Raw genomic sequence first — 922,746 nt, forward strand, 5'->3', positions numbered from 1 at the left:
CCCCGACCGCGGGCACCGGCCCCGCGGGCCGCCCGCCACGCGAATTCCATACCTCGAAAGCCCTCTCGGACAACCACCCCTATCGAACCCCTATCACCCCCTGCTTTCCGTCGGAAAATCGCCCGATAATCCATTGTGGCGAATTACCGCCCGGCGCCTGTATGTTCAACGGTGCGACCTTCATGCCAATGAAATTCTGCGGTGCAGAAAGGGATCACCACATGATGCCGGTAGTTTCGCCGCTTCCACGAATACTCGGTGTCGGGACGGCGACTCCGCCGCACAGCTACTCGCAGCAGGAAGTTCTGGACGCCTTCGGCATCGAGAACGAGAAAATAGTCTCGGTCTTTCAGAACAGCGCGATCGAGCGCCGCTATCTGAACCTTCCCCCGGTGGGGGAGGACGGCCGGCGCCGCATGGAGAGCCAGGGCGAACTGCTCGCCAAGCACGCCAGGTGGGGCGTCGACATGGGCGCCCGGGCGCTGCGGTCCTGCCTCAAGGACATCGGCGCCGAGCCGGACGACATCGGCTACCTCGCCTGCGTCACCACCACGGGTTTCCTCACCCCCGGCCTCAGCGCGAAACTGATCAAGGAGCTGCCGCTGTCCCCGCACACCCGTCGGCTCGACGTGGTCGGCATGGGCTGCAACGCGGGTCTCAACGGGCTGACCGCCACGACCGCCTGGGCCTCGGCCAACCCCGGCCGACTCGCCCTGATGGTGTGCTCCGAGTCCTGCTCGGCCGCGTACGTCTTCGACGGCACCATGCGGACCGCCGTCGTCAACAGCCTGTTCGGGGACGGCGCCGCGGCCGTCGCCGTCATGGCCGACGGCGAGGGAGGCGGCACCCGTCCCGGGGCCACGGTGCTCAAGTTCGCGAGCTACATGATCACCGAGGCGATCGACGCGATGCGCTACGACTGGGACGACGAGGCCGGGAAGTTCAGCTTCTTCCTCGACCGCGAGGTTCCCTACGCGGTCGGCGCCCACGCCGAGATCGTCATCGGTGAGCTGCTCGACGGCACCGGGCTGCGGCGCAGCGACATCGCCCACTGGATCGTGCATTCCGGTGGAAAGAAGGTCATCGACTCGGTGGACGTCAATCTCGGACTCACCCGGCACGACCTTCGCCACACGACGAGTGTGCTGCGCGACTACGGAAATCTCTCCAGCGGTTCCTTCCTCTTCTCCTATCAACGGCTGCTGGAGGAAGGCGTCGTCCAAAAGGGCGAGCACGGAATCTTCATGACCATGGGTCCCGGATCGCAGATCGAGACGGCGCTCGTCCAGTACTGAACTCCACTCACAGGAAAGCGGGATTCGGAGTGACCACCGACCTCATCGGGCTCGGAGACCGGGCCGACATCATCCTCGACATCGACGCCTCCACGCCGCTCACGGATTCCCTGATCCGGTCGGTCGCCGAGGTGTGCGACGGGGCGGAGGACAGCGCCGAAGCCGTCGTGATCCTCCGGCTCGCCGACCGCTCGCTGCCCGGCACGCCCGAGACGGCCTGGCCCGGTGACACGGGCGTGCACGCCGTGAACAAGTGGGAGCGGGTGCTGCGCAGGCTGGAGCGGCTGCCCGCCGCCACCATCGCCGTCGTCCAGGGCGCCGTCGGCGGCCCCGCCCTGGAACTGCTGCTGGCCATGGACTACCGGATCGGCACCCCGGACGTCGTCGTCCGCCCGCCCTTCCTGGGCCGTGACCCGTGGCCGGGCATGCTGCTGCACCGGCTGTCCCAGCAGACCGGGGTGGCCGCGGCCCGCCGTATCACGCTGTTCGGCAGCGAGATATCCGCCGAACGCGCCCTGCACACCGGGATCCTGGACGAACTCGCGCCCGCCGACGACCTGGCGGCCCCGGTCGCGGCCGCCGCCAAGCTGGCCACCGGCCTGGCCGGCAGCGAGCTGGCCATCCGCCGCCGGCTCGTGCTGGACGCGTCGACCACCGCCTTCGAGGAGTCGCTGGGCGCCCATCTGTCCGCGTGCGACCGCGCCCTGCGCCGCGCCCGCACCCGTACCTCGGCAGCCGAAGGGAGCGCCGCGTGACCTTCCCCCTGACCGGAGACCTCAACCAGGACAGCGCCGTCCTGACCGAGGTCACGTCCGCCGGCGAGGCCGTCCTCGCGGCCCTGCCGCCCAAACCGGCCCGCGACGCCGAGCAGCAGGGGCGGGCCGACCAGGTGCACACGAGCGGCCGGGCGCTGCGCGCCGCGTTCCTGCGTCACCACACCGAGGCCGTCTACGACGAGCTGACCGGCGGCGGTCCGCGCCCGCGCATCGACGAACTCGTCGAGTCCGCCGCCGAGGCCTTCCCCGGCCTGGTCCCCACCCGCGGGCAGCTCGCCGCGGAACAGGAGCTGCCGCAGGCCGAGAAGGAAGGGCGGGAGATCGACCAGGGCATCTTCTTCCATGAGGTGCTGCGCTCGCCGCAGGCCGGCCGCCACCTCCTGGACAGCATGCGCAAGCCCACCCGGCGCGCGCTGGACCTGCTGCCGGAGTTCCGCCGCACCGGCCGTCTGCGGCTGGGCGCGGTCGACATCGAGCGGGGCGGGGACGGCGGCGCCCGGCTCACCGTCGTCAACAACCACTGCCTCAACGCCGAGGACAACCGGCATGTCGAGGACATGGAGACCGCCGTCGACCTCACCCTGCTCGACCCCGGGGTGAAGGTCGGCGTGCTGCGCGGCGGGGTGATGGACCACCCCCGCTACCAGGGCCGCCGTGTCTTCAGCGCCGGCATCAACCTGGCCCATCTGCACGAGGGGCGGATCAGTTACGTCGACTTCCTGCTGCGCCGCGAGCTCGGCTACATCGCCAAGCTGCTGCGCGGCCACTGTCCCGACCAGAGCTCGGCCTGGCCGGCGCCGCTGCCGGACAAGCCGTGGGTGGCCGCGGTGGACACCTTCGCCATCGGCGGGGGCGCCCAGCTGCTGCTGGCCTTCGACCACGTCATCGGTGCCGCGGACAGCTACTTCAGCCTGCCCGCCGCCCAGGAGGGCATCGTGCCCGGCGCCGGCAATCTGCGGCTCGGGCGCATCACGAACGGGCGGGTGTCGCGCCAGGTGATCCTGTGGGGCCGCAAGATCTGGGCCCACGAGCCGGACGGGCGGCTGCTGTTCGACGAGGTCGTCGACCCCAAGGAGGTCGGCGACGCGGCCGAGCGTGCGGTGGCCCGGCTGGCGAGTCCGGCGGTGCTCGCCAACAAGCGGATGCTGAACCTGGCGGAGGAGCCGCCCGAGCAGTTCCGGCTGTACATGGCGGAGTTCGCCCTCCAGCAGGCCGTACGGCTGTACGCGGACGACGTGCTCGGCAAGGTGCACCGGTTCGCCGGGAAGTCCCGGTCCGTACGCGGGACGGTGGCCGCGTGAAGCCCGTGGACGCGATGCTCGAGATCCTGCGGGACGAGGGCGTCGACCGGGTCTTCGGCAATCCCGGCACCAGCGAACTGCCCTTCACCGACGCGCTCGCCGACGCGCCGGACATCGAGTACGTCCTCGGGGTGCACGAGGGCTCGGTGGTGGCCATGGCCGACGGGTACGCCCGGGCCACGGGCCGGCCCGCGTTCGTCAGCCTGCACATCGCCGCCGGGCTCGCCAACGGCCTCGTCGGCCTGCTGAACGCGTCCCGTTCGCGTACGCCGCTGGTGGTGACGGCGGGTCAGCAGGACCGCCGCCATCTGGCCACCGACCCGATGCTCTCCGGAGACCTGGTGGGCCTGGCGAAGGCCGCGGTCAAGCACACCTTCGACGTCCAGCACGCCCACGACCTGCCGTTCATGCTGCGGCGCGCCTTCGCGCTGGCCCAGCAGCCGCCCGCCGGACCGGTGTTCCTGTCGCTGCCGATGGATCTGTTGCAGGAGACCGGCCCGGTCGAGGTACCCGGCCGGTCGGTGCGGGCCCCGCTGGGCGCCGCCACCCGGCTCCAGCGGGCGGCCGACCTCCTGGCGGCCGCCGACAACCCCGCGATCGTGGCGGGCGACGGTATTGGCCGCGAGGGCGCCGTACCCCAACTGGTGGCGGTGGCCGAGGCGTTGGGTGCACTCGTGCACCACCAGCCGATGCACGACGGCGTCGACTTCCCCGGCTCGCACCCGTTGCACGCCGGGATGCTGCCGGCCACCCACGCCGGTATCCGGGAGCAGCTCACCGGCCACGACGTGGTGTTCGTCATCGGCACGCACGCCTTCATGGCCCACCACTACACGCCCGGCTCCCCCGTCCCGGACAACACCCGCGTCGTCCAGCTGGACTCCGACCCGGCCGAGCTGGGCCGCAACTTCCCGGTGGCGCTGGGACTGCACGGCGGTATCGGAGCGACGCTGGCCGCGCTGGCGCCGCTGCTGCGAGGCCGGGTGCCGCGGGCGGCGGAACGCATCGAACGCGCGGGCCGTGCGCACGCGGCACGCCGCTCGCGTACCGAGGCGCAGGCGCGGGCGGGCTACGGCGAGGCCCCGCTGGACCCGCTGACGGCCGCGCACGCGGTCGCGGCCGGGCTGCCGGAGGACGCCGTGGTCGTCGAGGAGGCGATCACCACCGGGATCCGGCTGCGCCAGGTGCTGTCCCTGGACCGCCCGGGTTCGTACGTCCACACGGTGGGCGGCGGCCTCGGGTGGGGCATCGGGGCGGCTGTCGGCAGAAGGCTCGGCGGCCCGGACCGGCCCGTGGTGGCCGTGCTCGGCGACGGCTGCACGATGTTCGGGCTGCAGGGCCTGTGGTCGGCAGCCCGGTACGAGGTGCCGGTCACCTTCGTGGTGATGAACAACGGCGAGTACCGCACGCTCAAGGAGACCCTCGACTCCTGGGACAGCCGCTCCACCCGCCGCGGCCGCTACGTCGGCCTCGACCTGTCCCCGGACCGCCTCGACTTCACCAGGGCGGCGGAGTTCTTCGGCATCGAGGCGGTACGCGCGACCGGCGCCGACCACCTCGCGGAGACCGTGGCCAAGTCCGCCTGCTCCGATGCCCCGTTGCTCATCGACGTACCGGTCAACGGCCACGGCTGATCACCCGCCACGACTGAGGGAGAGCTGGAAGATGCCCCGATTGGTGGACCCCACCGCACTGCACGGGAAGGTGTTCAGCCAGGGCTGGCGGGCCCCCGCGGGCGGCGCCGCCGCCACGACGGAGCCCGCGACAGGCCGCGCCCTCGCCACGGTGGGTACGGCCGACGCCTCGGACATCCGCGCGGCGGCCCGCGGCGCCGCCCTCGCCCAGCCCGCGTGGGCCGCGACGCCTGCGGCCGAGCGGGCCGCGGTGCTGCGCCGGGCCGCGCAACTGCTGGAGGCGCACGCCCCCGAGGTCGTGTCGTGGCTCATCCGCGAGGGCGGCGGCGTACGCGGCAAGGCGGAGTACGAAGTCGGTGCCGTGGCCGACGAGCTGTGGGCCGCCGCCGCACTGCCCGGCCGCCCGCACGGCCATCTGCTGCCCTCGCAGCCCGGCCGGCACAGCGTGGGCCGGCGCATCCCGCTGGGCGTGGTCGGGGTGATCAGCCCGTGGAACGTGCCCCTGCTCCTCGGCATGCGCGCGGTCGCCCCCGCCCTGGCCCTGGGCAACGCCGTCGTCCTCAAACCGGACGAGCAGACCCCGGTCTCCGGCGGCTGGGTGACAGCCCGGCTGTTCGAGGAGGCCGGACTGCCCGAGGGTGTCCTCCACGTGCTGCCCGGCGACGCCGGGCCAGGTGCGGCGCTGACCTCCGACCCGGACGTGGCGATGATCGCGTTCACCGGTTCCACCGCGGTCGGCCGTGAGGTCGGCCGCACCACGGGCCGCCTGCTGAAGCGGGCTTCGCTGGAACTGGGCGGCAACAACGCGCTGATCGTGCTGGACGACGCGGACCTCGACGTCGCCGCCTCGGCCGGCGCCTGGGCCTCCTTCTTCCACTCCGGGCAGGTGTGCATGGCCGCCGGCCGGCACATCGTGCTGGAGTCGGTCGCCGAGGCGTATACGGAGCGGCTGGCCAAGCGGGCCGAGCAGCTGACCGTGGGCGACCCGTGGACGGCGGACGTCGACCTCGGACCGCTGATCAGCGACGGCCAACTGGCCCGGGTGAAACGGCTCGTGGCCGAGACCGTGGCCGCCGGAGCCCGCGTGCTGACCGGCGGCACCCACACCGGTCCGTTCTACCGGCCCACGGTGCTGGCCGGCGTGACGGCGGCGATGCCGGCGTTCCGCGAGGAGATCTTCGGCCCGGTGGCCCCGGTGATCGTGGTGGCCGACGACGACGAGGCCGTCGCGGTGGCCAACGACACGGAGTACGGGCTGTCCGCGGCCGTCCAGAGCGGATCCGCCGAACGCGGTCTGGCGCTCGCGGAACGCTTGAGGACGGGGCTGGTCCACGTCAACGACCAGACGGTCAACGACGAGGCGCATATACCGTTCGGCGGGCGCGGCGCCTCCGGCAACGGCAGCCGCCACGGCTCGGAGAACAGCTGGGACGAGTACACCCAGTGGCAGTGGCTGACCGTACGCGGCACGGCACTGCCGTATCCCTTCTGACGCCTCGACGAGAGGAGCCGCAGCGTGTCCGACGAGCCGCGCCGCGTGCGCTACGACAAACGCGGCCACGTCGCCCGTATCACCCTGGACCGGCCGCACGTGCTGAACGCGATGGACCTCGCCACGCACGCCGAACTCGCCAGGATCTGGGACGACTTCGAGGCCGACGACGACATCTGGGTGGGTGTCCTCACCGGAGCCGGTGAGCGCGCCTTCTCCGTCGGCCAGGATCTCAAGGAACTGGTCCGCCGGTTCGACGAGGACACCGCGGGCGCCGCGGTCTCCACCTTCGGCAGCCGCGGCAAGCCCGGCTGGCCCCGGCTGTCCGAGCGCTTCTCCCTGTCCAAACCGCTGATCGCCCGCGTCAACGGCTACGCGCTCGGCGGCGGCTTCGAACTCGCCCTCGCCTGCGACATCGTCGTCGCCGCCGAACACGCCGAGTTCGCCCTGACCGAGGCCCGGCTCGGCCTGATGGCCGGCGCCGGCGGTGTGTTCCGGCTGACCCGGCAGGCGCCGTACCGGGCGGCGATGGGCCACCTGCTGACCGGCCGCCGCATGTCGGCGGCCCGCGCGTACGAACTGGGGCTGGTCAACGAGGCCGTGCCGTACGACGAGTTGGACGACTGCGTCGACGGCTGGCTGGAGGACATGCTGCGCTGCGCGCCCCTGTCCTTGCGTGCCATCAAGGAAGCCGCGGCCACGTCGGCCACGATGCCCCTGGAACAGGCCTTCGCCACGCGGTACGTCTGGGAGGAGCGCCGGATGCACAGCCGGGACGCGGAGGAAGGCCCGCGGGCCTTCGTGGAGAAGCGCCCCCCGAAGTGGACGGGGACCTGATCCGTCTTTGCGACGCGCCTCGACGCGATCGCCCCCGGCCTCGACCGGCCGGGGGCGATGCTCTGCGCGTCAGGCCGCGCCCTGCCAGCTGTGCGGGGCGCCGAAGTACGTACGGCGTTCCAGGCGTCGCCAGGGGGCCGCCGAGGGCCGGTCCTCGTCCGGGTCCGCTTCCATCCCGCCGGCCGCCGCTGCCCGGGCCAGCAGGACCGCGGTCAGGGCGGCCAGCTCCTCGGGTCCGGCATGGCCTTTCTCGACACGCAGGATTCGGTCGTCGTCGCTCACGATGAGTCTCCGTTCATTGCGGGGGGTTGCCGTGTTTGCGGGAGGGCAGGTCCGCGTGCTTGGTGTGCAGCATCGCGAGTGACTTGATGAGGATCTCGCGGGTCTCGGCGGGGTCGATGACGTCGTCGACCAGGCCGCGTTCGGCCGCGTAGTAGGGGTGCATCAGCTCGGCCTTGTACTCCTTGACCATGCGCGCGCGCATGGCCTCGGGATCGGCGGCGTCGGCGATCTGGCGGCGGAAGATGACGTTGGCGGCGCCCTCGGCGCCCATCACGGCGATCTCGTTCGTCGGCCAGGCGTAGGTGAGGTCCGCGCCGATGGACTGGCTGTCCATGACGATGTAGGCGCCGCCGTACGCCTTGCGCAGGATGAGGGAGATCCGCGGCACCGTCGCGTTGCAGTACGCGTAGAGCAGCTTCGCGCCGTGCCGGATGATCCCGCCGTGCTCCTGGTCGACACCCGGCAGGAACCCGGGCACGTCCAGCAGGGTCACCAGAGGAATGCTGAAGGCGTCACACAACTGCACGAAACGGGCCGCTTTTTCGGAGGCCTCGATGTCGAGGACACCGGCCAGGCTCTGCGGCTGGTTGGCGACGATGCCGACGACCATGCCGTCGAGGCGGGCCAGCGCGCAGATGATGTTGCGGGCCCAGCGCTCGTGGATCTCCAGGTAGTCGCCGTCGTCGACGAGTTCCTCGATGACCTTGGTCATGTCGTACGGGCGGTTGCCGTCGGCCGGGACCAGGTCCAGCAGCACCTCGCTGCGGCGGTCGGCCGGGTCGGAGGACTGCGCCCGCGGCGGGTTCTCGCGGTTGTTCTGCGGCAGCATCGACAGGAGGTAGCGCACCTCGGCGATGCAGGTCTCCTCGTCGTCGTAGGCGAAGTGGCAGACGCCGGAGGTCTCCGCGTGGACGTCGGCGCCGCCCAGGCCGTTCTGGGTGATCTCCTCGCCCGTCACCGCCTTGACCACGTCCGGGCCGGTGATGAACATCTGCGAGGTCTCGCGGACCATGAACACGAAGTCCGTCAGCGCCGGCGAGTAGGCCGCGCCGCCGGCGCACGGGCCGAGCATCACAGAGATCTGCGGGATGACCCCGGAGGCCTTCGTGTTGCGCTGGAAGATGCCGCCGTAGCCGGCGAGCGCCGAGACGCCCTCCTGGATACGGGCGCCGGCACCGTCGTTCAAAGACACCAGCGGCGCACCCGCCGCGATGGCCATGTCCATGATCTTGTGGATCTTCGTGGCGTGGGCCTCGCCCAGCGCCCCGCCGAAGATCCGGAAGTCGTGGGCGTACACGAAGACCGTACGGCCCTCGACCGTGCCCCAGCCGGTGATGACACCGTCGGTGTACGGCCTCTTGGCCTCCAGGCCGAAACCGGTCGCCCGGTGCCGGCGCAGCTGCTCGACCTCCCGGAACGAACCCGCGTCCAGCAGCAGCCCGATGCGCTCCCGGGCGGTCAGCTTGCCCTTGGCGTGCTGCGCCGCCGTCGCCTTCTCGCTCGGGCCACGCAACGCCTCCGCACGGATCTCCCGCAGCTCAAGAATCGACATTCCATAGACTCCGAATACGAGACGGTTTCTGTGAAACGTACCGCCGGAAAGGCCATTTCAATGATCTTTTTCCGGTAAATAGGGGCCCCCGAACTCAAGAGAATTCGGAAATAGGGGTTCGCGGGGCGACGGATACGGGCCGGCAGGGGGACTTCAGGTGACGCCCTTCGGCAGCAGCCGACGGGCGAGTTCGCCGATCAGGTCGTCGCCGGCGTACGGGGCGAGCACCTCGGGGACGGTGAGGTCGTCGAGGCGCAGCTCCAGCATGGCGAGGCAGCCGGCGCGGTCGGCCTCCATGCGCTCGTGGACCTGGCGCAGCAGGAGCGCCACGAGGCCGGTCGAGGGCTCGGCGCGCATGACGTCGGCGACCTGCTCCGGGTCGGGCGCGATGCGTTCGTCGGTACGCCGCATGAGCTGCAGCAGCAGCTCGTCCCGGTTGCGGAAGTAGTTGGAGGACGTGCCGACCGGCACGCCCGCCCGGGCGTCGACCGCGCGCAGGGTGAGGCCGCGCGAGCCTTCGCGGGCGAGAACGTCGATGGCCGCGTCGAGGAGGGCGGTGCGGTTTCGGTGTCCGCCGGCCCAAGCCGCGCTCCGTGCCCCGCCCCCGTCCGCTTCCCAAGCCCGGCGCGCGGCGGTGAACCGCGGCCCACTCCACTCGGTGAAGGAGAATCGCCGGTCCCGGAAAGTCCTCGGGGCCGGCGATTCTCTTGTGCTGTCGATGTGGATCCGCTGCTCAGCCGGCCTTGCGCCGGAATTGGCGCTTCTGCCCGGCCGGACCGCTCATGCCCTTCACCTTCAGCCGGCCGTCCTCGTGCGCCTGGCGGTCCCTGTTCGTGTTCCGCTTGCGCGCGAGGACCTCACGGAATTTGCGCCGGTTCTCGTCCTCCGTGGAATTGTTCTCCGGGGTTTCTGCCATACGAGCCTCCTGTGGGAGATGTGTGAGGGAAGGGAATTCGGCCTGGGCCGGGTCGGGGACGGGACCGCCGGCGGCGGAGTCGTCCTTGGCGTTCGCCGCGGCGCCGGCGTTCGTCGGCTCGCTGCGCGGGAGCAGCGGGGTGAGGGCGGCGGTCAGCAGGAAGGCGGCGACGTTGCACCACGGGGTGAGGCAGACCGCAGAGGTGAAGTCGGCCGCGGCGGCCGCGCTCTCGCCCCGGCGCCGACGAGTCCGAGGAGGACCGCTCCGACGGCCGCGGTACCGGTCGCCGAGCCGAACTGCGTCGCGGTGTTGACGACGCCGGACCCCGCGCCCGCGTCCTCGGGGGGCAGGTCGATCTCCGGCTCGCCCGTCAGGGCGGCTGCGCGGGGCAGCAGCGCTTCGTCGGCGATGCCGTCGCCCAGGTCGACCAGGCGGATCACACGTTCGGCGTACTCGCCGCGCGCCGCGCGGACCAAGCCCCGCAGCGGTGCCCGCAGCGGGTCGCGGACGTCGTTGTCCGCGCCCGCCGCCGAACGTGTGATCCACACCAACTCGGCACCGTTCAGCCGGGGTTCGCCCGGCAGACGTTGCAGAGTACGCAGCGCGGAAGCGGTCAGCTCCTGCGCAGCGTCGGCGATGTCGCCACGACCGGCTGTCGGCGCCACCGGCGTGGTCGCGTCGACGGCCAGTCGAGCGGGCGCCTGCCACCCGTTGTCCAGGCGGGCAGGCAGTACATCCACATCAGCCACATGGTCGGCCTCCAGGCTCTCGGACACCCCGGCGCTGTCACCGAGGACCCACGTTCCGTCCGCCGGTGTCTCCTGCTCGGGCAGGGCACGCGGCGTCCGGAAGCCGACGCGGTAGTGGTCACGCCGGCCGCGTCACTGCCGGCTCCGAGACGGCCGGCGCCGCGATGCGCTCACCGCGGGCCGGCCGGGGCAGCCAGGCCTGCTTCAGCTCCCGGCTGCAGCCACCGCCGCCGTACTCGCGGCACGTACAGCCCGAGCAGGCCTTCGTCCGCGAGCAGCCGGATGATCTCGGGCGGGGTGCGCCGGGCGCGGTGCCAGGTGCCGGCGCAGGGGGCCATGTGGCGGTCGCGGAAGGCCCTGAACTCCTTGCGGGCCTGCTCCTGCTGCGCGGTGAGCGCTCCGGTCATCGTCTCGGTCCGCTCTCGCCTACAGCGCTGCCGGGGCGGAGAGCTTGCGTGTGACGAAGGCGTCGAGCGCGCTGATGGACCGGAAGTACTCCAGCTCCAGGTCCTCGTTCTCGACCGTGATGCCGAATTCGTGCTCGACGAAGGACACCAGCTGCATCGCGAACATCGAGCTGACGAAGCCGAGTTCGAAGATGTCGTCGTCGTCCTTGAGGTCCTGCACCGGGAAGAAGCGGGAGAGGTACTCCGCGGCCCTGGCCCTGTTGTCCGTGCTCATCTCGTCATCCGTCCTGTTGTCATGGTGTCGTGGCGGTCGCGGAGAGGAAGGGGGCGGGCGTCAGCGGTACTTGTGGAAGCCCTCGCAGCTCTTTCGCCCGAGCAGGCGGCCATCTTCTTCAGCAGCGCATCAGCACGCGGTGGGAGACGAAGCCCGGGCCGTCGGGCAGCTGGAAGCGGGCCGGCGAGGTGCCGGTGTGCGAGGAGCCCTCCGCGGCGGTGTCCGGCTCCCGGCCGGCGCGCAGTGTCTCCACGGCGGCGGCCATCCGGGAGACGGTCGACCACTCGTAGATCTGGCGCAGCGACACCTCGACGCCGAAGACGCGCTTGATGCGCAGGGCGAGCCGGGTGGCGAGCAGGGAGTTGCCGCCGACCTCGAAGAAGCTGACGTCGTGGGGCAGCTGCTCGTTCCTGAGCACCTTGGCCCAGACGCCCGCGACCTCCCGCTCCACGCTGCTCGGCGCGTTGCCGGACGCGGTGTCGCCCGAGACGGTGGTGACGGCGTCGGCCACGAGGTCCAGCTCGTCGGCCGGGAAGCCGGCCCGGTCGATGCCGGCGCCGGCCAGCCACAGCCGCCCGAGCGCCTTGAGGGCGACGGCGGAGTCGGACCGGCGCTCCAGTGGATGACGCATGGAGGCGACGACGGTGCCGGCCTCGGGGCCGCGGATCACGGTGGCCATGCTGCTGAGGGTCTGGCCGGGGCCGGTCTCCAGCAGCAGCGGAACGGCCGCGAGGTGGCGCAGGCCCTCGGCGAAGCGCACGGGGCTGACCAGGTGGAGGGCCCAGTAGGCGGGGTCGGTGGCCTGTGCGTCGGTGATGGGCTCGCCGGTGACGTTGGAGATGTAGGGGATGCTCGGCGGGTTGAGGGTGAGGGTCCGCGCGAGGTCGGTCACCTGGCCGGCGATGGGCTCCATCATCGAGGAGTGGAAGGCGTGGGTGGACTGCACCCGGCGGCAGACGGTGCCGCGTTCGCGCAGGGTGCGCTCCAGCTCCTCGATCGCGGCGACGGGGCCGGCCGCGACGCAGAACTCCGGTCCGTTGACGGCGGACAGCGACACGTCGTCCCCGAGCAGGGCGCCGGCCTCCTGTTCGGGAAGCATGACGGCGAGCAGGGCGCCCTCGGGCAGGCTGTCGATGAGTGCGGCCCGGCGGGCGACGAGGGTCAGGGCGTCCGGGAGGGCGAGCACACCGGCGAGGGTGGCGGCGACGTACTCGCCGAGGCTGTAGCCGATCATGACGGAGGGGCGGGCGCCCCAGGACTCCCAGAGCCGGGCCAGCGCGTACTCGATGACGAACAGTGCGGGCTGGGCGAGCCGGGTGGCGTTCAGCCGGCGCTCGTTCTCGCTGCGCGGGCCGTCCCCGCGGCCGAGCATGCGGCGCAGGTCGACGGCCGGGGCGGCCGTGACGGTGGCGCCCGGTTCCGGGTCGGGGAAGACGATCTCGCGGATGTCCAGGCCGAGTTCGGGCGTGAGCGTCTTGGCGCACTCGTCGACGGCGGCGCGGAAGACGGGGAAGTCGCGGTACAGGTCGCGGCCCATGTCCCCGTAGTGGTCACCGAGTCCGGGGAACATGAAGGCGACGGGAGCGGCGTGCCCGGCCTCCCGGACGCCGAGGTCCGTGGCGACGCCCTCGCCGGTGAGCACGGCGCCGCGGTGACCGCCCTCGCTGCCGACGGTACGGATGCGCACCGGGACGTCCTCCAGGACCGGGAACTGGGCGAAACGGGCCTTGAGTCCGGCGAGTCCGGTATGGAGAGTCGTGCCGTCGGCCCCGCTGAGCAGGGCCAGATGCCACAGGACCGGCTCGGACGGCGCAAGTGCCGCCTCGTCGTTCGTCTCAGCGGTGGTCTTGGGGCTCATGCCTCTCCTTGAGGTGTCGGCCGTCCGGAAAGGGTCGAGCGCTCACTGCTGCCCCGTGCCCCTTCGAGGTGTCCGTCGTCAGCCAACTGTCGAGGCGCTGCCTCGAGCGGGGCCGGAGCTGCGGTCGACACACGCCGCCGCGGATCACGCCGGACCCGCGACGAAACGGCGCCGGTCCCGGACCGTGAGGGTCCGGGACCGGCGCCGTTCGGTGCGGGTTGTCAGGCGGACTCGCGCATCGCGCTGTGCAGCCCGTACGGCAGTTCCTTGCGGTGCTTCACATTGAGCTTGCGGTACACCTGCGTGAGGTGCTGTTCCACCGTGCTGACGGTGATGAAGAGCCGTCCGGCGATCTTCCGGTTGGTCATGCCCTGGGCCGCGAGTGCCGCCACGCGCAGTTCCGCGTCGCTCAGTTGGGCGAGATCGCTCGCCGCGGCAGCGGAGTCGGCGGAGCACAGGCCGTCCTTGCCGGCCTGGAGTTCCTCGGTCAGTGATCCGGCCTTGCACTCCATGGCCGACCGGTACGCCCGGCGCGCGATCATCCGGGCGCGGCTGCGGTGGCCGTCGTGGTGGAGCGCGTGGCCGAGGTCGGCGAGCGCGCGGGCGAGTTCCAGATGGTCGCCGCAGGCCTCGAGCATGTCCACGGCCTCGGTGAGCAGGGCGGCGCGCCGGTGCGGTTCGCCGGTCGCGGCGAGGACCCGCAGCGTCGTGGCACGGGTGCGGGAGGGGCCGGGGCTCAGCCGCTGCAGCTGTTCGTCGATGAGGCGGCGGGCCTGGTCGCGGTCGTCGAGGTGCAGCCATGCCTGGGCCGCGGCCGTGCGCCAGGGCACCAGGCCGGGCAGGTCCATCTCCCAGGCGCGCATGAGCTCGCCGCAGGAGGCGAAGTCGGCGAGTGCGGCGTAGTGGCCGCCGGTCGCCAGGTGGTGGCAGCCCCGGGCGTGGAGGTACTGCAGGCCGTAGCGGGTCTGGAACATCGCCTCCGGCACCGGCTGGGCAAGCAGGGCGGCGGCCTTGTCGTAGCGGCCCATGCCGGTGGCCGCGAGCACGGCCGTACCGAGGGGAAGGCCGAGTCCGACGCCCCAGGCCGCCGGCGGCAGCTGTGCCAGCGCCGTCTCGGCGGCCCCCAGGGCCGCGGGCAGGGCGCCCCGGCGCAGCGCGGCCTCCGCCTGTACGGCGTGGATGCGGGCCTGCCACGACGGGCTGCCCCGCAGGGCGTCCTCGCCGAGCAGCCGGGCGAACCAGGGTTCCGCGACGTCCAGCCGGTCGGCGTAGACGAGGGCGAGCAGGGCCGAGGTGACGGGCTCGGCCGTCTCCGGACCCTTGTCGCCGAGCTGGATGCGGCGCAGGGCCTGTTCGGCGTGGACCACGGTGGAGGGGTCGGCTCCGCGCCGCAGGACGGTGTCGAGGACGGCCACGCCCTGGAGCCGCGGTTCCACCACGACATGGGCGGAGGCGGGGTCCTGGCCGGCCGGGGGCGGGGCGGTGCGGCTGCCGTGGGTGAGCAGCTCCGGGCTGCTCGCGGAGATCGCCCGCCGCAGGACACCGAGTTCGCCGGCGGTGCGCCGGTCCGGGCCGCCCGGGATGTCGCCCAGCCGTTCCAGAGCGTCGACGGCTTCGTCGAACCTGCCGTACCAGAGCAGGTGCCAGACCAGGGCGATGGTGTCTGCGCCGCAGAGGTGGCCGGCGCGGGCGGCGTCGATGAGGCGGGGCAGATGGCGCACCACGCCGGCCGGACGCACATGCCAGGCGAGCCCGGCGATCCTGGTCCTGATCCCGGCGCGCCGGGCGGTGTCCCGGCACAGTTCGTGGGCGAACTCCAGGTATCTGAGCGCCAGGTCGAAGCGCTGCCCGGCACGTGCCTCGTCGGCGGCCTCCTCCAGGACGCCCACCGCCCACCGGGCGTCGCCTCCGCCGCCGGCGAGCAGATGGCGGGCGACCGTCGAGGCCGGGGCTCCTTCCTCGTACAGCAGGTGGGCGAGGGAGCGGTTGAGGGCGGTGGCCTCGTCCGGGGACAGGTCCTCGCGGACCGCCCGGCGGACGGCGGGGTTGCGGAAGCGGCCCTCGTGCATGAGTCCGGCGCCCTGCAGTGCCTGGATCACGCGCGGCACCATGTCGCCGGCCAGGCCGACCGCCCCGCTCAGCACCGTGACCGGGGCGTCCTCGCCGGCGACGGCGAAAGCCTGCGCCATCTGCAGCACCGCGAGTTCGCCGCGGCGCAGCAGGCCCGAGACGGCCTGGCGGAACCTGTCGCCGGGGCAGACCTGGAGCGGTGTGTCCTTCGCCGCGGCCCGCGCCTCCGCGTAGTCCTGGACCAGCGCGCGCACCAGCAGGGGGTTGCCGCCGGACGCCTCGTGGACCTCCGCCGCCAAGGCGTCCGCCTCCTGCCGTCCGACGAGTCCCACGAGGGACGCGGCGACCGCGTCCGGGGGCAGGGGGGCCAGGCGCAGTTGCCGGCAGTGCGGGAGCCGCAGCAGTTCGGCGTGGAACTCGGCGGCCGCGGACGCGGCGGGGGTCGCGCGGGCGGACTCGCCGACCACGACGACCACGCGGGACTCCCGGATCCTGCGGGCGAGGAAGAGCAGGAAGCGCAGGGAGGTGTCGTCGGCGTACCGTGCCTCGTCGACGAAGACCATCACCGCAGCGCGCTCGCCCAGGGCCAGGACCGCCTCGTGCAGGCGGTGCAGGACCTCGAACTCCACGTCGGCCGCGCCGGTGGCGCCGGCCAGCCGGGCGCCTTCCTCGCGGATCAGGGTCTGCGGATCGTCCACGGCGCCGGCGAGTTCGGCGCTCTGGAAGAGCTGGCCGGCCACACCCAGCGGGATGCCCGTCTCCGCCGGGGAGGCGATGGCGTCGAGCAGGACGGCGCCGGCCTCGTCGGCGCCGTGCACACATGCCTTCATCAGTGAGGGGTCCCCGCAGCCCGGGGGTCCGCCCACGACCACGACGGAGCCTTGTCCTTCCTTGGCGCGCTCAAGGGCCTGCCTGAGCGTGTTCGTCTCCACAGCGTTTTCCGAATAGCCGAGCAAGATCGCCCCCGTAAGAAAAAGCCGACCCCGGGAACCGGTGCCACAGCGCACCGGTGATGATGTGTGAGAAGGGCGCGGATGCGTTGGCACCGTAGTCGGGGGGGCGCAAGGGCGGCGCAAGGGAGCAAGGGCGCTTCGGTGGGGGCGCAGCTTTGGGCCGGTCAGGTGGCGACGAGTTCCGGGCGGAGCCGCTCGCACAGGGGAACCGCGCCGCAGTCCGCCGCGAGGTGCCAGGCGCGGCGCAGGAACACCCCGGCCGCGGAGTCGTCGCCCAGGTCGCTCAAGGCGTCCGAGAGGTCGGCCAGGACTTGGGCCTGCGCCGGACGGTCACCGGCGGTGCGCAGTTCGGCGGCGGCCAGGCAGAGCGTGGCGGGCCGCAGGGCGGGTTCCTGGGTGGCGGCGCGCAGCCGCAGCGCGAGGCCGCGGTGCCGTGGTCCCGGCTCTGCGGCCGCGGTGAGCTGTGCGTCGATCAGCTTCGTGGCCCGGTCGTACCGGCCGAGGTGCACCAGCGCCTCCGCCGCGTCGGTGCGCCAGGGCAACTGCGCGAAGAGGCCGCTGTCCTGACGCTCCGCCAGCTCTCCGACGCGCAGGAAGTCGGCGAGGGCTTCTTCCGGGCACCGTACGGCCAGAAGACGGCGGCCCCGGGCTCTGAGGTACGGCAGGACGTCCTCGGTGAGCGGGAGCGGTCCGGGCGCGGCACGGCGCAACTGCTCGTCCGCCTCGTCGGTCCGGCCCAGTTCCGTCAGCGCCTGGGCCAGCACCGCCACGGGCCACAGTCTCAGGGGGGTGTCGGAGCCGGCGGCCCGTACGGCGGTCGCGGCCTCCCGTTCGGCCGCGGCGAGTCCGCCCAGGCACAGCAGGGCCTCGGCGCGCAGCGCACCGAACGCGGTCTGCCAGCGGCGTGCCCCGGAACGGGCGGCCCGGTCCCGCAGGGCCGCACAGCGGTCGGCCGCCCGGTCCGGGTGCCCGGCGTGCAGGAGCCCGCGCACGGCTCGTATCCGGAGTTCCAACGGATCCGGGCGCGGTGGACGGGGCGCGTGGCTGGCCATGCCCGTCAGTGAACCGGACCGCGTCCGCACCGGCCAGGGCCCTCCAGCTCGCCTCCGGCCGTTCTGTAGCGGCTGTGGACGGCGACGGGCGTCTTCGAGTGAGGCCGAACCGGTTCTGCGGCGGTCCTCGGGAGACGTGTGCGGCGATCGTCGTCCGCCCGTCCCGATGATCCGGCTCGGCGACCCGATCGTGAACATCGCGCCGCCCGGTCTGCGCGAGGGACTGGGGCTGTCCGCCGTGGGCGCGTCATGGATGATCAACGCCTGTCCGCTCGTGTTCGGCGGGCTGCTGCCGCTCGGCGGCCGGGCCGGGGACGGGGACGCCCTGGGCCGCCGCAGGGTGTTCACGGCGGGCGTCGCGCTGTTCACGGCGGACCGGAACGAACGGATCCGGACATCGGCGGCTCACGCGGGCCCATATTCCCGTCCGTTTCTCCAGACGGCCTCCAGGCGCCGTCTTCCCTTTTTCCAGACCGGCACGGCGTGCACGACACGGTCACGACGTGGCCTAATTACCAAGTCTTTAAATATCAATCGAGGTTGGACGGCAAGTCGGAAGGCACGGTTCCGTCAATTATCACGGGTATGCGCACGACGGCGGTTGAATGCGAACACCGGCCACCGGTACGGTCATTTTCACTGGAATGAGGAGACGGACAACGGGAGACAGCCTTGCTGATCAGACTCGTTGGCCTCGTCACGATCGAGCACGACGGCGCGCCGCCGCTGCACGTGTCGAGCACGCAGGCCCAGATCGCCTTTTCCCGGCTGATCCTGGAGCGCGCCTCGGGCACCAGCCGCGACCAGCTCGCGGCCACCATCTGGCCGGACGGGCTGCCCGACACCTGGGCATCGGCCCTGCGCAGCGTCGTCAGCAAGGTGCGGGGCTATCTCACCGGACCGGTCGCGCGGCCCGGCGAGACCCCGCTGATCGCGCAGAGCGGCCGGTACGCGCTGCGGCTGCCCGAGGACGTCGCCGTGGATCTGGAGGCGTCCGAGATGGCGGTCACCGAGGCGAGGTCCGCGTTCGCCGAGGGCGCGCACGCCGTGGCGCACGGACTCGCCGCCGCCGCCGTGTCCAATCTGCGGGGCTCGTTCCTGCCCGGGCACGACAGCGCGTGGGCCGTCGGAGTGGGCGAGTGGGTGGACGAACTGCGCCTGAGCGCACTGGAGCTGGCGAGCCTGTCGGCCTCGGTGCTGGGCGACGGCCACCAGGCGGCGCGATACGCCGACGAGGCGGTACGGCAGGCGCCGCTGCGCGAGAGCGCGCACCGCTGCCGGATGACGGCGTACGTCGGCGCGGGCAACCGGGCGGAGGCGCTGCGCGCCTATCACCGGCTGCGCGAGGTGCTCGCCGACGAGCTCGGCGTCGACCCGGCGGCCGAGTCCCAGGCGGCGTACCTGGAGCTGCTGCGCACCCCTGAGCCGCCTCGGCCGCGGCGCGGCTCCGGCTCCATCCGGCAGGCACCCGCGAACGCCCTCGACCCCCTGCTGATGGGAGCCTTCGAGCCCCTCAGCCCGCCGGCTCAGTGACGCCCGCTCTCCGACCCGCCCGCGCCGCCACGCCCCGCTCCCCGAATTCCGCCCCACGGCCCCCGAATTCCGCCCCACGGCCCCTGGAGCGGAATTCGAGTCGTTCTCCAGCCCCTCAAGCGAATCTCCAATGAATTGCTGCCGTTTCTGAGGAGATTCGCGCGGAAGGCGGCGAGGACCCACTCTGCGCGGCGCCGGCAAGCACGCCCTTCACCCACCACTTCTTGAAATCCTCGCCGCATTCCGGGAATCACTCGCCGGACGGGACCGTCGTCCCGCCCTGTTCCTCGACGTTCTCCGGGCCCTCAGTAGCGGTAGTGGTCCGGCTTGTACGGGCCGTCGACCTCGACACCGATGTACGAGGCCTGCTCGGGGCGGAGCGTCGTGAGCTTCACGCCGAGCGCGTCGAGGTGGAGACGGGCGACCTTCTCGTCCAGGTGCTTGGGCAGCACGTAGACGTCGGTCGGGTACTCCTCGGGCTTGGTGAACAGCTCGATCTGGGCCAGGGTCTGGTCCGCGAACGAGTTGGACATCACGAACGACGGGTGGCCGGTCGCGTTGCCCAGGTTCAGCAGGCGGCCCTCGGACAGCACGATGATGACCTTGCCGTCGGGGAACTTCCAGGTGTGGACCTGCGGCTTGACCTCGTCCTTGACGATGCCGGGGATCTTCGCGAGGCCGGCCATGTCGATCTCGTTGTCGAAGTGACCGATGTTCCCGACGATCGCCTGGTGCTTCATCCTGGCCATGTCCGCGGCCATGATGATGTCCTTGTTGCCCGTCGTGGTGACGAAGATGTCGGCCTTGTCGACGACCTCGTCGAGCGTCGTGACCTGGTAGCCGTCCATCGCCGCCTGCAGCGCGCAGATCGGGTCGATCTCGGTGATGATCACGCGGGCACCCTGGCCGCGCAGGGACTCCGCGCAGCCCTTGCCCACGTCGCCGTAGCCGCAGACGACGACGGTCTTGCCGCCGATCAGCGTGTCGGTGGCGCGGTTGATGCCGTCGATCAGCGAGTGGCGGCAGCCGTACTTGTTGTCGAACTTCGACTTGGTGACGGCGTCGTTCACGTTGATCGCCGGGAACAGCAGGGTGCCGTCGCGGTACATCTCGTACAGGCGGTGGACGCCGGTCGTGGTCTCCTCGGTCACGCCGCGGATCCCCGAGGCGATGGCGGTCCAGTCGAGGGTGCTGCGCTCCAGCAGGGCGCGGACGACCGCCAGTTCCTCGTTGTCGGCGGCGGGGAGGCTGCGGGTCTTGTGGTATTCGACGCCGTTGTGGACGAGGAGGGTGGCGTCACCGCCGTCGTCCAGGATCATGTTCGGGCCCGTGTGCCCGGGCCATGTCAGGGCCTGCTCGGTGCACCACCAGTACTCCTGCAGGGTCTCGCCCTTCCAGGCGAACACCGGGATGCCGGCTGCGGCGATCGCGGCGGCGGCGTGGTCCTGGGTGGAGAAGATGTTGCAGGACACCCAGCGGACCTCGGCGCCCAGGGCGACCAGGGTCTCGATGAGGACGGCCGTCTGCACGGTCATGTGCAGGGAGCCGGTGATCCGGGCGCCCGCCAGCGGCTGCGCCTCGGCGTACTCCGCGCGGATCGACATCAGGCCGGGCATCTCGTGCTCGGCGAGGGTGATCTCCTTGCGGCCGAAGGCGGCCAGGGACAGGTCGGCGACCTTGAAGTCCGTGAAATCAGCGGACACTGAAGCTCCTCGCGATCTGGAGGTTGCGGTGGATGTCGAGCGCGGCCGTGGACCGGTTGAGCGTGATGTAGTGCAGACCGGGCGCCCCTTCGGCAAGCAGCCGGTCGGCCATGGCGGTGGCGTGGTCGACACCGATCCGATGCCCGGCGGCGGCATTGCCGCGGGCCCGCTCCAGCTGGTGGGCGAGCTCTTCGGGGAAGGCCGCGCCGGACAGTTCGGCGAAGCGGCGGATCTGGCGTACGTCGGTGGCGGGCATGATCTCCGGGATGATCGGGATGTCGCAGCCCGCTGCGGCCACCCGGTCACGCAGCCGCAGATAGTCCTCCACGTGGAAGAACATCTGGGTGATGGCGTAGTCGGCGCCCGTCCGGCACTTGGCGACGAAGTGCCGGATGTCGCTCTCCCAGTCCGGTGAGCGCGGGTGCCGCTCGGGGAAGGCCGCCACTGCGATGGTGAAGTCGCCCAGGGACCGCAGGAGTTCGACGAGCTCCCGGGCGTAGGTGAATCCCTGCGGATGAGGTGTCCAGGGGCCGTTGGGGTCGCCGGGCGGGTCGCCTCGCAGGGCCAGGACGTCCCGGATGCCGGCGTCGGCGTACTGGCCGATGATGTGGCGCAGTTCGGCCGCCGAGTGGCCGACGGCGGTGAGGTGGGCGACGGGGCGCAGCGTGGTCTCGGCGGCGATGCGACGGGTGACGGCTATGGTCCGGTCGCGGGAGGATCCGCCCGCGCCGTAGGTGACGGACACGAAGTCCGGACGCAGCGACTCCACCCGGCGGATCGCGTCCCAGAGGGCGCGCTCGCCCTTCTCGGTCTTCGGGGGGAAGAACTCGAAGGAGAAGGTCGTCATGCTCGTCCTCCCGCGTTGAAGTAGCCGGCCGCCGGGTGGTGCACGACGATCGCGTCGGTGGACTGCTCGGGGTGCAGCTGGAACTCCTCGGACAGGTGCACCCCGATACGCTCAGGCCGGAGCAGGTCGGCGATCTTGGCGCGGTCCGCCAGGTCGGGGCAGGCCGGGTAGCCCAGCGAGTAGCGGCAGCCCTGGTACTCGGTGCGGAACATGCCGTCCATGGACTGCGGGTCGGCGGCGCAGATGCCGAGTTGGTCACGGACCCGCGCGTGCCAGTACTCGGCGAGGGCTTCGGCGAGCTGCACGGACAGCCCGTGCAGCTCGAGGTAGTCGCGGTAGGCGTTGGCCTCGAAGAGCTTGGCGGTCTCCTCACCGATCCGCGAGCCCACGGTGACGACCTGGAGGCCGACCACGTCGGTCTCGCCGGACCCCTCGGGGCGGAAGAAGTCCGCCAGGCACAGGTGCCGGCCGCGCTGCTGGCGCGGGAAGGTGAACCGGGTCCGCTCCGAGCCGCTGTCGTCCAGGATGATCAGGTCGTCGCCCTTGGAGACGCAGGGGAAGTAGCCGTGGACGACGGCCGCTTCGAGCAGGTTCTCGGTGCGCAGCCGATCCAGCCACATCCGCAGCCGCGGCCGGCCCTCGCTCTCGACGAGTTCCTCGTAGGTCGGCCCGTCGCCGGCGCGGGCCTGCTTGAGGCCCCACTGGCCCTTGAAGAGGGCGCTCTCGTCCAGCCAGGAGGCGTACTCCTTGAGCTGGATGCCCTTGATCACGCGGGTGCCCCAGAACGGCGGCTCCGGCAGCGGGGTGTCGGTGGCCACGTCGGAAGAACCGGGCTGCGACAGCTCGTCGGGCTTCGACTCCCTCTTCGGGACGCGGCGCTGCTTGAGTTCGGGCAGGACCGCGCCGGGCACTCCGCGTTTGACGCCGATCAGGGCGTCCATCAGGCGCAGGCCCTCGAAGGCGTCGCGGGCGTAGCGGACCTCGCCCTGGTAGATCTCGTGGAGGTCCTGTTCGACGTAGGCGCGGGTCAGGGCGGCGCCGCCGAGGATGACGGGGTAGTCGGCGGACATGCCCCGCTGGTTGAGCTCCTCCAGGTTCTCCTTCATGATCACCGTGGACTTGACCAGGAGCCCGGACATGCCGATGACGTCGGCCCTGTGCTCCCGGGCGGCGTCCAGGATCGCGGAGACGGGCTGCTTGATGCCGAGGTTGACGACGTTGTAGCCGTTGTTGGACAGGATGATGTCGACGAGGTTCTTGCCGATGTCGTGGACGTCGCCGCGCACGGTGGCCAGCACGATGGTGCCCTTGCCTTCGGAGTCCGACTTCTCCATGTGGGGCTCGAGGTAGGCGACGGCCGTCTTCATCACCTCGGCGGACTGCAGCACGAACGGCAGCTGCATCTGGCCGGAGCCGAACAGTTCACCGACCACCTTCATGCCGTCCAGCAGCGTCTCGTTGACGATGTCGAGGGCGGGACGGTCCTGCAGCGCCTCGGCCAGGTCGGCCTCCAGGCCGTTCTTCTCCCCGTCGATGATCCGCCGCTTGAGGCGTTCGTCCAGCGGCAGCGCGGCCAGCTCCTCGGCCTTGCCCGCCTTCAGCGACTTGGTGGTGGCGCCCTCGAACAGCGCCATCAGCTTCTGCAGCGGGTCATATCCCTCGGCCCTGCGGTCATGAATGAGGTCGAGGGCGGTGGTGACCTCCTCCTCGGTGAACCGGGCGATCGGCAGGATCTTGGAGGCGTGCACGATCGCCGAGTCCAGGCCCGCCCTGACACACTCGTCGAGGAAGACGGAGTTGAGCAGGATGCGGGCGGCCGGGTTCAGACCGAAGGAGATGTTGGACAGGCCGAGCGTGGTCTGCACGTCGGGGCGGCGGCGCTTGAGCTCGCGGATCGCCTCGATCGTCGCGATGCCGTCCTTGCGGGACTCCTCCTGACCGGTACAGATCGTGAAGGTCAGGGTGTCGATGAGGATGTCGGACTCGTGGATGCCCCAGTTCGTGGTGAGGTCCTCGATGAGCCGTTCGGCGATGGCGACCTTGGTCTCGACGGTACGGGCCTGGCCCTGTTCGTCGATGGTCAGCGCGATCAGCGCGGCGCCGTGTTCCCGCGCGAGCTGGGTGACCTTCGCGAACCGGGACTCGGGTCCGTCGCCGTCCTCGTAGTTGACGGAGTTGAGGACCGCACGTCCGCCCAGGCGCTCCAGGCCCGCACGCAGCACCGGAACCTCGGTGGAGTCGAGCACGATCGGCAGCGTGGAGGCGGTGGCGAACCGGCCGGCCAGCTCGTCCATGTCCGCGACCCCGTCCCGGCCGACGTAGTCGACGCACAGGTCGAGCATGTGCGCGCCCTCGCGGATCTGGTCGCGGGCCATCTCCACACAGTCGTCCCAGCGGGCCTCCAGCATCGCCTCGCGGAACTTCTTCGAGCCGTTGGCGTTGGTGCGCTCACCGATCGCCATGTACGCGGTGTCCTGACGGAACGAGACCGTCTGGTAGAGCGAGGCCGCACCGGGCTCGGGCCGCGGATCACGCCCGGGGGGCGTCAGACCGCTCACCCGCTCCACCACCTGGCGCAGATGCTCCGGGGTCGTGCCGCAGCAGCCGCCGATCAGGGACAGGCCGTAGTCCCGTACGAAGTTCTCCTGGGCGTCGGCCAGTTCCGCCGGCGTCAGGGGGTAGTGGGCGCCGTTCTTCGTCAGGACCGGCAGACCCGCGTTCGGCATGCAGGACAGCGGTACCCGCGAGTGCCGGGCCAGGTAGCGCAGGTGCTCGCTCATCTCGGCGGGGCCGGTGGCGCAGTTCAGGCCGATCATGTCGATGCCGAGCGGCTCCAGCGCGGTCAGCGCTGCACCGATCTCGGAGCCGAGCAGCATGGTGCCGGTCGCCTCCACCGTCACCGAGCAGATGAGCGGCAGGTTCACGCCGAGGGAGTCCAGGGCCCGGCGGGCGCCCAAAAGTGCCGCCTTGGTCTGGAGGAGGTCCTGGGTCGTCTCCACCAGGAGCGCGTCCGCGCCACCGGTGATCATGCCTTCCGCGTTCTGCCGGTAGGCGTCGCGCAGCACGGTGTACGGGGCGTGGCCCAGGGTGGGCAGCTTGGTGCCGGGGCCCATCGAGCCGAGCACCCAGCGCTGCCGACCGGTGGACGCCGTGAACTCGTCGGCCACCTCTCGGGCGATCCGGGCCCCTTCCCGGGACAGTTCGTGGATCCGGTCGGCGATCTCGTACTCGGCCAGCGCCGCGAAGTTCGCACCGAAGGTGTTCGTCTCGACGCAGTCGACGCCGACCTCGAAGTACGCCTCGTGCACCGACCGCACGATGTCCGGGCGGGTGACGTTCAGGATCTCGTTGCAGCCTTCCAGCTGCTGGAAGTCCTCCAGGGTGGGGTCCTGCTCCTGGAGCATCGTGCCCATCGCGCCGTCGGCCACCACCACACGGGTGGCGAGCGCCTCGCGCAGGGCGTCTGCCCTTGTCCGCCCGGTCACAACAACTCCTCCAGAGCCGGCGCGAGTTGCTCAGCAGCCTCGATGCCGTACGCGTGCTCCGCCGTGCGCAGCAGGTGCGAGGGGTCGATGCGGTAGGTCTGGGAGCCGACCGCCGCGAGGGCCTGGGCGGCCACCACGCAGCCGAGGCGGGCTGCGGCGTCGAGGGGCAGGTCTCGCCCGAGACCGGCCAGGAAGCCGGCCCGGAAGGCGTCGCCGACGCCGGTCGGGTCGGCCACGGGGGCGTCGGGGACGGCCGGTACGGTCAGCGTCGGTTCGCCCCGGCGGTCGATGCGTACGCCGGCGCCACCGAGCGTGGTGACCCAGATGCCGACGCGGGCGAGGATCTCGGTGTGCTCCCAGCCGGTGCGTTCGCGCAGCAGCGCGGCCTCGTACTCGTTGGTGAACAGCCAGCGCGCGCCGTCGACCAGGTCCCGGGTCTCCTCCGGCTCCAGCCGGGCGAGTTGCTGGGAGGGGTCGGCGGCGAAGGGGAGGCCGAGTTCACGGCAGCCGGCGGTGTGCCGCAGCATCGCGGCCGGGTCGTCGGGGCAGACGAGGACCAGATCGGTGCGCGGGTTCAGCAGGGTGTCCAGCCGCCGCAGGTCGATGTCCCGCGCCTGCTGCATCGCGCCCGCGTAGAACGCCGCGATCTGGTTGGCGTCCTGGTCGGTGATGCACAGGAAGCGGGCGGTCTGCCGGTCGCCGGAGACAAGGACCGCGCCGGTGTCGACCCCGTGCTCCTTGAGCCAGGTCTCGTACTCGGCGAAGTCGCTGCCCACGGCGCCGACGAGCAGCGGTGCGAGGCCCATGCTGCCGAGGCCGAAGGCGATGTTGGCCGCGACTCCGCCACGGCGCACCTCGAGGGCGTCGACGAGGAAGGAGAGCGAGACATGGGCGAGCTGGTCGGGGATCAGCTGATCCGCGAACCGGCCGGGGAAGACCATCAGGTGGTCGGTGGCGATGGAACCGGTGACAGCGATGCGCACGTCGATCTCCTCGTGAGGCGCGGACCGTTCAGAGGCCGGCGGCGTCCTTGAGCCGTTGGGCGCGGTCGGTCCGCTCCCAGGTGAAGTCGGGCAGTTCGCGGCCGAAGTGGCCGTAGGCGGCGGTCTGGGCGTAGATCGGGCGGAGCAGGTCGAGGTCGCGGACGATGGCGGCCGGGCGCAGGTCGAAGACCTGGGCGATGGCGTCCTCGATGCGGTGCTGCGGGACCCGGCCGGTGCCGAAGGTCTCCACGAACACGCTGACCGGCTCGGCCTTGCCGATCGCGTAGGCGACCTGGACCTCGCAGCGCTCGGCGAGGCCCGCGGCGACGACGTTCTTGGCGACCCAGCGCATCGCGTACGCGGCGCTGCGGTCCACCTTCGAGGGGTCCTTGCCGGAGAAGGCGCCGCCGCCGTGGCGGGCCATGCCGCCGTACGTGTCGATGATGATCTTGCGGCCGGTGAGGCCGGCGTCGCCCATCGGGCCGCCGATCTCGAAGCGGCCGGTCGGATTGACCAGCAGGCGGAACTTCTCGGTGTCCAGCTTGATGCCGTCGTCGGCCAGCTGGGCCAGCACGTGTTCGACGACGTGGCGGCGGATGTCGGGGGCCAGGAGGGTGTCCAGGTCGATGTCGGAGGCGTGCTGCGAGGAGACGACGACGGTGTCGAGGCGGACCGGACGGTTGCCCTGGTACTCGATGGTGACCTGGGTCTTTCCGTCGGGCCGCAGGTAGGGGACGGTGCCGTTCTTGCGGACCTCGGTCAGGCGGGCGGACAGCCGGTGGGCGAGGTCGATGGGCAGGGGCATCAGGGCCGGGGTCTCGTTGCTGGCGTAGCCGAACATCAGGCCCTGGTCGCCGGCGCCCTGCCGGTCCAGTTCGTCGTCGGCGCCGTCGACCCGGGACTCGTAGGCGGTGTCGACGCCCTGCGCGATGTCGGGCGACTGGGCGCCCAGGGAGATGGAGACGCCGCAGGAGGCGCCGTCGAAGCCCTTGGCGGAGGAGTCGTATCCGATGGACAGGACCGTGTCGCGGACGATCTGGGCGATCGGCGCGTATGCCGTGGTGGTGACCTCGCCGGCTATGTGCACCTGGCCGGTGGTGATCAGCGTCTCGACGGCGACGCGTGAGGCCGGGTCCTCGCGCAGCAGCGCGTCGAGGACGGCGTCGCTGATCTGGTCGGCGATCTTGTCGGGGTGTCCCTCGGTCACGGATTCCGAGGTGAACAGGCGACGGGACATGACTCTCCAGTGGTGTCCGGTGATGTGACGTCTGTGACGAGCGCCGCCGGGCGGGCCGGTCATCCGGGGTGTCCGGGGTGTCCGGCCCGTTCGGCGGCGGTTTCGAGCATCCGGGCGTGGCCGTCGGCGTCGGCCGCGGCACCGGTGAGCACCACGAGCGGAGGCCGTCCGCCGTGGGCCGCGATGCGCCGGGCGATCTCGTAGGCGGCGCTTCCGCCGCCGCAGAACCCGCCCAGGACGAGGAGTTCCTCCGCGTCGGCAAGGGAGCGCAGCGCGGTGTACCGGGCGTCTGTCCCGCCGGGCAGGGAGCGCAGCAGGACGATCGACTCGGGGCCCCGGTAGGCGCGGGCGAGCCGGTCGTAGCGGGAGCGGGGGGTGCCGTGGGTCTGCAGGAGGCAGACGGTGCCCGCGCCGGCGGTGTCGGCGGCACGCAGCGGGACGAGCGGGGGTTCCGCTTCGGCGGCGGGCAGGGGCTCTGCCGGGTCGCGGGCCGGCGTGGTGTCCTCGTGGCCGGACGGCGGGACGGTGCAGGCGCTGTCCATGAGGACGGACAGCAGGTCCAGGATGTCGGCCACGGTCGTGGAGTCACCCGCCACGTAGGGCAGTTCGCCCAGCAGCAGGGCACTGTGGGTGAGGACGCCGGCACCGGCGGCGTCGTCGAGCCGGGCCCGGTCGTAGGACGCGGTCAGGACGAGTCTGCCGTCGCCGTCGTGGTGGGCGACGATCGTGAGCGGGAAGGCCGTGCGGGCGCCCTGGGTCTCGGGCTGCTCGACGCGGACGCCCTGGGCGGCCAGGACGTCGGCCAGGTCGTCGGTGTCGCGGGGCCTGCTCTCGAAGACGATCAGGGTGCCGTCCTCTTCGGTGGCCTCCTCGGCCCCCGAGGCGGCCCAGGAGCGGATCTGGCCCGGGGAGATCCATTCGTAGGCCGACATGTCCAGGGCCCGGTCGCGGAGTTCGGCGAGCAGCGTTGTCATGGTGGAACGGGGGTCGACCTCGACGGACAGCGGCAGCACGGTGCGCAGGGCGGCGGGCATGCGTTCGGCGCCCTCGAAGAGGATGCCGCGCCCGGAGGCGGTGACGCCGAAGCGGACCCGTGCCGCTCCCCCGGCTCCGCAGGCCCGGTACAGCAGCAGGGCCCAGACGGCCTGCAGGACGCCGCTCTCGGTGCTGCCGCAGCGCGCGGCCCAGGCGCCGAGGCGCTCGGTCTGGGCGGCGGTGAGGCGCAGCCGGGTGCGGCTGACGGCGTCGGGCGGCTGGGTGGCCGCGGGGCGGGCCGCGTCGGTGGTTTCGGCGGGCGGGAGGGGCCAGGCGGTGTCGGTGGGCGAGGGCAGGGCCCGCGACCAGAAGTCGCGGGCGGGGCCGGTGTCCTGACGGCCGAGCCAGCGGGCGTAGTCGCGCAGGTCGGGCCGGCGTTCGCCGCCCGGCAGCTGGCCGCCCGCCAGGTAGGCCCGGTAGAACTCGCGCAGAAGCAGGCGTGCGCTCCAGTCGTCGAGCAGGGCGTGATGGTAGGTGAGCAGCATCCGGGCGGGCACGGGCTGGTCGTCCGCCGAGGGGGCGGAGCCGAGGACGGTGACGCGCAGCGGACCGGGCAGGCGCGGGTCGATGCCGCGCCTGCGGTCGTGTTCGACGAGGTCGGTCCAGCGGGCGCCGCCGTGCGGCACCCACAGCACGGCGGCGTCGACGTGCTCGTGCAGGACGATCAGCGGTTCGGGCCCGTCGTCGAACGCGGCGCGCAGCACGCTCTCGTGGTCGGTGACGGACTGCCAGGCGGCGCGCAGGCGTTCGATGTCGAGGGGGCCGTGCCAGAGGGCGGTGAGCTGCTCGATGTGGCGGCCGGGGTGGGTCTCGGAGTCGGCGAGGAGTTCGCGCTGGAGCGGGGTCGCGGTGAGGCTGCGGGTGGGGCGGGCGCCGGGCAGCGGGTGGGTGAGCAGGTCGGCGAGCCGTCCGTAGGGGAAGGCGTCGTGCGGTGTGCCGGTGTCGTCGACGGCGAGCCGGAGCGCGTGGTGGCCGGGGCCGAGTCCCTCGACGCGGTGCCGCCAGGCCGGGGCGCCGGGGTGGTGGACGGCGAGGTGGTCGAGGGCGGCCCTGAGCCGGTCCGGGTCCAGTGGGCCGCGCAGCTCCAGGACGGGCGTGTCGTAGGGGGGCCGGCCCAGGTCGACGAAGACGGTCGTCGCTTCCTCGGGCGGTGGGGGCGCGGTGTGGTCGGTGGTCATCGGCTGTCCGGGGCGTGCACGTCCGGGTGGCCGCGCGTACGGCGTGCTGTCCACGCGTACGACTGTGTGCACGGCCTCCGCGTACGGCTGTGGAGAACCCCCTCCCTCCCTTCTCTCGAGCGCGGAACGAGTATGTGCAGGCCCGCCCATACGGTCCTGATACGGCGCTGACACCGTGCTGGTCCGGGCGGCCCGCGGTGGGCGGTGCCCGGCTCGGCCGGGCGCGCAGGAATCGTTTCGAAGGGATGGGCCGCGACAGTCGCCCGGCACCCTATTGCCGGTCGGGGCCCGTGCCCCGGATCCTCGACCGCTCCTGGATCCGGCCTCGAGAACACCGTGCGGGCCCGCGCGTCACCCGCGTGGAGTGCCGTCGTCCGCCGGGACGGCCAGGAGGCCGGTGACGGCGCCCACGAAGCCCTCGTCGAGCATGGTGCGCGGTGCCGTGTCGCGGGAGGTGTCCAGGCCGGCGTCGTGGCAGGCCACGCTGAGGAGGTAGCGGCCGAGCACCTGATGGGTGGTGAAGGCCCAGTCGCCGCGGGCGGCGGGCGTGCCGTCGGGCCCCAGCAGTCCCGGGCTTTCGACACCGAGGCCGAACTCGGAGAAACCGAGCCGCAGTCCCTGCCCCAGGGCCTTGGTGTACGCCTCTTTGAACGTCCACAGCCGCAGCAGTCCGGCCGAGCGGTCGGCGTCCGGGAGCCGCTGAAGCTCCGCCCGTTCGGCGGGCGTGCACACATGTTCCTGCATCAGGTCGAACGACATGGTCCGTGTGGCGGGTTCGGCGTCGACGCCGATCCGTCCGTTGCGGCTGACGCCGACGGCGATCAGGTCGTCGGTGTGGGTGAGGCTGACGTCGATCTGGTCGAGCCCGCGCAGATAGGGCCGGCCCCCGATCTTGTAGGCCAGATCGAGTGCGGCGGCCTCGGTGTCCAGCGCGGCCGCGGCGGTGAACTTGGTGGCCATCCGCGACGCCGCGAACCGGAAGCGCACGACCGGGTCGGCGGTGCGCCGGTAGCGCGTCCAGTCGCGGCCGAGCAGCGGCCGCAGCAAGGGGTCAGTGACGGCGGTGGCGAGCCATTCGCCCCAGGTGGTGTACACCACGGCGTTGCCGCGCAGCCGCATGCCCTCACGCACCTTGTGCCAGGGCCCGTCGGGGCCGCTGACGTGGATCGGCTCGCTGATGCGGTCGGTGTCGTGCGGTACGGACGTCATGGCCGGTTTGGCCGGTGTCGACGGGTTCACCGTGTGCCCTCCCTGTCTGGTGCCTGTCCGTGCTCTCACTGCGCGAGCGGTGTGGCGTCCAGGTCGCAGCTGAGGCCGGCCCGGTATCGGCGGATCAGTTCGTCCAGCAGGTGTGCCGTGCAGCCGTCGGGCAGGTCGGGCACCGGGATGCCGAGCCGCTCGCCGATCCGGGACAGGGCGAGCACCGCCCACGCCGCGTCGGCGAGGAAGGGATCCGTGCCGTCCTGGCCCTCCCAGATGCCCAGGACCGCCGCGGCGGCGGTGATCAGGCTGTAGCGGTCGCTGAGCACGCACATCGCGGGATCGCCGAACGCCGAGGCCCCGGACGGCGGGAGCAGCCGGCAGGTCGCGCGCAGTGCTCGCAGTTCGGCGACGAACGCCTCGGCGAGTTCCGCGAGCGCGGTGATCTGGCCGCCGACGCCGCGGGAGGGGGCGAGCCGGCCGGCCGACCCGATGAGGGAGGCGGCCATGAAGTCGCCGCCGCCCGCGATGCCCAGCAGCCGGTAGTCGAGCGGGGGCAGTTCGGCGCCCTTGCGGAACAGCTCCGGCGGCGGCTCGTCCTCGGCGAACCAGGCGCTCTCGGCGAGGTGGCGCAGCTGCGGCACGATCACCGCCTGGCAGGCGGCGGTGCCCGCGTGGCCGAGCCCGGCGACCGGCAGGTCCCGTACGAGCTTGTCGAGGGCGCCGTACTGCGGGCTGCCGTGTTCGTAGCCGCGGGCACCCAGCACGGTGGCGAGTTCCTCCAGGTTCTCCCGGAGCAGGCCGGGCACCACGTATTTGACGGCGGCGGCCGTCACATGGGCCCGGTCGGGCAGCAGGCCCAGCGCGCGCAGGGCGACGGTGGCCATGCTGTCGCAGGCCAGCAGATCGGCGAAGACCCCGGTGAGCGGCTTGTGCCAGCGGCGGGCGACGGGGCCGGTGCGCCCGGTGGTCGCGGCCCGGACCGCGGAGTGCAGGACGGTGTCGGCGGCCGCGGTGACGACCCCGCAGATCACGCTGCGGTTGACCTGGAAGGTGCGCAGGGCGAGCGCGACGCCTTCGCCCACGCGGCCGACGAGCGCGTCCTCGGGCAGTGAGCGGCCGTCGAACTCCAGCCCGGAGAAGAGCGCTCCGCGCATGCCCGGGGTCTCGATCCGCGGCAGGTGCCGCATCGTTCCGGTCTGTGCCCGCGCCGGGTCGAGGAGGAAGACGGAGTGGCTGTTGGGTCCGCGCGCGGCGTCGGTGCGGGCGTAGACGACCTGGGCGTCGGCGCGCGCCGCGTTGATGATCAGATCCTTGCGGCCGTACAGCCGGCGTCCGCCCTCCGGCGTCGGCCGGGCGGTGAACTCGTCCCTCAGGATGGCGTTCGCGTGGGCGAGTTCATGATGGAGGATCGTGCCACGGCCGCCGTCGAGCAGCAGGTCCGCGAGGTCACGGCGCTGGCGTGTGCTGCCGGCGGCCCAGACCGCGCCGGTCGCGAACAGCGAGGTGATGCCGTACCCGAAGCCGAGTGCGACATCGCGCCGGAAGACGGGGCGCAGGGTGCGGGCGAGCAGATCGGCCCGGGTGAGCCGCCCGCCGTACTCGGCGGGTACGAACTCCGCGCCCAGGCCGGACTCGGCGAGCAGGGCCTCGGTCGCGGCGGGCGGGGTGCGCCGGTCGTCGGCGGCGAACAGGGCGCGCAGACCGTGCGGGTTGGCGGGGTCGTGCGGATCGCCGAGCAGGGCCTCGAGCCGCGCGGCGCGCGCGAGCGCGTCCGTCTCCCAGCGGCCGGGTCCGGCGCCGGCTGCGTATACGGTCTCGGCGGTGGTGGTCATGGCGGCGGTGGTCAGCTCCTTCGTCGCGGTACCTGTCTGTCGCGTACCTACGCTCGACGCTGACGGCGGCTGCTCGCGGCGCACTGGAGCAGCGCTCGAGATGCGGTCCAGGAATCCGGGGCGGCGGTGCGGGGTGTTCACGAAAACCCGCCGAACAGACCGCGCAGTCGGTTTTTTCTTGACGGTTTCCCGAGCGTGGCTCATGCGGGACACCGCGGTTCCGCGACCGTTTCCCGACTCCGGCTCCACCCGTGAAAAAAGGCTGCCGCGTCCCTTCGGGGAGTCACGGCAGCCTCGGCTCAGGCCCGGCCGGCGGCGCGGGCGGGAGCCCTCACCGCGCCCGGGTGACGCACTCCGCGTACCGGCGGACCGTGTGCAGCGTCGCGGTGGAGTTGCGTCCGAGGGCCTCCCTCACATGGCGGCGGGCCCGGGCGAGGTCCGCACCGGCCCCCAGCACCTGCTCCACGGCGTCCTCGCGCAGCACCACGCTGTGCTGCGCGACCACGGCCAGGCCGTTCTCGTCGGACACGACGTTCCACTCCCCGGTGTGCGCCTCCATCAGCGCGGGAGTGGTGGTCTGCTTGTAGACGATCCGCCCCGCGTGCGGGAAACAGATCCGCACGGACTCGGTCGTATGCCCCGCCCCGTCCGCCGTGAGCGTGTCCATCGCGATGACCTGCACCCCGGGGGTGTCCTCCGTCAGCTCCAGCCGCGCCACATGCGGAATCAGCTCGGGCCAGTCGCCGGCCCGGTACAGGAAGTCGTACACGCGCTCGGCAGGCGCGTTGATGCGGACCGTGTCCTCGAAGGACAGCACGAGGTCGTCGAAACGCGTCCACCGCTCCGCGAGGGACCGCAGACTCGCCAGTTCGGCCCGGGAGTTGAGGTCGAGGACCTGCTCCACCCACGCCACGTCACCCGCGGCGTCGCCGTGCACCGCGAAGTCGTGCAGCAGCGTCAGCAGGCTCGTCCCGTCCGCCCGCTCCTCGGTGATCCACGTCCCGCGCATCATCGTCACGGGCAGCTGGGTGTGGGTCTGGCGGAACTCGACGCAGCGGGTCCCGGGATCGTGGACCCGCTGCGAGATCCACGACCTGAGCCGGCCGCCGGCCGTCGCCCACATCCGCAGGCGCTCGTTCGTGCCGTCGAACTCCAGCCGTTCCACGTGCACGTTCTCCGGGAAGAACAGCGGCCACCGCGTCGCGTCCGAGATCAGCCCGAACACGGCGCCGGCGGGGGCGTCCACCTCGACCGAGTGCGACGTACGGTGCACGCGCTCACCCGTCATCACAAGCACCTCTTCGCGGAGGGCCGGTTGTCGGTCACGGTCAGTGCTCCTTCGGGCGGTGGACGGGAGTGGGCAGGCCGGGACCCGGTTCGCGCAGGGCCTCCCCGGCGAGCGGGCCGGCCAGGCGCAGCGGGGCGAGGGCCCGGTCCAGCGCGGTGCGGGTCAGCTGGGCACCGCGCGCGGCGACATAGCCGTCCGGGCGCACCAGAACCCAGCAGCCGGGGGCCAGGCCGAGCGCGATGCGCAGCCGGGCGTCGGGGTCGGCGAGCGGGGCGGGACCGTCGGCGCACCGGCCGCCCACCGTGCGCACGGACAGCCACTCGCCGTACTGGACGGCGGCCGTCACGGCGACGCCGACGGGTGTGTCACCGGGCCCGGTGCCGCCCTCGGAGAGCAGCAACGTCCAGCGGGGGTCGCGCAGTTCGTCGTGCAGGGAGCGGCAGCCGGGTGAGGAGGGGTGGTGGACCTGCGCCTCCGTGATGCGCCGGCCGGGGCCCGGTTCGGGGGTCGGCACGGACACGGACATCACCACGGGTCCGGCGCCGACGACGTACTCGTAGGCCTCGACGGTGGTCAGGGAGGACGCGCCGTACCCGATGCGCAGGCCGGACATGCCGCCGAGAACCTTGCGCTGGATGGCCCGCCGCAGCGGCGGCACGGCGCGTACGACGGCGAAGACGGCCGGCAGCGCCGCCGCGGCCAGCAGGCTCTTGAGCTGGACGAGGAAGGTGGCGGTGCGGGTGGAGCCGAGCAGGGCCTCGCCGATCGGCACCCGCTCCTCGCTGTAGGTGTCGAGCAGGGCCGGTCCCGCGTCGCCCCGGTCGACCTGGGCGATTTTCCAGGCGAGGTTGTACGCCTCCTGGACGCCGGTGTTCATGCCCTGTCCGGAGGCGGGGCTGTGCACATGGGCGGCGTCTCCCGCCACGAAGACGCGGCCCTGCTGCATCCGTTCGACCATGCGCTGCTGGAAGGTGAACACGGACGTCCACTCGGCCTCGCCGACCTTGACGTCACGGCCGAGCCCGGCCGACAGCCTGGCCCCGAGCCGTTCCGTGCCGCCGTCCGCGGCGGGCGCGGTGTCCAGGAGCCGCCACTGCCCGTCGCGGGCGTAGGGCACCATCATCAGGGCGTGCCCGCCGGTGTGGGTCCAGTAGATGGTGTCGGGCGGCAGGTCGGTGTCGACGGGCGCGTCGGCGAGCATCCACGTCTCGCTGGACTCGCCGATCAGTTCCAGGCCGAGCAGCTTGCGCACGGTGCTGTGCCCGCCGTCGCAGCCGACCAGCCACGAGGTCTCGACGCTCTCCTCGACGCCGTCGACGCCGCGCAGGCGGACGCACACGCCGTCCGCGGCCTGCTCGAACCCGGTCAGCTTCACGCCCCACTCGATGTCGACGCCGAGCCGGGCCACGGCCTCGCGCAGCACGGCCTCGGTCTCGGTCTGCGGGACGATCAGCGTGTACGGGTAGGAGGTCGGCATCGTCGTGTAGTCGGCCTCCAGCCGCACCAGCCGGTGCCCGCCGGAGTACATGGTGAAGGCCCGGTTCCGCCGTCCCCGTGCGAGCAGGTCGTCGACGACGCCCATCTGCGCGAACGTCTCCAGGCTGCGCGGGTGCACGGCCACGGCGCGGCTGGTGCGCGCGGGCCCGGGCGCGGCGTCGACCAGCCGCACCCACATTCCCCTGCGGGCGAGTTCGTGGGCGGCGGTCAGGCCCACGGGGCCCGCGCCGACGACGATCGCCCGTGGCCGGTCGAGGTCGTGCATCACGCGCTCCCCTCGATGGTCTCGTACAGCCCCGGGCCGGGCGTGGCCGGCGGGCCCAGGCCCTGGGCCAGGGACGGGAACTCCTCGCTGCGCACAGCCTTGCGGTGGGCGGCGGCGTCCTGGCACACGGCGAGCTCGGGGAAGACGTCGGGCGCGCCCGCGTGGCGGAGGGTCTGGTGACGCACGTATCCGGGCTGAGCGGCCGTGGAGGCGGTGAGCCTGCCCTTGACGGCGAGGAAGGCGTCGGTGCCGCCGTGCACGGTCGGCTTGTCGACGAAGGTCACCATGTTCTGCTCCTGAGGATCTGAGGGGTCGGGTGTCCGGGTGCGGGCGGTGGGGGCGGGGTCAGCAAGCGGCCCGCTCCTTGAGCTGCTGCCGGACCAGGCGCCGCGCCGGCTTCCCGGTGGGGGTACGCGGCACAGCGTCCAGGGCTTCGGCCAGGCGGATCCGTTCGAAGTGCGCGAGGTGTTCGTTGGCCCGGGCCGTGACCGAGTCGAGGACGTCGAGGACCTGGTGGGCGCCGGCGGTGTCGTGGTCGTCGTGCAGGACGACGCCCGCCCAGACGAGGCCGCCGTGCTCCTGGTCGGGCCAGTCGGCGACCAGGCAGTCGGCGACGCGCGGGTCGGTGGCGAGGATCCGTTCGACGCGGCTGGGCGAGACGATCTCGTTGTCGTACTTGAAGATGTCGTCGATCCGGTCCACCAGCCACAGGGCTTCCTCGTTGTCGACGTATCCGACGTCCCCGGTGGAGAACCAGCCGTCCGCGTCGATGCGCGCGCAGCTGTCCTCGCCGAGGTAACCGGCCATCAGCTGGGGGCCCTTGACCTGCACCTCGCCGGTGGACCAGACGTCCACCGGGCGGCCGGTGGTGAGGTCGACAAGCCGGCACTCGGTACCGGGCACCGGGGTGCCGACCGCGCCGGGCCGGTAGCGGCCGGGCTGCTGGCAGTGGGTGAGCGGGGACAGCTCGGCCATGCCGTAGCCCTGGACGACGGGGACGCCGAGCAGATCGCGCAGGGTGCGGGCGGCCTCGCGGCGCAGTCCCGAGCCGCCGGACAGCACGGCCGTGAGCCGGGGCCCGCCCCGTGCCCCGCGCGCGGTCCTGGGCAGGCGCTCGTCGGCGGCGAGGCGGTGCAGCCGGGCGGGCAGCCCGTAGTAGTGGGTGGCGCCGGTGCCGGCGGCCACGGCCAGCGAGACAAGCGGGTCGGGGTCCTGGCACAGCACCTGGCAGGCACCGGCGTACAGCGCCGAGTTGAGGTGCATGACGTGGTACAGCGGCAGGTGGTTGACGGTGACCGCGTCACGGTCCAGGCGGTGGGCGAGTGCGACCTGCCGGGCGTTGGCGACCACGTTGCGGTGGGTGAGCAGCACGCCCTTGGGGCGGCCGGTGGTGCCGGTGGTGAACTGCACGCAGGCCACGGCGTCCGGGTCCGCGCGCCGCTCGCCGGGGGTGTCCGGCGCCGTGTCCAGGACGGTGTGCAGCGGTATGCAGCCGGGGGGCACCACCGCGTCGGGCGCGTCCGTCACCACGACGGTGCGCAGCGCGGGCAGCGCGCCGCGCATCTTGGCCAGCAGCGCGGCCGTCGCCGAGGGCACCAGCGCGATCTCGGCCCCGGACGCGGCGAAGACATGCCGCAGCCCGTCCTCGCCGATCAGCGGATTGACCAGGACGACCGTGCCGCCACTGCCCATGACGCCGTAGTAGGCGGCGGCGAAGGCCGGGTCGAGGACGCTTGCGACACCGACCCGCACGCCCGGTCGGCCGGCGGTCTCCTGCTGCAGATACGCGGCGATGCGGTCGGCCCGGGCGGCCAGTGCGCCGAAGGACACGGCCGCGTGCGCGGTGCGCACGGCGATGCCGTGCGGGTCGCGCCCGGCTGCGGTGCGCAGCAGTCCGTCCACCGGGAGATCGGGGTAGGTGAAGTCCGGCACGGCTCGTTCTCCTCCGGGTCTCGGTGGGGCGGCGCGTGCGCCGCCCGGCGGATCTCACCTTCCGCCGGACCGCTCGAGGAATGTTCGAAGAGCGCTCGATCTGTGCTGCGAGAGCGGGGCGCACACGCTGCACGGCCGGGAGCGCTGCTCCCGGCCGTGCAGCCTGGGCCAGGACTCCCCTCCCTTTCGGGGAGGGGAGGATTCCGTCATGGCCGTCCTCCTGTGCAGGCCGGTCCGAGGGACGGGCCTCAGCCGCGCGCACCGGCCGTCGCCCGGGGAGCCCGGGTCAGACGCCGTACGACACGGCAGGCCCGTCCGAGCAGGCGGGGCAGTTCGGGTCCGCGGACGAAGAAGTGGTCGCCGGGCAGCGTGCGGGCCACCAGCGGTCCCGAGGTCCAGCGCCGCCAGTCCGCCAGCTCGGCGGGCCGCACCAGCGGATCGTCCGCGCCGGCGACGGCCAGGACCGGCACGGTCAGCGGGCCGCCCCGCACCGGGGTGCGGGCGGCGCGGCGCAGGCTGTCGGCGAGGGCCAGGTCGTCGCGCAGTACCGGCATCACGGACCGGTACCAGAAGCCGCCGGGGTCGGCGCCCTCGGGCACGGCGCCCATCGTGTCGAGCAGCCGCAGCAGCCGTTCGTCGGACTCCCGGCAGGCGTCCGCGAGTTCGGACGGGGTGTCGGGCGGCGGGCAGGCCCCCACGGCGAGCAGGGCCGGGCCGGGGAGCCCGGCCTCGTGCAGTGCCCGGGTGAGCGTGTAGGCGACCAGCGCGCCGAGGCTGTGCCCGTACAGCACGTACGGCGTGTGCGGCGCGGTCCGCAAGCCGTCCATCAGGTCGGCCAGCAGTGCCCCGCGTCCCGTCACACGGGCTTCGCGGCGCCGGCTGTCGCGGCCCGGAAGCAGGTGCGGCACGGGCGAGACGCCGGGGCCGAGGCCGGCGCGCCAGCCGTGGAACGAGGAGATGCCGGCTCCGGCGTGCGCGAAACAGTGCAGCCCCACCGGCTGTTCGTCGGGCATCGGCTGTCCCTCTTCTCGTCGCGCCCAATCGGCTCTCCCGCGCCTCACGGAGGTCACGCCGGGTCCTCGCCGCATTCGGGCTCAGGCCGCGTACAGATTGAAGGTGGAGGTGCGGCGCGGCCCGCACGCCACGTCCAGCGCCGGGTCGACGGTGAGCATCGCCTGGTGCAGCCGCTGCAGCTGCGGCGAGGGCTCCACGCCCAGATCTTCGATCAGCCGCTTGCGCAGCCGGCGGTAGACGTCCAGCGCGGTGGCCTGCCGGCCGGAGCGGTAGAGCGCCACCATGGCCTGCGAGTGCAGGCCCTCGTGCTGCGGATGACGGGCGACCAGGTCGGTGAGCTCGGCGATGAGCTCGGTGTGCCGGCCGAGCCTGAGATCGGAGTCGATGCGGCGCTCGACGATGACCAGACGGCTCTCCTCCAGCCGCATGACCTCGATCTCCAGGATCGGGCCGACCCGTACGTCGACGAGTGCGGGCCCCTGCCACATGGCCAGCGCGTCCCGGAACAGACCGGCCGCCTGCGCGTCCTCGCCCTCGTCGAACGCGGACTGACCGGCCGTCACCAGCTGCTCGTAGCGGTGCACGTCCACGCTCTGGGGCGGGACCTGCAGCAGATAGCCGCCGTGCCGGGTGGCCAGCACCTCCTTGGCGGTGCCGGGGGCGTCGGGCCCCATGGCGGTGCCGAGGCGGCGACGCAGCTGCAGGATGTAGGTCTGCATGGTGGTCATGGCGCTCTGGGGCATGTTGGTGCCCCAGATCTCTTCCATGAGGGTGGGCACAGGCATGACCCTGCCCGGGTAGAAGGCGAGCAGAGCGAGGATCTGCCTCGGCTTGCCCGCTGTCGGAACGATTGAGACCCCGTTGACGTCGGCGCTCAACGGACCCAGAACCTGTATCTCCACAGTTTCCTCCCCGTACCGGTTGAGTGGTTGGTTCCACTCGATGGCTCAAAGCCGTCGGCCGTGCAGCACGCTAGCCCGGTTCGCGTGACACCCCTCGCAATCTCCAGCCGCGTTCAAGCGACCTTCCACATGCGGGCTTTCCACCTGGGACCAGCCCGCTCAAGAACGCTTGTACGAATGCTGGAACCGGGCTCGCACGGGCGGCCGCCCCCCTGCCCTGGATGGCTATCGTCCGAAGGACCGGCCGCCTCACCCCGCGGCCGCAATTGGCCGACCCGGAACGGACCACACCACGACACCCGCGGCCGCCGCACACCCGACCAGCGACGGAGGCACCATGGAAGAGCGTCAGCCCGTGCCGGACCGAGCAGTGCCGCGATGAGCATGACGCGCGGGGGCGTCAGGGCGGCCGCCCGGCCCGGGACGGTGCCCTCGTCCGCCGGTGAGGAGACGGAGTTCCGGCTGCTGGGGCCGGTGGAGATACGGCACGGCGGGGCGGGCACCGACATCGTGCCGCCGGGGCCCAAGCAGCGGGTGCTGCTGTCGGCGCTCGTGCTGCATGCGGGCCGGCTGCTGTCCGTGGACCAGCTCACCGAGGAGCTGTGGGGCGACAGTCCCCCCTCGAACGCGGCGAACGCGCTGCAGGCACACGTGGCCCGGCTGCGCCGCCTGCTGCCGGAGGAGCCCGCGCCGGCCCCCGGCCACGAGTGGATCACCACCCTGCCGACCGGCTATCTGCTGAGCCTGGGCCAGGCCGGCACCGACGTCGAGCGCTTCCACCGGCTGTCCGCCAGGGGCCGGGCGGCGATCGCCACCGACCCCGGCTACGCTGCCCAGCTGCTGCGCCGTTCCCTTTCGCTGTGGCGCGGTCCGGCACTTCAGGACAGCCGCTACGGCCCGATCTGCACGAGCGAGGCGGACCGGCTGGAGGAGAACCGGCTGACGGTGCTGGAGACCCTGTACGACGCCAGCCTGCGCTGCGCCCAGCACGGCGAGATCACCGGCGAGCTGGAGAAACTGACGTCCGACCATCCGCTGCGCGAGCGGTTCTACGACCTGCTGATGATCGCCCTGTACCGCGGCGGCCGCCAGGCCGAGGCCCTGGGCGTCTACGAGCGTGCCCGCCGCCGTCTGGTGGAGTCCCTCGGCATCGAACCGGGTCCCGTCCTGCGCGGCCGTCTGGAGGCGATCCTCAACCACTCCCCCGACCTGTCCGCCCCCACGGGCCCGGGCTTTCCGGCCGGGCCGACGACGCCGGCCGACACGCTGGAACTCGGCAGTGAGATCGTCCGCCTGCAGCAGCACATCGACGAACTGTGCCGCCGGCAGGAGGCGTTGGTACGCCGTTTCGACGCGTTGACGGCCCGCCTCCCGGAGACGGGGTGAGCGCTCTCGGCCCGCGTCGTGTTCGAGCCGTCCTCCAGGTACGTCGGCGACGCTCGGACGGTCGACGGGGGGCTCGTACTGTCGCCGGGCGACGATCCGCGCCGCCGTCGTGACACCTGGAGGACAACTGTGAGGGACAGCCGATGAGACGGGTTGTGATCACCGGAATCGGAGTGGTCGCCCCGGGTGGAGTGGGCACCAAGGAGTTCTGGTCGGTGCTCACCGCGGGCCGCACCGCCACCCGTGGCATCACCCTGTTCGACCCTGCCCAGTTCCGTTCGCGCATCGCCGCGGAGGTGGACTTCGACGCCGACGCGCACGGGTTCACCGCGGCCGAGGCCCAACGGCTCGACCGTGCGGCGCAGTTCGCGCTGGTCAGTGCCCGCGAGGCGGTGGCCGACAGCGGACTGGACGGGCAGCTCGACCCGCTGCGCACCGGGGTCACGCTCGGCAGCGCCGTCGGCTGCACCACCGGCCTCGACGTCGAGTACGCGAAGGTCAGCGAGGGCGGCGCCCACTGGCTGGTCGACCACACACGCGCCGTTCCGCATCTGTTCGACTACTTCGTGCCCAGCTCGCTGGCCGCCGAGGTCGCCCGCAGCGTCGGCGCCCAGGGCCCGGTGTCGCTGGTGTCCACGGGCTGCACCTCGGGCCTGGACTCCGTCGGGCACGCGGTCGAGCTGATCCGCGAGGGCAGCACCGACGTCATGGTCACGGGCGCGACCGAGGCGCCGATCTCCCCGATCACCCTGGCCTGCTTCGACGCGATCAAGGCCACCACGTCCCGCAACGACGAGCCGCAGACCGCCTCGCGGCCCTTCGACCGCACCCGCAACGGGTTCGTGCTCGGCGAGGGTTCGGCCGTCCTGGTCGTCGAGGAGCTTCAGCACGCCCGCCGCCGCGGCGCGCATGTGTACGCCGAGATCGCGGGCTTCGCCAGCCGCAGCAACGCCTACCACATGACCGGCCTGCGCTCGGACGGCAGGGAGATGGCGGAGGCCATCACCGCCGCCCTGGACGAGGCCCGGCTCGCCCCCGGCGACGTCGACTACATCAACGCCCACGGCTCGGGCACCAAGCAGAACGACCGGCACGAGACGACCGCGTTCAAGCGCGGTCTCGGCTCCCGGGCGTACGAGGTGCCCATCAGCTCCATCAAGTCGATGATCGGCCACTCGCTCGGCGCGATCGGCGCCCTCGAGGTGGCCGCCAGCGCCCTGGCCATCGAGCACGGCACCGTGCCGCCCACGGCCAATCTGCACGAACCCGACCCCGCCTGCGACCTGGACTACACCCCGCTCGTGGCCCGCGAGCAGGTGACCGACACGGTACTGACCGTGGGCAGCGGCTTCGGCGGCTTCCAGAGCGCCATGATCCTGACCCGCCCGCACCTGGGAGTGAGCGTATGACCGGCACGTCCCTCCTCGAACGCCCCGGCGTCACCGGTCGCGGCGCCCAAGCCCGCACCACCCCCGCCGTGGTCACCGGCATCGGTGTCGTCGCCCCCAACGGGCTGGGAGCCGCGGCCTGGTGGGCGGCGGTCCTGCGCGGCGAGAGCGGCATCCGTCCGCTGACCCGCTTCGACGCCTCCGGGTATCCGGCCCGGCTCGCGGGCGAGGTGCCCGGCTTCGTCGCCGAGGACCATGTGCCCAGCCGGCTGATGTCGCAGACCGACCAGGTGACCCGGCTGTCGCTGGTGACCGCCGAGGAGGCGCTCAAGGACGCCGGTGTCGAGGCGGCCGAGCTGCCCGAGTACGCGGCGGGCGCGGTCACCGCGTCGTCCGCGGGCGGCTTCGAGTTCGGCCAGCGCGAGCTTCAGGCCCTGTGGAGCAAGGGCAGCCAGCACGTCAGCGCGTACCAGTCGTTCGCCTGGTTCTACGCGGTGAACACCGGTCAGATATCCATCCGCCACGGGCTGCGCGGTGCCAGCGGAGTGCTGGTGTCCGAGCAGGCCGGCGGTCTGGACGCGGTGGGGCAGGCCCGCCGCCAGCTGCGCAGGGGATCCTCGCTCGTCGTCACGGGCGCGGTCGACTCCGCGCTGTGCCCGTGGGGGTGGGCCGCGCACCTGGCCGAGGGACGCATCAGCGTCAGCGACGACCCCGGCCGCGCCTTCCTGCCGTTCTCGGCGGACGCCTGCGGCTATGTCCCCGGCGAGGGCGGCGCGCTGCTGGTCCTGGAGTCCGCGACCGCGGCCCGCGACCGGGGCGCCCGGGTGTACGGGACGGTCGCCGGATACGCGGCCACCTTCGACCCGGCCCCCGGGGCGGGCGGGGGCTCGCGGCTGGGCGCGGCGGCCGAACTCGCCCTGGACGACGCCGGGGTACGGCCCGACCAGGTCGACGTGGTCTTCGCCGACGGCGCCGGGGAACGGGTGGCCGACCGCGCCGAGGCGCGGGCGATCTCCGATGTGTTCGGGGAGTACGGCGTCCCGGTGACCGCGCCGAAGAGCATGACCGGCCGGCTCGCCGCCGGCGGTGGCGCGCTGGACCTGGCGGCCGCCCTGTTCTCGCTGCGGGACCAGGTGATCCCGCCCACCACCGGCACCCGGCGCCCGGCCGAGGACTGCCCCCTGGATCTCGTGACCGGTGCCCCGCGCCGGGGTGCGCAGCTGCGGACGGCGCTCGTGCTGGCGCGCGGGCGCGGCGGTTTCAACGCCGCCGCCGTGGTCCGCGCCTGACCCCGCCGGCACCCGCAGCACCTGTACCGAAGAACACCCGGGAACACCGAGGAATGAGGTATGCCGTGAAACGGCTCGAACTCACTGACCTGATCACCCTGCTGCGTGAGTGCGCCGGCGAGGAGGAGGGCGTGGACCTGGACGGCGACATCCTGGACGTGCCGTTCGCCGAACTGGGCTACGACTCGCTGGCCGTGCTGCAGACGACCGGGCGCATCGAGCGGGACTTCGAAGTGCTCCTGGACGAGGAGGCCGTGGACGAGGCCGAGACCCCGCGCGTGTACCTGGAACTGATCAACCGGGCGCTGTCCGAGCGCGCCGGCGTGTGAGCGGGGACACGATGACTGCTCCGAACCGCAGACGCTTCGTCACGGGCACGATCGCCGCGGCGGCGGCCGCGGGTTCCGGCCTCGCCACCGCAACCGCCGCCGCGAGCCCCTCCTCCCATCCGCTGGTGGTGGAACCGGCGGACCCGCGCTACGCGGACCTCGCCGTGCGCGGCAGCAACAAGAGGTTCACCGCCCGGCCCGAGGCCTTCGTGCTGGCCACCACCACCGAGCAGGTGGTGGTGGCGGTGCGTGAGGCCGTACGCGACGGCAAGCGCATCGCGGTGCGCAGCGGCGGCCACTGCTACGAGAACTTCGTGGGTGACACCTCGGTCCGCCGGGTCGTCGATCTCGCCGGGATGGACACCGTCCGCTGGGACGCGGCGCGCGGCGCCTTCGAGATCGGCGCGGGTGCCCGGCTCGTGGACGTCTACCGGGCGCTCTACTACGGCTGGGGCGTGACCGTCCCGGGCGGCGCCAGCGCGACCGTCGCCTTCGGCGGCCATGTGCAGGGCGGTGGCTACGGGGCTCTGTCCCGCCGCCACGGGATCTCCAGCGACCATCTGCTGGCCGTCGAAGTGGTCGTCGTCGACGCCCGCGGGCGGGCCCGCGCGGTGGTCGCCACGCGGGACGCGAACGATCCGAACCGTGAACTGTGGTGGGCCCACACCGGTGCGGGCGGCGGCAACTTCGGCGTCGTCACCCGCTACTGGTTCCGCTCGCCCGCGGCCCGGGGCAGCGACCCCGCCACCGCTTTGCCGCGGCCGCACGGCAGCGTGCTGACCTCCGCCGTGATGTTCCCGCGCGAGGGCATGACCAGGAACGCGTTCCGCACGCTGGTGGGCAACCACGGGCGCTGGCACGAGCGCAACAGCGGCCCCCGGTCGCCGTACACCGGCCTGTTCAGCGGTCTGGTGCTGCTGGGCCACCAGGGGGAGAGTGACCAGGGGCTGAGCGCCGTGGCCTTCACCCACCTGGACGCGACCCTGCCCGACGCCGGCAGGCTGCTGCAGGACCACATCGACGCGGTCTCGGCCGGGGTGGGCGTCCAGGCGTACGCCGCGCCGCCCGAGACGCTGCCGTGGCTGGCGTCGGTCGAGTCGCTGGCCGCCTCCCAGGACGCGGAGAGCGGCCGGCAGAAGATCAAGTCGTCCTATCTGCGGCGGGCGTTCACCGACGAGCAGATCGACGTGCTGTACGGCTTCCTGGGCAGCACGGAGCACACCAACGACTCCAGTTCGGTGTCCATCCAGTCGTACGGCGGCCTCGTCAACACGGTCGGCCCGCGGTCGACGGCGTCCTGGCAGCGCGGCTCGGTGATGAAGGCGCTGTTCATGAACACCTGGCAGAGCCCGGAGCGGGACGCGGCGAACGTGGACTGGCTGCGCCGGCTGTACGCGGGTGTCTACCAGGACACGGGCGGGGTTCCGGCGCCGAACGACCGCAACGAGGGCTGCTTCATCAACTTCCCCGACATCGACATGGCCGATCCGAAGTGGAACACCTCCGGTGTGCCCTGGCACCGGCTGTACTTCGGGGACAACTACCACCGCCTGCAGGCGGTCAAGGCGAAGTGGGACCCGCGCGAGGTGTTCCACCACCCGCTGTCCGTGCGAGCGGCCCGGTAGGGCCCTTCTCCCGTACGCCGAGAGCGGGCGGCCCCGGTGTCCCGGGGCCGCCCGCTCTCGGCTTGCGTGGAGCCGCTCAGCCTCCGGTGGCCGCCTCGCGTTCCAGCACAGCCGTGTACAGGTTCGGTTCGCTGGTGCTCACCGTGCGCAGCGCGGCGGCGTGCGGGGCGAAACCGGGGTGGGTGACGGCCGCGCGGAAGGACTCGTCGTCCGTCCACTCGGCGATGTTGACGTAGGAGCCGGGCCGCTCGGTGTGGCGCAGCAGCCGGTGGCGCAGGAATCCGGGGCGGTCGCGGAAGAAGGCCGAGGTGTCGTCGAAGAGCCGCTCGAACTCCTCGGCCGGGCCGGTGACCGTGAACCGGTTGATGAAGGTGACCACGTGCTCCTCCGGGCCGGTGGGCGTTGACGCACCGAACGCTTGCCTGCCCGGCTCGAGCCGGGCTCGAAGGCGGACCGAGCGGCCGGCCGAAGACTGCTCGGACCTGTCGCACACCGGGGAAAGGGACATCCATGACGAGGCCATCCGTGGGATCCGGGTACGCGATCCTCGCCGAGAACCTGTGCAAACGGTACGGCGACGCCCCGGCCCTGAGGGGGTTCGGTCTGCGGGTGCCCGAGGGCACGGTGCACGGTCTGCTCGGGCCCAACGGCGCCGGCAAGACGACCGCGGTACGCATCCTGTCCACGCTGGCCAGGCTGGATGAGGGCCGGGCGGAGGTGGCCGGCTTCGACGTGGTCCGCGACAGCGCGAAGGTGCGGGCGCGGATCGGGCTGCTCGGCCAGTACGCCGCGGTCGACGAGGTCCTCAGCGGCCGCCAGAACCTGGTGATGTTCGGGCGGCTGTACCACCTGGGAAAGCGCGCGGCCGGTGCGCGCGCGGACACGCTGCTGGAGCAGTTCGGGCTCGCCGGCACGGGTGCCAAGCAGGTCAAGGACTACTCGGGCGGTATGCGCCGGCGCCTCGACCTGGCGGCCAGTCTCATTCTCGCGCCGCGGGTGCTCTTCCTCGACGAGCCGACGACGGGCCTGGACCCGCGCAGCCGCAACGAGGTGTGGGCGGCGGTGCGTTCCCTGGTCCAGGACGGCACGACGGTCCTGCTGACCACGCAGTACCTGGACGAGGCGGACCAGCTCGCGGACAGGATCTCGGTGATCGCCTCGCCGGGCGGTGCGGGCGGGCGGGTGATCGCCGAGGGCACGCCCGACGAGCTGAAGTCGGCGATCGGCGGCGACCGGATCGACGTCACGGTCCGCGGCGCCGGTGAGATCGCCGCCGCGGCCGGGGTGCTGGCCCGCATCACGGGCCGGGACCCCGACACCGACGTGGAGAACCGGCGGGTGGGTGCCCCGGTCTCGGACCGGGTCGCCGCCCTGTCCGAGATCGTGCGGGCACTGGGCGAGGCGGGTGTCGTGGCCGAGGACATCGCGCTGCGCCGCCCCACGCTGGACGAGGTCTTCCTGCACCTGACCGGCACGGACAGGAACCAGAGCCCGAGCGGGACCGAGAACGAAGAGGTGACGGTGTGAGCACCGCAGTCCCGCAGTCCGAAACCGGCACGGGCGGTGCCCGCTGGGCCCTGTCCGACTCCTGGGTGCTGACCGGGCGTTCGCTGGCCCACTGGGCCCGCAATCCCGCCCCCGTCGTCATCGGCCTGCTCTTCCCGATCATGATGGTGCTGATGTTCGGATATCTGTTCGGCGGGGCGATGCAGGTTCCCGGCGGGGGCAGCTATCGCGAGTTCCTGGTACCGGGCATGTTCGCCATGACGATGGTCTTCGGCATCGAGGTGACGATGCTGGCCGTGATCAGCGACGCCGCCAAGGGGGTCACCGACCGGTTCCGGGCGATGCCCACGTCCGCGGCGGCGGTGGTGAGCGGACGCAGCATCGCCGACATGCTCAACTCGGTCCTCGGGCTTGCCGTGATGATCCTGTGCGGCCTGGCCGTCGGCTGGCGCGCGAACGAGGGGTTCGGCCGGGCGCTGGCAGCCGTCGGCCTGCTCCTGCTGCTGCGCTTCGCCCTGCTGTGGGTGGGCATCTACCTGGGGCTGGTCTTCACGGACCCGGCCGCCGTCACCGCCGTGCAGACCCTGGTGTGGCCGCTGGGGTTCCTGTCGAACGCCTTCGTGTCGCCGGACACGATGCCGGGCTGGCTCGCCGCGGTCTCCGAGTGGAATCCGCTGTCGGCGACGGTGACGGCCGCGCGGCGGCTGTTCGGCAACCCGGGCTGGGACACCGGGACATGGGCGACGGATCAGGCCATTGTCATGGGTGTGGTGTGGCCGGTGATCATTTTTGCCGTTTTCTTCCCTCTGTCCGTGCGACGCTACCAGCGGCTCGGCAGCTGAGAGCGACCACATCGGACGGGACCGGATGTACGAAGGGGAATCCAGAGGGACATGGCAGTGACGACGGGCGTTCGGGCCGACGACCTCACGCGGTGTGCGGTGCTCTTCGAGGCGGCCGACCCGCCCCGCTCCGGCACGGTGGTGTTCTGGGACCCGCCGGGCGGTCCGCCCGATCCGGTGGCCGGGGCGGGGGACGCCGTGGACGTGGTCACCGTCGAGGGCGGTGCCCCGGTCCTGCGCACCGTCGCGGCCGTGCGGCTGTCGGTCGGCGACGCGCTGCCGGTGCTGGCCCGCGCGGCCCGGCCGGGGGCGGGGGTCCATCGGGCCGCCGCGTTCTGGGCAGGCGCGGCCGCGATCGCCCTGCACCTGGCGGCCCGGGAGCGGCTGCTGCCGGGTGTCACGCCGGGCGGCTACGACGCCTGGCGGATCGGCCCACTGGACCTGGACGACGTGCAACGGGTGCGCGCGCTCGCCGCTGCCGCGCCGCCCGAGGCGTACGCCGGCGTCCTGCCGGGCACGGCTGACACGGCGGTGCGGATGGCCGAACCGGAGGGCCTGGTACGGGCGTTCCTGGACGCCGTCGCCGACACCCTGCCGCGCACCCCGGCGGCCCCGGCGGCCACCGGCCGGGCGGCGTTCGCGGCGGCGGAGCCCCAGCTCGTGCCCCAGCTGCGGGCCTGGGCCGAGGAGATCTCGGCGGGCCTGGACTCGGGAGTCCGCGTCAGCCTGCGGGTGGAGCTCACCGGCGGGAGCGAGGACGGCGGCATCGCCCCCTGCCTGCGCCTGGTCCCCCGCGCCCACAGCCTGGCCGACCCCACCCTCGCGCTCGACGCGGACGAGCTGTTCGCGAGCGCCGATCACGCGCTGGGTCCGCGGGCCCAGGCCGACACCGTGCTGGCCGTGCGCCGGGCCGCGGACGTGTGGAAGCCGCTTCAGCGGCTGTTGCCCGTGCCGCACGCCATGGAGTTGTCCGACCAGGACGTGACCGATCTGCTGGGCGGCGCGGCCGGCCGGCTGCGCGCTCACGGCATCGACGTGCTGTGGCCCGGGGACGCCGGCCGCTCGCTGACCGCCCGGGCCGTCGTCGGCGCCGGCCTCGCGCCGCCGGCCGACCTGCGTTCGTTCTTCGGCGGCGACGGCACCGTGGACCTGCGCTGGCAGCTCTGCCTGGACGGCGACCCGTTGACGGACCAGGAGAGGGCCGAGGCCGCCGCGGGCCGTCCCGCCGTACGGCTGCGGGGCGGCTGGATCCTGGCCGGTGCCGACCTGGCCCGCAAGGCCCGCGAGCCGGAGGTGGGCACGCTCACCGCGATCGAGGCGCTCGCCGTCGCCCTGACCGGATACGCGCGGGCCGGCAAGGAACAGGTGCCGGTGGAGCCCACCCCCTGGCTGCTGGCGCTGCGTGCCCACCTCGCCGATCCGGACGGCGGCGCCGAACCCCTGCGCCGGCCCGCCGCGCTCGCCGCCACCCTGCGCGACTACCAGCTGCGCGGCCTGCGCTGGCTGGACCGGATGACCTCGCTGGGGCTGGGCGGCTGCCTCGCCGACGACATGGGCCTGGGCAAGACCGTCCAGCTGATCGCGCTGCATCTGCTGCGCCAGGAACACGAGGACAGCAGCGGGCCGACCCTGGTCGTCTGCCCGGCCTCCCTGCTGGGCAACTGGCAGCGCGAGGTGGGCCGGTTCGCGCCCGGCACGGCCGTACGCCGCTACCACGGCACGGGCCGCACCCTGGACGGCGCCGGGGAGGGATTCGTCCTGACGACGTACGGCACGATGCGCCTCGACGCCGACCGGCTCGCCGGGCACCGCTGGGGCATGGTCGTCGCCGACGAGGCCCAGCACGTCAAGAACCCGCACTCCAGCACCGCCAGGGCGCTGCGGCTGATCCCCGCCGACGCGAAGATCGCGCTCACCGGCACGCCCGTCGAGAACAGCCTCTCCGAGCTGTGGGCGGTCCTGGACTGGACGACGCCCGGACTGCTCGGCGGATACGGCGAGTTCCGCCGGCGCTGGATGGCGCCGATCGAGGCGGAGCGCACCGAGGGCGCTGGGGAACGGCCCACGGCACAGCGCCTGGCCACTCTCGTGCGCCCGTTCCTGCTGCGCCGCCGCAAGTCCGACCCGGGCATCGCGCCGGAACTGCCGCCCAAGACCGAGACGGACCGGCCGGTCGCGCTGACCGCCGAGCAGTCGGCGCTGTACCACGGGCAGGTGCGGCAGGTGATGGCGCAGATCCGCGGCAGCGAGGGCATCGCCCGCAGCGGCCTGGTCCTGAAACTGCTCACCGGCCTGAAGCAGATCTGCAACCACCCCGCCCAGTTCCTCAAGGAGGAGGGCACGGTGCTCACGGGGCGCTCCGGGAAGCTGGAGCTGCTCGACGAACTCCTCGGCACGATCATCGCCGAGGACGGCGCCGTGCTCGTGTTCACGCAGTACGTCGTCATGGCCCGGCTGCTGGAGCGGCACCTGCGCGAACGCGGGGTGCCCGCCCAGCTGCTGCACGGCGGCACGCCCGTGCCCAAGCGCGAGGAGCTCGTCCAGCGCTTCCAGGACGGGGAGGTGCCGGTCTTCCTGTTGTCGCTGAAGGCGGCCGGTACAGGCCTGAACCTGACCCGGGCCGAACACGTCGTGCACTACGACCGCTGGTGGAACCCGGCGGTGGAGGCGCAGGCCACGGACCGCGCGTACCGGATCGGCCAGACCAGGCCCGTCCAGGTGCACCGGCTGATCGCCGAAGGCACCGTCGAGGACCGCATCGCCGCCCTGCTGGAGTCGAAGAAGGAGCTCGCGGACTCGGTGCTCGGGGCGGGCGAGCAGGCACTGACGGAACTGACCAACGACGAACTGGCCGGCCTGGTCGAGCTGAGGAGCGAGTGATGGCCGCGAGCAAGGACAGCGGCGCCCGGGGCTTTCCCGCCTTCCCCGCCCGCAAGGGCGGCCGTGCCCGCGGCCAGTCGTTCTGGGCCGGATCCTTCACGCAGGCCGTCGAGGACACCTGGCCGGAGGAGGAGCCGCTGAAGCAGGGCCGGGCCTTCTCCCGCACCGGACGGATCGGGCCGATCGCGGTCGGCCCGGGACGGATCACGGCGCAGGTCTACGGCGGCGACGAGGCGTACACGACCGTGATCACCCTGCGGGAGCTGGACGACCAGGAGTGGGAACTGCTGTGGGACAAGACCGCGGACCGGCCCGCCGTGACGGAGTCGCTGCTGGCCGGTGAGCTGCCCGAGGACCTCCTGGAGGCGGTGGAGGACGCCCGGCTGCGGCTGCTGCCCGGGTACGGGGACCTGGACGCCGACTGCGACTGCGACGCCCTGGACCATCCGTGCCCGCATGCCACGGCCCTGTGCTACCAGCTGTCGTGGCACCTGGACACGGACCCGTGGCTGCTGCTGCTGGTGCGGGGCAGGGGCGCCGGAGAGGCCGTGGAGGAGCTGAAGTCGGAGCTGCTGCTGCGGGCCATGACGGGCGGGGACGAAGAGGACGAAGAGGATGGCGAGGACGGCGAGGACGCGGACGGGACGGACGCGGAAGTCACCCTGCAGAAGGGCCCGTTGCCCGGCGTGGACCCGCTGTCCGCCTGGTCGCGGGAGGCGTCGCCGCTGCCCGGACTGCCGTCGCTGCCTCCCGCCCCGGCCGGTGCCGGTGAGCCGGTCACCGGCATCGAGGCCGACCCGCTGGAGCAGCTGGTCGCCGACGCGGCCGTACGCGCCAGGTCGCTGCTCGCGTACGCCCGGGGCCTGACCGACGCGCCCGCGCCCGAGCTCGGCCTGTGGCAGGACACCGTACGCATCGCGGCCACCCATCCGGATCCAAGGGTTGCGGCGCGGCTGCGGCAGGCCTGCGGCAGACCGTCCGAGGAGCTGGACCGCGCGGCCGAGGCCTGGCGCACCGGCGGGGCGGCGGGGCTGGAGGTGCTGGAGCGCGCCTGGTCGCCGTCCGCCCAGGAGACCGCCCGGGCACGCGCGGCGCTCTCGGCGGGCTGGGAGGCGGACGAACTGCCGGAGCTTCAGGTCCAGGGCAACCACTGGACACCGGCCGGCCAGGACATCCAGCTGCGCCTGGGCCGCGACGGCCGCTGGTACCCCTATCGCCGCCGGGCGGACGCGTGGTGGCCGGCCGGAGCGCCGCACGGCGACCCCTCGGACGCCCTCGTGGACCTCACCGACGACTGAACGGCACAGGGACCAGGGCCCCGTCACCGCCACCGGTGACGGGGCCCTGGTGCTGCAGGTGCACCGTGACTCGATCAATCCTCCAGACCACCCCCGCACGATCGGGACCGAAGACCACCGCACGGTGCGAAACGGGATCAGGGGGAGGGAACTTGAACGGCAGCGCAGGCAGGACGCAGGTCGCGCCCGGACACGTCGCGGCACACCGTCGCACCCTCCTCGGCGGTGTCCTGGAACAGGCGCGGCGAACCCCGCACGCGACCGCACTGGTGTGGCGGGACGAGGAGATCGGCTACGGAGCGCTGCTGCGCAGCGCGGAGCACGAGCGGGCCCGCCTGGCGCACCTGCCGGGCGACGCACCCATCGCCGTGCCCGCCGTGAAGTCGCCCGCCACCATCGCCCTGGTCCTGGCCTGTCTGCTGGAGCGCCGGCCGGTGCTGCTGGCGGCCGCCACGCTCGGCCGGGACGCCGTCGGCCTGCTGCACGAGCAGGCCGGCGTACAAAAGGCGCTGCGGCCCGACGACGGTCCCCCTGCGCGCGGGGCGAGCACCCCGCGGCCTCCCGCGCCGCCCACCGGCCGGCCCGCCCTGCTGCTCACCACCTCCGGCTCCACCGGAACCCCGAAGATCGTCCCGCTGGACGTGGCGGCACTGGACGCCTTCACCGGCTGGGCCGCCGACGCCTTCGGCATCGGCCCGGGCACCACGGTCCTCAACTACGCGCCGCTCAACTTCGACCTGTGTCTGCTCGACGTGTGGGCCACCCTCGCGCACGGCGGCCGGGCCGTCCTCGTCGAGGCCGACCACGCCCTGGACGGTCCCCGCCTGCTGAATCTGCTGACCCGGCATCAGGTCCGGGTCGTCCAGGCCGTACCCATGTTCTTCCGGCTGCTCGCCGACGCAGCGGACACCGCCGGGGTGGTCCTGCCCGCCGTACGGCACGCCATGTTCACCGGTGACGCCATGCCCGGGCCGCTGCTCGCCCGGCTGCCGGGCCTGCTGCCCGGCGCCCGGCTGCACAGCATCTACGGGTGCACCGAGACCAATGACAGCTTCGTGTACGAGGTGAGCGCGAAAGACGCGGCGGGCGGCGGCCCGCTGCCGCTGGGCCGGCCGCTGCCCGGCGCCGGTGCGCTCGTCGTCACGGACGAGGGCACGGTACTGGCCGGGCCCGGCGCCGGCGAACTGCTCGTCTCCACCGCCTTCCAGACCCGCGGCTACCTGGGCCCGGCGGCCGCCGCGCAGGCGTTCGTACCGCATCCGGCACGCGACGACGGCCGGCGCTACTTCCGCAGCGGCGACCTGGTGCGCCGGCACACGGACGGCTCCCTCACCCTCGAGGGCCGCACCGACGCGCAGGTCAAGGTGCGCGGGGTGCGGGTCAACGCCCAGGAGGTGGAGCACGTCCTGCTCGGCCACCACGAGGTCACCGAGGCGGCCGTCCTGGCCCTGCCCGACCCGGTCGCCGGACGGCTGCTGCACGCGCTGGTACGGCGTGCACCGGGCTCCGGCCTCACCAGCCTGACGCTGCGCGGGCATCTGGCCCGCCGGCTCCCCCGGGCGGCGGTTCCGTCGGGCCTGCGGATCGTCGACGACCCGCTGCCCAGGACTTCCACCGGCAAGGTCGACCGCGACCTGGTCGCTTCGGCCCACTTCACCAAGGAGAACTGACATGGACTACGCCCAGGCCGTCAAGGAGTTCGTCCTCAGGGAGTTCCTGCCGGACGTGCCCGCGGACGACCTCGCCGACGACCTCGACCTGATGGCGAACGGCGTCATCGACAGCCTCGGGCTGCTCAAGGTGATCGCCTGGCTGGAGGACCGCTACGGCGTCGACACCGATGCCGTGGACCTCGACCCCGAGTCCTTCACCTCCGTCGCGGCGATCGCCGCGTTCCTCACCGACGCGCCGCGCGAGCACGTGGGGGCCGAGTAGTCATGCACGAGGCCGTCGTCGCGCTCATCGGCCGGGACCGTCCCGTTCAGCTGCCGGTGTGGCGGTCGTTCTGGGACCAGCTGCACGCCGGTGACCTGCGCCGGGGTGAGGCCACGGCCCTGCTCGCCTCGCTGTCGACCCGGATGCCGGACCCGGTCACGCTGTGCGCGTTGCTGGACTCGCTGGCCGAGCGCAGGCCCCTGCGCCCGGCGGACGCGTTCGCGGATGCCGTGAACATCGTCGGCACCGGGGGCGGGCCGCGTACCTTCAACATCTCCACGGCGGCCGCCTTCGTGGCGGCGGCGATGGGCGTCCGGGTCGTCAAGACCGGCTCTCGCGCCTACACCGGCAGCTGCGGCTCCCTGGACCTGCTCGAGCGGCTCGGCATCGCGGCGACGACGTCGTACGAGCAGACCCAGGACACCCTGGAGCGCTGCGGCGTCGCCTTCGCCGGGTACTTCGTGTACCCCGCGGAGATCGCGTTGCTCGCCCGGGCCGTCGTGCCGCTGGACATGCGGCGGCTGGGGTCGATCGTCAACACGCTCGGCCCCCTGCTCGCCGACGTGGCGGTGCGCGCCCAGGTGAGCGGGGTGTCCCGCCCGGAGGCGCTCGAGGGGCTGCGGCAGGCGGCCGCGCACGTCTCGCGTGCCACGGGCCGGACGGTGTGGCTGGCCGACAACGACGCCGGCGCCGACGAGCTGCTGGCGTTCACCGCCAACCGGGTGCGGTGCTACGAGGACGGCGCCGAGGACGAGTTCACCCTGCGGCCCGCCGCGCTGGGCCTGGGGCCGGGCCGGCTGGCGGATCTGAGCCGTCCCGGGGGAGGCGGTGTGCAGGACGCCGTGGATCTCTTCCTGGAGGTCCTCGCCGGACGCGGCACCCCCGCCGCCACCGAAACCGTCTGCCTCAACGCGGCCGCCCTGGCGGTGGCGGGCCGGCTCACCGGCGACTGGCACGAGGCACTGCGCGCCGCCCGCTCCACGCTGCACGACGGCGCGGCGCTGTCGTTGGTCGACCGGCTGCGCACGCGGGAGGCGGCTCATGCCTGAGCGACTCCTGCCCACGGTCCCGGTGTCGGGCCTGGCTCCGGACGCTGTGCCCGGAGTGGCGTCCTTGTCCCTGGCGTCCTGCCGGAGCGCCGGGTCCGCCGCGCCGGTGGGGCCTTCGCCCGAAAGGCCTGGGGAGCGTCGCCCGGCTTGCGGGCCGGACGGAGACGGCCGGCCGGCGGGTGAGGGCCGGGGAGCCCGGGGCAGAGTTCCCGGGGACGCACACCCCCACGCACCGGCCGACACGGGCGAGTTCTTCGCGCGCCGCCGTCCGGGCCGCCCGGGACTCGCCGTGTTCGTCAACGCGGGCGACCCGCCGCTCGACATCCTGGCGGACCTCGCCGCGATGCTCGACGACAGTGACGTCGACTGCCTCGAACTGGCCGTCCCCTTCCCCGGCTCCGTCACCGACGGCCCGGTCGTCCGCCGCAGCGCGGACCGCGCACTGGCGAGCGGTGTCACCCTCGACGCCGTGCTCGACGCGGTGACAGCCATACGTCCCACCCTGCGCCGTCTGCGCATCGCCCTGCTCGCCGACTGGAGTCACACCGTCAGGGGCCGCGACCCGGGCGGCTTCGCCCGCGCCCTGGCCGACGCGGGCTGCGACGGGCTGCTGCTGCACGGCCTGCCGCCCCGGCTGCGGGCCGCCCACTACGAGGCCGCACAGCTGGCCGGCCTGCCGCTGGTCACCACCTGTTACGCCGTCTCCGGCCGGGCAACGGTGGCCGAGGCCGCACAGCACGCCTCCGCCTACCTCTACCTGGTCGCCCACTACGGCCGCAGCGGCACCACCGCCGCCCCGGACCACGACCGGCTCGCCGCGGCACTCGCCGAGGTGCGCGCCGCCACCCGCGTGCCGGTCGCCGTCGGTTTCGGTGTCCGCACCCGGGCCGACATCGCCGCTCTGGAGAAGCTGGGCGCGGACGCCGCCGTCGTGGGCAGCGCCGGTGTCGCCCGTATCGAACAGGCCCTGGCCGAACGGCGCGACCCCGTGCGGGAGTTCGCCTCCTTCGTGGCCGGGCTGCGCGGCCCGGCCGCCCACCACCGTCATCACCGTACGACTGGAGGAAGCCACACATGATCGTGCGAAACATCGACAGTGTCCGCTGCGTCGACTGGGGCAACGGCCTCAGCCGCCGCTTCCTCACCGAGTCCGACGGCCTCGGCTACACCGTCACCGACACGATCGTACGGGCCGGGACCAAGTCACGGCTGGAGTACCGCCGTCACCTGGAGGCCTGCTACTGCATCGCGGGCAACGGCGAGATCATCGACATGAACGGCGACTCCCACCCCATCACGCCGGGCACCCTGTACGCCCTGGACCAGCACGACGCGCACTGGCTGATCGCCTCTCCGCAGGAGGACCTGCGCCTGGTGTGCATGTTCACCCCGGCGCTGCGCGGCGACGAGCGCCACGATCTCGACTCGTCCGGGTTCTCCCAGTACTGATGATCACCTGGACCGAGGACCAGCAGCGGCTGCGCGAGGGGCTGGCGCCCCTGCTGGAGAAGCTCAGCTGCGGACATCTCGAGCGTGACGCCCAGGCCGCCTTCCCCCGCGCGCAGTGGGACCTGCTGCGCGCGACGGGGATCCTGGGCCTGCCCTTCGACGAGCGGTGGGGCGGGCTCGGCCAGGACCTGCTGACCACGATGTACGTCCTGGAGGGGCTGGGCCTGGGCTGCCGCGACGCGGGGCTGAACTTCTCCGTGTGCAGCCATCTGGTCAGCACCGGCGTCCCCCTGCACCGGTTCGGCTCACAGCTGCTCAAGGACCGTTATCTGCCCGGGCTGTGCTCCGGCGACCTGATCGGCGCCCATGCGATCAGCGAGCCCGACAGCGGTTCGGACGCGCTGGCGATGCGCACCCGGGCCCAGCGGGACGGCGACGGCTTCGTCCTGACCGGCAGCAAGGCGTTCGTCAGCAACGGCCCGGTCGCCGATGTCATCACCGTGTACGCCCGCACCAGCGACCGCCCCGGCCCGCTGAGCGTGACCGCGTTCCTCGTCGACCGTGACACGCCCGGCCTGAGCGTCGGGCCGCCGGTGGCGAAGATGGGCCTGCGCACCTCCCCGCTGTGCGAGCTGTTCTTCGACGGGTGCCGCATCCCGGCCACGCAGGTCGTGGGCCGCACCGGCGGCGGCTTCCTCGTCCTGGACCACGTGATGCGCTGGGAGATCCTGTGCTCCTTCGTCGTCAACGCCGGGGAGATGCGCGACCGGGTCGAGCGCTGCGCGCAATACGCCCGCACCCGTACCCAGTTCGGGCAGCCGATCGGCTCCTACCAGGCCGTCTCCCACCGGATCGTGGACATGGAGATCGGGGTGGAGACAGCCCGGCACTGGCTGTACTCGGCCGCCCGCAAGCTGGCCGCGGGCGAGAACGTCACCCGTGACATCGCGATCGCCAAACTCCTCACCAGCGAGGCCAACGTGGCCTCGGCGCTCGCCGCCGTGCAGATCTTCGGAGGCAACGGCTACATGGCCGAGTACGGCATCGAGAAGGAGCTGCGCAACTCGGTCGCCGGGACCATCTACTCCGGTACGTCCGAGATCCAGCGCAACCGCATCGCCTCGATGCTCGGCCTGTGAGACACCCTCGACACCCGACGGAAGCGGAACCCGCCATCATGACGCCCCTGCAGCCCAGCCCCGGATCCGGTGCCCGAGCCGCCCTGGCGGCAACCGAGTTCATCGACCACGACAGCCCCGAGGTGCACGCGTTCGTCCGCCAGGCGCTGCCGGCGGGCGCCCGCACGCCCACCGAGCGGGCGGTGGCCCTGTACTACGCCGTGCGGGACGGCATCCGCTACGAGGTGTACGGCGCGGATCTCTCCCGTGCGGGGCTGCGCGCGAGCCGGGTCGTGCGCACCGGCTCGGGCATGTGCCTGCACAAGTCGGTGCTCTACGCGGCCGCTCTGCGCTCGCTCGGCATCCCGGCCCGCCTGGTCCTGACCGACGTCCGCAATCATCTGGCGTCCGAGCGGCTCAAGCAGCTGCTGGGCGGGGACGTGTTCCACCACCACGGGCTGACCGCGCTGCGTCTGAACGGACGCTGGACGAAGGCGACCCCGGTGTTCAATAAAACCCTGTGCCGCCTGTACCGGATGGCACCGCTGGACTTCGACGGCATGGCCGACAGCCTCCATCACCCCTTCGACCTGCAGGGCCGGCGTCAGATGGAGTTCCTGCGCGAGCACGGCGAGTTCGACGACCTTCCCTACGAGCGGGTGATCGGCGAGCTGCGGGCCGCCCACCCGCGGCTGTTCGACGCCGGCGGGGAGCGGTTGGCGAAAGGGTCTTTGGTACGGGAGGCGGCCGCATAGTGCTGGTCAAGTTCTGCGGTGCCACGACCGCCGCCGAGGTGCGGGGTGTCGCCGACGCGGGGGCGGATCTGGTCGGGCTGTGGCACGGCGTTGCGGGAGGGGCCGCCGACCTGTCCGTGCCCCGGCTGGCCGAGCTGGCGGCCCAGGCACGGGCGACGGGCCGGCTGGAGGCGGTGCTGGTCACCTTCGGCTCCGACGCCAAGGCGCTGGCCCGGCTGACCGCCGACGGCGGACCGTCGTGGGTGCAGCTGCACGGCTACCAGCCGCCCGCGACGGTGCGCGCCCTGCGCGCACTGGTCCCCGAGGGGGTACGCATCGTCAAGGTCCTGCACGTGCGGGGCGAGTCCTGTGTGGAGGCGACGCTGATCGGCGCGTACGAACGCGCCGGCACGGACTGCTTCCTGCTGGACGCGGTCACCGCGGACGGGCGGACCGGCAGTACGGCGGTGAGTCTGGACGACGCCGCGGTGACGCGCCTGGCCGGCCGGATGACACGCCCTTTCCTGCTGGCGGGCGGGCTGCGGGCGGACAACCGCGACCGGTTCGCCGGCTCCGTCGCCCACCCCCGGTTCCTGGGCATCGACGTGGACTCCGCCGCGCGCGGCCCCGACGGGCTGCTGTCGGCGGGCAACGCGGCGGCGGTGGCCGAGGGCTGGAGGACGCCGTGACGTTCACCCGGGCGCTGACGGCGGCCGCCCGCCCCGTGATCATGGAGGTCAAGCGGCGGGACGCGAGCGGCACCGACCTCATGGGGGCGCGAACGGTCGCCGAGGTCGTCGCCGCGTACGAGGAGGCCGGGGCGCCGTGCATCTCGGTGGTCACCGGCCGCTGGTTCGGCGGCAGCGAGGATCTGCTGCGCCAGGTCGCCGCGCGCACCGGCCTGCCGCTGCTGCGCAAGGACTTCGTCACCTCGCGGCGCCAGCTGGCGCGCACCCGCGAACTCGGCGCCTCGGCGGTGCTGTTGACGGTCAAGGTGCTGCCCGCCGACGTCCTGGCGAGGCTGGTGGACCATGCGCTCGAGCTGGGGCTGACCCCGTTCGTGGAGGTCGCCGACGCGGCCGAGGCGGCTGCGGTGCCCCGGGCGGACGCGTGCGTGGTCGCCGTCAACAACAAGGACATCGCCACCCGTGAGCGGCTGCCCGGCGACCTCGAGCGCAGCGCCGCCCTGCTGCCCGTCGTACGGGGCACCGGCGCCCGCTGCGCGGTCAGCGCGAGCGGCATCACCGACCCCCTCGACGCGGCACGCCTGCTCGACACGGGCTTCGAGGGCCTGCTCGTCGGTACGGGGCTGCTGCGCGTGTCGCACCCGAAGCGGTGGTGCGCGGCCGTGGACAGGGCACGGGCCGGCCGGCGACAGGCCGGACGGCCCTGAAGGGGTCAGGCGCGACGGGCCCGGCCGGTGGCACGGATGCCGCGTGCCGTGCGGCCCCACGGCTTGTACACGGAGATCACCGCCGCGGCGGTGAGCAGGGCGAACAGCAGCGGCACACTCCACACCAGGAAGTCGGCGGGCCGGCCGGGGCGCGGCGCGGCGCCGCCCGCCTCGGCGGTGTTCTCGGTGGCCTTGACGACGACCGGGTGGATGACGAACCAGGCGAAGACCGTCATGAACAGGGTGATGGCCCACTTGGCGATGATCCACCAGTGCAGCAGCAGGCCCCAGGCCGTGCCGCAGGACAGCAGGATGCCGGAGACGGCCGCGGTGACGCTGAACACCGTGACGCTGGTGTCGTCGAACACGTACATCGCGTAATAGACGCCCTTGGCGACGGCCGCGTCCTTGGTGGTCAGCCCCATGACGGCAAGGACGGCCATGGACAGCGACAGCCCGACCCAGCCGACGGACGTGACGACGTGGATCGCCAGCGTCAGCTTGCGTCCCCTGCGGCCGAGTTCGAATTTCCTCTTCTTCTTCCCGGTGCCGTTCCTGGCGGTGTTCTTGTTCCTGACAGCGCTGGAGGGAGCGGACAAAACGCGGCCTCTCTTTCGTCCTGGGGGGGGTGTCGGCAGCGGATCCGATCGTTCCGTCCGCTGCTCGAGGCCCGCTGGAGACCGGTCGACCGGCTCTCCGGGCATCCTCCAGCGGTGCGTCCGAGGCTGGGCACGACTCACTGGCCAACGAACTCGTGGAGCAGGCGTGACAGTTCTGGTGACAGGTGCAACAGGATCGGTCGGCCGTCATGTGGTCGAGCGGCTCGTGGCCGCGGGCGTCCCGGTGCGAGCGCTGACGAGGAACCCGGCCACCGCGGGCCTGCCGGCGGGAGTCGACGTCTTCGAGGGCGACCTCACCCGTCCCGACACGGTGCGCGCGGCCCTGCGCGGGGTGGAGCGCCTCTATCTCTTCCCGGTCCCCGAGACGGCCCGCGAGGTCGTCGCCGCCGCCAAGGACGCCGGGGTGGGCCGGATCGTCGTGCTGTCGTCCTCCTCCGTCCTGGACGAGTCGGGCGACAACCACAGCGGTGAGTACCACCGTGTCGTGGAGCGTGCGGTCGAGGAGTCCGGCATCGACTGGACCTTCGTACGCCCCGACGAGTTCGCCGCCAACGTCCTGTGGAAGTGGGGTCCTTCGATCCGCGCCGAGGGCGTGGTGCGCGCCCCGTACGGCGATGCCCCGCGCGTCCTGGTCCACGAGGCGGACGTCGCCGCCGTCGCGGTGACCGCGCTCCTTCAGGACGGGCACACGGGCCGGGCGTATGTGCTCACGGGGCCCGAGGCGATCACCCAGGCCGACCAGGTGCGGGCGATCGCCGGGGCGCTGAGGCGGGAGATCCGCTTCGTGGAGATCACGCCCGACCAGGCACGCGAGCTGATGGGACAGGCCATGCCCGCGCCGGTGGTGGAGATGGTCCTCGGTTATCTGGCCGACGCCGCGGTCAACCCGCCCGTGGCCGTGGACACCGTCGAGCGTGTCACCGGTGTGCCCGCCCGGACCTTCGCCCGGTGGGCGGCCGACCACGCCGGCGATTTCGCCCCCGTGTCCGAGGAAGTGGCCGCGTGAGCATCGACGCCACGACCGCGCTCAGGGGCGCGAGGGTGACCATGACGGGCAGCGGCGAGCCCGAGAAGCAGCTCGTCACCGGGCACGAGCCGGTTCCCGCCGCGGGGCGCGGCAAGGTCGTGGTCCGTGTCGAGGCGGCGGGCGTGTCGTTCGCCGAGGTGCAGATGCTCCGGCACCTGCACCCCTTCCCGCCGCGCTTTCCCTTCGTTCCCGGCTACGACCTGGTCGGGCGGATCACCCAGGTCGGCGAGGACGTCACCGGGTGGCGGGTGGGCGACCGCGTCGCCGCCATGCCCCGGTACGGCGCCTGGCAGGAGTACGTGGAGACGCCCGCCAAGCACCTCGCCCCGGTGCCCGGGGGCCTGGACGCCGCCGAGGCCGTCGCGCTGGTCACCAACGGCGTGACCGCCTACCAGATGCTGGACCGGCTGGCCGCACTGGCTCCCGGCGACACCGTCCTGGTGCACGGAGCCAGTGGCGGGGTGGGCACGGTGCTCGCCCGGCTCGCCGTCCACCGCGGACTGCGCGTCATCGGCACCGCGTCCCCGGCCAAGCACGAGGCCGTACGGGCGCTGGGCGCCGAGCCCCTCGACTACCGCACCCCCGACCTGGCGTCGGCGGTGCGCGACCTGGCGCCCGGGGGCGTCGAGGCGGTCTTCGACCACATCGGCGGCCGGGGACTGGACGACAGCTGGGCGATGCTCGCCAAGGGCGGCACGCTGGTGTCCTTCGACTCCTCCGTCGCCGGGTACCGGCCGGGGCAGTGGTTCCGCCCGCACGTCCCGGCACTGCTGCGCACCGGCCGGCGCTTTTTCGCCCGGCTGCTGGGGCTGACCGGCGGCCGCCGGATGACGATGTACTACGTCAAGCCGGGCGCCGACTTCAACGCCGCCCTGCAGGCTCTGTACGAGCTGCTCGCCGAGGGCGTGCTGAAGCCCCCGATCGCGGGCCGCCACCCGCTGGACGGGGCGGGCGGCGCACTGCGGCAGCTGCTGGAGGGGCGCTCCGTCGGCAAGCACGTCCTGACCCCCTGACCACCCTCAGCCTCCGCCTCAGCCTCAGCCTCAGTTTCCTTACCATGCAAAGGAATTCAGCATGTCCACGACGCTGACCGAGAAGTCCGTCCAGCAGCGCAACAAGCAGATCGCGCTGGACTGTGCCGCCGCCTGGAACCGCTGGGAGCTGGACGGCATCATCAAGCACTGGTCCCCCGACATCCGGCACTTCTCCGAGGACCGCCTCGTCGACACCCGGCAGATGACCGGTGCGATGCAGGGCGGCCTCGCCGCCTTCCCCGACCTCCACCTGGACGTCAAGAGCGCCGTCGCCGAGGGCGACCGGGTCATCCTGCGGATCACCGTGACGGCAACCCACCTGGGCGAGTTCATGGGCAGGGCCGCGACCGGCAGGAAGGTCACCTGGTTCATGCTCGAGGAGCTGCGCTTCGACGACGAGGGCCTGATCATCGAGCACTACGACGTCTTCAACTACCTGCCGATGCTCAAGGAACTGGGCTTGGTCCCCGCGGACATGATGTGAGCGCCGGCGTTCTCCAGGCCGCGCTGAGCGAGGTCGCCGACGGTGTGTACGCCTTCGTGCAGCCCGACGGCGGCTGGTGCCTGAACAACGCGGGCCTCGTCGTCGGCGACGGGGGCAGGCATGTGCTCGTCGACACCGCGGCGACCGAGGCCCGGGCGCGGCGGCTGCGCGAGCAGGTGCTGCACCGTACGGGCACACCGCCGCGCACCCTGGTCAACACGCACTTCCACGGCGACCACACCTTCGGCAACCATCTGTTCCCGGAGGCCGTGGTCGTCGCGCACGAGCAGACGCGCTGCGACATGGCTGCCGCGGGAGTGCATCTGACGTCCCTGTGGCCGGACGTGTGCTGGGGCGACATCGACATCGCGCTGCCCGAGATCACCTACCGCGACGCGCTCACCGTGCACGCCGGCGGGGTGCGGGTGGAGCTGCTGCATCTGGGCCCGGCCGCGCACACCACCAACGACACCGCGGTGTGGCTGCCCGAGCAGCGTGTGCTGTTCGCCGGTGACCTGGTGATGTCCGGCGTCACGCCGTTTTGCGTGATGGGATCGGTCAGCGGTTCCCTGGCCGCCCTGGACCGTCTGCGCCGCCTGGACCCGCTGGTGGTGGTGCCCGGCCACGGGCCGGTCGGCGGCGCGGAGGTGTTCGACGCCGACGAGGCGTACTTGCGATGGCTGCGGGACCTCGCGCGCAGGGGCGTCGCGGACGGATCGAGCCCGCTGGAGCTGGCCCGTGCCACCGGCCCCGGCCCCTTCGCCGGGCTGTTGGACGCGGAACGGCTGGTGCCGAACCTGCACCGGGCCTACGCGGAGGAACGCGGGGCGGCTCCCGGGGAGCGGCTGGACATCCCGGCCCTGTTCGCGGAGATGGCGCAGTATCACGGCAGGCTGCCGACCTGCCGGGCATGACCCGCGCAGGGGTGAGGGGCGCAACCGCCGGGTGCGGTTGCGCCCCTCACCCCTGCGCGGTCACACGTCGATGCTCTTCAGATACGCCGCGAAGCTCTGCAGTCCCGGGTGCTCCGCGCGCAGCGCGGCGATGTCCGCACGGTACCCGTGCTCCTGGAACCACTCGAACATGAGGGCGATCTCGGGGCCGTTGGGGATGTACGGGCTGGCCGCCACCGCGTCGAGCGGCACTTCCTCGAAGCGGGCCGGCAGCCCGCTGCGGGCGGCGAACGCCTCGGCGACCTCGGTGGCCGTCAGCTCGTCGCCGGCCAGCTCGACGGCCCGGCCCAGGTACTCCCGCGGGTGGTCGAACGCCTGTGCGGCGAAGTGTCCGATGTCGTCCACGGCGATGAACTGCACCCGCGTGTCCGGCTTCAGCGCCAGTTGCACCACCAGGGTCCCGTCGACGTTCTGCGGGCCGTGCGCGGCGAAGTTGTCCATGAAGAACGACGGACGCAGCACCGTCGTCGGCACGCCCAGCTCCTCCAGGTACCGCTCGATGTGCCGCTTGGAGTCGAAGTGCGGGACACCGCTGTGCCGTTCGGCCCCTCCCACCGAGCTGTACACCACGTGCGCGACCCCGGCGGCCTTCGCCGCCCGGGCCACCGCCCGGCCCTGGCGGACCTCGCCGCCCAGGCCCCCGGGCGTCATGAAGGTCTGCACGGAGAAGACTCCGTGCACGCCCTCCATGGCCGCGCGCAGCGACGCCCCGTCGTCCAGGTCGCCGGTGACCAGCCGCACTCCGAGCCCGGCGAGCGCGCGGGCCGCGTCGGACTTCGGGTTGCGCACCAGCGCGGCCGTGTCCCAGCCGCGTCGCACCAGTTCACGTGCGGTGGCGCCGCCCTGCAGGCCGGTCGCGCCGGTCACCAGGACCGTGCCGTTCGCCTCGCTCGTCGTCATGTCGCAGCCTCTCTCAGCGAAACAGCGCGGCGTTGGCGGCCGCCCAGTCACGGTAGGGACGGGGGTCACGGCCGGTCAGGTCCCGCACGGCCGTCGTGGGCGTGGCCCACGGCACCTCGGGGCTGTGCAGCGCGGCCACGTTGGTCACTGCGGCCGCCCGGTCGCCGGTGATGCCCGCGAAGACCTCGACGACCTCCTCCTGGGGGGCGACGGAAAAGCTCAGCCTGCGGCCCAGGGTCTGGCCCAGGATGCGGGCCTGCTCCTCGGAGGTGAGGATCTCGTCGCCGGTCAGGACGTACGCCTTGCCGCGGTGGCCGTCCTGGGTGAGCGCGGCGACGGCGGCCGAGGCGAGGTCGTACTCGTCGATGGGCGCACCGGGGTTGTTGCCGATCCAGCAGCGCACCGAACCGCTGTCGCGGACGCTCTTGACCCACCACGAGGTGTTGGCGTGGAAGGGGCCGGGGCGCAAAAACGTGGTGGCGGCGCCGGACGCGGTGATCTCCCGCTCCGCGGCGCGGTGTTCGTCCGCGATGCCGTGCGCCAGCGGGTGCAGCACGCTCGCCGACGACAGGAACACGATGTGCTCGACCTGCGCGGCCGTCGCGGCCACGGCGATGTTGCGGGCCTGGCCCGCGACGTCGCCGGAGAGCACGATCAGCGCCGTGGTGACGCCGGTGAAGGCGGCGGCCAGCGAGTCGGGGTCGGCGGGGCTGCCGGCGACGACGTCCACGCCCTCGGGCAGGCCGGCCTCCTCGGGCGTGCGGCTCAGGGCCCGTACCTTGCGGCCCGTCTCGGTGAGCCGGCCAACGGCCTCGCGGCCGACCTTGCCGGTCGCTCCGGTGACCAGGATCATGGTCAGGCCCTCCAGCCCTGCGGCTCGGGCCACGGCGAGCCGAGCTGACGGTAGGTGCCCTGGTAGTCCGGCCAGTCACGGTGGTCACGGATCTTGCCGTCGACGAAGCGGATGAGGTGGATCTGCTCACCGGAGAACCTGCGGCCGGTCGGCGCCATGCCCACCAGCTCGCCGACGTGGCGGCCGTACAGAACGAGGCTGGCGCGCACCCAGTCGCCGCGCTCCTCGATCAGCACCTCCTCCAGGTGCGCTTCCTCGGAGAACGTCATGCGCAGCCACTTGACGGCCATCGCGAAGGAGTCGGGACCGCGCAGGTCCATGTGTTCCATCGTCGCGGGGTTGAGGTATTCCGGGTGTATGTATTCCGCGACGTCCTCGGTCTCACCGGTGTTGTAGGCATCGATCATGCGGCGTACAGCGGCTGTCTGACTGCTCATCGAATTCCCTCCGCGGGCATTTTCCGTATTGTCTGTGCGATCTCCCGGTGGGGGCAAGGGAAGATTTCCGGGCTCCTCTCGCTTTCGAGGCGTCCTCCAGCTGCGCACGGGGTGGCGACCCCAGCATGGGGACATGGTCACGGACACGGACACGGCAACGTACAAAACAAAAGTCACCGCCGCCTTCAACGGGGCCGCGGCGACCTATGACCGGCTGGGCGTGGAATTCTTCACGCCCATGGGCGCGCGGCTGGTGGAGATCGCCGGGCCGCGGCCGGGCCAGCGGCTCCTCGACGTCGGCTGCGGCCTGGGCGCCACGCTGCTGCCCGCCGCGCGGCTGGCCGGTCCGCAGGGCGGTGCGCTCGGCATCGACATCGCCGAGGCGATGATCGAGGAGGCCGGCCGTGAGGCGGCACGGCAGGGCATCGGCAACGTCGAGCTGCGGGTGATGGACGGGGAGCACCCCGATCTGCCCGCCCGCTCGTTCGACCTGGTGCTCGGCAGCTACAGCGTGATCTTCCTGCCGGACGCGCGGGCCGCACTGGCCCGCTATGCCGGCCTGCTGCGCGAGGGGGGCCGGATCGCCTTCACCAGCCCGGTGTTCACCCGGGACACCTTCCCCTTCCTCCCGCCGCTGTTCACCGACCTGATCCCGATGTCCCTGCTGCGCCACCTGCCGCCCGCCTGGCACCCGGAGCAGCTGCACGAGCAGCTGCACTCCTGGCTGGAGGACCCCGCGGACCTGAGGGCCGCGCTGCACAGGGCCGGCTTCGGCGCGGTGGAGATCACCGACGAGACGGTGGACATGACGGCCCGCTCCGGCGAGGCCTGGGCCGACTGGTCCCACACACAGGGCATGCGGCTGCTGTGGCAGCATCTCCCGGCCGACGAGGCCGCCGTCCTGCGTGCCCGGCTCGTCACGGCGCTCGACGCGCTGCGCGGCGCGGACGGCCTGGTCCACATCGACGTCCCGGTCCGCTACGTCACGGCCACCGTGGCCATCTGAGCGCGCACACGGATGAGGCCCCCGGCGACGGGGGCCTCATCCGTGTGCGGCTCACGTCACGGACAGCGCGCCGTCCACCGCGAGGACCGTGCCGTTGGCGTAGGCGGCCTGCGGCCGGGTCAGCTGCACGATCCACCAGGCGATGTCCTCGGGCCGGCCCACCCGGCCCGCCGGAATCCGCTGCGCCATCTCGCCCAGGAACGCCTCGTAGGCCTCGGCGGGCATGCCGGCCCGCACCCCGACGCCGGTGTCGACGACTCCCGGGGCGATGCCGACCGACCGTATGCCGCGCGGGGCGAGCTCCACCGCCCAGGTGCGGGTGAGGAAGTCGAGGGCGACCTTGGCCATGCCGTACACGGAGTTCTCCGGCCACGCCCGCCGGCCCAGCGAGCCCGCGGAGCTGACGTTCACGACGACGCCCCTGGTCGCCTCGAGCGCGTCCAGCGCCCGCTGGGTCAAGAACACCGGGGCGAGGAGGTTCGTGCCCAGCTGGGCGCGCACCGATTCGCGGTCCAGGCCGTCCAGGGCCGCGAATCCGGTGACGGCGGCATTGTTCACCAGGACGTCGATGCGGCCGAATTTCTCGACAGCCGTTTCGACGATGATTTCCGGGGCGTCCGCGTCGTGAATGTCCTTGGAAAGGATGTGAATTCTGTCCTCGTACCCCGCCGCCGATTCTTTCAGTGTCGATTCGCTGCGGCCGACGACGAGTACGTTCGCCCCGTCCTCGGCGAATGCGTGCGCCGTCGCCGCGCCTATTCCCGTGCCGCCGCCCGTGACGACGACGGCTTTCCGCGTGCCTGTGCTCATGAGCACAGCGCGATGTTGACACCGCGGATGACGGCCTGCTCCGCCTCCGGGCCGAAGTCCTTGTCGCCGATCGTGAACGACAGCTGCACCCGGGCGTCCAGGTCTCGGGTGGTGGCCGCGAAGGTGGCGTAGCCGGGGATGCCGGCACCGTGGCCCCACAGGTCGAGGTCGTCGTCGTTCTCGAGCTTCATGATGCCAAGGCCGTAGCCGATGCCCATCGGCAGGTTCTCGATCATCTCGGGAGGCAGCGGGGTGGTCATCTCGGTGAACTCCGGCTCGTTCAGCAGCTTTCCGCTGAACAGTGCGGTGAAGAACCGGTCCAGGTCGGCGGTGGTGGAGATGATCTCGCCCGCGCAGCCGGCCTCGGAGGGGTTCATGAGCGTCACGTCGACGGGCTCGCCGCCGATCTGCATGTAGCCACGGGCGTGCGGCTCGGGGATGTTCGGGTCGTCGCCCGGCAGCACGGTCTGCGTCAGCTGCAGCGGCTGAAGGACGCGCTCGGTGATCTCCTGACGGTACGAGCGGCCGGTGACCTGGTCGATGAGCAGGCCGATGACGAAGTAGTTCGTGTTGCAGTACGCGAACCTGGTGCCGGGCTCGAACTCCAGCGGCTTGGCGGCCGCGACGGCGATCAGGTCCTGGGGCTCGTAGTGCTTGTAGCGGTCGCGCAGGAAGCGGTCGCCCGGTTTCTGGAACGAGTCCATGTAGTTGTACAGGCCGCTGGTGTGCTGCATCAGATGGCGGATGGTGATCTTCTCACCGTAGGGCAGCAGACCCGGCAGATAGCTCTCGACACTGCGGTCGAGGTCGATCCTGCCCTCGGCGACCAGCTGCAGCACCACGACAGCCACGAACGGCTTGGTGATGCAGGAGATGCGAAAGCGGCCGTCCGCGGGGACGGGGCGGCTGGTGCCCAGCTCCGCGATCCCGGAGGTCACCACGAAGGACTCCTCCCCCCGGGCGACCCGGAACTGCACGCTCGCGGCTCCTGCTTCGACGAGCCGGTCGGCGGCGCCCTGGACGGCCCGTTCCAGGGCCGAGGCCTGCGGCCGGGCGATCGTCGTCTGCGTCATGTCGGCAAACCCCCATCGGGTGGCAGTCGGTTCTTACGGCGGTGCGCGGCTCTTGCGGCGGTCTCGCACCGGTCTTGGGCTGTGCCCGGGTCGTACGGCTGTGCCGAGGCTGGCCCGCCGGGGTGGAGAGGCGGCGGGGTGCGGCTGGAGCCTCGCTCAGGCCAGGTCGTCGCGGGTCACCGTGCGGGCGGACACCCGCAGTTCGCCGTCCTGGCGCACCAGCACGTCCTCGCAGACGCACACGCGGTGCACCTGGGACTCGCCGCCGATCTGCGAGGCGTAGACGATCGCGTAGGAGCGGACGTCCACGGCGCCGTCGGGCCGCGGGCGGACGTCGAGCATGCCGATGAAGTGACGGTGGCGCTGTCCGGCGGCGGCGAGCCCGGCCGCGGTCCGCCGGGTCGCCGCGACGAGGCCGGCGCGGCCGCGTACCGGCTCGGGCAGTGTGGGCACGGCGAACGTCGCGTCCTCGGTGAAGGTCCCCGCCCACCGCTCGGCCTCGCCGAGGTCGAGCAGCTGCATCTGGTGCGCGTAGAACTGCTGTGCCTGTGCGTGCAGTTCGGCGGACCATGCGGGGGCCTGCGCGCGTTCGGGTGCAGTCGTCATGGGTGTCTCCGTTCGGTCGGTTCGGCCGCGCCAGCCTGCCCGGGCCCGGTCGCACCCGGTTGGAACATCCCTCAAGCCCGCCCGGGGACGGCTGGTCGAGGGATGTTCCGCCCTACCTCGAGGAGCACGGGACACGGTCGGGGTCACTACGGCGTTTGTGGAAGGACACCGATGACGACAACGACGAAGCCCTCCGCGCTGATCACGGGTGGTACGAGTGGTATCGGGCTGGCAGTGGCACGGGAGCTGGGCGGCAGTGGCCACCCCGTCTTTTTGTGCGCCCGGGACGAGCAGAAGGTCAAGCAGACGGTCGAGGACCTGCGCGGTGAGGGCCTGACCGCCGACGGCGTCGCCGCCGACGTCCGCGACCGGGAATCGGTGGCCCGCCTGGTCGCCGCCGCCGTCGAGGCCCACGGGCCGGTCGGCATCCTGGTCAACAATGCCGGGCGCAGCGGCGGCGGCGTCACCGCCGACCTCGCCGACGACCTCTGGTACGACGTCATCGACACCAACCTCAACAGCGTCTTCCTGGTCACCCGCGAGGTGCTCAAGAACGGCGGCCTGTCCGGCGCGGCCCACGGCCGGATCATCAACATCGCTTCCACGGCAGGCAAGCAGGGTGTCCTGCTCGGCGCCCCCTACAGCGCCTCCAAGCACGGCGTCGTCGGCTTCACCAAGGCGCTGGGCCGGGAGCTCGCCCCGGCCCGGATCACCGTCAACGCGGTGTGCCCCGGCTATGTGGAGACCCCCATGGCCCAGCGGGTGCGGCAGGGGTACGCGGCCGCCTGGGACACCACGGAGGACTACGTGCAGGAGCAGTTCGAGGCGAAGATCCCGCTCGGCCGCTACTCGACGCCCGAGGAGGTCGCCGGGCTCGTGGGCTACCTGGCCTCCGAGACCGCCGCCTCCGTCACCGCCCAGGCACTCAACGTCTGCGGCGGACTGGGCAACTTCTGATCCCGTTGCCGGCATCCGCGGCAGTCCATGGCAATCCGCAGCAATTCTCAGCAATCCGCATGAAGGATGGGTGTTCGTGATGGCAACCGAGCGTGTGCACCGCACGTCGCACGACGTGGAGATCGCCGCGCCCGCGGCGGTCGTGTACGGGCTGGTCTCGGACGCGGTGCAGTGGCCGCTGTTCTTCCCCCCGAACGTGCACGTGCAGCGGCTGGAGTCCGACGGCACGGACGAGCGGCTGCGGATGTGGGCGACCGCCAACGACACGGTCAAGTCGTGGACGTCGCGCCGGCGGCTGGACCCGGCCGGGCGGCGTATCGACTTTCGCCAGGAGGTGCCGGCCTCCCCGCTCACCGCGATGGGCGGCAGCTGGATCGTCGAGGAGCGGGGCGGCTCGTCCCGGCTGGTCCTGCTGCACGACTTCACGGTGGACCAGGACCGTCCCGAGGACGTCGAGTGGGTCGAGCGGGCCACGGACACCAACAGCCGTGCGGAGCTGGGCCGGGTCAGGGACCTCGCCGAGCGCTGGACCCGGCTCGACGCGCTGGTGCTCTCCTTCGAGGACAGTGTGCGGGTCAAGGGCCCGGGCCGGCCGGTCTACGACTTCCTCCACCGGGTCGCGGACTGGCCCCGGCTCGTCCCGCACGTCGACCGTCTGGACCTGGCCGAGGACATTCCCGGGGTGCAGGTCATGGCGATGGACACGCGCACCGCCGACGGTTCGGTGCACACCACGAAGTCCGTCCGCGTCTGCTTTCCCGACACGTTGCGCATCGTCTACAAGCAGACGGCGACCCCGGCCCTGATGGACGCCCACACCGGTGCGTGGTCCGTCGTGCCCGACGAGAGCGGTGTGATTGTCACCTCCCGGCACAGCGTGGTGCTGCGCGAGGAGGCGATCAGGCCGGTCCTGGGCGAGGACGCCTCCGTCGAACAGGCCCGCCGCTACGTCCGTGAGGCTCTGGGCCGCAACTCCACCGCCACCCTCAACCTCGCCAAGCAGTACGCGGAATCGGCACTCGCACCCCGCTGACGGGTCAGGCCGCCCGGTGCGGGGCGGTGACCTCGGCCAGGCGGTCCTCGATCCTGGCCAGCACCTCGGCGGCCCGGTCGACGAGGAAGAAGTGGCCGCCCGGCAGCACGTTCAGCTCGAACGCGGAGCGGGTGTGCTGGTGCCAGGCCCGCACCTCGGCGACCTCGGCCTTCGGGTCGCGGTCGCCGGTGAAGGCGGTGATGGGGCACTCCAGCGCGGGACCGTGGTGGTAGCGGTAGTTGCGCACCGCCGCGTAATCGGCGCGCAGTGCGGGCAGGATCATGCGCAGCGTCTCCTCGTCGTCGAGGAGCCCGGCACCGGTGCCGTTCAACGACCGTATCTCCGCGAGGACTTCGCTGTCGGTGCGCGGCTGCCGGTCCCCGTCGCGGTCCAGCGCTGGGGCGCGGCGCCCGGAGACGAAGAGCTCGACGGGACCGCGGCCCGCGTCCTGCAGACGGCGCGCGGCCTCGAAGGCGACGATCGAGCCCATGCTGTGCCCGAACAGGGCGTAGGGCCGGTCGGTCCACGGCCCGAGTTCCTCGACGATCCGCTCGGCGAGCACCTCGATGCCGGGCAGGGCCGGTTCCCTGAGACGGTCCTGGCGGCCCGGGTACTGCACGGCCAGCACCTCCAGCCGCGGGGACAGCGCCTGGGCCACGGGGAAGAAGAAGCTGGCCGATCCGCCGGCGTGCGGCAGGCAGACCAGGCGTGCGGGCGCGTCGGGGGCGGGGCGAAAGTTCCTGAACCAGGGGCTGTCGCCGGGGGTTCCCGTCATGAGGAGTTCTCCTGGAGGCTGTCGGCCGGGGTGGCCTGGGCGGGTGTGCGCCCGGCCCCGGATCCGTTCGGGCGTGTGTCCCAGGATGAGCGCCCGCGCGAGCCCCTGGCTTCCCCTGCCCTGCCCCTGGGTTCGGGCCGCCTTGACTCAGGGGGTGAGCAGGGGAGAGCAGGGGTACTGCCCGCGGACCGCCCTGATACACGCTGAACCGGACGTACTTGCGCTCCTCGCCGTGCTCGCGTGCCAAGGGAATCAGGGAACTCACATGCATGAGATCGTCAGCGCTGTTCTCTCCGAGGACGCCTCGCCGCAGGACTTCGCGGGGCTGCGGCTTCCGGAGTCCTACCTCGGTGCGGTGCTGCGCGAGGAAGACGTCTCGATGTTCGAGGGCATGGCCTCGGCGGACAAGGACCCGCGCAAGTCGCTGCAGGTGCGGGACGTGCCGGTGCCGCAGCCCGCGGCGGGTGAGGCGCTGGTGGCGGTGATGGCCTCGTCGGTGAACTACAACACCGTCTGGTCGGCCATCTTCGAACCGCTGCCCACGTTCTCGTTCCTGAAGCGGTACGGCCGCCTGTCACCGGCATCGGCCCGCCACGACCTGCCGTACCACGTGATCGGTTCGGACCTGGCCGGGGTGGTGCTGCGCACCGGACCCGGCGTGAGCCGGTGGCAGCCCGGCGACCGGGTGGTGGCCCACTGTCTGTCGGTGGAGCTGGAGTCGGCCGACGGGCACGGGGACACGATGCTCGACCCCGAGCAGCGCATCTGGGGCTTCGAGACCAACTTCGGCGGCCTGGCCCAGGTCGCGCTCGTCAAGTCCAACCAGCTGATGCCCAAGGCGGAGCACCTGAGCTGGGAGGAGGCAGCGGCGCCGGGGCTGGTGAACTCCACCGCCTACCGGCAGCTGGTCTCGCGCAACGGCGCCGGGATGAAGCAGGGCGACAACGTCCTGATCTGGGGCGCCAGCGGCGGACTGGGCAGTTACGCCACCCAGCTGGCCCTGGCCGGCGGCGCCAACCCCGTCTGCGTGGTCTCCAGTGACCGCAAGGCGGAGATCTGCCGGACGATGGGCGCCGAGGCGATCATCGACCGCAGCGCCGAGGACTACAGGTTCTGGAAGGACGGGCACACCCAGGACCCCAAGGAGTGGAAGCGCTTCGGCAAGCGCATCCGCGAGCTCACCGGCGGCGAGGACGTGGACATCGTCTTCGAGCACCCGGGCCGTGAGACCTTCGGCGCCTCGGTGTACGTCACCCGCAAGGGCGGCACCATCGTCACCTGCGCCTCCACCTCCGGCCACCACCACGAGTACGACAACCGCTACCTGTGGATGTCGCTGAAGCGGATCGTCGGCTCGCACTTCGCGAACTACCGCGAGGCCTGGGAGGCCAACCGGCTCGTCGCCAAGGGCAGGATCCACCCCACCCTGTCGAAGGTCTACTCCCTGCAGGACACCGGGCAGGCCGCCTACGACGTGCACCGCAACCTCCACCAGGGCAAGGTCGGCGTCCTGTGCCTGGCCCCCGAGGAAGGCCTCGGCGTGCGCGACCAGGAGCTGCGCGCCCGGCACGCCGACGCCATCAACCGCTTCCGTGAAGGGCAGGCGCACTGATGACCGAGCAGACCCCGCACTCCCCCACGCCCGCGCCCGTGACCGCGCCCGTGACCGGCATCGTGGGTCTGGGCCCGGTGGGCGAGGCGCTCCTGCACCTGCTGCTCGGCGCCGGCCATCACGTCGTCGCCGTCGACACGGACTTCGACGTCCTGGCGCGGGTGGCCCGGCGGGTCAAGGCCGTCCACGGTGACGGCCCCGAGCAGCAGGCCGTGACCTTCACCTGCGACCACGCGCTGCTGCGCGGGTCGTCCGTGGTCGTCGAAGCCGTAGCGGACACCGCGGCCGCCAAGGCCCTGGCCCTGAGCCGGATCACCGCCGCCTGCCCGCCCGGCACCACCCTGGTGACCACCACGGCGACGCTGTCCGTGGTCCGCCTGGCCATCGGCGCGGGGCGCCCCGCCGACCTCGTCGGGCTGCGGTTGTTCACCCCGCCCGCCCCCGGCGGCCCGGCCGAGCCGGTCCTGACGCCTCTCGCCGCGAAGGAGACCGCGGCCGCGCTGAACGCCCTGGTCGCCGCAGCCGGGCTCACCCCCGTCGAGGTCGGCTCGGGTCCTGCCGCCGACGCCACCGCCCTGGTCCTGGGGCTGCTGAACCGCTCGGTCGTCCTGCTCGACGAGGGCTACGCCACGCACCACGACATCGACACCGCGATGCGTCTGGGCTGCGGTCTGCCGGCCGGACCGCTGGAGACCCTGGACCGCATCGGCCTCGACACGGCCCACGCCGCCCTGATGGACCTGTGGCGGCGCACCGGCGACAGCGCCTTCGAGCCCGCGCCGCTGCTGAGCCGGATGGTCGCGGCCGGGCTCCTGGGCCGCAAGAGCGGCGGCGGCTTCTACGCGTACGGCGAGACGGGCGCCCAGCTCCCGGCCCAGGCCGGCCCGGGCCCTGAAGCGGACGCCGCGGGCGTGCACCGCGTCGGTGTGCTCGGCTCCGGTGCCATGGCCCGGGGCATCGCCGAGGTGGCGGCCGCGGCGGGGCACCCGACGGTGCTGGTGGCGCGGAGCGCCGAGAAGGCCGACGCGGCCCTGGCAGCCGTGGCGAACTCGCTGGCCCGCGCGGTGCGCCGGGGAAAGACCACCGCCAGGGCCAGGTCGCAGGCCCTGGCCCGTCTGCACGCCACCGACGACCTCGCGGCCCTGGCCGAGTGCGACCTGGTCATGGAGGCCGTGGCCGAGGAACCCGAGGTGAAGCGCACGCTGTTTCGGACGCTGGGCCGGGTGTGCGCGCCGGGCGCGGTACTGGCCACCACCACCTCGAGCCTGTCCGTCACCGCCTGCGCCGAGGCTTCCGGCCGCCCCCTGGACGTCGTCGGCATCCACTTCTTCAACCCGGCTCCGGTGATGCGCCTGGTGGAACTGGTCCGCACGGACACGGCCGCGCCACGCACCCTGGCCCTGGCCCGCGCCTTCTGCCTGGGCCTGGGCAAGACGGCGGTGGAGTGCACCGACCGCACCGGCTTCATCGTCAACAGCCTGCTGTTCCCCTACCTGGGCGCGGCCCTGGCCCTGCTGGACCGCCCGGGCGCGGACGACACCCTCATCGAACGCACCGACGCGGCGGTCCAGCACGGCTTCAACTACCCCATGGGTCCCTTCGCCCTCCTTGACACCATCGGCCTGGACGTCTCCCTGGCCATCCAGCGGCGCCTGTACGACCGTTTCAAGACCCCGGAGCACAAGCCGTCGAACGCCCTCGCCGAACTCCTGGCCGCGGGCTTTTTGGGCCGCAAGAACGGCAGGGGGCTGCGCACCGCGGCAACGTCCCGCTGAGCATGCCCTCACCGGGCTCGGACGAGCCGCTGGGCACCGTCCCCGACCAGCTTCGCCAGATCCTCCCTGGAGCGCACCCGCAGCTTGCGGTACACGCTGGTGAGATGCTGCTCGACCGTGCTCGGCGTGACATACAGCCGCGCGGCGATGGCCCGGTTGGTGCAGCCGTCCGCCGCGAGCACCGCGACCCTGCGCTCGGCCCGCGTCAGCACGGCGGCCGGATCGCTGTCCGGCCCGCCCGCGCTCAAGCACCGCGCGGCCTGCGCGGCAGGCCCCCGCCAGTCGACCGCCTCCCCCGCCTCGGTGCCCCACTCCGCCAGCAGATCCCGGCACAGGTGAAAGTCCCCGAGCGCGGCCCGAGCCCGTCCGCAGGCCAGCAAGAACCCGCCCCGGGCCAGCAGGTAGTGCAGCCCGGCCCGCGACCGGAACATCCCCTCCGGCACCGGAATACGCACCAGCCGCCCCGCCTCCTGGTAGGCCTCCCGCTCGGTGGCCGCCCGCACGGCCGCCGCGAGCGGCATCCCGACCGCCACGCCCCACGCTCCTGGCGACAACAGCCCCAGCGCCCGCTCGGCGTGCCCGGCCCCGACGTCGTAGGCCCCCGCCCGGACATGCACCACCGCGGCCACCGCGGCAGCCACCGCCCGCCGGGCCGGCGGGCTCTGCGCGAGGTCGGCGCCGGCCGACAGCGCGCACCACTGCCCGAGCCGCCCGGTCTGCCCCGCGTGCAGCAGCACGCTCAGCACCGCGGCGACGGAAGGGGCCGGGGCGTGCCCGTGCACGATCGACTCCAGCACCTGCTCCGCGGCCATGTCCGCCTGCGCCCCGCCGCCCTGGCTCACCGCACCGGGGCAGAGGTGTCCCAGCGCGGTCCTCAGCTCCCGTTCGGCCGCGCCGCTCTTGCCGCCGGCGAGTGAACCGCAGGCCCGCGTCACCGGCTCCACCCGCCCGTGCCACAGCAGCAGGCCCGCTGCCCCCACCGTCTGCGCGGTATCGAGCCGCCGGGCCGCGAGGTCGCGCTCCAGCGCGGGCAGGTGGCGCAGGACGGCGGCCGGGTCGTTCTCCCACTCGGCCCGGGCGAGGGTTTCGAGCAGGCCGCCCTGGCTCTGCTCGTCCCCTCCCGCGCGGTACGCGGTGCGCAGGAACTGGGCGGCCCGGTGCATCCCGCCGGAGCGCATCGCGTGCTGTGCCGCCTCGGCGAGCAGCGGCGCCGCCCACGCCGGTGAGGTGCCCGCGGCCCCGTCGGCCTCGGCGGCGACGAGGTGCACGGCCACGGCCGGAGGTTCGGCTCCGTCGTCGTAGAGCACCTTGGCCGCTCGCGCGTGCAGCAGGCCGCTCTCCTTGGCGGACAGGTCCTCGAGCACCGCGGCCCGCACCCCTTCGTGGCGCAGCCGCCCCCCGGCGAGCAGCCCGGTCGCATCGAGCCCCTCCAGCGCGGCGGCGGCGGCCCGTTCGGGAACCCGCAGGAACCGGGCGAGCAGGGTGAGGGTCGCCTGGTCGGCGAGTACGGCCAGGGCTCGTGCCGTGTGCAGCGCGGAGGTTCCCGCGCCGCGCAGGCAGTCCGCGACGGCCCGGCGAAAGGCAATGCCGGCGACGGGCCGGGAGGGACGCAGGGGTTCGCAGGCCCGGTGGTCGGCGAGGAGGCCGCACAGCAGCCGTGGGTTGCCCCCGCTGAACCGGTGCCAGTCGGGAGCCAGCCGCCGGGCCGTCGCGCAGTCCATCTCCCCCCTTCCGGGGGCCTGCAGGAAGTCGGCGACCCCCGCCGGGGAGAGCGTCGTCAAAGGCAGGGGCACACAGCGGGCGTGGCGGAACAACTCGGCCAGTGGCAGCGGCAGTTGCGGGTGCGGGCGTCCGCTCATCACCAGCAGGACACCGGTGGCCGCCAGCCGGCCGCACAGATACAGCAGGCACCGTGCCGACGGCTCGTCCGTGTGCTGGACGTCGTCCACCACGACGACCACGGGGCCGCTCCCCTCCAGCGCGCGCAGCGCGTCGTGCAGTGCGCCGGGCCCGCCGCCGGGCTCGTAGGGGTCCCCTCGGGCGGCCCGGCCGGTGCCGCTGAGCAACTGGCCCACCACGCCGAACGGCAGAAACGCCTCGGCCGGGGACGCGCAGGCGCTCAGCACCCGCGCTCCCTGCTGTGCGGCGCGTCGTGCGAAGGCACGCAGCAGGGCGCTCTTGCCGGTCCCCGAACTGCCCGTGACGAGCACGGCGGCGCCCTGCGTCCGCCCGGCGGACGCGAACAGCTCGTCCAGCAGATCCAGTTCAGCGCCTCGCCGCACCAGCTCCATCAACAACCCCCCAGAGCGTCGGGCCGCGCGCTTGGCCGGCTCCTTCTTCTGGAGAGTCTGCACAGGCGCACGGCAGGTTCGCTGGTACCGGACCTGAGCGCCGCTCGAAGCGCCGGTCGGCGCCTTGCCCGGGGGCGTTCGCCGAGGGGGATGTCCCTACACCGGCACGCGCGCAGGCCCGGGCAGGGTCAGCAGCCGCGGTACGGCCCGCCCCCAGGGGAAGCCGTGATGCAGCTGCAGGACGGGCGGCGCCTCGGGACCGGCCAGCACGGCCACGGCGGCCACCACATCGGGCACCGGCTCCAGTTCCACGAAGCGCCACCACCGTTCGCGGTCGTTGTCGGGCGGGTGAAAGGCGAGCACTCCGCGGTCCTCGGCCAGGGTGAAGGAGAAGGCGTCGAAGGGCAGTCCAAGGCCCAGTCCCCGCGCCTTGGAATAGGCCTCCTTCAGCGTCCACAGCCGCAGCACCCGCCGGTCGCGGGGCCGGCCCGGCGCCGCCTGCGCCACCCAGTCGCGTTCCTGTTCGGCGAAGGTCTCCACGATGGTGTCGAAACCCTGCTCACCGCGGTCCAGCCGCTCCACGTCCACCCCGATCCGGTGCCGGCGCACCACGCCGAGCAGGTTGTGACCGTGGGCGTGGGAGAGGTTGAAGTCCAGTTCGCGCCCGCCGCGCGGCAGTCCCTGCGGCGGCTTGTGCAGGAAGGGCCGCCCGCGGGAGGAACGCCAGATCACCGCCTCGGCCTCCGGTATCCCGCTCTCCAGGGCCAGCACGCGCCGTACCAGGGCGTGGGCGACGAGGTACTGGCGCCGGTCACGTTCGAAGAGGAATCTTCCCGCGATCTCCTGCTCGTGCTCGTCCAGCCAGTGCGCGGCCAGGGTGGCGGCGAGGCCCGGGGCGAGCTCGTCGTTGGGGCAGAACCACAGCTTCACCGCCTCGTCTCGTCCCTGGGAGGTCATGGGCCGCGGTGCCGGGGCCGTCCCGTTCATCCGGTCCGCTCCCTGGGCGGTTCCAGCCACAGCGTGCGCCGCAAGAACGCGGACGGCGGCGGTGATGCTCCCGCCGCCCGGGGCAGGTCCTGCACGGCGGCCCGGCCGACATCGATCCCGGACAGCCACAGCCCCATGAGCTGTTCGAGGCGTCCGCTGCGCCACAGCGCGGCCAGGTAGTCACGCGTCTCCGGAGCCTGGCCCAGCCTGAGCGGATCGGCCCCGCCGTCCCGCAGATCGGCATGGCTCAGCTCTCCGCCGCCGTCCCGCAGACCGGCATCGCTCAGCTCTCCGCCGCCGTCCCGCAGACCGGCATCGCTCAGCTCTCCGTCGCCGGTCCGTGTCCGGGCGAACCGCCGCAGCCCGGCGACCAGGTGAGGCACGTCCTTGGCCAGGAGCGCGATCCGGCACGGCATGGCGGCTCTCCCGGCCCGCAAAGACCGCGCCACATCGGCGAGTTCCGCCCCGTTCTCCCCCTGCTCGGACTTCGCCAGCCAGTCGGCCAGCCGGGCGGCGGTGGCGGCGAGATGGGCGGGTGTCGGTGCGGAAAGCAGGACGAGCTCGGGGCCGCCTGCACCGTCCGCCCCCGGTACGCCGCGCACGGGCAGGAACTCCTCGACGACCGCGCGGGCGACGAGCCCTCCCCCGCCGTCCACCTCGACCGTGGCGCTGCGGGGCAGCTCCCGCCCCCGCTCGTCGCGCTCCCGCTTCCACGGCACGGCCTGCTGCCCGTCCCGCACCGGCGCGAGCACCCCCTGCCCCACCTGCAGCACGGCAGCGGTGATCCCGGCAATCCCCAGAGCCGCCCCGGCCTGCCCGACCCGCCGTGCGATCGTGTCCCGCGTCTGTCTCGCCACGGCGTCGCCGGCCACCGGGGTGTCGTCGTCGCGGCGCCGGTTCTTTGCCGCGTCGAGTGCGGCCGGCGCCGGGCTCCCGGGCCGAAATCCGCTCGATGTGGCCCGTATCACCGCATACACCCGGTTCCCGTCGGCGAGCGCCCGGTCGAGCCGTTTGAGCACCACCGCGCCCACTCCCTCCCCCGCCCCGTCACCGGCCCGCGAGGCGTGCAGCAGCAGTTCGACACCGCCGGCGACAGCCGCGGCGCATTCGCCGCGCTCAAGCGACCCGACGGCCAGATGGACGGCGGTCAGGGCCGAGCAGGCGCCGGTGTCGAGCACCTGTCCGGGCCCGCTCAGCCCGAGCAGCGCGGCCAGCCTGCCGGGCAGGCCCCCATGGCCGCCGGCGGGCATCTCGCGCTGTCCGCGGGCCCATGACTCGGCGGCCAGCAGCGCATAGTCCGCGGAGCCCACGCCGGCGAAGACCCCGACCGCGCGCGGCGCGCCGCCGGGGCCGGTGAGAGCGTCCAGCCCGGCCCCGGTGCAGCCCGCGTCCTCCAGCGCCTCCCAGGCGCTCTCCAGGAAGAGGCGCTCCTGAGGGTCCATCAGGGCACCTTCACGGGGCGTGAGTCCGAAGAATTCGGGGTCGAACTCCGCGACCTTGTCCAGGAGGTGCCCGCGCTGTCCCGGTCCAAGGACGGATCCGCCGGGACGCCCGGGGGGCGTGCCGCAGGACGTGTCACGGCCCTCGCGCAGGTTCTCCCAGAAGGCGTGCAGGTCGGGCGCCTTGGGATAGCGCCCGGCAAGACCGACGACGGCGTACCCGCCGTCAGCAGCGGGGTGGCCCTCGGCCTGCGGCGGCACGGTGTGCGAGGCCGCCTGCGGCGGGGGCACCGGCCCGTTCGGCGCCTGCCCGGTCGGTGCCTGCCCGTTCGGTGTCTGCCCGGTCGGTGTCTGCCCGGTCAGCAGCCGCCCGGCCTCCTCGCGGCCCAGCGTCCCCGCCTTGAACCGTGTGAGTATCTCGCGTTCGTCCATGGTTTCCGCCCGTTCAGGAGCGCCGGGGCAGCAGGCCGAGGGCCTGGTCGACGGAGATCCTCTCCTCGCGCACCGCGTCGAGGAGAGCGTCGAGGCTCATCACCCCCAGGGCCGGAACCGCATCGGTGAGCGCCGCGGACTCGCCGGCCGCAGCACCGGCCGGTGCCAGGGAGGTGACGTGGGCGGCCAGGGCCGCCAGGTTCGGATGGTCGTAGAGCGTGACGGCGCGCTCCCGCAATCGGTAGATGTGGTTGACCGTCGCCACGAACTCCGCCCCCAGGATGGAATCCACGCCCAGCACGTTGAAGGCGGCCGTGGTGTCGATGTCCCAGGGATCGCAGCACAGGATGCGGGCGAGTTCCTCGCGCAGCACGTCAAGGACCGCACCCCCGAAGGACGGGGAGGACGGGGAGGACAGGGAGGGCTGGGGGGCCGGCGCGGGGGCAGGACCCGGATCGCGCTCCGGCGCACGGGAGCCGGGCCGGCCGGCGGGGGCCGCACCCGGCATCCCCCGCTCGCGCGCCACGTGCCGGGCCAGTTCGAGAAGCGTGGGGTGGTCGAACAACGCGTCGGGCTTGACCGCCGTGCCGTAACGGGCGTTGACGGTGGCGACCAGCTCGACGCTCAGCAGCGAGTCGAGCCCGAGCGACTGGAACGTCTGCTCCGCGTCGATCTTCTCGGCCTTGAGGCGCAGCACGGCGGCGAGCATGTCCACGAGTTCGCCCATGAGGCCGGCAAACGCCGCGCTCGGGGATGTCTGGCTGTCTTGGGGCATGGCGTGACTCCAAAGATCCGTCCCGGCCGACCGACGACGGAAGTACCGAAGATGTGTGTGGGGCCCGGTCATCGCCGGGCGGAGGGAAACTGCACGGCCGCGGCCGGTCCGCGGGAAAAGCCGGGCGCGCCGCTCTCCCGCGCCGGCCGGCGTGGGGCCTCGCCCGCCTCTCAGCCCGCCTCGAGGAGATTGGCCGTGAGTGCCGAGGCGTGCACGTCGTAACGCCCCGCATGCTCGGCCGGCACCAGGCACGCCAGCAGCGAGTCCCACAACGCCCCTGCTCTGCGCCGGAGTTCGGGATAGGGCATCCCGGTGCCGGAGAGCACTCCGATCCCGCACACCGCCGCGGACAGCAGCGTCTCCGGCCCGTCCGCGAAGGTGTGGCCCCGCAGCTGGCCGGCCTCGCGGGCACGGCCGATCAGCCGCAGCACCTCGGTGATCCAGGCCTGGTGGAAGTCGGTGACCGGCGGCTGCCGTCCCGCGCATTCGCCGGTGATCCGGAAGCTGGCCCGGATCACCGCGTCCTCGTGGAGCATCCAGGCCAGCCAGTGCGTCATGTCGATCAGCGCCTGCACCGGCGCCACGCCCGCCTCCCGCTGGGAGTGCACGAAGTCGGCCAGCACGGCGTGCCCCTGTTCCTGCACGGCGTCGGCGAGCCCGTCCTTGGAGGCGAAATGGAAGTACAGCGCCCCCTTCGTCAGACCCGCCGCCTGCGCGATCTGTCCCAGTGTCGCGCTGGCGTAGCCGTTGCGGTTGAACATCTGCGCGCCTGCCCTGACCAGCCTGCGCCGCGTCCTTTCCGACCTGGCCTGCATTGCGGCCCCTCCTCCTTGCGTACGGAGCGTTCTTGTGGCGAACCGGCGGGTGCTCAACCGACGGGGCTGAAGCGTTCGTTGCCTGCGGCCGCGGCCCCCGACGCCTGCTCGGGCCCCGCCATCAGGATCGACCGCTGCATCCGGCGCAGCCCGGCGGAGGGCTCCAGGCCCAGTTCGCGCACGAGGGCGTTGCGCAGCCGCTGGTAGACGTCCAGGGCCTCGCTGCGCCGGCCGGAGCGGTGCAGCGCCAGCATGAACTGACCGTGCAGGTTCTCGTGGGTGCGGTAGCGGCTGACCAGGACGGTGAGCTCGCCCAGCAGTTCGCGGTGGCGCCCCAGCCGCAGATCGGCCTCGATGCGCTGGTCGAGCGCGCACAGCCGGGTCTCCTCCAGCCGCCTGGTCTCCATCTCCAGCTGCACGCCGCTCTGTACGTCGGCCAGGGCGGAGCCGGTCCACAGCGCGAGGGCGTCCCGCAGCTGGCGGGCCGCGCCCGCGAAGTCGCCGGCGTCCACGGCCCGGTAGCCGGTACCGGCCAGCCGTTCGAACTCGCGGACGTCGCTGGCGCCGCCCGAGGTGTTGAGCAGGTAGCCGCCCGGTAACGTGACGAGCACGTCCTTGGCGGTGCGCGCCGGGGCGGCCTGCGGGTCGCGCCCGACGGCCGCCGAGATGAGTTCCCGCAGCTGCAGTACGTACGTCTGGAGCGTGGTACGCGCGCTGCGCGGCGGCCGCTCGCCCCAGAGTTCCTCGATCAGCGCGGCGACCGGCACCACCTGATCGGCGTGCAGGGCGAGCAGCGCCAGGACCTGGCGCGGTTTCGGTGCCGTCGGGGTCACCGAGATCCCGTTCTCCCTGACGTCCAGTGCGCCCAGTACTGCGATATCCATGCCGTCTCCCCTGATCCCCGTGCATGAGTTGAGTGCGTGAGTCGCCCGACGTCCGGCCTTGACGAAGCCGCTTCCGGCACACCCCAAGTTAAAAACAGGACGGACGGTTTGTCAATATCAAACCGTCCGTGCTGTTTTTTTATTCTATCCGGACCGCTCCAGCGACACTCAACACGCGCTCGCACCCGGCCCCGGTCCTCCCGGAAGGCCGGTTCAGGGCAATCCGGCCCGGCGGCGATGGTTGACGATCCAACAAAAAAGACCGTGCAGTCTGTTCAGGGTCCCGCCGGATCCGCCCCGCTCCCCGCGACACTCGCGCACACCAGGGCGTGGCGCTCGGTCAGCCGGGGCAGCAGCAGATCCCAGAACCCCGTGACCTTCTCCTCCGACAGCCACGCCTTGTCCTCGCCGCCGAGCACCTCGAACCCGACCGTCGCGGCCACCACGGCGGCCGCGGCGCCGTCCGCCGACACCCCCTCGACGAGCCAGCCGTCCTCATCGGCCCGCAGCAGCACCTCCTCGACCCAGCGCTGCCATTCCTGCCGCGCCGTCGGCCCCTCACCACGGCCGGGATCGTCGGACAGCTCGAACCCCGCCCGGACGACGACATCGCCGGCGATCGCGCTCATCAGCCGGTACGTGGCGTCCACCAGCGCCTGAAGAGGGCCCTCGCTGCGCGCCAGGGTGTCGTGCGCGATCCGCCGCACGCTCTCCAGCGCCTGTGACTCGATGGCCCGCAGCAGCGCCTTCTTGCTCTCGAAGTGGAAATGCAGCGCACCGTTGCTGACCCCGGCCCGTCGGCTGATGGTCGAGAGCGAAGTGTGAGCCAGGCCCTCCTCCGTGAACACTTCGGCACCGGAACGGATCAGAGCCTGGCGGGTACGGGCCGCACGCTCCTGCTTGACCATCAGTCGTCTCCTGGCTCGGACCGCGGTCTCGGCGCTCCCGGGCGGGGGTGCCTGCCGTGTCCCGTCGTTCGTCGGTTCACTGCGGGGGGTTGCCGTGTTCGCGGGAGGGCAGGTCCGCGTGCCTGGTGTGCAGCATCGCCAGTGAGCGGATGAGGATCTCGCGGGTCTCGGCGGGGTCGATGACGTCGTCGACCAGGCCGCGCTCGGCCGCGCAGCAGGGGTGCATCAGCTCGGCCTGGTACTCCTTGACCATGCGCGCGCGCATGGCCTCGGGATCGGCGGCGTCGGCGATCCGGCGGCGGAAGATGACGTCGGCGGCGCCCTCGGCGCCCATCACCGCGATCTCGTTCGCCGGCCAGGCATAGGTGAGGTCCGCGCCGATGGACTGGCTGTCCATGACGATGCAGGCACCGCCGTCGCCTTCCCGCTCGGACCACGCAGCGCCTCCGCACGGACGGCGTGCAGTTCCGCCACACCCCCCCCCGGACCCCTGTGAGCCCTGGATCGGTTGGCGCGGATGCGATCACGGCCGTCATGCCGGGTCCCTTCTGAGGCCACCCGAGGGTCCGACCTCGGAACACGAGATTAACAAACCGCTTACGCGGTTTTCAACTGTTGCGGAGATCGCGCACCTCCTCCCGTCACCGCCGGCGCGAAGGGGCCCCGCACCCTTCACGCCGCGCCCACCGGCCGAAACCGCCGTCCACCCGCTCCCCGCGCGGACGCGGGGAGCGGCACGGCGCGGGGCGGCACCCGGGCGGGAACGGCGCGTTCCCCTTGGGCCGCCCGGCCGCGCCCCTCCCGCGCCGTGCGGCTTCCGCACCTCCGGGTCCCCGGCGCCTCCACCTCCGCCTCCCGACACGGTGGGGCCTGCGCCTCGAAAAGATCTCCGGTTCCGCTTGAGGCCGCCGGAAAGGTCCCGCAGCCCTCCCGCCGCCCCGACCTGCGGGGAAGGAGGAGGGCATGTGACAGAGACATGGCGCCCCCGCGCGCGCCGGTTCCGGATTACCGGAGTACCCCGTACCGCTAGAAATAAAACCGGGTGGTATGTATCTTCGTTCGCCCTGGGGCCTTTCCGGTCCACCTTCGACAAACGCCGTCCAGGGGGATCAATGTCTGTGAGCATGTTCCAACTTGAACGTACAACGATCAACGGAGCACCGGCCGAAGGCGCCCACGAGGCGCCCACCGGGCCAGGCACATCACGCTTCCCGTCCTTCACCACGACGGTTCCCAAGGAGTTCGTCCACCGGGCCGCGGTCGCCGAGGTGCTGCTCACCGACTGGCGCCGCGAGAACGACACCCGCTTCGTCATGGCCGGGCAGTGGCCCCGGGGGCACAGCTTCTTCACTCCGGTCGGCGAGGGTTATCACGACCCGCTCATCGCGGCTGAAACAATCCGCCAGGCCGGTATCCTTCTGGCCCATGCCGAGTTCGGGATTCCCCTGGGCCACCACTTCCTCGTCTCCGACCTCGACGTCGCGGTACGGCTCCCGCACTTCAGGGTCGGTGACGCCCCGGCGTCCCTGGACATCACCGTCACGTGCCCGGACATCAAGCTCCGCGGCAACAGCCTCGCGGGAATGCGCGTGGCGGTGGAGATACGCCGTGACGGACACGTCGCCGCGACGGGCGGCGGATCCCTGACCTGCATCACGCCGTCGGTCTACCGGCGGCTGCGGTCCCGGCCTGCGGGCCGTGCCGGACACCGGCTCGCGCTCATGGCGCCCGTGGCACCGCAGCTCGTCGGCCGCATGTCGCCCACCGACGTCGTCCTGGCGCCCCTGGGAGCGGCGGACCGCTGGCAGCTGCGGGTGGACACCCGCCACCCCGTGCTCTTCGACCACCCGGTCGACCATGTGCCGGGCATGCTCCTGATGGAGGCCGCCCGCCAGGCCACCGCCGCGACGCTGGAATGCTCCCGCTTCGTCCCCCTCGCCATGGCCAGCGAATTCAAGCGCTACGTCGAACTGGACGAGCCCTGTCTGATCGAGGCCCGCCGCCTGCCAAGGACCGAATCGGGTGACGACCGCGTCCTGGTGACCGGGCACCAGGACGAAAACGTCGTGTTCCGGTCCACCGTGACCGCCTCCCCCCGGCACGACGGCTAGGAACCTGTCCGGCCGGTCACGGCGCGGACGCGGGGTGCGGCACGCGCTCCCCCGGGCTCTGCGTGCAGGGGACCCCCGGCGGCGTCGCCCTCGCTCCACGACGTCCCCCGGCCTTCGGCCGGGAGGTGCCCCACCGCCTCGCCCGCCTCCTGCGCCGTGCAGCCGCACACACCGCACCCCGCTCGCCGCACGCCGCTCGCCGGCATCCGCCGGGCGCCCCCGCTCCGCCCGGCCGTGACCGGGCGGACAGGTCCCGGCAGCGCTTCGCCGCGGTGGATGATCCCGCCCGGTGGCGGGCGTCTTGGAGGGGGAAGTCCGGGAGAAGCGGCTTCGGGGCGAGCCGGCGAAGTCCGCCGCCGGCGCGTCCGGTCCGCCGCCGCGGCGGCGAGGACGCGCCGGCCCATCGATCACGGCCACCGCGGACGCGGGCACGGCGCCGGGCGCGGACCTCTTCGAAGGCCGCGCCCGGCCCGGCCGGCACCACCACGTCACCCTTGTCGCCCTTGTCGCCCTTGTCACCGCCGCCCGGGCCTGCCCCGCTCTCATGCAGCCCGGCCCGATCCCTCTCATGCCGCCCGGCTCCAAAGCCCCCACGCCGGCCTGGGCCCTCCCCGGGCCCTCGGCACCCTCCCGGGTCCTCGGCACCCTCCAGGACCCTCGGGGTGGCGGACCGGCAGCGGACCGGCACCTGTACCGCCTGCGGCCGCCCGCCCGTCACCGGGTTTCCTCGCGGATGCCCCGGCTCTTCGGGCAGGAAAAGGGGCAGGGGCCGGACCCCCTGCAAAGCGGGGCCGAACACCGGATCGGCCACCGGGGACGATCCGGCGTCCTCCGGCCGACCGGCGGGCGGCCTCCAGGAGATGCGCGATCTCGCCGCCGGCCGGCCTGCGGTCCGGCTTCGCCGGTCGCGCCGGGGCGCCGTCACGGAAGGACGTCAAGGCCCGGCTGCCGCACAGGCACCGGGCCGCGACGACCGGGTGGAACAAGGAGCACGCCGCCGGCCCCGACCCTGAACCGCACGCGGCGCGGGCTCCGCCAAAAGGGCGGGCGGCTGCGCCGCGCGGGCCGCACCGCCGTGCGGCCGCGGGACCGGGCCGGCGTCACACCCCCGGCCGGGCCGGCGTCACACCCCCGGCCGGGCCGCGGCAGCCGCCGGACCGAATGCCGCGAGATGGTCCGCAGCCCAGTCGCGGAAGGAACGGGCCTCACGGCCCGTCACCTCGCGGACCGTGCTCCCGACATCGGCCTTGGCCCCGTCCCGCCGCCGCTGCGCACCGGCCAGCAACGCCTCGGCGACCGCCGGCGGATGACGCCGGCGCAACAGGGCACGCACCGACTCCAAAGGCAGCTCCTCAAAACGCAGCGGACGCCCGAGCAGAGCGCCGAGCTCGGCCGTCTGCTCGACCGCGCTGATCGCCTCGGGCCCGGTCAGGGTGTGGACCCGCCCCGCATGCCCGTCCCCGGTCAGGGCACGCACGGCCACCTCGGCGATGTCACGCGGATCCACGCACGCACAGGCCGACGTCCCGTACAGGGACCGTACGACCTGCTCCGAGCGGATCGACGCCGCCCAGGACAGACAGTTGGACATGAACGCACGCGGCCGCAGCAGGGTCCACTCCATCCCCGAGTCCCGCAGCAGGCCCTCGTTCACGCGCTGCCACCGCGTGATCAGGTCATCCGCCTTCGCGTCCGCGACGGCGGCAGCCGAAAGCTTCACCACATGCCGTACACCCGCCGAACGCGCAGCCCGCACAAAACGGGCGTCATCGTCACCCGGGACCCGGTTGGTGACCAAAAACGCCCTGCGAACACCTCTCAGCGCGCGCTCCAGCGACAGCGGGTCGCCATAGTCCCCCCCGACCACCTCGGCCCGGCCGGCCACATCGCCGACCCGTGCGGGATCCCTGGCCATGACGCGTACCGCCTGGCCCGCGGGAAGCAGGCGCAGCACTTCCCGTCCGACGGTTCCGGTGGCGCCCGTCACGAGCATCATCGGCGTTTTTCCCCCCTGCGCCCGCCGGCTCTCCCGCCGGCCCGGGCATGTCCTCGAATCGGTGGAGACCGACGTCCTCGCCCCTGCCTCACGGCGCACACCAGGCGGCGGCCCGTGCCGGCAGCCCGTCCAGGCCCCCCTGCCCACCGCGCCTCCCCGAGCCGGGGCCGGGCGCTTTGCAGGAAACGGCAGGCCTGCCGCGCAGGCAGCAGGGCCTGCCGCCGTCAGCCGAGCGCCTGCACGCCCGGCATGACCGGCTCCCGCCGGGCCGCCGGGATGCCGCGCAGATACAGCGCCAGCGCGGCATCCAGACTGCCACCCCCAGGCGCCCAGGCGACGTAGCCGTCAGGCCGCACCAGCAGGGCATCGAACGGCACCGCCGGAGTCGGCTCCGCCCACACCGGGCACAGCCCGTCCGCCCAGGCCTGCGCCTCGCGCAGATACCGGCTCCCGCACTCCCCGAAGAGCAGCAGCAAAAAACGCCCCTCCCCGGCACGCAACAGCTCGATCACATCGGTCGGGCCCTCCCGCGAGGCAAGGCCCACATTCTGCAGGAACCTTCCCTCCCACGCGGACGGACACCGGGTGTGCCGCGGCAGAACCGTGTCCTGGGCACTGATCATGTCGCCCAGGCGCCCGCCCTCCTGGCCCGGTCCCAGAAGGGTGTTGAACAGCGAGCGCAGCGCGTCCAGTCCGGGATCCGGCCGCATCAGGGACAGCTGGGCCCGCGTGTTGTCGATGACCCGCCGGGCGGCCGGCCGCCGCTCCTGGTCGTAGGTGTCCAACAGCCCCTCCCCCGCAAGACCGCGCACGGTGAACGCCAGTTTCCAGCCCAGGTCGAGAGCATCCTGCACCCCGGTGCTCAGCCCCTGCCCCCCGATGGGGAAGTGCACATGAGCAGCATCCCCGGCCAGCAGGATCCGGCCCGAGCGGTAGGTACGGGCCAGCCGCGAGAAGTCACTGAACCGGCTGAGCCAGCGCGGGTCCTCCATCGCAATGCCGCGTCCCGCGATCCGCGAGACCTCCTGCCGCAACTCCTCCAAGGTGAGCGGGAGATGACGCCGGGGATCCTCTCCCGCACAGTTCAGGGTACGGATATGGGTGCCCTGCCCCGGATCGTTCCTGGCAACGATCCAGCCCCGCGGGGTCTGGTGCCACCCCGGCGGCAGCGCATCGGGATCGGACAGCCGCACCAGCCCCGCCAGCGCGGACACCGTCGCCGGATACACCGCACAGGCAACACCCCCCTGTTCACGCACCGTGCTCCTGGCCCCGTCCGCACCCACCAGATACTCGGCCGTGCACAACACCACCCCCGACGGCCCCTCGGCGACCACCTGCACACCGCCTTGGTCCTGGGCCACCCCGGCCACCCGGTACCCCCGCAGCACCCGGGCCCCCACAGACCGCGCCCGCTGCTCGAAAACACGCTCGAGCTCGGCCTGCGGCCGCTTCAGGATCGGCCCCGGCTCGGCCGCCGGAGCGGTGATCGCCAGCCCCGACAGCCCCGCGAAGTGGAACGGCGCCGTGGCCTCGACCCCCACACCACCCGCACCACCCGCACCCGGCACCAGCTCGGGCAGATAACCCCGCCTGACCAGACACTGCAACGCCCGCGCGTGCAACGTACTCGCCCGCGGCCTCCCGGAAATCCCCGCCCGCTCCTCCAGCACGAGAGTACGCACCCCGTACGCGCCCAGCTCGGCAGCGACAAGCATGCCGACCGGCCCTCCCCCGACGATCACGACCTGCGCATGCATACGACTCGCCACCCCAGGACCTCCCCTTTAGTCCCCAGACAGTCGGCCACCCCTACCCCAAGAAAAATATACCGGCTGGGCGGTTCTTTTCAAGGGGTGTGCCGGCCCCGAGTACGACTCCTGCCTCTCCTCCTGCCTCACCGCGACCGGCGCGGCGGGCATCGGCTCCAAGGGCCGCAGCACCCCGCGCGACGACATGTCCGCGGCCGGCGCCCACTGCCCGATCACCGACCCCGGCAACGCCACCTCCACACCCCGGAACCCCGGCACCATCCCGAAGAACCCGGCACCGCCCCGGAGAACCCGGCACCGCCCCGGAGAACCCCGGCACCATCCCGGAGAACCCCGGCGCCATCCCGGAGAACCCCGGCACCATCCCGGAGAACCCCGGCGCCGCCCCGGAGAACAGGCGGACACATCCCGCTTCGGCCAAAACCCCCCGCCCGTGAAGACCGCTTCCCACGTGCTTCCGGTTGCCTTAAGGACCGCCCGTAATCCCCGGCGGACCCACGACGACAACCACGGCACCCCCGAGCCCTCCGAACACGGGGGGACCCCACGCCGCGCTGCCGGACCACCCGAATACACCCGAATACACCCGGATAGGCCCGGATACGCCCGGCACGAGGACGGCCCTCCGCCTTGCGATGCCCCCCAGCCCGAAAAGCATCGGAGGGACGCGCGGGAGAGGCCCCAGCATCCGACGCCGCCCGCCGATCCACCCGAAACCACAGAACAGCCCCTGCAGCCACAGCCCGATCCCGGCTCACACATCACCCACGAGAGCGGCCCGCCCAGCGACCGCCCGGCCCACGACCTCCCCCACGACCCGCCCAGCAACCGCCCGCCGAGAACCTTCCTCACGGCCAGATGAAACGCCGGCTCCAAAATGCCCGCGACCAAAGCACCGTCCTCCCGCGAGAGGGCAGGCACACAGGGACCGTCACAGAGCACCGGGCCAGGAGCCCGCCACGACCGCACCCGCCCACCACGCCCGCACCCGCACGGCGGACGGCGGACGGCGGACGGCGGACGGCGGACGGCGGACGGCGGACGGCGTGGAACGACGACTGGCGCGCGCCCGCACCCGGGACCCTCCCCGGCCCCTTCGAGCGGGACGCCGAACGCCTCGCGGCCGGCATCGCGGTCACGGCCCGGGAGAACGGACACAAGGAGGAACAGGAGGAGCACGTCTTCGGCGCGGCACGAGCCGCCACCGGGCAGTACCGCAAGGCCGCACGACGGCCGGCCCCGCAGGACGAACCGACCGTCCGGCACCAGCACATCGACGCCGACCGCCGCTGCCCCCGGCCCGCCCGGGACACCGGCGCCCGGGACGCCGGCGCCCGCACGCGGAGGCCACCCTCACCCGGACCCGCCACCACACCAGCCCCCAGACCCTCGGCAAACCCACCGAGACCGCCGACGGACACCCCGGCCACACCCCGGACCGGCGCACCCCAAACGAACAGGACCGCCACCCGCTCGAAAAGCAGGCCGATACCGGCCCCGACCCGGTTCGAAAAGCAGGCCGATACCGGCCCCGACCCGGCTCGGGAAGCGGGCCGGTGCCGGCCCCGGAAAGGCCCGTCGACCGACCGGCCTGGACACCCTGCTCCCCGCGGCCAGCCGGTACATCAGCAGCAGTAACAGCAGCAGCGCGGCGGGCGCGTCGACCGCCACCGGGGCGAAGACCCCATCCAGCGAGATCCCGGCGGCCAGGACACGCAGGCCACCGACCGGGCCGACCGCCACACCGGCCCTGCCGGCCACGCCGGCCGTGCCGGCCGTGCCGCCTTCACCGTGCGCGAACGGGGCACCCCGGCCCCACCCCGTCCCGGCGGACAGGCCCAAAACGACCGACAGGCCCGCCGCACCGCTCACGGTCAACCGCCCGCAGCGGGCACCGCACCCGACGGCCGCACCCTCAACCCGCACACTGCCGCACCCTCCGCGAACGACCCGCACACCAGCGGACACACCCCACACAAAGGAACAGCACCCGCCACCCCCGACCACCCAGCCCGACCCCACCCCCCCAGGACACCCCAGACCCCACACCAACCCGACCGGCGGCCCGGGACCCCCGGGCCGCACACCGGCCCGGCGGACGGTCCGGACCCGCCCGTCCCGGTGCAACCCGCCGCCCTGTCACCCTCCCCGAAACACCCGAGTACCCCCGCCGCACCCGCCGGCACGGACAGCGGCCCGCCGGCACGGCGCACGCCTCCTCCAAGGCCCCCGAAGCGCGGCAGGATGCCGGGCCGCCGGCCGGGCCGTTCCGTCCGCGCGACCGCGCTGACGGCACTGACGGTGCTGACGGCTCCGGGCCCGTCCGGCAGGCGGGCACGTCCGCCGCTCCCGCCCCCGGGCTGCGATGATTTTCTCGATTCATTGAATGTCGTACAGCCGGACGGCGTGCACACGAAGCCAACCGCCTGTAATATACAAACTGGGCGGTTTTTTATTGGGTCTCCGGTCTCCGGGCTCAACGACAAAAGGGGAAAGGCCGACATGGTCAAGCAGGAACGGGCGGTCCGGACCCGGCAGGTGATCCTCGCAGCAGCAGCCAGCGTCTTCGAGGAACGCGGCTACCAGGCCGCAACCATCAGCGAGATCCTCACCAGCGCCGGCGTGACCAAGGGAGCCCTCTACTTCCACTTCCCCTCCAAGGAAAGCCTCGCCGAAGGCGTCCTGCACGAACAAGACCTCAAACTCCCCATCCCCGACCGCGCCTGCAAAATCCAGGAACTCATCGACATCGTCGTCACCCACGCCCACCGCCTCCAGACCGACCCCATGGTCCGCGCAGGCGTCCGCCTCTCCCTCGACCAGCAAGCACAAGGCCTCGACCGCAGCGGACCCTTCCTGCGCTGGAGCCAGGTCGGAACCGAACTCCTGGAAAAAGCCAAAGCCCAGGGCGAACTCCTCCCCCACGTCATCCCCCACCAGACCGCCGACGTCCTCGTCGGATCCTTCGCCGGCATCCAGGCCATGTCCCAAGCCCAATGCAACTACCAGGACCTGCCCACCAGAGTCAGCGCCCTGCTACGCCACATCCTCCCCAGCCTCGTCATCCCCTCCGTCCTCGCCTCCGTCGACCTCACCGAAACCAGAGGCGCCACCGTCCACACCGAACTCCAAACCCTCCACCCCGAACTCCAAACCCTCCACCCCACCCCCTAACCACCAACCAACCCCCACCACAACCACACCCCCCACACCCCCCACACCCCGGCCCCGGCCCCGGCCCCGGCAAGGCACCAGAACGCCGGGAGGACACCAGCCACCCGACATCGGGCCGCGCGGCGCCGAAGCCGCGACACGATGATCGCGCGAGAGCGGCAACACCGAGCCATCGATGCCCCACACCCCCTGAACCGTGCTCACACATCGAGCCGTTGCCGCCCGAACCGGCACCGAAGCAGATCGAGGACAGACCGCGGTCCCGGACCCGCAGCCCTTCTGCAGGATCCTGTCCGCACCGCATACCGGCATCCAACGGGAATACCCGCCCCAGGACCTGGACTTCGGCTCGGACATGACCTGCCAGCCGCGCCCGGCCGCACGGAACGAAGCCGACGTATGGGATCAACTGCACCCGGTACTGCTCAGGAAGTCGCAGGCCACGAAACAGCCGGACCGGCCACAGGCAGTGACCGACCCCTCCCACATGCGAGCCGCCCGACAGCGCCCAAAAACAGCCCCAACCCGGCCGACCACACGCGGCCGGACAGCAAACACCACACCGACACCGACACCCAGGTCTGCCGCACGATCGGGTGACATCTTGACCCGCCCATCAGCGGATTCGCCGGCTTCCTCCGTGGCGACCTCGACGCCGTCACTGCCGGACCAACCCTGCACTGGAGCTCAGGCGTCGTCGAAGGTCACGTCAGCCGCGTGAAAACACTCAAGAGAGCAATGTACGGCCGAGCTTCCTTCACGCTGCTTCGGACTTGAATCCTCACGCAGGGTGAGTCAGGTCATCGCAGCGGTCCGAGAATCCTGCGCGCTTCCCCGCTCACGGCGTCGTCCTCATCCGATGTCAACGCTGAGCACAGTGCCGTGAGCCGTTCCCCGTCCTCCTCGGACTGACCGCAGACATTGAGGATCGCAGCATCAAGGTGATCGCCAGTGTCGTCATCCGCGCTGGCGAGCGCGGCCAGGACCATGCGCAGTCCAAGCACGTCCCAGCGTCCGAGCAGAGCCTCCGCCGTCTCTTGAGTGACGAAAGTGTCGCGACCATCCAGCAACAGCCGGTGCAGGACCTCGGACACTTCGGGAACCTCTGCGGCGGCTGCCAGACGCCGGCCCGATGCTGCTCTAACAGACCATGACGCCGAAGCAGACCCCTGAAGGAATGGGGTCAACTCGTCATCAAACTCGGAACGGGGCATGATTCCCACTCTGGCATATCCACTTTCGCCCACGCTTCCGACCATCACGCAATCGCGGTCAAAGCCCTGAAATCGGCCAGGGACGCTCTTCCCTCCACTTCGTTGCGTCTTGAAGCGTGTGGGGAATATGGGGAGTGAAGAGCGCGTGTGAGGGCCCAGCGACCGAAGCCGACGCCGGCCTGGCGGCCGTCCAGACCGGCGGACGGGGCGACGTCACGCAGGGACGCCGAGCGGCGGGTGCTCGAGCACGCGGGGCTTGTACTCGACCAGTTGGATGCGGCCGTCGAAGGTACGGTGCTCGATCATCTCGAGGGCAACGTCCGGATAGCCGTCGTAGATACGTTCTTCGCCCGTGGCCCCGGTGATCACCGGGAACATCACGACCCGGAAGCGGTCGACGAGTCCGGCTCGTAGCAGGGACCGGCACAGACTGAGGCTGCCGATCGTGCTGAGGAGCCCTGAGCCACTCGACTTCATGGAGCGGACCGCCTCGACGGCGTCGTCGCGGACAAGCGTGGAGTTGGCCCACGTCAGTGGCTCCTCGAGTGAGGAGGAGAACACCACCTTGGACGCTTGCGTGAGCTCGTCGACGGACGCCTCTTCTTCGGGCCTGAACTCGTCTTGGCCATTCGGGACCTCGCCTGCGGCGAAGCCCGACATCAGGCGGTAGGTGTTCGCTCCCATCAGGTAGGTGGCCTTGGGCTGCTCGCCGAGCCATGCGAGGTACTCCGGGCCCTCGAGGCCCCAGAACCCGGGCCATCCCTCTCCCGATGCGTGGCCGTCGAGGGAGGTGATGAAGTCGACGAGAAGCTCCGACATGGCGGTGCCCTTTCCTGGGGGTGTCACGAGCTTGGACCGGCCGGGAGCCACAAACTCATCGGCCACGCTGTGGAGTAACGAGAAAACCCATGACGCTGCAGCCGAACAGATCGGCGGAGCGGCACTGCTTCATAGAGCCCGAGACCTATATGATTGCACTATGCATACAGTTTGGTAATGATCTCCACGCGACTGGGAACGGCGGTTTGAGTTCTGCCAAAGCCCCAGCTCAGCCCCACCCGTGAACGGCCCACCCCGCTCTACTGGGTGATCGGTGAGACCTCGCTGCCCGACGTCGACAGCGGGTGCTTCATCCACTCACCTGCGACGGCGGCGGAGCACTTCCGTGAGTACGGCCCCGCTCCGAGTGCCTGGCTTGGCCGGGGGCCGCCTTTCGAGGCACTGTGCATTGCGGAAATCTGCAGCCCAGGCCTCAATTGGGGCGTGAGCTGCCCGAGCCGAACCGGCTCGGCCCCACCCCCAGGCCGTGCAGCGCCGCTCGGGCCAGGATGAGGAACTCGGCTGGCCCCGCACTTTCCTGACGGTCGACAGGGGGCCGCGTCAGGCGCTCCGGCGGTTGCCTTGGTCGTCGCACGGCAGGTCGGCGGCTGTGTGGTGGGTGAGGAAGTCGCGGGTGGCCTGGCGTTCGGCTTCGGCGATGGCGGTGGCCTGGGTGAGGCGCTCCTCGCGCTCCTCGGAGCGCTTGTTGTCTGCGGCCACCAGCATGCCGAAGACCGGCCTACCCTCCACCTCGCGAAAGACGCGGCGGAAGTCGGTGGACCAGACGCTGGGGGCAGGCGAACCGTGGCCGTCGGCCATGGCGGGCCACTCCTGGTCGCGCACGGCACGGGCGTAGCAGACCGCGTCCGCCTGGATTTCGGCCCACTGCGCCTCGGGCGCGTATTCGGCGGCCTCGACGAGCTGGTCGACGGCCCGGGCCTCGCCGCGAGAGGCGACCTCGGCCTTGCCGTAGGAACCGTTGGCGGTGACAAGGACGAAGGCCAGCAGCACAGTCAGCGTGAGCAGGGGGCCGACCAGGTCCTTCACCGCCATACCTGTGTCGTCGTCCTCGCCGAGGAGCCGGGGACGCAGGAAGCGGTTCGCGGCGAGGCCGGCGAGCAGGACCACTACGGCGACCGCGATGACAAGGACCACGGACGGACACCTCCGGGTGGGATGAGCAGAGACCCCGTCTGCGGGGCACCGGGATCATGTCCCGCGTCATGCACCGCCCGGACCAGCGGAAACGTCTCCTCGCGCTCGAACGAGCGACTCACGTTGGGCCGGAGAGCCCCGTGCCCGAAACCGTCGCCGGCAACCAGCCCCGGCCCGGTGCCCGTCGCGACCGCTTCCTGCAGGATGCCTGCCAGCTGTACCCGGCGGGTTCTGCTGTGCTGTGTCGGTTCGTGGCCGGACGGGGCCTCAGCTGTAGAGGAGGGAGGCGGACGAGGTGGTCGCGCCTTGGCGGCCGGGCGTGGTGTACGCGAAGTTGAGCACGGTCCGCCGCGGTCCCAGGCGCCTGAGCGGGGTCACGCGGTGGGCGGTGAGGTCGCTGCGCAGGAGGTAGCCGTCGCCGGGCAGGTGGTGCGCGCGCCGGGCGCCGGGTGCGTCGAGGGCGTGAAGGTCCCGGCGGCCGGGGTGGAATTCCAGCAGTCCGCCGTCGGCGGGGTGCGAGGGGGCTTCCAGGAAGAGGACCAGGGCGAGCGGGTAGTCGTCAGTGTGTGCGCCGTGGGTGTCGCCGGGGCGGTGCATGACGTTCAGGACGTGCCGTTCGACGGGGTCGTGGACGGCGACGACCTTCTCACCCAGGAACAGGGAGAGCAGCCGCACCAGGTCCCGGTCCTCGTACAGGGCCGTGATGAGCGGTGAGGCGTGGGCGATCTTGTGTCCGCCGAGCGTGGTCATGTGCCGGGGGCTGTCCGCCATGCACGGCATGCGGAAGTCCCGCCTCACCGCGTCGGCCTCCAGCCTGTATGCCTCCCCTTTGAGCGTCACGAGTCCTGCGGGACTGATAAGCCCGGGCAGGGCGACATAGCTGTCGGCAGAGAACTGCCGGCGCAGGGACTCCGAGCGCGAGGGCGCAGGCAACGAGAACACGGCCGATGCATCCCTCGTGCCCGCACAGGCCAAACCCGCCGCCTGCGTCTGCCCGCAGCGGAAGACAGGATCAGGCTGAAGGCTGGCGGCCGGAGCATGCGACATCGGACGCCGAGTCGTACCGGCTGGCCGCCAGGCTCCCGGTCGGCGCCCGCAACCAGATGGAAGTCTGCCCGCACTCGTCGCCGGTCTGCCCGAGGAGCGCCTGCGGGACATCCTCCTGGTGTCGCTGAACGCGTTCTTCGAGGCCGAGTCGACCGGGGAGACCCTCAACGGGAAGACCGACATCCTCCTGCGTATCGACGACCGCACCCTCACTACACGTGATAGATCCGGCACGTTACGTGTCCGCCGTGGGACCGGCCGATGGCATGGTCGACCGGTTCGCCGGCCGGGGCCCCGTTACGGTTTTCGTGGTCCCGCAATGGGGCTCCCGGCCTCCGGGTCCGGCATGACTGTTGCCCCTTGTCGATCATGGTCGAAAAAGTGGTGTCACCGGGCCGGAGGCATTGGCAGACCGCTGATCAGGGGCATGACCGCTCTATCCACACTCTCTGGATGGGCAGGCCTTCGTAACGTGGATGCAGGCACGCTGATGCCGCAGGCAAGGCCGGGAAGAGGCTGCTTGGGAGGGGCCTGTGAGCGACGAGAGCGAGATCGATGTCTACCTCGGTCTGGACGTCGGCAAGGAGGAGCATCACGGCACCGCACTGACTCCGGTGGGCAAGAAGGTGTTCGACAAGCCGCTGCCCAACAGCGAACCGCGACTGCGTGAGCTGTTCGTGAAACTGCAGGCCAGGCATGGAACGGTGCTGGTTGTGGTGGACCAGCCGGCTTCGATCGGAGCACTGCCGCTGGCCGTCGCACGAGATGTTGGCTGTCGTGTCGCCTACCTTCCGGGGCTGACGATGCGGCGGATCGCCGACCTCTACCCCGGTGAGTCGAAGACCGACGCCCGGGACGCCGCGATCATCGCGGACGCCGCCAGGACCATCCGCACACACTGCGGGATCTGGCACCGGACGACGAGACCGTTGCCGAGCTGAACATGCTGGTGGGCTTCGACGACGATCTGGCCGGCGAGGTCACCAGAACCAAGAACCGTCTGCGAGGGCTGCTGACCCAGATCCACCCGTCACTCGAGCGGGTCCTGGGTGCTCGGCTGGATCATTCGGCTGTCCTGTTCCTTCTTGAACGCTACGGCTCCCCAGCCCAGTTGAAGAAGGCCGGCAGGCAACGACTGATATCCATGCTGCGGCCCAAAGCGCCGCGCATGGCCGAACGACTCGTCGCAGACATCTTCGACGCACTCGACGAACAGAGCGTCGTCGTCCCGGGCACCGATACTGCGGCGCTGATCGTCCCCAGCCTCGCTGCTTCGCTCACGGCCGTGCTCCACCAACGTCAACGTCTCGCCGCAAAGATCGAGGAACCGCTGGAGGCACACCCTCTTTTCCAGGTCCTGATCTCGATGCCCGGCATCGGAGTCAGGACCGCAGCCCGGATCCTCATCGATGTCGGCGACGGCAGCAACTTCAAGACCGCCGGACACTTGGCCGCCTACGCAGGTCTGGCTCCCGCCACCCGCCGCTCCGACTCTTCGATCCGCAGCGAGCATCCGGCCCGGCGAGGCAACAAACAGCTCAAGCGAGCCTTCTACCTCGCCGCGTTCGCTTCACTGTCCCAGCCCGATTCACGCGCCTACTACGACAAGAAACGACGCGAGGGCAAGCACCACGTCGCCGCGATCGTCTGCCTCGCCCGACGCCGCATTGACGTGCTCTTCGCGATGCTCCGCGACGGCACGTTCTACGAGGCTGCACCCACTACCGCGGCTTGACGAAAGCCATAGGGGCACTTTTTCGCCCGCACATGAGCTGAGTCGAGGACCGCTCGGGAAAGGTCGAGCAGGCCGGCGTCGTCCAGGCGGTGCAGGATCTCCTCGTGCAGCCGACCCCACACTCCCGCCCGGGACCAGATCAGGAACCGGCGATGCGCGGTCGACTTCGATATCCCGAAGCACGGCGGCAAAGCCCGCCAGGCACACCCGCTGACCAGCACGTAGATGATCGCCGCGAACAGCGTCTCATCAGGCGTGTCTTGCGTCCCGCCACCCTGCGGCCGCACCTTCGACGACGGGATCAGCGGCTCCGCGATCTCCCACAGCCCGTCCGGAACAATCCAACTCCACGCACCCCGCCCCATAACCAACATGCTCGACGGGCCGAGGACCCGAGCGGGTGGTGCTCGACTCGCAGTCGGTGCGGGCGGCGGCTGGCGTGCCCAAGACGACGACGGGCCTGGATGCCGGCAAGAAGACCCCTGGACGCAAACGCGGGCTCGCCGTGGACGTGATAGGGCTGGTCATCTCGGTCGTGGTCATAGCTGCCAACGCCCACGACAACCAGATCGGCACCGCCCTGCTGTCGAAAGTCTCGGCCGAAAACGCGAGCGTGTCCAAGGCGTTCGTCGATGCCGGGTTCAAAGACCAGGTCGCCATCCACGGCGCCACCGTCGGAATCGACGTGGAGGTTGTCTCCCGCCTGAACGGCGAGACCGAGTTTCGCCCGCTACCGAAGAGATGGGTGGTCGAGCAGACGCAGGGCACGCTGATACTGCACCGCCGACTGGTACGCGACTACGAACACGACCCGGACTCGACCGCCTCCCGGGTGTACTGGGCCGCGAGTGCGAACATGGCCCGGCGGCTGACACACGAGCGCACCCTGCCCTGGCGGTGGGCGTGACCAGCCCGCTCACGATCCCGTTGCTGCTCGACAGGCTCGCCGCCCGCCAGGCCGCTGCCGAGGCGGAGATCGCCGACCTGCGCGAGCAGATCGACAAGCTCTCCGTCGCCCTCACGACGGCTGAGCGCGAACACGATCGCTGGGCATGCACGCGCGAGACCGTCTTGGCCCTGGCCGGGGAAGACGACCCGAAGCCGGCTCTCTCGCCCGCACCCCAGTCACGCCTGCCTACCCGCAGATCATCGCCGTGTTCACCAGTGGCGCCGGTCGGTTGCGAGCGAGGGAGGTCTGCCAGGCTCTGGGCAGCGGCATCGATCCCCGACACACAGAGGGGATGCGTTCGAAGCTCGTCGCCCGCGGCATCCTCACCGAGCCCGAGGCGGGCTTGTTCGCCCTCACCACGAAGCCCGGCGTGCAACGCGAAGGTCCGTAGACGGCAGCCGGCATGAGGTATCGACGGTTACATCGATGCATCGCTGTCGCCGCGCCTCCGAGCGGTCCCGTGTGGTGCTGGCGGGGCCGTTCCAGGCCACCGTACTGCGTCGGGCTATCCGTGACCGAAGAAGCCTTCGTCCGCGATCGCGGAGATGGCGGATTCGATGTTCTCGCGCGTGACACTCGGGACCACCAGCAGGCGCCTAGCCTTGAAGTGCCCGAACCGGGCAGTCTCGCTGGTTACTGACTGTGCAAGTCGAACCGGGTCGTACACCTCGACGACCTGCCTGTCACCGTCCCACGCGACGGTGACATCCAGCCAGCCCTTGGCCTCCTGTATTGCCCAGTCGTACTCGTCCATGGGTGCAGGCCACTCGATCTGAAAATCCATGACCGAATCCTGCCTCACACACGACTGCCGCGACTCGCGCTGCACGAGACCTCACATAACGCCCTCTCAGGCTCACGCGGGTCAGCGGTCAGGGCAGTCGGCTTCTGTCTGGCGGCGTTCACGCCGAGGCGGTTCCCAGTTTGGGAACGCGGGACCTGGCGGTGGAACTCCGGTCGCCCCTGGCGAGTGAATTTCGTGTTCCAGGGACCTTCTTCTTGCGGTAAGCGTCGAAGGCCGCGTTGCGTCGGGGCTGCCGGAAGTGCAGGGCGACGACCTCGGGCGGGCTGAGCGGTGCGCGACTGCTGGGACCGTCTGTCTCCAGGGCTTTAGCCCAACTCAGCGTCCGATGCGCCAGCCGCCCGAGTTCTGCGGCCCGAGCCATCATGCTGATCACCAGCGTCAGGACGTCGAGTCCTGAGGTTCCCCCGGGATGGGGGAACCTCCGTTGCCGATCAGGCGGACTTGTGGCGGGCGCCGCCCTCGATGTGGATCGTCTCGCCGGAGACGAAACCCGCACGCAGGAGCCACATCACCGTGTCGACGACGTCGTCGGTCTCGCCGTGGCGTCCGACGAAGGTTCCGGCCGCGCTCCTGCTCAACAAGCCGGTCTTGTTGTCACCAAGGCGGTCCCATGCGCCCGAGTCCACGACACCGGGCGAGACGGCATTGACCCGTACCGGCGCCAGATCCGCCGCCAGGTGGCGGGCGGCGTACTCGACCGCACCGTTCGTGACGCCCTTGACGAGTGATCCCGGCCCCGGGCGCCAGCCGACCACACCGGAGAACAGCACCATCGACCCGGTCGGCCGCAGGACCGGCGCGAAGTTCTTGGCCACCAGCATCGGGCCGACCACCTTCGCCGTGAACGCGGCCAGCAGCTTGTCGCGATCCAGCTCGGTCGCGCGAACGTCGTGCGGCGCCGAACCGGTCGTCACGATGTGGTCGATTCCGTCCTTCAGCCGTTCCGCCGCGGCCGCGAGCGTCGACTCGTCCTGCAGATCGACCCGCACCGCTGTGGCGCCGATCTCGCGCGCCAGCACGTCGGCCGCAGCCAGGTCGCGGGCACCGACAACCACCTCGTACCCGTCCTTCGCCGCACGCCTCGCGACGGCCGCACCGAGCGCCCGTGCGCCACCGATGACCAGGATCCGTTCCATGTGTCTCGACTCCCTCTCGTAGGATCGAGCACCACGGTATGGATTTGATACCGGTATCTTCAACGAAACTGGGAGCAGCGATGGGCAAGGCGTACAACGTGATGGCGGCGACCTGCCCGAGCCGCACGGTGCTGCACCGTATCGGCGCCCGCTGGACGGTGTTCGTCGTCAACGCCCTCGACGACGGACCTCGCCGCTTCACCGAACTGAAGGGGCACATCCAGGGCATCACCCCGAAGGTCCTGACCGAGACCCTGCGCTCCCTGGAAGCCGACGGTCTGATCAGCCGCCACGCGTACGACGAGAACCCGCCCCGCGTCGAGTACGCCCTGACACCCCTGGGCCGCTCTCTGCTCATCCCGCTCCGCGCCGTACGACTCTGGGCCGAAGAGCATGTCCCGGACATCGAGGCGGCCCGAGCACGCCGGCCGATTCTCTGACCCATGAGCCGACTGCCGGCATGCACCCTGGTCGCGGCCGACGGCCAGGGTCCCACGAGCCGTACCATCCCGGCCCCGGGCCAGGAGATCAACACCTTGGTGGCTACCTCGCCGGGTCTACGTGTCCGCCCGGGTCCAGAACTGACGCGGCGCGAACCCCTCGCGCCGCAGCCAGTGCTCGGTATAGACGATCCGCTCGGCCTCGATCACGACGAGCGGACCAGACGGCGGTTCGTCGAGAGAGCGCGACCGCTCGACATGGTCGGACTGCCAGCGGAAAGCCTGCCAGTAGTGCTCGAAGTCCGCGTCGGCCTCGGACAGTACGCGAGCCTGACCGAAGAGCTGGGCACCTCGGCTGCTGGCCTGCCCGACCAGCGGAGCGAATACCCCTACCGACACCCGGGGATCCGCGGCAAGGTTCCTCATCTTCGGCGAACCAGCGGCCGTGGAGAACATCACCGCGAAGTCGAGGTGAAAGTACCGCACCGGCGTCGCGAGCGGCCCTTCAGATCCCGCCGTCGCAATCACGCACATGTTCTGCGACGACAGCAGGTTGAGTATGCGCTCTTCCAGACGCTTGCGATCGAGCCGCTTCTTCGGTGACGGGCCGGCCAGCCACGGATTAGTCACAGGCATGATCAAGCATCCCATGCTCCCGTCCCCAGGCTCCCAGGGGTCGGACAGCCACGACCGTTGGCAGACCCTCATGGGGAAGTCGATCATCGCAATGCGGATCATGGCTTCGGAGCGGGGGTGAGTTTCGTAGTCGCGGGCAAGACGATCGTCTATCCGTCCGCGAAGACCCGGAGTCCCGGGACGAGGTCGTTGAATCGGCGTCACCGCGACGACGGGCCGGGGGTCCGGGACCGCTCTCACGGTTCCGGACCCCCGGCCTGTGTGCCGCCCGTAGCAGCCAGTGCTTCACCACTCGTGACGATCACGTCGTGATCGTCAACGGCCTACCACCAGGCTGTGCAGCGCGCGGTGTTGTCGCCGTTCGCCTGCACGCAGACCCGTGCCAGTGCGGGGGCGTTGTCCGGGATATAGGTGGACTCCAGGCTGTTCCACGAATCGACCCAGATCCGGTTCTGCAGACCGTAGTAGTGGTTGGTGTTGCCCTCCGGCGCCCAGTCGATCCAGCCTGAACAAGTGGTGCTGCCACTGCTGTTGTTCACGTAGTTCCGGACCTGCCAGCCCCCGCCGCCCGAAACATACTCCGTCATCAAGGTCCCCGAACAGTTCTTGCTCCAGACCGTGGACCGCGCGGTCTCGGCGGAGGCGACCCCGCTGCTGCCCAGCACCAGGGTGGCGACTCCGGCCAGAGTGCCGGCTCCGACAACGGCCCGGCGCGCGATGGTGCGTGCGTTCATGTTCTGTTCCCTCCCTCGTGTGCAGCGTTCGCGGCACACGAGAGATCGTCCGGGACAGCGGCAACAGGCGACCAACGGAGCGCCAACCACCGCTCTTCCATCAGATCCTGAGCGCTAACTTCCCCTTTCGCACAGGTATTGATCAGCCCCCCAACGTCCGCTGCAGTCATGATCTACAGGCTGAAAGGGGAGAGAAACGAAGCCAAGTTCCTGGGCAGGTGACCGCCGACGGCGTAGTCAGCCGGGCACAGCGCGAGGCTCAGCGAAGGCGCGTGCATGGTGGCGCAGTTGGACCGCCTGACAGTCGAGACGGCTGGAAATAGCGGACGGGGGACGCGGGCCGGGCCTGAGCGGCCTGCTCGCTCACGTCGATGCCCCAGTCTGGCGGGACGCCCACGAGCGGTCAGCGCATGAACAGACGGCTTTGAGCGCCTGTGTGGAGCCCCCGGACTGCTCTGAGCTTGGCGTTTAACCTCGCCGGGTCACCTGACCTGCTGATCTTGGCCTTTTCGTGAGACAGCAGGACGGCCGTTCTTCACGCTTCGAGGTGTCGAGCAACGTCGCGTGAAGGAACGGCCGCTGTGAAGAGTCTGGCTTGTGCAGGTCCCGCTGACGCCGCGCTGAGCGTGCTGTCCCACTTTCGTGTCGAGTTCTACGACTGCCTTTACCGCCGTGCGGATGCGCTCTTCGAGTTGACCGACGCGGTGCTATGTGCGGATGGTCCGGTGACGTCGCTGGTCGAGCTGACGCTGACGGCCGAGCATCGGCGCGGGCACGGAGCGATGTACGACGCGGTCAACCACGGCTGGCTGGAACCGCGCCGCCTGCGGCGGCTGCTGGCCTCCACCCCGCTGCCGAGGGCGGCCGACGGGCGGATCGTCCTCGCGGTCGATGTGAGCAACTGGCTGCGGTCCGACGCACCGACCAGTCCGGACCGGCTCTTCTGCCACGTCTACGGGCGGGGCCGCAGCGCGGATCAGTTCGTCCCAGGCTGGCCCTACTCCTTCGTCGCCGCCCTGGAAACGGGACGCACCTCGTGGACCGCCGTGCTGGACGCTGTCCGTCTGGGCCCGGCCGACGACGCCACCGCGGTGACCGCCGCCCAGCTCCGCGCCGTCGTCGTCCGGCTCGTGCGGGCCGGGCAGTGGAGGCCCGGCGACGCGGACATCCTCGTCGTGATGGACTCCGGCTACGACGTCACCCGCCTCGCCTACGTCCTGGCGGACCTGCCCGTCGAGCTGGTCGGCCGCCTGCGCTCGGACCGGGTCATGCTCCGTGACGCAGGCCCCCGGCGTTCCACCCCGCGCGGCGGGCAGCCCCGCAAGCACGGCGGTGTCCTCACTTTCTCCAAACCGGACTCCTGGCACACTCCCGACCAGGCCACGACCTGCGACACCACCCGCTACGGCAAGACCGAAGTCCTCGCCTGGGACCGAATGCACCCGCGTCTGACAGCACGCGGGCCCTGGCTGGACCACTGTGGTGAACTTCCTTTGATCCACGGCACGTTGATTCGGCTGAAGGTCGATCACCTGCCCGGAGACCGCAACCCGAAACCGGTCTGGCTATGGTCCTCCAGGACCTCGATGACCGGTGCGAACGTCGACCTGCGCTGGCAGGCGTTCCTGCGCAGATTCGACCTGGAACACACCTTCCGGCTGTTCAAGCAGACCCTGGGCTGGACTGTCCCCAAGGTCCGCGACCCGCACACCGCCGACCTGTGGACCTGGCTGATCATCGCCGCCCACACCCAGCTCCGCCTCGCCCGGCCCCTCGCCGAGGACCTCCGCCGCCCCTGGGAACGGCCCGCCGAGCCCCGACGGCTCACCCCAGCCCGCGTCCGCCGCGGGTTCCGCCACCTCCGCGCGAAGACCGCCATTCCCGCAGGTGTGCCCAAACCCTCCAAGCCCGGCCCCGGCCGCCCACCCGGCTCGAAAAACCGCAGGCCAGCCCCACGACACGAACCCGGGAAGACCGTGAAACGAGCCGACACCCTCACCGAACACATCCGCTTGAAACAGCAGCGAGGATAAAGATCAAGCTGAGGGAGCGTGCCGCTCGGCAGTTGACGCGGAAGGTTCGGACAAGCGTTCCATAAAATGGGCGTGGCCTCTTCGTCCGAACTGCCCTGCATGACGTACCACTTATGTGATCGGCCATCGATCGAAGTTCGCGCGATCCGTGATCCACTCGAGTGCGGGGGTTACACACACATGCGATTTGGCCTGCTCGGCCCTCTCATGGCACATGACACCGCCGACTCTCCCTTTACCGGCAGTACCAATGTCAGGACCCTGCTCGCCGTCCTTCTCCTGCGGCGCGGCCAGGTGGTGACGCTGAACGAACTCAAGGCAGTCCTGTGGGGGAACGCCCAGCCCGCGACGGCCGCGAGCTCCCTGCACAATCACATCACGCGTCTGCGCAGAGCGCTCGGGCCGGAAGGCGGTGGGCGGCTCCGCTCGGTGCCGACCGGGTACGTCCTTGAAGTCCATCAGGGCGAGCTCGACAGCGATCAGCATGAGGAACTGCTGAGTACGGCCCGTGCCGCCCGTATCAGCGAGGACTGGGAGACGATACGCCAGGCGTGTGCGACGGCGCTGGAGCTCTGGCGAGGGAGTCCTGTGGCGGACCTTCCAGGACTCGCGGACAGTCTGTGCTACGGCCCCCGCCTGAAAGTGTTCGACGAGGCCAGGCTCATAGCGCTGGAATGGCGTTGCGAGGCAGAACTGCACCTGGGGAGGCACCACGGCCTGGCGGCCGAGCTGTACGCGCTCACCGAGCAGCATCCCCTGCGCGAGGGTTTCCATCGTCACTTGATGGTGGCCTTGCACCGCGCGGATCGCCAGGCGGAAGCCCTGGCAGTCTTTCACCGACTCCGAAGCACCCTAGCTGACGAACTCGGCGTCGAGCCGGGCCGCGCCGTCCAGGAGGCGCTGGCAGAGATCCTGCAGAGCCCGGGCGAGCCGCCGAAGACAACAGCGGCGCTCTCCCGACCGGAGCCCGCGCCAGAACCCCGGTCCGCCATCACGGTCGGAGGGACACCTGCAGCAGGCGTCCCGGCCCAGCTTCCTCCCGCCCCCCGGTACTTCTCGGGCAGGCGAGCGGAGCTGGCTCGGCTGGACGCCCTGTTGGACGATGCTCGTCGGCACGCTGGCACAGGACCGATCGTTCTTTCCGGCCCGGGAGGCGTGGGAAAGACTGCACTCGCCGTGCACTGGGCGCACCGCGTTCGCGCGGACTTCCCGGACGGCCAGCTCCATCTGGACCTACGCGGTTTCGCGCCTGACGGATCCGCGGTGACGCCGCACGAGTCACTGCGCGGTCTCCTAGAAGGGCTCGGCGTGCAGCGCGCTCGCGTTCCCGCGTCGCAGGATGCCCGAACCGCCCTGTTCCGCACGCTGACAGACGGACGCCGCCTGCTGGTCCTCCTCGACAACGCCCGGGACGCCGAGCACGTGAGGCCGCTGATTGCCGGGTCGGCGACCAGCCTGACCGTCGTGACCAGCAGAGACCAGCTCCTTGGTCTCGTCGCCGTGGAAGGCGCTCAACCGGTACCGCTCGACGTGCTGCCGCCCGACGAGGCGCGAGAACTTCTCATAGCCCGCATCGGTCACGCCCGCGCTGTGACCGACCCCCGGGCGGTGGACGAAGCCGTCGAACTGGCGGCCCGACTTCCACTCGCCCTGGCCGTCATCGGCGCCCAGGCGGCGGTCACACCCGCCTCGCCCCTGGATCAACTCGTCGCGCGCCTGCGCCGTGCCCACGGTCTGGACGCCTTCACCGGCAGCGACGCCCGCAGCGACGTACGCGCGGTGCTCTCGTGGTCGTACGAGACGCTGGACATGGACGTGGCCCGCCTCTTCCGGCTGCTCGCAGTCCACCCCGGGCCCGGTATCACCACTCCCGCGGCCAGCAGCCTCTGCGGCGTCACCCTTTCCCGGGCTGAAGCGATGCTGGCCGAGCTCGCCCGAGCCAACCTGGTCACGGAGAGCGCTGACGGCCGCTACGCCTTCCACGACCTCCTGCGCGTCTACGCTGAGGAACTGGGCAGACAGGTCGACTCCACCACGACCAGACGATTCGCTCTCAGACGGGTCACGGAGCACTACCTGCACACCGCACAGCGGGCCGCGCTCCTGATGGATCCCCAGCTCCGGCCCCTCGATCTACCTCTGCCCGGAAGGGGCGTGCGCCCCGAGCACCTCTCGGACATCAAAGAAGCTCGGGCTTGGTTCACCAGTGAACACACGGCCCTCCTGGCGACCGTCCGCCGAGCCCGTGCGGCTGGTCTCGACAAGACGTGCTGGCAGCTGGCCTACGCGCTGAAGACGTTCCTCTGCTGGGGCGGGCACTGGGAGGACTGGGTGGCGGCGCAGACCGTCGCGCTGGAGGCGGCGGAGCGAACGGGCGATACGACCGCCCAGGCCCAGGCCCACCGCAGTCTGGCGGCCGCTCTGGACTGGAGCGTCCCGGGCGCCGACGCGCAGACTCATCTTCGGCAGGCACTCCACCTGTTCACCGCCGAGAAGGACGTGCTGGGCCAGGCCGACGTCCACCTCGACCTTGCCGGACGCTACGAACGCCAGGAGCGCCCTCAGGACGCGCTGCACCACAATGAGCAAGCTCTTGCTCTCTACCGATGCGTGGGCGACCGGGGCGGCGAAGCCAAGGCCCTCAACAATGTGGGCTACTTCAAGGCCCTGTTCGGCGAGTACGAGGAGGCGCTTGCCCTGTGCAATGCCGCACGCCAGGTCTTCGAGGAACTGGGCGACCGACGCAGTCTCGCCCTCACCTGGGACAGCCTGGGCGTGGTGCACCAGCAGACGGGTGACCTCACGCGCGCGGCTCAATGTTTCCGCCGAGCGGCGGAGGGCTGCCGAGAGGTCGGTTCCCGGTACCACGAGGCTGACTCGCTCGACCACCTCGGCGACGTCGAGCTGGCAGCCGGGCACATGCGAACCGCCCGGGACGCGTGGCAGCGCGCCTGGGATCTGCTGACCGAGCTCCAGCACGATGAAGCGGCGGCGGTCCGTCTCAAGCTGGAACGGTCAGCCAGACCGTCGTTCGACCCAGCTTTCGATGCTTGGCCGGCCTTCGGGGAGCCGTCGGCCCGTGTTGAAGCGCTTACGCCGATGGACGGGTCTGTCCAGTAAACGGCTCTGGCCCGTAGTCGGGATGCTGTTGGTGATCTTCATTCGCTTCGGTGAAGTCATGTCGTGATCGGCCTGTGGATCGGTGCGGTGTGCTGCGCTGGTTTGGGCGGGGTGGTTCGAGCGGTCGGAGGGGTGGCCGCGATGTCGATGGGTTCAGGTTCGGGGCGGATGATTCCGCCGTTGACGATGCGGATGGCGCGGGCGAGCAATCCGCGGGGCACGGCGGCCATGTGGGTGCGTGACCGGTTGGACGAGTTGTTCACCGATTAGCATTTCGCCGACTGGTATCCGGCTGATGGGCGGCGGGGGTTGTCGCCGGCTCGGCTGGCGATGGTGTCGGTGCTGCAGTACGCGGAGAACCTCACTGACCGACAGGCCGCCGAGGCGGTCCGCTGCCGGTTGGACTGGAAGTACTGTCTGGGCCTCGAGTTGGATGATTCGGGCTTTGACCATTCGGTGCTCAGCGAGTTCCGGGACCGTATGGCCCAAGAGGATCGGGCGGATCGGCTGCTGGCGGTGATGGTCGACCAACTGGTGGCCGCGGGCCTGGTCAAGCGGCGTGGTGCGGTGCGCACGGACTCCACGCATGTGCTCGCGGCCGTTCGGAAGCTGAACCGGGCGGAGTTGGTCACCGAGACACTGCGGGCCGCTCTGGAGCAGGTGGCTCTGGCGGATGAGCAGTGGCTGGCGCCGTTGATCACGGCTGATTGGGCGGACCGGTATGGGCGTCCGGCCATCTACCATCGACTTCCCAAGGGCAAGGCAGCGCTGGAGGAGTACGCGCTGCAGGTCGGTGCAGACGGAATGAGGCTGCTGAGGGCCGTTTTCAGCGATCAGGCCCCGCCGCGGCTGCGGGGTTTGCCGCAGGTGGAAATTCTGCGGCGAGTGTGGGTGCAGCAGTACTAGAGGGCGTCTGAAAAGCCTGTCAGCGGGCTGGTCTTGCAAGGCGGCGCACGAGGAGCATGGCCATGGTGAGGTAGATGGCGTTCTCCGAGCAGACACGCAGGTATTCGTAGTCCTTCGACAGGCGGCGGCACCGTCCCAGCCAGGCGAATGTCCGCTCTACTACCCAACGCCGCGGCACCACCGCGAAGGTCGGCACTGCCGGAGGCGGCTCTCCCACCCGAGCCCAGGTTGAGCGGAACCCACCATCGCGGCGCTGCACCACCTCCACGGTGATGCCGGTGGCTTCCCGGGCCCAGGTGTGGAACTCGGCGCCGCGGTAGCCCTGGTCCGCCCATACGTGCCGCAGCCGCGGAAAGGCATCGGCAGCCCGGGAGAACAGGACCGCGGCGCCATCGCGGTCGCCGACGCTGGCCGGGCTCACGCAGGTGACCAGGACAGTGCCTCGAGTGTCGACGAGCAGGTGGCGCTTGACGCCGCTGACCTTCTTGCCGCCGTCGTAGCCGTGCAGGCCACCGCGTTCACTGGCCCGCACGCTCTGGCTGTCCACGATGGCCGCGCTGGGAGTGGGATCACGGCCGAGCTGTGCCCGCTCGCGTTCGCGCAGCGCCGTCAACATCCGCTCCCACACGCCTTCTTGCTGCCATCGCCGCCAGTAGTGGTAGACGGTCTGCCACGCTGGCAGGTCATGCGGCAGCAGTCTCCAGGCGCAGCCGGCCCGCAGCCAGTACGCCAGCGCGTTGAGGATCTCCCGCCGGGCGTGTTTCGCCGGCCGCCCACCGGGCCTGACCGCCGGAACCAGCGGACGCAGGATCCCCCACTCCAGATCAGAAAGATCCGTCGAGTAACGGGTACGCAGCCCGCACACCCCAGCCCCCGAAAGTGCGACGCCACCCCGCTACCAGGCAACTTGCCCCGCTGACAGGCTTTTCAGACGCCCTCTAGTCACCGGGCCTGGAGCCCAAATGGTGGGGCAGGTCAAGCTGGAACCCAAACCGTGGGGCAGGTCAACCTCACCCGAACCTGCATCAGACCCCCTCACCAAGGACAGCCTGCTCGCTCTCGGAATCCCGGCGGACGCGACCGCCTACGTCTGCGGGCCGGCCTCGTTCATGACCGACATCAAAGACGCACTCACCACGGCCGGGGTCGAGCCTGATGCCGTCCATTCCGAGCTGCTCGGCGCGCTGTCCTCCATCACGCCCGGTCTGACCGGGCAGAGCGGTCCGCAGCCGCATCGACCGCCCGGCCCGCGCGGGACCGGCCCGGTGGTGGCCTTCGCCCGCAGGGGCATCTCCACACCGTTCCCCGACGGGCCGAGCAGCCTGCTCGAACTCGCCGAGGCATGCGACGTGCCCGTCCGTTGGAGCTGCCGCGCCGGGGTGTGCCACACCTGTGTCACACCGCTCCTCTCCGGCGAGATCGCTTACATCACTCCCCCGCTCGAGAATCCCGCCGCAGGGGAGGCCTTGATCTGCTGAGCCCGTCCCGGCACCGATCTCGTCCTCGACATGTGAGAGCGGCGCCGGTCACGAGCACACCCGTCCCGTCGCAGCAGGGCATCGGCACTGGCGACAATGGCCTTCTGAGCCAACGGGGCTGACGTCTCATCAGCGCTTCCAGCTGCGCCTGGTCCCAGTGGAGCGGCGAATCGCGGGTGCCCCCGGTGGGCGAAATGCCGGGTTCTCCGCATCAACAATCCTCGGGAAGCACCGACCGCCTGGACGTAAGCTTCGCTCAGCACGGACACGGCGGGGGACGGAGCATATGGCGGCTGAGACAGCACACAGGTGGGGTTCGGCCCTCGATTCGGTCGTGGTGTACGCGCAGGGCGCGATCTGCCGCCGCCTGGCGCGGGGCAGCGTGCCGCCGGGCGGGCGCGTGCGGGTGACGGGACTGCCGCGCTCGCTGGACCAGGGGTCCTTGCGGGCTCGCATCACGGGTGCCCCCGGGGTACGCGTCGTCGAGGCACGGGTGGAGATCGAGGCCGAGCCGCTCGGCGCCGCCGTGCCCGACGCGTTGCAACGCGAGGTCGAGCGGCTGCGGGAGGAGTACGCGGCGGCGCAGGAGCGACACGACCGGCAGCTGACGCTGATCGGGGAGGTCAGGTCGCTGCACCCGGTCCCGCCGGTCCGCAGGCGCGACGACCCGCACCGCCGCACCCCGGTCGACGCGTGGCTCGAGCTCGCCGCGTTCGTCGACGAGCGGCTGACCAGGCTGCACACCCGTCTCGCCGACCTGGAGAAGGAGCGGGCCGACGTCGAGCACGCGCTCCATGCCGCCGTCGACCGTCTCGCCCGCGCCTCCACCAGCGCTGCGCCCGCGCACGTGGAGACCACGGTCTCGGCGGTGGTGACCTTCGACGGCACCGGTGACGCGGAAGTGGAGCTGGAGTACGCGGTGCCGGGCGCGGTCTGGGTACCGGCCTACCGTCTCACCCACCGTCAGGGTGACAGCAGCGGCCGTCTGGTGCTCCGCGCTTCCATCGCCCAGCGCACCGGCGAGGACTGGACCGGCGTACGTATCGCCCTGGCCACCGCCGACCTGCGGCGCCGTACCGACCTGCCCAGGCTGCGCTCCCTGCGGATCGGGCGCCGTCAGCCCTTCCCGACGCCCTCCGGCTGGCGCGAGCCGCCGACGGGCCTGGCCGACCTCTTCGCCGGGTACGACGGAGCGAGCCCCCGGCCCGCCACAACCAGCGCTTCCTTCACTGTCGAGGGCGGCACCATAGCCGCGGCGGGCGGCTTCGCGTCCGCTCCCGTTCCGCCGTCACCGCCATCGCTGCAGGGCTACGGCCAGCCGCTGACCGCGTCGTTGCCGACACCCCAGGGTTACGGAGCACCACCGCCCGCGCCCGCGCCCGGCAGCGCATACCCAGAGGTGTTCGACACCGGCCTGGGTGACTTCGCGCAGGCGGTCCCGTCCCGACCGGGCGGCAGGCCGCGTGCCGGCGGCCGCTCCCTCCCGCCCCCCGCGGCCATGCCACCCGCGGCCTCTGGCCGCCAGGCCGCGCCGCCGGCACCCGCTGCCCCTGCCTGGCCCACACCACCACCGGAAGCCGCCGCGCCGGCGTCCGGTCCGCCGCAGCCGAGCGGCGCCGAACTCGACTACACCGCCCTCGTCCTGAGCGGCCCAGAGGAGCAGGACGAGCGCCGGGGCCGGCTGTTTGCCGACTCCGCCTTCGACCCGGTGGCAGCCGAGTACCGCCGCCGCGCCGAAGCGGTGGCGTCGCTGCCGCTGCCCGGGCACGCCGTGCGGCCCCGCGAGTCGGCCGGTTCCTTCGACCACCGCTTCGACGCCCTCGCCCGCGCGGACGTACCCTCGGACGGCACCTGGCACACCGTCAGCATCGGAGAGATCCCGGTCGGACTGCGCACCGAGTACCGCTGCGTGCCGTCCGTGGAGCAGACCGTGTATGCGACGCTGGCGCTCGACAACTCCACCGACCAGGCCCTGCTGGCCGGACCGGTGGAGGTCACCGCCGGAGACGACTTCTTGCTGACCGCCGCACTGCCCACGCTCGCCCCTGGCGGTGTCTGCCGGGTGGGGCTCGGCCCTGCGGAGGGCATCCGGGTCACCCGTCGTACGAACCTGCACGAGTCGACCTCGGGGCTGCGCGGCACGACCACGGTGCTCGATCACCGTGTCCACGTGGAGCTGGCCAGCCGACTCGCCGGACCCGTCACCGTCGAGGTCCTCGAGCGGGTCCCGGTCGCCTCCGACACGGACGTCCGGATCGAGGAACGGGCCGACTGGACCACGCCCCCGGACGACGCGGAGGGGGAACAGCACGTCCCTGGGACACGCGTCTGGCGCGTGGACCTGCCCGCCGGCGCCACCACCGCCCTCGACGGCGGCTACGAGATCCGTATCCCGTCCGCCAAGGCCCTGGCCGGCGGCAACCGCAGGAGCTGACGCACCCCATGTCCACGGCACCGGAGCCGATCCCTCTCCCCGTCACCGCCGTCACCTGCCTGGAGGACCGCGCCCACGTCGAGCGCACCGCCGTGCTCGACCTCGAGGCCGGAGTCCAGCGGCTGCGTCTGGGGCCCGTCAGCGCGCTGGCCGTCGACCGTACGCTGCACGCCGAGCTGACAGCCGAACACCCGGCCGACGTCCTCGACGTGCGGATCGTCCGTGGCTGGACGCCGCGCGGGCCCCGGCCCCGCGACGACGACTCCGCCCTGCGGCACCGGGTGCACGCTCTCGAGGAGGACCTGGTCGCCCTGAGGCGGCAGCACGACCGTCTCCAGGCCCGCCTCGACACACTCGGCCGTCTCGCCGCCGATCTGCTCCGGGAGGTCGGCGAAGGCGCCGGCTATGGAGAGGCCGACGCGCGACGCTGGACCCGCGAACTGGACCGTGTGGACGATGAGCGCGGCTCCTACGGCGAGCAACTACGGGCCGTGGAAGCCCGCCTGGAATCCCTCGGCACCGAACTCGCCACAGCCCAGCGAGCCTTGACCCAGGCCGAGGAGGAGCCCGCAGAACTGACCGGCCACATCGAGCTGACCGTGGAAGCCACGGCCGCCGGGCCTGCCGAGCTGTGCCTGAGCCACCTCATCGCGTGTGCGTTGTGGCGGCCCGCCTACCGCGCCGTACTCGACGGGGAACGCCTCACGCTGGAGACCGAGGCGACCGTCTGGCAGCGCACCGGCGAAGACTGGTCGGACGTACGGTTGACGCTGTCGACAGCCCGCTCGGCGCTGGCCACCGATCCGCCCCGGCTGAGCGAGGACCGGCTCACGCTCCAGGACCGCACCTCGCTGGAGCGCAAGACCGTCGACGTCGAGCTGCGCGAGGAGGACATCGCAGACCTCGGCCCGGCCCCCGTGCTCGGCCTGCCAGGAGTGGACGACGGCGGCGAGGTACGGGTGCTGCACTCCCCCGCACCGGTCACGGTGCCCTCGGACGGCCGCGCCCACCGCGTGCCGCTGTCCGCCTTCACCACGACCGCGAGCAGCGAGTACGCCTGCGCACCCGAACTGTCCCCGCTGGTGACCCAAGTGGTGCGGTTCGACAACCTGTCCGGCCACGCCCTGCTCGCCGGCCCCGTCGAGCTCGTCCTCGGCAACCAGTTCAGCGGCCGCGGCACCCTGGACTTCACCGCTCCCGGCGCCCCCGTCGAGCTCGCTTACGGCAGCCGCGACGACCACCGGGTCACCCGGCACACCGAAGAGACCCGTGACACCTCCGCGATCACTCAACGCACCGTGCTCACCCGTACCGTCCGCCTTCACCTGTCCCGCTTCTCCACTCCCGCCGAACACGGCGAACGCGTGATCGTCCTCCGCGAACGGATCCCGGTCTCCGAGATCTCGGCGGTGCAGACACGCCTGCGCGAAGAGGACTGCTCCCCCGCCCCGGACACGCTCGACTCCGACGGCATCGCCCGCTGGAACCTCTCGGTCCCACCCGGCGGCCGGCGCACAGTCACCCTGGTCTACGAGCTGGCAGCCAACGCCAAGGTGACCGGGCTCTGAACCCTGACGGTGATTCCTCGTAGTTGAGCAATTTCACGGTGCTGTAACACCACCAACTCGCGTGATGATGCGCTGGTACTTGGGCGTCGAGCCTGCTCACTGGACCAGCTCGATGTGCGGATGGTCCGGAGACACCGGGCAGACGTGAAGTTGCAGGCTGTAGGCGCCGGCGATGTCGAGGAGAGTGAAGTTCGAGGGCGGGGTGCCGATGAGGAGCGGAGTCGGGTTCGTCCGTTCCTCCTCGGGCATCCAGCTCTTGCTGCCGGAGTTCCATTCCGAGGACGCGATGGTGAGGAGCGGGGTCGTCTCGGTGCCGCATTCGGGGCAGGGGCGCGGCATGGGGTCGGTGAGGCCCCAGGGGGTCCAGCCGCCGGTCTTCCACCCGGGGGTGTGGCACAGGTTGCGGAAGTAGAACTCCTGCGGGTCCAACGCGCCGGTGCTGTCCCACGCGAATCCGGCTGTCTCCCACAGGTTCACGTCGCCCAGCTGCTGCTGCAGTTCCTTGCTCAGCTCCAGGGGGCTGGGGTATTCGGTGATCTGTTCCGGTGCGAGCAGGCACGGTTCCGGCAGGTACCAGTCGAACTGGACCACGGGCGGCTCGGGCGGGGCCTCGAGGACGTCGGTGACGGAGGCGGAGGAACGCCGGAAGAGGGCGGTTCGGGGGTGTGCAAACTCCTCGTGGTCGCAGGGGCACCACAGGACCTGGAGAAGGTCGGCTCCGGGAGGGCTGACCGGGAGAGGGACGTCGCGGGCGTAGAGCTGGGCCACGGGGATCATGGGAATCGGGCCGTCGAACCACGGGTGGCCCTCGCGGAGCCGCTGCTCGATCTCCCGTTCCTCGGGCGTGATCGCGGCTGCCTGGGGGTCGCGGAGCCGACGCCCGGCCGCTGCTGCACGGATGCGACGCAGGAGCCGGATCTCGTCCGCAGAGTGCATCTCGTCTGCCGCTTCACTGTCGTGCGGCTCTACGCAGTGGGGCCACGGCTCGTCGGCGGGCCACAGGAGTGGCCCGCCGACGGAGCTGTCGTGCACGGTCGGCGACCCCGGCCGCGGGTGCAGCCGGGTCGCCGTGCGCGCCAGCGGGGCCAGTTGAGGGAAGAGCGCGGTGATGTCGAACGGCCGCGGTGGGGTGGTGAAGATGGCGTTCACAGCGGTGATGCTGCCAGCAGCGTCTGACAACGGGGGCCCGGCGTTCTTCACCAAAGTGCTCTACTTCGCCGGGCACGAGAGCACTGCGGCGCACCAGCGTCCGGTCATCCTGGACAGCGTCGTGGCACGGGTCCTCAGGGCTACGGGCACGGTGGAGGCCAGCTGGCCAGACAACGGATGGACCATGGCCCAGTACGGCCGTTATGTGACCATGGTGCACGACTGCGCGCGGGCCCGAGGCGTCCTGCCTGACTAACGACGTGGTGCACGGTAGTCCGTGCCAGGCACGAGCGGTTGGCTCGGGAGTCGCTGCGTTCGAGCTGGTGGTCGGTCGACAATGACCTCATGTTGAAATCGTTGATAGTGCGGGCGGGACTGCCGGAGAACCCTTCTGTGGAAGAGGTTGTGGAGGCGGTGCACTTGATGCCGTATGGACGTCCAGCGGAGCGGAGCGCGCATGGGGCGCTCACCGAATGGCAGGGGACGTGCTCGACCAAGCATGCGTTGCTGGCAGCGGTCCTGGCTGAGCAGTGGCCGCGTCTGAAGCCGCAGTTGGTCCATCGTGTTTACCGGTGCACGCCCGAGGACGCTGCCCGCAGTTTCGGCCCGGCCGTGGCTGCCACGGTTCCTGGAAAGGGCCTGTGGGACGTGCACCGGTACCTGACGGTCGAGCTGGACGGGGGCCGGGTCGTCATTGACGTCACTTTCCCGTCGGGCCCGAGCTGGGATGGAAGCGGCTCGATGCCGATCGCGTGCGGGCGGGGATCTGACCATTTGGCCGGCTCCGACCCGGACGCGGACAAGCGTGCTTTGGAGGAGGCCCATTGCGATCCCGGCACTCGCGAGCCCTTCATTGCAGCCCTTGCGTCCCGGAAGTGACGGCTTGCAGTGTGGTGGGTGGCAATGCTCGTGCCTCCGCCGTGACGTGAAGACGACCGTGCGGGTTGGGTGGTTGTGACGCAACACCTCGATCCAGCACGAGCGCGCCGCCTCCACCCACGCAAACGTTTCGGGCGTGAAGTTCGTGCTGGGGAGGTGGTCGACTACCTCGTCAAGGCCGAGCCGTTCGATGCCGCGTACGCCATCGGCACCCTGGGGTTCATCGATCCGCACCGTGCCCCGCCCGCGCTGCGTGACGGTCTGCGCCCCGGGGCGCCACTGATCATCTCGCTCCTGCACACCGACCTGCACGACCGCGGCGGTCGCACCGCGAGAGCAGACGAACCTGTTGCGGGACGACCCGCCGTTGGCCACCCAGATGTGGGTCTTGGCACCGCAGCTGTGGAAGTGCCTGCTCACCGAGTACGGCTCGCGTCGAGGCCATCGACCTGTTACGCCATCGCGATGAGAGCGCGCCGGTCGTGCAGCAGTTCATCCGAGCCCGCCGCCTTGCCGACGGGCCGGCACGGGGCTCAGGCCGTCCTCGCCGTACCCAGCCTCCTGCGCCGCACGCGGCCTTCGGTGTCGGTGTAACCAAAATCGCTAGTTGGCACCAAGCAGCGATCCCGACCTGTGGTGATGCCAACTGGCCCACGGCATCTAAGACCTGCAATCAGAGATCTTGTTGGCACTTCGGTACACCGGGGAATGACCTTGCGAGCAGAGCGGTGCGCCCTCGGGCCGTGTCACCGGCCGCAGGCCGGTCCACTGGACGCGGTCGTGGACTCACGTTCTCAGCACGCGGTCACGAAGCCTCTTGGGTGCGGCTCTGTCTGAGTGAGCTCCCGCGTCAGGCTGAAGCGCGTAGATGTGCTGGTCGGGTAGGGGACGGAGTCGCTCGTGCTCTTGCCGCGCGTGGAAGATCCAGTAGTCGGGGAAGTCGCCGTTGCTGATGACAGTGCGGAGGGTGAGGACGGCTTCGGCGCCGGGGACGGTCCACCTGCTGCCGGTGATGTCGAGTCTGTCGGCGATCAAGTGGCGTGCTGCTCCTTCGACGGCGCCGCTGGCGATCGGCCAGCCCGCTGCCAGGGCCTGGTCGTAGTGGACGAAGTCGGCGTTGTTCTCGAGGTAACGGCACGCTTTGTCGGCGGCGGTGCGCTGGTCGTCGGTGAGGTGACAGCGGTCGGCTTCGGCACGGATGTTGTGGGCGGCGCCGGGGGCGGCGCCGGCCAGGATCCGGGCGGCTTTCGCGCCGACCCAGTCCTCGGTGGCGGGATCGGTGGCGGTGTGGAAACAGCGGGCGGCTGCCCACAACTTCTCGATCACGTGAACGATGTCGAGGACGACGTGGACCGTGGCATTACGGCGGGCGGCCTTGGCCTGGATCAACTCCCGCTGGTGGGTGGCGCCGTCAATCAGTACTACCCAGTTCCGGTGGTGTTCGGGGTCGCGCGCCTCGGCCTGGTCGAACGCGGCGGCGATGACGGTTTCGGCGTCCTCGCGGACGGAGGCGGTGAGCCATTTCGCCCGCGCGCCCGGTCCTTTGCGGACCGTGCGGTGTCCGGTGCGGCCGCCGGGCGGGGCGATGATGTCGTGCGGGCGGCGGATTGCGGGCTCGGCGTCGTGGACGACGGCGAGGGTGGCCATCCGTTTCCGGCAGGATTTCTCCCCGGTCGACAGCCGGGTGCGGAAGGTGTGCCGGGCCTTGGCGGCGGCCTTCGCGGTGGCCTCGCGCAGGTGGCCCGGGCGCATCACGATTCCCTTCCCGCCGACACTGATCACCAACAGCGTCCCGGCCGGGGCCGGGTGGGGAGTGCGGGCTGTATAGAACGCGGCGACGTCCACGGCCGCGGCCCGCACCAGATCCTCCACCTGGCGTTTGCCCACCACCCGGCCCCCGCAGCTGCGGTCGATCGCTTCCAGCGCGGTGTCGTAGGAACCGCGGGCCGCTTCGAGGACCGCGAGCCGGCGCAGTCCCAGACTGTGCCGCCCGTGAGGCAGGCCCAGCATGGCGTCGGCGGGGTAGAGGTTGGTCATGCCCGCGCCGCGCAGGGCGCATCGGGTCACGGTCACCAGCCCCAGCACGGTGGCCAGCTGCCGATGATGGCCTTTCCCCAGCCGGCTCCGGCCGCCGGCGAGCGCAGCCCACTCATGCGGATCAAGGGCGGACAGGTGGTCCTCCTCGTGGCGGGCCCGCCACTCGAGATGGGCCTGCAGGAGCAGTCGCCCCAGCTCCCGGGAGCCCGCTTCGACGTCGGCCTCAGCCTGTTCATGCGTCGCGGTGAGTGCTTCGGGGCCGGAGAGGTGGGCGGCCAGGGAAGTGAGGGAAGAAAACACGCGGGCAAAGGGGTCAGCCGCCGCGGCCGTTTCGTACGCTGCGTTCATCGGGCTCTCGTCTTTGGACAGTGGCGATTTGGTTGGCACCATCGACGCTAGAGACGAGAGCCCGGCTCCACACCGGCGCGACGTCGCCCGTCGGCCGCGGCTTCCTGCTCCGGCGCACCCGCGCACCGCCCCGCGCGAACAGGCCCGGCTCGTCCTCGGCCAGCCAGCCCCGCTCCACCAGCCGTTTCAGCTTCGAACGGAACCCCTCCACCTTGTTCTTGTCCGTCGACAGCCCCAGCGCGGCGCACAGATGATGCGCCCGCATCGGATGCACCGCGTCCTGCAACACCTCGACGACGTCCCGGTACGAGCGCGGCAGCACATCCGCCTCAAGCCCTGGCTCCCGCTGCGGCACCAGCCGCACCCCGACCAGCGATCCCGCCCGGCTCCGGTCCACCGACACCGGGACTTCCCCCGCGGCCTCGCCCACGGACACCGTCACCGCCCCGTCACCGGACAGGATCTCGGTCATCGTCTCCCAGGTGATCTCCAGCCGGGACAGCACAGCCTCCCGCTCGGCAAGACGACCAGCCAACTCCTCCATCCGCGAGCGAAGTTCACTGATCTCGGCCCGAGCAGCCGCCTCCCGCCGCTCGATCTCCTCACGCCACGACACCATCGGCGCCACCCCCGGAATTCGCTCCCCCGACACCATGACGATCGAGCAACCAGAACCCAGTCAGCAACCATGCAGGTCAAAGCTCCCTACGAGGGAGCCACACCCTCTACAGTTGGAGTACCAGGGGCACCTGCGTGATGACCTCTGGCGAGGCATAACCTTCCATCGCTAAGGTGACGACCCACCAGTGGGACCGATGCTCCGGGCGGCGGTGGACAGTTGAGTTCAGACCCCGACGACGGCGTGCCGACGCGACACCAGCCCAGATGGGCCTGGTGGGTCGTCGGCATCGCAGTACCGCTCCTCGGCATTGTTGTCACGCTGCTCGCCACTGCAATTTCACGGTCTTCAACAGATGCCGGTGCCCTGGCAAACCCCTCGGCCTCGTCCATGTCCGGCACACGGGGTTCTGATGGCGCCGCCTCCGCGGCGGCGACCGTCACCGAGAGCAGCAGTGCAAGCTCGTCCGAGCCCGCTCGGGTCGAATACGGCCCCGCCGTATTCAGCATGGAGGCGAGCTATGACCCGAGGGACGCGGACCTGGACTCCGGCCCGCCGTTGCTCGTGACGAGAGGATCCAAGGGAGCTGACCTCTATCTCGACTCGACGCTCGCTCAACCCGTCGCCGTATTCGACGGCTGGGGTGAGGTATCGCTCGGTCAGCTGCCAGCGGGCGACGCCGCGCCAACCGAGGCCGAGTGCACGGACCGCATTGAGAACAACACGACGTCAGAGATCGATCTGGCCAGAGGCGTCCGGTTCTGCCTGCGGACGGATCAGGGCCGCACGGCCTACCTCCGCGTCATCAGCGCCCCGCTCGAAGAAGAAGGAAAGGTTCGCTTCGAGGTAACAGTCTGGGATCTGCCCGAGGAATGATTCCGGCCGCACTCTCCCCTTCGAGTCCTCCTCCCGCAGCGCATCGGTGAGCCTTCCGAGCGGTTTCTGCGGCCTTGGACTGTCACCATGTGGGTGCCGGAAACGCTTGCCGACCGCGCTCCCGCCACGTCCGCTGCGGAGGCAGCCGACACCTTGGCCGTGTTTCTGACCGGTCTTCACCGACCTGTGCCCAATGGGGCGCCGACCGACCGCCTGGATCGGCCAGACGCAATCCCGGATGCGACGGTAGATCGGACTCAGGCACACTTGTCGGCGTACACGTGAACGTGGCTCTGGCAAGATTTTCGTAGGCGGAGATCATCTCGGCGGCACGGTCGGCCGGTCCACGTAGCGTCGGCGGAGATGGGCGATCAGGACGACGCGGTGGCGGAGAAGGGAGACGCCGGCGCGTCCGCCCATGAGACGTTTCTGCAGCTTGATGTCGGTGATACGGCCCTCGTTGACCCCGGAGTTGTAAGGGGTGGTGATCCCCTGGGCGACGGCATGTCGGTCTTCGCGCAGGGCTCCGGCAAGAGTAATTGTCAATTCCTGTGGATCGGTGGTGCTCTTCAGCCTTCCTCGGGCTTCTGGTCCTGGGCTTCGAGGAGGCGGCGGAGACGTCGGATCTCGGTGATCAGGCGGGGAATGTCCTGGCGGGCGTTGGCGATGAAGTTGGCGTTCTCGTCCCAGCGTTCGTCCGCAACGTCGACATATCGTGGCTGCTGGACCAGGGTGGCGGCCACGATCTGGTGGTGGTCGAAGTCTGGCCAGCGTTCGCCGGCTCCGGTGTCGGGGACAGTGCTGATGGCGACGAGGCTCATGGCGAAGCCGTCGTCCAGCTGGCGCACGTGCCAGGGGCCGGGAGTCGCAGCACCGGCAAGCTCCTCGATCTCGGCGAGTTCCTCGTCGGTCAGCGGATTGGGGGTGTCCATCAGGCTGCCCGCTCCTCGCGCTCAACCAGCTGACCACGTTGGAAACGGGCTCCGGCGCGGACAAGGGCAACGAGGTGAGGCGCGTTCACTGCTCGCCAGCGGGCCTGAGCGGACTCGATCAGCTTGAAGACCATGGCCAGTCCGGCCGCGCGGGAGCCAGCGCCCCTGGTGACCTTGGTCCGCAGCCGCACGGTGGCGAAGGTCGACTCGATCGGGTTGGTGGTCCGCAGATGGATCCAGTGCTCGGCGGGAAAGTCGAAGAACGCCAGGAGTTCGCCCTCGTCGTCCGTGATCCGCTTGACGACCTTGGGGTACTTGGCTCCGTAGGCCCGTTCGAAGTCGCGGACGGCCCGGGCCGCGTGCTCCTTGTCCTCGGCGTTGCAGATCTCCTGGATCGCACGCTTGGCCGCAGGCTGGGCCGACTTCGGCAGCGCGTCCAAAACGTTGGCGGTTTTGTGAACCCAGCACCTTTGATGGCGGGTGTCGGGAAAGACCTCGCTCAGCGCGTTCCAGAAGCCGAGAGCGCCGTCGCCGACAGCCAGGACCGGGGCCCGCATGCCCCGACGGGCGCAGTCCCGCAGCAGGCCCGCCCACGCCTCGGACGACTCGCGGTAACCGTCGATCATCGCGATCAGCTCCTTCGTGCCGTCCGCCCGTACCCCCATCAGCACCAGGACCGCGGCCTTCGCCTCCTCCAGGCGGATGCGCAGGTGGACGCCGTCCGCCCAGACGTACACGTAGTCCGTAGCGGACAGCTCCCGGTCCATGAACGCCGTGTGGTCGGCCTGCCATTGGGCGGTCAGCCGCGTCACGGTGGCGGGCGAGAGACCGGCCGAGGAGCCGAGGAACTGCTCCAGCGCGGGCACGAAGTCGCCGGAGGACAGGCCGTGCAGGTAGAGCAGCGGCAACACCTCACTGATCTTCGGGGACTTGCGGCACCAGGGCGGCAGGATCGCCGAGGAGAACCGCTTGCGCTCACCCGTCGTGTCATCGACGCGCTTGTCATTCACGCGCGGGGCCCGGACCTCGACCGTCCCGGCGGCCGTGGTGACCTTCCTCGGCCGGTGGTAGCTGTTGCGCACGACCAGGCAGCGACCGTCGCCGTCTCGTTCACCGGCCAACTCGGCTATGTAGCTGTTGACTTCGGCTTCCAGCGCGGCGGCCAGCATCCGTCGGGCGCCCTCGCGGACGATCTCGTCGATCAGGGAGCCGTTTGGCGTGGAACCGTCAGCATTGACTACCGTGAGCACGGGCGTGCCTTCCCGACCGACGCGCCAACGTCGGCCTACTCGATGACCATCACAGGATCATTCGGGAAGGTACGCCCTTCGCGTTGCCTCCCCGACACCGATCCACAGACACCTCACGTTGCTATGCCGTCAAGCCGACCGCTCTGGATGCGGTCAGCCGGCAGCAAAGGCAGACAACAAAGTGTCGGCCCGCAGCCTGAGTTCAGGGGCCTCCGCACCCGCGACGCGGATGGACATCTCTTCGCCGCCGACGGCTCGGGCAAGACTCACCTCCAGCGTGGCGTTGACGCCGACCAGGGGATACGCGTACCAGAGGTCGGGGTTTTCGTCGTCGGTGTCCTGGACTGCGGCTTCGATGGTGCGCCAGTCGGTGTCATCGAACTCGTATCCGGCGAAGCGCGACAACACCTCCAAGAAAGCGCGCAGGTTGCGGCCCCAGATCCACCCGTTGATCGACTCGGTCATGTCTCCCCCATCCGTGACGTAGCCAGGATGGCAGGCCGTGATCGAGTCAGGCGGCGGTCGCGAACACTCCGGCCGGGAAGGCGGCTTGCCCGTCGAAGAGTTCGCGCTTCTGGAGGCAGTGGTAGAGCTGGCCGATCATGCGGTTGAAGAGGTTGCGCTGGGCAGCTGCATGCCAGTCGCCTTGTTCGCGTCGGCGCCGGTAGTGGGCGTTGGCCCCGGCGGATGCCCGTAGCGACGCGAAGGCCCAGAGGTAGCCGGCGTGGTTGAGCCGGTCGTTCTTCACCCAGCGTCTGGTGATGGCGGACTTCTTGCCCGAGGCACGGGTGATCGGTGAGAAGCCGGCGTAGGCCTTGAGGCCGCGGGCATCGGCGAAGCGGGTGCGGTCGTCGCCGATTTCGGCCAGGACCCGCGCGGCGAGCTGGATGCCGAGGCCGGGGAAGCTCAGCAGGATGTCGGCGTCCGGGTGCTGGGGGAAAGCCTCTTCCACCGCTTCGGCGAGCTGGTCGGCGGCGGTGCAGGCGGCGTCCAGCTGAACGAGAAGGGCGAGCATCTGCTTGCCGAGCGCGTCCTCGACCAGCGGCGGCTGGTGGGCCCACTCGGCGCGGAAGGCCTCGCGGAGACGCTCGGCCTCGGCTTCGATACCGCGCTGGCGGCCGGCGCGCTTGAGGGCGGCCTGGATCCGGGTGCGGGACAGACGCGCGGCCCGGACCGGGGTCAGGGCGGTCCTGAGGAGCTCACGGGCCTCGGGACGACACAGGCCGTTGGTCCAGGCGGCGAAGGCGGCCAGGGCTGCGGGGTAGTACTCGCGCAGCAGAGAGCGAAGCTGGTTGGCGAGCTGCTGCCGGTTCCACAGAGAGTCTTGTTGGGCACGTGCCAGGACGGTGATCACGCGGCCGAGGTCGGAGTCGTCGGGCAGGGGCCGGTGGGCGTGCATGTCGGTGCGGAGGATGTTCGCCAGAACCAGGGCGTCGCCTGGGTCCGACTTCTTGCGCGAGACGGAGTGCCGGTCGCGGTAGCGGGCGGCGGCCATCGGGTTGATGGCGAACACCTTTCGCGTGCCGGTCCGCAGCACCGCGACGAGCAGGCCGCGGGAGGTCTCGATCGCGACCGGGATCGGATTTTCCTCGGTGTCGCCGTACTCGGCGAGCAGTTCCAGCAGGATCTTGTAGCCGACCGCGTCGTCGGTGATGTGGCGTTTGGCCAGCAGCTGGCCGGTGTCGTCGACCAAGGCGACGTCGTGGGTTCGTTCAGCCCAGTCGATTCCGCAGTAGATCAAGGTTCCCCTCCCCGAAATTCGTTATTTGCGCTGGTCACGAGCGCATGCGGGCCACGCAGCGACCTAATCCCAGGCCTCGACCGCATCGCGGTCGGGCCGCCACCTCACTAGCCGTTCGTGGCACCAGCGCACCTCACGGGCCTCGGTCTGCGCGGGAGCTCGTACGGCTCGGGCATCTCAAGAGGTCACCGCACGGCGGGCTCGTACCACCAACACCAACGAGTGATCAAGGCGATGGGATTGACAGCGCCGGACGGCACCAGGTCTCAGCCGAGGCCTCAGGGACCAGGCTGGCTTCACGTATCCGTCCGGCGCCGCCAAGTGGTGGCGGCCACGGAGACGCCGAGCGTCGCCGCTCTGCATCGAGGCTTCATGGCCCAGTCTGGCGAAGGCATCCGCCTGGCGCCCACGTGACCGCCACCACCATGAGCACCACGACCACGCACCCGGTCTACGTTGAGACCTCGACGGCCCGGCTACACTTGGATGTCACGGTCTGGTACTCGAACGCTCCGAGAAGCACCCGCTCCTGCGGATCGCTCATAACTACGGATTAGGTCTTGAGCATTGCTCACCGAACCCGGAACGGTTCAGTGACCGTGCTTGAGCCAGTCGTCGGCGCCGCTCTCGCCGCAGCAACACTCGTGAGTACGTGGTTCGTCATCTGGTTGCCCCGGCGTCACCAGTGGGCCGATGCCGCCGTCGCGGAACGGGGATGGTTTATCGTGGTTGCGTAGTGGGGAACGCGACTTGTGCAGCGATCATCAGCAACCGGGCGCCGAGCCGGGACAGTTGCAGAGTCCGGGGCTGCGGAGAGTGGTTGAGGATCGCCGAGACGGCGACGGTGGGGGTGGTCGCGGCCGGTACCGCGCCCACCCCCACCGTCATGGTTGTGTCCGCCTGGCCCGTTCCAGCCGCGCCTGCCGCCTGCCTTCCATAAAGCAGGTGCCTCCGATCAAGAGGCCCATGGCAACGCCTCCCCCGAGGGCCAGCAAGATCTGTCCCGGAGCGGGGTGGTCCAGGGCGGCCAGCAAGCAGAGCAGCGCTGTCGCTCCTCCCACGCCGAGTCCCAGGCCGAGCGGATGCCTTGCGGCGAACCGCTGGGACCGGGTGGGCGGCAGACTGCCGCCCAGGGCCCGGTCCAGCGACTGGTAGGCCCGCACCAGGCCATGGTCGTGCCGTTCCCGGTCAGGTCCGGCGGGATGCGGACCTCCACCTGCTGTCCGGTTCGCACTCATTGCGTACTCCCTGTCCGATGAACCTGGGGGATAAGGCGCGTCCGTCACACGTGACGCACTATGGCATCACGTTGAGCAACTCCCGGTTGACGGCGATCTCCTTGCTCAGAGGGCCAATCCTCGCCGCGCCGAGATTAGCGAGCCCGAACAGTATGGGGGACCCGACGGCATCCACGTAGCCTCCCGTCGTGTGCTTGTCCTCCGTGAACTGGTAGGTGAGGTATCCCGCCAGACCGGCTGCCCCGATCGTGCATGCCACGGCCAGGGTGCCCAGGCTGATGAAACCGCATCCGATTCCTGCGGCGAAGCCGATGAGATCCGACGAGTGCTTCTTCACCCACCCCATGAAGCCGCCCGACTCCTCCTTCTTCTTCTTCTCGGCGATCTCCAGCTTCTTGACCTCACCCATGCATTCGGCAGCTGCTCCCCCCAGCCTCAGGCATTCGTGGAAAGCGGCAATCTTCGCCTTGGCCACTCCCGTGGACGCGCTCTTGTACCAGGCTTGGGCCTCCGCGTCCGACATGTACTGGGTTCCGAGGTACCCGAGGTCCTTCTTGAGCCAGTTGTAGACCGACTTGTCCTTGATCTTCTTCGTGTGGGCCGAGCCCGTCTTGATGGAGCAGTCTCCGACCGCGCAGCCCCTCGTGTAATCGGACGTGCCGGTCTTGGCGTCGTAGCCGACCGCGTCCTGCTGCTTCTTGGAGCAGTATTTGACGTCGTACTGGCAGGAGTTGGGCCTGGAGCCGATCTCCAGTCCGCTGGGGTCGCTGTAGGCGACTGGGTTGTTCGCCGCGTAGCTGTAGGCGTTCATCTCCTGCGGCAGGTACGGCTTGTTCAGTTCGTCCGTGCTCAGGAAACGGGCGAGACCTGGGTCGTAGAGCCGCGCGCCGAGTACAGACAGGCCGGTGGAGTCGTCCTCCGGTTGGCCGACGTACCCGCGATCCACGGCGGTCGGCAGGTTCGCCGTGGTACCGCGCTGCTTACCGAACGGTGTGTAGCGACGCCGTGTGACCACACCGCCCACAGCCGTCACCATGAGCTGGGTGGATGCCTGACCGTCGCCGAGCAGCCAGGTCAGTTTTCCGTTCGCGGTGTTGTCAGCCGTCCGCACGGCAAGGCTGGTGCCGCCGGCGCTGTAATAGCGGCTCGCCACGGCCGCCGTGCTGCCGGCCTTGTGGATTTCGTGACCGTCCAGATACAGCACCTTTTCGGTGGACGCGTTGCGCAGCAGCACATTGCCTGCGGCGTCGTAGACGTATGACGTGGTCTTACCGCTCGTCTTCACGGAGGTCACGCGGTGCAGTGAGGACCAGGTGACCGAGGAGGCCGTGCCGGCCACGGTTCGGGAGGTCATCTGCCCAGCATCGTCGTAGCCGTAGTTGTCGGTGCTCGATCCGGTGACCACGCTGGTGACCGCGTGCGGGCGGGGGGTGTCCGCGGTGTAAGCAGACTCGTCCGCGCTGTAACCGGGGTAGTGGTAGTCGTGAGTGAGCGCGCTCACCGTGGACGAGACCTTATCCGTGATGGCCTGGATGTTGCCCATCTTGTCGTAGCTGTACTGCTGCTGGTAGGGATCCGGGCCGCTGAAGTCCGAAGCGGGCGTGCTACCGCAACCGGTGGCCGACTGAGTCCAAGCGCCAGTGAGCCTCCTGAGGTCGTCGTAGGTGAAGCACTGTTGCTGCGTGGAGGAGTTTTCGCGAAGGGCCGTGATGTCGCCGTTGTTGTTGCGGGTGTAGGTGTCGTCCTGAATCTTTGTCGTGGTACCGCCGGTCAGTGTGCTGGTCGTGATGTTCTTCAGCCAGCCCGTGCCGTTGCTGTCGTCGTAGGTGAGAGTTCGGGTCATGCTGGTGTCGGTGCTGGAGATGCCGAGCGAGCGGGAGGTGACACGACCGTAGTCGTCGTAGCCGACGTTGTTCGCATAGGTGGCCAGTCCGCTGGACACCTTGGTCAGACGTCCCTGTCCCGAGTAGGCAGTGGTGACGGTCTCGGCAGGCAGCCCGCCGATGGCCGGGTAGTCCACCGAGGTGACGTGATCGGCCAGGTCGTAGTGGTAGGTGAAGGTGTATGTGCCGTTCAGGCCCGCGCCGTCACCGGCGTTGGGGACGGTGACGTTTCTGGCCGTGGCCCTTCCACGCATGTCGTATCCGGTGGTCTTCGCGGTGTAGGCGTTGCCTGCCGTGTCGTACGACGTGGTGGACGTGACCAGGCCCTTGGCGCCGGTGACCGCAGTACCGCCGTCGTTGTCGTACGCCGTCTTGGTGAACACGACGCTTCCCTGGGAAACTGTGGTGGATCGCTGGAGGGCGTCGTAGGTGTACGTCAGTGTCACCTTGTTGCCGTCCGTGGTGGTCGCCACGTTCCCGTTCTCGTCGTATGTGGAGCTCGCGGCACCGGCGTCGGGATCCTGAGAGGTCAGCCGGTCCCCTGCGAAGTTGTACGTGTAGTGAGAGGTGTTGTTGTTGGCATCATGGATGTACTTCAGCTTGCCGCTGCGGGTGTATTCGTAGGTCGTGGCGTTCGACTGCGCGCCCACGTGCTCGACCACTTTGGCCGTCTGCCCATAGACGTCGGTGTAGGTCTCGCTGGACTGTCCGACTGCGGGCGTGACGGTGGTCAGGTCTGCGCCGCCGTACGTGGTCGTGACTTTGTTCGCCGCCTGCGGGGTGCCACTGACTAGGAGCCGGGTGAGTGTGGTGCGACCGGCCCAGTCCACCTCGAGGTCGGTGTAAGACGGGATGACGGAGGGCGCCGGATTGACGGGCTTCGATCCCGCGGTGGCCGAGTTGTAGAACGGCTGCGACGTGCCTGCCACGTTCCCCGAGGAGTCGTATCGCGTGACGCTCACGGTCATTCCGGTCCCGGACGGGGCCGGGAGCTGCGCTTCCAGGGTACGTCCCAGACCGTCGGCGTAGTCGTGACGGACGGCGTAGGTGGTACCGCTCTGCAACTCCTTCGTCGTGGCCTGCAGGGGAGCACCCGTAGCCTGGTAGGGAATGTCCGCCGTCTTGCTCTGCATCGGCAGCACGTAGGAGAAGGTCATGGACGGCGTTCCGTCCGGGTAGTTGGCGGACTCCGTCGGCTTGAAGACCTTCGAGAGCCTTCCCACACCGTCGAAGACGGCCTCAGTGGTGTTGCCGTTGGCGTCGACGGACTTCCAGATCTCGCCCCAGAAGCGTGAGACGTAGTCCCTGGAGGCCAGGGCCGTACCCGGGCCGCTGCTTCCGTCAGGGTCCGGTGTCGTGGTCACTACCCCATCGACCGGCCATGACGTGGCCGGATTGTACGAGGTGATGGTCGCGCTGCCCTTGCCGTCGTACGTCTTCACGGGGCGCCCGGCGTCGTCGAACTCCTCTTTGGTCACTCGCGCGTTCGCCGCATTCGTGTCCGTGTAGACCCGGACCTCCGTCGCGTTGCCGTCCGCGAGTTTGGTGTTGTTGTCGTCGAACGTGGCCGAGCCGTCGTAGAAGGTGGCGGTCCGTCGGTCCAGGTGGGCGTCGGGTGTCGATCCTGCCTGGTCGGTGGCCACTGTCGAGCAGCCGGCGTTGTAGTGCCGCTCGTCGTCCTGATACACCATCCAGCGGATGGTGCCGGTGTCGTCGTTGGGCAGGTCCGAGGTGTTGTAGGCGCGGCCGTACTCGGTGCACTGGTTGTCCGAGACGTCGCTCTCGCCCCAGTCGTCGACCCGCATGGGCAGACCGAAGGTGGTCGAGGCCGCCTCGTTGTCGTCGTACTCGGTCTCGATGATGTGCTCGCGCCACGTGGTCAGGTCCGAGTCGCTGGAGTCGTATGCCTTCTCCAGCGTGCGGGTCCTGGTCTCACGGACGAAGCGGGCGTCGGACAGGCCGGTGTACTGGGCGGTGTTGTGGGTCCAGTACGAGTGCCACTGACGTTTCTGGGACTTGCCGTCGCTGTCGCGTGTGGACGTCTCCAGGGTCTGGCCGGCAAGCCATGCGGAGTCGGTGTACTCCGCGTCCTCGGAGTCCTTCACCTTCACGCTGCGTGTGGCGCTGGGGTCAGTCTTCGAGGTGCGGTCGCCGTCCAGGCCTCGATAGAGCCAGTGATAGGTGGAGTGCAGGTTGGCTCCCGCGCCGGTGGTGACCAGCACCTTGGCGTAGCCGCGCCAGTCGGACCAGGTCTCGTCCTCGTCCTTGACCAGCGGACTGTCGGTGAACGCCCAGGCCGGAGCCCCGTCGTACTGGTACGTCGTGGTCATCACGGGGTCGCCGTCGTCGTAGGTGCCGGGGTCGACGGCCACCTTCGTGACGACGAACTTCTTGAACCAGCCGGTGCGTTCGCTCTCGCCCTCGGGCGTCCACTTCTGCCAGAAGCACTCGAAGTCGTTGTTGGCCTGGGCCGGTGGGCTGTCCTCGTCGCACTGGCGTGAGACCGTGCCGTCCGCGTCGGTGGCGTGTCCGTAGGTCACGTCGATCGTCGAGCCCGTGTCGGTGACGACCTGCTCGACTCGCTTGAAGTTGAGTGTGCCGGTGCCGACCAGGTTGTCCTGCCAGGCGCCGTCGAAGTTGATGGCGGGCAGGGTGATGTCGTCACCCGAGTAGCCGCGACGCTGGATGTAGTCCAGCCAGAGCTGGCCGCCGACTTCACCGTCGGGGTTCACCATCGCGTACCGCATCTGGTACTGCATCACGGTGTCCCAGTCGGACGCGTTGTTGTCCCGCACCTGAGTCGTGATGTCCCAGAGCAGGTCGCGCTGGAAGAACGTCGGGTAGTACGTCTTGCCCGCGCACGCCGAGTCGTCCGTGGACCCGTCGCAGATCAGGTCGGTCGGGACGTCCGGATACGAGGACGGGGAGGAGTCGATGGTGGGGCAGTCGGCTGCGGTGTTGTCCAGCGGGTTCGGTTCCTGCGTCCGCTCCTTGCAGCGGTTGAGGTGCTGGAAGACGACCCGGGCCGGCAGCTGGGCGCCGGCGATCTGCGAGGACCAGCCGTACTCGATGCGCGTCAGATAGGAGGACGCGTCGTACCTGCGGGCCTTGTCGGCGGCGGCGACAGAGCGGTAGTAGTTGGTCTCTTTGTCATAGAAGTACGAAGTTTCCACCTCATTGGGGTCCACGACGCGGTCGAGGTTCCACTTCCATGCCTGGTTGCAGAACGTTGGCTGCCCGCCGTCGTAGCACGGCTCGCCCTCGTCGTCCCCGATCACCGGAACGCTCAGTACCGAGTGTGTGGCCAGGCTGGTGTCGCGCTCGGAGCGGCCCCAGCCGAAGTAGTAGCGGGTGCCGTCCTGCTTGGTGATCACCCAGAACTCATCGGTGTTGTCCGGGTTGTTGGGGCTGCCCTTGAGGTGCTGGACCTTCCAGCCCTTGTCATCCTTCAGATGGAAGGAGCCCGTACCCGAGTTGTCCTGGATCAGCTCGGAGCTCTCGCCTCCGAGGTTGATCTGGTAGACGGCGCCGTTGGGGTCGTCGGTGGAGTTGGGCGAGTCCCAGCACAGGTCGCCCCACTGCTGGTTCTGGGCCGGCCCGTGACCGTCGTTGATGCAGTTGTTGTATTTGCGCTCGATGTAGCCGACATTGAGGTCCCAGCCCATACCGGCCCAGGAGGCTTGATTGTTCGATGCCGATGTCCGGCCGTCGATGGACTGGGAGTTGTAGGACAGGGCCAGTTCCGGCGGAGAGCCGACCGGCGGCTTCGGCACGTCGATCGGCACGTTGTAGGTGAAGGCGCCGGATCCCAGCGACACGTCCCATTTGCCCGACTGATTGGCCGGGGTGGCCCGGTAGTCGCCCTTGTCCGAGGAGGAGCCACTGGTCAGCGCATAGGTGGCTGCTGCCGCGGAGAGGAGTGAGTTCGAGTTGTCCGGGGCCGCCTCGACGGTCGCGGTGAGGATCTGCTTCTCGATGTCGTTGTCCGCGGCCACCACGGTGCCCTGGCGACAGGCCGGCTCGTCCGGGGCGGTGACGGCACAGGCGGGCAGCCGAGTCAGCTGCAGCCGGTCTGCGAAGTCACCGCCATAAGCGCCCGCGAAGCCCGAGTAGTCAATGCTGACGTCGACCGGCCCGGTGGTGGCGCTGCCGTCGGCACGACGGACCCGCAGCCCGAGACCGACACCCCCGAACCGCTCCACCTTGTCGCGGTCCAACACCTCGACCGCGACCCGGTTCGGCCCGGCAGTGACTGTAAAGGAACGGCTCGACCCCTTTGCGGCCCGTACGGCGACGGCCGCCGATCCGGCACCCGAGACTTGTGCGTCCCGGGGAGCAGAACCAACGGCCGGTACGTCGACGGTGGCTTTTCCGGACTGCGGCCAGACCACCTTCGGTGTCTTGGTGATTCCGTCCTCGACCTGCTGCGGAATGGCCGCGCCGAGCGATCTGGCGGGTACGTCCGGTTTCTTGCCCGAAGGTAACGCGAGCGCCGTGGGTGCGAACGACACCACGGCCAGCAGCGCGGCCATCAGAGCCTTGACGAGCACCAGAGACAGTTTTCGCCTGCCCGGTTTCACAGCCCACCCCCATAGATAGCCATGCGCATGCCAAAAATGCCCCTAACTGAGGCCTACGGCACGGACAACGGGAGTGTAATCAGGGGTGAAGCGCGCCCACTAGATCAACAAAACGGGACTTAATGGAACGTACACCAATCGCTCGCGGTCACACGCCCGCCTTTTGGTAGTCACGCCGCCTTCACCTCTGGCAACATCCGCTCGACACAACTCAGTTCGGTCTCATGCCAGGGGGGCAAATGCGTCTCGCATCACACCGCACATTAGGTCGTCTCGCCGCGACCCTCGTCTCGCTCTCGCTCGCCACAGGACTTCAACTCGGCCTCGCGGACACCGCGTCCGCCGCCGTCACCGCCGGTCCTCTCTTCAACAACCCGACCGGAACCGCGGCCGAGCAGCAGGCGATACGGACCCGACTGCTCGACTACATAGGCCAGTCACCATCCGGATCGTCCATCAAGGCGTCGGTCTACCACTTCTGGGACGAGGAAGTGGCGGTGGCCCTCGCCGATGCGCGCGCCCGGGGCGTCGACGTCCAGGTGATGTTGGACGAGAGCGACGTGAGCGACAACCCGGACGACTCCACCTACGGAATCCTCAAGACGGCCCTCGGCACCGATCTCGGCAACAGCTCGTTCGTCGGGCTGTGCCCCGTCAAAAAGTCCTGTCTGGGCCAGCCCTCCCAGGGCGCCTCCATCAACCACAACAAGTTCTGGCTGTTCTCGCAGCTCGACGGGGCGTACGACGTCGTGGTGCAGACCTCGGCGAACCTCACGCCGTCCAGTTACAGCCGGTTCTGGAACGACGCGTACGTCGTGCCCAACAACGTGGCCCTCTACACGGCCTACGGCACCTACTTCGCCGCACTCGTGGGCCAGGACTGGGCCAACTGGCAGTACAGCTACACCACCAGCAGCCCCTACAAGGTCTACTTCTTCCCTCGCCCGGCGGACGACCCGTCACCGGGCGACACCGTCACCGGCGTCCTCGACAACATCACCTGCACCTACACGGAAGGCGCCACCGCCAAACACACCAAGGTGCGGGTCGGGATGTTCAAGCTGACCCGACTCGCCGTGGCCCAGAAACTGGTCGCGCTGCAGAAGGCCGGCTGCACCGTCGACATCGTGTACTCCCAGACCGACAGCGGATCCTCAAGCGGCACCTGGGAGACACTTCACGCAACGGGCGGCCCCGCCCTACGCTGCTACAACTGGGACGACGACAACGACCCGGACACCGCCGCGCGCATCATCCACTCCAAGTACCTGCTGATCGAAGGCAAGTACGACGGCGCGACGGGCCAGAAGGTCCTGTGGACCGGCAGCCACAACTACACGGGGCCGGCTCTCACCAAGAACGACGAGACACTGTTGAAGGTCGACGGTGACGCCGACCACGACGCGTACGTCACCGACTTCAACGCGGTGAAGGCAGCAGCGGTGCCAGGGACCGCGGACAACACCAACGCCTGCAAGGGTGTCACGAGCACGCCCGAGACCTGAGCCCCGGACCAGACCGCCCAGCACCCGGCCCGGCATCACGCAAGGCCAGCATCCCTTGCGCCCTGCGCATCGCAGGCAGGATCAGCAATGATGCGTCGGCAGACACGGTCTTCCACTCGGATCACGGAGCGTAGAGAACTCTCCATGATCTTGGAAGCCGTGCCTGTCACGTTCAGGGAGCCCCCAAACTGACAGAACATCACGAAGCGGGCGTCACGTAACTACGCCGAAGCCCTGGAGCCCGCCGAAAAACAACATGCGGGTGGGCAGGGCGCTGACCTGCGACGTCAAGACCAGAAACCCACAAGTTAATGATCTGCAGGCCCCTGGCTTACGGTGATGGCCGGGCTGGTGCAGGTGGCGTTGGGGATTGAGGTTCCCCCGTGCGCGGGAGGTGCTGGTCAGGGCGGGTTGACGGGGTTTCAGGTTCGTTCGGCCGTTGCCTGGTCGGCGTAGTGCGGGACTGTAAAACGTCTGGCTCTTCCAAGATTTTCGTAGGCGTTGATCGTCGTCAGTTGAGGAGGACGAGTTGGCGTAGGAGGCTGTGTCCGGCTCGGCCGTACGTCAGCCGCTTGAGTAATTTGATCTTTGTGTTGACGCCTTCAGTGCGCCCGTTGTGGTGGGGCAGGGTAAGTGCGGCGTCGACGGCAGGACGGTCACGCTCCAGGCCGTTCGCGAAGGAGTGGAGAAAGGGCGAGCACCGAGCGCGCCGACGAATGCCACCGCCGTCCCGGTGGCGGCCAGCCGCGACCGCCGGGAACCGGCGAGTTCACCCAGGAACAGCACCGCCGGGACAAGCGCCAGGATCAGCAGGTCGAACCAGAGCCCTAGCTGCATCCGGACGTCCTGCCCAGCAGCGGCCGACACCTGACTGACCGCGCTGCCATTGGAGATGTGCGCCGGCGCCACGGCGTACTGCGCCAGTTGGCCGAGCCCGCTCGCAGTCAACGCCACGGCCCCACCGGCCGCGCGCACCTTCGAAGAAATCACCGGGTCCTCCTCGAGAACGAACACCGTTCAACAGCTGCGTCCACCGTCGGGCCCGGTCGTGTCCCGGAACCAGGGGCACCGGTCCCCCACCGTCGGGCAGGGCTGCGGGCCCCACGGCCGTCCCAGGGATGCCGGTACGGGCGCCACGTACCCTGCGGTACCCGCAGAGGCGGCTTCAGCGACGCTCTCGGAGATAGGCCAGTACCGCCAGCACACGGCGATGGGCATCGCCGTTCTCCGAGATGCCGAGTTTCTGGAAGGTGCTGCGCATGTGGGACTCGACCGTGCGCTCGGACAGATGGAGGCGTTGCGCGACGGCGGCGTTGGACAGTCCCTCCGCGGCCAGCGCCAGCACCTCGTGCTCCCGGACGGTCAGGGCCGAGAGCGGGTCGTCACGGCCGGTCGTACGCAGCAGCGCGGCGACGATCTCGGGATCCAGGGCCGAGCCTCCCGCGGCGACCCGGCGCACGGTGTCGAGGAAGTCGGCGACGCTCAGCACCCGGTCCTTGAGCAGGTAGCCGAAGCCGCCTGAAGCCAGCAGCGGCAGGCACTGCCGGGTCTCGATGTGCTGGGACAGCAGCAGCATCGGGAAGCCCGGATGGGCTTGTCGGATATCGCGGGCGGCCCGGGCCCCGTCGGCCGTCATGGTGGGTGGCATGCGGACGTCGATGACCGCCAGGTCGGGCCGCTCACGGGAAACCGCGGCCACGAGCGAGTCGGCGTCGGCGACCGCCGCGACGACCTCGTGGCCGGCCTCGGTGAGCAGGCGGGTCAGCCCTTCGCGGAAGAGCGCGGAGTCCTCGGCCAGCAAGATGCGCATGTCAGATCGTCACCCGGATCGTCGTTCCCGCGCCTTCCGGACTGTGCAGACTCAGATTTCCGCCGACCGCGGTCACCCGGTCGCGGGCGGACGTCAGCCCGTATCCGGGGCGGGCGCCGCCGATGCCGTCGTCGGACACCTCGATGTGAAGTGCTGACCGTTCCTGTTTGACGACCACGCTGATGACGCTGGCGCGGGCGTGCTTGAGCGTGTTGGTCAGGGCCTCGGCGACCACGAAGTACGCCGCGGTGGCGACGGCCTCGGGAACGTCCGTATCGCACACGGTCGCCTCGACCGGTACCGGGAAGTCGCCCACGAGGGCGCGGAGGGCGACGGCGAGCCCGTCGTCCAAGAGACTCGGACGTACGCCGTGGGCGAGGCGCCGCAGTTCGGTCACGGTGCCCGCGAGCGTGCTGACGGCGGCTTCCAGGTCACGGTGGGTGGGATCCTTCGGGCCGAACCGGCTCTGGGCCGAACGCAGCCGCATCCCGACCGCGATGATCTGCTGCTGGGCACCGTCGTGCAGGTCGCGGGCGAGCCGTTGTCGCTCGGCCGCGGTCACCAGCGCCAGCCTCGACCGACTCGCCCGGGCTTCGTCCAGCGCGATGCGCAGCTCAAGGCGCAGTCGACTGACCTCGATCGGCAACCGGGCCTGGAGAACAGCGTCGCGGGCGCGGCGCATCCGCCTGGCGGTCGGCGCGCCGAGCAGGACGACCCCCACGTCGCTGCCGCCGGTCGCCAGGGGCAGACACGTCGCGTCGTCGGGCACCGGCACAGACTCCCCGTCGAGGCCGAGGTAGGTGCCGGGCGAACCGGTGGGCGGCTTGAGGAGCAGACGGAGCTCGGGATCACCGACGACCGACCGAAGGAGGTCGGCGACCGCTTCCGGCTCCGCCGCACCGTCCCTGACCCGGCGTACGAACTCCTCCATCCGCGCGGTGATGACCATCCGGTCCCGGTCCACGAGCCGTCCCACCAGGTTGTTGACACCACGGTGCAGCGGCAGCAGGCAGAGTGCAGTGACGAAGGCCGCGCCGGTCAAGCCGAGTTCGGTGTCGGCTCCGAGCAGATCGGCTCCGAACAAGACCAGGGCGGCGAAGACCGATGCCGACACCAGGGTGGTCAGCAGCCAGCTCAGCGAAGCCCCAAGGAGCCGGTCCACGTCGAACAGGTCGTACCTCAGCACGGCCACCGCGATCGTGGCGGGCACAGCCCACAGCATCGCCACCATGAATCCGGTGTAGGCCGCATTGATCGAGGCTCCCAGTATTTCGGCGGCCCAGCCCGCGGCCAGCAGCACCGGTACGGCCCCGGCACCGAGCATCAGCCAGCGCAGCTGCTGTCGGACCACTTCGTCGCCCCGCCGATACCGCAGGGCCAGACAACAGACCGCGGCCACCAGCACCGCCAGCACACCGCCGAAGGCCAGAACCGCCACAACAACCACAACGGGTAACGGGATTCGCCATACGATCTGGCCGGGAAGCAACGCAGGACCACCGCGGTCGGGCGCGACGAACGACACGGAAAGATTGAGCCAGAGGCCGGCCGCGACACCCGACCACACGACCGGCCGCCATCTGGGTCCCGGCAACAGCCCGTCGGGGAACACCAGGCACAGGGCGACGAACCCGGCCAGGTTCCACACCCACGCACCGAGCTTGAGCGCGTAGACCAAGCGGGCCGCCGGCGCCTGATGTGCCAGCGTGACCGTCTCCCCCCACGTCTCCACGGCGAACACGACGGCGGGCGCCGCGCCCACCCAGCTCAGTACGGCACCTACCTGGCTGCTCGGCACCCGCCGGGACAGCAGGGATCCGGTGATGACCGGCCCGGCCAGAAAGCAGCTGTCGAAGGCCCATCGACCGGGCGGCAGCGCGTGCGTGGGCCCGAAAGCCAGCCAGGCCCTGACAAGACAGGCAGCGGTAAACACCGCCCCGGGAAGAACCGTACGGACCGTCTTCGCCATCGCGCCATCATCGCCGGGTCTGCGGCCTTCGTCATCAGTGCCAGCACGCAGTGCGGACCACGCGAACCGGTGCGGCGTCAGCCCGGATGCGGGGCGGGCGGTCCCGGGCAGACGCTGGCGGCCGTGCCTTCCCCAACGAAAGGAGTGGTCGTGGAACTTCTCCTCATGGTTCTCGTCGCCTTCCCGCTCGGATACTTCGTCCGCAGTCGTCCGGCCGCGCTCGTCGTCTACATCGCCGTCCATTCATTCGTGTTCAGTTTCCAGAACACGACCCTGCTGATGGGGTGGCTGGGCGGCGATCACTCGGCCTTTCCCAAGGGCGCCACCGCGCCGCCGTTGTCCTATCTGCTGTTCAACGTCGCCTTTTACGCGGGCGGCCTCGGTCTTGTCGCTCTCGGCGGCAAGGTGCGCGCCAGGGCTGCGGCGAAGCGTGCCCGGAAGGCCCTGGACATCGCCGGATGACCCTGAGGTTCAGTACCGAGCCGAGCCGGGTCCGGCGTCGGGAGGGAACGGGTGGCAGGCCCGGACACGGGGCGGCCGTCGACTCGTCCTCGATCCGGTGGCGAGCCGCTGTCCTCACCGCTGCGGCTGCCTCGGAGTCGTCCGCGGATCCCCGCAGCCACCACCCGGGTTCGAGGGGCCGGCGCCCCTGGTTCCGGGACATGCCCGGAGCGGATGGTGGGCGCTGACCGCGATCGTCCTCGCGTCGCCGCCTGGCCGGTAGCCACGGTTCCGGCCCGGGACGTGGCCACGGTCACGGCCCGCGTGGCCGTCACTGCCCTCGTCCTTCCCGTCCGGCACCCGGGTCCGCGCGTTCCTGACTCTTCGTCATCACCGATCACGGAAGAATCGGAGTACGACATGAGCGGGGGAACCCCCTACGTCACCCAGCACCGCCGCGCCCGAGGTCCAGGCACCGGCATCAGGTTCCTGGCGGAGCTGGGCCACGCCGTCCGTGCGATATTCCGTCCCGACGGCACGACGGGACGGAACACCGCCACGGCGCGACCCGCGGCGGTCGCCCGTACGAGGCGTTTCGCATCGATCTGTCTCGTCCTTGTCCTCGGTCTGGGGCTGACGACGGCCTGCGCGGTGCCCGCGCTCACCCGAGGCGCCAAAGGGGCCACCTTGGTCGGGGAGTCTGTGGGATATGCGTCGCGGACGAGCTTCTTCAGGAACGCGCTCGCCCGTGGTGAGCGTGCCCTGACCCGCGACACGCTCGCCAAAGGCGGCGAGTACAGCGGCGGCAAGAGCGGTCTGTACGGCGGAAGCCTGAATACGTCGAGCTGCGACGTCGGCCGGCTCCTCACCTTTCTGAAGAACCCCGTCAACCGCGCCAAGGTCGCGGCCTGGTCCCAGGTCCTCGGCCTGGCCCCGGACGGGATCGAGCAGTTCCTGCGGCACGAGGTGACGCCCGTACTGCTCGGCAACGACACGCTCGTCCGCAACCACGGCTACGAGAAGGGCAAGGCCACGGCGTACGACTCCGTCCTCGAGGCAGGCATGGCTGTGCTCGTCGACCTTCATGGCGTCCCTGCGGTGAAGTGCAACTGCGGCAATCCGCTGACCTCGTCGAAGGCCAGCCTCGACATGAAGATCAAGATCCACTTCAAGGGCAAGAGGTGGAACTTCAAGAAGAAGCGGATGGTGAAGGTCAAGGCGAGCAAGACACCCCGCAAGGCCATCGTCCTCGCGACGGACAACCCGGCTGAGAACATCGTGCGCTCCGTGGGCGCGAACGGGGCGCAAGAGGACGAGCCCGTCCAAGCCACAGATGCGGTCACCATGCCGGACCTCGTGGGACAGCCTGAGGACGCCGCGCGTGCGCAGTTGGAGAACCTCGGCCTGGAGGCCGTCAGCGAGCGCGACCTCGACTCGGACCAGGAGCAGGAGCAGGGCACGGTCACCTCGACCGAACCGAGCGCGAACAGCACCGTCGGTCCCGGCACGACAGTCGTACTGACGGTCGCCGGCCCGGCCACCCCCTCGACGTCCGTCAGCGAAGGGTCTGGCGGCATCACGGAGACCACGACTCCGGTCGCCTCCCCTCCGACGACCGGGGAAGGAGACGGGGATGACCTGACGACGGCTCCCCCATCCGGTGACACAGGCGGCGCCGACCTCATCGGCGGTGCGGACGGTACGGGTTGAGTTCCGGGTCTGGCCCGGGGCGCACCCACCGTAGGTGAGGGGCTGACGAACGACGGGCTGAGCCGCTCATGCGCATGCCAGGTACGGCTATTGGTGACCGGCTGCACCACTCGAGACCCGGGTGGAGACGATCCGGATCCTCACCACCCGGGACACACCGACCTGCAGCCGTCGAGCTCGTCCGGCCCGATGCCATCGCAGGACCGTCCTGGCCCGCCCGAGCCCTCATCACCACAAGCACTTGGTCCGGGACGGTCCGATCGGATCGGGGCTTGGTCCGGCGGGATGTATCTCTCGCCTGAAGTACCGGGCTTCGCCGGCGGCGGACTTGACCGTCGCTCCCGGCCGCGACCGGTCGACACGACCGCATCCGCCTTGAACTCGGCGGTGGTAGTGCTTCATCCCCACAGGAACTCCGTTCACCTGGACCATCAAGATCCAAATCTCTTCGTGTCCAAAATCCGGGGCCAGGGCTCGCCATCAGGGCTCCCCGAGGCCCGCGCGGCGAGCGCGGAGCATGGCGGCGGCACGGTCCGGTGTCTGCAGCTTGGTGAGGATGTTCGAGGCGTGGTTGGCTACGGTCTTCGGCGTGAGGGACACTTGGCGGGCGATCCGCCCGTTGAACCAACCGTTGGCCAGCAGGGCGAGGACCTCCCGTTCTCGCTCGGTGAGTTCGGGAAACGGAACTGCGACCGGGTACGGGACGCTGAAGGTGCTCAGCACACGGCGGGCGACGTCCGCGCCGAAGACCGCGTCGCCGCGTGCGACGGCACCGATGGTGCGCACCACGTCCTCCTGCTGAGCGCCCTTGAGGAGGTAGCCGTGGGCGCCCGCCCTCAAGGCGGAGAAGCAGCCGGCCCGCAGCCAGTACACCAGCGCGTTGAGGATCTCCCGCCGGGCGTGTTTCGCCGGCCGCCCACCGGGCCTGACCGCCGGAACCAGCGGACAGAGGATCTCCCACTCCGGATCAGAAAGATCCGTCGAGTAACGAGTACGCAGCCCGCACACTCCAGCCCCCGAAAGTGCGACACCACCCCGCTACCAGGCAACTTGCCCCGCTGACAGGCTTTTCAGACGCTCTCTACATCGAGATGTTCTACAATCGAAAACGCCTCCACTCCGGACTTGGCTACAAGACTCCCGCAGAAGTCCACGCCGAGTACGAGGAGTTGCAGGCAGCGGCATAGACAGAACCCTCAACACCACTGTCTGAGAAGCGCGGGGCCCCTCAGACAGAGGCGAAGCATCGTGACTGACACGATCAGCCTCCTGCTCACGGTGCTGGTCACCGCAGCCGGCGTGCAGGACTCCGTCGCGGCACCCGGATCCTCGACCAGGTCGCCGCCGAACACCCCGGCATCGGGAAGGTACGGGTCGACGGCGGCCGCTCCAGCACCTCGTCGAGTGTGCCGCGGTCCTATCCTTCAAACCGTCGGCGAACGCGCCGTCACCGCCTGGATGGCCGTCGGGGCCCACCAGCGCGCCACCGGCTGCAAAGAAATCAACGAGGCCAAAGGCGCCAGCCACCTTTGTACATCGACAAACTCATCGACTTTTACACCACCCACCTCATCAACAAGCAGTTGCTCGCGGAGACAAATACCGGTAGGCCTCTGCGGAGCAGCCAGTTGCGCAGGGCGGCGCCAGCCATCGCTGATCTCGTGCGGACCGAGGGCCTCGCAGGAGTCAGGTCCATATGGAGTATCTCTGCGCCGCGGCGGCCCGCTTCCGTCTGCTGCTCCTACGGTTGCGTCACCGTGGTCTCGCCGCCGAGCGTCGCAGGCCGTACCGGGTACAGCTTGTCCAGCCAGGAGGTCTGTTCGGCTGTGCTCTTCGCGATGGCTGCTGCCAGTTCCTTCGCCTTGTCGGCCCAGCCCTGGGTTCGCTCGCTGGCACAGAGCATCCGAGACTGCGTGAAGTGGGCGCGCAGCGCGCTGGTGAGAATCTGGTCGAACGCCTGACCGTTCGTGGCGGCCGCCTTCTTGAGGGTGCCGAGGCTGACCATGCCCGGCATGTTGTGCCCCTCGTGGGGGCGGGTATCGGGGACGCCTGAGAGCTGCAGCACAGCGCGCAGGCGGCGCAGGTCGTCGCGCAGTGTCGATCTGGTCTTCGCCGCCAGTACCGTCAGGGCCGGGTCTGACGTGCGGGAAGGAACCAGATCGGTCAGGAGCTGCGCACGCTCGGTCATGGGGATCATCAACAGGATCCAAGCGGTGTCGGTTGCGTTGAAGGCCGATACCTGCGCCGTGTCGGCTGTCGGCGACGTGCCGGCTGTCGACTGCGCGGTGCAGCCGACAGCCGGCATCGCCATGGCCACGGCGCATGCCGACCACAGACTCAGAACGTGCCTGCGGAGTTGCATTTGGCCTTCTGGGTGATGCAGTCCTTCACGCGGTGCCCGAGAGCGTCATTGTCCCAGGCGTTGAAGAAATCACCGTGGATGGACGATGCCATGCCCGAGGCCAGCCGGAAGCCTGCGGCACTGCCGCTGGTCGGGTAGCTGAAGACGAAGGAGATGTTGGGGATGGCGACCGGGTAGGCGCCACTGCACTTGCCGTCGTACGTGAACGCAACGTGTGACTTGTGGTCGGGACTGTCCAGGTTCTTGCCGTCCCAGCAGTCGGGGAAGACGAGTTGGTGGGTGAGGTGGGCCTTTGGAGCACAGAGCGGCCAGTTGCCGTCGGCGCTGCGGCCGATCTCGCCGCCCTCGCCGGAGCACCAGAACTGGCCGGTTGATCCTGCCGGGGTAGGCGTCTGTGCCTTGGCGTTGCCTGCGATCATGCGGAATCCCTGCGGGAAGGGAACGGTTGCCGCAGGCTGGTCGATCCGGGAGCCGTAGTAGACGATCATGCCCTCGGGTTCGACGGCCTTGTCGCCCTCGTAGAGGGTGGGGATCCAGTACGCCGAAAGGTCGTTGGCAGGGGTGCAGCTGGTCGGCGTGTTGGCCAGCAGCGACTGGGTCGTGGAGAACGCGTCGGTGCTCTTGTTGCCGAAGAAGCTGTGCATGTGGGACGCACCGGGAAGGCCCGGTAGGACGATGGGGTCGTCCGGCTTGGAGTGACTGTAGGCGCAGGTGGCGTTGAACTCCGGAACCCGGACCACACCGGCGGGCACTGCGGCCGGCGTCATCGCGCGGAACTGAGTCAGCTGAGCGTTCCACTTGGCCTGGTCGACGGGGACCCATCCGGCTTCCGCGCCACCCCCCTCGCCGACGAAGGAGAACCAGTTGATGTTGACGAAGTCACCGGGTGTCGTGCCGCGCAGCACGGCGAACACCGTCTGCGAACCGGCGGGATGGGTGGTGACTTCGGTGGTCTGGGTCACCCAGCTCTGCCAGCCGCCGGTCGGGGAGGTGGGTACGACGGCGAGCAGCGGGCCGGTCAGGCCGGCGGTACGCAGCTCCACTGTGCCCGAGCCGACGGCGGAAGCGATCCGGGCCGACACCGTCAGCCGGCCGGCCACGCCGAGGTCGACGTTGTCGAAGCGCATCCAGTCACCGTCGGCGAGGAACGCGGCGTTCTGCCCGCCTCCGGTGTCCGCGGTCGCCTCCAACGCGACGCCCGACTGGGCTGCGTAGGACTCGGCCTGGATGGTGACCGTCGCGGCCTGCGCCTGCGGGGCCGACACGGTCAAGCTCAGGGCAGCGGCCAGCACGACCGCCAGAGCATTCACTAACAGCGTGTACAGATGGACGGGATATCTGCGCATCTCACTTCCTCACGTCACGAGCATGGGGGATGAAGGGCCGGCTCCTTGCCGGAGCACGGCGATGGGGAGAGCACGAGCCGGGCAGCGGCGTGCGCCCGCGGGGCGATCCGGATGTCCTGGGCTGCCCCGACCGGGCGGGCGGAGCGGCCCGGGAACCTCGCGAACACCGGGGGCCGGGAATTACCGATAGACCCGCACGTAGTCGACGAGCATCTTGGAGGGGAAGGGGGTGCTGGCGTCTGTCGGGCCCGGCCAGTCACCTCCGACCGCCAGGTTGAGGATCATGTAGTGGGGATGGTCGAAGATCCACGGTCCGCGTGTCTGCTCCACCTGATCCTTGTCGAGGGAGAAGACGGTCCGGCCGTCCAGGCTGTAGGTGATGCCTCTGCTGTTCCAGTCGGCAGCCCAGGTGTGGAAGTCGTCGGAGAAGTCGGCGTTCCCAGGCAGTGTGTACGGCGCGCCGATCCCGCCTCCGCCGTTGTAGGCGGGCGCGTGGACGGTCGAGTACGCGGTCTTCACGTCCTTGCCGAGGACTTCCATGATGTCGACCTCGCCGTTGTACGGCCACGGCCGGCCCGTCAGGAAATCGGCTCCCATCATCCAGAACGCGGGCCACAGGCCGTTGCCCTTGGGCACCTTGATGCGTGCTTCGACGCGCCCGTAGGTGAACTGGAACGTCGCGCCGGAGTTCATCCTCGCCGAGGTGTACTGACAAGTGGTGCTGCCGCTCAGCGGGTCAGGCGGGCACGACGATCCGGCGGTGACCTCCTTGCGCGCTTCCATCACCAGGTGCCCCGCCCCGTCCAGCGCGGCGTTGCGGTGGTCGGTGTAGTACTCCAGCTCGCCGTTCGGCCCGGTGCCCGGATCGGCCCTCCACTTCGAGGAGTCAGGCCTGCCGCCGGCGGCACCATCGAAATCGTCGCTCCACACCAGCCGCGGCGGATTCGCGGGGTCACTCGGCAGGGGCGGAGCCGGTATCGGATCGCCGCCGGTGCCGTACACCTGGAACTCCCACAGCGAGTAGCCGTAGGGGGTGGCACGCTGCGTGCCGTACATGCGCACGTAGCGGCCGGCGCCGGAGACAGCCAGCGTCTGCTTGAAACCCGTGCCGGACGTCGTCGAATAGATCGGCGTCCAGTCGGCTCCGTTCGACGAGACCTGGATCTGGAAGGACTTGGCATAAGCGGGATCCCACTGCAGCACGACCTTGTCGATCTGCGCCGTCGCGCCGAGATCAACGGAGATCCAGCCCGGATCTGTCCATCCCGTGGTGGAGCTTGTGGCCCAGCGGGAGGCCGGATCCCGGTCGAAAGCCCTGGCCGGCGTGCACTCCCAGCAGTTCTGGTCACTCTGGGAGGAAGAAGCCACGCCCGGCCTGCCGTAGGAGAGCAGTCTGCCCGCGTCACCGCCAGGACCATCGGCGCCGACAGTGCCGTACACCTGGAACTCCCACAGCGAGTAGCCGTAAGGGGTGGCACGCTGCGTGCCGTACATCCGTATGTAGCGGCCTGTGCCGGCAACGGCCAGACTCTGGGTGCCGCCTGTGCCTGTGGCCGTTTGGTGGACGACGGTCCAGCTCTCCGCGTTGCTCGATACCTCGATCCTGAACGCCGTGCCGTACGCAGCTTCCCAGTTGAGGACGACCCGGCTGATCTCGGCACTTGCCCCGAGGTCGATCTGAATCCACTGCGGATCGGCGAAGGCGCTGGACCACCGTGTACCGGGGTCACCGTCGACGGCGCTCCGAGCGCTGAAGACTCCCTCGGTACTTGAGGCTGTGGCGGGCTTTCCCTGAGAGAGCAGAACCTCCGCTGCCTGAGCGACGGGAGCGGGGAGAGCGATGAAGGCGAGCAGGGAGGCCCCGAGGGCCAAAACTAAGCCGAAGCGACGCAACAGCGTTTTCACGGGCGACTCCTCAAGTGGGGGGAGGTGAGGGAGCGCTCCCTGAAGGGGAGGATGAGGGTGCCGGTAAAGACTGTCAAGAACCTTGTTCACCTTGAAAAAACAGCGACGTAACGTCTACGACGCGCGGAGGGAGCGTTTTCTCGCGGCTCCGCGACAGGCCGACAGCCGCAGAGGTGACGCAAAGGGAGACGCGGTCCCGAGCACGTTCATGCCACCCCGGCCTGCGGATACGCTGTCGGCATCGCCATGACGCAGAGCCGGAGGCCGCCCCGATGAGAAAACGCTCCCCGCGCACGAATCCAGGCGGCGGCACGGGGGACGGACAGGCATGAAACGCCCCACTCTCGAAGTGGTCGCAGCCCGGGCGGGCGTGTCCAAATCGAGCGTCTCCCGCGTCATCAACGGCGAGACCACGGTCGCCCCGCAGATCCGAGACGTCGTCATGCGCGCCGTAGACGAATTGGGCTATGTGCCCAACGGGGCGGCACGCAACCTCGTCACCCGCCGCACGGACACCCTCGCCGTGGTGGTCTCCGACCCACCTCAAGGAGTCGTCTCCGACGACCCCCTCTTCTCCTCCGTGGTCCGCGCCGTCAGCAGAGAACTCGAGACGGCGGGCAAACGGCTCGTACTCATGCTCGCGGAATCGGACCAGAGCCGCACCAGAGTGGTGCAGTACATCGCCGGCGGACATGTCGACGGCGTGCTCCTGGTCGCCCTGCACGGTACGGATCCGCTGCCGGCCGCACTGGCCCGACAGGGACTGCCTGTCGTGTCCTTCAACCGCACCTCCGCACAAAACGTCCCGTACGTGGCTCTGGACAACGCCGGCGGAGCAGCACTGGCCGTGCGTCACCTTCTGGAGCGCGGCCGGCGTCGGATCGCCACCATCACCGGGCCGCTCGAACTCTACGAAGCGCGTGAGCGTCTCGACGGCTACCGCCAGACGCTGCGTGACACCGGCCGTCGCTCCATCGCGGCGCTGGGCGACTTCACCAGAGTCTCCGGCGACGAAGCCATGCGCCAGCTCCTGGAGGACGATCCGGACCTCGATGCGGTGTTCGCGGCCAACGACCTGATGGCAATCGGAGCCCTGCGCGCCCTCCATAAAGCGGGCCGACGTGTCCCCGAAGACGTGGCAGTCATCGGCTTCGACGACATAGAAGCCGCGTCCTACTCCATCCCCGCGCTCACCTCGGTGCGCAGCCCGATGGCCGACCAGGCAACCGCCGCCGTCCACTTGCTCCTCAGCCTGATCGACGGCGGTCCCACAAGCCCGGTGATCATGCCGAACGAACTCGTGGTGCGCGAATCGACCTGACGTCCCGGCAGCCCGGCTCCCCCGAGGCTGCTACCGGCCCTACCGGTAGTTCGTTAAATCCGGCGGTGGCGTGGGTTGACGGCGAGGCGGGTTGGTCGTAGGCCGGTGGTAGGAGTCAACTGCCTTGCTGGGGGGGTGAAGATGACTGCTCGCCGTCCGTGTCCGCCCGCGCCGGAGCCGTTGGAGGGGTACGCGGCCCGGTTCGATGACCTCTTCTTCAGCCTGGCCCAGCGGCGGGGTTTTCGTGAGTACCTGACCGGGCTGCTGGCGCCGCGGGAGCGGAACAAGACGATCACCTGCCTGGCAGGGGCGGAGCACCGCGAGTTGCCGTCGGCCAGCCGCCACCGCCTCGGACACCCGGTCTCCAGCGAACAAGCGCTCGTAGAACGCCGCCATGAACTCCGCGGCGGCCACCGTGTACACGCTGTACGCCATGGCGAGCACCGCTCTGGCACCCTCCTGCAGCAGCCGGGTCGCCACCGCAGCCTCCACTTGCGCCGCTATAGTGGCCGACTGGTAAGCGTTCAGAACCACCAGCGGCACCTCGGCGGCGGCCAGCACCCTGGCGACCCGCTCGGCCGACACCAGCTCCGCGCCACCGCCCGGTTGCTCGAAGGTCAGCAAGCCGCGCGGCCCCGGGCCCTCGAACGTCAGCGGGCTCCGACCGCTGCCCCGCCGACCTCCGACCGTAGTCCCCGCACCACCCGCGTCCGCTTCTCCGAGGGAGCCGTGGCCGTCGAAGTGCACGATCGGGAAGGGGCGGCCCTCGTCACGCGCCTGGCGCAGGACCTCCCCGAGCCGGTCCAGCGTCGGCGGGCGCAAGACTACTAGGCGCGTATTGAGTCGCGATCAATCAGCCCTGATCCGTCCTCCTGGATAGGGTGACCAGATGACGCGAACGCTCCCGTCCCTGACCACCGAGGCGGCGGCACTGTCCGTCGCCGGAGCCGGGCTCCGCCGTTACGAGATGGGCCCGGCCCTGATCGGGGCGGGGGCGGACGCGACCGTCGTCATCGTCGAGCCCGGGGACAACCCGGGGGTCAGTGGTGTCCAGGACTCCACCAAGGTGCTTCTGCGCGGGGACGCCGTTCCGGCGCTCCATCCACGGTTTGAATTCCGGGCTGCCCTGCCCATTCACCTCTTCGCCCGCCTGGACCGGGGCTGCCTTCCCCTGGGCACCGCGCTCTGTCGGGGAGGGTCGTCGGCACCTGCCCATTTCAACCACGCCGAATTGAGGCTCGACCAGCCCCTGACCCGCGAAATGCTGGACGCGGTCCGGCCCGTCCCGGCACCCGGGTCGGTGCCAACGGCGGACTGGGTCGACCACGTGGAAACGGATCCGATCCGGGCCCTGGAGTCGTTCGTCCTCGGCTGGTTTCCCGCCGAGGAGGCGGAGCCGGCCGGGGAAGAGAGCACGGAGGGCGAACCCGACGACCTGCCGGAGGCGTTGGCTGGCTTCTACCGCCTGGCCCGCCTCCGCCCCGCTATCCACAGATTCCGCAACCCGGTACTGAAACAGCCCCAGCGAACTTCCGGACCGCTCGGCGGCCGACTGGTCTTTGCCGCGGATGGCGAGGGCACCCGGGACTGGTCCATCCCGTGGCCACCGCAAGAACTGGGCGAAGCCGATCCCCGTGTATGGCTCACCGAAGACCCCTTCTCTGCGGGCCCGGAGACCATACTCGAAGAAGAACCGCTCAGCCGCTTCCTCCTGCAGTACACCCTCTACGAAGCCATGAACGCCGCCCTCTACCAGGCATGGACCTACTGCATACCGGCTGTGCGCCTCGCCCCGTTGTGGAGCATGCTGCGCCCCGTACCCCTGAGCCCGTTCCTGCCGGCCTACACCGCCGAGAAGTTCTTCGTCGCCCCGGGACTGCTCACGACGATCAGCAGCGACGAGAACGAGGCCGTCGTGGCCTTCGCCACGCTCCATCGCGCCACCTTGACGCCCCTGCTCGAGCACGGGTTCCGCTGGTCTCGCTTCGACGGCTGAAACATGAGGCCCGTGACTGGGGCGCATACCTGGCCGTGGTCAGGGGCCGCTCCGGGTGAGGTCTTTGATCCAGATCATCGAAGCGCGTAGGTGGAGGCCGGCGAGGAAGCTGTCCGGGGTCTTGCCGTATCTGGTGGCGATGCCCCGCCACGCCTTGAGCTTGTTGATCAGGCGCTCGACGGTGTTCCTCTCCTTGTAGAGGTCGGCGTCATGGCGGACGGGCCGACCGCCCCTGCTGCCTTTGTTCTTCCGGTTGGCGGCCTGGTCCCTCTTCTCCGGGATCACAGCCTTGATGCCGCGTCTGCGCAGGTAGGAGCGGTTGCCGCGGGACGAGTAGGCTTTGTCCCCGGCGACCGCGACCGGCCGGGTGCGAGGTCGGCCAACGGGACCACGGACCGTATCTTCTCCAGCACGGGGACGAATTGCGGGCTGTCTGCGGCCTGGCCCGCGGTCAGGACGAGCGCCAGCGGGCGGCACCTGCGGTCGGCGGCGAGGTGGACCTTGCTGGTCTGCCCACCCCTGGAGCGTCCGAGGAGACCAGCCTTCAGCCGGAGTTTTCGTCGGCGCCGGATGCGTCGTCGCTCCTCCCGCTCGGGATCGCTCTCGGTGTCCGGCCCGTTTTGTTCTTCGATGCTGCCCCTTTTGGCCTGGCTTTCTCTTCCTCAGTGGCGGCCTTCTCCAGGGCGGTGAGGACGTCCTCGCCCAGGTGTATTCCCGCGGCGTCGTGGTGAGCGCGCGTCGTGGTGGAATCGACGCTGACCAGGGACAGGTCCACTCCGCCCCGCCTCACGGCTTCCGCGATCAGGCCCTCCAGCAGGGCCTCAAAGACGCCCGCGTCCCGCCACTGCCGGAAGCGGTTGTGGACGGTAGACCGGGCGCCGAACTCCTGCGGCATCTCCCGCCACTGTCCACCTGTCCTGAATCGCCAGATCACACCCTCGAACTGCTGCCGCAGCCGCTCGGGGTAGGGCCGTACTCGCCAATCGGCAGGTACGGCCCGATGGACTCCCACTCCACGTCCGTTAGTTGCGCTCGCGTCACGCAAGACGATCTACTGGGTCAGACCTCGGAGCGAGGGTAAATCCTGCAGATTGATCACGACTCGATACGCGCCCTAGATGGGAGCAACCCCGTCTTCGGTCGCATCGAGTGGGACAACTTCAACGAGGTCACCAACCTAGATGCCGTGTTGCGCCGTAGGAAGCGGACGTCGCTACGCGAAGGCCGGCAGTTGCTGCGCGACTACGCCTGGGTGACGGTCTGTCCGGCGGAACTTGCGGCGCAGCTTGGCGGCGTCGCAGCGCTGGAGGACTCGCGCGCGTTCCACCGAGTAGTCCCGTCGCGGGCGGGCGGTGTGCTGCTCCAGGTGTCGGCCACTATGGCTGGGTTCACGGACCAGGTGATGGAGCGGGTGTTCGAGGCGTTGGCTCCCGTGCTGCCGCAGGGTGAGCCAAGCCCCTATCCCGCGTACCCTGGCATTCGATTCGTACCACGAGACGCCGCCACAGTGCGCTAAACCGCCCGGGCGCGGGGAGCACCCTGCGGGGGCCGCGGTGCTGCTGCGGCGGCACTGCCGATTCTCCGTCTCGGTCTGCTCGGGGCGTGCACTAGGATTGATTGAGCTGGTCGGCGGAAGTCGTACCGGTAGGTGATGCGTTGGTGGTCCAAGGAAAGACGTCCCGCTTCCTGCGGGGAAATGCAGGTGCAAGGCCTGCCCAGCGCTCTGTGAAGCCCCTGTCCCGTTCCGCGGGACAGGGGCTCTTTTTTTGCCGTCCAGGGCCACTGGCCGAGGCGAAGCGGCTGTTACTCACTTTTGGGTGACGACTGACTGCCTGGTGGGGTGGCCGGTGCCTGGCGGGTGGTGCTTGATGGCCAACTGCTGCAGAGCTGCCGAGGTCGGGCCCTCGGCAACTTCGCGCACCGGTGAATGGATGGCTGCTGCAGCCAAGTGTCACCGCGGTGCGGTTGATCGGTAACGCACCCCGGATCGCGTTCACATTCAAGTGATCTGGAGGGCAAGGTGCGGGTGGCGGCCGGCCGGCACCCGCACCCCGCACAACCCGCAGAAACACAGCTCCATGAACCGATGCACGGCTGTGACCTGCACAGATGGTCTCACCCGGCTCCGTCTCGGCAATCGCGGCAGCAATCGCCGCTCCAGGGAGGGGAACGGCGCTCCCGGCCGGCCGACTCGCGGGAGCGGCACCGTCTTCCCGACGAAACCCCAGCGACAGGAGTGACACGTACGACGTGCGTGGTTCCGGCGGACTCCACCGCGTGCTAGACACAGCTGGGTCACAGTCCTGTCCGCCAGCAGGAAGGTTGTCCCATGCCCGAAAACAGCCGGTCCACGACGAGGCGTCAGATGATCGCCCGGACCGCGGCGTTAGGCGGCTCCCTCGCGTTCGCGGGAAATCTCTCCGAACTGTTCGCGGGCACCGCCGCCGCGCAGAGCCTCGGCCACCGTGGCTACGGCCCCCTGGTCCCCGACCCGAACGGACTGCTCGACCTTCCGAAGGGCTTCCGCTACCGCGTCCTCTCGCGCGAGGGCGACCGGCTCCGCTCCGGCGAGGGCCTGGTGCCCAGCAACCACGACGGCATGGCCGCCTTCGCGGGGCATTCCCGGGACGGCCGCGGACGCGTCCACCTGGTCCGCAATCACGAGAACCGGGTCACCGCGACGATCGCGGTCCCGACCGTCGAGGGCCTCACGTACGACCCGATGGGCAAGGGCGGCTGTACGTCCCTGTCACTCGACCGGCAGGCGAACGTCCTCTCGGAACGCGTGGCCATCGCCGGCACGGCCGTCAACTGCGCCGGTGGGCCCACGCCTTGGGGTACCTGGCTCACCTGCGAGGAGACCGAGGACAAGGCCGGGACCAACGGCTACACCAAGGACCACGGCTTCATCTTCGAGGTCGACCCGGTGGACCCGCACCGCACCGGAGCCGTTCCGCTCACCGCCATGGGGCGCTTCCAACACGAGGCGATCGCCGTCGACCCGGGGCGGGGAGTGGTGTACGAGACCGAGGACGCGTTCCTCTCGCCCTTCGGCCTCTTCTACCGCTTCCTGCCCAACCGACCGCGAGGCGGGACGGGTTCACTGCGCGCCGGCGGCCGGCTCCAGGCGATGCGCGTCCCCGGCGTGGGGGACCTCTCCTCCGTCCAGGAGACCGGCACGGCCTTCCAAGGCATCGAGTGGGTGGACGTCCCGGATCCCCTGGCGGCCCAGACCCCCGTCCGCCTCCAGGACTTCGGCCCGAAGGGCATCACGCACGGGCAGAAGCTGGAGGGCTGCTACTGGGGCGGCGGCTGCGTGTATTTCGTCTCCTCCTTCGCCCGCAGTGCCGACGGGTCCTCAGCCGACCACTACGGCCAGGTCTGGCGGTACGACCCGTCGGCTCGCCGCCTCACGCTGGTTATCGTCTTCGGCCCCGGCACCGACATCCAACTTCCCGGCGAGTCCCCCGACAACATCTGCCTCGCCCCCGGTGGCGGCCTGATGGTCTGCGAGGACGGCAACGGCGCGCAGCACGTCTTCGGGGTGACACGACGCGGAGAGGTGTACGCCCTGGCGCGCGGCGCCCAGAACATCGGCACGCCACAGGCCCCGGAGTGGGGCGAGTTCGCGGGCGTCACCTTCTCCCCGGACGGCGGCACGATGTACGTGAACTGCTACACGCCCGGGACGACGTTCGCGGTGACGGGCCCCTGGCACGGCTAGGACCTGTGCGGCCGATCATGGTCTTGTCAGGGTTCTGGCGTGTCGAAGACCAGCGTGAGCAACGAGACCGAGAGCATGCTCTGCCTGTGGGTGGAGCCTTGGGAACTGACCATTGGATGCGCCCCGGCGAGGAGTTCACCGTGGTGACGGACCTGGAGCCTGAGGATTCACCGTTCAACGTAGTTGTTCATGCTCAGGGCATCACGGTGTGGGTGAACTCGGCCAACGACGCCACGGTCGTCGACAAGAACGGCAGCCTCGTGCCATGCGGGCATCAGCGCCCCGCCGATCTGGGATGGTGACCGGTCTCAGCGCTCGTCAGGACCGCAGCCAGATGACGAGCGCGGCAGCAGTGACGGTGCCGAGGAAGACGTAGCCACGCTTGTCATATCGGGTCGCGACGGCGCGGGGGTTCTTCAGCTTGTTGATGGCCCGCTCGACGGTGTTGCGCTTCTTGTACTGGTCCTCGTCGAACCTCGGTGGCCGTCCGCCTCGTGATCCCTTCCGCAGGCGGGCGGCCCGGCTGTCGGCCTTCTCCGGGATCGTGTGCCGGATGCCGCGCCACCGCAGGTACTGACGGCAGGGGCCGTTGCTGTAGGCCTTGTCGGCCGCGACGCTGTCGGGCTTCTTGCGGGGCCTGCCCAACGCGAGCCGGGGGACCCGGATCTTCTCCAGCACGCGCACGAACTGGGTGCAGTCTGCCCGCTGCCCCGGGGTGACGATCAGAGAGAGTGGGCGGCAGAAGCCGTCCGCGCTCAGATAGATCTTGCTGGTGAAGCCGCCGCGCGAGCGGCCCAGGCCCTCGCCTCCCGCACCACCTCCACCAGTCGGCCGACGAGGCTCTGCCACGGAGTTTCGTCCTGGTGTTCCAGCGTCCCGTCCCCCTTTGAGCCAGTGAGGGCCGGCGGGTCGGTGCGGGCGCTGGCTGCGTGCTGGTGGGCGCGCACGATGGTGGAGTCCACCGAGATGTCCCAGTCGATCTCGCCTGCCGCGTCGGCCGCGGCCTGGACCCGTTGCAACAGCCGTTCCCAGGTGCCGTCGGCGGACCAGAGCCGATGGCGCTCGTAGACCGTCTTCCACGGCCCGGACCGCTCCGGCAGATCTCGCCAGTGCACCCCGGTCCTCACCCGGTGCAGAATCCCGTCGATCACCTGTCGGTGATCACGCCACCGCCCGCACCGACCGTTGCCCACCGGCAGGAACTGCCGCAGCCGTTCCCACTCCTCATCCGACAGATCGCCCCGCCCCATACACGGGACAACGATCCGACCAGGCGACAGTCACATGATCGGCCGGACAGCTCCTAGCCGTGCTGGTCACCGCAGCCAGCGTCTCCGACAACGCCGGCGGCATCCATGTGCTCTCGCACATCGCCGCCGCCCACCCCCGCATCACCAAAGCATGGGCCGACAGCGGGTACCGCACCAAGGCCATCGACCACGGTGCCACCCTTGGCATCGACGTCGAAGTTGCCCGCCGCGACCCTGCCCAGAAGGGCTTCAAGGTGATTCCGCGGCGCTGGGTCGTCGAGCGGACATTCGGCTGGCTCATGCACCACCGTCGCCTCGCCCGCGACTACGAGACCCACCGCTCCGAAGCCATGATCAAGGTCGCGATGGTCGACCTCATAAGCCGCCGACTCACCCGCGAATCGACCCCGAACCGGCGCGACGCCTGACCACCGCTCACGGCGTCATCACGAGTTCGTCGGCCCCTGCCGCAGTACCTTGAAGCGCTGATCCACCAGATCAACACACTCATGCAGACCCGGCGTCGGCAGACCGGCACGCTCACGCATCACAGCAATGGCCTGCACGTTCCGTCCGGCCGAGACGAGGCTGTCCACCTCCGCCTGCACCCCGACCGAGAGCCGGTCCCACAGGGCATTCCCCATACCCGCATTGAACCCGACGGGCCGCACTCGAGAGCGACCGCGTCCCCTCGAATCACCGCCTTACCAAACAGCCCTACCGAGACAAAACGGGCTCATCGCAGTAGAGGGTGCAGTCGGGGTCTGTCGGTTTTCGAGGTCGCCGACACGGATTTCAGGCTCGGCTGCATTCCTGTCCGAGCGCGACGAGACGTGCGCCGCGGAACGAGCTATGCACCCTCGTTGTCACCGCGCAGGGAATGGATCATGCTCTGCAGGATCCGGAACGCGTCTGACTGCTCGGTCTCGGTCAGGCCGGCCAGCATTCTGGCCTCGACGGACCGGACGGCTGCGCTCGCCTTCTCGAGGCTTCGTCGGCCGCGAGGCGTGAGCCGCGTGGGAAGCACCTTCCCGACGGGTGCCTCCGCAGGCCTGGTCACGTAGCCGTCTCGTTCCAGGGTCTGGAGCAGCACGTTCATCGTCTGCCGTGTCACGAACGCGCCCCGCGCGAGCTCGGAGTTCGACAAGCCCGGTCGTTGCGCCAGCAGCTCGATGCAGGAGTAGTGCGTCACGCTCATCCCGAGCGGCCGCAGCACTTCCTCCATGGCCGCGCGGAGGGCGCTCGACGCTTCTTTGAGCAGGTAGCCCAGTGACGTCTCCAGGTTGACGCCGACACCTTCTTGACTCATGTCAGTATTCTGACATAGGTTGACGCATGTCAGAAAACTGACACGAAAAGAAGGAGCGTCATCATGCCCGTCACCGGCCCCGACTTCATCTCGCTCCAAGTGCGCGGCCTCGACGCTTCGCAGGCGTTCTACGAGCAGTACCTGGGCCTCGTCCGCTCGTCGGCCGGACCTCCGCACGCCGTCGTCTTCGAGACGAAGCCGATCGCGTTCGCACTCCGCGACGTCATTCCCGGCACCGACCTCGCATCCGTCGCTCAGCCCGGCATCGGTGCCGCGATCTGGCTCCACGCCACCGACGTCCAGGCCATCCACGACGCGCTCGTCGCCGACGGTCACACCATCGTCTCCGCACCGATCGACGGTCCCTTCGGTCGGACCTTCACCTTCGCCGACCCCGACGGCTACCAGGTCACGCTCCACGACCGCGCTTGATCGACCAAACGCCACCGGCCGATCATCAGCGGTTGCGCCCTGGGCTCGTGCGTGACGCCACCTTCCGCCCTGATGACCGGTGCCATGCCTGCGGCTGTCTGGGGGTGCCGCGCGACAGCGTGCTGCGCCGACCGGCGCACGTCCCGCTCGGCTGGCGGGCAACGATCCTGCACGTCCGCATCCGCCGCTACCGCTGTTCGGGCTGCGGGCAGGTCTGGCGCCAAGACACGACCGCGGCCGCCGCGCCGAGGGCGAAACTCTCGACGCAGGCGGTGACGTGGGTATTGAAGAGTGTCGTCATCGCCCGGATCGCCGCCGGGCTCGGGGTGTCCTGGCACACCGTCAATGACGCCGTCCTGGCGACCGGCCACCAGTTGCTGATCGCCGACCCGACCCGCTTCGACGGTGTCCAAGCCCTGGGCGTGGATGAGCATGCATGGCGCCACACCCGCCGCGGGGACAAGTTCGTCACCGTCATCATCGATCTCACCCCGGTCCGCGACGGCACCGGACCGTCGAGACTGCTGGACATGGTCGAAGGCCGATCCAAGCAGGTGTTCAAGACCTGGCTCGAGGCCCAGACACCAGCGTTCCGCGACGGGATCGAGATCGTGGCCATGGACGGCATCACCGGCTTCAAGACCGCCGCAGCCGAAGAAGTCCCCCACACAGTCGCGGTGATGGACCCGTTTCATGTTGTCGCCCTGGCCGGCGACGCGCTGGACCGATGCCGCCAACGCGTCCGGCAAGACACCTGCGGGCACCGCGGCCGGGTCGGTGATCCGCTCTACGGCATCCGCAGAGTGCCGCGCACCGGTGTCAGCCTGCTCACCGACCGCCAACACGCCCGACTCACCAACGTATTCACTGCCGATGAACACGCCGCGGTCGAGGCGACCTGGGGTGCCTACCAGCGCATCGTGTCCGCCTACCGGCAACCCGACCGCCGCGCCGGCAAGACCGAACTCGCCGCCGTCATCAAGACGATCAGCCACGGCGTCCCGGCCGGACTGCCCGAACTGAGTCGACTCGGCAGAACACTGAAACAGCGCGCCGCTGACGTGCTGGCCTACTTCGACCGGCCCGGCACGTTCAACGGCCCGACCGAGGCCATCAACGGCCGACTCGAACACCTGTGCGTCACCGCCCTCGGCTTCCGCAACCTGACCAACTACATCACGCGCAGCCTGCTTGACACCGGCGGCTTCAGACCCCGACTACACCCTCTACTGCGATGAGCCACAAAACGCTCTTTAAGGCCGTTCCACTGGGGATGCAGACTTTTCTCATTCTCTGAAACTTCGCAGGACACAGCGTTGATCCGTCGATCAAACCCCACATAATCCTCTTCTCGCTTTTTGAAGCGCTGCAGGCCAGAGAGCCATAAAGGGCCTTCAGCCTGCGATCTAGTTGCGGCGGCATACCCGATGCGCCGGCCGAACACCACGAAAATGTTTCCGCAGCAACCGGCCCCACCCACCGCGTCGGGCCCACAGATCCGGCGCCCGCTCCCCCAACACTTCCCTCAGCTGCGGTGCAGCCCCTCCCGCCGCTCGTTCCGACGCGAACGAGGTTCGCAAGGTAGCTGGACAGCGCACGACGCATCTGAGACCACCTCGTCACCAACTCAGGCCCGCTGCCGAGCACCTATTCGGCCAACATGTCACTTTGTCGTGCGCCCGATCCGGGCTCCATCACCCGCCGGTCTTGGCATGGTGCCAGCGTGCGACGGCCGAATGGCTCCCCGACTGATTGACGCGACCACAACGGCATTGTGCAGGTCGAAGCGTCAGTCCAGTCGCCTCGGTCGTCGTCCACCACAGGCATCCGGGCTCGGTTCTGGAACTCAACGACACGGACGTCCAGCGGCGAAAGGCCGAAGGTGCGGAAGCTGTTGGCTTTCTCAGCCTTTGCGCAGGCTCGTCCCGTTCGAATCGAATCCCAGAGTGGCCCAAGATTTCGCCATGAAAATGGACCATACCCCTGGGCTGCTCCACTCCTAAGGTCGAAGACATGACGACGAGTGAATAGCAGTCCGGCCGGCGCTGTCCAGATCGGCCGGCCGTCTCCTATCAGCCCACCGAGGGGATACCGAACGGGCCTTCCATCCCCGCAACGTTTCCACCAAAGAGACAAACGACCAAGGAGGCAATTCCCATGAAAGCGATCGTGGTGACGGACCAGACCGCGGGAACAGCCGGGATGAAGCTTGTGGAGCGGCCCGAGCCGTCTGCAGCGATCAACGACGTCATCGTTCGGATTCACGCATCGGGCTTCGTGCCGACCGAGCTGGAGTGGCCATCGACCTGGACCGATCGCGCCGGCCGTGACAAGACGCCGTCGATCCCCGGCCACGAGCTGGCTGGAGTGGTCACCGCCCTCGGTTACGGCACGACGGGGCTGTCGGTCGGGCAGCGGGTGTTCGGCCTCGCCGACTGGCACCGTGACGGCACCCTGGCGGAGTACGTGGCAATCGAAGCACGCAACCTCGCGCCCCTGCCCGGCGACGTCGACTACACGGTAGGCGCCTCCCTGCCCATCTCAGGTCTGACCGCATGGCAGGGACTGTTCCAGCACGGCCGCCTTCAGCCCGGCCAGACCGTCCTCGCCCACGGCGCGGCCGGGGCAGTCGGGACGATGGTGACCCAGCTCGCACGTGAGGCCGGCGCATACGTCATCGGCACCGGACGTGCCGCCGACCGTGAGAAGGCACTCGATTTCGGCGCGCATGAGTTCGTCGACCTTGAGAATGACGCGCTGGAGGACGTCGGCGACGTCGATCTGGTCTTCGATGTCCTCGGGGGCGACGTTCAAAAGCGGTCCTTTGCCCTGATCAAGGCTGGAGGAACGCTGGTATCCATCGTCGGCCCGGTCGAGGCGCGGCCCGCTGAGGGCCTGGCGGTGGATTTCGTTGTCGAGGCCGATCGTGCCGAACTGGGTGAGGTCGTGCAGCGGGTGCGGGACGGACGGCTGCGGACGAACATCGGTGACGTCTCGTCCCTCGACGATGCCGTCGCCGCCCTCAACCCGACCGAGCGACGCAAGGGAAAGACGATCATCCGCGTTTGTCCCTGAGGACTTGGGACAATGACCCGCCCTCCCCCTTCCAGAGGGCGGGGCGTGCAGGGCGGGGGGCCTTGACCCGGAATCTTGGACACGGGTTATGCGGCTGGGGCCAGGTTAGTTGATGTTGTGGCGAGTGCTGTTTCGTAGGTGATCGGGCTGCGTTGTCCGAGGCTGGAATGGCGGCGTCGGATGTTGTACCGGTGGAGCCAGCGGAAGAGATCGAGGCGGGCTTCGCGCTCGTCGGCCCAGTCCCTGCGGCCCTGGAGCGTCTCTCGCTTGCAGGTCGCGTTGAAGGACTCGGCGAGCGCGTTGTCCGCTGAGCTGCCGACGGCGCTCATCCTCTGGATCACGCCCGCCCGGCGGCAGGCGTCGGCGAACACCCGGCTCGTGTATTGGGCGCCGTGGTCGGTGTGCATGTGATTCGCGATCGCCCAGCCGGCCAGGCGCCGGGAAGCGAGGTCGATGACCGTGGCCAGATACAGGAACTTCCCGCCAGTCAGCGGGAGATAGGTGATGTCGCCGACGTACTTCGTGTTCACGGCCTCGGCGGTGAAGTCGCGGCCGATGAAGAGCGAGGACTCGCCCTTCGTCTGCGCTGTCATCGGTCAAACCGAGCAGACAGCCAGGCGCGATGCCGTCCCAGACGCCCGGTGCACAAAGCCTCAAACCACGCATGTGGTGGTTACTGACCCGGTGTCCTTGCGCCGGTCGGGCAGTACCTCGACCCGCTCGCCGGTCTCCGCATTCGTGATGATCGCGGCGTACCGGTGGCCCTTGAGCAGAGCGAATTCGTCGATACCTGCTACTCGGGGCGTCGGTCTGTCCGGCAGCGCGATGCGCATCAGCCGGTTCAGCACCGACGCCGACGACAGCGCCTGATTCAACACCGTCAGCACCCGCACCCCCGCAGAGCCAGCCAGTGCAACCGCGACAGCCTCCACGATCCGCCGTAGCGCCGGGGTCCTGCGTTGATAGCGCTCCGTCAGTCGAGATCGCCCAGGAGTTCGGGGTGCGAATGCCCCGAGAAGACCGCCAGACACTGCGTCACGCGACGAAGCCGCTGCATCCGCTCAGTGTTCCCGTCGGGAAGAGAAGGCAGGTAGGCCCCCACACTCCTGAAGTCAGCCGCTGCGGTCTCCGTGAAAGGGACGTTCCATGGTCGAAGTCGAACGCACGCTCACCCTGCACCACCCTCTGCCGGACGTGGTGGCTTACCTGGCCGACTTCTCGCACGCGCAGGAATGGGACCCGGGCACGGTGAGCTGCCGTCCGGCCAGAGCCGGCGCTCCCGTCACCAAGGGTGCCGAATGGCTCAACGTCTCGATGTTCCGCGGACGACGCACCGAACTCCGCTACCGGCTGGTCCGGCTCGAGGACCTGCGTCTGACCTTCGTCGGACGCAACCGCACCGCCACCTCCACGGACGACCTGACCTTCCGCGAGGAGAACGGCGCCACCCTTCTCACCTACCGGGCCCGTATCGACTTCCACGGCCTGGCACGGCTGGCCTCTCCGTTCCTGCGCGGAGAATTCGAACACCTGGGGGACGAGGTGGTCCAAAGGATGCCCCAAGCGGTGTACAGCTACTTCGGCGCCGGCAGGGGCTCGACGGGCTGATCCCGCCATCCCAGGACGCGATGCAACCACTCGGCAACTTTCGACTGAATAAAGGCGCGAAACGCAAGAAAAGGCGCCGCTTTCGCGGGCCTGACTCCCGGCAAGAGAAGGACCGAGCGATGAAGCTTCAGGATGAACTGCCCGTCGACCACCACCTGGCCGCCGTGTACCGCTGGGGGGCCGCCTTCTGCGGGGTGATCCTGCTCGTTTTCGGCATCCTCGGCTTCGCCGACGAGCTCAGTCCGTTCAACACCGAAGGGCAGAGCATCGCGGGCATGTCGACCAACGGCGCCCTCAGCCTGATCTCCGTGCTGGTCGGCTTGACCCTGATCATCGGCGGCAGCATCGGCGGCAACGTCGCCTCCACGCTCAACATGGCGGTGGGAACCCTGTTCCTGCTCAGCGGATTCGTCCACATTTTCATCCTCGACCGGCCCGCCAACATCCTCGACTTCGGCATGACCAACGTCATCTTCAGCTTCGTCATGGGGCTGGTGATCTTGACATTCGGCATGTACGGCCGCGTGTCGAGCAAGCTTCCGCACGACAACCCGTACTGGCGGCGTCGTCACCCCCGGAAGGCCGCCGAGGAATCCCTCGCCCGGCGCAGGCAGCCGGTTCCCGCAGGGGCGCTGCCGACCGGCACGGGCCGGACCGCCCTGCGTGGAGCGGCCGGGTCTCCCGGCTCGCGACACGGCCACTGAGGGATCCGGCTTGGCCACGACACGTTCGCGCCGAAGTACCCCGCCTATCCGTCCAGGCAGGCGACGCAGCGGGCCGGGCCAACAGGCGCAGTGGCGGTTGTTCAGGTCCGGTCAGTGGTGGGACTTTGACGTGCTCCCTGGCCTGAAGTCCAGGGATTCCGGCCTGGGTCGTCTGACCCATCCGGTGGCTCCCTGCTTCAACGCGCTGTGCGGGCACGTGTGCCCGTCTTACCGGCACTCCACAAGGTGAGGCTGGTTTCGGCGAGGCATCCGTCGATGAGGTTGCTGCGGTACTGGATCTGGCGGAGACCGTGCCGGAGCGTGCGCATGAGGTGGTCTGGGTCGGTGAAGGCGGTGTTTGCCTGGCTGCTGCGTCGCAGTAGTGACCAGATGCCCTCGACGGGGTTGAGGTCGGGTGGGTAGGCCGGCAGGAAGTAGCAGCTGATCCAGTCGTGGGTGTCGATGAACTGCCGCATTCGGCGGTCCTTGTGGACATTGAGGTTGTCCCGGACGAGCACGATGGGTGCGCCGAGTTGCTGGTGGGCGTCGATGAGGAGATCGCGGTAGTCGGTCCAGGTGAAGCTGCGTCTGCCGCCTCGTTTGTGATCGACGTGCCGTTTGGGCCGGTAGGTCAGGCGTATGCGTTCGCCGTGCTTGTAGCAGGCGAGCGCGGCGATGGAGATGCGGCGCTGGGAGCGTCCGCGCACCCGGATGACGGGTGTGTGTCCGCGCCTGGCCCAGGTGCGGGTGGTGGGCGGCGTCATCGGGAGGCTCAGTCAAGATTTTCGTGACGTGGTGACGGAGTGTGGCTTGGGTCAGGCCAGGAGGACTCGTTTGCGGAGTAGTGCGAAGCCGGCTCTCCCATACATCTGTCGTTTCAGCATCTTGATCCGGTTGACGTGGCCTTCGACAGGGCCGGAACTCCAGGGCAGGGTAAGGCCTGCAGTGACAGCCTGGTGATCACGCCGAAGACCGTCGGCAAAGGCGTGCAGGGCGGGTAGGTCATCGGCGTGGACAGCGTCTGTCCACGCCGGCAGGTTGTTTCCGCCGAGGTTGCAGACCATGCGGGCGAAGGCGGCCACGTGACTGCGGGCGGCAATCAACTCCGGGCACCGGGTGAGCACTTCACCCAGTTGGCGTTCTTCGTCGTCACGCAGGTGCTGGGGGTTCCACATGATCCAGTTGGTGACCTGCTGCGGTTTGAGTACCGGGGCCGGCGACCGGATGGAGCCGAGGTCGGTACGAAGCGGGCGGAGATAGCGTCGGACCGCTTGTGGGGTTCGTCCCGGGTAGCCCTGGGTCTGGATCTCCCGGAAGAGACGGGCAGCATCGGTGCATCCTTCGTTCCAGCGCCGGATCAGGTAAGGCTTGTAGTCGTCCAGGCGTGTGGTGCGAAGGGCGCCTTCGATGAGACCGTCGAGGTTCTTGCAGTGGGCATAGCGTTCCGCCGTGTGCCGGGCAAGGCCCAACTCCCGCGCGATGGCGCTGATCGTCCATCCGCGGGCCAGCAGTCGGTGAACTGCCTTGTGCCGCTCCCGTGTCCGAGTGACCAGCCACTTCTCCGCACCGGTGTCCGGATTGAGGATCGAGGGCGGAGCCGCGGCCATGCGCCGGGCCGAAGGGGTGCTCACCTCAGGTCCTTGCAGACAAGGACGGTGAGCGATCACAGTGCGCTCGACAGCGGTGGCCAGGTTGTCCCATAAATGCCACCGGTCGGCGACCTGCAGCGCGCCCGGAGCGCCTGCGCGGGCCGCCTCTGCATAGGCGCCGGCCCGGTCCCGGCAGATCACCTCGATCCCCGGGTGTCCGGCCAGCCAGACAGCCACAGGTTCCTTCTCCCTGCCAGGCAGCAGGTCAAGGACGGCATGGGACTCGACGTCGACCAGCACCGTCCCATATCTGCGCCCACGTCGAGTGGCGAAGTCATCCACCCCGAGCACCCGCGGTGAGGGAGGGCAGAGGTCGGGCAGCGCCATCAGCACATTCAGCAGCGTCGTCCGGCTGACGACGATATGCAGCACGGCGGCGAGCCGCGCACCGGCCCGGCCGGCAAGCGCCAGTGCAATGGCCTGTACCAGGGCCGCCAGCAAGACAGTGCGGCGTCCGTACCGGATGGTCAGTCCTTCGACCTGCTCGACAAAGGTACGACGCGCACAACTGACGACATCGCAGAACAATCGCCGCACCGACAGGTCGATGACCACTGCACGCCCGCCCACGGCGGCATCCGCCAGACACCGTCGATACCAACTGTGGACCCGGCCCGAGGAAACGCCGCAGTCGGGACACTCAAGTGCACCATGGCGGGTGCGGGCTTGGACCCGCACCACGCCGTCCTCCACCCCCACACGTTCCACCAGCACCTTCTCCAGGTGCGGAAATACCATGTCCAGCAAGTCATCACACACTGCAGACCATGCCACCGAAGTGACGCTCGGTCACCCCGTCACGAAAATCTTGACTGAGCCGAACGAGTTCTGGCTCGGGTTCTGTGGAGGGGTCACGGTGAGTGGGCGAGCCGCTGCCGCATCGGATGCGCTCGGAGCCGAGGTGAGGTGAGCTCCAGGGCCCGGTTGTCCTGTCCGGCAGCCATGCGGTCGAGCCATCGTTCCCACCAGGCCAGAAAGTCCGGGCGGAGGAGACGTACGGGCCCCAGAAGCCGTCTGCGTTGCCTGGAGCCGCTGTTCATGGCCGGCAGCGGTCACGGATACGTCAGGAACCCGCGCGGGTGCCGTCATTGAGGGCCGTATGGCGTGGCGGGACCGCTCCTGCCCCAGGAGCCGAACTTGACGCAGCGGCATCGCCCACCCCGCCGAGGTCGCTCAGACGTACTCCGTCGCCGCGTCCAGCAACCAGTCCGCCAGATAGCCGGCGAAGGACGAACGGACCAGTACCCAGAACCCGGCCCTGGGTTCCTCCCTGGCGACCAGGACGACCTGCGTGCGGCCCAGGGTCGTCTGGGCGCAACGGCCGGAGCCGAAGGCCCTCGGATGCAGATCCAGCGCGCAGCCGTGCGCCAGCAGATCGCGGGCGCGGGGACCTGTCACGAGGATCGTGGTGCGCTGGGCGGAGACGTCGGTGACGGAGACGGGCTCGTCTCCCGCTGCCTCCCGGATCCGGCGCTCCAGGTCCCGTTCACTGCCGGTCGGGCCGGCCACCAGCCATTCGTCCGGACCGAGCCACAGCACGGTCAGTTCCCCGGCGCGTACGACGGTGTCGGGTTCGAGGGGCAGTTGCAGGCCCAGTGCGAGCCCGACGGCGTCCGCCGCCGCTCCCTTGGCGTCGAGGCGCATGTTGATCTGGGCCAGGAACGGCAGTTCGGCCAGCCGGATCGCGCCCCCCGACGTGCGGGTCACGGTGGCCAGGCGGTCCGCGGCCTGCGACAAGGGGCTGCGGAGCGGGGCGGTCAGGGCGGTGTCAGCCATCGCGGCGGGCTCCCTCGGGGTCGTAGAGGACGGGGCTTGCGACGGTCACCGGGACCAGCCGGTCACCGACGGGGGCGTACAGCCGCTCGCCGATGCGGTCACGGCCGCCCTTGATCAGGGCGAGCGCGAAGGTCCGGCCGAGGGCGGCACTGCGGTAGCTGGAGGTGACGTGGCCGAGCATCGGGACGGGCGGTGCGGGCAGCTCGCTGTCGGCGACCAGGTGAGTGCCCTCGGGGAGGAAGACGGCCGGGTCCACAGGGAGCAGGCCGACGAGGTGCTTCCGGTCGGGGCGGACGGTGTCGGCGCGGGCGTGGGAGCGCTTGCCGATGAAGTCGGGCTTCTTCTTCGACACCGCCCAGCTCATGCCCAGGTCCTGCGGGGTGACCGTGCCGTCGGTGTCCTGACCGATGATCGGGTAGCCCTTCTCGGCACGCAGGACGTGCATGGTCTCGGTGCCGTACGGGGTGATGCCGTACGGGGAACCGGCCTCATGCAGTGCCTGCCACAGGGTGAGTGCTTCCCAGGGTGACACGTTGATCTCGTAGGCGAGTTCGCCGGAGAAACTGATCCGGCACACCCTGGCCCCGATGCCCGCGACGGTGGTCTCCCGCCATGCCATGAACGGGAAGTCGTCGTTGGCCACGGCCAGTTGGGGTGCCAGCGTGCCGAGGACGTCACGGGAGCGGGGGCCGACGAGGGCGACAGTGGCCCACTGTTCGGTCACGGATGTGCAGTTGACCTTCAGTTCGGGCCACTCGGTCTGCAGCCACTCCTCCATCCAGTCCAGTACGACGGCCGCGTTTCCGGTCGTGGTGGTGACCAGGAAGCGGTCCTGGGTGAGGCGGATGACGGTGCCGTCGTCGAAGACCATGCCGTCCGGGCGGCACATCACGCCGTAGCGGATCATGCCGGCCTTCAGGGTGCTCATCATGTTGGTGTAGAGCCGGTCGAGGAAGACGCCCGCGTCCGGGCCCTGTATGTCGATCTTACCGAGGGTGGAGGCGTCCATGAAGGCCACGCCGTCGCGGGCGGCGGCGCACTCGCGCAGGACCGCGGCTTCCATGTCCTCGCCGTCCTGCGGGTAGTACCAGGGGCGCTTCCACTGGCCGACGTTCTCGAAGAGGGCGCCGTGCGCGACATGCCACTCGTGGATGGCGGTCGTGCGGACCGGGTCGCTCAGAACGCCGCGGTCACGGCCGGCGAGCGCCGCGAAGGAGACCGGCGTGTACGGCGGCCGGAACGTGGTCGTGCCGAGCGCGGAGATGTCCACGCCGAGCAGTTCGGCGACGACGCCGCCGGCCAGGAACCCGGAGGTCTTGCCCTGGTCGTTGGCGGTGCCCGCCGTCGTGTAGCGCTTGGTGTGCTCGACCGAGCGCAGACCGGCGCCGGCCGCCCGGGCCAGGTCGTCGACGGCGACGTCGCGTTGGAGGTCGACGAAGCGGGGCGAGTCCGGAGCACCGGGGACGACGTACACGTGCATCGCCGGCGTCTGGCGCGGCCGTGCGGCCACCGCCGGCAGGCTGGGCGCCTGCGGGGTGTAGCCCTCGGCCTCGATCGCGCGGGCACCGGCGGCGGCGCCCTGGGCCAGGACCTCGGCCGGATCCAGGGCACCGCTCGCGCTGCCCGCGACCTCGACCGCCTGCCGGCAGGTGTCCGGCACGAAGAAGCCCAGTGCCTCGTCGTACCGCAGCTTGCCGCCCGACTGGCTGAACAGGTGGGCCACCGGGTTCCAGCCGCCGGAGACCAGCAGCAGGTCGGCAGTGAACTCCCGCTGTCCTTCGGACTCTCCGTACGGGGCGACGGTCACCGCGGTGAGCCGCGTGTCGCCCTTCGTGCCGGTGACGGCGTGTCCGGCCATCACCTCGATACCCGCCTGCCGAGCGCGCTCCGCCCACTCTCCTGGTGCGGGGCGGGTGTCGACGATCGCCGCGATGTCCACGCCCGCGGCGGTGAGGTCCAGCGCTGCATCGTAGGCACTGTCGTTGGTGGTGAGGACGACTGCATGGCGGCCGGGCAGCGCACCGTGACGGTTGACGTAGGTGCGGGCCGAGGCGGCGAGCATCACACCGGGGCGGTCGTTGTCCGCGAACGCCAGCGAGCGCTCGTGGGCGCCGGTGGCCAGGACCACGCGACGCGCCCGGATGCGCCAGACGCGCTCGCGGGAGACGTGCTCGGGGGCGTCGGCCCCGAGGTGGTTGGTACGGCGTTCGACGGCGAGGAGATGGTTGTCGTCGTAGTAGCCGAAGACGGTGGTACGGCGCAGGATTCGCACCTCGGGGGCGTTGTCGAGCTGCCCGGTGACATCCGCCACCCAGTCGAGGTGTTCGGCCGTGCCCAGAAGGCTGCCGCCCGGCTCCGGTTGGTCGTCGGCGAGGATGACACGGGCTCCGCTGCGGACGGCGGCCGCCGCCGCGGCAAGGCCGGCCGGTCCCGCGCCGACGATCAGCAGGTCGCAGTGGGCGTGTACGGCGTCGTAGCGGGCGGGGTCCGGTTCGCCGGCGAGGCGGCCCCGGCCGGGGAGGCTGCTCGCGACCAGGCCGTCGTAGAGCTCGACGGTGGTCGCGGGGAGCATCGGCTCGGGGAAGGGCGCCTCGATCTGGACGACCGCGTTGGGCTCCTCCACACCGGCCGAGAAGATGCCTCGGGGGCGGCCGAGTCTGATGCTGGTGCCGGCCTCGATGACGCCGTTGGCGAGGAGGGCGGAGGCGAGGGTGTCGCCTCGGACGCCCTGGTACTCGGTGCCGTCGAAGGTGAAGGTGAGGGGGGTGTCTCGGTGGATGCGGCCGCGGGTGGGGTGACGGAACGGCTGGCCCGCGGCGGAGCCACTGATGGAGGCAGCACCGCCACCGCTCCCACCCGTCCCGTCGTGAAGGGGCTCCGTCCCCTTCACCGCCGTCGGCGGTGAAGGGGTCTTGTCCTCGGACTCCACCAGAGGGGGTATCCCCGGACAGGCTGAGCGCGCCGGGCGGGGCCCGGGCGTCGCCGGGCGTTCCTCACCCGCCGGGTACACCGCCAGGATCTCGTTCGTGGCCGTGTCCCGTACCGCGTTGAACCACTTGCGGCAGCCCGCCGCGTGACTCCAGCGCTCGGCGAACGGGCCCTTCGGGTTGTCGCGGAAGAACAGATAGCGGGCCCACTCCTCGTCGGTGAGGGCCGAGGGGTCCTCGGGGTAGGGCACGTGGGCCTGGCCGCCGTAGTGGAACTCGGCCTCGTCGCGGGGCCCGCACCACGGGCAGGGGATGAGCAGCATGGTCGGGCTCCCTAGTGGGCCACCGCGGCAGCGCCGTGCTCGTCGACGAGCGCGCCGGTGGTGAAACGGTCGAGCGAGAAGGGGGCGTTGAGGGTGTGCGGGGCGTCGTGGGCGATGGTGTGGGCGTAGACCCAGCCCACGCCCGGCGTGGCTTTGAAGCCACCCGTGCCCCAGCCGCAGTTGAGGTAGAGATTGCCGACGGGGCTGAGCCCGACGATCGGTGAGGCGTCGGGGCTGACGTCGACGATGCCGCCCCAGGTGCGCAGCACGTGGGCGCGGGCGAAGACCGGGAAGAGCTCGAGGGCCGCGGACATCTGCTCTTCGATGATGCGGAAGGCGCCGCGCTGGGTGTAGGAGTTGTACGCGTCGATGCCCGCGCCCATCACCAGCTCGCCCTTGTGGGCCTGGCTGACGTACACGTGGACCGCGTTGGACATGACGACCGTCGGGTGCACCGGCTCCAGCAGCTCCGACACGAGCGCCTGCAACGGATGGCTCTGGACGGGGAGTTCGATTCCGGCCATGGCGGCGAGAACCGAGGTGTGGCCCGCCGAGCAGAGCGCGACCTTGCCCGCCGCGATGGGGCCGAGGTTCGTCCGGACACCGACCACGCGGTTGCCGACCAGCTCCAGGCCGGTGACCTCGCAGTTCTGGATGATGTCGATGCCGGCGGCGTCCGCCGAGCGGGCCAGGCCCCAGGCCACGTAGTCGTGTTTGGCGATCCCGGCGCGCGGCTGGTAGGTGGCGCCCAGGACCGGATAGCGCACGTCCGGTGAGATGTTGACGATCGGGCAGATTTCCTTGACGCCGTCCGCGTCGAGCCACTCCGCGTCCACGCCGTTGAGGCGGTTCGCCTCGACGCGGCGCACGCTGTCGCGGACGTCCTGGAGGCTGTGGGCGAGGTTCAGTACACCACGCTGGGAGAAGAGGATCGGGTAGTCGAGCTCCTCCGCGAGTCCCTCCCACAGCTTGAGCGCGTGCTCGTAGATGCCGGCGCTCTCGTCCCACAGGTAGTTGGAGCGGATGATGGTGGTGTTGCGGGCCATGTTGCCGCCGGCCAGCCAGCCCTTCTCCAGCACGGCGACGTTGGTGATGCCGTGGTTCTTCGCAAGGTAGTGGGCGGTGGCGAGGCCGTGGCCGCCGCCGCCCACGATCACCACGTCGTACGAACGCTTCGGCTCGGGTGTGCGCCAGAGGAAATCCGGGTGGTCCGGGAGGTCGGTGCCTGGGGTGAGGGGGCTCATCGGACGTCTCCGTCTTCTGAAAGGAACGGATACAGCGGGTGCTCGGGGGCCGTCACGTTCATACGGCGTTCGCGTTCCTCTCGGCGGCTTCGACGACATTGGCGAGCAGTACGGTCCGCGTCATGGGTCCTACGCCCCCGGGCATCGGCGCGAGCCACCCGGCGACCGAGGCCGCGTCCGGGTGTACGTCGCCGACCAGCCCGAGGTCGGTGCGGGTGATGCCGACGTCCTGGACGATGTGGCCGGTGCAGGTCAGGTCGGCGTCGGGTTCGTCGATGACGGCCTCGGCCTGCGTGGCGTCGGCGGGCAGTTCACGGCGGATGGAGGCGACGCCGGTCTGCGCGCAGTTCCGGTGCTTGCCTCCGACGTGGGCGCGGCTGCCGGGGTCGTCGTCGGCCAGGACCGTGCCGAGCCCCGGCGGACGACCGCCCGCGGCGGTCGACTTGGCCACACGCTCGGCGAGTTCGCGGCGGATCGCGGCGGTGGTCGCCTTGCCGTCCAGCAACTGAGCGGTCACCGACAGTGCTCCTTGTCTCGAAGTCGACACTCAGCCACGGAGGCGGGTCATGGCCGGGTCGAACAGGGGCTCCTCGGCGACGACCGCCTCGACGCGCCGGTCGAAGTAGCCGATGTGCACGGTGGTGCCGGGGGTGGCGAGTTCCGCCGGGAGCCAGGCGTACGCGATGCCCTTGCCGATCGTGTAGCCGTAGGCGGCGCTGGTGACGTAGCCGACGGCGCGGTCACCGTCGTACACCGGTTCCTTGCCCATGACGACGGACTGCGGGTCGTCGATGGTGAGGCAGGTCAGCTTGCGGCGGACTTCGGTCTTACGGCGCTCAAGGGCGGCCTTGCCGATGAAGTCGCCCTTGTCGAGTCTGACGGCGAAGCCCAGGCCGGCTTCGTAGGGGTCGTGCTCGTAGGTCATGTCGGCGCCGAAGGACCGGTAGCCCTTCTCCAGCCGGAGGCTGTTGAAGGCGCCGCGCCCGGCGATGATGCCGCCCAGCGGCTTGGCCGCCTGCCACAGGGTGTCCCACAGCTTCTGGCCCAGGTCGGCGGTGGTGTACAGCTCCCAGCCCAGCTCGCCGACGTAGGAGAGGCGCATCGCGGTGACGGGGACGGAGCCGATGTGGGCGCGCTTGGCGCGGAAATACTTCAGGCCGTCGTTCGAGAAGTCCGTGTCGGTGAGGGGCTGCAGGACCTTGCGGGCGAGCGGGCCCCACAGGCCGATGCAGCAGGTGCCCGGGGTGATGTCACGGACCTGGACCGTGCCTCCCCCAGCTACCGCTGGGAGGTGCCCCCAGGGGAGGTGACGGGTGAACCAGTCGAGGTCCAGGTTGCCGTTGGCGCCGACCTGGAAGAGGTCGCGGGCCAGCCGGGCGACGGTGACATCGCTGCGGATGCCGCCGTCCTCGTCCAGCAGGAGGGTGTACGTGACGGAGCCGACGGACTTGTCGATCTTACTGGTGGACAGCCTCTCCAGGAAGGCGGCGGCACCGGGACCGGTGACCTCAAGGCGCTTGAGGGCCGTCATGTCGTACATCGCGACGCTCTCGCGGGTGACCTGCGCCTCGGCGCCGACGATCGGGGACCAGTAGCGCGCGGCCCAGTCGTTCGGGGTCGGAATGGAACGGCCCTCCAGCAGGGTCGCGTTGGCCTCGTACCACTGGGGGCGCTCCCAGCCGTTCGCCTCCAGGAAGAAAGCGCCCAGCTCCTGCTGGCGGGCGTGGAAGGGGCTCGTGCGGATCGGGCGCGGGTCCCCGGACGGTTGGAGCGGGTGGAGTATGTCGTAGACCTCGACGAAGTTCCGGCAGTCGCGGGCCAGGACGTACTCGGGGGCGAGCTGGTGCGGTTCGAAGCGGTTGACGTCGCACTCGTGCAGGTCGAAGGACGAGCAGTAGCCGTCGACCAGCCATTCGGCCATGGCCCGGCCGACACCGGCGGAGTGGGTGACCCAGACTGCCTCGGCGACCCAGAAGCCCTTGACGTCCGGGGACTCGCCGAGGAGCGGCTGGCCGTCGGTGGTGAAGGAGAACAGGCCGTTGATGCCCTCCTCGACCTTGGCCTCGCGCGTCGCGGGGAGCAGAGACCGGGTCTCGGTCCAGGCGTCCTCGAAGTCGTCCTCGGTGAACTTCAGGACCGACGGCATCTCGTCGGCCTCGCCCACGGACAGGATGTCGTCGGCGGAGACGGGCATCGGGCGGTGACCGTAGTAGCCGATGCCGATGCCGTCGAAGTGGTCGCGGTAGTAGAGGTCGGCGTCCTGGTGGCGCAGGATCGGGCGCACCGCCTCCTCGGTCTGGCCCGCGAGCGCCGGTACCGGGCCGGTCCAGGCGAGTTGGTGGCCGAGCGGGGTGAGCGGGAGGTTCATGCCGACCATGCGGGCGATCTTCGGGCCCCAGATACCGGCGCAGCACACGACGAAGTCGGCGGGGATCTCCCCCTGGTCGGTGAGGACGCCGGTGACGCGGCCCTCGCTCTGCTGGACGTCGAGGACCTCGTGGCGGGCGAGGAAGCGTACGCCGCGCTCGGTGGCCCGGCGGATCTGTGCCTCTACCGCGAGGACGGCCTTGGCGAGGCCGTCGGTCGGGACGAGCAGGCCGCCGAGGACCTTGTCCGGGTTGACGAGCGGGTGCTGCTCGACGCACTCCTCGGGGCTCAGCAGCCGGGCCTCGATGCCCCAGGCGGTGATCCAGCCGTGGCGGCGGTGCAGCTCGGCGACGCGCTCGGGGGTGGTCGCCACTTCGAGGCCGCCGACCTGCAGGAAGCAGGGCTTGCCGTCGACGTCGAGGGAACAGAACTTCTCGACCGTGTAGCGGGCCAACTCGGTCATGGTCTTGGAAGAGTTCGTCTGGAAGACCAGGCCCGGGGCGTGCGACGACGATCCCCCGGTGGCCGGCAGGGGGCCCTGGTCGACCACGGTCACTTCGGTCCAGCCGCGCGCGGAGATCTCGTCGGCGAGGGCCGCTCCCACGACGCCTGCTCCGATGATCACCACTCGGGGTCCCGCCATCGCCGCACCTCCGAAATCAAAACCATCGAGTTGCTGTCTGCGCAACACAGTTCAGGTTGCGCAACTCAATGTGCCCGCCGCGGGGATGGGGTGTCAAGGGGGCCGTGACGTCGGAAAACAGGCCGAAACACCGCCCGGAACACGGCAATGCCCGGCGGGCGGCGCGCACCTGCGCGCACCGCCCGCCGGGCATGTCCGACCGGCTTGTGACCTCGGCCTACTTGATCCAGGCGTCCACCTTGTCCTTGTTGGCGTCCACCCACTTCTTCGCCGCCGCCTCGTCGGACAGCTTGTCCTGGGCAATGTATTTGGCGACCGTGTTCTGGTCCTCGTTCGTCCAGTTGAAGTTCTTCACCAGGTTGTGGGCGGGGCTGCCCGACTTGGCGAACTTCGAGCTGACGATCTTGTCCAGGTTGTAGACGGGATAGTCGCAGGCGACCTTCTCCGCAACGGCGTCACAGCCGGTCGTGTACTTCGGCAGGGAGACCTTCTTCAGCGGCACCTCGGACAGGAACCACTGCGGCTCGTAGAAGTAGCCGATCACCCACTTCTTGTTCTTCTCGGCGTCCCGGAAGGACTGGATGAGCGCGGTCTCGCTGCCCGCGTACACCACCTTGAAGTCCAGCTTCAGGTTCTTCACCAGGGCCGCGTCGTTCGTGACGTACGACGGGTCGCCGTCGAGGAGCTGTCCCTTGCCGCCCGACTCGGACGTCTTGAACTCGGACGCGTACTTGTTCAGGTTCTTGTAGTCGAGGATGTCGGGGTGCGCCTTGGCCAGCCACGGCGGCACGTACCAGCCGATGACGCCCTTGTTGCCGGTCTCGCCGGCCTCGACCGCGGTCTTCTGCTGGGTGATGTACTTCTTCTTCAGGTCGTCGTGGCCCCAGTTCTCCAGGACGGCGTCGACCTCGCCGGTGCCGAAGCCCTGCCAGGCGATCTCTTCCTTCAGGTTCTTCTTGTCGACCTTGCAGCCGAGGTTGTGCTCGGCGACGTACGCGACGACCGCCGCGTCGGCCTCGTAGCCCACCCAGGGATTGACCGCGAGGTTGAACGTGCCGCACTTGCCCGAGCTGCCCGCGCTGTTCGAACCCGGGGAGGAGTCGCCGACCTTCGCCCCGCCGCACGCGGTGAGGGTGAGGCCGAGGACGGCCAGGCCGGCCGTGCCGGCTCGCCAGTATCTTGCCATGGTGTCGTGCTCCTTAAGCGCCCGCGCGACGCGCCGCTGCCTGAGTGATCCGGTCGAACATGACTCCGAGCAGTACGATGGCGGATCCCGCCGCCAGCCCCTTGCCGTACAGCTCTCCCTGCGAGAATCCGGCCACGACGTCGTAGCCGAGGGCCCCTGCTCCTACCAGGCCGCCCACAACAACCATCGACAGCACGTAGATCAGGCCCTGGTTGGTCGCGAGCGTCAGGGCGCTGCGTGCCATCGGCAGTTGAACCTTGGTGATGATCTGCCAGGTGTTGCACCCGGCGGAGGCGGCCGCCTCCACGGTGGTCTCGGGCACGGCCCGGATCCCGTCGGCGATGATCTTCATGGCGACCGGCGCACCGTAGACGATCGCGGCGACGATGGCCGTGAAACGGGTGGCACCGAACAGCGCGAGGAACGGCACGAGATAGACGAACGGCGGCATGACCTGGGCCGCGTCCAGGGTGGGCCGGATCAGCCGGTCCACGAGCGTGCTGCGCCCCATCCACACGCCGAAGACGATGCCGAGCACCATCACCAGCACCGTGGCGACGAGCGTCGAGGCCAGCGTCGTCATGCCGTCCGACCACACACCCGTACCGACCAGCAGGCCCACGCACACGGCCGTGGTGACCCCGGCCTTCCAGCTGCCGAACACCACGCCCAGTGCGACCAGCACCGTGCCGACGAGCCACCACGGGGAGTCGGTGAGCAGCGTCTGGAACGGGTTGAGCAGGCCGTTGGTGATGGCGTCGCGGAAGGCGTTGGTCAGACCCGACAGGTTGTCCTGCGCCCAGTTGGTCGCGGTGTCCGCCGCACTCGCGATGTGGTGGCCGATCGTGCCGTCGCCGGGGAAGTCCGCCGCCCACAGATAGGTGTGCGACAGGTGGATCAGGACCGCCGTGACCACAGCGCCCGCGCCCAGCAGTGGCCGCCGCCACTTCACGAAGCGGTTCTCGGAACGCCGCGCGCTCTCCTCGCGGGCGCTGGCCGCGGTCGTGACCCGGTCCAGGACGATCGCCATGACCACGATGGCGAGACCCGCGTTGAAGGCCGTGCCGACGTCGAGCGACTGCAGTGCCTGGAGGACGTTCACACCGAGACCCGGCGCGTTGATCAGGGCCGCGATGGTCACCATGGCCAAGGCGGCCATGATGGTCTGGTTGACACCCATCACCACCGTCCGCTTGGACATCGGCAGCAGGACTTTGAGCAGGGACTGACGGCGGGTGGCGCCCAGGGACTCGGCCGCCTCGACGGTCGTCTTCGACACGTTGCGGATGGCGTGCGCGGTGATGCGGATCGTCGGCGGGGCCGCGTAGATCACGGTGGCGATGGTGGCGGACGCTCCGCCGATGAGGAAGAACAGGGTCAGCGGTGCCAGGTAGACGAAGGTCGGCATCGTCTGCATGAAGTCCAGGAAGGGCGCCATGATCCGGTTGAACCGGTCCGACAGCCCGGCCCACACCCCGAGCGGGATCGCGAACAGCAGGGCCACGAACACCGCGGAGAGGGTCAGGGCGAGGGTGTCCATGCTCTCCTGCCACAACCCCTGCAGCCCGAAGAAGGTGAAGCCCGCCACGGCCAGCAGCGCGACCCGCCAGTTCCCCACGGCCCAGGAGACGTACCCGGCGATGCCGACGACGCCGAGCCAGCCGACCTGCGGGACCGGGCGGGCCCCCGACGGCTGGGAGATCAGGTGCTGGATGAAGGTCACCAGGTTGTCGATGACCAGCCGGATCTCGTTGAAGAAGTACAGGAAGAGCGGGTTGGAATTGCGATCGGCGCCGATGGAGTCGTTGACGTCGTTGATCCACCGGTGCAGATCGGTCAGATCCGCCGCCGCCAGCGGCAGGGTCTGCTTTCCGCGCAGGACGGCGAACAGCACCAGCCAGACGACGAGGATCGCGCCGATCACCATGGGCCGGCTGACCTTGCGCGCGCCCTCGGCGTGCGCGGCCGACTTCACGGCCTCCGTTTTTTCGGGTTTCCGGGATTTCTCGATGGCGACGGTCATCACGCGCCGCCTTCCTGCCCGGCGACCACCGCGAGGATCTCCTCGTCGCCGACGATGCCGAGCAGCTTGCCGTTCTCGACGACCTTGACGGGCTTGTCGGCCGTGAGCACCGCCCGGGTGGCCTCCTTCACCACGACGTCCGGGCCCAGCTCGGGGCCGTCCAGTTCGTCGCCGTCCTCCCGCGCGCGCATGATCCAGCGCAGGGTGAGTACGTCGCCGCGCGGCACGTCCTTGACGAACTCGCGTACGTAGTCGTCGGCGGGGGCGCCGACCAGCTCGTCACCGGTGCCGCACTGGACCGTCCTGCCGTCGCGCATGATGAGGATGCGGTCACCCAGCTTGAGCGCCTCGGAGAGGTCGTGGGTGATGAACACCATCGTCTTGCCGACCTCGTGGTGCAGCCGGATGACCTCGTTCTGCATGTCCCGGCGGATCAGCGGGTCGAGCGCCGAGAACGGTTCGTCGAAGAGGAGTACGTCCGGGTCGCCGGCCAGCGCCCGGGCAAGGCCGACGCGCTGCTGCATACCGCCGGAGAGCTGGTCGGGGTAGGAGTTCTCGTAGCCGGAGAGGCCGACCAGTTCGACGACCTCGAGCGCCCGCCTGGTGCGCTCGGTCTTGCTCATGCCGCGGATCTCCAGGCCGAACGACACGTTGTCGACGACCCTTCGGTGCGGCAGCAGCCCGAAGTGCTGGAAGACCATGGAGAACTTGCGGCGGCGCAGTTCGCGCAGGCGCTTGTCGTCCGCGTCGCGGATGTCCTCGCCCTCGAAGACGATCTCCCCTGCGGTGGGTTCGATCAGCCGGGTCAGACATCGCACCAAGGTGGACTTCCCGGAGCCGGACAGGCCCATGACGACGAAGACCTCGCCGGGCGAGACCTCGAAGTTCACATCGCGTACGGCAGCGGTGCATCCGGTGCGGTCCATCAGCTCGCGACGGGTGAGCCCGCACAGCTCCTCGGAGTTCGGTACCTGGTCCGCCTTCGGCCCGAACACCTTCCACAGCTTGCGCACGGATATGACCGGAGTGGGAGCCGAGTCCTGGGACGTGGCGCACCGCTGCGGCACCTCAGCCTGTGCTGGGGTCACGATCGACCTCTCTTCAGCCGCGGAACCAGTGCTGCGGCCGGGGTTGGATGTTCTGCCAGATGTGCTTGGGCTCTCGGTACTCGTCAAGGCCGGTCGGTCCCAGCTCCCTGCCCACGCCCGAGCGCCCGAAGCCACCCCATTCCGCTTGCGGCACGTAGGGGTGGTAGTCGTTGATCCACACCGTGCCGTGGCGCAGTCGCCGGGCGACCCGCTGGGCCTTCCCGGCATCCTGGGTCCAGACGGCTCCGGCGAGTCCGTACTCGGTGTCGTTGGCGATGCGTACGGCGTCGTCCTCGTCGGTGAAGCGCTCGACGGTCAGCACGGGTCCGAAGGACTCCTCGTGCACCACCCTCATGTCCTGGGTGCACGCGTCGAGCACGGTCGGCGGGTAGTAGTAACCGTCCGCGAGGGCGGGATCGCCCGGCCGTTCGCCGCCACAGCGCAGTACGGCACCCTCCGCGAGGCCGGCCGCGACATACGCCTCGACCTTCTCCCGGTGCTGCGCGGAGATCAGCGCGCCGGTCTCGGCCTCGGGGTCGAAGGGTCCGCCCAGTCGGATCTGCCGGGCGCGACGGACGACCTCGTCGACCAGGGCGTCATGGACCGAGTCCTCGACGATCAGCCGGGCGCCGGCCGAGCAGACCTGGCCCGAGTGCAGGAAGACGGCCGTGAGGGCGAAGTCGACGGCCGTCTCGAAGTCGGCGTCGGCGAAGATCACGTTGGGGTTCTTGCCGCCGAGCTCCAGCGCGACCTTTTTCACGGTCGCGGCGGCGGTGGCCATGATGCGCTTGCCGGTCTCCAGGCCTCCGGTGAAGGAGACCATGTCGACGGCCGGGTCCTCGCAGAGCGGTGCGCCCACCTCGGGGCCCGTGCCCAGGACGAGATTGGCGGCGCCGGCCGGGAGCCCGGCCTCCTCCAGTGCCCGCATCAGCAGGATCGAGGTGGAGGGGGTGAGCTCACTGGGCTTGAGGACGATCGTGTTGCCCGCGAGAAGCGCCGGGGCGACCTTCCAACTGGCCTGCAGCAGAGGGTAGTTCCAAGGGGTGATGAGCCCGCACACGCCGATCGGTTCATAGACGACACGGCTGACGGCGTCATCACGACCGGTGTCGATCACCCGGCCGGCGTCCGTGCCCCCGATCCCGCCGTAGTAGCGAAAACAGGAGACGACGTCGGCGATGTCGTACTCGCTCTCCACCAGCCGCTTGCCGGTGTCCAGCGACTCGGCACGGGCGAACTCCTTGGCGTCGCGCCCGATGAGGTCGGCGGTGCGCAGCAGCAGCGCACCGCGCTCCCGCTCGGGGGTGTGCGGCCAGGGACCTTCGTCGAAGGCCCGGCGGGCCGCAGCGATCGCCGCCTCGGTATCCGGACGCGTCGCCTCGGACACGGTCGCGGCAAGCGCACCATCAGCGGGACAGCGGATCTCCCGACGCCCACCGGCCGCCGCGTCGCGCCATTCCCCAGCCACGTACAGGTCTGCCACTCGCCAAGCCCTTCAGCCGTTACGCGTTGCGCATCGTGCATTCAATTGCTTGTGGTGGAACACCATGGCGAACGCCACAGACCTACGTCAAGGGGTTGGCGGATGACGATTTCGCAAGGGGCCCATCGACCCTTCTCTCTTGACCGATGACCCCCTCCACCCCAACCATGTTGCGTATCGCTCACCGAGTTGCGCAATACGCACCGACGGAGGCCGCGCGTGTCCCCTCGACCGCAACCTGGCCGTGAGTACGTCCTCACCCTCTCGTGTCCTGACAGCGCCGGCCTGGTCCACGCCGTGAGCGGCTTCCTCGTCAGGAACTCGGGAAACATCCTGGAGAGCCAGCAGTTCGACGATCGACTCCAGGGCCGTTTCTTCATGAGGGTTCACTTCGACGTCTCCGACCCTGACGCGAATGCGAAAACTCTGCGTTACCGATTCGGTCCCGTCGCCGAGGCCTACCGCATCGCCTGGACCCTGAGCGAAGCGTCGACCCCGACCCGGACGCTGATCATGGTGTCCAAGTTCGGCCACTGCCTGAACGATCTGCTCTTCCGCCGGCGCACCGGTGCCCTCAACATCGACATCCCCGCGATCGTCTCCAACCACCGGGACTTCGAGAGCCTGGCAGAGACGTACGGCGTCCCGTTCCACCACATCCCGGTCACCAAGGACACCAAGGCCGAGGCCGAGGCGCGCCTGCTGGAGCTGGTCCACGACCTGGAGATCGACCTCGTTGTGCTGGCCCGCTACATGCAGGTCCTCTCCGACGACCTGTGCAAGCGGTTCGAGGGCCGCGCCATCAACATCCACCACTCATTCCTGCCCAGCTTCAAGGGCGCGCGCCCGTACGAGCAGGCCTACGCCCGCGGCGTGAAGCTCGTGGGGGCGACGGCGCACTACGTGACATCGGACCTGGACGAAGGGCAGATCATCGAGCAGGACGTGGTCCGGGTGGACCACTCGCTCGACCCCGGGGACCTGGTCACGGTCGGGCGGGACGTGGAGGCACAGGTACTCGCGCACGCGGTGAAGTGGCACAGCGAGAGCCGCGTCATGGTGGACGGCAACCGCACGGTGGTCTTCCGCTGAGCGGTACGGCACGAGGGGCGGGGCCGGATTCCGGCCCCGCCCCCGTCGTATACGAACCCGGGCGTCCTCCTGGACGAGGTGACCCGCTCCGGCGGCCGGTTCAGTCGCTCAACCGGTCCAGCAGCGCGCGGCGCCACCGTTCGGTCCCGGCGATCTGGTTGAACGTGAACACGTGCAGGCCCGCCACCCCGGCCGAGGGCGCGGTCAGCGCCTTCCCACTGCGGGCGAGCAGCCGGTCGGGCGAGTAACCGCCCGGGGTCGCGAACCGCAGGAACCACGAGGCGTGCTTGGTGAGGAAGCGCGTCGACTCCCCCACCCCGATCTTCGTCGCCATGGCCAGCAACTTCGCCCGCTGCACGGGCCCCGCCACGCCCACGTGGACGGGCAGGACGACGTCGCGGCGCCGTATGCGGCCGACCCAGTCACCCAGCACGCGCGGATCGAAGCAGAGGTTGCTCACTATGTACGTGGCGTGCGCACGCTTGTCCCACATGGCCTGGATGGTGAGGTCGTCGTGGATGAGCGGATGGCTCTCCGGATAGCCGGTGATGCCGACGCGCGCGAACGGGCTGCCCAGCTCGCTCAGCCTGCGCAGCACCGGTAGCGCCCCGTCGTAGGGGCCGGCCGGCGGATCGGCGTCGCCGGCCGGGACGAAGACGTCGTCGACACCCGCCTCCCGGAGCCGGTCGACGACTTCCTTCAGATGCGCGTCGTCCCGCAGCAGCCGCGCGGGCACGTGCGGGACGGCGCGGTATCCGTGCGCCGCCAGCCGGCCGACGAGGTCGAGCGTCGGCTCCAGGCCCTTGACCGGCGACGCCGTCACGGTGACGACGACGTCGCGCGGTACATGGGCGAGGACCTTGTCCTCGGTCGTCCTCGCGGGCAGCACCTCGTAGCGGACACTCGACAGCAGTGCCCGGAACCCTGTGGCGTCCAACGTCCGCGGCCCTACTTCCGGGCATCCCGGTATCGGTAGTACGCGGCCTTGGAGGCGGGCAGCGGCTCCTTGCCGAGGATGAGGTCGGCCGCCTTCTCCGCGATCATCATCACCGGCGCGTAGATGTTGCCGTTGGTGACGTAGGGCATCACCGACGCGTCGACGACGCGCAGTCCCTCCACGCCGTGCACACGCATGCTGGTGGGGTCGACGACGGACATCTCGTCAGTGCCCATCTTGCAGGTGCAGGAAGGATGCAGGGCGGTCTCGCCCTCCTCGGCGACCCAGGCGAGGATCTCCTCATCGCTCGCCACGGCCGGGCCGGGTGAGATCTCGCCGTCGTTGTAGGGGGCCAGGGCCGGCCGGTTGAGGAGCTCGCGGGCGACCCGGATCGATTCGACCCACTCGCGGCGGTCCTGCTCGGTGGAGAGGTAGTTGAAGCGCAGCGCCGGGTGCTCCTGCGGGTCCTTGCTCTTGATCTTCACCGAGCCGATGGCGTCGGAGTACATGGGCCCGACGTGCACCTGGTAGCCATGGCCGCCGGCCGGCGAGGAGCCGTCGTAGCGGACCGCGATCGGCAGGAAGTGGAACATCAGGTTGGGGTAGTCCACGTCCTCGTTGCTGCGGGCAAAGCCGCCGGCCTCGAAGTGGTTGGTCGCGGCGGGGCCCTTGCGGAAGAGCCATTGCAGGCCGATGAAGGGCGCTCGCCACTTCGCCATGTACGGCTGCATGGAGACGGGCTGCTTGCAGGCGTACTGGATGTACACCTCCAGGTGGTCCTGCATGTTCTCGCCGACGCCCGGCAGGTCGTGGACGACGTCGATGCCCAGGGCGGACAGTTCGGCGGCGTTGCCGACTCCGGAGAGCTGGAGCAGCTGCGGGGAGTTGATCGCGCCGCCGCAGAGGATGACCTCGCGGGCACGCACCTGCTGGACCTTGCCGCGGCGCCGGTACTCGACACCGACGGCCTTCTTGCCCTCGAAGAGGACGCGGGTGACCAGTGCCCGGGTGGTGACGGTGAGGTTGGGCCGCTTCTTCACGGGCTTGAGGTACGCCTTCGAGGCCGACAGCCGGCGGCCGCGGCTGACGTTGCGGTCGAACTGCGCGAAACCTTCCTGCCGGTAGCCGTTGACGTCGTCGGTGGGGGCGTGACCCGCCTCCTGCGTGGCCTTGAGAAAGGCGCCGAACAGCGGGTTCGTGGCGGGGCCGCGCTCAAGGACGAGGGGACCGTCGTGGCCGCGGAACTCGTCGTCGGGTTCGGCCGCGAGACAGTTCTCCATCCGCTTGAAGTACGGCAGACAGTGCGCGTAGTCCCAGGACTCCATGCCGGCCTCGGCCGCCCAGCGCTCGTAGTCCATGGGGTTGCCGCGCTGGAAGATCATGCCGTTGATACTGCTGGAACCGCCCAGCACCTTGCCGCGCGCGTGATAAATGCGTCGGCCGCCCATGTGCGGCTCGGGTTCCGACTCGTACTTCCAGTCGTAGAACCGGCTGCCGATCGGATACGTCAGCGCCGCGGGCATGTGGATGAAGACGTCCCACGGGTAGTCGGGCCGGCCCGCCTCCAGGACCAGCACCTGGTTGCCCGGGTCGGCGGAGAGCCGGTTCGCCAGTGCGCTGCCGGCGGATCCACCGCCGACGATGACGAAGTCGTATTGCAAGGGAGCCATGGTGCCTCGTCTCGCTCGCGCCGTAGATACGCGAGGCATGCTAGTACGAGTGCCGCTATACGCACCAGGTTGCGAGCAACGCAACTTACAAGGTCCACGTTTCCATGCCGTTACTCGGCCGCTGTTGTTTATTACGCGTATAGTTTCGCTGTGAGCAACTACAGTCCAGACATTGAAACGACAGGTTCGCAGCCCGGCGGCGTGCAGTCCGTCGACCGCGCCATCAGCGTGCTGGAGATCCTGGCCCGGCGCGGCGAGGCCGGCGTCAGCGAGGTGGCCGCCGAGATCGATGTCCACAAGTCGACCGCGTTCCGGCTGCTCGGCGCCCTGGAGGCGCGCGGCCTGGTGGAACAGGCGGGCGAGCGCGGCAAGTACCGCCTCGGCTTCGGCATCGTACGCCTGGCAGGCGCGGTCACGGGGCGCATCGACATCACCCAGCAGAGCCGCCAGGTCTGCGAGCGGCTCGCCGAGGAGATCGGCGAGACCGTCAACATCGCCGTGATGCAGGAGCACTACGCGATCAACCTCTACCAGGTACGCGGCCCGGGGGCCGTCACCGCGCACAACTGGGTCGGCCAGCTGACCCCGCTGCACGCCACCTCCAGCGGCAAGGCCCTGCTGGCGCATCTGCCCGCCAAGGAGCGCACCGCGCTGCTGGCCGAGGCCGGCCTGAAGAAGGTGACCCCGCACACCCTGACCTCGAAGACGAAGCTGGAGAAGAACCTCGCCGAGGCCCGGGAGCGCGGCTACGCCTGGACCCTGGAGGAGCTGGAGGTCGGGCTCCATGCCATGGCCGCGCCGGTGCGCGACCGCAACGGCGAGGTCATCGCGGCACTCAGCGCCTCCGGGCCCGCGTACCGGTTCACCGAGGAGCGCCTGCACGAACTCGCCCCGGTGCTGGTCAAGGGCGCGGAGGAGATCAGCCACCGGATGGGCTACCTGGGCTGACCCGCCCCACTACGGCCGGGCAGTACCGAGGCGCCCGTTCACCCAGTCGTGGAAGGCACCGATGTGGTGTTCGCTGGGCACCAGCACCCCGCCCTTGGCGTACATCCGGGAGCTCATCCCGGGCTGCGTGCGCTCGCACGCGTCGAAGTCCTGGCGGTTGACCCGGTCGAAGAGCTCCACGGACCGGCTGACGTCCTTGCCGCTCTCGACGACGTGCGGAAGATAGAGCCAGTCGCACTCGACGATCGTGCGGTCGACGGCCACCGGGTACATCCGGTGGAAGATCACGTGATCGGGGACGAGGTTGATGAAGACCTGCGGCTTGACGGTGATCGCGTAGTAGCGGCGGTCCTGGTCGTCGGACACGCCGGGTATGCGGTCCAGGCCCTCGGAGCCGTCGACGGTGAAACCCTGGACCTCCTCACCGAACTCGGCGCCGTGGCCGACGTAGTACTGAGCGGCGTAGCCGTCGGCGAACTCGGGGAGCACCTCGGTGAGTTCGGGGTGGATCGTGGCACAGTGGTAGCACTCCATGAAGTTCTCGACGATGAGCTTCCAGTTCGCCTTGACGTCGTAGACGATCCGCTTGCCGACCGCGAGGTTGTCGATGTCGTAGTGCTCGATCGACTCCACGTCGCCAAGCCTGCCGACGACCTCGCCGATGACATCGTCCTCGAAGGAGGGCGGGTTCTCCGCCAGGCAGACCCAGACGTAGCCGAGCCATTCGCGGGTGGTCACGCTGACCAGGCCGAACTCCGTGCGGCCGACGTCAGGCATCTTCATGAGGTTGGGCGCCGCGACGAGCTTGCCGTTCAAGTCGTAGGTCCAGGCGTGGTACGGGCACTGGAAAGCCCGCTTGACCTCGCCGGACTCCTCCATGCAGAGCTTGGCACCGCGATGCCGGCAGACATTGAAGAAGGCGCGTACGGAGTTGTCCCGCGCTCGCGTCATCAGGATGCTCTCGCGGCCCACCTCCACGGTCCGGAAGGCACCGGGCTTTGCCAGCTCCGAGGAACGCACGACGCAGAACCACATCGTTTCGAAGATGCGCTCCTGCTCCTGGGCGAAGATCCCCGGATCCGTGTAGGAGGAGCCGGGGAGGGTGGCGATCAGGCTGGCCGGCAGGCTGGTCAAGGTCACGGTGCACTCCTCGGGAAACGTCGTGGAGGGGCCATTCACGCGCCAGGAGGAAAGACTCCGGGCGGTGTTGCACGTGGGGCAATGCTGCGCGCCATGCGCAACTGCAGCAGGAAAGGACTCGAGGGCAGCGTCAAGAGCTCGCGGCGGCGAGCTGCTTGCGCCAGCGGGTGAACAACCGAGGCTGGTTCATACCGAGCACGGCGACCGGAACTCCGGCACGCCGGTAGACGGCCAGGACGTCACGGTCGTCCGCGGCGCCCGCCTCGATGGTCACGCTGTCGGCGGCTGCCGCGTGACCGGCGAACTGGATCTTCACGCCGTACTGGTCGGACCAGAAGTACGGCGGCCTGGGCACGCCCGGTTCCACCGCACCGCCCGCCAGCAGTGTGGCGATGGCGGCATCGGGACGCTCGCGCGCACCGGTCCAGTGCTCGACGCGACGGTGGGCGCCCGCGCGCGGGTCGTACCAGTTGGCGCAGTCGCCGACCGCGACCACGCCGGCCAGGCTGGTGCGGCCGTCGGGACCGCACTTGACGCCGTTGTCGAGGTCGACGCCGGATCCGTCCAGCCACTCGACGCACGGACGCGCGCCGACGCCGACGACGACGATGTCGGCGGGGATGCTGCGGCCGTCCTCCAGCAGGACGGCGTCCACCCTCCCCCGGACTCCGTCCGGGGGGACCCCCATCTCGCTTCGCTCGTCCCCGCTCAGCCTCTTGACCTCCACGCCGCACAACAGTCTTACGCCGTGGTCCACATGGAGGGCGGAGACGATGCCGCCCATTCGCGCGCCGAGGGGTCCGGCCAGCGGCGTCGGGGCCGCCTCGACGACCGTCGCGTCCAGCCCGAGGGTGTATGCCGTGGAGGCGACCTCCGCACCGATGAAGCCGCCGCCGATCACCACCAGCCGTCCGCCCCGGGCCAGTTCGTCCCGCAGGGCGCGGGCGTCGTCCAGGGTACGCAGGGTGTGTACTCCCGCCAGACCTTCGGACCCCGGCAGAGTGCGCGCCGCGGCGCCGGTCGCGATGACGATGCCGTCGGCGCGGACCTCCCGCCCGTCGGCGAGCCGGACGGCGCGCTCGGTGCGGTCGAGTCCGGTGGCACGAGTGCCGAGCAGCCACTCCGCCCGCAGGTCCTCGTCGTCCGTCTCCAGCGAGAGATCCGCCTCACCCAGGGTGCCGGCCAGGAACTCCTTGGACAGCGGAGGCCTGTCGTACGGGCGGTGGAGTTCGTCACCGATGACGACCAGCCGCCCGTCATAGCCCTGTTTCCGCAGCGAGCGCGCCGCCGACAGACCGGCCAGCGAGGCGCCGACCACGGCGACGGTTCTCACGCGGAACCCCCGGCGAGCCGGGCTGCGACGCAGGGCGGCAGGTTGGGGGCAGCTGCGGACAACCGGACGTGGATCACGCCGTCCTCGACGACGACCTCGTGCGTCCGGACCGGGAGCTTGGCCGGCGGAGAGTCGACCGCGCCGGTCCTCAGGTCGAACTTCGAAGCGTGCAGCGGGCATTCCACCTCGCAGCCCTCCAGCCAGCCGTCGGCGAGCGAGGCGTCCTGGTGGGTGCAGGTGTCGTCGATGGCGAAGAGCTCGCCGTCCTCGGTGTGGAAGACCGAGACCGGCGGATCGATGTCGAGCCGGTGAGCCTCACCTCGCGGGAGATCCACGAGACGGCACGCGGGAATCATCATGACACCTCGGTGCGTATAGCGAAACGGATTGCGGTGAGCGCAACAATAGTTTGGGGTCGACCAGAACCCTTGTCAAGGCATCCACAGGGCACTCCGAGGCGTCCCTCATAGCGCGCAACACGGAACTCGATCCATACGGAACAACCGACAACAGCCCGCCCTATCGGCTCGCGACGGACGCGAGCCGGGAGCGGGCGGTCGAGGGGTGCGAGTGGGCGTCAGAAACCGCGCCCGATCCACTCCTGGAGGTACGGGGCCCCGGCGGCGACGGTGGTCTCTCCTCCGTTTCCGGAGCGCACGACGGTGTCGCCCGGCAGTGTCAGCAGCCGGTCCCGGATCGACTCGATGATGGTCGGGAAGTGGCTGTACGACCGCCCCGTCGCCCCCGGCCCACCGGCGAACAGGGTGTCGCCGCCGAAGAGGGCGGTCAGGGCCGGTGCGTACAGGCAGACCGCGCCGGACGCATGGCCCGGCGTATGCAGCACGCTCAGCTCGATGCCAGCCACCGTAAGGCCCTGGCCGTCGGTCAGTTCGGCGTCCGGCGCCTTGTCGGGGTGGGTCTGCTTCCACAGCGGCAGGTCGTCCGGGTGGAGCGCGTCGCCCAGGTGAACCCTGATCGCCTTCTGACCGCTTGAGGTCCGCTCCCGTAATACCGCCAGCATCACTGCTCGCTCGTGCTCGCCCACCCGCGCGTAGAGCTCCAGGAACTGGGCGGGGCTGCGCTGCAGGGCTTGCTCCCGTATCTGTTCGGCGTCCCGCTGTGGATTCTTCACCGCCCGGATGAGGGCTGGATTGCGGTCCGGCAGGGAGCGGGTGGGGGCCGTGGCAGGGGCGGTCTGCGGGTTCTGTTGCGGCCCGTTGTCAAAGACAGGTCGAGACGAGGGCGGCCCCTCGTACCGCGCGCGCTCCGGATCCTGCACGGCTTCGGTGAGGACCGGGTGACGGTCGTCAGGCTCTGCGCTGATCTGTTGTGCACCGCTCTGCCGTGAATCGCTGGTGCCGACTGCAACCGGGCGCGGTGCCGCCTCGATCTGTTCCTCGGTGACGACGACTTGGGAGAGTTCGGTGACGAGGACCTGGAGGCTGTTGGCCTTGTCGACCGCCTGACGTGCTTCGACGCTCTCACGGGACGTGCCGTACGGTGCGCGCCTGGAACCGACTGGCTGCTGCAGGGCGTCGAGGTACGAGCGCGGGCGGAGTGCCGGGGCGCGTGAGATCGATCAGGGTCGCGTGGTCCGGCGACAGTGAACAGGCCGGGTCGGTACGGGACGCGTCTCCGGTGAGGGCGAATGCCTGGCAGCGGCACCCCCCGAAGTCCTCGGTCCGCCGTTCGCAGCTGCGGCAGGGGTCCGGCATCCAGTCGGTGCCTCGGTAGGCGTTGAAGGCGGGTGACTCCTCCCAGATCCAGCGCAGGGGCCGCTCGGTGGCGTTGGGCGCATCGAGCCCTGGCAGTGTTGCCGCTGCCGGGCAGGGAAGAGTCGTCCCGTCCGGAGTGACAGTCAGCGAGACGGCGCCCCAGCCTCCCATGCAGGGCTTGGGTGCGCCGGAGAAGTAGTCGGGCACCACCCAGGTGATCTCGAGAGTGCCGTCGAGTCGTTCTTTCCAGGCCTCCACCTGCGCTCCGGCGGCGGCCAACTGCTCGCGGCTCGGCATGAGCGCGGCTCGGTTGAGCAGGCCCCAGCCGTAGAACTGTGCGTTGGCCAGCTCGATCCGGTCTGCGTCCCAGGCCACGGCAAGTTCCATCAGTGCGTCCAGGGCGTCGAGATTGTGCCGGTGCAGGACGACGTTGATGCCCAGGGGCAGGTTGCGCTCCCTGACAAGCGCGGCAGCCTGCCGTTTGGCGGTGAAGGCAGGGTGGCCGGCGAGGTCGTCGGACCGGCGCGAGTCGGCGTGCTGGACGGACAGTTGGACACTGTGCAGCCCGGCATCCACCAGGGCATCGAGTCGTTCGGCCGTCAGTCCGACACCGCTGGTGACCAGCTGGGTGTACAGGCCTGCGTCCGCTGCGGAGCGGGTGATCTGCTCGAGGTCCTTGCGCAGCAGGGGCTCGCCGCCGGAGAGGTGTGTGTGCAGGACGCCGAGTTCTGCTGCCTGGCGGAAGATGTCGGCCCACTGGCCGGCGGTGAGTTCCTGCGAACGGCGGGTCAGTTCCAGGGGGTTGGAGCAGTAGGCACAGTGCAGGGGGCAGGCGTGGGTGAGTTCGGAGAGCAGTGCCCAGGGCGGGGTGGGAGCCGTCATCGCAGGCTGCCTTCTGTACGGAGCTTGTGCAGGAATGAGATGACGTCGTCGCGGATCGTGTCCGGGACGGGATCCGGGACGAGGGCGGCGATGATCTCGTCGACGGTGCGGGTGCCGTCCACGAGATCGAGGACGGCCCGGCCGGAGCCGTGCAGGACGATGACCCGTTCGGGCAGGAGCAGGACGTCGGTGTTGCGCACCTGGTCGTGACGCAGGCGGGCGGCGGGTGGCAGGCGGGGATGCCAGGCGGATGCGTCAGGCATGGCGGTGGTCCTGATCAGCGACTCCTTGAACGCTGTCGAGCAGGCTCCACAGGACGTCGCACTTGAAGGACAGGGCGGCCAGGGCCTGGTGCTGCTGCTCGCACGTAGTGGCCCACGTGCGTACCCAGCCCAGGGCTTCGCTTCCGTCGCGCCTGCCCTGGGGAACACGGCCGCGGAAGTAGGACAGGCCGGCGGACTTGATCCAGAGGTAGTGCAGGGGGAAGGTTTCCAGGCGCGTCAGCATGATCGACGGAGCGCAGAGTTCCGTCAGGGACGAGGCCACGGCTTCCAGCACATTGGCGTTGCGGCAGAAGTTGACGTAGCCGTCCACGGCCAGGCGGACGCCGGGCAGGAGGTGTTGATGGTCGAGCAGCTCATCGCGCCGGAGGCCGACGGCTTCGCCGAGCTGGAGCCATCTCTCGATGCCGCCGTCCTGATCGGTGTGCCCGTCGTGGTCCTGGATGCGTCGCAGCCAGGACCGGCGTTGCGCGGGAAGGTGGAGCTTGCTCAGGATGAGAGCGTCTTTGATGGGAATGTTGCACTGGTAGTAGAAGCGGTTGGCGACCCAGGTGCGTAGCTCGGCCGGTGTCAGTTGGCCTTCATGCATGCGCTGGTTGAAGGTGTGGCGGTCGTGGTAGCGGCTGACCGCCAGTTCTCGCAGTCGGCGTTCCAGCTCGTCCGCGGTCCAGGGTGCCGGGCCGTCCTCGGTGGCGCGGTGGCGGGCGACGAGCGTGGTGTCGGGTGCGGTCGTGGTCATAGAGACACCACCATCCTGTCTGCGGCGACGCCCAGGCCCAGGCCGGCGAGCCGTTCGTGTGCGGGGTCGTCCGGGTCCACCAGGGGATTGCTGTTGTTGAGGTGGGTGTAGAGGATCTGTCTGCCGCTTCCTTGGAGGCGGAGGGCGGTGCCGTGCGGGCCTTCGATGGGCAGGTGTCCCATGGCGGAGGCGGTGCGCCGCGAGAAGCCTGTGCGGCGGGGCTCGTCGTCCCTGAGGAAGGTTCCGTCGATCAGGACGCAGTCCGCGTCGGCGATTTCGTCGTCGAGGCGGTCGTTCCAGGTCGCGAGGGCCGGCGCGTACAGTGCGGTCTTCCCGGTGGCTCGGTCGCGGACTTTGAGAGCGATGCTCCAGGCCGGGTGTGCGGGTTCGTCGGCGGCGTAGCGGGGGCGCTTGGCGGACAGCGGGATGGCGCTGACGTGGAGTCCGCCTATGTCTGTGGGGCGTTCGGCTCCGGCAAGGGGAAGGTCGTACCAGTTCAGCGTGGTGTAGGGGGCAAGGACCTCGTTGAGGGACAGACGTGTGGTCAGGGCTTTGCGCACGGGTTCGGTGCACCAGATGTCGATGCGGGAGGCTTCCCTGAGCCGCAGGAGGCCGAGGGTGTGGTCGAGTTCGGCATCGGTGAGAACGATGCTTACGACGGGTGTGCGTTCCTGTCCGGCGTCGGGCCTGAGGCTGGGGTGACTTTCGAGCTGCTCGGCGATGTCCGGTGTGGCATTGGCGAGGAACCAGGCCCCTGAGTCCGCCGGTTGAAAGGCCAGTCCGTCGTGGAGGCGTCGGCGTGAGGGGTGTCGGCGGGCCCCGGTGCAGCCGGGGCACGCGCAGTTCCACTGGGGTATGCCACCACCGGCTGCTGTGCCGAGGATGCGCAGCAGCACGGCGGCGTCTCCCTACTTCGTGCGCAGCGAGTAGGCGGTGACTTCCAGGGCGGTGTCGACCACTGTGAAGTCGGGGCTCTGCCAGCCCGCGGGGGTCTGGGCTGTCGGCTCGGCCTGGTGCTGGGTGTGGGTCTCGTCGTACATGATGATCTTGCCTTCCTGTCGGGAGGGGTGATGGCGCCGTGGTGGGCGCCGGGAGCCGGCCGGCCGGTTGCGGCCGGACGTCACTTGCAGAACGGCGTCTTGCCCATGGCGGATTCGATGCCGCCGAGGAGGAGCTTTTGGAACTCGGCGGCACCCGCGAAGGAGCCGTCGGTGGAGAAGTCCTTGGCGTCGTGGCCGAGTGTGGTCAGCCAGGCGCGGCCGCCGTCGTAGTACTGGCACCAGGCGACGGGGTGGTTCTCGCCGTGCCCGGGATGGTTGTAGTTGCCGGTCACGCCCTTGGCGAGGGTGCTCTCGTCGACGTTGGCCAGGACACGCACCCGTGTCGGCGCGGGAACGAGGTTGTACCACTCGTCGGAGAAGTTCCACTTGGAGGGCAGCGACTTCGTGGAGACGTCCCTGCGGTCGACGGTTTCGACCGTGCCGGGCTGCGCGGGGCCGTGGTCGTAGAAGTTGGCGTTGCCGAGCAGGCCCTCGTACCAGGGCCAGTTGTACTCGGTGCCGAACGCGTTGTGGACGCCGACGAATCCGCCGCCGCCGCGGACGTACTGCCGCAGGGAGGTCTGAGCCGCGTCGTCGAGGGCGTCTCGGCTGGTGGAGTAGAAGATGACGGCGTTGTACTTGAACAGGGTTGCGGGCGAGGCGAGTTGGGAGACGTCCTCGGTGTAGTCGACCTGGAAGCCGTTGTCCGCGCCCAGCTTGAGCACGGCCTTCTGGACGACGTTCGCATCGGTGAGGGGCGGATTCATGCCTGCGGCGAGCACCGGGCCGAGGTTGGCGTGGCGGGGGCCTGCGGTGCGGGTGTAGAGCAGGACCTTGAAGCCCTTGGTGGTGTCGAAGTTGCCCCAGTCGTGATAGCAGTGGGCGTCGACGCCGCGGCATACGCCGTAGTCGGGGTCGCCGAGTTCCTGGGCGCCCTGACCGATGCGGCCCTGCGCCATGCTGAGGGTGCCTGTGGCCACCAGGGCGACGGTGATGCCGACCGTCGTGGCGGCGCTGGTGAGCGCTGCATGCAGCGGACGCATGCGGAGTCTGGTTCTCATGGGCGTCCTTACGTCGTTCGAAAGAGCGTGGTGGGGCGGCCTCGCGGAAGGGGTCAGGGCCAGGAGCCGGCACTGGCGTGCAGGGCTGCCGCGAAGCGGCTACGAGAGCGCGGTGCAGCGGGCGGGCGGCTTACTGGACGACGATCTTGCCGGTGTTCTGCGGGGCGACCGGGTCGTTGTAGAAGTACTCGCCGGGGGTGTCGAAGGTGTACGAGTAGGACTGGCCCGGCATGAGGAGCCCGGTGTCGAACTCGGCCTCGAAGAAGGAGACCGCGCCGTGCGCGGACTTGTTGTCCGCGGGGTTGACGAAGGTGACCGTGGTGCCCTTGGCGATGCTCAGGTGCTGCGGTGCCATGGCGTTCTGGGCCACAAGGTTCTCGGTGGCGCCGGGGGCGTTCTTCGCGTTGTCCCAGGTCCGGCCGAGCGTGATGGTGTTCTTGGCGGTGTCGCCTGTCACGGCGGCGGTCCGGATCTGGTTGCGCTTGGACGGCGGGGTGGGGGCTGCGGCCGGCTTCACGGTGCCGCCGAGTTTGAACGCCCACAGGTGGTCGCCCCTGGGGATGTCCGGGTAGGGCAGTCCGTTTCCGCCGGCGAGCACGGCGATGTACTGCTCGCCGTCGATCTCGTAGGTCAGCGGGTTGGCGTTGACGCCGGCGCCGCACTGCCAGGTCCACAGTTCGCTGCCGTCACGGTCGTCGAGGGCGGTGAGCACGCCGTCGGGACGGCCCTGGAAGAGCACGCCGCCGGCGGTGCTGAGGACGCCGTTGCCGTGGGCGAGGGACCACTCGCCCTCCTGGCGCCAGGCCACGGTGTTGGTGCGCGGGTCGACGGCGGCGAGGCCGCCGGCGAAGTACTCGCCGAGGGGCCGTGCGGTGTTGACGCGGCCGCCATGGGTGTTGGAGTAGGCGGAGTTGATGAGGCCGTAGCCGACGTAGACCAGGCCGGTGCGGTGGCTGAAGGACGGGGAGGACCAGTCGGCGCCGCCGCCCGCGCCGGGGAAGATGATCGTCGCGCGGTCCCAGTGGGCCTCGAAGAGGCCGCCGGTCGGGTAGAAGGGCACCGGCCGGGTGGCCTTGTCGATACGCGGCTCGGTCTCGACGAAGGGCTCGCCCCCGGGGAACGGCTGGGTGGGGGCGGTCTTCTGGGCCGCGTGCTGCGGCACCGGACGCTCTTCCATGCCGTGGATCGGCTTGCCGGTGGCGCGGTCGAGCATGTAGTACATGCCCGTCTTGCTGCCGTAGACGACGATCTTGCGCTTCTTGCCCTTGACCAGGATGTCGGCGAGCACGGGGGACATGACGCCGTCGTAGTCCCAGATGTCGTGGTGCACGGACTGGAAGTGCCAGCGCCGCTGTCCGGTCTTGGCGTCCATGGCGACCAGGCAGTTGGCGAAGAGGTTGTCGCCGCCGCGGGTGGAGCCGTCCGTGCGGGGATAGGGGTTGCCGAACGTCCAGTAGACGATGCCCAGTTCGGGGTCGACGGCGGGGTGGATCCAGCAGACGGCGCCGCCGGTCTTCCAGGTGTCGCCCTCCCAGGTGTCGTTGCCGTACTCCCCAGGGCCTGGGGTGCCCCAGAAGACCCAGGCGACCTCACCGGTGCGGGCATCGAGGGCGTAGGCGCGGCCGCGGGCGCCGGCGGTGCTGCCCTGGGTGCCGATGTAGACGAGCCCGTCCCAGTACACGGCGGCTCCGGCGAGGCCGCCCTTGCTGCCGCCGCACTGGCCGGAAGCCGGGTCGCAGTCCGGGTTGCCCTGGTCCTCGACCATCAGCTCGCGGCTCCACACGACGGCGCCGGTCTTCTGGTCGAGGGCGTAGACCTTGTTGTCGCCGGAGATGGTGAACGCGAGGCCTTCGCCTAGGGCGAGGCCGCGCATGTTGGTGGTGTCGGTGCCGACGTTCGTCTTCCACTTCACCTGTCCGGTGCGGCCGTCGACGGCGAAGACGTTCTGCTGGGTGGTGGCCAGGTAGAGCACACCGTCCTGGGCGATGACGGCGCACTGCTGGGCGGAGGAGGTGGAGCCGTTCTCCAGGTTGATGTGCCAGGCGCCGCCGAGCTCGCGGACGTTGCCGGCGGTGATCTTCCTGAGCGAGGAGTAGCTGTGGTTGCCGAGGTTGCCGCCGACCTTGGGGTAGTTCGCGGCGGTGGCGGCGTGGGCCTGGTCGGGTACCGGCCGCGCCAGGTTGTCGGCTGTGTCGGCCTGGGCGGGTGTGCCGTTGAGCAGGGCGACGGTGGTGGCTGTTCCGGCTGCGGTCGAGGTGAGAAAGCTGCGTCTGTCCATGGTCCCTCTTTCATGACGAGTCCCGAAATACCCGTCAGTGGCGGGGCTGCGGAGTCTCAAGTGGGGGGAGGAGAGCTGCGGGGCGGATCATGGTCCGCTGTACGGTTCGGATGGTCCGTACTGTGGTTGCCGATTGGCGGAAAGCTACGTTAGGGATGCGCCGGGGGTGTGGCAAGAGATGTGACGCGGATTGTTCACGCGTCTTTCGGCTGGGGCAGACGGGCCGGGAGGACGTTGCGCGGGATCGGGCCCTTGTTGCGGCGGCCCTGCCCGGTCTCCTCCCACGCGTGCGCCAGGATGCCCACCGAGCGGCTGAGGACGAACAGGCCGCGGGCGAGCGGGGCGGAGAAGCCCAGTTCGGCGTAGATGACGGCGGTGGCTCCGTCGATGTTCATCGGAACGGGCCGTGCGCCGGCCCGGCGTCTTTTGAGGATGTCCTCGACCGCGAGGGCCGCGTTGAGGAAGTCGCCGCTGACGACGTTGTCGGAGACCGCCTGCTGGACGAGCTGGATCAGCGGGTCGCGCCGCGGGTCTATGGGGTGGAAGCGGTGGCCGAAGCCCGGAAGGTAGCGCGAGCGGCTCTGCCAGTCGGCCATGACCTCCTGGGCCGCCTCCTGCCAGCTGCCGCCCAGGGCGTGGAGGTCGCGGATGTCGGTGAGCATCTCCACGCACTGCTGGCCTGCCCCTCCGTGGGCGTCACCCAGCATGTTCACACCGGTGGCGACGGCGTTGTTGAGGCCGACTCCGCAGGTGGCCGCCATTCGGGCGGCGGCGATGGAAGGGGCCTGGGGCCCGTGATCGACACCTGCGACCAATGCGGCCTCGAGCAGGGACGATTCGCGTGGCGCGGGTGTGGTCGCGCGCAGCATCAGCCAGATGATGTCGACCAGGCTTGCCGTGCCGATGAGGTCCTGCACCGGGTGGTCGCGCAGTTCGATGCTGCCGGGTTCGATGTGGCTGACCGCGGTGGCCCACCACTGTGCGGCCTCACTGGCGTCGCTGTGAGCACTGGTCATGACGCGGCGGCCTCTCCGGCTGTCCGGGCGGCCGCGTTGAGCCAGCGGCTCGCGATCTCCTCACGGCGGGCGTTGTGTTCGCCCAGCAGCGGCGGCGGAGAGGGCGGGCTGAAGGCTTCCCCGTCGACGAGAACGCCGTTGCCCACGACATTCAGTGGCGGTCCGGGACGTCCTGGATGACTGAGGCTGGTGATGAAGTTCCGATGCGCCAGTTGTGGCTGTTCCAGGGCCTGGGGCACCGTGAGCACCCGGGCGGCGGGCACACCGGCGGCGTTCAGCTCGCGCTCCCAGTCGGCGGCCGGACGGCTCGACAGTGCCTCGTTCAGGGCGGTGTTGAGCTCGTCGCGATGGATCTTGCGCTGTTCCCGTTCGCCGAAACGGTCATCGGTGATCAGTTCCGGCGCTCCGGCCAGCCGGCACAGCGCCTCGAACTGGCGCTGCTGGTTCGCCGCGATGTTGAGCGGCCCGTCCAGGGCGTGGAAGGTGCCGGAGGGGGCCGCGGTGGGGTTCTGGTCGCTGAGCGGTTCGGGTGGGATCCCGCTGACCAGGTAGTTGGAGACGGCCCAGCCCATGGCGGACAGCGACGCCTCCAGCATGGAGACGTCGAGACGGCTGCCGTGCCCGGTGCGTTCGCGGTGGAGCAGGGCGGCGCTGATGGCGAACGCGGCCATCAGTCCACCGGTGGTGTCGCAGACGGGGAAGCCCACGCGCTGGGGCGCGGTCTCGGGGGTGCCGGTGATACTCATCATGCCGGTGAGGCCCTGGACGATCTGGTCGTAGGCCGGCGCGTCGCTCATCGGGCCGTCCTGTCCGAAGCCGGAGATGGAGCAGTAGACGAGACGTCCGTTGAGCTGGGCGAGGCGTTCGGCACCGTAGCCCATCCTGTCCAGGACACCGGCCCGGAAGTTCTCCAGCAGAACGTCCGCCCCGGACAGGAGCCGTTCGAAAAGGGCCCGGTCGGCGGTGTCCTTGAGATCGAGCTCCAGCGAGGTCTTGCCCGCGTTCTGGGCGAGGAAGGACGCGCCGACACCGTCCCGGTTGAGAGACGGATCGGGGCCCAGGTTCCGGGCCAGATCACCCTGGCCCGGACGCTCGATCTTGACCACCTCGGCACCCATGAGCATGAGCTGGTAGCTGCAGTAGGGGCCTGCCAGCACGTTCGTGAGATCGAGAACGCGTATTCCATCGAGTGGGCGAACGTGCATATGACGTCTCCTTCCAGCGGCGCCTGCTGCGGCGCCGCTGCCGGCGTGGTTAGGTGCGCGGCCCCAGGGGGTGGTGGAAGCCCTGCGAGGCGATGCGTGCGGCTGTTTCGCGCAGGTCGTCCGCGAACACCTCGATGTCCTGCTCCGTGATGCGCGCGCTGGGGCCGCTCAGCGAAAGGGAGGCGACCGTGACACCCGACTGGGTGCGGATGGGCACGGCAACGGCCGTGAGGCCGATGTCGCGTTCGCCGTGACTGGTGGCGTACCCGCGGCTTGCGGCCTCGTCGGCCCACAGCCGCAGTTGCTGCACATGGGGCACGCCGTGCGGGGAGGCGGCGGCGACCCGTTGCAGCAGCCCGTCGGTGGCCCCGATGAGCAACACCTTCGACGAAGCGCCGGCCCACAGCGGCAGTTCGTCGCCCACGCGCACCACATGCCGCAGAGGCTGAGGGCTTTCCTGCTGGGCGACGCAGACACGGTGGATGTCGCGGCGGATCATCAGATTCGCCGTCTCGCCGCGCCGGTCGACCAGTTCACGCAACAGCTTCTGCGTGTCCGGCGGCAACTCCCAGCTGGTGTGGGCCAGATGGGCCCAGCGCCACAGGCCGGGCCCGGCTGTGTAGCCGCCGGGCGTCGCCCACAACAGTCCGTACTGCTCCAGCGTCTGGACGAGGCGCACCACGGTTGTCTTGGGCAGGCCGGTCGCGTCGACCATGTCCTTGAGAGGAACGGTGGGCTGATCTTCGGTCAGCAGCGACAGGATGTCCAGAGCCCGGCGCACGCTGCGTACGCCGCCTTGTCCTTGCTCCGTGTCCATGCGCTCTCCTTCGTCAGTGGTCGGCCGCGCGGCCCGTTGCCGGGCGTGGCGCTCGAAAGGACAGCTTCCACCAGCCAAGGTCCATTCGAAAACCGCTGGTTTCAACTTCCTCATGCCGACCTATTGCCACGGCCTCTCGGCGCCCGTACGTTACACGCCAGTCCACAGAGCAGTCCACGGAAACCATCAGATGGTTTTTTCTGGAGACGTGATGCTGCAAGATCTCCTCAAGGCCGCCGACCAGAACGACGTGGTCGAGGCCCTCCTCTACAGCGCCGGATCCTGGGGCGGCGAAGGCCCTCCCACGGATCGCACCGGCCCCTACCTGAGGCGCACCGTCAGCCGCGCCCCTGCCGCGACCGAGCGTGAGATCGGCACAGCGGTCGCGCAGGCCGGCGGTTACGCGCGGCAGATGGCCGACCTCGCGCCCGCCGCCCGGGCCGACATCCTGGAGGCCGCCTCACGCAACGCGCTCGTCCACCGCGACCGGCTCGCCCGCCTGCTCGCCCTTGAACTGGGCAAACCCGTCAAGGACAGCCGCACCGAGATCGAACGGGTGGCTTCCACGTTCGCGGTCTGCGCGGCCGAAGCCCGCCGCATCGACGGCGAGACCCTGCCCGTGGCCGGTTGGAACACCGGCATCGGCAACACCGCCTTCACCTACCGGGCGCCCGCCGGAGTGGCACTGGCCATCACGCCGTTCAACGCGCCGGCCAACCTCCTCGCCCACAAGCTCGGTGCCTCCTTCGCGGCGGGCAACACCACCTTGGTCAAGGCCCCGCCGCAAGCACCGGCCGTCTCGGCCGCCGTCGTCGCCCTGCTCCTGGACAGCGGCATGCCCCACCAGGCGGTCCAGCTGCTGCACGGCGGCGGTGATGTCGGTGCCGCCCTGTGCGCCGCCGATCCGGTCAGCGTCATCAGCTTCACCGGCAGCGCCGACACGGGTGCCGCCGTGGCCCGCGCCGCGGGCCGAAAGCGGCTCGCCCTGGAACTGGGCGGAAACGCCGCCACGATCGTGTGCGAGGATGCCGACGCCGCGGCGGCCGCCAAGATCAGTGCCCGCACCGGATACAGCAACTCCGGCCAGAGCTGTATCTCCGTGCAGCGTGTCTACGTCCACCGGTCCCGCTACGCCGAATTCCTCGACGCCTTCACCGCCGCGGTCGATGCGCTGGTCGTCGGTGATCCACTCGACGACCGCACCGATGTCGGTTCCATGGTCGACGAGAACGCGGCCGAACGCGTGGTGGCCTGGTCGAGCGAGGCACGTCGGTTGGGCGCGAGTGTGATCCGCGGCGGCACCCGTGACGGCGCCACCGCCGCACCGACCATCATCGCCGACCCGCCCGTCCATGCCTCCGTGGTCGTGCACGAGGTGTTCGGCGCGCTGGTCGCCGTCCTGCCCTTCGACGACTTCGACACCGTTCTCGATCAGTGCAACGCCAGCCGTTACGGACTGCAGGCCGGCCTGTTCACCCACGACATCACCCGCATCCTCACCGCCTGGCGACGCCTGGAGGTCGGTGGACTGATCGTGAACGGGACCTCCAATTTCCGTCTCGACCATGTTCCGTTCGGCGGCGTGAAGGACTCCGGCTTCGGCCGCGAGGCCCCTCGGTGGCTCATCGAGGACTACACCGTCGTCAAGACCCTCGTGCTGCGCGGACTGTCCATCTGGGGCGACAGCCGTGAGCTGCCCAAGGAGAACTCGTGACCACTGTGACCGCCGCCGAAGCCCTCGTCGCCCAGCTCGAGTCCTACGGCGTGGAGTACGTCTTCGGCACCTGCGGGCACACCAACATCGCCCTGCTCGACGCACTCGGCCCGAGCTCGATCGAGTTCGTGATCGCCCGGCACGAACAGGCCGCGGCCCACGCGGCCGACGGCTACGCCCGGGCCACCGGCCGCCCCGGAGTACTGCTCACCCATGTGGGGCCGGGCATGATGAACGCCGTCACCGGCGTCGCCACGGCCGCCCTGGACTCCGTGCCGCTGGTCGTCATCACCGGCGACATCCCCTCCTACTACTACGGCCGGCACCCGCATCAGGAGGTCAACCTCCATGCCGACGCCGACCAGACCGCGATCTACCGGCCCTTCTGCAAGCGCACCTGGGAGGTCCAGCGGGTCCAGGACATCCCGCGTGTCACCGAGCGGGCCTTCTTCACCGCCGCCGGCGGCCGACCCGGGGCTGTTCTGATCAATGTTCCGATGGACCTGTTCAACCGGCCGGTCGCGCCCTACGACAGCGGCCACCCGCTGCCCGGGCACATCGGCCGGCCCGGCCTGGACGAGGCGACCGCCGACCGGATCGCCCAGGAACTGCTGCAGGCGCAGCGGCCTCTGATCTACTTCGGCGGCGGCCTGCGCGGCCCCCGTGCCCGCGCCGAACTGCTGGCCCTCGCCGAGCACCTCGACATCCCGCTCGCCCACTCCCTGATGGGCAAGGGTGTCGTCTCCGACCGTCATCCCCTGCTGCTCGGTATGCCGGGCTTCTGGGGACTGGAGAGCACCCACGAACGCACCAAGGGCGCCGATGTCGTCCTGGCGCTGGCCACCCGCTTCGCCGAGACCGACTCCAGTTCCTGGGACGCGACGTACACCTGGAACTTCCCGCCGAGCCGGCTGCTGCAGATCGACATCGACCCCGCCGAGATCGGCCGCAACTACCCTGTGCACATCGGTGCCGTGGCGGATGTGGAACTCGCCCTGGAGAAGATCGGTGCGGCGGTCCGGGCCCGCCGGAGCACGCCCGTCTCCCGTCCGGGCCTGCGCGGGAGCATCGCCGCCGCGCGGACCGGTGTGTTCGACGCGGCACGCGAGGCCGGACGCAGCGACAACTTCCCGTTGCGGCCCCAGCGCATCCTGACCGACCTTCGCGAGGCCCTGCCGAACGACGCGATCCTGGTCACCGATGTCGGCTGGAACAAGAACGGCGTCGCGCAGTGTTACGAACTGCCCGAGGAAGGCCGCTTCATCACTCCGGGAGGCGCATCCACCATGGGCTTCGGCCCGGCCGCGGCCGTCGGCGTGCAGATCGCCCAGCCCGAGCGCGTCGTGGTCGCCCTCATCGGTGACGGCGGCATGAGCGCCCAGCTGCCCGCGGTGCCCATGGCGGTCGAGCAGGGCGCGCCCGTCATCTTCGTGGTCATGAACAACCGCGCCCACGGAACCATCGCCGACCTGCAGTCCTCGTCGTTCGGACGTTCCTACGGCTGCGAGTTCACCGACGCCGAGGGCCGGCCCTACAGCCCGGACTTCGCGCAGTACGGCGAGTCCTGCGGCGCCGCCGGCTACACCGTCACCGCACCCGGCGATCTGCGCAAGGCGCTCGACGACGCCATCGCCCGCCGCCGCCCGGCTGTCCTCGATGTCCCCATGGTCAACGAGCCGGTGCCCACCCCGGGTCACTGGAACATCAAGGACATCTACGCCGGCCGCTTCCCTGCCGACACCCTCTGACCCCCATCTGTGCAACGCCCGCCGGCCCCGGCATCACGGGTCGGCGGGGTTCGCGTCGCCTCCCCCACCCCTGCCTTCCGACCCACCGACACCGACGAGGTGACCATCATGTCCCGCATCTCTCAGCCTCCGGCCCCACGCACCCTGCTCGCCGCCGCCATCGCCGTGGCCGCGACCCTCACCGCCTGCAGCGCACCCGGCGACTCCGACAAGGGCGGCAGCTCCGACTCGGGCCCCATCAAGATCGCCGTCGTCGACGCCCGCAGCGGCCAGCTCTCCTCTCTGGGCGACTGGGAGTACAAGGGCGCCAAGCTCGCCGTCGACGAGTGGAACAAGAAGGGCGGCATCAACGGCCGCAAGATCGAGCTGAAGTCGTTCGACGACCAGGGAGACCCGACCACGGGCACCAACCTGGCCCGCAAGATCTCCAGCGAGCACTACATCGCGATGATCGGCACCGCCGAGAGCGCCGTCACCATCGCGATGGCGCCCGTCCTGAAGCAGGCGGGGATACCCAACATCACCTCCGGCCAGTCCGACGGACTCGTGGCCCTGAAGAGCGAGTTCCTGTTCCTCAACGGTCCGACCAGCACCACCTACGACAGCACGCTCGCGAAGCACCTGATCCAGGACAAGGGCTACAAGAAGATCGCGATGATCACGAACAACGGCTCCTACGGCACCGGTGAGCACGACGCCTTCACCAAGGCAGCCAAGGACCTCGGCGTCACCCCGGTCACCGATCAGGTCGTCACCACCGACCAGAAGGAATTCAGCGCCGCCCTCACCAAGATCCGCGCGAAGAAGCCGCAGGTGGTGTTCATCGGCTCGGAAGAGGTCGAGGCCGGCCTCATCGTCAAGCAGGCCCGCGACCTGGGCATCACCGTGCCGTTCGCGGGCGCCGCCCCGCAGGGCACCCCGGTCTTCACCCAGACCGCCGGCAAGGAGGCGGCGGAGGGCACCATCGTCAGCTCTCCCTACCTCGGCAACGACGTCAGCCCGGCGGCACAGAAGTTCGCCGCCGCCTACAAGGCCGCCTACGGCGAGGACGCCGAACTGCACGGAGCCAAGGCCTACGACGGCACCAGCATCCTGCTCACCGCGTTGAAGAACAGCAAGGTGGCGACCGGCAAGAAGCTCGCCGACGCGATCCGCGCGACCCGGTACGACGGCCTGCTCGGACAGTTCCAGTACGGCGCCGACGGCGTCGGCATCACCAAGACCAGCATCGGAGTCATCAAGTCCGGCGCGCTCGTCGCGCAGAACTGAGGACGACGTGCAAGACACCCTCCAAACACTCGTCAGCGGTCTGAGTCTCGGGGCCGTGTACGCCCTGGTCGCGATGGGCTTCTCCCTCGTCTACCGCACGATGGGGCTGGTCAACTTCGCGCACGCGGACATCGCCATGATCGGCGCGTACGCCGCGTCCACGTTCTACCTGACGTCGAAGCTGCCCTTCGCCGTGGCCATGGTGACCGCCATCGTGGTCACCGGGGCCATCGGCCTGGTCATCGAGCGGGTACTGCGCCCGCTGGAGAACAAGGACTTCGACCTGATGCTGATCGGCACGATCGGCTTCGGCATCGTGCTCCAGGCGGTCGCCGTCCTCATCTGGGGCACCACCGGCCGCGCCGTCCCCTCGCCCCTCCACTCCGCGCCCCTGGACATCTCCGGCATCCGGGTACGCACCTACGACCTGCTGGTCATGGCGGTCGCCGCGATTGCCGTCGTCGCCCTGGCCCTCTTCCTGTCACGCACCAAGCGCGGCGCGGCCATGCAGGCGGTCGCGATGGACCACGAGGCGGCCACCGCCGTAGGAATCAACGTGGGCCGCAGCAACGCCCTGGCCTTCGCCATCGGAGCCGGACTGGCCGCCCTCGCGGGCGGCCTGGTCGGCCCCATGCTCTACGTCGACGCATCCCTCGGCGGGGCGCTGGGCATCAAGGGCTTCGCCGCGGCGATGCTCGGCGGTTTCGGCTCGGTCCAAGGGGCAGTGGTGGGCGGCATCGCGATCGGCGTCCTCGACTCCTACGCGGCCGGCCACTTCCAGGGCTACTCGGTCCTGGTCACTTTCCTGGTCTTCACCGTGGCGATCATGATCCGGCCCACGGGGATCTTCGGCGAGAGGACGGTCAGCCGCGCATGAAGAGCCGCATTGCCACGACAGTCGCGATCGTCGTCGCCGCCTGGGTACTCCCCTACGGTCTGGGGAGCTACACCATCCACGTCGTGAACATCGCCCTCATCTATGCCCTGCTGGCGATCGGGATGGGCCTGGCGATGGGCATCTCCGGCCAGATCAACCTCGCCCAGGTCGCGTTCTTCGGCGTCGGCGCCTACACGGTGGCCATCCTCACCACCCACTACGGGTACGGCTTCTGGGCCGCGGCCCTGCTCGCCGTCCTGGCCACCGTCATCACCGGCCTGTTCGTCGGCATCCCAGCCCTGCGAATGCAGTCTCACTATCTGGGGATCGTGACCCTCGGTCTCGCCCTGGGATTCATCAACTGGATCACCAACGCCCACATCTCCGGCGGCGCCGACGGCATCTCCGGTGTCCCCGGCCCCACACTGCCCGGTATCGATCTCTCCAGCGAGTACCTCTACTACTACCTGGAAGCCGTGGTCTTCGGCCTCGCGCTCGTCTTCGGCCTCTTCGTCGTCCGCACCTCGCTCGGCCGTCGTCTGCGCGCCATGCGCGACGACTCCCTGGCGGCCGGGGCAATGGGTGCGGAGATCCCGCTGCTGCGGATGACAGCCTTCCTCCTGGCCAGTTTCTACGGCGGCCTCGCCGGAGTCCTCTATTCGGGTCTCATCCGGTACGTCGCACCGGAGACGTTCTCCATCGGGAACATGTTCATCCTGCTGGCGATGGTCATCATCGGCGGCCGCCGATCCCTGGTGGGCTGTGTGGTCGGAGCCATCGGACTGACTCTGGTCCGGGAATGGCTGTCGGACTTCTCCACCTACGCCCAACTCGGCTACGGCATCGTCGTCGTCCTCATGGTCGTGTTCGCGCCGACCGGTCTCGCCGGCATCCCGGCGCGGCTGCGCGGCGTGTACGAGCGTCGGCGCGGCCGGGAGTCCGTCCGCGCCGAACTGCGGCCCTTCACGCCCTACTCCCCCATCGAGCGTTCCGACACCGCGGACGTGCTGCTGGCGGTGGAAGGCGTCACCAAGCAGTTCCGGGGACTGCGAGCGCTCGATGAGGTGTCCTTTGCCGTGAACGACGGCGAGATCCGAGGGATCGTCGGTCCCAACGGCTCCGGAAAGACGACCCTGTTCAACGTGATCAGCGGCTTCTACCGGGCGACCGCGGGCACGGTCCGCTTTGCCGGCAGCGACACCACCGCTGCGCGGCCCTACGCCCTGTCGCTGGCCGGCCTGTCCCGCACCTTCCAGAACCTGCGCCTGTTCGGGCAGCTGACCGTCCGCGAGAACATCCTCGTCGCGCTCGACCGCAGCCGCACCCGGTCGATCTGGCAGTACGCCGTGTGGCAGCCGGGAGTGTGGGCGCACGAGCGTCGGCTGCGGGCACAGGCGGCCGAGGTCCTCGAGCGCTTCGGTCTCGCGGACTTCGCGGACGCCGGCCCCACGGCACTGCCGTACGGCATCCAGCGCCGTATCGAGATCGCCCGCGCCATGGCGGGCCGGCCCCGGCTGCTGCTGCTCGACGAACCGGCCGCCGGTCTCAACGGCGAGGAGGTACAGCAGCTCATCCGCATCGTCCGCTCGATCAGGGACAGCGGCACCACCGTGATCCTCATCGAGCACAACATGGGACTGGTGATGTCGCTGTGCGAGAAGGTCACCGTCCTGTCCAGCGGGAACGTCATCGCGGAGGGCACTCCTCAGCAGGTCGTGACCGCACCGGAGGTCATCGAGGCCTATCTCGGCGAGTCCGACCTGGCCGAGCTCGGCATGGACACTCCCGAGGCCGACCAGTCCGACCGTGCGAAGGAGGCGACCTCGTGAAGGTCATCGCAGGCACCACCGCAGAGTGCCTGAGTGTGCGGGAACTGAGCGTGCACTACGGCGGGGTCCAAGCCGTCAGCTCCATCGACTTCACCGTGGAGCCCGGCCAGTCCGTCGGCATCATCGGCGCCAACGGCGCCGGCAAGACCTCCACCCTCAAGGCGCTCATGGGCCTGGTCCCGCGCAGCAGCGGCATCATCCACCTCGGCAACAAGGACCTCACCCGGGTCAAGGCCCGCGACATGGTCCGCCACGGCATCGGCTACGTCCCCGAGGGCCGGCACGTCTTCCCCGGACTGCCCGTCGAGAAGAATCTCCTCCTGGGCGCCTACTCCCGCGCCTGGGACAAGGACACCCACCAGCAACTCGACGAGATCTACGCTCTCTTCCCCGTATTGAAGGAGATGCGCGAGCGTCTGGCAGGGGCGCTGTCCGGCGGGCAGCAGCAGATGCTCGCCATCGGCCGTGCCCTGATGGCCCGGCCGCGTCTGCTGGTGCTGGACGAACCGTCCATGGGCCTGTCGCCGAAGCTCGTCGGCAGCATTCTCGACGTGCTGTTGCGGCTGCGCGAGGAAGGACTGAGCCTGCTCCTGGTGGAGCAGAACGCCAAGCTCACCTTCGGGGTGACCAGTCACTGCATCGTGATGGAGAACGGTCAGGTCGCCATGCGAGGCACCTCCGCACAGCTCAGCCACAACCCGCGGGTGCGGGAGGTGTACCTGGGACTTTGAATCCTCCCCTCCCTGAAAGGGAGGGGATTCCTGGCTCAGGCTCCCTCCGAGAGCGGCGCTCCCGGAGGTCTTACGCCCTCGCCACCAGCCGGGTTGAGACCAGCCCGGACCAGCATCACGCGGGCGGAGTTCTTGTCCCTGGGAGACACGGCCCCGCACGCGTTGCAGGTGTAGGTGCGTTCCGAAAGAGGAAGTGCGTGCTTGGTTCTCGCTCCGCACTGTGCGCAGTCCATGGTGGTGTGCGCGGGGTGCACGAGACGGACGGGAAGAGGTGGCGAACACCCCACACCGTGCGGCGCGGGCCCGAATCCTGGTCGCCGGCGGCGGCCCCGCCGGCATGGAGACGGCCAGTCTGATGGCCGAGGACGGGCACACCGTCCGGCTACTGGAGGCGGGATCGCGGCTGGGCGGGGCGTTCCGTCCGGCTGCGGGTCTGCGGCAGCACCCGGACCACCGGCTCCTCCTCGACCGGCTGGAGGGCGAACTCGACCGGCTGGGTGTCGTCGTACACACCGAACGGCCCGTCGACGAGGAAGTGTTGGCGAGCAGAGACGACGCGATCGTCGTGACCACCGGCGCTGTCGGCCGGGACGCAGCAGGTCTGCTGCGTGCGGGAGCCGGCCTGCGTGACACGTTCGACGTGCGGACATGGCCGGCGGCGGGAGGCGGGCGGACCACTGCCTGATCTGGGGCGCCGACCGTGATGGGGTGGCCGTGGCGGATCACCTGGCGACGACCGGTACCACCGTGGTTCTCGTCGGCTCGCAGACCACCCTCGCGCCGGAGGTCGGACGTCGGGCCAAGATCCTCACCGTTCCCCGGCTGGAGCACCATCCGAGCGTCCGGATCGTACTCGACGCCGACGTGACGGAGCTGGAGGAACGGCCGGTGAGAATCCGCACGGCCGGTACCGAGGAGTGGATCGACGCGCCCGGTCCGCTGCTCGTGTCGCAGGGCACAGTGCCCGACACCCGGCTTCTCGACGCGTGCCTGCGCCGCAGGCCCCGGCTGGGGGTATATCCGGTGGGGGCGGCGGACGAAGCGGGCACCTCCCTGAACCAGTGCTTCGCCTCCGCCGAGCAGACGGCCAGGACGCTTCGCTCACGCCTGTGAGACCACCGGCTGTACCCGCTGCGCGGCAGTGCCCGTCAGATAGTTGACGACCATGTCTCCGAGCATGGTGCGAAACCGGTCACGGTGCACCGGCGCCAGCAGGTCGCAGTCGAACAGCGCTGCGAAGGTGTGCCGGTTGGCCACCGGGAAGACACAGAACGAGCTGATGAAGGCGTGCATGCCGATCGCATCGACGTCAGCGGTGATCTGCCCGTTCTCCCGTCCCCGGCGCAGGATCCGTTCGATGACCGCGAGCGCCGGGGTCCGCAGGTCCGTCAGGTGCCGCGACCGGGCCAGGTGACGACCCCGGTGGACGTTCTCGATGCTCACCAGGCGGACGAAGTCGGGGTGGGCCTCGTGATGGTCGAAGGTCAGCTCCGCCAGCCGTCGCATCGCCTCCACCGGGTCCTGCTCATCGGCGTCCAACAGCAGCTCCTGCTGGCGGATTTCGCGGTACGCCCCCTCCAGGATGGCTGTGAACAGGCCTTCCTTGCTGCCGAAGTAGTAGTAGATCATCCTCTTGCTGGTACGGGTCCGAGCGGCGATCTCGTCCATGCGTGCGCCGGCGTACCCGGCTTCAGCGAACTCCGCTCTGGCTGCCGCGAGTATCTCGCGCCGTGTGCGGTCGGCGTCGTGCGAACGGTGCTCGTCCGAAGGGGCAGCCGTGCCCATGTGAACCCCCATCGCCCGCCCCCGGCCGGAGGCGCGACGTGCCCTGGGCGCGGTCGGGGCATCCGTGCCACTTCCCGTAGCGCGCCGATCCTGATATGGATAACGAACTAGTTCGTACATTACTCTTATGGAGTCGGAATGAACCAGCACTCGTACCTGGTCGGGTTGATTGCGCCGGGCGCCGAGTTCTCGGTCAGCTCCGAACTCCACCGCCGCGAAGCGGCGCGCCACGAACTGCGCTACCTGTGCCGGCACCTGGGCGGCCAACGCGATTTCGGCACCCTGCTGAACGATTGCAGAGCCTTCGGGTTCTCGGGGCTCAGCGTGGCCACATCCACCGATCACCCGGTGTCTGCGGCCATGGACGGACTGTCCTGGTCCGCCGCCAGAACAGGCACGGTCACCACCGTCATCTACGAGACGGACGGACGGGCCACCGGCCACGACACCGGCATGGAAGCCTTCACCACCGCCTTCGAACAGAACATGCCGGACGCCGGCCTTTCCCGGGTCGTACAGGTCGGCGCAACGGGTGCTGGTGTGTCCGCCGCCCACGCGCTCGCCGAACACGGCGTGGAACACCTGATCCTGGTCGACACCGACCCGGCTCGAGCCTCAGCCCTGGCCGAAGCCGTGAACCGGCACGCAGAGAACCGACCCGCCAAGGCCCGTCCGGTCGAGACCCTCGACCATCACCTGAAGCAGGCTGACGGACTCGTCAACGCCCTCCCCCGCACGGACAGCTCCGACCAGCTGACCCAGGCGCTCACCGAGTCGCTGCGCAGCGACCTGTGGATCTGCGACCTCGACTACCGCCCTGCCGCAGCATCGCTCGCGCAGGCGGCACGAACTCTGGGGTGCCCGGTACTGCAGGGCGGGAGCCTGCTCGTCCACGCGGCAGCGCGAAACTTCCGACTCGTCACGGGTCGACACGCGCACACCTCACACATGCTCGGGGACTTCGCCGACCTGACGGCCGAACCGGCCGCTCACAGCTGAAGCCGGACCTGCGATGCGTACAAGCAGCACGTCGGTCACGCAGACGCGCGCTCGACCCGCGCACGGACCCGGCAAGGCCGCCCGCCAGTCTCGGAGAGTCACACGGCACGCCGCCGGTCTTCGCGAGGACCTGGGGGCAGTGCACTGCAAGAGGGGTCGCCCCGTCCCTGGTGTGAGGCCGGCTGCCGCCTCACCCGGACGACCCCCTCACCTCGCTACCCGCCCAGGCCGGAGACACCATGAAGGCGAATACGGCCCGACCCTCACCTGCGGGCCGCTCCCCTTTTCTCGTTCAGCGTGCTTCTACCGGCGTCCGCCCTCAACCTGATCGTCAGGCGCCCGATGTTGAGATGCGGTGGCGTGGTTTCAGGGAGCGCCGCAGCTCGTGGCTCCGCCGGGGCAGGTGACGTTGTCGTTGGACACCGCGCCCGCGAGCATCAGCACCAGGACGATGAGAGCCAGGATGATCACAGGTACGTTGTCCGCAGCCCAACTGCCGTGCTCGCGCGGAGGTTTCGGAGCGCTGGGCTGTGGGCTCGCAGTGTCGCGTGCGGGCTCGACACCAGGCCCTTCGTGTCCCTCTGTCACCATCACGCCACCCGCCGTCGTTGTCCCTTTCACGATGACACGGCATCGGACCTCACCCGTCAAGCCCCTCGCCGTGCCGGCTTTCCGGGGAAGTGCGCCTCGTTGAGGCCCTGTCGGTGAATGGGCAGGTACCCACTGTCTGCGCTTCCGCCCGCCCCTCACCACTCATCCCCCAGCGTGCAGCTGCACCGCACGGGATCTGCCTCGATGTCGCCCGCTCCTACGTCGCTGTCCACGGCCACTTCCTCCCGCCAGCCACAGCGGTGTGGGAGGGCGCAGCGGTGGGGGTGTTCGCTAACCTGTTTCTGAACCTCAGCCGACGTGGTCCGCGTCCATGTAGCGTCGGCGCCAGGGGGTGCGATGAGCTTCGACGAGAACGAACCGCAATCTGTTCGCGAACAGCGCTTCGCGGCAGAACGGGCCGACCGCAGAGTGGCTCGCAAGGCCGTGCCGCTCGACTCGTGGGGAGCCCACGTCGGCGCGGTCATCGTGATCGTCGCCCTGGTCCTCCTCAGCTGGTTCGGCAGGCTGGTCGCTCTGGGCATCGTCAGCGGAATCTTTCTGCTCTGGTTCGCCTCAGCCCTGGCGTGGGCCTACGCCGACGGGGACCACGGTCGACACGCCCTCCAGCGGGCGTACAACGTCACCTTCGGATGGGGCGACGGGTTCTGAGCACCAAGGCCAAAGCAGAGGGGGAGGTTTGACGAGCGATGTCGACCCGGTGGGGAGCAGTACGCCGATGAGCTGACGACCGACGTTGTGCGCCCACGGCGCCGTCAGCCGGGGGCGTGAAGACGGACTCCAGTGCATGCCTGCGACGTCGATAGGGCCACCCTGTCATGTCGGTGCCGGACAGACGCAGGAGGTCGAATGCGCCGAAGCGTGCCGACCATTCGTCCGCGGCCCGGGCCGCCCCGGCACCACGCTGCAGCCTCTCGAAGGCGAGCCGTCCCGCCTCCCATACGATCAGTTCGCCGTCGAGCAAGGTCGCATCGGGCAGCTGCGCGGTACCGTCCACGATTTCCAGGAAACGCCGGCGCTAGCTGGGTGCCGCGGCGCAAGCGCAGCTCTACCCGGCCTGCGTCGACGGAGAGCAGAGCCCGGTACCCGTCCCATTTCGTTTCCGCGGCCCACCGCGGTCGCAGGTCCGGCCCGGGTGGGGGTGTCAGTATGGGCTGGGGCAGCGTCCAGGTCACGCGGCATGTCTTCCACGTCCGCCGGCCGACGGGCCCGACAGCACCCGTACGCGCGGTGTCCGCCTTGGCCAGAGGCGGGCGGACCGTGTCGCGTCAGGCGCCTATTGGGCGGATGCCGGTGAAGCAGGAGCACCTGTCGGCTTCCGTGTCCGGCCCAACTGGGGGCTGGAGGGCGCGAGCGGTTCAGGAGAGCCGGTACCTCTGCATCGGCAGCAACCACCCCTGCGAGAAAGCCCTCATCCGGATTTGCGCGACCGGGCTGTTCCCTGAGCGCGTGACCTCTTCTCCGTACGACTTCGACCCGGAAGATGAGGGGGCAGGATTTCTGCGGCCTGCGGACGATGCCTTCTGGGACGGTCTGGGCGTGGCGGTTGCCTCAGGCCGCGCCGGGGTCCTGGAAGAGATGTTCGTCGAGGGTGCGACGCGCTGGCACTCCCTCACCCTCGACATCCTCGGTTCGGTTCGCGCCGGCCTTGCTCCGCGTGCCCGTCCGGCTGCTCGGCGAGATGCCGACCCACCGCGCCGGCACCGTGCGGTCGAGGTCGTGGCGCTGCCGTCGCTCTGAGCGGCGGATCGCGCTCCACAGAACCATCGCCAGGTCCTGGCGTGAAGGGGACCATGTGAGCCGGTCGTTCGAGGTGGCTCTTCGGACACCGGTCGGCTCCGGGCGCCCGGTTCGTCCGGGCGGGTGGGGCGTCCAGAGCAGTCCAACGTCCTCCAGCCCCGAGGGCATTACGGCACAACTCGCGATCCCGTTACGGACAGCTCCCTATCCCCAACACCCCCTTTGTCGGCCGGTGTTCGGCCCAACATCCGAGGAGAGCTGTGACGGAAGCAGGATCCGCCCCGTTACTACGGGAGACCACGACGAAAGGTATAGCGGGCCGTGTCGCCGCGATGTCCCGCACCCTGTTCGGCACCGACCTGCCGGTGGGTCTGCGCGTATGGGACGGCAGCAGCGCGGGCCCGCAGGACGGTCCCGCGCTACTGCTGCGCAGTCCCAGGGCCGTCCGGCATCTGCTGCGCAGCCCCGGTGAGATGGGGCTGTCCCGCGCGTATGTCACCGGTGGGATCGATGTCGAGGGCGACTTCCGACAGGCCCTGCACACGTGCCTCGACTACGTCCGGACGGTCCGGCGGAATGGGGTCCGCACGCTCGGCGCGCTGCCGTCGCTGCTGCCGCTCGGCGTGCAGCTGGGCGCCCTCGGCCTCCCCCCGAAGCCACCGGCCGAGGAGGCCGGACTCACCGGACGCACCCACACCCCTGGACGCGACCGGGCTGCGATCGCCCACCACTACGACCTGGGCAACGAGTTCTACCGAACCGTCCTCGACGAGACCATGGCCTATTCCTGTGGCCTGTGGACCTCCGAGGCCCCCGAGTACCGTCCCGCCGACGCCCAGCGCGACAAGCTCGACCTCATCTGCCGCAAGCTCGGCCTGCATCCGGGCTCCAGTCTGCTGGACGTCGGCTGCGGCTGGGGTTCGCTGGTCATCCACGCCGCCGAACGAGGGGACTTCGGACCAGGTCGCCACCCATCCGCGCGCCTTCGCCATCTGTGGGGTGGTTGCGGACGGGGCCGAAGCCTGGGGCGGTGAGACGCGGACGTGGTCGCGGAAGCGCGTTCGGTGAAGACCGGCGTGCCTGGCGACTTCCCGGCGGAGGTGGATCGAGAAGCGGCGCCGGAGGGCCCTTGCGTGTGCATTCCAGAGGGCGGCGGCTTCGTAGTGGTACGAGTCGGGAGTGAGTGGTGTTCCCAAGGCCGGGCTTTGGTCGTGGCGGTGGGTGCCGCAGTGGCAGGCCCGGCCATCGCCACGCATGCCGGACGCAGGCCACCGTTGAACGGGGCGTGCGGCGGCGCGGCAAGCGGGCGTACCCCGGGCTGAGCTCCGGCACGAGGCGCCCCCAGTTCGATCCCGCCCGGCATCCGAGTGCCGACGACCCGCGCGGCGCGAGCCGGGCGGAACAGGGAGACCGGCTGCCTGATCCCCTGGCGCGCCGCCGGTCCCGCCCGTCCAGTGGCACAGCTGGTGCCGGGAAGGAACCGCGGCCCCGGGCAAGCTCGTGTACGGGTGCGAGGCAGACCGGCCGAGGTTCGCGGGGGAATCATGCAGATCATCGAAGTGACCGGCTATGCCGTCCGATCTGCCGTGATCACCATGAGGCGGACAGGCACGCCACTCGAGTTCGTGATCTTCCCGATGCTGCATGTGGCTTCGTCGACGTTCTACTCCCAGGTCCGCATCAGGCTCCGGGAATGCGACCTCATCGTCATGGAGGGAGTCAGAGGGAGATCGGCCGCAGTGAGTGCCCTCACGCTCGCGTACCGGTTCACCCCGATGCGGCGGCGCAACGGCTTGCAGTTGCAGCGCGACGAACTGCTGATTCCCGGGGACGTACCCGTCATCAACCCGGATGTGACCGCCGCTGAGGCGATCGCGGACCTGAAGGAGATGTCGCGGTGGACATACCTGCTCCTCCTGGTCGCGGCTCCCGTGATGGGCCTGGTGTTCGCGCTGCGCGGACCGCGCGCCTTCCTCGATGAGGACCTTGTTGTCGAGGACCTGCCGTCGACGCTGCGGGCGGAGATGCTGGCCGACGACCCTCTGGTCCACGCGTTGACCGATCGGCGAGACCAGCGGTTGCTCGACGCGCTCGGCGAGATCCACGCGGAGCGCGGCGGCGAACCGATCCGCGTGGCAGTCGTCTATGGCGCCGGCCACGTCCCGGCGACGGTTTCGGGGCTGATGGATCGTTACGGGTACCGGCCACGTGAAGCGGAATGGCTTACCGTGCTGATACCGGCGTAGAGAGCCTGGCGGCCGGCCGAAGTCTGGCGGCCGGCGACTGCGCGAGGTCCTGCGCACCTCGAATGCACTGGCCCCGAACGAGGCAGCCCCGGATCCCCTTCCCCCGGGTCGGACCGGAGAAGGGGCCGGCTTTCACACGGCAGTTGGCGTCAGTCGGTGACCCGTACGACGCCCGAGGCCGTGGCTTCCGCGCCTGCCCCGTCCGCCGGGGTCGAGGTCAGCCGCCAGGTGTACGCGCCGGTCGGCACCGGGGTTCCCGAGTCGGACGTGCCGTCCCAGGAGATCCGGAGCGCGCTGAGCGTCTTGCCTCCCGTCCAGGTGCGTACCACCTCGCCGGTCGCCCGGTGGATGAGTGTGACCCGCCAGGATGCCGCGGGCTAGCAAGCGACAGCCATCGCCATCCCCGTGGGCAGCCGCACGCGGCCGTGGTCGGCTGACCACGGCAAGGTGAGGCTGCGACGCGGCTCGCCTCGGTACGCGTGCCTCGTGGGTCCGTTCCCGATCACGTACACGGCTGAGTCGATTCCCTCGGAAGACCGTAGGAAAGGGCCGGGCCTGGCAGACTGTGCGCCACCTGGGGGGAGAGATTGTCGTGCCGGATGAGCTGACCGTCCGCCGGATACTCGGGGACCAGCCGTTCGCCGAGATCGGCCGGCCCGTGTGGGCGGTGACCGACGCGCGTCACGGCTGCGTCATCGCGGCCGGTGACCTCGGGCACGTCATGTGGCGCGGTACGGGCCACTGGCTCGGCCACCGGATCGGCGTGTACGAGGCCGGCACCCTCCGTCCGCGCCACGTCGTCGCCTCCCGCTACTCGGTATGTGCCATCGAGCCTCACCCCGAGCTGCCGCTCGTCGCCGTCGGCACCGGCCGCTACGACGGCTCGTGGGATTTTCAGGGACAGCTGCTCCTGCTGCACCTGGAGACCGGGCGCGTGACGGACCTGCTGAGCAAGAGCCGCCAAGTACGCCACCTGCGCTGGCTGGAGGACGGCAGGCTCGCGATGCTGCTCTCCCCCGAGGACAAGGACGGCGGCTTCGGCGAGGGATTCGAGCTGGCCGTCGCGGTGGACGACTGGCTGTCTGCTCCGGCCGGTCTGGTCGACCCCGACGACACACGCCATCCGATGGTCGAGAGCGGGCTCCTCTACGACCCGCGTGTGGAGGACACCCTCGCGCGGCTGACGGAGGGCCGGTGGCGGCGGCGGGCGGAGGTGCGGGACCTGGCGGTGCTGGCCGACGGCCGGGTGCTCGCCACCGGCCGGCACACGGACCTCGAATGCTGGGATCCGTCGGGCGCGCTGAGGTGGGCTCTTCCCGCGGACGGGGAGGGGAGCGTCCGGGTCGAGGCGGCCCCTGACGGCGAGTCGGCGTGGGTGACGTACCGGGGCTACCGCCGCGACGAGGTGACGGGCCGCCCGGTCGACCGCGCGACCGCTGTTCGGCGGATATCGACGGCGGACGGCGGTGCGTTGGACTGCGTGGACGTGCCGTCGGTCCCCGCACTGTGCGCCGCGGACGACGGTTGGCTCGCCCTGCGCCCGCAAGGGCGCGAGGCACACCCCACGCTGCTGCTCGCCCCCACGCATCAGGAGGCGGCACGCCTCGGCCTCGCCCCCAACCGCTCCAACTCCCCGGCGCTGCGCGTCAGACACAGCGCCCGTCTGCTGTACGTGGACGGCCCCGGACCGGACGACGACGCGCCATGGATCCACGCGATCGATCCTCCAGGTACCCATGGCCCCGCCACTCTGCGCGCCCTCTTCCCCCTGCGCTGGGACCCGGCGTCCGCACTCCAGCCCTGGTACGGCCCCGCCGTCGAGCTGACACACACCCTCGTCCACGCGGGCCGGTCGTACGAACAGGGCGCCACCTACGCGGAAGCCCGCGAGGGCACATGCGTCGCGAGTCGCCGGATGCCGGACGGAAAGGTGCGCTGGGTGTACGGCACCGACAAGCCGCTCGCCGATCTCGACGGCGACGAGCGGAGGGTGTACGTCGTGTATCTCACTGGTGAGGTGGAGACCCTGGACACGGCGACGGGCGAGGTGCGAGCCCGGCACACCCTGCACGCGCACGGCCACCCGGTCACGCCCGTGTCCGCCGCGTACCGGGCGGAGCAACAGCGGCTGGTCGTAGGGACGGTGGACGGGCGGATCCTGGACTGCTCGGTCTCGGGTTGACCGGGTCGGTCGAGCCACCGGCCAGTGCCCCTCCTCGTGGATACGAACGGCAATTCTCACGGTCAGCGAGGTCTTGCCTGCTCCCCCGCCCACCGCTCGTGTGGCCACGCGACTTGCGGCCTTCACGCCTTCACGCCTTCACGGTGGGGGTGTGGTCACGCCTCGGATCCTTGTTCGAGTCGCCGGCATCTTCGGCAGGGGGCAGCGTGCGGAATGGCTGCTTCGTGTGACTGAAGGACGGAGTCACCCCGCAAGCAAGACAAGGAGCGCGCTACTTGGCCAGGCCGGCCAAGTAGCGCGCTCAGGGTTCTGCACGGCGTACATCGCAATGACGCTTCTGTGAGGGGAAGCGGTCCGTGCGCGTCGCCTACCGCACGGCGACGTAATCGCCGGTCGACGACTTCGCGCCGGAGGTGGAGTTTCCGTAGTACGTCCATCGCCACGTGCCCGGCTTGGTGGCCCTCACCGTGGTCTTGAGCGCGCCCGTGCTGCTCGACATCGCCTTCTTGACCGTGGTGTACGAGGAGGCGCCCGCCGCCTTGAACTGCAGGCTCACCGTGCGGCCCGCGTACCCCTGGTACGTGTGGGTGTCCCAGTTCGCCCGGGTGACCTTCCCGGTCACGGTGATCGTCTTCCCTGCCGCGACCGGCTCCGGCGAGGCGTTGACAGTGACGCGTGTAGCCCGCTTGACCTGCAACGCGAGGTCCTTGTCGTCGGTGTCGTGGGCGTCACCGGCGAGAAAGACCCGAGCGGCAGTTTTCCAGGTACCGGCGTCCTCGTTTCCGAAGTCAAGGTTCCGCGGGTCGATGTACAGCCACTCCTTGAAGTCGCAGACTCCGTTCGCCTTGTCCACGACCTTGCAGTCGCTGGTGATGACGGAGCTGTGCAGCGTGTCCCCCGTGTCGGGCTTTCCCCGGTAGGGGAACACCGTCGGCCCGTAGTCGTATCTGAGCCTGGTCGTCATCCGGAAGGACGCCGGCACTTCGACCTCCTCCGTGACCCCGATGACGATCGGCTTCCCGCCGTTCACCGTGACCTGGGTGAAGGAGACCCCGCCCTCCGCCGCCCCGGCCGGCACCGCCGCCACCCCTGTGAACACGACCGCCGCTCCACCGGCCACCACCGCGCTCCACATCGTCCTGCCCATCTTCGTCTTCCCCATCTTCGAGCCCGTCCTTTCCCCTGCAGCCTGGACCGGGCGTGTGGGCGCACCGGCCAGAGGGTCATCCTCAGCGGCCAACTGTGGGACAGGGGAGGGCTGTACGCGGTTGTATGCGGAGCGGCAACGATTCGATCACCACGGCATCGCCCTGGCCTGGGTTCCTGGGCGGACCCGGTGGCTTCACGGAGGATCCGGTTCCCGAGCGCTCACATCCGCGCGGCGACCAGAAGAATGCGACCGTTCACGATAGAGGGTGAGCGAGGAGGTGCGTCCTGGCCGGCCACGACGGCTCTGTTCATCGCACTCGACGAGGTGTGTTCGCGATAGATGGCGAATCCGTGGGCGCCACGCCCAGTTCGGTGGGTAAAACCGCAGGCGTGGTCGGAGCGTTTCAGTTGGCGGGATGCGCAACCTGTGGCGCGTCCGCCGGTGGCGCGCGGGTCATAGGCGGATGACGATCAAGGCGACATCGTCGCGGGCGCCGCTGCTGACGCCGAGGTCCGCGAGCAGGGCGTCGGCAAGGCCTTCGGGCTCCTGGCCTGCATGGCGGGCGAGCGCGTCGGTGAGGCGTTGCAGGCTGGCGTCGATGTCCTCGCCGCGGCGTTCGATGAGGCCGTCGGTGTAGAGCACGAAGGTGTCGCCGTGGGTGTAGCGCAGGTCGGCATGGGGGTGGGGAACGTGTTCGGGGCGGGCTCCCAGCGGAGGGTCGGTGGCCCGGTCGAGAAGGTCGAAGGTGCCGTCCGGGTGGAGCAGGACGGGGGGCGGGTGGCCGGCGCTGCTGTACATGATGCGGCGAGCGCGGGTGTCGACGACGGCTTGGACGACAGTGGCGGCCAGCGCACCCTCCACGTCGCGTGCGTACAGGCCCAGGACGTCCAGGGCCCGCGCGGGCCGTTCGACGGCCCGGACGACGGCGGACAACGCACTGCGGAGCATCCCCATGACGGCGGCGGCCTCCAGGCCGTGGCCGACGACGTCGCCGACCGCGACGGCGAATCTGTCCTTGGGCAGGTCGACCACGTCGTACCAGTCGCCGCACACGTTCAGTGACCCGGCGGCGGGCCGGTAGCGCACCGCGGTGTCTCGGTGCCGGGCCAGATGTGGCGAGTGGAGCATGGCCTCCTGCAGGGTGACGGCGACTTGGCGTTCCCGGGCGTGGGCTTGGCGCAGTTCCTCGTTCAGTCGCTTGAGCTCAAGCGCCCGTGCGTACAGTTCGACCTCCCTGGCCTCCACGTCGCTGAGCGCCTCGCCTTCTCGCAGGCGGGGGTGGGAGCGGATGAACGAGGTCACGTCCTCTCCCCGGTGGAGGATCCACTGCACCTGCCCGTCCGGCCCGAGCACCGGGGTGTTGATCGCGGACCACCACCGCTCCTCGAACACGCCGGGCCGGTCGGCCACGGGGATGTCGTACTTCATCGGCGCCATCGTGTCCGGCTCTTTCGAGCGCAGGACCTGGTGCAGGGAGGCCTGCAGATTCCGTACGCCGTCGGCATCCGGGTCCGCCGGATTGTCAGGGAAGGCATCGAAGAGATACCTCCCGAGCAGATCCTCCCGAGTACGGCCGGTCACCCGGCAGGCCGCCTCGTTGATGTCCGCGAGCACCAGATCCGGGCCCAGCACCATGCAGGGGCTGGGAGTGACGGAGAACAGCGCCTGGTAGTCAATCGCCGGCCTTGCCACATGGTGCAGCCGTGCATCCTCACCAGGGCTGCTCTCGTGCCTCACCCTTACGTTCTACCGTTCGTCCGCGTCCTCGGCACCTGGGCCCATCGCCTGCCCTCGGCCCGTAAGAGCGTATGTGGGCCCGGCTCCACCGGGCCGTCCTGGACGAGCTCGGCTCACGTGGGCAACCGACTGGTCCAGGTGCGCGATCGACTCGGTGAGCATTCGCGCCCTCAAAGGGGGCATCTGGCGGGATCGAATCCGACCGACCGCGGTAAAAAAAGGGATCTAAAATCCATCTGATCTGCGACCGCACCGGCCTGCCCGATCTCACGCGCGATCTCGGGCGCCAACCTGCACGACAGCCAGGCTTTGGAACCCTTGATTCGAGGTATCCCACCGATCCGCTCGCGTCGTGGGCCGCGTCGGCGTCGTCCGGCCAAACTGCACGGCGACAAGGGCTACGACTACGCCCATCTACACCGCTGGCTGCGCGAGCGCGGCATCGTGCCGCGGATTACCCGGCGTGTCATCGAGCCCTCCCAACGCCTCGGTAGAGGGCGCATGCAGGCATCTCATCGGCGACCGCCTGGAGATCACCGGAGCAAGGTGGGGACTCGACGGCGCCGAAGCCGTCCTCGAACTCCGCGCGGTGAAGGACAACCAAGACCTCGACGCCTACTTCGCCTACCACCTCGCCCGCGAACACCAACGGCTCTACCCCCACCCCTGACCAGCACGACTACGACCTCACGAACTACTCTTCGAACAAGACACCGCCCCAACCCCGGGCCGCCAGGCTGACGGCGGCGAGGCGCAACGGGCTCAGCCGCCGCGCAACCGGCTGAGCGCGCCCTTTTCCCCGGCCGCAGCCGTATCGCCCATCCCGCCTGTCTCTTACTCCTTCACTCCAGGCAGGGCAATCATCTGATATCGGCGCTGGGACTGCTCACGCAAACCAACTGGCCGTTATCAAAACTCCACGTGCTGACACATCCACGTCGAAAAATCAATACCGACAAACCGATACAGTTCAACAGGTCTACGCAGGCGGGTGTCCTGAACGGAGGGGCGGGTCGGGAAGCCCACGGTGTCCGGACGCGATGCTGTCACCTTCGCCTTTCCCCATGAAGATTTGCCGCCTGGGTCCCGTGTCTGGGATCTTGTCCGGGGCGGCGATCTCAAGCAACGCGCTCAGCCATCGGAACCACTCGCCTCGGTCCCAACCCAGGCCTACCGGTGGAACCGTGGTCAAGCTGCGAGCAGCGGATCTTCGGACTGTCCATGGCCATGCGAAGAAGGAGAAATAGCGTGAACACCGAAAAGGTTACGGCTCGACGTCTTACAGTCGAGGAAGTTTCAGAATTGGGCCTCCAGGAGGAGATCTTCGTCTCGGCAGAGCTGGACGATCTTTCTCTCGACTGCTACGCTCCGGCCTTCCTCACGAAGCCGGGGAAGTATTTCGATGGAGGATCCTTCATCGCAAGGACAATTTTCGGTAAGGAAATTCACGTTCTTCCGAACAATGTTGAAGAGCGTGGGATCTGGGTTGCCGACGAGGCTGGGGAAGAAATCGAGGTTCTCCAGAGTGCCGGCGTCCTCCTGAACCTCGCTCTCTTCGTGCCCAACGGGAACAAGGAATCTCTGGAGTCGCTCTACACCGCAGCAAGAGAAGCGTTCGGCGCGGGAATCGTTCAGCGCTGGAACGAGGAAGTCGTGGCGGTGCCGGACGTCAAGGTCGACCTGTTCGAAGAGCCGGCCCGCGGGCGAAAGAACACGGGCGGCCAGAACCGCGACCGCCGCGCCTTGGACATCTACCCCACCCGAGTGCGGTTCATGGAGCCCAGCGTCGGCTGGAAGTTCATCGTCGAACCGCACCAGGAGGCCATCGACGACACGCCGACGATCTGAGCTGACAGCAGCCCGGAGAAGGTACACCGGCGGCTGTGATCTCTCACAGTCCGATTTCTGCACGCAGCATGAGCCAACCGGCTCGGGGTGGGACGGGGCGTTGGTGTCGGCGCCCCGCCCCGCGTCACCCGCATAGGTTGCGGAGCGTTCGGCAACCCGCCACGCGGGAACCTGCGGCTGAAACCGAGCCGGTGCATCAGCCTCGTCGCCCCCGAGACGCTGTAAAATTTGTCAAACACCCACCCCTTGTCCACGACCTGGCGGCGGCCGGTAGCGAAGGCGGTCAAGGAGAAACACCCGCCTCTGGCGGGCCGCGCCAAACAGCACGCATCGGCGGGTCTCGGCACTCCGGGGCCCGCCGACCTGTCATCCGGTCATCCGCGGATCAGAGACAAGCCCCCCAGCGGTGGGAACAGATCCTGACGTTGACGCTCGACCAGGAACCACCACCCCGCGGGATGCAGCAGCCGGTACCGGCATAGTTGGCGCCAATACAGAGGACGACCCAGTCGTACGCGGACGACACGCTGCGGGTGTAGGCCGACCCGACGTTCCGGGTGTCGGACCGCGACTGCGAAGCCGGGGCCAGCCGGACGGCCTCGAGCAGATCCGCGTGCGGGTGCCGGCCCTTTCTCCCCGAACAGGTTCCGCAGCTGCCCCTCGGTGATGACGTCCCCGGCGGCCAGGCCAAGGACGGCGAGTCCGCGGCCTCCCCATCGACCGGCCGGGACACCAGCCTCCTCCTGAGCCTTGGCCAACGGTATGCGGGCCGGGGACCTGGAGGGTGCCGAAACCCTGCCGCGCACGGCTGGGTGGAGGACCAGGTATGGACCGCAGCGCGGGTGGCCACGCTGATCGGCAGGAAGTTCCACGTCTCCTACAGCGCCTCCGGGCCACCAGGTTGATGCACCGGCTCGGCTTCAGCCCGCAGGTGCCCGCACGGCGGGTGGCCGAACGCGATGAGCAGGCCGTGAAGGTGTGGAAGGAGGCGACCTGGGCCGAGGTAAAAGAGCCAGGGCGGCCTGCGGAGGCTGCATTTGCTTCGAGGACGAGGCAGGCTTCACCCGGCGGCCGCCCAAAGGACGCACGTGGGGCCGACGCGGCCGCACGCCGGTCGTGACGGTCAGCGGGCGGCGCTCGGGACGCCTGTCAGTCGCCGGACTGATCGCCATGCGGCCCGGTTCCCGCACCCGACTCTGCCATCGTCTGCGCACCCACCCCGTCGGCAAGGGCAAGCGACGCAGCCTGGGCGAACGCGACTTCATCGCCCTGATCGACGGTGCCCACCAGCTGGTCAAGGCCCCGATCGTGCTGGGGTGGGACCGGCTGAACACCCACGTCTCCCGCAGGATGCGGCAGTTGATCACCGAGCGCGAGTGGCTGACGGTGTTCCTGCTGCCTGCCCACTCGCCGGAACCGGTCTTTCGATAGCCCCAACACCAACCACGACAACCCAACGGAAAGGTCAGTAGCTCCGGACGAGCACGCGTCCGACCGGTGGGATCACTCCTCAACTCCCCGTCCCGACAAGGGCGTCGACGATAAGATGATCTCGCTCGCACCTGCGGCGCACGCACCGATCCGACCTCGCTAGGAGACCAAGACATGAGCGTGGCCGGCAGCGCGTCCGACGCGAGCGCGACCGATGAACGTGAGGTCTTCGTCGGGCGGCGGTCCGAGTCCGAGCGGCTCGCGGCGTGTGTGGACAAGGTGCGCGGCGGTGAGGCGTGGCTGGCGGTCGTCGAGGGTGAGGCGGGGATCGGCAAGAGCGCTCTGATACGCCGGGTGGTCTCCTCGCTGGAGGACTTCACGGTGCTGTGGGCGGTGGGCGATCCCTCGGAGACCGATCTGCCCGGTGGTGTGCTGAGCCAGTTGGTGAGGCGGGTGGACAGGGATCTGGCGGCCCGGTTCCCGCTGCTGGCGCGGCCGGACGCGGCGGGGGTGTCGCCGCACGCCCTGGGCGGGCAGTTGTTGCTGCTGCTGGGCGCGCTGCAGGAGTCCGGGGGCGGGGTCGCGGTCGTCGTCGACGACGCGCACTGGGCGGATCCGCTGTCCTCGCAGGTGCTGGGATTCGTGGTGCGCCGGCTCTGGGCCGACCGGGTGCTGGTACTGATGGCGACCCGTACAAACAGCGAGCAGAGCGGGCAGGCGCTGGAACGGCTGGTGCGGTCCGTCGACCGGGCGGCGCGGGTCGAGGTCGGCGGACTCGGACAGGACGAGGTCGACCAGTTGGCCCGGCGGCTGTTGGCGGTGCGTGTGACACCGGAGCTGGTGACACGGCTGCACGGCTACACGAAGGGCCATCCCCTCTACGTGCGCACGGTCCTGGCGGAGGTACCGCTTCAGGTTCTGGGCGACGAGTCGGCACGGCGGTGGCCGGTCCACCAGTCGCTGCGGGCGGGGATCGGGGCCGCACTGGGGCGCCTTCCCGCCGATTCGGTGGCCCTGGTGGAGGCGCTGGCGGTGCTGGACGGCCGGTTCCCCCTGGTGGGTGTGGCGCGGGTGGCCGGGGTGGACGACGCCGTGCGGGCGCTCGAACCGGCGCTGGCGGCGGGTCTGGTGCGGTGGTGGCCGACGGATTCCGTGGGGCCGGTGGCCTTGGTGCACGGGTTGCAGCGGGACGCGGTCTACGCGGGGATCGGTCCCGAGCGACGGCGCGCGCTGCACACCGCCGCGGCCGAGGTGGTGGGTTCGGGGGCGGCCTGGGCTCATCGTGTGGCCGCGGCCACGTCCGATGACCCTGTTCTGGCGGCCGACCTGGAGCGTTCGGCGAACGCCGAGGCCCTCGCCGGCCGCAACGCCCTGGCCGCCACCCGGTTGCTGTGGGCATCGTCGTTGTCCGAGGACCGCCTGGAACGGGAGCGGCGCCTGCTCACGGCCTGTGCGCAGTGGCTGCTGACCTTGCAGCCGTGGGCCGCCGTGCGGTTGAGGGCGCAGGTGGAGGAGTGCGCGGAGGGAACGCTGCGCAGTTGTGTGCTGGGGGTCATGGACCTCCTGGAGGGCCGGCTGGCCGTGGCCGAGGCTCGGTTGACCGAGGCCTGGCAGGAGGCGCTCGCCGATCCGGACGCGAGCTGGGTGGCGCTCCTGGCCGGTACGTTTCTGACCGTCATCACGATCCGGCAGTGCCGGGGCGCGCGGACGGCCGACATCGCGGGCAAGACGCTGGCGATCGGTGACCTCGACGCGGGCACGTCCGATTTCATCCGCGCGGTGCTGGCCACGGGCCGGATGTGGGACCAGGGGCCCGGTGCGGCGCTGCTGGACGTGGCGCACCTTCCCGTCGAGGCCGCCGAGGCGTCGAACGACCAGCTCGCGACGCTGGCCACCCGTGGTGTCATGCACCTGTTCCTGGGCCGGCTGGCCGCGGCGCGGGCCGATCTGGTCACCGTGGCGCACCGCGACCGGCTGGGCGCGGGGTCCAAGCTCAGCCATCTGTCGTCGTCGCTGCTGGCGGTGGTGGAGTACCTCGCGGGTGACTGGAATGCCAGTGAGAGCGCGGCGGACCGGGCGCTCGCGATCGCCGCGGCCCACGACCACGTCCTCGGCGACGCGGCCACGTGGTTCGCGGCCGTGTGCGTACAGGCGGGGCGGGGGCACTGGGAGGCGGCCCAGGAGTCCGTCGAGGCCCTGGAGCGGATCAACCGGATGCTGGGAGATCCACCGGCGGAGCGTGTGTACGCCGGACTGGCGGGGGCGGTGCTGGCGCAGGCCCGGGGTGACCACGCCGCCATGGTGAGGTCGTTGGCTCCGCTGGTCGAGCCGGTGACCGGAGCCGAGGACAGGGACGGGGACGAGGGCGATCGGGTACGCCTGCGGTTCAAGCCCCTGTGGTTGTGGCAGCAGTCCCTGCTGGTCGAAGCGCTCACCGGGACGGGACGGCTGGCGGCCGCCGCCTGGGCCCTCGACGACTTCTGGCGCGGTTACGACGGCGGTGGATATCTGCGGGTCGTGGGAGCCCGGCTCGGCGGCCAACTAGCCGAAGCCCAGGGGCGGCCGCGTGAGGCGCTGGCGATCTACGCCCAAGCTCTGGGCGAAAAAGAGGACGGCACCGATGGACCCGACGCCGCCGGAAGCCCCGTCGAGACCGACGGGGTCGGTGACGCCGGCGAGGACGCCCCGCTGTTCCGCGCGATGCTGGAACACGGTTACGGCAGGCTCCTGGTGGCGACCAGGACCGGCTCCCGGCGGGAGGCCGCACGGTGGTTCAAGTCGGCCCACGACCGATTCGACGCCCTGCGGGCAGAACCGTTCCTGCAGCGCTGCGAGACGGACCTCGCCGCCATGGGACTCACCGCTCCCGCCCACGCCCGGCAGCACGTACTCGCGCTGACCGAGCGGGAGTTGTCGGTCGCCCACCTCATCGCCGGCGGAAAGACGAACCAGGAGGCCGCGACGGAGCTCTACGTCACCCAGAAGACCGTCGAGTACCACTTGTCGAACATCTACGCCAAGCTCGGCATCACCTCACGCCGCCACCTCGCACAGGCGCTCCGGACCCCGCAGCCCTGACGGCATCGCAGCGGCGGAGGCAGCGGCACGTCGGCGGCCACACTAGGGTCGACCCCCAGGGTCCCGGGGCCCCCGGGGTGGTCTCCTGAGGGAATGACTGGACGCTCCCGGGCCGGAGCCCGCACCCGCCGGGTTCCGCTCACCGGTCGACACGAGGAACTGCGTGCCCTGTCCGACCTGGTCGCGGGTGTGCGTGACGGTATGAGCGCGGCGCTCGTCGTCATCGGCGAGGCCGGTATCGGCAAGACCACGCTGCTGGACCACCTCGCTGAGACCTCGAACGACCTGCGGGTCGTACGCACCGCCGGGACGGAGTCCGAGGCGCGGCTCGGATTCGCTGGCCTGCACCGTCTGCTGCGGCCCTTCCTGGACGGTCTGGAGTCGCTGCCGGCCCCCCAGCACGAGGCACTGGCCTCCGCGTTCGGGATGCTGGCCGCGCCCCGGGCCGATCGCTACCTGGTGGGTATGGCGGCCCTGACGCTGCTGGCCGACGCCGCCTCGGCACGGCCGCTGCTGTGCCTGGTCGACGACGTGCAGTGGCTGGACCGCGAGTCCCGAGACGCGCTGGCATTCGTGGCCCGGCGGCTGGGCGCGGAGGCTCTGGGCCTGGTGGTCGCGGGCCGCGAGGAACCGGGCGGACCAGGCGCGTTCGAGGGGCTGGAGACTCTGACGGTCGGCGGACTGGCCGGCGCCCAGGCGCACGAGCTGCTCGGACACAGCGTGGAGGGGCGGGTGGACGCGGCGGTGGCCGCGCGCATCGTGGCCGACGCCGGCGGCAACCCCCTGGCACTGATGGAGAGCGCCCAGGCGCTGAGCCCCGCGCACCTGGCCGGGACGGCCCCGCTGCTCGAACCGCTGCCGGTGGGAGCCCGGCTGGAGAACCACTTCGGACGTCTGGTGCGGGGCCTGCCTCCGGATACCCGGACCTTCCTGGTACTGCTGTCGGCCGCGCCGCCCGAGGACGCGCTGCTGCTGTGGCGGGCGGCGGCGGAACTGGGCGTCTTCGCGCAGGCCGCGGACGCGGCGGTATCCGCGGGCGTGCTCACCGGCGGGCGGCTGCTGGAGTTCCGGCACCCGTTGATCCGCTCAGCCGTCTACCGCAGCGCCCCGGCCGGTGAGCGCAGGCGCGTCCACGCCGCGCTCGCCGCTGTCAGCGATGCGCTGCGCAACCCCGAGCGGCGGGCCTGGCACCGCGCCGAGGCGACCGTCGGGCTCGACGACGAGGTGGCCGACGAACTGGTCGCGGCGGCGGAACTGGCCCGCGGGCGCGGCGGCTATGCCGAACGGGCCGCCCTCCTGGCCCGAGCGGCACAGCTCTCCCAGGCCAACCGGGCGGTGCGGCTCGTCGAGGCCGCTCGAGCCCATCTCGTGCTGGGCGATCCCGCTACCGCCCAGTCCCTCCTCGCGCAGGCCCAGCCGCTCCTGGCCGGCGGCGACACCGTCCTGCGGGCCCGTGCCCTGCTCACCCAGGCCACCACCGACATCTACTTCGGGCGGCTCGCGGGCCTGGGCTCGCCGCTGCTGGCCGCGGCCGGCGTGGTCGCGGACACGGACCGCGCTCTGGCCCGGTCCATCCTGCTGGAAGGACTCCTGGCCGTGCTGTGCGGTGAACACGACGCGACGACCCGCCAGGAACTCGGCGTGACGATCCTGACCTCACCCGCCCTCAGCCCGCTGGCCCCGGGCCCGCCGGCGCTGCCGGCGCCGGTCGTGGTCCCGACCCCACCGGCCGTGGCCACGAACCTGCCGGCCGCGACCCCGCCGACTCTGGCACCGCCCGCCCTGTTCGCGCCTACCGTGACCCTGCGTGCCCTGGTACCGGCGGCTCCAGCGCCGGAGACCCTGGCGCCAGCGGTCTTCGCCCCGTCGGCCGAGTCCTCGGCCCTGACCACGCTGACCGTGGCCTCACCGTTCGCCACCCCGCGAGCCGCCGCCCCGCCAGTTGCCGCCCCGCCGGCCGTCACCACGGCGGTCGTGCCCCCGACACCTGAGCCGTCCGCCCTCCCCAGCAGCGCCGACCTCCTCCTCGAAGGCTTCGCCCTGCGGATGCGGGGCGGCTACCAGGCCGCCCTGCCTCTCCTCCAGGCCGCACTCGCCGCCCTGGAACGGGACACCGACGTGGTCGGGCACGGCCTACGCGCGGCGACCCTGGCCCTCTACGCCGCCGAGGAGGTCTGGGACGAGACCGGCGGCGCGGAGGCCGCCCTGCTCGTGGAGGCACACGAGCGCGCCATCGGCGCGCTGGGAGCACTGCGCTCCACCCTGCTGGTCCGGTCCACCTGGGAGCTCCGGGCCGGCCGGTTCGCCACCGCCACCGCGTGCCTGGACGAGGCACAGGACCTCGCCGCCGTCATCGGCCAGCCCTCCCCCGGCCTGGCCTACCGTGTGGAGCTCCTGGCCTGGAGCGGCCAGGAATCGGCGGCCCGCACGGCCGCGGACCTCCTCGTACGCAACTTCGCCAGTCGGCACGCGCACGGCGGTCTGGCCGACTGGGCCCGGAACAGCCTGACCGTCCTCGAACTCAGCCTGGGGCACTACGTCCAGGCCGCCGCCCACGCGCGCGTCACCTTCGACGCCGACAACGCCGGAGGCGCCCCCCGCGCCCTGCCCGATCTCATCGAGGCCTCCACCCGCTGCGGCGACCGGCCCACGGCCCGACAGGCCCTCACCCGCCTCGAAGAACGTGCCCTGCCGGCCGGCACGCCCTGGGCCCTGGGACTCCTGGAACGCTGCCGGGCCCTGGTCTCGGCCGACCACGACCGGGCCGAACCCCACTTCACCCAGTCCCTGACCCTCTTCGACCGCACCCAGGTACGCACCGAACTGGCCCGCACCCACCTCCTCTACGGTGAATGGCTCCGCAGGCGCAAACGCCGCACCGACGCCCGGACCCAACTGGGCCATGCGTACCGGATGTTCACCGACATGGGGGCGGCCGCCTTCGCCGAGCGGGCCCGGACCGAGCTGCTCGCCACCGGCGCGCACCCCCGCAAGCGCGCCGGCCGCTCCCCGCACGACCTCACCGAGCACGACCTCACTCCGCAGGAACGGCGCATCGCCACCCTCGCCGCGCACGGAACCACCAACACCGAGATCGCGACCCGGCTCTTCATCACGCGGTCGACCGTCGAGTACCACCTCAACAAGATCTTCCGGAAACTCGACATCACCTCCCGGCGACAGCTCAACTCCTTGCTGACCAGCGAGAACTGAGCCTGTCGCCTGCCACTGGCGGATGGCACCCCAGTCCGGTCGGGGGCCGGGCGCGCGCCGGGACTGGGGGTTCTCCCCGATACGAACCAGGAAACGCGGGTGATGTCCTGCGGTCGCCGCACCCGCCGCCGACGACCCCGCCGGCCCCCTGGAAGGCCTCGAACCCATGACACCGGAATCCCGCCCCACCACGACCGCGAACCGCCGCGCGTTCCTCAGGACCGCGACGGCCGCGCTGGCGGTCCCCACCGCGGCCGTCCTCGTAGGCGAGGCACTGCCGGGCACGGCACACGCCGCCACCGCCACCGCCACCGCTTCGACGGATCTCCCCGACTTCGCCCCGGTCCCCACCGCCGCGACCGGTCCCTCGCTCAACGAGCAGGGCTACTTCGTCGGCCGTATCAAGGGCAACCTGTACTGGGTGACCGACGCCTACTACCAGGCGATGTTCCTGAGCACCCGCGAAGGGGTGGTGCTCGTCGACGCGCCGCCGACCATCGGGAACAACCTGCTGCGCGCCATCGCCGAGGTCACCCGGGCCAACGGCCGACCGCCGAAGGTCACCCACCTGGTCTACACCCACACCCACGCCGACCACATCGGCTCCGCCCACCTCTTCGGCAAGCACGTCGTGCGCATCGCGCACAGCGAGACCCGCCGGCTGCTCCGGCTGGAGGCCGACCCCAACCGGCCGCTCCCGACCGTGACCTTCGACGACCACTTCGACCTGCGCGTCGGCGGGGAACGCCTGGAGCTCGCCTACCACGGCCCCAACCACTCCCCGGACAACATCTTCGTCTACGCGCCCGACCACGCGACGCTGATGGTGGTGGACGTCCTCTATCCCGGCTGGGTGCCGTTCAAGAACCTGGCCGTCTCGCAGGACATCCCCGCCTGGGTGAAGGCGCAGGACACGGCGATGAGCTACCCCTGGACGACCCTGGTCGGCGGACACCTCGGCCGGCTCGGGGTGCGCGCCGACGGCGACGTGCAGAAGCGGTACATCGCCGACCTCACCGACAGCGTGAAGGCCGCGATGTCCCTGGACCCGACGCCGTTCTTCCAGAAGTACGGCCCGTCCGGGAACTCCTGGGCGATCTTCAAGACCTACCTGGACGCCATCGCTCAGCAGGCGGCCGGTCCGGTGATCGCCAAGTACACCGGCGTCCTCGCCGCGGCCGACGTCTTCACCCTCGACAACGCGGCCACCATGCTCGAATCGCTGCGGATCGACGCCGGGCTCCTGGGCCCCTTCGGCACCCGTCCGTAACCGGAGCTCCCGGGGGACGGGGGTGGGGTGGGGGTGGGAACGGACGCGCGAGCCGACGCGTCACCCCGGCCCCGCTCCGGAGTCCACCCACGATTCCGGCACGGACGCACTGGGGTCTTTCCCCGGTACGAACGCCTTCGCCCCCGTGGTGTGCTGGCCCGGCGCCGGACACCTGGCCGTACCGGCCGCACCGCCGTATCGATCACATCCCTGTACCCACCGCACCGACCGAACCGAGAGGTCGTCATGACGCCACCGACCCCCGTCCCCGTCATCTTCATCCACGGCCTGTGGCTGCACGCCACCTCGTGGGCCCCCTGGCTCGACCTGTTCCAGCGAGAGGGTTACGCCCCGGTCGCACCGGGCTGGCCCGGCGACCCCGGCACCGTCGAGGAGGCCCGCGCCAACCCCGAGAGCATCGCCGACCACGGAATCGACGAGGTGGTGAACCACTACGCGGCGATCATCCGGGAGCTGCCGGCCCCGCCCATCGTGATCGGGCACTCGTTCGGCGGCATGATCGCGCAGAAGCTCCTCGGGCAGAACCTGGCGGCCGCCGCCGTCGCGATCGACGCCGCCCAGATCAAGGGAGTGCTCCCGCTGCCGCTGTCCGCGCTGCGCGCGACGCTGCCGGTGTTCAAGAACCCTGGCAACAAGCACCGCGCGGTCTCCCTCACGGCCGACCAGTTCCGCTTCGCGTTCGGCAACGCCGTGTCCGAGGAGGAGTCGGCGGAGCTGTTCGAGCGATGGGCGATCCCCGCCCCGGGCAAGCCCCTGTTCGAGGCAGCCGCCGCCAACTTCAACCCGCACTCGCCGGCCAAGGTCGACACCGCCAACGGCTCGCGCGGACCGCTGCTGCTGATGACCGGCGGCAAGGACCACACGGTGCCGGAGGCCGTCGTCCGGGCCACCCTCAAGCAGTACCGGCACTCCGACGCCGTCACCGACATCACCGACTTCCCCGACCGCGGACACTCGCTGACGATCGACGGCGGCTGGCGCGAGGTCGCCGACACCGCACTGGACTGGCTGCGGCGGCACTCCCTCTGAACGGCGCTTCCGTTGAACGGCAACTCCGTTGAACAAAGCCTCCGTTGAACGGCGCTTTCTCCGAACCGCACTCCACCGACAGCACCGGCATCGTCGAAGGGCCCTGGCATGGATCTGCACCTGACCGGCAGGACCGCGGTCGTCACCGGCGCGAGCCGCGGCATCGGACTCGCCGTGGCCGGGGCACTCGTACGTGAGGGTGCCCGGGTCGTGACCGGTTCGCGGGAGATCACCCCCGAGCTGCGGGCGCTGGCCGCCGAAGGCGACGTCCTCACGGTCGCGGTGGACCTGACCGCGCCCGAAGGACCGGCCGAGCTGGTCGCCGCCGCGACATTCGCCTACGGCGGCCTGGACATTCTGGTGAACAACGTGGGTGCCGTCCGGCCCCGCACCGACGGCTTCCTCGCGGTGACCGACGACGACTGGGCCGCGACGCTGTCCGTCAACCTCCTGGCCTCCGTACGCACCACCCGGGCCGCGCTCCCCCACCTGCTGGAGCGCGGAGCGGGGAGCATCGTGACGGTCAGTTCCGTCAACGCGTTCCTGCCCGACCCGCTCGTGATCGACTACAGCGCGTCGAAAGCCGCACTGTCGAACTTCTGCAAGTCCCTGTCCAAGCAGGTGGGCCCGCGGGGCGTCCGCGTCAACACCGTGAGCCCCGGCCCCGTCACCACCGGTCTGTGGCTGGCGCGCGACGGGGTCGCCGCGACCGTCGCCGCCGCCACGGGCGGCTCCGCCGACGCCGTGGCCGAGCGGGCCGCCGCCGACGCCGCCACCGGCCGGTTCACCCACCCCGACGAGGTCGCCGACCTCGTCGTGTTCCTGGCCGGCGACCGGGCCGCGAACATCACCGGGTCCGACTTCGTCATCGACGGCGGTCTCGTCAGCACCCTGTAACCCCAGGCCCAGCCACAGCCGCAAGCACTCTCATCGCCACAGCCACGCCTTCCCCTTGACTGGAGCACCTGTGAAGCACCGTCATGCCTTCTTCCGGCCACGCGTCCTGGCACCGCTCGCGATCGCCGCGGCGTTCGGCCTCAGCGCCGCCACCCTCTCCGCCGCCACCGTCTCCGCCGCGACCCCGCACACCAAGACCGCGACGACCGCGACCCCGTCCGCCGCCCCCCTGGTACCGCCCGGGTTCACCGAGCACAAGGCCGCCGGCCTCGACTACGTGATCGGCGGCCACGGTCCGACCCTCGTCCTGCTCCACGGCTACCCGGAGACCTGGTACGAGTGGCGCGCCCTCCTGCCGGAGCTCTCCGAGCACTACACCGTCATCGCGCCCAGCCTGCCCGGCGCCGGCAAGAGCGACGCCCCGGCCGACGGCTACGACAAGAAGTCGATGGCCGCAGCCGTCCACACACTGCTCCACAGGATCGGGCACGCCGACGACATCCGGCTGGTCGGCCACGACATCGGCTCGATGGTCGCCTACGCCTACGCCGCCGCGCACCCCCGCGACGTGAAGAAGCTCGTCCTCAGCGAGGCCCCGATCCCGGACGCGAGCCTCTACGAGTTCCCGTCCCTGACCGCGGCCGGCCCGGCCGCCTGGAACTTCGGCTTCTTCTCCCTCGCCAACGGCCTTCCCGAAAAGGTCGTGGCCGGCCGCGAAGAGCAGTGGGTGGGCGGATTCGTCGACAGCCTGGAAGTCCGCAAGGGCTCCGTCACCGACGACGACACAGCCGTGTTCGCCGAGGCCCTGAAGGACCCGGCCCACCTGTCGGCGAGCTTCAAGTGGTTCCGGACCTTCCCCCAGGACGTCGAGGACAACGCCGTCAACCGGCGGACGAAGCTGACCATGCCGGTCCTGGCGATCGGCGCCTCGGGCAGCCTCGGCGAGGCCGTACCCAACCAGGTCCGCCGGTACGCGAAGAAGGTCACCGGTGTCGTCGTCCCCGACTCCGGCCACTGGATCTACGAGGAGCGCCCCGTGAAGATGACCGCACTCCTGCTCTCCTTCCTCGGGCGCACGTCGTGATCGCGCCCTTTCCCGACAACACCTTCGCCGGAGCCGACAGCGAACCCTTCTGGTTCCTCGGCGGCCGGGCCCGGATCCTGGTCCCCGGCAGCAGGACCGGCGGAGCCCTCAGCGTCATGGAGTTCTTCGACACCGCCGGCCACGCGCCCCCGCGCCACATCCACGCGGACGAGGACGAGGTCTGGATCGTCCTCGACGGAGAGGTCTCGTTCTTCGTCGGCGACCAGCGGCACGAACTCGAACCCGGCCAGATCGCGTTCGGCCCGCGCGGGGTGCCCCACAGCTACCTCGTCCGCTCGGAGACCGCACGTCTCGCCGTGGCCTTCACACCGTCGCGGGTCGAGGAGTGGTTCAGCGCGAACGGCACTCCCGCCACCCGCCTCGACGACGTGGCCCCCGCCTTCGACATCGGGAACATCCTCGCCTCCGCGGAGTCCTTCCGCGTGAGCGTCGCAGGCCCGCCGCCGACCGCCTGACCGCCGTCCCCCTGCGACGTGCGACGTGCGATCCCGTACGCCGCGCACTGCCGCAGCCCTACCAAGAGAAGGACTCCGCCATGCCCGGAACCCCGTCAGTCCCGCCGCACGGAAACCGCTGGTTCCACCGGCACGTGGCCATCCCGGCCGCCCTGGCCGTCGCCGTCCTGACCGTGCCGGCCGTCTCCCCGGCATCGTCGGCCTCCTCGGCACCGGCTCCATCGGCGGTGGCCGCACAGCCCCGGCACACCCCCAAGCCCACCGTCGTCCTGGTCCACGGCGCCTTCGCCGACTCCTCCGGCTGGAGCGGGGTCGTCGCCCGGCTCCGGCACGACGGCTATCCGGTCATCGCCGCGGCCAACCCGCTGCGTGGCCTGGACTCCGACGCGGCCTACGTCAGCAGCCTCCTCGACTCCATCCCCGGGCCGGTGGTCCTGGTCGGCCACTCGTACGGCGGTGAGGTGATCACCAACGCCGCGGTGGGGCACGCCAACGTCAAGGCCCTGGTGTACATCGCGGCCTTCGCTCCCGATCAGGGCGAGAGCGGCCTGGCGCTGGCCGGTCTCAACCCCGGAAGCCAACTCGGCGAGGCGCTCGTCGTCCGGCCCTACGCGGTCGCCGGCGGCGGCGGAGCGGACGGATACGTCGACCCGGCGAAGTTCCGCACCGTCATGGCGGCCGACCTGCGAGGATCCGACGCCGAGCTGCTGGCCGCCCAGCAGCGCCCAGTGGACCTGGCTGCCCTCCAGGCACCGAGCGGCGTGCCGGCCTGGAAGACGATCCCGTCCTGGTACCTGGTCGCCGGGGCCGACCGGGCGATCCCGGCCGCGACCGAGAAGTTCATGGCCCGGCGGGCCGGCGCTCACACCGTCGTGGTCGACGACGCGTCCCACCTGGTCATGCTCTCCCACCCCGGCCGGGTCGAGAACCTGATAGTCCAGGCCGCCAAGGCGACCGACTGACCGTCGAGTTCGGATGAGGCTGACCTCAGGGGAGTTCGACGGTCTCGATCCCGGGGTGGACCTTGTGCGGTTCGGCCGGGTGGGCGGTGAGCATCGGCCGGCCGGGGCTGCGGAGGGCGAGGTGGGCGGCGTGGGCGGTGGCGAGGTCGACGCCGGCCATGGTCGCCAGTTCCGAGACCGCCTGCGCGGTGGGGCGGTCCAGGTCGTGGAACTCGAAGACGGGTGCGGCGAGGGCGTCGTCGGCCTGCCGGCGCCGGCGGGGCGAGATGTCACCGCCGACCAGGCCGGCGGCCGGCGCTGCGGTCGGGACCAGGAGGATCTGGATCCGCTCGACCGAGACGACCACGCGGGCGACCATGGCCGACCGACCCGGACCTGAATTTGGCTCTTGCCCGACGGCGGCCAAGAGCCCCTGCCAGCTGAAACCGGCCGGCCGATCCGCTCCCTGTCTTGTCATGCATCCCAAGCGCGAGGGCTGCTGCGTCGAGGTCATCGCTCTCCACAAGTGGGTACGCGGTGCGTATCAGGGTCATGTTCTTCTCGGTGGTCGTGCTCATCTCGGTGGTCGTGCTCATCTCGGTGTCCCCTCGGGGAGATCGTCCCGCGAACTCGGTGAGTGCTTCGGGCCGGATGCCTCTCGGTAGGAACCCTGACGTCGCGGCAAGGTCAAGGAGGCCGCCGGACTCCCCCTGCCGCCCTCCACCACGGTCGCGCCGGGCATGCCACCCGTCGCTGAGGCAGCCCTTGACCTTGCCGCGACGTCATGGTTTCTACTGGGCTCATGCGAATCGGCCAGATCGCCGCCATCGTCGGGGTCACCCCGCGGGCCGTGCGGCATTACCACCATCTCGGGCTGTTGCCCGAGCCCGTACGGCGCAGTAACGGCTACCGCGAGTACGGCATGCGGGAGGCTGTCCTGCTCGCCCGGATCCGGCGGTTGACCGAGCTCGGGCTCGGGCTTGACGAGGTGCGGGACGTCCTCGCGGATGACGAGGGCCGGGAGTTGGCGGAGGTGCTGGACGAATTGGACCAGGACCTCGGGCGGCAGGAGGGGGTTCTCCGGGAGCGGCGGGCACGGCTCGCCGTGCTGCTGGCCGAGGCGCGGGCCGGGCGGCTCGCCGCCGAGGGTCCGGTGTCGCCGGAGCTCACCAGGCTGCTGGCAGGTCTCGGTGAGGTTCCGGACTCCCTGATGGCGGTGCGGGACCGAGAGCATCTGGCCTTCCTCGACGCCGTGGTTCCTGAGGAGAAGCGGGGCTCGCTGATGTCCGCGCTGCACGGGATGAGAGAGCACGCGGCAGAGGTGTACGGCCTGCTGGACTCGCTCGCCGACGAGGAGCCGGACGACCCGCGGGTGGCCCGTGCCGCAGCAGCGCTGGCGGCCCTTCTGCCCGACCACCTGGCGGTGCATTTCCCGGACAAGGGCACCGGCGGTCCGGCGGACGCCATCTTCGCGGACCTGGCCCCCGCCCAGTCGGCGGCTGTCCGCCGTGCGCTGGAACTCGTGACGCAACGACAGGAAGGACCATCATGACGGCTCCGGAGATCCGGGCGGCCCTGCCCCAGCCCGCCGCCTCCGTCCGGGGGCCGGTCCTGCGGAAGCTGCGCAGCATCGCGTTCCCCGCGCAGCTCGTGCTGGCCGTCTGCCTGATCGGCGGAGTGCCGATACCCGACGCCGTCCTGCTCGGCGGCAAGCTGCTCCTGCTGGTGCTGCTCGGCACCGAGGCGCACGTCTGGCTGCGGCTGCGACGGCACGGGCTGTCCCGGCGGGAGGCGCTCGCGCAGCTCGTGCCCGAGCTCGTGCTGCGGTTCGTCGCACACGAGCTGCGGATCATGGCGAGCCTCGTCCGGTGGGCCACCCGCCGCCGGCACGGCGTCAACGGCGCCGACGCGGTCTTCTCACACGGCCGTGACCAGGCCATCACGATGTACGGCCTCGTGTTCGCGTGCGTCGTCGAGACCGTCGCCCTGTCGTACCTGCTGACGGACTGGCCCGTCGTCCACGCCTTCTTCTTGTTCGTGGACGTCTACACCGTCCTGTTCGTCCTCGGTGTACATGCGGCCTCCGTCACCCGGCCACACGTCCTGGCCGACGGTGCCCTGCGCGTCCGGCAGGCAGCCCACGTCGACATCCACGTGCCACTCGACCAGATCGCCTCCATCCGGCGCGAGACACGGTTCACCCACGAGAAGAAGGACGACGAGCTGAACCTGCCCATCGGCTCACAGACCTCCATCACCCTCTCACTGACCGAACCGGTCAACGCGCCGAAGTTCCTCGGCGCGCCCCGCCTCGTCAACGTGATCCGGCTGCACGCGGACGCCCCGAAGGCCCTCCACGACGCCGTCACACGGGCACGAACCGCCCCCACACCCGTCCCGGGTACGCCGGCGTCGGTCTGACACGGAGCGGCAGCCCGACGCCGGCGTGCCCGGGACGTCCCGATCAGGGCCGGGCCTCCAGACACCCCCGGCCCTGACGACGAGGCGGCCGCGGCAGCACGGCAGGTGCCCGCCGCAGCCACCCACGCCGATGTGTAGCCGTGCTTCAACAGCGGCTGGCCGCGTGCTGGGGCCGGCTGGTGCGGAGTTGTTCGCCGATGCCTTCCAGGTACCCCGATCGACGAATACACGGCCGGTGAGACGTGAGCGTGTGCGGCCAACGGTCGGTGCGGGTTCACCAGAGCATGACGGCAGGTCATAGACCCCTTGTCGGGGCTGCGTTGTCAGTAGTGCGCGATACGTTCGGCGTCTTGGAAACGCTGTTGCACGACAGGAGTGGACGATGACCGAGAGCAGTGTGCTGCCCGCGCTCAGGGTGGTGCTGACGGACGTCAACGAGCGTGTGGTGGAGGCGTGGCGCGCCGCGTTCGCCGACACCCCTGGCATCGAGATCCGCAAGGGCTCGATCCTCGACGAGGACGTCGACGCCTGGGTCACTCCCACCAACTCCCGGGGCCGAATGGACGGCGGGGTCGACGCCGTCATCAAGCGGTACTTGGGGTCCGGCATCCAGGTGCGCGTCCAGCGGGCGATCCGTGACCGGTTCGCCGGAGCCATGCCGGTGGGCAGCGCGGTCTGCGTCCCGTCAGGCGCGGCCGTTCCCCGGTACCTGATATCGACGCCGACGATGGTGCGGTCCTCGCAGAATGTGAGTGCCACGCTGAACGTGGCGCTGGCGTGTGCGGCTGCTTTCCAGGCCGTTCACCGGCAGAACCGGAAGAAGCCGGGCAGCATCCGGTCCGTGGCGCTGGTCGGGTTGGGGGCGCAGACCGGACAGGTGCCGGCGCGGGTGTGCGCCAATCTGATGTGGACCGGCTACACGCTCTTCCACGACCACTGGTTCGAGGACGACGACGAGCTGCGCTCCACGGTCATCTCCCAGCTGCACGGAATCGAGAACGCGCCCGTCGACCAGCGGGTGCGCATCGTGCCACCGGCAGCCGCCATGCCGACGCCCGAAACTCCCGTTCCCTCCTCTCCTTCTGCCACGACGAGTGAAAGCGCCTCCGCCATGACCGGATCGACGACCGGCGTCCCGGCTCCGGGCGAACCGCCGCAGCCCCAGCCCGGTGCGAACGACCCCCTCGCCCTGACCGAGCTCTTCGACGGCGGCGGGGAGTCCTGGCTCCCGCTGCTGAAGCCGGTCATCGAGGCGCAGCCGGACGCCGCGCGGTTCATCGGGAAGGGCCGCAGCCATGAGGTGGTCCCGGTCCGGGAGCTGACGTTCCAGGCACTCAAGCCGAACCCGCCGCACAAGTGGAAGGTCGTGGTCTTCGGTCAGAACCCGTATCCACGGCCGGAGAGCGCCACCGGCATAGCCATGTTCGACAACACCTTCAGCGACTGGAAGGACAGCCAGTTCGGCCGGGTCGTCAGCATCCGGTGCCTCATCAAGGCGGCGGCGATGTGGAAGTACGGCATCGCCAAGAAAACCCCGATCGCCGACGTGCGGGCGCTGCTGAAGGAGCGGGACACAGTCCAGCCGCCGGAGTGGTTCCAGGCGATGCTGACACAGGGCGTGCTCCTGCTGAACGCGTCGCTGACCGCGAGCGGGGACGGAGCGATGGGGGCCGACCAGCACACGGCGTTCTGGCGGCCGGTCGCCGAGCGGATCGTCGAAGAGATCCTCAAGGCCAAGCAAGACGCGACCGAGGAGGACCGCGGAGTCGTGTTCGCGTGGTGGGGAGCGCACGCCCGCAGCCTGAAGCGGGTTGTCCTGCGGCTCCAGCAGAAATACCCGGACGTCGAGGTCCGACACCTCGACCACGCCAACCCGGCGGCACAGGGCGACATCTTCTGCGAGGGCGACCATTTCGCCCAGGTCAACGACGCTCTGACCTCGTTGGGCGCCGACGGCATCGACTGGCTGCCGAGCAAGGGATGGAACGAGACGACAGTCGGCGCGGGCGGTGCGGACGGCGGGGTCGCGGCGCGCATGGGCGCTTTCATCGAGTCGACCATGAACCTGCACCAGCTGTACCTGGAACGCCTCACCGGCGTCAAGGACGAGGGCTTGGTCCTGCCCGCGATCACCGGTGTCTTCGACACCCCACTGATGGACTTCCAGGACGCCGTCGCTCCGGTCTCCGCGGCGATGTCCGGGCTCGCCGGACACATCCAGCGCTCCCGCGACTTCGGCAAGCAGCGTGCAGACCAGGTGGCCGACTGCGGCCCGTCTGCCGACGCGATCGCCGCGCTCCACCTCTACACCTGTGAGTCAGCCTTCTACCGCGAGATCAACAGCGTTCTGCGCTCCCCCGACCGCACCAGGGTCATGCCCTACCTGCCGTACCTGCGGCTGCTGTTCTCGGCGGTCTCAAAGCTGCCGGCCTACACGCAACCGCTGTGGCGCGGGGTGTCGCTGGACCTTCGGGCGCAGTACCCGGTGGGCCGGACAGTGACCTGGTGGGGTGTCTCCTCCTGTACCTCCGAGCTGAAGGTGGCCAGAGCGTTCTTGGGCAGTCGCGGCAAGCGGACCCTCTTCGAGGTGACGCCGGCCCGGGCCGTCGGGATCAAGCGCTTCTCCGCCTTCACCGGCGAGGAGGAATACATCCTTACGCCAGGTACCCAGCTCAAGGTGACGGAGGTAAAGAGCGAATCCCGCGGGCTGTGCACGGTCCGGCTGAGCGAGGTCACGGACGCCGCTCCCGTGGTGTCCTGACCACCCCCCGTTCCCGAAAGCCACGGTCGTGGTTGCCGGACGCTCGCGCCCGGCAACCACGTGGCCTGGTCTTGGCCGGGCTCGCGGGCCGGGCGCCTCCGTAGGAACTCGCCCAGCTCGGCGGCATGCTCAAGGCGTCGGCTCCGGTGTGCACAAGCTGGTCTCGGCGGAAACGGGTGGGCTGTGGCTCATGAGGTGTGTGAGGCTGTCGAGACGATCACCAGCGTGATCGTGAGCACAGCAGGGGGAATTGAGAATGACTGACGGGACGACGGGGACGACGGCGCGAATACTGGCGATGGCCACGTTGTGGGAACCGGAACACGGCGGGATCACCGCGTTCAATCGGCAACTGTGCCGAGCACTCGCCGAGACCGGGGCGCAGGTGTTCTGTGCGGTGCGTCGGATGACGGAGGAATCATGGGACGACGCGCAGGCGCTGGGGGTGACCCTGCTGGCACTGCCTCGGGTTTCAGGTGCCGGCGACGACCCCGCGCTGGGCTACGTTCCCGTACTGCCGGGCGGCGTCGTGCCGGACATCGTCGTGGGGCACGGCCGGGGCACCGGGCCCCTGGCACTGGCCCTGAAGCGGAGCGCCTATCGGGCGGCTCGGCTGGTCCAGGTGGTGCACATGGCACCGTCCGATCAGGAATCCCTGCCGAGCGGGACCGATGAGTCGGCACAGGCGGAGGAGCTCGCCCGGTTCGAGGTGGAGCTGGCCTCGCAGGCGGACCAGGTGCTCGCGGTCGGGCCGCACCTGACCGGATGGCTCCGCAAGGAACTGCCCCCGGAGGCGGCGAGCCGGCTGGTGCGGCTCGATCCCGGTTTCGACGACACCGATGCACCGGACATCCCGGCTGCGCTGCCCAGTTGGAGACGGCCGGGCTCGCACAAGGTGCTGCTCCTGGGCCGTCTGAAGGACTGGCAGGTCAAGGGCGTGGACATCGCCGCGAGGGCACTGACCCACGCGCTGGACCACCTGCCGCACCAGACGGAAGTCGATCTGACTCTGCACGACGCGCAGGGCGACGGCCAGAGCCTGCGCGTGAAGGTCATGGAGTGGGCGGCTCGGTCCGAGCGTTTGTCGGTGACGGTGGAGCACGGTCCTGTAGAAGGGGCGTGGCTGCGCCGGGAACGGAAAAACGCCGACCTGGTGCTGATGCCGTCGCGGGCCGAAGAATTCGGCCTGGCCGGACTGGAGGCCGCCACGGCCGGGGTCCCCCTGCTCGTCTCCGACCGGAGTGGAGTGGGCATGCTGCTGCGCGAAGTGCTGCCGGTGCGGGACGCGGACCAGGTTGTCATCCCGGTCACCGATCGCCAGGAGGAGGACGCAGCGACGTGGGGGCGCCGGATCGCCGCGGTGCTGGCCGACCGCGAGGCCGCGTTCGACCATGCCGCCCTGATGCGCAGGGTCTGCGCCGCCGAGCGGACCTGGGCCACCGCCGCCCAAGCGGTCCTCACCGCAATACCCGCCGCGGCCCCGGCCGATGCCCCTTCAGAGGGCGACGCAGCGCCCGGCGGCCGCGATCCGGTGGCGGCTGTCACCGGGGCTCCGGCGGGCGAGGGGTGTCTGGCGGAGGCCGTCGGCCGGTACGCGGAACAGGTGCGTCGGACCTGGGGACATCTTGACCTGGAGGATCTCGTCCACCCGTCGGAGCGGGACGATCGCTCTCCGGTCTGGTTGCGTGAGGTGTTCGTGGCACCGGCGGTCCGCGCGGAACCCGCACCGGCGGACCTGCCCGAGGAGCTGGCCCGGCGCCTGGAGGAAACGGGCGATCTGCCTCCCGCGCCGGCGGACTCCTCGAGAGAGGCGTGGGCACGGAGGAGGCAGTACTTCGCCCACCGCGATGCGCCCGCCCTGGACGCGTTGCGGGTACTTGCCCACCCCAAGGCGCGTCGGGCGGTGCTGCTGGGAGATCCGGGAACGGGGAAGTCGACGCTGGCCAGGTATCTGACGCTGACACTGCTCGAGGACGACGCGGCGGACGGGCCGCTGGCGGCACTGGCGGGGCAGGTGCCCGTGGTGGTGGACCTGCACGCCTACGCCCGGGTGCGCGCAGACCGGGCGTGCGAGGAGTTCGAGGAGTTCCTGGGACGGCTGCACGAGGACCGGTCGATGGCGCCGCCGTGGGCGGTGATGCGGGACCTGCTGGAATCCGGGCGGGCGACGGTGGTGTTCGACGGCCTCGACGCGCTGTCCGACCCGCGGGCGCGTGAGGACGCCGCGCACCGGATCGCCGGGTTCGCCGACCGGTGGCCGCGCGCACACCTCGTCGTGACCTCCCGGCCTGTCGGCCACCGGCCCGACGCTCTGCGCGACGCGGGGTTCGCCCACCACCAGCTTCAGCACTTCGACGAGCTGCGGGTCGAAACGTTCGCCCGACGTTGGTACGCATCCTCCTGCCCGACCGACCCCGCCGAAGGCGAACGCCTCGCGGAACAACTGATCGCAGCGGTGCGCACCCTGTCGCCGGTGCGGGAACTGACGGGCATCCCGCTCCTGCTGACCCATCTGGCCGCCACCGGCCGTCACCAGGCCCTGCCGCACGACCGGCGAGCGGTGCACGAGCGGGCGGTCACCGTGATGGTCGCCCAGTGGGAGCGGGCCACCCGAAGCCTTCAGGCCTCGCTGCCCGGCAGTGTTCGGGAGGTCCTGGCGGCCCTCGGGGCACGCGAACACACCGAGATCCTGCAACAGCTCGCCCGCGCCATGCAGGAAGGCGGCGCCGGGATCTCCGGCAACCACATCCACGTCCGTGAACTCGAGGACGTCGTCCGCGGCCACCTCCAAGGGCGCCACGGCGTGGACCGCCAGGTCGCCCGTCTCGCCGCCCAGGCTCTGATCGGTCGGCTGCGCACCGGTACCTTCCTCCTGGCCCACCAGGGCGGCGGGGTGTTCGGGTTCGTCTGCCGTGGGTTCCTGGACCACCTGGCCGCCACCGCTCTCGTCGGCGCGTACACGGACCGGCAGGAATGGACGCCCGAGCAGTTCATGGACGAGGTCGTCGTGCGCCGCGCGGTGGACCCGGACTGGCACGAGGTCCTGCCGCAGGTGATCGGCCGTCTCCAGGACACAGAGGTCGCCACCGCCGTGGACCGCGTCCTCGCCCTGGCCGCCACCGGTCCCCTGCCCCGCAGGCAGGCCGCGACCCTGGCACTGCGGGCGCTGGCAGAGGCCGGAGCCACCGACACCCTCACCCCCCAGGGCATCGCCGCCGTCGACGCCGCCACCGGCGACCTGTTCCCCTCCACCTCCGACGACGGCGTCAGGAAGTTGTGGGCCATGGTGCGGCCGGCGCTGGCGTCCTTCGGGCCCTCGTGGCCCGGGCGCAGCCGCTACCTGCGCTGGTATCACCTGATCGGCCAGTTCACCGACGCCTTCTCCGAGCCCGCCCGCGTCGCCTGTGCTCTGCTCGGAGACGACCCTGACCAGGTCCGCAGGCTCGCCGTGGCCGCGCATCACCCGGACGACCGCGTCGTCTTCCTGGACCACCTCGCACAGACGTGGCCCGACCGCCCCGAAGTCCTGGCCACCGTCCAAGCCGCCACCACCGACCCCGAACCGGGCATTCGCCGCAGCGCCATGGCGGCGCTGAAGGCGTACTGGCCCGACCACCCCGAAGCCCTGGCCACTGTCTGGGCCGTCCTCCAGGCCACCGTCACCGACCCCGACATGGACGAAGCTTTCCGGCCCTTGCTGGAAAAGCACTGGCCCGACCCCGACGAGGTTTTGGCCACCATCCAGGCCGACGTCGAGGTCCTCGGCCCCTCCGCCGACATCGAAGATTCGTTCCTGGGGCTGCTGGCAGCCTACTGGCCGGACCGCCCCGAAACCCTGACTGTCGTCCAGGCCGCCACCGCCCATCCCGATCTGTACATACGGTGCATTGCCCTGGAGGAGCTGGCGAGGCACTGGCCCGACCGAGCAGAAACCCTCGCCAGCATCCAGACCGCCGCCACCCACACCGACCAGCACGTCCGCGGCACCGCCCTGCGGCTGCTGGTACAACGCTGGCGCGACCGGCCCGAAACCCTGGCCGTCATCCAGGCCACCACCACTCACCCCAGCGAGGAGGCCCGCAGCACCGCCCTGCACCTGCTGGGCTCGGGCTGGCCCGACCGACCCGACACCCTGGCTGCCGCGGTCCGGGCCACCATCGATCCCGAGGTCTCCATCTGCCTCGCCGGCCTGTCGGCGCTGAGGGCGTGCTGGCCCGAAGGGCCCGAAGTCCTCGCCGCCGTCCAGGCCGTCGCCACCACCCTCCCCACCCCGGACCTCAACCGCTTCGACGTATGGCTGTGGGGCTCCGCCCGCCGTGAAGCCCTGGGACTGCTGGGGCGGCACTGGCCCGACCACCCTCAAACTTTCGCCACCGTCCGGACCGCCACCACCACGGCCGACCCCGACGTCCGCTGCACCGCCCTGTCGCTACTGGCAGAACACTGGTCCGACCGACCCGAAGCCCTCGCCGCCGTCCAGACCGCCGCCACCGACTCCGAGGACCCCGTCCGCCGCACCGCCCTGTCACTACTGGCAGAACACTGGCCCGACCGACCCGAAGCCCTCGCCGCCGTCCAGGCCGTCCCTACCGACCCCGGCCCCGACCTCCGCCACACCGCTCTGCAGTCAGGGGAGAGACATCTGCCTCGTGACCCGCAGGTATACGGCCCGACAGCAGAGTCTGCCGTTCACGACCCCAGCCCCGACGTCCGAACCCTGGGTCTCGGGCTCGGCACCCTTCACCTCGCCGACTGGCACGACGGATCCCGCCTCCACACCCACGCCCGCACAGAGACGGACCCGGACGCACAACGCCGGATCCTACGGATGATCGCGCTGGAATGGCCTGCTGACCCTCGCACCGCCAACCTGCTGTGGGACCTGATCACAACACCGGATGTCGACGACGATGTCAGGGACTGTGCTCAGGACCTGACAGCGGTACTGGACGACCGCCTCTGAGGCTGCACCGCCGCCACGGCTACGCCACCGCCACCCCGGAGCCGCTCGAACGGATGAACGCTGCGTCACCCCGGCGTGGATCCGATGCCGGGGTGCCTCTCCTTGACGGCGTCCCTGCAGATCCGGGCCTCGCGAACCCCCAGCCGGCTGAGGAAACCGGCGCCCGGAGACGACTGGGCCCCCGGCATCGCCGAAGGTTCAGCCAGCGGGACGCGCCGGCCCGCATTGCCGAGGCCTGCCCGACCGCCGTCGTCACCTATGAACAGATCCTGTAGCCGGTCCGGTGCCGGTTCGGCGGATGCCGCCCGGCCGGGTCGTGAGGCCCTGGCTGTCCGTATCCGTGTGGCAGCCCCGTCCCGGATCCGTCCGGACGGGGCTGTTTCGCGTGCCGCTCACTATTTTTCGGAGTTCGGCGGTCTGAGGATGTCGAGAACGTGTCACCCGAACCGTCCCAGGGACATCAGCGGCCACCGTCGGCCGCACGAAGACGAAGGAGAAGCAGGCATGGCGATTCAGCGGATGGACAATGTCGGCATCGTCGTCGAGGACATGGATGCCGCCGTCGCGTTCTTCGTGGAGCTCGGTATGGAATTGGAGGGCAGGGGGGAGGTCGAGGGCCTCTTCGCCGACCAGTGCACGGGACTCGACGGCGTCCGCTGTGACATCGCGATGGTCCGAACCCCGGACGGTCACAGTCGGCTCGAGCTGGCGAAGTACCGCAGCCCCGCAGTGATCAGCGCCGGACCGCGCAACCGGCCGCACAACATTCTGGGCACGCACCGCGTCATGTTCGCCGTCGACGACATCGAGGACACCGTTGCCCGCCTGCGCCCTCACGGCGCCGAACTCGTCGGCGAGATCGCCCGGTTCGAGGACAGCTATCTGCTCTGCTACCTCCGCGGCCCGGAGGGCATCATCATCGGACTGGCCGAACAACTGCGCTGAGACGGAGGCGGCGGCACCCGTATGCGAGGCGCCCGCCACCACCGGCTGCCGAACCGCGCCGTCCGGCAAGTCCCACCTGCTGATCGCGCTGGGCATCGCAACCGCCATGGCCGGCTACCGCGCCCGCTGCACCACCGCCGCGGCCTTGGTGAACGAGCTGGTCGAAGCTGCCCACGACAAACAGCTGGGCAAGGCCTCCGGGCGACACAGGATCTTCGTCAACTGGGTCCAGCGGAAGCCGATATGCCGGACACTGAGCGACGTCAGAGCCAGGCTGAATGGCGCCAGCGACTCAGGAAAGCCAGTCGGCGTAGCGGGTGGAGGCGAGGTGGGCGTCCTTGTCGGTGAGGACGTCACCCTTGACGACGGCAAACATGCCGGCGGTGGGGTCGGTGACAACGGTGCGGCCGTCGCCCTTATGAGTGAGGGTGATCCGGCCCAACTCGTCCAGGGAGAAGACCTCGGGCCCGGCGATGTTGCGAATGCCCCCCAGCGGGGCGCCCGCGGCGACTTCCGCCACCGCGTCGGCCACGTCCTTGGAGGCGATCGGCTGGATCGGCGTGGCGGGCAGCCGGACGGTATCGCCGTCGGCGGTCCAGGACAGGACAGCGTCCATGAACTCCATGAACTGCGTCGCGCGGACGATCGAGTAGGGGACCGGCCCGGCCGCGAGGACATCCTCCTGGAGCACCTTGGCCCGGTAGTAGTCCAACTCCGGCACCTGGTCCGCGCCGACGATCGAGAGAATGACGAAGTGGCCGACGCCGCCCTTCCGGGCCGCGGCCAGAAGGTTGTCCATCGAGGTCTGGAAGAAGGCCGGGGAGGCTTCGTCGAAGGTCGGGGAGTTCGTCAGGTTGACGATGACGTCGGCCCCAGCCACCGCCTCGCCCAGTCCCTGGCCGCTGATGACATCGATTCCGGTGGACTGCGAGTGCGGCACCGCCTCGTGCCCGGCGGCGTTCAGGTTCTTGACGACCTGCGACCCGATCAGCCCCGTACCGCCGATGACCGCGAACTTCATGACATGCCTTTCGCCGGGAGATGTGTCCAAAATATCGCACAAAATCCTCTATGCAGATGTTTGATATCAGGTCAGGGTTCGTGCATCCAGCCACATGTTGCTCAACTGGCGAACTCCGCGGGACCTCCCGTCGGCCTGCCCGCGGGCTCGCAGGACGTCGAACCGACGGACCAGCCGGTCGTAGTAGGCGAAGGAACTGAAGACGCTGCCGACATTCCGCCGCAAGGCCGAGAAAGTGAAGGTCACCCGGATCGGTCAGATGGGTGAAGCAGCGAACCAGAAGGAAGCGGGTGGACATAACACGCGGCGCACGGTCCGGCCGTGCTCCTCGAGGAAGTCCACCGAGCGGTACACGGGGCCGGCCCCCGCGGTCGTACCGGAACCACCGCCCGCGGGGATCTGGGCCGCCAGGCGGCGGGCCGGACGGTGCCGCGCACAACGCCTGCGCGCGACGAACATAACCAGGCAGCAGCTTCCTGGCGCGCACACCATCCGCGCCCAATGCCGGCTGGACGCCTGCAGGATGGACTTCCGGATCATGCGGGTCCCACTCGGTCAGCGGCTGTCCCGGCCACAGGCATCCTCTGCTGCCGTGTCTGCACGCCGGCTGGACTGACGCTGAAGATCCAGCAGTTCCGGGACGGGCAGTGTCAGGGCTGCACCCAGCCCGGCCACCGTCCGGCCGACGGAACAGGAGCACCGTCCTTCAACGCCGCGAACACCGTGGTACGGGCGATGTCGACCCGCGCAACCAACTGCGCCTTTCCAGACGCGCTTCGGCCAGACCATCCTGCAAGCGGCGCCTCAACTCCGCCAACGCCTCATCCGGGCCCATGTGTCCGTGCATCCCGCAGTCCCCCAACACCTCAGTGTCCACGATCGTTCATCATCGTCCGATCCGAACCCGGACGTACTCCAAAACCGGGCCGTCTTCATGCGGGGCGCTGCAGTATTCGCCACCGTCCTCACGCGGGCCGGCGCCGTCACCGCAGCGATGGCCGCGGCAACCCGCTGAGCCGGCTCTGGCGACGGCCGAGCAATCGAGCGACCACCAACTCAGGCATCTGGTCCGCATGAAAGCCCCCCGGTACGGGGAACAGCCGGACGGCTGGAAGCTCTACACGCTCAACCGGGGACCATCCCCGCGCGTGCGGGGATCAGACCCCGTCATCCCCGACCTGCTCGCACGCCTTGAACGAAGCCTTCAACGGGGGTGTGAAGCTGTATCTGACCAAGGGTCGCCCGTCACCACTCCGACGCCCGGAACGCCGTGCAACGCCGTTTCCGTTCGGCGCTCCGGCCCTTGAAAACCCGCACTTACGATGCGAACCCGCGGGCCGCCCGGAGGATGTCACCAGGGGCCGTCCCGCACTGGGCCCATGCGATACCGACACCTGCGTGCATGCGCACGGCCTGGTCGCCCAGGCGCCGTCGGCAGGTCATGCCCGAGCCGAAGCCCGGCTCCTGGGGCAGGTACTCCCACTGGGCCGCCCGATAGCGAGCCGGCAACAGGGCCGCGGTGGCCGGTCCAGGGTGCGCGCAGCGCATCGCGTGGGCGACGCCGAACGCGTCCTTGACGGGCCGGCGCGGCCCGGACACTGGACGAGCGGGTGGCCCCACCTCACCCCGGGCCCGGCGCTCAACCGTGGGTGGTCACCGTCGTACCCGCGTAGGAGCCGATCAGGGTGACCTCCTCGCGAGTGAGGTCGTCGGCGAGTCTGATGCCGAGTTCGCGTTGGAACTCCTGGAAGGCGGCCAGCTTGGGCAGGCCCTCGCCGTCCACGACATGGACGAAGGTGACTCCGTCGGCCAGCCGGAAGCTGCTGTACCGCAGCCCGGCCGGGGTCTCCGTCGCCAGATCGGCGAAGACGTTCTCGATCAGTCGCTGGTTCTCATCGGCCGATTCCGGCTTGGTCCGGTAGCGGATCACTGTGCTCATGAGGCTCTCCTCTGCGCGATCGGTTCGCTGTCACTGGTTCTGACAACGCGAACGCCTCTGACTCATCGCGGCGATGAGTCGGAGCCCTCTGGGTTGTCAGTACCAGTGACAGCGACTTTCTGGAGGATCTCTCGTGGGCAGCAAGGACCGGACAACCGTCAGCCAGCGCTGGGTGCTGGGCCTGGCCTCGCTCGGCGCCGTGATGGTGGCGCTCGACGTGCTGGTGGTAGCGGCGGCGCTCAGCAGCATCAAGCAGGATCTCGGTGCCTCGATCGAGCATCTGGAGTGGACGGTCAACGCGTACACCCTCACTTTCGCGATGTTGTTGATGATCGCGGCGGGGCTGGGCGACCGCTGGGGCAGACGGCGGATGTTCGCGGCCGGCCTGGGCTTGTTCTCGGTCGCCTCGGCCGCCTGCGCGCTGGCTCCGTCCGTCCAGTGGCTGATCACCGCTCGGGCCGTGCAGGGGGTCGGGGCGGCCGTCGTGATGCCCCTGGCGATGGGCCTGATCGGCACGGCTTTCCCGCCCGGACGCCGAGGCTGGGCAACTGGTGTCTTCAGCGGCCTGACGGGCCTCGGTGTGCTGGCCGGCCCGGTCGTCGGCGGCGCCGTGACCGAGGGTCTCGCCTGGCAGTGGATCTTCTGGATCAACGTGCCCGTCGGCGCGGTGGCGGTCCCGCTCGTCCTGCTGCGGATCGGCGAGAGCAGGGGCGCGGCTCGCCGCCCGGACCTGCCCGGCCTCGCTCTGATCACCCTGGCCGTCCTCGGCATCGTCTGGGGTGTGGTCCGTGGTGCGCCGGCCGGCTGGGCCAGTGCCGAGGTGATCGGCTTGTTGTCGGTCGGGGGCCTGCTGCTCCTGGCCTTCCTCGTCTGGGAGAGCCGTGCGCCGCAGCCGCTGGTGCCACTGGCCTGTTTCCGGTCGAGAGCGTTCTCGGCCGGTAACGCGGCGGGCTTCTTCCTCACCGCGGCGCTGTTCGGCGCGGTGTTCTTCATGGCCCAGTACATGCAGGCGGCTTTCGCCGCCGGCCCGCTGGAGGCCGGGCTGCGGTTGCTGCCGTGGACCGGCACGCTCTTCCTCGTGTCACCGCTCGCCGGCCGCCTCGTGGACAGGGTCGGTGAACGCCCACTGGTCGCGGCGGGTCTGGGGCTGCAGGCTGTCGGTATGTTCTGGATCAGCCTGCTGAGCAGTGGCGCGGCGCGGTACGAGGACCTGGTGGCGCCGCTGATCGTGGCCGGGTGCGGCGTCTCCATGGCACTGCCGGCGGCCCAGAGCGCGACTGTCGGAGCACTGCCCCGCGAGGCGGTCGGGCTCGCCTCCGGTGTCTACAGCATGATGAGGCAGCTCGGTGGGGCTGTCGGAGTGGCCGTCCTGGCCGCGGTCTTCACCGCCGCCGGGGGCTACGCGTCCTTCTCCACCGGATTCACCCGGGCCTTCGCCGCGAGCGGCGTACTGTCGCTGCTCGGCGCGGCGGCGGGACTCTGCATCGGCGTACGGCGCAGCGTGGAGCCCCGCGCCCTGATCGCCGGCCCGGAACCGGTCGAGGAACTTCGATGAACCTGGAGGACGAATTCGCGCAGGTCCGCGGTGAGTTGATCGCGCACTGCTACCGGATGCTCGGCTCGCTGCACGACGCGGAGGACGTGGTACAGGACGCGTATGTGCGCGCCTGGAAGGGCTTCGCGGAGTTCGAGCGGCGCTCCTCGGTCAGAACGTGGCTGTACCGGATCGCCACGCGGCTCTGCCTGAACGCCCTGAAACACAGCAGTCGCCGTCTGGTGCCCTCGGCGCTGGGTGCGCCCGGAACCGATCCGGACGACCTGGACGCGCCGATGCTGGAGGCGAGCTGGCTCGAGCCGCTCCCCGATCACCTGATGAGCGCCGACCCGGCAGTCGTCGTAGGGACTCGGCAGAGCCTGAGGCTGGCGATGGTCGCGGCGCTGCAGCATCTGCCGCCGCGGCAACGCGCGGTTCTGATTCTCCGGGACGTCCTGGTCTGGCCGGCATCCGAGGTCGCCGCCGTGCTCGGCACCACGACCGCGGCCGTCAACAGCTCGCTGCAGCGCGCACGGGCCGAACTCGCCAGGGTCGCCCCGGCCGAGGACCAGTTCAGCGAACCGGACGAGCCCTGGCGCCGGACCCTGCTCGATCAGTACGCCAGAGCCTTCGAGCGGGCGGACCTGGTCGCTCTCGAAGGGCTCCTGACGCAGGACGTCCGATGGGAAATGCCCCCGATCCCGACCTGGTTCAGCGGCCGAGAGAATGTACTGCGTCTGCTCGCGGCCAAACTGGTGCCCGGCGACGGACGGCGCGTCATGGTGGAGACGTCAGCCAACGGCCAGCCCGCGTTCGCCCTGTACAGCCGCGGTCGTGACGGCCTCTTCCACGCGCGCTACCTGCAGGTGCTGACGCCGTCCGAAGAGGGAGTGTCGGCGGTGCTCGCATTCCACCGGGCTGACCTGTTCCCCTCCTTCGGCCTGCCGCTCGAACGTCTTGCCTGACTGCCCGGGCGGGTGCGGCGGCGTGGGCGGTGGTGGGGGCGAGCGATACGGCGAGCGCGGACAGCGCGGCAGCAGCCGTACGGGCGGCGGGGATGAAACCCACGAGGACTCCTCTCGACGATCACGGACGGTTTGTGATCTTCGTAGCGGATCCGCATCTCGCCGGCGCTTGAGCCGGTGGATCAACTCGCCGCGCCGGGGCGGCATCCAGTGCGGTCTCCCCACCACACGACCACGGATGTAAGTTGCTCTAAGCAGTTCCAGTCCTTACTTCCCGCCGAGGCTACGGAGCACATTCATGCCCCACCTGCTGCCGGACACGAGACCGCAGCGCATCCTCGCCGCTTCCAACTTCGTCTACACCGTCGGCAGCGGCCTCTATCTGACCGCGGGAGTGCTGTACTTCACTCAAGCGGTTCGCCTGCCCGCAAGCCAAGTGGGCCTCGGACTTGGCATCGCCGGCTTCCTCGCTTTGGCCGCCGGTATCGCCGCCGGCCACCTCGCGGATCGACGCGGCGCACGCGGCGTCTACGTCGCCACCCTCACCATCCAGGCCGTGGCCACGGCCGCCTTTGTACTGGCCGACAGCTTCTGGCCGTTCGTGATCGCAGTATGCGCGGCGACCGGAGCCAAGGGAGCGGGGCTGGCCGCCCGTAGTCCGCTCATCCGGCACCACGGAGGCGAGCGCCCGCAAGAGTTCCGTGCCTACCTGCGCGCCGTGAGCAACATCGGCATTTCTCTCGGTGCCGTCCTGGCGGGCTGGGCCGTCCAAGTCGGCACCCACACGTCCTATCAGCTACTCGTCGTCGGCAACGCCATCGCCTTCGCCGCATCCGCGATGGTCATGTTCCTCTTGCCGAAGGTCACCCCGGTGCCCGTGGCAAAGGGGCCACGCTGGACAGCCCTGCAAGACCGCCCCTATCTCGCCCTCACCGTCCTGGACGGTGTCATGGCCATCCAGTTCAAAGTGCTGACCGTAGCCATACCCCTGTGGCTGATCACCCGCACCGAAGCCCCACACTGGCTCATCTCGGGCACCATGCTCCTCAACACTCTCCTCGTCATCGGCTTCCAGATACGCGCCAGCCGCAACATCGACAACCCCGCCGCCGGGGCATGGGCCTACCGTCGCTCCGGTGTCGCCTTCCTCATGGCCTGCACGCTGATCTCGCTGTCCGCCGGCGTACCGGCCTGGGCCGCGGCAACACTCCTGCTGACCGCGGTGACCGTCCACACCATCGGTGAACTGTGGCATTCCGCAGCCGGCTTCGAGGTCTCCTTCGCCCTCGCTCCCCAGCACGCCACCGGCCAATACCTAGGAGTGTTCGGCCTCGGCGCCGGCCTGGCCGAGGCCGTCGGACCGGCCCTGCTCATCTCGCTCTGCATCACCTGGGGACGTCCAGGCTGGTACGTCGTAGGTTCGATGTTCCTCCTGGCAGGCCTGGCCGCACCCGTCACCGTCAGCTGGGCACAACGCCATCAGCCGGAAGAGTCCGTCCGCAAGGATGTAGAGCATCAAGCAGTCACAGCCTGACCACAGCAATCCACGTGCCAGAGAGCTCCCCGCCGGAGGCGAAGGGCTTCGCGGTCCTGCCGCGCAGCCGGGCTGTGGAACGGTCTTGGCCGTGGATCATGCGGGTCCGTCGGTACTGCCGTGACCACGAACCCCTCACCGAGATGAGCAAATTCGCTGATCACATGGGCCGCGATCACTCTCAGGGGCGTGGGCGTGAGTGGGTTGTGCGCGTTACGCGGAGCCGTTCGAGATCAGGAGTCGGGTGAGCCAGTCGGTGCGGGTTCGGCGGGCTGTGGCCGAGATGTCTGCCTGCGGGTACAGGGCGTCGAAACCGTGGAAGCCGCCTGCCCAGACGTGGAGTTCGGCCTGGCCGCCGGCCGCCCAGATGCGGGTGGCGTAGTCGGTGTCCTCGTCGCGGAAGACTTCGGCGGAGCCGACGTCGATGTAGGTGGTCGGCAGGCCCGAGAGGTCCTTGGCCCGGGCGGGCGAGACGTACGGGGACACCTCGTCGACGGTGAGGTCGCCGAGAACGGCTCGCCATCCGAACTCGTTCATCTCGCCGGTCCAGACACCGGGCACGCCGGAGTACTGGCGGCTGGAGGTGGTGGTGTTGCGGTGGTCGAGCATGGGGCAGATCAGCACCTGCGCGGCGATCGCCGGGGCGCCGAGGTCGCGTGCCAGCAGGGTGAGGCCGGCAGCGAGGCCGCCGCCGGCGCTGGCGCCGGCGACGATGATACGGGTGGGGTCGATGCCCAGTTCTTCGGAGTGTTCGGCGGTCCAGAGCAGACCTTGGTAGCAGTCGTCGACGAGGGTGGTGCCGGTGGCTTCCGGTGCGAGCCGGTAGTCCACGGACACCACGACCGCGCCGAACTCGTCGAGCCATTCCAGCGGGATGTCGATCTGCGAGAAGCGGTCGCCCATGACCATCCCGCCACCGTGCATCCAGTAGATGCAGGGGGCGGCCGTGGTGCGATCGGCGTTCGCGGGGCTGAAGACTGACAGGCGGATCCGGGCGCCGTCCTTGGCCGGCACGCTGACCTCGCGCCTGTCGACCTGCCGGTGTACCAGGAGCGAGTCGACGGGCGCCGAGGGGAGCCGTCGCAGTTGCGCGAGAACGTCCGGGGTGAGCTGGGACATGAGGGTCATGCCGGTCAGCAGCTCGCGCAGTTCGGGGTCCAGAGCGGGACGTGCCGGGGTCATGGCGTGGGCCTTTCGTGGTGTGGTGCCGGGCAAACGAAGACGGAGGCGTCTGGGCAGGTGGCCAGGTGGCGTCGGCAGATCGGTCCAGGGGCTCAGAAGGCGGCTTTGCCGAGGACCGGGACGTAGTCGGTGTACTCGGGCTCGTTGACCAGCAGCCCGGCGATCTGCGCCACGATGGCCTGGGCGGCCTCGCCGGCGAAGATCCGGTGGTGGTCCTCCTCGCTGGTCCAGCCCTCGGTGACATGGATGACGTCGGTGTCGGACGCGGAACGGGAGACGAGGTAGACGACGCAGTGTTCGCTCGCGCCGGGGCTGCCCTCGTTCAGGCCGGTCAGCAGCAGATCGACCAGCCGGCCGCCCAACCCGGGCTTGGCGGTCAGGGTGGCGTTGAATCCGTAGTTGGCAAGCACGATGTTCTCCTTCGCATTGATGGAGTGAGCTGATTCCATTAAATGCCCCTGACCTGCTGAAACGTTAGAACGATGGTCGCGAGTACTTGCACGATCCTCGTGATTTCGGGAGCAGGATGGTGGAGGGGTGCTGCAATGGACGCATGTCCCTAGAAGAGTTCCGAACCCTGCTGGACCGGCATGCCAGGCCCGACTGGACCACCGCCATCGACGGCGTCCTGATCTCGAAGGTCGACCGGCCGGATCCACCGGCGCCCTCCATGTCCGGCACGGTGCTCGCCGTCATCGCCCAGGGCGCGAAACGACTCGCGCTGGGCGAGAGGGTCTACGAGTACGGCCCCGGGCAGTACCTGGTCGCATCCGTCGACCTGCCCGTCACCGGGCAGTTCACCCAGGCCGACCCCAAGCAGCCCGCCCTCGGCTTCGGCCTCACCCTGGAACCGTCCGCGGTCGCGGAAGTGCTGCTGCAGGCCGGTCCGGGCGACCTCCCCCGCACCGGCGCAGGCACACCGTCGGGGATCGCCGTCAGCGACGCTTCGGCCTCGCTGCTCGATGCGGTGGTCCGGCTGCTGCGACTGCTCGACGAACCCCGCGACCGGGCCGTACTCGCGCCGCTGGTCAAACGCGAGATCCTGTGGCGCCTGATCACTGGCGAGCAGGGTGCGACGGTACGCGAACTCGGCCTGGCCGACAGCGGTCTCAGCCACGTCTCCCGGGCCGTGCGCTGGATCCGCGAGCACTACGCGCAGTCCTTCCGCGTCGAGGACGTGGCACGCATGTCCGGCATGAGCGTCTCCGCCTTCTATCGCAACTTCCAGGCGGTGACCGCGATGAGCCCCATCCAGTTCCAGAAGCAGATCAGGCTGCAGGAGGCCCGGTTGCTGCTCGCCACCCACCCGGGCGACGTCACCGGCATCGGCCGGCGCGTGGGCTATGACAACCCCTCGCAGTTCAGCCGGGAGTACCGCCGCCAGTTCGGTGCGCCCCCGAGCCGGGACGCCGCCCGTCTGCGCAGCACCGCGCACTCCCCCGTGGCCGTCCTGCCCTGAACCATCTGAAGCACGGTAGAGGATCGTGCAGGAAGAGGCGAGGATAGTTCTACTGTTTCAGCAGGTCAGAGCGATTCAATGGAATCACCGATTCCCCAGCCGTGCAGGAAAATGCCTGTCCGGCCGGGGATCCCATCCCATCGCAAGGATCGCCATGAAGACCGTTCTGATCACTGGTACCTCGTCCGGATACGGACGGGAGACAGCCCTCCACTTCCATGCGCAGGGGTGGAACGTCATCGCCACGATGCGCACCCCGCGTCGGGACGCTCTGCCCTCCTCGGACCGGCTGCGCGTCGTCGGGCTCGACGTGACCGAGCCCGAGAGCATCACCGCCGCACTTGAGGCAGCCGGCCCCGTCGACGTCCTGGTCAACAACGCGGGCGTCCCCTCGATCGGTGTGTTCGAGGGCACCCCCATGGCCCGCGTTCGGGAAGTGTTCGAGACCAACACCTTCGGCGTGATGGCGACCACCCAGGCGGTGCTGCCCCAGTTCCGCGAACGCGGCTCCGGCGTGGTGGTCAACGTGACCTCCAGCGTGGTGCTGGGCCACATGCCACTCTCGGCCGTCTACAAGGCGAGCAAGATGGCCATCGAGGGGTTCACCTCCTCTCTCGCGCTCGAACTCGCGCCGTTCGGCGTGCGCGCCAAGACGGTCGAGCCGGGCGCCTGCCTGACGACGAACTTCGCCGCCACGGCGACACAGGGCGCCCTGCTGGACGAACTGGTCCCGGCGCCCTACGCAGCGTGGGCGGAGAAGGCCATGGGCGACTTCACGGGCCAGGACCTGTTCACCGAGGAAAGCGACGTCGCCGAAGCGGTGTGGCGCGCCGTGCACGACACGACCGGGCAGCTGCGCTTCCCGGCCGGTCCCGACGCAGTCTGGCTCGCCCAGGCAAAGTGACGTGGGCAGTGGGCAGAGTCCTTGCCACCGGCGAGGCGTTCGGCTCCCGCGCGTACGACGGGCCGAGGGCTTCCGGCCGGCGGGGCGTTCGCGCGGCGGGCTGAGCCGGCAGCATGTCCATGGAGTGCCTGACAGCACTCCCGGTCCTCGGCCCCTCCGGGGATGACGAGGTAGTGGACGATGTTGATGGCGATCGTGGTGTCACCCGTCCCGAGGCGGGGGGAGGCCTCTGCCGCGGACCCACTGGTCCCCCATCGCGTCGGCCGTCGGCGTCCGAAGGATCTCGGGCTCGTTCGGCGCCCGCTGCATGGGCCGCCCGCCATGAGGGAGGCCGGACGACTGGGCGAACCGGTCGATGCCGTCGAGGGCAGCGGCGCGGATCTGCTCGATCATCTCGGCGTTGGCCTCCGCCATGTCGCCTGGCACGTTCGCGGAGGTCTTGACGCTCTGGGCATCGAGCCACGCAGGCGCTCGGCTCGGCGTTCCGGCCTTCGGCCTGGCGCAGCAACTGGCGCAGGAAGCCGTTGCGTTGGTGAAAGACACCAACTCCCAGCGGGCATCGGAGAGATCACTGGGATACGGGCGCTGTCGCGTCATATTTCGGTCTGATCCTTTCTCAGAGCAGTGCGAAAAAACTCGCTGGACATCGCATGGGCCAAGCGGCGAGCGTTGACGGAATGCAGCAGGAGAAGATCTGGGACGCCGATGTCGCCCAACGCTATGACACGCCCGGCTCCGGCATGTTCGCGCCTGAGGTCTTGGGGCCGACCGTGGACCGACTCGCCCAACTCGCCGGGGGCGGAGCAGCGCTTGAGTTCGCCGTCGGGACCGGCCGGGTAGCCGTCCCGCTCGCCGGGCGAGGAGTCTCTGTCACCGGCATCGAGCTGTCGCTCCCGATGGTGGAGCAACTGCGAACCAAGGCAGATGAAGCAACGATCCCCGTGATCATCGGTGACATGGCGACCACCGTCGCCCCCGGGAAGTACACCCTCGTCTACCTCGTGTACAACACGATCTCCAACCTGCTCACCCAGGATGAGCAGGTCCAGTGCTTCCGTAACGCTGCCCGCCACCTTGCGCCTGGTGGTCGGTTCGTGATCGAGCTCTGGGTTCCCGAGTTGCGCAAGCTACCACCGGGCCAAACGGCCACCGTCTGGCAGTCCGAACCCGGCTACATCGGGTTGGACACCTACGACGTCCTGTGCCAGCACGTGGTGTCGCACCACTTCCGTTTCGATGAGTCTGAGCAGGCGCGGTTGTTCCGGAGCCCTCATCGCTATATCTGGCCGGCCGAACTCGACCTGATGGCTCAGCTGGCCGGATTCGAACTGGAGACCAGGCATGCGGACTGGGCCGGCGCCCCATTCACCGCCGAGTCGCGTTCTCACGTCTCCGTCTACCGAATCCCGCCAGCACAGTAGCTCCGCATGGCCGGGACGGATGCCCCGTCTCCGGCCTTGCCTCATGTGGGCGTCGCGGTGAGGGAGTGCCTGTCTCTACATGGTCCTCCTCTGGCGCCCTCGTACTTTGGTAGGCCGAAGGGTTCGCTGAGAGGCCGCCGGGGTTCCCGACGGTCTCCGCGTTTTCGTACGGTGGGCACATGGGCAAGGACAGGGTGCCCCGGCTGAGGCTGCTCGTGATCACGGACGACGACACGGGGCCGAGGCTGTGCCGGGGGTGTGGTGGTCCGCTGACGCCTTCGGTGAAGGCGTCGGCGGTGTTCTGTTCGTCGGTGTGCCGGTCACGGCATTGGCGGCGGATGCGGCGGGCGCGGGCGCGGACCGAGGCAGTCCAGGCCGGTGTGACGTCCAGCTGCCCGGAATGCGGCGCGTCGTGGACGGTTGAGGGTCGAACATCCTGCCTCGGCGACGTACTGCTCTCCTGCCTGCCGCAAACGGGCCCGGCGCAGACGGCGCGCGGCGGACAACGGGTCGTTGATGACGGGCTGGGCCTCGTCCTTGCGGGTGGTGGCTGTCGCGCACTGCCCGCCCGAGATGAACTCCCAGCGCCGACGACGGTACGGACATGGCCGCGTTCCCACGCGAGCGTCGCTACAGGCCGTACGGGCTACTGCACGTCGACGTAGTCACCTGCGGCCTTGACGGCCTGAGTGGTCGAGGTTCCCGCGAAGCTGTAGCGGAAGTAGCCGTCGACGGTGGCCGTCGCGGTCGTCTTCAGGTTGCCCCTCGAGTCCGACTTGACCGTCTTGAGGGTGGTGTAGGTGTCGCTGGTCTTCTTGCGGAACTGAAACTGCACCGGCTGGGCGGCGTAGCCCGTGTACGTGCCGGTGTCCCAGTTGGCGCGGGACAGCAGGCCGGTGGCCGTGACGGTCTTGCCCTTCTTGACGGGCTACGGGGATGCGTTGACCGTCAGCTTGGAGTAGCGCTGGAGCTTGGCGGTGCCCAGCCCGTCCCGGTAGACGGAGCCGACCTTGCTCCAGTCAGCGTCCAGGTCCTCGGGATTCACACCGTTCCAGGCGATGGCGACGCCGATGGCCGTCCAGGTGCCCGCGTCCTCGTTGCGCAGTTCGTCCTGCGGGTAGACGTCGATGGTGCCCTTGCAGGTGGCGGCGGTCGACGAGCTCGCGGTGCAGGAGGGGGCATCATCGCTGAACAGGACGTTCCCCGACTCGTCGTAGGGACCGCGGTAGATCTCGACCTCCAGTGGAAGTCGTCGGCGGTGATGTCCACGGACACGTCGTGCCTGACGCTGCAGGTGACCGGGACGGAGACCCGGTTGGTGGTGCCCACGACGATCGGCTTGCCGCTGTCGACCTTCACGTTCGAGAAGGACAGGTCGAGGTCGTAGGGCTGGTCGTCGGATCCTGGGGAGCCGGTGAACAGAGTCTTGCCCGAAGCGGCGTGGACGGCTTCGCGCACCTTGGCGATCTCCGCGCGGCGGTCGGCAAAACCGGCGGCGTGAGCGCCCGGAATGGTGCGGACGGAGAAGGCCGGGGCTCCGGAGACGGCGGCCACGGTGACGCGGATGCGCATGCGATTTCCCCAGTGGAGAAAGAGGGTCTGGCAGGTTGGTCGTTCCTCACGGTTCGCTGACACCAGAGGCCCAGGTGATCGTGGAATCTGCCGACTCGGATGATCCGATCAACGACGCAGGCAGGTCGTTGCACGGGAAATGGAGATTCCGTGTGCATATGACCAAGATCATGCTCCGCACACGGCCAGTGCCGTTCGCGCCAGCCCGCGCAGCCAGACGTGGGCGTGGTCGGTGTCGTAGCGCTGATGCCACGACAGGTACACCGGTGCCGACGGCAGTTCGAGTGGCAGGGGGAGGACGACCAGGCCGAGGTCGCCGACCGCTGACCGCGTGGTGGCTTCGGGGACGCTGATCAGGAGATCGGAGCCGCGCGCGAACTCCAGCGCGGCCGCTTCCGTGGGCGCGGTCGCCACTACGCGGCGGGTGAGGTTGAGCCGCGTGAGCGCGTCGTCGAGGGCGTTGCTGAGGTTTCCACGTCGCGAGACGGTGACGTGTTCAGCGGCGGCGTACTGCTTTGCCGTGAGGGTCCTGACGCGGGTGAGGGGGTGTCCCTGCCTCACGACGATGACGAGGTGGGTCTCGCCCACGTTCTCGGCGCGGATGTCCGGTGCGCTCGGGCGGTTGGCGTTCGCCTCCAGGTCGACCTCGCCGCGCCGCAACTCGGGGGTGTCGATGCTCGATTCCGCGACGAAGCGCAAGCGCACGCCTGGCGCCTGTCCGCGAACGGCCGCGAGGAGTGAGGGGCCGCTCAAGGCGACCAGGGAATCGTGCCAACGGAGGGTGAAAGTGCGCTCCAGCGTTGCCAGATCGAGTTCACGGCTCGGTGCCAGCACCCCCTGGACCTGGTGCAGCAGCTCGTGGACCTGTTCCCGGACGGCGATCGCATACGGCGTCGGGGTCATCGTGCGGCCGGTGCGCACCAGGATCTGATCCCCGGTCGCATGCCGGATTCGGCCCAGACTCCGGCTCATCGCGGGGGCGGTGACGTGCAGGCGTGCGGCCGCCCCGGTCACACTCCCCTCCTCCAGCAGCGCGTCGAGGGCGGTGAGCAGGTTCAAATCCAATTGCATGTGAGTAATCCTAGCCGTACTTGACATGCATTTGAAGTTAATGAAGGGGCTCTATACCTTCGAGGTGAGAGCGCAAGACGGAACGCACCGCCTGGCCCGACCAGCCTCAACACCCCTCCTCACACGGGAGTACCGCCATGTCCGAAACGCTTCAGACCACCGACGTCGCCGCCTCCGACGCCGACCTCCTCAGCCAGACCGCCATGATGGTGCGAGCGGCCGGATCGGCGCTGCGCGAGCGCTTCGGCGAGGTGGTCCCCTACCAGACCCGCGAAGAGCTGATGCACGCCCTCGCCGCCAACGACGACACGGCGCTCGACATCCTGCGCCCCGGCCTCACGCGCCTGCGCCCGGACGCCGGCTGGGTGGAGGACGAGCTGGACGGCGGGGCGCTGCCGCCCGGTGAATGGTGGGTCGTGGATCCGGCCGAAGGAAACGTCAACCACCTGCACGCCCTGCCGGAGTGGGCGGTGACCGCCACGCTTGTGCGCGAGAACCAGCCGGTGCTCACCGCGGTCCACCTGCCGTTGACCGGCGAGACCTACACCGCGCTCACCGGCGCGGGCGCCCACCTCGACGGCCGGCCGCTGCAGGTCTCCCGGACCGCGGACCTCGGCCTGGGCATCGTGGCCACCAGCCAGGCCCGGCCGGACGAGGACGAGCAGGTCGTGCGGCGCGTCGGCTCCTCGATCACCGCGATGCTCTTCGACGCGCTCGTCGTCCGCACCGCCGTACCCGCGACCCTGCACCTGATGAACGTGGCCGCCGGCCGGATCGACGCCTTCTGGCAGTACTCCGGTGCCCGCGCGGACCTGCTGCCCGGGGCGCTGCTCGTCACCGAGGCCGGCGGGCGGATCTCCGACGCCGAGGGCCGCCCCTGGACCCCGCAGAGCGAGAGCTTCCTGGCCGCCGCGCCCGGCGTCCACGCCGAGGCCGTCGCCACGCTCTCACGCTGACCACGCACCACAACCTGCACGCACGAAAGGACCAGATCACCATGACCACGATCGCAGTTCTCGGAAACGGCCGCGTCGGCGGCAACCTGACCGCAGCGCTCACCCGGGCAGGGCATGAGGTGACCGTGGCGAACCGCGCTCCGGGGGCCGCCGCCGACGCTGCCCGGACAGCCCGGATCGTCATCAACGCCACCCCGGGCGCCGGCTCGCTGGACCGGCTCGCCGCCCTGCGCGAGGAACTGCGCGGCAAGATCCTCGTCGACGTCTCCAACGCCACCGTCGACGGCCCCGACGGACTGCCCGCCGACCTGCTCTACCCCGGCTCAAGCCTCGCCGAGCAACTCCAGGAAGCGCTCCCCGAAACGCACGTCGTCAAGACACTCAACACCATGCTCTTCCCCGTGATGACCGCGCCGGCCACCCTCACCCAGGCCCCCGAGGCCTTCCTCTCCGGCGAGGACCCGCAGGCCAAGCAGACCGTCCGCGAACTGCTCATCAGCCTCGGCTGGCGCAAGGAGTGGATCACCGACCTCGGCGGGATCCAGACCGCCCGCGCCACGGAGGCCGCGATACTTTTCGTACCGCACGTGATTCGGTCCAGCGGATTCACGCCCTTCGCGATCTCGATCGCCCGCTGATCCGCACACAGCGCGCCGCCCCTCGCGATCCGCGGACACCGGAACTCTGAACGCCGAGGCCAGTTCACAGACTTGACGAGAACCACCTGCTCCGGGTTTCCGTACCAGGCAGGGCCGAGCCGAAAAGCCCTCTCACCGCTCGCCCCGCAGTTCAAGCTGCTCTGAGCAAGGGCCTCTCATATGTCCTCGAAGTCCTCCTCACGTTCCAGCTCTCGCTGTGCCTCACCCCGGCTCCTACAGTTCGTCGTCGCGGCCGAGCCGTCAAGCGTGCCTGATGCTGTTCGTGCCACAACGGCCCTACCTCGGCCACGAGTTCAGCGATCACCATCGGCGACAACCCGGTGATCCGGCACTCCTCCACAATCAACTCACCTGCCTCAGCCGCCATCATGCTCAGTTCAACGAGCTACCTGGGCGTCGAGCCACGGCAACCGTGCGCGAGGTCGTAAGGGTCACTGGCCCGAACAGTCCGCGGGGATCGTGTGCTGAGCGCTTCGATCGGCGAGTGAACGGGTGAGTTGGCGACCCAGAGGGTGCGCGCTCTGCGCGCCGCTGACGACGACGTCGGCGCCTGTCACCCGCCGTCAGTGAGGTCCGGCGGGTGACAGGGGAAAGCTTGGTGCCCGCCATGATCACCGTGCTGGCCGGCCACGACAGCCGGCGCAGAAGCGGGCGCCGCCGACGCGGTACCCGCCATACCCAGTGCCGCACCGCCTGCCAGCAGACCGGTTGCCGCGGTACCGGCCATCAGGCGCTGAACGTGAGTGAGTGCTCTCATCGAGAGTCCTCCTCCGGGGGAAAGGCGATGTTCCATCGCCTCGTGTGTCACAGGGCATTCGAAGCAGCATCGCCGCCAGATGACCCGAATCAGGAAGAAGAATAATTTAGTAGAGAATATTCATTTTTCATGCGTTCTTCTCGCCATCCAGGGTGACTACGGCTCCGGATCACTGACAGAGCCACAACACGCCCCTCCAGAGAGGAGGCGCCGGCCATGACCGTCACCACACCCACTCCGGCACCCCCAACTGATCTGAACCATAGCCCCGTTACTCACCATCAGCTAGCCGTCGCCCTGCCCTACGGACTGCACACCCCGCAGGTGGCGCGGCAGATCACCGCCCGATGGCTGGCCGCGCGCGGGGCTCCGGCTTCGCGCATGTGCAATGTGGTGCTCGTCGTGTCCGAACTGGTCACCAACGCCATCCGGCACACGCACGAACCCTGCACCCTCCAGCTCACGTGGCACGGAAACCGTCTGGACGTCGCCGTCGCCGACCACGGCAAGACGCTGCCGGAGAGGTCCGGCACACCGGGCGAGAACGGCGGCTTCGGGCTCCTCCTCATCGAGGGCCTCGGAGGAAGGATCAAGACAGTTCCCGCACTCGGCGGCAAGACCGTGCATGCGACCCTGACCCTCACCCCGTCCAGCCGCCCACATCGTGCACCGCCGACGACCGCCTCGGTTCGGTAGCCCGGAGATGTCCCGCCACTAGAGGGCATCTGATCTGACGAGTCCCCGCCTGGACGCCTTCGAACGGCGGACCGTCGTTGCCTCGGTCGTTTGTCTGCACCTGCTCCGCCGGCCTCCGGGTGGCAGCGCCGCACCGGTGTGAGCGGGGCCTGGTGCTGGCGCCCGGGACGATTCACCGGGTCGTGTTTGGGTGTCGGCGCCATCGCGGATGAAGGCAACTTGAGTACAGCCCTTACGAGTTGGTCAATCGACAGGTCCTGACGCATCGGCTGTCCACCGGGGTCTCTCGGCGCCATCTGGCTTGTCTGGTAGAGGAGTTGGCCGGGCTCTGGCAGGCCTGGATCGAGGGCTGCCGTCATGCTGCGCGAGGTGGGAGCAGGAAGCGGGCTGCTGGAGCCGGTGCTCGCTACCGCCTGGTGTTCGTCGACCGGTTGACGGCCGCACTCATTCATCTGCGGCACGATCTGCCGCACTCGGTGCTGGGACTGCTGTTCGGCGTTGACCGCTCCACCATCACTCGCGCGACCGGAGAGATACGCACGCTCCTGGCTGAGCGCGGATGCGCGGTTCCCGATCGCCCTGGCCTGCGCCTTCGCACGCTGACTGACGTTTTCGCCCATGCCCAGGCCAAGGTCATTAGCTGCGGCTGGATGCCGCCGAGATCCAGGTCCGCCGGCCGCCGGCCGGCCGTGGTGGGCGGCGAGCGTTCGTCTCCGGCAAGAAGAAGCGGAACACGATGAAGGCCACCGTCATCGCCGACCACCAGGGTCGTACCTTACGGGTCGATGCCCCGTGGCCTGGACGGAGGCACGACGCGACCGCCACACGCAACGAAGGCATCGGGATCCGCTTCCAGCACTATCCCGATGTCGAGGTCCTTCTCGACGACGGCTACCTCGGTCTTCGCCGTAATCACCCCGGGCAGGCGGCGACCCCGCCGCGGAAGGGAAACTGGATCAGCCCGCCCTAGGTCCATGAAGCCCGCCGCCGAGCCCGCCACCGGCACTCCTCGAAACGCATCACCGTCGAACACGCCCTCGCCGACCACAAACGCTGGAAACAACTGGCGCGCTGGACCCACCGACGCGAGACCCTGCCTGCCGCCTACCGGGCCATCGCCAACCTCGCCTCCTTCGAAGTCGATGCAAGCCAGGCCGATGCCCCGTCCCTCCCGGCCCAGCAGGCGCAGCGGTTCGGTGAGGTTCGCCCAGTGCGCGACGGAAAAGCCGCGCTTGCGCACGGCTCGCCCATGGTCATAGCAGCACATGAGGTGGGTAAAGGCATCGCAAAAAGCGCCTGCCATCAGGCCGGACAGACCGGACAAGATCCAACACATCACCACGATCCAGCCAATTGGCCGATGTTAGTTTTCATACCGCTCTGACTGACCATCAGAGTCGTACAACAGAAAACAAACGGGAGAAAAAATGCGCAAGTTGGCAGTAGGCGCCCTCGCGGCCGGCCTCTTCGCCATGGGGGCAGGCACAGCGTTCGCCGCCTCGTGGCACGACATTCCGACACTGTCGACCGGCGGTGCGAAGTTCCACCACGGCGAGTACGCGTGGCACCCCGCAGGCGAGGACCACGGCGCCTTCGAGTGGAAGGGCCAGCTCCAGGACGCCGACCACGGTGACGATCACAACGTGTACGTGCAGGTGAAGGTCGAGGGCTACGACTGGAGCCGCTACAACGGCAAGCAGGGGCAGACCGTTCCGCTGAACTACTCCAACTGGGCGCCCTCGCAGCGCTACACCGACGACGCGTACATACGCGTCTGCCGTGACAAGGGTTCGTTCAACCCGGACAACTGCTCGCCTACCAAGCACTACCAGCGGTAAGCAAAACCACACCGCCAAGTACCGGGCCCAGGCTGACCTCCTGGGCCCGGTCGCTTCTTTGGGGGAAGCCATCAGTACGTCAGAAGTCCTTTCCGCCAAGGGTGTCGACCTTTCCTACGGCAAGCACCTGGCTGTCAGCGACGCCCACATCTCGATCTCCCGGGGGGAGGTCACCGCCATCACCGGACAGAGCGGTTCGGGGAAGTCATCGCTGCTGTACTGCCTCGCGGGAGTGCTGCCTCCCGCGCGCGGGCAGGTCCGGTTCGAAGGGGAGTCGCTCGGCGATCTCACCGACGACGAGATCAGTACGCTGCGCCGTGAACGCTTCGGTTTCGTCTTCCAGTACGGCGAACTGCTCCCCGAGCTGACCATCGAGGAGAACACCGCCCTGCCACTACGCCTGGCCGGGCAGCGCAAGCGTCCCGCGCTCGCGGCCGCCGGTGAAGTCCTCGCCCGGCTCGGACTCGGCGAGCTGCGCGAGCGCCGCCCGTCGCAGGTGTCGGGTGGTCAGTGCCAACGCGTCGCCGTCGCACGGGCCCTGGTCCACCGCCCGGCCGTCGTGTTCGCCGACGAGCCGACCGGGTCCCTGGACAGCGCCAACGCATCCGCCGTACTGAAGGAGTTCCTCGGCCTGGCGCGCTCACAGGGCACGGCCGTCATCCTGGTCACCCACGACCCCGCCGTCGCCGCGCAGGCCGACACCCACTACACGATGTCCGACGGAATCCTCACCCATCGGGGGGCGGCGTGAGGGAGTTCCAGCTCGGTCTGCGCCTGCTGTTCGGCTCCGGTCGCGGCAACCGCATACGTTTCTTCCTCATGGCGGCCGGCGGCTCCCTCGGGGTCTGCTGCCTCGCTCTCGTCCTCACCGTCCCGCAGATCCTCGACGCACACGACGGCCGGGCCGCCGCACGACAACCGCAGACCACGTCCGCGCGGCCCGCGGGTTCCACCCTGCTGCTCCAGCGCACCGACCCCTACGGTTCGAAGGCCTTCACCCGGGTGTTCGTCGCCAAGGGGATCAAGAACGCCGACAACGCCCCGCCCGGGCTGAAGGAACTCCCGGCCCCGGGCGAGGTGTTCGTCTCTCCTCGCGTACACGACCTGCTGCGTGACCGACCCGCCGTCAGGGGACTCCTGCCAGGTCACGAGAAGGGTCTGATCGGCGCGACCGGACTCGCCCACCCCGACGAGCTGTTCGCCTACATCGGCACGACACGCGGCAAGATCGCCGGCGAGGGCCGCGCCTTGAAGGGATGGGGATACAGCTACACGCCCTTCCCTGCCGTCGAACCCTCGACCCTGACGTACATCCGTTTCGCCCTGGGCTCACTGGTCCTGCTCCCCCTCGGCATCTTCCTCTCCGTCTGTGCCCGGCTCTCCGCCGCCAGCCGGAACCGCCGCCTCGCCTCCTTGCGTCTGTTGGGCCTGAGCACCAAGGGAACCCAGCGGGTCAACGCCGCCGAAACCGTGATGGCGGCCTTGCTCGGCGCGGTTCTCGGCCTCAGCGAGTACTGGGTCCTCAACCAGGTGATGACCCGGACCGGACTTCCCAGTCTGAGGTGGTACCCGGCCGATGGCGAGCTGTCCGCGACGACCGTCGCCGTCTGCCTGATCGGCTCCCCGCTCCTCGCCTGGTTCGTCGGCCGGGCCAGCGCACGCGATGCCGCCGCCAATCCACTGGCGGTACGCCGCACCGCCGCCCCCAAGCGCCCCGCCAAGTGGGGCGCCCTGCTCCTGGTGACCGGCCTCGGCATCGTCGTCGGCTACTGCGCCACCGGCTTCACCGACCACCCCGCCAACAGCCTCGGACCGAACGCGCTCCTGATGCCGGCGGGCATTCTGCTGACAGGCCTGGGGCTGGTACTGACGCTGCCCCTGATCTCCTACTCCCTTGCCCTCCGACTGGCGCGGACCACCCAGTCCCTCACCCTGAACCTGGCGATGCGCCGCAACGAGGTCGAGCCGGGCAGCACCATGCGAGTCGTCACCGGCCTCGTGCTCCTCGTCTTCTCCGCCTCCCTGGCCCAGGGCGTCCTGATCCAGCTGGAGCAGGTCACCCGGCCGTCCTCTCCCGTGCAGGACTACTCCATCCCTCTGTCATCGCTCACGGCTCGGCAACAGCACGATCTCGCCGCCCTGCCGGGGGTACGCGCGCACGCTGTGACGATGGAGTCCTGGACCGACCCCAACGGTTCCGCCGACCAGCCCTGGGCCAGCGCCGTCGTCGCCACCTGCGGCCAACTGTCCAAGCTGGTAAGGCACTCCGACGGATGCGTCGACGGCAAGGTGATGCGGCTCAGTGACCCGAACGCGGGCACCGGCCAGGGGGCGCGCCCTGGTGACACTCTCCCCTTCCGCAATCCGAAGGGCGGTCCCGGCAAGACCCTGAACATCGAACTTCCGCACGACACCATCGCCTACAGCGCCTACGACCCGTCGGCGGTACACGGAGCGGACGTACTCGTCCCGCCGTCGGCGCTGTCCGCCACGGCCCGCCCGGAGGGAGCGCGGTACGTCCTCACCAGCAGCTCCGACCACGACGAGGTCCGCAGGGTCCTCGACGGTATCGCCGCTGTCGCCCCGACCATCGAAGTCGAACCCATAGGCGTGAACATCGAGGGCCTCCAGCAGATCGCCGTCCTCGAGACCCTGCTCGCCGTCGGCATGATCATGGGTCTGGTCATCGGGACTGCGGCCTTCGTCGTCTCGGCGACCGACCGGGCGGTGGAGCGACGCGCACAGGTCACCGCCATCACACTGATCGGAGCACGGGCCCGGACGATGCGAGCCGTGCAGTGCGTACAGGTCGTGCTCCCCCTGAGCATCGGGCTCGCACTGGCGCTCGTGACGGGCAAGTTCGCCGAGTCCTGCTACCTCGTCACCGGGGGAAGCGAGATCTACTGGGACTTCGCCGGCGTCCCGATGCTCGCGCTCGCGGCAGCGGGTGTTGCGGCCGTTTCCGCCGTCGGCACACTCCCGCTCGTGGGACGGCGCATCGACCCGGAACTGATCCGGCGCGACTGACCACAGCGCTTGACCGCTCATGGTCCGTCGGCTCGGCCCGCTCCGCATCGAGCGGGCCGAGCCGAGTCATCCCGGACCGTCAACGCCGCTCGCGAGGACGTCAGGCCCCCAACCCGAAGGCCGGACAGCAGACCGGACCAGCCCAACCCCCGAACATCACCGCTCCGTCACAGCACGGCGTGCCGCCGGGGAAACGGGCGTGCCGTACAGCGGGCATGGACACCGTGACGGCCGTCATCGCCCGAAGGAGGAGGACGGCGGCGGCGTAGAGCGGGGCGGATGTCGTACGTGGTGGCCGGCCAGCCGCCGAGGAAGGCTCCGATGGCTGTACGAGGCCTCATCGGCTCGCCTCACGCCGCATCCGCTCCCCCGGAGAAGCCGCTGCGTCAATGGAGCCTGGCTCCAGCCCAGGACAACTGGGGCCCAGCGTCCACTTCAACTGCGCCCGCCCTGGACGCCTGACGCTGCCCGGTCCCGGTATCCGGGCTTACGCAGGTGAACCGCTGCTCCGGAGCGGGCGAACGACGGTTCCGCAGTACGCGACGAGGCCGCCTGCCCATCTCCGTCTCGGTCCCGGACTGCCCTGCTCGGCACAGGAGGAGAGTCTGCCCGGGTCGGAGTGACAGGGGGTTTCCGGCCTGTGCATGAGTGCGGAGGCCGGGGACCGCTAGGGTCTGCCGTTTGGATCAGGTGGCGTCGAGGCGCGGTGCGTTGTCGGCTGCCCCGCGTCCCGCCGCATGATCCAAACGACAGGCCCTAGTTCCCGGACGGGGTGCCGGAGGTGCGGGAGCCGGAGTGGCCCGGCTTCGATGGGGCCCATGTGGGTTTGGCCCTTGCCTCGGCCGGGTCGGGTTCGGCCAGGGTGAGTCCCCAGGTGTCGTCGTCTCCTATGCGGGCCTCGATCTCCTTGACCTGGCCGCTCTTGGCGAAGTAAAGGACCACGACCTGCCGTACGGAGCCCTCGTCGTAGAAGTCCGCTGTCACGTCTGCCTTGGCGGCGGCGCCGAAGGCCTTGACCCAGTTGCGGGCCGTCGCGTCGGCGTGCGTGTCGTCGACGGCGAGCGCGGCCAGTGCGTCGGCGTCACCGTCGGCGAGCCGCCACACGGCCTTCTGCACCGTCTCGAGACTTCCCGTGGAGGGGTAGCCGACGACCCGCAGTGGCCGGTGATTGCTGTAGTCCGTCTGGTACGTCAGGGACTCGCCGTGCGACGTGCAGCCCGTCAGAAGTCCGCCCGTGACGGCGGCGGCCAGTGCGAAGCGGGCGAGTCTTGTCTTGCGTGTCATGGTCAGAACCTCGTGTTCGGGCGGAAGATGATGACCCGCTCGATGTAGTCGGGCTTGCCGCGGTACCGCAGGATGGCAGCCGCGAGGCTGGTCCTGTCCGTACCGCCGTGCTGGATCAGCTGGTGCCTGTGCCGCTTGCGCTCGAACCACCATGCGCGGTCGCCCTTGCGCCCGCCGTAGCGGGTCTTTGTGGCGAGGGCGATCGCACATGGAGGCCCGCCGGCGCCGAGCACGGAGGTCTCCTTCCCGACCGATTCTGCATGATCAGCCCAGATTGATCGCCTGGGCGGCCGAGTCCCGGCCATCAGGCCTGGGCCGGGGCGCTCCCGCTGGGTGAGTCCTCGACGTGTGTGGCCCGGGCTCGCCGGAGCGCTCGCCTCAGCCCCGCCAGCGCGGTGGCGGTTCCGGCTCCGACGGGAGCAAGCGGCCAGTACGCGATGGTGTTCCCGAAAGCCGCGCACCCCATGAGCACGAAGCTCGCCGCCATCCCTACGAGGAACCCGAACAACCAGGATGGGGCCCGCTCCCGCCGCTCCAGCCGTACCCCGCCGTCGCGGCCGGCCAAGTATGCGGCGGCGGCCAGGGCGAGGGCGATCAGATAACCCAAGACCAGCGGGTAGAGCATGAACAGTGCCATGTCCCACCCCCCGGGGTGCCAGCCGAGCCACACGTCACGCCCGTCGATCTCCACGACCCGCCCGTGCCACAGGCCCGCCTGGACCCGCTGCCCCTCCAGGAGGCCGTTCGCGGAATCGTCCGGGACGCCGTTCACCGTCTTCGCCTCGTCGCCGATGCGCAGTTCGATCGTGTGCTTGGTGGTGACGTTCCAGTCGCCGCTGCCGCCGTCCTGGCCTCCGCCGTCTCTCCCACTCGTCGTGTGGGACGTCAGCTTCGTAATGGTGGCCCCGGCCGTGTGCAGCGTTCCGTTCGACTGTGCGTGCGCGACGCCCGTCTCCTCGTAGGTGCGCATGGCGAGCAGCAGGATCAGGGCAGCCATGAGCAGGCGGAACACCCAGCGCAGTACATGGCCTCGCGCTGTCCTGGGCCGCCTCGTGCCCGGTCTCGTCCGCGACGTCGTGTCCCCGGTCTGCTCCTGCGTCATCGGGCCCCCTCGCCTTCCGGTCGGGAACAGACGAAAGCCGTCCCACCGGATCACACGCCGCACAGCTGACCATGGTTGCGGTCGACCACCCGGCCGTGACCGTGTCACCGGATGGCAGAGGTCCCAGGCCGTCGACCCGGTGGGTGAGGGGTTCGGGGCCGACCGGTCCCCGTCGCACTGTGCGGGATCCTGCGACGGGAGCAGCCGGTACGCGCCGATCGGCTCCGTCCCGAACCGCACATCCGTCTCCCGGCAGTTGCCAAATCCCGTGTCATCCAAGGCAGTTCCCCGCCGAACTGTCCCGCGAGGCGCGGGCTGCCGACAGCGTCCTGGAGTGGGCCACCGGACGAGCCGTCGTGTTGCCTGCACCGCCACCGCACCACGATCACCCACCACCACGCCGTGAGCCGCGAACACCACCTCGCCTGCGACCTCCAGCGCCTCGAACCCTTTCGCGCCGACGATGCAGGCCGCCAAGGACAGCCGCGACCCGCACCGCAGCCTCCGGGAGGGAGCCCCAACCTCGACCTTGGGCGGCCGCCGTGCGGGCCCGACACCGCGAGCCCGACACCAATGAGCAACCTTCGGTTGCGATAGGCGCCGACGCCGCCTATCGTGATGTGCAACCAAAGGTTGCGAAAGGTGGCTGCGGACATGGAGTACGGGAGCATCGAGCGCGAGTTGTACGTCGACGCCCCGCCCCAAGTGGTGTTCGACGTACTCACCGACCCCGAGCACATCAGGGACTGGTGGAGCGCGGAGGCCGCCGTGCTTGAGGCGCACTACAACGACCACCGGCAGGGCTGGGACTTCTGTCTGCCCCGCCTGGCTGCAACCGCCAAGCAGGCGGCGGGCGCGCGATGAACACCGGCGTGGACGACGGTCTGTGGTCGGCGATCGGCGACCCGACCCGGCGCCGCATGATCGACCTGCTGGCCGAGGGGCAGGGCACCGCGACAACCTTCAGCGCCCGTCTGCCCGTCACCAGGCAGGCCGTGACCAAGCACCTGACCGTGCTCGACCGGGCCGGACTCGTCAGGTCCACGGCGGCCGGCCGGGAGCGGCGCTACCACGTCGACGAGGCACAACTGGGCCGCGCCGTGGCCCAGTTGCAGTCGGTGGGCGCACTGTGGGACGCCCGGCTGCAGCGCGTCAAGGACATCGCCGAGGCGATCCAACGAGCCAAGAACGCGAAGAAGTAACGAGCCGAGAACGCGAAGAAGCGAGGAGATCAAGATGGCGGACATCCTGCACCGGGTCGGCACCACGGCGGCCCGCGACACGGTCTATCAGGCACTCACCACGGTCGACGGTCTGGCCGCATGGTGGACGACCGACACCGAGGGCAGCGGCGACGACGTACTGCAGTTCCGCTTCGGCGACGTCGGCGGCTTCGACATGAAGGTCCTCGAACTCCAGCCGGACACCCGAGTGCGGTGGGAGGTCGTCAGCGGTCCCGAGGAATGGGTCGGCACCACGGTGACCTTCGACCTCAAGCAGGAAGGCGAGTGGACGATCATCCTGTTCGCGCACGAAGGATGGCGCGAGCAGGTGGAGTTCATGAACCACTGCACCACCAAGTGGGCACTGTTCCTGATGAGCCTGAAATCCCTGATGGAGACGGGCACTGGTGCACCGCACCCGCACGACGTGCGGATCAGTAACTGGCACTGACCCCGTCCGCGGGCGACTGCCGCCCCGATACGCTCGCGCGATCATCGCGGATCTTCGGTCCGAATGCACGGCGGCCGTACCGCGGTCCTGAGGCCCGGATCCTGACGGGGCCGACGACCTCGCGGTCTCCGTTACCCCGCCCGTCTGGCGCCGCTCCCTCGGTCGATGCAACCGTGCCGGCCGGACCTGCCGCTCCCGGTACGACCGCTTGGCCGTCCAGGCGTCGGCGTTTCGCCAGCCGTGAGATTCCGATACGGAGTTCGGCCATGGCGATCACGGCGGGCGCCGCTGTCACGACCGTCCTGATCGGGATCGGCCTGCCGGCCCCAGCCGCCACAGGCTTCCCCGGTCGCCGGCCCGGCACCGTCCTGCCCGCCCCCACCCGGCAGTCGCTGAACCGCGGCGTGCGATCCGGCGACCGGGTGCCGGAGGGTTCAGGCGAGGGCGGCGGCCATCAGGGTGAAGGCGGCGATGATGACGGCGACGCGGACGTAGTGGAAGCGGTCCCAGCGGTTCATCTGCTGCTTCCAGTCGGCGGGGAGGCCGTCGGCGGTCCACGCCTTGACCCGGTTGTTGATCGGGACGAGCAACAGGATCGACATGACCACGCTGAGGATCAGCAGCGCGGCGGCTGTGACGACGAGGCCGGCGCCGTGGTGGTCCCATCCGGCGATGGCCCAGACCACGCTGAGGGCGAGTGAGCCGATGTACCAGAACGGCATCACGGCGCCGAGCAGCCGGGCCCCGTGGATGCGGCCGCGCAGGCCGTTGTCGCCGGGGAGGCCGTTGAGGATCGGGTTGACGAAGAAGGCGACGGAGAACTCCACCCCCACCATCACGCCGACGGCCACGGTGGTGAAGACCTCGAGTGCGTTGAGCATGATGACCTCTCCTGCAATCTAGCGGTGCTAGGTGATGAGGCAACGCTAGTACTGCTGCCGCTCGATTGTCTAGCAGTGCTAGGATCGAATCATGTCGGTACAAGAACGCAAGGAGCGCGAACGGGCCGGCCGCGAGCGCCTCATCGTGGCGACGGCCCGCGAACTCGCCGAGCAGCAGGGCTGGGACGCGGTCACCACCCGCCGGCTCGCCGAGCGCATCGAGTACAGCCAGCCCGTCCTCTACAGCCATTTCCGCGGCAAGCGCGAGATCATCGGCGCCGTCGCCCTCGAGGGCGCGGCCGAGATGGCCGCGGCGCTGCGGGCCGCGGCCTCCGCCGCGGACGGCCCGCGCGCCCGGGTCACCGCCCTCGCCCGCGCCTACCTCGGCTTCGCCGAACGCAATCCGGCGGTCTACGACGCCATGTTCCAGCTCGACGGTGGTCTGGCGTTCGCGCACGAGGACACCCCGGAGCCTCTGAAGGACGCCTTCGCCGCTCTGCTGGAGAGCCTCGGCGAGGTCGCCGGGGACGGCGTCCACCCGGCACTGTTCACCGAGGTGTTCTGGGCGGCCCTGCACGGGCTGGCGACCCTGACCCGGGCGGGACGCCTGCCGCCGGGGGACGCCGAGCGGAGGGTGGAACTGCTGGTGGACCGGCTCGCCATGACCTGACGCACCGTCCGGGCGGGCGAGGTCTTCCCGGCCCGGCTGCCTGCCCATGACATCTCTCCGCGGGAGGTCGGAGCGGCCGCGTGTCGCGGGATGACGCGCCAAGGCCGGTTGCCTCGCTCATGGCGACGGGCCTGGCGACGCCCGTCACCGTCGTGGCCGCCACCGTGGCGGTCATGGAGGCGGGTCCGGCGGACAAGGCCGGTGTGGCGTCGGCGGTGTTCAACGTGTCCCGTCAGGTGGGCAGCGCCATGGGTGTGGCCCTCTTCGGCACTCTCCTCGACACGGCGGGCGGCACGATCGGCGGGCTGCACGCGGCGGCGGTCGTCGCCTCGGCGGCGTTCCTGCTGGCGTCGGTACCGGCCGCGGCCACCGGGCGCCGGGCCGATGCCACCCGGGCCCGCTGAGGCCGCCGTATCCTCCCGGGCACCGGGCCCGACAGTCTGCCTTCGGCAGGACGGCCGGCATGGAGATCGTCGGGGCCCGGCGCCGGCTTCGTCAGGATCGGTGACCGGCGTGTGCTCAAGGGTGTCCGGCGTGAACGGGAGACGAGGCGGACGGGGATGCGGAACTTGCGCCAGGTGATCTTCGGCGTTGGTCGTCGGCACCGTGTCACCGGCCGAGGTCACGGCCGGAGGTGACGCCAAGCGCCGGCCCGCGCCCCTGTGCCGGTGGGGCCGTCAGCTGTTCTGCAGGGTGCTCCGGCGGTCCTGGTCGGGGAGGCGCAGGAGTGCCGCGCCGACCGGGGTCAGGGTGTGCAGGACGGTGTTCGCGTGCCGGTGGCTGGCGATGAGTCCCGAGTCGCGCAGGACCGTGGTGTGGTGGCTGGCGTTGGCCGTGGACACCGAAACGGCGCGGGCTATCTCGGAGTTGGTCGCGCCGTGCGTCACCGTCAGCAGTATCGCGGCGCGGGTACGTCCGAGCAGTGCCGACAACGACGCCTCGGCCGGGCGGGGCTGGGGCGCGGGAGCGGACGGCGCCGGCGGATAGAGCAGGACGGGCGGCAGGTCCGGGTCGGCGAAGGAGACCGGCTTCTGCCAGCAGAAGTAGGAGGGGATCAGGAGCAGGCCGCGGCCGCCCAGGTGCAGGTCCCGGTCCAGGCCTCCCCCGTACTCCACCTCCAGGACGGGGGCCTTCCACCGCATGGCGGGCTTCAGTGCGCCGAGCAGCGCCTCGGCTCCGCCGTGGAGCAGATCGCGCCCCCGGCGGGCGCACTCGGCGTCGACACGGGCCTGCATGCGGTCGGCGTAGGGGGCGATGACGGCGTTGTGGTACTTGCGCAGCACCGCGACCAGGTCCGCGCGGACATCGTTGTCGGCCAGGCGGTACATGTCCGCGGGTACGTTCCTGACCTGGGCGAGCAGACCGATCTCGTGGCGGACCCTGGACGGCGGGGTGTCGAGGATCGCGTCGAGTCCGCTGTCCAGCCCCTGACTCGCCTCGGCCGGGGTGAGGAAGTCGGGGAAGTAGGTCGCGCGGGGGAACAGGGGGAAGAGCAGTCGGCGTACCTCGGCGCCCAGTTGCCGGGTGGCGATGGCTTCGCGGGCGTCGCGGTACCAGGCGGCGTGGGCGCAGCGCCCGAGCTGCGACTGCAATCGGTGCAGGCTGGCGGCGATCTCCCATAAGGGGTCGGGTCTGGCGGCAAGGCGGGTTCGCGCGAGATCCTCCGTGGTGAAGTGGATACGCAGCACGGTCCCCCCACGCATGTTCTTTTCCCCGATGCGGCTGACAATGCCGCGCCGCCCCCGTGAAAGCAAGATCGAAACGGGTCAACTCGAGGCGCGTGGAGACCGGTTGGCGCCGTGTGGGCCGGGCCGGTCATCCCGTGACGATTGCGGCGACCTCCCGGCGTAGGGCGGGCAGGTCGGTGAAGACCGTACCGGGGCAGTCGGTGTCCGCCCAGTTGCGGTGGCCGCCGATGACCGGCGCGGCGCGGCTGACCCCGCTGACCGGATTGAGGTAGAGCACCTTGCCCGTGGGGGCGAGCGCGTGCCGTGCGGCCAGGTCGGCCAGGAGCTGCACGAGCGCGGTGCGTGCGGCGGTCGACGGGGGTGTGGTCGTCAGCGTTCCCAGCAGGGCGATTCCGATGTTGCCCGTGTTGTAGCCCTGGACGTGCGCGCCGGTCACGAGCCGGCCCGCCGAGTCGTGTGCGGCCGTACCGTCGGTACCGGACCAACGCCCCTCGTACACCAGGCCGTTCCGGTCGATCAGGAAGTGGTAGCCGATGTCGCCGTAGCCCTTGCCGACCGTGTCGTTGCGGTAGATCGCCCGTACCACCGCGGCCGGGTCGGGATCGCTGCTCCCGTCGTCGGTGTGGTGCACGGTGAGGGTCTGGACCGGGTAGTACTCGGGCGGCCAGAGCTCCGTACCGTCTGTGTACCGGAGTGTCTCGTCCGCGCCCCACGCGGCTCGGGACAGCAGCGTGTACGCGGCCGAGGCCGAGGCCGCCGCCGAGGGCGGGCGGGGCACCACGCTCAACGCGGCGGCTCCGAGCACGCCGAGGATCACGCGTCGGGGTATTGGGGACGCCATGGGGTTTGACCTCTGGGGGCCTGCGGCCTGCGGGTCCGGGTTCGGGTTCGGGTCCGTCATCGTGTGATCCTCCTGTGGGGGTGTTCGCGGGCCGGCCCGCCCGCTCCCCGGAATGCGGAGGCGGGCGGCCGGTGGAACGGGAGGTCGCTGTTACAGGGCGCAGGCGGGCTTGGGGGTGTAGAGGCGGGACCACGTGCTGGAGCCCACGATGCCGTCGGCGCCGCCGGTGGTGCCGTTGCACGTCTGCACGTAGTACACGCCGTCCGCGGTTGCCGGGCCGTAGTCCCCGTCTTCGTCGATGTAGGCCGGGTAGCTGCTGTAGAAGTTGATGAGGCACTGCACCTGCTTGACCGCACTGCTGTTGTCGCCGGGGTGGACCGTGGGCCGCGCGGAGTCGGCGATGTAGTTGCAGTTGCTCTCGGCGGCCGAAGCGCTTGCGGAGGGGGCGCCGACGAGCATGCCTGCGACGGCGAGCACGGCGGTGCTGCACAGAACAGCGAGGCGATGGGTGCGCATGAAGTGTCTCCCGAGGTGTGCGGTGGTCGTGATGAAAGTAAGCGTGCGCGTGAACACGATCACCGTCCACGAGATTCGACTGTGCCGAAAACAGGCAGCTCAGGTGCCGTGGGGCAGCGTGAGACATCCGTCGCCGGGCCGAGCGGCGCGTTCGGCAGGCGACTGGGGAGCGGGGACGGTAAGAACGGTCCCAGAGCCGGTGGTTCGGTCGAAGGGACGGGGAACTCCGTTCGGCGGACGGGGAGTTTGCGGCCGATGCACAACCGTTCCGGCGTCCCGCGAGTCACCTAGGGCAGGAGCAAACATCTCCAAAGATCACAAGGGGGAAATATGCGATTCAACCGTTCTGTTCTGACGGGGGCCGCTTTCGCCGCCCTGGCGGTGGGGGCCGCCACCGCTCTGGCGGCGCCCGCCTCGGCCGCACCGAACACCACGCCGCAGAAGGTCTGCGGAAGCGCCTACAAGACCGTGAACTCCGCGCCCGTCGGCTCCCTGGGCACCGTCTACCTGACGTACAACGCGTCGAACGGAAAGAACTGCGTCGCGACCATCCGCCAGAACCCGGGCACCGCCGTGGACATGTCCACATGGATCTACGTCCCCGACACCGACGAGGGCGCCCAGGACTACGGGCGGTACACCTCGTACGCGGGGCCGGCCTATGTGTACGGCAAGGGCCACTGCGTCGACTGGGGCGGCCAGATCAACAACGTGTACATCCAGGTGACCGGCTCCAACTGCGCCTCCTTCAAGGAGCACCGGGTCACCTTCACCCGCTGACCGCCACTCCTCCCGGCCACCACGCTCCAGCGCCGCCCTCTCCCCTGACCCGGGTACGGAGGGCCGACGGTGACCGGGCCGGCGCCCCACAGCCCGATCACCGCGCGGGAACGCACTTGGCCCAACTCGCTCCGGCAGGCGCACCAAGTTCTGCCGGAGCGAGCACGTGTCGGCAGACTCACCGAGTTCTGCCGGGGCGAGCACATGTCCCAGCCCGTGCCACAGGCCCCAGGCCCCAGGCCCTGTCTGCCGACCGGGACTGTCCGTTTCAACGGAGGCCTCATCTGCCTGGGCACCACCGCAACCGCAACCAGCAGTCGAGGCGCACAACCAGGCGGAAAGCGAGCGCTCCGACGCCTGGTCAGGCGGAGGCGAAAACCTCCTCGGGGACGTCGTCGAGGACGAATCCGTTGTCGAGCCGGACGCGGACCGTGACGCGGAGCATCCGTCGCTGGTAGGCGACCCACTGCTCTTCCAAGGCCCCCACCTGCTCCTCCAGCTGCTTTCTGCTCACCGGCGGCATCTGGTGGCCGAAGTCGTCGAGGAGCGACTTGAGACGCAGGTACTCACGGACCTCGTGACTCTGCTGCCGGTGGTGCTCGTCCACACGCTCGACAGTGCCCTCGATGCCTGCCGCCAGGGCCAGCGAGGCGGCGAAAGCACCCGTCTCCTGTGGGGACTCCCCGGCCGGGGTCACCGACCCGGCCAACCGGAGATCCGCAGCCAGCCGCACCCGTTGGCCCACGTTCAGCGTCATCGATCCTTCGTCTTCCTCGTCGGTCACCGGTGATCCGGCGGACGTGGCGTCGCCAGGCGTACCGGAGAGGACAGGATCATCCCACCCTCACCTCCGGTCCCGGCGCGATCGAGGGTGAAGTGGAGCGGGTGTCGGATCTCGACCTGCTCTCCGTCGAAGTCGAACAGGACCGGGCAGTCACAGAACCACTCGTCACCCTGAAGGTCCCAGACCATCCAGACCCTCGTCAGAGTCCGGCCGGCAAGACCACGCAGACGATGCGCGTGCTCCCGCACAACGTCACTGCGGTGGTTCAGCCACACCGGCTGGTAGCCCACGATGCCGAAATCGAACATTGCGTCATCCTGTCAGAGCTGCCACACACCGGCTCGACGCAGGTCCGAACTGCAGCTGCCTACCACGTCCTACTCGTCCGGATGCGAACCCCCGGCAGAAGTAGGGCCGACAGTGCTTCTGCCGGGAGAACCGCCTGGGCATGGCGCCCCTCAAATGATCGACTGAAGACAGACGCGGGACGTCCTCCACGTATACGCACTCCGGTGGACACCCCCTCGGCGGACGGCCGCCGGGGACGGAGCCGGTGCGGGAGTGGCGACGACCACCCGCCGCTCGACAGACCGTCGCACGCATGCGGCAGACCGAACGGGGACCTCTCACATGAACAGCAGCAATGAGCGCAGCGCAGGGTTGTCCAGGCGGAGTGTCCTGGCCGCCGGTGCGCTGACCGCGGCCGCTGTGGCGTACCAGGCGGGCCGTGCCCCCACGGCGTCGGCCGCCGCCAAGCCCGCCATCTTCTACGCCCCGCACCAGGACGACGACGCGATCGGCCTGGCCGGGTCGATCCTGGAGCACAAGGCGGCGGGTCGGCCCGTCTACCTCGTCCTGGTGAGCAACGGCCGCAATCCGGACCTGGCCGTGCGCATGAACAGCGACCCGTGCCCCTTGACCCAGTGGTCCAGCCCGCATCCGTGCGCCGCGGGCGGCCGGCACAACCTGTCCTGGCAGACCGACGGAACCACCAAGGTCGTCGCCGCCCGGACCGCCGAGTTCATGGCCTCCGCGAAGGCGCTGGGCGTGGACAAGGTCATCAACTTCAAGGTGGTGGACGACGGGTTCTCCAGCACCGCCGCCTACGACCGGCTTGTCGACCGGATCGAAGCAAAGGTCAGGGCGCTCGCCGCTCAGTATCCCGGAGCCTCGCACAAGTTCACCGCCGGCTGGCTCGAGCACACCGAGACGCACAAAGCATGCAGCGACGTGGCCTACCGCCTGATGAACGACGGCACGATCTCCGACGTGCGCTTCAACCACGTCTACGCCTACGAACGTCCCCAGCAGGACCGTGCGAACGGCGCCGCCTACGTGCTGACCATCCCCGGCTCCCACATGACGATCAAGCGGAACGCGATGTACGCCTACAACACCTGGGACCCGAGCCGGAACCTGTACGCGCTGGGCTATCACAGCGTCCCGGAACTGCTGGAGGCCGCGCACGCCGATCCGCGCGAGTTCGTCCACACCCTGCCCTCCGACTACCGGCCGGGCAAGGGCAACTGACCATCGAAAAGAACAGGCAGACCGACCGACACCGGCCGACGGCACCAAGCCGCGGCCCCGCACCACTCACGGGGGAACCCTTCATGAACGCCTCACGTCACCGCTCCATGCTGCTCGCCGTCACGGGCACGGCTCTGGCCCTGTCCCTCACCGCCTGCCAGGATGGGTCGGGCACCAAGTCGTCATCCGCGGCGGCCCCTTCGGCCCCGGCGGCGTCGTCCCCGGCGGCCACCGGCACGTCCGACGCGACGGACGCGACCGGCTCGGCGGAATCGACGGAATCGAAGGCATCGACGGGCTCCACCGACACCTCCGCGGGTTCTGCCGGCGCGACCGGCAAGCAGGCTGCCGCCTCCACACCGGTGTGCACGGCAGCAGATGTACGCGTCACCGCCGCCAGGCAGGACGGTCCGCCCTACACCCACATCGTCCTGACCGCGAAGAACACCACCCGGCACTCCTGCCGGCTGACAGGCTTCCCGCACATCCAGTTCGTGGAGAGCCACAAGCAGGACGTTGAGGCCGTCGCCAAGAGCAAGCCGGCCACACCGGTCGTGCTGACGGCCGGCGCCCCGGCCTACGCCCTGGTGAAGCTGTCGAACGGCGGGGTCGACGAGAACAACGAACCCGTGTCGGCGTTCTCCGTCATGCTGGAGGGCGACTCCACAGTCATCACCGTCGCCGCGCCCGGCAGCGAGGGCATCGCCGTCGACCCCGCGAAGGCGCTCACCGGCTACTGGACTCCCGAACTTCGCAACGGCGCGGACGACTTCTGAGTCTGAGCGGGTGTCACTGATCTCGGCTCTTCAGGGTGATCTTTGCTGAGCATCCTGATGTGGGTGTGGTGTTGTCGGTGTCGGTGTCGGTAGTTCGCGGTGCGTGAGATCTGTGGATAGGGGGGCCGACGCCTGCAGCGCGGCGGCGCCGGGAATCGACGTCGCCGCGCTGCAGGACACGGTTTGAATGGTGCCTGATCCTCGTTCTCGTGAGCGAAGCCAGGCGAATCCGCGCGAGCATGCCCGGCAAACCGGCCGACAGCCTGCTCGCCTCGCGGCCCCGGCAAGCAGGGGGCGAACTCGGGTGGGCCGGAAGGTCCCCCAGTTCGCCCCCTGCTGCTCAGCTGTCGGTCCGCGCGGCCTTCTCGCCGTGCCGGTCGACGACGGCGCGCTGCAGCACGGCCGTGCTGCCCATCAGCGTGTCGGACGTGATGCCCTTCTGCTTGTCGTGGGTGATGAAGCCGCGCGCGCCGAGGAACGCGAGACTGCGCTTGTCGAAGATCCATTCGTCACGCGTGGCGGAGGAGGCGTCCTCGCGTGTGATGGCGATCCCGTGCCGGCCGGCCACGTCGACGGCGTCCGGGATCTCCTTGACGCCCGGTATCCTCGCGGCCGCCTTGTACAGCGCGGCGGTGTTCCGCGGCGGCATGAGCGTCTGGCTCAGCAGGTCGCCGATCAGGGAGAAGACGGCCTGCTCCCTGGACTCTTTGTCGGACACGCGGACCTCGCGGCGCAGCAGGGCGAGCAGGGCGTCGGGGTCGGTCGGCAGCGAGGACAGCCACGTGTACGTGGGATGGTCGATCCCCGCCGGGACCGCGTCGGTGGACTCGATGGGGATCGTCTCCCCGGGCATCACGGCGTCCTTGCCGGACTCCCGGATCCAGCCGAGGGTCTTGAGGGGCCTGGGATCCTGCGAGGTCCATGTCTCCACCGTGTGCGGGGCGCCGAGTTTCACGGGCCCTTCGAACGTTCCCTTGTTCGACACGGTCAGGTTCCTGACGTACACGAACTGGTCGTCCCCGACCGGCGTGACGTCACTGGCCATGGCGGCGACGGCGATCCGGTGCAGGGTGAGCGAGGCGCTCTGGGCGTGTGCGCTGCCGGTGGCGGTCCGGTCCGCCGGCGCGGATCCGGGGCCGCCCGTGCCGGTGCCGGTGACGGTGACGGTGACGGCCAGCGCTGCGGCCAGCAGCGTCGAGGCGAGGGGCACCAGGATGACCGGACGCGTCAGCCGGCGGCGCGGGGGCGAGGCCGGGGCCGCGGCGGGAGCGTGGCCGAGGTCTTGGTCGATCTGCTGCATCAGGACGTCCTTGTAGTGGAGGTGTCGTCCCGGCGGGAGGTCCCATTCGGCCGGTGCGGACAGCAACTCCAGTGCGTCCTCGGTCCGTCGACCGTCGGCGTTCATCGGGTCTCCTCCTTCAGGAACAGGGCCGCGAACGCGGCCTCACTCTCCATCTCTCCACGGGGGACGGTGGGTTCCGTCCTTGCGCTGCCCTGCCCGGAGCTGAGCCGGGCGAGCCGCGCCCTGGCGCGAGAGAGCCGCGACCGTACGGTGCCGACGGGGACCCCGAGCATCTGCGCGGCCTGCCGGTAGTCGAGCCCGGCCGACACACACAGCGCGAACACCTCACGCTCCTGGCGGCGCAACCGGCCCAGCGCCTGGTGGACCAGCGCGAGCCGGCGGGCGTCGTCGATCCGCCCGGCCGCCTCCTCCGCGAAGTCCTCCACGGGACGCGGCTGCGGGCTGCGCGCGAGGAAGGCGAGCCGCCGACGCAGACTCCGGTTGGCGTTGCGCGCCTTGTGCGTGGCGATACCGAGCAGCCAGGGCCCCAGTGATCCGCCCTCCGGCTCGACCCGCTCCCGGCCGCGCCAGGCGGCGAGGAACGTCTCGGACATGACCTCCTCGGCCTGGGACCAGTTGCCGGTCAGCCGCAGGGCATGGTTGTAGACCGCCCGCGCATACTGGTCGTAGAGCTCGGCGAACGCCGCCCGGTCCCCCGCCCGTATGCGCGCGCGCATGGATTCCGCTGGTTCTTTATGACTCACACTCAGTACTCTCCGCGCCCCGCCCGAAGTTCCTGTGGCGCGCGTCACGCCCCCGATGCGATGGACCCCCGCAACGAACAGGGCCGCTTGCCCCTCGGCCGTCCTTGCTTGCGACCCACCCTGCCGTAGATGCGGATGAGCACAGATCTTCGTGCTCAGGTGGCCATGCCTGCCAGACTCCCGGAGTACTGCCGTTCCAGAGACGGAAGGAAACCATCGGGTCCTGCGGGTTCCCAGTCAGGTAGCCGAGGGTCTTGCCGTAGTAGGGGTTGTTACTGCCGAACAGCATGGACGGGGTACCGAACTCGGCGACGACGTCCGACCACACGCGGTCTTCGCCCGCCCACTGGCGGACCGTACCCCGCAGGACTGCGTATGCGTCACGGTCCAGTACGCGGTCGGGCTTGAGCCAGCCGCGCTGGTGCGCGAACTCGGCATACACCGAGGCGACGCCGTATTCGTCATAGCGCTCCGGGATCGGATCGCTGGGCCCGGAGGCAGCGCCCTGCAATGCGTCAGTTCGCCCGAGCGGTGGCGCCGAGGGCGGTCACTTGGGATGGCGCACGAGCAGCACGGCCTCGACGTCTCCGGCGGGCGCCCGATACAGGTGCGGGGTGTCGGCGGCCCAAGTGCCGTGCATGCCGGGGCCGATCAGGACGGGGTTGGCGGCTTCACCGACGAGGGCAGTGCCGGTGAGGACGATGATGTGCTCTGTCGTGTCCGGGGAGTGGGCTGCGGATTCCTGCGTCGCTCCGGAGCGGATGCGGATCCGGTAGGTCTCCGTGACGGAGGTGCCGGCCTCAAGCTCCGGCGTGCCACACCGGAGCAGGTACGTCAGGCCACCGGACAGGCCATCGGCGGAGTGGCTCCGGTCGGCCACCCTCAGACGCTCCCTGCCGTGGTCGACGCGGCCCTGGCCGACTACCCGCAGCTCTGGGCCGCGGCCGGAACTCCTCGCACGGTGTGTTCCCCACGACCGTCAGTGAACTCCTCCGGCTCACCGGCGGGCTCCTGCTCCCCGTCGGCCCGTGACCGGTACTTCCCGCGCGGGCTACGCGGCCGGCAAGGCGCAGGCAGGCGATGGCCCGGAAACCTGCGACAGAGTGCCGTCGGGCCGGCCGGTGCGGTAGCGCGGGCCTCGGTCGCAATCGTGGTCAGGTGCGCGGGGCGGGTGGGGTCGCGTCGTGGTTGGCGGCGACCTTCGCGGTGGTCTTGATGTGCGGGTCGCGGGCGGACCGGGTCTTGCCGCCGAATGCCATCCGGTCCGCGGGCGGCAGTGTGCCAACGGGCGCGCTCAGCGCTGTACCGCGAGTCCGGGCCGGTGACGCCGCATCGCGTCCAAGACCGCCTCAGGCGCCACCGGCAAGGTGTTGGTGGCCATGTTGGCGGGGCCGAAGCCGAGTCGTGCGTTCATGGACGCGGTGCTGCGGACGAGCTTGGGTGCTCGAGCCAGATAGGCGTCCGGATCGTGCAGCACCAACTCGATGAACCGCTGCGAGGTGTTACGTACCCGCTGCTCGCGTATCCGCACGGCGGATATCTCGTCCCAGCCGAACCGGCCCAGCCTCACGTGGTCCACTCCCGCGTCGTCCAGCACCAACTCCGGTCGGCCGCGGAGCAGGCGCTGGATGATGACCACCGAGCAGAACCCGAAGAAGGGCACGGCCAGCGCCCCCGCCACAGTCATCTTCATGGTGCTGTGGGCGACCAGGAAACCAATGCCCAGAGCGACGAAGACCAGAGAGCCGGCCAGCATGGCCCACACACGTCTCTTGGCGAGCGGGTAGACCGTCGGGGGCAGCGGAACGCCGTTTCTGATCACAGGCTCAGACGATAGGACCAGAGCCCTCGTCAGCGGAAGTCTTCTCGCGGGCCGTTCGGCGACGTCGGTGTCGGGGCTGGGACGGTGGACCTGGTAGAGATCGAGGTGGTCGGTGCCGAGGCGCCGCAGGGAGTTCTCGACCTCGCGGATGGTCCAGCGCCGCGAGCCGCCGCGCCGGTTGGGGTCGTTCTGGTCCATGGGCATGAAGAACTTGGTCGCCAGGAACACGTCCTCGCGGCGGCCCTTGAGGGCCTTGCCAACGATCTCCTCCGAGACGCTGGCGGAGTACGCGTCGGCGGTGTCGACGAAGTTGAGGCGCAGGCCGGGATCGGCCGGCAGTTCCATCGCCTCGCAGGGCAGCGCGAGATCGCCGACCAGGGGGTGGCGCAGGTTCTTCACGCCGGAGCGGTGGAACTTGACGTCGTGGCGGGCCCACCGGCGGGCGAAGTCCTCGCTCTTCGTCGTCAGCTCTCCGATCAGGTCGGTGAGCGCTTTGTCGTGGGGTGCCCGGCCCGTCTCGGTGCGCAGGAAGGCGACCGCGTCGTCGGCCCCCTTGTCCCAGTCGGACCAGAACTCCTGGCTCGCCGGGTCCAGGAACATGAAGCGGGCGCTGTTCACCGGACCGCGCCGGGCGAACAGCGGGGAGTCGACGGGCAGCCCCGCCTGTTGCGGGGTGATCCGTGCGCGGCGGGTGCTCAGGAACTCGCGGACCTCGGCGGCAGGGGTCTTCCTGTTGCTGTCGGCCATGCTCAGGGTCCGACGGCTTCTCGGGCGGCGGCGCGGGCGGACATGCGGCGGCTCCTCTTGATCGACGTGAATCCTGTGCTGGTCTTTTCACCGTAGATCCGTCGGCGCGCGCCTGCGAGGTACTGCCGTTACCTGGAAGAGCGGTGCCCCCCGTCTGCGCGCCGAGGCGCGGTTTCCTGAAGAAGGATTCCTGGGCAGGGCCAAGGGACCCGGCGCACCGGGACCGGGCCGGGAAAGGGACCGGCCTGAAGGGAGCAGCGCGCGCAGTGCCCCCTGGGCCTGGCCGGCCGCTCAGACCGCGTCGAGGCCGGCTGTGTCCCGGACGGTTCCCTTGCTCTGGGGCAGAGCGGACAGGGACAGGGCGCCGGGTCCGAAGAAGACCAGGAGCAGGAACGCCCAGCAGAACAACGCGGGCGACAGTCCGCCGTTCTGCAGGAGGAAGAGGCCGTCCTTCTGGTGCTCGGTGAAGTAGGCGAAGGCCATGGCCCCCGAGCTGAGGAACGCGGCACTGCGCGTCGCCGCTCCCACGAGTACGAGAACACCGCAGAGCAGTTCGATGACCCCGGCGTACCAGAACGGCCAGTCGCCACGGGGCTTGCTTTCTCTACGTGTTCTCCTCTACGTGCTTTCCTCTACGTGCGCGCGGGATCGTCGGTTCAGTGCGACGTCCTGCCGTTTTACGCCCCGTATCACTTCGAGCGGATCAGCTGTGCCTGCACGCCGTAGTGGTCGGACAGGTAGGCCTGGCGGCCGTCGGCCAGTGTCACCTTGTCCTGGAACACGAGGTCGGCGCCGCCGGTCAGTGTCTCCCCGGCTGCGGCCCGGACCAGTACGTGGTCCAGGGCCGGCGGCGACGGCCATCGGGGTGTGGGCCGGTAGGTCGGACGCTGGTCGCCGGCGAGGATGTCGCGCAGTCCCGCTGTGGCGATGAAATCGGCGAGTAGCGCCGAGTCGCGCGGGATGTTCAGGTCACCGACCACGGCGACGGGCAGGGACGGGCCGACGGCCGCGATCAGCTCGGTGAGCCGGGCCAGTTCGGCAGCTGCGATCCGCGTGTAGCGGTTCGTGGGGGACCAGTCGTCGTCGCGGTTGGCCGACAAGTGGGTGTTCACGACCACCAGTTCACCGTCCGGGGTGGTGACGGACGCCAGCAGGGCGCCCTTGCGCATGAAGAATTCGCCGCGCACCGGGCCCGTCATCGGATACGGCACGAACCGCCATCGGCTGATCGGCCACCGGGACAGCAGCACCAGGCCGCCCTTGAGCAGGACCGTGCCCGAACAGACGACGTGCCGGTATGCGGGAGCGGCACGGCGGATCAGCCGGGCGTTGCGGCGGAACATGACCTCCTGCAGGCAGACGATGTCGTACTCGGAACGGTCGAGTGCCGCGCCGAGGGCACGCAGCCGGGCCGGGACATCGCCGGTGAAGAGGGTGTTCATGGTCAGCAGTCGCAGGGCCTTCACGAACTTGTCACCTTCCGTCCGGTGGCCTGTCGGGCCGTGCGGGGAGCCGCGGCGTTGATCGTACTGTCACCCGTGCCCGCCGAAGCCCGGGGTCGTGGCTGGGCGCTGTCGCGAGAGCCGGCAGAGCGCGGGCGGGGGCCGTCGGCCCCTGCCCGCGCTCGTGGAACAACGCTCGTGGAACAACGCTCGTGGAACAACGTGCGGGGGCCGACAGCCCGCCGCACGGATGACCTGAGGACGGATGACCCGAGGTCAGGTGACCTGAGGACGGGTGACCTGAGGTCGGAGCAGGTCTAGGCCGACAGTCCCCACACCGCGTACGCGAGCGCGTCCGCGTGCCGGTTCAGCGCCGTGTCGTTGATGTTCGACGACGTGTCGCACGAGGAGTGGTAGCAGGCGTCGAAGGCCTTGCCCGCGGTGCCGCCCCACTTGGCGGCCTGGGCGGACGTCTTGATGTAGTCGGCGCCGCTGAACAGGCCGCCGACGGGGATTCCCGCGTTCTTGAAGGGCGCGTGGTCCGAGCGTCCGTCGCCCTCGGTCTCGATCTCCGTGGAGACGCCGATCCCGGTGAAGTACGTCTTGAAGGTCTTCTCGATGGTCGCGTCGTCGTCGTAGACGAAGTACCCCGGGTTCGGCGAACCGATCATGTCGAAGTTCAGGTAGCCGCTGATCTTCGAACGGTTCGCGGTGGTAAGGCTGTTGACGTAGTAGCGCGAGCCCACCATGCCCAGCTCCTCCGCGCCCCACCAGGCGAACCGGAGGTGCTTGGTGGGCTGGTAGCCGGCCCGGGCCACGGCGAGTGCCGTCTCCAGCACGGCCGCCGAACCGGAGCCGTTGTCGTTGATGCCGGGGCCCGCGGTCACGCTGTCCAGGTGGGAGCCGGCCATGACGACCTTGCCGGTGTCACCGCCCGGCCAGTCGGCGATCAGGTTGTAGCCGGTGCTGCCGCTGGAGGTGAACTGCTGGACGGTCGTGGTGAACCCGGCCGCGTCCAGCTTGGCCTTGACGTAGTCGAGGGAGGCCTTGTAGCCGGCGCGGCCGTGCGCGCGGTTGCCGCCGTTGGCGGTGGCGATGGACTGGAGCTGGGTGAGGTGGGCCTTGACGTTGGCCACGGGGATGTCGGGCGCGGCGGCCGCTGCCACGGGGGCGGGGGCCGCCCCGGCTATGGAACCGCCGGTGAGCAGCACGGCGGCCGAGGCGACAGCGGTCGCCGAGGCGCGCCCAGGAATGGAGAGCTTCATGTGGGGGGCTCCGAATTCCAGGAAATCCCGGCGGAGTTCTCACGAGGGGTGCGTGAGGTGTCCGGGGATTCCACGGTGAGTGGGGTGCCTGGATGGTGAAGGTGGGACTGACTCAGCGTCAAGAGTGGTATTCGGTCACGCGCGTTCGCATACCGGATACTCCCCCGGGTGCCGGTTCCGTCCGCAGCGAGTACGGGGGCCACCGCCCGGCGCCGACAGCCGGCGGACCGGCCCTGAATCCTTTGCCCGGACCCGCCGTGCTTCTCGTGTCCGCGCGGCAATGGCATCCGGCCACGGGGCCTCGGCAAAATCCCGTTGGCGAACCACGGCGAGCGTTGCTACTCTCCGGGAGGCCGTGCGAGAGAACGAGGAGGTGGTACCCGTGAACGCAGTATCGACATGGGTGCTCCCCTCCGGGGCCACGGTCGGGCGATAGGTCGTCCGGGAGCGCCACTCTGAGCCCTCCCGAAAGGCACGACCGTGCACTTCATTTCCGAACAGCGCCTCGACGACGGCGTCCTCGAGCGCGAATTCACCCTCGGCGACATCCCCGGCACCCTGTGGACGCCCGAGTCCGCCGCACCGGCCCCGCTGGTCCTGATGGCCCACAACAACGGCCTGCCCAAGGCGGAACCCCGGCTGGTGGCCCGGGCCCGGTACACCGCGGCGCGCGGCTACGCGGTGGCCACCATCGACGCCGCCGGGTGCGGTGACCGTCCCCGTTCCGCCGCCGACGAGCAGGCCCGTGCCGACCTCCGGCGGGCGATGCAGGCCGGAGAGCAGGTCGACGAGATCTTCGAGTCCTTCATCGGCCCGCTGGTCGAAAACGCGGTCCCGGAATGGCGGACCACTCTGGACGCCCTTCTTGAGCTGCCCGAGATCGGCGGCCCGGTCGGCTACTCCGGGGGGTGGACCGCCCTCGGCATCCGCCTCGCCGTGGCCGAGCCGCGCATCGCGGCCGCGGGCTTCTTCGCCGGGGGGTACGTGCCCCGTGCCCAGCGCGAGGAGGCCCGGCAGGTCACCATTCCGCTGCTGTTCCTGCTGCAGTGGGACGACCAGGGCAATCCCCGGCAGCGGGCCCTGGACCTGTTCGACGCCTTCGGCAGCAAGGAGAAGACGCTGCACGCCAATCCGGGCGGGCACACCGGCACCCCGTGGTTCGAGCTGGAGGACGGGTGCCGGTTCTTGGACCGACACCTGAAGTAAGGCCGGGCCGCCCGGCGGGCAGCAGACGTTAGGCGGTGTCGGCCAGGCCACCGTCATAGAGGAGGACAGGTCCCGGCCCTCCTCTATGACGGTGGCCGACAGATGCACACCCGCCCCGATCGCGGCGGTACCGGGCATCGGCGGTACCGGCCGGTCGGGGCGGCGCTCGGCCACCAGCGCCGGCCATCAGCCGGGCCGGGGGCGGCCGACAGCGCACGACCCTCTTGTCCGACCGCTGCTCGGTTGCCGATGCCTGTGCTTTGGTGCTCTTGAGCGGCAAGGGTCTGATCGGCCCGATCGATCACCCACTGACGACTGACCGAGGGCAGCCAGCGGTCCGTCAGCGAGGCTGCCGCCCAACTCGGACAGTTCATCGGGCGTCCTCACTCAGTGGCCGGCCGGCCCGAGCTGGATGGATGCCGCGTCGACCGTCTGAGCCAGCAGGACTGCAATGGTCATGGGCCCGACCCCACCGGGGACCGGTGCGATCAGGCGGGCGCGAGTGCGGGCGGTGTCGAAGTCGACGTCGCCGACGTTGCCAGGGTTGTACCCGGCGTCGATCAGGCAGTCCGAAACTCATCGCCCCGAAGGAGCTCATCGTGACCCCGTCGACGTCCTTCTCCGGCGCGATGGACTCGAATGCCGCCCGCTCATCGATGTGAGGGCCTACGGGGTGCTGAAGCAAGATGCCGTGCACTCCGGCGTCCCGCGAGAGGGACTGGAGGGTCTCCACCAGCTCAGCCGCTGTAGTGGCGGCAGGCAGGCTGACAAGCCGGGACTCGATGCCCGCCTTCGCGCAACGGGCCCGCTTCATCCGAACATAGGTCACCGATGCCGGATCTTCACCCACCAGCACCGTTGCGAGGCAAGGCGTCACGCCGACACGCCGCGCAAGCTCTGCCGCCTTGTCCGACGTCTCCTCGACGATGCGTCGGGCAAGGCCAACACCGTCCATAAGTCGGGCTGTCTGTGCCTAGGACATGATCCCCTTACTTCGCTTGCGCCCCGGGAGGGCCGTCTGCTCGACGGCCGCCACCCACCCCCGCGCGACCGAGGCGTGGGCCGACACCGACCACCGCATCAAAGCCATCGACCACGACGCACGGCTGGGCGTCGACGCCGAAGTCGTCCAACGCGACCGCGGAATCAAAGGATTCAAACTCATCCCCCGACGCCGGGTCGTCGAGCGGACCCTCGGCCGGCTGATGCACCACCGCCACCTCGCCCGGGACCATCAGACCCACCCCACCGCTCCGAAGCCATGATCCACATCGCCATGACCGACCTCATGGCCCGCCGCCTCACCAGCGAGAACACCATCTCCTGGCGCGACCCGACACCGCAGGACAAACAGCATATTCCGGGATGAAACAACGGGAGAAAACGACCTCTCAGGACGGACGCGGTCGGATCTCCCGGCCGCAAGAGGCTCGGCCGGGAGATCCGACCGAGCCTCTTGCCTGAACCGCCGGCCACGCCACGAACGGGTCACGTGGTGCGGCCCCGGGAATCCGCCTCGTCAGAACAGCTTCCGTCGTCCGGCTCCGGCGGCTGTGGCCGCGGCGCCGGCGGCATGGCCTACGGAACGAGCTTCAGCAGTTTGTTCGGTGAACCCGACCCGATTCCGCTGAGGACTCCGCTGGTCGCGCCGTTGACCAGCGCGCTGCCCACGCTTGCCGGGGAGGCGCCCGGGTGTGCCGTCAGGTAGAGGGCGGCGGCCCCGGAGACGTGCGGGGCGGCGAACGATGTGCCGTTGCCCGTGTACGTGGCCGAGTCGGAGGTGTTCCAGGCCGCAGTGATGCCGGAGCCCGGGGCGAAGAGGTCCACCCGGGAGCCGTAGTTGGAGTAGCTCGCCCGTGCGTCGCTGCTCGTCGTCGCGCCGACCGTCAGCGCCTCTGTGACCCGGGCCGGGGAGTAGTTCGACGCCAGGGCGCCGGAGTTGCCCGCCGCGACGGAGTACGTCACCCCGGAGGCGATCGAGTTCTTCACCGCGGTGTCCAGCGAGGTGCTGGCCCCGCCGCCGAGGGAGACATTGGCGACGGAGTCGGCCACGTGATGGGCGGTGATCCAGTCCACGCCCGCGATGACCCCGGCGGTCGTGCCGGAGCCGTCGTTGCCGAGAACCCGGACGGCGACGATCTTCGCCTTCTTGGCCACGCCGTAGGTGGTGCCTGCGGCGACGGTCGCGACGAAGGTCCCGTGGCCGTAGCCGTCCTGCGCGGTGGCGTCGTTGTCGACGAAGTCCCACCCGTAGGAGGCGCGGCCCGCGATGTCCTGGTGGGTGATGCGCACACCGGTGTCCAGGACGTACACGGTCGACCCGCTGCCCCCGGCGTCGGGGTAGGTGTAGGTGCCGTTCAGCGGAAGGTTCGTCTGGTCGGTCCGGTCCAGGCCCCAGGGAGCGCTGGTCTGCGTACCGAGCGTGCGGACGACCTGGTCCTGCTCGACCGATGCGACCTCGGGGTCGGCCGCCAGCCTTCTGGCCTGGGCGCCGGTGAGTTGGACGGCGTAGCCGTTGAGCGCGGAGGTGAACGTCCGCCTGACGGTGCCTCCGTACTGGGACACCAGGCCCTTGCCGCGTGCGGCGGTGGCCTTGAAGCCGGCGTTCTTCTTGAGCGTGACGATGTAGCTGCCGGGAACGGCATGGGAGGAATTCGCCCCCAGGACGGTTCCCTCGGCCGGTGCGGCCTGGGCGGGGAGGGCGGAAAGGGTGCCGACTGCTGTCGCTGCGGCGGCTGTTGTGGCGATCGCCGCGGCGATGCGCCGCTTCATGGTGCGTACTGCTGCCATGTGGAGAGGTCCTTTGCGATCGGGCACGGGAGTCCTGGTGCGGATCCCGGCCGAACCATGCGAGGCACTCGGATCGGTGCCACAGAGCGACCATGGGTTCCGCACCCGACGGTCGAAAAGGGATTACATGCACACGTCATGAACCCGTCATGTGTGGCCATCGTGCGCAGTACTGCGGCCACAAGGGGCCACGTCCGCTTACGAGTTGGTGCGCGACAGAGGTGGCACATCCCGCGATCGTCAGCCGCGGTGGTGCGGGTCAGCAGGTTGTCGAGGGTTGACCTTCGCATCGGTGTGATGGTTGTGCAATCGAGTCATGGACAGGGACTTGGACAGGGACTCGATGGACCCCGGATCGTTTCGGCTCGGTCTGGCGCTGGAGGGCACGGGCTGGCACCCCGCCTCGTGGCTGCTCTCGTCGGTGACGGATGCCGAAGAAGTCTTCAGCGGCGGCTACTGGACGAACTGGGGGCGCGCGGCCGCGTCGGGCGGCATCGACTTCGTCACGCTCGAGGACGGCCTGAGCCTGCAGACCGACCGGTTCGGTACCGCCGACCAGGCCCGTGACCGGGTGCGCGGCAGACTCGATCCCGTCGTCACCGCGGCACTCCTGCTGGCGACGACGGACATCGGCGAGGTGGTGGTCTCGCGCAATGTGACGCACACCAACCCGTTCCACGTCGCCGCCCAGATGGCGTCCTTGGCGGCCATCGGGCCGGGCCGGGTGACGTGGCGGCCGCAGGTCTCCGCCGACGCGCGCGATGCCACGGCGGTCGGTGGCCCTGCGACGCCCCAGCTGCGGCCCGAGGACATATACGTCCCGACCCGCATCGCGCGCCGGCTGCGGGATCTGTTTCGTGACGCCGAGGACTACGTGCGAACGGTGCGCGAGCTGTGGCGGACGTTTCCCGCCGGGAGCCTGGGCTCCGGGGACACGTTCCTGCACCGGGACAAGGTCGCCCCGCTGCGGCTCACCGGGACGGAAAGGTACCCGGCGGCCGGCCCGCTGACCGTCCCGGCACTGAGCACCCCGAAGGTCGCGGTGCTCGCGCACCATGCCCTGGAGCCGTACCGGCTCGCCGCCGCCGTCGCGGACCGGGTCTTCGTGACTCCCTCTCAGGAACACCCGGTCTCCTCACTCCTGCCGGCGTTCCGGGAAATCGAGAGGCTGACGCCGGACGCCACCGAAACCGAGGTGTACGCGGACGTGGCGGTGGTCCTGGGCGACACCGGCGAGCACGCGAAGGCCAGGCTGGCCCGGCTGGACGAAGCCGCCGGTTTCGCCTGGGCACCGGACACGCACGTGTTCGTCGGAACCGCGGACCACCTCGCCCGGGAACTCGCCCGCTGGCGCGAACAGTTCGGCCTGCGCGGGGTCCGGCTGCGCCCTGCGGTGCTCTCGGACGACGGCGACAGGATCGTCCGGGAGCTTGTCCGGTGAGGAACCCGCCTCAGGCGCAGCGCAGTTGATCAGGCATTGCCCATCTGACCGGGTGCGGCCGGGGCGCGGTGGCGCTCCACCTCGGACAGGTACTCGGTCATCGCGTTCCGGTTGCGGGTGAGCACCTCGATCCGGTCGGTGAGCTTGTCCCGCTCCGAGGTCAGCAGCGCCAGCATCTCCGGGGTCGCGTCCGGGAAGTGAATGGATCTGGGCTTGTCCAGGCACGGCAGGATCTGCTTGATGAGTCGGGTGGGCAGCCCCGCTGCCAGCAGGCCACGTATCTGCTTCACGCGGTCCGCGTTCCGCTCGTCGTAGTCGCGGTATCCGTTCGCCGACCGATCCGGCACGATCAGGCCCTGCTCCTCGTAATAGCGCAGCAGGCGCCGGGACACGCCCGCCACGCGGGACAGTTCACCGATTCGCACACGCTTGAGGTTAGCCGCCGGGCCTGGGCTTGACCATCACATGTATGTGATGGTTTCACGATCGGTGCATGACGACGACAACAGCCTCTCCGACAAGACGTGATGTCCTGCCCTGGTCCGCGCTGCTGGCACTGGGCACCGCGGTGTTCATCACCAGCCTGACCGAGACCCTCCCGGCGGGCGTCCTCCCGCAGATGTCATCCGCTCTCGGCGTCAGCTCCGGTGCGGCGGGCCAGACCGTCACCGTGTATGCCATCGGTACCGCCCTCACAGCCATACCGCTGACCGCCGCCACGGCGGGAGTCCGGCGCAAGCCGTTGCTGCTGGGCGCCATGGCCGTCTTCCTGGTCGCGAACACACTCACCGCTGCCGCGCCCGGCTACGCGGTACTGCTCCTCTCACGGTTCCTCGCCGGCGTCGCCGCCGGACTCGCGTGGGCACTCCTCGCCGGATACGCGCGGCGTATCGCGCCTCCCGGCCAGGAGGGACGCGCCATCGCGGTCGCGATGACCGGGATCCCCCTGGCGCTGTCGCTGGGTGTTCCCGCCGGGACGCTGATCGGGCAGCAGATCGGGTGGCGCATGTCCTTCGCCGCTGTCTCGGTGCTCACTCTCGCCGTCCTCGGGTGGATCACGTTCAGCGTCCCCGCCGTCAGCCGGCCGACGGCCACAGCCGACAGGCCGAAGCCGACCACCCGGCAGACGCTCCGGGTCCCCGGGGTCCCCGCCGTCATGGTCGTCGTCGTGACCTTCGTCCTCGGCCACACCGTCATCTACGCGTACATCGCGCCGTACCTGTGGCATGCCGGCCTCGGCACCGCGGCGGACGCGATCCTGCTGGCCTTCGGTATCGCATGCCTGATCAGCATCTGGTACACCGGCCGCCACATCGACGGTCGTCTGCGCGGGCTCGCGCTGACCGCCGCGACGCTGTTCACCCTCGCCACGGCCGCCTTCGCCGCCACCACGGCACAGGCCGTCGTCTGGGTGGCGGCCGTCGTGTGGGGTCTGGGATGGGGTGCCGCGCCCACACTGCTTCAGACCGCAGCCGGTCATGCCGGAACACGTCAGAGTCCAGCCATCGCCGACACCGCGCAAGCCATCCTTGTGACCTTGTGGAACGCGGCCATGGCACTCGGCGGCATCATCGGCGGCCTCCTCCTGCAGCGTGTCGACGTCACCGCCGACGCCACCGCCGCGGCAGTGCTCGGAGTCCTCAGCCTGGCCGTGATCGCACTCGCGCGACACCATGCCTTCGCGCCGACCGACCAGGACACACCGTGACATGCGCGAAGGCGTCACCGTCCGTGGCTCCGGACGGCACCCCTACCTCGGCCGGGCGGGAGTGCTCACGGCACCGGCGTGTGCGTCGATGTGCGCGTCCAGCGCGGCGAACGTCGCTTCGGGGCGCTCGATGTGCGGCAGATGGCCGGCTTCGGCGATCGGCTCGTAGCGCCCTCGGGCGAACGCCTGCGCGTAGGCCCGCCCGTACGCGGGCGTGACGATGCGGTCGCTCTCACCCCACACCACGAGGGCCGGGATCCGCACCCGTGCGAGCCGGTTCAGGAGCTTCGGGTCGTGCATGTACGGGTCGCCGGCCAGGAGGCGGAGAGTGGCCATGTTGGCCTGCTGGAGCGCGATCCGCTCCTCGGTGAGGGTGGTCGGGTCCACCGCGAAACGGGCCGGATCGTGGAACGAGTACGCGGCGATCTCGTCCGGCCGGAGTCCGAAGATCTCGCGGACCGGCTCTCCCGGGACGGCCACGCCCGCGGCGTTGACCAGGACCAGGGAGCTGATCACAGCGCCGTCGTCGCGGAAGGCCATCTCGGCCGCGGTCCAGCCGCCGAGCGACGAGCCGACGACGAGGACGTCGCGGTGGCCCTCGTCCCTGAGCCAGTGCAGATAGGCGATCGCCAGGTCGTCGACGCCGGTGAACCAGCCGGGGCGCTCGGTCCCGTTCCAGCCCGGGTGGGTGGGAACGACGCATCGCATGCCGTGCCGGCCGGCCAGATGCGCGGCGACGCCCTGGACGGTGGCGGGCCCGCCACCGCCGTGCAGGACGAGTGCGAGGCGGCCGTCGGCGGGTCCGGCCTCGGTGAGGGTGAGGGGAAGGTCGGGGCGTGGGTGGACGGTACGGGTTCGCGTCTCGGTGTCGGTCATGCACCTCACGGTATCTACGCATACGTATATACGCAACCTTAGATTCTGGATTAGGGTGCGACCATGACCGCGAACCATGAGGAACCCAGAGTCCGAGGCACGGGCGACAGGGCCGGGAGCAGGACGTCTGCCGACACCGGCACCGACACCGCGTCCGGCCTCGCCGCTCCGCCCGCCGTGGAACCGGGCTCGTCCGCCGTTCCCGTCGATCTCGAAGAGCTGGGGCGCGCCGTGAAGGAAGCGCAGTACCGGCACCACCGCGCGCTCGACACCCGCCTCTCGGCGGTCGGCACGACGCTGGCGCAGTGGGACGCACTGCGGGCCATCGCCCGTACGCCCGGAGCATCCGCACACGAGCTGGCGGTCGCCACTTTCCAGGGCGACCAGTCCTTCGGCACACTGGCCTCCCGGCTCGCGGCCCAGCACCTCATCGAGCGCCGTCCGGGTCGCGGCCGGCGTATCGAGCACCATCTGACGGAGACCGGCGAGCACGTCTTGAGGGCGGGGCGCACCGTCACACGCGATGTCCTCGCCGCATCCTTCGACCCGCTGGACGAAAGCGAACGGGCCACGCTGCTCGGGCTGTTGCGCCGTATCGGCGTTCCGAGTGAGGGTCTCTAGGATCAGCGATGTGATCCGCCGGCCGCTCTCGACGGACCGGGAGACGCAGTGAGGAGGGCTGACGCTTGTGCTTCCGGGCGACCTGTCAGACGCGGAAGTACAGGGCGCGTTTCAGGAGGCCGAGCGACGCCTGAGCCCAGGCGAGGATGTTCAAGGTGGAATCCAGGTTGGCGGGAGGCTGGTTGACCAGGGTGTCGCGGCGGATGAGCCGATCGAAGTCGACCGTGACCGGGGCTGTCCGTACGCTGCCGTCGGAGTGGCGGAACTGCACACCGGCCGTGAGCATGACGTTGATCAGTTCCTGGGCGACGATCCCGTAGGCGATGGTGGTGGGGTGAACGCCGTCGAGGGAGAACAGGCCGCCGTCGGTACGTCCTGCGCCGTCGCTGGTGATGAAGTGGGAGTTCGGCTCCGGAGCAAGGGCCTTCAGTTGCGGCGGCAGTCGGTAGGGCCGCCACCATGGCGGTCGGGCCGTCATGTCCTTCATGTAGCGGCGTGACGCGAGTCGGTCGAGCAGGCCGGCTGTGTCCATGAGGAACCAGTCCGCCCCCGTCGTCCGCGCTGTTCTCACTTGGTCGGTGATGGCCTCGTTGTAGAGGTCGATGGCCCGGTCGATGTCTTCCGCCTGCTGCCCCGTCAGGTGAGGGTGAAGGAAGGGGTTGAAGGTGTCGTCGTCGATCCAGGGCCGGGTGTAGTACGGGAAGTACCTGGACCCCGGAGCGCTCTTGGCCCCGATTCCACGGGCGAGCGGGGGGATGGTGACGTGCGGGACGGTGCACCAGATGACATGGCGAGCCGCGATCTGCCGTACTTGGGCGGCGATGTGCCTCAGCTCTTCCTTGAAGTGGCTGGGATCCCAGACCGTGTAGGCCTTCTTGCGCTCCAGGTCGTCGTATCCCTCACCACTCCACTCCACTTTGAGCTGGGTCACTGTCTGCAGGGCGTTGTTGGCGCCGAGGAAGACGATCAGGGTCTCGATTCCGTGGCCCCCTCCGTCGGGCCGGTCCTCACCGAGGCGGCGGGCCGCCGACAGCAGCGTCATGGTTCCGCCTCGGTCCACGCCGGCGGAGGGCAGGACCCGCAGTGCCGCGCGGTCACCGTTGTTCTCCACGGTCTGCCGCAGCAGGTTGTCGGTGGGCGTCGCGATGGCGTCCTGGCAGATCTTGGCGCTCTTTTCGAGGACGTCGCGCAGGTCCCAGCCGTACACGGCGAGATTGTGGTTGATGGCGTTGATCTGCGGGACGACGCTTCCCGGCCCGCGCTCCCAGTAGTCCTCGACCTCGTCCAGGAACCTGCGGGCGTGGAACAGGGCCAGCGGGACCTCCCACCAGTCCAGGTCCTTGCCGAAGCGCTCCTGAAGCTCCCTCAGCAGCAGTTCGATGTTGACGGGCAGCCCTCCGTACCCCGGGTACACGGGGAATCGGAAGTCGGTGCCGGATCCCAGTTCGTGAGCGATGATCGCCGGGTAGGACAGGTCGGTGTTGAAGACCGCTCCGCTCTGGAACCCGTGCGTGAGTGAGTCGCCGATCGTCACGAGCCGGTGGCGTGGCTCCTGTCCCTGATCCGGGTGACTGAACGGAATGCCCAGCGTGGGGTCCGTGACCGGTTCGCGCGGTGGTTGTCCCCTGCCCGCCAGGACCTCGGCCGGGATGTGAGCGTGCATCTGGTCGGCCATGGTGTTCTCCTCGGCCTGATGGTGGCGTTCCTGCGTGTGTCACTGCTCCGCGATGTGTTGTTCGAGCCAGCCGAGCAGGGCCGCGAATGCCGGGGACATGGCGGCTTCGGACTGGGTCAGGGCGGTCGAGCGCCCGCCGTCCTCCACCGTGACCGTGTAGCTCATCGCGTCCCTGGCCCGGCTCGGCCGGTCCTGCCCGGCCTCGGGGGCGGCCGCCGCCACCAGCCGGTCCAGCTCTCCCTCCGCGCTTTCGGGCAGGGCGTCGGTGTCCAGCACCTTGGGCGGAAGGCCCAGGCGGATCGCGGCCGCCTGGCCTCCCTGCGCTTCCCAGGTCACCCTCATCGGGCACACCCTTCAGGCCGACCGACCGGCACTCCTCGCCGTCGGGGGTCGGCCGCGTCAACAGCCGTCGGTCACTTGCTCTTCAGCGCGGTGACGTCCCTGGCCAGTCCCGTCACCTGGGCGGCCAGTGCGCCGATCTGGCGGCTCACGGTCGCCATTCCCTTGTCCCCGCCCGCGCCACCGTTCCGGTTGGCGGCGAGGCTTCGCGCCCGGGCGACGCCTGCCAGGATCCCGCTGATCTGGATGCCGACATCCTGCCAGGCGGCCAGTACGGACAATTGTTCGGTGCTGTCGTCGCCGAACAGTTCCGCGGCCTTCCGGTACGTGGTGTTCGCGAATTCCTGGAACTGAGTCTCGGTGTTGGAAGCCTTGAGCGATTCGAACCAGATGAGGCCGGGAGCCTCCCAGGCGAATCCTCCGATGCGCGACGCCGTCAGGAAGAACGCCTTGTTCGGGATGCCGGAGTTGACGTGCACCCCGCCGAGGTCGCCCTTCTCGGTGTCCGGCAGTCTGACGAAGTCTTCCATGTGGTCGGGTTGGGGGTCCCTGCCGAACAGGGCGTTGTCGTACGCGTGCCCCGGGGCCTTCATCGATCGCAGGGCGTCGGCGTCGATTCCCGGGGTGAAGATGTCGGGCCCGATCAGCCAGTCCGCCTCATCGGCCGACTGCTTCAGCGACCATTGTTTGACCAGCGACCCGAAGACGTCCGACATGGATTCGTTCAGGGCCCCGGACTGGTTGTGATACTTGAGTCCCGCGGTGAACTCGGTGACTCCGTGTGTCAGCTCATGGCCGATCACGTCGACGGATCCGGTGAAGTCGGAGAACATCCTTCCGTCCCCGTCACCGAAGACCATCTGCTGCCCGTCCCAGAAAGCGTTGTTGAACCTTTCACCGAAGTGGGCGAACGCGTCCAGGCGCATCCCCTGGCCGTCGATCGAATTGCGGTTGAACACCGCCTTGTAGAAATCGCGTGTCGTTCCGAGTCCGCCGAATGCACGGTTGACGGAATCGTCCGGGGACTCCGGGCCGTCCTCCGACCGGGCGAGAACAGCAGAAGGGAGGAAGGTGCCGTTCTGGCAGTCGAAGACGGTCCGCCGGCCGTTGCCGGGGGCGGCAGCGGCACCGGCGAAGGACGCCCGGATCCCTCGCTCACCGCGCAACCGAGCGGTGGTCAGCATGGTGTTCAGCGCCATCTGGCGCACTTCGCTGTCATCGCTGCTCAGGAGCTTTTCGAGCAGGTGCGGGGGGATGATGCAATGGAGGTGGGAGGTCCTGATCATGGGACACCTCGCGTACATGAGGAGAGGCGGGGAAACCTCGCTCATCGGATGTTGTTGGGTGGTTGTTCTCCGCGTTCGGAACAATCACGCCGATCCCGACTGGAGCTCGCCCTCGTCGATCGTCTGCGCCGGAGGCGGCGCATCGACGGTGTCGATCGCCAGGCGGACGGTTTACTGTGACCGGGCAATCGCGTCTGACGCGCCGGGCCCCACCTGCTCCGCACCTCTGTACGGCGAGGTGAATTCCGGGATGCCGGCTCAGCCGTGTAGCGAGCGGTCTCACTGTCTCTGCTTCGTGCGCATGACCGAAGAGGTGAGAACCGTGTCTACTTCGAGTATCCGCTCGGTGCCATCGACGCGCACCCCGGGCGAGGCTCTCTTTCCGAGGATGACGCGGACCCGGCCGAAAGCTTCCTCAGGCAACAACTTCCGTGCACGCTCGGTCACTTCGGACACGAGGTCGATGGTCGCGGCCATGCCGTCGTTCTCCACGACCTCATGTAATTGCCGAGGAAACAATTCTGGTGACGAACCGTTGACGTTTCCGTCACCGGCTCTCGGCGCTTACCGATCCCGCTCCGGCAGGCCTTGCTCCTCCGTCCCTCGCCCCACCGGCCCCTCGGCGAATCCCCGAGCTGGAGCGAGGGGACGATCGTCGCGGACCAGCAGAGTTGCTGTATCTTCCACCGGTCCCCGCAAGTCCACTGTGAAACCGGCCTGTTCGAGTGCGATGGCTCCGTGCATGCTCGCCATGGCCGGGACGAGCCGGGCGGAGGCGATATCCACGGGCACGACCTCGGTTCGGTTGGTGACGGCCTCCAGATCGCTCAGCCCTTGCCCCTCGGACAGCTTGATCCGCGCCCAGAAGACGGGGCGGTTCTCCGCTGCGGCGCGGGTGAACACGGGGTGAGCCGCGGTACGCAACCCGGCTTCCCTCGCGAACCCACGCTCCTGAGGATTTTCGCCCACGAAGACGCACTCGTCGGCCGCCGAGGGAGGCGCGCCTTCGCCCGCCGTGCCGGCGACCGCCTCGTCGAAGATCTCCCGGCTGTCTTTGGAACCCCAGTGCACGAGCGCGTCGTCCGTGAAACGGCCGGGGAATGCCTCCCGCAGAGCGGAGAAGGCGCGCTCCGCGGCACCCTGATCGGGGCCGGGGTTGGAAATGACACCCTTGCGTACGTCGCGGAAGTCATCGAGCACGGCGAGGACACGCGGTCGGGGCAGTAGCCTCAGCGAACCGTCTGCCTCCATGCGGGCGTCCGCCAGGGTCGCTCCTATGTCGAAGAAGAGCACGGGCATCTCGATGCCTCCGCGATCTGAATCCGTATCCGGAATCGGCACGCGCCCAAGTCGAACGGTCGTGGCGGTAAGGCCCGTTCGGGAAGGAACGGGGCCGGAGAAGCGGGTGTCTCGCCACTCCGGGAATTCCGAGGGCCCGTGCCGTCGGCCTGCAGCGACACCGACGCTCCGAGAACGGACTCCCGCCAGTCCATCGTCCCCCCTAGGTTGCGCTTTCGCATCCTGGGATGTACACGGATTCCGTTCGCCTTCAGACAGTTGAAGTAGGTACGGAGTACGGGTGGCGCTGCGTGGATGCGAACGGGGGACGGCCGGCCGCCCGAAGGGAGGCCGGCCGTCGAGGCCGGTGGCGGCAGAGGTCAGTACCGGTTCCCGATCTCCGGTGGCCGGGTGAGAGAGTGCAGCCCGTGATGTTCGCGCGTTTCGGCCGGCGTTTAATCACTTGACCCGGTCCGTACGGTGTTCGGGTGATGGACATGCTGATCGACGAACTCCGCACCGCGTACGACGCCCAACTCCGTGGTGTCACCCCGCCCGGCGGCAGCGCCCGAATCGAGAAGGACGGCCCGTTGACCCGTGTCGTCGGCTGGCACCGTGGCTTCGTCACGGGCCCGCGCGACCTCGGTGTGTGCGGGGCGGAACTCGACGCGCTCATAGCGCGGCAGCGTGACTTCTACGCTGCCCGTGGCGAGGCGGTCGAATGGAAGACTCGCGCCCATGATCTCCCCGCCGACCTCACTGACCGGCTCACGGCGGCCGGCTTCGTCGCCGAGGACAGCGAGACCGTGCTCATCGGGCAGTCCGCAGATCTTGCCGCCGATCCCGTCCTGCCCGACGGCGTGACCCTCCGCCGTGTCACCGCCCGATCCGACCTCCAGCGCATTGCCGCCATGGAGAGCATCGTCTGGGGCGAGGACTGGAGTTGGCTCGCCGACGACCTGGCCGCCCGGATCGAGGACACCCCCGAAAACATCGTCGTCCTCGTCGCCGAGGCACGTACCGAAGTCGTCTGCGCCGCCTGGTTGGTGTTCAAGGACGGCGTCGACTTCGGCGGCCTCTGGGGCGGCTCGACGCTCAAGGAATGGCGCGGACAGGGCATCTACCGGGCCATGGTCGCCCACCGAGCCCAACTCGCCGCTGCCCGCGATGTCCCCTACGTCTACGTCGACGCCTCGGCCGACAGCGCCCCGATTCTCACCCGTCTTGGCCTGCACGCGGTCACCACGACGACACCGTATGTCTGGTCGCCCTGAGCTCAGTCGGCCTTCGCCGGCTCCTCAGCCCGTGCCCGAGTGCCGGCGAGGCGCTAGGAGTCGTCACCGCGACCTGGGCCCGAAACACCGCGCGGGTTGCCGAACTTGCCGCCGCTCCAACCGTTCCGGGCGTGGGCGAGCCGCGCATGCTCGGATACGTCGACGGTCACCGTCAGGGCCCGTTGCCGAGTTCCTCCTCCCCATCGCCCGAGACCGCGCCTGGTTCCGCTGGGACGGGCAACCTGCAGCGAGTTGAGAGTCAAGCTCAGGAGCTGCGGCAAAGAAGCGGCGCTCGGACCTCCGTGCGAACGATAGATTAGGCAAGCCTAAGAAGCATGGCGCACCAGGCGCGGTTGCCGGAGAGCGGGAGAAACATGTCGGGCAATGGTCGGGACGCTAGACGTCCGCACGGTGAGCTCGTCGCGGATGTGCTCGCGGTGCTGTGGGAGGCCGGCAAGCCGCTCACCGCGCAGCAGGTCAACACGGTCCTCGACAAGGGGCTGGCCAGGACGACCATGGCCACCATACTGAGCCGCCTCTACGAGAAGGGCACGCTGCGCCGGACCCTGTCAGGCCGTAGCTTCGCGTATGAGCCGGTGGAGGACGCGGCCGGGCTTGTCGCCGGGCGCATGCGTCGTGAGCTGGAGAGCGAGCCTCGTCGGGACTTGGTGCTGAAGCGGTTCGTGTCCTCCTTGTCCGAGAACGACGAGGAGACTCTGCGGCACCTGCTTCTCGCGGCCGAGGATGACGCCGAGTGACGCTCGTGCTGGTCCTGGTCGTGCCGGCACTCGCGTTTCCGTGGGGCGCGGCGGCCGTGACCCGCCGTCTGGCCCGTGTCCTCCCGCCTCGCGAGGCCTGTTGGGCATTGACAGCCGCGGCACTCCTCATGGCCGGCGGCACGATCGCGGCGCTGGTCGGTCTGTTCCACGTGCCGTTCCTGGCGTCGCTCGAGCACGTGCCCCTCCCCCGGGTGCTGGAGGTCTGGCCGGCGGCGGTTCCGGCCGCCGTCGCGGCGGGCCTGGTCATGCTCGTTCAGGCAGGTCTGCTGCTCCGACGCTGGTTCCGGCACCGGGCGGTACTCGAGCACGCCTGGCAACTGGCAGCCCAGGGAACGTGCGACGGGGATGTCGTGGTGGTGCCGGGGAACGACGTGGACGCCTTCGCGCTTCCCGGCTACCGCGGCCGCGGCGGCCGGGTCGTGGTGTCCTCCGGGATGCTGCGGGCCCTGAAGCCGGGCGAGCGCGAGGTGTTGCTGGCCCACGAGCGCGCCCATCTGTCCGGCCGCCACCATCTGCTTTCCGTCGTGGTCGACCTGTCCACGGCTGTGCATCCCGCGCTGCGGAGCCTGAGGGAGTCGTTGGGGTTCCATCTTGAGCGCTGGGCGGACGAAGCGGCGGCGGCGGCCGTCGGCAACCGGAAGCTCGCGGCGGCTGCCATTGCCCGGGCGGCCCTGGCCGGTTCCCGGGAGCGCAACACGAGCCGAGGGTATCCGCTCCTGTCGGTGACGACCGGGCCCGTGCCGCAGCGGGTCGAAGCACTGCTCCTGCCGGAGCCTGCCGGACTGCGGGCCGGCACCCACCGGGCCCGTGTCCTGGGCCTGGCGGCGACTGTGGCCGGTTCGGCGCTGGCCGCGCTCGCGCTGGCCTATGGGCTGCACGAGTACGTGGAGTACGCGGCCATCGGCGTACGAGGAGACTGACCCTCGGCCGAGCGGCGAGTGGCGGCACCCGGAGGCGAATCCACGGAGTGCCGCCACTGCCCGTATCAGCGGTGTGTGTGCCAGATGTCCGGCGCTCCCTGACAGCGACAGGACCGGACCGACCCGACCCGGTTCGGCCTGCAACCGGCAGGAGGCCGGGGGTCATCCGGGAATCAGCCCCGCCTAGCGAGCTTGGAGAGCGGTTCAGCCAGCGTGTTGACGCGGTCCGACAGCTCCTTGCGCTGTTCCTTGCCGACCTTCTCGTACGAGGTGAAGACGTAACTCGTGTTGTCGGTGCGGTACTTGTCGAGCACCGTGTTCGTGGCGGCGAACTGCTTGTCGCGGTCGCCGATCCTGTTGTCCTGCCACAGCGCCTTCTCCAGGCGGTGCCAGCCGGTCCAGTCCTTCGCCGGCTCGGTGCGCTCCCAGCCGATGCGGGAACCGGCGTACGCCTTCTTGGCGGCCGCGACGCCACCGGCCCGGACAGCGTCGGTGAACACCTTTTGTCTGCAGCCCGCCGGCGACGCGGCGACGGCCAGGACAGTGCCGGCGCCGACGAACAGGTGGCGGGGACTGGCGGACATGGGTGCCTCGATTCACGTGCTGGTCCGGAACAGCTCGGACCAGCACGTCGCGAGCCGACGCGGAGCCTACATAAATGTAGTCACTTAGGTAAGGCTGCCCTAAGTGTGCATGGAATGGGGTTACCGTCCATCGGAAGGGTGCTCGCGCCGACCAATCGCCACGCCGCTCCGCACCCAGGCCGCACCGGCGATTGAGGACGCACCAGCGGCAGTTGAGGCAAGGGCCACGGCCATCAGGACTGGGGTCTGTCGAACGAACGGCCCGCTTGGGCTGCTTCGGCCGGCTGAGCCCGAACTCCGCTGCCAGGTAACGGTGTTCACGCCCCGGCGCTCCCACCGCCCCGCTCGACCGGGATCCACAGCTGCGAGCCGGTCTCCGCGCCGATCTCCACCGGCCGCGTCAGCAGAAGCTCCGGGCCTGGCCGGGCCGTGTACAGGTTCGAAGGGAACCACTGCGTGAACACGTCTCGCCACAGCTCCTGGAGGGCGCTCGGATAGGGCCCGTGGTTGTCGAAGACCGCCCAGGTGCCGGCCGGCACGTCGAGGGCGTCGAGCTCCTCGGCTACCGTCTCGGGACCGGTCACCACGCCGACCCAGTAGTCCGCCTCGGCGCCCTCCTCCCGGCTGTCGGTCAGGTACACCACCGCCGACAGGACCCCCTCCGGCTCCCCGCCTGCCAGCTCCTTCATCCGGACGATCGCCTGCTTGTCCAGGCTCTCCACGTGCGCCGCGGCCGCCTCGTTGACCCCCTCGTGCACGAGGGGGATCCGGGCCTTCCTGCCGACGACCCGAAACGGCTCCTTCTCCACGATCCGGTACCGCATGGTCGTACTCCCCTCGACGACGACTCGGAAGGACATGCGCGGTTGTGCCGTGAGCACCGCACCCGTGCGCCGGGCCTCGCCCGGCCCGATGCCGTGCACCGACCGGAATGCCCGGGCGAACGCCTCGCCCGAGCCGTACCCGTACCGCACCGCGACATCGAGCAGCGTCAGCTCCCCGGCCAGCACCTCGGCCCCGGCGAGTGTCATCCGCCGGCGCCGTACGTAGACCGCGAGCGGCATCCCTGCGAGAGCGGAGAACAGCCGCCGGAAGTGGTACTCCGACACCGCGGCGATCCGGGCGACCTCGGCCATGTCGACCTCTTGGTCGAGGCAGCCCTCCAGGTGGTCCAGCGCCTGATTCAGCCGCTCCAGCACACGTATCCGCCCTTACCTTGTGGGACAGCCACCGACACGGCCGGGCTCGGGGACGACCGGGATCGAGGACGACCGGCCGGGCCGCCAGCAGACCGCAGGGCGGAGGCGGTAGCGGTCGGCCGACGGGCCGACCGCGCGACCCATCAGGCCGCCTCACCGCAGGAGCAGAAGATCTGATCGCGCCCCGCCCGACGAAACCGGTGCGGGAATTGTCGGGCGGGAAGCCCTGGGACTACTTGAGGCTTACGCCCATGAACGATGTTAGGGGATTTTGCGATCCGGGGTTTGCCGCAGTCCGTGAGGCACTTGCGGCTTTGCTCGGCAAGGACGACGTGGGCGCCTCGGCAGCCGTCTACATCGACGGCGAGCCGGTGGTCGACCTCTGGGGCGGGTACGCCGACGCACACCGCTCCGTCGGCTGGGAACGCGACACCCTCACCGGCGTGAACTCGACGACCAAGAACATGATCGGCCTGTGCGCGCTGGTTCTCGCCGACCGGGGCGAGCTCGATCTGTCCGCGCCGGTCGCCGCCTACTGGCCCGAGTTCGCCGCGGCCGGCAAGGAGAACGTGCTGGTACGACACGTGCTGTCGCACACAGCGGGGCTACCGGACCTGTCCGGGCTGACGGCGGTCGAGGAGCTCTACGACTGGGAGAGCGTGACGGCGGGGCTGGCCGCGCAGGCACCCGAATGGGAGCCGGGAACGGCCGCCGGCTATCACGCGCTCACCTTCGGCTTCCTTGTGGGTGAGATCGTCCGCCGCATCACCGGCCGCGGTCCCGGCGAGTTCTTCGCCGAAGAGGTGGCCGAACCGCTGGGCGCGGATTTCCACATCGGGCTCTCCTCCGATCATGACCACCGCGTCGCACCGCTCATCCCGCCACCGTCACTGACCGACGCGTACGCTGCCAGTGCACCGCCGGGCCCGGACGGCACCCGCCGGGAGAACACCGGAGCCGTTGTCCGGGTCAAGGACGCCAACTCCGTGCCCTGGCGCCGTGCGCAGATCCCCGCGGTGAACGGTTTCGGCAACGCCCGCTCCGTCGCCCTGGTCCAGTCGGTGTTGGCGAACCAGGGGTCGGCGGGCGGCGTACGACTGCTGTCCCCCCAGGGGTGCGAGCCGGCGTGGCAGGAGGTGTTCCGCGGCCACGACCGCGTGCTGGGGACGCCGATGTCCTGGACGGCCGGATTCGGCAAGTTCGGCGACACCTTCGGCTGGGGCGGCTGGGGCGGCTCGCTGGTCGTGAGCGATCCCGGTGCGCACATGACCGTGGCCTATGTCATGAACCAGATGATCGACCGGGACCGGCAGGAGGACGACCGGGGCATGGAGATCGTGATGGCCGCCTACAGCGGCCTGCGCTGACAGTGCGACAGGGAGCAGTCCGGACCCGCACGGCCTGCTCTCTCCCCCGCTCTCAGCCCCGCACTCAGGTGGAACAGCCGTCAGTCACGCTGCGGGGCGGACCCGTCGGGGCTTCCCCTCCTCGGGTTCGAGGGCACGAGCGCTGCGGTTCTCATGCACGGCCAAGATACTCACGCACGGACACCGCGCCGGGACGGGACCGACGCACACCGACTCGGCCGTCCCATTCATGTAACCGCCCGCCCACTCCTCGTATCCGCCGGTACGATCACGGCACGCGAGCGGGGGCTCGTGAGCGAGGGGGCGGGGATGAGCAACGGCAACACCGTTGTGCGCAGGAGCACTTGGCGTTGGCGGTTAGCCGCTTCGGTCGCCACGGCGGCTGTGGTGCTCAGCGGCTGCGGTTCCGGGGACGACGGCAAGGCGGCCGGGCCGAGCTCTTCGGCACCTTCGAGATCCGGCGCCACAGACACGTCCGGCTCTCCATCGGCCGTCACGTCCGGCTCGCCCTCAGCGGCCGCGTCCGCGTCCTCCTCGGTTGACGCGTCGTCGCTGACGCCGTTCCAGGCGGACCCCGCCAAGGTGCCCAGGACAAAGAGCCGGGCCGAGGCGCTGGCAGCGGCTGTCGCGCTGAAACCACAGGCGTGGGGCGCCGATTTCCGGGAGCAGCGGCCGGCCGTGAGCACTCCGGGCACCGCCGCCGTGCTGGACGAGCAGTGCCGGTGGGAACGGCGGGCGCTGCCTCAGAGCGTCCTGGCTTCCCTGTCCCGCTACAGCGAGATTCCCGCCGCCGGCGGCAAGGGCGAGCTCAAGGTGAGCGCGGTGGTCACCGTGCACACCACCGTGCGCGAGGCCGACGAGCACCTGGCCACCACGCTGGAGGAGCCGTTGCGCTGCCGGCAGCAGCAGGTCCGTACCGACGAGCGGATCGCCGAACTCATCTCGACCGCCACTCCTTACGGTCAGGGCAGCAACACCTACTCCGACGACCAGGTCGTGGAAATGGGCAAATATCTCACCGGAAGCGGCGTGCAGACCTACTACTGGTACGTCACCCGGCTCGGCACAGTGACTCTCGCGGTGTCGGTGAAGGGCGCCAAGGGCTATTCGGACAACGAGTTGGGGACGTACGCGTCGCGCGCCAACGTCGCGATGCTCACCCGCGTGGAGTCCGAGCTCGGAGGAGACAGCTGATGGAGCCGCTGCGTTCGTCGGATCCCGCGCGCATCGCGGACCATCGCCTGCTCGGGCGGCTCGGCGCCGGAGGCATGGGCGTGGTGTACCTGGCTCGCACCCCTGGGGGCGCGCTGGTGGCGCTGAAGGTGCTGCTCGCCGAGTACGCCGAGGAGCCGGGCTTCAAAGAGCGGTTCCGCCGCGAGGTCGAGGTCGCCCGGCGGGTCGACAGCCCCTGGGTGGTGCCGCTGGTGGACGCCGACCCGGACGCCGAGGCGCCGTGGCTGGCGACGGCGTTCGTGCCCGGACCGTCACTGGGCGAGGCCGTGGCCGCGTACGGGCCGCTGCCCGAGCGCGGTCTGCGGCTGCTGGGCGCCCGGCTGGCCGAGGCGCTGGGCGAGGTGCACCGGGCCGGGCTGGTCCACCGGGATCTGAAGCCGGGCAATGTGCTGACCGCCCACGACGGGCCGCGGCTCATCGACTTCGGCATCGCCCGCGCGCCGGAGGACCGGACGCTCACGGCGACCGGGATGGTGGTCGGCACACCCGGTTATCTGTCTCCCGAGCAGGCCGAGGGGCGGGGCGGGGACGGCATCGGCCCGGCGAGCGACGTGTTCTCCCTCGGCTGTGTCCTGGCGTTCGCGGCGACCGGGCGGGCGCCGTTCGGCAGCGGAGCGGTCGACGCCCTGCTGTACCGGGCCGTCCACGACCCGGCGGACCTCGAGGGGGTGCCGGCGTGGCTGCTCGAGGTGCTGGCCCGCTGCCTGGAGAAGGATCCTGCCCGGCGGCCGGATGCCGGTGAGCTGGTGCGGGAGCTGGCGGCCGACGGCGCCGCCCAGGGCGAAGCGACCTCCGAGGCCGCACCGCGGGACGAGGGGACATCCGAGGCCGCACCGCGGGACGAGGGGACGTCCGAAGCCGCACCGCGGGACCAAGGCGCGTCCGGGTGGCTGCCCGAGCCGGTCGCCCGGCTGATCGCCGAGCGCTCGGCCGCCGCGCTCGCGCTGCCGGACATCGAGCACACGCTGGCGCCGTCCGACACACCGGCCGCTGCCGACCCGGCGGAGCCCGACACGCATGAGATGGCCGGGCCGGCGGAGCCGCGGGACTCCCTCCCGGCCGGCCGGCGTCGTTTCCTGCTGCTCGCCGGCGGGGCCGTGGCGCTGGCGGCGGGCGGGGGCGGGGCCTGGTGGGCGGTGGCCCGCGACGGCGGCCCGGGAGGCGAGAGCCCTGCCGACGCCGCGTCCTCGCGCCGGCCGGTGCACACCATCGCCCTGCACGGCGACCTCAGCGGCCCGCAGCGGGAGACGGGCCGGGCCCAGGAACGCGGACTGCGGCTCGCGGTCGCGGAGTTCAACGCGCGCGGCGACGCGCCGTTCGCCGTGAAGGTCAAAGCCGTCGACGACGGGGGCGATCCGGCGGCCTCTGCCCGGCTCGCCGCGCAGCTCACCGACGATCCGGCGGTCCTCGCCGTCGTCGGCCCGACCACCGACGAGACCGGGCAGACGGCGCTCGCGACGTACGACGCCGGACTGCTGCCGGTCGTCGGCGTGTCCCCCGGCACGACCGCCCTGTCCATCCAGGGGTTCCGCTCGTTCCTGAACGCACGGCTGCCCGACGCCGTTCTGCCCATCTACGTGAGCGCCTACCTGCGTGGCACCGCGCGATCGCGCAAGGTCGGCATCGTCGTCGACCGGCCGGCCGGCACTTACGGGACGAATCTCGGCAGTTCCCTCGCCAACGCGCTCGGCAGCATCCCGTACCCGTCCGTGCCGGAAGTGGTCAGCGCGATGCGCCGCGACTTCGGCGGCGCGGTGGACGCGGTGCTGTCCGCGGGCGCCGACTCCGTGTTCTTCGCCGGTCTGCCCGACCGGGCGGCGCTGATATCCGCGACGCTGCGGGAACGCTCCTTCACGGGTGCGCGGGTCTCCGGCCCGGCGCTGCTGGACGAGAGATTCCTGACGCAGGCTCAGGAAGGTGCCGAGGGCTGGGTGATGGTGGCCCCGGTCATCGACGCGACCCGCAAACCCGAGGCGCGGAAGTTCGCCGCCGCCTACCGCGAGCGCTTCAAGGAGGCACCGCCCCGGTACGCGGCGGAGGCCTACGACGTGACCGGGATGCTGCTCAAGGCCCTGGCCGGGCTGCCGTCGAAGGGCCGCACCCGGCAGAACCTGCTCACGGCCGTGCGGGCCGGAAAGTACAAGGGCATCACCAAGACGTTCGCCTTCGACAAGATCGGCATGATGGTCATGGACGGCACCGGCGGCTTCCTCTGGCGGGTGGACCGGGGTGCGTTCGTGTACGACGGCCCCGCGCCGCTCACCGCCTGATGGAGCCGCTGCGGGCCGGCGACCCGTCCCGGATCGGCCGCTATCGTCTGCTGCGGCGGCTGGGTGCCGGCGGCATGGGCGTGGTCTTCCTGGCCCGTGCGCCGGGCGGGGCGATCGCCGCGGTGAAGACGGTCCGGTCCTCCTACGCCGACGAGAGCGGATTCCGGACCCGTTTCCGCCGTGAGGTCGAGGCCGCCCGGCAGGTCAGCAGCCGCTGGGTGGTCCCGCTGCTGGACGCGGACGCCGACGCGGAGGCACCGTGGCTGGCGACCTCGTACGTGCCGGGGCCCTCGCTCGCCGAGGCGGTGGATGCCTTCGGGCCGCTCTCGCTCGCTTCCGTTCGGGTGCTGGGCGTACGGCTCGCCGAGGCGCTCGATGCGGTGCACGGGACCGGTCTCGTACACCGTGACGTGAAGCCGGGGAACATCCTGCTGGCTCCGGACGGGCCACGGCTCATCGACTTCGGCATCGCCCGCGCGCCGGACGCCACCGCCCTCACCTCCAGCGGCGTGATCGTCGGCTCGCCGGGCTTCCTGGCGCCCGAGCAGGCGCGGGCGCGGGGCGGCGAGATCGGCCCGCCGACCGACGTGTTCTCACTCGGGTGCGTGCTGGCGTTCGCCGCGACCGGGATACGGCCGTTCGGCGGCGGCGCGGCGGCCGGGGTGCTGTTGCGCACGATCTACGAAGAGCCCGATCCGGCGGCGCTCCCGGACGGTCCGGCACCCCTGCTGAGAGCCTGCCTGCACAAGGATCCGGCCGCCCGCCCGAGCCTCGCGCGACTCCGGGCGACGCTCGAGGAGGAGATGGCCGGCGACTCCGCCGAACCGTCCGACTGGCTGCCCGCGTCGGTCACCCGGCTGATCAACGACAGGTCCGCCGCCGTGCTCACCATCGGCGCGATCGAGCCGACCCAGGTGTCCGCGCCCACACCGTCGAGCACGGCCGGCACGGCGAGTGCGGCGTCGCCGGAGGCCGCGACGCTGACGGCCGTCACCGCCACCCGCCCCACCCTGCGCGCGGTCGGCCGCCGCGGCTTCCTGCGCCTCGGCTCGACAGCGGGACTCCTCGCGGCGGGCGGTGGCGGGGCCTGGTGGTGGAGCACCCGGGCGAAGCCAGGAACGTCCACGTCGTCCGGGACCGGCCCTCGGCGCCCCGAACTGGTCGTGGCGTTCCACGGCGATCTGACCGGCGCCCACAAGGAGACCGGGAAGGCCCAGCTCAACGGCGTCCGGCTGGCCGTCGAACAGCTCAACGCCCAGAAGAACCGTACTTTCCGGCTGAAGCTGCGGTCGTACGACGACGGTGGCGACACCAGGCGGGCCGACGAGCTGGCCGCCCGGCTGGCGAAGGATGCGGAGGTGCTCGGGGTACTGGGCCCGACCACGGACGCCTGCTTCCGCGCCACCGAGAAGACGTACACCCAAGCGGTGATGCCCGTCGTGTCCGTGTCGGTGGGCACCGACACACTGAGTTCGGCATTCGGCACGAACATCTTCCACTGCCATGCTGCACTGCACGTCACGTACGAGCTTCTCGCCGCCCCCTGCGTTCGCTATCTCAGCAACCACCTCGACGCCCGTCATGTGTTCCTCGTGGACGACCGGGCTCAGGGCGACTTCGCCTGGACCGTGTGCGACCAGGCCGAGAAGGCGCTGCGGCACAACGGCCGCGACACCACGGTGACCCATGTGGGCGCCGGGAGGATCGACTACGCGTCGCTCGCCGCCATGGTGAAGTCCGCCCACGCGGACGCGGTCGTCTTCACCGGCGACGCGGCCCGGGCCGCCGGATTCGCGTCCGCGCTCACGGCCGCCCGGTTCACCGGCGCCCGGTTGGCGACGGAACGCGCGCTCGACCCACGGTTCCTCGCCTCGGCCGGCGCCGCCGCGAAGGGCTGGGTCTTCGCCACCTCCTTCACCGACCCGACGGCCCGCGCCTCCGCCCGCGCGTTCACGGCGGCCTACCGCGCCCGCTTCGGCGCCGACCCCGGCTGGTACGCGGCGGAGGCACACGACGCCGTGATGTTCCTGGCCCAAGCCTGCGACAAGGACGGCACCACGCTGACGGAACGGGGCGCGATCGCCCGCCGGATGCCCGAGATCACGTATGCCGGCATCACCCGCACGGTCAAGTACGAGTCGGGGTACGGCTACAACCACGACGGGATGTTCGAGTTCCAGGTCGTCGACGGCGCGTTCCGGTACCTGGGGCACTACCGGGACGCCGCGGTGTCGTGATGGCCCTGGACATACGTCTTGCGGAGGACCAAGATCCATCGCGGATCGGCGCCCATTAGGGTCGGGGGCATGACGTCACCCCTTGCCGGCAGTGCCTTCGACTCGCTCCTTCTCGACGCCGTGCCCGACCAGGAGGCACTGCGCCGGGCTTACGAACTCCCCAGCGACGCCGCCGTGCGCAAGCAGATGACCGAACTCACCGAACAGACCAAGCGGTTGATCGGATGCTCATCGCTGGTCCTGGTCGCCAGCACGGACGCCGAGGGCAACTGTGACGTTTCCCCGCGCGGCGGCCCTGCCGGGTTCGTCGCCGTCCTGGACACACGGACGGTGGCGATACCGGACGCGACCGGCAACAAGCGTCTGGACACCCTGCAGAATGTCGTCACCACGGGACGGGCCGGCCTGCTGTTCATCATCCCGGGGCGCACCACGACGCTCAGAGTGAACGGCCGGGCCTGCGTCTCCACCCGCCCGGAGCTGCTGTCTCAGCTGACCGCCGTGGGCAAACCGCCGGCCAGTGCGCTGGTGCTGGGGATCGAGGAGGTCTACCCGCACTGCCCCAAGGCACTCCTGCGCAGCGGGGCCTGGAAGCCGGACCAGTGGCTGTCGGCGGACGCCCAGCCGACCTCGGCCGAGGTGACGCTGGCCCAGCTGCGGATGCCGGAGCTGACGATCGCCGACATCGAGCAGACGGAGGCGGATTCACTGAAGTACCGCTACGAGTAGCGGGCCGCCGGCCAGCGATTACCGAACCGCCGGCCCGCCGAATCCCGGGACCGGCATGCCCCGAACTCCATGGCGGGGCCTCCCGTGAGGTCACCCGCGGCGTCGGCACTCCGGCCGACGCCTTGGCGACGGGGTTCGCCCTGCCCGATGCCGTCCGAACCAGCGGACAGGTGAGTGATCACCCTTCTACGCTGGCGGCATGACGGGATATCCGGGCTTCGGTGTGCTTCTGGCAAGGCTGCTGGATCACAGGAAGCTGGACATCGGCACTCTGGCACGGCAATCCGGAGTCCCCGAACCCGAGCTCCAAAGGGTCTTCGCCGGCGTCGCGCCGAGCCCGTCCCTGCTCCGACGGCTCGGACCCGCACTCGGCCTCCATGCCGCAGACGTATTCGTGATCGCGGGGGCGACGGTTCCGGACGACCTTTCGCCTCTGGACGCAGAGGCAGGGAGGTGGGTTCCGCAGGTCGTGAGACGTGCCGTAGAGCTCCCGTCCGAGAAGAAGAGCGAGTTGCTCCACCTAGTCCGGTCGTTGCCACAGCGGAAGGTCGTGCAGTCACCGGCGTTCCCGCGGGTCGATGTCCCGCCCCCGGGGCCGCCCGGGGCCCTGCTCGTCCGGATGCTCAGATACAGGAACCTGCATTGGATGGGCATCGCCAGGGTCTTCCACTCCCTGACCGGCCGGTACTGGTCCCCGTCCACGTACGGAATGGTGGGCGCCGGCCGCAAGGAGGTGACCCCCGACCTCGTGGCCGATTTCGGGACCGTGCTGGGCATTCCCGCCGAGGACCTGGGCGCCCTGATGGGCATCCCGCCTTCCGAGGAGCCCCACACTCGGGAGCCGGCGGCGGCCGGCGTGGCCGAGCTGATCTGGGACCTGCGGCGCCTGACCGCCGACCAGGTGCGACACACAGGCAAAGCGGCCGCATCCCTGTGGTCACCTCGACCGAATCCCCGACGCTGATGACGTGTTGAGGGCCAGTCAGCGCCCGCCAGGCAGCCGTCGACCAGATATCCAGATGCCCTCCCGCGTGCTTCGTCCATACGTATCCAGGCGAACTCGCTCGGCCTCGGCACCGCCGAACGGTGCAGGGGCCCGGCGACCCTCGTCCGGCTGCGGGGGCCGACCTTGACATGCAGCTTATTGGCTGCCTAAATTAAAGGCAGCCGGAAGGCTGCATATTGACAGGCGGAGGCCTGGGTACGGGGACGGGCATGGACGAGGTGTTCAAGGCGCTGGCCGATCCGACGCGGCGCGCACTGCTCGACTCGCTCAACGCGCACAACGGGCAGACCCTGCGCGAGCTGTGTACAGGACTCGACATGGCCCGGCAGTCCGTCAGCAAGCACCTCGCGGTGCTGGAGGAGGCCGGGCTCGTCACCACCGTGCGGCGGGGCCGGGAGAAGCTGCACTACCTCAACGCAGCGCCCGTGCACGAGATCGCTCACCGGTGGATCAGCCGCTACGACCGGACCAGGGTCCAAGCCCTGGCGGACCTGAAACTCGCCCTGGAGGAGACCGCGATGGACGCTGCGCCGACCTTCGTCTACACCACCTACATCCGCACCACCCCGCAAAAGCTCTGGCAGGCGCTGACCGAGCCCGCCTTCACCCGCCGCTACTGGTCCACGGAGTTCGCCACGGACTGGTCCGTGGGCTCACCGATGACCTGGGACAACCATGGCGTACAGATCAGCGACCCGAAGCAGGTCGTGCTGGAGGCCGAGCCCTGCAGCCGGCTCTCCTACACCTGGCACGCCATCACCCCGGAGCTCGCCAAACGCTTCGACTGGGACGAGGAGTTGCTCGCCAAGCTGTCCGGCGAGGCCCGCTCGAAGGTCACCTTCACCATCGAGGAGGCCGCCGCGCAGGTCGTGAAGCTCACCGTCGTACACGACGGATTCGAGCCCGGGTCGAGCCTGGCCGGGATGGTCAGCCACGGCTGGCCGAACGTGGTGGCAAGCATGAAGTCGCTCCTGGAGACCGGCGAACCACTCCCGGACGATGCGTGACCGGATGCGTGACCCGACTCGTGGCCCGACTCGTGGCCCGATGCGTGACTTCCCGATCAGGGATCGACGACATCACGAGCTGTCACATCCTGGCGCATCGCCGCAACGATTCGGATCGTCATCAGTTCACCGACCCGCGCCATGACACTGCCGCCCCAGCATTCATGGCGGACCAGAGAAAGAGTGTCCACCAGGCCGGCTTTCGCGCTCATCGCGCCCTCCGGGGCGGAGTGAAGACGTAGAGGTCGAGGATGTCGGGGCAAGGGGCGACGCCGGGGCCACCGGCTTTGACCCAGGCGGCGATGTCGTCCGTGGCATCGGGGTCGTTGACGAGGCCGAGCCAGACCGGGCGGGCGCCCGCGGCACGTGCGGCGGCGGAGGGCTGGACGACGATCACGTTGGCGTGTTCGCACACGTCGAGGCAGGCCGCGATGCGCACCGGTGCGCTCTCGGCCAGGCGTGCTGTCTGCCGGGCGTGATCCACTCCGGTGACTTTCGGGCTTCCGCAGCAGCAGTCCCGGCAGACGACGACGCGGCACGGCGCCGGTTCGACGAGGGTTCGCTCCGTAGGGGCTTCGTCAGGTCGCTCGCGAGATGTCATGCGTCACCCTTCAAACTGCTCGCACCTCGCGACGTCGCCCTTACCGAGGATCGAGAGGCGCGATGCGGCAACAAGGTCGGGTGTCGATCCGGGTAGCCCGCGGCGGCGGACCTCGTCGTGTCCTCGGTGTCGTTCTTCGGGCCGCCGCAGACGGTGGCCGGCACGGCGGTGACCGGCAGGGCGGGTTTGACGTGACGGGCGGGAGTGGGGAGCAAGGGCAGACCTCGGGGTCGGGGCTCGTACGCGGAGCCTGGACTGTGGATGTCCTCCACGCCGGGGCGCGGAGGTGCCAGCAGGTCTTCGGACTCGGGTTCGTCCGGACGAGGCGCCTTCCCGGTCTCCCAGTGGCTCGCGTGCCCCGCCCGTTCCCCTCACCGCTGCGCGTCAGTTCCGGATTCGCACCGGATTCCCTGGCCTCGGATGAGGCTCAACTGGCCTGATGAGGCTATCAAGCTCGTCGTACCGTCAGTTCGTGCGATCGATCACGGGGCACGAGGTACGGGACGAACGTGCTGGTGTTCTGGTCGATCCGCAGAGGACCGGCCGAGGGGCGGTACGGCCTTCCCCGACAGTCCGCCGCTGCCTGCTGTCCACCCTGCCGGTCGTGGCACTGGTCGCATTCGGCTACTGCGCTCTGCCAGCCTGTCCGAGAAGCTTGTGCGCTCAACTCCGGCCCCTATGGCTCCATCTTCAGCCCAAATCCTGTTGGCCGCCCTCGCGGTCGTCATGGTGCGGCGGTCTCCGCGGGAAGGGCAGTGTTCGCGTCATCCGATGAACTCGGATGAGGCAGCACGGGGTCACCCCCGGGGCCGGAGTCTCTGGCAGCGCTCGTATTCTTCGTTCCCTCACATCAATCGGACACAGCGAAGAGACGACGGAATCGATGATCGGCAGCTTTGTGGCCCTCGTGGTGGTCCCCTTGGCCATGGCCGGGCTGGCTCGATGGGCGGCGGCAAGGCGGCGGCATGGCCTGGCAGCGGGCCGGGCCGTTCACTTCCGCTGCCGACTCGACGGCCGCAAGGGCCGACTGCTGGCCGACCCGCGCCTCGACGGACCCGTCTTCCTCGACCGCTCCGGCGGTGCCACTGCCCTGCCGCGCGGCGGCGAGGCCCTGGACGCGACGGTCACCACCACGGGCCAGGCCGCCTTCGAGAAGGTCGGCCTGCGCTACCGGACACCCGACGGCCAGGTGTTGCGGCTGGGCCTGGGCACACACGACGCGCGGACGATCGGTGCCTGGCTGAGCGAACAGGCCCACCCGACCCTCGCACCCGCCCGCCGGCCGCTGTTGCCGACCGCGCCGCTATGGGCAGTGCTGGCGCTCGTGGCGTCGCTGTTCGTGGGCTTGGCCGCAGCGGACTTCGCCCTGCTCGGAAAACACACCTCCGCCGAGGTCGTCCGTCCGAACCGGGCCGAGGACGGCTGCATCGTCAGCTGGGACGGCGGTTCGCAGCATACGACTGTGGACTGCGACACGGCAGACGTCCGTCCGGGCGATCACGTCCCGATCATCGCGCTGCCCTGGCCCTTCCTGGGTGAGGCCATAGATACGCGGACCTCCTTGATCGTGGTCGCCGTCCTCGGGGGCGGCCCCGGTCTGCTCGGCCTTGGCGGCGCACTGGTCATCAGCCCGTTGGCCTGCACCCGACGCGTCCGGAGGGCGCGCCAAGCCGGCCCCGCGATCACCTCACAGGCGGCCGCGAGCGACAAGGAGGACGAGGAGAGCGAGGACAGGTGGCCCACTCTCGAGGACGACCTGAACTACGCGAGCCTCGCCGCCGCGGCCCGTCACGGTGATCGCCACGCTCCGGGGCCCCGGGTGACCTCGCCGCGCCGCGGCTTCGGCCGTACGTCCGTCTCGCCGCGCGTCTGGGTGCTGACCACCGTCCTCGGCACCGGCGCCTGGTACTTCCTGCTGCTCTCCTGCGCCGCCGTCCTCGACGACCCCTTCCACCTGGGGCACCGACGCTTCCTCGTGTTCGGTACGGTCGCCATCGTCTCCCTCGCCCGGCTCGGCTGGTTCATCGTCGACCGGTCCGCCCTCTGCGGCCCGGTACTGCGTGCGGCCCGTTCCGCGGCCGGGGACGACGCATGGCAGCCCATGCGCTGCATCCGGCTGCGCCCGAACCCCGGAGAGCTGGTGCTGGTCCTGTTCCGCCCGGACGGCGGAGACGTGGCGGCACCGGTGCTCCTCCAGCGGATCTCACGATCCCGCGGAAGCGAGCGCCGTACCGTCGGGGGCCCTGCTCCGGTCGGCGACGCCCTGGTGCACGACACCGGCGTGGGCCCGCGGATCTGCGAGATCGACGGCGTCCGCTACCTCCCGAGAGGCCGTGCCGTCGAGACCGCTGCCGACCCCGCACTCACGCGCGCCGAACTGCGCAACCTCGCCGAGAGCCACATCCGACCGGTCGGGCGACGCTAGTGCCGCGTCAGCCAAGGCACTGGATCAGGCGATTTTGACGATGGTGCCCGCGCCTTCGAGCGCCGTCACCTCGTCGGGGGGTGCCGTGGTGTCCGTGACGAGGGTCTGCAGGAGTGTGGAGGGACCCACGTGGGCGAAGGCGGTACGGCCGAGCTTGCCGCCGTCCGTGGCGACGATGGTGCGGCGGGCGGAGGCGATGCCGGCCTTTTTCACCGCGGCGTCGTCGAGATCGTAGGCGGTCAGGCCGTCTGCCGCGCTCAGTCCGCAGCAGCCGATGACGGCGGTGTCGAAGCGCAGGGCCGCGAGTGAGGCGAGGGTGAGGGGGCCGGTGAGGGCTCCCTCGGCGGCGCGCGGCTGTCCGCCGGGCACCACCAGTGTGGCCGGGCCGGGTGTCTCGCCGAGCAGGTGGATGGCCTGCAGGGACAGGGGCATCACAGTGACGGGCCGTTCGCGCAGGAGGCGGGCGACCTCCAGACAGGTGGTGCCGCTGTCCAGTAGGACGCTCTCACCGTCGGCGACGAGGGCGGAGACTTCAGCGGCGATCCGGCGCTTGACGTCGATCGCCTCGTGCGCGCGCAACGCGAACGGGGGCTCCTCACCCCTGAGCAGCAGGCTGCGCGCCCCGCCTCGGACGCGTTCGAGAACGCCCTGCGCGGCCAGGGTGTCGAGGTCACGCCGGATGGTCATCTCGGAGGCGTTGGTCAGCTCCGCGAGTTCCTGGACCGTGGCACCGCCGGAGTCCCTCACAGCCTTCGCGATCAGCCCGTGCCGGTCTGCGTTGCTCATGACGGGATTGAACACCATCAGAAAACAAACATGCAAGATGTTCATTACTGCACTTTTCAAACACGTCGCATGTTCGTTACGGTACGCGGCATGGAACGTTCGCTTCGAGCCGCTCGTGCGGCGACCTATGTCTACTTCGTCCTGTGCGGCACCCTGATGGGCGCCTGGGTGGTGCAGATTCCCGCCGTCGAGGAGCGCGTGGGCATCAGCCACGCGACGCTGGGCGGACTGCTGGTGCTGCTCGGGCTCGGGGCCTTCACGGGGATGCAGGTGGCTGGGCCGCTGACCGATCGCTTCGGCGCGCGCATCGTGGGACCCACCGGCGGCGTGCTGTGCGGCGCGGCCCTGGTGCTCCCCGGTCTTGCCCACGATCCGTGGACGCTGGCCGGAGCCCTGCTCGTCTTCGGGTTCTGCAACGGCTGCCTGGACGTGAGCATGAACGCGCACGCCGTGCACGTGGAGAAGGCGTACGGCCGGCCCGTCATGTCGGGTTTCCACGCCACCTTCTCTGTCGGCGGCGTCATCGCCTCGCTCGTCGGCGCGGGTGCCGCTACCGCCGGCCTAGAACCGGTCGCGAGCATGGCCGTCATGGGAGCCGTGGGCGTCGTGATCGCTCTGGCGTCGGCGCGCGCCCTGCTGCCGCACTCTCCCGCCGTTACCGGCACCGGCTTCGTGGAAGACCCCGAGGTGGCACCGACCGCCACGCGGCGCGCAGCCGGGGGGCGCGTCTGGCTCCTCGCAGTCCTGGCACTGATGGTCATGCTGTGCGAAGGCGCCGCCAACGACTGGAGCGCGCTGCACCTGAAGGACGTCCTCGGTGCGTCCGCCGGCACGGCCGCCTTCGCGTACGGCACCTTCGCGGCGGCCATGACCGTCGGCCGGCTCGTCGCCGACCGCCTCGTCGCCCGGTTCGGTTCCGTGGCGATCCTGCGCCACGGCGCGGCCATGGCCGCCGTCGGCATCACGCTCGTGGCTCTCGGCCCGTGGATGTGGGCCGCTTTCACCGGCTGGGCGCTGTTCGGCCTGGGCCTGTCCGGCACCGTCCCGCAACTGTTCAGCGCGGCCGGGCACACCGATCCCGCGGCCGCCGGTGCCAACGTCTCCCGCGTCGCCGGGCTCGGCTACGTCGGCATGCTCGCGGGTCCCGCCGTCATCGGCTGGCTGACCCACCTCGTCGCCCTGAACCACGCATTCGTCCTGCTGACCCTGCTGTGTGTGACGACCGCTGTGGCCGCCGGGATCCTGCGCACCGGGTCCGACCGCACGCGCCGGTACGAGATGGCACCGAGCGGCCACTGACCGCCGGCGCGGCACGCTCCCGGAGCTCGTGCCGCACAAGGCCCTCTCATCGGTCGGGCTCGCTGCTTCGGGCGAGGTGCTGGAGTTGCCGTTCGTGCACGCCGGGCAGCCAGTCCCTGCCGTACGTGGCCGACGGGCCGACCCGCGGGTCGCCGGGGGCATGGGCGTCACGCAAGGCGTGCACGTACGCGCGGTCCCGGTCGATCCGTACGCGTACCTCGTCACCGCGGCCGACGGACCCGTGCCCGGGGATGACGACATCGACGTCGTCCGCCACGTCCTCGAGCAGCCTCAGTGCGGCGAGGTGGTTCTCGATCGGGTCAGCGGTGTCGTTCAGGTCGAGCATCGGAATCAGTACGTCGGAGAGCATGTCGCCTGCGACGAGAACACCGTGTTCCTCGATCAACAGCGCCGCATGGCCTGGGGCATGCGCGTCATGTTCGATGATCCGGACCAGTGGGCCGTCCCAAGGAATCCGCGCCGTCCCGGCGGGCAGACCGGTAATGAGGCCGAGCAGGTCCAGCGGTACCTGCTCGACAATGTCCGGCGGCATCAACGCGGTCACGCGGGCCTTGGCACCTTCGTCCGGCAGGCGCTCCCGGACAGTGGCCGCGCAGCGTGCCGTGCCGTAACGAGGCGCCGAGCCCAGCATGGCGTGCCAGAGCAGGTGATCCCAATGAGGATGCGTGGAAAACCCCGCCACAACACTCTGCCCAGAATGGGACAAGTCGTTGGCCAGGCAGACCATTTCGTGTCCCAGCACGCCGGCGTCGATGAGCAGCACGCCGTCGTGGCCTTGCACGACGACGGCGTTGCTCTGCACGAACTCGCTCTCGTGGATCAGCACACCCTCCGACACCTGCCTCAGCACGGGGGCTCCTTCCGCTCGCGGTCCGCATCCGCTCGTCGAAACGGTAGTACGTGTCGCGCACCTTTTTCATGTCCGCAGGACGCGAGGTGGACAGTGGCGGTCTCCACTTCGCCGCGATCTTCAGGTCAGGAGGGCGGTATGGGCTGCTCCGTCCAGACTGTCTTGCCGTCGTGGGTGTAGCGGGTGCCCCACCGTTCCGTGAGCTGCGCGACCAGGAAGAGCCCGCGTCCGCCCTCGTCCGTGCTGAGGGCCCTTCGAAGGTGAGGGGACGTGTGGCTGGCGTCGGACACCTCACAGGTCAGACAGTGTGTACGGATGAGGCGCAGAGTGACGGGGCTGTCCGCGTACCGGTAGGCGTTGGTGACGAGCTCACTGGCGACCAGCTCGGTGGTGAAGGCCATGTCCGACAGCCCCCATTCGGCCAGTTTCGCCGTGGTCAGCTCCCTGGCGCGGGCAGCAGCGGTCGCTTCCAGAGGCAGGTGCCAGGTGGCGAAGTTCTCCGGCGGCAGTACCCGGGTACGGGCCATGAGCAGCGCGATGTCGTCGGTGGGGCGGCGGTCCGCGGGCAGCAGCGCTTCGACCACCCCGTCGCACGTGCGCTCCAGAACATCGGCACTGTGGGCCAGACATTCCTCCAGGTTCTCCAGCGCGACATCGATGTCGCCGCCGCGCGCCTCCAGGAGGCCGTCGGTGTAGAGCGCGAGCAGGCTGCCCTCAGGGAGGTCGAGGTCGTACATCTCGAACGGCAGTCCACCCAGGCCGAGCGGTGGACCCGCGGGCAGGTCGAGCATGGTCACCTGGCCGTCCGGCGTGGACAGCAAGGGTGCCGGATGGCCGGCGCGTGCCAGGGAGCAGTGCCGGGAGACGGGATCGTAGACCGCGTAGACGCACGTCGCCCCGACCACCTGCTCGATCGCAGACTGGTTGCCCTCGGCGTTCGTCTCCAGCTCGGCGGCCAGCAGACTGACCAGATCGTCCAGCCGGGCCACCACCTCGTCCGGTTCCAGGTCGAGGCTGGCCAGGGTGCGCACGGCGGCGCGCAGGCGCCCCATCGAGGCCGCGGCGTGGATTCCGTGGCCGACCACGTCTCCCACGACGAGGGCGACTCGGGCCCCTGACAAAGGGATCACGTCGAACCAGTCACCACCGATGCCCGGTTCACCGCTCGCCGGCAGGTACCGGCAGGCCACCTCGACGGCCGGGAGGTCGGACACCGTGCCCGGCAGCAGACTGCGCTGCAGAGTCAGAGCGGCGCTCTGCTGCTGGGTGAAGCGGCGCGCGTTGTCGATACAGACCGCCGCACGCGAGGAAAACTCATGGGCCACTGCGGCATCGTCGTCCTCGAAAGGCTCCGCATCGCGCACTCGCCACAGGCTGACTACGCCCAGTATCTGGCCGCGTGCCATCAGGGGCACCGCGATCAGCGAATGAACGCCGAGACCCAGGGCGACCTCGATCCGCCGCCGGTCCATGGCGTACCACTCGGGGCGGAGGGACAGCAGCCGTTCGAGAATCGGGCGGCGCTCGGCCAGGCACCGCGCCTGCGGAGACTCCGGAAGGAGCGGGACCACGTCGCCCTCCTGGAACGGGACCCGTGGTTCTGGGGGCGAAAGGGCCACTCGCAGGAGCGCACCTGCCGTGTCCAAGGGCAGTTCGTCACCAAGTGCCACCGGCTTCAGGAGGTCCACCGAGCAGTAGTCGGCCAAGCCGGAGACGGCCACCTCGGCCAGTTCCCGGGCCGTCTGCGTCACGTCCAGCGAGGTGCCGATCCGGGCGCTCGCCTCGTTCAGCAGAGTGAGCCTGCGGCGGGCTCGGTAGCGCTGGGTCACGTCCTCGATCGTCTCCGCCACGCCGAGAACCCGGCCCGAGGAGTCTTCCATCCGGAACGCGGAGACGGACACCATCCGCTCCCGCCCGGGAGCATGGCGTGTGCGCGCCGACTGCTCTGTGAAGATCAACGGCTCGCCGGTCTCCAGGACGTGGCGTACCCGTTCCTCGGCCGGACCCGCGTCCTCGTCGACCAGGAACTCACCGGACCGACGGCCCACCGGCGCCTCGGCTGTGATGCCGCTTGCCTTCTCGATCGCACGGTTGACCCGAATCACCTTCCTGTCCGGGCCGTGGATGGCCAGACCGATCGGGGACCGGTTGTACAGGCCGTCCAGCAGCGCGCGGTCCCGCTGCCAGGCAACGACTTCCGCGGCAGGCGCACCGACCAGGAACCACTCCTGACGATCTCCGTCGCGGGTGATCGCACGGGCCCGGAAACCCATCTCCAGGCGCCGTCCGTCGTGGTGCCGGACGGGCAGGACTCCGAACCAGCCCCCTGCCCTCATGGCGTCCACGACGACGGACCGCGCGACCGGCAGGTCACGGGTGTCGACCAGGAGGTCCCGCCACGCCCGTCCGATCACTTCCTTGGCGCGGTAACCCAGCAGCTCCTGCGCACGTGCGCTCCAGCCGACCACTGTTCCGTGATCGTCGAACACGGCCGAAGCGGCATGCCCCAGGGCGAACGGATCCTCCGGACTCTCACTGAAATGCATCGAAGGCGTCCCCATAACCACCATTCTGTCTCCGTGACTCCGATGTTCCTCCTCCCGGTCGCCGTCCGCGACTCTCCCGTTCCTCTCGGCTCGGCGGTTCGACAGGGGTGACATGGCGGCGCTCAGCGCATGCAGGCAAACGCCTGCGGGGAAGGGGTGGCCACGGCTCGGGACCACTCCAAGCCCGGCCATCGTTCGATCCTGCCGGGCCCGACCCCGTGGTGCGACGGTTTCCCAGTCGGCACAGAGGCAGGCGGTGTCCGGCCCGCTTTCGCGTTACCGTCGCGCCATGTCCAAGACCGATATAGACGCAGTGACCGCAGAGTTCTTCGGTGCCTTCGACAACCGGGACGGCAAGGCTGCCGACGTGGACCGGATCAGCCGACTGGTTCTCCCGGACGGTGTGATCGTCAAGACCGGCCCGGAGTTCACCGTCTACACCGTGGACGAGTTCATCGAGCCCCGCCGGCAGCTGCTGACCGACGGCCGCCTGGTCGAGTTCTCCGAGTGGGAGACCTCCGAACGGACAGAGATCGCGGGCGATATCGCTTCGCGGTTCAGCGAGTACAGCAAGTCCGGGATCTTGGACGGCCGGCGGTACGAGGGAGTGGGTGCGAAGACCCTCCAGTTCGTCCGCACGTCACAGGGCTGGCGGATCACGGCGATCGCCTGGTACGACGAGCCCTGACCCCGACACGGATCTCTCAACTGGGCCTAGAAATACTTACCTTGACAGCAGGCGGCAGGTCTCGCGCGAGCCTCGGCCCGGCTGAGGCGGCAGGCACTGACTATGCTCTCGGCGCATGGACCCGATCTTCCGGCTTCCGCCTCAATCCCCTCTGGCCACGGCTGTTTCCGACGACTGGGGTCTGCTCCCGCTGCGCGTGCCCATGGGCTGGAACGTCATCTACAACACCCTGTTGGCCCGGCGTCTGCCGGATGGAAGGGTCGAGGTCAGCGACTCCGAGGACCTGTATTGGGCACGTACCGCCCGACCGCCGTGGCTGACGGCGCAAAAGGCGGCGTCGAGGGGTGGCCTGCAGGCCAGGGAGATCAACATCGACGCCGGGTGGTACCCGGGCTGCGGCTTCCGCATCGTCGTCCTCGATCCTGACTGGGATCATGAGCACGCCTCCCACACCACATCCGACCTCGGTGAGTTCGTGACCACCCTTGAGGGGTGGATGCGGCTGATCACCGAGCGCGGGGAACTCCCCAAGGCGTGAGACAGCCCGGGAAAGCGGCTGTACGTGCGTGCTCGCCGCCTTCCGGCATGACCGTCGAGTGATCCGGCCCGGCACCGCTGCCGCTGCCACCGCGACCGGGCAGCCCGGTCGACCGCTGCCCGACCTCCGGCAACCGCACCACCTGCCGTACGAGGTCGTGCTGACGGGCGAGAAGGGGCGGCCCGTGGAGCAGGTGCGAGGCGGCCGGCGGCGGGAGCCGAGCCCCCGCCGTCCGAGCCCCGGGTGTCCGGCCCGGGGCTTCGGCCGGTTCGGCCGGGGCGGGTCAGGCGGTCGCCTCCGCGGGGGCCAGGTCCTGGGTCTCCTGCCGTACGACTCGTCGGCGCCGGGACGGCATGCCCACCGTCGGGTTGGCGACGCCCCAGGCCGCGCCCTTGCAGATCAGCTCCTTGTAGAGGGCGGCCACGCGGCCCGTCAGGGCGCGGTCGACCGCTCGGTCGTCGGCGGTGACGAACTGGATCAGGCCCTCCCTGCGGCCGAGGGAGACGCACTGCTGGAAGTAGCGGATGGAGACCTGGGGGACCTTGGTGCCGGTGAGGCGGGCCGCGATGGCGTCGGCGGCCTGCCAGGCCATGGGGACGCCCGAGGCGCAGGACATGCGGAGCGGCTTGTCGTGGGGGCCGACGGCCAGCGCGGCGTCACCGACGGCGTACACATCGGGGTGGGAGACCGAGCGCATCGTGCTGTCGACCACGATCTGGCCGCGGTCGGTGACCTCCAGGGTGGTGGCCCGGGCGATCGGGTGGACGGCGAAGCCGGTGGTCCAGACGGTGACCGCGGCGGGAACGGTCCGTCCGTCGGCGGTCGTCACCCCGTCCGCCGTCACCGCGGTGACCGCGGCGTGTTCGTGAACCTCGATGCCGAGCCGGTCGGTCACCTTCCGCAGGTGAGTGCGGCCCTTCTCCGAGAGCCAGTCGCCGAGGGCGCCGTGCGCGGCCAGGGAGACGTTGAGGTCAGGGCGGGCCTCGGCGATCTCGGTCGCGGCCTCCAGGCCCGTCAGGCCGCCGCCCACGACGGCCACGGGCATACCGGCGTCCAGCGCGGCGAGGCGGTCGCGGAGGCGGCGGGCGCCCGGGCGGCTGGCCAGCTCGTCGGCGTGTACCGCGGTGCCGGGGACGTCTCCGTCGTTCCAGCCGCTGCCGAGGGCGTAGACCAGGGTGTCGTAGGCGAGCTCGGCCGGGCCGTCGGCACCGGTGACGGAGACCGTCCTGCGGTCGGCGTCCACAGCGGTGACCTTCGCCAGCTTCAGCTCCACACCCGTGCCGGCGAACATCTCGCCGAACAGCCGCGGCTTGAGGTCCTGGCCCGTGGCGACCTGGTGCATCCGGACACGCTCGACGAAGTCGGGCTCCGGGTTGACGAGGGTGATGGTGACGTCCTCGCGGTGCAGCCTCTTGGCGAGGCGGCCGGCGGCGGTGGCTCCGGTGTAGCCGGCTCCGAGGACGACGATGCGGTGCTGCATGTCCGTGCTCCTGTCTGGGCGGGTCCGCCGTTGTCCGGCGTGGTGTCGCCCCTTGAACCGGGCAGCCCGGCGTTTCCTGACAGGATCGGAATGTGACCTGCGCCACACCATGTCAGAGCGTGTAGAGCGGTCCCTCCCCGTGCTCCGTGGCGGCCCACCGCCGGGTCGCGCGAACGAGTTTGTCGGGGTTGACCTGGCTCCGGACGGCCGCGATGCCGTCCGCGGTGACCTCCAGGCAGGTGATCCCGACGACCCTGCCGTCCACGACGGCGACGATCGCGGGTCCGCCGTTGGCGGTCGTGGCGTACATGTCGGGCGCGCCGCCGATGTACTTCCGCTTGGCGTCGCTGGGCTTGAAGAGACCGCGCAGGAACGTGGCGACCGCTTTCGCGCCCTCGAACGCCTTCGCGCGGGCCGGGATCTTGCCGCCGCCGTCGCCGACCGAGACGGCGTCCTGGGTGAGCAGGCGGATGAGGGGGTCCGTGCGGCCGCTGGTCGCCGCCACCATGAACTCCTCGACGATCCGCCGTGCGGCGTCCTCGTCGACCTCGGTGCGCGCCTTGCCCTCGGCGACGTGCTTCTTGGCCCGGTGGTAGATCTGCTGGCCTGCCGCCTCGGTGATGTCCAGGATCTCGGCGATCTCCCGGTGCGGGTAGTCGAAGGCCTCCCGCAGGACGTACACCGCGCGTTCCTTGGGCGACAGGCGCTCCAGCAGGACGAGGACGGCGTACGACACGGACTCGCGCTGCTCGGCGGTGTCTGCGGGGCCGAGCATCGTGTCCCCGGCGAGCAGCGGCTCGGGGAGCCACCGTCCCACGTACGTCTCGCGCCGCGCGCGGGCCGAAGTCAGCTGGTTGAGGCAGAGGTTGGTGAGGACCTTGGTCAGCCAGGCCTCGGGAACCTCGATCCGGCCGATGTCGGTGGCCTGCCAGCGCAGGAACGTCTCCTGTACGGCGTCCTCCGCCTCGCCCGACGAGCCGAGCAGCCGGTAGGCGATGGCCTCCAGCCGGGGCCTGGCGGCCTCGAATCGGTCCACGTCACTCATACTCAGGGCCATGCCTGCGATCTTAGGCGCCTCGGCGCCGGATCGGCAGGGCGGTCCTCCGCCTGACAACGACGGAGGTCTACGGGCTCGTTGGCAGACCGAACCGCCGCCGAGCGACCGGGGCCGGGCCCGCACCGCACCGCACCCGCGGCTTCAAGTGCGGTCCCGAGGTACCCGCCGATGTCACCACGCACGCGGACTTCGCGGCCGCCAACGTCAACTACTGGGTCACTCCGGACGACGCGAACGCCGACGAGCGCTCAGGCGGCCTGGTGGTGCACGACATCGACGCACCCTTGTCCTGGGGCTTCGACACGTACAACGGCCGCCAGGACCTGATCCGGCCGTTCCTGCAACGCCGACGGGCCCCTGCTCCACGGCGACCGCGAGGCGGAGGTCCACCGTCCCCGGCTGCCAGGACCCGGAACGACCGGCGTCAGACCGGCGTGGCGGTCGGCGACGTTCACCCGTGCGGGTCGGAAAGGTGCCCCTGCACAGGTGTCACGCGGTGGCAGGCAGCACGGGCCCGGTCAGTTCGTGACGTGGAACTCGTTGCCGCCGGCGTCGAGGAACTCGCCCGGTTCCCCGTCGCGTTGGGTGACCTCCAGCCGCAGCCTGTTCCGCCCCGCCTTCGGCGCCGCGGGCGGTCCCATCACCAGCGAGACCGTGCTGGAGGGCCACCGGCGCAGCCGGACGCCCCAGTCGTGGTGCTCGACCGCGTGCCAGTCGGCCCGGGACTGCCAGAAGGCCGACTGCGCGAAGCGGTCTTCCTCGGCGACGTCGAGGCAGATCGCGACGAGGCCGGAGTCGGCGAGCACGCCGGGGTGGCCAGGACGCAGCACGCAGAACTCGTTGCCCTCCGGATCGGCCAGCACGTCCCACGGCACGTCCCCCTGGCCGATGTCGACCCGCGTCGCACCGATTGCGACCAGGCGTTCAACCTCGGCTTCCCAGTCGGGTCCCCCGGCCAGGTCGAGGTGGAGTCGGTTCTTGGGCGACGCCTTCGGGTTCGCGGTCGGTTCGAAGCGCAGCCGCAGGCCGCCCGTCCGGCCCTTCGTAGCGTCCAGCCAGAAGCGGTCCATTCGCGCGGCATCCAGCGCGTCGATCACGATCCCCGTCAGCAACCCGTTCCCCCAAGCCGTCGAACCCCTCAGCTCCCCATTGTCTCCGCCGCTGTCGGCCGCTACGAGCTGGAGCGCGGCGAGGTGTCCCCCGCTCCCTCGAGCCGGTGAGGTGGGAGGTCCGACGCGAAGGCGAGGATGTCACCGACCGCATCGCGCAGGCTGTCGAAGTGACGGTGCACGCCGTTCTCCGCGTCGGCGGCGTTGACACCCCACACCGTCATCCCGGCACGCAGACCGGACTGCACCCCGGAGGGGGCGTCCTCGATGACCAGGCATTCCTCCGGTCTGGCGCCAAGTCGCGCGGCGGCCTGCAGATACGGCACCGGCGACGGCTTCCCTTCCGCCACGGCGGCCGCGTCCACCAAGACCTCAGGCACCGGCAGACCCGTCCGCGCGAAGCGTCCCCGTACCCGGTGCTCGTAGTTCGAGGTCACCAACGCCCAGGCCCCGGGCCTCAAAGCACTCAGCAGTTCCAAAGCGCCGTCGAAGGCCGTGTAGGTGCCGGAGCGAACGTCTTCGTCCTCCAGCTCGTGGAGTACGGCCAGGCACTCTCGGGGGTCCTTGTCCGACGCGACCTGCGCGAAGGTCTCCATGGGCCTCGTCCGCAGCGCCACTCGGTGAACCTCGTCCGGGTCCAGCCCGTAACGCTCTGCCCATGTTCGCCAGACCAGGCGCTGGTTCTCCACGGCATCGATCAACGTGCCGTCGACATCGAACAGGACATACCTCGCCGCTCCGGGACGACCGGGTTCACTGATCACGCGTCGATCATGCCATCAGGCGCCCGGCCAGATCACAGCGTGCTCTGGCCGGCCGGCAAGGCCGTTTGCAACACGGTCACGGACGAAAGCGCCAGCAAATAGGTGATATGGGGTTGATCTGCTGGGTACGCCTTCGCCAGGCGTACCGGGGCATAGATGCCGCCCAGGCGAACGTCGCAGGTCGGGCTGCCCAAGTGGTCCATGGCCTTGGGTTCACGGCATCAGTTCGATGTGCGGATGGTCCGGGGACACCGGGCAGACGTGGAGTTGGAGGTCGTAGCCGCCGATGATGTCGATCAAGGTGAAGTTGCCGTCCTGGGCGCCCAGGGGAGGCGGGGCCGGGTTCGTCCGTTCCTCCTCGGCGATCCAGGTCCCGCTGCCGCCGTCCCATTCCCAGGACGCGATGGTGAGGAGCGGGACCTGCTCGGTGCCGCACTCGGGGCAGGGGCGGGGCTTGGGGTCGGTGCGGGGCCAGCTGCTCCAGCCGCCGGTCTTCCAGCCGGGGGCGGTGGACAGGTTGTTCTGGTAGAGCTCGCCCGGGTCGTCCGCGTAACTGCTGTACAGCGCAGGGTCGATCGTCTCCCAGCGGCTCATGTCGTCCAGCTGGTCCCGGAGCTCCTTGGCCAGCTCCCCGGGGTAGGGGAACTCGGTGACCTGCTCCGGTGAGAACAGGCACGGCTCCGGGAGGTAGCAGTCCTGCTGGACGATGGGCGGCTCGGGCGGTGTGTCGAGGACGTCGGTGACGGTGGCGGAGGAGCGCCAGAAGAGTGCGGTCTTCGGGTGGGCGTGTTCCGCGTGGTCGAAGGGGCACCACAGGACCTGGAGGAGGTCCGCGTCGGGCGGGCGCGGGAAGGGGACGTCACGGGCATAGAGCTGGGCGACGGGGAGGAGGGGGATCGGGCCGTCGAACCACGGGCGGCCCACGTTGATCCGCTCCCAGGCCGCCAGTTCCTCGGGAGTCCACTGGGGTGCCTCGGGGTCGAGGCACAGCCGCTCGGCCGCTGCGGCGCGGTCGTGGCGGAGGAGCCGGATGTCGTCCGGTGAGTGGACCACCGGCGCCGCGCGACTGTCGTGCGGCTCGTCGCAGTACGGCCACGGCTCGTCGGCGGGCCACAGGAGCGGGCCGCCGACGGAGCTGTCGCGCATGGTCGGGGACCCGGGGCGCGGGTGCAGCCGGGTCGCCGTGCGCGCCAGCGGGGCCAGTTGAGGAAAGAGCGCGGTGACGTCGAACGGCCGCGGTGGGGTGGTGAAGATGGCGTTCACAGCGGTGATGCTGCCAGCAGCCTCTGACAATGGGTGTACCGATCCACGTCAGGTGACACCACACAGCTTCCCTGAGTCAGCAGGCGGACCGGAGGAAGAGGAGCGCGCACGATGGTCACGACTGTGGACTCCGCCGAGCCGACCGACCACGGTCCCCGGCGCGGTGGAGACCACCGACAGCTGCGACCTGGCCCCGAGGTCTCCCTCCCGTCTCCCTCCCCTTGACCTGGGATCGACCGGTCAGCGGCCGCGGCCGGTCAGGGCGTGCACCGGGCTCGCGGGGTCAGGTGGGAATCCGTACCGTCTCCACCCAACTCGGGGGCTGCGGTGCCGTGGAGCCGATCAGGGCCGCTATGACCCGGCAGGACGGATTCCCGTCGGGCCAGGGGGTGAAGCCGTCGGTGAGGACCACGACGATGTTCGGGCGGTCCGGTGTCGCGAGCGCCGCCTCGATGCCGACGCGCATGTCCGTGCCGCCACCGCCGCCCAGGGTGATCTGCTCGGTGGCCGCCACCCGGGACACGGCGTGCACATCGGCGTCGCAGGCCAGGACGGTCACGCGGTTGCCCCGTACACCCACCTCACGCAGGACACCCGTCACCTCCGAGAGGGCGGCGGCCAGTTCGGCGTCGCCCATCGAACCGGAGGTGTCGATGACCACGGCCACCCTCGGCAGCGGGCGGCGCAGACTCGGGAGGACGACGCCGCGCAGTGCCGGGGTGCGGCGCGAAGGGCGGCGATAGGTGTAGTCGACGGCTCCGCCCGCCCAGGCCGCGGCTTCCCGGACCGCGCCGGACAGCGCCTGCCGCCAGTCCACCGTGGGTTCCAGGATCTGCTCGGCCCAGCGTTGCCAGCCCCCGGGCAGGGTGCCGCGAGTGCGCTGATGGGCACGCATCGCGTCGGCGGTCTGGCGCCGCAGTGCCTGCGCCTCGATCTCCCCGATCCGTGCCGACCCGGCATCCCCCCGCAGCTCCCAGGGCCCGGGCCGGCCGTGGGCGCCCGATCCGCAGTCCGGCGTCCGCACCTGCGGTGGCAGCCGGTCGACGTACACCTCGAACAGCCGGCCCTCGGGAAGGCCGAACAGGCGGGGTTCCATGCGCCCCTCGGGCAGCCGGAGACCGTCGGCGAGCAGATCGTCGTTGATCTCGCAGTCCTGGGCGACGTTGACGCGGTGCCAGTCGCGCTGGGCGGCGGCGGGGAGCCGCTCCGCACGGCCGTGGTGGTCGCGCAGCAGGTGCGCCACCTCGTGCACCCACACGCCGGCGAGCTCGGGCACCGCTGTCGCCTCGACGAAGGCAGGGGACACATAGCAGCGCCAGTGCCGGTCCACCCCCATCGTGGGCACCTGCGTGCTCGGCACCACGGTCAGGGAGTACAACGCGGCCGCCAGATACGGCCGGTCGCTCGCCGCCCGGTAGCGGGCCGCGAGCAGTTTGGTCATGTCCAGGGCCCCGCGGGAGTCCTCCGTGGTGCCCTCGCCCCTCACCGGCTGCCGCCGGGCAGCGCCCCCGACATCTGCAGCAGGTCCAGGAACCCGTCGATGCCGGGCGGTACGGGCCAGTCGAGCTGCCGCATCATCGCGAGGTCGGTGGCGGCCCGGGCGGCCACGTCCGGTACACCCGCGTCCACGGCCTTCGCCAGCACGGTCCAGCCGGCCTCCCACCGGGGCCGGGTGAGGTCGCTCTGGATGGCGGCGACCACCGCGATGAGGAACGCCAGTTGACGGTCACCGCGTTCGGGCAGGGCGAAGGCGTCCGGGTCGGCGAGGACGCGGTCGGGGTCGGGCAGGTCGAGGTGTTCGAGGTAGGACAGCAGCTCGAGGCCCGCGCCGTCCCCGACGGCACCGGTCAGCGCGGCGGCCAGCGCCTCTCGGCCGGCGCCGGCCGCGTACGCGGTGGCGAGCAGCTTGAGCGCCATCTCCCAGGTCCGAGGGGACGGCCAGGACCGGCCGCGGCTCTCGGCGTCGCCGGGGATGTGGTGGACCAGGCCGGGCCGGGCCGTCAGAAAGCCGGAGATCGCGCCGCGGGCCCGGGCGACCGCGCCGGGCACCTTGGCGGCGCCGACGACGGGCACGGTCACCTCCGGCCAGGTGCCGGCCATGCCGCGGGCGACGGTCCGGGGGTCGTGAGTCCATTCGAGGTGGACGAACCGGTTGGCGAGGGGTGGGCTGAGATGCCAGCCGTCGGCCGCGCTGGAGGGCGGGTTGGCGGCGGCGACGATGCGTACCGCCTCCGGCAGGACCAGGCTGCCCACCCGTCGTTCGAGCACCACGCGCAGCAGGGCCGCCTGCACGGCGGGCGGCGCGGAGGAGAGTTCGTCGAAGAAGAGCAGGCCCTGTCCGGCTCGCGCGAGGCGGACCGCCCAGTCCGGCGGGGCCATCGGGACGCCGGTCGTGGCCGGGTCGTCACCGACGATGGGCAGTCCGGCGAAGTCGGAGGGTTCGTGCACGCTGGCGATGACCGTCTCCAGCGGCAGGCCGAGCCCGGCGGCGAGCTGTTCCAGCGCCGCCGACTTGCCGATTCCGGGTTCTCCCCACAGCAGCACGGGCTGATTGGCCGTCACGGCGAGCGCGAGCGCCTCGAGTTGAGGGTTGGCGGCGGCTTCGGTGCGGTGCGTACGCAGTCTGCGGTTGAGGTCGTCCGCGGCCGCCAGCGGGCCGGACGGCGCGGTGGGGGCGGTCACGTCGGTGCTCAAAGGGGCAGCCTCTCCTCGTCACCGGGCTCGTCGACGGACTCGTCCGCGGGCTCCTCGCCGGGCTCGTCATAAGGCTCGAAATCGTGGTCGGGCTCGTCGGGCTCGTCGTCGTAGTGCTCCGCCTGCTCCTCCATCCATTCGTCCCACCACTCGGCGCCTATGCCGGGGTGCTCCGCCTGGACGCGCTTCCGGAGGAAGGCCAGGTCGTGCCGCTTGTAGCGGCGGACGATCTGGGCCAGCGACAGATCGGACTCGTCGACCGCGTCGAGCCGTGCCCCGGCGGCGACGAGCGCCTCCACCAGCGCCTTCGAACCGAGGTCGTTGACCGCCACGTACAGCGGTGTGCGTTCCCGCTGGTCGCGGGCCTCAAGGTCGAGTCCCTCCGCCAGCAGGCGCGGCAGGAGCGGCTCGTGGTCGAGGAGGTTCAGCAGGTGCAGCAGGGTGCGGCCTTTGGGGTCCCGTACGCGCGGGTCGACACCGGAGTCGAGAAGTTCCAGCACGCCGGGGGTGTCGCCGTGCTGGACGCGCAGGAACAGTTCGTTGCGCTGAGCCCGCAGCGCCTTCGGCAGGCGGCCCTCGCCGGAGGTCCACGTCTGCTCCATCGCGAAGCATCCGGCGACGGCACCGCCGAAGGCGCGCAGGGCGCGCTCGCGCTGTTGTTCCTCGTCGCTGTGCGGCATGGTCAGCAGGCCGCCGGGGCTGAAGGCCACCTCGTGCCATTCCCCGCGGCACCTGATCCGCACCGGTTCGGGGAGCGTCGGGCCCGGCGGGCCGACCGGGGATGCCGGGACGGGGAGGGCGGGGAACAGTGCCTCGCGGACGAGCGGATGAAGGTGCTCCGCCGCGATGCCACGGGCGCGCATGAGGTCGAGGTCGGGGAGCCTGCGCCACAGGGCCTCGGCAAGCAGGGGATGGCCCTTGACCTCGTCCCGGTCGACGGTTCGCATCAGCAGTCCGCCGGACTCCGCGGGCTCCAGCAGGATGTGGGTCCGCCAGTGCGCGGCGATGACGAAGCGGTCGCCGACCCCCTCGGCGATCTGCCGGCGGATCTCCGACTCCAGACGGGTGTGCTCGAGCGCGATCCCGCCCAGGAGCTCCTCGAGGGCCACCAGCCGGCGCGAGTTCTGCGGCCGGGTCAGGTCCGCCTCGATGCCGGCGGCGGCGAGGGCGGCCTGTGTCTCGCCTTTCTGGTGCAGCAGTGTGGCCCACTCGGCCAGCGCCGCCGGGTCCCCCGCGCCGGGATCGGCCGTGGGCAGTTCGTCCGTGCCGCGCGGGGTGGCGTCGGCGCGGAAGAACGGCGGCCGGTCCGTGCCGCCGCCGCAGCGTTCGAGCAGTTCGCCGGTGTGCCGTGTGTCCCACAGATGCCGCGCCGACCGCCAGTCCTCGGTGTCCGGCTCGAAGACTCCCGCGGCCCGCTCGTTCTCGACCGTGCCGAACCGCAGGGCGATCCGCTGCGGACCCTCGACCATCGCGGGCGTGGTGATGTGCAGGTACGGCGTGGTCAGGCGGTTCTCGTCGGCCGCTTTCGGGCGGTAGCGCGCCAGGACGACCGTCCGGTCCGTGGCGAGCGTGGTCCGCCCGCCGAGCAGGCGCGGCAGATGCCAGCGCAGCAGGTCGGGGGCGAAGTGACGGAGGTCGTCCTCCAGGGCCGTGGCGACGTCGTCGCCGCAGTGGTCGGCCACCTCGGACAGCTCGAAGGTGATGTCGACGTTGGCCGCCGCGCAGGCTCCGCGCCAGTCACCTGCCAGCCGGGACGCGGTCGCGCGTTCGATCATCCAGCGGGGCACGGCGTACCGGCGGATCCGGCGTCGGCTCGACGCCTCGTCCGCGGGGAAGCAGCGGAGTTCGCCACGAGAGCTCAACGGTAGACGCTCCCTATCGCGCGCAGGTCGGGGTGCGCCCTGCCGACGGGGCGCAGGCGCCGGGTGAAGGACCGCTTCACCTTGCGGGGCAGGCCGGGTCCCAGGCCGACGTACTCCAGGGGCGTGTCGTCGGGGACGGCCGCCAGCAGGGTCTTCGCGCCCCGTCCGGTCAGACCGGTGTGGCACAACTCGAGCCGGCGCAGCGGGCTGCCGGGCAGGGCGGTGGCCAGCGCGTGGGCGCCTTCGTCGCCGGTGGTGTTGGCCGGGGCGCCGAGGCTGCGTTCCGACAGCGGCCGGCCCAGGTCGAGCGCCTCGATGCCGCCGAGGGAGTCGGCGAGGGCCCGGGCACCGGTGGGGCCGATGCCGTTGCCGCCCAGACCGAGGCGTACGGGCCGCGCGGGATCGGCGGCCGCGGCGAGGATCGCGGCGCCCTCGTCCCCGAGGTGGTTCGCGGGGAGGTACAGCTCGCGCACGCCAGCTTCACGGATCAGCGCCGCCAGGAGCGGGGCGGCGTCGGCGGTCAGCCCGTTGCCGCCGAGGAAGAGTCGTTCCACCGGGCTGGGCCGGTTGGTGAGGGTCTCGCACAGGGCTCGCAGACCGTCGGTGGTCAGACCGGTGTTGACCAGGTCGAGGGTGCGCAGCGTGGTGTTGCTGCGGAGCATCGCGGCGAGGGCACGGGCGCCGTGGTCGCCCACCGGGTTGCGCTTGAGCCACAGGGCGTGGACGGTGGCGTCCGTGGTCAGCGCGTCGGTGAGCGCGGTGACGCCGTCGGGGCCGATGCGGTTGCAGCCGAGGTAGAGCGTGTGCAGGCCATGGCCGTCGGCGAGTGCGTCGGCGACCGTGCGGGCTCCCTCGTCGCCGATGGCGTTGGTGCCGAGCAGGATGTGCGCGGCGTGCGGGGAGGCCGCGGCCACGGGCATCAGCCGGGCGGCGCCGCCCGCTCCGAGTCCCTGCTTGCACAGGTCGACACGTCCGTCCGCGCGCACGGTGCCGAGCGGGAACGCCTCGTCGGCCTCGACCGGCAGGGCGGACCGCAGTCGGGTCAGCAAGGGCTCCAGCGCGGCGGGTTCGCTGATCGGGATGTCGGGGTGCTCGATCGCGGGGCAGCGTACGGGTGTCGGCTGCGTCATCACCACTCCACCGGTCCATTGCCGGTGCCCGGCGCGCCGAGGGCGGCATCCATCGCCCTCCGCCCGCCAGGGTGAACCGACGCCAATCGACTTACTCCACGACAAGGGTGGCAAGGCCGGCCGGATTCGAACCGACGTCCTCCAGCTCGATGCTTGGGCGCGACGACCTCTGCGCTACAGCCTTGCCGCGGTGATCATAACCACAATCACGTCCGCGTTCGAACCCAGTTGGGCGCATCGGGGACCGGACGATCCGGTCGGGGAGGTTTGTCGGGCACTCCGGACGGCCCCACGGATTTTCGCTGGGTCCTTCTCCGCCCCGCGTGCTTCTCCGCTCGGCGTGCTTCTCCGCTCTGCGTCTGTCTCCGCTCTGCGTGCGAAGCCGGTCCCGGCCGTTCCGATGGCCGGGCTACGATCCGGACGCGATCTCCGGACTGGATACTGTCGGAACTGCCGTCGAGCCGGGGGAACATGACATGACCGTCGCAAGGATTCTGAGACCCACTCTCGCCGCCGCTCTCCTGGCATCGGCCACCGCCTGCGGAGCGTCCTCCGGGCCGGACACGTCGTCGGGCGCGACGGCCGGCCCGACGGCCGTCAAGACGCATGGAACGGCAAACCCCCAGCCCGTCAGCGCCGCCATGCCCGATGTCATCGGCGGCAATGCAGGGCGCGCGTTCGAGCAGATGGGCTCCGAACTCGACATGACGTTCAAGGACGCGAGCGGACGGGGCCGTTCCGTGGACGATCCGGCCGAGTGGAAGATCTGCGGCTCCCAGCCGGGCCCGAACCAGCAGATCACCGATTTCCCGGTGGTCTTCGAGGTGATGGAGGTTTCGGAGAGCTGTCAGGACGCGACGCCGAACTGACGGGTGCCCGAGGCCTGCCGTGGTCCACGGTCCGAGGGGCTGGATGACTCGGTCGTCGCCCGGCATGCCGGCCGACTCGATGGCACGGCCGTCCTGGCGGACTCAGCGGTGGGCGAGGCGGGTACCTTCGTCCGCACGCCGTCTTGGCGGGACTCCGCGGTGGGCAAGGCGGGCACTTGCATCCGCACGCCGTCTTGGCGGACTCCGCATCTGGCGGACGGGTACCTTCGTCGATGTGTCCGAGAAGACTACGCACGCCTTCCGCGCCCCGTACCCGGCCCGGACGCACACCCGGTTGACGCCCATGACCGGATCGCGGTGATCACGCCCGCGGATCCGTCCACGGCCCCGGCCTCGTCGACCGGCCGTTCCGGGGCGCCGGCTGCCGGGCGGAGGCGGGCAGCGGTGGCCGGTATCCTGACCGCCGCGTTCGGCGGCTTCGCCAGCTTCAACGTGACGCTCTCCGCGATGCCCGCGTACGCCGTCCGGTCCGGCGCCGGACCGTCGGGGGCCGGAGTACTCACCGCCACCCTGATGGCGGCCACCCTGGTCGTCCAGCCGTTCACGCCGCGGCTCTTCGCCCGGCTCGGACGCCGGTACTCCCTCGCCCTCAGCGGTGTACTGCTCGCCCTGCCCTGCCTGTTGCTGCCCGCCGCCACGACGATGTCCACGCTGGCCGGCCTCGTGGCGGTACGCGGGCTGGGTTTCGGCGTCTTCGTCGTCGCCGGCGTCACCTTCACCGCCGAACTGTTCCCGCCCGGCAGACGTGGGCGAGCCATCGGCTGGTACGGCGCGGTGGTCGGAGTCGCCGGAGTCCTGGGGGCTCCCCTGGGCATCGCCCTGGCCCGGCAGGAGGCGTACAGGCTCGCCTTCGCCCTGGCGGCGGGCACGGCCGCCCTGGTCGTGGCCGGCTCGTTCGGCCTTCGCCGTGGAACGGAGGCGGCTCACCGGGCAGGACCGAGGTCCGGCCGCTCGTGGACCCTGCGCGGGACTTGGCGATCGCTGCGGCCCATGACCGGCCCCTTGTTCGTGGAGGTCGCCTCCACCACCGCCTACGGCGTCGTCTTCACGTTTCTGCCGCTCACCGCCTCGGCCGCGCCCGAGGCGCTCCTTGCCGCGCAGGCCTCCACCGTGCTCGCACGGCTCGGCGCCGGGTGGCTCATCGACCGCCACGGTGGCCGCCGGGTGCTCGTACCCGCCGTCGTGGTCACCACTCTCGGCACTGCCGCGGGTACGGCCTCTCACGAGACGGCACTGCTGCTGATCGGTACCGCCCTGTTCGGAGCGGGCTTCGGAGCCGTCCAGAGCGCCACCCTGGTGCTCGTCATGGAGGCGGCCGACGACAGCCCCGCCGGTCTCGGCGTCGCCGGGGTCGCCTGGAACGTCGCCTTCGACGGCGGTACGGGAGTCGGCTCGCTCGCGGGCGGCCCTCTGCTCTCCGTGGGCGGCCCGTCCCTCCTCTTTCCGGCGACGGCGGCCGTCCTGGCCGTATTTCTTCTCGTGGACTTCCTCACGGCACGCCCGCCGCATTCGAAGAATGGCGACCCGGCGCGCGAAGCCTGACACCCCGCCGCTCGCCGTACATTCGGATCCTCGAAGGGCTTGGTGTCAACCACCCGACCACGGCGCACAGTTGCTAGTGTTGGGGGCATGCGGATAGGCGTGAATGTTCCCAACTTCGGGCCCGGCACGAACCCGGATGTCCTGGCCCGCTGGGCCAAAACCGTGGAAGGTCTCGGGTTCGACCTGTTGATGCTCTCCGACCATGTGGCGATCACCTCGGACGTCGCCAAACAATATCCCGCCCCATTTTATGAACCTGTCACAACTCTCGCCTGGCTGGCTGGAATTACTACCAGGGTCAAACTGGGTACGACCGTGCTCATCGCCCCCTACCGACACCCCTTGCTGGTCGCCCGCATGGCGGCCAACCTGCACCAACTCAGCGGCGGCCGGCTGATCCTCGGCGTCGGGGTCGGGTGGGCCCGGGAGGAGTTCGAGGCACTGGGCGTCCCCTTCGAGCGACGCGGCGCTCTCACCGACGAACTCTTGCGGACCATACGGACGGCATGGGAGAACGAAGCCGATTATGGCTGCGGACAGGTTCCGATCTGGGTCGGCGGAAACAGCGACGCCGCAATGCGCCGGGCCGTGCGTTTCGCGTCTCCGTGGCATCCGCTGCGGTTCACGATGCCCTGGTTCAGGGAGGCCCTGAACCGACTCAACAGTATTTCATCCGATCTCGGCAAGCCGGTCCCCGAGTTGGTTCCACGCACATTCCTCCGGATCACGGAGAAACCGATCGACCACCCGGATCGCCGGGCGGGCGAAGGCACCATCGAGCAGATTCTCGAGGACCTCGAGGAATTGCGTCGCGCCGGTGCCGAGACCGTACTGCTCGATCCCTACCACGGCGATCCGAACGAGACCTTGCGGCCCGAGGTGGCATGGCAGGCACTGGCCACCGTGGCCGCCCACCGGCCATAGCCGACACCTTCCAGAAACGGAGCAACAGTGGCCCCCAACGACCACGACCTTCCCGAGAGCGGTACCCCCCGCGCCGGCACCGTCGGCGAAGCCGAACTGCCCTACCTGCGCCGCTGCGTCGAGCTGGCGGCCGAGGCGGTGGAGGCCGGTGACTGGCCGTTCGGATCCGTGCTCGTCGACGCGGACGGCAAGATCCTGGCCGAGGAACGCAACCGTGAGTCCACCACCGGCGACCCGACCGCGCACCCGGAGTTCGAACTCGCCCGCTGGGCCGCGGCCCACCTGAGCCCCGAGGCACGAGCCACGGCGACCGTGTACACCTCGGGTGAGCACTGCCCGATGTGCGCGGCCGCGCACGGATGGGTCGGGCTGGGACGGATCGTGTACGCGAGCTCGTCCCAGCAGGCTCGGGACTGGAAGGCGGAGTGGGGCGTGCCCATCACCTCGCCCTTGAGTCCACTGTCCATCCAGGACGTCGTCCCCGGTCTGGACGTGGCGGGCCCGGTTCCGGAACTCGCCGAGCAGGTACGAGACTTGCAGTGGCGCTTCCGTACCGGGAACAGCACGACCGGCTGACCGCCGCACGAACGCCGGGGCCTGGCAGCGGAATCCGCTGCCAGGCCCCGGTCGTTCCCACGTGTCCGCGGATCAGACCATGAACTGGTCGTACTTCGCCATGTGCTCCTGCAGTTCCTCCAGGCTGGGGTTGCGCCCGTTGGCCGTGAGGCGCCCCAGGCCGCGGAAGTAGTCCTCACGGTTGTAGATCGGGTAGAACATGATGAGCAGCGTGGCGTCCTCGTTGCCCCTGTTCGTGAACCCGTGCGGCTCGCCCTTGGGTATGTAGGCGAACGCCCCGGGCTCACCCACCACCTTGCGGTCGCCGATGGTGAACTCGATCTCGCCCTTCACCACGTAGAACATCTCGGTGGACTGCTTGTGGATGTGCGGGCTGGCACCGCTCGCCTCCGGAGCCATGTGGTGCTCGAAGAAGCCGAACTCCCCGTCGGAGTCGGCCGTGGTGAGCTTGAGGTAGGTCCTCTTCGTGTCCCGGATGTTGACGAACTCGCCTTCGCCCGAGGGAACATACAGCGGAACGGACATTTCTCTCCTTGGATGCTGATCAACTGTGCTGAATCGACTACGGGTTCGGCGTGCGGGGGTGGTTACGTGGCCTCGGCCAGACTCGGGTCCGCCGGCGTCCTGCTGTCCGCCTGTGCCTGCGCCCACCGGCCGATGAGCGGCGCCGCCAGGCCGCAGACGGCGAACAGCGCGGCCAGGACTGCCCAGCCCGTGGCACCGCTCGTCACGACCACACTGACCAGGACCGGGGCCGCGATCTGCTGGACCGCCACGCCCAGCCAGAAGACCGAGAGGTAGACGCCTTCCTCCCCGGGCACCGCGAGCAGATAGGACCCGCCCCAGCCACCGGCGGACTGGAACAACTCGCCGCCGGTCAGCGCGACCATGGCCAGCAGCAGCACCCCGACGGCCAGGACGACCGGCAGCTTCGGCGCCGCGACGAGCAGCAGGCAGCAGACCGCGAGGCAGATCCCGGCCCGCACCAGCGCCCGCGCCGCTCCGGCGATGGTGTCGGTGTCCCGGCTGGCTCGGACCTGCAGAGCGACCGCGAGCACGGTGTTGACCGCGACCAGGGGCGAGATCAGCGCGGAGGAGACAGCGGTGTGCCCGACGATCCACAGCGGGATCCCGATGCTGAGCAAGGTCATGTGCATGGTGAGCACCGCGTTGATCCCGGTGAACGACAGGAACGATCCGTCGCGCAGCACGCTGACCGAGAAGCGACGGCGCAGACTCTTCGCCGGGGCGCTGAGCACCGGCAGCCGAGCGGCCAGTGTCGCGAGTACGGCGAAGGAGGCGGCGTTCACCAGCAGGATCGCGGAGTACCCCGCCCGGCTGTCGATCAGGAGCCCGATACCGCCCAGCAGGGCGCCGACCGTGAAGCCGACGTTGCGCAGCGACCGCAGGATGGCGACCACCCTGACCCGGTCGTCGGTCGCCGTCGCCTGCCCGACCAAAGCCTGTTCCATCGGTGCCGCCGCCTTGTCGACCAGGCCGAGCAGACACACCACGGTCAGGAACTGCCACAGGTTCTGGACGAACGGGTAGACCACGAAGCAGGCGCAGCGCCACAGGCTCACCCCGACCAGTACCTTCTTCGGGCCGATCCGGTCGGCCAGGATGCCGATCGGTATCGCCGTGCCCAGGGCGATGGCGGCGGACAGCGTCAGGCCGAGACCGAGGCTGCCCTCCGACAGCCCGACCGACCTGGTGATGAACGGCACGGACACGGCCAGGAAGGCCCCGGTACCCACCGCGTCGATCATCGCCATCACGGCCAGCCGGATGCCGACCGAGCCTCCGGGCATGGATCCGCGCCATGCGCGGACGCGCTGCCACAGAACAGACATGTGTTTCCTCAATCGGTTGCGATACGGATGGCGGTCTCCGCGTCCAGGACGCGATGCCGCGTGGTGTTCGCGTCCGGCCCGGTCGCGATGACGTGCCCGGCTCGGTCCCAGGAGGACGCCCACGGCCGGACTTCCTGGCCGGGTTCGACGTCCACCTCCACGACCTGGACGCCGGGCAGCGCCCGGGCCGTGTCCACGCCCACGACCTCGGTCACGGTGCCGGGACCGGCGGCCAGGAACCGGATCGCCGAGGTCCGCTGCGACGATCGGGGCAGCGTGACCGGACGGCCTGCCAGCAGGTCGATGAGGGTCAGCCTGATCCGTGTGTCGTAGGCCAGGTCGATCAGGTCGATGAGGTAGTCACCCGGGCACCTGCCGGCACATTCGACCAGCGTCGGTCCCGAGTCGGTCAGGATCCACTCGGCGTGCAGGATGCCGGTCCCGAACCCGATCGCTGTGACCAGCGCCCGCATGGCCGTGTCGAACGCGGTCTCCGTGTCCTGGTCGAGCGGCGCGGGCAGCAGATGGCCGAGTTCGACCGGGTACGGACCCGGAATCACGGTCTTGGCCGTGATGTTCTGGAAGACGATCTCGCCTCGCTGGACCAGCGCCTCGACGCTGTACTCGGGACCCTGCAGTCGTTCCTCGGCGAGGAAGCGCCACGCCAGTTGCCGGTCGGGCACCTGCTCGTACTCGGCGGCGGACGAGGTCCGTTCCCAGGCCTGTGCCGCGGTGGTGGCGTCGACCGCGTCCAGGAGCTGTACGCCGACACTCGCCTGCCGGTTCGCCGGCTTGACCACCACCGGGCCGTCGCCCGCGAACTCGAGGATGTCCGCGGGCCCGTGCACCTCGCGCCAGCGCGGATTGCGGACTCCCCCGGCGCCGGAGACCTCGCGCAGCCGAACCTTGTCCCGCAACGCCTGCGCGGCGGCCTCGGTCGCGCCCGGCAGCCCGAGCTTCTCGGCCAGCGCGGCCGCCGCCGGCACCGCGTACTCGAGCCCCGGGACGACCGCCGCCACCGTTCGCCGGGCCGTCAGCTCGGCGGCCAGGTCCAGGGCTTCGGTCGACTGCTGATAGCTCGCCGGCACGATCCGGTCCAGGCAGTCGAAACCGGCCGCGGCGTCACCCAGTTCCCGCTTGCGGATGATGTCGGGTTCCTCGATCACCACGACCGACCTGCTGGGAACCTTCCCGTCGATCGCGCGCAGGTAGGCCGCGTTGTAGCCGACGAACACCACCTGCGCGTCGGTGGGGACGGCGGTCATGGCGACCTCCTGGTTGTCGTGGGGGACCACTGCATGGCCACTGCCTTTCTGCGGGGTGGGGGGACTTGTGACCGACGGTGGCCGTACGGGCGTACCGGCCCGGCCGTCCGCCCGTACGGGCGTTTCGTCGATGACGACTTCGATCGCGGAGAGCACCTGCGCGCAGCGGGCCCTGGCCTCCTCGGGAGTGGGACCGGAGACGATGACGTGCCCGTGCCTGCTCTTCGAGTCGCGGACCGCCGCCACGGTGTCGCCGGGGCGCAGCCGGACGGTCAGCTCGTCGACGTGACCGAGCTCCGCGGCTGCCTCCAGGCCGCGGATCTCACCGACGCGGCCGGGCGGGAAGGTGAAGAACCGTACGATCGCCGTCGCCTGCGACGCGACCGGCTCGGCCGCCGTGCCCGCGAGGCCGGTGAAGATCGCCTGTTCGATGTCCAGTCCGGTGGCCAGCTCGACGAGCCGCGGTATCCGGTCACCGCCGAGCCGGGCCTGTGACTCGACGATGCGCGGGCCGTGCGGGGTCCAGATCACCTCGGTGTGCGCGGGGCCGAACCGGTACCCGCACGCCGTGAGGAACTCTGTGGTGAGATCCTCGATGGTCCGCCGACGGTCCTCGGGCAGGGGCGCCGGATGGACGTGTCCCACCTCCACGAACAGCGGCGGCGGACCCAGTACCTTCTCGGTGACGCCGACGACCAGGTGCCGGCCGTCCTTGCTCAGCGTCTCGACGCTGTATTCGGGACCCCGCAGGTATTCCTCGACCAGGAAGGGGCCGTCGTAGCCGTACTGGTCGACGAGCGCGGTCCATGCCGACCGGTCCTCGGCGTCCTGCCAGAGGAACACGCCCCGGCTGCCGGCGAGCGCTGTCGGTTTGACGACCGCCGGGTAGCCGATCCGCTCGACCGCCTCCGGTACTTCGTGCCGGGTCGGTGCCGCCTCGAAGGACACCGGGGACAGGCCGCGCCGGGCCAGCAGGTCCCGCATCGCGTGCTTGTCGACGAGGTGGCGGATCGCCGCGGCCGGGTTGACCTCGGCGTGCAGGTCCTCGGCCACCTCGTAGGCGGTGACCATCGTTTCCTCTCTGCCGATGTGGTAGATCACCGTGGCGTGGTGCTCCCGGGCCACCTCGCGAAGGGTGCGGCGCAGCAGCTCCGTGTCCTGGAAGTCGACCGTCACGAACAGGTCCGCCAGCTCGCGCACGTCGTCGAGGTACTCGGGTGACTCGAGCCGTGGGTCCCAGATCGCGCCGACCCAGAAGCCCGCGGCCTGTGCCTTCCGCACGAACTGGCGGTACGGCATCACCATCAGCAGGCGTGGCCGGTCGTCGGCGTGCGCGGGTGCTGTCACCGGGCACCTCCGCCGGCGGCGGCACCGGCGGGTACCGGCTCGGTCTCGCGGCCGAGCAGGCTCAGGTACCGCTCTCCGGTGTCGGGCAACAGCGTCACGATGCGCTTGCCCCGGTACTCCGGACGGCCGGCCACCACACCGGACGCGTGGACGACGGCACCGGCCGAGACACCGACCATGAGGCCCGCGTCGAGCGCGAGCCGCCTGGTGGTGTCCAGCGCGTCCTGGTCGGAGACCGCGATCACCTCGTCGATCAGGCGTCGGTCCGTGGTCGGCGCGATGAAGCCGCCGTTGAACCCCGGAATGGAGTGGGTGCCGGGTTCGCCGCCGGACAGCAGGGGCGACCCGGCCGGTTCCACCGCCACGATCCGGACGGCGGGGTGCCGCTCGCGCAGGTAGCGCCCCACCCCGCTGATCGTGCCGCCGGTGCCGACTCCGCAGACGAACACGTCGACCCGTCCGTCGGCGTCGGACCAGATCTCCGGACCGGTCGACTCGTAGTGCGCGCGGATGTTGTCCGGATTGTCGTGCTGGCAGCAGAACCACGACCCGGGTGTCTGCCGGTGGAGTTCCGCGGCCTTGTCCACCGCGGCCTGGTAACCACCGGTGTGTGGTGTCCGCACCACCTCGGCGCCCAGCGTCCGCAGCATGGCCACGCGCTCCGGTGTGGCGTTGTCCGGCAGCACGATGACACAGCGGTAGCCGCGGGCCGCCGCCAGCGCGGCCAGCGAGATCCCGGTGTTGCCCGAGGTCGCCTCGATCACGGTGCCGTTGCCCGGGGTGAGCAGCCCCTGTTCCTCGGCGCCGCGCAGCATCCACAGTGCGGCCCGGTCCTTGCTGCTGGACCAGGGGTTGAACAGCTCCAGTTTCGCCAGCACCTCGGCATCGCCGGGGACGCCGTCCGTGATGCGGTCCACCGGCAGCCGGAGCAGCGGTGTACGGCCGATCAGGTCGACCAGGGAGTGTGCGACGGGCCGCCGGGTGACCGGCTCCGTGCGGATGTCGATCTCCTGCACGGCGGCCTCGGCGGTCCGCGCCGCGAGCTGGGCGGTTTCGGCCACCACGAGGACATGACCGGCGCGGTCGCCGTTGCGGCGCAACTCCCGCAGCACGGCGCCCGGTTCCGGCTTGACGACGACCTCCTCGACTCCGGGCAGCGCGGCGGCCCGTTCCTGCCCGCTGACCGACACCACGCGGCCGGGCGCCGCCGTGAGGTAGCGGATGGCGGCACCGGCGACCGGCCGCTCGGGCAGCACCCGGGCCGGGAGCGGCTGTCCGAGGTACTGCCGGGCCACGAGTTCCAGTGAGCGGATGCCGAGGGCACGGTCGACGAGATAGGTGATCTTGCCGCCGGCGGGCCTGGGGTTGATCTCGATGAGCTTGGGCCCGGACTCGGTCACTTTGATCTCGACATGGGCCATGCCCAGGTCGAACCCGACCGCTCGGAGCGCCTCCACGGCCAGGTCGCCGCAGGCACGGACCAACGGCTCGGGCAGGCTCGAGGGGAAGCTGTGGGCGAGCTCGACGAAGTAGCCCTGGCCGATCACCGACTTGTCGGTCACCCCGAACACCTCGTACCGGTCGCCGTCGGCCAGGACCTCCACACTGACCTCGGGGCCGCTGAGGTACTCCTCGACCATCAGCTCGTGGTGGCGGGCCTGGCCGCGCGTGTTCTCCCGCCGTGACCGGATCAGCGCGACGTGCTCGGCTGCCTGGGACGCGGTCTCGACGAGCCGGACGTCGGCGCTGCTGGTCTCGTCGGCGGGCTTGACCACACAGGGCAGGCCGATCTCCGTCGCTGCCGCCTCCGCCTCGGCCGGGGTCTGCACGGTGCGGAACGCCGGTATCGCGACGCCGAGTTCGGCGCAGCGCCGGCGCATCGACGCCTTGTTGCGCGCTGTCGCCACCCCGTCGACGCTCACCGTCGGGAGTCCGAGGTGGACCGCCACCTGGGCGGCCACGACCACGTCGTACTCGGCCAGGGTCAAGAACGCGTCGAAGGGGTGCTCGGCCCCGGCCGCGTGCACATGCGGCAGGAGTTCCTCGAAGATGTTCGTCTCACAGTGGACGATCTCGTCGACGTAGTTGTCGAAGTAGGCCGGGCCGCCCGGTACTTCCAGGTACCGGTCCAGGTCGCGGGTGAAGAAGGTGACGCGGCAGTCGAGTTCCTTGATGATCTGCAGGCCCTCGAAGCCGGAACCGGAGAGGTTGCTCTCCACGACACCGACGTGAATCATCTATGCCTCCGATGGCATCCCGACGCGTGGTCGGGTTTGAGCGGGACGACGGGCGGCGGGTGAGAAGCGGCGCACCGGAACTGCGCACGACGAGCGGCGGACAGCGACGGTGAACCGGTCCGGGCGGACCGTCACCAGCACCCGGACGTGGCCAGCGAGCGCAGCAACTGGTCCGACTCCTCCCGGTCGGCGGCCGAGAGGCGTGGCACGATCTCTGCCGCGGGGGCCATCACCCGGGCACCTGAAGGCACATCGCGCAGTACGAGTGAACCCGCGCCGATCAGCGCGTCGTCGCCGATGGTGACCGGGCCGAGCACGATCGCGTTGGTGCCGAGCACCACGCGGTCGCCGACGACCGGATGCCGGCGGGCGCCGGGCTCGCGTCGCCCGTCCCGCCACCAGCCGACCGCGCCCAGCGTGACCTGATGGAAGATCGTGACGTCGTCGCCGACCTCGGCCGTCTCCCCGATGACCACCGCGGCTCCGTGATCGATGAACACGCGCCGGCCGAGCCTCGCGCCCGGATGGATCTCGATTCCGCCGGTGACCGCGCGCGCCAGGTAGGCCAGGAGCCGGGCGAGCTGACGGTGCCCGCGGGCGTACAGGACGGAGGCCAGCCGGTGGGTCCACAGCGCCGGCAGCGCGGGATGCAGCAGCGCCTCCGCCCGCGTGCGGATCGACGGGTCCCGCGCGACGATCACGGAGAGGTCCTCTCTCGCTCTCATGATCACCCTGCGCATGCGGTCCTCCGTGAATTCATGTCCTGGTTCTCCGTCGGCACAGTCGAATTCGGTGGCAGGCTTCAGTAGTTCGGGGCCTTGACCAGATTTCCGGTGCCTTCGACGATCTCCGGTATGTACACCCGCTCGGTCCAGGCGTCCTGAGTCACCGGTTCGAGGGCGATCGAAACCGCTCCCTCGTCGACCGAGAACGCGGTTCGGACCGCACTGGTGATCGCGTCGACGAGGGCCGATATCTGGTCGGCTCCGAGGTTGTTCGGGAAATGCTTGATGCTGACGTGGGGCACTCCGATGACCTTTCCGGGGAGTTGCGCGGCCTTGATGGCGGTGACGAGTTCGTCTATTCCGCTCGCGCGCAGCAATTCGTAGTGATCAGCCTTGAGTCGGCTGATCCTGGGGGGCGTGCTCGACAGTGTGTGGCCGGTGTCGATGAAGGAATCCTGGTCGCCGTCGGCGCGGAACACCGTGATCGGCGCGGTGATGTGGCGCCGGGCCAGTTCGTGCGGGGCGTACTCGAACAGAAAGGTCTGCCGCACCACGCCGACTATCCTGCGCACGAGCGCACGCTCCAGATGGGCGAACCGGCCGCAGACGAAGGCGATGAACGAGTCCTCGTCGTGGGTCGCGGCCAGACACGCATCGACGGCCGACTGTTCGAGGTTCCCGGAGAAAACCGAGTAGAGAATCGCGACAAAGGTGGTGTCTGTGAAGCCGACCGCCGCCTCGGCGGACGGGCGGGTCCCGGCGCGTTTCCCGACCGGCGGCTTGCCCGGCGCGATCAGGATCACCTCGTCGACCTGCTCGCCGGCGCACTCCAGTTGGCGGGCTGCCTCGAACGCGGCTCGGGCCCCGAAGGAGTAACCCCACAGCGTGTACGGGCCGACCGGTTGGGCCTGCCGGACGAGTTCGACGTCCTTGGCGACCATCTCGTCGAACGACGGGTAGGCGATCTCGCCCGCGTTGATGCCGTGGGCCTGGACACCGAGAAACGGCCTGTCCTGTTCCAGCCGGCCGACCAGCAGCCGCAGGCTCATCGGGTATCCGCCCAGACCGGGCCAGCAGAACACCGGCCGGCCTCCCTCCGCGGTGTGCAGTCGCACGAGCCTCGACAGCGCGCTCGTGGGCTCACGGTCGACGCGCCGGGCCAGGTCCGCGATGGTCGGAGCGTCGAACAGCACCTGGAGCGGCAGGGCGCTGCCGAGTTCCCGGTTGATGCGGCCGACCAGGTTGACCGCGGTCAGCGAGTGGCCCCCGGCGGCGAAGAAGTTGTCCCGGATCGAGACCCGTTCCTCTCGCAGCACCTTCCGCCACAGCCCGGCGATGGCTTCCTCGGTGGGCGTGCGCGGGGGGACGACCGGCGCTTCGCTGTCTTCCACGGCGGCCTTGTCCAGGTCGCGCAGCGCCTGGTGGTCGATCTTGCCGTTCGGGGTGAGAGGGAAGGCGTCCAGGACGGTGACCCGGTTGGGCAGCATGTACGGGGGCAGGGATTCGGCGAGGTTGTCCTTCACGATCTCGGCGGGCCCCCGCATGTGGACCGAGTCCTCCTTCATGCCTTCGCTCAGCCGCTGCTCGGCACTGATGCGGCCGCCGACGGCGAAGTAGGAGGCCGTGTCCGGGCCGAGGCCGACGATGTCCGCTATGCGCCGGGCCGACGGCAGGGGGTTGCCGGTCTCCGAGCTGTAGCCGGAGGACATCAGCCCCAGATCGAGGCCGTTCGTCTGGAGGCGCTGCAGTTCCCGGCCGAGGTCGACGTAGCGCCGCCAGGGTTCGGACGCGTGGCCGATCAGGCTGACGCCGAAGCCCGCGCGCTCGTAGACCTCCTGGTTGATGGCGATGACGTCCTGCTTGCGGATCAGCTCGTCGGACACACGCACCAGCTCGCCGCCGGTATAGCGGTACTGACCGCCGTCGAGATCCACGATCCGGCCGGGATGGGCCTGCACATACAGGTCGACCGGACTGTCCGCGGCCGGGGTGTCCGCCGTCTCCACCTCGTACGTCGCCAGGTGGTAGTCCTCTTCCGGGCAGCGCAGGACGTCCTTGACCTCCGGCGCCTCCGGGCGGGCACTGATCCGCAGCCCGTACGCGGGCAGCACATGGTCGAACAGGCCGGCCATGTGACCGGCTTCGAACCTGAGGACTTCCTGGATGTTGTTCCGGTAGACGGGTTCGATCGCCGACCGGCGCCCGATGACGTGGACGCGCAGCCTCGAAGCACCGGCTGGAGCACGGCTGATCAGCAACAGCTGATGACTGACCGGGTGGTAGTAGTAATGGCCCGGTTCGAGGCCCGCGACGCCGGACAGCTCCAGGTACAACTGTGTGGCGTAGAGCGAGCCCGGCGAGGCGTACCCGTATTTGGGCAGCAGCCGTTCGCCGCTGGGGAACTGCCCGAAATAGCGCAGCAGGGAGCCGAGTTCGGGAAGCGTCAGGGTGTCCGGCGTCCGGGGCGCGTCCGGTCGGCCGGCCGGTCGGGCGAGCAGGCCCAGGATGTCGGACCGGGTTGTCGCGCCGCCTTCGAAGAACCGGTACGTCTTGCGGGCGAACACCGTGCGCCGCTGGCGGACCGTGGCCGTCCGTCCGGGCAGGTCGACGTACTGCGCTCCGCCCTCTTCACGGACTCCCGGATTCGAGAGCTGCGCCTTGAGTTGAAGCCTGCTGCCCTTGGACTGGTGGTGAGCGCCGTGGTTGCCCTGATCCATCAGCGCGGCCCGCTGGGGATCGAGCTCGATGAAGGCGATGAGGTTGGTGCCGATTCTCGCGTCGTCCCGGACCAGGACGGCGGCGCGCTTGACCCAGTCGTGTCTCTCGATGGAGACCTTGACCTCGTCGAGCTCGACCCGAAAACCGCGCAACTTGACCTGGGTGTCGGTACGGCCGAGGAACTGCGCGGTGCCGTCGTCGTTCCACCGGGCCAGATCACCGGTGCGGTAGAGACGGGCGGATTCGGGACCTGTGGCGAACGGGTTGGTGACGAACCGGGCGGCGGTCAGCTCGGGGTTGTTCAGATACCCGCGGGCGAGTTGGGGTCCCGCGATGTGGAGTTCACCCGATTCCCCCCGCGCGACCGGCCGGCGGGCGGTGTCGAGGATGTGGAAACTCATGCCGCGCACCGGCAGGCCGATGGGGACGTGGTCCGGACCGTTCTGGACGGAACCGCGGTCCACCACGTGGGCCGAAGCGTTGATGGTGCACTCGCTCGGGCCGTACAGGTTGACCAGTTCGCAGCCGGGTAAGGCGTCGAGCAGCTCGATCGCCAGGCTCTTGGTGAGCGCTTCGCCGCCGCTGAAGACATGGGTGAGCGAGGTGCAGTCGGACAGCCGTCCGGTGTCGACAAGCGCCTGCAGCAGGGTCGGCACCCCCTGCAGAGTGGTCACCCCGTTCGCCACGATCAGGTCGATGAGCCCGCCGGGGTCGGCGTAGACGCCCGGCTCGCTCATCACCACGCTGCTGCCGCAGGCCGGCGCGAGGATCTCCCACTGTGCGGCGTCGAAACTCAGCGGTGTCTTCTGCAGCACCGTTCTGCTTGCGTCCAGGCCCCGTTCGTCGGCGAGCCAGCGCATCTGATCGACGATGCTGTGGTGTTCGATGCCGATGCCCTTCGGCTTGCCCGTGCTTCCCGAGGTGTAGATGACATAGGCGAGGCCGGCACCCTCCACAGCTCGAGGAGCCGTTGGCGGGACGGCCCGGGGCTCCGGCTCGGTCGCCCGGTGGGCTCGTGTCCCGTCGAGGATGACGATCTTCGTCCCTGGCGGCGTCATCGCGGACAGGCGGGGCGCCAAGGACTCGTCCGTCAGGATGACCCTGGTCCGGGAGTCGGCCACCATGTAACGCACGCGCTCGTCCGGGTACTCGGGCGACAGCGGGAGGTATGCGGCGCCCGCGTGCAGGACACCCCAGACGCTTGCCATGAGGTCGACGGACGGCCCCATGAAGATGCCGACGGGATCGTCCGCCGCGGCTCCGAGCCGTCGCAGACGGTCCGCCACGTCCTCGCTGCGCTCATGGAGTTGCCGAAACGTCAGCCGCTCCGTGCCGCAGGAGACGGCAGTCCGGTCGGGTTGGGCGTGCGTGGCCGCACGCAGCATGTCTGACAGGGAAATCTTCTCGGACCCCGTTGGTTTCGCCATCGTCCTTCGAACCTAGAATTCGACGTTTCCGGGCAGGTCGACGCGCGTAACACGCCCTGGGAAATCAGGCATGGGAAAAGCGCGATCGGTGATGGATCTGGTTTCGAACACAAGCAGCCGGAATGACTGGACATCCCACGGGATCGCTTGCTGGATCAGCGTCGCAACCACATGGTGTGAGGCCGGCGCTCAGACCGTCTCAGTACATCGCCCAGCGGGGCGCTGCGCCCGTTCAAGAAGTCGTGCGGACATGCCTTTTACGCCTCCCCAACCAGGTCTCCGCGGCCGCATTTCAAGAGTCCGGGGCCGGAACAGCACCGCCGCGGAACATGACGGTCTTCCACGGCACCCCGAGGGCGCTCGCAGGAAAAGCCAGAGCATTTCCTGCGGGCAATCGGAAGGTACACGATCGAGATGGGCGACGTGAGATCCGGAAATGGAACATCTTGCCCCCTTTGAACAGGTCCTCGCCGTCGAGTTCCCGGTCGGCCACGCAGGCCGAAGTGTTACGTGGCGCAAACAGGGTGACGCTGTTCCGGTTTTCGCCATCGGTATCGATGGGGACGGGGGCCGATGGCTTCCGAATCGACAACCAGGCGCCCGCCTTGCCGTCGACCGACGGCAAGGCGGTCCACCGTTCTTCGACGACGCGAACGTTCACAGTCATACGCGGCAGCGAATGCCCTGTGCGGCCAGTTGGGCGGTGCGGTCGTCCGCCGGCGGTCCGGGCCGCCGGGAACAGTTCACGGAGCCGCAATGGAGGGCGCCACCGGAACAGCCCATACCGCCCCACCGCCGTTACCTGCGTCCCCGCCGAACGCGCCCTGCGACCCCCCGCACGACACAGCAGGGCGGGGCAGCCGCCAGGGAACCGCCCTCCCCTATTTCCTATTGTTTTACTAGGAAAACATTGCAGCCCGCCCGACGAGTGCGCAGGATGGTGCGCATGCCCGCTGCGCAGCAACGACTCGCCGGCCGTCGGCATGTCGACTTCGGTCACATCGTCAGCGCCGCCTGCTGACGCCCGTAGAGTGCGCAGCGGTCTGCTGTCACGCGCAGGGCAGGCAGCTCACACGTCGCACGTGCCGCTCCACTCTCTCTTCCGCCACCAGGCGATCAGCTGAACCCACGTCACTGCGCCCGGACGCCCGACACACTTCTGAAGGACGACCGTCATGACCACGGCACCTCCGGCCCAGGCCACCCCACAGGCTTCACCACTCTCCGACGCACGCCGCCTCCGCCTTGTGGGCGACACCGTTCAGGGCCGCCCCGAGGCGCACGGTTCCGCAGCCCTCGTGGGTTACCTCATCCTCGTCCCCGAGGGCACCGACCCCGCTCAGCTCTTCGCCGAGGGCGTGACACGACCGGAGATCCGGCGGGTCTCCTACACGGACCCACCTCCCGCGCAGGAGACGGGAGTCAGCGTCGTCCACATCGATCCGACACGGCACGCCGCGGAACTCGACGGGCGCGAACTCGATCTCACCCAAATGGAGTTCGGGCTGCTGGCCCATCTCGTCCGGCACCCTCACCGAGTGCATTCGCGAGAGCGGTTGATAGCCGGCATCTGGGGCTACGACCACATCGGCGACGGCCGCACCGTGGACGTCCACATCGCCCGGCTGCGCCGCAAGCTGGGCAGGGCCCACCGGCACCGGATCGTCACCGTACGAGGCGTGGGCTACAAGTACGTGCCCGACCCGCAGTAACCCTGCGCGGTGCGGCACGAGGGACATCGGCCGGGGCAGAGGGGAACGGACCGGAACAGTGCGGGATACTACGCACATGCGGATCTCAGCCAGGGCGGACTATGCGGTACGTGCCGCACTGCAGCTCGCCGCGTCACGGGATGACGCGCCTCTGAAAGCCGAGGCCATCGCCGACGCACAGGACATCCCGCACAAGTTTCTCGAAAGCATCTTGAACGACATGCGCCGGGGCGGTCTCGTCCTCAGCCGGCGCGGCGGCAACGGCGGTTACCGACTGGCCAGGCCCGCCGAGGCCATCAGCATCGCCGACGTGATACGCGCGGTGGACGGACCACTGGTCTCGGTACGGGGGGTGCGTCCCCCGGAGCTCTCGTACACCGGCCCCGCAGAATCGCTGCTCCCCTTGTGGATCGCGCTGCGCTCCAACGTACGCGAGATCCTTGAGGGTGTGTCACTCGCCGACGTCGCATCCGCCCGACTCCCCGCCGACGTATCCGCGTTGACCGACGCTCCGGGAGCCTGGACGAACCCTTGAGGCGCCGGGTCGTCCCACATCGCGTCCCATAAAGCGAGACGGCAGCGTCCATCATCCGAACACCCCCTTGGGATGGGGGCCGCCTTCTGCCACGATCCCTACCAGCCAGGTAGGAATACCGGGGATCGTGGGGGGTGGCCATGGGAATGCTCGACTGCACAGGGCGGACACTGCCGCTTCTGACCTCGCGTCGCCACATCGACCTCGGCCGTACGTCCAGTGCCATCTGTCGGCCTGTCTGACGCCGCGGAACCTGCACCTTTCCGAGCCGCGACCGCTTCCCCGCCCGCCACGTCCTTGTCCGGCGGATCGGACGCCCGTCCCCCGGCCGCGACCTCAGCGTTCCCTTTCCCTGCCTTCGACGGCACGCGTGTCGCCGAAGGCACGGAAATGGCGTGCCGGTGCGCGCCGACGCGTTGTCGCCGCGCGGTTTCACATCTTCCTCGACCCATCTTCCGAGAGGACACCTCAGTGTCTGCCGCAAGACCGCTCTCCGCCCTGCGCACCATCGCCGTCATAACCGCGGTCCCCCTCCTGCTCACCGCCTGCGGTTACGGTTCCGACTCCACCGACGACGACAAGCGGCCCGCGGTCGCGGCGGGCGCCAAGAAGCTCTCCGCCGACGAGGTGAAGATCGGCTACTTCCCCAACCTCACGCACGCCACGGCTCTGGTGGGCGTCCAGGAAGGCCTGTTCCAGAAGGAACTCGGCGGCACCACGATCAAGGCCTCGACCTTCAACGCCGGCCCCTCCGAGATCGAGGCGCTGAACGCCGGCTCCATCGACATCGGCTGGATCGGCCCCTCCCCGTCCATCAACGGCTACACCAAGTCCAAGGGCAAGAGCCTGCGGATCATCAGCGGTTCGGCCTCCGGCGGCGTGAAGCTCGTCGTCAACCCGAAGAAGATCAAGTCCCTGAAGGACGTCAAGGGCAAGAAGATCGCGACGCCGCAGTTCGGCAACACGCAGGACGTCGCGTTCCTCAACTGGGCGGCTGAGCAGGGCTGGAAGGTCGACGCCCAGAGCGGCAAGGGTGATGTGTCGGTCGTCCGCACCGACAACAAGATCACCCCGGACGCCTACAAGTCCGGCTCCATCGACGGCGCCTGGGTGCCGGAGCCGACGGCCTCCAAGCTGGTCGCCGAGGGCGGCAAGGTACTGCTCGACGAGTCGGACCTGTGGCCCGACAAGAAATTCGTGATCACGAACATCATCGTGTCGCAGAAGTTCCTCAAGGAGCACCCCGACGTCGTCGAGGCCGTGCTGCGCGGCTCCGTGAAGACCAACGCGTGGATCAACACCAACCCGGACAAGGCCAAGGCGGCCGCCAACGCGGCGCTGGAGAAGCTGTCGGGCAAGGCGCTGCCCGCCGAAGTCATCGACCCCGCGTGGAAGTCCATCGCCTTCCTCGACGACCCGCTGGCCTCCACTCTCAGCACCGAGGCGGAGCACGCGGTCAAGGCCGGCCTGCTGGACAAGCCCGATCTGAAGGGCATCTACGACCTCGCACCGCTCGACAAGGTCCTCGAGGCCGAGGGCAAGGGCAAGGTCGACGACGCCGGTCTCGGCGCCGAGTAACGACAACGGACCCGATGACCTCCCAGGAGGTGACGACCATGGCCACCACGACGGCCACGGCTGCCGAGGACGCGACGACGGTGACCCATGCCGCCCGTATCGAGCACGTCTCCACGTCCTTCTCCGCACCGGGCACACCCGGCGGACAGCAGCTCGTGCCGGACGACATCACGTCCGATGTCGCACGGGGCGAGTTCGTCACCTCCTGGGGACCTCGGGCCGACAGCAAGTCCAACCCGTACACATGACTGACAAGAAGCTGTCACACATGAACCGGAATGCGGGATCGGACGCGGGCGGTTCTGACTGGCATGACCGTAGGAGTAGCACTCAACGCATCCGACGTGGAGAACCAGGTCGACGCCTCCGTGAGTCTGGCTCACGAAGCCGCGGCGGCCGGCCTGCGCTCGGCCTGGTTCGGACAGACCTTCGGCGCGGACTCACCGCAGCTCGCGGCGATCGTCGGGCGGGAAGAGCCCCGACTCCACGTGGGCACCTCCGCCATCCCCGTCTTCGGCCGGCATCCCCTGCTCGTCTCCAGCCAGGCCCAGACCGCCCAGGCGGCCACGCACGGCCGCTACCACCTCGGGCTCGCCCTGGGCACCAAGCTCCTGACCGAGAGCGGCTTCGGCCTTCCCTTCGAGCGGCCCATCGCCCGCCTGCGTGAATTCCTCACCGCCCTGGGGCAGTTGACCCGGACGGGCACGGCCGACTTCCACGGTGAGCTGCTGACCGCCGCCCCGCCGATCTCCGCGCGCGTACCCGGCGCCGAGAGCGGAGTGCCCCTGCTCGTCGCCGCGATGGGCCCGCAGGCCCTGCGGGCCAGCGGTGAACTGGCGGACGGGATCCTGCCCTATCTGGCGGGCCCGCGCGCTCTGGAAGAGCACATCGTGCCCGCTCTCACCGCCGCGGCAGCCGCCGCCGGCCGTCCCTCGCCCCGGATCGTCGCCCTGGTGCCCGGCGTGGTCACGGACGACGTCGAGGCCGTGCGCGCGAAGGCCACCGAGCAACTGGCCTTCTACGAGCAGATCCCGTCCTACGCGCGGGTCGTCGAGCTCTCCGGCGGTCGGCGGGCGTCCGACGTGGCCGTGATCGGCGACGAGAGGACGGTCGCGGCCGAGGTACGACGCTACCGGGACGCCGGAGCCACGGAGGTGGTCTTCACCTCCACGGACATCGCCGGGGAAGCGGACCGGCGGCGCACCTGGGCGCTGCTCGGCGAACTGGCCGGATGAGCGACCACCGGACACATGGACACACACCCCAGAAGATCCACACACCGCCGCGAGGCCGGACCTCGCGGGACGAACCTCGCGGAACGAAGGAGCACTCATGACCACTGAGCTCACGACGACGGACCTCCAGGCCTTCACCGAGGACTGGCTGGGCTGGTACCGCGCCCAGGAGGAACGGCTCGCCGATCCGCACGGATTCCTCGCGATCACCGGCCTGCACTGGCTCGACGACCGCCCGCAGCGCTTCCCGGACGCCCCCGGCTCGTGGTGGACCGACGCCGACGGGGTCACCGTGGCCCTCGACGACGGCGAGGAACTGGTCGTGGAGGGAACGCCGGTGCACGGCGAGCACCGCTTCGGAGTACTGCCCGAACGCGGCGGCGTCAACGCGGTCTGGGGAGACGCCGTGATCGAGGTGGCCAGGCGCGGCGGGAACGACATCGTGCGTCCCCGGCACCCTGACGCGCCGCTGCGCACCGCCTTCACCGGAACGCCCGCCTACGCACCGGACCCGCGCTGGGCCGTGACCGGCCGCTACGTCGCCTTCGACGAGCCCCGGCCCACCACCGTGGGCGCCGCGGTCGAGGGCCTGGAGCACGTGTACGTCGCTCCGGGCCGCGTCGAGTTCGAGCTGGACGGCCGGTCCCTGTCCCTGACCGCGTTCCCCGGACACACCCCGGACGGGCTGACGGTGCTCTTCACCGACGCGACCTCAGGAGTCACGACCTACGCCGCGAACCGCTCCCTCAGCGTGAACGCGCCGGCCGCCGACGGAACCGTCGTCCTGGACTTCAACCGCGCGGCGAACCTGCCGTGCGCGTACACGGACCTGGCGACCTGCCCCCTGCCGCCGGCGGAGAACCGGCTGCCCGTGGCCGTCGAGGCCGGCCAGAAGATCCCCCGCGAGCGCGGAGGGTCCTGAGCACGCCGGGCCGGGAAATCGGCCCCCAGGACGGGAAGGACGTCAAGGCCGTTCGGTCACGAACCGGTCGAGCACGGCGGTGAGTTCCGCCGGCTTCTCCACGGGCAGTTCGTGGCCGGCGTCCACGATCCGCACCACGGCGTCCGGGTAGGCCTTCGCCATCCGGAGCATCTGCGAGACGGGCAGTTGGATGTCGTGGTAGCCGTGGACCAGGAGGGTGGGGGTGTGGATCTCACCGATCCGGTCGAGGACGTCGAAGGACCGCATGGCGCCGTAACACGTCATGACCACCTCCTGAGGCGTGCCCGCCGAGGCCCGGACGTACTCGCGGATCTTCTCGCGCGGGTAGCCGGGGGCGAAGGCCCGTTGGATGTTGGCGGCCACGAACAGCTTGAACGGCACCAGGGTCGAGACCGCCATCAGCAGGCCCCTCCCCCGGCTGTACGTCATCCTGCTGATCGAGTTCACCAGCACCAGCCGCTCGACCCGCTCGGGATGGTCCAGCGTCAGGGTCTGCGCGATCATCCCGCCCATCGAGTGGCCAACGAGTACGAACCGGTCGAGTTCCAGGTGGTCGAGTACGGCGAGTACGTCACCGGCCAGTTCCGCCACGGTCCGGCGCCCCGACCCCCCGCTCTCCCCGTGTCCGCGCAGGTCCAGTCGTACGACCCGGCGCTTCTGGGAGAAGTGGTCCAGCTGGTGGTCCCAACGGTGCCGGTCGGCCGTCCAGCCGTGGATGAACACCAGCGGCACGCCGTCGCCGTCGCGGGGGCCCTCGTCGTCGTACGTCAGCGCGGCGCCGTCGACTTCGAGCTGCGGCATGGGGCCTCCTGGAGTGCGGTCCGGTGGTTACTGGTCGGTACGGTATCCGGCGGAGGGGGCGCCGTCACCGGCGTTCGCCGAGGAATTCGAGGATGTGTCCGAAGACATCGAGTGCGGCGCCCCGGCCCAGGAACGTGTCGAGGTGTCCGTAGCCGGGGATCTCGGTGTACGACACGTCCAGCTCGGGCCGACGGTGGGCCAGCACCTCATGACAAAGCTTCTGCGAGTCCAGCCACAGTCCGTTCTCGCTTCCCGCGAGCAGCAACACCGGGGTGTCGATGCGGGCGGCCGCGTCGAGCGCGTTGGGCGGCAGGGCCCGGTAGCGGTGGTCGGTGTCGTGCCAGCGGACGACGCTGCGGGCCAGTTCGATCCGGCGCAGGTGCGGCAGGATCCACAGGGGCGCCGGCCCGAGGAGTTCGGCGAGCCGGTCGTGGGTGGTGTCGGACAGGTTCTCGTGCACGAACAGCGAAGCTCCCGAACCCCAGGCCGAGTTGTGGAGGATCTGGCAGGTCGGGTCCGGGCACACCGCCCCACGGGAGGCCAGCGCGAACAGCGGTGTGTACCTCGACCGGAGACCGACCTTGCGGAAGTCGACCGGGATGTGGTCGATCCGGTTCTTCAGCAGTTCACCCGCCACCGTCATCCGCAGCGAGGTGCGTCCCGCGAGCTTCGGCGTCAGGAACACGCCCTGCGAGACGACGCCCGCGAGCCCGGGCACCAGCCCCGCCGTCATGCTCAGGGACAGGGCGAGGGAGCCGATGCAGTGCGCGACCACGAACAGCGGCCGGTCGCCGATGCGTTCGCGGATGCGTGCGACGGCGTCGGGGATGTCGTGGAGAGCGACATCGTCGTAGGTGTACCTCTGACCGGTCTCGTTGTAGGGAAGCCGGCGACTGCCCCGCCAGTCGAGCAGCCAGGGCTCGTAGCCGTCGTCGAGCAGGACGTCGACCAGGTTGCGGGTCTCGGGGAGCAGGAACATGTCCGCGGATGCGGTGTGGCCGTGCAGGAGCAGCACGGCGGGCCGGTCCCGCTCTCCGCCGTCGATGCGGGTCAGGCCCAGGCGTACGCCGTCCCCGGCGTGGAACGGGATCTCCTCGACGCGCGCCGGGTCGAGGCGGTGGCGCAGCGGCCGCAGGACCGTGCCCGTTCTGACCTTGCGGATCGTGGGCCTGGTACGGAAGTTGGTGGATCTCAGGATCATCGGTGGTGCTCCGAGGGGGTCGGGGTGCGGCGCAGGTCGAGGAGGTCCGCGGCGGCGCGGGTGAAGGGGCCGAGCAGGCCGCGGCCCATCTCCGCGCCGAACCAGGCGAGCCAGGTCAGCTTGGCGGCGCGCTTCTCCCGGCCGGTCAGACGGGGGTCGACCTTGATGCCGTCGATCTGGTCGCGTACATAGCTGTCGGCGGGCACGACGAGTTCGCCGGTGAGGCTCGCCGGTTCGCCCTCGCGGCCGATCTCGACGCTCAGCGCGCGGGTCTGCCGCCATACGTCTCGGCGGGCTCGGGCGTACTTGTGGCCCTCCAGCCACCAACGGCCCCCGTCGGCGTCGCACAACGTCAGCCGGTAGCGCAGGAGTTGGTGGCGCATCCCGTGGCGCTGCGGGATGCCCTCCTCGGGGCGGATCCAGACGTCGCCGTGTTCCACGAGGAGCGGCGCGGGATGGGCGGCCGCGCACACCAACTCACCGCCGACGTCCACCCGGCGCTCCTGCACCAGTTGGTGCATGCTCGCGATGGAGAGGGTGAGCGCCATCGAGCAGGGGGTGTCGGCGCCGGCCTTGGCGCTGGCACTGGCACTGGCACTGGCGCCCACCGGGCCCACCGCGCCCTCGGTCGTCTCGGAGAACCACAGGTACGGCTGGTCGTCCTTGTCCGGCAGCCGGGCCAGTCCGTCCTGGGCGAGCCGCTCGAACGTCCTCAGCTGGGCCCGGGCGTCGTAGCGCGTCGCGGGGCGCAGTCCCAGCGCCTCGACGAGCGCGGCAGTGCGTTCACCGCCGGCCGCCGGACCCTTCAGGGTCGCCTCGCACAGTTTGAGCGCGGTGGGACTTCGCAACACCCTCGTGAGGAAGCCGAGTTCGGGAACGGGTTCGGCCTCCAGGCGGGCCAGGACGTCGGTGCGCCACTCGTCCCAGTCCTGTACGCGCACATGCATCCCGCCGAACGCCATGTCCCGTACGACGTCGTCGAGGGTGTTGGGTACGCCGGTGAGGTTGTAGTCGAATCCCCAGGCATCGGGTTCGCAGATGACGGCGGCCGCGACCCGGCTCACCCAATCGACCGGGGCCGCGTTCAGGCAGTGGAAGGCGGGAACGGTGCGGAAGCGTCCGAAGGCCGCGATGAGGCCGCTGCTGAGGTCCTGCGGGTTGTGGGCGCCCGTCCGGGTGTGGCCGCCGATGCCTCCCGGACGCATCGCGGTGACGATCAGGCCGTGGTCGCGGGCCCGCCGCAGGGCGACCTCCGCCGCCCATTTCGTCTGGTCGTAGCCGGCGACGAGACGGTCGGCGTGGGCGAGCGGGTCGTCCTCGCCCATGGAGGCGATGCCGACCTCGTTGAAGACCGCGATCGAGGAGATGTGGTGCAGCGGCTTGGGCGGGCCGGTCGCCGCCAGTTCGGCCAGGGTCAGCGCGCCGATGACATTGCTCTGCCGCAGCGACTGGTAGCCGCGCAGGAAGTCCACGGCCGCCGCCACGCCCACGATGCTGTCCAGCTCGTGGGCGAGTTCGTTCCAGCCGCTGTCGGGCAGGCCGAGGCGAGGACGCCTGATGTCGCCGGGGAGCACCGTCACCCGACGGCGGATCTCCGAGGACCAGGGCAGCCGGTGGCTCTTCAGCGCCTCGCCGAGACGAGCGGTGGCCTCTTCCTCGTCGGCCGCGCGAACGAGGCAGTGGACGTGCGCGTCACTGTGCCTGAGCAGATCGAGGAGCAGATGGCTGCCGAGGAAGCCGGTGGCGCCGGTGAGCAGGATCCGGCGGGGAGGCAGGGGCTCGGGCGAGCCGGTCCAGGGCAGGCGGTCGGCCAGGGAGAGGTCGGCCAGGATCTGGTCGAGGTCCTCGGGACGGGCGGTGGCGCACGGGGTGCCGGCGCCGCTCGTCCGTGCCGTGGCCGTCGCCCCGGACGGAACGCGGGGAGACGGGATGGCCGGGGTGTCCGTAGAGGGAGCCGGCCTGGATCCCGGGGCGGAAGCGGGGCTGATTCCCGGGACAGGGACAAGACGCGAGGGCGGTGCCGGGACCGGGAGGGGAAGGGTGTCCGGGGCCCCTGTGGCGCGAGTCGTATCGGTCGCCGGGGCCGGGGTCCGTGCGGCCGGCGGGGCTGCCGGCACACCCGGGGCCGAGAGGGCGGCCGTGGTCCCCGCGGTCGCCAGCCAGCGCACGGCGAGGCTGCGCGGCCGGGCGTCGGCGAACACCTCGTCGAGGTCGATCTCCATGCCCAGCTCGTCCTCCAGCGCCGCGACGAGTTCCACGGCGCCGACCGAGGTACCCCCGGCGTCGAAGAAGTCCGTGTCGGGCGACAGATGCCCTCCGGGTACGAAGCGCCCGGCCGCCGCGGCGACGACGGCGGCCAGGCCGTGCGCGTCGGGGGCGGCAGGGGCTGGCTGGGCGTCGACAACAGGATCCGTCCCGGCACCGGTGTCGTCACCGGCCCCCGCACCGAACGGCGCGGTGGGCGCTTTCGCGTACGGATCCACGGCGGCCCCGGACCGCCCGGCAACCCCACCGGCGTCCGCGTCCTCGTCCCCTGGGGCACCGGACGCGGAGGTGTCCGCCCCGGTGCGCGCGCCCGGCTCCGTGCGGGTTCCTGTCGCCGTGGGTGCGGCGGCCTGTCCGATCCTGGCCAGCAGGGCCTCCACGCTCGGCCCGCCGTCACCCCGCTCGATCGCCTCACCGGTCGCCCGCTGTCCGGCGTATGCCGACGCGTTCTCGTTCATGTCACTCATGAGAGCCCTTCGCCCTGTGCACTGTTCATTTCCGCACCGCTCCCGCGGGCCAGGCCGCCGGCCCGCTCACCGGCGTCGCCAGGAGCGGAAGGTCCGCAGTTGTTCCGGAGTGACCACGGTCTCCAGACGTTCGTCGTCCTGGTCGCCGCCACCGAGCGCCGACAGCAGGCGCCGGGCCGGTACGTTGCGGTCGGTGCGCTCCGCCGTCAGCCGGACCTTCACGCAGCCCAGTCGGTCGGCTCGGTCCGCCAGCCACCGCAACAGCCGTTCCTCGACGCCCCGGCCGAGCGCGCGGCAGCTCAGCTGCCATGCGAGGACGTCGAGTTGATCGCCGTCCACGCGCAGTGCGAGCAGACCGATCTGGCCGTAGTCGCCGAAGCGGTCCCGCGCCGCGGCCGTCCAGACCTCGCCCTGTTCGCGCCACCGCGCCAGATCGCCACCGTCGGCGGACCGGGGGCGCAGGGTGAACTGATTCGTGCGGCGGACGAGTTGTTCGGCCCGCTCGACGTCGGCTCCGGACAGGGCCCGGATGTCGACCTCCAGCTCCAACCGGGCGAGGAACTCCTCGAATCCGGCCTGCTCGCGCACCGCGTCCCGCTCCCGCTCCTGCGCGTAGAACCCCGCCCGCATTCCGTCCTCGGCCGTCGCCGCCGCCGGGACGAGCGGCCACAAGCGGCCCAGGAAATCGTCCAGTTCGGCCGTCGGAGGGCAGGTCACCGACAGCACCTCCGGCAGCGCCGACCGCATCTTCTCGATCTCGACGGGGTTGTCGTCGAGGAAGAGGAAGCTGTCCAGACCCAGGTTGAGGGTGCGCGCCGCCTCCGTGAGCCGGCCCGGCTTCGGACCCCAGCCGGCGGACAGCACGCTGAAGTGCTCCGCCTTGAGCCTGCTGTCCGGACGGTCCAGGACGGCCCGTACGGTGTCCTCGTCGTTGTTGCTGACCAGCGCGAGCAGCGCGCCTGCGGCACGCCATCGCAGCAGTGTCCCCGCCAGCCGGGCGCGCGGTCCGCTCACGTCCACCGCCTCGGGGCCGAGCTCCCCGGCGACCCCGCCCCACAGGGTCTCGTCGCCGTCCACCGCGATCACCTTCGGCGCGGGGCGCAGGACCGCTCGTACCACCTGGGCCAGCCGCAGGGCCACCGCCGCCTGGAACCGCGGGGTGAAGGGGAGATGGGCCAGCCGCTCCGTCCGCTCGTCGAAGCGCTCCGTGGCGGCGTGGTGGCGGGTCCACTCGTCCGGGCCCAGCACCGCGATGCCCGGCTCATCGGTCAGCTCGGCGACGAGGTCGCTCTCCCATCGCTCGAAGCGTTCGTCCTGCCGCGCCGAGGGAAGGACGCCCACGATCAGAGGTCTGCGGGTCCGCTCGGACAGGGCCCGCAGCGCGGCCGGGTACGCGGCGCGCAGTTCGGTCAGCGCCTCGTCGGTGACCGGGCCGAAACGTTCCAGGTCCGCCGCCCGTAGCAGCACCACGCCCACCGCTGTCGTGGGATCGGTGAAGACGCCCGAGGGATCGCGCAATGCGGCGAGCACCTGGTGGTACGGGGCTTCCGCCACCGTCGGCCCCGCGTCCCCCGTTCGCTCCCCCTCCTGTGTCCCTTCACGTGTTCCATCCCGGGTGCCCTCCTCGATCGCCGCCTCGCACAGCAGCGGCAGATTGCCGAGCGCGAAGGTGGCGGCGAGCGCGAGCGAGCGGCGAGGGTGGGCAACAACACTCCGAGTGACCGGAGTTGACGTCACGACCGTGGCTGCCGTCGCACCCGTCGCACGGACCGCCGCTGTCGGGTCGTCGGCCGTCGCCGCGAGCAGCCGCAGAAACGTCTCCGCCAAGTCGGTGGAGGTCGCCGCGTCCAGGATGTCGAGATTGTGATCCAGTCGCACGCGGCCGGCGTCCGGGGTCATGGTGACCATCAGATCGAGGTCCGAGTATCCCGTTCCGGCCGGGAGCACCTCCAGCCGGCCGAAGCGGGCCGCCGAGGAGCGTACGAAGTTGAAGTACACCTCCACCAGCGGGGCGTTCGCCCGGTGCAGTCCCTGCCCTGCCAGTGTGGACAGCACGTCCGAGAACATGGCGCCCTTGGCGAGGACCCGGTTCAGGCGCGTGTCCGTCCGGCGCAGTACGTCCTCGATCCGCTCCCCCGCCGCCGCTTGTGCCGGGAACGGCACCGGTACGCCGAAGAACCCCACCGCGTCGTACGCGTCGGCGTGGATGCGGGTGTCGACGGGCACGGCGAGCACGAAGCGCTCCCGCTCACGCATCCTGGCCAGCAGGACGGTCAGGGTGCCGAGGCAGAAGGCCGCCGGTGTGACGGCCAGCCTGCTCGCGGTCGCCGACACCCGCTCCATCAGCCCGTCGGGTATCGCCACGGTCACGCTCCCGGCCCGGTACGAACGCGTCGCCGGGCGCGGCCGGGCAAGCGTCAGGTCGAGACGCTCACTGCCGTGGAAGGCCTCGCGCCATTCGGTACCGGTGCCGGTACCGGTACCGCCGGAGGCATCGCCGGTCCGCTGTGCCTCGATGAGCAGGTCGATGTCACGGTTGGTAATGGCGTCGCCGAGCGAGGTACCGGACAGTTCGGCGTCGATCTCCCCCGCGACGAGCAGCAGCGACTGGAGATCGCTCACCGCGTGGTGCGCTCCGAACACCAGCACCTGGCCACGAGCACCGGCGTCGAGCAGCTCGAACCGCCACAGGGGCGCCCTCGCCAGGTCGAACGGCGGCTCCAGCAGCCGGGACAACCGGTCGTCGGCGTCCGGTTCGGCATCGGCGGGCAGCTCCGTCCAGCGCAGGAGCGGCTCGGTCGACTCCCGCACCACACACAGCTGTCGGCCCCGTCCGCCGCTTCCGGCGATCGCCGTGCGCAGGGCAGCGTGCCGTCCGGCGAGCCGGGTGACGATGTCGGTGAGTGCCTCGCGGGTGGTCGGCGTCGTGAGCCGGACGGCCAGGCCGACGGAGTGCGCCGCGTCCGGCATGCCCGGCTGGGCGCTGCGCAGCAGCCGTACGACGTCGCGGGTCGCGGGCCGCAGCTCGCTCTCGGGCACCTCGGAGGTGACGTCGGGCTGTGGCTCCTCGCTCCGTGGCCCGGTGGCGCGTTCGGGCAGCACCTCGCCCAGGGCCCGTGCGAGGCTGCGGATGTCGGACGCCGAGAAGACGGCGGCGGCCGGGAGTTCGGCGCCGAGCTCGCGGGTGAAGGCGTTGCGCAGCCGGACCAGCATGAGCGAGTCCAGGCCCAGTTCCTTGAGGGCCGTCGTCGCGGACAACTCCACGGCACCACCGGAGACCTGGCTCACCTTGGCCCGTACATACGCTTCGAGCCGTGCGGCCCGGTCCTGGTCCGTCGTCGCCGCGAACACCCGGGCGACGAGGTCGTCCGTGCCCGCGGGGTCAGCTGCGACGGTGATCAGGTCGGCGAGGATCGGGCGGGTGCGCGCCGCTTCCTGGTCGAGCTCCAGTGCCTCCGGGTCCAGGGCGAGGGGGGCGAGCTGGCGGCGGGAGGTGGCGAGCACCCGCTCGAACAGGTCGCCGCCCTCCCCCGGGGTGAAGGCGACGAGACCCGAACGGCTGGTCTCGGCCGCCCGGGTGCCGGAACCGGCGACCATGCCGACCTCCGCCCAGGCGCCCCAGTCCAGGCTCAGCGCCCGGCGGTCGGTGCGGGAGAGGTGGTGTGCCCAGGCGTCGAGGAACGCGTTCGCCGCCGCGTACGGGCTCTGACCGGGCGAGCCGAGGACACCTGCCGCGGAGGCGAAGAGGACGAACCTCGCGGCCTCCGGGGCCAGTTCGGTGAGCAGGGCCGTGCCCAGGACCTTGGGAGCGAGCACGCGCAGGACCCGTTCCTCGGTCAGGTTCGCCAGCGTGGCGTCGTCGAGGACACCTGCCGCGTGGACGACCGTGGCGATCGGTCCGGCCTCACGTCGTACGGCGTCCAGGGCTGCCTTGAGCGCGGCACGGTCGGCGACGTCCGCGCGGGCGAGGTGGACGGTGACACCGCGTGCTTCGATCCCCTTGATCCAGCTCTCGGCCACCGTGCCGGGTCCGCCCCGGCTCAGCAGGGCCAGTCGGCGGGCACCCCGGCGGACCAGCCGCTCGGCGGCCACCCGGCCGAGGCCGCCCAGACCGCCCGTGATCAGGTGCACGCCGTCCGCGGTGATCCCGTCGTGTCCTCCGTCGTCCGGGCGGGTGCGGGCGAGGCGTGGCACGAATCGGCCCGATTCCCGTAGCGCGACGAGCCGTTCGTCGTCCGCGTGCCGGAGCTGCGTCCACAGGCCGTCGTCGTCGTGCGTGGCCGGCAGGTCGATCAGCGTGGTGAGCAGTTCCGGGTATTCCTGGGCCACGGAGAGTCCGAAGCCCCAGGCGAGAGCCTGCTGAGGGTGCGTCACCTGCGTGCTGTCTCCGGCCGCCTGGCTCCCCCGTACGACGACGAACAGGCGCGGCGAGCGGCCCCGGGGCCGGTCGGCGAGCGCGCGCACCAGGTGCAGGGTGCTCAAGCAGCAGCAGCGCGCGGCCTCTTCGGCGGTGGCGGTGTCCTCGACGGCCGGAGCGTCGAGGGCGAACAGCTGCACCACCCGCTCCGGCGGCCCGTCGGGGAAGGCCTCGTCGAGCAGGCGGGTCAACTGCCCTGGATCGGACGGATCGAGGACGTAGCGCCCGGGGCCCTGGGCGCCGAACGCCGCTCCCCTGCGCACGATCACATGGGGCACGGCGGCCGAGGCCAACCGTTCCGCGAGTGCGCCGGCCACCCCGGTCTCGTCGGCCAGGACGAGCCAGCCGCCGTCGACGGGCCGCTCCTGCGCGGGCGGGCGCGACTGCCAGCGGGTCTCGAACAGCGCGCCGTCCAGCGGCGAGAGCGCGGCGAGCTGGAACTCCGTCGCTTCCAGGACCAGTTGGCCCTGCTCGTCCCAGAGCCGCAGATCCAGGAGTGCGGTGTCGCCGTCCACGGTGCGCAGTCGGCAGGTCGCCCACGCGGGAGCGGAGCGCAGGCCGGTGAAGCGCAGCCGTCCGACACCGGCGGGCACGAAGGCCCGGCCCTCGGGCGCGCCGGCGGGCAGGGCCGCCGTGTGGAAGGCGGCGTCGAGGACCGCGGGGTGCAGCAGGTGACCGGCGGCGGGCCGCCGGGTGAGTCGGCCGACCGCGGTGGTCGTCGTGCGGTGGCCCTGTTCCAGGAGCCGGAAGGAGGGACCGTAGTCGATGCCCAGGGCCGTGAGCCCCGCGTAGACGGCGGGCAGGTCGGCCTCTTCCCCACACCGTTCGCGCAGCACGGCGAGCTCCTCGCCCGCGTCGGGCGCGGTGGGCGCGGGTTCGGCGGCGCCGTCGACGACCCGTCCGGTGACGTGCCGCTCCCAGGGCGCGTGCCGTTCCCCGGTGGCCGCCGAGGCGATGGTGAAGTCCCTCGAACCGTCCTCCCCGACGGGATGCAGGACCAGTTGCAGCCGTACGGCCTTGTGCGCGTCGAGGGCCAGCGGCCGTACGAATCTCACGTCGGCCAGTCGTACCTCGCCGCCGTCCCGGAGCACGGACGCGGCCTCCAGCGCCATGTCGAGGAAGGCGGCGCCGGGCATCCAGACCTCGCCGGTGACCCGGTGGTCGGTGAGGTAGGCGAAGCGGCTGTCGCGCGGGTCGATGTCGCTCTGGAAGATGTGCCGTCCGGGTGTGTCGCTGGCCTCGACATGGGTGCCGAGGAGCGGTGAACCTCCGGCCGTTCCGGTGGCCGGGGCAGGTGCGCGCCAGTGGCGTTCGCGGACGAAGGCGTACGTGGGCAGGTCGATCCGGCGGCCCTCCGGCAGCAGCACGGGCCAGTCGGGCGTGTGCCCGGCCTCGTACAACTCCCCGACCCGGCCCAGCAGAACGCCCCGTCCGTCACTCCCGCGGCTCAGCGAGCCGACCGCGACCGCGTCGATCCCCGCCTCGACCGCCACCGCCTCGACGGACGCGGTGAGCGAGGGGTGCGGGCTCAGCTCGACGAAGTAGCGGTAGCCGTCGTCCAGCATCCGCCGGATCGTGTCCGCGAACCGGACGGGGCGCCCGAGGTTCGCGTACCAGTGGTCGGCGTCCAGCCGGTCGCCGGGCACCGGTTCGGCGAGCACCGTCGAGTACAGCGGGGTCGCCGTGCGCGTGCTCCTGATGCCGGAGAGCCGGTCCAGCAGATCCGCGCGGACCGGTTCCATCAGGGGGGTGTGGGAGGCGAACGGCGTCGACAGCCGCCGTACCGGGACGCCCCGCGCTTCGAGATGCGCGCGCAGTTCGGCCAGCGCTTCGGTGTCGCCGGAGACGGCCGTGGAGTGCGGGCTGTTGACCGCCGCGACGAACAGCCGGCCGGGGTGGAGCGCGAGCAGCTTCTCGGTCTCCGTACGCGGCAGTTCCAGGGCCAGCATGCCGCCCCGTCCGACCAGCGGGGCGACCGCCCGGGCGCGCCCGGTGACTACCGACACGGCATCGTCCAGGGTGAGGGCGCCCGCGCTGTACGCGGCGGCGATCTCGCCCAGGCTGTGTCCGATCACGGCGTCCGGGCGGACCCCGAGCGCGCGCCAGGCGGCGGCCAGGGACGCGTTGACCGCGAACAGCACCGGTTGCAGGAACTCGGTGCGGTCGAACGGAGCGAACTCCTCCGGTGCCCGCAGCACGTCGAGCACCGACCAGCCGACCTGTCCGCGCACCGCCTCGTCGATACGGGCCAGCTCCTCGCGGAAGGCCTCCGACTCGGCCGCCAGCTCCACACCCATGCCGGACCACTGGCCGCCGTGCCCGGCGAAGACGAAGGCCACCTTGCCCGTCTCCTCCGCGCGAATCGGCGCCAGGGGCAGGTGTCCGGTCGCCAACGCGTCGAGCCGTGAGCGCAGTTCGTCCCGGTCGCCGGCCACGATCGCCGCCCGCTGTTCGAAGTGGCTGCGGTGTCGCGCCAGGGTGTGGGCGACGTCGGGCAGGGCGACGTCCTCGTCCAGGTGGCGGGCCAGGCGTGCGGCCTGCCCCCGCACGGCGGCCTCACCGCGCCCCGACAGCGCGAACAGCCGTGCACCCGGGGCGATTTCGTTCCGCGTCGGCACCTCGGCCCGCTCGGCCTCCTCCAGGATCAGGTGCGCGTTGGTTCCGCTGATCCCGAAGGCGCTCACACCGGCCCGCCGTACGCGTTCACCCGACGACGGCCAGGCGACCGTCTCCCGCAGCAGGTGCAACCCGCTGTCGTCCCAGTCGACATGGCGACTGGGCGTGCTCGCGTGCAGGGTGCGCGGCAGAGACCGGTGCCGCAGGGACTGCACGACCTTGATCAGACCGAGCACGCCCGAAGCCGCCTGCGCGTGACCGATGTTGGACTTGAGCGAGCCGAGATGCAGGGGCCTGCCCTGGGGGCGCGAGGTGCCGAAGACCTCCGCGAGGGCGTTCGCCTCGATCGGGTCGCCGAGGGTGGTGCCGGTCCCGTGCGCCTCGACGTAGTCGATGTCGGCGGGTTCCAGGCCGGACAGCTCCAGGGCCCGCCGGATCACCTGTTCCTGGGCCGGACCGTTGGGCGCGGACAGGCCCTGGCTGCGGCCGTCCTGGTTGACGGCCGTACCGCGCAGCACGGCGAGCACCTCGTCGCCGTCGCGCCGCGCGTCGCCGAGCCGCTTCAGTACGACCATGCCCGCGCCCTCGGCCCAGACGGCACCGTCGGCGTCGTCGGAGAAGGAGCGGCAGCGGCCGGTCGGGGACAGTCCCCGCAGCCGGCTGAACTCGACGAAGGTTCCCGGTGTCACCATCAGCGTCACCCCGCCGGCGAGCGCCAGATCGCACTCGCCCGACCGCAGTGCCTGTGCCGCCAGGTGCAGCGCCACCAGGGACGACGAGCAGGCGGTGTCCACCGTCAGCGCCGGTCCGTTCAGCCCCAGCGTGTACGCGAGCCGACCCGAGGCCACACTCGGCGCGGACCCCGTGCCGACGTAGCCGTCCAGCTCGTCGAGCCGGGAACCCGCCAGGTAGTCGCTGCCGAACATGCCCACGTACACACCGGTGTTGCTGCCGGCCAGCTCGGCCGGCACGATCCCGGCGCGCTCCAGTGCCTCCCAGGCCGTCTCCAGCAGCACCCGCTGCTGCGGGTCCATGCTCTCGGCCTCCTTCGGAGTGATCCCGAAGAAGCCGGCGTCGAAGGACTCCAGGTCGTCGAGGAAGCCGCCTTCCTTGGCGTACGACGTGCCCAGGGCCTCCGGGTCGGGGTCGTGCAGCGACTCCACGTCCCAGCGGTCCGCCGGGAACGGGCCCACCGCGTCGCGTCCCTCGGCGACGAGGCGCCAGAGTCCCTCGGGGTCGCTCACGCCGCCGGGCAGACGGCAGGCCATGGCCACCAGGGCCAGCGGCTCGTCCGCCGTCGCCGCCGGGGCGACGGGAGACCGGGGATCGAGCGTGCCGCGCCGGGTGGTCCGGTCCGTGGCGAGCGCGGTGGTCAGCAGGTGGGCGGAGAGCCGGGCCGCGGTGGGGTGGTCGAACAGCAGGGTGGCGGGGAGCCGGGCGCCGATCCGGGTGCCGATGCGGTTGCGGAGCTCCACCGCCGTCACCGAGTCCATGCCGAGCTCGCGCAGCGGCTGATCGGGACGCACGGACTCCGCCGAGGGCAGGCCGAGCGCCCGGGACGCCTCCTCACGGACGAGGGCCAGGACCCGTGCGGCGCGGTCGGCCTCGGGGAGCCGGGCCAGCCGGTCGGCCAGACCGACACGGCCGTCCTGACCGGTGCGGGGTGCGGGCAGCAGCGAGCGCCACAGGGCCGCCGTACCGTCGTCCGCGGCAGCGGTGGCCGCGCGCAGGCGGGGCAGGTCCAAGGACGCGGCGATCAGGTGCGGTGCGCCCCGGCGCAGGGCGAGTTCGACGAGTTCGCGGCCCTGGTCGGGGGGCAGGGCACGGTGGCCGAGCCGGGCCATCCGGTCCAGGTCGGCGTGTTCGGCGGCGAGACCCTCACCCGCCCAGGCGCCGAAGGAGACGGAGACCGCGGGCAGGCCCAGAGCCCGCCGGTGGTGGGCCAGTTGGTCGAGGAAGACGTTGGCCGCGGCATAGTTGCCCTGGCCCGGGCTGCCGAGCACGCCGGCCGCGGAGGAGATCAGCAGGAACAGGTCGAGCGGTGTGTCGGCGGTGAGCCGGTGCAGATGGGCGGCACCGTCCACCTTGGGGCGCAGCACCCGCGCGAGGCGTTCGGGCGTCAGCTCGGCGACCACCCCGTCGTCCAGGATTCCGGCGCAGTGCACGACTCCGCGCAGCGGCGACGCGTCGCCGGTCCGGGCGAGTACGCCGGCCAGGGCCGCCGCGTCCGCGACGTCGCACTCCGCGATCTCGACCTCGGTTCCGAGCGCGGTCAGTTCGGCGATGACCTCGGCGGCACGTGGATCCGAGGAGCCTTGACGTGAGGTCAGGAGCAGTCGGGGGACACCGCGTTCGGCCAGGAGCCGGGCGATGTGCCGGCCGACGGCACCGAGCCCCCCGGTGATCAGCACCGTGCCGTCGGTGGGCACGAGGGTTGTGCGGCCGACGAGGTCGAGGGCGACTGGGGTGTTCGACGCTTCGCCCCGCCGGAGCGCCTCGCGGGCGGCGGTGACGGGCGGGATCCGCAGGGGGGTGGCCGCGCGGGCACGGACCAGCCGCGGAACGAGCAAGGAACCTTCACGGAAGGCGAGTTCGGGCTCACCGGTATGCGCGAGGGCCGTCGGAAGGACGTCGGCGGGGTCGGCGCCGCCGAGGTCGAGCAGGGTCAGCCCGAGGTGCGGGTGTTCGGCCCGGGCGCTGCGGGCGAGTCCCCACAGTACCGACTGGGCCAGGCCGGGCACGGTGTCCTGGGCACCGGTCGCGACCGCGCCGCGGGTCACCCAGACGGTCCGGGCGGGCGGCGGGTCGTCCGTGAGCGCGATCAGGGCGTGCAGTTCAGCGAGCGCCGTCGCGGCCAACTCCTGTGCGGCAGCGGCCGGTTCGGCATCGAGAGCCGGACGCGACCAGAACCGTACGACGACGTCGGCGCCCGTGTCACGCACCTGGACGCCTGCCGCCGCCAGGCCCCGCAGGGCGGCCGCGACCTCCGGGTCGGAGCGGTCGCCGCGCAGGGCGCACACAGCCTGCGACGCTGCCACGGCCTGTTCGGTCACGGGCTGTTCGGGCACGGCCGTCCACGCCACTTCGTACAGGTGCCGGTCGTTCTCCGAAGCGCCGTTCAGGTCCGCCGGGTCGGCGGCCCGCAGCCGTACGTCCTCCAGCCGGCCCGCCGGGAGGCCGTCGGCGTCCCACAGGGTCACGTCGAGGGCGAGGTCCGTCGCCGAGCCGCCCGTACGCCGTACCAGCGCCGTGAGGTCGCTCGCGCCGCCGGGCGGCAGGACGCAGCGGCCCACCGCGACCGGCAGCAGCACCCGGCCGTCGGACGCGTCCAGTGCTGCGGCCGCCTGCAGTGCGGCGTCCAGCAGTGCCGGGTGGACGGGGTAGGGATCGGCCGAGCCACGGGCCACGGCCGGCAGCGACAGCCGGGCCAGCACTTCGCCGCCGGCGGCGGTCGTGACCGCCGACCGGACGCCTTGGAAGGAGGGGCCGTAGCCGAGACCCAACGCGGCCAGCCGTTCGTACGTCTGCGCGCCCCAGGCGGACTCGGCGGCCTCCGGCCACACCAGCGGCAGCGCCGCCGTCGCCGGGGCGGGGGCGGGGGCGGACGCCGACGCGGTGGCGTGCAGGGTCCAGCCCGGGGCCTCCGGGCCGCGCGGGCGGCTGTGCACGGTGACCTCGGGCGCGGATCCTGTGGTGACCACTTCGACCGACACCTCGACCGTGCCGGTCCCGGGCAGCACGAGGGGCGCGAGCAGGAGCAGATCGGTCACGTCGCCCGGGAGGTCCGGGCGGGCCACGGCGAGCGCGGCACGGCACAGTTCCATCATGGTCGTGCCCGACACCACGGTCCGCCCGAACACGGCGTGGTCGGCCAGCCAGTCGGCGGTGGCCGGGGACCATTCGTTGCGGAAGGTCCAGCGGGTCTCGTCCGCCGAGCGCAGCTGAACGCCCAGCAGAGGGTGAGCGGCGCGGTCGAAGAGGCCGGAGGCCACCGGCCCGGACTCGGCTTCGGGGTCGGTCCAGTACGACTGTGGATCCCAGGCGTATGTGGGCAGTTCGGCCGTCTCCCCGTCGGGAACGACGCGGCGCCAGTCGATCCGCCGTCCGTGGACGTGGAGTTCGGCGGCGGCCCGGTCCAGGCAGGCGGGTCCGTCCTCGTCGCGGCGCAGCGATCCGACGGCGACCAGGTCGTCGTGGCCTTGGTCCTCGGCGACCGTGCGCACGGCGGTGACGAGGGAGGGGTGGGGGCTGAGTTCGACGAAGTGGCGGTATCCGTCGGCCACCATGCGCTCCACGGCGGACGCAAAGCGCACGGGCTCACGCAGGTTCGTGTACCAGTAGTCGGCCTCCAGCTCCTGGGTGACCGGCTCGCCGGTGACCGTGGAGTACCAGGCGACGGTGGTCGGGGAAGCGGTGACGCCGTCGAGTTCGTCGAGGATCGTCGCGCGCAATGGCTCGACCCGGGCGCTGTGGGAGGCGTAGTCGACGTCGAGGCGGCGGACGAACACCTGCTCCCGGTCGAGGTCGGCGAGCAGGGCGTCGAGGGGCTCCACGTCACCGGCGATCACCGTCGAGCGGCCGCTGTTCACGGCGGCGACGGACACCCGGCCACCGAGGCCGTCGAGGCGCGCCTCGACCTCGCTGTGCGGCAGGGCGACGACGGCCATGGTCCCGGTGCCGGACAGCTCGGTCAGGGCCTGGCTGCGCAGGGCGACCACCGCCGCGGCGTCGTTGAGGCTCAGCGCCCCGGCGACGCAGGCCGCGGCGACCTCGCCCTGACTGTGTCCGACCACCGCGTCCGGCCGGACGCCACGGGCCCGCCACACCGCGGCCAGGGAGACCATCACCGCGAAGAGGACCGGCTGGACGACGTCGACCCGTTCCAGGGAAGGGCTGCCCTCGTCGCCACGCAGGACGGCGGCCACCGACCAGACGGTGAACGGGCGCAGCGCGGCGTCGCAGCGGTCGAGTTCGTCGGCGAACACCGGTGAACGGTCCAGGAGTTCGCGGGCCATGCCGGACCACTGGGCGCCCTGTCCGGGGAAGACGAATGCCAACTTGCCCGATGGGAGGGTCTGTTGCGGGCCCACGACCAGATCGGGGTCAGGCTCACCCTCAGCGAGGCCACGCAGGGCGGTGAACAGTTCGTCGTGGTCGCCCGCCCTGAGGACGGCGCGGTGCTCGAAGTGTGTGCGGTGGTGAGTCAGTGTTCCGGCCACGTCGGGCAGTTCCGGCCGCGGTTGCGCGGCGAGCACGTCGAGCAGGCGGGCCGCCTGACCACGGAGGGCCGAGGGGGTGCGGGCGGACAGCGGGAAGAGCGTCGGTTGCCCGGTACGGGGGTGCCGGGCGGGCGTCGGAGGGGCGGTCGGCCTTGGCGTCGCGGCCTGTGTCGGAGTGGCGGCCGAAGTCGGTATCGCATCCTGCGTCGGTGTCGCGGCCGACATCGGTACCGCATCCTGCCTCGGTGCCTCGGCCGACATCCGTGCCGCATCCTGCGTCGGTGCCGCCGTCGGTCGTGTCAGGTCCTGCGGTGACTCCTCCAGCACCACATGCGCGTTGGTGCCGCTGATCCCGAACGCGCTCACCCCGGCCCGCCGCACCCGGTCGGCCCGGCGCGGCCACGGCTCGGCGCCGCTCTGCACGCGCAGGCCGCCGTCCGCCCAGGCGACGTACTCGGTAGGAGTCTCGGCGTACAGGGACGCGGGGAGGTGTTCATGGCCGAGGGACAGAACCGTCTTGATGACGCCGCCGATGCCCGCCGCGGCCTGTGTGTGACCGATGTTGGACTTCAGGGAGCCGACGCCCAGCGGCCGGTCCGCCGGGCGGCCAGGTCCGAAGACCGACGCGAGTGCGCGACCCTCGATGGGGTCACCGAGCGGCGTACCCGTGCCGTGGGCCTCGACGTAGTCGAGGTCGTCGGGCAGCAGCCCGGCGTCGTCCAGGGCGGCACGCAGCACCCGTTCCTGCGCCGGACCGTTCGGCGCGCTCAGGCCCTGGCTGCGGCCGTCCTGGTTGATCGCCGACCCCTTGACGACAGCGAGGACCCGGTCGCCGTCCCGGCGCGCGTCCGCGAGCCGCTTGAGAAGCACCAGACCACAGCCCTCGGCCCACACCACCCCGTCCGCGTCAGTGGAGAACGGGCTGCACCGACCGGACGGCGACAGCCCGCGCAGCCTGCTGAACTCGACATGCCCGCGCGGTGTCACGAGGAGCGTCGCGCCACCGGCCAGCGCGAGGTCGCACTCTCCGCCGGCCAGTGCCCGCGCCGCCAGGTGCAGGGACACGAGCGAGGAGGAACAGGCGGTGTCGACCGTGACGGCAGGCCCCTGGAGTCCCAGGGTGTAGGCGATGCGCCCCGACGCCACGCTCGACGCCGAGCCCGTGCCGACGTGCCCGTCGAGCCGGTCCAGCGGGGCCGAGGCGAGGTATCCGCTGTCGTACAGGCCGACATAGACACCCGTCCGAGTGCCGTTCAGCGTCTCCGGGACGATCCCGGCGCGCTCGATCGCCTCCCAGCCGGTCTGGAGCAGCAGCCGTTGCTGCGGGTCCATGGCCGCGGCCTCGCGCGGCGAGATCCCGAAGAAGGCCGCGTCGAAACGGTCGATGCCGGTCAGGAAGCCGCCGTGCAGGGAGTACGCCTTGCCTGCGGCGTCCGGGTCGGGGTCGTAGAGCCCGTGGGTCTCCCAGCGGCCCGCGGGCACCTCGCCGACGGCATCCTCGCCCGCGGCCAGCAGCCGCCAGAGCGATTCCGGATCGTCTGCGCCACCGGGGAACCGGCAGGCCATGGAGATGATCGCGATGTCGTCGCCCCTGTGCACGAACGGGTCGGCAGGCGTCGAGGCGGGGGCCAGGGCCAGATCGGGCGTACCCAGGGGCTGTTCGTCGAAGACGGCCGCGGCGATCCCCGCGATGGTGGGGTGGTCGAAGACCACGGACGGTTCGAGGGGCCGCCCGGTCCACTCGGACAGGCCCGCGACGAGTGTCACCAACTGCACTGATCCCAGTCCGAATTCGGCGATCGGGCGCTCCGGCGCGACGGCCGACGGGGCAAGCCCGGCAACTTCCGCGACGGCGGACGTCAACCAGGCCCGCACCCCCTCGGAGGTCGTCGGGGACATCTCGGTGTACAGCTTCGGGGACTCGTTCGCAGGCATCTGGGCTGGTGTCCTCGTGAACTTGGGCGCAGGTGGATTCCGTACGGCCGACGCGAGGGTGCGCACGGCGGCGTACGACTGCTGCCGCCGTGCGCACAGTGCATGGCAGACGGCAGACGGCAGACGGCAGACGGCAGACGATGGAGGGTGAAGGGTGGAGGGTGGAGGGTGGATTCGGGTGAGGAGCAGCGGATACCGGCGGTTGTACGAGTGCTGCATGACTGCCATGGCGCTGGCGCTGACACTGACGCTGACGCACGACCGTCACAGCACCATGCGCGACCGCCGAACAGACCTGTCCGAAGCGGCCGTTGAGCCGTCGGCAGCGCGTGGGCGCACCGCCGACGGGCTCCGTCAACTCGCCTCGGGCCCGCCGACCAGGGAGAGCGTGCCGTCGAGATACGCCGCCCGGGACGCACGGCGCTGAATCTTCCCGCTGGACGTCTTGGGGATGGTGCCGGGGTGGACGAGCACGACCTCGCGCACCGGCAGGCCGTGTGCCTCGCTGATCGCGCCGCGGATCAGATCGATGATCTTCTCGGACTCGCCCACCGCCTCCGGTGCCGTCTCGGCCACGACGACGGGTTGCTCGCCCTCTCCCTCGATGTCCACCGAGAAGGCGGCGGTGCAGCCGGGCCGCAGCGCCCAGTGGGACATCTCGGCGGACAGCTCCAGGTCCTGCGGGTAGTGGTTGCGCCCTTCGATGACCATCAGGTCCTTGAGACGACCGGTGACGAAAAGTTCGCCGTCCCGCAGGAATCCGAGGTCTCCGGTGCGCAGGAAGCGGCCCTCGCGCCCCACGAGGCCGGCCCGGAAGGTCTGCCGGGTGGCGAGCGCGTTGCGCCAGTAGCCCTTGGCGACACTCGCGCCGGACACCCAGATCTCGCCGACCTCGCCCTCGGGGAGTTCTTCCTGCCGTTCGGGGTCGGCGATCACCACGGTGATGCCGGGGCCGGGCCGGCCGGAACCCACCGCCGCCGCGTCCACCGACCTGGCCCCCGGCGCGATGGCACGCGCCCCGGTCCCGTCAGCGGAAGTGGCGGTGGTGGTGGCCGCGGCTGTGGCGGTGGTGGTGGTGGCCAGTGTGGGCGGGGCGTGCACCGAACTGCCCGTGACGATCAGCGTGGCCTCGGCCAGGCCGTAGCACGGGTACAGGGCCTCGCGGCGGAAGCCGGCCGAGCCGAAGGTCTCGGTGAACCGGCGCAGGGTCGCGGCCCGCACGGGTTCGGCGCCGTTGAAGGCGACCTTCCACCGGCTCAGGTCGAGGGTGTCGAGAAGCTCCGGTGTGGTGTGCTTCAGGCACAGCTCGTAGGCGAAGTTGGGGCCGCCACTGGTGTGCGGGCGATACCGACTGATGGCCGTCAGCCAGCGTTCGGGCCGTTGCAGGAAGTGCAGCGGGGAGAAGAGGGTGGCGGTCACGCCGAGGTAGGCCGCGTTCAGGACGGGACCGATGAGGCCCATGTCGTGATAGACGGGCAGCCAGCTGACGAAGAGTTCATGGTCGTACTCCTCGATCACGTCGGGAGTGTGGCCCATCCGCTCGGTGATGACCCGCTCGTTGTCCAGCAGATTGCCGTGGGTCACCATCACCCCGCGCGGGGCGGAGGTGGATCCGGAGGTGTACTGGAGGAAGGCGACGGAGTCGGCGGTGAGGTCGGGTTCACGCCAGGAACCGGCCGCCTCGTCGGGGATGTCCTCAGTGGCGACGCAGGTGATCCCGGCCAGTTCGGGCAGGTGTTCCGTCATCGTGGCGAGGGCCGCGATCACCTCGCGGCCGCCCAGGATCACCTGGGCGTCCGCGTCGGCGATCAGGCGCTTCATCCGGAGCAGGGCACGGTGGTTCTGTGACCGGCCGTGCGGCGGCAGGCCCGGCACGGCGACGACCCCGGCCGAAAGACAGCCGAGATAACCGCAGATGAACTCGATGCCGGGCGGATACAGCAGCATGACGCGGGAACCGGCAAGGCCGCGCTCCTGGAGCCAGGCGGCGATGGCCCGGGACCGCTCGGCGAGCCGCGCGTAGGAGATGTCCTGGATCTCTCCGTCGCAGTCACCCGTGACGAGGTACCGGTAGGCAGTCCGGTCGGGTTGCCGGGAAGCGTGCAGAGTTAATAGATCGACCAGGGAACGAGCCATAAGACGAGTCTCACCTGTTCGGATGAGTGAGCGGGAAGACTGGAGTTCGAAGGCCGCGTCATGGGTACGCGCAGATACCGCGTCCGCCTGGCCCCCTTGCCAGAACGTCCGTCTCGGCCAATCCGCCCAGGCAGCGCCGACGACTTACGCGCCGGCCTCCCGGGGCCCCCTACGGATTGCTACCAACGAGTAACACGATAGCAAGCTCGATCGACAAGACAGATGTAACCCCGGGTACTAAATGCCGAATTGGCCGTCCTGACGGTCGGTCACCACACATGAACCGAGCGAAGTGGCTGGTAAGCGGGGTGCACTGGGAAAACATGTGTGCCGCATCACGTGCTCCGAACAAGGTTCGAGCCATCCGGCCACCTCGTGACCCCGCCGCGACCGTCGCCATGGCAGCGGCAGCGGCAGCGGCAGCGGCAGCGGCAGCGGCAGCGGCAGCGGCAGCGGCAGCGGCAGCGGCAGCGGCAGCGGCAGCGGCACAACGCAACACAGGTGCTTCGCCCCGGCTCCCCACTCCCGGCCCCCGACCAGACAGCTCCGCCCGCAGGTCGACGCGAGTGGGCGTCGATGTCCTGCGGGCGGAGCCTGCGAACTACCTAGCGTTCGGGAGTGATCCCGGGTGCCTGCGTCAGGAGCGACGCGCGCGGCGGGACATGACGACCGCACCGGCTCCGGCGACGATCACCACGGCCGCACCCCCCGCGATGGGGCCGAGCGGGCCGCTCGCACCGGTCTCGGCCAGCGGCGGCGTGCTGTCGCTGGGCGACGGCGACGGGGTGGCGGGCGGCGTCGACGTCAGCGGGGGCACGTCAGGCGTCGTCGAGGGGGTGCTGGACGGCTTGGGGCTGGCGGGCTCCGTCGTCTTGTCGGCCGGCGGCTCGCTCGCCGCGGGGGTCGTGGGCGTGGCGGGGGCGGACTGCGACGGGGAGGGCGAGTCCGGCGTCGCGGGGGTGCACGGCTTCTCGCCGCCGTTCCACGCGGCTATCAGGTGGTACGGCGTGGCGATGTTGTCGGGCTGGTAGGGCAGGGGGCCGTGACCCTCCCCGGTCTTTCCGTCGTACGAGACGTCGTCACCGTACAGGTCGATCTGGCCGTAGCAGTCGGGCGCCCGCACCTCGAGCTTCTGCCAGGTCTGCTTCGCGTCGCCCGAGTCCGCGACGTCCGCGGCGGTGAGGTAGACGGTGGCCTTGTCGACCAGGGCCTGGTGACCGGAGACGAACCAGTTCGGCCCCTCGGTGGTGTATTCGGCGAGGGAGACGGGGTACTTGCAGCCGTCACCGACGCTCTGGCCGGGAGCCAGCCGGACCTCCACCGTTCCCGGGACGGCGTCCCACTGGTGGAACCCGCCCTGGGAGGACCAGTCCGCGCCCACGGGCTTTCCGTCGGCGTCGACGATGCGGTACTGAACCGTGGCGGACTGGCAGTCGCCGGACGTCGTGGCGCTTGCGGCCCCTGCCCCGACGAGGGGAACCACGGCACCGGCGAAAGCCGTTGCCGCGAGGGCGGTGAGGAATCGTGTTTGTTGCGAACGCGACAAGATGAGCCTCTGTGAAGGTCAAGGGTGTGGGAGGTGGCAGAGTGCGAGCGGGCGGTACGGACGGGTGCCATGAAGACATGACCGACGAAGACGTGGACGCCTGTGTCACTCACGTCGCTCGCGTCACTTCGCTCTCTTCAGACACAGCGAAGCGAGCCACATTCTTGTCGCGTTTCACAACTCCCGTCAATTCTGCACGGGTTGAGCACAGCCACCCTCTCGACGGGCGGCATCCCTGTCGGCGACCGACAGTGCGAAGCCGACTCGGTTGGCGGCCAGGCCGCCATCTGCCGCACGATGGGAAGCCGGCTGCCAGGACGTGGGCAGAGGACGGTCGGCTGCCCGCCCATGACGAACCGGCCGCACACACGCCTCGGAGCCAAGTGGCGCAGGCAGCCACGGGCGCGGCAGCAGTGCGGATCCCGGCCCATAGGCTGCCCGGCAGGAAGACCACAGGGGTCAAGGAAGCTGTCCGCCCGTATGAACGGGAGGGAGATCGGGCTCCAGGTGCCGGGCCAGGGCCACCCGGGAGCGCACTCCGAGTTGGGTGAAAATGTTGCGCAGGTGGTACTCGACGGTACGGGTGCTGATCGACAACTGGCGTGCCACTTCGCGGTTGGTGGCGCCCTGGGCCACCGAGTGGGCGATGCGCAGTTGCTGCGGGGTGAGCGGCGTCAGCGGTCCCGTCCCGGATCGGGGGGTGGGCACGACGGTGGGCGTCTCGCCGGCCGCTCTGAGCTCGGCGTCCGCCTGTTCGGTCCAGACGTCGGCACCGCACTGGTCGAAACCCATGACGGCACGGCGCAGCTGGGTACGGGCCTCCACGGGACGGCGTCGGCGTCGCAGCCACATCCCGTACGCAAGGTGGGTCCGGGCGTGCTCGTAGGGGCTGTCGACCTTCTCGTGTCGGGCCAGGGCCGCGGTGAAGAGGCCTTCGCTGTGCTCGTTGCCAGCCACCATGGCCCGGCAGCGCAGGACGACCGCCGGGGCCTGTGGGTCCGCGCCCAGCGAAGCCCACCGGGCATACTGGCCGATCAGGTGTTCCACGTCCGCGTCCACGTCGTGGCCTGCGAGGACCGCGGCTTCGACGTAGCAGGGGACCGCCATCATCCACAGTCCGAAATGGCCCTGCCTCGGTCCCGCCCGGACGAGCGGGGCCAGTCGCGCGGCGGCGTGTTCGGGGTTGCCGTGGCCCAGGTCCGCGCGGGCCCGGGCCCATTCGGCGAGTGTTCTCGCCTGACTGAGTCCGTGGGCGTGGGCGATGTGCAGAGCCGACTGCGCGTGCGTGGCGACCACGGCGGGGTCGCCCGCGATGGATGCGGCCAGGGCGAGGACCGCGGACAGTCCGGCCGTCACATTGCTCTGCGGGTGTTCGGCGGCGGCTTCCAGACCGGCCTCCGCGTGGACGCGGGCCTGGTGGTATCTGCCCTCCCGCAGTTCGGCGTAGGAGAGGTGTTCAAGGATGCGGGGAAGGAACGTGGGCGCCGGATCGGAGCGGGCGGTGGCCAGCGCGAGGCCGAGGACCTGTCGTGCCGCCGCGAGGTCGCCCAGCATGAGCGCGATCGTGCCCGCGGACAGGAGCCGCGAGGCCTCCTGCTGTGTCTTCAGTACGTTCAGTATGGGGCCGAGCAGCACGTTGGCGCGGTCGAAGTCGCCGTGCAGGGTGCTGCGCATGCCGTCGCGGTAGGCACGCCAGAAGGACTCGACCGGACCGTGGCCGTCTTCCTCGTCCCGCCCCCCGTCGGGGGCAACGGCAGGAGGGCACAGCGCGTCGAGCGCTGAGAGGTAGCCCTCGCGGTCACCTCCCGACCAGGCCGCCAGGGAGGCCTGGACGCCCGCCTCGCGCGAGCGGGCCACGTCGGTCGTCCGCAGAGTCCTGGAGGCGAGAAGCAGAAGGTTGTGGGCGTCGGAGACGGGACCGTCACGCAACAGGCGGAGGCCGAGCGTCATCTCCTCGTGCGCGGGCGGTAGTTGCTCGGCTCGCGCGGGGGGAGCGTCCCGTTGGCCGGGATCCGTGCCGGTTGCCTCATGCCCCACGCGCACCACCGTTCTCTGTGGTCTTGCTGTGCCGATGGTAGCGAGCGGCCGACAGGTGCGGGCCCGGATCCGCGGCATTGCCGACTGTCCCTCCACCAGGGGCACCGGTGGCCGACTGGTGATTTCACCGATCCGTGCGGGGCGCGGCGCTTCCTACGGTGCTGTTGCGCTCGGCGAACGGACCCCGTCACCAGCGCTCGTACCACCGCTCGAGAAAGAGGAACCCCATGTCCCGTCACGCGTCACGGCGTCGTCTCACTCTCGTGTCCCTCGCAGCCGTCGGTGCCCTCAGCGCGGCCGGCCTCTCCCTGCTGCCCTCCATGGCGTCCGCGGCCCCGTGCTCCGACGTCGAGGTCGTCTTCGCCCGCGGTACCGGGGAAGCCCCGGGTCTCGGCATCACGGGAACCCCGCTCGTGAGGAACATCAAGAGCGCCCTGCCGGGCAAGACCGTGTCGTCGTACGCCGTCGACTACGCGGCGAACTTCTCCCAGACGAGTGCCGGGCCCGGCGCCACCGACATGACGGACCGCGTCAAGTCCACGGCGGCCAACTGTCCCGGCACGTCCTTCGTGCTGGGCGGATACTCCCAGGGCGGCAGCGTCACCGACATCGCCCTGGGGATCCCGACGCGGCTGGGCACCGGCCGCACCATCCCCAAGGGGCTGGCCGCTCGCGTCAAGGCGGTCGTCGTCTTCGGCAACCCCCTGCGGCTGTCGGGCCGCACCGTCGCCTCGGCCAGTGACCTGTTCGGGCCCAAGGCCAAGGAGTTCTGCAACACCGGCGACCCGGTCTGCGGCAACGGCCGCAACAGCGCCGCGCACCTGACCTATCACCTCAACGGCAGTGTCGAGCAAGGAGCCAGGTTCGCCGCCGAGCGGCTCGGCCGAGACTGAGCCGCCGACCCGACAGCCCCGCTACGGCCTAGGCAGGCCAGTGCCCTGAATCCACCGTGCCGCACTCCACACCGCATCACATTCCGCCGATCGCTCGGGCCTGGCCACCTACCCGTGAGCCTGCCCAGCCCCCTACGAGGATCCGGCACCCCCGTCCAGAGTCTCGGGCGAAGGATCCCCGGCCGTGACACGGGCCAGCAGTTCCCGCGCTTGGCGTATACGTGGATGGGCGGGATGGAGGAACTGCTCGCACTCGGCCAGTGCCTGACGGGCAGTCATCTCGGCTTCGTCGCGGCGGTTCAGCCCGTGACCGGCTGTGTAGTCTCTCCTCCCACATCTCAGGGGAGGGATCATGCGAGGCAGAACGGCCAGAACGGCCTGTGTTTTGGCGGCTGGTGCGTCGACATTGACGCTATTGGCGGCGACCGGGGCTCACGCGGAAGGCAGAGGTGACATCCGCGTCACCAAGACGGTCGTGAATGGTGGCAACAATGTCATCATCGGCACCACGAAGCGCGTCACCTATCCGATCGCCATCACCATCCGGGACAACTCCGGTGTGAAGGGCCTGTCGCACGTCGATGTGTTCAACAAGACGAACGGCTGGGGATACAGCGACTGGGTGGACACCCGGTGCGAGAAGAAGAGTTCCACCACGTCGGTCTGCACGGCCACGATGACGATCGTCCCGGCGTGGCTCCCGAACAGCCTGCCCGAGGACGTGAACCACACGGCAGGCGTCTGGGAGGTCAGCGCCAACGTCAAGGCCAACGACGGCGACTACTGGATCGCCGACCACATCGCCGAGTTCAAGATGAAGCGCGCTTCCCAGCTCACCACGAACGCGGCGCCTGAACCCGTGGCCAGGGGAGCCAAGCTCACCATCACCGGCAAGCTGTCCCGGGCCGACTGGGAAGACCTGAAGTACCACGGTTTCACAGGCCAGGACGTGAAGCTCCAGTACAAGAAGGCCGGCACCGCTCACTACAGCACGGTCAAGACAGTGAAGACGGGCGAAGCCGGCCACCTCAGCACCAAGGTCACCGCCACCTCGGCGGGCAGCTGGCGCTGGTACTTCCCCGGCACGACAACGACCGCTCGAGTCGTGTCCACCGGGGACGCAGTCAAGCTGAAGTAGCAGCCACGCAAAAGCGCAGCACCCAGGTCACGCCATCCACCGACGGGACCTGGGTCGGCTGTGGGTCAAACACAGCACGGGCGAATGTTCACGAAATTCGGCGACACGGCACTCGCGTCGCCGGTCGAGTGCCATGATCACTCAGCGGCCTCACGCCTCGGCACGTCTTCCGGCGGCTCGGGGGCGCCTCGTGACGACGTAACCACCGGAGGGAACCCGGCATGCGCAAACTCGTCCACTACATCGCCACCACTCTCGACGGCTTCATCGCAGGCCCCGACGGCGACGACCCCACCGGGCCGAACGGCTTCTGGCCCATACCGGCGGACTACATAGAGCATCTCGTGGCCGAATACCCGGAGACCTTGCCGGTCCAGGCCCGGCAGGCACTGTCCGTGACGACGGAGGGCACGCACTTCGACACTGTTCTCGAAGGGCGACGCAGCTACGAGATCGGCCTTGCGGCCGGAATCACCGACGCCTACCCCCACCTGCGCCACCTGGTGTTCTCCCGGACCCTGGCCGAAAGCCCGGACCCGGCCGTCGAACTGGTCGCCGACGACCCGGTGGCGACCGTACGCGAGCTCAAGCGGCAGGACGGCAAGGACATCTGGCTGCTCGGCGGCGCAGAGCTCGCCGGCTCCCTGTACACCGAGATCGACACCTTGATCCTGAAAATCGGCCCCCTGACGGTGGGCAACGGGATCCCTCTGTTCTCCCGCAAGGCCGCCTTCGACCCCAGCACCTGGACACTGGCGGACCACACCGTCCTCAAGAGCGGCGCGGTGTTCCTCACCTACACGCGCGTGGGCGGCTGAGGGCGCTACGGGCCGGCGGCGCTTGTGCGAGCCGGAGCGCCGGGCGAGGCTGCCGGCACTTCTCATGCCCCCGGCTGGGGCTGCCGGGGGCATGAGTGGCCTGGGACATCGGCCTGGCCGTGCTCTCCGCCGACGGCAGGCGCCTGGCCGGCCTTGCCGCGACCGATACCGATACCGATACCGACTGAGGTTCCCACGGGCACTCCGCACGGGTTGCGGAACGGAATGCAGAGTCGGCCCTTGTAGTTGTACGTGCCGTCAACTGCCGTCCGGCGAACTCCCCTTCGGTCGCGCTGGTCCAGCCCTGCGGGCACGTTCGGCGCCCTGCATCGGACGAGCGTCCCGCGCTCCGACTACAACCATGGACCAACTTCGGGTGTCTTCTGGGTGAGCGGAAGAGGGCGTCGTTCTCACCGCACTGTCGGACCAGGGGGCCTTGCATGACTCCATGCCGCGTCGCGGCGGGCACCACGTCCTTCCGAGCCTCTACGACCACCAGCACCCACAGCGTTCTGTTCGGCGGTGTCGCCGGTGAACGGCCGGCTGCGTACGTGCACCGCCCCCAGGACCCGTCCGACCCCTCCGCCTCGGCCGAGCAGGACGCCGCAGGCAATCCGGAAACTCAAGGAGGTTGGCTCCTGTGCGTCACATCACCAGCGCGGCCCTGACAGCCGCGGCAGTGTTCGCCCTCGGTGGCGGCGCGATGATCGCGGCCCCCGCGGCACAGGCCGTGGCGCCCTTCCCGTCCATCGGCTGGCAGCAGCACAACTGCGACTTCGACGGCAACGGGTTCGACGACGTGCTGATCGGCGCCCCGGGCGCCACGGTGAGCGGTGCCAAGGCCGCGGGCTACGTCTCCGTGCAGTACAGCTCGTCGAGCGGCCTCAGCACCACCAAGAAGAGCGTCCTTCACCAGAACACCTCGGGCGTTCCGGGTGCCTCCGAGGCCGGCGACGGCTTCGGCGGCGCCGTGGCCTCCGGTGACCTGGACAACGACGGCTACGACGACGCGATCGTCGGCATCCCCGGCGAAGATCTGGCCGGACTGTCCGACGCGGGCGGTGCCGTCGTCTTCTGGGGCTCGCCGAGCGGGCTGCACGGGTCCGACAGCACCTGGCTGGAGGACACCGGCCGATCGCGGGCCGGCGCCAGGTTCGGTCTGGCCATCGAAGCGGCCCGGTACTTCGCCCCGGACCCGGCAGACCCGGACGCCGGTCCGCGCGACAGCGTCGCCGTCCTGGAGAACGACACGCTGCTGTTCTTCACCTCCGCGCCGACAGCGGCTGCCCGGCAGCTGAAGGCGGTGGACGCGGGAGTCCGTGCCCGGGACGTGAGCCCGCTGGAGACCGGCTTCGCCTTCCGGAGCCTCAGCCACGGCAACTACAACGAGGACTCCTGGGCCGACCTGGCGATCTCCGGTGTGACCACCGGCGACCGGCCCGGCATCGGTGCCACCCAGGTGCTCCACGGCGCGCCCGACGTCGAGGCGCTGGGCGACGGCGGCGCGTTCGAAGGTGGTCCCGCGGTCGTCTCCAGCGACTTCAACCACGACGGCCAGGACGACCTGGCCATCGGCGACACGGGGGTCGGCTCACCCCTCGGTGGGTCCGTCTCCGTCTACCTGGGCAAGGGCGACCTCTCCGGCCTCGACCCGGCCCCGGCCCAGACGTGGACGCAGGACTCCCCCGGCGTCCCCGGCACGGCCGAGGCGGGCGACCGGTGGGGTGCCGAGCTGTCCTCCGGTGACACCGACGGCGACGGCCGCCCGGATCTCGCCATCGGGGCACCCGGGGAGGACGTGGGTTCCGTGTCCGACGCGGGTGCGGTCTGGACGCTGCGTGGCGCACCGGGCGGGCTGACGGCGACCGGGGTGCGCAGCTTCGACCAGAACTCCTCCGGTGTTCCCGGCGCGGCGGAGGCCTCGGACCGCTGGGGCGGCCAGGTGCGGTTGATCGACGCCAACGCCGACGGCCGCTTCGGTCTGCTGGCGGCGGCACCGGGTGAGAACACGGACGACGGTTTCGTATGGGTCCTTCCCGCGTCGTCCTCGGGACTCACCGCCACGGATTCGTGGACCTATGGCGGGGCGCGCCTCGGAGCCACAGCGGCCAACGCGCGGTTCGGCGCGGCGATCGACGAGTAGCGGAAATCCCAGGGAGGCCTGAGAGTTCGCCGGATTCGGGTCAGAACTCACCCTTCCTGTTCCAACCTTACGGGCCGGTGCGAGCCATGCACCGGCCCGTTGGTCCGTGCGTGTTCATGATCCCCTGACGCTGTCGATCAGCCATGGGTCGGCGTCGGGGCGCAGGGTTATGGTCGTGGATGCGGTGGTTCCGGGGAGAGGACGAGTGGTGCAGACGGCGTTCGACGAGTCCGAGCGGCGGACGTGGACGGGGCGGGCCGATGCCTATGCCGCGAGTTTCGCCAAACTCTGCGCGTATCCGGTGCCTGTGCTCCTCGACGCGGCTGGGGTCGCGGAGGGAGTACGGGTCCTCGATGTCGGGGCGGGCACGGGTACCGTCGCCGCAGCCGCATATGCGCGGGGAGCGAAGGTGACGGCGGCGGATGCCGAACCAGGCATGGTCGCCCGGGCCGCGTCGGCGGTTCCGGAAGCTGACGTGCGGCTTGCCGCTCTGCCCCGCCTGCCGTTCGCCGACGACGCGTTCGACGCCGTGGTCGGCAACTTCGTCCTCAATCATGTCGGACGGCCTCGGGACGCCCTGACGGAGTTGCGAAGGGTGACGCGGCCCGGCGGGCGGATCGCCGTCACCATCTGGGCGCTTCCCCCGGCCGCCGGGCAGGCCCTGTTGGGCAGAGCTGTCCAGGCGGCAGGTGTCACGCGGCCGGCTCACCTGCCGGTCCTTGCTCCCGAGGACGACTTCCTCCGTACGGAACAGGGCTTCGCCGCGCTGCTCGGTGAGGCGGGTCTGACAGACGTCGTCTGCGACACCTTGGCCTGGGACCATCGGACGACGGTTGAGGAGTGGTGGAGCGGAGCAGCCGCCGGAGTGGCGACGATCGGCCAGATCGTGACGAGTCAGAAGCCGGCGGTCATTGCCGCGATCAAAGACCACTTCGAGTCGTCGTGCGCGGAGTTCACGGGTCCGGGCGGTGTACTGAGTCTGCCGCACGCAGCGCTGATGGCGCATGGCCAGGCTTGACGTTGCCCGGCCCGCGTGAACGGGCCGCACCCATGGGCCTCGACCGGTCAGACTGCCCTGCCTCCGCCTTTCGGACCCGACAGCCGGACCGTGCCGGCCACCGACGCCATGCAGCCCAGGACGAAGAACCACGCGCCTGAATCGAGGAAGGACAGGTCCCCCGCCCTCCGAGGCCCATCTCGCCGGCCCCCAGCAAGCCCGCGATGCGGTACCGGCCCACCTGCTGCGGATCGGTCGGTTTCAGCCCCTCCATCAGGCTCCCCCTGACTCCCCCGAATCACTGTGCAGGCGCCATTGGAAGCCAGCGGGTCACCGGTGCCCTCACAGGTCACCGTCCTCTGGTCTCAGGCCCGCCCATCACGCAGTACGGCGCGAGCGGGAAGGCTGACGGCGAGCAGGCCGAGGCTCACGGCGGCCGCGGCGAACGCCCCGTACACCAGCGGGGGCACGTACGGGGACTCCCCCGTCAGGCCGCGCATCATCGGGACGAGCGTGGCCGCGGCGATGGCCGTGCCCAGGACCACGCCCGCCACGGCCACCAGCAGACCCTCCCAGCGGAGCATCCGCATCACCTGGAGCCGGGTGGCGCCCACGAGGCGGAGCATGCCCAGTTCGCTGCGTCGGGCGAGGACGGTCATCACCAGCGTGTTGGCGGAGGCGACGGCCGCGAAGCCACCGAGGACACCGGCCATCGTGTAGTTGGCCCAGGCGTTGAGCTCGCGCTCGGTGTCCCGCCCGACGGCGTAGCCGGAAGCGTCGGTGACCTTGCCGAGGGGAGCCAGGGCTCGGGCGTCGCCGCCCCGTACCAGCAGCGTGCTGTCGAAGCCCGATGTGACGTGGGCGACCAGAGTGGCCCGGTCCATGGTCACCGTCGCGAGACCGAGGCCGCGGCCGTACACGGCGACGACTTCGGGGCTGACCCTGGTGCCGTCCGGGAGGTGGAGCGGCAGCCTGTCGCCGATCTCGACCTTCGCCGACGTGGCGAGCGTCCTGTCGATGGCGATCCGGCCTCTTTCGACCCGGTCCAGGCTGCCGCTGAGCACGTCGAGGTCCTGCACCTTCGCGAGCTGCGCGCCGGAGCCGGAGATGCCCTGGGTCGCCGCGCCCTGGAGCCATCGGTCGCCTCCGGAGCCGACCGGCACGAGGACCTGCGTGTCGAGCAGGCCCACGGCCACGTCGACACCGGGCACCCGGGCGGCCCGGGTGACCGCGTCGGCGGGCAGTCCGGCCGGATCCGTGACCACGTGGTCCGCGGTGACGCCGGCGCGCACCTGCTGCGCGGCGACGTGGCTCTCGCTCGTGTGCATGAAGACGAGCGTCGACGCGAAGGCCACGGCCAGCACGATCGGGGTGATCGCGGACGCCAGCCGCCGGGCGTTCGTACGGGAGTTGGCGGCCGCGAGCGAGGCCGCGGCGCTGCCCTCGCGCAGCGCCAGTGAGAACAGCGTGGCGCACAGTCGCGCCACCGGAGGGCCGAGGAGCGCGACGGCGAGCATGAAGAGCATGACGACGCCGAGAGCGGCGTTGGCGGCGTCGTCCCCGGCCGAACGGGCGGCGAGGCCGGTGAGGAACCCGCCCCCGGCGAGGGCGCCGACGCCCAGCCCGGTACGGATCACACCGGGCCGCAGGCGCTCCACCGACGCCTCGGTGAGCGCCTGTCCCGGCTTGATCTTCGAGGGCCCCCGGCCGGCGGCCCAGCCGGCCGCGAGAGCGGTCAGCAGTCCGACGCCGACGGCGACGACGAGCGGGATGAAGGACACGTGCAGGTCCACGGCCTGCGGGACGGCGCCACGGTCCTTCAGCTGCCCGAACCACCAGTGCGCGAGGCCGACCCCGGGCAGGCAGCCGACCAGCCCCGCGGCGGGCGCGATGAGCAGCGCCTCGGCGGCGACCGCGCGGCGGATCTGCCGCGGGGTGGCCCCGATGGCGCGCAGCAGCGCGAATTCCCGGGCGCGCTGGGCGACGGACAGCGCGACCGTGCCGGCCGCCGTGAAGACGGCGACCACGGCGGCGATCCCGCCGAAGGAGCCGCCGAGGCCGGTGAGCGTCTCCTTCGCGTACCCGAGGCCGCGCTCCTCCACGGCGCCACGGTCCTCGCCGGTGTACACCTTGGCGCCGGAGCCGGCGAGCGACCTTTTCACGTCGGCGGCAAGGGCGTGGGTGTCCACTCCGGTCCTCGCCAGTACGGCGATCGCGTCGGCCCTGCCCGGATGCCCGGCGAGGGCTGGGGCTTGCGCGTCGGCGAACCAGCCGGTGGCGGCCCTGGTCACGTCGCCGGATCCGGCCTTCGCCACTCCGGAGATTCTGAAGTCGGCACGCCCGGTGGCGGTTTCGAGCGCGACCGTGTCGCCGATGCCGGCCTTCGCGGTCCTCGCGGCCCGGGCGTCGAGCACGACCTCGCCGGTACGGGGCGCGGCCCCGGAGACGAGCGCCGCGCCGGTGAAGGCGTGCGATCCCCAGCCGTGCCCGGTCAGCGTGCCGTCGCCCTGACGCACCGGGAACGCGAAGTCCGGCACCGCCGCCTTCACGCCGGGCACGCGGGCCGCCTCGCGCGCCAGGGCGCCGTCCACGCGCGCCGTGTCCGGCAGCGGTGCCGGGGAGTCCGACCGGCTGTCGCCGCTGCCCGTGACCAGGTGGGCGTACTGGTCGGCCGCCACGACGACCGGCGCCCTCGCGTAGCGCTCCGCCGGTACCGAGGCACGGGCGCCCGTCTCCAGGAGGATTCCGCAGGCGGAGACGATCAGCGCCGACATCATCAGCGCGATGAACGTGCCCGCGAACGAGGCGGGTTTGAAGCGCACGGCCGCACGGGCGAGGCCGTTGGGAGCGAGGCTCCTCACGCCGCGGCCCTCGCCATCGCGCCCGTCCGGGAGGTCAGGGCGGCCATCCGCGCCGCGATTTGCTCCGGCGAGCCACGGTCGAGGCCGCCGGCGAAGACACCGTCCACGAGGAACAGCACGCGGTCGGCCCAGGCGGCCGCGGCGGGGTCGTGGGTGACCATGACGACGGTGGCGCCGAGGGTGTCCACGGCGTGCCGGAGCAGGCCGAGGACCTCGGCGGCCGTGGTGGAGTCCAGGGCGCCGGTGGGCTCGTCGGCGAAGATCACGTCTGGGCGGGCGACGAGCGCGCGGGCGATGGCGACGCGCTGCTGCTGGCCGCCGGAGAGCTGGCCGGGCCGACGCCCGGCCTTGTCGGCGAGCCCGACCTGCGCCAGCATCTGGGCGGCGCGGCGGCGGTCCCGGCGCTGTCCGGCCAGACGCATCGGGAGCAGCACGTTCTCCTCGACGGTGAGGGACGGCAGCAGGTTGAAAGCCTGGAAGACGAAGCCGAGGCGGCTGCGGCGCAGTTCGGTGAGCTGGTTCTCACGCATACGGGTGATCTCCGTGCCGCCGAGGCGCACGGACCCGGCCGACGGCCGGTCGAGGCCGGCGGCGCACTGGAGGAACGTGGACTTGCCGGAGCCGGACGGGCCCATGACCGCGGTGAAGGTACCGCGGGACAGGACGAGATCGACGCCGTCGAGGGCGTGCACGGCGCTCTTGCCGCGGCCGTACTGCCGCCGGACGCCGCACAGTTCGACAGCGGGACCGGACGTGCCCTGAGGCTCCGGCTGGTCGTCCGTCTTCCGGCGCCTGTTCCCGCGCAGCCTCAAAGTTCCGCCCTCTCACGATCTTCGCGTAGCGATACCTCGAAGCTACGGATCGCGGTCACGGCGGACCATGGCGGCTGCTGGCGGATCGGGGGTGGGGTTAACCCGAAGCCGGGTGACGACGCGGCTGCTGCCGTACACCTGGGCGTCGGACCGACAGGGCGCACCCGTCCCGCCGGAACCGCCGACGGGCGGGACTGCGGGGGTCACGGCTTGCGGGCCGCTTCGCCGCCGGGGCCCGCCTCGCCGTAGAGGCCCACTTCCTGACGCCGTCAGGCCTTGCGGGCCATCCCGGCGGCGATGAGGTGTTCCCAGACGGTGAGTTCCCGCTCCCCGCCGTCGCCCCACGGCTTGCCGACCTCTGCGGGGCGCCACAGGGAGGCGGGGACGACTCCCGGATCAAGGATCTGCAGACCGTCCAGCAGGGAGGCTATCTCCTCGTCGGTGCGCCAGCGGCCGCGGCCGAACGTCTGCTGGAGGACCTTCTCCGCCTCGGCCGTCTCCGGGTTGTTGCCGGAACGGAAGTGGCTGACGAAGAAGTAGCTTCCGGAGGGCACGCGGTCGCGCCAGTAGCGGACGATCGCGGCAGGGTCCTCCTCGTCGTTGACGTGGTGGAGGATGGCACTGAACACGACGGCGACCGGGCGTTCGAAGTCGATCATTTCCCGGGTCTCGGGGTGGTTGTAGACGGCCTCGGGGTCACGGACATCGGCCTCGATGACCCGGGTCCGGTCGTTCTCCTCCAGCAAGGCCCGCCCATGGACGAGCACTTGAGGGTCGATGTCGACGTACACCACGCGGGACTCCGGGGTATGGCGTTGCGCCACCTGGTGCACGTTGTCGGCGGTCGGCAGACCACTGCCCAGGTCGATGAACTGGGTCACGTCGGTGGTCGTCGCTATCTCCGCGATGGCCCGGGTCAACGCGGAGCGGTTGGCGAAGGCGATCGCGACCGAGCCGGGAAGGTCGCGTTTGAACACGTCGCCGATCTCCCGGTCCACGGCGTAGTTGTCCTTGCCGCCCAGCAGATAGTCGTAAACACGCGCGATACTGGGCTTGGTTGCGTCGATCGAGGTGCCTTCGCTCGTCATGACGACCATCCTCCCCTGCGCGAGATCCCGCTGCCCAGCACTTCGGACGATCGAACCGGCCGCGGGGTCTGGCATCTTGTGCTTCTCTTCAGCCCGGGTACGAGATCGAGCCCAGCGGCGGACAGGGGCTGAGCGCGGTGCCGACGCCGGGGCGTTCGACGAAGGCCCGTGCAACGGCGGCTTGTCGGCGCTGGGATTCCAGCTCGTCGGCCCGCCAGGCATCGCGCCTGGCGCGCGAGTAGTCCCACGAGTCGTCGATGACACTCAGGCTGATGTTGCCGGAGCTGCGCTGGATGTCCGCGTTCGTGGCGGCCTGTTGGAGCGAGGTCTGGGCCGCGGCGAGATCGATGCGGGTGATCAGGACGCCGGCGGTGTTCGGTGTGCGGGTCGGGAGGGGAGCCTGGGGCAACAGCGACACCCCGACGTCGTGGCGGCCGATGTTGTCGATGCTCGCCCTCTGGGCGTCTCGTGACATGACCTGCATCTCCTGATGCAGCCAGAAGAACTCGTCGAGGTCGGCAGGTGTGACGCGCATCCGCTGGTACACGGCGCGGAAGTGGGGATCGTTGTGCAGCGGTTGCAGAGCGGGCATGTGGAGCGCCACGCAGTCGTTGTAGCCCGCTGTCACCGCCACGTCGAGGTGGGAGAGCGCCTGCCCTGTCTGTCCCCGCGCGACGGCCAGGCCGGCGAGCCCGGCGTTGCCCGCGGCGACGAGCCAGGTGCCGTCGGGGCCGAGCGCCGCGGCGCGCGCGACGACGTCGTGGAAGCCCGCGGTGACGTCGACCTGCTGGGGGACACCGAGGAACGTACGCGCGAGCGAGGAGAGGACGCTCTGTCCCGGAACCACCGCGGCGGCAGCGTTGGCCATGTTTGCCACCAGCAGTTCGTGAACACGTGCGGCCAGTGAGTTGACCGTGTCGACCATGGATTTCCTCGGATCTCGGTGCTGAACAGTGCCTGCACGGAATTCTTTCCAGGGGACGAACCGGGGAAGATCAAAACGGCCGAATCCGGGATCGCACGAGCCGCCCGGTGGTAGGCCGCCGAGGCCGAGGGCCCCGGGATCAAACCGTTGGCCTGCCACGAGCCGCTCCGGCGAGAATGGGCGGATGATCGCCGCCTCGCCCGGAGGACCCGTCGAGCCTCCACGGATCGTCACCGAGCTCGCGGCGGGTTGGTCGGCACGGGCCGTATGGGAGAACGAGCTCGGCGGACTGACGTTCCGGATCAGCTCCGGTGACACGCAACGGTTTGTGAATTGACATCCTCCCCCTCTTAAACGAGGGGGATTCCAACCCGGCTGGGTTGAGGTTCACGGACGCTCGACCGCTGTTCGGGCGGTGTCGTCCCTCCGGCACCGGCTGTTCGCCGGGGGCGGGGGATCCCGCCCTGTCCTGCCGCGACGTTGACTGCTGCGTTGGTATCGGCGTTGCAGGCGAAGCCGCAGAAGGAGCAGACGAACTCGGCTTGGCTCTTGCGCGAGTTCTTGTCGATCCAACCGCAGACACTGCAGCGCAGACTGGTGTAGGGGGCGGGGACGTCTTCGACCCGGCCCGGGGCCTTGTGCCCGGTGCGCCGGCGGAGCAGGCCCCAGCCCCGGGCCAGGATCGCCCGGTTCAGCCCGGCCTTCTGCCTGACCTGCCTGCCGGGCTGCTCGGTGGTTCCCCTGGCCGAGCGGGTCATGTTCTTGATGTTCAGCTTCTCGAACCGCACCAGGCCGTAGGTGCGGGCCAGCATCGTCGAGGTCTTCTCGCACCAGTCCTTGCGCCGGTCGGCCTCACGCGCTTTGAGCCTGGCCACCTTGGCGTACTCGGCGCTCTTCTGCTCGCTTTCCTTCGGGGCACGTGCGGCACGTCGCTGGTGTTTACGGACCTGCGCGCGTTCCTTCACGGTGAGCTGCGGGCAGTTCAGCATCCGCCCATCCGAGAGGGCGGCCGTATTTTTCACGCCCCGGTCGATACCGATGACCTCTCCGGTGCCGGGTGCGGCGAGCGGTGCGGGGATGACCGCGAAGGCGATGTGCCACCGGCCGTTGCGCAAGGTGACACGGAACGTCTTCGCGGCGGGCAGCGCGGTCCGGGTAAGGCGGAAGCGGACCCAGCCGCAGCCGGGCACCTTCACCCGCGCCCACCGGCGGTTCAGCTTCTGCACCACCACCAAGCGGCCCATGACCTGCCTGCCGGTCTTCGCGTTCAGCTTCGGTGAACCGTCCTCGGCCAACTCCGGGACGCGGTCGGTGCCGATGACACGAAAGCCCTCATGCACGAACTTCTTGCGCCAGGTCGGCTCACCGAACCCGGACGTGAAGCGGGCATTCTTCGCTGTGGTGAAGTCCTTCAGGGCCTGTTGCTGCACGTCCGCGTTCCCCATGCCGAGCCACTCGTTGTCGCGCCGGGCCTCGGTGAGCTGGCGGCACTGCCCGGCGAAACCCGGCGCTGACCTGCGGCCCGGGCGCCAGTGCGCATGCTGTTCGACCGCCAGGTTCCACACGTACCGGGCGTGCGCGCAGTGCAGCAACATCTGCTGCTCCTGCGCGCACGTGGGGTACATACGGAACCTTGCCATGCCGTCACTGTAATAGCGCAATAACGCCATAACGGAGGAATGTTCAAATTCACGCTTCGCATCCCGAAGAACCCCACGCCCGGCTCACCGCTCAACCGGCCGCCGACCGGCGGCCCCCTCGACGCCGAGATCCTGCACCTGCTCGATATCGCCCTCGACACCGTCAGGGCGACGACGAATCGCCCTGACAGCGATTCCTCTGCCCCTGCCCTGCTCCACAGGGACTCGCATTCACCCCCGGCCCGAAGGCCAGGGCACCCTGCAAGGAAACGCAGTGGAACTACGGTCCGGGATGGGAGGAACCGCTGCTCGAAGCCTACGGGGTCGAGCCGGACCGGAAACGGATCATGTACTACCGGCTGTTGTGGGAACTCTCGGACTGAGCGGTGCGTCCGGACCGACCGATTGATGATCCGTCGTACCGGGCAGGGGTGGGATTCGGCGGTGAGTCCGCAGGTGATGAGGTCGACCACCGCGATCTCATACCCCCCATGACACTCACGGTGTGCCGCGGAACTCGTCGTACAGCTGCGGTAGGAAGCCCGCGAGATGATTCATCTCCGATGCGCAGTGGTGCAGCATGTCGGTGCCCAATGTGCTCGGCATCAGGCGCGGCGCGAGGACGGGCAGCGGGGTACGGCCGATGCGGCGCCCCAGGGGGAGGCGAGCGCCCGCCCGCCGGCGGACGGCGACAACGAGCAGGCGGGGAGGTCGAGGATGCCGGTGTCGTTGAGGAAGAACCGGGACCGCATCTCGGCTCCGTCGTCGGTCGGGCGTACCTGGTGGATGAGCCAGCCGATCGCGACGGGGTGGGTGCTGAGGGTGACCCGGGCGCAGATGTGCGTGGTACCGGACGATGCGGGGATGCCCATCTTCTCCGGATCGAGGAACCGGATGGCCAGCTTCTGGAGACGGCCGCCGATGTACTCGTCGACGTAGGAAACGTTGCCGATGTAGCGCTGCCGGTCGGTCAGGGTCCGGTCCGCGCTGCGGTCCTCCCCGAGCGCCGCGTACTGGTGGGCGTCGGGGAACCACAGTTTGTAGCGGGCGCTCTCCGTGCTGTGCCAGCCGAACCACCAGTCCCACATCTTTGCGGTGACGCCGGGCATGGGCGTCAGGACGCCGACCATGACCACGCCGCTGGACAGTCGGGTCCAGCCGCTCTCCAGGTGCTCGTAGCCGGGCCGGGTGATCCGGTCGGCCGGAAGAGCCGCACGGTCAGCGGTGCTCAGCTCGTACAGCATCGGGAGTCTCCATGCGGGCTCGCGACGCGCGAGCAGGGCGGGATCGTGGGGCGAACCGAGTCATGTCGATCGGTCTCTGCGTTCGGTGCCCAGGCGGGCGTAGTAGTCGATGAGGTCGGGAGCGTCCACCGTGGCCGGGTTGACGACTTCTTCGGCCGGGGCGCCCTGGAGGAGGCGTTTGACGGGGACTTCCAGCTTCTTGCCGGTGCGGGTGTGCGGGATGCCCGGCACTTCGAGGATCTCGTCGGGGACGTGGCGGGGCGATACGCCGCTGCGGATCGCGTCCTTGATCTGCCTGCGCAGGTCGTCGCCCAGGACGGCTCCGGCCGTCAGGGTCACGAACAGCGGCATCCAGTAGCCGCCGTCGGGCTCTTCCGCGCCGATGACGAGGGCTTCGGTGATCTCGGGGAGGCGTTCGACGATGTCGTGGATGTCGGCGCTGCCCAGGCGGACGCCGTTGCGGTTGAGGGTGGAGTCGGACCGGCCGTGGACGATGACCGAGCCGTGCCGGGTGAGGGTGATCCAGTCGCCGTGGCGCCAGATGCCGGGGTAGGCGGTGAAGTAGGCGTCGCGGTAACGGGTGCCGTCGGGGTCGTTCCAGAAGTACAGCGGCATGGACGGCATGGGGCGGGTGACGACGAGTTCGCCGACCTGGCCGGTGACGGGGAGCCCTGCGGTGTCGTAGGCGGCCAGCGCCACACCGAGGTTGGGTGCCGAGAGTTCTCCGGCCCAGATGGAGGTGCTGGGTGCGCTGCCGGCGAAGCCGGAGACGATGTCGGTGCCGCCGCTGGTGGAGGCGAGCAGGACGCCCTCGCCGACGTGGTCGCGGACCCAGGGGTAGGCGGAGGCGGGAAGGGCGGAGCCGGTGCAGCCGACCACGCGGACGGACGACAGGTCGTGGACGGCGGGATCGATGCCGAACTTGGCCATGCCCAGCAGGTATTGGGGGCTGGTGCCGAAGACGGTGACGCGGTGACGGGAGGCCAGTTTCCACAGGATGTCGGGTTGTGCGAAGGGTGCTGGGCTGCCGTCGTAGGTACAGGTCGTGGCGCCGGTCAGGAGGGTGGAGGCGATCAGGTTCCACATCATCCAGTGGGTTGTCGTGTACCACAGGAGGCGGTCTGCGGGACCGAGGTCGGAGTGCAGGCCGAGGGTTTTGAGGTGCTCCAGCAGGACACCGCCGTGGCCGTGCACGATGCCCTTGGGCAGGCCCGTGGTGCCGGAGGAGAAGACGACCCACAGGGGGTGGTCGAACGGTACGGGGGTGCAGGTGAGTTCTTCCGAGCGGCTGGAGGCGTCCGTCCATGGGACGACGAGCGAGGGATGGTCGCGGGACGGCCAGGGCAGGCCGACGTGGTCCACGAGCAGGGTGGCCTTCAGTGTGGGCAGCGCGCCGGCCAGTTCGAGGGCGGCGTCGCGCCGGTCGTGTGTGGTGCCGTTGAAGAGGTAGCCGTCGGCGGCGACCAGAACGGTCGGCTCCAGCTGGGCGAACCGGTCGGCGGCCGCCGTGGGGGCGTAGTCCTGCCCGCACACCGACCAGACGGCCCCCAGGCTCGCGGCGGCCAGGAACGCGACGATGGCGTGCGGCGTGTTGGGCAGGTAGCCGACGACGCGGTCGCCGGGCCGGACACCCAGGTCGCGCAGGGTGGCTGCGACGGAGGCGACCTGCGCGCGCAGCTGCCTGCCCGTCAGCTCGTAGGCGGCTCCGGTCTCGTCCAGGGCGATGACGGCGCTCTGGTCGTCGGGGAGATGACGCAGGGCGTGGTGGGTGTAGTTGAGGGTGGCTCCGGTGAACCAGCGGGCGCCGGGCATGGTCTCTTCGGCGAGCACCTGCTCGTAGGAGGTGTCGGCGTCGATGTCGAAGTACTCCCACACGGCACGCCAGAAGCCTTCCAGGTCGGTGACCGACCAGTGGTGCAGGGCGGCGTAGTCGGTGCCGTCCAGTCCGGCGTGGCGGGCGAAGTCGGCGATGCGGCTGTCGGCGACGTCCTTCGGGTCGGGTGTCGTGAAGGGGGCCGGGTCGGGGCTGGTGGTCATCGGGTGGCGCTCCTCAGCGAGCTCTTCCGGGCGGTCCGTGGGCGGGGGCGAGGGCGAGGGCTGCGCGTGGTGTGCAGGAGGAATGCCCAGGCGGCGGTGTCGGTGAAGGAGTCGCTTCCGGTGGGGATGACATCCAGGACGACGCGGTCGGGGCGCAGGAGGACGGCGTCCGCCCGGCCGGCGCGCAGCCAGGCGGCGAGGGTGCCGTCGTCGCCCAGTTCGGTCACGCGGATCGGGCGGGCGCCGAGGCTGTCGGCGAGGGCGCTCAGCGAGGGGGTGGGAACGTCGGCGGTCAGGATGGTGAAGGAGTCGCCGAGCAGGTCGTCGAGGCGGGTCCTGCCGGTGTCGGTGTCGGTGTCGGTCCACGGCTGCGGGCAGTGGGTGCCCGCGAGGCCGCGCCGGCCGGGCCGCGTCCGGCGTCGTACGAGCGGCCCGGTGGTCAGGGCTGGACTGAGGTCGCGGCCGGCCGCTGCGGTGAGGCCGGGTACGCGGCAGGCCGCGGCCAGGAGTCTGCGGCGGAGTGCGGCGGCGCCGTCCTGGCCGCCGGTCATGGCCCAGCCCATGGCGACCGCGAGGCGGATCATGTGCCGGGCGTGTGGTCTGCGTTCGCTCTCGTAGGTGTCCAGCAGCCGTTCGTCGGCGCCCTGTCCGAGGACGCGGGCCAGTTTCCAGGTGAGGTTGTAGGCGTCGCGCAGGCCCGAGCACAGCCCCTGCCCGACGAAGGGCGGAGTCAGGTGGGCGGCGTCGCCCAGGAGGAAGACCCGTCCGCTGTGCCACCGGTCGGCGACCAGCGCCCGGAAGGTGTACCGACTCTCGCGGACGACCTCGAAGTCTCCTTCGTACGAGGGTGGCAGCCATGGGGCGAGGAGTTCTCGGACCGTCTCGTGGCCGTCTTCCAGGCGGAACTCCCAGCGGTAGCGGTCCTCGCCGACGCGCATGAAGGTGGCCGGCCGGTGGGGGTCGCAGATCTGCTCGACGCCCTCCCAGCAGCGGACGTCGGCATCGGTGCGGATGTCGAGGACGGTCCAGCGCTCTTCGAAGCGCAGGTCTTCCCAGGCGGCGCCGATGGCGGTGCGGGTGATGCTGTTCGCACCGTCGCAGCCCAGGACGGCCTCCGCCCGCAGCTGGTGCTCGCCGTGCTCGTCGCGGTAGGTCACGCGGACGGGGCCCGCGCCGTCCGGGCGGATGGCGGTCACTTCCGCGCCGCTGCGCAGTTCGCACTCCGGGCGCAGGGTGAGGGCGTCGCGCAGCAGCCGCTCCAGCTCGGGCTGGTCGAACATGCTGGTCTGCGGGTAGCCGTGGTGGCCGAGCGCCGCTCGCGGGAACTCGGCCATCACCCGGTGCCGGGCGTCCAGCAGCCGCAGTCCGCGGGCCGGGCGGCTGATCGCGGTGAACTCCTCACCGACACCGGCGGCCTGGAGGATCCGGTGGACCTCGTCGTCGGCTGCGACGGCGCGGGGCAGCGGGTAGGGGGCGTGGTGGCGTTCCAGGACGACGGTGCGTACTCCGCGCCGGGCCAGGAGGAGGGCGGCGGTCACGCCCACCGGTCCGGCGCCGATGATCACCACGGGTATGTCGGCCGGGATGTGCTCGACGGTCATGTGCGGCTCGTTTCGGGTTCAGTTCACGTCGGTCACGTCGCGTCGGTCACTTCGCGTCGGACACGGAATTGCGTTGCTCGCCGAGGTCGATGCGCCCGTCCGGGGTGGCGATGGTCGCGGTCACGATGTCGCCGGGGCGCAGGTAGTGAGGATTGCGGGCCTGGCTCTTGAAGAACGTCTTCCATTTCACTGCGGGCGGCAGGAGGGCGCCGATCTTCTCGATGGCCTTCGGCGGGGCTTTGAGAGCGGTGCCGCCGGGGGTGCCGGTCAGCAGGAGGTCTCCGGCGTCGAGGGTCTGGAACCGGGCGAGGAGTGTCAGCGCCTCGGCCGGCCACACGATCATGTCGGTGAGGGTGCGGTCCTGGCGGAGGTCCCCGTTGACGCTCAACTTCAGTCGCAGGTCGAGGAGGTGGGCGAAGTCTTCCGCGTCCAGCAGGGCCAGGTGGGGGCCGGTGGGCGTGAAGGTCGGGTACGACTTGCTCTCGTAGAACTGCGTCTTGGTCAGCTGCACGTCCCGCGCGCTGACGTCGTTGGTGATGACGAGGCCGGCGACGTACGAGGGCAGGTCGCCCTCCTGGACGACGGTGCCGACGGGCAGCGGCGCGGCCATGACCAGGCCGAGTTCCACCTCGTAGTCGAGGAACCGTACGTGCCGGGGGCGGACGATGGCATCGCCCGGGCTACTCACCGAGCCGGACGCCTTGCGGAAGAAGGCGGGCGGTATGTCGCCGGTGAAGCCCGAGTCGCGGGCGTGGCTGCGGTAGTTGACCATCTGGGCGACGACCCGGCAGGGGGTGGTGACCGGGGAGAGGGCGGCCAGGTCCGCGACGGGCGTGCCCGCCGCGGTGCTCTCGGCGGCCTCACGGACGGCCTGGCGGTCGGCGATCAGGTCCGCGGTGGTGACGGCCTTGGTGTCGATGAGAACGGCGTGCTCGTCGCGCACCACCCACCAGCCGTCGGCGGTGCGCAGGATGTTGGTACTCATGTCGGTGCCTTTGTGAGGGGGCGGGGTCAGGAATTGATGGCCTTCATCAGGCCGAGCAGACGGGCGGGGTCCAGCTCGTTGTCGCCGCGCAGGGCCTGGATGACGTCGCGGATCCGTTGCGGGGAGGGGCTCGCGCCGAGGAAATCGCGGGTGGCGGGCGGCCCCCACTGGGCCAGTCCGCTGGTCGACATCGGCGCCCAGCCCGGTTCGAGGTCGCGGGAGAACAGGTCGCCGTCGGCGAAGTGCTCCAGCATGAAGCGGTCGGGGTCGCGCCAGTAGTCGAACAGCTGACTGCCCTGGATGTGCCGGCCGATGCCCCAGCTGCGCTTGTAACCGCGCTCGCCCAGGTATTCGCCGCCTGCCGCGATCGAGTCCAGGTCGGTGACCTGGTAGGCGGAGTGGACGTATCCGTTGGCGGGGCCGAGGTGCATGGCCAGGGTGTGGTGGTCGACGGGCAGACTGCCCTGGTCGCAGCGGATGAACGCCATCGTCGGACCGCGCCCGCGCTGCCCGTCCAGGAACAGGAAGTCCGACACGATCATGCCGAGGGTGTCGAGGTACCAGTCCAGTGCCCTCGCGAACACCCGCGTCTCCAGCACCACGTGTCCCAGGCGCTGGATCCGGGACGGCTCCCGCGGCGGGCGCTGGGTGGCGTCGGTGCGACGCCGCTCGGTGCCGGAATTGAGGAGCTGCGGCTGCTGCCCCGGCAGTTCGGGGAGCGGTTCCGCGCAGTGCACGACCCGTACCGGAAAGCCGGAGGGGTCGAGCAGGTCGACCACCGTGCCGCCGCCGGGCACGTCCGCGCCGCGCACGTCCGCACCGGTGGCGCGCGCCAGGCGGTCCAGGTCGCCCCGTTCGGCCGCGCGGAAGGCGGGGCCGATGAAGCGGGACGTGCGGCCGCGCCGGATCACCATGCAGGGCGATCCGGAGAAGGTGCCCCGCAGCCACAGTTCGTGCTCGGTGCGCGCGGCGGTCCGGAAGCCGAAGTCGCGGGCGAAGACTTCCGCCCGCTCCAGGTCCGGCTTCTCGAATTCCAGCCAGGCCAGGTCCGCCACCTTGATCACGGGGTTCCGGGAGCGTCCCGGATGCTCACCGCGCTGGGCACCCTGCTCACTGTGGAGGTCTTGATGGGCCGTCTTTGCGTCAGTCCCGTCGAGGCGGGTTTCAGACATGGTGTCCTCCCAGCAACATCGCCGTAATGATGAAATCATCAACTGTGACGGTTCCGTCGTCAATACGTTCGCGACGAGAAATGATGAGTTCATCAGGACTGCGGCAGTCATCGCCTCGGCGGTTAGAATCTGCGCATGCCTACGTCAGCCCCGCCCGGCAACCGTTTCGACCGGCGCCGCGCCAAGACCCGCGGCGCCCTCGTCCACGCGGCCCGGCAGATCCTTGCCGAATCCGGGGACACCAGCGCCAGCATCCAGGTGATCGCCGAACGCGCCGACGTCGGCTTCGGCTCCTTCTACAACCACTTCCAGTCCAAGACGGAGCTGTTCGACGCGGCCGTGGTCGACGCCCTGGAGGAGTTCGGCAGGACCTTCGACGAGCGCCTGACCGGCATCGACGACCCGGCCGAACTCGTCGCGGCCGGTTTCCGCCTCAGCGCCCGGCTGACCACGTCCCACCCGGACCTGATGCAGGTCCTGCGCCGCTGCGGCCTGTCCCACATCCACTCCGAGAACGGCCTGGCCGCCCGGGCGGTGCGGGACCTCCAGGCGGGTATGGCCTCCGGCCGCTTCACCGCCCTCGATCCGGCGGTCGCCCTCACGGCGCTGGGCGGAACCCTCCTGTCCCTGGTGGAGCTGCGGTTCGCGCGCCCCGACCTGGACGGGGACGAGGCAGCGGCGAACCTCGCCGAGATGGTCCTGCGCATGCTGGGCGTCCCGCCGGACGAAGCCCGCGAGGTCGCCCGACGCCCGCTTCCCGACCTCGTCTCCCCCGTCGCCTGAAGCGTGGCGCGGAAGCCCCTGACTTGCAGGTCAGGGTCCTGGCCCGGGTGTCCTGATCGCGCGGCCGGACGAGGTTGCGCTCGGCATCGACCTGATGGACGCCAAGGCCGTGCTGCGCCGTGTGCTGGACGGTGACTGCACAGGAACGCTTCCCGGGATGGAACGACTGGCCCGCAGGCTTCGGGAGTCCGGCATCGCTGCCGCAGTTACTCGCTCTCAAGACCCCTCGCGCGAACTCCCGCACCAGCCGGTCGAGTTCCCCCGTCAGGACGCGCCGAGCCGGCGAAGCGGAACGTGATCTCGAACTTCCGCCGGCAGCCCCCTTTCCTGGTCGGGTCCCTCCAGGATGGGCAGGACAGGCGGAGCGTGAGATCACTGCGGGCGCGAGGGAGCGTGCCGCCGTCGACTCGCCACCGGAGCATCCGAAGGGCGTGGCGTTGACACTCAAGGGGCGGGCCGGGGAACGCCGAGTCCTCGAAGGGTTCGTGGCAGGAATGCGTGACGGGCTCAGCAAGGTGACGGTGCTGCGCGGAGACGCCGGGATCGGCAAGACCGCGCTGCTGGACTACGCGGCGGCGGAGGCCGCCGACCTGCGCGTGGTCTCGGTGGCGGGGATCGAGTCCGAGAGCGCAGGGTTCCCCTTCGCCGCGCTGCACCGGATGCTCATCCCGCTGGTGGACGGACGGGACGGCCTGGACGCGCTCAAGCACTCCGGAGCGCTGCCGCCCACCCAGCACGACGCGCTGCGCGTGGCCTGCGGACTGGCCGACGGCCCGCCGGCCGACCGGTTCCTCGTCGGGCTCGCGGTGCTGACCCTGCTCGCCGAAGTGGCCAGGAAACGCCCGGTACTGTGCTGCGTCGACGACATGCAGTGGCTCGACGACGAATCGCTGGGCGTCCTGTCCTTCGTGGGCCGACGGCTCCACGCCGAGGGCGTCGGTCTGCTGTTCGCGGCCCGCACCGGTTTCGAAGTACCCGCGGGGCTGCCGGTCATCGAAGTAGGAGGCCTGGCGGACGAGTTCGCCCTGGAACTGCTGCGCGAGGCTGTCCCCGGTCAGCTCGACGCCCGGGTCGCGGCCAGGATCGTCACCGCGACGTCCGGGAACCCCCTGGCGCTGGCCGACCTCGGAGAGGAGCTCTCCGCCGAGCAGCTCTCCGGGGGACTCGCCCTGCCCGAACCGCTGCCTCTCGGCGGCCGGCTGGAGGCCCACTACCTCCGGCAGGTGCGGGCGCTGCCGGAACCGGCCCGGACCTGGCTGCTGCTGGCCGCCGCCGAGCCGGGCGGCGATCTCGGATACGTCACCGGCGCGGCGCGGCGCCTCGGCGTCGACCCCGAGGCCTCCGGCCCCGCCGAGACCGAGCGGCTCGTGGTGCTGCGGACCATCGCGCGGTTCCGGCATCCCCTGGTGCGGTCCGCGGTCTACGGCGGCGCGAACGGCGGCGAGCGCCGACGCGCCCATCGCGCCCTGGCCGAGGTCACCGACCGCCCGGCCGACTCCGACCGGCGCGCGTGGCACCTCGCCGCGGCGGCGCTCGGCCCGGACGAGGCCGTCGCCGCCGAGGTGGAGCGGGCGGCCGACCGGGCGGGCGCGCGCGGTGGCTACGCGGCCCGCGCCACCTTCCTGACCAGGGCCGCCGAACTCACCTCGCGGGCAGGGACACGCGCCGAACGGCTGCTGGCCGCGGCCGAGGCCGCGCTGCGCGCCGGAGCGCCGGTGCAGGCGGAATCGCTCCTCGACACCCTCGACGTCTCACTGCTCGACGACGTCGGCCGGGGCAGGGCGCTGCTCGTCCGCGCGCACACCGTCATCGCGCTCGGCGACGCCTGTTCGTTCGCCAAGGCGCCGGCGCTGTGCCTGAACGCGGCCCGTTCCCTGACCGGCGGAGCACCCGACCTCGCCCGTGAGGCGCTGCTCAGGGCCGTCGAGCGTGTCATCACCGCCGAACACCTCACGGAGGGGACGACACCGGCCGAGATCGCCCGAGCCATCGAGGAACTGGTGCCGCGCGACGCGCCCGCCACCGGTGTCGACCTCGTACTGCGCGCGTTCGCGGTCCTGGCCACCGACGGGTACGAGAGCGCCGTGCCCTACCTGCGGAGGGCCGCCGCGATGCTGCTCGACCCGCGGACCTGCGACGAGGACGTGCTGCTCGGCCAGGTGCCCGTCATCACCATGACCATGGTCCTGTGGGACGAGGAGGCGCACACCGCCGTCATCCGGCGCGGTGCCGACATCAGCCGACGGGCGGGCGCCCTGTGGCAGTTGGACTCCGCCCTGTACTGCGCCTCCATGTCCGAGACCAATCTCGGCGAACTGGCCGCCGCCGACGACCTGTTGACCGAGGGTCACCAGATCCGATCCGCGATCGGTGCCAACGACGAGGTGTGGGCCATCTACCGGCACCCGGAACTGCTCGCCTGGCACGGTGAGGCCGACGATCTCGACACCGTCCTGCGCGGCTCGATGGAGGCCGGAACCCGGCTCGGCGCGGGCGCCGTCGCGTCCATCGCCCGCATCGGCGCCGTCGTCCTGGCGCTGAGCCGCGGCGACTACGCGCAGGCACGCGCCACCGCCCACGAACTGATCGAGCACGACGTCCTCGGGGTGCACTCCCGGCTGCTGCCCCACCTCGTCGAGGCGGCGGTGCGCTGCGGCGACCGCGTGCTGGCCTCGGCCGCACTGCGTACGCTCACCTCCCGCGCCACGGCCGCGAACACACCGTGGGCGCTGGGCGTACTGGCTCGTTCGGAAGCGCTGCTCGCTCCCGCCGACGAAGCCGAACCGCTCTATCGCAAGGCGATCACCCTGCTCTCCGGCACCAGGGCCCGCTCCGATCGCGCCGTCGCCCATCTGCTGTACGGCGAGTGGCTGCGCCGCCGCAAGCGCCGCAAGGACGCCCGTGAGCAATTGCGTACGGCCCTGGCGATGTTCGACGGCATGCGGGCCATGGGCTACGCGGCGCGCAGCGCCCAGGAGTTGGCCGCGACCGGGGAACACCCCCGCCGTGGATCCGCGGGACCGCAGCCCGCCCTGACCCCGCAGGAACTCACGATCGCCCGGCTAGCGAAGGACGGCGCGACCAACGCCGAGATCGCCGCCCAGCTCTTCATCAGCGCCGGCACGGTCGACTACCACCTGAGAAAGGTCTTCCGGAAGCTCGACGTCACCTCCCGACGCCGGCTCGGCGAGGCGCCGGGGCTCTGAGCCCGGAGCCGGGCCCAGGTACTCCCTCGCACCGCCGGTGCAGGGGCCGGTCCGCCGATCCAGGCGGCTGGGCGGACCGTTCGCAGGGCGCGGACACCCGGTGACGCGACCGGCACGCGGCGGTCACGACTACGCGCCGCACGGGATTCGGGGCCGCCCGTTCCCGGCGGACGATCAACCGGTCGGAAATCGTCCGAAGACGGGAGCACCCATGCCGTACGTCACCGCGGCCGACGGAGCGCGGATCCACTACAAGGACTGGGGTCAGGGCAGGCCGGTCGTGCTCAGCCACGGCTGGCCGCTGAACGCCGACAGCTGGGAGGCGCAGCAGCTGTTCCTCGCCGCGAACGGCTTCCGCGCCATCGCCCACGACCGGCGCGGGCACGGCCGTTCCGACCAGACCTGGAACGGCAACGAGATGAACACCTACGCCGACGACCTCGCCACCCTCATCGACACCCTCGATCTGCGCGACGCGACGCTCGTCGGCTTCTCCACCGGCGGCGGCGAGGTCGCCCGCTACGTCGGCCGGCACGGCACCGCACGCCTCGCCCAGCTCGTCCTGGTCTCCGCCGTACCGCCCTTCATGCTCAAGACCGACGACAACCCCGGCGGTGTGCCGATCGAGGAGTTCGACGCGCTGCGCGCCGGTTCCCTCGCCGACCGCTCGCAGCTCTACCACGACCTCGCCGACGGACCGTTCTTCGGCAACAACCGGCCCGGCGCCGAGGTCTCGCAGGGCATCCGGGACGCGTTCTGGCGGCAGGGTCTGGAGGCGGGACACCGCAACGCCTACGAGTGTGTCGCGGCGTTCTCCGCCACCGACTTCCGGTCCGACCTGGACGCCTTCGACGTCCCCACGCTGGTCGTCCACGGCGACGACGACCAGGTCGTGCCGTTCGAGGTCGGCGGCAAGGCGTCGGCCGCCCGTATCAAGAACGCGACCCTCAAGGTCTATCCGGGCGCACCGCACGGCATCACGGACACGCACAAGGACCAACTGGGCGCCGATCTGCTGGAGTTCCTCAACTCCTGAGCGGGAGCGAGTGAGTCGGCCGCGCCAGGAGGGCGTGACGGCCGGGACGCGCCTTCGCGCGTGTGCCACAGGCGTCCGCCGCGACCGGGTGAACCGGTCTGCCCCGGCCCGCAGTTACGGGCCGTCGCGGAGGCGGAGGCCGACGCGGTCACCGCCCACCACTGCCGGACGGCACCTCGTCCCTGCCACACCCCGTCGAGCCCCTCTTCGCCCCGCCCTCACCCCGTGGGGCGACTCTTCGCCCCACCCACACCCCGCCGGTCGCCTTTTCGCCCTGCCCTCACCGCGTCGGGCGCCTCTTCACCCTTCCCGCATCGCGCCGGGCGACTTCTCGCCCGCTGTCCGGCGCGGTCCTCCCGCCCGCTCGAGTCGAAGGAGCCACACCGTGACTTCCCCCGCCCACCCCCGCCGTCGTGTCCTCGGCGGCCTGCTCGCGACCGGTGCGTTCACGCTCGCCGGCGGCACCGCGTCCGCCTCCGCGACGGCCCGTACCGGCGACGCGAGCAGACCGACCGTCGTCCTCGTCCACGGCGTGTTCGCCGACGCGTCCGGGTGGAACGACACCATCGCCCGGCTCCAGAAGGCCGGATTCCCGGTCATCGCCCCCGCCAACCCGCTGCGGGACCTCGCGGGCGACTCCGCTTACGTCTCCAGCGTCGTCGACACCGTTCCGGGTCCGGTCATCCTCGTCGGGCACTCCTACGGCGGTGAGGTCATCACCAACGCGGGACGCGGGCACACCAACGTCAAGGCACTGGTCTACGTCGGTGCGTTCGCGCCCGACGAGGGCGAGAGCGCGCTGCAACTCGCCTCGATGTTCCCGGGCAGCATGCTGCCGGACGCGCTGCTGACCCGCCCGTTCCCCCTGCCGGACGGCACCCTCGGCGGCGTCGACGGATACATCGACCCGGCCAAGTTCCACGACGTGTTCGCGCAGGATCTCCCGCACTCCGTCACACGGCTCATGGCGGCGACCCAACGCCCCGGCTCCGTGGGCGGGTTGGGCGCCGGAAGCGGTGTCCCGGCCTGGAAGAGCCTGCCGTCCTGGTACGTGATCCCGACCGCCGACCACGTCATCCCGCCCGCGGCGCAGCGCTTCATGGCCGAGCGGGCGGGCAGCGCGACCGTCGAGGTCAAGGGTGCCTCGCACGTCGTGATGATGTCCCACCCGGACGTCGTGGTCCGCCAGATCCAGGCGGCGCACCGCGCCACCCGCTGACACCTGTCATCGCTTCCCGAGGAGCTCCCATGAGCACTGCCCCCGACACCATCGTCCTGATCCACGGTTTCTGGGTCACACCCCGCAGTTGGGAACACTGGATCGACCGCTACGAGAAGCAGGGCTATCGCGTGATCGCTCCCGCGTACCCCGGCTTCGAGGTGGAGGTCGAGGCACTGAACGCCGACCCGGCGCCGATCGAGAGGATCACCGCCCCGCAGATCATCGAGAGCCTGGCGAACGTGGTCCGCGGGCTCGACAGGCCGCCCGTCCTGATCGGTCACTCCGCCGGCGGTGCCTTCACGCAGGTCCTGCTCGACCACGGCTACGGCGCGGCCGGCGTCGCCATCAACTCCGCCCCCACCGAAGGCGTGTCGGTGGTGCCCCTGACGCAGGTGAAGGCCACCTTTCCGGTGCTGAAGAACCCGGCGAACCATCACAAGGCCGTCGGCCTCACCCATGACGAGTGGCACTACGCCTTCACCAACACGTTCACGGAGGAGGAGTCCCGCGCGCTGTACGAGCGCTACGCGGTCCCCGCCTCCGGCCGCATCCTGTGGAACAGCGTGCTGGCCAACCTCCAGCCCGGCCACCAGGACATCTGGGTGAACTACCACAACGACGACCGCGCGCCGCTGCTCTTCCTCTCCGGCGAACTCGACCATCTGATGCCGCCCAAGGTCCAGCAGTCCAACGCCCGGCACTACAAGTCGGACACCGTCACCGAGGTGAAGGTGTATCCCGGCCAACCGCACCTCATGCCGGCCTCGCCCGGCTGGGAAGAGGTCGCGGACCACGCCCTGTCGTGGGCACTGGAGCACGCCGTCCGCTAGACGGAACCGAACGGCACGGCACGGAACAGCCCGGCCGGGGCGGACGTACGCGATCCGTCCCGGCCCGGGGGACCGCCTGCGTCCGACACCGCATACGGTGACACCGCGATCGGCCGGGCGGTACAGGTGACACCTCGAACGGCCGGACCGCACAGGCGGCACCGCGGACGACGAGACCGGACGACACGACAGCAGACGACACGACAGCGGACGACGACGCTGTGAACGGGGACCCGGCATGAGCGAAGCACGCATCACCCACATCGGCGGTCCGACCACCCTGATCGAGGCCGGTGGCTGGCGGCTGCTCACCGACCCCACCTTCGACCCGCCCGGCCACCGCTACCGCTTCGGCTGGGGAACGTCCTCGTACAAGACGGCCGGCCCCGCGCTCACCCCCGCCGAACTCCCTCCGATCGACGCCGTTCTGCTCAGCCACGACCACCACGGCGACAACCTGGACCTCGCGGGACGAGCTCTGCTCGCCTCGGCGGACACCGTCCTCACCACGCCGTCCGGCGCCCGCCGCCTCGGCGGCAACGCGCGCGCCCTCGCTCCCTGGACGACCCACCGCCTGGAGGCTCCGGGCCGACCGGCCATCACTGTCACGGCGACCCCCGCGCGCCACGGCCCACCGCTGTCCCGCCCCTTCACGGGCGAGGTGACCGGCTTCGCCCTGCACTGGGAGGGGCAGCGACACGGGGCCCTGTGGATGTCGGGCGACACCGTCCTGTACGACGGTGTACGGCAGGTGGCCCGGCGTCTGGACGTGGGCACGGCCCTGATGCACCTGGGCGGTGTCCGCTTCCCGTTGACCGGCCCGGTCCGCTACACGATGACGGCGGCCGAGGCCGTGGAACTCTGCCGTCTGCTCGCCCCGCGCACCGTCATCCCGGTCCACTACGAAGGCTGGCACCACTTCCACGAGAGCCGCGCGACCATGGAACGGCACCTGGCCGCCGCCCCCGAGGACATCCGGGACCGCTTCCGCCTGCTGCCCGCCGGGACGGGTGTGGACATCACCCTGTGACGGTGAACGATGGCGCCAACGCCAGGTCCCTCGACGGTCGGACCGGCGGGTACGCCGCCACACGAAGAGCTCTAGGCACCTCCGCCGCCACGCGGCCCGTCCAGGGCGATGTCATCGGCGTAGTACGTGCCCTGTGCGTACCAGCCGTGCACGTAGATCGTCGCGCTGGTCTGGGAGGCCTTTGTCGTGAAGGAGACGGTCAGTGGGCTGTATCCGGAGGGGGAAGTGGTCCAGGTGGAGGCACCGCCGTTCACGCCCAGGTAGACGTTGGAACCGCGGACCCAGCCGCTGAGTGAGTAGGTGGTGTCGGGCCGTACAGCGACGGTCTGGTCGCACTGCGCGGTGTCGCTCGAACTCACCGTCCCCTGGAGGGCCTTGGAGCCCGCGTGGACAGGGGAGGAGACGATCGAGCCCAGGTTGCCGGTGCACCTCCACGGCGAGAGGCCGCCCGACTCGAAGCCCGGGTTGGTCAGGACGTCGGCGGCCCCGGCCGCACCCGGGGCGGCCGATGTCGGGGCCGACGACGCGCTCGCCTCGGGTGCGGCCGGGGTGGCGTCGGTGCGGCTGGGGATCAGGAGGGAGCAGCCGAAGCCGACGACGGCCGCCGCGACGACCGCGATGACCACGGCTGCCCGGCGCTGTCCGGGCCCGAGACGCGGGCGGCCCAGCGAATGCGGCGGGCGGGCGTCGCCGTCGGGTGCGGGAAGCTCCTCCGTCCTGCCGCCGGGGACAGACTGGAGTTCCTCCGTCTCGCCGCCGGTCCGGGTATGCGGGTCGGGTGCGGCCACGGTCTCGTGGCCGCGGTAGTCCTTGTCCTGGCGTATCTCGTCGAGCAGCTGGGCCAGCGCGTCGGTGCGGCGCGGGCGCAGCACGCGGATGGGCTCCAGCGCTTGGTCGTCGTCCGGTGAGTCGGACGCGGGCGGTGTGGGCACGGTGCTCTCCTTCCGTCCCGTGGTGGAGACCTGAGCTGTCCCTCTGGGATGGATACGCAACGCCCGCTCCGGAGGTTCAGCCGACGTCGGCGCCTGGGGAAGCCGCACGGTTGCCGCTGATTCGGCAGGTCCTTCACCACCGGGCTCACTCGGCGCGCTGCCCGACACGGAGGACGCTGAGGTAACGGCGTGGTGCTCGGTCGCCCATCCGCGTGCGGATGCGTTCGGCGATCGCGTCGAGCAGGGGCTCCCGGACGTCGCGGTCGAGCCTCCGGTACAGCGACGTCGAGCGAAGAAGATCGGCGAAGCCGTCGCCGTCGACCCACTGAACGGTCGGGTACCAGCGCACGATCGTCGGGCCGAACAATCCGCCGGGATCTTCGACCAGTCCCCAGCCCTCGTCGGTGGTGCGCACGGCGTTCTCCAGCGGCGGATGACCCCAGCCGGGGTTCCCGGGGCAGAACCGCTCGTGCAGATCGGCGGTCTCGGCGTACACCTCCGGCTCTCCCGTCCGGCGGACGACGACGTTGCCGAGCAGTGCCATCCAACCTCCGGGATTCAGCACGTCGTGCGCTCGTCGCCAGCCGATCGACGGGTCGACCCAGTGCCACGACGACGCGGCCACGAGGACATCGAAGCGTCCACCGCGGTCGTCCCACTCCTCGAACGTCGACGTCTCGACCTCGACGTTGCCGAAGGCCGCGACGTTGCCGAAGGCGGCGATCCGTCGGCGAGCGAGTGCGGCCATTTCCTCGCCCGGTTCTACAGCGGTCACGGAGCATCCGAGCGCCGCCAGCGAGCGCGTCGCCTGACCGGTGCCGCAGCCCACCTCCAGCACCGACGACCGCTCGTCCATGCCGGTGACCGTGGCAAGGTCCGCGAACAGCTCGTCGGGGTATCCCGGCCGGACCCGGTCGTAGAGCTCCGGCACCTCGTTGAACAGCCGCCCGAGGTCTTGTCGATTCGGGCGCGTCTTCGGGTCGTCGTCAGTCATGAGGGCCCAAGCTATGCGGCGCGTCGACGGGTACGCCAACTGGTTTGGCGACAGCTCGGGGGGAGGGGAGGACGTCATGTCGGTGAGCTCGCCACGGCGGCCACAGGATCACGGGGTCGACGGGTCCGCTCGGCGGGCTTCCGTTCGCAACGTGCGCGCTCGCTCGGCCGGGTCGTAGTCCGGACCGACGCCCTCGATCAGCACCAGGTCGCCCTCCACGTGGTCGGTACGCAAACGCAGGATGGCCCGGTAGGCGGGAGAGTCGTACCAGGCACGGGCTTCGGCCAGGCCGGGGAACTCGATCAGCACCATGCTGCCGGGCCACGTACCCTCGACGACCTCGACCGGCGGACCGTGGATGACGAAGCGGCCGTCGAAGGGATCGAGGGTTGCCTGGATGCGCTCCAGGTACTCGATGATGTCGGAGTGATTCCGGCGGCTGCGGAGATGAGCGAAGCCGTAAGCGGGCACCACAGGGCTCCTTTCGTTCCGGGGTGTGTGCGATGACCGGAACGTAGCCGAGGGTGGTTGGCCGGTGCGATTACCTCGGGGGTAATCGCCGGGCGTCGCGTCGAGGACGCGTGCCGAGGCCGGAACCCGCCCAGGCGTTCTGCCGCGTTCCGCTTCTCACGGCGTGTGTGCCGAAACCCCCTGCTCTAGAGCACGCGCAGGACGCCGACCACCTTGCCGAGAATGCGCGCGTCGTCACCGGGGATCGGGGCGAAGGACGCGTTGCGCGGCATCAGCCACACCTGTCCGTCCTGCCGGTGCAGGACCTTGACGGTGGCCTCGTCCTCCAGGAGAGCGGCGACGATATCGCCGTGCTCGGCGGTGTCCTGCTTGCGGACGGTCACGATGTCGCCGTCGCAGATCGCCGCGTCGATCATGCTGTCGCCGGACACGGTCAGGGCGAACAGCTCCCCCTCCCCGACCACCTGACGGGGCAGGAAGTAGACGTCCTCGACCATCTCGTCGGCGAGCAGGGGCGCGCCGGCCGCGATCCGTCCGACGAGCGGCACCTCGGCCGGCTTCGAGCTCCGGGCGGCGAGCTCGGGGGCCCAGGAAGGGCGCACACGGTAGGCGCGGGGACGGTGCGGGTCGCGGTAGAGCACACCCTTGTGTTCCAGTGCGCCCAGTTGGTGGGAGACCGAGCTGGTGCTGGAGAGCTCCACGGCCTGGCCGATCTCGCGCATCGACGGCGGGTAGCCCTGCCGGGCGACGGACTCGGTGATGTAGCGGACGATGGCCGCCTGGCGGGCCGTCAGCTCTCCTTCGACGGCCTGTACGCCCGGGGGTCGTCCCCGGCGTACTGGCGTGCTGTTCTCCATCCCCCGGCCCCTCCGTACATGATCCTCGCGGAACCCGACCCTAACCCGCCATCCCGTGTATGGGGAACGCCGGGATCGGAAACGCTGGCTGCCGGGACACGGAAGGGACTTCTCGGCACGGGGTCGCCTGTACGTCACCAGTGGGGTGTGGGGACGGTCGGCGAGTCGTCGTCGCCCTCGCGCACCGGGCGCGGAGGCTGATCGAGGATCTCGCGCGCCGTGGCGCCGGCGCCACCGCCCCGGCGCCGCCGGGCACGCACCCGGTGGCCGAGTACGGTGAAGCGCTCGAAGAGCAGGATGAATGCACCTTTGGCCGGTTTCACAGTGATTCCTTCCGAGGGGGTCTGGGAAACTCCATCGCACATCTGAACAATGGACACAGCAGCGACTGCTGAGGTCTTGTGCCTGATGAGGGGGCTGGGTGGGCGGCATCGGTGAGGACGGCACGGTTCCGGACCTGCGTACGGCGGCGGGGTGGCCGTCGCACGAAGCGCAGTTGTCCGAGGACGCCGTCCGGGTGTTCCGGTGGGTGAGCGACCAGGGATCGTGCGACGCGGGGACGCTGGGCGCGACGCTGGGGCTGCCGGAGGGCCGGGCGGCCTCGGCGGTGGCGACGCTGACCGAACTCCTGCTGCTGCGCCGCCTGCCCGGGGACCCCGACCGGTTCGTGGCGATGGCGCCGGACTCGGCTCTCGCCGCGCTGGTCGCGCCTCGGGAGGCGGGATTGCGCCGGCAGCTCGCCGAGATCGATCGGTTACGGGCAGAACTTTCCCTCCTGGCGCCCTTCTATACGGAAGGCCGGCGGCAGTGGCAGGGGCGGGCTCCGCTGACGGAGATCACGGACCTGAAGACCGTCGTGGGAATGATCACCGAGGCGACCATGCGGTGCCGGAAGGAGGTCCGCACCTGTCACCCCGGCGGCGGCCGCTCCCCGGCGCTGCTGGAGCAGGCGTTCGTACAGGACCGCGACATGCTGCGCCGCGGCATACGGATGCGCACCCTGTACCAGCACACCGCCCGCTACCACCTGCCCACGCAGGAGTACGCGCGGCGGATGACCGACGAGGGCGCCGAGATCAGGACGCTGAGCGAACTCTTCGGCCGCATGGTCGCCTTCGACGGGGAGACGGTGTTCATCCCGCACCAGGACGACCTGGACGCGGCCATCGTCATCCAGGAGCCGTCCACTGTCTCCTATCTCTGCGCGACCTTCGATCACGCCTGGTCCCTGGCCGAGCCCTATCAACCGGCCTGGACGGAGAGTTCGGCGCGGGACGAGGTGAAGCAGGCGATCGTCCGGCTGCTGGCCGAGGGCATGAAGGACGAGATGGTGGCCCGGCGGCTGGGGATGTCGCTGCGCACCTGCCGCAAGCACATCGCCGAGATCATGGAGCAGTTGGGCGCGGCCAGCCGCTTCCAGGCCGGATATCTGGCCCGTGTGCAGTCCTCCGGTCCGGCCTCGGCCACGACGGGCGGAGCCTGAGAACCCTCCCGGCGCAAGCCTCGGGCCGCTGAGGGCTGAGCGACACGCCGATACCGATACTGGTGCCGATACGGAAACCGGTGCCTGTGCCTGTGCCGATACGGAAATCGGTGCCGGTGCCGGCACCGGCACCGATATCGATCCCGGTGCGGAGCCGGCCTCACTCGCCACGACACGTCGGCCGCCCCAGCACGGCCGTGGCCACCGTCGTCGGCCTCCTGATCCCGCTCCCGGGACATCGCGGACTCGGCCTGGGGTCTGTCGTCCGGATCAGGTGGCGCCGAGACGCGGCACCTTGCCGGCCGGGCCGGGCGGGCCCCGCGTCCCGCCGTGTGATCCGGACGACACGCCCTAGCACCGCTCTCCCGACGCGGCTGCCTGCTCGCGCGCGAACAGCAGGGTCAGCCAGGGCAGTTCGTAGCACACCGTCTCCGGGGCCGCGGCCGTGTGCGCGGTCACCTCGGGCAGGGACGGCGGTGGCAGGACGCCGACGTCGATCAGTTCCTCCAGGGAGCGCTGCGCGTCCCGTCCGGCCTTGCCCAGGACGCGGGCGGCGGAGGGGAGGGTGAAGGAGACGTCCGGCAGTGCGGCCAGCGCGTGGAGGGAGTCACGGGCGGGAGCGGGCAGCCGGGCCCAGGCCCCGGCGAGACGCGCGCGGACCCCGAGGCCGCCGGACGCCAGTTCGTCCAGCGCCTCCAGAGGATGTTCGAGGCGGTCCGCGTACTGGCCGAGCGGCATGTGGCGCAGCACGGACAGGCGGTTTCCGGCCGCTCGCAGAGCGAACGGGAGGAATCCCGTGGCCGCGACGATACGTTCTGCCGCCGCGCGCTCGGCGGCCAGCCGGGGCCGCCCGACGATTCCTCCGAGCAGGTCCTGTGCCTCCTCGGGGGACAGCGGCGGGAGTTCCACCCGGTGCGCGCACTCCAGACAGGGCAACCGGCCGCGGGAGGTGACCAGGGCTGCGGCGCTGCCCGACGGCGGCAGCAGCGGGCCGAGGGCGGTGGCGTCGGGTGCGTCGTCCAGGAGCAGCAGGATCCGGCGCCCGGACAGCCAGGCGCGCCAGACGGTGGCGGCCTCCTCCCGGTCGGCGGGCAGCCGCTCGGTACAGCCGAGGGATCGGGCCAGCTCCGCCAGTACCGACGCCCAGGGGCGCGTCGAACCGTCCTCGGCGCAGAGCCGGGTGGCGACCATGCCGTCGGGGTAGTGCGCGGCGAGGCTGTGCGCGACGTGTACGGCGAAGGCCGACTTGCCGACGCCGACCGCGCCGGTGACGAGGACCGGGGGGCCGCCCTCGGTCTCCAACTGGGCCCGGACGGCCTCCAGTTCCCCGGTGCGCCCGGTGAAGTCGGCGAGGTCCGGCGGGAGCAGCAGCCGTGATCCGGTGGGGCCGCCGCGCGGTCGGGAGGGGGCCATGTCGTCCAGCAGGGAGCGGTAGGCGCCGTGGAGCGCCGCACCGGGCTCCAGGCCCAGTTCCCGGGACAGCCGTTGACGGCAGTCGTCGTAGGCGGCCAGCGCCTCCGTTCTGCGGCCCACCTGGTTCAGCGCGGTGAGCTGGGCGGCGCGCAGCCGCTCCCGCAGCGGGTGGCGGCTCACCATCTCGTCCACGGTGTCCGCGACCGGGCCCGGGTCCCCTATCTCCAGCTGCGCTTCCGCCCAGGCCTCGTAGACGGCCAGTCGCCGGGCGTGCCGGCGTTCGACGGCGGCGCGCAGCACGTCGGCACGGGGGGCCAGGTCACTGAAGGGGTCGTGCCGCCAGAGGTCCAGCGCCTGGCGGTACGTACGGGCCGCGTGACTCGGCGCGCCCGCGCGCGCCTCGGTGTCGCCGCGCCGGGCGAGTTCGTCGAAGCGCAGGGTGTCGCATTCGTCCGCGGTGAGGTGCAGTACGTAGCCGCCGGGACCGTGGCTCAGCCGGCCCAGGTCGTCGGGGTCGAGCACGCGGCGCAGGACCGACACGTACGCCTGAAGGTTCTTGCGGGCCGTACGGGGCGGGTCGTCCGGCCAGAGGGCATCGGTCAGTTCCTCCACCGACACCGGCGTGTTGGGGCGCGTGAGCAGAACCGCCAGGACGAGGCGCTGCTTCATCGGTCCGAGCGCGAGCGGCAGGCCGCCGCGGGAGGCCCGGAGCGGACCGAGGAGGGTCAGCCGTAAGGGGGCGGCGGCGGTTTCGCCGCCGACTTCAGCGGCCGGCTCTCGCGGAATTCCGGGAGCGGACGCCATGCCGCGGCTTTCCGTGAGCGCTTCGGCCATCTGCCCCCTCAGCCCCTTCCCCAGCCGGTGTCGTCGGAGGTCTGACAGAGGAAGGGAATTCTGTGCACGAAAGCCTCCGAGGAGCGGCAGGGGATGGGGGAATCCGCGAGGAGCCGTGAACCCTTCGGGAATTCGGTGGAATTCCTTCGGCCTTCACAGGATGCGCACGGGCCGGTTCCGGGGCCATGGACTCGAGGATGGCTCAAGGTGCATGCAGCAACACACCCGCCGGGATAAAGACCGAACAAGCGTACAAATCTGTGCGTATCAACCAGCCGTGCCGCGGTCCGTCCCCACGGCCGGTCCGCCCCGCGCCGCGTACCGGCTCCGAACCGTCCGCCAACCACGACCGAACCGGTGCCCCGCACGCTGAGCCCGCACGTCCCGGTGGCCTACGGAGGTGACGAGATGCGGCTGGCCGAGATCATCGAGCTACGTCCGGTGCCGGCGGCCGGGGTCCTCGCCACCCTCACCAGGCGCTGCCCGCTGAGCTGTGCCCACTGCTCCACCTCGTCGGGGCCGCGCGGCGAGGACACCCCGGCCGAGGCACTGCGCCGCTTCGTCGGCGGCTTCGCCCCCGGCGACCGTCCGGAGGTCCTCATGCTCACGGGGGGCGAGCCGCTGCTGCGGCCCGCGCTCGTGGCGGACCTCGCGGCGCTCGCGGCGGCGGCCGGAACGCGTACGTCGGTACTGAGCGGCATGTTCTTCGCCGCCGACGGCCGGGTCCCTGCCCGCATCCTGCGCGCCCTGCGGCACGTCGCCCACTTCTCGGCGAGCATCGACGTGTTCCACGAACGTGAAGTACCGCGCGCCGCGGTCTTTCGCGCGATGCACCGCATCAGGGAAAGCGGAATCGACGTGAGTTTCCACGTGGCGGGAACACCGGCGGACGACGCCTATCTCGCGGACATCACCGCGTCCATTCGTACAGAATTCCACGACCAGGCGGCCGTCCTGGTCAATCACATCCGGCCGGTGGGCCGGGCGGCGGGCTGGGCGTCCGCACGAACCGTCCGGTTCCGGGGCGCCGCGGAGGAGAGTTCCTCCGAGTCGCCCCCGGCGCCGTGCGCGATGGCCGCCTGGCCGACCGTGGCCTTCGACGGCACCGTCGCGGCCTGCTGCAACCAGCGTGTGGTGGACGCCCGACCCGTCCCGGAACACCTGCGCCTGGGGCACATCGCGCAGGACGACTGGGCCACGATACGGCGCCGCTGCCAGGCCTCTCCCGTGCTGCGCACCATCCGTACCGCCGGAGTCGGATCGTGCGCGGACTGCCGGAGCCTGGCCCGGCGGCCCGCGGCCCTGGACGCGGCCGAACGGTCCGGTTCGCGCCCCGCGGCCGGGGCCATGGACGCGCTCGGCGCCCGGCTCCAGCACGACGCGGGGGCCGCCTCACTACTGCGACGGTACGGAAGCGACCGGTACGCACCGCTCGTGCTGCTCGGCGGTCCCGGGGACGAGGAGGTGTCCGGGTGAGCCCGTCGGCCGTCGCGAGCCTGCGACTCGAACTGTCCCTCGTACGGCCCGTGTTGTGGACCGCCACCGCGCGCATGTGGCGGTCCGACTCCGGGCTCCCCGGCCGCTATCGGCGCTACCTGTGCGCCATGCACCAGGTGATCCGTGCCTCCGTTCCGCTCATGGAGCGGGCCGCCACCCGGTGCGAGGCCCTGCCGCGGGACCCGGTGGCACGCCCCCTCGCGCGGTACCTGCGGGCGCACGCCGAGGAGGAACGCGGCCACGACGACTGGCTGCTCACCGACGCCGCGGCGGCCGGGACGCCGTCGGAGGAGCTGACCGGCACAGTGCCTCCGGCCCATGTGGCCGCCCTGGTGGGGGCCCAGTACTACTGGATCGAGCACAGTCATCCGGTGGCCCTGCTCGGCTACATCGCGGTACTGGAGGCCAACGCGCCCGCTCCCGGCCTGGCCGGCCGGCTGGCCCGCGAGACCGGGCTTCCGCCGGCCGCCTTCGAGACCGTACGCCTCCACGCGGACCTCGACGACGGACACAGCGCCGACCTGGACCGGCTGATCGAGCGGCTGCCGCTGGACGCCGCACAGCGTTCCCTGGTCGCCGTCAGCGCGCTGCACACGGTCGCCTCCCTCGCCGAGCTGTTCGACCGCATCACCGCGGCACCAACCGAATGGGAGAGCACCGATGACTGACCCCGCACCCGATCGCGACCGCCTCCGCGCGCTGGAGGACGCCGGGTTCCCCCTGCACAGCCTCTCCCCCGAGCAGCGAGAGGTGCTCCAGGACCTCAGCGCACAGGAGCTGACCCTGTTGCTGGGCCTGAAGGAGCGACTGGACGCGGCCGAGCCGGAGGTGCAGGCGCACAGCGAGATCGCCGGCGGAGCGCTGTTCTGATGACGGGCGCGATGACCGGCGCCGCGCGCGTGAAGTGCCCGCGCTGTCCCGAACCCCCACCGGACGGCGCGGCGTTCTGCCCCCGGTGCGGAACCGCGTGCGTGCCCGCGGGCGACGCCGCCGCGGCCGAGGAGCGCCGCGTGGTGACGGTGCTCTTCTGCGACCTCGTCGGATCCACTGCCCTGTCCGGGCGGCTCGACCCCGAGACCCTGCGCACGGTCACTCTCCGGTACTTCGCGCTGATGCGGGCACGGATCGAGGAGCACGGCGGCACGGTGGAGAAGTTCATCGGCGACGCGGTGATGGCGGTGTTCGGGGTGCCCGTGCGCCACGAGGACGACGCCCACCGGGCGCTCGCAGCGGCGCGCGGCATGGTCACCGGACTCGACGGGCTCAACGCCGAGCTGGAGCGCGAGCACGGCGTGCGGCTCGCCGTGCGCATCGGTGTGAACACCGGTGAGGTCGTCGTGAGCGTCGATCCCGCCGCCCGGCAGGCCCTCGTCTCCGGCGAGGTCGTCAACATCGGGGCCCGGCTCGAACAGCACGCCGGCGCGGGGGACATCCTGATCGGCCCCGCCACGCTCGACGCCGCCGGTCCCTCGGCGGTCACCGAATCCGCGGGATCGCTGTCCCTCAAGGGCGTCGGAGTCCCCGTCCCGGCCCACCGCCTGGTCGCACTCCACGAGGACGACCCGGAGCGGGTACGCCGGTTCGACACCCCCTTCATCGGACGTGAGCAGGAACTGGCCGAACTGCGCCTGCTGTCGCGCAAGCTGGAGACGGACCCGCGTTCGCACCTGGTGACCGTCTATGGCGAGGCGGGCCTCGGCAAGACGCGCCTGCTGCGCGAGTGGCTGCGGGACGGCCCGGCGTACGGCGAGGGCCGATGCCGGCCCTACGGCGAGTCCGGCTCCCTGTCACCGCTCGCCGAAGCGGTGCGCCAGGTGCTCGCCGCCGTCGGCGAGGACACGGCCCTCGCCGCGCTGCCGGCCCCCGAGCGGGCGGAGGCGGAACAGGCGCTGCGCCTGCTGCGGACCGGTCTGCTCGCGGACGGCACGCCCAGCCCTTCGGCGGACGACACCCTCATGGCCCTGGCCTGCCTCCTGGACGCGCTGTCCCGTGAGCGGCCCGTGGTGCTGGTGCTGGACGACTGCCACTGGGCGTCCGGGCCGCTGCTCGACCTGGCGGACCGGCTGCTGGACGAACTCGACCGCTCCCCCGTGGCCCTGGTCTGCGTCGCGCGTCCCGAGCTCCTGGAGACCCGTCCCGGCTGGGGCAGCGGGCGGATGCGGTCCGCGTCGCTGCTGCTCACACCGCTCACCCGGGAGGAGGCCGCCGCACTCGCCGGGGAGCTGGTCGAGGTGGCGGCCCACCGGCAGGACGTGCTGGAGGGCGCGCTCGACCGCGCCGAGGGCAATCCGCTGTACCTGGAACATCTGACGGCGATGGCCGCCGAGGGCGACGACCTGCCGCTGACCGTGCACGCCCTGCTCGGGGCCCGCATCGACGCGCTGCCGCCCGAGGAGCGGACGCTGCTGCAGGTGGCCGCCGTCCTGGGAAGGGAGTTCCAGCGCGCCGACCTGACCGAACTGGCCACCGTCGAGGAGCCCGGAGACCCGGCGGAGTCCCCCGGCGGCCTGCTGCGCGGCCTCGTGCGACGGCGGCTCATCGAGGCCGGCGGCCGCGCCCGGTCCACCGGCTCCGTACTCCGGTTCGGCAGCGCGCTGGTGCAGGAGACCGCGTACCGCGGGATGGCCAAGAAGGTACGTGCCCGGCGCCACGAGCACGCCGCCCGGGTCCTCGTCCGCCACGAAGCGGGCGACGCCGCCGTCGGCTCCCATCTGGCCCGCGCCCACCGTCTGCTCAGCGAACTGGGCATCCACGACGGCGACACCGACGCGTTGCGGACTCGCGCCGCCGCCCTGCTCACCCGGGCCGGTGCGGCCGCCCTGGCGCGTTCCGACCTGCCGTGGGCCGACGACCTGCTCACCCAGGCCCTGGACCTGGCCGCTCCCGGCGAGCCCGTCGCCCGCGCGGCCGCCCGCCGGCTCGGCGAGACGAAGGCCGCCCGCGGTGAGCCCGAGCGCGGCCGGGAACTGCTGGCGGACGCGCTCGACGCGGCGGACCGGGCCGGGGATCCGCTGGACGCCGCCCATGCCCGGCTCGCGCTGACCGCGCTCGACCCCCGGCACGGTTCCGCGGCCGAGGTGGCGCAGGCCGCCCTCCCGCTGTTCGACCGGGCGGGCGACGACCAGGGCATCGCCCGTGCCTGTGTCCGTATCGCCCAGGACCGTCAGCGGCGCGGACTGCACGCCGAGGCCGAGGAATTGCTCCACCGGGCCCTGGAGCACGCCGACCGTGCCGACGCCGAACCCGAACGGGCACTGGCGCTCGGCGCGGTCGGCATCTCCCTGTGGCGTGGACCCACCCCGGTCGCGCTTGCCGTCGGGCGCTGCGAGGAACTGCTGTCGGCCCACGGCGCCGGCCGACCGACCGTGCGCGCCACGCTGGGCTGCCCGCTCGCCGTGCTCCTGGCGCTGCAGGGCCGGCACGAGGAGGCACACGAGCGGCTGGCCGAGGCGGCGCGACTGGCGCGCGGTCTCGGTTACGCGGAGAGCGCGTTGTTCATCCCGCTGTTCGCCGCGGAGGTCGAGGTCCTGAGCGGTACACCGGCCCGTGGTCTGGCCCTGCTGGAGGAGGCGGAACGCGCGGGCCGCGAACTCGGCGCCACGGGCGCCCTGCCGGGCATCGCCCGGGAGCGGGCGCGGATCCTGCTGGACCGGGGAGAGCCGGCGCAGGCACTGGCTCTGCCGGACCCCGAGCGGTCCGCGCTGCCCCCGGCCGAGTCCGCCGACGCGTACGGACTGCGGGCCCGTGCTCTGGCGCTCGCCGGTGAGCCGGACCTGGCGCGTGTCTGCGCGGGCCGGGCCGTCGCCGCGGCGGGTGAGACGGACTCCCCGGTCGTACGGGGCACCGCGGCCCTCGACCTCGCTCACACGCTGCGCGCACTCGGCCTGGCCGCGGACGCGGCGCGGGAAGCGCACACGGCACGGGGGCACTTCGCCGCCAAGGGGCACCGGCCGGGCACGGACGGCGCGTCCGTGTTCGCCGACGAGACGACGGCCACGGTCCGGGGCGCGGAACGCCCGGCCGGACGGGAAGGCAGGACCGGATGACCACAGGAACGGCGGGAGGGCTCACCTGGAGCCTGCGTGACCGCTCCCCCGAGGACCTCACGATGCTCGCCGACACGGTGCCGGATCTGCCCGCCGATCCCTCGGCGTGGTCGGACGGCGCCGGGGTGCGGGTGTGCGTGGTCGACACCGGGGTGGAGTGCGGCCATCCCTCGGTCGGCGCTGTCCAGGGCTCGTACGAGGTGTCGTCCGCCCCCGACGGCACCCTGCGCGTCGTCGACAGCGGCCCGCTGCCCGACGGCGCCGGCGACGGCTGCGGGCACGGAACGGCGTGCGCCGGCATCGTCCGGCGCGTGGCACCGGGCTGTGAGCTGTACAGCGTGCGGGTGCTGGGCGAGGGCTTCACCGGCACGGGCGAAGCCCTGCTCACCGGGTTGCGGTGGGCCGTCGACCAGGGTTTCGACGTGGTCAACCTCAGTCTGTCCACGACCCGTCCGAAGTTCCTCGAAACGCTGCGGGCCCTGGCCGACCAGGCGTTCTTCACCGGGACCACGCTCGTGGCGTCCGCCCACAACACGCCGGTGGAGAGCTTCCCCTGGCGGTTCTCGTCCGTCATCTCGGTCGGTACGCACCGCGAGGACGACTCCGGGCTCTTCCTCTACAACCCGGCGCCACCCGTCGAGTTCTTCGCACCGGGCCAGAACGTGCAGGTGGCCTGGACGGGCGGCAAGACCATCCGCACCACGGGCAACAGCTTCGCCACCCCCTTCATCAGCGGGATGTGCGCACGCCTGCTCGGCACGCACCCGAAGCTGACACCGTTCCAGATCAAACACGCGCTCTACCTCTCCGCCGCGAACGTGCGCATCGGCGAACCAGGAACCCGAGGTGAATCATGAGCCAGTCCCCCGGCCTCGTCCCCGCCCCAGGCGTGGACCCCGCGACAGGCGCCGGCAGCGCGGAGCACGATCTGCTGCAGTCCGTCGTCGACACCGCGCGGGCCATCTTCGGCGCCGCGGCCAGCTCCGTCCTGCTGCACGACCGGGAGACCGACGAGCTGGTCTTCCAGGCCGTGGCCGGGGAGGGAGAGGACTCCCTCGTGGGCTCGAGGTTCCCCGCAGGGCGGGGCCTTGCGGGCTGGGTGCTCGTCTCGGGTGAACCCATGATCGCGGACGACCTCCGGGAACAGAGCATGTTCGCCGAGGATGTCGCGAAGTCGACCGGGTACGTGCCGGACGCGCTGATGGCGGCGCCGCTCGCCCATCGCGACCGGGTGCTCGGTGTCCTCGAAGTTCTCGACCCCGCCGAACAGTCCCGTTCCAGCCTCTCCGAACTCGACCTCCTGGCCCTCTTCGCCCGTCAGGCCGCGGCGGCGCTCGCGGTCATCGCCGACCGGCGCCACGAGGAGACACCGTCGGCGGTACGGGCGCGGGGCCTGGAACTGGTCGCGGCGCTGCGGGACGTACTGCTCGAAGGAGTGCCGCCGCAGGGGTCGCACGAGGGGTGAGGCCCCGGGCTGCCGCAGGTGTCGAACAACCTTGGCCTCCCCTCCCGTGGGAGTGAACGGCGTCCCGCACGAGGGAACTTGCGGCCCGCCCCCTGACAGTCCGGGGGGTGCGGTGCCGCGCGGCCGTCGGACGTCGGGCCGACTCCGCACACCGGGCCCCTGGCGGTCGTCGATCCTCACCGATGTACGGCACGCCGATTGGCCACTCGCAACGCTGTCAGATCGCCCCCGCAGGTCCAGGGCGAGGACAGCCCGCCGTCTGCGCACACCACACCCGCGTGTCACCCATCGCGAACCGGAAGACCGTCGAGTCGCGCGCCGTGAAACCGAGCCGTTCATAGAGCCGATTCGCTGCCTCACTGTCCGGACGGGAGGTGAGATCCACAGTCCTCACTCCCGCTTCACGAGCCAACTCCAGAGCTCGCTGAGTGAGCAATTCCGCGATCCCCTGCCACCTTGCCCCGCTGTCGACGACTACATCCTCCACACGCGCCCGGAGTCCGGACGGCAGGGGTCGGCGCAGCAAGCGCCCGCGCGATTGACCTGGGCTGAGACCACAGCCGGTCGTCCCGGGCGGGCCGCCTTCCGCAGGGGTGCGGGCCCGCACCCGCTCAGGGCCGGTGGCGCACGAAGCCGGCATAAACGAACCCTTCGCCCGCGCGTGGCGCCCGGGTCCAGGACCGGGTGGTGAAGGTGCGAAGTCTGCCTTGGGTCAGCGCGAAGCGGGGGAGCGAGAGCCCGAGCTCGGTGTGCAGGGCCTCCAGCACACGCAACTCGTTGTCCAGTTCGGTGTCCTGCGGGTGGAACAGCCGTGCGGGGTCCAGCGCCTCGGGTATTGCGCCGGAGCGCTGGATCTCCGTACCCCGCACGGTGAACGCGTAGAGCTCCTCGCCCTGTTCGGCCACCGACAGGTGGAACGCGGCCGGGTGGTCACCCGGCGACGAGCCCCTCGGCTCACGCCACACCACCACCGCGCGGCCGGACGAGGAGGCAGCCGGAGCGGGGGACAGGAACAGCTTGTTCAGGTGGTGGGGGTGGCCGTCGAAGGCGAAGACCCACCCTTCGGCGGTACGGCCGACGGCGACCACGGCCCGGTCCTCCCAGAGTTCCACGCCCTCCCGCTCGCGAGGCCGGGGTGCCCGCCAGGACGCCTCACGCTGATCCGTGGGCGCGCTCAGTCGGGTGCCCTCCTCCCCGATCAGGGCGGGAAGTCGGGCGGGATCGATCCCCTCCACCCAGACACAGCGGTATCCGTCGAGCGGCCGCCGGCTCGCCGCAGGCTCTGCCAACCAGGCGAGTCCCGGCGGGTCGAGGTCGGGCACCGGCTCGGGAGCGGGACCCCGCTCCCCGGCCCGCGGTGTCGCGAGGATTTCCCGCCCACGCTCCGGGGTGACCAGCGGACCCAGGACCGGATCGGCGAGCAGGCCGATCGGGGCGATCAGCAAGGGCCCGGGAGCCTCCCACAGCGGGAGCGCGTCCCGCAGCACCCGCCACGCGGCGTCGGTCGCCCCCCAGCGGGCTGATTCCCGGGCCTCGGCGACGGCCCGGCCCCATGGACCGGGAGGCGTGTAGTGATGGGTGCCGTCCCGCATCGTGCTCAGTACGGCCTCGACGGTCTTCCGGGCGGCCCCGCGGGCGGTCATCATCCCGAGCCAGTGGTCATCCCCGCCCGGCCGCCGTTCGCCGCGCGCTGGCGCCATGGCATGCACGGGCAGAAGCTCGGGCAGGTAGCGCGGGTCGGCCACCAGGTTGCCGTAGTCCCGGGAGCTGCACGGAGCCAGCAGATGCCGGAGCTGGTTCAGGAGGACGGCGCTGCGTGGCCGTCCGAAGGACAGCGCTTCCTCGAGCAGGGGCAGGGCCTCCTCGTACCGTCCGCGCAGGGCCAGCAGGCGGGCCTCCTCCACATGGACATCCTGGGCGCGCGTGGTCGTGTTCACGAAGTCGGGCCGCTCCACCCGGTCCGAGTGGAAGCTGCGGTACATGGCCTCCATGTACGCGCAGAACGACGGTTAGCGGTCTGGCAGTTCACCGCCCCAGCCCTTGTAGAGGTAGAGCGCCCACTCACCGTCCTGGTCACTGTCGCCCGGGTCGAGCAGGGCGTACGACATGTCGGAGTCCGTCTCCAGCCGTAGCGCCCGTTGCCACATCCCGGCCAGCAGGATGTCCTCCTCGCGCGGGTCGTCGCCCAGGTTCTCCTCGTACAGCGAGGTCATGTCGAACGGATCCTGGAACCAGTCGATGTCCGCGGCGCCGCCGAGCTGATAGACCCCGGCCGTCTGGTCCACGTGCCACCCGTCGCTCACGGCCAGGAACTCCCGGTACGAGGGCGGCAGCCGCCGACCCAGCCGCTCCTCGGCCGCAGCGATCGCCGCCTCGTCCGCCCCTGGCCTGCCGGGGCGGACACGGGAATGCTCGCCGTCCTCGTCCGCGCGCGGAACCCACTCCTCCTGCCACCGTCCCAGGAACTCGTGCCAGTTGAAAGACTCATCACTCATGGCCGGATGGTGTCATCCGGCACCGACAACGGTGTCGGCCCTTTTCTCGTCTGGCTGCGGCCAGGTGGCGCCTGTAGCCATCCGTCTTGATCAGCGGTCTGGGCCGTTCCAGCAGGGACGGCCGTGTTGTCACCGTCGAGCTGCACGCATGTACCGCGGTAAGCCCAGACGGGCCGTCGCTCTCCGGTACATGTCTGTCGGCCGTAGCTATGCGAGAACCCGGCCACCAAGGCGCTGAGCTGCACAACTGCACCACAGCAGTAACGATCTTGAGATCGATGTCAAAGCTCAAGCCAAAGGACTTCCGGAGCAGCCTCAGGGAAATCAGTGTGCCGCCGATTCCACGGCGTCGGCTGCGCGGGTTTCGCTCTTGCCCTCGGCGAGCAGGCCGCCGATCTCCTCGGCGCGCGCCCTCAGTCGGGGATCGCGCGCTGTCGCCTCGACCGCGGCCCGCAGTTCCGCGGCGGAAGCACCCGGCTCCGGCAGCCTGCGGGCGACGCCGGCGCGCAGGCAGCCGGCGGCGAGGACCTGCTGCTCGGACCCGTTGGGGGCGACGAGCAGCGGCTTGCCGCGCAGGAGGGCGGCGAGTACGGGGGCGGAGGTCGCGTTCGTCAGTACGAGGTCGGCCCGGTCGACGAGTGGGCCCATCCAGGGGCGGCGGCCGACGATCAGGTCGGCGTCGGCGGCGGCCTCGGGCGCACCCGACCGTCCCAGTTCCACGACGGCCCGGTAAGTGCCCGCGGTGAAGGCCGCGTTGAGCCGCGGCCAGAGGGAAGCGCCGCCGAAGGTCCGGCCGAGATGGACGTAGGCCAGGGGTTTGGAATCCGGCAGCGGTTCGGTGGACGAAGGCTCAGGCTCCCACCAGCAGGGACCGACATGCCGTACGGCCGGGGGCAGTTCGGCGTCGGCCGGTTCCAGAACGGGGTGGCCGCGCAGCAGGAAGGTGGTGCCGAGCAGCGGGGTGTCGGGGAAGCGGTCGTGCCGTGGGGCGAGGCCGGCCGCCTCTCGTACCGCTCGGTAGTGCTTCAGGGTCTCCGTGAGCCGCCACGCGCGGTCGTGCGCGTCCGCCGGCCCGGCACCGCCGTCGCGGTAGGGCCACAGGTGTGCCGCCAGTCCGAGCACCACGACCGGCAGGCCGACGGCCTCGGCGGCCACGAGCGCGCCGTGGCAGAGCACGGAGGTGACCAGGACGTCGGGCCGCAACCGCCGCACCGCCCGCGCCACCTCGGTGTGCTGCTCGGGGGCACGGACCGTCCATTGGGCCACCGACAGGGCTGTGGCGTCGGTGACGGCGGACACCTCCAGACCCGCCGCGGTCGCAGGCGGAGCGGCTCGCGGCCCGGCGAGGACGTGCACCGTATGGGCGCGGCGGCGCAGTTCGCGGCCGACCGCGAGGGCGGGGTACAGGTAGCCCGGGTCGTTGAGCGGGCACAGCAGCACGTTCATGTCAGGCGTCCCCCGACAGTGGAAGGCCCAGATGGTGGGCGAAGAAGGCCATGACGTCCGCGTAGAGGCGGGCGCTGCGCGAGGCGGCACGCGCGCCGTGTCCGACGCCGTGCTCGGTGCGCAGCACGACCGGCGCGTCCCCGGTACCGGCCCGTTGCAGGGCGGCGCACATCTTGCGTGCGTGCGCGGGGTCGACGCGTGTGTCGCCGTCGAAGACGGCCAGCAGTACGGCCGGGTAGCGCGCGCCCTCGCGGACCTGGTGGTAGGGCGAGTACGACAGGAGCCGGGCGAACTGAGCGGGGTCCGCGGCGCTTCCGTACTCGTCGCGCCAGCTCGCCCCCATCCCCGACAGTTCGTAGCGCACCATGTCGAGCAGGGGTGCCGCGCAGACGACGGCCGCGTAGGTCTCCGGACGGCGGGTGAGCGCGGCGGCGGCCAGCAGGCCGCCGTTGGAGCTGCCGAGGACGCCGAGCCGGCCGGGCGCGGCCCATCCGTCACGGAGCAGATGGTCCGCCGCGGCGTCGAAGTCGTCGAAGGTGTTGAGCTTGTGCTCGCGGCGCCCGGCGCGGTGCCACTCCTCCCCCTCCTCTCCCCCGCCTCGCACGCAGGCCACCGCGTACACGCCGCCCGCGCGCACCCAGGGCACGGCCTGGGGGGTGAAGCCGGGGGTCATCGAGGCGCCGAAGCCGCCGTAACCGGTGAGGACGGCGGGGCGGGGTCTGTCGGGGCGGCCCGTGGGGGACATCACGAACATGCGCACCTCGGTGCCGTCGCGGGAGCGCAGGACCTCCTGGGTGACGTTCACGCCTTCGACGGGGGCCACCGCCGGGAAGTGGCCGGGCCAGGGGCTCAGGCGTTCGGCGGCGGCGTCGTAGTACAGGACGACGGTGGGCGTGACGTGGTCGGTGTACGCGAACCAGAGTTCGTGGCCAGGCTTTTGACGTGCGGTCAAGGAGGTGATCGTCCCTCGTCCGGGCAGGGGTACGGTCCCGGTACGGGCGCCGGTCCGGGCGTCGTGCAGGGTCAACTCGCCGACGGCGTGCCGGGTTCGTACGACCGCCAGCAGGGTCCGGTCCAGCGCCGGGCCGTCCAGGACCGCGAAGTCCTGGAGTACGGTGCCGGGTTGCTCGGGGACCAGGGTGCGCCACCGGCGCGGATCCGTGGCGCCGGGAGACGCTGCGGCGATCCGGCCGCGCGGCGCGCCGGCGGTGGTCCTCAGCAGCAGCGGTCCCCCGCCCGGCCTGAGGCGGACCGCGGTGTGGCCGTCGGTGCCGTGCTGGAGGCGGCGCAGGTCGGGCCGGTGGGGACCGGTCCCGGTCAGGTCTGCGGTCCAGAGATCGGTGCGCGGGGAGGTGCCCTCGCTGGCGCCGACGGCCAGGAGCCGGCCGTCGGGGGCGGTGGCCACGGTGTAGTACTGGGTGTCCGACCGTCCGGCCCCGAAGATCTCCGCGTCCTGGTCGGCCGGTGTGCCGACCTGGTGCAGATACACGCGGCGGCAGGGCCCCGCCCCGGCGGCCGGGTGCCCGGACGGGAGGCGGCGTACGTAGTAGAAGGCCCGGCCGCCCGGCAGCCATGCCACGGGGGAACGGCGGACCCGGTCCACGGGCCCGTCGAGCGTCCGGCCCGTCGCCGTGTCGAGCACACGCAGCATCGAGTGCTCCGTACCGCCCGAGGACAGCTGGACGGCGACGAGGTCGCCCTCCCAGGAGGGTTCCCAGGCGTCGAGGACCGTCGTACCGGACGGATCGGTGTCCAGCGGGTCGAGCAGGATCCGCGTCCGGCCGGCCTCGCGCACGGCCAGCACGGCGAGTTCGCGCCCGGGTTCCCTGCGCAGGTGGAACTCCCGCCCGCCGCGCGCCACCGGCGGACGGGCGCCTCCTGCGGCGAGCAGGGCGGTCATCCGCACGAGCAACGCATCCCGGGCCGGCCAGCGGACCTCCTCCTCGGCGTAGAGCAGATCCTGGGCGGCGCACCACGCGGCGGTGGCTGGGTCCTGCGGATCCTCCAGCCAGCGGTAGGGGTCGGCCACCCGCACTCCGTGGATGATCTCCTCCGGTCCGCTGCGCGGGGCGGGCGGGTAGGTGTACGGGGCGGGCGCCGACCTGGCGTCGCGGGGCGGGGACTGGGTCATCGCGGCGCTCCAGGGAGAACGGATCACGTCGGTCGCGTGAGGGGGACGGGCTCAGGCGTCACCGGCGCCGGGGCGTTGCGCGGGGGACGCCGGAGACGGGTCCTCGGGCCCGGAGCCGTCGGCCGGGGCCGGTTCGCCGTGCGCCTCGACCGCCGGCCGCTCGGCACGGCTCGTGCCCGCGAGGGCCGGAGTGTTCAGGAAGCCGGAGGAAGCGATGGTGTCCACGGGCTCGGGCGCGTCCGGGAGACCGGCGGGACGGGCACTTCTCGCGTCGGCCGCCACGGCGTCGAGGTCGGACCTGATCGCGTCGGTGGCGACGGCGTCGAGGCCGGACCTGATCGCGTATGGGGCGTCGGCGTCGGGGCCGGTCTTCCTCGCCTTGTCCTCCATGGCATCGGGGCCGGTCCTCTTCGCCTTGTCCTCCACGGCATCGAGGCCGGTCTTCTTCGCGTCGTCCGTCACGGCGTCGAGGCTGGTCTCGCGCAGCAGGGGCACGGAGGACACCACCGTGACGACCGCCGCGGTTCCGGCGAGTGCCAGCCAGGTGTGGCTCGCCCCCAGGGAGTCCACGAAGGAGCCGGCCAGGAGCGGTCCGAGGGAGGCGAGACCGGCCATGAGCAGTCCGGTCGCGGTGCTGACCCTGCCGAGCAGGTCCCGTGGTGCGAGCACCAGCATCGCGCGGCCCACGACGATACCCGCGGGCGGGCTGAAGAAGACGACCACGACCAGCACGGGGCCGATCGTCCAGGGGTGCGTGGTCCCGGAGAAGACGGCGAGGCCGATCGCCCACACGGCGCCGATGAGCAGGAACAGACGGGCGGCGGGGATCCTCTTCATCAGCCATGGCGCCGCGGCGGCGCCCAGCATCGCCCCGATGCCCGCGCAGGCCATCACCGCTCCGATCGCCGTCCCCGCGGCGCCGCTCTGCCGCAGGGAGACGACCATGGTCGTCTGCGCCGCCGCCGAGACGACGTTGATGCCCGCGGCGAACAACAGCGCCGCCAGAAGCGCGCGTTGGTGCGTCAGCCAGCGCAGCCCGGCCGTGAGCCGGTCGTCGCGGTCGGTCGCGGCGACGTCTCGGGGAGGTTTGGTGGCGATCCGCAGCAGCAGCACGGCGGACACCCCGTAGGAGAAGGCGTCGGCGGCGAACGGCAGCATCGGGTCCATCGTGTACAGCCAGCCGCCGAGGAACGGGCCGATGAGCGAGCTCGTCGCCATGGCAGCCTGGCTGCGGCTCAGCGCGTCGGTGAGGTCCTTCTCCGGCACCACGTCGCGCACGGCGATCGTGGCCGCGGGTGCGAAGAGCGCGGTGGCCGCGCCCTCGACCACGGCGACGCCGAGGAGGTGTACCTGCCCGAGGTCTCCCAGCGCCGACACCAGGGGAATGCTGGCCAGCGCCACGAGTCGTACCAGATCGGTCCCGACCATGATCATCCGCCGGTCGAACCGGTCGGCCAGGTGGCCCGCCGGCAGGCGCAGCAGGGTCCGGGTCACCAGCGAAAAGGTCGCGACCGTACCGGCTTGGGCCGCGCTGCCACCAATGGACAGGACGAGCAGCGGGAAGGCGAGCAACGACAGCTGCGAGCCGAGGGTGGACAGCGTCGAACTGAGCCAGTAGCGGCGGAAGTCGGCGTTGGTGCGCAGGATGCCGGCGCTCTTCATCCCAGCCGCCCGACGGCGTGGAGGCTGTCCAGGACTCCGGCGTCGACCCGGTCCTGGAAGACGGCGCGGACGGCGGCTTCCTCGTCGTACTGGTAGTGGTCGTGGCAGCTGACCCAACGGCCCTTCGTCTGCTCGGCATCGAGATAGCCGTCGGTGATGGTGCCGACCTCCATGCCGGGCTTGCCCGCGGTCTCCCAGCAACTGGCCAGGACCCCATCGGCGTTGACGACCGCGCCGTAACGGCCGTCGGCGAAGGAGCAGGCCTGGCAGGGGACATGGGCGCGCGGACGGGCCACCGTGAAACCGAGTTCCAGTGCGCGGGCGTTCCAGCGGACGAAGTCGTCGACGAGGCCGTTCTCGTGCAGCAGGTTGTTCGCGTAGCCGACGCCGACGTCGCCGACGCGGGCGAAGTGGATGCCGCAGCGGGCCGGATCGAGCTGTGCGCCGAGCCGTTCGACCAGTTCGTCGACGCCGTGGCTGTTCAGGTGCGAGACGTTGACCCGCAGCATCCAGCGCAGGGACGTCTTCTCGATGGCGCGCGCGATGTTGGAGACGATGACGTCGAAGGTGCCGCCTCCGGAGCGGCGTACCCGGATGGCGTCGTGGTCGGCCCGGTCGCCGTCGAAGGTCACCTGTACCGAGCCGAGGCCCGCCGCATTGAGCTCCTTGGCGATCAGCGGGGTGAGCAGGGTGCCGTTGGACGTCATCGACGCGGTGAGGGCGCCGAGTTCCCCGGCCCTGGTCAGCAGGTCGCGGCAGCCTCGCGGGTTGAGCAGCGGCTCGCCGCCGAAGAGCAGCAGCGACAGCTTGTCCATGCCGGCCGCCGCCATGCGCTCGCGGGTGAAGTCCAGGACCTGCCCGACGGCTTCGGGGGTCAGCCGGGCGTGCTGGATGCGGGGCGGCCGGCTTCCTCCCTTGGGGTCCTGGGCGGTGTTCTGGAAGCAGTAGCCGCAGCCGAGGTTGCAGTCCGTGCTGGTCAGTACGGTCAGCGAGTACGAGTTGTACGGCTTTACGTCGTACAGGCCCGCCTCGCGGAGATAGCGTTCGGCGGAGGGCCGCAGGGTGCCGTCGGGCTCAATCTGGCCGGGACGCATCAGTGCGTATCCGCCGGCGCCCAGGAACCACCACCCCCTGCCGGCCTGGATCAGACGGGCCCCGGCGGCGGGGACGGCGACGGACTGCGTACCGGGCACGGCAACCTCCGGAGCGGGGGCGGGAGTTGGAGGGCGGGCGCGGCCCGGTCGCGGCGGTGTCAGGCGCCACCGCGACCGGGAGGACCGCGCCGGGGGTGAGCCGATCAGGCGTTGTGCTCCTGGTGGACGCCGCACCAGGGGGTGTCCTCGCCCTCCTCGGAGTGGGCGATCACCTCGGGCTCGTCGACGGCGGACTCCTGGTGCACGCCACACCAGGCGACGTTCGACGCGGCGTGCGCGACCACTTCGGGCTCGTCGACGGCGGACTCCTGGTGCACCCCGCACCAGGCGACGTTCGACGCGGCGTGCGCGACGACCTCGGGAGTCTCCTCCGCGGGCGTCTCGGTGGTCTCCTCGTTGGGCTCGACGTTCTCGGCCATGATGGTCCTCCATACGACGGGCGTTCGGGACGACGGACGGCAGCGGTGCGCCGACCGGCAGGAAGCTAGGAGGAGGGGGTTCGACACCGGTTCACCGCCGGTTGGCCCCTGGTGAAACCCCTGGTGGGCGCGTGGGCTCAGCCCATGGCGGCCGGCCGGAACCGCGACGGAGACGGCCGTGGGGCTGATCCGGGGTTCGGACGGTCGCTCCCGCTACTGGGGCGGGGCGATGGCATCTCGGGGGTGTCGCCGACGAGGTGGCGCCGCGTCGGCGAGGTGGCGCCGCGTCGGCCGCATACCGGAATCGCACCGGTCGCGAACCGGCGGGCAACCGGCCGTTCCTACGGTGGCCGCCGCACGCTCCGCGACCGCGAGAGGACGCCTCCGTATGGACACCGAGCCCGTCGTCACGGCCGCGCCGTCCCCCCGGCCCGCGCCGTCCGCCCAGCCCGCGGCAACAGGACGGCAGCGGCTGCCGGAGCCGCTCGGGGCCGGATTCCTGGCCCGTCCGGAGGAGACGCTGGCCGAGATCCGGGAGACGTGTCCCGTGGCCCGGATCAGGACGCCCGCCGGACGGCCGGCCTGGCTGGTGACCCGTGCCGAGGATGTGCGGGCCGGGTTCCTGGATCCCCGCCTGTCCTTGAGCGGCGGCCACGTTCCCGACCCCGGCGTGCGCCGACGCGCGCTGGACGTGACGCTGGTCAACTACGATCCGCCGGACCACACGCGGATCCGCCGTCTGGCGACCCCGGCCCTCACCCCGGCACGCATGGCCGCCCACCGGGAGCGCATCGAGGAAGCCGCCGGTGAACTGCTCGACGCGGCGGACGCGGCGCGGGGGCAGGGGCCGCTGGAGCTGATGGACGCCTTCGCGCGCCCGTTCGCGTTCCGGTCGCTGTGCGAGGTGTTCGAGGTGCGTGAGGAGGAGCGGGCCGCGCTGTACGCACCGGTGGCGCTCCTCGCGGACAAGACGGGCTGCTCCGCTCGCACCGTCGAGGAGAGCGTGGCTCATATCGACGCGTTCGTCCGCGGCGAGATGGCCCGCCGCGCGGCCGCTCCGGGTGACGACGTCGTCTCGCGCGTCCTCGCGGCCTGGCGCCAGCAGGGCGGCGCGACCGAGGACGAGGTCGCCTCCCTCCTGGCGATGCTGCTGCTGGCCGGCTTCGACAGCACGGTGCAGGCGATCGGCATGAGCGTGGTGGCGCTGCTGGGCCACCACGACGTACAGGACTCCCTGCGGGAGGAGCCGTCGCGGATTCCGCGCGCGGTGGACGAGTTGCTGCGCTGGGACACCCCGGGCCCTTTCAGCACCAAGAGGGTGGCGCTGGAGGACGTCCGGTTCGGGGACACGGTCATTCCGGCGGGCAGCGGAGTCCTGCTCTCCGTGGCGGCGGCCAACCACGACCCGCGCTGCCATGCCGACCCCGGCACGCTGGACCCGGACCGCAGCACCGCCGGCCGTCATCTGACGTTCGGTCTGGGCCCGCACTACTGTCCCGGATCGGCGCTGGCCCGCCTGGAGCTCACGGTGGCCCTGACCGTCATCCTCGGCCGCTGGCAACGGCTGGAGCCGGCGGTGCCGCTCAACGAGCTGGCCTGGGGCGGCGGCTATCTGCACCGCCGTCTGGCCGCACTGCCCGTGCTGCCCCACGGGTCGGGGTGACAGGACGGCGGGGTGCCGACGTTCCTGTCCGCCGGGTCACCTGACGGTGCGGGGCGTGGGCGGTGGGGGCGGTAGAGCGGGGACGCTCTCGCCCTGGCCTTCGGCGCCACCGGCTCCGTCCGGGACCGCCGTCTGTCACACCACGCTGACCGGATGCCGTACCACCGCGCCGAACAGGTATCCCTGTGTGTTCGGTACGGCGGTGTCCGGCTGGGTCCGGTCGGCTGTGTCCGTGGCGCGCGCCAGCAGCTGGGTGGCGCCGGGTGTGTCGGGCCGCCAATCGAGGGACCACCGGGTCCAGGTGCCGGCCCGGGGCCGGTCGTGCAGCCGCGCGGGCCGCCAGTTGGCACCGCCGTCCGTACTGACGTCGACCTTGGCGACGCCTCCCGCCCCCGACCATGACCGCCCGTGCAGGACGTGCCTGCTTCCGGCCGTGAACGTGGCCCCGCTCGCCAGCTCGAAGGCGCTCTTCGTGGCCTGCCGGGTCAGCGGAGCACTCCCGCCCTCGGGATAGGCGGGGCCGAACAGCCGGTAGAAGGTGGTGTTCCAGGGCGAGTAGAGCGGCTGTGCGGACACCTCGATGTCGCCGACCCACTTGATCGACGCGATCCCCACCCAGGAGGGCACCAACACCCGCACCGGATAGCCGTGGTCGTACGGAAGCGACTCGCCGTTCATCTCGTACGCGAGCAGGACGTCGTCCAGGGCCTTGGCCAGCGGCAGCGGACGTCGTACCCGCCCCAGGCTCTCGCCGCCGCTGACGTACTCGGCGTCCAGACCGCGCGGCTGCACGTCCACGGCGCGCGGGGACAGCCCTGCCCTGCGCAGCACGTCGCCCAGCCGCACTCCGCGCCAGCGTGCGACGCCGATCGCTCCCAGGGTCCACGCGGTGCCGGTGACCGTCTCCCCCTGTTGCGTCGTGTAGTAGGAGCGGCCGTTCCCGGCGCATTCCACGAACGCTGTCCGGGTGACGGCCGGCAGTGCGCGCAGATCGTCGTAACCGAACTCCACCGGACGGTCCTCGCCGTGGTTGCCGCGCAACCCGCTCCCCCACAGCCGCAGCCGCCAGTCGTCGGCGTTCAGGACGGGTGTGGCGGTGTGGTTGCGCACGAAGAACAGGTCGTTGGGGGTGTGGTGGCCGGTTCCGCGCAGCGCCTCCCATCGGGTCTCGGCGTTGGTGCCACGCGCGATGAACCACTCGGCGGGCAGCGGCTTGACGATCGGTGTGTCGGCGGCGTGGGCGGGCCCCGGGGTGCCGAGTGCGGTTCCGGCGGCGGCAGCGGTGAGCAGGGTGAGCAGCCGACGGCGGGTGACCCCCTCGGCTCTGGCCTCACCAGCGAGCCACTGGCGCAGCCTGCGGCGGTCGTACTCGGTTTCGTAGCGGCGGCCGGCGGGGGCGGGCGAAGGCATGGCGGGTCCTCGTCATAACGGGGCGAGAAGAACGAGAGGCTCGGCACAAGTCGGCGCGGGCATACGCGCGGGCGGTCGTTGCATGCTCGACCGGCTTGTCCGGAGCGGAAGTTCGCGGAAGCGCGTGATCAGCCGGTCGTCCGACACAGCGTGGCGGCGACGCGGACGAGGTCCACGGCGCGGCGGCGGGTCAGTGGCTCCGACATCGGCATGGCGGGATGAAAGCACACGGGGCGGAGGGCGTCAACGGGGCATCCGTGCCGGTGAACCAGGCGTCCAGGCAAGTCGGTTGGCGTGGCGGCCGCGACTCGCCGGTCCCGCACCTGACCGGCGGGCCGGCGCGAAGGTGTCAATTCCTGAACGCCGGCTCTCCCCCGCCGTGACGGCGGCCGGCCCGTGTCCCCGACACGACCGCGGCCGACCCCGTGTCCCCGACATGACGGCGGTCGGCCCGTGCTCTCCGGCGGAGTCCGGTGCCGCCATTGACGTACGTCAGAACCGCTCCGTACGATCACGAACGGCATCGAGTGTCAGCGTCAAGCCCTGGCTTGCTGACCGGCAACCCTCCCGCGCGGTGGGGTGCTCCAGGTGAAAGCCCGGCGGGATCAGCGACGATCCGCGCAAGCGCGTGGCCCCATGACCGGGGCCGGAGATGGGGGGAGGACCGTTATGCGACACAGTGGTGACCCTCGTGCCTCCTTCTCCGTCGCCATGGTGTTCTCCCGGCTGGCGCGCCGACGCCACATCGATCTGAAGCGCTCGACCAGCTGCTTCTGTCAGGCCTGACGGCCCTTTCCGCAGCGGAGCGCTGACGGGCCTGCCCGCCGAGGGTCCCCGTCCGTGACCAGCGATCGGGGTATGTGTCCCCGCCCGGGTCCCGCTTCCTCCTGATCCTTCGGATCCACCTTCCGCCTGGCCCCTGTCCGCAGGGCATTCCCCCCGTCACGGCACCGCGCCGACCGGGCCCGCACCCCTGTGCGTGGCCGTGCCCCGCGCGGTGTCCCGTGCCTGGCGACACCATGAGGAGAACCCTCCGTGAGAGCACTTCCGGACTTCAGATCTCCCCGATGGGCGGCGCTCACCGCCCTTCTCACCACCAGCGTGCTGCTGACCGCCTGCGGGTCGGGCACCGGCGGCTCCGGCGCCGGTGACGGCAAGCCGCGTTCCGGCGGAACCCTGACCTTCGCCGTGGGATCGGACGCCGGCTGTGTGGATCCCCAGCAGGTCGGCAGCAACGACACCATCTACTCGGTGCGCCAGGTCGTGGACTCCCTGACGGACCAGGACCCCAGGACCGGCAAGATCGTGCCGTGGCTGGCGAAGAGCTGGGACATCAGTGCCGACGCGACCGCCTTCACCTTCCACCTGCGCTCGGGTGTCACCTTCAGCGACGGGTCCCCGCTGACCGCCCAGGTGGTCAAGGACAACTTCGACGCGGTGCCCCATCTCGGTGTCCTGGGAACCCTGGCCGAGGGCTACCTGAGCGGCGTCAAGAGCACCACGGTGGTCGACCCGCTCACCGTCAAGGTCACCTTCGAACAGCCCAACGCCCAGTTCCTGCAGGCGACTTCGACACATTCCCTGGGGATCGAGTCGTCGGCGAGCGCGAAGAGGTCACCGCAGCAGAAGTGCAGCGACGGGGTCATCGGATCCGGACCCTTCGTACTCAAGCAGTACGTACAGAACCAGTCGGTCACCCTGGCCAAGCGCCGCGGCTACGCCTGGGGCTCCTCACGGTGGAACAAGAAGGGCGAGGCGTACCTGGACAAGCTCGTGTTCAAGGTCGTGCCGGAAGCGGGCGTGCGCGCCGGCAGTCTCCGCTCCGGCCAGGTGGACGCGATCGGCAGTGTGGGCCGGGCCGACGAGGCGGCGCTCAAGGGCGGCCAGGTCACCCTCCAGAGGCGGGCCAACCCCGGCATCGTCTTCGGGCTCGGCTTCAACAACGCGCGGCCCCTCCTGAAGGACGCCAGGGTCCGCCGGGCGATCCTGGCCGCCGTCGACCGCAAGCAGATCGCCGACACCGTCTTCCCCACCGGCACCCGGGCAGCGACCAGCGTCCTCGCACACACCACGCCCGACTACACCAACCTCGCCCCGGATCTCGCCTTCGACGCGGCCAAGGCGAAGTCCCTGCTGGACGAAGCCGGTTGGAAGGCGGGCGGCGACGGCACGCGCACCAAGGACGGCAAGAAGCTGAACCTGACCATCGACTGGGTTCCCAACGCGGCCACGAACCAACCCGCGTTGGAGTTGATACAGCAGCAACTGAAGGCTGTGGGGGTTCAGGTGACCCTCAAGCAGCTCCAGCTCACCCAGCTGACACCGACACAGCAGTCGGGCGAATTCGACGCGACATGGGGGAACATCACCCGCGCCGACCCCGACATCCTGCGCAGCTCCTTCTCCACGAAGCTGGCCAACTTCTACCGCGTGCCGGCGAGCGGCCTGGACAGGACCCTGTCCGCGCAGGCCGCGACCACCGACCCGGAAGGGCGCAGCAAACTCGTGACCCAGGCACAGCGGTCGATCGTGCGCGACGCCTACAACGTGCCGGTGGTGGAACTGCAGACCCAGCTGGGCCTGTCCACGAAGGTGCACAGCCTCGCCTTCGACGCCTCCAGCCGGATCCAGTTGCACGACACCTGGATCGGCTGACCCGTGCGCGGCTATGTACTCAAACGGCTCGCGCAGGCGGTCGGGGTGCTGTGGGCGGCGTACACCGTGTCGTTCCTGGTGCTGGACTACCTGCCGGGCGACCCGGTCACCGCGATGGCCGGTGCCGGAATGGACTCGGGGCAGGTCGATCCCCGGCAGATCGCCGCCCTGCGGCACGAGTACGGCTTCGACAAGCCGGTGCTCACGCAGTACGCCGAGTACCTCGGCCGCGCGGTGCGCGGGGACTTCGGCAACTCGGTCGCCACCGGCCGCCCGGTCGCCTCGACACTGGCCGACGCGCTGCCCCAGACCCTCCAACTGACGGCTTCGGCACTGCTGTTCGCGGTGGTCCTCGGCGGCGGGCTGGCGGTGACGGCCACGTACACCACACGGCGCTGGCTGCGGCAGCTGCTGCTGTCGCTGCCGCCGCTGGGAGTGTCCGTCCCGACGTTCTGGGTGGGGCTCCTGCTGGTCGAGGCGTTCTCCTTCCGGCTGCGCTGGTTCCCCGCGTTCGGCAACGACGGGCTGAAGGGGCTGGTGCTGCCGGCGCTGACCCTCGCGGTCCCGACCGGCGCTCTGATCGCGCAGGTGCTGGCCAAGAGTCTGCTCACCGCGCTCGACCAGCCGTATGTGGAAACCGCCCGCGCGAAAGGCGCGGGCCGCTGGCGGGTCCATCTGCGGCACGCGCTGCGCAACGCGTCCCTGCCGGCGCTGACGGTCGCCGGACTGCTGGTGGGGCAGCTGATCGCCGGTTCGGTCGTCGTCGAGACGGTGTTCTCCCGTGACGGCCTGGGCCGCGTGACCGCGGCGGCCGTCACGGCCCAGGACATCCCGGTGGTCCAGGGGGTGGTGGCGTTCGGCGCACTGATCTTCGTGACGACGAACCTCGTCGTCGACCTGGTCTATCCGCTGCTCGACCCCCGAATCGTGGTGGCCTCGGAGAGAAGGGCACGCATCGCATGAGCCAGAGTCTTGTCGACGACCCCGCCGAGGCCGCGCTCGGTCTCGTTCGGCCGGTGGGACCACCGCAGGATCCCGCACCAGGGCGCCGCGTCCGCGTACGGCGGGTGCTGCGGTTCCTGCTGCGCCGCCCCGGTCTGCTGCTGTCGATCGGCGTCCTCGTGCTGGTGGTGCTGGCCTCGTTCCGGCCGCAGCTGTTCACTTCTCGCGATCCGCTGACAGGGGTACCGGCGCAGAACTTCCGGGGCCCGAGCGGCGCGCACTGGTTCGGCACGGACGAGCTGGGGCGCGATGTGTTCTCCCGGGTGGTGCACGGCGCACAGCTGTCCCTGAAGGCCACACTGATCGCGGTGCTCGTGGCGTTCGTGGTGGGCGGCCTGCTCGGCGTGGTCGCCGGGTTCGTCGGCCGCTGGGTGGACGACGTGCTGATGCGCTTCGTCGACGTCCTGCTCGCCATCCCCGCGCTGTTCCTGTCGCTGGCCCTGGTGACCGCGCTGGGATACGGGACGGTGAAGGTGGCCGTCGCGGTCGGCATCGCCAGTGTCGCCTCCTTCGCCCGGGTCGCCCGCGCCGAGGTGCTCCGGGTGCGTCAGGCGGTGTTCGTCGAGGCGTCGCGCTCCTGCGGGGCCCGCTGGTACTCGGTGCTGGGCCGGCATGTGCTGCCCAACGCCGCGGGCCCGGTGATCGTCCTGGCCACGCTCGACTTCGGCGCCTCCATCCTGGCCGTGTCGGCGCTGAGCTTCCTCGGGTACGGCGCTCCCCCGCCGGCCCCGGAGTGGGGCACGTTGATCTCCGAGGGCCGCAACTACCTGGCCAACGCCTGGTGGCTGACCGCGCTGCCCGGACTGGCGATCGCCGCGACCGTACTGGCCACCAACCGCGTCGCGAGGGCGCTGGACGGCGAATGGTCCCGGCAGCGATGACCGACGAAGCCGAGAACGGTGAGGACATGACCACACCACTGCTGGAGATCCGCGGCCTGTCCGTCTCGTACCGCACCCGCGGCGGTGGCGGCGTGGCGGCCGTCCGGGGCGTGGATCTCGACGTATGGCCGGGACAGGTGACCGCGGTGGTCGGTGAGTCCGGCTCCGGCAAGAGCACGACCGCGCACGCGATCACCCGCCTCCTCCCGGACAACGGCGTCATCGACGCGGGCTCGGTGCGCTTCGGCCGGCACGACCTGGCCACGCTGTCGGAGGCGGAACTGCGCACCGTACGGGGGGCACGGATCGGGCTGGTGCCGCAGGACCCGACCGTGTCGCTCAACCCGGTCAAGCGGATCGGCGAACAGGTCGCGGAGGTGCTGCGCATCCACGGACTGGCGAACCGGCGCTCGGCCGCCGTCGAGGCGCTCGCCGTTCTGGACCGGGCCGGGCTGCCCGACGCCGCCGTCCGGGCCCGGCAGTACCCGCACGAACTCTCCGGGGGCATGCGGCAACGCGCCTTGATCGCCGTCGCGATCGCCGCGCGACCCGAGCTGATCATCGCCGACGAGCCGACCAGCGCGCTCGACGTCACCGTGCAGCGGGTCATCCTCGACCATCTCCAGCGCCTGGCCGAGGAGTCGGGCACGGCGATCCTGCTGGTGACGCACGACCTCGGGGTCGCCGCCGAACGGGCGCAGCGGCTGGTGGTCATGGCGCAGGGCCGGGTGGTGGAGGCGGGAGCCACCCGTGACGTCCTCGCCGATCCCCAGGACGCGTACACCCGGCACCTGCTGGCGAGCGCCCCGAGTATGACGACGGCTCGCCGCCGCCCGTCCGCGCCCGTGGCCACGGCGGACACGGTTCCTCTGGTGGAAGTGCGCAACCTGGTCAAGGAGTTCCGGCTGCCTCGCACCGCGGACGGGCCCCGGACCCTGCGCGCGGTCGACGACGTCAGCTTCGCCGTCCATCACGGGCAGACCCTCGCCCTGGTGGGTGAGTCGGGCTCGGGCAAGTCCACCACCGCCCGGCTGGTGCTCCGGCTGGCCGACGCGACCTCCGGGCAGGTCCTGTTCGACGGCGTCGACGTCACCACCGCCGGGGGTGCCCGTGCCAGGGTGCTGCGCCGCCGTGCCCAACTCGTCTACCAGAACCCGTACGCGTCCCTCGATCCGCGTTTCTCCATCGGTGAGGTGATCACCGAGCCGCTGCGTGCCTTCAAGGTCGGCGACCGTGCCTCGCGGCTGGCGCGGGCCCGCGAACTGCTCGACCGGGTGGCGCTTCCTACGGCCATGCTCGAACGCCGGCCGGCGGAGCTGTCCGGCGGGCAGCGTCAGCGCGTGGCGATCGCCCGTGCGCTCGCCCTCTCCCCCGACCTGGTGGTGTGCGACGAGCCGGTGTCCGCGCTCGACGTCTCGGTGCAGGCCCAAGTGCTGGAGTTGCTGGCCGAGTTGCAGGCCGGCACGGGGGTGGCCTACCTCTTCATCTCTCATGACCTGGCCGTCGTACGCCAGATCGCGCACCAGGTCGCGGTGATGCGGGCCGGCCGCGTCGTGGAGGCGGGTCCTCCGGAGGAGCTCTTCACCCGTCCCCGCCACGCCTACACCCGCGAGCTGCTCGCGGCGATCCCCGGCGGCCGGGTCCCCTCCCCCGCCGCCGAGCCCATCACGAGCTGAGGACGGGCCTCACATGACCACTCCCACCATCACGTCCCTTGCGTTTCTCACCCCGGGCAACTTCGCCGACGACGACCCGTACACCGGCCTTGAGGAGACGCTCCGGCTGTTCGAGTACGGCGAACGGTCGGGCTTCGACGGTGCCTGGATCAGGCAGCGGCACCTCGAACACGGTGTGTCCTCGGCGGCTGTGTTCCTCGCCGCGGCGGGCCAGCGCACCGAGCGGATCGAGCTCGGCACCGCCGTCATACCGATCGGCTACGAGAGTCCTTTCCGCCTCGCCGAGGATCTGGCACTGGCCGACGTATTGTCCCGGGGCCGGCTCCAGATCGGCTTCAGCACCGGCATGCCGCACGCCGAGCTGCTCGGAGACCTGGTGTACGACGGGGACTGGCGCGGTTTCGACCTCTCGTACGGCAGGATCGCCCGTGTCCTCGACAACCTGCGCGGCGACCATCTCGGCGGTCCCGACGCGGTCATCCACTCGCCGGGCAACGTGCAGCGTCCCCGTCTGCAACCGCACGATCCCGGTCTGGCGCACCGCATCTGGTACGGCGGCGGGAGCCTGCGCTCGGTCCGCTGGGCAGCGGAGAACGGCCTGAACCTGCTGTCCGGCAACATCGTCTCCGGTGAGGGCACCGACGACTTCACCACGGCCCAGCTCAATCTGCTGGCCGAGTACCGACGAGCGCTGTCCCAGCAGGGTGTGGAGCGTCCGGCACGGGTGGCCCTGGGCCGGGTGATCGTGCCCTTCGACGGCGCCGACACGGCCGGCCGGGCCCGTTACCGTGCCTACGCGGCCGGCCGCCGCGCCCGTACCCTGACACCTCAGGGCCCGAAGCGGACCCTGTTCGCCCCCGACGTGGTGGGCACGGCCGAACAGATCCTCGAGCAGCTGGCCGCCGACCCGGTCCTGGCGCAGGTCTCGGAGCTGCGCCTGGAGCTGCCGTACGAGTTCCACCGGGAGGAGTACGAACAGATCCTGCACGACACACGGCAGCTGATCGCACCCGAACTGGGCTGGCGTCCGGCCTCGTTGACGGTCCCGGAGCCGGTCCGCTGAGTCCGCTCGCCGGAGCCGGACGTTCGGTCGGACAGGCCCGGCTCCGCCTCCGTACCCGATCGCACCGGACGAGGCATGTCGTGGCGACGATCGGCGTGGGTGATTCCGTCCTGTCGGCGACGGTCGGAGCAGCGTGAACAGCGCCCCTCCCACCCCTCGACCGCCAGGCGCGCGTCGGCAGGCGAGGGGCGTCGTGCGTGGGGCGTCAGCCATGTACCGCCGCGAGATTCTGCGTGCCACGCGTCGCTCGCTCGGCGTCGCGCTTGGCGACCTCCTCGCGGACGATCGGGATCACGTACCGGCCGAAGTCGATCGCGTCGTCGAGCAGGTCGTAGCCGCGGGCGGAGAGAATGTCGACGCCCAGGTCGTAGTAGTCGAGCAGCGCCCGGGCGACCGTCTCCGGGGTTCCGACCAGGGCGTTGGAGTTGCCCGCGCCCCCCGTCGCGGCGGCGGTCGGGGTCCACAGGGCGCGGTCGTACCGCTCGCCCGCCTCGGCGATGGCGATCAGCCGCTGTGACCCGGAGTTCTGTGGCTGGCCATGGCCGTTGTGCCGTCTGGTGAGCAACTCGCCCTTCTCCTTGCGGGCCTTGATCGCGCCGACGGTGCGGTGGGCCTTCTCCCAGGCCAGTTCCTCGGTCGGGGCGATGATCGGGCGGAACGCCGCCTGGATACGGGGCGCTTCGGTGCGGCCCGCGGCCTTCGCGGCGGCCTTCACGGACTCGATCTGCTCGGCGGTCTTCTCCAGGGGCTCGCCCCACAGGCAGAAGATGTCGGCCTCGGCGCCTCCAGCGGCATACGCGGCGGGCGACGAGCCACCGAACGACACGCCGGGACGGGGATGCTGGACCGGAAAGACGTCGCTCACGAAATCGTGGAACCGGTAGTGCTCGCCTTCGTGATCGAACGGCTCGTGGGTGGTCCAGATCTTCTTGACGATCCGGATGTACTCACGGGTGCGGGCGTACCGTTCGTCCTTCGTCAGGGTGTCGCCCTCGCGGCCCTGTTCGTGGTCGTTGCCGCCGGTGATGAAGTGCACGGTGAGCCGGCCCTCGCTGATCTGGTCGAGGGTGGCGAAGGTCTTCGCGGCGAAGGTCGGGTACGAGACGTTGGGCCGGTGGGCGAGCAGGATCTGGAGGCGGTCCAGTCTGCTCGCGATGTAGGCGGCGGCCGGGGCGGGATCCGGCGATCCGGAACCGTAGGCGAACAACACCCGGTCCCAGCCGTTGTCCTCGTGGGCCCGCGCGAGCCGGAGCGTGTACTCCTTGTCGAAAGCGGCACCGGAGCGCGGGGCGGTCTCGGAGCCGTCATGAGTGGCGGCGATACCGAGGAACTCCACTGGCATGGGAGATGGCCCTTCTCGAGTCCTGTGGGTCGTGCCGTGGAAAGCGGGGCGAGGCAGGACTGAACACCCCGTGGAGGCACGGAATTTGACGATGCATCGGAGAGCTGGGACCCGGGTCGTTGATGGCACCGGGCACGTGCCTCGGGTCATGCCGGATGACGGCGGCGCGTGACAGGCCTCGCGGGACCGTCCGGACATCCGTGCAGCGTGTGCTCAGCGCACGCGTATGACGATGCCACGAAGGAGGAATCCGCCCACGACAGGATCACCAAGGGGGGACGGGCCGTTCATACGGCCCGCTGTCGCGTCAGGCGCGACAAGCGGCGGACCACACCCGGCCGAAGTCGATGTGGTCCCGGGTGACCAGGCGATGCTCGGCGTTCATGCAACTCATTCAGCAGTGCATCTGGCTTCCCGTCAACTACGGTCCGCATGCCGGACGACCGGGCGTGGCCGGTACTCATCGGGTCGCCTCTCCGCCCGTGGGACCGCTCCCCCTGATTTCCTATTGATTTACTAGGAAATCATTGACCGCGCGTCCCGAGGATGCGCAGGATGATGTACATGCCCCCCACGCAGCAGCGACTGGTTCGCCGTCGGCACGTCGACTTCGGTCGCGTCGCCAGCGCCGTCTGTTGCAGCGCGTAGGGCGCGCGGCACCCATACGTCGAGCGTGCCGCCACCCCTTCTCCCGCCCGGGCGATCACGCGATGCCGCCCAAGCCGAACCCGGGCACGGCTCACCGGCGCCGCGTCGTCACCGTACGGCGCTTGGACCACCAGTGCGTGCCCCGACCGGCAAGAGATTCCCGACACGGCACCTTGCCACCGACTTTGAGGAAACCACCATCATGGACGTTGTCACCGCGCCGCCGGGACCCGCCGCCGCATCCGACCGGACCGGACTCGAGCCGGCCGGACCCGGCCACGCACACTGGCTGCGTGCGGCCCGCGAGGCGGCGGAAGACCTGGCCACGGACGCGGTGGCCAGGGAGCAGGCGGGCAAGACCCCCTTCGACGAGGTCTCCCGACTGTGCGAGGCGGGACTGCTGACGCTGCTCGTACCGGCCGGCGCCGGAGGCGGCGGCGCGGACTGGGCGACGGCCTACGCCGTCGTCCGGGAGATCTCCGCCGCCGACGCCGCGATCGGTCAACTGCTCGGCTGTCACTACTTCCTGTCGTGGAGCGCGCTGTCCTTCGCCGCCTCCGCGCGCGCCACCGAGACCGCCCGGCGCTCCACGAAGAAGCCCTTCCTCTGGGGTGGCGGTCTCGCCCGCCAGGAACCGCCTCTGAGGCTGGCCAGGAAAGGCGGCGGTTACGTCCTGGACGGTCGGCAGAACTACGCCACGGGGGTCCTGGTCGCCGACCGCCTCGCCGTACGGGGCGAGCGGGTCGACACCGGCGAACCCTTCGCCGTCGTCGTCGATCCCGCCCATCCCGGTGTGCGGATCGACGCCGACTCGGAATCCTTCGGCCAGCGGCTCGCGGCCGGCGGCAGCGTGGATTTCGACGCTGTACCGGTCGCCGCCGGCAACGTCCTGGGATCCCTGTCCGCGGACGAGGACGTCCTGTCACCCCTGACCGCCTTCACCTCGCCGGTCGGACGCCTCCTCTCCGTCCAGTTGCTGCTCGGTATCGCCGAGGGAGTGCTCACCGAAGTACGCGAATACAGCCGGGCAGGCCACTCGCTCTGGCATCCCGGCTGGCCGGTCGGCTCTCCCTCGGACCCGCGGATCCTGACCCTGCACGGAGAACTCACCGTTCTCACCCGCTCCGCCTCGGCACTCAACGAGCAGGCGGTGCAAGCCGTACTGGGCGGACAGGCACGCGGCGAAGCCCTGAGCTACGACGAGTACGCGGAGATCTCCGTTCTCGTGACCATGGCCGAAGCCGCCGCGTCCAGGGCCGCACAGGAGTCCACCACCCGGGCCCTCGAAGTCATCGGCGCCCGCTCCGCGTCCTCACGGCTGGGCTTCGACCGCTTCTGGCGCAATGCGCGAACCGTCACCTTGTACGAGCCCGTCGGTGCCCGGCTCCGTGACATCGGGGACTACTTCCTCAACGGCGCGCACCCTCCGTTCGTCCTGCCCCTCTGAACGAGAGAGCGTCGAAACCGACCCGAATGCCGACGTACGCAAGGCCGCCGTACTGGCGCTGACCCACCACCGTGCCACCGAGGACGCCCGCGCGGCGCCGGCCACCGCGACAACGGACTCGGACGCGGATGTACGGGCCTACGCGGCGCGAGCACTGTGACGACGCCCCCGGTTCGAATGTTGCGCCATTCGCCCCAGATCGCACGAATTGAGCCATTCGTGTGACGATGGCGGAGGGACAAGGGCCGTCCCCCTTGAGTGTCACGCGAAGTGTCCGCACGGAAGACCGAGGAGGTCCTGATGACGGACCTGACCACCCGCTCCGCGGCCACCAGGAACGAAACGGGCGAGGCCACCGGGATCCGGCGCTCCGGCACCGGTGATCCGGGCGGCAAGGGACGGACCACCATCGCCGACGGCGTGGTGGCCAAGATCGCGGCGGCATCCGCACGCGATGTGCCCGGCATCCACGGCCTCGGCACAGGAATGACCCGGGCCCTCGGGTCCGTCCGCGACCGGGTGCCCGCCGGGCGTCCCGGTCAGACCCGCGGCGTGAGCGTCGAGGTCGGCGAACGGCAGACCGCGGTGGATCTCGACGTCGTCGTCGAGTACGGGTACCCCATCACGGACGTGATCGCGGACATGCGCGTCGCCGTGGTCTCCGCCGTCGAGCGCATGACCGGGCTGGAGGTCGTCGAGGTGAACGTCGCCGTCGGCGACGTGCGTCTGCCGGACGAACCGGACGAGGAACCGCAGGACGGCCCTCGCGTGACGTGACCCGCCGCCCCGGCGCCGGGGGCTCGCATCCACCGGCCGCCGTGGAAGAACGCTCAGGAGGTGTGTCGCCGTGACCGAAAGGGACCACGCGGACGGTCTCCGCCTCACAGCGCGCGAACGTGCCGCGCTGGCGGAGATCGAGAAGGGGCTGCGGCAGGACCACGCGCCGGCGCCGCACCGCCCGTCCGGCGGGCGCCGGCTGCCCGTCGCGGTCGCACTGATGCTGATGTGCTCCGTGGTCCTCGCGGTGGTCGGCATCCGCACGTCGAACACCGCGCTTCTCTGGTGCTTCGCGGTTCTGTGGCCGCTGACCTCGCTGCAGCTCGTCAGGTTGCTGGGCCGCTGGATCAGAAGCACGGGCCCTTTCACTCCATGGTTCTGACCAGTTCGCGGCCTCCGGGGCCGGCAGAGGAACTTCCCGGCTTCCTCGCGTGGGCAGGCCGGCAACATCTCCGTGATCTCACGTGGGGCGCCTTGGTGTGTGCGGCAGCCCGGGTGAGCCGTGTCTCACAAGGGCGGCAGCGCTTGTCTATGCAACGAGTTGCATAGAAAGCTGTGCGGTATGGCGCTCGAACACGCGATCCTCGTCTCCCTGCTGGAAAAGCCGGGGTCCGGCTATGAGCTGGCCCGGCGGTTCGAGCGGTCCATCGGCTACTTCTGGACCGCCACGCACCAGCAGATCTACCGCGTGCTCAAGCGCATGGAGAGCGAGGGCGTGCTCGCCGTCCGGGAGGTGCCGCAGCAGGGGCGGCCGGACAAGAAGGTGTACTCGGTCGCCGGCCCCGGGCGTGCCGTCCTCTCCGAGTGGCTGCACGAGCCGATCGAACCAGAGAGCATCCGTCACGATCTCGCGGTGAAGATCCGCGGCGCGGCCTTCGACGACCCGGCGGCGCTCGTCGACGAGGTCGAGCGGCACCACCGGATACACAGTGACCGGCTCGCGCGCTATCTCGCCGGGGAGCTGCGCGACTTCACCGGTCCTGACGCCCCCGCCCCTCTCGACGCCGGTCAGCAGCTCCAGCACGTCGTACTGCGCGGCGGCATCGCGTACGAGCGCATGACGATCGCCTGGCTCGACGACGTCCTCGCCACGCTCCGCACCCTCGGCACGACGACCGATGTCACGGGCGGCGACCCTCAGGACGGCCCCGCGCGGCAGTCGGCCTGACCCACCCCAGCTCCTCCGTCTCCCCGTCATGCAATCTCCAACCTCCCAACCCTCGGAAGGCGAACCTCTGTGACCACCACTCCGCTGCTGTTCAACCCGCGCACCTACGACCCGGCGCACTTCGACCCCGAGACGCGCCGGCTGCTGCGCGCCACCGTCGACTGGTTCGAGGAGCGCGGCAAGCGCCAGATCATCGAGGACTACCGCACCCGCGCCTGGCTCGGTGACTTCCTCGCCTTCGCCGCCAAGGAGCGCCTGTTCGCCACCTTCCTCACCCCGGCCTCCGCCGCCACGGACGAGGACCAGCGCTGGGACACCGCCCGGATCGCCGCGCTGAACGAGATTCTCGGGTTCTACGGTCTCGACTACTGGTACGCCTGGCAGGTGACCATCCTCGGTCTCGGCCCGGTCTGGCAGAGCGACAACGCCACGGCTCGCACGCGTGCCGCGGACCTCCTGTCCCAGGGCGAGGTGTTCGCCTTCGGTCTGTCCGAGAAGGCCCACGGCGCCGACATCTACTCCACCGACATGCTGCTGGAGCCCCAGGCCGACGGCGGCTTCCGGGCCAGCGGCTCCAAGTACTACATCGGCAACGGCAACGCCGCCGGCCTCGTCTCCGTGTTCGGCCGCCGCACCGACGTCGAGGGCCCGGACGGATACGTCTTCTTCGCGGCCGACAGCCGCCACCCGGCGTACCACCTGGTGAAGAACGTCGTCGACTCCTCCAAGTTCGTCAGCGAGTTCCGTCTGGAGGACTACCCGGTCGCCCCCGAGGACGTCCTGCACACCGGACGCGCCGCCTTCGACGCCGCCCTCAACACCGTCAACGTCGGCAAGTTCAACCTCTGTACCGCCTCGATCGGCATCTGCGAGCACGCGATGTACGAGGCCGTCACCCACGCGAGCAACCGGATCCTCTACGGCCGCCCCGTCACCGCGTTCCCGCATGTCCGCCGGGAGCTGGCCGAGGCGTACGTCCGTCTCGTCGGCATGAAGCTGTTCAGCGACCGCGCCGTCGACTACTTCCGTTCGGCCGGTCCCGAGGACCGCCGTTACCTTCTCTTCAACCCGATGACGAAGATGAAGGTGACCACGGAGGGCGAGAAGGTCATCGACCTGATGTGGGACGTCATCGCCGCCAAGGGCTTCGAGAAGGACAACTACTTCTCGCAGGCCGCCATCGAGATCCGGGGCCTGCCCAAGCTCGAGGGCACGGTCCACGTCAACCTCGCGCTGATCCTCAAGTTCATGCGCAACCATCTGCTGGAGCCGATCAGCCACCCCGTCGTACCGACCCGTCTCGACGCGGCCGACGACGACTTCCTGTTCCGGCAGGGACCGGCACGCGGACTGGGTTCGGTTCGCTTCCACGACTGGCGCGCCGCCTACGACGCGTACGCCGAGGTCCCGAACGTCGCCCGCTTCCGCGAACAGGCCGACGCCCTGTGCGAGTTCGTCACCACCATGGCCCCCGACGAGAAGCAGGGCCGCGACCTCGACTTCCTCCTGTCCGTGGGGCAGTTGTTCGCGCTGGTGGTGCACGGACAGCTCATCCTGGAGCAGGCGCGTCTGACGGACCTGGACGAGTCGGTGCTCGACGAGCTGTTCTCCGTGCTGGTCCGTGACTTCTCCGGGCACTGCGTCGAACTGCACGGCAAGGACTCCGCCACCGAGCAGCAGCAGGGCTGGGCACTCGGCGCGGTCCGGCGTCCGGTCGTGGACGAGGCGCGTTCGGCAGAGGTCTGGCAGCGCGTCGAGGCACTGTCCGGGACGTACGAGATGTCGCTGTAACAGCGCTGCCACGAGGTGGCCGTGCGCAACCGGCGCCTGTACAGCGCCGGTTGCGCACGACCTGCCGCCACACGATCGAATCTGGGCTCCGGCTGCCCGGGCCGCGGGCCGGAATCTCCCTACCCGAGGGTCCAGCCGTCGGCGAAGTCGCACCGGAGGTGGGCCAGGGAGTCGACCCACTGCGCCCAGAGGCCGTCGGGTCCGGCGAAGCGATCCGCGTGGTGGGTGCCGAGGTGGGCGTCGAGACGGAGCAGGTCGCCGATGCGCTCGCGGAACGATGTGCGGCGGTCGACGCCGATCAGCCAGGCGGCGGTCAGGCGCGCGGGTCACCGGACCGTCCAGCGCCCGCGTCGGGGACCTGTCCGGGCTAGTGCCGCGCCGGGGGCCGCGGGCGTCAGGTGGTGGTGGGCCAGGTCCGCAGCAGGGCGGCGATCTTCCCGGCGGTGCAGGCGGGGTCGAGGAGCAGGTCCCTGAGGGCGATGGCGTCCTCGCGTACGGGCTTGACGCCGATCCCGGCGGCTTCGAGGTACATGACGCCGCTGGCCGCGGCGACGGCGAGATTGGAGCGCTCCAGCCAGCGGCACCGGCCCAGGGTGTGCACCAGGGCGGCGGCTTTGGCGTAGGGGCCTTCGTAGACGGGTTGCTCGAACAGTTCGGCACGGTGGCGCGCGACCGCCGAGGCGGGAACGCCGTAGTCGTCCGGCGCCGGATCGTCGGCTCCGGCGGCCTCGGCCACCTGAAGGATCCAGGGAACGTCGATGTGCAGGTCCATCAGGCCGCGTGCGCTCCCCGAGCCGTCTGCTGGGCCTGTTCGACCTCGTCGAAGACACTCTGGTGTTCGTTCAGGAAGCGCGCGGCCGCGTCCACCGCACGGGCACGCAGGCCGCTGGTGTCGTCCTGCACCAGTCGGGCGAGATAGTCCCCGATACTCAGCCCCAGGTCGGCGGCTCGCTTCTTCGCGAGGTCCGCGATGTCCTCGTCCACACGCGCGCCCAGCTGTGTCTTCGCCATACCAGCATGGTAACAGCCGTTACCACCCAGGGGAGGGAAACGGGGAAACCTGCGGCTCCAGCACGTATCGCCCCCCGCTGGACCGAACGTCTGGCATGCCCTGGGCGTCACAGGTCTGGCGCCGGAATCGACTCCATTCCACCGTGTTCTTCTTGGGGGCATCATGCGGTCCGTCAAAATGCTCGTCACCCTCGGCCTGGTCGCCGCCGCCGTCGCCGGATGCGGCGACGACAGTGCACCCGCCGACAACCGTGTCCGCAACGCCGACACGGCCGAGCGTGCCCGCCGGGTCGCCACCGCCTGGGAGGGCTCCGAGGCGGCGCGTGTCTGGCGCCAGGGCTACTACCCGCTCGGCGACGCCGTCCAACTGCCCGACGGGGCCTTCCACAACGACGCCGACAAACGCGCCTACGCCTCCCAGAACTTCAAACTGCGCGCCCCCCTTCCCGACACAGCGAAGAAGCAGGCGAAGGTCCGGTGGCGCGACGGCGATTCGCTGACCCTCCCCCTCGCCTCGGCACGGGAGGCCTACGACAAGCTCGCCCGCGGCGGCAACTCCGGCCCGGCCCTCACCGTGACCGCTGCCCGGCTCGGCGAGATGACGGTGCCGACCAGCCGGGGGACGGCGACGGTGCCCGCCTGGCTCTTCACCGTCAAGGGCTACGACACTCCGCTCAAACGCGTCGCGGTCACGCCCTCGGAACTCCCCCGGTCCCCGATCGGGCCCGTACCCAATCGGACGGACGAACTGGGGCCGCTCGTCGGGCTGGACACCGTCGCAAAGGACGGCAGGACGATCACTCTGCGCGCCGAGCACGGAGCGTGCGACGACGGCCCGGCCGTCGATGTGCTCGAGGCCGAGGGCGGCGTGGTGTTCTCGGCCTCGATCCGTGGCACCTCCGACGGGCCGTGCACATCCGAGTTGCGGGTCAAGAAGGTGACGGTGAAGCTGCGCCACCCGGTCGGCGACCGCATCCTCCTCGACGCGTTCACCGGCAGGCCCGTTCCTCCCCGCCGGCAGTCCGCCCGACCCGCGCAGTGACCGCGCGGGTGCAGCACGGGGCCGCCCTCATGTGAGGGCGGCCCTGTACCGCTCGGTGTCGTCCGGCACCTACTCGATATTGATCCTGAAGGTGCTGGTCGTGTTGCGGACATCCTGGGCGTTGCCGCTCATCCGCAGGTTGCGGAAGGTGGCTTCGCCGACAGCCGGGCCCTGGCCGGGCTCCGGCAACTCGTTGGCCCAGATGCCGAATCCGGACTTGGCGTCGAAGGCGTCCCCGCTCTTCTTGGAGTCGGTGATGGAGACGTCGGTGAAGATGGTGTCCTTCACCGGGAACTGCGCTTGCCCGCCTACATAGTTGGTCTGGAACATGACGCCTCCGTAGGTGGAGTCGTCGATGTCGACGTCGTTGACCCGGATGCCCTGGAAGACCTTGGAGGCGGAGAACGCCCAGATGGCGGGGAAGACCTGCGAGCCCCAGAAGTGGCCGCCCGTCCTCTCCAGGGACACGTTCTCGATGGTCGTGGGCTCGGTCCCGAAGCCGTTCATCGGGTAGCCGAAGTCGAGCGAGGAGATCGTGACGCCGGAGTAGACCAGGGTGTCGGCGACGCGGAGGTTGCGGAAGGTGTTGTTGTAGCCGCCGTAGACGGCGATGCCGGCCGCTCTCCAGGTGAGCGTCGATGTCAGGTTCTCGTAGAGGTTGTTCTTCTCGTCGGCGCCTCCGGCGTCGATCGCCGAGAAGAGGGCGAAGCTGTCGTCGCCCGTGGCGCGCGCGTCGTTGTTGACGACGTGGTTGTCCGTGGAGCCGTTGGTCATGTTGACGCCGTCGGCGAAGGTGTCACGGATGCGGGCGTTCTTGATGGTCATGCTGTCGGTGTTGGCGCCCCAGTAGAGGCACACCATGTGCTCGACCCAGATGTTGTCGATGGTGATGTCGGAGACGTTGGAGAAGTCGAACACCTTGCCCGGGCCGTCGATCCGGGACGTGTAGTTGCCGAGGTAGGTGAAGCCGGCGAACGTCGAACCCTTGGCACTCGCCTCGGCCCGGAAGCCGATGTCGGTGTTCTCCTGCGAGGCGGGGGCGTGGAAGCGGGTGAACCAGGGCCCGGCCCCGACGACCTTGACCGCCTTGCCGTAGACCTGGAACTTGCCGGCCGTCTCGTAGTCACCGGCGGGCAGGTACACCCCGACCAGTTGGCCCGTGGTGTCCATGCGGACCTTGTCGAGGGCGTTCTGCACGTCCTGGTGGGTGAATCCGGCCGGGACCGCGTACGCGGCCGGGTCCGGGTTGGCGGCCGCCGTCGCCTGCTCGGTGTTGATGAAGTCGATGGCGTACGTGGAGGAGTTGGCCGCGTCCTTCTGGAGCCGGATCTTGGACCCGGCCTGGACGGTCCTGCCGAGTTGCAGGCTCGCCTCGTCGTAGATGTGCCGGGGGGCACCGGAGCCGGGCGAGTTGCCGGGCGCGGTCTCACTGCCGTACAGCCAGGCGTACTTCGAGGTGAGGTCGATCGCCTTGAGGAACTGGCCGTCCACGTACACGTCGAGCGTGGTCGTGGTGCCGTCCGGGATCGAGAAGCGGGTCACCAGGGTGTTGGTGGCCGCGCGGGTGGTCCATTCGACGTACTGGCCGGTCCCGTCGAGGGTCACCGCCTTGCGGCCGCTCGCCTCGCCGGCGACATCGCCGACGGTCCGGTTCGGTCCGACGGTCTTGGCACCGCCGCCGAGGGTGCCGTCCTCCGCCTCGTACATGTCGTACGGCATGTCGGCGCCGCGGCCGACGAACAGGTCCTGCGTGGTGGTGTTGTTGGTCCGCTTGACCGGGAGTTCGTTGGTGTCGTCGGCGATGACCGTCCTGACGGTGTATTTGCCGTTGACGGCCGTCCACGAGCCGAGGGCGACGGGCGCCGTCGTCCGGCCCGCGGCGATGGCACCGACGTAGGAGCCGCTGAGCGTCTTGACCGTGGCGCCCTTGGAGTCCTGGACCGTGAGGGTGACGCCGTGGGTGCCGGCGGCGGAGGCGACCGTGCCCTGGTTCTTGATGGCGACGGTGAACTTGACCTCGTCGCCCGCCGAGGCGCTGGAGGGACTCCAGGAGACCGGTGCGGCCAGGAGGTCGGAGCTGGAGACGGGCTTGACGACGAGGGCGTCGGAGCGGGTGAAGGTGTTGTCCGCCTCGTTCTGCTCGATCACCTTGTTCGCCGGGTCCACCTCGGCGCCGACCGGGTAACTGCCCGCGTCCCGGGCCCCGATGCTCGCGGTGACCGTCTTCGTCTCACCGGCCGCGAGCGCCGGGACATCGGCCGTGGCGACCTTGGTGCCGCCGAGGGTGAAGTTGAGGTCGGTGGCCTTGGAGGCCTTGGTCCCGCTGTTGGTGACGGTCGCCGTCAGGCTGATGGCGTCCGACTCGACCGGGGCCGCGGGCGCGTTGGTGATGCCGGTGACCTTGAGGTCGGGGTTGGCGGCCGGGGTGCCGATCACCTGGAACTCGGCGACCTGCCCGCCCGGGGCACCGGAGTTGGACGTGAACTTGAGCTGGATGTCTGCGGCGGTGCCGGAGACCGGGATGGTCACGGTGTTGCCGCCGGCCGGGTTGAACGTGTAGTCCTTCGCCGCGACGAGGCTGGTGAAGGCCGTCGCGTCCTGGTCACGGCCGAGCACCTGGATGTTCTGGGTCCGGGTCGACCAGGCGGCGTCCGGGTTGAGCTTGACGACGATCTGGCCGAGGTCGGCGTTGGCACCCAGCTTGGTGGTGAGGGTGGCCGGGTAGGCACCGCCCGCGCTCTCCCAATAGGTGCCGATCTGGCCGTCGTTGGCGTTGGCGGCGACATAGGTGAAGGTGGAGGAGGACGCCTCGATGGGCTTGCCCTCGGCGAGGTTGGATCCGGAACCGGTCGAGCCGGTCCGGGTGACACTGTTGCTGGCCGCCGACACGTTCCCGGCGGCGTCCTTCGCCTTCACGTAGTAGGTGACGGTGGCCGTCGCCGACGGGGTGTCGGTGTATGTCGTGACGTCGCCCGCCACGGACTTGGCGAGCCGGCCGTCGGCATAGACGTCGTAACCGGTGACCTTCACGTTGTCGCTCGACGCCTGCCAGGTGAGCTTCACATCGCTGCCGGACTGCGTGTAGGCGAGACTGCCGGGCGCCGTGGGAGCCTGCGTGTCCCCGCCCGATGCCGGGCGGGTGACGCTGTTGCTGTTGGAGGAGACGTTGCCCGCGGCGTCCTTGGCCCGCACGAAGTACGTGATGGCGCTGCCTGCCGGCTGTGTGTCGGTGTACGTCAGGACGTTCCCGGCCACGCTCGCCCGCAACTGGCCGTCGGCGTAGATGTCGTAACCGGTGACGGCCGTGTCGTCGCTCGCCGCGCTCCAGGTCAGCTTGATCTGCCCGGTGGCCGGCTCGGTGTAGCCCAGGTTCGACGGCGCGGTCGGCGCCTGGGTGTCGCCCGTGGCCGGCCCGTAGACCTCCAGCTCGGACAACTGCCCTGCGGGCCAAGCGCTGTTGGCGGTGAAGAGCACCCGCACGTACCGGGTCGTGACGGTATCGAGGGCGATGGTCGCCGACTGGTCGCCGGAGCTGTCGAAGGTGTACGCCTTCGAGGCCGTCAGGTCGGTGAAGTTCTGGTTGTCGGTGGAGCCCTGGACCTTCAGGGTCTGGCTGCGGGCGGGCCAGCCGCCGGGGAGCCGCAGCGTCGCCTGGTTCACCTTGACCGACGAGCCGAGGTCGACCTGGAGCCACTGCGGGAAGGCGTTGTTGGTGGACTCCCAGTAGGTGTTCCGGTTGCCGTCACCGGCGTTGGCGGCGGGGTACACGTCGGCGTGCCCGCTCTCGCTGAAGGGCTTGCCCTGCGCGAGGTTGGGGGTCGAGGCGGCGGTCGTGAGGACCTGCATCTCGGCGAGCTGGGCCGTCGGGGCCACCGAGTTGCCGCTGAAGTCGGCCCGTACGTACCGGGCGAGGGTCGCGGGGAAGGAGACCTTCACCGTGTTGCCGTTTCCGGGGCTGAAGACGTACTGCGCCGACGACTTGAGCGTGGCGAAGCTCTTTCCGTCGGCGCTGCCCTGAAGCGCCAGCGTCTGCTTGCGGGTCCCCCAGTGCTCGGGCAGCCGCAGCACGACCTGGCGGACACGTCTGGTCCGCCCCAGGTCTGTCTGCACCCACTGGGCCGACTTCTTTCCGGCCTGCCAATAGCTGTCGGCGTCACCGTCGGTGACCTTGGCGGCCGTGTGTGCGCCGCGGGCGCTGCCGGCCTTGGTGACGGCGTCCGCGGCGGCGTTGGGGCCGCCTGCCGCGTGGGCGCCTACGGCGGGCAGGCCCAGAACCATGACGAGGGAAGCCAGGGCGGCGGTCGCTGCGCGGCTTCTCCAGGATCTCGGCTTGTGTGGAGTCATGCGGGGTTCACTCCCTGCGGAGGTTCGCGCGCCGGAGGGGCGGCGGGGTCGGCTCGTTCCTGGGCAGAGCGGTGGCGCGGTACGACGAACGGCAAGAGTCGGCTGCGCGGCGCACGACATCCCCAACCGGGGATACCAATGCGCAGCTTCTTGCGTTGTTTCATCGCAATATTGCAGAGCACTGCGAGCCCGTCTACCGTCATGACGTCACAAGTTTCACCGTCAACACCCGCGCATCAACGGGACAAGGACTCGCCGAGCACTCCCTCCAGACCAATGAATGGGGCAATTCATGAGGCTCTCCGGACCAAGAGAAGCCACAATGCAAACGAGCGCAATTCACGCAAGTTCTTGCGCGATTGCGCAGCGACACGGAAGCCACCCACGCCACTGGGTGCCCGGAACTCGCTGATGGGGGCGGCCGAGGCAGGACGGAAGGGCTCTCGGCGACATGACCGTTCACAACGCCCACAGAAGCCTGACCGTGCCCGTCGCCCCCGACACCGCCGCTTGCGCGGACGCCCTCGAAGTCGCCACCGCGTACTGCTCCCCCGCACCGCTCGACCACTCGGTGCGGTCGAACCTGACGAACGAACCGCCGTCCAAGAGGGCTGGTCTGCAGGACATCGAGGCCCGCGGACCAGCCCAGAGGATCACCTGTCAGCTCTTGGGCATCAGGACTGTGTCGACGATGTACACGTTGGCGTTCGCGGTTTTCACGTTGCCGCAGACCACCTTGGCGGAGTCGTTGACCGTGTAGGACTCGCCCGAACCGGAAGTCGTGATCTTCGACTTCTCCAGGGTGGTGAAGGAGCCGTTCTCCAGGTCCTTCGGCGTCAGCTTCTGGCCGACGACGTGGTAGGTGAGGATCTTCGTGAGCTGGGCCTTGTCGTTGAGGACCTTGTCCAGGGTCGCCTTCGGGATCTTGGCGAAGGCGTCGTCGGTCGGCGCGAACACGGTGATGTTCTGCGCGTTGTTGAGGGTGTCGACCAGGCCCGCCTTCTGCACCGCCGCCACCAAAGTGGAGAGCGCCGGGTTGTTGGAGGCGGCGGTGGCGACCGGGTCCTTGGCCATGCCGTCGAAGGACCCGGCGCCGTTCTTCGGGACGGAGGAACAAGCCGGGCCGAACGGCTGGTCGATGCTGCTCGCGCTGCTGCCCGAGCCGGCCATGTCGTCACTGCCCGTTGCCGCCGAAGCCGCCGCCGTACCGGCGGAATCGGACTTGTCCGAGTCACCGCTGCCGTTGGAGCAGGCGGTCAGGGCCAGGGGCAGTACGGCCGCCGCGGCGAGAAGGCCGGTGGTACGGCGGATACGCGTGTTCATCATGTTCTCCTGTTGGAAATGCAGCACGATGCGGCTGCGTTCGGGTTGCGCGGAAAGGTGGTTCGGAAGGACACGCGGCCTGTCATGAGGCGGGCGTGGCTACTCGACGGTGACGACGACGGAGTGCCGTCCGCCGGCACCGTCGGGGATGGTGCGGGTGCGTCCGGCGGTCTGTACGGCGCCGGTGCGGTCGGTCGCGCGGACGGAGAGGGTGTGGCCGCCTCGGGTGGCCTGCCAAGGCATCGACCACTGGCGCCATGTGTCGCGGGTGTCCTCCGCGGCCAGGTGGGCCTTCTGCCAGGGGCCGTCGTCGACGCGGACTTCGACCTTGTCGATGCCTCGGTGCTGGGCCCAGGCGACGCCGGCGATCATCACGGTGCCGGCCTTGGGCCGGGCGAAGGGCTTGGGGGTGTCGATACGCGATGCGGTCTTGACCGGGGCCCTGCGGGCCCAGCCGCGCTTGACCCAGTACGGGTCGTAGGAATCGAAGGTGGTGAGCTCGATGTCCTCGATCCACTTGCAGGCCGAGACGAACCCGTAGAGGCCCGGGACGACCATCCGCGCCGGGAAACCGTGCTCGAAGGGCAGCGGTTCGCCGTTCATGCCGAGGGCGAGCATCGCGTCGCGGCCGTCCATGAGTTCCTCGACCGGGCTGCCGATCGTCATGCCGTCCACCGAACGCGCCACCAACTGGTCCCCCGGGCCACCCCGGGACGGGGGCCTCACACCGCACTCGGCCAGCAGGTCGGCCAGACGTACGCCGGTCCAGCGGGCGTTGCCCACATAGGGGCCGCCGACCTCGTTGGAGACACACGTCAAGGTGATGTCCCGCTCGATGAGCTCCCTGTGCAGCAGGTCGTCGAACGAGTACGTGGCCGGACGGCTCACCCCCTTGCCGTGGATACGCAGCCGCCAGCCGGTGGCGTCCACCTCGGGCACCACCAGCGCGGTGTCCACCCGGTAGAAGGCGCCGTTCGGGGTGAGGAAGGGGCTGACGCCGGGGACGCGCAGTCCAGCGCCTCCGGGTACCGGTTGCGCCGGTGACCGAGGGGCCGGCAGCACGACCCTCTCACGTGAGGCGACCGCGTCCCGGCCGCGCGAGGTGTTCAGTGACCGGCCGACCACGCCCACCGCGGCCGAGGCCGCCGCGGCAGACGCCGCCGCCAGGACGAACCCCCGTCGGTCCCATTCCTCGCAAGCGGGCGAGCCGTCTCCCGCTTCCTCGGTCACGGACGCGGGCGGCGCCGGTGACCGTCTCACCGCGGTCAGGCGGCTCACCAGAACGTTCAGAAGCAGGGCCCCTGCCATGGCCCCCAGGACGGAGGGCAGCGCGTCGGTGACGCCGGCCGAGTCGGGCCGGCTGACGGCCGCCGTCGCGCCCACGACCCCGAAGAGAAGGACCCCGGCGGTTCCGACCCGCCGAAACCGCACCGCCGGCGCGCCCAGCGCCAGAGCCGAGACAGCCAGCACGACGAGGATGCCGAGCTGCAGTACGAGCTTGTCGCTGGTGCCGAAGTGGCGGATCGCCCAGTCCTTCACCGGAGCGGGTGTTGCGTCGACGGACGCGCCGCCCACCGCGATGACCGGACTGGACTGCGGACGCACCGCCGCGGCGACCAGTTCGGCCACCGCCAGTGCGGCGAACGCGGCCAGTGCCCCGCTCAGCGCACCCAGCGCCGAACGCGGCATGCCTGGCCGTACTCGCTGATCCTTCTCTTCGTCCCTCACATGGGGAATCCGGTTCTGCCCACCGGACGGATTGGCCCACCCACCTGATCGGATGAAAAGAGATCTCCCACCAATCCACCCCGCTTGCGGCAACGGACCAGACAGTTGCGACGCCGCCGGTCATCACCGTCTTGCCCGCTGAGCCAGTTCCTCCGGGCGTGCCGGGTGGAGTTCGGTACCGGACACGGCGGGCTGTACCGGTGCCTTTGCAGGAGCCGCCGGTTCACAGAACGGTCAGGTCACATCATGACCGTCGCCCGGGCCTGCCGGAGTCAGCCAGGTGTGAGCACCATCCGGAAGCGGGCGGCTCCGGAGAGCATCTTCCGGAAAGCCTCATCGGCGTGGTCCAGCGGTACGGTCTCGGTCATCGGCCGGATGCCATGCAGGACGCTGAAGGCCATGGTGTCTTCCACGTCCTGCGAAGTGCCGGATGGATGGCCGCGGACGACACGGCCGCTGAGAAGCAGTTGGGCGGGGGCGATGCTCATGGGTGAGGGATCCGCTCCGATGACCACCAGCTCACCTCGCGGTGTCAGGCCTTCCACGGTCGCACTGATGGCCTGGGAATTTCCGGCAGTGGCCAGCACGGTCCTCGCACCGCCGAGGGCCTGCAGCGCCTCCGCGACCGGGACGTCCGACGTGCTGTCGATGTAGTGGTGGGCGCCCAGCCGCTTGGCGAACTCCGCCTTCTCGGCGCCGCGGGCGATCCCTACGGTCTCGAAGCCAAGGGCGAATGCGTACTGGAGGCCGAGGTGACCCAGGCCGCCCAGACCAAGGACGGCGACGAGGTCTCCGGGCTCAGCGGGGCTGCGTCGCAATCCGTTGAAAGTCGTCACGCCAGCACATGCCATGGGCCCCGCGTCAGTTGCCGCGAGATCGTCAGGGATTCCGGCGAGCGCGTCGGCGGGCGCGATCATCTTCTCGCCGAAGCCTCCGTCGTAGGCCCAGCCAGGGACTTTCAGGTTTTCACAGACGATGAAGTCGCCTTGGCGGCAGCGTGTGCAGTGGCCGCAGCTACCGCCGAACCAGCCGACCGCCACTCGGTCGCCCACCTGCCACCCCCGCTCGTGCACCCCGTCGCCCAGTTCCTCGATGTGCCCGGCGATCTCGTGTCCAGGCACCTCCGGGAACGAGACACCAGGTAGACGACCCTCGACGAAACTGGCGTCGCTGTGGCAGACACCGCACGCCTCCACGGCGATTCTGACGTGTCCGGGGCCGGGCTGCGGCACCTCTCGCTCGACGATCTCGAAGGTGCCGCCCGGGGCGGTTACCTGCGCGACTCGGTAGCTGTTCATTGGTCCCTCCGATGGACGCATGCAAGGGCCTGGTTCCAGGGCAACAGGTCTGGGGCGATTACGCGCGTCGAGTCCTGCCGCGGACGTTCTCCTCGTGCGCACACGTCCTGGCCGCCGGATACTCGATGGGGGCTCGATGCCTCCCCGCCGCAGTCCAGACGCTGAGGAACATCGGGCTTCCTTCCCGGCCCCCACCGATGAGGAGATTGCGTCATGCGCTCCCAAAGGAATCCGCTGACTCCTCTCGAGGCGGTGACGGCCGGCCTGCTGGCCGGGGCGGTGGGAACGGTGTGCCTGGATGCCGTCCATTACCTGAAGTACCGTCGCGCAGGCGGGACGGACAGCCCGCTCGCCTGGGAATTCGCACCGGTCGAGAGCTGGGAGAAGGCCCCTGATCCCGGGCAGGTGGCGAAGCGGGTGATCGAGGGCTTCACCCAGCGCCGGCTTCCTGATGATTCCGCCTGGCTCACGAGCACCATCGCTCACTGGGGCTACGGATCAGCGGTCGGCGCGGCCTACGGCATCCTGGCCGGATCACTGCCCAGACCCTCCCCCGTGTACGGCGTGCCTTTCGGTGCCGCGGTGTTCGCCGGTGACTACGTCGCCTTGCCGATCGCAGGGCTCTACAAGCCGATCTGGCAGTACGACGCCAAGGTCCTGGCCCGGGATTTCGGTGCGCACGTCGCCTACGGCACCGGCACCGCAATCGCCTTCTGGCTGCTCAGCCGACTCGGCACCGGCATCGTCGGCCGGAGACCGTAAGCCGCGTGCCGGCCACGGGCCGATGCCCATGCGCGTCACGGCTCCCTGCCGATGGGTGCGCGGTTCCTCCTGGGCCGCCGTCCAAGCATCGTGAGCCCACTGATCACGCCCATCTTGTACGAGCGCAGGAAGTATCAGTCATGGACATGAAACTCGAAGTCGTGGTGGTGCCGGTGTCCGACGTCGACCGGGCCAAGAGCTTCTACACGCGATTGGGCTGGAGGCTGGACGCGGACATCGCCCCGGACGAGAACTTCCGGGTGGTGCAGATGACGCCGCCGGGCTCGCCGGCGTCGGTCATCTTCGGCACCTCGGTCACGTCCCAGACGCCGGGCTCGGCTCAGGGCCTGCAACTGATCGTGGACGACATCAACGCCGCACACGACGAGCTGAAACGGCTCGGCGCCGAGCCGAGCGAGGTGTTCCACGACGCCGGCGGGGTCTTCCACCACGCCGGAACAGACGCCCGGCTGCCGGGGCCGGATCCGCAGCGCACGAGCTACGGCTCGTTCCTGTCCTTCGGTGACCCGGACGGCAACGGCTGGATCCTGCAGGAGATCACCACCCGGCTCCCGGGACGCCTTGACCCCGCGACCACGACGTTCGCCTCCGCGGAGGACCTGGCGAGCGCGCTGCGCCGCGCCGCGGCCGCGCACGGGGAGCATGAGGCACGCATCGGCGCGGAGGACCCGAACTGGCCGGACTGGTACGCCGAGTACATGGTGCGCGAGCAGGCCGGGACCGAACTGCCGTCGTGACCGCATCGTCCTGTTGAGAACTCCTGTGACAGCCGGCGTGGGGCTGGATCGATCGCTGTCCGGTACCGGTCCCGGACACGGTCACACACGTGCAGGCCAGGAACCTGCTGGTGCGCAGTGCTGGGCGCAGGTGCATTCTGAAAGGTGAGCGTTCCGGTCAGTGAGCCTGCCCAGCAGGCCCTTACGTGGCCTCGGCAGGGCCGGGTCTGCGAACCAGCGTCGACGAAGCGAGCCAGGCACCCGCGAGGTGCGTACCGATGGCCGCCGGCAGACAACGGTCATCTCGAACCAGGGAGCAGGTCATGCCATCCCTACACTTCCACGTGGATTCCTCGATGAGCCCGGGGGAGGTGATGGGCGTGCTGACGAACTTCAGCCCCTCCCGTGTCGAGGAGTGGCCCTCCATCGATGCCGAGCACTTCCAGGTCCACGAGCGGGGCGATACCTGGGCGGAGGTGACCGAGGGGAACGAAAAGTCGTGGGAGCGTGCACGCTACGAATGGGACCCCTCGGCGAACAGGGTCACGGTCACCACTCGGGACTCGGTGCCCTTCGGCTCGGGGGGATGGCAGTTCCAGATGACCCCCACGGATCACGGGACCCGCGTCGACGTCAGACTCGAACGGCACCCCGACTCGTTCACATCAAAGATGAAGTCCTCGATCATTCCCTTCGCCGGTCCGGTGTTCCGCAAGTCCTTCAAGGAACCCCTGCACACCGTGTAGTCGCGTGGAGGCCGCCGACGACCGTCTCGTAGGCGAGGACGGGCCTGCCGGAGCGGGCCCCTCCTCCGAGGGGAGCCGTTCATGACCACGGCGAAAGATCTGTTCATCATCGCCTTGGACCTGAAGCATCCCGTGGGGCAGGGTGACCTGTCCCTCGCACTCGCGGGTGCCGAGCTGATCGATCTCATCGGTGCAGGGGCGGTCGCTGTGGACGGCGACCGGATCGTGCCGGCTGGACCGCCGCCGCCGGGCGATCGATTCCTGGGCGAGGCTGCGGCAGCTCTCACTCAGGAGGCCCCCCACGAGCGGATCGCGGACTGGCTGTGGCGCCGGGGCCGAGACCTCGCGGCCGCATACCAGGCCGACCTGGAGCAGAACGGTGAGCTGAAGCCACAGCGAAGCAGCCGGTTGTCCTTCGGCCCGGAAAGCCTGGAACCGGTCGATACGCCCGCGCGCCGCCGGGCAGCCGACCGCTGGAAAGAGAAGGAACCCGTCCTGACCGCCCTCGCCGCAGTCCTGGGCACCGACGACGAAGGATCCGACGACGAGACCGACCTCGATGACGAGGCCGTGACGATGGTGGTGGCCGCCGTCCACGACGCGGTGATGGAGCTGGAGGCCGTACGCCAGCGGCGAACCATCGAGAACGCGGCCTTCGCCAACCTCTGGCGCGGACCGTGAGCCGGGCCTGCTCTCCGGAGCGTGATCGAGTCCGATGGCGACGGCGAGCGGTCAGCCCCCGGACGGGGCGACGCAGGCGAACAGGCGCAGGGGTCTCATGCCGTGGCGGGTCTTCATGGGCGCGTTGCTGCGGCCGCCCTCCACCCAGCGCTTGCGCCATTCGATGGCCATACGGATCTCCGTGGCCCACAGAAGGTAGTTGGGGCTGAACCCGTCGAGGGTGGCGTGGCTGGTGCCGCCCGCCCACATGTGCAGGCGCTCCTCGTCGAGGAGGACGACCGCGGCGGCCAGAGTCTGCTCGCCTCGGTCGACGCGGACCACACGGGCGTTGTCGCCCAGAGCCAGGACGAAATCGGTGAAGGCGCTCTCGGGATACATGTCGGCGCTGCCGTACTTCGCTGCCGTGCGGCGGGTGAGGTCGCCCACCGTGCGGAGGAAGTCGGGGCGCGGTGCCTCGACGGCTGTGCTGACACCCGCGTCCGCCGCGCGCCGCAGATACTGGCGGATCGTGCGCCGGGTGCGGGCTCCGAGGGTGGCGAGATAGGAGTCGTACGAGTCGAAGGAGTCCCCCGCCGCACTGTGCAGCGGGAGTTGGTACCGGGTGACGATCGGTGCCACCTGCCACCCCTTGTCCCGCGCGACGTCGAGGACCGGGTCGCCCTCGGGGACACTCACGAGTCCCGCGGTCCGGGCACCGTCGGCGGCCGCCAGGTCCCGTAGAGCGTCCAGCACGGCTCCGAGAACGCGCGGCCGTTGTCCGGGGCCGGTCGCGCGTACGGGCACCCGGGTGTCGTAGCAGTACCAGTTGTGCCCGAGGAGCGCCGGGCCGTCCGCCCCCTCGATGCCGGCAGCGCTCAGGAAGCCGTACGGGTCACCCTGCTTCTGGAGATAGCACGGCAGCACGGCAAGGGTGCGGCCCGCTTCGGTCACCGTCACATAGCGGGCCGCGAGGAACGGGCTCAACGGGCTTGTCTCATAGGCGCGCAGATACGCGCGGGTGTAGTGGACGGGCGCGATGCTCCCCGTGGCCACCTGTTCCCACTGGACGATGTCGACATCATCGATGCGGTCGGTGACATCGACCGTGATCCGCCGCGTGCTCAACTCGGTTCCTCTCCCTCTGCCCCGTCTCCGTCCTTCTCCTTCACCCAGCCCGCTGCGGCCATCGCGGCCAGGAATCGTTCGCCGAAGCCCGGCTCCCAGCGGATTCCCGCGTCGAGCTGGGCGGTTCGGACCACGCCCGCCGAACCGGACACTCCGTCGACGCTCTGCGCCAGGGCCATCGCGGAGGCGTAGAACCGGCCCCGGTCGTCGGCGAGCCGGCGCTGGAACCACTGCCGGTCGGTCTCGTCCACGGCTCCCATCAGGGCACGGAGGTTGAAGGGGCCCGGCCATGACCTGTGCAGGCTCGGGCCCCCACGGGCTGCCGCGGGAACCTCGTCCCAGGCCTTCGACAGGGTGTGGTGCAGATCGGCCATGAGGTCCGCCTGCCGTTCGAGGACGTCGCGGCCGGCGCCCAGCGGCCGCAGGGTGTCCAGCGCGTCCCGCCCGTACCGCCAACGGCGGCTCAGCAGACCGGGGGCGAGCGGGTCGTCGTCGGGCGGCAGGCAGGCGGTCATCCGGCGTGCCGTCCAGCGGGTGAGGACGTGGGCGAGCCGGTCGGCTTCCTGGGCACCGGCCGTCGCGGCGACGGCGGCAGCGGACGCGGCGATCGCGGCGGACCGGCGCAGTTCCTGCGGGTCGACCTTGTCGAGGGTGTCGGCGCCGGAGTGGTTGAACCGGTCGGGCCAGTGGCCCAGTTGGACGGCGGGACAGCCGATGGCGCGGTCGGCGAGGACCGCGTGGTCGGAGGCGCCGACGAACGGGGTCGTACGCCACGCCCAGACGTCACAGCCGACGGCCCCGCTGTAGGAGTGCGCGGCCGGTGGCAGGGCCCGGACACAGGCCTCGACCAGGGCGTTCGCGAAGTGGGGCAGGTACTCCGGGCTGTGTTCGACGATCAGCGGGCCCCCGCAGCGCCGCTGGTCCTGGCCCACCATGTCGAGATCGACCGCCATCATAGGCAGTGGTCCCCGGCCCTCCTCCACGAGCCGGTGGACGTAGGCGGCGAGCCCCACGAACTCGGGTGCCCAGAGGAACCGGACGGGACGGCGCAGGCGTCGGGCCGCCAGGACCCGCCCGGCCGCGAGGGCGGCCGCGACTCCGGAGGCGTTGTCGTTGGCGCCGGGTGCGGGGTGGCACAGGTGGGCGGTGATCAGGCAGGCGTCGGGCAACGGCGGCGCGGATCCGGATCCGGCCGGGGTACGGGCGACGACCACCGGCATCCGCGCGGGGGCGGTGTCGACGTCGACGTCCACGCGGGCACGTTCGCCCCGGTGGTAGGCACGCAGGAGCGCGTCCATCTGACCGGGCACCACGCTGAACCCGAACAGGGCGCTGCCGCCCGGCAGTTCGACGCGGCCTGCCCCGTCCGCCCGGTCGGAGCCGGTTCTCACGCAGAAACCGCCCGCCCGCTCGACCCGCATCCGGGCGAACAGCTTCCCGTCGAGGCCCGCCACGGACGGAACCAGGACCACGGCGCCCGGCGGCCACCGGTCGTCCTGCGCGTGCACGAGGGGGGCTTCACCGCGTGCGGCGGCCGAGTGGGCGGCGAGGGTGTACGGCTGGGTCGGATAGTCGACCAGTGCGGTCCGGCCGGGAAGCGACAGTCGCGCGGAGCGAGGGGTCCACGAGGAGGGCGCGGTGAATGTCCACCACGAGGTACGGCCGTCGGCGGGGAAGTTCAGGATCTCCACCCCGGCAAGCCCGGCGCGTTCGGCCTCGCCCGCCACGAAGTCGGCCGCGGCGGCGATGCCCCTCGACCCCTGGTAGCGGTCCCATTCGGTGAGCCGGGCGACCCAGCACATCGCCTCGTCGGCGTCGATGCCGTGATGGATCCCGGCGACGAGGTCGGTGAGACTACCCGGCATCGGCGAACGCGTCGCGGAAGGCGGTCAGACGGGCTTCGGAGAGGGGTACGGCGATCTTGTACAGCGGGCTGTCACGACGGCCGACGCCGACGGCATCCCCCGGCCTCCCGCCGAACCCGGCCTCGCCCGCACCGATCTCCTTCACCCGTACCCCGTGCCTCTCCCACACCGGGTTCGCGTCCCGCTCCCCCTCGACCGTCACCCACGGCAGACAGTCGGCCCCTTCGGTGACCTTGAGGCCTGTCCGCCGCAGCGTCCTGGCCACGACCGGCTTCACCTCGGCGATCCTGGTGCGCAGCGCGCCGAAGACGTCACCCCGCGCAAGGAGACGGAGGGCGACGGCGAGTCCCGCGCCCCCGGCTCCGAGGGGCGGTGCGATCTCGCGTAACCGCTGAGTCAACTCGGGTGCGGCGAAGGCGAATCCGACCCGGAGCCCGCCGCAGCAGTACCCCTTCGACATGCTGCGCAGCACGATCAGGTTGGGATGCTCGGCGACCGCCGGGACACAGCTCGCGCCGGGCCCGGCGTAGACGGCGTACGCCTCGTCGAGGACGACGGTCGTGCCGCACGCGCGGGCGGCCTCGGCGATCTCCGCCAGCCGCTCCCTTCCGAAGAGGTCTCCGGTGATCGTGGGCCGGTCCAGTACGAGGACCGAGGGGGTGTGGCGGTCGAGGTCGGCGGTCAGGTCCTCGAACCGGGTGGTGATCGTCCCGGCGCCGAGGCGGGCGGCCCAGCGCGGCAGGTCCGGGTGGCCGCCGGCCAGATGCAGTACGGGTCCGGGCAGGGCCAGCGCCGCGCACGCGTGCAGCAGACCGGTGGCACCCGCCCCGGCTGTCACCGCGCCGGGTGCGAGGTCCAGCCCGAAGTGCCCGGACAGCACGGGTGCGGCCAGGTCCGCGGAATAGGGGTCGGACAGGGGGTAGGCGCGCGAGAGTTCGGCGAGGCCGCCGTCGTCGTACGCGCCCCGGAAGGCCGCGTCGACCCACGGTCGTACGAACTCGATCTCGTCCGGCGACCAGCGCAGGTCCAGCGCGGACGGGCGGGTCTCCTCCCGCGTCCCCTTCCACGTGGTGATCGCCGCCGCAGTGCTCGCGCGGCTCCGGGCGACGAACTGGACGTAGCGCGTCGTCGGGGCGGGCTCCCGGCCGACGGTGAAGTCCGCGTCGACGCGCTCGACGGTGAAGCCGGCGCGGGTCAGCAGGTCGTGCACCTCGGCCGGCTGGTACATCCGAACGTCGTCGTGGATGACCACCGGCTCCGCGTCGCCCCGCCGTACCTCGATCTCGCCGGTGCTGCGGCCGGAGGCCACACGGTAGGCACGGCGGAAGTCGGCGCGCAGGCCCTCGGTCTCGAAGGTGGCTTCCGGCACGTAGTTTCCGGCGATGGCCAGCACGTTGGAGTGGTCGAGGATCAGCAGCCCGTCCGGGACGAGCACCCGGCGGACTTCCCGGAGCAGCCTCAGTTGCTGGGCGTCACTCCCCCAGCCGAACGACTGGACGCAGACGACGGCGTCGAACTCACCGACAGGCCACGGCAGTTCGCGCAGCAGATCGAGCCGCAGCCAGTCGGCCCGGACACCCGCCGCCTTCGCGGCGCCCTGAGCACGCTCCAGCGCCCAGCCCCCGGCGTCGGCCCCGGTGACGCCGAACTCCCTTGCGGCGAGGGCGACGGCGTGGCGGCCGGTGCCGCAGCCCAGGTCGAGGACGCGGCGGCCGGGGGCCGAGGCGTCGAGGACGGCGGCAAGGTAGTCGGTCTCGGCCGCCGTGCGTTCGGGCGTGTACTCGTGGTCCGCGACGGCCCAGAAGTCCTCCCCGAAGAAGGTGAGATACCAGGGAGGACCCTCCTGGCGGCGGGCATCGCTCATACGGCGTCCGCCCGCAACGCCTCCTGCCGGTGCAGGAATCCGCACACGTCGCACAGGCCCGCGGGGTTGGCCACGCCCTCCTGGAGCACGTACCGTCCCCCGCAGACGCGACAGAGGTCGTCGACCAGGGGCAGCAGTGTGCGCTGGACGTTCTCGAAGGCGTTGAAGAGGTAGTAGTCGATGCCGGGCCACAGGTCGTAGAGGTGGTCGGCCACGGCGTAGGCGAGGGAGCGTTCGTCGGAGCCGGTGGTGAACCGGCCCGGTGCCCCCTGCCGGTTGAGGCCGGGGGCGACGAGCTCCAGGTAGAGGGTGAGTTCCTTCTTGGTGATGCGGTACAGCGGGAACACGTAGCGCAGGGAGCCGAGTTCGCGGACCGGGATGCCGCCCATGCGGTAGCCGGTGGTGAACCAGGTGACCATGCTGGCCACCAGGTCGTCGGCGTTGAAGCCGAACGCGACGACGGGGGCGCCCCGGCGTTCGGCTTCCTGTTCGAGCATGCGGCGCAGTACCTGGTGGCCGATGACCATGTTCATGTTGCGGTGCTCGCCGGCGACGACCTTGTTCATGACGTCCACGAAGGGCTCGCGGAGTTTGAACACCTCGGCCACGTCGTCGGCGGTGACGATGACGTGCTCCACGCCGAGTCCGGAACAGGCGTCCAGAGCGGTCCGGAAGGTGGCGGGCTCGTCCCAGTCGGGCAGTCCGGTGATGGTCACCGCGGTCATGTCGACCTCGGGCCACCGGCCGCGGGTGCGTTCGAGGAGCTTGAGGTAGGCGACGCTGTCACGTCCGCCGGACAGCCCGATGACGACCCGGTCCCCCGCCCGCATGGTGGCACCTGCGGCGATGCTCTGGACGAACGTCTCCTCCACGTACGTCACGAAGGTCTCCGCGGTGAACTGTTCGGTGCGCCGCTCCAGCGTGCCGCCGTGGTCGAAGAGAACGGATTTGGTGTAGACGGGGTCCGGCGCGGCGTAGACGTGTTCCTTGGGCCGGCGCAGCACGTCGAGGTCGTAGTGGCGCACCTGGCGCACCTCGATGACGTCGTCGGTGCCGACGACGGCCGTCGCCTCGGGGATCACCTCCCCGTCGCGATGGGCGAGCACGGCGTTCGCCGGGATTCCGTGGAGGCGCAGCACGTCCAGGAGGCGTTGTCCCGGTGTCGCGTGCAGGGTCTCCGAACCACCGGTCTTGTTGCGGAACACGACCGTGCTCACGGGTTCTCCCATCGTGTCGTGAGGTTCCGGGTGATCAGGGCAGGGCGGGTTCTGGTGCGGGGTTCCAGGCGGCCAGCGGTACGAGCGTCTCGCCGTCGGAGACGGATCCGTGCTCCCAGGCGGCACTGGGGTCGGGGACGGGAAAGTGCGGGGAGGCGGCCAGCGCGACCACCTCGCCGATGCGCGCGCGGACGACGGGCGTGACGGACAGCAGTCCCCGTGCGTGGAGCTCGTCCGGGGTGAGGACGAGGGCGTGGTCCCCCAGGGTGTCGCGCAGCGCGGCGGCCACGGTTTCCTCCCGCCCGGAGAGCGGATGGAGCCAGCGGACGCGGCCGGCGCCGCCGCCGGGCATCCGGCAGTGTGCGGGGGCGTCGAGGCGCGCCCATGCTTCGGCGAGACTCTGGCTGGGGGTCACCTCCACCTGGCCGTGGTCGGCGTGGGCGAGGACGCTCCAGCCGGCGTCGGCCCAGCGGGCAGCGGCCGTGTCGAGCAGGAGCAGTGCCTCGCGCAGCCGGGTGTCGTAGCCGGACCGGTGGATGTGGTCGTCGAGGTTCACGTACGCCCAGATCAGGGGCGGGGTGTCGAAGGCGTGCGCGAGGACGGCCTCGACCTCGCGGACGGTCCGTTCGGCCACGCCCACCGGATCGGTGGTCAGGGGCGCGACGGCGGCCGGTGAGGGCACGATCCGCGCGCCGTGCAGCAACGCGTTCACCCACGGACCGGTCAGCCGCTCCAGTTCCGCACCGATCGCGAGGGCGGGCCGGCCCGACTCGGCCGCGCGGTCGAAGAGGGTCGGTCCCGGGTGCGGCAGCACGTTTCCGGGCGTGCGGGGCGAGCCGAAGGCGTAGGTCTCCCCGGTGACGAGGTGGGTGACGCAGTCGGCTCCGGGCGCGCGGTGGACCATGCCGACGGCGCCGTGGACACCGGGATCGGTGCCGGTGACCGCGGTGAGCCAGGCCGTCGTCGACGTGCTCGGGAAGGTGGAGCGCAGTGGCCGGATGCTCGCGTGGCGGAAGCCGGACTCGGCCACCTCGAGCGACAGGCCGTCGACCGCCAGGACACACAGCCCCTTGGCGGCGGCGCGCAGGTCGCGCGCGACGACTTCGGTGACCACGCGCAGGTCGGCGGACGCTGTCGACTGTCCGCCGACGCGCGACTGGGTGCTCAGAAGTTCGGCACGCAGTCGGTGCAGGTGGTGCGGAACTTGACGATGTGCGCGGCCTGCCGGTCCGTGATCATGCGTTCGACCAGGCGGGGCAGCAGCATCACGGGCGCCGGGGTCGACGTCCGCGTCACCTCGGTGGGGGATTTCGCGGTGGGAAATGGAGCTGTTTGCATGGATTCCTCCTGCTGGGAACAGTGCCAGAGAAACGTGCCAAACAACTTGCCAATTTTGCATGCACAGGTCAACACATCGTGGCCACGCATGTCAACGTCGCGCCGCGAATCAACCCTCAACTCATATGTTGTTTCTTGTATTTGACGGAACGATAAATTCCGTCGACCGCGGTCACCGATTCCCCCTGGTGATCAAGGTGAGCGATCAACGCGCACCGTCAATTGACGAAGATCAGCTTCTCCGCCTCCACGACGATCTTTTCCGGATCGGGCGCGTTCGACAGGGTGTCCGCGTAGCGGTCCGCGTCCGGGTCGGCGACGCGGCGGGCGCGCGCGACGGCGTCCTCCACGTCGTAGCGAGTGGTCCTGAGCCGGACATCGGGGCCCAGCAGCGCCCAGTAGGCGGTGCCCGGGTCACCCGTGTGGTAGGGCAGCCCGACACTGCCCGGGTTCACACTGCGCAGGCCCGCCACGGCGCGGTCGAACTGGAGGTGCGAGTGTCCGGTGACCAGAACCCGCGCGTCGATGGCCGCGGACAGCTCCGCGAACCGCTCCGGCGGTGTCCCCGGTGTGACCAGCTCGTGGTCACTGCGCGGCGAACCGTGGCAGAAGTGCACGGGTCCGAGCCCGTCGATCTCGACGACGACCCCGAACGGGAGACGGTCGAGGAAGGCGATGGCCTCGGGCGAGTGCTGTGCGGCGATCCACGCCTGACGCGGGGTGTCGGCGGTCCGCGCGGCGGTGCCGATCTGTGCGGCGTAGCGGTCGGCGTTGCCGCGCACGCACAGGACGCGTTCGCCCAGCGCGACGATCCGTTCGTACGTCTCCTGCGGCTGCGGCCCCCACGTCAGATCGCCGCACAGGACGACGAAGTCGGCCGTGGCGACGTCCGGTTCGGCGAGCACCGCCTCGAAGGCGGGGATGTTGGCGTGCACATCGGAGAGCACGGCGACCCGGGCGGCCGGCCCGTACCGGCGTGGCGGTCCCTCCCCGTTCGCGGGACCGTGCAGTTCGACGTCGACGTCGGCCATGGGTGTCTTCCTCCTGGTGAGTGGGAGCTTCCCCGGTCGGGCGGGACCGGTGTCCTCAGCGGTCCGCCGCGGCGGCGGCCGGGGGTCCGGCGGGGCGGACCGTACGGGGATGGGTGGGGCGCTTGCCGGGAGGCGGCCCGATCAGCGGCCGGCCTTCGGAGGGCAGGCCCTCCACCATCTCCGCGGCGATCACGATCCGGTCCCACAGCGGAAGCCCGTCCGCGTCCGCGGCGAGCTCCTCCACCCGCGCCAGCAGCGACTGGGGGTCGGCCGGGCGGTCCGACGTGCCCGAAGGCGCGGGACGGGAGGAAGCACCTGGGGACGCGGGCCGGGCGGACGTGGACACCGGCCGGGTGAGGGTGTGGGCCGGATGGACTGCGTACAACTCGCGGGCCACGGATGCCGGTTCGGCTGCGCCGCGCGGCGACACCTCGGCGGCCAGCAGGGACAACGCCTCCGCCCGCCGTCCGGGCAGCAGGACGCCCACCTCGCGGATCAGGTCGGCCGGATCGTCGGGAGCGTGCACGAAGTTGAGGCACATCAGCTCGCAACCGAGCGCCCCGCGCAGTGAACCTCCGTCCGCCGAACGGTTCTTGGACGACCCCTTCAGCTCGGCGAGCCGTTCCGCCGCGGTCGTCCCGGTGCGTTCGGGTCCCCGGGTGTCGCGGAGCGCGACGAGGACACAGGGTGGTCCGGACTCGAGAATCATGTCCACGGCCCGGATGACCGCCAGCGGAGCCGCGTTGATCTGGTAGCGCCACAGTTCCCGGCACACCCGCGTGTCGACCCGCACGGTCAGGGCACCGAGGGGCTCGAATCCGTGTCCGGCCAGGAAGGCGAGCGCGGGTCCGACACGGCGGCCGACGACGGCGTCCGGCTTGAACATCACGAACGTCGACAGGAGCAGTGCCCGGTCGGCCCTGTCCGGTTCCCAGCCGTCCAGCAAAGCCGCCATTTCCCGGAAATAGACGTCGTCGGGATAGGTGCGGCGTCTTTCGGGATCATGCGTGAGGGGAGCCCTCAACCACGCGTGGACCGTCATGCTCCTCCGGCATCCCTTCGTCCGCCGGGCTCGATCGAGCGCCCACGCGGCACGCCAAGTCAGCTGTATGCAAAGCGAGTTGCATCATTGTCATGCACCATTCGAGGGCAATACGCTGAGGCTACTTTCCATGACCGACCACATCAAGGAGGGTCCCATGAGTGTCGCCTTCAAGCAGGTCAAGGTCCGCCCGAAGCCGGGCAAGTAGTCAACCGTCGAATGCGATCGGGATCCGGATCCGGGCCTGTTCGCCCTCCAGCGGTCCTGATCGCATTCTTCCTCGGCCACCACGGCGTCCCCCGGACCAGGGGCCCCGTCCACCTTCGCGCACCGGGGCGGAGCCGGCGTTGACAGACGCACCGACCGGAACGGCGACGGACGTGACGGTGTCCGCCGCGACCGTCCTCGCCCTCCTCGACGCGGGGCCCATGGCGTCGCGAGAGGCCGTGTTACGAACCGCACGCGACGGCCGCCACAAACTCGCCGCGACGCTCCTGAGCCTGTGGGCCGAGGACGGTCGGACGCTCACCGAGGCGGAGAGGGCCGAACTGCGCCTGCACCGGGAACGCGTCGACCACTACCGCCGGATCTGGTCACGGTTGCGGACGGCGGCGCCCGGCGCCTCCCTGCTCAAGGGAATGACCATCGCCGGCCTCTACCCGCCCGGAGTGCTCCGCGCGGCCGGCGATCTCGACGTCGTCTGCCCCGGCCACGAGGATCTGTGGAACTGCGCCCGGCAGCTGACCGCGACGGGCTGGGACCTGGCCGCCTTCACCGTCAGCCCCGCGAGAACCGGCGACAGCGTGCCCCTGCATCTGGGAGCCGAGTTCCGCAGTCCGGCACCCGAACCGTCCCCCGACCCCTACGCCGTCGGCCTGTTCACCGCGGAGATCGTGACCGAGGTGCACGCCCCGGCCTGGCAGCTGACCCGCCCCTCCCGCTCCGCGCTGGCCGCCTGTGCTGTCGCGCTGGTGGCGGAACGCTGGGAGCGCCCCTTCCGCAGCCGTGACCTGCTCGACCTGGCGCTGCTGCTCCAGCACCTCGACGACACGGGCGTACGGCAGTTGCGTACCGACCTCGCCAGGACCGGTCTGTGGCCGGAGTGGCGGGAAGCCCTGCGCGCCATGGCCCGGATGGGCTGGCGGCCCGCCGTGACGCTGCCGCACACCCGGAGCGCCGCGGTACGCGCCCGGCTGCTGCGGGCGGCCCGCGCGACGGCACGCTGGAGCAGCCCGGTCCGCGCGCCCGCGCTGGTCGCCCAGGCGGGCATCGAGGGCGAGGGCGGCCGTATCGCGGAACTCGCCTCCGACCTCGCCCACCGCGGCATCGGCGCCCGGCGGCTGCTCGGCGCGGGGCTGCCGCTGTTCGGCGTACCCGTGGACGACGAGCGGACCGACCGGCTGCTCCTGCACGACGTGGGGCGTCATCTCGTCGCACGGACCCCGCTGGGCTCGTTCCTGCTGGTGTCCGGCGCCGCCCGGCGGGAGTGGCTCGACGAGGCGGCGGGTGGTGGCCCGGCCGTCGAGGAGGCCGCCGGCGGCCTGGCCGCCGGGGGGCCCGGCGTCAGCAAGGCTGCCGAGGAGCCCGGCACGTGATCCTTCCGCGCCGATCGGCAGACACCAGTCCGACGACCCTCACGGGAACGGGAGCTTGATGGCGGACAGCGGAAACGGCGGAGGTGGCGTCGCCCGTCCGGGCAACGGCGAACCGGCCGTCGAGACAAGCGGGTTGCGACGGGAGTACCGCACACGGCGCGGCCCGGCGGTCGTCGCGCTCGACGACGTGTCGGTCAGCGTGGAGCAGGGCGAGGTGCACGGGCTGCTCGGTCCGAACGGCGCGGGCAAGAGCACCCTGATGAAGATCCTGTCCACGGTACTGCTGCCGACCTCGGGAACCGGCCGGGTGCTCGGCCACGACCTGGCGACCGAACACCGTCGGATCCGGCCCCTGCTCGGCATCGTCTTCGGCGGCGAACGCGGGCTCTACCCCCGCCTGACAGCACGTCAGAACCTGCGCTACTGGGCCGCCTTGTACGGTCTGACCAGCCGGGACGGCAGCGCCCGTACCGACGCGCTGCTCGACGAGCTAGGGCTCGCCGACCGCGCCGACGACCGGGTGGAGACCTACTCCGTCGGCATGCGCCAACGTCTGCACCTCGCTCGCGGCATCATCGGCGACCCCCGCGTCCTGCTGCTCGACGAGCCGACCAACGGCCTGGACCCGCTGGCCGCACGGCAGTTGCGCGAACTGATCCGGCGGCTGGCCGGCGAGGGGCGCACCGTGCTGCTCGCCACGCACGACCTGGCCGAGGCCGAAGTGCTCTGCGACCGCGTCACCATGATCAACCACGGGCGGGTGGTCGCCGCGGAGGCACCCAGGACCCTCGCCCGGCTCGTCTCACACCGGGAACGTGTCCGCGTCCGCGCCGAGGAACCCCTGCTGGACCTGGTGCGCGCACTCCCGGGAATCCTCGGCACGGAACCCGCCGACGACGGGACCACGCTCGTCACGGTGGAGGACAAGGAAGCCGTGGGCCGCGTGCTCGCCTTCGTCGTCGAGCGGGGTGTGACCGAGGTCCGCACCGAACTGCCCGGCCTCGAGGAGGTCTACCTGCAACTCGTACACCGTGGCGAGACGCGCAGCGTGGTGAACCGGTGAGCCTGCTGGCGGCCGCCAGCCGGTTCCAGGGACGCCTGGTGCTCACCCACCGCGACTACCTCATCGACCTGGTGCGTACGCCGCTGCTCGCCGCGGTCTTCCTGCTCCTGATCCGGCACAACGAGCGCCCCGACCTCCTCGCCAACGGCCTCCTCGCCCCCGTACTGATGGGGGTGTGGAGCATGGCCATGCTGATCTCCGGGGAGGTCGTGGACAACGACCGCTGGCTCGGCACGCTGGAGCTCCAGATCGCCGCGCCGGCCGACTTCGCCCGGGTGGTGCTCAGCCGGGTCTGGGTGACCACCGCGATCAGCCTGCTGACGGTGGGGGAGGTCGCCGCCGTCGCGGTCCTCGGCTTCGGCACCGTTCCCCGCGTGCCGCATCCCGTTGTCTTCGCCGTGGGACTCCTGGCCACCGCCGTCGCCACCGCGGGCACCGCCACGCTGATGGCGGCCCTTTTCGTCGCGACACGGACGGCCCGCACCTTCCAGAACTCCCTGAGTTACCCCGTCCTGCTCCTCGGCGGGGTGTTCGCCCCCCTCGACCGGCTGCCGGAGTGGACTCACCCCATCGGCCGCCTCATCTATCTCTCCTGGAGCTCCGACCTGCTGCGCGACGCACTCGCCCCGGCCACGGTCACCTCCGTCCCGTGGCGCACCGGCGCCATCCTCGGTCTCGGCCTCCTGACCGGGGCCGGCGGACGGCTCCTGCTCGGCAGGGTCGTACGGCTCGTCCGCGAGAACGGGACGGTGGGACTGCGTTGAGCCGCACCGCCGACGACACCCGGACGGGCCGCCGCACGCGGGTCCTGGGCTGGGCGGCACGCGCCGGGGCCGCCGACTACGGCACCGTGTTCACCTGGAGGACCTGGCTGCTCGGCTGGTTCGTCCGCATGCTCGCCCAGGTCCTCTTCTTCGCCACCATCGGCAACCTGCTCGGGCCGGGGCAGGCCCGCTATCTCCTCATCGGCAACGCGGTGGCACTCGTCGCACTGCACGGCGTGTTCGCGACCGCCTCCACCACCTGGGAGCTCCAGAACGGCACCCTTCCCCTGCTGGTCGCCTCACCCAGCAGCCCCGCACTGGTCCTGGTCGGGCGGAGCCTCTTCTGGCTGCCGGACGGGGTGGCCTGCGGGCTGGGCGCCGTTCTCATCCTCGGCCCGGTGGCCGGACTGCGTCTGAGCGTGGCATCGGTGGCCCTGCTCACGGTCCTTCTGGTCCTCGTCGCGGTGACGAGCTACTGCCTCGGCCTGTTCCTCGGATCCCTGGTGCTGACCGCCGTCGACCTGCGCAACGTCGTGTCCAACGCGGCGTTCACGGTGATGCTGATCGTCTGCGGGCCGGAGGTACCGGCGGACGCCGTCGGCCCCGTCCTCGCCGGGTTCGGCCACGTGCTGCCCCTCACCCACGGACTGCTGGCGGTCCGGGAGGTGCTGGCGGGCGAGGCGGGCGCGCACACCGCCGGGCTGGCCGGATGGGAATCGCTGATCGGCGCGTGCTGGCTGGCCGCGGCGCTCGCCGTGCTCGCTCTGCGGGCCCGGAGAAGCAGGCGCGACGGGGCGGCCCTCTTCCTGACGTGAGAGGCGCCGGAAGTGCGTGGGCGCCGCGGCGCTCCCGGCGAGGACCGGGAGAGGTATCCGCTTCGGGGGCGGTACGGCGGCAGTACGGCGTGCAGGGCGTGCAGGGCGTGCAGGGCGTGCAGGGCGTGCAGGGCGACGGTACGGGGTGCGGCGCGGAGTGTCTCGTACCGGCCCCGGCGGTCACGACGCGCGCGGAAGGGCTCCTTCCCTGCGTTGGGCGGGGCGGCTGCTTAGCGTGACCCCATGACCACCCTCCAAACCCCGCCCACCCCCGACCACCGGCGGTGGAAGGCGCTCGCCGTCTGTCTGACGGCGGGCTTCATCTCGCTCCTCGACACCTCGATCGTGAACGTGGCACTGCCCTCGATGGAGCACGGGCTGGCCGCCTCGGAGGCCGCCCAGTCCTGGGTGGTCTCCGGGTACGCCCTGACCTTCGGCCTGGTGCTCGTCCCGGCAGGCCGGCTGGGCGACATGCGGGGGCGGCGCCAGTCCTTCCTGGTGGGGCTGGCGCTGTTCACACTCGCCTCGGGGGCGTGCGGCCTGGCTCCCAGCGCCTCCTGGCTCGTGGTGTTCCGGCTGATCCAGGGCGCGGCGGCGGGCATGGTCGCCCCGCAGACCTCAGGCCTGATCCAGCAGATGTTCCAGGGCGCCGAGCGGGCCAAGGCGTTCGGGCTGCTGGGCAGTGTCATCGGGATCTCGACGGCGGCCGGCCCACTGGTGGGCGGAGTGCTGATCGACGCCGTGGGCACCGACGACGGCTGGCGCTGGGTGTTCTTCGTCAACCTGCCCATCGGTGTGGCCGCGTTGGCCGCGGGACTGCGGCTGCTGCCGCGCTTCCCGGCGTCGACGGGCAAGCGGGAGGAGTTCGACCCGTTCGGCGTACTGCTCCTCGGCGCCGCCGTGCTCGCGCTCATGCTGCCGCTCGTTCAGGAACAGCAGTGGACCGGGCGGCTGAAGTGGGCCCTGCTGCCGGTGGCCGCGCTGCTGCTGATCGCGTTCTGGGAGTGGGAACGGCGCCAGAAGGACCGGGGGCGGGCTCCGCTGGTCGATCTGGACCTGTTCTCCTTGCGCTCCTTCACACTCGGCTCCCTGATCAGCCTGACCTACTTCGCGGGTTTCACCACCGTCTTCTTCGTCTACTCCCTGTTCCTGCAGAACACGGCCGGATACAGCGCGCTGGCGGCGGGTGTATCGGTGCTGCCCTTCGCGGCCGCGTCCGCGGTCGGCGCGGCCATCGGGGGCCGGCTGGTGATGCGGCACGGGCGCAAGCTGGTCGTCTTCGGCCTTCTCGCCGTGGTGGTGGGGCTGCTCGGAGTGGTCGTGGCGGTGCAGTTGGTGCCGTTGCAGAGTGTCGGATGGGCCACGGCCCTGCCCATGGTCGTCGGCGGGATCGGTTCGGGCCTCACGGTCTCCCCCAACACGACGCTCACCCTCACCCGCGTCCCCGTGCAGCGTGCCGGCGCGGCCGGCGGGGTGCTCCAGACGGGGCAGCGCATCGGCTCGGCGGCCGGGATCGCCGTGGTGGGGGCGGTGTACTTCGCGCATCAGGTCGACCACGGCCGCTCCGTGACGGCCATCCAGCTCGGGCTGCTCACCGCCGTCGGGATGAGCGTGATCGCCCTGCTGCTGGCCGTCGCCGACCTGCGTGTGCGCAAGGCGCACCCCGAGCCGGAACGGGCCGCGGCGGCCGTGCCGCGGGGATTCGAGGAGGGCGACGCGGAGGAAGTGGTCCGGCGCGGCTGAACGGTCTTCCCGGGCTTCTCAGGTGTGCCGTCGGCGTGGGTGCGATGCGGGGCGGATGTCCGAGACAGCCGCCGCACGGGCGTCCACGCGGTGGCCCTTCGCCGAGTCCCGGGAAGCCGACTGGCTGCGGGATCCGACCCGGCATCGGGGAACATCGGTACAGCGGTTGCCCCTGAGAACGATCATGGTCGGCGAGCACACCGGCTGGAGGCTCCGCTGGGGTTCGCTGAAAGATCGCCGGGCGGGCACCGGCGCCGGCTACGGTCCGGTCGTGCCGTTCAAGCACCCGCGCGAGCGCCAGCCGGCCCCTGGGGCCGCAGCAAGCAACGGCTCTGAGCAGAGACCTGGATACGGAGTCCAGCAGCGGATCAGAGGGTTTCGGCACCGCCCACCGTCACCGGGTGAACACCGTCGCTAGCGCGAGGGCCGCCTCACGCCGGGCTTTTCCGCTGTCGTCGAACGGGTGGCGGACGAACTCGTGGATCATCCCCGGATACCGGGACACCGTCACCGGGACGCCCGCCTTCTCCAGACGCCGCCCGTACTCCTCACCCTCGTCGCGCAGCGCATCCAACTCGGCGGTGACGATCCTCGCCGGCGGTAGACCGGTCAGGTCGGACGCCAGCAGCGGGGAGACGCGGGGGTCCAGCTTGTCTTGTTTGTCGGTGAGGTAGTTGTCCATGAACCAGTGCTGGGCGGCGCGGCTGACGTTGCCGAATCTCCCTGCGAAGGCCTGAATGCTGTGGTTGGTCCTGCGGAAGTCGACGTCCGGATAGATCAGCAGTTGGAAGACCAGTGCCGGTCCGCCGAGGTCGCGTGCGAGCCGTGCGACGACAGCCGCCAGGTTCCCGCCCGCGCTGTCGCCGCCAACCGCGATCCGCGCAGGGTCTCCTCCGACGTCGCCCGCGTGCTCGGCGACCCAGACCGTGGCGGCGAGGCAGGCCTCGGGTGCGGCGGGGAACTTGTGCTCGGGAGCCAGCGGGTACTCCACCGAGACCACGACACAGGTCGCGCCGTTGGCCAGGCTGCGGCACAGGCCGTCATGGGTGTCCAGGTCGCCCATGACGAAACCGCCGCCGTGGAAGTACACCAGCACAGGGAAGGGGCCGGTGCCGCTGGGAGTGTAGATACGCACCGGGACCGGACCGGCCTTGGTGACGATCCGTCGGTCCTCGACCGCCGCAATGGGTTCCGGCTCGCCCAGGAGGGCGATCTGCCGACGCCAGCCCTGTCGCGCCTGCTCAGGGGTGAAGGTGTGCAACTCGCCGACGTTCGCGGCGGCCAGGCGGTCCAGGTAGGCCTGGACCTGCGGGTGCGGGGAGCCGAGTGATGCTGTCGTGTCAGTCATGGGTTTATGCTCCGACTTGAAGCGAAGTTCAAGTCAAGGAGGGGTTTCATGACCCTGCTCGATATTGCCGAGGTGGCCGAACGGTCCGGACTGGCGCCGTCGGCGCTGCGTTACTACGAACGGCGGGGCCTCATCGCCTCCGAGGGCCGCAACGGACTGCGCCGCACCTTCCGCTCCGAGGTGCTGGCCCGCCTGTCCCTGGTCGCGTGTGCCCGTGCCTCGGGTTTCACCCTCGCCGAGATCGCCCGGTTCGTGACCGCAACCCCCGACGACACCGAACTGCGCGTCCACTTGGCGGCCAAGGCTGAGCAGTTGGACACTGAGATCGACCGGCTCACCCGTATGCGCGACAGTCTCCGCCACGCCGCCGTCTGCACCCGTTCCCCCCTGGTCGAATGCCCCGACTTCAAGCAGGCCATCTCCGACGACCCGGCCGGCCCCAAGTCGGCAGCCCGACCAGACAGAGATCACCTCAGCTTCCCAAGCTGACGGCTTGGCGAGACTCGCTGTCCCCTGATGGGCCCCCTCGCCTTGATCGCTTGAGGGTGGGTACGGTCAAAGTCGTGTCTGGTGCGCGCGGGTTGGTCACCCGTAGGCGTGTGCCGGTCGATCGCGCGCGACCAGGGCACGTATCGAGTCGTGATCAATCTGCGGGATTCGCCTCGCGGGAGGGTCTGGACCGGTAGACCTTCTTGTCGTGACGCGAGTGCAACTGGCTGACACGGAATGGGAATTCATTGAGCCGTACCTGCCGATCGGTGAGTACGGCCCGTATCCCGAGCGGCTGCGGAAGCAGTTCGAAGGCGTGATCTGGCGGTTCAAGACCGGCGGGCAGTGGCGGGAGATGCCGAAGGAGTCTGGCGCCTGGTCGGCCGTCCACAACCGCTTCCGGCAGTGGCGGGACGCCGGCGTCTTCGAGGCCCTGCCGGAGGGCCTGATCGCGGAAGCCGCGAAGCAGGGTGAGGTGGATCTGTCCCTGGTCAGCATCGACTCCACTACCGCACGCGCTCACCACGACGCTGCCGGGATGCACCTGGACCAGGACGTCCTGACCGCCCTGGAGAAGGCCGCTGCCGAGGCAGAGAAGGCCAGATCAAAAGGGGCAGCCTCGAAGGACAAGACGGACAGGACGCCGAGACCGATCCCGGGCGCGAGGAGCGACGGCACATCCGGCGTCGGCGAAAACTCCGGCTGAAGTCCGCACTCCTGGGACGCTCCAGAGGCGGGCAGGCCAGCAAGGTGCACCTGGCCTCCGACCGCAAGTGCCGCCCGCCGGCGTTCGTGCTGACCGCGGGCCAGGCCGCGGACAGTCCGCAGTTCATCCCCGTGCTGGGGAAGATACGGATCCGCGGCCCCGTCGGCCGCCCCCGCACCCGGCCGGACGCGGTCGCCGGGGACAAGACCTACTCCTCCCGCGGCAACCACGCCCACCTGCACAGACGCGGCATCAAGGCCCCGGACAGCTACCTCGCCGGCCTGCACCCGCGAGCCTCGATGATCTGGATCAAAGACCTCACCCGGACCATCCATTGATCACGACTCAATACGTGCCCTAGTTGGTACCGGCGGTGAGTTCGCTGAACAGCTTGTTCGCCGACTCCGAGGCGAACTGGCGCTGGAGCTCGGCACGGGCGATCTGCTTCTTGAACTCGCCCTCGAAACCGGTGAATCCAGCGTTGTGCATGGTGTCGGTGATCCATGTGGCGAACGCCTGGTAGTTCCAGATGTGCGGCAGGCAGGTCTCCGAGTAGCTGTCGAGGAGACTGGAGTCGCCTTCCTTCGCGTGGCGGATCACGGCTCGGGCGAAGACCTCGGTGTCGTGCAGGGCCAGATGGATCCCCTTGGCGCTCATCGGCGGGACGATGTGGGCGGCGTCGCCCAGGAGGTACAGCTTGCCGTGACTCATCGGGTCGAAGACCACGCTGCGCAGGGGCACGATCTGCTTGGACAGGATCTCGCCGCGCGAGGGAGGGGTGCCGAAGCGGGCTTCCAGCTCGCTCCAGATGCGCTCGTCGGGCCACTGTTCGGGGGTGTCGTCCACGGCGCATTGGAGGTAGATGCGGCTGGCCCGGGGTCCGCGGGGGATCATGCCGGCCAGGCCCAGTTCGTGGATCGCCATGCCGGACGGGCTGGCCGGAGTGGCGGCCAGGACGCTGAGCCAGGAGTAGCCGTATTCGTGGGAGTACTCGGTCAGGGCCGGGGCGGGGATGCTGCGGCGGGAGATGCCGTGGAAGCCGTCGCAGCCGGCGATGAAGTCGCAGTCGATGGCCCGGGCCGTTCCGTCGGCGTCCTGGTAGCGCACGACGGGGTGGCCGTTGACGAGGTTCTCCAGGATGACGTCGGCGGCTTCGTAGCGCAGGTCGCCGCCTTCGCGCAGGAAGACCTCGGTGAGGTTGCGTACGAGGACTTGCTGCGGGCAGTACAGGCTCTCGTTGTTGTCCTCCTCCACATCGATCGGCATCGCGTGGCCGTCGATGTAGAAGCCGCCTTCGCTGTGCGGGATCGGGTCGCCCGCCAGGACTTCGTCCAGGCCCCAGTCGCGGAACATGCGCACCCCGAAGGTGTCGATGGTCCCGGCGCGCTGGCGCTGTTCGACGTAGGCGCGGGGATGCTTCTCCAGCACGATGCAGTCGATGCCGTTGCGCAGCAGGAAGTTGCCGAGGGTCAGACCGGCGACGCCGGCTCCGATGATGACGACTGCCGTGTCGTCGCGTGTCGTGGTCATGGGTGTGCGAGCCTCCGTGCTCAAGGCGGTGGACCGGTTCCCGGCATCGCTGCCGCCGATGGCGCCGCCCGGGTGGTGCGGCGTTCGGTCACCACCCTGCGACGCCCCCTGTCGTGCGCACCACTGGTGATTGGACAGCAGATACCGGAAAGCCGCCAACCTGGCGAGCGAGGTCGACGCAGGGTGTCTGAGTTGCGCAGACGCTGATGGTCAGGAGTGGTGGCGCAGTTCGGCCTGGTAGCGGCCGGGTGTCTGGCCGACGACTTCGGTGAAGGCGTCGATGAAGCTGGAGGGGTTGGACCAGCCGCACGCCACCGCGGTCTCCGTCACGGACATCCCGTCGGTGAGGCGGGCCAGCGCGTGGTGGATGCGCAGGGTGGTGCGCCAGCGGTGAAAGCTCATACCCAGCTCGGTGTGGAACAGTCGGCTCAGGGTGCGTTCACCGGCTCCCACCCTGCGGCCCAGACCGGCAAGGGTCGTGGACTGGGCGGGGTCCTCGTGCAGGAGCGCGGTGGCGGCGCGGAGCCGGTCGTCGTTGGCTTCCGGCAGGTGGAGGGACTGCTCGTCGGCGTCGACAAGCTCGTCCACGATGACGGTGAGCAGTCGTCGGTGGGCGCCGGGGCGCCGCTCCGGGCTGTCCGTGAGCGCGAGGAGCGCTTCGCGCAGTAGCGGGCTGACGGCGAAGACGCTGGGGTGGGCCACGAGTTGTGCGCACAGGTCGAGCGGGACCTGAAGGAGGCGTACGTCGGTCCGGCCGTAGAAGCGGTGGGAGTGCGCGAAGTGCGGGGGTGTCCAGGTGACGCGGTTGGCCGGGGCGACCCATGTTCCGCGTTCGGTGGCGGTGGCCAGCGCGCCGGCGGCGGCATAGACGAGCTGCCCCTCGGCATGCGAGTGGGGGTCGAGCCGGTAGCCGTGCGGCAGCCACGCGGCACCTTGGAGCGGCGTCGCCTCGGGGCCGGGCGACTCCGGTGAAGGTTGGCGGTCTTTCGGCATCAGGCGTCAGTTTAACGGTGGTCCCGCATGGGTGGAGAGCCGGACAGTGGCGTTATGAGCCCGACAAGCAGCACGATCCTGCGAGGCGTTGGACGGTCATGACGCCGCACGTCCAACGCCCGAGCAAGCGGCGGATGCTGTCGTTGACCGTCCAGGCCGGCGAGCAGACCAGCCCGCACTTCATGACCGTCACGCTGGGCGGAGACGACGTCCGCCACCTGCAACAGACCGGCTTCGACCAGGCCGGGCGTCTGTTCTTCGCCGACCCCGCCGAGGACGGCGACGTGTTCCTGCCCAGCAGTGAGCGGTGGATTCGCCAGCTCACGATGCAGGGCGGCAAGCGGCGCCCGCGGGTACGGACGTACACGATGCGCAGGTTCAGGCCGGAGGAATCAGCGTTCGACATCGAGGTCTCGCTCCACGAGATCGGCGCGTCCGGCCAGGAGCCGGCGGCCCCGGGGACCCGGTGGGCGCTGGCCGCCACGCCGGGCACAAAGGTGTCCTTCCTCGACGGGGGACACAGCTACGCCCCTTCCGCAAGCGCCACGTGCCGAAGTCCGACATCTCTTTCCGCGGCTACTTCAGTCACGGGCGCGCCGGCCTCTAACCACCCCACCATGCACGCAACCACGCCTCATGCGCCTCACCTGTCGGCAAACGATGATTGCCGTCCCGGGTCCCGACCCCGCCGACGTGCTCGGACGCCACCGGCCGGCGGCTCGTGGAGACCGCTCACCGCTTCCCGGCCGTCGCCCGTCTCGTGCCGGACCGGCCCACCAACCAGGCGCCGAGCGCCGCCAGTGCGGCGGCGGCCAGGGCATACACCGGCAGCCAGAGCGTCGTCGTGGATGCCAGGCAGTCGTCCACGACGTGCCGGCTCCGGTCGTCCTGGGCATAGGCCAGCGCGGCCCCGTCCTGACCGGCCAGGTCGTGCAGGGCGGCCCGGGCCCGCAGTGCCGCGTAATCGCCCAGGTGAGCACACTTCGTGCGGGTGCCCGGCATCGGGAAGAACCACTCCCAGCGCTGCATGGCGGGCGCCACCGCGAGGGCCACGCACAGGCCGACGACCAGGGAGTAGGCGGTCAGGCTCCGCGCGTACGCAAACCGCGCGCCGGGTGTGGGAACCGGCGGCCGGGTGCAGGCGAGGATCAGCGCGAGCAGGGTGGCGCCGATATAGGTGGAGAACCACTGCCAGGAGCCGGAGGAGAGCGCGAAGGCCAGTACACCGGCGAGGGCGGTGCTCAGCACCCCGGCCCGGTTGGCGGCTCCACGGTCCGTGACGGCGGTCACCGATCCCTGGGAACCCGTGCTGCTGCGGTCGTCCATGCGCTCTCCTGCTCAAGCCTGACACCGGGCCACCAGTCTCCGGCCGCCGTCCTGTTCAGGCCCTCGCACCATGCCATTCCGCCCGCCGCCTCGCCCGGTCGGCGGGCGGGCGCGGGGCCGAGATCCGGCGCGGCGTGGGATATGGGCCCGTGAAGCACCCGTGGAAACTCGGTGGCAACGGTGTCAGCAGGGCCGTTTATGCTGCACCGAACGATCATGAGGGACCAGGGGAGGGCGCAGCATGTGGGGCAGACTGTTCGGCAGGGAAGCGGAGCGACCGGCGGCGGATCCGAACGCGCTCCCGGTGGTGCGCAGGGGCAAGAACGGGACGCACACGCTGCTCGCGCTCGGGGACGTACGGGTGCTCGCGCTGGTCCAGGCGGCCGAGGCGGGTGAATGGGACGTGGTCAAGGCCAGGCTGGCGCCGTTCGATCTCGGCCGCGACCACCGCGTCCTCGCCGAACTGGCCGAGCTGGACGGTGTTCAGGACTGGATCGGGCGGGCCGTCGAGGAGGACAAGGAGCACCGGGCGACGGCCCTGCTGATATCCGGGGCGCGTCACATCAGTTGGGGCTGGGAGGCGCGCACCAGCGCGCGTGCCGTGGACGTCGAGCAGGAGCAGTGGCGCCTCTTCCGCGAGCGGCTGCTCATCGGCGAGGAGCATCTGCTGGAGGCCGCCGAGCTGCGGCCGGAGTGGATCACCCCGTGGCGCCGCCTGCTCACCTCGGCCCGGGGCATGTCGCTGGCCTCGCCCGTGAAGGAGGCCCGGCTCGACGCCGCTCTGCGCCGTGACCCGCTGGATCTGGAGACCCACATCGAGTGGGTGTCGCAGTTGCAGCCCCGTTGGGGCGGCGATCCCGGCCAGGCCCTGGCGTTCGCCCGCGAGGCGGTCGGCCGGGCCCCGCAGGGACACCGGCTCGGCTGCGCGATCGCCATGGCGCACATCGAGGACTGGGTCGAGTCGGAACGTGCGGACTGTCTCGAAACCCCGGAGATCCAGGCCGAGTTGCGCAAGGCGGCCGACCACAGCATCCTGCACCCTGCCTATGTGCGGCACCCGGGCTGGCAGCACGACTTCAACATCTTCGCCATGGCCCTGTCGCTGGCCGGTGAGGGTCACACGGTCCGGCGTGTCTTCCAGTCACTCGACGGCGCGTACACGAGCTGGCCCTGGACGTACTTCTCGGAGCCCCAGAAGCAGTTCGCCCGCCACCACCGCCGCGCCGCCTGAGCGCACGCCGATCCCGCCACCCGTCTCCTCTCACCTCCGGACGTCCCGATGACACTGCCCGACACCGCCGCGATCCCGGCGGGCGACGACCGCACCTTCCAAGTGGATCTGCGTGGCCTCGTCGACCTCCTGTCCCACCACCTCTACTCCAGCCCCCGCGTCTATCTGCGTGAACTCCTGCAGAACGCGGTGGACGCGCTGACCGCCCGGCACTCCCTCGAACCGGGCGCCCCGACCGACGCGTTCGGCATCCGCCTGTACGCCGACGGTTCGGTGGTACGCGTCGAGGACGACGGTGTCGGTCTCACCGAGGCCGACGTGCACACCTTCCTCGCCACGATCGGCCGCAGCAGCAAGCGCGCCGAGCGCATCGCCGAGCAACGCGCCGACTTCATCGGCCAGTTCGGCATCGGCCTGCTGTCCTGCTTCCTGGTCGCGGACGAGATCCACGTCCTGAGCCGCTCCGCCCGCACCCCCGACGCGCCCACCGTGGAGTGGCGGGGACGCGGCGACGGCAGCTACACCGTCCGCACCCTGCCCGCGTCCGCCCGCCCCCTGCCCGGCACCACCGTCACCCTGACGCCGCGCGCCGACGCCGGTGAGTGGACCCGGCCGGTCCAGGTCCAGTCGCTGGCCCGGCACTTCGGCTCCCTGCTGCGCCACCCGGTGACCTTCGCCGACGGTACGGGCGGCACGCCCGCGCCGGTCAACCCCGAACCCGCGCCCTGGACGGGTACGTACCCCACGCCCGGAGCCCGTTCGCGCGCCCTGGCCGCGTACGGCGAGGAGGTCCTCGGGTTCAAGCCGCTGGACACGATCGAGCTGGACCTGCCGGCCGTGGGCCTCAAGGGCGTCGCCTGCGTCCTGCCCGAGACGGTGCCGGCCGGACGCCGCCACGGCCACCGCGTGCACGTCAAGGGCATGCTGCTGTCCGAGCAGGCCGAGGAGATCCTGCCGGAGTGGGCGTTCTTCGTCCGCTGCGTGGTCGACGCCGAGAGCCTTCGCCCGACGGCGTCCCGCGAGTCCCTGTACGAGGACGACACCCTGGCCGCCGTCCGCGACGCCCTCGCCGAACGGCTGCGGGAGTGGATCGCCCGAGCCGCCGCCAGCGACCCGGACCTGCTCGCACGCTTCCTCCAGGCGCACCACCTGGCCGTCAAGTCGCTCGCGGTGCACGACGACGAGATCCTGCGCATGCTGCTGCCCTGGCTGCCGTTCGAGACGACCGACGGGCACGCCACGCTCGACGAGTTCGCGCGCACCCACCGCACGGTGCTCGTGACATCGAGCGTGGAGGAGTTCCGCCAGGTCGCCGCGATCGCCTCGGCCGCCGGACTCGGCGTCGTCAACGGCGGGTACACGTACGACCGTGAACTCGTCCACCGACTGCCGGAGATCAGGCCCGAGGCAAGCGTCGCGGACCTCGACCCGGCGACCCTGACGGCCCACCTCGACCCCGTCGACCGGGAGACGGAACTGGCCGCCGCGGCGTACCTGGCCCAGGCCCGCGACGCCCTGGCCGTCTTCGACTGCGATGTCGCCCTGCGTGCCTTCCAGCCCGCCTCCGCCCCCGCCCTCCTCGTCGACAGCCGCGAGGCACGGCACGAGCGCACCCGCTCCCAGCTCGCCCGTGAGCAGGAAGGCGGCGTGTGGGGCGACATTCTCGGCGCTCTGCGCCAGGAGGCTCCGCGGGCCCAGCTGATCCTCAACCAGCTCAATCCGCTGGTCCGTACCGCCGTCACCATCACCGAGCCCGAGCTGGCCCGCACCAGCGCCGAAGCCCTCTACGGTCAGGCCGCGATGCTGTCCCGGCGTCCGCTCAGGCCCGCCGAGTCGAGCCTCATCAACCGCTCCTTCCTCGACCTCCTCGCCCACGCCCTCCGCAAGGACAGCTGACGATGCCGATCGCCCCCCAGACCACCGACGAGCTGCTCCAGGCGCTCCAGGAGAACGACCGGCGCCCCTACGGCCGCACCCGCACCGTGACCGCCGAGGAACTCGTCGAGGCGGCCGAGCAGTTCGAGGAGCCCGTCCCGCTCATCCACGCTCTCCTCGAACTCCAGGAGGCGTACACCTATGGCTCCGAGCCCCGGAAGTCGCCCGTCGTCTTCGCCCGCCTGCTCACCCTGTTCGACGAACAGCCCGACGTCTTCGACGGGCGCCTGCGGCACACGCTGTTCTGGCGGTTCAAGTGGGTGGCCAACGCCCTGCTCGCGCTGCCCGAGATACCGCTGACCAGCCTGCGCCAGTGGCAGACGGAGATGCGCGACCGGTACGAGAAGGCCGGCCTCGGCCTCCAGCCCTACTACGGACAGGCGTACCAACTCGCCGCCCACATCGGTGAGGACACCGCCCTCGCCTTCGAGCTGTGGGCGGGCCGCCCCCGCACCCGGCTCAGCGACTGCGAGGCCTGCGAGATCTGCGAGCGGGCCCTGTACCACCTCGCTACGGGCGACGACGAGCGGGCTCTGCGCGTCTGGGAGCCCGTCCTGGCCGGGAAGGACTCCTGTCAGGAGGAGCCGGCCCGTTCCATCTCGCACGCGCTGCTGCCCCTGCTGCGCACCGGCGCCGTCGAGCGGGCCGTCGAACTTCACCTCGCCGGCTACCGCGCCTGCCGCCGCAACCCCTCGATGGCCGGGGAGGTCGGCCGTCACCTGGAGTTCTGCGCGCTGACCGGCAACGAGGCACGCGGTCTGGAACTGCTCGCCGAGAACCGGGGACTGTTCGACGAGGTGGACTCACCGCGGGAGATGCTCGACTTCCTCACCGGCGTGGATGTTCTCCTCCGGCGGGTCGAGCACCTCGGCCACGGCGAACTGCCCGCGGCCGGTTACCCGGGCCGCGCCTGGACGGTGGCCGGGCTGCGCGCCGAAGTGGGAGACCGTGCCGACGAACTCGCCGCGCGTTTCGACACCCGCAACGGAACCGGCACCCACGGCGACCGTCGCAAGGCCCGCGTCGAACGTGCCCCGCTCCTGGACGCGCTGGAGCTGACCCTGCGCCCCCGCAGCCTCGACGACCTGGCCACCGTCGCCGTCCCGGTTGCCGCACCCTCCACCCGTACCACCACCGCCGTACCCGGGTCGATCGCCGAAATGATCCTCCAGGCAAGGGCGTTGGACGACCAGGGGCACCCCGACTCACCGGCCTGCTGGGCACGCCTCCGCACGCTCGCCGCCGCCCGCGACTACACCCACCCCGACGACCCGGAGGTGGGCCCGCTCGTACGGCTGCGCGCGGACCTGCTGGACGACGAGGCGAACCGGGCGGGCGACAAGGACGACTTCGCCGTCGCCGAGGCGCTGTACGAGGAGGCCGCGGGCCTGTACGAAGACGCAGCGGCGCCGGGGCAGGCGGCACTCGCCCGCGCCTGCGCGCTGCTCGCCGCCGCGGAGGGCGTCGGCGACGAGGCCGAGGCGAAGGCCGCCGCGCTGACCGCCGCCCACGCGTCCATCGTCGCCCTGCACGAGGGGACTTCCGGCCTCGCGCCGGTGCACGAGGCCCGTCTGCTGCGGCTGCGGGCGACCACCCTCGGCCTGCGCCTGCAGAAGTCGGGGAACGAGGAGGACGTCGCTCCGGTCTTCGCCGAGGTGGACCTGCTTCTCGACTTCGCCACCCGGCACGACGTCGTCGGGCAGATCTCCGGCGGGCTGCTGCTGCGAGCGGGCACGCACGCCCTCTCCGGGGACCTCCCCGCCGCGGTCACCGGGGTCGACGAGCTCCTCGACCGGCTGAAGGCCCACGGCCCCGCCTGGCACATGCCTCGCGCACTCGGGCTCCGGGGCCGGCTCCAGCTCGGCCTCCGGGACCCGGAAGCCGCGCACGCGAGCCTGGCCGAGGGCCTGCGACTGGCCGCCGCCTGGCCGGCCGCGGCGGTCGACACCGGCCGCCTCCACGGTGACCTGGCCGAGGTCTGCATGCACCTGGGCAGGCCCGACGAGGCACTGCGCCACCTGACGCGCTCGGCGGAGCTCGACCTGCGTCACGGCAGCCGCACGGAGGCGTTCTGCACCTACAGCAACGCGGCGCAGCTCAGTCTCGACATGGGCCGTGTCGAGGACTGCATCGCCCTGCTGGACTCCCTGATGGCCGAACCGGACGTCACGGCGGGAGAGTTGGACGACCGGCTCCTGGCTCAGCTGCGACTGACCCGGGCCCGGGCGCTGCACGCGGGAGAGGACCTCAAGGCGGCCACGGCAGAGCTCGTCGCCCTCGCCGCCGAGTCGGCCGGCTGGGACGACGACCCGGGGAGCCACGCCATGATCGCCGCCGAGGCGGCCGTTCTCCTCGGTGAGTCCGGCGAGTTCGACCGTGCCCGCGAAGCGGTGGCCCAGGCGCTCGCCGCCCACGGGCAGGCACCGCGTTACGAGCAGCTCAGCAGCTGCCTGCGCGAACTCGCCCGCCAGCGGACCCAGCAGCAGGGCGAGGACGGCCTGGCCGACGCGCTCGCCTTCCTCGCCGACGCCGGCCGGATCGCCGAGGAGGCCCGCGAGGCCGAGTACGAGGCGCAGGGCCGCTCCCTGGAATCGGCCCTGGCCTACGAACACGGGCGGGTCAACGCCTACGCCGGTGCGTACGAGGACGCCCTGGCCGCGCTGGAGAAGGCCCTCGCCCTGCTCGGCGAGCCGGGACCGGAGGACGACCGGGCCGGCGAGTGGGCCGAGTGCGTGCGCTTCGCGGGTGCCGTGGAGGGCATCTACCTGGAGCGTGTCTCCCCCGCCCTCACGCGCCTCGGCGCGGCGGTGTCGCTCCTGACCGCCCTGGGCCGCACGGCGGAGGCCGAACCGCTGACCGCCTTGGCCTCCCGGCTGCGCGACGAGGACTGACACCCCGGCCGCGGTGCCGGGAAAGGGTGCCGGGACACCCCTTTCCCGGCACCGCGGCCGCGGCACGACAAGCCGCTCCAGGGGAGGATCACGGTCTACGGGTGGAGGACCACTAGGCTGCCGGGCGGTACCGGTGCCTCAACTCAGGAGTGGATGCCATGATCGCCCCCGTCGGGAAGCACCCGTACCCCGATGCACTCGGACCGGACGAGGCGCCCGCGCCGCACGCGCTGCTCACGCCGGTGAGCGGACTTCTCGGCACCTGGGCCGGACAGGGCCGCGGAACGTATCCGACGCTCGACGAGGAGTTCGTCTACGCGCAGGAGGTCACGTTCAGCCACGACGGCCGGCCCTTCCTCCACTACGAGGCGCGTGCCTGGCTGCTGGACGCGGACGGCGCTCCGCTGCGCCCCTCGGCCCGGGAGAGCGGCTGGTGGCGGATGCAGGCCGACGGACATGTGGAGGCGTTGATCACGCAGCCGACCGGCATCGCGGAGATCCTGGTCGGCCGAGCGGCGGACGGCACGGTGGATCTGGCCACCGAGCAGGTGGCGCTCGCCCCCACGGCCAAGGAGGTGGTCGCCACCCGCCGCCGCTACACGTTCGCGGACGCCGACACGCTGGACTTCCTCCATGACCTGGCGGCGGTCGGTCAGCCCCTGCAGCACCATCTCTCCGCGCGGCTCCGACGCCCGGGCGGGAGCTGAGGCGCACAGCCGGCCGCGGAACGGGGCGGGCGGGAGATCGGCGCGGTGCCCGCCGGCCCGTACAGGGTGTCGTCGTGTCCGTACCCTGGGGGCATGCGCATGCGCCCCACTCTGAGCTGGATACCCCCCGGGGACCTACCGCCGGGCACCACGGATCTGGAGCCGGTCGCCGCCGCACTGAGCACCGGCGGTGTGCTGGTGCTCAGCGGGGCGGGCATCTCAACGGAGTCGGGCATCCCCGACTACCGCGGCGAGGGCGGGAGCCTGCGCCGGCACACCCCGATGACCTACCAGGACTTCACCGCGACCGCGCAGGCCCGGCGGCGGTACTGGGCGCGCAGCCACCTCGGCTGGCGGACCTTCGGCCGTGCTCGCCCCAACGACGGACACCGGGCCGTGGCCGCGTTCGGGCGGCACGGTCTGCTCTCGGGAGTGATCACACAGAATGTCGACGGGCTGCACCAGGCCGTCGGCAGTCAGGGCGTCGTGGAACTCCACGGCAGCCTGGAGCGGGTCGTCTGTCTCTCCTGTGGTGCCCGCACCCCGCGCCGCGAACTGACCCGGCTGCTGGAGGAGGCCAATCCCGGCTTCGATCCGGTGGCCGCCGCCGTGAACCCTGACGGTGACGCCGATCTCACCGATGAGCAGGTCGGGGACTTTCACGTGGTCCCGTGCACGGTCTGCGGCGGCATCCTCAAGCCGGACGTGGTCTTCTTCGGCGAGTCCGTTCCGCCGCCGCGGGTCGAGCACTGCCGTCGGCTGGTCCGTGAGGCGACGTCGCTGCTGGTCCTGGGCTCCTCCCTGACGGTCATGTCCGGTCTGCGGTTCGTCCGTCAGGCGGCCGACGCCGGGAAGCCGGTGGTGATCGTCAACCGGGACGCGACCCGGGGCGACCAGCACGCCCTCACCCGGGTCGCGCTCCCTCTGGGCACGGCCCTCGCCACCGTGGCCGGCCGGCTCGGCATCCCCCTGGACGAAGCCGCGGCCTGAGCCGGACCAGGAGATGATCCGGCTCCGGTTCGTGGAAGACGCCCGAGCCCGCGGCCGTACCGCCGGAGGGGATGGCGTGGCTCAGTGCTCGCCCCGGAAGCGACCGGCCCAGCGACGAAGAGTCCTTCGCGAACGACGCATGGGCGAGCGAGCCGGTCGTCGGCGCTCCCGGGGGCCCACCGGGATTCTCGCTCCGGGACCGCGCTCCCCGTGCTCGTCGGGCGAAAGGACCGGTGCCTTGCGTTCCTTCTGCGCCTGGATCTCGACGTGGGCCGCGTGCGAGGTCGCGCGAAACGCCTCTTCGTACGAAGCGAGGGCCGCGTTCACGGCTCCACCGGCAAGGCCTCTGGCACGGACGCGGGCGGCGAGCCAGACGAAGAACACCAGGACCGCGGCGAGGCCGCCGAACATGACGACGAAGGGCACGAGCGCATCCATGGGATGAGGCTACCGGCCGGCTCCCCAGCTCCGACGGGCGGACGGCCGCACGGTCCGCCGACAGCCACAGCGGACGGACACCGCAGACGGACAGAGGGCACGAGCACGCGACGGGCGCGGGGCGTCCGTCGCGACCGATCGAGTCGCCCGCTCGCATGAACAGCCGGATACTGGCTGTATGGGCCAGAAGACCGCGAAGGCACACGGGCCGTCCACGGTGACGGTCAAGGGGCGGGACTACCGGATACGCAGCATCGGATTCTTCGTGCTGGCAGCCCTGACGATCTGGTTCATCGCAGCCAACACCAGCTCCGTGACCATCCGGCTCTGGATCCCCGAGGTCACCCTCCCCCTCTGGATCGTGCTGACCGTCACCCTCCTCGTCGGCATCCTTCTGGGGTTGCTGATCGCCTACCGCCGGGCGCGCCGGTAGTCCGCGCTCCGAACTCGGCCGGGGCCTGCCCGGCGGATCATGCCGGACAGGCCCACACCGGTTCCGGGCAGGGCTCAGCGCTTGAGCGTGAAGGTGAAGTCGCCGGACACCTTGCCGCTCAGCCGGACCGCCGAGACGACCTTCCCCTCCGCTGTCAGTCTCTCGACCTCGGCCCGCGGGAGACCGCAGCCTTCGGCTATCAGGCGCATCGGCCGGACGGGGATCCGCGCCGCGAAGCGGACCGAGACGTCGATCACCTCACGGTCGAGGTGATCCGACCCGCCGGTGTCGAGACGCCAGGCGCCGTCCCAGTCGAGGGCGATGCGACTGCGGCGCCGCACCACCGGGTCCTGGAGCAACTCCGCCGCCAGACCGGGGTCGTTGTCGTGCATCCGGTCCAGCAGCTCGGGCCGGACCGAGCGCACATGGGCCCGCTCCAGAATCGTGAGTTTGCCCGTGTCCCCGCACCCGGCGCAGAGGACGAGGAGCCAGGCGTCGAGGAGCTTGTGGTTCGCGTTGACGCGAAACTTTCCGTCGGCCCGGAAACGCCCGGACGCGCAGGCGTGGCATCGGCGGAGAACGGTCGGCAGGCAGGTGGGCATGACCACCCAGCGATTGAGCACAGAAGTACACCGGTTTCAGTGAGAAGTCCGCAGCAGGAAGCAGCGCGGCGCACAGGTGCGACGCGCGACAGATCAGCGCTCGGGATGTCTCACAGGGTGTACAACGGCACGTCCTTGCCTGGGCGATGGGGCTCGGCAGCACACTAGGGGCCCGCGGTGGCGCCGTTCCACCGGTTTTCCGGCCCGGCGTCCTCGGCCGCTTCGACCCCCAGGAGGCCGATAACCGACGTATGGGACATGGTCACGCGTCGGCTGGGCAGGCTCCTCAGATGCTGACGTCCGACCGATGGCGGTTACCGGCCCGGAGGTGGGTGCCGACACCCGGGCATGTCTTCTCGCTGATGCTCCGTCACGGCCGCGAGCCCGGAGCACGGAACCGGCGCACGCGGGGAGGCGTGGTGTGAAGAGGTTCTTCGGGAAGGTCCGGCTCGCCGAGCCCGAGGTGTCCGACGCGGAGCGCGAGTTGTTCGGCGGCCCGTTGCGTTACGACATGGGCTGGTCCCAACACGAGCACGCACAGCTCGACTTGACCATGCTGTCCGCACTCCGGTCGATGCCGGCCCTGGTCGGAGCGACCCTGCGCATGGCGTGGAGCACGGATCGACGGGCACTCATCGCCGTCGGGGCCGGCGAGATCGGGCAGGGCGTCGCCGCCGCCGTCGCGCTCCTCGCCGTCAACGCGGTCATGCACGCACTGCTCGGTGTCGGCACCGCGGCGGAGCGGCTGCACGCTCTGATACCGGGTCTGCTCGCCGCCGCCGCGATCGCCGTCGTCAACTCCGCGCTGGCGGGCTGGTCCACGTCCCGGGCGGGCCGACTGGAACCGCTCGTGGAGCGGATCGCCACCACGCAGTACCTGGCCGCCGCGGCCTCCGTGGAACTGGAGGCCATCGACGACCCGGACTTCCGGCGGCTGATCGACGTCGCCCAGTACGGCCCCGCTTCCGCCCGTCGCATGATCAGCGCCTGTGTGGCCGCGCTGAACAGCACGATCTCCCTGGTGGCCACGGCGGGCGTACTGACCGTGCTGCACCCGGCGCTGCTGCCGATGCTCATCCTCATCGCCGCCCCGCGCGGCTGGGGCGCGATGCGGGTGGCCCAGGAACGCTATGTGTCGGTGATGAGCTGGATCGAGCACCTGCGGGCCAGCCGGCTGATCGGCAACCTCCTCACCGAACGCACCGCCGCCCAGGAGGTACGGATTCACGGGGTCGGTCCCTTCCTGCTCAGCCGGTACAAGCGCATGGCGCGCAGCGCGGAGGCCGAACAGGAACGGCTGGCCTCCAGCAAAGCGGTCACCGAGTGGGCGGCCGCCGCGCTGTCCGGCCTGGCCATGGCCGCCACGTACGGAACCATGATCTGGCTGGTCATGAACGGACACATGAGTCTGGCGGTGGCCGGCACGGCGGTGATCGCCGTCCGGTCGGGATCGGCGAGCCTGGGCGCGCTGGTGATGAACGTCAACACCCTGCACGAGGAGTCCCTGTACGTCCGCGACCATGGGCGTTTCCTGACCGAGGCCGCCGAACGCGCCATCCCCACGACGGGCGGTCCCGTTCCGGAGCACGTCAAGCAGGTCACGCTCGACGAGGTCACGTACCGATACCCCGACCGCGACGATCCGGCGCTGGACCGGGTCACGCTCACCATCCCCATGGGCTCGGTCACGGCCGTCGTCGGTGAGAACGGCTCCGGCAAGAGCACCCTGATGAAGGTCCTCTCCGGCCTGCTGCTCCCTCAGGGAGGGACGGTGCGATGGGGCGACCTGGACGTCACCGGGCTGGAACGCTCCCAGGTCTTCGAGCGCGTCTCGCTGCTCACGCAGGATTTCGAGCGCTGGCCCGTGACGGCCGCGATGAACATCCGGATCGGCCGCCCCGAACACGAGGCCTCGCCCGAACAGCTGCGGGCATCCGTCGACTACGCGGGAGCGGGCCCGGTCATCGCCAAACTCCCCGACGGGCTCCACAGTCTGCTGGCCCGCGTCTTCCGCGGAGCCATCGAGCTGTCCGGCGGCGAGTGGCAGAAGGTCGGTCTTGCCCGCACGCACTGGCGCAGCTCCACCTCGCCGGCGGACAGTGTCCTCATCGTGGACGAACCCACCTCCGCCCTCGACCCGGAGGCCGAGATCGAGGCGTTCGACCGCATCCGCGGGCTCGCCTCCCCGCACCGCGCCGTCGTCCTCGTCACCCACCGCATGTCCGGTGTCCGCCACTCCGACCGCATCTACGTCCTGCATCAGGGACGGCTGGTCGAGGAGGGCCGTCACGACGAACTCGTGGCAGCCCGGGGTCGCTACGCGGCGATGTTCGCGGCCCAGGCAGCCCAGTACGCGCCCACCGGCATCGTCCTGCCCCACCCCACCCCACCCGGCTCCCCGATCGTCGCGGACCCCGCATGACGCCGTAGCGATGACGGTCATCGCCGTACCCGCCGCGCTCGCGCTCCTCCGCGTCCCCGCCGTAAGGCCCCTTCCGGCACACGCCCCGGCCACGACCAGCGGCAGTGGCAGCGGCAGCGGCAGTCGCAGTGGCAGTGGCAGTGGCAACGTCCATGCCGCTCCGGAGGGCAGCGTTCCGTGATGCGTGAAGCTCGGTAGCCGCCGACCGCGCCACGCCCACGAACAGCGCATCCGAGCACGTCCGATGAACCCGGCGCCCTCAGACCATCGCTCCCCGGCCCGTCGGCCTTCGCCGCCGATGGGTCGGCAAGCGGTGCGCGCCGTCCCCGCAATGCGGCTACGGACGTACCCCCTTGGCCCGTTCGGGGATGAAGCCCGTTAGCCCATCCGCTTCCTGTGGCGCACGCCCACCGCCGCGCGTGCACTTCGGGGACCTGCGCAAACGCTCGCGCGGGGCGCGGTCACCGCGGCCGCCCGGGTGACGCCTGTGCCGATGCCTCCTGTTGCGGACCTGACGGAGCGTCGGTTTTCTCGTCGGAGGAGACCACAGGAGCGCCGAGCGGACAGGTCGGCCACTGCATCGTCGGAGGATTCCCTTGCGAAACACACATGTTGGCGTCGGTGTCGGACTGCTCCTCGGCGTCCTGGCTCTGCAGAGCCCGGCCGCTGTGGCCGCCGGTGACGCGGAGCTCCGTATCTACCCGGGCAACGCCTTGCCGGGCTCCACGGTCACGGTCACCACGACGGCCTGCGGACCGGACGTGACGTATGGCAAGGGCGAGTCGGCGGTAGGGGGTCAGTTCCATCTCTTCGAGGGCAGCCATAAGGGCGTGCTCGCGGGAGAGTTCCAGATCCCGACCGAGGGGGCGTCCGGCACCGACACCGTCACCGTGAAGTGCCCGCCACGGATCAAGCTCACGGACACGTACGAGATCGCGGACCGGCAGCCGAACGGTGCCATCCAGGCCGGCTTCGGGGACGCCCAGGACACCGACACACAGGTCGCCGTGGGCGGTGCGCTGATCACCGCGGCCGCGGCCGGGGCACTGTTCAGGCTGCGCCGACGCTCGCACGGCGCCGGGTCCTGACCTTCCGCTCCGGCCACCTCGGCCCCCAGCCTCGTTCCCGGCACCGCGGGGACGAACTCCACCCGGCTCCCTCCAGGCAAGAGGCCCGATGTTGAAGGAATCCAGGAACGAGGCCGGCACGCCCCCGCGCACGTTCGTCCCACCGGTCACGTATCTGGTCCTGGCACTGGTGGCGGGCTGTCTGCTGGTGCTCGGCACGATGGTCGACAGGCGGCCCCCGCAGCCTTCGGCCGACCAGGCCTTCTCCACCCCCTCGGCGGGCCTTGCCGCCCCGCCGGGACACCCCGCCGTCCCGCCGCTGCCCCGCGCCGAGCCCGTCCGGCTTCGGATCCCGGCGATCGGTGTGAACGCTCGGCTGGCGCGACTGGGCCTCGACAGGGCGGGGGCTCTGGAGCCCCCGCCCGACGACGAAGCCGGTCTCGCCGGCTGGTACGCCGGAGGCACGGCTCCGGGGTCGCGAGGCACGGCCGTGACCACCGGGCATGTGGACACCCGCGCCGGCAGCCGCGGAGTCTTCTACAGGCTCGGCGCGCTCACCAAGGGCGAAACGATCGAGATCGGCCGGGCGGACGGTCGTACCGCCGTCTTCACCGTCGATGCCGTGGAGGTCTACGACAAGGAGCGCTTCCCCGACAAGAAGGTCTACGGCACCTCGGGCCGGCCCGAACTGCGCGTGATCACCTGCGGCGGGCCGGCCGGGGGCACTGGATACCGCGGCAATGTCGTGGTGTACGCGACCCTCACCGCGGTGCGGCAGCCCAAGGGCCACGCCCTGCCGGGGCAGCGCGCCGCCGAACGCGTTCGAACCGACCCGGGGGATCCATCTCTCTGAATGTCCCGGACCGAGCTTCCACCCGCCGTAGCCGGGCATGCGGGCAAGGACGGGGGCAAGCAGACAATCCGTATCGGAGACCGGACCGCGGAGGAAACGGTGACTGGGGGCGACGAGGTGGACTCGACCTCTTCGACGTCGTTGGAGGCATGCGTCACGGCGCGCGTGAGGGAGCTGGAGGGGGAGAACATCCAGCTCCAGGAGGCACTGCGGTCGCACGCCGTGGTGGACCAGGCGATCGGCGTCGTGCTGGCGCTCGGAGGGCTGACGCCGCATGAGGGGTGGCACGTCCTCAGGGCGATCTCGCAGCGGACGAACATCAAGCTGAGGAACGTGGCGGAACTGGTCATCGAATGGGCCCGGACCGAGAAGCTGCCGCCCGACATCCGCAACGAGTTGGAACAGCAGCTCGCACGGGTCCCCGAACACCGACAGGCGGGCATGTGACGCCGCCGGGCTTGCGCCCGCCATCGGCCCACGATCGCAGACACACGGCAATTCGACGGGTCGGTCGCAGGCTTCAGGCCTTGCCGGCCTTCAGGAGCAGTACGGCGATGTCGTCGGCCGGAAGACCATGGGGCCAGGAGTGGTGGATGAGCTTGTCGACGAGCCGGTCCAGCCGTGATCCGCCCGCGAGGAGCTGCGCGAGACCCCTCGTCATCAGGTCGAGGTCGAGGTCGGTGCCGGGCACTTCGACCAGCCCGTCGGTGTACAGGGCGAGGGTCGTAGCCGGGGGCATCGGGACTGTGGTGACCGGGTACGGGAGCTCCACACCGATGCCGAGCAACGGAACCTGGCTCGATCTCCAGCACGCCGGGACGTTCCCCGGGACGGTGCAGCAGTGGGGTACATGGCCCGCGCCGGCCAGGCTCGGCCGGCCGCGTAGGGCAGCGGCGCCGCGGTCTGCGGACAGGAGCGGGCCATCTCCTCCTGCGAGCCGACCCACACCACACGGTCTTCACGGAACGCGTCGCAGACCGGGACCGGACGCCGTCACGGGCACCTGCCGCCAGGACACCGCGATGTCGCGGGGCAGCCCGCACCCGATCTTCGGTCCCAGCAGCCGGCTGGTCTCGTCCACGAGGTAGATGCCGCCGCCTGACGCCCCGCTGTGACGGACGGCCACGACGAGTGACTCCACCAGCGGCTCGACACCACTCGGCTTCCCGGCACCACTCGGCTCCGCGACACGGCCCGGCTTTCCGGGGCCGCTCGAATCCTCGACGCGGCCCGGCCTCCCGGCACCACTCAGCGTGTCGGCGCGGATCGACCGCTCCGCGCGGCCGGGACTCACCCTTCTCGGGTCGGTCGACACAGCGGCGAGCCTCCTCCCGCGCCCGGACCCGGCGGTCCGGTTCACGTGCCCCGGCAGCCCCGGCACGCTCCTGAAGCGGCACCGTGCGCCTGACGGACTACCCGTCCGGCCACCACGTTCGCGCGATGTCTTTTCGGACCTCGGGGCGCCGACGCTGTTCCGTCTCCCCGGGCATCTCCTCGGGCGCGCGACCACGGGGCTCGGACTTCTTGTCGTGCTTCTTCTGCACCAACTCTCGACGCATCCTCCTGCTCCTCTCCCAAGTTTCGCGATATGCCCGCTTTAGGCATGTTTCAACCACATTACAGAGATGCGGCCCTCCATCGCCCCACAAGGGCCCTCCCCCTTCGGCCCACTACCGACCGGGGCGGTTCGATTCGCCGGGCACCTCACACCTCCAGGGAATCCTGGCCGTCCTGCGGCTGGGCCTGCGCCTGCGCCCATACGGTCGCCCAGTCGCCGAGTGGGCGGAGTGCGTCACCGAGGGCTGTTCCGAGGTGGGTGAGCTCATAGCCGTCGGGCGAGTTGGCAACGATCCCGCTCGACGTGAGTTCGCGGAGCCGCTGGTAGAGGACGCTGGACGACAGGCCCTCGCACCGCGCCAGCAGCGCGCGGGCACCGAGTGGCCCCTCGCGCAGCTCCCAGAGGATGCGCAGTGCCCAGCGACGGCCGAACAGGTCCATCGCGGCCATGACCGGGCGGCCGGTCACGGAGCCGCGAACCGGCACTCCTGGGCGCGGTGTCGACATGACCCTCCTTGCGTTTCGTTATTCGAAACACTAGCGTCGGCGACCGTGCGTTTCTGATTTCGAAACAACGCCTACCGGGAGAGCCGATGCCGCGGATAACCCCGCTGGAGCCGCCGTACACCGACCAGGCCGACGCGCTGTTCGCGCGGATGATGCCCGGGGGAGCTCCGCCCATCGGGCTGTTCCGGATGTTCGCCAGAAACCTCCCGATGACCGGCGCCATGCACGGCTGGGGCCGTTACGAGCTGGGCCGGCAGCTGACCCTCACCCTGCGGGAACGCGAGATCGTCATCGACCGGACGTGCGCGCTGTGCGGCTGCGCCTACGAATGGGGCGTGCACGTGATGACGTACGCCGAGCGGGCCGGCCTCACCCACGAGCAGACGGCGTCGCTGGTTCACGGCGGTCCCGCCGACGCGTGCTGGACGTCCGAGCGGGAACGGCTGCTCATCCTGGCCGTCGACGCGTTGCACGAGCACTCCGACATCCACGACGCGCTGTGGGCACGGCTCGCATCGGCGTTCGACGAGCTCCAGTTGCTCGACCTTCTCCTGCTGTGCGGCTGGTACCACGCCGTCAGCTTCGCCGCGCGAGCCGCGCGCCTGCCGCACGAGCCCGGCGCACCGGAGTTCGCCGACTTCCTCCCCCACTCGCGATGAGTCGTCGCCCGTCCGGGTCGTCCGCTGGTCCGGAGGGCCTTCCCGTCACGCTCGTGCGGGCATGCTTGCGCGAGGGACGTGGCGGCAGCCCGACGGCGGTCGTGTACGAGGGGCTCTCGGTCCGGGCCGGCAGCCCGTTGACCGACGACGAGCGACGCCGCCTGCCCGCGCTGGCCGGCACCTCCCACGCGGTCTTCCTCTCGGACGACCGCTCTGCGGCGGACGGCCGGGCGTACGAACGGCCCGTGGTCTCGGCGCGCTTCTTCACCAGGGAGGGGGAACTGCCCGCGTGCGGCCACGGGACTGTGGCGGCGCTGGCCTTCCTCGCGGCACATGCGGACCGCAAGGAGTGCCGGGTCGACGTGCGGGTGTCCGGACGAGTCGTCAAGGGGCACGCGGTCCGCGGGACCTCGTCGTCCGTCCATGTCACCTTCGAGGCCGGGCCGATCGACCTGCGTAAGCCCACGTCACGGGAACTCGCGCTCCTTCTCCCCGTTCTGGGACTCCCCGCGGTGAGTTCCTCAGGGGCCTGCGTCGCCACGCTGGGACGTCCGCGGCTGCTGGTCCCCGTCACCGACCGATCCGCTCTCGCAGCCCTGTCCCCCGCTCCCGACCGGCTCGCCGCCGCGTGTGACCGTCTGGGCCTGCTGGGCTGCTTCGCCCACTCCCCTGTGCCGGCCACGGCCCGGGCCGAGGCCCGCATGTTCGCTCCATCGATCGGCGTACCCGAGGACATCGCCAACGTGAACAGCTCCGCCTGCCTGGCCGCCCACCTGTTCGCCCGACACGGCACCACCCGGATCGACGTCGACATGGGCGATGCCCTGGGCTTTCCTTCCACGGTCACCACCGGCACACGCCACGGTTCCCAGGGTTCGCCGAGTCAGCCTGTCGACATCACCGGCGCCGCACGGATCGGGCAAGTGCTCCACCTGTCCAGGTGACAGGCTTCGGCAAATCGATCTGCAAGCGCCGCAACGAGTCGAGCGAACGATCAATGCCCTCAAGGGCTTTCGGGCCGTGGGCACCCGTTTCGACAGGCGAGCGTACGTCGTCCACGGAACCGTGACGGTCGCTGCCGTCCGACTGTGAGTACGTGTGTGTGCCGCACCGGGAGCCTCACCAAGGGTGGCTGTCAGACACGGACAGCACCAGCGACAACGCGGGGAACGATCAGATGGTGAAATGGCTGAATAGCCTTGAAGTACAAGCGTCCGACCGGGCGGTGGAACCGAACGACCGTCGTGCACACGCCTTCCCACCCTCCACCAGAGGAAGACGGACGAACCGCGAAAGAGGAACGGAAGTCCAGGTGCTTGTCGTCGTCTCCGCACAAGACCTCGGCCTCGGTCACGGCCAGCAATCGGAAGGGCCCCATCTTCAGGCCGGGCTCGATCCGGATGTCCTGCACCGGGACGCGCTTCTGCGACTGGAGTCCGAAGGGCGCCATCAACATGTCCCGCAGGGTAAGCAGCCTGTGCACCCACTCAGGAGTCCCGGTGAAGACCATACGGGTGAACTCGATCGCGCTGGTATCTGCCGGGAGATCCACGGCCACCGCATCCACATGGTCATAGCCGCCGAGACTTGCCACGGCACTCTCGACAACGGGCCTCGTGTGTTTACGGACTTGCACGTCAGCCATGATCAGGATCCCTCCCCCGTGATGGTCCTACCCCTATGCCCCTGATTCTTCACCACCATCGGGGGCGGACCGCGCTCCACGCGCCGTCATCCGCCGGACAGCGGGCTGTGCGAGGGTTGCCGTGAGCACGGATTGCGGTGCGCGGCCCAGCAGTTGACGCAGATCACCGTCGGTGCGGGACATGAAGCCGGCCGCGATGGCGGAGTAGGTTCCCACCAGCATCGGTGCCTGAAACGGCTCGGCGCCGGGGGCGGCGACGCGCGCGGGTCCGGGAGAGGGGCTCCGGCTCGTAGGTGACGTGCGGGCCGTACGCGCGGGCCAGATCGGCGCCGCCGATGGCCTGCTCGCCGACGAGTTCATGGATGCGCCCCGCATGAGCGGGTGCCTCCACCGTCACGCGTGCCGCGGCATCGGCCAGATCCGCCCGTGCAACAGCGGCCAGTCGGCCCTCGCCGAGCGGGGCGGTGATCCGCCGGCCCGGGGTGGCTTCTCTCGCGAGGCGGTGCTGCCGGCGCAGCGTGTCGTCGGGCACGCGCCGGTCAGTCGGCCACAGCCTGTTCGGGTCAGGCAGGTGTCGAGGTCGGGCAGGAAGCGCAGGGCGACGATGGGCGGCCGCGCCGACGGGGTCCGCTCCACGAGAGCAGCACGGACGTGGCGCTCCAGGTTCGTGCTGCTCCCCGTCAAGTTCTTCCGTTCAGTCTGCTGAAGCCCGGTGGGGCAGCGGTCCTTCTCGCTTCGACAGCACGAGCCGGTTTCTCATGTCAGTGGGTTTCGGCTCCCGTTGGCGAGCGTTCGGGCATGATCTGTCAGTGTGATTCGGCCCCCATCAGTGCGTCGTGGTGTGTGGCTCTGGCGACGGTCTCGCCCCATGAGGGCACCAGTGACGGGGAGATGCGTGTGATCGTCTGGGTGAACGGCGCGTTTGGCAGCGGGAAGAGCACACTGGTCGATGAACTGCGTCCGCGTTGGCCCGAGGCACTGGTCTACGACCTGGCGGGAGGGGGTTGTTCCGGCCGTGCGCCATTCCCCTCCGGCCAGTAGTCCTCGATGGGCCTCGGCGGCTTGTCAGGAGACCGTCGTCGGGGCGTCTCGCAGGGTGACGTTGGCGTGGCTCTCCTGGAAGCTCTGGTCCGAGACGAGCGTCAGCCGGGCCGTGGACTGGAACTCCGGCAGGGTGGCGGAGCCGCAGGAGACCATCGTGGTCTTGAGCTTGGCGACGGTCAGGGCGAGCCCTTCGTCGAGGTCGCCCGCGTAGGGGACGTAGCCGTCCACGCCTTCCTCGAAGACCAGCCCCTGGCCTCCCTGGCCGTAACGCTGCCAGTTGCGGGCACGGTTGGAGCCCTCGCCCCAGTACTCCTTCACGAAGCCGTCGCGGGTGGGCAGTTTCGCGCCGGCCGCTTGGTCGAAGCGTGCGAAGTATCGCCCCATCATGACGAAGTCGGCCCCCATCGCCAGCGCCAGGGCCACGTGGTAGTCGTGGACCAGGCCGCCGTCGGAGCAGATCGGCACATACTCGCCGGTGCGCTCTCGGAAGGCGTCTCGGGCTGCCGCGACGTCCAGCACAGCGCTGGCCTGGCCGCGGCCGATGCCCTTCTGGTCTCGAGTGATGCAGATGGAACCGCCGCCCACACCGACCTTGACGAAGTCCGCCCCCGCCTCGGCGAGGAAGGTGAACGCCTCGCCGTCGACCACGTTGCCGCCGCCGACCGGGATCTCGGGATAGTGCTTCTTCACCCAGTTCAGGGCCTGTGCCTGCCAGTCGCTGTAGCCGTCGGACGAGTCGAAGCACAAGGCGTCCGCGCCCGCCTCCACCAGGGCCGGAATGCGCTCCTGGTAGTCATGGGTGTTGACGCCCGCGCCCACACGCAGGCGCTTGGCGGCGTCCACGACCTGGTTCGGGAATCGCTTGTTGTCCGTGTAGTCGGACCGGAACACCAGATACTGCAGGTTGCCCTCGCCGTCCACCACTGGGAGGCAGTCCAGCCGTTCGTCCCACAGCCGGGCGTTGGCCTCGGAAAGCGTGGCGTCAGGCCCGGCATGGGGCAGGTCGGCGATGGCGGTCATGCGCTCGCTGACCGGTTCGGCGAGGTCGTGGCGTTGCGGGTGGAAGTCGCGGGAGGTCACCAGGCCGAGCAGGCGTCCGGCGGCGGTCCCGTCGTGGGTGACCGCGGCGGTGCTGTGACCTGTGCGGCGCATGACGTCGACGAGGAGGCCCAGGCTGTCGTCGGGCCGGACGTTCGTATCGCTGGTGACGAATCCGGCCTTGAAGTTCTTCACTTGGCAGACCGCGGCGACCTGGTCCTGGATCGACTGGTTGTGGTGCAGGAAGCTCAGACCGCCGTTGCGAGCGAGCGCGATCGCGAGTTCCGGTGTGCTGACGGCCTGCATGATCGCGGACGTGAACGGGGAGTGCAGCTCGATCGCCGACGGCTCGCCCACGATGTGCCGCACCAGAGGCGTGCGCAGCTCGACCGTCGTGGGCGAGCAGTCGGTCCGGGTCCGGTTGGGCAAGAGCAGAAACTCGTTGAACGTCCGTGAGACCTCGGCGATGATCTGTGCCACTCGTTCCTCCTGACCCGTCGGCCGGGCCCGACTGCCCCGCCGTGAAGAGCGCCCCCGTGTCCCAGGACCCGGGCAGGCAGGGGTCGGCAAGGCAGCAGTGGAGGTGCCACAAACCGCGGCAGAGCCCTGACCGGCCCGTGGAACGAACGGGTGCGGTCGTGACCTGGCACCTTATCGATTGGCCGACCGCAGCACGAATCGTGCCCCTCAGTGACACCACGAAGGAGTGGTGGCTCGGTGAACGTCACCCGTCCGCCGGAGCCGCTGCCCCGGTGGCGGTTCATCCCGCCCGCACAGACGGATCCCTCGCCCCCGGTTCCGCCTCCAGAACGGCGATCTGCTCGGGGAAGTCCCCGGCCAGGGCGGGGAACAGACCCCGTTCCTCCACCTGGGTGTGCGGGCCGAGCACGGTCGCGAACTCCCGGGCTGTCCGCGCCATCTCCGCCGCGCCACCCTCCTGGTGAGCGGGGCGGAGGTGGCTGATCAGGCGGACGGCCTCGTCGTGTTCGCGGGTCAGCTCGTCGATCGTCGTCAGGGACTGGCAGCCGCAGTACTCACACACCGGGCTTCTCCCTGTCCTTCGTCGCCGTCGGTCCCGTGCGTTCGCCGTCAGGCCGGGTGGCCGACGGTGCGGTGCTCGCCCGCGCTCGTGGTGCCCGGCGTGCTCCCGCGGGCTTCCACGGCGGCGCGAACACCGGTCAGCGTGTAGATCAGCGCCACGGCGGCCACGACCGCGAGCAGGGCGAGACCGGCCGCGTACGTGCCGTACGCGCCGTACAGCGAACCCATCAGCAGGGGCGGCAGGAAGCCGCCGAGGCCGCCCGCGGCACCGACCACACCGGTGACCGAGCCGACCTGGTCGGCCGGGGTCAGCAGCGCCACCAAGGCGAAGACCGCTCCGCTGGCCGCACCGAGCGCGGCCGCCATGGCGAGGAAGGCGACGGTCCCCAGCGGCGCCAGCGCCGGTGTGGACGACTGCACGAGCGCTCCCGCCACCACCACGGCCAGCGAGCCGGCCACCACCCGCACCGGGCCGATACGGTCCGACAGCCAGCCACCCATCGGGCGCATCGCCACCGCGAGGAGCACGAACCCGGCCATGCGGTTCGCGGCGTCCGCCTGGGTCAGGCCGTAGCCGGTCTTGAGGTAGGTGGGCAGGTAGACGGAGAAGGCGACATAGCCGCCGAAGGCCACGGCGTAGAGCGCGGACGCCTGCCACGTGATGCCCAGCCTGGCGGTGGCGGCCAGCCGGCGGCCCAGCGGCTCGGTCGGGACGGTACGGCCGGGTGCGTCGCGCAGCAGCAGCGCGGCGACGACGGCGTAGACGGCCAGGACCGCGGCGGTGATCAGGAACGGTGTGGTCGTACCGTGCGCGTCGACCAGCTTCACGGTGGTCAGGGCGCTGATGGCGGTGCCGCCCATGCCGGCGCCGAAGATGCCGATGGCCAGGCCGCGCCGCTCGGGCGGGAACCAGGCGTTCACCAGGGGCACGCCGACGGCGAAGGTGGTGCCACCGACACCGAGGAAGAACCCGCCGATCAGCAACGCGGTGAGGGAAGAGTGCCCGGCCAGGCCGAGGTAGAGCACCGGCAGGATGGTGACGGCCGACACGGTCGGGAACATGATGCGACCGCCGTACCGGTCGGTCAGCGCGCCGACCGGGACACGGCCCAGGGAACCGACCACGACGGGCACCGCCACCAGCAGCGACTGCTGGAACGACGACAGCTCGAGTGTGTCCTTGAACCGGGGACCGAGCGGGCTGACCAGGGCCCAGGCCCAGAAGTTCACGGCAAAGCCGACGGTGGCCAGAGCCAGCATCAGCCACGCCTGCCGGGACACCGGTGCCTCCGACGGCGAGCTGCCGTCCTTCGACTTCAATGGCTGGACCATGCTGTCCATCCCCTCCCTCTCACGGTGGTGCCGCAGCACCGGGATCCCCCAGGCACCGCAGGCCTCTCGCCGGCGGGCCGGAACCCCACCGACCACCATGGGCCCGCGTTCCTCCCCGTACATGGGGCCATGAGTCCCTGCCTCCCGGTCGGACGGTCCCTGATGAGGACCCAACCGTTCCTCCACAAGGCCCCCTTCGCCTCCCCCGGACCAGGACCGCCCGGCCCTACACGGTCCTGGGCAGACGGAGAGGCGATGCTTCGATGTCCCAGGACGACGCCTTGCACGAACTCGACCGGCGGGAGTGCGTACGCCTCCCGGCCAAGGTCCCGGTCGGCCGCGTGGTGTACGCCCGACAGGCACTGCCCGCGGTCCTTCCCGTCAACTTCCGCCTGGACACGGACAGTTCTGTCCTGCTGCGCACCACGTCGGATCTCGTCCGCGTGACGGACGGCGCAGTCGTCGCGTTCGAGGCGGCCGGGCGCAGTCAGTGCGTCCGCCCGGTCCCCGTATCGGTCCGGATGTCAGTATCGATGTGAGCGATCTTCCGGATCCGGCCTCGTGGCAGAACCCGGTACGAGGTCTGCGCAGGCACGCGGTGTGGGGCCCGCGTCGGTGCCGTATCCGAAGCGGATGAGCACCTGCGGCCCGCACCGCCGCTTCGCTCCGGCCATCGCGGCCCGCAGGTCCGGCCACTCCATCGCCTGGTGCAGCACCGAGGTACGCACCCCGCGCCGGGTCGCCGCGAGCAGCACTCGCTCCAGGGCCTGCCCTGCTCTCAGCCAGTCCTCCCGCCAGTCGTAGGGCGTCCACAACAGGGCCACCTGGGCGTGGCGTTCGAAACGCAGGGCCGGCATCCGCGGCACGGGCAGCCCGCCGGTGAAGTCACGCACCGGCATCCGGCCGGACATGTCCCGCGCGCCCAGGGCTGTGATCGGAACGCCGTACATCGCGTCGCTTCCCGGCACGGTGATCCAGGTGCGCTCCTCGTCCGCGCGAGCCGGGTCGGCGGCGTTGCGGACCTCGGCCGCCTGCGTCAGGCGCAGCAGACGCCGGGTTCCGATGATGTCGGGAACCTCCAGGTGCGCGCCCTCGGCCCGCGCCGAACTCGTCATCTCGAGCACGATCGGCTCCGGCACCGGGCGACCGGTGAAGGGCATCCTGCTCGTGTGTCGACGCTCGATCTGCTCGTACAGATCGCGCAAGGGCAACTGCGCGTCAGCGACAGGCCGAGCCAGCCGTACGGTGGCCAGCAGGTCCGGATCGTCCGGGGACGGACAGAGCCGGACGACCGGATCCCAGCCGAGATGCTCGGCCGCCACCCGGAGGTTGAAGACGGCCGCGCCCACGGACAGGTGCTGGGCGCGCAGCCGGGGATCTGCCCTGGGCAGCGGTCGACGTCGGTCAAGACGGACCTGGATCAATCCGGTGTCCGGGTCCAGGCCGAACCGCCAGGGTTGCGTGTTGTGTATCGACGGCGCCGCCACCGCCGCGGCCAGCAGGGCATGAACCGTTGCGGCGTCGGATTTCCGGGTCTGCATCGAGGCTCCTTCGCAGCGTTCTCCTCCGTTGCGTCAACCCTCCGACGTCGCCCCCTTCAAGAGGAGGGTTGAACGGCCCCACCCTGCGGGCCATGCGGCCTCGATCGGCGAGGTGGACGGCGCGGCGAGAGTTCTCGACGGCCACAGCGGTCGCGGTGATCACCGGCATCACCGCCGCGTCGCTGCTCACCCTGCCGGACGAGCCCTCGGCAGCGCATAGGGTGTCGTCCATGACCAGCCAACGGGGCGTCCCGCGGAACGAGTTCGTCATGGCGGACGGACTGAGTCCGGCCGACGTCCGGCGCGTTCACCGCGAGGCGCTCCGTGTCCTGCGCTCCGACATCGACTCGGCCGACCTCGACGCCTACAGCGACGAACCTTGGCCGCCTGCCGTACTCAACTCCTACGAACGCGCGTTGTCCCTCGCCCGTGAGCAGGTCGCCGACGGCACTCGTTCCCGGCGGGGCGACCTCGGCATGGGAATCGACATCGACGTGCGCGACGACGAGCAGTTCGGCGTGCTCCTGGACCTGGTTCCTTACACGATCAACGCGGACGGCCGGCACGGCGACTGCTCGATATTCGGCGCCGGCGACACAGGAACCTCCCTGTGCATCGCCGTCACTCGAGAGCAGGAGACAGCGCTCCTTTCCCGACTGGCCGCACTGGGGGTCCCCTCGCCGGTCCTCGCCCCCCTGCCACAACGAAGGCGACGCCGGGGGGTGTTCGGGTTCGGACGCGCGAAGCCGGACAACCGGTGAGGTGAGGTGCGGCCCCATGTCGCATGGAGGCTGCCGACGGCTGTACCCCCGTCGCCTCCTCAGCGCGGTGATCTGCGGGGCCTGTCGTCCCTGCCGATCAGGAAACGCGCTGTCGGCACCGGGGCACACGGCGTCCGACCCACCTGATGGAGTTGCCGGTAACGGGCCACCCTCTGCTCCAGACCGGTCGGGTCGACTCCATCGGTCGTGGTCAGAACGACCGGTCCTCGCCATCCTTCAGGTGCGGCGAGTGTCAGCACGCGACCGTCCGGGGTGTAGGCGGCCGTGTACTCACCCTCCGACACATCAACGGCTTCCAGGTAGTTCGTGGCATGCTCGAAGGACTCGAAGACGAGCAGGTCTTCGTCTCGGTCGAAGACGAGCACGGTGTCGGGAGAAAGATCCATGCCGACCACTGTGACAACCACTCCTGTCATGCTCCACCGAAATAGACGGCGCGGGTCGGGTCAGGTAGTGGGCAGGGCGGTGGCGAGCAGGACGACGCCGAGTGAGCCGACGAGGGAGACGACCGCCAGGGAACGGGCCAGATCCGGGCGGCCCCTGGCCTGGGCGATGCCGTGGCCCGCCGCGGCGATCATCACCACGGCGAACAGGGCGAGTTTGGCCGCCAGGGTGCGGCCGTAGCCGGGCTCGGCGAGCGAGGACCAGGTGACGCCCCTGTGCCAGGCCATGGCCCAGCCCGTGCACAGCTGCACCGGAAGGAACACCGCCCCGGTCAGCATCCCGAACCGGCGACCCGCGGCGGAGGTGAAGCGGTCCTTGGGCTCCGGGGGGAGCAGACGGCGGGCCAGCGGCAGGATCACCAGGGACAGGGCCAGTTGCCCACCGACCCACAGGACGGCGCCCGTCACATGCGCGAAGCGCACCAGGGACCACCAGCCGACGGTGTCCATCAGCCGCTCACCTCCACCATGCCGTGTGCGCCGGCCTCGGCGTGGCGCATGTCGTGGTCGACGAAGGCGTAGTGGCCGGCCTCGGGGAACGTCGTCTCGACGAAGCCGCCCTGCGCCGTGCCCAGGTCGAGCACTTGGGCGCCGCCCGCCTGGTCCGGCCGGAGCAGGTAGGCGCCCTCCTTGTACACGGTGTCGAAGACGGTGCCGACGATGTGGAAGGCGATGCCGTCGCTCGGCCCGGCGGCGACGACCCAGAAGCGCGCCCTTTCACCGGCCTTCGCCTTCAGGGGCCGCTGGGTGTACTGGTCGGCGACGCCGTTGAACACCCAGGCGTCCGGGGTGTCCTGGCGCATCTTCGTCACCTGGGCGGTACTGCCCGGCGTACCGAGGTAGAGCTCGGAGGAGACCAGTACGTATGCGTGGTCGACCTTCTTCAGGCCGGGCGGGTCGATGACGACGGCGCCGTACATGCCGTTGCCCATGTGCTGGAGCATCGGTGCGGTGCTGCAGTGGTACAGCCAGGCTCCGGCCCTCTCGGCGCGGAAGCGGTAGACCAGGTGCTCGCCGGGCTGGATCGTGCGCATGGGCGTGTCGGGTGCGAGGGAGCCTGCGTGGAAGTCGATGCCGTGGCCCATGCCGGTGTCGTCGTTGACGAGGGTGACCTCGAAGACGTCGCCGACCCTGCCATGCAGGGTGGGGCCCGGCGCGGTGCCGCCGAAGGTCCACATCCGCTGCTTCACGCCCGGGGCCACCTCGATCTCGGTGTGAGCGGCGTGCAGCTCGGCCCTGTGCACCGCACCGCCCGGCGCGGGGGCCAGGTCGGCGGTGCGTGGCTGCCAGCCGGTGGAGAAGTCGGCGGAGAGGTCCAGGCCGTCGGTGGCGGCGGCCGGCATGTGCCCGTCGTGTCCGGTCGGCGTGTGTCCCGTCCGTCCGGTGGCGGGCGTCGCCGTGCCTCCCTTCTTCACGACGATGTCCAAGGTCATCCCGGCCGCGCGGTGGCCCGGCAGGGTGCACCACGCCTGACGGCCCGTGGTGACCGGTCCGAGGTCGAGCACCCTGCTGTGCCCCTTGGCGAGCATCGGGGTGGCGGGGCCGTTCTCCACCTTGAGGTCGTGCCGCTGGGAGTCGGTGTTGGTGACCTTCAGCCGCAGGTCGGTGCCCGCCGCGACCTCGATCAGGGGCGGGCGGATCCGCATGTCGGCCAGGGTCACGGCGACGGTACGGCTCGCTCCGGAGCCCCCGCCCGCCGCCCCGGCGGCGACGTCCGAACCGCCCGCGCCGCCACCGCTGTTCGCCACCAGCACGGCCAGCACGGTCACCACGGCACCCGCGGCGGTGCCCCACAGCACGGGACGCCGTGCCCCGCCGGCCCGGCCGGCCTCCCGCAGGAGCCCGCGGCCGCTGCGGACGAGCACGGACACCACCAGGGCGAGGAACGCGGCCCCGGCCGTCCCTGCGAGGAGCGCGCCCGCGGTGCCGGCGGGGTGGGGCAGCGGCAGTGCCGACAAGGCGACGCCGAGGTTGAGGACGGTCAGCCGCAGCGGCCAGTACCGCTCCAGCATCGCCCTCAGCGCGGCCCGCTCCTTCGGGCCGGAGGAGAGCACGATGGGGAGGAGATAGGTCAGGGCCCCGAAGAGGACCTGGGCGACCAGCCCGACGAGCAGCACCGGGATCAGGGAGCCGATGTCGTGCTGTACCTGCGCGAGCGGTCGCGCGACCAGGAGCCCCAGGTCGACGACCACGCCGACGGCCAGCCATGCCAGGGCCGCGGCCAGCATCCACGCGGCGGCCGCCGAGATCGCGGGCCTCCTGCGCACCGTACGGGCGAACAGGTGCCCGGTGACGGCGACCCCGGCCGCGTACAGGGCCATGCCCAGTGCGGCGGCGGGACGCCGGCCGGCCGCCAGTCCGGCGACCGCGGTCAGCAGGCCGCCGCCGGTCAGCAGCAGCACCCGGCGCGCCAGCCGGGTGGTGCGCTCGGCCATGCGCACGCCGAGCACGGTGGGCCAGAGCATGAACAGCGTGCCCAGCACGGGCAGTCCGATCCAGCCGAGGAGCGTCACGTGCACATGGGCCAGCTTCAGCCCGGTGTAGTGCTGCGGGCCGGCCTTCCCGGTGGCCAGCAGCCAGCCCAGGACCGCCCCGACGATCAGCGCCGCCGCGGCCGCCCGGTAGTAGTCGGCGATCGGGGCGAGCCGTCCGCCGAGCGCTCCCCGGCCCATGCGGACGAGTACCACCAGGTGCGCGGTGATGCCGGTGACCAGCAGCGCACACCCGGCGCCGGTCAGGACAGGCAGATCCGTCCACACTCCGGTGAGGACACCCACCGCCCCGATGTTGACTCCGGCCAGCCGGCCGTTGCTCCACCGCCGGTCGGGCAGCCGGGTGTGGAGCATGGCGACCGCGAAGTGCTCGCTCCACACCACGATCGCCGTGGTCGCGGCGCCGAGCAGGAACAGGTGGATCGCGAGCCAGCGGGCAACCGGCAGCGTCTGCTGGGCACTCGCCGCCGACAGCGCGAGCACCGCCCAGGCCGCCACGAGTGCGTGGGCGGCCAGGTGACGGCCGCGTTGTCCGGACGCCTTGAACCTGCTGGGCGGTCGGGTACCGTCGGCAGCCGGTTCATCGTTCTTGCTGTGCACGGTGCTCCTTGCCGCCGGGGGCGGCGGTCGGACGGGGACGGACAGGCGGCTGCGCGTAGGCACCGCCGGCCAGCAGTGCGGCCAGTTCCCGCTGGTGGGGGAAGGACCCGGGGACGTAGCCGCACCACGGCTCCTCGGCGTAGGGGTCGCCGGTGACGCCGTAGGCGCGCGAGCGGGAGCCGCCGCAGACCCGGCGGAACTCGCACGCCCCGCACCTGCCGCCCAGCCTGCCCGCGTCCCGCAGACCGGTGAACAGTTCGGAGGTGCGGTAGATCTCCGTCAGCGGCCGCTCGCGAACGCTGCCCGCGCCGAGCGGCAGGAATCCGCTGGGGTGGACGGATCCGGTGTGCGAGACGAAGACGAATCCACGGCCCGCGTTGACGTCGAGCGGCGGACGCCTGACCCGGCGCGCTCCGGTGTCCAGTCCCAGGTCGGCGGCGCGGTCACGCAACTCCCTGTACAGCGGGCCGAGTCCCAGCACCGCGAGATGGTCGTCGCCCTTGTCCGCGAGGATCTGCCGCTGGAGCGCGACCCGGCGGAAATGATGGGCTTCGGTGGTCTTGGCGGGGATGGTCAGGCCCACGTCGTGGACGAAGTTGAGAACGTCCTCGACCTCGCCGGGCGTCAGCACGCCGAGGCCCCGGCCCCGGCCGGTGGGTACCAGGAAGAAGGCACTCCACAGCATCGCCCCGTGCTCGGCGACCAGGCGGACGATGTCGGGGAGGTCGTGCAGGTTGTGCCGGGTGACCGTGGTGTTGATCTGCACCTTCATACCGAGGGCGCGAGCCGTGTCCCAGGCGTCCAGGGTCCAGCGGAACACTCCGGGCACTCCGCGGAAGGCGTCGTGGAGTTCGGCGGTGGAGCCGTCCAGGCTGAGGGAGAGCCCGGACGCGCCCGCGGCGTGCACGGCGCGCAGTCGCTCCGCGGTGAGCGTCGGGGTACCGGAGGGCGAGACGGCGACCCGGACCCCGATGCTCCTGCCGTAGGCGATGAGGTCCGTCAGGTCGGGGCGCTGGAAGGGGTCCCCTCCGGTGATCACGAACAGGGGGGCCGGCTTCCCGAAGGAGGCCACCTGGCGCAGCAGGTCCTGAGCGGCGACGGTGTCCAGTTCCCGCGGGTCGCGGTCGGGCACTGCCTCGGCACGGCAGTGGAGACAGGCCAGCGGGCAGGCCCGGGTGGACTCCCAGATGACGATGAAGGGCCGCTGCTCCGCGTCGTGGCGCTGACGGCGGATGGCGTGCGTGGCGGCGTTCATCGCGCGGTCCTTCCCGGCGTCCTGCGGGTGTGTCCGGCCGCCCTGGAGTCAGGGCAGACGAGCGGGGCGGCCGGACGGTGACCGGGCCGGACCGCGCGCGGCTCCCACCGTGAGCGGCAGCGGTGGGATCGGCCTCGAGGGCGGGCGATGTGGTCGTGCACGGGATTCCTCCGAATCGGTCGCCGTCAGCGTCCACCGGCGGCGGTGGTCGGCGCGGCGGCCGATGGTCTTCTCGAACGGGGCCGATGGGCCCTTTTCCTGACGGGTGCACAGGGCCGACGGTCCCTTTCGGCGACAGGCGTCCAGGGGTGCGAAGGTCCCCGTTCGCGGCAGTGGCGCCAGGCCCGGCCGCCGCCGACCGGACCCGGCACAGGGGCCGTTCGGCCCTGTTGCGACCGTCCGGAGTGGGCCGGAAAGCGGTCCGGCAGGGACGGCCGGACCCAAGTGCGCCGAGGTCCGTGGCGTCTAGCGTCCCAGCCATGGAGAACGATCAGAACGTACGAGGGCAGGCGTCGCGCGCCGGTGAGAGCTGGCCGCTGGCCGCCCGGCGGCTGCTCACCCGCCGTGAGGTGTCGGCCGACGGCCGCGCCGTGTTCGGCGAGGGCGACCCGAAGTGGGAGGGCTTCTACCGCAACCGGTGGGCGCACGACAAGGTCGTACGGTCCACACACGGCGTCAACTGCACCGGGTCCTGCTCGTGGATGGTGTACGTCAAGGACGGCATCATCACCTGGGAACACCAGGCCACCGACTATCCGTCGATCGGCACGGACTGCCCCGAGTACGAGCCGCGCGGCTGCCCGCGCGGAGCGTCGTTCTCCTGGTACACCTACTCCCCCAGCCGGGTCCGCTACCCCTATGTGCGCGGCACGCTGCTGAAGATGTGGCGCGAGGCACGCAAGCGGCTCGGCGACCCGGTCGCGGCCTGGGCGGAGATCACCTCCGACCCGGCGAAGGCGCGGGCGTACAAGCGGGCCCGCGGCAAGGGCGGTCTGGTGCGCGCCGACTGGGACGAGGTGAGCGAGCTGGTCGCCGCCGCCCACGTCCACACGGTCAAGGCCTACGGTCCGGACCGGGTGGCGGGCTTCTCCCCGATCCCGGCGATGTCGATGGCGTCGTTCGCGGCCGGCACCCGGTTCATGTCGCTGATCGGCGGCACGCTGCTGTCGTTCTACGACTGGTACGCCGACCTGCCGATCGCCTCCCCGCAGGTCTTCGGCGACCAGACCGACGTCCCCGAGGCGGCCGACTGGTGGAACGCCGGCTACCTGGTGATGTGGGGCTCCAACATCCCCGTCACCCGCACGCCCGACGCGCACTTCCTCACCGAGACCCGTTACAACGGCACGAAGGTCGTCGCGGTCAGCCCCGACTACGCCGACAACGTCAAGCACGCCGACGAATGGCTCTCCCCGCACCCCGGAACGGACGGGGCGCTGGCGATGGCCATGGGCCACGTGATCCTGCGCGAGTTCCTGGTCGACCGCGAAGTGCCTTACTTCCAGAAGTACTTGAGGACGTTCACGGACGCTCCTTTCCTGGTGACCCTGCGCGAGCACGAGCTGGGACTGGTCCCGGACGGGTTCCTGACCGCCGCCGACCTCGGGCACGACGAGGGGACCGAGGAGAACGCGGGGTCCAAGACCGTCCTCCTGGACAGCGTGACCGGCGAAGCCGTCGTGCCGAACGGTTCGCTCGGCTTCCGGTGGGGAGAGACCGGCGCGGGCCGCTGGAACCTCGAACTGGGCGATGTCGTACCCGAGTTGAGCCTGCTGGAGCGGGCCGAGGACACCGTCGCCGTCGCGCTGCCCCGGTTCGACGAGGGTGCCACCGAAGGCGGCTCGACGATGGTGCGCGGGGTTCCCGTCCGCAGGATCGATGGACGGCTCGTGACCACGGTGTTCGATCTGATGCTGGCCCAGTACGGCGTGGCTCGTCCGGGCCTGCCGGGCAACTGGCCCTCGTCGTACGAGGACGCGTCCGAGCCGTACACGCCGGCCTGGCAGGAGACGATCACGTCGGTCCCGGCCGAGCAGGCGGCCCGGATCGCCCGGGAGTTCGCCCGCAACGCCGAGCGCACCAACGGCCGTTCGATGATCGCGATGGGAGCGGGCACCAACCACTGGTTCCACTCCGACACCATCTACCGTGCCTTCCTCGCACTGACCACCATGACCGGCTGCCAGGGCGTCAACGGTGGCGGCTGGGCGCACTACGTCGGCCAGGAGAAGGTCCGCCCGGTCACCGGGCAGCAGCACCTGTCGTTCGCCTTCGACTGGCAGCGGCCCACCCGGCACATGGCCGGCACCTCGTACTGGTACCTCAACACCGACCAGTGGCGCTACGAGGCCATCGGGCCCGACGAGTTGGCGTCGCCGCTGGGCGAGGGACGCTTCGCGGGCAAGTCCACCGCCGACTGTCTGGCCCAGGCGATCCGCATGGGCTGGACCCCCGGTCACCCCGGCTTCAACCGCAACCCCCTCGACCTCACCGACGAGGCGGCCGCCGCCGGGCGTCCCGTCGCCGAGCACATCGTCGACGAACTCAAGTCCGGGCGGCTGCGGTTCGCCGCCGAGGACCCCGACGACCCCGCCAACTTCCCCCGCGTACTGACCGTCTGGCGGGCCAACCTGCTGGGCTCCTCCGGCAAGGGCAACGAGTACTTCCTGCGCCATCTGCTGGGCACGGACGCGGCGGTCCGCTCCGAGGAGACCCCGCCCGAGGCACGCCCGCAGGACGTGGTGTGGCGGGAGGAGGCCCCCGAGGGCAAGCTCGACCTGCTGGTCACCATGGACTTCCGGATGACCTCGACCAGCCTGCTCTCCGACGTCGTCCTGCCGGCCGCCACCTGGTACGAGAAGGACGACCTGTCCAGCACGGACATGCACCCCTTCGTGCACGCCTTCACCCCGGCCATCGCCCCGCCCTGGCAGGCCCGCACCGACTACGACACGTTCCTGACCATCGCCGACAAGTTCAGCGAACTGGCCGGTGAGCACCTCGGCACCCGCACCGACGTCCTGGCCGTACCGCTGCTGCACGACACTCCCGACGAACTCGCCCAGCCGGGTGGGGTCGTTCGGGACTGGAAGGCCGGCGAGTGCGAGCCGGTGCCCGGCCGGACCATGCCCAAGCTCGTCGTCATCGAGCGGGACTACGCGGCGGTGGCACAGAAGATGCGGGCCATCGGCCCCCTCCTCGACACCCTCGGCACCACCACCAAGGGCGTCACCGTCCACCCGAACCAGGAACTGGACGACCTGCGCCACCGCAACGGCACCGTCCGGGACGGAGTCGCCGCCGGGCGCCCCTCACTGGCCACCGCCTCCGACATGTGCGAGGCGATCCTCGCCCTGTCCGGCACCACCAACGGGCGCCTGGCCACCGAGGGCTTCCGCGAGCTGGAACGGCAGACCGGCAGCAAGGGTCTCGTGGAGCTCGCCGCCGAACGGGAGGGCGAGCGCATCACATTCGCCGACACCCGCACCCAGCCCCGCGCCGTGATGACGTCGTACGAGTGGTCGGGCAGCGAGGCCGGCGGGCGGCGCTACTCGGCGTTCGTCATCAACACCGAGCACAAGAAGCCCTGGCACACCCTCACCGGACGGCAGCACTTCTTCGTCCAGCACGACTGGATGGCCGAGTTCGGCGAACAACTCCCGGTCTACCGGCCCCCGTTGAACACGCCCAAGCACTACGGAGACGATCAGCTGCACGAGGACGGCCGGGCGGAGGTCACGGTCCGCTATCTGACCCCGCACTCGAAGTGGTCCATCCACTCCAACTACCAGGACAACGCCCACATGCTGGCGCTGTCACGGGGCGGTCCGGTGATCTGGATGTCCACCGCCGATGCCGAGAAGATCGGCGTCAAGGACAACGAGTGGATCGAGGCGTACAACCGCAACGGTGTCGTCGCCGCCCGCTCCGTGGTCAGCCACCGCATGCCCGAGGGCACGGTGTACATGTACCACGCCCAGGACCGCAACGTGAACGTGCCGAAGACCGAGGTCAGCGGCAGGCGCGGCGGCATCCACAACTCCCTGACCCGCCTGCTGATCAAGCCCACGCATCTGGCGGGCGGCTACGCCCAGTTCACGTACGCCTTCAACTACTACGGCCCGACCGGCAACCAGCGCGACGAGGTCACCGTCATCCGCCGTCGCAGCCAGCAAGTGGAGTACTGACATGCCCCGTGGCGAAGCCACCATCGGACGCGTCATGGCCCAGATCGCCATGGTGATGAACCTCGACAAGTGCATCGGCTGCCACACCTGCTCGGTCACCTGCAAGCAGACGTGGACCAACCGCACCGGTGTCGAGTACGCGTGGTTCAACAACGTCGAGACCAAGCCCGGCGTCGGCTACCCCCGCCGCTACGAGGACCAGGAGCACTGGAAGGGCGGCTGGATGCTCGACAAGCGCGGACGGCTCGTCCTGCGCTCCGGAGGCCGTCTGAAGCGACTGCTGTCGCTGTTCTCCAACCCCGACCTGCCGTCCATCGAGGACTACTACGAGCCGGTCACCTACGACTACGACAACCTGGTCAGCGCCCCGGCGGGCCCGGACATGCCGGTGGCCCGCCCCCGTTCGGTCCTCACCGGCAAGCCCACCGCCATCACCTGGGGCGCCAACTGGGAGGACGGCCTCGGCGGAGCGGGCGAGAACGCCGGCGCCGACCCCAACCTCAGCAGCGAATGGGCCGAGAAGGTCAAGTTCGAGTTCGAGCAGACCTTCCTCTTCCATCTCCCGCGCCTGTGCGAGCACTGCCTCAACCCGGCCTGTGTGTCGGCCTGTCCGTCCGGCGCGATGTACAAGCGGGTCGAGGACGGCATCGTCCTGGTCGACCAGGACAAGTGCCGCGGCTGGCGGATGTGCGTGACGGCGTGCCCGTACAAGAAGGTGTACGTCAACCACGCCACCGGCAAGGCCGAGAAGTGCACCTTCTGCTTCCCGCGGATCGAGGCCGGCCAGCCCACCGTCTGCTCCGAGACCTGTGTCGGACGCCTGCGCTACCTCGGACTGCTCCTCTACGACGCCGACCGGGTCGGCGAGGCCGCGGCCACCCCTGACGAGAAGGACCTGCTGGACGCCCAGCGCGGCGTCTTCCTCGACCCGCGCGACCCCGAAGTCATCGCGGCCGCACGGGAGTCCGGCATCCCCGAGGACTGGCTGGACGCGGCCCGCCGCTCCCCGGTGTACGACCTGGTCATGCGGTACAAGGTGGCACTGCCGCTGCACCCGGAGTACCGCACCCTGCCGATGGTCTGGTACGTGCCCCCGCTGTCGCCCGTGCTGGACGCCGTGGACGCGGCGGGCGGGAACCAGGACGACCCCGACCATGTCTTCGCCGCCGTCACCCGGCTGCGCATCCCGCTGGAGTACCTGGCGGAGCTGTTCACGGCCGGGGACGCGGACGTGGTCGGCGGAGTGCTGATGAAGCTCACCGCACTGCGTTCCTTCATGCGCGAGCGCACCCTGGGCGAGGAGGGTGACGAGGCGGTGCTCAAGGCCGTGGGCCTCACCGTCCGGGACGCGGAGGACATGCACCGGCTGCTCGCGATCGCGAAGTACGCCGACCGCTATGTGGTCCCCGCCGCGCACAAGGAGGACGCCGCCGCCCTCACCGCCATGGAGAACCGCTGCCCGGTCGAGTCGTCCGGCGCCCCGGAGGACACCGGTGGCGGACGGGTGATGCTCGGAATCCCCACCCTGCGCCGCAAGAACACCGGAGACCGACCGTGAGCCCGCTGCCCGCAACCATTCCCGCCCTCGTCCGCACCCGTGTCCGGGCGGCCGTACGCCGCCCGGCACGGCTCACGCCGCAGGAGGCCGAGGCGCGCACGCTGCTGCTGCGGCTGTGCTCGCTGTTTCTCCAGTACCCGGACGCCGAACTCACCGCCGCCCGGCCGGTCCTGACCGCAGCCGTCGAGGCGCTGCCCCCCTCACCCGCCGCCGAGGATCTGGCCTCCTTCACGGCCTGGCTCGCCTCGCAGGAGCCGGACGCGCTGGAGCGCCACTACGTCGAGATGTTCGACCTGCGGCGCAAGAGCAGCCTCTACCTCACCTACTACCTGCACGGCGACACCCGCCGCCGCGGGATGGCCCTGCTCACCCTGAACCAGCGTTACAAGGCCGCCGGCTGGGACACCGACGGGGGTGAACTGCCCGACCACCTCCCGGTCGTGCTGGAGTTCGCCGCCCTCACCGGCACCGGCCCGGGCGAGGCGCCGCTGCGTCAGCACCGGCGCGGACTGGAACTGATCCACCAGGCGCTGAACGACGCCGACTCCCCCTACCGGCACGTACTGGGGGCACTGCTCACCCTGCTCCCGCCGCCCACCGAGGCGGACCGGGCCGCGGTGGCCCAGCTGATCGCCGAGGGGCCGCCCGACGAGGAGGTCGGACTCGACCCCTACGGAACCTACGGGGAGGGGGAGTTCGCCCCTCCCGGCACGTTCGTGCCCCCGATACCCGCCCCGCCGACCCGTGTGCCGGCCCACCCGACCAGCCGTACGGAAGGCCCCCGATGAACGCCCCGCTCCTCCCCGTGGCCGCCGCCTCCGTGAGCGGCGCCGGTCTGCTCCTGTGGGTCGCCGTCCCGTACATCTGTCTCGCGGTGTTCGTAGTCGGGCACATCTGGCGTTACCGGCAGGACCAGTTCGGGTGGACCTCCCGTACCAGCCAGCTCTTCGAACACCGCTGGCTGCGCTGGGCCAGTCCGCTGTTCCACCTGGGTGCCTTCATGGTGATCGGCGGACATGTCGTGGGGCTCGCGATCCCCGACTCGTGGACCGAGGCCGCCGGCATCTCCGAGCACGCGTACCACACCACGGCCGTCTGGGCGGGCTCGGTCGCGGGCGTCGCCATGGTCGCGGGGCTCGGCATGCTGTGCGCCCGACGGCTGCTGACCCGGCGGATCCGGCTGGGCACCGACCGCAGCGACAAGGTCCTCTTCCCGCTCCTGTCCGCCACCGTCCTGCTGGGCATCACCGCCACCGCCACGCACAACGTCTTCGGCCCCGGCTACGACTACCGTTCCACCGTCTCCGTATGGTTCCGTGGCCTGTTCACTCTCCAGCCGCAGCCGGAGGCCATCTCCGGGGCCCCGCTGCTGTTCCAGCTGCACGCCCTGAGCGCCTGTCTGCTCTTCGCCGCCTGGCCGTTCACCCGCCTCGTGCACGTGTGGAGCGCGCCGATCGGATACCTCGCCCGGCCGTACCTGGTCTACCGCAGGCGGACCGCACCGGCGACAGCCCCGACGGCCGCGGGCCGGACCCGGCGGGCCTCCCACTCCGGGCGAGCCCGATGAGCCGGGGTCCCACGCTCTCGGCGCGGTCCACGACGGCCGCGGCCACGCACACAGCGGGCGCCGGCCGCCGGACGGGCCTGGTGATGCTCCTCACCGGGATCATCGGCTGGCTCGCCTCCTTCCAGCTCACGGTGGACGACTGGCGACTGCTCCGCGACCCCACCTACCAACCACCGTGCAACATCAGCCCGGTCGTGAGCTGCGGCAGCGTCATGTCCAGCTCGCAGGGCAGCCTGTTCGGCTTCCCCAACATGCTGCTCGGGCTGGGCGCCTTCGCCGCCGTGGCCGTCCTGGGCCTGGCCGTCCTCACCGGCGCCCGACTGCACCGCGGGCTCTGGCTCGCGCTGGACGCCGGGGCGCTATTGGGAGTGGTGTTCGTCCACTGGCTCATCGCGCAGTCGCTCTACGAACTCAACAAGATCTGCCCCTACTGCGCCGTTGTGTGGATCGCCACCATCGCTCTGTTCTGGTACGTCACCGTGCACTGCCTGGAACGCGGAATCCTGCTCGCTCCACGCCGTGTGCTGGTGATCGTCCGGGACACGCACTGGATGCTGCTCGGCGCCTGGTACGGGGTGATCGCACTGCTCGTCCTCACCCGCTTCTGGCCGTACTGGAGCAGCTTGCTGTGACCCGCCCCCGCCGCACCGCTGTCGCGTGCCAGTCCGGCGCGCCTCCGTATGACGCGCCTCCGTATGCCCGCTCGCGTGGCCGGGCATACGGAGGCTGTGCGCCGGGGTGGGCGGTGGCTCAGCTCGGGAGTTTCCAGTTCTGGGCGGCCGTGCCGTTGCAGGTGTAGAGCTGGAGTTGGGTGCCGGTCGTCGTCGTGGAGCCGGGGTCGTCCAGGCACAACTTCGACTGGGGATTGATCAGCGATCCATTGGCGCCCGCGGTCCATTGCTGGGCACCGGTGCCGTTGCACGTCCACAGCTGGATCAGGGTCCCGTTGGTGGTGCCGCTGTGGTCGACGTCCAGGCATTTGCCGAGGGTCCGGACCGTTCCGTCGCCGGCGACGATCCAGTCCTGGGCGTAGGTGTTGTTGCAGGTCCAGATCTGGACGTGGTTGCCGTCGGTGGTCGAGGAACTCGCGTCGTCGACGCACAGGTTCGAGGCCACCGCGGAGGTGACGGGACCGATCCGCGGCGAGGCCGGGGCCGGGGTGTCACCCGCGTAGGAGGGCGGAGCGGCGGACGCGGCCGTCGCCCAGGAGGTGTTGGCGCTGGTTCCGAGGGTGTAGTTCAGCGTGCCGCCGGCGGTGATCGCCGAGGTGGGGGCGTAGGCGTTGTTCCAGGCAGAGCCGTTCCACGTCGCGGACTGGACGTAGGGGGCGTTGTCGGCGGCGCCGTTGCCGTTGATCGTCAGTGTGTTGCCCGACGGGAGTGTGATCACCGCTTGGGTGAACAAGGGGGAGCCCAGGGCGAGATCGGAGGTGCCGGGCGTCTCGGGGAACATGCCGAGTGCGGACCACACGTACCACGCGCTCATCGCGCCGAGGTCGTCGTTGCCGTCGGCCAGCCCGCCGGGGGTGTTCGCCCAGATCTGCTGCTGGATCGCCCGGACGGTGCCCTGGGTCTTGTAGGGCTGCCCGATGTAGTCGTACTCCCACGGCAGTTCGATGCTGGGTTCGTTGCCGACCCACGCATAGCCCTTGTCACCGGTGTAGCTGCGCAGCACGGTGTCCAGATAGTGGCTCATCGCCGTGTTGCCGCCCTTGGCGCGCGCCAGGCCGGCGATGTTGAACGGGATCATCCCGGTGTAGATCCAGGAGTCGGCCTCGACCATGTCGGTGCCGCTGGTGGGGTCGAAGCCGCCGGTCCAGGAGCCGCTCGCGTTGCGCGGCTCGACGAAGCCGGAGGCCGGGTTGAGTACGTTGCGCCAGTTCTGGGCACGGTTGGCGTACGTCTTCTGGTTGTTGGTGTCGCCGAGCGCTCCGGCCAGTGCGGAGATGGCGAAGTCGGCGGTGTTGTACTCCAGCGTCGTGGCCACGGGGCCGTAGAAGTTGCAGCAGCCGTAGCTGCCGTCGTGCGGCATGTATCCGGGCGAGTTCAGGTAGTTGAGGCCCGGCCGGTCGTTGTTGGTCGTGCTCGCCTGTCTGACCATGTCGGCCAGAGCGGTCGTGGTGTCGAAGTCCCTGGCGCCGAAGGCGTAGTAGTCGGCGAGGATGGCGTCCGCCGGGTCACCGACCATCACGTAGGACTCGCCGTTGTTCTCCGACCACTTGGGGAAGATCCCGGTCTGGGCGTAGTCGTCGACCATCGACTGTGCCGTGTCCGAGGCGACCTGGGGGGCGACCAGCGCTTCCAGTTGGGCCTGTGAACGGTAGATGTCCCAGCCGGAGTAGTTGGCGTAGGCGGCCTTGTGGCCGGTGTCCACGGTGTGGGTCCTGCCGTCAAATCCGTAGTACTGGCCGTTGGTGTCGCTGATGACGTTCGGGTGCAGCAGCGAGTGGTAGAGCGCGGTGTAGAAGCTCTGTTGCTGTGCGGCTGTTCCGCCGGCGATCTGTATCTTGCCCAGTGCGCTGTTCCAGGCGTTCTGCGCGGCGGTGCGGGTCGCGGTGAAGTCCCACCCCGTGTTCTCCGCGGCCCGGTTGGCCGTCGCGTTGGCCACCGAGACGTAGGAGATGCCGACCTTGGCCTGCACCACCGGGTTGCTCGTGGTGTTGAAGGTGACGTAGCCGTTCGAGGCGGCGGCGTCCGGAGAGGCGCTGTCCTCGGCGGTCTTCGGGGCGGTGGGGGTGGGGATCTTGCCGTGGAGCACGGGCTTGTTGGGCTTTTCGGCCGCGTTCTTGGACGCCGTGCCCGGCTTCGCCGGCTTGGCGGCCGGCGTCTTGGCGACCGAGCTGCCCTGCGAGGCGAACGGCTGGTCGAAGACCATGTCGAAGTACACGGTGTACGTGTTCCCCGCACCGCAGAAGCGACCGCTGGTGACCTGACCGCTCACCTCGGTGTTCGAGACTTTGGTGAACTGCGTTGCGCTGGCGCCGTTCTGACTGCCCGTGAGTTTGAAGATCAGGTTGGCCTGGGCGGTCGAGGGGAAGGTGAAGCGCGCCATCCCGCTGCGTGTCGTGGTGGTCAGTTCGGTGGTCACCTGGTTGTTGAGCGCGACCTTGTACGAACCGGCGGACGCCGACTCGTTGGCGTGCGAGAACGCGTCCGTCGCTCCGGTGTTCACGGTGCCGACCGTGGGCAGCACGGGTATGTCTCCGGCCGCGCCGCAGCCGGGCCCGGCGATGTGGGTGAGGCTGAAGCCGGTGATGGACGAGTCGTTGTACTCGTATCCGCCACCGGGGGGCCGCGACGGCGTGTCCGGGCTCCACTGCACCATGCCGAAGGGCACGTCGGCGCCGGGAAAGTCGTTGGCCTCGTTCGACGTTCCGATGAACGGGTTGACCACGGTGGCCGGAGACGCGACGAGCGCGGCCTTTCCGGCCGCCCACGCGGGTGCGCACAGCCCGGCCATGGCCAGTGCCACGGCCGCGAATAAGCCGATCGCGGCCGTTCCGGGGGGTCTCGACAGTCGTGTCACGGGGCTTCTCCTCTACTCGGAAGTGGAGCGGGAGTGGAGCGGAAGTGGGACGATTGACAACGTTGTCTTTCCGCGAGGCGCGTGGCACTTGAGCGGTAATCGAGGTCGACAACGTTGTCGCATCGTCGAGATGGGGCGCCTGGCGATGCGGGACGCATGGGCGGAACCCTGGGCCGCGAGCACCTGGGGCGCGGACGGGAACTGTTCGTGAAGCTAGCTACAGGGCAGGGGCATGTCAACGATTCGCGCAGAGGCCGGGTCCGCGTCGGAGATGCGGCGCCCACTCATCGGACGGACCGTTGATATATGACACATCCACTCGTACCCCCGGGCGAGACCCCTCCCGTCGAGGGCTGCATCGCCGAAGCGCATCAGGAACTGCCCGACGGCGGGATATGGGAACACCCTTACGTCTGGCTCAGCTTGATTGTCGTGGTCTCGGTGATCGTCGCCGGATACTTCGTGGCCCGGATCAGCGGGTACTGAGCCGGCCACGCTGGTTCTGGGCCGCCGCGGAGTCGCCTCCGCGGAGACCGCGCGGTCCACGGTCTGACGCAGGCATTGCCCCCGCCCCGGACGGAGGGCGAACGCACGACGACGTACCGACGGCCAGGCGGAGACGATCCACCCCAGTGTCTTCGAACAGCGCCCTCGCAAGCGGAGGACGAGGACACGGAAGGCAAGGACCGGCAGAACGCTTGAAGCAGGCATTCGCGTTGAGAGGTGTCAGACCGGCACCGAGCGCGGACGGGGATGTCAGAGCCCTGTGACAGGGTGAGTCCCGGACGGAAGATTCGTCCGGGACCGATCCCGAAGACCCAGGGAGCAGCACGTGACCAGCCCCGACACCGCCCCGCTCGGGCAGCGTACGACGCGGCGACGCTCGGACCTCGCCACGATCAAGGCTTGGTGGCGGGAGCTCGAAGGGGACGGGTTCCTCGTGCTGCCGCCGCCGAACCGGGCCCGCTACACCCAGTCCGAAGGCCATGGTGACGCGGCGGAACTCCTCGAGGCGAGGGGGCTCAGCGGCCCCGTCTCCTTCGCGTACTGGCACTGGCAGTCCCACCGGCATGCCTTCGACCGCTCCGGCTCCCTGACGGGCGAGCTGCTGCTGCACTGGGGCGGCGATCACGCCGCCGTCGCCGCCGGACTCGGCGAGGGGCCGACCGGTTTCCGGGTCCTCGACGGCGGGCCGAAGAGCGCCTTCCGGCTGGACCGGATCACACCCCGGGACGAGGCGGGCCTGCCCGGCCCCGGAGATCCCGACGGCGTGCGCCAGTTCCTCGCGGTGCTCGACGAACCGGTGGACCGCAGCGCTCTCTCCCTCCGGTACCGGCCGCTGTCACCGGCCGAGGCCGCGTGGCTCCACGAACGGCTGCGCGACCCCCTGGACCTCTCCGCCGCGACGCGGTTCGTGGTCTCGCTGGAGCGGCGGGACGAACTCACACCCGACGAGACGGATCGGCTGCTGACCGCCTGGCGGCTGGAGCGTGAAGGGCCGCTGACGGAGTGGGGCGCCTGGCGGGAACTGCTCCACGCGCTGCTGCGCCACGGCCGTGCGGAGGCGTGGGAGCTGGTCGCCGACCTCGGCGCCGCGGCGTCCGGTGTCCTGCGGCAGATGCCGTCCGAGCGGGGCTTGGCCGTGGTGCGGGAGTGCTCGCTCGCGGGCGACCGCGGTTCGGTCCACTCCTGGCTGGCGCTGCACCGGTCGCTCCGCGAGCCCGACGCGGTACGGGCCGCCGCCGATCTCGCGGCGGCACTCGCCACGTCTGGTGCCCCGGAGACTTCCCTGCGCGGGTTGTACGACGCGCTGATCGGGGCCGTCACCGCAGACTGGCGCCGGGAGACAGGGGCGGACCACCGCGCCGGCCTCTCCTACGCGGCGCTCTCGGCGGTCCGCTTCGGCACCGACGAACGGCTGCCCCACGCCCTGCGCGTCCTCGCGGCGGGCGCAGCCCGCGACCAGGTGGATCTCGTACGGGAGGAGTCGCTCCGGCCCGGCGGTACCGTGCCCGTCGGCACAGACACCGCCGAGGTGCTGGCCGCCGTGGAGCGCTACGAGGCCGTCCGGGACGGGCTTCTGTCCGGCACCGGCACCGATCTCACCGCCTCCGAGGGGGCGGTGAGCCGCGTGTGGCACCGGTACCGGACGCTCACCGACACCGATGTGCGCTGGTTGCGGGAGCAGGTGGCCGATCCGGCCACCGGTCTGCAGGGACTCGGCTTCTGCCTCGAACTCCTCCTCGCCCACGGCAAGGCCACGGAGGCCGATGTCGAGGCGCTGCTGCCGCGTCGGCTCAAGGACCTCACCAAGACGTACCGGACCACGTACACCGAGTGGCGCCACCCGCTCGTCACCTTGACCTGCCTCGCCCTCGACCTGGACCATCCGGCCGCGGGAAAGCTGGTCACCTGGTGGAACGGAGCCCGGCCGGTGTGGAAGGACAAGGTGCGGCTCCTCACCCACCTCGGCGCCCCCGACGAGGCCAAGGCCGCCGAGCTGTGGGACTTCGTCACCTCGCCCTCCCACGACGTGGGCCAGCTGATGACCTGGGTCCTGGTCCGGGCCCGCCTCGACGGGGAGCATCCGCTGCTCGTGGCCGACCGGCTGCTCGGCACCCCGGGCGTCAACGGTCACGTCCTGCGCCGGGTGCTGATCGGTGTGGCCGACCCCGGACAACCGCTGTGGCACTACTCCATCAGCCCTCACAGCCGGAGCTGGTGGCAGCGAGCCATGGACGTCGCGGACCACCCCGGCCTGTCGCCGCAGGCCCGCGCCATCGGACTGCAAGCCGCCCGCGAGCACTTGCTGATCCGTAACCCGGACCAGCTGAGCCCGAAGCCGGCCCAGGCCGAACGCGCGGCGGCCCAGGCCTGGTTCGACCGCCACACCGTCGGCCGGGGCGAGGCCACGCCGTTGCGTTGACGGCCGCTGCCCCGGGGCGGCGGCCGCGAGCAAGGCAGTGAACGAGCAGGGCCCTGAACCACCGTGCGCGGTCCTACTTGTGTCCCGGAGTCCCGCGGTACGGCTCATATCGGCGACACGAGGCGTGGTGGTGGGTCCACGCGGGGCGCGCGGACCCACCGCGGGAGGTCAATGGTCCCGCGTCCACCACATGATCCCGGCGATCAACGCCGAACCGGTCGCGGTGGCGATCCCGCGGACCAGGCCGAACAGGGCCGTGCGGCCGAGGCGCAGGGCGGTGGGGCCGTCGTCCTGGCCGCGGCGCTTATCGGATTCGGCGTCGTCGTTCAACCGGTCGTTCGTTCCGTTGTTCATCTTGGTCCTTTCGTGGCGGCGGCTGCCGATCGCTGTGGAGCAATCGGTGAGAAGGAGCACGCGAAGCCCCTTTTGTGGCGAACCGAGACACCTGTGCGGGCCCAGCGCATACGCTCCTGACGGCATCGCGTGAGCGGCGGGGAGGCAGAGCGTGACCGTTGGTATTCCGGTAGGCCGAACACCCTTGAGCGATCGGGGGAGTTCGGCTGGGGCCAGCCTGCACCGGAGCGGGGAGGACCGGCCCCGGTGGCGGTCGATGCCGGAATCACCGGGTGATTGCGCAGGCCGGAGGCGGTTCCGGCACGGTGGCGCCGGAGTTCACCGGAGCTCCGGCCGCCGGGTGAGCGGATGACGCCGGCCCCGGGCGGCAGCGACGAGGCGAGCGTGCGGCGTGCCTTGCTGGGGCGGCATCTGCGTGAGCTGCGTGTCGAAGCCGGCCTGACCCAGGAGGCTCTGGCCCGCCGGAGCGGCTGGGCCGGTTCGACCGTCTCCGACCTCGAGAACGGCCGGGGCACCAGGGTTCCGGACCGCGCCCTGTTCGACTCGTACGTCAGAACGTGCCTGGCCCGGTTGAAGATCGGCCGAAGGGAGACGCAGAACCGAGCGGAAAACCTGCTCGGCGACTATCTGGCGCTGAAGAGCCTGCTCGCCCACCGCACCGGTTCCGATCGAGGATCCGGCGGCACTCAAGGTCGCGTTGACGAACGATGCCCCTATCCGGGACTGCACGCCTTCACCGAGGACACCGCCGCCTGGTTCTTCGGCCGCACCGCTCAGGTCGAGGAACTTCTCAGACTCCTGAAGAACCGCCTCGACGGCGGACCGCCGCTGTTCGTCACCGGAGCGTCGGGGGCCGGCAAGTCCTCCCTGCTGAGTGCCGGCCTGGTCCCGGCGCTGCGCCGAGGAGAGCTGTCCCCGTACGACGCCGGTGGCTCGACGGCGCTGCGCATCACCCCCGGCCCGCACCCGCTGGAGGCGCTGCGCCGGCTGGACGGGCTCGATCGTCCGCCGGCGGACGAGAACAGCCGGACCAGTCAACCAGTGCTGATCGTCGATCAGTTCGAGGAGATCTTCACCCAGTGCGCCGATCAGGAGGAACGGCGTCGCTTCGTGGCCCGGCTCATCGAGCGGGCCGCCGGCGAGGCGGGCGGCCGCGGGCCGGCCCCGGTGGTGCTGGCCGTGCGCGCGGACTACTTACACCGCTGCATCGCCGTACCGGGACTGGCGGGAGTGGTCGGCTCGGGCAGTCTCGTCCTGGGGCCGATGAGCGAGCCGGAACTTCGCGAGGCGGTCGTGGGCCCGGCGCGCACCGCGGGTCTGGAACTCGAACCGGGTCTGGTGGAAACCCTGTTGCGCGACCTGGGCGTTCAGGACGGCGGTCACGACGCAGGATCCCTGCCGCTGCTGGCGCATGCGCTGCGGGCGACCTGGGCACAGGGCGACGGCCGCTGCATGACCCTGGCCGGCTACCGGGCGTCCGGCGGAATCCGGGACGCGGTGGCCAATACGGCCCAGGGGACGTACGACGCCCTCGACCCCGACCAGCGGCAGGCGGCCCGGCGGCTGCTGCTCCGGCTGGTCAGGGTGGACGAGGGCGGCGAGGCGGTGCGCCGCAGGGTCCGCGAGGACGAACTGGCCCACGAAGGCGGTCCGGCTCGGGTGGCCTTGGCACGGCTGGTGGACAAACGCCTGGTCACCGCCGACGACGGGGTCGTCCAGATCACGCACGAGGCGCTTGTACGGGCCTGGGATCTGCTGCGTGACTGGCTCGCCGAGGACCGCGACTGGCTGCGGGCGCACCGCGACCTCACTGCCGCCGCCGAGTCCTGGCAGGCTCTCGGACGCGATCCGGGGAGCCTGTACCGCGGCCACCGGCTCGTTCGTGCCGCGGACATGGCCCAGGGGCGGCGTGCCGACCTCAATCCGCTGGAGAGCACGTTCCTGGCGGAGAGTGAGGCGGCGGCACGGGCCGAGATCCAGGCGGCGACCGCGCGGGCCGAAGCCGCGCTGCGCAGCAATCGGCGGTTACGACGTCTCACCGCGGTCCTCGCGCTGCTGGTCGTCTCCGCGCTCACCGCGACTCTGCTGGCGGGCTGGCAGTGGCGGACCGCCGAGGCGGAGCGCAGGACGGCCGACGACCAGAGTCGCACCGCCAGAGCGAGCAGCCTTGCGGCGGACTCCCGCGCGGCACTCGCGACCCGGCCCGAGCTGGCCGGCCTCCTGGCCCTGGCCGGGCTGCGTTTCCGGTCGAACGCGACGACCGCCGCGAGCGCGCAGGGCGCCCTGGCGGCACCCGTGCACCCTGTACGGCCGCTGATCGGCCACACGGGCGGGGTCACCGCGGTGGCGTACCACCCCGACGGCCGCACGGTGGCCACCGGCGGCAGGGACCACACCGTCCGACTGTGGCGTGCCGACCACGGCTGGAAGGCGACCGTTCTCGCCGGGCACACCGGCGAGGTCACCGCCGTGGCCTTCAGCCCCGACGGGAAGACCTTGGCCACGGGCTCCCTCGACGGCACCGCCCGCCTGTGGGACGCCCGCACCGGTGAGAGCGTCATCCGGCTGACGGCGCACGCGGGCCCGGTCACCTCCGTCGCGCTCGGCCCCGACGGCAGGACCCTGGCCACCGGTTCGGAAAGCGGCACCACGCAGTTGTGGGAATCCCGTACGGGCCGGCCGCTCGCCACCCTGACCGGCCACACCGGCAGAGTGGGCTCGGTGGCGTTCAGTCCCGACGGCCGCACGCTGGCAACCGGCAGTTGGGACGACACGGCCCGGCTGTGGGACCTGCGGAGCGACAGGGGCACCGCCGTCCTGAGCGGTCACGGGAGAGAGGTGTTCTCCGTGGCGTTCAGTCCCGACGGCAGGACGCTGGCGGCGGGCTCCGCGGACGGTGCGGCCCGCCTCTGGGACGTGCGCACCCGGCGTCCCTCGGCCACTCTGCACGGACACACACGTGTGGTGAGCTCGGTGGCGTTCAGCCCCGACGGCCGCACGCTGGTGACCGGAAGCCGGGACGGCACCGCCCGGCTGTGGGACCTGCGCACCCGGAAGGGTTCCGTCCTGGAGGGCCATACGGACGCCGTCAACGCGGTGGCCTTCGGTCCGGACGGGAAGTCCGTCGCCACGGCCTCCTCCGACGGCACCGCCCGGACATGGGGCATCGCGGTCCGGCGAGCGTTCAGGGAACTGACCGGTCACAGCGGCTACCTCGATGCTGTGGCGTTCGGCCCCGACGGCCGCACGCTGGCGACCGGGAGCAGGGACGGCACCGTCCGGCTGTGGGACCCGGACAGCGGCCGTACGGTCGCCGTACTCCCCCAGGGACCGCACGTGCTCGCGGTGGGGTTCAGTCCCCGTGACCCCGTGCTGGCGGCCGGAGACGAAGAGGGCCGTACGCGCCTCTGGGACACCCGCACCCACCGCGCCCTCGCCACCCTGCGAGGACATGTCGCCGCCGTGGACTCGGTGGCGTTCAGCCCCGACGGGAAGACGCTGGCGACCGCCTCCACCGACGGCACCGCCCGGTTGTGGGACACCCGTACCCACCGCTGCGTCGGCACCCTGTACGGCCACGACGGCTGGGTGGACGCGGTGCGGTTCAGCCCCGACGGAAGGACGCTGGCGACGGCGTCCACCGACGGCACGGCCCGCCTGTGGGACCTGCGGACTCACCGCACCACCGCGCGCTTCGACGTCGGCGCCATCGTCAACGGGGCGGCGTTCAGCCCCGACGGGAAGACCCTGGCCATCGCCACGAACGACGGCACCACCCGCCTGTGGGACATCGCGGCCCACTCCGTCGTCCGCACCCTCGCACGGCAGGACGCCCCGGTGACGACGGTGGTGTTCAGCCCGGACGGCGGCACGGTCGCGATCGGGAGCCGGGACCGTACGGCACCCGCACGCCTCTTCGACGTACGGGACGGACACCTCGTGACCACCCTCGGCGCCACGTCCGGCTGGGTCACCTCGGTGGCGTTCAGCCCGGACGGCACGCTCCTGGCCACCGCCTCCTGGGACAGGGCCGCCAGGATCATCCCCGTACCCGGGCAATGGGCCGACGAACTGTGCCGCAGGGCGGGCCGCAACCTCACGCACCAGGAATGGGAACGACACGTCGGAGACACGCCCTACAGGCGCCTGTGCCCGCAGTACCCGCCCGGCCGCACCCGGACCCGGTGACCGCTCCGGGGTCAGCGGGCGGGGTGAACTCGGGCTGGTCCAGCAGGCGCAGCCGCCTTCCGTCGGGCCGGCGGCGGACGACCTGCGCCCGGGCGCCCGCCCCGTCCTTCGGCGGGGTCGAGGTGAGAGCGCTGTCGCCGCCGACCAGCGTCGGCAGGGGGACCCGGTGAAGCCGCCGTCGACCAGCGTCTCCGCCGCGAGCGGGGGCTCCGTCGCGGCCGCGCGCCCGTGAACGCGGCCCCGAACGCGCCCCCGATCAAGGACTGCTCCGAGTGGAGCCCATGAGTGGTGGACCTATGGTCACGCGTCCAGGCTGGCCCACGTGGTGCCCGCCCGCAGCAGGCGGTGGCGGGCGGAGCCTGCGCCGGTGTCGCGACATCGGCGTGGCCGGGGACGTCGGAGAAACGGGATCGTATGAGGGAACAGGGCATCGGAACGGGCTGTCCGCCCACCGTCGGCGGGGCGGGCGGCGAGCGCCGGAACAGCGGAGACGGCGGCAGTAGCCGGAACAGCGGGAGCGGCGGTCGCTGGAACGGCGGTGGCGGTGGCCGTCACGAGGGCGACGTCCATAGCGGCGGCTCCGGGGCCGAACCGGTGCGGACACCGTACCGGTTCACGCGGCGGCGCTCCCGGCACGCACGGCACGCACGCACCAGACTGGCTGTCGTCACGGCGGGCGTGGCCCTCCTCGGCGTCCTGGCCCCGACACCTGGCCACGCCGTGACAGCGTCCGAGAGCGGACCGAGGCCCGGGGCGCCCACGCGATTCGTACCCGGCCCCTGCCCGGAGACGCCCGAACCGGTCCCGGGACGGTGCGGGTTCCTGGAGGTTCCCGAGAGCCGCGCCCGGCCCGGCGGGCGGACGGTCCGGCTGGCCGTCGCGATCATCCCGGCCGTCTCGGCGAAGCCGTCCGCGGATCCGGTCGTGTTCATGGCCGACGGTCCCGGGGGTGACGCGTTCGACGACATGCCGTTCGTGATCGGCGCGGGCGTGAACCAGGACCGCGATCTGATCGTCATGACCCAGCGCGGGACGCTCTACGCGCAGCCGAACCTCGCCTGCCCGGAGATCGACCGCTTCTACGCGGAGTCCGTCGGGCTGCGCTACGACGCGGCGTCGACCGGACGGCGCCTGGTGCGCGCGACCAGACAGTGCCGGGACCGACTCACCGGCGAAGGTGTCGACCTGAGCGCCTACAACACCACCGAGAACGCCGCCGACTTCGCCGACCTGCGCAAGGCGCTCGGGATCCGCCGGTGGAACGTCTACGGATACTCCTACGGCACCGACCTCGGGCTCACCTACCTCCGCCGCCACCCCCAGGGCATCCGTTCGGTGGCGATCGACTCGGTGGTACCTCCCCGGATCGTCAGTCTGCCGTGGACCTGGGACAGCGCCCGGGAAGGCATCGACACCGTCTTCGCCGCCTGCGCGGCCCAGCCGGCGTGCAGCCACCGCTACCCGAACCTCTCACTCACGCTGACCCAGCAGGTCCGGCGGCTCGAGGCACACCCCCTGACCGTGATGGCACAGCCTCCGGCGGGAGGTGCGCCGGTCAAGGTCGTCCTCGACGGGGGCGCGCTCGTCAATCTGCTCGTCGCCAACGCCGTCCCGGCCGTCGACGTACCCGCGGCGCTCGACGAACTCGCGCACGGCGATCCGGGGCGCTTCGCCCGGGCCCGCGCCGCCGGCGCCACACCCGCCGTCGGCGCGTTCGCGCACGGCCTCACACAGTCCGTGGCCTGCAGCGAGTGGGTGCCGGGCTATTCGCAGGCCGACCTGCTCGCGGCCGGCCGCCGGGCCTTCCCCGGGTGGCCCGACTCGGTGCTGGCCCAGGCGCCCCAGCTCCCCTTCCAGCACGAGGCGTGCCGCGTCTGGAACGTCCCGGACCGCACGCCTGTCCAGCGGGTGACGACCGTCAGCAACGTGCCGGCGCTCGTGCTCTCAGGAACGTTCGACGCCAAGACGGGGGCCCGTTGGGGCGCGTACGCGGCCCGCACCCTGTCCCGCTCGACCACCGTGCGGATTCCCGGAATCGGCCACTGGGTGGTCCCCCAGTCGCCGTGCGCGGCGAGCGTCCTGACCTCGTTCCTCACACGTCCCACCGCGCCCGACACCCGCTGTGTCGCGAGCCTGACGCCGAAACCGTTCACCATCGTCCCCGCTCTGGAGAAGTCATGATGTCCATCCGTCCGCCGCGCGGTCGCGGCACCGCGCGACGGCTCCCCGCCGCGCTGGCGGGGGCCACGGCCGGCCTCCTGGTCGCCGGTCTCGCCGCCTCCCCCGCCGAGGCCGGGCCCGGGACCACGACGACTCCGGGCACGGTCGCCCGGACGGCCGGCCACTCCCGCTTCGTACCGGGCCCCTGTCCACGGACCGCGGACCCCGTCCCCGTTCTGGCCGGGGCGAACTGCGGCACGCTCACCGTGCCCGAGAACCGCTCCCGCCCCCGGGGGCGGAAGATCACCCTCTCCGTCGCCATCGTGCCGGCCGCCACCCGCAGACACGCGTCCGACCCGATCGTGTGGTTGGCCGGCGGGCCCGGCGACGACGCCGTCTCCGAGGCCCAACTGGCGGTCGACGGCGGCCTGAACCGCGACCGGGACGTCATCTTCATGTCCCAGCGCGGGACCTACTCCGCCGACCCGGTGCTCACCTGTCCGAACATCGACGAGTTCAACGCCCGCGCCGTCGGCCTCGTCTTCAACGCCCCCTCCACCGGGCGTCTGCACGTGCAGGCGACGCGGGCCTGCCGCGACCGACTGGTACGGCGCACCGCCGACCTCGGCGCCTACAACACCACCGAGAGCGCCGCCGACTACGCCGACCTGCGCGTCGCCCTGGGCATCAGGCTCTGGAACGTGTTCGGCATCTCGTACGGCACCGACCTGGCCCTGACGTACATGCGCACGCACCCGCAGGGCGTCCGGTCCGTCGGCATCGACGGCGTGCTGCCGCCCTCCCTGGCCGGGGGCGCGGTGACCTGGAAGGCCGCGCGCGAGGGCTTCGACGGCCTGTTCGCGGCCTGCGCGCGGCAGCCCGCGTGCAACCAGCGCTATCCGCATCTGTCGAGGACCTTCCAGGGCCTGGTGAGCAAGCTCGAAGCCCATCCGGTCACCACCCACGTCACCGTCCCCGGACAGCCCGGACCGGTGAAGGTCGTCATCGACGGCGGCACGCTGGTGACCTGGCTGACCTCCGCCACCCACCTGGCGCCCGGAGTGCCGCGCTCCATCGACGAGTTGGCGCACGGCAACCCGCAGCGCATCGCCGAGCAGTGGGCCGGGGGCAAGCTCAGCCCGCAGGCCGTCGGCCGGGTCGCGCACGGGCTCGCCTACGGCGTCTTCTGCGGCGAGTGGACACCATACGAGACCCAGGCCGAGGTGATCCGGGCGGGCCGGCGTGTGTTCCCCACGTTCCCCCGCTCCGTCCTCGCCAACGCGCCGCAGCTCGCCTTCCTCCACGACGACTGCCGAGCCTGGAACGTCCCCGCACAACCGCGTGCCGTCCGCAGTGTCGTACGCAGTGACATCCCCACCCTGGTCATGTCGGCCGGCTTCGACGCGCAGACCGCGCCGAGCAACGGGCCCTACGTGGCGCGCACTCTGAGCCGCTCCACCACCGTCAAGGTCCCGTACGTCGCCCACGTCGCGTTCGCCGAATCACCCTGCGCGCAGACGATCACCCGGTCGTTCTTCGACACGCCGACGGCACCGGACAAGTCCTGCCTCGCGGGCCTTCAGCCCCCGCGGTTCGAGATCGCGCCGTAGAGCGAGACCCATCAAGCCTGGGGAGACCGGGGCGGGCGAGCAGCCGAGCACGCGGCGCTCGCCCGCCCCTTTCGCGGCATCCGAGGACGCGGCTCCGGGCCACTCCCCGCCTGGTCCGCCGGAGGTCAGGGGCGCGTGGCCGGAGCGGTACGGGTGGCCGGGGCCTGGGAGAAGTTGGCGGCTGCCACGACCTCGGGCCGGCGCACGTATCCGCCGACGCTCTCGACGCGGACCACGAGCGCCAGTGGCGACGTCGTGTCGTACGCCTTGGCCAGTGCGCGGATCTCACCGCGGGCGAAGAGCTGGGTCGCGCCCGAGGTGGCCAGGAGCGCGCAGCCCGCGATCATGATCAAGCGGCTCCCCGCCGCGAAGGGATTGTGCGCCAGCACGACGATGGCATGATCCACGAGCGTCGCCGTGTCCACGTCCGACTCGCCGTACTCCTCGCCGCTCTCCACGCCGACGATGCGGTATTCGTCGGGGAACTGCCGGAAGACGTACGGCGGGTCGAGCCGGTCGGTCATCAGCGTCCAGACGCCGTTGTGCACCGGCCCGCCGATCACGACCAGGTTCTCCTCGGCGTCCGACGCCATGGCGAAGGCCCTGGCCCGAACCGTCGCCGCCTCGTGCAACCCCAGGTCCTGGGAGAGGAACTGCCGCAGGTTCATGGCGGCGAGGGCATCGGTCTCCGGGATCTTCGGGTACGCGGACGACGACCCGCCCGACTCCCCTACGACCATCACGACCCGGCGGTCCCGGTCCAGCCGCCACACACGCGCCGCCGGTGTCCTCGTCCGGTAGTGGTGGAGCAGGGCGCGGCCGAGCCAGCCGACGCCGAACGCCACCAGAGAGGCCACGAGGTTGACCGCCAGATCCTGCCGCACGACCGGCTCCCCCCACCCTCGTCCGCACGTCAACGAGCAGTCTGCACCACGGTGTTGGCCAGGGGGAGGAAAACGGCAGCACGGCAGGCCCGGACCCCGGCGAAGGGGTCCGGGCCTGCCGTCCGAACGCTCAGCGGCGCTCTCGAGCGACGGTCCGGCAGTCAGCCGCACCGGTTGGTGTGGCTGAAGTCCAGGACCACGCGCTCGGGGCTGTGCAGCTTGAACACCTTGTACGCGGGCTTGGTCTGGAACGCGGTTCCGAAGGAGACGACTCCCTCGAAGTCCCCGGTCAGGGCCAGCCCCTTCAGCTTGTACAACGGGATCTTCACCAGTCGGGGCCCCCGGTACACGGAGTTGCCCGCGCTGTTGTGCGCGACCGCGGGAGAGAGCCTGATGTTCAGGAAGTACTTCCCCGCGAGCGGGACCTTCTTGCCTGAAGGGTCATAGCGGAGGGTGCTGACCCGGCTCACGGCGACGGACGGGGTACCGCCCTGGACGTCGATGACGAGCCGGTCGTAGGTGCAGTGCCCGGCCCAGCGGGCGTTGACGACGCGGGCGGGTGACGTAGGCGTGGCGGCTGCCTTCGGCTGGGCTGCCGCGGAGGCGGGGATCGTGGCGCCGACGGCGGCGAGAATGGTGCCGGCGACAATGGCTGCGCGGGATGGGTGGTGCATGACGCCCCCAGTTGCTCCTGGTGAAGGGGACACACTATTTCACTAGGGAAGACATGCCCGGGGTACGAATGGTTGCACTGCCGGAGACTTATTGTGGCGCATTCGCGCCAGTGGCCGGATCAAGCCTCGGCGGCGGCCGTACGCACGGCCGCGCACGGCCCCGCCGGGGTGCCCGGCGCGGCAGTCGCCGGCCACGTCGAGCACCCCGGTCCCCTCACCCGGAGTGAAGGATCCGGAAGCGACCGGGTTCCGCCCGTACTCGCTCGACGACCTGGACCGGTGCCCATGACCACTGCCAGACGCCGATGCCCGGAACCCGGGAGAACCTGATCCGCCCGCGGGTCCCCTCGACGTCGACGCCCGGCCAGGCCGCGGCGATGCGTGCCCGGTCCGCGCCCTGGGATCGCAGCACGTCGGCGAGGACGGTGACCGTGTCGTAGCCCTCGAAGGCGACGAAGGAGGGCGCCTGGCCCAGCCGCTCACTCAGGGCCCTCTCGACGCGCGCGCCGAGTGGGCTCAGGCGCTCCGGCAGGTAGCGCAGGAACGGGACGGCGGCCCCGTCGTCGCCCGCCGACGTGACCCATTCGGCGAACTCCGGCTGCCCGGCCGGAGCACCGATCGTGATCCCGGGCAGGCGCCGGTCACGACGGACCGACGTGGCGATCGACACCGCGGGTTCCGGATGACCGACCAGGAGAAGCAGTGCCGTCGCGCGATGGCGGACGAGTTCGTCGCACACGGCCGCGGGAGTCAGTGCGCGCATGTCGAGTTCGACGACGGAACCACCGTGTGCGGCGAGGTGGTTCCGCAGGATGCCGGCCCCGGACGCCCAGTAGACACTCGGCTCGGTCGCCACGGCGATACGGGTGTGGCCCGCGCCGAGGAGAAAGTCCGCGTAGATCGTCCAGCCGTGGGACTGAGCCGGGGCGAGGCGCGCGACCCAAGGCGTCGGCCGCTCGGTCAGCGTGTCGAGCACCGCCGACGAGCAGAGGAACGGCACACCGAGTGCGTCGGCCCGGGCGGCAGCAGCCCGAGCGACGACGCTGTGATACTCCCCCGCCAGGGCGGCCACCCCCAGCCCGGCCAGTTCGTCCACGGCCGCCGCGGCCTTCTGCGGATCGGCCGCGGTGTCGCGGACCAGCAGTTCGAGAGGTCTCCCGGCCACGCCGCCGGTGTCATTGACTTCGTGAACGGCCAGCTCGAGTCCGGTGAGCAGGTGCCGGCCGGCCTCGGCCCAGCCGGGCCGGGTCAGCGGTACGAGAGCACCGATCCGGACGGATGATCCGTCGGTCGGCGTCTCCGCGGACGGCGACACGGGCGGCGGCGGTGGCGTCTTCATGCGTCGGTGTCTCCCGTGAACCTGCGCGGCACGTCATGGGCGTCAGACCCGGCCGTCGAAGAGGGCCCGGCCCGCGGAGCGAGGCCGGACCGTCGAAGGCGGCCGGCCACGGAGCGAAGTACTGCCGCTCCGTGGCCGGAACCCGGGTCGCTCCAGGAGGCTACTTGCCCCCTACTGAATGGTGACGGTGATCGGGGCACGCACGCTGCGGCGCGGGAGCGTGATGGTCAGCACCTTCGAGGTGTCGTCCCAGTGGTACGCCTGCGGGGACAGGTGCGCACTGGTCGCCGTGACCTTGGTGGGCGCGTGCGCCGCCATGAGTGCGATCGTCCACCGGCGGGTCCGCACCTGACCGGCGAAGGAGCCCCGCGCCGGACCGATCGACACCGTGTGACGCTCTCCCTTCTGCCGGTACCGGACCGTCGTCGTGGCGCTCCTGCCCTTGGGGTCGCTCACCCCGTCGTCCTCGTAGAGGCGCAGCGATCCCGGCCGACCGGCGGCGATGCCGAGCGTGACGTCGGTCAGCGGGTTCCCGTCGTTGCCGGTCACGTCGTGGGTGCGCGTGGGCAGGATGCCGCCCGCCTTGATGAAGACCGGCATCGAGTCCAGGCCCGTGGTGACGTCCTGGGTGCTTCCGCCGGTGTACGTCTCACCCGTGAAGTAGTCCGTCCACCGACCGGGCGGGAACCATACCGAAGTGGTGGCGGAGGTGCCCGGCGTGGTCACAGGGGCGACGAGGATGTCGGAGCCGTAGAAGTACTCGCTGTCGGCGGCAGCGTACGCCTGGGGCTCGTCGGGATACTCCAGGTAGGTGGGGCGGACGATGGGCACGCCGGTGCGGTTCGCCTCCTCGGCGAGCGTGTAGGTGTAAGGCACCAGGTTCTCGCGCAGATTGAGGAACTTGTCGGCCGACTGCCGCGCCGCGGTCCCGTACTGCCAGGGCAGCCGGTCGCTGTGATTGCTGTGCAGCCGGTCGATGGGCTGGAACGCGCCGAACTGGACCCAGCGGGCGTACAGGTCGTCGGGCAGTTTGCGGGTGGTGCGGCTCTGCCCGCCCTCGGTGTACTTCTCCGAACCGGTGAGCCCTGTCGTGTCGTTGTGCCCGCCGATGTCGTGGGTGACGGCCGCCATTCCGGTCGCGGCGGACTCCCCGGGGGTGTAGCCGACCTCCAGCTTCAACACGCCCCAGGTCGAGGAGGTGTCACCGGTGAAGTGGACGGTACTGCGCTTGTCGGCCCACGGCCCGGTCGGCAGCCCCTGCTGGCCGCTGTACCCGGCCGCCTGCAACGAACCGTAGGCCCGGGAGAGAACGAATCCGCGGCCGAGGTTCGCGGAACTGGCAGTGGCGTACTGCTGGTTGATCCACGCGTCGGGTGTGACGCCCCTCAGTGACGACCGCGACGCGTCGCAGCACCAGTCGAGCCACCAGAAGTCGTTCCCCTGCCGGTCCATCGTCCGGTGCAGGTCCATGTACGCCTTGAGCTGGTCCGGGTCGCCGAAGTCGAAGGTGTAGCAGTTGTTCTCGACGGCGGCTCCCGAGGCGCAACCACCCTTGGTCAGCTTGCCCTTGGCCGTGGCCTGCGCCTGGGCGAACTGGGGATCGGACGCGAGGATGCTGGGGTGCACGTTGAGCGTGTTGTGCAGTCCCTGCGAAGCAGACCAGTCGAAGAAGCCCTGGGGATCAGGGAACTTCGCGGGATCCATCTCCCAACCGCTCCAGGTGTTCACGGCTTTGAAGTCCGTGTCGGTCACCAGGACGTCCAGCGGTGTGCCTTCGGAGCGGAACGCCGGGAGGATGGTGTTCTCGTAGTCTGCGGCGGTGCGGTCGATGTACTCCGAGTACCAGACGCCGTAGGCCCATTGCGGCAGCAGTGCGGGCGGACCGGTCAGTGTGGCCAGGTCGGTGAGTCCCCGCTTGTAGTCGTGTCCGTAGCCGAAGACGTAGCCGTCCTGGTAGGGCGTGCCGCCGTGGTCGGGGCGGGGGGCCGTCTTGTGAGCCGTGGCGTCGTACACCGCGGACGTCGTGTCGTCGAGGAGGTACCAGCCGTCCTGGTTGAGCAGGCCGGGCGTGGTGGGCACGGAGCTCTCGTTGCCGGTCACACCGTCGAGGCCCCGGCGGTATCCGCCGAGCGCGAGGTGCGGCGGGGGCGCGGCCGTACCGGGGGCGGCCACCGAGACGGTGTCCGCGTTGATGTGACAGCTTGCCGCGTCGGGACAGCCGAGGGTGATGTCGTTGGTGCCCGCGGTGAGGGTGACGGGCAGCGCGGCGGTCTGCCAGTCGTCCCAGTCCTTCGTCGTGGGGAACGACAAGGTACCGCCGGCCCCGGCGGCGGACACGGAGGCGGTGCGCCGCTGGTGGAGGCCGTCGCCGCCGACGCCGTTGGCGTACCGCACGCGGAGGGTGTAGACGCCGTCGGCGGGCACGCCGACCACGTGGGTCGTCAGACTCGATCCTTGGTGGAGGTCGCCGACGAAGCCGCCGCCCGCGTATCCCTTGTGATCGGTGGCGCCGACCGCCGCACCGCCGATGCGTCCGGCTTCCGCCTCGCAGCTCGCGCCGTACGCGCAGTCCGTGATCGCGGTGCTGGAGACGGGCGGGAAGCTGTCGCCGGGCCGGACGAGCGCGACGCTGTCGACATTGACATCGCCGGAGTCCGAGGCGGTCCGGGTCAGGGCGAGGGTGTGATGGCCCGCGCCGAGCCGGACGCTTGCCGAAGTGGTGTTCCAGGTGTCCCAGTTCGCCGTGACCGGCAAGGACATCGTCTGCTGTGCGCCGCCGTCCACGGTGAGTGTCAAGGTGCGGGTGCGGGTCTGGCCGTCACCGCCGAGGGAGTTGGCGTAGCGCAGGTCGAACTGATAGGTCCCGCCGTCCTTGACATCGATGTCAGCGGATGCCGAACTGCCTGTGCCCTCGAATCCCGCGGCGAACCCGCTCCCGGTGTGGCCACCGTGGTCGGAGGCGACGGAGAGCCCGTCGAGACGAAGACTCTCGGCCTCGCACAGGGTCCCGAGCGCGCAGGTCAGACGCTGCCAGGGAGCGGAGGTCACGGGAGTGCCGCCCGCCACCGACCGCAGGGAGAGGTTCTGGGCGTCGAAGGGGCCCGAGCCGACCTTGTAGCGCAGGCTCATCGCGCTCGTCTCGATGGTGAGCCAGCCGTTGGACGTCGTCGCGCTGTACGCGGCCGGCTCGAACCCTTCGCGGCCGATCGCGTTGAACGTCGGTTCGTCGGTGAACTTCCGGTCACCCGCGTATTCGGTACGGATCAGGGTGGGCGAGAGGATCTCGAAGCGGGCGTTCCCCGAGGAGACGGCCGGGATGCGCCGAGTGTGCGCAGCGCCGGCTGACGGTAAGTCGGCACCTGTCAGCGTCATGGCGGCGGACACGGCGAGGACGGCTGCGACGCTTGCCTGCCCTCGTACGTATCTCAGCCGTCGCCTCTTCGACGCCTTTGCTGTCTTCGACGTCTTTGAGGCCTTGGATGTCCTTGCCGCGGTCTTCATACGCACATCCGTTCTGCTCTCAGCAGGAGGACACGTCCCCCTGTGCCGGTCGAGATCCGGAGTTGCCTGACCGCTCGCGGGCAGTGGTCGAGCTGCGGCGTCCTCCGAAGGTGCGGCGGTGCAGCGGTGCGAGGTGCGGGTGCGAGGTGACACGGGTCTTCGGCCCGTGTTTGAAGAGACCAGCCCGTGACGTGGAGACCGGCCCGGCCCGAAGAGATCAACCCTGGGAATCAGAGCATGTCGACTCTCGCGGTGTCCATATGCCCGACCGCATCCGGACTCGGCCCGATGACATGGCCGAACCCGACCTCTCCCTTCCCCGTGACGAAACCCATGGGCGTTGGCATAAGACCGTTGGCACAAGAGCCCGCGTCAGGGTTTCCGTGTCTTCGCGGGGTCGGGGTAGCGCCGGGCGCTTGCCCAGGCGAGCTGCTCGGCCGCGCTGTTCAGCAGGGTGTCGAGGACGACGGGGTAGGCACTGTGGGTCATCCGTCCGGCCAGGAGCCGTGCCGTGGCCGCGATGTGCGGGTGGGTGCCCGCGGGCAGCTCGGCGTACGTGGACTGCCACATCTCCTCGTCCGCCGCGCGGGCCTCGTCCGTCAGCGCCAGTGACCCGGCGTCCAGGGCGGCGAAGGCGAGGGTGAGGTCGATGAACGCGTGGTAGACGACGACCGCGTCCACGTCCGGGAAGCCGGCGCCGCGCAGGATGCCCAGGATCGTCTCGTCCACCGCGATCTCCCGCGGCCGGCCGGTGACCCGGCTGGCGGTCAGCACGGCGGCCTGGGGATGCGCGAGATAGGAGGCGTGAATGGCCTGGCCGAGCGCCCGCAGGTCGGCCCGCCACTCTCCGGTGGCCGTCCAGACGTCCAGCGCCTGCCCCATCAGCTCCTCGCCGATGGCCCTGGTCAGGTCGTCGAGGCCGGCGAAGTAGCGGTAGAGGGTGCTGGGGTCGGCGCCGAGGGCGGTGCCGAGCCTGCGTGCCGTCAGCCCGGTGCTGCCGTGCTCGCGCAGCATCCGCAACGCCGTCCGCACGATCAGCTTCTCGGACAGCACCGTGCCCTGCCGGGTCGGCCGGCGTCTGCGCCGTTCCGTCTCCGGAACCACCTGTTTCGCCATGCCGACCCTCTCTGCTCACCGCGCGGCGAGCGCCCTTATGCCAACGTGATTGACCTTAACCGAGGACATCCCGTTGCATCTGTCCAGCCCGGAGACATGCGTCCCCGGCGACGAAAGGTGTGTGACATGCGAGTACTTCTCGTGGGCGCGGGCGGCGTGGGCACAGCCGTCACTCGGATCGCGGCCCGTCGCGGCTTCGTGACCCACATGGTGGTCGCTGACTACGATCTCGCCCGCGCCGAAGCGGCCGTGGCGGCGATCGAGGAGCACGGGGACCGGTTCAGCGCGAGGCGCCTGGACGCCTCCGACGAGGACGCGGTACGCCGGGCGCTCACCGAGGAGAGGTGCGACGCGCTTCTCAACGCGACCGATCCGCGGTTCGTGATGCCGCTGTTCAACGCGGCCCGCGCCGCGGGTACCCACTACCTCGACATGGCGATGTCCCTGTCCGCGCCGCACGCCACCCACCCTTACGAGCAGTGCGGGGTCAAGCTCGGCGACGCACAGTTCGAACAGGCCGATTCCTGGGAGCGTTCCGGACGACTGGCCCTCGTCGGCATGGGCGTGGAGCCTGGTCTGTCGGACGTCTTCGCCCGGTACGCGGCCGACGAACTCTTCGACGAGATCGAGGAGATCGGTGTCCGCGACGGCGCCGACCTGACCGTCGAGGGGTACGACTTCGCCCCGTCCTTCAGTATCTGGACGACCATCGAGGAGTGCCTCAATCCCCCGGTGGTCTACGAGAAGGACCGTGGCTGGTTCACCACCGCCCCCTTCAGTGAACCCGAGGTCTTCGACTTCCCCGAGGGCATCGGTCCGGTGGAGTGCGTCAACGTCGAGCACGAGGAGGTCCTGCTCATCCCCCGCTGGGTCGACGCCCGCCGGGTGACGTTCAAGTACGGCCTCGGCGACGACTTCATCGCCAAGCTGAAGACCCTCCACGAGCTGGGCCTCGACTCCACCAGGAAGGTCACCGTCCCTTCGGAGAACGGGCCGGTGGAGGTCTCCCCGCGCGACGTGGTCGCCGCCTGTCTGCCCGACCCGGCCACACTGGGCGACCGCATGACCGGCAAGACCTGTGCGGGCACCTGGGTCAAGGGAACGAAGGACGGCTCGGCCCGCGAGGTGTACCTCTATCACGTGGTCGACAATCAGTGGTCGATGCGTGAGTACGGGTCCCAGGCGGTGGTGTGGCAGACGGCGGTCAATCCTGTCATCGCCCTCGAACTCATCGCGGGCGGAGCCTGGTCGGCGAGCGGTGTCCTCGGCCCGGAGGCTCTGCCGCCCCGCCCCTTCCTCGACCTGCTCAACGAGTACGGCTCGCCGTGGGGCCTGCGCGAGGAGGTCTGAGGCACCGGGCGTGGCCCATGGCACACGGCGAGGGCGTCGTCACCGGCGGAAGGTGCGGTATGAAGTCTGCTGTGCATGATCAGACGCGACCCGCGACCGTTCGGGTGTTCATCGCCCTCGCCCCGCCCGACCCCGCGAAGGAAGAACTGGCCCGGGAACTGCGCCCCGCCTACGGCACACACCCTCATATGCGGTGGAACCGCATCGAGGACTGGCACATCACCCTGGCGTTCCTGGGGGAGCTGCCGGTCGGGACGGTTCCGCTCCTGCGCCCGCCGCTCGCCGGCCTCGCGGCGGGCCGCCGGTCACCCTCGCTGGCCCTGTGCGGCGGCGGCCACTTCGACGACCGTGTGCTGTGGAGCGGAATCGACGGAGACCTCGACGAGCTGCACGCCCTCGCCATGGATGTGCGTACCACCGTCAAGGACTGCGGAGTCGTCCTCGAGGAACGGCCCTTCCGTCCGCATCTGACGCTGGCCCGCGCCCGCAGGGGAGACCGGTCCTCGGCGGGCGAGATCGCCCAGGGGCTCGCCGGGTTCACCGGTCGCCGGTGGCCCGCCGAACGGTTGCACCTGGTCGGCAGCAACGTCGGCCGCAGCAGCGGACCGATCCACTACAGCGACATCGAGGCGTGGCCCTTCGGCGACGGGCGCTCCCCCGGTTCCTGAGTCGCCGGCCCGGCCGCTTCGCACGGGCCGCGTCACTCGTCGGAGTCCGGCTTGTTCCGCGCCGCCGCGTAGGCCTGTGCCGGAGTCATGGGGACTCCATTGAGGCTGACCGTCTTGTAGGGGCTGACGTCGGCGCATTTCTTGGCCTCGGCGGTGGAGGCGTGGGCGTCGGCGACCGCGGTCTTGCTGTCGGCCGGGGCGGACGACGAGCCGCCGGGGTAGGTGCTGCCGCTGGGCCAGTCACTGCCGACCACCAGGACCAGACCCGGGCCGGTGCCCTGCTTCAGATGCGAGGCGGACAGCCCCAGGGCCTTGGCGGCCGTCAGGGCCTCGCCCTTCTGACCGGTGCCGTAGGTGAGGGTCGTGGTGGTGGCCGAGGCCGGGGCGTTGGCCGTGGTCGTCCTCGGGCTGAAGCCCTTCTCGGTGAGAGTGGCCGCGACCACGGAGGCGCGGCCGGTGATCCCGGTACCGTTCTCCACCGTCACGCCGACCTCGGAGGCGGGTACGGCCGGTGTGGTGTCGGTGGGCTTCGCGGTCGCGGCGGCCGCCGCGGACTTCTTGCCCGATCCGGTGGTCAGCGACTTGTCGTCGGCGATCGTCGCGAACAGGCTCTTCGCGCCCGCGCCCACCACCACACGGTTGCGGTCGGCAGGGTCGGGCGCCGTCTGCATCGTCGTGAAGGTCATCCGCTTGGTCGGAACCTTGTCCAGGTCGGACGCGAGCCCGATGAGCTTCTTCACGCTGCCCAGGCCTTCGTCCACGGTCAGGGCCTTGGTGGCGGCGTCCGCGAGGTGGTAGACGGCGCCGGGGTCGGTGAGGGTGCCCGCGCTCTTGAACTTGCGGATCATCGCGCTGAGGAAGATGTGCTGGGAGACGGTGCGGCCCAGGTCGCTGCCGTCGCCGAAGCCGTGCCGGGAACGGACGAACTGCAGCGCCGCCTCGCCCTTGAGCGTGTGGCTGCCCCCGGACAGTTTCAGGTGCGAGTAGGTGTCGTACACGTCGTCGCTGACACACACGGAGACGCCGCCGACGGCGTCGGACATCTTGACCACGCCGGAGAAGTCGAGTTTGACGAAGTGGCTGATCGGGATGCCGGTGAGCTGGTGAACCGTCGCCACCTGGCAGGCCGGGCCGTACTGCAGCGCGCTGTTGATCTGGCCGTAGTAGCCGGCCGTCGACTTTCCGGTCTCACTGTCCTTGCAGGCGGGGACACGGGTCATGGTGTCACGCGGGATGCTCATCACGGTGGCGTTGGAACGGTCGGCGGACACGTGCACCACCATCTGCACATCGGCGTTGCTGCCGGTCTGCACCCCGGTCCGGGCGCAGCCGCCGCCGAGCTTGCAGTCCGCCTTGCTCGTCCGGCCGTCCGAGCCCATCACCAGGATGTCGATCGGGGTGCGGCCGAAGGCGTCCGCCTTCTCCGTCCCGCCCTTGCCGTCCAGGGGGAGGGTGTCGAGGTTGCCGTTCAGGTGCTCGTAGAACCACCAGCCGACGCCCGCCGTGCCCAGCACCAGGAGTGCGACACATATCCCGGCGGTCCTCAGTACTCGCCTGCCGCGCCCCGCCCGGCGTGTGCGTCTGCCGCCGTGCGAGCGGGAGGCCGTTCTGGATGCGGACCGGTCGCCCGGAAGGCCGGTTCCGTCGGGCTGCGACGTGCCTTGTCCGGGAACCCGCGACGTTCGGTTGCGTGTCGCCTGGCCGCCCGAGCCGTCCCAGGGGTCGCTCATCTCCCACTCCCATGAACACTCGGGCCCGTCGGCTCCGGCCATCAGGAGTTAAGGCCGAGCGTGAACTGCGGTCTACGGGCGGATGAAGCGCGCGTCTGTCCGGGTTGCGTAGTTGCGCAATCTAACAAATCGACGGCCGGGTCAGCCGCGATCCTCTCGCGATGCGCGGGTGAGGCTTCTCATGGCACCCGTGGGGCAGTTGATGGAACCGTCTCCTCAAGGGAGACGTCCGTCCGAGCCGTTCCGTTCCGCGGATGCCCCGGTTTCGGACCCGGCTCCCCCACACCGTCGTACGCCACCGACGCACCCGTGCGCCGATCCGGCCGCGTTCCCGGCTCCCGGGAGTCGTCAGAGTCCGTGCAGGCCGGCCGCCAACAGCGGCCATGTGGCCGCGAATCCGGGGTGCAGACGAAGCGAGTCGATCTCCGCGGGGGCGCACCACCGGTAGGCGGCGCCTTCGCCGTCGCCACGACGCGGGGAGAACGACTCGGTGACCTCCGCGACGACGGTGTGGTAGGCCCAGCCGCCGTGATCGTCGACGAAGGTGTGGATCCGACGGAGTGCGGGAACACCGCCGAGTTCCTCCGCGAACTCCCTGCGGGCCCCGTCCCAGGGGCCTTCACCCGCGTGCAGCGCGCCGCCCGGAGTGCTCCAGGTGCGGCCGTGATGGACCCGCCAGGAGCGACGCTGGAGCAGGAACCGGCCGTCCTGGCGCAGGAGCAGTCCCGCCGCGCCGTGGGGGCCCCAATGACGGCACCCACGCCGGTCCCTGACATATCCGCGACCGCTGTCGGCCATGCTGCCTCCCTTGCTCCGCAGGATGCGACGCGCCTTCATTGTCGGCGGACCTGCGGCCGTACCGATGACGGTCGCGGGAGGGACGGCAAGCGTGCGAGCGGGCGGGCGGGCGGCTCGCACCCATCCCGTGTTTGCCTCGCACGACGCAGGAAACCCGGCGGGAGAAGGGACGCCCGCAGACGACGTCCCACCATCGGAGGACGCCATGATCATCCTCGGAGTCATCCTGCTCGTCATCGGCCTCGTCGCCGGTATCGGAATCCTGTGGACCATCGGGATCATCCTGGTCGCTGTCGGTGTCCTGCTGTGGATCCTGGGAGCGGTCGGCCGCGAGGTCGGTGGGCGACGCCATTACTACTAGGCCGCGTGACCGCAGGTCGCACGACCCGGTGTCGACCGAGATCATTCTCGCGACCGGCGCTGTCTCCTGACGGACTGGCATCGGCTTCATCCGGTGGGCTACGTTGTGCAGCCATGACTACCGGGACGGCCTTGCGCCACACACGGTTTGGTGACCCGGTGCTCTTCTGAGCGCCGTACGGGCCGGTGTCGGCCCGCTGTCGGACCGAGGATCTTGCGCTGCCGCGCGGGCCCCGCCTCCATCGTGTTGATCACAGGCTCGACACGTCAACCACGACAGGAGAGTTCATGCCCACCAGGATGCTGCAGATTCCCACTGCGGACGGACAGGCCGACGCGTTAGCCACCTTCCCCGACGGAGGCGGGCGGCACCCGGGGGTGCTGATGTACCCGGACGCCTTCGGGATTCGGCCCGTGCTGCGGGAGATGGCCCGCGAACTGGCCGGGCACGGGTACTACGTACTCGTCCCCAACTTCTTCTACAGGCACGGCCCCGCACCGGTGATCGAACTTCCCGAGCACATCGGAGAAGAGGTCCGGCCCACGCTCTTCCCCAAGCTGATGCCCATGATCGAGGCGCACACCGCAGAACGTGTCCTGAGCGACGCCGACGCCTATCTCGAGTTCCTCACCGCTCGGCCCGAGGTCAGCGCCGGACCGGTCGCGGTGACCGGCTACTGCATCGGCGGCCTCCTGGCGACGCGCACCGCCGCGGCCCACCCCGGCCAGGTAGCCGCCCTCGCCGCGTTCCACGGCCCGGTGGGAGCCGGCGGCCCCGACAGCCTCTCCAAGCTCACCGCCGAGGTCCACTTCGGCCACGCCGAGAGCGACTTGACGCCCGAGGCCCTCGACGAGCTCAACCAGTCCCTGGACACGGCGGGTGTCGGCTACACCTCCGAGATCTACCCCGGCACCATCCACGGCTTCACCATGTCCGACACCGATGCCTTCAACCCCGCCGCACTGCAGCTTCACTGGGACCGCCTGCTGCCCCTTCTCGGCCGCACCCTGACCAAGAGCTGAGGCCTCCGGCCCGAGCCGCTGTCCATGTCGACGGCTTGCACGCGCGTCGGCCGCCGAAGGACGGATGCGTCATCGCGCGACGGCCCACCACCCCGTCCTCCGCTACGAGCCCGAGCCGCGTCCTGACATGATCCGGTGGTATGACCGCGATACCTTCCGACGGCCTTGCCGCCACCTTCGCACGTCTGGGTGGTGAGGACGACAGACAGGTCTGGAGCGAGCTGTGGGACGGCTTGTACCACCAGCCACGCATCGGCAGCGACAGCCTCACCGCCCTCCCCTACCTGGCCGAGATCGCGGACGGCCGCGCCCCCGGCGAACCGGACGAAGCCGTCGAACTGGCGGGCCTCATCGCGTCGACGGCCGACCACGAGCACTGCGTGCGCTACGCCGAAGAGCTCGCCGTCCTCCTCCCGGTGGCCCGCCGCCTGCTGGAGGCGGCGCGCGAGTCCGCCGTGGTGTTCGTGGACCTCCTCCGGTGCGTCCTGGCCCTCGAGGGGGAACGGATCTGGAGCACGGGGCTGTTGGAAGGCCTGTACCAGCACGAGTACGAGATCGAGTGCCCGAAGTGCACGTCGGAACTGTTCATCGCCTTCGGTGACCGCGGCACCTTCGCCTCGGCCGGCGACTACGTGACGTCCGACCCGGCCAAGACGGCCCTGCTGCCCGCCGATCCGGCCACCCTCGCTCCCTTCCCCACGCGCCTGCACCGCGCCGCGGCACAGGCCGGACACGAGGACATCGCACGCGGCATCACGTACCTCTTCGGCCGGGCCACCTGCCCGGACTGCGGTGCCGTCTTCCCTGTCGAGGACCAGGTCGAGGCGAGCCGGATATGAGTGAGGCTCCCGCGCGGATCGAAGCCGTGGACTGGACAGCCCTCAGTACCTCCTGAGCGACTGCGCGCCCTTCTCGACGCACCGCCGGCGGGCCGGCCCTTCGCACCACGGAGCCTGGCCCTCGCCTACGGGCGGCTGACCGGCGACCGCGAGCCCGCACTGCGACCGCTCCTTCCCCAGCTCGGCGAGCCGTACGGCCAGGAAGGCGTCGCCGCACGGCCGGCGGAACTGGGCCCGGCGGCAGTCCCGTACGTCGGACGGTTGCGTGAGCTCCTGACCGGCACGCGCAGGGCCGGCTGCCGCTGCGCGCCGGTGAGGCACCGTCGCGGATCACCGGTCGGAGCGACGAGGTGGTCCCGGCCCTCGTCCGGGCCATCACCCGGTTCGCCGAGCAGGGCGGCGCCTGTCCGGCGGTCATCGAAACAGTGCGGCTGCCGGCGGAGACGGGCGCGGACGCGGCTCCCGCGCGGCCCGCCCTCAGTGCCTTCCTCGACGCCGACGTACGGCCCGTGAGACACGGCACCTGGCGCTCCGTCCCGGAGGACGACGCGCTGTGCGAGGCCGCACGCGCGGCACTGCTCGCCACCTCGGCACCGGGTGGTGCCGCCTGACAGCACCGGGGCAGCCGGGCCCCTTGTTGCCCGGCACCGGCACGGACCAGTCCCCGACCGGCCCCGGACAGCGAGAAACCCTGTCCCGCACACCGCGGGACAGGGTTTCGACAGAGCGCCGGGCAGGCCTTGCACCTGCATTTCCCCGCAGGAAGCGGGGCGTCTTTCCTTGGACCACCGACGCATCACCAACCGGAGTGACTTCCTCCGACCGGCTCTGACGAAATAGTAGCGCACGCATGTACGGGCGATGTCCTGCCCACCCATGAGCATGGAGACCGGCCGCACCTCCTGCCGCCAGCCGCTGGGGAGCTCTGGGCCGCTCGCCGATCAGCGTTCGCGGATCGCCGGAAGTACCTTGTCGGCGATGGCGAGGAGAGCGCTGTCGTCGGGGAGGGCTCCGGACTCGCTCCACACGGTGATGTCGCAGTAGCCGCCCCGGTCCTTACGGTCGAGGGCCACGGTCAGGTTCCTGGCCAGGGGGCCCTGTTCGACCGGACCGCCGGTAGTGCCGCTCCCGCCGCTGATCCGAATCCGCATGGTGTGATCCGAGAACAGGACCGCGGGCCGGCCCAGAACCGTGAGGGTCTTGATGTCCTGCTCGGTCCCGTACTTCATCAGCTTCACGTATTGGTCGATCGTCAGATGGTTGTACGTGGCCGAGACATTCACGGTGTACGTGTCGAACTCGACCTCGGCCTCCGGCGCGGCCACCTTCCCGTCGGTCAGAGGAGCGGTGTTGTTGGTGCCGGAGACACTGGTCGCGGTCTCCGCGGGCGTTCCGAGGAGCTTGGGCAGGTACGGCCGGTTGAGCGCCTCGCAGAGCTCTTCACCGGTCACGGGCCGGGGCGTCCGCCGGTAGACCTTCGGCAGCTCCTCGTGTTCCGCGCCATGACACGAGACGGCCGTCGGGGTGCTGACGTCGGACGGCATCACGCGGGGGCCCAGCCACACCGCAGCCCCGAGCGCCCCGAACAAGGCTAGGGCCGCGACGGCCTGGCCCCACGCGTTGTGGTCCTTCCGCGGAGCGGCCGGGCCAGGGCGCGGCCCGACTGCGGTCCGGGCTGGGGCGTCGGCAGCGACCGCCACCCCGGCCGTGGAGGCGGCCGGACCGGGGTTCCGGCGAGCGCGCAGGGCCCGGACCACCTCGTGGACGCGTACGGCGGTGAACACGAGGAACACCGCACCGATACCGGCCGGGACCAGCTCCTGATCGCGGACGGCGAGATACATGATGCGTACGCCGAAAACCGACCCGACCACGATGAGCAGAGGCTCACGGACCCAGAACGGCAGGACACGCAGGAGGAGACCGAGCATCCGACGATCCCACCACACCAAGATCACAATCGCCGTGGTGGAAGCCACAGTTCCGGGCACGTGCGGCGAATTGGTGCGGCGAAATCGGCTTGATCGCCTGGATCGCCTGGACCGGCTCAACTGGCTCAACACACACCGGGACCGGCGCACCCGTCAGACGGGTGCCGCTCGAGGGCTGACCGGCACGCGTCAAGCGGTAGGGTGCAGAGCCTTCCCGCGGTCTTCACGGAGGTACACACCCATGTTCCTGTACCGGGCGATGCTGACGTTCGGCACCCTCGCCCTGTTCGTCGGCATCGGCCTGCTCTACGACCACGACTATCTGCTGGGTGCCCTGCTGCTGGCGGCCGGCGTGGTGTCGGGCGTGATCCCGATCGCCACGGGTGTCGCGCGCGCCCTGGCCGCGTGGCGGTATCAGGGCGAAGACATGGGGGCCCTCGCCGACCCGGTGCTGCGCAAGCGGCTGCGGATCCTCGGCGGTGTACTGAGCGCGCTGGGCCTGGTGGTGTTCGTCGCGGGGGTGGTGATCGAGTCGCTGGTCTGGGCCACCAACCACGACGACCCGCCGATCCCGATGCCGGTGCTGATGCTCGTCGGGCTGATCCCGGCCGGTCTGCTGTGCTTGCTGGGGTACGCCCTGGTGAACGCGGGCCGGCTGACCTTCGCCGGCGACGCCGAGGGCGTGGATTCCGGCTATCGGCTGGGTTGGATCCTGGTGGGGTTCTGTGTCATCGTCGGCGGCTCGGTGACCGACCCCCGGTTGTCCTGGCAGATCGCCGGAGGTATCGCGATCCCGACCGGCGTCCTGGCACTGGCGTCCTGCCTGGCGTTGCGAGCGCTGCGCGGGCCGATGGCAGAGATCCAGTCGAAGTTCTGGGCCGCCCACAGGGCCGCGGCGCGGGAGCAGGCGATCCGCGCCGGGCGGATCGACGCCGCCGGGCAGAGCCTGCCACAGCCTCCGCAGCAGTGACGAGGGCCGCGCGTCGCGCGGCCCTCATTGGTCCCCGGCGGCTGGTCATCGGCGTTCACTCTGTCTGCGTACATCGCGCAGGCGTCAGGTCGGACCGGCCGTCGACCAGCAACCGAACGCCCAACTTCAGTGCCCTGTCCTGGAGTTGCGCATCCGACCGCCTCCGATCACGTGCGACCGCCTCCGATTCGCGTCCTCCGGCAGTCCGAGGCCGATGCCTGTGCCGTCGAGATCGCACGATGGCATCCGCGGCACGCATCCGTGACTTCTTCAGTCAACTCGGCCAGGCCGGACCCGAGTTCCTGACAGAGGGGCACCGCCTCGCGGCTTGCTCGCCGGGCTCGCGGAGGTTTCCGAGCGGTCCGCGGAGGCGGTTGTCCATCTCTCGCGCGGTACGACAAATCCATCTCGAGGGAACGGCGGGCACGCGGGGTTCATACGCCGTATCGCGCCCCGCCCGGCATATGCCGCTTTAACCGCGCCACCAAGGCCCAATTGACCAGGGCGGCCGACGCGGCTCACTCCCACGAAAACTCCTGGTCGCAGGCCCGGCGAGACAGCGCCCGCCTTCCCCGTGCCCAAGACGGCTCGGCGCACCGGGCCGGTCCGGTGATCCGGTGTACGCCTCGGCGCTGTCGGCGATGGGCGGCCCCAACATCACGCCCGGGGTGAATATCTTCGGAAAAGCCTTCTTTCGCGCCGTTGTGGTCGAAGTATCGCCTTCCCAATACTTCGAGTGGCCGCAGCCCCGCCAAGAGCTCAGGCCACCAGCCGAAAACGCGCAGCCCGCTCCCGCTCCCCGGGCCGGCGCACCTCCCCGCTCCCCGCTCCCCGCTCCTCCCGCTCTCCAGGCCGGTCGGATCTCCGCTCCCCTTTGCCGACCCGCCTGTACACGTCCCTGCCCTGAGGAGAAGTCCGATGGACAACCGGTACGAGGCCTACGCCTACGCAGACCCGATCTTCTACGACTCACCCCGACGCTGGGGCGCTCAGGAGGAGTTCGCGGCCGTCAGCCGGCCGCTGCCCGCCGGCTGGGAGGGCGGGGACCTGGAGATCTGGGCGGTGGTACGCCCCCAGGACGTGCAACTGCCCCCGCAGGGCTGGAAGATCCACGTGTCCTCGTGTGCGGAGGACGCCGAGGCGGTACTGGAACAGGTCTACGACTACTGTCTGCGCGAGCACATCACGTTCAAGTTCCTGCGTGGGCTGCCCATCCTGCAGATGCAGAACTCCAAGTACTCCCCGCGCGGTTCGAGCGGAAAGTTCTGCACGCTCTACCCGGTGGACGACGCCGAGCTGCGGCGGTGCCTGGAGGGCCTCGGACCGCTGCTGGCCGGACGCCGCGGCCCGTACATCCTCAGCGATCTGCGCTGGGGGGAGGGACCGCTGTATCTGCGCTACGGGGGATTCGCCGAGCGCCACTGTCACAACGACGCCGGTCAGCGGGTGCTGGCACTCGAAGACCCGGACGGCCGGCTGGTCCCCGATGTCCGCGGCGCCGGTTTCTCGGTCCCCGGCTGGGCGCCCGTACCCGCGTTCGTCGAGGGCGCCATCGCCGAGCGCAACGCCCCGCAGGCGCCCACGCTCCCCTACACCGTCGAACGCGTCCTGCACTTCTCCAACGCGGGCGGTGTCTACCTGGGCCGCAAGGACGCGGACAGTCCGCAGGTCGTGCTCAAAGAGGCACGCCCCCACGCGGGTCTTGACCAGCGCGGAGTCGACGCCGTCACCCGGCTCCAGCAGGAACACGACATGATGGCCCGCCTGGCCGGCTCACCCGGGGTCCCCGCACTGCACGAACTGCTGACCGTGTGGGAACACCGTTTCCTGGTCCAGGAATTCGTCGAGGGAAAGTCACTGAGCGAGTGGCTGACCGCGAAGTACCCACTCATCCATCCGGACGCCGACGACACGACGGTCGCCGAGTACACCCGCGAGGCGATCGAGATCGTGGGCCGGATCGAGCACGTCCTGAAGGCCATGCATGCCCGCGGGGTGGTCTTCGGAGACCTCCACCCCCGCAACCTGATCATCCGGCCGAACGGCGACATCTGTTTCATCGACTTCGAACTCGCCAGCCCTGTCGACGCTTTCGTGCGTCCGGCGCTGGGCGCCGCGGGCTTCACCGCGCCGAAGGGATACACCGGACCGGAGATCGACCTGTACGGACTGGCCGCGATCCGCCTGTGGTTGTTCCTGCCGCTTGCCCAACTGCCCACCCTGGACGCGGGCAAGAGCACCGAACTCGCCGACGTCATCGAGCGCCGGTTCCCCGTGCCCCCCGGGTACACCGCCGAGATCCGCCGCATGCTGGCCCCCTCCCCCTCGGACGGCCGCACCCCGAGGCCCGAACTGGGCCTGCACAGGGCCGAGACACAGGCCCTGCTCAGCGGGCCGCAGGCCGACTGGCCGGCCATCCGCGACTCGCTCGCGGCCGGTATCCGGGCGATGGCCACCCCTCACCGCGGCGACCGGCTCTTCCCTGGCGACATCGCCCAGTTCACCCAGGGCAGCCTGGGACTCGCCCACGGAGCGGCGGGTGTCCTGTACGCCCTCCACGCGACGGGCGCCGGAACGGACGGCGAACACGTCCGGTGGCTCGTCGACGCCGCCCACACCCGCCCGGCCCAGCCCGGTCTCTACACCGGCGGACACGGCGTGGCCTACACCCTCGACCTTCTCGGCGAACGGGACGCCGCCCTCGATCTGCTGCGTCGGCTCGCCCACACCACTCCGGACGGCCCGCCGGGCCCTGACCTGTCGTCGGGCCTCGCCGGCATCGCCCTGACCCTGTCGCACTTCGCCACGGCCACCGGCGACCCCCACCTGCTGGACACCGCCCTCGTGCACGCCCAGGCCGCGGCCGACGAACTGGAGAAGGAGGGCCCTTCGAGCGGGCGCCGCAAGGCCGGCCTGATGAACGGAGCGTCCGGTGCGGCCCTCGCCCTGGTCCGCCTCTACGAACGTACCGGCGATCACGCTCTCCTCGAACGGGCCCAGACGCTGCTCGAACTGGACCTCGAGCGATGTGTGACGGCGGCGGACGGCACCGTCCAGGTCCTCGACGAGTACCGGGTACTCCCGTACATCGAGACCGGCAGCACCGGCATCGGACTGGTTCTCGACGCCCTCCTCGGCCATCATCCCGCCAGTCCGACGGCCCGCTACCGGACGCCGATCAGCCGCGCGGCCGAACCCGAATTCATCATCCAGCCCGGCCTGTTCAACGGCCGCGCGGGGCTCCTCGGCTACCTCGCCCTCACCAGGCCCCAGCCGCACCCTCCGGGCGTTCGGCCCTCCCCGCCCCCGCGCACCCCGGACGACGTGGAAGCGGCCGCCCACCGCCAGACCGCGCTGGACCGCCACCGCAGGCTCCTGGCCCTCCACCAGATCTCGTACCAGGGCCACCTCGCCTTCCCGGGCGACCAGCTCCTGCGGCTCTCCGCGGACCTGGCGACCGGCTCCGCCGGAGTGCTCCTGGCCCTGGGCACCGCCCTGGCCGGCACCCCCTTCCTCCCCTGGACCGGTGGAGCCGGACCCGTGCCGACGAGCGCGACCCGAACGGCTCCGGCCACGGCCGGCCACCGCCCTGTCTCCGCCGGGCGCACGGCCGGCCACGCCTGACCACGTCACCACAACGCGCAGCGGTATCAGCCGAGTTGCGCACCCCAGATTCCCGGCCGCCCGGCCGGGTGATCCACCCGTCAGTGAACGAAGGAGAACAGACATGATGATCCTCGACCTGCAGACGATGGACCTGCCCGAGACCGAGGCCACCCCGATCGACGACACCCTCGCGAGCACCAGCTCCCTGAGCGTGCTCAACTGCGGCACCAGCACCGTGAGCACGCTCCTCTGCCTCTAGCAGGCACCGCCCCGTGAGGGGCGTACGCAGCGCAGCCGGCCGGGCCGCCACCAGCGGCCCGGCCGGTCGCCCATCAGGGCCTGTACCCGCAACAACACGGACGGCGGCACAGCCCACACCCCAATCCCAAGGCAGCCCATCCACCACCACCGCGCTCCCTCGGCGAACCCGACCGGCTTCCGCGGCTCCGCCACCCCGGCCCGACCCCGACTGTTCAGCCGGCCTCAGCCCCAGCAGCCCTCCCTCCGCCGGGTGCGTGTGCCGTACACGACGACGCCCCCTCGCCCACCAGAGAGGTTCCCCGTGGCCGACGAGCCTGCTCCCCACGCTCTCCACACAACGGGCCCGCTGCGGCTGCGCCGTGAGCTGACGGCCGAACCCGGCCCCCTCACCGTCGCACTGCTCCTCGCACTCGCGGCCACCGCCTCCGCCCTCGCCCTCCCCCTCTTCCTCCAGGACGTCATCACCGACTTCTCCGGCCATCACCCACTCACAGGTCACATCACCCTGATGTGCGCCACCGCCGCGGCCGGCGCCCTCACCCAGGCATGCTCAGGCTTCCTGCTCGCCCGCATCGGCGAACGCATGGCGTACAGGCTGCGCATCACCTTGATGGAACACGCGCTGCGCCTGCCCCTGCCCGTCGTCCGGACCCAGGGCACCGGCGAACTCGCCGCCCGGATCACCTCCGACGCGCTCCTGCTGCGCCAGATCGTGGACGTGGCCAGCCAGTTGCCCCTGGCCACCGTGACCATCGCGGCGACCCTGGGCGTGATGCTGTGGATCGACTGGGTCCTCACCGTGGTCACCCTTGTCTCCCTGTCCGCCCTGACCCTCATGGTGATGCTGGTACTGCGCCGTATGCGGGCCAACGTGACCGGCCAGCAGGACGCCGTCGGACACATCGCCCAGCGCTTCACCGCGAACCTGGAGGCCCTCACCACGATCAAGGCCAACCGGGCCGAGCCGCTGGCCACCCGCGCCCTCGCCGAGGACGCCGAACGGCTGCGTTCCGTCTCCCTGGAAGGCGCCCGGCTGGGCACGCTGATCCCCGCCGTGCTCACCCTCGGCAACCAGCTCGCCATGATCGCCGTGATCCTCACCGGAGGCGCGCGCCTCGCCGCGGGCGACATCACCGCGGCCGCGTTCGCCGCGTTCCTCCTCTATCTGCTGCAGGCCATCCCGTCCGTCAACACGCTGGCCACCGGCCTCGGCCGGCTTCAGTCCGGGCTGGCCGCCCGCGACCGCTGCAACGACCTGCTGCTCCTGCCGCCGGAGAACGACCCCACCGACGACGACCAGGCCGCCCCCACCCCCCTGCCCAACGCACCCGCCGTCGCCTTCGACTCCGTCTCCTACACCCATGCCGGAGCCGGCCGGCCCACCTTGCGGAGCATCTCCTTCGCCACCGCCCGCACCGGGCTCACGGCCGTGGTGGGCGCGTCGGGGGCCGGCAAAACCACCACGCTCTCCCTCATCGACCGGTTCATCCGGCCCTCCTCGGGCACCATCACGGTCCTGGGTCACGACATGCGGCACTGGCCCCTGGACGCCCTCCGCACCCGCATCACCTACGTCGACCAGGCCTTCACCCTGCTGGAGGCCACCGCCCGCGAGAACCTCCAGCTCGGCCGCACCACCCCCGCCACGGACGCCGAACTCACCACCGCCCTCGACGCCGTCGGACTCACCGACGACATCACCCGCCTCCCCCAGGGACTCGACACCCATCTCGGCCGCGAGACCGACCTCTCCGGCGGCCAGAGGCAACGCATGGCGCTCGCCCGTGCCCTGCTCTCCGACGCCGACATCGTGCTGCTCGACGAACCCACCAGCCAACTCGACGGCCTCAACGAACAACGCTTCCGGACCGTCATCGAAAAGCTGGCGACGACCCGCGCGGTCATCGTCGTCGCCCACCGGCTCACCACTGTGCAGCACGCCGAGCACGTGATCATGCTCGATCAGGGCACCGTCACCGACACCGGCAACCACCCCGCACTCCTCGCGCGCTGCACCCCCTACCAGCAGCTCATCGCCAGCCAGGCCATCTCCGGACCCTGAGTCCGACGGAAGGGCGGCCAGGACAACACGACGGACGAAGGCGGCCGATCAACGATGACCGGATCGAGCAGGACAGGATCCAACAGGACCGGATCGAGCACGATCGAGCAGGATCGAAGAAGCCACCGCCACCGAGCCGCGACTAGCGTGATCGGCATGACTTCCATCGCATCCATCACCCTCGAAGTGGACGACACGACTGCCGCCGAGCAGTTCTACACCACCGCCTTCGGACTCGGCTCCCGGCTGCGCCTGCGCGCCTCCGAGGCGCCGACTGCAGGCTTCCGCGGATTCACGCTGGCACTCACCGTCTCCCAGCCGGCCGATGTCGTGAGCCTCGTCGACGGTGCCCTCGCGGCCGGCGCCACCTCGCTGAAGCCCGTGTCGAAGTCCCTGTGGGGCTACGGCGGCGTCGTCCAGGCCCCGGACGGCACCATCTGGAAGGTCGCGACCTCGGCGAAGAAGGACTCGGGCCCGGCCACGGGCACCATCGACGAACGAGTGCTCCTGCTGGGCGTCACGGACGTGAAAGCGAGCAAGCGGTTCTACGTCGAGCAGGGGCTGACCGTCGCGAAGAGCTTCGGCGGCAAGTACGCCGAGTTCACCGCGGACGGACCGGACCAGTTCAAGCTGGCGCTGTACAAGCGTGCCGGGCTGGCCAAGGACCTCGGCGTCGCCGACGACGGCAGCGGCTCGCACAGGCTCGCCCTCACCGGCTCCGCCACGGCGTTCACCGACCCGGACGGCTTCACCTGGGAAGCCTCTTCCCTGACGTCTGCACAGTCCTGACCGCCTCCCGGGCACACCGGCCCCTGAGCGGCACTCCCGCCCGCGGCACGCCGCGCCGCCGTAGTCTGTCGGCGTGGCCCGCCCTACCCCGCCGCGCCCAGTGGACGTAGAAGAACTTCCCGTCTGGGACCTGGACGACGAACTCTGGGATGAACTCGAGTTCAGGCTTCCTGGTCAGCGAACCTGGTCGCTCTTCGGCCCGATGCCTTTGATCCTGGCCCGAGTTCCCTCCGGGGCGAACGAGTGGTGGAAGGTGAAGGCGTGCGGCGCGGAGCCGTGGCCGTGGAGGTGTTCCAGCCTGGAAACCCCGTCCTGCCAGGTGGGTGTCACGCCGTCGGAGACCCACCAACACACGTAATTCGGGTGTCCTGTCCTCTCGAACCAGTCGTAACGCCTGTTCAGCGCCTCACGGTGCAGACCGGTGTAGATGGCGTCGAAGGCGGGGTCCAGGTCGGTCCAGAGTGAGAGGGTCGCGGCCAGGGCGGTGGTTTCCACCGTATGGCCCTTGCCGTACCAGGTCGGTACGGCGAACTCTCCCCATGCACCCCAGTCCGCCTCGAAGAGCGCGCCCCGGTCACCGTCTGCCGCTTCAGCATGCGCGAGGTACCCGGGGTGCTGACTGATCTTCCGGTAGACGGCCTCACCGATGTCGTAGAACTCGCGCGTGAGCGGTGCGGGATCGGCGAGAGGTGACTTCAGGACGCCGAAGGTGTACAGCGCAAGGTGGGGCATGCGTCTCTCCCTGGTTGGGGGTGCCTGGTGTGGACCCGGGTCGGTGGCTTTCGCATGGGGCGAGGATTCGTGAGGCCTGACCGACTCATCCCGTCGCGGGTGGCTCAGCCTGAAGGAACTCCTGTGCGGCCGTGGGCGATCGCCGAAGACCAGGTGAAGGTAGCTGCCTCTGCGGGCCCTGTCGAAGTTGCGTTTTCCCTTTCCAAGTGGCCTCTTGCACCGGTCATTGAGGGGCTGGGGCGGTGACGGGCGGGGCCGGCCACGGGGTCGCAGTGATCCACTTCGGCCGATCGGCGCTCAAGCGGTCACAGGCGTCGACATCGCCGGCCGGCTCTTCAACCGGGGCACGCAGGAGTCCTGATCCACCCTTCGGAGCCGGTGATGTGAACGCCAGGCCCCTCGACGGCACAGTGCGCACCCCTCATCCGAATGACGCGGAGGGGCGGACGTCACCGACGCGGGAGGCCGACGGAGGGAAGCGGCAGATCGCGTCGGAAGACGGCCAGGGGGCGACCGGGCCCGTTGTAGTCGTCGATGACGCTCACGTCGAAACCGACACGGCGATGGAAGGCGATCGAGCCGGTGTTCCCGACGGACGTGATCGCCTTCACGGCCTCATGGCCCTCTTCGACCGAACTCACCGCCGAGGACCCGTGCGACGCACAGGTCCTCGGCGGTTCGTCATCCGCTCGTACCGAGGCGCGGAAGGGCCGGGCTCAGGCGTTCACAGAAAGCGCCACAGGTGGTCGGCCGTTCCGTTGTCGTCGTACTGGACCACCTGCGCGCTGTTGCCGGTGGACATACGGTCCACCCCGAGGACTTTCCCGCTGTTCTTGTTCCGGATGCGGTACCAGCCGTCGCCGTCGTCGACCAGCGCCCACAGGTGATCGTCCGTTCCGTTGTCCTCGAACTGCACGACGATCGCGCTGTTGTCCATCGACATGCGGTCGACGCCGAGCACCTTGCCGCTGTTCCCGTTGCGGATGAGATGCCAGCCGTCGCCCCTCTCGATGAGCTGCCAGGCGTGGTCGCCCGTCCCCGTGTTGTCGAACTGCACCACGCGCGCGCTGTTCTCGGTCGACATCCCGTCGACGGCCAGGACCTTGCCGCTGTTCTTGTTGGCGAGTCGGCGGAAGGGCGGCTCCGGTGTCCAGGGCCTGCCGTCGGGAGCCGCCGTGGGGAACGACGTGACGCGAAGCCGCGCGGCACCCATGGGGATGAGGGTGACCGTCTCGACCGGCGCGTCACTGCGGGCGGGAGAGTCCTGCAACGGTGCGACGACGTGTTCGTCGTCCGCGACCCACTCCTGGATCCTCCGGGCCTGCGCCGCGATGGACACGGGAGTGGTGCCGGGTGTGAACGGCTGGTCCGGGACGGCGGTGCCGGTCTGCGCCGGGGTCAGGGAAGTCTCCGGCAGGAGGCCGTAGTTCCATCCGGTGGTGGCGTGGACCTCGTATGCGGGGAACCTGTCGTCTCCCGCGTAGCGGTCGTAGCGTTCGCCGATCTTCAACGAATAGGTGAGGGGGCCCCGTTCGACGCTGACCGCGCCGTGCCGGTCGGGCCACGAGCGCAGTTGAGCCTTCTGAGGCAACCGCAGGCGGACGACGTCGCCGTCGCGCCAGGTGCGGTCGATCCGCGCCCAGGACGGGCCGTCCGAGGAGGTGACCGCAGTACCGTTGACCTGTAGCTGGGGACCTTTGCACCAGCCGGGCAGACGCAGTTGCAGCGGGAAGCGCACCGGACGGGGCGTGGAGACGGTGAGGGTGATCGTGTCCTGGAAGGGATATCCCGTCTCCTCGGTGACGGTGACCGTCGTTCCGCCGGCGACCGTGGCCCGCACACGGCTCGGGGCGTAGAGCGCGGCGACCAGACCGCCGTCGGCGCTCGCGAGCCAGAGTTCCTCGGTGAAGTAGGGCCAGCCCATGCCGTAGTTGTGGGGGCAGCACCGGTACTGGTCGACGCCGGCCTGGAACGCCTGCATGGCGAAGCCGTTCTGGAACTGCCCCTGGGTCTTGGGGCGGTTGTCGAGGTCGACGCTGTTGGCGCTGGTGATGTAGTGCACGGACTTGCCGTCGGGGTCGAGGGACGCCGGGAGCATGTTGAAGGCCAGGTCCTCACAGCGGTCCGCCCATACCGGGTCTCCGGTGATCCGAGTCAACAGCTCGTGGCTGGCCATGAATTCGACGATGCCGCAGGTCTCGAAGCCCTGCCGGGGGTCCGCGAATCCGGGGCGGTAGTTCTCGTCACCGGCCAGCCCGCCGCCGGGGAAACGCCCGTAGGCGCCCATCACGGCATCGTAGGCCTGGTACGTGGCCCGGGTGAGGTCGGCGGAGCCGGTCAGCCGCCCGTACTGAGCGGGCTCCCGGAAGCCCTGGGCGATGTTCACGTTGTGCCGGCTCGGGGTGGCCCCGGTCCAGTCGACGCCGTAGCTGTGCATCTTGGCGGCGAGATCGAGCAGGAACGCCTCGCCGGTACGGCGGTGGAGCCATACGGCGACGTCGAGGCCGTCGCCCCAACGGTAGGACACCCAGCTCGCGTTGAAGGCACCCGGACCCTGAGCGTTCATGTAGCGGAGGAAGCGGACGAGGAACGGCACGATCCGCTGGTCGTGGGTGAATTCCTCGTGCGTCCGCAGTGCTTGCAGGAGCGGCAGGAAGGGCCAGAAGTCCGGTCCGCCGTTGAGTGCCGTGCGTAAGCCGCGGGGCCCGAAGAAGCCGTCGCTCTGCTGGGTCGCGAGGATCGCGTCGACCCACTCGCGCGACCGGGTCAGCGCGTGCGGGTCCCCCGTGGCGATCGCCAGCGGTATGTAGCCACGGAGCCAGTACGGCACCTCCTCCCAGGCGTCGTGCTCGGGATGCGCCCAGCCGGTCGTGGAGAAGTCGAGGAAGTGCGAGAAATTCTCGTACGTACCGCACAGACCGGCGAGTTGCAGCCGGAGCTGCCCGGCGAGCCAGCCACGGGCGACCACGCTTCCGGGCGGCAGCTTCTGGAACGCGTCGGCCGGTGTCGTCTCCGCTCGCGGCTGGGGCACCGCGGCCGCGGCCCTCGCGAACGTGCCTCCGAGGGCGGTGGCGCCCAGCGCGCCGGAGCCCATGGCGAGGATTCTCCGTCTGCTCACTGACATGCAGGTGACCTGCCTTCCCGAAGGGGCCTACTCGCAGTGCGACAACGTTGTCTCGTTCTGTGCGGTAACGCGGGATCCGCCCGTCGGATCATCCGGATCCGGTTCCACGCCGCCACCGGGGCCGGAAGGCGCCGCGGACTTCTACAACGTTGGAAATGGCGCCGCGGACATGACAGCACGGCGGAGTCCGGCTGTCCAGAGAACGCGTCACCGACCATCCGCGCACGCCGACCGCATCCCTGTGAATCCCTGCGAGTCGGCGCCAGGTTCCGGCGGCGCGGGCGGGCCTCAGGTTCCCGCGGCGGATCGCGTGAGGTCCGCGCTCATGGCGCCGTAGTGGGCCGCGAGCCGGGACTGGGAGACCTCGGAGTCGTACACGGCCACTTTGCCGATCGCGCCCTTGAAGTACGACGTGGCGTCGGCGGCGCCGATCCTCAGCGGGGCGTCGGTGTTGCTGGGGGTGATGCCGTATGCGTCGAGGGCATCCTGGTCGCGGAGCACCCCGTTCTTGTAGACCTTGACGTATCCGGTGGGATAAGTGTCGCCCTTGTCCCGGATGTTGATGACCAGTGCGTAGTGGATCCATTCACCGGGCCTGACCCGGTCCTCGAAGTCCTTGCCGTCGCCTGCGGTCTTCGCCGCGTAGGCGACCACCGGACAGTCGGCGACGTCGGCCACCACACCGCCGGCCCTGAGGCGGGCCTGCGCCTCGTCATGGGTAGAGCATGTCCGAGCCGACCTTGACGACACCGGCCTGCCGCACCGACGCCGGCAGTTCGTCGTACAGCGGTGCCTTGACCATGCCGGACGCCGAGGGCGTGACCTTCTTGGGGGTCTGGTCACCGCAACCGGTCAGGGCCAGGGCGGCGGCGCCCGTGATCGCACCGAGCGCGGTGAGGTGTTTCATCACCGTGAAGCCGCGGACGGCAGGTGCGGTCATGGGCGGGTTCCGCCCGAGGGCGCCCGGAGCGGTCGATCCGTCCTGAGCGCGGACGCCCCGTGGTCGCAACCCCGGGAATCCTCCGCATCCTGCCATCCGGACAGCTCCTCTCAGGTGCCCTGTCGCGTCACAAGCCCGACAAGTGACACCTGCAAGTGATCTTAATTCACTATTAGGGCATTTTGCCGCTTCGTGTGCCAACGCGCCGGACTCCTCGCAGGGTGTCGTTCACGCCTGCGGCCGATTCCTGGAGGGACGGGCCTGCCGTGGTCCTCGCGCTCCGACCGCGTCGGATCAGCGGCGGCTTCCCGTCATCGACATCAGCAGGTCGTGGGTCTCGCCGTCGGCGGCCACCACAAGTCCGCGGCCCGACGGCCCGATCGGGGCGCCGTCGATCCCGGTGACGACGCAACCGGCGGCCCTGCACAGGGCGATGCCGGCGGCGAAATGCACGCTCCCGGACAGGTCGCCGCCGTCCGTCACGTACGCGGCGCGCTTGCCGGCGGCGACCCAGGCCAGGGCCAGCGTCGTGGACACGACACGGGGCCGGAAGCGTTCCACGAAGGCGGACCGAGCCAGCAGGTCCACAGCCCGGAAGCCCGGCGCGCCCGGGAACGGCGGGTCCAGATTGACATCCACGAGCCGGGTGGCGGACGTGGGCACCAGCCGGGCATCGCCGCCGTCCCGCCGCACCCACGCGCTCTCCCCGTCGGTGAAGAAGACCTCGCCGCCGAACGGGTCGGCCACCGCGGCGGCACCGCCGCGCAGCGCCACGTTCACGGCCACCAGCATGGTGCCCACGGCGTAGTTCAAGGTGCCGCACAAGGGATCCACCAGCCACTGGCGCGCGGCCCCCGCCGGGCCCTGCGGCCCGCTCTCCTCGCCGAGCACCGAGTCATCGGGTCGGGCGTCGCGAAGGATCCCCAGGATCGTCCTCTCCGCCTCCACATCGGCTGCGGTCGCGAAGTCTCCGGCGCCCTTGTCGATACGGGTGAGGCGCCGGCCGTACATGGCCCGCACCACGTCCGCGCCGGCACAGGCCGCCGCGGTCGCGACGGCGGCATCGTCCAGCCCCGCATACGAGTTGCTCACGTCCCGCACCATATCGGCGGTGGCTCAGGTTCCGGTGCGGCGGCCGGGATCTGTGGGACTGCGGGGCCGATTGTCAGTGGCCGACGCTAGCGTTCGCTGCATAGTCGCACTCGGCCCGGGACGCACTGACCTGGGTGAACTGTGCTCTCATCTGGTGTTCCTGACGCGAAAGGCTGTGGCTCGTGGGGTGGCTGTCGGCGGGTGACGGGTATGAAGTCGCCCTGGTGGAAGGGCGGGTGGCAGCGCGTGCCACCTCGGGCCGGGCGGCGGGACGGCAGCTGAAATCGCTCCCGCGCGCGCTCAAGGACCACCCTGAGGTGGACCGGCTGCGGCGGTTCGCCGAGTGGCTCGAACGGCATGCCACGGCGTGTGTGGCACAGGCGGATGCGTGGATGGTGTCGTCGCTGCCCGTACCCACGGGGCTGCTTGCCCGGGTGTGGCCCGACGAGGCCTGGCAGTCCGCGCTGCGTGATCTGGTGGTGGTCGGCGACGACCCCGACGACGTGGGTTTCCTGCGTGGCGCCACCGACACGGGCGAACTGCGGCTGGTGAACCTGGACGGCGAGACCGTCCGGATCGCCCCGCGCACGGTCACGCTTCCGCACCCGGTACTGCTTCCGGACCTCGACGATCTGCGCGACTTCGCGGCCGAACTGGGCATGGTGCAGCGCGTCGAGCAGATCCACCGGGCCATATGGCGGCAGCCCGGGGATCTCCGCGCCAAGGCCACCGAGGTGAGGGACTTCGCCGGGGGTTCGTTCCGCTCCCGCTTCGCGCTCGCCGCACGGGCCAGTTCGCTCGGCTACCGCGTGTCCGGGGGGTACGCGACCGCCCGGGTGCGGGACGGCGGACGCAGCCTCGAATCCTCGGTGTGGATCGGGGAGCCGTACTGGGACAGCGAGGTCGAGACCGGGGCGCTCACCTGGCGGGACCAGGACGGCCGCGCCCTGCCGCTGGGCGAGGTGGGACCGGTCGCCTGGTCCGAGGGGATGCGGTTGGCCGCGGCGCTGTACGCAGGCCGCGTCATCGAGGAGGGCAAGAACGCATGAGCGGGGGGACGCAGGTGTCGTACGGGGAACTGCTGGCGGCAGGCGCGGTGCTGCCGCCCGACACGGAGAACGCGGGCGAGCAGGGGGTGCCGCTGACGACGCGGGCGTACCGTCACCCGGGCCTGGACGACCGGGTGGTGGTACGGCTGGTCGCGGGCGAGCTGGGGGAGGCGGAGGACCTGGCTGCCGGGTTCCTCGGCCTGGAGCGGGACACCGAGCCCGTCGTCGTCGGGTTCGGGCCGCGCCAGTCGCTGGGCTTTCCCGAATGGGTGCTGGTGCACCACCCGCAGGACGGACACCACGCGTTGCGCGTGGTGCCGGACATCGAGCGGGCCGCGCGGCAGGTCAAGTCCCGTCCGAAGGCGGCTCTGGACGCCTTCGTGGAACTCGGGGAGCGGCTGGCGGCCTCGGTACCGCACTTCCTGCCGACGTTCTACGAGCAGGCCGGGCGGGTGTTCCTGGCGGAGGAGAACGCCACCTACGCGGCCCAGCTGTTCACCCGTGCCCGCAAGGCCGAGGCGGAGCACGGTCTGCCGGTGCAGGAGGAGCGGCTGGACGCCGTGTTCCTGGAGTTCGCGCTCGCCGGGGCGCTCCCGGTGAAGGTGCTGTCGGCCTACGCCAGGGAGCTGGCGGCACGCGTGCCGGCCGAGGACGCGCTGCGGCGCTTCACGCGGCTGTGCCTGCGCCGCACGGCGGGAGGGCTTCCGCCGTCGGTGCAGATGGCGAACGACCTGCGCAAGCTGGCCCGGGGGGCCGGCCGGGACGCGAACCTCACCGAGCAGGACTACGTGTCCGAGCTCCTCACTCTGCCGGCCACCCTGCGGGCGGCGGCCGGCTGGTGGAAGGGGCACCGCACGGCGCTGGTCGCCCTGGCAGCGCGCGAACCACACGTGCGGGGCGCGCTCCTCGATCTGATGCCCGCCGCTCTCGACAGCGACATGCCGGCGATGTGGCTGGAGCTGCTGGAGGCCTCCGGCGCCACCGCGGGGCTGTGGGACGCCTCCCTGCCCGGGGACCAGCGGCCGCAGGACGGTGCCGCGGGCTGGCTGGAGCGGTTCCTCACCTACCGGCAGCGGGCCCGTTCGTGGCGTGACCCCAGTCGCATGGCCGATCTGTATCCGCTGGCGGAACGGATGGCGGACCGGTTGCGGACCGAACTCACCGCGTCCGGCGCCGCGTTGAGGGTCATCGAAGACGTCGACCTGATCGACCTGCTGTTGTCGCTGGACGTTCCGGTGGCCGCCCCGCGGAAGGGCGACGCGCTGCTGCTGACGCAGTGGGCCCTGGGCGAGGGGTGCCGCGAGCTGGTGTCACTGGCCGCCGACAGCCGCTTCCACCCGGCCTTCCGCCGGGGCGCGGACCGGTTCGCCAACGACGACCAGTCACTGCGGGCGATCGCGCTCCTGGCGGCGTCGCCGGGCGGCGGTCCCCTGCTCGCGGACTGGGTGCGCACGGTCGTACGCCGGTTCACCGCCGTGGGCCTGCCCCAGCTGCCCGAGGCGCTGGCCCGGCTGAAGTGGCTGCCCGCCGAGGCGCTGGCGCTGGCAGAGGACGAGGTGCGCGCCGCCGCCGGCACCGACCTCGCACCGGTGCTGGCGCGCACCCTGCGGGCCGGGCTCTTCGACGAACTCGGCTGGCCCGCCTGGGAGGACGCGGTCGCCTCCCTCGTTCCCAAGGCCGACGTCGAGGACGTGGTCGTCGCCGACGCCTGGCCGCACCTCATCGTGGCCGGGGCCGCCCAGGCGCGGGTGATCGGCGCCGAGGGCACGCTCCTCACCCACGACCTGCGGATCCCGTCGAACGGCACCTGGGGCGATCCGGGCTTCCACCACGTGGACGGACAGCTTCTCGTCTACTGGAACGACCGCAACGACGGTCTGCGCGGCTACTGGCACACCCGTCCCGACCGCCCGCAGCCCCTGGAGGGCGCCCGGAACACCCGGGGCACCAGGATGGACTGGTACCAGGGCAACGGACCGATCACCCTGCCTCTGCCCGGCGGCGGCCGCACGACCGGCGGCGGCGTCCTGCACGCCGGGGACACCACCCTGCCCGAGGAGCGGCAGCTTCTCTGCGACGGCCTCTCGTACTGGGTGTGGAGCGCGGACGGCGGCGCGCACGACTGGCACGAGTACGACCCGGCGACGGGTGAGCATGGCCGTGCGAGCAGGCCCGCGTTCCTCGCCGACGCCCTGCGGGACGCCCCCGAGGGCAGCACGTTCGGTGGTGGCCGGCTGAGCCCGTCGCCGACCACCGGCGCCACCCCTGCCTCCGCGCCCGTGGACGGTCTGGTCGGTCTGCGCGTGGTGAAGCTGCCCGACGGCTCCGTGCGCGCCCAGGATCTGGCCGGACACACCGTCACCCTGCCCGCGGACGTCGGCCGGCCCTCGACGCTGGTGGTCTTCCCCGGTGCCGAGGAGGCGCGGGCCGTCGTCCGCGACAGCTGGCGCCTCTCCATCGTGGACGCCGACGGCGTCGTCACCTCGGTGGCCAAGACCGACCGCGCGCCCGGAACCTTCGGCGAGGGCTCGCTGCTGCTGCCGCCGGTGCAGTACTGGGAGTGTCTGACAGCCCGCGACCCCGAGGGCTCCGCGTCGCTGCGGCACATCGACCGCGACACGGCGGCGGCCCTGCTGTCCGCCGCGGGGCAGGAGGACAAGGAGGTCCTGCCCGAGGCGATCCGTTCCCTCCTTCCGGTCACCCACGGCGCGCTGGTCGCGGGGATCGCCGGTGTCGTACGGCACGCGGGCGGTCAGCAGGCCGTCCTGGACGCGGTGGCCGCCCGGCTCACCCGCGCACTCGACGGCGGCCCGCAGGAGGAGGGCCCGGCCGGACCGCCGGACAGCGTGCTCCTCGACGCGACGAACGGTCTCAGCGGAAGCACCCGCTCCTGGTGGAACCGGGACAACGAGTCCGACACCGTCTTCCGTGCCCTGCGCGAGATGAAGCGGGCGGCCCTGCTCCCCGGCTCCGCCGTGACGGAGGAGGGACCGGCGGCGCTGCTTCACCTCGACGGCCGACGGGTGCCCGTCGGCCAGCCGAGCCTGGAGACGCTGCTCGACCGGGTACCCGCGCTGGCCTTCCGGGCAGCCGCCCGCACCACCCCCGAGGACCATCGAGCGGCCCTGCACGCGCTGCTCGCCGAGTTCGACACCCTGGGTCTGGGGCCGGCCCCCGAGCCCTCGCACTGGCGCAAGGTGGAGTTGCACCTGGGAGCGGGCGTGCTGCGCACCCCGTCGGGCGAATGGCGTGAGGGTGCGTGGAACGGGGTGCTGCCCCTGGGCGACGGTTCGTTCATCGCCGTGGTGGGACGCCTCTCGCAGGATGAGGACGGCTGCGTCTTCGCCGGCTTCTTCCATGATCCGGCCGGGCGCTTCGAGACCCCGGAGCCCTACACGCTGCGGGCATCGGCCCCGCTGGGCGAGGACGGGCACGCGGCCCGGCTCGGCGCGTTCCTCGCGGAGCTGTCCGCGCGCGGACCCGCGCCCTGGTTCCCGGACGCCGCCGAGGAGTTCGCGCGGCTGACGGGCGTCACCGAGACCATGGCCAAGCTGATCGTGGCCGGTCTGCCCCAGGTCGACGTCCACGAACGGTCGTTCCTGACCGCCCAGGCATGCGCGGCCATCGGCGTGAAGGCCGCCGCGGCAGCCGTCGCCAAGGAGGAACTGCAGCAGGTGGATCCGGCGATCCGTGCCGCGGTCGTGGCCGCGCTGCTGCCCGGCGAACCCGCCCGCCTGTGGACGGAGGGACCGGACTGGACCGCCGCGGCCGAGGTCTGGAACAGCAGGTTGGGCCGACGGGCCGCCGTACCCGAGGAGTTGCTCAGCGACGCGGTGCGCGCCTTCAAGCACGGGCAGTGGAACGTCCGCCAGGCACTGCCCGCACTGCTCGACCCGGCCGGTGAGCCCCGGCTCACCCGTGACCTCGAGTGGGCGGTCGACGGTGACCGGGTCCAGTGCGTCGACCGGAGCGCGGCCGGATTCGGCGGACCGGTACTGCTCGGCTTCGTCGGACTCGCGGCCTGGCTCGCCCACCGGCTACCGGCGGGCGATCCGATCCGCGCCGCGCTGCCCGCGGCGCTCGCCGCCGTACGCGACCGGCTGTCCCACCCCGGGCTGATGCTCGACCTCGGGCAGTACGTCAGCATCACCGCCTTCCGGAAGACGGCGGGCGCACCGACCGAGGTCGGCAAGGGCTTCGAGCGGTACGGCGCCGTCGTCCTCGCCACGCACGACGACCAGCCCTCCCCCGCCCTGCGGGTCTCCCTGCTCGACGAGGCGGGCCAGGACCCGTACCTGCCCGCGCTGCGCGTCGACGGCCAGCGCCCCTACCAGGTGGAGGTGGCCCTGCGTCTGGCCCGCTCCGCCCGCTTCGAGGCCCTGCTCGCCGATCCGGGTGACCCGCGGGCGGGCGAGCGGGGCAAGGACGGCACCTGGTGGCCGCAGGACCCCAGCCGCTCCGTGCCGGATCTGGTGACCGAGGCCGCCAAGGAGTACGGCCTCGGGGAGGACGCCGCGGCGCTCTATCTGATGCTGCTCGCCATGCCCGACCCGACGGACCGGATGACGGCCCGGTGGACGGGGTGGAAGCCGGCCCGTCTCAAGGCGGCCCGTGCCGAACTGGCCGCCACCGACCTGGTGGTGGAGGCCAGCCGCACCCGGGCCGGGCGTTCGCTGTTCCTGCCCGGCGGCTGGGTGGTGCCGAGGGCTCCGCGCGTTCCGCTGGAGCAGTGGAAGCGGCCCCTGTACGACGACCTGCTGTGGCAGGAGGAGGCTCTGCTCGCCGTGATCGTGCCGACCGAACCGGTCGCGGAGCTGTACCGAAGGGTCTGGCAGCAGGTCCAGGAGGGCGGCGGGCCCCGCTTCGAGAAGTTCGAGGCGCGACCGGGCCGCCGCCGCTGACCCACCGCAGGGGCCCGGGCGACCGCTCCGGGCCCCGACACCTTCCGCCCCTCACCGCACACGTATTCACCAAACCACTCACCACCGACGTACCTACCGAGCAAGGAACACGCATGACCCCGACCGACACGGCGACGGCCCTTCCGGCGCGGCAGACGCTGCCCGCCGAGGAGCGCCACGCCACCGAACTCGCCTTCCTCGCCGCCCACGACACGGGCCCCCGCCCGCCGGGCTGGCGGCTGACTCCGCGGGCCGTCATCACCTTCGTGTGCGGCAGCGGCGGCGAGCCCCTCGAACTCCCCGGGCGCCACGACACGCTGCCCGGCCGACTGGTGATCGCCCCCAAGTTCGTCGGTGAACGCGCCCTGGTGGAGAGGTGTGTCGTCACCCTCGCCGGAGAACGCGGTCTCCTGCTGGTCGGTGAGCCGGGCACGGCCAAGTCCATGCTCTCCGAGCTGCTGTCCGCGGCCATCTGCGGCACCAGCGCGCTGACCGTCCAGGGCACCGCGGGCACCACCGAGGACGCCTTGCGCTACGGGTGGAACTACGCCCTGCTGCTCGCCCAGGGGCCGACACCGACGGCGCTGGTCGACTCCCCGGTGCTGGCCGCCATGCGCGCCGGGCGGGTGGCCCGCGTCGAGGAGATCACCCGCTGTCTTCCCGAGGTCCAGGACGCCCTGGTGTCGATCCTGTCCGACCGGCGTATGAGCGTGCCCGAACTGGCCGGCACCGAGGACGCCCAGGTCGCGGCCACCCCCGGGTTCACCGTCATCGCCACCGCCAACCTCCGCGACCGCGGTGTCTCGGAGATGTCCGCCGCGCTCAAGCGCCGCTTCAACTTCGAGACCGTGCACCCGATCGCCGACGTCGAGGCCGAGACCGCGCTCGTACGGCGGCAGGCGGTCGCGGCCGTCGAGCGGGCGGGTGCCGCCTTCGGCGTCGACGACGCGGTCCTTGACGTGCTGGTCACGGTCTTCCGTGACCTCCGGGCCGGGCGGTCCGCGGAGGGCTGGGACGTGGAGCGGCCCGGCACGGTCATGTCGACGGCCGAGGCGGTGCAGGTGGCGGTCTCCCTCGGAGTGGCCGCCGCCTACCTTCCCGGGGCCGACACCCTCGATCTGGTCCCCGGTCACCTGCTGGGCGTCGTCCGCAAGGACGACCCCGCCGACCACGCGCGGCTGCTCGGCTACTGGGACGGTCCGGTGCGCCGCCGCGCCGAGGACGGTTCCGCGGTGTGGCGCCGGCTCTGGGACCTGCGGGAGAACCTCCGGTGACGTACACCCAGGATCCACGGGCGGCCCTCGCCGCCCTCGCCGGCTCCGTGGCGCCGTACCTGCTCGGCGTACGGCACCACAGCCCGGCGCTCGCCGCCGCGGTGCCCGCCCTGCTCGACGCGTGCGGGGCGGAGGTCGTGTGCGTGGAGCTGCCCGCCGACTTCCAGCCATGGCTGCCCCATCTGGGCGCGCCGGGCGTGGTCGCGCCGGTCGCGCTCGCCGGGGCGGGTGAGAACGGTCGGCTCGGCTTCTATCCGTTCGCCGACTTCTCCCCCGAGCTGGCCGCGGTCCGCTGGGCGCGGGACCGCGGGGCGGACGTCGTGTGCTGCGACCTGCCGATGTCCGATCCCCTGTGGACCGCGGAGGGTCCCCTCCCGTCGGGTGACACGCGGACCGCGGTCGCCGAGGAGGCGCCCGTCGGTGTGTCCGTCTCCTTCGGGAACGCTCTCGCCGCGTCCGGGACCGGCCGTGACGGTGACGATCTGTGGGACCGCTGTGTAGAGGTACTCGCCCCGGGATCCACCCCCGAGGCGATCCGCCGCGCCGCGCTCGGTGTCGGCTGGGCCCTGCGCAGCGACGCCGAGGCCTCGGGCGGGGCACCGGCGCTGGACCTCGCCCGTGAGGCCCACATGCGCGAGACGATCGCCCGCGCCGCCCATGACGGGCGCCGGGTCGCGGCCGTCGTCGGCGCGTTCCACGCCCCGGCGCTGACGGCGATCGCCGCCGCGCCCGGCACGGCTCCGGGTGTCGCCGACGAGGGGGCGGCGCCGCTGGACCGCAGTGCCGGCACGAAGGATCCGGAGGTCGTCACCTCCCTCGTCCCCTACGCCTTCGATCTGCTGGACTCCCGCTCCGGCTACCCGGCCGGCATCCGGGACCCGCGCTGGCAGCAGGCGGTGTTCCGGGCCGGCGGCGACCCCGAGCGGGTGCGCGACGCGGCCGCCCGAGCGGTCACCGACGTGTGCCGGGAACTGCGAGCGGCCGGGCACCCCGCCGGAACGGGCGAGGCCGCCGAGACCCTGCGGATGGCGGGCGACCTCGCGCGCGTGCGCGGACTCACGGCACCCGGGCGGGGCGAGGTCGTCGAGGCGCTGACGAGCGTGATGGGCCAGGGCGAACCGCTCGGGCGCGGCCGGGCCCTCGCGCGGGCGCTCGAAGTGGTCCTGGTCGGCACCGAGCGGGGCCGGATCGCACCGGGCACACCCCGTTCCGGGCTCGGCCCCTCCGTGGAGGCGGAGGTCGCCGCGCTGCGGCTGCCCGGCCCCGACGACCCCGCGACGCGCGAGGTACGGCTCGATCCGCTCCGCTCCGCCCTCGACGGCCGCCGCGAAGTCCTGCTCCAGCGCCTCGCCGTGTGCGGCGCGGGCTACGGCGAGACCGTGGCGGTGGCCGGTACGGGCGACGCGGCCGCGCTGACGACCCGCTGGCGGGTGTCATGGGCACCGGCCGTCCCCGTACGGCTCGACCTGGCCGGGATGCGGGGCGTGACCCCGGCCCTGGCCGCCGAGGGCACCCTGCGGGAGACCTTCCGCCGGGAGTCCGCGGACGGCGGGCCCACCTGCGCCCACGTCCTCGCGGCACTCGGCGCCGCCGCCCGCTGCGATCTGCCCTCGCTGGTGTCGGAGCGGCTCGCCGACGCCGCCGCACTGTTCCCCGCGACGGCCACCCTGCCCGAACTCCTGGCCGCACTCGATCTGTTGGAGGCTCTGTGCCGCGGCCATCTGCCCGGCACCGGCCCGGACACCCGGCAGGCCGCCGCCGAGCTGGCCACCGATCTGCTGGAGTCGGCGGTCCGCACCCTGCCCGGACTGGCGGGCAGCGACCGGCCGGAGGACACGGCCGCGCTGATCGAACTGGCCTCGCGGGCCGGTGAACACCGCCTCGGACTGCGGATGGACGACGCCCTCGGCACCCTCGCCCGCACCGGCTCACCACTTGTCCAGGGCGCCGCGCTGGCCGCCCGGGTGCTGCTCGACCTCGACGACGCCACCGTCCTCGGCGCACGTACAGCGGGCTGGATCGACACGGCCACCGGCCCTGAGGCGCGGCATGCTCTCGGCCGCCGCCTCGGCGGACTGCTCGGCGGCGCGGCCGCGCTCCTCCAGTCGGCACCGACGGCACTCGACCCGCTTCTCGACCGCGTCGACACCCTCACCGACCCGAACTTCCTCGACCGGCTGCCCGCCCTGCGCGCGGGCTTCGACACGCTCACCCCCGCAGGCCGCGACCGACTCCTGCACACGATCACCGAGCGGCTCGGTGACCGACTCGACCTGTCGCTCACCGCCTCGCCGCGACTCCTCGCGCTGTGGACGGCTGCGGACGCCGCGGGGCGCGCGGCCCTGCACGCGCTGGACCTGCCCGCGGGGACGGACGCCGCTCAAGCGGGGGACCCCGGGATCCGCGCGGTCCCCGGCCGTCCCAAGACGGCCGAGCACCCCGCGTCCGTACCCTCCGCACCGACGCACTCGGCGGCCACAGCCGCCACCACAGCACCGTCCGCCCCGCTCCGGATCACCCCCACCGACCGCTGGCGGCTTCTGCTCGGCCGGGAGACCGACAAGCTCCCGCGGCACGCCCGCCGCTACGCGCACGCGCTCGACGAGCTGTACGGCACCGGCCGCGGTGAAGGCTCCGCCGACCTCGGCCGGGAGGGCGCTTCCCCGGGCCGGGGCGGTGGCCGCGAGGCGTCCTTCCCCACGACCCGCGACTGGGCCGAGGAACTGGAGGCGCTGTTCGGAGCACAGGTCCGGGAGGAGGTGCTGGCCCGCGCCGCCGACCAGGGCCGCAGCGACGTACTGGCCGAACTCGACCCCGCCGCGGTCCGCCCGTCGGTCGATCTGCTGACCTCGGTGCTGTCCCTGGCGGGCGGGATGCCCGAGAAGCAACTGGCCGGCCTGCGCCCCCTCGTACGACGTCTGGTCGATGAACTGGCCAAGGAACTCGCGACCCGGATGCGCCCGGCCCTCACCGGGCTCGCGACGCCCCGCCCCACCAGGCGGCCCGGCGGACGGCTCGACCTGCCGCGCACCCTGCGGGCCAACCTCGCCCACGCACGCCGCACGGCCGACGGACGAACCGTGGTGGTGCCGGAGCGGCCGGTGTTCAGCACCCGCTCGCGCAAGGAGGCCGACTGGCGCCTGATCCTCGTGGTCGACGTGTCCGGGTCGATGGAGGCCTCCGTCATCTGGTCGGCCCTGACGGCGGCCGTCCTGGGCGGCGTCCCCACCCTGTCCACCCACTTCCTCGCGTTCTCGACGGACGTGATCGACCTGACGGACCGGGTCGACGACCCGCTCTCGCTGCTGCTGGAGGTACGGGTCGGCGGCGGCACCCACATCGCGGCCGGGCTCAGCCATGCCCGTTCTCTGGTCACGGTGCCCAGCCGGACGCTCGTGGTCGTGGTGAGCGACTTCGAGGAGGGCTACCCGCTGGGCGGCCTCCTCGGTGAGGTACGGGCCCTGGCGAGTTCCGGGGTGCATCTGATGGGATGCGCCGCCCTGGACGACACCGGCAACCCGCGCTACTCGGTGCCCGTCGCGCAGCAACTCGTCGCGGCCGGCATGCCCGTCGCCGCGCTCAGTCCCCTCGCCCTCGCCCGCTGGGTGGGCGACCGTCTCCGCGGAGATACCCGATGAACGCCGAACTGCCCCTGGTGGCGCCCGATGTGGTCGCCTCCGCCGTGGAGGGCCTGACGAGCAGGCTGCGCAAGAAGCTGGACGCCGCGATCACGTCGTACGCGGCCCTGCCGGTCCTCGCCGACGGCACGGTCCGGCGTGTGCGGTGCGGTGAGGACGCGGAGGTCGTTCTCACCCCGGGCCCGTCCGGCGCCGTCACGGACGCGGGCCAGGTGGTGTGCAGTTGTCTGCTCGCCCCCCGGTGCCTGCACAGGGCCGCCGTCCTCGGTGCCTGCCCACTGGCCGATCCGGACGCCGAAGCGGGGACCGCGGACGACAGCGCGCCGCAGGAGAGCTCCGAGACGGGTGCCGACACGGCCCTCGGCGCTGCGACCACCAGAGCTCCCGTCGCCCCGCGCGCCACCGTTCCCGGGGCAGCGCCCATCGCTGTTCCCGCCGCATCGCCCAGCGCAGTTCCCGGGGTGGCGCACACCGCCGCTGCGACCGCGTCGCACACCCCGGATGCCGTCAACACAGAAGCCGTCACCGAGCCCGGGGAGGCCGTCTCCCTCACCGAGGCCCAACTGGCCGCCGCATCCGACCTGTGGACGGCGGCCGCCGCGCTGCTCGCCGCCGGGGTGCCCGCGGCGGGCGCGGTCCCCCAGGCCGGGTTGCTGCGGGCCGCGCACACGGCCCGGCTCGCCGGGCTGCACCGCGCCGAGGCAGCCGCGCTGCGGGTCGTACGAGGGCTGCGTGGCGCGCGTGCCCGCCATGACGGGCACCGGCTGGCCGACCTCGTCGCACAGGTACGGGAACTGCTCCTCACCACGGCCCTGTTGGGCACGGGAACCCCAGGTCCGGCGCTGATCGGCACCGCCCGCCGCGCCTACCGGCCGGGCGGCAGCCTGCGGGTCCACGGGGTCTGCAGCGAGCCGGTGATCGCCGCCACCGGCTACAGCGGCGTCGTCACCCATGTCGTCTCCGACGACGGACGCTGGTTCTCGGTCGCCGACGTCAAGCCCGGTGGACCGGCTCGTGCCCAGGGCGCGGCCACCGCGACCGTGGCGCTCGGATCGGGAAACCTCGATCACGCCCAGCTCGCCCGTGGGGGGATGCTGATCTCCGGCGCGACGGTGTCCGAGGACGGCCGCCTCGGCTCCGGCAAGGGGGTACGGGCGACTCCGCTCCCCGGTGGGTCGTGGGCCTCGGGTCCGCTCGCCGCGCTGTTCGCCCGTCCGCTCGCCGAAGCTGTCGCCGAGCGGTTGACCGTGGCGCCCGACGCCGACCCGGAGCGCACCGAGCAGGCCGCGCGCGAGCTGGTCGGCTGCGACCTCGTCCTCGTCGGGGCGGCCGGGGATCACTTGATCGCCCGGGAGCTGTCCCCCGGACGGCCGGACACCGAGGGGGTCCTGATGCGGCTGGTCCCGGCCAACGGCCACGCCGGCCTCGCCCACACGGCCAACTTCCGGCGGCTCGCTTCCCGGCCGGGGCTGCGGCTGCGGGTCATCGGCCGTCTGGACCCGGAGCGTGCCGCCACGCTCCGCCCGCTGGCCGTCGCCCCGCTGCCGGGGACCGAGGCGACACTGCGACTGCCCGCGGAGTGGCGGGGCCACGCCGACCTGGGCTACAACCGGCTGGAGGGCGCGCACTTCCCGCCGGCGGATGTCGTAGGGGCCACCACCGTGCCCGGTGCGGACGGACCGGGCGACGAAGCGCCGGACCCGCTGGCGCAGGCGCCGCTGTGGCGGCTGCGGCGGCTGGTCGAGGTCGCCGTGTCGGGTGGCCGCAGAGCCGTCGCGGAACCCGCGCGCGACGGCGATCTGCGCGGGGACTGCGCGGCCTTGCGACGCGGTGGTTTCCCTACGGCGGCGGACCTGGCGGCCGGTCTCACGGCGGAGGCCGACCGGCGCACCCGTGACGTCTTCGGCCGCACCGGTGGGTCCGACCCGGACCGCTACGCACGGGCCTGGCTCGCCGCGGCCGTCTATCTGGCGGGCGTCGAACGGGCCTTGGTGCGGGCCACCTGGCAGCCGGGGGCCGCCGGTTCCTGATCAGCCGTTCTGCCGTGGCAGGCGCACCACCTGGACGAAGAAGTCGTCGATCTGGCGGACGGCCGCGATGAACTGGTCCAGATCGACCGGCTTGGTGACATAGGCGTTGGCGTGCAGTCTGTAGCTGCGCAGGATGTCCTCCTCCGCCGCCGAGGTGGTGAGGACGACGACCGGGATGTGGGACAGGGCCGGGTCCGACTTGATCTTCTCCAGGACCTGGCGGCCGTCGTACTTGGGCAGGTTGAGGTCGAGGAGGATCAGGTCGGGCCGTGGTGCGTCGGCGTGGGCGGCGCGCCGGTAGAGGAAGTCGAGTGCCTCCTCGCCGTCGCGGACCACGTGCAGGTTGTTGCCTATCTTGTTGTCCTCGAACGCCTCCCGGGTCATCAGCTCGTCGCCCGGGTCGTCCTCGACGAGGAGGACGTCGATGGGGGTGCCGGCGGGAGTTGTCATATCAGGGCCCTGTCCTCGGTGCTGTCGTGAACGGTGTCCGCCGTGTCGGTGGACGGGATGGTGAAGCAGAAACGCGTGCCGTCGGTGTGGTCCGTGTCGATCCAGATGCGGCCGCCGTGGTATTCGACGATCTTCTTGCACAGCGCGAGGCCGATGCCTGTTCCACCGTAGGCATCGCGGGCGTGCAGCCGCTGGAAGATGACGAAGACCTTGTCCTCGAACTCGCCGGGGATGCCGATGCCGTTGTCGGTGACACAGAAGCGCCAGGAGCCGGAGTCCTCCGGGTCTCGCTCACAGGTGATGCGGATGTGTGGCGGGTGGTCGGGGCGGCGGAACTTGACGGCGTTGCCGACCAGGTTCTGCCAGAGCATCGTGGCCAGGGTCGGATCCCCCACGACCTGGGGCAGTTCGTCCGGCCGGTCGATGCGGGCGCCGCTTTCGGTGACCGAACTCTCCAGATTGGCCAGTGCCTTGCTGAGCGACTGGTCCAGGTCGACGGGAAGGCGGGCGTCGTTGACGCGGCCCACGCGGGAGAAGGTGAGCAGGTCGTTGATGAGGACCTGCATGCGTTTGGCGCCGTCCACGGCGAAGTCGATGTACTGCCGTGCGCGGTCGTCCAGTTGGTCGCCGTAGCGCTTCTCCAGCAGCTGGCAGAACGAGGCCACCTTGCGCAGGGGTTCCTGGAGATCGTGGGAGGCCACGTAGGCGAACTGTTCGAGTTCGGCGTTGGAGCGGCGCAACTCCACCGCCTGCGCGTCCAGGTCGGCGGTCTGCCGGGTGAGGATCTCCCGCTGCTCGCGGGTGGAGCCCAGCTCGGCGACGATCCGCTGGCGCATGTTCTCGACGTCGCCTGCCACGGCGGTGAGGTCGACGGGCCCGCCACCGGTGATGGCATGGTCGAAGTCGCCCTGCGCCACCCGGCGTGTGGCGATCCGCAGGTCGTCCAGCGGGCGTGTCACCAGGACGCGGATCAGGATCGTCAGCACCACACCGGTCAGCAGGAACACGACGACCATGGCGATGAGCACCGCGTCGCGGACCTTCCGCGAGGACTCCAGCTGGTCTCGGCCCTCCTCGACCGCCGTCACCAGTCCGGCGATCTGCTGGGCCGACGCGCCGCGGATACGGTCGAAGGACTTCTTGCCGCGTTCGGCGGTCGCGGAGTCGATCGTGCGGGGCTCGCCCGGTGTGACGCCGTCCACGAGGGGTTCGGCGTAGGCGCGCCGCCAGTCGGCCGCCCGCTTCTCGACCGTCTCCAGTTCGCGGAGCAGTTCGGGTCGGTCACCGATGAGGGCGCGCATCCGGGCGACGGCGCGGGCCTCGTCCTTCCGGCCCTGCACATACGGCTCCAGGAACCGGCGGTCGGCCGCGATGGCGTACCCGCGGATTCCCGTCTCCTGGTTCACCAGGGCCGACTGCAGCCGGTAGGCCTCCGTCTGCGCGGGCTCGACGTCCATGAGCAGATGGTCGGTGACCGAGGTCGTGCTCCGGAGAAGCCCCGCGCCGATCCCCGCGCCCACGACCACCAGCAGCGCCATGAACGCCAGTACCAGCCTGATCCAGCCCTGTACCGTCAGCCGTCGTCCGGCCCACCGCCCGCCGGTCATGTTCCGTGTCCCGTCCTCGAAGTCACTGTTCTCCCGTACGTTCTTCACACCCGTCAGCCCCAGCGCAGATAGAGCACGGCGACGTCGTCGGCCAGGCCGCCCTGCGTCTCGGCCAGTGCCTCGGCCCGGTCGATGAGTCCGTCGACGAACGCGGCCGGGGGCAGACCGTCCAGTTCACGGGCCATCGCCAGCAGTCCCTCCTCGCCCAGCCGCTCCGTGCCGCGGCCGACGCGCCCCTCGAAGAGGCCGTCGGTGAACAGCACCATCGCCGCGCCCTCGGGGAGCTCCAGTTCCTCGACGGGCCAGCGTGCTCCGCCCGGAATGATGCCGAGCGCCGGGCCGCCCGGGACCTCCACCCACTCGACGCCGCCGGTCCCGCACAGCAGCACGCCGTGATGGCCCGCCCGCACCATCCGGACGCGTCGCCGGCCGGGGCCGACGCTGAGGACGACCAGGGTGGCGAAGACCCCGTTCCTGGCCCGCTCGGCCATGAGGATCTCCTCGAGCCGGCCCACCTGGTCGGCACCGGTGACGCCGCTGAGCACCAGGGTGCGCCAGGCTATGCGCAGCGCGACCCCGAGGGCGGCCTCGTCCGGACCGTGTCCGGAGACGTCACCGATCAGGGCGTGCACGGTGCCGTCGGCGCTCTGCACGATGTCGTAGAAGTCCCCGCCCAGCAGCGCGTGCGCGCGGCCGGGCCGGTATCGGGTCACGACCTCCACGCCGTCCCCGCGCAGCAGGGGGCGCGGTAGCAGCCCCCGTTCCAGGCGGGCGTTCTCCCGGGCCTGCATCTGGCTGGCCTGCAACGCCACGGCGTCGCGCTCGGCCTGCTTGCGCTGGATCGCGTAGCGCACCGCCCGTCCGAACAGCTCCGGTTCGACCCGGCCCTTGACCAGGTAGTCCTGTGCGCCGGCGGCCACGGCCGCCAGACCGGTTCCCTCCTCGGCGAGTCCGGTCAGGACCACGACGGCGACGTGTTCGGCACGCTCGCGCACCCTCGACACCGCTTCCAGGCCCTGCGCGTCCGGGAGGTGCAGGTCGAGCAGCACACAGTCGGGGACCTCGGACGCGAGCACGTCACAGGCTTCTGCCATCGAACGCACCCAGCGCAGACGCATACCGAGTGCGCTGTCGGCGACCATCTCCTCCACTAGCAGCGCGTCGCCCGGGTCGTCCTCGACGAGCAGCACCGACGGCTCTTCCGTCCCCCAGGCCGCGGCGCGGTCCAACTCGGGCGAAGCCACGCCGGCAGCCCCGGGCTGCGACGTCATCATTGAATGAACCCCCACACCCGCCACCACTCCGCCGCTTCATGACGGACAACTCCGCGAGCATACTCACGCTCGCATCGGCTTACGTGGACAGGACTTCTGTTCGTGACTCCGCGCCCGGGCCGGCGTCGGCGACGATGAACGATCTCGCTCCGGGAGGGTGGCCGGAGCCGCGTCGGTGTCGGTCCGCCTCCAGCCTATCCGCCCCACCGGCCGTCCCTGCGGCGGAATTTCGTTGCCGTGCCGGACGGGAGGGCTCAGACTCGGATCATGACCGACATGGGGGCGTTCCGGGAGTCAGTCACCGCCTGGGCGGCCGGTGGCCCCGGTGACCTCGCGCGCGAGCTGGCCGCGCGGCTGTCCGTGAGGACGGTCGTTCTGCTCGAAGGGCCGAGCGATCTCGCGGCGGTCGACGCGCTCGCCGCGAGCCGCGGCCGGGATCTGGAGGCCGAAGGGGTCTGTGTGCTGGCGATGAACGGCGCCATGAGCGTGGGCCGCTTCGCCCGCCTCCTCGGCCCCTCGGGCCTGGGCCTGCGTCTCACGGGACTGTGCGACGAGGCGGAACGGGGCTACTACGCCCGCGCCTTGGAACGGGAAGAGGACGGTCCGGAAGGGAACACGGCGCGGCGACAGGAGTTCTTCGTCTGCGCGGCGGATCTGGAGGACGAGCTCATCCGCGCGCTGGGGGTGTCCCGGGTGGAGGAGCTCGTCCGGGCGGAGGGTGATCTGCGCGCCCTGAGGACCTTCGTTCGTCAGCCGGCACAGCACGGCCGTTCCCCTCAGCAGCAGTTGAGGCGCTTCCTCGGGACGAAGAAGGGCCGCAAGATCCACTACGGCCGTGTCCTCGTCGAGGCCCTCGCCCCCGACCACGTACCCGCTCCGCTCGACGGCTTGCTCGCCGCGGTGTGAGCGCTCCGGACAGCTCACAGGCCCCTTCTTCTCAGCGGCTCGGTCACATCGATGTCCGAGGTCACGTCGATGTCCAGGGTCACATCGATGTCGGTCCGGGGTCACAGATTCGCCCACGCCGTAGGCATGATCCGGCGAACGGACGATGATTGCCGTCATGCCTTTAGCGACCGCGTTCACGACGTTGTTCGGTGTCGAGCACCCCATCGCCCTTGCTCCCATGGGCGGATCGGCCGGCGGCGAGCTGGCGGCGGCCGTCTCGCGCGGGGGCGGACTCGGCCTGCTCGGTGCCGGCGGGGGCGATCCGGACTGGCTGGCGCGTGAGCTGCCGATCGTGGCGGGGGCCGGAAAGCCGTGGGGAGTGGGGTTCCAGACCTGGGCGGCCGGAGCAGCCGTGATCGAGCAGACGCTGGAGTACGGCCCGGCGGCCGTGATGTTCTCCTTCGGCGATCCGAGCCCGTACACCGAACGGGTCCGTGAAGCGGGCGCGGCCGTGATCATCCAGGTCACCGATCTCGACGAAGCCGGACAGGCCGTGGAACTCGGGGCCGACGTCATCGTGGCGCAGGGCACCGAGAGCGGCGGGCACGGCGGCCGGCACGGGCGGTCGACGCTCCCCTTCGTACCCGTCGTCGTGGACATGGCCGAGGGCGTGCCGGTGCTGGCGGCCGGCGGGATCGCGGACGGCCGGGGTGTCGCGGCCGTCCTGGCCCTGGGCGCCGCCGGGGCGGTCATCGGCACCCGCTTCCAGGCCACGGCCGAGTCCCTCGTCGATCCCGTGACGGCCAAGGCGCTCGTGGACGGACGCGGACAGGACACGGAGCGAAACCGCATCCTCGACATCGCGCGGAGTTCCCGATGGCCGTCGAAGTACACGGCCCGCACCCTGGGTCACCCGTATCTCGACCGGTGGCGGGGCCGGGAGACAGAACTCGCGGCGGACCCTGCGGCGGCACGCCTTGCCTATCAGGCCGATGTGGCGAGCGGGAATGTGCCGGCACTGCCGGTCTGGGCGGGCGAGGGCGTCGACCTCGTGACCGACCTGCCCCCTGCGGCCGAGCTTGTCGCCACGCTGGCCTCCGAGGCCGGACGGGCCCTGGCCCGAGCGGGACGCGGCTGACCGGAGCGCTGCTCCAGAACTTGACGGTCCGCCATCACCGCCGGGAAGGCCTCGGCCTCCTCACGCACCACACCAGGCACGACTTCGCGAAAGACGGGAAGTCGCCCTGACGGAATGTCACCATTGCCCGGGAAACCGTTCGGGCCCGCCCCTCCGCCCCCCGTCGACCTCCGGCACAGCGCCACCGCTCGTCCCCTCGGATTCAACTCATCGGCCGTGGAAACCCGTTCCTAGCAACCCACCTCCACTCCCTCGTACGCACACGACCGGCCGAGCCTCGGCGGTACGCCCCGCAGCGCCTCGTGAGACTCGACCGGTCCGGTCTACGGCATCGCCGGAACAGGAGCACACCCATGCGCCTTTACGCCCAGACCCCAGCACGCCGGAGCCGGCAGGTGGTCGCCGACCTGATCGCCGTGACACTGATCGCGGTCGCGGTGAAGTTCGCCCTGGTGGTCCACCACGCGATCATGCTGCTGGCCGAGCCGGGGCGAAAGGCCCAGAGCGCGGGCGACAGCCTCGCGGGCGGTCTCGACGACGCCGGGGACGCGGCGTCGAAGGTGCCGCTCGTCGGGAGCTCACTGAAGAAGCCGCTCAGGTCGGCGGCCGACGCCGCCACCGGTCTCTCCGACGCCGGACAGTCGCTGGAGGACCTGGTGGGCCGCGTGGCCCTGCTGGCCGCGATCGCCCTGATCGTCCTCTCGGTGGCCTTCGTCCTGGTGCTGTGGCTTCCGCCGCGCCTGCGCTGGATCCGGCGCAGCGCCACCACCCGCCGTCTCCTGGACGCTCCCGGAGGCGCCGACCTGCTCGCGCTGCGCGCCCTGACCGGACCGCAGCGCGACCTCACGGCGATCCCCAGCCCGCCGGGCGGCCTCGCCGACGCCTGGCGACGCGGAGACCAGCAGGTCATCGCCGACCTGTCGACCCTGACACTCAGGCAGGCGGGCCTGCGGCCGTGAGCCGGTGGGCTTGCGGCCGTGAGCCGGTGGCGGGCACACCTCAAGTAGCGCGGTCGGGACTCGTGGTGAGGGTTCCTGAGGCGGAACCCGCTGTTCGAGTGTGGCGGGACCGGCTGGACCCGGCCGTCCGTTCGGGTATGCCGGCCCATGTCACCGTGCTCTTCCCCTTTCTCCCCGAGAGTCGTTTCGACTGCGACACGTTGGCCGCCATCGACGCCATCCTCGGGCGTCACAAGCCCTTCGAGGCCCGGTTCGAGCGGTTCGGGCGGTTTCCCGGGATTCTGTATCTCGCCCCGGAACCGGCCACCTCGTTTCGCGCGCTCACCGAGGCCATCGTGGACAGCTGGCCCGAAACCCCGCCTTTCGGCGGGGAGTTCGCCGAGATCGTGCCGCATCTGACCATCGCCCAGGGGCAGGACGACACCGTCCTGGACAAGGCCGAGGCCGACCTTCGAGTCCGGCTCCCCGTCGTCTCCCGCGTAGCGTCGGTCGATCTCCTGGTCCACGACGGATCGCGGTGGCAGCAGCGAGCGTCGTTCGCGCTCTGGGGATCCAGGCCGTAATCCGCTGATCGGGGACGTAAAAGCCCGGCCCGGAGAGAAAACCGTCGGCCCTCAGCGGCCGGACGGTGGCTCGAAGCAACCCGGCTCGGAGAGCATCAGGTCAGTTGCTTGTGCATGACGATGCACGGGCGGCCGTACTGGCGGTCGGTGCGACGGTCGATCTCCTGCCATCCCAGGGAACTCCAGAAGGCCAGAGAGGCGGGGGTGTTCTCCAGGACCGCCAGCCTGACGCCGGGCCTGCTTTCGCGCCGGTAACGCTCTTCCACCAGGCCGGCCAGGCGCCTTCCGATCCGTTGCCGGTGAAGGCTCCCGTGCACCAACAGCAGTCCGATCCACGGGTGTCCGTCGGTGGGATGACGGTCGAGCAGACACAGCAGACCGACGATCCGGTGCCCCTCGTCACGGGCGAGCAGGACCTCGCAGCCCTCGGTACCCGCCTCTTCCCGCAGATCCGCCTCGACCCTGTCGGCCGGAATGTGCTCGGGGTCGTACTCGCCTGCGGCACGGCAGTACTCCGGATTGCTCGCGTAGAGGCCGACCACCTCGGCGATCTCCTCCGGGGAGAAACGGAGCGGTGTGAGTGACAGGTATGACATCCAGGCAGGCTAACCAGCCGCGCCGGCAAAACAGCCGCCGACCGTCCCCCTGCGGCAGTTCATGCTCGGTGCGACGGCGGCTCGATACGGCAGCTCGGGCTCGGTACGGCGGCTCGGGCTCGTTGCGTCGGTGCGCGTCGGCGGTGATGTGACGTGGGTCGCATGCACTCGTGTCACAAGCAGGCGGGCTGCCTCGTCTCGGGGGTGTGACCACTCACGAACAAAAGGGGCCCACGATGGACGCACGACTGAACTACTTCGCCAGCCCGACCGCGGGCAAGGCTCTCAAGTACCTGATGTCGGCCGGGAAAGCGCTGAAGGACTCGGCTTTGCCGTCCACGACGCAGGAGCTGGTGTCACTGCGGGTGAGCCAGATCAACGGATGTGCCGTCTGCGTCGACATGCACACCAAGGATGCCGCCGCCGCCGGCGAAACTTCGGTACGCCTGAACCTGGTCGCGGCCTGGCGGGAGGCCACGGTCTTCACCGAGGCCGAGCGGGCCGCGCTGGAACTGGCGGAAGAAGGCACCCGCGTCGCGGACGCGGCGCTGGGGGTCAGCGACGAGGTATGGGCGCGCGCCGTCAAGCACTACGACGAGGAACAGCTCACTGCCCTGGTAATGCTGGTTTCCTTCATGAACACGGCGAACCGGCTGAACATCATCGCCCGCCGGCCGGCCGGCGACTACGAGCCCGGACAGTTCCACTGAGCGAGACCGACGACCGGGCAGGGCAGGACGGACGGAGAGGGAGACCGGTGTGAACAAGGTCGAGGAGTTCGAAGAGCTGCGAGCGCTGCTGTTCTCGATCGCCTACCGGATTCTGGGCAGCGTGAGCGAGGCCGAGGACGCCGTGCAGGAGACCTGGATCCGCTTCGACCGTTCCACGACCCTGCCCACCTCGGCCAAGGCCTTTCTGTCGGCCACGGTCACGCGGGTGTCGATCGACGTGCTGCGCTCCGCGCGCGTGCGGCGGGAGCAGTACGCGGGTCCGTGGCTGCCCGAGCCGCTGCTGAGTGATCCGTACCAGGATCCGGAGCGCTCCGCGGAGCTGGCCGACTCCGTTTCCATGGCGGCCCTGCTGTTGCTGGAACGGCTCAGCCCGCTGGAGCGGTCGGTGTTCGTGCTGCGGGAGGTGTTCGCCTTCGGGTTCGACGAGATCGCCACCGCGGTGGGACGTTCGGAGGCGGCGTGCCGGCAATTGCTGGTGCGGGCACGACGGCACATGAGGGCAGGCCGGCCACGGTTCGCGGCGGACCGCAAGGAGCGGCAGGAACTCGCGGAGCGTTTCTTCGACGCTTTGAAGGACGGCGATGTGGACGCCCTGCGGAGTCTGCTGGCGGCCGACGTACAGATGGTCGGTGACGGCGGAGGCAACGCCCCGAATCTGGCCCGGGCCGTCGTCGGCGCGGAGAACGTGGCCCGGCTCCTGGCCTCCGTCTTCCCGGTGCTGGCCCGGATCAACGTGACGTTCGAACCGCACGAGGTCAACGGCCAGCCCGGCGCGGTCTTCCGCGCTCCCGACGGCAAGATCCTGCACACGCTGGCCCTCGATGTGCTCGACGGGCGGATCCAGGCGATCCGCTCGGTGCTCAACCCGGACAAACTCGGTCACCTGGGTCCGGTCGCCGACGCCTGGGCCGTCCAACGCGAGGTGAAGCGGGCCCGCCGCCGGACGAACTGACGCACGTCGGTCCGTCCGGCGGGGTGGGCCGCTACGGAATTCAGCCGAGCCGTACGAGGAACGCGTGGCCGACGCGCCGCAGTTCCTCGTCTTTCCCGACGCCGAAGAACCAGCCACCCCGGCGCTCCTCTTGCACTCCATGGCCGCGGCGGGCGTACGCGGGAGGACAGTGTCGGTCAAGGCGAAAACGATTCGACCCGGCCGAAGGGCGCCGGTTACCCTGCGCGACGTGAACGGCCCCCGCGTATCCCCCCGCCCCTCATGAGCCTGGCCCGTACCCTCATCGACATCCGGCCACTGCGTACGTCACCGGTCTTCAGGCGCCTGCTGATCGGCCGGACCGTGTCCGTGCTGGGCAGCTTCATGACCATGGTCACCGTCATGTTCCAGGTCTGGGACATGACGCACAGCACGGTCTGGACCGGCGCGGTGGGGCTGGCACAGGCACTGCCCATGGTGGTGTTCGGGCTGTTCGCCGGTTCCTGGGTCGACCGTGGCGACCGTCGGCGGATCTACCTGTACGCCACCGTCGGCCAGGCGGCCGTCTCCCTGCTGCTCGCGGTGCAGGGCTTCACCGGTCATGTTCCGGTGGCGGGTGTGCTCGCCCTGGTGGCCGCGCAGTCCTGCTGCTCGGCGGTCGGCGGTCCCGCGGCGGGCGTGTTCGTGCCGAGGCTGCTGCCGAAGGAGCAGGTGGCGGCCGGGCTGGCACTCCAGCAGATCACCGGTCAGGCCATGATGCTCGCCGGTCCGGCACTCGGCGGCATCCTGCTCGGCTGGGCCGGCATCGGACCCTGCTACCTCGTCGACAGCCTGTCCTTCGGGCTCTCCTTCTACGGCGCGTTCGGGCTGCCCGCTCTGCCGCCCGCCGGTGAGCCGTCCCGGGCCGGGCTGCACGGGGTGATGGACGGCCTCCGCTTCCTGGCCGGGCACCGGGCGGTCCGCGGCGCCCTGATCACCGACCTCGCCGCCACCGTGCTCTCGATGCCGACGAGCCTGTTCCCGCTGGTCAACGCCGAACGATTCGGCGGCAGTCCGCGCACGCTCGGCCTGTTCCTGTCCGTGCTCGCCGTCGGCGGCATCTCCGCGTCCGCCCTGTCCGGGACGATCACGCGACTGGGGCGTCCCGGGCCGGTGATGCTCTGCGGGGCGGGACTGTGGGGCGTGTCCCTCGCGGCCTTCGGCCTGGTGCGTGATCCCTGGGCCGGGCTCGTGCTCCTGGCCCTCGCCGGGGCCGGTGACGCCGTCTCGGTGATCTCGCGCAGCACGATCGTCCAGACCCACACACCGGACGCCCTGCTGGGCCGGGTCACGGCGGTCGAGCAGATCGTCGGCAAGGCCGGCCCCAACCTCGGCAACCTGCGCGGCGGCGTCGTCGCGGGCTGGACCTCGGGGGCGACCGCCCTGGTCAGCGGCGGTCTCCTCTGCCTGCTCGCGGTCCTCTGGGTCGGCGCGAGGACCCCGGAACTGCGGGGCGGATCCGCGTCCGGGCCCGATGCCGGCATCACGCCGCTCACGCCCGTGGAGATCCCCGTACCGGACGGATCATGAGCGGCTTCTCTCCGTGGTGCTCAGTGGTGCTCCGTGGTACTCCGTGTCACCCGACGGGCTTGTCGGCCGGCGGGAACGCGATGCCGGTCGGCGTGTTGAGGCCGGAGGCGGGAAGCGTGACCTGACCGCCGCCGGTCTCCGCGACCCGTACCACCCGGTTGTTGAAACCATCGGCCACATAGAGGCCGCCGCGGCCGTCCAGGGCGAGGCCCAGCGGATCGCTCAGTCCGGTCGTGGGCACTGTGCTCTGCGTACCACTGCCCGCGGACACCTTCACGACGCGGTTGTTGCCGCTGTCCGAGATGTAGAGGTCACCGGCGGCGTTCAGGGCGAGTCCGGTCGGCTGGGACAGGCCGACCGCGGGGACCGTGGTCTGGCCGCTGCCGTCCGCGGCGACCTTCACCACCCGGTCGTTGACGAAGTCGGAGATGTACAGGTCCCCGCCCGCGCCGAGTGCCAGACCCCAGGGGTGGAGCAGCCCCGTGGTGGGGACGGTGGTCTGCCCGCTGCCGTCGGCGGGGACCTTCACCACCCGGTCGTTGAAGCTGTCGGCGATGTAGAGGGTGCCGTGGGCGTCGACGGCGAGGCCCAGCGGGCGCGACAGGCCGACGGTGGGGACGGTGGACTGCTCCCCGCCCTTCGCCACCACCTTCACCACCCTGTTGTTGCCCGTGTCGGCGACATAGAGATCGCGGGCGGCGTCCCACGCCAGACCGGTCGGGCGTACGACAGCGTCGAGGGGGACCGTCGACAGGCTGTCGCCGATCGCCGACAGCCTCACCACCCGGTTGTTGCCGTAGTCGGACACGAACAGCGGTGCTCTTGCCGGTGAGGGACCGTTCTCCTGCGCCGCGCCCGCCTGTCCGGTGGGCAGGGCGCACAGCACGAGAACTCCCGTGACGGCCGCCAGCCGCCGGGCCCACCCCGCACGACTCCGAGCCGGTGACGACGTGCGCGTTCGTACCTGCGTAGTCCTGTGCCTCACGGTTCGCCCATCTGTTCTCGACGGTCGGCGCGTCGCCGTACCGTCCGCGGAAACGATCGCCGCCGCTCAGGCGCGAGGCCGCACCGGACGAGCGCCGCGCCGCCGATGCGACGAGTGACCGTCCGACGGCAGAACGCCGTCATGGGGCCGAGCGGCGGCCGGGACGGCGGCATGATCGATGTCTTCCCCCATCACGCGGCGCATCCCACCGCTGTCGCCCGCTCGGCCGACCGCCCGGGTGCGAAGAACTCCCGTGCGCCTGCGCGACGGGTGCCGGGAGAGGCACTTAAATACCGGAGCGTGACTACCGAACCTCAGCGTTTCACCGTCCTGCTGGTCCCCGAGTACGTCGTGAACAAGGACGCCGTCTCCGCCCAGGAATCCGCTGTGCGATCGGCGGCCGTCGAGGCGACCGGCGAGACAGGCGAAACGGGCTACCCGCGCTACGCGGGCGACGGAATCGTGGCCGACATCGACCCTCGTTCGCGCACGGTCGAGGCGGTACTGGTCGACGGCTCGGAGCTGGACTACGGACTCAACGCCATTGTGTCCACCTGATCCGGCCGTCACTGCCCAGTCATCAGGAAGAGGCAGGACGAGGAAGGGATTTCCGCCATGCCGACACAGCGATCCGCCGAACAGCCCTCCACCGAGCTCGACGCCCGCTACAGTTCCGCGCTCCGTCCCCGGCCGGGTGCCGCGGACGTCACGGCCACCGAGTGGGCCGAGGCCCGGCGGACGATGGAGGCCGCCGAGATCTTCTGGGTGTCGACCGTGCGGCCCGACGGCCGGCTGCACGTCACCCCCGTGATCGCCGCCTGGCACGACGGGGTGTTGTACTTCTCCACCGGCCCAGGGGAGCAGAAGGCGAAGAACCTCGCCCACAACGGGCACTGCGCGCTGACCACCGGCGGGAACTCGCTCACCGAAGGGCTCGACCTCGTGATCGAGGGCGAGGCGGTACCGGTTGCCGATCCGGCCGTTCTGGAAGAGGTGATCGCGGCGTACGAGACGAAATACGGGCCGCACATCACCTCCCCTCAGGGCACCTTCCACGGGATCGGGAACGCGTTCAGAAAGGGAGACGCTGTGGTGTACGGGGTGGCCCCGGCCACCGCGTACGGGTTCGGTCGCGACGACGGGGTCTACACCCACACACGGTGGGCGTTCTGAGCGCACACACAGTGGGCGGTCCGAGCGCACACAGTGGGCGGTCCGAGCGGCCTTCCGAGCGACGCGGTCCTCATGACGCTGTGGGCGGAGCCGGAACCTCTCCATCCGCCGGGCGGAGCCACCCTGATCAGCCGGCCTGGTGGGCGATCTGGTCGTCCAAGGCGGCGCAGAGCCAGTCGTGGATGGCGCCGGGGGTCGGTTCGGGTGAGGCGGTGATCTCGGCGGTGAGATTCCAGTAGTGGTCGATACGGGGGTCCGCGGCGAGCATCCCGCTGAGTCCGCGGCGGAACGCCGGCGTGTCCCGCGTGTCACGGGAGCGGGCGTAGGCGGAGACGAAGCAGTCGAGTGCCTCGCCCGTTCGCGGTGACCGCTCCGCTCGCACCTGCGGCGACGCCAGCGCGTACGCCTCGACGAGACCGTCGTAGAGCACCGCCGGACGTCCGCCGTCGGGCCGGTGCGCCGCGGGCTGCCCGTTGTCCGTGCCGGGGCAAGGGGCGGTGACGAAGGCGTGCAGCCGGGTGAAGGCCAGCACCTGGGCCGGTGTCGGGCCTTCGGGAACCTGCGGAACGGAGTGTTCGACGATCGCGGAGACGAGCCGGGCCGGCAGCCGCGGAGGCAGCCAGCGCCGCCAGAAGCGTGCCAGCGGCGCGGTGCTGGGCGGGACGGACACGGAGCCGATCAGCCGTAGGCGAGCGGCGCGTTCCTCGGGGGCGCAGTCCTGGAGCAGTTGGAGCGCCGCCTCCTGCCAGCGCAGGGCGGTGAGCCGCGAGCCGATCCGCCGCAACTGTCCCGCGACGACGTCCTCCAGCGTGTCGTCCCGGTCGAGGATCCGCTCCACTTCGGGAACCGGCAGGTCGAGGGTGCGCAGCGAACGGATCAGCTGCAGCCGGTCGAGGGCCTCCGGGCCGTAGCGGCGGTGGCCTCCGGAGCTGCGGGCCCCTTCGGGCAGGAGGCCCCGGTCCGAGTAGAAGCGGACGGTCTTGACGGTGACGCCGGCGCGCTCGGCGAGCTCTCCGATACTCCACATGCTGTCGGGGGACACGGACTTGAACCTCCCTCAGGGGGAGTTCCTACCGTACCGGCGAGCGCGGAGCACCGGTAAGCCCGGCCCGCGGACCCCAGTACGAGGAGACGGTGATGACGACTTTCATCCTGGTGGCGGGCGCCCACACCGGCGGCTGGATCTGGCAGGAAGTGGCCGCTCGGCTACGGGAGTCGGGGGCGCGGGCCTGTCCGGTGACGCTCACCGGCATGGGCGACGACGGCCCTGCGGCGGGCCCCGGTACGGACCTTGAGACGCACATCGACGATCTGCTGCGGCTGATCGACGAGTTGGACGCGCCGGAAGTGGTCCTGGTCGGTCACTGCTACGGCATCTACCCGGTGCTCGGCGCAGCCGGCCGGCGTCCCGAGCGGATCGCCCGGATCGTCCACCTGGACGCCGGCATGCCCCAACACGGCGACCAGGCCCTGACCTTGGTGCCGGACGAGGCTGTACGCGAGCGGCTGTCGCAGGGGACCGGTGCGGACGGGGACGACTGGCTGATCCCTCCGCCACCGCTCGAGGCGTGGCAGCGCTGGGGCAGCGTCGCCGGGATCCCGTCGAGCGCCCTGACCCGGTTGACGGAGAACGCCGCACCGCAGCCGGTGGGCACGCTCACCCAGCCGCTCCGTCTGACGGCAGCGGTCTCGGCTCTGCCGTCGACCGGCGTGCTGTGCACCGGCAACGGTTCGAGCATCGCGATGGTCGAGGGCTTGGTGGCGTTGGGAGATCCCCGCCTCCGAGCCCTCACCGAGCCCCGGGTGACCTTCTTCGAACTCGACACCGGGCACTGGCCGATGCTCTCCCGGGCGGACGACGTGGCCGGGACGCTGCTCCGGGCCGCCGCGGGGGAAGGCCACCGGGTGGCGGCCGCGGTGAGCGAACAGCCGGCTCACCTTCGCCCGTTCCTGCTGGACGTACCGGAGCGGCGCCGCGAGCGGATCGGACGGGTCGATCTCCACTTCCCCGGTGACCTGTCCGACGCCCTCCCCGCCGGCCTCGCCGCCAGCGTCCAGGCCGACCTTCCCGACGGCCTCTCCTCGGAAGCCGAAGGCCCATGGCCGGCGGTCGTGTTCGTCCATGGCGGTCCGGTGCACCCCGACGTGCGGCCGACTCCGCGGGACTGGCCGGGCTTCGTCGGCTACGCCCGCCTCGTGGCGGGTCTGGGAGCGGTCGGCGTCACGCTGGACCATCGGCTGCACGATCTGGCCGACTACGGGCGGGCCGCCGAGGACATCGCCGAAGCGGTCGACCTCGTACGGGCCGATCCCCGTGTCGACGCGGACCGCGTGGCGCTGTGGTTCTTCTCCGCCGGCGGGCTGTTGTCGGCGGACTGGCTGGCGGCGCCCCCGCCCTGGCTGCGGTGTGTGGCGGCGACCTATCCGGTCCTCGCGCCGATGCCGAACTGGGGGCACGTCGCATCCCGGTTCCGGCCTGCGGTCGCCCTACGAAGCGCGGAACGGCTGCCGGTCGTGCTGACCCGGGTGGAACTGGAGCGCGCCGAGATCGCGGCGACGGTCGAGGAGTTCCTGGCCGCCGCCAAGGAGTGTGACGCCGATGTCGAGGTGATCGACGTACCCCGTGGCCGCCACGGTTTCGAGACGACCGACCACTCCGAGCGGGCCCTCCATGCCGTGGAGCGCGCGGCACGGTCCGTATGGGGACATCTGCGAGGTTGACCGATCGCCGCTTGCACCGGGGCAGCGACGGCTGGAGGGCTGATCCATCACGGCTGTGTCTGCTCCGTGAGCGCTCGGGTGAACGGGGTGACGGGGCGCTCCAGGCCTTCGCCGTCCACGGTGATGTCGACCACCTCGTTGTAGAAGGCCACGAGGTCTTTGACCGCGCCCACCGCCGGCAGCGGATCCGGGTAGGTCCAGACGATGTTCGCCGGGACGGCGGCGCCGCCCCGCCACGACCAGTAGTCGGCCGTGCCCTTGTAGGGACAGCCGGTGTGATGGTCGGTGGGGACGAGGAGTTCGAGGCGGACGTCCTCGCGCGGGATGTAGAACCGCGTCGGCAGCCCCGTTTCGAAGAGCAGGACCGGGCGGACGGTGTCGGCGACGAGCGTGCCGTCGATCTCGACCCGCACATGACGGCCGCTCGCGATGGCGTCCACCCGTTTGTGCGGGTCGCGCGGGTGGATGAAGATCTCTTCCTCCTCCTCGTACCAGTGGTCCAGGCCCCGGCCGACGCGGCCGAACCACTCGAAGGCGATGTGTCCGGCCAGGTCGGAGGCGGCGAACGTCCAGGCCGCGTTCTCCTGGAGCTCGCCGTCGAGCTCCAGGTCGTAGAAGATCCGCGATCCGGTGTGCGTGCCCGTCGCGGGGTTCTTCGCCGGGCGGAGCAGGTCCTCGCGGACCTCCTCGCGCGGGAAGGCGTACAGCGGCACCGGTACTTCCGGCTCCCACACGAGGACGGGGTGCCTGCTGTCCACGACGGTCACCTCGCCGCGTCGGCCGCGCACCCAGCGTGCGCTGGGTTCCCACAGAAGACCTTCCGGGGTGGTCCGGACGGCTCGCGCGGTGGGGAATGTGGTCATGACCGGCCCTCCTCGTGATCGCTCACGCCTCGGCTGCGGCTGCGGCTTCCGCTTCCACACTGACACGCTTCGGCGCCGGAGTCTCAGCCGGAGCCGCAGCCGAGGCCGTCCGGGGCAGCCGGGCCGGCTGGACCCGTTGGGTGCGGGGCGTGGACGGGCTGCGGCGGGAACTCTTCTCCGCCCTCGGGAAATACGGAAAACTTAACAACCCGGGCGCGGCCGGATAGTCTCGCGTGGACGTCGACTCATCATCTTTTCAAGCGCCTTGGAGAACGCTCGGTGGCAGCGGATGCTTGTGCCCAACTGGCCGGAACGCCGGCGCACATCAGCCGGTCGGCCGGTCGTCGAGGACGCCTCTCCGACGCTCTCGACGCCAACGGCCCCGCGCAGGGCACCGCCGCCTCTCCGGATGCCGGCGTCCGCCCGCTGGACGTGCCCGGCCCGACGTCCGCGGACCTGCCTCGCTGTTTCGCCGGGCTCTCCGCCGGGTTCCCGGACGTGGAGACCACGCGGTCCGACGTGGCGGGCCTCCAGGGCCGGCCGAGGTGACGTACGGGCCGGGACACCGTCGACACGATCGGCCGGGCACCATCGTCGGGCCCGTCCGCAACAGCCTTGTACGGCCCGGAACCAGGGATGAGCGCGGGGGGAACGGTGCGTAGGAAAAGGGAGATGCGCAGGCTTGCCGACGTGCTCATCGACCCTGTCCGGGTGACGCCTCCGGCGGACGCCGATGCGTTGTTCGCCGCGCTGGTCGCGTCGGTCAACCAGTGGCGGGGGCGCGAAGTCGTCGTCCACAAGGCGGCTTTCCCGCCTCACACGGCGACGGGGCTCTGGCTCGAACGCGACACACATGACGACGTCATCATCGAAGAGCGCACGGCCGTATGGCACCAGATCGTGATCTTCGGCCATGAGGTGTGGCACATGAGCCAAGGAGAGGCAGCGCCGCCACACCACCTGTATGTCTCCCACGATGCCCAGCAGACCGCCGCCCGCACCGACTTCAGCCTACGGGCCGAGCAGGAGGCGGATCGGTTCGGCATGCTGCTCGGACGGCGTCTCCGGGCGCTGCTGGAAGCCTCGGACCACTCCGTCCTCGCGTCCGGGTCGAACAGCGCCGACGATCTCGCCAGTCGCATCGGGGCCGCCCTGAACTATCGCGGAACACGAAGATGAGCGGACTGATCAACTACGTGAGCTGTGGCGTGCTGTGGCTGGGCCTGACCGTGCGGGCACCCGATCTCGTACGCCACTGGCGCGACCCCATTCTGCGCACCGTCTGTGCGGTGATGGCGCTCGCCGGCCTGTGCTTCCTGCTCGGCGCGCCACCCACGGTGGGGGCGATCAACCGGGTCAGCGGAATCCCGAATCTCGCCGCGCCGCTGACCTACGCCTCCATCACCGCCTACAGCGCCATGTCCCTCGTTCTGATCATCTTCTGGAAGGGCGGACCGGACGTCCGCAGGATCGCCCGCCTCCTGATGGGCGGCTACTGCGCCGTACTCGTTCTCGTCGCCGTGCTGTTCGCGCTCGGGGACGCGCCCACGGAGCGTCGCACCGATTTCGACACCTACTACGCGATGACTCCTTTCATCGCCGAGATGATCGTCCTGTACCTGCTCGCTCATCTGGCCGCCGTGGTGACCACCGCGCTGTGGTCACTGCGCTGGGCCCGCGAGGTCCACGGGCGGCTCCGCACGGGGCTGCTGACCATGGGGGCGGGCACGGTGGTCGGCGCCGGGTACAGCGTCTCCAAGCTCACCGCCGTCGTCGCCCGCTGGTGCGGGCCCGACTGGTCGGCCCTCGGAACGGAGGTCTCGCCCGGACTGGCGGGCCTCAGCGCCCTTCTCACCGTCACGGGAATCCTCATCCCCTGGGCCGGGCCCAGCCTGACAGCCTGGCTGCACTCCTGGCGCGCGTACGTAGGCCTGGCACCGCTCGAACGCGAACTGGACGGTGTACTCGCCCACCGCAACCTACGACTGCCACGCCCACGACCGTCCTCCCCGGCCACCCTGCTCATGTGGCGCCAGACCAGCATCCACAACGCGCTGAGCTACCTCGACGCGCTGTTCGACCGGGATCTGTACGAGCGGACGCATGACGCCACCCTGCTCGCGACGGGAGACCGGGAGCGGGCCCAGGCGACCGGCTGGGCCGCGATCATCGCCGCGGCCGTACGGACGGAGCGCAGCGGGGAGCCGACTCCCGGTTCTCCGGGCGGCTCGGGCCTGACGCTCCCGGCGCCGGATGCCTCGGCTCTCGTACGTATCGCCGAGGCTCTGACCACGTCCGGCAGCCTCCCGGGCACCCCCGTACACCCCGGTCCGACCGCCAGGGGTGCCGTATGAGGCACACGCCGACAGCTCCGGCGCAGCCATCCATCGCGCGGGCCGCTGAACGGAGTTCTCACCCATGAGCCTTGTCGTGTACCTCGCCGCGTTACTCCTGGCCTTATCGGCCGTCCTGCTGTTCCGCCGGCCGCGTGCCGCGCTGCGCAATCCACTGACTGCCTCGACGTGCGCCGCGGTCTCGATCGGTGCTCTGTGCTTCACGTGCTCCGCACCCGTCACCCTGGCCGCCGTCAACCGGCTGACGGGCGTTCCCAATTTCGGCGCACCGCTGACGTACAGCATGATCTCCGCATACAGCTGCTCCTTGATCATTCTGCTGATCCACTGGAGGGGCGGCCCGCCCGAACTCGTCAGGCGCAGCACCCGCCAGGCCGTCATCGTCTTCGGTCTGCTCATCATCGCCGTCATCGTCCTGTTCACGCTGGCGGACCCGCGTACCGAGCGGCTCACCGACCTCGACACCTACTACGCGAACACGCCGTACATGCGCGAGATGATCGTGCTGTACCTGGTCGGGCACGGTGCCTGCATCGCGGTGATGAGTGCCGTGTGCCTCAAGTGGATGCGTGAGGTGACAGGCCCTCTCCGTACGGGACTTCGCCTCATACTCGTCGGCCTGCTGCTGGACCTCGCGGGCTTCGAGATCGCGAAGATCACCGCTGTCGTGGCCCGCTGGCTCGGCCACGACCTGGACTTTCTCTCCACGAACGTCGCGCCGCCCGTGGTCTCCCTCGGTGCTCTGTTCTGTTCCGCCGGCTTCACGATCCCCCGGCTCCTGCCGCCGGCCATCACCCACTGGCGCAGCCTGAACGACTATCGCCGGCTGACACCGCTGTGGACGGAAGTGCAGTGGGCGGCGACCGCGCCGAAACCGTCGCCCTCCTGGTGGGAGCTTCCCTACGCGCGACTCCAGTGGCTGGAGGTTTCCATCCACGACGCGCTCCTTGCCCTGGCCCCCCTCTTCGACGACCGGGTACGCCGGATCTCGCTGGCGACGGCGCTCGACGAGGGAAACACCCCCAGCCAGGCCCGCGTGATAGCGGAGGCGGCCATGCTCGCCGACGCCGCGCGGCAGGCGGCCGCCCCGGCCGACCGCCCCTTCAACGAACCCAGCACCTACCGCCTGCACGCCACCGGTGCCGTCGTCACAACGGGACTTGTGGAACTCGCCCAGGCACTGGGGCAATCACCCGTCGTCGCCGCAGCCCGTCGGGGATCGGTGACCGCGTCCCATGACTGAGATCAAGGAGCACCATGAGTAGAGCTGTCGTGATCGGAGCCGGACTGGGCGGTGTCATGGCGGCGGCGGCTCTGTCCTCCGCCGTCGACGAGGTGATCGTGCTCGACCGCGACGAGCTGCCCGACGGGCCGGAACACCGCAAAGGGCTTCCCCAGGGACGTCACGCGCACCTTTTGATGCCCGGCGGCCTGGACGCCATGGAAGAGCTGATACCGAAGACCGGCATCAGAGAACATCTCCTCGCCGCGGGCGCCCGCGAGATATCACTGAGCTCGGGCATGCTGGCCCTGAGCCCGGAGGGCTGGTTCCACCGTTGGCGCCACAACAGCCACAACATGATCACCTCCAGTCGGGCGCTGCTGGACTGGGCCGTACGAACCGCGGTCGTGGACAACACCGGCAACGTCGAGGTCCGCACCACCCATGTGGTCGACCTGACCGGTGACGCCCGGCGCGTCCGCGGCGTCCGCGTCGGCACCGCCGCGAACCCGGAGGTGCTCGACGCCGACATCGTCGTCGACGCGAGCGGACGCGGTTCCCGTATCCTGACCTGGCTGACCACCCTGGGCATCACCGGCATCGACGAGATACGGGTCGACGCCGGCCTCGTCAACGCCACCCGTATCTACCGCACCCCGCCGGGCGCCGAGAATTTCCCCCTGACCATGGTGCAGGCCAACCCCTATCTGGGCGAGCCCGGGCGCAGCGCGGTGATCGTCCCGATCGAGGGCAACCGATGGATGGTGAGCCTCGGAGGCACCAGGGGCGGAGAACCCCCGGCCGATCCCGACGGGTTCCTGCGCTACACCCTCGACCTCCCTCACCCCATCGTGGGCCGGCTCCTGTCCGGAGCGGAACCGCTCACGGACGTCTTCGTCAGTCACAGCACCAGCAACTCCCGTCGCTACGTGGAGAAGGCGCGTGACTGGCCGGACGGCCTCGTCGTCCTCGGCGACGCGCTCGCCACACTCAACCCGGCCTACGGACAGGGCATGTCGGTGGCCGCACTGGGCGCCCAGGTCCTCAGCCGGCAACTGGCACAGGCCGACCTGAGCACCCCCGGTCTCAGCCGCAGGGTCCAGCGCGCCGCGGCCGCCGTCGTCGAAACGGCGTGGAGCATCGCGGTCAGCCAGGACTCGATGTATCCCGGGGTCCGCGGCGGTGAGCGGACGGCTGTCGACCGCATCGCCGGCCGGTACACGCGCCGCCTCACCAAGGCGGCCACCGGTTCCTACGTCGCCGCGTCCGCCCTGTGGGACGTCACCGGTCTCAAGGCCGGACCCGCCCGCCTGCTGCGTCCGCGAACCGTTCTGGCGGCACTCAGCGGTCCTTCGCTGCCGCCGCTGTCCGAGCCGCCTCTCACCCCACGTGAGCGTGAGCTCCTCGACTCCCTCGACTCCACGTCCGGGGAAGGAGCCGCGTCCCCCACACCGGCGTGAGGGCAGGGTCCCGTATCTCGGCGGACGCCGGAAACCCTCCCTGTCGAGACGCCGGGCCGGTGTCGGTCGGCACACCAGCCCGGCATAGGCCGGTACCAGCCGACGCCGGCCGGCCCAGTCGGCGCCTGCCCGAGTGCTGTCACCTGGACAGAAAACCCGCGCGATAGTGTGATCATCATGGCTGACTGGGATCTACGTCCGGCCTCGCTTCGAGACATCGAGGCGGTGGTCGAATTGCGGGCCGTGGTGATGCGGGCGGATCTGGAGCGGCTCGGACGCTACGACCCGCACCGCGTGCGCCAGCGACTGCGGGACGGATTCGACCCTGCCCACACCTGGGTGATCGAGGTCGCCGGCGCGTTCGCCGGGGCCGTGGCCCTGCGGCCGGCGGAGGACTGCCGGTGGTTCGAGCACTTCTACCTGGCGCCTCGTCTCCAGGGCTGCGGCATCGGCTCGGGCGTACTGAGCGAGCTGCTGGAGCGGTGTGACCGCCTCGGTGTCCCGGTCCGGCTGAACGTGCTGCAGGGCAGCCCGGCCCGGCGGCTGTACGAGCGCTACGGGTTCACTGTCGAGGCGGAGGATCCGGTGGACGTGTTCATGGTGCGCCGGCCCCTGCCGGTGAGCGAGCCCGGCTGACAGGCGCCGGAACGGTTGCCTGACCTTCTGGGTCGCCTTCTGGGTCGTCCTGCCCTGGGCCGTCCGGCAGGAGGACCTGCCTTTCGGCTCCCCCTCAGTAGGGCCGACCGGCCCTATTCGGTCCCGGCGTGGGGAGGGACGATTGCTGGATGTCGCAGGAAGACACGTTTCACGAACTCGGCCGGCAGGAGTGCCTTCGCCTCCTGGCGAAGGTCCCGGTCGGCCGCGTGGTGTACACCCGGCAGGCGCTGCCCGCGGTCCTGCCGGTCAACTTCCGTCTGGACACGGACGACTCCGTTCTGCTGCGTACCTCGTCGGACTCGGAACTCGTCCGCGCGATCGACGGCGTCGTGGTCGCCTTCGAGGCGGACGAGTTCGACGCGGAGACCCGGTCCGGCTGGAGCGTGGTCGTCACCGGACGGGCCACCGTCGTGACCGACCCCGCCGAGCACGAACGGCTGTCCGAGGTCGGCCCGACCTCCTGGATGCCGTTGCGGAACACGGTGTTCGTGAGGATCGAATCGGAGATGGTCAACGGACGTGAGCTCAGGGGACACGCGTGACGCGGTGACCGCCGAACCGGACCCACCGGACGCTTGACCGGCCCGCCGGTCGGCTGATGGCTTCAGGCGCCGTAGTGTTCCGGTTTCGGGGTGCGGGACAGCAGGACCGCGGCGGCGTCTTCCACGGTGGCCTCACCGTCGATCACGGCGGCGACGACTTCGGTGATCGGCATCTCGGCCCCGTGGGCCCGCGCCAGGTCCAGGATGGCCCGGCAGGACTTCACGCCCTCCGCGGTCTGGTTCGTCGCCTTGGTGGCCTCCTCGACGCTCATGCCCTGCCCGAGGTGCTCGCCGAAGGTGCGGTTGCGGGACAGGGGCGAGGAGCAGGTGGCCATGAGGTCGCCGGCCCCGGCGAGCCCGGAGAAGGTGAGCGGGTCGGCGCCCATCGCAGCGCCGAGCCGGGCGGTCTCCGCGAGGCCGCGGGTGATCAGCAGAGCGCGGGAGTTGTCGCCGAGGCCAAGACCGGCGGCAAGCCCGACGGCGAGGGCGATGACGTTCTTGGTCGCGCCGCCGAGCTCGCAGCCCGTCACGTCGGTGGCCGTGTACGGGCGGAAGTAGGGAGTGTGGCAGGCCCTTTGGACCGCGGCGGCCGCGGTTTCGTCGGGGCAGGCGATGACGGAGGCGGCCGGCTGCCCGTCGGCGATCTCCCGGGACAGGTTCGGCCCGGACAGCACGGCGATCCGCTCGCGCGAAATGCCCGTCACCTCGTGGACCAGCTCGGACATGCGCAGACCGGAGTGCGTCTCGATGCCCTTCATCAGGCTGACGACGACCGCATCCGGGGCGATGTGCGGGGCCCAGGCGGCGAGGTTCTCCCGTAGCGTCTGCGCGGGGATCGACAGCACCACGTATGCCGCACCTTCGAGGGCCTCTGCCGCGCTCGTCGTCGCCCGGAGGCGGGGCGGCAGGAGGACACCCGGCAGGTAGGACGGATTCCGATGCCGCACGTTGATCGCCTCGGCGACCTCGGCCCGCCGGGCGTGGGCCACGACGTCGTTGCCGGCGTCGGCGAAGACCTTCGCCATGGTCGTTCCCCACGATCCCGCGGAGAGCACCGCAACCCGGGCCACCCGACACACCCCATCCACGTCCTGAGTCCTGACCCCGGTGACCCTATCCGGCATTGCCGCGGTCACCCCTTCAACGTCGCGGTCGTTCGTCCGTCATGACCGGATCGGGCTTTCACGGCGATGAACGGGGAATCATAGCGAGGTGCCCCATTCTCACGTTCCGCCTCTCGCGGTCGACGGTCGTGGCAATTACCTGGTCTCCTTCGCACGCGGGACCGAAGACGCGCCACCGTGTGACGCGCCGCTGCCGGCGGCGTTGGTCGCCATCTGGCACGCCGACCGTGTCCTCATGGTCTTCGATCGATTCCGCCAGGCGTGGGAACTGCCCGGCGGCCGCATTGAGGAAGGTGAATCCCTTCGGCAGACGGCCGCGCGCGAGTTGCTGGAGGAGAGCGGCCAGGTACCCGACGGACCGTTACGGTTCATCGGGTACGCGGGCTTCGTACTCGCACCCGACCAACGAGCCGAGTACCTGGCGTTGTTCGCAGGCCGCACCACCGATGTTCGGGACTTCCAGGCCACCGAAGAGATCGCGGGCATCCGTTGGTGGAACCTCCGGGACGTCCTCCCGGGACGTGTTCAACCCCTGGACACCTACCTCGCCCGGCTCACGAGAGAGTCGGGCTCTGGCCCCTCCCACGATCCACCGTGCCGTTAGAACTCAAGCCGAGGTTCCGGTGGCCACGAGCGGCCCCGAGGAGCATGGGGGTGGTGGGCCAGGGTGCGATGTCGCGGCCGCAGTACCTCGGTTGTCACTCAGAGGTGGCCGTCCAGGAACTTCCGTACCTCGGCGATGGTCATGGGCCCCGTGCCTTGCGCCACCGCCTCGCCCTCCTTCAGCAGGACGTAGGACGGGGCTCCGGTGACCCCGTATCGCTCGGTCGCCGACGGACAGCGCGTGATATCGGTGCGGACTGCCGTCAGGCGACCCGCGTATTCGTCGGCGACAGCACCCACGACGAGGTCCATCGCCCGGCAGGGCTCGATCGCCTTGGGCCATGTCCCGGTGAAGTAGGCGAGGACCGGGGTTTTGCTCATCCCGAGGATGAAATCGAACTCCGCGTCCTCACGGGGTTGGTGAACCCGCTTCGCCATCGAAGCTCCTGACTTCGCGTTCCGTCATTCCGTCCCCATCATCCCCCGGTGTCGCGGGCCCGTCGTCAGCGCGGTGCACCGGTCGGCGGCCTCTTGGGCCGGGGGCATCTCCCGTGGGACGGCTGTCTCAGGTCGCGGACAGCAAGCGTCGGTACCCGGCCCGAGCACATCCGCGCGGGCCGGCCGTGTTCGGAGTGAGCGGGCGCGCTCGGGGCGCGCCCGCCGCGAGGTCAGCAGGTCGCGCTGCTGGAGATCTTCACGCCGTTGATGGTGAGGCCGGAGCTCATCACGGTGGTCGTGTTCGGCCCGACGCAGAGCGTGCCCGCGTTGCTGCGCAGGTAGGCCACGTCGTCGTTGCGGGTGTTGAGGACGATGTAGCCCTCGCGGGACGTGACGTCCTGGAATCCGCTGGTGACGACCTGGAACTTGGCGGCGGGGTGGCCGGCCGTGACGGCGGCCCGGTCCACGTAGAAGCAGACGTACGGGTACGCGCAGCCGTGCTGGACCGGCTCGGCGTTCGCGGCCGGAGCGCCGGCCATGGACACGGCCGCGACCGCACCGGTGACAACGGCGAGGTTCGCCGCTTTACGGATGATGGAGCTCATCAGTCCCCCAGGAATTCGATTCGGTTCGGGTTGATCGGTAAGCGGTGCTCGACCGGGGGACAGCGCACGCCGCTCCGGGCACTGGTCAGGGTGTCGGAGGTGTTCGCCGTCTACCGCGGCGAGAAGTCCGCGCACGGCAGGGTCTCACACGGTCGTACATGTGATCGACCGTCATGGTGCGTGCTGCTGGGAGGACTTCGTGTACGGGCGAGGTGACCCATGGCTCGGTCGGTCAGAGATCGGATCAAGCGTCGACGGCCGCTGTCCGCACGGGCGGTGGCAAGCCGGCGTTCGAGGGCGACGCTTTCGCCCAGGTCCGGAGTGACCTTCTCGATGAACTGCTGCGGAACGCAGTTGAACGTGACCGATCGGCGGATGTTCCGGCAGTGCAGCAGGGTCCCGAGCTCGGCCAACTGTGGGGGATCGAGTGCCGACAGGTCCCAGATCACCGGTCCGGTCCGGCGCCGTGGTTCGGCTGCGGCCATGCGGCGCTTGAGGTGGAGCGCCTCGCGTTCGGTCTCGAGGCTCGCGTGGGTCCGTCCCGCCAGATCGAGGTAGATCGCCGGATCCAGAACTCCAGCAGGCTCCGAGCGAGCACCGACAGTCCGCTGCCCGGCTCCTCGCGGGCCGATGCCCGTGCCTCGGCGATCGACTCCTCGGTGACCGGCTCACTCCTCATCGAAGCCCTCTTTCGCTGTTGTGCACCTGGTGATCAGGGAATCCTGCGGATGCGCCGACTGTCCCGACGTCGGCTGATGCCGGCGGCGCAATGCCGAGGGAAGTATCCGAAGGCCCTCAAGATGAGTACGAGGACTCAGGCCGTGGCGTCGTCCAGGAGCGAGGATATGGATCAACGCCGTCCAGACCGGGAGACCTTTCGTGCTCAGCCGCACCGCCGACTTGCTGGTGCCCGCGTTCGGGCGTCTGTCGGTGACCACCGACGCATCCGCCGAGCTTGAGCCCGGCAGCATCATCGCCGCCAATCACACCTCGCTCGCGGACCCCGTCATCGTGGTCGCCGCCCTGTACCGCCTTGGCATCGAACCGGTCATCATGGCGACAGCAGGCCTGTGGCGTGTCCCCGTGCTTGGCCGCACCCTCGTCCGCGAAGGACACATCCCCGTGCACCGGGGCGGCCCGCGGGCCGCGGCCGCCCTCGATCTGGCCGCGGAAGCCCTTCGGCAGGGGCGCCATCTCCTCATCTACGCCGAAGGGGGTCTGCCCCGCCGCAAGGACTCCGCGGAGGGTGCCCCCGGCGAGTTCCGCAGCGGCTTGGCCCGGCTCGCCGAGTACACCGGCGCTCGTGTCCTACCCGTAGGCCAGGCCGGTGCCCGGCGCATGGTCTCAGGCGGTGTGGTCAAGCAGCTCGCCGGTCTGGCCACGGCACCGGTGCGCCGTCCTCAGTTGCACGTCCACGTGGGCACGCCGCTGGTCCTGTCCGGCGACCAAGCCGCGCGCACGGCAGGTGCCCGAGCCGCGGTGACCGCAGCCTGGCGGACAGCCGCCGCGCACCTGGGCGAGCCGGCCACGCTCGCCGCATAGCGGGCAACCGGCCACGAGGGCATCCCACGCCGACTCATTGACCACTCGCACCGGCAGTCCTTCATCGCCGGTGCTGCCGCACCCCGTGACGGAGACGGCGGCGGCACCCAGGGCGGTCGGCAGCGAAATGGGTGGTCGCTTCCTGTTCCACCACAACGCGGCGTTGGGACCGCCGGGGCCTGTGCGCCGTGCGGGTTCGGGCCCGTTCACGGGAGAGTCAAGGCCGCGAAGGGCCGTAGGTTCCCCTCGGCCACCTACGATGTGGGCATGTCATCGTCTGGGGCCGCTCCGGAAGGCCGCCGCGGGGAAACGAGGTCGACCGACCTGGTGCCCGCACGCGCGGATCGGATCATCAGGGCACTGTCGTGGGGGTGGGCGTCTGCGCCCCTCATCACGTTCGCCCCGGCGATCGCGCGTGCGATGGGATTGCCGGACGTGCGACGAGAGATCGGCTGGGTGTTCGGCCTGACGGGGCTGTTCACCTTCGCCCTCGCGCCGGCAGCGGGATTTGTGGTGGCTCGGGTCAGCAACCGGCGACAGGCACGCGCGCGATTCCTGGTCATGGCCGCGGTGTCCACTCCGCCGATTCTCTCCCTCTTGTTTTTCGGAGTGCTGTTCCCCGAGTGCCCGGACGGATACCACTGCTGAGGGCTGCCTCGTAACCGCTGGTCACAGGCGGGATCGTCTTGGGGTGTCTGGCGTGATCACGTCTTGGAACCGACCTGGGCAGCCCCGCTCACGGGGCTGTCGAACAGCACGCTGCGGTGGGGCGCGTTGCCGGTGCCCGTACCGGGTTCGAGTTCCGCGTCCGGCAGTTCAGGGTCAAAGCCGTGGCTGGGCCATTCGGCTGCCGTCGTCTGGCGTCCCCCGTGGATCCCGGTGACGTTGGCACGGAAGCGTGCCGGTGTCCGCATGGGGCGGCGTCGGACGCCTGCCGTGAAAGGACCGGGCATGTACAGATCGGTACTCAGAGGGAGCCGTCGCGGGGGCGCCGCGGCTGTCGCCGTGCTGGCGGCCTTCACATCGGCACTGGCCGGGCAGCCCAGTGCCGCCGCCGAAGGCGGTGCCGCACCCTCCGTGCCGGCGTCGAAACTGCACTGGCGAGCCTGCGCCGGGAACAGCTCGTACGACTGTGCGACCGCACGTGTCCCGCTGGATTACGGCAAGCCCCGCGGGCGCACCATCGAACTCGCGGTCGTGAAGCGGAAGGCGACCGGCCCCGGCCGGCGGATCGGGACCCTGTTCTTCAACCCGGGCGGACCGGGCGGACCGGGAACCGTCCAGATGCCGCAGAACTACGACTTCTTCCCCGAGAAGGTCCGGGAGCGGTTCGACATCGTGAGCTGGGACCCTCGTGGAATCGGCAACAGCACGGCAGTGAACTGCTTCGCGAGTCCCGAGGAGGCCGAGGCCTGGAGCGCGAGCAAACCGGCCGGCTTCCCGGTCGGCCGGCAGGAACGCCAGGAATGGATCTCCGCGTACCGGAAGCTGGGGCGCCTGTGCGACGAGCGCGACCCCGAACTGCTGCGCCATGTCTCGACCGAGGACAGCGCCCGCGACCTCGACCAGCTCCGCCGTGCGGCGGGCGACCCGAAGCTCAACTACCTCGGCATCTCGTACGGCACCATCCTCGGCGCCACCTACGCCAATCTCTTCCCCTCACGGGTCCGCGCCATGACCCTCGACAGCAACATCGCCCCGACGGCATGGACGAACCGCGCCTCGGACGACGCCCGGCTGCCGACGTTCCTGCGCATGGGCTCCGACCACAGCGCCGCGGCCACGCTGGAGCAGTTTCTCGAACTCTGCGGATCCCGCCCGGCCCAGTGCGCGTTCTCCGCCGGCAGCCCGCGGGCCACCAGGAAGAAGTTCGACCAGCTGACGGCACGCCTGCGGGCGCATCCGGTGGGCACCTGGACATATGCCAGGACGGTGGCGGACACGATCAACAGCCTCTACATCGTCCACCCCGGATGGACCCAACTCGCCGTCAGACTCCAGGACCTGTGGCAGGGCAGAGAGCCGCAGCCCGCCACCCCGGACACGTCACCTCTCCCCTACCCGATCCCGTACCTGGGCGAGGAGCAGGCCGGGGCCGTGTTCTGCGGAGACAGCCCCAACCCGCGTGATCCCCAGGTCTACCACCGGCTCGAAGAGGCGAGTGCGGCCCGGACAGGCGACGCCGGACGCTTCTGGACATGGGCCGCCGAGCCGTGTGCCACCTGGCCGGCGACGGCCGCCAACCGCTACACCGGCCCGTGGAACAAGCCCACGTCCAAGCCCATCCTCGTAGTCGGCACCGCCTACGACCCCTCCACCCCCTACCGCGACGCGCAGGCCATGGCCAGGGAACTGGCCGACGCCCGCCTGCTCACCAACACCGGCTACGGGCACACCGCACTGCTCAACCCCAGCAGTTGCATCAACGCACACGAGAGCCGCTACTTCATCGACGGCACCCTCCCGCGCCCCGGAACGAGATGCGCTCAGGACACTCCGCCCTTCTCCGCGCCCTGACACACACGGGACGCCTCCGGGAGAACGAGCCGGTCCGTGCCCGGAAGGGCGGCGCGGACCGGCTCGGGGACGCGGTGGCGGCGCGAACTCCTTCGGGAAAGAGCCCTCCTGACGTGCCTGCCGACGGAGGCCGACAGGCATTTCCCCATGCGACAGTTCTACGATCACGGTTCATGACGACTCCCGACTGCTTTGCATGTGGCCAGGAAGCGGAGTTCGACGACCTTCCGCCACGCGAGTGCGTGACATATGACCAGCACTGGCGGGTGGCCCACGCCTTCAACACCGCACTGCCGGGCTGGCTGGTGCTCCTTCCTCGACGCCACGTCGCCGCGGTTCATGACCTCACCGACGACGAGGCATCCAGCCTGGGGTTGTGGCAGGTCAAGCTCTCCCGGGCCCTCCGAGCCATGACTGGGTGCGCGAAGACCTACGTCATCCAATTCGCCGAGGCCGAAGGATTCGCGCACGTGCACTTCCACATCGTTCCGCGCGCGGAGGATCTGCGGCCAGAGCATCGCGGGCCGGGCGTTTTCGAGCTGCTTCGGCGACCGGAGCCCGAGCGTGTATCGGCCGACCAGGCAGACCGGATTGCCCACTCTCTCCGATCTCGACTCCAAGGTCACCCGAACCCTCGGTAGGCGGCCTGGACCGTGTCGCGCACGCAAGCGAGAGTGACCGGTCGGTTCCAGAGGCAACGTGCCGTCGCGAGCCGCTACGACAAGGTCGCGGTCTACTGCGAGGCGACCGTCCTCGTCACCTGTTCAGCAGACGGCCGTGAGCAGCATGACCGAACGACTGCTAGACAACGTCGAATTCGTTGCCCTCGGGGTCCTGCAACTGGACGGCGTAGTGCCCCATGTCCGGCGCATCCGTGATCCGGACCACGCTGGCGCCGGCTTTGACGAGTCTGTCCACTGTGGCGGTGACCCGCTGTGTGCGGACCGCCAACGGGACGTCGCGCCCGCCGCCGACCTTCAGGTCGAGATGGATTCGGTTCTTGGTGGCTTTGGGTTCTGGAACGTGCTGGAACCACACCCGGGGCCCTTGTCCCGCGGGATCGACGATCGACTCCGGGACGTCGCCCGCACCCGCGGGCAGCTCCTCCTCGGGCACGCCCATGTCTTCCCAGTACTCCCGCCACGTGGCATGGCCACCCGGCGGGGGTTCGGGTACGTATCCCAGAGCCTCGCTCCAGAACGCGACCAGCCTCGGCGGGTCGGCGCAGTCGATCGTCAGTTGCAGCGTCATCTCCATATCCAGAGCCTGACAGACACCTCTGACATTCATGCCGCACCGACCCCCACCAAGCGCGCGGACGCCAGCGGCCCGCATCTGCCCCGCTTCGCCACCTGAGCCCATCTGACCTCGTACGAGGAACTCCTGGCCGCCTTCGGCAGACCCGACCAGGCGCGCATGGACGAGGCATACGGCGACCTCATGGGCTATGACAACTACTACTGGGGCGCGCAGAAGCTGGTGAGGCGGGACGCTGTGTCAGTCAGTGTGTTGCGGGCAGGAGTCCGAAGCGAAGCACCGCCCTCATTCCCAGAGGTCGGCTCCGTCGCGCCCGCTGGGATCCGTCGTCAGGAGGTCTTCGTGCAGGCCCGACAGGGGCCGCTCAGTCGGAGAGCCGTCTTCACCCGACTCCATGACCACCCAGCCGGCCTCCACACCCGACACGTGCGCGTCTCCGCCCGCGTCCAGTACTTCGATCGTCGCGAACACCGCCTCGTAGGCCACGGATCGCACCAGGCGAACAAGGTCCCCGCGGTCCGCCCCGGCGGCAAGAAGCCGCTGCGCGGAGGGCAGTTGATCGAGTGAGCCGGGGTCGGCCCAGCCGTCGATCGCACCCTGCCACAGGCTCCGCAGCAGCACGGATCGCGTGAGCTGCGGAAGACCCTCGACGACCTCCGACTTGATCAGGCCGACAGGATCCGCCACGCCGAGGGCACTGAACCGGGCACGCAGCGACTCCGCGGCAGCCTGCCGAGGCGCGTCCAGGCTGTTCAGCCATTCCTGCCACGCCGATTGAGGATCACTCACGACAACAGGATGCCCCACGGTCGGGAGGCAGGACGATCGGGGCACTGTCCCCTCCGGCGCGCCAGGCACCGTGGTTCACGGAGCTGCGAACGAAGCCGCCTTCAAGAATCGCCATCCCCGTTGAGCCCGTCGCGGCGCGCGCCGCTTCGAGGCCGGTCGCACTAGGGTCACACGCCATGACCGTGCTGCGTGGCGCTTCCGTCGTTCTCCGGCCCACCCTCCAGGACGACGTCCCCGCGCTGGCCGCCATCCGGGCCACGCCGGAAGTACGTGCGCGATGGCGGGGTGGGGACGATCTCGAGGCGGAGCTCACGGCCGATCTGCAGGACGCCGACACCCGGTGCCTGACAGTGAACCATCAAGGGCGGATCATCGGCATGATCCAGTGGCACGCCGAGGAGGAGCCGGACTACCGGCACGCCGGCATCGACCTCTTCCTCGATCCCGCGGTGCACGGCAGGGGCCTGGGCACCGACGCCGTACGGACACTGGCCTGCCACCTCATCGATGACCACGGCCATCACCGCCTGATCATCGACCCGGCGGCCGACAACGCCGCGGCGATCCGCTGCTACGCCAAGGTCGGCTTTCGCCCGGTCGGCATCATGCGGCGGTACGAGCGTGGCCTGGACGGCAGTTGGCACGACGGCCTTCTCATGGACCTTCTGGCCGACGAGGTGGTGCGCTGATCACCGGCGGCCACCGACCGGGTTGTACAGGCGCCTCGCCGAAGCTGCGCCGACTGCCGGACGGTGACGGCGGCCGGTAGGCCTCGATGGCGGGCGGACGGCGGGCGGCGGCCATGGGGACCTTGGCTGCCCCCTCGCCCGGCCGCCGTTAACATCACGGCATGTCGATTCGGAAGCAGACCGTGCCGCCGAGGCCGCTCATGGTCGGTGACGTCGTGAGCGCTCGTTCGCGCAGTCTTGGGAGGTGGACGGCCGCTCAGATAGTCCGACTCGATGCCGATTCACAGACGGCGGCCGTGCTCGAGCTGGACTGGTCGGGACCCGAACCGTCGTCCGTGGCCGACCTCGGCGATGTCGTCCCGCTCAGGCTGACCCACCACGCGTGGAACGGGACGCTGTCCTTCTGCAACCACACCTGGGTGCTGCCCCGCAGCCACAGAGTCATCGGAGCGATGCCCCTGCTCCATGACGAACCGTCGAACTCCTGGGCCTCCGGATGGCACCTCGGCGACCAACTCGCCCGACAACGGCGGTGGGACAACGGCCTCCACGAGGACCCGGTCGAAGCCTGGAAGGCGGAGTACACCGGAGAGACGGTCAATGAATTCCTCAGCCGGTCAACAGCACCACAAGCGCAGGTCACACAGTTGACGATCACGGACATCGACTCCCTCGACTGCGCTCAACTCGTCCGGTGTTTCCCCGAGGTGACCTGGCTCCATCTGCATGGGCGTCTTGGCCTCCTGTCCGCCGCGGGCGAGCTGAACAGGTTGTCCTCCCTCCAGAGGATCCGCATCGCCGACCTGTTCGGCATGACCGGAGAGGACAGTCTTCGACCGCAGCGCGTGCCGGAGCTGGAATCGGTGGACCTCTACAGCGTCCCTGCCGAATACGCCTCGGCCATGCGCGGTACCTGGCGACCAGAGATCCCGGCAGGCACCTACGTGTCCGTCCACCAGGCCCGCAAGGCCGCATGGGTCGAGGAGAACCGGAACAACCCGTTGCGCGACTGGGACGGCCGCGAGCCGATCAGTACCACCGTCTACAAGCGGGCTGTCGCCCAGTACAAGACGACGCGGACGGCGATCCTTCAGGTGCTCGCCGAAGAGTCCGCAGTCGACCGACTGAACCGCGTGGAGGAGATCGGGCGTTCCTACGGTGAGGCGTTCAATCAGCTCGACCGCCGATCGGGCTTCATCGAGACGGTCGAGCGCGAAGAGCTCTTCGCCGCCCTGGACCACATCGTGAACGAGGCCGAGGCACTCCACGGCCCCGGCCACGAAGACGTCCGTGCCGGCCTCGTCTCGGGAGTCGAGTCCGTCCGGGACTGGTAGTTCGTGCTGCCGGCGTTGGGCATGCCGCCCTGGGGTGAGGCGGTGCGGGTGAAGGGGCTTCGGGCAGGGTCTACGCGTAGCGCTCGAACAGGGCAGCCATGTAGTTCTCGAGCCTGCTCGTCAACAGGGCAGGGGTCAGATCCGTGCGGCCCAGTTCGCGCCAGGGGACGGCGACCTTCTCCGCGTCCGGGGCGAAGGCCAGGGCGTCGATGAGCCTCCAGTACAGGTGCGCCGAGCGCCGTTCGGCCAGTCGCCCTCCCGCGGCGAGGTACCGGTCCGCGAAGCTCATTCCCAGGGGAACACCGTGGAGCAGGGCCAGGGCTGTCGAACAGTGGGCCACATCGAGGTCGGCCGGTCCCCACGAGGTCTCCACCCAGTCGACCACACCGCTGAGACGGAGGTCGTGCCCCTCGCCTTCGAAGAGAACATTGCCCGGGTGGAAGTCCCGGTGGAGGAAACAGGACCGGTGATCGGGAGGACCCTGCCGGATGACATCGACGGCCCGCTGCCACAGCTCCGGCCGCAGCGTGGACTCAGGTGGCGTCACCCGTTCCGGCGAAGTCCAGGCCTGCCAAGTCCGCGGCCTCGCCTGTGCGGGGACCTCGATCCGATGAATGCGCAACAGTTGCGCGGCCAGCAGATCAGCCCGGCGCTCAGCATCTCGATCGTCCAGGCGGACGGACCCGGGCAGCGACGACATCAGCAAGGACGGGTAGTCGCAGCGCGTCCCGGCCGAGTCGACGTCCACGAGCACGGCAGCGGGCACGGACGTCTCCCCGAGCAGGCGCAGAATCGCGGCTTCGCGGGACAGCAAACCATCCGCGTGCCGGACGTAGAAGGGCTTCTCGAAGGACCGCAGCACCAGAACCCGCCGACCGTCGGGCCCCGAAATGCGCAGGCTGCGCATGTGCGAGGTCCAACCACCTCGCAAGCGCTCGGCACCTTCTATCCGCTCCCCTTCAGCGAGCCTCTTCTCCACCCACGATCGCGTGGCACCCCAGTCATGCGCCTCACGATCGTCTCCGGCTCGCCCGTCCTCACCCTTGATCATGAGGGGCAGGCTATCGACACCGTGGACGGACGACACATCCTTGGCACGCATCGCGAGGCGCCGACCCGTCCGGGCGGCCTCGCTTGCCTGTTGGGGCGATTGACGCGTCACCGTGATGGGTCATCAGCGGCCGTACGGTCAGTGGTTGTCGCCCTCGTTCGGGCCGTGCGGTTCGTCGGAGAGCAGGTCTTCGGCGCGGCCGTCGAGGGCGTATTGCATTTCGGCGGAACGGGGCAGCATGGTCTTCTCGTAGCCCTGGACGGCATCGTCGATGGTGTCGTGGCGGGCGAGGGCGAGAGCGAGTTCGCAGGCGTCGAGCATGGCGAGGTTGACGCCGACGCCGAGCGGGGGCATGAGGTGGGCGGCGTCCCCGAGCAGAGTGACGGTGGGGTTGTGTTCCCACGTGTGGGGGACGGGCAGTGCGTACAGCGGGCGGTCGATGTAGGGGCCGTCATTGTCGCGGAGCATCTGCCGCAGGCGGGGGGACCAGTCGCGGTAGCGGTCGAGGAGGACGGCCCGGATGCCGTCGGTGTCCTGGGGTGTGAGGCCCCCGGCGGTGATCCAGTCGGCGGGTACGCGCTGGATGACGTAAACCCGGATGTGGTCGCCGCTGTTGCGCTGGGCGAACAGACCGCGCTCGCCGTCGCCCGCGGCGGCGCTGCCCCGGCCGACGAGTTCCGCGAGGTCAGGGTGCCGGTTGTCGACGTCGTGGAACCACGCCTCGAGGAAGCTGATGCCGGTGTACCGAGGCGTGGCGTCGGAGAGGACGCGGCGCACCTTGGACCAGGCGCCGTCGGCGCCGATGACGAGATCGGCCTCGACGCTCGTTCCGTCGGTGAAGCGCAGCAGACGGGGTCCCTGAGAGGGGCCGCCGACCGAACGCAGGGTGTGGCCCCAGCGCACGGTGCCGGGCTGGAGGGAGTTCAGGAGGAGGTCGCGGAGCTGTCCGCGGTCGATCTCGGGCTTGAAGCGCTCGCCTTCCCCGGGGAGGTGATGGAAGCCGATCGTGCCCGTCGCGTGGTCGAGTTGGCGCATCTCCTGCCCTTCGGGGCGGCAGAGACGGAAGAAGTCGTCCAGCAGTCCGGCCTCGCGCAGGGCGATCTGGCCGTTGTCCTCGTGCAGATCGAGGGTGCCGCCCTGGTCGCGGGCCTCCGGCCCGGCTTCGTGGTCGTAGACGGTGACGCTGATCCCGTGCTGCTGGAGGATCCGCGCGCAGGTCAGACCGCCGGGGCCGGCTCCGACGACGGCGATGCGGGGGGTGGGGTCGGTGTTCATGGTGGTGCTCCGTTCGTGCGGGGCGGCGGGGCGCTGGGGCCTGCCGCGGGAAAGGGAGCGGTCACGGACATGGCTGATCACTCCATTCGGGCAGAGGGAGGTGAGGTGCAAGGGGGCCGGGCAGTGCCTCGCGGCCACCACACCAGAAGAGCACACCGAATCAATAAGTGCAACAACTCAACTTTTTAATCGAGACAACTAGTGGTGTAGATTGCTTCTATGTCCGAACCCACCCGCCTGGCCGACAGCGCCCCGGCCCCCGTAGGGCGCCGCGAGCGCAAGAAGGCGGCCACTCGCCAGGCCATCGCCGACGCCGCACTGCGCCTGTTCCTGGAGCGCGGCTACGACGACGTCGGCATCCGCGAGATCGCCGACGCCGCAGACGTGTCCACCACCACGCTCTTCAAGCACTTCCCCGTCAAAGAGGCGCTCGTCTTCGACCAGGAATCCGATCTGGAGGAAGGCCTTCTCGCCGCCGTACGCGAGCGGCCCCCGGGCCAGTCCATCCCGAACGCCCTGCGCGAGCACGCACTGCGCCGCCGCAGGGCAGGCGCCGAAAGCGATCCCCGCTTCGCCACCTTCCTCGCACTGGTGAACAGCACCACGGCCCTGCGCGACTACCACCAGGCCATGTGGCTACGCCACACGGCCGCGCTCGCCCAGGTGATCGCCGAAGAAAGCGGCCTCCCCGCGGGCGATCCCGCCTGCACCGCACTGGCCCACTTCGCCCTCGAAGCACCGCACGCCGCCCGCGCCCACGACGACCCCCAGCAGGTCATCACCAGAGCCTTCGACCTGCTCGACAGGGGATGGCGCGACCTCGGAAGCGAGGAAGCGGGCCCGAGCTGAGGAACGGGAGCGCTGCCGACGCGGCGCCAGAGGGTCGCGAGCCGGAAGGCGGCCTCTTTGGGCCTGTCGTTCAAGCGCCGGTGAAGGCCGTCTGGAGGAGGTCGGCGAGGAGGGCCGCGCAGGAGCCGTCGGGGTCGAGATCAGGGTCGTAGATGGTGAGGTTGAAGCCGACGCACCGCTCCGATCGCACCAAGGTCCGCAGCAGCGCGGCGAGTTCGTCGGGCAGCAGCCCGTCGGGGTCGGGGCTGTCGACGGCGGGCATGACGGACGGATCCAGCACGTCCGCGTCCAGATGAACCCAGAACCCCTCGGTCACGGGCACCTCGAGAGTCTGCAGAACCGCGCGCGCCAACTCCCCGGCGCCCCACTGCCGGATCTCCCCGACCGTCGCGTTCATGATCTTCAACTCGGTGAGCTCGGCCCGCTCGTCGTCGTAGTCCCGGATGCCGAGGACCCGTACATCGTCGTCCCTGACATACGGCCGCAGCCCTTCGAGGTCCGTCAGGTCCCGCTGGCCACGGCCGGTCGCGAGGGCCAGCTCCTCGCCGCCCGCGGCACCGACCCGGTCGGAGTTGCCCGGGTGCCGGAAGTCCGCGGATCCGTCGATGACGACGAGTCCGTACCGTCCGATGCGGCGGAGGGCGAGCGAGGCGCCGAGCTGGATGGAACAGTCCCCGCCCAGGACGACCGGGAAGTCTCCCGCCCGGACATGGTGCTCGACACGGTCGGCGAGCTTGCGGCTGTACGCGGCGATCGCCTCGGCGTTGAACACACCGCCGCCCTCCGCCCATCCGCCGCGGTCGTAGCGGGGCGGCACGACGACTCCGCCCTCGTACGCCCCGAGCCGCTGCACCAGCCGTTGCTCCCGCAGCGCGCCCGCCAGTTTGTAGCACCCGGGCACGGTGCCTTCAGCGGGCGGCCGGAGGCCGAGATTGGACGGGGCGTCGATGACGACGAGACGGCGCATCCGGCCATTCTGGCTCCGCGGCGGCTGCAGTTCAACGGACTGGTCGACCGGCAGGCGGACCCCGACGCACCTTCACGGGTCGAGTACCAACTCACCACTCTGGGAGGGACGTTGCCTGCACCGGCATGCGTGCGTCGGTCGGCAACGACCCCTGTCTGGTGGGCAAGGAGGACGGCAGTCTGCACCGGATCCCGGTGGTGGACGCGGTCACCGGGGCACGGGAGAACGTCCACCGCACGCGCGTCAAGGGGCAGCACCTCCCGGGACCTGTCGACGACCTGCACGACGAGCTGCGCTCGATCGCCGGCACGCGGAAAGGGCCCACCCCCTGCCGTCAAGGCATCAGACCCGCGATCGGGGGAACCCCCGAAGGGGAACCCCCGCATCGGAGGCACATGATGTTCGAGGCAGGTGACATCCGCGAATGGCGTGGTCACGACGTGGTGGACCCCGGTGGCCACAAGATCGGCACCCTGGAGTCCGTCTACGTCGACACGGCCACCGACGATCCTTCCTTCGCCACCGTGACCGTGGGCCTTCCCACCCGCCGCCGCCTGGTGTTCGTCCCCCTGGACCGGGCGACCGTCGGCCCGGGCTACCTGAGGGTCGCCCACGACCGGAGTCTGGTGAAGAGGGCCCCCTCCATCGACACGGACGGTGTGCTGCCCGCCACGGACGAGCCGGAGGTCTTCGCGCACTACGAACTCGAGTACACGCCGGGTGTCAAGGGCGAGCGGCGTCTCGCCCGTCGCTGATCCGCGCCGAGAGCCCGGGAGGGCCCGATGAGCCTGTTTCTGTTCCTGATTCTCGTGGCGGTCGTCCTGGGCATCATCGGGGTCGCCGCCCACGGACTGTTCTACCTGCTGGTCATCGGCGTCGTCGTCCTTGTCGCCGATCTCGTCTACGGAGGGATGCGCCTGCGCCAGGGCGGCCGGAAGCAGCGCACGGCGCGGTGAGCGCGGCGCCGCCCCGGCCGACGCGGACCGGTTGTCCCGGCCCGGCGCTCAGCCGCCCAGGTAAGGGCTGTAGAGCGCGGACAGGAAGCGGGTGACGATGACCTCGCGGGTCGTCGCCGGGAGGGCGTCCAGAAGGCGGTTGACCGGGGCCATCCGGGCCGCGTTGTCGCCGCTCAGGTCGACGCCCGCGGCCGGGAGCAGTGCCGCGAAGGAGGCGTTGTCGAGTTCGGTCAGGTCCACCTGCCGGAGCAGGTCGACGATGTCCGCGGGCGGCGTCGGGGGCCCGAGCGGACGGACCACGTCCACGCATTCACGCAGGACGGCGAGCAGGTCCTCGACGCCCCGCTCGCTGACCCCGGTGAGGGTCAGGTGCAGGTTGGCCGGCAGCCCGTCGAGGCTGAGCTGCGGCTGGAGGAAGAATCCCCGGGCGCGGGTCTCGTCGGCGAGGGCGAAGAGGTCGAGCGGGGTCTCGGCCGCCGGATCGGTGCCGATGGCGACCAGGGTGGCCTCGGGGGTGCCGAGGACGGTGAGGCCGTCGATCTCCTGGACGCCGCCGATCAGTGCCCGGGTCGCGGAGAGGGCGGCGCGGCCCAGTTCGCGGTAGCCGTCGGCGCCGAGGGCCTGAAGGGTGGCCCACGCCCCGGCGAGCGGGCCGGCCCCCTTGCTGCTCTGGATCGTGGAGTTGACGACGCTGTAGCCGGGCCAGGTGGCGCAGGCGTAGTAGGCGTCGAGACGCAGGGCCTCGTCGCGGAACAGCAAAACGGAGGCGCCCTTGGGGGCGTAGCCGAACTTGTGCAGGTCGCAGGAGAGGGAGGTGACGCCGGGGACGGAGAGGTCGAAGGCCGGGACGGGCGCGCCGGCCTCGGCGAGCCAGGGCAGCAGCCAGCCTCCGACGCACGCGTCGACGTGGCAGGGGATGCCGCGGCCGGCGGCGTCGGCGGCTATCTCGGCGACGGGGTCGATGACGCCGTGGGCGTAGGAGGGTGCGGAGGCGACGACGAGGACCGTGTTCTCGTTGCAGAGTTCGGCCATCGCGGCGGGGTCGGCGCGGTAGGTCACGGGGTCGACGGGTGCGCTGCGCACGGTGACCCGCAGATAGCTGCCGGCCTTGTGGAAGGCGGCGTGGGCGGTGACGGGCACGACGATCTCCGGGGCCAGGACGTCCGGGCGGGCGTCCCGGGCGGCCTTCACCGCGAGGATGATCGATTCGGTTCCGCCGCTGGTGAAGATGCCCGGGGTGGTGTCGTCGCCGCCGAGGCGGGTGGCGGTCGCGCCGACGACCTGGCGTTCGAGGGCGACGATGCTGGGGAACGCGGTCGGGTCCAGACCGTTGACCTCCATCATCGTCAGGTAGGCCTGTTCGGCGGCCTCGCGTACTTCGGGACGGCCGCTGTCGTAGACGTAGGCGGTGGTGTTGCCGCCCCGGGTGGGCAGGTCGGCGGCGGTGAGGACGGCGAGTTCGGCGAGGAGGTCGGCGCCGGAGCGGCCGGTCTCGGGCAGGCCCGGATGGGCGGCCGGGGCGTCGGCGGCGGTCTGCTGAGGGGTCGTCATCGGGTGGTTTCCGTTTCTCGCACGGCGCGGCGTCGGCCGTAGGCGCGCAGGGCGGGCAGGGAGAGCAGCATGAGCAGGGCGGGGACGAGACTGAAGCCCAGGAGGATCCCGGTTCGCGCGGTGGCGGACTGGGCGACCGGGTGGTCCAGGGTCGAGGAGACGAAGCCGGTGGCGGCCAAGGCGATCGAGTAGGCGCCGGGGCCGGCCGCGAGACCGACGGTCTCCCCCGCCGTCCACAGTCCGGTGAACGCGCCGGACTGGACCTGTCCGGTCCTGGCGGTGTCGGCGTGCACCGTGTCGGGCAGCAGGGCGAGCGGCAGGACCTGGAGGGCCGCGTAGCAGACACCGAGCAGCCCGCAGAGCGCGAGCGTCGCGGCGACCGCGACGGTTCCGCTGCCGCTTCCGGCGGCCGGGAGCAGGGCGGCGGCGCCGAGGGCGTAGCCGCAGGTGGCGACGGTGAGGCAGCGCAGCCGTCCCCACCGTCCGGCGGCCTTGGCCCAGAGCGGGACGGCGACGGCGCTGGGTGCCACCAGGCAGACGAAGAGCATCGAGGTCAGGCCGTAGCCGCCGAGGCGGTAGGTGGCGACGTACGGTGCGGCGGCGAGCATGATCGCGACGGCCGCGGCCTGGAGCACGAAGGAGAGCAGCAGCGCGAAGAACGCGCGGTTGCCGCGTGCGGTGCGGAAGGCTGCGACCAGTCCGAGGGGTTCGGGTCCGGGCCGTGAGCGCACCCAGCGGGTGCCGAACGCGGGCACCAGCAGGACCGCCGCGATGACGAGGCCCACGGTCAGCCCCATCGCGCCGTATCCCTTGCGGCCTCCGCCCGCGGCGTCGACCACCAGGGGTGCCGCACCGCCCGCGACGAGGATGCCCAGGGTCAGGAAGACGATCCGCCAGACCATGATCCGGGTGCGGACGGACGGCACGGGGGACATCTCGGCGGGCAGGGCGACGTAGGGCACCTGGAACAGGGAGAAGGCGCTCGCGGCCAGGACGAAGGTGACCGCCACCCACACCGCCGCGCCCGTGCCGGTCATCGGTGACAGGAACATCGCCGCGAACGCGGCGGGCAGCGCGAGCGCGCCGGCGACGAGCAGCCGGGTCCGTCGGCCGGTGCGGACGGCCTCACGGTCGCTCGCCGCCCCGACCAGCGGGTTGAACACGGCGTCCCAGGCCTTGGGCAGGGTGACGACGAGTCCGGCGATGCCGGCGGGGACGCCGAGCGCGTCGGTCATGAAGTAGAGGAGCAGCAGGCCGGGAACGGTGGAGAAGACGCCGGTGCCGACCGAGCCGAGTCCGTAGACGAACAGGCGGCGCCGGGTGAGGTCGCCGACGGCCGGGGGGACCAGGGCGGTCGTCATCCGCGCTCCCGGTCGCGCGGCTGCGGGGCGGCGAGCCCCAGTTCACGCAGGACGAGGGCGCGCAGGTGGGCGCGGAAGCGCGGGACCTCGGAGCGGATGCCCGAGCGGCAGAAGCCGTGGGTGCTCCACAGCACCGTCCAGACGGTCATCTCGACGTCGGCGGGCTCGGCGGATCCGGCCCGCGGCGCGGACGGGACGACCTCGCGCACGGTGTCGCCGACCGCGTCGATGAGCGGCCGTGCGTAGGCGGCCTCCAGATCCGCGAACTCGGCGGCGTCCGAGAGCCAGCGGCGCATCCACAGGGCCGGGATGTGCGGCTGGTCGAGACAGAAGTCGAGGTAGCGGTCGACCAGGCCGGTGACGGCCGCGGCCGGATCGGTGGGCGCGAGCTCCCGGAAGGCGGCCAGCGCGTCCGTCAGCACCCGCTGCTCGGCGAGGTGGGCGCGGAGCATGACCTCCCGGTAGAGGTCCGGCTTCCCGCCGACGTGGTAGGCGACGGTGGCCATGTTCAGCCCGGCCTCGGCGGCGATCCGCCGCGTGCTCGTGCCGTCGTAGCCGTGGTCGGCGAAGAGGGAGGTGGCTGCCGCGATGATGCGTTCGCGGCTGGCGTCGGCGGGCGGTGGGGCCGGGGCCGGTGAGGCGGGTGGCGAGTCGGACATGGCGGGGAGGATATGCCGCCGGGAGGCGCCGATCAATCGATTGATGGAGACGATTTCGCGGACCTCGCCGCACGCGCAGGGCGGTTCGCCCGTACGTTCCTGCCGAGGACGCCCGCCGGAGGGCCCCTGCCGACTCCCCGGCCGGCCTCTTGGACCCGGCGCCGCCGACGGCACCACACCGCACCGAACCGACACCCTGTGCACCGACTGTGACGCACAACACAGCAAAGAGGTCAGAATTTACCCAGCAAAATGATCAATGGGGCCGTGACATCCGTACCCCCTGTGAAATCTGATCGATACGTCAGGAGGCATCATGCCCGTCTCACGCAACTTGGCAGGAACGGTCTTCGTGGGCGGCGCGGTGACTCTGACTCTCGCCGCTCTGGCATACCCGACCATGCTCGGGTTCCAGACCGCGTCCAGCGCTCAGACCCGCGTCATCGCGGACACCCAGTGGGGCCCGCTCACCGAGGGCGACCGCGACTTCGTCGTCAAGGTCCGCGCGGCCGGGCTGTGGGAGTACCCCTTGGGCGAGATCGCGCTCAAGAAGGGCTCGACCGCGGCGATGCGGGAGGCCGGCAAGCACCTGATCGTGGGTCACGCCCGTCTCGACGATCTGGACCGCAAGGTCGCCGTCCAGCTGAACATCGCTCTGCCCAACCAGGCGTCTCCGCAGCAGCAGCAGTTCGTGGCGACCTCCGCGGCCCTGACCGGCAAGCAGTTCGACTCGGTGACCGCCAACATCCTGCGCGTCACGCACGGCTCCATCTTCTCGGTGATCGCCAAGGTGCGCGCCAATACCAACAACTCCCTCGTACGCGAGCTCGCGGACCTCGCCAACGACACGGTCCTCGACCACATCACCATGATGGAGAAGACCGGCACCATCGACTTCGCCCAGGTCATCGCCCAGCAGAGTGCCCCGCCCACACTCCCCAAGGACCAGCTCACGCCGCCCGCGCCGCAGCCCGGTGCCCCAATGGTCGTCCTCACCCCGCGCCCCGACCTCAACGTGAACACCAACAGCCCGACGCCCAGCCCGACGGTCGGCTGAAGCGCGGGCGGCGGCCATCGGAAGTCCGTTGAGCCCCGCGCGCAGGAACGGCCGGTCGTTCCTGCGCGCGGGGCTTCAGGCCTGCCGGGTGCCCTGCCAGCCGTCGTGGTGCAGGACCTGGTCCAGGGGCAGCCTCGGGCCCGGGCGGAACGTGTCGCGCAGAGGGTGGGCCGTGGGCAGCAGGGCACCCTGGCGGACCGTGGGCGGCAGGCCCAGCAGGTCGGCGACCTCCTGTTCACGGTCCAGGTGCACCGCCGTCCAGGCGGTGACCAGGCCCCGGCTGCGGGCGGCCAGCGCGTAGCTCCAGGCGGCCGGCAGCAACGACGCCCACAGACCGGCCTGGTTGCCCCTGGGCAACTGTCCGCCGGGCACCTCGAGACACGGGATGACCAGGACCGGTACCCGGTGCAGCCGGTCGGCCAGCGCCCGGGCGGAGATGAGGACCGAGCGTACGCCCTCGGGCAGGTCCGCCGACCGGTCGAGACGGGCGGAGTTGCGTTCGTAGAACGCGGCCCGGTACACCTCGGCGACATCCGCCCGGACACGCGGGTCGGTGACCACGATCCAGCGCCAGTTCTGCCGGTTGTTGCCGCTCGGCGCCTGGAGCGCGATGCGCAGACAGTCCTCGACCAGGGCCGGGTCCACCGCCCGGTCCAGGTCGAGGCCGTACCGCACCGACCGCGTGGTGGTCAGCAACTCCTCGCAGGAGAGAGGAAGTTCGGCGGTCATGGCAGCAGCACCGCCCGGACGGCCAGCGCGAGGTGGGTGGCCACGACGAAAGCGATCGCGGCGGGCACCGGCCATCCACCGTGGCCGGCGGCCAGGAACCGCCGGGTGCCGTGGGCGGGAAGGACGGCCGCCAGGCAGGGCAGCAGGGCGAGCGCACCGTGCGGGGCGAGCAGCACCACCTCGCAGCCGACGGCACCGGCCGCGAAGCCCGCGGTCACCGCGGCGGCGCGTCTCGGGCCGAGGGCGGTCGAGTACAGCCGGGAGCCCGGGGGCGCTTCCCAGGCGGTCTTGCGCGCGAACTCGAAGTGCAGGAAGACACAGGCGCACAGGGCGAGCAGCACGGCGCCGCGCCAGTCGGCGGTGACGGTTCCCGCGGCGACGAGGGATCCGTAGACATAGCCGCCGAGCAGCAGTTGGACCGGGTAGGTGAACGCCAGGCCGAGCAGGGGCCGTTCGCCCACGGCGGGAACAAGCCGTTCCAGCAGGGCGAGGAACAGCCCGTATCCGAGGGCCGCGAGAATCAGCAGGGCGTCGGTCGTCGAGCGGGCCGCGTTCAGACCGGTCACCACCACGGTGATCACCACCATCGCGCCGCGCAGTTCGGCCGCGGTGATCGCGCCGGTGACGAGCGGCCGGTCCGGGTGGTGGACACGGTCGTGGGCGAGGTCCTTCTGTTCGTCCAGCATCCGCAGGAACAACAGGGCCAGTACGACGCTGACGACCCGGATCGCGGTGGTGCCGGAGGGACGCCAGGCCGTGCCGGACGCGGCCGCCGCCGTGCCCTCCAGGGCGAGGACCCACAGCAGTCCGTAGGTGACGTAGATCTGCGGCCGGAACATGCGCAGCACGAAACGGCCGAGTCGAGCCGGAACATGACGGCCAGGGCGGGCGGGCAGATGCCGGCCCGGTCGGGCGGGCACGTGCGGGGCGGCGGCAGTGGGCACTGCGGGGACCTCCCGGTGGGGTGCGTCTCGGTTCGGTACGGCCGAACTCATGCGGCCTTGTGGGTGGTCGGGGCCGCCGTGGAACGAACCGGCCGGATGTCCGGGTCGGCGAGCCTGATGCTGGCCTCGGCGGCCAGGGTGCCTGGCTGGCGCAGGGTGCACTCGATGTCGGCGCCCGGCCGGGCCGGAGCGGTCCGGCACACCAGCGGCAGATCCATCTCGGCGAAACGTCGGAACCGTGCTCTCAGGGCGACCGGCAGCGGGCTGGGTGTGCGAACGGTTCCGGCGGACACACAGGCGCGCAGGGCGAGTTGGCGGAACGCCTCCAGCTCCAGCATGCCGGGCACGTGGTCCACCCAGTGGTCGTAGAGGGTCGGGTGGCCGGTCTCGGCGACCAGGTCTGCCGTGTGGGTGCCGTCGTCCGCGGTGCGCGGCGGGGAGATGACCGTGTTGGCAGGGGTGCGCCGGCCGACGAGTGCGGGCTCGACGCGTGCGCCGCGCAGGGCGACGGGCACGGCCGGAAGGCCGAGCGCACGGCGCTGTGCGGCCCTCAGACGCGTCCAGTCCTCGGGCGGCATCCAGGAGTAGTCGATGCGGGCCAGCAGTGCCTCCCGGCCGCCGATGGCCAGCGTGAAGCAGAGGCGCAGGCCCCGCACTTCGGCCCGGGTCCGGAACCGCTTCTCGATCCGGGTGACGACGACCGCCTCGGTGGGCCGGTCCTCCCGGGTGAGGGCGGCCGGGTCCGGCACCTCGAACTCGACAGCCCTGAGCAGGAACTTGTGCCCCGGACGGACGCCGAGGTAGCGGTGGGCCACCACGAAGATGCCCTGCCGGCACGCCTCGAGGAGCAGCAAGGGGTCGAGGCGGTCGGCGGGGCCGAGGGTGTCGTCGTAGAAGGCGTGACGGCGGGGGAACCGTGCGGCCAGCAGCAACTCGTTCTCGCCGTGACGTTCGGAGTCTGTCAGGAAGACCTCCGCGGCCGCGTAACGGTGGACCAGTTCCTTGGGGAGTGTCCGGGTGAACTGCATGGGCCGCTCCTCAGTTCGCGGTGGCGCGGAGGGTGTCCAGGTGAAGGCGCCAGGTGTCGGCGTCGGCTCCGTCCAGCACGGGCGTCCGGCCCGGCTGCCGCATGGGAAGCACCTTCGAGCCGACGATGACGGCGTCCCACGGGTCGAGGTCGACTCCCCGCCGCCAGGCGGTCTCCAGCAGCGTGCGCGGGGTGGCGGAGGGGTCGGCGCCCGGGTGCCGGGACACGGTGGCGCGCAGCCGGGCGACGGCGGGGTCGAAGGCGAGGTCCCGGGGCGCGGTCGCGTCGTACAACCGGCCGGTCAGTTCCCGGGCATGCCCGGTGCGGTCCTCGTCGGCGAGGGCGGAGCGGAACAGGCGGTCGCGCTCGCCGTCGTCGAAGTGGACGGCCAACTCGCGCAGGACGTCGGCGGGTTCGTCGGGGGTGTGCACGAGGTTCAGCAAGTAGCTGTAGCGGCCCAGGAGATGACGCAGCTGGCCGGGCCGGCGGGCGTCCGGGTCCGTGGGTCCCTTGAGCCGGGTGAGTTCGACCGAGGCGGGCACGTCCAGGTCGTGGCGGGGGCGGACGAGGAGCACGAGGGCGTCGGCGTCCTCCAGGAAGAGTGCGGCCAGCCGCCTGCGGTAGGGGGTGGCGAGGTTCCACTGGAAGTACCACAGGGAGCGGATCATGGTGCGGGTCAGCCGGGTGACAGCCGCGCCGACGATCCTGAAGCCCAGCCCGGCCAGCCAGTCCACGGCCGCGTCCAGCCTGCGGGCCACGACGGCGTCGGGCTTGAGGAGCAGCAGCGCGTGACGGTGGGCGAAGCCGGTGATGTCGCCGGTGAGGGCGGCGAGCTGGTCGTGGCTCTCCTGGTAGTAGGTGTCCGCGCCGTACAGGCGTTGTTTGTCGGGGTGGCAGGTCAGCAGGGGTGAAACGGGTATGCCGTACGAGGGTTCGGTGGGGTGGGCGGGTGTCATCGGTGGGTGCTCCCGTCGGGTCGGGCGGCGGCCGGCTCCTTGCGCGGGGGCGGGCCGAGGTAGCCGGTCGCGAGGCAGTGGTCGAGAAGGCGGCGCAGGTAGGCATGTGCGCCCGTCGCGGGCGGGCGGTGGCCGAAGGCCTCGGCGTGGGTGGCGTCGAAACGGACGCGGCGCCGGAAGTAGGGGGCGTACAGGGAGACGACACGGTCGTAGTAGGGGCGTTCCCGGCCGGGCAGGGCCGTGGCGGAGAACGCGGACGGGGGGACGAAGCGCGGCACGTGGAGGGACGGGTACTCGGCGAGGACGTCGGACATGTCGCGCAGGGTCAGCTCGTGGCCGACGGCGTGCAGGGTGCGGCCCTCGGCGTCCTGGAACCGGGTGGCGGCCTCCGTCACCAGGTCGGCGACCCGGTCGACCGGGACCAGGTCGAGGACGGCGTCCTGGTGGCCGGGCACGGTGCGGACCAGGCCTCTGGTCAGGACGCGGAGCACGGGGTAGATGGTCTTGAGGTCGCGGACCCGGCCGGTGCGGGAGGCTCCGGTGACGATGCTCGGGCGGACCACGGCGACGGGCAGGCCGTCCGCCGCGGCCTTGCGGACGAGGGTCTCCGCGGCCAGCTTGCTCTTCTCGTAGTCGTTGCCGGGGCGTTGGCCGAGGTCGAGTTCGTCCTCGTACGCGGTGCCGTCGCGTTCGCCGCACACGTAGGCGGTGCTGACGTGCACCAGGGGGACACCGCCCGCCAGGGCGACGCCCAGGACGTGCCGGGTGCCCTCGACGTTGACGCGCTCGTAGCGTCCCGGTGGCAGTCCGAAGTCGGTGACGGCGGCGCAGTGGACGATCCGGTCGGCGGTGACGGCGAGCCGCCGGTCGTCGCCGCTCAGCCCGAGGCCGGGGCGGGTGATGTCACCGGTCATCCGGGTGAGGGTGCCCGGACCGGCCGTGAGCCTTCTGCCGTTGTTGCGGACGAGGTCGCCGTTGCGGTGCAGCACGGCCAGCACGGTGTGACCGGCGGCGGTGAGCCGGGCGGTCACCTCGGCACCCACGAAGCCGCTGGCGCCGGTCACCAGCACCGTCATCGGGCCGGACACCGCCGGATCGGGCACCACCGGGTCGGCCGCCATCGGCTGAGACGTCATCGGATCGGAAACCGACGTATCGGTGTTCATCGGACCGGTGTTCATCGGATCGGAGTTCTTCGAATCGAATTTGATCGGACCGGAGTTGATCGGATCGGAGTTGATCGGATCGGACATCGGTGGATCCTCCGCGCGGAACGTCGGGTGGGATGCTCGGAGCCCGGCGCCGTCACCGGGCCTGATGGGGCTGGGCCCCGTTGCCGGCCAGCAGGTCGCGGGCCTCTTCGATGGGCAGCTCCGCGCCGAGGTGGGCGCCCAGGCGCAGCCAGTCGTGGCCGAGCTGCAGCGTCGCCCGCCAGGTGTGGGCGGAGTCGAACGAGAGCGGGAAGGAGTCGGCACCCACGGCACCCCGCACCAGGCCGATGAAGCGGCGCAGCTCCGCGCGGAGGGCGTCGCCGTCCTCCGCCGAGTCCACGCCCCGCACCAGCAGCTCGGCGGCGTGCACGCCGATCGGCCGGGTGGCTGCGGGAAGCAGGTCCATACGCCGTACGAGGTCGGCGTCCGCGGGCAGTGGATTGACCCCGTGGGCGCTGAACAGCGCGCGCAGCGCGGCGTGCACGGCGCGGCGCGCGGTGAGTTCGGCCACCCGGTGCTGGCCGCGTCGCAGGGCCCCGGTCAGGTCCTCGAGGGCGTTCTCGACCACGACGTTGGACCACACCAGGGCCATGGCGGCGGCGGCGAACCGGTCGGCGGGCAGGGGCATCAGGTCGACCGAGCGGGTTTCGCCGACGGCCGCGCCGCGCACGGAGAGCAGCGGCTGCGCGGTGGAGGGCGGCGGGGTCACGGGGCCGGGCGGAGCGGCGAGGGGAAGAGCGGGGGTGACGGCGCCGCCACCCTTCCAGGCGAGGCGGATCAGTCCGTAGCGCAGGAAGACGGCCAACAGCGCTCCGGGATCGGTGACACCGGTACCGGCGGCCCCGGCCAGCACTTGGGGCAGCGGCCTGCCGAGGACGAGGGAGCGCCAGACGGCTCCGGCGTCGGCGCCGAGGGCGAACACGTCGCGCCGGCCGCGGACGACGTGGATCCGTTCGCCGGTCTGCCAGGTGGTCACCCGGGCCACGCGTTCGACGGTGAGCCGCTCGGGCCGCCGGGGGACCTTGGTGAGTCCGAGGTTCTCGGCGAAGTCGAGGCAGTCGGTCAGCTGGGCCTGGGCGGCATCGGAGTCGCCGGGCCGGACCGCAGCCGATTCGAGCTCCCAGTAGCGGTCGCGTATGTCCGTCCGTCCCGCCCGGTCCAGTTGCATGGACAGCCACTTGGGTTCGAGATAGGTCTCGCCCAGTCCGGCCGCCCAGGACTTGACGCTCTGCACGAGCGCGGCGCGCGTCCAGTCGACCGCCTCTTCGCTCTCGCCGAGGCACTGGAGTGCCATCGCGTGCCGCAGGGACTGCCGGGCCCGGTGCGCCCACCAGTCGGCGGCGATCCGGCGGAAGCGCTCCACGGGCAGCAGCGCCTTCACTTCCTCGATGAGGCTGTGCCCGCGCAGCGGATGGCTGTGCAGCACCCGCTGGCAGCGGTTGAGGAGATCCTCGGAGAGCCGGCCAGGCCTTCCCGCTCCTTGCTCCAGCGCCGTGAACTCGTCGGCGAGCCGGCGCACCGACCGGGTGCGGATCTCCACCCGCCTGCCGTCCACGAACAGCAGCGACGGCATGGTCGGCAGATCGTCGTCCGTGCGGCTCACGAGCAGGAAGTCGATGTCGGAGGAGGGGTTGCCGAACCCTTCCGCTATGGAGCCCTCCAGGGTCACGGCCCACTCGGTGTCAGAGGGGAGTTCGGCGAGCGACTTGTCGAGCAGGTCCTGCAGCCGTTCCTCGGTGAGGATCACCTGTGTGTCTCCGTTCGGGGGCTGTCCGCGGCGGCCGGGCTGTCGTGCGGCGGGTCGGCGAGTACGGTGACCGTGCCCGCCGCGCCGTCGACCCGCAGCCGGGTGCCGGAGCGGATCTCGGTGGTGGCGCCCTTGACCTGGACGACGGTCGGAATGCCCAGCTCCCTTGCCACGACGGCCACATGGGTCAGAGGGCTGCCCCGTTCGATGACGATGGCCGCGGCCGAGGAGAGCGCGGTCACCCATCCGGGGTCGGTGCGGTAGGCGAGCAGGATGCCGCCGCCGATGTCGCGTGGGGTGTCGGTGACCACGGCGGGCCCCTCGACAACGCCGGGGCAGCAGGGGACTCCGGTCAGTTCGCGGGCGCCGCTGGGGGCGGCGGGGCCGCTGCTCCAGCCGGCCCGTTCGAGGTTGCCCGACCAGTACGGCGCGCCGTGGGTGGTGAAGCGGGACGGTGCGTGCAGTTCGGCGTCGGCGGCCTGTTGCCGGCGGCGCAGCACGACCAGGTCCCGCAGTTCGGTGTGGGCGATCGTGCCTTCGTAGGCGCCCCGGATCTCCTCCAGGCGCAGCAGGAAGACGTCGTCCCAGGCGTCGATGGCACCGGCTCGTGCCAGATCGCGGCCCAGGGCGCGCAGCATGCGCTTGGCCGCTCCGAAGGCGCGGGTGCGGCAGAACCTGAGCCGTTCCCGGTCGGCGAGAGCGGCGCGGGCCTTGCCGCGCACCCGTTCGTACACCAGGCGCCGCGGACGGCTCAGATGCTCGTCGAGGTACGTGTCGGCCTCGCCACCGCGGTCCGGTGTGCCGCCGCCGTCGGCGTCGCCGTCGCCGGAATCCGGCAGGACTTCGCGCAGCAGTGTGAAGACTCCCGCCGGGTTCTCGCTCAGGTCGGGGACCTCCAGCTTGAGTTCGTCGGGACTGCGGTAGCCGTAGTCTGCGATGTACGCGTCGACGGCCCGCAGGAAGCCGGTGTGACCGGCGTCGGCCAGCGCCTGTCGGGCCTCGGAGTCAGGGGTGCGTTCCAGCAGCGCCAGGATGTCGGCGTCGGCACGCGCCTGGGCGGCCAGCTCGCGCAGGGCCCAGACCGGTTCCGCGGACTCGACCGTGTCGCCCGGGGCCGCCGCGGCCCAGATGAACCATTCGGGCGAGGCCGGCAGCCATCTGCGGGTCAGCAGGGCCAGGAGTCCCACGGAGAGCAGGATCGTGGCGTCGAGGGTCTGCATCGGGCCCCATTTTTCGATGAGTTCCCGCTGGAGCCGCCGGAATCGGCGGTAGGTCTCGTCTCCCGGCAGTGCGTCGTAGTCGACATTGTTGAATACCGTGTACGAGCGATAGAAATCTCGATGAAACGTGTCGACGGACTTTCGGATGGTGAGAAATCTTCCGGCAAAGATGACCGTACGTGTCAGACGTGAGGCATGGCCGCGCAGCCCGGGCCGGGGCGTGAACGGGTGGAGCGTGTCCGCGAGTTCATCGGGAATACTCTCGGCGACGCCCAGGGATTTCTCCAGGACGCGCCGGTTGAGCGGGTACAACGGGGCGAGACGCACCATGCGGTACCAGTGGAACAGGTTGTAGTAGACCCGTCCGTGGACATAGCCGAGGAGGTACGGGGTCCACTCCCGCACCTCGCGCAGCCGCTCCCCGCGGACTCCCAGGGCTCGGGCGTAGCTGTCGTATACCTTCGCGTAGGTGTCGGCGGCGAAGCTGAAGGTGAGCGGGGACACGACACCGCTGAAGCTCTCGATGATGTTGGAGTTGTCCCACAGCCGCAGGTCCTGCCCGGGCTCGGGTGCGGGGCCCGTGGCCGGGGCGAGGGTCGTGACGGGCCGGCTCTGCAGGATCCACAGGGCGTCCTCGTCGATGGCCCACTCGATGTCCTGGGGGGCGCCGTACCGGGCGGTGACGCGGGCCCCGGCCGCGTGCAGCCGGGCCAGTCGGGCGTCCGTCAGCACCGGTCGGGCGCGGTCCTCGTGGGCGACGGGCGACACCTGACAGCCGGGTCCGGATCCGGCGTCGTAGCGCTCCTGTTTGTCGCCGAGCACCCTGGTCAGCGGCTCGCCGGTGGCGGCGTCCAGGACGACGGTGTCGGCGTCGACGGCGCCCGACACCAGCCCCTCCCCCAGTCCGTGGACGGCGCTGACGACATGCCGGTCGGTGCGCCCGCTCGCCGGGTCGGCGGTGAACAGCACACCGCTGACTTCGGCGGCCACCATGCGCTGCACGATGACGGCGACGCCTCCGGTGTCGATCGCCAGCCCGTGGCGCGCGCGGTAGCGCAGGGAGCGTTCGCTGAAGGCCGAGGCCCAGCAGCGGCGGACATGGGCGACGACCTCGTCGAGGCCGCGGACGTTGAGGAAGCTGTCGAACTGGCCGGCGAACGAGTGGCGTGCGCCGTCCTCCTGCGCACCGGACGACCGGATCGCGACGGCGCCCCCGCCGGCCAGGCCGTAGGCCAGTCCGATGGCGTCGGTGAGGCGGTCGTCGAGCGGAGCGGCCTCGATCAGGCCGGCGATCTCGGCGGCGATCCGGCCCGCTTTCGGCTCCCAGTCGTCGGCGAGCAGCCGCTTCAGGTGCCCGTCGAGGCCGCTGCCGCGGCTGAATTCAGCGAATACGTCCAGGCCGATGACCGACCATCGCGGTACTTGAAATCCGGACGCGGTCAGGGTGTGCAGGTTCTTCCCTTTACCACCGGCCCATTCGGTGACAAGGGATTCGTCGCTGGACTGTGTGAGAACGTGCGGGGACCGGTGTTCGGATCCCGTGGTGGGCGACAATGCGTTTCCCCTCCGAGGCTGTTGCTCGACCTCGCTCGAATGTTGCACAGCAGGGCCGGTCGAAAAAACTCAGGCGGGCCGCCGTAGGCGCTTTTCGGTCGTCGTACCTCCTTCACCTTCCGGTGGCGCGCCGCTGTTCAGGGCGAATGCCGGGGACGCGAAGAGAAACGGGATGATCCGGCCGAAGTGGGTCGGCCCGACGCCGGTCACGGGCCGGCCCGCGGTGGCGGTACGCGGCAGTAACACCGCGTACGTCCCCGTCGTCTCGCCCGTCCTGACGGAGTGAGGGCGCCGGGCCGGAGCAGACCGCCACGCAGACCGTCGGTCGCTGTCGGGCTCCACAAAGCCACACGTTCGGACACCGACAAAGGTCTACCAGAAAGGAAAGCAACAAATATTGACGCAATCGACCAGCGCTTGTAACTTCCGTCTCAGTCGCCAGGCAGCCCTGAACTCGGCTGTCCCGAGGGCGAGTTGTAGCTCCACCCTCCACTCCGGGAGCACACATGCGCAGAAGAAGATCTGCCTCCTCGCGTCTCTTCCCCTCACCCACGGCCGGACCCTTACCCTTACCCGGGCTGCGCCGCGCCCTTCTGTCCGTCGCCGCAGTCCTCGGCCTTCTGGTGACCGTCCTGGTCGGCATGCCCGGCATCGCTCAGGCCGCGGGTTCCCAGCCCTGCGACATCTACGCCGCCGCGGGCACCCCGTGCGTCGCCGCCCACAGCTCGACACGCGCGCTGTTCTCGGCGTACAACGGCCCGCTCTACCAAGTCACCCGCGTCTCCGACGGCGCGAGCGCCGACATCGGGCTGCTGGCGGCCGGCGGCTACGCGAACGCCGCCCAGCAGGACGGCTTCTGCGCGAACACCACGTGCAGCATCTCGAAGGTGTACGACCAGACGTCCCGCCACAACGACCTGTTCCCCGGCCCCGCGGGCACGGCCGGAATGGGTGCCGACCGGGGTGCGGACGCCGCTGAACTGTCCGTCACGGCGGGCGGCCACAAGGTGTACGGGATCTGGATCTCCCCCGGAGTCGGCTACCGCTCGCACGGCGCCGCGTCCGGCACCGCGGTCAACGGCCAGCCGGAGGGCGCCTACATGGTCGCCAGCGGCACCCACGTCGGCTCCGCCTGCTGCTTCGACTACGGCAACGCCGAGGCCACCCCCGCCGACACCGGCAACGGGCACATGGACGCCGTGTCCATCGCCACCACCTGCTACTTCGCTCCCTGCAGCGGGTCCGGCCCCTGGGTCGAGGCCGACCTGGAGAACGGCATGTTCCAGGGCGACAACGGCTCCAACACCGCGAACAAGGGGAACAACAGCACGTACGTGACGGCGGTCCTCAAGAACAACGGCCAGACCACCTACGCGTTGAAGGGCGGCAACTCGCAGTCAGGAGGCCTGACCACCTGGTGGGACGGGGCGCTGCCCACGCGGGGCGGCTACCGGCCGATGCAGCAGGAGGGCGGCATCATCCTGGGCACGGGCGGCGACAACAGCAACTGGAACATGGGAACGTTCTTCGAGGGCGTCATGGTCGCGGGCTACCCGACCGACGCGGCCGAGAACGCCGTCCAGGCGAACATCGTCTCCGTGGGCTACTCGGGCCAGACCAACGTCCCGAACGGTCCGCAGAGCACCATCAGCGGCCCTGGCAGCCAGTGCGTCGACGTCGCCGCGGACGACACCGGGGTGAACGGCGCCGCCGTACAGCTGTGGAACTGCCAGTCGTACGCCGAGGACCAGTACTGGACGCACAACGCCAACGGATCGCTCGGCACCATCGGCCGCTGCCTGGACATCGTCGGCAACGGCACCGCCAACGGCACCCAGGTCGAGCTGTGGGACTGCAACGGGGTCGGGGGCCAGAAGTGGGTGCAGCGCGCCGACGGCTCGCTGTTCAACCCGCAGTCGGGCCGCTGCCTGGACTCCCCCGACGGCGCCACGGCCAACGGCACCCGCCTGCGCATCTGGGACTGCAACGGCTCCGCAGCGCAGCGGTTCGCGGTCAACGCGGGCGCGCCCGTCACCGGCCCCGGCGGCACCTGTGCCGATGTGGCCGGTGACGACAACGGCTCCAACGCGACCGCCGTTCAGCTCTGGAGCTGCCAGTCGTACGCGGTCGACCAGCACTGGTTCCACAGCTCGGACGGCCGGCTGCACACGCTGGGCCGCTGCCTGGACATCATCGGCAACGGCACCGCCAACGGCACCCAGGCCGAACTGTGGGACTGCAACGCGGCCGGCGGCCAGATCTGGCAGCAGCAGGCCGACGGCTCGCTGCTCAACCCGCAGTCGGGCCGCTGCCTGGACTCCCCCGACGGCGCCACGGCCAACGGCACCCGCCTGCGCATCTGGGACTGCAACGGCTCCGCCGCACAGAAGTTCGCACTGAGCTGACCCCGTCTCACCACCCTTCGGCCCGGCCGGACTCGACGTCCGGCCGGGCCCAGCCGTCGCGGATCACGGACGGCCCGCCCGTAACCGTTCCCCGGATCCGGCGGGAACGGACCCCGCATCGGCAAGCCGTCCTTGACGCTGTCGGCGCCGTCTGTGGTAATCGATCTGCATGCCGAAAAACGCCCCACCGGACGCCGACGACCACGACCGGCCCACCGCGCGGGTACGGCTGTCCACGGCGCTGCGCGACTCCCCGGCCGGCCGGGGATGGCGGCACGGCAAGGACATCGAACTGGGGCAGAGGTCGCTGGGCTTCGCGGCCCTCGGTTTCCTCACGCTGGTGCCCCTCCTGGTCGTCGTCTCCGCCGCCGATCCGGCGCACGGGCGGGGCTTCGCACAGTGGCTGGGGGACGGCCTCGGGGTGTCCAGGGCCGCCAGGGACGAGGTCGCGCGGCTGTTCGCCGGGCCCGCGCAGGTGCGGCAGACCACGACGGCCTTCGGTCTCGCCGCGCTCGCCGTCTTCGGCCTGAGCTTCGGCGCGGCGGTGCAGACCGGCTACGAGAAGATCTGGGACCTGCCCGCGGCCCGCTGGTACGCCAGATGGCGCCAGGTCCTCTGGCTCGCCGTGCTCATCGGCACCATCTACGTGACCGCGACGACCACGTTGTGGCGCCACTCGGCCGCCGGAACGGTGACCGCGGCACTGAGCGCCGTCCTGTTCTTCTGGTGGTCGCAGTGGATGCTGCTCGGCGGCAGGATCGCCGGGAAGGCACTCCTGCCCGGCGCCGTACTGACGGCACTCGGCCTGTTCGGTCTACGGATGTTCTCGCGTCTGGTCTTCTCGCCCCTGATCGCCTCCAGCACCGTCAACTACGGTCCTTTCGGCACCGTCCTGGTCGTCCAGTCCTGGCTGGTCGGTGTCGGCGTCGTCGTCTTCGGCGGCGCGCTGGTGGGGCGGCTGGCGCACGAGGAGATCATCACCGCGGTGGAGACCCTTCTGCGCCGGGCGCAGCATCGTAGGGGGTGAGTCCGGGCGGCCTTCCTCGGACTCCGGCTCCGCCCGGTCAGACGGGCTCGCCGAGCGGGCCGGTGGCCTCCTTGCCCGGCGGGGATGCCGGGGACGGCTCCCGGTCCCAGCGCAGGGCGAGGACCGTGGCCGGGACCGCGATCAGGGCCCAGAGGACCACGGCCATGACCACAGCCGTCCAGGTGTCCCAGAAATGACCGGCGGAGAAACCCGCGACCAGTGGCACGGCGATCACGCCCACGGGCGTCGCTTTTCGGAACGGTACGCGGGGATCGGCGGGGCGGCCGGTGGCGAGGCAGCGGGCCCGCCGGGCGCTGCCGAACGCGGCGATGAAGGCCAGGGCCGCCGGCCAGACGGCGATCAGGGCGGCTCCAGTGAGCACGGTGGGGTCCTCGTCCGGCAGTCCCGCGAGCCTCTCGCTCACCCCGCCCTGGCTGACGGAGACCGCGTCGTTCCGCCACGTGGTGACGTCCACCCGCTCCCCCGGCTGGACGAGTTCGGAGAGGTCACCGTGCGCGTCGAGGTCGATGGACCGATCGGCGGGGGCGGGAACCGGCGGCCGCAGCCGTACGCGGAAGGCCTTCGTCCTGCCGCTCTTGACCGTCCGGGCGGAGAGGACCGTGCCCCGGATCGTGCGCAGGCAGCCGGCGCCGTCGTCCCGTGCCGGAGCTTCACCGGCGCACGGCCGGGCGTCGCGGAAGGCCGTCTCCGTGGCGACCTTTCCGGGGACGTACAGGCTCGGCACCACGGCCACCGCCGACAGGGACAGTCCGAGCAGCGCCCATGCCACCGCCTGCCACCACTCCTTTCGGATCCGCGCCGAGATCCACCGGTCCGTCGTCCGCACAGCCACTCCCGTGCCTCCTTCGTTCCGGAGCATTAGGTCACACCTTGCCGATCGGCCGACATGGCAGGTCCCGGAAGCGTGGAGCCCCGGCTGAACTGCCGGTTTCCGGCAACATGGGATGCTCACGGGGCCGGCCCCCGACCAGCCGGAGCCACGGCCCGACGGGCGCTCCCGATCAGCCGGAGTTGTAGCCCCAACGGGCCTGACCGTCCCTGCCCATGAAGCACTTCGCGGGGCGGCCGTCGGCCGTGGTCGCGGTGGCACCCACAGGAGAGCAGTACTGCCCGAACCCGACGCCGGACCCGCCGCCCGTGCCGCCCGTGCCGCCCGTGCCGCCGGTGGTTCCGCCCGAGGTCCCGGAGGAGCCGCCCGCGGAACCACCACTCACCGCGCCGCCTCCTGCCGTGCCGCCCGCCGTGGCGGAGCCGCTCGTGCCCCCGGTACCCGGTTTCGGCTCGGGTCTGGGCTTCGGCTTCGGTTTGGGCTTCGGCTTCGGCTTCGGGCTGGGCTTCGGGCTGGGCTCGGTGCAGGAGTCACCAGGACCGATCAGCCACAGGTCCGCCCGGGTCGAGAGCAGAACCTCGCGGTCGGGTGCCGGCTGCTGGCGGCACACCCGCCAGTCGTCCACGTCCCGGGAACCGTGGTCGAGACGCTCACCCGTGTGCGCGTGCAAGGCGGCCGTGTACACGAACCCCAGGTCGTCCACGGCACGTGAGGCCTCGCCGAAACTTTCGCCCCGGAGGTCCGGCATGACGATCCGTCGGGGGCCGAGCAGCCGCGTGGGGCACGCCTCCTGCTCGGGGACCGCGTAGAGCGTCAGCACCCTGACAGCCGGGCGGACCGTTTCCTTTCGGGAGGGCGCCTGGAAGCAGACCCGCCAGCCGGGCGCCGAATGCTTCACCGGCCTGAAGGACGAGGAGGCATCGACCGTCGTCACGGCCATCCAGGACTGGCGTCGCGCGTCCGCGACGGCCGTGGTGAGCGCCGTTCCCTTGAAGTCCCGTACCGCCACGGGGCCGTCGGCGCCTGCCCGGGCCGGTGTCTCGTGTCCCGCGCCCCAGGCGGCGGAGACCATCGTCATCGCGACCATGGAGGCGAGGATGGGGCGTCTGCGGGCCCAGGCCCATACCCGGGCTCGGCCGTGGGGGCGTACGACGGAGCCGGCGGGCAGCATCTCGCCCGTCTCCGCGAGCAGTTCCCCCTTCGGGTCGAGCGTGGACCCGTGCAGTTTGTACTCCTTGCCGTCGACGACGATGACGGTGGAGTCGAGGATGCCGTGCTCCCGGCGAAGGATGGACACGGGCTCGGGCACCCGGGTCGCCTTGGGGGCCATGAGGCTGCGGAGCAGCACGAGTCCACGCCCGGTGAGTGCGGCGTAGCCCCAGCCGCAGTGGTAGAGGGACCGCACGGATTCACCGGGTCCGAGTTCCGCGAGCAGTGCCTTCTTGTGGTCGGCGGGCAGCGACAGCTTCTCCCCGGCGACGACCGCGGCCAGGCGCGGATCATCGGCGGTGGAGGCCTGCCCCACGTTCCCGGTCCCCGGCAGAAGGTCGCCGGACGGGTCGATCAGCGAACCCCACACGGTGATCCGTCGCCCCTCCACGGACACGTCCACGCGTGACGCGGCCCCGTGCGCGGGGCGCATGACCACCAGAGGCCGGTCGACCCGCGCGGGCGTCTCCCCGTTCAGGAGGATGAGCGCGTCGGTGGTGAGCGCGGCGTATCCCAGCCCCTGGTGGTAGAGCGCGATCACCCTCTCCCTGGACCCGAGCGTACGGAGCAGGGCGTCGGCCTGGCGGAGGGGAAGGGGGACGATCTCGCGGGCGGCCACCTCGGCGGTGCGCGGGTCGTCACGCAGCCGACGCTGCGCGGGGGTTGGGGACATAGGCGGAGAATAGCCGCTGTCGATCTTCGGCAGAAACTCCGCTCCATGAACCGATGCAGGGCTGTGACCTGCACAGATGATGCCGCCTCGCCGGAACGCGAAGCAAAGCTGTCCGGGAGAGGACGTCAGCCGATCAGTTCCGGCGCGAGCCGGTGATACCGCACCAGGAGCACGTTGAGCGCCGCGATGATCAGGACCGCGGCGGCGATGGCGAGCAACGCGCGGCCCGTCCCCCACGGCGTGATGAGCGTGCCGAGGGCGCCGCCCACGAAGATGCCGCCGACGGTGGCGACGAGCCGGGGACGGATCGTGTGCCGTTCCGGTGTCGCGGGGACGGCTCCGGTGAGGCCGTGGATGAGGCGGACCAGCGACACCTGGACGAGCAAGGTGGGCATACCGGGAACAGCGGCGCGCAGTGCGGTGTCCGCGCGCAGTCCCATGGCGAAGCCGACGATGGCGATGACCAGGTTGTCCGGGTCCTCGGCGAGCGAGCCGGAACCGTGCCTCCACAGCGCTGTCGCGCCCGCGAGCGCCAGCAGTACCCCTTCCGCCGCCAGCGCGGCCGCGAACCAGTGCCGGTGGTGTGCGACGAGACCCTTGGTGGTCAGGGCGCCGGCCAGGGCACCGAGGACGAAGGCGACCAGGGCGATCGCTGGGCGGGCCACCGACACCTGTCCCTCACCGGCTACGGCGAAGGACAGGAAGAGCACGTTGCCCGTGGCCAGGGCGGTGAAGACGTGGCCCATGGTCAGGAAGCTGACCGCGTCGGCCGCGCCCGCCAGGACGGTGAGGGTCGCCATGACGACGGTCCGTTGGCGTTCGCGTCGTTCGGCGGACGGCAGCGGTGGCGGTGGCGGTGCGGATTCTTCACTCATGTGGTCAGTCTCGACACCGGCGGCTCCACAGTCGCGGAGTCGGGTCCGACACGCGCCGGCCGTGCCGCCAATGGACGGCGCGCCGGGGCCCGCCGTCGGCGTGCGCGCGCTGTGCAAGGGCCCGGCTTTCCGTACCCCTCCTATGCTGCTCACCCACTGATCGCCGAGACGAGGGAGACCAGGAGCTGACAACTCTCCTGCGCGGCATCGACCACATCACCGACTCCGCCCCCCTTGGACCGCTGGCCTGGCGGGCTCGGATTCAGCAGTACCGGGCCACACTTCGGTACTGGTGGTGCGGGACGCCAGCGGCCGCTCACAGCGCAGGGAGCACCAACCGGAGCGGAGCCGGGAGCCGGGAGCCGTAGCATGCATGTGATTCCTTTGCGGTAACGACCGGGGGACACACGGTGTCAGGGATGACGCGTAGAACATCCATAGCGGTGGTCGGCTGCCTTGTACTCGCTGGTTGCACCTCCACCAGTTCCCCTTCACAGCCGCCCTCCCGCTCCTCGGGTAAGGCTCCTGCGCAGCCCTCCGATCCGGTCGCGGCAGAGACAACGCTCAACTGCTCGGACCCGATCGTCACCGACCGGCCCGCCGATAATCTCCACACCGTCAAAGGCGTCGTGGCACTGCCCGTGGCCAGTACAGCCGGCGCGCTGAGGGCGAACCCGGTCCACCCTCGGTCACACGCGGAGCTGTTCGCCAAACAGGGCCTGGTTGTCAGAGCAGGTCGAACATTCGATCTGGTAGTCCCGCCCGAGGAGAGGAACCGCCTGGCGATGGAGTGGGGCAGTTCGGGTCACAAGACGTGGCGTCTGCACGTGTCCTGCCCACACACGACCACCGCCGGCTGGCTCGCCTTCCCGGGCGGCTACTACGTGCCTCGCCGCGCATGCGTTTCACTGATCGTGCACTCCGCGAGCACGCAGGAACGCGTACGCATCGGCGTCGGCGTAGCCTGCTGAAGCCGTGGACCGTCCCCGCCGCGGCGGTCCCGCCCGGTGCGCAACACCGATGAGCGTGCCCCGATCCCCGGCAGCGGCCGCGCCGCCCGTCCTCGCCTTCCCCCGAGAAGAGAGTCTCCACGGGACATCACCAGGCATCGGGGTGCCAGGGTTGTGACAGGCTTCCCTCCCGAACCGGATGAGAGGGGTGACGGTCGTGTCGAGTGGCGCCGTGTCAGCGGACGATCCTGGCTGGGACCCGGACGAGCACGTGCGGTTCGCTCGTTACCGGAGGGCGTTCGACGAGGTCGCCCCGGCGAATGCTGCTTCCCTCATCGCCCGAGTACTCACCGATCCGGATAAAGCAATGGCGAACAGCGCCGTCTGCGAGTACCTCGACGGACGAGCCGCTGAACTGCTCACGGATCCCGGCTATCCTGCCTGGTGCCTGGAGATGACTGGCCCCGTCGGAGTGGACGACTTCTCCACACGGCGCCTCAATGAGTGGACCTTGCTGCGGGCGATGACCTTGAACGAGCCGTGGGACGCCGAGAACCTGCTTACGGCCTCCAACTGGCTACAGCTCCGCACCGCCGAGAAGTTCTCAGACGTGACCGTTCTGGAAGTTCTGGCCGAGAGTGGCCGCACCCGCCGCATCCGCAACATCGCCGAGTCCCGGCTGTCCGCCGCCCAGCGGTCGATGCCGGCCGGACCGGTGCGCTGAGCCCCGGGCCCTTCGGCGCGAGCCGATACAAGGGCCGGACGCTCAACCGACGTCGGGCTGCCGATCGCGGGGAAATACGTGAGGTTGAGAAACCGGACTGTTGCCGGCCATGGCAGCCGGGCACCGGAGTGCGGCCGTGGTCGCCCGTGTGGTGCTGCGATCCATCGACCTCAAACCACACGCTGTCCGTGAGGCAGCAGTGCCGACAGTCACGCACTTCCCGGGTACACAGGCGGCCATGGGTAGCCGAGTTGCTCGGCATCGTGTGAACCACCCCAGACCTGCGCAGTGGCACGGGGATCATCCGCGGTCAGTCCTGCCTCAAGTCGCTCGGCCTGGTCGGCCTGGTCGGCCTGGTCGGCCTGGTCGGCCTGGTCGGCTGGATCGTCCGCGGAGATCGGGAGAGTCATCCCGAACTGGAGCCAGGGTCGGTCCGCCTCGGTCCGGATACGGGGATGCATCAGGACGACGTGGATCCGATCGGGTTCCGTGCGGGAGGCCCAGATGGTTGCGCAGGCTCCCGATGTCCGCGTCGTTGTTCCAGACGTAGGCACACCCACAGTGCCGAACCACTCCACCTCGCGCTCGTCTTCGGCATCGGTGAGAAGACGGCCATCCGCTGCGCGGACTCCGCACGCGCGCTTCTGGGTGAGGCTGCCGAGCGGCCATCGCAGTGAAATCCGCTCGACCCGGTCACCTCGTTGAAGAGACCCTATGGGCATGGAGTTCCTCTGCTTCCACCGCGACCGGCCCGACTCCCTGCCGCTGCGCGACGAGCTACTGGAAGAGCACTGGTCATATATGGACCGGTACGCGAAGGAGATGATCGCCCGGGGCCCGACCCTCGCCGACGACGGCGACACAGCCACCGGCAGCGTGCACATCGTCGACCTGCCCGATCCCGTCGCCGCCCGCGCGTTCGCGTTCGACGAGCCGAACTACCAGGCCGGCGTCTACCGGGACGTGCTGCTGCGACGGTGGCGCAACACACTGGGGCGCACCATGTGGGACTTTTCCGGTGGCCGGACCGGTGGCAACCGGTACCTGGTGCTCGGCCTCGGCACGGGGCACGCCGCCGATCTCGCGGTCCCGCCCGCCCGGGACGAGCTGATCGCCTACGGGCCGCTGCTGTCCGACAACGGCGCCACCTGGCTGGGCACGGCGGCGCTGCTCCGGGCGCCGGACCCGGACACGGCACGCGCCATCCTGACCCCGGACCGGTACGCCGACATCGAGGTGCACAACTGGCAGTTCGGCGGGCGGCCGTCTTAACCCCAGGACGTCCGGCCGACGTTACGGCCGAAGCCCCTCGGATCTCTCAGCATCCTCGCGTTTCACCCGAACCCCCCGGGTACCGGATCCGGATGCGTCCAAGAGCACCTCCCCTGCCGCCGTCCGGACGTACAGCACCGATCGCCCCGCCCTCCGCCGCTCCACCATTCCCGCGTCGAGCAGCACACGCAGATGCCCGCCCACCGAACCCAGCGGCCGCCCGGTCACGGCGGCCAACTGGGTTGTACTCATGGGCGTCCCGAGCAGCGTCAGCAACCCGGCCCGCGCCGTCCCGATGAGCCTCCCGAGCCCGGCCGGGACGGGCCGCCTGTCGTGGTCCTCGGAGAGCACCCCCAGACACGGGTAGACGACTGCGTACCGCTCTCGCCCCTCCCACGACACCCAACTGGTCCTCGGCGTGACCGGCATGAACAGCAGCTCGGCCCCGGCGGTGATCTCCCGCGGCGGATAGGTGTTGTGATTGACCTGGAAGCGGCTGTTCCCGAGCCACCGCGTCCCCGGCTTCAGCGAGTCGAGGACTGCCGCCCAGCCGCCCTGATTGACTCGCGCGGTCCGCGCGGCCATGTCGGCGTCCATGACGCGCCGACGGCGCTCCCAGTCCGGCCGGACGGTCTCCTCCCAGACGTATGTCAGGAGCGCGGTCGCCCGCTCGGGCAGGTCGTCCCGCTCCAAGACGGAAGGGAGCGGTCCCCGCAGGGACACCCGGAGGTTGGCCCGTGCCTCCCCGCCATCGGTAGTCCGCACCCGGGCCACGGTCTCCTCGAAGCTCTCCCCGACGCGCGAGGTGGGGCAGAAGAAGTCGGCGATCCAGGATGTGCCGATGGCCGCCTGTACGAGCGGCGCGGCAGCCGGATCGGCCGCGAGATACGCACGGTAGCCGGGCAGATGCGCGCGCAGCCAGGCATCCTCGCCCGGATGGGCACCGGTCCCCGCGTACAGCAGTCTCAGGCTCGCGAAGGCCTCGGCGAACGGCGAGAGCACGAACCGGCTGCGGGCGAGGGTGTCGGTGTCGATCTGCCACAAGCCCATCCGTACGACCTTTCGCGTGTCGCCGAAACAGTACACACGGCCCCGGATACGACTGGAGACTCCGGATCATGCGCAGCTACAGATCCCTGTTCCGCACGGCGGAGTTCACCCCGTTCCTGCTCTCCTTCGCCGCTTTCGCCGCGGCCCAGACGATCGGCGGACTGGCCCTCGCCACACTGGTCTTCCGGGCCACCGGCTCCCCGTTCCTGTCGGCGGTGAGCATGTTCGGACCGCAACTGGCGCAGTTGCTGGGCGGCGCCTTCCTGCTCTCGGGCGCCGACCGACTGCCGCCGCGCGCGGTCCTGTCCGCCCTGGCGCTCTCTTTCGCGGCCGCCACGACGGTCCTGGCGCTGCCCGGTCTGCCGGTCTGGGCAGTCTTCGGCGTCGTGCTCCTGCAGGGCCTGGTCGCGTCGCTGGGCGGCGGAGTGCGCGGCGGCCTGCTGAACGAAATCTTGACCAAGGACGGCTACGTCCTGGGCCGTTCGGTATTCAACATGCTCTGGGGCCTGACGCAAATGGCCGGTTTCGCGACAGGTGGCGCGCTCCTCGCTCTCCTCTCCCCGCGGACCTGCCTGCTCCTCGCGGCGGCGCTGTACTTGCTGTCCGCCCTCGTCACCCACCTCGGCCTCACGGCCCGCCCGCCGCGCTCCGTCGGCCGCCCGTCCCTCGCGGCGACCTGGCGCGCCAACGCCCTCCTGTGGTCCTCACACCACCGCCGCCTGACGTATCTGGGCCTGTGGGTTCCCAACGGCCTCATCGTCGGCGGCGATTCGCTGTATGTCTCGTACGCCCCCGAAGCGGCCGGCATGCTCTACGCGTTCGGCGCGCTCGGGATGTTCGCGGGCGACTTGGCCGTGGGCCGTCTCGTACCGCCCGCCCTGCGCCGTCGCCTCGCGACGCCGCTGCGCCTGCTGCTCGCGGTTCCCTACCTGTTCTTCGTCCTGCAGCCGGGGGTGGCGCTGTCAGCCGTGGCGGTCACCGTCGCCTCCGTCGGCTTCGCCGCGAGCCTGGTCCTCCAGGAACGCCTGATGTCACTCACCCCCGACGACCTCGCGGGCCAGGCCCTCGGGCTGCACGCCACCGGCATGGCTGCCTTCCAAGGCATCGGCGCCCTCCTCGCGGGCACGCTGGCCCAACTGACCTCCCCGGCCACGGCGATGACACTGATGGCGGCCGCATCGGTCACCGTGACCCTGGCCCTCGCGGCACCGGGGAGGTGCGAGAAACGGCAGTCGGCCGTCCCCGGTACCCGCCCCGGCTTCCTGCCGGAACCAGCCGCCAGAGACACATGAGCTGAGCTGCCTCTTCGTCGACGGCCTTGCACAGCGCGGTTTCGAAGCCGTCATTCCATCAGGACGCCATCGACGGCAACGCCATGACCATCAACGCGCCCTGGCAGCCTCCGTCCAGACCGGGCGGAGCGCCCGTGGGGCGGCCGTAGTGAGCGCGGTCGGCGTCGAGGACGAGCCACGGGCACTGGCGGCCGAAGCACTGGCGGCAACGGCGGCCATCCTGAAGTCTGGCCGCAGGTACCTGACAGCGGGCTCCTCCCGGGAGGGGTACCGACACGACGACGGAGGCAGCATTCGATGGACCGAGCCGACGACGACGCACGGAAGATTCGCAGGGATCACACCGGACCGGGCTGCCCGATCGAACGCCGAGACGACGGCACATGGCAGGTGCGCGGCTACCCGACGGCACGCGCCGTTCTGCGCAGCACCGACACCGTACAGGCGGGTCTGGGCATCGAGACCGTCGAGAAGCTACCCGCCCGGATCCGGCGGCCCGTGCTGTACCGCGACGGGCCCGAACACCGGGAACACCGCCGTCAGACCGCCCGCTACTTCACCCCCCGCCGCGTGGACGAGCACTACCGGGAACTCACCGAACGCGTCACGCACAAGCACCTGGACACCCTGCGTACCGAGGGCGAGGCACGGCTGGAGGACCTCACCTTCGGCGTCGCGATCGACGTGGCGTGCGGGGTGATCGGCCTGACCCGCAGCAGACCCGGCATCCAGCGCCGCCTGGAGCGCTTCTTCCCCGAGGAGTTCGGCAGGCCCGGGCTGACCAGCCCGCACGGCATCTACTGGCTGCTGCGCCAGAACACCAACTGGCTGCGGATCTACCTCGCCGACGTACGCCCAGCCGTTCGCGCCCACCGCGAACGGCCCGCCGACAACCTGATTTCGCACCTGATCGCGGAGGGCTGTTCGAACCCCGAGATCCTCGGCGAGTGCCTCACCTACGCCGCTGCCGGAATGGTCACGACCCGCGAGTTCATGTGCGTCGCCGCCTGGCATCTGTTCACCGACGCTGCTCTGCGCGAGCGCTACTCGACCGGGAGCGAGACCGAACGCCTTGCGGTGATCCATGAGCTCCTTCGCCTGGAACCCGCGGTCGCCCGACTGAGCCGGCGAACCACCGGCGCCTTCGACGTCCCGGGCGCCGACGGCCCGGTCACCGTACCCGCCGGCGCGCTCGTCGACATCTACGTGGACGAGGCCAACACCGACCCGCAGGCTGTGGGCGCCGCCCCCACGGCGGTCTGCCCCGGCCGGCCGGCAACGACAGGGCGGTACGCGGCCGCCCTGTCCTTCGGAGACGGACCGCACCGCTGTCCCGGTGCCGACATCGCGATGATGGAGACCAACGTCTTCCTCGGGCACCTCTTCGCCCTCAAGGGCATCCGAATGCTCACGCCGCCCCGCGTCACGTTCCAGGACGAGATAGGGGGCTATGTGATCCGCGGACTCCGGGTGGCCGTCGACCGGGGGTGATGCCGGGCCGTCAGCACTCGTCCGGCGTCCCGGCCACGCACGCGTCCCCACGCGCCGGCCGCGTCGCCCGGTGTCAGATGTCCAGAACGCTCCTGATGGTGCGGACGACGCCGTCGTCGCTGTGCGCGGGAGCCAGGTGGCGGGCGCGGCTGATGACGGCGGGGTGGGCGTTGGCCATGGCGTACGACCAGTCGGCGGCGTCGAGCATGCCGAGATCGTTCAGATAGTCCCCGAACACCATCGTCTGGGCCGGACCGATGTTCAGGTGCTCCTGAAGCCGGCGCACGGCGACTCCCTTGTCGGCGGTGTGGTTCATGACGTCGATCCAGTGCTCGCTGGAGACGACGACCTGGTGGGTGTCGGCGAAGGACGCCAGGGCGGGCGCCGTGGTGCGCTCGATCGGCCCGAAGTCGAAGACGGCCACCTTGACGATCTCGTCGTCCACCGCGGTGGCATCGTCGACCAGGCGGTGCGCGTTGTAGTACCGGCCCACTTCATCGAGGAAGGCCTGGTCACCGCGTTCGATGTAGGCCGCGCGCTTGCCGCAGACGACGACGCCCACGTCCACACCCTCGTCCGTGAGCTGCCGGACGGACTTGACCAGGCGGGCGGCGACGGCGGGGTCGAGTGGGTCCGAGGAAACCTCCACGCCGTCACGGACGACGAACGCGCCGTTCTCCGCTATGTAGACCATGCCGTCGTCGGCGCCGACGAACAGGTGCGCCAGCGTGGCGTACTGACGTCCGCTGGCCGGACTGAAGACGACGCCCCGGCGGCGCAGCTCGGCCAGCAGGGGCCACAGCCCCTCCGGGACACGCCCGTCGGCGTCCAGCAGGGTGCCGTCCATGTCGGTGACGACGAGCCGGATGTCGGGACGAGGGGAGAAGGAAGCAGGAGCAGAGGCAGAGGCAGGGACAGGGACAGGGGCAGGGGCAGATCGCGTGGTCATCATGTTCCGGTGGGTCGGTGCGGACAGGGGCTGAGGGCGGTCACCACTGCGTGGCGGGGTGGGCGGCGCGGACGATCAGGGAACCGAGCTCCTCGACGGCACGGGAGCGTGCTCCGGCCAGCTCGGGCAGGGTCAGGGCCGCCGCGGTGACCGGGACGGAGCGTGGCGAGCGGGTCAGGTGTTCCTCGAGTGCGGCGATCAGGCGGGGGCGGGAGCCCCAGGGTCCGCCCACGACGACCGTCCGGGGGTCGGCGAGGGAGAGGGCCGCGGACAGGACACCGCCGATGGCGTGTGCCAGTGCGACGCGTACCCGGTCGGCGCCGGCGTCGGGGGCTTCCAGGATCTCCAGCAGTCTCGGCACGTCGACGGCGGTGGAGGAGGCCCGGCGCAGGCCGAGCGCGGCGAACACCTCCGTGAAGGGCATCGCCTGCCCGTCCGGCCCCGCCGTGTACAGGTGTGCGATCTCCCCGACGAGCCCGCGATGTCCGCGGCGCACGACGCCGTCGCCGACCACGGCGCAGCCGAGGCCTTCTCCGAGGTGGAGGTAGACGAAGTCGTCGACGCCCTGCACGCAGCCGTACTCGTACTCCGCGCGCGCGGCCCAGTTGACGTCGTTGTCCACCAGAACCGGGCCCGTCACCGTGCCGGCCAGGACGGCGGGCGGATCGAGCGCGCCCACCAGGAACGGGGCGTCCGGCAGGTGCACCAGTCGGCCGGTCGCCCGGTCGACGGGGTCGGCGGCGCTCACGACCGCCAGACGCAGCGGTCCGCCGTTCCGGCCGCCGAGCTGTACAGCGGCCGCGCCGAGCGCCTCGGCGACCGCTTCCTGTCCCGCGTCGGCCTGCAGCGCGGTACGGACCTGCCCGTGGGTGCGCCCGAGGGCGTCCACCGCCTCGGCGACAACACCGTGCGGGGTGATGCTCGCCACCAGGGCGGTACCGAGGTGCGGGGCGAGCGCGTAGTACGAGCCGACCCGGCCGCGCCCGGTGGTGCGCTCGCCGGTGTCGACCACGAGTCGTGCCTGCTCGAGCCGCTGGACACTCTCGGAGATGGTCGGCTTGGAGATGCCGGTCCTGGTGGCGATCTCCGCCCGGGTGAGCCGGGCGTGGGCCATCAGGACGCGCAGCACGTTCTCGTCCGTCAGGGCACGCAGCAGTTCCAGGGACGGTTTCGGTGCGGTCACACGACCATTCTAGTAAGGACTCTTTCCTAAACATGCACGCGGGCCTGCGTTGACGCACCAGGGGGTGGAGACGGCAGCCAGCCGCTCCGCGACCTGTTCGGGCCGCCAGGCGTCCGCCCACCGGGCATCGAGTTCATCCGCCGCGAGTACTACGCCACCACGGGGCACGGAGTCGGTCATCCCCACGAGCTGGTGGGGTCAGCCCACGGTGACCGCTCCAGCGGGAACCGGGCATGAGCGAGGGAGGCGGCCCCGTGAAGGAGCCGCCTCCCGTGTTCGGCACGATCAGCAGGGGAAGGTGCCGCTGTAGAGGGCGTGTCCGTACGAGGAGGTGCCGGAACCGAAGCCGTAGACTCCGTCGTCGCTCCAGACCGCCTCGCGGAACCCGTTGACGCAGGTGGAGGCCGGCGCGATCGCGAAGCCCTCCAGGTTGTCGGCCGGCATGACGGCCGGGTTCGTGTAGGTCACGTCCGGAACGATCGCGCCGGAGGCGTTGACCTTCATGAAGGTGTGGGTCTCACCGCAGGTGTTGTCGCAGGTGGCGACGAGGCGCTGGGTGCCGGCGTCGTACGTCACGTCCATCACGGAGGCCTTGCCGGTCGTGATCGTGCCGAACGTGGTGAACGTGCCGTCGGAGTTCAGACCGTAGACATGCAGCGAGCCGTCCCACTCCAGGCCGGCGAAGAACAGGCCCGACCCGTGCAGCGGGTAGTTCGCCGGGTTGTAGGCGGCACCGGTGAGCGGGTTGACCCAGCCGTTCGCGGTCAGCCAGCTGTCCGGTACGTATCCGACGCCCTCGAAGCCGAGGTTGGCGTCGTCCTTGTCACCGGTGTCGAGCTGCGGGAACTGCGAGGTCATGTCCCACTGGTGGACCGGCGTCAGCGTCGATCCGGTCGCGGCCGGGTCGAACTCCAGGATCGTGTCCTTGGGAACCGTGTTGTTGGTGTTGTCGCGCTCGGAGGTCACGTAGAGGTGGCCGTTGCTGCCGACGGTCAGGCCCTCGGAGTCCGGCTCGCCGGAGCCGCTAGCGAAGCGGATCTGCTTGCCGGTCGCGCTCCAGGTCGTGTCCGGGATCCACTTGCCGTTGCTCTTGACCAGCTTGTACAGCCAGTTCTTGTTCTTGACGGCCCACAGCACCGACGGGTTCGCCGAGTCGAACGCCAGACCGCTCACGTCCCGGCCCTCGGGGCCGGTGGACGTGGTGAACGCGCAGACGTTGTCCACGATCGTGACGTCCAGCCCGCCCGGCCATGCCGTGGTGCCCGTCGGGGTGGAACCCGTACCGGACGGCGCCTCGGGCGCGCAGCCGCTGGTGAGCGAGCCGCCACCGCCGAGCAGTTGGCCGGTCCCCGAACCGCCGCCGCCGGTGCCGCCGCCGGTGCTGCCCGAGCAGGAGTTCGCGCTGCCGAGCGTCGCGGTCGTGGCGGTCTGGAACCAGCCGGTGCCATTGGCGCAGCGCTCGTCCGACGGCTTGGCGGCGTCGGTCGTCCAGGTCACCGAGTCGATGGTGTTGCCGCTGCCGTCGACGAGGAAGACCGAGTCGTTGTCGCCCAGGCCGATGGTGGAGTTGAACGTGACGTAGCCGCCCGCGGGGATGCTGCTCGCGCTCGGCGAGGAGGACGAGACCGTCACCGCGGCGTGGGAGGTGTCGGCGTCGACGTACTTCCACGAGCCGACGCTGACCGCGCTCGTTCCGCCGTTGTACAGCTCCACGGTGTCGGAGCCGTCCGAGGTGACCTCGTTGATCCGTACCCGGCTCGCCGCCGGGATCGACGACGGGCAGCCCGAGGCGTTCGCGGCGCCGAACGTGGCCGCCGAGGTCGCGGTCGCCCACGCCCCGGCGCCGTCGCCGCCACAACGCGCCATCGCCGGCTTCGCCTTGTCGGTCGCCCACTCGACGCGGTCGACCACTGTGCCGCCGGAGGTGTAGATCGCCAGCTTGTCCGAATCACCCAGTCCCTTGGGCGAGTTGAAGGTGACGAAGCCGCCGGCCGGAATGGACGTGGAGGACGGGCTGAACGACTGCTGCGAGAAGCTGTCGTCGGACATCTTCCAGCCGCTGATACTCACCGCGGCCGAGCCGGAGTTGTACAGCTCCACCGTGTCGTTGTTCGATGAGGTGACTTCGTTGATCCGAACGTTCTGATAGCCGACCGGGTCGGCGGCGGCCGCGGGCTGAGCGGCCAGCAATCCGGTGACGAGGAGTCCTGAGAGTGTCAGGGACACGGCGCACACAGAGGCGACGCCGGCGCGTGAAGGTGAGGTAGGCACGAGGGGGAACTCTGGCCAAACGATCTTGAAACGCCGTGTACTCCGGTTGAACGGCAACTTCTGGCCACCGGAACGTCAGACATACGCCCCCAACGGCCGGGTGGCATCGTCCTCCTTGTCCCCCTGAGGCCCAGCAGTCCCCTGCATCACATGAAGAGGCTGCGCGGCGAACCCGTGACCGCCGTTCTCGTCGAGATCGCCGGTTGCTCTATCGCCGGCCGGTCTCGGAATGCACGTCCGCCTTGGCAGTACCGGTACGGACCGGAAGGGCAAGCAGACCGCGGGACCGCATCGTGGGACGCCATCGCAGTTCGGCCGGAGACACGTCCAGTGCCATGTCCGGAAAGCGGCCGAGGAGTGCGGACAGCGCGATCTCGGTTTCCATGCGGGCCAGGGGAGCGCCGAGGCAGTAGTGGATGCCGTGGCCCAGGGCGAGGTGCCCGGTGGCGTCCCGGTCGATGTCGAAGCGGTCGGGGTCGGTGAAGCGGCGCGGGTCCCGGTGGGCGGCGGCGAGGGACAGCAGAACAGTGTCGCCCGCCGGGACAGTCACCCCGCCGATGGAGATGTCCTCGGTCGGAAACCGGCGGATGGCCAGGGGTACCGGGCCGTCGTAACGAGCCAACTCCCCCACCACAGCACTCAATCGCGCGGGATCGGCCCTCAACTCGGCCAACTGCTCGGGGTGGCGAAGCAGAGTCAGGATCGCGTTCCCGATGAGATGCACGGTGTTCTCGTATCCGGCGACCAGGATGAGGAAGGCCAAGGACATCAACTCGTCCTCGTTCAGCCGGTCTTCCTCGTCGCGTACGGCAATCAGCGCGGAGAGCAGATCGTCTGCCGGGGCGGTCCGCTTGCCGGCGATGAGGCGGGTGAGGAACGACAGCATGCTGCCGACCGCTTCTTTGGCGAGGGACGGGCGCGCCGGATCGGGAGCCACGAGAGCGTCGGTCCATGACCGGAAGTCGAGCCGGTCGGCCGGGGCCACACCGAGCAGGTCGCAGATCACGGTGATCGGCAGCGGCGCGGCGTACGAGCCGATCAGGTCCGCGTGTTCGTCCGCGGCGATACGGTCGAGAAGCCGGTCGGCGGTGCGCTGGATCGGCTCGCGCAGCTGCTCGATTCGGCGCGGGGTGAAGGCCCGGGTCACCAGACGCCTGATGCGGGTGTGGTCCGGGGGGTCCATGTTGAGCAGGTTGGCGTCCAGTGCCGGTGGTAAGGCCATGCCTCGGTAGCCACCGGGCGTCGCGTTGCGCTTGTCGAGGGAGAGCCGCGGGTCGGCGAGCGCCTCACGTACGTCGTCATAGCCGGTCACCAGCCAGGCAGGCAGCCCGTCCGTCCCGGTGATCCGGTGTACGGGCCCTGCTCGGCGAAACCGCGCATAGACGGCGTAGGGATCTTCCGCGAGTGCCGTGATGTCAATTGGCGCCTGCTGAGCGGGGGTTGCATCAGTCATGTCCTGACCCTACTTGCGAATGAGCTGCGTACCTTTGATGGCCCGCCGCCGGCCGCAGTGTCAGGGGATTACGCGTCACCTGCGCGTGTCCGTCTCGGCCCGCGGGTTCAGGCGAGAGCGGCGACCAGCAGGGAGTGTTGGCGCATGGAGTCCACGAAATTGCTGGACGGTCAGGGGCGTTGGTCACTTCATGACCCAACGACCAGAGCCTCGCTCCCTGTCCGACGAAGCCCTCTCCAGCTTGCTCGGCCGGCAGCAGTTCGGAACGCTCGCCACCGTCAAACGCAGTGGCCACCCTCACCTGACAACCATGGTGTACAGCTGGGACCCCGAAGCCCGCATTGTACGGTTCTCGACCACGGCGGATAGGGTCAAAGTCCGGCACCTGCGGCGCAATCCACGGGCGGCGCTGCACGTGCCGGGCGGCGACGTGTGGTCGTTCGCCGTCGCCGAGGGCGAGACCGTGGTCTCCGAGAGCACGACCGTTCCGGGGGACGCGGTCGGGCTGGAACTGCTCGGGATGATCCCGAAGGCCGCGAGGCCCGAGGACGAGGATACGTACCTGGAGGAGTTGGTCGCCGAGCGCCGGGTGGTCATCCGGCTGAAGGTGGACCGGCTGTACGGCACGGTGCTCGACATCGACGACTAGGACATATCGGGCCGGTGCTGGTCGCAGTCACTCGTTGAGGATCTCGACCAGCACGGTCGCTTCGCAGCGGACGGCGACGTTGTCCTCTCTCGTTGCCACGGCCCGTGCCGCTTGGGACGGTTGATCACGGGAGGAAAGAATGGGCACTGCGCTGGTCGAACCGACGGCCGTGAAGCGGTCGAGGCATGTGCAACGTGCCGCACGGGCTGCAGGGGTCGGGTTCGCCTCGGTGGTGGTCTCCGCGCTCGCGACGTGGCTGCTGTGGGACTCCGACGCCTGCCGGAACGCGCCGGACTACGGCTGCCTCGGCTTCGTCATCGTGTGGTCCTCCCTCTTACCCTTCCTGAACTTCCTCCTCACCTGGCCGGCCCTGCGCCTCGTCGGAATCCGGCCGGCCTGGCTCACCGCACTGATCGGCACCGGCATCGGCTGGTACCTGGTCCGGAACATCGAAGCTCTCCAGTGGCTCCCCGGTGGCACGCGGTACGTCCAACCTGTCTTGTACGTGGCTGCGTTCGCCCTCGCGGCCTGGATCACCCAGTCCCGCAGGCCACTGTGGCCGCGGGCAGCCGTAGCCCTCGCCCTGGTCCTGCTGATGCCACTCGACTCGCTCGCCACCACGCAGCACGTCCGGAGCAGGCAGGACGATGAACTGGCCGGTGCCCGTGTCCCCCTGCTCGGGCCGCGAGTGCCCGCGGGCTACCACCTGAACGGCGTCGGCACCAACGGGTCGACGACCGAAGCCGAGGCCACCTTCTTCTACCGGATCTCACCCGACGGTCTGAGCGGCGCGGACACCATGGACGAGCTCCGTCAGGAGATCCAGGTGACCGTCGGCCCCGTACAGCCGGGTTTCACCCCGCCGTCCCACTGCGCCGCGCTCACCAGCGTCTACCCGGTGCCGTCACCCGCCTGCACCCCGGTGGCTCCTGGAGTGTGGCGGTGGTCGAAGTACGAGTACGTCAAGTACTTCACCCGGGTCGGCGACGCTGTCGCGGTCCTCCAAGCCCGCACCCCTCCAGTGAGCGACACCGTTCTCCGAAACCTCGCCGGCTCCATGCGCGTCCGCACGCCGTCCTACTTCACCGGCGGCTGAACGGTGTGAAGTGTTTTTGCCGGCGCGCCAGTTCGGCGTCTCGCGCATGAGGACCGCTTCCTCCTCGGCCTTCCGGGCCTGTCGGCGCTTCTGCAGTGTGCGGTAGCCGGCGGCGAGGGCAACCTGGGCGGACAGCGTCAGGGGTGGGTACGACCGAGGGTGTCGAGGGCCCGGGGAGCGGTGGTCCCGGGACTGCGGGGCTTGCGAGCAGGAGCTGTGGCATCAGGTTCCCTGGGGGTTAAGATCCGCTGCCGACCTGCGGAAAGTCCGAATGGGCGGCTTCCAGGGGGTGTGAAGTGACCGGATCGGTCAGGGTGCCGCGCGGACAGGCCCGGTTCGCCTGCGGCGCGATCGCCGCGTTCGCGCTGGTGACCCTCGCGGCCGGGCTGGTGGCGTGGCACAAGTACCAGCTGCTGGCCGGACCCCTGACGCGAGGACCTTACGTCGACAACCCGTTGGTCGAGGCCGACACGTACTTCAGAAACCTGATGGGCTGGCGGACCGCTCTGCTTCTCATGGCCCTGCTCCAGTTCAGCGTCTGGCTCGCCACCATGCGCGATGTCGCGGACGTGCTCTGGCGCCAGGGACAGCGTCGGCGCAGAGCGTGGCTGGTCTTCGGCTGGGTGATCCCGGTGGCGCAGCTCTTCGTACCCAAGATGTTCGTCAACGACCTGTGGGCCGCCGGCCGGCCGGAACCGCAGCCCCGTCGAGGGCATCCCCTGCTCACGGCATGGTGGCTGTCCGTCCTCGTCGCGGCGAACGCCTACAGCGGCGCCTCCGACGATCTGAAGAAGGCGGTCAGCGCGAGCCAGGCACGTCATGCGCTGCGGCAGATCATGCTCAGCGACGGTCTGTACATCTGCGCCGCAGCGCTGTCGATCATCGTCGTCCGGCAGCTCATCCGCAGACTGGAACGCACCGCACCGACTGCGTGACCGCGGCACCCTCGATCATCGGATCGTGTTCGCGATCAGGACGAACCGCGTCCGATCCGGAGGGGGAGACTCCCACGCCCGAGAACGGTGGCCGGTAGGCGCACGCAGGGGTGGCCCGGCGGGACGGCCGGGCCACCGTCTCAAGGAAGCGTCAGGTCGCGGTGGCGGCCGCCGCCGCGCGTCCCGCCTGGCGGCCGGAGAAGAGGCAGCCGCCCAGGAAGGTGCCTTCCAGGGAACGGTAGCCGTGAACGCCGCCGCCACCGAAGCCGGCGACCTCACCGGCCGCGTACAGTCCGGGAACCGGGCTGCCGGAAGCGTTCAGGACGCGGCCCGAGAGGTCGGTCTGGAGGCCGCCGAGGGTCTTGCGCGTGAGGATGTTGAGCCGTACGGCGATGAGCGGACCGGCGTCGGGGTCCAGGATCTTGTGGGCGGGCGCCGTGCGGCTCAGGGAATCCCCGACGTAGGCGAGGGCGTTCCGGATGCCCATCACCTGGACGTCCTTGGTGTAGGGGTTGTCCATCTCGCGGTCACGGGCCTCGATCTGGCGCTGGAGGTCGGCACGGTCGACGAGGTTGCCGCCGGTGAGCTTGTTCATCCCGGTGACGAGGTCGGCGAGCGTGGTGGCGACCACGAAGTCTGCGCCGTTCTTCTTGAACTTCTCGATCGGCTCCGGGCTCTGCCAGATCCGGGAGAGCAGTTTCCACACGTCCTTGTTGGTGAGGTCCGGATTCTGCTCCGAGCCGGAGAGCGCGAACTCCTTGGCGAGGATCTTCTGCGTGGTGACGAACCAGGAGTAGTCGTAGCCGGAGCCCGTGATCGACTTGAGGGTGTGGAGGGTGTCGTAGCCGGGGATGTCGGGGCTGCCGAAGCGGCGGCCCCGCGCGTCGAACCACATGGACGACGGACCGGGCAGGATGCGGATGCCGTGACCGGGCCAGATCGGGTCGTAGTTGCGCAGCCCCTCGGTGTAGTGCCACATGCGGTCCGGGTTCACGATCCGGCCGCCGGCCTGCTCGGTGATCGCCAGCATGCGGCCGTCCACATGCGCGGGCACACCGGTGACCATGAACTTGGGCGGGGTGCCGAGGCGGTCCGGCCAGTTCTGCCGTACGAGATCATGGTTGGCGCCGATGCCCCCGGAGGTGACGACGACGACCGGGGCGCGCAGCTCGAAGTCACCCACGACGGTGCGGGAACTGGGCTTCCCGCGTGCCACGCCGCTCGGTTCCAGAACCGCGCCACGGACGCCCGTGACGACCCCGCCGGTCGTCACGATCCCGTCGACCCGGTGCCGGAACTTGAAGGTGACCTTGCCCGCCGCCACCGCGGCGCGGACCTTCTTCTCGAACGGCTCGACCACCGCGGGTCCGGTGCCCCAGGTGACATGGAAGCGCGGTACCGAGTTGCCGTGTCCGTCCGCGAGCCCGCCGCCCCGCTCGGCCCAGCCGACGACCGGGAACCACTGCACACCCAGGCCGGAGAGCCACGACCGCTTCTCACCCGATGCGAAGTCCACATAAGCCTCGGCCCACTTGTACGCCCAGTGGTCCTGGCCGGACGGGTCACCGACTCCACGGTCGAAGCCCGCGCTGCCGAGCCAGTCCTGCCAGGCGAGGTCACGGGAGTCCTTGACACCCATCAGCCGCTGCTCGTCGGAGTCGACGAAGAACAGTCCGCCGAAGGACCAGAACGCCTGACCGCCCAGACCGGCCTCCGGCTCCTGGTCGAGGAGGAGCACCTTCCGTCCGGCCGCGGCGAGTTCAGCGGTCGCGACCAGTCCGGCGAGCCCGTGGCCGACCACGATCGCGTCCGCGTCCTGCGACTCGGCACCGAAGGCGGGGAAGGCCTGGGCGGCGAGCGCGGCTCCGGCGATCATCCCTCCGGTGACGGTGAGGGCGCGGCGGCGTGTGATGCCCCCTCCCGCCTCCGCGTCGTTCCCGTGACGTGATGCGGAGTTGCCTCTGGAGTTCTCCATGGCTGCCTTTCGTCAAGAGGTGCCGGAGGTACGGGAGATACGTGCGGGGGGGGTGCCGAGGCGCAAAGGCGTCACCGATGGGCCGACCGGCAGGTGTTACCGATGGGTTGACCGGCAGGTGTTACCGACGGTAGCCCATGAGGTCTGCGTTACAACAGCCCTTGAAATAAAGGGAGTTGGGCCAGAGTTGGGAGATGCGGAGACCTGCCCGGCACGTTCGGCGCAGGGACGCATCGCGGAGGGACACGCGGCCATACGCAGCCCACGCGGGCACGCGGAACGGCGGGCATACGGAACGGCGGGCCATATGCCGGCTCCGCCGTCCGCGCGAGTTGTTCCGACGAGACGTCAGACAGAGTGCTCCGCAGCCGCGTCGAGCGCTTCACGCGCCGCGGTCAGGGCCGCGGACCGGTCCTCGGGTACCAGGCCGATGCGGGTGCGCCGGTCCAGGAGGTCAGACTCGTCGAGGGCGCCCTCGTGCAGCACGGCCCACAGCAGCGCGGCCCGCGTGACGGGGTGTCCGGGCACCACGGGCTCGCCCAGCCGGGGCTCGCCGGCGGCGAGGGCGTGGACGGCGGGGGCTTCGGCGCCGTAGCGGCGGATCAGGTGGCCGGGGGCGGCAAGGGACCCGAGCCGGTGCGGGGCCGCCGCGCCGACCAGCGGCAGAGAGGCGGTCGTCGAGGGACCGGCACGCAGACCCCGGGCCTCGACCGCCGCGTCGACGGCGTCCTGGGCCATGCGCCGGTAGGTGGTGAGTTTGCCGCCGACCACGGTGGTCACTCCGTCGTCGGAGGTGAGGACGGCGTGCCGGCGGGAGATGTCGGAGGTGCGGGCGGCCCCTCCCGAGCGGCCCGGAGCGGTGTCGAGCAAGGGGCGCAGCCCCGCGAAGGCGCCGACGACGTCATGGCGCCTCACCGGGGTGTCCAGGGCGGAGCCGACGACGTCGAGCAGGAAGCCGATGTCCGACTCCGGAACCTGGGGCACGTCCGGAAGGTCCCCGTCGACGGGCTCGTCGGTCAGGCCCACGTACACGCGGCCGTCGTCCTGCGGCAGGACGAGGACGAACCTGTTGGTCTCGCCCGGGATCGGGATGTGCAGCCCGGCGGGCAGCGGTCCGAACAGGTCGGCGCGCAGCACCAGATGCGTTCCGCGCGAGGGGCGGATACGGATGCCCTCGACCAGGTCGCCCGCCCAGACGCCGGACGCGTTGATGACCGAACGGGCCCTGATCTCGCCCTGCTCGCCGGTCAGTTCGTCGCGGACCCGGGTGACGGTCCCGCCCGTCTCCAGGGCCCTGACCCGGGTGAGGATCTTCGCGCCGTGGGCGGCCGCGGTGCGGGCGAGCGCTGTCACGAGCCGGGCGTCGTCGGTCACTTTGCCGTCCCAGGACAGCAGGCCGCCGCGCAGGCCCGCCGGGCGCACCGACGGTGCCAGGTGCCGGGCCTCCACCGCGGAGAGGCGGCGCGGAGCGGGCAGGGTGGCGCGGGAGGTGCGGGCCGCCAGTCGCAGGGTGTCCCCGGCCCGGAACCCGGCCCAGGCCAGGGAGGCCTGGCCGCGTGACACGAGCGGTGTCAGGGGCAGCACGAAGGGCTGGGCGCGAACCAGGTGGGGGGCGGTGCGTTCCATGAGGACGCCGCGTTCGACCGCGCTCTCGTGGGCGACATCGAGCTGCCCGGAGGCCAGGTAGCGCAGTCCGCCGTGGATGAGCTTGGAACTCCAGCGCGAGGTGCCGAAGGCGAGGTCGTGGGCGTCGACGGCGACGACGTCGAGACCGCGCGCGGCCGCGTCCAGGGCGACGCCGGCGCCGGTGGCGCCGAGTCCGATCACCAGGACGTCCACCGTGTCGCCGCCCACCGCCTCGGCCAGTTCACGGCGGCGGCGGGCGGCGGAGAGCGAGGATCCGGGCGCCGGGGCCGCCGGGCCGGACGGACTGCTTGTGGGACTCATGGCGTGAGGGTCCTCTCCAGAAGGGTGCGCAGCTCGTCGAGAAAGGCCGTGCTGGTCAGTTCGGGGTCGTCCTCGTCGGTCATGGTCCGCAGCGACAGGGTGAAGGACTGGACCACGAGCAGTACGGCACGGGCCTGTCTCCTCGTGGGCGCGAGCCGCACCGAGCCGTCGGCGTGCCCCCGCTCCAGGGCGTCGGCGAGGAGTCCCAGGAGGGCTTCCTGGCTGGCTCCGCGCCGGTCCAGCACGTACGGGAGCAGGAGTTCGGGGTCGACGTCGATGATCTTGCGGAAGAGCGGGTGGGCGCGGAAGCCCTCCACTCCGGCCACCAGACCGTCCACGATCTGGGCCCGCGTGACCTTGTCCGGGTGCGGCTCGGGCATGGCGCGGGTCGCCACGTCGATCCACTCACGGGTCATCAGGTCGCCGACCAGTGACCGCACATCGGGCCAGCGCCGGTAGAGCGTCATGCGCGAGACACCGGCGCGGCGGGCCACGTCGGTCAGGGTGGTACGCCGGACTCCGACCGCCAGGACGCAGTCGCGTACGGCGTCGAGGACGGGGTCGCCGTCCGAGTGCTTGTGACGAATAGGCGTCATGTGTCACAGTGTAACGCCCCGTGCTGCTGTGCGGGAGACGGCACGTCGCGACCGACCGATGAGGACTAGTTCATGGACATGCTGTGGAGTGGCTGGGGCGACCCGGCCAAGGCGGCACCGCTGCCCGACTCGGTGACCGGCCTGCTGCGGGATCTGCTCGGCGTCAAGCCGCGGGACACCGCCGCACACGCTCTCGACGAGATCTCCGTTCCCGAGCCCCTGCCGGACCGGGCCCTGGACGCGCTGGCGGACGCCGTCGGCGGCGCGGAGCATGTGCGCACCGACGCGGAGACCCGGATCAGGCACACCCGCGGGAAGTCGACGCCCGATCTGCTGAGGCTCCGCGCGGGCGACGCGGGAGACGCCCCCGGGGCCGTCGTCCTGCCCTCCACCCACGACGAGGTTCTCGACGTACTGCGCGTCTGCGCCGAACACGGCCTCGCCGTCGTCCCGTTCGGCGGCGGCACCTCAGTCGTCGGCGGCCTCGCCCCGGAGCGGAGCGCCTTCGTCGCCCTCGACCTGCGCCGTATGAACGCCATGCTCGGCATCGACCCGGTCTCCCGGACGGCGACGCTCCAGCCGGGCCTGCGCGCTCCCGACGCGGAGGCACTCCTGGCCGAATACGGCTTCACCCTCGGGCACTTCCCCCAGTCCTACGAGTGGGCGACCATCGGCGGGTTCGCCGCCGCCCGTTCCAGCGGCCAGGCCTCCGCCGGATACGGCCGCTTCGACGAGATGGTCCTCGGACTCACCCTCGCGACCCCTGAAGGCACCCTGGACACGGGCCGCGCCCCCCGGTCGGCGGCAGGCCCCGACCTGCGGCAGCTGATCCTCGGCTCCGAGGGCGCCTTCGGGGTCATCACCTCCGTCACCGTACGGATCAGGCCGCTGCCGCGGACGCGTGTGTACGAGGGGTGGCGGTTCGCCTCGTTCGAGGAGGGAGCCACCGCGCTGCGCCGGCTCGCCCAGGACGGGCCGCGCCCCACCGTGCTGCGGCTGTCCGACGAGACCGAGACCTTTGTCGGACTCGCCCAGCCCGACGCCATCGGCTCGGCCGAGGCCCCCACGGCCGCCGGCTGCACGGCCATCGCCGGGTACGAGGGGACCGAGGAGGAAACCGCGCGCCGCCGCGAGGACGCCGCGGCGGTCCTGCGCGCGGCCGGAGGCACCTACCTGGGCGCCGAACCCGGCGAACGCTGGGCGCACGGCCGCTACTCGGCGCCCTATCTGCGCGACGCGCTGCTCGACGCCGGGGCCTTCGCCGAGACCCTGGAGACCGCGACCTTCTGGTCCCGCGTTCCCGAGCTCTACGCCGCCGTGCGCGCCGCCCTGACCGAGACGCTCACCGCCGCGGGAACCCCGCCCCTGGTCATGTGCCACATCTCGCACGTCTACGAGAACGGTGCCTCGCTCTACTTCACGGTCGTCTCCGCGCAGGGCGAGGACGCCGTGGCCCACTGGGTGCCGGCCAAGGAGGCCGCCAACGAGGCCGTGCTGAGCGCGGGCGGAACCATCAGCCACCACCACGGGGTGGGAACGGACCACCGTGACTGGTACCTCCGGGAGGCGGGACCGCTGGGTGTCGAGGCCCTGCGGGCCGTCAAGGAGCGGCTGGACCCCGACGGCCTTCTCAATCCCGGGATCCTGCTGCCCGTCGACTGACACCGGCCCGATGACGTGGTGGCGGCCCGGGGCCACCGCCACGTCATCGGGCTCCGGCGGCCCGAACCCCGCCGCGTACAGCCGTACCGCCGGCCCTGACCCCGACACCGCCGCCGTACACAGGTTCCGCCCCTGCCCGCTCCGTCTCACCCGTCACTGCCCGGAGGCACACCGATGCGACAGTTCACCGCCGTCGTCAATCCCACCGCGGGCGGCTCCACCGGGGCGGCGGCACTGCTCCCGGTGGCCCGCCTGCTCAGGGAGGCCGGAGCCGGTCTGGAGACCGAGTACAGCCGGAGCCTTGCCCACGCGCAGGAGCTCGCGCTCCGCGCCGGGGAACGGGGCCGGGTCGTCCTCGCCGTGGGCGGCGACGGGATCGCGGGCGGGATCGGCGGCGCCCTGAGCGGGACCGACACCGTCCTCGGGCTGATACCGGCCGGCCGCGGCAACGACTTCGCCCGCGCACTCCGACTGCCGACCGCGGCCGCGGACCTGACGCGCGTCCTGCTGCACCACGAGCCCCGGCGCGTCGACACCATCGAGGTGGAATCCGCGGTGCACGCGCGCACCGTGGTTCTCGGAAGCGTGTACGCGGGCGTCGACGCTCTCGCCAATCAGCACGCCAACCACGCACGCGTGCTGCGCGGGGCCGCCTCGTACTACGCCGGCGGCCTGCGCGCGGTCACCGGCTGGCGTCCGGTGTCGTACCGCGTCACCGTCGACGGGGAGGAACACCTCCACCGCGGCTACACCGTCGTGGCCGCGAACTCCGCCTACTACGGCTCCGGGCGCATCATCGCCCCGGCGGCCCTGACGGACGACGGTCTGCTGGACGTCGTGATGATCCGCGAGGCCCCGCGCCGGCTGTTCTTCACCCTCATGAACGAGCTCAAGACCGGCGCGCACACCGCGCGGCCGGAGGTGGTGATGCTTCGGGGCCGGGAGATCCGCATCGAGGCCGACCGGCCCGTGCCCTACGGCGCGGACGGGGAGGTCGAGGCCGCCCTCCCCGTCACGGCCCGGGTGCGGCCGGGCGATCTGGCCATGCTCTTCTGATCGCCCCGGCCCCCGGTGCGCCACCGCAGGTCACCCCGCGGCGGTCTCTCCGCTCGCGCTGCCCGCCAGCCACTGGTCCCAGCTCAGGTTGAACGAGGCGAAGCCGTTGTCGGCCGAGGCCTTCGCGCGCGGGGAGCCGGTCACGGAGACCGGGTCACCCTGCTTGACCTGGCCGTAGAACCACTTGGCGTCGGTGATCGAGAGGTGGACACAGCCGTGCGAGCCCCGGGCGCTGCCACTGCCCGGGTTCGGGTCGCCGGTCGAGTAGTGGACGTAGGTCCCGGACTGGGTCAGGTGGACGTCCCAGGGAAGGGTCAGGTCGTAGTAGTTCGCGTCGCCCTTGTTGCAGCTGATACCGACGCTGCACGAGGTCATGTGGACCTTCTCCTGCTTGTCGATCACCGCCATCACGCCGTTCCACGTGGGGTATTCGGCACTGCCCGCGTTGATCGACAGGGTCCGTACCGGCGCGCCGTTCTTGGTGACCTTCATGGTGTGGCCGGTGACGGACACATCCGCGCGGACGTCGTCGCCGACGGTGAAGTCGTGGACGTAGGAACGCGTGCCGTAGCGGCCGTTGCCGTTGGCGACACCCTCCAGGTCGGCGGTGATCTTCACCTTCGTACCGCTCGCCCAGTACGACTTGGGCCGCCAGTCGGCGCGCCGGTCCCCGAACCAGTGCCACGCGCCCGTCATCGGCTGGGAGCTGGTGACCTTCATGTGCTTCTCGATGTCGGCGCGGGCCTTCTGCCCCACCGGATTGGTGAAGATCACCGAGATCGGCATCGCGACACCGACCGTGGCACCGGTCTGCGGCGTGATCGTCTCCAGCAGCATCGGTGGCCCGGCGGGCTTCGATGGAGACGGCTTCGCACTGGCCGCCGGCTTCTTCGAGCCTGCCTTTCCGTCGTCTGAACTCGCCTTCGGCGTACCCCCGCCACAGGCACTGGCCCCCGCCAGCACCGCAACCATCACGAGTGCCGTCGATATCCCGCTACGTCGCTTCACTTTTACCCCGGCTCACAATCGTGCCTGCCTCACTGTTCACTTGGACTGCGGGCACCGGCCCGCGGTTGCAGTACGTGTGTAAAGCACGGTTCAAAACCCGGCTCGGGAGGCTCGCGCCCCCCGCGGATCGGGCGGAACGCGTGACGGCTACCGGTGCCGGACCGCCGGTCACCGGTACCCGCTTCGGGTCGGCTCACGCCTGTGCGGCGGCGCCGGCGCGGCCCGGATGCCGGGAGAGGAACGGCACCGCGCCGTCGGCCTCGACCCTGGGCAAGTCCCTTGTGCCGACCGGGGTTCTAGTGCCCCGACAGGCAACGTTCGCCGCGTCGCGTAAACGTTGCCTGCCGGGGCACTAGGAGCGCGTTCGCCGGGCCGCGTCGGCCCCTTGGGGCGCCGTCGCGGGCTGTCCCGTCGACGTCCCCGCTCCGGAGCGGACGAGCGGTACCAGCACTCCGGCACCGGCCACGGCGAGCACGGCGACCACCCGCAGCACCCCGTTGATCGCCGATCCGTCGGACGCCGCTCCGCCGGCGGACCCGCTGATCTCCTCCAGCACGGTCGCGGCCACCGTCACGGCCACCGCGCCCCACAGCACCAGGGAGGTGAGCACCAGGCCCGACGCGGCCGCGAGCCGCCCGGCGGACACGTACGACTGGGTGGCCGCGTTGGTGAGCGCCCAGCCGAGCCCGACACCCGCTCCGACCACCGCGAACACCGCGGCGTAGAGCGGCAGGGGATGCGCCCAGGTCAGCGCGGCGAGCGCCACCCCGCTCAGCAACAGCCCCACCGCCATCAGCACCTCCGCCCGCCACCGGTGCGCCAGATGGCCCGACCAGTAGCTCGCCGCGCCGACTCCCGCCGACAGCGCCAGGAAGACCACTCCCGACTCCAGCGGTGACAGCCCCCGCGCCTGCTCCAGATACAGCGCCGCCAGCACCGCGACGAGGCAGTACACGATGTTCGACGCCGTCCCGGCCACCGTCACGGTCACGAACGGCCGGTTGCGCAGCAGGGACAGGTCGATCAGCGGTTCCGCCGCCCGCCGCTCGACCGCCACGAACAGGGCCAGCATCGACGCACCCACGGCGAAGCACGCCAGGGTGGCCGCCGAGCCCCAGCCCCAGTCCGACCCCTGGTCGACGGCGATCATGACGGCTGTCAGACCGCCGGCCAGCGTGATCGCGCCCGGCAGGTCCATCCCCCGCGTGGCCCCCTGGTCCCGCGACTCCGTCACGTACCGCAGCATCAGCAGCGCAGCCAGCGCGCAGAACGGAACGTTCAGCAGGAAGACCGCACGCCAGCTGACGAGTTCGGCGAAGGTGCCGCCGACGAAGGGCCCCAGCGCGGTGCCGACGGCGCTGAAGGCGAGAACCGTCCCGACGGCCCGGCCCTGACGGCCGTCACGAAAGTGCGCGGTCACCACCGCCACCGCGATGGGCAGGACCAGGGCCGCCGCCATCCCCTGGACCGCGCGTCCCGCGGTCAGCCACACCGCGTTCTGCGCGGCGCTGCACACCACCGACATCACGGCGAAGCCGGTCAGCCCGACGACGATGATCCGTCTGCGGCCGTACAGGTCGGCTGCCCGCCCGCCGACGATCATCAGTGCCCCGAGTGTCAGCATGTAGCCGCTCACGAGCCACTGAAGGTTCGTGGCCGGTGTCCCGAAGTCCCGGGCGATCACGGGCAGCATCAGGTTCAGCGCGAACCAGTCCAGCTCCACCAGCAGCACCGCGATCGAGGTGGCGGCGATGACCGCGCGGTCCCGGCGTGAGAACAGTGCCGTCGTCCGGCCTGCGGATCCGCTCACGACGACCATCCCCTGCCACGGGTCACTCCTCCCGCCAGCCTGCGGGCGCCCGCGGAGCCGCGCAACCGGAGCCCTGCCCGGCCGGCCGCGCGGCTCCGCGGCCCCGGCGGGGTGCCCGGCCCCTCCCGTTCCTCGCGGGCGGCTCCTTGTCCGCTCAACTCCCTTACCGTGCCGACCACATGACTGCTCCGAGTAGGATGATCGAACACTTGGTCTGCCCGCGTTTCCGTGGTGCGATGGGAGCTAGCATGACGATCGACCGACAGTCGTTTCCGCCGCTCGACACCAGTAAGGCGCATCCCGCGCGGGTCTACGACTGGCTGTTGGGCGGCAAGGACAACTACCCGGTCGACGAGGCGGTGGGAGAGAAGCTGCCGCCCGAGGCGAGGGACGCGGCCCGGCAGAACCGCGAGTTCATGCAGCGGGCGTCCGCGTGGCTCGCCGAGCAGGGCGTCGACCAGTTCCTGGACATAGGCACCGGCATCCCCACCCAGCCGAACCTGCACCAGATCGTCCAGGACATCACGCCGTCGGCGAAGGTCGTCTACACCGACAACGACCCGATCGTGCTGCGTCACGCCGAGGCGCTCCTGGTCAGCCGGCCCGAGGGCGTCACCGACTACATCCAGGCCGATGTGCGGCGGCCGCAGGACATCGTCCAACACGCCCGCCACGTGCTGGACTTCAGCCGCCCGATCGCGCTGTCGCTGATCGCGCTCATGCACTTCATCCCCGACGAGCAGGACGCCCACTCCATCGTCCGCAACCTCGTCGACACCCTGCCCTCGGGCAGTTACCTGGTGCTGTCGCACGCCTCCTCCGACGTGTTCCCCGAGCTCTCCGCGCAGGTCACCGCCGAGTACGCGAAGGGCGGCATCCAGCTCGGTTTCCGTACCCGTGCCGAGGTGGAGCGCTTCTTCGAGGGCCTCGACCTCGTCTCCCCCGGCCTGGTGACGGCGACGAAGTGGGCCAAGTCGGGGGCGCCCGCTCCGGAGGACAGCGGCATCTACGCGGCGGTGGCACGCGTCCGCTGAGCGGAACGGGTACGGCGGATGTGCCGCGCCCCACACACGCCCCACGCCCCACGCCCCCGGTGATGGTGATCCGCAGGACGCGGCCCGGCATCGCGTCCATGCGGGTGGCGTATGGGGCGGCGGCGAGCCCCTGATGGCATGACCGGCGTTGTGCACGGTGCCAACTCACGATCAGTCAGAGAGGACGTCCCGTGCGTCGAACCATGCTGTTGTCTGTCTGTGCTCTTGTCGCCGCCGCCGCCACCGGATTCTTCACCACCAGCGCCATCCGCAACCGCTGACAGCGAGACGCCCCCACGCGCTCCCGGACAGTGCGCGACCGGGCGGCCGCCGGGTGGGACGGCCGCGGAGGCCGTCCCACCCGGGGCATGTGCCGGGCAGCCGGTTCAGTCCGCTCCCCCGCTGTCCTCGTCGCGGGAGCCGGCCGCGCGGTCCGCCATGCGCACGCGAAGAGCCGCCGGGATGACGAGCCACCACAGGATGTACAGCCCGGCCACACCCGCGACGATCCAGGGCACGTACGAGTCGTCGTCGGTGGCGGTGCGCAGCACCAGCAGGAGGGAGGAGATCATGGTGAGCAGCAGAAGCAGCAGGCCGAGCAGAGTCAGCCTGGACGCCCATACGACAGCCTCCGGCTTGATGAAGCGGCCCGTCACGATGCGGTGGAACGCCACGGGGGCGACCAGCGCGCCGATGGCCGCGGCACCGAGGACGATCGTGACCATGTACAGGGTCTGGTCCGCCTCGGACAGCCGCCGGTAGGACGGCTGGAACACCACGGTCAGCAGGAAGCCGAACAGGATCTGCACGCCGGTCTGGGCCACGCGGATCTCCTGGAGCAGGTCGGCCCACTTGCGGTCGGCCCGCTCCTCGGGCGATTCATCGCGTCCGTCGGTCCGTGTGTCGCCCTGCATCGGCAGTCCTCTCCTGGTGGCACCACCCGCCGAGCCGCCGCGGTACGTCGCTCAGCGGCCCAGCGCGTTCTTCAGCTGCTGCTTGGTCAATGTGCTGGACGCGGCCCGTACGTGGACATGGAGTGCCCCGATGGTCCGCGGCCTCACGGGTCGCCCGGAATTGCGTCCCGACGGCCCAGGAACGGCGGAAGTCCCCGCACCGGGACGGCCGGGGACTTCCCTGCGGCAGCGGACACCGGCGGACAGGAGTGCCGCGCGTCGCGGCGGATCAGCCCGACGCCGCTCCGCGCGGCCGCCCGTTCATCCCTTACGGTGGCGGAGCACCAGCCACAGGAGGACGGCGGCGCCCGCCGCGGCCAGAACCAGCGTGCGGTTCTCGCGCGCCAGCCGCGCCCCCTGGGCCGCCTGCTGCCGCAGGGGCTCCGGTGCCTTCTCCTGCCACACGCCGCCGGCCTGCGCGGCCTTGTCCCGCACCTGGTCCGCGGCCTGGGCCGCCCGGTCCCTGACCGGGTCGGGCACCTTGTCCTGCACGGTGTGCGCGGCCCTGGCCGCCCTGCTCCTCAGCTCGCCCGCCTTGGCCAGGGCCTGCTCGGCGACTTCGGCGGTCTTCTCCTTGGCCTGCTCGGCCATCTCCACGGTCTTCTCCTTGACCTCGACGCCCTTGTCCTTGGCACGGGCCTTGGCATCGGCCTTGTCGGCCAGTCCCTGGACCGTCTCTCCCAGCTCGGCGCGGGTCCGCTCGACCTGCTCACGCATCTCGCCGGGTGTCGTGGGGGTGTGCTTGTCGTCGGACGGTTCACTCATCGGTGGGCACTCCTCTTGATCGCGATCACGGTGGCCACGAGGACCTGAATTGTCGGGACCCAGCGTGCTCCGGCCGTCGCTCAGGACCCGGGTACCCCGAACCAGGCGGTCCAGGGCGGTTCTCGCCATTCCCCGTCGTTTCCGAGGTTCCGCCGCGCTACTGGAGGGCGCGGACCGCGGCGGTGAACACCGGAGGCAGCCGGGCCGCCGCCGGGACGACCATGCGGGCCGTGCCGGGGCGGCGGCTCGCGGCCAGGAGGGCACCGGTCAGCAACCGGTGCCGCCTGGTCAGCAGGGCCCATGCCCGCTCGTACTCCCGCGCCCTCCCCGACGCGAGGCAGCGGACGGCGGCACCGGCCGTCGCCAGGCCGAGGGCGATCCCCTCGCCGGTGAGGGCGTCGACATAGCCTGCCGCGTCGCCGACGAGCAGGACACGTCCGGCGACCCTGCGGCGTACCCGCTGGAGCAGCGGCCCGGCGCCTCGCACATCCGTGGCCCCCGCCCCGCGCAGCGACGCGGTGAGGTCCGGAAAGCCGACCAGGTGCTCGTCGTATCCACGCCGCACGCGGCTGAGGACCGCGACACCGACCAGGTCGTCGGCGACCGGTGTCACGTAGGCCTCGCCCCGGCCGGACCAGTGGACCTCGACGAAGTCCGTCCAGGGCTCGACACGGTAGTGCCGGCGCAGTCCGTAGCGCCGGTGCGCGCCGCCGGGCAGTTCCAGCCCGAGGCCGCGGCGGACGGCGGAGTGCAGGCCGTCGGCGGCGATCAGCCAGCGCGCCGTGAGCCCCGCGGCGGTGACCGTCTCCGCGGTCTGGCGCACCTCCCCCGCCCTGCCCGGCACGATCCGCACACCGAGGCCGAGCGCGCGCTCGTGCAGCGCGCGGTGCAGCTCGGTACGGCGGATGCCCAGGCCGCGGGAACCGCGGAAGGACGCCTCGGCTCGGGCGGTGCCGTCCACGTACCGGATTCCGCGCAGTTCCTTGCCCACGGGTTCGACGCCCAGCGCCCGCAGCCCGGCGACGCCGCTGGGCATGACCCCTTCTCCGCAGGCCTTGTCGACGGGCGCGGACCGCGGCTCGACGACGACCGCCTCCAAGCCTGCCAGCGCGCTGTGGATCGCGGCGGCCAGACCGGCCGGGCCGCCACCGGCCACCAGGACGTCGATCACGCCGGAACGGACCCGAACGAGGTGGCCACGCCGGCCAGTGCCCGGTTCTCGCACCGGATGCGTACCGTGAGCACGGCGGCGTTCACCAGCGTGAACACGACCGCCGTGACCCAGGCGGTGTGCACCAGGGGCAGGGCCACACCCTCCGCGACGACCGCCACGTAGTTCGGATGCCGCAGCACCCTGTAGGGGCCGCGAGCCACCAGCGGCAGGCCGGGCACGACGATCACCCGGGTGTTCCACCGGGACCCCAGGGTGACGATGCACCACCAGCGCAACGCCTGGGCGCCCGCGAGCACGGCCAGCATGGGCCAGCCGAGTACCGGGACGAAGGGCCGGCCGGCCAGCCACACCTCGGCCGGGCAGCCGAGCAGCAGAGCGGTGTGCAGGGCGACCATCGCCGGGTAGTGCCCCCGGCCCGCCTCGATCGCGCCGCGCGCACGGCTCCAGCGCCCGTTGCGACGGGCGACGACGAGTTCGCCGGCCCGTTCGGCGGCGACGGCGGCCACCAGCAGTGCGTACCAGTCCATGTGTCCGTGTCCCACCGTTCCATGTCGTGCGCCGGGTGGCCTACCAGCGCAACAGCACCAGTTCACAGGCGAAGCCCGGCCCCATCGCCAGCAGTACGCCCGGGGTGCCGGTGGGCGGGCGGCGGGTGGCCAGGGTGTCGCGCAGTACGTGCAGTACGGACGACGAGGAGAGGTTGCCCACGTCGGCCAGATGACGCCAGGTCACGTCCAGGGCCCCGTCCGGCAGGTCGAGTGCGTCACCGACGGCCTCCAGGATCTGGGGCCCGCCGGGATGGCACACCCACGCGCTGACGTCCTTCGTCTTCAGACCGTGGTCGTCCAGGAACCCCCGTACGTCGTCGGCGAGGTGACGGCGCACCACCTCGGGGATCTCCGGGTCCAGAACGACCTGGAAGCCCGAGTCCTTGATGTCCCAGCCGAGGATGCGGCTGGTACCGGGATACAGCCGGCTGCGCGTGTCCACGATCGTGGGGCCGTCGGCTCCGCCCGTACGACGGGATCCGCAGGCCACCACCGCGGCCGCGCCGTCCCCGAACAGGCCGGTGGCGACCAGGTTGGCCAAGGAGGCGTCGCCGCGCTGGAAGGTCAGCGAGCACAGTTCCACCGACAGCAGGACCGCGACTTGCTCGGGCCGGCCCAGCAGATAGTCGTGCATCCGGGAGAGGCCCGCGGCGCCCCCGGCGCAGCCCAGACCGAACATCGGCACCCGTCTGACGTCCGGCCGCAGTCCGAGGCGGCCCGCGAGCCGGGCGTCGACCGAGGGCGCGGCGATCCCCGTGACGGAGGTGAAGACCAGCAGGTCCACATCGGCCGCGGACAGACCGGCCAGGCGCAGTGCCTCCCGGACGGCCTTGGCCCCCATGTCCGTCGCGGCCTGGACGAAGACGCTGTTCGCGGCGCCGAACCCGTCCAGCGCCTCGTACTGTTCGAGCGGCAGGGTCATATGGCGGCCGCCGACCTTCGCGGCGCGGTGCAGCCGGTCGAGCGCGCGGCGGTCGGCTCCGTCCCGCAGACACCTGCGGGCCACCATGTCGGTGATCTCGGACTGGTCGTAGCGGTGCGGCGCGAGGGTTCCGTGAACGGCGGCGATCCGCGTCATAGGGCTCCCGTCCGAACCGGCTGGGGTGGGCTTGCCCCACAGCCCTTCCCCGGACCCGCGCATCGCCACCAGGGATCGCCCGTCCGGCCGTTCGTCCCGTGGCGAGCCCGGACCGCGTGGACAAAGCCTTCTACCATCAGCGGGTGGGTACTCCCGAGCACACGACGGCCGGAGACACCGCGGGGCGTGGGAGTGGCCTGGTGGCCGGTCTGGGCCGGGCGTGCCACCCCGGTCCTGTCGTGGCGGTCACCACGCTGGCGGCGGCGCTGGCCGTGATCACCGGCCGTGGTCCCGGGGGTTGTTTCCTGGTCTGGGCCGCCGTGCTCGCGGGGCAGTTGTCCGTCGGCTGGTGCAACGACGCGTTCGACGCGCGGCGGGACAACGCGGCCGGCCGCCGTGGCAAGCCCGTCGTGGACGGCTCGATCGGAGCGGGGCAGGTGTGGGCTGCCGCGTACGCGGCGCTGGCCCTGTGTGTACCCCTCTCGCTCCTCTGCGGCCTCGCGGCCGGCGCCGTCCACCTGGCCGCGGTCGGTGCGGCATGGGCCTACAACCTGCGGCTCAAGGCCACCTGTTGGTCCTGGGCGCCCTACGCGCTGGGGTTCGCCGCACTCCCCGCCTTCGTGACGCTCGGGCTGCCCGGCCGTCCGTGGCCGGCCTGGTGGGTCCTCGCCGCCGGGGCGCTCCTGGGGGTCGGAGCGCATCTGGGCGATGTGCTTCCCGACATCCGCGGCGATCTGGTGACGGGTGTACGGGGGTGGCCGCAGCGGCTGGGACCGGACCGTGCCCGACTGCTGCTCCCGGTACCGCTGGTGATCGCGTCCGCGCTGCTGGCGCTGGGGCCCGCGGGGCCGCCCGGCCGGCGCGAGGTGACGGCGCTGGCCCTGGTGCTCCTGGTGGCGGTGACGGGGACGGTGCTGGGACGCCGCAGGGAGCGGCTGGCGTTCGCGACGGCGGTCGTCGTGGCGGCGGTCGATGTGGGCCTGTTGCTCGGCGGCACAGGGATGGGGCCCGGCTGAACGGTCATGGCCCCGGAGGGGCGCCTTCCCGTACACGCGGAGGACCCGCACCGTGCGGTGCGGGTCCTCCTCGGCGAAGCCGTCCGGCGAGCCGAGTGATCACGGGGTCTGGCGGCGCCCGGCCGTCGGCCGGTCATCCTCCATCATCCGGTGCTGAACGGGCGTGCCGTCAGCGGACGTTCAGCGGCCGTCGTGGCCACGGTGGTCGTCGCGGCCGTGGCCACGGTGGTCGTCACGGCCGTGGTTGCGGTCGTGGTGCCGGCCCCAGGAGACGCTGTCGACGAAGCGGCCGCGGTCGTTCCGCAGCGTGGCGCTGTCGGAACGGTTGTCCCAGACCTCGTTGCGGCGGTCCTGGAAGAGGTCACGGCTGGTGTCATGGCCGTAGCCGGTGTGGACACGGACGGTGGCACGGCCGGCCAGGGTGTAGTGCCTGAAGGTGTAGCGGTTGCCGTCCTCGTCCTTCAGCGTCCACCCGTTCAGGTTCACCCCGCGGCGACCGGAGTTGGTGATTTCCACCCACTCCGCGTTCAAGGAACGGGCGGAGCGGTCGTCAAAGCCCGGCGCGTTGCTCTGGACCCTGCTGATGCCGACGTGCGAGCGGTCGAAGCGCGGATCCGCGGCCGAGGCCGACACGGACGCCGAGCCGACCAGCGCGCCGGCCGCCAGGGCGGCGGCCACCATGCGACGGGCAGTGACAGACGTGGAAACGGACATGAATGCTCCTCAAGGTTCGAGAGCCGGCACACCCCGTGCGGGCCCCCTCTCGGGGAACCCGCACGGTGCGACCCTGTGCGAGTCCCGGCCCGGTGGCCGAGGACTCATAACTTGCTGCACATCTCCGCCCAGGACGGGCGACACCCGACCCCTGTTACGAATTACGGACATGTCGGTTACAGATGCTTGTATCAGCCCTTTAACTGCTGAAAGCCGATGATTGACGGCTCGTCATCGCCAACTCCCGTACTCCTACAGCTTCCAGGCGATAGTCGGGCATCCTCGACGTCACCCCAGCCCACCGAGCCGTCACCCGAAAGTGAGTAACACCGTTCCGCTCCGGTCGGATCGCGTGACGGTCCGTGGATCAGGCTCGACGAGCCGACCCGGAAGACGGGACCTCGAAAACAGGGCCTCGAAAACACGGCCCGGACACAAAACTCGGGAACAGGACCCGGAAGGCAGACACATCATCGACGCGGCCGGACCACGAGCCGCGGAAGCAACGAGGGGCATCCGGGGGAAGTCTGCGCCGCGACAAACGTCATCGGCAGGACCCTCGCCGACGGGCTCGGCCCGGTCTCGGGCCGGAAGGTCTCGGGCGCTTCGGCACGACCCGCGCGAGGTGGTGGGTCGCCGACGAGGGAGGACGGCGCCACTCGGGCCGTCGGAGCATCGGCGCCGGAGGCGCCGGAAAGGGCGGATGCCGCCCGCCGCAGGCGTGTCGCACGCTGCCGCTGTGTCAGTACGCGGCCCGGCCGCCCCTCTTGAGGGAACAGCGAGCCTTCGTGGTCCGTCGTCCCGCACGACGCCTCGGTCGAAAGTGTTCGGCGAGGCGCCGTGCGGGCGTGACGCGTAAATCAGGCGGGGGTGATGTTCTCCGCCTGCGGGCCCTTCTGACCCTGGGTGATGTCGAACGTCACTGCCTGGCCTTCCTGGAGCTCACGGAAGCCAGTGGCGTTGATGTTGGAGTAGTGCGCGAAGACGTCGGGGCCGCCGCCGTCCTGCGCGATGAAACCGAAGCCCTTTTCGGCGTTGAACCACTTGACAGTTCCGCTGGCCATGCCAGTGCCTCTCACTCGATGACGGGTCCGCACCGCGCGAACCCGGAGGTAGTCGTCCTGGTCCTCGGGCACTGCACAGCAAAACGCCCGCACCACGGCGCGGGCAGGTACTGCGAACCACGACATCTGCCAGCGACGTTACACGGCGAGAGCGCCTCTCACCAGAGAGCGAGGGCTGTCAGGTGCAGCGCCACTGCAGACACACACGCCCCACGACGGCCCGATGTCCGCGTCCGGCCCCGGTCGTCGAGCAACGTCGGAACGCGGCCGCCCCATGGCTCATGGTCACGGACCACCCGTCGGGGCGGCGCCGAAAAGGTTCACGGACGGGGCCGCCCCACGTGACGCAGAACACGATGAGAAAACGCGGTCACTTCGTGTGCGATGTGCGGGGCCGCTGTCGTTCGGAGTGGCGGGCGGGGCGCAGAGAGTCGACGCGGGCACTGTCGCAGGTCGCTGACTGTCCGTACGCTGACAAGTCAGGTAGCTTCAGGCGTGATCGACGGGGGGACCGTCATGTCCTGGGATCATCAAAGTGCTCGTGACGGCTTCGTCGTTCCGCCGATGCCGGCCGCGCCGCCGCCCGCTCCCGCCAACCCCTGGCGGGCCCTCGCGGTGGCGTTGCTGAACCTCAGCGGGCTCGGGCTCGGTTATGCCGTCGTGCGCCGCTGGGGGCTGATGGCCGTGTGCTGGGTCGCGACGGCGATCCTGCTCGTGGTGGCCCTGCCCGCGGACCCCGACGGGGTCCCCGGTGCGGCGCTCGTGCTCTACCTGCTCTTCCTCGTACTGGCCGCCGCGCACGGCGCGTCCGTGGGCCTGCGGACCCGGTTGGCGCTGCTGCCGAGCGCCTTGATCGCGGCCGTGCTCGGCGTCGTCCTGCTGGCCGTGCCCGCCGCGGGAGTCGTCCTGTACGACGGAGCGCGCGACGAGGCCACGGAACAGATGCTCCTCGACCGGCTCGAACGGGCCGACAAGCTGGTCGGACAGTCCGGGAAGCAGGACTTCGCGGCGGCCGAGGCCGGATATCGCCGCGCCCTGGCCGCCTACGGCGCGCTCGGCGAGGACCACCCGGGTTCACGCGCCGCCCGGCAAGTGCCCGACCGGCTCAAGACCTACTACGCCACCGTCGCCGCCCCGTACGCGCAAAAGGACTACTGCTCCGCCGTACCTCCCTTGAAGTACCTGCGTACGCTGCCGCGCACCATGGACAGGAAGACACTGGGCAGCCTCGCCCGCTGGCCCGACGACCGACTGGCCACCTCACTCTACGAATGCGCGGCGGCGTCCCTGAGCGGCGAAACCGAGGGCTGGACCACACAGTTCGCCGAGCTCCTGTCGACCTTCCCCAGGTCCGCACAGGCCGGGAAGGTCGAGCCCGCCGTGAAGAGCGCGGTCGACAAGGCGGTCGGCTCCGTGGGCGGCGGCGCCCCGTGCACCGCCGTGGAGCGGCTCGGCACCCTCGACACCCAGGTCCGCGGACTGCCCGGGGAACAGGCCGGTGTGGCCGACGCCCTCGGCAAGGACGCCGACCGGGCCTCGCAGAGCGCGCGTTCGGGCGCGTACGCCTGCGGTGTGGACCAGTACAGGGACGGGAGCTTCGCCGACGCCGTCACCACCATGAACGACTTCGCCAAGAACAACCCGCACCACAAGAACCGGGCGCGCGCCCAGAAGATCGCCATCGCCGCGGAGGTCGCGCAGACCGTGCCCGCGGCCGGGAAGCGTCTGCCGACGACGGCGTCGGGCGGCAGCATCGCCGTCACGGTCAAGAACGACAGCCCCGACGAGATAACGGTCCTGTACACGGGACCTGTGACGGGGAGCTTCAACCTCAAGGCCTGCGGGGGCTGCTCGTCGTACTCGCTGGGCAGCACGCTGGGAATCGGCTTCAAGCCGTGCAGCGACAGCGGCAAGCACTATCCGCAGCGGACCATCCATCTGCCCGTCGGCACCACCTACTTCGTGCACAAGTCCCGGAGCGGCACCGGGAAGTCCCCCGCCTCGGACACCGCCAAACTGTCACCGGGCTACATCTACACGGAGTGTGCGTACACCACCACGGGCTTCGGTTACTGAGCCGGTGGCGGGGCGCCCGGCGCGAGTCCGGGCGCCCTCGGCCGTCGGCGACACGACGCCCGCGTGGCCTCGCCGTTGCATGCCGGTGCGTGCCGGTGGCGAGGCGGCAGCCCCGCGTCCCGGGGTTCGTCCCGGCGTCAGCGAAAGTCGAACTCGGCGCGCGGGACACAGTCGTCCAGCGTGTACGCCCAGTCCTGGAAGTCTCCGACGAAGAAGGCTCGTGTCAGGAGGAGGTCAGAGGCCCGTTGGACCCGCACCAGCAGGCCGAGCTCTTCGGATTGCGGTTCGCTCTCGATGAGACACCATCGCTCGAGGCCCCGGTTCTCCGCATACCTCACGAACTCCTCCTCTAGCTGGGAGGGCACACGGCCGATCAGGCGAACGCCGTCGACGCGGACCTGAGGTCCGCGCAGAGCGTCGACCGCGACGGCGGCCAGCTCACCGGACTCCCTGTGGTAGGTCACGACATCCTGCTCGTACAGCGGGCCGCCCTTGGGGCGGAAGGCCACACTCTGCGCCAGGGCGCCATGCGGCCGGCCCAGCACATCGTCGCTACCGAAGAAGCCCTGTGCGTCCATTGTCGCGGCCACGTCCTCCAGTCCCATGCCGAACCGCAGCGGACCGACGGACTCGTACGGTACGAGGTCCCACTGCGGACGCTCGGCGTCGTCGATGACGGTCCACATCGGTGCGCATCCCTCCGGGGCATCACGGAACCACGTCGAAAGCGGCCCGCTGATCGGCAGCGGCTGTACAACTGCCCCGTCGCACGGATCACCGAGGCCCGGAATCCGGATCGGCGCAGGCCACACCGTGCGGGCACCTCACAGGCCCCGGGGCGGCGGTGTGTGGAGCGCGTAACCCCCGGTGATCGAGCGGCGTGACAACCGCGTAATGGGTCCTTCGTAGCGTCGGTGGAGGAAGGTACCGATAAACGGAGGGCCGCTCGTGACCACGACCACCCAGCAGGTGCGGACGGTCTGCTCGTACTGCGGTGTCGGCTGCGGGATGGTTCTCGACGTCGGTATGGGGCCCGACGGACGGCGTACGGTCCTGAAGGCGTCCGGCGACAAGGCGCACCCCGCCAACTTCGGGCGTCTGTGCACCAAGGGCGCGACCACGGCCGACATGCTCGCCGCCCCCGGACGGCTGGCCTCGGCCCTCGTGCGCGCCGAACGGGGAGCGGAGGCCGAGCCCTCCCCGGTGGACGCGGCGATCACCGAGACAGCCCGTCGGCTCCGCGCGGTGATCGACGAGCACGGCCCGGACGCCTTCGCGTTCTACGTGTCCGGGCAGATGAGCCTGGAGGCCCAGTACCTGGCGAACAAGCTGGCCAAGGGTTTCGTCGGGACCAACCAGATCGAGTCGAACTCCCGGCTGTGCATGGCCAGCGCGGGCACCGGATACAAGCTGTCGCTGGGCGCGGACGGCCCGCCCGGCTCCTACCAGGACTTCGAGCACGCCGACGTCTTCCTCGTGATCGGCTCCAACATGGCCGACTGCCATCCCATCCTGTTCCTGCGGATGATGGACCGGGTCAAGTCGGGCGGCGCCCGGCTGATCGTCGTCGACCCGCGCCGCACCGCGACCGCCGACAAGGCGGACCTGTTCCTGCCGGTCCGTCCCGGTACGGACCTGGCGCTGCTCAACGGTCTGCTGCACCTGCTGTACGAGAACGGGCACACCGACCCCGACTTCATAGCCGCGCACACCGAGGGATGGGAGGCGATGCCGGAGTTCCTGGCCGACTACCCGCCCGCCGCGGTCGCCGCGATCACGGGCGTGGCGGAGGACGACATCCGCGAGGCGGCCCGGCTCATCGGCGAGGCCGGGGAGTGGATGAGCTGCTGGACCATGGGCCTGAACCAGTCCACGCACGGCACCTGGAACACCAACGCGCTGGTGAACCTGCATCTGGCGACGGGGGCGATCTGCCGGACCGGCAGCGGCCCGTTCTCGCTGACCGGCCAGCCCAACGCCATGGGCGGCCGGGAGATGGGATACATGGGTCCAGGACTGCCCGGCCAGCGGTCGGTGCTGGTCGACGCGGAGCGGGCCTTCATCGAGGAGTTGTGGGACCTGGCCCCCGGCACGGTCCGCAAGGACGGGGTCGGCCAGGGCACGATCGAGATGTTCCGGAAGATGGCCGACGGGGACATCAAGGCGTGCTGGATCATCTGCACCAACCCCGTCGCGTCCGTGGCCAACCGCAAGACCGTCATCGAGGGCCTGGAGCGGGCCGAGTTCGTCGTCACCCAGGACGTGTTCGCCGAGACGGAGACCAACGCGTACGCGGATGTCGTGCTGCCGGGGGCGCTGTGGACCGAGACCGAGGGCGTCCTCGTCAACAGCGAGCGCAATGTCACGCTCGCCCGGCCCGCGGTGGATCCGCCCGGGGAGGCGATGGCGGACTGGCGGATCATCGCCGCCGTCGCCCGCGCGATGGGCTACGAGCGGGGCTTCTCCTACGACAGCGCGGAAGAGGTCTTCGAGGAGATCAAGCGCGCCCGCAACCCGAAGACGGGCTACGACCTGCGGGGCGTCACCTATGAGCGGCTGCGCTCCACCCCGGTGCAGTGGCCCTCCGCGCGCGAGGACGGTCCCGACCGCAATCCGATCCGCTATGTGGGCGAGGACGGCGGGGGCCCGGTCTTCCCGACGGCGAGCGGCCGCGCGGTGTTCCACGCCCGCCCGCACATCGCCCCCGCCGAGATGCCGGACGACGACTACCCGTACGTCCTGAACACCGGCCGGGTGCAGCATCAGTGGCACACCCTGACCAAGACGGGCAGGGTCGCCAAGCTGAACAGGCTCAACCCCGGGCCCTTCGTGGAACTGCACCCGGACGACGCCGCCGCGCTCGGTGTCGCCGACGGCGACTCGGTGGAGGTCGCCTCCCGGCGCGGCCGGGCGGTGCTGCCCGCGGTGGTGACCGACCGGGTACGGCCGGGCTGCTGCTTCGCGCCCTTCCACTGGAACGACCTGTTCGGTGAATACCTGAGTGTCAACGCCGTCACGAGCGACGCCGTGGACCCGCTGTCCTTCCAGCCGGAGTTCAAGGTGTGCGCGGTGTCGCTGACCAAGGTGGCGACTCCGGTGTCCGTGACGGCGCCGCGAACGTCCACGGCCCCGGCCACGGTCACGACGGAACCCGGGAGCGGGGCGGTTCCGGCTCTCACGGCGACCGCCGCGACCGGGAGGCCGGGCCTGACGGCCGCCCTGCCCGCGGGTCCCGCAGGCGTCTTCGGGCTCGAGCCCGCCCCGCCACCGGTCCTGGCGGAGCACGAGCGGCGGTATCTGGTCGGCTTCCTCGCCGGCATCGAACCGGGTGCTCCCGGCGTACCGGTGCTGCCTCCGAGCGCGCCCTTCAGTCCCGAGCACGCCCTGTGGGTGAACGGGGTGCTCGCCGGCATGTACTCCCGGGCCGTTCCGGGAACGCCGCTCCCGGCCCCGGCGCCCGCCGGCCCCGTCCGGGAGGTCGTCGTCCTGTGGGCCTCGCAGACCGGCAACGCCGAGGAGTTCGCCACGGCCACCGCCGACCGGCTGACCACCACCGGGCACAAGGCCACGCTGGTCGGGATGCACGACGCCCACCCGGGGGAACTGCCCGCCGGCGCCGACGTCCTTCTGATCACCAGCACCTTCGGTGACGGTGACGCGCCCGACAACGGCTCCGGGTTCTGGGACGCCCTGGCCGCGCCCGACACTCCCCGCCTGGACGGCCTGCGCTACGCGGTCCTCGCGTTCGGCGACTCCTCGTACGACGACTTCTGCGGGCACGGCCGCCGCCTCGACCGGCGCCTCGACGAACTGGGTGCCGTACGCCTCGCACCGCGCACCGACTGCGAACCCGACTACGGGCCCTCGGCCACGGCCTGGCTCGACCAGGTCCTCGCCTCCCTGACCGACGACGCCGTGGGGACGGCAGGGCCGGGAGCGTCCCCTCCCCCGGGAGCGTCCCCTCCTCCGGCACCGCCGTCCGCCGCCCCGCCGAGGAGGCCGGGCCCCGTCACCGCCCGTCTGGCCGGAAATCGGCTGCTCAGCCTGCCCGGCGCGGGCAAGGAGGTCCGACGCTTCACCTTCGACACCCGCGACAGCGAGACCCCGCTCGTGTACCAGGCCGGCGACGCCCTCGGCGTACGCCCCGTCAACAGCCCGGAACTCGTCGCGGAATGGCTGGCCGCGACCGGACTCGCGCCGGACGGCACCGTGCGCCTGGAAGGCGGCGGGGAGGTGCCCTTCCACGACGCCCTGCGCCGGCATCTGGACATCACCCGGATCACTCCCGGGATGCTGCGCTTCGTCGCCGAACACACCCACGACCGGGTCCTGAAGAAGCTCCTGCGCCCCGACAACAAGGACGAACTGGCCCAGTGGTCCTGGGGCCGTCAGGCGGTCGACCTCATCGCCGAGCACCCGGTCCGGGCCGACGCCCAGGAGTGGGCCGACATGCTGAGGCCGCTCCAGCCCCGGCTGTACTCCATATCCTCCAGCCCGCTGACCGACCCGCACCTCGTCTCGCTCACGGTCTCCGTCGTCCGCTACGAGAACCACGCCGGACGACGGCGCCAGGGCGTCTGCTCACCGTTTCTCGCCGACGCGGCCCCCGGCACACCGGTACCGGTCTTCGTCCAGTCCTCCCCGAGGTTCCGGCCGCCGGCCGACCCCGCCACCCCCATGGTGATGGTGGGCCCCGGCACCGGGATCGCGCCCTTCATGGGTTTCCTGCACGAACGACGCGCCCTCGGCCACCGCGCGCCCAACTGGCTGTTCTTCGGCGAGCAGCACCGGGCCACCGACTTCTACTACGAGGAGGAGCTCACCGGCCTCCTCGCCGACGGGACCCTCAGCCGCCTCGACACGGCCTTCTCCCGCGACCAGCGGGCCAAGGTCTACGTCCAGGACCGGATGCGCGAGCACGGTTCCCAGCTGTGGTCCTGGCTCCGCGACGGAGCGCACTTCTCTGTGTGCGGCGACGCCTCCCGCATGGCCAAGGACGTCGACCAGGCCCTCCGGGACATCGCCGTCGCCCACGGCGGCCACAGCGCGGAGGGCGCCGCCGCGTACGTCAAACAACTCGCGGCCGAGAGGCGGTACGTCCGCGACGTGTACTGATCGAGCGGGCCCCGACGTACACGGGGGCCTCGCTCCCGCTCAGGGCGCGAGGCCCCCGTCTGGCAGGAAACCGAGGTCGACGGGCGTCGTGGGCGGACCGTCCCGCCGTACCGAGGCCAGCAGTTCCGCAAGCCGGGGCGGCCACAGCGGTTCCGCCGCTTCCGAGAGGTCGCGCGGCGACCACCATCTCCCGCCGAGAATGCCTTCCGCCGCCTGCGAGGCGGCCAGCTCGCCGCCCGGCTGCCGGCGAGGGCCGTACGCGAGGAAGATGTGCTCGTACTGCCGTACGGGGACACCGACGCGGGTGAAGTCGTGTTCCCAGAAGCACAACGCCGTGCCGCCGGGCTCGATGTCCGTCCAGCCCGTCTCCTCCCGCACCTCGCGCACGGCGGCCTGGAGCGGGGTCTCCCCCGGATCCATTCCGCCGCCGGGCAGCGCCCAGTGGACACCGACCTCCTCGTTGTCGTACCGGAACATGAAGACGGCGCCCGCCGGGTCCAGCACCGCGACTCTGGCTGCCTGCCTGGGTATCCGCATCGGTTCACCGTGACAGAGCCGGGCCGCGCTGTCGATCAGCCCGGACGGCGTCGGCAGAACACCGCCAGGTCGGCGTATTTGCCCGGGGTGAGGCTTCCCGGACCGTCCTCCCAGCGGCGGGCGAAGGCCCCGCCCGACGGCTGAGATCTGGATCACCGAAACCAAGAGGTCAAGGTCACAGGCTTCGCCTCTGCTGTCGCCCTAGCGGTCTGACCTAGCATCCGAGCATGACAGTCCTGCCCAACGACGGGCTCGCGCTGGCCGCCGAGTTCCCTTCCGCGACCCATGACCAGTGGCAGCTCCTGGTAGAAGGCGTGCTGCGCAAATCGGGCAAGGAGGCCTCGGGCGCGGCAGCCGAAGACGTGCTGACCACAACGCTCGAGGACGGTCTCGCCTCCAGGCCCCTCTACACCGCGCGTGACACGGCCGCCGACGCCGGTTTCCCCGGCTTCGCCCCGTTCGTCCGGGGCAGCAGGCCCGAGGGCAACACCGCGGGCGGCTGGGATGTACGGCAGCGGCACACGGCGGCGGACAACGCCCTGGTCCTCGGCGACCTGGAGAACGGCGTCACGTCGCTGTGGCTCACGGTCGGCGAGGGCGGCATTCCGGTCCCCTCGCTCGAAGCGGTCCTGGACGGCGTCTACCTCGATCTGGCGCCTGTCGTCCTCGACGCGGGAACTGACGTCGAAGCGGCGGCCCAGGAGCTGCTGCGGCTGTACGCGGCACGAGGCGTCGCGCCGAGCGCCGCGCGCGGCAACCTCGGCGCGGACCCGCTCGGCCACGAGGCCCGTACCGGGTCCCCGATGGACTTCGCCGCGGTCGTCCCGCTCGCCGCGCGGTGCGTCGCCGAATACCCCGGACTCCGGGCGCTGACCGTCGACGCGCTCCCGTACCACGAGGCGGGCGGCTCGCCCGCGCAGGAGCTGGGCGCCTCCCTGGCGACCGGTGTCGCCTATCTGCGCGAGCTGACCGAGGCGGGCCTGTCCGTCGAACAGGCCTGTGCGCAGCTGGAGTTCCGGTACGCCGCGACCGCCGACCAGTTCCTGACGATCGCCAAGCTGCGGGCGGCACGCAGGCTGTGGGCCCGGATCGCCGAGGTGTGCGGGGCGCCGGGCGCGGGTGCGCAGGTGCAGCACGCCGTGACCTCGCCGGTGATGATGTCGCGCCGCGACCCGTGGGTGAACATGCTGCGCGCGACCATCGCGACGCTCGCGGCCGGCGTCGGCGGCGCCGACTCCGTCACCGTCCTCCCCTTCGACCACGCTCTCGGTCTGCCGGACGCGTTCGCGCGGCGCATCGCCCGCAACACCTCCACGATCCTCATCGAGGAGTCGCACCTGTCCCGGGTGATCGACCCGGCCGGCGGCTCCTGGTACGTGGAGAAGCTGACCGACGAACTCGCCCACGCCGGCTGGGAGTTCTTCCAGGGCATCGAGCGGGACGGCGGCCAGGCCGCGGTCCTGCGCTCGGGCCGGCTGGCGCGCGACCTGGCGGACACCTGGGCGGCCCGTTCGGTCAAGCTCGCCAAGCGGCGCGAACCGATCACCGGCGTCAGCGAGTTCCCGCATCTGTCGGAGCGCCCGGTGGAGCGCGAGCCCGCTCCCGAGGCACCGTCCGGCGGACTGCCGCGGGTGCGCCGCGACGAGGCCTACGAGGCGCTGCGGGCCCGCTCCGACGCGCATCTCGCCGCCACCGGGGCCCGCCCCCGGATCTATCTCGCCGCGATCGGCCCGGCCGCCGCGCACACGGCGCGGACCACCTTCGTCGCGAACCTGTTCCAGGCCGGCGGCATCGAGGCCGTCACGGACGGCTCGTTCGAGGACAGCGGCGCCACCGAGGCCTGCCTGTGCTCCAGCGACGCGCTCTACGAGGAGCAGGCCGTGAGCACCGCCGAGGCCCTCGCCGCGGCCGGGGCCCGGCACGTCTTCCTGGCCGGCCGCCCCGCGGGGTACGCCGGTGTCGACTCCTATGTCTTCGCGGGCTGCGACGCCGTCGCCGTCCTCTCCGCCACCCTCGACCGCATGGGAGTGTCCTGATGGGAATCCCCGACTTCTCCGGAATCGAACTGGGGACGCCCACCACCGAAGGCAGCGCCGACGAGTGGAGTGCCGCCGCAGAGAAGGCCACGGGCGGGAGCCAGGCCGTCTGGGAGACCCCGGAGGGCATCGCGGTCAAGCCGCTGTACACCGGCCGTGACACGGAAGGCCTGGACTTCCTGGACACGTACCCGGGCATGGCACCCTACCTGCGCGGTCCGTACCCGACGATGTACGTCAACCAGCCCTGGACCATCCGCCAGTACGCGGGCTTCTCCACGGCGGAGGAGTCCAACGCCTTCTACCGCCGCAACCTCGCCGCGGGCCAGAAGGGCCTGTCGATCGCCTTCGACCTTCCCACGCACCGCGGTTACGACAGCGACCACCCGCGGGTGACGGGCGACGTGGGCATGGCGGGCGTGGCCATCGACTCCATCTACGACATGCGGCAGCTCTTCGACGGCATCCCGCTGGACAAGATGACCGTGTCGATGACGATGAACGGCGCCGTACTGCCCGTCCTCGCGCTGTACATCGTGGCCGCCGAGGAACAGGGCGTGCCGCCCGAGAAGCTGGCCGGAACCATTCAGAACGACATTCTGAAGGAGTTCATGGTCCGCAACACCTACATCTATCCGCCGAAGCCGTCGATGCGGATCATCTCCGACATCTTCGCGTACACCTCGCAGCGGATGCCGCGCTACAACTCCATCTCCATCTCCGGCTATCACATCCAGGAAGCGGGCGCGACGGCCGACCTGGAGCTGGCGTACACGCTCGCGGACGGTGTGGAGTACATCCGGGCGGGCCGTGAGGCGGGGCTTGACGTGGACGCGTTCGCGCCGCGGCTCTCGTTCTTCTGGGCGATCGGCATGAACTTCTTCATGGAGGTCGCCAAGCTGCGGGCGGCGCGCCTGCTGTGGGCGAAGATGGTGAAGCAGTTCGACCCGAAGAACGCCAAGTCCCTTTCCCTGCGCACCCATTCGCAGACTTCCGGCTGGTCGCTGACCGCGCAGGACGTGTTCAACAACGTGACGCGCACGTGTGTGGAGGCCATGGCCGCCACCCAGGGCCACACCCAGTCGCTGCACACCAACGCCCTGGACGAGGCGCTGGCGCTGCCCACCGACTTCTCCGCGCGGATCGCCCGCAACACGCAGTTGCTGATCCAGCAGGAGTCCGGCACGACCCGGGCCATCGACCCGTGGGGCGGCAGCGCGTACATCGAGAAGCTGACGTACGACCTCGCCCGCCGGGCCTGGCAGCACATCGAGGAGGTCGAGGCGGCGGGCGGCATGGCGCAGGCCATCGACGCCGGCATCCCCAAGCTCCGGATCGAGGAAGCGGCGGCCCGCACCCAGGCCCGCATCGACTCCGGCCGCCAGCCGGTCATCGGCGTCAACAAGTACCGCGTCGAGACCGACGAGAAGATCGACGTCCTCAAGGTCGACAACTCCTCCGTACGCACGCAGCAGATCGAGAAGCTGCGGCGGCTGCGGGCCGAGCGCGACGAGCGGGCGTGCCAGGACGCGCTGGACGACCTGACGCGGGCGGCCGGCGGTGAGGGCAATCTGCTGGAGCTGGCGGTGCGCGCGGCCCGCGCGATGGCCACCGTCGGGGAGATCTCCGACGCCCTGGAGAAGGTGTACGGGCGGCACGCGGGCCAGATCCGTACGATCTCCGGCGTGTACCGCAACGAAGCAGGGGAGTCCCCGTCCGTGGACCGCACCCGCACCCTGGTGGACGCGTTCGAGGAGGCCGAGGGCCGGCGCCCGCGCATCCTGGTCGCCAAGATGGGCCAGGACGGTCACGACCGCGGCCAGAAGGTGATCGCGACCGCCTTCGCCGACCTGGGCTTCGACGTGGACGTCGGCCCGCTGTTCCAGACGCCGGGCGAGGTCGCCCGTCAGGCGGTGGAGGCGGACGTGCACATCGTGGGCGTCTCGTCGCTGGCCGCAGGACACCTCACCCTCGTGCCGGCGCTGCGCGAGGAACTGGCGGCGGAGGGCCGCGAGGACATCATGGTCGTGGTCGGCGGGGTGATCCCGCCGCAGGACGTGCCGACGCTGCTGGAGATGGGTGCGGCGGCGGTCTTCCCGCCCGGGACGGTGATCCCGGACGCGGCGTACGACCTCGTCCAGCGGCTCTCTGCCGACCTCGGGCACGACCTGTGATCCAACTCGACACCTATGTCAAGGGTGTGCTCGGCGGGAAGCGGGCGCTGGTCGCCCGCGCCATCACCCTCGTCGAGTCCACCCGGCCCCAGCACCGGGCGCTGGCGCAGGAGTTGCTGACCGAGCTGCTCCCGTACAGCGGCAAGGCGCGGCGGATCGGCATCAGCGGGGTGCCCGGCGTGGGCAAGTCGACGTTCATCGACGCGTTCGGCACCATGCTGACCTCGCTCGGGTACCGGGTCGCGGTGCTCGCCGTCGACCCTTCTTCCAGCCGTACGGGCGGCTCGATCCTCGGCGACAAGACCCGTATGGAGCGCCTGGCCGTGGACCCGGCCGCGTTCATCCGCCCCTCCCCCACCGCCGGCACGCTCGGCGGGGTGGCGAAGGCGACCCGCGAGTCGATCGTGGTGATGGAGGCGGCCGGCTACGACGTGGTACTCGTGGAGACCGTCGGCGTCGGCCAGTCGGAGACCGCGGTCGCGAACATGGTCGACTCCTTCCTGCTGTTGACGCTGGCGCGTACCGGGGACCAGTTGCAGGGCATCAAGAAGGGTGTCCTGGAGCTGGCCGACGTGATCGCCGTCAACAAGGCGGACGGGCCGCACGAACGCGACGCCCAGTCCGCCGCGCGTGAACTGGCGGGCGCCCTGCGGCTGATGCACGGCAGGGACGCGGCCTGGACACCTCCGGTGCTGAGTTGCAGCGCCCGCGAGTCGGCCGGCCTGGACACGGTCTGGGACCGCCTGGAACAGCACCGTGCGCTGCTCGACTCGACCGGCCGTCTCGCCGAGAAGCGCCGTGACCAGCAGGTGGACTGGACCTGGACGATGGTCCGGGACGAGCTTCTGGGCCGCCTGCACTCCGATCAGGCCGTACGGGCGGTCACCCCCGACCTCGAACGGCAGGTACGGGAGGGCGGGTTGACGGCCACACTCGCGGCGGAACGCATTCTGAAGGTGTTCGGCGGCGAAGGCCGCTGAGTCGGACGGCGGTGGCGGGGCAGGTCGGAGCCCGGCCACCGCTCACACCCGCGGTGACCCGCGACGGGCAGGCTCCCCGCAGCCGCCCGTCGCGGCCCGTACAGGACGACAGGCCCCCGGAAGGATTCCGGGGGCCTGCGGTGTAGTCGGTTCACCGAGCAAGTAGGCGACGACCAGGGCGAGTACACCGGCCTCGAGGCCGACGAGCGCGCCTCGCACGAGCAGCTGTCCCTCGCGTCAGTGGCAGGGGAAACCGAGCAGGTGACGGGCGTCGTGCACCCACTCGTGGACGTTCTCGCCGGAGATGACGGAGGTGGCGCCCTGTTCGGCGCCGACGAAGTACAGCAGGACCAGCATCAGGATGCCGAAGAAGGCCGCCCAGGGGGCGATCGCACCGATCGGCAGCTTGGCGGGAAGGGCGGGGGTGGTGGCTGTCGGCGGAGCGACGGTCTGCGCCATGGCAGGACCTCCTCGGGAGTTCGCGTCCCATCTCGGTGGTGCACAGGATGACGCCTACGGGTCTGACTCACGGGCGCCCAGCATGGCTGGAGCGTCTCGTTCACAGTGGCGCGACCGTGCCGGATCTCCACCGGCTTCCGTCTTGACGTCATCGATATCGGACCGACCGTACCGCGTGGCGCGTACCTGGCCAAGACCGCGCCGACCGGGGTGATCTTCCTCTCGTCCCAGGTGACGCGCTGTCCTCAGTCCTGTCCCGCCGTGTCCCCGTCGGTGCCGGACTCGTCGTCGGACAGCCCGAGTTCACGCTCACCGAGGGGAGAGAAGAAGCGCTCGACGTCGGCGTCGGTGACCTCGGCGAGCGTGGCCGGGGACCAGCGCGGCTCACGGTCCTTGTCGATGATCTGGGCCCGGACACCCTCGACCAGGTCGGGTGCGGACAGGGCCGCGCAGGAGACGCGGTACTCCTGGTCCAGAACGCGCTCCAGCGATCCGAGGCGCCTGGCCCGGCGCAAAGCGGCCAGCGTGACCTTCAGGGCGGTGGGCGAGTTGCCGAGGAGGATCTCAGCCGTCTCCTTGGCGGCCGGGTCGTCCGCCGCGAGCAGCCGCCGGACGATCTCCTCGACGGTGTCGGCGCCGTAGCAGGCGTCGATCCACTCGCGCCGCTCCGCGAGTTCCGCCGGTGGCGCGGGCCGTGCGTGAGCCGCCACGGCCTCCGGTACGGGCCGGTCCGCGAGGTCGGACACGAACCGCGGGAGCGCGGAGGACGGCAGGTAGTGGTCGGCGAGGCCGCACGACAGCGCGTCGCCTGCGCCGATGGAGGCGCCCGTCAGGGCGAGGTGGGTGCCGAGTTCGCCCGGGGCGAGGGCAAGAAGGTAGGTGCCGCCGACGTCGGGGACGAAGCCGATGCCGGTCTCGGGCATGGCGACGCGGGAGCGCTCGGTGACGATCCGGACGCTGCCGTGCGCGGAGACGCCGACGCCGCCGCCCATGACGATGCCGTCCATGACCGCCACGTACGGCTTGGGATAGCGGGCGATCCGGGCGTTCAGGCGGTACTCGTCCCGCCAGAACGCGGCGGACGCGGTGCCGTCCCCGTCGCGCGCGTCGTCGTGGACGACGCGGATGTCGCCGCCCGCGCACAGTCCGCGTTCGCCGGCGCCGGTGATGACCACCGTCTCGACGGCCGGGTCGTGTTCCCAGGCGGCGAGCGCCCGGTCGATGCGGCGCACCATCGCGTGGTTCAGGGCGTTCAAGGCCCTCGGCCGGTTCAGGGTGATGTGGGCGGCCCGCCCCTCGGTGTGCAGCAGGACGGATTCCCCGGCGGCGCCCGGTGCCCCGGTGCCGCTCATCCGAACGCCTCCGTCAGGCGGCGGGCCACGATGACGCGCATGATCTCGGTGGTTCCTTCCACGGTCCGGTCGAGTCGCAGGTCACGACGTCGTCCTCGCTACCGTACCCACCGAGTGATCGAACGGCCCGTGCCGTCAGCCCTCTTCCCCGTCCCGCAGCACGTACAGCCCCGGCAGGTTGACCACGACCGCCTCCTGGGTACTGCGGGCGATGACGACGACGGCCTCCTCCGCGGGGTCCGGGTTCTCCTCGCGGTGCGGCACGAACGGGGGCACGAAGATGTAGTCACCGGGTGAGGTGCGCAGCCGCACTTCCTCGGGCGCTTCCCCCGAGTCGTCGAGGAAGACGAACTCGGGGTGTCCGCTGACCACGTAGATGGCGGTCTCGGAGGCTCCGTGGTGGTGGTCCGAGGACGCGGTGGAGGGGGCGACGTGGGTCTGGCCCATCCACAGCTTCTCGGAACCGACGGTGGTGCCGCTGACGGCGGCGAATCTGCGCATGCCACCGGTCTGCGCCGTGTCGCCGTCGAGGGCGTCGGCGCGGATGTGGTGCAGGCGGGTGCGCAGGGGGCGTACGGACTGCGCTTCGGCGTCCGGGAGATGGGGGTGGAAACCTTCGCCGGGGGTTGTCGACGGCTCGCTCATGGAGGGGGACGCTAGAGCGGCCCGGAAAAGGATGTCAAGAGGTATCCATTGCGCTTCACCTGCGGCAATGTTCCCGCAATGTACGTGGGGAACCGGTGGAGACCCCACCGGCGCACACCTGGTCGGGCATCATGGGCCCATGCATATCTCCGCGAAGGCGGACTACGCCACGCGAGCTCTGCTGGAGCTCGCCCGCGAACCGGCCCGCCCGCTCACCTGTGAGTCCATGGCCTCCTCGCAGCATGTTCCGTTCCGCTTCCTGAAGTCCGTGGTGGGCGAGTTGCGCAGGGCCGGCCTGGTACGCAGCCAGCGCGGCTGCGAGGGCGGGTACTGGCTCGGCCGGCCCGCCGACGAGATCACTCTGCTGGACGTCGTACGCGCCGTGGACGGTGAGCTGATCACCTTGCGGGGCGAGCCACTGGCCGGACTCGACTATCCGGGGGCCGCGTCCGGACTGCCCGGGATCTGGCGTCGTATCGAGGCGGACGCCGCGGCGGTACTGGGCGGGACGACCCTGGCCGCGCTGCTGCCCGCCGAGGCGGCCGGGCGGATGGGCCACAAGGGAGCCGCGTGACCCGCCCGCCGGACCGGCCGATCACGGAAGCGGTGGAGGTGGTCGACACCGTGAAGGCGGTGGAGGCGGTCGACACCGTGGAAGCGGTGAAGGTGGTGGAGGTGGTGGAGTACACCGACCCGCTGTGTCCCTGGGCCTGGGGATCGGAACCGGTGTTCCGCAGGCTCCGGGCCGCGCTGGAGGGCCGCGTCCGCTGGCGACGCGCGTACTGCATCCTGTTCGACCACGACGACGACCCGCCACCCGATCCCGCCGCGGAGACCGCCTGGTACACGCGGTACGTCGAGGACATCAGCGCTCACACGCGGGCACCGCGGGCGCGGCGGCTGAGCCGGGTCGCGGCGAGTTCGTGGCCGTCCTCGCTGGCGGCCAAGGCCGCGGAGCGTCAGGGCGACGAGGTGGCCGGGCGGGTGCTGCGGCGCCTGCGGGAGAGCGTGTTCGTGCTCGGTGAACCGGCGGACACCCCGGCGCTGGCGCTGTCCGCGGTCCGGGGTGTGCCCGGCCTCGACCACGAGCGGCTGGTCACTGACGCAGCATCAGTATCCGTACGGAAGGCGGTACTTGCCGACCGCTCCGAGGCGCGTCGCCCGGTCGGCGAGGTGCTGTCGGTGCGCAGTGGTTCGCCTCATCCCGGCGCCGCCAAGGAGACCGCCGACGGCGGGTACCGCTACGCGCTGCCCACGCTGCTGGTCCGCGCTCCCGCGGGGCGGCGCGTCGTACCGGGCTGGCGGCCGTACGAGGAGTACGCGTCGGCTTTCGAGGAGCTGAGCCCCGGGCTGCTGACGGAGCCCGCGCGGCCGGCTCCCCCGGAAGCGCTCGCGCGGTACCGGAGCCTGACCGGCCCCGAGGCGGCGGTGTTGAGCGACGGACCGTGGCCTCCCGGGGACGCCGTGCGCGTCGAGACCGGCAACGGCCCCCTGTGGCTGCACCCGGACGAGGCCGCCGTGCACCCGGCGCGCGACCGCGGCGCTCCCGCCGTTCCCTGAAGGCTTCCTGACGGGTGGTCAGGATGACGGAGGGTGCCCGTGGAGCCCTCTCCCGTCCCTGCCGGCGCCCTGATCAGCGGTCAGAACCCGTCCCGCCCAATGAGACACCAAATGGTGTCCATTGACAGCCGCCGAGAACCGGCCCCAGGATGTGCACCATGCTCACGACGCACCCCGGCGTGGTGTGCCGCTACGTGGACCTGCGGCGCACCTGCAGCGCACTCTGTCGCTGACCGCCCGCCAGCCGCGGCCCCCAGGCGCCTGACGCCCGTCCCGCCGACTCCGGCACCGGCACCGAGCCGACTCGCCGCCCGGCCCCCGTCATCGCGCGCCGTTCTCCCAGCGTTTCGTCGTTTCCGCTCCCCGGCCTCCCGGCCCTCCCCGTGATCCGCCGACGCCTCCTGCCCTGAACGCGGCATGCCCTCGTGCGCACCGAAGCACACACAGGCATGCGCGTCTTCGGCCTGCGTGGCGTTCGTCCGCGGGGCGGTCCGCCCTCGCTCCCCGCCGCGCCGCCCGGTGCGGCGGAAGCCTTCGCAGAAAGCAATCCGATGCCCGGACGTCTCACGCCCCGCACCCCCGCCACGGCCTTCCGTTCCGCCCCTCGACCCGGCCGGCTGCGCGCCGCCGCCCTGGGCACCGCCCTCGCCACCGTGCTCGTCCCCGCGCTCGGCGCCTGCGGCGGCGAGGCGTCCTCGTCCGCCGGCTCCGCCGCACTGAAGTGGACCTCCTCCTACTTCCCCGCCCACTGGGACCCGGTCGTCAGCGGCAGTGGCGCCCAGTTCCGTGAACTCGCTCTGGTCTACGCCTCGTTGACACGGACGGACGAGAACGGAAAGGCCGTCCCCGACCTGGCCAAGAGCTGGGACTACAACGCCAAGGGCGATGTGGTCACCTTCCACCTGCGGCCCCACCTGAAGTTCAGCGACGGCACGCCGGTCGACGGTGCCGCCGTGAAGGCCGCGATCGAACGGGCCAAGAAGCAGAAGAACTCCGCCCTGTTCGGCGACCTGACCTCGATCACGTCGGTGGACGCCAAGGGTCTCGACGCAGTGATCCACCTCAGCCAGGTCGACTACCAGATCCCCCAACTGCTGGGCGAGCGCGTCCTCCAGATCGCCAGTCCGAAGGCCGCAGCGTCCCCCACCGAGCTGGACCAGGGCCCGGTCGGCGCCGGCCCGTTCACCGTCACCCAGCTCGTCCCGGGCACCAAGGCCGTCCTGAAGAAGAACCCGGACTACTGGGACGCCAAGAACATCCACATCGACACCGTCGAGCTGAGCTCCGCCCCCGACGCCTCCACCGTCGTCTCCGGACTCCAGACCGGCGTCTACAACTTCGCCGACATAGCCCCGAGTCAGGCCGACGCGGCCAAGAAGGCCGGACTCGACGTCTTCGTGCAGCCCGGCTTCAACGCCTCCAACCTCAGCCTCAACACCAACAAGGCGCCGTTCGACAACGACAAGGTCGTCGACGCCGTCCGCTACGCGATCAACCGTCAGGAGTTCGTCGACAAGCTGACCTTCGGCTACGGCTCGGTGACCAACCAGCCGTTCCCCAAGGGGTACGTCGCCTTCGACCCGGAGTCGGCCGACGCCTACGCGTACGACCCCGCGAAGGCGAAGAAGCTTCTCGCCGAGTCCGGTCACAAGCCCGGCGACCTCAAGCTGAACCTGGTCATCCCGGCCGAGGACCCTCAAGCCGAGATCGTCCAGGCGCAGTTGGCGAAGGTCGGCATCACCGTCACGATCAAGATCGACAAGAACTGGGCCACTCCGTTCTTCGCCAAGGACCTGACGTTCTCGCTGTACGGCACCACGGGCCGTGACTCCGCGGCGCAGACGCTCACCGCGCACTTCGGCCCGAACGGCCCGCTCAACCTCAGTTCGCCCTACGAGCCGTCCGGTTTCGAGGCGGCCATCGCCAAGGTCCGCCGGACCCCGCTGGACTCGCCCGACTACACGAAGGTCCTCCAGGCGGCGACCCGGGCCGGCCTCCAGAGCAAGGCGCTGGTCTTCACGTACTCCTCGCCCAACCTCATCGCCAAGAGCAAGAGCATCTCCGGCCTGCCGAAGAACCCCGCCCACATCGACTGGACCGGCGTGACCATCGCCGGCGGCAACTGACACTCCGTCCATCACAGAGAGGGGGCAACCCATGACGACGACGGAGGCAACGGCCCCGCCCGACGTCCGTCTCCCGGCCGCCGCGGCCCGGACCCGGCACACCCTGGGCCGCGTCCTGGCCACCCTCGCCCGGTCGGTCGCGATCTTCGTGCCCGTCTTCCTGGTCGCGACGTTCGTGACGTTCGCGCTGCGGTCGCTGAGCGGACTCAGCCCGGCGCGCATCCAGCTGGGCGAGGAAGCGACTCCCGAGGCGGTCGCCCGTGTCGAGGCCCACTGGGGCCTCGACCGGCCCTTCCTCGTCCAGTACGGGGACTGGTTCGGTGACGTCCTGCACGGCCGGCTCGGCACGAGCTGGACCAACGGCGCCGACATCTCCACCCTCATCGGCCTCGGCCTGGGTGTGAGCCTGTCGGTGGCGACCTTCGCGCTGATCATCGGTGTCGTCGCGGGCTTCGGTCTCGGCACGCTCGCGGCGGTGCGCCGCACCACCTGGATCGACCGCGCGATCACCGGCTTCGTGACGGTGATCTCGGTGATGCCGGCTTTCGTCGTCGGCATCGTGCTCGTCGCCGTCTTCTCGGTGGGGCTGCACCTGTTCCCGTCCGCCGGATACATACCGGCGGAGCAGGGGTTCGGGCCGTGGCTCGCCCACATCACCCTGCCCGCCGTGGCGCTGAGCTTCGACGTCGTCGCCGATGTCGCCCGTCAGCTGCGCGGAAGCCTCGTCGGGGCCTACCGCGAGAACTACGTGACCGGCGCGGTGGTCCGCGGGCTCGGTCCGCGCCGGATCTTCTTCGGCCACGTGCTGCGCAACGGCCTCGGTCCCGCGCTCGCCACCCTCGGCCTGAAGTTCCCCGCCCTGGTCGGCGCCTCCGTCGTCACGGAGTGGATCTTCGGGCTCCAGGGTTTCGGACGGTTCGCCAACGACTCGGCGCAGGCCGGGGACGTACCGGCCGTGCAGGGCGTCCTCGTGGTGTCGATCGTCCTGGTCGTCGCCTTCAACCTGCTCGTCAACCTGGTGCTGGCCCGCGTGACGCCGGCCTCCCGGCGGGGGGTGTGACCATGGTGCGCCGCGTCCTCGCCCTCACCTCCGGCCGGATCGCCCTGGCCGTCCTCACCGTGATCGCCGTGCTCGCCGTGTTCGGGCCGCTGCTCGCTCCGCAGAGCCCCCTGGCGACCAGTGACCATCCGCTCGCCGCCGCCTCCGGCGCCCACTGGCTGGGGACCGACTACCTCGGCCGTGACGTGCTGAGCCGGCTCCTCGACGGTTCCCGCGTCAGCGTCCTCGGCTCGCTGGAGGTCGCGTTCACGGCCCTGGCCATCGGCGCCGTCCCCGGGATCCTGTCGGTCCATCTCGGCCGGGTCTTCGAATGGGTCACCCTCCGGCTCGCCGACACGCTGGTCGCCCTGCCGTTCCTGCTGTTCGCCGTCGCCGTGGTCGCCCTGCTCGGCAACGGTCTCACCCAGGCGATGCTGGTCACCGGCGCGCTGGTGTCCCCGCTGTTCTACCGCGTGGCCCGCGCCGCCACCCTGGCCGTCGCCCGCTCGCCGTACGTGGAGGCCGCGATCATCGCGGGCGCCTCGACCGGCTGGATCGTACGCCGTCACATCTGGGGCAAGGTGCTTCCGCCGATCGCGGTCGCGCTCGCGCAGACGGTCGGGGTCGGCTTCGTCATCGTGTCGAGCCTGACCTTCCTCGGGATCGGGGTCCAGCCTCCCGCACCCACCTGGGGCGGCCTGCTCGCCTCGGATCTGGGCTACCTCAGCCATCAGCCGTGGGCACCGCTCGCCCCCGCCCTGCTGATCATGGTGACCGTCTGGGCCTGCAACCTCCTCGCCGACGCCGTCCGCGACGTCTCCGGCGAGGCGGGCCGCACGCCGGCCGCCGGCCGCGGCGCACGCGCCGGCCGTCGCACCGACCGCCGCCGCACCGAGTCCGACCCCGCTCCCGCTCCCGCAGGAGGTGCGCGATGACCACCCTGTCCGAGAAGCTCCCCGCCCGGGCCGAGACGACCGGGAAAGCCACCGGACCCGGACCCGGAGAGCCGGCCCGGTCTCCGTCCCCGGTGCTGGCCGTGCGCGATGTGCGCATCGGCGACCCGGCCACCGGCCGGGAGATCGTGCACGGCGTGAGTTTCGCGCTCACGCCCGGCCGTGCCGTCGGCATCGTCGGCGAGTCCGGCAGCGGAAAGACCCTCACCTGCCGTGCCGCGCTGGGCATCCTGCCCGCCCCCTTCGAGATCACCGGCGGCTCGGTGGAGATCGACGGCAGCGACATCGCCGGCCTGTCCCCGGCCCGGTGGACGGACCTGCGGGGCGCGACGATCAGCGCGGTCTTCCAGGACCCGGCGTCCTATCTCAACCCCTCGATCCGGGTCGGGGCGCAGATCGCCGAGGTCGTCCGGGTCAAGAAGGGACTGAAGCGGCGCGCGGCCCGCCGCCGGGCGGTCGAACTGCTGCGGTCCGTCCACCTGCGGGACCCGGAACTCGTCAGCGCCCAGTACCCCCACGAGCTGTCCGGCGGCATGCTCCAGCGGGTCCTCATCGCCGTGGCCATCGCCGCGGGACCGCGGATCCTCGTCGCCGACGAGGCCACCACCGCGCTCGACGTCACCGTCCAGGCCGAGATCCTCGACCTGCTCGCCGATCTGCGCGAGCGGACCGGACTGGCCCTCGTCGTGGTCTCCCACGACCTCGCCGTCGTCGCCCAGCTGTGCGACGAAGTCCTCGTCATGCGCCACGGCGAGGTGGTCGAACAGGGCCCGACCGAGGACGTGCTCCACCGTCCGCGGCACGAATACACCCGGCTGCTGATCGCCGAACACCAGCAGTACGGCCTGGAGAAGTTCCTCGCGCCCGAGGAGGACGCATGAGCACCGAGACCGCGAGGACCGAAGCCGCGGACACCGAGACCGTGAACACCGGAACCGCGGACGCCCAGGCCGTGAACACCGGAGCCACGGACATCCGGGCCGTGAACACCGAGACCGTGAAACCCGGAGCCACGGACGCCCGGGCCGTGAGCACCGGCCCGGCCGCAGGGGCCACCGCCTCCGGGGAGCCGACGCGGCCCGTCCTGGAGGTCACCGACCTCGAAGTGCGCTACGGACCGCGCCGGCGGCGCCGGCACGCGCTGCGCGGTGTCTCGCTGCGCGTCGTGCCGGGCGAGACCGTCGGGATCATCGGCGAGACGGGCTCGGGCAAGTCCACCCTGGCGCGGGCCGTGCTCGGCCTGGTGCGCCCCTCCGCGGGGTCCGTCGTCGTCGACGGTGAGGACGTGACGGCCTACGGCGGGCGCCGGTGGCGCGCGCTGCGCCGCCGCGGTCTGGTCCAGTACGTCTTCCAGGACCCGCTGCGCAGCCTCGACCCGGACCTCACGATCGAAGCCTCCCTGGCCGAGCCGCTGCTCGTCCGGGGTGTGTCCCGCGACGAGGCCGCGCGCCGGGTCCGCGCGTTCCTCGCCCGCGTCCAGCTGTCCGAGGACCTGCTCGACCGGCTGCCCGGCGAGCTCTCCGGCGGGCAGCGCCAACGCGTCGCCGTGGCACGGGCGTTGGTCACCGAACCGCGTCTTGTCATCCTCGACGAGCCGGTCAGCGCCCTGGACTCCGCCAACCGGGTCCAGATCCTGCGGATCCTCCAGGAACTCCGCGACGAGGGTGTGGCCCTCGTCTTCATCTCCCACGACCTCGGTTCCGTCGCCGGGATCGCCGACCGCATCGCCGTGCTGTACCAGGGCGAGCTGGTCGAGACCGGCGCCGCCCGCGATGTCATCGGCCGGCCCCGGCACCCGTACACCCGCCTGCTGGTCCGCTCCGCGCCCACGCTGCACTCGGCCCCGGCCGACCGGGCCGAACGCGCCGCCCTGCGCGCCCTGCTGAACGTCTGAACCCCACCAGAGACAGGAAGAAACGCCATGCCCCGCACCATCCATCTCGCCCTGCACCCCTACGGCGTCGGCGGTCCCGGCCAGCACGGTCTGTGGAAGGACCCGCGCGTGGCGAAGAACGCCAGCATCGACATCAACTACTACATCCGGCTGGCGAAGGCGGCCGAACACGCCCTCTTCGACGCGCTGTTCATCGTCGACAGCCAGTTCATCAACGCCACCTATCCGGCGCACTACCTCAACCGCCTGGAACCGCTGACCCTGTTGTCCGCGGTCGCGACCCACACCCGGCACATCGGCCTGGTGGGCACGGCGAGTTCGACGTACAACTCGCCGTTCAACCTGGCCCGCCGGTTCGCCTCCCTCGACCACATCAGCGGCGGCCGGGCCGGCTGGAACGTCGTCACCAGTTTCGACACCGGTACGTCCCGGAACTTCGGGCTCGACGAACACCTCGACTACACCACCCGCTACGGCCGCGCCCTGGAGTTCGTCCGGGTCGCCCGCGGCCTGTGGGACTCCTACGAGGACGACGCCTTCCCGGCCGACGTGGACCGGGGCCTCTTCCTCGACCCGGCCAAGCTGCACGCGCTCGACCACGAGGGCGAGCACTTCAAGGTGGCGGGACCGCTCAACCTCTCCCGCTCCGCGCAGGGCCAGCCGGTCATCTTCCAGGCCGGGGTCTCCGAGGAGGGCCGCGACCTGGCCGCTCAGGTCGCCGAAGGCATCTACGCACCGGGCGGCACCCTCCAGCAGGCCCAGGAGTACTACGCCGACATCAAGAAGCGCACCGCTTCCTACAACCGGAACCCCGACCACATCAAGATCTTCATCCACGGGAGTCCTGTCGTCGCCGCCACCGACGAGGCGGCCCGGCGCCGCGAACGGGAGATCTTCGAGGAGGACAACGACTTCGACCGCAACCTCGCCCTGCTCGGCCGCTCCTTCGGTGCCTACGACTTCAGCGCGCACGACCTGGACGCGCCGTTCCCCGACGTCGCGCACCTCGCGGAGAAGGGCGGCCGCACCGGAGCGTCCGCCCTCATCGAACGGGCCCGGACCGAGGGCCTGACCCTGCGTCAAGTCGCCGAGCTGGTCAATCAGTTCCGCGGCTCGCCGTTCGTCGGTGCCCCGGAGACCGTCGCCGACACCGTGGAGAAGTGGTTCGACGCCGGCACCTTCGACGGCATCAACCTCGCCTTCCGCACCGAGGACGAACTGGACCTGTTCGTCGACGGTGTCGTCCCGATCCTCCAGAAGCGCGGACTGTTCCGTACCGAGTACGCGGCCGACACCCTGCGCGGCAACCTGGGCCTGCCCGTCCCGGCCAACCGCCACACCCGCGAGCCGCAGCTCGTGAGCGACTGAGATTCGCGCCGCGACCGGCCGGTGGACCACGCCTTCGCCTCCACCGGCCGGGTCCACCGGCTCGCTCACCCGACAACCGGCCGGCACGGCGGCCCGACACCGAAAGGCCGACACCCCATGACGAGCGAGCGACCACGTTTCAGGCTCGGCTTCCTCACCCACGTCCAGGGACGCGATCCCGACATCGCCCGCACCTACCGCAACGCGCAGGAACTGTTCACCGTGGCGGACGAACTCGGCTTCGACGTCGGCTGGGTCGCCCAGCACCACGTCTCCCTCGGGGGCGGCGGACTGTCCTCGCCCTGGACCTTCCTCGCCCACGCGGCCGCGCGGACCACCCGGATCCGGCTGGGCACCGCCGTCACCGTCCTCCCGCTGGAGGATCCGGTCCGGCTCGCTGAGGACATCGCCACCGTCGACGCCCTCAGCGGTGGCCGGGTCGAGATCGGCGTGGGCAGCGGATCGAGCGCCCTGGAGTACGCCGCGTTCGGCAAGGACGCCGACCGCAAGCGCGAACTGACCAGCGAGAACCTCGACGTCCTGCGCCGGGCCCTGGCCCACGACGACGTGGGTACACCCGGCTTCCGCATCCAGCCCCGCCCCGGCGACTTCGGCCGCCGCTTCTGGCAGGGCGTCTTCAGCGCGCAGGGTGCCGAGTACGCCGCGCGCAGCGGCTCGAACCTGCTGCTCAACCGGGCGGCCTACGGGTTCGACGCCCCCACCGACGAGGTGCAACGCCCCTGGGCCGACGCCTTCCTCGCCGCCTGGGACCAGCCTCACCGCCCGCGCATCGGCCTGTCCCGCTTCGTCTTCCCGGCCAAGGACCGGCGCACGGCGCTCCGCGCGATCGGCGACGACGTGCACCGGGCGGCACTGCGCATGGCCGAGAGCGGCGCGTTCCCGGAGGGCCTCGGCCCGGACGAGGCGCTGCGCCGCTTCCACGCCTTCTACGGCCATCCCGACGACATCGTCGAGGCCCTGGGCCGCGAGAAGGTCCTGCCCGTCGCGACCGACCTGATCACCCAGTTCAACCCCGCCGTCCCCGACCACGACGCCTCCGTCCGTGCCCTCGAACTCATCGCGACCGAGGTGGCACCCGCGCTGGGCTGGAAGCCCGCGCACACGGACGAGCCCGCACCCGCAGGAGTATGAGATGACCCAGTACAGCGACCACCACGGGCCCGAGGGGCTCCTCGTCCGCGGCACGATCATCGTGGTGCCCGGTCGCGGCGAGACCCGGGCGACCTACGCGCGCTTCGGCGGGCGGCTCGCCGCCGACGCCTACCGCGTCCGGGTGATCGACCCCCCGGCCCTCGACGCCGAGGACCCGACCGCGTCCCTGACCGGTCTGGCGGCCCGGCTCGCCGAGGCCGTGGAGGGCACCTCCTCGAAGGACGGGGTCGTACGGCCTGTCGTCCTCGTCGGGGCGGACTCGGGGGCCGCCGCGCTCGCCGCGCTCCTCGGCGGGGCCCAGGCTCCGGCCGCCTGGTGGCCGGACGCCCTCGTCCTCGCCGGCCTTCCCGGCCCGTCCGCGGAGACCGGCGAGGGCGTCGGGACGTGGGACGACGAGCTCGACGTCCGCACCTCGTGCCCCACTCATCGGGGCAACCTCTCCCAGGACCCCCAGGTACGGCGAGGGTCGCTCAACGACGCGATACCGGAATCCGTGATCGGCGCGGCCTACGACAGCGAGACACCCGTCCCGACCCTGCTGCTCGTCGGCGACTCCGATCCGCTCGCCGACGACGAGGCGCTCGCCCGCCTGGCCAAGTCGCTGCCCCTGGCCCGCCTTTCGGCCGTGCGCGGCGCCCACCACGACGTCCTCAACGACCTCCAGCACCGCTCGGTGGCGGCCGAGGTCGTCACCTTCCTCGAAGCGCTGCGGGGTGGTGACCCGCGGCCGCTGATCACCGTGCGCTCGAGCGCCTGGTGAGGGCTCGCGGTGCGGTCGCGGCGGGTGAACTCTCCGCCGCGACCGCACCGCCGTCCGCCGCACACCCGCTTCACGTAACCGAATCCCGACCCGGAAGGTCCGCCATGGCCACGATCGTGTCCGTCTCCGGAAGCCCCTCCCCCACCTCTCGCACCACGCGTCTCCTGCGTCACCTGGACGACCGGCTCCGCCTCCAGGGCCATGAGGTGATTCCGCTGGAGGTACGTGCACTTCCCGCCCACGCGCTGCTCGGGGCCGACTTCCAGCACCCCGCGATCATCGAGGCCGCCGCCCTGATCGAGGGGGCGGACGGGGTGGTGATCGGCACGCCCGTGTACAAGGCCGCCTACTCGGGCCTGTTGAAGTCGCTGCTCGACCTGCTCCCGCAGTACGCGCTGGCCGGCAAGACGGTACTGCCCCTCGCGACCGGCGGCAGCACGGCCCATGTCCTCGCCATCGACTACGCGTTGCGCCCGGTGCTCACTTCCATGGGCGCGTCGCACATCGTGCCCGGCTGGTTCACCCTCGACAAGGATGTCACCGCCGGCGAGGACGGCACAGCCGTGATCGCGCCCGCCGCGGCCCAGGCGCTGGAGCAGGTGACGGACCACTTCTCCGCCGCGCTGGGAGGCCGCACGACCGCCCTCGCCTCGACCGGCTGAACCGGACCGCCGGCATCGCCCCGCACCGTGGATGTCAGTCCCCGGTGCCGGCATGGAGCCATGAAATACATGGTGCTGATGTACGCCGATCCCGCGGCGACCGAAGCGATGACGGCGGAGCAGCGGACCGAGGTGTTCCGCCGGCACGAAGCCCTCCACAAGGATCTGGAGGGCTCGGGCGAGCTGCTGAACGGAGCAGGGCCGGCCTATCCGCGGGACACCACGACCCTGCGATGGAACGAGGAAGGACCGGCCGCGGCCGCCGGGCCGTTCGTGGAAGCCGCCGAACACCTCACCGCCTACTACGTGATCGAGTGCGCGAGCCCCGAGCGGGCGCGCGCCATCGCCGAGCGCGTACTCGACTTCCACGTGGTGGCGGTCGAGGTGCGGCCGATCCACGACGTGTTCGGCATGGGAGACGGCTGATCACACGCTTCCGACGCCGGATTCCTCGAACCGGAGCAATTGCTGGGCGGCGAGCTCGGAACGGGTCAGTTCGAGCAGTCGTCCGATCCAGTTTCGCCCTCGGCCGTCGGACACGTCTCGCCAGAAAGGCGAGTCCGAGAGACCGGTGTAGCTGATCCTGGCATCCTCGGTGGACACGAGGACCCGGCCGAGTGCGGGGTGCTGCGTGAACTTCGCGCGAAGGAGACCTGCCATGACCGCGAGGCGAACCTCCGGCCAGTCGGTCCTGTGCTTCACCTGACCGCCCAGGTCATGTGCCTCCCGTCCGGAGGCCGCGTCCCGGATTCTCCTTCTGTCGGCGTCGTCCGCCGCCGCCCATGCCCAATACCCATGCAGAACGGACGCGTAGCATTCGTCGGCGAACACGATCTGCGCCGGGAAGTCGTTGCGGAGCATGAACAGACCCGGCTCCTCGGGCCAGCCCTGGGGGTAGACGGTCTCGTGGGAGATCAGAGCCGGTCGGCCAGGTCCTGAAGGATCGTCGGAATGCCGGGCGGCTCGCCGCTCTTTCTCGCTCTGGACTCCCTGATCTCCGGCGTCGAAGTAGTTCAGGACGTCCTGATGCATCTTCGCTGTCACGACCGGGCCATCGCCGTCGACGGGCTCACCGATGTCCGTGAGCAGGATCCGCAAGGGTCGGTCCTGACGGTCCATGTCCCCGAGGACATAGATCCGAAGATGCGGTGGCACCGCCAGGTATGCCGCTCGGAGAAGTGCCCGGTTGGACTCGGCCGGCTCCTGCTGAAAGCGTCGGATCGCATCACGGCACCGTTGCCCGGCAGTCGGCCGCTCGTTGAGCGCCTCGATGCGGTCGGAGACGTCCAGAAGAAATCCCTCTGGTGTCAGCGGTTCCCCGCGACGGGAGGCCCACTTCGATGGCTCGTCGGGAAGCGGCGGAGCGTCAGGCCCGGTCACCGCCAGTCGGCCCGTCGCCAGCATCCTCCCGAGGCCGGCCAGGTCTGTGCGTTCTCCACAGGTGATCGCCCCGTCCGCAAAGACGATCAGGTCGTCGACGTAGTAATCAGCATCTGCCCGATACCGCCGCCAGACGTGGCACCAGGCCCCGTCGATCCTCTCTCCGCCCACCATCCGATAGGTCGGTCCCCGCCAAGTCATGGGCGCACGCTATCGCCTGTCCTTCGCGAGCGGTACGCGTGGACGCTCACGTGACGGCCCCGTGCCCGCAGTCCCGGGCACGGGGTTCACGGCTCGCCGGCTGCGGCCGTCTCTCCTGAGAGGCCGACGCCGGCTCACCGCACGCGCCACTCCTCGGCCAGCAGCTCGTACGACCGCACCCGGTCCGTGTGCCCGTGAGTGATGGTCGTGATCAGCAACTCGTCGGCGCCGGTGGCTTCTTGGAGCTGCTCCAATTGGTCGGCGACGCGGCGCGGTGAGCCGACGAACTGGGTGTCGAGGCGGTCCTGGACGAGTGCCCGGTCGGCGTCCGACCAGACGTGGGCGCGTGCCTCGTCCGGCGTGGGGAACTCGATGGCCCCCTCTGCCGTACGGATGCTGCGGACCCAGAGGCCGTATCCCGTGGCGAGTTCACGGGCCCTCTCGTCGTCCTCGGCGACCACGACGTCCGCGGACACGCTGACGTACGGCTTGTCGAGGACCTCGGAGGGCTGGAACGCCGCCCGGTAGCCGTCCACCGCCTCCAGCACGGTGGCCGGACTCACGTGGTAGTTCGCCGCGAACCTCAGCCCTCCCCGGCCCGCGACCTCGGCGCTCGTCCCACCGCTGCTGCCCAGGATCCACAGTTGCAGGTCCGCGCCCTCACCGGGGACGGCGCGCGCCCGCGTGCCGTCCGCCGAGCGGTAGGTGCCCGCGAGCAGCGCGAGGATGTCGTCGATCTGCTCGCCGTAGTCCTGCGACCGGGCGTTGGGCTGCTGGAGGAGGGCGCGCTGGACGGCGACCCGCGGTGAGCCCAGAAGGTGTTCGAAGGAGAAGCGGGGTGGAATGCGGAGTCCGTTCGGGGCGCGGCCGTCGACCACGGGAGTCGCCGTCACGGGCGGGACGGAGGGCGGGCCGGACGGTTTGCCGCCGGAGCGCCCGAGGCCCAGGTCGAGGCGCCCGGGGTGCAGCGCGTCGATCAGGCCGAACTCCTCGACCGTGGACAGGGCGGTACGGTGGCCGAGTTGCACGGCACCGGAGCCGAGACGGATGGTCGAGGTCGCGGAGGCGGTCAGGGCGAGGACGACCGCGGGCGAGGTTCCGGCCACGCCCGGGTTGAGATGGTGTTCGGCGAACCAGTAGCGGGCGTACCCGAGACTCTCGGCCCGCCGGGCCAGATCGATGGAGTTGCGCAGGGCGTCACCGGCGGTGGAGCCGGAGGAGACCGGAACGAGATCAAGGACGCCGAGAGGGATGTCGGACATGGGCGGAGGCCTCCTCAGCGCTCAGCGGATGTGCGGGCGGGTACGAGAGCGGGTACGGCTTCGGGCGCGGGCTCGGACGACCCGAGGACCGGCTCCCACGGGAACGGCGGGTCGGGAATCTCGCGGCGCAGCACGGGTGCGACGGCGGACTGGAACAGTTCGAGCGAGTCGCGGTGCTGACGGTCGGTCAGCCCTCCGGCGTCCGCGTGCAGATGCAGCACGCTGTGCCCGAACTCCGCGTGATACCGGTGCACTTTGTCGATGATCTGCTGGGGACTGCCGATGAGTGCCGAGCTGCGCTCCACGAAGTCCTCCAGCGAGGTGAACACCGGTTCCAGGCCGAGGCGCTTCTGGAACGCCAGGTTTCCCTCGAAGACGGGCCGGTAGGCGGTGAGCGCCTCCTGGGAGGTCCGGGCCGCGTAGATGCCGGCCGTCCCCGCGCCGACCACGATGCCGGCCGGATCGTGGCCGTAGTGCTCCCAGCGTTCGCGGTAGTGGCGGATCAACTCGGCGTACGGCTCGATGGGGTTGGTGACGTTGGCGGAGAAGAGCGGGTCCCCGTGGCGGGCGGCCAGGTCGACCGACTCCTTGCTGGTGGCGCTGCCGTGCCAGACCCGGACGGGGCGCTGGAGGGGACGGGGCCACACCTCGGCGTCCTTGAGTTCCGGACGGAAACGGGTCGCCGCCGTGACCTTGTCCTGCCGCCAGATCCGGCGGAACACCTCGTAGCTCTCGGCGTTGCGGTCCCACTGGTCCTCGGGGGTGACCTGGAACAGCTCCCGTTGCGCGGCACCGTTCCCCTTGCCGACGATCAGCTCCAGACGTCCGCCCGACAGATGGTCGAGCGTCGCGTAGTCCTCGTACGCCCGTACCGGGTCGAGGAGGCTGAGTGTGGTGACCGCGGTGAACAGCCGGATCCGTGAGGTGAGCGCGGCGATGTGGCTGAGGACCACGGGCGGTGAGGACGAGATGAACGGGCGCTCGTGCCGCTCCCCCACGCCGAAGCCGTCGAAGCCCAGCTCCTCGGCGAGCAGCGCGTTGTCGATCACCTCGCGGAAGCGGTCGTTCGTGGGTTTCTGTATCCCGGTGACGGGGTGGGGCGCGTGCACGATCAAGGTGATCGCCAGGAACTTCATGACGCCACCCGGTCGGCCGGTGTCCGGGCGTCGGGGTGGGCGAGGCCGAGATGGTCGCGCAGGGTGGTGCCCTCGTACTCGGTGCGGTGGACGCCGCGTTCCTGGAGGAGCGGGACGACCTTGTCGGCGAAGGTGTCGAGGCCGCCCGGGGTGATGTGCGGGACGAGGATGAAGCCGTCGGAGGCGTCCGCCTGGACGAAGTCGTTGATGGTCGCGGCGACGGTGGCGGGGCTGCCGACGAAGGCCTGCCTGCTGCCGGTCTCGATGACGAGGTCGCGGATGGACCACTTGTTGGCGGCCGCCCGCTCGCGCCACTCACGGGCGGTGGCCAGCGGGTCGCGGTACATCCGGACCTGCGCGCGGCCTCGGGCGACGGTGTGTTCGCCGAGGTCCGGGTCGATGTCGGGAAGCGGGCCGTCCGGGTCGTAGGCGGACAGGTCGCGGTTCCAGACGAATTCCAGGTGCTTGATGGCGGTGGCCCCGCTGACCTGGAGGCGCCGTACCTCGCGGGCGTGCTCCTCGGCCTCGGCGTCGGTGTCCCCGAGCACGAAGGTCGCGGCGGGCAGGATCAGCAGCTGGTCGGAGCGACGGCCGTAGCGGGCGAGACGCGCCTTGACATCCGTGTAGAAGGCCTGGCCCTCCTTGAGCGTGGAGTAGCGGCTGAAGATGGCGTCGGCGCCGGAGGCGGCGAACTCGCGGCCTTCCTCGGAGTCACCGGCCTGGAAGATCACCGGGCGGCCCTGCGGGGAGCGCGGGACGTTGAACTGCCCCTCGATGTCGAAGTGTTGTCCGTGGTGGACGAAGGCTCCGGCCTTGGCGTCGTTGAGGAACGTGCCGCCCGCCCGGTCGGCGACGACCTCGTCCCCCCGCCAGGAGTCGAAGAGTTCGTTCGCCGTGGCCAGGAACTCCTTGGCCCGCGAGTAGCGCTCCTCCTGCGGCAGGAAGCCGCCGCGGCGGAAGTTCTCGCCGGTGAAGGCGTCCCAGGAGGTGACGACGTTCCAGGCGGCACGCCCGCCGGAGAGGTGGTCGAGGCTGGCGAACTGGCGGGCCACCTCGTAGGGCTCGTTGAAGGTGGAGTTGATGGTGCCGGTCAGACCCAGGTGTTCGGTGACGGCGGCGAGCGCGGCGAGGACGGTGAAGGTGTCGGGCCGTCCGACGACGTCCAGGTCGTAGATGTGTCCGCCCTGTTCGCGCAGGCGCAGGCCTTCGGCGAGGAACAGGAAGTCGAACCTGGCGCGCTCGGCGGTGCGCGCGAAGTGCGCGAAGGAGCTGAACTCGATATGGCTGCCGGCCTCGGGGTCGCTCCACACGGTGGTGTTGTTGACGCCGGGGAAGTGCGCCGCGAGGTGGATCTGCTTGAGCGGCTTGCTCATGGTCGGGGGTCCTTCCGGCTCAGGCGGTGGTGGCGTAGCGGTTCGCGGGGTGGGTGAGTCCTAGCAGCCCGCGCAGGGTGTCGGCCTCGTAGGCCCGCCGGAAGGCGCCCCGGCGCTGGAGTTCGGGCACCAGGCCTCGGGTGATCGCGGGGAGGTCGTGCCCGACGACGGCGGGCCTCAGCCGGAAGCCGGACAGTCCCGCCTCACTCAACTCCAGGAGGAGATCGGCGAGTTCGGCCGGAGTTCCGGTGAAGATCCGGGCGTCACCGGTGTACGGGTGGCCCGCGAGGGCGTCCAGCCGCTCGCGACGGGCCTCGGCGGCTGCGGGGTCGTCGTCCAGGAAGACCACGAGGTCGCCGAAGACGTGCACGGTCTCGTCCCCCCGGCCGGCCGCGGTCTGTTCGGTGCGGATCTCCTCGACGATGGCGCGTGCCTGTTCGGCGTCGTGAGGGGTGACGTAGCCGAGGTCGGCGGCCCGGGCCACGAGCCGGTACGGGACGGTGGCGTGGGCCAGGGCGCTGACGATCGGCTGGCCCTGGGGCGGCCGGGGGGTGATGGAGGGGCCCTTGACGCTGAAGCGGCCGCTCTCGAAGTCGATGTAGTGCAGCTTGTCGCGGTCGATGAAGCGGCCGGTGGCGATGTCGCGTATCTCCGCGTCGTCCTCCCAGCTGTCCCAGAGCCTGCGGACCACCTCGACGTAGTCGGCGGCCTCCTCGAAGAGGTCGGTCACGAGCTCCTGCCCGGCGGGCGTGCGGTAGTCCTCGATCCGGAACGGCGGGAGGGTTCGGCGTCCGAAGTGCGCGGCCTCGTTCTGGCGTGCCGTGACCTGGACGCGCACACCGGCACGGCCGGTGCTCACATAGTCGAGGGTGGCTATGGCCTTGGAGATATGGAACGGCTCCGTGTGGGTGGCCACTACGGTCGGCACGATGCCGATGTGACGGGTCAGTGGCGCGATCCGCGCGGCGATGAGGACGGCGTCCAGGCGTCCGCGGACCTGGTCGGTGCGGCCGTCCGGTTCCGTGGGCGAGGAGGACTGGAGGCCGAGCGCGTCCTCGATGGTCACGAAGTCGAGCAGACCGTGCTCGGCCTCGGTGACCAGATCGGCCCAGTAGGCGGCGGTGAGCAGTTCACCGGGGCGGGAGACCGGTTCGCGCCAGGCGGCCGGGTGCCAGCCGGCGCCGTCGAGGGCGACGGCGAGGTGCAGGGGAGAGCGTGACGAGGACACGGGAGGTGCCTTCCTGATCGGCCGTACGAGGATTCCCGCCCCGGCGAGCGGGGCGGGGCTGCGTGAAGACGTGTCAGGGGCGACAGAGCGCGCCGGCGACCCGCTGCAGATCGATGTGCGGCCGGCCGTACAGGTGCAGGGGGCGGGGTGCGAGCGGCCTCGGCACGCGGCGCGACACACGGCGCATGTGCCCCACCTCCGCTCTCTCGGCCCGGTGCTCCCGGGTCTCGCGTCCGCCCGGCCCTCGCGGTTCCCCGACGGGGCGCCGCACGGTCGTGAACAGTCCCAACCTCACGGGTGTGCCGTTTCTTCCGCCTGCCCGGCATCTTCTTGCCCGGCGTGCGCCGACTGCTGTCCGCCGGGTGTGCGGACGAGCACGAACCGCGTGCGGCGGCGCAGGGTGAACCCGATCGACTCGTAGAGCCGGATCGCGTTCGTGTTGTCGGCGGCGGCGTGCAGGAAGGGGGTGTCTCCGCGCTCCCTGATCCCCGCCGCGACCGCGCGGACGAGACGGGTGGCCAGGCCCCGGCCTCGGTGGCCGGGGTGGGTGCACACCGCGCTGATCTCGGTCCAGCCCGGCGGGCGCAGGCGCTCGCCGGCCAGGGCGATCAGACGACCGCCTTCCCGGATGCCCAGGTAGGTGCCGAGTTCGACGGTACGGGGCAGGAAGGGGCCCGGCCGGGTGAGGGCGATCAGGCCGAGGATCTCGGGCACGTCGGCGGGGCCGAGCCGTACCGCTTCGGGCGCGGGCTCGGAGTGCAGCGTGGTGGCGGTCAACTGAACCCCGTCGCCGCTGTGTTCGATCGTCCAGCCGTCGGGCACGGCCTGCACCGCGGTGACGGGGGTGACCGCGCCCGGACCGACCAGTGCGGCCAGGTCGTCCCACGAGCGGGGGTCGGCGGGGTCGGCGAGGGCGGTGAACGGGGAGACGTCCGTGGGATAGCGGGCGGCCCGGCCGACGCGCTCGGCGAGGTGGGCGTGCGGACCGGTCAGCGCGGCCCACGCCGCGTTGTCGAGGACGTGCGGTGCGGTCGGACTCGGGGAAGGGGCGGCGTGGACGCTGGTGGACATGGCGGTGCGGGTTCTCCGTATCTGGAACGCGGCCGGACGCGCCCCGGGACTTCGCCGGGCGCGGCGAAGTCCCTTGGGCGCGCGGTGGTTCAGGAGTTGTCGAGCGGCAGGCCGGGCGGGTTGACCTGGGAGGTCTCCACCGCCTCGTCGGAGAGGTTCCAAGAGGCCAGCCACTTGCCGTACTGGCCGTTCTTGATCAGGTAGTTGATGGCATCGGCGACCGGCTTCGCGAGCCCGCTGTCCTTCTTCGCAGTGGCCGCGATCAGGCCCTGGATCGTCTCGCCCGCGCCGGAGAACTGGCCCGCATTGCGGGTCGGGTGGGGGGACTTGGCGTTCTGGGTGGCGCGGTAGGCGACAGCCGGGTTGGGGCCGAAGAAGGAGTCGATCTTCCCGCTGTTCAGCGCCAGGGTCGTGGCGTTGTTGTCCTGGTAGTACTTGACGGTGAACGTCTTGCCCGCCTTGGCCAGCTTCGCCTTCCACTCCAGCAGGATCTTCTCCTGGTTGGTGCCGGCACCCACCGCGACGGTCTGGCCGGCCAGGTTCCGGTAGTCGCCGTCGAAGTTCCACGTGCTCTTCTTCAGGACCTCGAAGGCGAGGTTGTCCTGCCGGTACGAGGCGAACTCGTACTTCTTCTTGCGCTCCTCGGTGTCGGTGACGTTGGAGAAGGCGACGTCCACCTTGCCGCTGTCGACGCCGACGAACAGGTTCTCCCAGGTCGAGTTCTTCACCACCGGCTTCAGCCCGAGGACCGCGGCGACCAGCTTGCCGAGGTCGGGTTCGCTGCCGGTGAGCGTCTTCTGGTCCTGTCCGACGAAGTTCAAGGGCGGGGACCCGGCGGGCAGTGCGCCGATCCCCACCACCAACGTGCCTCTCTCGGCTACGGACTTGGGCAGCTCATCGCTGATCGACTTCACCTCGGAGACCTTCAGCACGGTCTCCTTGGCGGCCCCGTTGGAGAGCGCGCCCACGGTCACGGTTCCGGCCGCGTCGGTCCGCGTGCGGGTGGCGGCGTCGCTGTCTCCCCCGCACGCGGCGAGAGTGGCGGCGAGGGAGGCGACGGCGGCGGTCGCGGCGACGCCGCGGAGGGCCTTGCGGTTCAGACTGAAGGTGGGCATGGCTGTCCTTGTCGGGTGTGCGGTGAGAGATGTGGGGGAACGGGCCCGGCGGGCCGCCGAATCGGGGAAGAGCCGCCCCGCCGCGGGTCGGGGCGGTGAGGCAGGAGCACCTCTGCGAGAGGTGTCTCGCTGCGCGTCGAGAGGAAGCGGTCAGAGCACCTTGCTCAGGAACTCTCTGGTGCGCGCTTCTCGCGGATGGTCCAACACCTGCTCGGGCGGGCCCTGTTCGACGATGCGGCCGCCGTCCATGAAGACCACCCGGTCGGCGATCTCGCGGGCGAAGCCGATCTCGTGGGTGACGATGACCAGCGTGGTGCCGCTGTGGGCCAGATCCTTGATGACGGCGAGGACCTCGCCGACCAGTTCGGGGTCGAGCGCCGACGTCGGTTCGTCGAAGAGGATGACTCCGGGACGCAGGGCGAGCGCGCGGGCGATGGCCACGCGCTGCTGCTGACCGCCCGACAACTGCCGGGGGTAGGCGGCCGCCTTGTCGGCCAGGCCCACCCGGGCGAGCAGATCGCGGGCCAGTTCCCGCGCCCCGGCCCTGGACAGCCGCCCGGTCGCCACGGGAGCGGCGGCCACGTTGTCCAGCACGGTCAGGTGCGGGAAGAGGTTGAAGTTCTGGAACACGAACCCGATCCGGCTGCGCTGGGCCAGGATGGCCCGCTCGCTCAGCTCCTTGAGACGGTCGCCGTGCCTGCGTACGCCGATGAGCTCACCGTTCAGGCTCACATGGCCGATCTCGGGCTTCTCCAGGTGGTTGATCACCCGCAGGAGGGTGGACTTTCCGGAGCCGGACGGGCCGAGGACGACCGTCACCTCGCCGGGCCGAACGGTCAACTCCACACCGTCCAGCACCCGTTGGGCTCCGTACCACTTGTGCACATCGTGCACCTCGACCGCGGCCGGCTCGACCTGGAGCGCTCCGGCGCTCTCGGCGGTCGCCGCGGCGTCCGCCGCCGGGGCGGAGGAGGTCGACGCCGCTTCCGTCGCGTCGGCGGCCTGGGCCGTCCGAGTCCTCACTGTCGTCAGATGGGTCTCGCCGCTCATATCGCCGTCTCCCTCCGGAACCGGGCCCGCACGTCACGCAGAGCGTTCCGCGCCTTCTGCAACGGGGTCGGCGGCAGGGTGCGCAGCGCGCCCCGCGAGTAGTACCGCTCGACGTAGAACTGGATGACGGACACGACGCTGGTGAGGATCAGATACCAGGCGGTGGCCACGAGGAGCAGCGGCACGATGTCGCCGGGGTAGGTGCTGCCCATGCTCTGCACCGAGCCGAACAGGTCCAGCAGGGACACGTAGAAGACCAGCGAGGTGCCCTTGATCAGGCCGATCAGCTGGTTCACGTAGTTGGGGGTGATGGAGCGCAGTGCCTGCGGGAAGACGATCTTCGCGAACTGGTACCGCTTCGGCAGTCCCAGGGCGGAGGCCGCCTCGTGCTGGCCCTGGTCGACGGAGAGAACGCCGCCGCGTACCACTTCGGAGGCGTACGCCGCTTCGTTCAGGCTCAGTCCTACGACGGCGACGGCCATGTCGGTGGCCAGGCGGGACTCGTCGAAGGTGAAGAAGGCCGGCCCGAACGGAACGCCCACGCTCAACGTCTGGTACAGCGCGCTGAAGTTGTAGAGGAACAGCAGGACCACGATCAGCGGCACCGACCGGAACAGCCAGGTGTAGACCCAGCTCACCGCGCGCAGCACCGGGCTCCGGGAGAGCCTGGCCAGAGCCAGCACGATACCGCCGAGAAGGCCCAGCACGGCGCTGTAGAGGGCCACTTCGAGGGTGATGAGCAGGCCGTCGAGAATGGTGGGGCGGAAGAACCAGTACTGGAACCGATCCCACTGGTAGAAGGGGTTGGTCACCAGGCCGTGGGCGATCTGGGCGGCCAGCACGAGCACGACGGCCGTGATGATCCAGCGGCCGGGACGCCGGAGCGGAAGGACCCGCTGGGCCGCCAGAGGCTTGGGCGCGGCGGGGAAGTCGGTACGGGGGATCGCCTCGGCGGGCGTCGCTGTTCCCAAGGACACAGCGCTGCCGGGAGGTTGACTCATGGAGAGCTCCAGCGGATTCGGACACCCCGGACCACGGAGCGGCAGCGCCAAGCCGAGCGGGACGGCTCAGTACGCGGCGAGGCGCGGGCACACGTGGAACGGGGGCTGGACGGGAAAGGACACACCGCGACAGCGGTGGTCGTCGAAGACTCGAAGAGCCGTCAGCCCCTGGTCGTCAAAGACCCGAAGAGGCGGTCAGCCCCGGCTGAGGGAGCGACACATGCCCGTACAGAGGGCGCTGTTGACGCGCAGCAGGTCCACGGAGCGGTCGGCGCACAGCACATCGCTGCCGAGGCGCCGCCATGCGGCCGTCCCGTCAGCTGTGTGCATCGCCGTCACCATTTCTACTCCGGCCGAAAAGGCATCCTGTGGTGGGCCGCAGGTTAGGCCCGCCCCGAAAACAATGTCAATGCGGGTGACCACCAGGTGAGACCGCGCGTGCGGCCTCCTTGACGGCACAACAGGGCGCACCGAGACTGGCATGGACGGTCACGATTGTCAGCGCCCACGGTGCGGGTCAGCCCGCTCCGTCGGTCATCGGCCCCGGCCCGCTGACAGGCAACCCTTCCACCGCGACGGGGTGCCCCGGGTGACGACCGGGTCCCGCCGGTGCGGCGGGGCAAGCGTGGTCTCGCGTCTCGCGAGCCCCGGAGTCGGGACCGGTGGGAATGCCAAGGAACGGCTTGACGAGGCGCCTGCACATCGATCTGTTGCGTGTCTCCAGCGCTTACTGATCCGCTGCCGGTCCGTGCGATCCGGACCGGTGCGACCAGCGCAGTCAATCCGCATTCGGCCGCCGGTGCCCACAAAGCGGCGGTGGCTTCCTTCTTCCCCCAGGGAGAGTCATGCCCGAGACAGCTTCGCGCACGTCCAGCACTGCCGACGCACGCCCCTGTGAGCAGATTTCGTTCCCCTCGGCCCTTCGCCTCCAGCCGGCGGCGACACCGTCCGTCCTCCCCCACCGCGTCGACAGCCGCATCGGTGTCGGTCTCGCCGGCGGCTTCTACCCGGCTCCACACCGCTACGAGCTGTATCTGTCGCGGAGTTGTCCGTTCTCGCTGCGTATCGCCATCACCCTCGAACTGCTCGGCCTGCGGGACTCGGTCGCCACCACGCTTCTGGCGGACCCCGCGCGGACACCCGACGCCTTCGCCTCACTGCGCCGCGCCTACGAGGCCACCGAGTATCACTTCGACGGACCGCTCACCGCTCCCGCCCTGTGCGACCGGTGGAGCGGACGCATCGTCAGCAACCACCCGCCCGCCATCCTCCGCGATCTGGCCGGACTGTTCTCCGGTCACACCACGACGAGCCCCTCCGCGCTCTGCCCTCCGTCCCTCGCCGCCGACATCGAAGCCCTCCGCGATCTGCTCGACCGCGATGTCACCCCGTCCGCCCCGGCCTCGGAGCTCGCGGCCGCTCTGGATCTGCTGGACTGTCAACTCGCCGCGAGTTCCTACGTGTTGGGCGACTCCCTCACGGCGGCGGACGTGGACGTATGGACGGCTCTCACCGGGCTGGGCCCCTGCGACGCCCTCCGCTCGCGTCCCCGGCTCCTGGACTACGTGCGCCGACTCGGCGATCACCCCGCCTTCCGGCACGGGTGTGACGCGGTGCCCCTGTCGGCGGACGTCTGACGCTCCCGCCGGTACCGGGCCTGCCGGGCAGGCGGACGGTGCCTCGCGCGGACGGCGAACGCCGGGCCGGAAACACCGGCCCGGCGGCCGCGCGGATCACTCGCGCGGAACCAGCAGAATGCTCACGCCCTTCAGGGTGGAGGCCCAGTGCCGGCCCTGTTCCAGGACCTCGCGCCCCGGTCCCATAATCTGCTCCTGGAGGAGCAGCGCCGACTCGCGGAGTTCCTCCCACGGCTCCGGTACCTCGAAGGCACGCCGGGACCGCTCCACGGAGCCGATCAGGGCCCGGCAGGCCGCCTCGACGTCCGCGACGTTCTGGCCGGCCGATCCGACACCCTCGAGCGACCAGGTCATCCATAGGCGGCCCATGGCATCACTCTGTCGCATCCCCGGATACGACGCATGCCCGATGCCACCGCTCTCCGCCGCGGCTCTCCTCCCAGGCCGCCAGAAGCCGGACCAAGCCCTGCGTCCACGTGAAGCCGACGACGCCGGGCAACGCCTAGGGCAGACCCTGGCGACGGATCCACGACGGGCTCCGCAACCCGATCGGCCTACGCCTCGCCGGAACACGCGGCCGACCGGCGCGTAGGCAATCCCGGCGAAAGTCGTCTCCTCAGGGCGTGTCCCGTACCGCGCCGCGGCGTGTCCGCACTTCGATGTGGATTCCAGGGCCTCGCGAGCCGAGCGCCGGCAAGCCGCGGACCGGGCCGCCCCTCCCCCGTGCCCGCTTCCCGGCCGGCCCGGCGCACCCGTCACCCCACAGGACCCGGTCCAGGCAGGCACCATCATGGAACCCGCACCTCCCGTTCCCCGGCCGCTGTCACACCGGCCGTCCCCGGCGTCAGGTCCACTCGCGCCCGGCGGCTCCACCGGTCCCCCGCGGCTGGGCTGGCTGGACGCCCTGCGCGGGCTCGCCGCGCTCCTCGTGGCGATCGACCATTCGTCGTACGCCTTCATGGCGGGGTTCCGTGAGCAGCTGCTGCCCCAGCTGAACATCGGCCGGTACGGCGTCATGGTGTTCTTCCTGGTGAGCGGCTACGTCGTCCCCGCCTCGCTCGAGCGCCGCGGCTGTGTGAGGACCTTCTGGATCGGGCGGGCCTTTCGCGTCTACCCGCTGTGGGCCGCCGTGGTGGGCTCGGTCCTCGCGCTGGATCTGCTGGGCGTCGCGCATCTGGGCGCTCGCTTCGACGGGCGGAATCCCGTCACGGTGGCCGTCGCGCACGTCACCCTGCTCCAGGAACTGCTGGGGACACCGAGTGTCGTCCTCGTCCTGTGGACGCTGTCGTACGAGCTGGCGTTCTACCTGCTGGTCGTCGCCCTGTTCACGGTCCGGCTGCACCGGCGCTCGGCGACGGTCGCGGTGGCTCTGGGAGCGCTGGCCGCCGTGAGCGCGACGGCGGCGTTCGTGCCGCAGGCGTCGGCGCTCTCCTCCGCGATCGGTACCGGCCCGCTCGTCGCGCTCACCACGACGGCGCTGGCGTTCGCCGTCCTCTGCGGGAGTTCCACGATGTCCGCGCTGCGTGTGCCGGGGGCCGTGGCGGGAGGCGTCCTCGCGCTGGTCCTGGTCCCCTTCAACGGCACCGTTCCCCTCTGGGAAGGCCTGGTGATCCTGGCCGTGATATTCCTCGGTACCGCCGTCCGGCGGGCGGAAAGCGGGGAGATCACCTGGCCGTGCGCGGCCCGCGCCGCCGCCGTCGTGCTGATCTGCGCCGTGGGCTGTGCGTACGAGCACGGCGCGGCGGCCCACTTCGCACGGCGCGGCTGGATCACCGCGTTCCTGCTGGCCGTACTCACCTTCGGCGTGGCCCTCGCGCTGCGCCGCCGGAGATTTCCGCGCGCGCTGACCTGGCTGGGGACGGTCAGCTACTCGGTGTACCTGGTGCATCCGGCCCTGCTGGCGGTGAGCGACAGTGTGCTCGGCCGGCACCGCCGCGACAGTCCCGTACTCGAAGCGGCGTTCCTCGCCGTGCTGCTGCCGTTGGCAGCGCTGACCCATCACCTCGTCGAGGTGCCGGGTCAGGCCCTGGGCCGGAAACGGATCCGCCGCATGCGGTCGACGTGACCCCGTCCACGCGCGGCCCGCAGGAGAGATCTCCGGGGAACGGGCGGCAACCTTTTCGCTTCCGGCGGCCACTGATCGACACATCACCGGCTCGATCCTCCGAACGGAATGCGCATGAAGGAAACGAGGCAGGCCGCGCGACGGCGTGCACGTCGGCGGACGCTGTGGGCGCTCACTCCGGTCGCTCTGGTCGCGGCCGGTGCCCTGGTCTGTCTGACCGTGGCGTTCCGGCCCGGCCACCGGGCCGACACGGGACACCCGGCGGCCTCGACCGCCGCCGGTTCCCTGGGGACCGCGGCTCCCGGCCGGGAGTCCTCGGCCGGATCGGCGTCCCCCACCGTGACCCGGCCGCCCGGCTCGGCAGTCTCCCCGACCGAGACGGCCCGCCCCTCCACGGCGTCGGCGCGGCCCTCGGCCCCGGACGCCTCCCGGACCACGGCGACGACGGCCTCGTTGGCGGGACGGATCCGCCCGGGGGTCGGATACCGGGGAGTGGCGACCACGTACGACGCCGGAACCGGCGACGGCGCCTGCTCCTACGGTCCGAGCGGCGATCTCATGACGGCGGCGATGAACCACACGGACTACGAGACGTCCAAGGCGTGCGGGGCCTACGTACTGGTGCGCGCGGCCGGCGGCGCGACCGTCACGGTCCGGATCACCAACGAATGCCCGACGGGCTGCGCCCCCGGGCAGCTCGACCTCAGCGCACAGGCGTTCGCCCGGCTCGCGAACCCCGCGGCCGGCCGGATCCCTATCACGTGGAAGCTGCTGAGCCCCGGCGATTCCGGCACGGTCGCGCTCCGCTACAAGACCGGGTCCAGCCGCTATTGGTGCGCGGTCCAGGTGATCGGCCACCGGAATCCGGTGGCCCGGCTGGAACTGCGAGCCGACGGCGGATGGCGGCGGCTGCCTCGCACCGACTACAACTACTTCCTCGCCGAGGACGGCGGCGGGTGCGGGGTCACGATCAGGATCACCGACATCTACGGTGAACGCCTGACCGTCGACGGCATCGCGGTGCGCCCCGGCTCCGCGCAGACGACCCGGCTCCAGTTCGCCCGGCACTGAGGAGTGCGCCCCGTCGCACGCAGGGGCACATCCGAGGTGAAGACGTCCTCGCCGGGACTGCCTACTCCGCGCCCCTGCCGCAGCGCACACCCGCGGCAGGCGGCCGGGGCGGGGAGGGAACGGTGACGGAGCCACCGCCCGCGGCCACCGCCGACGCCGGCTCGACGGAGGCCGGCATGCGGAGCAGCAGCAGGGCCGCGTCGTCGTGCAGCCGGCCGCCCACATGGGCCTGGAGCTCGGCGTCGAGCGCGGCGAGCGTGGAGGCCGGCTCGTCGGACACGTTCCGTGCCAGCCCTTCCGCGAGCGCGTAGAACTCCCGGCCGTGATCGCGGGCCTCGGTGACGCCGTCGGTGTACAGCAGCAGCTGATCGCCGTCGGCGAGCGGCAGCACCTGGAGGCTCGGGGTCTCCCCCGTCAGGGCCCGCAGCCCGAGCGGCGGTGCGGGATTGACGGGGTCGACCGACGCGACGCTCCCGGACGCGCGGACATGCAGCGGAGGCGCGTGTCCGCAGTTGACGACCTCCAGCCGGCCCGGTTCCGGGTACCCGGCGACCACAGCGGTCACGAAGTCGTCGTAGTCCAGGTTGCGCGCCAGACTCCGCTCGATCCGGGCGACGACGGTGAGGAGATCGGGCTCGTCGTAGGCCGCCTCACGGAAGACACCGAGCACGAGCGCGGCCATGCCCACGGCCGGCAGCCCCTTGCCCCGGACATCGCCGATGATCATGCGCACCCCGTACGGCGTGGGCACCAGCGCGTAGAGATCCCCACCGATCCGGGCCTCGGCCGCGGCGGCGCTGTAGCGGACGGCCACCTGGAACGGTCCGACACTCGACGGTATGGGCGCGAGCAGAGCGTGCTGGGCGGCCTCCGCGACGGAGCGGACGGCCGCGAGGACCCGCTCCCGGCGCCAGCGCAGCGCGCTGGCCAGGGCGCTCGCCAGCGTGACGGCCGCCAGGGCGGACAGGACGGCCATGAGCTCGGCACCCGGAACGCCGTCCCGGATGCCGAGCACCGCGCTCAGCGCCGCGGCCAGCAGACCGACGCACAGAACTCCGAACGGCCGGCTGGTGGTGGCGGCCAGCGCGGGTCCCGCGGCCAGCAGCGGCAGCCAGATCATCCCCGCTCCCCCGGCCAGGTCGACGAGCACGATGGCACCGACGACCAGTAAAGGGAGCACTGGGGTGCCGAAGGCGAGATGGGCGGCGCGCTTGCGGGCCGCCGCGCCGGAACCGACACCTCGGTTCCTGAACGTCCGCTTCGGCCGGCGCTCGCTACCGTGCTCTCGGGCGTGACTCATGTTCGTCTGCAGTCCTCACCTGGATTCATCCCTGAAATGTCCGGTTGATCCAGGAAAGACGTTCGAGGCGTGATCCACAAGCACGGAGATTTCAGATAGTGAGCGACAGGCCTCTGGTCACCCGGTTCGCGGTCGGAATCAGCCGCGCCAGGACTTCGTCGAGCCGGGAAAGCCGCTCGGCGGGGAGCGAGACGCCGAGCGAGCCGAGCGTGTCCCCGCTGTAGACGGGAACGGCGACGCAGACCGTACCGAGGGCGTACTCCTCCAGGTCCGTGACGGCCGGGGCCACCGGCGACGAGGCCAGGTGGCGCAGCAGTTGCCGTCGGCTGGTGATGGTCCGCGGGGTGAGGTCGGCGAGGGTGTGCCGGGCGAGGTAGTCGTTGCGGGACTCCTCGTCCAGCTCCCGCAGTACGGACTTGCCCAGCGCGGTGGCGTGCCCGGCGTCCTCGAAGCCGACCCACAGGTCGACCCGGGGCGTCCGGGGCCCGTCGACGATCTCGGCGACCCTGATCTCACCGTCCTCGTAGAAGGTGAGGTAGGCGGCCGAGGCGAGTTCGTCCCGCAGAGCGGCGAGCGTGGGACGGACGCGGCTGAGCAGCTCCTGCCCGCGACCCTGCGTCCGCAGCGTCTGCATCTTGTCGCCCAGGATGAACCCGCCGTCGTCGAGTTTGCGGATGTACCCGTCGTGGACGAGGGTCCGGAGCAGGTGATAGGCAGTGGCCAGCGGCAGCTCGGTCTCGCGCGCCAGCTGTTTGGCGGGCGCACCGTTCTCGTGCGCGCTCACCGCCTCCAGCAGGCGGAAGGCCCGCTGAACGGAAGTGATGAGCGTGGGCCCGTCGCGAGCTCCCATGCCACCAGAGTGCGCCGAGGTCACGGCACAGGCAAGGCGCCACCGGATCCGGCGATCGTCACGGTGAACGCCGGAACGCCCTCCCGGGCCTCCGGCCGCTGTTGCCGTCAGGACCGGCGGACGGGAGCCGAGGGCCGCCGAGGGACGAGGTAGGTTACTCGGGGTCACGGTCCCCACCGAGGGACGAGGCAGGGCACCCCCGCGCGCCCCGGGTCGCCACACATTCGCCGCCTCGACCACGGTCCATCGATTCCGGGACCGCCGATGATCCCCGGACCCGCCCGGGGGACGGCTGCCCCGGCAGGGGCGCCGGTCCCGGGCGGGCGTCCCGCCCGGGACCGGCGGCGGCTTCAGGAGCCGCCGGTCGCGCGGCGGGTGAACCCGGTACCGCCGAGGCGGCCGAGGAGACCGGCGAGCCGCGTCGTCTCCTCCTCGGTCCACGCCGGCTCGGCGAAGACCTCCTCGGCGACCCGCTCCGCCGTGACGAGCATCTCCGCCAGGCGTTCCCGGCCGGTCTCCGTGAGGGCCGCGTAGGCAACCCGCGCGTCACGGGCGTCCGGGTCCCGCCTGACCAGGCCGATGCGCTCCAGCGGCACGAGTCCCCGGGTGACACCGGAGGCGGTCAGCCCCAGCGCCTCCGCCAGGTCCACCCGGCGCATGCGGTCTCCTGGGGCCTCGGACAGACGCAGCAGCATCGTGAAGTCGGCCAGGCTCACTCCGTGCAGTCCGCCGAGGCTCGCGTCGAACCGCTTCACGAGGGTGGCCTGCGCCCGCACCAGACGCAGTGCGGCGTCCAGCCCTTCACTCATTGACATCTCCTTGACTACTCAAGCATATGGGAAGCGCAAGCCGCCCTTGACGTACGCGGATCAGGGGGTGTTCTGCGCGATGGCCCGCCGCTGCCGTTTGCCGAGGGGCGCCTGGGAGAGATCCTCGGCCTGCGACTTGAGCCGCTTGAAGCCGTAGCCGCGCTCGGTGAGCCAGGCCGTCGCGGCGGCCTCGGCCCGTTCGACGGCCTCCAGGATGTCCTCCTCCGCCTCCCCCGAGTCCAGGAAGCGGAAGGTGAAGGCCGGGCGGGCGGCCACGTCGTAGCTGAGGTGACCCTCGGGCGTGAAGGCCGCCCGAAGGACGTCGTGTTCCGCCGCGTGCGCCAGAAGATCGGCACGCTGGTCGGCGCCGAGCCCGTCGAAGACACCGCGAACGGTGATGCGGAAAGTGCGTGTGGTCATCCGACGAGCCTAACGAACGGGATCGGCCCCGTTCCACCGCGTTTCCCGAGGAACGGACCGGGGCAGCCCCGAGGGGCCGACCCAGGGACGGACGCGGGCGGACGCGAGGGACGGACCGGGGCGGGGTCACCGCACCCGGTCCTCACGCCTCGGCCGGAGCGCTCAGTGACCGTGGTGGTGGCAGTCCCAGTGGGCCTTGACCCACACGTGGTCCCAGTGACCGGGCACGTAGACCCACTGCTTCGCCCAGCCGTGGCTGTGGTGACCGTGGTGCCAGGAGTCCTGGTGGACCCACTTCTTGACCCAGTGTCCGGGCACCCACTTCTTCTCCCAGTGGCCCTTCTTCCACTCGCAGCGGTCGTGGTGACCGTGGTGGTCGGCTGTCGCCACCGAAGCCGTGGACGTCGGGGCCGGGGCCGCGGCGGCGGTACCGGACATGCCCAGAGCGGCACCTCCGGCCAGCAGGCCTGTCGCGGCCGCACCGGCGAGCAGTCGCCGGGCGCTGATACGTGTGGTCATCGGACTCACCTCCCTCGCAATGTGATGGACGTGCGCCACGGGGGCCGCTGTCCGGGAAGTTCACGCCGAAGCTGACGGTGCGTTTCCAGGCCCTCGATGCGCGGGACATAGGGCATTCGGAGCAACAAAAGGTACGTATGAGGATAGACCTGTGTAAGTTTTTGGTACGAGTTTTCGGGAGCGGGCGAACGGGGCTGCTCCGGCGGTGACCGGCACCGGCCCGTGATCGGCCCGGCGCCGGAAAACATGTCGGCGTCCCGGTCCATCCGCAGGCCGGGTGGCCACGAATACACGGTGACGAGACCCCTCCCGTCCGCGGGACGCCCGCCGACCGCGCCGGCCACCGACCGCGTACGTGCCGGATGCCACGCTTGCCGACCGCGCGGCCGACGCGGGCTCACCTGCGCGACGCCCAGCGCGCGGCCCGTCGGCGAACGGCCCCCTCGCGCTGCGAAGGAGACCGCCACGACGGAGAGTCGAGCCGGACGGGTCAGGCGAGAAGGAAGCAACGGACGGATTCTGTGAGCGATGCCAAGACCGGCCGGGACGGACACGGTTCGCGACGGCACCCATCGGCGGACGCGTGGCTGGACGCCCGGCTCGAGCGCGCCGCACAGGGCGACCAGGACGCGTTCGCCGACGTGTACGACACCCTCGCCCGGCCGGTCAAGGGCCTGATCTGCCGCGTACTGCGGGACGAGGCACAGGCCGAGGAGGTGGCACAGGACGTGATGGTGGAGATCTGGCGGACCGCCGACCGCTATCGCCCGGACCTCGGTACCGCCCGGGGATGGGTCCTGACCCTCGCGCACCGGCGGGCCGTCGACCGGGTCCGGCACGTCCAGGCCAGCACGGCACGGGAGCGGCGCAGCGCCCTGCTCGCGGAGGACCGTCCCTTCGACGAGGTGGCCGAGGCCGTGGAGCGGCACGAGGAGCACGATCGCGTACAGCGCTGTCTCGCCGACCTGGAACGGCATCAGCGCGTACCGCTGGTGCTCGCCTACTACCAGGGCATGACCTACCTGGAGGTGGCCGCCTGTCTGGCCACCCCGGCGGGCACCGTGAAGTCCAGGATGCGCACCGGGCTGCGCCTGCTCCGCAGATGTCTGGAGGAAGGGTGATGACGGCCGCCGAAGATCCCCACCAGTTCGTCGGCGCGTACGTCCTGCACGCCCTGCCGGCGGCGGAGGAAGCCTCCTTCGAGAACCATCTCGCCGGGTGCGCCGCGTGCCGGGAGGAAGTGGCGGAACTGTCCGAGGTCACGCTGCGACTGGCCTCGGCCCAGGACGCGACCCCGTCCCCCGAACTGCGCCGGGACGTCCTCGAACGGATCGCCCGCACCCGCCAGGAGCGCCTCCCGCGCGCCGTTCCGGTTCGCCGGCGGGCGCTGCGGGCGGCCCTGGCCGCGTGCCTGGCTCTCGCGGCCGCGCTCGGCGGGGTCGCCGTCTGGCAGCACACCGAGGCGGACGGGGCACGCGGCGAAGTCGCCGTGCGGAAGGCACAGGCCTCCGTCCTCACCGGCCTCCTGACGGCCCGGGACGCCACGATCAGTACTCAGAAACTGAGCAACGGGGCCGACATCGGCGTCGTCGCCTCCCGTTCCCAGGGCCGGGCGGCCTTCATCGCCTCGGACCTGCCCCGCCTCGGGAACGATCAGGTCTACGAACTCTGGTACGCCGCGAAGTCCGGCGGCCTCCGCCCGGCGGGCCTGCTCCCCGGCTCCGGCGGCGGGCACGCCCAACTGCTCCACGGCTCCCTGGACGACGTCGGCGCCGTGGGCATCACGGCCGAACCGGCGGGCGGATCGCGGCAGCCGACGAGCGATCCGCTCGGCATCGTCACGGTGCCCGCCTGACGTGCCCCCGGATCCGCACCGGCCACCGCGGGCACCCGTCACCCCAGACCGCATCACATCCATCAGTCACCTGATATGACGCGGCAAAACAGGATAGTTAACTTTTGATGCGATTAGCTCTTGATCACCCTATGCTGTGGTGAGGGGGCTCGGGCGGCGGTCAACAGCCGGTTCCTGACCGGCGGGAAGCGGGCTTCCATGACTGATCGGTTGAAAAGGTCGGGGCTGATCGGCGAGTTGTCCGGTGAGTTCCTCGGCACCATGATTCTCATCCTGTTCGGGTGCGGCGTGGTGGCCCAAGTGGTCGCCGGCGGCGCGCTCACGACGCCGCCGGGCGGTCTGGGGAACCACGACAGCATCGCGTGGGCCTGGGGCATCGGCGTCACCATGGGCGTCTACGTCGCGGCACGCCTGAGCGGCGCCCATCTCAACCCCGCGGTGACCGTCGCCCTCGCCACGTTCAAGGGCTTTCCGTGGCGCAAGGTGGCGCCCTACGTGGTGGCGCAGACCATCGGCGCCTTCGTGGCCGCGCTGATCGTGCGCTGGAACTACACGGAAGCCCTGGCCAAGGCCGACCCCGGCCACACCATCAAGACCCAGGGCGTGTTCTCCACACTGCCCGCCAACGGCAACCCGAACCTGCCGGTCCACGAATGGGGCGCGTTCCGCGACCAGATCATCGGAACCGCCATCCTGCTCCTGGTGATCTTCGCGGTCACGGACCTGCTCAACACCCCGCCCGGCGCGAACCTGGGCCCGTTCGTCATCGGTCTGCTCGTCGTGGGCATCGGCATGGCGTGGGGAACCCTCGCGGGCTACGCGATCAACCCGGCCCGTGACTTCGGTCCGCGCCTGGCCAGCTTCCTCACGGGCTACGGAGGTGCCTGGCGAGATCAGTACGGCAACTTCTACTTCTGGGTGCCGATCATCGGTCCACTGATCGGTGGTGTGCTCGGCGCCGGCATCTACAAGCTCTTCATCGGCAGGTTCCTGCCGACGGCGGAGCCCGAACCACCGGGACGCATCCCGGTTCCCAAGGGCTGACACACCCGGCAGAGGCGGCAACCCATGGCTGACTTCGTGGGCGCGGTGGACCAGGGGACCACCAGCACCCGATTCATGATCTTCGACCACGCGGGCAACGAGGTGGCGAAGCACCAACTGGAACACGCCCAGATCCTTCCGCGCTCCGGGTGGGTCGAGCACGACCCGGTGGAGATCTGGGAACGCACCAACTCGGTGATCCAGAACGCCCTGCGGCACAAGAACCTGACCGCGGAGGACCTGGCGGCGATCGGCATCACCAACCAGCGGGAGACCACCGTGGTGTGGGACCCGCGCAACGGCCGTCCCTACTACAACGCCATCGTCTGGCAGGACACCCGGACGGATTCCATCGCCGCGGCACTGGAACGTTCCGGCCAGGGCGACGTCATCCGCCGCAAGGCGGGGCTGCCGCCGGCGACCTACTTCTCCGGCGGCAAGATCCAGTGGATCCTGGAGAACGTCGACGGGGTCCGGGAAGCGGCGGAGCAGGGACACGCCCTGTTCGGCAACACCGACGCCTGGGTCCTGTGGAACCTGACCGGCGGTCCCGACGGCGGTATCCACGCCACCGACGTGACCAACGCCAGCCGCACCATGCTCATGGACCTCGAGACCCTCGACTGGGACGACGAACTGCTGGGCTTCTTCGGGGTACCGAGGGCCATGCTGCCCAGCATCAACCCCTCGTCCGACCGCGAGGCGTACGGCACGGCACGCACCTCCAGGCCACTGCGCGCCGCCGTCCCCATCACCGGGGTGCTCGGCGACCAGCAGGCGGCCACCGTCGGGCAGGTCTGCTACTCGCCCGGCGAGGCCAAGAACACGTACGGCACCGGCAACTTCCTGGTCCTCAACACCGGTACGGAACTGGTCCGTTCACAGCACGGCCTGCTGACCACCGTCGCCTACCGGTTCGGCGGCGAGCCCGCCGTCTACGCACTGGAGGGTTCCATCGCGGTCACCGGATCCGCGGTGCAGTGGCTGCGCGACCAGATGAAGATCATCACGGACGCGGCCGGGAGCGAGACGCTGGCCCGCACGGTGGAGGACAACGGCGGGATGTACTTCGTCCCGGCGTTCTCCGGCCTGTTCGCCCCGTACTGGCGTTCCGACGCCCGCGGCGCGATCGTCGGACTCGCCCGGTACAACAGCAACGCCCACCTGGCCCGTGCGACGCTGGAGGCCATCTGTTACCAGAGCCGCGATGTCGTCGAGGCGATGGAGCAGGATTCCGGAGTCCATCTCGACGTGCTCAAGGTCGACGGCGGTGTGACCGCCAACGACCTGTGCATGCAGATCCAGGCCGACGTCCTCGGCGTCCCCGTGAGCCGTCCCGTCGTCGCCGAGACCACCGCGCTCGGCGCCTCGTACGCGGCCGGTCTGGCCACCGGCTTCTGGCGGGACACCGACGAACTGCGCACCCACTGGCAGGAGTCCAGGCGCTGGGAGCCCCAATGGTCGGAGGACCGGCGCCAACAGGGGTACGCGGACTGGAAGAGGGCGGTGGAGCGGACGCTCGACTGGGCGAAGGTGGAATAGCCGGGCCCGCCGGTCACGCGGGGTGGCCGAGGGTGGATCACGTCGGTCACCGGAGGACACTCCGTTCAGCCCCTGGCTCGTAGCGCGTCAGGGGCCGGCCACTCGGTTCCGTCGATGTGGCCGGAATCAGCAGGCGGGAGCTACGGGCCGCCTGAGAGCCAGGGCCGGATACCCTGACGGAATGATCGAAAATCTTCCTCCCTGTCCCACGTGCTCGTGTGAGTACACCTACGAGATGAACGCCCTGGTGGTGTGCCCGGAGTGCGGCCACGAATGGGTTCCCGCCGAAAGCGGTGCCGAGGGTGAGGCCACCACCGGGGAGCGGGTCGTCAAGGACGCTGTCGGCAATGTGCTGCAGGACGGGGACAGCGTGGTTGTCGTCAAGGCGCTCAAGGTCAAGGGAAGCCCTTCGGGGATCAAGGCCGGCACCAAGGTGCGCGGCATCCGGTTGGTCGACGGCGTCGACGGCCATGACATCGACTGCAAGGTCGACGGTTTCGGGGCGATGCAGCTCAAGTCCAGCGTGGTCAAGAAGGCCTGATCCCTGACTCGCGGATGACCGGGGCAGCAGTGGCATGCAGAATTGCAAAATTTAGCAATTGGTTAGATGCTGAGTTTGTTGTGTTTGCAGGTAGCCGCGGGCACAGCCCTTTGTGTCTGCCCCGGGTGGGGCGCCATCCGGGGAAGGCGAGGGGTCGTGTCCGTTCCGCTGTACCAGGCCAAGGCCGAGCTCTTCCGGATGCTCGGGCATCCCGTACGGATACGGGTGCTGGAGCTGCTCCAGGACGGCCCGCGGCCGGTGCGGGAACTGCTCGGGGAGATCGAGGTGGAGCCGTCCAGCCTGTCGCAGCAGCTGGCGGTGCTGCGCCGGCCCGGGATCGTCACCGCCACGCGGGACGGCTCGACGGTCGTCTACGCGCTGGCCGGTGGGGACGTGGCGGACCTGCTGACGGCCGCGCGCCGGATCCTGACCCAGATGCTGTCCGGGTGCAACGAACTGCTGGCTGAGCTGCTGGAGACCGAGGTCGCCGCGCGATGACCTCCGGGATCAGCCGGGTCCGGGCGCGGATCGCCTCGCTGCTGCCCGCCCGCGGTGACCTGGCGGAGATGGGACGCAACCCTCGCAGGGACCTGCTCGCCGGGCTGACGGTGGCGATCGTCGCGCTGCCGCTTGCCCTCGGCTTCGGCGTCTCCTCCGGGCTCGGCGCCGAAGCGGGCCTGGCCACCGCCGTCGTCGCGGGCGCCCTCGCCGCGTTGTTCGGCGGATCGAATCTGCAGGTGTCGGGACCGACGGGCGCCATGACAGTGGTCCTGGTCCCGATCGTGGGCCGGTACGGTCCGGCAGGCGTCCTCACGGTCGGCGTGATGGCCGGGGTGATGCTCGTCGGCCTCGCCGTGCTGAAGGCCGGGCGGTACATGCAGTACGTGCCCGCGCCGGTCGTCGAGGGCTTCACGCTGGGCATCGCGTGCGTGATCGGACTGCAGCAGATTCCGGGCGTGCTCGGTGTGCCCGAACCGGAGGGCGACCGGGTACTGGTGGTGACCTGGCGGGCCGTCGAGGAGTTCGTGCGGCACCCCAACTGGACGGCCGTCGCCGTCGCCGTCGCGGTGGCTGTGGTCATGCTCGTGGGAGCCCGGTGGCGTCCGACCGTGCCGTTCTCCATCGTCGCGGTGATCGCCGCCACGGTCGTGGCACAGGCTGTCGGACTGACCGGGGCGAAACCGATCGGTGAACTGCCCTCGGGGCTGCCCGCGCCCTCGCTGTCCTTCCTCGACCCGGGCTCGCTGGGTTCCTTGCTGGCCCCCGCGGTGGCGGTCACGGCGCTGGCCGCGCTGGAGTCGCTGTTGTCGGCCTCGGTCGCCGACGGCATGACCGTGGGCCAGCAGCACGACCCGGATCGGGAGCTGTTCGGCCAGGGCCTTGCCAACATCGCCGCCCCGCTGTTCGGCGGCGTGCCGGCGACCGGGGCGATCGCGCGCACCGCGGTCAACGTGCGCACCGGTGCGAGTTCCCGGCTCGCCGCCCTCACTCACGCCGCGATTCTCGCGGTGATCGTCTTCGCGGCCGCGCCCCTCGTCTCGAAGATCCCGCTGGCGGCCCTCGCCGGTGTCCTGCTGGCCACCGCGATCCGCATGGTCGAGGTCGGTTCGCTGCGGGCGATGCTGAAGGCCACCCGCTCGGACGCACTGATCCTCGTCCTGACCGCCGTCGCGACGCTGGCCCTCGATCTCGTGTACGCCGTCATCATCGGCCTGGTCGTCGCGGGCGCCCTCGCGTTGCGCGCCGTTGCCCAGCAGGCCCGCTTCGACCAGGTGCCTCTCGACCGCGGCGACCACACCGCCGAGGAACACGCCCTGCTCGCCGAACACATCATCGCCTACCGCGTCGACGGGCCCTTGTTCTTCGCCGCCGCGCACCGCTTCCTGCTGGAGATGGCCGAGGTGGCCGACGTACGAGTGGTGATCCTTCGCATGTCGCGGGTGTCGACGATGGACGTGACCGGGGCGCTGGTGCTCAAGGACGCGGTCCAGAAGCTGAACCGGCGCGGAATCGTCGTCCTGACCTCCGGAATCAGGCCGGGGCAACGCCGAGTCCTCGACTCCGTCGGCGTGTTGGACCTCTTGCGGCTGGAGGGCCGCGAATACACCACTACCCCCGAAGCGATCCACGGGGCCAGGGATCACCTGGAGAGGGCCGGGATCCTCCTCGCTGCCCGGAAGTCCGCCCGCAACGTCACAGAGAAGAACGTCACAGAGAAGAGAGAGGAGACACCCCGATGAGCGTCACTCCCGCCACTCTGCGCATGGTCGAAGTCGTCGGCGCGGAGGCACTGTGGCCACTGCCGGGGGCTGCTGCGGTTCGTTTGTCCGTGACGGACGACGTCGACAAGGTCCGGGCAGCGCCCGGTACCGGCTGGACGGTGACGCTCACTGTGCCCGCCGAGGCGACTACCGACCCGAACGAGGCCGTCCAGTACCGCCGTGCGCTCGTGAACCGGAGCCACGGCCCGCATGCTGCGATCGTCTGCATCTGCCCCCTGACGGTATCCGGCCTCCGGCTGGCCCGCGGGACGGAGAGCTGATGTCCAGGCTGTTCGAAACTCTGCCGTACCGGCACATTCTCACCCTGCCCACCGAGCCGTCCGCTGTCCGGCTTTCCCGCCGGACCGCCGAACAGGCCCTGACCGAATGGGGGATCAGCCTGCGCCACCCCACCGTCGACCCGGCGCTGTTGATCCTCGGCGAACTGGTCACCAACAGTGTCCGGCACACTGTGACACTCTCCCCCCAGCTCACCGTCATCTACGCGGCCGGCTCCGACTGCCTGGCTTTTGCCGTCCACGACCGCCACCCCCACCAGCCGGCGCTGTACGGGGCCGCGATCGGCGCGGGGGCCGGTGGTCTGAGCACCGTCATGGAACTCACGCTCGGCCTGGGCGGCAGCGCCGTCGTCCGCGGTGACGCCGACGGAAACGGCAAAAGCATCTGGATCACCCTGCCCCTGTGACCCGAGCCGGACCAGGAGTCGAGCCTCCCGTCCGCCGGAAGGCCGTCGCAGGACATCCACAGTCTCAACCGGCAGGGGCTGCGCAACCTCAAGAGGGCTGGAGAAGACCGGCTGCTCATCCGCTCGGCCGTGCCGAACCTACGTCGGTCGCGGCTCGCGTCCGCAGCAGGGCCCTGAGTCCGGCCGCCGAAGAACAGCTTGGTCATGCGGGCCACGCCGCATGGCGAACACTGCCCGTCCGGGCCGACAGCGGCGGGAGACCGTACCGGGGCGGCACGCGGCATGCTTGAGCCGGACGGCGCCGAAGCCGCGCAGTGGGGTTGCCCTCGCCCAAGCATCCCTCACGAGATATAGAATTTCTCATCTTGGCAAGTCATGAGGCCTTCACTGCTTGAACGAGTGGACGGATCCTCGCACACGGATTCGGATCGGCCGACTCCGCGGGCGAAGATGGGCGCCATGTTGTTGACGAGTAGGTGGACGCGATGCACCAAGGACTGGCCGGCCCGGCCGGACACCTGTTCCGGGGAGGCGACAGCACGATGAGCACGCCGCTGTACCAGCTGAAGGCCGAGTTCTTCAAAACCCTTGGGCACCCGGCCCGCATCCGCGTCCTGGAACTGCTCAGCGAGCGTGAACACGCCGTCGCGGAGATGCTGCCCGAGGTGGGCATCGAAGCCGCCCACCTGTCCCAGCAGCTTGCTGTGCTGCGCCGGGCGAACCTGGTGGTGACGCGCAAGGAGGGCTCGACGGTGTACTACTCCCTGACCAGCCCGCACGTGACGGAGCTGCTCAGGGTCGCGCGGACCATCCTGTCCGGGGTGCTGACCGGGCAGGCCGAGCTGCTCGCCGACCTGAAGGCCGCTCAGCAGGAGATGAAAGCGCCCTCCTAGCGACGGCCCTCGATCGGGCGGCCGCCTCCTGGAGACGGGACAGCGCTCCGGGTGCCTGGCGGCTGCTCCCTTCGGGCCACCAGCGGAGCCTCTCCGAGGCTGACATCCAGTGACCGGAGATGAGTGCAGGAGAACCGCTTACCGACTGCTCCTGTCGAAAATTCGGGCACCAGGGCGTACGCGGAACTCGCTCGGCGCACACGGCACATCAGTCTCGAAGGCAGGCTCCTCCCCCCGCCTCCCGATAGCGTGCCGGGTCACTCGATCCATAGGACACGGGCCGGCTGCCGGCACGCATCCGACCGCTCTCCGGCCCGCCGGAGCGGTGGCTGCCGGTGAAGTTCCGGGCCGGTTGACGCAGCTCAAGTCGCACCAGTGGGCGCGGGCGGACACCACGCGCCGGAGACAGCGGTGTCCCGGTGATATCGAGACGCGTTTCACCCGCGGCTCACCACTCCACCGCCCCGGCCCACACGCCGAATGATCACCCCCGGTCACGCACCCACCCTCTCAGCTTCTCTATGCTCGGGGGCGAACATTCGCATCCATGAGGAGCAGAGCAATGAACGAGAACGTCTACTTCGACGTCACTGCAAACGACGAGCCGCTGGGCCGCATCGAGTTCAAGCTCTACGACGACGTCGTCCCGAAGACCGCGAAGAACTTCCGTGAGCTCGCCACCGGCGCGCACGGTTTCGGTTACAAGGGCTCGCCGTTCCATCGCGTCATCCCTGACTTCATGCTCCAGGGCGGCGACTTCACGCGGCAGAACGGCACGGGCGGCAAGAGCATCTACGGCGAGAAGTTCGCGGACGAGAACTTCCAGCTGAAGCACACCAAGCCGGGTCTGCTGTCGATGGCCAACGCGGGCCCGAACACCAACGGCTCGCAGTTCTTCATCACGACCGTCGTCACCGGCTGGCTGGACGGCAAGCACGTCGTCTTCGGCGAGGTCGTCAAGGGCATGGACGTCGTGGAAGCGATCGAGAAGCTCGGCAGCGGCAACGGCTCCACCTCCAAGAAGATCGTCGTCTCCGACTGCGGCACCGTCTGAGCGGTCCGGCAGCCGGTCCCGGGTCCTTCCCGCGGACACATGCCGACGGGGGCGACGGGTTATTCACCCGGCGCCCCCGGGCCACCCGCCCCACCGGACTCCGCGGTCCGCTGAGCCGATCGTGCCCCACTCGTCGCGGCGCCTCGAAAGAGTTCAGCCGGATTCGTGGCCGGATCCCGTACTCCAGGGGACCGGCCCGCCCGCGAGGGGTAGCCCTCCCCGGACACGCCGAAGCGCGCGAGGGTTGGGGGGAGCTGGCCCGAGTGAGTTCGAGGGGGCGGACACCGGGAAAACGCCTGTCAGCACGCGCGCAGCGGCGCCGAGCCGTCCGCCGGCTGCGTGCGGAAGGGGCCTACGGGCCCGCACTTCGTGAGGTGCTGCCCGCCCTCGCGGCGGTCGTCGTCATCCTGTGCGCGGTCGTCGCCGGCGTCGCCGTCGGTTACCGGGTCGCCGGTATCGGCGTACCGATCGGCGTTCTGGCCGTCCTGGCCGTCGTCACCCCCACCGTGATACGCCGGCACCGGCCACTGGCCCGCCGCCGCCTCGGTTTCTACACACCCGAGGAACTCGCGGAGCTGGACACCCAGGGTCTGGCCCTGGCCGTCTCCCGGATGCTGCGCCGGGACGGATGGCGGGTGCTCCCGCAGCGCAGGAGCGAGGCCCGCGTCCGGGTCCGCGCGCGGGACGGCCGGGGGCACCGTCTGGAGGTCGCCTTCCGGCCCGTGGCCGAGCCGCTGCCCGACGAGGACACGCCCTCGCGTTCGGGGCGTACCGGCGGCCCCGGCCCCCCGCTCCGTCTCGTGGTGCACCGCGGGGCCTTCACCCGGCGTGACGTTCAATGGGCGCGACGCCAGGGCGGAGTCCGTCTGATCGACGGCCCGTGCCTACGGCGCTGGGCGCACGGAACCCCGCTGAACGAACTGAGCGGCTCCCCCTGAGCCCGTACGGACCGTCCTCCGCCCGCGGCGCCCGCGCCGGGGCCACCGCGCCGAGCCCCCGCCCCGACCTCCGTCGGACCGCCTCCCGGACCGCCGCTCCGACCACCTTCCGGACCGCCTCCTCGACCGACGCGTACGCCCTCGGCGTCCCGCCCCACGGTGGGTCCGGCACCGGATCCGCGCACGCCGGACGTCCGCACCACCCCCACCACACTCCTCACTCCGAGCCCGGGAGCAACAGCGGTTTCTCCGACAACAGACGAGGTCAGCGGCGTGGACACGTTCCGACCAGGTAGTTGAAGGAAAGCCCTTCGCACGGGCCGACGGGCCGCATAGCGTGCGAGGACCCGAGCCGTTCCCCCACCGTCCCGCGGTCCATGCACGCCGGGCCCGCACCCCACCTGGAGACCGGCATGTCGTACGACAGCTCCGCCCCACGGCCCGCACGACCGCCGCGGGGACACCAGAACTCGTTCGCCCAGCACGTCCCGGACGCGGCCGCGGCGGAACCCTTACGCGGCGGGGCATCACCCCGCGCCTGGACCGGGCACCACCGCGATCTGCGCATCCTGCGGCGCGCCTACCGCCGTCAGCGGCGCGTGACCACCTTCGCGGTGCTCGGCTGCTTCACTCTCTTCCTCGGCCTGACCGCCGGCTGCCCCGGCCTGATGAACCGTCCCGTCACCGGTGGTCTCTCGGCCGGCCTGGTCATCGCCCTCTCCCAGATCCCCGCCACCTGGCTCGCCGTGCTCGTCTACGAACGCACCGCCCGCCGCTATGTGGATCCCCTCGCGCGCCGGGTGAACCGGAGCGTTCCGTGGGCCGAAGCCCAGCAGGAGCAGAAGCGGTGAGCGACTTCGCCGGCTCCACGCAGTCCTGGTCCCTCGTCGCCTTCTCCATCGCCGTCACGGTCACCCTGCTGCTGTGCGTTCTGACCGGCCCCGACAGCGACGATCTCGCCGAGTTCTACACCGGCTACCGCTCGCTCTCCCCGCTGCGCAACGGACTCGCCATCGCCGGCGACTACATCTCCGCCGCGACCGTGCTGACCATCGGCGGTGTCATCGCCCTGTGCGGTTTCGACGGCGTCGTCCTCGCTCTCAGCACGCTGCTCTCCCTGCTGGTGCTGATGTTCCTGCTGGCCGAACCCCTGCGGAACACGGGGAAGTTCACCATGGGCGACGTACTGGCGCGCAGGATGCCGGGCCGCACCGTGCGGATCACGGGGTGCGGTGTCACGATCGCCGCTCTCGTGCCGATGATGCTCGTCCAACTCGCCAGCACGGGGCAGCTCCTGGCGTACATCCTCGGCTTCACGGACAGCTCCATGAAGACGGGCTGCATCGTGGGAGTCGGAACCCTGATGATCACCTACGCCGCCATCGGCGGCATGCGGGGCACCGCGTTGATCCAGCTCCTGAAGATGGTCGTGCTCCTCGGCTCCGGAATCGTCGTCTCTCTGCTGATCCTCCGTCAATTCCACTGGAACCCCGGGGCGTTGTTCACCGCGGCCGCGCGGCGCAGCGGCTCACCGGACGCGTTCCTGCACGGCGGACTCCAGTTCGCCGGTGGCCCGCATCCCCGGCTCGACATGATCAGTACGCAGTTCGCCATCGTGCTGGGCGGTGCCTGCCTCCCGCATGTGACCATGCGTATGTTCACCGCGAACAGCGCCCGCCAGGTGCGGCGTTCGATGTCCTGGGCGGTGTCGTCGGTGGCGTTGTTCATGCTGATGGCGGGCGTTGTCGCCATCGGGGCGATGGCCTTGATCGGCCGGGCCGGCGTCACCGCAGCCGACCCGCGCGGGCACACCGCCTATCTGCTGGGCTCTCGTGCCGCGTTCGGCCCCGTGGTGTCCCGGGCGGAGACCCTCTTGTTCACCACGGTGACCACGGCGATCTTCCTCACCCTGCTCGCCTCGGTCGCCGGCATGACCCTTGCCTGCGCCAACTCGCTGGCCCACGACGTCTTCGCGGACCGCGGCACCGCCATGTCGTCCCAGCGGGAGACGGCTTTCGCCCGCGGCTCGGCCCTGGTGGTCGGCGCGCCCGTGATCGCCCTCGCCGTCCTCGTCCAGAACCGAAGTCTCCAGCCGCTGGCCACGATGTCCTTCTGCGTGGGCGCCTCGGCGATCGCCCCGGCCCTGGTCTACAGCCTCTTCTGGCGCCGCTACACCCGCGCCGGTCTGCTGAGCACGCTCATCGGCGGCACGCTCGCCGTCCTGGTCCTGATGCCGGGCACCAGCCTGGTGTCCGGCTCCCCGACCTCCGCCTTTCCCGCCGCCGACTTCAACTGGTTCCCGTTCACCACCACGGGGCTGGTGTCCATCCCGCTGGGCTTCGCGTTCGGCTGGCTCGGCAGCATGCTGTCCGGGCGCCGGGCAGCGGACCGGGAACGCGGGGTGTACGAGCGTGTCGAGAGCCTGATCCTCGCCGGGCCGCGACCGAGGGACCGGTGACGGCGGCAAGGCGGCCGCCCCCGTCACCTGATCCTTCGTCGTCACCGGTTCACGGGCCGCTGACCACGATCTCCCGCTTGAGGATCTTGCCCGTGGGCCCCTTGGGCAGTTCGGCCGCGATCGTGACGACCCTGGGGTACTTGTACGCGGCGACCCGCTCCTTGGCGTGCGCGCGGATCTCCTCGGCCGTGGCCTGGGCGCCGGGCCGGAGCGTGACCACGGCCGCGATCTCCTCACCGTGCAGGGGGTGCGGCATCCCCACGACGGCGGCCTCGGCGACGGCGGGGTGCTCGTACAGCACTTCCTCGATCTCGCGCGGGTAGACGTTGTATCCGCCGCGGATGATCATGTCTTTCTTGCGGTCGACGATGAAGTAGAAGCCGTCCTCGTCGACGCGGGCCAGATCACCGCTGTGGAACCAGCCGTCGCGGACCGCCTCCGCGGTGGCGTCCGGCCGGTTCCAGTACCCGGTCATGACGTTCTCGCCGCGGATGGCGATCTCGCCCACCTCTCCGGGCGCGACCGCGCCGCCGCCCTCGGCGACGAGCCGCATCTCGACCCCGCGGATGGGCATACCGATCGAGCCCGCCTTGCGCGGACGGTCCGGGTGGTTGAACGCGGCCACGGGCGAGGTCTCGGACAGCCCGTACCCCTCCAGCACGGCCGCACCGAAGCGCCGCTCGAATCCGTGCAGGACCTCGACCGGAAGCGCGGCCCCGCCCGAGACGGCCAGGCGCACCAGTCCGGCGTCGAAGCCGTCGGGGAGTTCGGCGTGCAGCAGCGCCGCGTACATCGTCGGCACGCCGAGGAAGACGGTGACCTTGTCCCGGGCGATGATCTCCAGGGCGCTTCCCGGGTCGAACCGGGGCAGCAGGGTCAGTGTGGCTCCGGTCGCGACGGCCACGTTGAGCGCGCAGGTCTGGCCGAAGGCGTGGAAGAGGGGCAGGCCGCCGAAGAGCACGTCGTCCGGTCCGACCTGGAGGAGGGTCTCGGCCGTGGTGAGGGTGTTGCTCGCCAGGTTCCGGTGCGACAGTTCGGCACCCTTGGGCGTTCCGGTGGTGCCGGAGGTGTAGAGGATCAGGGCGGGATCGTCGTCCGCCCGGTCCGGGGTGTCGCGCAGGGGTTCGTGGCCGCGCATCAGGGTGTCGAAGTCCGCGGAACCGGTCACCAGGCAGTCGGTGCCCGTCTCCGCTGCGGCCTTGGTCACCTCGTCGGCGAACAGCGGGGACACCAGCGCGACGCGCGCTCCGCAGTCGCGCAGGGTGAAAGCGACCTCGCGGGCCTTGAGCAGCGGGTTCATCGGGACGACGACTCCGCCGGCCCGCAGGATGCCGTAGTAGAGGACCGGGAACAGCGGGACGTTGGGCATGGTCAGCGCGACACGGTCGCCCGGCAGCAGCCCACGGTCCCGCAGCAGCGCCGCCACCCGCGCACTGGCGTCGTCGAGTTCGGCGTAGGTGAGCGTGTCGTCGTCGTGGCGGACGGCGACGTTCTCGCCGTGGGCCGCGACGGTGGCGGCCAGAAGGGTGACGAGGTTGGTCATGCCGGGTATCTCCTTGCGTTCGTCGCGCGGGGCGCGGCCGTGCCGCGCGGTCGGATCACATCACGAAGCGTGACCCAGTGGTGGGTGTCCCGGCTGCCTGGTCCCTGCGGGAAGGCGAGCCAGAGGCGCAGCAGGTGGTGTTCGTGTTCCGGCGATCGAGGATCCTCGATCGCCGTTCGGGCGTGCATCACCCGGTGTGTGTTGAGCACGAGCAGGTCCCCGGCCCGGAGGTCGAGGTCGAGCCGGTACTCGGGGGAGCCGGCCACGGAGTCGATGAGATCGAAGAGCTCGTGGTCGGCCGGTTCCAGGCGGGGCACGTGGGGGAAGCGCTGGGCGGATTCGAGACAGGACCGGTCGTAGCGCATGCTCAGCGTGCCCGCGGGGCCGTCGTGGCGGGAGACCAGCGGGGCCACCGCGCAGGGCGGTTCGCCGGGAGCGTGCTCCTCGCGGCGGTCGAAGTGGTACGTGCGGTACAGGCGCCCGGCGAGGTCGGGGCGCAGGTCCAGCACCGCGTTGTGGACCGCGGCCGCGCTGACCAGGGAGACGTGTCCGCCGGTGCGGGGCGTGCGCAGCGTCAGCAGGGCGAGGAGATCGGTGGGGTCGGTGTGGAAGGCCAGGGCCTCCCGGGTCCGGTCGTCACGTACGGCCGGGTCGCTCGGGCTGCGTCCGGTGTCCCGGACACGGCCGAGGACGAGTCCGTCGGCGTTCTGCGGTACGGGGTGCCCCAGGTGCCGGCCGATCCCCCAGAACACGGTGCTCGCGGCCGTCTCACCGAGCCGCTCGACGGGGATGCCCCGGACGACCGCGAACCCGCGTCCGTGTCCGAGGACACCGGAGAGGCGCTCCAGGTCGGCGCCGAGGCCGGGGAGCGGGAAGTCGGCGGCTGTCAGCCTCAGCAGGGTGAGGTCCCGTCTGCGCGTCTCGCGCAGCGCGGAGTCGATCTCGGCGAGCCCGGTCTCCGACAGGGTTGTCCGCCACTGCCCGGGGTCGGCGAGCTCCGGGCCCGTCCACACCGCGGGGCCCGAGCAGGGCGGGGGCGGTGTCCGGTCCGCGTCCGTCAGTCCTGTCATGTTCGCCTCCAATCCGTCGCGCGTTCACCTGCCGGGGAGAATGGCCCCTGAGCAGGCCCGGCCGGTGAACGGCGTCATGCTAGGTTCCTCGACCACCGCCGCGCTTGTCGTGGCGGGACAGGAGACTTGGCTTTTCGGGACATCCCTGGAGCGTGCCCATGAGACCTCTGGTCCGCACCGCCGCCCTGAGCGGCTACGTCGAGCTGTGCCGCTCCCTCGGGATCGATCCGCAGGCACTGCTGAAGCGGGTGGGCCTGGACACCGCCGCCCTCACCGTCCAGGACCGGTGGATCTCCGGCACGGCCGCCGTCCAGGTGCTGGAACTGTCGGCGGCCGAGTCGGGCCACGAGGACTTCGGGGTCCTCCTCGCCGAGTTCCGCCGCTTCTCCACGCTCGGCCCCATCAGCCTGGTCGTCCGCGAGGAACCGGACGTGCGCAGCGCGCTGGAGATGCTGATCCGCCATCAGTACATGTACAACGAGGTGCTGCACACCCGGCTGTCCGAGGGCGACGGACTGGCCACGCTGAAGGTGGATCTGAGGCTCGGCGAGGCCATGGAGTCCCGGCAGGCGACGGAACTGGCCGTCGTCGCCTTCCACCGCATCCTGAGCGACTTCCTGCACGCCCGCTGGCAGCCGCTGTCCGTGTGGTTCCGCCACTCCGCGCCGGCGGACACCTCGGCGCACGAGGACGCGTTCGGGCCCATCGTGGAGTTCGACCGCGAGATCGACGGGATCGTCTTCTACGCCGACGACCTCGACGCTCCGAACGCCATGGCGGACCCGCTGATGCGCGAGTACGCCCGTCAGTACTTCGACGCGATCGCCGTACCGAAGGACACCACCGCCGCGGACCGGGTGCGCGAACTGATCGAGGTCCTGCTGCCCACCGGGCGCTGCTCGGTCGAGCAGGTGGCGCGCAGCCTCGGCGTCGACCGGCGCACGGTCCACCGCCATCTGGCCGGGTCGGGCGAGACGTTCTCCTCGCTCCTCAATGTCACCCGGCGCCATCTCGCGGAACAGTTCGTGGCGAACCCCCGGCGGTCGCTGACGGAGATCTCCGACCTGCTGGGGTTCTCGTCGCTGAGCGGGTTCTCACGGTGGTTCCGCGAGCAGTTCGGATGCAGCCCCCGAGCGTGGCGCGAGAGCAGGACTCCGTAGCAACTCCCCCTGGACGACGGGAGCGACGGGTGGGACCCGCACCTCGGCCGTGCGCCGCCCCCGGCTGAGTCCCGCGTCACAGATGTCCCCAAATGACAAATCATCCGTCCCCTGAAGGCAAGCACGTCCCTGGCCTCGGCCCTACCTTTGCACCACCGCACAGCACAACGCGGTCGGCCGTCGGAGGGAGCCGAGCCACTCCCCCAGGCTCCCTCCGGACCGGCCGATCGCAGCGGGCCACCTCGCGCCCGCTGTCACCGGTGACCCGCATCGATCCCCGCCGGACGTCCCAGGCCCGCGCAGCGCGCGGCGATGCCCCCGGCGAGTGATCACCGATCCGACGAAGGAGACGGACCGTGCACTTCCACGACGACTCACTGTTCCCCGAGAACCAGGAAAAGCTCGTCATCCAGGCCGCTCCCTACGGGCCCGAATGGCTTCCCGGCGACGCCGACGACCTGCCCCTGACGATGGACGAGCACGTGCAGGCGGCCGTCGACTGCTACAACGCCGGTGCCACCGTTCTCCACATCCACGTCCGCGAGCTCGACGGCAAGGGCTCCAAGCGGCTGTCCATGTTCAACGAGCTGATCGGACGGCTGCGCGAGACCGTGCCGGACATGGTCCTGCAGATCGGCGGGTCCATCTCGTTCGCCCCGGAGGGCGAGGGCGCGGACGCCAAGTGGCTCGACTTCGACAGCCGTCACATGCTCGCCGACCTGGACCCGAAGCCCGACCAGGTCACCATCGCGATCAACACCAGCCAGATGAACATCGTCGAGATCATGACCGACGACGATCTGGAAGGCACCTCGATCGCCAAGCCGGACTACTACAAGGCGTACCGGGACATGTACCTGGAGGCCGGTCCGGACTTCTACCTGGAGCACCTCAAGCGCCTGAGCGCGAGCGGTATCCAGCCGCACTTCCAGCTCGCGACCCTGGCCCAGCTCGAAACCGTGGAGCGGCTGATCCGGTCCGGTGTCCACACCGGCCCGCTGGTCCTCAACTACGTCGCGATCGGCGGCGGTTTCGCGGGCCGGCACCCCGCCGACCTGATCGAGTTCGTCCGCCGCGTCCCCGACGGCGCCGTCCTCACCATCGAGAGCTCCATGCGCGCCGTGGCGCCCATGAACGCGATCGGCATCGCACTCGGCGTGCACGTCCGGGTGGGCAACGAGGACAACCTGTGGGGGCGCAAGGGCCAGCGCATGTCCAGCGTCGAGCAGATCGAGCAGATGGTGCAGATCTCGCAGGCGCTCGGCCGTGACATCGCGACCGGCGCGGAGGCCAGGAAGATCTACAAGATCGGCGAGACCTACTCCAGCACCGACGAGACGCTCGCCCAGCTCGGCATGGTGCCCAACCGCCGTCCCGGACAGCGCGGCTTCATGCTCCGCGACGCCTGACCCGACGACGCTCCACCGCACCACGACGCCGACCGCCGGATGCCGGCCCGCGATACGCCGGCTGCCGCACCGATCGCCGGTGCGGCCGGCCGGGCCGACGCCCGGCCCCGCGGTGCCACCCGCCCGGCCGGGGCGGAAGCACACGCCACGGGGCCGCCGGGGCCAGACCCCCCGGTTCCGGCGGTCCCCTCCTCCCCATCCACCCGACACGAACAACGGAGCCCCCCCAGTGGCCCACGCCATTCGATTCAAGGAGACCGGCGGTCCCGAGGTCCTGCGCTGGGAGGAGGTCGTCGTCGGCGACCCCGGCCCCGGTGAGGTCCGGATCCGCCACCACGCCGTCGGACTCAACTTCGCCGACACCTACTTCCGCACCGGGCTCTACCCCGCGCCGCTGCCCGCCGGGCTCGGCGTCGAGGCCGCGGGCGTGGTCGAGGCGGTCGGCGCGGGCGTCACCGAGTTCACCGAGGGCGACCGGGTCACGTACACGGGAAGTCCGCTCGGCGCGTACAGCACCGAACGGGTCATGCCCGTCGGCTCGCTGATCAAGCTGCCGGACGGCATCGCCTTCGAGACCGCGGCCGCGATGACCATGCGCGGTCTGACCTCCGCGTACCTGCTCCGCAGGATCCACCCTCTCGAGGCGGGTGACACGATCCTGCTGACGGCGGCGGCGGGCGGCGTCGGCCTCATCGTCTGCCAGTGGGCCAAGCTGCTCGGACTGAACGTCATCGGCACCGTCTCCACCGAGGAGAAGGCCGAGCTGGCCCGCGCCCACGGCTGCGACCACGTCATCCACTACCGGTCCGAGAACGTGGCCGAGCGGGTGCGCGAACTCACCGACGGCGCAGGGGTTCCGGTGGCCTTCGACAGCGTCGGCAAGACGACGTACGCCTCCTCTCTCGCGTCGCTGCGCCGCCGGGGCCTGCTCGTCTGCTTCGGCACCGCCTCGGGCCCCGTCCCGCCCATCGACGCCATGCAACTCGCCGTCCAGGGCTCCCTGTTCGTCACCCGGCCGGCGCTCGCCGACTACATCGCGGACCCGGCTGAGCGGGCGGAACTCGCGGGCGAGCTCTTCGACCACGTCACCTCCGGCCGCATCACCATCGAGGTCAACCAGCGGTACGCCCTCGAGGACGCCGCCCAGGCACACCGCGACCTGGAGGCGGGGCAGACCACCGGATCGTCCGTCTTCGTGCTCTGAGCCCCACCGCTCCCCCTCGGTCAACTCCACTCTCTCCAGGAGGAAGCACCATGGACCACACGCTCGCTCCCCCCGAGGGCGCCCCGGTCCGCGCCCACCACCGCGGCTCGATCAAGGTCGAACCGCTGACCTGTACCATCGGCGCGGAACTGTCCGGAGTGAATCTCGGCGACGCCGCACGCGACGACGACCTCTTCGAAGAGATCAGGTCTCTGTTGCTCCAGTACAAGGTGCTGTTCCTGCGCGACCAGGACATCACGCGCGCCGAACACGTCGCGTTCGCCGAACGGTTCGGCGCGCTGGAGGACCACCCGGTGGCCGGCAGCGACCCCGAGCACCCCGGCCTCGTGCGGATCTACAAGGACCTGGACAGCCCGGCGGAGCACTACGAGAACGCCCTGCACACCGATGCCACCTGGCGCGAGAACCCGCCCATGGGCGCCGTGCTGCGGTGCATCGAAGGGCCTCCCGTCGGCGGGGACACGATCTGGGTGAACATGGCCGAGGCGTACCGCCGGCTGCCCGAGGACATCCGCACCAAGATCCGTGGCCTCCGGGCCCGGCACAGCATCGAGGCCACGTTCGGCGCCGCCATGCCGCAGGAGAAGCGGCACGCTCTCAAGGAGCGGTTCCCCGACGCGGAACACCCGGTGGTGCGCGTCCATCCGGAGACCGGCGAGGAGATCCTCTTCGTCAACGCGTTCGCCACCCACTTCGTCAACTACCACACGCCGGAGAACGTGCGGTTCGGGCAGGACTTCGCCCCCGGCGCGGGCCTCCTGCTCAACTACCTGATCGGCCAGGCCGCGATCCCGGAGTACCAGGTGCGCTGGCGCTGGACCCCGAACAGTGTCGCCATCTGGGACAACCGCTCCACCCAGCACTACGCCGTACAGGACTACTGGCCCGCCGTCCGCCGGATGGAGCGCGCCGGGATCGTCGGCGACAGACCGTTCTAGCCCCCTTCCTCCAACAGCGCGTGAGGTGATGACGATGGAGTTGCACACCACTGCTGGACCCATCCCCGAGACGGACACGACCGCCTCGTCCGGATGGCCCGTGTCCCGACGCTACGCCTGGGTGGTCTTCGCCCTCAGTTTCGGCCTGCTGCTGTCCGACTACATGTCCCGGCAGGTACTCAACGCCGTCTTCCCCGACCTCAAGAGCGAGTGGCTGCTCTCGGACGCGAGGCTCGGCACGCTCAGCAGCGTCGTCGCCCTCATGGTCGGCCTGCTCACGTTCCCCATGTCACTCATGGCCGACCGCTGGGGCCGGGTCAAGAGCCTGCTGCTGGCCGCGGTGATGTGGAGCGTGGCGACCCTGGGCTGCGCGGTCTCCGCGAGCTACGACCAGATGCTCGTCGGCCGGCTCTTCGTCGGCATCGGTGAGGCGGCGTACGGAAGCGTCGGCATCGCCGTCGTCCTGAGCATCTTCCCGATCGGTCTGCGCGCCACCCTCTCCGGTGCGTTCATAGCGGGCGGCGCCTTCGGTTCGGTCCTCGGCGTGTCGATCGGCGGCGCGGTCGCCGAACACCTCGGCTGGCGCTGGGCGTTCGGCTTCATGGGCATCTTCGGTCTGGTCCTGGCCGCGGTCTACGGGGTCGTCGTCACCGAGAAGAGGCTGACGCCGGAAGCCGGTTCCACCGACACCGGGCCCGGTCCCGGACCGCAGGGCCGGCTGCGCGTGCTGCTGCCCCGGCTGTTCTCCTCCGTGTCGGTGATCAGCGCCTACGTGGGCAGCGGTCTCCAACTGTTCATCGCCGCCTCCCTGATGGCCTGGCTGCCCAGCTTCTTCAACCGCTACTACGACATGCCCACCGCCAAGGCGGGCGCTACCGCCGGCATCTTCATCCTCGTCATCGGCGTCGGCATGATCGGCGGCGGCATCGTCTCCGACCGCATCTGCCGGGCGTTCCCCATCCGCAAATGGGCGGTCGCCATCGGGTGCAGCATCGGCTCGCTCGTCCTGCTCATGGCCGCCTTCCGGCTGCCGACCGGACCTCTCCAGCTCGCGGTGCTGGCGGCCGGAGCCCTGCTGTCGGCCGGCACCGCCGGTCCCGCGACCGCCATGGTGGCCAACCTGACCCCCGCGGCCATCTCCGCGACGGCCTTCGCCACCCTGACCCTCGCCAACAGCCTGCTCGGGCTGGCTCCCGGGCCCGCCGTGACAGGCGCGCTCGCCGACCACATGGGACTGCTCGGCGCCCTGCGGGTCATCCCGCTCGCCGCGCTCGGCGCCACCCTCGCGTTCCTGGTCGGCCGCCACTTCTACGAGCGTGACCTGCTCCGTCTGACGGGCGCCCCCGCCCCGGCGGCGGAGCCGGAGCCGGAGGACGCGGTGGTGACCGCGTGAGCACCCGGACCGACCCGGTCGTCGTGATCGTCCCCGGGCTGCGCGATCACGTCGAGGACCACTGGCAGACCCTGCTGGCGAACCGGCTGACGGAGGCCGGGCGCACCGTGCGCACCGTCCCGCCGCTCACCGAGGACTCCCTGAGCCGCGCGGCCCGCGTGGCGGCGCTCGACAAGGTGGTCTCGGAGGCCGAGGGCCCCGTCGTGCTCGTCGCGCACAGCGCCGGCGTGATCACCACGGTCCACTGGGCCGAGGGGCACACGGCAGCACAGGTGCTCGGAGCGCTGCTCGTGACGCCGCCGGACTTCGACACCCCGCTCCCCGAGGGATATCCGACACCCGAAGTGCTCGGCGAGCACGGCTGGACACCGGTACCCCGGACCCCGCTGCCCTTCCCCAGCGTCGTGGCCGCCAGTGCGAACGACCCCCTCGGCACGGCCGAGCAGGTCGCCGGCCTGGCCCGCGACTGGGGCGGCGCCCTGGTGGAACTCGGCGAGGTCGGCCATCTCAACCCCGCGTCCGGCTACGGCCCGTGGCCGCGCGCGGAAGAACTGCTCCGCGACGTGGAAAACGGCTGAACGCCGCGTCCAGCCCAGGAAGGCACCCGATGAACACCGACACCGACCTGCTGTGGTCTCCCGGTCGCCGCGAGTTGGAGGACTCCAACGCAGCGAGCTTCATGAACTGGGTGAGCGAAGTACGGGGACTCCACTTCTCCGACTACGCCGAGCTGTGGCGGTGGAGTTCCACCGACCTCGCGGGATTCTGGTCGGCGGTGTGGGAGTTCTACGGGCTGGACGCGGTCACCGACTACGACGAGGTACTGGGCCAGGCGTCGATGCCGGGAGCCGACTGGTTCCCCGGCGCCCGGCTGAACTTCGCCGAACGCTGCTTCGCCCAGGCCACGGACGCCCGCCCCGCGCTCGTCTGTCTGACCGAGGGCGGCACCCCCGAGGAGACCTCCTGGCGCGAGCTGCGCCGGCAGGTCGCCGATGTCGCGGCGGCCCTGCGCCGCATGGGCGTGGAGCCAGGCGACTGCGTGGCCGGATATCTCCCCAACCTCCGCCAGACCGTGGTGGCACTGCTCGCCACGGCCGCCGTCGGCGCCGTGTGGACGGCCTGCTCCCCGGACTTCGGCACGCCCAGCGTGCTCGCCCGGCTCCGCCAGGCAGGGCCCGCCGTCCTCGTGGCGGCGGACGGATACCGCTACGGCGGCAAGACCTACGACCGGCGCCCCGAGGTCGCCGAACTCGCGGACGGGCTGCCCACCGTCCGCCACATCCTCGCCGTCGAGAACGTCTTCGACACCCCGGCGGAACCGTGGTCCGGCCGGCCCGACGTCCACCAGCACGCCTGGTCCGCGCTGCCGTCCGCGGACGGTCCGCTGGAGTTCGCCGACCTGCCCTTCGACCACCCGTTGTGGATCCTGTGGTCGTCGGGAACCACGGGCATACCGAAGGGGATCGTCCAGGGCCACGGCGGCATCGTGGTCGAACTGCTCAAGGCACTGGGCCTGGGCGTCGACCTGCGTGCCGACGACCGCTACCTCTTCATCACCTCCACCAGCTGGATGGTGTGGAACTTCCTGGTCGGAGGGCTGCTGCACGGCAGCACCGTCGTCCTGTACGACGGCAGCCCGACGTATCCCGGCATCGACGGCGCATGGGAGATCGCCGAACGGACCGGTGCCACCGTGCTCGGCGTGGGCGCCGCCTATCTCACCGCCGCCGAGAAGGCGGACACGCGTCCCGCGGACACCTTCGGACTCGGGCGGCTGCGGACCGTCCTGCAGACCGGGTCGACCCTCCCGCCGAGCACCTGGCGCTGGGTCCACGACCGGCTGGCGCCCGGAGTGCGGCTCCAGTCCATCTGCGGCGGCACGGACGTCTGCTCCGTACTCGCGGGAAGCACCCCGCTGCTGCCGGTCCGCGTCGGCCGCATCCAGGCGCCCTCCCTCGGCGTCGCCCTGGCCTCCTGGGACCCCGAGGGACGGCCGCTGACGGGCGAACAGGGCGAGCTGGTGGTGACCGCGCCGCTGCCGTCCATGCCGCTGCGCTTCGTCGGCGACCCGGACGGCGCCCGCTACCGGGCCAGCTACTTCGACACCTACCCCGGGGTGTGGCGGCACGGTGACTGGGTCACGATCGACCCGGACCTGTCGGTCGTCGTCGCGGGCCGCTCCGACTCCACCCTGAACCGCTCGGGTGTGCGCATGGGTTCCGCCGACATCTACGCCGTCGTCGACCAGCTCCCGGAGATCGCCGACAGTCTCGTCATCGGGGTGGAACAGCCCGACGGCGCCTACTTCATGCCGCTGTTCGTCGTACCCGCCGAGGGAACCGCGCTCGACGACGGTCTGCGCCGCCACATCGCCACGGCCATCAGGAGCCGGCTGTCCCCGCGCCATGTGCCCGACGTGATCGTGCCGGTCCCCGCCGTCCCGCGCACCCTCACCGGCAAGAAGCTCGAGGTCCCGGTCAAGCGCGTCCTCCAGGGCGCCCGCCCCGGCGAGGTCAGCAGCGAGGGGTCCATCACGCACCCGGAGATGCTGGCGTGGTTCGCGGAGTTCGCGGCCACCGGCGCAGGGGGCGCCGGGCGCCATCCGTGATCAACAACCGGTCACCGCTGATCAACCATCTGTCATCCCGTACGCCTTTCGATGCTCCTTCCGCCAGTCCCGAAACAACCCGGCCGCGCGTCGCGGACGGTCCGTAGGGTCCGAGTCACCGGCCGGTCGGGAACTCCTCCGTCCGCGCGGTGACCCGAAGGAGACATCGGTATGGCAAATGTGGAGATCTCCCTCAAGGAGACGATGACGTCGATCGAGGGCTCGCTGGGCGTGGCCCTCGTCGACTACACGAGCGGCATGGCACTGGGCACGCTGGGGGGCGGCAAGGACCTCGACCTGAACGTCGCCGCGGCCGGCAACACCGACGTGGTCCGGGCCAAGGTGCGCACGATGGAACACCTCGGGCTCAAGAGCAAGATCGAGGACGTGCTCATCACGCTCGAGAACCAGTACCACGTGATCCGGCCGCTCACGGGCCGCAACGGCAACGGACTGTTCCTGTACCTCGTGCTCAACAAGGCGACCTCGAACCTGGCCATGGCCCGCCACCAGCTCGCACGCATCGAAGCCGAACTAGAGGTGTAGACACCACGTTCTCCGCGTCTTCGCATGCCCACGACTTGAAGACTTCTTCAATTGGGTACATCCAGATCGACTCAATCACGTGGGCATGCGGAGGCGGAGCCGCCAGGATCGGTCCTTACGGCACCGCTCGCGGCGGGCGCTCGGAAGCCACCGCACCAGCCGGAGCAGCGGAGAGCCACCGCACCAGCCGGAGCAACAGACCGTCCCCAGGCGGCAGGGAGCGAACGATTTTGACCAGGCAGGTTCCCCTCTACCAGGCCAAGGCCGAGTTCTTCCGCATGCTCGGACACCCGGTGCGCATCCGGGTCCTGGAACTGCTGCAGAGCGGACCCGTCTCGGTGCGCGACCTGCTCAGCGAGATCGAGGTCGAACCCTCCAACCTCTCGCAGCAGCTGGCCGTGCTGCGCCGCTCGGGGATCGTGGTGTCGATCCGCGAGGGATCGACCGTCAGTTACGCCCTGGCGGGCGGCGATGTCGCCGAGCTGCTGCGTGCCGCCCGCCGCATCCTCACCGAACTGCTCGCCGGACAGACCGAGTTGCTGGCCGAGCTGCGTCAGGCGGACGTCGGCACGGGCCTGCCTCCCGGTCCGCGCGAGCCGGACCTCGTCGTCACCCGGTCCGTACGGCCCTCACCCGCGGTCCGGGGACACTGACGGCCCGGGACGGCCGCCTGCCGGGCCGTCAGGCCCACCCCCTGCGCGCGGCGTGCCAGCCGAGCTGGATACGGCTCTCCACGCCTGCCCGCGTCATGAGTTCACCGATGCGCCGCTGTACCGTGCGGCGGGAGACGCCGAGGCGCGCACCGACCGCCTGATCGGTCAGTCCCGCGAGGACCAGCGCGAGCATCCTGGCATCGAACGCGTCTATGGCGTCCGCGCGTTGCTCGGCGACGCCGTCGCCCGCCGGGTGCGGCGACAGCGGGTACGCCTGCTCCCAGGCCAGTTCGAAATAGGCGACCAGCGCGTCCAACAGCCCGCCGACGTGCACCAGCACCGAGGCGGCCGCGGTGTTGCGGCCGCTGAACAGGGGAAGCATCGCCAGTTCATGGTCCGCGATCATGAGTTTGACCGGCACGGCGTCGGCGACCCTGACCTGCTGTCCGGCTTCGAGCGCCCTGAGAGCCTGGGCCAGCGCTCCGGGCTCGGTCAGTGCCTCCCGGTGCAGGATCGTCCGGTAGAGCACGCCACGCCGGACTCCGGCCCCCTCCGCGACGTTGTCGCTGCGCGACACAACGGTCTGTTCGGGCACCATCATCGCCCGCACTTGTTGCCGGGCGGACTCCTGGAGCTGTCTGAACCGGTGGCGAACCGCGTCGATGTCACTGATCACTTCCACCGCGCCGCCCTCGGCACCCGTGCGGTGCTGCTCCGCGAGAGTGAGCACCGCGTGCTCCGCCGCGCTCAACTCGTCGCGACGGCGCCGAAGTTCCCCGCCCAGCGCCACCGCGGGGGGTGCCGCAAGATACCGGGTGACCGTGCCCTCGCTCACCAGACGCACGACGAGACCGCGCCCGGCCAGATCCGTGAGGACTTCACGCACCTCGGACTCGGGGCGGCCACCGTCGGCGGCCAGTTCATGGACGGCAGCCCGTCCCCGGGCCACCAGAAGGCGGTAGATCTCCTCCTCGGCCGGACCGAGACCGAGCGCGGCGAGCATGGGCCACTCCTTGAAGTCGGCGTGGTGACGCCGGACGGGACGGGGGCTGCGAAAACCCGTGGCCTGCCCGAACTCACGGTTCCTCCAAGGTCTACTTCAAGCCGTAGGCCCGTGTCACCTCCCGCGTGACGCAGTTGCCCGCATCGTCCCAAGTGCGGGCCTTGAGAGACACGAATCACTGGTGAGGGGCGTCGAATCGGGCGGTCCAGTGGCCGGTGGCCGCGGGGAGCAGGCGCCCCGTACGCCAGTGACGGCGGTCGCCGTAGGAGACGGGCCCTGCGCGGGGGTGTCCGCGGCGACCGCTCTCCACAGCGTCCAGGCCCGCTCCGGAGGGCATTGTCAGTGGTGGCAGGCAGGATGACGGGTATGACAACACCTGTTGCAGTGATCGTGGATGCCGTCGCCTACGCGCAGGCGGTCGAGGACGCGTTGAAGGCGTCGGCCGCCTACTACGAGGGCGGCACGTCCGTCCTGGACGACGACGCGTACGACCGGCTCGTGCGTGGCATCGCCGCCTGGGAGGCCGGGCATCCCGATCAGGTGCTGCCCGACTCGCCGACCGGGAAGGTCGCGGGCGGCGCCGTCGAGGGGGACGTCCCGCACACGGTGCCGATGCTGAGCCTGGACAATGTCTTCTCGCCCGAGGAGTTCACGGCCTGGACGGCGTCGCTGGCCCGGCGGACCGGTCACGAGGCGGAGCGGTACAGCGTCGAACCGAAGCTCGACGGTCTGGCCGTCGCGGCGCGCTACCACCAGGGCCGGCTCACCCGGCTGATCACCCGTGGTGACGGCACGGCGGGTGAGGACGTGTCGCACGCGATCGGGACGATCGAGGGCCTGCCCGGCGAGCTCGCGGAGCCCCTCACGCTGGAGGTGCGCGGCGAAGTCCTCATGACGACGGCGCAGTTCGAGCACGCCAACGAGGTGCGCACCGCGCACGGCGGGCAGCCGTTCGCGAACCCGCGCAACGCCGCGGCGGGCACGCTGCGCGCCAAGGAGCGCGCCTACACGGTGCCGATGACCTTCTTCGGCTACGGCCTGCTGCCGGTGTCCGGCACCGGGGCCGAGGAGGCCGCACGGCTGGGCGACCTCGCGCACAGCGAACTCATGGCGCGGGCGGCCGAGCTGGGTGTGAACACCACCGCGAGCACAGCTGTCCCCGGGATCACGGCGGCGACCGCCGAGCAGGTCCTGGCCCGCGTCCAGGAGATCGGGGCGCTGCGCGCCGAGCTGCCGTTCGGGATCGACGGGATCGTGGTCAAGGCCGACCTGGCGGCCGACCAGCGGGCCGCCGGGTCCGGTACCCGCGCGCCGCGCTGGGCGATCGCGTACAAGCTCCCGGCCGTCGAGAAGATCACCCGGCTGCTGGCGGTCGAGTGGAACGTGGGCCGCACCGGCATCATCGCCCCGCGCGGCGTGCTGGAGCCGGTCGAGATCGACGGCTCGACCATCACGTACGCCACCCTCCACAACCCGGCGGACATCACGCGCCGCGATCTGCGGCTGGGCGACCACGTGATGGTCCACCGCGCCGGCGACGTCATCCCGCGGATCGAAGCGCCCGTCGCCCATCTGCGGACCGGCGAGGAACAGCCCATCCTCTTCCCCGAGACGTGCCCGAACTGCGGATCCGCGATCGACACCAGCGAGCAGCGGTGGCGCTGTGAGCAGGGCCGCAACTGCCATCTCGTCGCCGCGCTCTCGTACGCGGCGGGCCGCGACCAGCTCGACATCGAGGGCCTCGGTCACACCCGGGTCGTCCAGCTCGTGGAAAGCGGTCTGGTCGCCGATCTCGCCGGGCTGTTCAGCCTGACCCGCGAGCAGCTCCTCGGCCTGGAGCGGATGGGTGAGACCAGCACGGACAACCTCCTCGCGGCGATCGAGGCGGCCAAGGGCCGGCCTCTGTCACGGGTGCTGTGCGCGCTCGGTGTCCGCGGTACGGGCCGTTCCATGTCCCGGCGCATCGCCCGGTACTTCGCCACCATGGACGAGGTGCGCGCGGCGGATGCGGAAACGATGCAGCGGGTCGAGGGCATCGGCACGGAGAAGGCCCCCTCGATCGTCGCGGAGCTGGTTGAACTGGCCCCGCTCATCGACAGGCTCGTCGCCGCCGGGGTCAACATGACCGAGCCCGGGGCCACCCCGCCCGCCCCGCCCGGCGAGGACGGCGAGGACGGCCCGGACGCGGAGGAGGGCGGGAGCGCCGGCGGGCCGCTGGCCGGGATGACGGTGGTGGTCACGGGTGCGATGACCGGGGCTCTGGAGCAGCTCAGCCGCAACCAGATGAACGAGCTCATCGAGCGCGCCGGCGGCCGTTCCTCCTCCAGCGTGTCGAAGAAGACGGCCCTGGTCGTGGCGGGCGAGGGCGCCGGGTCCAAGCGTGCCAAGGCCGAGACCCTGGGGGTCAGACTCGCGGCGCCGGAGGAGTTCGCCGAACTCGTCGCCGACTACCTCGCCTGATCGCTCCGCTCACGCGTCACGCCGATCCGCCGGGCCAGCACCTGGCCCGGCCAGGTCCCGGACAGGAATCGCTCGGCGGGGGTGAATCCCTGGCGCTCGTAGAACGCGACCAGTTCGCCCCCACCGCCTGCCCAGCAGTCGACCCGCAGCAGTTCGACTCCGGCACGCCGGGTCTCCTCGGCGGCGTGGGCCAGGAGCGCGGCCCCGATGCCGCGGCCGGCGTACCGGCGGTCGGACACCAGCAGCCGGACGTACCGCTCGGGTTCCGCGGCGGGCTCGATCGGCATCTGCGGGCTGGGCCCTGCGTCGAGGACCAGGGCCCCGACGGGTGTTCCGTCGGCCTCCGCGACGAAGGGCGCGTTCTCGGTCATGTACCGCCGGACGCGCTCCGCCCCGTTCTCCGTCCCCGAGTACGGGGTCGTGCCCCACTGCTCGGTGTTGCCCCGGGCGTTCATCCAGACCACCGCTCCATCGAGCATGTCCAGAATGGCCGGTGCGTCGGCCGGGCCGCCCGGCCGGATCCGTATCGACCGTGAGATGTCCCTCTGGGTGCTGTTCACGGCGGAAGCCTAGGCCGCACGGGTGGCCCGCCACAGGGCAGGCCGCCGAAAGGATCACCGCTGGCGAGTCCGCCGACCGGCCGCCGTCGAGCGTCCGCCTCGGCGACCGCCGTCCGCCGTCGGCTGTCCGCTCTGCCGTCTGCCGTCTGCCGGGATCCGGGCGGATGCTAGACGCACGAAGGGCACAACCCCCGATAGGTGACCTCCACGGCGGCCACGGTGAACCCGAATCGTTCCGTCGCCGGAAGGTCGGCCAGCGGGTCGCCGGCCGGGTGGACGTCACGGACGGTGCCGCAGGCGGAGCACACCAGATGCTGGTGCGGCCGGTGCGCGTTGGGGTCGTAGCGCTTGGCGCGGCCGTCGGTGGAGACCTCGATGACCTCGCCGAGCGAGACCAGCTCCCCCAGCGCGTTGTAGACGGTCGCCCGGGAGATCTCGGGCAGCCGTTCGGCCGCACGGGCATGCACCTCGTCGGCCGTGAGATGCACATGATCACCGTCGAGGACCTCCGCAACGACGCGCCGCTGGGAAGTCATCCGCCAGCCACGTCCTCGCAGTCGCTCCAGCAGGTCACTCATATCGGTTCACCTTTTCAGGATCGGTGGGAACCCGCAGTTTATCGGTGCGCATCCTGGGTCCGATCGAATATGGGTCTGGTGTTCTTCTTGACTTGGACTCTGTCCATTGTAGGATCGTTTTTGGCACTGGCCAAGGGACAAGAAGACTTCGGTACGAGCAGGAGAGACACAGATGTCGGGACCACCGCCGCGGAACCACGCGGCGCCGGCCTGCGAGTGACGGCCGCCGTGACACGCAGCCCGGAACCCTCCCGGACCCCGGGACCCCCTCGGCGACGGCGCGATCGCCGCCGGGACGGGCGACCCGGCGCCGCACCTGCCCGTACGCCGCACACAGCCCTCCGTCCGCCCGCCGTGGCGGGATGCGTACCCCGTATCGGACCGGCCCAGCCGGTCCGGCGCGAGCCGTGTACGGCGTCCCCGCTCCCGACCACGCGGCTGGTTGCCCCCTTTGCGCGTTATCGTCCGAAAAGAACGGCCTCCCCGTCGGCTCCGTCGACGGTCCCGGGGCCGGCCGCCGGGGCCCCGTCCCGGCCGCTCCCCCCACCCGCAGTCGCTGAGCACCGAGATCGGCCCATCCGGAAGGATTCCCATGTCTGAGAACCACGACGCGATCGTCACCGACGCGAAAACCGAGGCCGCGGGCGGCTGCCCTGTCGCACACGACCGCGCTCCGCACCCGACCCAGGGCGGCGGAAACCGACAGTGGTGGCCGGAGCGCCTCAACCTGAAGATCCTCGCCAAGAACCCGGCCGTGGCCAACCCGCTCGGTGAGGACTTCGACTACGCGGCGGCCTTCGAGGCCCTCGACCTCGCCGCGGTGAAGCAGGACATCGCCGAGGTGCTCACGACCTCGCAGGACTGGTGGCCCGCCGACTTCGGCAACTACGGCCCCTTCATGATCCGTATGGCGTGGCACAGCGCGGGCACCTACCGCATCAGCGACGGCCGCGGCGGCGCCGGTGCCGGTCAGCAGCGCTTCGCCCCCCTCAACAGCTGGCCGGACAACGGCAACCTGGACAAGGCCCGCCGTCTGCTGTGGCCCGTCAAGAAGAAGTACGGCCAGAACCTCTCCTGGGCCGACCTCATGATCCTCGCCGGCAACGTCGCCCTGGAGCAGATGGGCTTCGACACCTTCGGCTTCGCCGGCGGCCGCGAGGACGTCTGGGAGTCCGAGGAGGACGTGTACTGGGGTCCCGAGAGCGTCTGGCTCGACGACCAGCGCTACACCGGCGACCGCGAGCTGGAGAACCCGCTCGGCGCCGTCCAGATGGGCCTCATCTACGTCAACCCCGAGGGCCCGAACGGCAACCCGGACCCGATCGCCGCGGCCCGCGACATCCGTGAGACGTTCCGCCGGATGGCGATGAACGACGAGGAGACCGTCGCCCTGATCGCGGGCGGTCACACCTTCGGCAAGACCCACGGCGCCGGCCCGGCGGAGAGCGTCGGCGACGACCCCGAGGCCGCCCCGATCGAGTCGCAGGGCCTGGGCTGGAAGAGCACCTACGGCACCGGAAAGGGCGCCGACGCCATCACCTCCGGCCTGGAGGTCACCTGGACCACCACGCCCACCCAGTGGAGCAACGGCTTCTTCGACAACCTCTTCGGCTACGAGTGGGAGCTGACCCAGAGCCCCGCGGGCGCCAACCAGTGGAAGCCGAAGGACGGCGCCGGCGAGGGCACCGTCCCGGCCGCGCACGACCCGGCCAAGAAGATCGCCCCCTCGATGCTCACGACGGACCTGTCGCTGCGCGTCGACCCGATCTACGGTCCGATCTCGCGCCGCTTCCACGAGAACCCCGCCGAGTTCGCGGACGCCTTCGCGCGGGCCTGGTACAAGCTGACCCACCGTGACATGGGCCCGAAGTCCCTCTACCTCGGCCCCGAGGTCCCGGAGGAGACGCTGCTGTGGCAGGACCCGCTGCCGGAGGCGCAGGGCGAGGTCATCGGAGCCGACGACATCAGCGCCCTCAAGGCGAAGATCCTCGGCTCGGACCTGACGGTCGCGCAGCTCGTCTTCACCGCATGGGCGTCGGCCTCGACGTTCCGCGGCAGCGACAAGCGCGGCGGTGCCAACGGCGGCCGCATCCGTCTGGAGCCGCAGCGCGGCTGGGAGGCCAACGACCCCGACACCCTGGCGACGGTGCTGCGCACGCTGGAGGGTGTCCAGCGTGACTTCAACTCCGGTGACAAGCACGTCTCGCTGGCCGACCTGATCGTCCTCGGCGGCGTCGCCGCGGTCGAGAAGGCCGCCAAGGACGCCGGTCACGACGTCCAGGTGCCCTTCACCCCGGGCCGTGTGGACGCGACGGACGAGCAGACCGACGCGGAGTCCTTCGCCGCGCTGGAGCCGGCCTCGGACGGCTTCCGCAACTACCTCGGGAAGGGCAACCGGCTGCCGGCCGAGTACCTGCTGCTCGACCGGGCGAACCTGCTGACCCTGAGCGCGCCGGAACTCACCGTCCTCGTCGGCGGCCTGCGTGCCCTGGGCGCGAACCACGGGCAGTCCTCGCACGGTGTCCTCACCGCGACCCCCGGACAGCTCACCAACGACTTCTTCGTCAACCTGCTCGACCTGGGCACGACGTGGAAGGCGACGTCGGAGGACGCGACCACCTTCGAGGGCCGCGACGACGCCACCGGCGAGGTCAAGTGGACCGGCACGCGTGCCGACCTCGTCTTCGGCTCGAACTCCGAACTGCGCGCGCTCGCCGAGGTCTACGCGAGCGACGACGCCCGGGCCAAGTTCGTCAAGGACTTCGTCGCCGCCTGGGACAAGGTCATGAACCTGGACCGGTTCGACCTCGTCTGAGGTCGGGCGGCGCCTGACGCCGCCCGACACGGCCTGACGTACGGGCCGGTCCCCACGGGGGCCGGCCCGTACGCGTTCCCCTGCGTGAGAGGCCGCGGTGTTCCAGGCCGCGCCCGTCGCGCCGCCGGGGGCGGTGGCGTTCTAGGCTGAAGGTCATGAGCTCACACTTTGACGTGGTGGTCCTGGGCGCCGGCCCGGGAGGATATGTCGCGGCGATCCGGGCCGCCCAGCTCGGACTCAGCACGGCGATCATCGAGGAGAAGTACTGGGGCGGTGTGTGTCTCAACGTGGGGTGCATCCCGTCGAAGGCGCTGCTGCGCAACGCGGAGCTCGCCCACATCTTCACCCAGGAGGCCAAGACCTTCGGTATCCAGGTGAACGGGGAGGTCAGCTTCGACTACGGAGCGGCCTTCACCCGCAGTCGCAAGGTGGCGGACGGACGCGTCAAGGGCGTCCACTACCTGATGAAGAAGAACAAGATCACCCAGTACAGCGGCCGTGGCACCTTCCGCGACGACCACACGCTCGACGTCGCCCTGGCCGACGGCGGCACGGAGACGGTCACCTTCGGCAACTGCATCGTCGCCGCCGGCGCGACCACCAAGCTGCTCCCCGGAACCTCACTGAGCGAGCGTGTGGTGACGTACGAGGAGCAGATCCTGTCGGACACCCTCCCGGACAGCATCGTCATCGCGGGTGCCGGCGCCATCGGCGTGGAGTTCGCCTACGTGCTCCACAACTACGGCGTCCAGGTCACCCTCGTCGAATTCCTCGACCGGATCGTCCCGTTGGAGGACGAGGAGGTCTCCGCCGAACTGGCCCGCCGCTACAAGCGGCTCGGCGTCAATGTGCTGACCTCCACCCGTGTCGAGGCGATCGACGACTCCGGGGACAGGGTCAAGGTCATGGTGACCACGGGCGGCCAGCGGCAGACGCTGGAAGCCGGCAAGGTGCTCCAGGCGATCGGGTTCCAGCCGCGTGTGCAGGGCTACGGGCTGGAGAACACCGGGGTGAAGCTCACCGACCGCGGTGCGATCGACATCGACGGCCGGTGCCGTACGAGCGTGCCGCACATCTACGCCATCGGAGACGTGACGGCGAAGCTGATGCTGGCCCACGCCGCCGAGTCGATGGGCATCGTCGCCGCGGAGACGATCGCCGACGCCGAGACCATGGAACTCGACTACGTCATGATCCCGCGGGCGACCTACTGCCAGCCGCAGATCGCCAGTTTCGGCTGGACAGAGGCGCAGGCACGCGAGAGGGGCTTCGACGTCAAGGTGGCGAAGTTCCCGTTCACGGCGAACGGAAAGGCCCACGGCCTGGGCGAGACGGCGGGATTCGTCAAGATCCTCAGCGACGCGCGCTACGGCGAACTCCTCGGCGCCCATCTGATCGGCCCCGAAGTCACTGAACTGCTGCCGGAGTTGACGCTCGCTCAGCAGTGGGACCTGACGGTCCACGAGGTCGCGCGCAATGTGCACGGGCACCCGACGCTCGGCGAGGCGGTCAAGGAGGCCGTACACGGGCTGGCCGGTCACATGATCAATATGTGACGGGTGAATGCCGCCGCACTCCTTCCGACCTGCAGCGCAGCGCTGCGCAGCGCAGCGAGCCAGGAAGGGGTGCGGCAGCGTCTCTGGGACTTGGACTTCTCCGGGACTTTGGGCCTGCGGTGGGCTACGGGCCATGCTCCACGGCCCGGCCGACCGGCCGCGGTCACGCGAAGATCGTTCGATGGCGCCGCCGGGCTGCCGCAGGATCACGCCAACCGAAATGGCGTCCGAGTCTTCGGCCGGGTGAGCACCAGATCGCCGCCGGTGGGTGTCACCATCCCTCAGCACTCCCTCGCCACGGCCACCGTCACAATGTCACGAACCTGTTCGAAGACCGCACCCGCTCGGTGCGATCAGGCGGCAGCACCGCTCCCATGAGGCATGATCACCGGGACATTCCGAATCCCGGGGGACTTCTCATGGCTCACACAGTTCGTTCACGCCGTACCACCGCCGCACTCGCCGCTCTGTCGATCGGCATCCTGGCCCTGACCGCATGCAACGGTGACGCTGAGAACGACGCGGCCACCCCGGGCACGCACGCGAGCCCTTCCGCTACGGGTACGGACGAGGCCACCGACACGCCCTCGTCGGCCGACCCGGGGGACGGTGGCGGCGGCAGCGGGAAGTCCTCCGACAGCCCCAGCACCCCGCCGTCGTCGGCGAAGCCCGCGGCCGACGACGACCAGGACGGAGGTGTCGGCATGTGCGAGACCGCCGACCTCACCTACAACGTCACCGTCGCGTCCAGGCCTGTCAACCACGCCTTGCTGACCGCCGGCAACAAGGGCAGCGACCCCTGTCTGCTGTCGGCGAACGAGCTGGTGATCACGATCCCGGGGCTCGACGGCGCCGCCGGGCACATGGGACCCGAAGGCAAGGACTGGATTCTGAAGCCCGGCGAGAGCGCGTATGCCGGGATCATGTTCTCGCGCGCCGACACCGCGGGTGGCAAGAGCGCCGACAAGGTGGAGGTGGCACTCACCGCTTCCGAGAGCCCGATGACCGTTCCGGTCAAGGGTGGCCCCATCACGGTCAACGACAGCCAGGTCACCAGCTTCTTCGGTACCGCCGAGGACGCGCTGACCTACTGAGCTCTTTCAGCGTGGCCACTGACGGGGACGGGCTCGACGCCCGCAACGCACGAGGCTCCTGTGCCGCCGGGGAGGTGATCGAAGACTCAGCCCCCAGGCTCAGGAGCCTCGTCGGTTCCGAATTCAGCCGCACGCGACCTGCCCCACGCCCTGGTCGAGTGGGCCACCGTGCTCATCGTCACCAGTGAGGGTGACCGCCGCCGCAAGCTCCCACCGCACCAGCGTGGGCCCGCCTGACATACGTCGCCGTGGGCACCGTCGAGGACGTGCGCTCATGAGAAGGAGCAGCACGGCTCTGCCGAATCGCCGCGCGGACGACGACGCACCAGGCCTTGTGCACCACCCTTCAGGCCGGGGCGGCGAGGCGTATCAGGCTTCCTTCACGGGTTCGAGGGGGCGCAGCCGGTCAGTACGCCCGCGGTCAGGGTGAGGTGCTCGGCCAGCAGGCCGGCCGCGGTGTCGGTGTCGCGGGCCAGCGCCGCCTCTTCCAACCGGCGGTGTTCGTCGGCGCCGTCCCGGTCGGGGTTGCGGTGCGCCGACCAGCGGCGAGCCAGCTCGCTCGCGGTCCACAGACGGTCGAAGGTCTCCAGCAGGACGGGGTTGCCGCAGCCCTCCAGCAGGGTGCGATGGAACGCCCTGTGGACTTCGGACCATGCGGCGCTGTAGTACTCGCCCTCCTCCGGCACGTACGCCGGGGTGCGGACCAGACGGTGGTGCGCGGCTCGTACGCGGGCCTCCCAGTCGACGTCACCGCGCTCGATGGACATACGCAACATGACTGGTTCGATGGTCCGGCGGGCTTCCGCGATCTCCTGCCAGCGGCGGTCCGAGAAGGACGGGACTGCGAAACCGCGGTTGGGCAGCCGGTCGGCGAGACCCTCACCGACCACCCGCACGAGCGCCTCGCGCACGACGGCCAGGCTCACGCCCTGTTCCTTGGCGAGGTCCTGCGGTTTGAGGGCGTCGCCGGGAGCGTAGGTGCCGCGCATGATCGCGTCCCGCAGGTGCGCGTAGACCTGCTCGGAGAGCATCTGCTTCCCCGGCGAGTTCGAGGTGTGGGCCGTCTGGGTCATGCCGTCAGCGTAGACGATCCAGAAAATAATCGATTATTAGTGTTATCGTCGATCCAATGGTTGCCGAAGACGACGGCGATACCTCTACGCGACGCTGTCAACCCTCCGCCGGCCGCATCACCACCCCTCAGTACGGCACGAAAGGAACGACGCGATGAGCAGCAACGACCCGTTCGCCCGCCTCCCCGAGGCGGCCTCCTTCACCGTCACCAGCACCACCCTCACCGACGGCGCCGCCTGGTCGCCCGAGCAGCTCTCCGGCATCTTCGGCGTCCCCGGCGGAAAGGACGTCTCCCCGCAGCTGTCCTGGAGCGGCGCCCCGGAAGACACCAAGAGCTACGCCGTCACTCTCTACGACCCCGATGCCCCTACCGGATCCGGTTTCTGGCACTGGGCGGTCGCCGACATCCCCGCCACCGTCACCGAGCTGCCCGAGGGCGCCGGCGACGACACCGGCTCGGGCCTGCCCGAGGGTGCCTTCCAGCTGCCCAACGACGCCCGCGCAGCCCGCTTCATCGGCGCCGCCCCGCCGGCCGGGCACGGCCCGCACCGCTACTTCACCGTGGTGCACGCCCTCGACGTCGCCTCCATCGGCGTCGCGGCCGACGCCACCCCGGCCGTCCTCGGCTTCACCATGGCCGGTCATGTCCTCGGCCGCGCAGTCCTGACCGCCACCGCCGAAACCCCCGCCTGAGGGGCAGCATGCCCCGACTCATCGACACCACGGAGATGTATCTCCGCACCATCCTCGAGCTGGAGGAGGAAGGTGTGATCCCCATGCGCGCCCGTATCGCCGAACGTCTCGACCAGAGCGGGCCGACCGTCAGCCAGACGGTGGCACGCATGGAGCGCGACGGTCTCCTGCACGTCGCCGAGGACCGGCAACTGGAACTGGCGGAGGAGGGCCGGCGGATCGCCACGCGCGTGATGCGCAAGCACCGGCTCGCGGAGTGCCTGCTCGTCGACGTGATCGGCCTGGCGTGGGAGCAGGTGCACGCCGAGGCGTGCCGCTGGGAGCACGTGATGAGCGAGGCCGTGGAGCGGCGTGTGCTCGAGCTGCTGCGCCATCCGGCCGAGTCGCCGTACGGCAACCCGATCCCGGGCCTGGAGGAGCTGGGCGAGAAGAACACCGTGGATCCGTTCCCCGACGAGGACATGGTCAGCCTCAGCGACCTTCAGCCCGGTCCGAACGGCACGAGCGCGGTCGTACGGCGCATCAGGGAGTTGATCCAGACCGACCTCCAGCTGATGTACAGCCTGCGGCGCGCCGGGGTGCGGCCCGGCGCGGTCGTGAGCGTGACGTCGTCGCCCTGCGGCGTGACGGTCGGCAGCGGCGGGGAAGCCGCCGAACTCCCCACGCAGGCCGCCGCGCACATCTTCGTGGCCGAACGCTGAGCCCAGCCGGGCGCCGGCCCGTTGCCGTGGCCCGTGCAGGAACGGGGACGGCCCTCGACCACGATCGTGTTCGAGGGCCGTCCCCGTTGATTCAGCGGAAGGTGCGCACGAGCTCGCCCCGCGTGTGACGGTTGGCCGGTTCTCCCAGGCCGTGTCCACGAGGTCGTCGATCACGCCGGGAGGTTGCCCGGATCGCAGCCCGGACAGTTCTCGATCCGCTCGCCGGAAGGGCGGTCGGCCAACACCACCCCTGACCCGCCATCGGCCAACCACACTCCCGACAACGCCTCTGACCAGGCCGGACAGCGCAACGCTGCCGGAGTACTAAATCGCTGGCGTGCGACCCGATGGCGCTTGTACGTTGGGATCGCGACCGCGCCTTCCGATGCGCTCGGCTGCGGCTACTTCCTTCCGAAAACCAAGTGACGCCGCCGCCACCTTTGATCTCGGCAGGCGCGGGCGTGTTCGCCCCGTCGGGGCGTCTTCGCCCCGTCGGCCTTTTGGCCGGGGCCGTCCAAGTCCTTTGAATCCGGGGGGATTCGCTGCCTCGTCACACCCCACGCGTCTCCAAGATCTGGTCCGAGATGCTCGTGGCCCCGCACATCTCGGCCACCGCCCGCACCCTGTCCCCACCACGGCTCGGTCACGAGTGCACGCCGGACTTCCGCACCTACGAGGGCGGCCAGGCCTTCGTCCGGGAACCCCGCGAGGAACTCTTCCTGCTCGCGGTCGGCAACTTCGTCTCCCAGCGCACCTTTTACGAGAGCGGTGCGGAGCGGGACGACCGGTACGCCCGCCTCGTCGGTGAACTCGCGCTCCAGGACCCCGAGTGGACGGCCGGCCTGCTGCGCTGGCTTCGCGGCGAGGGCAACATGCGCACGGCGTCCCTGGTGGGCGCCGCCGCGTACGTGCGGGCCCGGCTCGGGGCCGGGGAGTCCGGGGGCCCGTCCAACCGGTCCGTGATCGACTCGGTGCTCCAGCGCGCCGACGAACCCGGCGAACTGCTCGCCCACTGGATCTCGGCGTACGGGCGGAACGTGCCGCAGCCGGTGAAGCGCGGCATCGCCGACGGCGTACGCCGTCTGTACACGTCTCGGTCCCTGCTCAAGTACGACACCGCGTCCAAGGGTCTGCGCTTCGGCGACGTACTCAACCTGGTGCACGCCTCCCCCGACCCGGACAAGCCCTGGCAGGGTGCGCTCTTCCGGTACGCCCTGGACCGCCGCCACCACCCGGAACAGGCGGTTCCGCCGTTCTCCGACCGTCTGCTGACCGCCCACCGGACCCTGATGGAAGCGCCTGCGGACGAGCGGCGCGCCTTGGTGACCGGGCCGGGCGGCTCCGAGCGGCTGGCCGCGGCAGGCATGACGTGGGAGGTGCTGGCGGGTTGGCTCCACGGGCCGATGGACGCAGCTGTCTGGGAAGCCATGATCCCCACGATGGCGCCGATGGCGCTCCTGCGGAACCTGCGGAACTTCGACGAGGCGGGAGTCTCGGACGACGTCGCGGCCCAGGTCGCCGCCCGTCTCTCGAACGCCTCCGAGGTGGCACGGTCCCGGCAGTTCCCCTTCCGCTACCTGGCCGCCCACCAGCACGCACCGTCGCAGCGCTGGGCGGCCGCACTGGAACAGGCACTGACCCACTCCCTGGCCAACGTACCGCCGCTGCCCGGCCGGACCCTGATCCTGGTGGACCGGTCCGGCTCGATGTTCTACGGCACCGTCTCCGAGCGGTCCAAGCTGACCCACGCGGACGCGGCGGCCGTGTTCGGCACCGCGCTGGCCATGCGCGCCGAGCAGGCGGATCTGGTGGAGTTCGGCTCGAGCAGCGCGCAGGTGCCGTTCGAGGCGGGCGAGCCGGTGCTCGAGGTGCTGAAACGGTTCCACGATATGGGCGGCACCCACACCGCGGAGGCGGTGCGGACCCATTACCGGGGGCACGACCGGGTCCTGATCGTCACCGACGAGCAGGCCGCCCCCTGCCGCTGCCCCGGGGACCCGGCCCAGCCGGTACCGCTCGACATCCCGGTCTACACCTGGAACCTTGCCGGATACCGGCCCGCCCACGGACCGACGGGCCCCCACCGGCACACCTTCGGCGGCCTCACGGACGCCGCGTTCCGGATGGTCGGCCTCATCGAGGCCGGCCGCGAGGCCGCGTGGCCGTGGACCGCCGAACCGGCGTGATCCGTACGGTCACCCCGCAAGCCGGTGGATCGGGTGCGCCACCGGCTGCGGCGCGGCACGCGGGATGGCCGGCCGCCGGGCTTCGATCCGAGCAGCTCCAGGAACGGGTCCGCCGGGGTCGGCTTCCTCATCGGCATCGGCGTCTCTCCCCGGTGTGTGGAGGGCACGATGAGCACTGGCTCCACCAGGGCGGAGCGTGGCCGGCGGCTCCGACTCGACGCTCCGTAAATCGAGGACGGCCGTTGCCTCGGGGTACGTACTGTGGCGGCGTGCCCTTCTTCGCCTTCCATGACGCCGAACATTTCTACGGCGAGCCGGAGCCTGTGCCCGGTGCGCGCGTGTCCTTCGTTCCCGACAAGCTGTTCGCTGCTCGTGAGCGCCGTCCCGTGCGACAGCCGCTCGGCGACGAGGGACTGATGGTGAACGAGATCGCCGCCGATGTCCGGCAGTGGCCGTCCAGCCTGTGGCGCGTGGCCGATCTCGAACCGATGCGGCCGCTGTACGGCCACAGGTGGGTGCCCTGCCGGGCCTTCACGGTCATGGAGCAGGTGCCCGCATGGCTGATCGCCGGACCTCACGGGGACGCCGTGGAATGGGTGATCGCCCGGACGCGAACGCTGACCGGCGCCCAGGCCGACGCCCTTGCCGCGCTGTCGGACGAAGGCGAAGAGCCTCTGATACGAACACTGTGGTCTCGCTGGTCGCGAGGCCACCACACTCTTTCTCCGGTCGGATGCGCCCTGACGACTCTCCACGAGGTAGTCGCTGAGGCCGCTCGCCGGGTGGGCCCGCATTTGTTCGGTCCGGATGAGGAGGTCGACGTCGAGGTGCTCAGCGATCCGGCCTGGCTGCGGGCCTTCGGTGCGGCGTACGCAGCCGCGCTGGCGCTCGGTGCCCCCGAGCTGCTCTCGCCCACGGAAAACGCGGTGCTCGCCCGTCGCTGGACCACCGTGTTCGGCTCACCTGACCTGCCCGGACGATAGCGAGCATGGCGACACCGAGAGTCGGGTGGTGCGCATCGATCGGCTCGCGGAGTCGGCGAGCGTGAAGTGGCCCGCGAATGGCGGAGGGTGACGCATGGTCAGCCGCGCCGGCCGGTGACCGCCGCGATCCCGGCGGCGGTTTCTCCTCCAACTGGGCCGCGCCGTCGACATCCTGAAGCGGTCGTGAGCCGCCATCGCCGGAAGGCCGGCGCTCGGCCCTGCCCCCACGTGCCTCACCGCCGTCCACCAAGCGGACACACGGGCAACAAGATGCTCAGCGCATCTACTGTGCGAGGTGCGCCGACCGATCGAGGGGAGCCGACATGACCGAGATGCCGACCGAGCCGGACGTCAGTGGCACGGGCGCGGTGGTGGCGCTCCGCGACGTGAGCGTCCACCGTCATACCAGCGGCCAGGTGATCCTCTCGGACATCGGCTGGACGGTACGGACCGGTGAGCACTGGGCCCTGCTCGGAGCCAACGGCGCGGGCAAGACGACCCTGCTGCGGCTGCTGGGCGCGCTGATGCATCCGACGACGGGAAGCGTCGAGGTTCTCGGCTGCCGGCTCGGCCGGGTCGACGTGCGCGAGCTGCGCGCCCGTATCGGCCATGTGAGTACGGCCCAGCGCGTACCGCAGGACCTCGACGCCCACTCCGTCGTCCTGACGGGCCACACCGGCACGGTCCAGCCGCTGTGGCGGATGTACGACGCCGAGGTGCGCCGGCGTGGCCACGAACTGCTCGCCGAGCTGGACATCAAGGAGCTGGCCGACCGGCCGTACGGGGTCTGCTCGGGCGGGCAGCGGGCCCGTGTCCTGATCGCCAGGGCGCTGATGGCCGAGCCGGCCCTGCTGCTGCTCGACGAGCCGTTCAACGCCCTGGACCTGCCCTCCCGCGAGGACCTCGTCGAGGCCATGCAGCGGCTGGCCGAGAGCCGCCCGGAGCTGGCCACCGTGACGGTCACCCACCATCTGGAGGAGCTGTCCCCGGCCGTCAGCCACACCCTGCTCCTGCGCGAGGGGCGCGTCCTCGCGCAGGGCACCGTGGAGGACACCCTGACCGATTCCTGGATGACCACCTGCTTCGGGCGGCGGATCACCGTGGTCCGGCACGGCGGGCGGTGGGCGGCCTATTCCGGCTCCCACCAGGGTAGTTGACAGCGGTACGAAGCAACTCGCGGCGTGGGAAAGGAAAGTGACGGGCGTCATGGCCGCCCAGTGAGTACGGGCAACGCGTGCGGCCGCCCCCCGGCGACTTCCCCGGCGTGAGCGCATCCGCACGGCGGGGCGCACCCGTCGAGGGAGTGTGCCCTGTACACGCCCCCGCCCGTACGGCGAAAATGCGCCCGTCGACGGTGATTTCGCCAAGACACCGAGTACCCCGCCGCCAAGTCACCAGGAAAGCAGGTCGGCTGTCGTGCTGTTGCGTCTGCCCACGTCCGTGTCCGAAGCACAGGAGTACATGACCGAAGGGGCTGTGCCCATCGGCGGCGCCACACTGGTGTGGGCCACCTGGCAGCGGGACGGGTTCCCCGACCGGGCCATGTCGCTGCGCGAGCTCCCGGAGGCCAACACCATCGAGCCCGAGGCCCTGGGTGCGGCCGTCGTGCTCAGCCGCATAGACGACCGCGTGCCGGAGGTGCTGCGCCGGGCGGCCGCCGGCGTGGGGACCGGCGCCGTACGCCGGACGGCCACGGTGGGCGGCAACATCGTCGGCAGCACGCTGCGCTGTCTGCTGCCCGCGGCCCTCGTCCTGGACGCCCGCGCGGTGATCCTGGAACCGGAGGGCGTCACCGAGACCGATCTGGCCGAGGTGCTCGCCAAGCGTCATCTGCTCCTGAGCCTGCGCTGGCGCACACCGGTCACCAGCAACTACGTCAAGGCCGCGGCCGAGCCGGGCGGGCCGTCGCCGCTCGTCGTCGCCGCCGCCCTGCACCGCGTCGACGACGGCCGGACCCTTCTTCGCGTCGCGGTCCGTTCCGAGGACGAGGTGTTCAGCGAGAGCGCCGAGTGCCACGGCGACGCCGACGCCGAGGACCTTCTGCGCACACTGCGGAACGGTTCCCTCGGCCGGCTTCCGGCCTCGGCGGGGGAACTCGTCGGCCGACAGGTGACCGACCTGCTGGCACGCGCCGCCGACCGCTAGAGGTTCTCGTCCTCCCACCTTCATGGAAGTCGGGGACGGAGACGCGCTCTCCCCGGGCCCTGCCGGCAGGGCCCGGGGGCCCGGAATTCAACAGGTGTCGGCCAGTTGTACCGATCCGGGGACGGAGACGCAGGCGCGCCCGTCCTCGGTGGGCCGCCGTCCCGGGCTTCCGGCTCCCTGAACGGCATGTCCGCCCGGCACCGGCCGCCGGACCGCCTCCCTAATTCATCAACGTGGAAATCTCACGGCGGACTCCCGACTCTGGGTCCAGGCACCGGGAACCTCCCGGACCACTCGGACGAAGGACGGAGCACATGCCCTCCACCCGCACCCCTGCCGCCGGTTCCCCGCCGGCCGTACGACACAACCTGGTCCTGGTGGTCACCTGCGTCGCCCTCGGCGCGGTGGTCGCCGCCATGGCGTCGCTCAATGTGGCGCTGCCCGATCTCGCCCGCGAGACACATGCGACCCAGACACAGTTGTCCTGGATCATCGACGCCTACAGCCTCGTCTTCGCCTCGCTGCTGCTGCCGGCCGGCGCCCTCGGCGACCGCTTCGGCCGCAGGCGGGCCCTGCTCGCGGGACTGGCGATCTTCGGCGCCGGATCCGCCGCCGCCTCGCTGACCACCGAGCCCTCGGCGCTCATCGTGCTGCGGGGCGTCCTCGGAGTGGGGGCGGCGCTGGTCATGCCCGCCACGCTCTCGACCATCACCAGCACGTTCCCGCGCGCCCAGCGGGCCCGAGCGGTGAGCGTCTGGGCGGCGGTCGCCGGAGCCGGCGCACTGGTGGGTCTGTTCGCCTCCGGAGCCCTGCTGGAGGGCTGGTCATGGCGATCGGTGTTCCTGCTGAACGTCGCTCTGGCCCTGGTCGCCCTGGTCGGCACGCTGCTGTTCGTGCCCGAGTCCGCGGAACCGCGGCAGCCCCGGCTCGACGTCGGTGGCGCTGTCCTCGCCGTGGCGGGCCTGGTCACGCTGGTCTACTCGGTCATCGAGGCGCCGACCCGCGGGTGGGCCGACCCGGTCACGCTCGCCGGGATCGGGCTGGGCCTGGTCGTGCTGGCGGGGTTCGTCGTCTTCGAGCTGCGCCGCGAGAACCCGCTGCTCGACCCCCGGCTCTTCCGCAACCGCCACTTCGCCGCGGGCTCGCTGTCGATCATGCTTCAGTTCTTCGTGTTCTTCGGGTTCGTCTTCGTGATGATGCAGTACCTGCAGCTGGTGCGGGGCGACAGTGCCTTGATGGCGGCGACCGCGATGCTGCCCATGGCCGTGACCATGGTGCCGGTCTCCCGCGCCGCCCCTGTGCTGGTCGGCCGGTTCGGCTACCGGGGGCCCTGGGTGGCCGGTCTCGCCGGTGTCGCGGCAGGCATGGGGATTCTTTCCCGGCTCGACGCGTCCAGCCCGTACTGGATCATCGCGGCCGGTCTCGTACCGCTGGGTGCGGGCATGGGCCTGGCCATGACACCGGCCACCACCGCCATCACGGACGCGCTGCCGCGCTCGCTGCAGAACGTCGGTTCGGCCATGAACGACCTGGCACGCGAGCTCGGCGGCGCCCTGGGGATCGCCGTCCTCGGCAGCCTGCTCAGCGCCGCCTACCGCGACCACCTGAGCCTGCCCGGCCTGCCGCAGCAGGTGGCGGACGCGGCGCGCTCCTCGCTGGCCGCCGCCCACGCCATCGGCGGCCCTGTCTCCGGCCGGGCGACGGCCGCGTTCGTCGACGGCATGCACCTGGCGCTCCTCAGCGCCGCCGCGGCCGCCGTTCTCGCCGCCGTCGCCGTCGCGGCCCTGCTGCGTTCGGCTCCGGGGCCGGAAGCCCCTGCCGAGGACGACGGGGTTCCGGGCACCGCCGACGCGCGGGAGCAGTCCGCGCAGGAGCAGCCCTCGTACCTCTGAACTGCCGCAGAGAACTCCGGACCGGCGCCTCGCACTGTGCGAGGCGCCGGTCTTCGTCGCGTCAGGGCCCCGACCAGGAGACCGGAACGGGGGCACCGCGCCGATCTCCGCGTCGGGCCCCACCGGCACGACGGAACGGGACGGTCGATCAGGGGCGCGGCACCGGCCGTGGTTGTGTGTCGGGGCGGCCCACACGGAACGGACCGACCGGTGGATCAGGGGCGCTGCACCGGTCGTCCGGCGGGCCGGGCGTCCCGCTCGGGGCGACCGGGGCCGCGCAGGGCCTGCCGCAGTTGCGGGCTCATGAAACGGACCAGGTCGTCGGTCGTCATGGAGACGATGGGCTCCAGCCGCAGCAGATAGCGGGTGGCGATCAGCCCGGCCACCACGGTGGTGAACGCGGCGGCACGTTGCCGGGCGTCGCGTCCCGGCACGAGGCCCGCGATCCGGTCGACGATCTCGCGCTCGAGCGCCTCCTTCACCAGCGAGCCGAGGGAGTCGTCGTCGATCGCGGTCTTCATCATCGCGAGCAGGGGCGGACCCGTCACGGGGTCGTCCCAGACGGCGACGACCTGACGGACGACCCGTTCGGGGAACGTGCTGAGCTCCCCCTCCCGCACGACCCGCGCGAGGAGTTCGGCCGGGTTGGCGCCCAGCGCCAGAGCGGCACCGAACAGCCCCTTCTTGGACCCGAAGTAGTAGCTGATCAGGGCGAGATCGACGTCGGCCTCGCCGGCGACGGACCGGAGGGTCACCGCGTGATAGCCGTCCTCGAGGAAGCGCCGCCGCGCGACGGCCAGGATGGCGGCCCGGGTGTCCGGGCTTCCCGGTCTGCGTCCGCGCTGTGAACCGGGTTTATTCATCACGGACGAATTCTATGGGCGCCGCCGAACACGTCGCGGTGCGCTCGGAGGCGTCGCGGTGCGTTCCCCTGTGTCGCGCGTCCCCATGTGTCGCGGTGCGTCGTCATGTGTCGCGGTGCGTCGTCGTCTGTCGCGGTGTGTTCTGATGCGTCGCCCTGTGTACCGATGTCTGCCACTTCTTACGAAATGGCATCGTTAATCCGTATGAGTGGTACATCACACACCGAGGCCGTAGCGTCGAGGCAGAGCCGACACGCTGACGGCCACATGACAGAGCGTCCCGCATGGAGCTGATATGCGCAGAAACTCGATCCGGACCGCGTTCACCGTCTGCGCGGCCGCGTCGCTCGCAGCGGTGATGGGTACCGCTTCCGCCGCCCCCGCGACATCGCACACCTCGTCCTCCACGCAGGCCACGCACGCCACGCAGCAGCGCCAGGCGCCCCCTGTGCTCGTGGACTGCTTCTGGCACCCGGACGTGCGCCCCGCCGAGTTCATCCTGGCCTGCGGCGACGGCAACAGCCGCCTCGTCTCGCTCCACTGGTCGCACTGGAACCAGAACTCCGCGGTCGCCCGCGGCGTCAACATGGTGAACGACTGCAAGCCGTACTGCGCGGCGGGCAAGTTCCACTCGTACCCGGTCATCGTCCGCCTGGACCACCCGCAGCCGTGGAAGAAGAAGCCGCAGGTGCAGCACTACGCGCGGATGACACTGACCTACACCCACGACCACCCGGACGGATACGCGCAGAAGGTCAGCTACCCGCTGTGGGACTGACGCCGGCCGTTCGCCGACCCGGTGTCCCTGACTGACGGCTCCCGCCCGAGGCCGCTCCAAGGGGTCACCCGAGAACCGACACGCGCGCCGGACTCGCCGACGGTGTTCACCGTCGACTCGCCGATGGTGAACACCGTACGGAACCCCACAGCCACAGAAACAGGTACAAAATGGGGCATGTGGGTATCCGGCGCATGTCAGTGGACCGTCTCGTGCAGCAACCGTCGGGCCGCGGTCTGGTGGCCATCCCGCTCGCGTTGATCGTCGTGATCACCGTGGTGGACATCCGCTCCCCCACCGACGTCCATCTGGGCCCCCTGCTGGTCATCGCGCCGACCCTCACGGCCTCGCTCGCGGGCCCCGGGCTGACGGCCCTGGTCGGCTTGCTCGCCGTCGCCGCCCAGGTGGTCATCGCCGTCCTGCACGGCGGACTCGGCACCACCAACCACATCGCGCAGCTCATCGCTCTGGTGGTGCTCTCCGCCCTGGTCGTGTTCGTGTGTCATGTACGGGAGCGGCGCGCCCGGGAGCTGGTGCGGGCGCGCTCGATCGCCGAGACCGCGCAGCGCGTGCTGCTGCGCCCCCCGCCCCGCAAGATCGGTCCGCTGCGCGTGGCCTGGCTGTATCTGGCCGCCGAGGACGACACCCAGATCGGCGGCGACCTGTTCGCGGTCACCCGGGCCGCCGGCGCGTCCACCCGCGTCATCATCGGGGACGTCCGGGGCAAGGGGCTGGCCGCCATCGGCGAGGCCTCGGTGGTGCTGGGCGCCTTCCGCGAGGGCGCCCACCGGTACGCCACGCTCCCCGAACTGACGGCGGCCCTCGAGGTGAGCGTGTGCCGGGACCTGGACGAGGTGGCCGACACCGAGCACGACCCGGGCGAACACTTCATCACGGCGCTCGTTCTCGACATCCCCGACGACGGCACGCAGGTCGAAATGATCAACTGTGGTCATCCCCCGCCACTGCTCCTGCGTGACAACCGGGTCACCGTCCTGCACGCACGGCATCCCGTGCCCCCGCTGGGCATGTGCGAGCTGCCCGCCACCAGCCACCACACCGATCCCTTCCCCTTCGAGGCCGGCGACTTCCTGCTGCTGTACACCGACGGCGTGATCGAGGCCCGCTCCCCGGACGGCGCCTTCTACCCCTTGACCGACCGGGTGGCCACCCTCGCCGCCTCCAGTCCCGACGTCCTGCTGCGCCAGATCCACGACGATCTCGTCCGGCACATCGGTGACCAGCCCGGCGACGACGCCGCCTTCCTGGTCATCGAACGCACCCCCGCGCACCACCTCCGCCTCCCGCACCGCGCCCCGGACGGCCACCACCGCATTTCCACCGACGGATCGCCGCCTCCCGCGCAACTCTGAAGGCACGGCGCCCGAGGCAACACGGCGCGGCACGCTTCTCGCGCCCGTGCCCGACTCGCGAGGCCGGCCGCCGCAGGGCCACGATGGTGGGAGATCGACTCGACGCAGGGGGCTCACCCAGGGAGGCTCCCGTGGCCCACACCTTCGGAACCGACGTCGTGGTGGCGGGTGCGGGCCCGGTGGGTCTCACCGCGGCCGCGGAGCTGCGCAGGCGCGGGGTCCGCTGCCGTATCGTCGACCGGCTCCCGGCTCGGCTCCCGTACGCGAAGGCGGTGGGCATCCAGCCGCGCACGCTGGAGATCTGGGACCACATGGGGCTCACCCGCACGGTCCTGGAGGCGGCGGTACCGATGTACGGGCAGCTCGCCTACGTCAACGGCACCGAACAGGCCCGGATCGACCTCGTCCTGCCGCCCGAGGTGCCGTACGGCTTCGCCGCCCTGCCGCAGTACGAGACCGAGCGCATCCTCGACACGTATCTCGCACGGTTCGGTACCGGGATCGAGCGGGGTACGGAGCTGGTCGCGTTCAGCCAGGACGCCGACGGTGTGACGGTCGCCCTGCGGTCGGCGTCCGGAACCGAGGAAGAGGTCAGAACGCGCTATCTGGTGGGCTGCGACGGCGCGCACAGCATCGTGCGCAAGAAGCTGGGTCTCACCTTCGAGGGCAGCGCGTTCCCTGAGGAGTACATGCTCGGCGATGTGGAGGTGGACTGGGACCTGCCGCAGGGCTACGGCGTCCGTGCCATGCACCGGAACGGCGACGGCGAGGTCGACGACATCCTGGTGTGCATCCCGCTGCCCGGCCGGAACCGGTACCGGATGTCGATGATGGTCCCGCTCGCACTCTCCACGGCGGGGCGGAACGACGAGCCGGCCGACGGCGTCGTCCACGGCCTGGACGGCGGACACGCGCCCGCGCTCTCCGACATCCAGACCGTGCTGGACCGGCTGTCCCCCCGTCCCACGACCGCCTCTTGTCTGCGCTGGTCCTCCGTCTTCCGCATCAGTCACCGGATCGTCGACCGCTACGGCGACGGCCGGGTCTTCGTCGCGGGCGACGCGGCGCACATCCACCCCCCGACCGGTGCCCAGGGCATGAACACGGGTATCCAGGACGCCTGGAACCTGGCCTGGAAACTCGCCCTCGCCATCGAGGGCGGCGCGCGCCACGATCTGGCGGCGAGTTACGACGCCGAGCGGCGGCCCGTCGGGGAGGAAGTCGTCGAGCGCACGGTCCGCCACGCGACCCAGGGCGTCCAGGCCGACCCGGCGGACCCGGGGACCGTGATGCTGCGCGAGGCACAGCTCCTCGTCGGCTACCGCGGCAGCCCGCTCGTGGGCCCGGCCTCCGAGGGCCCCGGACCCCAGCCGGGCGACCGGGCACCCGACTGCACCGGCCTCACGACACACATCGCCACCTTCCCGCTGCGCCTCTACGACCTCCTGCGCGATCGCGGGCACGTTCTGCTGGTGTACGGGGACGGCGAGCAGAGCGGTCAACTCGCCCAAGTGGCGGATGAGTTCTCCGGAAGGCGGGTGGGCACCTGTGTGATCCGGCCCGCCGGGAGCACCACGAACACCTCAGGCTCTCCGGCGTACGTCGACACGCTCGGCGAGTTCGCCCGTCTGTACGGCGTCTCCGCCGGGGTGACCGCCTTCGTGGTCCGCCCGGACGGATACCTCGGCGCCCGCCTCTGTCCGCCGACGGCGGCGCAGCTGACGGCCCACCTGGCCCGCATCTTCGCCCCGGCCGACTCCGGCACCCGGTAGCGGTACCGGAGGCCTCATTGCTCAAGCCTCAGGCCTCAACGGGCTGGATCATTCCATCAGTTGGGCCGCGAGGGTCGCGCCGAGCTCCCAGCACGCCTCGATGTCGGCCTTGCCCGGCTCGCCGGTCACCTTCACCGCCTCGGCCGCACGGCGCCAGCCGAGGCCCGTCGTCACGGACTCGATGCCGCGCACCGCCCCCGTGACGTCGTTTCCGCCGTGCACGTAATAGCCGAAGGGGCGTGCGGCCGTCGTGTCCAGGCACGGGTAGTAGACCTGGTCGAAGAAATGCTTCAGCGCGCCCGACATGTAGCCGAGGTTGGCCGGGGTGCCGAGCAGATAGCCGTCGGCGGCCAGCACATCCGAGGCGGTCGCCTCCAGCGCCGCCCGCCTCACCACCCGGACGCCCTCGATCTCGGGCGCCGTCGCACCGGAGAGCACGGCTTCGAACATGGCCTGGCAGTTGGGCGAGGGCGTGTGATGCACGATCAGCAGAGTGGGCACACCCCGCACCCTGCCGCGTCGCCCGTCGTCGCCGCAAGCACCACCGGGCCGAGCCGACGGCCGACTTGGACGGGGAGACCCCGGCTCCCCGCCCCTGCCTCCGGATCCCCGCCGCAGGGGCCGAGATCCGGGCGCCGCCACCGTCCGTCACGGGTGACGCACGGCCGGGAGGCGGCGGTCCGCCCGGCTGCACGATCGGGCACGCGGTGCAAGGCTGGAAGTAATCCGGAGCGGTTGGAGCCCGGCTGTTTCGGCACACCGCGACCGAAGGGTGATCCGATGAGCAGCCGCCGAAAGAAGGACGGCCAGCACACCTCCGGGGCCGGCACAGCCGCCGCGTCAGCCTCCAGTTCCCAGCCCGCTGGGGTCGAAGAGGCCGTGGACGAGCTGGTGGCGCGCGGCCTGGAGGCATTGGGAGAGTATGCCGACTACACCCAGGAACAGATCGATCACATAGTGAAGAAGGCCAGTCTGGCCGCGCTCGCCGAGCACACCCGACTCGCCATGATGGCGGTCGAGGAGACCGGGCGCGGCGTCTTCGAGGACAAGGCCGTCAAGAACATCTTCGCCTGCGAGAACATCACGCACTCCATGAAAGGCGTGAAGACCGTCGGGGTGATCCGCCGCGACGACATCGACGGGATCGTGGAGATCGCCGAGCCCGTCGGGGTGATCGCGGGCGTCACGCCCGTCACCAACCCCACCTCCACCACCATCTTCAAGTCCCTGATGGCGCTGAAGACCCGCAACCCGATCATCTTCGGCTTCCACCCGGCCGCGCAGAACTGCTCCGCCGAGGCCGCCCGGATCGTCCGGGACGCAGCCGTGAAGGCGGGCGCTCCGGCTCACTGCGTGCAGTGGATCGAGCGGCCGTCCAAGGAGGCCACCAGCGCCCTGATGAACCACCCCGGAGTGGCGTCGATCCTGGCCACCGGCGGGAACGCGATGGTCCGGGCCGCCTACAGCTGCGGCAAGCCGGCGCTGGGCGTCGGGGCCGGGAACGTACCCGCCTACATCGAGAAGAGCGCCCAGATACGGCGTGCGGTCAACGACGTGGTGCTCTCCAAGACCTACGACTACGGCATGGTGTGCGCCTCGGAACAGGCCGTGATCCTGGACCGGGAGATCCGTGACGAGGCGATCGCGGAGTTCCGCAAACTCAAGGCGTACACGGTCAACGATCACGAGAAGGCGCTGCTGGAGGCGTATCTGTTCGGTGTCGGCGCCGAGCAGCAGGGCGGACGCGACTGCGCGGGCGCCCACCTGAACGCCGACATCGTCGGGCAGAGTTCGGTCGCCATCGCCGAGGGCGCCGGCTTCGAGGTGCCCAAGGACACCTCGGTGCTCCTGGTCGAGGTCTCCGAGGTCGGTGTCGACGAACCGCTGACCCGGGAGAAGCTCTGCCCGGTGCTGGCCGTGCTGACCGTGGACAGCCGGGCCGACGGGGTACGGCTGGCCACCGAGATGGTGGAGTTCAACGGTCTGGGCCACTCGGCCGCCGTCCACACCGAGGACGCGGCGTTCGCCGAGGAGTACGGGCATGCCGTCAAGGCCTGCCGGGTGATCTGGAACGCGCCCACCTCGCAGGGCGGGATCGGTGACGTCTACAACGCGTTCATGCCGTCCCTGACCCTGGGCTGCGGCTCGTACGGCAGCAACTCGGTCTCCGGGAACGTCACCGCGCTCAACCTGATCAACATCAAGCGGATCGGGCGGCGGAACAACAACATGCAGTGGTTCAAGATCCCGCCGAAGATCTACTTCGAGCGCGATTCCATCAAGTACCTGGCCGATGTGCGCGGTTCCCGCAAGTTCGTCATCGTCACCGACAAGACGATGGTGGAGATCGGGCACCTGGAGCGGATCCGTAACGTCCTGAGCCGCCGCAGCGAGATCCCCGAGATCCGGGTGATCGACAACGTCGAGCCCAACCCGAGCCTGGACACCGTGCAGAAGGGCGCCGAGATGATGCGCCACTTCGAGCCGGACACCATCATCGCGCTCGGCGGCGGATCGCCGATGGACGCCGCCAAGGTCATGTGGCTGATGTACGAGCACCCGGAGCTGGAGTTCGCCGACCTGAAGGAGAAGTTCTTCGACATCCGCAAGCGTGCCTTCACCTTCCCCGACCTGGGGGAGAAGGCCAGGCTGGTGTGCATCCCGACCACCTCGGGAACCGGCAGTGAGGTGACCCCCTTCGCGGTGATCACCGACACCGCCACCGGCCAGAAGTACCCGCTGGCCGACTACGCGCTGACCCCGAGCGTGGCGATCTGCGACCCGGCGCTGACCCTGGACCTGCCCAGGAGCGTCGCCGCCGACTCGGGATTCGACGCGCTGACCCACTGCCTGGAGACCTACGTCTCGGTGTACGCCAACGACTTCACCGACGGACTGGCGCTGCAGGGCATCAGGCTGATCTTCGACAACCTGGAGAAGGCCGTCAACGAGGGCGCGGCCGACCCCGTCGCCCGAGGAAAGATGCACAACGCCGGCACGATCGCCGGCATGGCCTTCGGCTCCGCGTTCCTCGGCGTGGTGCACGCCATGGCGCACACCCTGGGCGCGACCTTCCACGTCGCCCACGGCCGCACCAACGCGCTGCTGCTGCCGCACGTGGTCCGCTACAACGGATCGGCGCCCACCAAGGTCACCAGCTGGCCGAAGTACCACAACTACGTCGCCCCCGAGCGCTACCAGGACATCGCCCGGATGCTGGGCCTGCCCGCCGAGACGGCCGAGGAGGGTGTGGAGTCCCTGGCCCACGCGCTGGAGGAACTGCGCGAGAAGGTCGGCATCCCGCGGTCGTTCAAGGACGCCGGGGTCGACGAGGCGGCGTTCCTGGACGCCCTGCCCGAACAGGCGATGTTCGCCTACGAGGACCAGTGCGCGCCCGCCAACCCGAGGCTGCCGATGCTGGCCGACATGCAGGAACTGATGCGCCGCGCCTACTACGGCGACCCGGTGTGAGCCCCCGACGAACGCCAAGGCCCCGATCGACCGAGAAGGAGTCGTACACCGATGACCACGCAGCAGCAGCGGCCCGTCCGGAGCGCCTGGGACGGCTTCCGGGGAGGTCTGTGGCGCGACGAGATCAACGTACGGGACTTCATCCAGCAGAACTACACCCCGTACGAAGGTGACAACTCCTTCCTGGCCGGTCCCACCGAGCGCACCACGGCCGTGTGGAAGAAGATCACCGATCTGTTCCCCGAGGAGCGCGCCAAGGGCGTCCTGGACGTGTCGTACGACGTCCCGTCCACCATCACCGCGCATCCGCCGGGCTGGATCGACCGCGACCGTGACCTGATCGTCGGTCTTCAGACCGACGCCCCGCTGAAGCGGGCGATCATGCCCTTCGGCGGCTGGCGGATGGTGGCCGGTGCGCTCGAGACGTACGGCTATCCCGTCTCGCCGGAGCTGGAGAAGGTCTTCACGCAGTACCGCAAGACCCACAACGCCGGGGTGTTCGACGCGTACACCCCGGCGATCCGGGCGGCCCGGAAGGCGGGCATCGTCACGGGCCTGCCCGACGCCTACGGCCGGGGCCGCATCATCGGCGACTACCGGCGGGTCCCGCTGTACGGCGTGGACCGTCTGATCGAGGCCAAGCAGGAGGAGAAGGCCGACCTGGACGCCCTGCCCAGCGACCCCGCGCGCCTGGAGGAGGTGATCCGCGAACGCGAGGAGATCTCCGAGCAGATCAGGGCGCTGGGCGAACTGAAGGAGATGGCCGCCTCCTACGGATCCGACGTCTCGGGTCCGGCGAGCACCGGCCGCGAGGCCGTGCAGTGGCTGTACTTCGCCTACCTCGCGGCGGTGAAGGAGCAGAACGGCGCGGCGATGTCGCTCGGCCGCACCTCCACCTTCGTCGACGTCTACCTCCAGCGGGACATCGACGCCGGGGTGCTGGACGAGAGCGCGGCGCAGGAGCTCGTCGACGACTTCATCATCAAACTGCGGATCGTGCGGTTCCTGCGCACCCCGGAGTACGACGAGCTGTTCTCCGGCGACCCGACCTGGGTCACGGAGTCCATCGGCGGCATCGGTTCGGACGGCCGCACCCTGGTCACCCGGACCTCCTTCCGCTACCTGCAGACCCTGTACAACCTGGGGCCCGCGCCCGAGCCGAACATGACGGTGTTCTGGTCGCCGGCGCTTCCGCAGGGCTTCAAGGAGTTCTGCGCGCAGGTCTCGATCGACACCTCCAGCCTCCAGTACGAGTCCGACGAACTGATGCGCCCGCGCTTCGGGGACGACACCGCCATCGCCTGCTGTGTCTCGGCGATGGAGGTCGGCAAGCAGATGCAGTTCTTCGGCGCCCGGGTCAATCTCGCCAAGACACTGCTGTACGCCATCAACGGCGGCCGCGACGAGCTGTCCGGCGCCCAGGTCGGCCCGGCCACCGGGCCGGTCACCGGCGAGACGCTGGACTACGACGAGGTGCTGGGCCGGCTCGACCGGCAGATGGAGTGGCTGGCCGAGACGTACGTCCACGCCCTGAACGTCATCCACTACATGCACGACAGGTACGCCTACGAGCGGCTGGAGATGGCGCTCCACGACCGTGACATCCGGCGCACCATGGCATGCGGCATCGCCGGGCTCTCGGTCGCCGCGGACTCCCTGTCGGCGATCAAGTACGCCCAGGTCGCGCCGGTGCGGGACGAGACGGGACTGGCCGTGGACTTCCGCATCGAGGGCGAGTACCCGGCGTACGGCAACAACGACGAGCGGGCCGACTCGATCGCGGTGTGGCTGGTCGAGGAGTTCATGCGCAAGGTGCGCAAGCACCCCACCTACCGGGGCGCCGAGCACACGCAGTCGGTGCTCACCATCACCTCGAACGTGGTGTACGGGAAGAAGACCGGCAACACCCCGGACGGCCGCCGCGCGGGCGAGCCGTTCTCACCGGGCGCCAACCCGATGAACGGCCGTGACACCCACGGTTACGTCGCCAGCGCGCTGTCGGTGGCCAAGCTGCCGTACGAGCAGGCGGAGGACGGGGTCTCGCTCACGAACACGATCACCCCGGACGCGTTGGGCCGCACCCCCGAGGACCGGATCCGCAATCTGGCGGGAGTCCTGGACGGCTTCGTCACCAGCCAGGGCTTCCACATGAACGTCAACGTGCTGAACCGGGACACGCTGATGGACGCGATGGAGCATCCGGAGAAGTACCCGCAGCTGACCGTCCGGGTGAGCGGCTACGCGGTCAACTTCGTGCGGCTGACGCGCGAGCAGCAGCTCGACGTCCTGGGCCGCACCTTCCACGGGTCGCTGTAGCCCACCCGTCTCCCGGGGAGCGCGCCGCGCGCTCCCCGGGAACCGCCACGACGTCAGGAGGCTTGGTCATGACCCTGATCCGGCCGGGAAGCCCTCTCCTGCCCCTCATCTCCGCCGACCCCGACCGGCCGGTCGAGCAGGCTGTCCCACGGCGCGGCACCGGGCCCCTCACCGGGTCGGTGCACTCCTGGGACCTCTCCACCGGTGTCGACGGCCCCGGCACCCGTTTCGTCGTCTTCGTCGCCGGCTGCCCGCTGGCCTGCCTGTACTGCCAGAACCCGGACACCCTGCGGATGAGCAACGGCAAGCGCGCCACGACCGACGAGGTTGTCGCGGAGGCGGCCAAGTACGTGACGTTCATCCACGCCGCGGGCGGCGGCTTCACCGTCAGCGGAGGCGAACCGATGCTCCAGCCGGACTTCACCGGCGAGATCCTGGCCCGCTGCCACGACGACCTGGGCCTGCACACCGCCCTGGACACCTCGGGCTTCCTCGGCGCCCGTGCCTCCGACGCCATGCTGGAGAGCGTCGACCTGGTGCTGCTCGACATCAAGTCCTGGGACCGCGAGCTCTACATGCGCCTCACCAGCCGTCAGCTGGAACCGACCCTGGTCTTCGCCCGTCGCCTGGCCGCGCTGGGCAAGGAGGTCTGGGTCCGGTTCGTCCTGGTCCCGGGTCTGACCGACCCCCCGGAGAACGTGGCGGGAGTCGCCGCCTTCACGGCGTCCCTGGGAAACGTCACCCGTGTCGACATCCTGCCCTTCCACAAGTTCGGCGCCGACAAGTGGGCCGGACTGGGCATGGACTTCACCCTCGCCGCGACCCCGGTCCCGAGCGCCGCCCAGATCGCCGAAGCCCGCTCCGTCTTCGCCTCGTACGGCCTGAACGCGATATGACCCGCTGAACTGCTGATATGCTCGATCTTGAGCCTGCACCGAACACTCGGTGACGAGCCCGGCGTTGGTGGTCCAAGGAAAGACGTCCCGCTTCCTGCGGGGAAATGCAGGTGCAAGGCCTGCCCGGCGCTCCACATGCACCGCCTCCGGTCATTCGACCGGAGGCGGTGTTTCGTTGTGCCCTGTCAGTGCGCTGTCATGTCAGGGCACTGTCAGTGGCCGGGAACGACGAGGTGCGCCCTCTCCCGGGGACGGGTCGTGTTCAGGTAGTGCTCCTCGGCCAGGCGCCAGCGGGCCTCCCAGTCGATGGGGCCGTGGTCGTCACCGCGGGCCCGGAGCCGACGCATGGACTCCTCGGGCGGGGTGTCGACGTAGACGACCAGGTCGTAGTGGTCGGCGAGTTCGGGCCGGGCGGTGTAGACACCCTCGACGAGGACGATGCCGTCGCAGGCGACGGCACACGCCTCGTCCGTGGCCAGGGATCCGGTCGGCCAGTCGTAGCGCCGGTAGACCGCGTCGTGGCCGGTGGCGAGCGGGGTGAGGACCTCGTCGCGCAGCCGCTGCCAGTCGAAATAGAGGTCGTAGCCCTGGGCAGGGGTCAGTGCGGCGCGTTCGTCGGCGTCCATCGGACGGTAGAAGTCGTCTCCGTGCACGACCACGGCATCATCGAGCCGGGCCACGGCGGAGGCCAGGGTCGACTTGCCCGACCCGCCCATGCCGTCGACCGCGATCAGCACCAGCCCTTTGTCGGCGCGGGCGCGGGCGGCGGCCACGACGCGCTCCGCGACTGTTTCGATCTTCGTCATGAGGCGATTGTGTCGGCACCGGGCGCTCCGCCCGAGCCGAATGAGCGGCACTCGTATGTTCCGACGACTCACGGGTCCGGGCGGCCGGGGAGACACGACACGGCAGAGGGGCCGACATCGTGATGTCGGCCCCTCTGTCTTCGAGTAGCGGGGACAGGATTTGAACCTGCGACCTCTGGGTTATGAGCCCAGCGAGCTACCGAGCTGCTCCACCCCGCGTCGGTGAAATCAACTCTACGCCATGTTTTCCGGACCCTGGACCATGATCGCCCGCCGGCGGGCTGCGCGGGCTGTCACACGTCGGTGGGCAGACCGCTCACTTCGGCGATGCCCCGCAGTTCCTCGTCCTGACGGTGCCGCTCTCCGATGAAGTCGGCGATCTCTTTGCACCGCTCGGGATCATCGGCCGTACCCGAATCCGTGACGACCCGGACGACACCGATCTCCTCGGTCTCCAGCTCGACGATCCGGTTGTCCAGGCGTCCCGTGACCGCTACGGCGACCACGAGGGACGCCTCGTCACGGACCTCCTGCGGGACGCTCTCGGGTTCCTCGCCGTCGAGACACAGTTCGATCGCTCCCACCCTCTCCTCCCTGATCGCTTCGAGTACGGGCTCGACCATGCGCAGCAAGAGCGCGTAGTCCGCCGGAGCCATACGCAGGCGGAGCATTTCGAGGTACAGGTCGAGGGGCCGGTCATCCGGTGCCTGCTCTGATGCGTCCATGGAGCTTCGCCTTCCCCAATGTGGACGACATGATCGCGTCTCCCACCAGCATGCTGCGAATCGGCTCACCCCGCCGGTCGAGACAGCCGTCCGGAACACGGCCGAGGGGGCTCGTGCCCTGTCCGCACAGGCCACGAGCCCCCTCAAACTCGTTGTCCGGAATTCGTCCGTGAGGACTCGTCCAGCGAGTTTCATCCGTCAGGAGTCATCTGTCAGGACTCATCCGTCGGGAGTCGCCCGTACCGGGCTGTCCGTGTCACGCGTAGGTGCGCCGGATCCGGTAGAGCACGAAGATGCCGGAGACGACGAAGATCCCGCCGATCACACCCGGCCACAGGTTCGCCCCGGTCTCGGCGAGCCCGCCGGTCCCGACCGCCTGCGGCTCGATCCCCGACGTGGCCGGCGGGTAGGACACGGCCGCGGGTTCCGTCTGCGCGGGTGTCCCCACCTCGGCGCCCTGGTCGTCGCCCGGGGTCGTCACATCGGACTTGGGCTCCACCGTGGCGGGAGGCGCGTCGCCCCCGGCCGGCTCGGTGGCCGGAGCTTCCTCGGCGGGCTCTTCGGTCCGACCGCCTCCGTTGTCACCGGAGCCCTGCTCACCCTTGCCGTCGGACGGGTCGTCCGCGGTGGGCGCCGGCTCCTCGGAGGGGTTCTCCGCGGGCTCCTCGGAGGGATTCGGGTCCGCCTCCGACGGGTTCGGGGCCGCCTCGGAGGGGTTCGGCTCGGCACTCTGCGACGGCTCGTCGGTGGCCGGCGGATCCTCCTGCTGGCCGCCCCCGTCACCGGCGCCCGCGCCGCACTTCTTGCCGCTGTTGATGCAGTCGACCACGTTCTTCATGGTGCCTTCGTCGAAGACGTTGATGAAGTCGCCGTGGTCCGTGACCGGCTTGTGGAGGTTCTCCGGGAAGGAGTCCACCGCGAACAGCGGCGACGTACGGCCGCCGTCCTGGAGGCTCGGCGCGTCGATGCCGTAGACGATGCGCTGCACCAACTGCGGAATGGCCTTGAAACTGCCCGGGCAGTTGCCCTGGGCGTCCGCGAAGGCCACGTGGGTACGGTGGTTGGCGCTGTCGATGTTCGCGCCGTCCCAGCAGCTCTGGAACTTGAAGGTGCGCACCACGTCGCTGCCCTGCGGGCAGAGCGGGTACTTGTCCTTCAGCTGCCGGTCCTCGAAACCGGTGCAGCTCCAGGAGGCGTTGGCGTTCGCGGGGCCGTTGACGAAGGCCTTGGCGTCACCGGTGATGATGCGCAGCAGCCGCGGCATCTCCGTGACCTTGCTGCGCGGGTTGCCGACGAAGGTCAGCGTGACCTGCTCGGGCGTGACGATCTTGCCGGCGTTGCCCTCGGTCCCGCCTCCGGGGGAACCCGCGTCGCGTTCCTGGGTTCCGTTCTGGAGGCGCACCACGGGCCAGAAGTACGAGGACTTGTCGCCCTTGTCCTGGCAGGAGGTGTCGGCCTTGGCCAGGTCGTCGTCACTGGCGAAGGCGGTGTTGGACTGGTTGCCGATGTAGTCGTGGAAGTGGTGGGCGCCGTTGGTGACACCGGGAGCCACGATCACGTTGTCCGAGTTGAACAGGCCGTTGGCGTTCACTCCGCAGCTGGAGACGAACTCGCCCTGGGAGGCGTCGGCCTGGGGCTGCGGGTTCGCCACGTTGGGCTGGACGGACTTGATGTCCGCGTAGTCGGCGGCCACGGGGCCGTTGCCGGCCGGTGCGGCGCCTCCCTGCTGGCCGCCCTGGTTCTGGGACGCGCCGGCGCTCGGTGACGCGCTGTTCTGGTCCTGCGGCGCGGCGCTCTGACCGGTGTCCGCCCCGGTGCCGGGTTGGTTGCCGGAGGGACGCAAGGTGCAGGCCGCGAAACCGTCGAGCCCGCTCGGCGGGTCGCCCGCGGCATCGATCGCGGCCACGATGCGGCCGATCGACTCGGACCGCTTCTCCTTCAGCGGATTCATGATGGCGTCGGCGCCGCTGTCGCCGTTCTGCTGCATCTGGTCGGCGCTTGCCTGGAGTTGCCGGTACGCCTCGGCGATCTGCTGGTCCAGGTCTGCGAGTTCCTTGTCGACGCCATCCTTCGCGGCGTCCGGAACCGTCTTCAACTGTTCGCCGACGTCAGGGCAGTCGATGGTGGCGGACCCGGCGGACAGGACGTTCGCGTCCGTCGCGCCGGTCTCGCTCGCCGATGCGTAGACGTTGACTCCTACGAGTCCGCCTCCGCCCAGTATCAGTGCGAAAGCTGCAGAGGTCGCGCGGCGTGCGCCCGTTGGGCGTCTGCGCGTGTTGCGTCCCAAGGTGGTGCTCCTACGCGTCGTGGTCGGCTCGGCATGGAAATTCCCCTGCCCCTATACGCACGCGGGTCGCGTTGTGTTCAGCCGTCTCCCGAATTCACAGTGACCCCGTATGGAGCAACTGCCCCAGGGCGCTTCGGTGAACGCCGGAAGCCCCTCTCACCCCCGGGCGGACCGGGCGGCGGCGAGCGTGGCGCGCGCACCCCTGCGGTTGCACCGGGCGCGGACCGATGGCCTGATGGGAGCACTGCACCACGGGTACGCCCTGGACGTGGGGCCCCGGTCATGCCCCGGGCCGGTGGCACAGGGCAGGGTGCTCCGCCGCTTCCTCCGTGGGCACGGCCAGGGCAGCGGCGTGAGGCGGTGAACCAGTGACGGGAGCGGAGATCGACTTCGGCGGCGTCTTCCACGCCCTGCCCGGCATGGTCGCCCTGCTCACCCCGGAGATGGTCTTCGTGGACGCCAACGACGACTACCTGAGCAACTCCGGGCGCTCCCGGGAGCAACTGGTCGGCCGGTACCTCTTCGACGTCTTTCCCGACCGGCCGGGCGACCCCGCCTCCACCGGGATGCGGAACCTGGAGGCGTCCTTGCGCCGGGTGGTGGAGTCCGGCGAGCGCGACGCCATGGCCCTCCAGCGGTACGACGTGGAGTCACTGGACCGGCCGGGTGTCTGGGAGGAACGGTACTGGAGCCCGGTCAACGCCCCGGTGCTCCATGCTGACGGCACGGTGGCGCTGGTGGTGCACCGGGTGGAGGAGGTCACCGAACTCATCCGCGCCCGCGGCGGGCACGCACCGGGCGACCGGACCCCGGTGCTGGAGGCCGAGTTGTACACGCGGGCCCGGGAGCTGCAGGAGGTGAACGAGCGCCTGCGGCGTGCCCACGCCCGCGAACGGGAGGTCGCCGTCGCGCTCCAGGACGCGCTGCTGCCCTCACCGAACCAGGTGGTGACACACCATGCCGCCATGCGCTACCAGCCGGCCACGAGTTCGCTGAACGTGTGCGGGGACTGGTACGACCTGGTGGCACTGGACGGCGACCGGATGGCGGTCGCGGTGGGCGATGTCGTGGGCCACGGGCTGCCCGCCGCCTGTGTCATGGGCCAGTTGCGCAGTGCCCTCAGTGCCGCGTCCCGGGCCTCCGCCGGTCCCGCGCGCGCACTCGAGGTGCTCGGGCTGTACGCGCGTTCCGTCGAGGGTGCCGAGTCCACCACGGCGGTGACGGCCTGGATCGACTGGGAGAGGCACACCATCGCGTACAGCAGCGCGGGACATCCTCCGCCGGCTCTCCTGCGCGGCGACGGGAGAGTGGAGTTCCTGGACGGGGCGACCGACCCGCCGCTGGGAGCCCGGCCGGAGCACGTGGACCGCCCCGAGGCCTCGACGGACTTCGTCACGGGCGACACCCTGGTCCTGTACACCGACGGTCTGATCGAGCGCCGCACCGAGGACATCGACGTAGGCCTCTCACGGCTTGCCGCCGCGCTGACCCGCCACCGGGGGGCCGAGCCCGAGGCCCTCGCCGACGCGCTGCTGTCGGAGCTGCTCCCGCCCGGTGGCGTCACCGACGACACGGCGCTGGTGATCCTCCCGCTGTGAGCCCGACCGGCGGGGGACGGCTCCGGGGTCCGGCGACCGACCGACGGCGGTGAAGGCCGCCGGGGTGAGCCGGTGGGAGCGGACGACCGCGAGCACGCATACGGCGAGGAGGGCCGCGGCCAGGGCGGCCAGGGCACGCAGCGGCCCCGTCGGCACCGGTCCCGCGGTCAGGGCGCGTGGCGGCATCCGCCCCTGGGGGTCGTAGACGACGGCGAGCACGTCCCCCGGCCGGGTGGTCCGCCCGCATCCCCGCCATACGCGGACCCTGAGCGGTGCGCCGTCCCGGGCGACCACCGAGCACAGATAGCGGGTGCGGCCCACGCCCTCCTTCCCGCCGCCCTCGACGGACGTGACGACCATGGGCGCCACCCGCTCGCCGTCCGCCGGCACCACGTCCGCCGCGGCCTGCGGGGCCTGGAGGGCGAGACACACGCCGAGGGCCGCGACGACCCCGACCAGCGCCCGCCCCGCCCGCAGGAGAACCAGGTGCAGGACGAGGATCCCGGCGCACACGAGCCCGGCCTCCCCGCTGGCCAGTACCGGCACTCCGGTCCGGTCGCCGAGGACCCCGGCGCCGACGATCGATCCGGCCCCCAGCACTCCGGCGAGGATTCCCTCCCCCACCAGCCACCGGGGCGGCCATCCGACGAACTCGGCGGGCCCCCACACCGTGCTCCGCATGTACGCCGTCAGGTCCGGCTCCCGGACGGGCGCAGGACGACGCCACCCGCGCATACCTGGACCACCCCCGGCAACATTCCTCGTCGTTCGACGCCTCGTATCCTGCCGTCCGGGCACGGGCCGCGGCTCTGCCCCGGTCCGGAACAGATGGCGTGGACACCGTTGCCGGGAGTCGGCAGCGAAGATCCGGTCGGGCCCCCGGGAGCGAAGGCGATTCAGACATCCTGGTGACGGAGTGTCAATTGCGTTGATTCCGGGCGCAGTCGGCTTTGTCAGCCCTCGGCGGCGGGGTTCTGCCGGGGTGGTACCGCCGAGGATCGCGCCAGCAGGACGCGTCCGCCGAGGCCGGCCAGCAGGAGCCCGGCCACCATGGGCACGAGGCAGAGGGCAGGACCCGAGGACCAGTCGACGGCGGCGGCGCGGCAGGCCAGCACGACGGTCACGGCGACGGCGGTCCCGGGCAGGGCGATCAGCGCCGGGCCGGTGCGGCCGAGGTCGTCCTCGGCGAGCGCGCCGAGGACGCCGACGCCGAGGGCCAGTGCCCAGACGCCGAGCGCCTGCGCGTCGGGGCGGTCGACGCTCCACGGCACGAAGCCGGCCCAGAAGCCGGGCCGGACGAGCAGACCCGTGCCGATACCGAGCCACGCCGAACCGAGCACGGCCAGCGCCGGTTTCGACCAGCCGGGCAGCGGCGCACCGCGCGGGCCGAGCGGCCGGCCGGGGGTGAGGTACTGCAGGACCAGTGCGATCAGGGCGCACACGCACAGCGCGCCGAGCACGAAGAGCCAGCCGAGGCTGAACAGCACGGGGACGATGGAGCCGCCCCGCGCGATGTACAGCTGCCCCGCGTTGAGCAGGCTCACGGTGAACAGCCCGACCAGGACGACGGCCAGCGGGTGGACGAGCGAGCGGGCCTCGTGCCAGGCGCGGGCCCGGCTCACCGCGAAGAGTCCGGGAGCGGTGCCGAGCATGGCCGCGCCGATCAGTCCTGGAGTGAGCGACTCGGGGGAGCGCCACGCACCGAAGACGTGTCCGGTGAGGGCCACGGCCGCCAGCAGGCCGCCGACGAGGACGCTGACCACGGCGACCGCGGTGGCCAGCATCGCCACTCCGGCGGTCAGCGGCCGCCCACCCGCCGCGAGGAGCCTCGGCTGCCCGGGGACGTCGTCGGTCCTGGGCGGGTCGGATGCGTTCGGCATGGGGATTCCGTTTCCGGACGTAGGGCGCGATGAAATGAACGGGCCGGGGGATGAGGAGGGGCTAGGAGACCGGTGCCGAGAGACGGGTGACCGAACCGGGGGCGGGCGCCGCCCTCTTGAGGACCTCCCGTGCGTACATGACGCGCACGCTGACGATCAGCGTCGCCGTGAACGCCATGGCGCCGCAGCCGATCGCCGCCCCCGCGGCCAGCGCCGTGAGCCCGTCGAGCCCCAGCGACCGCTCGAAGAGCGGAGCGGCCCCGGCCGACAGCACCGGCGCCAGACACAGGGCCGCCCAGTGAAGGCGCCACTCCTCCCGTGCCCAGAGGCGGCCCTCCCGGCCGGCGCGCCTCGCGCGCAGGGCCATCACCGCGTACGTGACGGCGTACGGCAGGAGATAGGCGAGCAGGAGCCGCCTCCCCCGCGTCCCGTGGTCCAGCGAGGAGCGCGCGATCCAGGTCAGCGCGGCCGCTCCGGCCAGGTGCGCGAGGGCCAGGACGGGCACAGGGGCCCACGACCCGGACACCCCCGCGACCTGCGCGCGCCGGTCGAGGGAACGCGAGGCGATCAGGGCGCCGAAAGCGACGACGGAGCCCAGGTGCATGGTGGCCAACTGGTTGATGTCGGCCATGGACAGTCCCGGCAGGATCAGCGGCAGGCCACCCCACTCGAAGCGGAGCAGCGGGGCGGTCAGCAGGAAGCCGTAGCACAGCAGCATCCAGCGCTGGTGCAGGTCGGGGAACCCCCCGACGGCGGCGAGCACTCCGAACGTCACGCTCATCACGGTGCCCACCAGGATGGTCGCGAGCACGATCCAGAAGGCGGCGCCGCTGAAGGCGTCCCCGGGGGCCGTGCGCGCCAGGTACATCCCGGCGCCCGCCATCGAGGCGTACACGGTCACCGCGAAGGCCACCCCGAGACCCCGGTGCAGCCGCGTGCGCCGCCGTACGGCGGTGAGCACCTGCGCGGGGCCCAGCAGCATCAGCACACCACCGAGCACCGAGTGCACGATCATCGGCACGAGGCTGTGGCGGTACGGCCCGATCCGGGTGGCCAGCGCGTCGGCCACGTAGCGCGGCGAGACCACGTGGGCCAGGATCCACTCACCGAACGCCGGCGCGCCGGGGTGCGCGTAGGGCCACAGCTCGGTCATCGCGATCGGCGCGTAGCCCACGCACACGGCGGACACGGCGATGACGGCGAGGCGGCGCCAGGTGGTGCCCGTGGGACGACGCACGACGACTCCCTGCTCGTGGCCGCGGCCCGGCCATCGATAGTCTCGTTTGGACTATCGAGACGGTAGGGCCGTCCACCGCCGGGGTCAACGGTCTGTCGTGTCCTCGTCCCGGCGCTGCACCCATTGCCAGAAGTCGATCATCATCCGCTCGTACCGGATTCCGAACTCCAGCGCGTCCCGCTGCCCGCGCGTCAGCAATTCCCCGACGGTCCCGGCGAGTTCCTCGTACTCGCCCAGGGTCCGACGGTGCTCACCGAGCTGTACGGGACCGAGCACGGCGGGCTCGCCACCGAACCACAGCTTGAGGATGCCGCGCTCACGAGCCTCCACCGGGACGAACGCGGGGTCGTCGAGCCAGCCCCTCAGGGCAGCCCTGCCCTGGTCCGTCAGCGTCAGCACCCTGCGGTTGCGGCCGCTCTCCTGCCGCACCTGGGAGAGCATCCCGGCGTCGAGGAGACGGTCGCACTGCGCGTACACCTGCGCGTGCGGCACCGACCAGAAGGGCGCGACCGTCCGCGCCGCCTCCCCTTTCACGTCGTACGCGCTGGCCTCGCCCAGCTTCTCGATGATGCCGAGGACGAGATACGAGGCGGTGGTCAACCGAGCGTCAGCCATGGGGCGACCGTATCGCCACACGATCACCGGGCGGCAGGCACCGCCGGGCACGCCCACCGCACCGCCGGCTCCGCCCGACGCGAAGAAGATCCGGGTGCCCGGCACAATGCGGGGTATACGGGCGATCACGCAACCGACCGCACTTCAGGCCCCCGCGCCGGCCGCACTAGGAGCTCCTGTGACCACCTACGTCATCACCGTTCCCGGGACATTCGTCCACGGCCTGTCGGACGCCTCCCGCGCCGACGTGGAGCGCAGGCTTCGCCCCCAGGACCCGCAGAACACGGACCTGGGCGAGAGCGAGGAACTGAGCCTGCTGACCGTCGACGAGGACCACAGGTTCTCCGTCCGGCTCGAGGTCGAGGCGGCGGACCGGAGAAGCGCCGAGGCCGAAGCCGTGCGGCTCGTCTCCGGCGCACTCCTGGACAGCGGCCTGTCCCCCGACGACGCCCCGCTGGGGCCTGCCGCCGTCACGGGGATCGACAGCGAGTTCTGACGGCGCGCCGCCGCGCCCGCCCTCGCGGACGACGGCACTCCACGAGCGGCCGGTACACCCCGGACGGCGGTACGCCCCTGAGCCGGGCCGGATCTCAGACCGGGCGTACGACGCTGTGGATGGCCGCCTGTCCGGCGTATTCGACCGACTCCTCGGTGATCCGCGCTCCGGGACTCGGGGCGTGGACCATCATGCCGTCACCCACGTAGAGGCCGACGTGACTCACGTTGGCGTGGAAGAAGACCAGGTCACCCGGCTGCATGGCGCCGAGGGCGACCGCCGGGCCGACCTGTGCCTGGTCCTGTGTCGCACGGGGAAGCATGACCCCGGCGCTCTTCCAGGACGCCTGTGTGAGCCCGGAGGGGTCGTACGAACCGGGTCCGGACGCTCCCCACACGCAGGGTCTGCCGACCTGAGCGCGGGCGAAGGCGACCGCCTCCGCGGCCCTGCTGTCGGGCCCGACGACCGGCGGGGCGGCGGGCGCGACGAGACTGTCGATACTGAACCCGGGGTTCGTGTCGACGGCTCCGGGAGCGGCGGGCCAGGCCTGCTGATTGCCGGCCGTCCACAACGCCTGCCGCCAGGCGTCGTCGGCCGGCGGGGGCGCCGGCTGGTTCGCCGGGGGCACGGGGGCCGGCTGATACGCGGCGGGAGCCGGCGCCGGCTCGTACACCGGAGGCTGAGGCACCGGCTCACTCACCGGGGGCATCGGAGCCGGCTGGTACGCGCTGGGACGGGCCGCCGTCTCGTACGCGAGGGGCAGGAGCACCGACTTGTACTCGGAGGGCGGGGGCGGCGGCTCGTACCCGAGGGGCAGGAGGACCGACTTGTACTCGCCGGCCGGGGGCGCCGCCTCGTACGCCCCGGGCATGGAGCCCGTGTCGAAGACCGTGGGCATGGGCGCCTGCCGAGGTGCCGCGGGCTGGGGCGTGGGCTCGTACGGGGCGGGCTGGGGCGCCGGCTGGAACACGGGTGCCTGACCGACCGAGGGGAACGTGCCGGTCTGGCCGACCGTCGGGAAGGAGCCCGTCTGACCCACCGACGGGAAGGAGCCCGTCTGACCCACCGACGGGAAGGAGCCCGTCTGACCCACCGACGGGAACGAACCCGTCTGACCCACCGACGCAAAGGACGGGAGCCGGGGTTCCTCCACCGGCCTGTACTCGATCGCCGGGGCCTGCGCGACGGGCATGCTCTGCCGTGCCGCGTGCCGTGCCATCAGCTCCTGTGCGGCGGCGAGCTTGCGCCGGGCGGTCTGCTTCTTGACGTGCAGCGACGGCTTCTGTGAGGCGGCCTCCGGAGCGGACCCCGCGGGAAGCGCCGCACGGCCCGCGGCCTCGGCTCCCGGTGCCGGGGCGGAACCGGCCGCCGGACCCGCGGTCAGCTCCAGGACGGGGCGCGCGGCCGGCTCCGAAGCCGGACCGGCGGTCAGCTCGCGCATCGGTGCCGCCGTCAACTCGGCGACAGGCCGGACGATCTGCTCCAGCTGATACACCGTCGGAAGCTCCCCCGCGGACCCCTTGGGGCCCTTCGCACCCTCCCTCGGACGGGCGCTCTCGCCGCCACGCTCCGACTGCCTGTCGGCCGGAAGGGTGGCCGGAGCCGAGGGTCCGTACCGGGAGCGTGCCCCGTCGTACAGCTGCCGCATCAGATCGTCCTGGGCGGGATCGGAACCCCCGCCCCCCTGACCGGCGCCCCGTCGAATCGGCCTGCGGGTGGAGTTCGCCGAGGCGCGGGTCCCGTTGAATTTACCGGTGGCGAGTTCCGCCTGGTCGTAGAGGGACGAGAGCCGTCGGGCGACTTCTTCGCCGCTGGGCGGGGTGCGTTCCGGCGCCATGGAGTGGTGCTCCTTCCGTCGTCCGCCTACCGGGTTAGCTGTCGGGTTCGGGCGGACGATTCCGGAAGGTATGCCCTACGACCCCTGCCCCGTAAGGCAGTTGGCCGATTCACCCCAAGTTCGGTGGGTCCCCGGCTCCAGCTGCCACGAGGACAGGCAGGATTCGGCGGAGGCCGCGCCGCCCGGCGAGCTCCGCCGGAGGGAGTCGGGCGGCCCGGTCGCCAACTTAGCCATGTTGTGCACCCGATGTGAAGATCCACGTCCCAGATGTCCGATACATTTTCGTGACCTTCATCGCATCACCTCGCAGCGCGACGGTGAGGACACGGGCCGTGCTCGAAAAGGCCGCTGAGCAAGGACGTTGGGCAGTCGGGGCCCGATGACCGTCCCGGCCCCGCCCCGGACCCCCGCTCGGCCGGACCGCCCCGCTCCACCTCGATTGCCGGCCGACCCGCACGGGGCCGGCCCGTCCAGGTCCGCCGGTCACCCGCCCAGCCGCCCCGGATGTGTCGAAAGCGTGCACAGAACTGACGTTCCCTGGCATGTCGTTCGACATCGACGGCACCCACTGGTCACACCTTGACCAGTTCTGGCCGAGCTGGCCGGATGACCACTGCGGCAACGTGCCGGCCGTACCTTCGAGGCACGTCAGACCACGAGAGCGAGTCGAGGATCCCCACGTGCACGATGCGCCGATCTATGCCCAACTGATCTCCGAACGCGGCGACATACCGACGCTCGTGCGAAGCGAGGCCCGTCGGCTGCAACGCGACTTCGAGTGGATCCTCAGCTGGGATCCGTCGACGGGCGCCCCGCTTCCCGCGTCCACCGCACGGCCGTCGTCCGGCGCCCGACGCCCCTTCGCCCCCACCCCGGATCCCGACGACCGGCTCGACACACGCGGCCCCTGACGGCCGGCCGAACGCGACCGGAGGCCGAGGACCGGCCGGACACACCTGGCGGCCGACGACCGTCGAACGCCGACCGGTGACCGTCTGCTCCATCGGCCGGCAGGTCCCGGGCGGCCGATGGAGCAGCTCGTCCCGACGGGCTGTTAAAGGACGCCGGGTTCGCAGCCCGGCCGTTCGGCGGGGAACGGGTCGAGCCCAGCGCCGATCCGGGTCACCAGATCGGCGACCGTCGCACCCGTGGCCCTGTGCCAGGTCCCCGCGCGCCGGAGCATGGCGTGGTCACCGCCCTCGACCCGCACGGCGCTCGCGGAGGATCCCGCCTCCGCGGCCCGGCGGACGAGGGCGAACGACTCCGCGGGGTCGGTGACCCGGTCCCGGTCGCCGTGCAGCACGATGACGCGTTTGCCCCGGAGGTGGGCCACCGGCTCACCCTCCGGGCACCAGGGCGCCAGCGCCACCACGGCCCGGACCTGGGGCGCGGCCGCGGCCCGCAGGGCGGCGCGCCCGCCCATCGAATGGCCCACGAGCACGACGGGCACCTCCCCCACCAGAGCGGCGAGTTCGTCCAGTGCCCGCAGAACGTCGGCGACGGGGTCGGCGTCCACGCCGTTCCACCCCCGGTAGCGGTAGCGCACCTGCCCGACGAACGCGTTCCCGTCCGGCAGGGCCCGCGTCACGGAGCGCACGAACGGCCGCATCCGGGCGCGTGCCGCATTCCACGGCCGCAACGGGTCCTTGCTGTCGACGGTTCCACCGTGAAGGATCAGTACGGCGGCACGCGCGGGACCCGCGTCCGGACGGACGACATGACTCGGCCGCAGCGCCACGGGGGCGCCGCCCGCCCGGGACCGGGACACATCATCGGCGGACATCCGCGCAGAACCTCGCATGACACCTCTCCTCCTCGCGACGCTCCCGCACGCCTCGCACCGGACCGTGAGGAGGGATCGTCTCACCGGCCGGAGGCCGGCGGCCACTGGTCGCCGACCACCTACCACCGGCCACCTACCACCCCTTCATCCGTAGCCGACCAAGCCGTGGGTTCAGCCCGTGTCCTCGGGCCGCGCGCGGTAGCCGTCGCGCCACTCCTGGTAGAAGCGCCAGAGGCGTGCCGCCTGTGGGCAGCGTCCCGACTCCCGTCGGCACGTACGGCAGTTGCCGACGTGACTGATGTAGGCGGTCTCGGGGGCGTCCCGCCCCGGCTCCGGATTCGGCATGGCCCTCGGCACCTGTCGGTGCGACGCGCACCGGCGCGACGTCGCTTCTGATGCCGTGCTTCCGCGCCAAGGGCCTCGGCGGATGCACCTGCCGAGAACTCCCGTGCCCGGCCCGCGGATCTCAGCGGCCGGCGTGCGGCTTCCGGGCTCCCGCCGACGGCCGCCCGGTTCCCGTGTCAGTCGAGGAGGTCGGCGCCGTACTCCTCCGTCGCGGGGAAAGGCCTGCCGACCCGGGACCTGCGGACTGTCAGCCGGGCCACCTCGAAGTCCATCTCGGAGGCTTCGGGAGGCGGCGGCGGGTGGTAACGCCCGGCGCATACGGACAGGTTGACGATGAGATAGGCGTGCCAGGATCTGCCCACTCCGCGCCGGTCGTCGAAGACCTGGATCCCGTTCACCCACCACACGACCCGCTGGGCGCCGAACTCGACCATGAGGTCGACCCAGGCACCCGGCCGAATGGCGGGGTTCCGGTAATAGCGGTGGGTGTTGCGTACGTGGTTGGACAGTTCCAGCAGGTCCGGGTTGTCGGGGTGGTACTCGAAGACGTCGATCTCCTGACCGCCGTCCCGCCATGTCCAGACGGCCGGCCAGGCTCCGGTCACCGTCGGCAGCTTGACCCGCGTCTCCAGCACGTCCCCCGTACGGACCATGAAGCCGTCCGCGCTGCCCTCGGTGGTGAGGAGGCCCGCGTCCCAGTCACCGTCCGGGCGTCGCGTGGCCAAGAAGCGGCCCGTCCGGCAGTAGGCGGGGTCGGTCACCAGATGGTCGAGTTTCCCGTCGTCCGGATTGACCGGTCCGCCGTCGGGATAGGCCCAGGAACGGCCCGCGACCCATTGACGAGGCGAGGCGAAATCCGCCGTGAAGACGACATCGGACACGCGGCACTCCTCGATGACGACGTTGCGCTTACCTCCAGGTTCTCCCCAAGCACCGGACATCCACGCCCTGTTCACGACAACCCGCCACAAAACAACCCATCGGGGTGAACCGGTCGTACTCCGGCGCACCATGTCTTCGGCCTGCCGCGCCTCGCACCACGGCTCGCGCTCCGTACCCGCCCCACGGCGCCCGGTTCGGCCGGCTGCCTGGTCGGGCGCCGCGTCCCGCGCACCCGACCAGGCTCCGCCGGCTACAGGTAGGGGCGGGTGATCAACTCGATGGCATGGCCGGCCGGGTCCTTGAAGTACACGCCCCGGCCGCCGTGTTCGTTGTTGATCTCGCCCGAGCGCCGCATCCGGGGATCGGCCCAGTGCTCGATGCCGTCGTCACAGAGCCGCCGGTAGGCCCGGTCGAACAGCTCGTCGTCGATCAGGAACGCGTAGTGCTGCATCTGGATGTCCACCGGGGGCTCGGCGAACTGCAGCAGCACGCCGTCCGTCAGCTGGATGTTGGTGAAAGGACCCCAGGACGGCGCTTGCGGCAGTTCCAGCAGCTCCCGGAAGAAGCGTGCCGACTCGTGGCGGTCCTTGGCTGCGATGATGGTGTGATTGAAGGTGACTGTCATTCGACTGACCTCAGTAGTGCTCGACACGGAAAAAGGACTCGCGGTGCACAAACACTGGGAGGTCCACGTGCCGGACTGAGACGGTGCCTTCGGCGCACCCATCGGGCGATCAGCCCTCCACCGGATCGCCCATCTGTGTGTGGCTCGACGCCGGTCCGGTGTTCACGTCGGTGACGCTACTTGATCCGGTCGACCACTACAACGCCCCCGGGCGCGGCAGACTGAACGCCATGACTTCACCGGACCCCAAGGCCGACCTTCACCGCTATCTGCAGTCGGCTCGCGACGCCCTGATCTGGAAGCTCGAGGGTCTCTCGGAATACGACATCCGCCGCCCGTTCACCCCTACCGGGACCAACCTGCTCGGTCTGGTGAAACACGTGGCCACGATCGAACTGGGTTACCTCGGCGACACCTTCGGACGGCCGTCCGGTGAGCCGCTCCCCTGGCTGGAGCACGCCCACGAGACGAACGGGGACATGTGGGCCACCGCGGACGAGACACGCGAGTTCGTCGTGGGGCTCTATCGCCGGGCATGGGCTCACGCGGACGCGACGATCGACGCGCTGCCGCTGGAGACGACCGGCACGGTCCCGTGGTGGCCCGCCGGGAAGAACGAGGTGACGTTGCATCACGCGGTCGTTCGCGTGCTCGCCGACACCCAGCGGCACGCCGGGCACGCCGACATCATCCGCGAACTCATGGACGGCGCCGCCGGGATGAACGAGGACAACGACAGCCTGATGCCGGGTGACTCGGCGTGGTGGGAGGATTATCGGGCGCGGCTGGAGCAGGCGGCCCGGGACGCCGACAAGAACGGCTGAGACCGGCGCCGGATCAGCCGGGCCGGCCGGGTGCCGAGGACGTCACGCACCCGGCCAGGCCCCGCGCCCCGCCAGGTCGAGGACGAGAGCGGCGATGTTCCACGCGTCGTCCTCACCCCGGTGATGCCGCCCCTCCAGGGGCAGTTGGGCCAGGCGCAGGGCCTGCGCCATCCCCGGCCGCTTCCGCAGCCCGTGAGCGGCGGTGAAGACCGCCTTGGCGTTGGCGTGCCGGCGGCCGAAGGGGTACGGAGTCTCCGCGGCGGCGCACTGACGCGTGAACTGATGACGGTCGTAGTCGCCCCAACTCGCCCACGGCCGCTCCCCCGTACGATGTCGAGCGGCCAACTCACGGCAGGCCTCTGCGAATTCGAGCCCCTTCTCGACCTCGTCCTGCGTCAGTCCGGTGAGCTCGGTGCAGAAGGCGCTGACCGTCGACCGCGCGGGCCTCACCAGAAGCCGGTGCTTCTCCAGCCGGACGCCTTCGTCCAGGTCGACGACCGTCAGGCCGATCTCGATGATCTCGTTCACCGCTCCGGGCGGAGGCGGACCCTCCCAACAGGTCGCCTCGACATCGACGACGTTCAACAGCCTTCCGGAACTCTTCATGCGGGCGAGCGTAGAAGGCGGCACGCCACCGCGTCGCGCGGTTTTCCGCCCCGCCCCGCTCGTCCGCAGGAGACCTCGCCGCCAGGAGACTCAGAAGCGACGGCAGCCGTACCTCAGCTCACGGGCGCGGCCAGGGACGTCCGCCGATGCGCTCGATGCCCGTGTTGAAACGCCGCAAGTAGGAGGCGAACGCGGCGATGTCGTCCTCCGGCCAGTCGGCCATGACGCGGTCCAGCGCGTCGATGAGCCCCTGCCGCTCCTCGTCCAGGAGCCGCGCCCCTTCGTCGGTGATGCGGAACTTGCGGGCCATGCCCCCGTCGGGGTCGGGGATGCGCTCGACGAGCCCGGAACGCATCGCCGCCGCGGTCTGCCGGTTGAGGGTGGAGTCGTCGAGTCCGAAAGCGTCGCTCAACTCACCGATCGACATGGGCCCCTGGATCCGGATACGGCTGAGCAGGATGTACGCGCTGCGCTCCAGGACACCGTCCTTGGTGCGGCCGCCTCTGTGGTTCATCCATCCGTGGCGGCTGAGCAGCATCTGCTCGTACTCGACCTCGTGTGTGGGCTTGACCATCCGCCTGCCGCCTCCCGGTGTCTCCTGAGCCGCGCGTCCCGCGCACATCGGTGCGGCCCGGCTTCATGGTCCCACACCCCCATGCACGGCCCACATCACATGCATGAACCACATCACATGCGCGATACATAAGACATGTACGATGCACATCCCTTGCCCCGCAGACAGACCCGAGGAGTCCCTGATGGACGCCCCCCAGCCCTCCGCCCGAGCGGGCGGCGTGGTCGCCACGCTCGCCCTCGCCGGCACCGTGGCGGCGATCATGCAGACGCTGGTCACCCCGCTGATCGCCGAGCTGCCCCAGATCCTGCACACCACGCCCGCGAACTCCGCCTGGGTCATCACCGTCACCCTGCTGGTCGCGGCCGTCTGCGTCCCGGTCTCCGGCCGCCTGGGCGACCTGGTCGGCAAGCGGCGGATGCTGCTCGCCTGCTCCATCCCGCTCATGGCGGGCTCGGTCGTGTGCGCGCTCTCCTCGTCCGTCGTCCCGATGATCGTCGGACGAGGCCTCCAGGGCATGGGCATGGGCATCGTGCCGCTCGGCATCGCCCTGCTGCGCGACGTGGTGCCGGCGGAGAAGCTGAGCTCCTCCATCGCGCTGGTCAGCGCCTCCATGGGCATCGGCGGCGGCCTCGGCCTGCCCATCGCCGCCGCGGTCGCCCAGTACACGAACTGGCGCGTCCTCTTCTGGGGCTCCGCCGTGCTGGCCCTGGTGATCGGAACGCTGATCTGGTTCCTCATCCCGGACGTGCCGGCCAGCGCCAAGGGTCAGCGCTTCGACGTCCTCGGCGCGCTCGGACTCGGCGCCGGCCTGGTCTGCCTGCTCCTCGGCGTCTCCAAGGGCGCCGACTGGGGCTGGGGTTCCGCGACGACGCTCGGGCTGTTCGTCGCCGCCGTCGTGGTCCTGATCGCCTGGGGCGCCTGGGAGATGCGTGCCAAGGACCCGCTGGTCGACCTGCGCACCACCGCCCGCCCCCGGGTCCTGCTCACCAACGTCGCCTCGATCTTCGTCGGCTTCAGCATGTACGCGAGCATGCTGATCATCCCGCAGCTGCTCCAGTTCCCCGAGGCCACCGGCTACGGCCTGGGCCAGTCGATGCTGGCGGCGGGCCTGTGGATGGCACCCGGCGGCATCATGATGATGATCGTCTCCCCGTTCGGCGGGAAGCTGACGGACGCCCGCGGCCCGAAGTTCACGCTGATCTGCGGTGTCCTCGTCGTCGCCCTCGGCTACGGGCTGTCGCTGGTCCTCATGGGCTCGGCCTGGGGTCTCATGCTGACCCTCATGGTCACCAGCAGCGGTATCGGCCTCGCCTACGGTTCGATGCCGGCCCTGATCATGAGCTCGGTCCCGCTCTCCGAGACCGCCGCGGCCAACGGCTTCAACACGCTGATGCGCTCGCTGGGCACCTCGGTCGGCGCGGCCGTCGTCGGCGTCACCCTCGCCCAGATGACGACCAGCGCGGGCGGCTACACCTTCACCTCCGAGGACGGTTTCCGCACCGGACTCATCGTCGGTGGATGTGTCGCCCTGGTGGCCGCGGCCATCGCCGCCCTGATTCCGGCCGTCCGCGCCACCGCCGGAGACGACGAGGCCGGCCTCACGGCCACGCCGGAAGCGGCCACGGCCACCCGCTGAGGTTCACGCACCACCCGCACCGGTTCCGACGGCCCCCTCCGCCGGAACCGGTGCGTTCACGTTTCCGCCACCGCCGTCGGCCTTCCCAGGTAGGTGAGGGGCCCCGGGTCGTCGACGGGAATCTCGTGGAAACCGAGACGGTCGTAGAACGCCCTGGCCGGTTTGTTCGCGGTGACCATGCCCAGGTGGACCGCCCGCACCCCGCGGTCGTGCAGTGCGGCGAGGAAGGTGTTCATCAGCGCTCTGCCGTGGCCGCGCCGCTGGAAGTCCGGCAGCAGGTCGATGTGCAGGTGCGCCGGATAGGCGGCGAGTTCGGGCAGGATCATGCGCTCGGGGGTGTGCAGCAGCCCGACCATCACCTCGCCGGGTGTGCGCGGCGGCGTCGTGGGCTCGGGATAGCGGTGCGCGACCCGAGGGATCCATGTGCCGCGGAACCGGGCGGCGAAGTCCGCGGTGTCTCCGGTGCCGACCACATAGCCGACCGCCCGGCCGCTCCCGTCGTCGAGGACGAAGGCCAGGCCGGGCTCCAGATGGCAGTAGGGCGCCGCGAAGAGCGTCGGCATCAGCTCCTCGTCGGGATACAGGGCACGCGAATCCCCGCCGAGGTCCGCGGTCCTCACGCACACCTCCGCGACGGCGGCGCGGTCGGCGGGCCGGTAGGGGCGAATGGTCGGCACTGGGTTCATGGGGGCATCCTCCCCCGCATGGGAGCGCTCCCACAAGAGGCCCGCTCGCACCTTCCGCGACGCGGGACGCCCGGGCACCATCCGGCACGAGGCGCCGCGAGGTGCCATGCTGAAGTACCGGATCATGACCTGGGAGCAGGGAACGACGGCAGCGTGAGGACAGTGACTCGGCCGAACCGAGCGACGATCTGGAACCGGTTCATGGCATCCGACCCGGGCCTGCTGCGGCTCATGGCCGGACTGCGGACCGTCGGCGCGATCGCCCTCACCCTCGCCGTCCTCGGCCTGATGGGCTCCGGTCCCAGCCGCATGGTGACCGGAGCCATGACCGCCATGGTCGCCACGTTCTCCATCAAGGAGAAGCACCGCGGCGAACAGGCCGTCACGCTGGCGCTCGGCCTGCCCGTGGCGGTCATGGCGATGTCGCTGGGCGCGCTGCTGCGCGGTCATTCGGTCGCGAGCGACGCGTGCTTCGTCGCCCTGATCTTCGCCGCGGTCTACTGCCGCCGGTACGGAGACCGCGGTACGGCGCTCGGGCTGATCGCCTTCCAGATCTACTTCCTGTCCCTGTTCGGCGGAGCGACCTACGCTTCGCTTCCCGAACTCTGGGCGACACTGGCCATCGGCTTCGCCTGCAGTGCCCTGGTGCGCTTCGCCGTCATCGCCGAGTCGACCGAGCGGGTCCTGGGACGGCTGCGCAAGGCGTTCCGGGCTCGGGTGGCCCAGTTGGTGTCCGTCCAGATCGACCTTCTCGACGCCGGTCAGGACGAGGTCGAGAAGGCCCTGGACGACGTACGGCTGCACACCGCGCGACTGCACGAGAGCGCGATGATGATCCAGGACCGACTGGACGAGGGAACCGCGAACGGTGCGACCGCCTCACTGCTCCAGCGGCGGGTCGCCGAGGCCGAGATCGCCGCGGAACGGCTCGGCGTCCTCATCCTCACCGCGCGCAGCGCCGAACAGGCCGACACGCTCGCCCTGCATCTGCCGCACGCGCCGCTGCCCGCGCCGGGAGACCGGCTCCGGAAGCAGGACGACACCATCGCGACGCTGCACCGCGACCTCGAAGCACTGCAAGTACTCGTCGTGGGCCCGGTCTCGGGTGAGCGCGGCGCCGGGGTGGCCCAGCTCCGCAACCGGCTGCTCGGCTACCGGGACGAGGAGAACCTGCCGCACGCCCCGGCGGCCGTGCAGGACGTCTTCCGCGGCATCGGCGAGGCGACGCGGGCCGCCCTCGGACTGCGGCTGGCGCTCGACGGTCCCCAGGACGAATCCGACGACTCCCCCGAGACGAAACGTTCCCGCGAGGAGCTGGACGCCGAGGACGCCTCCATCGCCGCCGAGGAGGGCGAAGAGGACGAGCCTCACCCCACGGGACTTGACCGGCCGACGACCCGGGCGGCGGTACAGGTCTCGGTCGGGTCGACCCTGGCCATCGTCGGCGGGGAACTGCTCTCCCCGCAACGGTGGTACTGGGCGGTGCTGACGTGCTGGGTCGTCTTCCTGAACACCTCCTCGACCGGGGAGATCCTGGTTAAGGGCTATCGCCGACTGCTGGGGACGATCCTCGGCGTGGTCGCGGGTGTCCTTCTGGCAGGCGTGGTGGGTGGCCACACCTGGACCGCGTTCGCCTTGGTCCTGGTGTTCATCTTCGCCATGTACTTCACCGCCCCTGTGTCGTACGTCCTGATGTCCTTCTTCGTGACGGCGATGCTGGGGCTGCTGTACACGGTGCTCAACACCTACAGTCCGGCAGTGCTCGTCCTGCGGATCGAGGAGACGGCGCTCGGCGCGATCTGCGGGATGGTCGCGGCCATCGTCGTCCTTCCGGTGCAGACCGACCGCCGTACGGACGAGCTCCTCGCCGCCGTGCTCGTCCGACTCGGGGACGTCAGCGGTGCGGCGGTGGAGCAGCTCAGCGGCGGTATCGCCCTCGACCTGCTGGGCAAGGCCCGCGAGCTGGACGTGGCCCTGGACAAACTGCGGGCCTCCACCAAACCCCTGACCCACCCGATCACTCCGTGGCGGGCCCGCCGTCAGACCGCCCGTTACATCGTCGCCCTGCTGGAGACGTGCGCCTATCACGCGCGTTCACTGGCGGCGACGGCCGAACTCCTCCCCTACAGCAGGTCGGTCGCCGCGGATCCCCGGCTCAAACTGGCGGGCCGCCGGATCAGCCACAACATCGACGTCCTCGTCGCCCGGGTGGCGGCGGACGCCGGGGACGGTGTCGCGGAGACCGGGGCGAGCCTCGCCGCCATGCTGGAGTTGGACACGCCGGACTCGCCCCGGCACGACCGCGTCACGGGCCGTGTCCTGCGCCATCTGCAGCGTCTCGACGAAGGGGTGATCGGTCTGGCCCGCCCGCTGGGGGTGCGGATCTCGACGCCCGGCAAGAAGCCCGCCCGGAGCGGGGCACGGTAGCCGCGGTGAAGAGTCGCGCGGGCCCGCGACGACGGCATGGCGCGGTGGCCGGGGCGGGGGCATGGCACCGTGGCCGGGCGCCCGGGGGTCTGCTCAGCCCACGTTCCACAGGAACCGGTGCGTATGGATCCCGAAGTAGGGGAACGACTGCACCTGCCGGACGCCTTCGATCTGCCGTACGACGTCGTTGACGAAGTCCAGCAGATCCCGCGGTCCGGGACACACGACCTCGGCGAACAGATCGAAGCCGCCCGACGTCAGGACCGCGTAGACGACCTCGGCCCGTTCGGCCAGCGCGTCGGCGACCGCTCGCGGATCGCCGTCCACGGCGATGCCGAGCAGAGCCATCGCCTGTCCGCCCATGCCCATCGGGTCGGTGACGCCGACGACCTGGACCGCCTGCGAGTCGAGCAGGCGTTGCAGGCGCTGGCGGGCCGCCGACGCGGACAGCCCGACCTTGGGGCCGAGTTCGGCATAGGCGATACGGCCGTCGATCTGCAGTTCGCGCAGGATGGCCCGGTCGATCTCGTCCACGCTGTTCCTCTCCGGCTGACCCGGTCCAAGGTTAACGGGGCCGTTCAGCCGGCCAGTTCGGCCAGGGCGGCGGCGAAGACCTCGGTGTGCCGGTCCACGTCCTCCTCGGTGGTCGCCGGACACATGAGCGCCATGTTGTGGAACGGCGTCAGCAGGATGCCGCGGTTGGCGAGGTACAGGTGGAGGAAGTCCTCCAGCTCGGTGTCCGCCGCCGCGGCCGATTCCGTTCCGGTGCGCGGTGCGGGGTCGGCGAACCGGTATTCCGTACGGGCTCCGAGCCGGCTCACCGACCACGGCAGGCCCCAGCTGTCGATTCCCGCCCGCACACCCGCCTCGAAGCGTTCGGAGAGCTTGGCCATCGTGTCGAACGCGGCGTCGGTGAGGACGTGTTCCAGGGTCGCGCGCGTCGCCGCGGTGGAGAGGGCGTTCCCGGCGAGCGTGCCGCCGACACCGCCCATGTCGACCAGGTCGAGATCGGCGCGGCCGAGCAGCTTGTCGGCGAGTTCGGCCGAGAGCCCGTACGCGCCGGCCGGGATCCCTCCGCCGATCGCCTTGCCGATCGTGAGCATGTCCGGCTCCAGGCCCCAGGCGGCGGTGCAGCCACCGGGGCCGGCGGAGAAGGTGTGCGTCTCGTCGTTGATGAGGAGGCTTCCGTAGCGGCGCGTCAGGGCACGGACGCCCTCCAGGTAGCCCGGCTCGGGCAGCACGATGCCGATGTTGGTGAGCGCGGGCTCCATGAGGACGGCGGCGACGTCGCCGTGCGCGAGCTCGCGCTCCAGCTGCTCCAGGTCGTTGAACTCCGCGACGCGGCTGGTGAGGGTGACATCGCAGGGGGCTCCGACGTTTCCGGGGCGGGCGGTGCCGTGTCCGTCCGGGCCGACGACGATCAGCGACTCGTCGACGCTGCCGTGGTAGCTGTAGCTGTTCACCAGGATCTTCGGGCGGCCGGTGACCGCCCGTGCCAGGCGGATGGACCAGCGGTTGGCGTCGGTCGCGGTGAGCGAGAAGCTCCAGCGCGCCAGACCGAAGCGGCGGGTCAGTTCGGCGCCCACCCATTCCGCGTCCTCGGTGGGCAGCATCGCGGTCGCGCCGCCGCTCTCGGCGAACCTCGTCCGCACCGCCTCGGCGACCACCTCGGGTGAGTGACCGGCCATCGCGCCCGTGTCGCCGAGACAGAAGTCGATGTACTCGTGCCCGTCGATGTCGGTGACGCGGGCGCCGCGCGCGCTGTCCAGATAGCGCGGGAAGGCACCGGCGGTCTTGTTCATCCAGGTCATCGGCACTCTGCCGAACAGGTGCTCGGCGCGCTCGTACGCGGCCCTGGACCGCGGGTTGCGGCGCTCCGCCTCGGCGCTCTCCCGAGCCAGGAGCTGGTGCAGGCGTGTGCGGTCCATCAAGGGCTCCTCTGTCGGTGAACCCGGTCGGCGAGCTCGGTCGACGCCACGTTCGGCGAGCGGATTCGGCCAGCGTACGAACGTATACGGCGCCGAAGCAAGCCCAAGCACTCGATTCAATTGCACAAACAACTGATTCGACCGTCACTCTCGTCATGACGCTCGATCCGGCAGCCGCGGGGGCGGGCGTGCCGGCCGGAGCCCGCTCGTACGGGTGAGGGTGACGGGACTCCCGGCATTCGGATGACAGGACGGCAGGACGACCCGACGACCTGACGACCTGACGACCGGGAACGGGGTCCGCGGGCGGATCCGGTCCGACCGCCCGCCACCCCGCTCCGCCCGGGTGCCGGAGCCGGCTACCGGGCGGCCTCCGGGGCCCACACCCGGTCCGCGAAGTCCAGGAAGTTCCTGCCGAGGATCTTCTCGATGCGCTCCGAGGTGTAGCCGCGTTGTTCCAGAAGGCGGACGAGCTCCCGGAACTGGTCCACTCCGCGCAGGTCGAGCACGAAGGGAAGCGTGTCGTCGCGCTCCCCCGCCGCCCCGACACCCGCCTGGCGCCGCAGGGCCACATGCTCGGCGAGATGCGAGCGGTACGCGTCGAGGTCGTCGATGGACGTCACGGTCCCGTCGGTGCCGATGCCTACGTGGTCCTCGCCGCACACGTCGACCGCGTGGACGATGTGCTCCACGACGTCGGCGGCCGTCGCGTGACCCGACACGTTCAGGAAGGGCATGAAGTAGATGCCCACGAAGCCGCCGCGCGAGGCCACCAGGCGCAGTTCCTCGTCCGTCTTGTTGCGGGGGAGATCGGCGAGCGCGCGGCAGCCGGTGTGGTTGATCGACACGGGGCCCCGCGCCGTCTTGGCGGCCTCCAGACAGGTCCGCTCACCGCTGTGGGAGAGGTCGACCATCAGGTGGTGCTCGTCGAGCGCCTCGACGACACTCCGGCCGAAGTCGGTCAGGCCCCGGTTCTCCGACGCCATGGAGCCGTCGCCGATGTGATTGGCCTGGTTGTACGTGAGCTGGACGACCCTGACACCGAGATCGGCGAACGTGGCGATGCGCCCCGTGTCCTCGCCGACCGCGACGGCGTTCTGGAAGCCGTAGACGACACCGATCCTGCCCTCCTCCCTGGCCCGGCGGATGTCCGCGGCCGTGCGGACCTTGAGGAGGTCGGCCGCGTTGTCCCGGATGATCCCGTCCCAGACGGCGATCTCGTGGAGCGTGTGCTCGTAGGGCGCCAGATCGCCCATCGTGTAGCCGAGGGTGATGTTGACGGCGGTGAGGCCGGAGGCGTGGGCGTCGGCCAACGTGCGGGCGTCGACGGTCATCTGCTCGCTGGAGGGGTTGAGCTGCGCGGCGGCCTCGGCCGACTGGGGGGCGTTCGGATTGTCGAGCTGCCCGAGCGCGTTGATGATCATGGGAAGGTCGGTCATCGGGTCTCCTCGACAGAGTGGGTCGACTCGGCGGGGCGGCTCGCGTCGACGGGGTGGGTCACAGCGGGCTCTTCGGACCCGGGGCCCTGAGCGCCCTCGGTCCGCCCGGCGCCGGGGGCGGTGCCGTCGAAGTCCCGGCGCTCGAAGCGTCGGCCGCGCTTGACGGTCAGCGTGACGCTGCGCAGATGCGCGATGTCCCGCAGCGGATCGTCCTCCAGGACGACGAAGTTGGCGAGCTTGCCCGCTTCGACAGTGCCCATGATGTCCTCGGCCCCGGCGCTCCGGGCACCGATCAGCGTGGCCGAGCGCAGCACCTGCGCGGGTGACATCCCGCAGCGCCGCACGAGGAACTCCAACTCCTCGTAGAGGGCGGGGAAGGGGTCCCCGGGGTCGGTCTCGTAGTCCGTGCCGGTCGCGATCTCCACACCGGCCCGGTGGGCCTGGGCGGTGAGCACGGCGGCGAGTTCGGTGTTGGCCGCAGCCCGCGCCGCGTCCTCGGGACCCTCGCCCGCGAGGGCCTCGCTCGCCCACATGCCCGCGGTCGCGTCGAGGACCGTGCCCCGCCGCCGCATCAGGGCGAACAGTTCCTCGACCCGGGGGTCGTCACCGGCGGCGAAGCGCTCGTGGTCGACCTTCGGCTTGGTCTTGTAGCTGGTCAGCGGTTCGTCCGTGCCCTCGAAGGCGAGCAGGGTGACATGGGAGACGCTGTCGGCGCCGGCCTCGACGATCTGGCCGGGCGAGGCCGGGAAGACGGTGGCGTGGGCCCAGACGGGGATGCCCTGGCGGTGCGCCTCCTCGGTGACGGCGGCGACGGTGGCGTGGTCGAGATCCGCGTACACCTTGATCGCGGAGGCGTGGGTCCCGCGCGCCAGGGCGACGGCGATCCGCAGGTCGGTGTCCTTCGTGATCGCCTGCATCCACGGAACGGCACCGGGCGTCTCACCCTGGGACACCTGGTGGGTGCGCGGGTCGTCGAAGAAGCCGGGGCCTGCCATCAGCGCGGCGTAGCGGACGTCGGGGCCGGGGATCTCGCCGACGAGCGTCGCCCTCGCCAGGTCACCGACCTGGCGCAGGTCGTCGGCCATGTCGCGGATGGCCGTGACCCCGCTGTGGACGAGCCGGTGCAGCACCGCCTCGGCGACGGGCCGGTCCGGCGGCGTCGCGATGTGCTGGTGGGCGTCGATCAGACCGGGGATGACGAAACGTCCGTCGAGGTCGAAGACCTGGGCGTCGGCGGGCAGGGTCCCGGCGATCACGACATCGTCCCCGACGGCACGGATGACCGGACCGTCGATAACGATCGACGTCGAGGTCCGGACCGGACCACCGGTTCCGTCGAACAGTGTCGCGCCGCGGTACACCGCGACGGCTCCCTTCACCGCGGGCGCGTGCGGGGTCGGTGCGCCCGAAGTCTCGTCCGTCATCTTCACCTCAGTAGTAGCTCTTACCGGAGCGGCTCCGTCCGGCGCGACTCCGTTCGGACCGGCTCTGTCCGGACCGGCTCTGTCCGGACCGGCTCTGTCCGGACCGGCTCTGTCCGGACCGGCTCTGTTCGAACCGGGGACGCCTGAAAGATCTTGTTACGCTCTACGTAACAGACGTATCGTCTTTCGCAACATGCGCTACCGTACGCTCGCATCTCACGTCGTCACAAGGAGGGGCCGGAAGTGCCCGCAGCACCCCGCACCGCGGTGGACAAGGCCTTGGACCTGGTCGAGGCCGTGGCCCGTGCCTCCCAGCCCCCGCGTCTCGTCGACCTCGCCGAGGAGGTCGGGCTGCACCGCGCGACCGCCTACCGCGTGCTCGTCGACCTGGTCCGGCGTGGCTGGGTGCTGCGCGCCGGCGACCGCTATCTGCCGGGCACGGCAGTCCTGCAACTGTCGTCCTCGGCGGCCCGGAACTCGCTCGGCGCCCTCGCCCGGCCGGTTCTCGCGGCGCTGTCCGAGCGCACCGGCATGATGGTCAACCTTCAGGTGCCCGAGGTCGACCGGTCCCGCGTGATCGACGTCGTACGACCCGACCGTCTGGCGATGATCAGCAGTCTGACCGGCCAGGCACTCCCCGTTCACCGGTTCGCCGGCCCGCTCGCCCTGGTCGCCGCCCTCTCCCCCGCCGACCGGGTCCCCTATCTGCGCGCCGCGGAGGAGTCCGGGTATCCGCTGGAGGGACCCGACGGGCTGCTGGCCGACATCGAGAACGCCGAACGCACCGGATTCGCCGTCGAGTACGGGCGCAACGAGCAGCCGGTCGCCTCGCTCGCCCGCGCCGTGGTCACGCGTCCGGGCGCCCCCGTCTGCGCCCTCACCCTGGTCGGACTGGGCCCCGACTTCGGCGAGGCGCGGCTTCCCGGTCTGCGGGAGCGACTGCGCGAGGCGACGGAGGAACTGGCGCGGATTCTCTCCAACCCCGGAACCTCCGAAGTCACCGGAGTCCCCTCGGCCACCGAGGCCACCGAGGCCACCGAGGCCACCGAGGCCACCGGCCAAGCGTCGCCCCTGCCCTCGTCCCCGTCCCGGACCACGTCCGCTCCCCTCACCCCCTCCCCCGACGCTTCCCCGTCCCCGTCCCCGTCGACCGAAGGCCCGGCATGAGCGAGATCCTCTTCCTCGACGGGGCGCAGACGCGCGCCGCACTCGATCCGCGGCGCGTCCTGGACGCCGTGGCCACGGCCCTCGTCGCCATCGGCCGCGACGAGGTCTCCGTACCGCCGCGGATCGCCGCGCACACTCCGCACGGACTGCTCGGCGCGATGCCCGGCCATGTGCCCGGTCTCGGGCTCGCGGCCAAGCTGGTCTCGGTGTTCGCCGACCCGGCACGGCCGGGCCGCAGCAGCCACCGGGGGATCGTCGCGCTCTTCGACGAGACCGACGGTCGTCCGCTGGCCCTGATGGACGCGGAGCCTCTCACCGAGATCCGTACCGCGGCGGCGGCCACACTGAGCGCCCGCGCGCTGGCCCGTCCGGACGCCGACCGGGTCGCCGTCATCGGGACGGGCGCGCAGGCGCGCGCCCAGATCGCACTGCTCGCGGCCGTGGCCCCCGAGACCCCCGTCTCCGTCGCGGGCCGCGATCCCGGGCGCGCCGGGAGCGCCGCCGCGCTCCACCCCGCCGGCAACGTGGAGGAGCGCATCGAGGACGCGGTACGCGGGGCCGGCACGGTGTTCTGCTGCACCGGCGCCGTCCTCCCGGTGATCCGTCGGGCATGGCTGGCCCCCGGCACCCACATCAGCTCGGTGGGCGGCTCCCACGGGCCCGAGCTGGACGCCGAGACGGTCCGGGACGCCACCCTCTTCGCCGAATGGCACGGCGCCGCCACGACCCGGCCCCCCTCCGGCGCCCACGAGTTGCAGGACCTCCCGCCCGAGCGGCGCGTGACGCTCCTCGGCTCGGTCCTCGGCGGCGAACACCCCGGGCGGCGCGACGAGGACGAGCTCACGCTGTTCAAGTCGACCGGCCACGCCGCTCTGGACGTCGCGGCCGCCCATGTCGCCTTCGCCGTCGCCCGCGCCGAGGCATGGGGCACGCGTATCACCCTGTGAGGCGGCGCCCCGTGAGCGTCGGTCCCGCTCGTCGGCGCCGGCATCACCCGGTGACCGATGGGCCCCGTGGACTTTCCTCCCCCGGTTCGGCCATGCTGAAGGGTGTTTCCGCCGGTCCGCGGGCGACCCCGGATGCCACGGCCGCAGTCCCGGACAGGCCGGTCCGGAACAGGCCGCGGGCGCGACGGAGCACGACGCGGAGGAGGCCGGTGCCCCATGAGAGTGACCGGAGCGGACGGCGGCGGAGTGCGGGAACGGCTGGGCAGCGCCCTGTTCACCCGGGTCGCGGGCCCGGACGGACCGAAGAACCGCGCCCGTATCCACGGCACGCCCGGGCCCCGCTGGTTCGGCCCGGACCGACCCATCCGCACCGTGCACGGGGACGCGTCGATGTTCATCGGCGGCCTCTCCGCGCTGCTGCTCCAGTCGCTGCACCCGCTCGCCATGGCCGCCGTCTCCGCGCACTCGGGCTTCCGCGGGGACCCATGGGGAAGACTCCAGCGCACCAGCACCTTCCTCGCGGTGACGACCTACGGCACGGCCGAGAGCGCCCAGGACGCCTGCGACCGGGTACGGGCGGTCCATGAGCGGGTGCGCGGTGTGACCTCGGAGGGAACGCCGTATCACGCGGCGGATCCCCACCTCCTCGGGTGGGTCCACGTCGCGGAGATCGACAGCTTCCTGCGCGCGCATCAGCGGTACGGCTCGCGGCCGCTCTCCGCAGCCGACTGCGACGCCTACGTGGCGGACACGGCCCGCGTCGCCTCCGCGCTGGGCGTCCTGGACCCGCCCACGAACCGTGCCGAGCTCGCGGACCGGCTGAACGCGTACCGCGGCGAGGTGCGCGCGACGGCACAGGCCCGCGATGCCGCGCGCTTTCTCCTGCTGGACCCGCCGGTGCCGCTCGTGGCCCGCCTGCCGTACGGGGTGCTCGCCGCGAACGCGGTGTCCCTGCTGCCCGCTTGGGCCGCCGCCGAACTCCGGCTGCCACGGCTGCCGCTGGTGGACAGCGTGTGCGTACGTCCGCTCGGCAGCGCCTTCACCTCGGCGGTCCGCTGGGCGATGGCACCGCAGCGCGCGCGAACCGTCCACGCGGTCACGTGAGCGGTACCCGCGAGACCCGCCCGCCTCTCCCGGTCGGCCGGGCGGGCGTACGACGGGCCGGTTCGCCGCATCCGGGGGGCCGCCCCACGCCGAAGCAGGGGTGAGCCCGGCGGACCTGCCGGGTCCCGGACGGCTCGGGAATCGAGGCGAGGCCCGTCATGATCCGCTGCCGCCGTGCACCGGGCTCCTCCACCCGTGGGTGGGGCACCTCCGCCGGAACGCCGTCCACCGTCCTCCCGGGAGCCGCTCCGTGGAACTGAGCGCCGACGACAAGCCGGACACCACGGGGGTGGGAGTGACGACGGGTTTCCTGGCGCGCAGGCTCGGGGTGTCGCCCACGACGTTGCGCTCCTGGGACCGGCGGTACGGTCTGGGGCCCGCGGTGCGGGCGGACGGCCGCCACCGCCGGTGGTCGCCCGACGACGTGGCCATGGTCCAGGAGATGTGCCGGCTGACCGCCGCCGGCCTGCCCCCCGCCGAAGCCGCCCGCGCGGCCAAGGAGTCGGCTCGCGGCCGTGTCGCCGCGTCACCGGCCCTCGCCGCCCGGGCACGGACCACCGCCCGTACGCGGACCGGCGTCCGGATCCCGGAAGCGTCGTCGACGACGGCTCCGGGCCTGGGGACACCGGAATCACCGACGGGCACCGGGCCACCGTCGGCGGACGTGGCCCAGGAGGGCCGGGGTCTCGCGCGTGCCGCCGTCCGGCTGGACGCCCGCGCCGTCCAGGAGCGGCTTGCGACGGCGGTCCGTACGCACGGCCTGACCAGGGCCTGGGAGGACGTGATGGTGCCCGCCCTGCGGGCCGTGGGCCGCAAATGGGAGTCGTCGGGAGACCGTTATGTCGAGGTCGAGCACCTTCTGACCTGGCACGTCTCCGCCACCCTGCGACACGCCTACGTGTCCGCGGCGGGGCACGGACCACCCGCCGCGGTGTCGCCCGTCCTGCTGGCCTGCACTCCGGGCGAACAGCACACCCTGCCCCTGGAGGCCCTCAACGCGGCGCTCGCGGAACGGCGTGTACCCGCCGTGACCCTCGGCGGAGCCGTCCCGCCCGAGGCACTCATGGCGGCGGTGCAACGCGTCGGTCCCCCGGCGGTCGTCCTGTGGTCCCAGTCGTGGTCGACGGCGAACCTGCCGCTCGCCCGGCACCTCGCCGCCGCACGCTGGGGAGTACGGGGAGCCCGAACCCGGAGCCGGATCCTGTTGAGCGGGCCGGGCTGGGACACACAGCCGGGCCCCGGACTCCTGCGTCCGCGTCAGCTCGCCGAGGCGCTCCGCCTGCTCACCGCCCCGGACGACCGGGCGGACGACCGGGCAACGGGTCCGACGACACCGATGCGCTCCTGACCGGCCGGCCCCGCGCCCGTCCGCGGCCCGGCTCACCCCGGCACCGGGCCCGCGACGCGGGAGACCGACCCCGCGCCTACGACCGCAGGAAAGCCGCCAGACCCTCCAGCAGCCGATCGACGTCGTCCTTGTCGTTGTACGGCGAGAGCCCGACCCGCAGACCCCCGGTGTCCCCCAGTCCGAGATGCCGGGACGCCTCCAGCGCGTAGAACGATCCGGCGGGTGCGTGCACACCGCGGTCCGCCAGGTACACGGAGGCGTCCGCCGCCTCCCGGCCGTCGAACGTCAGCAGCAGGGTGGGCGTACGACGGGCCGCGCGGGAGCGGACCGTGACACCGGGAAGTTCGGCGAGGCCCGCCTCCAACCGTTCACGCAGCGCTTCCTCGTGTCGCCCGATCGCCGCGAAGGCCGAGCGCAGACGGTCTCGCCGCCTGCCCGTCGTGGCACCCGAGAGGCCGGCGAGGACGTCGATCGCGGCGGTGGTGCCGGCGAGCAACTCGTAAGGCAGCGTCCCGAGTTCGAACCGCTCGGGAACCGTGTCGGTGGACGGCAGCAGTTTGTCGGGGCGCAGTTGCTCCAGCAGTTGCGGGGACGCGGTCAGAACACCGTGGTGCGGGCCGAGGAACTTGTAGGGCGAGCACACGAAGAAGTCGGCACCGAGCCGCGCGAGATCCACGAAGGCGTGCGCCGCGTAGTGCACCCCGTCCACGTGAAGCAGCGCCCGTGGGTGCCGGTGGACCAGGTGGGCGATCCCGGCGACGTCGGGCACGGTCCCCGTCAGGTTCGAGGCGGCGGTGACCGCGACCAGCCGGGTGCGGTCGGTCAGCAGGGCGCCCACCGCGGAGGACGGGAGTTCACCCGTCTCCGGGTCGAAGTCCGCCCAGCGCACCTGGGCGCCGGCCCGTTCGGCCGCCTGGACCCAGGGCCGGATGTTCGCGTCGTGGTCGAGACGGCTGACGACGACCTCGTCACCGGGAGCCCAGTCCTTCGCGAGCGTCCGGGCGACGTCGTACGTGAGCTGGGTGGCGCTGCGGCCGAAGACGACTCCGGACGGATCTCCGCCCACCAGGTCGGCCACCGCCTGCCGGAACCCCTGGACGAGGTTCTCCGCGTTCACCTCTCCCGGCGTCAGGCGCCCCCGGATCGACAGCGGGCCGGTGAGCGCGTCCGCGATCGCGCCGGCCACCCGGGCCGGGGTCTGGGTGCCGCCCGGCCCGTCGAAGTGCGCGACACCGGACAGCAGGGCGGGGATCTCGGCGCGCAGCGCGCCGACGTCGTACGTCACTCGGGCTCCTCACTGGCTGCGGCGCGGCCCGCACCGGGCGGCCCGGAACGGGGTCCGGCCGTCGAATGCCCGTGACGGGGCGGGCCCGCGCGTTCTCCGGTGATCATGGCAGGAGGCCCGCCGCGGTGGGAAGGCGGCGCGGCGCCCCGGGCGCGCCCCGAGGAGGTGACGTACGGCCTGGGGCCGGCAACCGGGAACTCCGGTGCCGGCCCCAGGCCGTGAGTCATGACGCGCCGAACGGGCCAGGGCCCCTTCAGGCGTGGCGGTGCGACCGGCTGTTGCCCGTCAGCACGCGGTACAGAACCAGGAGGATCAGCGATCCCGCGATGGCGGCGATCCAGGTCGACAGGTCGAAGAACCCGTCGATCGAGTCGACGCCGAAGACGACCTTGCCCAGCCAGCCGCCCAGCAGGCCGCCCGCCACCCCGATCAGCATGGTGATGATGATCCCGCCCGGGTCCTTGCCCGGCAGGAGCAGCTTGGCGATGGCACCGGCAAGCAACCCGATCAGAATCCAAGCGATGATGCCCACAGTTCCTCCATCGTCCGTCCGTGCAAGATGTGGCTTCCTCAGTCCGTGTGCGCCGTCCTGGCCGGAACAAACCTGTGAACCTCAGACTGCCGCCCGGTTCCTCGCCGCCGCGGCCTTGTCGAGTTCGGCCGTGAACTGCGCGCCGGCCAGCAGCGCGAGGTTGGACAGCCACAGCCACACGAGGAAGACGACAGGGCCCGCGAGGGACCCGTAGAGCCGGCTGTAGGCGCCGAGGACGGAGGCGTACAGGGCGAATCCGGCCGACACGGCCAGCCAGAGGACTGCGGCCAGGACGCCGCCGGGCAGGCTGTGCCGGCGACGGCGGGCGGGCGGCGGCCCGGTGTGGAACACGACGAGGACCAGCAGGGCCACCAGGCACGTCAACAGGGGCCAGCGGAGCAGGTTCCACGCCACGGCCACCGTGCCGTCGACCCCGACGACACGGCCGGCGGCCTCGGCCACGGGGCCGGTCAGCAACAGGACGAGCGCGCTGACGACGAGCAGTCCGAGAAGCGCCAGCGCGGTCAGCACCAGCCGGTGCGCGGTGCGCCAGGCCGAACGGGGGTCCGCCGCGTCGTGCATGCGGTGCAGAGCCCTGCGGCACACCGCGAGGTAGCTCGACGCCGACCACAGCGCGCTGGCCGCACCGGTGACCAGCAGCGTCCAGGCGGCGGACCGCTGCCGCAGCATCTCCCCCAGCGCCTGGTGCAGTTCGGCCCCCGACTGCGCGGGCGCGTAGGCCGTGACGTGCGCGATGAACTGTTCGGCGGTGTCCGGACTGATCAGGCCGAAGGCGATGACCATGACCAGCAGGGCCGGGAGCACCGAGAGGATCGCGTAGTACGTCAGCGCGGCCGCCCAGTCGGACACGTCGTCGTTCCACATCGAGACCGGGGTGCGGCGCAGCGCCGGCCACCAGAGGGCGGGCAGCCGCGGCCCGTACCGGCGGAGCCGTGCCGGGCGGACCGCCTCGATGACACTGTTGGGCCCCGACTCAGCGGACATGCCCGGTCCCCGGGAACCGCGTGACGCCTCGTCTGTTCATCCCTCACCTCTCCGCGCCGGTCCGGCCGGCGTTCCGGACCCCGTGTCCGGCGGAGTCGGTCGAGGCTCTCCTTCCACGCGCGGGCCCCTCTACGCCTGCTCACCTCGTCCGTGGCGGCCGGCCGCGCGCGCACCGCCGCAGGTCACCGCGCGAGGGCTCATGCGGGCTGCCTCGGCGGAAGGCTTCGGTAGTAGGTCCCGACGCTGGACAGGTACGCGGGGTCCATGGTCTCGCGGTCGGTCTTGAACACCGGCGCCGATTTGATCTCCTCGCGTGTGCACGCGACGGTGATCTTCTGGGACTCCGTGTCGATGCCGGCGACGACACCCACGGGCACCAGCACACTCTTGCCGAACACCCAGACGCCGGTGTCGACGACGATGTGCCGCATCCCCGATTCGTCGGCCTGCCGGTCGACATGTCCTATCGTCCCGTCGGTCGCCTCGACGCTGTAACCGGACAGTTCGTTGGCTTCGGGGTGGTTGAACTCCGGTGCGTACGACCAGATTTCGTCGATCGTCATGTCTTCCTCCGTCAGCTCGCGGGTTCGCCGATACGCCCCCGCGCCGTCTCACAGGGCTGCCAATACCCCGCTATGCGGCGGGCATTCGATGAATCGGGCGTGCTGATACGCAGGCTCGGTGCCGTTCGCCCCGCGTGCGTGACCGGGGCGTACGCCGTGTCAGCCGGTCCCGGGACTCCGCGCCCCGCCGCTCTCGTCTCGGGGTGCGGTGAGGTGCTCCAGCGTTCCCGTGATCTCCAACAGCCGCTCCAGGCCGGGGGGCCGCTGATCGAGGCACAGGCGCACACCCGCGGCGTCCGTACGGCGACGGATCATCAGCAGGGTGGACAGGCCCATGGAGTCGATGATGCCGAGGCCGGTGAAGTCGACGCGCAGTTCGAGGAACTGTCCCTCGGAGTCCCGGGGGGCGAAGAGGTTCTGGTCGACGGCCCTCATCAGTTCGTCGCACGTCTCGTAGTCGAGATCTCCGGCGACCCGGATCACGAGTGCGGCGGGCTGGACGTCGACGGTCAGCGTGAAGGCGGGGGGATGTGAAGTGGTCATGCGGGCTTTCCGGGGCCGGGGATCGTGGGCAGCGGCGTTCGGTCTCCGAGCGCCTCGCGCGCGCGGGCCAGCGTGCGGCAGGCGCGCGGGAAGTCCTTGAGTTGCCGGGCCAGCAGGTCCAGCGCGGGGTCCAGGCTCCGCGCGGGGACACGGCGGGCGGTCAGGATGTCCGCGGTCCAGAGGACGAATCTCGTGAACAGCTCGTCGTCGGCGACGTACAGGGACGTGGCCAGGTACTCGACGATGTGCGCGAGGTCCTCGGCGGTGTGCCGCCGCTGCCGCTCGGTGTAACCGCGCAGCGGCTCGAACCGCTCCTCCAGGTCCGCCAGTGTCTGCTTGACGAGCTGGTGCGTCGTCCCGGCGACGATCGTGTATTCCTGGTCGGCCAGGTGCGGCAGATGGTCCACGGTCCGGTGGACGGCCGGGGGGCCGGGGCGGTCGAGGCCCCGTTCGAGGACCGCCGCCGCGCCCCTGGCGTCGGGGGCCCATCCGTCGGCCCCCAGGGCGCGGGCGTAGCGGCCGTCGGGGCCGAAGGCGGCGCCGCCCGCGATGACGGGCACACCCGCCGCCTGACACGCCGTGACGGCCATGTGCGCGGTGGGCAGATGGGTGGGGATCGAGGAGGAGAGCGCCACCGCCCGCGGTCCCGTCCGGTGCAGGTGCGCGATGAGATGCGGGGTGGGCACGTGCGCTCCGAGGAAGTCCACCCGCCAGCCGCGCAGCCGCAGCACCTCCGCGAGAAGCCTGGCCGGCAAGGCATGCCACTCTCCGTCGACGCAGGCCACCGTGACACGAGGTCCGGTCGGCGCCTCTCTCCGCCGGTCCGGGTGGTGGGCGAGGACGGCGATGACCCGCTCGTGGATGGCGGTGGCGGTGTGTTCCTGGGCGACGGTGAGCCGGTTCGCCGCCCACTCCGTGCCGACTCTCGTCTGCACCGGGGCGATCAGGTCGAGCAGGACGGTCTCGGGATCGGCCGACGACTCCAGGGCGTCCAGGACGACGGCCGCGGCACGGCGCTCGTCGCCCTGGTGGACCGCCGACCACAGGAGTTCACGGGCGGGGCCGAACGACGCGGCGTCGGCGTGCTGTGGGAGGGGTGGGCTCATCCCGTGTACCTGCCCCGGGTGTGGCCGTTCACCGCACTCAGATGCGCGTGGTGGGGTGCGGTGACCGCGACCGTCGCCATGTCGTCGTGGCCGCCGCGTCCGACCCATTGCGAGGCGAGCATCTGGATGTGCTCCACCACGGCCTCGGCGGGCATGCCGGCGCACTGCGCGAGCGCCGTCTCCAGCCGCAGGGCGCCGAAGAACTCGTCCCCCAGCGGCCCTCCCCTGGCCTCGGTGATGCCGTCCGTGAAGAAGAGACAGGTCTCGCCGGGCGCGAGTTCGATCCGGGCCGTGGTGGAGCTGACGTCCCAGAACGCGCCGATGAGGGTCCCGCGTGTGCCGGCCTGCTCGACCGCGCCGTCGGCCCGCACGATCAGCGGAGCGGGATGTCCCGCGCTGGTGACCCGCAGATGGACGATGCCCGCGCGGCGCACCACAGAGGCCATGGCCAGGGTGGCGAAGCGGGTGTGATGGGAGTTCATCAGCGCGCCGTTGAGCAGTCCCAGCAGCCGCTGGTGGTCGTCGGCGAGCGGCAGGAGCGCCTGCACCGTGTTGCGGATCTTGCCGGTCAGCACGGCGGCCTCGAGTCCCTTGCCGCAGACGTCCCCGAGGACGACGAGGGATTCCTGTCCCTCGTCCGCGCCGGGGTGGACGTCGTAGAAGTCACCGCCGACGCGTTCGGCCCGGCCCGCTGGGCGGTACCGTCCGGCGAACTCGACCCCGTGCACCGCGTGCAGCCGGGGCGGCAGCAGCTCGCGCATCAACGTCGCCGTGATGGCGGCCTGTTCGGCGTACATCCGGGCTGCGGACATGGCGGCTCCGGCGCGTGAGGCGAAGAGCCGGGCGAAGATCTCCTCGCTCTCCGTGAAGGCGGCCTGGCGGCTCGACCGGAGCAGGATCAGGGCGCCCGCGGGCACCCCGTGGCCGGGCAGCGGGGTCACGACGGCCGAGCCGACCGGTTCGGTGAACCCCTCCGGCACGGCCCATCCGGGAACGGTGGCCGGGTCGATCCAGCGGGACGGTACGGGTGGGAATCCGCGCAGGGCCTCACTGAGCCCCGGCAGCTCCTGTACGTCGTTCCGCACCGTCCGGTGCACCACGGAGCCGTCGGGCCCGCAGTACGTGAGCTGGACCTTGCGCCCGCGCGGAGGGGCGACGATCACGGCGGCGTCGGCGAGGTGTCCGGCGGCCAGCTCCGCCGTCACCTCCATGCACCGTTCGACGTTCAGTGACGACAGCAGGGCGCTCGACGCGCCGGCCAGGAAGGCGGCGCGTTCCCGTTCGGTCCTGAGGGCGTCCTCCGCCAGCCGCCGGTCGGTGTCGTCGACCAGCCACCACATGACGTGGCCGTCGTCCGTGGGGGTGGGATGCGCCTCGAAGGTCCGGTCGCCCACCGGGCCGTGCACGGACGCGCCGGGACCGGGGGTCCGTGGCCCGGGCACGAGGTCCCGCAGCCGTGTGTGGGCGTCGGCCATCCACGCGGGGACCACGTCCTCCAGCCACGCCCCGGCGATCGCGTCGGGGAAGAGCGTGGCCGCCGCGGCGTTCGTGTCGACCACACCGCCGGACGGATCGGCGACCACCACGGGGCAGGGGGCGAAACCCCACGTGGCGGCCGGACCGGCGCCACGCGGGCCGGCGGGAGGTTGCTGGGAAGTGTCCACGAGCAAGGGCCCGCTCGGCGAGCCCACCACCTTTCCGGGCGACAGATTGTTTCCGTCCGACAACCATCTCGTGGCGGACCGCGCCACGGCAAGTCACCCGGGCGAAGTCATACGAAAAGGACCGTTCCGGCCGGCGGGCGCCGTCGCGTCATCCGCGTCATCCGCGTCATCCGCGTCAACCGCGTCAACCGCGTCGACAGCGCACACCGCCGGGGAGACGGTCCCCGCCCGTCAGCGGCGACGGCTGCGCGTCGTCCAGCCCCCGCCGACGCCCGAGAGGTGAAGGGCGAGCAGGGCGAGCCCGATGAGCATGACGTTGGTGGACGTGAACACGTGATTGGTCGAGACGTCACCGGCGTTGATCAGGAACGCGATGAACAGCAGTACGGCGGCAGCTATGCCGAGCATGAGGACTCCTTGTGAAGGTCCGGCAGTCGAGCGACGGAGTCCGGATGCCCCGAGAAGGCCGCCCGACACTACGTCGCGTGACGGATCCGCCGAATCCCCTTCCGGCAAGGGCCGTACGGCAACCCGCGGAGGGTGGGCACGCACACGGAGGCGGGCACGCGGGGACGACAGGCAGGGGGCGGGCACGCCGGGGGCGACAGCCGCGTTCGGGCACGCAGGAGGCGAGAACGCAGGGGCCAGGCACACGCGGAGCAAGCACGCCAGGGGCAGGCGGCGCACGGACATCGGCGGGGCGGGCACGCCGGGGCTGGCGGCGCTTGGACGCGGGTGGATCGCCCGGCAAGCGCCGCCACGGACCTCCGTCCTAGGAAACGCTCCCGGCCGAAACCCCCACACCCTCACGCGCGGCCGCGCCGTCCGCCGGGCCGGTCGCCCGCCACACGCTCTCGTGGTCCTCGGCCAGTCCGAGTCCGGCCAGACCCTTCAGATGCCCGAGCACGGTGGAGCGCCGGAAGCCCACGGCCACGGTGAGTTCCGCGACCTCGACACCCTCGGCGCCCGCTTCCGCCAGACGCTCCCACGTGCGCACGGCATGGCGGCTCAGACCGCTCTCGCTCACCGTCCTGGACACGACCTCGGCCCTTTCCCCGTTCGCGTCCTGCCCGGGAATGGGAGGCTTGGCCCGCGCCGGCTGCGGGCCGACCGCACCCGCGCCCACCTGCTCCCGGACCTGCTCCCGGACTTCGCGGGGCGATCTCCTCGGTCCGACCGGACGGGGCGTCATGTTCACCTTGCGGTGCCTACGGCCTTTGCTGTGTCGGCTCATCGATTCCTCATCTCCGCCTCGACGATGCTCACAGCAGGAGAACGAGCGGGGGCCGACTAGGTAGTTCAGCCGTTCGAAGGACAGGAACCCGCCGCCATCGAGCCCCCGCCGTCCGGGTGCGGCCACGTTCGGGACGGGAGACGCCGGCCGTTCAGCGTCCGCACCTCGGTGGGCTGCTGTGCGAGCGGCGGGGCGGCCGCGGACACCGCCTTCGGCGAGGGAGCCGGGGACGTCACACTCCCCAGCAGTCCGGCCTGCCGCGCTTCGCGCCGCTTCTCCCCGGCCACGAGCAGGGCGTCGGCGGCGACGACGGCGTCGCGCACGCTGGTCGTTCCCGTCATCACACAGAGCGTGTACGTGACGTCCTCCAGGCCGCGGGCCGTCTCCAGGGTCTCCTTCTCGGCGTACGCGATCTTCAGGGCCGCGTAACGCGTCAGCAGCCTCCGGACAACCTTCGGGTCGGGCACGAGCACGGCGAGGGCTCCTCTCTCGAGTTTCCGTCCGTGTGCCCGGGTTCGCCACGGTTCATTCCCAACAACCGCCCCAGACAACCTATGTGGCCCAACGGCGCCCCGATGACGGCATCCCGCCGCTTCCGCCCGTCGCGTGCGGAACGGACCGGCACCCGGGCGAAAAGGTGTGACGCAAACGAACCAGGGCACTTGGAGGCACCGGACGTTGATGGCGACGGTTCCCCTGCCCGGCGCGTCCGGCGGCGGTCGCGGCCGGTGGCACTGCCGGCAGCCCCGCCACGGACGCCCTCGCGCCGGAACCCGTACCAAAGATCTGTGTGAAGGAAAGGAACATGACGACTTCCACGACACCGAACTACACGGTCCCCGGCCTCAGCCCGCACGACGGCGGGCGGATCATCGATCTGCTGAGCATGCGGCTGCACGCCCTCAACGACCTGTCGCTCACGCTGAAACACATCCACTGGAACGTGGTGGGCCCGCATTTCATCGCCGTTCACGAAATGCTCGACCCGCAGGTGGACCGCGTGCGCGACATGGCGGACGACGCCGCCGAACGGATCTCCGCCCTCGGCGGGGTTCCGCACGGCACACCGGGAGCGCTCGTCGCCGAACGGACCTGGGACGACTACAGCGTCGGCCGCGCCGACGCCATCGCCCACCTCGGCGCCCTCGACCTCGTCTACACGGGGATCGTGCAGGAGCACCGCGCGGCCGTGGCCGAGGTCGGCAAGATCGACCCGGTGACCGAGGACCTTCTCATCGAACAGCTCCGCGCGCTCGAACAGTTCCAGTGGTTCGTCCGGGCGCACCTGGAGAGTTCGGGCGGGTCGCTGTCGCAGGCCGGGGCCCGCACGGAGCGCGAGGCGGCGCGATCGGCCCGGCAGGGCACCGCGGGCTAGGGGCCGCCGGAAGAACACGGCGGTACACGGCGCTACACGGCGGCCGTGGGGCCCGGACCGGGAACACAGGTCCGGGCCCCACGGCCGCCGTGCGTGGTGAGCCGGTCAGCCGGTCAGTCACGGCCGATGTAGCTGCGCACCGTCGTCCCGGAGGCGTCGGTGTGCACACGGACGAGGTCCGACAGGAAGTGCACGAGGAACAGGCCCCGTCCGCCGATCTGGTCGGGACGCACGGGATGCCGGCCAGCCAGGGGATCGCTGAGCCGGCCCTCGTCCTGCGCCTCGCACACGATCTGCTCGCTCTCCGCCCAGATCCTCAGGGTCCCCGAACCACCCCCGTGCACCACACTGTTGGTCGTCAGCTCCGCGACGACGAGGTTCAGGTCGTGCAGCCGGGCCGCTGTCATCCCCCGGCCCCGGGCCTCGGCGAGGGCGAAGTCACGGGCGACGGGCAGGAGTTCGGCGTCGAAACGGACCGCCGCCGCTCCCGGGGGGTGGCGCAGCGCCTGGTTGAAGCGCGTCAGCACCCCGTCCGGGTCGTAGGCCGGGCTGACGCTCTGCCGGCCGGAACTGATCACGACCGGGTGTGTGGCGTGGGCGTCGGCGATCACGTCCGGGGAGAGGGCGCGCCCGTCGTACGGGCACAGGATCGTCACGTCGCGTCCCGCGAACGCCCGGTTGATCAGGGCTTCGTGCTGGACGCAGGCCGGGTACTCCACCGCCGTACGGCCGTGCCAGACGGGCTCGCCGATGATCCGTACGTGGACGTCCTGATGGGCGTCGGCGAACGCCCGCAGGACGGAGGGGATGATGCGGCCCGGGTTCAGGCCCGCCCGCGTCATGTCGATCCATCGGACGCCGGCGCCCAAGGGCCCCAGGGCGCCGCGGATGAGTTCCAGTCGCGGGGCGGGGACGGCCACCGCCACCGGCTCCCCCGCGGCTACGCCGTCGGAGACGAAACGTGTCGTCCCTTCCACGTACTCACGGTCGTCGTCGTAGACGAGCGCGGGGTGGACGAAGGGATCGTCGCGAAGTGCCGCCGTAGTCATGGCACGATCACCGCGCCCCGGGGCCGTCGAGCGGTCCCGCGTCGGGGCGCACCAAGGGTGAGCGCGTGTGCGCTCGGCCGACTCGCCGCTCGATACCCACGGACTCACCCCGCGATCCATTTTACGTCGCCGTCACGACAGCGGGGCAGGCCCCCGGACGCGAGAGCGCCGTCGCGACGGCGCTCTCCTTCCTCACCTGCCCCCTCGATCCCCGGCGGAACCGCGTCGCCGTTCGGACCGAACCGGTATCAGTCAGACCAAAAGCGACATCAGTTCGGTCGGGAAGTCGATGCCGCAACCCGCATCCGAAAGGTGCTCCCGGCAGGAAGTGGACCTGACCCGGTGTCAGGGGGAGGCTGGACGTACGCGTCCCGCAGAATTCCGCAACCGGGTGGCATGAGCGGTGTGAAGCAGGGCAGACGGGCTCTGTCATCATTTCCTTCGGACGATTTGGGGTGGACGGCATGGCGGCCGTGGCGACAGCGAAGGCAACGGACACGGCGCACCGGGCAGCGACGACCGAGGAAGGCGTCCTGCCGCAGATCGACGAACCTTTGAAGATCAGCCCGAAGGACGCGCGCGAGCTGTCCCGCCAGTTCTTCGACCGGCTCTCCGTCCTGGAGGAGGGCACGCACGAATACCAGTACGCGCGCAACACCCTCATCGAGATGAATCTCTCCCTCGTCCGGTACGCGGCGGCCCGCTTCCGCAGCCGCAGCCAGGGTGAGATGGAGGACATCGTCCAGGTCGGCACGATCGGGCTCATCAAGGCCATCGACCGCTTCGAGCTGTCCCGCGAGGTCGAGTTCACGTCGTTCGCGGTCCCCTACATCGTCGGTGAGATCAAGCGGTTCTTCCGCGACACGAGCTGGGCGGTCCACGTGCCCCGCCGTCTGCAGGAGGCGCGCGTCGAGCTCGCCAAGGCGACGGAGGAACTGCGCACCCGCCTCGGCCGTACGCCCACCACCCGTGAACTGTCCGAGCTGATGTGTCTGTCCGAGGAAGAGGTCATCGAGGCCCGCAAGGCGTCGAACGGCTACAACTCCTCGTCCCTGGACGCCGCTCTCACGGCGGACGGCGGTGCGGACGGCGAGGCGGTTCTCGCGGACTTCATCGGCGAGGAGGATCCCTCGCTGGAACTGGTCGAGGACTTCAACTCCCTGGCCCCCCTGATCGCGGAGCTCGACGAGCGGCAGCGCCGGATCATTCATCTGCGCTTCGTCGAGGAGTGGACCCAGGCGCAGATCGGCGAGGAGCTCGGCATCTCGCAGATGCACGTCTCCCGGCTGATCACGCGCATCATCAAGCGTCTGCGCACCGGGCTCCTCGATCCCGCGGTCGCCTGAGGCTCGCGCACGTCACAGCCGTACGACTGTCCCGTCGGCCCGCCCCGGACTCCGGTCCGGGGCGGGCCGACGGGATTTCGCGTACGCGGTTCCGGCGAACGGGACCGAGAGGGTCCTGTGTATCCAGTTCCGTCCAGGTCATTCCTGCTGCCGGCGAGATTTCCGGGCCCCTGGAGAATTCTTTCCCGCGCTTTGTTCCGTCCCCGCGATCTGGGTTAGCCTGCGGCGTATTTTCTTAAGGGGATGACCCGTGATCTGCGGGAATCCCACGGGCAGGCGGGGGCGCCCGTGGGCCCTACGCGGTTCCGAGTCCCGTGACACGGGACTCCAGGGGAGCGGAACGAGGGTGGCCATGACCAGGGCAGCGAGCGGGACGTCCGTACGGACACCGGGCGAGCAGGAGTTGCGGCAACTGCTGGCCGGCCTCACCGCCGTGCGCGACGGCGACTTCGGCACCCGGCTCCCCGACGAGGCCGGTGGCCTGCTGGGCGACATCGCCACCGTGTTCAACGGCATGGTCGACCAGCTGTCGGTGTTCACCTCGGAAGTGACACGGGTGGCCCGTGAGGTGGGCACGGAGGGGACGCTCGGCGGCCAGGCGGAGGTGCCGGGGGTCTCGGGCACCTGGGCGGACCTCACCGACTCCGTCAACGCCATGGCCGGCAATCTCACCACGCAGGTCCGCGACATCGCGCAGGTGGCCACGGCGGTCGCCAGGGGTGATCTCTCACAGAAGATCGACGTTCCGGCCCGCGGCGAGATCCTCCAGCTCAAGGAGACCGTCAACACGATGGTCGACCAGCTCTCGGCGTTCGCCGACGAGGTGACCCGCGTCGCCCGCGAGGTCGGCACCGACGGACGCCTCGGCGGCCAGGCCCAGGTCCCCGGTGTCGGCGGCGTCTGGCGTGATCTCACCGACTCGGTGAACTTCATGGCGGGCAACCTCACCGCCCAGGTCCGCAACGTGGCCCAGGTCACCACGGCGGTGGCCCAGGGAGATCTCTCCCAGAAGATCACCGTGGACGCCCGCGGCGAGATCCTCGAACTGAAGAACACCATCAACACGATGGTCGACCAGCTCTCCGCGTTCGCCGACGAGGTCACCCGCGTCGCCCGCGAGGTCGGCACCGACGGACGCCTCGGCGGCCAGGCCGACGTGAAGGGCGTCAAGGGCACCTGGCGTGATCTCACCGACTCGGTGAACTTCATGGCGGGCAACCTCACCGCCCAGGTCCGATCGATCGCCCAGGTGGCCACCGCGGTGGCCAAGGGCGACCTGTCGCAGAAGATCACCGTGGACGCCCGCGGCGAGATCCTGGAGCTCAAGGAGACCATCAACACGATGGTCGAGCAGCTCTCGGCGTTCGCCGACGAGGTGACCCGGGTGGCCCGCGAGGTCGGTACGGCGGGCAACCTGGGCGGGCAGGCCACCGTGCGGGGCGTCTCGGGCACCTGGAAGGACCTCACCGACAACGTCAACGTCATGGCGTCGAACCTGACCGGGCAGGTCCGCTCCATCGCGCAGGTGGCGACCGCGGTGGCCCGCGGCGACCTCTCGCAGAAGATCACCGTGGAGGCGAAGGGCGAGGTCGCGGCCCTGGCCGACGTCATCAACACGATGGTCGACACACTGTCCGCGTTCGCCGACGAGGTCACCCGCGTCGCCCGTGAGGTCGGCACCGAAGGACGTCTCGGCGGCCAGGCGCACGTACCCAATGTGGCGGGCACCTGGAAGGACCTCACCGACAACGTCAACTCGATGGCCAACAACCTCACCGGGCAGGTGCGCAACATCGCCCTGGTGACGACGGCCGTGGCCAAGGGCGACCTGTCCAAGAAGATCGATGTCGACGCCCGGGGCGAGATCCTCGAACTCAAGACGACGATCAACACGATGGTCGACCAGCTCTCCGCCTTCGCGGCCGAGGTCACCCGGGTGGCGCGGGAGGTCGGCAGCGAGGGCAGGCTCGGCGGCCAGGCCGAGGTGGAGGGCGTCTCGGGCACCTGGAAGCGGCTGACCGAGAACGTGAACGAACTGGCCGGCAACCTCACGCGTCAGGTCCGCGCGATCGCCGAGGTCACCGGCGCCGTCGCCGAGGGCGACCTGACACGGTCCATCGCCGTGGAGGCCTCCGGCGAGGTCGCCGACCTGAAGGACAACATCAACTCCATGGTGGAGTCCTTGCGTGAGACCACGCGGGCCAACCAGGAGCAGGACTGGCTCAAGACGAACCTGGCCCGTATCTCCGGCCTGATGCAGGGATACCGCGACCTGGACGTGGTGGCCGACCTCATCATGGACGAGCTCACCCCGCTGGTCGCCGCGCAGTACGGCGCCTTCTACCTCGCCGAGGAGACCGCGAAGGGTACGGAGCTGCGGCTGGTCGGGTCGTACGGCTATCCCGACGAGGCCGGGCGTCCCACCCGTATTCCGCTCGGCCGCTCCCTGGTCGGACAGGCCGCGCGCAGCAGGCGGGCGATCACCGTGGACGAGGTGCCGCCGGGGTACGTCACCATCTCCTCGGGCCTCGGGCAGACGGCGCCGACGGCTCTGGTGGTCCTGCCCATCGTCGTCGAGGAGCAGGTGCTCGGCGTCATCGAGCTCGCCTCGGTCACCCGCTTCAAGCAGGGGCACCGGACGTTCCTGGAACAGCTGATGGAGACCATCGGCGTCAATGTCAGCACCATCGTGGCCAACGCCCGCACCGATGAGCTGCTGGGCGAGTCGCAGCGCCTGACCGCCGAACTCCAGGCCCGCTCCGAGGAGTTGCAGGTCCAGCAGGACGAACTCCAGCGTTCCAACGCCGAGCTGGAGGACAAGGCCTCCCTGCTCGTGACCCAGAACCGCGACATCGAGGCGAAGAACCTCCAGATCGAACAGGCCCGGCAGGAACTCGAGGCACGGGCCCAGCAGTTGTCGCTGGCGTCCAAGTACAAGTCCGAGTTCCTCGCCAACATGAGCCACGAACTGCGGACCCCGCTCAACAGCCTGCTCATCCTGGCCCAGTTGCTGGCGCAGAACCCCTCGCGCAATCTCACGCCGAAGCAGGTCGAGTACGCGGGCATCATCCACTCCGCGGGTTCCGACCTGCTCCAGCTGATCAACGACATCCTCGACCTGTCGAAGGTCGAGGCCGGCAAGATGGACGTGACCCCCGAGCGGGTGCCGCTGCGGCAGCTGCTCGAATACGTCGAGGCCACCTTCCGCCCCATGACCTCGCAGAAGAGCCTGGAGTTCACGGTCAGCACCGCTCCCGGGGCCCCGGTGGACCTGCTCACCGACGACTCCCGGCTGCGGCAGGTACTGCGCAACCTGCTGTCGAACGCCGTCAAGTTCACCGAGCAGGGCCGGGTCGAGCTGCGCATCGAACCGGCGGCCGACGCGGAGATCCCCGCGGGCGTTCCGCGCGGCGGCACGATCGCCGCCTTCCGGGTCAAGGACACCGGTATCGGCATCCCCGAGCAGCAGCTGGAGACGATCTTCGGCGCCTTCCAGCAGGCCGACGGCACCACGAGCCGCAAGTACGGCGGCACAGGTCTGGGTCTGTCCATCACCCGGGAGATCGCCCACCTGCTCGGCGGGGCGGTCACCGTGGACAGCACCCCCGGACAGGGCAGTACGTTCACACTCTTCCTCCCCGTCGCCCGGCCCGAGTTCGAGGAGCTGATGGCCGGTGGCCGGGCGCCCGAACCGGCGGTGGACGAGGGCGCCTCGGCGCACACCGAACCGCGGCACACCGCTCCCGGTTCGGCCGGCCTGCCCCGCCGGCGGCGGCGGCTCCTGGTCGTCGAGGAACGGCCGCGGGGGCTGCTCACGCTGGTGGCCGAGAGCGCGGTCGGGGATGTGGCGCGCAGCCGTGACGAGGGCGACACACGGGAGCGCGTCGACATCATCACCGTCGTCGGGGCACAGGAGGCGGCGAGCGCCCTCGCCGCGGAACCGTGGCACTGCGTCGTGCTCGAACTCGGCATGCCGGAAGGCGAGACGGCCCGGTTCCTGGAAGCGGTGGAGGGTGACTCGGCCCTGGCGACCGTGCCCGTCCTCGTCCACAACGGCAGCCGGGTCGACCTCGCGCAGGAGCAGGCGCTGCAGTCCCGCTCGGGCGCGCGGTCGCTGGAATTCCTGTCCAGTCTCGACGAGTTGCGCGAGCGGATCGCGCTGCACCTGTCCGCGGAGCAGCCGGGCGACGTGGTGCCGCTGGTCCGCGCCGAGGAGGCCAGGAACCGGCCCGCGCGGCCGATCGACAACGCCTTCCAGGGCCGTACGGTGCTCGTCGTCGACGACGACGCCCGTAACCTCTTCGCGCTCAGCGGGATCCTGGAGCTGCACGGGTTCCAGGTGCTGCACGCGGAGAACGGCAGGAAGGGCATCGAGACACTGCTGGCCCGGCCCGAGGTCGCGCTGATCCTGATGGACGTGATGATGCCCGAGATGGACGGGTACACCGCGACCGCCGAGATCCGCAGGATGCCCCGGTACGCGGACCTGCCGATCATCGCGGTGACGGCGAAGGCCATGCCCGGCGACCGGGAGAAGAGCCTGCTGTCGGGCGCCAGCGACCACGTCACCAAGCCGGTCGACACCGACGACCTCATCGCCTGTGTCCGACGCTGGCTCGGGGAGTGACATGACGCCCGGTACCCTCCACCGCGGCCGTGCGACGGGACACCCGCCGCTGCCGCCCCTCCCCCGCCCTCCACAGGGTCCCCGCCGAGGAGCGGCAGCACGATGAACAGTCCTGAGGCAACCGGCCCGAGCGTCCCCGACTCCCCGGACGACGTCGCGGACGCCGGGCAGGCGGGTGAGCCGTCGGGCGCGGCCCGGACGTCTCCGGTGGGCCGGCTGGCGGCCACCGTCGAACGGCTGCGCCGCGAGGTACGGGCCGCGCAGGCGGAGGCCGAGGGGCGGGCTCTGATCGAGCTGGCCAAGGGCATCCTGGTCGAGCGGCTGGGCTGCGGACCGGCACAAGCCGCCCGCCAGCTCACCGAGTTGGCCGAGCAGGCCAAGGTGCCGCAACTCCAGCTCGCGGTCGAGATCATCAACCAGGCGGCCCACGACCGGCTTTCGGAGGTGACCAGCGCCTTCCTCTCCGCCACGGCGGAGCATCCCCCGAAGGACGACGCCCCCGCGGTACGGCTGCGCGCGGCCGAGAGCGGCGCGCTGGCGGCCGGCGACAGCCAGGCGGTGGCCGACTCCCTGCTGCAGCACGCGCTGACTCCGCTCGGGGCGGTCGCCGTGGCCATCTGGGCTGCGGACGCCGACGGTTCACTCTCCCTGGCGGGAAGCGCCGGGTTCTCGGCGGCCGAGGCCCGGCGCTGGCGTTACGTTCCCCCGGGCGTGGCGACGATGGCACGCCGCGCGCTGTCCGACCGCAGGGCGCAGTGGGCGGGCTCGCTGACGGACACCGGGCTGCCGTCCATCGGGCACGCGGAACATCCGGACGGCGGGCGGGTCGCGGTACCGGCCGGCTCCGGAGGCCGGATCCACGGCGTCCTGGAGATCGCGTGGCCGTCCGCCCTGGCACCTCAGCCACCGCAGGTGGTCCGTCAGGTCGAGGCGCTCGCCGAACTGTGCTCGCACACGCTGGAGACCCACGCGCTGCCGGGCGACTTCCACGACGTGCGGGGGACGGCCGATGTCTGCGAACTGATCGACCTGGTGGATGGGTTGCACGATCCCGCCCTGGTGCTGGTCCCCCAGCTCGACGACCAGGGGCGGCTCGCCGACTTCCGCATCCGTCATGTGAACGGACGATTCCTCGATCCGGCCGGCCGGCCGCGCGGCACCGTTCAGGGGTCGCTGCTGTTGGAGGCCTATCCGCTGGCCGCCGGGGACAGCGGTCTCTTCCAGTGCGTCGAGCGCGTCTACGCCACCGGGGAGCCGTTCCGGGCGCGGCGCATGGATCTGACGGCGCTGGTCGACCAGGTGCGGCTGTCGGCCGTGGCCGACATCAACGTCAGCCGGCACGGCGGAACCGTGCTGCTCATCTGGCGCATAGAGGACGAGACGGCGCGACTGGCGAGTCTGCTCCAGCACGCCCAGCGGCTCGGCAGGATCGGCGGTTTCGAGGAGAACCTGCTGACCGGCGAGACCATCTGGAACGAGACCCTCTTCGATCTGTACGGCCGCTCCCCCTCGGGCACTCCCGTCCCGCTGGAGGAGCTGGCCGCGCACGCCCATCCCGACGACGCCGTCGCCATCGGCCGCTTCCTGCGGACCGTCCTGCACCGTCACCGGCCGGCGTCGGCAGCGTTCCGGCTCCAGCGTCCCGACGGCGTGACCCGGCACATCCGCGTGGTGGCCGAACCGGTGCTCGACGCCGACGACCGGCTGTTCGCGGTCCGCGGGGCCTACCAGGACATCTCGGCGCAGCACTGGACCGAGGTGGCGCTGGCGGTCACCCGCGACCAGCTCGCGCACACCGAGCAGCAGGCGCACGAGCGCAACCGGCTGACCCTCCAGCTCCAGCACGCGATCATGCCGCCGGCCCAGGCGCCGTTGCGGGCTCCGGGCCTCGACGTGGCGGTGCGCTACCGGCCCGCGGAGACCGAGCAGCTCGTCGGGGGCGACTGGTACGACGCCGTCGTGCTGTCGTCCGGCCTGGTCCTGTTGTGTGTCGGCGATGTGGCCGGTCACGGGATCGAGGCGGCGACCAGCATGGTGGTGCTGCGCAACGCGCTGCGCGGACTCGCCGTGACGGGTGCGGGGCCGGGGCAGCTGCTGTCCTGGCTCAACATCGTGGCGCACCATCTGACGGGCGGGGTCACCGCCACCGCGGTCTGCGGGATCTACGATCCGCGCCGCCGTGTTCTGCGCTGGGCGAGGGCCGGACATCTGCCGCCCGTTCTGGTCCGGGACACGGACGCCAACCCGCTGCCGCTCCTCAAGGGCATCCTGCTCGGTGCCGTCCCCGAGGCGACGTTCGAGGAGGACGAGGTACAACTGGACGTCCACGACACGCTGTTGATGTACACGGACGGTCTGATCGAACGGCGGGACCGCTCGGTGGAGGTGTCGCTGCGCCAGCTCCTCAACGCGGCCCGTACGACGTCCGGGACGCTGGACCATCAACTCGACCGGCTCCTGACGTACAGCAGGTCCGACACCGACGACGACACCTGCATCGTCGGCATCCGGGTGGAGTAGGGCCGTACGAAATGCGGCCCCGCCGGCAGCCGGGGGGAGTGACTGCCTGCGGGGCCGTGCAGCTCGGGTTTCGCCAGGGGGGGTAGCGTCCCGAGCTGTCTCAGGATGCTGCTGCCCCGCTTCCGGCGATGCATGCACACGGGTTTCCGGCCGGTTTTCCCCTCGTATGGCCGAACGACCGGCTCACGAGGAATCACGCAGGGCACGCAGGAGTGGCTCCAGGGAGTCCGTGACGCACCGGTCGGGAACGCCGGCCTCCCGCAGTGCCCGCGCTCTGGCGGGGTGGCGGGCGTATCCGAGGAATCGGACACCGGCGTGGTGCGCCGCCGCGTGATCCGCCGGGGTGCCGCCGATCATCAGCGAGGCGTCGGGGGCGGCCTCCATGGCGCCCAGGGCCAGTGACAGGGTGGCCGGACGGGGAGTGAGCGTCCCCGGGCCCGGCGCCCGGCCGAATATGTACGGGGCGAAGCGGGGTGTGAGCCCCCGGGCGTCCAGGTACGAGGTGACGGCCCGGGCCGATGTGCCGGTCGCCACGGCGAGCCTCGCCCCGACCGCGGCCCAGGTGTGGATCAGCGGATCCGCGTACGCCGTCGGCATGGCGGTGCGCACCGCCTCCAGTTCGGCCCGGGTGAGCCACGCGTCGAGCCGGGCGAGGGCTTCGCTGCCCGGGTGCCGTCCGGCCACCGCCGTCAGGAGGCGGTAGGGGTCCGCGGGGCCGCGCTCCTCGTCGGTGAGCACCGCGCCGAGGCCCGCTTCCGTCAGCCGGTCCCGCTGGGCTCGTGCGACGGCCGTCGCCGAGGGCCCGGAGAACAGCTGACAGATCGGGCCGTCGAAGCCGAGGACGACATACCGCGTCCCTGCGACCAGTTCCCGAACGTTCTCGATCCGACTCGTCACCACCAGGGTCTTTCCCGTCCCGGCAGTCACCAATCGAGCGGGTGCCGGCCGGTCGCCTCCGGCCGCCGTGGCCGCGGCTTCGCCGCCGGTCAGCCGCCGGTCAGGGGACGGGCAGGGCGGGCCGGGCCGAGCGGCCGTCAGTGGGCCATGTCCGCGAGGTGCGGGACCACGCGGGTCAGCCGCAGCACGCCCCACAGGACCAGCCCGGCGCCGATCAGCTCGGGCAGCAGCCACCAGCCCGTACGGATGGTCTCGTCGAAGAGCGTGACACCGAGCACCAGGCTGAGCGTCGCGTCGCCGATGGTCAGCGCGGGCTGCGAGGCGGCCAGGGGTCCCGCCTGGAGGGCGTTCTCCAGCAGCAGGACGGCGGTGATCCCGGTCAGGACGAAGCCGTACGTCTGCCACATGCCCAGAAAGGCGACGAACCCGTCGTCGTCGAGTGTGCCCACGGCCGATTTGAGGAGAGCGGCGGTCAGCGCGTTGCTGATGGCCGACGCCGTTCCCAGCATGGCCGCGCGGAAGAGCGGTGGGCGGCCCGGACGGGCGACGACGACCGCGGCCGCCGCGGTGCCCAGGCACAGGATCAGCACCGGGATCCAACGTGCCATGGAGGCGTCGGACCGTGCTCCCGAGGGAGCGGCCGACAGGAGGACGAGACCGAGGCCGGCCACCACACCGGCCACGGCCTGCCATCCCGCGCGCGACAGGCGCCGGTGCAGCAGCGGGACGGCGATCATCAGGGCGAAGGGCAGTTCCAGGATGAACAGGGGCTGCACCAGGGACAGCGGCCCGTTCGCCAGCGCGAGCGCCTGGAAGAGTGCCGCCCCGATCACCCCGGCGATGCCGATCAGCCAGGCAGGCTGCCGGGCCAGCCGGATGATGAGCCGCAGTCCACCGCCTTCACTGACGCGCGAGGCCGCCTTGCGTTGGAACGCGGTGCCCATCGCGTTGCTGGCTGCCCCTAGGAGTGCGAACAGCACGGCCAGTCCCGTCACCCCTCCACCATGCCCCGGGACGGGTGCCGGGGCCTCTCCGGGCGTCGCCTGCGGGGCCCGTACGACCGCGTCCGGTCCGGCCGGCCGTGCGGGTGACGGCCAGGGGTCGGACCGGGCCGCCGACGGGACGGAACACCGGTGGGGCGAGGCGCCGATGGCCTGATACGTCGGTGGGATGAAGCGTCGCCGACGGGGCACCCGCCCTGTGGAGCCCCGTCATCCCATCCCCGTGGTGGCGGGGCTTCGTGCCGCCCGCCCCGCCAGGCCTTCTCCGGCCGGCCGCCCCTTCCCCGCTCCGGCAGCCACCGGACCGCTCCGGCCCGCACGCTTCCGTGAACCGATCGGAATGCGCGACGGAGGGGAAAGGGGGAGCGTGGTGTCAAAGGGAGGAGTGCCATGGCCACGAAGGCCACGCCCGGCAAGCGGGACGACCACCGGAGATGGCTGCGCGGCTCGCCCCCTCCGCGCTGGGTACGGCTGCTCCCGCCGGTCCTGCTGGTGGGCGTCTGCGTGGGGGAACTCGTGAGCAGCGAGCCGCTGGACATCGGCTTTCTGCTGGGAGCCATCCCTTCCCTGGCCGTCCTGTCCTACGGCCCGCTGGGGACGGCCGCCTTGGGCGTGATCGTCGTGGTCCTGATGAACATCCCCGCCCTCGATCTGAACCGTCCGGGCAACGCGGACCTGCTCACCATCAGCTTCGTCGCCGTGCTGAGCGTGTTCGTGTCGCTCGTGCGCAGCCGCAGGGACGCGCATCTGGTCACCGTGCGGTCGGTCGCGGAAGCCGCTCAGCTCGCCGTGCTGCCGCCGCTGCCGGAGCGTGTCGGCCCGGTCCGCTGCGCCGGTCTCTACCGGCCCGCGCAGCAGGAGACGCTGGTCGGAGGTGACTTCTTCGAGGTGCGCGACGGGCCTTTCGGCGTCCGGGCCGTGATGGGCGACGTACAGGGGCACGGGCTGTCGGCCGTGGGGACGGTCGCCTCGCTGCTCGGGGCGTTCCGGGAGACGGTGCTCGACCAGCGTGATCTGGAGGCCGCCGCGGCCCGGCTCGACCGCAGGCTGGTGGTGGACTCCGCATCGGTCGATCACGCCGAGTTGTTCGCCACCGCACTGCTCCTGGAGTTCCCGCCCGGCACCGACACCGTACGGCTGGTGTCCTGCGGCCATCCCCCGCCGCTGCTGCTGCGTGGCGCGAAGGCCCTCGAACTCGACGCCGAGCCGGCGTCCCCGCTGGGGCTGGGGTTCTTCGAGCTGTCCCCGCCGAAGGGGCGCATCGTCGAGCTGGAACCCGGCGACCGGCTGTTCATGGCGTCGGACGGCGTGAGCGAGAGCCGGGACACCACCGGCGCCTTCTACCCGCTGCCGGACCGGCTGGCCATGTTCGCCGAGGAACCTTCGGACGTGCTCGTCGACCGCCTCTGGGAGGACCTCGTCGAGTTCTGCCCCTCGATCCGCGACGACGTCTCCGTCCTGGTCCTGTCGCCCCGGCTGCGCGGCGACCGGAACGACGGCGACGAGGGAGACGGCTACGGAGCCCCGGGAGCGAAACCCGGCCGCACCCCGGACCCGGACCCGAACGCCGACAGCGACAGCGACAGCGACAGCGACAGCGACAGCAACTGAGAGTCCTCCGTCAGGTCGCCGCGATGTCGAGTGCCGCGATGTACCCGAACGTCATCGCGGGACCGATCGTCGAACCCGCTCCCGCGTAGCTGTGGCCCATGACGGCCGCGCTGGCGTTGCCCGCCGCGTACAGGCCGGGGATCACCGTGCCGTCCGGGCGCAGCACCCGGGCCCTGGCGTCGGTGCGCAGGCCCCCCTTGGTGCCGAGGTCGCCCGGGACGATCCTGAACGCGTGGAACGGGGGGAGCCACAACGGGGCGAGGCAGGAGTTGGGGAGGATTGCGGGGTCCGTGTAGTAGTGGTCGTAGGCGCTGTCACCGCGGTGGAAGTCGGTGTCCGTGCCGCTCAGGGCCAGGCTGTTGAAGCGGTTGACGGTGGTGCGCAGGGCGGCCGCGGGGACACCGACGCGCCCGGCGAGGTCGTCCAGGGTCCACGCCTTGTACACGGCGCCGGACGTGTACCAGGAGTCGGGGAACGTGAAGGCCGGCGCGACGTCCTTGAACAGGTAGCGGTTGCGGTAGTTCTGGTCGACGACCAGCCACGCCGGGATGTCCGGAGCGGTCGGATCGCGGTCGTACATGGTGTGCACGACGTCGCTGTAGGGTCCGGCCTCGTTGACGAAGCGCGCTCCGGCGGCGTTGACCAGCAGGCCGCCGGGCAGAGTGCGTTCGGCGAGACAGAAGTAGGGCTGGCCGGGCAGCGGGATGGCCGGTCCCCACCAGGCGTCGTCCATCAGGTCGAGCGCGGCCCCGGCGCGCCGGCCCGCCTGGATGCCGTCGCCGGTGTTCTCCTTGGCGCCCACCGTCCAGGCGGTGCCGATGGGCTGCCGCTGGAACTCGGCGCGCATGGCCGCGTTGTGCTCGAAGCCGCCGGAGCCCACGATGACCCCGCGCCGGGCCCTGACCAGTCCCGGCGCGCCGTTGCGGGTGACCACCGCGCCGGTGACGGCGCCGTTCTCCACGAACAGGTCGGACAGCGGGGTGTTCAGCCACACCGGGACCTGGGCGGCGAGCAGGCCGGCGCGCAGCCCGGCCGCGAGCGACTGGCCCATGGTCAGCGGTTTCTGGCCGAGCAGCGCCGCCTTGGTGCCGCGCGCCAGGCACTCGGTGGCGACGGCCGCGCCCTTCGCGCTCACGGCTGCGAGGGTGAGCCACTTGTAGTCGGTGCTGAAGACGACCATGCCGGCCGGGACGGCCATGTACGCCGGGTTGAGGTGGGCGAGTTCGGCTCCGAGGATGTTGCCGTCGAGCTGGTCGGGCTCCATGGAGCGTCCGCCCGGGAGGCCGCCGGGGAGTTCCGGGTAGTAGTCGCTGTATCCCTCCATCCAGCGGAAGCGCAGCGGGCTGTTGGCCATGACGAAGGAGATCATGGCCGGTCCCTGGCCGAGGAAGGCCCGCTGCCGGTCGGCGGAGACCTCGGGGCCGACCACGGCCGCGAGGTAGGCGGCGGCCTTCGCCGGGGTGTCGGGGACGCCGGCGGCGAGGATCACCGGGTTGCCGGGGATCCAGATGCCCGCGCCGGAGCGGGCCGCGGAGCCTCCGAAGGTGGCCGCCTTCTCCAGGACGACGCAGCTCAGTCCCCGTTTCGCGGCGGTGAGCGCCGCGGTCATCCCCGCGGCGCCCGAGCCGACCACGACGACGTCGTAGGTGCCGAGTGCGGGCAGGTCGGCCGCCGCCGCGGACCCGGTGGAACCGGCGGCGCCCGCGGCGAGCGCGAGTGCGGCGCCCGTGGCCGTGCCGAGCACCCGGCGCCGTGACGGGCCGGGTGCCGGAAACGAGTCAGGTGCCGGAAACGGGTCCGTACGTCCGACGGGGTCCGCGCTCGGGGACATGGCAGGGCTCTCCAGCGGGCGAGGGAATGTGAGGCGTTCCGTTGCTCCGGGAGCCGGCAGGCCCCCGCCGTAGCGGTTCTGATGCAGCGTCAGGAATGTCGCGCGAGGGTCTTGTGAAGTCAAGGGCAAGCCCGTCAGAGCTCGCCGATCACCCCAAGATCGGACAGAAGTTACCAACCGGTATGTAGTGACTTAACAAGCCAGTAACAGTAGAACCTGTTCCCACTCATCGAGAGTGAGGAGTGTCACGTGGGTGACATCAACCAGCAATCAAACGACTCCAGGGGTGTTTCGCGCCGACGATTCATAGCTGGAACAGGTTCTATTCTTGGAGCAGTGAGCCTTGCCGGTCGCGCTGTCGCGGCCCCCGCGCGGATCGCCACGGCGGCCTCGTCGATCCCTTCCGGAGCACACGTCCCCGTCCTGGTGATCGGCACCGGATACGGCGGTTCCGTCGCCGCCCTGCGCCTCGCCCAGGCGGGCGTCGACGTGCAGATGGTCGAGATGGGCATGGCCTGGGACACCCCGGGCTCGGACGGCAAGATCTTCGCCAACACGACCAGTCCGGACCAGCGTTCGTACTGGCTGCGCACCAGGACCAAACAGCCCCTCAGCAACTTCCTCGGCTTCCCCATCGACAAGGACATCCCTCGCTATACGGGGATCCTGGACGCCGAGGAGATGGGCCAGATCATCGTGTACCAGGGCCGTGGTGTCGGCGGCGGATCACTGGTCAACGGCGGCATGGCGGTCACGCCCAAACGGGAGAACTTCGGCGCGATCCTCCCGTCGGTGAACGCCGACGAGATGTACGCGACCTACTACCCGCGCGCCAACGCCGCGCTCGGCGTCGGCCTCATCGACCCGGCGTGGTTCGACACCACCGACTGCTACCAGTACGCACGGGTCGGCCGTAAGCAGGCCCAGCGTTCCGGCTTCCCGTTCGTCTTCGTGCCCGACGTGTACGACTGGGACTACATGAAGCAGGAGGCCGCGGGCACCGTCACCAAGTCGGCCCTCGCCGGGGAGATCCTCTACGGCAACAACTACGGCAAGAAGTCGCTCCAGAAGACCTACCTCGCCCAGGCCGCGGCCACCGGGAGAGTCACCATCTCACCGCTGCACAAGGTCACTTCGGTCGCACCCGCGTCCGGCGGCGGCTACACGGTCCTGATCGACCAGCTCAACACCACTGGTGGCACGACCGCCACCAAGACGGTGACCGCGGACCGGGTGTTCTTCGCGGCCGGAAGCGTCGGAACGAGCAAGCTCCTGGTCAAGCTGAAGGCGACCGGCGCGCTGCCCGGCCTCAACGCCGAGATCGGGCAGGGCTGGGGCGACAACGGCAACGTCATGTGCGGCCGCGCCAACCATCTGTGGGATCCGACCGGCGCGCTCCAGGCCAGCATTCCCTGCGGCGGCATCGACAACTGGACCGCCGGCGGCGCGTTCGCCGAGGTGGCACCGCTGCCCACCGGCATCGAGACCTACGCCTCGTTCTACCTGTCCATCACCAAGAACCCGAACCGCGCCCAGTTCACCTTCAACTCCTCCACCGGCACCGTCGACCTCAACTGGCAGACCGCCTGGAAACAGCCCTCCATCGACATGGCGAAGACCATCTTCGACAAGATCAACGCGAAGGAGGGGACGATCTACCGGACCGATCTGTTCGGTGTGTACAAGATCTGGGGCGACCATCTCACCTACCACCCGCTCGGCGGCGCCGTGCTCAACAAGGCCACCGACAACTACGGCCGCCTGCGGGGCTATTCGGGCCTGTACGTCATCGACGGCGCGCTGATTCCCGGCAACACCAGCGTCAATCCGTTCGTCACCATCACCGCCCTCGCGGAACGGAACATCGAGAACATCATCTCCGTGGACCTCTAGCGGCTCCGGGCCGCGCGTGGGGCCCGGAGCCGCTCAGGGGGCCAGGACCGCCGGGTGAGCCACCCTTTCAGTGGGTGGGAAGAACGCACACGGCGTCCAGTCCCAGCACATGGTTGAGCCGGCCGAACGCCAGCCAGGAGCCGATGCTCATCGTCAGCTCCACGATCTCCCGCTGGCTGTACAGCGCCGTCATCCGTGTCCAGAACTCGTCGTCCAGACCGTGGTGATCCAGGGCGTACCGCTCGGCGTACTCGGCGGCCAGCCGCGTCCGGTCGTCGAAGGCACCGGTGGTACGCCACTGGGTCACCGCCTCCGCGAACTCCTCCTCGACCTTCAGGCCCTCTCGTTCCGTGCGCCAGTCGAGACAGAACAGGCACCCGTTGATCTGCGCGATCCGCAGTCGGGCGGCCTCGAACTCGCGCAGGCCCAGCGTCGTGTGCTCGTACACCGACAGGGAGAAGTTCGCGGCGGCCATGCCGATGCCGGGCACCATCTCGCCCCACACGTATCCGATCGGTTCCTGTCCCTCGGGAATGTCGATGCGCAGGGTCACGGGTCACTTCCTTCCGAGTCGGCCGACTGCGGGGCGCAGCGGGACGTCGAGTGCGTCGTAGAGCCCTGGTTCGGCGTCCACCAGCCAGTCGATGGCGCCGACCAGGCGGCCGACCGCGGTGGCGTTCCCGCCGGCGGAGCGGTTCTCGCCCTCGTCGGTGGCCGCGACGGTGACCTCGATGCGCGGCCGGCCCTCGATGATCACGCGATGGGCACCGTCCCCGTCGGGCGGCATCGGCCAGTCCGGCGCGCAGGAGGCGTGGATGCGGGTGACGTGCTCGATGACGATCCGGGGCTCTCCCCCGACGATCCCCTGCACCTCGAAGCGGACCGCTCCCTGGGTGCCGGCGGCGAACTCCCCCATGGTGCGGGTGCTCACCGTGTCCGTGAGCGGGCGCCGCTCCAACGTCTCGCGGATGTCGTCGAGTTCGACTCCGAGGGCCCGCGCCATGAGCCGTATCTGGCCGCCCCACACCATGGTCGGGATCGACGGGGCGAGCATCAGCGGCTCGTAGTCCATCGGCTGTCCCATGCCGACCAAGTACCGTACGGACTCCTCCTGTTCGTACGTGGAGTAGTCGAAGATCTCCTGACAGCGGATGACGTCGACCGTGGTGCCCAGACCGCTGATCAGCAGGGGCAGGACGTCGTTGCCCCAGCCCGGATCGACCCCGGAGACGAACAGGGAGCCGCCGCCGTCCGCGATCGCGGCGAGCATCGGGTCCCGGAACTCCGGTGGGGCGTTGCGCTGGTCGTAGAGCGGATAGAGGGCGGGGGTGACGACCACCGCACCGGCCCGGATCGCCCTGCCGATGTCGGCGAGCGCCTCGTCGGGGCGGATGTCGCCCGTGGCCGCGTAGACGACGGCTCCGGGACCCGAGGCCAGGACCGCGTCGATGTCGTCGCTCGCCGCGACACCGAGGCCGTGGCCGAGGCCGGCGAGTTCGCCCGCGTCGCGGCCGACCTTGCCGGGGTCGTGGACGAGGACAGCCGCGAGTTTCAGTTTCGGGTGGGCCTCGACGGCGCGGATGGCCGCGCGGCCGACATTGCCGGTACCCCAGACCACCGTGGAAATCATGCGGCGGAGGGTAGCGAGACGGCCTCAAGGTTCCTATAGCCGTGACCGGGAGAATTCCGGCGGTGAACCGGAGCCGGTGTCACCGCCCGGATGACGGGCCGCACGGCCACCGACCGGGCGACGACAGGAACGGGCCGGCAGGCTCCGGTGCCCTTGCCTGTCGGGGCACTAGGCTCGCGGCATGGCCAAGTACTTCGACGTTCACCCGGAGAACCCTCAGCGGCGCATCATCAGCCAGGTGGTGGAGATCGTCCGCAGCGGCGGGCTGATCGCCTACCCGACGGACTCCTGCTTCGCACTCGGCTGCGCGCTCGGCAACAGGGACGGGATCGACCGCATCCGCTCGATCCGCCAGCTCGACGAGCGCCACCACTTCACGCTGATGTGCGAGGACTTCGCCCAGCTCGGACACTTCGTGCGGATCGACAACGCGGTCTTCCGCAGCGTCAAGGCGGCTACGCCCGGCAGCTACACCTTCATCCTCCCGGCGACGAAGGAGGCTCCGCGCAGGCTGCTGCACCCGAAGAAGAAGACCGTCGGGGTGCGGATTCCCGATCATGTCGTCGCGCAGGCGATCCTGGCCGAACTCGGCGAGCCGCTGCTGTCGAGCACCCTGCTCCTGCCGGAGGAGGACAAGCCGCTGACCCAGGGCTGGGAGATCAAGGACACCCTCGACCACGTGGTGGACGCCGTCATCGACTCCGGCGACTGCGGCACCGAACCGACGACCGTCGTCGACTTCTCCGGCGGCGAGGCCGAGCTCGTGCGCCTCGGGGCGGGTGACCCCTCCCGGTTCGAGTAGCCCCGGAAAGCGGCGCGCGACGTGGGTCGTCCTCGCGGAGGACCCACGTCGCTGCCGTTGTGGGGGGATGTCGGTGCTGCCGTTGTGGGGGGATACCGGTCCCGAAGGTCAGCTGGTCGTCACGGCGGTGTCATCCACGACGAAGCTGGTCTGCAGGGAGGAGTCCTCGACACCGCTGAACTTGATGCTCACGGTGGTGCCGGCGAACGAGGACAGGTCGAACGTCTTCTGCGCGTAGCCGGTGGCCTTGTTGAGGTTGGAGTAGGTCGCCAGCGTGGTCGATCCGGCGGTGACCGTCAGCTTGTCGTACTGCGAGCTGGTGGTGGTCTCCGCGGTGTCGATGTGCAGGTAGAAGGTGAACGAGGCCTTGCAGCCGCTGGGGATGGTCACCGACTGGGAGAGCGTGTCGGTGTGGGTGGAGCCGTAGCCGTCCAGCCAGGCCTTGTACGAACCGGCGTGGGCCGCCTCGTCGGTGTCGTTGTTGATGACGCCGCTGGTCGCGGTCCAGGTGGTGCTGCCGGACTCGAAGCCGGCGTTGCCGAGCAGCTGCGCCGAGGTGCAGGTGCCGCCGCCACCGGAGGAGCTGACGGTCCAGGTGAACGACGCGGTGCCGGTCGCGCCGGTGCTGTCCGTGACGGTCACCACGGTGCTGTACGTACCGGCGGTGGTCGGGGTCCCGGTGATCGCCCCGGTGGAGCTGCTGATCGACAGGCCGGTGGGCAGGCCGGTCGCGGAGTACGTCAGGGAGCCGGTGTTGGTGCTGCTGGCCGAGACCTGCAGGCTCACCGCGGTACCGACGGTGGAGGACTGGCTGCCCGGGTTGGTGACGGTCACACCGCTGGTCGGCGGGGTGACGTGGCTGCCGACGGCGATGCCGGCGAAGGCGTTGGCGACACCTGCGTACTGCGCGGAGCTGGCTCCGTACAGCGCGGTCGCGGCGTTCAGCGCGGCGGTGCGGGCACCCGCGTAGTTGGTGGTCGACGTCATGTACGTCGTCAGCGCCTTGTACCAGATCTGCAGGGCGGCGGCGCGGCCGATGCCCGCGACGGCAACGCCGTCGGAGGTCGAGCTGGTGTACGTGACACCGTTGATGGTCTTGGTACCGCTGCCCTCGGAGAGCAGGTAGAACATGTGGTTCGCCGGGCCCGAGGAGTAGTGGACGTCCAGGTTGCCGACGCCGGAGTACCAGCTGTCCGCGGAGCCGCCGTCCTTGCTGGGCTTGTCCATGTAACGCAGCGGGGTGCCGTCCCCGTTGATGTTGATCTTCTCGCCGATGAGGTAGTCGCCCACGTCGGAGGAGTTGTTGGCGTAGAACTCCACACCGGTGCCGAAGATGTCGGAGGTGGCCTCGTTGAGGCCGCCTGACTCACCGGTGTAGTTCAGGCCCGCGGTGTTGGAGGTGACACCGTGGCTCATCTCGTGGCCCGCGACGTCCAGCGAGGTCAGCGCGTGGGTGCTGCTGGTGCCGTCGCCGTAGGTCATGCAGAAGCAGCTGTCGTCCCAGAAGGCGTTGACGTACGCCGTGCTGTAGTGGACGCGCGAGTAGGCGGCGACACCGTTGTTCTTGATGCCGCTGCGCCCGAAGGTGTTCTTGTAGAAGTCCCAGGTCGTCTGGGCGCCGTAGGCCGCGTCCGCGCCGGCGGTCTGGGTGTTGGAACCCGCGCCGGTGCCCCAGACGTCGTCGGCGTCCGTCATCAGCGTGCCGGTGCCTGAGGTGCCGTTGTTCAGCGAGTACGTCTTGTGGCTGCCGCGGGTCGAGTCCGTGAGCTGGTACGTCGATCCCGACAGCGTGGTGTTCAGCGTGACCGTGCCGCTGTACTGGGTGTTGCCGGTGCCGGTCTGGATGCCCTCGTACCGGGTGAGTTCCTTGCCGGTGGTGGCGTCGGTGACGACATGCAGCTTGCTCGGCGTACCGTCGTCCTGGAAGCCGCTGATCACGGTCTCCCAGGCGAGCCGGGGGGTGCCGGTGCCGGCCCAGATGACCTTGCGGGCGCTGTCGGTGGAGGGCTTCTCCGCCTTGAGCGACTTGGCCGTCTTGAGTGCCTGGGCTCCGGCGGTCGCCTTGGTGACGGCCGGGGTGGTGCTCGCGACCTTGATGGCGTGCTTGTTGTTGAAGGTCGTGCTCACCGTGCCGGTGGCCTGCGAGGCGGGCGGGGTGTGGACCACGATGTCGCCGCCGAGCACCGGGAGGCCGGCGTAGGTGCGCTCGTAACGGGTGTGCAAGGTGCCGTCGTTGTCCTTGACGACATCCTTGACTACCAGCTTCTCCTTCGAGCCGAGGCCGAGGGTGCCGGCGGTCGCCGTGGTCTGCTTCGATGCCTTCGTCAGCAGCGCCGCGTGCTGGGCCGGGGTGAGCTTTGCCTCAAGTCCCCCTGTACGCAGGGGAGTTGTGTGGGGGGCAGGCTTGGCGACTGCCGGGACCGTCTGTATACCGACGGCCAGGAACGCGGCGGTGGCCACCATGGCTCCGGCCGCGGTCGCCTGACGGGGGAAACGTCTCACTCGTACTCCTACTGCTTCGGCCGCGGTCGGCGGCCGGTGACAGACCGGGCAGACGGGATGTTCTGTCCGGGAAGAGCTGAGCAGGGGCGCGCGGGAACGCGACTGCGGGCAGGCCATGGACGACCTGTCCGACAGGTGTGGGAAGGATCGCATTTTTGACCTAGCCATGACATGCGGTTGAGGGCGATCGAGGGTTATCCCTACGCCCGCGCACCGAAACCCCCGCCACGCGCCGCTTCCCCCCGGGCGACGACACGTCGGCCCCGGCCCGGTACGACATACCGGGCCCGGTATGTCGGCGGACCGGACCACGTTCCGCGCGTGGGCACAGATGCCGTCCGATGCCGTCCGGGGTGCCCTCCCCCGGTTCGGCCCGGACCCGGCGGCCCGGCAGGCCCGGCAGTGCGCCGTCCGGGCCGACGGCGAAGGGGACCGGAGCGGATCGGCGGATCCGCGGATCCGCGACCGCCGGACGGCGGGCAGCCGCCGTGATTCCCGGCGGGCCGCGATGATCGTCGCGTCGTTTAATGACGGAGTCGGAGGAGTCGTCCTCGAGCAGGAGCTGCCCATGTCGGCGACACAAGCCCCTTCAGCCAGCGGGCGGACCAGGCCTGGAGTGCTGCAGCGGCTGGGCGAGTGGTGCGCCCGCCATTTCGTGATCGTGATCGTGGCGTGGCTCGTCGCTCTCGGCGTGCTCCAGGGGCTGAACCACTCCTTCGGCGGACAGTACTCGGACAACTTCTCACTGCCGGGAGTGCAGTCCACGGAAGGGCTGAACGTACTCAAGAAGCACGATCCGGCCGCGGGCGGCTACAGCAGTCAGATCGTGCTGCGCGACACGCAGAAGCCGCTGACCGATCTGAGTTCCCAGATGAGCCAGACCGTCGACTCCCTGGAGAAGCTGCCGCACGTCATGTCGGCGCAGAACCCGCTGCCGCCGCCCGGGTCCCAGCCTCCCTCGGGACAGTCCCAGCAGCAGAACGTCGGACCGCTGTCCAGCGACGGGAAGACCGGATACATCACGGTCCGTTTCGATGTGCAGCCCTCGACCCTGGGCGACAACTACCTCCACGGCGTGGACAACGCCGTCAAGCCGCTGCGGTCCGCGGGGGTCGACGTCGAGTACGGCGGCCCGCTGGGCGAACTGGCCAGACCCGCGGCGAACGACAGGATCAGCGAACTGATCGGGTTCGCGGTGGCGATCGTCGTCCTGCTCGTCGGGTTCGGCAGTGTCATCGCGGCGGGTCTGCCGCTGGTCACCGCCCTGGTCAGCGTGGTGGGTGGCCTGGCCGTCCTCGGCCTGCTCGCCGCAGCGACCACCTTCGCGACGGTGTCACCGACGCTCGCCACCATGATCGGACTGGGCGTCGGCATCGACTACGCCCTGTTCCTGATCACCCGCCACCGGCAGAACCTCATCAACGGGGCCGACCCGGTGCGGGCGGCGGGCCGGGCCGTCACCACCAGCGGACGGGCCGTCCTGGTCTCGGGCTGCACCGTGATCGTCGCCCTGGCCGGGCTGTCGGTCTCCGGTGTCTCGTTCATCAGCAAACTCGGCCTCGCGGCGGCCGTCACGGTCGTCTCCGCGGTGGCCGGCGCACTGACCCTCGTACCCGCCCTGCTCGGGCTCATCGGCAAGCGCATCGACCGCTATCACGTGCGCACGCCGATCGCGGAGACGAACGCCGAGCCCGGGGCGCCCGTCACCGGCACCTGGCACCGCTACGCCCAGCGCGTCGAGCGGCATCCCTGGCGGTTCCTGACCGGCGGCCTCCTCACGGTGGTCGTGCTGGCCATCCCCCTGTTCACCATCCAGCTCGGGCACATCGGTGACGGCGCCGACCCCACGTCCTTCACGGACCGGCGGGCGTTCGACATCATGGCGGACTCCTTCGGGCCCGGCTCCAACGGCCCGCTGACGGTCGTCATCGACCAGACGAACGTACCGTCCGACAAGCGTTCATCTCTGGAGTCACAGGCGCAGAAGACACTCGACGGTGTGTCAGGGGCCGCCGTGGTCACGCCGCTGACGACCACCCAGGACGGGGACGTGCTGGTGGGCACCGTCTACTCCAAGGTGTCCCCGCAGAACCAGGACACCACGGACCTGGCGAACCGTCTGGTGGACGACACCCTGCCGCAGGCGGTGACCGGGACCTCCGCCAAGGGCTATGTCACGGGCACGACGGCGGCCCAGGTCGACTTCCGGAACATCGTCTCCAGCAGGCTCCCCCTCATCATCGCCGTGGTGGTGGGGCTCGCCTTCATCATCATCCTGATCGTCTTCCGCGGCCTGCTCGTCGCACTGAAGGCGGCCGTCCTCAACGTGCTCTCCATCGCCGCCTCCTACGGTGTCGTCGTCGCCGTCTTCCAGTGGGGCTGGGGCGGGCCCGCGCTCGGGGTCTCGGGCAAGGTGCCCATCGAGAGTTACGTGCCGATGATGATGTTCGCGATCATCTTCGGGCTCAGCATGGACTACGAGATCTTCCTGCTGTCGCGGGTCCACGAGTTCTGGCTGCGCAGCGGGGACGCGAAGGCGAGCGTCGCGCACGCCCTGGAGATCACCGCCCGCGTCATCACCTGCGCCGCTCTGATCATGATGAGCGTCTTCGCCGCGTTCATCCTGAGCGACAGCATCGTCGTCAAGATGCTCGGCCTCGGGCTCGCCGTGAGCGTGCTGATCGACGCGACGGTCGTACGGCTCCTGATGGTTCCGGCGGTGATGACGCTGCTCGGGCCGCGCGCCTGGTGGTCACCGCGCTGGCTGGACCGGATCCTCCCGCACATCGACCCGGAGGGCGAGAACACGTAGGGACGGCGCCGGCGCGCTCCTCCAGGGGCACGCGCCGAAATCCGCGCGCCCCGGGACGCACGGGTCCCTAGCATGGCGTGATGCCCCGCATCGAACGCCTGCGACTCGACCACGCGCCCGCGCTGCTCTCGTTCGAGCGGGAGAACCGCGCCTATTTCGCCGCGTCGATCTCCGACCGCGGCGACACCTTCTTCGCCCGGTTCGACGCCCTGCTCCACGAGCGTCTGGCCGAACAGGCCGAGGGGGCGGCCCACTTCCATCTCGTGGTGGACGACTCCGGCGCGGTGCTGGCCCGCGTCAACCTGGTCGACGTGGCACGCGGTTCGGCCGAGCTCGGATACCGCGTCGCCGAGCGGGCCGCGCGGCAGGGGCTCGCCACGGCCGCCGTACGGGAGATGTGCTCCCTGGCGGCGAGCGCGTACGGCCTGAGCACCCTGCGCGCCGTCACGACCGTCGACAACACCGGATCCCGGACGGTTCTGGCCCGCACCGGGTTCCTCGTGACCGGCGATATCGAGCTGAACGGGCGTCCGGGCCTGCGCTTCTCGCGGGAACTCCCGGCCGCCGACGCGGTGCCGTCCGCCGCCGACGCCGTGCTTCCGGCCGGGCGCGCCACCTGTCAGGAGAGCGGTTCGGCGGCCGGGTTGATCGGCGACTGATAGGCCCCGCTGGCCAGCATGCGGACCTCGCCCGCCGGGCTGATCTCGGCGCGGAGGATGCCCGTGGGATCGCTGTACACCGGGTTGCCGCCCGGCCCGTGGGCAGTCGTCCGCTCGACGACCACCTCATCCGTCACCATGCGCGCATCCGGTCCGGGATGGGTGAAGGTCAGCCGGTAGCGGTCAACGGTCTTCATCAGGGCCTCCGCGCCGAAGCGACAAATACAGGTAAGAAGGACTACGTCCCATCATGCGTCCACGCGCCCGCGAGCCGCGTCGCCCGCGCCGGACCGGCCTGCCGACCGGCGTAGCGAACGATCACGGAACGTGACGCCTCTCGCCACCGGACGCCGGGCAGTGTAGACATAGCTCATGGTCGGACTATTGGGTCGAACCCGGGCTCAGTCGACCCGCCGCCCCAGTACAGCGCAACATGAGCGTGGGCCACACGACGGCAAGCACAGAAACGGCCCGTCCAACGGGCTACGTTCCGCCCTGGGCGGGCGCAGTGTCGCCGGACAGGTGTTCGTCCTGCAAGTGGTGATCGTGCTGCTCCTGGTCGTCGCCGCGGTGGTCGCACTGGTACTCCAGGTGCGGCATGACAGCACACAGGAGGCCCGCAACCGCTCGCTCGCCGTCGCGGAGACCTTCGCCAACGCGCCCGGCACACGCGCGGCCCTCGGCGCCCCCCATCCGACGGCCCTTCTGCAGCCCAGCGCCGAAGCCGCCCGCAAGGCGTCGGACGTGGACTTCATCGTCGTACTGAACACCGACGCGATCCGCTACACCCACCCCAAGCCGGACCGGATCGGCAAGAAGTTCATCGGGACCACCGCTCCGGTGCTGGCCGGGCATTCCGTCACCGAGCAGATCACCGGGACGCTCGGACCGCTGGTGCAGGCCACGGTCCCCGTCAAGGCACCCGACGGCACGGTCGTCGGCATGGTGTCCGCCGGGATCACCACGGCGACCGTGGGCGGCACGGCCGACCACCAGCTGCCGCTGGTGCTGGGCGCCGCCGCCGTGGCGCTCGCCCTGGCGACCGCGAGCACCGCGCTGGTGAGCCGGCGCCTGCTGCGCCAGACGCACGGCCTCGGCCCGTACGAGATGACCCGGATGTACGAGCACCACGACGCCGTGCTGCACTCCGTCCGGGAAGGTGTGATCATCATCGGCGCGGAAGGGCATCTGCTCCTGGCCAACGACGAGGCGAACCGCCTGCTCCGTCTGCCCGCGGACGCCGAGGGACAGCACGTCCAGGAACTCGGTCTCGACTCGGGCACCGCGGAGCTGCTGGCCTCCGGGCGCGTCGCCACCGACGAGGTGCATCTCGTCGGGGACCAGCTCCTGGCCGTCAACCAGCGGCCCACGGACCTGCCCGGCGGGCCCGCCGGCAGCGTCGCCACGCTCCGCGACTCGACCGAACTGCGCGCACTCTCCGGCCGGGCGGACATCGCCCGCGAACGGCTCAAGATCCTCTACGACGCCGGCGTGCGCATCGGGACGAGTCTGGACGTCACCAGGACGGCCGAGGAACTGACGGCGGTCGCCACCCCTCGGTTCGCGGACTTCGTCACCGTGGACCTGGCCGACGCCGTACTCAACGGCCAGGAGCCGGACGCGGGTGCCGGCTTGCGCCGCACCGCCTCCGGCGGCATCCGCAAGGACGCGCCGCTCTATCCGGTCGGGGAGCACATCGGGTTCATCCCCTCCACGCCCCAGGCCCACAGTCTGCGCACCGGAGAGGCCGTGGTCGAGCCCGACCTCGGCGGTGCCCCGGGCTGGCTGGCCCAGGACCCGCAGCGCACCGCACAGGTCGTCGACTACGGGATCCACTCCCTCATCACGGTCCCGCTGCGCGTCGGGCCCCTGGTCATGGGCGTGGTCAATTTCTGGCGCTCCGAGAAGCCCGATCCGTTCGACGCGGACGATCTCGCCCTCGCCGAGGAGCTGGTCGCCCGTGCTGCGGTCTCCATCGACAACGCGCGCCGCTACACGCGCGAGCACACGATGGCCGTGACCCTTCAGCGCAGCCTGCTGCCGCGCACCCTGCCCGACCAGAGCGCCCTCGACCTCGCCTACCGCTATCTGCCGGCGCAGGCGGGGGTCGGCGGCGACTGGTTCGACGTGCTGCCGCTGCCCGGTGCCCGGGTCGCGGTCGTCGTCGGCGATGTGGTCGGCCATGGGCTGCTGGCCGCGGCGACGATGGGCCGGCTGCGTACGGCGGTCCACAACTTCTCCGCGCTCGATCTGCCGCCGGACGAATTGCTCGGTCTTCTGGACGAACTGGTCGGCCGGATCGACCAGGACGAGCTCCCGGACGACACCGGAGCCGCCGTCACGGGCGCCACCTGTGTGTACGCCGTCTACGACCCGACGACCCGGCGCTGTACCGTCGCCCGCGCCGGACACCCGCCGCCCGCGGTGATCCGTCCGGACGGCAGCGTCGAGTTCCCCGATGTGCCGGCCGGCCCGCCGCTCGGTCTGGGCGGTCTGCCGTTCGAGACGGCCGAGCTGGAACTGGAGGAGGGCAGCCGGCTGGTGCTCTACACGGACGGCCTGGTCGAGGACCGGGAACGGGACATCGACGTCGGGCTGGAACTGCTGCGCACGGCGCTGGCCGGAGCCGACCGCTCGCCGGAGGACACCTGCCAGGCAGTGCTGAGCGCCCTGCTCCCGGCCCGGCCGAGCGACGACATCGCCCTGATCGTGGCCCGGACCCACGCTCTCGGCCCCGACCGCATCGCCTCGTGGGAGGTGCCGTCCGAACCGGCCGCCGTGGGCGAGGTCCGTGCCTCGGTCAGCCGGCAGCTGGCCCGGTGGGGGCTCGACGAACTGGCGTTCACCACGGAGCTGATCCTCAGCGAGCTGGTGACCAACGCGATCCGCTACGGCAACGGGCCCATCGGGGTCCGCATGCTGCTGGACCGGGCGCTGATCTGCGAGGTCTTCGACGGCAGCAGCACCTCACCGCATCTGCGGTACGCGGCGACGACGGACGAGGGCGGGCGCGGCCTGTTCCTGGTCGCCCAGCTCACCGACCGCTGGGGCACCCGCTACACGCCCGAGGGCAAGGTCATCTGGGCGGAACAGCCGCTGCCCTGAGCCGGGCGGACGCTCCCGGCGGCGGAGTACGACGGCGGCACCGCCACGGCCGTACGGCTGCGACGCGCCGCGCAAACACCAGGGCTCCCTGCCGGGGTTCGGCCCGGTCGGGTGCCGGGGTTCGGCCCGGTCGGGCGGTTCGGGCGCCCGCCCCGGGCTCGGCCTCCGGGGCGGGCCCGGGTCAGCCGGACGCGGGCGGGTCAGCCGGACGCGGGCGGTCCGTCCCGGCCGTCCGACTCGCCCGCCGGACTCGCGCCGGTCGGGGCACCCTCCGCGTCGCCGGACGCGTCCGCCGGACTCATGGCAGCGGCGCCTCCCTGGAGCCGCTCCAGGTCGGAGGGGCGCACCTGGATGACGATCAGGGCGACCAGCGCGGCGAAGACCGCGAAAACGGCGGCGGCGACGAACGCGCCCGTGATGCCGGACGTCAGCACCTGTCCGCTCCAGGGCGCGGGCAGCTGTCCCGTCCTGCGGAACTGCAGTTGCTGGGCCGGGGTCGCGGTCGACAGGAAGTCCGCGACCTGGTTCGTGGCCTCGTTGCGGCTCGCCGTGCCGAAGACCGTGACCAGCACGGACAAGCCGAGGGATCCGCCGACCTGCTGGGTGGCGTTGAGGATGCCGGAGGCGGCGCCCGTCTCCTTGGGCTGGACTCCGGACACGGCCATCAGCGTCAGCGACACGAACTGCAGACCCATGCCGAAGCCGAAGACGAGGGTGGGTCCGAGGATGCTGCCGAGATACGTGCTGTCGACGTCGGTCAGTGTCAGCCAGCCGAGGCCCAGGGCGCAGAGGACCGCGCCCACGGCCATGAAGGGTTTCGGCCCCCACCTGGGCAGCAGGTTCGAGGCGACTCCCGCGCCGATCGCGATGATCGCGCTGATCGGCAGGAAGGAGATGCCGGCCTTGAGCGGACTGAAGCCCAGGATGTTCTGCACGAACAGGGTCAGGAAGAAGAACATCCCGAAGATCGCGGCGGAGAGGCTCAGCATCATCGCGTAGACGCCCGAGCGATTGCGGTCGCGGAACATCCACAGCGGTGTGATGGGCTGTCTCGACCGGCGTTCGACGGCGATGAAGGCGATCAGGAACACCAGTGCCGCCCCGAAGGCCGCGAGGGTCACCGGGTCGCTCCAGCCCTTCTCCGAGGCCCGGATGAAACCGTAGACGAGCAGCACCATGCCCAGCGTGGAGGTGAGGGCGCCGAGGAAGTCGAAGTGGCCCGGGTGGCGCTTGGACTCCTTGATGTAGCGGGGCGTGGCGAGCACGATCAGCAGGCCGATGGGGATGTTCACGAAGAACACCCAGCGCCAGTCGAGCCACTCGACGAGGATGCCGCCGGCCAGCAGCCCGATGGCGCTGCCGCCCGCGGAGACGGCCGCGAACACGCCGAACGCCCTGTTGCGCTCCGGCCCTTCACGGAAGGTGGTGGTGATCAGCGCCAGCGCGGTGGGCGACGCGATGGCCCCGCCGACGCCCTGCAGCGAGCGTGCGGCGAGCAACTGCCAGGATTCCTGGGAGAGTCCGCCGAGCAGCGACGCGAGGGCGAAGAGCACCACACCGAACATGAAGACCCGGCGTCTGCCGAGGATGTCCCCGGAGCGTCCGCCGAGCAGCAGCAGACCGCCGAAGGTCAGCGTGTAGGCGTTGATCACCCAGGACAGACTCTCGGTCGAGAAACCGAGCGAGGTCTGGATGTGCGGAAGCGCGATGTTCACGATGGTGATGTCGAGGACCACCATCAGCTGGCAGGAGGCGATGACGAGGAGCGCGATACCGCTGCCTCGGCCCCGCTGCGGGGACTCGGCAGACTCGGAGGATGTCACGTGACCGGCCGTCATCGGGGATGGCCCTGCATCGCGGGTCGGCGGCGAACGTGGGTGTTCACCCCATCGACGTTAAGCCTGCCCGCCCGGCCCCACCAATCGATCAACGCGCGGGGCCCCGATCACCGCCTCACCTGGCCAGCCGGCCCGGCAGCGACGACGCGGACAGGACACCGAGGGCCGCTGCCACGGCCAGGACACCGTAGTCGAGGGCCAGGTACGCGGGCGTTCCGAGCAACAGGCCGCACAGGGCGTCGACTTGGTAGCTGAGCGGGTTGACCAGACTGACGGCCTTCAGCCGGCCGGGCATGACGGCCACCGGGTAGAGGGCGTTGGAGCCGAAGAACAGGGGCATGGTGATGGCCTGGGTCAATGCCGGTGCACGAGGTATTTGCTGTCGATCGACATCCGGATGCCAGAGCGGCCGATGCACCTCTTGCGCGTACCAGCCTGTGCCCAACGGGACAACGGACGCGGTCTGAACCTGCCACGCCGTGTCAGCGCGTAGGGGGCCGCAGCTCCCTGATGCATGTCGCAAGAGCTCGGTCTGCCCGACTGGCAAGAAGCCGCTGGCGGGCGCCCCGGGCTCGAACCAATGGCCAGCAATGCCAGAGAAGCACCTACGGGCGCCCAGACGACCCGGCGGCCGTTCGCCATCGGCTGGACCTATTCGCCGCCGTCTTGATGATCTTCAGCAACATCTTGGCGATCTTCCAGGGAATCGCCGCCATCGCGAAGGATGCCCTGATCGTCGTCACACGCGACTACGCGTATCAGTTGAACACGACCGGTTGGGGCTGGATACACCTCATCCTGGGCGTCCTCATCCTGCTGGCTGGCGTGGCTCTCGTCGGCGGCGCGGTGTGGGCCCGCACCGTGGGCGTCGTAGTCGTAGGGCTCAGCCCTGATCGCGAACTTCCCGTGGCTTCCGTACTACCCGTTCTGGGCTCTCGTGCTGATCGCCATCGACATCTTCGTCATCTGGCGCTCTGCGCCGGGACGACGCGGAAGACCGACGTGGCATCAACAAGGCGTGCGCCACCCCGTCTGTGACCAGCGGAGCCAACCGTCGCACTGTGAGCGTATGACCTCTGGCCAACACCAGCACAGCCGCCGACGAGACCATCGTGACGGACAGTTGGCTCACCCGAACTGCTCAAACGGGTGAACGCTGCGGTCTCGCGAGCACCGCAGCCGGGTGATTCCCTGCCCCGTGGTAACACCTGATGCGGGTTGCCCGAACCTGCGGCCCCAGTCCCGTCTGCGAGGAATGGATGCGTATGTCGGCCGGACCCGCCACCGCCCCACAGAACCCGCTCGAAATCGTCCGCAGCCGCAGCTACATCTCCCTGCTGGTGATCTCGGCCGTGCTGGGCGTCCCCATCTCCTGCGTGGCCTACGGGTTCCTCGCTCTCGTCTCCGAACTCCAGTCCTTGCTCTACGAGGACCTGCCCAAGGGCCTCGGCTTCAGCGGAACACCGGACTGGTGGGCCGTGCCCCTGCTCGCCGTGGCCGGCGCGATCGTCGCCCTCACCATCCGTCATCTGCCCGGAAAGGGCGGGCACGAGCCGGCCGAAGGACTCAAGACCGGCGGTACACCGTCGGTGACGGCAGTGCCCGGCGTGGCCCTCGCCGCGATCGCCACGCTCAGCTTCGGTGCCGTCCTCGGCCCGGAGGCCCCGCTCATCGCCCTCGGCGGCGGACTGGCGGTCGGGGCGATCCGGATGCTGAAACGCGACACCCCTCCCACCGGCCTTGCCGTCGTCGCAGCAGCGGGCAGCTTCGCGGCGATCAGTGAACTCCTCGGCTCACCCCTGCTCGGAGCGTTCCTGCTCATGGAAGCCTCCGGCCTGGCCGGCCCGATGCTCGGCGTCGTGCTGGTGCCCGGACTGCTCGCCGCGGGCGTCGGCTCCCTGATCTTCACCGGCCTGGACAACTGGACCGGACTGGGCACCTACTCCCTGTCCATGACCCAGGTGCCGCCCGCCGACCGGCCGACACTCGCCGCGTTCGGCTGGGCGATCCTCGCCGGCCTCGCCGCCGCGATCCTCGGCGAGGCCATCCGCCGTTCCGGCCAGCACCTGCAGAAGCACGTCCAACGGCGCAGGCTGCCCCTCACCGTAGCGATGGGCGTATGCATCGGACTGTTCGCCCTGCTCTACACCACCATCACCGGTAAACCCATCTCCGGAGTGCTGTTTTCCGGCGAGAGCACCATCGGCCCCCTCCTGGCCGACCACGCCACCTACTCCCTCGGCACTCTGCTGCTCCTCGTCCTGTTCAAGTCCCTCGCATACAGCGCCTCCCTCAGCGCCTTCCGGGGAGGTCCCGTCTTCCCGTCCCTGTTCGTCGGCGGTGCGGGCGGGCTGGCCATGTCCCACCTCCCCGGCCTCGACGCCACCACCGGCTTCGCGCTCGGCATGGGCGCCCTGAGCGTCGCCATGCTCAAACTGCCGATGACCTCAGTCCTGTTGGCCACCCTGCTCCTGGGTACCGTGGGACTGACCGTGATGCCGTTGGTGATCGTGGCCGTGGTCGTCGCATACGTACTGACTCTCCGACTTGCCAAGCCCGAAACTCCTCAACTCGGCGAGCGGAAACCCGACAGGCCAGCCGTCCCGTGACCTTGCAGGACGGGTCGACGACCAGCGCGGCAGGCGTGCCAGACAGCGTGCCCGATACTGCGGGGAACCACAGGGAGCAGCGGAGACCGGTTGTAGGCGGCAGCACAGCCCCCCCCCACCCCCCACCACCACCACCACCACCAGTCCAACGCAGATCGGAGGGCTGCCGCCGTGGGCCCAAAGCCTCCCAAGTACTCCAGCCGTAGTTCGTGATCTCGATCGTGAGGGGCGCCGAGGAGGCAGCTGGCAGCGTCGATCATCTGGACGAGACCGACCACGCCGTCGCGGGCGTCCGTTTCCTTCTCCGCCTACCCGAGTCCACCGAGACGGAGGGCGTTCCTTATCTCGCTGAGCTTCGCGGTCGTCGCCGGGGTCCACTCCTTCGCCTGCTCACCGAGACGGAGGGCGTTCTCAATCTCGCTGAGTTTCACGGAGGACAGGGCGCCCGCCCGCTCGATCAGGTCGTCCCGGGACACGGTGGTCAGCCACGTGCAAGGGGTAAAGCCCGGACGCGGGAACGCGAACCGAAGCACGCCTTCAAAGGGCAGTCCTTCCACGGCGCCTACTGCCACTTCGACGCCCAGACCGGTGATGTCGACACCCGCCCGAGCGACGACCTGCATCACCCGGATCCCGGACGCGTCGTCTCCCGACAGCAGCACGACCGGCCGCCGCTCGTCGAACTCCACCCACCAGACTTCGCCACGTTGCACATGTCCTCCTGACACAGGACGGCGGGCGGACGCTGCGCGAGTCCGACGCGCTGTGGAGACGGGTGCGGCCACCCGTTGATCATCGGCGTGTGAAGACAAACGATCACGCGGTGGCCGCAGGTCACAGCGTAGACCCTGCCCGCTGGCAGGAGGCGTTCGAGGGCCTGATGAGCCGGATAGCGGGACGGTTCACACGGGTCGAACCCCGGTTCCGGGTCCGGAAGTTGGTGCTCGGACTGCTGTCGGACCTGCCGCGCAAGAACTGCTGGACCATCGCCGAATGGGCCGGGGAGAGGACCCCGGACGGCATGCAGCATCTGCTGGGGCGGGCCAAGTGGGAAGCCGACCGGGTCCGCGACGATGTGTGTGACTACGTGGTGGACCACCTGCACGACGACCAGGCGGTACTGGTGGTCGACGAGACCGGGGACGTGAAGAAGGGCACCGGCACGGTCGGCGTCCAGCGCCAGTACACCGGCACCGCGGGCAGGATCGAAAATGCCCAGGTCGCCGTCTACCTGGTCTACGCCGGCCGGCGCGGGCACGCGGCAGTGGACCGGGAACTGTACGTCCCGCGTTCATGGACCTCCGACCCTGACCGCTGCCGGGATGCCGGACTCGACCAGGACACCGCCTTCGCCACCAAGCCGGAACTGGCCACTCGTATGGTTGCCCGGTTCCTGGACGCCGGCCACCAGGCCGCATGGGTCGCCGGCGACGAGTTCTACGGCGGCAACCCCAGGCTGCGAACCGCACTAAAGGAACGCGGCACCGGCTACGTCCTCGCGGTGGCCTGCTCACACGAAGTCACCACCGGTGCGGGGAGGTTCCGTGCGGACACCCTGGCCAAGAAGGTGCCCAAGCGGGCCTGGCAGAAACTCTCCGCAGGGGCCGGGACCAAGGGCCACCGTTTCTACGACTGGGCAGTCATCGACCTCGCCGACCCCCGACCCGGGAGTCGTCAGCTGCTGATCCGCCGTAACCGCAGCACCGGCGAACTCGCCTACTACCGCTGCCACTCGCCCGCACCCGTGCCGCTGACCGTGCTGGTCAGAGTCGCTGGATCAAGATGGCGGGTGGAGGAGTTCTTCCAGTCGGGCAAGGGCCTGGCCGCACTCGACGAGCACCAGGTCCGCCGCTATGCCTCCTGGTCCCGCTGGGTCACCCTCGCCATGCTCGCGCACGCCTTCCTCGCCGTCGTACGCGCAGACGAGCACACCCGCCCCGCACCCGATGCCCTCATTCCGCTCACCTGCAACGAGATCCAGCGCCTGTTCATCACACTCGTTGTCCGACCCGTCCACGATGCCGCCCACCGGCTCGGTTGGTCCGACTGGCGGCACCGCCACCAGGCCCGATCCCAGGCCAGCCACTACCGTCGACAAGCCACTCAGGCATGAAGATCACGATCTACGGCTGGAGTACAAGCCGAGAGCGCCGAGTTCGACGCTCGCAACGGACTCCATTCGAGTCCTCAGCTCGCACCCTGATCAGCAACTTCAAGACACAGGAGGTGAAGAAGGACCGGGACGGCAACACGATCTACACGGTCGCCGTCACGGTGCGGCAGGACGGACGGCGTATCTCCGTCATCGAGATCGCGGTCGCCGATGAGCCGAAGGGCATCGAGGAAGGGCAGATCCTCAAGGTAACCGGACTGACCGCGTTCGCCTGGGTCAATCCCTGTTCACAAGGTGTTTGCCGTCGCCGAAAGTCTCGCTGTCAGCACGTCCGATGTGCCTAAAACGTGCACCAGCCCACGCCCGAAGCGGGCATGAACGCGATTTGAACGTGCCACCCGGTGCCAACATGTGGGTCAAGCCGTGACTCCCTAGAACATCACCAAGGGCTCGGTCTTCGACTGCACCTGTGACCATAGGCGGACGCGCCAAGCTATAAGTCTTGGGATCTCTTGGCGCTGCGCGCAACACCTCGACAAATGCAACATTTTGAGCATTCTCCAGCTCTTGGCGCGCAGGTCGTAGCTAGGGTTCGTCCCTTGTTAGGTCTTCCAGCGCTGCACGGATCGCACTGAGGTTGTCCAGGCAGTGGGCGGTGTCGGGGTGGTCGGGGCCGAGGGCGGCCTCGGTGATGGCCAGCGCCCGCTCTACCAGTGGCAGAGCCTCGGCGTGACGCCCCAGCGCATTGAACGTGCTGGCGAGGTTGTTCAGGCGGATGGCGGTGGTGGGGTGGTCGGGGCCCAGAGCGGCCTCCGTGATGCCCAACGCCCGCTCTACCAGTGGCAGAGCCTCGGCGTGACGCCCCAGCGCATTGAACGTGCTGGCGAGGTTGCCCAGGCGGATGGCGGTGGTGGGGTGGTCGGGGCCCAGAGCGGCCTCCGTGATGCCCAACGCCCGCTCTACCAGTGGCAGAGCCTCGTCGCGACGCCCCAGCGCATTGAACGTGCTGGCGAGGTTGCCCAGGCGGATGGCGGTGGTGGGGTGGTCGGGGCCCAGAGCGGCCTCCGTGATGCCCAACGCCCGCTCCTCCAGTGGCAGAGCCTCGTCGCGACGCCCCAGCGCATTGAACGTCCTGGCGAGGTTCCCCAGGCGGATGGCGGTGGTGGGGTGGTCGGGGCCCAGAGCGGCCTCCGTGATGCCCAACGCCCGCTCCTCCAGTGGCAGAGCCTCGTCGCGACGCCCCAGCGCATTGAACGTCCTGGCGAGGTTCCCCAGGCGGATGGCGGTGGTGGGGTGGTCGGAGCCCAGAGCGGCCTCCGTGATGCCCAACGCCCGCTCTACCAGCGGCAAGGCCTCGGCGTAACGCCCCAGCGCATTGAACGTCCTGGCGAGGTTCCCCAGGCGCAGGGCAGTGTCGGGGTGGTCGGAGCCCAGAGCAGCCTCCGTGATGCCCAACGCCCGCTCTACCAGCGGCAAGGCCTCGGCATGACGCCCCAGCGCATTGAACGTCCTGGCGAGGTTCCCCAGGCGCAGGGCAGTGTCGGGGTGGTCGGAGCCCAGGACAGCCTCCGTGATGCCCAACGCCCGCTCCGCCAACGGTAAGGCCTCGGCATGACGCCCCAGATCGCTGAACATGCTGGCGAGGTTGTTCAGGCGGATGGCGGTGGTGGGGTGGTCGGGGCCCAGAGCGGCCTCCGTGATGCCCAACGCCCGCTCCTCCAACGGCAAGGCCTCGGTGTGCCGCCCCAGATCGCTGAACGTGCTGGCGAGGTTGCCCAGGCGCAGGGCGGTGGTGGGGTGGTCGGGGCCGAGGGCGTTCTCGGTGATGGCCAGCGCCCGCTCCGCCAGTGGCAAGGCCTCGGCATGACGCCCCAGCGCATTGAACATGCTGGCGAGGTTGTTCAAGCGGATGGCAGTGACGGGGTGGTCAGGGCCGAGGACAGCCTCCGTAATGCCCAACGCCCGCTCCTCCAACGGCAAGGCCTCGGCGTGACGCCCCAGATCGCTGAACGTGCCGGCGAGGTTGCCCAGGCGCAGGGCGGTGTCCCGGTGGTCGGGGCCAAGTGTCGCCTCGGTGATGGCCAGCGCCCGCTCCTCCAACGGCAGGGCTTGAGCGGCTTGGCCGCGCGCGGTCAGATAGAACGCAGTCTGGCCCAGCAGCTCAGCAAGGTTCGAGATCGTTTCAGTGCCATGGCAGTGCGTGTTTACTGCTTCTACGTGGGGCAGGAGTTCTTGCCATTCCGGCCAGCTCTGCACGTCCTCTGGACTACCCGATGGCATTGCGGCATGCAGCAGGTTCAGGGCGGTTTCGCTCGAGTGCTGCGGGGTGAGAGGCCGGGTCCGGCGGAGCAGTCGCCGGATTCCGCGGGACTGCAATCTTGGGGCGGGCGCGGGGGTGGTGCAGCGCAGCACGGTCTGGACGAGGCGATGGACGGTTACTGTGAGGTCTGTGAGGGTGATCAGGCTGTATGCGGCAAGCACACCCAGTGCGTGATCTACGTCCCGAATCGCGGGTAGGGCAGTAGTGAGTACGCGGCGAGGCAAGGGATCGGGGGCGCAGTAGGCCAACGTCCTCAGCAACTCGACCGCGTGCCGGTCTTCAGCGTGTACGGCACTGAAGGTGACGCTCCACAACTGGGCGATGGCGCGCTGCTGGGAATCGCCGGGGGGCGCGGTTGCGAGCACACCGGCCGGGTCGGCGCGTACTTGAGTGAGGTAGCTGGCTGCGGTGGTGCGGGTCTGCGCCAGGTAGGCGCCAGCCTGCTGCAGGGCCAGGGGCAGATTCCCGAGTTCCTCGGCCAGTTCGATCAGCTCTGCAGCGTCCCTGTCGGCACGACGTCCGGTGATCTCCTGCAGCACCTTCAGGGAGGCGTCGGGGGTGAGCGTGTCGAGGCAGAGTGGGGTGCCGAGGTCGCGCCAAGGCAGGTCCCGGCGCGTGGTGACCAGGGTCTGACCAGTGCTGAGCCGGCCGAGGTAAGCGTGAAGGTCGGCGGGCTCTTCCGCGTTGTCGAAGACCAGCAGCCATCCCGTGCGCCCCTGCAGCCAGGCAACGGCCCAGTCTGCTGCCTCGTCCAGCGGCAGCGCCGCGTGCAGCGGGTCGATGACAGTGGCGAGAGAAGCAAGGCCGGCGGTGATAGTGGCGGTGGATGCGGCATTGATCCACCACACCGGACCATGACCAGCCGTCAAGCAGGCGTGGGCGTGGTGAAGAACCAGGGTGCTCTTGCCGACCCCGCCCATTCCCCGCACGGTCTGGGTGACGATCCCCGTCCCCATCGACGGTAAATCCCGCAAAGCAGCAAGTGCTTCGTTACGGCCTTCGAAGACTCGACTGTCCGGTTCCGGCAGATTGTTCAGCCGGGCTATCGAGTCGTCAGGGACTGCAGCCTGCAGGGCGCCGGGAGGGAGCACGACGTTTCGCTGCTCGATCCGGACCTGGTCGCCGGTGGCAATGACGCCAGAGCTGTTGCCCGCAGCGGCTGACCGTCCCCCGGAAGCAGGTGGTGTGGGTGTCTCGGTCATCGCTGAACGGTGCCGTTGTCCCCCGTGATGATCACCCCGGAATTGTCCTGCGTGGCCACCGCCCGCTCACCCGAGGCAGTCGACGTTGCAGGCGTTGTGGCAGCCGGTGAAGCCGAAGAACCGATCACGGACGATGCCCAAGCCCCCAACACACCCGCGATGACCGCGCCGACACCCGCACCCGTCCCGATCCGCGTCGACTGATCCCACGGCAACAACAGATCGCCCAACAGCACACACAACCCGAACACCACCAACGACCCAAAGATCACCAGCAACCAACGCCCCGCCCGACCCATCTGACGCCCCCTCACACACCATCAGCGAACCGACCATGCTTCCACGACGCCAGGCACGACTCACCCAGTTCCGGCGATCCGGCACCAGAGCAGATCCGCATCACTCCAGACCGTTCCCCGGCATTTGGAAGCGGTACCGCGATGGCCTGCCCGATGCCCATCAGCGGGTCGCGGGTGAGCACGATGCCCGCGATCGTCATCGACAGGCAGGAGAAGAACGCCGAACCGAGCACGACGGCCACGGCCACTCCGAGGAGCCGCAGCGGGTTCCAGGTCATCGCCACCCCGAGCAGCGCGGCGATCACGACGACCACCACGGCCTGGATCAGCGCCTTCACTCCGGCGGCGAACGCCTTGCCGGTGATGAGCGCGGAGCGGGGTGTGGGGGTGACGAGGAGTTTGGTGAGGGTGCCGGCGTCCCGCTCCCAGATGATCATGATGCCGTAGAAGATGGCGATGAACATGGCGGACTGGGCGACGATGCCCGGCGCCAGATAGTCGAGGTAGGGGATCCCGCCGGTCGGATCGCGTGGATCCGGGTGAACGTCTCGCCGAAGATCAGCAGCCAGAGCGCCGGCTGGATCGCCCGCGTGTACAGCTCGGTGCGGTCGTGGCGGAGTTTCTGGAGCTCGACCGCGCACATCGCGGCGACCCGGGCGGGCAGCACGTGCCGGCCCGTGCGGGCCCTGGCGGGGTCACGAGCAGATCGAGGCTCCCGGGGCGGACGCTCTCAGCCGACGCGGGAAGCGGTACGGCGGGTGCTTCGGACATCGCTGAAGTCTCCTGATCGGTCGTCGAGTCCACTGCCGGCAATATCGCGGAAGACGTCTTCCAGCGTGGGCGGTTCGGCGTCGCCGTCGATCCCGCGGCGCTCGCCGAGCCCCGCCCTGAGCTGCTGTGGGGTGCCGAGCGCGCGGACGCGTCCGCGGTGCATCAGCGCGACCCGGTCGCAGTACTGGTCGGCCTCGTCCATGTAGTGGGTCGTCCATGTAGTGGGTCGTCACGAGGACGGTCATCCCGGTGGCGGCCCGTACGGCGTTGATGTGCTCCCACACGCTGGTGCGGGCGATCGGGTCGAGGCCGATGGTCGGCTCGTCCAGGATCAGCAGCCGCGGCGCGCTGACCAGGGCCTGGGCGAGTTCCAGGCGGCGCGCCATGCCTCCGGAGTACGTCCTGGCGAGGCGGTCGGCCACATCGGTGAGGCCGACCGCGTCGAGCGCCTGGGCCACACGGGCCGCGCGCTCACGCCGGGACACGTCGAAGACGCGGGCGAACAGGAGCACGTTCTCCCTGCCGGTGAGCCCGGAGTCGGCGGACAGTTGCTGCGGCACGTAGCCCAACAGGCGTCGTACGGCCATGCGTTCACGGGTGGCGTCGTGCCCGAAGACACGGACCTTTCCCGAGGGGACCGGCAGCAGCGTGGTGATGCAGCGGAGCGCCGTCGTCTTGCCTGCGCCGTTGGGACCGAGCAGTCCGAACACTTCACCGTCACGGACGGCGAGGTCGAGACCGTCGACGGCGGTCATCTCGCCGAAGGCGTACACGAGTCCCGCGCAGGACACGGCGTCCGGGGCCGAGCACGGGGCAGGCGCGGCGCAGCCGCCGTCCGCGGCCGCTCCCGTCATCACGGCGTCGGCGTCGGCATCCACCGCGGTGGCCGGGACCGGCGTTCGGGGCGCGTCCGCCCGGTCACCGGCCGGGTCCGCCTCGTCGCGTCGGGGTTCCGGGTTCTCCTGCCGTGCGGGTTCCCCGCGTCCGCTGCTGTGCCCTGTCATGTCTCCTCGGCCTCCTCGTGCAGGTTCGCCGCCAGTTTGCGCAGGGCCGGAAGAGCGGCCTCCAGCGCGGCACGGTCGGCCGCGTCGAGGCGCGCCACCTGGGCGCGTACGAGCACCGCGCGCCGCTGCCGCCAGTCGCGCAACCGGGCATCGGCCGCCGGGGTGGACAGCAGCCGGGCGGCGCGCCGGTCGGCCGGGTCGGTCTCGCGGACCAGACAACCGTCCGCGACCAGCCGGTTGACCAGCGTCGAGACCGAATTGCCCGCCAGATACAGCTCCTTGGCCGCCTCCGACACACCGATGCCAGGCCGGTCGACGACCAGGCGCAGCAGATCGGCCTCGGCACCGCGCAGGCCCGGTCCGGCCGTGCCGCGGCGCAGCCGCCGTCTGATCAGCCGCCGCAAACCGGCCAGGGTGTCCGCCAGGGCTTCGGGGAAACTCTCCGACTCCGACTTCACGGTCCGAATTACCTCTGTGTCAGAGGTAATTCGGGAAAGGGAGGATCAAGAGACCGGGTCCGGCGGCGATACCCCAGGTGTGCACCTCGGTTCGGGGGGTAACCGTTGACCTGCTCACCGGCGTACCCCAGCGCCGGGTGGATCCCGACGGGTCAGTTCCCCTTGGAGGTAACCGTGCCGGCCGAAGAGGCTCCTGTGACCATCGACGCGACCTTGTACGGCGAGGGCATCGCCCTGGTCACCGTGGCCGGGGAACTGGATGTCGAGACAGCCCCCGAGCTGCACCACCGACTGGCCGACCAGATACGCGGGGGCCGGCGGCACCTGCTGCTCGACCTGTCCGCGGTCCCCTTCATGGACTCCTCCGGCATCAACGCCCTGCTCAAGGCCCACGACGCCGCCGGACGTGCGGGAGGCGGAGTGTGCCTCGTGTCCCCGGCGCCGGCCGTCCAGCGCGTTCTGGATCTCACGGGCGTCAGCCTCGCCATACCGTCGGTGGCCGATGTGGACGCCGCACTGGTCCACATCGGAGAAAGGACAGCGCGGCACTAGGCGGAGCGGGCCTCGACGGGGTCCGCCTCGTGGAGCTGTGCGGCCGCGGCCGCACAGAAGGCCGCCAGCCCCTCCACGAGCGCCTCCCGCCCGGCGGCCGGCATCTGCGCGAGGACGGCTTCCACGGCCCGCTCGCGCCGTGCGCGCAGTTCCGCGAGGAAGGTCCGGCCCTGGGGGCTCAGGAACAGGCGCAGCTCGCGGCGGCTGGTGGCACTCGGTGCCCGTTCGACGAACCCCACGGCCTGCAGCCGGTCGCAGAGTCTGCTGGTCGAGGGAGGTGTGGAGCCGAGCGCGTCGGCCAGGGTCCTCAGGTTGATGCCCTCTCCGTGTTCCAGGATGAACAGCACCCGCAACTGGGAGGCGGAGACCGGGGCCGTCGAGGCGCGGCCCCAGAGGATCTCCAGAAGCTCGGCGGCCTCCGCGGTCACGCGGGCCACCTCGCTGCGGCGCGGACGGGGGCCAGAGGAAGTCACCGTCCAACTCTCCCAGTCTTCTCGGGCACTGTCAGCCTGTCGGCGCGACACCAGGAACGAAAGGGTGGATACCGGCCTTCGAATCCCTTGGACTCCTTGAACTTCTCAAAGATTGGTCTGTGCGACATCGTGAACAGATTCGTGGCCGCAGAGCGTGCCCTGCGCACCGCGGCGCCCCATCAGCTGCTGGACGCGGTCCGTGACGTGCTGTGCGGTCACTACGCGGCCGATTCCGTCGAACTCTTCATGGCCGACTACGGGCTCACCGTGCTCCAGCCCGTCTCGGTGCTTCCCCACACCCTGGAACCCATTCCGGTGCACACCAGCCCCGAGGGCCGGGCCTTCGGCGCCCAGCAACCCTTCGTGGAGGAACACGGCGACGGGGGCGTACGAACACACCTCCCGGTGACGGTCCGCGGCGACCGGCTCGGCGTCCTGTCCGTCGTCCTGCCCTCCGCCGCCTGCGACGCGGACACGGTCGCCGAACTCGCCGACATCGCCGAGGTCCTCGGCCACGAGGTGCTCGTGGCCGAACGCGACACCGACCTGTACCTCCAGGCCCGCCGCAAGGACCGGCTGACCCTGGCCGCGGAGATGCAGTGGCAGCTCCTGCCCGGCCGCTCCTGCTCCCGGCCCGAGTACGAGCTCGGCGCCCAGCTGGAACCCGCCTACGCGATCTTCGGCGACAATTTCGACTGGTCGGCCGACGCCGAGCGGCTGTCCCTCTACGTGACGAACGGGATGGGCGAGGGTATCGAGGCGTCGCTGCTCACCAGTCTCGGCATCAACGCCCTGCGCAACGCGCGCCGGGCCGGCATCCCGCTCGCGGACCAGGCGGCGCTCGCCGATCAGGCGGTCCACGCCCAGTACCGCGGCGACCGCTATCTGTCCGTGCTCATGCTCGACTTCGAGCTGTCCACCGGCCGGATGCGCGTGATCGACGCGGGGTCGCCCCAGATGCTGCGGCTGCGCGGCCGGACCGTCGAACGCGTGGACTTCGAGGCCCAGTTGCCCCTCGGCATGTTCGAGGAGACCGACTACCTCGTGCAGGAGTTCCGGGTGGAACCCGGCGACCGGCTCCTCTTCGTGAGCGACGGCGTCCACGCCGTGGCCGGGCCGGGCGGCGAGAAGTACGGGCAGAAGGCCCTGGCCATGGCGATCAGCTCCACCCGGCTGCTGCCCGCGACGGAGGTGCCCCGCGCCGTCCTGCGGGAGCTGACCGGTCACCGGGGCAGGCCCGGCCCGGAGGACGACGCCCTTGTGGTGTGCCTCGACTGGCACGGCCCGGCGAGCGCCCGGCACGACGGAGCTCGATAGCCGACTCGGGCGGCCGCCCGAGAGGCCATGACCGGCTCAGGCGGCCGGACCGGGCGCCGACGGGGCCGGCCGGGCGCCGACGGGGCCGGCCGGGCGCCCGCCGGCCCGGCCGGAAGCGGCACTCGTCAGAACCTCACGACCGCGTGGACCGTCTTGCCGTCGGGGCGGGACAGCACGGTCAGCTCGGCGGACAGCCGGTGCACCAGCGGCCAGCCGAAGCCGCCCTGTCCTGTCAGGTCGAGGCGCTTCGGGCGCGGCGGCTCGGGGTCGTCGTCGGAGACCGCGATGCCCACCCCGTGGCCCATGTCCCTCAGGTCCAGGCTGCACAGCCGACCGCGCGCGTGGCGCACCACGTTCGTCACGAGCTCCGAGACCACGAGCGTGACGGCCTCGGCTGTCTCGCGCGGCACGGCGCGCGGCAGGCCGCCGAGGAACGTGCGGACCATCCGCCGGGCGTGCACGGCGGCCTGCGGATCCCGCTCGAGCCTCGCACCGAGATCGGGACCGAGATCGAGATCGCAGGACGGTTCGACGGTGGTCATGCCTTCGCCTCCCTTGCCGTACGTCCCGCCCGCGCGCCGCGCGGCGGCGCCCCTCCGCGCTGATCGAAGTGCCGGGCAGGCTGTCTCCCCTTGTTCCCGGACCTCCGGAGGCCATGTCACGGGTATCCCCGGCTTCACACCCCGTCCACAGGCGTCCCCTCCGAGACGGCGCCCGGAGGCCGGCCCACGGCGAAAGGTCTCGGGGACACGGGACTGCCGCGGCGGATCGGGGGCACTAGGCACGCGTCCCGGACGCCCACGGGCGGTTCGGCGACATCGCTCCCGTGTCGGCCGTCGGGGCCGGGCGACCCCGAGGCCGGCACGGTCGAGCGGCCGGGGTGGTGGCCCTCACCGGGCAGCGGCCGGCAGGGCCACCACCCCGGCACTTCTCCGCACCCGCCCGGGGCGACCGGACGGAACGCGGCACGGACTGTCGGAACGCGGCACGCACAACAGGAGACTGCGGATGTCCCAGACCATCGCTGCACGAGTCGAGGCGTACGGAACGGTGGCCCCGGCGGAGGCGCGTCGCCGCAAGCAGCGGTTCCGCAGACGCCTGGAACGGCTGATCGGCATCGCCGCCACCGAGGGAAATGAGCTGGTTCCCCTGCGCAACGGCGACCGGATCTTCGCCGCGATGCTCGACGCGGTGCGGTCCGCCGAGCACACCATCGACATGATGACCTTCGTCTACTGGCGCGGGCAGATAGCCCGTGACTTCGCCGCCGCGCTGGCCGACCGGGCGCGGGCGGGTGTCAGGGTGCGGCTCCTGCTGGACGGTTTCGGCGCGAAGCGGATCGAGGGGGACCTGCTACGGTCCATGACCGCGGCAGGTGTGCAGGTCGCGTGGTTCCGCAAGCCGCTGTGGCTCTCGCCCCTGAAGCAGAACCACCGCTGTCACCGCAAGGCGCTCGTCGTCGACGAGCACACCGCGTTCACCGGCGGCGTGGGTATCGCCGAGGAATGGTGCGGGGACGCCCGCGGTCCCTCCGAGTGGCGGGACACGCACGTCAAGGTGCGGGGGCCGGCCGTGGACGGCATCGCCGCCGCGTTCGCGCAGAACTGGGCGGAGTGCCACGACGAGCTCTTCGACGACCGGGACCGCTTCACCGGGCACGGTCAGCCGGGCACGGCGACGGTGCAGGTGGTGCGGGGCTCGGCCAGTTTCGGCTGGCAGGACATGCAGACCCTCATCCGGGTGATGCTCGGCTCCGCCGAGGAACGCTTCCGCCTCGCCACCGCCTACTTCGCTCCCGACACCTACTTCGTCGACCTGCTGTGCGTGACGGCGCGCCGCGGTGTCCGGGTGGAGATCCTGCTGCCCGGTCCGTACACCGACCAGCGGGCTTGTCAGCTCGCCGGCCAGAACCACTACGGCACGCTGCTGGCCGCCGGTGTCGAGATACGCCAGTACCAGCCGACCATGCTCCACACCAAGATCATGACAGTGGACGGGGTGGCTTCCCTGATCGGTTCCACCAACTTCAACCGCCGCTCGATGGAGCACGACGAGGAAGTCATGCTGGCCGTCCTCGACGAGGCCTTCACCGCGGCCCTCGACCGGGACTTCGACGAGGACCGGGAGAACGCCGTGGGCATCGATCCGACCCGCTGGCGGCGCAGGTCCCCGGTCCAGCGCGCCAAGGAGCTGGCCGTCGTACCCCTGCGCCGTTTCCTCTAGGAATTGTCGGACAAACCCTGGTCCGGCCGGGCCCGGACGGGATCGGTGAGGGGGTCAGCGGGGCCGCTCGCCGGTCTCGCAGACCTTGCGGGCGATCTCCCGGAGTTTGATGTTGTGGTCCTGGGAGGCCTTCTTCAGCACGGCGAAGGCGTCCTCCTCGCTGAGGCCGTGCCGCTCCATGAGGATGCCCATCGCCTCACCGATCTCGTGGCGGGTCTCCAGGGCATGGCCGAGCTGCTGGTGCGTACGGGCCGAGGACAGGGCGACCGCGGCGTGCGAGGCCAGGACCCAGCCGGCGCGCTGGGCCGACTCGTCGAACATGTTCGGACGGCGCGAGTACAGATTGAGAGCGCCGAGTTCGTCCTCGTCGGTGAAGAGCAGGAAGCCCATCATGCTGCCCATGCCCAGCTTTCTCAGTTCGGGCGCGAAGCGGGACCACTTCTCGTGCGGCCGGCCCAGGTCCTCGATGGCGTAGAGCTGCTCCCGTTCGGTCACCGCGTCGAAGCACGGGCCCTCCCGCAGGTCCTGCTGGATCCGGTCCGCCATGCGCACGACGTCATTGGTCGCGGCCAGGGCCCTGACCTCGCCGCGGCGGACCGTGAGGATGCCGCCCTCGTCGCAGCCGTTGATCAGCACCGTCGCGTGCTCCACGATCCGGTCCAAGGTCGCCTGCACCGAGTCCTGCGCCAGCAGGTCCCGTGCCATGTCCGCCAGGGCGACGGCAAACTTCTCCCAGACCTCGCCGGGCTCCTGCGTCATGGGTCATCCGATCATCCGTCGAAGCGAAACCAGCCTTCACCCGGGTTTCCATTGTGACACCCCGGTACACCCCCGCCCGTGGCGGTCGAGTGACGTCCGTTCGCCGGCCCGGGCGCGTCCCGCCGTACGGCGCGGCCTCCCCGTACGGCCGCTCCAGTATCCACGGGATCTTTGCACGACTCCCCTGTTTCATCCGGCGGATCAAGGGTGACCCGGGAAGGGACCGGATTCCGAAGAACGCGTTCGACTCGATCAGGAGGCTCGCATGGAGAACTGGCGCGAAGGCGCGTCCTGCCGCACCGTTGACCCCGATCTGTTCTTCCCCATCGGGAGCACCGGACCCGCGCTGCTCCAGATCCAGGAGGCGAAGGCGGTCTGCGCGGGCTGCCCGGTCCGTGAGGAGTGCCTGCGCTGGGCCCTGGACACGGGCCAGACCGTCGGAGTCTGGGGTGGTACGAGCGAGGCCGAACGGCGCGCGCTGGCGCGGCGCCGCTCCCGTGGGCGCTCCCGGAACACCTCCGCGTAGCGCGGGAGGGGCAGCACCGGGCCTCGCCACAGGGCCGGGTTCGGAGCAGACGACCGGGTCGCGGCGCAGCGAGAGACGTTCCGCCGACGAGATCCGAACGAAGGGCACGATGGAGATCGATCCGAGCCGGAACAGGAAGTCGTCGTACGGGGAACTGGGGACGTTCACCAGCGCGTTCGGCGGCGAGCTGCGCAACGTGTCCGACGCGCGGCTGGCCGCGGACGGCTATCTGCGGGCCCTCGCGCGAGCGACACCGCCCTCGGCGGCCGAGCACTGGGACGACATCCTGCTGGTGGTCACCGAACTCGCCGCGAACACGATCCAGTACGCTCCCGGCCCCTTCGAGCTCCAGATGCGTCCCACCATCGGCGGTGTGCACGTGACGCTCCACGACACCAGCACCACCCCGCCCGCGCCACGCCGCTTCCGCCCGTCCCAGGGCGGGGGCGGCATCGGCTGGCATCTCGTCCACGCGCTCTGCGACCAGGTGAGCGTGATCGTGCGGCCCGACGGCAAGGACGTCCACGCGTTCCTGCCCTGGTGACGGAACGGTACCCGCGCCGCGCACGCCGACGCGGAGGTGTCGTTCCGCGCGGCATGGGCACACGGTTGCGGTGAGGAAGCTGTTCCGTCGCACGATCGAGGTGGAGCGTTGAGTCAGGAGCCGGAGCCGTCCGAGCGTGAGCATGCGGTGTGGGACCGGGTGCGCCGCACCGCCACCGGGATGAACCATCACCGGGCGAAGGCGGCCCTCGACGACGCGAGGAAGGCGGCCGAGGAGAACCCGTCCGCCGGCGGGACGGCGCCCGACACACAGACGGAGTTGGACGAATGGGAGCGGATCACCGAGACCCTGGCCGACCACGCCGGGTCCTACGACCCCGCCACGGACCCCTTCGTCCAAGGCCAGCTCGCCGCCCGGTCCCATCACGCACAGGCACCGACACGACGTGGCTGAGCCATTCCTTCCCCGTTGTCAGTCCCGTACGGAACAATGCTGGTCAGCCAGAAGATCACCGCACCCGTGCCGTGTGATCCCGTCCGTCCGTCGAAAGGCCGCCCGCACATGACGCCGACCCCGCACCTCCGTGCCGCGAGCGCCGATCGGAGGCCGGTGACCATGGTGCGGCCGCTGCCCCGCACGCCCGCCCCGCTCGGCCCCGAAGGTGCCGAGATCCTGCGTCTGATCACCCAGCGCCGGTTCCCCGTCCGCCTCACCGTGCATGCCAACGGCCGCCGTCGGTACGGCTATTGGCTTCCCTTCGATCCGGCGACCGGGCGCGGCGGCTGCTATGTCGCCCTGCCCACCGACGAGTGCGACGCGCTGCACGCGGCGGGACGGATCACGCTCGGCGACCCGCTCGTCGACCCCGCGAAGACCACGTACGCGGTCCAGGCCCCGGCACGTACGACCGCCGTGGGCCGAGGCGAGGCGACCGGACGGGGTGAGGGAACGGGGCGGAGTGAGGGAACAGGACGGAACGAAGCGACCGGTCGGAGCGAGGGGATGGCCGCGAGCGGCTTCCGGCATGCTCTGACGGCCTGACTCCCTGCCGCACGCCCTGGCACCGGACTCCCTGCCGTCATGCCCTGACACCCGACTCCCGGCCGGTACGCCCCGCCGGTACGCCCTGACGTCCCGACTCCCCGCTCCGGCCCTCGGACGGCACGTGGACGGCACGCGGACGGCACGTGGACGGCACGCGGACGGCACGTGGACGGCACGCGGACGGCACGTGGAGGGGATGCGGACGACACGCAGAGGGCATGCGGACGCCATCCGAACGACGGCCGACCGACGGGTCCCACCCGTACCACTGGCACTTACTCTGCAGTAATATCCGCGGGCAGGCCCCCCGAGGAGGAACCGTGCCACGGCCCGAACGATCACCCTTGCTGCTCGCAGGCCTTCTGGCCACCGCGGGCGTCGCCCACTTCGCCGCACCACGGCAGTTCGACGCCATCATCCCGCGCGCTCTCCCGGGAGCGCCCAGGACCTGGACGTACGTGAGCGGCGCCGCCGAACTCGCCCTGGCGGCAGGGGTGGCACTCCCCCGGACGCGCAGGGTCGCCGCGCTCGCCACCGCCGCGTTCTTCGTCGGGGTCCTCCCCGCCAACGTCAAGATGGCCGCGGACTGGCGCGACCGCCCCGCGCCCCTCAGGGCGGCGGCCCTGGCACGGCTCCCGCTCCAGGTGCCGCTCGTACTGTGGGCGCGCCAAGTCGCCCGGTCCGGAAAGGGACAGTCATGACATCTCAGGTGAACGTGGGCGACAAGGTCGAGGACTTCGCGCTGCCGGACGAGACCGGGGCGACGCGGAGCCTGTCCGAGCTGCTGGCCGAGGGGCCGGTGGTGCTCTTCTTCTATCCCGCGGCCCTCACCTCCGGCTGCACCGCCGAGGCCTGCCACTTCCGCGATCTGGCCACCGAGTTCACGGCCGCCGGCGCGCGGCCGGTCGGGATCAGCGGTGACGCGGTCGACCGGCAGCAGGAGTTCGCCGACCGTCACACGCTCGGCTTCCCGCTGCTGTCCGACGTCGACGGAGCCGTGCGGGAGCGGTTCGGGGTGAAGCGGGGCTTCTCGCTCGCCCCCACCAAGCGGGTCACCTTCGTCATCGCGAAGGACCGCACCGTCCTGGAGGTGGTCCGCAGCGAACTGCGCATGAGCGCCCACGCCGACCGCGCTCTGGCCGCGCTGCGCGAGCACAAGGGCTGAGAGGTCCCGGGGCGCCTCGCGCACGGCCCCTGTACGGAGTGAACGGGCCCCACCCCTATGCGGATGGAGGGCGGGCCCCGTTCACTGTGCCCCATTCTCGGTACGGCCCGTGTCCGCCGACAGGGAGTGCGACCCGGTGACGTGGGGGACACCGGACACACCCCGTGCGCGCCGCGCGCCTCCCGTGTGCGCCCGCGCGCGAACGCCCGCCCTGCCTTGCCCAAGCGCCCGCCCTGCCCGAGCGAGGCCCGCCGCCCCCGCGCACCGCCGTCCCCCGACCGGCACCCTGCAGCCGGCACCGCTCGCGAGGCGGCCTGTCCCGTTGCCGGCCGAACGGCCATCCTGGAGCCGAAGAGCCGGACACACGAACCACGGAGGCCCCATGACGGACCAGGTCACATCCCTCGAAGTGAGGCCGGCGGCGGGACACATCGGCGCCGAGATCACGGGAGTCGACCTGGCGGAACCGCTGACGGACGAGGTCGTGGCCGCGATCCGGGCGGCGGTGCTGCGCTGGAAGGTCCTGTTCTTCCGCGGCCAGCGGCTCGATCACGCCGCGCACGTCGCCTTCGCGCGCCGCTTCGGAACTCCGGTCCGTCTCCGCTCCCGGGGCAGCGCGTCGCCCGTGGAGTTCCCCGAGATCGAGACGACGGCCGACCGTCTCGAACTGGGCGGGCGCTACGGCATGGACCACGAGGAATGGCTGCGCAGGCGCCGTCACTCGCTGCTGCGCGGGTGGCACTGCGACCACGGCGCCCGGGTCGATCCGCCGGCCGCGACGATTCTGCGCGCCGACACCGTGCCCCCGTACGGCGGCGACACGACCTGGTCGAACCTGGCCGTCGCCTACGCGGGCCTCTCCGCTCCCGTGCGCGCCTTCGTCGACACCCTGCGCGCCGAGCACCGGCTCGGGGTCGGGTACCAGAGCCGGGCGGGCGACGACGCGTACGTCCGTCATCTCCTGGACCGTCAGATCGCCACCGACCACCCGCTGGTGCGGGCGCACCCGGAGACGGGTGAGCGGGTGCTGTTCGTCAACGGCTACTACATCGAGCAGATCCTGGGGGTGTCCCGGCCGGAGAGCCGGGCGCTGCTGGAGATGCTGCTGGAGCAGGCGACCCGGCCCGAGTACACGGTCCGCTTCCGGTGGGAGGCGGGCAGCGTCGCCTTCTGGGACAACCGGGCCACCATCCATCTGGCACCGAGCGACACCGCCCACCTCGACCACCCGCGGGTCATGCACCGGGTGATGCTGGCCGGTGATGTCCCGAGGGGGGTGGACGGTGAGCCGTCGGCGCCGATCGTGGGCAGCGAGCCCGGCCGCTGGTGAGCGCGGGCCGCGGGCCGGGGGCGGGACACAGCCGTCAGAAGACGCCCTGCCCGGGGACCAGGATCCCTCGCGGGTCGTACGTGTGCCGGGCGGTGGCCAGCCGTCGGTAGGCGGGGCCGAAGTGCTCGCGCCAGTCGGCCGCGTCGAAGGGGACCGAGCCGACCGGGTAGTGGGTGCCGCCCGCCGCGTGGACGGTGTCGTAGGCGGCCCGGTTGGCCGCGAGGAGACGGTCGACGGTCACGGTGTCCTCGGGCGGCGTCGTGCGCAGGACGGCCAGCAGATAGGACACCGGGTCGTCGGGAGTGCGCAGCAGCGGGGTGTGCAGGTTCTCGCGCAGCACCGGGTACAGGAGGACGACGCCGGGCCCGAGGTCGGCCGGGGTGAGGTCCGCCAGCAGGGATTCCACCAGTGCCGCCGTCGAACGGCCCGGCAGCAGCAGGTTCAGCCAGGGGTGGGCGAAGGCCCACAGGCCCGCTTCCTTGAGGGCGGCGACGGAGGGCGCGAGCCGGTCGAGGAAGTCGTAGTAGCCGAGGTCGCTCGTCTGCACGCCCGCGGGGTCGTGCCGCAGTCCGCGCAGCAGCGTGGTGTCGTCGGGGGCGGGACCGGCGGGCGGCCCGTAGGCGACGGCTTCGAGGACGTAGCCGTTGAACGCCCCGGCGGCGTCGGCGGTCACCTGGCCCTCGACGTAGGCGAAACGGCCCTCTTCGACGAGCAGCCGCTGGTCGTCGAGGAACGTGCGCAGGTCGCCGTACGTGAGGAGGTAGTGGCGTACGGTCTCGGGCGCGGGGACCAGGCGCAGCGTGGCGCCGACGATGATCGCGCACTGGCCGAGTCCGGCGAGCACGGCGTGGAACAGATCGCGGTGGCGGGTCGGGGAGCAGCGGACGAGGTCACCGGCGCCGGTGACGACCTGGAGTTCCGTCACGTTGTCGACCTGGGCGCCCTGCTGGTGGGTCTGGCCTCCGATGCCGCCGACCGAGAGGGTTCCACCGACGGAGAGTTCGAGGTAGTCGGTGAAGGTGGGCGGGGTGAGTCCGTGGGCCAGGGTGGCGTGGGCGACCTGGCTCCATCTGGCGCCCGCGCCGACGGTGACCGTCGTGCTGCCCGGCCCGACGGGACCGATGGAGGCGAGCGGCGCGGTCTCGATGACCAGGCCGCCGTCGACCTGTGCCTGCCCCTGTGTGGCGTGGCCCTGGCCGCGCGGTGCGACGGACACACCGTGCTCGTTGCAGAAGCGGACCATCGCGACGACGTCGCGCACCGAGCCCGGTCGCAGCACAGCGGCCGGACGCCGGTGGACGATGTGTCCGTAGTCGTCGGCGTCCGCCGTGAGCGAGGCGTCGTCGGTGTGCACGCTCCCGTCCAGCGGCGGAAGGCCGGCGAGCGGCCGACGGCCGGTGCCGGTCGTGGTGGCCGCCCAGCTCCGGGTGAAGGGATCGAACCCGACGACCGCGGCGCCGGCGGCGGCGAGGCCCTGAAGTGCGGTACGTCGCGAGGGTGTCCGGGGCATGCGCTCCTCCAGGGGCGGCCGCGTCGAGATCAACTGGGGCAGAGTGTAAGGGACTTGAGAGCCCTTGGGGCCGGTTGATCCGAACGGGGTCACTGGTGCGCCGGCCCGGGTCCGGCCTCGTCCGGGCGCGAGCCGACGGTCGGCCGTCGATGCCCCGCCTGCCCGGTGCCGGGCGAAACGGCAGCGTCCGCCGCCCCGGGAGGGGCGGCGGACGCGGTGGACGAAGGGCCGGGGACGGTCAGCTGGCCGCCGAGGAGCCCTTCGGCTCGTCGCCCTCGACGTCGACCGGCGTGCGGCTGTATCCCTGGAGCTCGAGCGGGCTGTTCGCCTTCGCGGCGCCGCCCTCGGCGTTCTGCCCGCCCAGGTTCTGGCGGACCGAGTCGAGGATGGTCAGACCCTGGGCGACCAGGCCGGCCGCTATCTCGCCGAGACCGTCGGCGCCGTTGAGGACGTTGACGTTGGCGCCCGCGAGACCGCCGGCCGCCTCCTTGACGATCAGGGGCAGCTGGTCGATCAGCATCCGGTCGAGCGCGACCCGGTCGTGCGAGGCGGCCGCCTCGGCCTGGATCTTCATGCGCTCGGCATCGGCGATGGCGAGCACCTTGATCCGCTCGGCCTCCGCCTCGGCCGGCTTGACGACCTCGGCGACGAGCTGCTGCTGACGCAACAGGGCGGCGCGCTGGGCGAGTTCGGTCTGCGCCGCGAGGACCTCCTGCTGGGCGTGGGCCTGGGCGAGCGGGCCCGCCTGGGCGGCCATCGCCTGTGCCCGGTCCACCTCGGCCGAGTACTCCGCCTGGACGATGGCCGTCTGCCGGGCGTACTCGGCCTGGTTGCGAGCCGCCACCTGCTGCGCCTCGACGGACGCCTGCGTGGCCTGCGCCTGGGCGATCTGGGCCTGACGCTGGATGGCCGCCTTGTGCGGCGCGGACATCGCGTCGATGTAGCCGGTGTCGCCGTCGTCGATCGACTGGATCTGGAGCGAGTCGACGATCAGGCCGATCTTCGCCATCTCCAGCTTCGAGGTGTCGAGGACCTCGGCGGCGAGCTTCTGCCGCTCGGTGACGATCTCCTCGACCGTCATCGAACCGATGATGGAACGCAGATGGCCCGCGAAGATCCGGCCCGTCAGGACCGACATCTGGTCCTGGTCGGACAGGAACCGCTGCCCCGCGTTGATGATGCTCTCGGTGTCGTTGCCCACCTTGAAAGCGATCACGGCGCGGACGTGCAGCGAGATGCCCTGCTTCGTGACACAGGTCTCGGTGACCTCCGCCTCGCACATGGACAGCGTCAGGAAACGGGTCTTACGGAAGACGGGAAGCACGAATTTTCCGTGCCCCGTCACCACTCGGAACGGCGCGCCCCCCAGTCCCCGCCTGCCACCCGAGATCAACATCGCCTCATCGGGAGCGGGTACGCGATAACCGAACATGCTTCTCCTTCTCAACCGGCGCCGACGGCGTCGCCGTCCAGCGCGTCCAGCGGATCGGCCCACTCGATGACGTCGACCGTGCGACATCCCCTGGACTCGATCACCAGCGCGGTCGCCCCTTTCGGCAGGGGCTCCCGGGACCAGGCGAGGAAGGTCTCGGATCCGCCTCTCACACGCACCAGGATCTCGCCGGGACCAGCGGATCCCCGGGTGCCGATGAGCAGTTCCCCCGTGCAGCCGATCACGGCTTCGTCCTTCACCACAGCCGGCCACCCCCCATCACTCTGAATCTGCCTCTGACCTTAGCCCCAGCCCCCTCGGGGCGCGTACGCCCCCCGTCGGCCGGCAGCCGCTCGGAGCGGTACGCGCCCGGGCTCAGGAGAAGTGTGGGCTCAACTCCTGGTGAAGCGGTAGGTCTTGCTGTCGGTCAGCACACAGAAGCCCGGGGACACCACGATCACGCGCAGGGTGGCGCTGCGCCGGTCGTAGTCGATGCCCTCCGCCTCGAAGGTGCCCGAGCAGGAGCTGCGCAGCGGGAGCTGGCGCAGCGCGGTGACGTGTCCGGAGACGTCGGCCGAGCCGTTGGGCTCGCCGGACAGGTCGATCTGGAGGAGCGGCTTGGTCATCCCGAAGAGCGTGCCGGCGGGGTCGTCGGACGAGCAGAGCAGCCGGGTCGCGGTGACGAAGTCGCAGCCCTGTACGTCGCGCACGGCGTGGTCGAGGGTGACGGTGGATGCCTGCGGAAGGTCGGCCGAGGGCGAAGTGGCCGGGTTGACGCCGGGGGTCGGGAACACCAGGAGCCGGTTCATCGTGCCGTACTCGCCGGACACCATCCACGTACCGCTCGGCGCGATGCTGACGAACGAGTTGTTCAGCGCCTCTCCGGCGCTCAGCTTGTGGACGTACTCCGACCAGGCGCCGCCCGGTGCCTGCACGCGGAACATCTTCGCGCTGCCGGAGTCGCTCTGGTACGGCTCCACGTAGTAGCCGTTGTACGAGGCGTCCGGGTCGCCCACGTGGTTCCAGCCCCGGCTGCTCACGCTCGTGGGGACAGTGCCGATGCCCGTGTAGCGGTTGGGGCTGCCGGCCGGGACCTCGGCGGAGGTCAGGCCCTGGCTCTCGGTCAGCGGGTCGGCGCGGTCCGAACCCACCTCGTTCCAGGTGTCGGCGGCCGAGGCCGGCGCTCCGGTGGCCACGGAGAGGACGGCGGCGGTGGTGAGGGTGACGAGCCCGGCCAGGACCGCGTGACAACGTCGCCGTGCGGGCATGCGCATGAAAGGTGCTCCTCGATGGGGGGTGTCCGGTCGGCGCACAGTCTGGCCCGCCATGATGGTCATGTACAGACCAATCCTCGCCCGACACCGAACCCCGCCACCGCCGACACGCCCCCGCCGTCCCCCCGTCACCTCCCGCCCTCTCCCGTCGGCCGTCACGTCGCCGCCGGCATCGAGCTCGGCCTCGCCGCCCGCGGGGTCGGCCGAACCGCCGACGACCGCGCCGGCACGGTCCCACACCCCGAACGCGGCCGAGCCCGGCGGCTCACTCGGGAGGATGAGTGTGCCGCCGGGCTCGGAGAGGCCGCGGGGTCCGGGCAGTGACCGCCCGGACCCCGCGGACCGTCAGCCGTTCGTGCAGCTGTTCGCGGCCGCCGGGTTCAGCAGCGCCGCCACGTTGACCGTGGTGCCGCAGAGGTTGACCGGGATCTCGACCGGGATCTGGATGACGTTGCCGGACAGGACTCCGGGACTGTTCGCGGCGGCACCGACCACCGGCACGGGGTCGGCGGCGGCGGTCCCGGCGGTGGCCAGCAGGGCCACGCTGGCAAGTCCGGCGGCGGCCATCAGACGAATACGCATTCCAAGCTCCGTTCATTCGCAGTGGTGCGAGCTCCTCCACCATCACCTCCGCGAACACTTGTCGACATTCCAGAGCAGCCGAACGGGGGTTCGCCCGCCGCGGCGGGCGAGGGAAAGGCCCTGGCCCAGGACGTGTCGCGCGGGGCTTACGGAATGCCCGTAGCGTGAATACAGATCCGGTGGAACAGGGAGAGACCATGCCGACCAGCCAGCCCGACACGTCCACGCCCTCCGACGACAGGGTGACCCCCGACACGCTGCTGCACACCGGGACCGAGGGCCCGGTGACGGCCGAGGACCTGGTTCTCGCCGCGGGTCGCGACGTCACACCGCAGAGCCTCGCCTGGGCCGAGCGCAAACTCGAGCAGGAAGGCTCGGCGGCGGTGGACAAGCTGCTGCCATAGGGCCCTGCCCGCAGGACGAGGACCCTGGACCGGCCCGGCCGGCTCCGATGCGGTGGAGCCGGCCGAGGATCCGCGAGCGAACGGGCGGGTCAGACGGCGGGGCAATCCTTCCAGGCCAGGTGGTAGACGGTGCTGATGTCACCGTCCGTCGAGTCCATGGTCATGAAGCTGGAGCTGCCGGGCGTCGAGGTGCCCGCGTTGACGCGAAGCTCGGTGTTGATGTTGAAGTTGCGCTGAACACCACAGGGCGCCCAGACCAGTTGGGCCCAGTCCGTGGTGTCCGTGGTCTGCCAGTCGTCGCCGTACGGGCCGCGGAAGGGGTGGGTGATGGAGGCCGTGTTCGGGGATCCCTGGAAGTAGTACGAGGCCTTCTCCGTGCTGCTGGCGCCCGGCTGGAGCGAGGCGAAGCCGCGGTAGTCCGCGCTGGCGATGGCATAGGTGAACCCCTGAGGGACATGCACGTTCAGGTTGAGCTGGCAGTTCTTGCGGAACGCGGTGGGGTCGGCGTTGCCTCCGACCTGGGCGAGGTACTGGCTGTAGGTCACCGTGAAGGCGGTGTTGTCCGGGGAGACGGCGACGGCCGCGGTCCCCTGGGGACAGCCGGATCCGTTGACCGTGGCGACACTGATGACGATCTTGTCCGGGGGCGGGTTTTCGATACCGGAGTTCGGGCTCGACAGGGGAAGCGCTGTGGCGAACAGGGCGGCGATCGCGCCACCCATGAACAGGCCACCGGCCATGGTGTTCCAATCCGTTGCGTCGGTGTTCCGGCGGCAGCACGCGGGTGCGCCGCCGTGAATGGGGGGTGCGGCTCCCCGAACGGACGGGGAACCGTCGCGGACCAGCGTTGGATCAAGCGGTTCGTTTGTGCATGCGCATGACAAATACATATGCGCGATCCGCTCCCGGCTGTGAAGGAGCTGTGAAGACCGGGAGCGACGAAATCGTATGTACGGGGGGCCGCACTGGACAGGGCCATCTCCGGCCATTCGATACGCGCCGTTCACACCCGGCGCCACGGTCACCGGCCTGTTCACCACGGTTCGCGCCACCCGCGGCCGTCGCGCCGGGCACGGCGGCCGCCCAGGAACCCTGCTCCGGGGGTGACGGTCTCCCGGCGGCCGTCACGGTGCGTGCCCGCCACCAAGGCGCCGGAGCACGCCCGGGCGCCCCGGCCGCCCCCGCGTGAAGGACCCGAGCGCCCCTCCCGGACCCCGGTCCCCAGGCATTCGCTCCCGTGTCCCGGGCGGGCCGGAAGGGGGCGGGACCGCGCGAATCACCCGCCCCCTCGGCGCGTCCCGGGCGCCCCTGCGACACTGAGACACATGGATCCACGACACCTGAGACTCGGCCGCCGCCGGATATGGATGAGCAGCGCCGTCTGTTTCCTGGTCCTCGGGCCGCTCGGCTGGTTCTTCGGTGGCTGGATTCCCTTCGCGCTGCTGGCCGTTGCCCTTCTCATCGCCACCGTGGTCCTGCACTGGCGGGCTTCCACCTGGCTCGCGCCCGCCATCGCCAAGGGCCAGTCGGAGAGCAACCGGGACGTCGCCACCTTCTGCGTGGTCATAGCGGTGAGCGGCTACGCCCAGCCGCCCTCGCAGCCCGCCCCCTCCAAGGATGCTCTCGCGGCCCTGCGCCTGGAGGCGTACCGGACCGCCGCCGACGACGATCTCTCCGAGGACCTCCGGCTCCTGGCGGCCGAAGCGCTGGCCGCGGCGGACCAGGCCAACGCCGAGGACACTCCGGCGGCCTGGCGGGCGGCACGGGCGAGCGCGGAGCGACTGGCGCACGCCGCCCAGGAGGGCAATCCGTACGTACGACAGCTCCTCATCCAGTGGGTCGAGGGCAACCCGGCGAGCGATCGGTAGACGATCGCCGGTACGGCGGTCCCGGGTAGGCGATCGCCGCTACGGCAGTCCCGGCGTAACGCGGCACATCGAAGCCGGCGGCCCCGGCCGGCGCCTGCGCCCCTTCCGGGACCCGGCCGCCGCCGAGGATCGACGGGCGGCACACCCGACCGCCCAGCCACTCGTCGCACCCCGCGGGGGCCTGGACCCGGCTTGTCGTGAGGCCTTCGCGGCAGGCGTCACAACACGTCGGATGCACGCTCCTGGGCGGGATCCTCGGCTGCCGGACGATCAGGGCCGTCGGCCGGAGCGGCGGCACGCAGCGCCGCTTCGACCCGGCGGTTGCTGGTCATGGATGCCGTGACGGCCGTCATCGCCAGGAGGAGGACGGCGGCGGCGTAGAGCGGGGTGCGGATGTCGTAGGTGGTGGCCAGCCAGCCGCCGAGGAAGGCCCCGACGGGTGCGGCGCACATGGCCAGCATGCGGGAGGTGGAGGCGACCCGGCCCATGAGGTGGGCGGGGACGATCGCCTGCCGGAGGGAGGGCGCGAGCACCATCGTGGCACCCATGCCGGCCCCGCAGACGGCGAGCGCCAGCCCGGCCACGTACGGATTCGGGGCAGCGGCCAGGCCCAGGACGGCAAGCCCTTCGACGGCGGCCGTGCAGGTCAGTGCGGTGCCGGTGCCGAGCCGCCGGCCGAGGTAGGAGGCGATGCCCGCGCCGAGCAGGCCACCGGTGGCCTCCGCCGTGAGGAGCAGGCCGAAGCCGTAGGTGTCGATGCCGAGGCGTTCGTGCGCGAAGAGGGCGAGGACGGTCTCCACAGCGAGGAAGGCGACGTTCCCGACCGCCGGGCGGAGCGCGAGCCCGAGCAGCAACCGGTCCCGGAAGACGTACGAGGCTCCGGCCCGCGCCTGCCGCAGCAGCGACTCGCGGACCTCCGGCACGGGCCGGGGCATGGCGGGCAGCGTGCGTACGAGCAGTGCGGAGAGCGCGAACGACACCGCGTCGGCGAGCAGCGGAACCGCCCGCCCGAGCGCGAGCAGCGCACTGCCCGCAGGCGGCCCCGCGAAGCCGGACATGGCAGTCTGGGCGCCGCGCAGGCGGGAGTTGGCGCGCTCCAGGAGTGCGGGGTCGCGGCCGAGCAGATCCGGCAGATAGGCCGTGGCGGCCGTGTCGAAGAAGAGCCCGCCGAGGCCGAGCAGGAAGGAGACGGCCGCGAGCAGCGGAATGCTCAGCACGTCGAGCACGGCCGCCGCCGCGGGTAACCCGAGCAGCACCGCACGCGCCGCGTCCATGACCCACATCGTGCGCCGACGGTCCCAGCGGTCCACCAGCGCACCGCCGAGCACCCCGAAGAGCAGCCACGGCAGCGTCCCCGCGGCCGTGACGACGGCGAGCGCCATCGGATCCCGCGTCAACGTCAACGCGATCAGCGGCAGCGCGGCATGCGACACCCCGTCACCGAGCGAGGACACCGTCTGCGCAGTCCACAGCCGTCCGAACCCGGTCGGCGACTTCCGAACGAATGAGGTCACTTGGCGCCCCCCTCGGCCTGCTCGCGCGGTGCCGGATGGAACAGCGCGAAGACGAGTGACGCGTCCGGCAGCGACGGATCGGACAGCTCCTGGTACTCGTCCGCCAGAGCCTGCAACCGCGCCCCCAGCTGCGCGAACTGCTCCTCGGTGAGTCGCAGATGTGCCATCCGTACATGCCGCTCGCCGTCCGCCGGCGACGCCTCCAGGTCCGCCACCGCATGCCGCATCAGCGCATCCGGCCCTCCCTCGCCCGGATCCGGCAGCGCGATCGCCCGCGCGGCCATCGCGTAGTACCGCTCGGTGACACCCCGCACCTTCCGCGTCCGCACCACCTTCACCAGGCCGGCCCGCTCCAGCAGCCGCACGTGATAGCTGGAACTCCCCTTCGCAAGGCCCACCTGCTCGGCGATCTGCGTGATCGTCGCCGGCTCGAAGCGGAGCACGGCCATGATCCGGTGACGCGTGAGATTGGAGACGGCGCGCAACTGTTCGTCAGTGGTGACGTGAAACGTCTCGGGAAGATCGTCGGTAGGCATACGAGCAATGGTCAACGACTCTTGACCATTGCGCAAGCGGATTTACGCCGAGCCCCTGCGCGAGCCGCGAGCCGGCGCGGTGCCGCGCCGGCTCGGTGCCCTCACACAGCAGGCAGATCGGGCCAGGACCGATCTCGGCGGCACTTTCCGTACCTCGATCGCTCACACCCGGGGCCGCCCGAGGAGACGGCTGTCCCGCCGCACCCCTCAGGGCCGCTCGAAGAACTGGATCACGCCTCCGGCCGAGAAGCACAGCGCGCCCGCGAGGGTGCCCCAGTTGGCGATGTCGACGTTCACGAGACTGCCGGTCGCCGGCCGCGTGAAGGCGGCCAGCGCCGAGACGAAGAAGAGCACGGATCCGAACTGGTTGACCGCGACGATCCACCAGCCGAGGTCGCCTGCGAGGACGCGGGGACGCCCGTGGCAGACCTCGACGACAGCGAGGTGGCCGGAGACCAGGAACAGGACGCAGCCGATCATGTCGGGCGCCCAGATCAGCCGGTCCGTCTGCTGGACCGAGAGCCCCTTCAGCAGCGAGTCCAGCAGATTGACGCCGAACACGAGCGTTCCCACGAACAGCAGGAACGTGCTGAGCCAGTCGATCCGGCCGGGCTCGTAGCTCCACCATCTCCATCGCCGCACGGCCAGCGCGTCGGACTCGCTGTCGCGGCGAGGAGCGTTCACCGCCTGGAGCAGTGAGGCGTAGCCCCCGGTGTTGAAGAACAGGCCGCCCGCGAAGTAGATCCAGGCGCCCGTGGCGCCCCTCGAACCGAACTGGGCGACCCCGGCCCCGAGGGCGAACAGCAGTCCGCCGACCGTGAACGCGGCCGCGGCGACGGCGTTCAGCCGGCGCAGCCGGGCGATCGACACGGTGTCCGCCCGCCGGGAACGGGCCTCGGCCTCGCCCGGGACGCGCACGGTGAGCAAACCGCGTTTACGGGCCCGCCGCGATTCCCAGACCGCGATACGCCCGTCCATGAGACGCCAGGTCAGCCGGGTCGTGAAGGGACCCGCTCCCTCGGAGCGCGCTTCGGTTCGACTCACCCGGCGACCATAGCCCGGAGCGGCGAAATCCGGCGTTCACCCGCCCTGTCACCTTTCGGACGGTTTTCCGGGGACGGGCGGGTCTGCCCATGAACGGGACATGCCTATGCCCGCGAAGGGGACACGCCTGCACCCGCCCGCGGACGGGGCATGCCCATGGCCGCGGCCAGGACACACCCATAATCCGCGGCGTTCGGGCCGGTGGGCTCAGGACTCCGCCTCACGCCTCAGAAAGTTGGTCACCTGGCAGGCGAGACTCTCCCGGGCCGTGTCGGGACGCGCGCCCGCCTCGACGGGCGTGTCGTTCTCGATGCCACCCGTCCAGAGGTAGCGCTCGGCCCACTCGTCGTCGACCTTGAGCTGGACCTGGATGTCCATCCGGTCCAGGACGGCGTCGGGGCCGGCCGCGAAGAGGACCGCGGTGGCCCGGCGCAGGGGATAGATGTCGTATCCCTCGATGAACTGCGAGTTGCGCCAGTCGAGGAAGGCGCTCTCGCCGTCGGCGCCGACACGGATATCGATCTGGCCGTCTTCGAGGAGGATGCCGAAATGCTCGGTTCCACGGTTCTCGACGGTCACCCGCAATCTGAAGTAGGTGAGTTCGTCGGCGGCGTCGTCGCGCCCCTTCGGGGGCTCCGCCTTTTCCACACCATGAACGCGAACACGCAGGCCGGCCTGCTCGTCGTACTCCTGCCAGTCCCCGACCACGTTCGGCTCGTGCACAGTCCACCTCTCCGCTTCAGAGAGTTGTTCCTATCTGTGCCCTCAACGAAGTGTCAAATGCGCCGCACATGCCGTGGCCAGCGATTTCGCCTTTCTTGATCGGTGATCAAGCCGTGCCCAGCCAGAATCTTTCCGCGCCACCCGAACGGGGTATTTCCGGGCGTGCTTCACATCACGTTCCCCGGAGGCCTCAGGCGCCGTCGCGCAGACGCCGGAGCTGTTCGTCGAGCGGGCCAAGTCCGACATCCCGGCGCCGCTCGTCGAGAGTCCCGGGCCTGCGGACGGGATAGGGGCGCAGGGTGACCGGATCGACGCGGGTTCCGTAGAACTGCGGCAGCCCCAGTTCCACCGCGCAGTGGTCGGCGATGTAGGCGTGGTGCAGGGCCGGGCAGAGTCCGTCGGCCGCGGCCTGCGCGATCAGGTCGCGGCATCCGAGCTGCAGGCCGAGGTCGGGGGCGTGCAGCAGGATCATCAGGGCCGCGGTCGAGGCGGGCGCGCCGACCCGGTCGGTGGTCGGCCAGCCGTGCCGCCGGACGATGACCGCGAGCGCCTCGGCGTTGCCCGCGCGGCACACGGCGAGGGGCTCGCGCCACGGCCCGGCGGGACGGTCCCGTGCCTGGCGCATCAGGCGGCGTTCCTCGTCGGCCCGGCGTACGAGCTCCCCCGCGAGGGCCCTGGCGAGCGCCGGGACCATCGGCGCGGCGCCCCGGCCCCCGGGGCCCGCCCCGGTGTCCCCGGCCGGGCGCCTCGGGGCGACCTTCACGGCACCGCCTGAAGCACCATCGAGAACCACACCTTCTTTCCCGTGGTCCCCGGGTCGGCCGGCGCGATGCCCCAGTCGTCGCTCAGCGCGGCGATGATCGTCAGCCCGCGTCCCGACTCCTCGGCGCCGCCCGCCGTCCGTGCCGCGGGTAAGGCGGACGAGCGGTCGGCGACGGACACGCGCAGTTCGCGCGGGTCGCACTCGATGCCGACGGTGATGGTGTCGCCGCGGTCCGGGCTGCCGTGTCTGAGGGCGTTGGTGAAGAGTTCCCCGGCCGCGACCACCGCGTCGTCGACGCGCTGGGCCGGCAGCCGCAGGCGGGTGAGGTACTCGGTGACCATGGCCCGTACAGCGGGCACCCGCGAGGGGTGCGCCGGGACGGTGGTCCGCAGTCCGTGCGCCCCGCGCACCCGGCTCGTGGGGAGGCTCCCGGAGGCGGCGGTCCCGGAGGGGACGGCAGGCACGGGGAGGGCGGGGGCCACGACCGGCGCGGGGCCCGCGAAGAAGTCCGGGGCTCCCGACGGTCCGGAACCGGCGCGGGGGGCGGGGGACGGGGACGGGGACGGTAGAGGTTCGGTCGGGGGCGGGGACTGTACGCGCTCGGTCGGGGCCGGGGACCGTACTGGCTCAGTCCGTGCCGGGGCCGTGGAGTGCAGGGGCCCGGTCGGTGCCGGGGTCGCGGAACCCATGGGTTCGCCCCCTGCCCGGGCCGAGGCCTGTACGGGCTCGGTCGGGGCCGGGGCCGTCGGGGGTTCCGGTGCGGCCGTTGCCGGGGGCTCGGCCCGTTCGGCGAGGTGGGCGCGGAGTGCCTGGTCGTCCGCCGGGTGGACTCCTTGTTCCGGTACCCGCGTCTCGTGCCCCGGAGCCCGGCTGCCGTGGGCCGGTGCGGGCCACGGCTCGCGGCGCGGCGCCCTGGGTGCCGGCATCGGTCCTCCTTCGGGTGCAGCCCGGGGGGGGCGGCTGTCTCGGCGGCTGCCCGTGCAGCCAACACGCCGGACTGCCTCGGCGACCAGGGGGTATTCGGGTTGTCCGGTTGTAAGAACGTAGTGGCGCGGGATGTATGTTCGATCTTGTGAGGAACGGGAGCGGGGGCGGGGTGGCGGTGCCCCTTGACGGTGACACCGGCCGGGCGGGACTGCGTGACAAGCGGGTGCTGGTGACCGGCGGTACGCGAGGGCTCGGCGAGCAGATCGTGCGGCTGCTGTCCGCCGAGGGCGTACGGGTGGCCACCTGCGCGCGCACCGCGCGGGGTCTGGAGGCGCTGGCCGCTTCGATGGGTCCCGGTCTGTTCACCGGACGGCTCGACGTCACCGCGCCCGGGGACCTGGAGGGGTTCGTCCAGGACGCGGCGGAACGCTTCGGAGGCCTGGACGGCGTGGTGGCCTGTACGGGCGGTTCGCGCGGCGGCGGCTTCGAGGACGCGGACGCCGAGGACTGGGCCGCGACCTGGGCGGTGAACGTCGGTCACGCGACCCGGCTGGTGCGGGCCGCGGTCCCGCATCTGCGGGCCGCGGGCGGCGGCTCCGTCGTGGTGATCTCCTCGATCTCCGGCTGGAAGCCCGGCCCGCCCGCGCAGTACTCGGTCGCGAAGTCCGCGCAGATCCAGCTCGCCGCTTCACTGGCCCGCGAGCTCGGTCCGGACGGGATCCGGGTGAACGCGGTCTCCCCCGGGTCCATGCTGATCCCCGGCCGGCGCTGGGACCGGATGCGCCGCGAGGAGCCCGAGGCGTTCGCCCGCTTCGTGGCGGCGGAGCTGCCGGGCGGCGCGCCGGTCGCGCCGCAGGAGGTCGCCCGGGTCGTGGCGTTCCTGCTGTCGGACTGGTCGAGCGGGATCTCCGGCGCGCACCTCCCGGTCGACCGCGCCCAGAACGCCCCCTCCCCCGACGGGTACTGACCTCCGCGGGGGACCGGCGGTACCGCTCCCGCTCATGGCAGCGAGCCCGGTCCCGGGTGACGTGCCGGCCTCTCAGGCAACCGCCCCGAGGACCCCGCGGGAGCGACGCTCGAACTCCTGCACGACCGGTTCGGCGCGGCGGGATTCAAGGCGTCTGCGGAAGTCGCGCAGGGCCTGGACGGAACGTTCGCTGTGGACGGTGCCGAGGGTCTCCAGCGCCAGGGTCGCGGTGCCGACCGCCTCGTCCAGGCGGTCCTGCTGAAGGTGCGCGGTCGCGAGGACGGAACGGCTGATGGCCTGGCGCCTGCGCCGGTCGGCGCCCGAGGCGAGCGACTCGCCGGCCGTGCGCTCGGCCTGCCGGGCCTGTCCCAGGTCACGGAAGCACAGGGCGGATTCGGCCTGAAGGTAGTGATGGTCCAGATAGCGCACCCACGGCGACTCCTGCTCGGCCCCCTTGCTCGCCGCCAGTTGTCGCTCCGCCAGCCGCAGCGCCTTGGACGTGTCGTCCGAGCGCCCCTGCGCGGCGTGTCCGCGGGCCGACATGGCGTACAGCCGCATCAGTCCGAGAGGGCTGCCCGCCCCCTGGGCCGTGACGATTCCCGCGCGGGCGAGTGCCACCCCCTCGTCGGGGCGGCCGAGGCTGGTGGCGAGGTGGGAGAGCCCGGCGAGTATCTGGCCGCCGAGCACCCGGTCGCCGCCCTCGGCGCACAGCCGCAGGCCCTGGGTCATGTAGCGCTGGGCGAGGCCGTACTCCCCCGCGTCGTACGAGCTCCAGCCGGCCATGGCGGCCAGGCGCGCGGCGGCCGCGTACAGCGGTCGGCGCCGGCCGGCCGGTGTGCCGCGCCGCTGGAGCATCGGGACGACCTCGGTGGACAGGTAGTGCACGATGCTGGTGCGGACTCCGCCGCCGCCGTAGTGGTTGTCCATCTGGTCGAACACGGCGATCATCGCGTGCACCTGCTCGACGGGTCCGCCGCTCACGGGCAGCGCCGAGGAGAGCGCCTCCTGGTGCTCCAACAGCCAGAGCAGCCAGTCGCGTTGGGGGTTCGTCAGGGCTGCCGCGACGAAGGGGACCGTGCCGAGGAGGCTGCGGCGGGAGATGTCGGTCGAGCCCAGTTCCGCGAGTGTGTGCAGGGTCTCGGCCACGTCCTCGCCGTAGACGAGCGCTCTGCTCGCGACCGGGCGCCGGGAGTCGGAGTGGAAGCCGAGGTCGGCGGGAGACATGGCGCGGCCCAGCCGTTCGGACAGGACGGCGGCGATCAACTCCGGGGTGCTTCCCCGGGGTTGCTGGCCCTGGAGCCAGCGAGTGACCGACGCCTTGTCGTAGTGGGAGTCCGCGCCCTGGCGGCGCCCCAGTTCGTTGACCCGCAGAGCGAGGGAGGCGTAGGAGCAGCCGGCCTCCTTGAGCAAGGCCCCCAGTACCCGATTCGGCCCGGCGCTCCTGCCGACGTTCCTCGTCTGCCCCTCGGTCACGGCGGCCATCCCGAATCGCCTCACATCCGCGTGCGGCTGCGCTCCGATCCCATCTGGCGGGTTTTCAATTGCCGTGTGGACAAGCGCAGTTGAGCGTGATCGTCGCCGAATGTGCGACAGGTCACTCGATCACTATGGTGGCCCGCCCGCCGCCTGTGCAACCGGCGTCCTGATAATTTCAGAACGATCCGCGTCGCTCTGTCCCTGTCATCGGCCGCGTGGCACACTGCCCCCTGAGACGGCCGTTACCGGGAGGTAGGACGTGGGCGAGAACCGCTCCGGCGGCAGCGCGCCGACCGTCCTGCGCCTGGTCCTCGGGAAACGGCTGCGTCATCTGCGGGAACAGGCGGGAGTCTCCTTCGAGGAGGCGGCGCGCGCCATCGAGGTCACGGCTCTGACGGTCCGCAGGATCGAGAAGGCCGAGGTCGGGCTCCGCATCCCGTACGTGAGGGAACTGCTCCGCGCCTACGGGGTGCCGGCAGCGGAGGTCGACGACTTCCTGGCCCTGGCCAGGGAGGCCAACAAGCCGGGCTGGTGGTACTCCTACCGCGACGTACTGCCGGACTGGTTCAGCGCCTACGTGAGCCTGGAGAGCGAGGCCGGCGTCATCCGTCTGTACGAACCCCACTACGTCCCGGGCCTGTTGCAGACCCGGGACTACGCCACGGCCCTGATGCGCGTCGGTTTCCCCAACGAGACGAAGCAGGACGTCGCCCGCCGCGTCGCCCTGCGGATGAAACGCCAGGACCTGCTCGCCAAACCGGACGCCCCGGCCGTCTGGGCCATCCTGGACGAGACGGTGCTGCGCCGGCCGGTGGGCGGACCCGAGGTGATGCGGGCCCAGTTCGACCGGCTGACCGAGGCTCTGGACCTGCCGAGGGTCCGGATCCAGATCATGCGCTTCGGCGTGGGCGCGCACCCGGGGGCGTTCGGCCCTTTCCACCACTTCCGCTTCGGCTTCTCCGAACTCCCCGACATCGTCTACACGGAGAGCCTGGTGGGCGCGGTCTACGTCGACCGGCCCGACGTCGTCGTCAGCTATCTCGAAGTACTGGACCGGATGTCCGTACAGGCGGAGCCGGTCGGCCGGACCAGGGCCATCCTGGGTGAACTGCGTAAGGAGTTGTGATCCATGGGACCCGTGCACAACGGCATGTCCGCGGCCGGTCTGGGGACCGAGGGCTGGCACAAGCCCTGGAGCGGCACCAACGGCGGAAGTTGCGTCGAGGCCAAGCGGCTTGCCGACGGAAGTGTCGCGCTGCGCCAGTCACGGGACCCCGAGGGACCCGCGCTGATCTGTTCCCGCGACGAGATGGCCGCGTTCATCGAGGGCGCCAAGTCGGGACAGGCCGACTTCCTGATCGCCTGAACGAGTCCGCGCCGGGCCTCCCGAGACCGCAACCACGCCCCCACGACCGGACAACCCGCACGCACACTCCCGCCGTGCGGGTTGTCCCCCCACACTGGCGAAGCCGTTCGTCCCGGAGGGAGCGGATACGGGCATGATCCTCCAGCAGGCCCTCGCACGGTGCCGGACGCTCGTCATCGAGGGCCCCGACGGTCTCGACCGGCGCCCGTTCCTCGCCGAACTGGCCCGCCACCGCTTCACGATCCGCCCGCTGCACGGGCACCTTCACCATGTGGACCCCACCCAGCCCTACCGCGAACTCCTGTCCGCGCCGGGCCGGCTGGCCGTCGACGGCGGTCTCGTCCACGAACTGGTCTACGGACCGCTGCGCCGCGGGCGCTCCCGGGTGACATGGATCCAGGCGCTCGACTTCGCGGAGGCGGTGGCCGAACGCGGGGGCGCGCTCGTCCATCTGACGGGCCGGACGGACGACGCCGAGGCGGTCGGCGCCTACGAGCGGGTACTGCGGACCCTGGACCAGCACGTCCCCGTGATCACCCTCGACACCGGAGAACCGGCCGGCGCGGTCCACGACCCCTCCGCGCCTGTCCCTCAACTCGGCCTCCGCATCGGCTTGTTGCCGATAACGTAGGGAACCGACCGCGCGACGCACGGCAGGAGAGCTCCCATGGCCGACCGACCCGCCCCCGACCAGAACGCACTGTCCAAGATCGACACGACGGTGCCGCACTCGGCTCGCATCTGGAACTACTGGATGGGCGGGAAGGACAACTACGAGGTGGACCGGGTCGCCGGTGACGCGTACCGCGAAGTCGCCCCGAACATCGAGACGATGGCCCGCGCCTCGCGTGACTACCTGATCCGTACCGTCACCTTCGTGGCGGGCGAACTCGGCATCCGCCAGTTCCTCGACATCGGCACCGGCCTGCCCACGTACGACAACACCCACCAGGTCGCCCAGCGCGTCGCGCCCGAGTCCCGCATCGTCTACGTGGACAACGACCCGCTGGTGCTGCGCCACGCCCAGGCGCTGCTGACGAGCACCCCCGAGGGCGTCACCGACTACATCGACGCGGATCTGCACGAACCCGAGAAGATCATCGAAGCGGCGTCCCGGATCCTCGACTTCTCCCGGCCCGTCGCCCTGATGCTGATGGGCATCCTCGGCCACATCCAGGACTACGGGGAGGCCAGGTCGATCGTCCGGCGCCTCCAGGAAGCCCTGCCTCCGGGCAGCTACTTCGTGCACTACGACAGCACGGACACGGACGCCGCGCTCAAGGAAGCCCAGCAGGGCTACGACGACACGGGGGCGATCCCGTACGTGCTGCGCAGCCCCGAACAGATCGGCGCGTTCTACGAGGGCCTCGAACCGGTCGAACCCGGCGTCGTGTCCTGCCCCTTGTGGCGTCCGGAGCCCGGTACGTCGCCCGAGCCCACGGACGTCCACGGAGGCGTGGCCCGCAAACCGTGAACGGACCCGCCCGGCAGATCAGTCGCTCGACGCCGGCTCGATGTTCTGGTTCAGCCGGAACAGGTTGACGGGGTCGTATTCGGCCTTCACCCCGGCCAGTCGGTCGTAGTTGCCGCGATAGCTCGCCCGGACGCCGGCCTGGTCCTCGGCCATCACCATGTTGACGTACGCACCGCCCGCGGAATACGGGAAGAGGGCGTCGGAGTAGTCGACGCTCCACCGCTTGACCACCTCGGCGTTGGCCGGGTCGGGATCGACACCCGCGTAGACGGCGGCCCAGCCGGAATCGCGGTAGCCCCAGGCGGTGTCCGTCGGGCCGACGTCGTGAACGGCTCCGTCGATGGGGTAGAGGTGCATCGTCGACTTCCAGGTCGGCATCTCGGCACCGAACTTGGCGTGCAGCTCGACGGCCTCGCCGGGGATCTCGTCGACGAAACCGGCCCGCCAGTACCACTGGTCGCCGGGCGGGTAGACGCCGTCGAACGCGGACTGGATGGCCGGGTGCGGCATCGGCGCGGGGCCGTGCAGCAGGGGCTCGGGCAGGGCGTCGAGCAGCGGGGCCATGTCCCGGGCCGCAGCGTCGGTGTCGTCGCCCACGCGGCACCACATCACACCGCAGACCTTCTTCAGGTGCAGCTCCTCCGGGAACGGCGGTCCCGGCGGGACCGAGGCGAAGAGGAAGAAGCCACCGAGTTCACGCGGCGCGTGGGAAATGAAGTCGCGGTAGGCGGCGAGGACTTCGGCGCCGAGTTCGACGGGCCAGAAGGTGGGACCGGCGACGACCGTGCTCACTTCGTGCAGCCGGAAGAGGAACGAGGTGACGACGCCGAAGTTGCCGCCGCCTCCGCGGATCGCCCAGTAGAGATCGGTGTTCTCGTCGGCGTTCGCGCGGACGTGCTCGCCGTTCGCCAGGACCAGCTCCGCCTCCAGCAGGTTGTCGACGGCCAGCCCGCACTTGCGGGTGAGATGGCCGAGTCCGCCGCCGAGGGTGATACCGCCGACTCCCGTGGTGGAGATGATGCCGCTCGGTGTGGCCAGGCCGTGCTCGTTGGTGGCGCGGTCGACCTCGCCCAGGAGGCAGCCGCCGCCGACACGTACCGTACGGGCGGCCGGATCGACGTCGATGTCCTTGAGCGGGGAGAGGTCGAGGACCACTCCGTCGTCGCAGGTGCTCAGGCCCGCGCCGTGATGGCCGCCGCCACGCACCGCGAGCGGGAGAGCGTGGTCGCGTGCGAAACCGATGACCAGGGCGACGTCCTCCGGGGAGGTGCACCGCGCCACCAGAGCGGGGCGCCGGTCGATCATCGCGTTGTAGACGGCACGGGCCTCGTCGTACCCGGAGTCCTCCGGGCCGATCAACTGCCCTTTGAATCCGGAGAGTTCCTGGCGTGCCGCTTGTACCGGTGTTGTGGACATGTGCATCCCCGTATCTGGGGACCGCCCCAGGTCCGGCGTCCGGGCCGTGGACCGGTTCCCCGCCATTGGGTCCGATGTGCCCGTTTCAGCCCGATCAATGACCAGCCTAACCCCGTCACATCCGCCTAGCTCGGCGACCCTTGCGACCTGCGACAGCACCGACCGCGCACAGCCGGAGACGGCAGGAGACGGCAACACGGACATCGCCGGGCGCTTCGATCCGTACGGATCGAAGCGCCCGGCGACATGGTCGGGAAACACGGCCGGACAGCGTGGCCGGGCGTCACGGCCGGGTCCGCCGGCCGGTCATCCGTGGGAGGCGACCGGCTCGGTCTCGTCGCGTCCGGCGGCCAGCGCGGGTTCCGGCAGCACCGCGTACAGGGGCGTCGGACGCGCCTCCCGCAGACAGGGCGCGGGCACGGACGGGTCCAGCGGGGCGTGATCGGCGGCGCGGGCCCGCCACGAGGACCAGATGATCTTTCCACCCACGTCCGTGGCACAGCAGCCCCAGCCGTCGCTCAGGGCGGCGATCTGGGCCAGACATCCCTGCGGTGCCCGGTGCGGGCGGATGTCCTGACTGTTGTCCGAGACGGCGGCGAACAGACGGCGGCCGTTCCACCACATCTCGATCGTGGTGTTCTTGTCCGCCGAGTGCTGCTCGATGGTGCGGAGCAGCGCTTCCGCGCAGCGGCACACGGACTCGGCGAGATTCTCCAGGTTCCAGTACCTGAGGTGCGCGGCCAGAATTCGCCTGACCTGTCCGACCTTCTCCTCGCTGAGCTCCACATCCAGGTGGTAGTAGCAGGGGACTGCGGCTTTCATCGTCGTTGGCTCCTCACCGGCGAAGCTCTCGCTCCTCCTCGCCCCCTGCGGGACCGAGCCCCGATTGCAAAGCGTGAGCACCGATCGCTCCTGAGTCACCCTCAGCATGAGAGGGCTACTCCATTCGTGCAACCCGAGCGCGAGCCCAATGCGGTTGAAAAACCAACAAGACGCTCGGTCCCCGTACAGGCACCATGAGTGAGGGTGTCGCTCCGTGACGGACCGGCTCCCCTTCGCGTACGGCCCTCATCCGCCGGCCAGGCGAGCCGTGCGCGGTCGAGAGATCGGGAAGGTGACCAGCGTGATGCTGCTGCCTGCCAAAGCCGAGGTCGCCAGGCATCTGGAGCGCTACCGGGCGTGGGAACGCCTGCTTCTCGCGACTCCCGCCGACCGCGTGGTGCGGGGGAACTTCGAGAACACCGGTTACACCCTGTGCGTGCTGATGGGGAAGCGCTGCGCGCGGGAGGCGGCGAACGCCGCCGAGGTCTATCTGCAGGACGTTCCGGCACGGATCTGAAAGACGGTCCCAGGGACCGCACCGAGAGGGCCTCTCGCGGCAACGACGATCCGGGCCCAGAACCGCGGAGGCGAGACGCATGGACGCGATCATGGACGCGAATTCGGAGACCGTCCGCATACCCGTCATGGATGTGCGGCCGGTCGTCGATCACGGCAGACGGCCCGCCAAAGCGGTTGTGGGCGAGACCTTCCAGGTCACCGCCACTCTTTTCGGCGAAGGCCATGCCGTGGTCGGTGCCAATGTCGTCCTGTGCGATCCGAGCGGGCGCCCCGGGCCGTGGACGCCGATGCGCGAACTGTCCCCGGGCACCGACCGCTGGGGAGCCCACGTCACTCCCTCGGCGACGGGCCACTGGACCTACCGGGTGGAGGCGTGGAGCGACCCGGTGACCGGCTGGCGGCACTCCGCCGGGGTCAAGATCCCCGCCGGGATCGACGTCGGGCTGGTCCTGGAGGAGGGCGCCGCCCTTCACGAACGGGCCGCCGCGGGCGCGCCCGAGGGCGCCGGCCGGGACACGGTGCTGGCCGCCGCGGACACCCTGCGCGACGACTCCCTGCCCCCGGCCGAGCGGTTCGCGGCGGCCCTGGCGCCCGAGGTGACCGCCACTCTCGCGGAGCATCCACTGCGTGAACGGCTCACCCCCTCCCTCCCGTTGCCGCTGCTGGTGGAGCGGGAGCGGGCGCTGTACGGGGCGTGGTACGAGTTCTTCCCGCGTTCCGAGGGCGGGCAGGTCGATCCGCCGGTGCACGGCACGTTCGTGACGGCCGCCGAACGGCTGCCCGCGATCGCGGAGATGGGCTTCGACGTCGTCTACCTCCCGCCCGTCCATCCGATCGGCGCCACCTACCGCAAGGGCCCCGACAACACACTGTCGGCGGGGCCCCAGGACGTCGGGGTGCCCTGGGCCATCGGCTCCCCCGAGGGCGGCCACGACGCGATCCACCCCGACCTGGGCACCCTGGACGACTTCGACGCCTTCGTCCGCCGGGCCGGCTCCCTGGGCCTGGAGATCGCGCTCGACTTCGCCCTGCAGTGCTCCCCGGACCACCCCTGGGTGGAGAAGCACCCGGAGTGGTTCCACCACCGCCCCGACAACACCATCGCCCACGCGGAGAACCCGCCCAAGAAGTACCAGGACATCTACCCGATCGCCTTCGACCGGGACACGCCCGGCCTGGTCGCCGAGACCGTGCGCGTCCTGCGGCACTGGATGGACCACGGGGTGCGGATCTTCCGCGTCGACAACCCGCACACCAAACCCGTCGTGTTCTGGGAACAGGTGATCGCGGACATCAACGCGACCGACCCCGACGTGATCTTCCTGGCCGAGGCCTTCACCCGCCCCGCGATGATGCGGACCCTGGCCGAGGTCGGCTTCCAGCAGTCGTACACCTACTTCACCTGGCGCAACACCAAACAGGAGCTGACGGAGTACCTCACCGAACTCTCCGGCGACTCGGCCGCCCGCATGCGGCCCAACCTCTTCGTCAACACCCCCGACATCCTGCACGAGTTCCTGCAGACCGGCGGCCGCCCCGCCTTCGCGCTGCGCGCCGTCCTCGCCGCCACCCTCTCCCCCACCTGGGGCATCTACAGCGGCTACGAACTCTGCGAGAACACCCCCCTGCGCCAGGGCGGCGAGGAATACCTCCACTCCGAGAAGTACCAGCTCCGCCCCCGCGACTGGCAAGCCGCCGAGCGCGAGGGCCGTACGATCGCCCCGCTGATCACCCGGCTGAACCGGATCAGACGGGATCACAGGGCTCTGCGCGAAATCCGGAACCTTCGATTCCATCAGGTCGACAACGATGCCGTGATCGCGTACAGCAAGCGTTCGGGTGACGACACGGTGGTCGTCGTGGCGAACCTGGACCCCCACCACACCCGGCAGGCGACAGTGTCCTTGGACATGCCGCGACTCGCTCCGAGCGAGGACGCGCGCGTTCCGGTGCGCGACGAGCTCACCGGCGAGACCTACAACTGGGGCAGGTCCAACTTTGTGCGCCTGGGTCCGGGCGGTGCACATGTGCTCACTGTCGGCCCGGCACCGCGGATCGGAGGGTCCCCAGCATGATGGTCAATGAGCCCGTCCCGGATACGTTCGAGGACACCCCGGCCAAGGACCGCGATCCCGAGTGGTTCAAACGCGCCGTCTTCTACGAGGTCCTGGTCCGCTCCTTCCAGGACAGCGACGGCGACGGCGTCGGCGACCTCAAGGGCCTGACCGCCAGACTCGACTACCTGCAATGGCTGGGGGTCGACTGCCTGTGGCTGCCCCCGTTCTTCAAGTCCCCGCTGCGCGACGGCGGCTACGACGTCTCGGACTACACCGCCGTCCTGCCCGAGTTCGGCGACCTCGCCGACTTCGTCGAGTTCGTCGACGCCGCCCACCAGCGCGGCATGCGCGTCATCATCGACTTCGTCATGAACCACACCAGCGACCAGCACCCGTGGTTCCAGGAGTCCCGCGCCCACCCCGACGGGCCCTACGGCGACTACTACGTCTGGGCCGACGACGACAAGCAGTACCAGGACGCCCGGATCATCTTCGTCGACACCGAGGCCTCCAACTGGACCTTCGACCCGGTCCGCAAGCAGTACTACTGGCACCGCTTCTTCTCCCACCAGCCCGACCTCAACTACGAGAACCCGGCCGTCCAGGAGGACATCCTGGCGGCCCTCCGGTTCTGGCTCGACCTGGGCATCGACGGCTTCCGGCTCGACGCGGTCCCCTACCTCTACCAGGAGGAGGGGACGAACTGCGAGAACCTCCCCGCCACCCATCAGTTCCTGAAGCGGCTCCGGGCCGACATCGACACGCACTATCCGGACACGGTGCTGCTGGCCGAGGCGAACCAGTGGCCCGAGGACGTCGTCGACTACTTCGGCGACTTCCCCTCCGGCGGCGACGAGTGCCACATGGCCTTCCACTTCCCCGTCATGCCCCGCATCTTCATGGCCGTCCGCCGCGAGTCCCGCTACCCCGTCTCCGAAATCCTCGCCAAGACCCCCGCCATCCCCGGCAACTGCCAATGGGGCATCTTCCTGCGCAACCACGACGAGCTCACCCTCGAAATGGTCACCGACGAGGAACGCGACTACATGTACGCCGAATACGCGAAAGACCCGCGTATGCGCGCCAACATCGGCATCCGCCGCCGCCTCGCCCCCCTCCTGGACAACGACCGCAACCAGATCGAACTCTTCACCGCCCTGCTCCTGTCCCTGCCCGGCAGCCCGATCCTCTACTACGGCGACGAGATCGGCATGGGCGACAACATCTGGCTCGGCGACCGCGACGCCGTCCGCACCCCCATGCAGTGGACCCCCGACCGCAACGCCGGCTTCTCCTCCAGCGACCCCGGCCGCCTCTTCCTCCCCACGATCATGGACCCCGTCTACGGCTACCAGGTCACCAACGTCGAGGCGTCCATGTCGTCGCCCTCCTCGCTGCTCCACTGGACCCGCCGCATGATCGAGATCCGCAAACAGAACAAGGCCTTCGGACTCGGCTCCTACACCGAACTCCCCTCCTCCAACCCCGCCGTCCTCGCCTTCCTGCGGGAGTACAAGGACGACCTGGTGCTGTGTGTGCACAACTTCTCGCGCTTCGCCCAGCCCACCGAACTCGACCTGCGCGAGTTCAACGGCAGACACCCGGTCGAGCTGATCGGCGGCGTACGGTTCCCCGCCATCGGCGAACTGCCCTACCTGCTCACCCTCGCCGGTCACGGCTTCTACTGGTTCCGGTTGCGCCGCGCGGTCGGGCCCGGCACCACGAGGCGATCGTGAACGCGTACCCCTCGACAGCCCGCCCGCCCCTGAAAGGACGTGCCGTCATGGCGAACACCGCTCTGCAGCGTCCGAGCGGCCTCGACACCGCTCCGCTGTTCACCTCGCTGGCCGAGCTGCTGCGGGCCTGGCTGCCGCGGCAGCGCTGGTTCGCGGGCAAGGGCAGGCCCGTGACGGATCTGACGCTCCTGTCGACCACCGAGCTGTACCCGGGATGTCTGCATCTGCTGGTCCGCACCGAGCACCTCGGCCCGCCCGCCCACGGCACGGCCGGCACTCCCGCGGCCGAGGACTGCTACCAACTGCTGCTCGGAGTGCGGGAGACCCTGCCGCCCCGGCTGGCCCACGCCGTCATCGGCCGGGCGAGCGCCGGCCCGCTGGCCGACCTGACCGTGTACGACGCCTTCCACGACCCGAAGGCCGCGGGCCTGCTCCTGGAGCGACTGCGCCGTTCGGGTACGGCGGGACCACTGCGGTTCGAGCGCGATCCTCGTGTGACGGTGCCGTCCGGTCTCACACCACGTCTCCTCGACGCCGAACAGTCCAACACCTCACTGGTCTACGGAGACGCGTTCATACTGAAGGTCTTCCGGCGCGTCCAGCCCGGCATCAACCCGGACCTGGAGGTGCCGCGCGCACTGGCCCGGCAGGGCTGCACCCGCGTCCCCGCGCCGGCCGCGTGGTTCCATACCTCGGAGCCGCAGGAGGCGACGCTCGGCGTCCTGCAGCCGTATCTGCGCGACGCCGCCGACGGCTGGGCGCTCGCCCTGGAATCCCTCGGCTCGCGGCAGGACTTCACGGGCGAGGCGTACGAGCTGGGCCGGGCCACCGCCGAGGTGCATCTGACCCTGGGCACGGCCTTCCCCGTGGACGCGCCGAGCCCGTACCGCAACCAGCGGCTCGCGGAGGCGATGCACGGCCGTCTCGACGCCGCGGTCCGCTCCGTCCCCGAACTACGCCCCCACGCGGCCGGGTTGCGGTCGGCGTTCGACGCGCTCGCCGCGCTGGACTCCGCGGTCCGCCCCGCCCAGCGCATCCACGGTGACCTCCACCTCGGCCAGGTCCTGCGGGCCGGGCAGCGGTGGTCGGTCATCGACTTCGAGGGTGAACCGGCCCGCCCGATCAGCGAACGTCGGCGTGTCCAGTCGCCTGTACGCGATGTCGCGGGCATGCTGCGGTCCTTCGACTACGCGGCCCGTTCCCGGCAGCCCTGGCGTCCGGAGTGGGCGGAGCGCTGCCGCGAGGCCTTCTGCTCGGGCTACGCCGCCGCGGCGGCCTGGGACCCGCGCGAAGAACCCGAACTGCTGCGCGCGTACGAGACGGACCGCGCCGTGTACGAAGTGCTCTACGAGGCACGGCACCGGCCCGACTGGCTGCCCGTGCCCATGGCAGCGGTCGGACGTCTCGCCGACCGCCCCTGACCACCGACCACCCTCGACGCTCCGACCGACCACCCGCAACGCCCCCACTTCGAGAGGCTCAAGCCGTGACCCGCACCGCATCCAACCGCGCAAGACGGGCCAAGCCCGTCCCCCCTTCGGCGCAGCACACCGCGCTGGACCCCATGGATCGGGGGCGGCTGCTGTCCGGCGCCCATCACGATCCGCATGCGCTGCTGGGTGCCCATCCGGTGCCGGGCGGGGTGGTGTTCCGGGCGCTGCGGCCGTACGCCCGGGGCGTGGCGGTGATGGTGGACGGGCAGCGTGCCGACCTGGACGACCTGGGCGACGGACTCTTCGGGGCCGTGCTGCCGCTCGACGCGATTCCCGCGTACACCCTGCTGGTGACCTACGAAGGCACCGAGTTCGCTTCGGAGGACCCCTACCGGTTCCTGCCCGCGCTCGCCGATCTGGACCTGCATCTGATCGGCGAGGGCCGGCACGAGGAGCTGTGGCGGGCGCTCGGCGCCGAGCCGATGACCCACGAGGGGGTCGAGGGCACCCGCTTCACCGTGTGGGCCCCGAACGCCCAAGGGGTCCGGGTCTGCGGGGACTTCTGCCACTGGGACGGCGCCGCCGGGTTCCCGATGCGTTCGCTCGGATCGTCCGGTGTGTGGGAGGTGTTCCTGCCCGGCATGGGTGAGGGGGCGCTCTACAAGTTCGACATCACGCGCCCGGACGGATCCCGCACCCTGCGCGCCGACCCGATGGCCCGCCGCACCGAGGTGCCTCCGGCGACCTCCTCGGTCGTGACACGGTCGTCGTACACGTGGCAGGACGCGAAGTGGATGAAGGAGCGGGCGAAGGGCCGCCCGCTGCACGAGGCGCCGTTCTCGGTGTACGAGGTGCATCTGCCGTCCTGGCGACCGGGTCTGACCTACCGTCAACTGGCGGACCAGCTCCCCGCCTACGTCACCGACCTCGGCTTCACCCACGTCCAGCTCATGCCTGTCGCCGAGCACCCGTTCGGAGGCTCGTGGGGCTACCAGATCACCGGGTTCTACGCGCCCACCGCGCGCCTCGGCACCCCGGACGACTTCAAGTTCCTCGTCGACGCCCTGCACCGCGCCGGGGTCGGTGTCCTCATGGACTGGGTGCCCGCCCACTTCCCGCGCGACGACTGGGCCCTCGCCGAGTTCGACGGCCGCCCCCTCTACGAACACGCCGACCCGAGGCGTGCCGACCACCCCGACTGGGGAACCCTCGAATTCGACTACGGCCGCCGTGAGGTCCGCAACTTCCTCGTCGCCAACGCCACCTACTGGTGCGAGGAGTTCCACATCGACGGCCTGCGCGTCGACGCCGTGGCCTCCATGCTCTACCTCGACTACTCCCGCGAAGAGGGCCAGTGGGCTCCCAACGAACACGGCGGGCGGGACAATCCCGACGCGGTGGCGTTCCTCCAGGAGATGAACGCCACGGTGTACCGGCGCAATCCCGGCGTGGTCACCATCGCCGAGGAGTCCACCGCCTGGGACGGTGTCACCCGTCCGACCTCCGACGGGGGTCTCGGCTTCGGCCTCAAGTGGAACATGGGCTGGATGCACGACTCGCTGGAGTACATGCAGCACGAGCCGATCCACCGCAAGTACCACCACAACGAGATGACCTTCTCGATGGTGTACGCCTACAGCGAGAACTACGTCCTGCCGATCTCCCACGACGAGGTCGTGCACGGCAAGCAGTCACTCGTCTCCAAGATGCCGGGTGACTGGTGGCAGAAGCGTGCCAACCTCCGCGCCTACCTCGCCTTCATGTGGGCCCACCCCGGCAAGCAACTCCTCTTCATGGGCCAGGAGTTCGCCCAGGGAGGCGAGTGGAAGGAAGCAAACGGCCCCGACTGGTGGCTGCTGGACCCCGCCTACGGCGCCGAGGCCGACCACCGCGGGGTCCAGGATCTCGTCCGCGACCTCAACACCCTCTACCGCGACGAGCCCGCGCTGTGGGAACGCGACACCGACCCGTCCGGCTTCACGTGGGTGGTCGGTGACGCAGCCGACGACAACGTGTTCGCCTTCCTGCGCCACGCCGCCGACGGCACACCGCTCCTCGCCGTCTCCCACCTCTCCCCCGCCGTCCGCCACGGCTACCGCCTCGGCGTCCCCGAGGACATCCCGGCCTGGCGCGAGGTCCTCAACACCGACGCCCTGCGGTACGGCGGCGGCGACATCACGGACCCCGAGCCGGTGAAGGCCGAGGCGATCGGTATGCACGGCCGCCCGACCAGCATCGAGCTGACGCTGCCGCCGCTGGCGACGGTGTGGCTGCGGCCGGCCTGAGCCGGACCGCGGCCGCCGCCGGGAAGCCCGCCTCAGGCCGAGGCGGGCTTCCCGGCCGTGAAGAGCCAGGTGTGGAAGAGAGCGGTGAGGTCCTTGCCGGACTCCCGTTCGGAGAGCTGGATGAACTGGGCCGTCGTAGCATGCCCGCCGCGGTGGACGGTGGCCCAGGTGCGCAGGATGCGGAAGAACGCGGGATCGCCGACGGCCGTGCGCAGCTTGTGCAGGACCATGGCCCCACGGGCGTAGACCGGCGTCTCGAAGATGTGCTCGCCGTTTCCGGGATCACCGGGCGGGAACGCCCAGAGGTCCTTGCCCTCGGGGGTGGCGTACAGCGCGTCGAAGGCCTTCTGCGCGCTCCGGCCGCCGTGCTGCTCGGCGTACAGCCACTCGGCGTAGGTGGCGAAGCCCTCGTTGAGCCAGATGTCCTTCCAGCGGGTCAGGGTGACGGAGTCGCCGAACCACTGGTGGGCGCTCTCGTGGACGAGGGTGTCCAGGTCGGGCGCGGAGTCGTACACCGGACGGGTCTGGGTCTCCAGGGCGTAGCCGACCTGCGGGGCCCGGTCGACGATGGCTCCGGCGGCGCGGAAGGGATAGGGGCCGAAGAGCTTGCTCTCCCAGGCCAGGACGGACGGCAGCTTCTTCACGACGGGCGCGGCGGCGGTCGCCTCGCGGGGGTCGACGGCGTTGTAGATCTTGAGGCCGTCGCGGGTGGTGTACTGCTCGACCTTGAACGTGCCGACGGTCGCCGTGGCGAGGTAGGCCGCCATCGGCTCGGACTGGCGCCAGCGGAAGGTGGTCCGGCCGTTCGCGGTCCGCTGCCCGAGCAGGACGCCGTTGGCGACGGCGGTGCGCCCCTTCGGGACGGTCAGGGTGAAGTCGTACGACGCCTTGTCCGTGGGGTGGCTGTCGGCGGGGAACCAGGTCATCGCGCCCTGGGGCTCGCCGGCCACGAACGCGCCGTCGTCCGTGGGGATCCACCCGTCGAGGGAACCGTCGGGGTCGGTGACCGGCTTCGGGGTGCCGGAGTAGGTGACGGTGACGCGGAACTCCTGACCCTTGCGCAGGGTGTCCTTCGGGGTGACGACGAGTTCCCGGCCGTCGCGCCGGAACGCGGCCTTGGCGTGGTCGACGGTGACGCCGGTGACCTTCAGCCCGCTGAGGTCGAGGTCGAAGCGGGTCAGCCGCTGGGTGGCCCTGGCGGTGATGACCGCCTTGCCGTCGAGGTGGCGGCTGCCCGGGTCGTACCCGAGCGTCAGATCGTAGTGGTGGACGTCGTAGCCGCCGTTGCCCGACAGAGGGAAGTACGGGTCGCCCGCGCCCGCGGAGCCCACGGTCCCGGCCGCTGTGGCGGGGCCCGCCGCGGTGAGCAGCGCGGCGAGCGCGACGGGGACGGCCGCGACAACGGCCTCGCGGCGAAGGACGGTTGTGCGTCGTGCGGCCTCGTGCGGGCGTGCTGTCACGTTCGCTCCTCCGGTTCGACGGTGATCACTCGCGCACAGCCTATGAGTCCCTCGCGGCCTCGGCCCCCATGATCCGGTCAAGTCGCGTCCATGCCGTGCCGACCCGCGAGGAGGAACCGTCCGGGAGAACGCCCCTCCCGGACGGGGCCGGGTGCCCCCCCCCGGTCACCGGTCCCGACCCCGTCCCGGCGGACGGTCCCGGAGCGCTCACACCCAGGGCGGCGGACCGTCCGGGACGAGCTGGTGGACGTCGAGGAGGACGGCGGACTCGACGCCGAGCGCCGCTCCGCCCATGCCGGCCGCCCAGGTGAGGAACGGCCGTGCTTCGAAGGCGCCCGCACCCAGACCCTTGGTGTACTCGGCGTGCGCCTCCAGCGAGGCGATGCCGCGTTCGAGGGGTTCGCCGGTGACGTCGACGCCGTGGGTGGGCCGTTCCGCTCCGGCGAAGCACACCATCCGGATGCCGTTCCAGGGTTCCAGGCCCTCTTCGGCGAGTTCGGGGAAGATCCAGCGGTTTCCCGCGTCGCGTGCCGCGTCGAGGGCGGCCAGGCCCACCGCCCGGTGGTCCGCCTGGTTGGTCATGCCGCCGATCATCCGTACCGTGAACGCGCCGGACACCACGATCTCGGGCCGGTGGCGGCGCATCGCGCGCACGATCTCCCGGCGCAGGCCGGTCCCGTACTCGACGGCGCCGTCGCGGTGATCGAGGAACTCGACAGTGTCGACGCCGACCTGCCGTGCGCCGGCCCGCTCCTCGGCCTCCCGCAGCGGTGCCGCCCGATCCGGGTGCAGGCTGTCGATGCCTGCCTCTCCCCTGGTCGCCAGCAGATAGCTCACCCTCTTGCCCTGTGCGGTCCAGCGCGCGACGGCGCAGGCCGTGCCGTACTCGATGTCGTCCGGGTGGGCGGCCACGGCGAGACACCGTTCCCAGTCCTCCGGCAGCGCGGGCAGGCCCGTACCGCCCCCGAAGCCCGCTTTGTCCTGTGTGGGATCCATGTCCGGCATGATGGCGTGCGGCGGGCGGGGACCGACAGAGGCGCGCTTTCCGGTTTCGCGCGCTGGGCTCCCGCGCCCCGCGTGCCCCGCGCGACCGGGAGGCGAGCGCGCGGTCGAACCGCTGGCCGAACACCGGGACACCATGGTGAAGTCTGTCCACACGTCCGAAGATCCGGCATCGGCCGCGGCCGCTCCCCTCGTCGGGCGCGGTCGGCCGACGGTATGTCAGAACCCGTACAGCGCAGAGGAGAAGCCGTGACCACCACCTCGCCCGCCTGGAACCGGACACCCGTCAGGGTGGGGCTCGTCGGCGCGGGACCCTGGGCGCGGGCCGTGCACGCCCGGGTGCTCGCCGCCGGGCCCGAGACCGTGCTGACGTCGGTGTGGGCACGCCGGCCGGAGGCCGCCCGCGAGACGGCCGCCCCGTACGGCGCGGATGTCAGCGCGACGTTCGAGGAACTGCTCGACGGCTGCGAGGCGGTGGCCTTCTCGGTTCCGCCCGCGGTGCAGGCCGAGCTGGCCGTACGGGCCGCCGAGGCGGGCAAGGCCCTGCTCCTGGAGAAACCGCTGGCGCTCGACCTGTCCGCGGCGCGACGGCTCGTGGACGCGATCGACGCCTCGGGCGTGGTCTCGCAGCTCGTCCTGACGAACCGCTACCACCCGGCCGTCCGGCGGTTCCTCACCGCGGCACGGACCCTGGACGTCTCGGGCGCGCGCTCCTGCGGTCTGAGCGGCGCCTTCCTGGGCGGCGACTTCGCGACCCCGTGGCGCCTTGAGCACGGGGCGCTCCTGGACCTCGGCCCGCATCTGCTGGATCTGCTGGACGCGGCGCTGGGGCCGGTCGTCCGGGTGCGCGGCGCCGGGGACCCGCGCCGCTGGCTCGAACTCACCTGCGAGCACGAGAGCGGCGCCGTGAGCCAGGCCTCCCTGTCGGGCTCGGTCGAGGTCGAGCGCGGGATCACCCGTGTCGAGCTGTTCGGCCGGCATCCCGAACTGGTCCTCGACGCCGGGGCCCTCGACCACGAGGAGTCCTGGCCCGTGCTGCGCCGGGAGTTCGCCACCGCCGTCCGCTCGGGCCGGCCGGGCGACCTCGACGCGCACCGCGGGCTGTACCTGCAGACGTTGATCGCCCAGGCGCTGGAGGTCTAGAAGGCCGAGGCAGCCCTTAGGGGCCAGGTCACCGCTCCGGGGCGGTGCGGCGCGGCCGTTCAGGCGAAACGGATGCCGGAAGGGGGTGTGCGGCCGGCGGCGTGCCGACACAGGAGGTGTGAACCCGCCGAAGCTGCCGCTGATCGCGCCCATGCTCGCGACCCCCGGATCCCTGCCGGCCGCAGGCCAGGACATGCACTGGGCCTACGAGACGAAGCAGGACGGTCAGCGCGCCGTGGTCTATCTGCCCGGGGACGGCGGGGTGACGCTGCGGGCCCGCTCCGGTGAGGACATCACCGCCACCTATCCGGAACTGCGCGCCCTCGGCGGTGTTCTCGGCAGGACCGCGGCGGTCCTGGACGGAGAGGTGCTGGTCCTGGACGAACAGGGACGCGGCGACTTCCAGCTGCTGCAGTCCCGCATGGGTCTCGCCCGGTCGCCCGGCAGGGCGGCCCGGCGCGCCGAGCAGGCACCCGCTCATCTCGTCCTGTTCGACGTCATGCGTCTGGGCGGCGATCTCACGGGGCAGCCCTACGCGCGGCGGCGGCAGACGCTGGAGAGCCTCTCCCTGGAGGGCCCGTTCTGGTCGACACCGACAGCACTCGTGGGGCACGGCGAAGAGGCCCTGCGGGCGACACGGGCGAGCGGTCTCGAGGGGCTGGTCTGCAAGCGCCTCGACTCGGTGTACGAGCCCGGCGTGCGCTCACTGTCCTGGATCAAGATCCGCAACATGCGGACGGCGGACGTCCTGGTCGGCGGCTGGGTGCCCGGGAAGGGGCGTCTGTCGGGACTGCCCGGTGCCGTGCTCGTGGGCCAGCGCGACGCGGGAAGGCTGCGCTACGTCGGGAGCGTGGGCACCGGCTGGAGCCAGGCCGAACGTGCCGGACTGGCCCGGCTGCTGCGGGCCGCCGAGACAGGGCACTGCCCCTTCGACAGTGTCCCGCGGGCGGCCGAGGCTCACTGGGTGCGGCCCCGGCTGGTGGGCGAGGTCCGCTACAGCACCCGTACCCGGGCCGGACTGCTGCGCCAGCCGTCGTGGCTGCGGCTGCGTCCCGACCTCACGCCCGAGGACTCGGCGGCCGATCTCCCCCAGGGCCGATCTCCCGATCTCCCATGAGAAGCCGTGCGCGTACATGGAGGAGCCGGCCGCTCACGGCGGTCGGCTCCTTCGCGCCCCGGTCAGGTTCTGCCGGGTCCGCCGCTGCCGAAGGACCCGCTGGATCCTGGTTGCCAGCGCTTGCGGTGCTGGTCATCGGCGTGTTTGGTGCCCGCGGAGTGCATGTTGTACGGCATGAGCCGCTCACTCTCGTCCGCGGCGTGCGGGACCTCGTCGGGTTCCCGCATCTCGCGCTCCTCGTGCACCGCCCCGGTCTCGGGCAGCCTGGGCTGCTCCTCGGCTGTGGGCGGGCGCGATTCCAGGTTCCGCACCCGGATGCCCATCCGGACGGCCCAGACGAGGGCACCGGCGATGATGAGGCCGCCGATGAAAGCGGCGCCCGCGTTCAGCGATGAACTCGCTGCGATCAGATCTTGGCTAGCGGTGTACATGGTGTTCGCGTACCCCCAATACCAGGGGAAATCTGCGTACTGGCCCGTCAGCGACGGCCATTCCATTGTATTCCGGATCAATCCGGACGCTACGCCGTGCTCCTGGACCCGGTCACCGCTGACGGCACACGGTGAACGCGGACCCGGTCACTCCGGACGGTGCGCGACGGCTCCGAACATCGTCACGGACATGTGCAGGCCGCCCTGGCGCGCGGCTTCCGCGAGGTCCTCGTACAGGCGGTCGCGCTGCGTCTCGCCGATGAGTCCGCGGCTCAGCGCCGAGTCGCCCAGCATGCGGATGAGCGGCCAGGCGACCGACTTGTGGTCCTGGAGCAGCGCCTGCGATCCACGGTCGTCGATGACGAGGCCGGCCGCCGTCAGCCGTCCGACCAGCTTGCGTCCCGAGTACGGGTCGGTGGCCGCGGACAGCGCGCCGGTGGTGAGCGCGGCGATCGTGTCGGGGTCGCCGGGGTGCAGGATCGTGGTCGCCCAGTCGGTGTCCAGCAGGGCGACCCTCCCGCCGGGGCGCAGCACGCGCGCTATCTCGAAGACGGCCTTCTCCGGCTCCACGAGGTGCTGGAGAACCCGCTCGCACCACACCACGTCGACGGTGGCGTCGGGCAGCGGCAGGGCGAGGGCGTCACCATCGGCGAACCGCGCCGCGCTGCGCTCCTCGGTGCCCCGCTGTTCGGCCACGGCGCGCAGTCCGGGGTTCGGCTCGATGCCGAGCACCCTGCCGCGCGGACCCACGGCCGCCGCGAGCCGCCGGGTCTGTGATCCGGTGCCCGCGCCGATGTCGAGCGCCCGCTCACCGGGCCGCACGGCCAGTGCCGCGTGTGCCCACGAACGCAGGCGCTGTACGCCGTCGTTGACGTCCTGGGCATCCAGGGCTCCCACCAGACGGGAGGTACTGTCCGCGCTGATGTTCTGCGCGTGGAATGCCGACGTAGGGCGCGTGTCCACCATGGCGGCCACTCTAGAACCACCATGGTCGTTTTTCGTATTCAGATTGTGTAACGCCTCAAGGCCGGTGTGACAAAAGCGAGCACAAGCACCGCCACGATCACCAGCAGGCCTCCGCCGGCCACCGCGGCCGGTGCTCCGAAGGCCGAACCGGCCGTGCCGTGAAGGACATCGGCGACGCGCGGGCCGCCCACGACGACGACGGTGAAGACGCCCTGGAGCCGTCCGCGCATCTCGTCGGTGGCCGCGGACAGCAGGATCGCGCCGCGGAAGACCATGGAGACCATGTCGGCGACCCCGGCGACGGCCAGGAAGGCCACGGCGAGCCACAGACTGCCGCTGAGACCGAACCCCGCGATGGCGGCGCCCCAGGCCGCGACGGAGACGATGACCATCAGACCGTGCCGGCGGGCGCGGGAGAAGGTGCCCGACATCAGTCCGCCCACGACCGCGCCGATGGGGATCGCCGCGAACAGCAGTCCGAGCGCGAGGCCTTCGCCGTAGGAGCCGTACGTCTCGGCGGCGAGTTGAGGGAACAGCGCGCGCGGCATGCCGAGGACCATGGCGATGATGTCGGCGAGGAAGGACAGCAGCAGCACCTTGTGCAGGGCGATGTAGCGGAAACCGGCCACCACTTCGCGCAGGCCCGCGCGCTGGGAGGCCGTTCCGGTGAGGGGCGGCAGCGCCGGAAGGCGCAGGACGGCCCACACGGTGACGCACAGGGCGACGGCGTCGATCAGATAGAGCTCGGGCAGCCCGATGAGGGGAATGAGGGCACCGGCGAGCATCGGCCCGGCCACCGAACCGGTCTGCATGACGGTCGCGCCGAGGGCGTTGGCCGCGGGCAGTTCGTCCGCCGGGACGAGCCGCGCGATGGACGCGCTGCGGGCCGGGGAGTTGAGGCCGAAGAACGCCTGCTGGAGGGCGAGCAGGACCATCAGGACGAGCACCGACTCCAGTTGGGTCACGGCCTGGACCCAGAAGAGCAGGGAGGTGACGGCTATCCCGATGTTGGTGACGAGGAGCAGCTTGCGGCGGTCCACGCTGTCGGCGACCGCACCGCCCCACAGGGCGAAGACCACGAGGGGCAGCAGGCCGGCGAGGCTCGCGTAGCCGACCCAGGCCGAGGAGCCGGTGATGTCGTAGATCTGCTTGGGCACGGCGACGGCGGTGAGCTGGCTGCCCACGGAGGTGACCGCGGTCGACGACCACAGCCGGCGGTAGGCGGGACGTCGCAGCGGCCGGGTGTCCATGGCCCATCGACGCCATCCGGAGCGGCCGGGCCGCTCGGTCTCCGCCTTCGCGTCGGGCTCCGCGGCGCCGCTGTCCGTACTGCTCTGGCTCGTGTCCACGCTCATCCTGGTTGCTCGATACATCTTTCGATTCGGGGATCACTATGGCCGAGCGCGGACGGCGCGTGTCCCCCGGGGGACGAGATCGGTGCACGGGGCGCCCGAAGACCGGCCCTGCGGGCCGGTCGCACGACCGGCGCACGGCGTCGCGACGGGGCGCATGACAGCGCACGCCCGGCGTGCGTCTGGGCGGGACGGATCACCTCGGTGGGGCGTGCAGGCGCACGGGCGTACGGCGCTGAGGGACGGCGCACGCCCGGAGCGGGGCTGGCGGCGTGTGGCGCGGGGCGGGGCGGGGCGGGGCGGGGCGGGCGGCGTGCGGGACGTTTGCGGCGGGCCGGGCGGTGCGGGCCGTACGTGCGGTGCGGCGGGTCAGGCGCCGGCGATCAGGGTGGCGCCCATCGCGATCATGGTCGTGGCGACCAGACCGTCGAGCACGCGCCAGGACGCCGGCCGGGCGAGGAAGCGGCCGAACAGCCGCGCGCCGAACCCCAGGGCGACGAACCAGCACAGGCTGGCGAGTGCCGCGCCCAGCCCGAACGTCCAGCGCAGCGATCCACGGTCTGCCGCCAGCGAGCCGAGCAGGAACACGGTGTCGAGGTACACATGCGGGTTGAGCCACGTCAGGGCGAGGCAGGTGAGGACGGCACGGCGCCAGGAGCCCGGGGAGCCGGTGGCCGCCCGCAGGGCCGACGGCTTCAGCACCCGCCGGGCGGCGAGAACTCCGTAGACGACGAGGAAACAGCCGCCGATCAGCCCGACCGCGGTGAGCGCCGCGGGCCAGGCCACCACCACCGCGCCGACCCCGCCGACTCCCAGCGCGATGAGCAGCGCGTCGGACAGGGCGCAGATGCCCACCACGGCGAGGACCGCGTCCCGGCGGACGCCCTGGCGCAGGACGAAGGCGTTCTGCGCGCCGATGGCGACGATGAGGGAAAGGCCGGCGCCGAATCCGGCGACCGCTGCGGCCAGGGCGTCTGTCATGCCGTCGACGCTAGAAAACGGATCGCCGGAAGTACAGCTAAAGATTCTTACGTATCCTTAGCCATCGTGATGACGGAACTCCCCCTCGACCAGGTGCGCACACTGCTCGCGGTGGTCGACGAGGGCACCTTCGACGCGGCGGCCACGGCTCTCCATGTGACGCCCTCGGCGGTGAGCCAGCGGGTCAAGTCACTCGAACAGCGCACCGGCAGGGTCCTGCTGACCCGGACGAAGCCGGTGCGCCCGACCGAGTCCGGCGAGATCGTGGTGCGTTTCGCGCGCCGGCTCGCCCGGCTGGAGCGCGACGCGCACGCCGAGCTCGGCATGTCCGGATCCGGTGAGCCCACACGGCTGTCGGTCGCCGTGAACGCCGACTCGCTGGCGACCTGGTTCCTGCCGGCGCTCGCCCGTGTGCCGGGCGAACTGCGGCTGTGCTTCGAACTGCGCCGGGAGGACGAGGACCACACCGCGGCCCTGCTGCGCGAGGGAACCGTCATGGCGGCGGTCACCTCGTCGCCCGACCCGGTGGCCGGCTGCTCCGTGCGCGCCCTCGGGATCATGCGCTATCTGCCGGTGGCGAGCCCCGGCTGCGCCGAGCAGTGGCTCGGCACGACGACCGGCACACCCCTGCACGAGCTGATCGGCTCCGCCCCCGTGGTGGCGTTCGACCGCAACGACGACATCCAGGACGACTTCGTCCGCGCCCTCACGGGCGGTCCCGGCGGGAGCGCGCTGCGCCACTTCGTCCCCACGTCGGAGGGGTTCGTCGACGCCGTGGCGGCCGGAATGGGCTGGGGCATGGTGCCCGAGGTCCAGGCGGCACCGCTGCTGCGCGCCGGAAGACTGGTCCCTCTCGCGGCGGGCCGGGTCATCGACGTCCCCTTGTTCTGGCAGCAGTGGAAGCTCGACTTCCCCGCCCTCGGCGCGCTGGCCGAGGCGGTGACGGCCGTCGCCGCCGAGACGCTGCGGCCCGGACCGGCCTCCTGAATCACTCGCTTCCCGACAGCTCCCGAAGCGGGCCCGAGCCGGTATGTTCACGCTGAGCGCATTCGGGCGCGGCCGGGAAGAATGGCCTCACCTCCCGGTACCGCGGAGGACGTCGAGGTGCGGTGAGCGGCCCGAGAGGCGCATTCTTGCTGTGTTACCCCCCTGGTGGCGGGCGGACGAGGGCAGATCGATGACAGGGAGCGCCGAGCGTGAGGACCAGGCGCTGGACAGCCTGACCTCCCTGCTCAGTGACGCGGTGACGGACGCGATCCGGGCCGCCCGCGGCTTCGCGGGGGGCGTGTACCTGCGCTCCCGCACACCCGGCCTGCTGCGGCTCGCCGTACTCGCGGGGCTGCCGGGGCCCCTCTTTCGCCCCTGGTCACGGATGCACGTGGACCGGCCGTTCCCGGTCGCGGACGCCCATCGGCTCGGTGTCGAGGTGCTCCTCGCCGATCCGACGGAGACGATGCGCCGCTATCCGCAGCTCGCGGCGGGGCTGCCGTTCCAGTTCGGTTCGCTCTACGTGCCGGTCGTGAGCGACTCCACCCCGTACGGCGTCCTGACGGTGCTGCGCCCGCCCGCCTCCGACGCCACCGAGGTCCTGCCGGACCGCGACCGGATGACGGCGGTGGCGGCGGACCTCGGAGCAGCCCTGGCGAAGCTGGACAGGGACGGGTCCTCGGTCCTGTGGGACGGCGACCCCATCGGAACCCGGCCGCCGGTCGACGGCCCGTCCACCCGGTGCGTCGGGGGATTCACCTGGGATCCGGAGGACGGCACGCTGCTCGCGGACGACGCCCTGTGGGCGCTGCTGGAAATACCCCAGGAGGATTTCGCGGGCACCCCTGAGGCCTTCGCGGACGCGCTGGCCCACGACGAGCCCCGGTTGCTGCTGGCCGCCCTGCGCGAGACCGCCGCCGGCCGGCCCCCGCCCCATCCCCTGCCCGTACGGACCGGCAACGGCGGACTGCGGCTCCTCGAACTGTGGACAGCGGGAGGATCGGACGATCCGCCGTTCCGGGTCAGCGGCGCGCTCGTCGACCCGGGGCCGGGACCGGCGGCGGACGGGGCGGCCGACCAGCTCCCCGAGGGCGTCTTCTCGATCGACCGGATCGGGCTGATCACCTACGCCAACCCGCGTGCCGGCGAGCTGCTCGGCCGCCCGCGCGCCGAGCTGCTGGGGCGGCTGCTGTGGGACGCGGTGCCCTGGATGGACCACCCCGCCTACGAGGATCACCTGCGCAGCGCGCTGTTCTCACCGGACCCGGTGCACTTCCGGGCCCGCAGCCCGCTGGGACACGGCACCGCGACGACTCCGGGACACCTGACGGGAACCTGGCTGAGCTTCTCCGTCTATCCGGGTCCGCACGGGGTGACCTGCAAGATCACGCCTCTGGGACGGGCCTCGGGGGCCGCCGGGAATGCCCCGTTCGACCTGGAGGCGACGCAGGTCGCAGGGGCCGGGACCGAAGAGCCCGACACCGGTGCCCCGGGCACGGCACCGCAGTACCGGCCCATCGTTCTCGCGATCGCCCTGACCGAGGCGGTGACCGCGCGGCAGGTGTCCGAGGTGGTGATGCGCGAGCTGCTGCCCGCGTTCGGCAGCCGCCGCCTGGCCATCTATCTGCTCCAGGACCGCAGGCTCTATCTGGCCTGGGAGACCGGCTTCCCGCAAGGATTCCTCGCTCCCTTCGACGGTGTGGGCCTGGACGCCAAACTGCCCGGGGTCGAGTCGCTCACCAGCGGCCGGCCGCTCTTCTTCGAGTCGATGCAACAGCTCGCCGCCGCCTATCCGGGCATCTCCCTGGACGCCACCGTCGGCGCCCGTGCCTTCCTTCCGCTGATCGCCTCCGGACGACCGGTCGGCTCCTGCATCCTCGGGTTCGACCGGCCGCGCGACTTCAGCACCGAGGAACGTACGGTCCTCACCGCGCTCGCCGGGCTGATCGCGCAGTCCCTGGAACGGGCGAGGCGCTACGACAGCGAGGCGGCACTCGCCCGCGGGCTCCAGGAGGCCCTGCTGCCGCACCGGTTGTCGGCACACCCCCTCGTGGAGACCGCGGGCCGCTATCTGCCCGGCACCGTCGGCATGGACGTGGGCGGCGACTGGTACGACGTCGTCGAGGCCGGCGACGGACTCGCCCTCGTCATCGGGGACGTCCAGGGCCACGGCGTCCAGGCCGCCGCCACCATGGGTCAACTCCGCAGCGCGGTAAGGGCGTTCGCCCTCGGGGACCATCCTCCGGACGAGGTGATGAGCGGCACCAACCGGCTGCTCATCGACCTCGATCCGGGCCAGTTCGCGAGTTGCTGCTACGTCCGGGTGGATCCGTTGACCGGTGTCGCGCAGGCGGCGCGGGCCGGGCATCCGCAGCCGCTGCTGCGCCACCCCGACGGCCGCACCGAGGTTCTGGACCTGCCGGGCGGTGTGGTGCTGGGCGTGGACCCGCACGCCGACTACCCCGTGACGGACCTGGTGCTGGAGCCCGAGGCCGTACTGGCCCTGTACACGGACGGGCTGGTCGAGCGGCCCGGCACGGACATCGACGACGGGATCGAGGCCCTTCGCTCGACCCTGGCCGACGCGGACCCCCCGCGGCACCGCACGGCGGGCGGTCCGTCCCTGTCCAGCGCCGCCGATCTGCTCACCGCGGACGCCCGGAGGGCCAACGAACGCCCCGACGACATCGCGCTGCTGCTCACCACCCGCCGGCCGCCCGGCGAGGGGTGAACGCCCGGGGCGGACACCCGTCCGGACCGCTCACGGTGACACGGGCCGGACGGATGCCCGAGGGCCTGAGACGCATGTCAGTGGGCCCGACCGATGTCAGTAGGCCGGACCGATCCCAGTGGGCCCGACCGATGTCAGTGGGCCGCGTCCAGACGGGCCCGCTGGTCCGGAGTCAGTTCCAGGTCCACCGCGGCCAGGTTCTCCTCCAGCTGGGCCACCGAGGAGGCGCCGGCCAGCGGGATCACGGGCAGCTCGCCGCCCATCTGCCAGGCCAGCACGACCTGGTTGAGGGTCGCCCCCGTCTCCTTCGCCACCTCCTTGAGCACGGTGAGCCGGGCGGTGTTTCCCGGGTGGTCGTAGTCGGACGCAAGCGGCTTGTCCCGGCGCCCGTAGGCGCCGCCCAGCAGCGGCGAGTAGGCGACGAGCGTCAGCCCGGGCTCCGCCCCCAGGTAGCTGAGGAGTTCACCGGTCGCGGCGCCGAGTCCGCCCTCGGGGAAGAGCCCGCTGGGTACGTCGGAACGCGGGCGCAGCAGGCTGTGGTGGTACTGGAGGACCTCGTAGCCGGGCAGTCCGGCCAGGGCGGCCAGGGCGCGGGCCCGTTCCACACGCCAGACGGCGTGGTTGCTCACCCCGAGGAGTCCGACGCTGCCTGCCGCAACGAGTTCGGCGAACGCCTGGACGGTCTCGCCCGGTTCGACGGTGCGGTCCTCTATGTGCGCGTACAGAAGGTCGATCTTCTCCACGCCGAGGCGTTCCCGGCTCCGCTCGGAGGCCTCGCGGATCACCTTGGCCGACAGTCCCTCGGGGTTGTCGACGTAGCCGGTCCCCGGGGCGAGCGGGCGTGCGCCGAGCTTGGTCGCGAGGACGATCTCGTCGCCGACGCCCCGGCTGCGCCGCCAGCGTCCGAGCAGTTCCTCGCTCTGGCCGCCCTGCCCGCCGTCGGTCCAGAAGGCGTAGTTGTCCGAGGTGTCGATGAAGTTGCCGCCGGCCTCGGCATAGCGGTCCAGTACGGCGAACGACGTCTTCTCGTCGGTCAGTGAGCCGAACAGCATCGCGCCGAGCGCGAGCACACTCACCTCACGGCGGGTCGCCGGGTCCGTGCCGATCGTGCGGTAGCGCATGGTGTTCCCTCCCGTTCGGGCCCGAAGTCCCCGGGCCCGAACGGGAGTCTGGTCGTTGGAGTGCTCTTGAGGTCAAGCCTTGGCGAAGGGCCCCTCCAGGGCGGCCCACTGCAACAGCATGATCGTCTTGGCGTCCGCGATCTCCCCGGTGCGGATCATCGACAGGGCTTCACGGAAGGGCAGTTCGACCACCTCGATGTCCTCCCCCTCCTCGTCGAGTCCGCCGCCCTCGTGGGTGCGGGTGGACGGGCCGTAGGAGGCGGCGTAGAAACTCACCCGTTCGGTGACCGAACCCGGGCTCATGTAGACGTCGAAGACGTGTTCCACCGCGCCGACGGTGTGCCCGGTCTCCTCGATGACCTCGCGCCGTACGGCGTCCTCGGGGTGCTCGTCCTCCTCGTCGAGGAGGCCGCCGGGTGTCTCGACCAGCATGCCGTCCGGGTGCCCGTTGACATACACGGGATAGCGGAACTGCCTGGTCAGCAGCACGGTTTCACGCTCGGTGTCGTACAGCAGGAGGGTGGCTCCGTTGCCGCGGTCGTGGGTCTCGCGCTCCTGGGTGCTCCAGGTCCCGTCGGCCAGCTGGAGGTCGAAGGTGGTGGTGCGCTCCACGTACCAGTGGCAGGACAGAAGGTGCACGTCGCGGATCCTGACCCGGGGGTTGCCGGTCAGGTCGCGGCCCGTCCGGTCGAGTCCGGTCCGGCCCCGGCGGTCGGGGGTGTCGATGCCGGCGGTCATCGCGCGCGGGCCCGGCGGGCGCGGGAGTTGTCGTTCATGGGCACTGTCTACCATCCCGAGACCAAGGTCCTGGTCACAGCGGGGCTTCGCCCGTCTAGGCTCACGGCATGGAACAGACGGAGATCATCCTGCGCGCCATCGGCGTGCTCACCGAGACCAACGCCATGGTGCGCAGGATCGCCCAGGACGAGGAGGCCGGGGTCGAATCGGCCGAGAACAACCTGGGCGCTCTCGTCACCGAGGTGTTCCCGCGTGTCGAGGTGCCCGGTGACGCCGGTCCCGCCGAGGCGGGGCAGGCGGTCGCGAACGCCTACCTGCCCGCCGCCATCTCGCTGGTGGGCGCCTTCGCGTTCCTCTTCTCCGAGCTCGCCGACCTCCACGACTCCGGGCGCACCGACGTCTCGACGGCCGATCTGCTCCAGGACCTGGCCCTGCGCATGTCCCGGGCCGACAACGAGTAACCGCCGTCCGGCCCGGGCGCTTCCTCCCGCCCCGCTCCAGTCACCGGTCCCGCTCCACGTCACCGGTCCCGCTCCACGTCACCGGTCCCGCTCGACGCGCACCCCGGCCGGTCCCGGCCCGGGCTCCCCCGGCCGGCTCTCGACCGGGGGAGTCCGCGGCGGGGTCCGACGGACCGGTGCCGGATCAGGCGTGCGGAACGACCGCCACCGGGCAGGGCGCGTGATGCATCACCGCGTGGGCCACCGAACCGATCCGGACGCCCACCGCGGAGCGGTCGGCCCTGCGGCCGACGACCAGCAACTGGGCCCGGTCGGAGAGGGACAGGAGCACCTGGCCCGCGCTGCCCATCTCGATGTGCTGGGTGACGGGCACCTCGGGAAAGCGTTCGCGCCACGGCAGGAGGGCCTCGGCCAGCGCCTTCCTCTCGTACGGCTCCAGGCCGCCGGCCTCGTCGAGCATCTTCAGCGAACCGGGGCTGTAGGCGAACACCGGCGGCAGGCTCCACGCCCGTACGGCCCGCACCGCCGCGCCACGGGCCGCCGCGGTCTCGAACGCGAAACGCAGACCGGCGTCGTCCTCGGGTCCGCCCTGATGGCCCACGACGATCTCGCGCCCGCCCGCCTCGTCCTCGGGCCGGTCCTCCGAACGCACCAGTACCACCGGGCAGGCCGCCTCGGCGATCACCCGTTGTCCGACGGAACCGAGCAGGAAGCCGACGAACGCGCCGTATCCGCGCGAGCCGAGGACCAGGGTCTGCGTGTCGGCCGCGACGCCCAGCAACGCCTGCACCACGTCGCCGTCGACGGAGTCGATCACGTCGACCGTCACCGGCAGACCCTCGTGCCGTTCGGTGACCGTGCGGGCCGCGTCCTCGATCATGCTTCGGGCCGAGCGTGCCTGGTCCTCCCGGTCACCACCGCCGACCATGTCGTGCGGCGGCCAGTGCCAGGCGTACACCACCCGCAGGGCCACACCCCGGCGGACGGCCTCACGGCCTGCCCAGGCCAGCGCCGCCCTGCTCTCGGGTGATCCGTCCACGCCCACGGTGATCGGGGGGGTCATCCGCCTGCCTTCCGTCGCCGGCCCGTCTGCCCGGCCGGGTGCTCGTCCATCCTTGCGGTCCAGTCTCCGTCACCGGCGGGGACGGCGGACACACGACAGGAGATGGGGAGGGCTCGCTCCCGCACGGACCGACGGGCGTGACCCGGCCAGGGCTTGTCCGCCAGGCCCTACGCCGAGGCGCGGACCACGAGTTCCGGGTCGAAGATCAGCGACGTGGGTTCGGTGCGAACGCCCTGGATGTGCTCGTCCAGGAGGGCGGCCATCGCCGCGGCCATCTCCTCCACCGGCTGACGCACCGTGGTCAGCGGAGGGCGGCAGGTCACGGCCACGCTGGAGTCGTCGAAGCCGACGACCGCGACATCGTCCGGCACCTGTCTGCCCCGCTCCCGCAGCAGTTGGCACACGCCCTGGGCCATCAGGTCGTTGGCGGCGAACACCCCGTCCACGTCCGGGTGTTCGGACAGCAGCCCGGACATCGCCGCCATACCGCTGTCCAGCGTGAACCCGCCCTCGGCGACCGGGACGTACGGGTGTCCGCTGCGGGCCATCGTGTCGCGGAACCCGGCGAGCCGGTCCTGGCTCGCGGCGACGCCGAGCGGCCCGGTGACGGTGACGATCCGCCGGCACCCCCGGTTCAGCAGGTGTTCGGCCGCCAGCCGCGCCCCCTCGCGGTGGGCGAGATCGACATAGCTGAGCCGCACGGGGCGGGAGGGCCGGGCGAAGAGGACGGCGGGCAGACCCGCGTCGGCGAGCAGGGCGGGCAGCGGGTCGTCGGCGTGGGTGGAGACGACGAGGGCGCCGTCCGCGCTGCCCTGCCGGAGGTCGGCCAGCACCTGGCTCCTGGTCTCCGCGGATTCGGCGAACATCAGCAGCGGATGCATCGAGCGTGGACGCAGGTACCCCACCACGCCGCTGACGACCCGTCCGAAGAAGGGGTCCGCGAACACCCGCGCGGCGAAGGCGTTCTGTGCCTCCCCCGGGGTGTCGCCCGCGCCGGAGACGATCAGCGCCACCGTCTGGCTGCGCCGGGTCACCAGCGATCTGGCGGCCCGGTTGGGCGCGTATCCGGTCCGGTCGATGGCCTGGCGCACCACCTCCTGGATCCCGGGGTCGACATTGCGGACACCGTTGATGACCCGGGACACGGTCGCGCGGGAGACTCCGGCCACCCGCGCGACATCCTCCAGCGTGGGAGCCTGTCTGCTCATGGCGGCACCCTAACGGCACGGCACCGCCCGGGGATAGAGCGCTCTCCCCGACCCCCGGCGCTCAGCCGGGGGGCCGGACCAGGGCGGTGGCCGTCAGCGGCAGGGCGCCCGCGGAGCTGCCGGCGAGCACACGGTAGGCGCCGGGCCGCGTGCGCCACGCGTGTTCGTCCTCGGCCCAGTGGCGCAGCGCCCGGGGCGGTATCCGCACCGACGCCGTCGCCCGCTCGCCCGGTTCGGCGCTCACCGCGGCATACCCGGCGAGCCGGCGTTCCGGGCGGTCCGGCGGTCCGGGGGGCCCGGCGAGATAGACCTGGACGACCTCGCGTCCGCGCCGGGGACCCGTGTTGCGTACGTCGACCCGCACGGTGAACGGCTCGCCGGCCACGATGTCGTCGGGGACGCCCAGCCCCTCGTACGCCCAGGTGGTGAAGCCGAGTCCGTGCCCGAACCAGTAGGCGGGTTCGCGGTCGTGGCGTGCCCAGGCGCGGTAGCCGATGTGCAGGCCCTCGGTGTAGTCGAGGTGTCCGTCCTCGGGCCGGGTGCGGGTGACCGGCGCGTCGGCGAGGGTCGCCGGCCAGGTCGTGGGCAGCCGCCCGCCGGGTTCGGCTCGGCCGAACAGCACGTCGGCGAGGCCCGCGCCGCCCTCCTGGCCGGGGAACCAGGTCAGCAGGACGGCACCGGCCGCCGCGCGCCAGGGCAGTTCGACCGGTCCGCCGCTGTTGACGACGACGACCGTCCGCGGTTCGGCGGCGGTCACCGCGCGGACCAGCTCGTCCTGGCGTCCGCCGAGCCCGAGGTCCGTCCGGTCGTATCCCTCGGACTCGCCGTGTTCGGTGGTGCCGACGACCACGATCGCCGCGTCCGCGTCGCGGGCCGCCCGCACCGCGTCGGCCAGGGCCGGACCGTCGTCGGGGGGTGGCGGGGCCGCGGTGACGACGGTGGCCCGCCCGGTGCCCGGGGCGAGTTCGCGGCGGGCCACCACGCGCACCGCACGTCCCGCCGTGAGCAGGACGGGCGCACCGTGGACGGGCGGGTTCACGTGGACGACCGCCGGATCGTCGGTCTCCTTGCCGAACTCCCCTTCCAGGACGACGCGTTCGTCGACCGTGATGCTCAGGCGCCCGAACCCGCCGACCCCGAGCGTCCACCGCCCCGAGATCCCCGGAAGCAGAAGGGCGGCGATCTCGACGGTGTGCGCACCCGGCGGCAGCGGCGGCTCCAACTGGCGCCCGCCGAGGCGGTGTTCGGAGAGCAGTTCACACCCCGCCGCGTCGAGCACCCGCAGCCGGACACCGGGGTCGCCGGTTTCCGGATCGGCGCACAGGTCCGGGGTCAGGGGTGCCGCGGGCGCGGCGGTCGAGGGGCCCGGCACATGGACGACCCGCACGCCGTCGCCGAGCGCGGCCCTGATCCCCTCCAGCGGAGTGACGACCCGCTCGGGGAAGACTCCCGCGCTGCCGCCGCCCTGGACACGCGGCAGGACCGCGTGCGCGCCGATCACCGCGACGGTGCGCAACCGGGCGGGATCGAGCGGGAGGACACCGCGATTGCGCAGCAGGACGGTGCTCGCGGCCGCGGCCCCGCGCAGCAGCGCGCGGGCCTCGCTCCGGCCGGTGGCGGGCGGGGTGTCCCGCGGCGGCTGCCCCAGCGCGCCGCACGCGGCGGCGAGCCCGAGCAGCCGCCGCACCTTGTCGTCGACGGCGTTCCGCGGAACGCGCCCCGCTTCCACCGCCCGCACCAGTTCCTCGCCGAAGGCGCTCTCCGGTCCCGGCATCGCGAGGTCGAGGGCGGCGCGGGCTGCCGGTTCCCCGGACCGCACCGCGCCCCAGTCGGACACCACCACGCCGGTGAAGCCCCACTCCCCCTTGAGGGGTTCGTCGAGCAGGGAACTGGCGGTCATCGTGGTGCCGTTGACGCCGTTGTACCCGGCCATGACGACCCGGACGCCGGCCTCGACGGCCGCCTCGAACGGTGCCAGATACACCTCCCGCAGGACCCGCTCGGACACCCGTACGTCGACGGTCAGCCGGTCGGTCTCGGAGTCGTTGGCCACGTAGTGCTTGGCGGTGGCGGCCACTCCGTGTGCCTGGATGCCCCGGATCAGCGCGGCGCCGGTGCGGCCGGTCAGTTCGGGGTCCTCGGAGAAGCACTCGAAGTGCCGCCCGCCGAGCGGTGTCCGGTGGAGGTTGAGGGTGGGTGCGAGGACGACGTCGACACCCTTGCGGCGCGCCTCGGCGGCGAGCAGCCCGCCGAGACGCTCCACCCGTTCCTCGTCCCACAGGGCGCCGAGCGCGGACGCCGAAGGCAGCAGCAGGGCCGGATCGCGCTCGTCCCAGGACTGCCCGCGCACTCCGGCGGGACCGTCCGACAGGACCATCTCCCTCAGTTCCAGGGCTGGTTCGGCCCTGGTGCGCCAGGTGGTCGCACCGGTGAGCAGCCGGACCTTCTCGCGGAGGGTCAGCTTGCCGAGGAGCCGTTCGCGTTCCGCCTCGTCGTCCGTCTTCTCCGTCAAGTGCGGCCTCATTCCCGGGAGAGCGCTCTCCCCATCGGTGTTCGACTCAGTTGTAGACGCCGAACTCGTAGAGCGAGTAACCCCATCCGGTTCCTCGCGCGGTGCCGTTCACCCGTACGTAGCGGCCGGCCCCGGTGACATCGAGGTCGTCCACGCCGCCGTTGCCGTCGGTGACCGTGCGGACGGTGGTCCAGTTCTGCCCGTCGTCCGAGGTCTGCACGGTGTAGGCCCTGGCGTACGAGGTCTCCCAGACCAGTTGCACATGGCGGAACGAGATTCGGGTACCGAGGTCGACCCGCAGCCACTGGGGATCGCTCCAGTCGCTGGCCCAGCGGGTGTTGAGGCTGCCGTCCACGGCACCGGCCGCGGTGCAGGGGCAGTCGCCGCCGCCGGTCTGGAACGAGGAGGCGGTGGCCGGCCGGCCGAGCGCGATGTTCGTTCCGCTCGGGGTGGGCGGCACCACGCGCACGGACCGGGTCTCGACACCGACGTTGCCCTTGCCGTCCTTGACCTTGACGTAGACCTTCCAGACTCCGGGCCGGTCCGGCGCGGTGACCCGGAGTCGGCCGCCGCCGAGGTCGGTGAAGGGCAGCGGGTTCAGCTGTTTGCCCTGGTCGATGTACATGCTGTTGTCCAGCACCTCGTACGTGACCGGATCACCGTTCGGGTCCGTGGCCTTGACGGAGAGAGTGAGGTCGCGCCCCGCGGGCACCTTGCCCGCGTCTCCCTCCACGGTCAGGTCGGAGATGACCGGCGGGGTGTTGTCCCGGGAGGTGTCCGCGCCGTACGCCTTCTTCACGGCGTAGTACGACAGCCGTTTCTCGCCCGCGGGCAGCAGGTTGAACCAGATGCCGCCGAAGTCGTACTCGGTCCCGTAGTGGAACATCGTGGCGCCGAGCGCGACGCCCTGGTGTCCGGTGACGCAGTTCCACGCCCGGGTGTAGCCGTCGGCCTTCGCCCGGTCGGCCGGTTCGGCGGGGACGCCGTTGGCGTCGTCCGGCACCTCCCACTCGCCCGCGGGACCGGTTTCGGTGACGATGTAGGGCTTGGTGTAACCACCTTGCTGCCAGGCCGACTTGATGTCACAGACCGCGTTGTAGGCGTTGACCGCGTACAGGTCGAGATCGGGCGCGTTCCGCTTGTAGTAGGGCCAGGCGCCGGTCCACGCGTCGGTCGAGGTGACGGGGTGGTCGGGGTCGGCGGCGTGGATCTTCTTGGCGATGTCGTTCACGAGGGTGGTGTAGGCGTCCCGTTGGCGCTCCAGCTCGGCGCCGCTGTAGCAGTTCTGGAGTCCGAGCACGGACTCGTTCCCGACATCCCACATCAGGACGCCTGGGTTGTCCTTGTAGGTGGCGGCCCATTGGGGGAACTCGGTGAGTACCTGGTTCTTGTAGCCGGTGTCCGTCAGATAGTTCACACAGCCGCCGCTGCCGGGACCGCCTCCGGGCTGCAGCCAGAAGCCGGCGATCACCTTGATGCCCTGGGCCGCGGCCGCGTCGAGGAGCGGCTTGCTGGAGGCGTCGGTGCCCCAGGTGCGGACGGTGTTGACGCCCATCGACTTCAGGTCGGGCATGTAACGCCCGGCGTCGGCGACGGCCGGGCCCCAGGTGAGGCCCTTGATCTGGTACGGGCTTCCGTCGACGGTCAGCTGCCAGTTGCCCTGCGAGCCGGTGACCTTGACGACGCCGCCGGCGGCCTGCGCGGGCTGGGAGGGCAGCGCGACGAGGGCTCCCGCGGCGAGCAGGCCCGCGGTGACGGGCGCCGTGATGCGGCGCCGGGTGGTACGGGATCCGGTCATGAGTGTCCGTCCGGTGTGCGGGTGAGGGGGGAAGATCAGGTATGTGGACCTGGTGGTCCGGGAGGTGGCGCCTCAGGGAAGCCGGTAGTTCGCGTCGAGCGCCGCGCCCGCCTCGGGGTGCGTCTGGTCGTAGCCGCGGGCGTCGCACTGGAGCCCGCCGACGACGCAGTGGTCGACGAGGGCCTTGAGTGTCGGCGCGTCCCACGCGTTGAAGAAGTCGTAGTGGAACGAGTAGCCGGCGCCGCTCGCCAGCCTGACCTGAGACATGTCACCGTTGACCGGGAAGGCCATCTTGAACTCGATCATCGGCAGGGCGACGGGGTGATCGTCCGGGCAGATGTTGTTGTTCGTGCCGGGATTGACCACCGGATACGCCATGTGGCTCTGGTGGTTGGGGGTGTCCAGGTACTTGCCGTCCCAGCAACTCGGCGCCTGGAACCGGATGTTGAGCTGGACGTCGGCCCTGTTCGGACACTGCTGCGGGAAGTCGACGTTGAAGAAGCTGTCGCCGCACTCCCAGCCCTCCACGAAGCCGCGGTGGTTGCGGAAGTCGGCCGCCGACTGCAGGGGACTGCCGACGACGAAGCGCAGACCCTTCGGGAAGGAACGCACGCTGGTGTAGTCGGTGACCCCTGCCTTGTAGTAGATGACCTGGGGGCCCACCGGCAGCACGGGCGTGTTCCCCTTGAGCAGGGTCGGCATCCAGTAGGCCGACTTGTCACCGGGGGCCCTGCAGGTGGTCCCGCCGGAGTCGAGCGAGGCGGTGGTGCTAGCCGCGTTCGTGGTGGTGTTGCCCATGAAGGTGTGGTCGTGCGACTTGCCCGGCTGGCCGGGGTAGACGATCGGGTCGTCCGGCCGGGTGTGGGACACCGAACAGTTCGCCTGGAACTCGTGGAAGTACCGGTGCGTCGGCTCCGCCTTGGAGGGGACGACCCCGGTCACCGGCGGGTTCGCCGGGATGTACCCGTCGCCGTCCGGGTCCTCCGGCGAGGCGAGCGTCGAGGCTGCCATCACATGACCGGTGTGGACGGTCGTGGACCCGGCCGTGGAGGCCGGGGCACCGGCCGCCGGGTCGGCGCTCATCGCCACTCCGGCCAGGCCGAGCGAGGTCAGCACCAGCGCGCCGGACATCAGGATTCCTGAAACGATCTTCGATCTCCGTGCCATGGAGACCTCCTGCCACGTCGATGGGGACGGTGGGGGTCGGACGGCCGTGAGCGGCGATGAGCACAGTGCCGCCGGGCCGCCCGCGTGACGGTCCATCACATGTGCCGAGGGAACGGGAGAGCGCTCTCCCGTTCGAGGAGTGTTGTGGCGGTCGCGCGGGAGTGTCAAGGGAGTTGACGAAGGATCACGCGACAGTCGTGCGCTCACCTCTTGAATACAGCTCCGAACCCGTCATCGATCTTCGAGTGGACCCATGGAGCAATGAACTATCCCAAATCCACACCGTGTTGCCTCTTCGCCGTGCAACAACATCCGGGACTGCGGTCACAACTCTTGACGCGTGGTTCACCTGGATGAAGCATGCATCGGCGAGAGAGCGCTCCCCCGTACCTCCCATCGTTCACTTTCTGAACCAGGAGAGTCGCCCCCCATGCCTCCAACCCCCACAGACGTCCCGGACTCCGGCCGTTCCCCCGTCGCGCGGCGCACCGTCCTCGGAGCGATGGCGGCCGGCGCGGCGGCGCCCGGACTGCTCGCGCTGTCCTCACCGGCGTCCGCCGTGCCCGCCTCGCCCGCCGAGTCCGCCTCCCCCGCCCGGCAGCCGTCGGCGCTTCCCGGCGGCGGTGATCTCGGCCCGAACGTCATCGTCTTCGACCCTTCGACGCCGGGCATCCAGGCCAGGCTCGACCAGATCTTCCGGCAGCAGGAGTCGGCGCAGTTCGGCACGGGCCGCTACGCGTTCTTCTTCAAGCCGGGCACGTACAACGGGCTCAACGCCCAGCTCGGCTTCTACACCTCGATCGCGGGCCTCGGTCTGTCACCGGACGACACGACGATCAACGGTGACGTGACCGTCGACGCCGGCTGGTTCAACGGCAACGCCACCCAGAACTTCTGGCGTTCGGCGGAGAACCTCGCGCTCAGCCCGGTCAGCGGCACCAACCGGTGGGCGGTGGCGCAGGCCGCCCCGTTCCGTCGTATGCACGTCAAGGGCGGCCTCAACCTGGCGCCCGACGGTTACGGCTGGGCCAGCGGCGGTTACATCGCCGACAGCCGGATCGACGGCTCGGTCGGACCGTACTCGCAGCAGCAGTGGTACACCCGCGACAGTTCGGTGGGCGGCTGGGTCAACGCCGTCTGGAACATGGTGTTCTCGGGCGTCCAGGGGGCGCCCGCCCAGTCCTTCCCGAACCCTCCGTACACGACGCTCGACACCACACCGGTGTCGCGCGAGAAGCCGTTCCTGTATCTCAACGGCAGTGAGTACCGGGTGTTCCTGCCCGAGAAGCGCACCAACGCACGCGGCGTCACCTGGGGCAACGGAACCCCGCGCGGCTCCTCCCTGCCGCTCGGCCAGTTCTACGTGGCCAAGCCCGGTGTCACCGCCGCCACCCTGAACGCCGCGCTCACGCAAGGACTCCATCTGCTGCTGACACCGGGGATCTACCACCTGGACCAGCCGATCCAGGTGAACCGCGCGGGAACCGTGGTCCTCGGTCTCGGCTACGCCACGCTGATCCCGGACAACGGCGTCACCGTGCTCAGGACGGCCGACGTGGACGGCGTCCGGCTGGCCGGCTTCCTGATCGACGCCGGGCCGGTCAACTCCACGACCCTCCTGGAGATCGGTCCGGCCGGGGCCTCGGCGGACCACTCGGCCAATCCCACCACCGTGCAGGACGTCTTCGTCCGCATCGGCGGAGCCGGCGCCGGCAAGGCCACGACCAGCATGGTCGTCAACAGCCGGCACACGATCATCGACCACACCTGGATCTGGCGGGCCGACCACGGCACCGGCGTCGGCTGGGACACCAACCGGGCCGACTACGGCATCCGCGTCAACGGCGACGACGTCCTGGCCACGGGGCTGTTCGTCGAGCACTTCAACAAGTACGACGTGCAGTGGTACGGCCAGCGGGGCCGCACGATCTTCTTCCAGAACGAGAAGGCGTACGACGCGCCGAACCAGGCCGCCATCCAGAACGGGAGCGTCAAGGGATACGCGGCCTACAAGGTCGCCGACTCCGTGACCACCCATGAGGGCTGGGGCCTGGGCAGTTATTGCTACTACAACGTCGCTCCGACGATCGTCCAGCACCACGGCTTCGCGGCGCCGAACCGGCCGGGCGTGAAGTTCCACAATCTGCTGGTTGTCTCACTGGGCGGCAACGGGCAGTACGAGCGCGTCATCAACGACACGGGCGCCCCCACCTCGGGCACCTCCACCGTGCCGTCCACCGTGGTCTCGTATCCCTGACCGTTCCCGTCCGCGCGGCTTCCACCAGCGCGGCCCGGGAAGCCCGTCCCCGACAGGAGGACGGGCTTCCCGGGGCGAGGGCGTGGCCGACGCCCGTGTTCGCCCGCGTCGCCCGCGTCAGTAGCGCTGGGCCTTGACCAGCACGGCGGTGAGCTGGGGCTCCGCGGGCTGCCTGCTGATCACGATCGGCGTCGCCTTCTTCCCCGGCTCCAGGTTCTCCTTGCCCACGAACTTCGTCTCCACGACCTTGCCGTCGGGGTTCTTGAAGTCGACCTGCACGGCGTACGAGGCGGTCTTGCCGGTCGTGTTGGTGATGGTGACGAGGACGGCCCGCAGCCCGCCGGTCTCCGCCGTGGGCACGCCCTTCATGCTGACGTCGGACGTCGCGTTGCCGCTGCCCTGGACGTTCTTGAGCTCCTTCTCGGCGGTGGCCGCGGCGCGGACGGTGTCGGCGGACACCGAGGCCGCGAACTCCGAGGCCCTGGCTTCCACGGAGGCCGCCGCCGACGACGCCCGCTCGCTGGCCGACGCGATGATCGAGGAGGCCGCCGAGGCGATGGCGGAGGGTGCCGACCCCGTGAAGTCGGACGCGTTCGGCGGGGTGATGGAGGCCGTACTGCTGCCACCGCCGTCGTCCGAGCTGCACGAGACGAGAACGGAGCAGCACACGATCGCGGACAACAGGGCAGCGGCACGCCGTGATCCGCTCCGGCCGTGGGGAACACGTCTGCTCATGGGGGCTCGTCCTCTTCCTGCCGCACGGGGGACACGGGGGCTCGTCCTCTTCCTGCCTTACGGACTCCCTCATGCTCCGCGCCACGCCCGGCCACGGCGAACCACGGGGGCCCATTGGGGTGGCGCACGACGGGTTCAGCCCCCGTGCCGTGCCCCGTCGAGCCACGCGTCCGAGACCGCCAGGGCCGCCGCCATGATGCTGAGCTGCGGGTTGACCTCCGGGCAGGACGGGAGGACGGAACCGTCGGCGACGAGGACTCCGCGGACACCGCGGAGCCTGCCCTCGGGGTCGGCGGGTGCCCGTTGCGGATCGTCGCCCGCGGCCACGGTGCCGGTCGGGTGGAACGCCGACACGTGCAGATCACGTGCCCCGGCCGAGGTGAGCAGTTCGTCGAGCGCGTCGAGTGAGCGGGCGCGGGGCGCGCGGGGGATTCCGGTGAGGACCTCCGTCGCCCCGGCGGCGAAGAGCAGGCGGCCCATGGCGCGTACGGCGGTCATCAGGCGGTCGCCGTCGCGGGGGTCGAGGTCGTAGCGGACGAGCGTGCGGTCCCGGCCCCTGACCTGTCCCGAGGGACGGTCGGCGATCATGGCGCCGAGAGTCGCCAGATGATCCGATCCCTCCAGTTCGCGCCGCAGTTCCCGGCCGAGGCCGGGCAGGACGAAGCTGCTCATGCCGGGTGGGCTCGCGGTCGCCTCGAGGAGGATCCCCTGTGCGTGGAGTTCCTCGACCCCGACGCTCTGGAGCACGCCCCGCCAGGCCGTCACGGGTTCGGTGAAGCGTCCGGCGACGCTGGTCGCCGGGTGCACGCTGAGGTTGCGGCCCAGGCGGGGATGTCCGCCGAGGCCCGAGCGGCGCAGCAGGGGCGGGGTCTGGAGGGTGCCGGCGGCCGTCACGACGAGGGGGCTGAGGATCTCCAGTTCGCCGCCGTCGGGGCGGCGCGCCCGGACTCCGGCGGCGCGTGGCGGGCCGGGAACGTCGTGGTCCAGCAGGATGCGGTGGACCCGCGCGCCGGTGACGATCCGGGCGCCGGCGGCGCAGGCGTCGGGCAGGACGGACAGCTGCACGCTCTGCTTGGCTCCGGTGGGGCAGCCCACGACGCACTGGCAGGAGCCCTTGCAGCCGGGGGCGTTGCGGCGCAGTGGGGCGGCCCGCCAGCCGAGGCGTCCGGCGCCGGTGAGGGTGAGCAGTCCGTTGTTGCCGAGGACATCGAGGGGCTGGGGTGCCACGCGCAGGGTGCGCTCGGCCTCGTCGAGGAAGGGGCTGAGGCGGTCGGCGAGCGCGAACCCGAACACGCTCCGCCAGCGCTCCCGTACGTGGTCCGGTGTGCGGTAACAGGTGCCGGAGTTGACCACGGTGGTGCCGCCGACGGCGCGGCCGACGGGCAGCAGGACGGGCGGCCTGCCGAGGGCCACCGTGGCGCCGCCGTCCCGGTACAGCTCGGT

The 922,746-nt window shown here is 70.8% G+C and carries 754 protein-coding genes, 2 tRNA genes, 45 pseudogenes and 4 riboswitches (1 of these 805 cut by a window edge); of the genes and pseudogenes, 392 read left to right on the plus strand and 409 right to left on the minus strand.

Going from position 1 to position 922,746, the window contains the following annotated elements; all coding sequences use genetic code 11:
- Positions 1-221 precede the first annotated feature (221 nt).
- Genes dpgA through dpgD form a run of 6 tightly spaced genes read left to right on the plus strand, consistent with a single transcriptional unit; the run spans position 222 to position 7,335 of the window.
- Positions 222-1,295 (plus strand): 3,5-dihydroxyphenylacetyl-CoA synthase DpgA, encoded by a 1,074-nt coding sequence (gene dpgA / locus OG410_RS00125; protein ID WP_329297137.1) that lies wholly within the window; start codon positions 222-224, stop codon positions 1,293-1,295.
- 29 nt (positions 1,296-1,324) lie between these two features.
- Positions 1,325-2,050, plus strand: a complete 726-nt coding sequence (gene dpgB, locus OG410_RS00130) for an enoyl-CoA-hydratase DpgB (protein WP_329297138.1) — start codon at positions 1,325-1,327, stop codon at positions 2,048-2,050.
- Positions 2,051-2,058: 8 nt separating this feature from the next.
- Positions 2,059-3,372 carry a (3,5-dihydroxyphenyl)acetyl-CoA 1,2-dioxygenase DpgC gene (gene dpgC / locus OG410_RS00135; RefSeq protein WP_443063867.1) on the plus strand — a complete coding sequence of 438 codons (1,314 nt, stop codon included), beginning with the start codon at positions 2,059-2,061 and terminating at the stop codon, positions 3,370-3,372.
- On the plus strand, positions 3,369-5,006 hold the full coding sequence (locus OG410_RS00140) for a thiamine pyrophosphate-binding protein (RefSeq protein ID WP_329297140.1): 1,638 nt from the start codon (positions 3,369-3,371) through the stop codon (positions 5,004-5,006). Before dpgC ends, OG410_RS00140 begins: the two co-directional genes overlap by 4 nt.
- A gap of 31 nt (positions 5,007-5,037) precedes the next feature.
- Positions 5,038-6,498 carry a benzaldehyde dehydrogenase gene (locus OG410_RS00145; protein ID WP_329297141.1) on the plus strand — a complete coding sequence of 487 codons (1,461 nt, stop codon included), beginning with the start codon at positions 5,038-5,040 and terminating at the stop codon, positions 6,496-6,498.
- A 24-nt stretch (positions 6,499-6,522) separates the two neighbouring features.
- A complete protein-coding gene (gene dpgD, locus OG410_RS00150) occupies positions 6,523-7,335 on the plus strand; it encodes an enoyl-CoA-hydratase DpgD (RefSeq protein WP_329297142.1) in 813 nt (270 codons plus the stop codon).
- Between the two features lie 69 nt (positions 7,336-7,404).
- Here dpgD and OG410_RS00155 read toward each other — a convergent pair whose 3' ends face one another.
- From OG410_RS00155 to OG410_RS00200, 10 genes are all read right to left on the minus strand, one after another.
- Positions 7,405-7,620 (minus strand): acyl-CoA carboxylase epsilon subunit, encoded by a 216-nt coding sequence (locus OG410_RS00155; protein ID WP_329303980.1) that lies wholly within the window; start codon positions 7,618-7,620, stop codon positions 7,405-7,407.
- Positions 7,621-7,630: 10 nt separating this feature from the next.
- Complete coding sequence (locus OG410_RS00160) at positions 7,631-9,169, minus strand: acyl-CoA carboxylase subunit beta (RefSeq protein ID WP_329297143.1); 1,539 nt, start codon at positions 9,167-9,169, stop codon at positions 7,631-7,633.
- A gap of 153 nt (positions 9,170-9,322) precedes the next feature.
- Positions 9,323-9,895 (minus strand): TetR/AcrR family transcriptional regulator, encoded by a 573-nt coding sequence (locus OG410_RS00165; RefSeq protein ID WP_329303981.1) that lies wholly within the window; start codon positions 9,893-9,895, stop codon positions 9,323-9,325.
- A 7-nt stretch (positions 9,896-9,902) separates the two neighbouring features.
- Entirely contained in the window at positions 9,903-10,085 is a 183-nt protein-coding gene (locus OG410_RS00170) for a DUF5302 domain-containing protein (RefSeq protein WP_329297144.1), read from the minus strand.
- A 152-nt stretch (positions 10,086-10,237) separates the two neighbouring features.
- Positions 10,238-10,861: a hypothetical protein gene (locus OG410_RS00175; protein ID WP_329297145.1), complete on the minus strand. Its 624-nt coding sequence runs from the start codon at positions 10,859-10,861 to the stop codon at positions 10,238-10,240.
- A 143-nt stretch (positions 10,862-11,004) separates the two neighbouring features.
- On the minus strand, positions 11,005-11,241 hold the full coding sequence (locus OG410_RS00180; RefSeq protein WP_329297146.1) for an acyl-CoA dehydrogenase family protein: 237 nt from the start codon (positions 11,239-11,241) through the stop codon (positions 11,005-11,007).
- A 19-nt stretch (positions 11,242-11,260) separates the two neighbouring features.
- The gene (locus OG410_RS00185) at positions 11,261-11,515 is read right to left on the minus strand and encodes a phosphopantetheine-binding protein (RefSeq protein WP_329297147.1); all 255 of its coding nucleotides are present in this window, start codon (positions 11,513-11,515) and stop codon (positions 11,261-11,263) included.
- A gap of 118 nt (positions 11,516-11,633) precedes the next feature.
- The gene (locus tag OG410_RS00190) at positions 11,634-13,373 is read right to left on the minus strand and encodes an acyltransferase domain-containing protein (protein WP_329297148.1); all 1,740 of its coding nucleotides are present in this window, start codon (positions 13,371-13,373) and stop codon (positions 11,634-11,636) included.
- A 221-nt stretch (positions 13,374-13,594) separates the two neighbouring features.
- Complete coding sequence (locus tag OG410_RS00195; protein ID WP_329297149.1) at positions 13,595-16,375, minus strand: helix-turn-helix transcriptional regulator; 2,781 nt, start codon at positions 16,373-16,375, stop codon at positions 13,595-13,597.
- A gap of 185 nt (positions 16,376-16,560) precedes the next feature.
- Positions 16,561-17,448 (minus strand): hypothetical protein, encoded by an 888-nt coding sequence (locus tag OG410_RS00200; RefSeq protein ID WP_329297150.1) that lies wholly within the window; start codon positions 17,446-17,448, stop codon positions 16,561-16,563.
- A gap of 672 nt (positions 17,449-18,120) precedes the next feature.
- Here OG410_RS00200 and OG410_RS00205 point away from each other — a divergent pair.
- Positions 18,121-18,981, plus strand: a complete 861-nt coding sequence (locus OG410_RS00205; protein ID WP_329297151.1) for an AfsR/SARP family transcriptional regulator — start codon at positions 18,121-18,123, stop codon at positions 18,979-18,981.
- 305 nt (positions 18,982-19,286) lie between these two features.
- Here the strand turns inward: OG410_RS00205 and ahcY are convergent, their stop codons facing one another.
- The 14 genes from ahcY to OG410_RS00275 form a co-directional block, all read right to left on the minus strand.
- On the minus strand, positions 19,287-20,684 hold the full coding sequence (ahcY, locus tag OG410_RS00210; RefSeq protein WP_329297152.1) for an adenosylhomocysteinase: 1,398 nt from the start codon (positions 20,682-20,684) through the stop codon (positions 19,287-19,289).
- Positions 20,674-21,531, minus strand: a complete 858-nt coding sequence (gene metF, locus OG410_RS00215; RefSeq protein ID WP_329297153.1) for a methylenetetrahydrofolate reductase [NAD(P)H] — start codon at positions 21,529-21,531, stop codon at positions 20,674-20,676. Before metF ends, ahcY begins: the two co-directional genes overlap by 11 nt.
- On the minus strand, positions 21,528-25,016 hold the full coding sequence (gene metH, locus OG410_RS00220) for a methionine synthase (RefSeq protein ID WP_329297154.1): 3,489 nt from the start codon (positions 25,014-25,016) through the stop codon (positions 21,528-21,530). Before metH ends, metF begins: the two co-directional genes overlap by 4 nt.
- Positions 25,013-25,999, minus strand: coding sequence for a carbohydrate kinase family protein (locus tag OG410_RS00225; RefSeq protein WP_329297155.1), 987 nt, complete (start codon positions 25,997-25,999; stop codon positions 25,013-25,015). Before OG410_RS00225 ends, metH begins: the two co-directional genes overlap by 4 nt.
- 28 nt (positions 26,000-26,027) lie before the next feature.
- On the minus strand, positions 26,028-27,236 hold the full coding sequence (gene metK / locus OG410_RS00230; protein WP_329297156.1) for a methionine adenosyltransferase: 1,209 nt from the start codon (positions 27,234-27,236) through the stop codon (positions 26,028-26,030).
- Positions 27,237-27,295: 59 nt separating this feature from the next.
- Positions 27,296-29,503 (minus strand): condensation domain-containing protein, encoded by a 2,208-nt coding sequence (locus OG410_RS00235; protein WP_329297157.1) that lies wholly within the window; start codon positions 29,501-29,503, stop codon positions 27,296-27,298.
- A gap of 297 nt (positions 29,504-29,800) precedes the next feature.
- Positions 29,801-30,688: a 4'-phosphopantetheinyl transferase family protein gene (locus OG410_RS00240; protein WP_329297158.1), complete on the minus strand. Its 888-nt coding sequence runs from the start codon at positions 30,686-30,688 to the stop codon at positions 29,801-29,803.
- Between the two features lie 35 nt (positions 30,689-30,723).
- Positions 30,724-32,484 carry an acyl-CoA dehydrogenase gene (locus OG410_RS00245; RefSeq protein WP_329297159.1) on the minus strand — a complete coding sequence of 587 codons (1,761 nt, stop codon included), beginning with the start codon at positions 32,482-32,484 and terminating at the stop codon, positions 30,724-30,726.
- 331 nt (positions 32,485-32,815) lie between these two features.
- Entirely contained in the window at positions 32,816-33,772 is a 957-nt protein-coding gene (locus OG410_RS00250; protein ID WP_329297160.1) for an aromatase/cyclase, read from the minus strand.
- A 40-nt stretch (positions 33,773-33,812) separates the two neighbouring features.
- Positions 33,813-35,534 carry an FAD-dependent oxidoreductase gene (locus OG410_RS00255; RefSeq protein WP_329297161.1) on the minus strand — a complete coding sequence of 574 codons (1,722 nt, stop codon included), beginning with the start codon at positions 35,532-35,534 and terminating at the stop codon, positions 33,813-33,815.
- Complete coding sequence (locus OG410_RS00260) at positions 35,534-35,821, minus strand: hypothetical protein (protein ID WP_329297162.1); 288 nt, start codon at positions 35,819-35,821, stop codon at positions 35,534-35,536. The genes OG410_RS00255 and OG410_RS00260 overlap by 1 nt, the downstream gene beginning before the upstream one ends.
- Before the next feature lie 58 nt (positions 35,822-35,879).
- Positions 35,880-37,466 (minus strand): class I adenylate-forming enzyme family protein, encoded by a 1,587-nt coding sequence (locus tag OG410_RS00265; protein WP_329297163.1) that lies wholly within the window; start codon positions 37,464-37,466, stop codon positions 35,880-35,882.
- A 248-nt stretch (positions 37,467-37,714) separates the two neighbouring features.
- Positions 37,715-38,479 (minus strand): thioesterase II family protein, encoded by a 765-nt coding sequence (locus OG410_RS00270; protein ID WP_329297164.1) that lies wholly within the window; start codon positions 38,477-38,479, stop codon positions 37,715-37,717.
- 81 nt (positions 38,480-38,560) lie between these two features.
- A complete protein-coding gene (locus tag OG410_RS00275; RefSeq protein ID WP_329297165.1) occupies positions 38,561-39,382 on the minus strand; it encodes an AfsR/SARP family transcriptional regulator in 822 nt (273 codons plus the stop codon).
- Between the two features lie 378 nt (positions 39,383-39,760).
- Here OG410_RS00275 and OG410_RS00280 point away from each other — a divergent pair, with 378 nt between their 5' ends.
- The 5 genes from OG410_RS00280 to OG410_RS00300 all read left to right on the plus strand — a co-directional run bounded on the left by OG410_RS00280 (position 39,761) and on the right by OG410_RS00300 (position 45,399).
- Entirely contained in the window at positions 39,761-40,768 is a 1,008-nt protein-coding gene (locus tag OG410_RS00280; RefSeq protein WP_329297166.1) for an AfsR/SARP family transcriptional regulator, read from the plus strand.
- A 143-nt stretch (positions 40,769-40,911) separates the two neighbouring features.
- Positions 40,912-42,177, plus strand: coding sequence for a beta-ketoacyl-[acyl-carrier-protein] synthase family protein (locus OG410_RS00285; RefSeq protein WP_329297167.1), 1,266 nt, complete (start codon positions 40,912-40,914; stop codon positions 42,175-42,177).
- Positions 42,174-43,445 carry a ketosynthase chain-length factor gene (locus OG410_RS00290; RefSeq protein WP_329297168.1) on the plus strand — a complete coding sequence of 424 codons (1,272 nt, stop codon included), beginning with the start codon at positions 42,174-42,176 and terminating at the stop codon, positions 43,443-43,445. Before OG410_RS00285 ends, OG410_RS00290 begins: the two co-directional genes overlap by 4 nt.
- A gap of 65 nt (positions 43,446-43,510) precedes the next feature.
- On the plus strand, positions 43,511-43,774 hold the full coding sequence (locus OG410_RS00295) for an acyl carrier protein (protein WP_329297169.1): 264 nt from the start codon (positions 43,511-43,513) through the stop codon (positions 43,772-43,774).
- Between the two features lie 11 nt (positions 43,775-43,785).
- Positions 43,786-45,399: an FAD-dependent oxidoreductase gene (locus OG410_RS00300; protein WP_329297170.1), complete on the plus strand. Its 1,614-nt coding sequence runs from the start codon at positions 43,786-43,788 to the stop codon at positions 45,397-45,399.
- Between the two features lie 76 nt (positions 45,400-45,475).
- Here the strand turns inward: OG410_RS00300 and OG410_RS00305 are convergent, their stop codons facing one another.
- Positions 45,476-45,778: an antibiotic biosynthesis monooxygenase family protein gene (locus OG410_RS00305; protein ID WP_329297171.1), complete on the minus strand. Its 303-nt coding sequence runs from the start codon at positions 45,776-45,778 to the stop codon at positions 45,476-45,478.
- 131 nt (positions 45,779-45,909) lie between these two features.
- Here OG410_RS00305 and OG410_RS00310 point away from each other — a divergent pair, with 131 nt between their 5' ends.
- The 13 genes from OG410_RS00310 (at position 45,910) to OG410_RS00370 (ending at position 59,603) form a co-directional block, all read left to right on the plus strand.
- Positions 45,910-46,926: an ATP-binding cassette domain-containing protein gene (locus OG410_RS00310; protein ID WP_329297172.1), complete on the plus strand. Its 1,017-nt coding sequence runs from the start codon at positions 45,910-45,912 to the stop codon at positions 46,924-46,926.
- Positions 46,923-47,747 carry an ABC transporter permease gene (locus tag OG410_RS00315; protein WP_329297173.1) on the plus strand — a complete coding sequence of 275 codons (825 nt, stop codon included), beginning with the start codon at positions 46,923-46,925 and terminating at the stop codon, positions 47,745-47,747. Before OG410_RS00310 ends, OG410_RS00315 begins: the two co-directional genes overlap by 4 nt.
- Before the next feature lie 51 nt (positions 47,748-47,798).
- Complete coding sequence (locus OG410_RS00320) at positions 47,799-50,627, plus strand: DEAD/DEAH box helicase (RefSeq protein WP_329297174.1); 2,829 nt, start codon at positions 47,799-47,801, stop codon at positions 50,625-50,627.
- Positions 50,627-51,925 carry an SWIM zinc finger family protein gene (locus OG410_RS00325; RefSeq protein WP_329297175.1) on the plus strand — a complete coding sequence of 433 codons (1,299 nt, stop codon included), beginning with the start codon at positions 50,627-50,629 and terminating at the stop codon, positions 51,923-51,925. The genes OG410_RS00320 and OG410_RS00325 overlap by 1 nt, the downstream gene beginning before the upstream one ends.
- A 152-nt stretch (positions 51,926-52,077) precedes the next feature.
- Entirely contained in the window at positions 52,078-53,595 is a 1,518-nt protein-coding gene (locus tag OG410_RS00330) for an AMP-binding protein (protein WP_329297176.1), read from the plus strand.
- A 1-nt stretch (position 53,596) separates the two neighbouring features.
- Complete coding sequence (locus tag OG410_RS00335; protein WP_329297177.1) at positions 53,597-53,860, plus strand: phosphopantetheine-binding protein; 264 nt, start codon at positions 53,597-53,599, stop codon at positions 53,858-53,860.
- Between the two features lie 2 nt (positions 53,861-53,862).
- Complete coding sequence (locus OG410_RS00340; protein WP_329297178.1) at positions 53,863-54,909, plus strand: anthranilate phosphoribosyltransferase; 1,047 nt, start codon at positions 53,863-53,865, stop codon at positions 54,907-54,909.
- Complete coding sequence (gene trpA / locus OG410_RS00345; RefSeq protein ID WP_329297179.1) at positions 54,902-55,987, plus strand: tryptophan synthase subunit alpha; 1,086 nt, start codon at positions 54,902-54,904, stop codon at positions 55,985-55,987. Before OG410_RS00340 ends, trpA begins: the two co-directional genes overlap by 8 nt.
- Positions 55,984-56,358, plus strand: coding sequence for an ectoine synthase (locus tag OG410_RS00350; protein ID WP_329297180.1), 375 nt, complete (start codon positions 55,984-55,986; stop codon positions 56,356-56,358). The genes trpA and OG410_RS00350 overlap by 4 nt, the downstream gene beginning before the upstream one ends.
- Complete coding sequence (locus OG410_RS00355) at positions 56,358-57,497, plus strand: acyl-CoA dehydrogenase family protein (RefSeq protein ID WP_329297181.1); 1,140 nt, start codon at positions 56,358-56,360, stop codon at positions 57,495-57,497. The genes OG410_RS00350 and OG410_RS00355 overlap by 1 nt, the downstream gene beginning before the upstream one ends.
- 38 nt (positions 57,498-57,535) lie before the next feature.
- Entirely contained in the window at positions 57,536-58,231 is a 696-nt protein-coding gene (locus tag OG410_RS00360; RefSeq protein ID WP_329297182.1) for a transglutaminase-like domain-containing protein, read from the plus strand.
- Positions 58,231-58,899: a phosphoribosylanthranilate isomerase gene (locus tag OG410_RS00365; protein ID WP_329297183.1), complete on the plus strand. Its 669-nt coding sequence runs from the start codon at positions 58,231-58,233 to the stop codon at positions 58,897-58,899. Before OG410_RS00360 ends, OG410_RS00365 begins: the two co-directional genes overlap by 1 nt.
- On the plus strand, positions 58,896-59,603 hold the full coding sequence (locus OG410_RS00370; RefSeq protein ID WP_329297184.1) for an indole-3-glycerol-phosphate synthase: 708 nt from the start codon (positions 58,896-58,898) through the stop codon (positions 59,601-59,603). The genes OG410_RS00365 and OG410_RS00370 overlap by 4 nt, the downstream gene beginning before the upstream one ends.
- A gap of 5 nt (positions 59,604-59,608) precedes the next feature.
- Here the strand turns inward: OG410_RS00370 and OG410_RS00375 are convergent, their stop codons facing one another.
- Positions 59,609-60,202, minus strand: a complete 594-nt coding sequence (locus OG410_RS00375; protein WP_329297185.1) for a hypothetical protein — start codon at positions 60,200-60,202, stop codon at positions 59,609-59,611.
- A 166-nt stretch (positions 60,203-60,368) separates the two neighbouring features.
- On the opposite strand from OG410_RS00375, the gene OG410_RS00380 reads away from it, so the two are divergent.
- The 4 genes from OG410_RS00380 to OG410_RS00395 all read left to right on the plus strand — a co-directional run bounded on the left by OG410_RS00380 (position 60,369) and on the right by OG410_RS00395 (position 63,682).
- Positions 60,369-61,229, plus strand: coding sequence for an NAD(P)H-binding protein (locus OG410_RS00380; protein ID WP_329297186.1), 861 nt, complete (start codon positions 60,369-60,371; stop codon positions 61,227-61,229).
- Complete coding sequence (locus tag OG410_RS00385; RefSeq protein ID WP_329297187.1) at positions 61,226-62,263, plus strand: zinc-binding dehydrogenase; 1,038 nt, start codon at positions 61,226-61,228, stop codon at positions 62,261-62,263. The genes OG410_RS00380 and OG410_RS00385 overlap by 4 nt, the downstream gene beginning before the upstream one ends.
- A 61-nt stretch (positions 62,264-62,324) precedes the next feature.
- Positions 62,325-62,768 (plus strand): ester cyclase, encoded by a 444-nt coding sequence (locus OG410_RS00390; protein WP_329297188.1) that lies wholly within the window; start codon positions 62,325-62,327, stop codon positions 62,766-62,768.
- Complete coding sequence (locus tag OG410_RS00395; protein ID WP_329297189.1) at positions 62,765-63,682, plus strand: MBL fold metallo-hydrolase; 918 nt, start codon at positions 62,765-62,767, stop codon at positions 63,680-63,682. The genes OG410_RS00390 and OG410_RS00395 overlap by 4 nt, the downstream gene beginning before the upstream one ends.
- A gap of 60 nt (positions 63,683-63,742) precedes the next feature.
- Here the strand turns inward: OG410_RS00395 and OG410_RS00400 are convergent, their stop codons facing one another.
- The 3 genes from OG410_RS00400 to OG410_RS00410 are packed head-to-tail and all read right to left on the minus strand — an operon-like array spanning position 63,743 to position 65,911.
- Positions 63,743-64,621 carry an NmrA/HSCARG family protein gene (locus tag OG410_RS00400; protein ID WP_329297190.1) on the minus strand — a complete coding sequence of 293 codons (879 nt, stop codon included), beginning with the start codon at positions 64,619-64,621 and terminating at the stop codon, positions 63,743-63,745.
- Between the two features lie 13 nt (positions 64,622-64,634).
- A complete protein-coding gene (locus OG410_RS00405) occupies positions 64,635-65,507 on the minus strand; it encodes an SDR family oxidoreductase (protein WP_329297191.1) in 873 nt (290 codons plus the stop codon).
- Positions 65,477-65,911, minus strand: a complete 435-nt coding sequence (locus OG410_RS00410) for an ester cyclase (RefSeq protein ID WP_329297192.1) — start codon at positions 65,909-65,911, stop codon at positions 65,477-65,479. The genes OG410_RS00405 and OG410_RS00410 overlap by 31 nt, the downstream gene beginning before the upstream one ends.
- Positions 65,912-66,044: 133 nt before the next feature.
- Between OG410_RS00410 and OG410_RS00415 the strand changes: the two genes are divergently transcribed.
- Positions 66,045-66,917: a class I SAM-dependent methyltransferase gene (locus OG410_RS00415; RefSeq protein WP_329297193.1), complete on the plus strand. Its 873-nt coding sequence runs from the start codon at positions 66,045-66,047 to the stop codon at positions 66,915-66,917.
- A 51-nt stretch (positions 66,918-66,968) separates the two neighbouring features.
- Here OG410_RS00415 and OG410_RS00420 read toward each other — a convergent pair whose 3' ends face one another.
- From OG410_RS00420 to OG410_RS00430, 3 genes are all read right to left on the minus strand, one after another.
- Positions 66,969-67,727, minus strand: coding sequence for an SDR family NAD(P)-dependent oxidoreductase (locus OG410_RS00420; protein WP_329297194.1), 759 nt, complete (start codon positions 67,725-67,727; stop codon positions 66,969-66,971).
- Positions 67,724-68,800: a serine hydrolase domain-containing protein gene (locus tag OG410_RS00425; protein ID WP_329297195.1), complete on the minus strand. Its 1,077-nt coding sequence runs from the start codon at positions 68,798-68,800 to the stop codon at positions 67,724-67,726. Before OG410_RS00425 ends, OG410_RS00420 begins: the two co-directional genes overlap by 4 nt.
- Before the next feature lie 156 nt (positions 68,801-68,956).
- Positions 68,957-69,406: a nuclear transport factor 2 family protein gene (locus OG410_RS00430; RefSeq protein ID WP_329297196.1), complete on the minus strand. Its 450-nt coding sequence runs from the start codon at positions 69,404-69,406 to the stop codon at positions 68,957-68,959.
- Positions 69,407-69,577: 171 nt separating this feature from the next.
- Between OG410_RS00430 and fabG the strand changes: the two genes are divergently transcribed.
- Complete coding sequence (gene fabG / locus OG410_RS00435; protein ID WP_329297197.1) at positions 69,578-70,363, plus strand: 3-oxoacyl-ACP reductase FabG; 786 nt, start codon at positions 69,578-69,580, stop codon at positions 70,361-70,363.
- A 79-nt stretch (positions 70,364-70,442) separates the two neighbouring features.
- Complete coding sequence (locus OG410_RS00440; RefSeq protein ID WP_329297198.1) at positions 70,443-71,396, plus strand: aromatase/cyclase; 954 nt, start codon at positions 70,443-70,445, stop codon at positions 71,394-71,396.
- A 4-nt stretch (positions 71,397-71,400) separates the two neighbouring features.
- Here the strand turns inward: OG410_RS00440 and OG410_RS00445 are convergent, their stop codons facing one another.
- Positions 71,401-72,171, minus strand: a complete 771-nt coding sequence (locus tag OG410_RS00445; protein ID WP_329297199.1) for a thioesterase II family protein — start codon at positions 72,169-72,171, stop codon at positions 71,401-71,403.
- Between the two features lie 265 nt (positions 72,172-72,436).
- Between OG410_RS00445 and ccrA the strand changes: the two genes are divergently transcribed.
- Positions 72,437-73,783, plus strand: coding sequence for a crotonyl-CoA carboxylase/reductase (gene ccrA / locus OG410_RS00450; protein WP_329297200.1), 1,347 nt, complete (start codon positions 72,437-72,439; stop codon positions 73,781-73,783).
- Entirely contained in the window at positions 73,783-75,558 is a 1,776-nt protein-coding gene (locus OG410_RS00455) for a 3-hydroxyacyl-CoA dehydrogenase NAD-binding domain-containing protein (protein WP_329297201.1), read from the plus strand. Before ccrA ends, OG410_RS00455 begins: the two co-directional genes overlap by 1 nt.
- 8 nt (positions 75,559-75,566) lie before the next feature.
- Here the strand turns inward: OG410_RS00455 and OG410_RS00460 are convergent, their stop codons facing one another.
- From OG410_RS00460 to OG410_RS00495, 8 genes and pseudogenes are all read right to left on the minus strand, one after another.
- Entirely contained in the window at positions 75,567-77,912 is a 2,346-nt protein-coding gene (locus OG410_RS00460) for a LuxR family transcriptional regulator (RefSeq protein ID WP_329297202.1), read from the minus strand.
- 93 nt (positions 77,913-78,005) lie between these two features.
- On the minus strand, positions 78,006-78,836 hold the full coding sequence (locus OG410_RS00465) for a 4'-phosphopantetheinyl transferase family protein (RefSeq protein ID WP_329297203.1): 831 nt from the start codon (positions 78,834-78,836) through the stop codon (positions 78,006-78,008).
- Positions 78,833-80,707: a beta-ketoacyl synthase N-terminal-like domain-containing protein gene (locus OG410_RS00470; protein ID WP_329297204.1), complete on the minus strand. Its 1,875-nt coding sequence runs from the start codon at positions 80,705-80,707 to the stop codon at positions 78,833-78,835. The genes OG410_RS00465 and OG410_RS00470 overlap by 4 nt, the downstream gene beginning before the upstream one ends.
- Positions 80,708-80,720: 13 nt before the next feature.
- Positions 80,721-81,482, minus strand: coding sequence for an acyl carrier protein (locus OG410_RS00475; protein WP_329297205.1), 762 nt, complete (start codon positions 81,480-81,482; stop codon positions 80,721-80,723).
- 170 nt (positions 81,483-81,652) lie between these two features.
- Complete coding sequence (locus OG410_RS00480) at positions 81,653-82,297, minus strand: ScbR family autoregulator-binding transcription factor (RefSeq protein WP_329297206.1); 645 nt, start codon at positions 82,295-82,297, stop codon at positions 81,653-81,655.
- Positions 82,298-82,350: 53 nt separating this feature from the next.
- Positions 82,351-83,181 carry an AfsR/SARP family transcriptional regulator gene (locus tag OG410_RS00485; protein WP_329297207.1) on the minus strand — a complete coding sequence of 277 codons (831 nt, stop codon included), beginning with the start codon at positions 83,179-83,181 and terminating at the stop codon, positions 82,351-82,353.
- 275 nt (positions 83,182-83,456) lie between these two features.
- Positions 83,457-84,089 (minus strand): ScbR family autoregulator-binding transcription factor, encoded by a 633-nt coding sequence (locus OG410_RS00490; protein WP_329297208.1) that lies wholly within the window; start codon positions 84,087-84,089, stop codon positions 83,457-83,459.
- A 76-nt stretch (positions 84,090-84,165) separates the two neighbouring features.
- Positions 84,166-84,516 (minus strand): annotated as a pseudogene (locus OG410_RS00495) (carboxyl transferase domain-containing protein); the annotation flags it as partial.
- Positions 84,517-85,213: 697 nt separating this feature from the next.
- Here OG410_RS00495 and OG410_RS00500 point away from each other — a divergent pair.
- Positions 85,214-86,200, plus strand: a complete 987-nt coding sequence (locus tag OG410_RS00500) for a ScbA/BarX family gamma-butyrolactone biosynthesis protein (RefSeq protein ID WP_329297209.1) — start codon at positions 85,214-85,216, stop codon at positions 86,198-86,200.
- Positions 86,201-87,323: 1,123 nt separating this feature from the next.
- On the opposite strand, the gene OG410_RS00505 is transcribed toward OG410_RS00500, so the two are convergent.
- A complete protein-coding gene (locus OG410_RS00505) occupies positions 87,324-88,196 on the minus strand; it encodes an SDR family oxidoreductase (RefSeq protein ID WP_329297210.1) in 873 nt (290 codons plus the stop codon).
- 224 nt (positions 88,197-88,420) lie between these two features.
- On the minus strand, positions 88,421-89,956 hold the full coding sequence (locus tag OG410_RS00510; RefSeq protein ID WP_329297211.1) for an FAD-dependent monooxygenase: 1,536 nt from the start codon (positions 89,954-89,956) through the stop codon (positions 88,421-88,423).
- A gap of 870 nt (positions 89,957-90,826) precedes the next feature.
- Here OG410_RS00510 and OG410_RS42460 point away from each other — a divergent pair.
- Together OG410_RS42460 and OG410_RS00515 are read left to right on the plus strand one after the other, a co-directional pair.
- Positions 90,827-91,606, plus strand: a complete 780-nt coding sequence (locus OG410_RS42460; protein ID WP_443063691.1) for a DUF2252 family protein — start codon at positions 90,827-90,829, stop codon at positions 91,604-91,606.
- Positions 91,607-92,470: 864 nt separating this feature from the next.
- Positions 92,471-93,142: a ScbR family autoregulator-binding transcription factor gene (locus OG410_RS00515; protein WP_329297212.1), complete on the plus strand. Its 672-nt coding sequence runs from the start codon at positions 92,471-92,473 to the stop codon at positions 93,140-93,142.
- Between the two features lie 800 nt (positions 93,143-93,942).
- Here the strand turns inward: OG410_RS00515 and OG410_RS00520 are convergent.
- The 4 genes from OG410_RS00520 to OG410_RS00535 all read right to left on the minus strand — a co-directional run bounded on the left by OG410_RS00520 (position 93,943) and on the right by OG410_RS00535 (position 97,272).
- The gene (locus OG410_RS00520; protein ID WP_329297213.1) at positions 93,943-94,236 is read right to left on the minus strand and encodes a hypothetical protein; all 294 of its coding nucleotides are present in this window, start codon (positions 94,234-94,236) and stop codon (positions 93,943-93,945) included.
- Positions 94,237-94,569: 333 nt separating this feature from the next.
- A complete protein-coding gene (locus OG410_RS00525; RefSeq protein ID WP_329297214.1) occupies positions 94,570-95,175 on the minus strand; it encodes a dihydrofolate reductase family protein in 606 nt (201 codons plus the stop codon).
- Between the two features lie 561 nt (positions 95,176-95,736).
- Positions 95,737-96,330 carry a bestrophin-like domain gene (locus tag OG410_RS00530; RefSeq protein ID WP_329297215.1) on the minus strand — a complete coding sequence of 198 codons (594 nt, stop codon included), beginning with the start codon at positions 96,328-96,330 and terminating at the stop codon, positions 95,737-95,739.
- Between the two features lie 267 nt (positions 96,331-96,597).
- Positions 96,598-97,272 (minus strand): HalD/BesD family halogenase, encoded by a 675-nt coding sequence (locus tag OG410_RS00535; protein ID WP_329297216.1) that lies wholly within the window; start codon positions 97,270-97,272, stop codon positions 96,598-96,600.
- 638 nt (positions 97,273-97,910) lie between these two features.
- Between OG410_RS00535 and OG410_RS00540 the strand changes: the two are divergent.
- Positions 97,911-99,112 (plus strand): annotated as a pseudogene (locus tag OG410_RS00540) (IS110 family transposase).
- A 17-nt stretch (positions 99,113-99,129) separates the two neighbouring features.
- Here the strand turns inward: OG410_RS00540 and OG410_RS00545 are convergent.
- Positions 99,130-99,477, minus strand: a pseudogene (locus tag OG410_RS00545) (transposase); the annotation flags it as partial.
- A 3-nt stretch (positions 99,478-99,480) separates the two neighbouring features.
- On the opposite strand from OG410_RS00545, the pseudogene OG410_RS00550 reads away from it, so the two are divergent.
- Positions 99,481-100,019 (plus strand): annotated as a pseudogene (locus OG410_RS00550) (transposase); the annotation flags it as partial.
- Between the two features lie 547 nt (positions 100,020-100,566).
- On the opposite strand, the gene OG410_RS00555 reads toward OG410_RS00550, so the two are convergent.
- Both OG410_RS00555 and OG410_RS00560 read right to left on the minus strand, forming a co-directional pair.
- Positions 100,567-100,815 carry a hypothetical protein gene (locus OG410_RS00555; RefSeq protein ID WP_329297218.1) on the minus strand — a complete coding sequence of 83 codons (249 nt, stop codon included), beginning with the start codon at positions 100,813-100,815 and terminating at the stop codon, positions 100,567-100,569.
- 482 nt (positions 100,816-101,297) lie between these two features.
- Positions 101,298-102,002, minus strand: a complete 705-nt coding sequence (locus OG410_RS00560) for an SDR family NAD(P)-dependent oxidoreductase (protein WP_329297220.1) — start codon at positions 102,000-102,002, stop codon at positions 101,298-101,300.
- An 80-nt stretch (positions 102,003-102,082) separates the two neighbouring features.
- Here OG410_RS00560 and OG410_RS00565 point away from each other — a divergent pair, with 80 nt between their 5' ends.
- Complete coding sequence (locus OG410_RS00565) at positions 102,083-102,442, plus strand: winged helix-turn-helix transcriptional regulator (protein ID WP_329297221.1); 360 nt, start codon at positions 102,083-102,085, stop codon at positions 102,440-102,442.
- A gap of 117 nt (positions 102,443-102,559) precedes the next feature.
- On the opposite strand, the gene OG410_RS00570 is transcribed toward OG410_RS00565, so the two are convergent.
- Entirely contained in the window at positions 102,560-103,078 is a 519-nt protein-coding gene (locus tag OG410_RS00570; protein WP_329303982.1) for a pyridoxamine 5'-phosphate oxidase family protein, read from the minus strand.
- Between the two features lie 323 nt (positions 103,079-103,401).
- Positions 103,402-103,812: a hypothetical protein gene (locus OG410_RS00575; RefSeq protein ID WP_326783257.1), complete on the minus strand. Its 411-nt coding sequence runs from the start codon at positions 103,810-103,812 to the stop codon at positions 103,402-103,404.
- Between the two features lie 581 nt (positions 103,813-104,393).
- Between OG410_RS00575 and OG410_RS00580 the strand changes: the two genes are divergently transcribed.
- The 3 genes from OG410_RS00580 to OG410_RS00590 all read left to right on the plus strand — a co-directional run bounded on the left by OG410_RS00580 (position 104,394) and on the right by OG410_RS00590 (position 109,871).
- A complete protein-coding gene (locus OG410_RS00580; RefSeq protein WP_443063692.1) occupies positions 104,394-105,845 on the plus strand; it encodes an NF041680 family putative transposase in 1,452 nt (483 codons plus the stop codon).
- A 207-nt stretch (positions 105,846-106,052) separates the two neighbouring features.
- Positions 106,053-108,965 (plus strand): AfsR/SARP family transcriptional regulator, encoded by a 2,913-nt coding sequence (locus OG410_RS00585; protein WP_329297223.1) that lies wholly within the window; start codon positions 106,053-106,055, stop codon positions 108,963-108,965.
- Between the two features lie 309 nt (positions 108,966-109,274).
- Positions 109,275-109,871, plus strand: a complete 597-nt coding sequence (locus OG410_RS00590; protein WP_329297224.1) for a transposase — start codon at positions 109,275-109,277, stop codon at positions 109,869-109,871.
- Between the two features lie 19 nt (positions 109,872-109,890).
- Here OG410_RS00590 and OG410_RS00595 read toward each other — a convergent pair whose 3' ends face one another.
- On the minus strand, positions 109,891-110,736 hold the full coding sequence (locus tag OG410_RS00595) for an IS5 family transposase (RefSeq protein WP_329297225.1): 846 nt from the start codon (positions 110,734-110,736) through the stop codon (positions 109,891-109,893).
- 97 nt (positions 110,737-110,833) lie between these two features.
- Here OG410_RS00595 and OG410_RS00600 point away from each other — a divergent pair, with 97 nt between their 5' ends.
- The 3 genes from OG410_RS00600 to OG410_RS00610 all read left to right on the plus strand — a co-directional run bounded on the left by OG410_RS00600 (position 110,834) and on the right by OG410_RS00610 (position 115,351).
- Positions 110,834-111,349 (plus strand): 2Fe-2S iron-sulfur cluster-binding protein, encoded by a 516-nt coding sequence (locus tag OG410_RS00600; RefSeq protein ID WP_329297226.1) that lies wholly within the window; start codon positions 110,834-110,836, stop codon positions 111,347-111,349.
- A gap of 286 nt (positions 111,350-111,635) precedes the next feature.
- Positions 111,636-113,783, plus strand: a complete 2,148-nt coding sequence (locus OG410_RS00605; protein WP_329297227.1) for a DUF4139 domain-containing protein — start codon at positions 111,636-111,638, stop codon at positions 113,781-113,783.
- Positions 113,784-113,791: 8 nt separating this feature from the next.
- Complete coding sequence (locus tag OG410_RS00610; protein ID WP_329297228.1) at positions 113,792-115,351, plus strand: mucoidy inhibitor MuiA family protein; 1,560 nt, start codon at positions 113,792-113,794, stop codon at positions 115,349-115,351.
- Positions 115,352-115,447: 96 nt separating this feature from the next.
- Here the strand turns inward: OG410_RS00610 and OG410_RS00615 are convergent, their stop codons facing one another.
- The gene (locus OG410_RS00615; RefSeq protein ID WP_329297229.1) at positions 115,448-116,500 is read right to left on the minus strand and encodes a hypothetical protein; all 1,053 of its coding nucleotides are present in this window, start codon (positions 116,498-116,500) and stop codon (positions 115,448-115,450) included.
- Between OG410_RS00615 and OG410_RS00620 the strand changes: the two genes are divergently transcribed.
- Together OG410_RS00620 and OG410_RS00625 are read left to right on the plus strand one after the other, a co-directional pair.
- The gene (locus OG410_RS00620) at positions 116,490-116,756 is read left to right on the plus strand and encodes an 8-oxoguanine DNA glycosylase OGG fold protein (RefSeq protein WP_329297230.1); all 267 of its coding nucleotides are present in this window, start codon (positions 116,490-116,492) and stop codon (positions 116,754-116,756) included. The genes OG410_RS00615 and OG410_RS00620 overlap by 11 nt on opposite strands.
- Before the next feature lie 89 nt (positions 116,757-116,845).
- A complete protein-coding gene (locus OG410_RS00625; protein WP_329297231.1) occupies positions 116,846-117,379 on the plus strand; it encodes a hypothetical protein in 534 nt (177 codons plus the stop codon).
- Between the two features lie 858 nt (positions 117,380-118,237).
- On the opposite strand, the pseudogene OG410_RS00630 reads toward OG410_RS00625, so the two are convergent.
- A pseudogene (locus tag OG410_RS00630) lies at positions 118,238-119,764 on the minus strand (ISKra4 family transposase); the annotation flags it as partial.
- Complete coding sequence (locus tag OG410_RS00635) at positions 119,730-120,392, minus strand: hypothetical protein (RefSeq protein WP_329297233.1); 663 nt, start codon at positions 120,390-120,392, stop codon at positions 119,730-119,732. The pseudogene OG410_RS00630 and the gene OG410_RS00635, both read right to left, overlap by 35 nt.
- Before the next feature lie 210 nt (positions 120,393-120,602).
- Here OG410_RS00635 and OG410_RS00640 point away from each other — a divergent pair, with 210 nt between their 5' ends.
- On the plus strand, positions 120,603-121,259 hold the full coding sequence (locus OG410_RS00640; RefSeq protein WP_329297234.1) for a hypothetical protein: 657 nt from the start codon (positions 120,603-120,605) through the stop codon (positions 121,257-121,259).
- Between the two features lie 318 nt (positions 121,260-121,577).
- Here OG410_RS00640 and OG410_RS00650 read toward each other — a convergent pair whose 3' ends face one another.
- From OG410_RS00650 to OG410_RS00675, 6 genes are all read right to left on the minus strand, one after another.
- Positions 121,578-121,805 carry a hypothetical protein gene (locus OG410_RS00650; protein WP_329297235.1) on the minus strand — a complete coding sequence of 76 codons (228 nt, stop codon included), beginning with the start codon at positions 121,803-121,805 and terminating at the stop codon, positions 121,578-121,580.
- 23 nt (positions 121,806-121,828) lie between these two features.
- On the minus strand, positions 121,829-122,191 hold the full coding sequence (locus OG410_RS00655) for a hypothetical protein (RefSeq protein ID WP_329297236.1): 363 nt from the start codon (positions 122,189-122,191) through the stop codon (positions 121,829-121,831).
- Positions 122,191-123,441, minus strand: a complete 1,251-nt coding sequence (locus OG410_RS00660) for an IS256 family transposase (RefSeq protein ID WP_329297237.1) — start codon at positions 123,439-123,441, stop codon at positions 122,191-122,193. The genes OG410_RS00655 and OG410_RS00660 overlap by 1 nt, the downstream gene beginning before the upstream one ends.
- A 153-nt stretch (positions 123,442-123,594) precedes the next feature.
- Complete coding sequence (locus OG410_RS00665) at positions 123,595-123,906, minus strand: hypothetical protein (protein WP_329297238.1); 312 nt, start codon at positions 123,904-123,906, stop codon at positions 123,595-123,597.
- 46 nt (positions 123,907-123,952) lie between these two features.
- Positions 123,953-125,182 (minus strand): IS110 family transposase, encoded by a 1,230-nt coding sequence (locus tag OG410_RS00670; protein WP_329297239.1) that lies wholly within the window; start codon positions 125,180-125,182, stop codon positions 123,953-123,955.
- Positions 125,183-126,478: 1,296 nt separating this feature from the next.
- The gene (locus tag OG410_RS00675; protein WP_329297240.1) at positions 126,479-132,853 is read right to left on the minus strand and encodes an RHS repeat-associated core domain-containing protein; all 6,375 of its coding nucleotides are present in this window, start codon (positions 132,851-132,853) and stop codon (positions 126,479-126,481) included.
- Positions 132,854-133,122: 269 nt separating this feature from the next.
- Here OG410_RS00675 and OG410_RS00680 point away from each other — a divergent pair, with 269 nt between their 5' ends.
- Positions 133,123-134,388: a phospholipase D-like domain-containing protein gene (locus OG410_RS00680; protein ID WP_329297241.1), complete on the plus strand. Its 1,266-nt coding sequence runs from the start codon at positions 133,123-133,125 to the stop codon at positions 134,386-134,388.
- A gap of 511 nt (positions 134,389-134,899) precedes the next feature.
- On the opposite strand, the pseudogene OG410_RS00685 reads toward OG410_RS00680, so the two are convergent.
- The 3 genes and pseudogenes from OG410_RS00685 to OG410_RS00695 form a co-directional block, all read right to left on the minus strand.
- Positions 134,900-135,097: pseudogene (locus tag OG410_RS00685) on the minus strand (transposase); the annotation flags it as partial.
- A gap of 456 nt (positions 135,098-135,553) precedes the next feature.
- The gene (locus OG410_RS00690; RefSeq protein WP_329297242.1) at positions 135,554-136,198 is read right to left on the minus strand and encodes a response regulator transcription factor; all 645 of its coding nucleotides are present in this window, start codon (positions 136,196-136,198) and stop codon (positions 135,554-135,556) included.
- A gap of 1 nt (position 136,199) precedes the next feature.
- The gene (locus tag OG410_RS00695) at positions 136,200-138,167 is read right to left on the minus strand and encodes a sensor histidine kinase (protein ID WP_329297243.1); all 1,968 of its coding nucleotides are present in this window, start codon (positions 138,165-138,167) and stop codon (positions 136,200-136,202) included.
- A 150-nt stretch (positions 138,168-138,317) separates the two neighbouring features.
- On the opposite strand from OG410_RS00695, the gene OG410_RS00700 reads away from it, so the two are divergent.
- Positions 138,318-138,629: a hypothetical protein gene (locus OG410_RS00700; RefSeq protein WP_329297244.1), complete on the plus strand. Its 312-nt coding sequence runs from the start codon at positions 138,318-138,320 to the stop codon at positions 138,627-138,629.
- Between the two features lie 399 nt (positions 138,630-139,028).
- Complete coding sequence (locus OG410_RS00705) at positions 139,029-140,318, plus strand: PASTA domain-containing protein (RefSeq protein WP_329297245.1); 1,290 nt, start codon at positions 139,029-139,031, stop codon at positions 140,316-140,318.
- A 480-nt stretch (positions 140,319-140,798) separates the two neighbouring features.
- On the opposite strand, the gene OG410_RS00710 is transcribed toward OG410_RS00705, so the two are convergent.
- Positions 140,799-141,326: a LuxR C-terminal-related transcriptional regulator gene (locus OG410_RS00710; protein WP_329297246.1), complete on the minus strand. Its 528-nt coding sequence runs from the start codon at positions 141,324-141,326 to the stop codon at positions 140,799-140,801.
- A gap of 225 nt (positions 141,327-141,551) precedes the next feature.
- On the opposite strand from OG410_RS00710, the pseudogene OG410_RS00715 reads away from it, so the two are divergent.
- Positions 141,552-141,733, plus strand: a pseudogene (locus OG410_RS00715) (IS5 family transposase); the annotation flags it as partial.
- A gap of 326 nt (positions 141,734-142,059) precedes the next feature.
- Here OG410_RS00715 and OG410_RS00720 read toward each other — a convergent pair.
- The 3 genes from OG410_RS00720 to OG410_RS00730 form a co-directional block, all read right to left on the minus strand.
- On the minus strand, positions 142,060-142,629 hold the full coding sequence (locus OG410_RS00720) for a DUF305 domain-containing protein (RefSeq protein ID WP_329303984.1): 570 nt from the start codon (positions 142,627-142,629) through the stop codon (positions 142,060-142,062).
- A 26-nt stretch (positions 142,630-142,655) separates the two neighbouring features.
- Positions 142,656-144,026 (minus strand): DUF1996 domain-containing protein, encoded by a 1,371-nt coding sequence (locus tag OG410_RS00725; protein WP_329297247.1) that lies wholly within the window; start codon positions 144,024-144,026, stop codon positions 142,656-142,658.
- 180 nt (positions 144,027-144,206) lie between these two features.
- Positions 144,207-145,931: a discoidin domain-containing protein gene (locus tag OG410_RS00730; protein ID WP_443063693.1), complete on the minus strand. Its 1,725-nt coding sequence runs from the start codon at positions 145,929-145,931 to the stop codon at positions 144,207-144,209.
- Between the two features lie 328 nt (positions 145,932-146,259).
- Between OG410_RS00730 and OG410_RS00735 the strand changes: the two genes are divergently transcribed.
- Positions 146,260-147,252, plus strand: a complete 993-nt coding sequence (locus tag OG410_RS00735; protein ID WP_329297248.1) for a LacI family DNA-binding transcriptional regulator — start codon at positions 146,260-146,262, stop codon at positions 147,250-147,252.
- 141 nt (positions 147,253-147,393) lie between these two features.
- Positions 147,394-147,567: pseudogene (locus tag OG410_RS42465) on the plus strand (IS701 family transposase); the annotation flags it as partial.
- 15 nt (positions 147,568-147,582) lie between these two features.
- On the opposite strand, the pseudogene OG410_RS42470 reads toward OG410_RS42465, so the two are convergent.
- Positions 147,583-148,074, minus strand: a pseudogene (locus tag OG410_RS42470) (CHAT domain-containing protein); the annotation flags it as partial.
- Positions 148,075-148,141: 67 nt separating this feature from the next.
- Here OG410_RS42470 and OG410_RS00745 point away from each other — a divergent pair.
- The gene (locus tag OG410_RS00745) at positions 148,142-149,248 is read left to right on the plus strand and encodes a hypothetical protein (RefSeq protein WP_329297250.1); all 1,107 of its coding nucleotides are present in this window, start codon (positions 148,142-148,144) and stop codon (positions 149,246-149,248) included.
- A gap of 39 nt (positions 149,249-149,287) precedes the next feature.
- On the opposite strand, the pseudogene OG410_RS00750 reads toward OG410_RS00745, so the two are convergent.
- A pseudogene (locus OG410_RS00750) lies at positions 149,288-150,289 on the minus strand (IS5 family transposase).
- Between the two features lie 1,288 nt (positions 150,290-151,577).
- On the opposite strand from OG410_RS00750, the gene OG410_RS00755 reads away from it, so the two are divergent.
- The gene (locus OG410_RS00755; protein ID WP_329297251.1) at positions 151,578-152,972 is read left to right on the plus strand and encodes an alkaline phosphatase PhoX; all 1,395 of its coding nucleotides are present in this window, start codon (positions 151,578-151,580) and stop codon (positions 152,970-152,972) included.
- Between the two features lie 140 nt (positions 152,973-153,112).
- Positions 153,113-153,274 carry a hypothetical protein gene (locus tag OG410_RS00760; RefSeq protein ID WP_329297252.1) on the plus strand — a complete coding sequence of 54 codons (162 nt, stop codon included), beginning with the start codon at positions 153,113-153,115 and terminating at the stop codon, positions 153,272-153,274.
- Between the two features lie 16 nt (positions 153,275-153,290).
- Here OG410_RS00760 and OG410_RS00765 read toward each other — a convergent pair.
- Positions 153,291-154,222, minus strand: a protein-coding gene (locus OG410_RS00765) for an IS5 family transposase (RefSeq protein ID WP_443063694.1) whose coding sequence is annotated in 2 segments (ribosomal slippage) — positions 153,291-153,838 and positions 153,838-154,222 — 933 coding nt in all. Because the reading frame shifts where the segments join, the coding sequence is not laid out codon by codon here.
- A 44-nt stretch (positions 154,223-154,266) separates the two neighbouring features.
- Here OG410_RS00765 and OG410_RS00770 point away from each other — a divergent pair.
- Positions 154,267-154,650, plus strand: a pseudogene (locus OG410_RS00770) (transposase); the annotation flags it as partial.
- A gap of 18 nt (positions 154,651-154,668) precedes the next feature.
- Here the strand turns inward: OG410_RS00770 and OG410_RS00775 are convergent.
- Entirely contained in the window at positions 154,669-154,866 is a 198-nt protein-coding gene (locus OG410_RS00775) for a hypothetical protein (RefSeq protein ID WP_329297253.1), read from the minus strand.
- A gap of 206 nt (positions 154,867-155,072) precedes the next feature.
- A complete protein-coding gene (locus OG410_RS00780; protein WP_329297254.1) occupies positions 155,073-155,531 on the minus strand; it encodes a MarR family winged helix-turn-helix transcriptional regulator in 459 nt (152 codons plus the stop codon).
- 63 nt (positions 155,532-155,594) lie between these two features.
- Between OG410_RS00780 and OG410_RS00785 the strand changes: the two genes are divergently transcribed.
- The 3 genes from OG410_RS00785 (at position 155,595) to OG410_RS00795 (ending at position 159,038) form a co-directional block, all read left to right on the plus strand.
- Positions 155,595-155,963, plus strand: coding sequence for a VOC family protein (locus OG410_RS00785; RefSeq protein ID WP_329297255.1), 369 nt, complete (start codon positions 155,595-155,597; stop codon positions 155,961-155,963).
- On the plus strand, positions 155,960-157,201 hold the full coding sequence (locus tag OG410_RS00790) for an ISL3 family transposase (RefSeq protein ID WP_443063695.1): 1,242 nt from the start codon (positions 155,960-155,962) through the stop codon (positions 157,199-157,201). The genes OG410_RS00785 and OG410_RS00790 overlap by 4 nt, the downstream gene beginning before the upstream one ends.
- 919 nt (positions 157,202-158,120) lie before the next feature.
- Positions 158,121-159,038, plus strand: a complete 918-nt coding sequence (locus OG410_RS00795; protein ID WP_329297256.1) for an NADP-dependent oxidoreductase — start codon at positions 158,121-158,123, stop codon at positions 159,036-159,038.
- Between the two features lie 86 nt (positions 159,039-159,124).
- Here the strand turns inward: OG410_RS00795 and OG410_RS00800 are convergent.
- Both OG410_RS00800 and OG410_RS00805 read right to left on the minus strand, forming a co-directional pair.
- Positions 159,125-159,589, minus strand: a pseudogene (locus OG410_RS00800) (transposase); the annotation flags it as partial.
- A 102-nt stretch (positions 159,590-159,691) separates the two neighbouring features.
- On the minus strand, positions 159,692-159,970 hold the full coding sequence (locus tag OG410_RS00805) for a hypothetical protein (RefSeq protein WP_329297257.1): 279 nt from the start codon (positions 159,968-159,970) through the stop codon (positions 159,692-159,694).
- Between the two features lie 214 nt (positions 159,971-160,184).
- On the opposite strand from OG410_RS00805, the gene OG410_RS00810 reads away from it, so the two are divergent.
- Together OG410_RS00810 and OG410_RS00815 are read left to right on the plus strand one after the other, a co-directional pair.
- A complete protein-coding gene (locus tag OG410_RS00810; protein ID WP_329297258.1) occupies positions 160,185-160,646 on the plus strand; it encodes an SRPBCC family protein in 462 nt (153 codons plus the stop codon).
- Between the two features lie 119 nt (positions 160,647-160,765).
- Positions 160,766-161,350: a DUF4383 domain-containing protein gene (locus tag OG410_RS00815; protein ID WP_329297259.1), complete on the plus strand. Its 585-nt coding sequence runs from the start codon at positions 160,766-160,768 to the stop codon at positions 161,348-161,350.
- Between the two features lie 197 nt (positions 161,351-161,547).
- Here OG410_RS00815 and OG410_RS00820 read toward each other — a convergent pair.
- From OG410_RS00820 to OG410_RS00875, 12 genes and pseudogenes are all read right to left on the minus strand, one after another.
- Positions 161,548-162,114 (minus strand): annotated as a pseudogene (locus OG410_RS00820) (transposase); the annotation flags it as partial.
- 51 nt (positions 162,115-162,165) lie between these two features.
- A complete protein-coding gene (locus OG410_RS00825; protein WP_329303986.1) occupies positions 162,166-163,737 on the minus strand; it encodes an ISL3 family transposase in 1,572 nt (523 codons plus the stop codon).
- 113 nt (positions 163,738-163,850) lie between these two features.
- A pseudogene (locus tag OG410_RS00830) lies at positions 163,851-164,023 on the minus strand (SMI1/KNR4 family protein); the annotation flags it as partial.
- 149 nt (positions 164,024-164,172) lie between these two features.
- The gene (locus OG410_RS00835; protein ID WP_329297261.1) at positions 164,173-164,775 is read right to left on the minus strand and encodes a sarcosine oxidase subunit gamma; all 603 of its coding nucleotides are present in this window, start codon (positions 164,773-164,775) and stop codon (positions 164,173-164,175) included.
- On the minus strand, positions 164,768-168,025 hold the full coding sequence (locus OG410_RS00840; protein ID WP_329297262.1) for a sarcosine oxidase subunit delta family protein: 3,258 nt from the start codon (positions 168,023-168,025) through the stop codon (positions 164,768-164,770). Before OG410_RS00840 ends, OG410_RS00835 begins: the two co-directional genes overlap by 8 nt.
- A gap of 11 nt (positions 168,026-168,036) precedes the next feature.
- On the minus strand, positions 168,037-169,269 hold the full coding sequence (locus OG410_RS00845; RefSeq protein ID WP_329297263.1) for a sarcosine oxidase subunit beta family protein: 1,233 nt from the start codon (positions 169,267-169,269) through the stop codon (positions 168,037-168,039).
- Positions 169,270-169,327: 58 nt separating this feature from the next.
- Complete coding sequence (locus OG410_RS00850; protein ID WP_329297264.1) at positions 169,328-169,786, minus strand: tetrahydrofolate dehydrogenase/cyclohydrolase catalytic domain-containing protein; 459 nt, start codon at positions 169,784-169,786, stop codon at positions 169,328-169,330.
- 30 nt (positions 169,787-169,816) lie between these two features.
- Positions 169,817-172,279: a GcvT family protein gene (locus OG410_RS00855; RefSeq protein ID WP_329297265.1), complete on the minus strand. Its 2,463-nt coding sequence runs from the start codon at positions 172,277-172,279 to the stop codon at positions 169,817-169,819.
- A 217-nt stretch (positions 172,280-172,496) separates the two neighbouring features.
- The gene (locus tag OG410_RS00860) at positions 172,497-173,465 is read right to left on the minus strand and encodes an ABC transporter substrate-binding protein (protein WP_329297266.1); all 969 of its coding nucleotides are present in this window, start codon (positions 173,463-173,465) and stop codon (positions 172,497-172,499) included.
- A 13-nt stretch (positions 173,466-173,478) separates the two neighbouring features.
- Complete coding sequence (locus OG410_RS00865) at positions 173,479-175,488, minus strand: ABC transporter permease (RefSeq protein ID WP_329297267.1); 2,010 nt, start codon at positions 175,486-175,488, stop codon at positions 173,479-173,481.
- Positions 175,488-176,576, minus strand: coding sequence for a quaternary amine ABC transporter ATP-binding protein (locus tag OG410_RS00870; RefSeq protein WP_329297268.1), 1,089 nt, complete (start codon positions 176,574-176,576; stop codon positions 175,488-175,490). Before OG410_RS00870 ends, OG410_RS00865 begins: the two co-directional genes overlap by 1 nt.
- 13 nt (positions 176,577-176,589) lie before the next feature.
- A complete protein-coding gene (locus OG410_RS00875; RefSeq protein ID WP_329297269.1) occupies positions 176,590-178,059 on the minus strand; it encodes an aldehyde dehydrogenase family protein in 1,470 nt (489 codons plus the stop codon).
- Positions 178,060-178,278: 219 nt separating this feature from the next.
- Here OG410_RS00875 and purU point away from each other — a divergent pair, with 219 nt between their 5' ends.
- Positions 178,279-179,151 (plus strand): formyltetrahydrofolate deformylase, encoded by an 873-nt coding sequence (gene purU, locus OG410_RS00880; protein ID WP_329297270.1) that lies wholly within the window; start codon positions 178,279-178,281, stop codon positions 179,149-179,151.
- A gap of 100 nt (positions 179,152-179,251) precedes the next feature.
- Here the strand turns inward: purU and OG410_RS00885 are convergent, their stop codons facing one another.
- Together OG410_RS00885 and betA are read right to left on the minus strand one after the other, a co-directional pair.
- The gene (locus tag OG410_RS00885) at positions 179,252-180,088 is read right to left on the minus strand and encodes a 5,10-methylenetetrahydrofolate reductase (protein WP_329297271.1); all 837 of its coding nucleotides are present in this window, start codon (positions 180,086-180,088) and stop codon (positions 179,252-179,254) included.
- Positions 180,089-180,099: 11 nt separating this feature from the next.
- Complete coding sequence (gene betA / locus OG410_RS00890; RefSeq protein ID WP_329297272.1) at positions 180,100-181,758, minus strand: choline dehydrogenase; 1,659 nt, start codon at positions 181,756-181,758, stop codon at positions 180,100-180,102.
- Between the two features lie 201 nt (positions 181,759-181,959).
- Between betA and OG410_RS00895 the strand changes: the two genes are divergently transcribed.
- Positions 181,960-182,706, plus strand: a complete 747-nt coding sequence (locus tag OG410_RS00895; RefSeq protein WP_329303987.1) for an IclR family transcriptional regulator — start codon at positions 181,960-181,962, stop codon at positions 182,704-182,706.
- Between the two features lie 9 nt (positions 182,707-182,715).
- Here the strand turns inward: OG410_RS00895 and OG410_RS00900 are convergent, their stop codons facing one another.
- From OG410_RS00900 to OG410_RS00965, 14 genes are all read right to left on the minus strand, one after another.
- Complete coding sequence (locus tag OG410_RS00900; RefSeq protein WP_329297273.1) at positions 182,716-183,846, minus strand: aromatic ring-hydroxylating oxygenase subunit alpha; 1,131 nt, start codon at positions 183,844-183,846, stop codon at positions 182,716-182,718.
- A gap of 130 nt (positions 183,847-183,976) precedes the next feature.
- The gene (locus OG410_RS00905) at positions 183,977-185,179 is read right to left on the minus strand and encodes an NAD(P)/FAD-dependent oxidoreductase (protein WP_329297274.1); all 1,203 of its coding nucleotides are present in this window, start codon (positions 185,177-185,179) and stop codon (positions 183,977-183,979) included.
- Positions 185,176-185,538 (minus strand): bifunctional 3-phenylpropionate/cinnamic acid dioxygenase ferredoxin subunit, encoded by a 363-nt coding sequence (locus OG410_RS00910; RefSeq protein ID WP_329297275.1) that lies wholly within the window; start codon positions 185,536-185,538, stop codon positions 185,176-185,178. The genes OG410_RS00905 and OG410_RS00910 overlap by 4 nt, the downstream gene beginning before the upstream one ends.
- Before the next feature lie 218 nt (positions 185,539-185,756).
- Complete coding sequence (locus OG410_RS00915) at positions 185,757-186,311, minus strand: MBL fold metallo-hydrolase (RefSeq protein WP_329297276.1); 555 nt, start codon at positions 186,309-186,311, stop codon at positions 185,757-185,759.
- A gap of 349 nt (positions 186,312-186,660) precedes the next feature.
- Positions 186,661-187,776 (minus strand): pyrroloquinoline quinone biosynthesis protein PqqE, encoded by a 1,116-nt coding sequence (gene pqqE / locus OG410_RS00920; RefSeq protein ID WP_329297277.1) that lies wholly within the window; start codon positions 187,774-187,776, stop codon positions 186,661-186,663.
- Entirely contained in the window at positions 187,773-188,039 is a 267-nt protein-coding gene (gene pqqD, locus OG410_RS00925; RefSeq protein WP_329297278.1) for a pyrroloquinoline quinone biosynthesis peptide chaperone PqqD, read from the minus strand. The genes pqqE and pqqD overlap by 4 nt, the downstream gene beginning before the upstream one ends.
- The gene (pqqC, locus tag OG410_RS00930) at positions 188,032-188,796 is read right to left on the minus strand and encodes a pyrroloquinoline-quinone synthase PqqC (RefSeq protein WP_329297279.1); all 765 of its coding nucleotides are present in this window, start codon (positions 188,794-188,796) and stop codon (positions 188,032-188,034) included. Before pqqC ends, pqqD begins: the two co-directional genes overlap by 8 nt.
- Entirely contained in the window at positions 188,793-189,692 is a 900-nt protein-coding gene (pqqB, locus tag OG410_RS00935) for a pyrroloquinoline quinone biosynthesis protein PqqB (RefSeq protein ID WP_329297280.1), read from the minus strand. Before pqqB ends, pqqC begins: the two co-directional genes overlap by 4 nt.
- A gap of 12 nt (positions 189,693-189,704) precedes the next feature.
- Positions 189,705-189,836, minus strand: a complete 132-nt coding sequence (pqqA, locus tag OG410_RS00940; RefSeq protein ID WP_329297281.1) for a pyrroloquinoline quinone precursor peptide PqqA — start codon at positions 189,834-189,836, stop codon at positions 189,705-189,707.
- A gap of 80 nt (positions 189,837-189,916) precedes the next feature.
- Positions 189,917-190,897, minus strand: coding sequence for a ThuA domain-containing protein (locus OG410_RS00945; RefSeq protein WP_329297282.1), 981 nt, complete (start codon positions 190,895-190,897; stop codon positions 189,917-189,919).
- A 130-nt stretch (positions 190,898-191,027) separates the two neighbouring features.
- Positions 191,028-193,175: an outer membrane protein assembly factor BamB family protein gene (locus tag OG410_RS00950; RefSeq protein ID WP_329297283.1), complete on the minus strand. Its 2,148-nt coding sequence runs from the start codon at positions 193,173-193,175 to the stop codon at positions 191,028-191,030.
- A 194-nt stretch (positions 193,176-193,369) separates the two neighbouring features.
- A complete protein-coding gene (locus tag OG410_RS00955) occupies positions 193,370-194,191 on the minus strand; it encodes a citryl-CoA lyase (RefSeq protein WP_329297284.1) in 822 nt (273 codons plus the stop codon).
- A complete protein-coding gene (locus OG410_RS00960; RefSeq protein ID WP_329297285.1) occupies positions 194,188-195,396 on the minus strand; it encodes a CaiB/BaiF CoA transferase family protein in 1,209 nt (402 codons plus the stop codon). Before OG410_RS00960 ends, OG410_RS00955 begins: the two co-directional genes overlap by 4 nt.
- 49 nt (positions 195,397-195,445) lie before the next feature.
- Positions 195,446-196,213 (minus strand): IclR family transcriptional regulator, encoded by a 768-nt coding sequence (locus OG410_RS00965; protein WP_328457438.1) that lies wholly within the window; start codon positions 196,211-196,213, stop codon positions 195,446-195,448.
- Positions 196,214-196,424: 211 nt separating this feature from the next.
- Between OG410_RS00965 and OG410_RS00970 the strand changes: the two genes are divergently transcribed.
- The 6 genes from OG410_RS00970 to OG410_RS00995 all read left to right on the plus strand — a co-directional run bounded on the left by OG410_RS00970 (position 196,425) and on the right by OG410_RS00995 (position 204,381).
- Positions 196,425-197,927 (plus strand): aldehyde dehydrogenase family protein, encoded by a 1,503-nt coding sequence (locus tag OG410_RS00970; RefSeq protein ID WP_329297286.1) that lies wholly within the window; start codon positions 196,425-196,427, stop codon positions 197,925-197,927.
- Positions 197,924-199,675 (plus strand): thiamine pyrophosphate-binding protein, encoded by a 1,752-nt coding sequence (locus tag OG410_RS00975; protein ID WP_329297287.1) that lies wholly within the window; start codon positions 197,924-197,926, stop codon positions 199,673-199,675. Before OG410_RS00970 ends, OG410_RS00975 begins: the two co-directional genes overlap by 4 nt.
- Positions 199,676-199,783: 108 nt before the next feature.
- On the plus strand, positions 199,784-200,944 hold the full coding sequence (locus OG410_RS00980; protein WP_329297288.1) for an ABC transporter substrate-binding protein: 1,161 nt from the start codon (positions 199,784-199,786) through the stop codon (positions 200,942-200,944).
- 7 nt (positions 200,945-200,951) lie between these two features.
- Positions 200,952-201,821: a branched-chain amino acid ABC transporter permease gene (locus tag OG410_RS00985; RefSeq protein ID WP_329297289.1), complete on the plus strand. Its 870-nt coding sequence runs from the start codon at positions 200,952-200,954 to the stop codon at positions 201,819-201,821.
- On the plus strand, positions 201,818-203,650 hold the full coding sequence (locus OG410_RS00990; RefSeq protein ID WP_329297290.1) for a branched-chain amino acid ABC transporter ATP-binding protein/permease: 1,833 nt from the start codon (positions 201,818-201,820) through the stop codon (positions 203,648-203,650). Before OG410_RS00985 ends, OG410_RS00990 begins: the two co-directional genes overlap by 4 nt.
- Positions 203,647-204,381 carry an ABC transporter ATP-binding protein gene (locus OG410_RS00995; protein ID WP_329297291.1) on the plus strand — a complete coding sequence of 245 codons (735 nt, stop codon included), beginning with the start codon at positions 203,647-203,649 and terminating at the stop codon, positions 204,379-204,381. The genes OG410_RS00990 and OG410_RS00995 overlap by 4 nt, the downstream gene beginning before the upstream one ends.
- 35 nt (positions 204,382-204,416) lie before the next feature.
- Here OG410_RS00995 and OG410_RS01000 read toward each other — a convergent pair.
- Positions 204,417-204,644: pseudogene (locus OG410_RS01000) on the minus strand (zinc ribbon domain-containing protein); the annotation flags it as partial.
- An 8-nt stretch (positions 204,645-204,652) separates the two neighbouring features.
- On the opposite strand from OG410_RS01000, the gene OG410_RS01005 reads away from it, so the two are divergent.
- Complete coding sequence (locus OG410_RS01005) at positions 204,653-205,066, plus strand: NAD(P)-binding protein (protein WP_329297292.1); 414 nt, start codon at positions 204,653-204,655, stop codon at positions 205,064-205,066.
- 29 nt (positions 205,067-205,095) lie between these two features.
- Positions 205,096-205,494 carry a hypothetical protein gene (locus OG410_RS01010; RefSeq protein WP_329297293.1) on the plus strand — a complete coding sequence of 133 codons (399 nt, stop codon included), beginning with the start codon at positions 205,096-205,098 and terminating at the stop codon, positions 205,492-205,494.
- On the opposite strand, the gene OG410_RS01015 is transcribed toward OG410_RS01010, so the two are convergent.
- On the minus strand, positions 205,483-206,166 hold the full coding sequence (locus tag OG410_RS01015) for a TetR/AcrR family transcriptional regulator (protein WP_329297294.1): 684 nt from the start codon (positions 206,164-206,166) through the stop codon (positions 205,483-205,485). The two genes, OG410_RS01010 and OG410_RS01015, sit on opposite strands and share 12 nt — an antisense overlap.
- A 138-nt stretch (positions 206,167-206,304) precedes the next feature.
- Here OG410_RS01015 and OG410_RS01020 point away from each other — a divergent pair, with 138 nt between their 5' ends.
- Positions 206,305-207,165: a saccharopine dehydrogenase NADP-binding domain-containing protein gene (locus OG410_RS01020; RefSeq protein WP_329297295.1), complete on the plus strand. Its 861-nt coding sequence runs from the start codon at positions 206,305-206,307 to the stop codon at positions 207,163-207,165.
- Between the two features lie 948 nt (positions 207,166-208,113).
- Complete coding sequence (locus OG410_RS01025) at positions 208,114-208,425, plus strand: hypothetical protein (protein ID WP_329297296.1); 312 nt, start codon at positions 208,114-208,116, stop codon at positions 208,423-208,425.
- Here the strand turns inward: OG410_RS01025 and OG410_RS01030 are convergent.
- Positions 208,397-208,771 carry an ATP-dependent DNA ligase gene (locus OG410_RS01030; protein WP_329297297.1) on the minus strand — a complete coding sequence of 125 codons (375 nt, stop codon included), beginning with the start codon at positions 208,769-208,771 and terminating at the stop codon, positions 208,397-208,399. The two genes, OG410_RS01025 and OG410_RS01030, sit on opposite strands and share 29 nt — an antisense overlap.
- Positions 208,772-209,223: 452 nt before the next feature.
- On the opposite strand from OG410_RS01030, the gene OG410_RS01035 reads away from it, so the two are divergent.
- Positions 209,224-209,514: a hypothetical protein gene (locus tag OG410_RS01035; protein WP_329297298.1), complete on the plus strand. Its 291-nt coding sequence runs from the start codon at positions 209,224-209,226 to the stop codon at positions 209,512-209,514.
- Positions 209,515-209,846: 332 nt separating this feature from the next.
- Entirely contained in the window at positions 209,847-210,548 is a 702-nt protein-coding gene (locus OG410_RS01040) for a class I SAM-dependent methyltransferase (protein ID WP_443063696.1), read from the plus strand.
- A gap of 9 nt (positions 210,549-210,557) precedes the next feature.
- Here the strand turns inward: OG410_RS01040 and OG410_RS01045 are convergent.
- Positions 210,558-211,160, minus strand: a pseudogene (locus OG410_RS01045) (replication initiator); the annotation flags it as partial.
- Between OG410_RS01045 and OG410_RS01050 the strand changes: the two are divergent.
- A complete protein-coding gene (locus tag OG410_RS01050) occupies positions 211,059-211,760 on the plus strand; it encodes a hypothetical protein (protein ID WP_329297299.1) in 702 nt (233 codons plus the stop codon). The pseudogene OG410_RS01045 and the gene OG410_RS01050 sit on opposite strands and share 102 nt — an antisense overlap.
- Positions 211,761-211,909: 149 nt before the next feature.
- Here OG410_RS01050 and OG410_RS01055 read toward each other — a convergent pair whose 3' ends face one another.
- Entirely contained in the window at positions 211,910-212,110 is a 201-nt protein-coding gene (locus OG410_RS01055) for a FlgD immunoglobulin-like domain containing protein (protein ID WP_443063868.1), read from the minus strand.
- 242 nt (positions 212,111-212,352) lie between these two features.
- Between OG410_RS01055 and OG410_RS01060 the strand changes: the two genes are divergently transcribed.
- The gene (locus OG410_RS01060; RefSeq protein WP_329297301.1) at positions 212,353-213,942 is read left to right on the plus strand and encodes a hypothetical protein; all 1,590 of its coding nucleotides are present in this window, start codon (positions 212,353-212,355) and stop codon (positions 213,940-213,942) included.
- Positions 213,943-214,309: 367 nt separating this feature from the next.
- Here the strand turns inward: OG410_RS01060 and OG410_RS01065 are convergent, their stop codons facing one another.
- Both OG410_RS01065 and OG410_RS01070 read right to left on the minus strand, forming a co-directional pair.
- A complete protein-coding gene (locus OG410_RS01065) occupies positions 214,310-215,104 on the minus strand; it encodes a hypothetical protein (RefSeq protein ID WP_443063697.1) in 795 nt (264 codons plus the stop codon).
- Positions 215,105-215,545: 441 nt separating this feature from the next.
- Complete coding sequence (locus OG410_RS01070; protein WP_443063869.1) at positions 215,546-216,727, minus strand: PP2C family protein-serine/threonine phosphatase; 1,182 nt, start codon at positions 216,725-216,727, stop codon at positions 215,546-215,548.
- 170 nt (positions 216,728-216,897) lie between these two features.
- On the opposite strand from OG410_RS01070, the pseudogene OG410_RS01075 reads away from it, so the two are divergent.
- The 12 genes and pseudogenes from OG410_RS01075 to OG410_RS01135 form a co-directional block, all read left to right on the plus strand.
- A pseudogene (locus OG410_RS01075) lies at positions 216,898-217,330 on the plus strand (transposase); the annotation flags it as partial.
- Positions 217,320-217,614, plus strand: a pseudogene (locus OG410_RS01080) (hypothetical protein); the annotation flags it as partial. The pseudogenes OG410_RS01075 and OG410_RS01080, both read left to right, overlap by 11 nt.
- A 463-nt stretch (positions 217,615-218,077) precedes the next feature.
- Positions 218,078-218,677, plus strand: coding sequence for a hypothetical protein (locus OG410_RS01085; protein WP_329297302.1), 600 nt, complete (start codon positions 218,078-218,080; stop codon positions 218,675-218,677).
- A gap of 794 nt (positions 218,678-219,471) precedes the next feature.
- A pseudogene (locus OG410_RS42475) lies at positions 219,472-220,093 on the plus strand (winged helix-turn-helix domain-containing protein); the annotation flags it as partial.
- Between the two features lie 189 nt (positions 220,094-220,282).
- Positions 220,283-223,186 (plus strand): helix-turn-helix transcriptional regulator, encoded by a 2,904-nt coding sequence (locus OG410_RS01100; RefSeq protein WP_329297303.1) that lies wholly within the window; start codon positions 220,283-220,285, stop codon positions 223,184-223,186.
- 93 nt (positions 223,187-223,279) lie between these two features.
- Entirely contained in the window at positions 223,280-226,399 is a 3,120-nt protein-coding gene (locus OG410_RS01105) for a helix-turn-helix transcriptional regulator (RefSeq protein WP_329297305.1), read from the plus strand.
- A gap of 166 nt (positions 226,400-226,565) precedes the next feature.
- Positions 226,566-227,669 (plus strand): MBL fold metallo-hydrolase, encoded by a 1,104-nt coding sequence (locus tag OG410_RS01110; protein ID WP_329297306.1) that lies wholly within the window; start codon positions 226,566-226,568, stop codon positions 227,667-227,669.
- A gap of 246 nt (positions 227,670-227,915) precedes the next feature.
- Positions 227,916-228,719 carry an alpha/beta hydrolase gene (locus OG410_RS01115; protein WP_329297307.1) on the plus strand — a complete coding sequence of 268 codons (804 nt, stop codon included), beginning with the start codon at positions 227,916-227,918 and terminating at the stop codon, positions 228,717-228,719.
- A gap of 108 nt (positions 228,720-228,827) precedes the next feature.
- On the plus strand, positions 228,828-229,616 hold the full coding sequence (locus OG410_RS01120; RefSeq protein ID WP_329297308.1) for an SDR family NAD(P)-dependent oxidoreductase: 789 nt from the start codon (positions 228,828-228,830) through the stop codon (positions 229,614-229,616).
- 70 nt (positions 229,617-229,686) lie between these two features.
- Complete coding sequence (locus tag OG410_RS01125; RefSeq protein ID WP_329297309.1) at positions 229,687-230,700, plus strand: alpha/beta fold hydrolase; 1,014 nt, start codon at positions 229,687-229,689, stop codon at positions 230,698-230,700.
- On the plus strand, positions 230,697-231,176 hold the full coding sequence (locus OG410_RS01130; RefSeq protein WP_329297311.1) for a cupin domain-containing protein: 480 nt from the start codon (positions 230,697-230,699) through the stop codon (positions 231,174-231,176). Before OG410_RS01125 ends, OG410_RS01130 begins: the two co-directional genes overlap by 4 nt.
- 80 nt (positions 231,177-231,256) lie before the next feature.
- A complete protein-coding gene (locus OG410_RS01135) occupies positions 231,257-232,138 on the plus strand; it encodes an alpha/beta fold hydrolase (protein ID WP_329297312.1) in 882 nt (293 codons plus the stop codon).
- Between the two features lie 25 nt (positions 232,139-232,163).
- On the opposite strand, the gene OG410_RS01140 is transcribed toward OG410_RS01135, so the two are convergent.
- Positions 232,164-232,496 carry a hypothetical protein gene (locus OG410_RS01140; protein WP_329297313.1) on the minus strand — a complete coding sequence of 111 codons (333 nt, stop codon included), beginning with the start codon at positions 232,494-232,496 and terminating at the stop codon, positions 232,164-232,166.
- A 423-nt stretch (positions 232,497-232,919) separates the two neighbouring features.
- Here OG410_RS01140 and OG410_RS01145 point away from each other — a divergent pair, with 423 nt between their 5' ends.
- The 6 genes and pseudogenes from OG410_RS01145 to OG410_RS01170 form a co-directional block, all read left to right on the plus strand.
- The gene (locus OG410_RS01145) at positions 232,920-233,669 is read left to right on the plus strand and encodes a MerR family transcriptional regulator (RefSeq protein WP_329297314.1); all 750 of its coding nucleotides are present in this window, start codon (positions 232,920-232,922) and stop codon (positions 233,667-233,669) included.
- Positions 233,666-234,538: a hypothetical protein gene (locus tag OG410_RS01150; protein WP_329297315.1), complete on the plus strand. Its 873-nt coding sequence runs from the start codon at positions 233,666-233,668 to the stop codon at positions 234,536-234,538. Before OG410_RS01145 ends, OG410_RS01150 begins: the two co-directional genes overlap by 4 nt.
- Positions 234,539-234,920: 382 nt before the next feature.
- Positions 234,921-237,299 (plus strand): ADP-ribosyltransferase domain-containing protein, encoded by a 2,379-nt coding sequence (locus tag OG410_RS01155; RefSeq protein ID WP_329297316.1) that lies wholly within the window; start codon positions 234,921-234,923, stop codon positions 237,297-237,299.
- Positions 237,300-237,555: 256 nt separating this feature from the next.
- Positions 237,556-242,262, plus strand: coding sequence for a HEAT repeat domain-containing protein (locus OG410_RS01160; RefSeq protein WP_329297317.1), 4,707 nt, complete (start codon positions 237,556-237,558; stop codon positions 242,260-242,262).
- Positions 242,263-242,766: 504 nt separating this feature from the next.
- Positions 242,767-243,207 carry a VOC family protein gene (locus tag OG410_RS01165; RefSeq protein WP_329297319.1) on the plus strand — a complete coding sequence of 147 codons (441 nt, stop codon included), beginning with the start codon at positions 242,767-242,769 and terminating at the stop codon, positions 243,205-243,207.
- Between the two features lie 61 nt (positions 243,208-243,268).
- A pseudogene (locus OG410_RS01170) lies at positions 243,269-243,415 on the plus strand (ATP-binding protein); the annotation flags it as partial.
- Between the two features lie 84 nt (positions 243,416-243,499).
- On the opposite strand, the gene OG410_RS01175 reads toward OG410_RS01170, so the two are convergent.
- Together OG410_RS01175 and OG410_RS01180 are read right to left on the minus strand one after the other, a co-directional pair.
- Positions 243,500-244,228, minus strand: a complete 729-nt coding sequence (locus OG410_RS01175; protein WP_329297320.1) for an SDR family oxidoreductase — start codon at positions 244,226-244,228, stop codon at positions 243,500-243,502.
- Positions 244,229-245,867: 1,639 nt separating this feature from the next.
- Entirely contained in the window at positions 245,868-246,167 is a 300-nt protein-coding gene (locus OG410_RS01180) for a hypothetical protein (RefSeq protein WP_329297321.1), read from the minus strand.
- 133 nt (positions 246,168-246,300) lie between these two features.
- Between OG410_RS01180 and OG410_RS01185 the strand changes: the two genes are divergently transcribed.
- The 3 genes from OG410_RS01185 (at position 246,301) to OG410_RS01195 (ending at position 250,200) form a co-directional block, all read left to right on the plus strand.
- Positions 246,301-247,722 carry a DHA2 family efflux MFS transporter permease subunit gene (locus OG410_RS01185; protein ID WP_329297322.1) on the plus strand — a complete coding sequence of 474 codons (1,422 nt, stop codon included), beginning with the start codon at positions 246,301-246,303 and terminating at the stop codon, positions 247,720-247,722.
- Positions 247,719-248,666, plus strand: coding sequence for a sigma-70 family RNA polymerase sigma factor (locus OG410_RS01190; protein WP_329297323.1), 948 nt, complete (start codon positions 247,719-247,721; stop codon positions 248,664-248,666). Before OG410_RS01185 ends, OG410_RS01190 begins: the two co-directional genes overlap by 4 nt.
- Before the next feature lie 298 nt (positions 248,667-248,964).
- On the plus strand, positions 248,965-250,200 hold the full coding sequence (locus OG410_RS01195) for an MFS transporter (protein WP_329297324.1): 1,236 nt from the start codon (positions 248,965-248,967) through the stop codon (positions 250,198-250,200).
- 213 nt (positions 250,201-250,413) lie between these two features.
- On the opposite strand, the gene OG410_RS01200 is transcribed toward OG410_RS01195, so the two are convergent.
- Together OG410_RS01200 and OG410_RS01205 are read right to left on the minus strand one after the other, a co-directional pair.
- Positions 250,414-251,382: an alpha/beta hydrolase gene (locus OG410_RS01200; RefSeq protein ID WP_329297325.1), complete on the minus strand. Its 969-nt coding sequence runs from the start codon at positions 251,380-251,382 to the stop codon at positions 250,414-250,416.
- Between the two features lie 92 nt (positions 251,383-251,474).
- Complete coding sequence (locus OG410_RS01205; protein WP_329297327.1) at positions 251,475-251,792, minus strand: putative quinol monooxygenase; 318 nt, start codon at positions 251,790-251,792, stop codon at positions 251,475-251,477.
- 143 nt (positions 251,793-251,935) lie between these two features.
- Between OG410_RS01205 and OG410_RS01210 the strand changes: the two genes are divergently transcribed.
- Together OG410_RS01210 and OG410_RS01215 are read left to right on the plus strand one after the other, a co-directional pair.
- The gene (locus OG410_RS01210) at positions 251,936-252,841 is read left to right on the plus strand and encodes an AraC family transcriptional regulator (protein WP_329297328.1); all 906 of its coding nucleotides are present in this window, start codon (positions 251,936-251,938) and stop codon (positions 252,839-252,841) included.
- Between the two features lie 154 nt (positions 252,842-252,995).
- Entirely contained in the window at positions 252,996-253,745 is a 750-nt protein-coding gene (locus tag OG410_RS01215; protein WP_329297329.1) for an SDR family oxidoreductase, read from the plus strand.
- 201 nt (positions 253,746-253,946) lie between these two features.
- Here the strand turns inward: OG410_RS01215 and OG410_RS01220 are convergent, their stop codons facing one another.
- Together OG410_RS01220 and OG410_RS42480 are read right to left on the minus strand one after the other, a co-directional pair.
- On the minus strand, positions 253,947-254,159 hold the full coding sequence (locus OG410_RS01220; protein ID WP_329304479.1) for a hypothetical protein: 213 nt from the start codon (positions 254,157-254,159) through the stop codon (positions 253,947-253,949).
- Positions 254,160-254,165: 6 nt separating this feature from the next.
- A pseudogene (locus OG410_RS42480) lies at positions 254,166-254,286 on the minus strand (IS5 family transposase); the annotation flags it as partial.
- 136 nt (positions 254,287-254,422) lie between these two features.
- Here OG410_RS42480 and OG410_RS01225 point away from each other — a divergent pair.
- Positions 254,423-255,166: a class I SAM-dependent methyltransferase gene (locus tag OG410_RS01225; RefSeq protein ID WP_329297330.1), complete on the plus strand. Its 744-nt coding sequence runs from the start codon at positions 254,423-254,425 to the stop codon at positions 255,164-255,166.
- A gap of 646 nt (positions 255,167-255,812) precedes the next feature.
- Here OG410_RS01225 and OG410_RS01230 read toward each other — a convergent pair.
- Positions 255,813-256,738 (minus strand): annotated as a pseudogene (locus tag OG410_RS01230) (hypothetical protein).
- A gap of 168 nt (positions 256,739-256,906) precedes the next feature.
- Positions 256,907-257,809: a LysR family transcriptional regulator gene (locus OG410_RS01235; protein ID WP_329297331.1), complete on the minus strand. Its 903-nt coding sequence runs from the start codon at positions 257,807-257,809 to the stop codon at positions 256,907-256,909.
- A 137-nt stretch (positions 257,810-257,946) separates the two neighbouring features.
- Between OG410_RS01235 and OG410_RS01240 the strand changes: the two genes are divergently transcribed.
- The 7 genes and pseudogenes from OG410_RS01240 (at position 257,947) to OG410_RS01270 (ending at position 265,742) form a co-directional block, all read left to right on the plus strand.
- Positions 257,947-258,765 (plus strand): 3'(2'),5'-bisphosphate nucleotidase CysQ, encoded by an 819-nt coding sequence (locus OG410_RS01240; protein ID WP_329297332.1) that lies wholly within the window; start codon positions 257,947-257,949, stop codon positions 258,763-258,765.
- Between the two features lie 41 nt (positions 258,766-258,806).
- A complete protein-coding gene (locus OG410_RS01245) occupies positions 258,807-259,403 on the plus strand; it encodes an NADPH-dependent F420 reductase (RefSeq protein WP_329297333.1) in 597 nt (198 codons plus the stop codon).
- Between the two features lie 994 nt (positions 259,404-260,397).
- Entirely contained in the window at positions 260,398-260,877 is a 480-nt protein-coding gene (locus tag OG410_RS01250; RefSeq protein ID WP_329297334.1) for an ATP-binding protein, read from the plus strand.
- A gap of 239 nt (positions 260,878-261,116) precedes the next feature.
- Positions 261,117-262,009, plus strand: a pseudogene (locus tag OG410_RS01255) (transposase family protein); the annotation flags it as partial.
- 295 nt (positions 262,010-262,304) lie between these two features.
- Positions 262,305-262,715: a hypothetical protein gene (locus OG410_RS01260; RefSeq protein ID WP_329297335.1), complete on the plus strand. Its 411-nt coding sequence runs from the start codon at positions 262,305-262,307 to the stop codon at positions 262,713-262,715.
- Positions 262,716-262,773: 58 nt separating this feature from the next.
- A complete protein-coding gene (locus tag OG410_RS01265) occupies positions 262,774-263,466 on the plus strand; it encodes an ABC transporter ATP-binding protein (protein WP_329297336.1) in 693 nt (230 codons plus the stop codon).
- A complete protein-coding gene (locus OG410_RS01270; protein WP_329297337.1) occupies positions 263,463-265,742 on the plus strand; it encodes an ABC transporter permease in 2,280 nt (759 codons plus the stop codon). The genes OG410_RS01265 and OG410_RS01270 overlap by 4 nt, the downstream gene beginning before the upstream one ends.
- 756 nt (positions 265,743-266,498) lie before the next feature.
- On the opposite strand, the gene OG410_RS01275 is transcribed toward OG410_RS01270, so the two are convergent.
- The 3 genes from OG410_RS01275 to OG410_RS01285 form a co-directional block, all read right to left on the minus strand.
- The gene (locus tag OG410_RS01275) at positions 266,499-267,026 is read right to left on the minus strand and encodes a hypothetical protein (RefSeq protein ID WP_329297338.1); all 528 of its coding nucleotides are present in this window, start codon (positions 267,024-267,026) and stop codon (positions 266,499-266,501) included.
- Between the two features lie 2 nt (positions 267,027-267,028).
- Positions 267,029-267,259 carry a hypothetical protein gene (locus OG410_RS01280; RefSeq protein WP_329297339.1) on the minus strand — a complete coding sequence of 77 codons (231 nt, stop codon included), beginning with the start codon at positions 267,257-267,259 and terminating at the stop codon, positions 267,029-267,031.
- A gap of 71 nt (positions 267,260-267,330) precedes the next feature.
- Positions 267,331-268,023, minus strand: coding sequence for a hypothetical protein (locus tag OG410_RS01285; RefSeq protein ID WP_329297340.1), 693 nt, complete (start codon positions 268,021-268,023; stop codon positions 267,331-267,333).
- 759 nt (positions 268,024-268,782) lie between these two features.
- Here OG410_RS01285 and OG410_RS01290 point away from each other — a divergent pair.
- Genes OG410_RS01290 through OG410_RS01300 form a run of 3 tightly spaced genes read left to right on the plus strand, consistent with a single transcriptional unit; the run spans position 268,783 to position 269,802 of the window.
- On the plus strand, positions 268,783-268,992 hold the full coding sequence (locus OG410_RS01290) for an SRPBCC domain-containing protein (protein WP_329297341.1): 210 nt from the start codon (positions 268,783-268,785) through the stop codon (positions 268,990-268,992).
- Positions 268,989-269,330, plus strand: coding sequence for an ArsR/SmtB family transcription factor (locus OG410_RS01295; RefSeq protein WP_329297342.1), 342 nt, complete (start codon positions 268,989-268,991; stop codon positions 269,328-269,330). Before OG410_RS01290 ends, OG410_RS01295 begins: the two co-directional genes overlap by 4 nt.
- A gap of 34 nt (positions 269,331-269,364) precedes the next feature.
- Positions 269,365-269,802 (plus strand): SRPBCC family protein, encoded by a 438-nt coding sequence (locus tag OG410_RS01300; RefSeq protein ID WP_329297344.1) that lies wholly within the window; start codon positions 269,365-269,367, stop codon positions 269,800-269,802.
- Positions 269,803-270,236: 434 nt separating this feature from the next.
- On the opposite strand, the gene OG410_RS01305 is transcribed toward OG410_RS01300, so the two are convergent.
- Positions 270,237-270,683, minus strand: a complete 447-nt coding sequence (locus OG410_RS01305; RefSeq protein ID WP_329297345.1) for a DUF1772 domain-containing protein — start codon at positions 270,681-270,683, stop codon at positions 270,237-270,239.
- A 91-nt stretch (positions 270,684-270,774) separates the two neighbouring features.
- Here OG410_RS01305 and OG410_RS01310 point away from each other — a divergent pair, with 91 nt between their 5' ends.
- Both OG410_RS01310 and OG410_RS01315 read left to right on the plus strand, forming a co-directional pair.
- Positions 270,775-271,353: a TetR/AcrR family transcriptional regulator gene (locus OG410_RS01310; RefSeq protein ID WP_329297347.1), complete on the plus strand. Its 579-nt coding sequence runs from the start codon at positions 270,775-270,777 to the stop codon at positions 271,351-271,353.
- Positions 271,354-271,472: 119 nt separating this feature from the next.
- Positions 271,473-271,757 (plus strand): hypothetical protein, encoded by a 285-nt coding sequence (locus OG410_RS01315; protein ID WP_329297348.1) that lies wholly within the window; start codon positions 271,473-271,475, stop codon positions 271,755-271,757.
- Between the two features lie 273 nt (positions 271,758-272,030).
- On the opposite strand, the gene OG410_RS01320 is transcribed toward OG410_RS01315, so the two are convergent.
- From OG410_RS01320 to OG410_RS01330, 3 genes are all read right to left on the minus strand, one after another.
- Positions 272,031-273,056, minus strand: a complete 1,026-nt coding sequence (locus OG410_RS01320) for a winged helix-turn-helix domain-containing protein (RefSeq protein ID WP_443063698.1) — start codon at positions 273,054-273,056, stop codon at positions 272,031-272,033.
- Positions 273,057-273,168: 112 nt separating this feature from the next.
- Entirely contained in the window at positions 273,169-273,882 is a 714-nt protein-coding gene (locus OG410_RS01325; RefSeq protein ID WP_329297349.1) for a peptidoglycan recognition protein family protein, read from the minus strand.
- Positions 273,883-274,032: 150 nt separating this feature from the next.
- Positions 274,033-274,398, minus strand: coding sequence for a peptidoglycan-binding domain-containing protein (locus tag OG410_RS01330; RefSeq protein WP_329297350.1), 366 nt, complete (start codon positions 274,396-274,398; stop codon positions 274,033-274,035).
- A gap of 330 nt (positions 274,399-274,728) precedes the next feature.
- Between OG410_RS01330 and OG410_RS01335 the strand changes: the two genes are divergently transcribed.
- Positions 274,729-275,178 (plus strand): spore-associated protein, encoded by a 450-nt coding sequence (locus OG410_RS01335; RefSeq protein WP_329297351.1) that lies wholly within the window; start codon positions 274,729-274,731, stop codon positions 275,176-275,178.
- Positions 275,179-275,539: 361 nt separating this feature from the next.
- On the opposite strand, the gene OG410_RS01340 is transcribed toward OG410_RS01335, so the two are convergent.
- Both OG410_RS01340 and OG410_RS01345 read right to left on the minus strand, forming a co-directional pair.
- Positions 275,540-275,935 carry a hypothetical protein gene (locus OG410_RS01340; protein WP_329297352.1) on the minus strand — a complete coding sequence of 132 codons (396 nt, stop codon included), beginning with the start codon at positions 275,933-275,935 and terminating at the stop codon, positions 275,540-275,542.
- A gap of 23 nt (positions 275,936-275,958) precedes the next feature.
- Entirely contained in the window at positions 275,959-276,270 is a 312-nt protein-coding gene (locus OG410_RS01345; protein ID WP_329297353.1) for a hypothetical protein, read from the minus strand.
- Between the two features lie 322 nt (positions 276,271-276,592).
- Between OG410_RS01345 and OG410_RS01350 the strand changes: the two genes are divergently transcribed.
- Both OG410_RS01350 and OG410_RS01355 read left to right on the plus strand, forming a co-directional pair.
- Positions 276,593-277,492, plus strand: a complete 900-nt coding sequence (locus OG410_RS01350; protein WP_329297354.1) for a PIG-L deacetylase family protein — start codon at positions 276,593-276,595, stop codon at positions 277,490-277,492.
- An 83-nt stretch (positions 277,493-277,575) separates the two neighbouring features.
- Complete coding sequence (locus OG410_RS01355) at positions 277,576-278,268, plus strand: DUF4232 domain-containing protein (RefSeq protein ID WP_329297355.1); 693 nt, start codon at positions 277,576-277,578, stop codon at positions 278,266-278,268.
- 340 nt (positions 278,269-278,608) lie between these two features.
- Here the strand turns inward: OG410_RS01355 and OG410_RS01360 are convergent, their stop codons facing one another.
- The 7 genes from OG410_RS01360 to OG410_RS01390 all read right to left on the minus strand — a co-directional run bounded on the left by OG410_RS01360 (position 278,609) and on the right by OG410_RS01390 (position 285,590).
- Positions 278,609-279,673: a CU044_5270 family protein gene (locus tag OG410_RS01360; protein WP_329297356.1), complete on the minus strand. Its 1,065-nt coding sequence runs from the start codon at positions 279,671-279,673 to the stop codon at positions 278,609-278,611.
- Entirely contained in the window at positions 279,670-280,287 is a 618-nt protein-coding gene (locus OG410_RS01365) for an RNA polymerase sigma factor (protein ID WP_329297357.1), read from the minus strand. Before OG410_RS01365 ends, OG410_RS01360 begins: the two co-directional genes overlap by 4 nt.
- Positions 280,288-280,861: 574 nt before the next feature.
- The gene (locus OG410_RS01370) at positions 280,862-281,194 is read right to left on the minus strand and encodes a hypothetical protein (RefSeq protein WP_329297358.1); all 333 of its coding nucleotides are present in this window, start codon (positions 281,192-281,194) and stop codon (positions 280,862-280,864) included.
- 414 nt (positions 281,195-281,608) lie between these two features.
- Positions 281,609-282,883, minus strand: a complete 1,275-nt coding sequence (locus OG410_RS01375; RefSeq protein WP_329297359.1) for an STM3941 family protein — start codon at positions 282,881-282,883, stop codon at positions 281,609-281,611.
- A gap of 291 nt (positions 282,884-283,174) precedes the next feature.
- Entirely contained in the window at positions 283,175-283,411 is a 237-nt protein-coding gene (locus OG410_RS01380) for a DoxX family protein (RefSeq protein WP_443063699.1), read from the minus strand.
- 161 nt (positions 283,412-283,572) lie between these two features.
- Positions 283,573-284,349, minus strand: a complete 777-nt coding sequence (locus OG410_RS01385) for an endonuclease/exonuclease/phosphatase family protein (RefSeq protein ID WP_329297360.1) — start codon at positions 284,347-284,349, stop codon at positions 283,573-283,575.
- Between the two features lie 293 nt (positions 284,350-284,642).
- Positions 284,643-285,590, minus strand: a complete 948-nt coding sequence (locus OG410_RS01390; RefSeq protein ID WP_329297361.1) for a M28 family metallopeptidase — start codon at positions 285,588-285,590, stop codon at positions 284,643-284,645.
- 480 nt (positions 285,591-286,070) lie between these two features.
- Between OG410_RS01390 and OG410_RS01395 the strand changes: the two genes are divergently transcribed.
- Positions 286,071-286,796 carry a dienelactone hydrolase family protein gene (locus tag OG410_RS01395; protein ID WP_329297362.1) on the plus strand — a complete coding sequence of 242 codons (726 nt, stop codon included), beginning with the start codon at positions 286,071-286,073 and terminating at the stop codon, positions 286,794-286,796.
- Between the two features lie 387 nt (positions 286,797-287,183).
- Here the strand turns inward: OG410_RS01395 and OG410_RS01400 are convergent.
- Positions 287,184-287,751, minus strand: a pseudogene (locus tag OG410_RS01400) (tetrahydrofolate dehydrogenase/cyclohydrolase catalytic domain-containing protein).
- Positions 287,752-287,824: 73 nt separating this feature from the next.
- Between OG410_RS01400 and OG410_RS01405 the strand changes: the two are divergent.
- Positions 287,825-288,165 (plus strand): annotated as a pseudogene (locus OG410_RS01405) (IS5 family transposase); the annotation flags it as partial.
- A gap of 209 nt (positions 288,166-288,374) precedes the next feature.
- Here the strand turns inward: OG410_RS01405 and OG410_RS01410 are convergent.
- Entirely contained in the window at positions 288,375-289,586 is a 1,212-nt protein-coding gene (locus OG410_RS01410) for a S8 family peptidase (RefSeq protein WP_329297363.1), read from the minus strand.
- A gap of 316 nt (positions 289,587-289,902) precedes the next feature.
- Here OG410_RS01410 and OG410_RS01415 point away from each other — a divergent pair, with 316 nt between their 5' ends.
- Positions 289,903-291,027 (plus strand): LLM class flavin-dependent oxidoreductase, encoded by a 1,125-nt coding sequence (locus OG410_RS01415; RefSeq protein ID WP_329297364.1) that lies wholly within the window; start codon positions 289,903-289,905, stop codon positions 291,025-291,027.
- Between the two features lie 29 nt (positions 291,028-291,056).
- Here OG410_RS01415 and OG410_RS01420 read toward each other — a convergent pair whose 3' ends face one another.
- Entirely contained in the window at positions 291,057-291,452 is a 396-nt protein-coding gene (locus tag OG410_RS01420) for a MerR family transcriptional regulator (protein WP_329297365.1), read from the minus strand.
- Positions 291,453-291,520: 68 nt separating this feature from the next.
- On the opposite strand from OG410_RS01420, the gene OG410_RS01425 reads away from it, so the two are divergent.
- On the plus strand, positions 291,521-292,735 hold the full coding sequence (locus OG410_RS01425; protein WP_329297366.1) for an MFS transporter: 1,215 nt from the start codon (positions 291,521-291,523) through the stop codon (positions 292,733-292,735).
- Between the two features lie 42 nt (positions 292,736-292,777).
- On the opposite strand, the gene OG410_RS01430 is transcribed toward OG410_RS01425, so the two are convergent.
- Positions 292,778-293,611 (minus strand): alpha/beta fold hydrolase, encoded by an 834-nt coding sequence (locus OG410_RS01430; RefSeq protein WP_329297367.1) that lies wholly within the window; start codon positions 293,609-293,611, stop codon positions 292,778-292,780.
- 177 nt (positions 293,612-293,788) lie between these two features.
- Between OG410_RS01430 and OG410_RS01435 the strand changes: the two genes are divergently transcribed.
- Positions 293,789-294,232: a MarR family winged helix-turn-helix transcriptional regulator gene (locus OG410_RS01435; protein WP_329303993.1), complete on the plus strand. Its 444-nt coding sequence runs from the start codon at positions 293,789-293,791 to the stop codon at positions 294,230-294,232.
- Positions 294,233-294,317: 85 nt separating this feature from the next.
- Here OG410_RS01435 and OG410_RS01440 read toward each other — a convergent pair whose 3' ends face one another.
- The 5 genes from OG410_RS01440 to OG410_RS01460 all read right to left on the minus strand — a co-directional run bounded on the left by OG410_RS01440 (position 294,318) and on the right by OG410_RS01460 (position 298,831).
- Entirely contained in the window at positions 294,318-295,907 is a 1,590-nt protein-coding gene (locus tag OG410_RS01440; protein WP_329297368.1) for a hypothetical protein, read from the minus strand.
- Between the two features lie 39 nt (positions 295,908-295,946).
- Positions 295,947-296,249: a protealysin inhibitor emfourin gene (locus tag OG410_RS01445; protein ID WP_329297369.1), complete on the minus strand. Its 303-nt coding sequence runs from the start codon at positions 296,247-296,249 to the stop codon at positions 295,947-295,949.
- Positions 296,250-296,320: 71 nt separating this feature from the next.
- Positions 296,321-297,532 carry a M4 family metallopeptidase gene (locus OG410_RS01450; RefSeq protein ID WP_329297370.1) on the minus strand — a complete coding sequence of 404 codons (1,212 nt, stop codon included), beginning with the start codon at positions 297,530-297,532 and terminating at the stop codon, positions 296,321-296,323.
- A 279-nt stretch (positions 297,533-297,811) separates the two neighbouring features.
- A complete protein-coding gene (locus OG410_RS01455) occupies positions 297,812-298,024 on the minus strand; it encodes a hypothetical protein (RefSeq protein ID WP_329297371.1) in 213 nt (70 codons plus the stop codon).
- A gap of 72 nt (positions 298,025-298,096) precedes the next feature.
- Positions 298,097-298,831, minus strand: a complete 735-nt coding sequence (locus OG410_RS01460; protein ID WP_329297372.1) for an HAD family hydrolase — start codon at positions 298,829-298,831, stop codon at positions 298,097-298,099.
- 467 nt (positions 298,832-299,298) lie between these two features.
- Here OG410_RS01460 and OG410_RS01465 point away from each other — a divergent pair, with 467 nt between their 5' ends.
- From OG410_RS01465 to OG410_RS01475, 3 genes are all read left to right on the plus strand, one after another.
- Positions 299,299-300,084: a GNAT family N-acetyltransferase gene (locus OG410_RS01465; RefSeq protein ID WP_329297373.1), complete on the plus strand. Its 786-nt coding sequence runs from the start codon at positions 299,299-299,301 to the stop codon at positions 300,082-300,084.
- Positions 300,085-300,458: 374 nt separating this feature from the next.
- The gene (locus OG410_RS01470; protein WP_329297374.1) at positions 300,459-300,842 is read left to right on the plus strand and encodes a BlaI/MecI/CopY family transcriptional regulator; all 384 of its coding nucleotides are present in this window, start codon (positions 300,459-300,461) and stop codon (positions 300,840-300,842) included.
- Positions 300,839-301,783 (plus strand): M56 family metallopeptidase, encoded by a 945-nt coding sequence (locus tag OG410_RS01475; protein ID WP_329297375.1) that lies wholly within the window; start codon positions 300,839-300,841, stop codon positions 301,781-301,783. The genes OG410_RS01470 and OG410_RS01475 overlap by 4 nt, the downstream gene beginning before the upstream one ends.
- Positions 301,784-301,956: 173 nt before the next feature.
- Here the strand turns inward: OG410_RS01475 and OG410_RS01480 are convergent.
- Positions 301,957-302,286 (minus strand): annotated as a pseudogene (locus tag OG410_RS01480) (hypothetical protein); the annotation flags it as partial.
- A 398-nt stretch (positions 302,287-302,684) separates the two neighbouring features.
- Positions 302,685-303,566 carry an AraC family transcriptional regulator gene (locus OG410_RS01485; protein ID WP_329297376.1) on the minus strand — a complete coding sequence of 294 codons (882 nt, stop codon included), beginning with the start codon at positions 303,564-303,566 and terminating at the stop codon, positions 302,685-302,687.
- A 251-nt stretch (positions 303,567-303,817) separates the two neighbouring features.
- Here OG410_RS01485 and OG410_RS01490 point away from each other — a divergent pair, with 251 nt between their 5' ends.
- The 7 genes from OG410_RS01490 to OG410_RS01520 all read left to right on the plus strand — a co-directional run bounded on the left by OG410_RS01490 (position 303,818) and on the right by OG410_RS01520 (position 313,415).
- The gene (locus OG410_RS01490) at positions 303,818-304,933 is read left to right on the plus strand and encodes a serine hydrolase domain-containing protein (RefSeq protein ID WP_329297377.1); all 1,116 of its coding nucleotides are present in this window, start codon (positions 303,818-303,820) and stop codon (positions 304,931-304,933) included.
- Positions 304,934-305,515: 582 nt separating this feature from the next.
- Positions 305,516-306,127, plus strand: coding sequence for a hypothetical protein (locus tag OG410_RS01495; protein ID WP_329297378.1), 612 nt, complete (start codon positions 305,516-305,518; stop codon positions 306,125-306,127).
- Positions 306,127-308,436 carry a bifunctional serine/threonine-protein kinase/ABC transporter substrate-binding protein gene (locus OG410_RS01500; RefSeq protein ID WP_329297379.1) on the plus strand — a complete coding sequence of 770 codons (2,310 nt, stop codon included), beginning with the start codon at positions 306,127-306,129 and terminating at the stop codon, positions 308,434-308,436. Before OG410_RS01495 ends, OG410_RS01500 begins: the two co-directional genes overlap by 1 nt.
- Positions 308,436-310,673, plus strand: a complete 2,238-nt coding sequence (locus tag OG410_RS01505) for a bifunctional serine/threonine-protein kinase/ABC transporter substrate-binding protein (RefSeq protein ID WP_329297380.1) — start codon at positions 308,436-308,438, stop codon at positions 310,671-310,673. The genes OG410_RS01500 and OG410_RS01505 overlap by 1 nt, the downstream gene beginning before the upstream one ends.
- A 69-nt stretch (positions 310,674-310,742) precedes the next feature.
- The gene (locus OG410_RS01510; protein ID WP_329297381.1) at positions 310,743-311,402 is read left to right on the plus strand and encodes an MSMEG_1061 family FMN-dependent PPOX-type flavoprotein; all 660 of its coding nucleotides are present in this window, start codon (positions 310,743-310,745) and stop codon (positions 311,400-311,402) included.
- Between the two features lie 646 nt (positions 311,403-312,048).
- Complete coding sequence (locus OG410_RS01515; protein WP_329297382.1) at positions 312,049-312,366, plus strand: hypothetical protein; 318 nt, start codon at positions 312,049-312,051, stop codon at positions 312,364-312,366.
- A gap of 251 nt (positions 312,367-312,617) precedes the next feature.
- Positions 312,618-313,415: an ArsR/SmtB family transcription factor gene (locus tag OG410_RS01520; RefSeq protein ID WP_329297383.1), complete on the plus strand. Its 798-nt coding sequence runs from the start codon at positions 312,618-312,620 to the stop codon at positions 313,413-313,415.
- Positions 313,416-313,471: 56 nt separating this feature from the next.
- Here the strand turns inward: OG410_RS01520 and OG410_RS01525 are convergent, their stop codons facing one another.
- A complete protein-coding gene (locus OG410_RS01525) occupies positions 313,472-313,627 on the minus strand; it encodes a hypothetical protein (protein WP_329297384.1) in 156 nt (51 codons plus the stop codon).
- Complete coding sequence (locus OG410_RS01530; RefSeq protein WP_329297385.1) at positions 313,624-314,016, minus strand: (2Fe-2S) ferredoxin domain-containing protein; 393 nt, start codon at positions 314,014-314,016, stop codon at positions 313,624-313,626. The genes OG410_RS01525 and OG410_RS01530 overlap by 4 nt, the downstream gene beginning before the upstream one ends.
- A gap of 274 nt (positions 314,017-314,290) precedes the next feature.
- Positions 314,291-314,467: riboswitch (cobalamin riboswitch) on the minus strand.
- A 432-nt stretch (positions 314,468-314,899) separates the two neighbouring features.
- On the opposite strand from OG410_RS01530, the gene OG410_RS01535 reads away from it, so the two are divergent.
- On the plus strand, positions 314,900-316,441 hold the full coding sequence (locus tag OG410_RS01535; protein ID WP_329297386.1) for a hypothetical protein: 1,542 nt from the start codon (positions 314,900-314,902) through the stop codon (positions 316,439-316,441).
- 24 nt (positions 316,442-316,465) lie between these two features.
- On the opposite strand, the gene OG410_RS01540 is transcribed toward OG410_RS01535, so the two are convergent.
- A complete protein-coding gene (locus tag OG410_RS01540; protein ID WP_329297387.1) occupies positions 316,466-317,227 on the minus strand; it encodes a DeoR/GlpR family DNA-binding transcription regulator in 762 nt (253 codons plus the stop codon).
- Positions 317,228-317,317: 90 nt separating this feature from the next.
- Between OG410_RS01540 and OG410_RS01545 the strand changes: the two genes are divergently transcribed.
- Entirely contained in the window at positions 317,318-318,526 is a 1,209-nt protein-coding gene (locus tag OG410_RS01545; protein WP_329297388.1) for an MFS transporter, read from the plus strand.
- A gap of 46 nt (positions 318,527-318,572) precedes the next feature.
- On the opposite strand, the gene OG410_RS01550 is transcribed toward OG410_RS01545, so the two are convergent.
- Entirely contained in the window at positions 318,573-319,397 is an 825-nt protein-coding gene (locus OG410_RS01550) for an MBL fold metallo-hydrolase (RefSeq protein ID WP_329297389.1), read from the minus strand.
- 125 nt (positions 319,398-319,522) lie between these two features.
- Positions 319,523-321,943: a SpoIIE family protein phosphatase gene (locus tag OG410_RS01555; RefSeq protein ID WP_329297390.1), complete on the minus strand. Its 2,421-nt coding sequence runs from the start codon at positions 321,941-321,943 to the stop codon at positions 319,523-319,525.
- Positions 321,944-322,232: 289 nt separating this feature from the next.
- Here OG410_RS01555 and OG410_RS01560 point away from each other — a divergent pair, with 289 nt between their 5' ends.
- Together OG410_RS01560 and OG410_RS01565 are read left to right on the plus strand one after the other, a co-directional pair.
- Positions 322,233-322,631 (plus strand): nuclear transport factor 2 family protein, encoded by a 399-nt coding sequence (locus tag OG410_RS01560; protein ID WP_329297391.1) that lies wholly within the window; start codon positions 322,233-322,235, stop codon positions 322,629-322,631.
- Positions 322,632-322,746: 115 nt separating this feature from the next.
- Positions 322,747-323,169, plus strand: a complete 423-nt coding sequence (locus tag OG410_RS01565; RefSeq protein WP_329297392.1) for a hypothetical protein — start codon at positions 322,747-322,749, stop codon at positions 323,167-323,169.
- Between the two features lie 283 nt (positions 323,170-323,452).
- Here OG410_RS01565 and OG410_RS01570 read toward each other — a convergent pair whose 3' ends face one another.
- From OG410_RS01570 to OG410_RS01615, 10 genes are all read right to left on the minus strand, one after another.
- On the minus strand, positions 323,453-324,649 hold the full coding sequence (locus tag OG410_RS01570; protein ID WP_329297393.1) for an NAD(P)/FAD-dependent oxidoreductase: 1,197 nt from the start codon (positions 324,647-324,649) through the stop codon (positions 323,453-323,455).
- A 112-nt stretch (positions 324,650-324,761) separates the two neighbouring features.
- On the minus strand, positions 324,762-325,706 hold the full coding sequence (gene sigJ / locus OG410_RS01575) for an RNA polymerase sigma factor SigJ (RefSeq protein ID WP_329297394.1): 945 nt from the start codon (positions 325,704-325,706) through the stop codon (positions 324,762-324,764).
- 518 nt (positions 325,707-326,224) lie between these two features.
- On the minus strand, positions 326,225-326,818 hold the full coding sequence (locus OG410_RS01580; RefSeq protein WP_329297395.1) for a VOC family protein: 594 nt from the start codon (positions 326,816-326,818) through the stop codon (positions 326,225-326,227).
- 59 nt (positions 326,819-326,877) lie between these two features.
- Positions 326,878-327,579, minus strand: a complete 702-nt coding sequence (locus OG410_RS01585) for an HAD family hydrolase (RefSeq protein WP_329297396.1) — start codon at positions 327,577-327,579, stop codon at positions 326,878-326,880.
- A gap of 213 nt (positions 327,580-327,792) precedes the next feature.
- Complete coding sequence (locus OG410_RS01590) at positions 327,793-328,842, minus strand: hypothetical protein (RefSeq protein WP_329297397.1); 1,050 nt, start codon at positions 328,840-328,842, stop codon at positions 327,793-327,795.
- A 283-nt stretch (positions 328,843-329,125) separates the two neighbouring features.
- On the minus strand, positions 329,126-330,283 hold the full coding sequence (locus OG410_RS01595; RefSeq protein WP_329297398.1) for a vWA domain-containing protein: 1,158 nt from the start codon (positions 330,281-330,283) through the stop codon (positions 329,126-329,128).
- Positions 330,284-330,324: 41 nt separating this feature from the next.
- On the minus strand, positions 330,325-331,536 hold the full coding sequence (locus tag OG410_RS01600) for an AAA family ATPase (protein ID WP_329297399.1): 1,212 nt from the start codon (positions 331,534-331,536) through the stop codon (positions 330,325-330,327).
- A complete protein-coding gene (locus OG410_RS01605; protein WP_329297400.1) occupies positions 331,533-333,398 on the minus strand; it encodes an ankyrin repeat domain-containing protein in 1,866 nt (621 codons plus the stop codon). Before OG410_RS01605 ends, OG410_RS01600 begins: the two co-directional genes overlap by 4 nt.
- Positions 333,395-334,528 carry a gala protein gene (locus OG410_RS01610; RefSeq protein WP_329297401.1) on the minus strand — a complete coding sequence of 378 codons (1,134 nt, stop codon included), beginning with the start codon at positions 334,526-334,528 and terminating at the stop codon, positions 333,395-333,397. Before OG410_RS01610 ends, OG410_RS01605 begins: the two co-directional genes overlap by 4 nt.
- 108 nt (positions 334,529-334,636) lie before the next feature.
- Positions 334,637-334,712: transfer RNA gene (locus OG410_RS01615), tRNA-Arg, on the minus strand.
- A 292-nt stretch (positions 334,713-335,004) separates the two neighbouring features.
- Here OG410_RS01615 and OG410_RS01620 point away from each other — a divergent pair.
- The 4 genes from OG410_RS01620 (at position 335,005) to OG410_RS01635 (ending at position 338,460) form a co-directional block, all read left to right on the plus strand.
- Positions 335,005-335,397: a hypothetical protein gene (locus OG410_RS01620; RefSeq protein WP_329297402.1), complete on the plus strand. Its 393-nt coding sequence runs from the start codon at positions 335,005-335,007 to the stop codon at positions 335,395-335,397.
- Positions 335,398-335,802: 405 nt separating this feature from the next.
- A complete protein-coding gene (locus OG410_RS01625) occupies positions 335,803-336,960 on the plus strand; it encodes an MFS transporter (RefSeq protein ID WP_329297403.1) in 1,158 nt (385 codons plus the stop codon).
- A gap of 87 nt (positions 336,961-337,047) precedes the next feature.
- The gene (locus OG410_RS01630; RefSeq protein WP_329297404.1) at positions 337,048-337,884 is read left to right on the plus strand and encodes an LLM class flavin-dependent oxidoreductase; all 837 of its coding nucleotides are present in this window, start codon (positions 337,048-337,050) and stop codon (positions 337,882-337,884) included.
- 27 nt (positions 337,885-337,911) lie between these two features.
- Positions 337,912-338,460 carry a nucleoside deaminase gene (locus tag OG410_RS01635; RefSeq protein WP_329297405.1) on the plus strand — a complete coding sequence of 183 codons (549 nt, stop codon included), beginning with the start codon at positions 337,912-337,914 and terminating at the stop codon, positions 338,458-338,460.
- Positions 338,461-338,532: 72 nt separating this feature from the next.
- Here OG410_RS01635 and OG410_RS01640 read toward each other — a convergent pair whose 3' ends face one another.
- From OG410_RS01640 to OG410_RS01675, 8 genes and pseudogenes are all read right to left on the minus strand, one after another.
- A complete protein-coding gene (locus tag OG410_RS01640) occupies positions 338,533-338,985 on the minus strand; it encodes a cupin domain-containing protein (RefSeq protein WP_329297406.1) in 453 nt (150 codons plus the stop codon).
- Positions 338,986-339,047: 62 nt separating this feature from the next.
- Complete coding sequence (locus OG410_RS01645; RefSeq protein ID WP_329297407.1) at positions 339,048-340,313, minus strand: MFS transporter; 1,266 nt, start codon at positions 340,311-340,313, stop codon at positions 339,048-339,050.
- Positions 340,314-340,321: 8 nt separating this feature from the next.
- A complete protein-coding gene (locus OG410_RS01650) occupies positions 340,322-342,925 on the minus strand; it encodes an ATP-grasp domain-containing protein (RefSeq protein ID WP_329297408.1) in 2,604 nt (867 codons plus the stop codon).
- On the minus strand, positions 342,922-344,220 hold the full coding sequence (locus OG410_RS01655) for a cysteine synthase (protein ID WP_329303994.1): 1,299 nt from the start codon (positions 344,218-344,220) through the stop codon (positions 342,922-342,924). The genes OG410_RS01650 and OG410_RS01655 overlap by 4 nt, the downstream gene beginning before the upstream one ends.
- Positions 344,209-345,162 (minus strand): annotated as a pseudogene (locus OG410_RS01660) (ATP-grasp domain-containing protein); the annotation flags it as partial. The gene OG410_RS01655 and the pseudogene OG410_RS01660, both read right to left, overlap by 12 nt.
- Before the next feature lie 131 nt (positions 345,163-345,293).
- Complete coding sequence (gene epsC / locus OG410_RS01665) at positions 345,294-345,902, minus strand: serine O-acetyltransferase EpsC (protein ID WP_329297409.1); 609 nt, start codon at positions 345,900-345,902, stop codon at positions 345,294-345,296.
- Between the two features lie 62 nt (positions 345,903-345,964).
- Complete coding sequence (locus OG410_RS01670; RefSeq protein WP_329297410.1) at positions 345,965-349,990, minus strand: amino acid adenylation domain-containing protein; 4,026 nt, start codon at positions 349,988-349,990, stop codon at positions 345,965-345,967.
- Positions 349,991-350,324: 334 nt separating this feature from the next.
- Entirely contained in the window at positions 350,325-350,699 is a 375-nt protein-coding gene (locus OG410_RS01675) for a hypothetical protein (RefSeq protein WP_329297411.1), read from the minus strand.
- A 508-nt stretch (positions 350,700-351,207) separates the two neighbouring features.
- Between OG410_RS01675 and OG410_RS01680 the strand changes: the two genes are divergently transcribed.
- The 7 genes and pseudogenes from OG410_RS01680 (at position 351,208) to OG410_RS01705 (ending at position 356,014) form a co-directional block, all read left to right on the plus strand.
- Entirely contained in the window at positions 351,208-351,744 is a 537-nt protein-coding gene (locus OG410_RS01680; RefSeq protein WP_329297412.1) for a winged helix-turn-helix domain-containing protein, read from the plus strand.
- Positions 351,745-351,820: 76 nt separating this feature from the next.
- Positions 351,821-352,279: an RrF2 family transcriptional regulator gene (locus OG410_RS01685; protein WP_326790259.1), complete on the plus strand. Its 459-nt coding sequence runs from the start codon at positions 351,821-351,823 to the stop codon at positions 352,277-352,279.
- A gap of 146 nt (positions 352,280-352,425) precedes the next feature.
- Positions 352,426-352,521, plus strand: coding sequence for a putative leader peptide (locus OG410_RS42485; protein ID WP_351863911.1), 96 nt, complete (start codon positions 352,426-352,428; stop codon positions 352,519-352,521).
- A 229-nt stretch (positions 352,522-352,750) separates the two neighbouring features.
- A complete protein-coding gene (locus OG410_RS01690) occupies positions 352,751-353,857 on the plus strand; it encodes an aliphatic sulfonate ABC transporter substrate-binding protein (RefSeq protein WP_329297413.1) in 1,107 nt (368 codons plus the stop codon).
- 14 nt (positions 353,858-353,871) lie between these two features.
- Positions 353,872-354,090: pseudogene (locus OG410_RS01695) on the plus strand (ABC transporter ATP-binding protein); the annotation flags it as partial.
- A gap of 78 nt (positions 354,091-354,168) precedes the next feature.
- Positions 354,169-355,092: an LLM class F420-dependent oxidoreductase gene (locus OG410_RS01700; protein ID WP_329297414.1), complete on the plus strand. Its 924-nt coding sequence runs from the start codon at positions 354,169-354,171 to the stop codon at positions 355,090-355,092.
- A 97-nt stretch (positions 355,093-355,189) separates the two neighbouring features.
- Positions 355,190-356,014, plus strand: a complete 825-nt coding sequence (locus OG410_RS01705; protein ID WP_329297415.1) for a DUF1684 domain-containing protein — start codon at positions 355,190-355,192, stop codon at positions 356,012-356,014.
- A 42-nt stretch (positions 356,015-356,056) separates the two neighbouring features.
- Here the strand turns inward: OG410_RS01705 and OG410_RS01710 are convergent, their stop codons facing one another.
- The 7 genes from OG410_RS01710 to OG410_RS01740 form a co-directional block, all read right to left on the minus strand.
- Positions 356,057-356,836, minus strand: a complete 780-nt coding sequence (locus OG410_RS01710) for an alpha/beta fold hydrolase (RefSeq protein WP_329297416.1) — start codon at positions 356,834-356,836, stop codon at positions 356,057-356,059.
- A gap of 64 nt (positions 356,837-356,900) precedes the next feature.
- Positions 356,901-358,037: an alpha/beta hydrolase gene (locus tag OG410_RS01715; protein WP_329297417.1), complete on the minus strand. Its 1,137-nt coding sequence runs from the start codon at positions 358,035-358,037 to the stop codon at positions 356,901-356,903.
- Complete coding sequence (locus OG410_RS01720) at positions 358,034-360,760, minus strand: thioester reductase domain-containing protein (RefSeq protein WP_329297418.1); 2,727 nt, start codon at positions 360,758-360,760, stop codon at positions 358,034-358,036. Before OG410_RS01720 ends, OG410_RS01715 begins: the two co-directional genes overlap by 4 nt.
- Before the next feature lie 75 nt (positions 360,761-360,835).
- On the minus strand, positions 360,836-374,956 hold the full coding sequence (locus OG410_RS01725; RefSeq protein ID WP_329297419.1) for an SDR family NAD(P)-dependent oxidoreductase: 14,121 nt from the start codon (positions 374,954-374,956) through the stop codon (positions 360,836-360,838).
- A 354-nt stretch (positions 374,957-375,310) separates the two neighbouring features.
- Positions 375,311-377,092, minus strand: a complete 1,782-nt coding sequence (locus OG410_RS01730; protein WP_329297420.1) for a fatty acyl-AMP ligase — start codon at positions 377,090-377,092, stop codon at positions 375,311-375,313.
- A 637-nt stretch (positions 377,093-377,729) separates the two neighbouring features.
- Positions 377,730-378,575, minus strand: a complete 846-nt coding sequence (locus OG410_RS01735; RefSeq protein ID WP_329297421.1) for a hypothetical protein — start codon at positions 378,573-378,575, stop codon at positions 377,730-377,732.
- A gap of 522 nt (positions 378,576-379,097) precedes the next feature.
- On the minus strand, positions 379,098-380,675 hold the full coding sequence (locus OG410_RS01740) for a helix-turn-helix transcriptional regulator (protein ID WP_329297422.1): 1,578 nt from the start codon (positions 380,673-380,675) through the stop codon (positions 379,098-379,100).
- A 227-nt stretch (positions 380,676-380,902) separates the two neighbouring features.
- Between OG410_RS01740 and OG410_RS01745 the strand changes: the two genes are divergently transcribed.
- From OG410_RS01745 to OG410_RS01770, 6 genes are all read left to right on the plus strand, one after another.
- On the plus strand, positions 380,903-381,568 hold the full coding sequence (locus OG410_RS01745; protein WP_329297423.1) for a cutinase family protein: 666 nt from the start codon (positions 380,903-380,905) through the stop codon (positions 381,566-381,568).
- A gap of 352 nt (positions 381,569-381,920) precedes the next feature.
- Positions 381,921-382,706: a hypothetical protein gene (locus OG410_RS01750; protein WP_329297424.1), complete on the plus strand. Its 786-nt coding sequence runs from the start codon at positions 381,921-381,923 to the stop codon at positions 382,704-382,706.
- A gap of 221 nt (positions 382,707-382,927) precedes the next feature.
- Complete coding sequence (locus OG410_RS01755; protein WP_329297425.1) at positions 382,928-383,524, plus strand: dihydrofolate reductase family protein; 597 nt, start codon at positions 382,928-382,930, stop codon at positions 383,522-383,524.
- A 95-nt stretch (positions 383,525-383,619) separates the two neighbouring features.
- Positions 383,620-383,712 carry a DUF6183 family protein gene (locus OG410_RS01760; protein WP_329297427.1) on the plus strand — a complete coding sequence of 31 codons (93 nt, stop codon included), beginning with the start codon at positions 383,620-383,622 and terminating at the stop codon, positions 383,710-383,712.
- 452 nt (positions 383,713-384,164) lie between these two features.
- Positions 384,165-385,667 carry an FG-GAP repeat protein gene (locus OG410_RS01765; protein ID WP_329297428.1) on the plus strand — a complete coding sequence of 501 codons (1,503 nt, stop codon included), beginning with the start codon at positions 384,165-384,167 and terminating at the stop codon, positions 385,665-385,667.
- A 169-nt stretch (positions 385,668-385,836) separates the two neighbouring features.
- Positions 385,837-386,685 carry a class I SAM-dependent methyltransferase gene (locus OG410_RS01770; RefSeq protein WP_443063700.1) on the plus strand — a complete coding sequence of 283 codons (849 nt, stop codon included), beginning with the start codon at positions 385,837-385,839 and terminating at the stop codon, positions 386,683-386,685.
- Between the two features lie 344 nt (positions 386,686-387,029).
- Here OG410_RS01770 and OG410_RS01775 read toward each other — a convergent pair whose 3' ends face one another.
- The 11 genes from OG410_RS01775 to OG410_RS01820 form a co-directional block, all read right to left on the minus strand.
- On the minus strand, positions 387,030-389,525 hold the full coding sequence (locus OG410_RS01775; protein ID WP_329297430.1) for an ABC transporter permease: 2,496 nt from the start codon (positions 389,523-389,525) through the stop codon (positions 387,030-387,032).
- Positions 389,522-390,337 (minus strand): ABC transporter ATP-binding protein, encoded by an 816-nt coding sequence (locus tag OG410_RS01780; protein ID WP_329297431.1) that lies wholly within the window; start codon positions 390,335-390,337, stop codon positions 389,522-389,524. Before OG410_RS01780 ends, OG410_RS01775 begins: the two co-directional genes overlap by 4 nt.
- Positions 390,338-390,606: 269 nt before the next feature.
- Positions 390,607-391,425 (minus strand): SAM-dependent methyltransferase, encoded by an 819-nt coding sequence (locus OG410_RS01785; RefSeq protein WP_329297432.1) that lies wholly within the window; start codon positions 391,423-391,425, stop codon positions 390,607-390,609.
- 88 nt (positions 391,426-391,513) lie between these two features.
- Positions 391,514-392,350 (minus strand): hypothetical protein, encoded by an 837-nt coding sequence (locus tag OG410_RS01790; protein WP_329297433.1) that lies wholly within the window; start codon positions 392,348-392,350, stop codon positions 391,514-391,516.
- 350 nt (positions 392,351-392,700) lie between these two features.
- The gene (locus OG410_RS01795; RefSeq protein ID WP_329297434.1) at positions 392,701-393,990 is read right to left on the minus strand and encodes an RNA-guided endonuclease InsQ/TnpB family protein; all 1,290 of its coding nucleotides are present in this window, start codon (positions 393,988-393,990) and stop codon (positions 392,701-392,703) included.
- 498 nt (positions 393,991-394,488) lie between these two features.
- Positions 394,489-394,596: a DAPG hydrolase family protein gene (locus OG410_RS42490; RefSeq protein ID WP_443063701.1), complete on the minus strand. Its 108-nt coding sequence runs from the start codon at positions 394,594-394,596 to the stop codon at positions 394,489-394,491.
- Entirely contained in the window at positions 394,596-395,234 is a 639-nt protein-coding gene (locus OG410_RS01800; RefSeq protein ID WP_329297435.1) for a DAPG hydrolase family protein, read from the minus strand. The genes OG410_RS42490 and OG410_RS01800 overlap by 1 nt, the downstream gene beginning before the upstream one ends.
- Positions 395,235-395,294: 60 nt before the next feature.
- Complete coding sequence (locus OG410_RS01805) at positions 395,295-397,271, minus strand: acetoacetate--CoA ligase (protein ID WP_329297436.1); 1,977 nt, start codon at positions 397,269-397,271, stop codon at positions 395,295-395,297.
- A complete protein-coding gene (gene mhpA, locus OG410_RS01810) occupies positions 397,268-398,872 on the minus strand; it encodes a bifunctional 3-(3-hydroxy-phenyl)propionate/3-hydroxycinnamic acid hydroxylase MhpA (RefSeq protein WP_329297437.1) in 1,605 nt (534 codons plus the stop codon). Before mhpA ends, OG410_RS01805 begins: the two co-directional genes overlap by 4 nt.
- Positions 398,873-398,918: 46 nt before the next feature.
- Positions 398,919-399,857, minus strand: coding sequence for a fumarylacetoacetate hydrolase family protein (locus tag OG410_RS01815; protein ID WP_329297438.1), 939 nt, complete (start codon positions 399,855-399,857; stop codon positions 398,919-398,921).
- Positions 399,858-399,883: 26 nt separating this feature from the next.
- Positions 399,884-401,029 (minus strand): VOC family protein, encoded by a 1,146-nt coding sequence (locus OG410_RS01820; protein ID WP_329297439.1) that lies wholly within the window; start codon positions 401,027-401,029, stop codon positions 399,884-399,886.
- A 135-nt stretch (positions 401,030-401,164) separates the two neighbouring features.
- Between OG410_RS01820 and OG410_RS01825 the strand changes: the two genes are divergently transcribed.
- The 6 genes from OG410_RS01825 (at position 401,165) to OG410_RS01850 (ending at position 409,136) form a co-directional block, all read left to right on the plus strand.
- On the plus strand, positions 401,165-401,812 hold the full coding sequence (locus OG410_RS01825; protein WP_329297440.1) for a TetR/AcrR family transcriptional regulator: 648 nt from the start codon (positions 401,165-401,167) through the stop codon (positions 401,810-401,812).
- A gap of 431 nt (positions 401,813-402,243) precedes the next feature.
- Entirely contained in the window at positions 402,244-405,018 is a 2,775-nt protein-coding gene (locus OG410_RS01830) for a helix-turn-helix transcriptional regulator (RefSeq protein ID WP_329297441.1), read from the plus strand.
- Between the two features lie 211 nt (positions 405,019-405,229).
- Positions 405,230-406,054: an alpha/beta fold hydrolase gene (locus OG410_RS01835; RefSeq protein ID WP_329297442.1), complete on the plus strand. Its 825-nt coding sequence runs from the start codon at positions 405,230-405,232 to the stop codon at positions 406,052-406,054.
- A gap of 385 nt (positions 406,055-406,439) precedes the next feature.
- Complete coding sequence (locus OG410_RS01840; protein WP_329297443.1) at positions 406,440-407,273, plus strand: alpha/beta fold hydrolase; 834 nt, start codon at positions 406,440-406,442, stop codon at positions 407,271-407,273.
- Positions 407,274-407,302: 29 nt separating this feature from the next.
- Positions 407,303-408,106, plus strand: a complete 804-nt coding sequence (locus tag OG410_RS01845; RefSeq protein WP_329297444.1) for an alpha/beta hydrolase — start codon at positions 407,303-407,305, stop codon at positions 408,104-408,106.
- 238 nt (positions 408,107-408,344) lie between these two features.
- Entirely contained in the window at positions 408,345-409,136 is a 792-nt protein-coding gene (locus tag OG410_RS01850) for an MBL fold metallo-hydrolase (RefSeq protein ID WP_329297445.1), read from the plus strand.
- 77 nt (positions 409,137-409,213) lie between these two features.
- On the opposite strand, the pseudogene OG410_RS01855 reads toward OG410_RS01850, so the two are convergent.
- The 5 genes and pseudogenes from OG410_RS01855 to OG410_RS01875 form a co-directional block, all read right to left on the minus strand.
- Positions 409,214-409,645: pseudogene (locus tag OG410_RS01855) on the minus strand (carbohydrate binding domain-containing protein); the annotation flags it as partial.
- Positions 409,646-410,213: 568 nt separating this feature from the next.
- Positions 410,214-411,062 carry a class I SAM-dependent methyltransferase gene (locus OG410_RS01860; protein WP_329297446.1) on the minus strand — a complete coding sequence of 283 codons (849 nt, stop codon included), beginning with the start codon at positions 411,060-411,062 and terminating at the stop codon, positions 410,214-410,216.
- A gap of 108 nt (positions 411,063-411,170) precedes the next feature.
- Positions 411,171-411,533, minus strand: a complete 363-nt coding sequence (locus OG410_RS01865) for a DUF1330 domain-containing protein (RefSeq protein WP_329297447.1) — start codon at positions 411,531-411,533, stop codon at positions 411,171-411,173.
- 185 nt (positions 411,534-411,718) lie between these two features.
- The gene (lexA, locus tag OG410_RS01870) at positions 411,719-412,390 is read right to left on the minus strand and encodes a transcriptional repressor LexA (RefSeq protein ID WP_328663912.1); all 672 of its coding nucleotides are present in this window, start codon (positions 412,388-412,390) and stop codon (positions 411,719-411,721) included.
- A gap of 134 nt (positions 412,391-412,524) precedes the next feature.
- Positions 412,525-412,713 carry a hypothetical protein gene (locus OG410_RS01875; RefSeq protein ID WP_328457117.1) on the minus strand — a complete coding sequence of 63 codons (189 nt, stop codon included), beginning with the start codon at positions 412,711-412,713 and terminating at the stop codon, positions 412,525-412,527.
- A gap of 98 nt (positions 412,714-412,811) precedes the next feature.
- On the opposite strand from OG410_RS01875, the gene OG410_RS01880 reads away from it, so the two are divergent.
- Entirely contained in the window at positions 412,812-413,873 is a 1,062-nt protein-coding gene (locus OG410_RS01880) for a LuxR C-terminal-related transcriptional regulator (protein ID WP_329297449.1), read from the plus strand.
- Positions 413,874-414,224: 351 nt separating this feature from the next.
- Here the strand turns inward: OG410_RS01880 and OG410_RS01885 are convergent, their stop codons facing one another.
- Complete coding sequence (locus OG410_RS01885; RefSeq protein ID WP_329297450.1) at positions 414,225-416,120, minus strand: AfsR/SARP family transcriptional regulator; 1,896 nt, start codon at positions 416,118-416,120, stop codon at positions 414,225-414,227.
- A gap of 408 nt (positions 416,121-416,528) precedes the next feature.
- Here OG410_RS01885 and OG410_RS01890 point away from each other — a divergent pair, with 408 nt between their 5' ends.
- The 6 genes from OG410_RS01890 (at position 416,529) to OG410_RS01915 (ending at position 423,128) form a co-directional block, all read left to right on the plus strand.
- Positions 416,529-417,596, plus strand: coding sequence for a radical SAM/SPASM domain-containing protein (locus tag OG410_RS01890; protein WP_329303995.1), 1,068 nt, complete (start codon positions 416,529-416,531; stop codon positions 417,594-417,596).
- A complete protein-coding gene (locus OG410_RS01895) occupies positions 417,593-418,285 on the plus strand; it encodes an iron-containing redox enzyme family protein (RefSeq protein ID WP_329297451.1) in 693 nt (230 codons plus the stop codon). The genes OG410_RS01890 and OG410_RS01895 overlap by 4 nt, the downstream gene beginning before the upstream one ends.
- Positions 418,278-418,487: an aroma-sacti cluster domain-containing protein gene (locus OG410_RS01900; protein WP_037623557.1), complete on the plus strand. Its 210-nt coding sequence runs from the start codon at positions 418,278-418,280 to the stop codon at positions 418,485-418,487. The genes OG410_RS01895 and OG410_RS01900 overlap by 8 nt, the downstream gene beginning before the upstream one ends.
- Positions 418,488-418,588: 101 nt before the next feature.
- The gene (locus tag OG410_RS01905; protein ID WP_329297452.1) at positions 418,589-421,663 is read left to right on the plus strand and encodes an AAA family ATPase; all 3,075 of its coding nucleotides are present in this window, start codon (positions 418,589-418,591) and stop codon (positions 421,661-421,663) included.
- Positions 421,660-422,520: a S8 family peptidase gene (locus OG410_RS01910; RefSeq protein ID WP_329297453.1), complete on the plus strand. Its 861-nt coding sequence runs from the start codon at positions 421,660-421,662 to the stop codon at positions 422,518-422,520. The genes OG410_RS01905 and OG410_RS01910 overlap by 4 nt, the downstream gene beginning before the upstream one ends.
- Positions 422,517-423,128: a GAF domain-containing protein gene (locus tag OG410_RS01915; RefSeq protein ID WP_329297454.1), complete on the plus strand. Its 612-nt coding sequence runs from the start codon at positions 422,517-422,519 to the stop codon at positions 423,126-423,128. The genes OG410_RS01910 and OG410_RS01915 overlap by 4 nt, the downstream gene beginning before the upstream one ends.
- A gap of 217 nt (positions 423,129-423,345) precedes the next feature.
- On the opposite strand, the pseudogene OG410_RS01920 reads toward OG410_RS01915, so the two are convergent.
- The 7 genes and pseudogenes from OG410_RS01920 to OG410_RS01950 form a co-directional block, all read right to left on the minus strand.
- Positions 423,346-423,654, minus strand: a pseudogene (locus tag OG410_RS01920) (GNAT family N-acetyltransferase); the annotation flags it as partial.
- An 85-nt stretch (positions 423,655-423,739) separates the two neighbouring features.
- Positions 423,740-425,623 (minus strand): annotated as a pseudogene (locus tag OG410_RS01925) (SMI1/KNR4 family protein).
- A gap of 324 nt (positions 425,624-425,947) precedes the next feature.
- On the minus strand, positions 425,948-427,069 hold the full coding sequence (locus OG410_RS01930; protein ID WP_329297455.1) for a glycosyltransferase: 1,122 nt from the start codon (positions 427,067-427,069) through the stop codon (positions 425,948-425,950).
- Between the two features lies 1 nt (position 427,070).
- Positions 427,071-429,200 carry a prolyl oligopeptidase family serine peptidase gene (locus OG410_RS01935; RefSeq protein ID WP_329297456.1) on the minus strand — a complete coding sequence of 710 codons (2,130 nt, stop codon included), beginning with the start codon at positions 429,198-429,200 and terminating at the stop codon, positions 427,071-427,073.
- Between the two features lie 51 nt (positions 429,201-429,251).
- A complete protein-coding gene (locus OG410_RS01940; protein ID WP_329297457.1) occupies positions 429,252-430,862 on the minus strand; it encodes an MFS transporter in 1,611 nt (536 codons plus the stop codon).
- A complete protein-coding gene (locus OG410_RS01945) occupies positions 430,859-432,055 on the minus strand; it encodes a radical SAM protein (RefSeq protein WP_329297458.1) in 1,197 nt (398 codons plus the stop codon). The genes OG410_RS01940 and OG410_RS01945 overlap by 4 nt, the downstream gene beginning before the upstream one ends.
- Positions 432,056-432,159: 104 nt before the next feature.
- Positions 432,160-432,435 carry a hypothetical protein gene (locus tag OG410_RS01950; RefSeq protein WP_326790209.1) on the minus strand — a complete coding sequence of 92 codons (276 nt, stop codon included), beginning with the start codon at positions 432,433-432,435 and terminating at the stop codon, positions 432,160-432,162.
- Positions 432,436-432,823: 388 nt separating this feature from the next.
- Here OG410_RS01950 and OG410_RS01955 point away from each other — a divergent pair, with 388 nt between their 5' ends.
- Positions 432,824-434,098 (plus strand): cytochrome P450, encoded by a 1,275-nt coding sequence (locus tag OG410_RS01955; RefSeq protein ID WP_329297459.1) that lies wholly within the window; start codon positions 432,824-432,826, stop codon positions 434,096-434,098.
- Positions 434,099-434,233: 135 nt separating this feature from the next.
- Here OG410_RS01955 and OG410_RS01960 read toward each other — a convergent pair whose 3' ends face one another.
- Positions 434,234-435,508: a sulfite oxidase gene (locus OG410_RS01960; protein ID WP_329297460.1), complete on the minus strand. Its 1,275-nt coding sequence runs from the start codon at positions 435,506-435,508 to the stop codon at positions 434,234-434,236.
- A gap of 519 nt (positions 435,509-436,027) precedes the next feature.
- A riboswitch (SAM riboswitch) is annotated at positions 436,028-436,141 on the plus strand.
- A 402-nt stretch (positions 436,142-436,543) separates the two neighbouring features.
- On the opposite strand from OG410_RS01960, the gene OG410_RS01965 reads away from it, so the two are divergent.
- From OG410_RS01965 to OG410_RS01985, 5 genes are read left to right on the plus strand one after another with little or no spacing between them, the layout of a single operon-like run.
- On the plus strand, positions 436,544-438,163 hold the full coding sequence (locus OG410_RS01965; protein WP_329297461.1) for an ABC transporter substrate-binding protein: 1,620 nt from the start codon (positions 436,544-436,546) through the stop codon (positions 438,161-438,163).
- Positions 438,164-438,166: 3 nt separating this feature from the next.
- Entirely contained in the window at positions 438,167-439,126 is a 960-nt protein-coding gene (locus OG410_RS01970) for an ABC transporter permease (protein ID WP_329297462.1), read from the plus strand.
- Complete coding sequence (locus OG410_RS01975; protein ID WP_329297463.1) at positions 439,123-440,046, plus strand: ABC transporter permease; 924 nt, start codon at positions 439,123-439,125, stop codon at positions 440,044-440,046. The genes OG410_RS01970 and OG410_RS01975 overlap by 4 nt, the downstream gene beginning before the upstream one ends.
- Complete coding sequence (locus tag OG410_RS01980) at positions 440,043-441,722, plus strand: ABC transporter ATP-binding protein (RefSeq protein ID WP_329297464.1); 1,680 nt, start codon at positions 440,043-440,045, stop codon at positions 441,720-441,722. The genes OG410_RS01975 and OG410_RS01980 overlap by 4 nt, the downstream gene beginning before the upstream one ends.
- Positions 441,723-441,735: 13 nt before the next feature.
- Positions 441,736-442,785, plus strand: a complete 1,050-nt coding sequence (locus OG410_RS01985; protein ID WP_329297465.1) for an LLM class flavin-dependent oxidoreductase — start codon at positions 441,736-441,738, stop codon at positions 442,783-442,785.
- A 205-nt stretch (positions 442,786-442,990) separates the two neighbouring features.
- Here OG410_RS01985 and OG410_RS01990 read toward each other — a convergent pair whose 3' ends face one another.
- Positions 442,991-444,127 (minus strand): LLM class flavin-dependent oxidoreductase, encoded by a 1,137-nt coding sequence (locus OG410_RS01990; RefSeq protein ID WP_329297466.1) that lies wholly within the window; start codon positions 444,125-444,127, stop codon positions 442,991-442,993.
- Between the two features lie 850 nt (positions 444,128-444,977).
- Here OG410_RS01990 and OG410_RS01995 point away from each other — a divergent pair.
- From OG410_RS01995 to OG410_RS02015, 5 genes are all read left to right on the plus strand, one after another.
- Positions 444,978-446,222, plus strand: coding sequence for an acyl-CoA dehydrogenase family protein (locus tag OG410_RS01995; RefSeq protein WP_329297467.1), 1,245 nt, complete (start codon positions 444,978-444,980; stop codon positions 446,220-446,222).
- Between the two features lie 300 nt (positions 446,223-446,522).
- Entirely contained in the window at positions 446,523-446,999 is a 477-nt protein-coding gene (locus OG410_RS02000) for an Asp23/Gls24 family envelope stress response protein (protein WP_329297468.1), read from the plus strand.
- A gap of 70 nt (positions 447,000-447,069) precedes the next feature.
- Positions 447,070-447,381, plus strand: a complete 312-nt coding sequence (locus tag OG410_RS02005; RefSeq protein WP_329297469.1) for a DUF3040 domain-containing protein — start codon at positions 447,070-447,072, stop codon at positions 447,379-447,381.
- A 180-nt stretch (positions 447,382-447,561) separates the two neighbouring features.
- Entirely contained in the window at positions 447,562-448,167 is a 606-nt protein-coding gene (locus OG410_RS02010; RefSeq protein WP_329297470.1) for a PadR family transcriptional regulator, read from the plus strand.
- A 69-nt stretch (positions 448,168-448,236) separates the two neighbouring features.
- Complete coding sequence (locus tag OG410_RS02015; protein ID WP_329297471.1) at positions 448,237-449,958, plus strand: acyl-CoA dehydrogenase family protein; 1,722 nt, start codon at positions 448,237-448,239, stop codon at positions 449,956-449,958.
- Positions 449,959-450,077: 119 nt separating this feature from the next.
- Here OG410_RS02015 and OG410_RS02020 read toward each other — a convergent pair.
- From OG410_RS02020 to OG410_RS02030, 3 genes and pseudogenes are all read right to left on the minus strand, one after another.
- Positions 450,078-450,281, minus strand: a pseudogene (locus OG410_RS02020) (DUF6000 family protein); the annotation flags it as partial.
- Positions 450,282-450,352: 71 nt separating this feature from the next.
- The gene (locus OG410_RS02025; RefSeq protein ID WP_329297472.1) at positions 450,353-450,730 is read right to left on the minus strand and encodes a fic family toxin-antitoxin system, toxin component; all 378 of its coding nucleotides are present in this window, start codon (positions 450,728-450,730) and stop codon (positions 450,353-450,355) included.
- Positions 450,730-450,969, minus strand: a complete 240-nt coding sequence (locus OG410_RS02030; RefSeq protein ID WP_329297473.1) for a hypothetical protein — start codon at positions 450,967-450,969, stop codon at positions 450,730-450,732. Before OG410_RS02030 ends, OG410_RS02025 begins: the two co-directional genes overlap by 1 nt.
- Before the next feature lie 163 nt (positions 450,970-451,132).
- Between OG410_RS02030 and OG410_RS02035 the strand changes: the two genes are divergently transcribed.
- Positions 451,133-452,011, plus strand: coding sequence for a hypothetical protein (locus OG410_RS02035; protein ID WP_329297474.1), 879 nt, complete (start codon positions 451,133-451,135; stop codon positions 452,009-452,011).
- Between the two features lie 69 nt (positions 452,012-452,080).
- Here the strand turns inward: OG410_RS02035 and OG410_RS02040 are convergent, their stop codons facing one another.
- The 4 genes from OG410_RS02040 to OG410_RS02055 all read right to left on the minus strand — a co-directional run bounded on the left by OG410_RS02040 (position 452,081) and on the right by OG410_RS02055 (position 460,704).
- On the minus strand, positions 452,081-456,355 hold the full coding sequence (locus OG410_RS02040; RefSeq protein ID WP_329297476.1) for a discoidin domain-containing protein: 4,275 nt from the start codon (positions 456,353-456,355) through the stop codon (positions 452,081-452,083).
- A gap of 660 nt (positions 456,356-457,015) precedes the next feature.
- Positions 457,016-457,678 (minus strand): fasciclin domain-containing protein, encoded by a 663-nt coding sequence (locus tag OG410_RS02045; protein WP_329297477.1) that lies wholly within the window; start codon positions 457,676-457,678, stop codon positions 457,016-457,018.
- Between the two features lie 99 nt (positions 457,679-457,777).
- On the minus strand, positions 457,778-459,367 hold the full coding sequence (locus OG410_RS02050) for a molybdopterin-dependent oxidoreductase (RefSeq protein ID WP_329297478.1): 1,590 nt from the start codon (positions 459,365-459,367) through the stop codon (positions 457,778-457,780).
- A gap of 311 nt (positions 459,368-459,678) precedes the next feature.
- Entirely contained in the window at positions 459,679-460,704 is a 1,026-nt protein-coding gene (locus tag OG410_RS02055; RefSeq protein WP_329303996.1) for an alcohol dehydrogenase, read from the minus strand.
- Positions 460,705-460,917: 213 nt separating this feature from the next.
- On the opposite strand from OG410_RS02055, the gene OG410_RS02060 reads away from it, so the two are divergent.
- From OG410_RS02060 to OG410_RS02075, 4 genes are all read left to right on the plus strand, one after another.
- Positions 460,918-461,466 (plus strand): hypothetical protein, encoded by a 549-nt coding sequence (locus OG410_RS02060; protein WP_329297479.1) that lies wholly within the window; start codon positions 460,918-460,920, stop codon positions 461,464-461,466.
- 140 nt (positions 461,467-461,606) lie between these two features.
- Positions 461,607-462,224, plus strand: coding sequence for a VOC family protein (locus OG410_RS02065; protein WP_329297481.1), 618 nt, complete (start codon positions 461,607-461,609; stop codon positions 462,222-462,224).
- A 302-nt stretch (positions 462,225-462,526) separates the two neighbouring features.
- Positions 462,527-462,949, plus strand: a complete 423-nt coding sequence (locus OG410_RS02070) for a hypothetical protein (RefSeq protein WP_329297482.1) — start codon at positions 462,527-462,529, stop codon at positions 462,947-462,949.
- An 81-nt stretch (positions 462,950-463,030) separates the two neighbouring features.
- Positions 463,031-463,630 (plus strand): GOLPH3/VPS74 family protein, encoded by a 600-nt coding sequence (locus OG410_RS02075; RefSeq protein ID WP_329297483.1) that lies wholly within the window; start codon positions 463,031-463,033, stop codon positions 463,628-463,630.
- 51 nt (positions 463,631-463,681) lie between these two features.
- Here the strand turns inward: OG410_RS02075 and OG410_RS02080 are convergent, their stop codons facing one another.
- The 8 genes from OG410_RS02080 to OG410_RS02115 all read right to left on the minus strand — a co-directional run bounded on the left by OG410_RS02080 (position 463,682) and on the right by OG410_RS02115 (position 473,091).
- Positions 463,682-464,734: a GNAT family N-acetyltransferase gene (locus OG410_RS02080; protein ID WP_329297485.1), complete on the minus strand. Its 1,053-nt coding sequence runs from the start codon at positions 464,732-464,734 to the stop codon at positions 463,682-463,684.
- Positions 464,731-466,599: a DUF4910 domain-containing protein gene (locus OG410_RS02085; RefSeq protein WP_329297486.1), complete on the minus strand. Its 1,869-nt coding sequence runs from the start codon at positions 466,597-466,599 to the stop codon at positions 464,731-464,733. Before OG410_RS02085 ends, OG410_RS02080 begins: the two co-directional genes overlap by 4 nt.
- The gene (locus OG410_RS02090; protein ID WP_329297487.1) at positions 466,589-468,463 is read right to left on the minus strand and encodes an aminotransferase class I/II-fold pyridoxal phosphate-dependent enzyme; all 1,875 of its coding nucleotides are present in this window, start codon (positions 468,461-468,463) and stop codon (positions 466,589-466,591) included. The genes OG410_RS02085 and OG410_RS02090 overlap by 11 nt, the downstream gene beginning before the upstream one ends.
- Positions 468,460-469,680: a hypothetical protein gene (locus tag OG410_RS02095; protein ID WP_329297488.1), complete on the minus strand. Its 1,221-nt coding sequence runs from the start codon at positions 469,678-469,680 to the stop codon at positions 468,460-468,462. Before OG410_RS02095 ends, OG410_RS02090 begins: the two co-directional genes overlap by 4 nt.
- A gap of 34 nt (positions 469,681-469,714) precedes the next feature.
- The gene (locus tag OG410_RS02100) at positions 469,715-470,794 is read right to left on the minus strand and encodes an alkaline phosphatase family protein (RefSeq protein ID WP_329297489.1); all 1,080 of its coding nucleotides are present in this window, start codon (positions 470,792-470,794) and stop codon (positions 469,715-469,717) included.
- 50 nt (positions 470,795-470,844) lie between these two features.
- Positions 470,845-471,018 carry a hypothetical protein gene (locus OG410_RS02105; RefSeq protein WP_329297490.1) on the minus strand — a complete coding sequence of 58 codons (174 nt, stop codon included), beginning with the start codon at positions 471,016-471,018 and terminating at the stop codon, positions 470,845-470,847.
- Positions 471,019-471,236: 218 nt separating this feature from the next.
- Positions 471,237-472,049 (minus strand): metallophosphoesterase family protein, encoded by an 813-nt coding sequence (locus tag OG410_RS02110; RefSeq protein ID WP_329297491.1) that lies wholly within the window; start codon positions 472,047-472,049, stop codon positions 471,237-471,239.
- A 55-nt stretch (positions 472,050-472,104) separates the two neighbouring features.
- Complete coding sequence (locus OG410_RS02115; RefSeq protein WP_329297492.1) at positions 472,105-473,091, minus strand: nucleoside-diphosphate kinase; 987 nt, start codon at positions 473,089-473,091, stop codon at positions 472,105-472,107.
- Between the two features lie 347 nt (positions 473,092-473,438).
- Between OG410_RS02115 and OG410_RS02120 the strand changes: the two genes are divergently transcribed.
- From OG410_RS02120 to OG410_RS02140, 5 genes are all read left to right on the plus strand, one after another.
- On the plus strand, positions 473,439-474,686 hold the full coding sequence (locus tag OG410_RS02120) for a nucleotidyltransferase family protein (RefSeq protein ID WP_329297493.1): 1,248 nt from the start codon (positions 473,439-473,441) through the stop codon (positions 474,684-474,686).
- A 58-nt stretch (positions 474,687-474,744) separates the two neighbouring features.
- Positions 474,745-475,749: an ABC transporter ATP-binding protein gene (locus OG410_RS02125; protein WP_329297494.1), complete on the plus strand. Its 1,005-nt coding sequence runs from the start codon at positions 474,745-474,747 to the stop codon at positions 475,747-475,749.
- The gene (locus OG410_RS02130; protein WP_329297495.1) at positions 475,746-476,513 is read left to right on the plus strand and encodes an ABC transporter permease; all 768 of its coding nucleotides are present in this window, start codon (positions 475,746-475,748) and stop codon (positions 476,511-476,513) included. Before OG410_RS02125 ends, OG410_RS02130 begins: the two co-directional genes overlap by 4 nt.
- A complete protein-coding gene (locus OG410_RS02135) occupies positions 476,510-477,328 on the plus strand; it encodes an ABC transporter permease (RefSeq protein WP_329297496.1) in 819 nt (272 codons plus the stop codon). The genes OG410_RS02130 and OG410_RS02135 overlap by 4 nt, the downstream gene beginning before the upstream one ends.
- Before the next feature lie 243 nt (positions 477,329-477,571).
- Positions 477,572-479,071 (plus strand): MFS transporter, encoded by a 1,500-nt coding sequence (locus OG410_RS02140; protein ID WP_329297497.1) that lies wholly within the window; start codon positions 477,572-477,574, stop codon positions 479,069-479,071.
- Between the two features lie 394 nt (positions 479,072-479,465).
- On the opposite strand, the gene OG410_RS02145 is transcribed toward OG410_RS02140, so the two are convergent.
- Positions 479,466-480,419, minus strand: a complete 954-nt coding sequence (locus OG410_RS02145) for an alpha/beta hydrolase (RefSeq protein ID WP_329297498.1) — start codon at positions 480,417-480,419, stop codon at positions 479,466-479,468.
- Positions 480,420-480,467: 48 nt separating this feature from the next.
- On the opposite strand from OG410_RS02145, the gene OG410_RS02150 reads away from it, so the two are divergent.
- Positions 480,468-480,908 (plus strand): MerR family transcriptional regulator, encoded by a 441-nt coding sequence (locus OG410_RS02150; RefSeq protein WP_329297499.1) that lies wholly within the window; start codon positions 480,468-480,470, stop codon positions 480,906-480,908.
- Positions 480,909-481,116: 208 nt separating this feature from the next.
- Positions 481,117-481,952: pseudogene (locus tag OG410_RS02155) on the plus strand (transposase).
- A gap of 19 nt (positions 481,953-481,971) precedes the next feature.
- On the opposite strand, the gene OG410_RS02160 reads toward OG410_RS02155, so the two are convergent.
- Both OG410_RS02160 and OG410_RS02165 read right to left on the minus strand, forming a co-directional pair.
- The gene (locus tag OG410_RS02160; protein WP_329297500.1) at positions 481,972-483,144 is read right to left on the minus strand and encodes a 4-hydroxybenzoate 3-monooxygenase; all 1,173 of its coding nucleotides are present in this window, start codon (positions 483,142-483,144) and stop codon (positions 481,972-481,974) included.
- 210 nt (positions 483,145-483,354) lie between these two features.
- Entirely contained in the window at positions 483,355-484,137 is a 783-nt protein-coding gene (locus OG410_RS02165) for an AraC family transcriptional regulator (protein WP_329297501.1), read from the minus strand.
- 134 nt (positions 484,138-484,271) lie between these two features.
- Between OG410_RS02165 and OG410_RS42495 the strand changes: the two are divergent.
- Positions 484,272-484,637 (plus strand): annotated as a pseudogene (locus tag OG410_RS42495) (siderophore-interacting protein); the annotation flags it as partial.
- 232 nt (positions 484,638-484,869) lie between these two features.
- Here the strand turns inward: OG410_RS42495 and OG410_RS02170 are convergent.
- A complete protein-coding gene (locus OG410_RS02170; protein WP_329297502.1) occupies positions 484,870-485,463 on the minus strand; it encodes a hypothetical protein in 594 nt (197 codons plus the stop codon).
- Positions 485,464-485,704: 241 nt separating this feature from the next.
- Here OG410_RS02170 and OG410_RS02175 point away from each other — a divergent pair, with 241 nt between their 5' ends.
- The 5 genes from OG410_RS02175 (at position 485,705) to OG410_RS02195 (ending at position 493,217) form a co-directional block, all read left to right on the plus strand.
- Positions 485,705-486,694, plus strand: coding sequence for a hypothetical protein (locus tag OG410_RS02175; protein WP_329297503.1), 990 nt, complete (start codon positions 485,705-485,707; stop codon positions 486,692-486,694).
- Positions 486,695-486,742: 48 nt separating this feature from the next.
- Positions 486,743-488,590 (plus strand): HSP90 family protein, encoded by a 1,848-nt coding sequence (locus tag OG410_RS02180; protein WP_329297504.1) that lies wholly within the window; start codon positions 486,743-486,745, stop codon positions 488,588-488,590.
- Between the two features lie 2 nt (positions 488,591-488,592).
- Complete coding sequence (locus OG410_RS02185) at positions 488,593-491,520, plus strand: hypothetical protein (protein WP_329297505.1); 2,928 nt, start codon at positions 488,593-488,595, stop codon at positions 491,518-491,520.
- Between the two features lie 158 nt (positions 491,521-491,678).
- Positions 491,679-492,227, plus strand: a complete 549-nt coding sequence (locus tag OG410_RS02190; protein ID WP_329297506.1) for an FABP family protein — start codon at positions 491,679-491,681, stop codon at positions 492,225-492,227.
- A 93-nt stretch (positions 492,228-492,320) separates the two neighbouring features.
- Positions 492,321-493,217: an NAD-dependent protein deacetylase gene (locus OG410_RS02195; protein WP_329297507.1), complete on the plus strand. Its 897-nt coding sequence runs from the start codon at positions 492,321-492,323 to the stop codon at positions 493,215-493,217.
- Between the two features lie 81 nt (positions 493,218-493,298).
- Here the strand turns inward: OG410_RS02195 and OG410_RS02200 are convergent, their stop codons facing one another.
- Entirely contained in the window at positions 493,299-493,655 is a 357-nt protein-coding gene (locus tag OG410_RS02200) for a hypothetical protein (RefSeq protein ID WP_329297508.1), read from the minus strand.
- A 178-nt stretch (positions 493,656-493,833) separates the two neighbouring features.
- Between OG410_RS02200 and OG410_RS02205 the strand changes: the two genes are divergently transcribed.
- Positions 493,834-494,088 carry a lipopolysaccharide assembly protein LapA domain-containing protein gene (locus OG410_RS02205; protein ID WP_328664045.1) on the plus strand — a complete coding sequence of 85 codons (255 nt, stop codon included), beginning with the start codon at positions 493,834-493,836 and terminating at the stop codon, positions 494,086-494,088.
- A 74-nt stretch (positions 494,089-494,162) separates the two neighbouring features.
- Here the strand turns inward: OG410_RS02205 and OG410_RS02210 are convergent, their stop codons facing one another.
- Positions 494,163-494,711 carry a DUF1062 domain-containing protein gene (locus OG410_RS02210; protein ID WP_329297509.1) on the minus strand — a complete coding sequence of 183 codons (549 nt, stop codon included), beginning with the start codon at positions 494,709-494,711 and terminating at the stop codon, positions 494,163-494,165.
- Positions 494,712-495,111: 400 nt separating this feature from the next.
- Here OG410_RS02210 and OG410_RS02215 point away from each other — a divergent pair, with 400 nt between their 5' ends.
- The 4 genes from OG410_RS02215 (at position 495,112) to OG410_RS02230 (ending at position 499,479) form a co-directional block, all read left to right on the plus strand.
- On the plus strand, positions 495,112-497,112 hold the full coding sequence (locus tag OG410_RS02215) for an ABC transporter ATP-binding protein (protein WP_329297510.1): 2,001 nt from the start codon (positions 495,112-495,114) through the stop codon (positions 497,110-497,112).
- A gap of 596 nt (positions 497,113-497,708) precedes the next feature.
- On the plus strand, positions 497,709-498,200 hold the full coding sequence (locus tag OG410_RS02220) for a sortase (RefSeq protein WP_329297511.1): 492 nt from the start codon (positions 497,709-497,711) through the stop codon (positions 498,198-498,200).
- An 88-nt stretch (positions 498,201-498,288) separates the two neighbouring features.
- Entirely contained in the window at positions 498,289-499,032 is a 744-nt protein-coding gene (locus OG410_RS02225) for a class F sortase (RefSeq protein ID WP_329297512.1), read from the plus strand.
- Between the two features lie 141 nt (positions 499,033-499,173).
- On the plus strand, positions 499,174-499,479 hold the full coding sequence (locus tag OG410_RS02230) for an ANTAR domain-containing protein (RefSeq protein ID WP_329303997.1): 306 nt from the start codon (positions 499,174-499,176) through the stop codon (positions 499,477-499,479).
- Positions 499,480-499,552: 73 nt separating this feature from the next.
- Here the strand turns inward: OG410_RS02230 and OG410_RS02235 are convergent, their stop codons facing one another.
- The 4 genes from OG410_RS02235 to OG410_RS02250 all read right to left on the minus strand — a co-directional run bounded on the left by OG410_RS02235 (position 499,553) and on the right by OG410_RS02250 (position 501,039).
- Positions 499,553-499,978, minus strand: coding sequence for a SpoIIE family protein phosphatase (locus OG410_RS02235; protein WP_329297513.1), 426 nt, complete (start codon positions 499,976-499,978; stop codon positions 499,553-499,555).
- Positions 499,979-499,990: 12 nt separating this feature from the next.
- Positions 499,991-500,347 (minus strand): hypothetical protein, encoded by a 357-nt coding sequence (locus OG410_RS02240; protein WP_329297514.1) that lies wholly within the window; start codon positions 500,345-500,347, stop codon positions 499,991-499,993.
- A gap of 97 nt (positions 500,348-500,444) precedes the next feature.
- Positions 500,445-500,591, minus strand: a complete 147-nt coding sequence (locus tag OG410_RS02245; protein ID WP_329297515.1) for a hypothetical protein — start codon at positions 500,589-500,591, stop codon at positions 500,445-500,447.
- Positions 500,592-500,736: 145 nt separating this feature from the next.
- Positions 500,737-501,039 carry a winged helix-turn-helix transcriptional regulator gene (locus OG410_RS02250; RefSeq protein WP_329303998.1) on the minus strand — a complete coding sequence of 101 codons (303 nt, stop codon included), beginning with the start codon at positions 501,037-501,039 and terminating at the stop codon, positions 500,737-500,739.
- Between the two features lie 143 nt (positions 501,040-501,182).
- Here OG410_RS02250 and OG410_RS02255 point away from each other — a divergent pair, with 143 nt between their 5' ends.
- From OG410_RS02255 to OG410_RS02265, 3 genes and pseudogenes are all read left to right on the plus strand, one after another.
- Positions 501,183-501,755, plus strand: coding sequence for a carboxymuconolactone decarboxylase family protein (locus OG410_RS02255; RefSeq protein WP_329297516.1), 573 nt, complete (start codon positions 501,183-501,185; stop codon positions 501,753-501,755).
- A gap of 65 nt (positions 501,756-501,820) precedes the next feature.
- Positions 501,821-502,699 (plus strand): PhzF family phenazine biosynthesis protein, encoded by an 879-nt coding sequence (locus OG410_RS02260; protein ID WP_329297517.1) that lies wholly within the window; start codon positions 501,821-501,823, stop codon positions 502,697-502,699.
- Positions 502,699-502,847: pseudogene (locus OG410_RS02265) on the plus strand (IS5/IS1182 family transposase); the annotation flags it as partial. The gene OG410_RS02260 and the pseudogene OG410_RS02265, both read left to right, overlap by 1 nt.
- 43 nt (positions 502,848-502,890) lie before the next feature.
- Here the strand turns inward: OG410_RS02265 and OG410_RS02270 are convergent.
- Both OG410_RS02270 and OG410_RS02275 read right to left on the minus strand, forming a co-directional pair.
- Positions 502,891-503,400 (minus strand): DUF2867 domain-containing protein, encoded by a 510-nt coding sequence (locus tag OG410_RS02270; RefSeq protein ID WP_329297518.1) that lies wholly within the window; start codon positions 503,398-503,400, stop codon positions 502,891-502,893.
- 163 nt (positions 503,401-503,563) lie between these two features.
- Positions 503,564-503,932 carry a hypothetical protein gene (locus tag OG410_RS02275; RefSeq protein ID WP_329297519.1) on the minus strand — a complete coding sequence of 123 codons (369 nt, stop codon included), beginning with the start codon at positions 503,930-503,932 and terminating at the stop codon, positions 503,564-503,566.
- Between the two features lie 365 nt (positions 503,933-504,297).
- Between OG410_RS02275 and OG410_RS02280 the strand changes: the two are divergent.
- Positions 504,298-504,390 (plus strand): annotated as a pseudogene (locus tag OG410_RS02280) (AAA family ATPase); the annotation flags it as partial.
- 75 nt (positions 504,391-504,465) lie between these two features.
- Here OG410_RS02280 and OG410_RS02285 read toward each other — a convergent pair.
- From OG410_RS02285 to OG410_RS02295, 3 genes are all read right to left on the minus strand, one after another.
- On the minus strand, positions 504,466-505,962 hold the full coding sequence (locus OG410_RS02285) for an IMP dehydrogenase (protein ID WP_329297520.1): 1,497 nt from the start codon (positions 505,960-505,962) through the stop codon (positions 504,466-504,468).
- 280 nt (positions 505,963-506,242) lie between these two features.
- Entirely contained in the window at positions 506,243-506,524 is a 282-nt protein-coding gene (locus OG410_RS02290) for a hemerythrin domain-containing protein (RefSeq protein WP_329297521.1), read from the minus strand.
- A 47-nt stretch (positions 506,525-506,571) separates the two neighbouring features.
- Positions 506,572-507,855: an MFS transporter gene (locus OG410_RS02295; protein WP_443063870.1), complete on the minus strand. Its 1,284-nt coding sequence runs from the start codon at positions 507,853-507,855 to the stop codon at positions 506,572-506,574.
- 263 nt (positions 507,856-508,118) lie between these two features.
- Here OG410_RS02295 and OG410_RS02300 point away from each other — a divergent pair.
- Positions 508,119-508,331, plus strand: a pseudogene (locus tag OG410_RS02300) (pyridoxamine 5'-phosphate oxidase family protein); the annotation flags it as partial.
- A 48-nt stretch (positions 508,332-508,379) separates the two neighbouring features.
- Here OG410_RS02300 and OG410_RS02305 read toward each other — a convergent pair.
- Positions 508,380-509,396, minus strand: coding sequence for an Acg family FMN-binding oxidoreductase (locus OG410_RS02305; protein ID WP_329297522.1), 1,017 nt, complete (start codon positions 509,394-509,396; stop codon positions 508,380-508,382).
- Between the two features lie 92 nt (positions 509,397-509,488).
- On the opposite strand from OG410_RS02305, the gene OG410_RS02310 reads away from it, so the two are divergent.
- Entirely contained in the window at positions 509,489-510,157 is a 669-nt protein-coding gene (locus tag OG410_RS02310; protein ID WP_329297523.1) for a hypothetical protein, read from the plus strand.
- A gap of 59 nt (positions 510,158-510,216) precedes the next feature.
- On the opposite strand, the gene OG410_RS02315 is transcribed toward OG410_RS02310, so the two are convergent.
- Genes OG410_RS02315 through OG410_RS02330 form a run of 4 tightly spaced genes read right to left on the minus strand, consistent with a single transcriptional unit; the run spans position 510,217 to position 514,968 of the window.
- Positions 510,217-510,564 (minus strand): hypothetical protein, encoded by a 348-nt coding sequence (locus OG410_RS02315; protein WP_329297524.1) that lies wholly within the window; start codon positions 510,562-510,564, stop codon positions 510,217-510,219.
- 60 nt (positions 510,565-510,624) lie between these two features.
- On the minus strand, positions 510,625-511,071 hold the full coding sequence (locus tag OG410_RS02320; protein WP_329297525.1) for a hypothetical protein: 447 nt from the start codon (positions 511,069-511,071) through the stop codon (positions 510,625-510,627).
- A complete protein-coding gene (locus OG410_RS02325; protein ID WP_329297526.1) occupies positions 511,071-513,713 on the minus strand; it encodes a multicopper oxidase domain-containing protein in 2,643 nt (880 codons plus the stop codon). Before OG410_RS02325 ends, OG410_RS02320 begins: the two co-directional genes overlap by 1 nt.
- Positions 513,694-514,968 (minus strand): TIGR04053 family radical SAM/SPASM domain-containing protein, encoded by a 1,275-nt coding sequence (locus OG410_RS02330; protein ID WP_329297527.1) that lies wholly within the window; start codon positions 514,966-514,968, stop codon positions 513,694-513,696. The genes OG410_RS02325 and OG410_RS02330 overlap by 20 nt, the downstream gene beginning before the upstream one ends.
- Positions 514,969-515,447: 479 nt before the next feature.
- Between OG410_RS02330 and OG410_RS02335 the strand changes: the two genes are divergently transcribed.
- Genes OG410_RS02335 through OG410_RS02355 form a run of 5 tightly spaced genes read left to right on the plus strand, consistent with a single transcriptional unit; the run spans position 515,448 to position 522,912 of the window.
- Positions 515,448-519,155, plus strand: a complete 3,708-nt coding sequence (locus tag OG410_RS02335) for a nitrate reductase subunit alpha (protein ID WP_329297528.1) — start codon at positions 515,448-515,450, stop codon at positions 519,153-519,155.
- A 1-nt stretch (position 519,156) separates the two neighbouring features.
- A complete protein-coding gene (narH, locus tag OG410_RS02340; protein ID WP_329297529.1) occupies positions 519,157-520,713 on the plus strand; it encodes a nitrate reductase subunit beta in 1,557 nt (518 codons plus the stop codon).
- Entirely contained in the window at positions 520,710-521,501 is a 792-nt protein-coding gene (narJ, locus tag OG410_RS02345) for a nitrate reductase molybdenum cofactor assembly chaperone (protein ID WP_329297530.1), read from the plus strand. The genes narH and narJ overlap by 4 nt, the downstream gene beginning before the upstream one ends.
- Positions 521,498-522,280, plus strand: a complete 783-nt coding sequence (gene narI, locus OG410_RS02350) for a respiratory nitrate reductase subunit gamma (protein ID WP_329297531.1) — start codon at positions 521,498-521,500, stop codon at positions 522,278-522,280. Before narJ ends, narI begins: the two co-directional genes overlap by 4 nt.
- Positions 522,277-522,912 (plus strand): vitamin K epoxide reductase family protein, encoded by a 636-nt coding sequence (locus tag OG410_RS02355; RefSeq protein WP_329297532.1) that lies wholly within the window; start codon positions 522,277-522,279, stop codon positions 522,910-522,912. Before narI ends, OG410_RS02355 begins: the two co-directional genes overlap by 4 nt.
- A gap of 118 nt (positions 522,913-523,030) precedes the next feature.
- On the opposite strand, the gene OG410_RS02360 is transcribed toward OG410_RS02355, so the two are convergent.
- Complete coding sequence (locus OG410_RS02360; protein ID WP_329297533.1) at positions 523,031-525,805, minus strand: lectin; 2,775 nt, start codon at positions 525,803-525,805, stop codon at positions 523,031-523,033.
- Between the two features lie 306 nt (positions 525,806-526,111).
- Here OG410_RS02360 and OG410_RS02365 point away from each other — a divergent pair, with 306 nt between their 5' ends.
- Both OG410_RS02365 and OG410_RS02370 read left to right on the plus strand, forming a co-directional pair.
- Positions 526,112-526,291 carry a DUF6480 family protein gene (locus OG410_RS02365; protein WP_329297534.1) on the plus strand — a complete coding sequence of 60 codons (180 nt, stop codon included), beginning with the start codon at positions 526,112-526,114 and terminating at the stop codon, positions 526,289-526,291.
- Between the two features lie 346 nt (positions 526,292-526,637).
- Positions 526,638-528,731 carry a hypothetical protein gene (locus tag OG410_RS02370; RefSeq protein ID WP_329297535.1) on the plus strand — a complete coding sequence of 698 codons (2,094 nt, stop codon included), beginning with the start codon at positions 526,638-526,640 and terminating at the stop codon, positions 528,729-528,731.
- Positions 528,732-528,899: 168 nt separating this feature from the next.
- On the opposite strand, the gene OG410_RS02375 is transcribed toward OG410_RS02370, so the two are convergent.
- Positions 528,900-529,085: a hypothetical protein gene (locus OG410_RS02375; RefSeq protein ID WP_329297536.1), complete on the minus strand. Its 186-nt coding sequence runs from the start codon at positions 529,083-529,085 to the stop codon at positions 528,900-528,902.
- A gap of 348 nt (positions 529,086-529,433) precedes the next feature.
- Between OG410_RS02375 and OG410_RS02380 the strand changes: the two genes are divergently transcribed.
- Positions 529,434-533,273 (plus strand): nSTAND1 domain-containing NTPase, encoded by a 3,840-nt coding sequence (locus tag OG410_RS02380; protein ID WP_329297537.1) that lies wholly within the window; start codon positions 529,434-529,436, stop codon positions 533,271-533,273.
- 16 nt (positions 533,274-533,289) lie between these two features.
- Here the strand turns inward: OG410_RS02380 and OG410_RS02385 are convergent.
- A pseudogene (locus OG410_RS02385) lies at positions 533,290-533,433 on the minus strand (DUF4440 domain-containing protein); the annotation flags it as partial.
- A gap of 254 nt (positions 533,434-533,687) precedes the next feature.
- Here OG410_RS02385 and OG410_RS02390 point away from each other — a divergent pair.
- Complete coding sequence (locus OG410_RS02390) at positions 533,688-535,454, plus strand: alpha/beta fold hydrolase (RefSeq protein WP_329297538.1); 1,767 nt, start codon at positions 533,688-533,690, stop codon at positions 535,452-535,454.
- Positions 535,451-537,043 (plus strand): alpha/beta fold hydrolase, encoded by a 1,593-nt coding sequence (locus OG410_RS02395; RefSeq protein WP_329297539.1) that lies wholly within the window; start codon positions 535,451-535,453, stop codon positions 537,041-537,043. Before OG410_RS02390 ends, OG410_RS02395 begins: the two co-directional genes overlap by 4 nt.
- Positions 537,044-537,168: 125 nt before the next feature.
- On the opposite strand, the gene OG410_RS02400 is transcribed toward OG410_RS02395, so the two are convergent.
- The 5 genes from OG410_RS02400 to OG410_RS02420 all read right to left on the minus strand — a co-directional run bounded on the left by OG410_RS02400 (position 537,169) and on the right by OG410_RS02420 (position 544,557).
- Entirely contained in the window at positions 537,169-537,927 is a 759-nt protein-coding gene (locus tag OG410_RS02400; RefSeq protein WP_329297540.1) for a hypothetical protein, read from the minus strand.
- Between the two features lie 161 nt (positions 537,928-538,088).
- Positions 538,089-538,601: an AMIN-like domain-containing (lipo)protein gene (locus OG410_RS02405; RefSeq protein ID WP_329297541.1), complete on the minus strand. Its 513-nt coding sequence runs from the start codon at positions 538,599-538,601 to the stop codon at positions 538,089-538,091.
- A 214-nt stretch (positions 538,602-538,815) separates the two neighbouring features.
- Entirely contained in the window at positions 538,816-539,940 is a 1,125-nt protein-coding gene (locus OG410_RS02410; RefSeq protein ID WP_329297542.1) for an ABC transporter substrate-binding protein, read from the minus strand.
- A gap of 171 nt (positions 539,941-540,111) precedes the next feature.
- Positions 540,112-543,312, minus strand: coding sequence for a TIM-barrel domain-containing protein (locus OG410_RS02415; RefSeq protein ID WP_329297543.1), 3,201 nt, complete (start codon positions 543,310-543,312; stop codon positions 540,112-540,114).
- A gap of 501 nt (positions 543,313-543,813) precedes the next feature.
- Complete coding sequence (locus OG410_RS02420) at positions 543,814-544,557, minus strand: TetR/AcrR family transcriptional regulator (RefSeq protein WP_329297544.1); 744 nt, start codon at positions 544,555-544,557, stop codon at positions 543,814-543,816.
- Positions 544,558-544,683: 126 nt separating this feature from the next.
- On the opposite strand from OG410_RS02420, the gene OG410_RS02425 reads away from it, so the two are divergent.
- Both OG410_RS02425 and thpR read left to right on the plus strand, forming a co-directional pair.
- Positions 544,684-545,907, plus strand: coding sequence for a saccharopine dehydrogenase family protein (locus tag OG410_RS02425; RefSeq protein WP_329297545.1), 1,224 nt, complete (start codon positions 544,684-544,686; stop codon positions 545,905-545,907).
- Between the two features lie 59 nt (positions 545,908-545,966).
- Positions 545,967-546,575, plus strand: coding sequence for an RNA 2',3'-cyclic phosphodiesterase (gene thpR, locus OG410_RS02430; RefSeq protein ID WP_329297546.1), 609 nt, complete (start codon positions 545,967-545,969; stop codon positions 546,573-546,575).
- 32 nt (positions 546,576-546,607) lie between these two features.
- Here thpR and OG410_RS02435 read toward each other — a convergent pair whose 3' ends face one another.
- The gene (locus OG410_RS02435) at positions 546,608-548,305 is read right to left on the minus strand and encodes an LCP family protein (protein ID WP_329297547.1); all 1,698 of its coding nucleotides are present in this window, start codon (positions 548,303-548,305) and stop codon (positions 546,608-546,610) included.
- 348 nt (positions 548,306-548,653) lie between these two features.
- Complete coding sequence (locus OG410_RS02440) at positions 548,654-549,103, minus strand: NUDIX hydrolase (protein ID WP_329297548.1); 450 nt, start codon at positions 549,101-549,103, stop codon at positions 548,654-548,656.
- Positions 549,104-549,308: 205 nt separating this feature from the next.
- On the opposite strand from OG410_RS02440, the gene OG410_RS02445 reads away from it, so the two are divergent.
- The 4 genes from OG410_RS02445 to OG410_RS02460 all read left to right on the plus strand — a co-directional run bounded on the left by OG410_RS02445 (position 549,309) and on the right by OG410_RS02460 (position 551,936).
- Positions 549,309-549,464 (plus strand): DUF6131 family protein, encoded by a 156-nt coding sequence (locus OG410_RS02445; RefSeq protein ID WP_326790057.1) that lies wholly within the window; start codon positions 549,309-549,311, stop codon positions 549,462-549,464.
- 287 nt (positions 549,465-549,751) lie between these two features.
- Positions 549,752-550,486, plus strand: a complete 735-nt coding sequence (locus OG410_RS02450; protein ID WP_329297549.1) for a dienelactone hydrolase family protein — start codon at positions 549,752-549,754, stop codon at positions 550,484-550,486.
- A 140-nt stretch (positions 550,487-550,626) separates the two neighbouring features.
- Entirely contained in the window at positions 550,627-551,325 is a 699-nt protein-coding gene (locus OG410_RS02455) for a hypothetical protein (protein ID WP_329297550.1), read from the plus strand.
- 350 nt (positions 551,326-551,675) lie between these two features.
- Positions 551,676-551,936 (plus strand): hypothetical protein, encoded by a 261-nt coding sequence (locus OG410_RS02460; RefSeq protein WP_329297551.1) that lies wholly within the window; start codon positions 551,676-551,678, stop codon positions 551,934-551,936.
- 330 nt (positions 551,937-552,266) lie between these two features.
- Here OG410_RS02460 and OG410_RS02465 read toward each other — a convergent pair whose 3' ends face one another.
- Positions 552,267-553,256 (minus strand): DUF6215 domain-containing protein, encoded by a 990-nt coding sequence (locus OG410_RS02465; protein ID WP_329297552.1) that lies wholly within the window; start codon positions 553,254-553,256, stop codon positions 552,267-552,269.
- A 241-nt stretch (positions 553,257-553,497) separates the two neighbouring features.
- Here OG410_RS02465 and OG410_RS02470 point away from each other — a divergent pair, with 241 nt between their 5' ends.
- From OG410_RS02470 to OG410_RS02490, 5 genes are all read left to right on the plus strand, one after another.
- The gene (locus OG410_RS02470; protein ID WP_329297553.1) at positions 553,498-554,226 is read left to right on the plus strand and encodes a hypothetical protein; all 729 of its coding nucleotides are present in this window, start codon (positions 553,498-553,500) and stop codon (positions 554,224-554,226) included.
- 918 nt (positions 554,227-555,144) lie between these two features.
- The gene (gene lanKC / locus OG410_RS02475) at positions 555,145-557,850 is read left to right on the plus strand and encodes a class III lanthionine synthetase LanKC (protein WP_329297554.1); all 2,706 of its coding nucleotides are present in this window, start codon (positions 555,145-555,147) and stop codon (positions 557,848-557,850) included.
- 103 nt (positions 557,851-557,953) lie between these two features.
- Complete coding sequence (locus OG410_RS02480; protein WP_328456874.1) at positions 557,954-558,091, plus strand: SapB/AmfS family lanthipeptide; 138 nt, start codon at positions 557,954-557,956, stop codon at positions 558,089-558,091.
- 303 nt (positions 558,092-558,394) lie between these two features.
- On the plus strand, positions 558,395-560,155 hold the full coding sequence (locus OG410_RS02485) for an ABC transporter ATP-binding protein (RefSeq protein ID WP_329297555.1): 1,761 nt from the start codon (positions 558,395-558,397) through the stop codon (positions 560,153-560,155).
- 156 nt (positions 560,156-560,311) lie between these two features.
- Complete coding sequence (locus OG410_RS02490) at positions 560,312-560,944, plus strand: glyoxalase (RefSeq protein ID WP_329297556.1); 633 nt, start codon at positions 560,312-560,314, stop codon at positions 560,942-560,944.
- A gap of 174 nt (positions 560,945-561,118) precedes the next feature.
- Here OG410_RS02490 and OG410_RS02495 read toward each other — a convergent pair whose 3' ends face one another.
- From OG410_RS02495 to OG410_RS02520, 6 genes are all read right to left on the minus strand, one after another.
- The gene (locus tag OG410_RS02495; RefSeq protein WP_329297557.1) at positions 561,119-561,676 is read right to left on the minus strand and encodes a DUF3291 domain-containing protein; all 558 of its coding nucleotides are present in this window, start codon (positions 561,674-561,676) and stop codon (positions 561,119-561,121) included.
- A gap of 449 nt (positions 561,677-562,125) precedes the next feature.
- Positions 562,126-562,317 carry a hypothetical protein gene (locus tag OG410_RS02500; RefSeq protein WP_329297558.1) on the minus strand — a complete coding sequence of 64 codons (192 nt, stop codon included), beginning with the start codon at positions 562,315-562,317 and terminating at the stop codon, positions 562,126-562,128.
- 83 nt (positions 562,318-562,400) lie between these two features.
- Entirely contained in the window at positions 562,401-564,800 is a 2,400-nt protein-coding gene (locus OG410_RS02505) for a beta-L-arabinofuranosidase domain-containing protein (RefSeq protein WP_329297559.1), read from the minus strand.
- 288 nt (positions 564,801-565,088) lie between these two features.
- Entirely contained in the window at positions 565,089-565,478 is a 390-nt protein-coding gene (locus tag OG410_RS02510) for a LamG-like jellyroll fold domain-containing protein (RefSeq protein WP_329297560.1), read from the minus strand.
- A 34-nt stretch (positions 565,479-565,512) separates the two neighbouring features.
- Positions 565,513-565,740 carry a hypothetical protein gene (locus OG410_RS02515; RefSeq protein WP_329297561.1) on the minus strand — a complete coding sequence of 76 codons (228 nt, stop codon included), beginning with the start codon at positions 565,738-565,740 and terminating at the stop codon, positions 565,513-565,515.
- Positions 565,741-566,034: 294 nt separating this feature from the next.
- The gene (locus OG410_RS02520; RefSeq protein ID WP_329297562.1) at positions 566,035-566,832 is read right to left on the minus strand and encodes an inositol monophosphatase family protein; all 798 of its coding nucleotides are present in this window, start codon (positions 566,830-566,832) and stop codon (positions 566,035-566,037) included.
- Positions 566,833-567,014: 182 nt separating this feature from the next.
- Here OG410_RS02520 and OG410_RS02525 point away from each other — a divergent pair, with 182 nt between their 5' ends.
- From OG410_RS02525 to OG410_RS02545, 5 genes are all read left to right on the plus strand, one after another.
- Entirely contained in the window at positions 567,015-567,881 is an 867-nt protein-coding gene (locus tag OG410_RS02525) for a DUF4132 domain-containing protein (protein ID WP_329297563.1), read from the plus strand.
- Positions 567,878-572,782, plus strand: a complete 4,905-nt coding sequence (locus tag OG410_RS02530) for a DNA-binding protein (protein WP_329297564.1) — start codon at positions 567,878-567,880, stop codon at positions 572,780-572,782. Before OG410_RS02525 ends, OG410_RS02530 begins: the two co-directional genes overlap by 4 nt.
- A gap of 113 nt (positions 572,783-572,895) precedes the next feature.
- A complete protein-coding gene (locus OG410_RS02535; RefSeq protein WP_329297565.1) occupies positions 572,896-574,056 on the plus strand; it encodes an ATP-binding protein in 1,161 nt (386 codons plus the stop codon).
- The gene (locus OG410_RS02540) at positions 574,053-577,694 is read left to right on the plus strand and encodes a vWA domain-containing protein (RefSeq protein WP_329297566.1); all 3,642 of its coding nucleotides are present in this window, start codon (positions 574,053-574,055) and stop codon (positions 577,692-577,694) included. Before OG410_RS02535 ends, OG410_RS02540 begins: the two co-directional genes overlap by 4 nt.
- Entirely contained in the window at positions 577,691-579,724 is a 2,034-nt protein-coding gene (locus tag OG410_RS02545) for a hypothetical protein (RefSeq protein WP_329297567.1), read from the plus strand. The genes OG410_RS02540 and OG410_RS02545 overlap by 4 nt, the downstream gene beginning before the upstream one ends.
- Here OG410_RS02545 and OG410_RS02550 read toward each other — a convergent pair whose 3' ends face one another.
- Genes OG410_RS02550 through OG410_RS02560 form a run of 3 tightly spaced genes read right to left on the minus strand, consistent with a single transcriptional unit; the run spans position 579,725 to position 583,052 of the window.
- The gene (locus OG410_RS02550) at positions 579,725-580,174 is read right to left on the minus strand and encodes a response regulator (RefSeq protein WP_329297568.1); all 450 of its coding nucleotides are present in this window, start codon (positions 580,172-580,174) and stop codon (positions 579,725-579,727) included.
- Positions 580,171-581,781 carry a sensor histidine kinase gene (locus OG410_RS02555; RefSeq protein ID WP_329304000.1) on the minus strand — a complete coding sequence of 537 codons (1,611 nt, stop codon included), beginning with the start codon at positions 581,779-581,781 and terminating at the stop codon, positions 580,171-580,173. Before OG410_RS02555 ends, OG410_RS02550 begins: the two co-directional genes overlap by 4 nt.
- Before the next feature lie 53 nt (positions 581,782-581,834).
- Entirely contained in the window at positions 581,835-583,052 is a 1,218-nt protein-coding gene (locus OG410_RS02560; protein WP_443063871.1) for a PP2C family protein-serine/threonine phosphatase, read from the minus strand.
- Positions 583,053-583,322: 270 nt separating this feature from the next.
- On the opposite strand from OG410_RS02560, the gene OG410_RS02565 reads away from it, so the two are divergent.
- From OG410_RS02565 to OG410_RS02580, 4 genes are all read left to right on the plus strand, one after another.
- On the plus strand, positions 583,323-583,961 hold the full coding sequence (locus tag OG410_RS02565; RefSeq protein WP_329297570.1) for a TOPRIM nucleotidyl transferase/hydrolase domain-containing protein: 639 nt from the start codon (positions 583,323-583,325) through the stop codon (positions 583,959-583,961).
- Positions 583,962-584,118: 157 nt separating this feature from the next.
- Positions 584,119-585,081 carry an NAD(P)H-dependent flavin oxidoreductase gene (locus tag OG410_RS02570; RefSeq protein ID WP_329297571.1) on the plus strand — a complete coding sequence of 321 codons (963 nt, stop codon included), beginning with the start codon at positions 584,119-584,121 and terminating at the stop codon, positions 585,079-585,081.
- A gap of 353 nt (positions 585,082-585,434) precedes the next feature.
- Positions 585,435-586,040: a hypothetical protein gene (locus OG410_RS02575; protein ID WP_329297572.1), complete on the plus strand. Its 606-nt coding sequence runs from the start codon at positions 585,435-585,437 to the stop codon at positions 586,038-586,040.
- Positions 586,041-586,105: 65 nt separating this feature from the next.
- Positions 586,106-586,603, plus strand: a complete 498-nt coding sequence (locus OG410_RS02580) for a 2'-5' RNA ligase family protein (protein WP_329297573.1) — start codon at positions 586,106-586,108, stop codon at positions 586,601-586,603.
- Positions 586,604-586,698: 95 nt separating this feature from the next.
- On the opposite strand, the gene OG410_RS02585 is transcribed toward OG410_RS02580, so the two are convergent.
- On the minus strand, positions 586,699-587,199 hold the full coding sequence (locus tag OG410_RS02585; protein WP_329297574.1) for a GNAT family N-acetyltransferase: 501 nt from the start codon (positions 587,197-587,199) through the stop codon (positions 586,699-586,701).
- 236 nt (positions 587,200-587,435) lie between these two features.
- Here OG410_RS02585 and OG410_RS02590 point away from each other — a divergent pair, with 236 nt between their 5' ends.
- The 3 genes from OG410_RS02590 (at position 587,436) to OG410_RS02600 (ending at position 590,430) form a co-directional block, all read left to right on the plus strand.
- Positions 587,436-587,909: a carboxymuconolactone decarboxylase family protein gene (locus tag OG410_RS02590; protein ID WP_329297575.1), complete on the plus strand. Its 474-nt coding sequence runs from the start codon at positions 587,436-587,438 to the stop codon at positions 587,907-587,909.
- Between the two features lie 49 nt (positions 587,910-587,958).
- Positions 587,959-588,882: an RNA polymerase sigma-70 factor gene (locus OG410_RS02595; RefSeq protein WP_329297576.1), complete on the plus strand. Its 924-nt coding sequence runs from the start codon at positions 587,959-587,961 to the stop codon at positions 588,880-588,882.
- 261 nt (positions 588,883-589,143) lie between these two features.
- Complete coding sequence (locus tag OG410_RS02600; RefSeq protein WP_329297577.1) at positions 589,144-590,430, plus strand: MFS transporter; 1,287 nt, start codon at positions 589,144-589,146, stop codon at positions 590,428-590,430.
- 46 nt (positions 590,431-590,476) lie between these two features.
- Here OG410_RS02600 and OG410_RS02605 read toward each other — a convergent pair whose 3' ends face one another.
- Positions 590,477-591,316 carry a virginiamycin B lyase family protein gene (locus OG410_RS02605; protein ID WP_329297578.1) on the minus strand — a complete coding sequence of 280 codons (840 nt, stop codon included), beginning with the start codon at positions 591,314-591,316 and terminating at the stop codon, positions 590,477-590,479.
- 399 nt (positions 591,317-591,715) lie between these two features.
- Here OG410_RS02605 and OG410_RS02610 point away from each other — a divergent pair, with 399 nt between their 5' ends.
- Together OG410_RS02610 and OG410_RS02615 are read left to right on the plus strand one after the other, a co-directional pair.
- Positions 591,716-591,973: a hypothetical protein gene (locus OG410_RS02610; RefSeq protein WP_329297579.1), complete on the plus strand. Its 258-nt coding sequence runs from the start codon at positions 591,716-591,718 to the stop codon at positions 591,971-591,973.
- 57 nt (positions 591,974-592,030) lie between these two features.
- On the plus strand, positions 592,031-592,588 hold the full coding sequence (locus tag OG410_RS02615) for a pyridoxamine 5'-phosphate oxidase family protein (protein ID WP_329297580.1): 558 nt from the start codon (positions 592,031-592,033) through the stop codon (positions 592,586-592,588).
- Between the two features lie 127 nt (positions 592,589-592,715).
- Here OG410_RS02615 and OG410_RS02620 read toward each other — a convergent pair whose 3' ends face one another.
- Complete coding sequence (locus OG410_RS02620; RefSeq protein WP_443063702.1) at positions 592,716-593,630, minus strand: helix-turn-helix domain-containing protein; 915 nt, start codon at positions 593,628-593,630, stop codon at positions 592,716-592,718.
- A 95-nt stretch (positions 593,631-593,725) separates the two neighbouring features.
- On the opposite strand from OG410_RS02620, the gene OG410_RS02625 reads away from it, so the two are divergent.
- Positions 593,726-595,309, plus strand: a complete 1,584-nt coding sequence (locus OG410_RS02625; RefSeq protein WP_329297581.1) for an alpha/beta fold hydrolase — start codon at positions 593,726-593,728, stop codon at positions 595,307-595,309.
- Positions 595,310-595,356: 47 nt separating this feature from the next.
- Here OG410_RS02625 and OG410_RS02630 read toward each other — a convergent pair whose 3' ends face one another.
- Positions 595,357-596,172, minus strand: coding sequence for a DUF427 domain-containing protein (locus OG410_RS02630; RefSeq protein ID WP_329297582.1), 816 nt, complete (start codon positions 596,170-596,172; stop codon positions 595,357-595,359).
- Positions 596,173-596,451: 279 nt separating this feature from the next.
- Between OG410_RS02630 and OG410_RS02635 the strand changes: the two genes are divergently transcribed.
- The 7 genes from OG410_RS02635 to OG410_RS02665 all read left to right on the plus strand — a co-directional run bounded on the left by OG410_RS02635 (position 596,452) and on the right by OG410_RS02665 (position 602,407).
- On the plus strand, positions 596,452-596,721 hold the full coding sequence (locus OG410_RS02635; protein ID WP_329297583.1) for a hypothetical protein: 270 nt from the start codon (positions 596,452-596,454) through the stop codon (positions 596,719-596,721).
- Positions 596,722-596,844: 123 nt separating this feature from the next.
- Complete coding sequence (locus OG410_RS02640; RefSeq protein ID WP_329297584.1) at positions 596,845-597,351, plus strand: toxin; 507 nt, start codon at positions 596,845-596,847, stop codon at positions 597,349-597,351.
- Positions 597,348-598,526, plus strand: a complete 1,179-nt coding sequence (locus tag OG410_RS02645) for an MAB_1171c family putative transporter (protein ID WP_329297585.1) — start codon at positions 597,348-597,350, stop codon at positions 598,524-598,526. The genes OG410_RS02640 and OG410_RS02645 overlap by 4 nt, the downstream gene beginning before the upstream one ends.
- A 64-nt stretch (positions 598,527-598,590) precedes the next feature.
- Positions 598,591-599,769, plus strand: a complete 1,179-nt coding sequence (locus OG410_RS02650) for an MAB_1171c family putative transporter (protein ID WP_329297586.1) — start codon at positions 598,591-598,593, stop codon at positions 599,767-599,769.
- A 14-nt stretch (positions 599,770-599,783) separates the two neighbouring features.
- Positions 599,784-601,208, plus strand: a complete 1,425-nt coding sequence (locus OG410_RS02655; RefSeq protein ID WP_329297587.1) for an FAD-dependent oxidoreductase — start codon at positions 599,784-599,786, stop codon at positions 601,206-601,208.
- Between the two features lie 177 nt (positions 601,209-601,385).
- The gene (locus tag OG410_RS02660; protein WP_329297588.1) at positions 601,386-601,844 is read left to right on the plus strand and encodes a GNAT family N-acetyltransferase; all 459 of its coding nucleotides are present in this window, start codon (positions 601,386-601,388) and stop codon (positions 601,842-601,844) included.
- 149 nt (positions 601,845-601,993) lie between these two features.
- A complete protein-coding gene (locus OG410_RS02665) occupies positions 601,994-602,407 on the plus strand; it encodes a pyridoxamine 5'-phosphate oxidase family protein (protein ID WP_329297589.1) in 414 nt (137 codons plus the stop codon).
- Between the two features lie 62 nt (positions 602,408-602,469).
- Here the strand turns inward: OG410_RS02665 and OG410_RS02670 are convergent, their stop codons facing one another.
- A complete protein-coding gene (locus OG410_RS02670; RefSeq protein ID WP_329297590.1) occupies positions 602,470-603,531 on the minus strand; it encodes an NAD(P)H-dependent glycerol-3-phosphate dehydrogenase in 1,062 nt (353 codons plus the stop codon).
- Positions 603,532-603,619: 88 nt separating this feature from the next.
- Here OG410_RS02670 and OG410_RS02675 point away from each other — a divergent pair, with 88 nt between their 5' ends.
- Positions 603,620-604,135: an NUDIX hydrolase gene (locus OG410_RS02675; protein ID WP_329297591.1), complete on the plus strand. Its 516-nt coding sequence runs from the start codon at positions 603,620-603,622 to the stop codon at positions 604,133-604,135.
- Positions 604,136-604,233: 98 nt separating this feature from the next.
- On the opposite strand, the gene OG410_RS02680 is transcribed toward OG410_RS02675, so the two are convergent.
- Together OG410_RS02680 and OG410_RS02685 are read right to left on the minus strand one after the other, a co-directional pair.
- Positions 604,234-604,572: a thioredoxin family protein gene (locus OG410_RS02680; protein ID WP_329297592.1), complete on the minus strand. Its 339-nt coding sequence runs from the start codon at positions 604,570-604,572 to the stop codon at positions 604,234-604,236.
- Between the two features lie 230 nt (positions 604,573-604,802).
- Complete coding sequence (locus OG410_RS02685) at positions 604,803-605,177, minus strand: hypothetical protein (RefSeq protein ID WP_329297593.1); 375 nt, start codon at positions 605,175-605,177, stop codon at positions 604,803-604,805.
- A gap of 879 nt (positions 605,178-606,056) precedes the next feature.
- On the opposite strand from OG410_RS02685, the gene OG410_RS02690 reads away from it, so the two are divergent.
- Both OG410_RS02690 and OG410_RS02695 read left to right on the plus strand, forming a co-directional pair.
- The gene (locus tag OG410_RS02690; RefSeq protein WP_329297594.1) at positions 606,057-606,719 is read left to right on the plus strand and encodes a lysophospholipid acyltransferase family protein; all 663 of its coding nucleotides are present in this window, start codon (positions 606,057-606,059) and stop codon (positions 606,717-606,719) included.
- A 267-nt stretch (positions 606,720-606,986) separates the two neighbouring features.
- Complete coding sequence (locus tag OG410_RS02695; protein ID WP_329297595.1) at positions 606,987-607,367, plus strand: hypothetical protein; 381 nt, start codon at positions 606,987-606,989, stop codon at positions 607,365-607,367.
- A gap of 56 nt (positions 607,368-607,423) precedes the next feature.
- Here OG410_RS02695 and OG410_RS02700 read toward each other — a convergent pair whose 3' ends face one another.
- On the minus strand, positions 607,424-607,672 hold the full coding sequence (locus tag OG410_RS02700; RefSeq protein ID WP_329297596.1) for a hypothetical protein: 249 nt from the start codon (positions 607,670-607,672) through the stop codon (positions 607,424-607,426).
- On the opposite strand from OG410_RS02700, the gene OG410_RS02705 reads away from it, so the two are divergent.
- Together OG410_RS02705 and OG410_RS02710 are read left to right on the plus strand one after the other, a co-directional pair.
- Positions 607,671-609,236 carry an alpha/beta hydrolase gene (locus OG410_RS02705; protein WP_329297597.1) on the plus strand — a complete coding sequence of 522 codons (1,566 nt, stop codon included), beginning with the start codon at positions 607,671-607,673 and terminating at the stop codon, positions 609,234-609,236. The genes OG410_RS02700 and OG410_RS02705 overlap by 2 nt on opposite strands.
- A 173-nt stretch (positions 609,237-609,409) precedes the next feature.
- Positions 609,410-609,877 carry an HIT family protein gene (locus OG410_RS02710; protein WP_329297598.1) on the plus strand — a complete coding sequence of 156 codons (468 nt, stop codon included), beginning with the start codon at positions 609,410-609,412 and terminating at the stop codon, positions 609,875-609,877.
- Positions 609,878-610,037: 160 nt separating this feature from the next.
- On the opposite strand, the gene OG410_RS02715 is transcribed toward OG410_RS02710, so the two are convergent.
- Together OG410_RS02715 and OG410_RS02720 are read right to left on the minus strand one after the other, a co-directional pair.
- A complete protein-coding gene (locus OG410_RS02715) occupies positions 610,038-610,493 on the minus strand; it encodes a VOC family protein (protein ID WP_329297599.1) in 456 nt (151 codons plus the stop codon).
- Positions 610,494-610,778: 285 nt separating this feature from the next.
- Entirely contained in the window at positions 610,779-611,282 is a 504-nt protein-coding gene (locus tag OG410_RS02720) for a hypothetical protein (protein ID WP_329297600.1), read from the minus strand.
- A gap of 176 nt (positions 611,283-611,458) precedes the next feature.
- Here OG410_RS02720 and OG410_RS02725 point away from each other — a divergent pair, with 176 nt between their 5' ends.
- A complete protein-coding gene (locus tag OG410_RS02725; protein ID WP_329297601.1) occupies positions 611,459-611,971 on the plus strand; it encodes a GNAT family N-acetyltransferase in 513 nt (170 codons plus the stop codon).
- A 161-nt stretch (positions 611,972-612,132) separates the two neighbouring features.
- On the plus strand, positions 612,133-613,305 hold the full coding sequence (locus tag OG410_RS02730) for a hypothetical protein (protein WP_329297602.1): 1,173 nt from the start codon (positions 612,133-612,135) through the stop codon (positions 613,303-613,305).
- Between the two features lie 70 nt (positions 613,306-613,375).
- Here the strand turns inward: OG410_RS02730 and OG410_RS02735 are convergent, their stop codons facing one another.
- Both OG410_RS02735 and OG410_RS02740 read right to left on the minus strand, forming a co-directional pair.
- The gene (locus OG410_RS02735) at positions 613,376-614,356 is read right to left on the minus strand and encodes a phosphotransferase family protein (protein WP_329297603.1); all 981 of its coding nucleotides are present in this window, start codon (positions 614,354-614,356) and stop codon (positions 613,376-613,378) included.
- Between the two features lie 138 nt (positions 614,357-614,494).
- Positions 614,495-615,631, minus strand: a complete 1,137-nt coding sequence (locus OG410_RS02740; RefSeq protein WP_329297604.1) for an FAD-dependent oxidoreductase — start codon at positions 615,629-615,631, stop codon at positions 614,495-614,497.
- A gap of 219 nt (positions 615,632-615,850) precedes the next feature.
- On the opposite strand from OG410_RS02740, the gene OG410_RS02745 reads away from it, so the two are divergent.
- Positions 615,851-616,480 carry a TetR/AcrR family transcriptional regulator gene (locus tag OG410_RS02745; protein WP_329297605.1) on the plus strand — a complete coding sequence of 210 codons (630 nt, stop codon included), beginning with the start codon at positions 615,851-615,853 and terminating at the stop codon, positions 616,478-616,480.
- Positions 616,481-616,550: 70 nt separating this feature from the next.
- Here the strand turns inward: OG410_RS02745 and OG410_RS02750 are convergent, their stop codons facing one another.
- Entirely contained in the window at positions 616,551-617,447 is an 897-nt protein-coding gene (locus OG410_RS02750) for an arginase family protein (RefSeq protein ID WP_329297606.1), read from the minus strand.
- Between the two features lie 18 nt (positions 617,448-617,465).
- On the opposite strand from OG410_RS02750, the pseudogene OG410_RS02755 reads away from it, so the two are divergent.
- The 3 genes and pseudogenes from OG410_RS02755 to OG410_RS02765 all read left to right on the plus strand — a co-directional run.
- Positions 617,466-617,570 (plus strand): annotated as a pseudogene (locus OG410_RS02755) (winged helix-turn-helix transcriptional regulator); the annotation flags it as partial.
- A 275-nt stretch (positions 617,571-617,845) separates the two neighbouring features.
- On the plus strand, positions 617,846-618,202 hold the full coding sequence (locus OG410_RS02760) for a PRC-barrel domain-containing protein (RefSeq protein ID WP_328458709.1): 357 nt from the start codon (positions 617,846-617,848) through the stop codon (positions 618,200-618,202).
- A 27-nt stretch (positions 618,203-618,229) separates the two neighbouring features.
- A complete protein-coding gene (locus OG410_RS02765) occupies positions 618,230-618,403 on the plus strand; it encodes a hypothetical protein (protein ID WP_329297607.1) in 174 nt (57 codons plus the stop codon).
- 48 nt (positions 618,404-618,451) lie between these two features.
- Here OG410_RS02765 and OG410_RS02770 read toward each other — a convergent pair whose 3' ends face one another.
- The 3 genes from OG410_RS02770 to OG410_RS02780 are packed head-to-tail and all read right to left on the minus strand — an operon-like array spanning position 618,452 to position 621,974.
- Positions 618,452-619,954 (minus strand): pyridoxal phosphate-dependent decarboxylase family protein, encoded by a 1,503-nt coding sequence (locus tag OG410_RS02770; protein WP_329297608.1) that lies wholly within the window; start codon positions 619,952-619,954, stop codon positions 618,452-618,454.
- Positions 619,951-621,315 carry an MFS transporter gene (locus OG410_RS02775; RefSeq protein ID WP_329297609.1) on the minus strand — a complete coding sequence of 455 codons (1,365 nt, stop codon included), beginning with the start codon at positions 621,313-621,315 and terminating at the stop codon, positions 619,951-619,953. Before OG410_RS02775 ends, OG410_RS02770 begins: the two co-directional genes overlap by 4 nt.
- Positions 621,312-621,974: a TetR/AcrR family transcriptional regulator gene (locus OG410_RS02780; RefSeq protein ID WP_329297610.1), complete on the minus strand. Its 663-nt coding sequence runs from the start codon at positions 621,972-621,974 to the stop codon at positions 621,312-621,314. The genes OG410_RS02775 and OG410_RS02780 overlap by 4 nt, the downstream gene beginning before the upstream one ends.
- A gap of 316 nt (positions 621,975-622,290) precedes the next feature.
- On the opposite strand from OG410_RS02780, the gene OG410_RS02785 reads away from it, so the two are divergent.
- Positions 622,291-623,031, plus strand: a complete 741-nt coding sequence (locus OG410_RS02785) for a DUF4142 domain-containing protein (RefSeq protein WP_329297611.1) — start codon at positions 622,291-622,293, stop codon at positions 623,029-623,031.
- A gap of 75 nt (positions 623,032-623,106) precedes the next feature.
- On the opposite strand, the gene OG410_RS02790 is transcribed toward OG410_RS02785, so the two are convergent.
- The 7 genes from OG410_RS02790 to OG410_RS02820 all read right to left on the minus strand — a co-directional run bounded on the left by OG410_RS02790 (position 623,107) and on the right by OG410_RS02820 (position 632,419).
- The gene (locus OG410_RS02790; RefSeq protein ID WP_329297612.1) at positions 623,107-623,760 is read right to left on the minus strand and encodes a nitroreductase family protein; all 654 of its coding nucleotides are present in this window, start codon (positions 623,758-623,760) and stop codon (positions 623,107-623,109) included.
- Entirely contained in the window at positions 623,757-624,599 is an 843-nt protein-coding gene (locus OG410_RS02795; RefSeq protein WP_329297613.1) for a hypothetical protein, read from the minus strand. The genes OG410_RS02790 and OG410_RS02795 overlap by 4 nt, the downstream gene beginning before the upstream one ends.
- A gap of 152 nt (positions 624,600-624,751) precedes the next feature.
- Positions 624,752-625,732, minus strand: coding sequence for a ScbA/BarX family gamma-butyrolactone biosynthesis protein (locus OG410_RS02800; RefSeq protein WP_329297614.1), 981 nt, complete (start codon positions 625,730-625,732; stop codon positions 624,752-624,754).
- A 10-nt stretch (positions 625,733-625,742) separates the two neighbouring features.
- Positions 625,743-626,687: a nucleoside-diphosphate kinase gene (locus tag OG410_RS02805; protein WP_329297615.1), complete on the minus strand. Its 945-nt coding sequence runs from the start codon at positions 626,685-626,687 to the stop codon at positions 625,743-625,745.
- Positions 626,684-627,940 carry an SDR family oxidoreductase gene (locus OG410_RS02810; RefSeq protein ID WP_329297616.1) on the minus strand — a complete coding sequence of 419 codons (1,257 nt, stop codon included), beginning with the start codon at positions 627,938-627,940 and terminating at the stop codon, positions 626,684-626,686. Before OG410_RS02810 ends, OG410_RS02805 begins: the two co-directional genes overlap by 4 nt.
- A gap of 52 nt (positions 627,941-627,992) precedes the next feature.
- Positions 627,993-629,645 (minus strand): hypothetical protein, encoded by a 1,653-nt coding sequence (locus OG410_RS02815; RefSeq protein ID WP_329297617.1) that lies wholly within the window; start codon positions 629,643-629,645, stop codon positions 627,993-627,995.
- Positions 629,642-632,419 carry a phosphoenolpyruvate synthase gene (locus tag OG410_RS02820; protein ID WP_329297618.1) on the minus strand — a complete coding sequence of 926 codons (2,778 nt, stop codon included), beginning with the start codon at positions 632,417-632,419 and terminating at the stop codon, positions 629,642-629,644. The genes OG410_RS02815 and OG410_RS02820 overlap by 4 nt, the downstream gene beginning before the upstream one ends.
- 506 nt (positions 632,420-632,925) lie before the next feature.
- Between OG410_RS02820 and OG410_RS02825 the strand changes: the two genes are divergently transcribed.
- Both OG410_RS02825 and OG410_RS02830 read left to right on the plus strand, forming a co-directional pair.
- Positions 632,926-634,824, plus strand: a complete 1,899-nt coding sequence (locus OG410_RS02825; RefSeq protein ID WP_329297619.1) for an arabinofuranosidase catalytic domain-containing protein — start codon at positions 632,926-632,928, stop codon at positions 634,822-634,824.
- A gap of 169 nt (positions 634,825-634,993) precedes the next feature.
- Positions 634,994-635,851 carry a ribonuclease BN gene (locus OG410_RS02830; protein ID WP_329297620.1) on the plus strand — a complete coding sequence of 286 codons (858 nt, stop codon included), beginning with the start codon at positions 634,994-634,996 and terminating at the stop codon, positions 635,849-635,851.
- A 37-nt stretch (positions 635,852-635,888) separates the two neighbouring features.
- Here OG410_RS02830 and OG410_RS02835 read toward each other — a convergent pair whose 3' ends face one another.
- From OG410_RS02835 to OG410_RS02845, 3 genes are all read right to left on the minus strand, one after another.
- A complete protein-coding gene (locus OG410_RS02835) occupies positions 635,889-636,704 on the minus strand; it encodes a hypothetical protein (protein ID WP_329297621.1) in 816 nt (271 codons plus the stop codon).
- 169 nt (positions 636,705-636,873) lie between these two features.
- Entirely contained in the window at positions 636,874-638,583 is a 1,710-nt protein-coding gene (locus OG410_RS02840; protein WP_329297622.1) for a PASTA domain-containing protein, read from the minus strand.
- Positions 638,584-638,708: 125 nt separating this feature from the next.
- Positions 638,709-639,458 carry a YoaK family protein gene (locus OG410_RS02845; RefSeq protein WP_329297623.1) on the minus strand — a complete coding sequence of 250 codons (750 nt, stop codon included), beginning with the start codon at positions 639,456-639,458 and terminating at the stop codon, positions 638,709-638,711.
- Positions 639,459-640,640: 1,182 nt separating this feature from the next.
- On the opposite strand from OG410_RS02845, the gene OG410_RS02850 reads away from it, so the two are divergent.
- Both OG410_RS02850 and OG410_RS02855 read left to right on the plus strand, forming a co-directional pair.
- Positions 640,641-641,132, plus strand: a complete 492-nt coding sequence (locus OG410_RS02850; protein WP_329297624.1) for a hypothetical protein — start codon at positions 640,641-640,643, stop codon at positions 641,130-641,132.
- 720 nt (positions 641,133-641,852) lie between these two features.
- Positions 641,853-642,404: a YciI family protein gene (locus OG410_RS02855; protein WP_329297625.1), complete on the plus strand. Its 552-nt coding sequence runs from the start codon at positions 641,853-641,855 to the stop codon at positions 642,402-642,404.
- A gap of 21 nt (positions 642,405-642,425) precedes the next feature.
- Here the strand turns inward: OG410_RS02855 and OG410_RS02860 are convergent, their stop codons facing one another.
- Positions 642,426-643,454: a helix-turn-helix domain-containing protein gene (locus tag OG410_RS02860; RefSeq protein ID WP_329297626.1), complete on the minus strand. Its 1,029-nt coding sequence runs from the start codon at positions 643,452-643,454 to the stop codon at positions 642,426-642,428.
- Between the two features lie 68 nt (positions 643,455-643,522).
- Between OG410_RS02860 and OG410_RS02865 the strand changes: the two genes are divergently transcribed.
- On the plus strand, positions 643,523-644,746 hold the full coding sequence (locus OG410_RS02865) for an MFS transporter (protein ID WP_329297627.1): 1,224 nt from the start codon (positions 643,523-643,525) through the stop codon (positions 644,744-644,746).
- Positions 644,747-645,043: 297 nt separating this feature from the next.
- Positions 645,044-646,237, plus strand: coding sequence for a cytochrome P450 (locus tag OG410_RS02870; protein WP_329297628.1), 1,194 nt, complete (start codon positions 645,044-645,046; stop codon positions 646,235-646,237).
- A gap of 73 nt (positions 646,238-646,310) precedes the next feature.
- Here OG410_RS02870 and OG410_RS02875 read toward each other — a convergent pair whose 3' ends face one another.
- From OG410_RS02875 to OG410_RS02890, 4 genes are all read right to left on the minus strand, one after another.
- Complete coding sequence (locus OG410_RS02875; RefSeq protein ID WP_329304002.1) at positions 646,311-647,186, minus strand: Cof-type HAD-IIB family hydrolase; 876 nt, start codon at positions 647,184-647,186, stop codon at positions 646,311-646,313.
- A gap of 40 nt (positions 647,187-647,226) precedes the next feature.
- Positions 647,227-648,369: an ROK family transcriptional regulator gene (locus tag OG410_RS02880; protein WP_329297629.1), complete on the minus strand. Its 1,143-nt coding sequence runs from the start codon at positions 648,367-648,369 to the stop codon at positions 647,227-647,229.
- Positions 648,370-648,654: 285 nt separating this feature from the next.
- Positions 648,655-650,595 (minus strand): lamin tail domain-containing protein, encoded by a 1,941-nt coding sequence (locus OG410_RS02885; RefSeq protein WP_329297630.1) that lies wholly within the window; start codon positions 650,593-650,595, stop codon positions 648,655-648,657.
- Positions 650,596-650,848: 253 nt separating this feature from the next.
- A complete protein-coding gene (locus tag OG410_RS02890; RefSeq protein ID WP_329297631.1) occupies positions 650,849-652,093 on the minus strand; it encodes a cytochrome P450 family protein in 1,245 nt (414 codons plus the stop codon).
- Between the two features lie 190 nt (positions 652,094-652,283).
- Here OG410_RS02890 and OG410_RS02895 point away from each other — a divergent pair, with 190 nt between their 5' ends.
- The 3 genes from OG410_RS02895 to OG410_RS02905 all read left to right on the plus strand — a co-directional run bounded on the left by OG410_RS02895 (position 652,284) and on the right by OG410_RS02905 (position 654,773).
- Complete coding sequence (locus OG410_RS02895; protein ID WP_329297632.1) at positions 652,284-652,742, plus strand: TIGR03618 family F420-dependent PPOX class oxidoreductase; 459 nt, start codon at positions 652,284-652,286, stop codon at positions 652,740-652,742.
- A 139-nt stretch (positions 652,743-652,881) separates the two neighbouring features.
- Entirely contained in the window at positions 652,882-653,838 is a 957-nt protein-coding gene (locus OG410_RS02900) for a hypothetical protein (protein ID WP_329297633.1), read from the plus strand.
- Positions 653,839-654,134: 296 nt separating this feature from the next.
- Positions 654,135-654,773, plus strand: coding sequence for a DUF4328 domain-containing protein (locus OG410_RS02905; RefSeq protein WP_329297634.1), 639 nt, complete (start codon positions 654,135-654,137; stop codon positions 654,771-654,773).
- A 151-nt stretch (positions 654,774-654,924) separates the two neighbouring features.
- Here the strand turns inward: OG410_RS02905 and OG410_RS02910 are convergent, their stop codons facing one another.
- The 3 genes from OG410_RS02910 to OG410_RS02920 all read right to left on the minus strand — a co-directional run bounded on the left by OG410_RS02910 (position 654,925) and on the right by OG410_RS02920 (position 659,291).
- Positions 654,925-656,748 carry an FAD-binding dehydrogenase gene (locus OG410_RS02910; RefSeq protein ID WP_329297635.1) on the minus strand — a complete coding sequence of 608 codons (1,824 nt, stop codon included), beginning with the start codon at positions 656,746-656,748 and terminating at the stop codon, positions 654,925-654,927.
- 348 nt (positions 656,749-657,096) lie between these two features.
- The gene (locus OG410_RS02915; protein ID WP_329297636.1) at positions 657,097-658,695 is read right to left on the minus strand and encodes a glycerol-3-phosphate dehydrogenase/oxidase; all 1,599 of its coding nucleotides are present in this window, start codon (positions 658,693-658,695) and stop codon (positions 657,097-657,099) included.
- Positions 658,692-659,291, minus strand: a complete 600-nt coding sequence (locus OG410_RS02920) for a TetR/AcrR family transcriptional regulator (RefSeq protein WP_329297637.1) — start codon at positions 659,289-659,291, stop codon at positions 658,692-658,694. The genes OG410_RS02915 and OG410_RS02920 overlap by 4 nt, the downstream gene beginning before the upstream one ends.
- 72 nt (positions 659,292-659,363) lie before the next feature.
- Between OG410_RS02920 and OG410_RS02925 the strand changes: the two genes are divergently transcribed.
- Together OG410_RS02925 and OG410_RS02930 are read left to right on the plus strand one after the other, a co-directional pair.
- Positions 659,364-660,953, plus strand: coding sequence for an FAD-binding oxidoreductase (locus OG410_RS02925; RefSeq protein ID WP_329297639.1), 1,590 nt, complete (start codon positions 659,364-659,366; stop codon positions 660,951-660,953).
- A gap of 174 nt (positions 660,954-661,127) precedes the next feature.
- On the plus strand, positions 661,128-662,009 hold the full coding sequence (locus tag OG410_RS02930) for a diacylglycerol kinase family protein (protein ID WP_329297641.1): 882 nt from the start codon (positions 661,128-661,130) through the stop codon (positions 662,007-662,009).
- 30 nt (positions 662,010-662,039) lie between these two features.
- On the opposite strand, the gene OG410_RS02935 is transcribed toward OG410_RS02930, so the two are convergent.
- Positions 662,040-662,981, minus strand: a complete 942-nt coding sequence (locus OG410_RS02935) for a L,D-transpeptidase (protein ID WP_329304003.1) — start codon at positions 662,979-662,981, stop codon at positions 662,040-662,042.
- Positions 662,982-663,369: 388 nt separating this feature from the next.
- A complete protein-coding gene (locus OG410_RS02940) occupies positions 663,370-664,827 on the minus strand; it encodes an MFS transporter (protein ID WP_329297642.1) in 1,458 nt (485 codons plus the stop codon).
- A 248-nt stretch (positions 664,828-665,075) separates the two neighbouring features.
- Here OG410_RS02940 and OG410_RS02945 point away from each other — a divergent pair, with 248 nt between their 5' ends.
- On the plus strand, positions 665,076-665,861 hold the full coding sequence (locus OG410_RS02945; protein WP_329297643.1) for an SAM-dependent methyltransferase: 786 nt from the start codon (positions 665,076-665,078) through the stop codon (positions 665,859-665,861).
- Between the two features lie 386 nt (positions 665,862-666,247).
- Here the strand turns inward: OG410_RS02945 and OG410_RS02950 are convergent, their stop codons facing one another.
- The 5 genes from OG410_RS02950 to OG410_RS02970 all read right to left on the minus strand — a co-directional run bounded on the left by OG410_RS02950 (position 666,248) and on the right by OG410_RS02970 (position 670,379).
- Positions 666,248-666,775: a DUF6328 family protein gene (locus tag OG410_RS02950; RefSeq protein ID WP_329297644.1), complete on the minus strand. Its 528-nt coding sequence runs from the start codon at positions 666,773-666,775 to the stop codon at positions 666,248-666,250.
- Positions 666,776-667,075: 300 nt separating this feature from the next.
- A complete protein-coding gene (locus tag OG410_RS02955; RefSeq protein WP_329297645.1) occupies positions 667,076-667,579 on the minus strand; it encodes a DUF3618 domain-containing protein in 504 nt (167 codons plus the stop codon).
- A gap of 157 nt (positions 667,580-667,736) precedes the next feature.
- Complete coding sequence (locus tag OG410_RS02960) at positions 667,737-668,750, minus strand: NAD(P)/FAD-dependent oxidoreductase (protein WP_329297646.1); 1,014 nt, start codon at positions 668,748-668,750, stop codon at positions 667,737-667,739.
- Complete coding sequence (locus tag OG410_RS02965; protein WP_329297647.1) at positions 668,747-669,280, minus strand: isoprenylcysteine carboxyl methyltransferase family protein; 534 nt, start codon at positions 669,278-669,280, stop codon at positions 668,747-668,749. Before OG410_RS02965 ends, OG410_RS02960 begins: the two co-directional genes overlap by 4 nt.
- A gap of 40 nt (positions 669,281-669,320) precedes the next feature.
- Positions 669,321-670,379 (minus strand): type III polyketide synthase, encoded by a 1,059-nt coding sequence (locus OG410_RS02970; RefSeq protein WP_329297648.1) that lies wholly within the window; start codon positions 670,377-670,379, stop codon positions 669,321-669,323.
- A 143-nt stretch (positions 670,380-670,522) separates the two neighbouring features.
- Here OG410_RS02970 and OG410_RS02975 point away from each other — a divergent pair, with 143 nt between their 5' ends.
- Complete coding sequence (locus tag OG410_RS02975; RefSeq protein WP_329297649.1) at positions 670,523-671,395, plus strand: UbiA family prenyltransferase; 873 nt, start codon at positions 670,523-670,525, stop codon at positions 671,393-671,395.
- 180 nt (positions 671,396-671,575) lie between these two features.
- Here OG410_RS02975 and OG410_RS02980 read toward each other — a convergent pair whose 3' ends face one another.
- Positions 671,576-672,109 carry a lamin tail domain-containing protein gene (locus tag OG410_RS02980; RefSeq protein ID WP_329297650.1) on the minus strand — a complete coding sequence of 178 codons (534 nt, stop codon included), beginning with the start codon at positions 672,107-672,109 and terminating at the stop codon, positions 671,576-671,578.
- 860 nt (positions 672,110-672,969) lie between these two features.
- On the minus strand, positions 672,970-673,173 hold the full coding sequence (locus tag OG410_RS02985) for a cold-shock protein (protein ID WP_037622929.1): 204 nt from the start codon (positions 673,171-673,173) through the stop codon (positions 672,970-672,972).
- Between the two features lie 516 nt (positions 673,174-673,689).
- Here OG410_RS02985 and OG410_RS02990 point away from each other — a divergent pair.
- Positions 673,690-675,249, plus strand: a complete 1,560-nt coding sequence (locus OG410_RS02990) for a hypothetical protein (protein ID WP_329297651.1) — start codon at positions 673,690-673,692, stop codon at positions 675,247-675,249.
- Between the two features lie 137 nt (positions 675,250-675,386).
- On the opposite strand, the gene OG410_RS02995 is transcribed toward OG410_RS02990, so the two are convergent.
- Positions 675,387-675,935: a hypothetical protein gene (locus OG410_RS02995; protein ID WP_329297652.1), complete on the minus strand. Its 549-nt coding sequence runs from the start codon at positions 675,933-675,935 to the stop codon at positions 675,387-675,389.
- 322 nt (positions 675,936-676,257) lie between these two features.
- On the opposite strand from OG410_RS02995, the gene OG410_RS03000 reads away from it, so the two are divergent.
- Entirely contained in the window at positions 676,258-680,364 is a 4,107-nt protein-coding gene (locus OG410_RS03000; protein WP_443063872.1) for a molybdopterin-dependent oxidoreductase, read from the plus strand.
- A 39-nt stretch (positions 680,365-680,403) separates the two neighbouring features.
- On the opposite strand, the gene OG410_RS03005 is transcribed toward OG410_RS03000, so the two are convergent.
- Complete coding sequence (locus tag OG410_RS03005; protein WP_329297654.1) at positions 680,404-680,901, minus strand: NUDIX hydrolase; 498 nt, start codon at positions 680,899-680,901, stop codon at positions 680,404-680,406.
- Between the two features lie 227 nt (positions 680,902-681,128).
- Between OG410_RS03005 and OG410_RS03010 the strand changes: the two genes are divergently transcribed.
- From OG410_RS03010 to meaB, 3 genes are read left to right on the plus strand one after another with little or no spacing between them, the layout of a single operon-like run.
- Positions 681,129-682,937, plus strand: a complete 1,809-nt coding sequence (locus OG410_RS03010) for a methylmalonyl-CoA mutase family protein (protein WP_329297655.1) — start codon at positions 681,129-681,131, stop codon at positions 682,935-682,937.
- Complete coding sequence (gene scpA, locus OG410_RS03015; RefSeq protein ID WP_329297656.1) at positions 682,937-685,111, plus strand: methylmalonyl-CoA mutase; 2,175 nt, start codon at positions 682,937-682,939, stop codon at positions 685,109-685,111. Before OG410_RS03010 ends, scpA begins: the two co-directional genes overlap by 1 nt.
- The gene (meaB, locus tag OG410_RS03020; protein WP_329297657.1) at positions 685,108-686,091 is read left to right on the plus strand and encodes a methylmalonyl Co-A mutase-associated GTPase MeaB; all 984 of its coding nucleotides are present in this window, start codon (positions 685,108-685,110) and stop codon (positions 686,089-686,091) included. Before scpA ends, meaB begins: the two co-directional genes overlap by 4 nt.
- 237 nt (positions 686,092-686,328) lie before the next feature.
- Here the strand turns inward: meaB and OG410_RS03025 are convergent, their stop codons facing one another.
- The 3 genes from OG410_RS03025 to OG410_RS03035 all read right to left on the minus strand — a co-directional run bounded on the left by OG410_RS03025 (position 686,329) and on the right by OG410_RS03035 (position 688,547).
- A complete protein-coding gene (locus tag OG410_RS03025) occupies positions 686,329-686,550 on the minus strand; it encodes a CbtB domain-containing protein (RefSeq protein WP_329297658.1) in 222 nt (73 codons plus the stop codon).
- Between the two features lie 245 nt (positions 686,551-686,795).
- On the minus strand, positions 686,796-687,902 hold the full coding sequence (locus tag OG410_RS03030; protein WP_329297659.1) for an enoyl-CoA hydratase/isomerase family protein: 1,107 nt from the start codon (positions 687,900-687,902) through the stop codon (positions 686,796-686,798).
- A gap of 135 nt (positions 687,903-688,037) precedes the next feature.
- The gene (locus OG410_RS03035) at positions 688,038-688,547 is read right to left on the minus strand and encodes a cupin domain-containing protein (protein ID WP_329297661.1); all 510 of its coding nucleotides are present in this window, start codon (positions 688,545-688,547) and stop codon (positions 688,038-688,040) included.
- 139 nt (positions 688,548-688,686) lie between these two features.
- On the opposite strand from OG410_RS03035, the gene OG410_RS03040 reads away from it, so the two are divergent.
- The 12 genes from OG410_RS03040 (at position 688,687) to OG410_RS03095 (ending at position 700,508) form a co-directional block, all read left to right on the plus strand.
- The gene (locus OG410_RS03040) at positions 688,687-689,121 is read left to right on the plus strand and encodes an RrF2 family transcriptional regulator (protein WP_329297662.1); all 435 of its coding nucleotides are present in this window, start codon (positions 688,687-688,689) and stop codon (positions 689,119-689,121) included.
- 77 nt (positions 689,122-689,198) lie between these two features.
- Entirely contained in the window at positions 689,199-690,107 is a 909-nt protein-coding gene (locus OG410_RS03045) for a DsbA family oxidoreductase (RefSeq protein WP_329304004.1), read from the plus strand.
- A 551-nt stretch (positions 690,108-690,658) separates the two neighbouring features.
- Positions 690,659-692,233 (plus strand): ABC transporter substrate-binding protein, encoded by a 1,575-nt coding sequence (locus OG410_RS03050; RefSeq protein WP_329297663.1) that lies wholly within the window; start codon positions 690,659-690,661, stop codon positions 692,231-692,233.
- 31 nt (positions 692,234-692,264) lie between these two features.
- Positions 692,265-693,293, plus strand: a complete 1,029-nt coding sequence (locus OG410_RS03055) for an ABC transporter permease (RefSeq protein WP_329297664.1) — start codon at positions 692,265-692,267, stop codon at positions 693,291-693,293.
- 2 nt (positions 693,294-693,295) lie between these two features.
- Positions 693,296-694,207 carry an ABC transporter permease gene (locus OG410_RS03060; protein ID WP_329297665.1) on the plus strand — a complete coding sequence of 304 codons (912 nt, stop codon included), beginning with the start codon at positions 693,296-693,298 and terminating at the stop codon, positions 694,205-694,207.
- Complete coding sequence (locus OG410_RS03065) at positions 694,204-695,106, plus strand: ABC transporter ATP-binding protein (protein ID WP_329297666.1); 903 nt, start codon at positions 694,204-694,206, stop codon at positions 695,104-695,106. The genes OG410_RS03060 and OG410_RS03065 overlap by 4 nt, the downstream gene beginning before the upstream one ends.
- A complete protein-coding gene (locus OG410_RS03070; protein ID WP_329297667.1) occupies positions 695,103-696,119 on the plus strand; it encodes an ABC transporter ATP-binding protein in 1,017 nt (338 codons plus the stop codon). Before OG410_RS03065 ends, OG410_RS03070 begins: the two co-directional genes overlap by 4 nt.
- Positions 696,120-696,146: 27 nt before the next feature.
- Positions 696,147-697,487 (plus strand): NtaA/DmoA family FMN-dependent monooxygenase, encoded by a 1,341-nt coding sequence (locus tag OG410_RS03075; protein ID WP_329297668.1) that lies wholly within the window; start codon positions 696,147-696,149, stop codon positions 697,485-697,487.
- A 117-nt stretch (positions 697,488-697,604) separates the two neighbouring features.
- Positions 697,605-698,639 (plus strand): LLM class flavin-dependent oxidoreductase, encoded by a 1,035-nt coding sequence (locus OG410_RS03080; RefSeq protein ID WP_329297669.1) that lies wholly within the window; start codon positions 697,605-697,607, stop codon positions 698,637-698,639.
- A 1-nt stretch (position 698,640) separates the two neighbouring features.
- Positions 698,641-699,420, plus strand: coding sequence for an alpha/beta hydrolase (locus OG410_RS03085; RefSeq protein ID WP_329297670.1), 780 nt, complete (start codon positions 698,641-698,643; stop codon positions 699,418-699,420).
- Between the two features lie 104 nt (positions 699,421-699,524).
- Positions 699,525-700,082, plus strand: coding sequence for an NADPH-dependent FMN reductase (gene ssuE, locus OG410_RS03090; RefSeq protein WP_329297671.1), 558 nt, complete (start codon positions 699,525-699,527; stop codon positions 700,080-700,082).
- Positions 700,083-700,142: 60 nt separating this feature from the next.
- Entirely contained in the window at positions 700,143-700,508 is a 366-nt protein-coding gene (locus tag OG410_RS03095) for a YciI family protein (RefSeq protein WP_329297672.1), read from the plus strand.
- Here OG410_RS03095 and OG410_RS03100 read toward each other — a convergent pair whose 3' ends face one another.
- The 11 genes from OG410_RS03100 to OG410_RS03145 form a co-directional block, all read right to left on the minus strand.
- On the minus strand, positions 700,509-701,636 hold the full coding sequence (locus OG410_RS03100) for an NADAR family protein (protein ID WP_329297673.1): 1,128 nt from the start codon (positions 701,634-701,636) through the stop codon (positions 700,509-700,511).
- A gap of 161 nt (positions 701,637-701,797) precedes the next feature.
- The gene (locus OG410_RS03105) at positions 701,798-702,925 is read right to left on the minus strand and encodes an MsnO8 family LLM class oxidoreductase (RefSeq protein WP_329297674.1); all 1,128 of its coding nucleotides are present in this window, start codon (positions 702,923-702,925) and stop codon (positions 701,798-701,800) included.
- A gap of 14 nt (positions 702,926-702,939) precedes the next feature.
- Complete coding sequence (locus OG410_RS03110) at positions 702,940-704,061, minus strand: LLM class flavin-dependent oxidoreductase (protein ID WP_329297675.1); 1,122 nt, start codon at positions 704,059-704,061, stop codon at positions 702,940-702,942.
- The gene (locus OG410_RS03115) at positions 704,058-705,434 is read right to left on the minus strand and encodes an NtaA/DmoA family FMN-dependent monooxygenase (protein WP_329297676.1); all 1,377 of its coding nucleotides are present in this window, start codon (positions 705,432-705,434) and stop codon (positions 704,058-704,060) included. Before OG410_RS03115 ends, OG410_RS03110 begins: the two co-directional genes overlap by 4 nt.
- Positions 705,435-705,453: 19 nt before the next feature.
- Positions 705,454-706,662, minus strand: a complete 1,209-nt coding sequence (locus OG410_RS03120) for an LLM class flavin-dependent oxidoreductase (protein WP_329297677.1) — start codon at positions 706,660-706,662, stop codon at positions 705,454-705,456.
- 73 nt (positions 706,663-706,735) lie between these two features.
- Positions 706,736-706,849 (minus strand): putative leader peptide, encoded by a 114-nt coding sequence (locus tag OG410_RS42500; protein ID WP_328456591.1) that lies wholly within the window; start codon positions 706,847-706,849, stop codon positions 706,736-706,738.
- 104 nt (positions 706,850-706,953) lie between these two features.
- Entirely contained in the window at positions 706,954-707,733 is a 780-nt protein-coding gene (locus OG410_RS03125) for a GNAT family N-acetyltransferase (RefSeq protein ID WP_329297678.1), read from the minus strand.
- A gap of 89 nt (positions 707,734-707,822) precedes the next feature.
- The gene (locus OG410_RS03130; RefSeq protein ID WP_329297679.1) at positions 707,823-708,848 is read right to left on the minus strand and encodes a transporter substrate-binding domain-containing protein; all 1,026 of its coding nucleotides are present in this window, start codon (positions 708,846-708,848) and stop codon (positions 707,823-707,825) included.
- Between the two features lie 150 nt (positions 708,849-708,998).
- Positions 708,999-709,898 (minus strand): amino acid ABC transporter ATP-binding protein, encoded by a 900-nt coding sequence (locus OG410_RS03135; protein WP_329297680.1) that lies wholly within the window; start codon positions 709,896-709,898, stop codon positions 708,999-709,001.
- Positions 709,895-710,899: an amino acid ABC transporter permease gene (locus OG410_RS03140; RefSeq protein WP_329297681.1), complete on the minus strand. Its 1,005-nt coding sequence runs from the start codon at positions 710,897-710,899 to the stop codon at positions 709,895-709,897. The genes OG410_RS03135 and OG410_RS03140 overlap by 4 nt, the downstream gene beginning before the upstream one ends.
- 195 nt (positions 710,900-711,094) lie before the next feature.
- On the minus strand, positions 711,095-711,229 hold the full coding sequence (locus tag OG410_RS03145) for a hypothetical protein (RefSeq protein WP_329297682.1): 135 nt from the start codon (positions 711,227-711,229) through the stop codon (positions 711,095-711,097).
- A 157-nt stretch (positions 711,230-711,386) separates the two neighbouring features.
- Positions 711,387-711,531, plus strand: a riboswitch (SAM riboswitch).
- 36 nt (positions 711,532-711,567) lie between these two features.
- On the opposite strand from OG410_RS03145, the gene OG410_RS42505 reads away from it, so the two are divergent.
- Complete coding sequence (locus tag OG410_RS42505; protein ID WP_351121255.1) at positions 711,568-711,633, plus strand: putative leader peptide; 66 nt, start codon at positions 711,568-711,570, stop codon at positions 711,631-711,633.
- A gap of 111 nt (positions 711,634-711,744) precedes the next feature.
- Complete coding sequence (locus tag OG410_RS03150; RefSeq protein WP_329297683.1) at positions 711,745-712,536, plus strand: glutathione S-transferase C-terminal domain-containing protein; 792 nt, start codon at positions 711,745-711,747, stop codon at positions 712,534-712,536.
- A gap of 96 nt (positions 712,537-712,632) precedes the next feature.
- Here OG410_RS03150 and OG410_RS03155 read toward each other — a convergent pair whose 3' ends face one another.
- Positions 712,633-712,890, minus strand: a complete 258-nt coding sequence (locus tag OG410_RS03155) for a hypothetical protein (protein ID WP_329297684.1) — start codon at positions 712,888-712,890, stop codon at positions 712,633-712,635.
- A 436-nt stretch (positions 712,891-713,326) separates the two neighbouring features.
- Between OG410_RS03155 and OG410_RS03160 the strand changes: the two genes are divergently transcribed.
- Both OG410_RS03160 and OG410_RS03165 read left to right on the plus strand, forming a co-directional pair.
- Positions 713,327-714,601, plus strand: a complete 1,275-nt coding sequence (locus OG410_RS03160; RefSeq protein WP_329297685.1) for an acyltransferase family protein — start codon at positions 713,327-713,329, stop codon at positions 714,599-714,601.
- A gap of 114 nt (positions 714,602-714,715) precedes the next feature.
- Positions 714,716-715,672, plus strand: coding sequence for an expansin EXLX1 family cellulose-binding protein (locus OG410_RS03165; RefSeq protein ID WP_329297686.1), 957 nt, complete (start codon positions 714,716-714,718; stop codon positions 715,670-715,672).
- Between the two features lie 61 nt (positions 715,673-715,733).
- On the opposite strand, the gene OG410_RS03170 is transcribed toward OG410_RS03165, so the two are convergent.
- The 5 genes from OG410_RS03170 to OG410_RS03190 form a co-directional block, all read right to left on the minus strand.
- Positions 715,734-716,972 carry a PP2C family protein-serine/threonine phosphatase gene (locus OG410_RS03170; protein WP_329297687.1) on the minus strand — a complete coding sequence of 413 codons (1,239 nt, stop codon included), beginning with the start codon at positions 716,970-716,972 and terminating at the stop codon, positions 715,734-715,736.
- Between the two features lie 91 nt (positions 716,973-717,063).
- On the minus strand, positions 717,064-717,822 hold the full coding sequence (locus OG410_RS03175; RefSeq protein ID WP_329297688.1) for an IclR family transcriptional regulator: 759 nt from the start codon (positions 717,820-717,822) through the stop codon (positions 717,064-717,066).
- Positions 717,823-718,172: 350 nt separating this feature from the next.
- On the minus strand, positions 718,173-718,631 hold the full coding sequence (locus OG410_RS03180) for a MarR family winged helix-turn-helix transcriptional regulator (protein ID WP_329297689.1): 459 nt from the start codon (positions 718,629-718,631) through the stop codon (positions 718,173-718,175).
- 60 nt (positions 718,632-718,691) lie between these two features.
- Complete coding sequence (locus OG410_RS03185; RefSeq protein WP_326789902.1) at positions 718,692-719,051, minus strand: DUF6204 family protein; 360 nt, start codon at positions 719,049-719,051, stop codon at positions 718,692-718,694.
- A 162-nt stretch (positions 719,052-719,213) separates the two neighbouring features.
- The gene (locus OG410_RS03190) at positions 719,214-719,570 is read right to left on the minus strand and encodes a hypothetical protein (protein WP_329297690.1); all 357 of its coding nucleotides are present in this window, start codon (positions 719,568-719,570) and stop codon (positions 719,214-719,216) included.
- 521 nt (positions 719,571-720,091) lie between these two features.
- On the opposite strand from OG410_RS03190, the gene sigK reads away from it, so the two are divergent.
- The 14 genes from sigK to OG410_RS03260 all read left to right on the plus strand — a co-directional run bounded on the left by sigK (position 720,092) and on the right by OG410_RS03260 (position 732,862).
- On the plus strand, positions 720,092-720,691 hold the full coding sequence (gene sigK, locus OG410_RS03195; protein WP_329297691.1) for an ECF RNA polymerase sigma factor SigK: 600 nt from the start codon (positions 720,092-720,094) through the stop codon (positions 720,689-720,691).
- Complete coding sequence (locus OG410_RS03200) at positions 720,691-721,425, plus strand: anti-sigma factor (RefSeq protein WP_329297692.1); 735 nt, start codon at positions 720,691-720,693, stop codon at positions 721,423-721,425. Before sigK ends, OG410_RS03200 begins: the two co-directional genes overlap by 1 nt.
- Before the next feature lie 198 nt (positions 721,426-721,623).
- Positions 721,624-722,469 (plus strand): MIP/aquaporin family protein, encoded by an 846-nt coding sequence (locus OG410_RS03205; RefSeq protein ID WP_329297693.1) that lies wholly within the window; start codon positions 721,624-721,626, stop codon positions 722,467-722,469.
- A gap of 24 nt (positions 722,470-722,493) precedes the next feature.
- Entirely contained in the window at positions 722,494-724,011 is a 1,518-nt protein-coding gene (gene glpK, locus OG410_RS03210; protein ID WP_329297694.1) for a glycerol kinase GlpK, read from the plus strand.
- A gap of 181 nt (positions 724,012-724,192) precedes the next feature.
- Positions 724,193-724,552: a zinc ribbon domain-containing protein YjdM gene (locus tag OG410_RS03215; RefSeq protein WP_329297695.1), complete on the plus strand. Its 360-nt coding sequence runs from the start codon at positions 724,193-724,195 to the stop codon at positions 724,550-724,552.
- A gap of 156 nt (positions 724,553-724,708) precedes the next feature.
- Positions 724,709-725,050: an ArsR/SmtB family transcription factor gene (locus OG410_RS03220; RefSeq protein WP_329297696.1), complete on the plus strand. Its 342-nt coding sequence runs from the start codon at positions 724,709-724,711 to the stop codon at positions 725,048-725,050.
- Entirely contained in the window at positions 725,047-726,792 is a 1,746-nt protein-coding gene (locus tag OG410_RS03225) for a SulP family inorganic anion transporter (RefSeq protein ID WP_329297697.1), read from the plus strand. The genes OG410_RS03220 and OG410_RS03225 overlap by 4 nt, the downstream gene beginning before the upstream one ends.
- The gene (locus tag OG410_RS03230) at positions 726,789-727,094 is read left to right on the plus strand and encodes a pyridoxamine 5'-phosphate oxidase family protein (RefSeq protein ID WP_329297698.1); all 306 of its coding nucleotides are present in this window, start codon (positions 726,789-726,791) and stop codon (positions 727,092-727,094) included. Before OG410_RS03225 ends, OG410_RS03230 begins: the two co-directional genes overlap by 4 nt.
- Complete coding sequence (locus OG410_RS03235) at positions 727,094-727,519, plus strand: ATP-binding protein (protein ID WP_329297699.1); 426 nt, start codon at positions 727,094-727,096, stop codon at positions 727,517-727,519. The genes OG410_RS03230 and OG410_RS03235 overlap by 1 nt, the downstream gene beginning before the upstream one ends.
- 542 nt (positions 727,520-728,061) lie before the next feature.
- Positions 728,062-728,412, plus strand: coding sequence for an ArsR/SmtB family transcription factor (locus tag OG410_RS03240; RefSeq protein ID WP_329297700.1), 351 nt, complete (start codon positions 728,062-728,064; stop codon positions 728,410-728,412).
- A gap of 562 nt (positions 728,413-728,974) precedes the next feature.
- On the plus strand, positions 728,975-729,466 hold the full coding sequence (locus OG410_RS03245) for a peptidylprolyl isomerase (protein WP_329297701.1): 492 nt from the start codon (positions 728,975-728,977) through the stop codon (positions 729,464-729,466).
- A gap of 374 nt (positions 729,467-729,840) precedes the next feature.
- A complete protein-coding gene (locus OG410_RS03250) occupies positions 729,841-730,404 on the plus strand; it encodes a hypothetical protein (RefSeq protein ID WP_329297702.1) in 564 nt (187 codons plus the stop codon).
- 377 nt (positions 730,405-730,781) lie between these two features.
- On the plus strand, positions 730,782-731,255 hold the full coding sequence (locus OG410_RS03255; RefSeq protein ID WP_329297703.1) for a DUF485 domain-containing protein: 474 nt from the start codon (positions 730,782-730,784) through the stop codon (positions 731,253-731,255).
- Positions 731,252-732,862, plus strand: a complete 1,611-nt coding sequence (locus tag OG410_RS03260) for a sodium/solute symporter (protein ID WP_329297704.1) — start codon at positions 731,252-731,254, stop codon at positions 732,860-732,862. Before OG410_RS03255 ends, OG410_RS03260 begins: the two co-directional genes overlap by 4 nt.
- Positions 732,863-732,911: 49 nt before the next feature.
- Here the strand turns inward: OG410_RS03260 and OG410_RS03265 are convergent, their stop codons facing one another.
- Complete coding sequence (locus tag OG410_RS03265; RefSeq protein WP_329297705.1) at positions 732,912-734,405, minus strand: long-chain-fatty-acid--CoA ligase; 1,494 nt, start codon at positions 734,403-734,405, stop codon at positions 732,912-732,914.
- On the minus strand, positions 734,402-735,475 hold the full coding sequence (locus OG410_RS03270) for a TauD/TfdA family dioxygenase (RefSeq protein WP_329297706.1): 1,074 nt from the start codon (positions 735,473-735,475) through the stop codon (positions 734,402-734,404). Before OG410_RS03270 ends, OG410_RS03265 begins: the two co-directional genes overlap by 4 nt.
- Positions 735,476-735,633: 158 nt before the next feature.
- Here OG410_RS03270 and OG410_RS03275 point away from each other — a divergent pair, with 158 nt between their 5' ends.
- The 9 genes from OG410_RS03275 (at position 735,634) to OG410_RS03315 (ending at position 745,407) form a co-directional block, all read left to right on the plus strand.
- Positions 735,634-736,635: an AraC family transcriptional regulator gene (locus OG410_RS03275; RefSeq protein WP_329297707.1), complete on the plus strand. Its 1,002-nt coding sequence runs from the start codon at positions 735,634-735,636 to the stop codon at positions 736,633-736,635.
- A gap of 356 nt (positions 736,636-736,991) precedes the next feature.
- Positions 736,992-738,044, plus strand: coding sequence for a 3-keto-5-aminohexanoate cleavage protein (locus OG410_RS03280; protein WP_326789877.1), 1,053 nt, complete (start codon positions 736,992-736,994; stop codon positions 738,042-738,044).
- Between the two features lie 229 nt (positions 738,045-738,273).
- Positions 738,274-739,248: a quinone oxidoreductase family protein gene (locus OG410_RS03285; protein ID WP_329297708.1), complete on the plus strand. Its 975-nt coding sequence runs from the start codon at positions 738,274-738,276 to the stop codon at positions 739,246-739,248.
- Between the two features lie 50 nt (positions 739,249-739,298).
- Positions 739,299-740,207 carry a TauD/TfdA dioxygenase family protein gene (locus tag OG410_RS03290; RefSeq protein ID WP_329297709.1) on the plus strand — a complete coding sequence of 303 codons (909 nt, stop codon included), beginning with the start codon at positions 739,299-739,301 and terminating at the stop codon, positions 740,205-740,207.
- 34 nt (positions 740,208-740,241) lie between these two features.
- Positions 740,242-741,600, plus strand: a complete 1,359-nt coding sequence (locus tag OG410_RS03295; RefSeq protein ID WP_329297710.1) for an MFS transporter — start codon at positions 740,242-740,244, stop codon at positions 741,598-741,600.
- Positions 741,597-742,178, plus strand: coding sequence for an RBBP9/YdeN family alpha/beta hydrolase (locus OG410_RS03300; RefSeq protein WP_329297711.1), 582 nt, complete (start codon positions 741,597-741,599; stop codon positions 742,176-742,178). The genes OG410_RS03295 and OG410_RS03300 overlap by 4 nt, the downstream gene beginning before the upstream one ends.
- Positions 742,179-742,207: 29 nt before the next feature.
- Positions 742,208-744,208: an acetoacetate--CoA ligase gene (locus OG410_RS03305; RefSeq protein WP_329297712.1), complete on the plus strand. Its 2,001-nt coding sequence runs from the start codon at positions 742,208-742,210 to the stop codon at positions 744,206-744,208.
- A gap of 171 nt (positions 744,209-744,379) precedes the next feature.
- Positions 744,380-744,754, plus strand: a complete 375-nt coding sequence (locus OG410_RS03310) for a hypothetical protein (protein ID WP_326789871.1) — start codon at positions 744,380-744,382, stop codon at positions 744,752-744,754.
- 278 nt (positions 744,755-745,032) lie between these two features.
- The gene (locus tag OG410_RS03315; protein ID WP_389157841.1) at positions 745,033-745,407 is read left to right on the plus strand and encodes an ArsR/SmtB family transcription factor; all 375 of its coding nucleotides are present in this window, start codon (positions 745,033-745,035) and stop codon (positions 745,405-745,407) included.
- Between the two features lie 28 nt (positions 745,408-745,435).
- On the opposite strand, the gene OG410_RS03320 is transcribed toward OG410_RS03315, so the two are convergent.
- Entirely contained in the window at positions 745,436-746,410 is a 975-nt protein-coding gene (locus OG410_RS03320; RefSeq protein ID WP_329297713.1) for a helix-turn-helix domain-containing protein, read from the minus strand.
- A 366-nt stretch (positions 746,411-746,776) separates the two neighbouring features.
- Between OG410_RS03320 and ligA the strand changes: the two genes are divergently transcribed.
- Positions 746,777-748,870, plus strand: coding sequence for an NAD-dependent DNA ligase LigA (ligA, locus tag OG410_RS03325; protein ID WP_329297714.1), 2,094 nt, complete (start codon positions 746,777-746,779; stop codon positions 748,868-748,870).
- Here the strand turns inward: ligA and OG410_RS03330 are convergent.
- A complete protein-coding gene (locus OG410_RS03330; RefSeq protein WP_329304005.1) occupies positions 748,858-749,349 on the minus strand; it encodes a GNAT family N-acetyltransferase in 492 nt (163 codons plus the stop codon). The genes ligA and OG410_RS03330 overlap by 13 nt on opposite strands.
- A 248-nt stretch (positions 749,350-749,597) precedes the next feature.
- A complete protein-coding gene (locus tag OG410_RS03335) occupies positions 749,598-750,008 on the minus strand; it encodes a Fur family transcriptional regulator (RefSeq protein WP_329297715.1) in 411 nt (136 codons plus the stop codon).
- Positions 750,009-750,600: 592 nt separating this feature from the next.
- Here OG410_RS03335 and katG point away from each other — a divergent pair.
- The 4 genes and pseudogenes from katG to OG410_RS03355 all read left to right on the plus strand — a co-directional run.
- Positions 750,601-752,823: a catalase/peroxidase HPI gene (katG, locus tag OG410_RS03340; RefSeq protein WP_329297716.1), complete on the plus strand. Its 2,223-nt coding sequence runs from the start codon at positions 750,601-750,603 to the stop codon at positions 752,821-752,823.
- Positions 752,824-752,978: 155 nt separating this feature from the next.
- Positions 752,979-754,379, plus strand: a complete 1,401-nt coding sequence (gene lpdA, locus OG410_RS03345) for a dihydrolipoyl dehydrogenase (protein ID WP_329297717.1) — start codon at positions 752,979-752,981, stop codon at positions 754,377-754,379.
- A gap of 419 nt (positions 754,380-754,798) precedes the next feature.
- On the plus strand, positions 754,799-755,473 hold the full coding sequence (locus tag OG410_RS03350; RefSeq protein ID WP_329297718.1) for a DUF4232 domain-containing protein: 675 nt from the start codon (positions 754,799-754,801) through the stop codon (positions 755,471-755,473).
- A gap of 138 nt (positions 755,474-755,611) precedes the next feature.
- Positions 755,612-755,698, plus strand: a pseudogene (locus tag OG410_RS03355) (IS5/IS1182 family transposase); the annotation flags it as partial.
- 155 nt (positions 755,699-755,853) lie between these two features.
- Here the strand turns inward: OG410_RS03355 and OG410_RS03360 are convergent.
- Positions 755,854-756,546 (minus strand): GntR family transcriptional regulator, encoded by a 693-nt coding sequence (locus OG410_RS03360; RefSeq protein ID WP_329297719.1) that lies wholly within the window; start codon positions 756,544-756,546, stop codon positions 755,854-755,856.
- A 154-nt stretch (positions 756,547-756,700) separates the two neighbouring features.
- Between OG410_RS03360 and OG410_RS03365 the strand changes: the two genes are divergently transcribed.
- From OG410_RS03365 to OG410_RS03395, 7 genes are all read left to right on the plus strand, one after another.
- Positions 756,701-757,240 carry a YbhB/YbcL family Raf kinase inhibitor-like protein gene (locus OG410_RS03365; RefSeq protein WP_329297720.1) on the plus strand — a complete coding sequence of 180 codons (540 nt, stop codon included), beginning with the start codon at positions 756,701-756,703 and terminating at the stop codon, positions 757,238-757,240.
- A gap of 8 nt (positions 757,241-757,248) precedes the next feature.
- A complete protein-coding gene (locus OG410_RS03370; protein WP_329297721.1) occupies positions 757,249-757,941 on the plus strand; it encodes a metal-dependent transcriptional regulator in 693 nt (230 codons plus the stop codon).
- A gap of 584 nt (positions 757,942-758,525) precedes the next feature.
- Positions 758,526-760,127 (plus strand): TROVE domain-containing protein, encoded by a 1,602-nt coding sequence (locus OG410_RS03375; RefSeq protein WP_329297722.1) that lies wholly within the window; start codon positions 758,526-758,528, stop codon positions 760,125-760,127.
- Positions 760,128-760,396: 269 nt separating this feature from the next.
- A complete protein-coding gene (locus OG410_RS03380) occupies positions 760,397-761,110 on the plus strand; it encodes a hypothetical protein (protein ID WP_329297723.1) in 714 nt (237 codons plus the stop codon).
- Between the two features lie 323 nt (positions 761,111-761,433).
- Complete coding sequence (locus tag OG410_RS03385; RefSeq protein ID WP_329297724.1) at positions 761,434-762,267, plus strand: ABC transporter ATP-binding protein; 834 nt, start codon at positions 761,434-761,436, stop codon at positions 762,265-762,267.
- Positions 762,268-762,526: 259 nt separating this feature from the next.
- Positions 762,527-763,255: an FAD binding domain-containing protein gene (locus OG410_RS03390; RefSeq protein ID WP_329297725.1), complete on the plus strand. Its 729-nt coding sequence runs from the start codon at positions 762,527-762,529 to the stop codon at positions 763,253-763,255.
- Between the two features lie 314 nt (positions 763,256-763,569).
- A complete protein-coding gene (locus OG410_RS03395; protein ID WP_329297726.1) occupies positions 763,570-765,147 on the plus strand; it encodes an MFS transporter in 1,578 nt (525 codons plus the stop codon).
- A 215-nt stretch (positions 765,148-765,362) separates the two neighbouring features.
- On the opposite strand, the gene OG410_RS03400 is transcribed toward OG410_RS03395, so the two are convergent.
- Positions 765,363-766,010, minus strand: a complete 648-nt coding sequence (locus OG410_RS03400) for a TetR/AcrR family transcriptional regulator (RefSeq protein ID WP_329304006.1) — start codon at positions 766,008-766,010, stop codon at positions 765,363-765,365.
- A 295-nt stretch (positions 766,011-766,305) separates the two neighbouring features.
- On the opposite strand from OG410_RS03400, the gene OG410_RS03405 reads away from it, so the two are divergent.
- The 3 genes from OG410_RS03405 to OG410_RS03415 all read left to right on the plus strand — a co-directional run bounded on the left by OG410_RS03405 (position 766,306) and on the right by OG410_RS03415 (position 769,933).
- Complete coding sequence (locus OG410_RS03405; RefSeq protein WP_329297727.1) at positions 766,306-766,788, plus strand: hypothetical protein; 483 nt, start codon at positions 766,306-766,308, stop codon at positions 766,786-766,788.
- Positions 766,789-766,982: 194 nt separating this feature from the next.
- A complete protein-coding gene (locus OG410_RS03410) occupies positions 766,983-768,161 on the plus strand; it encodes a PP2C family protein-serine/threonine phosphatase (protein ID WP_329297728.1) in 1,179 nt (392 codons plus the stop codon).
- Positions 768,162-768,292: 131 nt separating this feature from the next.
- A complete protein-coding gene (locus OG410_RS03415) occupies positions 768,293-769,933 on the plus strand; it encodes an FAD-dependent monooxygenase (RefSeq protein ID WP_329297729.1) in 1,641 nt (546 codons plus the stop codon).
- Positions 769,934-769,981: 48 nt separating this feature from the next.
- On the opposite strand, the gene OG410_RS03420 is transcribed toward OG410_RS03415, so the two are convergent.
- Positions 769,982-770,434 (minus strand): flavodoxin family protein, encoded by a 453-nt coding sequence (locus tag OG410_RS03420; RefSeq protein ID WP_329297730.1) that lies wholly within the window; start codon positions 770,432-770,434, stop codon positions 769,982-769,984.
- A gap of 279 nt (positions 770,435-770,713) precedes the next feature.
- Here OG410_RS03420 and adhE point away from each other — a divergent pair, with 279 nt between their 5' ends.
- From adhE to pflA, 3 genes are all read left to right on the plus strand, one after another.
- Complete coding sequence (gene adhE / locus OG410_RS03425) at positions 770,714-773,404, plus strand: bifunctional acetaldehyde-CoA/alcohol dehydrogenase (RefSeq protein ID WP_329297731.1); 2,691 nt, start codon at positions 770,714-770,716, stop codon at positions 773,402-773,404.
- A gap of 51 nt (positions 773,405-773,455) precedes the next feature.
- A complete protein-coding gene (pflB, locus tag OG410_RS03430; protein WP_329297732.1) occupies positions 773,456-775,720 on the plus strand; it encodes a formate C-acetyltransferase in 2,265 nt (754 codons plus the stop codon).
- A 68-nt stretch (positions 775,721-775,788) separates the two neighbouring features.
- The gene (gene pflA, locus OG410_RS03435) at positions 775,789-776,616 is read left to right on the plus strand and encodes a pyruvate formate-lyase-activating protein (RefSeq protein WP_329297733.1); all 828 of its coding nucleotides are present in this window, start codon (positions 775,789-775,791) and stop codon (positions 776,614-776,616) included.
- 212 nt (positions 776,617-776,828) lie between these two features.
- On the opposite strand, the gene OG410_RS03440 is transcribed toward pflA, so the two are convergent.
- The 4 genes from OG410_RS03440 to OG410_RS03455 all read right to left on the minus strand — a co-directional run bounded on the left by OG410_RS03440 (position 776,829) and on the right by OG410_RS03455 (position 780,434).
- Positions 776,829-777,422 carry a uridine kinase family protein gene (locus OG410_RS03440; RefSeq protein ID WP_329297734.1) on the minus strand — a complete coding sequence of 198 codons (594 nt, stop codon included), beginning with the start codon at positions 777,420-777,422 and terminating at the stop codon, positions 776,829-776,831.
- Between the two features lie 145 nt (positions 777,423-777,567).
- Positions 777,568-777,641: transfer RNA gene (locus tag OG410_RS03445), tRNA-Met, on the minus strand.
- Between the two features lie 74 nt (positions 777,642-777,715).
- Positions 777,716-778,147, minus strand: a complete 432-nt coding sequence (locus tag OG410_RS03450) for a hypothetical protein (RefSeq protein WP_329297735.1) — start codon at positions 778,145-778,147, stop codon at positions 777,716-777,718.
- A 256-nt stretch (positions 778,148-778,403) separates the two neighbouring features.
- Positions 778,404-780,434 carry a DUF1996 domain-containing protein gene (locus tag OG410_RS03455; RefSeq protein WP_329297736.1) on the minus strand — a complete coding sequence of 677 codons (2,031 nt, stop codon included), beginning with the start codon at positions 780,432-780,434 and terminating at the stop codon, positions 778,404-778,406.
- Positions 780,435-780,802: 368 nt separating this feature from the next.
- On the opposite strand from OG410_RS03455, the gene OG410_RS03460 reads away from it, so the two are divergent.
- On the plus strand, positions 780,803-782,032 hold the full coding sequence (locus OG410_RS03460) for a PP2C family protein-serine/threonine phosphatase (protein ID WP_329297737.1): 1,230 nt from the start codon (positions 780,803-780,805) through the stop codon (positions 782,030-782,032).
- A 953-nt stretch (positions 782,033-782,985) separates the two neighbouring features.
- Here OG410_RS03460 and OG410_RS03465 read toward each other — a convergent pair.
- The 3 genes from OG410_RS03465 to OG410_RS03475 form a co-directional block, all read right to left on the minus strand.
- Positions 782,986-783,912 carry a hypothetical protein gene (locus tag OG410_RS03465; RefSeq protein ID WP_329297738.1) on the minus strand — a complete coding sequence of 309 codons (927 nt, stop codon included), beginning with the start codon at positions 783,910-783,912 and terminating at the stop codon, positions 782,986-782,988.
- 61 nt (positions 783,913-783,973) lie between these two features.
- Positions 783,974-785,149, minus strand: coding sequence for a DUF2306 domain-containing protein (locus OG410_RS03470; RefSeq protein WP_329297739.1), 1,176 nt, complete (start codon positions 785,147-785,149; stop codon positions 783,974-783,976).
- 84 nt (positions 785,150-785,233) lie between these two features.
- Positions 785,234-785,764 (minus strand): PadR family transcriptional regulator, encoded by a 531-nt coding sequence (locus OG410_RS03475; RefSeq protein WP_329297740.1) that lies wholly within the window; start codon positions 785,762-785,764, stop codon positions 785,234-785,236.
- 178 nt (positions 785,765-785,942) lie between these two features.
- Between OG410_RS03475 and OG410_RS03480 the strand changes: the two genes are divergently transcribed.
- Positions 785,943-786,260 carry a hypothetical protein gene (locus OG410_RS03480; RefSeq protein ID WP_329297741.1) on the plus strand — a complete coding sequence of 106 codons (318 nt, stop codon included), beginning with the start codon at positions 785,943-785,945 and terminating at the stop codon, positions 786,258-786,260.
- Between the two features lie 94 nt (positions 786,261-786,354).
- On the opposite strand, the gene OG410_RS42510 is transcribed toward OG410_RS03480, so the two are convergent.
- Positions 786,355-788,097: an NlpC/P60 family protein gene (locus OG410_RS42510; RefSeq protein WP_443063703.1), complete on the minus strand. Its 1,743-nt coding sequence runs from the start codon at positions 788,095-788,097 to the stop codon at positions 786,355-786,357.
- 7 nt (positions 788,098-788,104) lie between these two features.
- Positions 788,105-788,276: riboswitch (cyclic di-AMP (ydaO/yuaA leader) on the minus strand.
- Between the two features lie 363 nt (positions 788,277-788,639).
- Here OG410_RS42510 and OG410_RS03490 point away from each other — a divergent pair.
- A complete protein-coding gene (locus OG410_RS03490; protein ID WP_329297742.1) occupies positions 788,640-789,008 on the plus strand; it encodes a hypothetical protein in 369 nt (122 codons plus the stop codon).
- A 143-nt stretch (positions 789,009-789,151) separates the two neighbouring features.
- Here the strand turns inward: OG410_RS03490 and OG410_RS03495 are convergent, their stop codons facing one another.
- The 4 genes from OG410_RS03495 to OG410_RS03510 all read right to left on the minus strand — a co-directional run bounded on the left by OG410_RS03495 (position 789,152) and on the right by OG410_RS03510 (position 791,732).
- Positions 789,152-789,898 carry a dienelactone hydrolase family protein gene (locus OG410_RS03495; protein WP_329297743.1) on the minus strand — a complete coding sequence of 249 codons (747 nt, stop codon included), beginning with the start codon at positions 789,896-789,898 and terminating at the stop codon, positions 789,152-789,154.
- Between the two features lie 153 nt (positions 789,899-790,051).
- Complete coding sequence (locus OG410_RS03500; RefSeq protein WP_329297744.1) at positions 790,052-790,225, minus strand: hypothetical protein; 174 nt, start codon at positions 790,223-790,225, stop codon at positions 790,052-790,054.
- A gap of 176 nt (positions 790,226-790,401) precedes the next feature.
- A complete protein-coding gene (locus OG410_RS03505; protein ID WP_329297745.1) occupies positions 790,402-791,106 on the minus strand; it encodes a beta-glucanase in 705 nt (234 codons plus the stop codon).
- A 251-nt stretch (positions 791,107-791,357) separates the two neighbouring features.
- Positions 791,358-791,732, minus strand: a complete 375-nt coding sequence (locus OG410_RS03510) for a VOC family protein (RefSeq protein WP_329297746.1) — start codon at positions 791,730-791,732, stop codon at positions 791,358-791,360.
- Positions 791,733-791,962: 230 nt separating this feature from the next.
- Here OG410_RS03510 and OG410_RS03515 point away from each other — a divergent pair, with 230 nt between their 5' ends.
- On the plus strand, positions 791,963-792,556 hold the full coding sequence (locus OG410_RS03515; protein ID WP_329297747.1) for a DinB family protein: 594 nt from the start codon (positions 791,963-791,965) through the stop codon (positions 792,554-792,556).
- Between the two features lie 42 nt (positions 792,557-792,598).
- Here OG410_RS03515 and OG410_RS03520 read toward each other — a convergent pair whose 3' ends face one another.
- Both OG410_RS03520 and OG410_RS03525 read right to left on the minus strand, forming a co-directional pair.
- Positions 792,599-793,162, minus strand: coding sequence for a 3'-5' exonuclease (locus OG410_RS03520; protein ID WP_329297748.1), 564 nt, complete (start codon positions 793,160-793,162; stop codon positions 792,599-792,601).
- Between the two features lie 118 nt (positions 793,163-793,280).
- Complete coding sequence (locus tag OG410_RS03525) at positions 793,281-793,736, minus strand: MarR family winged helix-turn-helix transcriptional regulator (protein ID WP_329297749.1); 456 nt, start codon at positions 793,734-793,736, stop codon at positions 793,281-793,283.
- Positions 793,737-793,920: 184 nt separating this feature from the next.
- On the opposite strand from OG410_RS03525, the gene OG410_RS03530 reads away from it, so the two are divergent.
- Entirely contained in the window at positions 793,921-795,375 is a 1,455-nt protein-coding gene (locus OG410_RS03530; protein ID WP_329297750.1) for an MFS transporter, read from the plus strand.
- A 56-nt stretch (positions 795,376-795,431) separates the two neighbouring features.
- Here OG410_RS03530 and OG410_RS03535 read toward each other — a convergent pair whose 3' ends face one another.
- On the minus strand, positions 795,432-796,061 hold the full coding sequence (locus OG410_RS03535) for a GNAT family N-acetyltransferase (protein WP_329297751.1): 630 nt from the start codon (positions 796,059-796,061) through the stop codon (positions 795,432-795,434).
- Between OG410_RS03535 and OG410_RS03540 the strand changes: the two genes are divergently transcribed.
- Together OG410_RS03540 and OG410_RS03545 are read left to right on the plus strand one after the other, a co-directional pair.
- Positions 796,060-796,218 (plus strand): hypothetical protein, encoded by a 159-nt coding sequence (locus OG410_RS03540; protein ID WP_329297752.1) that lies wholly within the window; start codon positions 796,060-796,062, stop codon positions 796,216-796,218. The genes OG410_RS03535 and OG410_RS03540 overlap by 2 nt on opposite strands.
- Positions 796,219-796,262: 44 nt before the next feature.
- Entirely contained in the window at positions 796,263-798,488 is a 2,226-nt protein-coding gene (locus OG410_RS03545; protein WP_329297753.1) for an FUSC family protein, read from the plus strand.
- Positions 798,489-798,581: 93 nt separating this feature from the next.
- On the opposite strand, the gene OG410_RS03550 is transcribed toward OG410_RS03545, so the two are convergent.
- From OG410_RS03550 to OG410_RS03565, 4 genes are all read right to left on the minus strand, one after another.
- Positions 798,582-799,022, minus strand: a complete 441-nt coding sequence (locus OG410_RS03550; RefSeq protein WP_328456425.1) for an Lrp/AsnC family transcriptional regulator — start codon at positions 799,020-799,022, stop codon at positions 798,582-798,584.
- A 44-nt stretch (positions 799,023-799,066) separates the two neighbouring features.
- Positions 799,067-800,416 (minus strand): transaminase, encoded by a 1,350-nt coding sequence (locus OG410_RS03555; protein ID WP_329297754.1) that lies wholly within the window; start codon positions 800,414-800,416, stop codon positions 799,067-799,069.
- 359 nt (positions 800,417-800,775) lie between these two features.
- Positions 800,776-801,855, minus strand: coding sequence for a dipeptidase (locus OG410_RS03560; protein WP_329297755.1), 1,080 nt, complete (start codon positions 801,853-801,855; stop codon positions 800,776-800,778).
- Positions 801,852-803,279 carry an amidohydrolase family protein gene (locus OG410_RS03565; RefSeq protein ID WP_329297756.1) on the minus strand — a complete coding sequence of 476 codons (1,428 nt, stop codon included), beginning with the start codon at positions 803,277-803,279 and terminating at the stop codon, positions 801,852-801,854. Before OG410_RS03565 ends, OG410_RS03560 begins: the two co-directional genes overlap by 4 nt.
- Positions 803,280-803,522: 243 nt before the next feature.
- Here OG410_RS03565 and OG410_RS03570 point away from each other — a divergent pair, with 243 nt between their 5' ends.
- From OG410_RS03570 to OG410_RS03585, 4 genes are all read left to right on the plus strand, one after another.
- Positions 803,523-804,446, plus strand: a complete 924-nt coding sequence (locus OG410_RS03570) for an IclR family transcriptional regulator (RefSeq protein ID WP_329297757.1) — start codon at positions 803,523-803,525, stop codon at positions 804,444-804,446.
- Positions 804,443-805,393: an ornithine cyclodeaminase family protein gene (locus OG410_RS03575; protein ID WP_329297758.1), complete on the plus strand. Its 951-nt coding sequence runs from the start codon at positions 804,443-804,445 to the stop codon at positions 805,391-805,393. Before OG410_RS03570 ends, OG410_RS03575 begins: the two co-directional genes overlap by 4 nt.
- Before the next feature lie 216 nt (positions 805,394-805,609).
- The gene (locus OG410_RS03580; protein ID WP_329297759.1) at positions 805,610-806,497 is read left to right on the plus strand and encodes an oxygenase MpaB family protein; all 888 of its coding nucleotides are present in this window, start codon (positions 805,610-805,612) and stop codon (positions 806,495-806,497) included.
- 256 nt (positions 806,498-806,753) lie between these two features.
- Positions 806,754-807,845, plus strand: coding sequence for a MerR family transcriptional regulator (locus OG410_RS03585; protein ID WP_443063873.1), 1,092 nt, complete (start codon positions 806,754-806,756; stop codon positions 807,843-807,845).
- Positions 807,846-807,921: 76 nt separating this feature from the next.
- Here the strand turns inward: OG410_RS03585 and OG410_RS03590 are convergent, their stop codons facing one another.
- The 10 genes from OG410_RS03590 to OG410_RS42515 form a co-directional block, all read right to left on the minus strand.
- Positions 807,922-809,130: a cysteine desulfurase-like protein gene (locus OG410_RS03590; RefSeq protein WP_329297761.1), complete on the minus strand. Its 1,209-nt coding sequence runs from the start codon at positions 809,128-809,130 to the stop codon at positions 807,922-807,924.
- A 253-nt stretch (positions 809,131-809,383) separates the two neighbouring features.
- Positions 809,384-809,662: a GlsB/YeaQ/YmgE family stress response membrane protein gene (locus tag OG410_RS03595; RefSeq protein ID WP_326789817.1), complete on the minus strand. Its 279-nt coding sequence runs from the start codon at positions 809,660-809,662 to the stop codon at positions 809,384-809,386.
- An 81-nt stretch (positions 809,663-809,743) separates the two neighbouring features.
- Entirely contained in the window at positions 809,744-810,667 is a 924-nt protein-coding gene (locus OG410_RS03600; RefSeq protein ID WP_329297762.1) for a YihY/virulence factor BrkB family protein, read from the minus strand.
- Positions 810,668-810,864: 197 nt separating this feature from the next.
- Positions 810,865-811,230 carry a PRC-barrel domain-containing protein gene (locus OG410_RS03605; RefSeq protein ID WP_328664613.1) on the minus strand — a complete coding sequence of 122 codons (366 nt, stop codon included), beginning with the start codon at positions 811,228-811,230 and terminating at the stop codon, positions 810,865-810,867.
- Between the two features lie 159 nt (positions 811,231-811,389).
- Positions 811,390-811,773 (minus strand): STAS domain-containing protein, encoded by a 384-nt coding sequence (locus OG410_RS03610; protein ID WP_329297763.1) that lies wholly within the window; start codon positions 811,771-811,773, stop codon positions 811,390-811,392.
- Positions 811,770-812,879, minus strand: a complete 1,110-nt coding sequence (locus tag OG410_RS03615) for a cobalamin B12-binding domain-containing protein (protein WP_329297764.1) — start codon at positions 812,877-812,879, stop codon at positions 811,770-811,772. The genes OG410_RS03610 and OG410_RS03615 overlap by 4 nt, the downstream gene beginning before the upstream one ends.
- Positions 812,876-814,543, minus strand: a complete 1,668-nt coding sequence (locus OG410_RS03620) for a PP2C family protein-serine/threonine phosphatase (RefSeq protein ID WP_443063704.1) — start codon at positions 814,541-814,543, stop codon at positions 812,876-812,878. The genes OG410_RS03615 and OG410_RS03620 overlap by 4 nt, the downstream gene beginning before the upstream one ends.
- A gap of 231 nt (positions 814,544-814,774) precedes the next feature.
- Positions 814,775-814,951, minus strand: a complete 177-nt coding sequence (locus OG410_RS03625; protein WP_192582574.1) for a hypothetical protein — start codon at positions 814,949-814,951, stop codon at positions 814,775-814,777.
- Between the two features lie 364 nt (positions 814,952-815,315).
- On the minus strand, positions 815,316-815,735 hold the full coding sequence (locus OG410_RS03630) for a hypothetical protein (RefSeq protein ID WP_329297766.1): 420 nt from the start codon (positions 815,733-815,735) through the stop codon (positions 815,316-815,318).
- A gap of 107 nt (positions 815,736-815,842) precedes the next feature.
- Entirely contained in the window at positions 815,843-816,250 is a 408-nt protein-coding gene (locus OG410_RS42515) for a DUF5133 domain-containing protein (RefSeq protein ID WP_443063705.1), read from the minus strand.
- 332 nt (positions 816,251-816,582) lie between these two features.
- On the opposite strand from OG410_RS42515, the gene OG410_RS03640 reads away from it, so the two are divergent.
- A complete protein-coding gene (locus OG410_RS03640; RefSeq protein WP_329297767.1) occupies positions 816,583-817,152 on the plus strand; it encodes a Dps family protein in 570 nt (189 codons plus the stop codon).
- A gap of 113 nt (positions 817,153-817,265) precedes the next feature.
- On the opposite strand, the gene OG410_RS03645 is transcribed toward OG410_RS03640, so the two are convergent.
- On the minus strand, positions 817,266-818,201 hold the full coding sequence (locus OG410_RS03645; RefSeq protein ID WP_329297768.1) for an anti-sigma factor RsbA family regulatory protein: 936 nt from the start codon (positions 818,199-818,201) through the stop codon (positions 817,266-817,268).
- A 464-nt stretch (positions 818,202-818,665) separates the two neighbouring features.
- Here OG410_RS03645 and OG410_RS03650 point away from each other — a divergent pair, with 464 nt between their 5' ends.
- From OG410_RS03650 to OG410_RS03660, 3 genes are all read left to right on the plus strand, one after another.
- Positions 818,666-819,547, plus strand: coding sequence for an RNA polymerase sigma factor SigF (locus tag OG410_RS03650; RefSeq protein ID WP_329297769.1), 882 nt, complete (start codon positions 818,666-818,668; stop codon positions 819,545-819,547).
- Positions 819,548-819,899: 352 nt separating this feature from the next.
- Positions 819,900-824,174, plus strand: coding sequence for a HAMP domain-containing protein (locus tag OG410_RS03655; protein ID WP_329297770.1), 4,275 nt, complete (start codon positions 819,900-819,902; stop codon positions 824,172-824,174).
- Positions 824,175-824,276: 102 nt separating this feature from the next.
- The gene (locus tag OG410_RS03660) at positions 824,277-826,694 is read left to right on the plus strand and encodes a SpoIIE family protein phosphatase (RefSeq protein WP_329297771.1); all 2,418 of its coding nucleotides are present in this window, start codon (positions 824,277-824,279) and stop codon (positions 826,692-826,694) included.
- Positions 826,695-826,877: 183 nt separating this feature from the next.
- Here the strand turns inward: OG410_RS03660 and OG410_RS03665 are convergent, their stop codons facing one another.
- Together OG410_RS03665 and OG410_RS03670 are read right to left on the minus strand one after the other, a co-directional pair.
- The gene (locus tag OG410_RS03665; protein WP_329297772.1) at positions 826,878-827,621 is read right to left on the minus strand and encodes an HAD family hydrolase; all 744 of its coding nucleotides are present in this window, start codon (positions 827,619-827,621) and stop codon (positions 826,878-826,880) included.
- A 107-nt stretch (positions 827,622-827,728) separates the two neighbouring features.
- On the minus strand, positions 827,729-828,586 hold the full coding sequence (locus OG410_RS03670; protein WP_329297773.1) for a DMT family transporter: 858 nt from the start codon (positions 828,584-828,586) through the stop codon (positions 827,729-827,731).
- Between the two features lie 396 nt (positions 828,587-828,982).
- On the opposite strand from OG410_RS03670, the gene OG410_RS03675 reads away from it, so the two are divergent.
- Positions 828,983-830,203, plus strand: a complete 1,221-nt coding sequence (locus OG410_RS03675; protein ID WP_329297774.1) for a PP2C family protein-serine/threonine phosphatase — start codon at positions 828,983-828,985, stop codon at positions 830,201-830,203.
- 10 nt (positions 830,204-830,213) lie between these two features.
- On the opposite strand, the gene kstD is transcribed toward OG410_RS03675, so the two are convergent.
- Complete coding sequence (kstD, locus tag OG410_RS03680) at positions 830,214-832,034, minus strand: 3-oxosteroid 1-dehydrogenase (RefSeq protein ID WP_329297775.1); 1,821 nt, start codon at positions 832,032-832,034, stop codon at positions 830,214-830,216.
- A 249-nt stretch (positions 832,035-832,283) separates the two neighbouring features.
- Here kstD and OG410_RS03685 point away from each other — a divergent pair, with 249 nt between their 5' ends.
- Complete coding sequence (locus tag OG410_RS03685) at positions 832,284-833,927, plus strand: GMC oxidoreductase (protein ID WP_329297776.1); 1,644 nt, start codon at positions 832,284-832,286, stop codon at positions 833,925-833,927.
- Positions 833,928-833,994: 67 nt separating this feature from the next.
- Here the strand turns inward: OG410_RS03685 and OG410_RS03690 are convergent, their stop codons facing one another.
- The gene (locus OG410_RS03690; protein ID WP_329304007.1) at positions 833,995-834,474 is read right to left on the minus strand and encodes a carboxymuconolactone decarboxylase family protein; all 480 of its coding nucleotides are present in this window, start codon (positions 834,472-834,474) and stop codon (positions 833,995-833,997) included.
- A 9-nt stretch (positions 834,475-834,483) separates the two neighbouring features.
- The gene (locus OG410_RS03695) at positions 834,484-835,557 is read right to left on the minus strand and encodes an NAD(P)H-dependent amine dehydrogenase family protein (protein ID WP_329297777.1); all 1,074 of its coding nucleotides are present in this window, start codon (positions 835,555-835,557) and stop codon (positions 834,484-834,486) included.
- Positions 835,558-835,738: 181 nt separating this feature from the next.
- Between OG410_RS03695 and OG410_RS03700 the strand changes: the two genes are divergently transcribed.
- Positions 835,739-836,359 (plus strand): L-threonylcarbamoyladenylate synthase, encoded by a 621-nt coding sequence (locus tag OG410_RS03700; RefSeq protein ID WP_329297778.1) that lies wholly within the window; start codon positions 835,739-835,741, stop codon positions 836,357-836,359.
- A 108-nt stretch (positions 836,360-836,467) separates the two neighbouring features.
- On the opposite strand, the gene OG410_RS03705 is transcribed toward OG410_RS03700, so the two are convergent.
- The gene (locus OG410_RS03705) at positions 836,468-838,861 is read right to left on the minus strand and encodes a M4 family metallopeptidase (RefSeq protein WP_443048653.1); all 2,394 of its coding nucleotides are present in this window, start codon (positions 838,859-838,861) and stop codon (positions 836,468-836,470) included.
- Positions 838,862-839,429: 568 nt separating this feature from the next.
- Here OG410_RS03705 and OG410_RS03710 point away from each other — a divergent pair.
- Both OG410_RS03710 and OG410_RS03715 read left to right on the plus strand, forming a co-directional pair.
- Positions 839,430-841,673 carry an MMPL family transporter gene (locus tag OG410_RS03710; protein ID WP_329297779.1) on the plus strand — a complete coding sequence of 748 codons (2,244 nt, stop codon included), beginning with the start codon at positions 839,430-839,432 and terminating at the stop codon, positions 841,671-841,673.
- Positions 841,674-841,753: 80 nt separating this feature from the next.
- Positions 841,754-842,332 carry a GNAT family N-acetyltransferase gene (locus OG410_RS03715; RefSeq protein ID WP_329297780.1) on the plus strand — a complete coding sequence of 193 codons (579 nt, stop codon included), beginning with the start codon at positions 841,754-841,756 and terminating at the stop codon, positions 842,330-842,332.
- Here OG410_RS03715 and OG410_RS03720 read toward each other — a convergent pair.
- Complete coding sequence (locus tag OG410_RS03720; protein WP_328664655.1) at positions 842,293-842,529, minus strand: DUF6296 family protein; 237 nt, start codon at positions 842,527-842,529, stop codon at positions 842,293-842,295. The genes OG410_RS03715 and OG410_RS03720 overlap by 40 nt on opposite strands.
- Positions 842,530-842,704: 175 nt before the next feature.
- On the opposite strand from OG410_RS03720, the gene OG410_RS03725 reads away from it, so the two are divergent.
- Positions 842,705-845,437 carry a SpoIIE family protein phosphatase gene (locus OG410_RS03725; protein ID WP_329297781.1) on the plus strand — a complete coding sequence of 911 codons (2,733 nt, stop codon included), beginning with the start codon at positions 842,705-842,707 and terminating at the stop codon, positions 845,435-845,437.
- Between the two features lie 200 nt (positions 845,438-845,637).
- On the opposite strand, the gene OG410_RS03730 is transcribed toward OG410_RS03725, so the two are convergent.
- Complete coding sequence (locus OG410_RS03730) at positions 845,638-847,275, minus strand: MFS transporter (RefSeq protein ID WP_329297782.1); 1,638 nt, start codon at positions 847,273-847,275, stop codon at positions 845,638-845,640.
- Positions 847,276-847,390: 115 nt separating this feature from the next.
- Positions 847,391-847,630 (minus strand): annotated as a pseudogene (locus OG410_RS03735) (ABC transporter permease); the annotation flags it as partial.
- 314 nt (positions 847,631-847,944) lie between these two features.
- Here OG410_RS03735 and OG410_RS42520 point away from each other — a divergent pair.
- The 3 genes and pseudogenes from OG410_RS42520 to OG410_RS03745 form a co-directional block, all read left to right on the plus strand.
- A pseudogene (locus OG410_RS42520) lies at positions 847,945-848,100 on the plus strand (DUF7144 family membrane protein); the annotation flags it as partial.
- Between the two features lie 67 nt (positions 848,101-848,167).
- Positions 848,168-848,428 carry a DUF7144 family membrane protein gene (locus tag OG410_RS42525; RefSeq protein ID WP_443063874.1) on the plus strand — a complete coding sequence of 87 codons (261 nt, stop codon included), beginning with the start codon at positions 848,168-848,170 and terminating at the stop codon, positions 848,426-848,428.
- Positions 848,429-848,540: 112 nt separating this feature from the next.
- A complete protein-coding gene (locus OG410_RS03745) occupies positions 848,541-849,884 on the plus strand; it encodes a chloride channel protein (RefSeq protein WP_329297783.1) in 1,344 nt (447 codons plus the stop codon).
- A 308-nt stretch (positions 849,885-850,192) separates the two neighbouring features.
- Here the strand turns inward: OG410_RS03745 and OG410_RS03750 are convergent, their stop codons facing one another.
- Positions 850,193-850,597, minus strand: coding sequence for a type II toxin-antitoxin system PemK/MazF family toxin (locus OG410_RS03750; protein WP_329297784.1), 405 nt, complete (start codon positions 850,595-850,597; stop codon positions 850,193-850,195).
- A 167-nt stretch (positions 850,598-850,764) separates the two neighbouring features.
- Between OG410_RS03750 and OG410_RS03755 the strand changes: the two genes are divergently transcribed.
- Together OG410_RS03755 and OG410_RS03760 are read left to right on the plus strand one after the other, a co-directional pair.
- On the plus strand, positions 850,765-851,997 hold the full coding sequence (locus tag OG410_RS03755) for an IS701 family transposase (protein ID WP_329304008.1): 1,233 nt from the start codon (positions 850,765-850,767) through the stop codon (positions 851,995-851,997).
- Positions 851,994-852,341, plus strand: a complete 348-nt coding sequence (locus tag OG410_RS03760) for a hypothetical protein (protein WP_329297785.1) — start codon at positions 851,994-851,996, stop codon at positions 852,339-852,341. The genes OG410_RS03755 and OG410_RS03760 overlap by 4 nt, the downstream gene beginning before the upstream one ends.
- A gap of 241 nt (positions 852,342-852,582) precedes the next feature.
- On the opposite strand, the gene fxsT is transcribed toward OG410_RS03760, so the two are convergent.
- From fxsT to OG410_RS03785, 5 genes and pseudogenes are all read right to left on the minus strand, one after another.
- Positions 852,583-855,519, minus strand: a complete 2,937-nt coding sequence (fxsT, locus tag OG410_RS03765) for an FxSxx-COOH system tetratricopeptide repeat protein (protein WP_329297786.1) — start codon at positions 855,517-855,519, stop codon at positions 852,583-852,585.
- On the minus strand, positions 855,516-855,797 hold the full coding sequence (locus tag OG410_RS03770; protein WP_329297787.1) for a hypothetical protein: 282 nt from the start codon (positions 855,795-855,797) through the stop codon (positions 855,516-855,518). Before OG410_RS03770 ends, fxsT begins: the two co-directional genes overlap by 4 nt.
- A 149-nt stretch (positions 855,798-855,946) precedes the next feature.
- Positions 855,947-856,589, minus strand: a pseudogene (locus tag OG410_RS03775) (ABC transporter permease); the annotation flags it as partial.
- Positions 856,549-857,443 (minus strand): annotated as a pseudogene (locus OG410_RS03780) (ABC transporter ATP-binding protein). The pseudogenes OG410_RS03780 and OG410_RS03775, both read right to left, overlap by 41 nt.
- A 146-nt stretch (positions 857,444-857,589) precedes the next feature.
- Complete coding sequence (locus OG410_RS03785; RefSeq protein WP_443063706.1) at positions 857,590-858,051, minus strand: MarR family winged helix-turn-helix transcriptional regulator; 462 nt, start codon at positions 858,049-858,051, stop codon at positions 857,590-857,592.
- 195 nt (positions 858,052-858,246) lie between these two features.
- Between OG410_RS03785 and OG410_RS03790 the strand changes: the two genes are divergently transcribed.
- Positions 858,247-858,603, plus strand: a complete 357-nt coding sequence (locus OG410_RS03790) for an STAS domain-containing protein (RefSeq protein WP_329297788.1) — start codon at positions 858,247-858,249, stop codon at positions 858,601-858,603.
- Here OG410_RS03790 and OG410_RS03795 read toward each other — a convergent pair.
- Positions 858,600-859,076 carry a MarR family winged helix-turn-helix transcriptional regulator gene (locus tag OG410_RS03795; RefSeq protein WP_329297789.1) on the minus strand — a complete coding sequence of 159 codons (477 nt, stop codon included), beginning with the start codon at positions 859,074-859,076 and terminating at the stop codon, positions 858,600-858,602. The two genes, OG410_RS03790 and OG410_RS03795, sit on opposite strands and share 4 nt — an antisense overlap.
- Before the next feature lie 129 nt (positions 859,077-859,205).
- On the opposite strand from OG410_RS03795, the gene OG410_RS03800 reads away from it, so the two are divergent.
- On the plus strand, positions 859,206-860,393 hold the full coding sequence (locus OG410_RS03800; RefSeq protein WP_329297790.1) for a PP2C family protein-serine/threonine phosphatase: 1,188 nt from the start codon (positions 859,206-859,208) through the stop codon (positions 860,391-860,393).
- A 125-nt stretch (positions 860,394-860,518) separates the two neighbouring features.
- On the opposite strand, the gene OG410_RS03805 is transcribed toward OG410_RS03800, so the two are convergent.
- On the minus strand, positions 860,519-860,935 hold the full coding sequence (locus OG410_RS03805; RefSeq protein WP_329297791.1) for an ATP-binding protein: 417 nt from the start codon (positions 860,933-860,935) through the stop codon (positions 860,519-860,521).
- Between the two features lie 466 nt (positions 860,936-861,401).
- Between OG410_RS03805 and OG410_RS03810 the strand changes: the two genes are divergently transcribed.
- Complete coding sequence (locus OG410_RS03810; RefSeq protein WP_329297792.1) at positions 861,402-862,616, plus strand: phospholipase D-like domain-containing protein; 1,215 nt, start codon at positions 861,402-861,404, stop codon at positions 862,614-862,616.
- A 54-nt stretch (positions 862,617-862,670) separates the two neighbouring features.
- Here the strand turns inward: OG410_RS03810 and OG410_RS03815 are convergent, their stop codons facing one another.
- Positions 862,671-863,375 (minus strand): GAF and ANTAR domain-containing protein, encoded by a 705-nt coding sequence (locus OG410_RS03815; RefSeq protein ID WP_329297793.1) that lies wholly within the window; start codon positions 863,373-863,375, stop codon positions 862,671-862,673.
- Positions 863,376-863,640: 265 nt separating this feature from the next.
- Between OG410_RS03815 and OG410_RS03820 the strand changes: the two genes are divergently transcribed.
- The 7 genes from OG410_RS03820 to OG410_RS03850 all read left to right on the plus strand — a co-directional run bounded on the left by OG410_RS03820 (position 863,641) and on the right by OG410_RS03850 (position 867,945).
- The gene (locus OG410_RS03820) at positions 863,641-863,901 is read left to right on the plus strand and encodes a WhiB family transcriptional regulator (protein ID WP_326789774.1); all 261 of its coding nucleotides are present in this window, start codon (positions 863,641-863,643) and stop codon (positions 863,899-863,901) included.
- 109 nt (positions 863,902-864,010) lie between these two features.
- Positions 864,011-864,445, plus strand: coding sequence for an ATP-binding protein (locus OG410_RS03825; protein WP_329297794.1), 435 nt, complete (start codon positions 864,011-864,013; stop codon positions 864,443-864,445).
- Positions 864,446-864,553: 108 nt separating this feature from the next.
- Positions 864,554-864,859 (plus strand): hypothetical protein, encoded by a 306-nt coding sequence (locus OG410_RS03830; protein ID WP_329297795.1) that lies wholly within the window; start codon positions 864,554-864,556, stop codon positions 864,857-864,859.
- 108 nt (positions 864,860-864,967) lie between these two features.
- Positions 864,968-865,447 (plus strand): cell envelope biogenesis protein OmpA, encoded by a 480-nt coding sequence (locus OG410_RS03835; protein WP_329297796.1) that lies wholly within the window; start codon positions 864,968-864,970, stop codon positions 865,445-865,447.
- A gap of 323 nt (positions 865,448-865,770) precedes the next feature.
- Positions 865,771-866,151, plus strand: a complete 381-nt coding sequence (locus OG410_RS03840; RefSeq protein ID WP_329297797.1) for a DoxX family protein — start codon at positions 865,771-865,773, stop codon at positions 866,149-866,151.
- Positions 866,148-866,615, plus strand: a complete 468-nt coding sequence (locus OG410_RS03845; protein ID WP_329297798.1) for a peroxiredoxin — start codon at positions 866,148-866,150, stop codon at positions 866,613-866,615. The genes OG410_RS03840 and OG410_RS03845 overlap by 4 nt, the downstream gene beginning before the upstream one ends.
- A 382-nt stretch (positions 866,616-866,997) precedes the next feature.
- The gene (locus tag OG410_RS03850; RefSeq protein ID WP_329297799.1) at positions 866,998-867,945 is read left to right on the plus strand and encodes a TauD/TfdA dioxygenase family protein; all 948 of its coding nucleotides are present in this window, start codon (positions 866,998-867,000) and stop codon (positions 867,943-867,945) included.
- Between the two features lie 34 nt (positions 867,946-867,979).
- On the opposite strand, the gene OG410_RS03855 is transcribed toward OG410_RS03850, so the two are convergent.
- The 5 genes from OG410_RS03855 to OG410_RS03875 all read right to left on the minus strand — a co-directional run bounded on the left by OG410_RS03855 (position 867,980) and on the right by OG410_RS03875 (position 872,743).
- Positions 867,980-869,455, minus strand: coding sequence for an FAD-binding protein (locus tag OG410_RS03855; protein WP_329297800.1), 1,476 nt, complete (start codon positions 869,453-869,455; stop codon positions 867,980-867,982).
- Positions 869,456-869,693: 238 nt separating this feature from the next.
- A complete protein-coding gene (locus OG410_RS03860; RefSeq protein WP_329297801.1) occupies positions 869,694-870,887 on the minus strand; it encodes an SPFH domain-containing protein in 1,194 nt (397 codons plus the stop codon).
- Positions 870,888-870,898: 11 nt separating this feature from the next.
- Complete coding sequence (locus tag OG410_RS03865) at positions 870,899-871,150, minus strand: hypothetical protein (protein ID WP_329297802.1); 252 nt, start codon at positions 871,148-871,150, stop codon at positions 870,899-870,901.
- Positions 871,151-871,279: 129 nt separating this feature from the next.
- Positions 871,280-872,161 (minus strand): hypothetical protein, encoded by an 882-nt coding sequence (locus OG410_RS03870; RefSeq protein ID WP_329297803.1) that lies wholly within the window; start codon positions 872,159-872,161, stop codon positions 871,280-871,282.
- A 345-nt stretch (positions 872,162-872,506) separates the two neighbouring features.
- Positions 872,507-872,743, minus strand: a complete 237-nt coding sequence (locus OG410_RS03875; protein WP_329297804.1) for a chaplin — start codon at positions 872,741-872,743, stop codon at positions 872,507-872,509.
- 197 nt (positions 872,744-872,940) lie between these two features.
- On the opposite strand from OG410_RS03875, the gene OG410_RS03880 reads away from it, so the two are divergent.
- Complete coding sequence (locus OG410_RS03880; RefSeq protein ID WP_329297805.1) at positions 872,941-873,147, plus strand: hypothetical protein; 207 nt, start codon at positions 872,941-872,943, stop codon at positions 873,145-873,147.
- Positions 873,148-873,236: 89 nt separating this feature from the next.
- On the opposite strand, the gene OG410_RS03885 is transcribed toward OG410_RS03880, so the two are convergent.
- Positions 873,237-873,887 (minus strand): DUF4360 domain-containing protein, encoded by a 651-nt coding sequence (locus OG410_RS03885; protein WP_329297806.1) that lies wholly within the window; start codon positions 873,885-873,887, stop codon positions 873,237-873,239.
- A gap of 585 nt (positions 873,888-874,472) precedes the next feature.
- Here OG410_RS03885 and OG410_RS03890 point away from each other — a divergent pair.
- The gene (locus OG410_RS03890; protein ID WP_329297807.1) at positions 874,473-875,015 is read left to right on the plus strand and encodes a hypothetical protein; all 543 of its coding nucleotides are present in this window, start codon (positions 874,473-874,475) and stop codon (positions 875,013-875,015) included.
- A gap of 218 nt (positions 875,016-875,233) precedes the next feature.
- Here OG410_RS03890 and OG410_RS03895 read toward each other — a convergent pair whose 3' ends face one another.
- The 6 genes from OG410_RS03895 to OG410_RS03920 form a co-directional block, all read right to left on the minus strand.
- A complete protein-coding gene (locus OG410_RS03895; RefSeq protein ID WP_329297808.1) occupies positions 875,234-876,529 on the minus strand; it encodes an MFS transporter in 1,296 nt (431 codons plus the stop codon).
- Positions 876,526-877,065, minus strand: coding sequence for an ArsR/SmtB family transcription factor (locus OG410_RS03900; RefSeq protein WP_329297809.1), 540 nt, complete (start codon positions 877,063-877,065; stop codon positions 876,526-876,528). Before OG410_RS03900 ends, OG410_RS03895 begins: the two co-directional genes overlap by 4 nt.
- Before the next feature lie 207 nt (positions 877,066-877,272).
- On the minus strand, positions 877,273-878,109 hold the full coding sequence (locus tag OG410_RS03905) for a hypothetical protein (RefSeq protein WP_329297810.1): 837 nt from the start codon (positions 878,107-878,109) through the stop codon (positions 877,273-877,275).
- Positions 878,110-878,316: 207 nt separating this feature from the next.
- The gene (locus OG410_RS03910) at positions 878,317-878,832 is read right to left on the minus strand and encodes a hypothetical protein (protein ID WP_329297811.1); all 516 of its coding nucleotides are present in this window, start codon (positions 878,830-878,832) and stop codon (positions 878,317-878,319) included.
- A gap of 190 nt (positions 878,833-879,022) precedes the next feature.
- Positions 879,023-879,595: a DUF6624 domain-containing protein gene (locus tag OG410_RS03915; RefSeq protein WP_443063707.1), complete on the minus strand. Its 573-nt coding sequence runs from the start codon at positions 879,593-879,595 to the stop codon at positions 879,023-879,025.
- Complete coding sequence (locus OG410_RS03920) at positions 879,592-880,059, minus strand: ATP-binding protein (protein WP_329297812.1); 468 nt, start codon at positions 880,057-880,059, stop codon at positions 879,592-879,594. Before OG410_RS03920 ends, OG410_RS03915 begins: the two co-directional genes overlap by 4 nt.
- Before the next feature lie 632 nt (positions 880,060-880,691).
- On the opposite strand from OG410_RS03920, the gene OG410_RS03925 reads away from it, so the two are divergent.
- Entirely contained in the window at positions 880,692-881,489 is a 798-nt protein-coding gene (locus tag OG410_RS03925) for an SDR family NAD(P)-dependent oxidoreductase (protein WP_329297813.1), read from the plus strand.
- Positions 881,490-881,561: 72 nt separating this feature from the next.
- Here the strand turns inward: OG410_RS03925 and OG410_RS03930 are convergent, their stop codons facing one another.
- Positions 881,562-882,971 (minus strand): hypothetical protein, encoded by a 1,410-nt coding sequence (locus OG410_RS03930; protein ID WP_329297814.1) that lies wholly within the window; start codon positions 882,969-882,971, stop codon positions 881,562-881,564.
- 253 nt (positions 882,972-883,224) lie between these two features.
- On the opposite strand from OG410_RS03930, the gene OG410_RS03935 reads away from it, so the two are divergent.
- From OG410_RS03935 to OG410_RS03950, 4 genes are all read left to right on the plus strand, one after another.
- On the plus strand, positions 883,225-884,091 hold the full coding sequence (locus tag OG410_RS03935; RefSeq protein WP_329297815.1) for a helix-turn-helix domain-containing protein: 867 nt from the start codon (positions 883,225-883,227) through the stop codon (positions 884,089-884,091).
- Between the two features lie 3 nt (positions 884,092-884,094).
- Complete coding sequence (locus OG410_RS03940; protein WP_326789751.1) at positions 884,095-884,331, plus strand: DUF397 domain-containing protein; 237 nt, start codon at positions 884,095-884,097, stop codon at positions 884,329-884,331.
- A gap of 133 nt (positions 884,332-884,464) precedes the next feature.
- Positions 884,465-884,962 carry a hypothetical protein gene (locus OG410_RS03945; RefSeq protein WP_329297816.1) on the plus strand — a complete coding sequence of 166 codons (498 nt, stop codon included), beginning with the start codon at positions 884,465-884,467 and terminating at the stop codon, positions 884,960-884,962.
- A gap of 36 nt (positions 884,963-884,998) precedes the next feature.
- Positions 884,999-885,805 carry an SAM-dependent methyltransferase gene (locus tag OG410_RS03950; RefSeq protein WP_329297817.1) on the plus strand — a complete coding sequence of 269 codons (807 nt, stop codon included), beginning with the start codon at positions 884,999-885,001 and terminating at the stop codon, positions 885,803-885,805.
- A gap of 18 nt (positions 885,806-885,823) precedes the next feature.
- Here OG410_RS03950 and OG410_RS03955 read toward each other — a convergent pair whose 3' ends face one another.
- Together OG410_RS03955 and OG410_RS03960 are read right to left on the minus strand one after the other, a co-directional pair.
- Positions 885,824-887,221: an FAD-binding oxidoreductase gene (locus OG410_RS03955; protein ID WP_329297818.1), complete on the minus strand. Its 1,398-nt coding sequence runs from the start codon at positions 887,219-887,221 to the stop codon at positions 885,824-885,826.
- 306 nt (positions 887,222-887,527) lie between these two features.
- A complete protein-coding gene (locus OG410_RS03960) occupies positions 887,528-888,043 on the minus strand; it encodes a pep a2 (RefSeq protein ID WP_329297819.1) in 516 nt (171 codons plus the stop codon).
- Positions 888,044-888,347: 304 nt separating this feature from the next.
- On the opposite strand from OG410_RS03960, the pseudogene OG410_RS03965 reads away from it, so the two are divergent.
- From OG410_RS03965 to glgB, 5 genes and pseudogenes are all read left to right on the plus strand, one after another.
- Positions 888,348-888,539: pseudogene (locus OG410_RS03965) on the plus strand (DUF5133 domain-containing protein); the annotation flags it as partial.
- A 100-nt stretch (positions 888,540-888,639) separates the two neighbouring features.
- The gene (locus OG410_RS03970; RefSeq protein ID WP_443063708.1) at positions 888,640-890,637 is read left to right on the plus strand and encodes an alpha-1,4-glucan--maltose-1-phosphate maltosyltransferase; all 1,998 of its coding nucleotides are present in this window, start codon (positions 888,640-888,642) and stop codon (positions 890,635-890,637) included.
- Positions 890,634-892,355 (plus strand): maltose alpha-D-glucosyltransferase, encoded by a 1,722-nt coding sequence (gene treS / locus OG410_RS03975; protein WP_329297821.1) that lies wholly within the window; start codon positions 890,634-890,636, stop codon positions 892,353-892,355. Before OG410_RS03970 ends, treS begins: the two co-directional genes overlap by 4 nt.
- Before the next feature lie 47 nt (positions 892,356-892,402).
- Entirely contained in the window at positions 892,403-893,776 is a 1,374-nt protein-coding gene (locus tag OG410_RS03980) for a maltokinase N-terminal cap-like domain-containing protein (RefSeq protein ID WP_329297822.1), read from the plus strand.
- A gap of 65 nt (positions 893,777-893,841) precedes the next feature.
- Positions 893,842-896,073 carry a 1,4-alpha-glucan branching enzyme gene (gene glgB, locus OG410_RS03985; protein WP_443063709.1) on the plus strand — a complete coding sequence of 744 codons (2,232 nt, stop codon included), beginning with the start codon at positions 893,842-893,844 and terminating at the stop codon, positions 896,071-896,073.
- Between the two features lie 32 nt (positions 896,074-896,105).
- Here glgB and OG410_RS03990 read toward each other — a convergent pair whose 3' ends face one another.
- Positions 896,106-897,533 carry a M1 family metallopeptidase gene (locus OG410_RS03990; protein ID WP_329297823.1) on the minus strand — a complete coding sequence of 476 codons (1,428 nt, stop codon included), beginning with the start codon at positions 897,531-897,533 and terminating at the stop codon, positions 896,106-896,108.
- 207 nt (positions 897,534-897,740) lie between these two features.
- A complete protein-coding gene (locus OG410_RS03995) occupies positions 897,741-898,529 on the minus strand; it encodes a PIG-L deacetylase family protein (RefSeq protein ID WP_329297824.1) in 789 nt (262 codons plus the stop codon).
- 255 nt (positions 898,530-898,784) lie between these two features.
- On the opposite strand from OG410_RS03995, the gene OG410_RS04000 reads away from it, so the two are divergent.
- On the plus strand, positions 898,785-899,678 hold the full coding sequence (locus tag OG410_RS04000) for a Gfo/Idh/MocA family protein (RefSeq protein ID WP_329297825.1): 894 nt from the start codon (positions 898,785-898,787) through the stop codon (positions 899,676-899,678).
- 151 nt (positions 899,679-899,829) lie between these two features.
- The gene (locus OG410_RS04005) at positions 899,830-900,795 is read left to right on the plus strand and encodes an ATP-dependent DNA ligase (RefSeq protein ID WP_329304012.1); all 966 of its coding nucleotides are present in this window, start codon (positions 899,830-899,832) and stop codon (positions 900,793-900,795) included.
- A 62-nt stretch (positions 900,796-900,857) separates the two neighbouring features.
- On the opposite strand, the gene OG410_RS04010 is transcribed toward OG410_RS04005, so the two are convergent.
- The 4 genes from OG410_RS04010 to OG410_RS04025 all read right to left on the minus strand — a co-directional run bounded on the left by OG410_RS04010 (position 900,858) and on the right by OG410_RS04025 (position 904,525).
- Positions 900,858-901,226 carry a DUF6479 family protein gene (locus OG410_RS04010; protein ID WP_329297826.1) on the minus strand — a complete coding sequence of 123 codons (369 nt, stop codon included), beginning with the start codon at positions 901,224-901,226 and terminating at the stop codon, positions 900,858-900,860.
- Positions 901,227-901,373: 147 nt separating this feature from the next.
- A complete protein-coding gene (locus OG410_RS04015) occupies positions 901,374-902,192 on the minus strand; it encodes a methyltransferase domain-containing protein (RefSeq protein WP_329297827.1) in 819 nt (272 codons plus the stop codon).
- Positions 902,193-902,230: 38 nt separating this feature from the next.
- Positions 902,231-903,541 carry an MFS transporter gene (locus OG410_RS04020; protein WP_329304013.1) on the minus strand — a complete coding sequence of 437 codons (1,311 nt, stop codon included), beginning with the start codon at positions 903,539-903,541 and terminating at the stop codon, positions 902,231-902,233.
- 372 nt (positions 903,542-903,913) lie between these two features.
- Positions 903,914-904,525 (minus strand): LysE/ArgO family amino acid transporter, encoded by a 612-nt coding sequence (locus tag OG410_RS04025; RefSeq protein ID WP_329297828.1) that lies wholly within the window; start codon positions 904,523-904,525, stop codon positions 903,914-903,916.
- A gap of 66 nt (positions 904,526-904,591) precedes the next feature.
- Between OG410_RS04025 and OG410_RS04030 the strand changes: the two genes are divergently transcribed.
- A complete protein-coding gene (locus OG410_RS04030) occupies positions 904,592-905,512 on the plus strand; it encodes a LysR family transcriptional regulator ArgP (RefSeq protein ID WP_329297829.1) in 921 nt (306 codons plus the stop codon).
- 190 nt (positions 905,513-905,702) lie between these two features.
- Complete coding sequence (locus OG410_RS04035; RefSeq protein WP_329297830.1) at positions 905,703-908,243, plus strand: SpoIIE family protein phosphatase; 2,541 nt, start codon at positions 905,703-905,705, stop codon at positions 908,241-908,243.
- Positions 908,244-908,377: 134 nt separating this feature from the next.
- Here OG410_RS04035 and OG410_RS04040 read toward each other — a convergent pair whose 3' ends face one another.
- Together OG410_RS04040 and OG410_RS04045 are read right to left on the minus strand one after the other, a co-directional pair.
- The gene (locus OG410_RS04040; protein ID WP_329297831.1) at positions 908,378-909,364 is read right to left on the minus strand and encodes an aldo/keto reductase; all 987 of its coding nucleotides are present in this window, start codon (positions 909,362-909,364) and stop codon (positions 908,378-908,380) included.
- Positions 909,365-909,436: 72 nt separating this feature from the next.
- On the minus strand, positions 909,437-910,102 hold the full coding sequence (locus OG410_RS04045; RefSeq protein ID WP_326791085.1) for an NUDIX domain-containing protein: 666 nt from the start codon (positions 910,100-910,102) through the stop codon (positions 909,437-909,439).
- 107 nt (positions 910,103-910,209) lie between these two features.
- Here OG410_RS04045 and OG410_RS04050 point away from each other — a divergent pair, with 107 nt between their 5' ends.
- The gene (locus OG410_RS04050) at positions 910,210-910,563 is read left to right on the plus strand and encodes a hypothetical protein (RefSeq protein ID WP_329297832.1); all 354 of its coding nucleotides are present in this window, start codon (positions 910,210-910,212) and stop codon (positions 910,561-910,563) included.
- A 184-nt stretch (positions 910,564-910,747) separates the two neighbouring features.
- Here the strand turns inward: OG410_RS04050 and OG410_RS04055 are convergent, their stop codons facing one another.
- The 5 genes from OG410_RS04055 to OG410_RS04075 all read right to left on the minus strand — a co-directional run bounded on the left by OG410_RS04055 (position 910,748) and on the right by OG410_RS04075 (position 918,311).
- The gene (locus OG410_RS04055; protein WP_329297833.1) at positions 910,748-911,626 is read right to left on the minus strand and encodes a universal stress protein; all 879 of its coding nucleotides are present in this window, start codon (positions 911,624-911,626) and stop codon (positions 910,748-910,750) included.
- Positions 911,627-911,793: 167 nt separating this feature from the next.
- Positions 911,794-912,834 carry a LacI family DNA-binding transcriptional regulator gene (locus tag OG410_RS04060; RefSeq protein ID WP_329297834.1) on the minus strand — a complete coding sequence of 347 codons (1,041 nt, stop codon included), beginning with the start codon at positions 912,832-912,834 and terminating at the stop codon, positions 911,794-911,796.
- Positions 912,835-912,895: 61 nt separating this feature from the next.
- Positions 912,896-915,358, minus strand: a complete 2,463-nt coding sequence (locus OG410_RS04065; protein ID WP_329297835.1) for a glycoside hydrolase family 3 C-terminal domain-containing protein — start codon at positions 915,356-915,358, stop codon at positions 912,896-912,898.
- Positions 915,359-915,392: 34 nt separating this feature from the next.
- The gene (locus OG410_RS04070) at positions 915,393-917,144 is read right to left on the minus strand and encodes a discoidin domain-containing protein (RefSeq protein ID WP_329297836.1); all 1,752 of its coding nucleotides are present in this window, start codon (positions 917,142-917,144) and stop codon (positions 915,393-915,395) included.
- Positions 917,145-917,216: 72 nt separating this feature from the next.
- On the minus strand, positions 917,217-918,311 hold the full coding sequence (locus OG410_RS04075; protein ID WP_329297837.1) for a DUF1996 domain-containing protein: 1,095 nt from the start codon (positions 918,309-918,311) through the stop codon (positions 917,217-917,219).
- Positions 918,312-918,741: 430 nt separating this feature from the next.
- Here OG410_RS04075 and OG410_RS04080 point away from each other — a divergent pair, with 430 nt between their 5' ends.
- Complete coding sequence (locus OG410_RS04080; protein ID WP_329297838.1) at positions 918,742-920,568, plus strand: coagulation factor 5/8 type domain-containing protein; 1,827 nt, start codon at positions 918,742-918,744, stop codon at positions 920,566-920,568.
- Between the two features lie 117 nt (positions 920,569-920,685).
- Here OG410_RS04080 and OG410_RS04085 read toward each other — a convergent pair whose 3' ends face one another.
- A complete protein-coding gene (locus OG410_RS04085; RefSeq protein WP_329297839.1) occupies positions 920,686-921,303 on the minus strand; it encodes a hypothetical protein in 618 nt (205 codons plus the stop codon).
- Between the two features lie 135 nt (positions 921,304-921,438).
- Positions 921,439-922,746: the 3' portion of a GMC family oxidoreductase gene (locus OG410_RS04090; protein ID WP_329297840.1), read on the minus strand. The gene runs 537 nt beyond the window's last position; only the last 1,308 of its 1,845 coding nucleotides appear in the window; its start codon lies beyond the right edge, outside the window; its stop codon occupies positions 921,439-921,441.

The sequence above is a fragment of the Streptomyces sp. NBC_00659 genome, from assembly GCF_036226925.1.
Classification (GTDB): Bacteria; Actinomycetota; Actinomycetes; order Streptomycetales; family Streptomycetaceae; genus Streptomyces.

Bases quoted from the DNA above. Each gene is read 5' to 3' on its own strand.
- OG410_RS03465 (WP_329297738.1), bottom strand. From the start codon at position 783,912: ATGCCGAACGCATCCGACCCGCCCAGGACCGACGACGTCCCCGGGCAG.
- OG410_RS02830 (WP_329297620.1), top strand. From the start codon at position 634,994: ATGCCGAAAAACGCCCCACCGGACGCCGACGACCACGACCGGCCCACC.
- OG410_RS03475 (WP_329297740.1), bottom strand. From the start codon at position 785,764: ATGGCTGACGCTCGGTTGACCACCGCCTCGTATCTCGTCCTCGGCATC.
- OG410_RS02965 (WP_329297647.1), bottom strand. From the start codon at position 669,280: ATGGACTGGTACGCACTGCTGGTGGCCGCCGTCGCCGCCGAACGGGCC.
- OG410_RS01850 (WP_329297445.1), top strand. From the start codon at position 408,345: ATGAGCGAAGCACGCATCACCCACATCGGCGGTCCGACCACCCTGATC.
- OG410_RS03240 (WP_329297700.1), top strand. From the start codon at position 728,062: ATGAGCACGCCGCTGTACCAGCTGAAGGCCGAGTTCTTCAAAACCCTT.
- OG410_RS00290 (WP_329297168.1), top strand. From the start codon at position 42,174: ATGACCGGCACGTCCCTCCTCGAACGCCCCGGCGTCACCGGTCGCGGC.
- OG410_RS01825 (WP_329297440.1), top strand. From the start codon at position 401,165: ATGCCTACGTCAGCCCCGCCCGGCAACCGTTTCGACCGGCGCCGCGCC.
- OG410_RS00690 (WP_329297242.1), bottom strand. From the start codon at position 136,198: ATGCGCATCTTGCTGGCCGAGGACTCCGCGCTCTTCCGCGAAGGGCTG.
- OG410_RS00780 (WP_329297254.1), bottom strand. From the start codon at position 155,531: ATGAGTCAAGAAGGTGTCGGCGTCAACCTGGAGACGTCACTGGGCTAC.
- OG410_RS01165 (WP_329297319.1), top strand. From the start codon at position 242,767: ATGGCGATTCAGCGGATGGACAATGTCGGCATCGTCGTCGAGGACATG.
- OG410_RS03320 (WP_329297713.1), bottom strand. From the start codon at position 746,410: ATGCTCGCCGCGCTCGGTCTCGGTCCGGCCGAGGAGGAGATCTACCGC.
- OG410_RS00555 (WP_329297218.1), bottom strand. From the start codon at position 100,815: ATGGACGAGTACGACTGGGCAATACAGGAGGCCAAGGGCTGGCTGGAT.
- OG410_RS01570 (WP_329297393.1), bottom strand. From the start codon at position 324,649: ATGCAGCACCGCATCGTCGTCCTCGGAGCCGGCTACACCGGAGCCACC.
- OG410_RS01445 (WP_329297369.1), bottom strand. From the start codon at position 296,249: ATGAGGGTGACCTGGGAAGCGCAGGGAGGCCAGGCGGCCGCGATCCGC.
- OG410_RS01245 (WP_329297333.1), top strand. From the start codon at position 258,807: ATGACCACGATCGCAGTTCTCGGAAACGGCCGCGTCGGCGGCAACCTG.
- ligA (WP_329297714.1), top strand. From the start codon at position 746,777: ATGACAACACCTGTTGCAGTGATCGTGGATGCCGTCGCCTACGCGCAG.
- OG410_RS02480 (WP_328456874.1), top strand. From the start codon at position 557,954: ATGATGATCCTCGACCTGCAGACGATGGACCTGCCCGAGACCGAGGCC.
- OG410_RS00325 (WP_329297175.1), top strand. From the start codon at position 50,627: ATGGCCGCGAGCAAGGACAGCGGCGCCCGGGGCTTTCCCGCCTTCCCC.
- OG410_RS00515 (WP_329297212.1), top strand. From the start codon at position 92,471: ATGGTCAAGCAGGAACGGGCGGTCCGGACCCGGCAGGTGATCCTCGCA.
- OG410_RS03500 (WP_329297744.1), bottom strand. From the start codon at position 790,225: ATGCCGAATCCGGAGCCGGGGCGGGACGCCCCCGAGACCGCCTACATC.
- OG410_RS03375 (WP_329297722.1), top strand. From the start codon at position 758,526: ATGCTCGTGGCCCCGCACATCTCGGCCACCGCCCGCACCCTGTCCCCA.
- OG410_RS00255 (WP_329297161.1), bottom strand. From the start codon at position 35,534: ATGCACGACCTCGACCGGCCACGGGCGATCGTCGTCGGCGCGGGCCCC.
- OG410_RS03610 (WP_329297763.1), bottom strand. From the start codon at position 811,773: ATGACCACTTCACATCCCCCCGCCTTCACGCTGACCGTCGACGTCCAG.
- OG410_RS02900 (WP_329297633.1), top strand. From the start codon at position 652,882: ATGGGCACTGCGCTGGTCGAACCGACGGCCGTGAAGCGGTCGAGGCAT.
- OG410_RS00815 (WP_329297259.1), top strand. From the start codon at position 160,766: ATGAAGCTTCAGGATGAACTGCCCGTCGACCACCACCTGGCCGCCGTG.
- OG410_RS02025 (WP_329297472.1), bottom strand. From the start codon at position 450,730: ATGGACCTGCACATCGACGTTCCCTGGATCCTTCAGGTGGCCGAGGCC.
- OG410_RS03165 (WP_329297686.1), top strand. From the start codon at position 714,716: ATGAAGGAAACGAGGCAGGCCGCGCGACGGCGTGCACGTCGGCGGACG.
- OG410_RS01930 (WP_329297455.1), bottom strand. From the start codon at position 427,069: ATGAACGTGCTGCTGTGCCCGCTCAACGACCCGGGCTACCTGTACCCC.
- OG410_RS03040 (WP_329297662.1), top strand. From the start codon at position 688,687: ATGCATATCTCCGCGAAGGCGGACTACGCCACGCGAGCTCTGCTGGAG.
- OG410_RS02495 (WP_329297557.1), bottom strand. From the start codon at position 561,676: ATGCCCCACCTTGCGCTGTACACCTTCGGCGTCCTGAAGTCACCTCTC.
- OG410_RS03215 (WP_329297695.1), top strand. From the start codon at position 724,193: ATGATCGAAAATCTTCCTCCCTGTCCCACGTGCTCGTGTGAGTACACC.
- OG410_RS03730 (WP_329297782.1), bottom strand. From the start codon at position 847,275: ATGACGGCCGGTCACGTGACATCCTCCGAGTCTGCCGAGTCCCCGCAG.
- OG410_RS02065 (WP_329297481.1), top strand. From the start codon at position 461,607: ATGGACATGAAACTCGAAGTCGTGGTGGTGCCGGTGTCCGACGTCGAC.
- OG410_RS01285 (WP_329297340.1), bottom strand. From the start codon at position 268,023: ATGGCTGCCCTGATCCTGCTGCTCGCCATGCGCACCTACGAGGAGACG.
- OG410_RS03885 (WP_329297806.1), bottom strand. From the start codon at position 873,887: ATGGCCGGTGGCCTGTTCATGGGTGGCGCGATCGCCGCCCTGTTCGCC.
- OG410_RS01065 (WP_443063697.1), bottom strand. From the start codon at position 215,104: ATGGGGAAGACGAAGATGGGCAGGACGATGTGGAGCGCGGTGGTGGCC.
- OG410_RS02245 (WP_329297515.1), bottom strand. From the start codon at position 500,591: ATGCGTCGAGAGTTGGTGCAGAAGAAGCACGACAAGAAGTCCGAGCCC.
- OG410_RS01980 (WP_329297464.1), top strand. From the start codon at position 440,043: ATGACCGACGAAGCCGAGAACGGTGAGGACATGACCACACCACTGCTG.
- OG410_RS02550 (WP_329297568.1), bottom strand. From the start codon at position 580,174: ATGACAACTCCCGCCGGCACCCCCATCGACGTCCTCCTCGTCGAGGAC.
- OG410_RS02110 (WP_329297491.1), bottom strand. From the start codon at position 472,049: ATGGCCGACGTCGACGTCGAACTGCACGGTCCCGCGAACGGGGAGGGA.
- OG410_RS01360 (WP_329297356.1), bottom strand. From the start codon at position 279,673: ATGAACGCCGACGGTCGACGGACCGAGGACGCACTGGAGTTGCTGTCC.
- OG410_RS03675 (WP_329297774.1), top strand. From the start codon at position 828,983: ATGGCCACGAAGGCCACGCCCGGCAAGCGGGACGACCACCGGAGATGG.
- OG410_RS02790 (WP_329297612.1), bottom strand. From the start codon at position 623,760: ATGACCGCCGAACTTCCTCTCTCCTGCGAGGAGTTGCTGACCACCACG.
- OG410_RS01365 (WP_329297357.1), bottom strand. From the start codon at position 280,287: ATGCGCGCGCGCATACGGGCGGGGGACCGGGCGGCGTTCGCCGAGCTC.
- OG410_RS03605 (WP_328664613.1), bottom strand. From the start codon at position 811,230: ATGACGATCGACGAAATCTGGTCGTACGCACCGGAGTTCAACCACCCC.
- OG410_RS03530 (WP_329297750.1), top strand. From the start codon at position 793,921: ATGGACGCCCCCCAGCCCTCCGCCCGAGCGGGCGGCGTGGTCGCCACG.
- OG410_RS02035 (WP_329297474.1), top strand. From the start codon at position 451,133: ATGCGGTCCGTCAAAATGCTCGTCACCCTCGGCCTGGTCGCCGCCGCC.
- OG410_RS00285 (WP_329297167.1), top strand. From the start codon at position 40,912: ATGAGACGGGTTGTGATCACCGGAATCGGAGTGGTCGCCCCGGGTGGA.
- OG410_RS00170 (WP_329297144.1), bottom strand. From the start codon at position 10,085: ATGGCAGAAACCCCGGAGAACAATTCCACGGAGGACGAGAACCGGCGC.
- OG410_RS01100 (WP_329297303.1), top strand. From the start codon at position 220,283: ATGAGCGTGGCCGGCAGCGCGTCCGACGCGAGCGCGACCGATGAACGT.
- OG410_RS00310 (WP_329297172.1), top strand. From the start codon at position 45,910: ATGACGAGGCCATCCGTGGGATCCGGGTACGCGATCCTCGCCGAGAAC.
- OG410_RS03960 (WP_329297819.1), bottom strand. From the start codon at position 888,043: ATGAAAGCCGCAGTCCCCTGCTACTACCACCTGGATGTGGAGCTCAGC.
- pqqA (WP_329297281.1), bottom strand. From the start codon at position 189,836: ATGTACGACGAGACCCACACCCAGCACCAGGCCGAGCCGACAGCCCAG.
- OG410_RS01440 (WP_329297368.1), bottom strand. From the start codon at position 295,907: ATGGCCGACCAGATGCACGCTCACATCCCGGCCGAGGTCCTGGCGGGC.
- OG410_RS03110 (WP_329297675.1), bottom strand. From the start codon at position 704,061: ATGAAGTTCCTGGCGATCACCTTGATCGTGCACGCGCCCCACCCCGTC.
- OG410_RS01350 (WP_329297354.1), top strand. From the start codon at position 276,593: ATGAACAGCAGCAATGAGCGCAGCGCAGGGTTGTCCAGGCGGAGTGTC.
- OG410_RS02575 (WP_329297572.1), top strand. From the start codon at position 585,435: ATGCGCCTTTACGCCCAGACCCCAGCACGCCGGAGCCGGCAGGTGGTC.
- OG410_RS00565 (WP_329297221.1), top strand. From the start codon at position 102,083: ATGGGCAAGGCGTACAACGTGATGGCGGCGACCTGCCCGAGCCGCACG.
- OG410_RS02190 (WP_329297506.1), top strand. From the start codon at position 491,679: ATGATCGCCCCCGTCGGGAAGCACCCGTACCCCGATGCACTCGGACCG.
- OG410_RS04025 (WP_329297828.1), bottom strand. From the start codon at position 904,525: ATGACAGACGCCCTGGCCGCAGCGGTCGCCGGATTCGGCGCCGGCCTT.
- OG410_RS02750 (WP_329297606.1), bottom strand. From the start codon at position 617,447: ATGCGCCGTCTCGTCGTCATCGACGCCCCGTCCAATCTCGGCCTCCGG.
- OG410_RS02180 (WP_329297504.1), top strand. From the start codon at position 486,743: ATGACACTGCCCGACACCGCCGCGATCCCGGCGGGCGACGACCGCACC.
- OG410_RS02760 (WP_328458709.1), top strand. From the start codon at position 617,846: ATGTTCGAGGCAGGTGACATCCGCGAATGGCGTGGTCACGACGTGGTG.
- OG410_RS02390 (WP_329297538.1), top strand. From the start codon at position 533,688: ATGAGGGAACAGGGCATCGGAACGGGCTGTCCGCCCACCGTCGGCGGG.
- OG410_RS01675 (WP_329297411.1), bottom strand. From the start codon at position 350,699: ATGACTGTGAACGTTCGCGTCGTCGAAGAACGGTGGACCGCCTTGCCG.
- OG410_RS01835 (WP_329297442.1), top strand. From the start codon at position 405,230: ATGCCGTACGTCACCGCGGCCGACGGAGCGCGGATCCACTACAAGGAC.
- OG410_RS01150 (WP_329297315.1), top strand. From the start codon at position 233,666: ATGACGGCTCCGGAGATCCGGGCGGCCCTGCCCCAGCCCGCCGCCTCC.
- OG410_RS03715 (WP_329297780.1), top strand. From the start codon at position 841,754: ATGCCCCGCATCGAACGCCTGCGACTCGACCACGCGCCCGCGCTGCTC.
- OG410_RS02915 (WP_329297636.1), bottom strand. From the start codon at position 658,695: ATGAGTCCCACAAGCAGTCCGTCCGGCCCGGCGGCCCCGGCGCCCGGA.
- OG410_RS02970 (WP_329297648.1), bottom strand. From the start codon at position 670,379: ATGACGCGGATCGCCGCCGTTCACGGAACCCTCGCGCCGCACCGCTAC.
- OG410_RS01470 (WP_329297374.1), top strand. From the start codon at position 300,459: ATGTCGGGCAATGGTCGGGACGCTAGACGTCCGCACGGTGAGCTCGTC.
- OG410_RS00720 (WP_329303984.1), bottom strand. From the start codon at position 142,629: ATGGCGATGCCGGCTGTCGGCTGCACCGCGCAGTCGACAGCCGGCACG.
- OG410_RS03200 (WP_329297692.1), top strand. From the start codon at position 720,691: ATGACGGCCGCCGAAGATCCCCACCAGTTCGTCGGCGCGTACGTCCTG.
- OG410_RS03710 (WP_329297779.1), top strand. From the start codon at position 839,430: ATGTCGGCGACACAAGCCCCTTCAGCCAGCGGGCGGACCAGGCCTGGA.
- OG410_RS00500 (WP_329297209.1), top strand. From the start codon at position 85,214: ATGTTCCAACTTGAACGTACAACGATCAACGGAGCACCGGCCGAAGGC.
- OG410_RS03140 (WP_329297681.1), bottom strand. From the start codon at position 710,899: ATGAGTCAACCTCCCGGCAGCGCTGTGTCCTTGGGAACAGCGACGCCC.
- OG410_RS02075 (WP_329297483.1), top strand. From the start codon at position 463,031: ATGACCACGGCGAAAGATCTGTTCATCATCGCCTTGGACCTGAAGCAT.
- OG410_RS00610 (WP_329297228.1), top strand. From the start codon at position 113,792: ATGTCCACGGCACCGGAGCCGATCCCTCTCCCCGTCACCGCCGTCACC.
- OG410_RS02725 (WP_329297601.1), top strand. From the start codon at position 611,459: ATGACCGTGCTGCGTGGCGCTTCCGTCGTTCTCCGGCCCACCCTCCAG.
- OG410_RS02535 (WP_329297565.1), top strand. From the start codon at position 572,896: ATGACCCCGACCGACACGGCGACGGCCCTTCCGGCGCGGCAGACGCTG.
- OG410_RS00990 (WP_329297290.1), top strand. From the start codon at position 201,818: ATGAAGAGCCGCATTGCCACGACAGTCGCGATCGTCGTCGCCGCCTGG.
- OG410_RS42485 (WP_351863911.1), top strand. From the start codon at position 352,426: ATGCTCGACTGCACAGGGCGGACACTGCCGCTTCTGACCTCGCGTCGC.
- OG410_RS02070 (WP_329297482.1), top strand. From the start codon at position 462,527: ATGCCATCCCTACACTTCCACGTGGATTCCTCGATGAGCCCGGGGGAG.
- OG410_RS01025 (WP_329297296.1), top strand. From the start codon at position 208,114: ATGAGCTTCGACGAGAACGAACCGCAATCTGTTCGCGAACAGCGCTTC.
- OG410_RS42490 (WP_443063701.1), bottom strand. From the start codon at position 394,596: ATGCCGAGCACATTGGGCACCGACATGCTGCACCACTGCGCATCGGAG.
- OG410_RS02415 (WP_329297543.1), bottom strand. From the start codon at position 543,312: ATGACGCTGACAGGTGCCGACTTACCGTCAGCCGGCGCTGCGCACACT.
- OG410_RS03305 (WP_329297712.1), top strand. From the start codon at position 742,208: ATGAACACCGACACCGACCTGCTGTGGTCTCCCGGTCGCCGCGAGTTG.
- lpdA (WP_329297717.1), top strand. From the start codon at position 752,979: ATGAGCTCACACTTTGACGTGGTGGTCCTGGGCGCCGGCCCGGGAGGA.
- OG410_RS03370 (WP_329297721.1), top strand. From the start codon at position 757,249: ATGCCCCGACTCATCGACACCACGGAGATGTATCTCCGCACCATCCTC.
- OG410_RS01535 (WP_329297386.1), top strand. From the start codon at position 314,900: ATGATCGGCAGCTTTGTGGCCCTCGTGGTGGTCCCCTTGGCCATGGCC.
- OG410_RS02225 (WP_329297512.1), top strand. From the start codon at position 498,289: ATGTTGAAGGAATCCAGGAACGAGGCCGGCACGCCCCCGCGCACGTTC.
- OG410_RS03295 (WP_329297710.1), top strand. From the start codon at position 740,242: ATGGAGTTGCACACCACTGCTGGACCCATCCCCGAGACGGACACGACC.
- OG410_RS03720 (WP_328664655.1), bottom strand. From the start codon at position 842,529: ATGAAGACCGTTGACCGCTACCGGCTGACCTTCACCCATCCCGGACCG.
- OG410_RS01630 (WP_329297404.1), top strand. From the start codon at position 337,048: ATGCGGATAGGCGTGAATGTTCCCAACTTCGGGCCCGGCACGAACCCG.
- OG410_RS01145 (WP_329297314.1), top strand. From the start codon at position 232,920: ATGCGAATCGGCCAGATCGCCGCCATCGTCGGGGTCACCCCGCGGGCC.
- OG410_RS01240 (WP_329297332.1), top strand. From the start codon at position 257,947: ATGTCCGAAACGCTTCAGACCACCGACGTCGCCGCCTCCGACGCCGAC.
- OG410_RS03850 (WP_329297799.1), top strand. From the start codon at position 866,998: ATGACGGACCAGGTCACATCCCTCGAAGTGAGGCCGGCGGCGGGACAC.
- OG410_RS01505 (WP_329297380.1), top strand. From the start codon at position 308,436: ATGGAGCCGCTGCGGGCCGGCGACCCGTCCCGGATCGGCCGCTATCGT.
- OG410_RS03545 (WP_329297753.1), top strand. From the start codon at position 796,263: ATGGCATCCGACCCGGGCCTGCTGCGGCTCATGGCCGGACTGCGGACC.
- OG410_RS01070 (WP_443063869.1), bottom strand. From the start codon at position 216,727: ATGGTGCTGGGCCCGGATCTGGTGCTCGCGGACATCAACGAGGCGGCC.
- OG410_RS02920 (WP_329297637.1), bottom strand. From the start codon at position 659,291: ATGACGCCTATTCGTCACAAGCACTCGGACGGCGACCCCGTCCTCGAC.
- OG410_RS01685 (WP_326790259.1), top strand. From the start codon at position 351,821: ATGCGGATCTCAGCCAGGGCGGACTATGCGGTACGTGCCGCACTGCAG.
- OG410_RS01345 (WP_329297353.1), bottom strand. From the start codon at position 276,270: ATGTTCGATTTCGGCATCGTGGGCTACCAGCCGGTGTGGCTGAACCAC.
- OG410_RS01020 (WP_329297295.1), top strand. From the start codon at position 206,305: ATGAACCAGCACTCGTACCTGGTCGGGTTGATTGCGCCGGGCGCCGAG.
- OG410_RS03520 (WP_329297748.1), bottom strand. From the start codon at position 793,162: ATGAAGAGTTCCGGAAGGCTGTTGAACGTCGTCGATGTCGAGGCGACC.
- metK (WP_329297156.1), bottom strand. From the start codon at position 27,236: ATGTCCCGTCGCCTGTTCACCTCGGAATCCGTGACCGAGGGACACCCC.
- OG410_RS01730 (WP_329297420.1), bottom strand. From the start codon at position 377,092: ATGGCTCGTTCCCTGGTCGATCTATTAACTCTGCACGCTTCCCGGCAA.
- metF (WP_329297153.1), bottom strand. From the start codon at position 21,531: ATGACGACCTTCTCCTTCGAGTTCTTCCCCCCGAAGACCGAGAAGGGC.
- OG410_RS01415 (WP_329297364.1), top strand. From the start codon at position 289,903: ATGGACAGGGACTTGGACAGGGACTCGATGGACCCCGGATCGTTTCGG.
- OG410_RS02660 (WP_329297588.1), top strand. From the start codon at position 601,386: ATGGCTGACTGGGATCTACGTCCGGCCTCGCTTCGAGACATCGAGGCG.
- OG410_RS02090 (WP_329297487.1), bottom strand. From the start codon at position 468,463: ATGAGCGATGCCCGCCGCCAGGAGGGTCCTCCCTGGTATCTCACCTTC.
- OG410_RS01595 (WP_329297398.1), bottom strand. From the start codon at position 330,283: ATGACCAAACTGCTCGCGGCCCGCTACCGGGCGGCGAGCGACCGGCCG.
- OG410_RS03030 (WP_329297659.1), bottom strand. From the start codon at position 687,902: ATGAGCGGCACCGGGGCACCGGGCGCCGCCGGGGAATCCGTCCTGCTG.
- OG410_RS01140 (WP_329297313.1), bottom strand. From the start codon at position 232,496: ATGGTCGCCCGCGTGGTCGTCTCGGTCGAGCGGATCCAGATCCTCCTG.
- OG410_RS02365 (WP_329297534.1), top strand. From the start codon at position 526,112: ATGACACATCCACTCGTACCCCCGGGCGAGACCCCTCCCGTCGAGGGC.
- OG410_RS01120 (WP_329297308.1), top strand. From the start codon at position 228,828: ATGGATCTGCACCTGACCGGCAGGACCGCGGTCGTCACCGGCGCGAGC.
- OG410_RS03565 (WP_329297756.1), bottom strand. From the start codon at position 803,279: ATGACGGACGAGACTTCGGGCGCACCGACCCCGCACGCGCCCGCGGTG.
- OG410_RS02775 (WP_329297609.1), bottom strand. From the start codon at position 621,315: ATGACGACCGCCCTGGTCCCCCCGGCCGTCGGCGACCTCACCCGGCGC.
- OG410_RS04075 (WP_329297837.1), bottom strand. From the start codon at position 918,311: ATGGCACGGAGATCGAAGATCGTTTCAGGAATCCTGATGTCCGGCGCG.
- OG410_RS00970 (WP_329297286.1), top strand. From the start codon at position 196,425: ATGCTGCAAGATCTCCTCAAGGCCGCCGACCAGAACGACGTGGTCGAG.
- OG410_RS02765 (WP_329297607.1), top strand. From the start codon at position 618,230: ATGAGCCTGTTTCTGTTCCTGATTCTCGTGGCGGTCGTCCTGGGCATC.
- OG410_RS01545 (WP_329297388.1), top strand. From the start codon at position 317,318: ATGGAACGTTCGCTTCGAGCCGCTCGTGCGGCGACCTATGTCTACTTC.
- OG410_RS02795 (WP_329297613.1), bottom strand. From the start codon at position 624,599: ATGTTCCGGCCGCAGATCTACGTCACCTACGGACTGCTGTGGGTCCTC.
- OG410_RS03035 (WP_329297661.1), bottom strand. From the start codon at position 688,547: ATGAGCGAGCCGTCGACAACCCCCGGCGAAGGTTTCCACCCCCATCTC.
- OG410_RS02875 (WP_329304002.1), bottom strand. From the start codon at position 647,186: ATGACCACGCGATCTGCCCCTGCCCCTGTCCCTGTCCCTGCCTCTGCC.
- narH (WP_329297529.1), top strand. From the start codon at position 519,157: ATGCCCCGTGGCGAAGCCACCATCGGACGCGTCATGGCCCAGATCGCC.
- OG410_RS02050 (WP_329297478.1), bottom strand. From the start codon at position 459,367: ATGCCGCGTTCGGCGCTGGGTGCGCTGAGCGGGGCACTGGCCGCGTTC.
- OG410_RS02865 (WP_329297627.1), top strand. From the start codon at position 643,523: ATGCGCAGCTACAGATCCCTGTTCCGCACGGCGGAGTTCACCCCGTTC.
- OG410_RS03980 (WP_329297822.1), top strand. From the start codon at position 892,403: ATGGCGAACACCGCTCTGCAGCGTCCGAGCGGCCTCGACACCGCTCCG.
- OG410_RS02700 (WP_329297596.1), bottom strand. From the start codon at position 607,672: ATGCCCGGTCCTTTCACGGCAGGCGTCCGACGCCGCCCCATGCGGACA.
- OG410_RS03645 (WP_329297768.1), bottom strand. From the start codon at position 818,201: ATGACTACGGCGGCACTTCGCGACGATCCCTTCGTCCACCCCGCGCTC.
- OG410_RS02950 (WP_329297644.1), bottom strand. From the start codon at position 666,775: ATGCAGGGCGACACACGGACCGACGGACGCGATGAATCGCCCGAGGAG.
- OG410_RS01645 (WP_329297407.1), bottom strand. From the start codon at position 340,313: ATGTCTGTTCTGTGGCAGCGCGTCCGCGCATGGCGCGGATCCATGCCC.
- OG410_RS02895 (WP_329297632.1), top strand. From the start codon at position 652,284: ATGACCCAACGACCAGAGCCTCGCTCCCTGTCCGACGAAGCCCTCTCC.
- OG410_RS03860 (WP_329297801.1), bottom strand. From the start codon at position 870,887: ATGTTCGGTTATCGCGTACCCGCTCCCGATGAGGCGATGTTGATCTCG.
- OG410_RS00605 (WP_329297227.1), top strand. From the start codon at position 111,636: ATGGCGGCTGAGACAGCACACAGGTGGGGTTCGGCCCTCGATTCGGTC.
- OG410_RS00465 (WP_329297203.1), bottom strand. From the start codon at position 78,836: ATGAACGGGACGGCCCCGGCACCGCGGCCCATGACCTCCCAGGGACGA.
- OG410_RS01640 (WP_329297406.1), bottom strand. From the start codon at position 338,985: ATGTCCGTTCCGCTGTATGTTCCCTCGGGCGAAGGCGAGTTCGTCAAC.
- OG410_RS03100 (WP_329297673.1), bottom strand. From the start codon at position 701,636: ATGGTGGGCGGAGAGAGGATCGACGGGGCCTGGTGCCACGTCTGGCGG.
- OG410_RS01225 (WP_329297330.1), top strand. From the start codon at position 254,423: ATGCAGCAGGAGAAGATCTGGGACGCCGATGTCGCCCAACGCTATGAC.
- OG410_RS04080 (WP_329297838.1), top strand. From the start codon at position 918,742: ATGCCTCCAACCCCCACAGACGTCCCGGACTCCGGCCGTTCCCCCGTC.
- OG410_RS00725 (WP_329297247.1), bottom strand. From the start codon at position 144,026: ATGCGCAGATATCCCGTCCATCTGTACACGCTGTTAGTGAATGCTCTG.
- OG410_RS01715 (WP_329297417.1), bottom strand. From the start codon at position 358,037: ATGATCCTGAGATCCACCAACTTCCGTACCAGGCCCACGATCCGCAAG.
- OG410_RS03085 (WP_329297670.1), top strand. From the start codon at position 698,641: ATGACCCAGTACAGCGACCACCACGGGCCCGAGGGGCTCCTCGTCCGC.
- OG410_RS00680 (WP_329297241.1), top strand. From the start codon at position 133,123: ATGCGTCTCGCATCACACCGCACATTAGGTCGTCTCGCCGCGACCCTC.
- OG410_RS00570 (WP_329303982.1), bottom strand. From the start codon at position 103,078: ATGCCTGTGACTAATCCGTGGCTGGCCGGCCCGTCACCGAAGAAGCGG.
- OG410_RS02745 (WP_329297605.1), top strand. From the start codon at position 615,851: ATGTCCGAACCCACCCGCCTGGCCGACAGCGCCCCGGCCCCCGTAGGG.
- OG410_RS03130 (WP_329297679.1), bottom strand. From the start codon at position 708,848: ATGCCCACCTTCAGTCTGAACCGCAAGGCCCTCCGCGGCGTCGCCGCG.
- OG410_RS00755 (WP_329297251.1), top strand. From the start codon at position 151,578: ATGCCCGAAAACAGCCGGTCCACGACGAGGCGTCAGATGATCGCCCGG.
- OG410_RS00785 (WP_329297255.1), top strand. From the start codon at position 155,595: ATGCCCGTCACCGGCCCCGACTTCATCTCGCTCCAAGTGCGCGGCCTC.
- betA (WP_329297272.1), bottom strand. From the start codon at position 181,758: ATGGCTCCCTTGCAATACGACTTCGTCATCGTCGGCGGTGGATCCGCC.
- OG410_RS00320 (WP_329297174.1), top strand. From the start codon at position 47,799: ATGGCAGTGACGACGGGCGTTCGGGCCGACGACCTCACGCGGTGTGCG.
- OG410_RS01725 (WP_329297419.1), bottom strand. From the start codon at position 374,956: ATGCCTGCGAACGAGTCCCCGAAGCTGTACACCGAGATGTCCCCGACG.
- OG410_RS01390 (WP_329297361.1), bottom strand. From the start codon at position 285,590: ATGAAGCTCTCCATTCCTGGGCGCGCCTCGGCGACCGCTGTCGCCTCG.
- OG410_RS01705 (WP_329297415.1), top strand. From the start codon at position 355,190: ATGACCACTGAGCTCACGACGACGGACCTCCAGGCCTTCACCGAGGAC.
- OG410_RS03640 (WP_329297767.1), top strand. From the start codon at position 816,583: ATGACGACTTCCACGACACCGAACTACACGGTCCCCGGCCTCAGCCCG.
- OG410_RS01450 (WP_329297370.1), bottom strand. From the start codon at position 297,532: ATGATCAGGACCTCCCACCTCCATTGCATCATCCCCCCGCACCTGCTC.
- OG410_RS02545 (WP_329297567.1), top strand. From the start codon at position 577,691: ATGAACGCCGAACTGCCCCTGGTGGCGCCCGATGTGGTCGCCTCCGCC.
- fabG (WP_329297197.1), top strand. From the start codon at position 69,578: ATGACGACAACGACGAAGCCCTCCGCGCTGATCACGGGTGGTACGAGT.
- OG410_RS00340 (WP_329297178.1), top strand. From the start codon at position 53,863: ATGCACGAGGCCGTCGTCGCGCTCATCGGCCGGGACCGTCCCGTTCAG.
- OG410_RS02185 (WP_329297505.1), top strand. From the start codon at position 488,593: ATGCCGATCGCCCCCCAGACCACCGACGAGCTGCTCCAGGCGCTCCAG.
- OG410_RS00525 (WP_329297214.1), bottom strand. From the start codon at position 95,175: ATGTCGGAGCTTCTCGTCGACTTCATCACCTCCCTCGACGGCCACGCA.
- OG410_RS00350 (WP_329297180.1), top strand. From the start codon at position 55,984: ATGATCGTGCGAAACATCGACAGTGTCCGCTGCGTCGACTGGGGCAAC.
- OG410_RS01520 (WP_329297383.1), top strand. From the start codon at position 312,618: ATGGACGAGGTGTTCAAGGCGCTGGCCGATCCGACGCGGCGCGCACTG.
- OG410_RS03580 (WP_329297759.1), top strand. From the start codon at position 805,610: ATGAGAGTGACCGGAGCGGACGGCGGCGGAGTGCGGGAACGGCTGGGC.
- OG410_RS03745 (WP_329297783.1), top strand. From the start codon at position 848,541: ATGTCGGCCGGACCCGCCACCGCCCCACAGAACCCGCTCGAAATCGTC.
- OG410_RS03080 (WP_329297669.1), top strand. From the start codon at position 697,605: ATGACGAGCGAGCGACCACGTTTCAGGCTCGGCTTCCTCACCCACGTC.
- OG410_RS03005 (WP_329297654.1), bottom strand. From the start codon at position 680,901: ATGCGGATACCCAGGCAGGCAGCCAGAGTCGCGGTGCTGGACCCGGCG.
- OG410_RS02665 (WP_329297589.1), top strand. From the start codon at position 601,994: ATGTCGCAGGAAGACACGTTTCACGAACTCGGCCGGCAGGAGTGCCTT.
- OG410_RS03950 (WP_329297817.1), top strand. From the start codon at position 884,999: ATGGCCGACCGACCCGCCCCCGACCAGAACGCACTGTCCAAGATCGAC.
- OG410_RS02295 (WP_443063870.1), bottom strand. From the start codon at position 507,855: ATGGTCCAGCCATTGAAGTCGAAGGACGGCAGCTCGCCGTCGGAGGCA.
- glpK (WP_329297694.1), top strand. From the start codon at position 722,494: ATGGCTGACTTCGTGGGCGCGGTGGACCAGGGGACCACCAGCACCCGA.
- OG410_RS02125 (WP_329297494.1), top strand. From the start codon at position 474,745: ATGGCGGACAGCGGAAACGGCGGAGGTGGCGTCGCCCGTCCGGGCAAC.
- OG410_RS02310 (WP_329297523.1), top strand. From the start codon at position 509,489: ATGCGGCCTCGATCGGCGAGGTGGACGGCGCGGCGAGAGTTCTCGACG.
- OG410_RS01620 (WP_329297402.1), top strand. From the start codon at position 335,005: ATGACCGTCGCAAGGATTCTGAGACCCACTCTCGCCGCCGCTCTCCTG.
- OG410_RS01910 (WP_329297453.1), top strand. From the start codon at position 421,660: ATGACCACAGGAACGGCGGGAGGGCTCACCTGGAGCCTGCGTGACCGC.
- OG410_RS03900 (WP_329297809.1), bottom strand. From the start codon at position 877,065: ATGCCTACCGACGATCTTCCCGAGACGTTTCACGTCACCACTGACGAA.
- OG410_RS03185 (WP_326789902.1), bottom strand. From the start codon at position 719,051: ATGACCACACGCACTTTCCGCATCACCGTTCGCGGTGTCTTCGACGGG.
- OG410_RS03275 (WP_329297707.1), top strand. From the start codon at position 735,634: ATGAGACCTCTGGTCCGCACCGCCGCCCTGAGCGGCTACGTCGAGCTG.
- OG410_RS04060 (WP_329297834.1), bottom strand. From the start codon at position 912,834: ATGAGCAGACAGGCTCCCACGCTGGAGGATGTCGCGCGGGTGGCCGGA.
- OG410_RS03995 (WP_329297824.1), bottom strand. From the start codon at position 898,529: ATGGATCCCACACAGGACAAAGCGGGCTTCGGGGGCGGTACGGGCCTG.
- OG410_RS03525 (WP_329297749.1), bottom strand. From the start codon at position 793,736: ATGGTCAAGCCCACACACGAGGTCGAGTACGAGCAGATGCTGCTCAGC.
- OG410_RS00560 (WP_329297220.1), bottom strand. From the start codon at position 102,002: ATGGAACGGATCCTGGTCATCGGTGGCGCACGGGCGCTCGGTGCGGCC.
- OG410_RS03235 (WP_329297699.1), top strand. From the start codon at position 727,094: ATGTCCAGGCTGTTCGAAACTCTGCCGTACCGGCACATTCTCACCCTG.
- OG410_RS42510 (WP_443063703.1), bottom strand. From the start codon at position 788,097: ATGGCGCCGGAACGCACCCCGCCCAGCGGCGAAGAAGTCGCCCGACGG.
- OG410_RS02985 (WP_037622929.1), bottom strand. From the start codon at position 673,173: ATGGCCAGCGGAACTGTCAAGTGGTTCAACGCCGAAAAGGGCTTCGGT.
- OG410_RS02555 (WP_329304000.1), bottom strand. From the start codon at position 581,781: ATGACCGGCGGGCGGTGGGCCGGACGACGGCTGACGGTACAGGGCTGG.
- OG410_RS01720 (WP_329297418.1), bottom strand. From the start codon at position 360,760: ATGAACGAGAACGCGTCGGCATACGCCGGACAGCGGGCGACCGGTGAG.
- OG410_RS03625 (WP_192582574.1), bottom strand. From the start codon at position 814,951: ATGCTCGGCATAGCTGCCGCCGTACTGCTGTTCATCGCGTTCCTGATC.
- OG410_RS00950 (WP_329297283.1), bottom strand. From the start codon at position 193,175: ATGGACAGACGCAGCTTTCTCACCTCGACCGCAGCCGGAACAGCCACC.
- OG410_RS02615 (WP_329297580.1), top strand. From the start codon at position 592,031: ATGCCGACACAGCGATCCGCCGAACAGCCCTCCACCGAGCTCGACGCC.
- OG410_RS02000 (WP_329297468.1), top strand. From the start codon at position 446,523: ATGACGGACCTGACCACCCGCTCCGCGGCCACCAGGAACGAAACGGGC.
- OG410_RS01750 (WP_329297424.1), top strand. From the start codon at position 381,921: ATGCGAGGCAGAACGGCCAGAACGGCCTGTGTTTTGGCGGCTGGTGCG.
- thpR (WP_329297546.1), top strand. From the start codon at position 545,967: ATGAAGTCTGCTGTGCATGATCAGACGCGACCCGCGACCGTTCGGGTG.
- OG410_RS00745 (WP_329297250.1), top strand. From the start codon at position 148,142: ATGACGCGAACGCTCCCGTCCCTGACCACCGAGGCGGCGGCACTGTCC.
- OG410_RS42460 (WP_443063691.1), top strand. From the start codon at position 90,827: ATGAAACGCCGGCTCCAAAATGCCCGCGACCAAAGCACCGTCCTCCCG.
- OG410_RS02270 (WP_329297518.1), bottom strand. From the start codon at position 503,400: ATGGCTGACGTGCAAGTCCGTAAACACACGAGGCCCGTTGTCGAGAGT.
- OG410_RS02150 (WP_329297499.1), top strand. From the start codon at position 480,468: ATGACCCTGCTCGATATTGCCGAGGTGGCCGAACGGTCCGGACTGGCG.
- OG410_RS01050 (WP_329297299.1), top strand. From the start codon at position 211,059: ATGCAGATCATCGAAGTGACCGGCTATGCCGTCCGATCTGCCGTGATC.
- OG410_RS03115 (WP_329297676.1), bottom strand. From the start codon at position 705,434: ATGAGCAAGCCGCTCAAGCAGATCCACCTCGCGGCGCACTTCCCCGGC.
- OG410_RS00575 (WP_326783257.1), bottom strand. From the start codon at position 103,812: ATGAACGCACGCACCATCGCGCGCCGGGCCGTTGTCGGAGCCGGCACT.
- OG410_RS01195 (WP_329297324.1), top strand. From the start codon at position 248,965: ATGCCCCACCTGCTGCCGGACACGAGACCGCAGCGCATCCTCGCCGCT.
- OG410_RS02375 (WP_329297536.1), bottom strand. From the start codon at position 529,085: ATGAACAACGGAACGAACGACCGGTTGAACGACGACGCCGAATCCGAT.
- OG410_RS01975 (WP_329297463.1), top strand. From the start codon at position 439,123: ATGAGCCAGAGTCTTGTCGACGACCCCGCCGAGGCCGCGCTCGGTCTC.
- OG410_RS02490 (WP_329297556.1), top strand. From the start codon at position 560,312: ATGACTTCCATCGCATCCATCACCCTCGAAGTGGACGACACGACTGCC.
- OG410_RS04005 (WP_329304012.1), top strand. From the start codon at position 899,830: ATGCTCGCGACCCCCGGATCCCTGCCGGCCGCAGGCCAGGACATGCAC.
- OG410_RS42500 (WP_328456591.1), bottom strand. From the start codon at position 706,849: ATGCGCCGTGTGTCGCGCCGCGTGCCGAGGCCGCTCGCACCCCGCCCC.
- OG410_RS03535 (WP_329297751.1), bottom strand. From the start codon at position 796,061: ATGAACCCAGTGCCGACCATTCGCCCCTACCGGCCCGCCGACCGCGCC.
- OG410_RS01940 (WP_329297457.1), bottom strand. From the start codon at position 430,862: ATGAAGAGCGCCGGCATCCTGCGCACCAACGCCGACTTCCGCCGCTAC.
- OG410_RS04050 (WP_329297832.1), top strand. From the start codon at position 910,210: ATGGAACAGACGGAGATCATCCTGCGCGCCATCGGCGTGCTCACCGAG.
- OG410_RS00390 (WP_329297188.1), top strand. From the start codon at position 62,325: ATGTCCACGACGCTGACCGAGAAGTCCGTCCAGCAGCGCAACAAGCAG.
- trpA (WP_329297179.1), top strand. From the start codon at position 54,902: ATGCCTGAGCGACTCCTGCCCACGGTCCCGGTGTCGGGCCTGGCTCCG.
- OG410_RS01885 (WP_329297450.1), bottom strand. From the start codon at position 416,120: ATGGCCGAAGCGCTCACGGAAAGCCGCGGCATGGCGTCCGCTCCCGGA.
- OG410_RS03890 (WP_329297807.1), top strand. From the start codon at position 874,473: ATGGATCCACGACACCTGAGACTCGGCCGCCGCCGGATATGGATGAGC.
- OG410_RS03255 (WP_329297703.1), top strand. From the start codon at position 730,782: ATGCACGCCGGGCCCGCACCCCACCTGGAGACCGGCATGTCGTACGAC.
- OG410_RS03575 (WP_329297758.1), top strand. From the start codon at position 804,443: ATGAGCGAGATCCTCTTCCTCGACGGGGCGCAGACGCGCGCCGCACTC.
- OG410_RS03930 (WP_329297814.1), bottom strand. From the start codon at position 882,971: ATGGCCGCCGTGACCGAGGGGCAGACGAGGAACGTCGGCAGGAGCGCC.
- OG410_RS03385 (WP_329297724.1), top strand. From the start codon at position 761,434: ATGACCGAGATGCCGACCGAGCCGGACGTCAGTGGCACGGGCGCGGTG.
- OG410_RS03725 (WP_329297781.1), top strand. From the start codon at position 842,705: ATGGTCGGACTATTGGGTCGAACCCGGGCTCAGTCGACCCGCCGCCCC.
- OG410_RS02670 (WP_329297590.1), bottom strand. From the start codon at position 603,531: ATGCCGGATAGGGTCACCGGGGTCAGGACTCAGGACGTGGATGGGGTG.
- OG410_RS01985 (WP_329297465.1), top strand. From the start codon at position 441,736: ATGACCACTCCCACCATCACGTCCCTTGCGTTTCTCACCCCGGGCAAC.
- OG410_RS01790 (WP_329297433.1), bottom strand. From the start codon at position 392,350: ATGGTCGACACGGTCAACTCACTGGCCGCACGTGTTCACGAACTGCTG.
- OG410_RS01795 (WP_329297434.1), bottom strand. From the start codon at position 393,990: ATGGCAAGGTTCCGTATGTACCCCACGTGCGCGCAGGAGCAGCAGATG.
- OG410_RS02990 (WP_329297651.1), top strand. From the start codon at position 673,690: ATGTCCTGGGATCATCAAAGTGCTCGTGACGGCTTCGTCGTTCCGCCG.
- OG410_RS03205 (WP_329297693.1), top strand. From the start codon at position 721,624: ATGACTGATCGGTTGAAAAGGTCGGGGCTGATCGGCGAGTTGTCCGGT.
- OG410_RS00840 (WP_329297262.1), bottom strand. From the start codon at position 168,025: ATGCTGCTCATCCCCTGCCCGTGGTGCGGGCCCCGCGACGAGGCCGAG.
- OG410_RS00825 (WP_329303986.1), bottom strand. From the start codon at position 163,737: ATGGTATTTCCGCACCTGGAGAAGGTGCTGGTGGAACGTGTGGGGGTG.
- OG410_RS03450 (WP_329297735.1), bottom strand. From the start codon at position 778,147: ATGGACGCATCAGAGCAGGCACCGGATGACCGGCCCCTCGACCTGTAC.
- OG410_RS00335 (WP_329297177.1), top strand. From the start codon at position 53,597: ATGGACTACGCCCAGGCCGTCAAGGAGTTCGTCCTCAGGGAGTTCCTG.
- OG410_RS02705 (WP_329297597.1), top strand. From the start codon at position 607,671: ATGTACAGATCGGTACTCAGAGGGAGCCGTCGCGGGGGCGCCGCGGCT.
- OG410_RS02825 (WP_329297619.1), top strand. From the start codon at position 632,926: ATGCGCAGAAGAAGATCTGCCTCCTCGCGTCTCTTCCCCTCACCCACG.
- OG410_RS03050 (WP_329297663.1), top strand. From the start codon at position 690,659: ATGCCCGGACGTCTCACGCCCCGCACCCCCGCCACGGCCTTCCGTTCC.
- OG410_RS02115 (WP_329297492.1), bottom strand. From the start codon at position 473,091: ATGACGGTCCACGCGTGGTTGAGGGCTCCCCTCACGCATGATCCCGAA.
- OG410_RS03805 (WP_329297791.1), bottom strand. From the start codon at position 860,935: ATGACCACCGTCGAACCGTCCTGCGATCTCGATCTCGGTCCCGATCTC.
- OG410_RS01745 (WP_329297423.1), top strand. From the start codon at position 380,903: ATGTCCCGTCACGCGTCACGGCGTCGTCTCACTCTCGTGTCCCTCGCA.
- OG410_RS01755 (WP_329297425.1), top strand. From the start codon at position 382,928: ATGCGCAAACTCGTCCACTACATCGCCACCACTCTCGACGGCTTCATC.
- OG410_RS02250 (WP_329303998.1), bottom strand. From the start codon at position 501,039: ATGGCCGCGATGGACCTGTTCGGCCGTCGCTGGGCACTGCGCATCCTC.
- OG410_RS03755 (WP_329304008.1), top strand. From the start codon at position 850,765: ATGAGCCGGATAGCGGGACGGTTCACACGGGTCGAACCCCGGTTCCGG.
- OG410_RS02630 (WP_329297582.1), bottom strand. From the start codon at position 596,172: ATGACCACATTCCCCACCGCGCGAGCCGTCCGGACCACCCCGGAAGGT.
- OG410_RS03095 (WP_329297672.1), top strand. From the start codon at position 700,143: ATGAAATACATGGTGCTGATGTACGCCGATCCCGCGGCGACCGAAGCG.
- OG410_RS03335 (WP_329297715.1), bottom strand. From the start codon at position 750,008: ATGAGTGACCTGCTGGAGCGACTGCGAGGACGTGGCTGGCGGATGACT.
- OG410_RS04045 (WP_326791085.1), bottom strand. From the start codon at position 910,102: ATGACCGCCGGCATCGACACCCCCGACCGCCGGGGCCGGACCGGACTC.
- OG410_RS00475 (WP_329297205.1), bottom strand. From the start codon at position 81,482: ATGCCCCAAGACAGCCAGACATCCCCGAGCGCGGCGTTTGCCGGCCTC.
- OG410_RS03510 (WP_329297746.1), bottom strand. From the start codon at position 791,732: ATGACAGTCACCTTCAATCACACCATCATCGCAGCCAAGGACCGCCAC.
- OG410_RS01015 (WP_329297294.1), bottom strand. From the start codon at position 206,166: ATGGGCACGGCTGCCCCTTCGGACGAGCACCGTTCGCACGACGCCGAC.
- OG410_RS01540 (WP_329297387.1), bottom strand. From the start codon at position 317,227: ATGAGCAACGCAGACCGGCACGGGCTGATCGCGAAGGCTGTGAGGGAC.
- OG410_RS03055 (WP_329297664.1), top strand. From the start codon at position 692,265: ATGACGACGACGGAGGCAACGGCCCCGCCCGACGTCCGTCTCCCGGCC.
- OG410_RS02930 (WP_329297641.1), top strand. From the start codon at position 661,128: ATGCGACAGTTCACCGCCGTCGTCAATCCCACCGCGGGCGGCTCCACC.
- OG410_RS00695 (WP_329297243.1), bottom strand. From the start codon at position 138,167: ATGGCGAAGACGGTCCGTACGGTTCTTCCCGGGGCGGTGTTTACCGCT.
- OG410_RS02785 (WP_329297611.1), top strand. From the start codon at position 622,291: ATGCCCGTCTCACGCAACTTGGCAGGAACGGTCTTCGTGGGCGGCGCG.
- OG410_RS02845 (WP_329297623.1), bottom strand. From the start codon at position 639,458: ATGAGTGAAGAATCCGCACCGCCACCGCCACCGCTGCCGTCCGCCGAA.
- OG410_RS01785 (WP_329297432.1), bottom strand. From the start codon at position 391,425: ATGACGAGCGAAGGCACCTCGATCGACGCAACCAAGCCCAGTATCGCG.
- OG410_RS03440 (WP_329297734.1), bottom strand. From the start codon at position 777,422: ATGACGAAGATCGAAACAGTCGCGGAGCGCGTCGTGGCCGCCGCCCGC.
- OG410_RS02890 (WP_329297631.1), bottom strand. From the start codon at position 652,093: ATGACTGATGCAACCCCCGCTCAGCAGGCGCCAATTGACATCACGGCA.
- OG410_RS01990 (WP_329297466.1), bottom strand. From the start codon at position 444,127: ATGCCAGTGGAGTTCCTCGGTATCGCCGCCACTCATGACGGCTCCGAG.
- OG410_RS01190 (WP_329297323.1), top strand. From the start codon at position 247,719: ATGAACCTGGAGGACGAATTCGCGCAGGTCCGCGGTGAGTTGATCGCG.
- OG410_RS01560 (WP_329297391.1), top strand. From the start codon at position 322,233: ATGTCCAAGACCGATATAGACGCAGTGACCGCAGAGTTCTTCGGTGCC.
- OG410_RS01310 (WP_329297347.1), top strand. From the start codon at position 270,775: ATGTCGGTACAAGAACGCAAGGAGCGCGAACGGGCCGGCCGCGAGCGC.
- OG410_RS03245 (WP_329297701.1), top strand. From the start codon at position 728,975: ATGAACGAGAACGTCTACTTCGACGTCACTGCAAACGACGAGCCGCTG.
- OG410_RS00860 (WP_329297266.1), bottom strand. From the start codon at position 173,465: ATGGCAAGATACTGGCGAGCCGGCACGGCCGGCCTGGCCGTCCTCGGC.
- OG410_RS00480 (WP_329297206.1), bottom strand. From the start codon at position 82,297: ATGCAGGCCAGGTCGGAAAGGACGCGGCGCAGGCTGGTCAGGGCAGGC.
- OG410_RS03875 (WP_329297804.1), bottom strand. From the start codon at position 872,743: ATGCGTATTCGTCTGATGGCCGCCGCCGGACTTGCCAGCGTGGCCCTG.
- OG410_RS00505 (WP_329297210.1), bottom strand. From the start codon at position 88,196: ATGATGCTCGTGACGGGCGCCACCGGAACCGTCGGACGGGAAGTGCTG.
- OG410_RS01515 (WP_329297382.1), top strand. From the start codon at position 312,049: ATGGGCATCGCCAGGGTCTTCCACTCCCTGACCGGCCGGTACTGGTCC.
- OG410_RS00260 (WP_329297162.1), bottom strand. From the start codon at position 35,821: ATGGTGACCTTCGTCGACAAGCCGACCGTGCACGGCGGCACCGACGCC.
- pqqD (WP_329297278.1), bottom strand. From the start codon at position 188,039: ATGCCTGACGCATCCGCCTGGCATCCCCGCCTGCCACCCGCCGCCCGC.
- OG410_RS00585 (WP_329297223.1), top strand. From the start codon at position 106,053: ATGGCACATGACACCGCCGACTCTCCCTTTACCGGCAGTACCAATGTC.
- OG410_RS02395 (WP_329297539.1), top strand. From the start codon at position 535,451: ATGATGTCCATCCGTCCGCCGCGCGGTCGCGGCACCGCGCGACGGCTC.
- OG410_RS01490 (WP_329297377.1), top strand. From the start codon at position 303,818: ATGAACGATGTTAGGGGATTTTGCGATCCGGGGTTTGCCGCAGTCCGT.
- OG410_RS00965 (WP_328457438.1), bottom strand. From the start codon at position 196,213: ATGGACACGGAGCAAGGACAAGGCGGCGTACGCAGCGTGCGCCGGGCT.
- OG410_RS00865 (WP_329297267.1), bottom strand. From the start codon at position 175,488: ATGACCGTCGCCATCGAGAAATCCCGGAAACCCGAAAAAACGGAGGCC.
- OG410_RS03105 (WP_329297674.1), bottom strand. From the start codon at position 702,925: ATGTCCGACATCCCTCTCGGCGTCCTTGATCTCGTTCCGGTCTCCTCC.
- OG410_RS01890 (WP_329303995.1), top strand. From the start codon at position 416,529: ATGCGGCTGGCCGAGATCATCGAGCTACGTCCGGTGCCGGCGGCCGGG.
- OG410_RS02315 (WP_329297524.1), bottom strand. From the start codon at position 510,564: ATGGATCTTTCTCCCGACACCGTGCTCGTCTTCGACCGAGACGAAGAC.
- OG410_RS02740 (WP_329297604.1), bottom strand. From the start codon at position 615,631: ATGAACACCGACCCCACCCCCCGCATCGCCGTCGTCGGAGCCGGCCCC.
- OG410_RS02085 (WP_329297486.1), bottom strand. From the start codon at position 466,599: ATGCCGGGTAGTCTCACCGACCTCGTCGCCGGGATCCATCACGGCATC.
- OG410_RS01200 (WP_329297325.1), bottom strand. From the start codon at position 251,382: ATGACCCCGGCACGTCCCGCTCTGGACCCCGAACTGCGCGAGCTGCTG.
- OG410_RS02870 (WP_329297628.1), top strand. From the start codon at position 645,044: ATGGACCGAGCCGACGACGACGCACGGAAGATTCGCAGGGATCACACC.
- OG410_RS00425 (WP_329297195.1), bottom strand. From the start codon at position 68,800: ATGACGCAGACGACGATCGCCCGGCCGCAGGCCTCGGCCCTGGAACGG.
- OG410_RS00795 (WP_329297256.1), top strand. From the start codon at position 158,121: ATGAAAGCGATCGTGGTGACGGACCAGACCGCGGGAACAGCCGGGATG.
- OG410_RS00980 (WP_329297288.1), top strand. From the start codon at position 199,784: ATGTCCCGCATCTCTCAGCCTCCGGCCCCACGCACCCTGCTCGCCGCC.
- OG410_RS03760 (WP_329297785.1), top strand. From the start codon at position 851,994: ATGAAGATCACGATCTACGGCTGGAGTACAAGCCGAGAGCGCCGAGTT.
- OG410_RS00810 (WP_329297258.1), top strand. From the start codon at position 160,185: ATGGTCGAAGTCGAACGCACGCTCACCCTGCACCACCCTCTGCCGGAC.
- OG410_RS03395 (WP_329297726.1), top strand. From the start codon at position 763,570: ATGCCCTCCACCCGCACCCCTGCCGCCGGTTCCCCGCCGGCCGTACGA.
- OG410_RS03845 (WP_329297798.1), top strand. From the start codon at position 866,148: ATGACATCTCAGGTGAACGTGGGCGACAAGGTCGAGGACTTCGCGCTG.
- OG410_RS03695 (WP_329297777.1), bottom strand. From the start codon at position 835,557: ATGATTTCCACGGTGGTCTGGGGTACCGGCAATGTCGGCCGCGCGGCC.
- OG410_RS01235 (WP_329297331.1), bottom strand. From the start codon at position 257,809: ATGCAATTGGATTTGAACCTGCTCACCGCCCTCGACGCGCTGCTGGAG.
- OG410_RS01295 (WP_329297342.1), top strand. From the start codon at position 268,989: ATGAACACCGGCGTGGACGACGGTCTGTGGTCGGCGATCGGCGACCCG.
- OG410_RS02650 (WP_329297586.1), top strand. From the start codon at position 598,591: ATGAGCCTTGTCGTGTACCTCGCCGCGTTACTCCTGGCCTTATCGGCC.
- OG410_RS00160 (WP_329297143.1), bottom strand. From the start codon at position 9,169: ATGTCGATTCTTGAGCTGCGGGAGATCCGTGCGGAGGCGTTGCGTGGC.
- OG410_RS02570 (WP_329297571.1), top strand. From the start codon at position 584,119: ATGCCTTTAGCGACCGCGTTCACGACGTTGTTCGGTGTCGAGCACCCC.
- OG410_RS03660 (WP_329297771.1), top strand. From the start codon at position 824,277: ATGAACAGTCCTGAGGCAACCGGCCCGAGCGTCCCCGACTCCCCGGAC.
- OG410_RS02405 (WP_329297541.1), bottom strand. From the start codon at position 538,601: ATGCACCACCCATCCCGCGCAGCCATTGTCGCCGGCACCATTCTCGCC.
- OG410_RS02600 (WP_329297577.1), top strand. From the start codon at position 589,144: ATGAGCCTGGCCCGTACCCTCATCGACATCCGGCCACTGCGTACGTCA.
- OG410_RS03065 (WP_329297666.1), top strand. From the start codon at position 694,204: ATGACCACCCTGTCCGAGAAGCTCCCCGCCCGGGCCGAGACGACCGGG.
- OG410_RS01135 (WP_329297312.1), top strand. From the start codon at position 231,257: ATGCCCGGAACCCCGTCAGTCCCGCCGCACGGAAACCGCTGGTTCCAC.
- OG410_RS01305 (WP_329297345.1), bottom strand. From the start codon at position 270,683: ATGCTCAACGCACTCGAGGTCTTCACCACCGTGGCCGTCGGCGTGATG.
- OG410_RS02165 (WP_329297501.1), bottom strand. From the start codon at position 484,137: ATGCCGAAAGACCGCCAACCTTCACCGGAGTCGCCCGGCCCCGAGGCG.
- OG410_RS01375 (WP_329297359.1), bottom strand. From the start codon at position 282,883: ATGGCCGACAGCAACAGGAAGACCCCTGCCGCCGAGGTCCGCGAGTTC.
- OG410_RS00180 (WP_329297146.1), bottom strand. From the start codon at position 11,241: ATGACCGGAGCGCTCACCGCGCAGCAGGAGCAGGCCCGCAAGGAGTTC.
- OG410_RS01815 (WP_329297438.1), bottom strand. From the start codon at position 399,857: ATGAGTACCAACATCCTGCGCACCGCCGACGGCTGGTGGGTGGTGCGC.
- OG410_RS02685 (WP_329297593.1), bottom strand. From the start codon at position 605,177: ATGAGCTCCATCATCCGTAAAGCGGCGAACCTCGCCGTTGTCACCGGT.
- OG410_RS01340 (WP_329297352.1), bottom strand. From the start codon at position 275,935: ATGACGCTGAACGTGGGCCAACGGGTGCGGCTGGCTGCGGATCTCCGG.
- OG410_RS02435 (WP_329297547.1), bottom strand. From the start codon at position 548,305: ATGAGCGACCCCTGGGACGGCTCGGGCGGCCAGGCGACACGCAACCGA.
- OG410_RS01115 (WP_329297307.1), top strand. From the start codon at position 227,916: ATGACGCCACCGACCCCCGTCCCCGTCATCTTCATCCACGGCCTGTGG.
- OG410_RS03270 (WP_329297706.1), bottom strand. From the start codon at position 735,475: ATGACAGGACTGACGGACGCGGACCGGACACCGCCCCCGCCCTGCTCG.
- OG410_RS02320 (WP_329297525.1), bottom strand. From the start codon at position 511,071: ATGGACACCGTCGGCTGGTGGTCCCTGGTGCGCTTCGCGCATGTGACG.
- OG410_RS03190 (WP_329297690.1), bottom strand. From the start codon at position 719,570: ATGACCACACGTATCAGCGCCCGGCGACTGCTCGCCGGTGCGGCCGCG.
- sigJ (WP_329297394.1), bottom strand. From the start codon at position 325,706: ATGGCCCTGAGTATGAGTGACGTGGACCGATTCGAGGCCGCCAGGCCC.
- OG410_RS03145 (WP_329297682.1), bottom strand. From the start codon at position 711,229: ATGCACACAGCTGACGGGACGGCCGCATGGCGGCGCCTCGGCAGCGAT.
- OG410_RS00185 (WP_329297147.1), bottom strand. From the start codon at position 11,515: ATGAGCACGGACAACAGGGCCAGGGCCGCGGAGTACCTCTCCCGCTTC.
- OG410_RS00300 (WP_329297170.1), top strand. From the start codon at position 43,786: ATGACTGCTCCGAACCGCAGACGCTTCGTCACGGGCACGATCGCCGCG.
- OG410_RS02640 (WP_329297584.1), top strand. From the start codon at position 596,845: ATGCGCAGGCTTGCCGACGTGCTCATCGACCCTGTCCGGGTGACGCCT.
- OG410_RS02195 (WP_329297507.1), top strand. From the start codon at position 492,321: ATGCGCATGCGCCCCACTCTGAGCTGGATACCCCCCGGGGACCTACCG.
- OG410_RS00705 (WP_329297245.1), top strand. From the start codon at position 139,029: ATGAGCGGGGGAACCCCCTACGTCACCCAGCACCGCCGCGCCCGAGGT.
- OG410_RS00410 (WP_329297192.1), bottom strand. From the start codon at position 65,911: ATGAGCAGTCAGACAGCCGCTGTACGCCGCATGATCGATGCCTACAAC.
- OG410_RS03835 (WP_329297796.1), top strand. From the start codon at position 864,968: ATGACGCCGACCCCGCACCTCCGTGCCGCGAGCGCCGATCGGAGGCCG.
- OG410_RS01820 (WP_329297439.1), bottom strand. From the start codon at position 401,029: ATGTCTGAAACCCGCCTCGACGGGACTGACGCAAAGACGGCCCATCAA.
- OG410_RS02530 (WP_329297564.1), top strand. From the start codon at position 567,878: ATGAGCGGGGGGACGCAGGTGTCGTACGGGGAACTGCTGGCGGCAGGC.
- OG410_RS03490 (WP_329297742.1), top strand. From the start codon at position 788,640: ATGTCGTTCGACATCGACGGCACCCACTGGTCACACCTTGACCAGTTC.
- OG410_RS02030 (WP_329297473.1), bottom strand. From the start codon at position 450,969: ATGGCGAAGACACAGCTGGGCGCGCGTGTGGACGAGGACATCGCGGAC.
- OG410_RS03630 (WP_329297766.1), bottom strand. From the start codon at position 815,735: ATGACGCCCCGTCCGGTCGGACCGAGGAGATCGCCCCGCGAAGTCCGG.
- OG410_RS02770 (WP_329297608.1), bottom strand. From the start codon at position 619,954: ATGACGACCCCTCAGCAGACCGCCGCCGACGCCCCGGCCGCCCATCCG.
- OG410_RS03405 (WP_329297727.1), top strand. From the start codon at position 766,306: ATGCGCAGAAACTCGATCCGGACCGCGTTCACCGTCTGCGCGGCCGCG.
- OG410_RS03150 (WP_329297683.1), top strand. From the start codon at position 711,745: ATGCCCGAGACAGCTTCGCGCACGTCCAGCACTGCCGACGCACGCCCC.
- OG410_RS00490 (WP_329297208.1), bottom strand. From the start codon at position 84,089: ATGGTCAAGCAGGAGCGTGCGGCCCGTACCCGCCAGGCTCTGATCCGT.
- OG410_RS02955 (WP_329297645.1), bottom strand. From the start codon at position 667,579: ATGAGTGAACCGTCCGACGACAAGCACACCCCCACGACACCCGGCGAG.
- OG410_RS00620 (WP_329297230.1), top strand. From the start codon at position 116,490: ATGGCGTTCACAGCGGTGATGCTGCCAGCAGCGTCTGACAACGGGGGC.
- OG410_RS02045 (WP_329297477.1), bottom strand. From the start codon at position 457,678: ATGAACACGCGTATCCGCCGTACCACCGGCCTTCTCGCCGCGGCGGCC.
- OG410_RS01325 (WP_329297349.1), bottom strand. From the start codon at position 273,882: ATGGCGTCCCCAATACCCCGACGCGTGATCCTCGGCGTGCTCGGAGCC.
- OG410_RS02995 (WP_329297652.1), bottom strand. From the start codon at position 675,935: ATGTGGACCGTCATCGACGACGCCGAGCGTCCGCAGTGGGACCTCGTA.
- OG410_RS00190 (WP_329297148.1), bottom strand. From the start codon at position 13,373: ATGAGCCCCAAGACCACCGCTGAGACGAACGACGAGGCGGCACTTGCG.
- OG410_RS01215 (WP_329297329.1), top strand. From the start codon at position 252,996: ATGAAGACCGTTCTGATCACTGGTACCTCGTCCGGATACGGACGGGAG.
- OG410_RS00510 (WP_329297211.1), bottom strand. From the start codon at position 89,956: ATGCATGCGCAGGTCGTGATCGTCGGGGGAGGGCCGGTCGGCATGCTT.
- OG410_RS03515 (WP_329297747.1), top strand. From the start codon at position 791,963: ATGACTTCACCGGACCCCAAGGCCGACCTTCACCGCTATCTGCAGTCG.
- OG410_RS03940 (WP_326789751.1), top strand. From the start codon at position 884,095: ATGGGACCCGTGCACAACGGCATGTCCGCGGCCGGTCTGGGGACCGAG.
- OG410_RS02860 (WP_329297626.1), bottom strand. From the start codon at position 643,454: ATGGGCTTGTGGCAGATCGACACCGACACCCTCGCCCGCAGCCGGTTC.
- OG410_RS01500 (WP_329297379.1), top strand. From the start codon at position 306,127: ATGGAGCCGCTGCGTTCGTCGGATCCCGCGCGCATCGCGGACCATCGC.
- OG410_RS01530 (WP_329297385.1), bottom strand. From the start codon at position 314,016: ATGACATCTCGCGAGCGACCTGACGAAGCCCCTACGGAGCGAACCCTC.
- OG410_RS02355 (WP_329297532.1), top strand. From the start codon at position 522,277: ATGAGCCGGGGTCCCACGCTCTCGGCGCGGTCCACGACGGCCGCGGCC.
- OG410_RS02840 (WP_329297622.1), bottom strand. From the start codon at position 638,583: ATGTCCCCAACCCCCGCGCAGCGTCGGCTGCGTGACGACCCGCGCACC.
- OG410_RS00415 (WP_329297193.1), top strand. From the start codon at position 66,045: ATGGTCACGGACACGGACACGGCAACGTACAAAACAAAAGTCACCGCC.
- OG410_RS01860 (WP_329297446.1), bottom strand. From the start codon at position 411,062: ATGACTGACGACGACCCGAAGACGCGCCCGAATCGACAAGACCTCGGG.
- OG410_RS00430 (WP_329297196.1), bottom strand. From the start codon at position 69,406: ATGACGACTGCACCCGAACGCGCGCAGGCCCCCGCATGGTCCGCCGAA.
- OG410_RS02305 (WP_329297522.1), bottom strand. From the start codon at position 509,396: ATGCAGACCCGGAAATCCGACGCCGCAACGGTTCATGCCCTGCTGGCC.
- OG410_RS01610 (WP_329297401.1), bottom strand. From the start codon at position 334,528: ATGACGCAGCCGACACCCGTACGCTGCCCCGCGATCGAGCACCCCGAC.
- OG410_RS03360 (WP_329297719.1), bottom strand. From the start codon at position 756,546: ATGACCCAGACGGCCCACACCTCGAACTCGCCGGGGAAGCAGATGCTC.
- OG410_RS01935 (WP_329297456.1), bottom strand. From the start codon at position 429,200: ATGACCCAGTCCCCGCCCCGCGACGCCAGGTCGGCGCCCGCCCCGTAC.
- OG410_RS01175 (WP_329297320.1), bottom strand. From the start codon at position 244,228: ATGAAGTTCGCGGTCATCGGCGGTACGGGGCTGATCGGGTCGCAGGTC.
- OG410_RS01155 (WP_329297316.1), top strand. From the start codon at position 234,921: ATGACCGAGAGCAGTGTGCTGCCCGCGCTCAGGGTGGTGCTGACGGAC.
- narI (WP_329297531.1), top strand. From the start codon at position 521,498: ATGAACGCCCCGCTCCTCCCCGTGGCCGCCGCCTCCGTGAGCGGCGCC.
- OG410_RS01410 (WP_329297363.1), bottom strand. From the start codon at position 289,586: ATGGCAGCAGTACGCACCATGAAGCGGCGCATCGCCGCGGCGATCGCC.
- OG410_RS01210 (WP_329297328.1), top strand. From the start codon at position 251,936: ATGTCCCTAGAAGAGTTCCGAACCCTGCTGGACCGGCATGCCAGGCCC.
- pqqE (WP_329297277.1), bottom strand. From the start codon at position 187,776: ATGACGGCTCCCACCCCGCCCTGGGCACTGCTCTCCGAACTCACCCAC.
- OG410_RS00945 (WP_329297282.1), bottom strand. From the start codon at position 190,897: ATGAGAACCAGACTCCGCATGCGTCCGCTGCATGCAGCGCTCACCAGC.
- OG410_RS03955 (WP_329297818.1), bottom strand. From the start codon at position 887,221: ATGTCCACAACACCGGTACAAGCGGCACGCCAGGAACTCTCCGGATTC.
- OG410_RS04065 (WP_329297835.1), bottom strand. From the start codon at position 915,358: ATGAGGCCGCACTTGACGGAGAAGACGGACGACGAGGCGGAACGCGAA.
- OG410_RS02470 (WP_329297553.1), top strand. From the start codon at position 553,498: ATGTTCCTGTACCGGGCGATGCTGACGTTCGGCACCCTCGCCCTGTTC.
- OG410_RS02440 (WP_329297548.1), bottom strand. From the start codon at position 549,103: ATGGCCGACAGCGGTCGCGGATATGTCAGGGACCGGCGTGGGTGCCGT.
- OG410_RS00280 (WP_329297166.1), top strand. From the start codon at position 39,761: ATGAGCATGACGCGCGGGGGCGTCAGGGCGGCCGCCCGGCCCGGGACG.
- OG410_RS02010 (WP_329297470.1), top strand. From the start codon at position 447,562: ATGGCGCTCGAACACGCGATCCTCGTCTCCCTGCTGGAAAAGCCGGGG.
- OG410_RS03555 (WP_329297754.1), bottom strand. From the start codon at position 800,416: ATGGACCGCACACGCCTGCACCAGCTCCTGGCTCGGGAGAGCGCCGAG.
- OG410_RS03655 (WP_329297770.1), top strand. From the start codon at position 819,900: ATGACCAGGGCAGCGAGCGGGACGTCCGTACGGACACCGGGCGAGCAG.
- OG410_RS02805 (WP_329297615.1), bottom strand. From the start codon at position 626,687: ATGACACCCGCCCACCCCACCGAACCCTCGTACGGCATACCCGTTTCA.
- OG410_RS00665 (WP_329297238.1), bottom strand. From the start codon at position 123,906: ATGACCGAGTCGATCAACGGGTGGATCTGGGGCCGCAACCTGCGCGCT.
- OG410_RS02935 (WP_329304003.1), bottom strand. From the start codon at position 662,981: ATGGTTGCGGTGCTGGCGGGGGCCAGTGCCTGTGGCGGGGGTACGCCG.
- OG410_RS01555 (WP_329297390.1), bottom strand. From the start codon at position 321,943: ATGCATTTCAGTGAGAGTCCGGAGGATCCGTTCGCCCTGGGGCATGCC.
- OG410_RS03880 (WP_329297805.1), top strand. From the start codon at position 872,941: ATGCCGACCAGCCAGCCCGACACGTCCACGCCCTCCGACGACAGGGTG.
- OG410_RS02560 (WP_443063871.1), bottom strand. From the start codon at position 583,052: ATGACGTCGCAGCCCGGGGCTGCCGGCGTGGCTTCGCCCGAGTTGGAC.
- OG410_RS01040 (WP_443063696.1), top strand. From the start codon at position 209,847: ATGTCCCGCACCCTGTTCGGCACCGACCTGCCGGTGGGTCTGCGCGTA.
- OG410_RS02625 (WP_329297581.1), top strand. From the start codon at position 593,726: ATGACGACTTTCATCCTGGTGGCGGGCGCCCACACCGGCGGCTGGATC.
- OG410_RS01845 (WP_329297444.1), top strand. From the start codon at position 407,303: ATGAGCACTGCCCCCGACACCATCGTCCTGATCCACGGTTTCTGGGTC.
- OG410_RS04010 (WP_329297826.1), bottom strand. From the start codon at position 901,226: ATGTACACCGCTAGCCAAGATCTGATCGCAGCGAGTTCATCGCTGAAC.
- OG410_RS03025 (WP_329297658.1), bottom strand. From the start codon at position 686,550: ATGGCGCAGACCGTCGCTCCGCCGACAGCCACCACCCCCGCCCTTCCC.
- OG410_RS03175 (WP_329297688.1), bottom strand. From the start codon at position 717,822: ATGGGAGCTCGCGACGGGCCCACGCTCATCACTTCCGTTCAGCGGGCC.
- OG410_RS01260 (WP_329297335.1), top strand. From the start codon at position 262,305: ATGCGCAAGTTGGCAGTAGGCGCCCTCGCGGCCGGCCTCTTCGCCATG.
- OG410_RS01900 (WP_037623557.1), top strand. From the start codon at position 418,278: ATGACTGACCCCGCACCCGATCGCGACCGCCTCCGCGCGCTGGAGGAC.
- OG410_RS03495 (WP_329297743.1), bottom strand. From the start codon at position 789,898: ATGCGAGGTTCTGCGCGGATGTCCGCCGATGATGTGTCCCGGTCCCGG.
- OG410_RS02565 (WP_329297570.1), top strand. From the start codon at position 583,323: ATGACCGACATGGGGGCGTTCCGGGAGTCAGTCACCGCCTGGGCGGCC.
- OG410_RS03160 (WP_329297685.1), top strand. From the start codon at position 713,327: ATGGAACCCGCACCTCCCGTTCCCCGGCCGCTGTCACACCGGCCGTCC.
- OG410_RS01510 (WP_329297381.1), top strand. From the start codon at position 310,743: ATGACGTCACCCCTTGCCGGCAGTGCCTTCGACTCGCTCCTTCTCGAC.
- OG410_RS02450 (WP_329297549.1), top strand. From the start codon at position 549,752: ATGCCCACCAGGATGCTGCAGATTCCCACTGCGGACGGACAGGCCGAC.
- OG410_RS01700 (WP_329297414.1), top strand. From the start codon at position 354,169: ATGACCGTAGGAGTAGCACTCAACGCATCCGACGTGGAGAACCAGGTC.
- OG410_RS01460 (WP_329297372.1), bottom strand. From the start codon at position 298,831: ATGCCCGTGCTCTTCTTCGACATAGGAGCGACCCTGGCGGACGCCCGC.
- OG410_RS00735 (WP_329297248.1), top strand. From the start codon at position 146,260: ATGAAACGCCCCACTCTCGAAGTGGTCGCAGCCCGGGCGGGCGTGTCC.
- OG410_RS03825 (WP_329297794.1), top strand. From the start codon at position 864,011: ATGGAGATCGATCCGAGCCGGAACAGGAAGTCGTCGTACGGGGAACTG.
- OG410_RS02040 (WP_329297476.1), bottom strand. From the start codon at position 456,355: ATGACTCCACACAAGCCGAGATCCTGGAGAAGCCGCGCAGCGACCGCC.
- OG410_RS01950 (WP_326790209.1), bottom strand. From the start codon at position 432,435: ATGGCCGAGAACGTCGAGCCCAACGAGGAGACCACCGAGACGCCCGCG.
- OG410_RS02330 (WP_329297527.1), bottom strand. From the start codon at position 514,968: ATGAACGCCGCCACGCACGCCATCCGCCGTCAGCGCCACGACGCGGAG.
- OG410_RS01805 (WP_329297436.1), bottom strand. From the start codon at position 397,271: ATGACCACCAGCCCCGACCCGGCCCCCTTCACGACACCCGACCCGAAG.
- OG410_RS03290 (WP_329297709.1), top strand. From the start codon at position 739,299: ATGGACCACACGCTCGCTCCCCCCGAGGGCGCCCCGGTCCGCGCCCAC.
- OG410_RS02730 (WP_329297602.1), top strand. From the start codon at position 612,133: ATGTCGATTCGGAAGCAGACCGTGCCGCCGAGGCCGCTCATGGTCGGT.
- OG410_RS01320 (WP_443063698.1), bottom strand. From the start codon at position 273,056: ATGCGTGGGGGGACCGTGCTGCGTATCCACTTCACCACGGAGGATCTC.
- lexA (WP_328663912.1), bottom strand. From the start codon at position 412,390: ATGGAGAACAGCACGCCAGTACGCCGGGGACGACCCCCGGGCGTACAG.
- OG410_RS03180 (WP_329297689.1), bottom strand. From the start codon at position 718,631: ATGAGTGAAGGGCTGGACGCCGCACTGCGTCTGGTGCGGGCGCAGGCC.
- epsC (WP_329297409.1), bottom strand. From the start codon at position 345,902: ATGCGCAGGGTGATCATGAGAGCGAGAGAGGACCTCTCCGTGATCGTC.
- OG410_RS02515 (WP_329297561.1), bottom strand. From the start codon at position 565,740: ATGACCGCACCTGCCGTCCGCGGCTTCACGGTGATGAAACACCTCACC.
- OG410_RS03820 (WP_326789774.1), top strand. From the start codon at position 863,641: ATGGAGAACTGGCGCGAAGGCGCGTCCTGCCGCACCGTTGACCCCGAT.
- OG410_RS02925 (WP_329297639.1), top strand. From the start codon at position 659,364: ATGGACATGCTGTGGAGTGGCTGGGGCGACCCGGCCAAGGCGGCACCG.
- OG410_RS03135 (WP_329297680.1), bottom strand. From the start codon at position 709,898: ATGAGCGGCGAGACCCATCTGACGACAGTGAGGACTCGGACGGCCCAG.
- OG410_RS04015 (WP_329297827.1), bottom strand. From the start codon at position 902,192: ATGGTGGACACGCGCCCTACGTCGGCATTCCACGCGCAGAACATCAGC.
- OG410_RS00420 (WP_329297194.1), bottom strand. From the start codon at position 67,727: ATGAGCACAGGCACGCGGAAAGCCGTCGTCGTCACGGGCGGCGGCACG.
- OG410_RS01110 (WP_329297306.1), top strand. From the start codon at position 226,566: ATGACACCGGAATCCCGCCCCACCACGACCGCGAACCGCCGCGCGTTC.
- OG410_RS03560 (WP_329297755.1), bottom strand. From the start codon at position 801,855: ATGACCGACCTTCCCATGATCATCAACGCGCTCGGGCAGCTCGACAAT.
- OG410_RS02780 (WP_329297610.1), bottom strand. From the start codon at position 621,974: ATGTCCGACTCGCCACCCGCCTCACCGGCCCCGGCCCCACCGCCCGCC.
- OG410_RS03650 (WP_329297769.1), top strand. From the start codon at position 818,666: ATGGCGGCCGTGGCGACAGCGAAGGCAACGGACACGGCGCACCGGGCA.
- OG410_RS02945 (WP_329297643.1), top strand. From the start codon at position 665,076: ATGACGATCGACCGACAGTCGTTTCCGCCGCTCGACACCAGTAAGGCG.
- ccrA (WP_329297200.1), top strand. From the start codon at position 72,437: ATGCATGAGATCGTCAGCGCTGTTCTCTCCGAGGACGCCTCGCCGCAG.
- OG410_RS00455 (WP_329297201.1), top strand. From the start codon at position 73,783: ATGACCGAGCAGACCCCGCACTCCCCCACGCCCGCGCCCGTGACCGCG.
- OG410_RS02170 (WP_329297502.1), bottom strand. From the start codon at position 485,463: ATGGACGACCGCAGCAGCACGGGTTCCCAGGGATCGGTGACCGCCGTC.
- OG410_RS03615 (WP_329297764.1), bottom strand. From the start codon at position 812,879: ATGAGCCCACCCCTCCCACAGCACGCCGACGCCGCGTCGTTCGGCCCC.
- OG410_RS01335 (WP_329297351.1), top strand. From the start codon at position 274,729: ATGCGATTCAACCGTTCTGTTCTGACGGGGGCCGCTTTCGCCGCCCTG.
- pflB (WP_329297732.1), top strand. From the start codon at position 773,456: ATGACCACGCAGCAGCAGCGGCCCGTCCGGAGCGCCTGGGACGGCTTC.
- OG410_RS03365 (WP_329297720.1), top strand. From the start codon at position 756,701: ATGAGCAGCAACGACCCGTTCGCCCGCCTCCCCGAGGCGGCCTCCTTC.
- OG410_RS04055 (WP_329297833.1), bottom strand. From the start codon at position 911,626: ATGACCCCCCCGATCACCGTGGGCGTGGACGGATCACCCGAGAGCAGG.
- OG410_RS04085 (WP_329297839.1), bottom strand. From the start codon at position 921,303: ATGAGCAGACGTGTTCCCCACGGCCGGAGCGGATCACGGCGTGCCGCT.
- treS (WP_329297821.1), top strand. From the start codon at position 890,634: ATGATGGTCAATGAGCCCGTCCCGGATACGTTCGAGGACACCCCGGCC.
- OG410_RS02505 (WP_329297559.1), bottom strand. From the start codon at position 564,800: ATGTCAGTGAGCAGACGGAGAATCCTCGCCATGGGCTCCGGCGCGCTG.
- OG410_RS01430 (WP_329297367.1), bottom strand. From the start codon at position 293,611: ATGACCGACACCGAGACGCGAACCCGTACCGTCCACCCACGCCCCGAC.
- OG410_RS01355 (WP_329297355.1), top strand. From the start codon at position 277,576: ATGAACGCCTCACGTCACCGCTCCATGCTGCTCGCCGTCACGGGCACG.
- OG410_RS03410 (WP_329297728.1), top strand. From the start codon at position 766,983: ATGTCAGTGGACCGTCTCGTGCAGCAACCGTCGGGCCGCGGTCTGGTG.
- OG410_RS02425 (WP_329297545.1), top strand. From the start codon at position 544,684: ATGCGAGTACTTCTCGTGGGCGCGGGCGGCGTGGGCACAGCCGTCACT.
- katG (WP_329297716.1), top strand. From the start codon at position 750,601: ATGTCTGAGAACCACGACGCGATCGTCACCGACGCGAAAACCGAGGCC.
- OG410_RS01425 (WP_329297366.1), top strand. From the start codon at position 291,521: ATGACGACGACAACAGCCTCTCCGACAAGACGTGATGTCCTGCCCTGG.
- OG410_RS00910 (WP_329297275.1), bottom strand. From the start codon at position 185,538: ATGATGATTCCCGCGTGCCGTCTCGTGGATCTCCCGCGAGGTGAGGCT.
- OG410_RS00270 (WP_329297164.1), bottom strand. From the start codon at position 38,479: ATGCCCGACGAACAGCCGGTGGGGCTGCACTGTTTCGCGCACGCCGGA.
- dpgA (WP_329297137.1), top strand. From the start codon at position 222: ATGATGCCGGTAGTTTCGCCGCTTCCACGAATACTCGGTGTCGGGACG.
- OG410_RS03000 (WP_443063872.1), top strand. From the start codon at position 676,258: ATGGTTCTCGACGTCGGTATGGGGCCCGACGGACGGCGTACGGTCCTG.
- OG410_RS02420 (WP_329297544.1), bottom strand. From the start codon at position 544,557: ATGGCGAAACAGGTGGTTCCGGAGACGGAACGGCGCAGACGCCGGCCG.
- OG410_RS02205 (WP_328664045.1), top strand. From the start codon at position 493,834: ATGGGCCAGAAGACCGCGAAGGCACACGGGCCGTCCACGGTGACGGTC.
- OG410_RS02810 (WP_329297616.1), bottom strand. From the start codon at position 627,940: ATGTCCGATCCGATCAACTCCGATCCGATCAACTCCGGTCCGATCAAA.
- OG410_RS02680 (WP_329297592.1), bottom strand. From the start codon at position 604,572: ATGGCGAAGCGGGTTCACCAACCCCGTGAGGACGCGGAGTTCGATTTC.
- adhE (WP_329297731.1), top strand. From the start codon at position 770,714: ATGAGCAGCCGCCGAAAGAAGGACGGCCAGCACACCTCCGGGGCCGGC.
- OG410_RS00440 (WP_329297198.1), top strand. From the start codon at position 70,443: ATGGCAACCGAGCGTGTGCACCGCACGTCGCACGACGTGGAGATCGCC.
- OG410_RS00600 (WP_329297226.1), top strand. From the start codon at position 110,834: ATGGTGGGGCAGGTCAAGCTGGAACCCAAACCGTGGGGCAGGTCAACC.
- OG410_RS01710 (WP_329297416.1), bottom strand. From the start codon at position 356,836: ATGCCGCAGCTCGAAGTCGACGGCGCCGCGCTGACGTACGACGACGAG.
- OG410_RS00655 (WP_329297236.1), bottom strand. From the start codon at position 122,191: ATGGACACCCCCAATCCGCTGACCGACGAGGAACTCGCCGAGATCGAG.
- OG410_RS02695 (WP_329297595.1), top strand. From the start codon at position 606,987: ATGTCATCGTCTGGGGCCGCTCCGGAAGGCCGCCGCGGGGAAACGAGG.
- OG410_RS01915 (WP_329297454.1), top strand. From the start codon at position 422,517: ATGAGCCAGTCCCCCGGCCTCGTCCCCGCCCCAGGCGTGGACCCCGCG.
- OG410_RS02105 (WP_329297490.1), bottom strand. From the start codon at position 471,018: ATGCAAACAGCTCCATTTCCCACCGCGAAATCCCCCACCGAGGTGACG.
- OG410_RS03870 (WP_329297803.1), bottom strand. From the start codon at position 872,161: ATGCGCATGCCCGCACGGCGACGTTGTCACGCGGTCCTGGCCGGGCTC.
- OG410_RS02145 (WP_329297498.1), bottom strand. From the start codon at position 480,419: ATGACTGACACGACAGCATCACTCGGCTCCCCGCACCCGCAGGTCCAG.
- scpA (WP_329297656.1), top strand. From the start codon at position 682,937: ATGGGAATCCCCGACTTCTCCGGAATCGAACTGGGGACGCCCACCACC.
- OG410_RS02910 (WP_329297635.1), bottom strand. From the start codon at position 656,748: ATGGAGAACTCCAGAGGCAACTCCGCATCACGTCACGGGAACGACGCG.
- OG410_RS02380 (WP_329297537.1), top strand. From the start codon at position 529,434: ATGACGCCGGCCCCGGGCGGCAGCGACGAGGCGAGCGTGCGGCGTGCC.
- OG410_RS03155 (WP_329297684.1), bottom strand. From the start codon at position 712,890: ATGACCTGGTCGCTCGAGGGTGTCGGATCGGCCGGCCAGAACGTCGCG.
- OG410_RS02980 (WP_329297650.1), bottom strand. From the start codon at position 672,109: ATGTCCGTTTCCACGTCTGTCACTGCCCGTCGCATGGTGGCCGCCGCC.
- OG410_RS02465 (WP_329297552.1), bottom strand. From the start codon at position 553,256: ATGCTCGGTCTCCTCCTGCGTGTCCTGCCGTTCTGGGTCCGTGAGCCT.
- OG410_RS00855 (WP_329297265.1), bottom strand. From the start codon at position 172,279: ATGGCGGGACCCCGAGTGGTGATCATCGGAGCAGGCGTCGTGGGAGCG.
- OG410_RS00625 (WP_329297231.1), top strand. From the start codon at position 116,846: ATGTTGAAATCGTTGATAGTGCGGGCGGGACTGCCGGAGAACCCTTCT.
- OG410_RS02735 (WP_329297603.1), bottom strand. From the start codon at position 614,356: ATGATCAAGGGTGAGGACGGGCGAGCCGGAGACGATCGTGAGGCGCAT.
- OG410_RS01955 (WP_329297459.1), top strand. From the start codon at position 432,824: ATGGACACCGAGCCCGTCGTCACGGCCGCGCCGTCCCCCCGGCCCGCG.
- OG410_RS01160 (WP_329297317.1), top strand. From the start codon at position 237,556: ATGACTGACGGGACGACGGGGACGACGGCGCGAATACTGGCGATGGCC.
- OG410_RS00845 (WP_329297263.1), bottom strand. From the start codon at position 169,269: ATGAGCCCCCTCACCCCAGGCACCGACCTCCCGGACCACCCGGATTTC.
- OG410_RS03400 (WP_329304006.1), bottom strand. From the start codon at position 766,010: ATGAATAAACCCGGTTCACAGCGCGGACGCAGACCGGGAAGCCCGGAC.
- pqqC (WP_329297279.1), bottom strand. From the start codon at position 188,796: ATGACCACGACCGCACCCGACACCACGCTCGTCGCCCGCCACCGCGCC.
- OG410_RS02710 (WP_329297598.1), top strand. From the start codon at position 609,410: ATGACGACTCCCGACTGCTTTGCATGTGGCCAGGAAGCGGAGTTCGAC.
- OG410_RS02655 (WP_329297587.1), top strand. From the start codon at position 599,784: ATGAGTAGAGCTGTCGTGATCGGAGCCGGACTGGGCGGTGTCATGGCG.
- OG410_RS03230 (WP_329297698.1), top strand. From the start codon at position 726,789: ATGAGCGTCACTCCCGCCACTCTGCGCATGGTCGAAGTCGTCGGCGCG.
- OG410_RS01960 (WP_329297460.1), bottom strand. From the start codon at position 435,508: ATGCCTTCGCCCGCCCCCGCCGGCCGCCGCTACGAAACCGAGTACGAC.
- OG410_RS02585 (WP_329297574.1), bottom strand. From the start codon at position 587,199: ATGTCATACCTGTCACTCACACCGCTCCGTTTCTCCCCGGAGGAGATC.
- OG410_RS01250 (WP_329297334.1), top strand. From the start codon at position 260,398: ATGACCGTCACCACACCCACTCCGGCACCCCCAACTGATCTGAACCAT.
- OG410_RS02800 (WP_329297614.1), bottom strand. From the start codon at position 625,732: ATGCAGTTCACCCGGACACTCCCCAAGGAACTGGTCCACCGTTACGCG.
- OG410_RS02590 (WP_329297575.1), top strand. From the start codon at position 587,436: ATGGACGCACGACTGAACTACTTCGCCAGCCCGACCGCGGGCAAGGCT.
- OG410_RS00360 (WP_329297182.1), top strand. From the start codon at position 57,536: ATGACGCCCCTGCAGCCCAGCCCCGGATCCGGTGCCCGAGCCGCCCTG.
- OG410_RS03075 (WP_329297668.1), top strand. From the start codon at position 696,147: ATGCCCCGCACCATCCATCTCGCCCTGCACCCCTACGGCGTCGGCGGT.
- ssuE (WP_329297671.1), top strand. From the start codon at position 699,525: ATGGCCACGATCGTGTCCGTCTCCGGAAGCCCCTCCCCCACCTCTCGC.
- OG410_RS00835 (WP_329297261.1), bottom strand. From the start codon at position 164,775: ATGGCTGACACCGCCCTGACCGCCCCGCTCCGCAGCCCCTTGTCGCAG.
- OG410_RS01800 (WP_329297435.1), bottom strand. From the start codon at position 395,234: ATGCTGTACGAGCTGAGCACCGCTGACCGTGCGGCTCTTCCGGCCGAC.
- mhpA (WP_329297437.1), bottom strand. From the start codon at position 398,872: ATGACCGTCGAGCACATCCCGGCCGACATACCCGTGGTGATCATCGGC.
- OG410_RS03125 (WP_329297678.1), bottom strand. From the start codon at position 707,733: ATGTCCACCAGCGTCCACGCCGCCCCTTCCCCGAGTCCGACCGCACCG.
- OG410_RS01995 (WP_329297467.1), top strand. From the start codon at position 444,978: ATGGACGTTGTCACCGCGCCGCCGGGACCCGCCGCCGCATCCGACCGG.
- OG410_RS00355 (WP_329297181.1), top strand. From the start codon at position 56,358: ATGATCACCTGGACCGAGGACCAGCAGCGGCTGCGCGAGGGGCTGGCG.
- OG410_RS00955 (WP_329297284.1), bottom strand. From the start codon at position 194,191: ATGACCAGTGCTCACAGCGACGCCAGTGAGGCCGCACAGTGGTGGGCC.
- OG410_RS03170 (WP_329297687.1), bottom strand. From the start codon at position 716,972: ATGAGTCACGCCCGAGAGCACGGTAGCGAGCGCCGGCCGAAGCGGACG.
- OG410_RS03810 (WP_329297792.1), top strand. From the start codon at position 861,402: ATGTCCCAGACCATCGCTGCACGAGTCGAGGCGTACGGAACGGTGGCC.
- OG410_RS03700 (WP_329297778.1), top strand. From the start codon at position 835,739: ATGGCCAAGTACTTCGACGTTCACCCGGAGAACCCTCAGCGGCGCATC.
- OG410_RS02410 (WP_329297542.1), bottom strand. From the start codon at position 539,940: ATGAAGACGCCACCGCCGCCGCCCGTGTCGCCGTCCGCGGAGACGCCG.
- OG410_RS02175 (WP_329297503.1), top strand. From the start codon at position 485,705: ATGTGGGGCAGACTGTTCGGCAGGGAAGCGGAGCGACCGGCGGCGGAT.
- OG410_RS04035 (WP_329297830.1), top strand. From the start codon at position 905,703: ATGACAGGGAGCGCCGAGCGTGAGGACCAGGCGCTGGACAGCCTGACC.
- OG410_RS00250 (WP_329297160.1), bottom strand. From the start codon at position 33,772: ATGACGGGTGAGCGCGTGCACCGTACGTCGCACTCGGTCGAGGTGGAC.
- OG410_RS03600 (WP_329297762.1), bottom strand. From the start codon at position 810,667: ATGTCCGCTGAGTCGGGGCCCAACAGTGTCATCGAGGCGGTCCGCCCG.
- OG410_RS00200 (WP_329297150.1), bottom strand. From the start codon at position 17,448: ATGGCCAGCCACGCGCCCCGTCCACCGCGCCCGGATCCGTTGGAACTC.
- OG410_RS00485 (WP_329297207.1), bottom strand. From the start codon at position 83,181: ATGGATATCGCAGTACTGGGCGCACTGGACGTCAGGGAGAACGGGATC.
- OG410_RS03945 (WP_329297816.1), top strand. From the start codon at position 884,465: ATGATCCTCCAGCAGGCCCTCGCACGGTGCCGGACGCTCGTCATCGAG.
- OG410_RS04070 (WP_329297836.1), bottom strand. From the start codon at position 917,144: ATGACCGGATCCCGTACCACCCGGCGCCGCATCACGGCGCCCGTCACC.
- OG410_RS02445 (WP_326790057.1), top strand. From the start codon at position 549,309: ATGATCATCCTCGGAGTCATCCTGCTCGTCATCGGCCTCGTCGCCGGT.
- OG410_RS03225 (WP_329297697.1), top strand. From the start codon at position 725,047: ATGACCTCCGGGATCAGCCGGGTCCGGGCGCGGATCGCCTCGCTGCTG.
- OG410_RS03350 (WP_329297718.1), top strand. From the start codon at position 754,799: ATGGCTCACACAGTTCGTTCACGCCGTACCACCGCCGCACTCGCCGCT.
- pflA (WP_329297733.1), top strand. From the start codon at position 775,789: ATGACCCTGATCCGGCCGGGAAGCCCTCTCCTGCCCCTCATCTCCGCC.
- OG410_RS00245 (WP_329297159.1), bottom strand. From the start codon at position 32,484: ATGACCACCACCGCCGAGACCGTATACGCAGCCGGCGCCGGACCCGGC.
- fxsT (WP_329297786.1), bottom strand. From the start codon at position 855,519: ATGACCGAGACACCCACACCACCTGCTTCCGGGGGACGGTCAGCCGCT.
- OG410_RS00400 (WP_329297190.1), bottom strand. From the start codon at position 64,621: ATGACGACGAGCGAGGCGAACGGCACGGTCCTGGTGACCGGCGCGACC.
- OG410_RS03815 (WP_329297793.1), bottom strand. From the start codon at position 863,375: ATGACGCAGGAGCCCGGCGAGGTCTGGGAGAAGTTTGCCGTCGCCCTG.
- OG410_RS01105 (WP_329297305.1), top strand. From the start codon at position 223,280: ATGACTGGACGCTCCCGGGCCGGAGCCCGCACCCGCCGGGTTCCGCTC.
- OG410_RS02140 (WP_329297497.1), top strand. From the start codon at position 477,572: ATGACCACCCTCCAAACCCCGCCCACCCCCGACCACCGGCGGTGGAAG.
- OG410_RS01275 (WP_329297338.1), bottom strand. From the start codon at position 267,026: ATGACACGCAAGACAAGACTCGCCCGCTTCGCACTGGCCGCCGCCGTC.
- OG410_RS01220 (WP_329304479.1), bottom strand. From the start codon at position 254,159: ATGGCGGAGGCCAACGCCGAGATGATCGAGCAGATCCGCGCCGCTGCC.
- kstD (WP_329297775.1), bottom strand. From the start codon at position 832,034: ATGTCCCCGAGCGCGGACCCCGTCGGACGTACGGACCCGTTTCCGGCA.
- OG410_RS02160 (WP_329297500.1), bottom strand. From the start codon at position 483,144: ATGACCACGACACGCGACGACACGGCAGTCGTCATCATCGGAGCCGGC.
- OG410_RS03310 (WP_326789871.1), top strand. From the start codon at position 744,380: ATGGCAAATGTGGAGATCTCCCTCAAGGAGACGATGACGTCGATCGAG.
- OG410_RS02255 (WP_329297516.1), top strand. From the start codon at position 501,183: ATGCCGCGGATAACCCCGCTGGAGCCGCCGTACACCGACCAGGCCGAC.
- OG410_RS03265 (WP_329297705.1), bottom strand. From the start codon at position 734,405: ATGACCAACCTCGTCACCCTTCTGGCCGCCACCGTCGCGGCCCACGGC.
- OG410_RS04040 (WP_329297831.1), bottom strand. From the start codon at position 909,364: ATGCGCTACCGCACGATCGGCACGGACCCGGCGACCCGCCGTGAGGTG.
- OG410_RS03855 (WP_329297800.1), bottom strand. From the start codon at position 869,455: ATGCCCCGGACACCCTCGCGACGTACCGCACTTCAGGGCCTCGCCGCC.
- OG410_RS00470 (WP_329297204.1), bottom strand. From the start codon at position 80,707: ATGGACGAACGCGAGATACTCACACGGTTCAAGGCGGGGACGCTGGGC.
- OG410_RS01525 (WP_329297384.1), bottom strand. From the start codon at position 313,627: ATGAGCGCGAAAGCCGGCCTGGTGGACACTCTTTCTCTGGTCCGCCAT.
- OG410_RS01330 (WP_329297350.1), bottom strand. From the start codon at position 274,398: ATGCGCACCCATCGCCTCGCTGTTCTGTGCAGCACCGCCGTGCTCGCC.
- OG410_RS01290 (WP_329297341.1), top strand. From the start codon at position 268,783: ATGGAGTACGGGAGCATCGAGCGCGAGTTGTACGTCGACGCCCCGCCC.
- OG410_RS03010 (WP_329297655.1), top strand. From the start codon at position 681,129: ATGACAGTCCTGCCCAACGACGGGCTCGCGCTGGCCGCCGAGTTCCCT.
- OG410_RS03970 (WP_443063708.1), top strand. From the start codon at position 888,640: ATGGACGCGATCATGGACGCGAATTCGGAGACCGTCCGCATACCCGTC.
- OG410_RS02055 (WP_329303996.1), bottom strand. From the start codon at position 460,704: ATGAACAGCTACCGAGTCGCGCAGGTAACCGCCCCGGGCGGCACCTTC.
- OG410_RS00145 (WP_329297141.1), top strand. From the start codon at position 5,038: ATGCCCCGATTGGTGGACCCCACCGCACTGCACGGGAAGGTGTTCAGC.
- OG410_RS01680 (WP_329297412.1), top strand. From the start codon at position 351,208: ATGACCACGGCACCTCCGGCCCAGGCCACCCCACAGGCTTCACCACTC.
- OG410_RS02645 (WP_329297585.1), top strand. From the start codon at position 597,348: ATGAGCGGACTGATCAACTACGTGAGCTGTGGCGTGCTGTGGCTGGGC.
- OG410_RS02200 (WP_329297508.1), bottom strand. From the start codon at position 493,655: ATGGATGCGCTCGTGCCCTTCGTCGTCATGTTCGGCGGCCTCGCCGCG.
- OG410_RS01300 (WP_329297344.1), top strand. From the start codon at position 269,365: ATGGCGGACATCCTGCACCGGGTCGGCACCACGGCGGCCCGCGACACG.
- OG410_RS01315 (WP_329297348.1), top strand. From the start codon at position 271,473: ATGGCGACGGGCCTGGCGACGCCCGTCACCGTCGTGGCCGCCACCGTG.
- OG410_RS02855 (WP_329297625.1), top strand. From the start codon at position 641,853: ATGGAGTTCCTCTGCTTCCACCGCGACCGGCCCGACTCCCTGCCGCTG.
- OG410_RS01180 (WP_329297321.1), bottom strand. From the start codon at position 246,167: ATGAGCACAGTGATCCGCTACCGGACCAAGCCGGAATCGGCCGATGAG.
- OG410_RS03330 (WP_329304005.1), bottom strand. From the start codon at position 749,349: ATGCTCGATGGAGCGGTGGTCTGGATGAACGCCCGGGGCAACACCGAG.
- OG410_RS01565 (WP_329297392.1), top strand. From the start codon at position 322,747: ATGGACCCGATCTTCCGGCTTCCGCCTCAATCCCCTCTGGCCACGGCT.
- lanKC (WP_329297554.1), top strand. From the start codon at position 555,145: ATGGACAACCGGTACGAGGCCTACGCCTACGCAGACCCGATCTTCTAC.
- OG410_RS03540 (WP_329297752.1), top strand. From the start codon at position 796,060: ATGGGGGCATCCTCCCCCGCATGGGAGCGCTCCCACAAGAGGCCCGCT.
- OG410_RS00775 (WP_329297253.1), bottom strand. From the start codon at position 154,866: ATGGGGAATGCCCTGTGGGACCGGCTCTCGGTCGGGGTGCAGGCGGAG.
- OG410_RS03315 (WP_389157841.1), top strand. From the start codon at position 745,033: ATGCTCGGACACCCGGTGCGCATCCGGGTCCTGGAACTGCTGCAGAGC.
- OG410_RS00960 (WP_329297285.1), bottom strand. From the start codon at position 195,396: ATGCACGTTCGCCCACTCGATGGAATACGCGTTCTCGATCTCACGAAC.
- OG410_RS03070 (WP_329297667.1), top strand. From the start codon at position 695,103: ATGAGCACCGAGACCGCGAGGACCGAAGCCGCGGACACCGAGACCGTG.
- OG410_RS00445 (WP_329297199.1), bottom strand. From the start codon at position 72,171: ATGACGGGAACCCCCGGCGACAGCCCCTGGTTCAGGAACTTTCGCCCC.
- OG410_RS03060 (WP_329297665.1), top strand. From the start codon at position 693,296: ATGGTGCGCCGCGTCCTCGCCCTCACCTCCGGCCGGATCGCCCTGGCC.
- OG410_RS02715 (WP_329297599.1), bottom strand. From the start codon at position 610,493: ATGGAGATGACGCTGCAACTGACGATCGACTGCGCCGACCCGCCGAGG.
- OG410_RS02335 (WP_329297528.1), top strand. From the start codon at position 515,448: ATGGAGAACGATCAGAACGTACGAGGGCAGGCGTCGCGCGCCGGTGAG.
- OG410_RS01770 (WP_443063700.1), top strand. From the start codon at position 385,837: ATGGTCGTGGATGCGGTGGTTCCGGGGAGAGGACGAGTGGTGCAGACG.
- OG410_RS02060 (WP_329297479.1), top strand. From the start codon at position 460,918: ATGCGCTCCCAAAGGAATCCGCTGACTCCTCTCGAGGCGGTGACGGCC.
- OG410_RS01670 (WP_329297410.1), bottom strand. From the start codon at position 349,990: ATGCTGCGTGCGGCCACGCACGCCCAACCCGACCGGACTGCCGTCTCC.
- OG410_RS02455 (WP_329297550.1), top strand. From the start codon at position 550,627: ATGACCGCGATACCTTCCGACGGCCTTGCCGCCACCTTCGCACGTCTG.